General features: G+C 63.8%; 774 protein-coding genes, 20 tRNA genes, 3 rRNA genes, 1 other RNA gene, 10 pseudogenes and 2 riboswitches (2 of these 810 only partly in view). Of the genes and pseudogenes, 333 read left to right on the plus strand and 475 right to left on the minus strand.

Translation table 11 applies throughout. The annotated features are described in order from the left end of the window. On the minus strand, positions 1-192 hold the 5' end (the start) of the coding sequence (locus tag AA0Z93_RS01685) for a quaternary amine ABC transporter ATP-binding protein (protein WP_413046676.1). 963 nt of this gene lie to the left of the window's left edge; only the first 192 of its 1155 coding nucleotides appear in the window; it begins with the start codon at positions 190-192; its stop codon lies off the left edge, out of view. Positions 193-533: 341 nt separating this feature from the next. Between AA0Z93_RS01685 and AA0Z93_RS01690 the strand changes: the two genes are divergently transcribed. After that, positions 534-1502, plus strand: coding sequence for a LysR family transcriptional regulator (locus AA0Z93_RS01690; protein WP_413046675.1), 969 nt, complete (start codon positions 534-536; stop codon positions 1500-1502). Positions 1503-1735: 233 nt separating this feature from the next. On the opposite strand, the gene AA0Z93_RS01695 is transcribed toward AA0Z93_RS01690, so the two are convergent. After that, positions 1736-1825: transfer RNA gene (locus tag AA0Z93_RS01695), tRNA-Ser, on the minus strand. A gap of 279 nt (positions 1826-2104) precedes the next feature. On the opposite strand from AA0Z93_RS01695, the gene AA0Z93_RS01700 reads away from it, so the two are divergent. Both AA0Z93_RS01700 and AA0Z93_RS01705 read left to right on the plus strand, forming a co-directional pair. After that, entirely contained in the window at positions 2105-2794 is a 690-nt protein-coding gene (locus tag AA0Z93_RS01700; protein WP_413046674.1) for a crotonase/enoyl-CoA hydratase family protein, read from the plus strand. Between the two features lie 56 nt (positions 2795-2850). Next, complete coding sequence (locus AA0Z93_RS01705) at positions 2851-3822, plus strand: magnesium and cobalt transport protein CorA (protein ID WP_413046673.1); 972 nt, start codon at positions 2851-2853, stop codon at positions 3820-3822. 19 nt (positions 3823-3841) lie between these two features. Here AA0Z93_RS01705 and AA0Z93_RS01710 read toward each other — a convergent pair whose 3' ends face one another. After that, positions 3842-4603, minus strand: a complete 762-nt coding sequence (locus AA0Z93_RS01710; protein WP_413046672.1) for an amidotransferase — start codon at positions 4601-4603, stop codon at positions 3842-3844. Between the two features lie 519 nt (positions 4604-5122). Here AA0Z93_RS01710 and AA0Z93_RS01715 point away from each other — a divergent pair. Further along, on the plus strand, positions 5123-5923 hold the full coding sequence (locus AA0Z93_RS01715) for a c-type cytochrome (RefSeq protein ID WP_413046671.1): 801 nt from the start codon (positions 5123-5125) through the stop codon (positions 5921-5923). Positions 5924-5965: 42 nt separating this feature from the next. Here the strand turns inward: AA0Z93_RS01715 and AA0Z93_RS01720 are convergent, their stop codons facing one another. From AA0Z93_RS01720 to AA0Z93_RS01735, 4 genes are all read right to left on the minus strand, one after another. Further along, on the minus strand, positions 5966-6298 hold the full coding sequence (locus AA0Z93_RS01720; RefSeq protein WP_413046670.1) for a ribonuclease E inhibitor RraB: 333 nt from the start codon (positions 6296-6298) through the stop codon (positions 5966-5968). A 176-nt stretch (positions 6299-6474) separates the two neighbouring features. Continuing rightward, complete coding sequence (locus tag AA0Z93_RS01725) at positions 6475-6711, minus strand: hypothetical protein (protein ID WP_413046669.1); 237 nt, start codon at positions 6709-6711, stop codon at positions 6475-6477. A gap of 111 nt (positions 6712-6822) precedes the next feature. After that, positions 6823-8901, minus strand: a complete 2079-nt coding sequence (locus tag AA0Z93_RS01730) for an LTA synthase family protein (RefSeq protein WP_413046668.1) — start codon at positions 8899-8901, stop codon at positions 6823-6825. Positions 8902-9202: 301 nt separating this feature from the next. Next, positions 9203-9394: a PLD nuclease N-terminal domain-containing protein gene (locus AA0Z93_RS01735; RefSeq protein WP_296264459.1), complete on the minus strand. Its 192-nt coding sequence runs from the start codon at positions 9392-9394 to the stop codon at positions 9203-9205. Positions 9395-9804: 410 nt separating this feature from the next. Between AA0Z93_RS01735 and AA0Z93_RS01740 the strand changes: the two genes are divergently transcribed. Beyond that, positions 9805-10743: a ZIP family metal transporter gene (locus AA0Z93_RS01740; RefSeq protein ID WP_413046667.1), complete on the plus strand. Its 939-nt coding sequence runs from the start codon at positions 9805-9807 to the stop codon at positions 10741-10743. 163 nt (positions 10744-10906) lie between these two features. Here AA0Z93_RS01740 and AA0Z93_RS01745 read toward each other — a convergent pair whose 3' ends face one another. Genes AA0Z93_RS01745 through AA0Z93_RS01755 form a run of 3 tightly spaced genes read right to left on the minus strand, consistent with a single transcriptional unit; the run spans position 10907 to position 12730 of the window. Next, positions 10907-11428 (minus strand): DUF2937 family protein, encoded by a 522-nt coding sequence (locus AA0Z93_RS01745; protein ID WP_413046666.1) that lies wholly within the window; start codon positions 11426-11428, stop codon positions 10907-10909. Next, positions 11419-12213: a class II glutamine amidotransferase gene (locus AA0Z93_RS01750; RefSeq protein ID WP_413046665.1), complete on the minus strand. Its 795-nt coding sequence runs from the start codon at positions 12211-12213 to the stop codon at positions 11419-11421. Before AA0Z93_RS01750 ends, AA0Z93_RS01745 begins: the two co-directional genes overlap by 10 nt. Before the next feature lie 13 nt (positions 12214-12226). Next, the gene (locus AA0Z93_RS01755; RefSeq protein WP_413046664.1) at positions 12227-12730 is read right to left on the minus strand and encodes an MFS transporter; all 504 of its coding nucleotides are present in this window, start codon (positions 12728-12730) and stop codon (positions 12227-12229) included. A 135-nt stretch (positions 12731-12865) separates the two neighbouring features. Between AA0Z93_RS01755 and AA0Z93_RS01760 the strand changes: the two genes are divergently transcribed. Continuing rightward, positions 12866-14902: a S9 family peptidase gene (locus AA0Z93_RS01760; RefSeq protein WP_413048369.1), complete on the plus strand. Its 2037-nt coding sequence runs from the start codon at positions 12866-12868 to the stop codon at positions 14900-14902. 235 nt (positions 14903-15137) lie between these two features. Here the strand turns inward: AA0Z93_RS01760 and AA0Z93_RS01765 are convergent, their stop codons facing one another. After that, entirely contained in the window at positions 15138-15425 is a 288-nt protein-coding gene (locus tag AA0Z93_RS01765; RefSeq protein ID WP_413046663.1) for a hypothetical protein, read from the minus strand. Positions 15426-15558: 133 nt separating this feature from the next. On the opposite strand from AA0Z93_RS01765, the gene AA0Z93_RS01770 reads away from it, so the two are divergent. Beyond that, entirely contained in the window at positions 15559-15939 is a 381-nt protein-coding gene (locus AA0Z93_RS01770) for a YajD family HNH nuclease (RefSeq protein WP_413046662.1), read from the plus strand. A gap of 249 nt (positions 15940-16188) precedes the next feature. Beyond that, complete coding sequence (locus AA0Z93_RS01775) at positions 16189-16515, plus strand: DUF2892 domain-containing protein (protein WP_413046661.1); 327 nt, start codon at positions 16189-16191, stop codon at positions 16513-16515. Between the two features lie 293 nt (positions 16516-16808). On the opposite strand, the gene AA0Z93_RS01780 is transcribed toward AA0Z93_RS01775, so the two are convergent. From AA0Z93_RS01780 to AA0Z93_RS01790, 3 genes are all read right to left on the minus strand, one after another. Next, a complete protein-coding gene (locus AA0Z93_RS01780) occupies positions 16809-17738 on the minus strand; it encodes an IS110 family transposase (protein ID WP_413045967.1) in 930 nt (309 codons plus the stop codon). A 336-nt stretch (positions 17739-18074) separates the two neighbouring features. Then, positions 18075-19271 (minus strand): hypothetical protein, encoded by a 1197-nt coding sequence (locus tag AA0Z93_RS01785; RefSeq protein WP_413046660.1) that lies wholly within the window; start codon positions 19269-19271, stop codon positions 18075-18077. Between the two features lie 238 nt (positions 19272-19509). Further along, positions 19510-19959: a YcgN family cysteine cluster protein gene (locus tag AA0Z93_RS01790; RefSeq protein WP_413046659.1), complete on the minus strand. Its 450-nt coding sequence runs from the start codon at positions 19957-19959 to the stop codon at positions 19510-19512. Positions 19960-20128: 169 nt separating this feature from the next. Between AA0Z93_RS01790 and AA0Z93_RS01795 the strand changes: the two genes are divergently transcribed. Beyond that, the gene (locus AA0Z93_RS01795; protein ID WP_413046658.1) at positions 20129-20722 is read left to right on the plus strand and encodes a nitroreductase family protein; all 594 of its coding nucleotides are present in this window, start codon (positions 20129-20131) and stop codon (positions 20720-20722) included. 24 nt (positions 20723-20746) lie between these two features. Here AA0Z93_RS01795 and AA0Z93_RS01800 read toward each other — a convergent pair whose 3' ends face one another. From AA0Z93_RS01800 to rnd, 3 genes are all read right to left on the minus strand, one after another. Continuing rightward, the gene (locus tag AA0Z93_RS01800; RefSeq protein WP_413046657.1) at positions 20747-21679 is read right to left on the minus strand and encodes a D-2-hydroxyacid dehydrogenase; all 933 of its coding nucleotides are present in this window, start codon (positions 21677-21679) and stop codon (positions 20747-20749) included. A 187-nt stretch (positions 21680-21866) separates the two neighbouring features. Continuing rightward, complete coding sequence (locus tag AA0Z93_RS01805) at positions 21867-22160, minus strand: YcgL domain-containing protein (protein WP_413046656.1); 294 nt, start codon at positions 22158-22160, stop codon at positions 21867-21869. Then, positions 22157-23290 carry a ribonuclease D gene (gene rnd, locus AA0Z93_RS01810; RefSeq protein WP_413046655.1) on the minus strand — a complete coding sequence of 378 codons (1134 nt, stop codon included), beginning with the start codon at positions 23288-23290 and terminating at the stop codon, positions 22157-22159. The genes AA0Z93_RS01805 and rnd overlap by 4 nt, the downstream gene beginning before the upstream one ends. Positions 23291-23496: 206 nt before the next feature. On the opposite strand from rnd, the gene AA0Z93_RS01815 reads away from it, so the two are divergent. Further along, complete coding sequence (locus AA0Z93_RS01815; RefSeq protein WP_413046654.1) at positions 23497-23733, plus strand: YdcH family protein; 237 nt, start codon at positions 23497-23499, stop codon at positions 23731-23733. A gap of 433 nt (positions 23734-24166) precedes the next feature. Here AA0Z93_RS01815 and AA0Z93_RS01820 read toward each other — a convergent pair whose 3' ends face one another. Next, positions 24167-25348, minus strand: coding sequence for a trans-sulfuration enzyme family protein (locus AA0Z93_RS01820; RefSeq protein WP_413048368.1), 1182 nt, complete (start codon positions 25346-25348; stop codon positions 24167-24169). A 134-nt stretch (positions 25349-25482) separates the two neighbouring features. Between AA0Z93_RS01820 and AA0Z93_RS01825 the strand changes: the two genes are divergently transcribed. The 7 genes from AA0Z93_RS01825 (at position 25483) to AA0Z93_RS01855 (ending at position 31045) form a co-directional block, all read left to right on the plus strand. Next, on the plus strand, positions 25483-25941 hold the full coding sequence (locus tag AA0Z93_RS01825; protein WP_413046653.1) for an Lrp/AsnC family transcriptional regulator: 459 nt from the start codon (positions 25483-25485) through the stop codon (positions 25939-25941). 140 nt (positions 25942-26081) lie between these two features. After that, the gene (gene moaA, locus AA0Z93_RS01830) at positions 26082-27080 is read left to right on the plus strand and encodes a GTP 3',8-cyclase MoaA (protein ID WP_413046652.1); all 999 of its coding nucleotides are present in this window, start codon (positions 26082-26084) and stop codon (positions 27078-27080) included. Positions 27081-27443: 363 nt separating this feature from the next. Beyond that, entirely contained in the window at positions 27444-28325 is an 882-nt protein-coding gene (locus AA0Z93_RS01835) for a LysR family transcriptional regulator (protein ID WP_413046651.1), read from the plus strand. A 53-nt stretch (positions 28326-28378) separates the two neighbouring features. Beyond that, positions 28379-29668, plus strand: a complete 1290-nt coding sequence (locus AA0Z93_RS01840; protein ID WP_413046650.1) for a M18 family aminopeptidase — start codon at positions 28379-28381, stop codon at positions 29666-29668. Positions 29669-29776: 108 nt separating this feature from the next. After that, on the plus strand, positions 29777-30322 hold the full coding sequence (locus AA0Z93_RS01845) for a lipocalin family protein (protein ID WP_413046649.1): 546 nt from the start codon (positions 29777-29779) through the stop codon (positions 30320-30322). 103 nt (positions 30323-30425) lie between these two features. Continuing rightward, positions 30426-30608, plus strand: coding sequence for a type II toxin-antitoxin system HicA family toxin (locus tag AA0Z93_RS01850; protein WP_314490214.1), 183 nt, complete (start codon positions 30426-30428; stop codon positions 30606-30608). A 35-nt stretch (positions 30609-30643) separates the two neighbouring features. Further along, a complete protein-coding gene (locus AA0Z93_RS01855) occupies positions 30644-31045 on the plus strand; it encodes a type II toxin-antitoxin system HicB family antitoxin (RefSeq protein WP_413046648.1) in 402 nt (133 codons plus the stop codon). A 93-nt stretch (positions 31046-31138) separates the two neighbouring features. Here AA0Z93_RS01855 and mqo read toward each other — a convergent pair whose 3' ends face one another. From mqo to AA0Z93_RS01910, 11 genes and pseudogenes are all read right to left on the minus strand, one after another. Beyond that, a complete protein-coding gene (gene mqo / locus AA0Z93_RS01860; RefSeq protein ID WP_413046647.1) occupies positions 31139-32785 on the minus strand; it encodes a malate dehydrogenase (quinone) in 1647 nt (548 codons plus the stop codon). Between the two features lie 293 nt (positions 32786-33078). Next, entirely contained in the window at positions 33079-35073 is a 1995-nt protein-coding gene (locus tag AA0Z93_RS01865) for a polysaccharide biosynthesis protein (protein ID WP_413046646.1), read from the minus strand. A 116-nt stretch (positions 35074-35189) separates the two neighbouring features. After that, on the minus strand, positions 35190-36200 hold the full coding sequence (locus AA0Z93_RS01870; RefSeq protein ID WP_413046645.1) for an MraY family glycosyltransferase: 1011 nt from the start codon (positions 36198-36200) through the stop codon (positions 35190-35192). Further along, positions 36197-37183, minus strand: a complete 987-nt coding sequence (locus AA0Z93_RS01875; RefSeq protein WP_413046644.1) for an NAD-dependent epimerase/dehydratase family protein — start codon at positions 37181-37183, stop codon at positions 36197-36199. Before AA0Z93_RS01875 ends, AA0Z93_RS01870 begins: the two co-directional genes overlap by 4 nt. Further along, positions 37180-38301 (minus strand): glycosyltransferase family 4 protein, encoded by a 1122-nt coding sequence (locus AA0Z93_RS01880; protein ID WP_413046643.1) that lies wholly within the window; start codon positions 38299-38301, stop codon positions 37180-37182. The genes AA0Z93_RS01875 and AA0Z93_RS01880 overlap by 4 nt, the downstream gene beginning before the upstream one ends. Beyond that, the gene (locus AA0Z93_RS01885) at positions 38298-39443 is read right to left on the minus strand and encodes a glycosyltransferase family 4 protein (protein WP_413046642.1); all 1146 of its coding nucleotides are present in this window, start codon (positions 39441-39443) and stop codon (positions 38298-38300) included. The genes AA0Z93_RS01880 and AA0Z93_RS01885 overlap by 4 nt, the downstream gene beginning before the upstream one ends. Then, positions 39443-40339 carry a GDP-mannose 4,6-dehydratase gene (locus AA0Z93_RS01890; protein ID WP_413046641.1) on the minus strand — a complete coding sequence of 299 codons (897 nt, stop codon included), beginning with the start codon at positions 40337-40339 and terminating at the stop codon, positions 39443-39445. Before AA0Z93_RS01890 ends, AA0Z93_RS01885 begins: the two co-directional genes overlap by 1 nt. Further along, positions 40339-41370, minus strand: coding sequence for a GDP-mannose 4,6-dehydratase (gene gmd / locus AA0Z93_RS01895; RefSeq protein ID WP_413046640.1), 1032 nt, complete (start codon positions 41368-41370; stop codon positions 40339-40341). Before gmd ends, AA0Z93_RS01890 begins: the two co-directional genes overlap by 1 nt. A 610-nt stretch (positions 41371-41980) precedes the next feature. Next, positions 41981-43396: a TolC family outer membrane protein gene (locus AA0Z93_RS01900; RefSeq protein WP_413046639.1), complete on the minus strand. Its 1416-nt coding sequence runs from the start codon at positions 43394-43396 to the stop codon at positions 41981-41983. Then, complete coding sequence (locus tag AA0Z93_RS01905) at positions 43393-44718, minus strand: HlyD family type I secretion periplasmic adaptor subunit (RefSeq protein WP_413046638.1); 1326 nt, start codon at positions 44716-44718, stop codon at positions 43393-43395. Before AA0Z93_RS01905 ends, AA0Z93_RS01900 begins: the two co-directional genes overlap by 4 nt. A gap of 277 nt (positions 44719-44995) precedes the next feature. Beyond that, positions 44996-46747: pseudogene (locus tag AA0Z93_RS01910) on the minus strand (type I secretion system permease/ATPase); the annotation flags it as partial. A gap of 528 nt (positions 46748-47275) precedes the next feature. Between AA0Z93_RS01910 and AA0Z93_RS01915 the strand changes: the two are divergent. The 6 genes from AA0Z93_RS01915 to AA0Z93_RS01940 all read left to right on the plus strand — a co-directional run bounded on the left by AA0Z93_RS01915 (position 47276) and on the right by AA0Z93_RS01940 (position 57175). Next, positions 47276-48154, plus strand: coding sequence for a hypothetical protein (locus AA0Z93_RS01915; RefSeq protein WP_413048367.1), 879 nt, complete (start codon positions 47276-47278; stop codon positions 48152-48154). 17 nt (positions 48155-48171) lie between these two features. Beyond that, positions 48172-49620, plus strand: coding sequence for a DUF4214 domain-containing protein (locus AA0Z93_RS01920; RefSeq protein ID WP_413046637.1), 1449 nt, complete (start codon positions 48172-48174; stop codon positions 49618-49620). A 145-nt stretch (positions 49621-49765) separates the two neighbouring features. Further along, positions 49766-52243, plus strand: a complete 2478-nt coding sequence (locus tag AA0Z93_RS01925; protein WP_413046636.1) for a glycosyltransferase family 2 protein — start codon at positions 49766-49768, stop codon at positions 52241-52243. Next, on the plus strand, positions 52240-54672 hold the full coding sequence (locus AA0Z93_RS01930; RefSeq protein ID WP_413046635.1) for a glycosyltransferase family 2 protein: 2433 nt from the start codon (positions 52240-52242) through the stop codon (positions 54670-54672). The genes AA0Z93_RS01925 and AA0Z93_RS01930 overlap by 4 nt, the downstream gene beginning before the upstream one ends. Beyond that, a complete protein-coding gene (locus AA0Z93_RS01935) occupies positions 54669-56084 on the plus strand; it encodes a glycosyltransferase (RefSeq protein ID WP_413046634.1) in 1416 nt (471 codons plus the stop codon). Before AA0Z93_RS01930 ends, AA0Z93_RS01935 begins: the two co-directional genes overlap by 4 nt. Beyond that, positions 56081-57175, plus strand: a complete 1095-nt coding sequence (locus AA0Z93_RS01940; RefSeq protein ID WP_413046633.1) for a hypothetical protein — start codon at positions 56081-56083, stop codon at positions 57173-57175. The genes AA0Z93_RS01935 and AA0Z93_RS01940 overlap by 4 nt, the downstream gene beginning before the upstream one ends. A 148-nt stretch (positions 57176-57323) precedes the next feature. Here AA0Z93_RS01940 and AA0Z93_RS01945 read toward each other — a convergent pair whose 3' ends face one another. Continuing rightward, on the minus strand, positions 57324-58178 hold the full coding sequence (locus tag AA0Z93_RS01945) for a glycosyltransferase subfamily GT2 protein (protein ID WP_413046632.1): 855 nt from the start codon (positions 58176-58178) through the stop codon (positions 57324-57326). 25 nt (positions 58179-58203) lie between these two features. Further along, positions 58204-59307 (minus strand): hypothetical protein, encoded by a 1104-nt coding sequence (locus tag AA0Z93_RS01950; RefSeq protein ID WP_413046631.1) that lies wholly within the window; start codon positions 59305-59307, stop codon positions 58204-58206. A 588-nt stretch (positions 59308-59895) separates the two neighbouring features. On the opposite strand from AA0Z93_RS01950, the gene rfbB reads away from it, so the two are divergent. Genes rfbB through rfbC form a run of 4 tightly spaced genes read left to right on the plus strand, consistent with a single transcriptional unit; the run spans position 59896 to position 63309 of the window. Continuing rightward, on the plus strand, positions 59896-60972 hold the full coding sequence (gene rfbB / locus AA0Z93_RS01955) for a dTDP-glucose 4,6-dehydratase (protein ID WP_413046630.1): 1077 nt from the start codon (positions 59896-59898) through the stop codon (positions 60970-60972). Then, positions 60969-61874 (plus strand): dTDP-4-dehydrorhamnose reductase, encoded by a 906-nt coding sequence (gene rfbD / locus AA0Z93_RS01960; RefSeq protein ID WP_413046629.1) that lies wholly within the window; start codon positions 60969-60971, stop codon positions 61872-61874. Before rfbB ends, rfbD begins: the two co-directional genes overlap by 4 nt. Beyond that, positions 61871-62761, plus strand: coding sequence for a glucose-1-phosphate thymidylyltransferase RfbA (gene rfbA / locus AA0Z93_RS01965; protein WP_413046628.1), 891 nt, complete (start codon positions 61871-61873; stop codon positions 62759-62761). Before rfbD ends, rfbA begins: the two co-directional genes overlap by 4 nt. Then, positions 62761-63309 carry a dTDP-4-dehydrorhamnose 3,5-epimerase gene (gene rfbC / locus AA0Z93_RS01970; protein WP_413046627.1) on the plus strand — a complete coding sequence of 183 codons (549 nt, stop codon included), beginning with the start codon at positions 62761-62763 and terminating at the stop codon, positions 63307-63309. The genes rfbA and rfbC overlap by 1 nt, the downstream gene beginning before the upstream one ends. 32 nt (positions 63310-63341) lie before the next feature. On the opposite strand, the gene AA0Z93_RS01975 is transcribed toward rfbC, so the two are convergent. Then, the gene (locus tag AA0Z93_RS01975) at positions 63342-64274 is read right to left on the minus strand and encodes a KpsF/GutQ family sugar-phosphate isomerase (RefSeq protein ID WP_413046626.1); all 933 of its coding nucleotides are present in this window, start codon (positions 64272-64274) and stop codon (positions 63342-63344) included. Positions 64275-64512: 238 nt separating this feature from the next. On the opposite strand from AA0Z93_RS01975, the gene AA0Z93_RS01980 reads away from it, so the two are divergent. The 5 genes from AA0Z93_RS01980 to AA0Z93_RS02000 all read left to right on the plus strand — a co-directional run bounded on the left by AA0Z93_RS01980 (position 64513) and on the right by AA0Z93_RS02000 (position 73585). Next, on the plus strand, positions 64513-65619 hold the full coding sequence (locus AA0Z93_RS01980) for an acyltransferase family protein (protein WP_413046625.1): 1107 nt from the start codon (positions 64513-64515) through the stop codon (positions 65617-65619). 667 nt (positions 65620-66286) lie between these two features. Continuing rightward, entirely contained in the window at positions 66287-67081 is a 795-nt protein-coding gene (locus AA0Z93_RS01985) for an ABC transporter permease (protein ID WP_413046624.1), read from the plus strand. Continuing rightward, positions 67078-68295, plus strand: coding sequence for an ABC transporter ATP-binding protein (locus AA0Z93_RS01990; protein ID WP_413046623.1), 1218 nt, complete (start codon positions 67078-67080; stop codon positions 68293-68295). Before AA0Z93_RS01985 ends, AA0Z93_RS01990 begins: the two co-directional genes overlap by 4 nt. Then, positions 68292-69863: a methyltransferase domain-containing protein gene (locus AA0Z93_RS01995; RefSeq protein ID WP_413046622.1), complete on the plus strand. Its 1572-nt coding sequence runs from the start codon at positions 68292-68294 to the stop codon at positions 69861-69863. Before AA0Z93_RS01990 ends, AA0Z93_RS01995 begins: the two co-directional genes overlap by 4 nt. Further along, complete coding sequence (locus AA0Z93_RS02000; RefSeq protein WP_413046621.1) at positions 69863-73585, plus strand: glycosyltransferase; 3723 nt, start codon at positions 69863-69865, stop codon at positions 73583-73585. The genes AA0Z93_RS01995 and AA0Z93_RS02000 overlap by 1 nt, the downstream gene beginning before the upstream one ends. Before the next feature lie 51 nt (positions 73586-73636). Here AA0Z93_RS02000 and AA0Z93_RS02005 read toward each other — a convergent pair whose 3' ends face one another. The 13 genes from AA0Z93_RS02005 to mtnA form a co-directional block, all read right to left on the minus strand. Continuing rightward, positions 73637-74683, minus strand: a complete 1047-nt coding sequence (locus tag AA0Z93_RS02005) for an acyltransferase family protein (protein WP_413046620.1) — start codon at positions 74681-74683, stop codon at positions 73637-73639. Between the two features lie 183 nt (positions 74684-74866). Continuing rightward, on the minus strand, positions 74867-76228 hold the full coding sequence (locus AA0Z93_RS02010) for a phosphomannomutase (RefSeq protein ID WP_413046619.1): 1362 nt from the start codon (positions 76226-76228) through the stop codon (positions 74867-74869). 128 nt (positions 76229-76356) lie between these two features. Then, the gene (locus tag AA0Z93_RS02015) at positions 76357-77799 is read right to left on the minus strand and encodes a mannose-1-phosphate guanylyltransferase/mannose-6-phosphate isomerase (RefSeq protein WP_413046618.1); all 1443 of its coding nucleotides are present in this window, start codon (positions 77797-77799) and stop codon (positions 76357-76359) included. A gap of 237 nt (positions 77800-78036) precedes the next feature. Beyond that, positions 78037-79470: an MBL fold metallo-hydrolase RNA specificity domain-containing protein gene (locus AA0Z93_RS02020; RefSeq protein WP_413046617.1), complete on the minus strand. Its 1434-nt coding sequence runs from the start codon at positions 79468-79470 to the stop codon at positions 78037-78039. A gap of 96 nt (positions 79471-79566) precedes the next feature. Continuing rightward, positions 79567-79830 carry a lipopolysaccharide assembly protein LapA domain-containing protein gene (locus AA0Z93_RS02025; protein ID WP_413046616.1) on the minus strand — a complete coding sequence of 88 codons (264 nt, stop codon included), beginning with the start codon at positions 79828-79830 and terminating at the stop codon, positions 79567-79569. After that, a complete protein-coding gene (ihfB, locus tag AA0Z93_RS02030; RefSeq protein WP_296265223.1) occupies positions 79830-80150 on the minus strand; it encodes an integration host factor subunit beta in 321 nt (106 codons plus the stop codon). The genes AA0Z93_RS02025 and ihfB overlap by 1 nt, the downstream gene beginning before the upstream one ends. 255 nt (positions 80151-80405) lie before the next feature. Beyond that, positions 80406-82082, minus strand: coding sequence for a 30S ribosomal protein S1 (gene rpsA / locus AA0Z93_RS02035; protein ID WP_413046615.1), 1677 nt, complete (start codon positions 82080-82082; stop codon positions 80406-80408). A gap of 124 nt (positions 82083-82206) precedes the next feature. After that, the gene (gene cmk / locus AA0Z93_RS02040) at positions 82207-82884 is read right to left on the minus strand and encodes a (d)CMP kinase (RefSeq protein ID WP_413048366.1); all 678 of its coding nucleotides are present in this window, start codon (positions 82882-82884) and stop codon (positions 82207-82209) included. Then, on the minus strand, positions 82884-85124 hold the full coding sequence (locus AA0Z93_RS02045) for a bifunctional prephenate dehydrogenase/3-phosphoshikimate 1-carboxyvinyltransferase (RefSeq protein ID WP_413046614.1): 2241 nt from the start codon (positions 85122-85124) through the stop codon (positions 82884-82886). Before AA0Z93_RS02045 ends, cmk begins: the two co-directional genes overlap by 1 nt. 72 nt (positions 85125-85196) lie before the next feature. After that, positions 85197-86291, minus strand: coding sequence for a prephenate dehydratase (gene pheA / locus AA0Z93_RS02050; protein ID WP_413046613.1), 1095 nt, complete (start codon positions 86289-86291; stop codon positions 85197-85199). Continuing rightward, positions 86291-87376, minus strand: a complete 1086-nt coding sequence (serC, locus tag AA0Z93_RS02055) for a 3-phosphoserine/phosphohydroxythreonine transaminase (RefSeq protein WP_413046612.1) — start codon at positions 87374-87376, stop codon at positions 86291-86293. Before serC ends, pheA begins: the two co-directional genes overlap by 1 nt. Before the next feature lie 68 nt (positions 87377-87444). Beyond that, the gene (gene gyrA / locus AA0Z93_RS02060) at positions 87445-90216 is read right to left on the minus strand and encodes a DNA gyrase subunit A (RefSeq protein WP_413046611.1); all 2772 of its coding nucleotides are present in this window, start codon (positions 90214-90216) and stop codon (positions 87445-87447) included. Positions 90217-90473: 257 nt separating this feature from the next. Continuing rightward, on the minus strand, positions 90474-91547 hold the full coding sequence (gene mtnA / locus AA0Z93_RS02065; RefSeq protein ID WP_413046610.1) for an S-methyl-5-thioribose-1-phosphate isomerase: 1074 nt from the start codon (positions 91545-91547) through the stop codon (positions 90474-90476). A 167-nt stretch (positions 91548-91714) separates the two neighbouring features. Between mtnA and AA0Z93_RS02070 the strand changes: the two genes are divergently transcribed. The 6 genes from AA0Z93_RS02070 to AA0Z93_RS02095 all read left to right on the plus strand — a co-directional run bounded on the left by AA0Z93_RS02070 (position 91715) and on the right by AA0Z93_RS02095 (position 97289). Further along, a complete protein-coding gene (locus AA0Z93_RS02070; protein WP_413046609.1) occupies positions 91715-93040 on the plus strand; it encodes a TRZ/ATZ family hydrolase in 1326 nt (441 codons plus the stop codon). A gap of 51 nt (positions 93041-93091) precedes the next feature. Next, complete coding sequence (gene ubiG, locus AA0Z93_RS02075) at positions 93092-93790, plus strand: bifunctional 2-polyprenyl-6-hydroxyphenol methylase/3-demethylubiquinol 3-O-methyltransferase UbiG (RefSeq protein WP_413046608.1); 699 nt, start codon at positions 93092-93094, stop codon at positions 93788-93790. A 2-nt stretch (positions 93791-93792) separates the two neighbouring features. Further along, positions 93793-94464, plus strand: a complete 672-nt coding sequence (gene mupP, locus AA0Z93_RS02080; RefSeq protein ID WP_413046607.1) for an N-acetylmuramic acid 6-phosphate phosphatase MupP — start codon at positions 93793-93795, stop codon at positions 94462-94464. A gap of 143 nt (positions 94465-94607) precedes the next feature. Beyond that, the gene (locus tag AA0Z93_RS02085) at positions 94608-95348 is read left to right on the plus strand and encodes a YciK family oxidoreductase (RefSeq protein ID WP_413046606.1); all 741 of its coding nucleotides are present in this window, start codon (positions 94608-94610) and stop codon (positions 95346-95348) included. A 449-nt stretch (positions 95349-95797) separates the two neighbouring features. Next, positions 95798-96691, plus strand: coding sequence for a DMT family transporter (locus tag AA0Z93_RS02090; RefSeq protein ID WP_413046605.1), 894 nt, complete (start codon positions 95798-95800; stop codon positions 96689-96691). A gap of 121 nt (positions 96692-96812) precedes the next feature. Further along, on the plus strand, positions 96813-97289 hold the full coding sequence (locus AA0Z93_RS02095) for a DUF4265 domain-containing protein (protein ID WP_413046604.1): 477 nt from the start codon (positions 96813-96815) through the stop codon (positions 97287-97289). A 36-nt stretch (positions 97290-97325) separates the two neighbouring features. Here AA0Z93_RS02095 and AA0Z93_RS02100 read toward each other — a convergent pair whose 3' ends face one another. Then, positions 97326-98261, minus strand: a complete 936-nt coding sequence (locus tag AA0Z93_RS02100) for an aspartyl/asparaginyl beta-hydroxylase domain-containing protein (RefSeq protein WP_413046603.1) — start codon at positions 98259-98261, stop codon at positions 97326-97328. Between the two features lie 324 nt (positions 98262-98585). Then, positions 98586-99560 (minus strand): cysteine synthase A, encoded by a 975-nt coding sequence (gene cysK, locus AA0Z93_RS02105; RefSeq protein WP_413046602.1) that lies wholly within the window; start codon positions 99558-99560, stop codon positions 98586-98588. Positions 99561-99697: 137 nt separating this feature from the next. Between cysK and AA0Z93_RS02110 the strand changes: the two genes are divergently transcribed. From AA0Z93_RS02110 to AA0Z93_RS02120, 3 genes are all read left to right on the plus strand, one after another. Continuing rightward, entirely contained in the window at positions 99698-100771 is a 1074-nt protein-coding gene (locus tag AA0Z93_RS02110; protein ID WP_413046601.1) for a DUF748 domain-containing protein, read from the plus strand. Positions 100772-100870: 99 nt separating this feature from the next. Then, on the plus strand, positions 100871-101716 hold the full coding sequence (locus AA0Z93_RS02115) for an AAA family ATPase (RefSeq protein ID WP_413046600.1): 846 nt from the start codon (positions 100871-100873) through the stop codon (positions 101714-101716). Between the two features lie 12 nt (positions 101717-101728). Continuing rightward, on the plus strand, positions 101729-102901 hold the full coding sequence (locus tag AA0Z93_RS02120) for a vWA domain-containing protein (RefSeq protein WP_413046599.1): 1173 nt from the start codon (positions 101729-101731) through the stop codon (positions 102899-102901). Between the two features lie 139 nt (positions 102902-103040). On the opposite strand, the gene AA0Z93_RS02125 is transcribed toward AA0Z93_RS02120, so the two are convergent. Then, positions 103041-103568 carry a hypothetical protein gene (locus tag AA0Z93_RS02125; RefSeq protein ID WP_413046598.1) on the minus strand — a complete coding sequence of 176 codons (528 nt, stop codon included), beginning with the start codon at positions 103566-103568 and terminating at the stop codon, positions 103041-103043. A gap of 52 nt (positions 103569-103620) precedes the next feature. Next, positions 103621-104142: an ankyrin repeat domain-containing protein gene (locus AA0Z93_RS02130; protein WP_413046597.1), complete on the minus strand. Its 522-nt coding sequence runs from the start codon at positions 104140-104142 to the stop codon at positions 103621-103623. Positions 104143-104422: 280 nt separating this feature from the next. On the opposite strand from AA0Z93_RS02130, the gene AA0Z93_RS02135 reads away from it, so the two are divergent. Continuing rightward, positions 104423-104695, plus strand: a complete 273-nt coding sequence (locus tag AA0Z93_RS02135; RefSeq protein WP_296265188.1) for a DUF3509 domain-containing protein — start codon at positions 104423-104425, stop codon at positions 104693-104695. A 47-nt stretch (positions 104696-104742) separates the two neighbouring features. Here AA0Z93_RS02135 and AA0Z93_RS02140 read toward each other — a convergent pair whose 3' ends face one another. The 3 genes from AA0Z93_RS02140 to aroC form a co-directional block, all read right to left on the minus strand. Further along, complete coding sequence (locus AA0Z93_RS02140) at positions 104743-105279, minus strand: oxidase (RefSeq protein WP_413046596.1); 537 nt, start codon at positions 105277-105279, stop codon at positions 104743-104745. Further along, positions 105276-106433 (minus strand): MFS transporter, encoded by a 1158-nt coding sequence (locus AA0Z93_RS02145; protein ID WP_413046595.1) that lies wholly within the window; start codon positions 106431-106433, stop codon positions 105276-105278. Before AA0Z93_RS02145 ends, AA0Z93_RS02140 begins: the two co-directional genes overlap by 4 nt. Positions 106434-106524: 91 nt before the next feature. Beyond that, the gene (gene aroC / locus AA0Z93_RS02150) at positions 106525-107616 is read right to left on the minus strand and encodes a chorismate synthase (RefSeq protein ID WP_413046594.1); all 1092 of its coding nucleotides are present in this window, start codon (positions 107614-107616) and stop codon (positions 106525-106527) included. Between the two features lie 520 nt (positions 107617-108136). On the opposite strand from aroC, the gene AA0Z93_RS02155 reads away from it, so the two are divergent. Both AA0Z93_RS02155 and AA0Z93_RS02160 read left to right on the plus strand, forming a co-directional pair. After that, positions 108137-109099 carry an alpha/beta hydrolase gene (locus AA0Z93_RS02155; protein WP_413046593.1) on the plus strand — a complete coding sequence of 321 codons (963 nt, stop codon included), beginning with the start codon at positions 108137-108139 and terminating at the stop codon, positions 109097-109099. Between the two features lie 105 nt (positions 109100-109204). Then, a complete protein-coding gene (locus tag AA0Z93_RS02160) occupies positions 109205-109990 on the plus strand; it encodes a hypothetical protein (protein ID WP_413046592.1) in 786 nt (261 codons plus the stop codon). Between the two features lie 116 nt (positions 109991-110106). Here the strand turns inward: AA0Z93_RS02160 and prmB are convergent, their stop codons facing one another. Then, positions 110107-111015, minus strand: a complete 909-nt coding sequence (gene prmB, locus AA0Z93_RS02165) for a 50S ribosomal protein L3 N(5)-glutamine methyltransferase (protein WP_413046591.1) — start codon at positions 111013-111015, stop codon at positions 110107-110109. A 179-nt stretch (positions 111016-111194) separates the two neighbouring features. On the opposite strand from prmB, the gene AA0Z93_RS02170 reads away from it, so the two are divergent. From AA0Z93_RS02170 to AA0Z93_RS02190, 5 genes are all read left to right on the plus strand, one after another. Further along, positions 111195-111785: a cysteine hydrolase family protein gene (locus AA0Z93_RS02170; protein ID WP_413046590.1), complete on the plus strand. Its 591-nt coding sequence runs from the start codon at positions 111195-111197 to the stop codon at positions 111783-111785. Between the two features lie 89 nt (positions 111786-111874). Beyond that, on the plus strand, positions 111875-112435 hold the full coding sequence (locus AA0Z93_RS02175) for a Smr/MutS family protein (RefSeq protein WP_413046589.1): 561 nt from the start codon (positions 111875-111877) through the stop codon (positions 112433-112435). A 69-nt stretch (positions 112436-112504) separates the two neighbouring features. After that, a complete protein-coding gene (folE, locus tag AA0Z93_RS02180) occupies positions 112505-113050 on the plus strand; it encodes a GTP cyclohydrolase I FolE (protein WP_313739521.1) in 546 nt (181 codons plus the stop codon). 308 nt (positions 113051-113358) lie between these two features. Next, a complete protein-coding gene (locus tag AA0Z93_RS02185) occupies positions 113359-113730 on the plus strand; it encodes a glutaredoxin family protein (RefSeq protein ID WP_413046588.1) in 372 nt (123 codons plus the stop codon). Between the two features lie 279 nt (positions 113731-114009). Beyond that, positions 114010-115200 (plus strand): benzoate/H(+) symporter BenE family transporter, encoded by a 1191-nt coding sequence (locus AA0Z93_RS02190; protein ID WP_413046587.1) that lies wholly within the window; start codon positions 114010-114012, stop codon positions 115198-115200. A gap of 13 nt (positions 115201-115213) precedes the next feature. On the opposite strand, the gene AA0Z93_RS02195 is transcribed toward AA0Z93_RS02190, so the two are convergent. Next, positions 115214-120325 carry a retention module-containing protein gene (locus AA0Z93_RS02195; protein ID WP_413046586.1) on the minus strand — a complete coding sequence of 1704 codons (5112 nt, stop codon included), beginning with the start codon at positions 120323-120325 and terminating at the stop codon, positions 115214-115216. A gap of 466 nt (positions 120326-120791) precedes the next feature. Here AA0Z93_RS02195 and AA0Z93_RS02200 point away from each other — a divergent pair, with 466 nt between their 5' ends. Together AA0Z93_RS02200 and AA0Z93_RS02205 are read left to right on the plus strand one after the other, a co-directional pair. Then, complete coding sequence (locus AA0Z93_RS02200; RefSeq protein WP_413046585.1) at positions 120792-122165, plus strand: TolC family outer membrane protein; 1374 nt, start codon at positions 120792-120794, stop codon at positions 122163-122165. Between the two features lie 186 nt (positions 122166-122351). Next, the gene (locus AA0Z93_RS02205; protein ID WP_413046584.1) at positions 122352-122537 is read left to right on the plus strand and encodes a hypothetical protein; all 186 of its coding nucleotides are present in this window, start codon (positions 122352-122354) and stop codon (positions 122535-122537) included. 100 nt (positions 122538-122637) lie between these two features. On the opposite strand, the gene AA0Z93_RS02210 is transcribed toward AA0Z93_RS02205, so the two are convergent. From AA0Z93_RS02210 to cysM, 5 genes are all read right to left on the minus strand, one after another. Next, positions 122638-123180: a DUF2058 domain-containing protein gene (locus tag AA0Z93_RS02210; protein WP_413046583.1), complete on the minus strand. Its 543-nt coding sequence runs from the start codon at positions 123178-123180 to the stop codon at positions 122638-122640. A gap of 26 nt (positions 123181-123206) precedes the next feature. Beyond that, complete coding sequence (mazG, locus tag AA0Z93_RS02215) at positions 123207-124040, minus strand: nucleoside triphosphate pyrophosphohydrolase (RefSeq protein WP_413046582.1); 834 nt, start codon at positions 124038-124040, stop codon at positions 123207-123209. A 68-nt stretch (positions 124041-124108) separates the two neighbouring features. Next, the gene (gene relA / locus AA0Z93_RS02220; RefSeq protein WP_413046581.1) at positions 124109-126346 is read right to left on the minus strand and encodes a GTP diphosphokinase; all 2238 of its coding nucleotides are present in this window, start codon (positions 126344-126346) and stop codon (positions 124109-124111) included. 98 nt (positions 126347-126444) lie between these two features. Further along, entirely contained in the window at positions 126445-127803 is a 1359-nt protein-coding gene (rlmD, locus tag AA0Z93_RS02225) for a 23S rRNA (uracil(1939)-C(5))-methyltransferase RlmD (protein WP_413046580.1), read from the minus strand. Continuing rightward, positions 127803-128702, minus strand: a complete 900-nt coding sequence (gene cysM, locus AA0Z93_RS02230) for a cysteine synthase CysM (protein WP_413046579.1) — start codon at positions 128700-128702, stop codon at positions 127803-127805. Before cysM ends, rlmD begins: the two co-directional genes overlap by 1 nt. Before the next feature lie 234 nt (positions 128703-128936). Here cysM and AA0Z93_RS02235 point away from each other — a divergent pair, with 234 nt between their 5' ends. From AA0Z93_RS02235 to AA0Z93_RS02250, 4 genes are read left to right on the plus strand one after another with little or no spacing between them, the layout of a single operon-like run. Further along, complete coding sequence (locus AA0Z93_RS02235) at positions 128937-131702, plus strand: response regulator (protein ID WP_413046578.1); 2766 nt, start codon at positions 128937-128939, stop codon at positions 131700-131702. Between the two features lie 60 nt (positions 131703-131762). Then, the gene (locus tag AA0Z93_RS02240) at positions 131763-132752 is read left to right on the plus strand and encodes a 2-hydroxyacid dehydrogenase (RefSeq protein WP_413046577.1); all 990 of its coding nucleotides are present in this window, start codon (positions 131763-131765) and stop codon (positions 132750-132752) included. A 31-nt stretch (positions 132753-132783) separates the two neighbouring features. Beyond that, complete coding sequence (locus tag AA0Z93_RS02245; RefSeq protein ID WP_413046576.1) at positions 132784-133221, plus strand: hypothetical protein; 438 nt, start codon at positions 132784-132786, stop codon at positions 133219-133221. Beyond that, entirely contained in the window at positions 133218-133622 is a 405-nt protein-coding gene (locus AA0Z93_RS02250) for an META domain-containing protein (RefSeq protein ID WP_413046575.1), read from the plus strand. Before AA0Z93_RS02245 ends, AA0Z93_RS02250 begins: the two co-directional genes overlap by 4 nt. Before the next feature lie 36 nt (positions 133623-133658). On the opposite strand, the gene AA0Z93_RS02255 is transcribed toward AA0Z93_RS02250, so the two are convergent. Then, positions 133659-134126 carry a TlpA disulfide reductase family protein gene (locus AA0Z93_RS02255; RefSeq protein WP_296265140.1) on the minus strand — a complete coding sequence of 156 codons (468 nt, stop codon included), beginning with the start codon at positions 134124-134126 and terminating at the stop codon, positions 133659-133661. Between the two features lie 87 nt (positions 134127-134213). Here AA0Z93_RS02255 and arsC point away from each other — a divergent pair, with 87 nt between their 5' ends. From arsC to AA0Z93_RS02270, 3 genes are read left to right on the plus strand one after another with little or no spacing between them, the layout of a single operon-like run. Then, positions 134214-134567 carry an arsenate reductase (glutaredoxin) gene (gene arsC, locus AA0Z93_RS02260; protein WP_413046574.1) on the plus strand — a complete coding sequence of 118 codons (354 nt, stop codon included), beginning with the start codon at positions 134214-134216 and terminating at the stop codon, positions 134565-134567. Next, on the plus strand, positions 134564-135178 hold the full coding sequence (gene wrbA / locus AA0Z93_RS02265) for an NAD(P)H:quinone oxidoreductase (RefSeq protein ID WP_413046573.1): 615 nt from the start codon (positions 134564-134566) through the stop codon (positions 135176-135178). The genes arsC and wrbA overlap by 4 nt, the downstream gene beginning before the upstream one ends. Continuing rightward, positions 135162-135575, plus strand: coding sequence for a DUF2069 domain-containing protein (locus AA0Z93_RS02270; RefSeq protein WP_413046572.1), 414 nt, complete (start codon positions 135162-135164; stop codon positions 135573-135575). The genes wrbA and AA0Z93_RS02270 overlap by 17 nt, the downstream gene beginning before the upstream one ends. 32 nt (positions 135576-135607) lie before the next feature. On the opposite strand, the gene AA0Z93_RS02275 is transcribed toward AA0Z93_RS02270, so the two are convergent. Together AA0Z93_RS02275 and ttcA are read right to left on the minus strand one after the other, a co-directional pair. Next, complete coding sequence (locus AA0Z93_RS02275; RefSeq protein ID WP_413046571.1) at positions 135608-136279, minus strand: DNA-3-methyladenine glycosylase I; 672 nt, start codon at positions 136277-136279, stop codon at positions 135608-135610. Position 136280: 1 nt separating this feature from the next. Further along, positions 136281-137105: a tRNA 2-thiocytidine(32) synthetase TtcA gene (gene ttcA / locus AA0Z93_RS02280; protein WP_413046570.1), complete on the minus strand. Its 825-nt coding sequence runs from the start codon at positions 137103-137105 to the stop codon at positions 136281-136283. A gap of 259 nt (positions 137106-137364) precedes the next feature. Between ttcA and AA0Z93_RS02285 the strand changes: the two genes are divergently transcribed. Together AA0Z93_RS02285 and AA0Z93_RS02290 are read left to right on the plus strand one after the other, a co-directional pair. Continuing rightward, the gene (locus tag AA0Z93_RS02285; protein WP_413046569.1) at positions 137365-137976 is read left to right on the plus strand and encodes a Yip1 family protein; all 612 of its coding nucleotides are present in this window, start codon (positions 137365-137367) and stop codon (positions 137974-137976) included. 96 nt (positions 137977-138072) lie between these two features. Further along, positions 138073-138567 carry a SprT family zinc-dependent metalloprotease gene (locus tag AA0Z93_RS02290; protein WP_413046568.1) on the plus strand — a complete coding sequence of 165 codons (495 nt, stop codon included), beginning with the start codon at positions 138073-138075 and terminating at the stop codon, positions 138565-138567. Between the two features lie 294 nt (positions 138568-138861). Here AA0Z93_RS02290 and AA0Z93_RS02295 read toward each other — a convergent pair whose 3' ends face one another. The 4 genes from AA0Z93_RS02295 to AA0Z93_RS02310 all read right to left on the minus strand — a co-directional run bounded on the left by AA0Z93_RS02295 (position 138862) and on the right by AA0Z93_RS02310 (position 143153). After that, a complete protein-coding gene (locus AA0Z93_RS02295) occupies positions 138862-140184 on the minus strand; it encodes a dicarboxylate/amino acid:cation symporter (protein ID WP_413046567.1) in 1323 nt (440 codons plus the stop codon). A gap of 290 nt (positions 140185-140474) precedes the next feature. Further along, positions 140475-141821, minus strand: a complete 1347-nt coding sequence (locus AA0Z93_RS02300; RefSeq protein ID WP_413046566.1) for an ATP-binding protein — start codon at positions 141819-141821, stop codon at positions 140475-140477. Beyond that, positions 141818-142495 (minus strand): response regulator, encoded by a 678-nt coding sequence (locus AA0Z93_RS02305; protein WP_413046565.1) that lies wholly within the window; start codon positions 142493-142495, stop codon positions 141818-141820. The genes AA0Z93_RS02300 and AA0Z93_RS02305 overlap by 4 nt, the downstream gene beginning before the upstream one ends. A gap of 52 nt (positions 142496-142547) precedes the next feature. Beyond that, a complete protein-coding gene (locus tag AA0Z93_RS02310; RefSeq protein WP_413046564.1) occupies positions 142548-143153 on the minus strand; it encodes an outer membrane protein in 606 nt (201 codons plus the stop codon). Positions 143154-143275: 122 nt separating this feature from the next. Here AA0Z93_RS02310 and AA0Z93_RS02315 point away from each other — a divergent pair, with 122 nt between their 5' ends. Continuing rightward, the gene (locus tag AA0Z93_RS02315) at positions 143276-144070 is read left to right on the plus strand and encodes a dienelactone hydrolase family protein (RefSeq protein WP_413046563.1); all 795 of its coding nucleotides are present in this window, start codon (positions 143276-143278) and stop codon (positions 144068-144070) included. A 52-nt stretch (positions 144071-144122) separates the two neighbouring features. Here the strand turns inward: AA0Z93_RS02315 and AA0Z93_RS02320 are convergent, their stop codons facing one another. Then, positions 144123-144866, minus strand: coding sequence for a GntR family transcriptional regulator (locus tag AA0Z93_RS02320; RefSeq protein ID WP_413046562.1), 744 nt, complete (start codon positions 144864-144866; stop codon positions 144123-144125). Between the two features lie 373 nt (positions 144867-145239). Here AA0Z93_RS02320 and AA0Z93_RS02325 point away from each other — a divergent pair, with 373 nt between their 5' ends. Next, complete coding sequence (locus tag AA0Z93_RS02325) at positions 145240-146280, plus strand: GlxA family transcriptional regulator (protein ID WP_413048365.1); 1041 nt, start codon at positions 145240-145242, stop codon at positions 146278-146280. A gap of 45 nt (positions 146281-146325) precedes the next feature. Here the strand turns inward: AA0Z93_RS02325 and gabP (AA0Z93_RS02330) are convergent. Beyond that, positions 146326-147732: pseudogene (gene gabP, locus AA0Z93_RS02330) on the minus strand (GABA permease). A 157-nt stretch (positions 147733-147889) separates the two neighbouring features. Further along, on the minus strand, positions 147890-148792 hold the full coding sequence (locus tag AA0Z93_RS02335) for a DMT family transporter (RefSeq protein WP_413046561.1): 903 nt from the start codon (positions 148790-148792) through the stop codon (positions 147890-147892). A gap of 685 nt (positions 148793-149477) precedes the next feature. Here AA0Z93_RS02335 and AA0Z93_RS02340 point away from each other — a divergent pair. Continuing rightward, positions 149478-150590 carry an NAD(P)/FAD-dependent oxidoreductase gene (locus AA0Z93_RS02340; protein WP_413048364.1) on the plus strand — a complete coding sequence of 371 codons (1113 nt, stop codon included), beginning with the start codon at positions 149478-149480 and terminating at the stop codon, positions 150588-150590. Positions 150591-150986: 396 nt separating this feature from the next. Here the strand turns inward: AA0Z93_RS02340 and AA0Z93_RS02345 are convergent, their stop codons facing one another. The 8 genes from AA0Z93_RS02345 to dapA form a co-directional block, all read right to left on the minus strand. After that, entirely contained in the window at positions 150987-151388 is a 402-nt protein-coding gene (locus tag AA0Z93_RS02345; RefSeq protein WP_413046560.1) for an ExbD/TolR family protein, read from the minus strand. 1 nt (position 151389) lies between these two features. Next, on the minus strand, positions 151390-152100 hold the full coding sequence (locus tag AA0Z93_RS02350; protein ID WP_413046559.1) for a MotA/TolQ/ExbB proton channel family protein: 711 nt from the start codon (positions 152098-152100) through the stop codon (positions 151390-151392). Between the two features lie 30 nt (positions 152101-152130). Further along, positions 152131-152940, minus strand: coding sequence for an energy transducer TonB (locus tag AA0Z93_RS02355; RefSeq protein ID WP_413046558.1), 810 nt, complete (start codon positions 152938-152940; stop codon positions 152131-152133). A gap of 349 nt (positions 152941-153289) precedes the next feature. Beyond that, positions 153290-153379 (minus strand) — tRNA-Ser (locus tag AA0Z93_RS02360). A gap of 91 nt (positions 153380-153470) precedes the next feature. Beyond that, the gene (gene purC, locus AA0Z93_RS02365; protein ID WP_296265113.1) at positions 153471-154181 is read right to left on the minus strand and encodes a phosphoribosylaminoimidazolesuccinocarboxamide synthase; all 711 of its coding nucleotides are present in this window, start codon (positions 154179-154181) and stop codon (positions 153471-153473) included. Between the two features lie 28 nt (positions 154182-154209). Then, entirely contained in the window at positions 154210-154968 is a 759-nt protein-coding gene (locus AA0Z93_RS02370) for an MBL fold metallo-hydrolase (RefSeq protein ID WP_413046557.1), read from the minus strand. Then, entirely contained in the window at positions 154969-156084 is a 1116-nt protein-coding gene (gene bamC, locus AA0Z93_RS02375) for an outer membrane protein assembly factor BamC (protein WP_413046556.1), read from the minus strand. It abuts the gene before it with no gap. Positions 156085-156101: 17 nt separating this feature from the next. Continuing rightward, positions 156102-156980: a 4-hydroxy-tetrahydrodipicolinate synthase gene (dapA, locus tag AA0Z93_RS02380; protein WP_413046555.1), complete on the minus strand. Its 879-nt coding sequence runs from the start codon at positions 156978-156980 to the stop codon at positions 156102-156104. Positions 156981-157228: 248 nt separating this feature from the next. Between dapA and AA0Z93_RS02385 the strand changes: the two genes are divergently transcribed. Together AA0Z93_RS02385 and AA0Z93_RS02390 are read left to right on the plus strand one after the other, a co-directional pair. After that, entirely contained in the window at positions 157229-157789 is a 561-nt protein-coding gene (locus AA0Z93_RS02385; protein ID WP_038412467.1) for a glycine cleavage system protein R, read from the plus strand. Between the two features lie 10 nt (positions 157790-157799). Beyond that, a complete protein-coding gene (locus AA0Z93_RS02390; protein ID WP_413046554.1) occupies positions 157800-158273 on the plus strand; it encodes a peroxiredoxin in 474 nt (157 codons plus the stop codon). 59 nt (positions 158274-158332) lie between these two features. On the opposite strand, the gene AA0Z93_RS02395 is transcribed toward AA0Z93_RS02390, so the two are convergent. Then, on the minus strand, positions 158333-159403 hold the full coding sequence (locus AA0Z93_RS02395) for an AI-2E family transporter (RefSeq protein ID WP_413046553.1): 1071 nt from the start codon (positions 159401-159403) through the stop codon (positions 158333-158335). Between the two features lie 18 nt (positions 159404-159421). Further along, positions 159422-159661 carry a sulfurtransferase TusA family protein gene (locus tag AA0Z93_RS02400; protein ID WP_413046552.1) on the minus strand — a complete coding sequence of 80 codons (240 nt, stop codon included), beginning with the start codon at positions 159659-159661 and terminating at the stop codon, positions 159422-159424. A gap of 105 nt (positions 159662-159766) precedes the next feature. Between AA0Z93_RS02400 and AA0Z93_RS02405 the strand changes: the two genes are divergently transcribed. Then, the gene (locus tag AA0Z93_RS02405; protein ID WP_413046551.1) at positions 159767-161200 is read left to right on the plus strand and encodes a M48 family metalloprotease; all 1434 of its coding nucleotides are present in this window, start codon (positions 159767-159769) and stop codon (positions 161198-161200) included. Between the two features lie 197 nt (positions 161201-161397). Here AA0Z93_RS02405 and nadA read toward each other — a convergent pair whose 3' ends face one another. Then, on the minus strand, positions 161398-162456 hold the full coding sequence (gene nadA, locus AA0Z93_RS02410; protein ID WP_413046550.1) for a quinolinate synthase NadA: 1059 nt from the start codon (positions 162454-162456) through the stop codon (positions 161398-161400). Positions 162457-162839: 383 nt separating this feature from the next. Then, complete coding sequence (locus AA0Z93_RS02415; RefSeq protein ID WP_413046549.1) at positions 162840-164336, minus strand: YdgA family protein; 1497 nt, start codon at positions 164334-164336, stop codon at positions 162840-162842. Positions 164337-164606: 270 nt separating this feature from the next. Here AA0Z93_RS02415 and AA0Z93_RS02420 point away from each other — a divergent pair, with 270 nt between their 5' ends. Further along, on the plus strand, positions 164607-165206 hold the full coding sequence (locus AA0Z93_RS02420; protein WP_413046548.1) for a biliverdin-producing heme oxygenase: 600 nt from the start codon (positions 164607-164609) through the stop codon (positions 165204-165206). A 48-nt stretch (positions 165207-165254) separates the two neighbouring features. Here AA0Z93_RS02420 and AA0Z93_RS02425 read toward each other — a convergent pair whose 3' ends face one another. Beyond that, positions 165255-166103 (minus strand): glycine betaine ABC transporter substrate-binding protein, encoded by an 849-nt coding sequence (locus AA0Z93_RS02425; protein ID WP_413046547.1) that lies wholly within the window; start codon positions 166101-166103, stop codon positions 165255-165257. A gap of 271 nt (positions 166104-166374) precedes the next feature. Between AA0Z93_RS02425 and AA0Z93_RS02430 the strand changes: the two genes are divergently transcribed. Further along, positions 166375-167985, plus strand: coding sequence for a beta (1-6) glucans synthase (locus AA0Z93_RS02430; protein ID WP_413048363.1), 1611 nt, complete (start codon positions 166375-166377; stop codon positions 167983-167985). Here AA0Z93_RS02430 and AA0Z93_RS02435 read toward each other — a convergent pair. After that, positions 167959-168321, minus strand: a complete 363-nt coding sequence (locus AA0Z93_RS02435) for a hypothetical protein (protein ID WP_413046546.1) — start codon at positions 168319-168321, stop codon at positions 167959-167961. The two genes, AA0Z93_RS02430 and AA0Z93_RS02435, sit on opposite strands and share 27 nt — an antisense overlap. 237 nt (positions 168322-168558) lie before the next feature. Between AA0Z93_RS02435 and AA0Z93_RS02440 the strand changes: the two genes are divergently transcribed. Together AA0Z93_RS02440 and AA0Z93_RS02445 are read left to right on the plus strand one after the other, a co-directional pair. Further along, positions 168559-169857, plus strand: coding sequence for a serine/threonine protein kinase (locus AA0Z93_RS02440; RefSeq protein ID WP_296265088.1), 1299 nt, complete (start codon positions 168559-168561; stop codon positions 169855-169857). Beyond that, positions 169850-170677, plus strand: coding sequence for a VacJ family lipoprotein (locus tag AA0Z93_RS02445; RefSeq protein WP_413046545.1), 828 nt, complete (start codon positions 169850-169852; stop codon positions 170675-170677). Before AA0Z93_RS02440 ends, AA0Z93_RS02445 begins: the two co-directional genes overlap by 8 nt. A gap of 102 nt (positions 170678-170779) precedes the next feature. On the opposite strand, the gene AA0Z93_RS02450 is transcribed toward AA0Z93_RS02445, so the two are convergent. Beyond that, entirely contained in the window at positions 170780-171718 is a 939-nt protein-coding gene (locus AA0Z93_RS02450; protein ID WP_413046544.1) for a lipid A biosynthesis lauroyl acyltransferase, read from the minus strand. Positions 171719-171829: 111 nt separating this feature from the next. Here AA0Z93_RS02450 and minC point away from each other — a divergent pair, with 111 nt between their 5' ends. From minC to AA0Z93_RS02475, 5 genes are all read left to right on the plus strand, one after another. After that, a complete protein-coding gene (minC, locus tag AA0Z93_RS02455) occupies positions 171830-172585 on the plus strand; it encodes a septum site-determining protein MinC (protein WP_413046543.1) in 756 nt (251 codons plus the stop codon). A gap of 109 nt (positions 172586-172694) precedes the next feature. Next, positions 172695-173507 (plus strand): septum site-determining protein MinD, encoded by an 813-nt coding sequence (minD, locus tag AA0Z93_RS02460; RefSeq protein WP_413046542.1) that lies wholly within the window; start codon positions 172695-172697, stop codon positions 173505-173507. A 3-nt stretch (positions 173508-173510) separates the two neighbouring features. After that, positions 173511-173765, plus strand: a complete 255-nt coding sequence (minE, locus tag AA0Z93_RS02465; RefSeq protein WP_296265080.1) for a cell division topological specificity factor MinE — start codon at positions 173511-173513, stop codon at positions 173763-173765. A gap of 194 nt (positions 173766-173959) precedes the next feature. Then, the gene (locus AA0Z93_RS02470) at positions 173960-174595 is read left to right on the plus strand and encodes an RluA family pseudouridine synthase (protein WP_413046541.1); all 636 of its coding nucleotides are present in this window, start codon (positions 173960-173962) and stop codon (positions 174593-174595) included. Between the two features lie 18 nt (positions 174596-174613). Further along, on the plus strand, positions 174614-176776 hold the full coding sequence (locus AA0Z93_RS02475) for a mechanosensitive ion channel family protein (RefSeq protein WP_413046540.1): 2163 nt from the start codon (positions 174614-174616) through the stop codon (positions 176774-176776). Here AA0Z93_RS02475 and AA0Z93_RS02480 read toward each other — a convergent pair. Then, positions 176766-177482, minus strand: coding sequence for a UTRA domain-containing protein (locus tag AA0Z93_RS02480; protein WP_413046539.1), 717 nt, complete (start codon positions 177480-177482; stop codon positions 176766-176768). The two genes, AA0Z93_RS02475 and AA0Z93_RS02480, sit on opposite strands and share 11 nt — an antisense overlap. A 310-nt stretch (positions 177483-177792) precedes the next feature. On the opposite strand from AA0Z93_RS02480, the gene AA0Z93_RS02485 reads away from it, so the two are divergent. The 6 genes and pseudogenes from AA0Z93_RS02485 (at position 177793) to AA0Z93_RS02510 (ending at position 182451) form a co-directional block, all read left to right on the plus strand. Then, the gene (locus AA0Z93_RS02485; RefSeq protein WP_413046538.1) at positions 177793-178857 is read left to right on the plus strand and encodes an ABC transporter substrate-binding protein; all 1065 of its coding nucleotides are present in this window, start codon (positions 177793-177795) and stop codon (positions 178855-178857) included. A gap of 63 nt (positions 178858-178920) precedes the next feature. After that, a pseudogene (locus tag AA0Z93_RS02490) lies at positions 178921-179019 on the plus strand (alkaline phosphatase family protein); the annotation flags it as partial. Between the two features lie 101 nt (positions 179020-179120). Beyond that, entirely contained in the window at positions 179121-179960 is an 840-nt protein-coding gene (locus tag AA0Z93_RS02495; protein WP_413046537.1) for an ABC transporter permease, read from the plus strand. Continuing rightward, on the plus strand, positions 179950-180744 hold the full coding sequence (locus AA0Z93_RS02500) for an ABC transporter permease (RefSeq protein ID WP_413046536.1): 795 nt from the start codon (positions 179950-179952) through the stop codon (positions 180742-180744). Before AA0Z93_RS02495 ends, AA0Z93_RS02500 begins: the two co-directional genes overlap by 11 nt. Then, entirely contained in the window at positions 180745-181734 is a 990-nt protein-coding gene (locus tag AA0Z93_RS02505) for an ABC transporter ATP-binding protein (RefSeq protein WP_413046535.1), read from the plus strand. Between the two features lie 66 nt (positions 181735-181800). Beyond that, positions 181801-182451, plus strand: a complete 651-nt coding sequence (locus AA0Z93_RS02510) for an HAD family hydrolase (RefSeq protein ID WP_413046534.1) — start codon at positions 181801-181803, stop codon at positions 182449-182451. Positions 182452-182511: 60 nt separating this feature from the next. On the opposite strand, the gene AA0Z93_RS02515 is transcribed toward AA0Z93_RS02510, so the two are convergent. Further along, complete coding sequence (locus tag AA0Z93_RS02515; protein ID WP_413046533.1) at positions 182512-183474, minus strand: NAD(P)H-quinone oxidoreductase; 963 nt, start codon at positions 183472-183474, stop codon at positions 182512-182514. Between the two features lie 140 nt (positions 183475-183614). Between AA0Z93_RS02515 and AA0Z93_RS02520 the strand changes: the two genes are divergently transcribed. After that, a complete protein-coding gene (locus AA0Z93_RS02520) occupies positions 183615-185696 on the plus strand; it encodes a carboxy terminal-processing peptidase (protein WP_413046532.1) in 2082 nt (693 codons plus the stop codon). Positions 185697-185834: 138 nt separating this feature from the next. Here AA0Z93_RS02520 and AA0Z93_RS02525 read toward each other — a convergent pair whose 3' ends face one another. From AA0Z93_RS02525 to pcaQ, 5 genes are all read right to left on the minus strand, one after another. Then, positions 185835-186203: a hypothetical protein gene (locus AA0Z93_RS02525; protein ID WP_413046531.1), complete on the minus strand. Its 369-nt coding sequence runs from the start codon at positions 186201-186203 to the stop codon at positions 185835-185837. Then, on the minus strand, positions 186200-186541 hold the full coding sequence (locus AA0Z93_RS02530; protein ID WP_413046530.1) for a helix-turn-helix domain-containing protein: 342 nt from the start codon (positions 186539-186541) through the stop codon (positions 186200-186202). The genes AA0Z93_RS02525 and AA0Z93_RS02530 overlap by 4 nt, the downstream gene beginning before the upstream one ends. Before the next feature lie 99 nt (positions 186542-186640). Further along, positions 186641-187081, minus strand: coding sequence for a YkvA family protein (locus AA0Z93_RS02535; RefSeq protein ID WP_413046529.1), 441 nt, complete (start codon positions 187079-187081; stop codon positions 186641-186643). A 288-nt stretch (positions 187082-187369) separates the two neighbouring features. Further along, positions 187370-188128, minus strand: a complete 759-nt coding sequence (locus AA0Z93_RS02540) for an FKBP-type peptidyl-prolyl cis-trans isomerase (RefSeq protein WP_413046528.1) — start codon at positions 188126-188128, stop codon at positions 187370-187372. A 191-nt stretch (positions 188129-188319) separates the two neighbouring features. Continuing rightward, positions 188320-189252, minus strand: a complete 933-nt coding sequence (pcaQ, locus tag AA0Z93_RS02545) for a pca operon transcription factor PcaQ (protein ID WP_413046527.1) — start codon at positions 189250-189252, stop codon at positions 188320-188322. 136 nt (positions 189253-189388) lie between these two features. Here pcaQ and AA0Z93_RS02550 point away from each other — a divergent pair, with 136 nt between their 5' ends. The 4 genes from AA0Z93_RS02550 (at position 189389) to AA0Z93_RS02565 (ending at position 193884) form a co-directional block, all read left to right on the plus strand. Beyond that, entirely contained in the window at positions 189389-189592 is a 204-nt protein-coding gene (locus AA0Z93_RS02550) for a ParD-like family protein (protein WP_296265046.1), read from the plus strand. Continuing rightward, on the plus strand, positions 189589-190377 hold the full coding sequence (gene map / locus AA0Z93_RS02555) for a type I methionyl aminopeptidase (RefSeq protein WP_413046526.1): 789 nt from the start codon (positions 189589-189591) through the stop codon (positions 190375-190377). Before AA0Z93_RS02550 ends, map (AA0Z93_RS02555) begins: the two co-directional genes overlap by 4 nt. A 118-nt stretch (positions 190378-190495) precedes the next feature. Continuing rightward, positions 190496-191188, plus strand: a complete 693-nt coding sequence (locus AA0Z93_RS02560; RefSeq protein WP_413046525.1) for a DUF1266 domain-containing protein — start codon at positions 190496-190498, stop codon at positions 191186-191188. Then, entirely contained in the window at positions 191185-193884 is a 2700-nt protein-coding gene (locus tag AA0Z93_RS02565; RefSeq protein ID WP_413046524.1) for a DUF805 domain-containing protein, read from the plus strand. Before AA0Z93_RS02560 ends, AA0Z93_RS02565 begins: the two co-directional genes overlap by 4 nt. Here the strand turns inward: AA0Z93_RS02565 and AA0Z93_RS02570 are convergent. The 3 genes from AA0Z93_RS02570 to AA0Z93_RS02580 all read right to left on the minus strand — a co-directional run bounded on the left by AA0Z93_RS02570 (position 193878) and on the right by AA0Z93_RS02580 (position 195965). Beyond that, complete coding sequence (locus AA0Z93_RS02570; RefSeq protein WP_413046523.1) at positions 193878-195596, minus strand: Hsp70 family protein; 1719 nt, start codon at positions 195594-195596, stop codon at positions 193878-193880. The two genes, AA0Z93_RS02565 and AA0Z93_RS02570, sit on opposite strands and share 7 nt — an antisense overlap. A gap of 203 nt (positions 195597-195799) precedes the next feature. Further along, positions 195800-195876: transfer RNA gene (locus tag AA0Z93_RS02575), tRNA-Asp, on the minus strand. Positions 195877-195889: 13 nt separating this feature from the next. Next, positions 195890-195965 (minus strand) — tRNA-Val (locus AA0Z93_RS02580). A gap of 208 nt (positions 195966-196173) precedes the next feature. Here AA0Z93_RS02580 and rdgC point away from each other — a divergent pair. The 3 genes from rdgC (at position 196174) to sugE (ending at position 198610) form a co-directional block, all read left to right on the plus strand. Then, complete coding sequence (gene rdgC, locus AA0Z93_RS02585; protein WP_413046522.1) at positions 196174-197094, plus strand: recombination-associated protein RdgC; 921 nt, start codon at positions 196174-196176, stop codon at positions 197092-197094. A gap of 110 nt (positions 197095-197204) precedes the next feature. Further along, a complete protein-coding gene (locus AA0Z93_RS02590; protein WP_413046521.1) occupies positions 197205-198167 on the plus strand; it encodes a bile acid:sodium symporter family protein in 963 nt (320 codons plus the stop codon). Between the two features lie 125 nt (positions 198168-198292). Further along, positions 198293-198610, plus strand: a complete 318-nt coding sequence (sugE, locus tag AA0Z93_RS02595) for a quaternary ammonium compound efflux SMR transporter SugE (RefSeq protein WP_413046520.1) — start codon at positions 198293-198295, stop codon at positions 198608-198610. Positions 198611-198626: 16 nt separating this feature from the next. Here sugE and AA0Z93_RS02600 read toward each other — a convergent pair whose 3' ends face one another. From AA0Z93_RS02600 to AA0Z93_RS02695, 20 genes are all read right to left on the minus strand, one after another. Next, a complete protein-coding gene (locus AA0Z93_RS02600) occupies positions 198627-200501 on the minus strand; it encodes an MFS transporter (RefSeq protein ID WP_413046519.1) in 1875 nt (624 codons plus the stop codon). A gap of 223 nt (positions 200502-200724) precedes the next feature. Next, the gene (locus AA0Z93_RS02605; RefSeq protein ID WP_413046518.1) at positions 200725-201423 is read right to left on the minus strand and encodes a YoaK family protein; all 699 of its coding nucleotides are present in this window, start codon (positions 201421-201423) and stop codon (positions 200725-200727) included. 248 nt (positions 201424-201671) lie between these two features. After that, a tRNA-Lys gene (locus AA0Z93_RS02610) sits at positions 201672-201747 on the minus strand. Positions 201748-201804: 57 nt separating this feature from the next. Then, on the minus strand, positions 201805-202482 hold the full coding sequence (gene queC / locus AA0Z93_RS02615) for a 7-cyano-7-deazaguanine synthase QueC (RefSeq protein ID WP_413046517.1): 678 nt from the start codon (positions 202480-202482) through the stop codon (positions 201805-201807). Between the two features lie 17 nt (positions 202483-202499). Then, positions 202500-203147: a 7-carboxy-7-deazaguanine synthase QueE gene (gene queE / locus AA0Z93_RS02620; RefSeq protein ID WP_413046516.1), complete on the minus strand. Its 648-nt coding sequence runs from the start codon at positions 203145-203147 to the stop codon at positions 202500-202502. A 161-nt stretch (positions 203148-203308) separates the two neighbouring features. After that, positions 203309-204112 carry a tol-pal system protein YbgF gene (ybgF, locus tag AA0Z93_RS02625; RefSeq protein ID WP_413046515.1) on the minus strand — a complete coding sequence of 268 codons (804 nt, stop codon included), beginning with the start codon at positions 204110-204112 and terminating at the stop codon, positions 203309-203311. 5 nt (positions 204113-204117) lie between these two features. Continuing rightward, complete coding sequence (gene pal, locus AA0Z93_RS02630) at positions 204118-204627, minus strand: peptidoglycan-associated lipoprotein Pal (RefSeq protein WP_296265008.1); 510 nt, start codon at positions 204625-204627, stop codon at positions 204118-204120. A 53-nt stretch (positions 204628-204680) separates the two neighbouring features. Beyond that, positions 204681-205931: a Tol-Pal system beta propeller repeat protein TolB gene (gene tolB, locus AA0Z93_RS02635; RefSeq protein ID WP_313731698.1), complete on the minus strand. Its 1251-nt coding sequence runs from the start codon at positions 205929-205931 to the stop codon at positions 204681-204683. Positions 205932-205978: 47 nt separating this feature from the next. Further along, on the minus strand, positions 205979-207097 hold the full coding sequence (gene tolA, locus AA0Z93_RS02640) for a cell envelope integrity protein TolA (protein ID WP_413046514.1): 1119 nt from the start codon (positions 207095-207097) through the stop codon (positions 205979-205981). Then, complete coding sequence (gene tolR, locus AA0Z93_RS02645) at positions 207097-207549, minus strand: protein TolR (RefSeq protein ID WP_413046513.1); 453 nt, start codon at positions 207547-207549, stop codon at positions 207097-207099. Before tolR ends, tolA begins: the two co-directional genes overlap by 1 nt. 14 nt (positions 207550-207563) lie before the next feature. Next, positions 207564-208259 carry a protein TolQ gene (tolQ, locus tag AA0Z93_RS02650; protein ID WP_054890996.1) on the minus strand — a complete coding sequence of 232 codons (696 nt, stop codon included), beginning with the start codon at positions 208257-208259 and terminating at the stop codon, positions 207564-207566. Positions 208260-208261: 2 nt separating this feature from the next. Beyond that, positions 208262-208714 carry a tol-pal system-associated acyl-CoA thioesterase gene (ybgC, locus tag AA0Z93_RS02655; RefSeq protein WP_413046512.1) on the minus strand — a complete coding sequence of 151 codons (453 nt, stop codon included), beginning with the start codon at positions 208712-208714 and terminating at the stop codon, positions 208262-208264. A 125-nt stretch (positions 208715-208839) separates the two neighbouring features. Next, positions 208840-209886, minus strand: a complete 1047-nt coding sequence (gene ruvB / locus AA0Z93_RS02660) for a Holliday junction branch migration DNA helicase RuvB (RefSeq protein ID WP_413046511.1) — start codon at positions 209884-209886, stop codon at positions 208840-208842. After that, positions 209883-210500 carry a Holliday junction branch migration protein RuvA gene (gene ruvA / locus AA0Z93_RS02665; RefSeq protein WP_313741040.1) on the minus strand — a complete coding sequence of 206 codons (618 nt, stop codon included), beginning with the start codon at positions 210498-210500 and terminating at the stop codon, positions 209883-209885. Before ruvA ends, ruvB begins: the two co-directional genes overlap by 4 nt. Before the next feature lie 109 nt (positions 210501-210609). Further along, on the minus strand, positions 210610-211134 hold the full coding sequence (ruvC, locus tag AA0Z93_RS02670; RefSeq protein WP_413046510.1) for a crossover junction endodeoxyribonuclease RuvC: 525 nt from the start codon (positions 211132-211134) through the stop codon (positions 210610-210612). A gap of 121 nt (positions 211135-211255) precedes the next feature. Continuing rightward, positions 211256-212002 carry a YebC/PmpR family DNA-binding transcriptional regulator gene (locus AA0Z93_RS02675; protein ID WP_413046509.1) on the minus strand — a complete coding sequence of 249 codons (747 nt, stop codon included), beginning with the start codon at positions 212000-212002 and terminating at the stop codon, positions 211256-211258. 114 nt (positions 212003-212116) lie between these two features. Further along, positions 212117-213892, minus strand: coding sequence for an aspartate--tRNA ligase (aspS, locus tag AA0Z93_RS02680; protein ID WP_313731695.1), 1776 nt, complete (start codon positions 213890-213892; stop codon positions 212117-212119). A 90-nt stretch (positions 213893-213982) separates the two neighbouring features. Next, the gene (locus tag AA0Z93_RS02685) at positions 213983-214204 is read right to left on the minus strand and encodes an FmdB family zinc ribbon protein (protein WP_413046508.1); all 222 of its coding nucleotides are present in this window, start codon (positions 214202-214204) and stop codon (positions 213983-213985) included. A gap of 62 nt (positions 214205-214266) precedes the next feature. Further along, positions 214267-214644, minus strand: a complete 378-nt coding sequence (locus AA0Z93_RS02690; protein WP_413046507.1) for a ribbon-helix-helix domain-containing protein — start codon at positions 214642-214644, stop codon at positions 214267-214269. 185 nt (positions 214645-214829) lie between these two features. Continuing rightward, the gene (locus tag AA0Z93_RS02695) at positions 214830-215303 is read right to left on the minus strand and encodes a Dps family protein (protein WP_413046506.1); all 474 of its coding nucleotides are present in this window, start codon (positions 215301-215303) and stop codon (positions 214830-214832) included. Positions 215304-215573: 270 nt separating this feature from the next. On the opposite strand from AA0Z93_RS02695, the gene AA0Z93_RS02700 reads away from it, so the two are divergent. Next, a complete protein-coding gene (locus AA0Z93_RS02700) occupies positions 215574-216167 on the plus strand; it encodes a cold shock domain-containing protein membrane protein (protein WP_413046505.1) in 594 nt (197 codons plus the stop codon). Between the two features lie 44 nt (positions 216168-216211). On the opposite strand, the gene AA0Z93_RS02705 is transcribed toward AA0Z93_RS02700, so the two are convergent. Together AA0Z93_RS02705 and AA0Z93_RS02710 are read right to left on the minus strand one after the other, a co-directional pair. Then, positions 216212-216418, minus strand: coding sequence for a SlyX family protein (locus tag AA0Z93_RS02705; protein ID WP_413046504.1), 207 nt, complete (start codon positions 216416-216418; stop codon positions 216212-216214). Continuing rightward, positions 216408-216839, minus strand: coding sequence for an HIT family protein (locus AA0Z93_RS02710; RefSeq protein WP_413046503.1), 432 nt, complete (start codon positions 216837-216839; stop codon positions 216408-216410). Before AA0Z93_RS02710 ends, AA0Z93_RS02705 begins: the two co-directional genes overlap by 11 nt. 730 nt (positions 216840-217569) lie before the next feature. Between AA0Z93_RS02710 and AA0Z93_RS02715 the strand changes: the two genes are divergently transcribed. The 3 genes from AA0Z93_RS02715 to AA0Z93_RS02725 all read left to right on the plus strand — a co-directional run bounded on the left by AA0Z93_RS02715 (position 217570) and on the right by AA0Z93_RS02725 (position 221683). After that, complete coding sequence (locus tag AA0Z93_RS02715) at positions 217570-218835, plus strand: OprD family porin (RefSeq protein WP_296264977.1); 1266 nt, start codon at positions 217570-217572, stop codon at positions 218833-218835. A 158-nt stretch (positions 218836-218993) separates the two neighbouring features. Then, positions 218994-220709 (plus strand): proline--tRNA ligase, encoded by a 1716-nt coding sequence (locus AA0Z93_RS02720; protein ID WP_413046502.1) that lies wholly within the window; start codon positions 218994-218996, stop codon positions 220707-220709. A gap of 20 nt (positions 220710-220729) precedes the next feature. Next, positions 220730-221683 carry a hypothetical protein gene (locus tag AA0Z93_RS02725; protein ID WP_413046501.1) on the plus strand — a complete coding sequence of 318 codons (954 nt, stop codon included), beginning with the start codon at positions 220730-220732 and terminating at the stop codon, positions 221681-221683. A gap of 5 nt (positions 221684-221688) precedes the next feature. Here AA0Z93_RS02725 and dinB read toward each other — a convergent pair whose 3' ends face one another. Then, the gene (gene dinB, locus AA0Z93_RS02730) at positions 221689-222756 is read right to left on the minus strand and encodes a DNA polymerase IV (RefSeq protein ID WP_413048362.1); all 1068 of its coding nucleotides are present in this window, start codon (positions 222754-222756) and stop codon (positions 221689-221691) included. A 218-nt stretch (positions 222757-222974) separates the two neighbouring features. Here dinB and AA0Z93_RS02735 point away from each other — a divergent pair. From AA0Z93_RS02735 to AA0Z93_RS02755, 5 genes are all read left to right on the plus strand, one after another. After that, positions 222975-223051: transfer RNA gene (locus AA0Z93_RS02735), tRNA-Met, on the plus strand. Positions 223052-223175: 124 nt separating this feature from the next. Continuing rightward, positions 223176-223252: transfer RNA gene (locus AA0Z93_RS02740), tRNA-Met, on the plus strand. Positions 223253-223388: 136 nt separating this feature from the next. Continuing rightward, positions 223389-223465 (plus strand) — tRNA-Met (locus AA0Z93_RS02745). Between the two features lie 227 nt (positions 223466-223692). Continuing rightward, positions 223693-226335 (plus strand): bifunctional lysylphosphatidylglycerol flippase/synthetase MprF, encoded by a 2643-nt coding sequence (mprF, locus tag AA0Z93_RS02750; protein ID WP_413046500.1) that lies wholly within the window; start codon positions 223693-223695, stop codon positions 226333-226335. After that, entirely contained in the window at positions 226335-227633 is a 1299-nt protein-coding gene (locus AA0Z93_RS02755; RefSeq protein ID WP_413046499.1) for a virulence factor family protein, read from the plus strand. The genes mprF and AA0Z93_RS02755 overlap by 1 nt, the downstream gene beginning before the upstream one ends. 51 nt (positions 227634-227684) lie before the next feature. Here AA0Z93_RS02755 and AA0Z93_RS02760 read toward each other — a convergent pair whose 3' ends face one another. Further along, positions 227685-229580 carry a potassium transporter Kup gene (locus AA0Z93_RS02760; protein WP_413046498.1) on the minus strand — a complete coding sequence of 632 codons (1896 nt, stop codon included), beginning with the start codon at positions 229578-229580 and terminating at the stop codon, positions 227685-227687. A gap of 341 nt (positions 229581-229921) precedes the next feature. Here AA0Z93_RS02760 and AA0Z93_RS02765 point away from each other — a divergent pair. The 7 genes and pseudogenes from AA0Z93_RS02765 (at position 229922) to tsaA (ending at position 234825) form a co-directional block, all read left to right on the plus strand. Beyond that, positions 229922-230235 (plus strand): annotated as a pseudogene (locus AA0Z93_RS02765) (hypothetical protein). Next, the gene (locus AA0Z93_RS02770) at positions 230235-230522 is read left to right on the plus strand and encodes a helix-turn-helix domain-containing protein (RefSeq protein ID WP_413046497.1); all 288 of its coding nucleotides are present in this window, start codon (positions 230235-230237) and stop codon (positions 230520-230522) included. The pseudogene AA0Z93_RS02765 and the gene AA0Z93_RS02770 overlap by 1 nt, the downstream one beginning before the upstream one ends. A gap of 376 nt (positions 230523-230898) precedes the next feature. Next, positions 230899-232236: a 30S ribosomal protein S12 methylthiotransferase RimO gene (gene rimO, locus AA0Z93_RS02775; protein ID WP_413046496.1), complete on the plus strand. Its 1338-nt coding sequence runs from the start codon at positions 230899-230901 to the stop codon at positions 232234-232236. Between the two features lie 98 nt (positions 232237-232334). Further along, positions 232335-232796 (plus strand): GNAT family N-acetyltransferase, encoded by a 462-nt coding sequence (locus AA0Z93_RS02780; RefSeq protein WP_413046495.1) that lies wholly within the window; start codon positions 232335-232337, stop codon positions 232794-232796. A 91-nt stretch (positions 232797-232887) separates the two neighbouring features. Further along, complete coding sequence (locus AA0Z93_RS02785; protein ID WP_413046494.1) at positions 232888-233598, plus strand: rRNA pseudouridine synthase; 711 nt, start codon at positions 232888-232890, stop codon at positions 233596-233598. A 68-nt stretch (positions 233599-233666) separates the two neighbouring features. Then, on the plus strand, positions 233667-234128 hold the full coding sequence (locus AA0Z93_RS02790; protein ID WP_413046493.1) for a DUF1456 family protein: 462 nt from the start codon (positions 233667-233669) through the stop codon (positions 234126-234128). Between the two features lies 1 nt (position 234129). Further along, positions 234130-234825, plus strand: a complete 696-nt coding sequence (gene tsaA, locus AA0Z93_RS02795) for a tRNA (N6-threonylcarbamoyladenosine(37)-N6)-methyltransferase TrmO (protein WP_413046492.1) — start codon at positions 234130-234132, stop codon at positions 234823-234825. A gap of 235 nt (positions 234826-235060) precedes the next feature. Here the strand turns inward: tsaA and fpr are convergent, their stop codons facing one another. Next, positions 235061-235840, minus strand: a complete 780-nt coding sequence (fpr, locus tag AA0Z93_RS02800) for a ferredoxin-NADP reductase (RefSeq protein WP_313740851.1) — start codon at positions 235838-235840, stop codon at positions 235061-235063. A gap of 122 nt (positions 235841-235962) precedes the next feature. On the opposite strand from fpr, the gene AA0Z93_RS02805 reads away from it, so the two are divergent. Further along, positions 235963-236889, plus strand: a complete 927-nt coding sequence (locus AA0Z93_RS02805) for a LysR family transcriptional regulator (protein WP_413046491.1) — start codon at positions 235963-235965, stop codon at positions 236887-236889. 3 nt (positions 236890-236892) lie between these two features. Here the strand turns inward: AA0Z93_RS02805 and AA0Z93_RS02810 are convergent, their stop codons facing one another. The 3 genes from AA0Z93_RS02810 to AA0Z93_RS02820 all read right to left on the minus strand — a co-directional run bounded on the left by AA0Z93_RS02810 (position 236893) and on the right by AA0Z93_RS02820 (position 238888). Beyond that, on the minus strand, positions 236893-237261 hold the full coding sequence (locus AA0Z93_RS02810; RefSeq protein WP_413048361.1) for a diacylglycerol kinase: 369 nt from the start codon (positions 237259-237261) through the stop codon (positions 236893-236895). Positions 237262-237318: 57 nt separating this feature from the next. Beyond that, positions 237319-237969 (minus strand): response regulator transcription factor ErdR, encoded by a 651-nt coding sequence (erdR, locus tag AA0Z93_RS02815; RefSeq protein ID WP_296264952.1) that lies wholly within the window; start codon positions 237967-237969, stop codon positions 237319-237321. Positions 237970-238174: 205 nt separating this feature from the next. Further along, positions 238175-238888 carry a tRNA-uridine aminocarboxypropyltransferase gene (locus AA0Z93_RS02820; RefSeq protein ID WP_413046490.1) on the minus strand — a complete coding sequence of 238 codons (714 nt, stop codon included), beginning with the start codon at positions 238886-238888 and terminating at the stop codon, positions 238175-238177. A 225-nt stretch (positions 238889-239113) separates the two neighbouring features. Here AA0Z93_RS02820 and AA0Z93_RS02825 point away from each other — a divergent pair, with 225 nt between their 5' ends. Both AA0Z93_RS02825 and AA0Z93_RS02830 read left to right on the plus strand, forming a co-directional pair. Then, positions 239114-239533: a quorum-sensing-regulated virulence factor family protein gene (locus tag AA0Z93_RS02825; protein WP_413046489.1), complete on the plus strand. Its 420-nt coding sequence runs from the start codon at positions 239114-239116 to the stop codon at positions 239531-239533. Positions 239534-239778: 245 nt separating this feature from the next. After that, the gene (locus AA0Z93_RS02830; protein ID WP_413046488.1) at positions 239779-240855 is read left to right on the plus strand and encodes an LOG family protein; all 1077 of its coding nucleotides are present in this window, start codon (positions 239779-239781) and stop codon (positions 240853-240855) included. Between the two features lie 41 nt (positions 240856-240896). Here the strand turns inward: AA0Z93_RS02830 and recX are convergent, their stop codons facing one another. The 3 genes from recX to AA0Z93_RS02845 all read right to left on the minus strand — a co-directional run bounded on the left by recX (position 240897) and on the right by AA0Z93_RS02845 (position 243035). After that, positions 240897-241364 (minus strand): recombination regulator RecX, encoded by a 468-nt coding sequence (recX, locus tag AA0Z93_RS02835; RefSeq protein ID WP_413046487.1) that lies wholly within the window; start codon positions 241362-241364, stop codon positions 240897-240899. 8 nt (positions 241365-241372) lie between these two features. Next, a complete protein-coding gene (gene recA, locus AA0Z93_RS02840; RefSeq protein ID WP_413046486.1) occupies positions 241373-242452 on the minus strand; it encodes a recombinase RecA in 1080 nt (359 codons plus the stop codon). A gap of 100 nt (positions 242453-242552) precedes the next feature. Beyond that, positions 242553-243035 carry a CinA family protein gene (locus AA0Z93_RS02845; protein ID WP_413046485.1) on the minus strand — a complete coding sequence of 161 codons (483 nt, stop codon included), beginning with the start codon at positions 243033-243035 and terminating at the stop codon, positions 242553-242555. 185 nt (positions 243036-243220) lie between these two features. Here AA0Z93_RS02845 and mutS point away from each other — a divergent pair, with 185 nt between their 5' ends. After that, a complete protein-coding gene (gene mutS, locus AA0Z93_RS02850) occupies positions 243221-245791 on the plus strand; it encodes a DNA mismatch repair protein MutS (protein WP_413046484.1) in 2571 nt (856 codons plus the stop codon). Between the two features lie 139 nt (positions 245792-245930). After that, positions 245931-246254 carry a ferredoxin FdxA gene (fdxA, locus tag AA0Z93_RS02855; RefSeq protein WP_413046483.1) on the plus strand — a complete coding sequence of 108 codons (324 nt, stop codon included), beginning with the start codon at positions 245931-245933 and terminating at the stop codon, positions 246252-246254. A gap of 470 nt (positions 246255-246724) precedes the next feature. Here the strand turns inward: fdxA and rpoS are convergent, their stop codons facing one another. The 8 genes from rpoS to AA0Z93_RS02895 form a co-directional block, all read right to left on the minus strand. Next, on the minus strand, positions 246725-247732 hold the full coding sequence (rpoS, locus tag AA0Z93_RS02860; protein WP_413046482.1) for an RNA polymerase sigma factor RpoS: 1008 nt from the start codon (positions 247730-247732) through the stop codon (positions 246725-246727). A 109-nt stretch (positions 247733-247841) separates the two neighbouring features. Then, entirely contained in the window at positions 247842-248687 is an 846-nt protein-coding gene (locus AA0Z93_RS02865) for a peptidoglycan DD-metalloendopeptidase family protein (protein ID WP_413046481.1), read from the minus strand. A gap of 188 nt (positions 248688-248875) precedes the next feature. Further along, positions 248876-249514, minus strand: coding sequence for a protein-L-isoaspartate(D-aspartate) O-methyltransferase (locus tag AA0Z93_RS02870; RefSeq protein ID WP_413048360.1), 639 nt, complete (start codon positions 249512-249514; stop codon positions 248876-248878). A 38-nt stretch (positions 249515-249552) separates the two neighbouring features. Then, positions 249553-250302, minus strand: a complete 750-nt coding sequence (surE, locus tag AA0Z93_RS02875; protein WP_413046480.1) for a 5'/3'-nucleotidase SurE — start codon at positions 250300-250302, stop codon at positions 249553-249555. Beyond that, positions 250290-251348 carry a tRNA pseudouridine(13) synthase TruD gene (gene truD / locus AA0Z93_RS02880; protein ID WP_413046479.1) on the minus strand — a complete coding sequence of 353 codons (1059 nt, stop codon included), beginning with the start codon at positions 251346-251348 and terminating at the stop codon, positions 250290-250292. The genes surE and truD overlap by 13 nt, the downstream gene beginning before the upstream one ends. Next, positions 251345-251818, minus strand: a complete 474-nt coding sequence (ispF, locus tag AA0Z93_RS02885) for a 2-C-methyl-D-erythritol 2,4-cyclodiphosphate synthase (RefSeq protein ID WP_413046478.1) — start codon at positions 251816-251818, stop codon at positions 251345-251347. The genes truD and ispF overlap by 4 nt, the downstream gene beginning before the upstream one ends. 78 nt (positions 251819-251896) lie before the next feature. Continuing rightward, the gene (gene fghA / locus AA0Z93_RS02890) at positions 251897-252751 is read right to left on the minus strand and encodes an S-formylglutathione hydrolase (protein WP_413046477.1); all 855 of its coding nucleotides are present in this window, start codon (positions 252749-252751) and stop codon (positions 251897-251899) included. Positions 252752-252759: 8 nt separating this feature from the next. Further along, positions 252760-253872 (minus strand): S-(hydroxymethyl)glutathione dehydrogenase/class III alcohol dehydrogenase, encoded by a 1113-nt coding sequence (locus AA0Z93_RS02895; RefSeq protein ID WP_296264932.1) that lies wholly within the window; start codon positions 253870-253872, stop codon positions 252760-252762. Between the two features lie 107 nt (positions 253873-253979). Here AA0Z93_RS02895 and AA0Z93_RS02900 point away from each other — a divergent pair, with 107 nt between their 5' ends. Continuing rightward, positions 253980-254876, plus strand: a complete 897-nt coding sequence (locus AA0Z93_RS02900; protein WP_413046476.1) for a LysR substrate-binding domain-containing protein — start codon at positions 253980-253982, stop codon at positions 254874-254876. A gap of 12 nt (positions 254877-254888) precedes the next feature. Here AA0Z93_RS02900 and ispD read toward each other — a convergent pair whose 3' ends face one another. The 22 genes from ispD to rpsB form a co-directional block, all read right to left on the minus strand. Next, positions 254889-255596, minus strand: coding sequence for a 2-C-methyl-D-erythritol 4-phosphate cytidylyltransferase (gene ispD, locus AA0Z93_RS02905; RefSeq protein ID WP_413046475.1), 708 nt, complete (start codon positions 255594-255596; stop codon positions 254889-254891). Then, positions 255593-255874, minus strand: a complete 282-nt coding sequence (gene ftsB / locus AA0Z93_RS02910) for a cell division protein FtsB (RefSeq protein ID WP_413046474.1) — start codon at positions 255872-255874, stop codon at positions 255593-255595. Before ftsB ends, ispD begins: the two co-directional genes overlap by 4 nt. A 158-nt stretch (positions 255875-256032) precedes the next feature. Next, positions 256033-257322, minus strand: a complete 1290-nt coding sequence (gene eno, locus AA0Z93_RS02915) for a phosphopyruvate hydratase (protein ID WP_413046473.1) — start codon at positions 257320-257322, stop codon at positions 256033-256035. A gap of 268 nt (positions 257323-257590) precedes the next feature. Beyond that, entirely contained in the window at positions 257591-259219 is a 1629-nt protein-coding gene (locus AA0Z93_RS02920; protein WP_413046472.1) for a CTP synthase, read from the minus strand. A gap of 270 nt (positions 259220-259489) precedes the next feature. Further along, entirely contained in the window at positions 259490-260785 is a 1296-nt protein-coding gene (gene tilS / locus AA0Z93_RS02925; RefSeq protein ID WP_413046471.1) for a tRNA lysidine(34) synthetase TilS, read from the minus strand. A gap of 54 nt (positions 260786-260839) precedes the next feature. Beyond that, positions 260840-261787 (minus strand): acetyl-CoA carboxylase carboxyltransferase subunit alpha, encoded by a 948-nt coding sequence (locus AA0Z93_RS02930; RefSeq protein WP_413046470.1) that lies wholly within the window; start codon positions 261785-261787, stop codon positions 260840-260842. 105 nt (positions 261788-261892) lie between these two features. Then, entirely contained in the window at positions 261893-265417 is a 3525-nt protein-coding gene (gene dnaE / locus AA0Z93_RS02935) for a DNA polymerase III subunit alpha (RefSeq protein ID WP_413046469.1), read from the minus strand. A gap of 123 nt (positions 265418-265540) precedes the next feature. Beyond that, a complete protein-coding gene (rnhB, locus tag AA0Z93_RS02940; protein ID WP_413046468.1) occupies positions 265541-266164 on the minus strand; it encodes a ribonuclease HII in 624 nt (207 codons plus the stop codon). Continuing rightward, the gene (gene lpxB / locus AA0Z93_RS02945) at positions 266164-267291 is read right to left on the minus strand and encodes a lipid-A-disaccharide synthase (protein ID WP_413046467.1); all 1128 of its coding nucleotides are present in this window, start codon (positions 267289-267291) and stop codon (positions 266164-266166) included. The genes rnhB and lpxB overlap by 1 nt, the downstream gene beginning before the upstream one ends. Before the next feature lies 1 nt (position 267292). Further along, positions 267293-268069, minus strand: coding sequence for an acyl-ACP--UDP-N-acetylglucosamine O-acyltransferase (gene lpxA, locus AA0Z93_RS02950; RefSeq protein ID WP_413046466.1), 777 nt, complete (start codon positions 268067-268069; stop codon positions 267293-267295). Further along, positions 268066-268506 (minus strand): 3-hydroxyacyl-ACP dehydratase FabZ, encoded by a 441-nt coding sequence (gene fabZ / locus AA0Z93_RS02955; protein ID WP_296264916.1) that lies wholly within the window; start codon positions 268504-268506, stop codon positions 268066-268068. The genes lpxA and fabZ overlap by 4 nt, the downstream gene beginning before the upstream one ends. Before the next feature lie 114 nt (positions 268507-268620). Beyond that, positions 268621-269676, minus strand: a complete 1056-nt coding sequence (lpxD, locus tag AA0Z93_RS02960; protein WP_413046465.1) for a UDP-3-O-(3-hydroxymyristoyl)glucosamine N-acyltransferase — start codon at positions 269674-269676, stop codon at positions 268621-268623. Position 269677: 1 nt separating this feature from the next. After that, positions 269678-270181 carry an OmpH family outer membrane protein gene (locus tag AA0Z93_RS02965; protein WP_413046464.1) on the minus strand — a complete coding sequence of 168 codons (504 nt, stop codon included), beginning with the start codon at positions 270179-270181 and terminating at the stop codon, positions 269678-269680. A 44-nt stretch (positions 270182-270225) separates the two neighbouring features. After that, entirely contained in the window at positions 270226-272598 is a 2373-nt protein-coding gene (gene bamA, locus AA0Z93_RS02970; RefSeq protein ID WP_413046463.1) for an outer membrane protein assembly factor BamA, read from the minus strand. 73 nt (positions 272599-272671) lie between these two features. Beyond that, positions 272672-274024: an RIP metalloprotease RseP gene (rseP, locus tag AA0Z93_RS02975; RefSeq protein WP_413046462.1), complete on the minus strand. Its 1353-nt coding sequence runs from the start codon at positions 274022-274024 to the stop codon at positions 272672-272674. A 38-nt stretch (positions 274025-274062) separates the two neighbouring features. Further along, positions 274063-275253 carry a 1-deoxy-D-xylulose-5-phosphate reductoisomerase gene (gene ispC / locus AA0Z93_RS02980; RefSeq protein ID WP_413046461.1) on the minus strand — a complete coding sequence of 397 codons (1191 nt, stop codon included), beginning with the start codon at positions 275251-275253 and terminating at the stop codon, positions 274063-274065. Continuing rightward, positions 275250-276065: a phosphatidate cytidylyltransferase gene (locus AA0Z93_RS02985; protein WP_413046460.1), complete on the minus strand. Its 816-nt coding sequence runs from the start codon at positions 276063-276065 to the stop codon at positions 275250-275252. Before AA0Z93_RS02985 ends, ispC begins: the two co-directional genes overlap by 4 nt. Further along, a complete protein-coding gene (uppS, locus tag AA0Z93_RS02990) occupies positions 276065-276820 on the minus strand; it encodes a polyprenyl diphosphate synthase (RefSeq protein ID WP_413046459.1) in 756 nt (251 codons plus the stop codon). Before uppS ends, AA0Z93_RS02985 begins: the two co-directional genes overlap by 1 nt. Before the next feature lie 15 nt (positions 276821-276835). Further along, complete coding sequence (gene frr / locus AA0Z93_RS02995) at positions 276836-277393, minus strand: ribosome recycling factor (protein WP_413046458.1); 558 nt, start codon at positions 277391-277393, stop codon at positions 276836-276838. Next, positions 277390-278133, minus strand: coding sequence for a UMP kinase (gene pyrH / locus AA0Z93_RS03000; protein ID WP_296264896.1), 744 nt, complete (start codon positions 278131-278133; stop codon positions 277390-277392). Before pyrH ends, frr begins: the two co-directional genes overlap by 4 nt. A gap of 177 nt (positions 278134-278310) precedes the next feature. Continuing rightward, entirely contained in the window at positions 278311-279174 is an 864-nt protein-coding gene (gene tsf, locus AA0Z93_RS03005; RefSeq protein WP_413046457.1) for a translation elongation factor Ts, read from the minus strand. A gap of 184 nt (positions 279175-279358) precedes the next feature. Next, positions 279359-280096 carry a 30S ribosomal protein S2 gene (rpsB, locus tag AA0Z93_RS03010; protein WP_296264893.1) on the minus strand — a complete coding sequence of 246 codons (738 nt, stop codon included), beginning with the start codon at positions 280094-280096 and terminating at the stop codon, positions 279359-279361. Positions 280097-280434: 338 nt separating this feature from the next. Between rpsB and map (AA0Z93_RS03015) the strand changes: the two genes are divergently transcribed. From map (AA0Z93_RS03015) to dapC, 3 genes are read left to right on the plus strand one after another with little or no spacing between them, the layout of a single operon-like run. Next, on the plus strand, positions 280435-281217 hold the full coding sequence (gene map, locus AA0Z93_RS03015) for a type I methionyl aminopeptidase (protein ID WP_413046456.1): 783 nt from the start codon (positions 280435-280437) through the stop codon (positions 281215-281217). 39 nt (positions 281218-281256) lie between these two features. Continuing rightward, the gene (locus AA0Z93_RS03020) at positions 281257-283959 is read left to right on the plus strand and encodes a [protein-PII] uridylyltransferase (protein ID WP_413046455.1); all 2703 of its coding nucleotides are present in this window, start codon (positions 281257-281259) and stop codon (positions 283957-283959) included. 22 nt (positions 283960-283981) lie between these two features. Further along, the gene (dapC, locus tag AA0Z93_RS03025) at positions 283982-285172 is read left to right on the plus strand and encodes a succinyldiaminopimelate transaminase (RefSeq protein ID WP_413046454.1); all 1191 of its coding nucleotides are present in this window, start codon (positions 283982-283984) and stop codon (positions 285170-285172) included. Between the two features lie 27 nt (positions 285173-285199). On the opposite strand, the gene AA0Z93_RS03030 is transcribed toward dapC, so the two are convergent. The 3 genes from AA0Z93_RS03030 to AA0Z93_RS03040 all read right to left on the minus strand — a co-directional run bounded on the left by AA0Z93_RS03030 (position 285200) and on the right by AA0Z93_RS03040 (position 287755). Further along, positions 285200-285442 carry a hypothetical protein gene (locus tag AA0Z93_RS03030; protein ID WP_413046453.1) on the minus strand — a complete coding sequence of 81 codons (243 nt, stop codon included), beginning with the start codon at positions 285440-285442 and terminating at the stop codon, positions 285200-285202. Continuing rightward, a complete protein-coding gene (locus AA0Z93_RS03035) occupies positions 285442-285948 on the minus strand; it encodes a hypothetical protein (RefSeq protein ID WP_413046452.1) in 507 nt (168 codons plus the stop codon). Before AA0Z93_RS03035 ends, AA0Z93_RS03030 begins: the two co-directional genes overlap by 1 nt. Positions 285949-286102: 154 nt before the next feature. Then, positions 286103-287755: a Na+/H+ antiporter gene (locus tag AA0Z93_RS03040; RefSeq protein ID WP_413046451.1), complete on the minus strand. Its 1653-nt coding sequence runs from the start codon at positions 287753-287755 to the stop codon at positions 286103-286105. A gap of 326 nt (positions 287756-288081) precedes the next feature. Between AA0Z93_RS03040 and AA0Z93_RS03045 the strand changes: the two genes are divergently transcribed. The 4 genes from AA0Z93_RS03045 (at position 288082) to AA0Z93_RS03060 (ending at position 291267) form a co-directional block, all read left to right on the plus strand. Next, positions 288082-288429 carry an ArsC family reductase gene (locus AA0Z93_RS03045; protein WP_413046450.1) on the plus strand — a complete coding sequence of 116 codons (348 nt, stop codon included), beginning with the start codon at positions 288082-288084 and terminating at the stop codon, positions 288427-288429. 39 nt (positions 288430-288468) lie between these two features. Further along, on the plus strand, positions 288469-289503 hold the full coding sequence (gene dapD, locus AA0Z93_RS03050) for a 2,3,4,5-tetrahydropyridine-2,6-dicarboxylate N-succinyltransferase (protein ID WP_413046449.1): 1035 nt from the start codon (positions 288469-288471) through the stop codon (positions 289501-289503). A gap of 76 nt (positions 289504-289579) precedes the next feature. Continuing rightward, positions 289580-290785, plus strand: a complete 1206-nt coding sequence (locus AA0Z93_RS03055; protein WP_413046448.1) for a cysteine desulfurase — start codon at positions 289580-289582, stop codon at positions 290783-290785. Beyond that, positions 290782-291267, plus strand: coding sequence for a SufE family protein (locus AA0Z93_RS03060; RefSeq protein WP_413046447.1), 486 nt, complete (start codon positions 290782-290784; stop codon positions 291265-291267). Before AA0Z93_RS03055 ends, AA0Z93_RS03060 begins: the two co-directional genes overlap by 4 nt. A 198-nt stretch (positions 291268-291465) precedes the next feature. Here the strand turns inward: AA0Z93_RS03060 and tcdA are convergent, their stop codons facing one another. Continuing rightward, a complete protein-coding gene (tcdA, locus tag AA0Z93_RS03065) occupies positions 291466-292293 on the minus strand; it encodes a tRNA cyclic N6-threonylcarbamoyladenosine(37) synthase TcdA (protein WP_413046446.1) in 828 nt (275 codons plus the stop codon). 256 nt (positions 292294-292549) lie between these two features. Between tcdA and AA0Z93_RS03070 the strand changes: the two genes are divergently transcribed. From AA0Z93_RS03070 to AA0Z93_RS03085, 4 genes are all read left to right on the plus strand, one after another. Then, positions 292550-295123 carry a glycosyltransferase gene (locus AA0Z93_RS03070; protein WP_413046445.1) on the plus strand — a complete coding sequence of 858 codons (2574 nt, stop codon included), beginning with the start codon at positions 292550-292552 and terminating at the stop codon, positions 295121-295123. Positions 295124-295217: 94 nt separating this feature from the next. Further along, entirely contained in the window at positions 295218-296369 is a 1152-nt protein-coding gene (gene dapE, locus AA0Z93_RS03075) for a succinyl-diaminopimelate desuccinylase (protein WP_413046444.1), read from the plus strand. Further along, positions 296369-297181, plus strand: a complete 813-nt coding sequence (locus tag AA0Z93_RS03080) for a putative RNA methyltransferase (protein WP_413046443.1) — start codon at positions 296369-296371, stop codon at positions 297179-297181. The genes dapE and AA0Z93_RS03080 overlap by 1 nt, the downstream gene beginning before the upstream one ends. Before the next feature lie 20 nt (positions 297182-297201). Then, positions 297202-297579: a hypothetical protein gene (locus tag AA0Z93_RS03085; protein ID WP_413046442.1), complete on the plus strand. Its 378-nt coding sequence runs from the start codon at positions 297202-297204 to the stop codon at positions 297577-297579. A gap of 66 nt (positions 297580-297645) precedes the next feature. Here the strand turns inward: AA0Z93_RS03085 and AA0Z93_RS03090 are convergent, their stop codons facing one another. Then, positions 297646-297855 (minus strand): cold-shock protein, encoded by a 210-nt coding sequence (locus tag AA0Z93_RS03090; protein WP_413046441.1) that lies wholly within the window; start codon positions 297853-297855, stop codon positions 297646-297648. Positions 297856-298077: 222 nt separating this feature from the next. Between AA0Z93_RS03090 and plsB the strand changes: the two genes are divergently transcribed. From plsB to AA0Z93_RS03110, 4 genes are all read left to right on the plus strand, one after another. Next, the gene (plsB, locus tag AA0Z93_RS03095) at positions 298078-300564 is read left to right on the plus strand and encodes a glycerol-3-phosphate 1-O-acyltransferase PlsB (protein ID WP_413046440.1); all 2487 of its coding nucleotides are present in this window, start codon (positions 298078-298080) and stop codon (positions 300562-300564) included. Positions 300565-300643: 79 nt separating this feature from the next. Continuing rightward, complete coding sequence (locus AA0Z93_RS03100; protein WP_413046439.1) at positions 300644-301345, plus strand: hypothetical protein; 702 nt, start codon at positions 300644-300646, stop codon at positions 301343-301345. A 69-nt stretch (positions 301346-301414) separates the two neighbouring features. After that, positions 301415-301813 (plus strand): YbaY family lipoprotein, encoded by a 399-nt coding sequence (locus tag AA0Z93_RS03105; RefSeq protein WP_413046438.1) that lies wholly within the window; start codon positions 301415-301417, stop codon positions 301811-301813. 31 nt (positions 301814-301844) lie between these two features. Continuing rightward, positions 301845-302534 (plus strand): DUF4197 domain-containing protein, encoded by a 690-nt coding sequence (locus AA0Z93_RS03110; RefSeq protein ID WP_413046437.1) that lies wholly within the window; start codon positions 301845-301847, stop codon positions 302532-302534. 158 nt (positions 302535-302692) lie between these two features. On the opposite strand, the gene pdxJ is transcribed toward AA0Z93_RS03110, so the two are convergent. The 10 genes from pdxJ to rpoE form a co-directional block, all read right to left on the minus strand. Continuing rightward, complete coding sequence (gene pdxJ, locus AA0Z93_RS03115) at positions 302693-303415, minus strand: pyridoxine 5'-phosphate synthase (RefSeq protein ID WP_413048359.1); 723 nt, start codon at positions 303413-303415, stop codon at positions 302693-302695. A 61-nt stretch (positions 303416-303476) separates the two neighbouring features. Further along, positions 303477-304160: a DNA repair protein RecO gene (gene recO, locus AA0Z93_RS03120; protein WP_413046436.1), complete on the minus strand. Its 684-nt coding sequence runs from the start codon at positions 304158-304160 to the stop codon at positions 303477-303479. Positions 304161-304214: 54 nt separating this feature from the next. Then, positions 304215-305117 (minus strand): GTPase Era, encoded by a 903-nt coding sequence (era, locus tag AA0Z93_RS03125; RefSeq protein WP_314488730.1) that lies wholly within the window; start codon positions 305115-305117, stop codon positions 304215-304217. Further along, positions 305110-305799 carry a ribonuclease III gene (rnc, locus tag AA0Z93_RS03130; protein WP_296264856.1) on the minus strand — a complete coding sequence of 230 codons (690 nt, stop codon included), beginning with the start codon at positions 305797-305799 and terminating at the stop codon, positions 305110-305112. Before rnc ends, era begins: the two co-directional genes overlap by 8 nt. 158 nt (positions 305800-305957) lie before the next feature. Next, positions 305958-306812, minus strand: coding sequence for a signal peptidase I (gene lepB, locus AA0Z93_RS03135; protein ID WP_413046435.1), 855 nt, complete (start codon positions 306810-306812; stop codon positions 305958-305960). Between the two features lie 5 nt (positions 306813-306817). Beyond that, the gene (gene lepA / locus AA0Z93_RS03140) at positions 306818-308617 is read right to left on the minus strand and encodes a translation elongation factor 4 (protein WP_413046434.1); all 1800 of its coding nucleotides are present in this window, start codon (positions 308615-308617) and stop codon (positions 306818-306820) included. Positions 308618-308821: 204 nt separating this feature from the next. Next, positions 308822-310252 carry a DegQ family serine endoprotease gene (locus AA0Z93_RS03145; protein ID WP_413048358.1) on the minus strand — a complete coding sequence of 477 codons (1431 nt, stop codon included), beginning with the start codon at positions 310250-310252 and terminating at the stop codon, positions 308822-308824. 171 nt (positions 310253-310423) lie between these two features. Next, positions 310424-311377 carry a MucB/RseB C-terminal domain-containing protein gene (locus tag AA0Z93_RS03150; RefSeq protein ID WP_413046433.1) on the minus strand — a complete coding sequence of 318 codons (954 nt, stop codon included), beginning with the start codon at positions 311375-311377 and terminating at the stop codon, positions 310424-310426. Between the two features lie 8 nt (positions 311378-311385). Next, positions 311386-311979, minus strand: coding sequence for an RseA family anti-sigma factor (locus tag AA0Z93_RS03155; RefSeq protein ID WP_413046432.1), 594 nt, complete (start codon positions 311977-311979; stop codon positions 311386-311388). 31 nt (positions 311980-312010) lie between these two features. Continuing rightward, a complete protein-coding gene (rpoE, locus tag AA0Z93_RS03160; RefSeq protein ID WP_011535354.1) occupies positions 312011-312592 on the minus strand; it encodes an RNA polymerase sigma factor RpoE in 582 nt (193 codons plus the stop codon). A gap of 430 nt (positions 312593-313022) precedes the next feature. Here rpoE and nadB point away from each other — a divergent pair, with 430 nt between their 5' ends. Next, positions 313023-314636, plus strand: coding sequence for an L-aspartate oxidase (gene nadB / locus AA0Z93_RS03165; RefSeq protein ID WP_413046431.1), 1614 nt, complete (start codon positions 313023-313025; stop codon positions 314634-314636). A 4-nt stretch (positions 314637-314640) separates the two neighbouring features. Here the strand turns inward: nadB and AA0Z93_RS03170 are convergent, their stop codons facing one another. Then, entirely contained in the window at positions 314641-315084 is a 444-nt protein-coding gene (locus AA0Z93_RS03170; protein ID WP_413046430.1) for a protein YgfX, read from the minus strand. Further along, the gene (locus AA0Z93_RS03175) at positions 315068-315322 is read right to left on the minus strand and encodes a succinate dehydrogenase assembly factor 2 (RefSeq protein ID WP_413046429.1); all 255 of its coding nucleotides are present in this window, start codon (positions 315320-315322) and stop codon (positions 315068-315070) included. The genes AA0Z93_RS03170 and AA0Z93_RS03175 overlap by 17 nt, the downstream gene beginning before the upstream one ends. Before the next feature lie 156 nt (positions 315323-315478). Between AA0Z93_RS03175 and AA0Z93_RS03180 the strand changes: the two genes are divergently transcribed. Together AA0Z93_RS03180 and AA0Z93_RS03185 are read left to right on the plus strand one after the other, a co-directional pair. Further along, positions 315479-316420 carry a YgfZ/GcvT domain-containing protein gene (locus tag AA0Z93_RS03180; RefSeq protein ID WP_413046428.1) on the plus strand — a complete coding sequence of 314 codons (942 nt, stop codon included), beginning with the start codon at positions 315479-315481 and terminating at the stop codon, positions 316418-316420. Between the two features lie 57 nt (positions 316421-316477). Then, positions 316478-317284, plus strand: a complete 807-nt coding sequence (locus tag AA0Z93_RS03185) for an HDOD domain-containing protein (protein WP_413046427.1) — start codon at positions 316478-316480, stop codon at positions 317282-317284. A gap of 43 nt (positions 317285-317327) precedes the next feature. On the opposite strand, the gene AA0Z93_RS03190 is transcribed toward AA0Z93_RS03185, so the two are convergent. Next, positions 317328-318707, minus strand: coding sequence for a sensor histidine kinase N-terminal domain-containing protein (locus AA0Z93_RS03190; RefSeq protein ID WP_413046426.1), 1380 nt, complete (start codon positions 318705-318707; stop codon positions 317328-317330). Further along, on the minus strand, positions 318700-319371 hold the full coding sequence (locus AA0Z93_RS03195; protein ID WP_413048357.1) for a response regulator: 672 nt from the start codon (positions 319369-319371) through the stop codon (positions 318700-318702). Before AA0Z93_RS03195 ends, AA0Z93_RS03190 begins: the two co-directional genes overlap by 8 nt. A 196-nt stretch (positions 319372-319567) precedes the next feature. Here AA0Z93_RS03195 and AA0Z93_RS03200 point away from each other — a divergent pair, with 196 nt between their 5' ends. From AA0Z93_RS03200 to AA0Z93_RS03220, 5 genes are all read left to right on the plus strand, one after another. Next, the gene (locus AA0Z93_RS03200; protein WP_413046425.1) at positions 319568-320857 is read left to right on the plus strand and encodes an OprD family porin; all 1290 of its coding nucleotides are present in this window, start codon (positions 319568-319570) and stop codon (positions 320855-320857) included. 31 nt (positions 320858-320888) lie between these two features. Further along, on the plus strand, positions 320889-321869 hold the full coding sequence (locus tag AA0Z93_RS03205; RefSeq protein ID WP_413046424.1) for a Bug family tripartite tricarboxylate transporter substrate binding protein: 981 nt from the start codon (positions 320889-320891) through the stop codon (positions 321867-321869). A 321-nt stretch (positions 321870-322190) separates the two neighbouring features. After that, entirely contained in the window at positions 322191-322649 is a 459-nt protein-coding gene (locus AA0Z93_RS03210) for a tripartite tricarboxylate transporter TctB family protein (protein WP_413046423.1), read from the plus strand. A 3-nt stretch (positions 322650-322652) separates the two neighbouring features. After that, on the plus strand, positions 322653-324167 hold the full coding sequence (locus AA0Z93_RS03215; protein ID WP_413046422.1) for a tripartite tricarboxylate transporter permease: 1515 nt from the start codon (positions 322653-322655) through the stop codon (positions 324165-324167). After that, positions 324160-325188, plus strand: coding sequence for an AbrB family transcriptional regulator (locus AA0Z93_RS03220; protein ID WP_413046421.1), 1029 nt, complete (start codon positions 324160-324162; stop codon positions 325186-325188). The genes AA0Z93_RS03215 and AA0Z93_RS03220 overlap by 8 nt, the downstream gene beginning before the upstream one ends. A 3-nt stretch (positions 325189-325191) precedes the next feature. Here the strand turns inward: AA0Z93_RS03220 and ung are convergent, their stop codons facing one another. Beyond that, the gene (gene ung / locus AA0Z93_RS03225; protein ID WP_413046420.1) at positions 325192-325893 is read right to left on the minus strand and encodes a uracil-DNA glycosylase; all 702 of its coding nucleotides are present in this window, start codon (positions 325891-325893) and stop codon (positions 325192-325194) included. A gap of 145 nt (positions 325894-326038) precedes the next feature. Beyond that, positions 326039-326488, minus strand: a complete 450-nt coding sequence (locus tag AA0Z93_RS03230; protein ID WP_413046419.1) for a hypothetical protein — start codon at positions 326486-326488, stop codon at positions 326039-326041. A gap of 213 nt (positions 326489-326701) precedes the next feature. Between AA0Z93_RS03230 and AA0Z93_RS03235 the strand changes: the two genes are divergently transcribed. The 4 genes from AA0Z93_RS03235 (at position 326702) to AA0Z93_RS03250 (ending at position 329484) form a co-directional block, all read left to right on the plus strand. Next, on the plus strand, positions 326702-328192 hold the full coding sequence (locus AA0Z93_RS03235; RefSeq protein WP_413046418.1) for a diguanylate cyclase: 1491 nt from the start codon (positions 326702-326704) through the stop codon (positions 328190-328192). A 65-nt stretch (positions 328193-328257) separates the two neighbouring features. Then, positions 328258-328473 carry a cysteine-rich CWC family protein gene (locus AA0Z93_RS03240; RefSeq protein WP_413046417.1) on the plus strand — a complete coding sequence of 72 codons (216 nt, stop codon included), beginning with the start codon at positions 328258-328260 and terminating at the stop codon, positions 328471-328473. 103 nt (positions 328474-328576) lie between these two features. After that, the gene (locus AA0Z93_RS03245; protein WP_413046416.1) at positions 328577-329269 is read left to right on the plus strand and encodes a pseudouridine synthase; all 693 of its coding nucleotides are present in this window, start codon (positions 328577-328579) and stop codon (positions 329267-329269) included. 141 nt (positions 329270-329410) lie between these two features. Next, positions 329411-329484, plus strand: a tRNA-Gly gene (locus AA0Z93_RS03250). Positions 329485-329599: 115 nt separating this feature from the next. Here AA0Z93_RS03250 and AA0Z93_RS03255 read toward each other — a convergent pair. Further along, positions 329600-331279, minus strand: coding sequence for an IclR family transcriptional regulator C-terminal domain-containing protein (locus tag AA0Z93_RS03255; protein WP_413046415.1), 1680 nt, complete (start codon positions 331277-331279; stop codon positions 329600-329602). 13 nt (positions 331280-331292) lie between these two features. On the opposite strand from AA0Z93_RS03255, the gene AA0Z93_RS03260 reads away from it, so the two are divergent. From AA0Z93_RS03260 to AA0Z93_RS03270, 3 genes are read left to right on the plus strand one after another with little or no spacing between them, the layout of a single operon-like run. Beyond that, the gene (locus tag AA0Z93_RS03260; protein ID WP_413046414.1) at positions 331293-332633 is read left to right on the plus strand and encodes an MFS transporter; all 1341 of its coding nucleotides are present in this window, start codon (positions 331293-331295) and stop codon (positions 332631-332633) included. Positions 332634-332643: 10 nt separating this feature from the next. Further along, entirely contained in the window at positions 332644-333618 is a 975-nt protein-coding gene (locus tag AA0Z93_RS03265) for a hydroxyacid dehydrogenase (RefSeq protein WP_413046413.1), read from the plus strand. Between the two features lie 26 nt (positions 333619-333644). Beyond that, positions 333645-334283, plus strand: a complete 639-nt coding sequence (locus tag AA0Z93_RS03270) for an RraA family protein (RefSeq protein WP_413046412.1) — start codon at positions 333645-333647, stop codon at positions 334281-334283. Positions 334284-334538: 255 nt separating this feature from the next. Here AA0Z93_RS03270 and AA0Z93_RS03275 read toward each other — a convergent pair whose 3' ends face one another. After that, positions 334539-334730: a DUF1289 domain-containing protein gene (locus AA0Z93_RS03275; RefSeq protein ID WP_413046411.1), complete on the minus strand. Its 192-nt coding sequence runs from the start codon at positions 334728-334730 to the stop codon at positions 334539-334541. A 191-nt stretch (positions 334731-334921) separates the two neighbouring features. Further along, entirely contained in the window at positions 334922-335395 is a 474-nt protein-coding gene (locus AA0Z93_RS03280) for a hypothetical protein (protein WP_413046410.1), read from the minus strand. A gap of 181 nt (positions 335396-335576) precedes the next feature. On the opposite strand from AA0Z93_RS03280, the gene AA0Z93_RS03285 reads away from it, so the two are divergent. Beyond that, entirely contained in the window at positions 335577-336590 is a 1014-nt protein-coding gene (locus AA0Z93_RS03285) for a DUF4917 family protein (RefSeq protein WP_413046409.1), read from the plus strand. A 6-nt stretch (positions 336591-336596) separates the two neighbouring features. Here the strand turns inward: AA0Z93_RS03285 and AA0Z93_RS03290 are convergent, their stop codons facing one another. Together AA0Z93_RS03290 and AA0Z93_RS03295 are read right to left on the minus strand one after the other, a co-directional pair. After that, entirely contained in the window at positions 336597-337820 is a 1224-nt protein-coding gene (locus AA0Z93_RS03290) for a class I SAM-dependent methyltransferase (protein WP_413046408.1), read from the minus strand. Positions 337821-337917: 97 nt separating this feature from the next. Further along, entirely contained in the window at positions 337918-338562 is a 645-nt protein-coding gene (locus AA0Z93_RS03295; RefSeq protein WP_413046407.1) for a hypothetical protein, read from the minus strand. A 197-nt stretch (positions 338563-338759) separates the two neighbouring features. Between AA0Z93_RS03295 and bglX the strand changes: the two genes are divergently transcribed. From bglX to AA0Z93_RS03320, 5 genes are all read left to right on the plus strand, one after another. After that, on the plus strand, positions 338760-341048 hold the full coding sequence (gene bglX / locus AA0Z93_RS03300; RefSeq protein ID WP_413046406.1) for a beta-glucosidase BglX: 2289 nt from the start codon (positions 338760-338762) through the stop codon (positions 341046-341048). A gap of 77 nt (positions 341049-341125) precedes the next feature. Continuing rightward, positions 341126-342883, plus strand: coding sequence for an ATP-binding protein (locus AA0Z93_RS03305; protein ID WP_413046405.1), 1758 nt, complete (start codon positions 341126-341128; stop codon positions 342881-342883). Continuing rightward, on the plus strand, positions 342877-344211 hold the full coding sequence (locus AA0Z93_RS03310) for a sigma-54-dependent transcriptional regulator (RefSeq protein WP_413046404.1): 1335 nt from the start codon (positions 342877-342879) through the stop codon (positions 344209-344211). The genes AA0Z93_RS03305 and AA0Z93_RS03310 overlap by 7 nt, the downstream gene beginning before the upstream one ends. 264 nt (positions 344212-344475) lie before the next feature. Further along, a complete protein-coding gene (locus AA0Z93_RS03315) occupies positions 344476-345792 on the plus strand; it encodes an MFS transporter (protein WP_413046403.1) in 1317 nt (438 codons plus the stop codon). 281 nt (positions 345793-346073) lie between these two features. Beyond that, positions 346074-346685, plus strand: coding sequence for a flavin reductase family protein (locus AA0Z93_RS03320; protein WP_413046402.1), 612 nt, complete (start codon positions 346074-346076; stop codon positions 346683-346685). Here the strand turns inward: AA0Z93_RS03320 and AA0Z93_RS03325 are convergent, their stop codons facing one another. From AA0Z93_RS03325 to trmJ, 22 genes are all read right to left on the minus strand, one after another. Next, positions 346686-346877, minus strand: coding sequence for a hypothetical protein (locus AA0Z93_RS03325; RefSeq protein ID WP_413048356.1), 192 nt, complete (start codon positions 346875-346877; stop codon positions 346686-346688). Positions 346878-347031: 154 nt separating this feature from the next. Continuing rightward, positions 347032-347826 carry an amidohydrolase gene (locus AA0Z93_RS03330; protein WP_413046401.1) on the minus strand — a complete coding sequence of 265 codons (795 nt, stop codon included), beginning with the start codon at positions 347824-347826 and terminating at the stop codon, positions 347032-347034. Further along, positions 347814-348962 (minus strand): pyridoxal phosphate-dependent aminotransferase, encoded by a 1149-nt coding sequence (locus AA0Z93_RS03335; RefSeq protein WP_413046400.1) that lies wholly within the window; start codon positions 348960-348962, stop codon positions 347814-347816. The genes AA0Z93_RS03330 and AA0Z93_RS03335 overlap by 13 nt, the downstream gene beginning before the upstream one ends. 112 nt (positions 348963-349074) lie before the next feature. Further along, positions 349075-350538, minus strand: coding sequence for a ribosome biogenesis GTPase Der (der, locus tag AA0Z93_RS03340; protein ID WP_413046399.1), 1464 nt, complete (start codon positions 350536-350538; stop codon positions 349075-349077). Positions 350539-350654: 116 nt separating this feature from the next. After that, a complete protein-coding gene (gene bamB, locus AA0Z93_RS03345; RefSeq protein ID WP_413046398.1) occupies positions 350655-351797 on the minus strand; it encodes an outer membrane protein assembly factor BamB in 1143 nt (380 codons plus the stop codon). A 1-nt stretch (position 351798) separates the two neighbouring features. Further along, positions 351799-352440 (minus strand): tetratricopeptide repeat protein, encoded by a 642-nt coding sequence (locus AA0Z93_RS03350; protein ID WP_296263054.1) that lies wholly within the window; start codon positions 352438-352440, stop codon positions 351799-351801. Between the two features lie 39 nt (positions 352441-352479). Next, positions 352480-353769: a histidine--tRNA ligase gene (gene hisS / locus AA0Z93_RS03355; RefSeq protein ID WP_413046397.1), complete on the minus strand. Its 1290-nt coding sequence runs from the start codon at positions 353767-353769 to the stop codon at positions 352480-352482. 24 nt (positions 353770-353793) lie between these two features. Next, positions 353794-354903, minus strand: coding sequence for a flavodoxin-dependent (E)-4-hydroxy-3-methylbut-2-enyl-diphosphate synthase (gene ispG / locus AA0Z93_RS03360; RefSeq protein WP_296263049.1), 1110 nt, complete (start codon positions 354901-354903; stop codon positions 353794-353796). 3 nt (positions 354904-354906) lie between these two features. Next, entirely contained in the window at positions 354907-355887 is a 981-nt protein-coding gene (locus AA0Z93_RS03365) for a RodZ domain-containing protein (RefSeq protein WP_413046396.1), read from the minus strand. Continuing rightward, positions 355884-356645 (minus strand): type IV pilus biogenesis/stability protein PilW, encoded by a 762-nt coding sequence (pilW, locus tag AA0Z93_RS03370; RefSeq protein WP_413046395.1) that lies wholly within the window; start codon positions 356643-356645, stop codon positions 355884-355886. The genes AA0Z93_RS03365 and pilW overlap by 4 nt, the downstream gene beginning before the upstream one ends. A 14-nt stretch (positions 356646-356659) precedes the next feature. Next, a complete protein-coding gene (gene rlmN / locus AA0Z93_RS03375) occupies positions 356660-357805 on the minus strand; it encodes a 23S rRNA (adenine(2503)-C(2))-methyltransferase RlmN (protein ID WP_413046394.1) in 1146 nt (381 codons plus the stop codon). A 28-nt stretch (positions 357806-357833) separates the two neighbouring features. Further along, positions 357834-358259, minus strand: coding sequence for a nucleoside-diphosphate kinase (ndk, locus tag AA0Z93_RS03380; RefSeq protein WP_413046393.1), 426 nt, complete (start codon positions 358257-358259; stop codon positions 357834-357836). A gap of 88 nt (positions 358260-358347) precedes the next feature. After that, a complete protein-coding gene (gene iscX / locus AA0Z93_RS03385; protein ID WP_413046392.1) occupies positions 358348-358548 on the minus strand; it encodes a Fe-S cluster assembly protein IscX in 201 nt (66 codons plus the stop codon). 10 nt (positions 358549-358558) lie between these two features. Continuing rightward, positions 358559-358900 carry an ISC system 2Fe-2S type ferredoxin gene (gene fdx, locus AA0Z93_RS03390; protein WP_413046391.1) on the minus strand — a complete coding sequence of 114 codons (342 nt, stop codon included), beginning with the start codon at positions 358898-358900 and terminating at the stop codon, positions 358559-358561. Positions 358901-358903: 3 nt separating this feature from the next. Beyond that, complete coding sequence (gene hscA / locus AA0Z93_RS03395; protein WP_413046390.1) at positions 358904-360766, minus strand: Fe-S protein assembly chaperone HscA; 1863 nt, start codon at positions 360764-360766, stop codon at positions 358904-358906. A 42-nt stretch (positions 360767-360808) separates the two neighbouring features. Next, entirely contained in the window at positions 360809-361330 is a 522-nt protein-coding gene (gene hscB, locus AA0Z93_RS03400; protein WP_413046389.1) for a co-chaperone HscB, read from the minus strand. An 8-nt stretch (positions 361331-361338) separates the two neighbouring features. Further along, complete coding sequence (gene iscA, locus AA0Z93_RS03405; protein ID WP_028695982.1) at positions 361339-361662, minus strand: iron-sulfur cluster assembly protein IscA; 324 nt, start codon at positions 361660-361662, stop codon at positions 361339-361341. A 42-nt stretch (positions 361663-361704) separates the two neighbouring features. Next, positions 361705-362091 carry a Fe-S cluster assembly scaffold IscU gene (iscU, locus tag AA0Z93_RS03410; protein ID WP_296263032.1) on the minus strand — a complete coding sequence of 129 codons (387 nt, stop codon included), beginning with the start codon at positions 362089-362091 and terminating at the stop codon, positions 361705-361707. A gap of 47 nt (positions 362092-362138) precedes the next feature. Further along, a complete protein-coding gene (locus AA0Z93_RS03415) occupies positions 362139-363353 on the minus strand; it encodes an IscS subfamily cysteine desulfurase (protein ID WP_413046388.1) in 1215 nt (404 codons plus the stop codon). A gap of 42 nt (positions 363354-363395) precedes the next feature. Continuing rightward, the gene (gene iscR, locus AA0Z93_RS03420) at positions 363396-363887 is read right to left on the minus strand and encodes a Fe-S cluster assembly transcriptional regulator IscR (protein WP_413046387.1); all 492 of its coding nucleotides are present in this window, start codon (positions 363885-363887) and stop codon (positions 363396-363398) included. A gap of 166 nt (positions 363888-364053) precedes the next feature. Next, complete coding sequence (gene cysE / locus AA0Z93_RS03425; protein WP_413046386.1) at positions 364054-364842, minus strand: serine O-acetyltransferase; 789 nt, start codon at positions 364840-364842, stop codon at positions 364054-364056. Between the two features lie 6 nt (positions 364843-364848). Then, the gene (gene trmJ / locus AA0Z93_RS03430) at positions 364849-365607 is read right to left on the minus strand and encodes a tRNA (cytosine(32)/uridine(32)-2'-O)-methyltransferase TrmJ (RefSeq protein ID WP_413046385.1); all 759 of its coding nucleotides are present in this window, start codon (positions 365605-365607) and stop codon (positions 364849-364851) included. Between the two features lie 150 nt (positions 365608-365757). Here trmJ and suhB point away from each other — a divergent pair, with 150 nt between their 5' ends. Together suhB and AA0Z93_RS03440 are read left to right on the plus strand one after the other, a co-directional pair. Continuing rightward, positions 365758-366576 carry an inositol-phosphate phosphatase gene (suhB, locus tag AA0Z93_RS03435; RefSeq protein ID WP_296263025.1) on the plus strand — a complete coding sequence of 273 codons (819 nt, stop codon included), beginning with the start codon at positions 365758-365760 and terminating at the stop codon, positions 366574-366576. 251 nt (positions 366577-366827) lie between these two features. Next, on the plus strand, positions 366828-367889 hold the full coding sequence (locus AA0Z93_RS03440; RefSeq protein WP_413046384.1) for an SDR family oxidoreductase: 1062 nt from the start codon (positions 366828-366830) through the stop codon (positions 367887-367889). 333 nt (positions 367890-368222) lie between these two features. Here the strand turns inward: AA0Z93_RS03440 and AA0Z93_RS03445 are convergent, their stop codons facing one another. The 6 genes from AA0Z93_RS03445 to queA all read right to left on the minus strand — a co-directional run bounded on the left by AA0Z93_RS03445 (position 368223) and on the right by queA (position 374308). Continuing rightward, on the minus strand, positions 368223-368771 hold the full coding sequence (locus AA0Z93_RS03445; RefSeq protein ID WP_296263021.1) for a glycine zipper 2TM domain-containing protein: 549 nt from the start codon (positions 368769-368771) through the stop codon (positions 368223-368225). Positions 368772-368891: 120 nt separating this feature from the next. Then, positions 368892-369800, minus strand: a complete 909-nt coding sequence (gene secF, locus AA0Z93_RS03450) for a protein translocase subunit SecF (protein WP_413046383.1) — start codon at positions 369798-369800, stop codon at positions 368892-368894. A 10-nt stretch (positions 369801-369810) separates the two neighbouring features. Further along, the gene (gene secD, locus AA0Z93_RS03455) at positions 369811-371673 is read right to left on the minus strand and encodes a protein translocase subunit SecD (RefSeq protein ID WP_413046382.1); all 1863 of its coding nucleotides are present in this window, start codon (positions 371671-371673) and stop codon (positions 369811-369813) included. A gap of 62 nt (positions 371674-371735) precedes the next feature. Then, the gene (gene yajC / locus AA0Z93_RS03460; protein ID WP_028695973.1) at positions 371736-372068 is read right to left on the minus strand and encodes a preprotein translocase subunit YajC; all 333 of its coding nucleotides are present in this window, start codon (positions 372066-372068) and stop codon (positions 371736-371738) included. Between the two features lie 60 nt (positions 372069-372128). Beyond that, entirely contained in the window at positions 372129-373244 is a 1116-nt protein-coding gene (gene tgt, locus AA0Z93_RS03465) for a tRNA guanosine(34) transglycosylase Tgt (protein WP_296263599.1), read from the minus strand. Between the two features lie 14 nt (positions 373245-373258). Continuing rightward, the gene (gene queA, locus AA0Z93_RS03470) at positions 373259-374308 is read right to left on the minus strand and encodes a tRNA preQ1(34) S-adenosylmethionine ribosyltransferase-isomerase QueA (RefSeq protein WP_413046381.1); all 1050 of its coding nucleotides are present in this window, start codon (positions 374306-374308) and stop codon (positions 373259-373261) included. Positions 374309-374415: 107 nt separating this feature from the next. Between queA and AA0Z93_RS03475 the strand changes: the two genes are divergently transcribed. Further along, positions 374416-374500, plus strand: a tRNA-Leu gene (locus AA0Z93_RS03475). Positions 374501-374817: 317 nt separating this feature from the next. Here AA0Z93_RS03475 and AA0Z93_RS03480 read toward each other — a convergent pair. The 3 genes from AA0Z93_RS03480 to nhaA form a co-directional block, all read right to left on the minus strand. Next, positions 374818-375246, minus strand: coding sequence for a type VI secretion system amidase immunity protein Tai4 (locus tag AA0Z93_RS03480; protein ID WP_413046380.1), 429 nt, complete (start codon positions 375244-375246; stop codon positions 374818-374820). Next, entirely contained in the window at positions 375246-375746 is a 501-nt protein-coding gene (locus AA0Z93_RS03485; protein WP_413046379.1) for a type VI secretion system amidase effector protein Tae4, read from the minus strand. Before AA0Z93_RS03485 ends, AA0Z93_RS03480 begins: the two co-directional genes overlap by 1 nt. 530 nt (positions 375747-376276) lie before the next feature. Continuing rightward, the gene (gene nhaA / locus AA0Z93_RS03490; RefSeq protein WP_413046378.1) at positions 376277-377632 is read right to left on the minus strand and encodes a Na+/H+ antiporter NhaA; all 1356 of its coding nucleotides are present in this window, start codon (positions 377630-377632) and stop codon (positions 376277-376279) included. 502 nt (positions 377633-378134) lie between these two features. Between nhaA and AA0Z93_RS03495 the strand changes: the two genes are divergently transcribed. After that, entirely contained in the window at positions 378135-378788 is a 654-nt protein-coding gene (locus tag AA0Z93_RS03495; protein ID WP_413048355.1) for a trypsin-like peptidase domain-containing protein, read from the plus strand. A gap of 42 nt (positions 378789-378830) precedes the next feature. Here AA0Z93_RS03495 and AA0Z93_RS03500 read toward each other — a convergent pair whose 3' ends face one another. Beyond that, positions 378831-379904, minus strand: a complete 1074-nt coding sequence (locus AA0Z93_RS03500) for a diguanylate cyclase (protein WP_413046377.1) — start codon at positions 379902-379904, stop codon at positions 378831-378833. A gap of 180 nt (positions 379905-380084) precedes the next feature. Here AA0Z93_RS03500 and AA0Z93_RS03505 point away from each other — a divergent pair, with 180 nt between their 5' ends. Continuing rightward, positions 380085-380993: a bestrophin family protein gene (locus tag AA0Z93_RS03505; protein ID WP_413046376.1), complete on the plus strand. Its 909-nt coding sequence runs from the start codon at positions 380085-380087 to the stop codon at positions 380991-380993. Here the strand turns inward: AA0Z93_RS03505 and AA0Z93_RS03510 are convergent. The 13 genes from AA0Z93_RS03510 to AA0Z93_RS03570 form a co-directional block, all read right to left on the minus strand. Further along, positions 380990-381382, minus strand: coding sequence for a lysozyme inhibitor LprI family protein (locus tag AA0Z93_RS03510; RefSeq protein WP_413046375.1), 393 nt, complete (start codon positions 381380-381382; stop codon positions 380990-380992). The two genes, AA0Z93_RS03505 and AA0Z93_RS03510, sit on opposite strands and share 4 nt — an antisense overlap. A 181-nt stretch (positions 381383-381563) precedes the next feature. Beyond that, positions 381564-382127, minus strand: coding sequence for a GNAT family N-acetyltransferase (locus tag AA0Z93_RS03515; protein WP_413046374.1), 564 nt, complete (start codon positions 382125-382127; stop codon positions 381564-381566). Between the two features lie 106 nt (positions 382128-382233). Beyond that, entirely contained in the window at positions 382234-382620 is a 387-nt protein-coding gene (locus tag AA0Z93_RS03520) for a YkgJ family cysteine cluster protein (protein WP_413046373.1), read from the minus strand. Positions 382621-382783: 163 nt separating this feature from the next. Beyond that, a complete protein-coding gene (gene alaC, locus AA0Z93_RS03525; protein WP_413046372.1) occupies positions 382784-383992 on the minus strand; it encodes an alanine transaminase in 1209 nt (402 codons plus the stop codon). A 171-nt stretch (positions 383993-384163) separates the two neighbouring features. Next, on the minus strand, positions 384164-385291 hold the full coding sequence (locus AA0Z93_RS03530; protein WP_413046371.1) for a hypothetical protein: 1128 nt from the start codon (positions 385289-385291) through the stop codon (positions 384164-384166). 125 nt (positions 385292-385416) lie between these two features. Next, the gene (gene cyoE, locus AA0Z93_RS03535) at positions 385417-386304 is read right to left on the minus strand and encodes a heme o synthase (protein WP_413046370.1); all 888 of its coding nucleotides are present in this window, start codon (positions 386302-386304) and stop codon (positions 385417-385419) included. Between the two features lie 11 nt (positions 386305-386315). Next, positions 386316-386657, minus strand: a complete 342-nt coding sequence (gene cyoD / locus AA0Z93_RS03540) for a cytochrome o ubiquinol oxidase subunit IV (RefSeq protein ID WP_413046369.1) — start codon at positions 386655-386657, stop codon at positions 386316-386318. Continuing rightward, positions 386657-387280, minus strand: coding sequence for a cytochrome o ubiquinol oxidase subunit III (gene cyoC, locus AA0Z93_RS03545; RefSeq protein WP_296262988.1), 624 nt, complete (start codon positions 387278-387280; stop codon positions 386657-386659). Before cyoC ends, cyoD begins: the two co-directional genes overlap by 1 nt. A gap of 3 nt (positions 387281-387283) precedes the next feature. Beyond that, positions 387284-389302: a cytochrome o ubiquinol oxidase subunit I gene (gene cyoB / locus AA0Z93_RS03550; protein ID WP_313738538.1), complete on the minus strand. Its 2019-nt coding sequence runs from the start codon at positions 389300-389302 to the stop codon at positions 387284-387286. A 3-nt stretch (positions 389303-389305) separates the two neighbouring features. Further along, complete coding sequence (cyoA, locus tag AA0Z93_RS03555; protein ID WP_413046368.1) at positions 389306-390250, minus strand: ubiquinol oxidase subunit II; 945 nt, start codon at positions 390248-390250, stop codon at positions 389306-389308. A 560-nt stretch (positions 390251-390810) separates the two neighbouring features. Further along, a complete protein-coding gene (locus AA0Z93_RS03560; RefSeq protein WP_413046367.1) occupies positions 390811-391317 on the minus strand; it encodes a disulfide bond formation protein B in 507 nt (168 codons plus the stop codon). 389 nt (positions 391318-391706) lie between these two features. Then, a complete protein-coding gene (locus tag AA0Z93_RS03565) occupies positions 391707-391895 on the minus strand; it encodes a hypothetical protein (RefSeq protein ID WP_413046366.1) in 189 nt (62 codons plus the stop codon). Between the two features lie 151 nt (positions 391896-392046). Further along, positions 392047-392967 carry a LysR family transcriptional regulator gene (locus tag AA0Z93_RS03570; RefSeq protein WP_413046365.1) on the minus strand — a complete coding sequence of 307 codons (921 nt, stop codon included), beginning with the start codon at positions 392965-392967 and terminating at the stop codon, positions 392047-392049. A gap of 115 nt (positions 392968-393082) precedes the next feature. Between AA0Z93_RS03570 and AA0Z93_RS03575 the strand changes: the two genes are divergently transcribed. Both AA0Z93_RS03575 and AA0Z93_RS03580 read left to right on the plus strand, forming a co-directional pair. After that, positions 393083-394000, plus strand: coding sequence for a DMT family transporter (locus tag AA0Z93_RS03575; RefSeq protein WP_413046364.1), 918 nt, complete (start codon positions 393083-393085; stop codon positions 393998-394000). Between the two features lie 1343 nt (positions 394001-395343). Continuing rightward, complete coding sequence (locus AA0Z93_RS03580; RefSeq protein ID WP_413398608.1) at positions 395344-396051, plus strand: methyl-accepting chemotaxis protein; 708 nt, start codon at positions 395344-395346, stop codon at positions 396049-396051. A 142-nt stretch (positions 396052-396193) separates the two neighbouring features. Here the strand turns inward: AA0Z93_RS03580 and AA0Z93_RS03585 are convergent, their stop codons facing one another. Next, the gene (locus AA0Z93_RS03585) at positions 396194-396412 is read right to left on the minus strand and encodes a hypothetical protein (protein ID WP_413046362.1); all 219 of its coding nucleotides are present in this window, start codon (positions 396410-396412) and stop codon (positions 396194-396196) included. An 860-nt stretch (positions 396413-397272) separates the two neighbouring features. Here AA0Z93_RS03585 and AA0Z93_RS03590 point away from each other — a divergent pair. Next, positions 397273-397524 carry a helix-turn-helix domain-containing protein gene (locus AA0Z93_RS03590; RefSeq protein ID WP_413046361.1) on the plus strand — a complete coding sequence of 84 codons (252 nt, stop codon included), beginning with the start codon at positions 397273-397275 and terminating at the stop codon, positions 397522-397524. Between the two features lie 90 nt (positions 397525-397614). Here AA0Z93_RS03590 and AA0Z93_RS03595 read toward each other — a convergent pair whose 3' ends face one another. After that, a complete protein-coding gene (locus AA0Z93_RS03595; protein WP_413046360.1) occupies positions 397615-398232 on the minus strand; it encodes a LysE family translocator in 618 nt (205 codons plus the stop codon). A gap of 252 nt (positions 398233-398484) precedes the next feature. On the opposite strand from AA0Z93_RS03595, the gene AA0Z93_RS03600 reads away from it, so the two are divergent. Then, a complete protein-coding gene (locus AA0Z93_RS03600; RefSeq protein WP_413046359.1) occupies positions 398485-399369 on the plus strand; it encodes a LysR substrate-binding domain-containing protein in 885 nt (294 codons plus the stop codon). A gap of 223 nt (positions 399370-399592) precedes the next feature. Here the strand turns inward: AA0Z93_RS03600 and AA0Z93_RS03605 are convergent. Both AA0Z93_RS03605 and AA0Z93_RS03610 read right to left on the minus strand, forming a co-directional pair. Beyond that, positions 399593-399668: transfer RNA gene (locus tag AA0Z93_RS03605), tRNA-Thr, on the minus strand. Between the two features lie 52 nt (positions 399669-399720). Further along, positions 399721-400149: a pilin gene (locus tag AA0Z93_RS03610; RefSeq protein ID WP_413046358.1), complete on the minus strand. Its 429-nt coding sequence runs from the start codon at positions 400147-400149 to the stop codon at positions 399721-399723. A 221-nt stretch (positions 400150-400370) separates the two neighbouring features. Here AA0Z93_RS03610 and AA0Z93_RS03615 point away from each other — a divergent pair, with 221 nt between their 5' ends. From AA0Z93_RS03615 to AA0Z93_RS03640, 6 genes are all read left to right on the plus strand, one after another. After that, entirely contained in the window at positions 400371-401576 is a 1206-nt protein-coding gene (locus tag AA0Z93_RS03615; protein ID WP_413046357.1) for a type II secretion system F family protein, read from the plus strand. A 1-nt stretch (position 401577) separates the two neighbouring features. Next, on the plus strand, positions 401578-402444 hold the full coding sequence (locus AA0Z93_RS03620) for a prepilin peptidase (protein WP_413046356.1): 867 nt from the start codon (positions 401578-401580) through the stop codon (positions 402442-402444). After that, positions 402444-403067: a dephospho-CoA kinase gene (gene coaE, locus AA0Z93_RS03625; RefSeq protein ID WP_413046355.1), complete on the plus strand. Its 624-nt coding sequence runs from the start codon at positions 402444-402446 to the stop codon at positions 403065-403067. The genes AA0Z93_RS03620 and coaE overlap by 1 nt, the downstream gene beginning before the upstream one ends. Next, a complete protein-coding gene (yacG, locus tag AA0Z93_RS03630) occupies positions 403064-403264 on the plus strand; it encodes a DNA gyrase inhibitor YacG (RefSeq protein ID WP_413046354.1) in 201 nt (66 codons plus the stop codon). Before coaE ends, yacG begins: the two co-directional genes overlap by 4 nt. Positions 403265-403346: 82 nt before the next feature. Beyond that, a complete protein-coding gene (locus tag AA0Z93_RS03635; RefSeq protein ID WP_413046353.1) occupies positions 403347-403976 on the plus strand; it encodes a DUF1780 domain-containing protein in 630 nt (209 codons plus the stop codon). 349 nt (positions 403977-404325) lie between these two features. Beyond that, positions 404326-405621 carry an NAD(P)/FAD-dependent oxidoreductase gene (locus AA0Z93_RS03640; protein ID WP_413046352.1) on the plus strand — a complete coding sequence of 432 codons (1296 nt, stop codon included), beginning with the start codon at positions 404326-404328 and terminating at the stop codon, positions 405619-405621. A gap of 183 nt (positions 405622-405804) precedes the next feature. Here the strand turns inward: AA0Z93_RS03640 and AA0Z93_RS03645 are convergent, their stop codons facing one another. The 7 genes from AA0Z93_RS03645 to rluD all read right to left on the minus strand — a co-directional run bounded on the left by AA0Z93_RS03645 (position 405805) and on the right by rluD (position 412499). Beyond that, on the minus strand, positions 405805-407016 hold the full coding sequence (locus AA0Z93_RS03645) for an MFS transporter (protein WP_413046351.1): 1212 nt from the start codon (positions 407014-407016) through the stop codon (positions 405805-405807). Between the two features lie 469 nt (positions 407017-407485). Further along, a tRNA-Lys gene (locus tag AA0Z93_RS03650) sits at positions 407486-407561 on the minus strand. Positions 407562-407567: 6 nt separating this feature from the next. Next, a tRNA-Pro gene (locus AA0Z93_RS03655) sits at positions 407568-407644 on the minus strand. Between the two features lie 4 nt (positions 407645-407648). After that, positions 407649-407724: transfer RNA gene (locus AA0Z93_RS03660), tRNA-Asn, on the minus strand. A 387-nt stretch (positions 407725-408111) separates the two neighbouring features. Next, complete coding sequence (clpB, locus tag AA0Z93_RS03665) at positions 408112-410676, minus strand: ATP-dependent chaperone ClpB (RefSeq protein WP_413046350.1); 2565 nt, start codon at positions 410674-410676, stop codon at positions 408112-408114. A gap of 123 nt (positions 410677-410799) precedes the next feature. After that, positions 410800-411540, minus strand: a complete 741-nt coding sequence (pgeF, locus tag AA0Z93_RS03670; RefSeq protein WP_413046349.1) for a peptidoglycan editing factor PgeF — start codon at positions 411538-411540, stop codon at positions 410800-410802. Further along, complete coding sequence (gene rluD, locus AA0Z93_RS03675) at positions 411537-412499, minus strand: 23S rRNA pseudouridine(1911/1915/1917) synthase RluD (protein ID WP_413046348.1); 963 nt, start codon at positions 412497-412499, stop codon at positions 411537-411539. Before rluD ends, pgeF begins: the two co-directional genes overlap by 4 nt. Before the next feature lie 148 nt (positions 412500-412647). Between rluD and AA0Z93_RS03680 the strand changes: the two genes are divergently transcribed. Both AA0Z93_RS03680 and AA0Z93_RS03685 read left to right on the plus strand, forming a co-directional pair. Then, the gene (locus AA0Z93_RS03680; RefSeq protein ID WP_413046347.1) at positions 412648-413667 is read left to right on the plus strand and encodes an outer membrane protein assembly factor BamD; all 1020 of its coding nucleotides are present in this window, start codon (positions 412648-412650) and stop codon (positions 413665-413667) included. Positions 413668-413759: 92 nt separating this feature from the next. After that, positions 413760-413990, plus strand: a complete 231-nt coding sequence (locus AA0Z93_RS03685) for a PP0621 family protein (protein ID WP_413046346.1) — start codon at positions 413760-413762, stop codon at positions 413988-413990. 44 nt (positions 413991-414034) lie between these two features. Here the strand turns inward: AA0Z93_RS03685 and thiO are convergent, their stop codons facing one another. Genes thiO through pilV form a run of 5 tightly spaced genes read right to left on the minus strand, consistent with a single transcriptional unit; the run spans position 414035 to position 417041 of the window. Further along, on the minus strand, positions 414035-415132 hold the full coding sequence (thiO, locus tag AA0Z93_RS03690; protein WP_413046345.1) for a glycine oxidase ThiO: 1098 nt from the start codon (positions 415130-415132) through the stop codon (positions 414035-414037). Between the two features lie 47 nt (positions 415133-415179). Then, the gene (locus tag AA0Z93_RS03695; RefSeq protein WP_413046344.1) at positions 415180-415575 is read right to left on the minus strand and encodes a type IV pilin protein; all 396 of its coding nucleotides are present in this window, start codon (positions 415573-415575) and stop codon (positions 415180-415182) included. 1 nt (position 415576) lies between these two features. Further along, a complete protein-coding gene (locus AA0Z93_RS03700) occupies positions 415577-416047 on the minus strand; it encodes a hypothetical protein (RefSeq protein ID WP_413046343.1) in 471 nt (156 codons plus the stop codon). Next, complete coding sequence (locus tag AA0Z93_RS03705) at positions 416044-416682, minus strand: PilW family protein (RefSeq protein WP_413046342.1); 639 nt, start codon at positions 416680-416682, stop codon at positions 416044-416046. Before AA0Z93_RS03705 ends, AA0Z93_RS03700 begins: the two co-directional genes overlap by 4 nt. Then, positions 416679-417041 (minus strand): type IV pilus modification protein PilV, encoded by a 363-nt coding sequence (gene pilV, locus AA0Z93_RS03710; RefSeq protein ID WP_413046341.1) that lies wholly within the window; start codon positions 417039-417041, stop codon positions 416679-416681. The genes AA0Z93_RS03705 and pilV overlap by 4 nt, the downstream gene beginning before the upstream one ends. Before the next feature lie 110 nt (positions 417042-417151). Here pilV and AA0Z93_RS03715 point away from each other — a divergent pair, with 110 nt between their 5' ends. Beyond that, complete coding sequence (locus AA0Z93_RS03715) at positions 417152-417643, plus strand: GspH/FimT family pseudopilin (protein ID WP_413046340.1); 492 nt, start codon at positions 417152-417154, stop codon at positions 417641-417643. A gap of 3 nt (positions 417644-417646) precedes the next feature. On the opposite strand, the gene ispH is transcribed toward AA0Z93_RS03715, so the two are convergent. The 6 genes from ispH to murJ all read right to left on the minus strand — a co-directional run bounded on the left by ispH (position 417647) and on the right by murJ (position 424988). Then, complete coding sequence (ispH, locus tag AA0Z93_RS03720) at positions 417647-418594, minus strand: 4-hydroxy-3-methylbut-2-enyl diphosphate reductase (RefSeq protein WP_413046339.1); 948 nt, start codon at positions 418592-418594, stop codon at positions 417647-417649. Between the two features lie 14 nt (positions 418595-418608). Beyond that, a complete protein-coding gene (fkpB, locus tag AA0Z93_RS03725) occupies positions 418609-419046 on the minus strand; it encodes an FKBP-type peptidyl-prolyl cis-trans isomerase (protein WP_413046338.1) in 438 nt (145 codons plus the stop codon). Beyond that, a complete protein-coding gene (lspA, locus tag AA0Z93_RS03730; RefSeq protein WP_413046337.1) occupies positions 419039-419554 on the minus strand; it encodes a signal peptidase II in 516 nt (171 codons plus the stop codon). Before lspA ends, fkpB begins: the two co-directional genes overlap by 8 nt. Then, positions 419547-422384, minus strand: a complete 2838-nt coding sequence (ileS, locus tag AA0Z93_RS03735; protein WP_413046336.1) for an isoleucine--tRNA ligase — start codon at positions 422382-422384, stop codon at positions 419547-419549. The genes lspA and ileS overlap by 8 nt, the downstream gene beginning before the upstream one ends. Then, positions 422381-423331, minus strand: a complete 951-nt coding sequence (gene ribF, locus AA0Z93_RS03740) for a bifunctional riboflavin kinase/FAD synthetase (protein ID WP_413046335.1) — start codon at positions 423329-423331, stop codon at positions 422381-422383. Before ribF ends, ileS begins: the two co-directional genes overlap by 4 nt. 118 nt (positions 423332-423449) lie before the next feature. Continuing rightward, positions 423450-424988, minus strand: a complete 1539-nt coding sequence (murJ, locus tag AA0Z93_RS03745; protein ID WP_413046334.1) for a murein biosynthesis integral membrane protein MurJ — start codon at positions 424986-424988, stop codon at positions 423450-423452. Positions 424989-425241: 253 nt separating this feature from the next. Here murJ and rpsT point away from each other — a divergent pair, with 253 nt between their 5' ends. Then, complete coding sequence (gene rpsT / locus AA0Z93_RS03750) at positions 425242-425520, plus strand: 30S ribosomal protein S20 (RefSeq protein ID WP_413046333.1); 279 nt, start codon at positions 425242-425244, stop codon at positions 425518-425520. 129 nt (positions 425521-425649) lie between these two features. Here rpsT and AA0Z93_RS03755 read toward each other — a convergent pair whose 3' ends face one another. The 17 genes from AA0Z93_RS03755 to mrcB all read right to left on the minus strand — a co-directional run bounded on the left by AA0Z93_RS03755 (position 425650) and on the right by mrcB (position 444890). Further along, the gene (locus tag AA0Z93_RS03755; RefSeq protein WP_413046332.1) at positions 425650-427950 is read right to left on the minus strand and encodes an MlaD family protein; all 2301 of its coding nucleotides are present in this window, start codon (positions 427948-427950) and stop codon (positions 425650-425652) included. Then, positions 427943-428566 carry a paraquat-inducible protein A gene (locus AA0Z93_RS03760; RefSeq protein WP_413046331.1) on the minus strand — a complete coding sequence of 208 codons (624 nt, stop codon included), beginning with the start codon at positions 428564-428566 and terminating at the stop codon, positions 427943-427945. The genes AA0Z93_RS03755 and AA0Z93_RS03760 overlap by 8 nt, the downstream gene beginning before the upstream one ends. Continuing rightward, positions 428553-429212, minus strand: coding sequence for a paraquat-inducible protein A (locus tag AA0Z93_RS03765; protein ID WP_413046330.1), 660 nt, complete (start codon positions 429210-429212; stop codon positions 428553-428555). Before AA0Z93_RS03765 ends, AA0Z93_RS03760 begins: the two co-directional genes overlap by 14 nt. Positions 429213-429359: 147 nt before the next feature. Next, positions 429360-429475 (minus strand): 5S ribosomal RNA (gene rrf, locus AA0Z93_RS03770). A gap of 126 nt (positions 429476-429601) precedes the next feature. Next, positions 429602-432493: ribosomal RNA gene (locus AA0Z93_RS03775) — 23S ribosomal RNA — on the minus strand. 257 nt (positions 432494-432750) lie between these two features. Beyond that, a tRNA-Ala gene (locus AA0Z93_RS03780) sits at positions 432751-432826 on the minus strand. Positions 432827-432832: 6 nt separating this feature from the next. Continuing rightward, positions 432833-432909, minus strand: a tRNA-Ile gene (locus tag AA0Z93_RS03785). Between the two features lie 86 nt (positions 432910-432995). Next, positions 432996-434532, minus strand: a 16S ribosomal RNA gene (locus AA0Z93_RS03790). Together the 16S, 23S and 5S rRNA genes with 2 tRNA genes alongside form the textbook arrangement of a ribosomal RNA operon. A gap of 497 nt (positions 434533-435029) precedes the next feature. Continuing rightward, on the minus strand, positions 435030-435632 hold the full coding sequence (gene msrQ, locus AA0Z93_RS03795) for a protein-methionine-sulfoxide reductase heme-binding subunit MsrQ (RefSeq protein WP_413046329.1): 603 nt from the start codon (positions 435630-435632) through the stop codon (positions 435030-435032). Then, complete coding sequence (msrP, locus tag AA0Z93_RS03800) at positions 435632-436645, minus strand: protein-methionine-sulfoxide reductase catalytic subunit MsrP (RefSeq protein WP_413046328.1); 1014 nt, start codon at positions 436643-436645, stop codon at positions 435632-435634. Before msrP ends, msrQ begins: the two co-directional genes overlap by 1 nt. A 78-nt stretch (positions 436646-436723) precedes the next feature. Beyond that, a complete protein-coding gene (gene pssA / locus AA0Z93_RS03805) occupies positions 436724-437575 on the minus strand; it encodes a CDP-diacylglycerol--serine O-phosphatidyltransferase (protein ID WP_413046327.1) in 852 nt (283 codons plus the stop codon). Positions 437576-437729: 154 nt separating this feature from the next. After that, positions 437730-438746 carry a ketol-acid reductoisomerase gene (ilvC, locus tag AA0Z93_RS03810; RefSeq protein WP_413046326.1) on the minus strand — a complete coding sequence of 339 codons (1017 nt, stop codon included), beginning with the start codon at positions 438744-438746 and terminating at the stop codon, positions 437730-437732. Between the two features lie 56 nt (positions 438747-438802). Next, positions 438803-439294, minus strand: coding sequence for an acetolactate synthase small subunit (gene ilvN, locus AA0Z93_RS03815; protein ID WP_413046325.1), 492 nt, complete (start codon positions 439292-439294; stop codon positions 438803-438805). A gap of 1 nt (position 439295) precedes the next feature. Further along, entirely contained in the window at positions 439296-441020 is a 1725-nt protein-coding gene (locus tag AA0Z93_RS03820; RefSeq protein ID WP_413046324.1) for an acetolactate synthase 3 large subunit, read from the minus strand. Positions 441021-441428: 408 nt separating this feature from the next. Continuing rightward, entirely contained in the window at positions 441429-441764 is a 336-nt protein-coding gene (locus AA0Z93_RS03825; protein ID WP_413046323.1) for a YqcC family protein, read from the minus strand. Next, complete coding sequence (locus tag AA0Z93_RS03830; RefSeq protein WP_413046322.1) at positions 441761-442558, minus strand: tetratricopeptide repeat protein; 798 nt, start codon at positions 442556-442558, stop codon at positions 441761-441763. Before AA0Z93_RS03830 ends, AA0Z93_RS03825 begins: the two co-directional genes overlap by 4 nt. 10 nt (positions 442559-442568) lie before the next feature. Beyond that, the gene (gene mrcB / locus AA0Z93_RS03835) at positions 442569-444890 is read right to left on the minus strand and encodes a penicillin-binding protein 1B (protein ID WP_413046321.1); all 2322 of its coding nucleotides are present in this window, start codon (positions 444888-444890) and stop codon (positions 442569-442571) included. Between the two features lie 116 nt (positions 444891-445006). On the opposite strand from mrcB, the gene AA0Z93_RS03840 reads away from it, so the two are divergent. Together AA0Z93_RS03840 and AA0Z93_RS03845 are read left to right on the plus strand one after the other, a co-directional pair. Further along, positions 445007-446566, plus strand: a complete 1560-nt coding sequence (locus AA0Z93_RS03840; RefSeq protein WP_413046320.1) for an AAA family ATPase — start codon at positions 445007-445009, stop codon at positions 446564-446566. Between the two features lie 140 nt (positions 446567-446706). Further along, positions 446707-446985 carry a TfoX/Sxy family protein gene (locus tag AA0Z93_RS03845; RefSeq protein WP_413046319.1) on the plus strand — a complete coding sequence of 93 codons (279 nt, stop codon included), beginning with the start codon at positions 446707-446709 and terminating at the stop codon, positions 446983-446985. Positions 446986-447291: 306 nt separating this feature from the next. Here AA0Z93_RS03845 and AA0Z93_RS03850 read toward each other — a convergent pair whose 3' ends face one another. Genes AA0Z93_RS03850 through AA0Z93_RS03860 form a run of 3 tightly spaced genes read right to left on the minus strand, consistent with a single transcriptional unit; the run spans position 447292 to position 449977 of the window. Continuing rightward, positions 447292-448059: a heme ABC transporter ATP-binding protein gene (locus AA0Z93_RS03850; protein ID WP_413046318.1), complete on the minus strand. Its 768-nt coding sequence runs from the start codon at positions 448057-448059 to the stop codon at positions 447292-447294. Beyond that, the gene (locus AA0Z93_RS03855; RefSeq protein ID WP_413048354.1) at positions 448059-449042 is read right to left on the minus strand and encodes a FecCD family ABC transporter permease; all 984 of its coding nucleotides are present in this window, start codon (positions 449040-449042) and stop codon (positions 448059-448061) included. The genes AA0Z93_RS03850 and AA0Z93_RS03855 overlap by 1 nt, the downstream gene beginning before the upstream one ends. Positions 449043-449092: 50 nt before the next feature. Further along, positions 449093-449977, minus strand: a complete 885-nt coding sequence (locus AA0Z93_RS03860; protein ID WP_413046317.1) for a heme/hemin ABC transporter substrate-binding protein — start codon at positions 449975-449977, stop codon at positions 449093-449095. 148 nt (positions 449978-450125) lie between these two features. Here AA0Z93_RS03860 and AA0Z93_RS03865 point away from each other — a divergent pair, with 148 nt between their 5' ends. After that, positions 450126-450473, plus strand: a complete 348-nt coding sequence (locus AA0Z93_RS03865) for a Rieske (2Fe-2S) protein (protein WP_413046316.1) — start codon at positions 450126-450128, stop codon at positions 450471-450473. Here the strand turns inward: AA0Z93_RS03865 and sfsA are convergent. Beyond that, positions 450436-451149 (minus strand): DNA/RNA nuclease SfsA, encoded by a 714-nt coding sequence (sfsA, locus tag AA0Z93_RS03870; RefSeq protein ID WP_413046315.1) that lies wholly within the window; start codon positions 451147-451149, stop codon positions 450436-450438. The two genes, AA0Z93_RS03865 and sfsA, sit on opposite strands and share 38 nt — an antisense overlap. Then, the gene (locus AA0Z93_RS03875) at positions 451149-452321 is read right to left on the minus strand and encodes a pyridoxal phosphate-dependent aminotransferase (RefSeq protein WP_413046314.1); all 1173 of its coding nucleotides are present in this window, start codon (positions 452319-452321) and stop codon (positions 451149-451151) included. The genes sfsA and AA0Z93_RS03875 overlap by 1 nt, the downstream gene beginning before the upstream one ends. Positions 452322-452529: 208 nt before the next feature. Between AA0Z93_RS03875 and dksA the strand changes: the two genes are divergently transcribed. From dksA to AA0Z93_RS03930, 11 genes are all read left to right on the plus strand, one after another. Further along, positions 452530-452976, plus strand: coding sequence for an RNA polymerase-binding protein DksA (dksA, locus tag AA0Z93_RS03880; protein WP_413046313.1), 447 nt, complete (start codon positions 452530-452532; stop codon positions 452974-452976). A gap of 64 nt (positions 452977-453040) precedes the next feature. Continuing rightward, positions 453041-453928 carry a tRNA glutamyl-Q(34) synthetase GluQRS gene (gluQRS, locus tag AA0Z93_RS03885; protein WP_413046312.1) on the plus strand — a complete coding sequence of 296 codons (888 nt, stop codon included), beginning with the start codon at positions 453041-453043 and terminating at the stop codon, positions 453926-453928. Positions 453929-454040: 112 nt separating this feature from the next. After that, a complete protein-coding gene (locus tag AA0Z93_RS03890; RefSeq protein ID WP_010796831.1) occupies positions 454041-454217 on the plus strand; it encodes a hypothetical protein in 177 nt (58 codons plus the stop codon). After that, a complete protein-coding gene (locus AA0Z93_RS03895) occupies positions 454201-457185 on the plus strand; it encodes a sensor histidine kinase (protein ID WP_413046311.1) in 2985 nt (994 codons plus the stop codon). The genes AA0Z93_RS03890 and AA0Z93_RS03895 overlap by 17 nt, the downstream gene beginning before the upstream one ends. A 4-nt stretch (positions 457186-457189) precedes the next feature. Next, positions 457190-458638 (plus strand): sigma-54-dependent transcriptional regulator, encoded by a 1449-nt coding sequence (locus tag AA0Z93_RS03900; protein ID WP_413046310.1) that lies wholly within the window; start codon positions 457190-457192, stop codon positions 458636-458638. A gap of 699 nt (positions 458639-459337) precedes the next feature. Next, positions 459338-460723, plus strand: coding sequence for a polynucleotide adenylyltransferase PcnB (locus AA0Z93_RS03905; RefSeq protein WP_413046309.1), 1386 nt, complete (start codon positions 459338-459340; stop codon positions 460721-460723). Continuing rightward, positions 460720-461199, plus strand: coding sequence for a 2-amino-4-hydroxy-6-hydroxymethyldihydropteridine diphosphokinase (gene folK, locus AA0Z93_RS03910; RefSeq protein WP_413046308.1), 480 nt, complete (start codon positions 460720-460722; stop codon positions 461197-461199). Before AA0Z93_RS03905 ends, folK begins: the two co-directional genes overlap by 4 nt. 239 nt (positions 461200-461438) lie before the next feature. Then, a complete protein-coding gene (panB, locus tag AA0Z93_RS03915) occupies positions 461439-462239 on the plus strand; it encodes a 3-methyl-2-oxobutanoate hydroxymethyltransferase (protein WP_413046307.1) in 801 nt (266 codons plus the stop codon). Next, entirely contained in the window at positions 462236-463099 is an 864-nt protein-coding gene (gene panC, locus AA0Z93_RS03920) for a pantoate--beta-alanine ligase (RefSeq protein WP_413046306.1), read from the plus strand. Before panB ends, panC begins: the two co-directional genes overlap by 4 nt. A 138-nt stretch (positions 463100-463237) precedes the next feature. Continuing rightward, positions 463238-464902: a glucose-6-phosphate isomerase gene (gene pgi, locus AA0Z93_RS03925; RefSeq protein ID WP_413046305.1), complete on the plus strand. Its 1665-nt coding sequence runs from the start codon at positions 463238-463240 to the stop codon at positions 464900-464902. Between the two features lie 231 nt (positions 464903-465133). Next, positions 465134-468064: a DUF748 domain-containing protein gene (locus AA0Z93_RS03930; protein ID WP_413046304.1), complete on the plus strand. Its 2931-nt coding sequence runs from the start codon at positions 465134-465136 to the stop codon at positions 468062-468064. Positions 468065-468152: 88 nt separating this feature from the next. Here AA0Z93_RS03930 and AA0Z93_RS03935 read toward each other — a convergent pair whose 3' ends face one another. The 16 genes from AA0Z93_RS03935 to rlmE form a co-directional block, all read right to left on the minus strand. Continuing rightward, positions 468153-468512 carry a BON domain-containing protein gene (locus AA0Z93_RS03935; RefSeq protein ID WP_296265816.1) on the minus strand — a complete coding sequence of 120 codons (360 nt, stop codon included), beginning with the start codon at positions 468510-468512 and terminating at the stop codon, positions 468153-468155. Between the two features lie 426 nt (positions 468513-468938). Beyond that, positions 468939-471044, minus strand: coding sequence for a polyribonucleotide nucleotidyltransferase (gene pnp, locus AA0Z93_RS03940; RefSeq protein WP_314492157.1), 2106 nt, complete (start codon positions 471042-471044; stop codon positions 468939-468941). Between the two features lie 249 nt (positions 471045-471293). Beyond that, complete coding sequence (gene rpsO, locus AA0Z93_RS03945) at positions 471294-471563, minus strand: 30S ribosomal protein S15 (protein WP_413046303.1); 270 nt, start codon at positions 471561-471563, stop codon at positions 471294-471296. A gap of 175 nt (positions 471564-471738) precedes the next feature. Continuing rightward, complete coding sequence (gene truB, locus AA0Z93_RS03950; protein WP_413046302.1) at positions 471739-472656, minus strand: tRNA pseudouridine(55) synthase TruB; 918 nt, start codon at positions 472654-472656, stop codon at positions 471739-471741. A 3-nt stretch (positions 472657-472659) separates the two neighbouring features. Beyond that, a complete protein-coding gene (gene rbfA, locus AA0Z93_RS03955; protein WP_413046301.1) occupies positions 472660-473061 on the minus strand; it encodes a 30S ribosome-binding factor RbfA in 402 nt (133 codons plus the stop codon). 115 nt (positions 473062-473176) lie between these two features. Further along, positions 473177-475699 (minus strand): translation initiation factor IF-2, encoded by a 2523-nt coding sequence (gene infB / locus AA0Z93_RS03960; RefSeq protein ID WP_413046300.1) that lies wholly within the window; start codon positions 475697-475699, stop codon positions 473177-473179. Between the two features lie 27 nt (positions 475700-475726). Further along, positions 475727-477208, minus strand: a complete 1482-nt coding sequence (nusA, locus tag AA0Z93_RS03965; RefSeq protein WP_413046298.1) for a transcription termination factor NusA — start codon at positions 477206-477208, stop codon at positions 475727-475729. Between the two features lie 59 nt (positions 477209-477267). Continuing rightward, positions 477268-477726 (minus strand): ribosome maturation factor RimP, encoded by a 459-nt coding sequence (gene rimP, locus AA0Z93_RS03970; protein WP_296267283.1) that lies wholly within the window; start codon positions 477724-477726, stop codon positions 477268-477270. Between the two features lie 130 nt (positions 477727-477856). Continuing rightward, positions 477857-477933, minus strand: a tRNA-Met gene (locus AA0Z93_RS03975). 98 nt (positions 477934-478031) lie between these two features. Beyond that, positions 478032-478117, minus strand: a tRNA-Leu gene (locus AA0Z93_RS03980). A gap of 46 nt (positions 478118-478163) precedes the next feature. After that, positions 478164-478556: a preprotein translocase subunit SecG gene (gene secG, locus AA0Z93_RS03985; RefSeq protein WP_413046297.1), complete on the minus strand. Its 393-nt coding sequence runs from the start codon at positions 478554-478556 to the stop codon at positions 478164-478166. 1 nt (position 478557) lies between these two features. After that, a complete protein-coding gene (gene tpiA / locus AA0Z93_RS03990; RefSeq protein ID WP_413046296.1) occupies positions 478558-479313 on the minus strand; it encodes a triose-phosphate isomerase in 756 nt (251 codons plus the stop codon). A 66-nt stretch (positions 479314-479379) separates the two neighbouring features. Next, positions 479380-480720 carry a phosphoglucosamine mutase gene (gene glmM / locus AA0Z93_RS03995; protein ID WP_413046295.1) on the minus strand — a complete coding sequence of 447 codons (1341 nt, stop codon included), beginning with the start codon at positions 480718-480720 and terminating at the stop codon, positions 479380-479382. Positions 480721-480737: 17 nt separating this feature from the next. Beyond that, complete coding sequence (folP, locus tag AA0Z93_RS04000) at positions 480738-481589, minus strand: dihydropteroate synthase (RefSeq protein WP_413046294.1); 852 nt, start codon at positions 481587-481589, stop codon at positions 480738-480740. 8 nt (positions 481590-481597) lie between these two features. Beyond that, positions 481598-483505: an ATP-dependent zinc metalloprotease FtsH gene (gene ftsH / locus AA0Z93_RS04005; protein ID WP_413046293.1), complete on the minus strand. Its 1908-nt coding sequence runs from the start codon at positions 483503-483505 to the stop codon at positions 481598-481600. Positions 483506-483712: 207 nt separating this feature from the next. Next, a complete protein-coding gene (gene rlmE / locus AA0Z93_RS04010) occupies positions 483713-484336 on the minus strand; it encodes a 23S rRNA (uridine(2552)-2'-O)-methyltransferase RlmE (protein WP_313739956.1) in 624 nt (207 codons plus the stop codon). Between the two features lie 101 nt (positions 484337-484437). Between rlmE and yhbY the strand changes: the two genes are divergently transcribed. Beyond that, the gene (gene yhbY, locus AA0Z93_RS04015; protein WP_296265841.1) at positions 484438-484746 is read left to right on the plus strand and encodes a ribosome assembly RNA-binding protein YhbY; all 309 of its coding nucleotides are present in this window, start codon (positions 484438-484440) and stop codon (positions 484744-484746) included. Between the two features lie 12 nt (positions 484747-484758). Here yhbY and AA0Z93_RS04020 read toward each other — a convergent pair whose 3' ends face one another. From AA0Z93_RS04020 to grpE, 8 genes are all read right to left on the minus strand, one after another. Continuing rightward, positions 484759-485208: an MFS transporter gene (locus AA0Z93_RS04020; protein ID WP_413046292.1), complete on the minus strand. Its 450-nt coding sequence runs from the start codon at positions 485206-485208 to the stop codon at positions 484759-484761. Further along, entirely contained in the window at positions 485186-485668 is a 483-nt protein-coding gene (gene greA, locus AA0Z93_RS04025; protein WP_413046291.1) for a transcription elongation factor GreA, read from the minus strand. Before greA ends, AA0Z93_RS04020 begins: the two co-directional genes overlap by 23 nt. Then, on the minus strand, positions 485665-488886 hold the full coding sequence (carB, locus tag AA0Z93_RS04030; protein WP_413046290.1) for a carbamoyl-phosphate synthase large subunit: 3222 nt from the start codon (positions 488884-488886) through the stop codon (positions 485665-485667). The genes greA and carB overlap by 4 nt, the downstream gene beginning before the upstream one ends. A 105-nt stretch (positions 488887-488991) precedes the next feature. After that, positions 488992-490128 (minus strand): glutamine-hydrolyzing carbamoyl-phosphate synthase small subunit, encoded by a 1137-nt coding sequence (gene carA / locus AA0Z93_RS04035; RefSeq protein WP_413046289.1) that lies wholly within the window; start codon positions 490126-490128, stop codon positions 488992-488994. Between the two features lie 286 nt (positions 490129-490414). Continuing rightward, positions 490415-491221 (minus strand): 4-hydroxy-tetrahydrodipicolinate reductase, encoded by an 807-nt coding sequence (dapB, locus tag AA0Z93_RS04040; RefSeq protein ID WP_413046288.1) that lies wholly within the window; start codon positions 491219-491221, stop codon positions 490415-490417. 12 nt (positions 491222-491233) lie between these two features. Continuing rightward, entirely contained in the window at positions 491234-492355 is a 1122-nt protein-coding gene (gene dnaJ, locus AA0Z93_RS04045) for a molecular chaperone DnaJ (protein WP_413046287.1), read from the minus strand. 212 nt (positions 492356-492567) lie between these two features. Next, the gene (gene dnaK, locus AA0Z93_RS04050; RefSeq protein ID WP_413046286.1) at positions 492568-494490 is read right to left on the minus strand and encodes a molecular chaperone DnaK; all 1923 of its coding nucleotides are present in this window, start codon (positions 494488-494490) and stop codon (positions 492568-492570) included. A gap of 101 nt (positions 494491-494591) precedes the next feature. Then, on the minus strand, positions 494592-495146 hold the full coding sequence (grpE, locus tag AA0Z93_RS04055; protein WP_413046285.1) for a nucleotide exchange factor GrpE: 555 nt from the start codon (positions 495144-495146) through the stop codon (positions 494592-494594). A 195-nt stretch (positions 495147-495341) separates the two neighbouring features. Here grpE and recN point away from each other — a divergent pair, with 195 nt between their 5' ends. Next, a complete protein-coding gene (gene recN, locus AA0Z93_RS04060) occupies positions 495342-497015 on the plus strand; it encodes a DNA repair protein RecN (protein ID WP_413046284.1) in 1674 nt (557 codons plus the stop codon). A gap of 239 nt (positions 497016-497254) precedes the next feature. Here the strand turns inward: recN and fur are convergent, their stop codons facing one another. Next, positions 497255-497659, minus strand: coding sequence for a ferric iron uptake transcriptional regulator (gene fur / locus AA0Z93_RS04065; RefSeq protein ID WP_296265860.1), 405 nt, complete (start codon positions 497657-497659; stop codon positions 497255-497257). 97 nt (positions 497660-497756) lie between these two features. Here fur and AA0Z93_RS04070 point away from each other — a divergent pair, with 97 nt between their 5' ends. Then, positions 497757-498290 carry an outer membrane protein assembly factor BamE gene (locus AA0Z93_RS04070; RefSeq protein WP_413048353.1) on the plus strand — a complete coding sequence of 178 codons (534 nt, stop codon included), beginning with the start codon at positions 497757-497759 and terminating at the stop codon, positions 498288-498290. A 74-nt stretch (positions 498291-498364) separates the two neighbouring features. On the opposite strand, the gene AA0Z93_RS04075 is transcribed toward AA0Z93_RS04070, so the two are convergent. Beyond that, a complete protein-coding gene (locus tag AA0Z93_RS04075; RefSeq protein ID WP_413046283.1) occupies positions 498365-498799 on the minus strand; it encodes a type II toxin-antitoxin system RatA family toxin in 435 nt (144 codons plus the stop codon). A gap of 163 nt (positions 498800-498962) precedes the next feature. On the opposite strand from AA0Z93_RS04075, the gene smpB reads away from it, so the two are divergent. Beyond that, on the plus strand, positions 498963-499445 hold the full coding sequence (gene smpB, locus AA0Z93_RS04080) for an SsrA-binding protein SmpB (RefSeq protein WP_296265867.1): 483 nt from the start codon (positions 498963-498965) through the stop codon (positions 499443-499445). 34 nt (positions 499446-499479) lie between these two features. On the opposite strand, the gene AA0Z93_RS04085 is transcribed toward smpB, so the two are convergent. Then, positions 499480-500247, minus strand: a complete 768-nt coding sequence (locus tag AA0Z93_RS04085) for an FCD domain-containing protein (RefSeq protein WP_413046282.1) — start codon at positions 500245-500247, stop codon at positions 499480-499482. A 254-nt stretch (positions 500248-500501) separates the two neighbouring features. On the opposite strand from AA0Z93_RS04085, the gene AA0Z93_RS04090 reads away from it, so the two are divergent. The 6 genes from AA0Z93_RS04090 (at position 500502) to AA0Z93_RS04115 (ending at position 509320) form a co-directional block, all read left to right on the plus strand. Next, entirely contained in the window at positions 500502-502166 is a 1665-nt protein-coding gene (locus AA0Z93_RS04090; protein WP_413046281.1) for a lactate permease LctP family transporter, read from the plus strand. Between the two features lie 164 nt (positions 502167-502330). Continuing rightward, on the plus strand, positions 502331-503476 hold the full coding sequence (gene lldD / locus AA0Z93_RS04095) for an FMN-dependent L-lactate dehydrogenase LldD (RefSeq protein ID WP_413046280.1): 1146 nt from the start codon (positions 502331-502333) through the stop codon (positions 503474-503476). Positions 503477-503548: 72 nt separating this feature from the next. After that, positions 503549-506371, plus strand: a complete 2823-nt coding sequence (locus AA0Z93_RS04100) for an FAD-binding and (Fe-S)-binding domain-containing protein (protein WP_413046279.1) — start codon at positions 503549-503551, stop codon at positions 506369-506371. 88 nt (positions 506372-506459) lie between these two features. Then, entirely contained in the window at positions 506460-506759 is a 300-nt protein-coding gene (locus tag AA0Z93_RS04105; RefSeq protein ID WP_313740624.1) for a hypothetical protein, read from the plus strand. 103 nt (positions 506760-506862) lie between these two features. Further along, positions 506863-507262: a transfer-messenger RNA gene (gene ssrA, locus AA0Z93_RS04110) on the plus strand. 168 nt (positions 507263-507430) lie between these two features. Continuing rightward, complete coding sequence (locus tag AA0Z93_RS04115; protein WP_413046278.1) at positions 507431-509320, plus strand: DNA/RNA helicase domain-containing protein; 1890 nt, start codon at positions 507431-507433, stop codon at positions 509318-509320. 199 nt (positions 509321-509519) lie between these two features. Here the strand turns inward: AA0Z93_RS04115 and AA0Z93_RS04120 are convergent, their stop codons facing one another. The 11 genes from AA0Z93_RS04120 to AA0Z93_RS04170 all read right to left on the minus strand — a co-directional run bounded on the left by AA0Z93_RS04120 (position 509520) and on the right by AA0Z93_RS04170 (position 519782). After that, the gene (locus AA0Z93_RS04120) at positions 509520-509801 is read right to left on the minus strand and encodes a DUF3077 domain-containing protein (protein WP_413046277.1); all 282 of its coding nucleotides are present in this window, start codon (positions 509799-509801) and stop codon (positions 509520-509522) included. Between the two features lie 717 nt (positions 509802-510518). Continuing rightward, complete coding sequence (locus AA0Z93_RS04125; protein ID WP_413046276.1) at positions 510519-511595, minus strand: protein-glutamate methylesterase/protein-glutamine glutaminase; 1077 nt, start codon at positions 511593-511595, stop codon at positions 510519-510521. After that, a complete protein-coding gene (gene cheD, locus AA0Z93_RS04130) occupies positions 511588-512091 on the minus strand; it encodes a chemoreceptor glutamine deamidase CheD (RefSeq protein ID WP_413046275.1) in 504 nt (167 codons plus the stop codon). The genes AA0Z93_RS04125 and cheD overlap by 8 nt, the downstream gene beginning before the upstream one ends. Next, positions 512088-512897 carry a CheR family methyltransferase gene (locus AA0Z93_RS04135; RefSeq protein WP_413046274.1) on the minus strand — a complete coding sequence of 270 codons (810 nt, stop codon included), beginning with the start codon at positions 512895-512897 and terminating at the stop codon, positions 512088-512090. The genes cheD and AA0Z93_RS04135 overlap by 4 nt, the downstream gene beginning before the upstream one ends. A 9-nt stretch (positions 512898-512906) precedes the next feature. Further along, positions 512907-513446: a chemotaxis protein CheW gene (locus AA0Z93_RS04140; RefSeq protein ID WP_413046273.1), complete on the minus strand. Its 540-nt coding sequence runs from the start codon at positions 513444-513446 to the stop codon at positions 512907-512909. Positions 513447-513485: 39 nt separating this feature from the next. Beyond that, a complete protein-coding gene (locus AA0Z93_RS04145; RefSeq protein WP_413046272.1) occupies positions 513486-515141 on the minus strand; it encodes a methyl-accepting chemotaxis protein in 1656 nt (551 codons plus the stop codon). 29 nt (positions 515142-515170) lie between these two features. Beyond that, positions 515171-517207 (minus strand): chemotaxis protein CheA, encoded by a 2037-nt coding sequence (locus AA0Z93_RS04150; RefSeq protein ID WP_413046271.1) that lies wholly within the window; start codon positions 517205-517207, stop codon positions 515171-515173. A 40-nt stretch (positions 517208-517247) separates the two neighbouring features. Continuing rightward, on the minus strand, positions 517248-517535 hold the full coding sequence (locus AA0Z93_RS04155) for a lipid asymmetry maintenance protein MlaB (RefSeq protein WP_413046270.1): 288 nt from the start codon (positions 517533-517535) through the stop codon (positions 517248-517250). Positions 517536-517558: 23 nt separating this feature from the next. After that, complete coding sequence (locus AA0Z93_RS04160) at positions 517559-517927, minus strand: response regulator (protein ID WP_413046269.1); 369 nt, start codon at positions 517925-517927, stop codon at positions 517559-517561. Between the two features lie 9 nt (positions 517928-517936). Then, positions 517937-519148, minus strand: coding sequence for a methyl-accepting chemotaxis protein (locus tag AA0Z93_RS04165; RefSeq protein ID WP_413398563.1), 1212 nt, complete (start codon positions 519146-519148; stop codon positions 517937-517939). Between the two features lie 349 nt (positions 519149-519497). Next, positions 519498-519782, minus strand: coding sequence for a YceK/YidQ family lipoprotein (locus AA0Z93_RS04170; RefSeq protein WP_413046268.1), 285 nt, complete (start codon positions 519780-519782; stop codon positions 519498-519500). Positions 519783-519980: 198 nt separating this feature from the next. On the opposite strand from AA0Z93_RS04170, the gene AA0Z93_RS04175 reads away from it, so the two are divergent. The 4 genes from AA0Z93_RS04175 (at position 519981) to AA0Z93_RS04190 (ending at position 523308) form a co-directional block, all read left to right on the plus strand. Further along, entirely contained in the window at positions 519981-521357 is a 1377-nt protein-coding gene (locus tag AA0Z93_RS04175) for an iron-containing redox enzyme family protein (protein WP_413046267.1), read from the plus strand. Positions 521358-521395: 38 nt separating this feature from the next. Continuing rightward, complete coding sequence (locus AA0Z93_RS04180) at positions 521396-522352, plus strand: methyltransferase (RefSeq protein WP_413048351.1); 957 nt, start codon at positions 521396-521398, stop codon at positions 522350-522352. Positions 522353-522520: 168 nt separating this feature from the next. Then, positions 522521-522838: a type II toxin-antitoxin system PrlF family antitoxin gene (locus AA0Z93_RS04185; RefSeq protein ID WP_413046266.1), complete on the plus strand. Its 318-nt coding sequence runs from the start codon at positions 522521-522523 to the stop codon at positions 522836-522838. Continuing rightward, entirely contained in the window at positions 522838-523308 is a 471-nt protein-coding gene (locus AA0Z93_RS04190; protein WP_413046265.1) for a type II toxin-antitoxin system YhaV family toxin, read from the plus strand. The genes AA0Z93_RS04185 and AA0Z93_RS04190 overlap by 1 nt, the downstream gene beginning before the upstream one ends. Before the next feature lie 180 nt (positions 523309-523488). On the opposite strand, the gene AA0Z93_RS04195 is transcribed toward AA0Z93_RS04190, so the two are convergent. The 7 genes from AA0Z93_RS04195 to AA0Z93_RS04225 all read right to left on the minus strand — a co-directional run bounded on the left by AA0Z93_RS04195 (position 523489) and on the right by AA0Z93_RS04225 (position 528576). After that, positions 523489-524367 carry a hypothetical protein gene (locus tag AA0Z93_RS04195; RefSeq protein WP_413046264.1) on the minus strand — a complete coding sequence of 293 codons (879 nt, stop codon included), beginning with the start codon at positions 524365-524367 and terminating at the stop codon, positions 523489-523491. Between the two features lie 137 nt (positions 524368-524504). Continuing rightward, entirely contained in the window at positions 524505-525053 is a 549-nt protein-coding gene (locus AA0Z93_RS04200; RefSeq protein ID WP_413046263.1) for a hypothetical protein, read from the minus strand. A 19-nt stretch (positions 525054-525072) separates the two neighbouring features. After that, positions 525073-525348, minus strand: coding sequence for a hypothetical protein (locus tag AA0Z93_RS04205; protein ID WP_413046262.1), 276 nt, complete (start codon positions 525346-525348; stop codon positions 525073-525075). Positions 525349-525397: 49 nt separating this feature from the next. Beyond that, positions 525398-525700 carry a hypothetical protein gene (locus tag AA0Z93_RS04210; protein WP_413046261.1) on the minus strand — a complete coding sequence of 101 codons (303 nt, stop codon included), beginning with the start codon at positions 525698-525700 and terminating at the stop codon, positions 525398-525400. A 2-nt stretch (positions 525701-525702) separates the two neighbouring features. Beyond that, complete coding sequence (locus AA0Z93_RS04215) at positions 525703-526269, minus strand: hypothetical protein (RefSeq protein ID WP_413046260.1); 567 nt, start codon at positions 526267-526269, stop codon at positions 525703-525705. A gap of 577 nt (positions 526270-526846) precedes the next feature. After that, positions 526847-528139, minus strand: coding sequence for a PQQ-dependent sugar dehydrogenase (locus AA0Z93_RS04220; protein ID WP_413046259.1), 1293 nt, complete (start codon positions 528137-528139; stop codon positions 526847-526849). Further along, positions 528136-528576 (minus strand): DUF2231 domain-containing protein, encoded by a 441-nt coding sequence (locus AA0Z93_RS04225; protein ID WP_413046258.1) that lies wholly within the window; start codon positions 528574-528576, stop codon positions 528136-528138. Before AA0Z93_RS04225 ends, AA0Z93_RS04220 begins: the two co-directional genes overlap by 4 nt. A gap of 471 nt (positions 528577-529047) precedes the next feature. On the opposite strand from AA0Z93_RS04225, the gene AA0Z93_RS04230 reads away from it, so the two are divergent. From AA0Z93_RS04230 to AA0Z93_RS04250, 5 genes and pseudogenes are all read left to right on the plus strand, one after another. Further along, positions 529048-529521: a DUF1348 family protein gene (locus tag AA0Z93_RS04230; protein ID WP_413046257.1), complete on the plus strand. Its 474-nt coding sequence runs from the start codon at positions 529048-529050 to the stop codon at positions 529519-529521. A gap of 324 nt (positions 529522-529845) precedes the next feature. Further along, the gene (locus AA0Z93_RS04235) at positions 529846-530742 is read left to right on the plus strand and encodes a formylglycine-generating enzyme family protein (protein ID WP_413046256.1); all 897 of its coding nucleotides are present in this window, start codon (positions 529846-529848) and stop codon (positions 530740-530742) included. Between the two features lie 194 nt (positions 530743-530936). After that, positions 530937-536861 (plus strand): annotated as a pseudogene (locus tag AA0Z93_RS04240) (amino acid adenylation domain-containing protein); the annotation flags it as partial. A 54-nt stretch (positions 536862-536915) separates the two neighbouring features. Beyond that, positions 536916-538787: pseudogene (locus tag AA0Z93_RS04245) on the plus strand (amino acid adenylation domain-containing protein); the annotation flags it as partial. Then, entirely contained in the window at positions 538787-550729 is an 11943-nt protein-coding gene (locus tag AA0Z93_RS04250; RefSeq protein ID WP_413046255.1) for an amino acid adenylation domain-containing protein, read from the plus strand. The pseudogene AA0Z93_RS04245 and the gene AA0Z93_RS04250, both read left to right, overlap by 1 nt. Before the next feature lie 577 nt (positions 550730-551306). On the opposite strand, the gene AA0Z93_RS04255 is transcribed toward AA0Z93_RS04250, so the two are convergent. From AA0Z93_RS04255 to gabP (AA0Z93_RS04275), 5 genes are all read right to left on the minus strand, one after another. Continuing rightward, positions 551307-553862, minus strand: a complete 2556-nt coding sequence (locus AA0Z93_RS04255; protein WP_413046254.1) for a TonB-dependent siderophore receptor — start codon at positions 553860-553862, stop codon at positions 551307-551309. Positions 553863-554304: 442 nt separating this feature from the next. Then, entirely contained in the window at positions 554305-557628 is a 3324-nt protein-coding gene (locus tag AA0Z93_RS04260) for an amino acid adenylation domain-containing protein (RefSeq protein WP_413046253.1), read from the minus strand. After that, positions 557625-567818 (minus strand): amino acid adenylation domain-containing protein, encoded by a 10194-nt coding sequence (locus tag AA0Z93_RS04265; protein ID WP_413046252.1) that lies wholly within the window; start codon positions 567816-567818, stop codon positions 557625-557627. The genes AA0Z93_RS04260 and AA0Z93_RS04265 overlap by 4 nt, the downstream gene beginning before the upstream one ends. Beyond that, complete coding sequence (locus AA0Z93_RS04270; RefSeq protein WP_413046251.1) at positions 567811-574383, minus strand: amino acid adenylation domain-containing protein; 6573 nt, start codon at positions 574381-574383, stop codon at positions 567811-567813. The genes AA0Z93_RS04265 and AA0Z93_RS04270 overlap by 8 nt, the downstream gene beginning before the upstream one ends. 272 nt (positions 574384-574655) lie before the next feature. Beyond that, positions 574656-576050, minus strand: coding sequence for a GABA permease (gene gabP / locus AA0Z93_RS04275; RefSeq protein WP_413046250.1), 1395 nt, complete (start codon positions 576048-576050; stop codon positions 574656-574658). 661 nt (positions 576051-576711) lie between these two features. Here gabP (AA0Z93_RS04275) and AA0Z93_RS04280 point away from each other — a divergent pair. Beyond that, positions 576712-577068, plus strand: coding sequence for a hypothetical protein (locus AA0Z93_RS04280; protein ID WP_413046249.1), 357 nt, complete (start codon positions 576712-576714; stop codon positions 577066-577068). 378 nt (positions 577069-577446) lie between these two features. Further along, the gene (locus AA0Z93_RS04285; RefSeq protein ID WP_413046248.1) at positions 577447-577704 is read left to right on the plus strand and encodes a hypothetical protein; all 258 of its coding nucleotides are present in this window, start codon (positions 577447-577449) and stop codon (positions 577702-577704) included. A gap of 187 nt (positions 577705-577891) precedes the next feature. Here the strand turns inward: AA0Z93_RS04285 and AA0Z93_RS04290 are convergent, their stop codons facing one another. The 6 genes from AA0Z93_RS04290 to AA0Z93_RS04315 form a co-directional block, all read right to left on the minus strand. Further along, a complete protein-coding gene (locus AA0Z93_RS04290) occupies positions 577892-578770 on the minus strand; it encodes an RHS repeat-associated core domain-containing protein (protein WP_413398565.1) in 879 nt (292 codons plus the stop codon). Between the two features lie 47 nt (positions 578771-578817). Further along, positions 578818-581220, minus strand: coding sequence for a DUF3772 domain-containing protein (locus tag AA0Z93_RS04295; RefSeq protein WP_413046246.1), 2403 nt, complete (start codon positions 581218-581220; stop codon positions 578818-578820). Between the two features lie 435 nt (positions 581221-581655). Continuing rightward, the gene (locus tag AA0Z93_RS04300; protein WP_413046245.1) at positions 581656-582978 is read right to left on the minus strand and encodes a DEAD/DEAH box helicase; all 1323 of its coding nucleotides are present in this window, start codon (positions 582976-582978) and stop codon (positions 581656-581658) included. Positions 582979-583032: 54 nt separating this feature from the next. Continuing rightward, a complete protein-coding gene (yedA, locus tag AA0Z93_RS04305) occupies positions 583033-583956 on the minus strand; it encodes a drug/metabolite exporter YedA (protein WP_413046244.1) in 924 nt (307 codons plus the stop codon). A 111-nt stretch (positions 583957-584067) separates the two neighbouring features. Further along, positions 584068-584547 carry an NYN domain-containing protein gene (locus AA0Z93_RS04310; protein ID WP_413046243.1) on the minus strand — a complete coding sequence of 160 codons (480 nt, stop codon included), beginning with the start codon at positions 584545-584547 and terminating at the stop codon, positions 584068-584070. Positions 584548-584708: 161 nt separating this feature from the next. After that, a complete protein-coding gene (locus tag AA0Z93_RS04315) occupies positions 584709-585455 on the minus strand; it encodes a DUF2076 domain-containing protein (RefSeq protein WP_413046242.1) in 747 nt (248 codons plus the stop codon). Positions 585456-585608: 153 nt separating this feature from the next. On the opposite strand from AA0Z93_RS04315, the gene AA0Z93_RS04320 reads away from it, so the two are divergent. Beyond that, positions 585609-586265: a YciC family protein gene (locus tag AA0Z93_RS04320; protein ID WP_413046241.1), complete on the plus strand. Its 657-nt coding sequence runs from the start codon at positions 585609-585611 to the stop codon at positions 586263-586265. Positions 586266-586369: 104 nt separating this feature from the next. Here AA0Z93_RS04320 and AA0Z93_RS04325 read toward each other — a convergent pair. Beyond that, positions 586370-586591, minus strand: a pseudogene (locus AA0Z93_RS04325) (IS256 family transposase); the annotation flags it as partial. Positions 586592-586677: 86 nt separating this feature from the next. Between AA0Z93_RS04325 and AA0Z93_RS04330 the strand changes: the two are divergent. The 3 genes and pseudogenes from AA0Z93_RS04330 (at position 586678) to AA0Z93_RS04340 (ending at position 590805) form a co-directional block, all read left to right on the plus strand. Continuing rightward, entirely contained in the window at positions 586678-587055 is a 378-nt protein-coding gene (locus tag AA0Z93_RS04330; RefSeq protein ID WP_413046240.1) for a hypothetical protein, read from the plus strand. Between the two features lie 94 nt (positions 587056-587149). Then, positions 587150-587356: pseudogene (locus tag AA0Z93_RS04335) on the plus strand (helix-turn-helix domain-containing protein); the annotation flags it as partial. A gap of 242 nt (positions 587357-587598) precedes the next feature. Next, a complete protein-coding gene (locus tag AA0Z93_RS04340) occupies positions 587599-590805 on the plus strand; it encodes an autotransporter domain-containing protein (protein WP_413046239.1) in 3207 nt (1068 codons plus the stop codon). Between the two features lie 244 nt (positions 590806-591049). Here the strand turns inward: AA0Z93_RS04340 and AA0Z93_RS04345 are convergent, their stop codons facing one another. The 4 genes from AA0Z93_RS04345 to hrpB all read right to left on the minus strand — a co-directional run bounded on the left by AA0Z93_RS04345 (position 591050) and on the right by hrpB (position 597134). Beyond that, entirely contained in the window at positions 591050-592648 is a 1599-nt protein-coding gene (locus tag AA0Z93_RS04345; protein ID WP_413046238.1) for a hybrid sensor histidine kinase/response regulator, read from the minus strand. A gap of 108 nt (positions 592649-592756) precedes the next feature. Then, positions 592757-593383: a response regulator gene (locus tag AA0Z93_RS04350; protein ID WP_413046237.1), complete on the minus strand. Its 627-nt coding sequence runs from the start codon at positions 593381-593383 to the stop codon at positions 592757-592759. 90 nt (positions 593384-593473) lie between these two features. Next, positions 593474-594391, minus strand: a complete 918-nt coding sequence (locus AA0Z93_RS04355) for a CAAX protease (RefSeq protein WP_413046236.1) — start codon at positions 594389-594391, stop codon at positions 593474-593476. Positions 594392-594614: 223 nt separating this feature from the next. Further along, entirely contained in the window at positions 594615-597134 is a 2520-nt protein-coding gene (hrpB, locus tag AA0Z93_RS04360) for an ATP-dependent helicase HrpB (protein WP_413046235.1), read from the minus strand. A gap of 82 nt (positions 597135-597216) precedes the next feature. Here hrpB and AA0Z93_RS04365 point away from each other — a divergent pair, with 82 nt between their 5' ends. Next, entirely contained in the window at positions 597217-597636 is a 420-nt protein-coding gene (locus tag AA0Z93_RS04365) for a polyribonucleotide nucleotidyltransferase (protein ID WP_413046234.1), read from the plus strand. 42 nt (positions 597637-597678) lie between these two features. On the opposite strand, the gene AA0Z93_RS04370 is transcribed toward AA0Z93_RS04365, so the two are convergent. Together AA0Z93_RS04370 and AA0Z93_RS04375 are read right to left on the minus strand one after the other, a co-directional pair. Next, positions 597679-598686: an AI-2E family transporter gene (locus AA0Z93_RS04370; RefSeq protein WP_413046233.1), complete on the minus strand. Its 1008-nt coding sequence runs from the start codon at positions 598684-598686 to the stop codon at positions 597679-597681. Between the two features lie 475 nt (positions 598687-599161). Further along, positions 599162-599458 carry a PsiF family protein gene (locus AA0Z93_RS04375; RefSeq protein ID WP_413046232.1) on the minus strand — a complete coding sequence of 99 codons (297 nt, stop codon included), beginning with the start codon at positions 599456-599458 and terminating at the stop codon, positions 599162-599164. A gap of 183 nt (positions 599459-599641) precedes the next feature. Between AA0Z93_RS04375 and osmE the strand changes: the two genes are divergently transcribed. Together osmE and AA0Z93_RS04385 are read left to right on the plus strand one after the other, a co-directional pair. Beyond that, positions 599642-599983 carry an osmotically-inducible lipoprotein OsmE gene (osmE, locus tag AA0Z93_RS04380; protein ID WP_413046231.1) on the plus strand — a complete coding sequence of 114 codons (342 nt, stop codon included), beginning with the start codon at positions 599642-599644 and terminating at the stop codon, positions 599981-599983. A gap of 51 nt (positions 599984-600034) precedes the next feature. Beyond that, complete coding sequence (locus AA0Z93_RS04385) at positions 600035-600565, plus strand: ferritin-like domain-containing protein (protein ID WP_413046230.1); 531 nt, start codon at positions 600035-600037, stop codon at positions 600563-600565. 350 nt (positions 600566-600915) lie between these two features. Here the strand turns inward: AA0Z93_RS04385 and AA0Z93_RS04390 are convergent, their stop codons facing one another. Next, complete coding sequence (locus AA0Z93_RS04390) at positions 600916-602979, minus strand: AsmA family protein (protein WP_413046229.1); 2064 nt, start codon at positions 602977-602979, stop codon at positions 600916-600918. 340 nt (positions 602980-603319) lie between these two features. Here AA0Z93_RS04390 and AA0Z93_RS04395 point away from each other — a divergent pair, with 340 nt between their 5' ends. The 3 genes from AA0Z93_RS04395 (at position 603320) to AA0Z93_RS04405 (ending at position 605741) form a co-directional block, all read left to right on the plus strand. Then, a complete protein-coding gene (locus tag AA0Z93_RS04395) occupies positions 603320-603730 on the plus strand; it encodes a phage infection protein (RefSeq protein ID WP_413046228.1) in 411 nt (136 codons plus the stop codon). Between the two features lie 193 nt (positions 603731-603923). Beyond that, the gene (locus AA0Z93_RS04400) at positions 603924-604556 is read left to right on the plus strand and encodes a TetR family transcriptional regulator (protein WP_413046227.1); all 633 of its coding nucleotides are present in this window, start codon (positions 603924-603926) and stop codon (positions 604554-604556) included. A gap of 75 nt (positions 604557-604631) precedes the next feature. Then, positions 604632-605741: an AGE family epimerase/isomerase gene (locus AA0Z93_RS04405; RefSeq protein WP_413046226.1), complete on the plus strand. Its 1110-nt coding sequence runs from the start codon at positions 604632-604634 to the stop codon at positions 605739-605741. 58 nt (positions 605742-605799) lie between these two features. Here the strand turns inward: AA0Z93_RS04405 and AA0Z93_RS04410 are convergent, their stop codons facing one another. The 6 genes from AA0Z93_RS04410 to AA0Z93_RS04435 form a co-directional block, all read right to left on the minus strand. Next, positions 605800-606567, minus strand: coding sequence for an SDR family NAD(P)-dependent oxidoreductase (locus AA0Z93_RS04410; RefSeq protein WP_413046225.1), 768 nt, complete (start codon positions 606565-606567; stop codon positions 605800-605802). A 567-nt stretch (positions 606568-607134) separates the two neighbouring features. Then, positions 607135-607851, minus strand: coding sequence for an ABC transporter ATP-binding protein (locus AA0Z93_RS04415; protein WP_413046224.1), 717 nt, complete (start codon positions 607849-607851; stop codon positions 607135-607137). After that, the gene (locus AA0Z93_RS04420; RefSeq protein WP_296265987.1) at positions 607848-608723 is read right to left on the minus strand and encodes an ATP-binding cassette domain-containing protein; all 876 of its coding nucleotides are present in this window, start codon (positions 608721-608723) and stop codon (positions 607848-607850) included. The genes AA0Z93_RS04415 and AA0Z93_RS04420 overlap by 4 nt, the downstream gene beginning before the upstream one ends. Beyond that, the gene (gene livM / locus AA0Z93_RS04425) at positions 608720-610009 is read right to left on the minus strand and encodes a high-affinity branched-chain amino acid ABC transporter permease LivM (RefSeq protein WP_413046223.1); all 1290 of its coding nucleotides are present in this window, start codon (positions 610007-610009) and stop codon (positions 608720-608722) included. The genes AA0Z93_RS04420 and livM overlap by 4 nt, the downstream gene beginning before the upstream one ends. Positions 610010-610011: 2 nt before the next feature. Further along, positions 610012-610926: an ABC transporter permease subunit gene (locus tag AA0Z93_RS04430; RefSeq protein WP_296265990.1), complete on the minus strand. Its 915-nt coding sequence runs from the start codon at positions 610924-610926 to the stop codon at positions 610012-610014. A gap of 154 nt (positions 610927-611080) precedes the next feature. After that, on the minus strand, positions 611081-612217 hold the full coding sequence (locus AA0Z93_RS04435; RefSeq protein WP_413046222.1) for a branched-chain amino acid ABC transporter substrate-binding protein: 1137 nt from the start codon (positions 612215-612217) through the stop codon (positions 611081-611083). A 462-nt stretch (positions 612218-612679) separates the two neighbouring features. Here AA0Z93_RS04435 and pncB point away from each other — a divergent pair, with 462 nt between their 5' ends. Both pncB and nadE read left to right on the plus strand, forming a co-directional pair. Then, positions 612680-613885 (plus strand): nicotinate phosphoribosyltransferase, encoded by a 1206-nt coding sequence (pncB, locus tag AA0Z93_RS04440; RefSeq protein ID WP_413046221.1) that lies wholly within the window; start codon positions 612680-612682, stop codon positions 613883-613885. Between the two features lie 3 nt (positions 613886-613888). Beyond that, on the plus strand, positions 613889-614716 hold the full coding sequence (nadE, locus tag AA0Z93_RS04445) for an ammonia-dependent NAD(+) synthetase (RefSeq protein ID WP_413046220.1): 828 nt from the start codon (positions 613889-613891) through the stop codon (positions 614714-614716). Between the two features lie 43 nt (positions 614717-614759). Here nadE and azu read toward each other — a convergent pair whose 3' ends face one another. Further along, positions 614760-615209, minus strand: a complete 450-nt coding sequence (gene azu / locus AA0Z93_RS04450; RefSeq protein ID WP_413046219.1) for an azurin — start codon at positions 615207-615209, stop codon at positions 614760-614762. A gap of 820 nt (positions 615210-616029) precedes the next feature. Next, positions 616030-618336: a YgiQ family radical SAM protein gene (locus AA0Z93_RS04455; protein ID WP_296266001.1), complete on the minus strand. Its 2307-nt coding sequence runs from the start codon at positions 618334-618336 to the stop codon at positions 616030-616032. A 570-nt stretch (positions 618337-618906) separates the two neighbouring features. On the opposite strand from AA0Z93_RS04455, the gene AA0Z93_RS04460 reads away from it, so the two are divergent. Both AA0Z93_RS04460 and AA0Z93_RS04465 read left to right on the plus strand, forming a co-directional pair. Beyond that, complete coding sequence (locus AA0Z93_RS04460) at positions 618907-620061, plus strand: YcaO-like family protein (RefSeq protein WP_413046218.1); 1155 nt, start codon at positions 618907-618909, stop codon at positions 620059-620061. 1 nt (position 620062) lies between these two features. After that, complete coding sequence (locus tag AA0Z93_RS04465; RefSeq protein WP_413046217.1) at positions 620063-621694, plus strand: ATP-binding cassette domain-containing protein; 1632 nt, start codon at positions 620063-620065, stop codon at positions 621692-621694. On the opposite strand, the gene dnaB is transcribed toward AA0Z93_RS04465, so the two are convergent. The 7 genes from dnaB to rnr form a co-directional block, all read right to left on the minus strand. After that, on the minus strand, positions 621670-623067 hold the full coding sequence (gene dnaB, locus AA0Z93_RS04470; protein WP_313740538.1) for a replicative DNA helicase: 1398 nt from the start codon (positions 623065-623067) through the stop codon (positions 621670-621672). The genes AA0Z93_RS04465 and dnaB overlap by 25 nt on opposite strands. A gap of 112 nt (positions 623068-623179) precedes the next feature. Beyond that, the gene (gene rplI, locus AA0Z93_RS04475; protein ID WP_413046216.1) at positions 623180-623626 is read right to left on the minus strand and encodes a 50S ribosomal protein L9; all 447 of its coding nucleotides are present in this window, start codon (positions 623624-623626) and stop codon (positions 623180-623182) included. 20 nt (positions 623627-623646) lie between these two features. Then, a complete protein-coding gene (locus AA0Z93_RS04480) occupies positions 623647-624537 on the minus strand; it encodes a hypothetical protein (RefSeq protein ID WP_413046215.1) in 891 nt (296 codons plus the stop codon). A gap of 33 nt (positions 624538-624570) precedes the next feature. Beyond that, a complete protein-coding gene (rpsR, locus tag AA0Z93_RS04485; protein ID WP_101315965.1) occupies positions 624571-624801 on the minus strand; it encodes a 30S ribosomal protein S18 in 231 nt (76 codons plus the stop codon). A 28-nt stretch (positions 624802-624829) separates the two neighbouring features. Further along, positions 624830-625255, minus strand: a complete 426-nt coding sequence (gene rpsF / locus AA0Z93_RS04490; RefSeq protein WP_209864913.1) for a 30S ribosomal protein S6 — start codon at positions 625253-625255, stop codon at positions 624830-624832. 258 nt (positions 625256-625513) lie between these two features. Further along, the gene (rlmB, locus tag AA0Z93_RS04495; protein ID WP_413046214.1) at positions 625514-626260 is read right to left on the minus strand and encodes a 23S rRNA (guanosine(2251)-2'-O)-methyltransferase RlmB; all 747 of its coding nucleotides are present in this window, start codon (positions 626258-626260) and stop codon (positions 625514-625516) included. Continuing rightward, positions 626257-628893, minus strand: a complete 2637-nt coding sequence (gene rnr, locus AA0Z93_RS04500) for a ribonuclease R (RefSeq protein WP_413046213.1) — start codon at positions 628891-628893, stop codon at positions 626257-626259. The genes rlmB and rnr overlap by 4 nt, the downstream gene beginning before the upstream one ends. A 271-nt stretch (positions 628894-629164) precedes the next feature. On the opposite strand from rnr, the gene AA0Z93_RS04505 reads away from it, so the two are divergent. Beyond that, positions 629165-629251 (plus strand) — tRNA-Leu (locus AA0Z93_RS04505). 80 nt (positions 629252-629331) lie between these two features. Continuing rightward, positions 629332-629418, plus strand: a tRNA-Leu gene (locus AA0Z93_RS04510). A 167-nt stretch (positions 629419-629585) separates the two neighbouring features. Here AA0Z93_RS04510 and AA0Z93_RS04515 read toward each other — a convergent pair. Continuing rightward, positions 629586-630548 (minus strand): helix-turn-helix domain-containing protein, encoded by a 963-nt coding sequence (locus AA0Z93_RS04515; protein ID WP_413046212.1) that lies wholly within the window; start codon positions 630546-630548, stop codon positions 629586-629588. A 159-nt stretch (positions 630549-630707) separates the two neighbouring features. Here AA0Z93_RS04515 and AA0Z93_RS04520 point away from each other — a divergent pair, with 159 nt between their 5' ends. The 14 genes from AA0Z93_RS04520 to AA0Z93_RS04585 all read left to right on the plus strand — a co-directional run bounded on the left by AA0Z93_RS04520 (position 630708) and on the right by AA0Z93_RS04585 (position 650054). Next, positions 630708-631769, plus strand: coding sequence for a methyltransferase domain-containing protein (locus AA0Z93_RS04520; RefSeq protein WP_413046211.1), 1062 nt, complete (start codon positions 630708-630710; stop codon positions 631767-631769). Positions 631770-631773: 4 nt separating this feature from the next. Further along, positions 631774-633069: an MFS transporter gene (locus tag AA0Z93_RS04525; protein ID WP_413046210.1), complete on the plus strand. Its 1296-nt coding sequence runs from the start codon at positions 631774-631776 to the stop codon at positions 633067-633069. Further along, on the plus strand, positions 633066-635438 hold the full coding sequence (locus tag AA0Z93_RS04530; protein WP_413046209.1) for a decarboxylase: 2373 nt from the start codon (positions 633066-633068) through the stop codon (positions 635436-635438). Before AA0Z93_RS04525 ends, AA0Z93_RS04530 begins: the two co-directional genes overlap by 4 nt. Further along, a complete protein-coding gene (locus AA0Z93_RS04535; protein WP_413046208.1) occupies positions 635439-637958 on the plus strand; it encodes an aminotransferase class III-fold pyridoxal phosphate-dependent enzyme in 2520 nt (839 codons plus the stop codon). It begins immediately after the preceding gene. Positions 637959-638246: 288 nt separating this feature from the next. After that, complete coding sequence (gene moeB / locus AA0Z93_RS04540) at positions 638247-639419, plus strand: molybdopterin-synthase adenylyltransferase MoeB (protein WP_413046207.1); 1173 nt, start codon at positions 638247-638249, stop codon at positions 639417-639419. A 9-nt stretch (positions 639420-639428) separates the two neighbouring features. After that, a complete protein-coding gene (locus tag AA0Z93_RS04545; RefSeq protein ID WP_413046206.1) occupies positions 639429-639839 on the plus strand; it encodes a Mov34/MPN/PAD-1 family protein in 411 nt (136 codons plus the stop codon). 48 nt (positions 639840-639887) lie between these two features. After that, complete coding sequence (locus AA0Z93_RS04550) at positions 639888-640160, plus strand: MoaD/ThiS family protein (RefSeq protein ID WP_413046205.1); 273 nt, start codon at positions 639888-639890, stop codon at positions 640158-640160. Positions 640161-640252: 92 nt separating this feature from the next. After that, positions 640253-642070 carry a CoA transferase gene (locus AA0Z93_RS04555; RefSeq protein ID WP_413046204.1) on the plus strand — a complete coding sequence of 606 codons (1818 nt, stop codon included), beginning with the start codon at positions 640253-640255 and terminating at the stop codon, positions 642068-642070. Then, positions 642067-643716 carry a class I adenylate-forming enzyme family protein gene (locus AA0Z93_RS04560; protein ID WP_413046203.1) on the plus strand — a complete coding sequence of 550 codons (1650 nt, stop codon included), beginning with the start codon at positions 642067-642069 and terminating at the stop codon, positions 643714-643716. Before AA0Z93_RS04555 ends, AA0Z93_RS04560 begins: the two co-directional genes overlap by 4 nt. A 2-nt stretch (positions 643717-643718) precedes the next feature. Beyond that, entirely contained in the window at positions 643719-644930 is a 1212-nt protein-coding gene (locus AA0Z93_RS04565) for an acyl-CoA dehydrogenase family protein (protein ID WP_413046202.1), read from the plus strand. 106 nt (positions 644931-645036) lie between these two features. Beyond that, on the plus strand, positions 645037-646215 hold the full coding sequence (locus AA0Z93_RS04570; protein WP_413046201.1) for an MFS transporter: 1179 nt from the start codon (positions 645037-645039) through the stop codon (positions 646213-646215). Further along, on the plus strand, positions 646199-647266 hold the full coding sequence (locus AA0Z93_RS04575; RefSeq protein ID WP_413046200.1) for a glucuronyl hydrolase: 1068 nt from the start codon (positions 646199-646201) through the stop codon (positions 647264-647266). Before AA0Z93_RS04570 ends, AA0Z93_RS04575 begins: the two co-directional genes overlap by 17 nt. Before the next feature lie 209 nt (positions 647267-647475). After that, positions 647476-648489, plus strand: a complete 1014-nt coding sequence (locus AA0Z93_RS04580) for an extracellular solute-binding protein (protein ID WP_413046199.1) — start codon at positions 647476-647478, stop codon at positions 648487-648489. Then, on the plus strand, positions 648489-650054 hold the full coding sequence (locus AA0Z93_RS04585; protein ID WP_413046198.1) for an ABC transporter permease: 1566 nt from the start codon (positions 648489-648491) through the stop codon (positions 650052-650054). Before AA0Z93_RS04580 ends, AA0Z93_RS04585 begins: the two co-directional genes overlap by 1 nt. Before the next feature lie 87 nt (positions 650055-650141). On the opposite strand, the gene AA0Z93_RS04590 is transcribed toward AA0Z93_RS04585, so the two are convergent. The 12 genes from AA0Z93_RS04590 to AA0Z93_RS04645 form a co-directional block, all read right to left on the minus strand. After that, a complete protein-coding gene (locus AA0Z93_RS04590) occupies positions 650142-652076 on the minus strand; it encodes a methyl-accepting chemotaxis protein (RefSeq protein WP_413046197.1) in 1935 nt (644 codons plus the stop codon). A gap of 215 nt (positions 652077-652291) precedes the next feature. Next, a complete protein-coding gene (locus AA0Z93_RS04595) occupies positions 652292-653584 on the minus strand; it encodes an adenylosuccinate synthase (RefSeq protein WP_413046196.1) in 1293 nt (430 codons plus the stop codon). A gap of 51 nt (positions 653585-653635) precedes the next feature. After that, complete coding sequence (locus tag AA0Z93_RS04600) at positions 653636-654823, minus strand: ATP phosphoribosyltransferase regulatory subunit (protein ID WP_413046195.1); 1188 nt, start codon at positions 654821-654823, stop codon at positions 653636-653638. A 278-nt stretch (positions 654824-655101) separates the two neighbouring features. Further along, on the minus strand, positions 655102-655971 hold the full coding sequence (gene hflC, locus AA0Z93_RS04605; RefSeq protein ID WP_413046194.1) for a protease modulator HflC: 870 nt from the start codon (positions 655969-655971) through the stop codon (positions 655102-655104). Further along, on the minus strand, positions 655971-657158 hold the full coding sequence (gene hflK, locus AA0Z93_RS04610) for an FtsH protease activity modulator HflK (RefSeq protein WP_413046193.1): 1188 nt from the start codon (positions 657156-657158) through the stop codon (positions 655971-655973). Before hflK ends, hflC begins: the two co-directional genes overlap by 1 nt. Positions 657159-657254: 96 nt before the next feature. Continuing rightward, a complete protein-coding gene (gene hflX, locus AA0Z93_RS04615) occupies positions 657255-658556 on the minus strand; it encodes a ribosome rescue GTPase HflX (RefSeq protein ID WP_413046192.1) in 1302 nt (433 codons plus the stop codon). A gap of 12 nt (positions 658557-658568) precedes the next feature. Further along, positions 658569-658829 carry an RNA chaperone Hfq gene (gene hfq / locus AA0Z93_RS04620; RefSeq protein WP_313731273.1) on the minus strand — a complete coding sequence of 87 codons (261 nt, stop codon included), beginning with the start codon at positions 658827-658829 and terminating at the stop codon, positions 658569-658571. Positions 658830-658922: 93 nt separating this feature from the next. Then, positions 658923-659894 (minus strand): tRNA (adenosine(37)-N6)-dimethylallyltransferase MiaA, encoded by a 972-nt coding sequence (gene miaA / locus AA0Z93_RS04625; protein ID WP_413046191.1) that lies wholly within the window; start codon positions 659892-659894, stop codon positions 658923-658925. Between the two features lies 1 nt (position 659895). Next, the gene (gene mutL, locus AA0Z93_RS04630; RefSeq protein ID WP_413048349.1) at positions 659896-661815 is read right to left on the minus strand and encodes a DNA mismatch repair endonuclease MutL; all 1920 of its coding nucleotides are present in this window, start codon (positions 661813-661815) and stop codon (positions 659896-659898) included. Between the two features lie 2 nt (positions 661816-661817). Beyond that, positions 661818-663251: an N-acetylmuramoyl-L-alanine amidase gene (locus AA0Z93_RS04635; RefSeq protein ID WP_413046190.1), complete on the minus strand. Its 1434-nt coding sequence runs from the start codon at positions 663249-663251 to the stop codon at positions 661818-661820. 11 nt (positions 663252-663262) lie between these two features. Continuing rightward, positions 663263-663736 carry a tRNA (adenosine(37)-N6)-threonylcarbamoyltransferase complex ATPase subunit type 1 TsaE gene (tsaE, locus tag AA0Z93_RS04640; protein ID WP_413046189.1) on the minus strand — a complete coding sequence of 158 codons (474 nt, stop codon included), beginning with the start codon at positions 663734-663736 and terminating at the stop codon, positions 663263-663265. Beyond that, on the minus strand, positions 663724-664584 hold the full coding sequence (locus AA0Z93_RS04645; protein WP_413046188.1) for an NAD(P)H-hydrate dehydratase: 861 nt from the start codon (positions 664582-664584) through the stop codon (positions 663724-663726). Before AA0Z93_RS04645 ends, tsaE begins: the two co-directional genes overlap by 13 nt. Positions 664585-664649: 65 nt before the next feature. On the opposite strand from AA0Z93_RS04645, the gene queG reads away from it, so the two are divergent. Continuing rightward, entirely contained in the window at positions 664650-665723 is a 1074-nt protein-coding gene (queG, locus tag AA0Z93_RS04650; protein WP_413046187.1) for a tRNA epoxyqueuosine(34) reductase QueG, read from the plus strand. A 9-nt stretch (positions 665724-665732) separates the two neighbouring features. Here the strand turns inward: queG and AA0Z93_RS04655 are convergent, their stop codons facing one another. Beyond that, positions 665733-666344, minus strand: a complete 612-nt coding sequence (locus AA0Z93_RS04655) for a trimeric intracellular cation channel family protein (RefSeq protein WP_413046186.1) — start codon at positions 666342-666344, stop codon at positions 665733-665735. 89 nt (positions 666345-666433) lie between these two features. After that, complete coding sequence (orn, locus tag AA0Z93_RS04660) at positions 666434-666976, minus strand: oligoribonuclease (RefSeq protein WP_413046185.1); 543 nt, start codon at positions 666974-666976, stop codon at positions 666434-666436. 268 nt (positions 666977-667244) lie between these two features. On the opposite strand from orn, the gene rsgA reads away from it, so the two are divergent. Further along, positions 667245-668276: a small ribosomal subunit biogenesis GTPase RsgA gene (gene rsgA / locus AA0Z93_RS04665; protein WP_413046184.1), complete on the plus strand. Its 1032-nt coding sequence runs from the start codon at positions 667245-667247 to the stop codon at positions 668274-668276. A gap of 112 nt (positions 668277-668388) precedes the next feature. Here rsgA and motB read toward each other — a convergent pair whose 3' ends face one another. Both motB and motA read right to left on the minus strand, forming a co-directional pair. After that, positions 668389-669441 carry a flagellar motor protein MotB gene (gene motB / locus AA0Z93_RS04670; RefSeq protein ID WP_413046183.1) on the minus strand — a complete coding sequence of 351 codons (1053 nt, stop codon included), beginning with the start codon at positions 669439-669441 and terminating at the stop codon, positions 668389-668391. Positions 669442-669444: 3 nt separating this feature from the next. Then, positions 669445-670296, minus strand: a complete 852-nt coding sequence (gene motA, locus AA0Z93_RS04675) for a flagellar motor stator protein MotA (protein ID WP_413046182.1) — start codon at positions 670294-670296, stop codon at positions 669445-669447. A gap of 131 nt (positions 670297-670427) precedes the next feature. Here motA and AA0Z93_RS04680 point away from each other — a divergent pair, with 131 nt between their 5' ends. The 3 genes from AA0Z93_RS04680 to asd all read left to right on the plus strand — a co-directional run bounded on the left by AA0Z93_RS04680 (position 670428) and on the right by asd (position 673755). Next, positions 670428-671963, plus strand: coding sequence for an HDOD domain-containing protein (locus AA0Z93_RS04680; RefSeq protein WP_413046181.1), 1536 nt, complete (start codon positions 670428-670430; stop codon positions 671961-671963). A gap of 111 nt (positions 671964-672074) precedes the next feature. After that, complete coding sequence (locus AA0Z93_RS04685; protein ID WP_413046180.1) at positions 672075-672884, plus strand: rhodanese-like domain-containing protein; 810 nt, start codon at positions 672075-672077, stop codon at positions 672882-672884. A gap of 10 nt (positions 672885-672894) precedes the next feature. Beyond that, entirely contained in the window at positions 672895-673755 is an 861-nt protein-coding gene (asd, locus tag AA0Z93_RS04690; RefSeq protein ID WP_413046179.1) for an archaetidylserine decarboxylase, read from the plus strand. 100 nt (positions 673756-673855) lie between these two features. Here the strand turns inward: asd and serB are convergent, their stop codons facing one another. Beyond that, on the minus strand, positions 673856-675070 hold the full coding sequence (serB, locus tag AA0Z93_RS04695; protein WP_413046178.1) for a phosphoserine phosphatase SerB: 1215 nt from the start codon (positions 675068-675070) through the stop codon (positions 673856-673858). Between the two features lie 133 nt (positions 675071-675203). Between serB and AA0Z93_RS04700 the strand changes: the two genes are divergently transcribed. Then, a complete protein-coding gene (locus AA0Z93_RS04700; protein ID WP_413046177.1) occupies positions 675204-676706 on the plus strand; it encodes a histidine kinase in 1503 nt (500 codons plus the stop codon). Positions 676707-676781: 75 nt separating this feature from the next. Here the strand turns inward: AA0Z93_RS04700 and AA0Z93_RS04705 are convergent, their stop codons facing one another. The 9 genes from AA0Z93_RS04705 to AA0Z93_RS04745 all read right to left on the minus strand — a co-directional run bounded on the left by AA0Z93_RS04705 (position 676782) and on the right by AA0Z93_RS04745 (position 686035). Next, positions 676782-677486 (minus strand): membrane integrity-associated transporter subunit PqiC, encoded by a 705-nt coding sequence (locus tag AA0Z93_RS04705; RefSeq protein WP_413046176.1) that lies wholly within the window; start codon positions 677484-677486, stop codon positions 676782-676784. Between the two features lie 149 nt (positions 677487-677635). Beyond that, positions 677636-679891 (minus strand): DNA topoisomerase IV subunit A, encoded by a 2256-nt coding sequence (gene parC / locus AA0Z93_RS04710; protein ID WP_413046175.1) that lies wholly within the window; start codon positions 679889-679891, stop codon positions 677636-677638. A 10-nt stretch (positions 679892-679901) separates the two neighbouring features. After that, entirely contained in the window at positions 679902-680420 is a 519-nt protein-coding gene (locus AA0Z93_RS04715; RefSeq protein ID WP_413046174.1) for a TIGR02281 family clan AA aspartic protease, read from the minus strand. Then, complete coding sequence (locus AA0Z93_RS04720) at positions 680417-681403, minus strand: esterase-like activity of phytase family protein (RefSeq protein ID WP_413046173.1); 987 nt, start codon at positions 681401-681403, stop codon at positions 680417-680419. Before AA0Z93_RS04720 ends, AA0Z93_RS04715 begins: the two co-directional genes overlap by 4 nt. Then, positions 681400-683304, minus strand: a complete 1905-nt coding sequence (gene parE, locus AA0Z93_RS04725; RefSeq protein WP_413046172.1) for a DNA topoisomerase IV subunit B — start codon at positions 683302-683304, stop codon at positions 681400-681402. The genes AA0Z93_RS04720 and parE overlap by 4 nt, the downstream gene beginning before the upstream one ends. A 36-nt stretch (positions 683305-683340) precedes the next feature. After that, on the minus strand, positions 683341-683952 hold the full coding sequence (locus tag AA0Z93_RS04730; protein WP_413048348.1) for a YqiA/YcfP family alpha/beta fold hydrolase: 612 nt from the start codon (positions 683950-683952) through the stop codon (positions 683341-683343). A gap of 128 nt (positions 683953-684080) precedes the next feature. Next, positions 684081-684890, minus strand: a complete 810-nt coding sequence (gene cpdA / locus AA0Z93_RS04735; protein ID WP_413046171.1) for a 3',5'-cyclic-AMP phosphodiesterase — start codon at positions 684888-684890, stop codon at positions 684081-684083. Positions 684891-684974: 84 nt separating this feature from the next. Further along, positions 684975-685463: a DUF1249 domain-containing protein gene (locus tag AA0Z93_RS04740; protein WP_413046170.1), complete on the minus strand. Its 489-nt coding sequence runs from the start codon at positions 685461-685463 to the stop codon at positions 684975-684977. Next, the gene (locus tag AA0Z93_RS04745) at positions 685418-686035 is read right to left on the minus strand and encodes an NUDIX domain-containing protein (protein WP_413046169.1); all 618 of its coding nucleotides are present in this window, start codon (positions 686033-686035) and stop codon (positions 685418-685420) included. The genes AA0Z93_RS04740 and AA0Z93_RS04745 overlap by 46 nt, the downstream gene beginning before the upstream one ends. A gap of 184 nt (positions 686036-686219) precedes the next feature. On the opposite strand from AA0Z93_RS04745, the gene AA0Z93_RS04750 reads away from it, so the two are divergent. Continuing rightward, positions 686220-686966, plus strand: a complete 747-nt coding sequence (locus tag AA0Z93_RS04750; RefSeq protein WP_413046168.1) for an RsiV family protein — start codon at positions 686220-686222, stop codon at positions 686964-686966. Here AA0Z93_RS04750 and cytX read toward each other — a convergent pair. Both cytX and thiC read right to left on the minus strand, forming a co-directional pair. Continuing rightward, a complete protein-coding gene (gene cytX, locus AA0Z93_RS04755; RefSeq protein ID WP_413046167.1) occupies positions 686935-688215 on the minus strand; it encodes a putative hydroxymethylpyrimidine transporter CytX in 1281 nt (426 codons plus the stop codon). The genes AA0Z93_RS04750 and cytX overlap by 32 nt on opposite strands. Before the next feature lie 222 nt (positions 688216-688437). Further along, on the minus strand, positions 688438-690324 hold the full coding sequence (gene thiC, locus AA0Z93_RS04760; RefSeq protein ID WP_413046166.1) for a phosphomethylpyrimidine synthase ThiC: 1887 nt from the start codon (positions 690322-690324) through the stop codon (positions 688438-688440). Positions 690325-690474: 150 nt separating this feature from the next. Continuing rightward, positions 690475-690581: riboswitch (TPP riboswitch) on the minus strand. A gap of 148 nt (positions 690582-690729) precedes the next feature. Here thiC and AA0Z93_RS04765 point away from each other — a divergent pair. Further along, a complete protein-coding gene (locus AA0Z93_RS04765; protein ID WP_413046165.1) occupies positions 690730-692166 on the plus strand; it encodes a TolC family outer membrane protein in 1437 nt (478 codons plus the stop codon). Positions 692167-692563: 397 nt separating this feature from the next. Here AA0Z93_RS04765 and waaA read toward each other — a convergent pair whose 3' ends face one another. Then, a complete protein-coding gene (gene waaA, locus AA0Z93_RS04770) occupies positions 692564-693835 on the minus strand; it encodes a lipid IV(A) 3-deoxy-D-manno-octulosonic acid transferase (RefSeq protein WP_413046164.1) in 1272 nt (423 codons plus the stop codon). 240 nt (positions 693836-694075) lie between these two features. After that, positions 694076-694966 (minus strand): annotated as a pseudogene (locus tag AA0Z93_RS04775) (LysR family transcriptional regulator). 85 nt (positions 694967-695051) lie between these two features. Between AA0Z93_RS04775 and AA0Z93_RS04780 the strand changes: the two are divergent. The 4 genes from AA0Z93_RS04780 to AA0Z93_RS04795 all read left to right on the plus strand — a co-directional run bounded on the left by AA0Z93_RS04780 (position 695052) and on the right by AA0Z93_RS04795 (position 698438). Next, complete coding sequence (locus AA0Z93_RS04780) at positions 695052-695384, plus strand: DMT family transporter (RefSeq protein WP_413046163.1); 333 nt, start codon at positions 695052-695054, stop codon at positions 695382-695384. Positions 695385-695457: 73 nt separating this feature from the next. Beyond that, the gene (locus AA0Z93_RS04785; protein ID WP_413046162.1) at positions 695458-696633 is read left to right on the plus strand and encodes an NAD(P)/FAD-dependent oxidoreductase; all 1176 of its coding nucleotides are present in this window, start codon (positions 695458-695460) and stop codon (positions 696631-696633) included. After that, positions 696630-697442, plus strand: a complete 813-nt coding sequence (locus AA0Z93_RS04790) for an aldo/keto reductase (protein WP_413046161.1) — start codon at positions 696630-696632, stop codon at positions 697440-697442. Before AA0Z93_RS04785 ends, AA0Z93_RS04790 begins: the two co-directional genes overlap by 4 nt. Positions 697443-697475: 33 nt before the next feature. Beyond that, positions 697476-698438, plus strand: a complete 963-nt coding sequence (locus AA0Z93_RS04795) for a metal ABC transporter ATPase (protein WP_413046160.1) — start codon at positions 697476-697478, stop codon at positions 698436-698438. 41 nt (positions 698439-698479) lie between these two features. Here the strand turns inward: AA0Z93_RS04795 and hldE are convergent, their stop codons facing one another. Together hldE and msbA are read right to left on the minus strand one after the other, a co-directional pair. Then, the gene (hldE, locus tag AA0Z93_RS04800) at positions 698480-699901 is read right to left on the minus strand and encodes a bifunctional D-glycero-beta-D-manno-heptose-7-phosphate kinase/D-glycero-beta-D-manno-heptose 1-phosphate adenylyltransferase HldE (protein ID WP_413046159.1); all 1422 of its coding nucleotides are present in this window, start codon (positions 699899-699901) and stop codon (positions 698480-698482) included. A 129-nt stretch (positions 699902-700030) separates the two neighbouring features. Next, positions 700031-701836, minus strand: a complete 1806-nt coding sequence (gene msbA, locus AA0Z93_RS04805) for a lipid A export permease/ATP-binding protein MsbA (protein ID WP_413046158.1) — start codon at positions 701834-701836, stop codon at positions 700031-700033. Positions 701837-701990: 154 nt separating this feature from the next. On the opposite strand from msbA, the gene AA0Z93_RS04810 reads away from it, so the two are divergent. Together AA0Z93_RS04810 and AA0Z93_RS04815 are read left to right on the plus strand one after the other, a co-directional pair. After that, positions 701991-703844, plus strand: coding sequence for an O-antigen ligase family protein (locus AA0Z93_RS04810; RefSeq protein WP_413046157.1), 1854 nt, complete (start codon positions 701991-701993; stop codon positions 703842-703844). Between the two features lies 1 nt (position 703845). After that, a complete protein-coding gene (locus AA0Z93_RS04815) occupies positions 703846-705054 on the plus strand; it encodes an acyltransferase family protein (RefSeq protein WP_413046156.1) in 1209 nt (402 codons plus the stop codon). Here AA0Z93_RS04815 and AA0Z93_RS04820 read toward each other — a convergent pair. The 10 genes from AA0Z93_RS04820 to putP all read right to left on the minus strand — a co-directional run bounded on the left by AA0Z93_RS04820 (position 705037) and on the right by putP (position 716437). Further along, positions 705037-705675 carry a CatB-related O-acetyltransferase gene (locus AA0Z93_RS04820; protein ID WP_413046155.1) on the minus strand — a complete coding sequence of 213 codons (639 nt, stop codon included), beginning with the start codon at positions 705673-705675 and terminating at the stop codon, positions 705037-705039. The genes AA0Z93_RS04815 and AA0Z93_RS04820 overlap by 18 nt on opposite strands. A 15-nt stretch (positions 705676-705690) precedes the next feature. After that, positions 705691-706575: a glycosyltransferase gene (locus tag AA0Z93_RS04825; protein ID WP_413046154.1), complete on the minus strand. Its 885-nt coding sequence runs from the start codon at positions 706573-706575 to the stop codon at positions 705691-705693. Beyond that, the gene (locus AA0Z93_RS04830) at positions 706572-707723 is read right to left on the minus strand and encodes a glycosyltransferase (RefSeq protein WP_413046153.1); all 1152 of its coding nucleotides are present in this window, start codon (positions 707721-707723) and stop codon (positions 706572-706574) included. Before AA0Z93_RS04830 ends, AA0Z93_RS04825 begins: the two co-directional genes overlap by 4 nt. Next, complete coding sequence (locus AA0Z93_RS04835; protein WP_413046152.1) at positions 707720-708604, minus strand: DUF6625 family protein; 885 nt, start codon at positions 708602-708604, stop codon at positions 707720-707722. The genes AA0Z93_RS04830 and AA0Z93_RS04835 overlap by 4 nt, the downstream gene beginning before the upstream one ends. 7 nt (positions 708605-708611) lie before the next feature. Beyond that, entirely contained in the window at positions 708612-710045 is a 1434-nt protein-coding gene (locus tag AA0Z93_RS04840; RefSeq protein ID WP_413046151.1) for a PIG-L deacetylase family protein, read from the minus strand. Continuing rightward, positions 710042-710938 (minus strand): GNAT family N-acetyltransferase, encoded by an 897-nt coding sequence (locus AA0Z93_RS04845; protein ID WP_413046150.1) that lies wholly within the window; start codon positions 710936-710938, stop codon positions 710042-710044. Before AA0Z93_RS04845 ends, AA0Z93_RS04840 begins: the two co-directional genes overlap by 4 nt. Continuing rightward, the gene (locus AA0Z93_RS04850) at positions 710938-712068 is read right to left on the minus strand and encodes a glycosyltransferase (protein WP_413046149.1); all 1131 of its coding nucleotides are present in this window, start codon (positions 712066-712068) and stop codon (positions 710938-710940) included. The genes AA0Z93_RS04845 and AA0Z93_RS04850 overlap by 1 nt, the downstream gene beginning before the upstream one ends. Further along, a complete protein-coding gene (locus tag AA0Z93_RS04855) occupies positions 712052-713809 on the minus strand; it encodes a carbamoyltransferase (RefSeq protein WP_413046148.1) in 1758 nt (585 codons plus the stop codon). Before AA0Z93_RS04855 ends, AA0Z93_RS04850 begins: the two co-directional genes overlap by 17 nt. A gap of 160 nt (positions 713810-713969) precedes the next feature. Further along, positions 713970-714806, minus strand: coding sequence for a 23S rRNA (adenine(2030)-N(6))-methyltransferase RlmJ (locus AA0Z93_RS04860; protein WP_413046147.1), 837 nt, complete (start codon positions 714804-714806; stop codon positions 713970-713972). A gap of 152 nt (positions 714807-714958) precedes the next feature. Next, complete coding sequence (gene putP, locus AA0Z93_RS04865; protein WP_413046146.1) at positions 714959-716437, minus strand: sodium/proline symporter PutP; 1479 nt, start codon at positions 716435-716437, stop codon at positions 714959-714961. Positions 716438-716794: 357 nt separating this feature from the next. On the opposite strand from putP, the gene putA reads away from it, so the two are divergent. Then, entirely contained in the window at positions 716795-720745 is a 3951-nt protein-coding gene (gene putA, locus AA0Z93_RS04870) for a trifunctional transcriptional regulator/proline dehydrogenase/L-glutamate gamma-semialdehyde dehydrogenase (protein ID WP_413046145.1), read from the plus strand. Positions 720746-720993: 248 nt separating this feature from the next. On the opposite strand, the gene AA0Z93_RS04875 is transcribed toward putA, so the two are convergent. After that, on the minus strand, positions 720994-721923 hold the full coding sequence (locus tag AA0Z93_RS04875) for an IS110 family transposase (RefSeq protein ID WP_413045967.1): 930 nt from the start codon (positions 721921-721923) through the stop codon (positions 720994-720996). Positions 721924-722322: 399 nt separating this feature from the next. Beyond that, positions 722323-722874: a hypothetical protein gene (locus tag AA0Z93_RS04880; RefSeq protein WP_413046144.1), complete on the minus strand. Its 552-nt coding sequence runs from the start codon at positions 722872-722874 to the stop codon at positions 722323-722325. A gap of 332 nt (positions 722875-723206) precedes the next feature. On the opposite strand from AA0Z93_RS04880, the gene mdtD reads away from it, so the two are divergent. The 4 genes from mdtD (at position 723207) to yccS (ending at position 729951) form a co-directional block, all read left to right on the plus strand. Next, positions 723207-724634, plus strand: a complete 1428-nt coding sequence (mdtD, locus tag AA0Z93_RS04885) for a multidrug transporter subunit MdtD (protein ID WP_413046143.1) — start codon at positions 723207-723209, stop codon at positions 724632-724634. 63 nt (positions 724635-724697) lie between these two features. Further along, positions 724698-726083, plus strand: coding sequence for an ATP-dependent RNA helicase DbpA (dbpA, locus tag AA0Z93_RS04890; RefSeq protein WP_413046142.1), 1386 nt, complete (start codon positions 724698-724700; stop codon positions 726081-726083). A gap of 21 nt (positions 726084-726104) precedes the next feature. After that, positions 726105-727286 (plus strand): NAD(P)/FAD-dependent oxidoreductase, encoded by a 1182-nt coding sequence (locus AA0Z93_RS04895; RefSeq protein ID WP_413046141.1) that lies wholly within the window; start codon positions 726105-726107, stop codon positions 727284-727286. A 466-nt stretch (positions 727287-727752) separates the two neighbouring features. Next, complete coding sequence (yccS, locus tag AA0Z93_RS04900) at positions 727753-729951, plus strand: YccS family putative transporter (RefSeq protein ID WP_413046140.1); 2199 nt, start codon at positions 727753-727755, stop codon at positions 729949-729951. On the opposite strand, the gene AA0Z93_RS04905 is transcribed toward yccS, so the two are convergent. The 10 genes from AA0Z93_RS04905 to tkt form a co-directional block, all read right to left on the minus strand. Beyond that, on the minus strand, positions 729942-730238 hold the full coding sequence (locus AA0Z93_RS04905; protein ID WP_413046139.1) for a winged helix-turn-helix domain-containing protein: 297 nt from the start codon (positions 730236-730238) through the stop codon (positions 729942-729944). The genes yccS and AA0Z93_RS04905 overlap by 10 nt on opposite strands. A 13-nt stretch (positions 730239-730251) precedes the next feature. Next, complete coding sequence (locus tag AA0Z93_RS04910; RefSeq protein ID WP_413046138.1) at positions 730252-730752, minus strand: M48 family metallopeptidase; 501 nt, start codon at positions 730750-730752, stop codon at positions 730252-730254. A 39-nt stretch (positions 730753-730791) separates the two neighbouring features. Then, positions 730792-732912 carry an EAL domain-containing protein gene (locus AA0Z93_RS04915; protein WP_413046137.1) on the minus strand — a complete coding sequence of 707 codons (2121 nt, stop codon included), beginning with the start codon at positions 732910-732912 and terminating at the stop codon, positions 730792-730794. Between the two features lie 587 nt (positions 732913-733499). Next, a complete protein-coding gene (locus AA0Z93_RS04920) occupies positions 733500-734912 on the minus strand; it encodes a hypothetical protein (protein ID WP_413046136.1) in 1413 nt (470 codons plus the stop codon). Between the two features lie 207 nt (positions 734913-735119). After that, entirely contained in the window at positions 735120-736184 is a 1065-nt protein-coding gene (gene fba, locus AA0Z93_RS04925; protein ID WP_296266146.1) for a class II fructose-bisphosphate aldolase, read from the minus strand. 108 nt (positions 736185-736292) lie between these two features. After that, the gene (locus tag AA0Z93_RS04930) at positions 736293-736616 is read right to left on the minus strand and encodes an MliC family protein (protein ID WP_413046135.1); all 324 of its coding nucleotides are present in this window, start codon (positions 736614-736616) and stop codon (positions 736293-736295) included. Positions 736617-736657: 41 nt separating this feature from the next. Beyond that, on the minus strand, positions 736658-736909 hold the full coding sequence (locus tag AA0Z93_RS04935; RefSeq protein ID WP_413048347.1) for a hypothetical protein: 252 nt from the start codon (positions 736907-736909) through the stop codon (positions 736658-736660). Next, complete coding sequence (locus AA0Z93_RS04940) at positions 736909-738072, minus strand: phosphoglycerate kinase (RefSeq protein WP_413046134.1); 1164 nt, start codon at positions 738070-738072, stop codon at positions 736909-736911. Before AA0Z93_RS04940 ends, AA0Z93_RS04935 begins: the two co-directional genes overlap by 1 nt. Next, complete coding sequence (epd, locus tag AA0Z93_RS04945; protein ID WP_413046133.1) at positions 738072-739145, minus strand: erythrose-4-phosphate dehydrogenase; 1074 nt, start codon at positions 739143-739145, stop codon at positions 738072-738074. Before epd ends, AA0Z93_RS04940 begins: the two co-directional genes overlap by 1 nt. A 298-nt stretch (positions 739146-739443) precedes the next feature. Continuing rightward, positions 739444-741441 carry a transketolase gene (gene tkt, locus AA0Z93_RS04950; RefSeq protein WP_413046132.1) on the minus strand — a complete coding sequence of 666 codons (1998 nt, stop codon included), beginning with the start codon at positions 741439-741441 and terminating at the stop codon, positions 739444-739446. Between the two features lie 261 nt (positions 741442-741702). Between tkt and AA0Z93_RS04955 the strand changes: the two genes are divergently transcribed. The 4 genes from AA0Z93_RS04955 (at position 741703) to AA0Z93_RS04970 (ending at position 746280) form a co-directional block, all read left to right on the plus strand. Continuing rightward, positions 741703-742719: an ArsR/SmtB family transcription factor gene (locus AA0Z93_RS04955; RefSeq protein ID WP_413046131.1), complete on the plus strand. Its 1017-nt coding sequence runs from the start codon at positions 741703-741705 to the stop codon at positions 742717-742719. Further along, complete coding sequence (gene metK, locus AA0Z93_RS04960) at positions 742716-743906, plus strand: methionine adenosyltransferase (protein ID WP_296266157.1); 1191 nt, start codon at positions 742716-742718, stop codon at positions 743904-743906. The genes AA0Z93_RS04955 and metK overlap by 4 nt, the downstream gene beginning before the upstream one ends. A 144-nt stretch (positions 743907-744050) precedes the next feature. Beyond that, the gene (ligB, locus tag AA0Z93_RS04965) at positions 744051-745751 is read left to right on the plus strand and encodes an NAD-dependent DNA ligase LigB (protein ID WP_413046130.1); all 1701 of its coding nucleotides are present in this window, start codon (positions 744051-744053) and stop codon (positions 745749-745751) included. A gap of 133 nt (positions 745752-745884) precedes the next feature. Next, positions 745885-746280, plus strand: coding sequence for a DUF1090 domain-containing protein (locus tag AA0Z93_RS04970; protein WP_413046129.1), 396 nt, complete (start codon positions 745885-745887; stop codon positions 746278-746280). Between the two features lie 28 nt (positions 746281-746308). Here the strand turns inward: AA0Z93_RS04970 and AA0Z93_RS04975 are convergent, their stop codons facing one another. Next, positions 746309-746755, minus strand: coding sequence for a c-type cytochrome (locus tag AA0Z93_RS04975; protein ID WP_413046128.1), 447 nt, complete (start codon positions 746753-746755; stop codon positions 746309-746311). 115 nt (positions 746756-746870) lie between these two features. Here AA0Z93_RS04975 and AA0Z93_RS04980 point away from each other — a divergent pair, with 115 nt between their 5' ends. After that, positions 746871-748025, plus strand: coding sequence for a murein transglycosylase A (locus tag AA0Z93_RS04980; protein WP_413046127.1), 1155 nt, complete (start codon positions 746871-746873; stop codon positions 748023-748025). A 2-nt stretch (positions 748026-748027) separates the two neighbouring features. On the opposite strand, the gene AA0Z93_RS04985 is transcribed toward AA0Z93_RS04980, so the two are convergent. Beyond that, a complete protein-coding gene (locus tag AA0Z93_RS04985; protein WP_413046126.1) occupies positions 748028-748414 on the minus strand; it encodes an MAPEG family protein in 387 nt (128 codons plus the stop codon). A gap of 25 nt (positions 748415-748439) precedes the next feature. After that, positions 748440-749273, minus strand: coding sequence for an EamA family transporter (locus tag AA0Z93_RS04990; protein ID WP_413046125.1), 834 nt, complete (start codon positions 749271-749273; stop codon positions 748440-748442). A gap of 215 nt (positions 749274-749488) precedes the next feature. On the opposite strand from AA0Z93_RS04990, the gene AA0Z93_RS04995 reads away from it, so the two are divergent. The 11 genes from AA0Z93_RS04995 (at position 749489) to AA0Z93_RS05045 (ending at position 761087) form a co-directional block, all read left to right on the plus strand. Next, positions 749489-750718, plus strand: coding sequence for a cation:proton antiporter (locus AA0Z93_RS04995; protein ID WP_413046124.1), 1230 nt, complete (start codon positions 749489-749491; stop codon positions 750716-750718). Between the two features lie 375 nt (positions 750719-751093). Next, on the plus strand, positions 751094-752113 hold the full coding sequence (locus tag AA0Z93_RS05000; RefSeq protein WP_413046123.1) for a GNAT family N-acetyltransferase: 1020 nt from the start codon (positions 751094-751096) through the stop codon (positions 752111-752113). Between the two features lie 63 nt (positions 752114-752176). Further along, entirely contained in the window at positions 752177-753007 is an 831-nt protein-coding gene (locus AA0Z93_RS05005; protein WP_413046122.1) for a class I SAM-dependent methyltransferase, read from the plus strand. 7 nt (positions 753008-753014) lie between these two features. Next, positions 753015-753761, plus strand: coding sequence for an SDR family oxidoreductase (locus AA0Z93_RS05010; protein WP_413046121.1), 747 nt, complete (start codon positions 753015-753017; stop codon positions 753759-753761). A gap of 73 nt (positions 753762-753834) precedes the next feature. Next, on the plus strand, positions 753835-754713 hold the full coding sequence (gene aepX, locus AA0Z93_RS05015) for a phosphoenolpyruvate mutase (protein ID WP_413046120.1): 879 nt from the start codon (positions 753835-753837) through the stop codon (positions 754711-754713). A 29-nt stretch (positions 754714-754742) separates the two neighbouring features. Beyond that, on the plus strand, positions 754743-755843 hold the full coding sequence (gene aepY, locus AA0Z93_RS05020; RefSeq protein WP_413046119.1) for a phosphonopyruvate decarboxylase: 1101 nt from the start codon (positions 754743-754745) through the stop codon (positions 755841-755843). Between the two features lie 36 nt (positions 755844-755879). Continuing rightward, complete coding sequence (locus AA0Z93_RS05025) at positions 755880-757103, plus strand: pyridoxal phosphate-dependent aminotransferase (RefSeq protein ID WP_413046118.1); 1224 nt, start codon at positions 755880-755882, stop codon at positions 757101-757103. Between the two features lie 34 nt (positions 757104-757137). Next, entirely contained in the window at positions 757138-757983 is an 846-nt protein-coding gene (locus tag AA0Z93_RS05030) for a phytanoyl-CoA dioxygenase family protein (protein WP_413046117.1), read from the plus strand. A gap of 38 nt (positions 757984-758021) precedes the next feature. Next, entirely contained in the window at positions 758022-759137 is a 1116-nt protein-coding gene (locus AA0Z93_RS05035) for a 2-aminoethylphosphonate--pyruvate transaminase (protein ID WP_413046116.1), read from the plus strand. Then, positions 759130-760221, plus strand: a complete 1092-nt coding sequence (locus tag AA0Z93_RS05040; RefSeq protein ID WP_413046115.1) for a pyridoxal-phosphate-dependent aminotransferase family protein — start codon at positions 759130-759132, stop codon at positions 760219-760221. Before AA0Z93_RS05035 ends, AA0Z93_RS05040 begins: the two co-directional genes overlap by 8 nt. After that, positions 760218-761087: an EamA family transporter gene (locus tag AA0Z93_RS05045; RefSeq protein WP_413046114.1), complete on the plus strand. Its 870-nt coding sequence runs from the start codon at positions 760218-760220 to the stop codon at positions 761085-761087. Before AA0Z93_RS05040 ends, AA0Z93_RS05045 begins: the two co-directional genes overlap by 4 nt. Before the next feature lie 547 nt (positions 761088-761634). On the opposite strand, the gene AA0Z93_RS05050 is transcribed toward AA0Z93_RS05045, so the two are convergent. After that, positions 761635-762036: an acyl-CoA thioesterase gene (locus tag AA0Z93_RS05050; protein ID WP_296266182.1), complete on the minus strand. Its 402-nt coding sequence runs from the start codon at positions 762034-762036 to the stop codon at positions 761635-761637. Between the two features lie 187 nt (positions 762037-762223). Beyond that, a riboswitch (S-adenosyl-L-homocysteine riboswitch) is annotated at positions 762224-762320 on the plus strand. A gap of 20 nt (positions 762321-762340) precedes the next feature. On the opposite strand from AA0Z93_RS05050, the gene ahcY reads away from it, so the two are divergent. The 4 genes from ahcY to AA0Z93_RS05070 all read left to right on the plus strand — a co-directional run bounded on the left by ahcY (position 762341) and on the right by AA0Z93_RS05070 (position 767925). After that, positions 762341-763750, plus strand: coding sequence for an adenosylhomocysteinase (ahcY, locus tag AA0Z93_RS05055; protein ID WP_413046113.1), 1410 nt, complete (start codon positions 762341-762343; stop codon positions 763748-763750). A 157-nt stretch (positions 763751-763907) separates the two neighbouring features. Further along, on the plus strand, positions 763908-764753 hold the full coding sequence (metF, locus tag AA0Z93_RS05060; RefSeq protein ID WP_413046112.1) for a methylenetetrahydrofolate reductase [NAD(P)H]: 846 nt from the start codon (positions 763908-763910) through the stop codon (positions 764751-764753). Positions 764754-765049: 296 nt separating this feature from the next. Continuing rightward, on the plus strand, positions 765050-765835 hold the full coding sequence (locus tag AA0Z93_RS05065; RefSeq protein WP_413046111.1) for a substrate-binding periplasmic protein: 786 nt from the start codon (positions 765050-765052) through the stop codon (positions 765833-765835). Positions 765836-766056: 221 nt separating this feature from the next. Continuing rightward, positions 766057-767925, plus strand: coding sequence for a DEAD/DEAH box helicase (locus AA0Z93_RS05070; RefSeq protein ID WP_413046110.1), 1869 nt, complete (start codon positions 766057-766059; stop codon positions 767923-767925). A gap of 254 nt (positions 767926-768179) precedes the next feature. On the opposite strand, the gene AA0Z93_RS05075 is transcribed toward AA0Z93_RS05070, so the two are convergent. From AA0Z93_RS05075 to AA0Z93_RS05085, 3 genes are all read right to left on the minus strand, one after another. Then, entirely contained in the window at positions 768180-768758 is a 579-nt protein-coding gene (locus tag AA0Z93_RS05075; protein WP_413046109.1) for a YceI family protein, read from the minus strand. 35 nt (positions 768759-768793) lie between these two features. Then, positions 768794-769345, minus strand: a complete 552-nt coding sequence (locus AA0Z93_RS05080) for a cytochrome b (protein WP_413046108.1) — start codon at positions 769343-769345, stop codon at positions 768794-768796. A gap of 486 nt (positions 769346-769831) precedes the next feature. Continuing rightward, positions 769832-771838 (minus strand): FAD-dependent oxidoreductase, encoded by a 2007-nt coding sequence (locus tag AA0Z93_RS05085; protein ID WP_413046107.1) that lies wholly within the window; start codon positions 771836-771838, stop codon positions 769832-769834. Between the two features lie 193 nt (positions 771839-772031). Between AA0Z93_RS05085 and AA0Z93_RS05090 the strand changes: the two genes are divergently transcribed. After that, positions 772032-773438, plus strand: coding sequence for an adenosylmethionine--8-amino-7-oxononanoate transaminase (locus AA0Z93_RS05090; RefSeq protein ID WP_413046106.1), 1407 nt, complete (start codon positions 772032-772034; stop codon positions 773436-773438). Between the two features lie 172 nt (positions 773439-773610). Next, positions 773611-774330, plus strand: a complete 720-nt coding sequence (locus AA0Z93_RS05095) for a 16S rRNA (uracil(1498)-N(3))-methyltransferase (RefSeq protein ID WP_413046105.1) — start codon at positions 773611-773613, stop codon at positions 774328-774330. Positions 774331-774384: 54 nt separating this feature from the next. On the opposite strand, the gene trhA is transcribed toward AA0Z93_RS05095, so the two are convergent. From trhA to AA0Z93_RS05130, 7 genes are all read right to left on the minus strand, one after another. Then, complete coding sequence (gene trhA, locus AA0Z93_RS05100) at positions 774385-775002, minus strand: PAQR family membrane homeostasis protein TrhA (RefSeq protein WP_413046104.1); 618 nt, start codon at positions 775000-775002, stop codon at positions 774385-774387. Between the two features lie 338 nt (positions 775003-775340). Further along, complete coding sequence (locus tag AA0Z93_RS05105) at positions 775341-775799, minus strand: chemotaxis protein CheW (protein ID WP_413046103.1); 459 nt, start codon at positions 775797-775799, stop codon at positions 775341-775343. After that, complete coding sequence (locus tag AA0Z93_RS05110; protein ID WP_413046102.1) at positions 775792-780705, minus strand: Hpt domain-containing protein; 4914 nt, start codon at positions 780703-780705, stop codon at positions 775792-775794. Before AA0Z93_RS05110 ends, AA0Z93_RS05105 begins: the two co-directional genes overlap by 8 nt. Positions 780706-780715: 10 nt before the next feature. After that, positions 780716-782740 carry a methyl-accepting chemotaxis protein gene (locus tag AA0Z93_RS05115; RefSeq protein WP_413048346.1) on the minus strand — a complete coding sequence of 675 codons (2025 nt, stop codon included), beginning with the start codon at positions 782738-782740 and terminating at the stop codon, positions 780716-780718. A gap of 47 nt (positions 782741-782787) precedes the next feature. Continuing rightward, positions 782788-783342 carry a chemotaxis protein CheW gene (locus tag AA0Z93_RS05120; RefSeq protein WP_413046101.1) on the minus strand — a complete coding sequence of 185 codons (555 nt, stop codon included), beginning with the start codon at positions 783340-783342 and terminating at the stop codon, positions 782788-782790. Then, complete coding sequence (gene pilH / locus AA0Z93_RS05125; RefSeq protein WP_413046100.1) at positions 783339-783704, minus strand: twitching motility response regulator PilH; 366 nt, start codon at positions 783702-783704, stop codon at positions 783339-783341. Before pilH ends, AA0Z93_RS05120 begins: the two co-directional genes overlap by 4 nt. A gap of 46 nt (positions 783705-783750) precedes the next feature. After that, positions 783751-784152 (minus strand): response regulator, encoded by a 402-nt coding sequence (locus AA0Z93_RS05130; protein WP_313741025.1) that lies wholly within the window; start codon positions 784150-784152, stop codon positions 783751-783753. 251 nt (positions 784153-784403) lie between these two features. Here AA0Z93_RS05130 and gshB point away from each other — a divergent pair, with 251 nt between their 5' ends. The 12 genes from gshB (at position 784404) to AA0Z93_RS05190 (ending at position 794892) form a co-directional block, all read left to right on the plus strand. Continuing rightward, positions 784404-785366 carry a glutathione synthase gene (gene gshB / locus AA0Z93_RS05135; RefSeq protein WP_314491705.1) on the plus strand — a complete coding sequence of 321 codons (963 nt, stop codon included), beginning with the start codon at positions 784404-784406 and terminating at the stop codon, positions 785364-785366. A gap of 209 nt (positions 785367-785575) precedes the next feature. Further along, complete coding sequence (locus AA0Z93_RS05140; protein WP_314491702.1) at positions 785576-786475, plus strand: energy transducer TonB; 900 nt, start codon at positions 785576-785578, stop codon at positions 786473-786475. Between the two features lie 61 nt (positions 786476-786536). Beyond that, complete coding sequence (locus AA0Z93_RS05145) at positions 786537-787106, plus strand: YqgE/AlgH family protein (protein WP_296266220.1); 570 nt, start codon at positions 786537-786539, stop codon at positions 787104-787106. Beyond that, complete coding sequence (ruvX, locus tag AA0Z93_RS05150) at positions 787106-787531, plus strand: Holliday junction resolvase RuvX (protein ID WP_413046099.1); 426 nt, start codon at positions 787106-787108, stop codon at positions 787529-787531. The genes AA0Z93_RS05145 and ruvX overlap by 1 nt, the downstream gene beginning before the upstream one ends. A gap of 45 nt (positions 787532-787576) precedes the next feature. After that, entirely contained in the window at positions 787577-788095 is a 519-nt protein-coding gene (pyrR, locus tag AA0Z93_RS05155) for a bifunctional pyr operon transcriptional regulator/uracil phosphoribosyltransferase PyrR (protein WP_413046098.1), read from the plus strand. Positions 788096-788106: 11 nt separating this feature from the next. Further along, positions 788107-789111: an aspartate carbamoyltransferase catalytic subunit gene (locus tag AA0Z93_RS05160; RefSeq protein WP_413046097.1), complete on the plus strand. Its 1005-nt coding sequence runs from the start codon at positions 788107-788109 to the stop codon at positions 789109-789111. An 85-nt stretch (positions 789112-789196) separates the two neighbouring features. After that, positions 789197-790468, plus strand: coding sequence for a dihydroorotase (locus AA0Z93_RS05165; protein WP_413046096.1), 1272 nt, complete (start codon positions 789197-789199; stop codon positions 790466-790468). 282 nt (positions 790469-790750) lie between these two features. After that, positions 790751-791110: a transposase gene (locus AA0Z93_RS05170; RefSeq protein WP_413046095.1), complete on the plus strand. Its 360-nt coding sequence runs from the start codon at positions 790751-790753 to the stop codon at positions 791108-791110. A gap of 29 nt (positions 791111-791139) precedes the next feature. Beyond that, positions 791140-791952: an IS3 family transposase gene (locus tag AA0Z93_RS05175; RefSeq protein WP_413048380.1), complete on the plus strand. Its 813-nt coding sequence runs from the start codon at positions 791140-791142 to the stop codon at positions 791950-791952. Between the two features lie 299 nt (positions 791953-792251). Next, positions 792252-792782, plus strand: coding sequence for an ATP-dependent protease subunit HslV (gene hslV / locus AA0Z93_RS05180; protein WP_296266229.1), 531 nt, complete (start codon positions 792252-792254; stop codon positions 792780-792782). Between the two features lie 76 nt (positions 792783-792858). Next, positions 792859-794202: an ATP-dependent protease ATPase subunit HslU gene (gene hslU, locus AA0Z93_RS05185; protein WP_413046094.1), complete on the plus strand. Its 1344-nt coding sequence runs from the start codon at positions 792859-792861 to the stop codon at positions 794200-794202. A gap of 312 nt (positions 794203-794514) precedes the next feature. Next, positions 794515-794892, plus strand: coding sequence for a gamma-butyrobetaine hydroxylase-like domain-containing protein (locus AA0Z93_RS05190; protein WP_413046093.1), 378 nt, complete (start codon positions 794515-794517; stop codon positions 794890-794892). Positions 794893-794904: 12 nt separating this feature from the next. Here the strand turns inward: AA0Z93_RS05190 and AA0Z93_RS05195 are convergent, their stop codons facing one another. Beyond that, a complete protein-coding gene (locus tag AA0Z93_RS05195) occupies positions 794905-795180 on the minus strand; it encodes a polyhydroxyalkanoic acid system family protein (protein WP_413046092.1) in 276 nt (91 codons plus the stop codon). A gap of 123 nt (positions 795181-795303) precedes the next feature. Here AA0Z93_RS05195 and ubiE point away from each other — a divergent pair, with 123 nt between their 5' ends. The 11 genes and pseudogenes from ubiE to AA0Z93_RS05250 all read left to right on the plus strand — a co-directional run bounded on the left by ubiE (position 795304) and on the right by AA0Z93_RS05250 (position 806047). Further along, the gene (gene ubiE / locus AA0Z93_RS05200; RefSeq protein ID WP_296266240.1) at positions 795304-796074 is read left to right on the plus strand and encodes a bifunctional demethylmenaquinone methyltransferase/2-methoxy-6-polyprenyl-1,4-benzoquinol methylase UbiE; all 771 of its coding nucleotides are present in this window, start codon (positions 795304-795306) and stop codon (positions 796072-796074) included. Continuing rightward, positions 796074-796697 carry an SCP2 domain-containing protein gene (locus AA0Z93_RS05205; RefSeq protein WP_413046091.1) on the plus strand — a complete coding sequence of 208 codons (624 nt, stop codon included), beginning with the start codon at positions 796074-796076 and terminating at the stop codon, positions 796695-796697. Before ubiE ends, AA0Z93_RS05205 begins: the two co-directional genes overlap by 1 nt. Then, on the plus strand, positions 796694-798304 hold the full coding sequence (ubiB, locus tag AA0Z93_RS05210) for a ubiquinone biosynthesis regulatory protein kinase UbiB (RefSeq protein WP_413046090.1): 1611 nt from the start codon (positions 796694-796696) through the stop codon (positions 798302-798304). Before AA0Z93_RS05205 ends, ubiB begins: the two co-directional genes overlap by 4 nt. 278 nt (positions 798305-798582) lie before the next feature. After that, positions 798583-798975, plus strand: a complete 393-nt coding sequence (gene hisI, locus AA0Z93_RS05215; protein ID WP_313740745.1) for a phosphoribosyl-AMP cyclohydrolase — start codon at positions 798583-798585, stop codon at positions 798973-798975. Position 798976: 1 nt separating this feature from the next. After that, positions 798977-799312, plus strand: a complete 336-nt coding sequence (locus AA0Z93_RS05220) for a phosphoribosyl-ATP diphosphatase (protein ID WP_313740744.1) — start codon at positions 798977-798979, stop codon at positions 799310-799312. Between the two features lie 99 nt (positions 799313-799411). After that, a pseudogene (locus AA0Z93_RS05225) lies at positions 799412-799684 on the plus strand (twin-arginine translocase TatA/TatE family subunit); the annotation flags it as partial. A gap of 276 nt (positions 799685-799960) precedes the next feature. Next, positions 799961-800419, plus strand: a complete 459-nt coding sequence (gene tatB / locus AA0Z93_RS05230) for a Sec-independent protein translocase protein TatB (RefSeq protein WP_413046089.1) — start codon at positions 799961-799963, stop codon at positions 800417-800419. Next, on the plus strand, positions 800416-801201 hold the full coding sequence (gene tatC / locus AA0Z93_RS05235) for a twin-arginine translocase subunit TatC (RefSeq protein WP_413046088.1): 786 nt from the start codon (positions 800416-800418) through the stop codon (positions 801199-801201). The genes tatB and tatC overlap by 4 nt, the downstream gene beginning before the upstream one ends. After that, positions 801198-801905 (plus strand): 16S rRNA (uracil(1498)-N(3))-methyltransferase, encoded by a 708-nt coding sequence (locus AA0Z93_RS05240; RefSeq protein ID WP_413046087.1) that lies wholly within the window; start codon positions 801198-801200, stop codon positions 801903-801905. Before tatC ends, AA0Z93_RS05240 begins: the two co-directional genes overlap by 4 nt. A gap of 103 nt (positions 801906-802008) precedes the next feature. Continuing rightward, positions 802009-803925: a methyl-accepting chemotaxis protein gene (locus tag AA0Z93_RS05245; protein ID WP_413046086.1), complete on the plus strand. Its 1917-nt coding sequence runs from the start codon at positions 802009-802011 to the stop codon at positions 803923-803925. A 169-nt stretch (positions 803926-804094) separates the two neighbouring features. Next, positions 804095-806047: a methyl-accepting chemotaxis protein gene (locus tag AA0Z93_RS05250; protein ID WP_413046085.1), complete on the plus strand. Its 1953-nt coding sequence runs from the start codon at positions 804095-804097 to the stop codon at positions 806045-806047. A gap of 131 nt (positions 806048-806178) precedes the next feature. Here the strand turns inward: AA0Z93_RS05250 and AA0Z93_RS05255 are convergent, their stop codons facing one another. The 12 genes from AA0Z93_RS05255 to AA0Z93_RS05310 form a co-directional block, all read right to left on the minus strand. Beyond that, positions 806179-806913 carry an amino acid ABC transporter ATP-binding protein gene (locus AA0Z93_RS05255; protein WP_413046084.1) on the minus strand — a complete coding sequence of 245 codons (735 nt, stop codon included), beginning with the start codon at positions 806911-806913 and terminating at the stop codon, positions 806179-806181. After that, positions 806906-807868, minus strand: coding sequence for an amino acid ABC transporter permease (locus tag AA0Z93_RS05260; RefSeq protein ID WP_413046083.1), 963 nt, complete (start codon positions 807866-807868; stop codon positions 806906-806908). Before AA0Z93_RS05260 ends, AA0Z93_RS05255 begins: the two co-directional genes overlap by 8 nt. A 129-nt stretch (positions 807869-807997) precedes the next feature. After that, complete coding sequence (locus AA0Z93_RS05265; RefSeq protein ID WP_413048344.1) at positions 807998-808795, minus strand: transporter substrate-binding domain-containing protein; 798 nt, start codon at positions 808793-808795, stop codon at positions 807998-808000. A gap of 237 nt (positions 808796-809032) precedes the next feature. After that, positions 809033-811588 (minus strand): glucans biosynthesis glucosyltransferase MdoH, encoded by a 2556-nt coding sequence (gene mdoH / locus AA0Z93_RS05270; protein ID WP_413046082.1) that lies wholly within the window; start codon positions 811586-811588, stop codon positions 809033-809035. Next, positions 811581-813305 (minus strand): glucan biosynthesis protein G, encoded by a 1725-nt coding sequence (locus AA0Z93_RS05275; protein ID WP_413046081.1) that lies wholly within the window; start codon positions 813303-813305, stop codon positions 811581-811583. Before AA0Z93_RS05275 ends, mdoH begins: the two co-directional genes overlap by 8 nt. A gap of 264 nt (positions 813306-813569) precedes the next feature. Next, on the minus strand, positions 813570-814007 hold the full coding sequence (dtd, locus tag AA0Z93_RS05280; protein ID WP_413046080.1) for a D-aminoacyl-tRNA deacylase: 438 nt from the start codon (positions 814005-814007) through the stop codon (positions 813570-813572). After that, positions 814004-814975 (minus strand): prolyl aminopeptidase, encoded by a 972-nt coding sequence (gene pip / locus AA0Z93_RS05285; protein WP_413046079.1) that lies wholly within the window; start codon positions 814973-814975, stop codon positions 814004-814006. The genes dtd and pip overlap by 4 nt, the downstream gene beginning before the upstream one ends. A 346-nt stretch (positions 814976-815321) precedes the next feature. Beyond that, positions 815322-815894 carry a lipocalin family protein gene (locus AA0Z93_RS05290; protein ID WP_413046078.1) on the minus strand — a complete coding sequence of 191 codons (573 nt, stop codon included), beginning with the start codon at positions 815892-815894 and terminating at the stop codon, positions 815322-815324. Next, positions 815891-816145 carry an outer membrane protein assembly factor BamE gene (gene bamE, locus AA0Z93_RS05295; RefSeq protein ID WP_413046077.1) on the minus strand — a complete coding sequence of 85 codons (255 nt, stop codon included), beginning with the start codon at positions 816143-816145 and terminating at the stop codon, positions 815891-815893. Before bamE ends, AA0Z93_RS05290 begins: the two co-directional genes overlap by 4 nt. Positions 816146-816542: 397 nt before the next feature. Continuing rightward, positions 816543-817139 carry a DUF924 family protein gene (locus AA0Z93_RS05300; protein WP_296266277.1) on the minus strand — a complete coding sequence of 199 codons (597 nt, stop codon included), beginning with the start codon at positions 817137-817139 and terminating at the stop codon, positions 816543-816545. Between the two features lie 3 nt (positions 817140-817142). Next, entirely contained in the window at positions 817143-818153 is a 1011-nt protein-coding gene (locus AA0Z93_RS05305) for a class 1 fructose-bisphosphatase (protein ID WP_296266279.1), read from the minus strand. Positions 818154-818308: 155 nt separating this feature from the next. After that, positions 818309-820768, minus strand: a complete 2460-nt coding sequence (locus AA0Z93_RS05310) for a glycogen/starch/alpha-glucan phosphorylase (RefSeq protein ID WP_413046076.1) — start codon at positions 820766-820768, stop codon at positions 818309-818311. Positions 820769-820969: 201 nt separating this feature from the next. Between AA0Z93_RS05310 and AA0Z93_RS05315 the strand changes: the two genes are divergently transcribed. Continuing rightward, positions 820970-821374, plus strand: a complete 405-nt coding sequence (locus AA0Z93_RS05315) for a YkgJ family cysteine cluster protein (protein WP_296266282.1) — start codon at positions 820970-820972, stop codon at positions 821372-821374. A gap of 114 nt (positions 821375-821488) precedes the next feature. Here AA0Z93_RS05315 and typA read toward each other — a convergent pair whose 3' ends face one another. Together typA and thiI are read right to left on the minus strand one after the other, a co-directional pair. Then, the gene (gene typA, locus AA0Z93_RS05320) at positions 821489-823309 is read right to left on the minus strand and encodes a translational GTPase TypA (protein WP_413046075.1); all 1821 of its coding nucleotides are present in this window, start codon (positions 823307-823309) and stop codon (positions 821489-821491) included. 126 nt (positions 823310-823435) lie between these two features. Continuing rightward, entirely contained in the window at positions 823436-824890 is a 1455-nt protein-coding gene (gene thiI, locus AA0Z93_RS05325) for a tRNA uracil 4-sulfurtransferase ThiI (protein ID WP_413046074.1), read from the minus strand. Between the two features lie 513 nt (positions 824891-825403). On the opposite strand from thiI, the gene glnA reads away from it, so the two are divergent. The 11 genes from glnA (at position 825404) to AA0Z93_RS05380 (ending at position 838436) form a co-directional block, all read left to right on the plus strand. Then, positions 825404-826810: a glutamate--ammonia ligase gene (glnA, locus tag AA0Z93_RS05330; protein ID WP_313741275.1), complete on the plus strand. Its 1407-nt coding sequence runs from the start codon at positions 825404-825406 to the stop codon at positions 826808-826810. A 153-nt stretch (positions 826811-826963) separates the two neighbouring features. Continuing rightward, positions 826964-827506, plus strand: coding sequence for a chorismate mutase (locus AA0Z93_RS05335; protein WP_413046073.1), 543 nt, complete (start codon positions 826964-826966; stop codon positions 827504-827506). A 257-nt stretch (positions 827507-827763) separates the two neighbouring features. Further along, a complete protein-coding gene (gene glnL / locus AA0Z93_RS05340) occupies positions 827764-828849 on the plus strand; it encodes a nitrogen regulation protein NR(II) (protein ID WP_413046072.1) in 1086 nt (361 codons plus the stop codon). Continuing rightward, on the plus strand, positions 828846-830282 hold the full coding sequence (gene ntrC / locus AA0Z93_RS05345; RefSeq protein WP_413046071.1) for a nitrogen regulation protein NR(I): 1437 nt from the start codon (positions 828846-828848) through the stop codon (positions 830280-830282). The genes glnL and ntrC overlap by 4 nt, the downstream gene beginning before the upstream one ends. Positions 830283-830537: 255 nt before the next feature. Further along, a complete protein-coding gene (pqqF, locus tag AA0Z93_RS05350) occupies positions 830538-833054 on the plus strand; it encodes a pyrroloquinoline quinone biosynthesis protein PqqF (RefSeq protein WP_413046070.1) in 2517 nt (838 codons plus the stop codon). A gap of 160 nt (positions 833055-833214) precedes the next feature. Beyond that, positions 833215-833286: a pyrroloquinoline quinone precursor peptide PqqA gene (gene pqqA / locus AA0Z93_RS05355; RefSeq protein ID WP_003243383.1), complete on the plus strand. Its 72-nt coding sequence runs from the start codon at positions 833215-833217 to the stop codon at positions 833284-833286. Between the two features lie 62 nt (positions 833287-833348). After that, entirely contained in the window at positions 833349-834260 is a 912-nt protein-coding gene (gene pqqB, locus AA0Z93_RS05360) for a pyrroloquinoline quinone biosynthesis protein PqqB (protein WP_413046069.1), read from the plus strand. Positions 834261-834280: 20 nt separating this feature from the next. Continuing rightward, the gene (gene pqqC / locus AA0Z93_RS05365) at positions 834281-835036 is read left to right on the plus strand and encodes a pyrroloquinoline-quinone synthase PqqC (protein WP_413046068.1); all 756 of its coding nucleotides are present in this window, start codon (positions 834281-834283) and stop codon (positions 835034-835036) included. Further along, positions 835033-835308 carry a pyrroloquinoline quinone biosynthesis peptide chaperone PqqD gene (gene pqqD / locus AA0Z93_RS05370; RefSeq protein ID WP_413046067.1) on the plus strand — a complete coding sequence of 92 codons (276 nt, stop codon included), beginning with the start codon at positions 835033-835035 and terminating at the stop codon, positions 835306-835308. The genes pqqC and pqqD overlap by 4 nt, the downstream gene beginning before the upstream one ends. Then, on the plus strand, positions 835280-836440 hold the full coding sequence (gene pqqE / locus AA0Z93_RS05375) for a pyrroloquinoline quinone biosynthesis protein PqqE (protein ID WP_413046066.1): 1161 nt from the start codon (positions 835280-835282) through the stop codon (positions 836438-836440). Before pqqD ends, pqqE begins: the two co-directional genes overlap by 29 nt. Beyond that, a complete protein-coding gene (locus tag AA0Z93_RS05380) occupies positions 836433-838436 on the plus strand; it encodes a S9 family peptidase (RefSeq protein ID WP_413046065.1) in 2004 nt (667 codons plus the stop codon). The genes pqqE and AA0Z93_RS05380 overlap by 8 nt, the downstream gene beginning before the upstream one ends. Positions 838437-838472: 36 nt before the next feature. On the opposite strand, the gene AA0Z93_RS05385 is transcribed toward AA0Z93_RS05380, so the two are convergent. The 9 genes from AA0Z93_RS05385 to bioB all read right to left on the minus strand — a co-directional run bounded on the left by AA0Z93_RS05385 (position 838473) and on the right by bioB (position 847952). Then, positions 838473-838631 carry a YqaE/Pmp3 family membrane protein gene (locus AA0Z93_RS05385; protein WP_296266310.1) on the minus strand — a complete coding sequence of 53 codons (159 nt, stop codon included), beginning with the start codon at positions 838629-838631 and terminating at the stop codon, positions 838473-838475. Between the two features lie 338 nt (positions 838632-838969). After that, positions 838970-840748 carry an acyl-CoA dehydrogenase C-terminal domain-containing protein gene (locus tag AA0Z93_RS05390; protein ID WP_413046064.1) on the minus strand — a complete coding sequence of 593 codons (1779 nt, stop codon included), beginning with the start codon at positions 840746-840748 and terminating at the stop codon, positions 838970-838972. Between the two features lie 189 nt (positions 840749-840937). Beyond that, complete coding sequence (locus AA0Z93_RS05395; protein WP_413046063.1) at positions 840938-842743, minus strand: phenylacyl-CoA dehydrogenase; 1806 nt, start codon at positions 842741-842743, stop codon at positions 840938-840940. Between the two features lie 317 nt (positions 842744-843060). Next, positions 843061-843357: a pyrroloquinoline quinone biosynthesis protein PqqE gene (locus AA0Z93_RS05400; RefSeq protein ID WP_413046062.1), complete on the minus strand. Its 297-nt coding sequence runs from the start codon at positions 843355-843357 to the stop codon at positions 843061-843063. 138 nt (positions 843358-843495) lie between these two features. Then, on the minus strand, positions 843496-844176 hold the full coding sequence (gene bioD, locus AA0Z93_RS05405) for a dethiobiotin synthase (protein ID WP_413046061.1): 681 nt from the start codon (positions 844174-844176) through the stop codon (positions 843496-843498). 10 nt (positions 844177-844186) lie between these two features. Continuing rightward, on the minus strand, positions 844187-845002 hold the full coding sequence (gene bioC, locus AA0Z93_RS05410; RefSeq protein WP_413046060.1) for a malonyl-ACP O-methyltransferase BioC: 816 nt from the start codon (positions 845000-845002) through the stop codon (positions 844187-844189). Beyond that, positions 844995-845726 (minus strand): alpha/beta fold hydrolase, encoded by a 732-nt coding sequence (locus tag AA0Z93_RS05415; protein WP_413046059.1) that lies wholly within the window; start codon positions 845724-845726, stop codon positions 844995-844997. The genes bioC and AA0Z93_RS05415 overlap by 8 nt, the downstream gene beginning before the upstream one ends. Beyond that, positions 845719-846891: an 8-amino-7-oxononanoate synthase gene (gene bioF, locus AA0Z93_RS05420; RefSeq protein ID WP_413046058.1), complete on the minus strand. Its 1173-nt coding sequence runs from the start codon at positions 846889-846891 to the stop codon at positions 845719-845721. Before bioF ends, AA0Z93_RS05415 begins: the two co-directional genes overlap by 8 nt. Positions 846892-846893: 2 nt before the next feature. After that, positions 846894-847952, minus strand: a complete 1059-nt coding sequence (gene bioB / locus AA0Z93_RS05425; RefSeq protein ID WP_413046057.1) for a biotin synthase BioB — start codon at positions 847950-847952, stop codon at positions 846894-846896. Positions 847953-848041: 89 nt separating this feature from the next. On the opposite strand from bioB, the gene AA0Z93_RS05430 reads away from it, so the two are divergent. From AA0Z93_RS05430 to rarD, 4 genes are all read left to right on the plus strand, one after another. Beyond that, the gene (locus AA0Z93_RS05430) at positions 848042-848779 is read left to right on the plus strand and encodes a ComF family protein (protein ID WP_413046056.1); all 738 of its coding nucleotides are present in this window, start codon (positions 848042-848044) and stop codon (positions 848777-848779) included. Between the two features lie 129 nt (positions 848780-848908). Further along, on the plus strand, positions 848909-849673 hold the full coding sequence (locus tag AA0Z93_RS05435; protein ID WP_413046055.1) for a TOBE domain-containing protein: 765 nt from the start codon (positions 848909-848911) through the stop codon (positions 849671-849673). Between the two features lie 174 nt (positions 849674-849847). Next, complete coding sequence (locus tag AA0Z93_RS05440) at positions 849848-850822, plus strand: serine/threonine protein kinase (RefSeq protein ID WP_413046054.1); 975 nt, start codon at positions 849848-849850, stop codon at positions 850820-850822. A gap of 216 nt (positions 850823-851038) precedes the next feature. Then, complete coding sequence (gene rarD / locus AA0Z93_RS05445) at positions 851039-851923, plus strand: EamA family transporter RarD (protein ID WP_413046053.1); 885 nt, start codon at positions 851039-851041, stop codon at positions 851921-851923. Positions 851924-852051: 128 nt separating this feature from the next. Here rarD and AA0Z93_RS05450 read toward each other — a convergent pair whose 3' ends face one another. Beyond that, a complete protein-coding gene (locus AA0Z93_RS05450) occupies positions 852052-852570 on the minus strand; it encodes a glycine cleavage system protein R (RefSeq protein ID WP_413046052.1) in 519 nt (172 codons plus the stop codon). Positions 852571-852992: 422 nt separating this feature from the next. Here AA0Z93_RS05450 and AA0Z93_RS05455 point away from each other — a divergent pair, with 422 nt between their 5' ends. Beyond that, the gene (locus AA0Z93_RS05455) at positions 852993-855167 is read left to right on the plus strand and encodes a malate synthase G (protein ID WP_413046051.1); all 2175 of its coding nucleotides are present in this window, start codon (positions 852993-852995) and stop codon (positions 855165-855167) included. Between the two features lie 205 nt (positions 855168-855372). Here the strand turns inward: AA0Z93_RS05455 and AA0Z93_RS05460 are convergent, their stop codons facing one another. Both AA0Z93_RS05460 and AA0Z93_RS05465 read right to left on the minus strand, forming a co-directional pair. Then, on the minus strand, positions 855373-856302 hold the full coding sequence (locus tag AA0Z93_RS05460; protein WP_413045967.1) for an IS110 family transposase: 930 nt from the start codon (positions 856300-856302) through the stop codon (positions 855373-855375). 369 nt (positions 856303-856671) lie between these two features. Beyond that, positions 856672-857118: a response regulator gene (locus AA0Z93_RS05465; protein ID WP_413046050.1), complete on the minus strand. Its 447-nt coding sequence runs from the start codon at positions 857116-857118 to the stop codon at positions 856672-856674. A gap of 371 nt (positions 857119-857489) precedes the next feature. On the opposite strand from AA0Z93_RS05465, the gene AA0Z93_RS05470 reads away from it, so the two are divergent. The 3 genes from AA0Z93_RS05470 (at position 857490) to AA0Z93_RS05480 (ending at position 863393) form a co-directional block, all read left to right on the plus strand. Next, entirely contained in the window at positions 857490-859427 is a 1938-nt protein-coding gene (locus AA0Z93_RS05470; RefSeq protein WP_413046049.1) for a putative nucleotidyltransferase substrate binding domain-containing protein, read from the plus strand. Beyond that, a complete protein-coding gene (locus AA0Z93_RS05475) occupies positions 859424-860134 on the plus strand; it encodes a PolC-type DNA polymerase III (RefSeq protein ID WP_413046048.1) in 711 nt (236 codons plus the stop codon). The genes AA0Z93_RS05470 and AA0Z93_RS05475 overlap by 4 nt, the downstream gene beginning before the upstream one ends. A gap of 415 nt (positions 860135-860549) precedes the next feature. Beyond that, entirely contained in the window at positions 860550-863393 is a 2844-nt protein-coding gene (locus AA0Z93_RS05480) for a dermonecrotic toxin domain-containing protein (protein WP_413046047.1), read from the plus strand. Here AA0Z93_RS05480 and AA0Z93_RS05485 read toward each other — a convergent pair. The 8 genes from AA0Z93_RS05485 to glnE all read right to left on the minus strand — a co-directional run bounded on the left by AA0Z93_RS05485 (position 863354) and on the right by glnE (position 873791). Beyond that, positions 863354-864796: a lipopolysaccharide kinase InaA family protein gene (locus tag AA0Z93_RS05485; RefSeq protein ID WP_413046046.1), complete on the minus strand. Its 1443-nt coding sequence runs from the start codon at positions 864794-864796 to the stop codon at positions 863354-863356. The genes AA0Z93_RS05480 and AA0Z93_RS05485 overlap by 40 nt on opposite strands. Further along, complete coding sequence (locus tag AA0Z93_RS05490) at positions 864796-865548, minus strand: lipopolysaccharide kinase InaA family protein (RefSeq protein ID WP_413046045.1); 753 nt, start codon at positions 865546-865548, stop codon at positions 864796-864798. Before AA0Z93_RS05490 ends, AA0Z93_RS05485 begins: the two co-directional genes overlap by 1 nt. Further along, positions 865545-866279, minus strand: a complete 735-nt coding sequence (locus AA0Z93_RS05495) for a lipopolysaccharide kinase InaA family protein (protein WP_413046044.1) — start codon at positions 866277-866279, stop codon at positions 865545-865547. The genes AA0Z93_RS05490 and AA0Z93_RS05495 overlap by 4 nt, the downstream gene beginning before the upstream one ends. After that, positions 866279-867085 carry a lipopolysaccharide core heptose(I) kinase RfaP gene (rfaP, locus tag AA0Z93_RS05500; protein WP_413046043.1) on the minus strand — a complete coding sequence of 269 codons (807 nt, stop codon included), beginning with the start codon at positions 867083-867085 and terminating at the stop codon, positions 866279-866281. Before rfaP ends, AA0Z93_RS05495 begins: the two co-directional genes overlap by 1 nt. Then, positions 867082-868206, minus strand: a complete 1125-nt coding sequence (locus AA0Z93_RS05505; protein ID WP_413046042.1) for a glycosyltransferase family 4 protein — start codon at positions 868204-868206, stop codon at positions 867082-867084. The genes rfaP and AA0Z93_RS05505 overlap by 4 nt, the downstream gene beginning before the upstream one ends. Next, positions 868206-869264, minus strand: a complete 1059-nt coding sequence (waaC, locus tag AA0Z93_RS05510; protein ID WP_413046041.1) for a lipopolysaccharide heptosyltransferase I — start codon at positions 869262-869264, stop codon at positions 868206-868208. Before waaC ends, AA0Z93_RS05505 begins: the two co-directional genes overlap by 1 nt. Further along, positions 869265-870314 (minus strand): lipopolysaccharide heptosyltransferase II, encoded by a 1050-nt coding sequence (waaF, locus tag AA0Z93_RS05515; protein WP_413046040.1) that lies wholly within the window; start codon positions 870312-870314, stop codon positions 869265-869267. A 543-nt stretch (positions 870315-870857) separates the two neighbouring features. Beyond that, on the minus strand, positions 870858-873791 hold the full coding sequence (glnE, locus tag AA0Z93_RS05520) for a bifunctional [glutamate--ammonia ligase]-adenylyl-L-tyrosine phosphorylase/[glutamate--ammonia-ligase] adenylyltransferase (protein WP_413046039.1): 2934 nt from the start codon (positions 873789-873791) through the stop codon (positions 870858-870860). A gap of 382 nt (positions 873792-874173) precedes the next feature. Here glnE and aceE point away from each other — a divergent pair, with 382 nt between their 5' ends. The 5 genes from aceE to AA0Z93_RS05545 all read left to right on the plus strand — a co-directional run bounded on the left by aceE (position 874174) and on the right by AA0Z93_RS05545 (position 882842). Further along, the gene (gene aceE / locus AA0Z93_RS05525) at positions 874174-876819 is read left to right on the plus strand and encodes a pyruvate dehydrogenase (acetyl-transferring), homodimeric type (protein ID WP_413046038.1); all 2646 of its coding nucleotides are present in this window, start codon (positions 874174-874176) and stop codon (positions 876817-876819) included. Positions 876820-876832: 13 nt separating this feature from the next. After that, positions 876833-878494 (plus strand): dihydrolipoyllysine-residue acetyltransferase, encoded by a 1662-nt coding sequence (gene aceF / locus AA0Z93_RS05530; RefSeq protein WP_413046037.1) that lies wholly within the window; start codon positions 876833-876835, stop codon positions 878492-878494. A gap of 253 nt (positions 878495-878747) precedes the next feature. Further along, entirely contained in the window at positions 878748-881435 is a 2688-nt protein-coding gene (locus AA0Z93_RS05535; RefSeq protein ID WP_413046036.1) for a putative bifunctional diguanylate cyclase/phosphodiesterase, read from the plus strand. Positions 881436-881552: 117 nt separating this feature from the next. Beyond that, entirely contained in the window at positions 881553-882218 is a 666-nt protein-coding gene (gene msrA / locus AA0Z93_RS05540) for a peptide-methionine (S)-S-oxide reductase MsrA (RefSeq protein ID WP_413046035.1), read from the plus strand. Between the two features lie 3 nt (positions 882219-882221). Next, a complete protein-coding gene (locus AA0Z93_RS05545) occupies positions 882222-882842 on the plus strand; it encodes a glutathione S-transferase (protein ID WP_413046034.1) in 621 nt (206 codons plus the stop codon). 386 nt (positions 882843-883228) lie between these two features. On the opposite strand, the gene creD is transcribed toward AA0Z93_RS05545, so the two are convergent. From creD to AA0Z93_RS05565, 4 genes are all read right to left on the minus strand, one after another. Next, entirely contained in the window at positions 883229-884557 is a 1329-nt protein-coding gene (gene creD / locus AA0Z93_RS05550; RefSeq protein ID WP_413046033.1) for a cell envelope integrity protein CreD, read from the minus strand. A gap of 102 nt (positions 884558-884659) precedes the next feature. After that, complete coding sequence (gene creC / locus AA0Z93_RS05555) at positions 884660-886093, minus strand: two-component system sensor histidine kinase CreC (RefSeq protein ID WP_413046032.1); 1434 nt, start codon at positions 886091-886093, stop codon at positions 884660-884662. After that, the gene (gene creB, locus AA0Z93_RS05560) at positions 886094-886783 is read right to left on the minus strand and encodes a two-component system response regulator CreB (RefSeq protein WP_413046031.1); all 690 of its coding nucleotides are present in this window, start codon (positions 886781-886783) and stop codon (positions 886094-886096) included. An 84-nt stretch (positions 886784-886867) separates the two neighbouring features. Beyond that, entirely contained in the window at positions 886868-887368 is a 501-nt protein-coding gene (locus tag AA0Z93_RS05565) for an ATP-dependent zinc protease (RefSeq protein WP_413046030.1), read from the minus strand. A 181-nt stretch (positions 887369-887549) separates the two neighbouring features. Between AA0Z93_RS05565 and AA0Z93_RS05570 the strand changes: the two genes are divergently transcribed. The 3 genes from AA0Z93_RS05570 (at position 887550) to AA0Z93_RS05580 (ending at position 891315) form a co-directional block, all read left to right on the plus strand. Further along, positions 887550-888437 (plus strand): acyltransferase, encoded by an 888-nt coding sequence (locus tag AA0Z93_RS05570; RefSeq protein WP_413046029.1) that lies wholly within the window; start codon positions 887550-887552, stop codon positions 888435-888437. Between the two features lie 533 nt (positions 888438-888970). Further along, complete coding sequence (locus AA0Z93_RS05575) at positions 888971-889957, plus strand: RHS repeat-associated core domain-containing protein (protein ID WP_413046028.1); 987 nt, start codon at positions 888971-888973, stop codon at positions 889955-889957. A gap of 231 nt (positions 889958-890188) precedes the next feature. Further along, positions 890189-891315, plus strand: a protein-coding gene (locus AA0Z93_RS05580) for an IS3 family transposase (RefSeq protein ID WP_413048343.1) whose coding sequence is annotated in 2 segments (ribosomal slippage) — positions 890189-890402 and positions 890402-891315 — 1128 coding nt in all. Because the reading frame shifts where the segments join, the coding sequence is not laid out codon by codon here. 110 nt (positions 891316-891425) lie between these two features. On the opposite strand, the gene fdhA is transcribed toward AA0Z93_RS05580, so the two are convergent. Continuing rightward, on the minus strand, positions 891426-892625 hold the full coding sequence (fdhA, locus tag AA0Z93_RS05585) for a formaldehyde dehydrogenase, glutathione-independent (protein WP_413046027.1): 1200 nt from the start codon (positions 892623-892625) through the stop codon (positions 891426-891428). A 686-nt stretch (positions 892626-893311) separates the two neighbouring features. Between fdhA and AA0Z93_RS05590 the strand changes: the two genes are divergently transcribed. After that, complete coding sequence (locus AA0Z93_RS05590) at positions 893312-894007, plus strand: RHS repeat-associated core domain-containing protein (protein WP_413046026.1); 696 nt, start codon at positions 893312-893314, stop codon at positions 894005-894007. A 120-nt stretch (positions 894008-894127) separates the two neighbouring features. On the opposite strand, the gene purU is transcribed toward AA0Z93_RS05590, so the two are convergent. From purU to AA0Z93_RS05620, 6 genes are all read right to left on the minus strand, one after another. Further along, complete coding sequence (gene purU / locus AA0Z93_RS05595) at positions 894128-894985, minus strand: formyltetrahydrofolate deformylase (protein ID WP_413046025.1); 858 nt, start codon at positions 894983-894985, stop codon at positions 894128-894130. An 11-nt stretch (positions 894986-894996) separates the two neighbouring features. Beyond that, positions 894997-895629: a sarcosine oxidase subunit gamma gene (locus tag AA0Z93_RS05600; protein WP_413046024.1), complete on the minus strand. Its 633-nt coding sequence runs from the start codon at positions 895627-895629 to the stop codon at positions 894997-894999. Between the two features lie 184 nt (positions 895630-895813). Further along, positions 895814-898831: a sarcosine oxidase subunit alpha gene (locus AA0Z93_RS05605; protein WP_413046023.1), complete on the minus strand. Its 3018-nt coding sequence runs from the start codon at positions 898829-898831 to the stop codon at positions 895814-895816. Beyond that, complete coding sequence (locus AA0Z93_RS05610; RefSeq protein WP_413046022.1) at positions 898828-899163, minus strand: sarcosine oxidase subunit delta; 336 nt, start codon at positions 899161-899163, stop codon at positions 898828-898830. The genes AA0Z93_RS05605 and AA0Z93_RS05610 overlap by 4 nt, the downstream gene beginning before the upstream one ends. A gap of 16 nt (positions 899164-899179) precedes the next feature. Beyond that, a complete protein-coding gene (locus AA0Z93_RS05615; RefSeq protein WP_296266392.1) occupies positions 899180-900430 on the minus strand; it encodes a sarcosine oxidase subunit beta family protein in 1251 nt (416 codons plus the stop codon). Positions 900431-900444: 14 nt separating this feature from the next. Then, positions 900445-901698 (minus strand): serine hydroxymethyltransferase, encoded by a 1254-nt coding sequence (locus AA0Z93_RS05620; protein WP_413046021.1) that lies wholly within the window; start codon positions 901696-901698, stop codon positions 900445-900447. 213 nt (positions 901699-901911) lie between these two features. On the opposite strand from AA0Z93_RS05620, the gene AA0Z93_RS05625 reads away from it, so the two are divergent. Then, on the plus strand, positions 901912-902952 hold the full coding sequence (locus AA0Z93_RS05625; protein WP_413046020.1) for a threonine aldolase family protein: 1041 nt from the start codon (positions 901912-901914) through the stop codon (positions 902950-902952). A 103-nt stretch (positions 902953-903055) separates the two neighbouring features. Here AA0Z93_RS05625 and AA0Z93_RS05630 read toward each other — a convergent pair whose 3' ends face one another. From AA0Z93_RS05630 to gbcB, 3 genes are all read right to left on the minus strand, one after another. After that, positions 903056-903367: a cell division protein ZapA gene (locus AA0Z93_RS05630; protein WP_413046019.1), complete on the minus strand. Its 312-nt coding sequence runs from the start codon at positions 903365-903367 to the stop codon at positions 903056-903058. After that, a complete protein-coding gene (locus AA0Z93_RS05635; RefSeq protein WP_313739646.1) occupies positions 903364-903594 on the minus strand; it encodes a hypothetical protein in 231 nt (76 codons plus the stop codon). Before AA0Z93_RS05635 ends, AA0Z93_RS05630 begins: the two co-directional genes overlap by 4 nt. 262 nt (positions 903595-903856) lie before the next feature. Then, positions 903857-904957, minus strand: a complete 1101-nt coding sequence (gbcB, locus tag AA0Z93_RS05640; protein WP_413046018.1) for a glycine-betaine demethylase subunit GbcB — start codon at positions 904955-904957, stop codon at positions 903857-903859. Between the two features lie 306 nt (positions 904958-905263). On the opposite strand from gbcB, the gene gbcA reads away from it, so the two are divergent. Further along, on the plus strand, positions 905264-906556 hold the full coding sequence (gene gbcA / locus AA0Z93_RS05645; RefSeq protein ID WP_413046017.1) for a glycine-betaine demethylase subunit GbcA: 1293 nt from the start codon (positions 905264-905266) through the stop codon (positions 906554-906556). Positions 906557-906862: 306 nt separating this feature from the next. Here the strand turns inward: gbcA and AA0Z93_RS05650 are convergent, their stop codons facing one another. From AA0Z93_RS05650 to AA0Z93_RS05680, 7 genes are all read right to left on the minus strand, one after another. Next, positions 906863-907591, minus strand: coding sequence for an RHS repeat-associated core domain-containing protein (locus AA0Z93_RS05650; protein ID WP_413046016.1), 729 nt, complete (start codon positions 907589-907591; stop codon positions 906863-906865). Positions 907592-907792: 201 nt separating this feature from the next. After that, entirely contained in the window at positions 907793-908563 is a 771-nt protein-coding gene (locus AA0Z93_RS05655; RefSeq protein WP_413046015.1) for an electron transfer flavoprotein subunit beta, read from the minus strand. 10 nt (positions 908564-908573) lie between these two features. Continuing rightward, positions 908574-909806 carry an electron transfer flavoprotein subunit alpha/FixB family protein gene (locus AA0Z93_RS05660; protein WP_413046014.1) on the minus strand — a complete coding sequence of 411 codons (1233 nt, stop codon included), beginning with the start codon at positions 909804-909806 and terminating at the stop codon, positions 908574-908576. Continuing rightward, entirely contained in the window at positions 909806-911761 is a 1956-nt protein-coding gene (dgcB, locus tag AA0Z93_RS05665) for a dimethylglycine demethylation protein DgcB (protein ID WP_413046013.1), read from the minus strand. Before dgcB ends, AA0Z93_RS05660 begins: the two co-directional genes overlap by 1 nt. A 307-nt stretch (positions 911762-912068) precedes the next feature. Next, positions 912069-914129, minus strand: coding sequence for a dimethylglycine demethylation protein DgcA (dgcA, locus tag AA0Z93_RS05670; protein ID WP_413046012.1), 2061 nt, complete (start codon positions 914127-914129; stop codon positions 912069-912071). 15 nt (positions 914130-914144) lie between these two features. After that, positions 914145-914675, minus strand: a complete 531-nt coding sequence (locus tag AA0Z93_RS05675) for a DUF5943 domain-containing protein (protein WP_413046011.1) — start codon at positions 914673-914675, stop codon at positions 914145-914147. 304 nt (positions 914676-914979) lie between these two features. Beyond that, positions 914980-915957, minus strand: coding sequence for a dipeptidase (locus AA0Z93_RS05680; protein ID WP_413046010.1), 978 nt, complete (start codon positions 915955-915957; stop codon positions 914980-914982). A gap of 285 nt (positions 915958-916242) precedes the next feature. On the opposite strand from AA0Z93_RS05680, the gene AA0Z93_RS05685 reads away from it, so the two are divergent. The 3 genes from AA0Z93_RS05685 (at position 916243) to AA0Z93_RS05695 (ending at position 918089) form a co-directional block, all read left to right on the plus strand. After that, a complete protein-coding gene (locus tag AA0Z93_RS05685; RefSeq protein WP_413046009.1) occupies positions 916243-916644 on the plus strand; it encodes a lysozyme inhibitor LprI family protein in 402 nt (133 codons plus the stop codon). Between the two features lie 114 nt (positions 916645-916758). Next, a complete protein-coding gene (locus AA0Z93_RS05690; RefSeq protein WP_413046008.1) occupies positions 916759-917475 on the plus strand; it encodes a hypothetical protein in 717 nt (238 codons plus the stop codon). Between the two features lie 62 nt (positions 917476-917537). Then, a complete protein-coding gene (locus AA0Z93_RS05695) occupies positions 917538-918089 on the plus strand; it encodes a hypothetical protein (protein ID WP_413046007.1) in 552 nt (183 codons plus the stop codon). Here the strand turns inward: AA0Z93_RS05695 and AA0Z93_RS05700 are convergent. Continuing rightward, complete coding sequence (locus AA0Z93_RS05700; RefSeq protein ID WP_413046006.1) at positions 918066-919043, minus strand: GlxA family transcriptional regulator; 978 nt, start codon at positions 919041-919043, stop codon at positions 918066-918068. The two genes, AA0Z93_RS05695 and AA0Z93_RS05700, sit on opposite strands and share 24 nt — an antisense overlap. A 242-nt stretch (positions 919044-919285) precedes the next feature. On the opposite strand from AA0Z93_RS05700, the gene choX reads away from it, so the two are divergent. The 4 genes from choX to AA0Z93_RS05720 form a co-directional block, all read left to right on the plus strand. After that, a complete protein-coding gene (choX, locus tag AA0Z93_RS05705; protein ID WP_413046005.1) occupies positions 919286-920212 on the plus strand; it encodes a choline ABC transporter substrate-binding protein in 927 nt (308 codons plus the stop codon). A 344-nt stretch (positions 920213-920556) separates the two neighbouring features. Then, a complete protein-coding gene (locus AA0Z93_RS05710) occupies positions 920557-921441 on the plus strand; it encodes a 3-keto-5-aminohexanoate cleavage protein (RefSeq protein WP_296266425.1) in 885 nt (294 codons plus the stop codon). 101 nt (positions 921442-921542) lie between these two features. Then, a complete protein-coding gene (locus tag AA0Z93_RS05715; RefSeq protein ID WP_413046004.1) occupies positions 921543-922508 on the plus strand; it encodes an L-carnitine dehydrogenase in 966 nt (321 codons plus the stop codon). A 10-nt stretch (positions 922509-922518) separates the two neighbouring features. After that, positions 922519-922746: the 5' end (the start) of a thioesterase family protein gene (locus AA0Z93_RS05720; RefSeq protein WP_413046003.1), read on the plus strand. It continues 243 nt past the right edge of the window; 228 of the gene's 471 nt are visible here — the first part of the coding sequence; the start codon lies at positions 922519-922521; the stop codon falls past the right edge of the window.

Consider the following 922746-nt stretch of genomic DNA (forward strand, 5'->3'; position numbering starts at 1 on the left):
GCCCATGATGACGAAGATCTCACCGCGTTTGACCGAGAAGTTGGCGTCCAGTACACCCGCCACCTGGCCGGTCTTCTCGAACACGTCTTTCTTGCTCGAACCGCCTTTGAGCATGTTCATGGCGAGCGTGGTATTGGCGCCGAAGATCTTGTAGATGTTCTTTACTGAGATGATTTCATCTGGACTGCTCATGGCGTCCTCCTGAACTTACGCACTCGGGTCAACGGAATGGGTTAACGGAATGCGGCACGGGGTGTGCTGGCAAGACGGATGGGCAGTACGGGAAAGACGACTGTTCGCATGGGAGGACGATCCTGTTGTTATTGTTGTTCGGCCTCTATGGGCCTGTGTCTAAAATCTATAAGTATCCTCGGCACGGCACCAACAACATTTCCGAGGCGAGATGGATAACCTGAGGTTATTTCAAACGACTCGAACGACTTACTTACTGCGTTCGCGACTTCAACTGTAGTGGCGATGGGAAGCGCTGAGTTACGCTCAGGCACTTTCGTCGACCTCCCAAGGAATGCGGTATGGCCAGCAAGACTACCGATCCGGATACGCTGTTACTGCGTATGCCTTCGCTGCGGGCGGTCAAGGCCTTCGTCGCAGCGGCCAAGTACAGCAGCTTCACCCGCGCCGCCGAGGCCTTGTGCGTTTCCCAAGCGGCCATCAGTCGGCAGATCCGCGAGTTGGAAATCTTTCTCGACGCGCCCTTGTTCATGCGTACCGGGCGCGCGGTGACGCTGACCACCGCCGGGGCGATCTTCTTCGAAGCCGCACAGCTGTCGTTCGTCAACATCGCCCAGGCGGCCGACCGCATCCGCAATGCGCCTTTGCAAAAGCACGTGCTGACGCTGTGCTGCTCGCCAGCCTTCTCCGCGCTGTGGCTGTCGCAGCAACTGCCCGCGTTCAGGGCGCAGCACCCGGACATCGAGCTCAACCTGGTGACCACACAGAACTTCGTCAACATGGAGCCGGGGGTCATCCCCGACATCATCATTTCCAAGTTCGCCAAAGGCACCAGTGGCTACAAGACCTACCCGCTGTGCCACGACATCATCTACCCGGTGTGCTCGCCCGGCTTTCTCCAGGAGCACCCCGACATCGCTGAGCTCCACGCGCTGCGCGAATCGACCCTGCTCGACCTGAGCCCCGTAGGCCGTTCCGGCGTGGCCGAGCATGTCGACTGGGGCGTCTGGCTGGCCTTTCAAAACGTCGACATCGACGAACGCGCCAGCACCAGCCCACCGCTGTTCCATGCCAACGACTACAACCTGATCGTCAGCATGGCGCTGACCGGCCAAGGGGTGGCGCTGGGTTGGGACCAACTGGTCAACGGTCTGGTGGACAAGGGCCTGCTGGTACGCCCGGTGCAGCAGCAAGTGACCTTGCGCAACAGCCGGCACTACCTGGCCTGCCGTGAAGACACCGATTACGACGATGCCTGCATGCGGGTGCGCGACTGGGTGCTGTCGAAGTTCGCCCGCAGCAAGGGCTGAGGCGCAGGGTCGAGCAGCGGCGTCCTTCGTTTCTGCCCGCCGGATGGATCGTGGCCGACGGTATCCTTTTGACGCTCGAGCGATCGGAGGGAACGTCTGACGTACCAGGCCTCAGGAGGAACGCTCGGAACCGCCCAGGCAGTCGCGCTCCGCTGAGGCCGATCCGGCCGAACGCCAGACGACAAAAAGCCCCTGGAACCTTGAAGGCTGCAGGGGCTTCTCGTTTACGAATGTGGCGGTGAAGAAGGGATTTGAACCCTTGATACGATTTCTCGTATACACACTTTCCAGGCGTGCTCCTTCGACCACTCGGACACTTCACCGTTTTCCCTTCAAGCCATTCAGCCTGTCGAGGCGCGCTAATTTAGTGGAAGGCTTTACCTTTGGCAAGTTTTTTTTCAGATTTTTCATGTGCTTAAGCCTATGCCCTGTGCAGAGGGCAATGCTGCCAATCCCACCGCCGGTTTTTCCGGTGTGCCCGCCCTCGATCAATGCCCGGCGCAGTTGCGCCAGCGACCATGACCGCCCGGTCAACCTTGGCGCTTTACCTGCCCGCCCCCGCTGGTTAACGTCGGAGCCCCGCCACCCTCGAGAACGCCCCCATGAGCGAGTTGATCACCTACCACAGCGAAGACGGCATCGCTTTGCTGACCTTGAGCAATGGCAAGGTCAACGCCTTTTCGCCCGACCTCATCGCCACCTTCAACAGCCTGCTCGACCGCGCCGAGGCCGAGCGCGCGGTAGTGGTCGTCACCGGTCAGCCCGGCATCCTGTCCGGCGGCTACGACCTCAAGGTGATGACTGCCGGGCCGCAGCAGGCCGTCGACCTGGTCAGCGCAGGCTCCGCACTGACCCGGCGCCTGCTCGCCCACCCCTTCCCGGTCGTGGTCGCCTGCCCAGGCAACGCAGTGGCCAAGGGCGCCTTCCTGCTGCTGGCCGGCGACTACCGCTTCGGCGTCGAAGGCCCGTACAAGGTGTGCCTGAACGAAGTGCAGATCGGCATGACCATGCACCACGCCGGCATCGAGCTGGCCCGTGACCGGCTCGGCCGTGCCGCCTTCCAGCGTGCGGTGATCAACGCCGAGGTGTTCGACCCGCAAGGCGCCATGCACGCCGGATTCCTCGACCGCGTGGTGCCGGCCGCTCAGTTGCTGGACAGCGCGTTCGACAAAGCGCGCGAGTTGAAAAAACTGAACATGCTCGCCCACAAGAACACCAAGTTGAAAGTACGCAAAGGTCTGCTGGACGCGCTGGATGCCGCCATCGCCCTCGACCGGGCGCACCTGGGCTGAGCACAGGCCGCAGGCGCGGCCAGCAGGCCGTTGATTCACCGGAGAAGCACGCAATCATGGGTCGAGTCGTCGCCGCGGCGGTGTATAACGCCGGCAGGAAAGTCACTGATATCAACATCGACGAAGGCGGCAAGTGGGCGCAAAAGCCTGGGCACTTCGTCTGGATCGGTCTGGAAGAACCCAGTGCGCAAGTCCTCGAAACCTTGCAGGGGCAGTTCGACCTGCACGAACTGGCCATCGAGGACGCGCTGGAAAAGCACAGCCGTCCCAAGCTCGAGACGTTCGGTGACGCGCTGTTCATCGTCACCTACTCGCCGATACTGGAAAACGGCGAACTGGTGTTCATCGAAACGCACATTTTCGCCGGCACCGGCTACGTGATCACCTGCCGCAATGGCGATTCGCAGTCCTATGCCCAGGTGCGGCAAAAGTGCGAGGCGCGCCCGCTGTTGCTCGAGCACGGGGAAGACTTCGTGCTATACGCGCTGCTGGATTTCGTCACCGAAAACTACCAGCCGGTCAGCGAGGCCATCCACGAAGAGATCCAGGACCTGGAATGCAACGTGCTGACCAAAGCCTTGCAGGAGTGCGACATCCAGCGCCTGCACCGCCTGCGCCGCGAAGTCCTGCGCATGCGCCGCTATGTGGCGCCCATGGTGGAGATCAGCGAAGAGTTGCAACGCCTCAACTTTCCCTTCATCGACAAGCAGATGCGGCCTTACTTCCGTGACGTGCAGATCCATGTCACTCGACAGATGGAAGACCTCACCACCATCGGTGAGCTGGCCACCCAGACCATCGAGGTGGGCATGTGGCTGGAGTCTTCGCGGCAAAGCGTCACGCAACGCAAATTCGCCGCCTGGGCGGCGATCCTGGCGTTTCCGACGGCGGTGGCGGGCATCTACGGGATGAACTTCAAGAACATGCCGGAACTGAGCTGGCACTACGGCTATTATGCCGTGCTGGGCGTGATCGGCTTGGGCTGCGTGGGGCTGTACACCAGCTTCAAGCGCTCGGGGTGGCTCTGACCCCGAGGCGCCGTTCGGCTCAAGAATCGCCGGCGCAGAGCTTGCCGGTGGCCGTGTTCGATGACTTGTCGGGCGCATGGCCGACGAACCTGAGCATCCATTCGCCGACCAAGTCACCTTGGTGTGCCGTGGCCAGGCTGGCGACGGCGCGCGCGTAGACTTCGTCGCCCAGGTGCTCCTGGCGTGCGTCCAGCAGGGCACGCGAGTAGTCGTTGACGAACTCCGGGTGGCCCTGGAAACACAGGACCTGATCGCCGATGCAGTAGGCGGCGTTTGGGCAGAAGTCGCTCGAGGCGATGAGCGTCGCGCCCTTGGGCAACTCGGTGACCTGGTCCTGGTGGCTGATGAGCAAGGTCAGCTCGGTCGTTTCGGCGCCCATCCATGGCGCATGCGCAGCCAAGCGGTAGCGGTGCGTACCGACGCCCCAGCCCTGATTGGCGCGTTCGGCCTTGCCGCCCAGGGTCAGGGCTAACAACTGGTGGCCGAAGCACACGCCCAGCAACTTCTCGCCGCGGGCATAGAGTTTGAGCAGATAGGCTTTCAGCGTTGCGATCCAGGGATCGTCGGCGAACGAATCGGCTTTGCTGCCGGTCACGAGATAAGCGTCGAACGTCTCGCCATCGTCGGGATAATGACCGTTCATCACGTTGAAGACGCGAAATTGCGCAGCGATGGTCTGACGCTGGAAGAGCTGTTCGAACATCCTGCCGTAACCCTGGTACTGCGCCGCCAATTCAGGTCGCAGAACATCGGTTTCAAGGATGCAGATGCGTAACGACATGGCAGTAGTCCCGAACGACAAAAAAGAATGAAGGGCGTAGAGCCTGACGCGAAAGACACGTACAAGCAAGTAGGCGGGACTGACGAACGGGCATGCCGCTGCGCCTATCGACGAAATGCGCGACAACTGTCTAGCCTGCGCACTCCAGAGCTTCCCAGACGGTCGGCATAACGCAAAGCGATTAAAAACCCTGCAAGTAGAACAAAGGGGTCTCTGAAATGCACAAAGTTCGCCCTACTGTTGGTTATGCACCCCCGCCACAGGCTCGCCAGCCAAGGATGACGACGTCTGGCAACGCGCAGCGTTCTGCTTTGCCAGATTCGATTTCAGGAATAACAACAAGAAGGCAGTCCGTTATGTTCCGACACGCCAAGTTGCGCCAAGCTGGTCTCATCGTATTCGCCACAACCCTGCTATTGATCCTGCCGAACATGACGCGCCTGTTCGGCTGAGCTCAGGCATGGCGCCCCACGCGTCACGCGGTTAACCTGCCAGCCTCGTTCGGTTGGAGTGACACGCATGCGCCGTTGGCTGGCAGTGGGATGGTTAGCGCTTTGCTTGCCCGTTGGGGCTGCCGAGCTGGTCCTGGAAGCAGATCAGCACACGCGGCGATGGAACACCGCACAGCTGCTGGCGCACCCGCTGGCGCGCAGCATCGACATCCCTGCCGACGTTTCCTATAAACGGGCCATGCGCTACCGCGCCGTGCCCCTCGCCACCCTGCTTGAAGGCATCCGCGAAAACGACCACCTGCAAGCCGTGGCGGCGGACGGCTTCGCTGCCGAGATGCCTGCCGCGCCTTTGTTGCAGGCAGGCCCTGCCCAGGCCTGGCTGGCCATCGAAGACCCTGCCCGGCCCTGGCCGCCACTGGCCGCCGGAAAACCCAGCGCCGGCCCTTTCTACGTGGTCTGGACCCACCCGCAAGCCAGCGGGATCCGCCCCGAACAGTGGCCGTTCCAAGTCGGCCACCTGCGGCGCCTGGCCGCCGTCGAACAGCGCTTCCCGCAGATGCTGCCGGACCCTGCCCTGCCCGACGACGCCCCCGAACGCACCGGCTTCGCCCTGTTCCAGCAGAACTGCATGGCGTGCCACCGTCTGAACGGCGGCGGCGATGCCCAGGTCGGCCCCGATCTGAACCTGCCGCACAACCCGACCGAATACTTCCAGGACGGCTGGCTGCGCCGGCTCATCCGCAACCCGCAAGCCATGCGCCAATGGCCGCAAGGCAAGATGCCGGGGTTCGACGAGTCGGTGCTGGACGATCGGGCGCTGGATGCGTTGCTGGCCTACCTGAAGCACATGGCCGGCCGCAAACCTTGAGAAAAGCCGCCGGGCCGCACGGCCCGGAAGCCATGACGCGCGTCAGGCGGTCATGCGTTCCTGGCGCACGCCCCACCCTTTGCTCTCGCCGCCCAATGGCGAGATGACGCGCTCGAAGGTCTCTTCGAAGTCGCCGATACCGACGTAGGTGGCGTACATCACTTTGCTCAGTTGCAGATGCCAGGCGCCTTCTTCCAATTCGCTCAACTGGGCGTTGGTCGATTCGCCGCTAAAAGCGCCGGCGGCGCGCCGGGCGCAGGCTTCGCTGGGGAAGGTGGCGTAGAACTCGATGGGGTGGATGCGGGTGAAGTCGAAACCGCCTTCTTTCATCTGGCGCAGTACGGTGCTGCTGATGTCGTCGTCGTGGCTCATCATGAAACGTCCTCCTGCGGTGCAATGGATAGACTTTTCGTGCGTGGGGCACAGGCCCTGGTGCATGTGGAGCGGATGCAAGACGTCGCGAGGGATCGAAACGAGAGAGGCGCCTGGGACAGCCGGTGCCTGACAGGCAGCGTAGTGCCGATCAGGTCACTACGCTAGCGTGCGTACAGCTAAGGATGCTCGACGATCTCGGCGATGGTCACGCCGCTGTGCTCTTTCAGCCAGCGGGCAGTGGGAGAAACGCTTCGATCCTGGAAATCGTTGAGGTCCAGCTCATCCATGACCGGGAACAACGACGAACGGATCGCCCGTGCTGCCTCTTCCTCACCGGGCGGTTGATCGGCGGTGAGCTGCAGCGTGGTCAGTTCGCCCTTCTGATCCGCAAAGATGATGTCCCACTTCTTCATCAAATAGCCCTCTGGGAGTCAAAGGCAGCGGTCGCTGCCTGTTTAAGTGACCTTGACGCTCGGGTATTTGTTCATTCGGCATGCTGGGGCCATGTCGGCCCCAGCATCGCTTCACTTGGGCGTTGCGTGCTCCGCACCGGCGGTGTTGTCGAGCAAGCTTTGGGTGGCCGTCTGGATGTAGGCCTCGAGGGTCTTGAGCAATAGCGGTTGGTCAGCGCTTTCGATCCGCTCGGCCTTGAACTCGCGGCCCAACTGGTAGCGATACAGGCGCGGCGACATCTCCTTGGACTCGATCAGAATGCGGTCGCCACTGACCAGGCCGACCACCTGCTCGCTACCGGACGGTTTGATGATGCCCATGCCCGGATCGCCTTCCGGCAGGTTCAGCAGGTCACGCCCCCAGCACTGGTGACGCGTCTGCCCGCCCAACCGGCCCATGATGGTCGGTACGATATCGACCTGGGTACCCACGGTATGGTCGACCTTGCCGAACTTCTCCTGGATGCCGGGCGCGATCAGCAGCAAAGGTACGTTGAAGCGACCCAGATCGAACTCGGTGACCTGTTGCTGGTTGCCAAAACCGTGGTCGCCGACGATGACGAACAGGGTTTCCTTGAAGTACGGCGACTTGCGCGCCTTCTCGAAGAACTGGCCCAGCGCCCAGTCGGAATAGCGCATGGCCGTCAGGTGTTCGTCGAGGTGACCCTGGCCTGTGACGGGTTGTACCGGCAAGTCTTTGGGCAGCGCATAGGGGGTGTGGTTGGACAGCGTCTGCAGCAACGCATAGAACGGTTTCTTGCCGTCGCGCCGGGCCAGTTCCTGCGCACCACGGTCGAACATGTCCTGGTCGGACACGCCCCAGGTGGGGTCGGAGAAGATCGGATCGACGAAGTCGTTACGGCCGATGAAGGTGGTCATGCCCTGGTTGGCGAAGAAACCGGACTGGTTGTCCCAGGCGAAATCACCGTTGTACACGTACACATCGTCGAAATCGCGGGCGCTGAGCAAGGCCGGCAGGCCCGACAGCTTGTGACCGCCTTCCGGAGTCTGCATCAGGTATTCGAAGCCCGGCAGGTTAGGGAAGCAGGCCATGGTGGCGAACATGCCCTGGTGGGTATGGGTGCCGTTGGAGAAGAAGCGATCGAACAGCAGCCCTTCCTGGGCCAACTTGTCGAAGTACGGGGTGATGTTGCTCGGGCTGCCCAAGGCGCCCACCGAATGGCCGGCGAAGCTCTCCATGAGAATCACCACGACGTTCTTGATCGGCAGCGTGTTGGCCTGCGGCGGCACGAAATCGCGGCGGATGGCGGCCTCGTCGGCATCGACCAGGGTGTCGTGGGCGGTCAGCATCTGCTCGCGCACGCTCTGCAAGGCGACTTGTGGATCGAGCGTGGCCTTCCAGATGTTGGCGCGGTCCTCGCCGAAGCGGCTCTTGGCGGCATCGATCAGGGTCAGCGTGCCGTTGAGGCCCAACTGGTTCACGAAGTTCGAATCGGTGGTGTAGGCATCGCCCCAGCGCATCGGCGGGCCTTGGCGCAGGGTGCCGCGCGCGGCTACGACCGCCACCAGCAGGATCACCATGAACACCGCCAGACGGTTGTACCACGGGGTGGGACGGACAAAGGTCGCGGCCGTGTCGGCACTGCCCTGCCCTCGCGTGAGGCGGTCGATGCCCTTGAACAGCAGGCTCAGCAGCCAGGTGCCGAACAGCCAGGCCAGCAGGTAGCGCACCACGGGGAAGCCGTACCAGAGCATGCTGAGGACGGTCTTCGGGTCTTCCTTGACGTACTGGAACACCAGACCGTTCAGGCGCTGGTGAAACTCGCGGTAGAAGTCCATCTCCATCAGGCCGAGGAACATCACCAGGCTCGAGGTCAGCGTCAGCCACACGCGGAAGAACCCGCGCCGGGCCATGGCCCAGGTGCTCAAGGTCGCCAGCAGCAGCGGCACGCTGAGGTAGACCACCACGCGCAAGTCGAAGCGCAGGCCGTTGAGGAAACCTTCGGCGACGGTGGCATAGGGCGTGTCGCCGATCATGTCGCTGTTGTAGAGCAGCAGTGCCAGGCGCACCAGGCTCAGCATCAGCATGATCACCAGTGCGCAGAGCACGGTGTAGGCCAGATGGCGTTTGACGGTAGGGGTGAAGGGAGCGCGCGCGCCCTTTTGCTTCAAGGCATCGGGATAAGCCATGAACGGAAAGGTCCTGAAAGTGCGAGGTTGCGGAAAGGCCCAAAGGCCGATGACCACCAGCCACGATTGCTGGCGCAAAGCCGAGGCGGCATTGTGCGGCGCGGATTTTCATTAATCCAGTGTGAAAATTGTGTCACGTTGGCGCGCAGTGCCTGGCCGGGGGGCTGCGCAGGGTTTCGCTGGGCGCTGCCCCCCTCCATGCAAAACGGGGCCCGGCACGTGACCCGTCATGTGACGGGCACGCGCCGAGCCCCGCTTCGTCGACCGCCCGGCGTGTGCCTTGCGGTCTATCGCCCTGGGATCAGATTCGCGCGTTGCCGCGCGGCCCAGCGATGGCCCAGATGATCAGGCCCACCACCGGCAGGAACAGGATCAGCAGGATCCACAACACCTTGGCGACGCCCGAGGCGCCGCTGCGGATGACGTTGATGATCGCCCAGATGTCCAAGGCCAGAATGATCAGGCCAATCAGCCCGTTGAATGTCGAACCCATGTCACTGCTCCTGCATAGAAAGATCGGAAGGTCAGGCGCCGCGACCGTCTCGACTGCGTGCCTCACTGGGTACGACCACGCGCCGCAGCGGATGTCCCAAATGCGCTTCGCTTGAGTCCCATCGAGCCTTGATTCGACGCTGTGCCGCCCTGCTGCGCGGTGTTATGGACGCCTGTGAAGGGAATCCTTGGTGGGTGGCGTGGGTCCATCGGTAGGCTCTGTGTGAAAGGTTTGATATTCGTTCATGCTGCGTTGAAAGTCGGGCGGGCGCCCCTGGCCGGGCGCCCCTGGCCAGACGCACCTAGCCGGGCGCACCTGCCGGCTTTGCAAGTGCAGTCATGGGCTTTCGTCGCAGAACATTTCAGACAGAACACCGACTCGACACCCCCTTACCCGCTACGAGGTTCGCAATGCCACCAGCCGATTCTTCCGCGCCGACACCGGCCTCCCTGCTCGGCATCTGGCGTCAGCAGGCGCTGGGCAGTCCGTGGCTCAGCGCGGGCCTGGGCGTGAGCCTGCTGGCGATCCTGTTTCTGTTGGGCGCGAGCATCTACAACGCGGTCAACGGCGAACACGCCGACAATCTGCACCTGGCGGCACTGGGGGGGCTGTCGGGCTTCGGCGCCACGGCCCTGGGCGCGGTGCTGGCGGTGGTGCTGCGCGACGTCAGCAGCCGTAATCAGGATGTGATGCTCGGGTTTGCCGCGGGCATGATGCTGGCGGCCAGTTCGTTCTCGCTGATCCTGCCGGGACTGGATGCCGCCCGCGACATCACCGGCAACGGTTCGCTGGCCGCTGCGGTGGTGGTGCTGGGCATGGGCCTTGGGGTGCTGTTGATGCTCGGCCTGGACCGCTTCACCCCGCACGAGCACGAAAGCACCGGCGCCCAGGGGCCGGAAACCGAGCGCATCAACCGCGTCTGGTTGTTCGTGCTGGCGATCACCTTGCACAACCTGCCCGAAGGCATGGCCATCGGCGTGAGCTTCACCAACGGCGACATGAGCGTCGGCCTGCCGCTGACCAGCGCCATCGCCATCCAGGACATTCCCGAAGGCCTGGCCGTGGCGCTGGCGCTGCGCGCCACGGGTTTGTCGAGCCTGCGCGCGGCCTTGGTGGCGATCGGTTCGGGATTGATGGAACCGTTGGGCGCGGTGATCGGCCTGGGCATCTCCACCGGCTTCGCCTTGGCCTACCCGATCAGCATGGGCCTGGCGGCCGGAGCGATGCTCTTCGTGGTATCCCACGAGGTGATCCCGGAAACCCACCGCAACGGCCACCAGACCTCGGCGACGGTGGGGCTGATGGGTGGATTCGCGGTGATGATGTTTCTGGATACGGCCTTGGGATAAAGGCAAGAGCCGTGGTTCGGCGTTCCGATCAGTCGTGATGGCCGGCAACGCCGGCCCAACGAGAGTCCACCCTGTGGGAGCGGCTTAAGCCGCGATGGCCGGCACCGCCGGCCCAATGGCCGCGACACCTTTCGACAGGCAACGCGCGCCGCCCGCCCACAATTCAACGCCAACTTTCCTTGACCGGACGCCGCCGCGCACCGAGGATCGCCCAGCCCAACAAGCGCAACAGGCTCTCCACCGCCAGCGCCAACAACAGCCCTGCGCCGATGCCCCAGGCGATCGCCTCGGGCACCAGCAGGATCTGGTAGTTGTAGGCCTTGAGGGTTTCCTCGCGCATCTGCTCGTCGGGCTGGACCAGCACATGCCAGGTGCGCACCCAGACATTACCTTGCAGGAGCTGCCATTCGCTTTCCAGCGCTTGATTACGCACCAGCAGGCTTTCGATGCTGTTGGCGTCGCTGTTGAACACCGGATCGTCGCTGCTGCGGTAGTGGCGCAACAAGGCCTGCAGGTCGCCGTTGAAGAAACGCTCGGCGGTTTCCTTGAAGCCGCTCAGCGCTTCGCGCGATTCCAACATGTGCGCCTCGACCCGCTGGCTGTAACTGTCGATGTACCCCGGCACCTGGATGCCGGCCAGCAACGCCCCGGTGAACAGCAACAGACGCAGATAGCTCAGGAACATGCCGACGCCTCCTCGCTGCTGCCGTGGGCGGTGCACTCGCCGTGGCGCCACAACGCCCACTGGCCCGGCTCGTAGCGGTTCCAGGTCTCGTTTTCGGTGAGGGCTTCGGTGGCGACCACGGTGACCACGTCGTTGGGCGTGGTTTCGGTGAGGAAGTCGACGATCAGGTCGACGTCCTTGAGCCGCGCCGCGCCGAAGGGTGCGCGGCGGGTGATGTGCACCAGCTTGGTGGAGCAGAAGCAGAACAGCCAGTCGCCATTGCTCAGCAGGCAGTTGAACACGCCCTGGCTGCGGTATTCGGCACAAGCCTGCACCAGCACCGGCAGCAACTCCTCGACCGCGACCGGCTCGGGGAAGGCGTCGCGCACCCGGTTGAGCAGGTCGCAGAAGGCCGCCTCGCTGTCGGTATCGCCTACCGGCCGGTAGAAGGTTTTCTGACCTTCGAAGCCTTGCATCTGGCCATTGTGCGCGAAGCACCAGTTGCGCCCCCACAGCTCGCGCACGAACGGATGGGTGTTGGACAGGCAGACCTTGCCGACGTTGGCCTGGCGAATGTGGCCGATTACCACCTCGCTCTTGATCGGATAGCGCTGCACCAGGTTGGCGACCTCGGATTCGCTGCTCGCCGAAGGGTCCTGGAACAGGCGCAAGCCGCGCCCCTCGTAGAAGCCGATGCCCCAGCCGTCGCGGTGCGGGCCGGTACGCCCGCCACGCTGCATCAGGCCGGTGAAGCTGAACACGATGTCGGTAGGCACGTTGGCACTCATGCCGAGCAGTTCACACATGGCGGGCTCCTGGCTAGATCCTGGGTTCGATCCGACCGCTGCCGCTTTGCGCGGGCGCGGAGGCGGTGGGGGAACGGTCACGGTAACGGTCGTTGAGGTCGGCGGCCAGCGGCGCGTGGTCGAGTGCTTCGTCCTCGACCCGCCGGCGCTCGGCGGCCGCCTCGACCTGACGGCGGCGTTCGCGGGCGCGGTTTTCCAGCGGCCAGCGGACCAGCACGAACACGGCATAGAGCACGAAGGCGAACAGGCCGTACATGGCCAGGTCCGAGGCGGCGCGCCAGACGTTGCCGCCGACCTTGAAGGCGATGTCCAGGGTGCTGATGGCGATGGCCGGGGCGAAGCTGTCCTTGGCCGGATCGACGATGGTCGGGCTCAGCAGCAGCACCGCCAGCAGCACCCGCAGCGGCTCGCGCAACCAGCGCCACATCCAGCCGGTGAGCTTGCAGAAGACCAGCAGGCAGCCCAGGGCGGCGAAGGCGTACAGGCCCCAGGCGAGGAGGTAGTCGTGTTGGGTCATGGTAAGGATGCAAGCCAGGGGAAAAGGTGCCTATGATAACTGCTTTTCCGGGCGCAGGCGCGCCCTACGCCCATCCCTGGGTGAGCGCCGCAGCGTCGTTGCCCCAGCCAAGAGAATCCTATGCCCGCGAGTACCTTGCCGCCCTCCCCGCCCCGCGCCCAGCCCCATGCCGGCGCCGACCCCTACGCCTGGCTGCAAGCCCGCGACACCCCCGAAGTACTGGCCTACCTGGACGCCGAGAACGCCTATCAGCAGGCCTGCCTGGCGCACCAGGCGCCGCTGCGCGAAGCCCTGTTCGAGCAGATCAAGGGACGCATCCTGGAAACCGACCTGTCGCTGCCTTCGCCCTGGGGCCCTTATCTGTATTACACGCGCACCACGGCAGGCGACGAGTACGCCCGCCACTACCGCTGCCCGCGCCCGGCGGACGGCGGCCTGCAGGTCGACGAGCAGGCCGAGACCCTGCTGCTCGACCCCAATGCCCTGGCCGAAGGCGGGTTCCTTTCGCTGGGCGCGTTCAGCGTCAGCCCGGACCATCAGCGCCTTGCCTACAGCCTCGATACCACGGGCGACGAAATCTACACGCTGTACGTCAAGGATCTGGACAGCGGCGCGGTCGAGACCCTGCCCTTCGACGACTGCGACGGCAGCATGACTTGGGCCAACGACAGCCAGACGCTGTTCTTCGCCGAACTCGACGACACCCAACGGCCTTGGCGCCTGCGCCGCCACACCCTCGGCCAGGCAGGCGCACAGACCGTCTTCGAAGAGCCCGACGGCCGTTTCTTCCTGCACTGCTACCGCACCAGCTCCGAGCGCCAGTTGGTGCTGCTGCTCAACAGCAAGACCACCTGCGAAGCCTGGGTGCTGGACGCCGCCACGCCCCAGGCCGACTTCGCCTGCCTGGCGCCGCGCCAGGAGGGGCACGAGTATTTCCCCGACCACGGCCAGCTCGACGGGCAATGGCAGTGGTTCATCCGCAGCAATCAGCACGGCATCAACTTCGCGCTGTTCCACGCCCCGGCCGAGCAGGCGCCGCGCCACGACCAGTGGCAATTGCTGGTGCCGCACCGCGACACGGTGATGCTCGAAGACCTCAGCCTCAACGCCGGCGCCATCACCCTGAGCCTGCGCGAAGGCGGTCTGCCGATCATCGAAGTGCACCCCCAGGGCCAGCCGGCCTACCGCGTGCGGTTGCCCGATGCGGCGTACAGCCTGTACGTGCAGGACAGCCTGGAGTTCGCCGGCCCGCACCTGCGCCTGCGCTACGAAGCCTTGAACCGCCCGGCCCAGGTCCGCCAGTTGACCTTGGCCGACGGCGCGCAGACGGTACTCAAGCAAACGCCCGTGCTCGGCGCCTTCGATGCCGATGACTACATCAGCGAACGCCTGTGGGCCACCGCTGCCGATGGCACCCGGGTGCCGATCAGCCTGGTGTGCCGACGCGCCGACCAGGGGCGGTGCGTGCCGCTGTACCTGTACGGCTACGGCGCTTATGGCGAGAGCCTCGATCCATGGTTCTCCCATGCGCGGCTGAGCCTGCTGGAGCGCGGCGTCGCCTTCGCCATCGCCCATGTGCGCGGCGGCGGCGAGCTGGGCGAGGCCTGGTACCGCGCCGGCAAGCAGGCGCACAAGCAGAACACCTTCGACGACTTCATCGCCTGCGCCGAGCACTTGATCGCGCAAGGCGTGACGGCTTCCGAGCGCCTGGCGATCAGCGGCGGCAGTGCCGGTGGCCTGCTGATCGGCGCGGTGCTCAACCAGCGCCCTGAGCTGTTCCGCTGCGCCATCGCCGAAGTGCCCTTCGTCGACACGCTCAACACCATGCTCGACCCGGACCTGCCGCTGACCGTCACCGAGTACGACGAGTGGGGCAACCCCGAAGAGCCGGAGGTGTACGCACGGATCAAGGCCTATGCGCCCTACGAGAACGTCCGGGCCCAGGCCTACCCCGCCCTGCTGGTGGTGGCCGGCTACAACGACAGCCGCGTGCAGTACTGGGAAGCCGCCAAGTGGGTGGCCCGCCTGCGCACCCTCAAGACCGACGACAACCTGTTGCTGCTCAAGACCGAAATGGACGCCGGCCATGGCGGTATGAGCGGTCGCTACCAGGCGCTGCGCGACGTGGCGCTGGAATACGGCTTCGTGCTGGAAAGCCTGGGCGTGGCCTGATGTCGGCCGGTTGAGCAATTGGGGCCGCTTGGCGGCCCATCGTGGCTGATCGGAGTGTCGGACGGCAGCGCCAGTGGAATCGACGCCATCCAGTTGGCGCGACTTCAGCGGTAATGGGCTGCTGAGCAGCTCTGCACAGCACTGTCCCGGCTTGGCTGACCGGCACAAGGCCTGCCCTGGCCCGAGAGCGTGCCATACCCTGGCAGCGAGTGGCGCAAACCTGCCGTCATGCGCCTCAGCGCTTGGTTGGCAAGGTTACCGGCGGCGTCTGCACAGGCTTGGGCAGCGGCTGGTCCTTGGGCGGCCCAGGGTGCGGAATCGGCGGCAAGGACGGCCCGCCCGGCGTGCCATCGCCGGCCTTGGGCGGGTTGCTCGGGGTGATCTGCGGATAGGGCGACGGCGTTGCGGTGCCGGGTGCGCCCGGCACCGGCACGATGACTTGCGGCTGCACTTGCGGCTGCAGCCCGGCGGCCTCGGCCAGGGTCGGGCCGTTCAACAGCCAGAGGGCAAAAATGGCGAACATGGCCACCTCCGATCAGGAAACTTCCTACAGGCTACCTGCAAGTTGCAGGTCGTGCCTGTCCGACCTGCCGTTGCGCAGGCTAGACTTCGCCATACAACCGTCATTCGCCTGATCAGAATACAAAGGTAACGCCATGAGCTCGGCCTCCACCTCCACCTCCACCTCCGCCGCCACCGCGCGGCTCGACCGCATCCTCGCTGACGCCAAGCGCGACAAGGAAATGGGCTACCGCGACAAGGCCCTGAAGATGTACCCCCATGTGTGCGGCCGCTGCGCCCGCGAGTTCGCCGGCAAGCGCCTCTCGGAGCTGACCGTGCACCACCGCGACCACAATCACGACAACAACCCGCAAGACGGCTCGAACTGGGAGCTGTTGTGCCTGTACTGCCACGACAACGAACACTCGCGCTACACCGACCAGCAGTATTTCAGCGAAGGCTCGCTGAGTTCGCCGAAGACGGCCAAAGCGACGCATAACCCGTTCGCGGCATTGGGCGATCTGCTCAAGAAGTGATCTTTCCAGCGCGGCGCACGGTCGGTGATCCCGTCGACGACCGAGCGCCGCTGCCTTCATCCACTTTTTCTGCCTCCTCCAGCACTCCGGCTTTCGCCATGCCTGCATCAGCCGAGGCGAGACCCGGCTTCGGGCACCGTCGAGCGAGGCCCCGAGCGCTTTGCGCGCACTTCTCAGCACATCGGCTGAACGCTCGCGCCTCTGCTACGGTCAGCTTCTGTACCCCCTTTCAGGTTCAGGAGATTCCCCATGAGCGACAACCATTCGAACGAGAAGAACGTCAAAGGCATCGAGCGCTTCGCTTCGCTGGCAGGCGGTGTGGTGATGATCGGCCGCGGCCTGAGCAAAGGCGGCTTCGTTGGCCTGGTCCATGTGGCCGTGGGTGGTCTGGCCTTGGCCCGTGGCGTCAAAGGCCATTGTGCGGCCAAGAGCTTCTTCGAAGAGCACCGCTCCGAATACGACCGCCTGCGTTCGGGCCTGGAGCATGACGGCGCCGAGCTGGCGAAGCTCAAGGCCAGCGCCGATGCTGCTACCCGCGGCGTGAGCGTGACGGGCAAAGACCCGATTACGGGCTAAGCGACAGCGGCAGGCGATCAGGGGCGCGATAGGCGCCCCGATTTGTTTCTGCGTGAGGCAGGCGTACGGCATACGGGCCACTGCGTCATGCCGGTGGGTGATGAGCTTGCAGGACTAGGGCCGCTCTGCGGCCCATCGCGGCTGAAGCCGCTCCTACACGCCGTCCTCCACAGATGCAGCTTCAACCGCTCCACCCCCCCCCCTTCTGTAGGAGCCAACTGTCTTTCACCTGCCACCGATCAGCGGTCATGTTCCAGGCGTTTTCATCTTGAAAACGCCCTGAACAGGCGCCGTCACACAGGCTGATCTCGCCACGGCGTACCATCCCTGACCATTGCGTTGAGCCTCACCAACAAGACTCTCATGCACGCCACCAACGCTACCTTCTTTGCTTTGCCACGGTTACACAGTCGTTCATAGCGCGCTTTGAAGTCCGGGTTATGGCGCACCATCACCAGTACGCTCATGTACGCTGCCCGTCGTAATTTCGCCCTGCCGCCGTAAATGCTGCGCTTACCACTCTTGGTGCCACTGTCGTTGTTGTAAGGCGCAACTCCGACCAAGGCACCTACCTGTTTGCGGTTCAGATCGCCTAATTCGGGCAAGTAACAGAACAGGCTGGCAATCGTGACGGGACCTATCCCTTTGATCACTTTCAATTGCTCCAGCAGTTGAGCATTTATCTTTTGCGTCTGCTGAGCGATCTGTTTATTGCAGGACTTGATCAGCATCTGCAGCTGCACCTCAAGCGTCTTGTAGGTCTGCTGCACGAACGCCGAGTCGGCCTGTTTGATCCGGCGTCGATTGTCGTCGCGTTGCTGGACCAGGCTTTCGCGCTGATTGACCAGCTGGGTCAACTCCTCGCGGTCTGCGTCGGGCTGGCAGCAGGGCTCTTCGTCAAGGTTGGCAGCGAACCGTGCCAGGATACGAGCATCGATTTTGTCAGTCTTGGCGCGCTTGTTCATTGAAAGCGCATACGAGCGGGCACGTACAGGATTGACGCGCTGAACTTTGAAGCCAGCACCCGCCAGCAACCTCACCGCCAACTTCTCATAACCGCCTGTGGCTTCCACAAGCACGCGATGGACGTCGTGCGCTTTGAAGTAATCCATGGCGCTCGCCAGCCCTTCAGGCGTGTTGGCTACAGAGAGATCATCGGCTTGGGGATGCAGGGCAATCTGCAACGTCGCTTTAGAAACATCGATTCCGGCATAGGCAGACATGAATAAATTCTCTAGGCTCAGAAGTGAGAGATCACTCTGGCTTAGCTCCCGCTTGTTGTTCGAGGTCGGACTCAGTCAACTGTTCGAGCTTAAGGCCAGAGTGAGAAGAGTGGGCGACAGCTTGGCTCCTACACGTGCTCCAGGGCACCCCGGCGGTACAGCTGCCGCTCACTCCTCTCACCTTCGAATTTAGCTGCTTTGAAGACACAAGCGGCTTCAGCCGCGATGGGCCGCAGAGCGGCCCCACACCGAACACCGCCGCTTTCATGTTGATGCGCGCGCAGGCAAAGGTGCGGCTTTGCCGCCACCGCCGCTGCTCGATGCACCGAAGCCGCTTCACAGACGCAGCAATTTCGTTCTCAACACTTCCGATTCCTTCCCCAACACGCGCTCGCTCAACTGCACGAAGTCTTCCGTACGCACACCAGGCAAACGCATCAGCGCACGCGTCACATCATCGAGCGAGCGCTTGTTCTGCGTGTGAATGCGGATCTCCGTATCCAGCGCCTGCAACAGCAGCACCCCGCGGGCGATCTGTGCAGGTGACGCCTGCGCAGTGCGCAGCGTGCCCACCCCCTCGGCCTGCCTTTGCCGACGTGCGTGCAACGCACGGTCGCGGTCGTCGCTCAAGCCTCCCGCGCGGCGCAGCAGCTCGCTGGCGTAATACTCGGTCAGGCTCCTGCCCAGCCAATCGCTGTGTTCGCGGCCGTGCACCTGCGCGAACACCTGCACCAACTCGCGCAGCAAAGGACTGGTGCCGCTGTCGTTGATCAGCGCTTGATCGCTGTGCAGAAAGATCGATTGATGACCGCTCTGCGCGCCCCGCTCCAGTCCGTCGCGGGCGCCGACCACCAGCAACTTGCCGGGCGTGCGCGGGAACACCGCTTGCAGGTGCGGCCAGACGAAGGTCAGCAGGGTCAGGGTATCCATGCGGCGCATGCCCTGCCCCTGCGGCGCGGCGACGGTGACCTCGGTTTCGCCCAGGCGCGTGCGGCGGCTGCCGAGATTGCCTGCCAGCATCCATCCCGTGGGGCGGTCGAACAGCCGCGATACATCGTCGATCCGAAACTTCTGCTTGCCGATACGCGGCCAGGCGGTCTCGATGCTCTTCCAGCCTTGCGGCAGGACTACGCTCAAGCGTGCCACCAGCTCGGTACCGTCCTGCTGATCGAGGCGCGCCGGCGGCACCAGCTGCTCGCCGCGAAACACCGCCCAGTGCGGGGTGACACGGCTTTGTCCGGGCTGGGTCAAACGCACGCGGTAGTCGAGTCGGCTCTTGCCGGGCGCAGGATGCCAGACGCCGCGCGCGCCCTGGCGCGACCACTGGCCGTCGGCCTTGAAGTCGCTGTAGGCGTCGTTCTGCCCAAGATCGAAGTCCAGGCTGCGCACGGCGCTGCCTTCGACAAGGCGCACTTGGACTTCGGCTTGGCCGGTGTGCGGCAGCAAGCGCACGTGGTAGTCGAGGTCGACCTTCTTGGCAAAGGCGCAGGGGCTCAACAGGATCAACGACGACAGCAGCAAACGAGCAACCATGCGGGCATTCCTTGGACGGTGTACGAAAAGGGCTTCGTGAGGATGAGACACTGCAAGCAACGGATCGGCGCAAATCGCGAGTTCCCGAGCAATGCTTCATGCAACCTATGCCGGCCGTTGGTTGCTCAGCCGGTATCAGAGATCGAACGGTCTTCCCAATCGTCTTCGATCACCGCCTGTTCGCTGGGGATGTGCCTGGTTTGGAAACCTGATGATGTTCGTGCCGGTCGCGGACCGCTCAGCCGGCGCGAAAGATCAAATGGTCTTCCCAGTCGTCTTCGTCCACCGCCTGCTCGCTGAGCATGCGCCCGGCCTGGGAAATGCGCTGCTCGTGCACTTGGCTGCGATCGCCGCACACCAACGGGTGCCAGGCGGGCAGGTCCTGGCCTTCGCTGACCAGGCGATAGCCGCAAGTGCTCGGCAGCCATTTGAACTGGTCGGCCTTGCCCGGCGTGAGCTGGATGCAATCGGGCACGGCCTTGAAGCGGCCGGGATAGTCGCTGCACTGGCAAGTGTCGAGGTCGAGCAGTTTGCAGGCGATGCGCGTGTAGTAGATGCCGCCATCGTCTTCGTCTTCGAGCTTTTGCAAACAGCACAGGCCGCAGCCGTCGCACAGCGACTCCCATTCGCCGGGGCTCAATTGTTCGAGGGTCTTGCGCCGCCAGAAGGGCGCGCTTTCAGCGTTCATGGCTCAGAAATTCCCGCAGTGGTTCCAGGCCGCCGAGCGCGGCGGCGCCAGTCTAGAGCGCGGCCCGGCGCATTGCCAGACCGCTTGTCAGCGGCGCTGCCAGGCGCTAGCGTGCAAACGTTTACCCAGACCGCTCTTTCCAGGTGCGAACCCGCTCAAAGGACCCATCATGACCGACACCCCCCGCAGCGCCGATTACCCCATCGACGAGCAATTCACCCAGCGCTGGTCGCCACGCGCCTTTGACCCGCAACCGATCACCGAAGAGACGCTGCTGAGCTTTCTCGAAGCCGCGCGCTGGGCGCCCTCGGCCTACAACTCGCAGCCTTGGCGCTTCCTCTATGCCCGCCGCGACACGCCGAACTGGGAACGTTTCCTGGATCTGCTGGTGCCGTTCAACCGTAGTTGGGCGCAGCACGCCTCGGCCTTGGTCGTCATCCTGTCCAAGACCACCTTCACCGCCCCTGGCGCCAGCGAAGAAGGGCCCGCGCTGTGGCACACCTTCGACACCGGTGCCGCCTGGGCGCATCTGGCTTTGCAGGCGAGCCTCAGCGGCTGGCACACCCACGGCATGGCCGGCTTCGATCGGGACCGCACCCGTGAAGCGCTGAACATTCCCGAGGGTTACGACATCCACGCTTTCGTCGCCATTGGCAAGCAAGGCGACAAGGCGAGCCTGCCCGAGCAACTGCAAGCCCGCGAAGTGCCTAGCCCGCGCCTGCCGCTGAGCGCCCTGGCCGCAGACGGCGACTTCACGCTGTAACCCGACCAGCCAAGGGCCGGGCGATCAGTAGCCGCGCTGGAAGTCCACTACGCCACGCAGCGGCTGCCCCGCCCGGTAGCCCTCCAGATTCTCGAGGAACAGCCCGACCATCGCCGCCGGCGAGGTCGGCGCCGAGCTGTGGCCGGTCAGCGTCAGCCGCGGCGCGGTCCAGAACGGATGCGCAGCAGGCAACGGCTCCTCGCGGCACACGTCGATCACCGCGCCGGCCAGATGGCCTTGCTGCAAAGCCTGCACCAGATCGTCATCGACCACCGCCACGCCGCGCCCGGCGTTGAGCAACAACGCGCTGGGCTTGAAGCGGCGCAGCAGCGCGGCATCGTAGAGGTCGTGGGTGGCCGGGGTGTCGGGCAACAGGTTGATCACGTAGTCGGCCTGCGCCACCAGGTGCGCCAGCGCCTCCAGGCCGGCGACCTCCAGGAATGGCGCCTGTCGGCGCGCCGTGCTGGCCACGCCGCGCACGTGCATGGCGAAGCTGGCCAGGTACTCGGCGACGCGCTGGCCGATTTCGCCACAGCCGACGATCAGCACTTCGCGCCCCGCCAGGCTGCTGCCCGGGCGCGTATCCCAGTGCCGCTCGGCCTGGCTGCACAGGCGCGACTGCACCTGTCGTTCGTGGTTGAGCAGGTAGGTGAGCATGTACTCGGCCATGACCTGGCCGAAGATGCCCACGGCGCGGGTGAGCCGATAGTTGCGCGGCAGATCGGCCGCGAGCAGAGGCGTGATGCCTGCCCAGGTGGATTGCAGCCAATGCGGCAAGTGCCCCTGGCGCAGCAGGTCGGCCAACAGGTCGGGCTCGCCCAGCCAGACCGACGTTTCGCGGGCCATGCCGCGCAACTCGGCCACATCGTCGCTGGCCAAAAGCTGCAAGTGGGGTGCCTGCTCGGTCAATAGACGGGTGTAGAAGGCGTGATCCTGCTCGGCGATCAATACCTGCATGGCGCAGAGGTCCTTGATGTGGAGAAATGCCCGGCATTTGTATCGGGAAGGTGAGAACGCGTAGGCGCGCATGCGAGCGGTCGCAGGCCGGGGCTGCCAGGTCGGCAGCGCAAGGGCTCGCCTACCACCGCCTCGCCCAAGGCGTATCGCCGAACCCGGTCAGCACCGCGCCCCATCGCGAGCGCGGTCAAACCGGATCGTTGCGGCGCAGCAGCTCTTCGGGCAAGTGCTCGATGTATTCGTCTTCGGCGGGCGGCATTTGCAGGTGGTAGCCCTGCTGTTCCAGGTTTTCCAGCACTTTGGCGATGTCTTCGCGGGCCAGCGTGCGCTCGGGCGTCAACACCAGGTCGAAAGCATGCACCGGGGTGCCGAAGACCGGCAGCAGCCCTTCTGGCACGCGCTCCAGACCGTCGGCCTTGAGCACGTAAAGGTACATCTCGTTCTTGCGTGGGCTCTTGTAGATCGAGCAGATGCGTTTCATGCCGGTTCTCCGCTGCTCGCCAAGTCGTCGAGCAGGGCTTGGCCCATACGCTCGCGGCGCCAACCGCGCAGCGACTCGGGCAATTGATAGGGACCGTTGGGGTAGCCGCTCTTGAGCAGCGCTTCCAGGGTTTTCTTGCGCAGCATCAGCTCGGGCGCGATGCCCAGCCGCTCGCCTTCGGCCTGGCCGATGGCACGCAGGCGCTTGAGCACGCCGGAGGCTTCGATGGGCAAGGGTTCGGGTTGCGCGGGCGGCCATTGCTCGGGCGGCAGGCTGGCGGCCTGCTTGAGCAGCGCCAGCAGCGTTTCGCCGTCTTGGCGCAAGGTGCGCGGGTGGATGTCGTCGATCTTGGCCAGGGCGGTCAGGGACGTCGGCTGGGTCTTGGCCATGGGCCACAGCGACTGCTCGCGCAGGATGCGACTGCGCGGCACGTCGCGGGCACGGGCTTCGCGCTCGCGCCAGGCGCACAGTTCGCGCAGCACCGCCAACTGCTGGCAGGACAGCTTCCAGGCCAGCTTGACGTCGCGGTACAGCGTTTGCGGCGACACCTCGCGGCGCATTTGCGCCACCAGTTCGGCGCCGTCTTCCAGGACCCAAGCGTACTTGTCGTCCGACAGCCGCGGGCGCAGCGCGGCGAACAGCTCGGCCAGGTGCACGGCGTCTTCGGCGGCGTAGCTGACCTGTGTGTCGGACAATGGCCGCTGCAACCAGTCGGAGCGGGTCTCGCCCTTGGGCAGGTCGAGGCCCAGCACGTCCTGCACCAGGCGCGAATAGCCCATGGAGAAGCCGATGTTCAGGTAGCCGGCGGCCAACTGCGTGTCGAACAGCGGCTGCGGCAGTTTGCCGGTCAGGCGCAACAACACTTCGAGGTCTTCGCTGCACGCATGCAGCACCTTGACCACGGCGCCGTCTTCGAGCAGCTCGCCCAGCGGCGCCCAGTCGCGGATCAGCAAGGGATCGATGAGAAAGGCGCGTTGGCCGTCACCGATCTGAATCAGGCCAGCCTTGGGGTAGAAGGTGTCGACCCGCATGAATTCGGTGTCGACGGCCACGAAGGGCAATTCGTGCCAGTGCCGGCAGTGCTCGGCCAGGGTCTGGTCGTCACGGATCCAGTGTATTTCTATGGCCACGAGGCTCTCCACGAAGGCTCTGCTGCAAACATTGGCGCGCAGTATATACGCCACGGGCGCCGTGGGTGAAACCCGCCCCGGACCGAGGGGCTATGCATGTACCGCCATTCACCAGGCCAGTGGCGTCTGGCCACGGTCGCACACCCCGCTCACAAGGGCTATCCTCAGAAACTCAACCCTCCGCACCCCCAGACAGAGGTGAAGAAATGCCCGTTCCGCACGATCTGCTCGCCGACCTGCACCTGACCGCCGATGCCTTCCAGGCACTGATCGATCAGGACCCTGCCCTGCATAAGCTGCACAAGGACTACAACGCCACGGACAAGCAAGTGCTGGTGGCCGAGCGCAACGGCACCAGCGACGAGGCGATCAACCGTCTGCGCAAGGAGCGTCTGCTGATCAAGGACCAGATCGAACGCATCGTGCATCCGCCCGCGCATTGAGGGCGGTTCGAATGGGTTTCGGCTTGCCTATTGCGGCAGCCTATTCGACGCTTCGACGCTTCGATCAGCCGCGAAGGGTGACGTCGGCGTCGTACTCCAGGCATCGCTAGATACCTGACCCAATCGATGGTGGCCATTGGGCCTGCTGCGCAGGCCTGAAGGTTGTGAGCCGGGCCCATCGGGATCAAACCGGCGCCTGGGCTGGGACCGCTTTGCGGTCCATCGCGGCTGATCGGAGCGCCGAACCGGCCGCTCCTACAGGGGTGTATTCATCAAGTAGCTCACTGACCTGTGGGAGCGGCTTCAGCCGCGATGGCCGGCATAGCCGGCCTAATGCTAGCGACACTTACCGGCAGCAGTGCGCACTCACTCAAAGGCTCTCAGTAATGGCTTGACTGCCAACAGAGCATCTACAGAATTGGCCCCCACGAACCTACACGTGGGCGTAGGCCTCCAGCGCCGCCTGCAGGTCCTCGATCAGATCCCGGTGGTCCTCGACCCCCACCGACAACCGCAGCAGGTTCTCGCTGATGCCCATCACGCCCTTCTGCTCGGCGCTGAGCGAGCAATGCGACATGCTCCAGGAATGGTTGAGCATGCTTTCCACCCCGCCCAGCGAATCGGCCAGGACGAACAGTTGCAGGGTCTCCACCAGACGGTTGAGCGCTGCGCGGTCGCCCCTGACCTTCATCGCCACCACCGCCCCGCCGCTGCGCATCTGGCGCTGGCACAGGGCGTATTGCGGATGGCTCTCGAGGCCTGGGTAGTACACCTGCTCGATCAACGGGTGGCTTTCGAGGAAACGCGCCACCTGCAAGGCGTTGGCGCACTGCCGCTCCATGCGCACGTCGAGCGTTTTAAGCCCGCGCAGGGCCAGGTAGCAGTCGAACGGCCCCTGGATAGCGCCGATCGCCATGCTGATGCGCCGCAGGCGCTTGAGCAGCACGTCGCTGCCGGCCACGACGATGCCGCCGGTCAGGTCGGAGTGACCGCCGATGTACTTGCTCGCCGAATGCATCACCAGGTCCACGCCGAGGTTCAGCGGGCGCTGGTTCCACGGCGAGCAGAAGGTGTTGTCGATGCAGGTCAGGATGCCCCGCGCCTTGGCCAGATCGCACAGGGCCTTTATATCGACCAGGTGCAGCAGCGGGTTGGTCGGCGACTCGATCCAGATCAACTGCGTGTTGGGCCTGATCGCAGCCTCGACGGCGGCCAGGTCGTTGAGGTCGACGTAGCTGGTGGTCAACCCCGAGGTGTGGCTGCGAAAGTCTTCGAGGATGCGGAAGGTGCCGCCGTAGACCCCGTTCATGACGATGACGTGGGCATCTTTGGGCAGCAGTTCCAGCACCGTGGCGGTGGCGTTCACCCCCGAGGCGCAGGCCACCGCACCCACCCCGTCCTCCAGCGCCGCGACCGCCGTTTCGTAGGCGTCGCGAGTGGGGTTGGCGACGCGGCTGTAGGCGTATTGCGGGGCGTCGTCGAGGCTGCGCTTGGTGAAGGTGCTGGCCGTGACGATGGGCGGAAAGATGGCATTGTCGGCGACGCGGTGCTGCTCGCCGGCATGCAGGGTACGGGTGGCGAAACGCTGAGGCTTGTCGGACATGGTCGGGTCCACGGACAGGGAAAGAGCGTCACTATGGCACAACCCCGGGGACCTGCCAGCGCCATGCGGTAAGGCGTGCAATTGGCCGCCGATGCCGTAGTCTTGACGTTTTCATCGCCCGCTGCGCCCCGACATGGACCGCCCCTATGGACAGCTTCGACCAGCACATCCTCACCCTGCTCCAACGCGACGCTTCGCTGTCCCTGAAAGACCTGGCCGAGGCCGTCAACCTGTCCACCACGCCGTGCTGGAAGCGCGTCAAGCGTCTGGAGGAAGAAGGCTACATCCGTGGCCGCGTGGCGTTGCTCGACCCGGAGCGGCTCGGGTTGGGGCTGACGGTGTTCGTCCAGCTCAAGACCCAGTGCCACGACAGCGTCTGGCTCGAACGTTTCGGTGCCCAGGTCACCGCCTTCGAAGAGGTGATGGAGTGCTACCGCATGGCCGGGGATTGGGACTACCTGCTGCGTGTGGTGGTGGCCGACATCGGCGCGTACGACCGCTTCTACAAAAAACTGATCAATTGCACCGAAGGGCTCTCTAACGTGACGTCGAGTTTCGCCATGGAACAGATGAAATACACCACGGCGTTCCCCGTCCATCGCTGAGGCATACGCCCGAATGGCGCGATAGACGGGGTTGATCGAATGGTCGGAAAAAGCGATTTGACGGGTGCCTGGCGCAGGCTATAGCGTGGACTTCGACGCGGTATCGAGATATCGCCCTTTCCCTCTCTCCAGGCACAGACGTGAACGAGCCAGCGCTGATCGACAGCTTCAATCGCAAGATCGACTACCTGCGGATGTCTGTGACCGACCGCTGCGATTTTCGCTGTGTGTACTGCATGGCCGAAGAGATGCAGTTCCTGCCGCGCCAGCAGATCCTCAGCCTGGAAGAGCTGTATCAGATCGCCGAACGTTTCGTCGCCCTGGGCACGCGCAAGATTCGCCTGACCGGCGGCGAGCCGCTGGTGCGTCAGGGCATCGTCGGTTTGTGCCAACGCATCGGTGCGCTGCCGGGCCTGCGCGAACTGTGCCTGACCAGCAACGGCTCGCAATTGGGCCGCCTGGCGCAGCCTCTGTTCGACGCGGGCGTCACCCGCCTCAACATCAGCCTCGACAGCCTCGACGCAGAGCGTTTCCGCCAGCTCACCCGTACCGGCGACCTGGCTCAGGTGATCGCCGGCATCGATGCCGCGCGCGCGGCGGGTTTTCGCCGCACCAAACTCAACGCCGTGGTGCTCAAGGGCCGCAACGACCATGAGATCGTCGACCTGGTGCGTTTCGCCATCGAGCGTGAGCTGGACATTTCCTTCATCGAAGAAATGCCATTGGGCGTGATCGACGAGCATGCGCGGGCCGAATCGTTCTGCTCCAGCGATGAGGTGCGCGAGCGTCTGGCCGCGCATTTCACCCTGGTCGAATCGGCCGAGACCTCCCAGGGCCCGGCACGCTACTGGCGCCTGGCCGAAGCGCCGCACACCCGGGTAGGGTTCATTTCCCCGCATAGCCACAACTTCTGCGCCACCTGCAACCGCGTGCGGCTGACCGTCGAGGGCCGTCTGCTGCTGTGCCTGGGCAACGAGCATTCGCTGGACCTGAAACAGGTGTTGCGCGCGCATCCGGGCGACGGCGAGCGTCTGGAAAAGGCCATTCGGGAAGCGGTGCAGCTCAAGCCCTACCGCCATCACTTCGAAGTGGGTGGCGAGGTGCAGATCGTGCGGTTCATGAATATGACGGGTGGTTGATTGGGGCGCTTTCTAGATTAGCGAACCTGTCACATGGCCCTGTACCCGTTGGCTGAGCCGAAATAGCGCTATTTGGTGCTGCACTCAGGCCTTGACTTAGGTGCCGTGTGCATCCTGTAGGTATTAGGTAGAGGCCGTTGGGCCGGCCTCGCCGGCCATCGCGGCTAAAGCCGCTCCTACAGGGAACGCATATCCTGTAGGAGCGGCTTTAGCCGCGATGGGCCGCGCAGCGGCCCCAATCGCTCAACTGACCACATCGCCTCAAGGCCCACGCTTGCGCCCGATCGATCCGCTCTATTAATCGATAGCGAGACACACCAGACTTGGTTAAGGTCGAGCGCCTATGCACGCGCAGGCTTCCCCATGGACATCAAGCAGCTCAAGTTCCTCATCGCCCTCGACCAGACCCGGCATTTCGGCCAGGCGGCGGCGTTGTGCCATGTCACCCAGCCGACCTTGTCCATGCGTCTGCGCAACCTCGAAGACGAACTGGAGCTGACCCTGGTCGAGCGCGGCCAGCGCTTCGAGGGCTTCACCGAAGCCGGCGAACGCATCCTGGCCTGGGCGCGCACGCTGATGGCCGCCCACGACGGCCTGAACGCCGAGGCCGCCAGCTGCCGCGGTCAGGTGGTGGGCAGCCTGCGTCTGGGTACGGTGCCCCTCGCCAGCTTCAACCCCATGGCTTTGCTGCTGCCGCTGCGCCAGTCGCACCCCGGCTTGCAGTTCCAACTGTCGTCGCTGAGTTCCGAGCAGATCATCGACGGCCTGAGCCGCAATCAGCTGGACCTGGGCATCTGTTATCTGGACCAGGTGGACACCCGCTATTTCGAAGCGATCGAACTGGGCGTCACGACCATGGGCCTGCTGCACGATACCCGCCATTTCCCGCTCAACGGGCCGTTGCACTGGGAAGACCTGGCCGGCTTGCCCCTGGGCCTGCCGAGCAAGGCCATGCACTACCGCCAATCGCTGGACCTGAGCCTGCGCAGCCGCGGCCTGGAGCCACGCGCGGTACTGGAAAGCGACTCCACTTTCCAGTTGGTGCAGGCCGTGGGCTGCGGCTTGTGCTGCGCCGTCATGCCACTGGATTTCGGCCTGCAAGCGCTGGGCGAGCATTTGCAGATCCTGCCGCTGGAAGACGCCAGCATCCGTAGTCAGGTAGGCCTGCTGTTGCGCCGCAGCGCGCCGCGCTCGGCGATCGCCGAGCAATGCTTCGCCCAGGCGCAGAAACTCTTCGGGGCCTGATCGCGCTGCGACAAACTGCGTTAAACTCGCGCCTCTGCTGTCTGGAGTGACCTATGCGCGACGCCCTCAATGCCGGCCTGATCGATTTCCTCAAGGCCTCCCCTACCCCTTTCCACGCGACCGCGAGCCTGGCCCAGCGCCTGGAGGCGGCGGGTTACCAACGCCTCGACGAACGCGACAGCTGGGCCACGGTGCCCGGCGGGCGCTACTACGTCACCCGCAATGATTCGTCCCTGATCGCCATCAGCCTGGGCCGCCAGTCGCCCGTGCAGGGCGGCATCCGCATGGTCGGCGCGCACACCGACAGCCCCTGCCTGCGGGTCAAACCGCAGCCCGAGCTGCAACGTCAGGGTTTCCTGCAACTGGGCGTGGAAGTCTACGGCGGCGCGCTGCTGGCGCCCTGGTTCGACCGCGACCTGTCGCTGGCCGGGCGGGTGACTTTCCGCCGCGACGGCAAGGTCGAAAGCCAGTTGATCGACTTCACCCTGCCGATCGCCATCATTCCCAACCTGGCCATCCACCTCAACCGCGGTGCCAACGAAGGCTGGGCCATCAACCCGCAGAACGAGCTGCCGCCGATCCTGGCCCAGGTGGCCGGCAACGAGCGCATCGATTTCCGCGCCTTGCTCACCGAGCAACTGGCCCGCGAGCACGAGCTGATCGCCGATGTGGTGCTCGACTACGAGCTGAGCTTCTACGACACCCAGGACGCCGCCCTGATCGGTCTGAACGGCGACTTCATCGCCGGTGCCCGGCTCGACAACCTGCTGTCGTGCTACGCCGGCCTGCAAGCGCTGCTCACTGCCGACAGCGAACAGACCTGCGTGCTGGTGTGCACCGACCACGAAGAGATCGGCTCGTCCTCGGCCTGCGGCGCCGACGGCCCGATGCTCGAACAGACCCTGCAACGCCTGCTGCCGGGCCAGGACGAGTACGTACGCGCCATCCAGCGCTCGCTGATGATCTCGGCCGATAACGCCCACGGCGTGCACCCCAACTACGCCGACAGGCACGACGGCAACCACGGCCCGAAACTCAACGCCGGCCCCGTGATCAAGGTCAACAGCAATCAGCGCTACGCCACCAACAGCGAGACGGCGGGCTTCTTCCGCCACCTGTGCATGGCCGAGGAAGTGCCGGTGCAGAGCTTCGTGGTGCGCAGCGACATGGGCTGCGGCTCGACCATCGGCCCGATCACCGCCAGCCATCTGGGCGTGCGCACCGTCGACATCGGCCTGCCGACCTTCGCCATGCACTCGATCCGCGAGCTGTGCGGCAGCCATGACCTGGCGCACCTGGTCAAGGTGCTGACGGCCTTCTATCGCAGCGTCGATCTGCCCTGACGCCTCGGCCACCGCCGCATTCAACTTTTCGCGGCGCGTGCTATCCAAACTTCCAGACGCCGCCGCGTGAGTCCTTCGCCGGCGGCTTTCCTTTCCCTGGGAGGACTCATGAAAACCCGCGCACTGCTCACCCTTGGCTGTATCGCCCTCGCCCTCGTTGCCTGCAGCAACAGCGCCAAGCGCTCCACCCCACCGCCAAGCACCATGCAGGTCGACCTCGAACGCTATCAGGGCACGTGGTACGAACTGGCCCGGCTGCCGATGTTCTTCCAGCGCAAATGCGTGCAGTCAGAGGCCCACTACGGCCTGCGCGACGACGGCCGCATCGATGTGCTCAACCGCTGCCGCGAGAAGAGCGGCGAGGTCAACGAAGTCCAGGGCATCGCCGAACCGCAGGTGGCGGGCCGCACCGACAAGCTGTGGGTGCGCTTCGACAACTGGTTCAGCCGCTTGGCGCCGGGCCTGACCAAGGGCCACTATTGGGTGATCTATCACGACCCCGAGTACAAGGTGGCCGTGGTCGGGCATCCGGACCGGGATTACCTGTGGCTGTTGTCGCGTACGCCGGAGGTCAGCCAGGCTACGCGGGACGAGCTGCTGAAGGTGGCGCGTGAGCAAGGGTTCGATACGTCGGCGTTGATCTGGCGGCAGTAAAGCCCAGGAGCAAATTCTGTCTGACACTTCCAGAAAAGATGCCAGCTGATAAAATCATGCCCCTAGAGGTACATTCCGCCTTTCATTGAATAGGAGGCGGCAGGTGTCTAGCAGATTGCTTATAAAAGAACTCGAGGCTGCTGGCTGGGTGCTTCAACGCATCACTGGCAGCCACCATGTGTTCAAGCACCCTACCAATCCAAATACGATTCCCGTTCCGCATCCTAAAAAGGATCTGCCAATCGGAACGCTCAAGAGCATTAGGACGAGGGCTGGACTGGCATGAAACATCGAGAACTTGCGGCCCCGGAGGGCATTACCATGCAATACCCTATCTGCATCGAATGGGGCGACGAACACACCGCCGTTGGCATCCAAATCCCAGATATCCCGGGTGCGGTCACAGCGGGAGACGACTTCGAGCAGGCTTACGCAGCGGCCCTGGAGGTTGCGCACATCATGCTTGAAGCCCTTGCGACAGAGGGCCAGCCAATTCCTTTACCAAGCAGTGCCGCGCAACACCGCCATAACAACGATCTGGCCGGCATGGGCTGGGGCATGTTGGATATCGATATCAGCCCTTACCTGGGCAAGACCGAGAAGGTCAATGTCACCCTGCCGGGCACTGTGATCCAACAGATAGATCGCTACGTCCATCTGCACAACATCAAAAGTCGCTCCTCTTTTCTGGCCGACGCTGCTCTGGAAAAGCTCAACCGTTAACGCGCAAGCACAAAAAAACCACGGACCGCCAACCTGGCGACCCGTGGTTTTTTGATTCAACCCCTACCGCCCGAGCGGCAGCGACACAGGGCTTTACAGCGCCATGTCGGCCGACGGGTTGCTTTCCACCGGCTTGGTCGGGGCGGCGGCAGTGGCGGTTTCACCCACGCTGGCGTCGATTACCGGCGGCTTGGCCAGTTGCAGGACGTCGGCGGTGTAGTTCCACTCTTTCTGTACGGCGGCGGCCGAATCGTTGAGTTTGGTGCCGTAGCTCGGCACGATCTCGTGCAGCTTGGCTTGCCACTCAGGCGTCGCGACCTTCTCCTTGAAGATGGTTTCGAGCACGTTGAGCATGATCGGCGCAGCGGTCGAGGCGCCTGGCGAAGCACCCAGCAGGCCGGCCAGGGTGCGGTCTTTCGACGCCACCACTTCGGTGCCCAGTTTCAACACGCCACCGTGTTCGGCGTCACGCTTGATGATCTGCACGCGCTGACCGGCCTGCCACAGGCGCCAGTCTTCTTTCTTGGCGTGCGGGAAGTATGTCTGCAGGGCGGCGAAGCGGTCGTCGTCCGAGAGCATCAGCTGACCGGCGAGGTATTCCACCAGCGGGTACTGGTCGACACCGACTTTGGTCATCGGCCACATGTTGTGCAGCGTGGTGCTCTTGAGCAGGTCGAGGTACGAGCCGTTCTTGAGGAACTTGGTCGAGAAGGTGGCGAATGGCCCGAACAGAATTACGCGCTTGCCGTCGAGCACGCGGGTGTCCAGGTGCGGCACCGACATGGGCGGCGCACCGGTCGAGGCGATGCCGTAGGCCTTGGCCATGTGCTGCATGGCGACCGTCGGGTTCTCGGTGACCAGGAACGAACCGCCGACCGGGAAGCCTGCGTATTCCTTGGCCTCTTCGATGCCGGATTTCTGCAGCAGCTTGAGGGCGCCACCGCCTGCGCCGATGAACAGGAACTTGGCGTCTGTCGCGGTCTCGCTGCCATCCTTGAGGTTCTTGTACGCGACGTGCCAGGAGCCGTCGTCGTTACGGGTGATGTCCTGCACTTCGCTGGACAGCTTCAGGTCGAAGTTGTCGCGGGTTTGCAGGTGCTTGACGAACTGGCGGGTGATCTCGCCGAAGTTGACGTCGGTGCCGATCGGCGTCCAGGTGACCGCCAGTTTCTGGTTCGGGTCACGGCCTTCCATCATCAGCGGGACCCACTTGGCGATCTGCGCGTGGTCCTCGGAGTACTGCATCGGACGGAACAGCGGGCTCGCCTGCAAGGCCTCGTAGCGCTTCTTGAGGAACTTGATGTTGTCGTCGCCCCACACGAAGCTCATGTGCGGCGTGGTGTTGATGAACGAGTGCGGGTCATTCAGCACGCCCTGACGGACCTGCCACGACCAGAACTGACGGGAGATCTGGAAGGCTTCGTTGATCTCGATCGCCTTGCTGATGTTGATCTTGCCGTCTTTGTCTTCGGGGGTGTAGTTCAGCTCGGCCAGCGCGGAGTGGCCGGTACCGGCGTTGTTCCAACCGTTGGAGCTTTCTTCGGCGACGCCGTCGAGGCGCTCGACCATTTCCATCGACCAGGAGGGCTCGAGCTCAGTGAGCCAGACCGCCAGGGTGGAGCTCATGATCCCGCCGCCGACCAGCAGCACGTCTACTTTCTTGGTTTCTGCAGCCTGCGCGTGCATGAAGCCCGCGGCGACAGCCAGACCCAGCAGGGCCTTGCCAGCATGTTTGAACATTGATCAATTCCAATCGTTAGCACGTAAGGACGGCGGGTGCCTGACCTGTGATGTGTCTGTCCTTCAGCGCGCGCTTGTTATTGATCATTGGAGTCAGCAGCCAGAGAAACAGCAACGTTCGGCCGGAGGATCAGGCAACCCTGCCGGCTGAAACGTTTCGCTATTGTAACGGAAACATCAGCACAAACAAATTAAAGGGAACCGTCAAGGCGACAGGTTGTCTCATCGCACCATCCAACGCGCCACTCAGCGCCGCACTGCACATGTGCAGCCTGACGGCCGTGCACATGCGCTCAGGAATCCTGGCGCTGCTGCTGGTAGATCCAGTCGACGATCTCACCTTGCGGCACATACCCGCAGACCAGTTCGCGCAGCAGCTTGCGCACACGCGGACAGTTGTTGCCCTCCAAGGCGGTCAGCAACTCGTTCAGTTGCCCTTTGAGCACGGCCCAGGTGAGGCAGTCTTCGCTCGCCGACATGATCATCGGGTGTTGCGTGGGCTCGACGTTGTCGCCGATCAGCAACTCTTCGTAGAGCTTCTCGCCTGGACGCAAGCCTGTGAACTCGATGGCGATGTCGCCCATGGGGTTGCGCTCCGAGCGCACGCTGAAGCCCGAAAGGTGGATCATCTTCTCCGCCAGCTCGACGATCTTCACCGGCTTGCCCATGTCCAGCACGAAGACATCGCCGCCCTGCCCCATCGACCCCGCCTGGATCACCAGCTGCGCCGCTTCGGAGATGGTCATGAAATACCGCGTGATCTTCGGGTGGGTGACCGACAACGGCCCACCTTCCTTGATCTGCTTGTGGAACAACGGAATCACCGAGCCGGACGAGCCCAGCACGTTGCCGAAGCGGACCATGGTGAAGCGGGTCTTGTTGACCCGCGCCACGTTGTCGGCATCGCCCAGCAACACCGGCGCCGGTTCGCGGCTCAACGCCTGCAGCGTCATTTCGGCCAGACGCTTGCTGCTGCCCATCACGTTGGTCGGGCGCACGGCCTTGTCGGTGGAAATGAGCACGAAGCTCGCCACACCGGCCTGCAACGCGGCCTGGGCGGTGCAGAGCGTGCCCATGACGTTGTTGAGCACGCCCTCGGCGACGTTGTGCTCGACGATCGGCACGTGTTTGTAGGCTGCCGCGTGATAGACCGTGTCCACTTTCCAGGTCTTCATGATGTCCAGCGTCAGCGCCTGGTTGCGCACCGAGCCCAGGATAGGGACCAGTCGGACCCTCAGGTGCGCACGGGCGATATGCGCTTCGAGCTCGGCGGCGATGCTGTAGAGGTTGAATTCGGCATGGTCGAACAGGATCAGGACCTTGGGCCGCAAATCGATGATCTGCCGGCACAGCTCGGAGCCGATCGAGCCACCGGCACCGGTGACCAACACCGACTGATCGGCGATGCAGCGCTCCAGCAGGTCGTGTTGCGCCGGGACGGCATCGCGCCCCAGCAGGTCGGCGATGTCCACCTCCTGAATGTCGTCGACCTTCACCCGCCCGCTGGCGAGGTCCATGATGCCGGGCACGCTGCGCACGTGCAGCGCGTAGCGTTCGAGGTTGCCGAGGATTTCGCGGCGGCGGCTGCGCGAGATGGACGGCAGGGCCAGGAGGATTTCCTCGGCGCCGGTAGCGTCGATCATGCGCTGGATGCGCTCGGGCTTGTAGACCGGCAAGCCGGCGATCATCCGATCGGCGATGCCGGGATCGTCGTCGATGAAGGCGACCGGCCGCATCACTTTACCCATGCGCAACGCTGCGACCAGCTGGTTGCCGGCCGTCCCGGCGCCGTAGACGGCGACCTTCGGCAAGCCGTCATCGCGCGTGGCGAAAGGCACATGCTGCGCAGTGGTGAACCAGTCGCCCATGAAGTACTGGCGCATGGCGAGGCGCAGACCGCCGACGATCACCAGGCTCAGCCACCAGTAGTTGAAGATGATCGAGCGGGGCACGACTTGCGGCGGCGCGCTGTACCAGAACACCACGAGCGTCAACAGCAAAGAGGCCAGGCTGACGGCCTTGACGATGGCCAGCAATGCATCGTTGCCGAAGTAACGCATCACCGCCCGGTACATCCCGAATCGGATGAACAACGGGATCGAGACGATGGGCGCGGCAACGAACAACCAGGGGTGGCCGAGCAACGGGTTGTACATCTCGTCCATGCCCAAGCGCACGACGAAGGCCAGCCAGAGGGCGAGCCAGACCAGGAAGACGTCGGTCGTCACCTGGATCAGGCGTTTCTTGCGACGTGGCAGATTGACGAGGTAATTGCGCAACTTGTCCATAGGTACCGGCCCGCAGGCGCGCTTTTCTCCGCTGTCGCATGCCTGGCCGTGGTCAGCGCATGCGTATGGTTGTCAATGTCCGCAGGGCTCGTACGTGTACGACGCAAAACGTGCCTCTACTCTGCTCGCCCCGCGCGGAATTTCAGTGCCAATACGACCAGCGGCACGTAGGCGATCAGCGTACCCAGCGCGCCGTCGAGGCCGAGCCAGGTCACGCACAGGGCCATCGGCAGCAGCCAGCCCAGGGTCACCGCCGCCGTGCAAAGCGTTACGGGCAGGTGTCGACCGGCACGCCGGGCCGCGTGTTGATACGCATGGCTGCGATGGGCCTCGTAGACCTTCTCGCCCGCGATCAGCCGGCGCAACAGCGTGACCGTGGCGTCGACGACGAACACCCCGAGCACGATCACCCACGCCCAGAAGTATCGACCGTCCAACCAGGCGCCTTGCAGCGACAGGCCGCCTAGGATCAGACCGAGAAACCCACTGCCCGCATCGCCCATGAAGATTTTCGCCGGCGGGAAATTCCATACCAGAAACCCCGACACCGCAGCGGCCAGCAACAAGGGTGCGGCCATCGCCTGCACGTGCCCGCCCAGGACGTAGACCACACACATGGCAGCGCACACGGACAAGGCCTCGATGCCGGCGATGCCGTCGATACCGTCCATGAAGTTGTACAGGTTCAACAGCCAGACCAGATAGACCGCCAGCAGGGGCATCAATAGCCATGCCGAGTGTACTGGAATTCCTGCCACCGTGAGCATCGGCGCACCGCCCAGGCCGATCAGCAGCCCAAGCGCCGCCGCAAAATGCCCCAGCAAGCGCCAACGGGCCGGGATGTGGCCGTGGTCGTCGACGAACCCGACGATGGCGACCAGCAGCCCGGCGCCGCCCAAGGCCAACACTTGCGAACCCGTCACCCAGCCCTGTTGCCACAGCACCAGCAGCGCCGGCAGGAAGGTCAGCACGATCGCCACACCGCCGCCGCGGGGCGTGGGTACCGTGTGCGAGCTGCGCGCGTTGGGGATGTCCATCAGGCTGCGCGCCAGGGCATAGCGGCGGATCACCGCCGTCAGCAAAAACGAAACGATCGCCACCGCGACCAGCAGCCAGGCGAAAGTCATCGACGTCGATGCTCCAGGAAATGACGGGCGGTGGCCTGCAACGCCACATCGACCGCAACGGCGGGCTGCCAGCCCAGTCGCTGCGCGTTCTTTTCGATATCGACCTGCAACGAGCCCAACAAGCGCTGGGCGACACCGGCTTTGCCCAGCAGTCGCGCCGCCAACGCCAAGCATGCAGCCGGAACCGGCAGCAACAGAGGGCGCCGCCCCAGAGCGCGCGACATCCGCCGCAGCAGATCGGTGGTGGACAGGTCTTCCCCGTCACTGACCAGAAAGACTTGATTGGCGGCCTGGGGATGCGTCACGCACAGCGCCACGAAATCCACCAGGTTCGCCAGGCTCACCAGGCTGCGCCGATTGTCGACGGCACCCAGTGGCAAGGGCACACCGCGGGCCAGCCAGCGCATCATGCTCGCCACGTTCGCCCCCACACCCGGGCCATACACCAGCACCGGGCGGACGATGACCACTTGCATGGCGGTCTCCCGGGCCAAGCGCAGCAATCCTTGCTCGGCCTCCTGTTTGGAGATGCCATAGGGATCGATGGGATGAGGCGTCTGATCGGCGCTGAATGGCTGGCCGGGCAGCGTGTGCTCGCCGTTGACCTTGATCGAGCTGACGAAGACGAAGCGCCGGACGCCAGCCTGGGCGGCCTGGCGGGCCAGCGCCAAGGTGCCGGCGGTGTTGATCTGGCGGAAGGCTTCGAGCGGATCGGCTGCGGTGTCCTGCATGACGTGCACACGTGCTGCGGCGTGGACTACGCAGTCGATGCCTTGCAAGGCGGGTGACCAGTCAGCGCTTGGGCCCAGGGCAGGCGCCGTGCGCTTGGACACTTGCGAGGGCAACGCCGTATCCATTCGTCTGACGGCAGCAATGACCGGGCGCGGCTGTGATGCGAGCAAATGCTCGACCAGCGCATGCCCGACGAAGCCATTGGCGCCGGTGACGAGGATGGCACCTGAGGTCGGTGCTGCGTCGCTCATGGACGACCGTCGAGCAGTTGCCGGTACAAGCTTACGTAGCTGTCGATCATCTGTTCGGCCGAAAACACCGATTCATAGCGCTGCCGCGCCTGGCGCCCCATTTCGGCCGCACGCACCGGGTCGTTCCACAGTTCGAGCATGGCGCGGGCCAGCTCGCCAGGGTTTCGCGGTGGGGTCACCAGCCCGGTCTGGCCGTGCAGGTTGATGAACGTGGTGCCGCTACCGATCTCGCACGAGATCATCGGCTTGCCATACATGGCGGCCTCCAGCAGCGAGATGCCGAAAGATTCGGAGCGCAGATGGGACGGAAAGACGAAGCCTTCGCACATTTGCAACAGCGCCACTTTGTCTTCGTCGTCCAGCCCGCCGACGAACTGGACGCTGGTGGCGCCCGTGGCCTGCGCCTGGGCGCGCAGCTTCTGCTCGAGATGCCCCTGCCCGACGATGACCACTGGCAGGTTCGCCAGTTTGGCCGCTTCGATCAGGCAATCGATGCTCTTGTAGTAGCGCAGGGCACCCACGAACAGGAAGAACCGTGCCCCGACCCGCTCGCGCCAGTACGCACGTTTGGCCTCGTCGACCTGCGGGTATGTCGATTGTTCGAGCCCGAAGGGAATGATGTCGACTTTGCTCTTGAAGCGCTGCAGCACCTCGCTGCTTTGCGCGTAGTTCGGCGAAGACACCACGATACGGTCGACGCTGCCGAGGAAGCGGTTCATCAGCGGCCGATAGAGCTTGAGCAGGGTCTTCTGCTTGACGATGTCGGAGTGGTAGCTGACCACCGTCGGCTTTTTCAAGCGGCTGGCGAAGTGCACCAGGTCCATGTAGGGCCAGGGGTAGTGGTAGTGGACGATGTCGGCCTCACGCGCCAGCTCGGCGAAATCCTTGAACGCCGAGCGCGAAAAACCGGTGGACGCCACATGCAGGTCGAGGCGCGAGCGGTGGGCGATGTGGTGCCCCACGGGTTCGCCTCGCACCGCGCCACGCTTGCTCAGCGACAGGACTTCAGCGTCCAGGCCGCGCGCCACGCTGCCTTCGGCCAGCTGGAAAATGACTTGTTCGACGCCACCCATGGTCTCTGGGTAATACGTCTTGAAAAAATGCAGGACCTTGGTCATGACTGAGCCATGGTGCGTCGATAGGTTTCGAGCGTGCCAAGCGCACAGCGCTCCCAGGAGAAGCGGGCCGCACGGGTTAAACCGGCATCTATGGCAGCGTGGCGCCAGGTCTGGTCTTCCAGGCCTTTGGCGATCAGTGCGGTCAGGGCGTCCACGTCGAGGGCCTCGCACATCAATGCCGCTTCCCCAGCCACTTCGGGCAACGACGAGGTCGTGGAGCAGACCACCGGCACACCCGAGCTCATGGCTTCCAACACGGGCAAACCGAACCCTTCGTACAGGCTTGGGAACGTGAACAGCCGAGCGCCAGCGAACAGCAGCGGCAGCTCGTGGCCAGGCACGAAGCCCAGATAGCGCGCCCATCCTTCACGACCTGCGGACTCCAGCCGCTGGTGGATCGCCTCGCTCTGCCAACCGTGATAGCCCGTCAGTACCAGAGGGAAACGCCTGCGCAGGGGCAACGGCAGGCGCACATAGGCGTCGAGCAACGTGTCGATGTTCTTGCGCGGCTCGATGGTGCCGACGAAAAGGCTATAGCTTCCCGGTTGCAGACCGTGGCGCGCCAGCACAGGCGCCAACTCAGCCTCGTCACGCGGGTGGAACTCTGCGGAACTGGCCAACGGCACGGCATCGATGCGTTCCAGTGGCCAATTGAAATAGGTTGCCAGCTCTTGGCGAGTGAACTCCGAATCGGTGATCAAGCGGTCGGCGCGTTGCACCGTGTGCGTGAGCTCCTTGCGCAGGAAGCGGCCTATCTCAGGCGTATGGCACTGCGACCAGGTGAAAGGTGACAAGTCGTGAAAGGTCGCGACTCGCCGCCCCTCGAAACGCGGCAGGTAGTAGTTCGGGCTGTGGTACAGAAAGTCCGAATGCTCTCGAAGTGCCCGGCTTTTGAGCAAGGGCATCAAGTGCCTGTAGGTTTCGATGGCCATCGGCAGCTTCTGCGCGACACGCCTGAGCCAGTGCGCTTTCCCGGATACATCGCTCGGACTGGGAAGGCTTGGTAGAAAGCGGTGACTCGCCATGTATCGCAGGTCGGTGATGTCCGGGCTGGTGGCGAGGCGCTGCGCCAGCTCGTAGGTGTAACGACCTATACCCGTCAGCGGAAAACGGACCGGGTCAACGGAGAGGACTATTTTCATTACACCGCATCCAGCATCCAGGCCAAGGTGTCCCGCAAAGGCGGCGTCGACCATCCCGGCACCAGATTACGCAGCCGGGCGTTGTCACCCGTCAGCGTCTTGACCTCGTTGGCCCGCACGAACGCAGGATTGACGGTGACGTCGATACAATGCCCCGTAATCTGCTCGCACAGTGCGATGACGTCGCGCAGCGAATGCGCCACGCCGGAACTGACATTGACCGTCTGGCCAATGGGCGCCACTTCCAGCAAACGACGGTAGGCCGCAACCACCGCACGCACGTCGCTGAAATCACGCCATACATCGAGGTTGCCCAATTCGATCACCGACGCCCGACGGCGGAAGTGCGACACGATCTTGGACAACAGGAAATTCTCGCCCTGCCCGACTCCCGAATAATTGAAAGGCCGGGTGATGACGATGGGCAGGCGGTCTTGCCACAGGCGGGCCATGTATTCCATGCCCAGCTTGCTTACCGCGTAGTCGTTCGCCGGCGCCGGCGGCGTGGCCTCGCTCAGCATGCCGTCGGAGGCGTTGCCGTAGACGTTGGCGCTGCTGGCGAGCAGCACGCAGTCCGGGCGTTTGCCACAGGCGGCGATGGCCTCGAGGAGGTTGCGCGTGCCGATCAGGTTGACCTGATAGAACGCATCGGCCACGCCATGGCCGACGAAGGCGAGCGCAGCCAGATGCACGACGACATCCGGCTGCAGGTCGGCCAGCAATGCACGCAGACCCACCGCATCGGTGAGGTCGGCCTGAACGTAACCCGGCTCGTTGGAGGCTTGACTGCCCGTGCCGACGACTTCGTAGCCATGGGCCTCGAGCTCGGCGGCCATGTAACGGCCGGTGAAACCGTGGATACCGGTGATCAGTGCGCGTTTGCTGGCCTGGGTCATCAGAACGAGAACCCTTGCTCGTTACGGCGCAGGTCGGCTTCGACCATCATGCGGCACAGCTCTTCGAGCGAGGTCTTCGGCTCCCAGCCCAATACTTCCTTGGCCTTGGCCGGGTTGCCGATCAGCAGGTCGACTTCGGTCGGGCGGTAGAACTTGGGATTGATCGAGACCAGCACTTTGCCGGTAGCGGCGCAGATGCCCTGCTCGGCCTCGGCTTCGCCTTTCCAGTTCAGGGTGATGTCGACCGCCTTGAAGGCCATGCTGACGAAGTCGCGCACGGTTTCGGTACGGTTGGTGGCCAGGACGAAGGTGTCCGGCTCTTCGGCTTGCAGCATGCGCCACATACCCTCCACGTACTCTTTGGCGAAGCCCCAGTCGCGCTTGGCGTCGAGGTTGCCCAGCTCCAGGGTGTCCTGCAGGCCCAGCTTGATCTTGGCGACGGTGTCGGTGATCTTGCGGGTCACGAACTCACGGCCACGCAGCGGCGACTCGTGGTTGAAGAGGATGCCGCTGGTGGCGAAGATGCCGTACGACTCGCGGTAGTTGATGGTCATCCAGTGCGCGTACAGCTTGGCGACGCCATAAGGGCTGCGCGGGTAGAACGGCGTGCTCTCGATCTGCGGAATGGCCTGGACCTTGCCGAACATCTCGGAGGTGGAGGCTTGGTAGAAGCGCACCTTCGGATTGACGATGCGGATGGCTTCGAGCAGGTTCACAGCGCCCAGGCCGGTGATTTCGGCGGTGGTCAGCGGCTGTTCGAACGACACGCCGACGAAGCTCTGCGCGGCCAGGTTGTACACCTCGGTGGCGCCGGTGGTCTGCAACAGGCGGATGCTGGCGGACAGGTCGGTCAGGTCGTACTCGACCAGGTGCAGGTTGGGATTGTTCTGGATGCCCAGTTCTTCAATACGCCAGAAGTTGACGGAGCTGGTGCGGCGGTAGGTGCCGTAGACGGTGTAACCCTTTTCCAACAGCAGCTCTGCCAGATAGGCGCCGTCTTGACCAGTGATCCCAGTGACGATTGCTTTCATGCGAATTAACCAACTCCGTTAGTACGATAAAGGGCATTCAAATGCCGATGACAAGCCCGAGGGGCGGCCAAGCAGGCCGGCGTGAACGGTGGGTGGGGAGTATACATCTACCGCAGCATCCTGCTCGACGTAGATCATGCGACAGGATTGCACAACCAGACTATGGAATAAATGCGCATGCCGGGGTAAGGACATCAGAGCGGATTTTTCGTTCTTGGAAGTCGGATAAATCCGATCTGGTTGTGAGAAGCGAGCAAACCGGGTCAGCGCATTCGCTTCGCTGTACCCGGTTAGCGGGGATATGGCTACTGGAGGGGTACGCCGCCCATCGCGACATGGTCGGGAGTGCAGCCGGGGTCGGGGCGCAGCTCAGGGTTGTGTAGGAGCGGCTTTAGCCGCGATGGCCGGCAACGCCGGCCCAACGGCCATAACACCATCACCTGGCATCAACGCACCACCTGGATCGTGGCCGCCGCGCGACCCACTGGAACCCACCGCAATCGATTACAGCCCGCTGCAGCTACCACAAACCACCGCAGCCCAGAGCAGCCACCGCATAGGCCCCTTCTGCACCTTGATTGTCAGGCACTCCCCATCCTGCCCCGCCCACTCAGCGCTTGGTATCGGCCTTGGCCAGATCCCCACCCGGCAAGCCCTTGTCCGGCTCCGGACTGAGCCAGACGTTGACGCTGTCGACGCTCTCCTGGTTCAGCTGTCCACTCCAGCGGTTCAACATGAACAGGTTGGTGATGAAGTCGTATTGCGATTTCAGCAGATCCCGACGCGCCTTGAACTCGGCCTGCACGCTGTTCAACACGTCCACCGCGTTGACCACCCCATAGGCAAAGGCCTTTTGCGCCGCGATGCTCGACTGCTGCGCCGAGGACAACGCATTGCGGTTGGCACTGATTTTCTCCACGGCGGCCTGTGCGGTCAGGTATGCCGTCTTGGTCTCCTTGACCACTTGGCGGCGCACCCCTTCCATGTCCTGCTCCGCTGCCAACTGGTCGTCGTAGAGGCCACGCACCCGCGCCGAAGTCGAGCCGCCGCTGTACAACGGCAACGAAATCCCGACGCTCGCCACATAACTGTCGCTGCGCGGCGTCTGGGTGTTGTCGTAACCCACGTCGCTACGCTGGGCGGTCAGGTTGAGCGACACCTGCGGATAGTGCCCGCCCTTGCCTTCGCGCACTGCGGCCTCGGCAGCCTCGGCACCGTACTCATAGGACTTGAGCAGCGGGTTGGAACCGATCGCCTGGGTCACATAGTTTTCCAGCGGCCGGGGCGGTGCTTCCAGCGCAACGTCGTTGCGTACCCGGCTCAAGCGTTCGGTGATCGGCCGCCCCACCAGCTCGGACAACGCCTCGCGGCTCACCTGAACCTGGTTGCGTGCTTCGACCTCCTGGGCCGCGAGGAAATCCACCCGCGCTTGCAGGTCGAGCTTGTCGGTGATCTTGGCCATCTGCTGCTCGAACATCGACGTCACACGATCGAGGTTCTTCTGCGTGGCGCGTCGCTCGGCCTGCACCAGCTCGAGTTCGTCGTCGGCTGCCAAAGCCACGAAATACCGTTTGGCCAGTTCGACGGCGGCTTCGGCGTGGGTATCTTCGGCTTGCTCGCCGCGCTGCCGCGTCACGCTCTTGGACTTCTGCCAACCTTCCCAGGCCGTCTTGTTATAGAGGTACTGGGTGAGGGTCAGCGAATTGCTTTTGTTGTTGTAGACCTCGCGCGAAGCCTCGTCCTTGCGCAGGATCCGGTTGCCGCTGCTGCTGGCGGACAGTTGCGGAAGCAGACCGCCCAACGCCGCGCGCTGCTGCTCGGTGGCCGACCGGGCGCGCAGGAAAGCCGCTTGCACACGCGGGTCTTCCAGCCGCGCCTCTTTGTACAGCGCCCCCAAATCCAACGCATAGGTGGAAGCCGACACCGGCTTGGGCGGCACGTCCTTGGGCACCACCGGTTCCGCGGCCATGGCCTGGGCGACGGCGAGACTGAGCACTACACCGGGTAACGAACGCAGCACAATCATTCCTCGATCATCGATTCGGCGAACATGTTGCGCGCCGGCTTGAGCAGGTACTGGAGCATGGTACGGTCGCCGGCATTGATCAGCACTTCGGCAGGCATACCCGGTTGCAGCTTGCGGTTGGCCAGCTTCTTCATACCGTCTTCGGTCACGTTGACGCGGACCAGGTAGTAGCCATCGCCCGATTGCTCATCGGTCAAACGGTCGGCCGAGATGCGCGTGAGCTTGCCCTCGATGACCGGAGTGGTGGCGTTATTGAAGGCGCTGAAGCGGATATCTGCCGTCTTGCCCAGTTCCAGTCGATCGATATCGATCGGCGACACCTTGGCTTCGACCACCAATTCGGATGACAGTGGCACGATATCCATCAATGGCGTAGCCGGCTGCACGACACCTCCCACAGTGTGCACCTTCATGTCCAGAACCATGCCGCTTTCCGGAGCGCGGATGACCACGCGCGAGAGCCGATCCTGCAACGCGGCCTCTTTTTCCTGGAGGTCGAAGACCTGTGCCTGCACCTGGGACAGCTCGTCGGCCACATCGGCGTTGAATTTCTTGTCCAGCTGCACGATCTGCAATTCGGTTTCGCTGATCTGCAGCTTGGTCTTGGCGATGTTCGACTTATGGTCGGCCACTTCCGTGCGCAGCATGTCGAGCTTGCGCTGCGATTCGAGCAGGCGCTGGTTGTCGACGAAGCCTTGGGCCAGCAGGTCCTTGAGCTGGACGATTTCGCCGCTGTAGGACTTCTCCAATCCTTGCTTGGTACGGATCATCTCTTCCAAACCGGCGATCTGTGCCTTGAGCTGGCTGATCTGTTCGCGATGCACCGAAATCTCGCCCAGGCGCGAAGCCTTGCGCGAGACGAACACTTGCTGCTCACCGGCGAGCGCCTCCTGGGCACGACCGGAATCGGTACCCGTGAGCTTGACCTCAGGGATGGTCTCAAGCTGATCGCGCTCGGCGCGCAGGCGCGCTTCCTTGTAACGTGCCACGATCAACTGGTTGCGCGTGGATTCGTACTCGGAGCTCAGCTGCGATTCGTCCAGGATGATGACGGGGTCGCCTTTCTTGACGCTGTCGCCGTCTCGAGCCAGGAGTTCCTTGACGATGCCACCTTCCAGGTGCTGAACGGTTTTGCGGTAACTCTGCACGGTCACGAAGCCGGAGCCGTGCACAGCATTGCTCAAAGGCGCGAAGGCGGCCCAGGTACCGAAGATACCGAAGGTCACCAGAACGATGGTCATCCCGATGCGGCGGATACCGCGGTCGGACGTAGGCATGTCATCGAAGTTGTGTTCGAACCGGGCTATGTCTTTGCTAGTCATCGATGAAGTCCTTTCACACGCCGTTCGGGTTTGCAGGGGACGGCGCGGCGGGGTTGCCCCCGGTGGGTGCGGCGGGCGGTGTAGGTGCAGCGGGGGTGGCTGGCGCGGCGGCGCCGGCTGCGGGTGCAGCGGGGACGCTCGGCGCGGCAGAACTCGAGGCAGGCGCTGCCGGAGCGTTCGGTGCAGCGGCAGCAGAAGCAGGTGCAGCGGGAGCGCCCGGTGCAGCGGCAGCAGAAGCAGGCGCAGCAGGAGCACCCGGTGCCGAAGGCGCTGCCGGAGCACCCGGCCCGGTCGGCCCGGCGCCAGGTGCCCCTTTGGCGATGCGTGGCTGGGCGCCCGCTTGCTGCTGTTGCTGTTGCGCCAACTGGGCGATGACCTTGTCACGCTCGCCATACATCGTGATGGTGCCGGCCGACATCACCAACACACGGTCCAGACGCGACAGGATGTTCGGGCGATGCGAGACGATGAACACCGTCGCACCGCTCTGCTTGACCTTCTGCAGCGCAACGCCAAGCGCCTTCTCGCCCATTTCGTCGAGGTTGGAGTTGGGCTCATCGAGCACGATCAGACGCGGCTTGCCGTACAACGCACGGGCCAAGCCGATGCGCTGACGCTGGCCGCCCGAAAGGTTGACGCCCTCGCTGCCGATGAGCGTGTCGTAGCCATCGGGCTGCGCGAGGATCATTTCGTGGACGCCGGCGGTTTGCGCGGCCTCCACGACCTTTTCCGGGTCGACTTTGTCGAAACGGGCGATGTTTTCGCTGATGGTGCCTTCGAACAGTTCGATGTCCTGGGGCAGGTAACCGACATAGGGCCCTAACGCGTGCTTGTCCCACGCCGCGATGTCTGCGCCGTCGAGGCGCACCACGCCGGACTGGGGCGGCCAGATGCCCATCAACGCACGGACCAGGGTCGACTTGCCTGCGGCGCTCGGGCCGACGATGCCGACGATGGAGCCGGCCGGCGCGACGAAACTGATACTGCGCAGGACCGGCGTTTTCGAACCGGGTGGCGCAACGATCAGGCTCTCCACCTGGATATGCCCCTCGGGCGCAGGCAACGGCATGCGCTCGGGTTCTTTTTTCAGGTCGTCCATCACGTTGCTCAAGCGATCGTACTGAACCTTTGCAGCGACGAAGCCTTTCCAGTTACCGATCATTTGATCGATGGGCGCCAGCGCCCGGCCCAACAGCAGCGATCCTGCCATGAGCAGCCCTGGGTTGATCTGGTGGGTGATCACCAAGTAGGCGCCGGTAGCGAGCATGATCGACTGCGACCAGGTACGGAAGGTTTTCGAAGTCGAGCTGACGATCCCGCCTTTATCGCTGGCTTCGGACTGCAACAACATGATGTTGCGCTTGCGCTTGGCCCAACGGTCCATGAGCGTCTCGAGCATGCCCATCGACTCGATGACTTCCGCATTACGCAGAGTCTTGGTGGTGACGACATTGGAGGCGACGTTTTCCTTGTTGGCGCTGGCCAATGCCGCGCCGGTCATCCGATGGTTGACGACCGCCAGTACGGTGAGCACAGCGCCGCACCCCAGCGTGATCCAGCCGAACCATGGGTGGAACAGGAACATGACGAGCGTATAGATCGGGAACCAAGGCGCATCGAAGAATGCGAATAGACCCGAGCCGGTGAAGAACTGCCGCAGCGAAGTCAGATCGTTGAGCGACTGGGCTGTGGCATCGGCGCCGCCACTGGTGAGCGCCTTCTTGAAGCTCGCGCGGTATACGTCGCGGCTGAGCAACACATCCAACCGGTTGCTGATGCGGACCATGATGCGCGAGCGCACCCATTCCAAGGCACCCATCGTCACCACGAGCACCGTCATGATGAGCGTCAGCATGAGCAAGGTCGAAGTGCTGCTGGACGGCACCACACGACCCGACACCTGGATCATGAAGAAGGTGGGTACCAGCATCAGGGCATTGACGAAGAAACTGAAAAAGCCTACCGAGAGGAAGCTGCTTTTGCAGGCTCTGAGGGCAGCTTGCAGGTTGTTGTCAGATTGATAACTCATGGCATCCATACTGAAGAATGGCGAAAGCGGCGGGCAGTGTAACACTCACCCAAGAGCGCGGCGCATGAGACTGCGCCAGGCGTGGATTGTTCATTTGACGGGAGAGTGTCCCAGGAAAATTTGGCGTCGAAGATGAAATTAAATAGCACACCCTTTTCATGCTTAGCGAAGGTGACCAACGGCACTACAAAACCAATGGAATGGGAAAATCGCCAAAAAAACATCAAAAGAAGTAAATTTAAACTAAATAATCACTCAAACCATTGATTTTAAACGAAATTTAAGAAATACCCTAACCCCTAGCGGCACGCTGGGATATTGCAAACAGGTCCCCCGCGACGACTGCGCTTATAACTAAGTTCCCTGATGATATTAATTTTTTTTTAGATTTCTCAGTTGACATCCCTTTCCTCTAGCGGCATCTTCGCCACTCGCAGGAAGCCTTCAATGGCCGTTTAGTGTATGCACGGGTTTGAGCAAGTTAGCTACCAGTGTTACTGCTTAAAGGAGCTTAACAACGCCATGTCTATGCCGTCACAGACCCTCGATGGCCTGAAGATCAGTTCAAGAGTCACCTTGCTCGAACCGGGCATGTACATCTTCAGGTACGCCTCTCAGCCCCCCGCTGACAAGCCCGTCTGCATCGCCCTCCAGCAAGCCCCCCTAGGCAAAGGTTCGATCGATTTCTTCCCCGGTGAAGGCGTCAGCAAGAACATGCTGACCAAGCTGGGCGACACCATCGTCGCCCGCGTCAAGGCCGGCGTCACGACGGTGCTGATCACCGAGTACCACATGTTCGACGAAGTGATCGAACCGGTGGACCTGCGCATCGATCGCATCGACACCTCGCCCGCCATCATGCGCACCTATGCCGTGGTCGCTACGCCCGACGCAGGCCAGAGCCTCGCGATAGACGCACCTTTGCCCATCACCATCACCGCGCATTTGAAAGCCGGTGGCGAAGTCGTTTCCAACGACGGTTACGTGGGTAAACCAGGCGCCGAAGATTTCGTTGAATCTTTTGCAATCGACTGGGTCGATAAACCGGTTGGGATCGATCTCGTGTACACCTGCATGGTGGCCGGCTCCGGTCCTTGCCGCAACGTCTCCACAGGCACCGCAGTCGGTGCGCGCGCTCAAGGGCTGCCCTTGATCGGCGCAGGCTTCAGCCTCGTCGGGCCGATGCGTAAGCATTACGAATTGACAGGCCTTGTGGCCTTCGGCACAGCCGAACCACAAGGCCTGGTTGCCAGTCAGATGATGCATGGCCCCACCGGCAATGAGCCGTTGGTGGCGCTGCACCTCGCCGTTACCCCCGTTACGAAGATGAACGCTGCCCGCCTTAAGTCTCCGTGGGAAAACTCTGCGTCACAGCAGAACACTATTGCAGTAAGCCAATTGGCTTGAAGTAACAGGAATACACCATGCAATACGATAGCCCCGTCTCGAGCAGCGCTCTGCAAACCAGCCTGAGCGCCACCAGCGCCAACCTGTCCGACAGCACCCTGGCAGCGATCAACAGCCTGCTGAACCTGGACACCGCTGAGAACGTCAACATCGCCGGCATCACTGGCAATGCCGTTCAACTGCCAGCCTCCGGCACTGCTGACATCGTCTACGGCGAAGTCGAAGGCGCTCAAGGTGACCAAGTCGTCGTCGACCTGGCCGCTGCAGAATCCGCTGGTGTCAACGCCTACGTTCTGCAAAGCGATGCCAACCTGGTTGTCGACCTGCAAGGTCAAACCACCGCTGGCGCTGCCGACGTACAAGTCCTGGCCGCTCAACTGGCTCCGGTCGAAGTCGACACTTCCGACATCCAACTGGTTGTAGCTACCGGTAACGGCGACGACGTCATCAACGTCAAAGGCGACCAGAACACCCTGATCGACGCTGGCGACGGCAACGACACCATCACCACCGGCAACGGCAACAACACCGTTATCGCTGGCCTGGGCAACAACAACATCACCACCGGTTCGGGCAACGACACCATCATCCTGAGCGGCTCCGACCACGCTGACATCGTCAACGCTGGCGCCGGCTACGACGTGGTGCAACTGGACGGTTCGCGCGACGACTACACCCTGACCACCGGCAACAACTTCAACGTCAACCTGACCGGCAATCAAACTGCCGCCATCACCGACGCTGAGTTCCTGTCGTTCGTCAACGGTGACGAAGTCGAAACCGTTGCCCTGGCTCACAGCGATGCAGAAGCCTCCGCTCTGCGTCTGTTCGAAGGCCTGCTGGGTCGCGACGCTGACCAAGATGGCGCCAAGTTCTTCGTTGACCAAGTCAACCAAGGCACCACTCTGGATGTGATCGCCAACCAGTTCCTGAACTCGGCCGAGTACGCTGGCGTTGCCAACGGCGACAGCATCAACGACCTGTACAACGCTCTGCTGGGTCGCGACGCTGACCAAGACGGCGCCACCCTGTTCCAGAACTACCTGGCTACCGGCGGCACCCTGGCCGACGTTGCTGGCTTCATCTCGGTTTCCGAAGAAGCTCAGAACCTCGACCAGTCGAACGGCGACTTCGTCCGTGAGCTGTACACCAGCGCACTGGGCCGCGACGCTGACGAATCCGGCCTGGAAACCTACGTTTCCGCGCTGTTCAACGGCACCAGCCGCGCAGACGTTGCCAAGTACATCGTCGGTTCGGAAGAGGCTGCTCAGAAGTCGACCAGCGAGTTCATCGATTCGCTGTACAACAACGCTCTGGGTCGCGACGCCGACGCCGCTGGCAAAGAGTTCTGGACTGCACAGCTGGAAGGCGGTCTGAACCACACCGACGTTGCTCTGAGCATCATCGGTTCGCCAGAAGCCGCTGAACACATCGACAACGTCGTTGTGCTGCACGGCCAGGTGTAACTAGCCCTGTCGTAGCGAAACGTACCTCCGGTCGCAAGGCCGGATGTATGTGAAAAGGGGCGACTTTCGGGTCGCCCCTCTTTTTATTTCTTGCCGTTAAGCCAAGCTTATGTCCAGACAACTCGACCGTGGGCGAGAGACGCTCATGGATATTTTCCACCGCCATCGTCAAGCCGATGAGCACGATGCGGCAGCCGCCGCTTTGGAACGTGCCCTGCAGGTTCCCGCCTATCGGCCGGAAGCCCTGGTGTGGAAAGGCATCGCGGCACTGCCGCAGACGCCCAAGCTGGCTTTTTTATTTTTCGCAGAAGCAGCTCAAGCTCTTCCCGAGCGGGCAGACATCCACGCTTTGGTCGGTAGAAGCCTACTGGCGCAAGGCAGTCCTTCGCTGGCTACTCGTTACCTCACTCATGCATGGAAGACGCAACCCAATGACTTGGGTCTGCGATTGACGCTGTGGGAGGCCAGAAGCCAATCGGAAACACCTGCCGAACTGCGGCGCATCATCCTCGCTCACCTGCCCGACATAGACGCGGGCAAGGAACTTGGTCTTGTGTTGAAGCTGCTGGCTGCGCAGCACGAGGCCCCACGTACCCTGGGCGTGGTGCGCTATGTGCCAGAGCATAAAGAGATTCAAGGGTGGGCGATCGACCTGCAAAACCTGCAAGTGCCAGCGGCCTTGCAGATCGAGGTTGACGGCAGAAGGATCAGCATGGTTGCCAACGCCATCCACCCATTGCTGAAAGTGGCAGGCTTGCCCGATACGCATGGCGGAATCAGAGTAAGCGTGCCCAATCCCATGCCAGCCGTGCATGTCTCGTTTGCCAACGGTACACCCCTGCTAGGAAGTCCCGTTTATGCCATGCCGGCGTTCGTACCGCCCGCCCCTGCCAGCAAGGGCGATGGCAAGAAGAACCCGGTCGACGTATTGATTCCCGTATATGACGGCCTCGAGGAAACGCTCGAGTGCATCAACAGCGCGCTCGATGCTCGCAAGCTGAACCGTACGCCGCACCGCCTGGTGGTCATAGAAGACCAAACCCCCGTACCCGCGCTGGCCAAAGCCCTCAAAGTGCTCGCAGGCAAAGGCAAGATCACGCTGGTGCAAAACAAGGTGAACCTGGGTTTCATCCGCAGCATGAATCGGGCCATGGCCTTGAGCCCCCCCAAGGATGTGGTGTGGCTCAATGCTGACACCCGGGTTCACGGAGCGTGGCTCGATCGATTGCATGCTGTGGCCTACAGCGCCAGCGACATTGCTTCGGTGACGCCCTTTACCAATAACGGCGAGTTGATGAGCTTTCCAAGCAGCCGGATCTGTCACGACATGCCGGATGCCAAAGCCCACGCTGAGCTCGACGAACTGGCGCGGCAAGTAGACAGCGCGCCGATGGAAATCGAAACGGGCTGCGGGTTTTGCTTGTATATCAAGCGAGCCGCGCTGGACGACGTCGGCTACTTGGACGAAGTGCATCTGGCGCGAGGCTATGGCGAGGAGACGGACTGGTGCTTGCGGGCACGAGGGCAAGGGTGGCGTCACATGGGGGCGCCGAACGTATTCGTGGCGCACCAAGGCGGCATTTCGTTCGGTGCCGAGAAGGTCATGCGCGTAGCGAACAACAATGCCATCCTGCGGCAACGTTACCCTGACGCTTCATCGAGTTATGAAGCGTTTTGCCTGCGCGATCCCATAAAAACCGCACGTCAAGCGCTCCAGCAGGCGCGCTTTGGGTGCTTTGCAAACAAGCCTGCGCGCGCGCGTGATGCATACTGGCAAGCGGATACCGAGAAAACGCTCCACATTCACGACGGCACTGACAAAAATGTCGAATTCGGCCTGAGCCACCATCAGAGTAGCCACCAAACATGGGTGCTGTTGACAGCGCCATTGCGCCCTGCGCCATTACAGCTTGAATTCGAACTGCCAGGCGATTTCACCCGCCTCGTTGACTGTTTGCGCGATCTACCGGTGCAGGCAATCGCGTTCCAGAACCTGACCAATTGCCCGCTAGCCTTATGCGATCTGCCGACCCTGTTGGACGTTCCGTACCGTGTCCAGCCCCAAGACGACCGTTTGCTCGACCAGCAAGGCGATTACGATTGGCAGCGTTTCGCCCGTGAAGCGGTCAGCGTTCAGCTGCTTTGGCGAACGCTCAAGACCCGCTACGACGAGGCCCTACCCGGAGCCAACCTAGTTGTCGAAACTAGCGCACTAAATACTGTGGCACCTGCCCATCCGCCGCAATCTTTCGTGATCGGTGACAGCCTTCGCGATACCGCCACTGTCCAATCCTGGCTGGACATCGCCCGGCATATCGGTCGCGCCAAGCTACCCATTCGCTTGCTCGCCCAATACGACAGTCCAGGGCTCAAGCAACTGCGGGCTGTTGGCTGCTTTCAGGTGCTGCCCGAGCTGCACGACTTCAGCGTGGCCGAGCGGGCTCGAGCTGCTGGATGCGATGCCGTGCTGAGCCTGGCTCAGGACCCTGGGGGCGATTGGATAGCGCCGGGCTTGGCAGCGCAGTTGGGTGTACCGCTGTTCGCCCGTGCCCACCCGCTGGCGAGCGAAGCAGGCGCCCACCCCCTTACCTCTTTGCCTTTTACCCAGAGCCCGTCCCGATGACCGAACACCTTCTCGATCAACCGCAGACGGCCCAGCCTCTCACCCTTCCCGCTTTCAGCGGCGCCATTCTCGGCCTTCAAGGTGATGTACTGCACGGCTGGGCAATGGACAATTCGCACCCGGAGCACCGCCCGATCGTCGAAGTGTTCATAGATGGTGCGAGCGTTGCATTGGTGCGCGCCGATCAATACGAGCCCACTGCACCTGCGGGTGATCAATACCATGGCTTCACTGTGCAACTGCGTGAGCGCTGGCTCGATGAAGCACGCTCGATCACTGCTCACATCGCCAATAGGTCTTTCGTATTGCCAGGGCAACTCACCCTTCCGACGACGCCTGGCGAAGACAGCGCTTCGATCGCATCCCAAGTCTGGCACACCGGCGGCCTACGGGTTGGAGGTTGGTGCTGGGACCCGAAGGCACCGAATCGGCATGTGGAAGTGACGATTCGTGAAGGCGGTGAGGTGGTCGGGCAGGCCTCGTGCAACGAGCACAACCAAGCCTTGGCGTATCGCGCCACCAGCGATCACGGTTTTGCCATTGACCTGCCTTGGGCACTGGCCGATGGCAAGGTGCATGTTCTGGACATCACCAACGATCTTGGAGAACCACTGGCAGGCAGTCCTATCCACTTGTGCTGCTGGCCGGAGGGTGTGGAAGGGCTGATCAGACAGTTGAACCCCACCCAGGATGCAGCGACGCTTGAGCTGTTGAGTGCAGTTGCCAAAGAACAAAGCATCCGCCTGCCCAAAAGTGCCGGCTGGGACAGCTACCCGCAGTGGTTCGAGGCGTTCCAACGTTTGGACGGAAAAGACGCGCCGCCCCTGCAAGGCAAAGTCGGTGTGCTGTTGATCAGCGGGGGGGATATTGCCCTAGAACAACGCACGCTTTTAAGCCTCGAGAGTCAGCCTGAAAACGTTCATGAACTGGCTTATGCCCCATCGGCCGATTTGGCGCCTGCCCTTGAAAAACTGATCGAGGCTGGCTGTGACCGGATTCTTCCAATACACGCTGGCGATCATTTGGCTGCCTTCGCTCTCGCGCAACTGAGCGCTTTGCTCGACGACGGGAGTGCCTGGGCTTATGCAGATTGCGACCGAGACGGCCCGGATGGCGAACGCAGTTCGCCATGGCTGAAACCGGTGTGGGACATCGACCTCTTCATAGGCGCCGATGTTTTCACCTGTGGCGCTATCTACAGCAGCAGCTTCGTCAGCCAAGCGCTGGCATTGCTCGCGGCCGATACGACGAAAGCGTCGGTGGATTGGTCCCACTTTACGGCCGGCATTGCCTTGGCTACGCAAAATGCCCAGGCCTGCGTTACACACCTCCCACTCGTGTTGTACCACCGCGCAGCCCATACCCCTGCCAGCCCCGAACAGGCGCGGCCTTGTAAACAAAGGCAGCAGGCAGTCAAATGGCTGTGCCGACAGCTAGCGCCTGGCGCTATCGTAAGCCAAGTACCGAACTACCCGGCACTGCTCAGAGCCCATTGGCCACTGCCGGCTGAGTTGCCACGGGTGAGCCTGGTGGTGCCAACGCGGGACCAGTACAAACTGCTGCATGCTTGCCTTGAGGGGCTGCTGAACGATACTGATTACCCCAACATGGAAATCATCGTTGTCGACAACCAATCAAGCGACCCGCAAACCCTGACTTATCTGACCGAGCTGGCCACGCGTGGTGTCACCGTACTGTCGCATCCCTACCCGTTCAACTACTCGACCATCAACAATCGCGCTGTGAGCCTCGCTACTGGCGAGCTGATTGGACTGGTGAACAACGACATTGAAATCATTGAAGCCGGTTGGTTGAAGGAGATGGTTGCACAGGTGCTTCGTCCTGGCGTTGGCGCTGTGGGCGCGAAGTTGCTCTGGCCAAACAGAATGGTGCAGCACGGCGGTGTGGTCGTTGGCATTAACGGGTTGGCGGCGCACACCGGCAACGATCTGGAACAGCAAGATGCTGGCTATTTGGGCATGAACCAAATTACCCGCCGACAAAGTGCTGTAACAGCAGCCTGCCTACTATTGCGCAAATCAGTCTTCGATTCAGTAGATGGATTGGACGAGCGCGCATTTCCCGTCGCTTTCAATGATGTGGATCTGTGCTTGAGGATCCAGCAGAAGGGTCTGCACTGCGTATGGAGCGCGTTTGCACAGCTGATTCATGCTGAGTCGGCGAGTAGAGGTAAAGATGCCACAGCTGAAAAGAAGGCAAGAGCAGCTAGAGAGCAAAGAAAGTTTATGGAAAAATGGGCGAATGTTAGCCTCCCCGATCCTTTCTACAACCCGTCAATATCCCTGGACTACTTGAGCGGTCCCTACGGAGCGTTAGCATTGCCGCCAAGAGGCTCAATGGAGCTCCGGAACAGCGTAAGATATTCTTTAACAGCTAACTCAGCCGCTAGGGCGAAGGAACTGTCGTGACCATCAAGAAAACATCGAATGCCCTGCAGCCAAAATCATCAAGCGCACCCGGCACACTCAAAAATTCAAGCACTGTGGGTAGCGAGACGCCTAAGCTGGAACAGGTAGCCCCACCCGTTGGAAACATCGTTGCAAAGGTGAAAACCTTGAAATTCATCCCATCGCTAGACCCTAACAAAAAATTTGTCGAACAACTGATGCGCGATCGGCAGGACATAGAACCTGACTATATTTATCGGTGCGTAATCAATCAGCAAAAATATTTTGAAAAGTACCCCGATGTTTTACAAAGTGGCATGCTGGCTGCTGACCACTATTTCACCTATGGCTTTAGTGAGTCGCGCGAGATCAAGCGACCTGGCCTGCTGAAGCATCCTCAAACATTCGATATCGACCATGAAGCAACCTTGTTTCTGTCGAGTGCTCCACGTCGCGATGGTTCTTTCGTGTACCGCTGCCTTTTTCAATCGCATAAGCTGAAGAAAAATCTGGTTTACCACGGCAAAACTGAAATCTTAAAGCTTATTCGTGCCATCTTTAACTGCAAAGAGCTGATTTTCTCACGACCCGAGCACAACGAGACTTCTTTATACCTGATCGAACTGGCTAAAAACATTGGCGTCAAGGTTATCCTCGACTACGACGATCTTCTAGTACCCGAACACGCAGAATATCTCGGCCATGTCAGGTCAAGCGACGGCCGCTCCGTCGACGCTGCAAGAAACAACATCATGGGCAAATCGGCCTTTCTGCTTTACGCGGATGGTTTTCGCTGCAGTACAGAGCTTATTGCAAAAGCCATGCAGCATTTGTCGAAGCCTGTAGAAGTCCATAAAAATCAAATCATTGCGAGCATGGTGCGTCCGAAACAAGATTGTGTGGTCAGACTGAACGACTTACCTCGTCGTAAGCTTAAGATCCTGTATCTGTCCGGTACAGCTACGCACAAAAAGGATTACTCGATTGCTCAAGGCCCGCTGGTAAAGCTAGCACAACGCTACCCCGACAGCTTTGAAATTACATTCCTGGGCAACACAGGAAGTCATTCGGCACCTATCGAGATATTCAATCCACATGTAAAGACAATTTCCCGGGTTGACTTCAATGAAATGCTAAATGTTATTTCACAGCATGACATAGCTCTTGCCCCACTGGAAAATACTGTCTTCAACAATGCCAAATCGAACATTAAATTTATCGAATGTGGTTCGCAAGGTGTTCCCGTCATCGCTAGTCCTCGTGATGAATTCAAAGAGGCGATAACGCATGGTGTGAACGGGTGGTTATGCGAGTCTCAGGGCGAGTGGTTTACCCTGTTGGAAAAGCTTGTGAAAGATCCGAAAATTCTGCATCGAGTTTCCCTAAAAGCAAGGGAATCCGTGATTAAACAACATGTACTGGGTGAACAATGAGTATCGCCATTAAATCCTACACCCCTCACCAGAAAATCTCCAAACCGACGATTCTCTACGTTACAAACAATTTCTCCCAAGTGGAACTTGCGATTCTGTCCGCCACGGGTTCAAAATTCGACTACCTGATCTACAACAACTCACCACAACGCGATTATAATTTAGTCACCGACTACAATCTTCCCTCGAATATCAAGATCACGTCAGACGCCAAGTCTGCAATCATGCTCATCGGTATTTTTTCCGCTGCAATTACGACGGTCGGGCATATCAGTCCTGTGCTGAATTCGGAAATCCTGTCGGTTCTGAAAGCTTGCGCAGTGATGAACATGCCGATCATCGAAGTGCCACATGGCCTGTTTCAAATTGGATTCAACCTATCAGACGACTCAGCATTTGTTAACACAGCGTCTCATACGTTGGGCGCAGGCTATCCAGTACCTTCTTTCGCCGATCATCAAGTGAGCTGGTTCGATAATGCCGAAGTAGGGTATCCACGTTACCGGGATGTCTCTCTAAAGAAAACAGGCACACCCGTCGTGCCTGATTACACTGTCATTACAACAAATACCAATTGGTACCTTTACAACTTCGAAGATCAACGAACCCTTGCTCAGTCATTATTTGAACTAGCAAGAGCCAACCCTCAAAATTTGTATGTGTGGGCTGCCCATCCAGCAGAACTCAACAAGCAAAATTTGATTCATTATATGCTGGACTCCAAACCTTCCAACTTACTGCGCTACGGTCACGACAAGGAAATTTATTTCCACTCGATCGATACGACAGAAGAACTCATCAAACATGCAAAGGCAGGTATATCCACCGTCTCGACCTGTGTACTTGAATACGAGATGTATGGCGTACCGCTGGCTATTTACAAAAACAAATCACTCGAAAGCGTAACAAACTCTCTTCACCATGCAGCGTTCTTCAGCTCTCCAGATGAACTAAAAAATTTAGAGCTCCAAGTACCTGTGACGGGCAAGCTGCATACTTTTAATGTGGAAGGTTTCGATCTGGCGATTAGCCAAATCCTCGCAGGCCCCCAACATCGTAATCCTATCAGGAATGTTTTGACGATATTGTAAGCAACGTAATTAAGCCAGATGGACATGTCAAATATCCATCTGGCCTGCCTGAGCTCAAAGGCATAAAGATCGTTTTTAAGCGCACTTTTATGGGGTAGCCTGATTCAGCGTCGGCAAAACTAGCTTTTTTTAAACCATGCAGCAGATATCACATCATCAGTTCAAGAAGCGGTTCTGATTCCATAGTACCCGTCTCAGGCCTGGTTCCATACAGCTCTTTTATACGGAGTAGGCTCTCACGCACCTCTGATGAAGAAGCGATGGGAAGTTCGCTCGGCGCGCAGCCGTGCTTAGCCGTAAAGGTTTGTATTGCCTGAGTGACTTGGCGCTGATGGCGCTCATCTGAGCTAATTGTTGACTGCTCAGGGCTCCACTCCTCATCCCCGATGTACTTGCCTGAATCGACGATATCAGCGAAATACCAAAAAGGTGGATGCATGGAGTGCTTGATGATATCCAGCGTATGATCGACATGCTCTAAGGCATTATGGAAGTCAACATCCATCAGCCCACTTGCTAGTAGGGAGCTTCTGGAATAATAAGAAAAGGCTCCAACGCAATGTCTGTACAACATGATCGTCGCCACGCCATCGTACACCACGCTTGCAATAGGCTTGGGTGTTCCATCACTGGCTTTATTCATCCGACCATGCTGGCTGAAGTTCAAATGCTGGACCCCAGAGCGTCTCGAGGCATCGACATAAGCCTCAAAGGCACTTTCATCCTTGATGAATATATCGTCTTCTATTAAAAAAACATGTTCACACCCTTGATCTAACAAGTACTGCAATGCTTTGTTCTTTGATTTGCCAACGCCGATATTTTCGGGGTTGTGGTGCATAGCGTGTTCGGGAATTGAGCTAAAAGCATCATACCTTTCACCGTCGTTTACTACATACACCACATCCAGAATATTGTGCGGCAGCGACTCATAAAGCTTTAGTAGCAAATGAGGGCGGTTGAACGTTAGGATACCACAGCCTGTTTTTTTCCTGTCAATCATGTTCCTTACGCCGCCTCGCTCGCTGTCAACAAAAATCAGAAGCCGTTGCAATACTTTGTTCGATGGCTTGCTGAGTTAAATTTGTCACCTTGGATGACCTCGTTTTCCCAGACTTGTCCAACTCTTGAACAGCAGTAACGAAAGCGCTTCCGTCGCCCTTTAGAAAGCAGCACTCTATATATCGTTCAGTCAAATCGACGTTGATTATCTTGCGATTAGAAAAACGCTGATACATTTCATTGAAAAGCGCGTAGTTTTTTGTTAAAAAGCAGAAATCTACAAAACTTAACAATGTCATCTTCGCTTTGGCTGAATCGAGGGTCAGACCGTTCGACTTACGCCATTCGATAACATCTATCGCTTTTCTATAGAGCTTTGTAGCGGCATTTATACGACCTCTAGCAAGTGAATTACGCGCAGCGTACATCCACGCAACACCTGACTTCGCACGGTTTCGTCTGTACTTGGAAAGCAATTCTGCGTAATCGACGTTTGCACCGAGCAACGAAAAAATGAAGTCAGATAAAATACCTGCCTCATTTAGAACTGCAAATACCTCATGCCCTGAGAACGGCAAGCTTATCAGCTTGGCATGTTTGATATGATGAGCGGCAATATCAGCATGACGGCCGTCTTCAAGGTGGTCGCGATCATAGAAGATGGTTATATTCATCGGAAAGTTTGGCTCAGCATGCCAACTGTCAGACTTATACTCTATCTTATTCCAGAACTGGAGAAACCTAGTATCGAACTCAGATTGCTTTCCTATTAGCGCAGCTTGTGGCGAAATAGAGATTACATCACAGGCATTCAAGTAGTTAGCGTATTTTAAAACGCCATACCCGCCCATGCTTACACCATACAAGACAACCTTTTTGAAATTTTTAGCCAAGATCTTAATAATTTCAAGCGCATCTTTAATGTACTCATACTGATACCAATGATTCCACGTAGGTATCACATAGATGCACGAAATTTTTTTATTCTCGAAAAACACCTTACCAAAGCCACTGTCTTTAGTCATGGCCTGCTTTTCATCGATAAGGGGGCAGAAGGAGATAACTAAAAGTTCATTATCATAAAAACTATTAGAAATAATTACATCGTCATTCTTATAAAAAATTTCCATTGCCGACCTGGACCTAATTTTTCAAACTTCAAAAATACATTACATTTGCCGCACTGGCAACGCTCAACTCCTCTCGCGTGATACATTTTTGGAATCTATCGCGCCCGCTGAGCTCCCTCGTAAATCCTGGCAGCTTTCGTCAAATTTACGTCATCCACTCCTCTTCCTCCTCTGCAGGCTCGTTGTCATATTGTCATTTTATTTACTGTGCGGGGATGTCACCGCTTTATCGAGCTTCTCGGTCTTGCCGATAACTTGGTCGCTGTCTACGTGCAAATGCCTCGCTGCACACAGAAAATGGCAGGCGACGCTCTGTCGGGTAGAGGTCAATGCCACCTCAGACGCGTAGTTGGGCTTCGCGGCCGGCAGGCTGCGTATCTCTGAAACCACGGCTTAAGAGCAACCCCCTCCATGCATAAATCAACAGCGGTTTTAGTTGCTGAGAAGCGGAACTGAGCGCCATTACCGTTGCCGAAGGGACTCGTCGATCCGGTATACTTTTGTGCGATGTGTTTTATACACAAGCCATGCGCGTATGGATTACGCGGGTTCCCACTCCCTGTCAGAACGTCAAGGTAGAAAATTCTCGTGAAGATTTTAGTAACAGGTGGTGCCGGCTTCATTGGCTCGGCAGTCGTGCGGCACATCATTTCCAATACCCTAGACTCGGTCGTCAACGTCGACAAGCTCACGTATGCAGGAAATCTGGAGTCGCTTCAGTCAGTCGGCGATTGTGATCGGTATAGCTTCGAGCGCGTCGACATCTGCGACCGCGCTGAACTCTACCGCGTGTTCCGTGAGCACCAACCGGATGCTGTCATGCACCTGGCTGCCGAGTCGCACGTCGACCGTTCCATTTCCGGCCCATCCGAATTCATCCACACGAATATCATCGGTACCTACACCCTGCTCGAAGCTGCTCGTGGTTACTGGATGGGGCTGGATGAAGACCGCAAAGCTGCGTTCCGCTTCCATCACATCTCCACTGATGAAGTGTACGGCGACCTCGAAGGCCCGGAGGATCTCTTCACCGAAACGACCCCCTACCAGCCAAGCTCGCCCTACTCGGCCAGCAAGGCCAGCTCGGACCATCTGGTCCGTGCTTGGGCGCGCACCTATGGTCTGCCTACGCTGGTGACCAATTGCTCCAACAACTATGGGCCGTTCCATTTCCCGGAAAAGCTGATCCCGCTGGTGATCTTGAACGCATTGGAAGGCAAGCCATTGCCGATTTACGGCAAAGGCGACCAGATCCGCGATTGGCTTTATGTCGAGGACCACGCCCGTGCCCTCTACAAGGTAGTCACTGAGGGTGAAGTAGGTGAAACCTACAATATCGGCGGTCACAACGAAAAACAGAACATTGAAGTAGTGCGGACAGTGTGCTCGTTGCTCGACGAATTGCGCCCCGACTCGAAATTCCGCCCTCACGTCGAATTGTTGACGTACGTTCAGGATCGGCCCGGGCACGATTTGCGTTACGCGATCGACGCCAGCAAGATCCAGCGCGAGCTTGGCTGGGTGCCGGAAGAAACCTTCGAATCGGGCATTCGCAAGACTGTCCAATGGTACCTGGACAACCCCGAGTGGGTCGCCCACGTCAAAAGCGGCAGCTACCAACAGTGGATCGATAACAATTACGCCAAACGTACGAGCCAAGCATGAGAATTCTTCTGCTCGGTAAGAATGGCCAGGTGGGCTGGGAGCTTCGGCGCGCACTGAGCGTATTGGGTGAAGTGGTGTCGCTCGACCGGCATCGTGCGGCTACGCCTTACGGGGAGCTGGCTGGAGACTTATCCGACCTCGAAGGACTTCGCCATGCCATCCGTGCCGTGTCACCACAAGTGATCGTCAACGCCGCCGCCTACACCGCAGTGGACAAGGCCGAAGGCGACCGCCAGGCCGCTCATACCATCAACGCGCTGGCCAGTCAGGTCATGGCCGAGGAGGCCAAGCGATTGGATGCATGGTTGGTTCACTACTCCACCGACTATGTGTTCGATGGCACAGGCACTACGCCCTGGAAGGAAACCGACGCGGTTGCGCCGGTCAACTACTATGGCGCAACCAAACTCGAGGGTGAACAGCTGATTCAGGGGTCGGGTTGTAAACACCTGATTTTTCGTACCAGCTGGGTCTATGCTGCCCGTGGCAACAACTTCGCCAAGACCATGCTTGGACTGGCCAAGGACCGACCCACGCTCAATGTCATCGCTGATCAGGTAGGTGTTCCTACCGGCGCGGACCTGCTCGCCGATGTGGCAGTTGTGGCGCTGCAACAGGCTTGGCACAAACCGGAACTGGCCGGGATCTATCACCTGGCTCCGGCAGGTGAAACCACCTGGCATGATTACGCCAGTTATGTGATTCAGTGCGCTCGGAATCATGGCGAGGCGCTTGCGGTCCAGGCCGTAAATCCGATCAGCACTGCCGAGTACCCGACGCCCGCCAGTCGGCCATTGAATTCACGCTTGGATACCACCAAGCTTCGCCACGCCTTCTCCGTGCACTTGCCTGCTTGGCAAAGTGGTGTAACCCGTATGCTCATGGAAGCTCTGAACAAATGAACGCAACCAATCGTAAAGGGATCATTCTGGCTGGTGGTTCCGGGACGCGTCTGCATCCTGCAACGCTTTCGGTCTCGAAGCAGCTGCTGCCTGTCTATGACAAGCCGATGATCTATTACCCGCTCGGCACCTTGCTGCTGGCAGGTATTCGCGACATTTTGATCATCTCCACACCTCAAGACACGCCGCGCTTCGAACAGCTGCTTGGCAACGGTAGCCAGTGGGGTATCAACCTGACCTATGCGGTGCAGCCGAGCCCGGATGGCCTTGCGCAGGCATTCACGATCGGCGCCGACTTCATCGGCAACGACCCTTCCGCATTGGTACTGGGCGACAACATCTTCTACGGCCACGACTTCCAGTCGCTGTTGCTCAATGCCGGTAAGCGCGATGACGGTGCTTCGGTGTTCGCTTACCACGTGCAAGACCCAGAACGGTACGGTGTAGCCGAGTTCGACGAGACCGGTCGTGTGCTGTCGCTGGAAGAAAAGCCCACCACTCCGAAATCCAGCTATGCAGTGACCGGCCTGTATTTCTACGACAACCAAGTCGTGAACCTGGCCCGCGACCTCAAACCGTCCGCACGCGGCGAGCTGGAAATTACCGACCTCAATAATCTCTACCTGCAGCAAGAACAACTGCATGTCGAGATCATGGGCCGCGGTTACGCATGGCTAGACACCGGTACGCACGACAGCTTGCTGGATGCCAGCCAGTACATCGCAACCATGGAGCGTCGCCAGGGCCTCAAAGTGGCCTGCCCGGAGGAAATCTGCTATCGCGCTGGCTGGATCGATGCCGAGCAACTTGAGCGTTTGGCCCAGCCTCTTCTCAAGAACGGTTATGGCCAGTACCTGAAAAACTTGCTCAAAGAGAAAATCTTCTGATGAAAGCGATCCCTTTGGCCATCCCGGAAGTTTTCCTGTTCACACCGAAGGTGTTTGGCGACGAGCGCGGCTTTTTCTACGAGAGCTTTAACGCCCGCCTTTTCAGTGAGATGACCGGCCAGTCAGCAGCGTTTGTGCAAGATAATCACTCTCGCTCGACGAAGGGCGTGCTGCGCGGCTTGCACTACCAATTGCCGCCGCATGCTCAGGGCAAGCTCGTGCGTGTGGTGCAGGGTGAGGTCTTCGATGTCGCGGTCGATATCCGCCGCTCATCCCCCACTTTTGGCAAATGGGTAGGCGCCGTGCTGTCCGAGCAGAACCACAACCAATTGTGGATTCCACCGGGATTTGCTCACGGCTTCGTCACACTGAGTGAAACCGCAGAGTTTCTTTATAAGACGACAGACTTCTATTCACCTCAAAGCGAGCGCTGCATCGCCTGGGATGACCCGGAAGTCGCGATCAAGTGGCCCATCGATTACACGCCCTCGCTTTCCGCTAAAGATTGCCTGGGCGTGTCATTGAGTAAGGCAGACCTCTTCGATTGAAGTGATGCCTTCTGGCGTGGTCGAGATAACGACTAATCGAAAATTTCGACCACGCCTACCACTGCGCCCTCAGCACTCGTGACCGCCAGTGCTCTGATTTTGTTCTCCAGCATGTAGGCCTCGGCCTCGGAGAGCTGCGCATCTTCAAGAATGGTATGCGGTTTCCCGGTCATGAATTGCGCTACGGTTTCTTGAGTGATGCCCGGATTGTCCAGCAACCCGCGACGCAGGTCGCCGTCAGTCACGATGCCAATCAACTGATCCTCTTCCAAAACGACTGCCAGACCAAGCCGGCTCCGAGTCATCACCAGTAGACAATCGTGGAAGTGCGTAGCGCGCGTAACAACCGGGGCGGGTGAATGCATCACATCCTTCACCCGAGTCAGCAGTTTACGGCCAAGGCTGCCTCCGGGATGGTAACGAGCGAAGTCCAAGGGTTTGAACTGGATGGCTTCGATCAATGCCACTGCGAGGGCATCACCCATGGCCATCGTTGCCAAGGTGGAAGTAGTGGGTGCCAGGTTATTCGGGCAAACCTCACGTTCAACCGAGATATCGAGCCAAATGTCGGCATGCTTGGCCAGGGTGGACTTACCGTTGCCGGTCATGGCAATGATCTTGTTGCCGAACGACTTGAGGCTCGGAATAAGCTTGATCACTTCCTCGGTTTCGCCGCTGTAACTGATGAGGATTAGCACATCCACTGGTTTCAACATGCCAAGGTCGCCGTGGAACGCTTCAGCAGGGTGCAAGAAGAAGCTCGGCGTGCCTGTGGAGGCGAAGGTCGCCACCATTTTTTTGCCAATGAGACCTGATTTCCCCATACCGCACACCACAGCGCGGCCTTCACAGCCCAGTAAAAGCTCAACAGCCTTTTGGAACTCACCGCTCAAACGATCAGCGAGTTCGTTGATGGCCTGCGCCTGAGCGATGAGCGCTTGCTTGGCGACATTTAGATGATTCATAGAATTCCGCGAAGGATTTAGCTGAAAATGAGTGTGCAAATTCTAAGGACTTTAGATAGCCGTGCAAAGCATGGCTTCGATATATTCGGATTCTAGCCGCGCTAAGAAAAAGGGCTACAGAGCTGCGCCATTTCCCCAGTCCTGCTCCTCACGGGCCACCTCATCAATTCTGCCCCGCATTGACAGCCCCCCGCACCAGTGCAAGCATTCCGCCATCACTCCATGGCGCCCCCCCCAAATGCCTGCCGCATCCCCCCCAGTCGAACGCCTCTACACCCTGGACACCTTACGCGGCCTCGCCGCACTCAGTGTCGTATTCTGGCACTGGCAACACTTCTTCTATATAGGCAACAGCCCCGCAGCCTTCGAGGTCTCACGCCAGCCCTTTTTCAGCCTGCTTACCCCGCTTTACCAATACGGAGGGTTGGCGGTTCAGCTGTTCTTCTCCATTTCGGGCTTCGTCTTCTTCTGGTTGTTCGCCCAGCGCGTAGCGGCTGGAGGCCTCGGCGCGCGCAGGTTCGCCCTGGACCGTTTCAGCCGTCTCTACCCGCTGCACTTGCTCACCCTGGGTGCGGTCGCCGCGCTGCAATGTGTCTACTCGACCGGCCATGACAGCTATTTCGTCTACCCCTTCAACGATGCCTACCATGCGTTGCTCAACCTGCTGCTCGCACCGGCCTGGGGCTTTGAGCAGGGTTGGTCGTTCAACGCGCCCATCTGGTCGGTTTCGGTGGAGGTGCTGCTCTATGCCCTGTTCTTCGTCATCTGCCTGACCGGTCGCTGGCGTTGGCCGCTGGCTGCTTTGGCCTGTGTCGCCGGTTTCATGCTGTACCCGGGCAATTACAAGATCGGCAGCGGTTTGCTGTGCTTTTTCGCCGGGGGGCTCGCCTATGGGGTGCTCCGGCAGCTGCGGCATGGGTGCGGTTCGGGTGCGGCGGTGCTGGTGTGTAGCGGCGCCGCGCTGGGCGCTTGGGCAACGCATCTGTGGCTGAGCGATGCGTTCAACTTCTATCTGGTGATGGGCCTGTGCTTTCCCCTCACCCTGGCCGCACTGGCAGCCGCAGGGCTGCACTGGGCCGGGCTGTTGCGCAATGCCGGGTGGATTGGCGACATCAGCTATTCCTCTTATCTGTTGCATTTTCCGTTGCAGATCGTCTTTGCGCTGGTTTTCGATGGGTTGGGTTTCCAGCGTGAGGTGTTCTATCAGCCTTGGGTGATGTTGGTGTTTTTTGCGGTGCTCGTGCCTATGAGTTTGGCTTGCCATCGGTGGGTGGAGCGGCCGGCGCAGGGGTGGTTGCGTAATCGTCGGGCGGCGGGCTGTGGTTCGGGTGGGGGGCTGTGGTGAAGCTTTGAGTGTGGGTGGGGGGATTGGGCCGGCTTTGCCGGCCATCGCGACTGAAGTCGCTCCTACATAGACGGCTATTGCGGCTGAAGTCGTTCATGGACGGCTATTGCGGTTGGAGTCGTTCATGGACGGCAAGCGCGGCTGAAGTTGTTTTTGCGTTGCTGGGTGTTGCGGCTGAAGTCGCTTTTCATTGCTAGGCGTTGCGGTTGAAGTCGCTCTGCATTGTTGGCCGACCAGCGTTGGGGCATAGGCTTGGTGTTTGGGGAGGGGGACGGCTGATCCTCCTCCGAACGTGCGGCGTTCTCTGGTATCCTCAGGAAATTTTTCGACAGGCTGCTCAGCGGTGGCGGACCAATGGCCCGCGCTCGGCCGGACATGGGCAGAATAAGGCCCCGCGGCTTGGCTACGATGCCATTGGCGTCGATGGCGCCTGCACAGTCCTGGTTCGGTCGGTCATCGACCACGCCTTTGGCTTGTCGGCCTGCTGTTTCCTTCAACACCCGAATCGGTCGAGGCGGCGGTCGCAGCTGCCTGTGAAAAAACTGTCGGTCGCCGGCCTGTGCCCGGCGCCCGTTCAGCAGACGCTCAGCTACCTCGACCCAAGCGAAGAACCAACGCACTGAAACGGCGTCACATGGCGCTCCAGTACCTCAAGAAAGGAGATCACATGTTTGGATTATTGAGAGGGCTATTCAGCTATCGAAGCTTTATCGCCACCTCGATCCGCAACGAGTTCGTTTCGCGGTTCTCGCGCAGCAGCCTTGGCGGGCTGTGGATGATCATCAACCCGCTGGCGAACGTGCTGATCTATGCGCTCATCCTGTCGAACGTGCTGGCGGCGAAGCTGCCGGGCATCGATAACAAATATGCGTACGCCCTTTACCTGATGGCCGGCACCCTGGCCTGGAGCCTGTTCTCCGAAATCGTCAACCGCTGCCTGACGCTGTTCATCGAAAACGGCAACCTCATGAAGAAGATGAAGTTTCCCAGGATCACCCTGCCCTTCATCGTCCTGGGTTCGGCGTTGCTCAACAATTTCCTGCTGCTGCTCTCCGTACTGGGCGTGTTCATCTGCCTCGGCCATTGGCCCACCTGGCAGATGCTGTGGGCGGTGCCTCTGATTCTGACCGTGGCGGCCTTGGCGATGGGGCTTGGCTTGGTGCTGGGTGTGCTGAACGTCTTCGTCCGGGACATCGGCCAAGTCGTACCCATCGTGTTGCAGATCCTGTTCTGGTTCACACCGATCGTGTACCCGATCACGATCATTCCCGAAGAGCTGCAATCGATGATCGGCTACAACCCCATGCTGCCGCTCGTCACCGCCTACCACGATGTCTTCGTCTATGGCGTGTCACCCAACCTCATGGGGTTGGCCGGCACCGCTGCCCTGACCCTGCTGTTGCTGGTGCTGGGCCTTTATATTTTCCGCCGCGCGGCGCCTGAAATGGTGGATGCCCTATGACCCTCTTGAGTGCCAAAGACCTTGGCAAGGCTTACCGTACCTATCGAAGCGAATGGCAGCGTATCGCACGCTGGCTGGGCATCAGAATCGCCCCACGCGAAGAGCATTGGGTGCTTCGACACATCAACTTCGAGATCAACGCCGGCGAAGCGATCGGCATCGTCGGCCAGAACGGCGCGGGTAAATCGACCCTGCTGAAGATGCTGACCGGCACGCTGCAGCCCACCACTGGCGAAGTCCGAGTCAATGGGCGGATCGCCGCCATCCTGGAGCTCGGCATGGGCTTCAACCCCGAGTTGACCGGGCGCCAGAACGTTCACCACGCCGCAGGCCTGATGGGCTTCAACGCCCAGGAGATCGAAGCCTTCATGCCTGAGGTCGAAGCGTTCGCCGAGGTCGACGAGTACTTCGACCAGCCCGTGCGGACCTACTCCAGCGGCATGCAGATGCGCGTGGCATTCGCCGTGGCCACGGCGCGACGCCCGGAGATCCTGATCGTCGACGAGGCGCTATCGGTGGGCGACAGCTATTTCCAGCACAAAAGCTTCGACCGCATCCGCGACTTCCAGGAACAAGGCACCACGTTGCTGATCGTGTCCCACGACCGCAGTTCGATCCAGGCCTTGTGCGACCGTGTGCTGCTGATCGAAGGCGGCACCGTGATCAAGGACGGTGCGCCCGAAGAAGTGATGGATTTCTACAACGCCATCATCTCCGAAAAAGAAAACGCGACCGTCAAGGTGCACACGCTGGCCGACGGTAGCGTGCAAACCCGCTCCGGCTCGGGCGAGGCGAGCATCGAAAGCCTGGCCATCTACAACGAGCTGGATGCGCCGATCGAATTCGTCAGCGTCGGCCAGCCCGTGAACCTGAAGATCAAGGTCAAGGTGAACCAGGCGATACCCGAACTGGTGGTGGGCTACATGATCAAGGACCGTCTGGGCCAACCCATCTACGGCACCAACACTCACCATTTGGGCAAGAAGATGGGTAACCTCGCGCCGGGCGCCGAAATGGAATACACCTTCGCGTTCGACGCCAACATCGGTGTGGGCTCCTACTCCATCGCAGTGGCCCTGCATACGGCCGATACCCACCTCAGCGCCAACTACGAATGGCGGGACCTCGCGCTCGTGTTCAACGTCATCAACGCAGACAAGGTGCCCTTCGTGGGCTCGGCGTGGATCCAGCCAACCGTGGAGTGCGCCCAATGAGCCAGTTCTACCGCGCTTTCGAAGATGAGCACCGTGGCTCACACGACACCATCAAACAACGCTTGCAGGTGTACCTGCCATTCATCACGCCACTGCTGGCGCTCTACCCCGAGTGCCGCGCGGTCGACGTCGGTTGCGGCCGCGGCGAGTGGCTCGAGACGCTGATCGAAAACGGTTTCGACGCGATGGGCGTCGATCTGGACGAAAACATGCTGGAGGCTTGCCAGGCGCGTTCCTTGCCTGCGCAAAAAGCGGAAGCCGTTTCGTACCTGCAATCCTTGCCCAGTGACAGCCTGACCGTCCTGAGCGGTTTCCACATCGTCGAGCACATTCCGTTCGACGCGTTGCAAGCACTGGTCAGCGAAGCGAACCGGGTCTTGAAACCCGGCGGGCTGTTGATCCTCGAAACGCCGAATGCCGAAAACCTGATCGTCGGTACCCAGAACTTCTATCTGGACCCTACGCACGAGCGCCCGATTCCGCACATGCTGTTGGAATTCCTGGTGAAGTTCAGTGGCTTCCAACGCTCCAAACTGATGCGCCTGCAAGAAAACCCACGGCTGCTCGAATCGTCATCGCCCACGTTGATGGAAGTGCTCGGCGGCGCCAGCCCCGATTATGCGATCGTTGCCCAGAAAGGCTCCGAGCAGGCTGACTTGCACGCATTCGACGCTGTGTTCGAGGGCGATTACGGCTTGAGCCTGGCGGAACTGGCGCAGCGCTACGAGGCGAGTCTGGCCAGCAAGACCGAAGAGCAGCGACTGCAGTGGGACACGGGCAACGTCGCACTCAGCCAGCGTTTGAATGCACTGGAGCACGCCAACGGAGCACTCCACGAACGCGCGGATTTCATCGAGAACGAAAACTCGGTGCTGCACAAGCGTGTGGACTTCGTCGAACACGAAAATACGCTGCTTCACGAGCGCGTGGATTTCGCAGAGCACGAACACGCGGCGTTGCTAACCCAAATGCAGGACCTGAAGGCCCATGTATCGGATCTGAGATTCGACGAGCTCAAGCTGGCCAACGAAGCGCTCCAGCGCTCGCTGGACGAGTCGCTGAAAAATGCGCACCACTGGTACACCGAAACCCTCGCCCATCAGCAACATATCGCCGCCCTCGGCGACGCCAACGCCTACCACAACCAGACGGTCGGCGCGCTGACCGAGCAGATCCAACAGCTCAGGAAAAGCACCTCATGGCGCGTGACGGCGCCCATGCGCCAGGGCGCCATCGTCACGAGAAAATTGGTCCGCTCGCCGATTCGAACGCTCAAACAACTCGCGCGCTCCGGGGCCAAAGGCGTGCTGAATCAGCCCAGGCTGCGTGTGGCGATAAAGAAGGTTCTGGTACGCCACCCGCCCACCTACGCCCGTCTGCAAAAACTCGCGGCACGCCTGCGAGCGGCGCCCGAAGCGCACTTGCACAACGTGCCGGGCACAGCGCCGCAGCCCTTCGCGGCAGTCGAGCCGAACCATGCACCGGCCGCACCGGCCCATCTCACCGAAAATGCCAAAGCGATCTACTTGCGATTGAACAGCAACGAACCACGTAAGGATGTGAATTGATGCGCGTAGTCATTGACCTGCAGGGCGCCCAGGCTGAAAACAGGAATCGGGGCATCGGGCGTTACGCGCTTTCCTTCACCAAAGCCTTCATCGAGAACGCGGGCGACATCGAAATTTTCGTCGTGCTCAACGGCTTGTTCGGCGATTCGATCGACGCGATCCGCGACGAGTTGCTGGATGTCCTGCCTCAGAGCCGGATCAGGGTCTGGACCCCTGGCGGCAAGGTCAGCGCACTGCCGCCCGAGCACCTGTGGAGCACACATGCCTCGGAGCGCGTGCGGGAAGCGTTCATCGGTGAGCTGCACCCAGACCTGGTGCTGGTCACCAGCCTGTTCGAAGGCCTGGTGGACGATGCCGTCACCAGCGTCAAGGCGCTGGACACCTCGGTGCCGACGGCGGCCATCGTTTACGACCTGATCCCGTACATCAACCCCGAGACGTACTTGAGTTCGCCGGCGGTCCGCCAATGGTACGAAACCAAGCTCAAGCACCTGCGCCGTGCAGATCTGGTATTGGCCATTTCCAATTCGTCGCGCAGTGAAGTGATCGACCACCTGGGCTTCGCGCCTGACCGTGTGGTGAACATTTCGACGGCGATCGACACCGACCACTTCCAACCTACGCTGGACGACCAGCAAGGCGCGGCGCTCAAGACCCGCCTGGGCATCGATCGCCCGTTCGTGATGTATACCGGTGGCATCGACCCCCGAAAGAACATCGAAGGGTTGATCTGCGCTTTCGCCAAACTCGACGCGACCCTGCGCCGCGAGCACCAGCTGGTCGTCGTCTGCAACATCCGCCCCGATGACCGTACGCGGCTCGAAGGCCTGGCCGTTGCCAATGGCCTGAAGAAAGGCGATGTGTGCTTCACCGGGTTCGTCAGCGAAGAAGACCTGCTCGCGCTGTACAACCTGTGCACGCTCTTCGTCTTCCCGTCCCTGCACGAAGGCTTCGGTTTGCCCGCCTTGGAGGCCATGGCCTGCGGCAAGCCGGTGATCGGCTCGAATACGTCCAGCCTGCCCGAAGTCATCGGCAATCCCGAGGCGCTCTTCGATCCGTACGAAGTGGCATCCATCACTGAAAAGCTCGAGGCCGTGCTCAGCGACGAGGCTTTGCGTGCCCAGATGGCGTCGCTGGCCTTGGAACAGGCTGGCCGGTTCAGCTGGGACCAGACCGCGAAATCGGCCGTGGAAGCGGTGCGGGCGCTGCTCGGGGAACTGACCGCCGCATCGCAGGCGCTGCGCTCCACGGGGCGCCCTCGCCTGGCCTACGTGTCGCCACTACCCCCTGCCCGCAGCGGCATCAGCGACTACAGTGCCGAGCTGCTACCCGAGCTTGCCCAGTACTATGAAATCGACGCCATCGTGGCCCAGGATTCGGTGACCACGACCAGTGCCGGCATCAACTACGCCGTTCGCTCGGTGGCCTGGTTCGAGGAACATGCGCACCGCTACGACCGCGTCATGTACCACTTCGGCAATTCCTCGTTCCATCAGCACATGTTCCGCTTGCTGGAGAAGTTTCCGGGAACGGTGGTCCTGCATGACTTCTTCCTGTCGGGCATCGTGGCCGACATCGACCTCAACCAGGGCCAGACGGGCTTCTGGACCCGTTCCCTGTACCACAGCCATGGTTACAAGGCCGTCGAGGAGCGCATCAACGGGCTCGACACCGCCGATGCCGTGTGGAAGTACCCCAGCAACCTGCGCGTGCTCCAGCAGGCCGAGGGCGTCATCGTCCACTCGAACTATTCGGTCCATCTGGCTCAAACCTGGTATGGCGAGCAGGCCGCGCACAATTGGAAAGAGATTCCGCTGCTGCGTGAACCGCGTTTCTCCGACGCCCGCAAGCGCGCTGCCGCCCGCGAACAATTGGGGCTTGGGGAGCATGACTTCGTGGTCTGCAGCTTCGGCCTGCTCGGCCCTTCCAAGCTGAACGACCGCTTGCTCGACGCCTGGCTCGACTCGGAACTGGCGAACGACGAGCGCTGCCACCTGATCTACGTCGGCCAGAACAGCGAAGGCTCATACGGCGAGCGTCTGCTCGAGCGCATCAACGCCAGCCATTGCCGCAACCGCATCAAGATCACGGGCTGGACGGACAACGATCTGTTCAAAGCCCATCTGTACGCTGCGGACGCCGCCGTACAACTGCGCACCCTGTCGCGCGGGGAAACTTCGGCAGCCGTACTGGACTGCATGAACTACAGCATTCCGACCGTCGTCAACGCCAATGGCAGCATGGCGTACCTCCCCGATGCCAGCCTGATCAAATTGCCGGACGCGTTCGACGACGCGGCGCTGTCCGCTGCGCTGAACCTGCTGCGCAGTGACGTTTCTGCACGTCGGCAGCTGAGTGCCACGGCCCAGCGTTTGATCCACACCGAGCACGCGCCACGCGCCTGTGCCGCCCTGTACCGCGACGCCATCGAGGCGTTCCACGAAGACGCCACGCATTCCATCTCGGGTGCGGTCAAAGCGATCGCGGCGCTGGAAAAGACGCACTTCACGTTCGACGACTCCGTCGCTCTCGCGCAGTCGATCGATCAAAGCCTCAGCCCGCCGATGTCGCAGCCGCAACTGCTGGTCGACATTTCCGAGCTGGTCAGTCGCGACGCCAAAAGCGGCATTCAGCGCGTGGTGAGGAACATCCTCTCCATCTGGCTCTCGACGCCCCCGGCCGGCTATCGGGTCGAGCCCGTCTATGCGACCGACGACAGTGCAGGCTACCGATATGCCCGGCACTTCACGCTGGGCTTCCTCAACTGCCCTCAGCATCTGTTGCAAGACGAGGCTGTGGTAGTGCGCCAAGGCGACCGTTTCGTCGGTCTGGACCTGCAGCCTGCCATCGTGCCGAAGCAACGGCAGGCGCTCGCCGAAATGCGGCGTCGCGGCGTGAACGTACAGTTCGTGGTGTACGACCTGCTGCTCAAGAAACTGTCGCACTGCTTCCACGAGGGAGCGGCGGACGCGCTCGACAATTGGCTGGACGTCGTCTCGCAATCGGACGGTGTCGTTTGCATCTCCAAGGCCGTGGCCGACGAGATGGCGGAATGGGTAGCCGAACACCGCAAGCCCAGCAAACGTCCGTTCCATATCTCCTGGTTCCACCTGGGCGCCGACCTTGATGCGCCTGCCCAGACCAAGCCGGCCAACGTCATCCCCAAGCAGGTGCTCTCGCAGTTGCAGGCCCGGCCTTCGCTGTTGATGGTGGGCACGATCGAACCGAGAAAGGGCCACGCGCAGGTGCTCGATGCGTTCGAGCTGCTGTGGAGCCATCAAAAGGACGTGAACCTGCTCATCGTCGGCAAGCAAGGGTGGATGGTCGACTCGCTCGTGCAGCGCTTGAAGGGCCACCCCGAGCAGGGCAAACGACTGTTCTGGTTCGAAGGGATCGATGACGACTACCTGCGCGGTTTGTACGCACAGGCCGACGCGCTGGTCGCCGCTTCGCTGGGTGAAGGGTTCGGCTTGCCGTTGATCGAAGCCGCGCAGGCCAATCTGCCGCTGATCGTGAGGGACATTCCCGTGTTCCGCGAGGTGGCGGGTGACCATGCCTTCTACTTCGAAGGCGAACAGCCAGAGGCGCTGTACGAGCACCTCGTCACTTGGCTGGACCTGCATCGGGAAGGCCGTCACCCATCGTCTGCGGCGATGCCGTGGATCACGTGGGAGCAAAGTGCGCAGCAATTGTTTGCCGCGATCGAAGCGACCGCCCGCTAGCCCTCGAAGCCAGCCTGCCCTTCCCCATGCGGGAAGGGCAGCGCTCGCTAGTTATGCCGTGACTTTGACGCTTGCGACAGAAAAATAACGCTTTTTCATGTCGAGCGCGGGCTTCTCGACCAGGTGCCACGAGGCGGCACCGACGAGCAGGGAGAGCCCCAACGACAAGAAGGTGAAGGCATACACGTCGGTGAGTTCGGGGAACAGATTGACCAACATCTGCTGGATGACGAAGCCGTAGATGTAGATCCCGTACGAATAATCGAAGCGGTTGAGGAAACTCATTTTCTTCGACAGTACGCAGATCGAAATCAGGCAATACGGCCACAACACCAGATAGAAGCCGGCGGAAAAGTGCCAATCACCGCCGTTGTTGAAGAAGGACCAAATCACCAGCGCTACGGCCGGCACCGTGATGAACCACGACATGTAGACCTTGTCTTTCAAATGCGCCAACAGCGCGCCGTACAAGAACAGGTAACCCAGTTCGTTCAAGAACAGTTTGGACACGGTGAACACGTAGCTGTCGCGCATGAACGTGTCATGCATATGCAGGCTGAACATCACCAGCATGGCCAGCAGTACGAACCGCCAGTTGAACGCCTTCGACCAGGCCAGCACCAGAATGCCCAGGTAGCACAGCACTTCCAGGGGTAACGTCCACAGGCAACCGTTCACCACCTGCACGGGATTTTCCGTGAACACGCCGGGTATGAAAGGGTGCAAGTTGAACAGGGTTGCGTTCAGAAGGTACTGCCAGGTTTCCGCCTGTCCGATGTACTGCGCATAACTGGGCGCAAACAAGCCGAGCACCAACACGGTCACCAATACCGACACGATCAAACCAGGAAAGATGCGCGTCACTCGATTAGTGAAGAACGTGACCAGGCTCTGTCCGCGGAGCATCGACAGCGTTACCAGATAGCCGGAAATAACGAAGAAGGCGTCGACGCCAATCTTGCTGAAACCGATCAATCCATTTCTTTCGAACACATCGCCGTGGTCCAAACCGAGCACGACGTAGGTATGAGTAATGATGACCAACGATGCGGCGATGAGCCTCACCATCGTGAAACCATTTCTCTTGTCAGCAATCACATTTTTTCTCCATCGGAACGCATAAAGATACCTGGCCATGCATTGTCGCGTGACCGTCAACTCTCAGGCGGTAATCTTTATACGCACTTTGGAAGCGCCGGCCAACTGACGACCGACATAGGGTGATGCGAAGCACAATTGGGACCAGGGTGAAGCCCCGGCCCCGTGCTTCGATGAAGTGGCTCAGCCTTGAATCAGACGTTCGATTTCAGCGACACGCTGGGCCACCAGTGCCTGGTCGCCGCGGCTCTCGACGTTCAGGCGCAGCAGTGGCTCGGTGTTGGAGCCGCGCAGGCTGAAACGCCAGTCGGCGAAGGCCACGCTGATGCCGTCGGTGCGATCGACTTCCGGGGCTTGCGGCAGGTAGAAGGCCAGGACCTTCTCCACCGATGCCTTGACGTCGTCGACCTGGTAGTTGATCTCGCCACTGCATGGGAACGCCGCGATGCGTTCGTCCACCAGTTGCGCCAAGGTCTTACCGCTGACGCTCATCAGCTCCGCTACCAGCAGCCAAGGGATGTTGCCGCTGTCGCAGTAAGCGAAGTCGCGGAAGTAGTGGTGGGCGCTCATTTCGCCGCCATACACCGCGTCTTCGGCGCGCATGCGCTCTTTGATGAAGGCGTGGCCGGTCTTGCTCTGGATGGCTTCGCCGCCGGCAGCCTGTACCTGCTCGATGGTGTTCCAGGTCAGGCGCGGGTCGTGGATGATCTTGCTGCCGGGGTGCTTGCGAAGCAGCATCTCGGCCAGCAGGCCGACCAGGTAATAGCCTTCGATGAAGCGGCCCTGGCCGTCGAAGAAGAAGCAGCGGTCGAAATCGCCGTCCCAGGCCAGGCCCAGGTCGGCCTGGCGCTCGAGCACGGCGTTGCGGGTCAGTTCACGGTTTTCCGGCAGCAGCGGGTTGGGCACGCCGTTGGGGAATTCGCCGTCCGGCTCGCCGTTGATGAGGTCGATATGCAGCGGCAAGCGGGCCTTGAGCAGCTCGATCACCGGGCCGACGGCGCCATTGCCTGGGTCGGCCAGGACTTTGAGCGGCTTGAGCGCCGACACGTCGATGTAGGTCAGCAAATGGTCGATGTAGGCAGTCTTGTCGAAGGCCTCGTGGACTTGGCCCTGGCTTGCGGCCAGATCGCCCAGGTCGCCGGCTTCGACACGGTCACGAATGGCGAACAGCCCCGAATCGCCGCTGATCGGCTTGGAGTGCTCGCGCACCAGCTTCATGCCGTTGTAGCCCTTGGGGTTGTGGCTGGCGGTGATCATGATGCCGCCGTCGGCCTTCAGGTGGCTGGTGGCGAAGTAGACCTCCTCGGTGCCGCACAAGCCGAGGTCCAGCACGTCGGCGCCGGCCTCGGTCAGGCCGCGGGTCAGGGCCTGGGCCAGCATGGGGCTTTCCAGACGCATGTCACGGCCCACGACGTAGCGCTTGCCGCCGAGCTCGGCGACCAGTGCGCGGCCGATGCGGTAGGCGACGTCTTCGTTGAGGTCGGCAGGTACTTGCCCACGGATGTCGTAGGCCTTGAAGCAACGGGTCTGGATAGATGGATGCATGGTTCTCACTTTGACGAGCCGCCTGGAGGCAGCGATCGATGTGGGGATTGGCCGCTTTCGGGCAGCGAATGCTAAACGGCCCGTGATGCTCCAGCGAGCATCACGGGCCGGGTGGGAGGCGCTGGGTGTCAGCCGGTGCAACGACCGTAGATGTCCTCGAAACGGACGATGTCGTCTTCGCCGAGGTAGTCGCCGCTCTGCACTTCGATCAGCACCAGGTCGATGACGCCCGGGTTTTCCAATCGGTGCGTGTGGCCTGCACGAATGAAGGTGGATTCATTGGTGTGCAGCATCATCTGCTTGTCGTCGTTGACCACCACGGCAGTACCGCTGACCACGATCCAGTGCTCGCTGCGGTGATGGTGCATCTGCAGCGACAGCGACGCCTTGGGCTTGACCACGATGCGCTTGATCTTGAAGCGGTCGCCGTTTTCCAGGGTGGTGTAGGTACCCCAAGGGCGGTGCACGGTGCGGTGCAGCTGGTGCAGGGTATGGCCCTTGCTCTTGAGCTGGCCGACGATGTGTTTGACGTCCTGGGCGTGGTCCTTGTGGGCGATCATCACCGCGTCGGGGGTGTCGATCACCAGCAGGTCCTCGACACCGACCAGGGCGGTGAGGCGGTCTTCGCTGTTGACGTAGTTGTTGCGCGAGGCGTGTGCCAGCACTTCACCTTCGAAGCGGTTGCCATCGGCGTCCGCTGGGGTCAGTTCGCTGACGGCATTCCACGAGCCGATGTCGCTCCAGCCGATGTCGCACGGCACGGTGGCGACGCGCTCGGAGCGCTCCATCAAGGCATAGTCGATGGAAATGTCCGGGACTTGGGCAAAGCTGTCTGGGTCGACGCTCAGGCAACTGTAGTCTTTGCCTTCGGCCAGACGCGACTGGCGCTTGGCGTGAGCAGCGGCTTCCAGTACGTCGGGCGAATGCTTTTCGAACTCTTCCAGCACCGTGCCGACGCGGAAGCAGAACATGCCGGAGTTCCAGAAGTAGTTGCCGGCGGCTACGTAGGATTCTGCCAACTCGAGGTTCGGCTTCTCGACGAAGCGTGCGACCTTCAAGCCCTGTGGCAGCTCGCCTGCCTGGCCCGCCTCGATGTAACCGAAGCCGGTTTCGGGATACTGGGGTTTGATGCCGAAGGTCACCAGCCAGCCATTGCTCGACAGCTCGACCGCTTTGGAGACGGCCTCGGCAAAGGCAGCCTCGTCTTGGATCAGGTGGTCGGCGGCCAGTACCAGCATGTGCGCGTCGGCACCGTGGCTGTCACGCAGCTGCAATGCCGCCAGCGCCACGGCTGCGGCCGTGTTGCGACCGAAAGGCTCGAGGATGAAGGCTTGCGCAGGGCCGTTTTGCTGGACGCCACGGTATTCGTCTTCGGTCTTGAACAGCAATTCGCGATTGGTAACGGTCAATACTTCCGACACCCCTGGCAGGCTCGAAGCGCGCAGGAACGTCTTTTGAATCAGGTTCTGGCCATCGGGCAGGGTCATGAACGGCTTGGGATGGGCCTCACGCGAAACGGGCCACAGCCGGCTGCCCACGCCGCCTGACAAAATTACGGGTATCAAGTCCATATTTATAATCCTGCTAGCCATTGGCATGGCACATAGACGAAACGCAAAGTACTTAAGCGACGAATTACCGTCTCGCGCCTTTAACGTTCAAATTTCCTTGTTGCTCCAGCTGCTTGGCTCGAAACGAGCATAGAGGCAGACACATCCCAGAATCCGAGACGACCAAGAATATCAGAGAACATTGGTCGAGGCTCGCTCGCGGGCGATCCGTTGCCGCGGCTTTGACAACAATGAATCTCATTCGATCTGAACATCCAGCGCTTTTTTCGCATACACCTCTTTCAAACGCGCCGCCAGAGTACGCCGAGCGGGCGGATCGCCGTGTACCAGACGGATACGTGCCGGCCATCGGGTCATACCGGTGACGAATTCGACCAATCCGTTCTGATCGGCATGCGCCGAGTATCCAGCCACGGTGAATACCTTGGCCCTAATTGGGTACGACTGCCCGTCCAGATCGATCGACACGAAACCAGCCGCACCCGCGCTGGCCTGGATCACCGCACCCGGCGTGCCCTGCACCTGATGGCCGACGAACACCACCTCATGCCGAGGATCGACCAGCATGGCCTTGAGGTACGCCACGATACGCCCACCCGAACACATACCATTGCCGGCGATGACGATCGCCGGCTTGCCGGTGCTCTTGAGATAGTTGACGACCTGCCGATGCTGGCCGTGGGTATCGATACCGATCAACTGTTCGAAGCCCAATGGCGCCCGCCCTGCCTGCAAGCGTTGATTGGCTTGCACGTTCCAATGATCGCTGAGCTCGCGGTAGACCTGGGTGATGCGCTGGGCGAGCGGCGAATCGAGGATGATTGGCAGCTGCGCCCAGTTCAGCACCTCCAGCGGATCGTCGGAGGGGCCAGCTTGGTTCTGCTGGTGCAGCGCCTTGTGATGCAGGATGTCCTCTAGGTCGAACAGCAGTTCTTGGGTGCGCCCCAGGCTGAACGCCGGAATCAGCACGGTGCCGTTGTCCGCCAGCGCTCTGTCGATGATGGCTTCGAGGGCATCGCGGCGCTTACCGCGAGCGCCATGCAACCGATCGCCATAGGTGCTTTCGAGCACCAGCAGGTCTGCCCGCTCGGGTGGCTCGACCGGGCGCAGCATGGCGCTGTCGCTGGCACCCAGATCCCCCGAGAAAACGATTCGAGTACCCTGCTCGCCCGCCGAACAGAGCACATCGCATTCCACATACGCCGAGCCGAGCAGATGCCCTGCACGCCGTAGACGAACACGACAGACCAAGCCCGAACGCTCGACGAGGACATGCCAATGATCGAACGGCAAGGGCCGCAAGCGCGCCTGCACGAAGGCCAAGTAGCGAGACACCTCGGCAGGATCGTCGCTGATGCTCAACCTATAGGCATCTTCCAAAACCAACGGCAGCAGCTTGGCCGAAGGCTCGCTGCAAAGGACCGGCCCGCGATACCCTGCTGCGAACAGCGCAGGCAGGCGGCCGACGTGGTCCAGGTGAACGTGGGTAAGGATGACGGCTTCTATGCCGGTGGTGTCGAAGGCAATGCTTTGTTCGTTCGGTGCGGCACGTTCGCCCTGCTCCAGACCGCAATCGATCAGCAGGCTGGTGGCGGCATCGAGGTGCAATTGATGACATGAGCCGGTGACCGTCTGGTCTCCGCCATGGTGGGACAGGCTGGGATAAGGCATCGCAGTAGGCGCTCCGCAGAAACCGGGCGCGGTATTACGGCAGAAAAGGGGATCTTGGCGAAATCAGATCCCTTTCCTAATTGCGTAAGAGCTTTCTTACTTTCCGGCGAGTGCGGCTTCGCGGGCCTGGAGACGAATACGTCGGCGCGTGCGCATCACGGCGTAGCTGCCCAGCAATGGACCGATGGCCAGGCCAACGATCAACGCCGCCAGGACCGGCACCGCTGCAGGCATGGCCGGAGACACCCAGCCGAACAATCCCAACGACACTTCCTGCTGATTTTCGAGCACGAAGAACAACACGATCGCTGCCAGCAGCAACACCAGCACTGCCACCAGGGCACGTTTGAGATTACGCATCAGGCATTCCTTGCGGCACTCAAGGCTTCTGCCTCGTGCTCATCTTCGTTGACTCGGTCCCGTAGCTCTTTACCGGGTTTGAAGTGCGGTACGAACTTGCCTTCGAGGCTGACCGATTGACCCGTCTTGGGATTACGCCCTACCCGCGCGGAGCGATAGTGCAGAGAAAAGCTGCCAAAACCACGGATCTCGATACGATCCCCTGTGGCCAGGCATTGCGACATTTGTTCAAGCATGGTCTTGATTGCAAGTTCCACATCCCGGGGCGAAAGCAGCCCCTGATGGGTAACGATGCGTTCGATCAGCTCCGACTTCGTCATGTTTTTCCCTTCGTTATCAAGCAGCTAGATCATTGCTTACTCAGGTTGTAGCACGCTCGGCCGGATTTGAACAGACCGCTTCTTGACTTAGGTGAAAATTTCAAGAACAGCGCAATGAGCGCCTGCAAACAGACCCGAATCGATAACCAAAGGTTCGCCCTTCGACGTCATATTGGTAATAAAGATCGACTGCGAACAAAACATGGCCAAAAAAAAGGGTGACCGAAGTCACCCTTTTTTCGCACCGAGCAGAACTTAGTTCTGTTTAGCCATCGCTTCGCGCAGCAGCGCAGCCATGGTGGTGTCGGCAGCGGCTTCCGGAGCGGCTTTCAGGCTCTGGATCGCTTCGCGCTCTTCAGCATCGTCCTTCGATTTGATGGACAGGCTGATGACGCGGGACTTGCGGTCGACGCTGATGATCTTGGCTTCGATCTCTTCGCCTTCTTTCAGAACGTTGCGCGCGTCTTCAACGCGGTCACGGCTGATTTCGGAGGCTTTCAGGGAAGCTTCGATGTCGTCGCCCAAGGTCACGATAGCGCCTTTGGCGTCAACTTCCTTGACGATACCCTTGACGATAGCGCCCTTGTCGTTGACAGCAACGAAGTTGGAGAACGGATCGTCTTCCATCTGCTTGATGCCCAGGGAGATGCGCTCGCGCTCTGGGTCGACCGACAGGATGACGGTTTCCAGCTCGTCGCCCTTCTTGAAGCGACGCACGGCCTCTTCGCCGGCTTCGTTCCAGGAGATGTCGGACAGGTGAACCAGACCGTCGATGCCGCCTTCCAGACCGATGAAGATACCGAAATCGGTGATCGACTTGATGGTGCCGGAGATCTTGTCGCCCTTGTTGAACTGGCCAGAGAAGTCTTCCCATGGGTTCGACTTGCACTGCTTGATGCCCAGGGAGATACGACGACGCTCTTCGTCGATGTCCAGAACCATGACTTCCACTTCGTCGCCAACCTGAACGACTTTCGACGGGTGGATGTTCTTGTTGGTCCAGTCCATTTCCGAAACGTGCACCAGACCTTCGACGCCTTCTTCCAGCTCAGCGAAGCAGCCGTAGTCGGTCAGGTTGGTGACGCGCGCGGTCACGCGGGTACCTTCTGGGTAACGCGCTTTGATAGCGACCCATGGATCTTCGCCCAGCTGTTTCAGACCCAGCGAAACGCGGTTGCGCTCACGGTCGTACTTCAGGACTTTGACGTCGATCTCGTCACCAACGTTGACGATCTCGGAAGGATGCTTGATACGCTTCCAGGCCATGTCGGTGATGTGCAGCAGGCCATCGACGCCGCCCAGGTCCACGAAGGCGCCGTAGTCGGTGAGGTTCTTGACGATACCTTTGACCTGCTGGCCTTCCTGCAGCGATTCCAGCAGCGCTTCGCGCTCTGCACTGTTCTCGGCTTCCAGGACGCTGCGACGGGAAACGACAACGTTGTTGCGCTTCTGGTCCAGCTTGATGACCTTGAATTCCAGCTCTTTGCCTTCGAGGTGGGTGGTGTCGCGCACTGGGCGGACATCGACCAGGGAGCCCGGCAGGAACGCACGGATGCCGTTAACGTCGACAGTGAAGCCGCCTTTAACCTTACCGTTGATAACGCCCTTGACCACTTCTTCGGCAGCGAAAGCAGCTTCCAGAACAATCCAGCACTCGGCGCGCTTGGCTTTTTCACGGGACAGCTTGGTTTCGCCAAAGCCGTCTTCGACCGCGTCCAGCGCAACGTGAACTTCGTCACCGACCTTGATGGTCAGCTCGCCAGCTTCGTTGAAGAACTGCTCGAGCGGGATGACGCCCTCGGACTTCAGGCCAGCGTGAACGGTAACCCAGTCGCCGTCGATGTCGACAACGATACCGGTGATGATGGCACCCGGCTGAAGATTGAGGGTTTTCAGGCTTTCTTCAAAGAGTTCTGCAAAGCTTTCGCTCATTTTCATTCCTGTAGATTTGGGCGAAACAAACGCCCATCGCCACACTCCAGACAATGTGGGTTTCGTTTAGATAAAGAAAAGCCGGCAGGACGATGACTGGTGCACCTGACGGCTTTCCTGGTGATCAGGCGAGGTCGCGAAGGGCGATCTCGCTTCTGATGCGTTGCAGCACCTGGTCGATGGACAACTCGGTCGAGTCCAGCTGTATGGCATCGGCCGCCGGCTTGAGCGGGGCCACTGCACGCTGGGTATCACGCTCATCGCGTGCCCGTATCTCATCTAGCAGACTCGACAGACTAACAGCTTCGTTCTTGCCCTTCAACTGCAGGTAACGACGGCGCGCCCGTTCCTCGGCACTGGCCGTGAGGAAAATCTTCAGTGGCGCATCGGGGAACACCACCGTGCCCATGTCCCGGCCATCGGCGATCAGCCCCGGCTTTTCACGGAACGCCCGCTGGCGCTGCAGCAGCGCGTCGCGCACGGCCGGTAGCGATGCCACCGCCGAAGCGCCGGCGGCGACGGTTTCGGTGCGGATGACGCCACTGACGTCTTCGCCCTCGAGAATGATCTGTTGCAGCCCGCCCGGCTGGGCGGCGACGAACTGCACGTCCAGGTGAGCGGCCAGGATCTTCAGCGATTCCTCGTTGGTCAGATCGACGCCGTGGTTGGAGGCATTGAACGCGAGCAGGCGGTACAGCGCGCCCGAGTCGAGCAGCCGCCAGCCCAGCTGGCGCGCCAGCAAGCCGGCTACCGTGCCCTTGCCCGAACCGCTGGGGCCGTCGATGGTGATGACGGGGGCGATCACGACTTGCCCTCTTCCGCTACGCGGATGCCCACTTCGGCGCACAGGCTGAGGAAGTTGGGGAACGAGGTAGCGACGTTGGCGCAATCGTGGATGCGGATCGGTGCGCTGGCACGCAGCGAAGCGACGCTGAAGGCCATGGCGATGCGATGGTCGCCGTGGCCGTGCACTTCGCCACCGCCGATGCTGCCGCCTTCGATGACGATGCCGTCGGGCGTGGGCTCGCATTTGACGCCCAGGGCGATCAGACCATCGGCCATCACCTGGATACGGTCCGACTCCTTGACCCGCAATTCCTCGGCGCCTCGCAGCACCGTGCGCCCTTCGGCGCAAGCGGCCGCGACGAACAGCACCGGGAACTCGTCGATGGCCAGTGGCACCAGCTCCTCTGGAATCTCGATGCCTTTGAGCTTGACCCCGCGCACGCGCAGGTCGGCCACCGGCTCGCCGCCTACTTCGCGCTGGTTTTCCAGGGTGATGTCACCGCCCATCAGGCGCAGGATGTCGATCACGCCCGTGCGGGTCGGGTTGATGCCGACATGCTCGAGGACCAGCTCCGAGCCTTCGGCGATGGACGCGGCCACCAGGAAGAAGGCTGCCGAGGAGATGTCGGCCGGTACTTCGATGCGCGTTGCGCGCAGCGCACCGCCAGAGGTCAGCGAGGCGACCGGGCCGTTCGACTCCACCGCATAGCCAAAGCCGCGCAGCATGCGCTCGGTGTGGTCGCGGGTCGGCGCAGGCTCGGTGACCGTGGTGCGGCCCTGGGCATACAAGCCGGCCAGCAGCAGGCAGGATTTGACCTGCGCACTGGCCATCGGCAGCCTGTAGTCCAGCGCCTTGAGCGTCTGCCCGCCACGGATGGTCAGCGGCGGGCGCCCTTCCGGGCCGGTCTCGACCACCGCGCCCATCTCCCGCAGCGGGTTGGCCACACGGTTCATCGGGCGCTTGGACAGCGAAGCGTCGCCGGTCATGGTCACGTCGAACGGCTGGGCGGCCAGCAGCCCGGACAACAGGCGCATGGAGGTGCCGGAGTTGCCCAGGTAGATCGGCCCGGGCGGCGGCTTGAGGCCGTGCAGGCCGACGCCATGGATGGTCACGCGGCCATGGTGCGGGCCCTCGATGACCACACCCATGTCACGGAAGGCCTGCAGCGTTGCCAAGGCGTCTTCGCCCTCGAGGAAACCTTCGACCTCGGTCGTGCCTTCGGCCAGCGAGCCGAGCATGATCGAGCGGTGGGAAATGGATTTGTCGCCCGGTACGCGGATACGCCCGGACAGGCGGCCACCCGGTTGGGCCAGGAAGATCAGGTCGTTGGCGTTCATAGCGTCCACATAGGCCCGGCGGGCCAGGATTGTACTGAAATGTTCGCGGGCGACCTTGGCGCGGGTGAATACACCCAGCAGCTGGTGCCCATCCCCAGCATCGACCGCGTCGCGCAAGGCGTCGAGGTCGCTGCGAAATGTGTCCAATGTGCGCAGGACGGCCTCGCGGTTGGCGAGGAAGATGTCGTGCCACATGATCGGATCGCTGCCGGCGATCCGGGTGAAATCACGGAAACCGCCCGCCGCGTAGCGGAAGATCTCCAGGTTTTCGTTGCGCTTGGCCAACGAATCGACCAGACCGAACGCCAGCAGATGCGGCAAATGGCTGGTAGCCGCCAGCACTTCGTCGTGACGCTCCACGCTCATGTGCTCGACGTCCGCGTCCAGCACGCGCCATAGCCGGTCGACCACCTGCAGGGCGTCATGCTCGGTATCCGCCAAAGGCGTGAGGATGACCTTGTGGCGACGGAACAACGCCGCGTTCGACGCCTCCACGCCGCTCTGCTCGGAACCGGCGATGGGGTGGCCCGGCACGAAGCGCGCCAGGCGTTCGCCCAATACCCGCTGCGCCTCGCGCACCACATTGCCCTTGGCGCTGCCGACATCGGTGATCACCGCCCGGCCCAGGTCGAGCGTGGCCAGCATGGCCAGCACCTTTTCCATGGCCAGGATCGGCACCGCCAACTGGATCACGTCGGCACCGACGCAGGCGAGCGCCAGATCGGCCTCGCAACGGTCCACCACGCCCAGGGCGACTGCCTGGCGCCGCGACTCGGCATCGAGGTCGACACCGACCACTTCCCGGCATACACCGCTTTCGCGCAAGCCCTTGGCGAACGAACCGCCAATCAGGCCGAGACCGACCACCACGAGCCGACCGACGATCGGGTCCGCTGCTTTCTTTACCGCTTCAACCACGCGTGCACATCCTGTTCCGTACGGCCATCGAGCCCCATTGCTGGCCAGCATCCAAGGGCCGGCCCTGCATTTTCACAGCACGGCCTTCGGATAAGAGCCCAGCACCTTCAAGCCCACCGCTTCCTGGCTGATGGTTTCCAGCACGGCCTTGATCAGCGGATCGCGATGGTGGCCGACGAAGTCGATGAAGAACACGTACGTCCACTTGCCGCTGCGCGAAGGACGCGTCTCGATGCGCGTCAGGTCGATGCCGTTCTCGTGGAACGGCACCAGCAGTTCGTGCAGCGCGCCGGGCTTGTTGCTCATGGAGACGATGATCGAGGTCTTGTCGTCGCCGGTCGGCGGCACTTCCTGGTTGCCGATCATCAAGAAGCGCGTGGAGTTGTCCGGGCGGTCTTCGATCTTCTCGGCCAGACGGCTCAGCCCATACAGGTTGGCCGCCATTTCACCGGCGATCGCCGCCGAGTTCCACTCGCCCTTGACGCGCTTGGCCGCTTCGGCATTGCTCGACACGGCGATGCGCTCGACGTTCGGGTAGTGCGCGTCCAGCCATTTGCGGCACTGCGCCAGGGACTGGGCATGGGAGTAGATGCGCGTGATGCTGTCGGTCTTGGTGTTCTCGCCCACCAGCAGGTGGTGGTGGATGCGCAGCTCGACTTCGCCGCAGATGACCATGTCGTGCTCGAGGAAACTGTCGAGGGTATGGCTGACGGCGCCTTCGGTGGAATTTTCCACCGGCACCACGCCGAAGTTGACCGCACCGGCGGCCACTTCGCGGAACACCTCGTCGATGGCCGCCATCGGCCGGCTGAGCACGGCATGGCCGAAGTGCTTCATGGCCGCAGCCTGGGTGAACGTACCCTCCGGACCGAGGTAGGCGACCTTCAAGGGCTCTTCCAGGGCCAGGCAGGAGGACATGATTTCGCGGAACAGCCGGGCCATTTCTTCGTTGCCCAACGGCCCCGGGTTGCGCTCCATGACCCGCTTGAGCACCGCTGCCTCACGCTCGGGGCGGTAGAACACCGGCTGCTCGCCCTCGGCGAGGCTGGCGGTCTTGACCCGGGCGACTTCCTGGGCACAGCGGGCGCGGTCGCTGATCAGCTCGAGAATCTTCTCGTCGAGGCTGTCGATGCGTACCCGCAGCGCTTTGAGTTCGTGCTCGGACATCAGGCGTGCTCCTTCTCGAACTCGGCCATGTAGGCCACCAGCGCCTCGACCGCTTCCAGGCCCAGGGCGTTGTAGATCGAGGCGCGCATGCCGCCCACCGAGCGATGGCCCTTGAGGTTGAGCAGGCCACGGGCGTCGGCGCCGGCCAGGAAGGCCTTGTCCAGACGTTCGTCGGCCAGGCGGAACGGTACGTTCATCCAGGAGCGAGCGTTGTGGCTGATGGGGTTGCTGTAGAACGCGCTGGCGTCGATGAAGCCATACAGGCGCTCTTTCTTGGCCCGGTTGCGCTGCTCCATGGCCTGCACGCCACCCTGCTCCTTGAGCCACTCGAAGACCAGACCCGAGAGGTACCAGGCATAGGTGGCCGGCGTGTTGTACATCGAGCCGTTGTCGGCCGAGACCTTGTAGTCGAGCATGGTCGGGCAGCTGCTGCGGGCATGGCCGAGCAGGTCTTCGCGCACGATCACCACCACCAGACCGCTGGGGCCGATGTTCTTCTGCGCACCGGCGTAGATCAGGCCGTACTGAGATACGTCGATCGCCCGCGAGAGGATGTCGGACGACATGTCGACCACCAGCGGCACGTCGCCGGTCGCCGGCACCCAGTCGAACTGCAGGCCGCCGATGGTTTCGTTGGAGGCGTAGTGCACGTAGGCCGCATCGGGCGTCAGCTGCCATTCGTTCTGACCGGGGATGGCCAGGTAATCGTAGGGCTTGGCGCTGGCCGCGACGTTGACGTTGCCGAAACGGCGCGCTTCGTCGATGGCCTTCTTCGACCAGATGCCGGTTTCCACGTAGTCGGCCGTGCCGTTCTCCGGCAGCAGGTTCAGCGGAATTTCGGCGAACTGCTGGCTGGCGCCGCCCTGGAGGAACAGCACCTTGTAGTTCGAGGGGATGGACAGCAGATCGCGCAGGTCTTGTTCGGCCTTCTCCGCGATGGCGACGTAGTCGTCGCTGCGGTGGCTCATCTCCATCACCGACAGGCCTTTGCCATGCCAGTCGAGCATTTCCGACTGGGCACGCTGCAAGACGGCGTCAGGAAGCGCAGCAGGGCCTGCGCAGAAGTTAAAGGCTCGTTTGCTCACATCCACTCTCGCTCTGCTCTGGTCAGTCAACGGGGCGACCTTTGTCGCCCCGTCGGGTTTGCTTCACGTTATTCCTGGCCGGGCTCTTCGGCAGCCGCCTGGCCGTCTTCGTCCTGGCCTTCGGGCGCCAACGGCTCGAGGCCTTCTTCGTCCAGCTCGATCAGCTCGTCGAGGTCTTCGGAAGGTTCCTGGATCCGCTCCAGGCCGACCAGGGTCTCGTCGCTGGCCAGCTTGATGAGGGTCACGCCCTGGGTGTTGCGGCTCAAGCTCGACACCTCGCCGACGCGGGTACGTACCAGGGTGCCCTGGTCGGAGATGAGCATGATTTCCTCGCCTTCGTGCACCTGAATGGCGCCGATCAGGTTGCCGTTACGGCCTTTGGTGCCCATGGCGATGACGCCCTGGCCACCGCGACCGCGACGCGGGAACTTGGACAGCGGGGTGCGCTTGCCGAAGCCGCGCTCGGAGGCGGTAAGGATCTGCGCGCCGGATTCGGGGATCAGCATCGAGATCACTTCGTGCCCTTTAGGCAAGCGCATGCCGCGCACGCCGCGGGCGCTACGGCCCATCTGACGCACCACGCCTTCGGCGAAACGGATCACCTTGCCGGCGCTGGAGAACATCATGACTTCCTTGGCGCCGTCGGTGATGGCCGCAGCGATCAGGGTGTCGCCTTCCTTGAGCTTGACGGCGATCAGGCCGCTGCTGCGCGGGCGGGCGAACTGGGCCAGCGGCGTCTTCTTGACTGTGCCGAGGGCGGTGGCCATGAAGATGAACGCGCCGGTCGGCTCGGCCACCAGTTCGGCGGTGTCGCCGTCTTCCTCGTCGATTTCTTCGGGCTCGATCACTTCGCCTTCGAGCACGGCGTCGTCGCCCTCCTCCAGCTCTTCATCGGGAGCTTCCTGCTGTTGCAGGGCTTCGAGGTCGATCTGCAGCATCGCGGTGATGCGTTCGCCCTCTTCGAGCGGCAGCAGGTTGACCATCGGCCGGCCACGCGCGGCGCGCGACGCTTCGGGAATGTCGTAGGTCTTGAGCCAGTACACCTTGCCCTTGCTGGAGAACAGCAACAGGGTGGCGTGGCTGTTGGCGACCAACAGGTGTTCGATGTAGTCCTCGTCCTTCACGCCGGTCGCCGACTTGCCCTTGCCGCCACGGCGCTGGGCCTGGTAGGCGGTGAGCGGTTGGGTCTTGGCGTAGCCACCGTGGGAGATGGTCACCACGCGCTCTTCTTCCGGGATCATGTCGCCGTAGTTGAGGTCGTGGCGGGCGTCGAGGATTTCCGTGCGGCGCACGTCGCCGTATTCGACGCGAATGGCTTCGAGCTCTTCGCGGATCACTTCCATCAGGCGCTGGGCGCTGCTGAGGATGCGGATCAGCTCGCCGATCTGGGCGAGGATTTCCTGGTACTCGGCCAGCAGCTTCTCGTGCTCCAGACCGGTCAGGCGGTGCAGACGCAGGTCGAGGATGGCCTGGGCCTGTTCCGGCGACAGCCAGTACTTGCCTTCATGCAGGCCGTATTGCTCGGGCAGGTCTTCCGGGCGGCACGACTCGGCGCCGGCGCGCTCGACCATGACCTGCACGGCCGAGGATTCCCAAGGCGTGGAGACCAGGGCTTCCTTGGCTTCGGACGGGGTCGGCGAGGCCTTGATCAGCGCGATCACCGGATCGATGTTGGACAGCGCGACCGCCTGGCCTTCGAGGATGTGGCCGCGTTCACGGGCCTTGCGCAGCTCGAAGACGGTACGCCGGGTCACCACTTCGCGGCGGTGGCGGACGAAGGCTTCGAGCAGGTCCTTGAGGTTGAGCAGACGCGGACGGCCGTCGATCAAAGCGACGATGTTGATGCCGAACACGCTTTGCAGCTGGGTCTGCGAGTAGAGGTTGTTGAGCACCACCTCCGGCACCTCGCCGCGGCGCAGCTCGATGACGATGCGCATGCCGTCCTTGTCGGACTCGTCGCGCAGCTCGGTGATGCCTTCGAGCTTCTTCTCCTTGACCAGCTCGGCGATCTTCTCGATCAGACGCGCCTTGTTCAGCTGGTAGGGCAGCTCGGTGATGACGATCTGCTGGCGCCCGCCGACCTTGTCGATGTCTTCGAAGCTGGAGCGTGCGCGCATGTAGATGCGCCCGCGGCCGGTGCGGTAGGCCTCGATGATGCCCTGGCGACCGTTGATCTGCCCCGCGGTGGGGAAGTCCGGACCCGGGATGAACTGCATCAGCTCATCGACCGTGATCTTGGGATTGTCGATCAGCGCCAGGCAGCCGTCGATGACCTCGCCCAGGTTGTGCGGCGGAATGTTGGTGGCCATGCCCACGGCGATGCCGCTGGAACCGTTGACCAGCAGGTTGGGGATGCGCGTGGGCATGACCGCCGGGATCTGCTCGGTGCCGTCGTAGTTGGGCACCCAGTCGACGGTTTCCTTGTGCAGGTCGGCCAGCAGCTCGTGGGCCAGCTTGGACATGCGCACTTCGGTGTATCGCATGGCTGCGGCGTTGTCGCCGTCGACCGAACCGAAGTTGCCCTGGCCGTCGACCAGCAGGTAGCGCAGCGAGAACGGCTGGGCCATGCGTACGATGGTGTCGTACACGGCCGTGTCGCCGTGGGGGTGGTACTTACCGATGACGTCACCGACCACACGGGCGGATTTCTTGTACGGTTTGTTCCAGTCGTTGCCCAGCTCGCTCATCGCAAACAGAACGCGGCGATGCACGGGCTTCAAGCCGTCACGCGCATCGGGCAGCGCTCGCCCGACAATCACGCTCATCGCGTAGTCGAGGTAAGACTGTCTCAGTTCGTCTTCGATATTGACCGGGAGGATTTCTTTGGCCAGTTCGCCCATGAGAAGCCTGATTCCTTTTTCTGGTGAAACTCCGTCAAATCCCACCTGGGACGAACGAAGCTCGCCGCCGCAACGCACGCGGGTGCGACGACTTACGACAAATCAATGAGTTGTGGCATGGATCTGCGCAATGAGGACGGCCAACATGGGCCGCCTTGGAAACTGCCGGATGTTACCACAACCACCGGGGCGATGGGAGATGCCCCCGGCATGCGAAGCCTGCCGTGCGCGCAGCGCCACCTGCCACTGCCGGCGCGTCAGTGCAGACGTTTGCGGCATATCAGCTGCGCGATCTTGGCCGTGTCGGGGCGCTCGATGACGCCGCGCTCGGTGACGATCGCATCGATCAGGTCGGCCGGCGTCACATCGAACACCGGGCTGATCACTTCGACCGCCGCCATGCGCTCGCCCGGCGCCTCCAGCAACTCGTCGGGGTAGCGCTCTTCCAGCGGGATGTCTTCGCCGCTTTCCAGGTTCAGGTCGATGCTGGTGCTGGGCGCCACCACCATGAAGCGCACGCCGTGGTGCATGGCCGCGACGGCCAGCTGATAGGTGCCGAGCTTGGCGGCGACATCGCCGTTGGCGGCGATGCAGTCGGCGCCGACGATGACCCAGGTGATGCCCTTGGTCTTCATCAGGTGCGCGGCGGCGGAGTCGGCGCACAGGGTCACGGCCACGCCTTCGTTGGCCAGCTCCCAGGCGGTCAGGCGCGAGCCTTGCAGCCAGGGCCGGGTTTCGTCGGCATAGACCCGCTCGAGCATGCCTTCGAGCTGCGCCGCGCGGATCACCCCCAGGGCGGTGCCGATGCCGCCACAGGCCAGGGCCCCGGCATTGCCGTGGGTGAAGAAGATCTGCTCGCTGCCCTGGTGCCGGCGAATCAGCTCGACGCCGTGCTGGGCCATGGTCAGGTTGGCCTCGCGGTCGCTCTCGTGGATCGCCACGGCTTCGGCCAGCAGCGCGGCGACCGGGTCTTCGCCGGGGCGCACTCGCAGCCAGCGCTCGCGCATGCGGTTAAGCGCCCAGAACAGGTTGGCGACCGTAGGCCGCGATTCGGCGAGGGCCAGGAAGTCTTCTTCCAGCGCCTGCTCCCAATCGTCGCCCTCGGCCAAGCGCTTGCGCATCGCCAGCACCAGGCCATAGGCCGCGCTGATGCCGATGGCCTGAGCGCCGCGCACGGCCATGCCCTGGATCGCCGACACCACCTGGACGACCTCGGTGCAGGCCAACCAGTGTTCCTGCGCGGGCAACAGGCGTTGGTCGAGCAGGTGCAGCGCGCCGTCGCGCCAGCGGATGCTGACCACCTTCTCTGCCGCCAAGAGTCGCTCGCGCATCGCCTTTCCCCGCCGTTCGCCTGTGAAAAACGGCGGAGTATACCGAGCTGTTTCCGGGGGTGCTCGGGAAACCGTCGAGCCGCCTCGCCTCGCGGCCTGCGCGGGAAGCTCAACCCTTTGCCATTGCGGTATACTGCGCGCTTCGCCTAGAACCAGGTACACCCTGCATGCCCAGCGCCGTACCCTCCGTCGATCTGCTGCTCGTTCCGCAATGGCTGGTACCGGTCGAACCTGCGGGTGTCGTGCTGACCGAGCATGCGTTGGGCGTGCGCGACGGCCTGATCGCCTGGATCGGCCCGCGCCACCGGGCGCCGGCGGCCGCCGAGGTGCGCGAACTGCCCGACTGCCTGCTCGCCCCCGGCCTGGTCAACGCCCACGGCCACGCCGCCATGAGCCTGTTGCGCGGCTTTGCCGACGACCTGCCGTTGATGACCTGGCTCGAACAGCACATCTGGCCGGCGGAAAGCCGTTGGGTCGACGAAGCCTTCGTGCGCGACGGCACGGACCTGGCCATCGCCGAGCAACTGCAAGGCGGCATCACCTGCTTCGCCGACATGTACTTCTTCCCCCGCGAAGCCTGCGACCGCGTGCACCGCAGCGGCATGCGCGCGCAGATCGCCGTGCCCTTGCTGGACTTCGCCATCCCCGGCGCGCGCACCCCCGAAGACGGCCTGCACCAGGCCATCGAGCTGTTCGGCGATCTGCGCCACCACCCGCGCATCAATATCGCCCTGGGCCCGCACGCGCCCTATACGGTCAGCGACGCCAACCTGGAGAAGATCCGCGTCATCGCCGACCAGCTCGATGCGCCCTTGCAGATGCACGTGCACGAGACCGCCCGCGAAGTCGAGCAGGCCGTCGAGGAGCATGGCGAACGCCCTTTGGCGCGGCTGTCGCGCCTGGGCCTGCTGGGCCCGCGCATGCAGGCGGTGCACATGACCCAGGTCAACGATGACGACCTGGCCCTGCTGGTGGAAAGCAACACCAGCGTGGTGCATTGCCCCGAATCCAACCTCAAGCTGGCCAGCGGTTTCTGCCCGGTCGAGCGGCTGTGGCAGGCGGGCGTCAACGTGGCGGTCGGTACCGACGGTGCGGCCAGCAACAACGACCTCGACCTGCTCGGCGAAACCCGCACCGCCGCGCTCCTGGCCAAGGCCGTCGCCGGTTCGGCCAGCGCCCTGGACGCCCACCGCGCGCTGCGCATGGCCACGCTCAACGGCGCCCGCGCCCTGGGCATGGAGGCCTGCGTCGGCTCGCTGGAAACCGGCAAGGCCGCGGACCTGGTGGCCTTCGACCTTTCGCGCCTGGCCCAGCAACCGGTGCATGACCCGGTTTCGCAACTTATTTACGCCACTGGCCGGGATTGTGTACGCCATGTGTGGGTCGAAGGCGAACAACTGCTCGACGATCGCCGCCTGACGCGTATGGACGCCGACGCCCTGGCCGCCATGGCGCGCACCTGGGGCGAGCGCATGCGCGCGGAACGCCCATGACCACCGCCGTTGGCCACCCTTATTAATGAAGCTCTTCCGAGGACCCTTTCCATGAGCAACGTCGATCGCGCCGAAATCGCCAAGTTCGAAGCCCTGGCCCACCGCTGGTGGGACCGCGAGAGCGAGTTCAAGCCGCTGCATGACATCAACCCGCTGCGCGTCAACTGGATCGACGAGCGCGTCGGCCTGGCCGGCAAGAAGGTGCTCGACGTCGGTTGCGGCGGCGGCATCCTCAGCGAAGCCATGGCCCTGCGCGGCGCCAGCGTGACCGGCATCGACATGGGCGAGGCGCCGTTGTCGGTGGCACGCCTGCACCAGCTCGAATCGGGCGTGCAGGTCGAATACCGGCAGATCACCGCCGAAGCGCTGGCGGCCGAGCAGCCGGGGCAGTTCGACGTGGTCACCTGCCTCGAAATGCTCGAGCACGTGCCCGATCCGTCGTCGGTGATCGAGGCGTGCAAGCGCCTGGTCAAGCCCGGCGGCCAGGTGTTCTTCTCGACCATCAACCGCAACCCCAAGGCCTACCTGCTGGCCATAGTCGGTGCCGAATACATCCTCAAGATGCTGCCGCGCGGCACCCACGACTTCAAGAAATTCATCCGCCCGTCCGAGCTGGGCGCTTGGGGCCGCAGCGCAGGTCTGGAAGTCAAGGACATCATCGGTCTGACCTACAACCCGCTGACCAAGCACTACAAGCTCAGCAGCGATGTGGACGTCAACTACATGATCCAGACCCTGCGCGAGGAATGAGCATGCGTTTGCGAGCGGTACTCTTCGACATGGACGGCACCCTGCTGGACACCGCGCCCGACTTCATCGCCATCAGTCAGGCCATGCTCGCCGACCGCGGCCTGCCGCCGGTTGCCGACAAAGTGGTGCGCGACGTGATCTCCGGCGGCGCGCGGGCGATGGTCTGCGCGACCTTCGGCATCGAAGCGCAAGACCCGACCTTCGAGCCCCTGCGCCTGGAGTTCCTCGAGCGCTACCAGCGCGATTGCGCGGTGCATAGCCGCTTGTTCGACGGCATGGAAACCCTGCTCACCGACATCGAGAAAGGCAACCTGCTGTGGGGCGTGGTGACCAACAAGCCCCTGCGCTTCGCCGAACCGATCATGCAGCGCCTGGGCCTGGCCGAGCGCTCGGCCCTGCTCATCTGTCCGGACCACGTCAAGCGCAGCAAGCCCGATCCCGAGCCGCTGACCCTGGCCTGCGCCACGCTTGGCCTGGACCCGGCCAGCGTACTGTTCGTCGGCGACGATCTGCGTGACATCGAGTCCGGCCGCGATGCCGGTACCCGTACCGCTGCGGTGCGCTATGGCTACATCCATCCCGACGACAACCCCAACCACTGGGGCGCCGACGTGGTGGTGGACCATCCGCTGGAGCTGCGCAAGGTGCTCGACAGCGCCCTGTGCGGTTGCTGAGCCGCTGCCCCTGCTGCCGACGGCCGCAACCCGTGGGGCGCCGACGCAGTGGTGAAGCATCCGCCTGAGCTACGCAAGGTGCTCGACAGCGGCCGTATGGCTGCCGAGCCCACTTCGTTCACCCGACTGCAAGGACATCTGCCATGTTCGATTACACCGCCCGCCCCGAGCTGCTCAAAGACCGCGTGATCCTGGTCACCGGCGCCGGACGCGGCATCGGCGCTGCGGCCGCCAAAGCCTATGCGGCGCTGGGTGCCACCGTGCTGCTGCTGGGCAAGACCGAGGCCAACCTGAACGAGGTCTACGACCAGATCCAGGCCGCCGGCCACCCGCAAGCGGTGGTCATTCCGTTCAACTTGGAAACCGCGCTGCCGCACCAGTACGACGAGCTGGCGGCGATGATCGAGAACCAGTTCGGGCGCCTCGACGGGCTGCTCAACAATGCTTCGATCATCGGCCCGCGCACGCCTTTGGAGCAGTTGTCGGGCGACCACTTCATGCGGGTGATGCACGTCAACGTCAACGCCACCTTCATGCTCACCAGCACCCTGCTGTCGCTGCTCAAACTGTCCCAGGACGCTTCGGTGGTGTTCACTTCCAGCAGCGTTGGGCGGGTAGGCCGGGCTTACTGGGGCGCCTATGGCGTATCGAAATTCGCCACCGAGGGCCTGATGCAAACCCTGGCCGACGAACTGGAGGACGTGGCATCGGTGCGCTCCAACAGCATCAACCCAGGCGGTACGCGCACCAACATGCGCGCCCAGGCCTACCCCAGCGAAAACCCGCAGAACAATCCGCTGCCCGAAGAGATCATGCCGGTGTACCTGTACTTGATGGGGCCGGACAGCAAGGCCGTGAACGGCCAGGCGTTCAACGCGCAGTAAACACTGGAAGTAGGCGCGCCTTTGAGTGGGTAGGAGCGACTTCCTTTTGTGGGAGCGACTTCAGTCGCGATGGCCTGCAAAGCAGGCCCAGTCCAGCCACCGCGGTTTATCAGAAAGAACGGTACGATCTGGAATGGGACGGCTTTGCCGTCCATCGCGGCTGAAGCCGCTCCTACAGAGCTCGTGGGAACCGCTTCTGTTGGGGTTGCAGGAGCGGCCGGTTCGGCGCTTCGATTGGCCGCGATGGCCTGCAAGGCAGGCCTAGTTCGGCCACCGCGTTTTGTCAGAAGAGCGGTGTGGCCCGGAACGGGACGGCTGTGCCGTCCATCGCGGCTGAATCGGAATGCCGAACTACCGCTCCTACAGAGGGAGCCGCTTCTACTGGGGTTGTCGTCCATCGCGGCTGGTTGGAGCGCTGGATCGGCCATTTACTACTTGTGGAGTTCGTTTTGCCTGCCATCGCTCTTGCCCGCCTGTTCATGCTCGCCGCCGTCTGGGGGGCGAGCTTTTTGTTCATGCGCATCATCGCGCCGGAACTCGGCACCGTGCCCACGGCATTCTTGCGCGTGTCGATCGCCGGCCTGGGCTTGATCGCCATCGTTGCCGCCTCATCGGCTGGCTGGAATTTCCAGGGCAAGCTCAAGGCCTGCCTGCTGTTGGGCATGATCAACTCCGGCATTCCGGCGACCTTCTACGCGGTGGCCGCACAAGTGCTGCCGGCCGGCTATTCGGCGATCTTCAACGCCACTACGCCGTTGATGGGCGTACTGATCGGCGCACTGTTCTTCCAGGAAGCCATGACTCCCGCCAAGCTGTGCGGCATCGTGCTCGGCCTGCTCGGCGTCGGCGTGCTCAGCGGCGCGGGGCCAGTGGCGCTGGACGCGACGCTGCTGCAAGGCGCCCTCGCCTGCCTGGCGGCGACCACCTGCTATGGTTTCGCCGGATACCTGGCGCGGCGCTGGGTCGGCGCTTTGGACAGTCGCTTGTCGGCCCTGGGCAGCATGCTCGGGGCCACCCTCCTGCTGACCCCGGCCTTCGTCTGGAGCGTCGCCACGCAGCCGCCTGCCAGTTGGGGCGGCTGGCAGGTCTGGGGCTCGCTGCTGGGCCTGGGCCTGCTGTGCACGGCCTTCGCCTATGTCCTGTATTTCCGTCTGCTGGGCGAAGTCGGTCCGGTCAAGGCCAGCACCGTCACCTTCCTCATTCCGGTGTTCGGCGTACTGTGGGGCGCCTGGCTGCTAGACGAGCCGCTGTCGCTCGGCCACCTGTACGGCGGCGTGCTGATCGCCATCGCCCTGTGGCTGGTGCTGCGCCCGGCGCGGGCCAAACGGATGGCAACGCTTTGAGCCGCCATCGCCTTCCGCCTACTCCCACACCCTGCACGCGCCAAACGGATGGCAACGCCTCGACCGCCATCGACCTTTATCGACTCCAACGCCCTGCATGGGCCAACCGCCAGGGCCGGACATGAGCGAACACGCCGATCCGCGCTTTTACAAAGTGCTGGTGCGTCTGCCGCACGATGCCAACGGCTACCCCACGTCTTCGGTGGAGGGGCTGTGGGCACAATGCCTGAAGGGTGTTTACCGGATCGACAGCCTGCCGTTCCATGCTTACGACATCGCCCCAGGCGACTTGGTCAGCGTACGCCGCGAAGGCCCAGTGCTGTGGGTGGATCAGGTGCTGCACGCCATCGGTGGCTCGATGCTGCGGGTGCGGATCAAAGCGGGCGAGGAGTTGGAGGAGATGCAAGCGGCGCTGCAAGCCTTCGCCTGCCCTTGCGAACTGGAACGGTCCACACGCCTGTTGGCGATCCATGTGCCGGCACAGGTCAGCATCGACCCGCTGCTGTACTTCTTGCTGATGCAGCGCGAGGCTGGGACGCTGGATTTCGAAGAAGGCGTGCTGCGCCATGCGCTGCCGGACGGATTGCCGCTCGGCTAGCGCTGCGATTGGGCGGGATCGTTAGACAGAAGCCGCTCAGAACAACCAGCGATACAGCAAGTACGCCACCAGCACCGCCAGGATCGGCCGCAGAATGCGGTAGGCCTTGGGATTGGCGCGCTTGAACTGCTTGACCTGGGCGCTGAACCGGTTGCTGAAGCGCTTGCTCCAGGCATAGGCCTGGTTGATGCCGCCCACGCGCTCGTCGTCGGTGTTCTGCGGTGCGGTGGCGCGGCCGAGAAAGGCGCTGACCTTGCGGTTGAGGCGGGTCATGAAGGGGCTGGTGAGCGGGCGCTCGACGTCGCAGAACAGGATCACCCGGGTCATATCGGTTTCGTTCTTCACCCAGTGCACGTAGGTCTCGTCGAACATGACGTCTTCGCCGTCGCGCCAGGCGTAGGCTTGGCCGTCGACATAGATGCGGCAGTCATCGGAGTTGGGCGTGGACAGCCCCAGGTGATAGCGCAGGGAGCCGGCGAACGGATCGCGGTGCGGGTTGAGGTGGCTGCCGCCGGGCAGCAGGGCGAACATCGCGCCCTTGACGTTGGGAATGCTGCTGACCAGCTCGACGGTGCGCGGGCACAGGGCCTCGGCCGACGGCAGCGGCTTGTCGTACCACTTCAGATAGAAACGCTTCCAGCCTTTCTTGAAGAACGAACCGAAACCGGCGTCGTTGTCTTTTTCGGCGGCGCGGATGTAGCCCTCGTCGAACAGGCGCAGGGCCTCGACGCGGATTTCCTGCCAGTTGTCCTTGAGCACGTCCAGCTCGGGAAAGCGCTGGCGGTCCAGGTAGGGTTTGGACGGCACGCCGGAGAACAGGTACATCAACGCGTTGTACGGGGCGAACAGCGCCGAATGGTTGACGAACTGGCGCAGTACCGGCAAACGCGCCTTGCCGCGCAGGTGCACGTACAGCACGCTGGCGAAGAACACCAGCAGGACACCCGCCTTGGCGATGAAGGAAAACGTCATGCAACACTCCTTGGAGAGGAAAAACAGGCGATGGCTGCCAGAAATCGCCGGACATCATAAACCCATCCGCCCTGCGGCAAAACAACCGGGGACGGATGGGTCGGGGCAGGAGTGTGCGGGCTATCGACCGCTGCCGCATTGCGCCGGATCAGTGGCCTTGAGCAGTCGGGCGTGTGCGAACCCTGACTGCGCAAATGCAGGTCAGGCGAAACGGGGGGAACCGGTGCAGTGTACTGGAATACACGAACATCCCGAGGCTGGGCGCCCCGTGCGCCTCGACGCAGCCTGGGCGAGAGCAGACGTGGTTCGCACAGCGCCCAGGACCTACTGCTGGTTTTCCTGCTCGCTGAACAGGTCGCTGAACAGCATGCTCGACAGGTAACGCTCGCCGGAGTCGGGCAGGATCACCACGATCGTCTTGCCCTGCATTTCCGGCTTCTCCGCCAGACGCACGGCCGCCGCCATCGCTGCGCCGCAGGAAATGCCGCAGAGGATGCCCTCCTCCTGCATCAAGCGCAGGGCCATGGCCTTGGACTCCTCGTCGGTGACCGTCACCACCTGGTCGACGATGGACAGATCGAGGTTCTGCGGCACGAAACCGGCGCCGATGCCTTGGATCTTGTGCGGGCTGGGTTGCAGCTCCTGGCCGGCCAGGGTCTGGCTGATCAGCGGCGAACTGGCGGGCTCTACGGCCACGCTGGTGATCGGTTTGCCTTGCGTGTGCTTGATGTAGCGGGAAATACCGGTGATGGTGCCGCCGGTGCCGACGCCGGCCACCAGCACGTCGACCGCGCCGTCGGTATCGTTCCAGATTTCCGGGCCGGTGGTCTTTTCGTGGATGGCCGGGTTGGCCGGGTTCTCGAACTGGCCCGGCATGTAATGGGTAGCGGGATCGGCAGCGACGATTTCAGCGGCCTTTTCGATGGCGCCCTTCATGCCCTTGGCGGGCTCGGTGAGCACCAGTTCGGCGCCCAGGGCCTTGAGCACCTTGCGCCGCTCCAGGCTCATCGAGGCCGGCATGGTCAGCAGCAGTTTGTAGCCGCGGGCGGCAGCGACGAAGGCCAGACCGATACCGGTGTTGCCCGAGGTCGGCTCGACCAGGGTCATGCCCGGCTTGAGTTTGCCGCTGGCTTCCGCGTCCCAGACCATATTCGCGCCGATCCGGCACTTGACCGAATAACCGGGGTTGCGCCCTTCGATCTTGGCCAGGATGGTCACGCCGCGCGGCGCGATACGGTTGATCTGCACCAGCGGCGTGTTGCCGATGGAATGGGCATTGTCTGCGTAGATGCGGCTCATGCTGGGTCCTTGTGCAGGCGGTTGAGCCGCCAAGGGTAAGCCTGCCCCGGTAGCCCGTAAAGCCCGTTCGAACTCGCGCGGCGCGCCCAGGGTCAATCGCCTTGTCGCTTCACGCAATGGATGATGGAGAGGTGTCGATGAAAGCCCGCTACCGTTGGCCGCTGATCGGTGTGGCCACCCTGGTCGTGCTGTTGGTGGCACTGCACATGGCGCTGCCGATCTTGGTGCGCGACTACCTCAACGACAAACTCGCCGACATGGGCGAATACCGCGGCCAGGTCAGCGACGTGGACATCGCGCTATGGCGCGGCGCCTACCAGATCAACGGCCTGAAGATCGTCAAGACCAGCGGCAAGGTGCCCGTGCCGCTGCTCGAAGCGCCGGTGATCGACATTTCGGTGAGCTGGCATTCGCTGTGGTACGACCAGGCCGTGGTGGCCAAGGTGACCTTCGACCAACCGGTGATCAATTTCGTCGACGGCGGCAACAAGCAGGCCTCGCAGTCCGGTGGCGGCACGGACTGGCGCCAGCAGTTGGACAAGCTGTTGCCCATCACCCTCAACGAAGTGTCGATCCACAATGGCACCATCAGCTTTCGCAACTTCCAGTCCAAGCCGCCCGTACGCTTGCAGGCCACCCGGCTCGAGGCCAGCATCCACAACCTGACCAACGTACGCGACCAGCAAGGGCGCCGCGACGCCAGCTTCGACGCCAAGGCGCGGCTGTTCGGCGACGCGCGGGTGGAAAGCAGCGCCACCTTCGACCCGTTCAGCGACTTCGACGACTTCGAGTTCCGCCTGCGCGCCAGCGACATCACCTTGCGCCAGCTCAACGACTTCGCCAGCGCCTACGGCAAGTTCGACTTCAACGCCGGCCACGGCGAAGTGGTGATCGAAGCCCAGGCCGAGGACGGCAGGCTCAGCGGTTACATCAAGCCCCTGCTGCGCGATGTGGAAGTCTTCGACTGGCAACAGGATGTCGAAGACAAGGACAAGGGCTTCTTCCGCTCGATTTGGGAGGCGGTGGTCGGTGCCGGCCAGAACGTGCTGAAGAACCAACCCAAGAACCAGTTCGCCACCCGTGTGAACCTGAGCGGTAGCGTGCACCAGCAGGACATCAGTGCCTTCCAGGCCTTCCTGCAGATCTTGCGCAACGGCTTCGTGCAGGCGTTCAACGCACGCTACGAGCAGCCCAAGCCTGATACCGATTGACCGCCCCGCCACCCTCCCTGCCCAGGCCGCATTTGCAGCCTGGGCAGCGCCGGTTATAGTCGCTGCCATTGCCCATTTCCGCCCTGAGGACCGTTTCCGATGAAATTTGAAGGGACCCGCGACTACGTCGCCACCGACGACCTGAAGCTTGCGGTCAACGCCTCGATCACCTTGCAGCGCCCGTTGCTGGTCAAAGGCGAACCGGGCACCGGCAAGACCCTGCTGGCCGAGCAACTGGCCGCCTCGTTCGGCGCGCGCCTGATCACCTGGCACATCAAATCGACCACCAAGGCCCAGCAAGGCCTGTACGAGTACGACGCGGTCAGCCGCCTGCGCGACTCGCAACTGGGCGTGGACAAGGTCCACGACGTGCGCAATTACCTGAAGAAGGGCAAGCTCTGGGAGGCGTTCGAGGCCAACGAGCGCGTGGTGCTGCTGATCGACGAGATCGACAAGGCCGACATCGAGTTCCCCAACGACCTGTTGCAGGAACTCGACCGCATGGAGTTCTACGTCTACGAGACCGACGAGACCATCAAGGCGCGCCATCGCCCGATCATCATCATCACCTCGAACAACGAAAAAGAGCTGCCGGATGCCTTCCTGCGCCGCTGCTTCTTCCATTACATCGCCTTCCCCGACCGTGCCACGCTGCAACGCATCGTCGATGTGCATTACCCGAACATCAGCACCTCGCTGGTCAGCGAAGCGCTGGACGTGTTCTTCGACGTGCGCAAGGTGCCGGGCTTGAAGAAGAAGCCTTCCACTTCGGAACTGGTCGACTGGCTCAAGCTGCTGATGGCCGACGACATCGGCGAAGCCGTGCTGCGCGAGCGCAACCCGAGCAAGGCGATTCCACCGCTGGCCGGTGCTCTGGTGAAGAACGAGCAGGACGTGCAGCTGCTCGAGCGCCTGGCGTTCATGAGCCGCCGCGGCAACCGCTGAGGAACCTGGCCCATGCTGCTCAACCTGTTCACCGAATTGCGTGCGGCCAACGTGCCGGTGTCGCTGCGCGAACTGCTCGACCTGCATGCCGCCCTGGAGCGGCACGTGGTGTTCGCCGACATGCAGCAGTTCTACTTTCTGGCACGCACCATCCTGGTCAAGGACGAGCGGCACTTCGACAAGTTCGACCGAGCCTTCGGTGCCTACTTCGATGGGCTGACCGACCTCGACCAGATTCTGGAAACGCTGATTCCCGAAGATTGGCTGCGCAAGGCATTCGAACGCTCGCTGAGCGCCGAGGAGCGGGCACAGATCCAATCCCTGGGCGGCCTGGACAAGCTGATCGAAGCGTTCAAGCAGCGCTTGGCCGAACAGAAGGAACGCCACGCCGGCGGCAGCAAGTGGATCGGCACCGGCGGCACCAGCCCGTTCGGTTCGGGAGGCTACAACCCCGAGGGCATCCGCGTGGGCGATGCCGGGGAGCGCCAGGGCAAGGCGGTCAAGGTATGGGAGCAGCGCGACTACCGGAACCTCGACGATCAGGTCGAGCTGGGCACGCGCAACATCAAGCTGGCGCTGCGGCGCCTACGCAAGTTCGCACGGCAAGGCGCGGCGGACGAGTTCGACATCGACGGCACCATCGATCAGACGGCACGCGACGGCGGGCTGCTCAACATCCAGATGCGCCCCGAGCGGCGCAATGCGGTGAAGCTGCTGTTGCTGTTCGACATCGGTGGCTCCATGGACGCCCACGTGCAGGTCTGCGAAGAGCTGTTTTCGGCCTGCCGCAGCGAGTTCAAGCACCTGGAGTACTACTACTTCCACAACTTCGTCTACGAGTCGGTGTGGAAGAACAACCAGCGACGCAACAGCGAGCGGGTGGGCACCTATGACCTGCTGCACAAGTACGGCGACGACTACTGCGTGATCTTCGTGGGCGACGCGGCCATGGCGCCCTATGAAATCACCCAGCCGGGCGGCAGCGTCGAGCACTGGAACGAGGAAGCCGGGTACGTGTGGATGCAGCGGGTGCTGGAGAAATTCAGCAAGGTCATCTGGATCAACCCCTACCCCACCCGCGCCTGGGACTACACGGCCTCGATCGGGCTGGTACGCGAGATGCTGGAGGGGCGGATGTTTCCCATGACCCTGCAAGGCTTGGAGGAAGGCATCAAGCGTCTGTAGGAATGACCCGATCAGCCGCGATGGGCCGCAACGCGGCCCCTATATGGGCACCGCATTGATCCCAGGTTGACCAACGCCAATGATACCGCCCCTCTCAACTGATAGAAGCGCCGGAGCGGGCGCTCGCAAAGACGCCCTTTCAAATTTGTGCAGCTTTCAAGGCATCCAGCGCAGGCTCGGCGACGATACCCACCTCGCCCGCCAGCTCCAGCACACGCGACAAGTCATTGCGTGCCACGATCACCATCTGCAACGGGTCGTCGAGCAGTTGACTGAAGTTCAGCAACACATAACCCCCGCCCTCCTTGTTCAGCGCCGCCATCTGCACCTGGATGCGATTGAGCGCCGTCAGCGGCTCGGTGCGGGCCAGTTGCTTGGGCTTGAGGTTGAACGCCACGCCCTGGTCGAACGAGCCGCTGATGACCTCGAACAACTGCTGGTAGGTCTCGGCCTGGAACAGCACGGTGTCGGGCAAACTGCCCACCACGACCCACTCGCCCAACGGGATAGGAAAACCGTCGTCGTAGTTGATGTCAGGGTTGGCGGCGAGGAAGGCCGCAGGGTCGGCATAGGCCTGTGCCGCTTCGTCGGCGATGCGGTCGATGTCCTCATCGGGCATGCAGCCTGCACCGACGAGGCTGATGAGTTCGCGCAACGAGTTTTTCATGAAGGGGTAGCCTGGCAGAGTGAAAAAGGCGCCAAGGATACCCCTGCACCGATCAGTCGGCCAGCGCTTGCAGGCGCGCCATGGCCTCCACCGCGCCCATGGTTTGCGCTGCGACCAGGGCAGTCGCGCCGCGCGCATCGCGGTGGGCGGGGTCGGCGCCACGGCTCAGCAGAAACTCGAGGATGTCCATGCGGTTGAACATCGCCGCCAGCATCAGCGCGGTACGACCGTCGGCAGCGGCGGCATCGACCGGTACGCCATGCTCGAGCAGCAATTTGATCATCGGCAGGTCGCCTTTGAACGCGGCGCCGGCGATCGGCATTTGCCCATTGTCGTTGGCCAGCAAGGGGTCGGCGCCATGTTTGAGCAATACCTGGACTGCCTGGAAGTGACCGTGGTAGCTGGCCAGCATCAACAGACTGTCGCCCTTGCCGTTACGCAGATTGACCGGCAGCCCGCTCTGGAGCAAACGCTCCAGCAGGTCGGCATCGCCGCTGCGCGCGCAGTTGAACACCTGCTCGGCGAATGCAGCGGTCTCTTCATCGGTCATGGTGGCAGGGGCAGCGTCTTGCATCTTGTTTCTCCTGGCAGATTGTTCACCCAATGATCTGTCAGGCCACCGCGCGGAGGCAAAGGTTCAGAAACTATCGGTACGAGAGAGGGAGGCTATATGACATCGCAGCATTGCAAAATGCACTGTGCAAAATGCATGACCTTGCAGCCTGCATGGAGCGCACATTTCTGAAACATCACAAGCTCTTGATTTAAATGGATTTTTTCGTGACCGCAAAGCTGGCATGGTCACTGCAACGTTAGAGGACAGAATCTGCAACCTCTAACGCTTAGGAGTCACCATGGACCTCATTCAGCAAAAATTCACTTCCGTCTTCCCAGGCTACCAAGTCAGCACCCAGCCTCGCCCGGACGGCGGCGTGCTGCTGACTCTGCGTGCAGCCGATAACAAAGTCAGCCGCCGTGTGCTGTCTTACGCTCAACTGCACAGCGCTGAGCAACTGTCTTGGGCCATCAGTGCCATCCGCCGCGATCTGGCCGAACAAGCCAGCGAACTGCCAGTGATCTCGATGCTGCAAAGCCAACAGCGTTTCGCACTGCCGACCTACCGCTAAACATCGTTGCAATGACGTGGGGCCATTCCTATGGCCCCTTAGATGCCTCAGAGTTCATCCATCCCAGGAAATTCGCCGGCTTTGGCGCCATCGTCATCCACCGGCATGCTGTTTCCCTTCTTCTCTAGCAAGCGAACCGCGACACAGAAAGGTCGATCTCCCAGGCTTAGCCAACGGCCGCTGCCATTTGGCACACGCAGGGCATCGCCGCGCTCGCACAGCACAGCAAACACCCACTCGCCACGGCGCACGGTCAGCTGGGCACGTCCGCTGAAGACTACGAAGACTTCTTCGATCGCGTACGCATGTTCCTCCTCTCCCCCTTGCGGCCGCCCTTCCTCGCCATCGCAGTCGAGCACTTCGAACGCTGTACAACGTTGCGCGTCGAGTAGTGTTTGCAGCTCAGGGCCAAGCGCCTGGACCACTGCTTCGCGACCGCCGCCTGGGCGAGGCCGTGCGGTGAGTTCGTGCTGGCTGAAATCCAGTCCATGCTCGGCCAGGGTGGCGGCGATGTCGGTGGTATGGGTCAGGACCTTGTTCGGTTGTTCGGGCGTGCGGTGGTGGTAGACGCTGAGAATGCTCATCGCGGGGTTCTCCGGGTGGCGTTCAGGACGAACGCGGTGATCGAGGCGGCCGCCAGTGCGGCGAGGCTGGCCACGGCAAAGGTGAAGGTGGCGCCCAACAGATTCCAGGCATAACCGGCGTACAGCGCGCCCAAGGCGCCGCCGGTGCCGGACAGCGCGGCGTACAGCGCCTGGCCCTGGCCTTGCTGGCGCGCACCGAAGCTGGCCTGCACGAAAGCGATGCTGGCCGCATGGAAACAGCCGAAAGTGGCTGCATGCAGCAGTTGCGCCAGCAAGAGCACGGCCGGTACGTCGGCCAGGGTGCCGAGCAAGGCCCAGCGCAGGGCCGCCAACAGGAAACTGCCCAGCAGCAGGCGTTGAATGGAAACACGAGCGAACAGGCGGCTCATCAGCAGGAACATCAGCACTTCGGCGACCACGCCCAGCGCCCACAACAGGCCGATGGCGCTACGTTCGTAACCCAAGTGCTGCAAGTGCAAGCTGAGGAAGGTGTAGTACGGCCCGTGGCTGAGCTGCATCAGCGCCACACAGACGTAGAACGGCAATACCCCCGGGGCGCGCAACTGCTGCACGAAACCCTTGGCGCCGCGCCGCTCGCCTTGCTCCATCGGCTGTGCGTTGGGCACCCACAGGCTGGCGAGCAGAATACCGCCCATGATCGTCACCACCGCCCACGGGTAGGCGTCCAGACGCACGTGTTCGAACAACTCGCCCAGGCCGACCACCGCAAGGATGAAGCCCACCGAACCCCATAGCCGCACTTGGCTGTAGCGCCCGGTCTGCCCATGCAGGTGGGCCAGGGTGATGACTTCGAATTGCGGCAGCACCGCATGCCAGAAAAAGGCGTGCAGGGCCATCACCAGCGCCAGCCAGGCATAACTGTGACCGAAGAAGATCAGCGAGAAACTGGCCAGCGTGCACAGCGCGCCAAGGCGCACGATCAACAAGCGCCGACCGGTCCGGTCGCCCAGCCAGCCCCACAGGTTGGGCGCCAGACAGCGCATCAGCATGGGGATGGCCACCAGTTCGCCAATGCGTGCCGGGGCAAAGCCAAGATGGTCGAAGTACAACGCCAGGAATGGCGCCGTTGCCCCCAGCAGAGCGAAATAGCAGAGGTAGAAGCTGGACAGCCGCCAATAGGGAATGCTGGGCATGGGCTCCACGTCGGGGCAAGGCGACGACCGTTGCGGATCGTCGCGAGGGTGTTGCCGGCAGGCCCGACTTCGCCCGCCCTGGCGGATGCGCTCAGACCTGGCCGAGTACCGGGGTGGTGACGCGCACGTCGGCGTTCTGCCCACGGTGGCGCAGCAGGTGGTCCATCAGCACGATGGCCATCATCGCTTCGGCGATGGGTGTGGCGCGGATGCCTACGCACGGGTCGTGGCGGCCCTTGGTGACCATCTCCACGGCGTTGCCGTCGACGTCGATCGAACGGCCCGGGACGGTGATGCTCGACGTGGGCTTGAGCGCCAGGTGCGCGACGATCGGTTGGCCGGAGGAAATACCGCCGAGAATGCCGCCGGCGTCGTTGCTCAGGAAGCCCTCGGGCGTCAGCTCGTCGCGGTGCTCGCTACCGCGCTGGGCGACGCTGGCGAAGCCTGCGCCGATCTCCACGCCCTTGACCGCGTTGATGCTCATCAGCGCGTGGGCCAGCTCGGCGTCGAGGCGGTCGAAGATCGGCTCGCCAAGCCCAGGCATCACGCCCTCGGCCACCACGGTGATCTTGGCGCCGACCGAATCCTGGTCACGGCGCAACTGGTCCATGTAGGCCTCCAGCTCCGGCACTTTGGCCGGGTCGGGGCTGAAGAAGGCGTTCTGCTCGACGCTGTCCCAGCCCTTGAACGGGATTTCGATGGGGCCGAGCTGGCTCATGTAGCCGCGCACCCGGATGCCCTGGGTCGCCAGGTACTTCTTGGCGATGGCGCCGGCGGCCACGCGCATGGCGGTTTCCCGTGCCGAACTGCGGCCGCCGCCACGGTAATCGCGGGTGCCGTACTTGTGGTGATAGGTGTAGTCGGCGTGGGCCGGGCGAAACAGGTCCTTGATCGCCGAGTAGTCCTTGGACTTCTGGTCGGTGTTGCGGATCAGCAGGCCGATCGAGCAGCCGGTGGTGCGTCCCTCGAAGACGCCGGAGAGGATCTCCACTTCATCGGATTCCTGGCGCTGGGTGGTGTGCCGGCTGGTGCCGGGCTTGCGCCGGTCGAGGTCGTGCTGCAGGTCGGCCAGAGACAGTTCGAGGCCCGGTGGACACCCATCGACAATGGCGACCAACGCCGGGCCATGGCTTTCGCCTGCGGTGGTGACGGTGAACAGCTTGCCGTAGGTATTGCCGGACATGGGCGCTCCGCGAATCTGCCTGAAGTGAACGAAGCGCAGCAGTATACGGAAAATGGTCGGGATAGGCGCTAATGCCTGCGTATGCGGCGCGTTCGACGCTCCAACGAGCGTTCTATGAGAGATTCTGGGATTGCAGTCGAGTCCCTGACGCCCACTCCCGGTGGGAGCGGCCGGTTCAGCGCTCCGATTAGCCGCGATGGGCTGCGCAGCAGGGACAATGGCCACGGTCGGTTTCCGTCGGATGCTCAGCGGTGCCTGACGTGGGGCGGCGGCGCCGCCCATCGCGGCTGAAGCCGCTCCTACAGGGACTGTCGCTGGGGTTGCAGTCGAGCCGCTCAGACGACCACGCGTGCTCCCCGGCATCACAGTCAACCTGTAGGAGAGGCCGGTTCGGCGCTCCTACAGTGGCCTTAGCGGCTTGTGGCATGCAGGCAGGCCCTGGCCAGATGCATCGATACCACGCCAGAACCTTCGGCAGACGCTCCGGTCAGAACACTACCTCTCCATGTAGCGCCCTTCCATGCCTTCGCGTCTCGTCGCTGTGCTCCTGCTGTGCCTGTTCGCCTCCTTCTCCTATGCCGCGCCGACCGTGTCGCAACGCCCGATCGAGCTCGACACCGGCCAGGGCGTGCTGCATGGCAGCTTACTGTTGCCGCAGCAGGACACGCCGCCACCGGTGGTACTGATCATTCCCGGTTCCGGCCCCACCGACCGCGATGGCAACAATCCCGCTTCGGGCCGGGTCGACAACCTCAAGCGTCTGGCCCTGCTGCTGGCCAAGCAGCACATCGCCAGCGTGCGTTACGACAAACGTGGCGTCGCCGCCAGCCAGCCGGCCACACCCGACGAGCGCGACCTGAGCGTCGAACGTTACGTCGCCGACGCTGTGGCCTGGGGCCGCCAGCTGCGCGCCGACCCGCGCTTCGGGCCGCTGATCATCGTCGGCCACAGCGAAGGCGCGCTGATCGCAAGCCTTGCCGCCGAAGACGCCGGCGCCAGCGCCGTGATCACCCTGGCCGGCAGCGGTCGGCCCATCGCCCAGGTGCTGCGCGAGCAGCTGGCCAAGCGTTTGAACCCGGCCGACATGCTGCGTGGCAACCTGCTGCTCGACCGTCTGCAAGCCGGGCAGACCAGCCTGGATGTGCCCAGCCCCTTGCGCCAGGCCTTCCGCCCAAGCGTGCAGCCCTACGTGATTTCCCTGTTGCGCCAGGATCCGGCCGCCGCCTTTGGCCGTCTGAAGATGCCGGCCTTGATCGTCCAGGGCCGCAACGACGTGCAGGTCGAGGTGCTCGATGCCGAGAAGTTGCAAGCGGCCAAGCCCGACGCGCAGTTGGTGTTGATCGACGGCATGAACCACATGTTGCGCATCAGTCCACGGGACATGAGCGAGCAGCGTGACAGCTATCGCAACCCGGAGCTGCCGCTGGCCCGGGAGCTGGGCGAGCGCGTGGTGGCCTTCATCCGCGCCCTGCCCCAGGACTAAGGCGGCCCTCAGGTTGCGGCGCAGGCGGCCGATAACCCGGCATCGATGCTGGCACACCGCCTTGTCTTGCCCCACGCATCGCCGACACGTATCCGAGGACTTCCCATGACCGCCGCCCCTACCGGCGCCGAGCCTGCCGCCGCGCCGCAGGACCCGCCCAGCGCGCCCCTGCCCTGGGCCGACGCTGCCGCCGAACAATTCCAACTGCTGCGCCTGAGCCCGCTGCCTACCGATCGCCACGGCGCGCACCCGCTGCGTTTCGTGCAGTTCGGTCATGTGGAACGGCATAGCCCGGCCCACAGCTTGCTGCGCCTGGAGATCCGCTTGCCCGGGCAGATGACGCACAAGGAGCAGAACCGCTTGGACGTGCGCGTCGACCACGATCTGCGCCAGGTGCGACTGGGCGGCGGCCAGAGCCTGAACCTGGAGCCGAGCAACCGCGGCCTGGGGCGTTTCCTGCTGGCCCAGGCCGGCAAATGGCTGCAGGGCCGCTGGCCCGACTACCGGGTCGAGCCGCTCGAATTGCCGGCGCGCGACGCCATGAACGACGACTTGCGCCTGCGCCGCGATCAGGTGCTGCGCAGTTTCGGTCTGGAAATCGCCTACGCCGACGGCCAGCCGACCCAAGGCCATACCCTCGACGGCGTGGTCAGCCAGTTGCGCCCGTACTGGAACGAGGAAAAGGTACAGGCTCTGCAGGTGCTCGACAGCGCGGCGATGCTGCAGCAGGCCGAACAGCAACTGCAGGAAATGGCCGCGCAGCTGCGCGAACGCGACGAACGCATGGCCCGAGTGGAGCGCGAGGACAGCGGCCTGCGCTTCACCATCACCTGTCTGGTGGCCTTCGCGGTGTTCCAGGCCGGCCTGCTGATCTTCATCGCCACCCGCTGAAGGCTGCGCCGCGCTGGCTGCATGGGCTCGCTTGCACGGCGCCCGCTTGGGGGGCGCCCGCTTGGGGGGCGCCCGCTTGCGCGGCGCCCATCAACACAGCGAGCGCGGCAAGCGTGTCAGGCCCGTGCGCGGAACAGGTCCTGGTGCTGGCGGCACTGCTCGGCGGTGAGCATGAACACACCATGGCCGCCGCGCTTGAATTCGAGCCAGGCGAAGTCCACTTCCGGGTAGCGCTGTTCGACGTGCACCTGACTGTTGCCGACCTCGACGATCAGCAGGCCCTTCTCGGTCAGGTGGTCGGCCGCTTCGGCCAGCATGCGCCGCACCAGGTCCAGGCCATCGTCGCCACAGGCCAGGCCCAGCTCGGGTTCGTGCTGGTATTCGGCCGGCATGTCGGCGAAATCCTGTGCATCGACGTAGGGCGGGTTCGACAGGATCAGATCGAAACGCTGCTGTGGCAGGCCCGCGAAACCGTCGCCCTGTACGGTGAAGACGCGCTCTTCGAGGCCATGGCGCTCGATGTTCTGGTTGGCGACTTCGAGAGCGTCGAACGACAGGTCGGCCAGGACCACTTCGGCGTCGGGAAACACGTCGGCGGCCAGGATGCCGATGCAGCCAGAGCCGGTGCACAGGTCGAGGATGCGCGTCGGCTCGCTGCCCAACCAGGGCTCCAGGCGCGCTTCGAGCAGCTCGCCGATGGGCGAACGGGGAATCAGCACGCGCTCGTCGACGATGAACGACAAACCGCAGAACCAGGCTTCGCCCAACAGGTAGGCGGTGGGGATGCGGTCTTCGATGCGGCGCTTGAACAGGTGTTGCAAGCGCACGCGCTCGTCGTCTTCGAGCTGGCAGTCGAGGTAGGCGTCGGCCACTTCGAACGGCAGGTGCAACGCACCGAGCACCAGTTGGCGCGCTTCGTCCCAGGCGTTGTCGGCGCCATGGCCGAAGAACAGGTCGTGTTCATGGAAGCGGCTGACCGCCCAGCGAATGTGGTCGCGCAAGGTGCGCAGGCGGGAAGTGATCACAGTGGACTCCTTTGAAGGCAGCGGGAAAGTCTATCAGTCTGCGCCCGTAAATGTTTCCCCGGGCGCGCCGTCGTATAGCCACAGACCAGCAACTGCGCCGCTTGCGCTGTCAAGCATTCCCATTGTCGTCGCGGCAGAGGACAATGGCGCGCAACAGCCCTATCCCAAAGGAGCCCTTGATGTCCGTTGCAACCACGATGCTGCGTCTGAGCGGTCGCGATTACCCGCCGGCCAAGTTGAGCCAGGCCAGCCTGATCATCATCGATGCGCAGAAGGAATACCTCAGCGGTCCGCTGGCGCTGTCGGGCATGGACGAGGCCACGGCCAACATCGCCCGCTTGCTCGATGCCGCCCGCCTGGCCGGACGCCCGATCATCCACGTGCGCCATCTGGGCACCGTGGGCGGTCTGTTCGACCCGCAAGGTCCGCGCGGCGAATTCATTCCGGGGCTCGAACCGCGCGAGGGCGAAGTGGTGATCGAAAAGCGCATGCCCAATGCCTTCAAGAACACCAAGCTGCACGAAACCCTGCAGGGTCTGGGCCACCTCGACCTGATCGTCTGCGGTTTCATGAGCCACTCCAGCGTCAGCACCACCGTGCGCCGCGCCAAGGACTACGGCTACCGCTGCACCCTGGTCGAAGACGCCAGCGCCACCCGCGACCTGGCCTCCAAGGAAAGCGTGATTCCCGCCGCGCAGATCCACCAGTGCGAGATGGCGGTGATGGCCGACAACTTCGCCTGCGTGGCGCCGACCGCCAGCCTGATCTGAGGCCGACGCCCGGCACCTGCGGGTGTCGCGGCCAGACTGCCGTTGCCCTGCGCAGTGGCGTAAACTACGCCGCCTCAGGTGGAGGCAACATGCAAGACGACGATTTTTCCCTCTTTCGTAGCGAAGTGCGCGGCGTCAAGCCGATCACCCACGACCGCGCCGAAGTCGGCAAGCCCAAGGCCGACCGCCAGCAGCTGGCCGGTTTGCGCCAGAAGGCGACGGTGCGCAGCGACCAGCCGTTGGTGATCGACGGCCTGTCCGATCAGTTCGTCATCGACGTGGGCGCCGAAGACGAACTGCTCTGGCGCCGCGACGGGGTGCAGGAAGCCCAGCTGCGCAAGCTCAAGCTCGGCCAGATCGCCTTCGAGGGCAGCCTCGACCTGCATGGCATGAGCGTGGAGAAGGCCCGCGAAACCCTGTGGGACTTCATCGCCGAAGCCGCCAAGCTGGAAGTGCGCTGCGTGCGGGTCACTCACGGCAAAGCCGCGCGTCTGGACGGCAAGCGGCCGATGATCAAGAGCCATGTCAACACCTGGCTACGCCAACATGCGCAGGTGCTCGGCTTCGTATCTTGCCAGCCGCGCCACGGCGGTACGGGCGCGGTGTATGTGATGCTCAAACGCACCATGCTCGAAGGCCGCGACGAGTAACATCGCGCTTGCAGCGCTGCGTCCTCCGACTTACCCTTCATTTTTGCGAAAATTCCCACAGGTAGATCCATGTCCCTGGAACAGAACTACACCGAGATCCTTGGCCAGATCGGCGAGGACATCTCCCGCGAGGGCCTGCGCGACACGCCCAAACGGGCAGCGAAGGCCATGCAGTACCTTTGCCGCGGTTATGAGCAGACCCTCGAAGAAGTCACCAACAACGCCCTGTTCAGTTCTGATAACAGCGAAATGGTGGTGGTGCGCGACATCGAGCTGTATTCGATGTGCGAGCACCACATGCTGCCCTTCATCGGCAAGGCCCACGTCGCCTACCTGCCCAAGGGCAAGGTCCTGGGCCTGTCGAAGGTCGCGCGGATCGTCGACATGTTCGCCCGCCGCCTGCAGATCCAGGAAAACCTCAGCCGGCAGATCGCCGAAGCCATCGAGCAGGTGACCGGCGCTGCGGGCGTGGCCGTGGTCATCGAGGCCAAGCACATGTGCATGATGATGCGCGGTGTCGAGAAGCAGAACTCCAGCATGATCACCTCGGTGATGCTCGGCGAGTTCCGCGCCAACGCCGCCACCCGTACCGAATTCCTCAGCCTGATCAAGTGATCGTCCGCTGAGCGCGAGCCGGCCCTTGGGCCGATACCCGCCAGTTGAGCCGAATCAGGGTTACTTGGGGCTGCCTTGCAGCCCATCGCGGCTAAAGCCGCTCCAACAGAACAAGCGTAATCCTGTGGGGACGGCTCTAGCCGCTCCAGCAGAATAAGCGTAATCCTGTGGGGACGTAATCCTGTGGGAGCGGCCGGCCGGCGCTCCGGTTCAGCCGCGATGGGCCGCAACGCGGCCCCGATTGCTCAACTGACGGGCATTAGCCCCTTGGGTCGGCCTTTTCGTTTATCTGCTTTCAGGAGTGCCCCATGATCGTCAAAGCCCTGCGCGTCGGTCTCGGCCAGCTTATCGTCTTCGGCGACTGGATCAGCCGCCCGGCCAAGCGCAAACGCGACCCTGCCGCCCAGGCGCAGGTGGATGAGCAGGCGCGCCATCTGGCGCTGTACCAGTTCCATGCCTGCCCGTTCTGCGTCAAGACGCGCCGCGCCTTGCATCGTCTCAACGTGCCGGTGTCCCTGCGCGACGCCAAGCATGACCCGCAACACCGTGAGGCGCTGCTCGAAGGCGGCGGCCGGGTCAAGGTGCCATGCCTGCGTATCGAAGAAGGTAACGAAGTGCGCTGGATGTACGAATCCAACGACATCATCGCTTACCTGGAGCGGCGCTTCGGCACCGTCTGAGCGCGCCATCGCGGCGGTGGTCCAAGGAACACTGCCGCAGCCCCATGCCCATCGCCCACGATGCACCCCAACGCTCGAACGATGACTGTACGCCCCGAACCATGCGTCGCCACCGCCGCATGACGCTTGCCATCGCCTGTCGAGTGCGCACCCTCCCCGCCCGTCCTTGCCCGCGAACGATCACTGTACGGCCCAACCCGCACGCGGCTGTATGGCAAGCGCCGCCTGGCGAACCGTTAGGCTGGAAAGAACTGCTTACATCTGCACAGGGAACGCGCCATGTCGCTCGCCAAAACCGCCCGCCCGCGCTTGCTGGCCGACTCCTCGCCATCGGCTGTCGTGGCCGGTTTCATCGCCATGCTCACCGGCTACACCAGCTCACTGGTGTTGATGTTCCAGGCCGGGCAAGCCGCCGGCCTGACCAGCGCGCAGATTTCCTCGTGGATCTGGGCGCTGTCGATCGGCATCGCGGTGTGCAGCATCGGGCTGTCGTTGCGCTACCGCACGCCGGTGACCATCGCCTGGTCGACGCCAGGCGCGGCGCTGCTGATCACCAGCCTGGGCGGCGTGAGCTACAACGAAGCCATCGGCGCCTACATCACCAGCGCGGCGCTGGTGCTGATCTGCGGGCTTACCGGCAGCTTCGAGCGCTTGGTACGGCGCATCCCTGCCTCGCTGGCCTCGGCGCTGTTGGCCGGCATCCTGTTGCGCATCGGCAGTGAAATCTTCGTCGCCGCCCAGCACCAGACGCTTCTGGTGGTCGGCATGTTCTTCAGCTACCTGCTGGTCAAGCGCGTCTCGCCGCGCTACTGCGTGCTGGTGGCGCTGCTGGTCGGCACGGCCCTGGCCGGCGGTCTGGGCCTGTTGGACTTCAGCGGTTTCCACCTGCAATTGGCGACACCGGTGTGGACCACCCCGAGCTTTTCCCTGGCCGCCACCATCAGCATCGGCATCCCGCTGTTCGTGGTGGTGATGACTTCGCAGAACATGCCCGGCATGGCCGTGCTGCGCGCCGACGGCTACGACGTGCCGGCCTCGCCGCTGATCACCGCCACGGGCGTGGCGTCGCTGTTGGTGGCGCCCTTCGGCGGCCATGGCCTGAACCTGGCGGCCCTGAGCGCGGCGATCTGCACCGGCCCCCAAGCTCATGAGGATTCGACCAAACGCTACAGCGCCGCCGTCTGGTGCGGGGCGTTCTACGGCGTGGCCGGCATCTTCGGCGCGACCCTGGCGGCGCTGTTCGCCGCCCTGCCCAAAGAGCTGGTGCTGTCGATCGCCGCCCTCGCCCTGCTCGGCTCGATCATGAACGGCCTGCACATCGCCATGGCCGAGTCGCGCGAGCGCGAGGCGGCGCTGGTCACCTTCATGGTCACCGCCTCGGGCTTCACCCTGCTCTCGGTCGGCTCGGCGTTCTGGGGAATCGTGGCCGGTCTTCTGACCCTGCTCATCCTCAAGCCGCGCAAGGCCTGACGCCGCCTGAGCCTCACACGCTGTCGACCGGCGGCGGTGAGGTGCCGAACAGCGTGTTGAGCAGCGCAGCGTTTTCCGAGGTGACCAGATGCGCGACGTCGAACGCAGGCACGGATGCCTGGTGATGGCCAGGTTGGCCCATCGGTTCGGCACTCGCTTGCAGCGAATAGCTGGTGCGCAGCGTGAGTGGCGTGTCACTGCCAAGGGTATGCAGGTAGTGTTCCAGCGAATCGCCGTCCAAGTCCTCTGCTTGCAAGAGCTGCGACAGATCCAGCGAGTGCGCGCTGGCGAGAGCATCGTCGGCAAGCGGCCGCTCGGGTTCGGCCGGGTTCCAGACCGGAGCGCGGACGCTGGCAATGTCGTTTGCGTGATCTTGGGCGCCCAGCGTGGCATGGGTGCTGCCGAACAAACCGTCGTCTTCGTCGAAATTGAGCAGCGCATCCGAGCGCTGGGCAGTGTGCGCGTTGGCCGGTGCGCCGGAGGAGTCGGCCGTTGCGCTGACCGGGTCCGGAACGCTCTGCAACGCATCCCGAGCCATCACGGCGCCCGGTACGCCACCTTCCGGGCGGCTGGCGAGCGAGCTGCCATCGCCGACCGCGTGGGAGCCTTCTGTGCTGTCGCTGCCAGCAACGAGCGTGGAGGGATTGGCGCTGCCGTGCAGCGCGTGACCCTCCCCGGCGGGCGGGTAGCCGTCTGCACCGATGCCACTGGCGACGGGTGTCGCCACGTCGGCAGTCGATGACGCTGTGCCGGCCGAATGGGCGTTGCTCGCCTGGCCCACGTTGCCATCGGACGGTTCCGCGGCGCCCGGAGCGCTCACCACAGGCTCGCCCGTGACAGGGTGCGAGGTGGTTTCTGCGCCTTGCACCGCGCCGCTCGTCTCGCTGGGTTGCGGATGGACGACTGCCGCTGCATGTGCGACCGCTGCCGTGGCGACAAGGGCTGTGGCAGAGTGGTCATCGGCCGGGCTTGCGAGCGGCTGCGAGGCTTGATCCGCCAGGGTCGGGTGGTCGAGCACCAGGCTCAGCCGATAATCCTGTGGCACATGGCCCGCGCCGCTGTCGGCCGTGCTGGAAACCAACAGACTATAAACGCCGTCACGCGCTGCCACGAGCTGGCCGTGTTCGTCGAGGGCATGCAGTTGGCCGTTGGTGTCTTGCCAGGCCAGCGAAACCTCGCCGCTGCTCGTGTCCTGCTTCAAGCTCAGTCGTTCGCCCTGATGCAAATCCAAGGTGAAGCGTTGCGGCTCGGCCTGTTCGTGCGCCTGTGCAGCGCCAAGCAAGCCCGCCACGACCAAGACGGCGCTCAGGTTACCGGGGGTGCTGACGAAATCGCCGCGTGCGATGGGCCGGGCGAGTTCCGTGCGGTCGAGTAACAGGGGCGCCGCTTGAGCGTAGGCGATGTCGCAGAGGGGTGGCGCGCTGTCCTTCACCTCGAGCGTGACGGTGGCGGTGCTTTCGTCGCCGTCTGCGTCGCGGAGGGTGTAGACGAATACATCGCGGCCGCCTGCGCTACCCACGCTGTTGGGGTCGGCGTGGTAGGTGGCGTTGCCGTCGGCGGCGATGACGAGGTAGCCATATTGACCCTGCACCTGCGTGCCGACCTGGCCCAGGGCCGAGGTGCTGGTGTCGTTGCCGGCGCGTACACCTACCACGTATTGACCGTCGCTGCGCACGTCGGCGCCGATGATGTCATTGAGTAGGACGTTGCCGCTGACCGTGCCGCCTTCGCGCACCTGGGCCGAATCGCAATGGGCGGTGGGCACGTCGTCGACGATGCGCACGACGATGCTGCCGGTCACGTTGTTGCCGTTGGCGTCGGTGGCTTGGTAAGTGAAGGTTTCGGTCTGGGTGTCCGCGCCGTTGTTAGGGGTGCCGGGTGTTTTCGGTGCGCAGGTCAGGGTGTAGGTGTACGTGCCGTCGGGCTGGATCTGGATCTGGCCGTATTGGCCGGTAGCGCTGCCGACCAAGCTGTAACTGATCGCCGCCACCCCGCCCGATACTGCACCGACCAAGGAGCCGGTATCGGTTTCGCCACGGGAGCCAGGGTTGCTGCCGATGACGGTACCGGGGGCCAGGTCGTTGCCGTCTTTATTCAGGTCCAAGGCTTTTTCGTAGACCTTAATGTCCCAATCTGGGCAGGCAACCAAGCCACTGTCTCTGACATCGAGCGTGACGGTGGCGGTGCTTTCGTCGCCGTCTGCGTCGCGGAGGGTGTAGACGAATACATCGCGGCCGCCTGCGCTACCCACGCTATTGGGATTGGCGTGGTAGGTGGCGTTGCCGTCAGCGGCGATGACGAGGTAGCCATACTGACCCTGCACCTGCGTGCCGACCTGGCCCAGGGCCGAGATGCTGGTGTCGTTGCCGGCGCGCACGCCCACCACGTATTGACCGTCGCTGCGCACGTCGGCGCCGACGATGTCATTGAGCAAGACGTTGCCGCTGACCGTCCCTCCCTCACGCACTTGAGCCGAATCGCAATGGGCGGTGGGCACGTCGTCGACGATGCGCACGACGATGCTGCCGGTCACGCTGTTGCCGTTGGCGTCGGTGGCTTGATAGGTGAAGGTTTCGGTCTGGATGTCCGCGCCGTTGTTCGGGTTGCCTGGGGTCTTCGGTGCGGAGATCAGGGTGTAAGTGTATGTGCCGTCGGGCTGGATCTGGATTTGGCCATATTGGCCTACAGCGCTGCCAACCAAGCTATAGGTGAGCGCGCCTGCCCCGCCCGACACCGCACCCACCAGGGAACCGGTATCGGTCTCGCCGCGGGATCCGGGGTCGCTGCCGATGACGGTACCAGGGGCCAGATCGTTGCCGTCTTTGTTCAGGTCCAAAGCTTTTTCGAAGACTTTGATGTCCCAGTCCGAACAGGCAATCAGACCGCTGTGCCTGATATCGAGGGTCACAGTCGTCGTGCTTTCGTCGCCATCTGCGTCACGGATGGTATAGACGAACACGTCACGGCCACCTGCGCTGCCCACGCTATTGGGATTGGCGAAGTAAGTGGCATTGCCGTCAGCGGCGATGACGAGGTAGCCATACTGGCCCTGCACCTGTGTACCGACTTGGCCCAAGGCCGAGGTGCTGATGTCGTTGCCAGCCCGCACACCCACCACATACTGACCGTCGCTGCGCACGTCGGCACCGACGATATCGTTGAGCAGGACGTTGCCACTGACCGTCCCGCCTTCACGCACCTGGGCAGAATCAGAAGTCGCCTGCGGCACATCGTCGACGATGGTCACGTCGAGGCTACCGGTCGCCGTGCTGCCATCGGTGTCTTGGGCGATGACGCTGAATTGTTCTTGCAGGTCATTGACGCCGTTTCCAGTTGGATGCGTCGCGTTGTCCTGCAAGGTGTAGCTGTAGCTGACCACACCGGTGTCGGCATCGTAGCCGGTGATCGTCAGGCGATTACCCAAGCCTGTCAGAATCGTTTGCGGGAAACCGGCCGCTACGCCATCGCTCACCACGTCGATGCCACCCACCTTCAGCACGTACAGCCCATCAGGCGCGCTGACCCGAAACGTACCCGTCTGGGTCAGCGCGGCCGGATCCGGGCTGCTGCCGTCGGCAAGATAGCGCTCGGACAGCGTCAGTTCCCCGCCCTGCACATCCAGACCTTGTAGTTGCACCGGGTTGTCGGGGCGTAGCACGTTCAGGGTCAGGGTCGCGTTGCTGGTGTCGCCATCGGCATCGCGCAAGGTGTAGGTGAACACCTCGACCCCTCGCCCTGCGCCCGACAGTTGCTTGAAGGCCGGGGCGTTGGGGTCGAGGGTGTAGGTGTAGGTACCGTTACCGGCCAGCACCAAGGTGCCGTAGGTGCCTTGGAAAGTGCCGCCGAGGATGGGCTGACCATCGCTGACCCGGTCCGCGCCTTGAACGTCGTTGTCGAGCACGTTGCCTGTTAGTTGCACCGCTGTGGGTGTAGCCAGGTCGGTATTGAAGTCGTCGACCGCTGTCGGCACGTCGTCGCGGACGATCACGTCCAGGCTACCGCTGGCCGTATCGCCATCGACATCGCTGGCGCGCACCAGAAACTGCTCGCTGAGTGTATTGCGTCCACCGCCGTCTGGATGCTGGTCGGCGCCGTTGAGGGTATAGCTGTAGCCGACCTGTCCGGTCTGCGCGTCATAGCCGGTGATGGTCAAGGTGTTGCCCAGCGCGGTCAAGAACGACTGGCCGACACCCGTCACGACGCCCGCAGCGATGACGACCAGGCCACCGACACTGAGGTCGTACACACCGTCCGGGGCCACCACGGTGAAGCTGCCACGTTGCGTCAGCGCCGCGCCATCACTGGCCGAGCCCTGCGGCAGGTTGGCTTCGTCGAGTAGCAGTTCCGCTGGTTGAATCTCCAGACCGCGCAGGATCACCGGGTGATCGGTAGGCGGCTGGGGCGGCTGCGGATCCGGGCCAGGAGGCGTTCCGGGATCGGGGGGTGTTTCAGGGCCGGGACCTGGCGGCGTCCCAGGATCGGGAGGCGTTTCGGGCCCAGGACCTGGCGGCGTTCCAGGATCGGGAGGCGTTTCGGGGCCGGGGCCTGGCGGCGTGCCTGGATCGGGAGGCGTCTCGGTGCCTGGGCCTTCGGGTGGCGACAGCGGGGGGCCATCCCGGAAGCGAGCGCTGTTGTCGCGGCCACCCAATTCGCGCCCACCGGGCTCTGGCGGGTAGGCAAACCCAGCGGTGGGGAAGCCCACCTCAGGGTCCACGCGATCACCGACCTCCGTCAGCAGCACGAAACTATGGCCACCACCCAGCGGTTGCGGCGCCCCGGCCGCAGGTGCCTGCGTTTCCCGGGTAGGGTCGGCCCCTGCGGCGATGGCTTGCTGAATACGCACGACGTCGGCTAGCGCCGCCTCGCTCGGTGGCGCATCCGGGCTGACGATGTCGGGTACGGCGTCATCCAGCAATCGGGCGGTCAGTTCCAGGCTGCTCTCGCGCCCGAGCGTCAACTGCTCGCCGTTGTCCAGACGTACCGCCACCGCACCTTCGTACCCGGTTTGCAGCTGATCGCCCACGAACAGGCGATCGCCTTCGATCAAGATGCGCCGCGCGCCGTCGATACCTATCGCAAATACTTCTCCGATGACTTGGCTGACCACACCGATCGATTTCGCCATGGCACACTGCTCCCTTGCTGTGGTTGATTCGCATCAAGGGTTGCCAGGTACTTCGGGAGCAGCCAGGCGCCAAGGCCCGACTACCGCTGCGATGGCCGGGACGAAAAGTGCCCCGGCGGCAGGTTCAACGAATACGGAATGATGGGGTGCAAATGACAATATTCTGTCGTCCAATTCCGTGCTCGCCGTCCTCCCCTGTATCCTCAGCTGCAAATTTACGAAAATTTTAATTGACGCCGGAAAACCGTTATTTACAGAGACTTGGCGTTCAGACTGAGTGAAACAATGTCCTGAATTAGCTAGATGATGTAAGTTTTTTTTGGAACAATAGTTATGCCAAAATCTTCTTATTTCCGGCGTCGTATGTTCTTAGCTGTGATGTTACAAACATGAAACGGTTACACTCATTTTTACGCCATTTTTCTGGCGAATATCGGACAATTCGAGATTTAGGGAGAAGTACCCCATGCGCGTTTTAGCCCCGCTCACCACTGCCATCTTGCTCGCCACCGCAGGCGCGTCGGTACAGGCCATGACGCTTACCGAGGCAGTGCAGAGCGCGGTCGACAAGCATCCTGAAGTCAGCGAATACCGTAACAGTCGCTCGTCGGCCGACGAAGACGTGAAGTTCGCACGCGGTGGATACTTTCCCACGGTCGACTTGGTGGCGGGATATGGGCGCCAGCGTTCCGACAATAACAATACCCGCGGTTTCAATGCGGACAATACGCGCAACCACAATAAAGAGACCTTGAACTACACCCAGTCCGAGCTGCGCCTGCGGCAAATGCTGTTCGACGGTTTCAACACTGCCAACGAAGTAGGCCGCACCCAGGCCGTGGCCAATTCCCGCGCCTATTACACTCAGGCCACTGCAGAAACCGTTGCCCTGCGCGCCATCGAGGTCTATCTCGAAGTGCTCAAGCGCCGCGAACTCGTAACACTGGCCAAGAACAACCTGCAAGCGCACTTGCGCGTCAACGATCAGATCGGCTTGCGCAGCGAGCGCGGTATCGGTAGCACCGCCGACCTCGATCAGTCCCACGCACGTCGTGCCCTGGCCGAAAACAACCTGGACACCGCCGAGGTCGACCTCGCGGATGCCGAAGTCAACTTCTTCAGCATCATCGGCGTGCAGCCCGACGAATTGGAGATGCCGACTGCCGTTAAACCCATCGTGCCTGAAACCCTCGACGAAGCCCGCCAGGGCATGCTGGAAAACAATCCGTACCTGAAGTCGGCGCAAGCGGACGTCGAGTCGGCCGAGAAACAATACGAAGTGGCCAAGTCGCCCTTCTACCCGCGCCTGGACGCGGTACTGGCCACCGGCGCCAACAACAACCAGGGCGGCGAGCGCGGCCACAGCAACAATGACTGGCAGGCCGGGGTCGAGCTGACCTACAACCTGTTCCGCGGGGGTAGCGACAAGGCGCGCTTGCAGTCCGATTCCTACAAGATCAACCAGGCCATGGACATCCGCAACAACGCCCTGCGCGAAATCAACGAGAACCTGGGCCTTTCGTGGAACGCCATGAACAACGCCCGCAAGCAGATCCCGAGTGCCCTGGAATACGCCGAAACCACCCAACGCGTGCGTGCGGCGTACCAGGACCAGTTCGGCCTGGGCCAACGTACTCTGCTCGATGTGCTCGACAGTGAGAACGAGCTGTACAACGCCAACCGTCGCTACACCGAAGTGCGCTACACCGAGGAATATTCGATGTACCGGATTCTGGCGAACATGGGCGAGTTGTTGAGCAAACAGCGGATCGTGCTGCCACCTGAGGCCATCGCCAAGACCGAAGTGCGCAATCAGGCGCGTTTGCCCGACATGCGCTGAGCACCTGTGTCTGCCGGCCTTGTAAAGTCGCCCCGCCCTCGTTGAGGCAGCGAGGCGACAGACGCCGGGCCACAGCGGTTGCATGAAAGATGTTTAATTGCGCGTTTATTTACTTAGGCTGCTATCGGACTCTATAACTGGGGTGTGCGACACAATGTCGCAATCCACCCACAGGGGAGTATGACGATGACAGTTCAAGTAACCGAACGCGACGAATCGAAAATGTCCCACGAAGGTCTGGCTGCCGGCGTGCGTATCTGGGATGTGCACCAGCAAGGGCAGTTGGTCGGCATGTTCCACGACGAACAGCAGGCCCAGCAGTACCGCAACGAATTGGCCGAACAGGAGCGTCAGCGCGACGAGACGCACTGACCCTTGCATACGTATCGTTGAACGCATCAGGGGGGTAGATCGAAACGTCGGTCTACCCCCCTGATGCGTATTGCCCTAATACCCCGGACTCAGCTTCGCATCACCACATCAGGTCATCCGGAATCTTGTACGCCGCGTACGGATCGTCCGCTTCGTCGGCTGCTTCGACATGGGTGTTGAGCAACAGGATACGGTGCGGATCGCGCTCTTGGATCTTCACCGCCGCCTCGCGCGGGATCACCTCGTACCCGCCGCCATGGGACACCACGGCCAGCGAGCCATTGCTCAGCTTGCTGCGCATCAGCGCGTTGACCGCAATGCGCTTGACCTTCTTGTCGTCGACGAAGTTGTAGTAATCCTCGGTCGTCAGCTTGGGCAGGCGGGTCGCCTCGATCAGCTGCTTGACCTGGGCCGCGCGCGCCTTGGCTTCGGCTTTTTCCTGCTGGGCGCGGTTGAGTTCCTGGTCGCGCTTGGCCTTTTCCGCCTGGGCCTCTCTGGCCAGGCGTTGCTGGGTGTCGTCGACTTCGGCTTGGCCTTTGTGGACCAGGCGTTTCTGTTTTTTCTCGGCCTTGTTGGTCTGGGAGACCTGTTTCTGGTTGACCAGACCGGCTTTGAGCAATTGGTCGCGAAGGGAAAGGCTCATGGGTTTCTACTCACTTGTGCGTCGGCTCAGCCGCAGCTGGGCAGGTTCTTTTCCTGACGCTTGGCCTCGCCCCAGAGGGCGTCCAGTTCGTCGAGGGTGCGATCTTCGATCGGCAGGCCCTGCTCGCGCAATGCCTGCTCGATGAAACGGAAACGTCGTTCGAATTTGCGGTTGGCGCGGCGCAGCGCCTGTTCCGGGTCATGCTTGAGGTGGCGCGCCAGATTGACGGTGGCGAACAGCAGGTCGCCCAGCTCGTCTTCCAACGCATCTGCATCACCGTCGGCCATGGCCTGCAACACTTCATCGAGCTCTTCGCGGACCTTGTCGAGCACCGGCAATGCCGCCGGCCAGTCGAAGCCGACGGTGGCCGCGCGCTTCTGCAATTTGGCCGCGCGCGACAGGGCCGGCAGTGCAGCCGGTACGTCGTCGAGCAACGACAGTTGCTCAGGCGCACTCTTCTGCGCGCGCTCCTCGGCCTTGATAGCCTCCCAGCGCGACTTGACCTGCTCTTCGCTCAGGTGCGGGGTGTCCAGCGGCGCATACAGCTCGCCGGTGGGGAAGACATGGGGATGGCGGCGGATCAGTTTGCGGGTGATGGCATCGACCACGCCGTCGAACTCGAAACGGCCTTCTTCACGCGCCAGCTGGCTGTAATAGACCACCTGGAACAGCAAGTCGCCCAGCTCGCCCTGCAAGTGCTCGAAGTCGCCGCGCTCGATGGTGTCGGCGACCTCGAAGGCTTCTTCCAGGGTGTGCTTGACGATACTGGCGTAGTCCTGCTTCAAGTCCCAAGGGCAGCCGTGCTGCGGATCGCGCAGGCGCGCCATCAGGTGCAGGAGGTCGGGCAAGGTATAGGTCATTGGCGCTACTCCTTCACGGCAGCGTGCCCGGCCGCGCACACGGACGACCGGGCAAGCGACCGTCTGGCTCAGGGCGTACGGTTACGCCGCGTCTCGATGATGTTGGGCAACTGCGAGATGCGCCCGAGCAGGCGCCCCAGGGCGTCCAGGCCGGGAATCTCGATGGTCAGCGACATCTGCGCGGTGTTGTCGTCCTTGTTCGAACGGGTATTGACCGCCAGCACGTTGATCTTCTCGTTGAGCAGCACCTGCGACACGTCGCGCAGCAAGCCCGGCCGGTCGTAGGCACGCACCACGATGTCGACCGGGTAGGTCTGCACCGGAATCGGCCCCCAACTGACCTGAATGATGCGCTCCGGCTCCTTGCCGCCCAATTGCAGCACCGAAGCGCAGTCCTGGCGGTGGATGCTGACGCCGCGGCCCTGGGTGATGTAACCGACGATGGCATCGCCCGGCAGCGGCTGGCAGCAGCCGGCCATCTGCGTCAGCAGATTGCCCACGCCCTGGATGCGCACGTCGCCGCGCTTGCTGGAGCGGCTGGTGGGCTTGCGGGTGACCAGCTCGACTTGCTCGCTGCGGTCCGGCTCGAGCAATTGCTGAGCTGCGTTGACCATCTGCGCCAGGCGCAAGTCACCGGCACCGAGGGCTGCGAACATGTCCTCGGCGGTCTTGACGTTGGCCTTTTCCGCCAGGCGTTCGAAGTCGACCTGGGGCAAGCCCAGCCGGCTCAGTTCGCGCTCGATGAGGGTCTTGCCGGCTGCGACGTTCTGATCGCGCGCCTGCAGCTTGAACCAATGGACGATCTTGGCTCGTGCCCGCGAGGTGTTGACGTAGCCCAGGTTGGAGTTCAGCCAGTCGCGGCTGGGGCTGCCGTGCTTGCTGGTGATGATCTCGACCTGCTCGCCGGTCTGCAGCACGTAGTTGAGCGGCACGATGCGCCCGTTGATCTTGGCGCCACGGCAGTTGTGACCGATTTCGGTATGCACGCGGTAGGCGAAATCGAGCGGCGTCGCGCCCTTGGGCAAATCGATGGCGTGGCCGTCAGGGGTGAAGATGTAGACGCGGTCCGGCTCGATGTCGACGCGCAGCTGTTCGGCCAGGCCGCCGATGTCGCCGAGTTCTTCGTGCCACTCGAGCACCTGGCGCAGCCAGGAGATCTTCTCTTCGTAGTGGTTGGAGCCGCCTTTGACGTCGGTGCCCTTGTACTTCCAATGCGCACACACGCCCAGTTCGGCTTCTTCGTGCATGCCGTGGGTGCGGATCTGCACTTCCAGCACTTTGCCTTCGGGGCCGATCACGGCGGTGTGCAGCGAGCGGTAGCCGTTCTCCTTGGGGTTGGCGATGTAGTCGTCGAACTCCTTGGGAATGTGCCGCCACAGGGTATGCACGATGCCCAGCGCGGTATAGCAGTCGCGGATCTCCGGAACCAGCACACGTACCGCACGCACGTCGTAGATCTGGCTGAACTCCAGGCCTTTGCGCTGCATCTTGCGCCAGATCGAATAGATGTGTTTCGCCCGCCCGCTGATGTCGGCATTGACGCCGGTGGCCAGTAGCTCGTTCTGCAACTGGCCCATGACGTCGCTGATGAAGCGCTCGCGGTCGAGCCGGCGCTCGTGCAACAGCTTGGCGATCTGCTTGTACTGCTCGGGTTCGAGGTAGCGGAAGGAGAGGTCTTCGAGTTCCCACTTGATGTGGCCGATACCCAGGCGGTGGGCCAGCGGCGCATAGATGTCGGCCACTTCGCGGGCGACGCGCAGACGCTTGTCGTCGTCGGCGGCCTTGACAGCGCGGATCGCGCAGGTGCGTTCGGCCAGCTTGATCAGCGCCACACGTACATCGTCGACCATGGCCACGAGCATCTTGCGCAGGTTCTCGACCTGCGCCTGCGAGCCGAGCACCATCGATCGACGCGGGCTGAGGCTGGCGCTGATGGCGGCCATGCGCAGCACGCCGTCGATCAGCTTGGCCACCACCGGGCCGAAGCGCTGGCCGACTTCGGCCAGGGTCACCTTGCCCTCGCGCACGGCGCGGTAGATGACCGCCGCTACCAGCGAATCCTGGTCGAGCTTGAGGTCGGCAAGGATTTCGGCGATCTCGAGCCCGGCTTGGAAGCTCGAGGTGCCATCGGCCCAGGAATGCTTGGCTGGGTTGCCGTTCTTCTCGACGGTCTGGGCGAATTCGCAGGCCTGGGCCAGCTCATTGCGATCGAGCGCCGCATCGACGCCGGTTACATGATCCAGCCATCCTTCGAGATTGATAGTGCCGTCGGTGTTGACCGGCTGGTGCACTCTCACCTGTACCATCTGTGTTCTACCTTTCCATACAGCGCGCCGCACGGGCGCGCTGGCTATCAACTGCGCGCCGCCCATTCCCTGGCCGACACGCCGAGGGGCCAGACTGGCTAGCCCGCTTCGAATAACGCCATGGCTTCGACATGCGCCGTTTGAGGAAACATGTCGAGAATCCCGGCTCTCGTTAACCGGTACCCCTGGTTGACCAGCACCTGAGCATCGCGCGCTAGAGTGGCTGGATTGCAAGAGACGTAAACCAACCGTTTCGCCTTGAGCTGTGCGATGTGTTGCACAACCTCGTAGGCACCGTCGCGCGGTGGGTCCAAGAGTACCGCAGAAAAGCCCTCGGCTGCCCACTCGGCGCCGGCCAAAGGCTGGGTTAAATCGGCCTGAAAAAACGCTGCATTATGCACTTCGTTGTCACGCGCATTGGCCGCTGCGCGCTCGGCCATCGCCTGCACACCCTCGACCGCCACCACCTCACGCGCCACGCGGGCCAGCGGCAGGGCAAAGTTGCCCAGGCCACAGAACAGATCCAGCACGCGCTCGTCCGATTGCGGTGCGAGCCAGTCCAGGGCCTGGGCGATCATCGCCGTGTTGACCGCAGCGTTGACCTGCACGAAATCGCCCGGACGCCACGCCAGTTGCAGTTGCCAGGGCTCCAAGCTGAATCCCAGACGGGCACCGGCCACGAATGGCGTGGGTTCGCCCTCGCCCTGCAACCAGAGCTGAGCACCTGCCTCCAGGCAAAACGCCTGCAAACGCTGCACGTCTTCGTCGGGCAATGGCGCGACGTGGCGCACCAGCAGCGCCTCGGCCGTGCCGCTGAACAACTCCACATGGCCCAGGGCCTGCGGCCGGCTCAGGCTGCGCAGCACGGTCGGCAAATGGCGCAGGATCGACTGCAAGGGCTGTACCAGCACGCGGCATTCTTCGATGGCGACGATGTCCTGGCTGGCCTCGGCACGGAAACCCACTTGCAGTTCACGCGCTTTGGCATCCCAGCGCACCGACACGCGGGCGCGCCGACGGTAGCCGAACTCCGACCCTGCCAGCGGTTCGGCCCAGGTTTCGGGTTGCAGGCCCGCCACGCGCTGCAGCTGCTCGGCCAGGGTGCGCTGCTTGAGGGCCAACTGCGCGGCATGGGGCAGGTGCTGCACACTGCAGCCGCCGCACCGATCGAAATGTCGGCACGGCGCTTCGCGGCGCTCGGCACTGGCCTCGAACAGCCGTTCCAGGCGGGCCTCGACCACTTTGCCGCGTGCGTTGAGCACCCGCGCCTCGACGCTTTCGCCGGCCAGGACGCCGCTGACGAACCAGGTGCGCCCTTCATGGAATGCGATGCCGCGACCGTCACCGGCCAAGCGCTGGATGTCCAGGCGCTGCTTCTTGCCCACCGGCACCTGCGTGGCACGTTCGCCGCCGGCGGGCTGGAAGCGCAGGCCGCCGCTGCTTTTCTTCTTCGACATCACGGCGCGTCGAACAGGCCGGTAGACAGATAGCGGTCGCCGCGGTCGCAGATGATCGCCACCAGCACCGCATTTTCCAGCTCCCGCGACAGACGCAACATGCCCGCCACCGCACCACCGGAGGACACGCCACAGAAAATGCCCTCTTCGCGGGCAAGGCGCAGCATGGTCTGCTCGGCTTCTTCCTGGGACATGTCCAGCACCTGGTCGACGCGGCTGGCGTCGAAGATGGTCGGCAGATAGGCCTCGGGCCACCGGCGGATGCCGGGGATGGACGAGCCGTCCATCGGTTGCAGGCCGACGATCTGCACCGCCGGGTTCTGCTCTTTGAGGTACTGCGAGCAACCCATGATGGTGCCGGTGGTGCCCATGGAGCTGATGAAATGGGTCACGCTGCCCTGGGTCTGTTGCCAGATTTCCGGGCCGGTGCCGTGATAATGGGCGATGGGATTGTCGCCGTTGCCGAACTGGTCCAGCACACGGCCGCGGCCCTGGGCCTGGAGCCTTTCGGCAAGATCCCGGGCGCCTTCCATGCCCTCTTCCTTGGTCACCAGCAGCAACTGGGCGCCGTAGGCAGTCATGGCCGCCTTGCGTTCGTCGGTGGAGTTGTCGGGCATGATCAGGATCATCTTGTAGCCCTTGATCGCTGCGGCCATGGCCAGGGCGATGCCGGTGTTGCCCGAGGTCGCCTCGATCAGGGTGTCGCCCGGCTTGATCAGGCCGCGCTGTTCGGCGCGGGTGATCATCGACAACGCCGGTCGGTCCTTGACCGAGCCCGCCGGGTTGTTGCCCTCGAGCTTGAGCAGCAGCGTATTGCTGGTGTCGCCGCCCAGACGCTGCAAACGAACCAGGGGCGTATTGCCGACGCAATCGGCGATGGTTGGGTACTGCGAGGTCATGGCGTATTTCGCATTCCGGGCGACAGGGGGCGCCTATCATACCGGCAAAGCCGCCAAGGCCATATCTCGCAATGGTTGGAGGTTATAGCGGCTGGCTATATGCGCGATGCAGGGCCCCGAGAGCGCCTGCCGTCCTCTCCACATCCCTGGCACAAATCAGTGCAAGCATCGGCCAGCGGGAGTACCTTTGCGCTCGCAGCGCGTTGCTTGCGCTGGCACATACAGGAGAACAATGTGCTCGATCGTCTGGGAATACGAAGCCGCGTCCTTATCCTCGCCTTGCTCCCCGCCAGCCTCATGGCGCTGGTCTTGGGCATCTATTTCAACTGGCAGCAGCAGGCCGAACTGCGCACCCAGCTGCTGCAGCGCGGCAAGCTGGTGTCCGAGCAACTGGCCCCGCTCGCCGCCTCGGCCCTGGCACGACACACCCAGGCACGCGCGCAGCTCGAGCGCATCGCCGCCGAAGCGCTGGAACAGGTGGACGTACGCGCCGTGGCCTTTCTCGCCCCGGACCGCACGCGCCTGGCCCATGCCGGCCCCAGCATGATCAACCCGCCGCCCAGCGGCGGCAGCGGCACGCAACTGCTCGAGCGCGGCGGCAAGGATGCCACTCGCTACCTGATGCCGGTGTTCGGCCACCACCGCGACCTGGTCACCGACGCCGTGCCGGCCGAAGCCGAGCGCCTGTTGGGCTGGGTCGAGGTGGAGCTGTCCCACGACGGCACCTTGCTGCGTGGTTACCGCAACCTGTTCACCAGCATGTTGCTGATCCTCGCCTGCCTGGGCCTGACGGTGCTGCTGGCGATGCGCATGAGCCGCGCCATCAACCAACCGCTCGAGCGCATCAAGGACGCCGTCAACCAGCTCAAGGACGGCAACCTGGAAGAACGCTTGCCGGCCATGGGCAGCCACGAGCTGGACGAGCTGGCCGCCGGCATCAACCGCATGGCGCAGACCCTGCACAGCGCCCACGAAGAGCTGCAGAACAATGTCGACCAAGCCACCGAAGACGTACGGCAAAACCTGGAAACCATCGAGATCCAGAACATCGAGCTGGACATGGCGCGCAAGGAGGCCCTGGAGGCCAGTCGCATCAAGTCCGAGTTCCTGGCCAACATGAGCCACGAGATCCGCACCCCGCTCAACGGCATCCTGGGTTTCACCCACCTGTTGCAGAAAGGCGAACTCAGTCCGCGCCAGCAGGACTACCTGGGCACCATCGAGAAGTCGGCCGGCAACCTGCTGGGCATCATCAACGAGATCCTCGACTTCTCCAAGATCGAGGCCGGCAAGCTGGTGCTCGACAGCATTCCCTTCAACCTGCGCGACCTGATCCAGGACACCCTGACCATTCTCGCCCCTGCGGCCCACGCCAAGCAGCTCGAACTGGTCAGCCTGGTCTACCGCGATACGCCGCTGTCGCTGGTCGGCGACCCACTGCGGCTCAAGCAGATCCTCACCAACCTGGTCAGCAACGCGATCAAGTTCACCCGCGAAGGCACCATCGCGGTCCGCGCCATGCTCGAAGACGAACAGGAAGACAGCGTGCAATTGCGCATCAGCGTGCGCGACACCGGCATCGGCCTGACTCCGACCGACGTGCGCACGCTGTTCCAGGCCTTCAGCCAGGCCGACAATTCGCTGTCGCGCGAACCTGGCGGCACCGGCTTGGGCCTGGTGATCTCCAAGCGCCTGATCGAGCAGATGGGCGGCGAGATCGGCGTCGACAGCACGCCTGGCGAAGGTTCGCAGTTCTGGATCACCCTGACCCTGCCCAAGGCCCACGACGACATCGACCAGGCACCTTTGCAGGCCCTGCTGGAGCGGCGCGTGGCGATCGTCGAAAGTCACGAGCTGGCGTGTCAGGCGCTGGAGCATCAATTGCAGGACTGCGGCCTGAGCGTGACCCAGTTCGGCAGTTTCGAGCACCTGCTCCAGGCCGTCGAAGCGGCCGCCCTGGCGGGCCAGCCGTTCGAGTTCGCCGTGCTCGGCATCAACCTGGCCAACCTGGCACCCGAGCGGCTGGGCCTGATCAACGACCGACTGGAGCAGCATGGCTGCCAGTGCCTGGTGTTCTGCCCCACCACCGAACAGGGCCTGTACCAGTCGCACCTGAGCGAGGGCCACGGCCAATTGCTGTCCAAGCCGGCCTGCACGCGCAAGCTGCGCCGGGTGCTGCTGGATCTGGTACAACCCCGTCATCAACAGCGACCGGCTTCGCAACCCCTGACCGGGCAGCGCCTGCCGCGCATCCTGTGCGTCGACGACAACCCGGCCAACCTGCTGTTGGTACAGACCCTGCTCGAAGACATGGGCGCCATGGTGGTAGCTGTGGACAACGGCCAAGCGGCCTTGCGCGCCCTCGACGAGGAGCATTTCGATCTGGTGCTGATGGATGTGCAGATGCCCGGCATGGACGGTCCGGCCTGCACCGAGCAGATCCGCCGCCGCGAGGCCGACCTGGGCCAGCCGCCCTTGCCGGTGGTGGCCCTGACCGCCCATGCCATGGCCAACGAAAAGCGCGCGCTGCTGCACAGCGGCATGGACGACTACCTGACCAAACCCATCAGCGAACGGCAGTTGGCCCAGGTGGTGCTGAAATGGACCGGCCTGAGCCTCGACACCCCGCCCCTCGAACGCGCCCAGGAGCGCGTCCCCGACAACCTCGAACTGAAAGTGCTCGATCCACAGGAGGGCCTGCGCCTCGCAGCCGGCAAGCCGGACTTGGCGGCGGACATGCTGGCCATGCTCCTGGCCTCGCTCGAAGGCGACCGCGAAGCCATCCGCCAGGCCCGTGAAAGCGGCGATCGGCAGGCGATGATCGAACGCGTGCACCGTTTGAACGGCGCCACGCGCTATTGCGGCGTGCCGCAACTGCGCGCGGCCTGCCAGCGCAGCGAAACCCTGCTCAAGCAGGAGCACCCGCAAATGATGCAGGCCATGGACGAGCTGGACCGAGCCATCGGCCGCCTCGCGACCCAGGCCCACCTGGGCGCCTGAATCGCCACCCCTCACGGGCCTGCGCATGCCGGCCCGTCTCTGCCCCAAGGAGCGCCGTGCATGCGCGTGCTGTTGTTCAGTAGCCAGCATTACGACCAGGAAAGCTTCGCCCGCGCCGGTAACGGGCTGCCCCTGGACCTGCATTACCAGGCCGCCCGCCTGAACGTCGAGACTGCCGCGCTGGCGCAAGGGTTCGAGGTGGTATGCGGGTTCATCAACGACGAACTCGACGCCGCCGTGCTCGAACGGTTGGCCGCAGGCGGCACTCGGCTGATCGCATTGCGCTCGGCCGGTTACAACCATGTCGATCTGGCCGCCGCCGAGCGCCTGGGCCTGAGCGTGGTGCGCGTGCCCGCCTACTCGCCGCATGCCGTGGCCGAGCATGCGGTGGCCCTGGTGCTTGCCCTGAACCGGCGCCTGCACCGTGCCTACAACCGTACCCGCGAGGGCGACTTCACCCTGCATGGCCTCACCGGCTTCGACCTGCACGGCAAGACCGTCGGGGTGATCGGCACCGGGCAGATCGGTGAGGCCTTCGCCCGCATCATGGCCGGCTTCGGCTGCCGGATACTCGCGCACGACCCCTACCCCCACCCGCGCCTGTTGGCCCTGGGCGCGCGCTATCTACCGCTGGACGCGCTGCTGCGCGAGTCGCGTATCGTCAGCCTGCACTGCCCGCTGACCGCCGACAGCCAGCACCTGATCGATGCCCGCACCCTGGCGCAGATGCAGGCCGGCGCCATGTTGATCAACACCGGCCGCGGCGCGCTGGTCGACACCCCGGCACTGATCGAGGCGTTGAAAAGCGGCCAGTTGGGCTACCTGGGTCTGGACGTCTACGAAGAGGAGGCGCAACTGTTTTTCCAGGACCGCTCCGACCACCCCTTGCAGGACGATGTGCTGGCACGCCTGCTGACCTTCCCCAACGTGATCGTCACCGCCCATCAGGCGTTTCTCACCCGTGAAGCGCTGGACGCCATAGCCGGCACCACCCTGGCCAACATCATCGGCTGGGCGGCAGGCAATCCGCAGAATCTGGTCGAGGGTTGATGCTAGGATACGCCGCATTTCTGGAGGACCCATGGTCGAGCACGATTTCCGCTACACCCTCTTCAACCCGCAACACACCCTGATCGAGTGCCGCGCACTGGTGCCGGGCCGTTACCAGGTGACTGGCAACGGCGGTTCGATCAGAAAGGACGATGTCCTGCTGGTCAGCCTCAAAGGCAGCAAAACCCTGTCCATGCGCCTGACGGTGCAGACCGTGCGCCACCTGATCAACCCGCAGGGGCAGTGGGTGGCCACGGCCAACGGCCCGGCGTTCAAGGAGCTGGAGATTCTGACCTGGCAGGTCAAGTGCGACGGCTGCCAGACCTCGCTGGACCTCGAGTTCGCGGTGGATTCCTCCCTGGGCAACAAGGCGCGCCAGCCAGCGGCCAACGCACGGCTCGAAGAGCTGGGCTGGAGCACCCGAGGCGAGCGTCATCTGTGCCCACGCTGCCAGGCGAGCGCGTCGTGAAAGCGCTGGCGGCCAGTGCGCTGCTGACCCTGGCGCTGGCCGGCTGCGCCAGCGCGCCCACGCCTTTGCAACAGGATCAGGCCTATACCCTGGAATGGATCGGCGAACGCCCGCTCATGGACTACAGCCACCTCAGCCTGACCCTGGGCGACGATGGCCGGGCGTACGGCAATGCCGGCTGCAACCACTGGTTCGCGCCCTATACCCTGCACGGCGAGTCATTGCACTTCGGTCCGGTAGGCAGCACGCGCAAGCTGTGCGCGCCGGCACTGATGGAACAGGAAGGGCGTTTCCTCAAGGCGCTGGAGCGGGTGCAGCGCTGGGATACGTCGCACGAAGGGCAGGTGCGTTTCTGGCTGGACGACGGCAAGGCCTTGCGTTTCTGGCCCGAGGAAAGCTGACGGCGCCACGCAGGCGCCGTCGGCAGGAAGGCGGAATCAGGCGCCGCCCTTGAGCGCCTTGAGCTTCTCTTGCAGGCCTTCGAGGGTCTGCTCGCCGAGCAGTTGCTCACGCACCTTGCCTTTGTCGTCGATGATGTAGGTGACCGGCAAGGCCTCGCTGCGCGGCAGCTCGTAGCGTTCGGCCGGGTCCTGCGCCAGCACGGTGAACTCGATGCCCAGCGCGTTCACCGCCTCTTTCAGATCGGCCCCTTGCAGGCCGTCGAAGTTCACCCCGACCACCTTGACGTTCTGCGCCTGCCACTGCTTGGCGGCGGCATTGAGCTCGGGCACCTCGGTGCGGCACGGCCCGCACCATTCGGCCCAGTAGTTGAGCACCAGCCAGTGGCCGTCGAGTTGTTCGGTCTTCACCGTCTTGCCATTCTGGTCCACGCCATAGTCCGCACCGCAACCGGCGAGCAACAGGCTCGCGGTGATGGCCAGTGCCACTGCCAAACGCCTTGCCATGGGTCAATCCTTCTCGAAGTTAACAGCCTGTGGGTCAGCATGAGCGGTTAGACTAGCCGGCATTTCCAGCTGCCTGTGGTCCCCGTCATGACTGAACTGACGCTCTATCATAACCCCCGCTGTTCGAAATCCCGCAGCGCCCTCGCACTGCTCGAAGCCCGCGGCCTTGCGCCGACCGTCGTGCGCTACCTGGACACGCCGCCCGACGCCGCCACGCTGCGCGCGCTGCTGGCCCGCCTCGGCCTCGGCGCTCGCCAGTTGCTGCGCACGGGCGAAGACGCCTACGCGGCCCTGGGCCTGGCCGACCCCGCGCTGACCGACGAGCAGCTCATCGCCGCGATGGTCGAGCAGCCCATCCTCATCGAACGTCCCATTCTGGTCGCCGGCGACAGGGCCGTGATCGGCCGCCCACCGGAAAACGTCCTGGAGATCCTGCCATGAGCACGCCTTACATTCTGGTGCTGTACTACAGCCGTCATGGCGCGACCAGCGAGATGGCCCGGCACATCGCCCGCGGCGTCGAGCTGAGCGGCCTGGAGGCGCGGCTGCGCACGGTGCCGGCGGTGTCGAGCGAGTGCGAGGCGGTGGCGCCGGACATTCCTGCCAGCGGCGCACCCTATGCCACCCTCGACGATCTGCGTCACTGCGCCGGTCTGATCCTCGGCAGCCCCACCCGCTTCGGCAACATGGCCGCGCCTTTGAAGTATTTCCTCGACGGTACCAGCAGCCTGTGGCTGGGCGGCGAGCTGGTCGGCAAGCCGGCGGCGGTATTCACCTCCACCGCCAGCCTGCACGGCGGCCAGGAGACCACCTTGCTGTCGATGCTGTTGCCCTTGCTGCACCACGGCATGCTGGTGATGGGCCTGCCCTACAGCGAGTCGGCGCTGATCGACACCCGCGGTGGCGGTACGCCGTACGGCGCCAGCCACCATGCCGGCGCCGACGGCAAACGCGAGCTGGACACCCATGAGATCAGCCTGTGCCGCGCGCTCGGCCAGCGTATCGGCACGACCGCCAAGGCCCTGGAGCCGAGCCGTGGCCAGAACGCCTAAACCGTTGCCCGGGCAAGCCTGGCTCGCTCCACGGGTGGCAGTCACCCGCGTGGCGAGCCTGGCCTGTTTTCTTGGCCTGACCGCCCTGCTGGGCCTCAACACCCTGTTCTTCGCCAACCTGCACGGTGCGCGTACCGGGGTGATCCTGGCGATCGAACTGCTGCCTTTGCTGCTGTTGCTGCCCGGCATGCTGCGGGGTAGCGCGCGCGCCCACGCCTGGACCTGTTTCGTGGTCAACCTGTATTTCATCAAGGGCGTGCTGGCGGCGTTCGATCCGGCGCGGGTCGTGCTGGGGTCGATGGAGATCGGGCTGAGCCTGGGACTGTTTCTGGCGGCACTGCTGTATGTGCGCTGGAAGTACCAGCTGGAGCGGCGGCTGGCGGGCGAAGAGCGCTGAGCGTCAGGGGCGGCGCTACCGCCTCTGCGGCCTCAGTGATTGACGGTGTGCGCCAACATCACCGACAGCTGGCACAGCGGCCGCCCGCTTTCGGCGTGCCACTGGTTGAACGCCGCCTGCACCGCAGCCTGGTCGCGCTGGCTGGTCGGGCGCTTGTCGACGATCTTTTGCGCGATCAAGGCCGCCGACACATCGTCCGAGGCCACGAAGGTGTCCTTGCCGACCATGCGCAGGAAGCGCGGCGCCGACAGCCCGCCGAGCTGGTTGCCATGCTTGATCAGGTATTTCCACAGCCCGACGATGTCGGTCACCGGCCAGTCGGCGATGAAATCACCGAAGCTGCCGTGGGTCTGCTCGACGTCGAGGATCATCTGCGCGTTGCGCGGCACGCTCTTGAGCTTGCCCAGGTGGCGGATGATGCGCGCGTCCTGCATCAGCCGCTCCAGGTGCTCGCCGCCCATCAGCACCACCTTCTCCGGATCGAAACCGAAGAACACCTGCTCGAACGCGGGCCACTTGGCGTCCACCAGGCTGTGCTTGAGCCCGGCGCGGAACACCCGCAAGGCCAGGGTGGAGAGGTAGCGGTCCGCAGGTGTGGCACGCAATTGCGCGTCCGTGCGCGGCTTGGGCAAGGACGCCTCGAAGGCTTTCACCGAGCCGAAGCGGTTCAGGCAGAACTCGTGCAGCCACTGGTAATCGCGCATGTCAGAGGTTGACCAGTTCGAGGAAGCGTGGGGTGGCGGTGTCGTCGATGCTCAGGCTGACGAAGTCGAACAGATTGCGGTCGGCCAACTGCGAGGGCGCGACGTTCTGCAAGGCGCGGAAGATGCTCTCGGTGCGGCCGGGGTGCTTGCGCTCCCACTCCACCAGCATGTCCTTGACCACCTGGCGCTGCAGGTTTTCCTGGGAGCCGCACAGGTTGCAGGGGATGATCGGGAACTGCTTCATGTCCGAATAGGCCTGGATGTCCTTCTCGTTGCAGTAGGCCAGCGGGCGGATCACCACGTTGCGACCGTCGTCGGCGCGCAGCTTGGGCGGCATGGCTTTGAGGGCGCCGTTGAAGAACATGTTGAGGAAGAAGGTTTCGACGATGTCGTCGCGGTGGTGCCCAAGGGCCATCTTGGTCGCGCCGATCTGGTCGGCGAAGGTGTACAGGGTGCCGCGGCGCAGGCGCGAGCACAGCGAGCAGGTGGTCTTGCCTTCGGGCACCAATTCCTTGACCACCGAGTAGGTATCCTTCTCGACGATGTGGTACTCGACGCCCAGCGCTTCCAGGTAGGCCGGCAGCACGTGCTCGGGGAAGCCGGGCTGCTTCTGGTCCATGTTCACCGCGACGATCTGGAAGCTGATCGGTGCCACCTTCTGCAGGTGCAGCAGCACGTCGAGCATGGTGTAGCTGTCCTTGCCGCCCGACAGGCAGACCATGACCTTGTCGCCCTCCTCGATCATGTTGAAGTCGGCGATGGCTTCGCCGGCGAGACGACGCAGGCGTTTTTGCAGTTTGTTCTGGTTGACCGAGAGGGTGCCCATGGCGATTGAATCCGCGAGGTGTGACAAAAGCCGGCTAGTTTAACCGCAAAGGTCGCGTCGGCGTAGGCCCATCCGACAAAGACCGCAAGCGAATCAGGCTGGGCGTTGACAGCGCCTTTTGCTCTAAACGCCGCCCTTGCGCTGGCCGGCGCGCACCTATACTGGCAAGCACGGCCATCCTACCGCAGCCCTGAAGGTACCTTGGCCGGGCGGCATGCGCCCACGGGCGCCGCTCTCCTGTGCGCAGAGGAACCACGCCATGATGCAGCACGTGCTGGGCCTGTTGATTCGTCCCGACAAGGAGTGGCGGCAGATTCGTGGCGAAGGGCTCTCCAGCGGCCACCCCTACCTCACCCATACCCTGTTACTGGCCGCCATCCCCGCCGTTTCAGCGTTCATCGGCACCACCCAGGTCGGCTGGCGACCCGTCAGCGGCGCGCCTGTGCTGCTGACGCCGTCGAGCGCGGCGGGCCTGAGCCTGCTGTCCTACCTGGCGCTGCTGCTGGGCGTCGCCGCCGTGGGCGCGTTCGTGCACTGGATGGCGCGCACCTACGACGCCACGCCTACGCTCGCACAGTGCATCGCTTTCGCCACCTACACGGCCACGCCATTGTTCATCGGCGGTCTGGCCGCGCTCTATCCGCATCTCTGGCTGGGTTTGCTGACGTTGATTGCGGCGGTGTCCTACACGGTCGTCCTGCTATACGTCGGCTCGCCGACTTTCATGGACATAGCACCCGACGAAGGCTTTCTGTTTTCCAGCTCCGTGCTGGCGGTCGGCCTGGTGGTGCTGGTGGCGATCATGGCGGTGGCCGTGACGCTGTGGGGGCTGGGGTGGGGGCTGGGGTTGGGACCGATGCCAGCCGGCTAGACCGACGAAGCCGGCAAGCCGTTTCGACGCCTGACCGGCGGTCTGGGTCGCACGCGGCGCTTGCGGCATACTGCGCGGCCAGGAGACTGCGCGACCATGCCCGAACTGCTCAAACACCGGGTCGAAGCCTGCTATGTGCAGGCCGAGGCTTTCTTCAAACGCCCTTTCCCTCGCCCTGAGGTCAGTTTCAAGCTGCGCGGCCTGAAAGCCGGCGTGGCGCACTTGCACGACAACCTGCTGCGCTTCAACCCGGCCCTTTACCAGGCCAACCAGGAAGATTTCCTGCGCCAGACCGTGCCCCACGAGGTCGCCCACCTGGTCGCCCACCAGGTGTTCGGCGGCGGCATTCAGGCCCATGGCCGGGAATGGCAGTTGATCATGCGCGGCGTCTACGACCTGGCGCCGTTGCGTTGTCACAGCTACGCCGTGCAGCGCCGTAGCGTGACCCGCTACATCTACCGCTGCCCATGCCCGGACAGCGACTTTCCGTTCAGCCCGCAACGCCATCGCCTGGTGCGCCAGGGCCGGCGCTATGTGTGCAAGCGCTGTCGGCAGGTGCTCACGTACAGCGGCGTAATCCGCCAGGAATGACTGGCCTGCCTCGCAGAAACGAAAAAGCGTGTCCAATCATTCAAACGACTAGGGCTGCTTCGCAGCCCATCACGGCTGATCGTGCGCCGGGCTGGCTGCTCCAACAAGGTTGAATGCATCCGTTGAAGCGATTAGGGCCGCTCTGCGGCCCATCGCGGCTGAAGCCGCTCCTACAGGGTTGCAGTGTCTGTAGGAGCGGCTTCAGCCGCGATGGGCCGCAGAGCGGCCCTAGGTGACACTGCTGCGGCCTAACTGATTAGCATCAGTCAGGCTTTTCATGCAGCACAGTTCAACTCAGCGAACAGGACCTTCGGCCACGCCCAGGTCGTCGGTCGGACGGTTCAGCTCCAGCGGCCCGCCACCGGAAGCCAGCTCGGACTGCAGCTTGTCGTCGTCCATTTCATTGACCCACTTGGCCACGACCACGGTCGCCACGGCGTTGCCGACCAGGTTGGTCAGCGCACGCGCCTCGGACATGAAGCGGTCGATGCCCAGGATCAGCGCCAAGCCCGCCACCGGGAGGTGACCGACCGCCGACAGGGTGGCGGCCAGCACGATGAAGCCCGAACCGGTCACGCCCGCAGCGCCTTTGGAGGCGACCAGCAACACCAGCAGCAGGGTGATCTGATGGGTGATGTCCATGGTGGTGTCGGTCGCCTGGGCGATGAACACGGCGGCCATGGTCAGGTAGATGGAAGTGCCGTCGAGGTTGAACGAGTACCCGGTCGGGATCACCAGGCCGACCACCGACTTCTTGGCACCCAGGCGCTCCATCTTGGCCAGCATGCGCGGCAGGGCCGATTCGGACGACGAAGTACCGAGCACGATCATCAGTTCTTCACGGATGTAGCGGATCAGTTTCAACACGCTGAAGCCGTGGGCGCGGCAGATGCCGCCCAGCACCACCAGCACGAACAGCAGGCAGGTGATGTAGAAGCAGGCCATCAGGTAGCCCAGCTGCACCAGCGAACCCACGCCGTACTGGCCGATGGTGAAGGCCATGGCACCGAAGGCGCCCAACGGAGCCAGCTTCATGATCATGTTGATGATGTTGAACATGACGTGGGCGAAGCGATCGATCAGGTCCAGCAGCGGCTTGCCGTAGCTGCCCAGACGATGCAGGGCGAAGCCGAAGATCACCGAGAACATCAGCACTTGCAGGATGTCGCCGTTGGCGAAGGCGCCGACCACGGTGTTGGGAATGATGTTGAGCAGGAAGCCCACGGTGGTCTGCTGCGCACCGGCGGCGGCATAGGCGGCCACGCTGCTGGCGTTCAGGGTGGTGACGTCGATGTGCATGCCCGCGCCGGGCTTGACCACGTTGACCACGATCAGGCCGATGATCAAGGCGATGGTCGACACGATCTCGAAGTACAGCAGCGCGTAGCCGCCGGTCTTGCCGACCGACTTCATGCTCTGCATGCCAGCGATGCCACTGACCACGGTGCAGAAGATGATGGGCGCGATGACCATCTTGATCAGTTTGACGAAGCCGTCACCCAAGGGTTTGAGCGCAACACCGGTTTCCGGATAGAAGTGGCCGAGCAGAATGCCGATGGTGATGGCGACCAACACCTGGACATACAGGGATTTGTACAGCGGCTGACGTGTCGTCATGGCTAGATTTTTCCTCGAGGGCACCGGCTTCGCTCTTCCCAGAGCGAGGGGCACCTGAATCGCTAACCCTCCTGCACATGGAGGGATTTGTCGTTGTGGTAGAGCTGCATGGCGCAGGCCTCTACGAGCTGATTAGCAAGGGTGATGCCAATATGCCCAGCAACGGTGCATGCCCAGGCTTTCTGCGGGCAAGGTGCGCTGCAATGACGCAAATCGAGGCGGTGGACGTGGCGGGTTTCCGCCCAGTGGCGGGAAATGAACAACGGCTGTGGCGGAAATCCGCCCTCGGCTCAGTCCAAGCGGAAGACGATAAGGAACGCCGCCCCGCCCAGGGGCGAGTCGTGCAGACTGAGTTCGGCGTCGTAGCTGTCGATGATGTCCTGGACCACCGCCAGCCCGATGCCTTGCCCAGGATGCTGACGATCCAGGCGCTCGCCCCGTTGCAGGATGCGCTGGCGTTGCTCGGCCGGCACGCCCGGGCCATCGTCTTCCACACACAGTTCGACGAACCCGACGCCTTGGCGCAGGCTCACGCGCACCCGCTCCAGGCACAGGCGGTAGGCGTTTTCCAGCAGGTTGCCGAGCAATTCGAGCAGGGCGCCCTGCTCGACGGGGAGCCACGCACGCTCGGGGAGGTCCAGGCTGGCTTGTACCGGTTTGTCGCGATAGACCTTGGCCAGGGTGCTGCACAGGCTGTCGAGCAGTGGCCGCACTTCCACCTGGTGGCGCACCAGCCCGCTCTTGCGCAAGCTGGCGCGTTGCAGCTGGTAGTCGATCTGCTGGCTCATGCGCTCGATCTGGCTTTGCAGCACCCGCGCCTGCTCGCGCTCGCCTGCGCCTTGGCCCATACCCTCGCCCACACCCTGCAACACCGCCAGAGGCGTTTTCAGACTGTGCGCCAGATCATCCAGGGAATCACGGTAACGCTGGCGCTGCTCGCGCTCGCTGTGCAGCAAACGGTTGAGCGAGCCGGTCAGGCGCAACAGCTCGCTGGGGTGCTCACGGCTCAGGCCGTCTCGTGCGCCGGCTTCCACCTGGTCGAGCTCGCGGCTCAAGTGGCGCAGCGAGCGCAGGCCCCAGGTCAGGCCTGCCCAGAGCAAACCCAGCAACGCCAGCAGCGCCGCGCCGAAGCCCAGGTAGAGTTTCTCGCGCAGGCCGTCGAGGGTGTGCTGGTAGCCGCTGACCGGCTGCAAGGCGACGATGCTGAAGGCGGCGCTCTTGCCGCCCAGCAGCTTGACCTCGACGTCGTAGACGAAGAACTCTTCGCCGTCGCCCTGGCGGATGCGGGCGAATTCGTTGCCGCGGCCGTCGTAGCGCGGCTGGTAGTTGATGTGCTGGATGTGGGTGCCGCGCGAGCGCCAGACCAGGTTGCCCTGGCGGTCGAAGATATAGCCCAGCAAGCCGCTGGCGGGCAGGTTGTAGCGTTCGTCCGGCAGCAGCGCCGGCATCCTCAACTGGCCGCGTTCGACCCGCGCGGCGGAGATCAGCGTGGTGACGTCCGACGCCAGGCGCTGTTCGATGGACTCTTGCAGCGCCAGGCTGAAGGCCTTCTGCAACGCCGGCAGCAACGCCAGCATGAACAACACCGCCAGCACCGCCGCCGCCAGCATCAGGCGCAGGCGCAGCGAGCGGATCATCGGCAGCGCTCGGTGAACAGGTAGCCCAGGCCGCGCACGGTATCGATGGGCTTGAAGCCGCTGTCGCCCTCGAGCTTGCGGCGCAGGCGCCCGACCAGCACTTCGATGACGTTCGGGTCGCGCACTTCGTCGTCGGGATACAGCTGCTCCATCAGGCGATCCTTGGCCACCACCTGCTGGTGATGGCGCATGAGGTACTCGAGGATGCGGTACTCGTAGGCGGTCAGCGCCAGCGGCCGGTCGTGCAGGCTGGCCTGCTTGCGGTTGATGTCCAGGCTCAAGGGGCCGGCGGCGATGGTCGATTGGGTGAAGCCGCTGGAGCGGCGCAACAGCGCGTTCAGGCGCGCCTCCAGTTCCTCGAACTGGAACGGCTTGACCACATAGTCGTCGGCCCCGGCGGCCAGGCCTTCGACCTTGTCCTGCCAGTTGCCGCGGGCGGTGAGGATCAGGATGGGGAAGGCCTTGCCCTGGCGACGCAGCTCGCCGATCAGTTCGAGCCCGCTCATGCCCGGCAGGCCCAGGTCGATCACCGCAAGGTCGTGACGGTATTGGTCGGCCTGATACAGAGCCTCTTCGGCATTGGCCACGGCTTCGACCACATGACCGCTCTCGCCCAGGCGCGTAAAGAGGTGATGGCGCAACAACGCTTCGTCCTCGACCACCAGCAGCTTCATCCTTTTCCCCTCCTCGCGAATGGCCGGCACAGCATATCAGTCGTTCTGGCGCTTAGAAGCGGTAGTTGGCCGACAGGTAAGTCTGGGCGCTGCTGGTCAGGCGCAGGGTGCCGGCCTTGGCTTGGTCGTGGGGCGAGACTTCCACGCTGGCGTTGCTGCGCAGGTAGCGGTAGCCCAGCTCGACCGATGCGTTGTCGGTGACCTGCTGGATCACGCCGCCTTGCAGACCGGCCGCATAGCCGTAGTCGGTGTCGCGGCTCAGGCCCGATGAGGTCTGGGTGAGCTTGGTCATGCCGAGGCTGGCGCCGCCGAACAGTTTTGTGGTGTCGCCGACCGGGTAGAACAGGTCGTAGCTGCCGAGCAGGTTTTCCTGGCGCAGTTTCAGGCCGCTGTGGTCGCCCGAGACGTTGTCGTAGGTCATGTAATAGCGGCCTTGCTCGTTGAGCTTGCCCAGACGCACGCCCCAGGTGTCGTCCTTGCCGATGATGCCGTCGGTGTCGAGGTGGCCGGTGTTGCGTTGCAGCAGGCCGGACTTGCGCACTTTGTCGCTGGTCTGGCCATAGGTGAGGCTGGCGAAGGTGTCGTCGGCCTGGGCGCTGGTGGCCAGGCCTGCGGCGCAAACGGCCATGGCGGCGATGAGGCTGTTCAGGGTTTTCATGAAGGTCACTCCCGTGTGGATGCGCTTGAGGTGTCTGCCAGCTAGAGTAAGCGGCACAGGCTGAACGACCGCTGAACCCTGGCTGAACCTCGGCTGAACGAATCTTTATAGGAGTAGTGACCATGCGTTTCCCGCTTGCCGTGGCCTTGATGTGTAGCGCTGCCTTTGCCCAGGCGGCGGTGCAGACCCGTGAAATTCCCTATCAGGACGCCGACGGCAACCGCCTGGTCGGCTATTACGCCTACGACGACGCACTGAGCGGCAAGCGCCCAGGCGTTCTGGTGGTGCACGAGTGGTGGGGTCTGAACGACTACGCCAAACGCCGTGCCCGCGAGCTGGCAGGCCTGGGCTACAACGCCCTGGCCATCGACATGTACGGCGATGGCAAGCACACCGAACACCCGGCCGATGCCCAGGCCTTCATGGCCGCCGCCCTGAAAGACCCCAAGGCCGCCGCGCAACGTTTCGACGCCGGCCTCGACCTGCTCAAGCTGCAACCGCAGACCGACAAGCACCGCCTGGGCGCCGTGGGTTACTGCTTTGGCGGCAAGGTGGTGCTGGACGCGGCCCGGCGCGGTGAGAAACTCGACGGTGTGGTGAGCGTGCACGGTGCGCTGGTCACCCAGACCCCGGCGCAGCCCGGTCAGGTGCGGGCGAAGATCCTGGTCGAGCATGGCGAAGCCGACAGTATGGTCACCGCCGAGCAGGTCGCGGCGTTCAAGCAGGAAATGGCCAGCGCCAACGCCGACCTCGAATTCGTCAGCCTGCCCGGCGCCAAGCATGGTTTCAGCAACCCGGATGCCGATCGCCTGGGCCACGGCGAGCACGGCGGGCCCGACATTGGCTACGACAAGGCTGCCGACCAGCGCTCCTGGGCTGATCTGCAACGTTTCTTCAAACAGGTGTTCCAGCAGTAGCGAGACACTGTAGGGCCGCCCGCCAAGCGGCCCGGTTCAGCCGTTGTAACGGTCAGGTGAGCAACGTCAAGTCCAACCCACGCGGCGCCGTGTACTCGGCCATGCGCCGACGCGACAGCTCGAAATGCTCGCGCACCAGCTTTCCCGCCGTATCCGCATCGCGCCGCTCGATGGCGTCGATGACTTGGTCATGCTGCTCGCAGGCGAGTTCGAGGTCGCGTTGCATGTCCTGGGTTGCCGGATGCCGATAGAAGATCTTGCCCAAGCGGGTATGGTCGATCAGCAGTCGACGCAAGCTGGGCATCAGGTAGTCGTTGTGCGCCATGCGGCCGATCTGCAGGTGGAAGGCATCGTTGTACAACACGCGGTTTTCCGCATCCCCCTGCTCCAGGGCATTGCGAAACAGCTGCTGGATCGCTCTGAGCCCTTCGATCTCCTGAGGCGTGGCGTGGGTGGCCGCCAGTTGTGTGGTGGCGGTGTAGATCAAGGGCGCGGCCAGGAAGAAACTGTGCAGCGAGTCGTGGTTCATCGCCGCCACCCGCGGCGCCCGATTGGTTTCGAGTTCGATGTAGCCTTCGGCGGCGATCTGCCGGAGCAACTCGCGCACCGGGGGGCGGGACAGGCCGAACTCGTCGCACAGGGCCAGCTCATCGACCACCGCTCCCGGCGCCATGTCCATGCTGAGGATGCGCCGGCGCAGGGCGTCGGCCAGGATCGCCTTGCGATCCAGGGGTAGTTCGTCGGTCGGAGGGCCTGCTTTGGCGACAGGTCTGGAGGCGGCTTTCTTGGTCGTCATATCGTTCTGTCTACAATTTGTAGGGCGAATATATGGGCCGTGGCAGGGGGTGTCCAGACCATCGGCGCCCGCCGTCGAACTTGCCCGTACGGTCGAGCCAGTTTTTGCTGCAACCGACCCTTTCATACCTATGAACGGCAATTCGGGTCGCCTGGGAAGGTGGCCACGATAAGCAATCGCCCACCGATCACCCCAGCGTCGGTTATTTTTCTTTGTGTATACATAAAGAATACAACCGCATTGACGACCCCTTACTCCCGTGCCAATCTCCGCCAAACAGCAGTTCCGGTGCCTGCTCGACTACCTAGACGGCACCGTCCGCAACCCAACCGACCTGCCCGTTTCCATCTGCCGCGCTCATGAGAATCCACCCTTGCGCCCGACCCGCCACTTCAGCGATGCCCTGCATGGGCATAACTCACGCTTCACCCATCAGGCACACGCGACTACGCGCGCGCAGACGCACGTCGGGTTTCTGCTGCTCGAGCACTTTTCCCTGCTGGCCTTCACCCAGGCGCTGGACACCCTGGTCACCGCCAATCTGATTCAGCCTGAGACCTGCGCGAGCACCACGTTCAGCCTCAGCGGTGAAGCGGTCGTCAGCGACCTGGGGATCGTCATCACCCCGGGGCAAGCGCTGCCTGCCAGCACGAAGCTACCGCTCGATCTGTTGGTGGTCTGCGGCGGTCTGCGCACGCCCTTGGTGGTCTCGCCCGAGATCAGCGGCGCGTTACAAACACTGGCGCGCAAGGGCACGGCGCTGGCGGGGCTGTGGAACGGCGCGTGGTTCCTCGGCCAGGCCGGATTGCTGGAGGGCTATCGCTGCGCGGTGCACCCGGAACACCGCGGCGCCGTGGCGGAAGTCGCCCGCCACAGCCATGTGGGTACCGACAGTTTCGTGGTCGACCGCGATCGCCTCAGCGCGGCCAGCCCGACAGGCGCTTTCCACATGGTGCTGGCATGGCTGGAGCAGCAGCATGGCTCGGCGCTCACCGAAGGCATCACCGCCATTCTCGCCTTCGAGGCCTCGCGTTACCGGCGTACCACCGCCGCAGCCCAGACCAACATCAGCGAGCCATTGCGCGAAGCGATCAACCTGATGAGCGCCAACCTCGAAGAGCCTTTGAGCCAAGACCAGATCGCGACCTACGTGGGTCGCTCCAAGCGGCAGATCGGTCGCCTGTTCCAGCACCAGATGAGCACCACCCCGGTGCGCTACTACCTGGAGTTGCGCATCACCGAAAGCCGGCGTCTGCTGCAGCATTCCGACCTGCCGTTGCTGGGCGTGGCGATCGCTTGCGGGTTCATTTCGGCCAGCCACTTCAGCAAGTGCTATGCCTCGTTCTTCGGCTATAGCCCGTCGAAGGAAAAACGCTTCGGCTGCGTGAAAAGCGCGCCACGCTCTACGCCTTGAGCGCTGGCGCCCGCTTGCCAAGCACCTCGGGCGATCCCTGGGCGATCAGCCACCCCGGCTCACCGGCATGGCAGCGGTGAGCCGATGGCGCCGGCTGGTGATCACACCGACCAGCAGAATCACGCCAGCCAGGGCGATGGTCAGCGACACCTCCAGCCGATGCTGCGGCATTACGAACATCACGCCCAGGGCGAACACGATGAAGGCGATCACCGCGTAGGTCAGCCACGGGTACAGCCACATCTTGAAAACGATGGTCTGCTGCTGTTTCTCCAGCGTGGCGCGCATGCGCAACCGGGAGAACGCGATGGCCAGGTACACCAGCAAGGCGATCGACCCGGAACTGGCCAGCAGAAAGGCGAACACGTGGGACGGCGCGAAATAGTTGACCACCGTGGTGATCATGCCGATCAGCGTGCTGCCCACCACTGCGGCACGCGGTACGCCGGCCGACGAAGTACGCCCCATCGCGCCTGGCGCATCGCCGCGCTTGGCCAGGGAAAACAGCATGCGCGAAGCGATGTAGATCGACGAGTTCAGGCAACTGGCCACGGCCACCAGCACCACCAGGTCGACCAGCAGCTTGGCGTAGGGGATGTTCATGATCTCCAGCGCGCGTTGGTACGAGCCCTGCACCGGCAGCAGCGGGTCGTTCCATGGCACCACCGAAATGATGATCAGGATCGACAAGAGATAGAACACGCTGATGCGCCAGATCACCGAGCGTGTGGCCTTGGCGATGTTGCTCGCGGGGTCGGCCGACTCGGACGCGGCGATGGTGACGGCTTCGGTGCCCAGGTAGCTGAACATGGTGGTGAGCAAGGCGCCGATGATGGCCGTCCAGCCATTGGGCATGAAGCCCCCGTGGCTGGCGAGCAACTGCGTCAGACCGCTGACTTCGCCGGTGGGCAGCGCGCCAGCCAGGGCGAAGGCACCCAGGGTGATGAAGGCGACGATGGCGATCACTTTGAGCATGGCGAACCAGAACTCGAATTCCCCGTACTTGGCGACGCTGAACAGGTTGGTGGCGGTCAACAGCACCGTCATCGTCAACGCGAAGAACCAGGGTTCGAGGTGGGGGAACCAGTTGTTCAGCACCACGCCGGCAGCAATGGCTTCGATAGGGATGACCAGCACCCAGAACCACCAGTACAGCCAGCCGATGGTGAAGCCCGCCTAGCGACCGATGGCGCGGTCGGCATAGGTGGAAAACGAGCCGGTATCCGGGCTGGCCACGGCCATTTCGCCGAGCATGCGCATCACCAGCGCCACCAGCGCGCCGGCCAGGGCGTAGGCCACGATGGCGGCGGGACCTGCGGCGGCGATGGCATGGCCAGAGCCTACGAACAGCCCCGCGCCGATCACGCCGGCGATCGACAACATGGTCACGTGACGGGGTTTGAAGCCTTGCGCCAGCTGGTCGCCGGCCTTTGCAGACGTGCTCGAAGTCATCCTGATCCCTGCTTTTGCTTTTGTTATTGGGTATGGCGCAGGGCCCGATCGGGCACCGCGCGAGTTCACCCTAGAACGCGCAAAAGGGGTTCGGTTGGCTAAGTCGGTCGTCGAGTTGATCCAGGCGGACGCCAGCGCCCGCCCTTCACCGCAGGCCTCAGTGCGCCGAGGCCTTGCGCCGCGCGGCCAGGACCGTGGCCAGGACCACCAGCGCAGCACCGGCGCCCATGCACAGCGACGGCTGCTCGCCGAACAGCCACCAGGCGCAAGCGATGGCGTAGACCGGCTCCAGGGCGATGATCATGCCCGCCGTACGCGCCTGCAGGCCATCCAGGCTCTTGACGAAGAGGAACTGCGAAAGGCCCGTGCAGAACACCCCCAGCAGCACCAGGTTGACCCAATCGTCGGCGCGCAGGCTGGTTTGCGGCAGATGGCTGAAGACGAACGGCACCATCAGAACGGCCACCACCACGTTCTGCCAGAAGGCCACCTGCAAGGCCTTCATGCCCGAGGTGCGGCGGCGGTTGGCCACGGCCAGCAGGGCGAACGACAGGCCCGAGCCCAGCCCCCAGAGCAAACCGACGGTGCCGCTGTCGAGCAGGTCGAACGAAGGCACCACCAGGACCAGTCCAGCCGTCACCATCAACAGCAGCACACCTTCACGCAGGCCGATGCGCTCGCGGTACAGCAGCAGGTCGATCAGCGCGATGAAGGCCGGGAAGCTGGCGAAACCCAGGGTCGCCACTGCCACACCGCCCACTTTGACGGCAATGAAGAAGGTGACCCAGTGCGCGGCCAGCAAGGTGCCCGTGAGGCCGATGACCGGCAGGTTGCGCAGCGTCAGGGCATCGAGCAGGCGCGTGCCTTTGAGGCCGGCGACGAAACCCAATGCGATGAAGGCGAAGGTCGCCCGACCGAAGGTGATGATGCTGGCATCGGCGTGAATCAACGCACCGAAGATGCCGGTGAGACCGAACAACACCGCTGCGACGTGGGCAGCGAGCATGGCATTGCGGTGACCGGTGGCAGCACCGGTACTGGAGACGGAGGTAGCGATCATGGCAGTCGATTCTTCAATAAGCGCGCGAACGCGATCCGCGCGGCGCAGCGCGGCGTTGGGTATCAAGGGATGTTTTATCGTTATGGGGTGCTACCGAGTGACCGGTGCAGGGCGCCGCAGCGTTGGAATTATGAAGTGAGGCTGCTGACTCGCGGTATCCGCAGCGGCTGCCCTTGGCGTGAGGCGAGCCGTTGGGCGAATTATCGAATGTCGCCAAGCCGTCCTGTCGTTCTGGAGCGCCATGCGCTTGTCCAAACAGGACGTCGCGTGTGTCACGAAGCGCCAAGGTCGAAAGCGGACCTTTCAAAAAGCGACCCATGCCTATCTGCTCACGTCTGAAACGCCCGTCACGCCGCCAATGGCGTTGACTTTCCCGGCAAAGCCAAGGCGCCATCAGGCGAGGCAGATTGACGCACCCGAGCGCCGAACCATGCAATCTGCATACAAATTGTATTTCACTGCTAGACGTCTTGCTCGACAGGGATCGCCAGGCCGACGTTGCCCAGTGTTTCAGGCGCCGCGACCGCTCGAGGCCGGCCGCATCAGACACCTTCGATCGAGAACGATGTAAATGGCAGTTACACGCAGGAAAGTATTGATTGGGGCCGGCGTTGGCGCCGGCGTAGTCGCGGCAGGTGGCGCCGCCGCGCTGCTCGACGACGGCATTCCCGCCGATCCGGCCTCGCTGGTGCGGGTCGACGCGTTGCCGCGCGACGACGCCTCCCCGGGCTGGTTCCACACCAGCCGTGTGCGTCAGCCCAAGGCGCCGCTGCTCGGTGACGCCCAGGCGCCTTGGGTAGTGGTCGGCGGTGGCTTCACTGGCCTGGCGGCCGCGCGCCAGCTGGCCCTGAACTTCCCGCAGGACCGTGTGATCCTGGTCGAAGCCCAGCAGGTCGGCTTCGGTACCTCGGGGCGCAACGCCGGTTTCCTGATCGACGTGCCCCACGACATCGGCGCCCCCGACTACATCGGCGACAAGGCCAACGCCAAGAACATCCTGCACCTCAACCAGCGCGGCCAAGGCATCCTTCGCGACCTGGTCGAGCAGCACAACATCGTCGATGCGCACCTGCGCCACTCCGGCAAGTACCAGGCCGCCATCGAAGACAAAGGCATCGCGGTGCTCAACGCTTACCGGGGCGGCCTGGAAGCGCTGGGCGAGAAGGTCGAACTGATCGAAGGCAACGAACTCAAGGACCACATCGGCACCTCGTTCTACCGCAAGGCGCTGTACACCCCCGGCACCATGCTCGTGCAACCTTCGGCCCTGGTGAAGGGCCTGGCCGACAGCCTGCCGGAGAACGTGTCGCTGTACGAAGACACGGTGATCACCACGGTCGACTATGGCCAGAAGATCGTGCTGCACCATCCGACCGGGCGCATCACCGCCGACAAGCTGGGCACCGGAGCCGGCTGCCGTGCACTGGTTCCTCGCCGTCGCCCCACGCGACTGGCGCGAACGCTTGCCAGGGGTCGACAGCGAGGCATTCGCGCGGCGTGTGGGCGAGGTGCTGTTCAACACCGACGCCATGCTGTTCGTGCCGAACGTCTATCTGGTGGACGACGACATCGACCCTACTTCGATCAAGGACGTGGTCTGGGCACTGGCCACCCGCACCCACCCCACCGGGCGCCGCGCCGTGTTCGAAAACCAGCCCATCGTGCGTTTGCCGCAGTGCTATCTGGAGGAGGAATACCAGGCCCGGCGTGGACCGAAAGTGGTGTTCGACACGCTACTGCCCGACGACCGGCCGGCGCATGCGTCGTTCGAGCAGGGGTATCCGCAGGCGGTGCGTGAGCGCGTGCTGGACAACTGGCCGAGCGCTTGAGACGACGCGCAGCGCCCCTGGCTGCGGGCATAGCCGGCCCGACGGTCTCAACTCAGACTATCCAGGGTGGATGCGCTAGCCAGGGACCAATGCAGCGCCTGGATAGAGCCGCTTCGCGGCCCATCGCGGCTGACCGGAACGCCGAACCGGCCGCTCCTACACAGGCTCCGAACTTCTGTAGGAGCGGCTTTAGCCGCGATGGCCGGCAACGCCGGCCCAAGGGGTCCACCTTGCGCAGCATGATGCCGACCTGCCGCGCATGCCCCGCTCGCCTGGCGCAGCTAAAGCCGCCACGACGCCTACCGTGGCGGCCAGGCGGACAGACTGGCTGGAACGTTTCGGGCCGATACCTGCAGCCGTCGGCTTCAGCGCGCCGTGATCACCGCCAGCTTGGTGATCCCGGCCTTCTCGATCGAGGCCATGGCCTTGGCCACCTGGCCGTAGTTAGCGCCATCGTCGGCTTGCAGTTGCACGCGCAGGTCCGGGTCCTTGGCCTTGGCCGCAGCCAGGTTGGTCTGCAACAGCTCGGGTGCGATCGCATCCTTGTTGATGAACCACTTGCCCTCGCCGTCGATGCTCACCACCAGCGGGTCTTTGTTCTCGACCGGTGCCACGGCCTCGGTTTTGGGCAGGTTGATGGGAATGGAATTGGTCAGCAGCGGCGCGGTGACGATGAACACCACCAGCAGCACCAGCATCACGTCCACCAGCGGCGTGACGTTGATCTCGCTGAGCACTTCGTCGCTGTCTTGAGTCGAAAAGGCCATATCAACCCACCTCTTTCACGGCTGGATGGGTCGGAACCTTGCTGCGTCCGCCAGGGATCAGGCGGAACGCGCTCTTCTGCGCCAGGCTGTAGAAGTCATGGGCGAAATCGTCGAGGTCCGCCGCCTTGAGCTTCAGCGCGCGCAGGAAATAGTTGTACACCAGCACCGCCGGTACGGCGACGGCGATACCGACACCCGTGGCCACCAGCGCCGCACCGATGGGACCGGCCACGGTTTCCAGGCTGGCCGAACCTGCGGCACTGATGCCCTTGAGCGCTTCCATGATGCCCCACACCGTGCCGAACAGGCCGATGAAGGGCGAGGTGCTGCCGATACTGGCCACCACGGCCAGACCGGTTTCCAGCGAGCGCCGTTCACGGCCGATCTGTTGGCGCAGGGCGCGTTCGAGGCGATCCTGGTGGTTAATGGCGTGGGCCAGATCGCTCGGCCCGCTGGTGTCGTGGCCGTCGATGGCGGCATAGCCACTGCTGGCCACCCGCGCTGCGGTACCGGCGTGGGTTTCGGCGAGCTGCCCACCGGCTTCCAGGGTAGGCGCGCCCCAGAACTGCTTGAGGAAGCGTTTGTCCTGGCGTTTGGTGCGGCCGAACTGCACCGCCTTGATCAGCGCCAGGGCCCAGGTGGCCACGGAAAAGCCGACCAGCAGCCAGATGACCGCGCCTTCGACGGATTCGGTAGGGGAAATAAGTGCCATGCTCTGTGTCCTCTGAAAAATGATGTGCGTTTAGCGAATCTTGAAATCGATCGGGACCGTCACCCAGCCGTCCACCGCCTGATCGCCCTGCTTGGCCGGGGCGAAGCTCCAGCGCTTGACCGCGGCCAGCGCCGCGTCGTCGAGCTGCTTGTGCCCAGCGCTCTGCTGCACCTGGATCTCGGCCGGTTTGCCGCTGGCCAGAACGTGAACACGCAGCAGCACCGTGCCTTCCCAGTTGCGGCGTTGGGCCAACGAGGGGTACTCGGGTGCCGGGTTCTTCAGGTAACCGGCACTGGCCGACGGCGGTGTGACGGGTTTGGGCGCTGGCGGTGCGGGAGGCGCTGGCGGCGCCTCAGCCTTCGGCGGTGGCGTAGGCGCGGGCGGTATCGGCTTGGCTTCCTGCTTGGGCACGGGCTTGGGCGGCGGTGGCTGCTTTTTCACCGGTTTGGGCTTGGGCTTGGGCGGTGGCTTGCTGGCCAGTTCGTCCTCGACCGGGGGCGGCGGCTCGGGAGGCTGCACCACCGGTTGCGGCGGCGGGGGCGGTGGCGGTTCGACCACTGGCGGTGGGGCCGGCTGGGCGAACTCGATGGTCATCGGAGGGATTTCCGGTGGCACCACCGGCAGGCTCGGCAGCGGGCGTTGCCAGGCCCAATACAGCAACGCCGCATGCAGCGCCAGGACCAGGGCCCCGAGCAGCCAGCCTTCGCGGCGGCTGGTGGCGGGACGTACGGGCCGCCGACGCCACACACGAGCAGGCACGCCGCTGCGTCGCACGCTCTCGGACTGCACACTGGCGCGGGGCTCGTCGCGCACCCGGCTGGCAGACGGTAACGTCATCATTGTTTGGATACTCCTCATCACGCGACCGCTTGAACGTGCGGCGCGGTGGTGAGGATGCGCAGAGTGGCTTAGACGCGAAAAATAACGATTGGCGCCTAATCGATAACATTGGGATATATCGGCGGGTCTGTAGCGCTGTAGCCCAATGAATACGGGGGTGTGTAGTGTTTCAGGAAGGCTTTTTCGGGTCTTGCAAAATACGCATCCGCATGATGCTCAAGTTGCATTGGACGGGCGCTTGGTCGATCTGCAAAGCGCTAGGTTCGCGCAATGACCGGCGAAGTCCGAACGCTCGAAATGCAGACGAAAAAAATCCCCGTAGATCAGGATCTACAGGGATTTTTCGATATGGCGGAGAGATAGGGATTTGAACCCTAGGTACTGTTGCCAGTACAACGGATTTCGAATCCGTCCCGTTCGACCACTCCGGCATCTCTCCAGTGGCGCGAATCATACCAGCGATTTTCTGGAAGGCAAATCTTTTTCTGCAAAAAATCGCGTGGTATCAGACGCTTGCGTGAACGTCCCGCTTACAGCGGCACGCCCAGGCGCTTGGCGACTTCTTCGTAGGCTTCGATCACGCCGCCCAGACCCTGGCGGAAGCGGTCCTTGTCCATCTTCTCGCGGGTCTGCTTGTCCCACAGACGGCAGCCGTCGGGGCTGAACTCGTCGCCCAGCACGATCTGGCCGTGGAACACGCCGAACTCCAGCTTGAAGTCGACCAGCAACAGGCCGGCCTCGTCGAACAGCTGGGTCAGCACTTCGTTGACCTTGAGCGACAGCTTCTTCATTTCCACCAATTGCTCGGCGGTGCCCCAACCGAAAGCGACGACGTGGGATTCGTTGATGAACGGATCGCCCTTCTCGTCGTTCTTCAGGAACAGCTCGAAGGTGGACGGCTCGAGCTTAATGCCCTCCTCCACACCCAGGCGCTTGACCAGGCTACCGGCGGCGTAGTTGCGCACCACGCACTCGACCGGAATCATGTCTAGCTTCTTGACCAGGCACTCGTTGTCGCCCAGGAGCTTGTCGAACTGCGTCGGCACGCCTGCCGCTTCGAGCTTCTGCATGATGAAGGCGTTGAACTTGTTATTGACCATGCCCTTGCGATCGAGCTGCTCGATGCGCTTGCCGTCGAAGGCCGAGGTGTCGTTGCGGAACAACAGGATCAGGCGGTCGGCGTCATCGGTCTGGTAAACCGATTTGGCCTTGCCGCGGTAGAGTTCGTCGCGTTTTTCCATGGGGGGCTCCGCTTGCAGTGTGGGTGGGCTAGGCGATGTGGCGCCAGTCGAGCCCGGTGTCCTGGTTAGCCACCTGGAGCCAGTCCGGGTCGCACCCGAGGGTGTCGACGAAGCACTGGAGCGCCAGCTGTGGCAAGTTGTTCTTGCTGCTGAGGTGGGCCAGCACCAGGTGCTGCAGGGTGCTCCAGCCCAGCTCGGCCACCAGGTTCGCGGCCTGGTGGTTGTTCAAGTGCCCCTGGCTGCCGCCGACGCGGCGCTTGAGGAACATCGGGTAATGACCACGGGCGAGCAGGTCGCGACAGTGGTTGGCCTCGATCAGCAAGGCGTCGAGTTCGCGGTAGTGCTCCAGCAGACGGGCGTCGTAGCTGCCCAGGTCGGTCAGCATGCCGAAGCGGCGTGTGCCGTCGCTGATCACGTACTGCAAGGGCTCATGAGCATCATGCTCGACACGCACCGCGCTGACCGTGAGGCCACCGATGCTCAGGCTGTCGCCACAGCCCAGAAAACCCGCCACTTCGACCGGCTTGCGCAACCCGCGCAGGGTGCCTTGGCTGAGGTAGACCGGAATGCCATAACGCCGCGCCAGCAGCCCGACGCCATGCACGTGGTCGGCATGTTCGTGGGTGACCAGCACGGCGCTCAGTTGTGAGGCCGCGACGCCGAGCAGCGCCAGGCGCCGCTCGGTTTCACGCAGGGAAAACCCGCAGTCGACCAGGATGAAGGTGTCATCACTGGCGACCAGCGTGCCGTTCCCTTGGCTGCCGCTTCCGAGGACCGCGAAGCGCACTTAGCCCAGGTTGTCCTGGATGGCGCTCAACACGCGGCGGGCGACATCGGCCGGGGCCACGGTGTTGATGTTCTTCTCGACCGTGACCTGCACGTTATCGCCGACCTTGCTCAGGCGCACCTGATAGCGCTCGGCGCGGGCTTCGCGTTCTTGCTCGGTGGCCTCGCTGCCGAACAAACGGCCGAAGAAGCCAGGCTTGCTCTGCTTGTCTTCGGGTTTTTCCGACAGGTTGATGTAGTACAGGCCCAGGCTGCGGTTGATGTCCTCGACACGCCATTGGCCCTGCTCCAGCGAACGACCGACGCCCGACCAGGCGCGGTCCAGGTCCGAGCCCACGAACAGCACCGGGTTGCCGCTGCCGTCTTCGCTCAGCGTCACGCGGCTGGGGGTATCGAAATCGCGCTCGGCGAGCAGCGAGACCGAGCCGCCTTTCTCGGCGCTGCGGCTCATGCTGGCGAGCATTTCGTCGACCAGCAGCGCGTCGACGCCGGTGTTGGTGCTGTTGGACGGGAATTCGCCCTCGGCAGTGCTGCCGGCCGGCCGCTCGATGCTGGCGATGTAGACTTCGCTGGAGTTGCGCTGCACGCCCGGCTCGATGCGCACGCGAACGCGCACCTGGCTGTCGCCGCTGCTGGCGGAGCTGGCCAGACGCTGGCCGAGCGAGGCGGACAACTCGTCGAAGCGCTGCCAGGTGGTGTTGAATTCACCGGTCTGCGGACGCTCTTCGGCGATGCGGAAGCCATTGTCTTCGAAGAACTGCCGGGCCACCGGCCAGACTTCGGCGGGCGCGCGCTGGGCCAGTACCCAACGGCTGTTGCCACTGCGCTGCAGGCTGTATTCGCTGGCGTTGGCAACGCCATTGAGCGGCTGCGGACGCGGCACTTCGAATTCGGTCTTGGCACCTTCGTCGGCGATGTTGCGCGGGATCGGCAGCAGCGGGTCGAGGCGTTTGACGCTGGTGGCGTCTTGCGGCAACTGCATGGGCGCAGTGGTCTGCGCTTGCAGGTAGTCGCTGCCGCGATCCCGGAAATAACCTTCGTCGCCCCACAGCCAGCCGCAACCGCTGGTGCTGGAAATGATCAATGCAAGGGCGGATAAACCAGCCAATCGCTTCATGCGGTGTACTTCCTCGATTAAACCAGTACGCCGGACTGGCGCAAGGCAGTACGGACTTGTTCGTGACAACCTGCGCTGAGCCAGGTCAGCGGCAGGCGGATGCCTTGCTGCATCAGGCCCATTTCCACCAGCGCCCATTTCACCGGAATCGGGTTGGCTTCGCAGAACAGGTGCTTGTGCAGCGGCAGGAGCGTTTCGTGGATGGCGCGGGCCTTGTCGGCATCGCCGGCGAGGGCCGCTTCGCAAAGGTCGGCCATTTGCCGTGGGGCCACGTTGGCGGTGACCGAGATGTTGCCTTTGCCGCCGAGCAGGATCAGCTCGACTGCGGTCGGATCATCGCCCGAGAGCACGAGGAAGTCGGCAGGCACGCCTTCGAGGATGGCCTTGGCCCGGGTCAGGTCACCGGTGGCTTCCTTGATGCCGATGATGTTCGGCACGCTGGACAGGCGGATCACCGTTTCGGCCTGCATGTCGCAGGCGGTGCGGCCGGGCACGTTGTAGAGGATCTGCGGGATGTCGACCGATTCGGCGATGTGCTTGAAGTGCTGGTACAGGCCCTCTTGGGTGGGCTTGTTGTAGTACGGCACGACCAGCAGGCAGGCGTCGGCACCGGCATTCTTGGCGTTCTGGGTCAGGTGGACCGCTTCGCTGGTGGAGTTGGCGCCCGTGCCGGCAATCACGGGGATGCGCCCTTCGACGCGCTTGACGACGAACTCGATGACCTTGATGTGCTCGTCCACGCTCAGGGTGGCCGACTCGCCGGTGGTGCCGACGGCGACGATTGCGTGGGTGCCTTTTTCCAGGTGGAAGTCTACAAGTTTGCCGAGGCTGTCCCAATCCAGACGCCCGTGTGCATCCATGGGAGTGACCAATGCCACCATACTGCCCGCAATCATGTAACTGCTCCTGCCGGAAAAAGAGAGCGGTAATGGTACTGGCGCCTTCGGCCTTGTACAAGCGAAGCTGGCGGGTGGAGCATTCCCCTGGCGGCAGGATTTCGCTACCCTGCGCTCTTTGCTCGGCAGCGTACGGTCCACTCGGCCGCCAACGCCGTTCGACGTCCGTTCGCACCCCTTCGGGCAACGCCTGGAAGTCGGTAGCCACCGGCCTGCGCACCGACCACTCATCGCTTTAGGAATGCTGCATGTCCACCCCAACCGTTCGCGAACAATTTCTCGTCATCAGCGCCTTGGGGCCAAACCCCATGGAACTGGCCAACATCCTGAGCCGCGCCGCGTTCGACAACCGCTGCGCGGTGGTCACCTCGCGCCTGTCGCGCCACGGCGAGACCAGTGCCCTGGTCTTGCAGGTCGGCGGCAACTGGGACGCCCTGGCGCGCCTGGAAAGCACCCTGCCCGGCCTTGCCAAGAAGCACGGCATGACCATCGACGTGGTGCGTAGCGCCGAGCAGGAAGTGCGCCCCCAGGCCCTGCCCTATGTAGCCTATGTCAGCGCCGCCTATCGCCCCGACATCATCAACGAGCTGTGCCAGTTCTTCCTCGACCACCGTGTCGAGCTCGATGCCATGACCTGCGACACCTATCTCGCTCCGCAGACCGGCAGCAGCATGCTCAACGCGCAGTTCACCGTGATCCTGCCGGCCGGCACGCAAATCAGCTGGCTGCGCGATCAGTTCCTGGACTTCGCCGATGCCTTGAACCTCGATGCGCTGATCGAGCCTTGGCGCCCGCAGAACCCTGTTTGAGGACTCCAGCATGAGCGTCGCACTCGACCAGGCCGTACCCAACTTCCAAGCCCAGGCCACCAGCGGCCAGGTCATCGAACTGGCCGCGCTCAAGGGTCGCCAGGTGGTGCTGTACTTCTACCCCAAGGACAGCACGCCGGGCTGCACCACCCAGGGCCAGGGTTTCCGCGACCAGTTGGCGGCGTTCGAAGCGGCCAACACGGTGGTCTTCGGCGTGTCGCGCGACGGCTTGAAGTCCCACGAGAACTTCAAGACCAAGCAGGGCTTCACCTTCGAGCTGATCAGCGACAAGGACGAAGCGCTGTGCCAACTGTTCGACGTGATCAAGTTGAAGAAGCTCTACGGCAAGGAATACCTGGGCGTGGACCGCAGCACCTTCCTGATCGACCGCGAAGGCGTGCTGCGCCAGGAATGGCGCGGGGTGAAGGTGCCGGGGCACGTCGACGCGGTACTCGCTGCCGCGCAGAGCCTGCACCAAGGCTGAGCATGCCCTGACGACCGCGGGGGTCGGCAAGCCGACCTTCCCGCCGGCCTACCCGATGCCTACAACAGCGGTGCCACAGGCGGTTCCTGCCGGGGCCAGGCGTCGAGCACGGCCTTGCACAGGGTCGCCAACGGAATGGCGAAGAAGATTCCCCAGAACCCCCACAACCCGCCGAACAACAGCACTGCACAGATGATCGCCACCGGGTGCAGGCTGACCGCTTCGGAGAACAGCAGCGGCACCAGCACGTTGCCATCGAGCGCCTGGATGATCGCGTACACCGCCATCAGGTAGATGAACTGGTCGCCCCAGCCCCACTGGAACAGCGCGATCAGGGTCACCGGCACGGTCACCACCACCGCCCCCACGTAGGGCACCACCACCGACAACCCCACCAGCAACGCCAGCAAGGCGGCGTAGTTCAGCCCCAGGCTGATGAAGGCGATGTAGGTGGCGATGCCGCAGATCAGGATCTCGATGCCCTTGCCGCGAATGTAGTTGGCGATCTGCCGGTTCATCTCGTCGCCCACCCGGTTGAGCAGCGTGCGCTCTCGCGGCAGGTAGCCCGACACCCAACGCGCGATTACCTCGCGGTCCTTGAGGAAGAAGAACACCAGGATCGGCACCAGCACCAGGTAGATCATCGCGCTGACCAGCAGCGGCAGGCTCGACAGGGAAAAGGTCAGCGCCCACTGTCCGAACTTGCCGATCTCGCCACGCACCGATTCGATGGCGCGCAGCACCTGCTCGTCGGACACCAGGTGCGGGTAGCGCTCGGGCAGCAGCAACAGTAGCGACTGCCACTTGCCGAGCATGCCCGGCAGCTCGTTGAACAAGGTGATCAACTGATGCCAGAGCAGCGGCACCAGAATCAGCAGGAACGCGGCCAAGGCGCCGAGGAACAGGGTGAACACCACCCCCACCGCGACCCGGGTCGGCACCTTGAAGCGCTCCAGGGTGTTGACCAGCCCCTGCATCAGAAACGCCAGCACCAGCCCCGCCAATACCGGCGCCAGCATGCCGCCGAGAGTCAGGACCAGGGTGAAGGCCAGCACCAGCAGCACCGCCAGCACCACGGCCTGCTCGTCGGAGAAGTAACGCTGGATCCAGCCGCGAAGCACGTTGAACATTGAAAATCCTTGAGAGGCTCAGGCCTTGCGCAGCCAGTAGGTGTACACGCCGCCGTCGATGCGCTCGTCGACCAGGGCATGACCTGAGAGGCGGGCGAAGGTGTGGAAGTCACGTTGCGAGCCCGCATCGGTGGCGATCACCTTGAGCAGCGCGCCGCTGTCCAGGCCATTGAGCGCCATTTTTGCCTTGAGCAATGGCAGCGGGCAGTTCAGGCCACTGGCGTCGACTTCGGCGGCGCAGGTGAGGGATTCGGTCATGGGTGGCTCCGCAGGCTGGGTAGAGGGGCCGCTAGGATAGCGCCACTGGTCGGTGGCGTGTGAGCCGGCTACAGTAGGCGTCTTTTACCGACGCGAGCTGCACCCATGAATCCACTGCGCCCTACCCTGCTGGCGCTGGCCTGCCTGCTGGCCGTGCCCGGCCATGCCGACGACCTGCCGTCGCTGGGCGATGCCAGCTCCTCGATCGTCTCGCCCAAGCAGGAGCACGACCTGGGTCGGGCATGGCTAAGCCTGTTGCGCGGTAACGTCAAGCAGCTCAACGACCCGCAGCTCAAGGACTACGTCGAGACCAGCGTCTATCGCCTGGCCGAGACCAGCCAGTTGCAGGACCGGCGCCTGGAATTCATCCTCATCGACAGCCGTGAACTCAACGCCTTCGCCGCGCCCGGCGGAATCGTCGGGGTCAACGGTGGGCTGTTCCTCAATGCCCAGACCGAAGGCGAGTACGTCTCGGTGCTGGCCCACGAACTGGCGCACTTGTCGCAGCGCCACTTCGCCCGCGGCGTCGAGGCGCAGCAGCGCATGCAGTTGCCGATGATGGCCGCACTGCTGGCCGGAATCGTGCTGGCCGCCGGCGGTGGCGGCGATGCCGGCATCGGCCTGATCGCCGGCAGTCAGGCCGCCGCCATCCAGGAGCAGCGGCGCTTTTCCCGGCAGAACGAGCAGGAGGCCGACCGGATCGGCATCCTCAACCTGGAAAAGGCCGGCTATGATCCGCGCAACATGCCCACCATGTTCGAACGTCTGGCGCGTCAGTACCGTTACGACGGCAAGCCGCCGGAGTTCCTGCTGACCCACCCGGTCACCGAATCGCGGATCGCCGACACCCGCAACCGTGCCGAGCAGGCGCCCAAGGGCGGCGTCGAAGACAGCCTGCGCTATCAGTTGATCCGCGCGCGCGTGGCGCTTACCTACGAAGGCACGCCGGGCCTGGCGGCCAAACGCTTCCGCGCCCAGCTCGACGAAGACCCGACCCTCGACGCCGCCCGCTACGGCCTGGCCCTGGCGCAGATCCGCGGTGGGCAGCTCAATGAAGCGCGTGCCAACCTCAAGCCCTTGCTGGCCAAGGCGCCCAACGACATCAGCTACAACCTGGCGCAGATCGATCTGGAGATCACCAACAACCGCCTGGCCGACGCCCAGCAGCGTATCGACCGCCTGCAAGGCCTGTATCCGGGCAACTACCCGCTCAACCAGGTGCGCGCCGACCTGTTGATCAAGCAGGGCAAGCCAGCCGAGGCGGAAAAGGTGCTGGACAGTCTGTTGAAAGATCGCCCCGAAGACCCGGACGTCTGGTACGAAGTGGCCGAAGTACGTGGGCTGTCGGGTAACACCGTGGGCTTGCACCGGGCGCGGGCGGAATACTTCACGTTGGTCGGCGACTTCGACCAAGCCATCCAGCAGTTGGATTTCGCCAAGCGCCGCGCGGGCAGCAACTTCCCGCTGGCGTCGTTGATCGACCAGCGCCAGCGGGAAATCATGGAGCAGCAGCGGATGGTCAAGGACATGATGCGCTAAGAGGGGTAACGCTTCAGCGCCACGCGAGGGCGGTCGAGGCTGCCCTGCGGGACCTCATCTTCTGTGCGAAATAGCCGCAGATCGTCTCGGACAGATCGTCTCGGACAGGCCGCCTCGGGCAGACCGCCTCGGCAGCGAGCGAGCCCCACGCAGCGCCCGCGATGCCCTCCCCTATCCTTTACCGCGACCCCTGGCGCTCAAGCGTTGCCCGACAGCTTGAGCCGCGCCGCCTGGGTGAAATCGAGCATGCGTTGCAACGGTTTCACCGCGCGCGGAATCAGCGCCGCATCGACGCTGATCTCGTTGCTGCCGGTGCGCAGGCAATCGAGTGTGCGCTCCAGGGTGTTCATCGCCATCCACGGGCAATGCGCACAGCTGCGACACGCCGCGCCGTTACCGGCGGTGGGCGCTTCGATGAAGACCTTGTCCGGGCACAGCTGCTGCATCTTGTAGAAGATGCCGCGATCGGTGGCGACGATGAAGGTCGTGTTCGGCAGGGTCTGCGCGGCCTTGATCAACTGGCTGGTGGAACCGACCGCATCGGCGAGGTCGATGACCGACTCGGGCGACTCGGGGTGCACCAGGATCGCCGCATCCGGGTACAGCGCCTTCATGTCGGCCAACTGCCGCGATTTGAACTCCTCGTGCACGATGCAGGCGCCGTCCCACAGCAGCATGTCGGCGCCGGTCTGCTTCTGGATGTAGCGCCCCAGGTGCTGGTCCGGCCCCCAGAGGATGGTTTCGCCGTTGTCCATCAGGGTTTCGACGATTTCCAGCGCGCAGCTGGAGGTCACCACCCAGTCGGCGCGCGCCTTCACAGCGGCCGAGGTGTTGGCGTAGACCACCACCGTGCGCTCCGGATGCTGGTCGCAGAACGCCGAGAAGGCTTCGACCGGGCAGCCCAGGTCAAGCGAGCAGGTCGCTTCCAGGGTGGGCATGAGGATGCGCTTGTGCGGTGTGAGAATCTTCGCCGTCTCGCCCATGAAACGCACCCCGGCGACGATGACCGTGTCGGCATCGTGGTCGCGGCCGAAGCGTGCCATTTCCAAGGAGTCGGACACGCAGCCGCCGGTTTCCTCGGCCAGCGCCTGGATCACCGGATCGCAATAGAAATGGGCCACCAGCACGGCGTTCTGCGCCTTGAGCTCGGCGGCGATGGCGGCGCGGTGGTCGGCCTGCTGCTCGGGCGTCAGGGGCTGGGGCTGCTTGGCATCAAGATGGGCTTGAACCAGGAGACGTTCGGAAATCTGGGTCATGATCGCTGGACCTGCGGGCGCGTGTGCGCGTCAGTCGAGAGTAGCACCCGGCCCTGGCAAATCGGCTAGCGGTGCCGGACGGCTGCTGAGGCGCGCCGTCACGGCCCATTTGCGGGCCCGGATTGTTATGGACGCCGAAGGCTACAGAGAATCGGATCAATGCAAAAGCGATATTTCTGCTGACGCGAAAGGGGGGTTGTTGCGTGCGTTGCAGCCCGTTGGACCCGGCCGGTCCGTGCGGTTGACAGAGGCCCGATCGGGCCTCTGCGCAACCCACCGAGCGGTGGGTCGAGCAACGCTGCGGGGCCGTTCCGATGCCATGGGCATCGCGCCATCGCACGGCTGCCCGGCCCTATCCGCGCACCGGGCAGGGCCGAAGGCCGTCAGCGTTGCGGCACCATCGACGCCAGCATCATGAGGAACTGTTCGACCGGCATCTTCTTGCCGTTGAAGTCCACCGTGCCGTCGGCGTAATGCAGCGACGACACCACGTCTTCGCCCTGCACCGTGGCCAGGCCGCTTTGCAGCGCCATGACGCCGAGCATCTCGCCGGCCTGGCTCGATTGCTGGGCGATGGCCTGGGCGTCAGTCTGCCCGTCGAGCAATGCCTGCAAGGTGGCGAGGTCACCGACCATGGGCTTGGACAAGGTCAACTTGCCGTCCACCAAGGCGACCAGTTGCTTGCCCAGTTGGTCGGGCGGCAGGTCGAAGGAGGTCGGATTGGTGAAGTCCATGGCCAACTTGAACTGGCTGGTGCCACGGGCCGTCTTGAACGACAGGTCTTCGATCTCGGCCCGGGGCTTGGCGGCCAGCAGCTTCTGCAGGTTGGCCTGGACCTGGGCACGCTCGGCGTCGGTCATCTCGAACGACGGCACTGGCTGCCCTTCGGCAGCGGCCTGCTGCACCTGCGGCAGCTTGGTCTGGTACCACTCGGTCAGCGCGCGCATGGCCGGGATGTCGACGGAGCGGAAGTTGAACACCATCTGCCCGCTGCCGACGGCGCGGTCGGCGTAGGTGATGTCCGAAACCTTGTACTCCAGACGCCCGCCCAGGCGGTCCTTGCCTTCCAGGCTGTAGAGGTTGTTCTGCTCCAGCCCTTTGAGCAGCAGCACGTCCTGCTTCGGCCCCAGGGTGGCCTGCAACTGCGACAGGAACAGGTCGAGCTTGCCGACGTAGACCATCTCGTGGTCGGTCTTGGTCAGGTCGCCGCCGATCTTGAAGCCGTCGAACACCAGGGTCGCCGGCGGGCGGTCGCCCACGATCTTGACCTGCAGACGGTCGGCGGTGCCGTGGATCTTCACAGCATTACCATCGCGGTCGCCTTCGACCTGCAGGCGCATGCCGGAGAAATCGACACTGCCGCCGTCGTCCTGGGCGACTTTCATCGGCGCCGCGTGCAGCAGGCTGTCGATGCCACCGCCGTAGCCCAGGCTGACCTGTCCGGTCAGCGGCGACTGGCCGCCGGCGGCGTCGAACAGGGCGGCGGTCTGTTCGTCCTTGACCAGGGCGCTGTTGCTGACCGCCATGACCGGCAGCAGTTTGAACGACTTGACCCGCGACCAGGGGAATGGCCCATGCTCGATGTGGTCGTCGATCGCCACGTCGAAATTGATCGGCTCGCTCTGCCCGCCCAGCCACAGGTTCTTGGCACTGATGCGGTAGCGCGCGTCACTGCTGAAGAAGTGGCGATCGAGCGAGACCAGCTCGGCGGTCAAAGTGCCGCCGGTACCGGCCGCAGCGTTCTTGAACTCGGTGTTGGTGCGCGCGATCGAGCGCTCCAGCTCGGCGGGGAGCTGTTTGCCGGTGTACCAGGCGCCGGCGACGGTGACGGCGGCGATGGCGACGGCCAGACCGCAGAGAATGCCTACTGATTTCTTCATGAATAGAACCGGTTGCTGTCCATAGGGGCGACGCGCATGGCCGCGTGGGGTGGAAGAATATCACCGTCGTGCCCGGCTTGGGGCAATCGCCCCGCCGCTGTCTGAACCCGGTGACGTTCACAGCCCAGACCGCATAGCCCGGTCAAGATTCCCGCAGCGCCCAGTGACCGCCGTGCAACGATGGCCGTCAGAACACAGCCCGAGCGGATCGAAACGCGCCATGGACAGTCAACTGCCTGCGCTACCGCCCGCACTCGCTCTCGCCTACGGATGCCTTCGATGCCCTCTTCGCCTGCCCCCCAAGGCCGTTGCCAGCGCCTGAAACTGGCCAGCAGCCGTGACCACGACACCGTCGATGCCTTGGTGATGGCGGCGCGGCCGTTCGCCGACCGCGAACGCTATGCGCGCTTCCTGCGTCTGCAATATGGCTTTCACGGCAGTCTAGTGGGGTTGTACCAGGACACGACCCTCAACCGCTGGCTGCCGGGGCTGGCGCAGTTGTCGCGCTTCAACGCCGTACAGGCAGACATGAACGATCTGGGCCTGAGCCTGCCGTCCGTGCCGGCGCAGGTTGTCGTGGAGGCGCCCGAGGCGCTGGGCTGGCTGTATTGCAGCGAAGGCTCGAACCTGGGCGCGGCGTTCCTGTTCAAGCAGACCCAACAGTTGGGGCTCGACGCGGCGTTTGGTGCTCGCCATCTCGCGCCGCACCCGCAAGGCCGCGCCTTGCACTGGCGTGCGTTCGTCGAACAGGTCGATGGGCAGGTGTTGTCAGAGGCAGGGGACGCGCAGGCAGTGAAGGGGGCGATCGCCGCATTCGACAGTTACCGGGCGCATTTGCGCGCGGTCTTCGGTGACGCGCTCGACGCCTGAAGAGGCTGGCCACTGCGCCGACCAGCCCCTTGCTCTACACGGTGAGGATCACTTGCCGGTCCATTCCTTCACGCGCTCAGGGTGTTTGGCGACCCAGTCCTTGGCGGCGGCTTCGGGCTTGGCGCCCTCTTGGATGGCCAGCATGACTTCGCCGATCTCGTCCTTGGACTGCCAAGAGAAGTTCTTGAGGAATTCGGCCACTTCCGGCGCCTTGCTCGCCAGTTGCTTGCTGCCGATGCTGTTGACGGTTTCGGCTTCGCCGAACACGCCTTTGGGGTCTTCGAGGAACTTGAGTTTCCACTTGGCGAACATCCAGTGCGGCACCCAACCGGTGACGGCGATGGAATCCTTCTTGGCGTAGGCGCGGCCCAGCTCGGAAGTCATGGCGGCGCCGGAGCTGGCCTGGAGCTTGTAACCGGTCAGGTCGTAGTCCTTGATCGCCTGTTCGGCCTTGATCATCACACCGGCACCGGCGTCGATGCCGACGATCTTCTGCTTGAAGCTCTCGTCGGTCTTGAGGTCGGCGATGCTGTTGGCCTTGACGTAGTCGGGGACGATCAGGCCGATCTTGGCGTCCTTGAAGTTGGCGCCGTAGTCGACCACTTTGTCCTTGTTCTTGGCCCAGTAATCGCCGTGGGTCACCGGCAGCCAGGCCGACAGCATCGCGTCGAGCTTGCCGGTGGCCACGCCCTGCCACATGATCCCCGTGGCGACTGCCTGGAGTTTGACGTCATAGCCCAGCTTCTGCTTGATCACTTCGGCGGCCACGTTGGTGGTGGCGACGCTGTCGGCCCACCCGTCCACGTAACCGATGCTCACTTCCTTGGCCATCGCGTGCGTAGCACCCATGGCCAGTACCAGGGCCGAACCCACACCCAGCAAACGTCGCATCTTCATCAAAGCATCCCCGCGTCAGGTCTTGTTTGAGGGTTCATCATCAACCGCTGTGGCGGGTCGACCTGCTCCAGCTGCGACCCTCAACACGTCCTCAGCGACAGCACTTGGCCATTAGCGCCATTCGCTTACGCGGCCCTGCGCGATCCTTGCATGGCAAAGGCTCGACGACGGGCTACTATCACTTGGCCAAAGGTCAAGCCTGCGTCGGTAAGCACCTCGTGTGCAGCGCCCACCTGCCTTCGCCGTCATGCCACCCGCCCCGCTTTCGACGATGGACCGCCCGATGCCCAGCCCTGCCCGTTTGCCCATGCCGCTCTATGCGCTCGTCTGCATGCTCGTCCTGCTGGGCCTGGGCGCCGCGTGGCACGGCCTGGGCCAGCCGGCGGTGCTGGCCGATGCGGCAGGGCCGACGCACAAGCTGCAATGCGCTTCCTACACGCCGTTCGACAAGGACCAATCGCCGTTCGACCAGCCGTTCCAGTTGCGCCCCGCGCGCATGGACGCCGACCTGGCGCTGCTGGCTGAGCGATTCGAGTGCATCCGCACCTATTCCATGACCGGTTTGCAGGCAATTCCCGCATTGGCGCGCAAACACGGCCTGAAGGTGATGCTCGGCGCCTGGGTCAATGCCAACCCGGTCGACACCGCCCGCGAGGTGCGGCTGTTGATCGAAGCGGCCAACGCCAACCCCTATGTGGTCACGGCGGTGATCGTCGGCAACGAGGCGCTGCTGCGCAAGGAGATCACCGGCAGCGCCCTGGCCGATCTGATCGGCCAGGTCAAACGCGAGGTGTCGGTGCCGGTGACCTATGCCGATGTCTGGGAGTTCTGGTTGCAGCATCCGCAGATCGCCCCGGCGGTGGATTTTCTCACCCTCCACCTGCTGCCTTATTGGGAAGACCAGCCACGCGACATCGACGACGCGCTGCGGCACGTCGCCCGCATCCACCAGCGCTTCGTCGAGCAGTTCGCGCCCAAGCCCATCCTGATCGGCGAGACCGGCTGGCCCAGCGAAGGGCGCCAGCGCGAGACCGCCCTGCCCAGCCGGGTCAATGAAGCGCGATTCGTGCGTGGCTTTGTCGCGCAGGCCGAGGCCGGCGGCTGGCGCTACAACCTCATCGAAGCCTTCGACCAACCGTGGAAACGCGCGAGCGAGGGCGCGGTGGGCGGGTACTGGGGCTTGTACGACGCCGACCGCCAGGACAAGGGCGTGCTCGAAGGGCCGGTGAGCAACCTGGCCTTGTGGCCGCAATGGTGGCTGGCCAGCGGCGTACTGATGCTGGCGACCTTGCTGATCGCCGGACGTCCGCGCGACTGGAGGGCAGCGCTGGGCCTGCCGCTGCTGGCGGCGTTCGGCGCAGGCAGCCTGGGCCTGTGGGGCGAACTCACACGCACCCACGCGCGGTTTGCCGGTGAGTGGGTGTGGGCCGTGTCGCTGGCGCTGCTCAGCGCGGTGCTGACGGTGCACGCTGCGCTGGCCTTGAGTCAGCGCCATGGCTGGCGTGCGACGCTGTTCGCACGGTTGCAGGGCATGGGCCGCTGGCTGGTGCTGGCGGCAGGTTTCGCTGCGGCGGTGAGCATGCTGGAGATGGTGTTCGAGCCGCGCTACCGCAGTTTCCCGACGGCCGCGTTGGCACTGCCGGCGCTGGTCCTGCTGCTGCGCCCGCTGGCCGCGTCGCCACGCGAATGCGCTTTGCTGGCAGCCATCGTCGGCCTGGGCATACTGCCGCAGTTGTACCAGGAGGGCCTGCACAGCGCCCAGGCCTGGGGCTGGGCCGGGGTGAGCCTGGCGATGGCCGTGGCACTGCTGCGCTGTCGGCGTCGCGGCCTGCAACACAGTGCCAGGCTGCCGGTTTCAGGCGCGCCCGCGCACCAGGCGTAGGCCGCCCAGGACCACGGCGAACACCGCCAGGCTGGCGCTGTACAGCACCAGCGCCGGCACGCCGAAGAGCAACGCCAGCAGCGCCGACACGCGCCCGCTGCGACCGCCCAGCACCTGCGCCAGCAGCGCGAAGGCCAGCGCTGCACCGGCGATCGCCTTGAAATGGATCAGCAAGCCCAGCCCGGCCCGCACCTGGCACTGCCAAGGCCCGGCACCGCCGGTGCAGGCGCCGACCCAGCGCGCGTCCTCCATCAGCGCGTAGCGCACACCGTAGCTGGCCGCCAACAGCGCGCCCAAGGCCAACACGACGCTTACCAGCAAGGTGCCACGTGACATGCAGCGCTCCAGAGAATCACCAGGGAAACGAGGCCGGTTTACATAATCGCTACAAATACGGCCAGCGGCAGGCGGCCCATATTGCCCTAAAATAGCCACCGCCGCGTCAATGGTCGGCGCAACGGCCTTCACGGCAATAAGCGGCGCAATAAACAGTAGCGCCCCTCGGCAACTTTGCTCATGGCACGACTGTCCTACTGCACGTACCGTCTTGCTGCTCTTCCTGGGGAACCCCTGATGCTTCGATCATTGCGCCTCGCCGCCTTGCTGTGCGGCTCGCTCCTGGCTGCGGCCGCCTCGGCGCGGGACATAGACGCGGCCAGCTATGGCTATCCGCTGACCAACCCTTTCGAGGCGACCATCGCCACCACGCCGCCTGAAGACCGTCCAACGCTGCCCAGCGACGAGGACATCGATCAGAAGGACTACAGCCTCAACCTGCGCCCCGAGCGCGCCTTCACCCTGCCCGACAACTTCTGGTCGGTGAAAAAACTCAAGTACCGTATCGCCCGCCAGGACCACGCGGCGCCGCTGATCTTCATCATCGCCGGCACGGGTGCACCCTATTACTCGAGCATCAACGAATACCTGAAAAAGCTTTACTACCAGGCCGGCTACCACGTGGTGCAGCTGTCTTCGCCCACCAGCTGGGACTTCATGAGCGCCGCCTCGCGCTTCGCCACCCCCGGCGTCAGCCAGGAAGACGCCGAAGACCTGTACCGTGTGATGCAGGCGGTGCGTGCCCAGCATCCACGCCTGCCGGTGACCAGCTTCAACCTCACCGGCTACAGCCTCGGTGCCCTGGACGCGGCCTTCGTCAGCCGTCTGGACGAAACCCGGCGCAGCTTCAATTTCAAGAAAGTGCTGCTGCTCAACCCGCCGGTCAACTTGCTCACCTCGGTCAACAACCTCGACAAGCTGGTGCAGACCCGCGTCAAAGGCATCGACCGCAGCACCACCTTCTACGAACTGATGCTGGAAAAGCTCACCCGCTACTTCCAGGAGAAAGGCTTCGTCGACCTCAACGAGGCGCTGCTCTACGACTTCCAGAACTCGCGCCAGCACCTGTCCAACGAACAGATGGCCATGCTGATCGGCACCTCGTTCCGCTTCTCGGCGGCCGACATCGCCTTCACCTCCGACCTGATCAACCGCCGCGGCCTGATCATTCCGCCCAAGTACCCGATCACCGAAGGCACCAGCCTGACGCCGTTCTTCAAACGCGCGTTGCAATGCGACTTCGAGTGCTACCTCAACGAGCAGGTGATTCCCATGTGGCGCGCCCGCAGCGATGGCAACAGCCTGCCGCAGCTGGTCGACCAGGTGAGCCTGTACGCACTGGCCGACTACCTGCACAACACGCCGAAAGTGGCGGTGATGCACAATGCCGACGACGTCATCCTCGGCCCAGGCGACATCGGCTTCCTGCGCAAGGTCTTCGGCGACCGCCTGACCCTCTATCCGCACGGCGGCCATTGCGGCAACCTCAACTACCGCGTCAACAGCGACGCCATGCTGGAGTTCTTCCGTGGTTAATCGACTGCTGATCGTCACTGCCCTGCTGCTCGCCAGCTCCGTCCAGGCCGCCGAAGTCGCGCCACGCACCAGCGTGGTCGAGGCCGATGTGCTCGATACGCCGCAGCACGTGCTCACGCCCGGCCCGGACGGTTTTCTCAACCCGCTGAGCGAGCTCAAGTTCAACCCCGGCCTGAACCAGCGCGAGTTCGAGCGCTCGACCCTGACGGCGCTGAACATCTACGACCCGCTGGAATCGATCAACCGGCGCATCTACCACTTCAACTACCGTTTCGACCAGTGGGTGCTGTTGCCGGCCGTGGATGGCTACCGCTACGTGACGCCGCACTTCGTGCGCACCGGCGTGACCAATTTCTTCAACAACCTGGGCGATGTGTCGAACCTGTTCAACAGCGTACTGCAGCTCAAGGGCGAGCGCGCCGGGCAGATCACCGCGCGATTGATGTTCAACACCATCATCGGTGTGGGCGGCCTGTGGGACCCGGCGACCAAGATGGGCCTGCCGCGCCAGAGCGAAGACTTCGGCCAGACCTTGGGCTTCTATGGCGTGCACGATGGGCCTTACATCATGTTGCCGATCTTCGGCCCGTCCAACCTGCGCGACACCACGGGGCTGGTGGTCGACTACGCCGGCGAGCAGTCGATCAACTACATGAACGTGCCCGAGGAATCCAGCCGCCATCCGGAGATCTTCGCGCTGCGCGCGGTGGACAGGCGCTACAACACCAACTTCCGCTACGGCCAGCTCAATTCGCCGTTCGAATACGAGAAGGTGCGCTACGTGTACACCCAATCGCGCAAACTGCAGATCGCCGAATAACCCGCCCCAAAGCAGACCGGGGAGCGCGATGCGCTCCCCGGTATCTGGCCAGCAGGCCACCTCTCTTCTGCCGATGCGGGTCCTGCATCGCGCCCTGGACGCTCAGCGTTTCTTGCGTTTCTCGTACAACGGCGCCGCCCCTTGTGGTCGCGACTTGAAGCGCCGGTGCGCCCACAGGTATTGCTCCGGGCATTCGCGCAGCACGCCTTCCACCCACTGGTTGATGCGCAGGCAATCGGCCTCTTCGCTTTCTCCCGGGAAATCCGCCAGCGGCGGGTGCACCACCAATCGATAGCCACTGCCATCGGCCAGACGCCGCTGGGTGAAGGGAATCACCCGCGCCTTGCCCAGACGTGCGAATTTGGTGGTGGCGGTGACCGTGGCGGCAGGAATCCCGAACAACGGCACGAACAGACTCTGCTTGGTGCCGTAGTCCTGGTCGGGGGCATACCAGATGGCACGCCCGGCACGCAGCAGCTTGAGCATGCCGCGTACGTCTTCGCGCTCCACTGCCAGCGAATCGAGGTTATGCCGCTCGCGGCCGCTGCGCTGGATGAAATCGAACACCGGGTTGCCATGCTCGCGGTACATGCCGTCGATGGTGTGCTCCTGGCCCAGCAAGGCGGCGCCGATTTCCAGGGTGGTGAAATGTACGGCCATGAGGATCGCGCCCTGGCCGTCGCGCTGCGCCGCCTGCAGATGTTCCAGACCCTCGATGTGCGCAAGTCTGGCCAGGCGCGCCTTGGGCCACCACCAGCTCATGGCCATTTCGAAGAAGGCGATGCCGGTGGAGGCGAAATTTTCCTTGAGCAGGCGCTGCCGCTCGTCGTTCGAATACTGTGGAAAGCACAGCTCCAGGTTGCGCGCGGCGATGCGCCGACGCTCGCCGGCCACGCGGTACATGACCGCGCCCAGCGCCCGGCCGATAGCCAGTAGCGCCCCATAGGGCAACTGCACGACCAGCCACAGCACGCCAAGACCCAGCCACAAAGCCCAGAACCTGGGATGAAGAAATGCGGTACGAAAACGCGGACGATCCATTACAGCTTCCGGCAAGACGAAGGCCGGGCATTCTACAACCTTTGCCACCGGTTGCGGCCCATCGCGGTTTCTCGCTATAAGTCAGGGCACTTTTTCCGTAACAAGCCGTCTATGCAGACCATGAGCCTGAACCAGACCCCCGACACCTCCGCCGCCTTCCAGCTAAAGGGCAGCATGCTGGCCATCACCGTGCTGGAACTGGCGCGCAACGACCTGGATGCACTCGACCGGCAATTGGCGGCGAAAGTGGCCTTGGCGCCGAACTTCTTCAGCAACACGCCACTGGTGTTGGCGCTGGACAAGTTGCCCGCCAACGCCGGCCCGCTCGACCTGCCGGCCCTGATGCGCATCTGCCGCCACCACGGCCTGCGCACCCTGGCCCTGCGCGCCAACCGCATCGAAGACATCGCTGCGGCCATCGCCATCGACCTGCCGGTGCTGCCGCCTTCGGGCGCCCGCGAACGGCCGATCGAGCCGGAACCGGAAGTGAAGAAACCCGAACCGCCACCCGTGGTCGTGACGCTGGAACCTGAAATACGCGCCACGCGCATCATCACCGCGCCCGTACGGGGCGGTCAGCAGATCTATGCCCAGGGCGGCGACCTGGTGGTCACCACCTCGGTCAGTCCGGGTGCGGAACTTCTCGCCGATGGCAACATCCATGTGTACGGCGCCATGCGCGGCCGGGCGTTGGCCGGCATCAAAGGCAATACCCGCGCCCGTATCTTCTGCCAGCAGATGACCGCCGAGATGGTTTCCATCGCCGGTCAATACCGCGTTTCCGAAGACTTGCGCCGCGATCCTCTGTGGGGTTCGGGCGTGCAAGTCAGCCTCAGTGGAGATGTGTTGAACATCACCCGTCTTTGATCGATACTTGCCCGCATTTTAACGAACACCCTATATAGCAACTTATTCATCGTTGCCATTTTCTGTATTTGCCGGGACCCCTGTCCCCTTCATTTAGAGGTGAGATACCTTGTCCAAAATTATCGTGGTGACTTCCGGCAAAGGGGGTGTGGGGAAGACCACCACCAGCGCCGCCATCGGTACCGGCCTCGCGATGCGTGGACACAAGACCGTCATCGTCGACTTCGACGTCGGCCTGCGCAACCTCGACCTGATCATGGGCTGCGAGCGCCGCGTGGTGTATGACTTCGTCAATGTGGTCAACAATGAGGCCAACCTGCAGCAGGCACTGATCAAGGACAAACGCCTTGAAAACCTGTTCATCCTCGCCGCGAGTCAGACCCGCGACAAGGATGCCCTGACCCAGGAAGGCGTCGAGCGTGTGCTCAACGAGTTGAAAGAAACCTTCGACTACGTGATCTGCGACTCACCCGCCGGCATCGAAAAGGGTGCGCATCTGGCGATGTACTTCGCTGACGAAGCTATCGTGGTGACCAACCCTGAAGTCTCTTCGGTGCGCGACTCCGACCGCATGTTAGGACTGCTTTCGAGCAAATCGCGGCGCTCGGAAAACGGCGAAGAGCCGATCAAGGAACACTTGCTGATCACCCGCTACCATCCGGAGCGCGTGGAGAAGGGCGAGATGCTCAGCGTGGCCGACGTCGAGGAAATCCTCTCGATAAAACTCAAAGGTGTAATTCCTGAGTCCCAGGCCGTGCTCAAGGCTTCCAACAGCGGCAGTCCGGTCATCCTCGACGACCAGAGCGATGCCGGCCAGGCTTACAGCGATACTGTCGACCGTCTCCTTGGCAAAGAAAAGCCTTTGAGGTTCATCGAAGCGCCGAAGCAGGGATTCTTCGCGCGTCTGTTCGGAGGCAAATAAACCATGAACCTTTTTGACTTCTTTCGTGGCAGGCAGAAAACCACCAGCGCGTCGGTAGCGAAAGAGCGTCTACAGATCATCGTGGCGCACGAGCGCGGTCAGCGCAGTACCCCGGACTACCTGCCAGCCTTGCAACAAGAGCTGGTCGAGGTGATCCGCAAATACGTCAACATCGGCAGCGACGATGTGCAGGTGGCTCTGGAGAACCAGGGCAACTGTTCGATTCTCGAACTCAACATCACCCTGCCCGAACGCTGATCGCACCTCGAGGGGAGCGGCCCGGCGTCGCCCCGGCAGTAGCCATGGCCCCATACGGGTCGTCCCATACGGGTCGTCCCATACGGGCCGTCCCATAACGGGTATAGTGGCGAGCTGACCGGGGAGACGCCGCGCCGCTCCCCTTCCGTTTCCGCCCTCTGCCAACGCCCGTTGGCCTCTGCCGAGAGCCCGCAATGCCGCTGTCGAACGTCCAGATCCTCCACGAAGACGCCGCCGTCCTGGTGATCAACAAACCCACCCTGCTGCTGTCGGTGCCCGGTCGCGCCGACGACAACAAGGATTGCCTGATCACCCGCCTGCAGGAAAACGGCTACCCCGACGCATTGATCGTGCATCGGCTGGACTGGGAAACCTCCGGCATCATCCTGCTGGCCCGCGATGCCGACAGCCACCGCGAACTGTCGCGGCAGTTCCACGACCGTGAAACGGAGAAGGCCTACACCGCGCTGTGCTGGGGCCAGCCGACGCTGGACAGCGGCAGCATCGACCTGCCGCTGCGCTACGACCCACCGACCAAACCGCGCCACGTCGTGGACCACGAGCAAGGCAAGCACGCCCTCACCTTCTGGCGCGTGCTGGAGCGCCATGCCGATCATTGCCGCGTCGAGCTGACGCCCATCACCGGCCGTTCGCACCAGCTGCGCGTGCACATGTTGTCGATCGGCCATCCGTTGCTGGGCGACCGGCTGTACGCCAACCCCGAAGCACTGGCCGCCCATGAGCGCCTGTGCCTGCACGCCAGCCTGCTGCGCTTCACCCACCCGCGAAGCGGCGAGCGCTTGAGCTTCGAGTGCCCTGCCCCGTTCTGACCCCAGGTAGGATTTTCCGTGCCAGTTTTCCTGCGTTGCCTGACCTTGCTGCTGATGCTGTTCGTCGTCCCGGCCCAGGCGGCCGGATTGCCCGGTCTGTTGGGCAGCGGCAACAGCGGCTCGCAGCAGCCCGAAGCCAGCGAGCCGCTGGGCAAGTCGCTCGACGAGGTGATCAAGAACCTCGAGAACGACCAGCAGCGCGCCAAGCTGCTGACCGACCTGAAGAAACTGCGCGACGCCACACGCCACTCGCAGCCCACCGTCGAACAAGGGGTGCTGGGCCTGATCACCGGTGCCCTGCACGATTTCGAAGCGCAGTTCAGCGGCGAGGCCAGCCCGTTCCTGCGCTGGTCCCTGGAGTTCGAGCAAGCCAAGGCGGAACTGGTCGAGCGCGTGGTGCCGATGCAGCAATGGCCGGCCATCCTGTTCGGTTTCGCGGCCGTGATCGCCCTGTGGAGCCTGTTGGCCTACGCCTTCAACTGGGTCAGCCACCGGGTACGGCTGCGTTTCGGCCTGAGCGAAGAGTTGCCGCAACACCCGCGCACCTGGGATCTGGTGCGCTTTGCCCTGCGCAAGCTCGGCCCCTGGTTGGTGGCGCTGATCTTCACGGTCTACCTGAGCCTGGTGCTGCCCTCTTCGATAGGTAAATCGCTGGCCATGGTGCTGGCCTACGCCCTGGTGGTCGGCACCTGTTTCTCGGCCATCTGTGTGATTGCCTTTTCCCTGCTCGACGGCCCGCACCGCCACCGCGCGTTGCACATCCTGCGCCACCGCGCCTTCAACCCCTTGTGGTTGATCGGCAGCTTCGCCGCCTTCGGCGAGGCGATGAGCGATCCACGTCTGACCACCGCCCTGGGCACGCACCTGGCGCACACCGTCGCCACGCTCGCCAACGTCCTGGCGGCGCTGTGCACGGGGCTGTTCATCCTGCGCTTCCGCCGGCCCATCGCCCACCTGATCCGCAACCAGCCGCTGTCGCGTCGCCTGACCCGCCGTACGCTGAGCGACACCATCGAAATCCTCGGCAGCTTCTGGTACTTGCCGGCACTGGTGCTGGTGGGCGTTTCGCTGTTCGCCACCTTCGTCTCGGCAGGCGACACCAGCACGGCCCTGCGCCAGTCGCTGGTGTGCACCGTGCTGCTGGTGGTGTGCATGGTGCTCAACGGGCTGGTGCGCCGGCACGCCGCCAAGTCGGCGCTCAAGCAGCGACGCCACGCGGTGTATGCCGAACGCCTGATGAGCTTCGGCTACGCCCTGGCGCACCTGTTCATCTGGCTGGTGTTCATCGAGCTGGGCCTGCGCGTGTGGGGTTTGTCCATGCTGCGCTTCGCCGACGGCGAAGGCCACGACATCAGCATGCGCCTGCTGGGTCTGGTCACCACGCTGATCGTCGCCTGGCTGGTGTGGATTCTGGCCGACACCGCCGTGCACCACGCCCTGATTCGTTCGCGGCGAGGCCTGGCCAACGCCCGCGCGCAGACTATGATGCCGTTGATCCGCAACGTGCTGTTCGTGGCCATCGCCATCATCGCCTTGATCGTGGCCCTGGCCAACATGGGCATGAACGTCACGCCGCTGCTGGCCGGTGCCGGTGTGATCGGTCTGGCCATCGGTTTCGGTGCGCAGTCGCTGGTGGCCGACCTGATCACGGGCCTGTTCATCATCATCGAGGACTCGCTGGCCATCGACGACTACGTCGACGTCGGCGGCCACCTCGGTACCGTCGAAGGGCTGACCATCCGTACCGTGCGCCTGCGCGACATCGACGGCATCGTGCACACCATCCCGTTCAGCGAAATCAAGAGCATCAAGAACTACTCGCGCGAGTTCGGCTACGCCATCTTCCGTATCGCCGTGCCGCACAGCATGAGCATCGACACGGCCCTGACGCTGATCCGCGAAGTGGGGCAGAAGATGCGCAACGACCCGCTGATGCGCCGCAACATCTGGTCGCCGCTGGAGTTCCAGGGCGTGGAAAGCTTCGAGTCGGGCTCGGCCATCTTGCGCGCGCGTTTCAAGACGGCGCCGATCAAGCAGTGGGAAGTGTCGCGGGCGTTCAACCTGGCGCTCAAGCGCGAGCTCGACGAACAGGGCCTGGACCTGGCCACGCCGCGCCTGTCGGTGCAGGTGGTCACGGCCGGCGGCGGGCAGGCGCAGCCCCAGGCGCCGGTCACGGAGTGACGTGGGCGCGCAGGCGGATGGCGTCGTGCCGCCAATACTCCAGGTCGCAATCGATCAGCCGGCCATGCTGATCGCTGTTGCTGCGCACGACCTGTAGACCGGCGCTGCCGCCCGACACGCGCAAGGCACTGGCTGCGGCAGCCGGCAAGGCCGTGGGCAGGATCTCGAAGTCCACGTGGCCATAGTGGATGCCGTATGTGCACGCATACAGCCAGGTCAGCGACTGGCTCAGGTCGAGCGCGAGAATGCCCGGAAAATACTGCGGATTGAGATAGTGCTCGGCATACAGCACCGCGCGCCCGTCGATGCGCCGCAACCTGCAGATACGCACGACGCTCGACAGCGGCGGCAGTTGCAGGCGCGCGCAGATCGCAGCCGAGGCCGGTTGCAGGCAAGCCGACAACAGTTCGGTGGCCGGGCTGCGCCCCTGCCCTTGCACCATGGCGTGGAAGTGGCTGCGCTCGATCAGGTCGTAGGTCAGCCGCGGCGGGGCGACGAACCAACCGCGCCGCTCTTCCCGATAGATCAACCCCTTGGCCTCCAGTTGCACCAGCGCCTCGCGCAGGGTGATGCGGGTGGTGGCGAACACTTCGCTCAAGCGACGCTCGCCCGGCAACTGCTCGCTCGCCGCCAGCAGGCCCTGTTCGATCTGCTCCTGCAGGGCGTGGCAGATGGCTGTTACCGCGCGCGGTTGCGATGGCTGCATCACAAGTTACCTTCCTGGACTAGTCCAGCACCCAGACAGGGCCGCTGGCGAATCCTGTCAGCCTAGGCAGCGGCCATGAACAAGCTGTGACAGGGGTTACCTGCACGCCTCGTTGCCCGGCGTTGCGACGCCACAGCGTAGTCTAAGCTTGAGTTCCAGGGCGACCGCCCGCGCAGTTCGCTGCCCCGCTACATCAAACTGTCACGCAGAGGGCCTACTTTGGCCCGAGAGTTGCTGACCTAGACCAATCTGTTCGCAAGCACGCTTTCCTTCGACATTGAATGCACCGCATCCACCCAAGGAGCTTCGGATGAAACAGTTCTTCATGGCCTCACTGCTGGGCGCGAGCATCGCCCTGTGCACCTCGGCGATGGCCGCGGACACCGACCTGAAAACCCTGGAAGATGCCGCCCGCAAGGAAGGCGCTCTCAACAGCGTGGGCATGCCCGATGCCTGGGCCAACTGGAAAGGCACCTGGGACGACCTGGCGCAGAAGTACGGCCTCAAGCACAGCGACACCGACATGAGCTCGGCCCAGGAGATCGCCAAGTTCGACGCCGAGAAGGACAACGCCAGCGCCGACATCGGCGACGTGGGCGCAGCCTTCGGCCCCATCGCCCTGGCCAAGGGCGTGACCCAGCCCTACAAACCGACCACTTGGGAGCAGATCCCGACCTGGGCCAAGGACCAGGACGGCCACTGGGCGCTGGCCTACACCGGCACCATCGCGTTCATCATCAACAAGGATCTGGTCAAGGAAGACCAGCGCCCCACCACCTGGCACGACCTGGAAAAGGGCACCTACAAGGTCGCCATCGGTGACGTCGGCACCGCAGCCCAGGCCGCCAACGGCGTGCTGGCCGCCGCCATCGCCTACAAGGGCGACGAGAGCAACGTCGAGCCTGGCCTGCAACTGTTCACCAAGCTGGCCCAGCAGAAGCGCCTGTCGCTGGCCAACCCGACCATCCAGACCCTGGAAAAGGGCGAGGTGGAAGTCGGCGTGGTATGGGACTTCAACGGCCTGAGCTACCGCGACCAGATCGACCCCAAGCGTTTCGAAGTGCTGATTCCAGCCGACGGGTCGATCACGTCGGGTTACACCACGATCATCAACAAGTACGCGAAAAACCCCAACGCCGCCAAGCTTGCGCGCGAGTACATCTTCAGCGACGCCGGCCAGACCAACCTGGCACGTGGCCACGCCCGCCCCATCCGCGCCGAGCACTTGAAACTGCCCGAGGACGTGCAGGCCAAACTGCTGCCCAACGAGCAGTACGCGCCTGCGCAACCGATCAAGAACGCCGAAGCCTGGGAGCGCACCTCCAAGGCGCTGCCGCAGAAATGGCAGGAGCAGGTCATCGTCGAAATGGAGTGACACCCGCCTGACCCCGGAGGCGCCTCGCGGGCACCTCCGGCCCGCCCTGGTTCGGAGCCGCGCATGAAACACAACGTCATCCTGGTCCTGCTCGACGGCCTCAACGGCCAGGTCGCCCGGCATGCCACGGGCCATCTGCACGGCTACGTCGAAGCCGGCCGCGTCCACCACCCCTTGGCGTATGCGCGCTCATCGCCATGCGACCTCGCCCGCAACAGGCTCGGCGCGACGCATGACTCGCCAGTGCGCCGGGAGCTGTCGCGATGAGCGCGCGGCCGTCGGGGCGCTACCTCGCGCTGCTCTGCCTGCTGCCGTTCGCGGTGTTCTTCGTGGTGTTCCAGATCGCGCCGCTGGCCTGGGTGGCGCTCAACAGCCTGCATGGCGAAGCCGGTTGGGGGCTGGACAACTTCGGCAAGGTGTTCAGCTCCAAGTTCTACCTGCAAGCGCTGCAGCGCAGCCTGGAGATCAGCCTCTGGTCGAGCGTGTTCGGCCTGATCGTCGCGGTGCTGGGCGCTTATTCGCTGCGCCAGGTCGACTCGCGCCTGCGCGACTTCGTCAGCGCCTTCGCCAACATGACCAGCAATTTCTCCGGCGTGCCCCTGGCCTTCGCCTTCGTCATCCTGCTCGGCTTCAATGGCGCGTTGACCCTGTTGCTCAAGCAGATCGGCCTGCTGGACGACTTCAGCATCTATTCCAAGACCGGGTTGATCCTGGTGTACACCTACTTCCAGATTCCCTTGGGCGTGCTGCTGCTCTACCCGGCCTTCGACGCCCTGCGCGAGGACTGGCGCGAAGCGGCCGCCCTGCTCGGCGCCAACGGCTGGCAGTACTGGCGCCACATCGGTCTGCCGATACTGACCCCGGCGCTGCTCGGCACCTTCGTGATCCTGCTGGCCAACGCCCTGGGCGCCTACGCCACGGTGTACGCGCTGACCACCGGCAACTTCAACGTGCTGCCGATCCGCATCGCCGCGCTGGTGGCCGGCGACATCAGCCTGGACCCGAACCTGGCCAGTGCCCTTGCGATGGTGCTGGTGGGCCTGATGACGGTGGTCACGGTGGCCCATCAATGGCTGTTACGCAGGAGCTACCATGCGCGCTGAACCTGGCAAGGGCGGGCTGTACCACCGCGCGGTGGTGTACCTGCTGTTCACCCTGCTGCTGCTGCCGCTGGCCGGCACGCTGCTGTACTCCCTGGCCACCAGCTGGTCGGCGAGCCTGCTGCCTAGCGGGCTGACGTTCAAATGGTATGTGGCGTTGTGGAGCGATCCGCGTTTTCTGGCGGCCTTCGGCCAGTCTTTGCTGGTGTGCGTGGGCGCGCTGCTGCTGTCGGTGGTGCTGATCCTGCCGCTGCTGTTCGTGGTGCATTACCACTTTCCGCGCCTGGACGGGTTGATGAACGTGCTGATCCTGCTGCCCTTCGCGGTGCCGCCGGTGGTGTCGTCGGTGGGCCTGCTGCAACTGTACGGCAGCGGCCCGCTGGCCATGGTCGGCACGCCGTGGATCCTGATCGGCTGCTACTTCACCATCGCCCTGCCCTTCATGTACCGGGCCATCACCAACAACCTGCAGGCGATCAACCTGCGCGACCTGATGGACGCCGCTCAATTGCTGGGCGCCAGCACCTGGCAGGCGGCCTGGCTGGTGGTGCTGCCCAACCTGCGCAAAGGGCTGATGGTGGCATTGCTGCTGTCGTTCTCGTTCCTGTTCGGGGAGTTCGTGTTCGCCAACTTGCTGGTGGGCACTCGCTACGAAACCCTGCAGGTGTACCTCAACAACATGCGCAACAGCAGCGGCCACTTCAACAGCGCGCTGGTGATCTCCTACTTCAGCTTCGTGCTGGTGATGACCTGGATCGCCAACCGTTTGAACAAGGACAAGACCTGAATGAGCTTCGTCAGCGTGCAGCACCTGCACAAGCGTTATGCCGACAGCCCCGTGTTCGACGACATCAATTGCGAGATCGCCCAAGGCGAGTTCGTCACCCTGCTCGGCCCCTCCGGCTGCGGCAAGTCCACCCTGTTGCGCTGCATCGCCGGCCTCACGCCGGTGGACGGCGGGCGCATCCTGCTCGACGGCCAGGACCTGGTGCCGGTCAGCCCGCAGAAGCGCGGCATCGGCATGGTCTTTCAAAGCTATGCGCTGTTTCCCAACATGACGGTCGAACAGAACGTCGCCTTCGGCCTGCGCATGCAGAAAGTGGCCGGCGACGCCAGCCGCCAGCGCGTGCGCGAGGCACTGGAGCTGGTCGAGCTGGGCGCGTTCGCCGGTCGCCATCCGCACCAGTTGTCCGGCGGGCAATGCCAGCGCGTGGCCTTGGCCCGCTCGCTGGTCACCCGTCCGCGTCTGCTGTTGCTCGACGAACCGCTGTCGGCCCTGGATGCGCGCATCCGCAAGCATTTGCGCGAACAGATCCGCGCCATCCAACGCGAGCTGGGCCTTACCACGATCTTCGTCACCCACGACCAGGAAGAGGCGCTGACCATGTCGGATCGCATCTTTCTCATGAACCAGGGCCGCATCGTGCAGAGCGGCGACGCCGAAACGCTGTACACCGCACCGGTCGACGCCTTCGCCGCAGGCTTCATCGGCAACTACAACCTGCTCGACGCCGATGCCGCCAGCCGCCTGTTGCAACGCCCGGTGCAGAGCCGCCTGGCCATACGCCCGGAAGCCATCAGCCTGGGAGATGGCGGCGAGTTGGATGCCTTGATCCGCAGCCACAGCTTGCTGGGCAACGTCGTTCGGTACCGGGTGCTGATACGCGAGGTGGAGCTGGTGGTGGATGTGCTCAACCGTTCGGCCGCCGATCTGCACGCGGACGGCAAGCGGGTATCCTTGTCCATCGATCCTGCGGCGCTGCGCGAAGTGGCTTAGGCTTCGCAGTGGCGGCGCCTGGCGCGCAGGGGCAGAGTCCACACGAATCCAAGGAATTTTTCATACATGGCGTTGGCAATTTTCGATCTCGACGAGACCCTCATTCACGGTGACTGCTCGGCCTTGTGGTGTGTGCAGATGGCAAGGCTGGACTGGGTCGACGAAACGTTCCTGCGTCGCGACGCGCAGATGCAGGAGGCCTATGGCAAGGGCCATTTGCGCATGGAGGAGTACATGGCCTTCAGCCTGGAACCCATCGCGGGGCGCACGCTGGAGGAAATCGAGCACCTGGTGCAGCCCTGGGTCGAAGAGGTCATCGAGCCGATCATCTTCGGCGACGCCTGCCGCTGCATCGCCGAGCACCGTCGGGCCGGCGACCGGGTGCTGATCATCTCGGCGTCGGGCGCGCATCTGGTCGGGCCGATCGCGCAACGGTTGGGCGTCGAGGAGTACTTGGCCATCGACCTGGAGACGGCCAATGGCGTGTACACGGGCAACACGCGAGGCGAACTGAGCTACCGCGAAGGCAAGGTCACGCGATTGCTGGCCTGGCTGGACCAGGAGCAGGAAAACCTCGAAGGGGCGAGTTTCTACTCCGATTCGCGCAATGACCTGCCGTTGCTGCTGCGTGTGGACCACCCACGGGCAGTCAACCCCGACGCGGTGTTGCGCGAACATGCGCAGACCAACGGCTGGCCCATCCTCGACTGGGCCTGACCGCACCGGATGACGGCGGTGCCTGTCCCACCAGTGCGGCGGGACAGGTCAGTCCGGCGATCAGCTCAGGGACGGGTCGATCACCAGCACCAGCTTGCCCGACACCTGATTGCTTTCGAGTTCGGCATAGGCCGCTTCGGCGAAAGCGATCGGGTAGGTGTCGACCAGTTGCGGGCTCAAGCGGCCTTCGCTGAACAATGGCCAGACCTGCAGCCGCAGGTCGCTCAGCAACTGCGCCTTGTACTCGTCGCTGCGGTTGCGCAGGGTGGAGCCGGTGATCTGCAAGCGCTTGCTCAGCACTTTGGCCAGGTCGAACTCGGCCTTGCGCCCACTCATCAGGCCGATGATCACCCAGCGCCCGTCGCGCGCCAGCAGGTCCAGGTTCATGTCCACGTAGCCCGCGCCCACCGGGTCGAGCACCACGTCGAACGGGCCCAGTTCGCCCAGGGCGTCGAGGTTCTCGTTGCGCACCACACCGCCATTGGCGCCCAGCGACTCGCAATAGGCCAAACGCTGCGCCGAGCCGACGCTGACCCACAGCGGGTTGCCAAACGCCTTGCACAGCTGGATGGCCGCCGAACCCACGCCGCTGGCGCCGGCATGCACCAGCACCTTTTCACCGGCTTGCAGCCCCGCCAGCTGGAACAGGTTGAGCCAGGCGGTGGCGTACACCTCGGGAATCGCTGCGGCTTCGTGCAGGCTCAGCCCTTCGGGTACCGGCAGCACGTGGCGGGCATCGACCACCACTTCTTCGGCCATGCCGCCGCCGGCCAGCAGCGCGCAAACACGCTCGCCGACGATGAAATCGACCCCTGCGCCGACCTCTGCGATCACACCGGCGCACTCCAGGCCCAGGTATGGGCTCGCACCCGGCGGGGGCGGGTAGTTGCCCGCTTTTTGCAGCAGGTCGGCGCGGTTCAATCCCGCAGCCGCCACGCGAATGCGTACTTGCCCTGCGTCACAGGTGGGACGCGGCGCGTCCACCCAGGCTACGTGTCCGTCAACGCCTTGCAATGCCTTCACAGTGCCTCCATAGTTGATTCATGACTGAGCCCGCGGCGCCACGCCGCGGGCTTTTTGCAGTATTTGTCCGGCTCGATGGAACCGGCGCACGGAAAAGACGGCCTACTATGCGTGTTCAATTGCCCCCACGTCGAATCAGCATGAAGCAATCCCTACCTCGCACCGCACTCGCCCTTGTCATCGGTCTGGGCAGCTTCGCGCTGGTCGGTAACGCTTCGGCAGCCAACAAGTGGGATTCGTTGAAGCCCGACCGCGACGAAGTGGTCGCCAGCCTCAACGTGGTCGAGCTGCTCAAGCGCCACCACTACAGCAAGCCGCCGCTGGACGATGCCCGTTCGGTCATCATCTACGACAGCTACATCAAGCTGCTCGATCCCTCGCGCAGTTATTTCACCGCTGCGGACATCGCCGAGTTCGACAAGTGGAAGACGCAGTTCGACGACTTTCTCAAGAAAGGCGACCTCGACCCGGGCTTCACCATCTACAAGCGCTACCTCAACCGAGTGAAGGCGCGCCTGGACTTCGCCCTGGCCGAACTGAACAAGGGCGTCGACAAGATCGATTTCAACACTCAGGAAACCCTGCTGGTCGACCGTAAGGACGCGCCTTGGCTGAAGAACGACGCCGAGCTCGACGACCTGTGGCGCAAACGCGTCAAAGATGAAGTGCTGCGCCAGAAGATCGCCGGCAAGGACCTCAAGCAGATCCAGGAAACCCTGACCAAACGCTACAAGAACCAGCTGGCCCGCCTCGACCAGACCCGCGCCGAAGACATCTTCCAGGCCTATATCAATACCTTCGCCATGTCCTACGACCCGCACACCAACTACCTGTCGCCAGACAGCGCGGAGAACTTCGACATCAACATGAGCCTGTCGCTCGAAGGCATCGGTGCGGTGCTGCAGAGCGACAACGACCAGGTCAAGATCGTGCGCCTGGTGCCGGCAGGGCCGGCAGCCAAGACCAAACAGGTCTCCCCGGCCGACAAGATCATCGGCGTGGCCCAGGGCGACAAGGAAATGGTCGACGTGGTCGGCTGGCGCCTGGACGAAGTGGTCAAGCTGATCCGCGGGCCGAAGGGTTCGGTGGTGCGCCTGGAGGTGATTCCGGCCAACAACGCGCCGAATGACCAGACCAGCAAGATCGTGTCCATCACCCGTGAGGCGGTCAAGCTCGAAGAGCAGGCGGCGAAGAAGTCGATCCTCAACCTCAAACAGGACGGCCACGACTACAAGCTGGGCATCATCGAGATTCCGGCCTTCTACCTGGACTTCAAAGCCTTCCGCGCCGGCGATCCGGATTACAAGAGCACCACGCGCGACGTGAAGAAGCTGCTGACCGAACTGCAAAAAGAGAAGGTCGACGGCGTGGTCATCGACCTGCGCAACAACGGCGGCGGCTCGTTGCAGGAAGCCACCGAACTGACCAGCCTGTTCATCGACAAGGGCCCGACGGTATTGGTGCGCAACAGCGACGGTCGCGTCGACGTGCTGGAAGACGAAAACCCCGGCGCGTTCTACAAAGGCCCGCTGACCCTGCTGGTCAACCGCCTCTCGGCTTCGGCATCGGAGATCTTCGCCGGCGCCATGCAGGACTACCACCGCGCGCTGATCATCGGTGGCCAGACCTTCGGCAAGGGCACTGTGCAGACCATCCAGCCGCTCAACCATGGCGAGCTGAAGCTGACCCTGGCCAAGTTCTATCGCGTTTCGGGCCAGAGCACCCAGCACCAGGGCGTGCTGCCCGATATCGACTATCCGTCGATCATCGACACCAAGGAGATCGGTGAAAGCGCCCTGCCCGAGGCCATGCCGTGGGACACCATCCGCCCGGTGGTCAAGCCCGCCGTGGACCCGTTCAAGCCCTACCTGGCACATCTGAAGGCGCAACACGAGGCGCGTAGCGAGAAGGATGCCGAGTTCATCTATATCCGCGACCGCTTGGCATTGACGCAGAAGCTGATGACCGAGAAGACCGTCAGCCTCAACGAGCAAGAGCGCCGCACCCGCCACGATGAGATCGATGCCAAGCAATTGGCTTTGGAGAACATCCGCCGCAAGGCCAAGGGCGAAGAGCCGCTCAAAGAGTTGAAGAAAATCGACGAAGACGCGTTGCCGGAAGAAGATGAGGACACCAAGCCCGAAGACGATGCCTATCTCGCAGAGACCGGGCGCATCCTGATCGACTACCTGAGCGCCAGCGGTGCGGTTTCCAAAAAGTGATCGATAGCTAGGCAGCAGAACTGAAAAGGCCGGACATGCGAATGTCCGGCCTTTTTCGTTGTACCTGTCACCAGCGGACAGATGAGCACAGCTTCGTTGGGAGCGTGACGAACCTACGGATCGGCCGCCATCCCGTCCCTATTCCGTGTCGGGATAGCGATGTTCGAATACCCTGGCCACCTCGGAAGCATGCCATGACGCCGCCTCCAGACCATCGGCCGGCCCGTGGAAACGACCGAGCCGTTCGGCACACTCGAAAAAGCCCGTGCGCGGCAACCGGCTGGCGCCCTGGCTGATCACCAACGCGCTGCGCAGTGGCTGCTCGGCGCGGGTGTCGAGCATGGCCAGGTATTCCAAAGCGGCGGTGAGGGTCTGCATGGCCGGGGTGGGCAGTTGCAAGCGCTCGATCAGAGCACGGTACGTCAGCAGGTGGCGTTGGCGGCGGGCGAGGTCCAGCTCGTCGAGCAGGTTCTGCCAATGCTGCCGGCTGATCCTCACCTGGCTCACGGCTCATCGCTCCAGCCCGGTACGCCGAGGTGCCAAGCCAGGGCGCGGCGGATGGCCGCGCCGGGCTCGCGCTCCCCGGCCTCGATCATGCCCAGGTAGGCCGGGCTGATGCCGACGTTGCGCGCCAGGGCTTCGGGGGCGATCTGCTTGGCCTGGCGCAATGAGCCCAGTTCGATCAAGGCTGGCAGGACAGCGGGCGGCGCGGTTTCGGCGGGGCGTTGGCTGGCGGGCGCTTCGATGGGCGACTCGCCAGCCGCTTTGAGCAAAGCCTGGAACTGCGCCCAGGGGACCACGGCGTACTCGGGTTGACCGTCGCGGCTGATGACCTGGATACCCATTGCTGACCCTCGTTGACGGGGTGCCGACTGCACCCGATTGGCATGATCGAAGGGCCGATTATATCCACGCAGGCGAAGAAGGGTATGCGGCAGGCCAAATCAAGGGTCGCGTTTTTCCAACTGCAACGCCTCGGGGCTGGCGGGCAGGCGTTCGACGACGCGCAGCCGCTCCGGCGATTGACGGTCGCGCCACTCGCGAAAACGCGCCAGCTCATCGGCCACGGTTTTCATCACCCAACCCAATACGGCGATATCGTCGAGAAAGCCGACGCCCAGTATCCAGTCAGGGATGGCATCGATGGGGCTGACGAAATACAGCAGGCCAGCAACGATGGTCACCAAAGCCCGCGTGCTGATGGCGCGGTACTCGCCTCGCCACCATGCCAGGCACAGCGACTGCATCAGGCGCAAGTCGTCGCGCATCTTGCCCAGCTTCGGCCCTTTGCGCGCGACCGCGAACAACAAGGCAGGCAGTCGCCCGCGGCTGAGCAGGCGTTCGGCCAGAGGCAGAAACCGAGCGAAATTCCAGGGTGCGCTCATGAAACCTCCAAATGACGGGCGGGTTATCCACATTTTTTGTGGATAACCTTGTGAACAGGGACATGTTTTCAGCGTATTGCGCCCACGGGACAAGGGCCGCACTCAAATCGGGCATTTTTTACACAGTTATTTCAAACGTGTAACCGTTCGAAAAGCTTCAGCTAAAGCCTTTCAGCTCGCCTTGCATTGTCTGGGACCGCAGTATCCAGACAGGGTTCGCAGCGATTCACCGACGGCCAGATACGACAACGCCCCGTCGAAACGGGGCGCTTTTTGCCGCAGAAGCGATTACTGCGCAGGTGCCGGCTCGGCAGCCGGTGCTTCAGGCGCCGACTCTTGCGGCTGGGCCTGAGCCGGGTCCTTGATGCCCAGCAGTTCCAGATCGAAGACCAGGACCGAGTTGGCCGGGATCAGCGGGCTCGGGCTCTGCGCGCCGTAAGCCAGCTCGGCTGGGATGTACAGCTTGTACTTCTCGCCGACATGCATCAGTTGCAGCCCTTCGACCCAACCTGGAATCACGCCGCTGACCGGCAGGTCGATCGGGCTGCCGCGCTCGACGGAGCTGTCGAAGACCTTGCCGTCGATCAGCTTGCCTTCATAGTGCACGGTCACGACATCGGTAGGCTTGGGCTGCGGGCCGTCGGCTTTCTTGATCACTTCGTACTGCAAGCCCGACGCGGTGGTGACCACGCCGGATTTCTTGCCGTTTTCCTCGAGGAATTTCTTACCGGCGCTGGAAGCTTCTTCGCTGGCCTTGGCCAGACGCTCTTCGGCGCGTTTCTGCAAGGCGCTGAAGGCCTCGACCAATTCTTCGTCCTTCAGGCGCTGGTCTTTCTTGCCGACCGCGTCTTCGATGCCCAATGCGACAGCTTTGGAATCGAGGTCGTCCATGCCTTCCTGGGCCAGGCTCTTGCCCATGTTCAGACCGATGCCATAGGAGGCTTTCTGCGAAGGCGTCTTGAGCTCGACGTCGCTGGTCTTCGCGTCGCAGCCTGCAAGCACCAGACCTACCAGGGCAACCGCAGCCGCCAGACGATGTTGTTTCATGCTGATTCCTTGTTCATGCGCCAGAGGGGCAAATCAGGTAAGGCCGCGAGCTTAGCAGGCGGTCACGACCAATGGCTACCGGCATGAGAGCCATGGGCTGGCATGAAGTTCCTCAGGTAAAAGCTTCTTCATGGAGCGCCTGGGCAGCGCGTCGCACGGCACTGCCCCATCGATTCGCAGCGGCGGGACGTTCAGGGGTAAAGACCGGCGCGGTAAGCCTCGGCCACTTCGCGCAACACCTCGCACAACCATTGCGCCGGCAGGCTCGACGGCAGCGCCGCGTTGCGGCAGATGCCCACCGATCCGCCAGGTTCCTGGCCGCCCAGATCGAGTTGGCGCAGATCGCCCTGGCGCAGGTCGATCAAGACCGCATCGCGTGGCGCCACCCAGATCGCGTCGCTGCCCAGCACGTACCGGCGGCTCAACGACAGCGACAAGGTTTCCAGACGTTGCGCCGGCAACTCGATGGCGCACTGCACGAACAGGCTGTCGGCATGGCGGCGGATGGTGGTGCCCTCTGGCGGCAGCACCAGCGGGTAGCCGCTCACTCGCTCGCGGGCCTTGGCGCCTGCGGCCAGCAGTGGGTGGCCCGGGCGTACCACCAGGCTCATCGACTCGTTGTACAGGTGTTCGAACGACAATCCCTGGATCTGCGGGCTGTCGGTCATGCGCCCGACGACCAGCTCCAGTTCGCCCAAGTGCAACTGGCCAAGCAGTTGCGCGCCGACCCCGGTAGCCACGCTCACCACCAGCGCCTCGTGGCGCTGGTGCAGCCGACACAGCACTTCGGGCATGAGCAACCCCTCGACCGTCGACAACACACCGATGCGCACCTGCGAAGGCGCACGCGCCGCACTGCGGACACTGCCTATGCCTTCGCGCAAGGCCTGCACGCTGGGCGCGGCGTAACGCATGAAACGTGTGCCGGCCACGGTCAGTTGCGTGCCTTGGCGAGAGCGCTCGAACAGACGCGTTTCCAGCAGCGCCTCCAACTCCTTGAGGCTTTTCGAAATCGCCGGCTGGCTGATCGACAGGGCGTCCGCCGCCCGCGCCAGGCTGCCCTGGCGGGCGATCTCGAGGAAACACAGCAGGTGGCGGTATTTGATGCGGGTATCGAGGTTCATCGGCAGGTGGGCGCAGGCCAGTGGAAAGCGGCAGCTTAGCGCATCGCCGCGCTGCCCGTGAGCGACGCAGGGCTGGCATGCCAGCCCTTTTTGACGATATGCTTCGTATACGTTTCATATACCAGGAGGAGTGCCCATGGGTATCGTCAAGATCGGTGACGCCCTGCACCAGGACCTGCGCATCGCCAGTACCGCGCTGTCGCGCTCGATCAACGCCCAGGCCGAACACTGGATTCGCCTCGGCATGCTCGCTGAGCTGCACCCCCAATCCACCTACGAGCAACTGCTGCGCCAATTGCTGCGCCAGGAACAGGCCAACTTGCAGGAGCTGCTGCAATGAGCAACGTGATCATCAAGGACGCGGCGCAACTGGCGCTGATGCGCCATGCCGGCCGCCTGCTGACCCAGGTGTTCGCCGACCTCGACGGCTTCATCCGCCCGGGCGTGACCACCCTGCAGATCAACGACCGCGCCGAAGCGTTCATCCGCGCCCTGGACGCGCGCCCGGCCAGCAAGGGCCAGTACGGCTTCCCCTATGCGCTGAACACGTCCATCGACCACGTGGTGTGCCATGGCATGCCCAAGGATGACGAAGTCCTGCTCGACGGCTCGATCATCAATGTCGACATCACCCTCGAACAAGGTGGCTACATCGCCGATTCCTCGAAAATGTATTGCATTGGCCAGGTCAACGGCGAGGCCCGACGCTTGGTCGACACCACTTACGAAGCCTTGTGCAAAGGCATCGAGCAGGTCCGCCCCGGTGCCACCCTGGGCGACATCGGTCATGCCATCCAGCGCCATGCCGAAGCCGCCGGCTATAGCGTGGTGCGCGAATACTGCGGGCACGGAATCGGCAAGGACATGCACGAAGCGCCGCAGGTGCTGCACTACGGCCAGCGCGGCATGGGCATGAAACTCAAGCCCGGCATGGTCTTCACCATCGAACCGATGCTCAACCAGGGCGCGCGCGGCACCCGCACCTTGCGCGACGGCTGGACGGTGGTCACCCGCGACGGCGGCCTGTCGGCGCAGTGGGAACACACCGTGGCCGTCACCGAAAGCGGCGTCGAAGTACTGACCCTGCGCGAGCAGGAACGCGGCGGACCGCTGTCGGCGCTGTGACCCCTGTGCACGGCACCAAGCGGCGGACCGGCGGTCACAGCAGCGGGTGCTGCGCAGCCGTCCGCCCGTGCCCTTCCGTACCCATCGTCCTCGCTTGAGCCTTGCCTGGAGCCCTTTCATGGATGAACACGCGCAGCATTGGCTGCATCTGCTGTCCGCCCCCGTCGCCGCCCTCAATGGGGCGAGCTTCACCGCCGCCGAATACTACGAAGACGAAGACAAGGCCGACCTCGAACGCGGCTGGGGGATCGGCAACCGCGCGCAATTGCTCGATGCCCTGGGCATGGCCGACAGCGGCCACGCCCTGGAGCTGGCCGACGCCTATTGGCAATACGAGCGTTGCCTGCCGCTGCAATGGCAGCGCCGCCTGGCCGAGCTGACGCCACGCGAACGCATCAAGTACGAGTACGCCGCGCGCACCTATCCGGACTGCGGCCCGGGCGGCATCCGCGCCTGGGACCTGGCGCGCATGAGCTTCCTGCTGCGCAACGGCGTCAAGAAGGCCTACCTGACCCGCGAAGAAAGCCTCTGGCTGCACTACCGCCTGGCCCTGCGCGCCCGTCACTACTACGACGGCTGGGACGCTTACATCGCCGGTTATCTGGTGGGCAAGGCGTTGTGGAATGCGTCGGAGTGCAGCGATGACCAGTTGCAAGCCGAATTGCAGCGCCAGGGCAGTGAGCACTGGAACCGCTGCATCGCGCTGAACCTGCGCCTGGGCGCCGAACAGTGGTTCGCCGACGTGCCGTGGGATGCGCCGCTGCCCGAGCCCGAACGCCCGCACACATTGGAAGAGGACTGCTGGTCATGAGTTGCTGGACCCGCCTGGGCATCGAACCGACCCAAGACCTCGACACCATTCGCCTGGCCTACCGCAAGCAACTGCCGGCGCACCATCCGGAAACCGACCCGGAAGGCTTCCAGGCGCTGCGCGAGGCCTACGAACAGGCCCAACGGCTGGCCCGGGAACCGGCCCTGGCCGATGTCGAGCCCTCTGCCGACGAGGCTGCGCAAGACGATCTGCACCCGACCCTGCGGGCACTGCACCATGTGCTCGAAGAACCGGCGCTGCGCTTCGATCCACAGGCCTGGCAAGGCCTGGTCGACGAGCTCGACGACCTGCCTCTGGAAGAACTCGACACCGTCGGCTGGCAAATGCTCGCCTGCCTGCGCGAGTGCGGGCCGATCTCGCACCGCTGCGTGGGCCTGCTGGCACAGCGATTGGCCTGGGCCGATCAGCTCCTGCGCGTGGAAAACCCGCAGGAAGTCGAAGCCCTGCTGCAACACCTGCAGATCCCCGACCCCTTCGACACCGGCCTGATGCGCGACTGGCCGCCCATGGTACAGATGGAAACCCTGTGGTACTTCCGGACCCTGGAATTCATCTTCCAGCACCGCGCCCTGTTCGAATTCGAGCAGTTCGTGGACCAGCACACCTGCATGGCGATCCCGGACGACCCGGCGCTGATAGAACGCCTGTACAGGCAGACGAGCCTGGCCGGCATTCCCAGTCAGCTGGTCCACGATCATTGGCAAGCAGCGTTGCACGCCTCGCCCGACGATCCCGACCTGCTCTACCTGCTGACCCGCCAGGCCGATGCGCTGCGGCATACCGAGCAGGCCCTGGGCGGTTGGATTCGCCTGTGGCGCGAGCATTGGTACCCGCAGGCCGAGCGCTGGTTGCTGGACCACTGCGCACGTGAGCAGCCCGAGCGATTACCGCTGCTGATCCAGGCGTTCGACCGGCAGGAAGCGCCCGGACACCTGCCACAAAACCTGAGCGATCCCCTGCTGGGCGCCCCAGCGCAGAACGTCAGCACCCTGTCGCGCTGGTCCGAAGCCTCGCGCCGTCGGCTGGGCGGGATCGCCGCCACGTTCATCGACTGGCGGCTGGATGGCGACGACGAATTGCCGCTGCTGGCCTGGCTGCTCGACGAGCAACCCGACCCGGCGCTGCAACGCCGCTACTGGCAAGCCTGGGCACTGCACCGCGGCGAAGCCGGGCTGCTGCAGCAGATCCTCCAGTCCACACCCAGTGACGACCCGCTCGACGGGTTGATTCTCGAAGGTTTCCAACGCCAGGCCCGGCAGCAGATGGTCTGGTTGCAAACGTCGGCCGTGGCCTCGGCATTGAATGCGTACTGCGACAGCGACGATGCCACGCTGGACCTGCCCGAATCGCTGCTGGCGCTGGAGGTTCACCCGGCCTGCCGCGAATGGCTGCGGCGCATGCGCAGGTACTCGACGACCGCAGTGCTGAACCTGAACCGCCAGTTCCAGATGCGCAGCATGTTCACCGTGCCCTTCGCCTTGGCCCTGCAAGGCCGCATGGCCGAGCAAGGCATTGTATTGCCGCCCCTGCCAGGAGGCGAGGCGCTGTGGGACTGGCACCGTCATCAGCTGTTCATGCTGGCCATGCTCGATCAGCCGGCACGCTGGATGGACCTGGTCAGCGCGCAGGTCAGCGCGCGCCTGCAGTACCCGGCCGGGCATCCGTTCCACGGCCTGCACCGCCAGTTGCTCCTGGCCCAAGCCAGTTCCACCAGCGAAGGCCTGCTCGACTGGCTGGACCCCGACGACCCGTTGCAAAGCATGGTCGGCATCAAGCTGCTGAACCTGGCTACGGCCTTGCAGAGCGACCGTTTGCCGAGCGCCGCGCAGCTTCATTCGTTCCTGGTGCAAGAACCCTGGGTACTCGACGACTATGCACTGGGCGATCTGCTGCTGGGGGCGGTATTGCTGCATGACCGCTCGCTCAAGGCCGAGCAGCGCGGCCACATGCGCGAGCGGATGGAAAGACTGGCAGCGCCGCACGCCTGGTTCGAGACCCTGCGCCAGCACCTGGTCGCAGGTCAGTTCAAGCCACCCAAGGACAGCGAGATCCACTCCCAGGGTGTCGACGCCAAGCTGTTCAAGCAGGCGTTGCAGGCATTGCACCATCTGGTCGACGACTGCCAACCGCCCAGGACGGCCGTGCTGCAAGCCCTGCAAAAGGGCAAGGACGATGAGCGACAGGACCCTGGCCTGCGCTGCGCGATCATGGCGCTGCTGACGTGGTCGGAGCGCATGCTGGCGAACATGGCGCTGCTGACGTGGTCGGAGCGCATGCTGGCGAACATGGCCAACTACCCCAGCGAGCCTGCCTGGAAATTCTGGAAGCTCGGCAGCCGTTTGGACCGCAGGGGCTATGGCCTGCACCTGCTGGCGATGTTCGGGTTGAAGGTCGTCCCCGCCGCGCTCGGCTGGGCGGGGCTGCGCGAGACGATCGTGCTGCTGATCGTACCGTGGCTGGTGTGCGCCATGATCCGTCGGGTCCGCGATCTGGGCTACGGAGGCGTCGTCTTGGCGGTGCTGCTGGGGGTAAGCGTCGTCGTGCCCTTCATGACCCTGATCCTGCTGACGCTACCCGGCGACAAACTGCCCAACCGCTACGGCTCGCCGCCGAACGCCCCCAACCAGCTCAAGCACGGCCTGCAAGCCGCGCTGCGCCGGCTCAACGGTCAGTAGCGCAGTTCGTCCAGCGCCTGGCTCAACGCCTGGCGCTGGCGGCTGATCTCGCCGGGCTGCTGCCCCGCCAACACGCCGTTGAAGGCATCCAGCCAACTCGCGATCAACTCGCGCTCATCGCCCAACGCCTGCACCCAGGCGCGCTCCAGGCGCGCCAGCAAGGTGCGGTTGGGCAACGTATCGCGCGGGTGGATCTTCAACCCTGCCAGACGCTCGTGGCTGGCCTGGCGCGCCTGCGGATCGAGGCCGGTGGGGCTGCGGTCGATGCTGTGGCTATGCTTGAGGCCGGTGTCGATGAAGGTCACGTCCACTTCCAGCAAGCCGTTGATGTCGTAGCTGAAGCGCACGTCCAGCGGCTGCACCTGGCCGGTGGGCTGCAACGGAATTTCGAAACTGTCGACCAGGATGTTGTCGCGCACCCAGGGCCGCTCGCCTTGGTAGACGGCGATGCGCACGCTGGTCTGCTCGGCGTGGGTGCTGTAGAAGCGCTGCACCTTGGAGGTGGGAATGACGGTGTTGCGCTCGATGATCGGCGAGAACGCGCCGGAGACGTCATCGCCGCGCTGTGAGGCGACGCCCAGGGTATAGGGGCACACGTCGGTGAGGATCAGTTCGTCGATGGCTGCGTCGCGCGCCTTGCACGCCGCCTGGGCTGCGGCGCCGAGGGCGACGATGGTGTCGGGGTCCAGATGGCGATAGGGCAGCTTGCCGAACAGCTTGGCCACCAGTTGCTGCACCTGCGGCATGCGTGTGGCGCCGCCGACCAGTACCAGGCTATCGAGCTCGCGCGGGCTCAGGCGGGCATCGCGCAAGGCCTGCTCGATGGGCGCGCGGACCCGTGCCAGCAGCGGTGCCCAGATGCTTTGCAGAGCGCTGCTGTCCAACTGCCATTGACGTTGTTGACCATCGCCGCTCCAGTCGAGCACACGGCTGCCCTCGCCCGCTTCGCATTTGAGCTGCTCGATGGCGTCATGCAGGCTGGCCAGCGCCTGGGGCGCGAGGCTTTCCAACGGCAGGTCCCAGTCGCGCAGGCAGGCGGTGAGCAAGGCGTCGGTGAAATCCTCGCCGCCCAGGTAATTGTCACCGGTGGAGGCATGCACCTCGATCAGCGGCAAGGCGTATTCGAGCACGGTCACGTCGAAGGTGCCGCCGCCCAGGTCGAACACCAGGGTGCGCTCGAACTTCTGCTCATGCAGGCCGTAGGCCATGGCCGCTGCCGTGGGTTCGTTGATCAGCCGCTGCACCTTCAAGCCGGCCAGCTCTGCGGCGAACACCGTACGCTTGCGCTGCTCGTCGCTGAAATAGGCCGGCACCGAAATCACCGCTTCGCTGACGCTGCAACCCAGGTAGGCCTCGGCATCCTGTTTCAACGCACCCAGCACCAGTGCCGACAGTTCCTCGGGGCTGAAGCGGTGCTCGCCCAGTTCGAAGCGCTTGTCGCTGCCCATGAAACGCTTGAACGCGCCGACTGTGCGCTCGGGGTGGGTGGTCAGACGCGCTTTGGCCGCCTTGCCGACCAGCACACTGCCGTCTTCGTCGACACTGACCACCGACGGCGTCAGCACTTCACCCAAGGCATTGGCGATCAACCGTGCCTGACCGTCTTGCCAGACGGCGATCAGACTGTTGGTGGTGCCCAGGTCGATGCCCAGGAGCGGCGTGGTGGCGGTAACCGTGGAAACGGGGGTGTCGGCGGTGGGGGCGTCCTGCATGGGTCGGTCTCTGGCTTGCGGTGGATGGCCGCACGCAACCCGCAGGTGCGTCCGGCAGACCTGTGGGATTGTGACGCAATGGCGAGATGAGGTGAAGGCGTTCCACGGCGTTCGCACCGATGAAATCGCGGACACAAAAAAAGCGACCCTAAGGTCGCTTTCTCTGTCGTTTCCAGGTGTTCAGTGGGCCTGGAAACTCAATATGGCGCAGCGGACGGGACTCGAACCCGCGACCCCCGGCGTGACAGGCCGGTATTCTAACCGACTGAACTACCGCTGCGCTATACATCGAGTGGTGGGTGATGACGGGATCGAACCGCCGACCCTCTGCTTGTAAGGCAGATGCTCTCCCGGCTGAGCTAATCACCCTTTCGTCTCGGTGTGGCGCGCATTCTACGGAGGAGGTACTACCCTGGCAAGCACTTTTTTCAAAAAATTTTTCAGGCCTTTCAAGGACCTAGCGTGTCTGTATTTCGCCCCACCGGCAGGGCGTTCGATTGTGCGATGACAGGACTGGCCTGTACCTGCCCATCGGAGAATAATGCCCGCCTCATGCATTAAGGAGAGTTACCCCCTCATGTGGTTCAAGAACCTGCTGACTTATCGCCTGACCCAGGATGTGCCGTTCGAGGCCGAAGCGCTGGAGGCCGCCCTGGCCACCAAGCCGGCCCGCCCCTGCGCCAGCCAGGAGCTGACCACCTATGGTTTCGTCGCGCCGTTCGGCAAAGGTGAAGACGCCCCGCTGGTGCACGTCAGCGGCGAGTACCTGTTGATCGCCGCACGCAAGGAAGAACGTATCCTGCCCAGCAGCGTGGTCAACGACGCGGTGAAGGAGAAGGTCGAAGAGATCGAGACCGAGCAGATGCGCAAGGTCTATAAAAAGGAACGCGACCAGATCAAGGACGAGATCATCCAGGCCTTCCTGCCGCGCGCGTTCATCCGCCGTGCCATGATCTTCGCCGCCATCGCCCCGCGCCTGGGCCTGGTGCTGGTCAACTCGGCCAGCGCCAAGCGCGCCGAAGACCTGCTGTCGACCCTGCGCGAAGTCATGGGCTCGCTGCCGGTGCGCCCGGTCGCCGTGAAGATCGCCCCGAGCGCCACCCTCACCGACTGGGTCAAGTCGCAACAACCGGTCGCCGACTTCGTCATCCAGGACGAATGCGAGCTCAGCGACACCCACGAAGACGGCGGCACCGTGCGCTGCAAGCGCCAGGATCTGGCCAGCGAAGAAATCCAGCTGCACCTCAATGCCGGCAAGGTGGTGACCCAACTGGCCCTGGGCTGGCAAGACAAGCTGTCGTTCGTGCTCGACGACAAGACCGTCATCAAGCGCCTGAAATTCGAAGAGCTGTTGCAGGAGCAAGCCGAGCAGGACGGCGGCGAAGAAGCCGCGCAGCAATTCGACGCCAGCTTCCAGCTGATGATGATGACCTTCGCCGAATTCCTCCCGGCGCTGTTCGAAGCACTGGGCGGCGAAGACATTCCGCAAGGCGTCTGACCCTATCCAGCCATGCGGGGTGCGCGCCATGCCGGTGCCGCCCCGTGTCTCGACTCGGCCTCACCGCACCACGCGCACCTTCCTCTTCTTATAACGACAAGGACTTTCCCATGCGTGCCCTCGCCGCCCTGAGTCGCTTCGTCGGCAACACCTTCGCCCTCTGGGTATTGGTGTTCGCCTGCCTGGCGTTCCTGCAACCGCAGTGGTTCCTCGGCCTCAAAGGCGCCATCGTGCCGCTGCTGGGTCTGGTGATGTTCGGCATGGGTCTGACCCTCAAGCTCGACGACTTCGCCGCCCTGGCCCGGCAACCCTGGCGCGTGCTGCTGGGGGTGGTCGCGCACTTCGTGATCATGCCGGGCATGGCCTGGCTGCTGTGCCAAGTGTTCCACCTGCCGGCGGAGATTGCCGTGGGCGTGATCCTGGTCGGTTGCTGCCCGAGCGGCACGGCGTCGAATGTGATGGTCTGGCTGTCCAAGGGCGACCTGGCCCTGGCCGTAGCCATCGCCGCAGTGACCACCCTGCTCGCGCCGCTGCTCACCCCTGCCTTGATCTGGCTGCTGGCCTCGGCCTGGCTGCCGGTTTCGTTCATGGACATGTTCTGGTCGATCCTGCAGCTGGTGATGCTGCCGATCGTGCTCGGCGTGCTGGCCCAGCGTCTGCTCGGCAACAGGGTGCACGCGGCGGTGCAGGTGCTGCCGCTGGTGTCGGTGGTGAGCATCGTGCTGATCGTCTGCGCGGTGGTGGCGGCCAGCCAGGCGAAAATTGCCGAATCCGGCCTGCTGATCATGGCGGTGGTGGTGCTGCACAACAGCTTCGGCTTCTTGCTCGGCTACCTCACCGGCAAGTTCTGCAAGCTGCCGCTGGCGCAGCGCAAATCGCTGGCGCTGGAGGTGGGCATGCAGAACTCGGGGTTGGGCGCGGCGCTGGCGGCGGCGCACTTCTCGCCGCTGGCCGCAGTGCCCAGCGCGCTGTTCAGTGTGTGGCACAACATCTCCGGGGCACTGCTGTCGACCTGGTTCCGCAAGCTGGAAGAGCCGGCAGCGTCGAACGAACAGCCGGGCAAACATCGATAGGACAGGGTTGCCTGCTTCGTTTACGCGAGGCAGGATAGGCCCACTGTTGAGGACGACCTCACGACGCTTTGGCGTGATCATTCGGGGACGGCCCCATCTTCGACACTCAAGATGGAGGCACCCCCATGTCCTGGATCATCCTGTTCTGCGCCGGCCTGTTCGAGATCGGCTGGGCCGTCGGCCTCAAGTACACCGACGGCTTCACCCGCCCACTCCCCACTGCATTGACCATCGGCGCCATGGCCGTGAGCATCGGCTTGCTCGGCATGGCGGTGAAGGAGCTGCCGCTGGGCACGGCCTATGCCGTGTGGACCGGCGTCGGTGCGGTCGGTACGGTCATCGCCGGCATCATCCTGTTTGGCGAGGCCGTGACGCTGATGCGCGTGGCCAGCGTCACCCTGATCGTAGCCGGCCTGGTCGGCCTGAAGGTCAGCGCCGGCTGACCTCCACCCCTTTCCTTCAACGGCGGTCGCCGCGCAAGGCGGCGACCCGCTCGCGCAACACGTCCGGCTGCGCCGCCTCGACCGCGACGGCCTCCCCCGCTACCACCGTGACCCGCGACCACAACCGTTTGAACAGCCCCTTGTTCGGATCGCGACTGAAGAAGCTGCCCCACAGCCCTTGCAACGCCAAGGGGATCACCGGTACCGGCGTTTCCCGCAGGATGCGTTTGACCCCACTCTTGAACACGTCGATCTCGCCGTCGGCGGTCAGCTTGCCCTCCGGGAAGATGCACACCAGTTCGCCGTCCTGCAGCGATCGGGCGATACGGGCGAAGGCCTGCTCGTAGATCACGGCATCTTCGCCGCGCCCAGCGATGGGAATGGCGCCAGCGGTGCGGAAGACGAAGTTGAGCACCGGCAAATGATAGATCTTGTAGTACATGACGAAGCGAATCGGCCGACGAATCGCGCCGCTCAAGAGCAAGGCATCGACGTAGGAGATGTGGTTACACACCAGCAACGCCGCGCCTTCGTCCGGGATGCGCTGCAGCTCACGGTGCTCGACACGGTACATCGAGTGGCTGAGCAGCCAGATGAGAAAGCGCATGGTGAATTCGGGCACGATGCGGAAGATATAGGCGTTGACAGCGACGTTGAGCAGCGACACCACCAGGAACAGCTGAGGAATGCTCAGGTCGGCCAGGCTCAGCAGGAGGATGGTCAACAGTGCCGAGGCCACCATGAACAACGCATTGAGGATGTTGTTGGCGGCGATCACCCGCGCGCGCTGGTCTTCGGGCGTGCGCGCCTGGATCAGGGCGTACAACGGCACGATGTAGAAACCGCCGAACACGCCCAGACCGACGATCGACAGCATGATCCACCAGGCCTTGCTCAGGCCCAGCAAGGCCAGCCAGTCATAAGGCATCGCCGGCGTCGGCACGTCGCCCGAATGCCACCACCAGAGCAGGCCGAACACGGTCAGGCCGAACGAGCCGAACGGTACCAGGCCGATTTCCACCTTGCGCCCGCTGAGCCGCTCGCACAGCAGCGAACCGACGGCGATGCCGACCGAGAACAGCGTCAGCACCAGGGTGACCACGGTTTCGTCGCCGTGCAGCCAGTCCTTGGAATAGGCAGGAATCTGTGTGAGGTAGATGGCGCCGACGAACCAGAACCACGAGTTGCCGACGATCGAGCGCGACACCGCCGGCGTCTGCCCCAAACCCAGGCGCAGGGTCAGCCAGGATTGTTTGAAGATGTTCCAGTCCAGCTTCATCTGCGGCGAGGCGGCGGCGGCGCGCGGAATCCAGCGGCTGGCCAGGTAGCCCGCCAGCGCAGTGCCGACCACGGCACAGGCCACCACGGGGGCATAATGGGTCGAGGACATCATGATCCCGGCGCCGATGGTGCCGGCCAGAATCGCCAGGAAGGTGCCCATCTCCACCAGACCGTTACCGCCGACCAGTTCGTCGTCGCGTAGCGTCTGCGGCAGGATCGAATACTTGACCGGCCCGAATAACGCCGAATGCGTGCCCATGGCGAACAAGGTCAGCAGCATCAGCTCGAGATGGTTGGTCATGAAACCGGTGGCGCCGACGGCCATGATGACGATTTCGGCCAGCTTGATCGCGCGGATCAATGCGTCTTTGGCGAACTTCTCGCCGAACTGCCCGGCCAGGGCCGAGAACAGGAAGAAGGGCAGAATGAACAGCAACGCGCAGAGGTTGACCCAGATCGAGCGGTCGCCTTCCAGGCTGATCTTGTAGAGGATGGCCAGGATCAGCGATTGTTTGAACAGGTTGTCGTTGAGGGCGCCCAGCGATTGGGTCACGAAGAACGGCAGGAAGCGCCGCTTGCCGAGCAGGCTGAATTGCGAAGAGTCACTCATGGGGCTACGTCCTGGTAGGGCTCGATCATGGCACACACCGTGTCATGGCAAAGCGACGAATCTGCATGGCCTGGCGCTGTCTGGCAAGTTTTCTGGTGGTTTGTCTCGTAAGCCGCCGAACTCGAGCGAATGGTTTGGCGAGGTGTGGCCGGCGAGGTGCGGCCGGCGAGGTGTGGCCGGCGAGGTGTGGCCGACGTTGGCGAGGCGCGTTCGGCCAAGCTCCCTAACGCACCATGTAGCCTCGCTGCCAGGCAGGAGGTATCAGCACCACGATACCGGCCAGCGCCAGCGTCATCACCGCGCTTACCCCGAGTGCCTCGATCCCTAGCCGCGCCTGTAACCAAGCTCCCCACACCGCCCCCAACAGCATGCCGCTCCAAGGCACCAGCTGTACGCGCCAGCCGCTGTGGCGCTCGCCCATCAGCCAACGCCCCAAGCCGCGACCGAATCGCGACAGTGCGCCGGTGACGTAGGTGAGCCCGATCGCCATGCCATTGACCTGCTCGACCACCGCATTAAGCATGCCCATGGCGACGATGGCCAAGGCCAGCGCTACGAAGATTCCCAGCCCAGGCAATGCGGCACCGCCCAGCACCAAAGCCACGATGACCAGCAGCGGCGCAGCGCGACGCCGTAACGCACGCGCCAGCATCACCCCCAAGGCATTGCCCAGCACGAAGCAGACGATGGCCAACCCCAGACGCAGCAGGCCATGAATCTCGCCCTGGCTGATGGAAATCGCCATGCGCGTGGTGTTGCCGCTCATGAACGAGACGAAGTCGCCCGTGGCCAGAAAGCCGATGGCGTCGGTCATCCCTGCCAGGAACGACAAGGCGGCGACCAACGCCAGACCGACACGACCATTGAGCGCGCGAAGACGCGCGCGTTCTGCGCTGGAGGGCGACGAGGAGCTGGGTAACATGGGCTCGAGTCCGGATGGCGGCACAGTGGGCAGCATCGGAGTACGGATGTGGGCACGTCAAGCCATGCTGGCCTGTTCGAGCGGCCGAGGGGCTGGAGTTGAACGACACAGACGAAAAAGCCCGCCATGGAGGCGGGCTTTTCGCGGGTGAGTGCACTCGGACAGATGTCTGGTGCCGCTCATGACAGGTGCTTCAGAGGCCGATACTTGAAAGCGCTTCCGCAACCCTGCACACGCTGCTTTGAAGATGGTGGGTCGTGTAGGATTCGAACCTACGACCAATTGGTTAAAAGCCAACTGCTCTACCAACTGAGCTAACGACCCGTTGGATGGCGCGTATCTTAATGATTTCCAGAAGGAAATCAATACCCTACAGCGAAATTATTGAAAATAAGGCGTAGGGTCCTGCACCCCTGCCTGACGGAAGCCGTCGGCACGCAGCCGGCAACTGTCGCATTTGCGGCAGGCGCGGCCGTCATCGTCGGCCTGGTAGCACGAGACCGTTAGCCCGTAATCCACACCTTGGGCCACGCCCGCTTGGATGATCTGCGCCTTGCTCATGTTCTGCAGCGGTGCACGGATGGTGAAGCCGTTGCCTTCCACGCCGGCTTTGGTCGCCAGATTGGCCATGCGCTCGAAGGCCTCGACGAACTCTGGACGGCAATCGGGATAGCCCGAATAGTCCACCGCATTGACGCCGATGAAGATATCCCGCGCCTGCAGCACTTCCGCCCAGCCCAAGGCTAGGGACAGGAACACCGTATTGCGTGCCGGCACGTAGGTGACCGGAATGCCTTCGGCCGGCGCCTCGGGAACGTCGATGCTGGTGTCGGTCAGGGCCGAGCCGCCGATACCGTCGAGGTTGAGGCCGATGACTTTGTGTTCGACCACGCCCAAGTCGCGGGCAATGCGCGCCGCAGCGTTGAGCTCGGCGCGATGGCGCTGGCCGTAATCGAAACTCATGGTGTAGCACTGATAGCCTTCGGCCTTGGCCATCGCTACCACAGTGGCTGAGTCGAGCCCGCCCGATAGCAGGATGACAGCACGTTTCTCGTTCATGGTTGATGACTCCTCAATCAGCGGCCAGGTTCGTCGTTCCACAGCAGTTTGTGCAACTGCAATTGGAAACGTACGGGCAGGTTGTCGGCAACGATCCAGTCGGCCAGCTCGCGGGCGTTGACTTGACCGTGGCTAGGCGAAAACAGCACCTCGCCAGCGCGCTGCTCGAGGTTGTACTCGATCAGCTTGGAGACCGCCCAGTCATAGTCCTCACGCGAGCAGATCACGAATTTGACCTGGTCGTTGCGCGTGAGGTGCGCCATGTTTTCGTACAGATTGCGATGGCACTCCAGCGAACCTGGCGTTTTGAGGTCCACTACCCGGCTGACACGGGTGTCGGTCGCCGAGATGTCCAAGGCGCCGCTGGTTTCGAGGTTGACCTCGTAGCCGGCATCGCACAGCCGCTGCAGCAAGGGCAAGGCGTTGGGCTGGGCCAGTGGCTCGCCGCCGGTGACGCAAACGAAACGGGGCTTGAAAGCGGCCACCTGCTCGAGGATCGAATCCAGCGTACGGACGGTGCCACCGCTGAACGCATAAGCGCTGTCGCAGTACTGACAGCGCAGCGGGCAACCGGTCAGACGCACGAACACGGTGGGCAAGCCAGCCGTTCGCGTCTCACCCTGCAACGAGTAGAAGACTTCGGTGATGCGTAGTGTGTCTTGCATGGTCCGCCCAGGGCCAGGCAGCTACACAGGCTGCCCGCCTCCGTAAGGCACTGGCGCGAACTCGACATAGCGTTATCCGCGACAGCGTAGTGATTGAAAAAAGGGCGCAGAGTCTAACGAAAAAACCCGCGACAGGCGCGGGTTTCTTTCGAACGGTAGGATCAGAGCCGTTGCAAGTCGCGCTGGGCCAATTGCGCAGCGGACGTTCCTGGGTATTGGCTGACCACTTGCTGCAGGATGCCTTTGACTTTGTCGGTATGCCCCAGACGTCGCTCGACATCGGCGAGCTTGTACAGGGAATCGGGCACCTTGCTGTGTTTGGGATATTGCTGACCCACTTTGGCGAATGCCTGGCTGGCGCCCTGCAAGTCGCCTTTGGCGAGGTTGACTTCACCCAGCCAGTATTGCGCGTTGCCGGCATATTGGCTGTTGGGATACTTGCGCAAGAAGGCGCCGAAGGCCTGGCTGGCCTTGTCGAAGTCTTTTTGCTTGATCAGGTCGAAGGCAGCGTCGTAATACAGCTTTTCTTTGGCCGGATCACCCGGTTCGCTCGAAGGCGCGGGTTTCGCGCTGGCGCCACTGTCGCCACTCGCAGTGCCCGCAGCGGGAGCGCTGCCGGCAGAAGAATTGTTGGACGTCGGCGCTTGCGCAGCACTGTTGATGCGCTGGTCGAGATCCTGGTAACGCTCCAGCCCCTCTTGCTTCATGCGTGCAACATCGTTTTGCAGCTCTTCGATGATGCCCTGTTGGCGAGAGATCTGGTCTTGCATCTGTTGCAACTGCATGAACAGCTGCCCTTGTGCCGAGGCAGGGGCGGAAGCCCCTGCGCCGGCATAAGCGCCGCTCGTGCCATAACCCGCGGGCGGATAGCTGCTCGCGTTGTCACCGACGATAGGAACCGCGGCCAGTGCCGAGAACGGCAGGCCGAGAGCGAGGACGGTTACAGCAAGGCGGCACTTACGCATAGGACTTACTTACGCAGTTCTACGCGACGGTTCTGGGCCCAGCTCTGCTCGTCGTTGCCGGTAGCAACTGGACGCTCTTCGCCGTAGGAAACCAGTTCCAGCTGAGCAGGGGAAACGCCCTGCAGCACCAGGTAACGCTGAACGGCTTTGGCGCGACGCTCGCCCAGAGCCATGTTGTACTCGCGAGTACCGCGTTCGTCGGTGTTGCCTTCAAGTACGACACGGCTGCCGTTGGACTTCAGGTCCTTGGCGTGAACGTCCAGAGCGCGCATGGCTTCTGGCTTCAGGTCCGAGCTGTCGTATTCGAAGTAGAAGGTGGTGATTGCGCGCAGAGCAGCTTCTTCGCTCAGGCTGCCGTCGACAGCGCCAGTGTTGGCACCGTAACCGGCGTTAGGATCGACAGCACCAGCGTTGCTGCCTTCACCCGCATTGTCACCGCCCTTGGAGGAGCAACCTACAGCTACGGCCATGGCCAGAGCCAGCGCAGCGAATTTACCAAACTTCAGCATTTCCATCGTGAAACTCCTAATGAAACCCCAGTGTGTTAAGCAAAAGTATTACGCCGCAATCAGTTCAGGTAAGGGGACCAGGACGGTTCTCTGACTTCGCCTTGAGCGGTAGGAAGCGGGAGCCTCGTGCGTCCGTTTAGGGACACGAGCATCAAGACTCCCCGGCCCTGCTGGCGGGTGGCGTAGATTAGCATGGTGCCGTTGGGCGCAACAGTAGGCGACTCATCAAGACTGGTCTCGGAGAGAATCTTTACACTTCCGCGCTGCAAGTCCTGTGCCGCCACTTTGAAGTTGGTAAAACCTTGCTGGCGGTGAATCATGACCAACGTCTTTTCATCGGCCGACAACTTGGGGTTGGCATTGTAGTTACCCACGAAAGTAACGCGTTCTGCACCACCGCCACTGGCCGAAGTTTTATAGATCTGTGGTTTGCCGCCACGGTCGGACGTGAAGTAGATGGTGTTGCCGTCTTTACCCCAGAACGGTTCGGTGTTGATACCCGGACCTGCGGTAACGCGACTGATCTGACGCGAACCCATGTTCATGACGTAGATGTCGGGGTTGCCGTCCTTGGACAGGACGAACGCCAGGCGCGAACCATCGGGCGACCACGCCGGAGCACCGTTGAGACCTTCGAAGTTGGTGATCTGCTCGCGGCGACCGGTATCGATGTGCTGGACGAAGATACGCGGACGTTTCTGTTCGAACGACACATAGGCGATACGCTTGCCGTCCGGCGCGAAACGCGGCGAGAGGATCGGCTCACGCGATTGCAGCAGCGTCACCGCACGGGCACCGTCGTAATCCGAACGCTGCAAGGTGTAGCGGGTGTTGGTGGCCGAGAAACGTTCGGCGGTCACGTACAGCATGCGGGTGGAAAACGCGCCCTTGATGCCGGTGAGCTTTTCGAACGACTGGTCGGCGATGTAGTGCGACATGTCGCGCAGCTGGTCGGTGGTGCCCGATACGCTGCCGGTCAGCACTTGCTGTTCGGTAGCCACGTTGAACAGCGCGTACTGCACCTGCAAGCGACCGCCGGACGGTACGATGCTGCCCACCATGACGTACTGCGCACCCAAGGCTTTCCAGTCGCGGAAGATGACTTCGCTGGCCTGGCTCGGCTGGCTGATCATGTTCTGGCGCGGGATCGGCGAGTAGTAACCGGAGTTGCGCAAGTCATTGCCGATGATTTCGGCCATGTCTTCGGGCAGCACACTGCCGCCCTGCAAACCGAAGGGCACTACGGCGATGGGAGTGGCCCGGTCACTACCGCTGGTGACCAGGATGTTCTTTTCATCTGCCACTGCCATGCCTGCCACGCAGCAGAGCAAGACAAGCAGTCCTCTCAGACGTTTAATCACAACGCAAGATCCTCAGGTGTAAATGTCATCTTGAATGACCGGTACGGGTTGAACTCGTTCGGCTTCAAGCCTTGCATTTCGGTCAAACGACCAATGTTCTTCACTGCCGCAACGGCCGAACTGTCGAACGAAGCGTCACCGCTGGACTTGGCCACCTTCACGCCGGTGACGGTGCCATCGGGCAGCATGTTGATCTGCAGTACCACGGTCATGCCCTTGCGCGCGGACGGTGGACGTGCCCAACCTTCGGCGGCTCGCATACGGATCAGGTCGTCGAAATCGCCGGCCACCTGGTCGCCCTGCTCGTCGGCCAGGGCCTGCTGGCGCTCGGTGGTATCGGACAGAAGCTCGGCCAACGCCTGCGCTTTCTTGTCTTCCGCCGCCTTGCGCGCCGCATCCTGGGCTTTTTTCTTCTGAGCGTCCGCAGCGGCTTTTTTCTTGGCCTCTTCGGCTGCTTTCTTCTTCGCATCCTCGGCCGCCGCTTTCTTCTTGGCGTCCTCGGCTGCTTTTTTCTTGGCTTCTTCGGCGGCCTGCTTTTTAGCGTCTTCGGCGGCTTTTTTCTTCGCCTCTTCCGCAGCCTCTTTCTTGGCTTCTTCTTCGGCCTTTTTCTTGGCCTCTTCTTCGGCCTTCTTCTTGGCGATGTCGGCCTGTTGCTTCTCGGCGGCCTTCTTCGACGCTTCGGCTTTCTTGGCCTCGTCGGCCTTCTTGGCTTCAGCGGCTTTTTTCGCTTCGGCGGCCTTCGCTGCTTCCTCGGCCTTCTTGGCTTCGGCGGCCTCGCGTGCTTCTTCGGCTTTTTGAGCGGTATCGGCTTTCTTTTGTTCCGCGGCCTTCACGGCCTCCTGCTCGACCTTTTTCTGCTCGATCTGCTCGACTTCGGTCTGGCGTGAAGCGGTTTTCTTGGCCTCGCCGGCAATCTTCTGGTTGGTCTGGGTGGTCGCCTGGCTCTTGGACTTGAGCTGGTACAGCGTAGCCTGAACGATGGGCTTGGACGGCGGCAGTTCCGGCGTCATGGCAAAGCTGACGAACAGCATGCCGAAGACCAGCACGTGCAGACCGATGGCCCAGACGCTGGGCCAGAAGTAGCTTTCCGAGGCGGAGGGCTCTCGCTGCTGCATCAGGGCGCCTCGGTGATCAGACCAACATTACCGACGCCGGCTTGCTGCAGCCCGCCCATGGCGCCCATGACCGCACCGTAGTCAACGGCCTTGTCGCCACGAATGAACACCTGGGTCTGCTTACCCTGGTCGCGGCCGGCGGCGATGATCTTGGTCACGGCGTTGGTCATGTCCGGCAGGGTCATGGCCTTGTCCATCTGCTTGTCGGTGTCGACTTCGCTGCCGAGGTTCCAGTAGTAGGTCTTGTCGGCTTTGATGGAGATGGTGAGGATCTGCACGTTGTTGTCCTGGGGCAGCGCCTCGCTGGACACCTTGGGCAGATCCACCTTCACGCCCTGGTTGAGCATGGGTGCCGTCACCATGAAGATGACCAGCAGCACCAGCATCACGTCGATGTAGGGCACCACGTTCATCTCGGCGACCGGCTTGCGTTTGTGGCGAACTCGGGCCATGGGTTTCTACCTGATCACTCTTCGCTGGTGTGTACTTTGCGGTGCAGGATGGCCTGGAACTCGTCGGCGAACGTGTAGTAACGGCCGATCAGGGTCTCGCTGCGTGCGGCAAAACGGTTGTAGGCGATAACGGCGGGAATGGCGGCGAACAGGCCGATCGCGGTGGCGATCAGGGCTTCGGCGATACCAGGCGCTACGGTGGCCAGGGTCGCCTGCTGGGCGCTGGCCAGGCCACGGAACGAGTTCATGATGCCCCAGACGGTGCCGAACAGACCGATGTATGGACTGGTGGAACCGACGGTGGCCAGGAACGGCAGGCTCTGCTCGAGTTTCTCTTCCTCGCGGGAGATGGCGACGCGCATGGCCCGCCCTACCCCTTCCATCACAGCATCGGGGTCGACGCCCGGCTGCTGGCGCAGACGCGAGAACTCCTTGAAGCCTGCGCGGAACACCTGCTCGACACCCGAGTCAGGGTCTGGATTGCTGCCCGCCTGGCGATACAGCTTGGACAGGTCGATACCCGACCAGAACCGCTCTTCGAAGGCGTCCAGCGCGCGACGGCCGGCACGCAGCATGGTGCTGCGCTGGAAGATCATGATCCACGAGGTCACCGAGGCGGCGACCAGGGTCAGCATGACCAACTGCACCACGACACTGGCATTGGCGACCAGGCTCCACATGGAGGTATGGTCGACGACGTTTGCTTCCACGCTTATTCTCCTGCGTTCGATTGATGACCCGAACAATCCGCCAGGAACGCATCACGCAGTTCCGGGGGAATGGCTCGGGGTTTGAAAGTTTCGGCGCGCACGGCGGCGACCAGGAATCGCCCCTCGCAAAGCAAGGTCTGATCGCGCTCCCGCCATACCTGCTGGATGAAGCGCAAGCTGGCCCGATTGAGCTCACACACGTGCGCGGTTACCCGCAGTTCGTCGTCCAGCCGTGCCGGCGCCAGATAGCGCGCTTCGCTGGAGTGGACGACGAACAGAAGATCTTGTGTTGCCAGTTGTGCCTGGGAAAAGCCAAGGTGACGCAGCCGTTCGGTGCGCGCACGCTCCATGAACTTGAGGTAGTTGACGTAATAGACCACGCCGCCGGCATCGGTATCTTCGTAGTAGACGCGACAGCGGTGTGCGAACGGTTCCAGCTCATTTTGCGCGCGCATACTCTAGTGCTTACTCCTCGGCTTGCCAATCCGGCAGAACAACTGTTTTTTCGCAGGCTTCGTCGCAGGTTCGGCCCGCTCGCCGAGCGCCAGCGGTAGGACCACGCAAAAGCGGTTTTGATCGACTACTCGTCGCCTGGATCGGAAAATTCCCCACCTTCGGCGAAGCGCCCCGGAATGTTCAGGCCGAAATGCAGATAGGCATGCCGCGTGACCACGCGTCCACGTGGCGTGCGCATGATGTAGCCCTGCTGGATCAGGTAGGGTTCGAGCACGTCTTCGATGGTGTGGCGCTCCTCGCTGATGGCCGCAGCGAGGTTGTCGACACCGACCGGGCCGCCGTCGAACTTTTCGATCATGGTCAACAGCAGGCGCCGGTCGGAATGGTCGAAGCCACGTTCATCGACATCGAGCAGGTTCAATGCCATGTCGGCAATGGACTTGGTGATGTGGCCCTGGCCGCGGACCTGTGCGAAGTCGCGCACGCGCCGCAGCAGGCGGTTGGCGATACGCGGCGTGCCGCGCGCGCGTCGGGCGATCTCGAACGCGCCTTCAGGATCGATCGGTAGGCCGAGAATTCCGGCAGAGCGCGAGACGATCGTACTCAGATCCTTGTTGCTGTAGAACTCCAGGCGCTGGACGATACCGAAGCGGTCGCGCAACGGATTGGTGAGCATGCCGGCGCGGGTGGTGGCGCCGACCAGGGTGAAGGGTGGCAGGTCGAGCTTGATCGAGCGGGCCGCCGGGCCTTCGCCGATCATGATGTCGAGCTGGAAATCCTCCATTGCCGGGTACAGCACTTCCTCCACCACGGGTGGCAGCCGGTGGATTTCGTCGATGAACAGCACATCGTGCGGCTCGAGATTGGTCAGCATCGCCGCCAGGTCGCCCGGCCGCTCGAGGATCGGCCCGGACGTGCTCTTGACCGACACGCCCATTTCATGGGCGATGATGTTGGCCAGGGTGGTCTTGCCCAGGCCCGGCGGGCCGAAGATCAAGGTGTGGTCGAGGGATTCGTTGCGTCCGCGCGCCGCCTGGATGAACAGGCCCATCTGGTCGCGCACGACCGGCTGGCCGATGTAGTCGTCCAGGTTGAGCGGGCGGATCGCGCGGTCCTGGACCTCTTCGCGATCGCGGCCGCTGGCGGCGATCAGTCGGTCGGCTTCGATCACTTGACGATCATCCCTTTGAGGCTACGGCGGATCAGCTCTTCGCTGCTCAGGCCGGCCTTGTCCTTGATCGCGCCGATGGCCTTGCTGGCCTCCTGCGGCTTGTAGCCCAGCGACACCAGTGCGCTGACGGCGTCGGCCTCGGCACTGGAGTCGACCGCCAACGGCAGTGGCCCATCGGACACCAGGGTGAACATGGCCGGCGAGGTTTCCCAGGCCTTGAAACGGTCCTTGAGCTCGACCAGCAGACGCTCGGCGGTCTTCTTGCCCACACCTGGCACGCGCACCAGCACCGAGGCGTCCTGGGCCTGCACGCAGCGCACCAGTTCGTCCACCTCGAGCCCGGACATCAGCGCCAGGGCCAGCTTGGGGCCGACACCGTTGAGCCGGATCAGCTCGCGAAACAGCTCACGCTCGCGCTTTTCGAAAAAACCGTACAGCAGGTGCGCATCTTCGCGCACCACTTGATGGGTGTGCAGCGTGACCGTTTCACCGACCTTGGGCAGGCGATAGAGCGTCGTCATGGGCACTTCCAGCTCATAGCCCAGGCCATTGACGTCGATAATCAGGTGCGGCGGCTGTTTTTCCGCCAGGGTGCCGCGCAAACGTCCAATCACGTGTCGTTCCTTTAATCAGGGCGGGTGGCTCGCGACTGCCTCACCCTATCAGCAAATGCCCAGGGTAAGTGTTTCCCCAGGACGAAATATGTATCAACGCATGAGGCTTTCAAAGCCGCAAGCGACCGCCGCGCCGGCGCGCCGTGCTCAGGCCATGAGGCACCAGGCTGGAGCGGGTATGGGCATGGCACAGTGCGATGGCCAGGGCATCGGAGGCATCGATCTGCGGTTTCTGGGTCAGTTTGAGCAAGTGCATCACCATCAACTGCACCTGTTCCTTGTTCGCCCCACCGGTGCCGGCCACCGCCTGCTTGATTTGCGTAGGACTGTATTCGGCCACCTCCAGCCCGGCCTCGGCCGCCGCGACGATCGCCGCGCCTCGGGCCTGGCCCAGCTTCAGGGCGGAATCGGGGTTGCGCGCCATGAACACCCGTTCGATGCCCATGGTGACCGGCCCATGCAGGCGGATCACCTCGGCCACGCCACGAAAGACGATCTGCAAGCGCGAATGCAGCTCGCCGTCACCGGTGCGGATACAGCCCGAGGCCACGTATTCGCACCCGCGCGCCGTTTGCCGCACCACCCCGTAGCCGGTGATGCGCGAGCCGGGGTCGATACCAAGAATCAAAGTCATAACGCCTGCAATGCAAGAAAGGCGCAGGATTGCGCCGGAATATCCAGGGTGTCGCGTAACAGGCCCGGACCGGCTCGCACCCCATGGTCGAGGCACGAGCGAGCCCGTATTCGCTCGGGCGCTAGCCCAGTTGTTCCATGATCTCGTCGCTGATCTGCGCATTGGAGTAGACGTTCTGTACGTCGTCGAGGTCTTCGAGCATGTCGATCAGCTTGAGCACCTTCTCGGCGCCGTCCTGGTCCAGCTCGGCGCTGGTCGTGGGCAGCATGACGATTTCCGCGTCGGCGGCCTTGAAGCCGGCTTCCTCCAGGGCATTACGCACGGCATAGAAGCCGTTGAACGAGGCGAACACGTCGAAGGAGCCGTCTTCGTTGGCCACCACGTCGTCGGCATCGGCCTCCATCGCCGCTTCCATCAACGCGTCTTCGTCCACGCCCGGGGCGAAGCTGATCTGCCCCTTGCGTTCGAACAGGTAGGCCACCGAGCCATCGGTGCCCAGGTTGCCGCCACACTTGGAGAACGCATGGCGCACGGCGGCAGCCGTACGGTTGCGGTTGTCGGTCATGGCTTCGACCATGATCGCTACACCGCCCGGACCATAACCTTCGTAGCTGAGCTCTTCGACGTTGTCGCTTTCGTTGGTGCCGGCCCCGCGTGCCACGGCACGGTCGATGATGTCGCGGCTCATGTTGGCGCCCAGCGCCTTGTCCAGCGCCAGACGCAGACGCGGGTTGGAGGCCGGATCGCCGCCGCCCTGCTTGGCCGCGACGGTCAGCTCACGAATCCACTTGGTGAAGACCTTGCCTCTCTTGGCATCCTGGCGCTCTTTGCGGTGCTTGATGTTCGCCCACTTGGAATGACCAGCCATAACGACTCCAAATCCTTGAAACAGAAACAGCCCCGCCCCTGAACGGGGCGGAACGGGAAACCTGCGGTATGTCACAGGGGTGGCCACTGCAAGCGGCCACCCCTGGTGTCGAGCTTACTCGACCTTGGTCTGCTCGCGCAGACGGATGTGCAGTTCACGCAGGGCCTTGGCATCCACCAGACCTGGAGCCTGAGTCATGACGCAGGCCGCGCTCTGGGTTTTCGGGAAAGCGATCACTTCACGGATCGACTGGGCGCCGGTCATCAGCATCACCAGACGGTCGAGGCCGAAGGCCAGACCACCATGAGGCGGCGCACCGAACTTCAGCGCGTCGAGGAGGAAGCCGAACTTCTCTTCCTGTTCGGCCGCTTCGATGCCCAGCAGACGGAACACCGCTTGCTGCATTTCCTTGCGGTGGATACGGATCGAACCGCCACCCAGCTCGGTGCCGTTCAACACCATGTCGTAAGCGCGCGACAGCGCGGTGGCCGGGTTGGCCTCCAGCTCTTCGGGCGAGCACTTGGGTGCGGTGAACGGGTGGTGCAATGCAGTGAAGCTGCCGTCTTCGTTCTCTTCGAACATCGGGAAGTCGACGACCCACATCGGCGCCCACTCGCAGGTCAGCAGCTCGAAATCGTGACCCAGGCGGATACGCAGGGCGCCCAGCGCTTCGCTGACCACCTTGAACTTGTCGGCACCGAAGAAGACGATGTCGCCGTCCACAGCACCCACGCGATCGAGGATCACATTGAGGTTGGCCTCGGGAATGTTCTTGACGATCGGCGACTGCAGACCTTCCACACCCTTGGCGCGTTCGTTGACCTTGATGTACGCCAGGCCGCGGGCACCGTAGATACCGACGAACTTGGTGTATTCGTCGATGCGGCTGCGCGGCATGCTGGCGCCGCCAGGCAGGCGCAGGGCGGTGACGCGGCACTTGGGATCGTTGGCCGGGCCGCTGAAGACCTTGAAATCGACGTCCTTGAGCTGGTCGGCGACGTCCACCAGTTCCAGCGGGTTGCGCAGGTCGGGCTTGTCGGAACCGTAGCGGCGCATGGCTTCTTCGAAGGTCATGTGCGGGAAGTCGCCGAATTCAAGGTCCAGCACTTCCTTGAACAGCTTGCGGATCATGCTTTCGGTCAGGCCCATGATCTCGGTTTCGTCGAGGAAGCTGGTCTCGATGTCGATCTGGGTGAATTCGGGCTGGCGGTCGGCGCGCAGGTCTTCGTCGCGGAAGCACTTGGCGATCTGGTAGTAGCGGTCGAAGCCGGCGACCATCAGCAGCTGTTTGAACAGCTGCGGCGACTGCGGCAAAGCGAAGAAGCTGCCGGCATGGGTGCGGCTGGGCACCAGATAGTCGCGTGCGCCTTCGGGCGTGGCACGGGTCAGGATCGGGGTTTCGACGTCGAGGAAGCCGTTGTCGTCGAGGAAGCGGCGAATGCTGCTGGTGATGCGCGAACGCAGACGCAGCTTGTCGGCCATTTCCGGACGGCGCAGGTCGATGAAGCGATAGCGCAGGCGGGTTTCCTCGCCGACGTCGGAGAATTCGTTGAGCGGGAACGGCGGCGTCTCGGCTTCGTTGAGCACCGTCAGTTCGTAGCCGAGCACTTCGATGGCGCCGGAGGTCATGTTGGCGTTGACCGCGCCGGCGGGACGCAGGCGGACCTTGCCGGTGATCTGCACGACGTACTCGCTACGCACGCGATCGGCAGCGGCGAAGGTTTCGGCGCGGTCCGGGTCGAAGACGACCTGGGCCAGGCCTTCGCGGTCACGGATGTCGAGGAAGATCACCCCGCCGTGGTCGCGGCGACGATGGACCCAGCCGCAAAGGGTGACTTCCTGGCCGTCCAGGCTCTCGTTCAGTTGGCCGCAATAGTGGCTGCGCATCATGATGGTGGTTCGCTTCTCGTGATCGTGTGTTCGGTAGGGGCTCGCCGGCCCAGGGGGCCATACTGCAAGACCTGCGCACTGCAATTCAACTCAGTCGGGCTTGTTGTCACCGGCCAGGTTCTTCTTGGTCCCGGTCTTGAAGTCGGTTTCGTACCAACCCGATCCGCCCAGGCGGAACCCGGGAACGGACAACTGCTTCTTGAGCTCGGGCGCCTGACAGGCGGGGCAATCGGTCAGCGGCGCTGCACTGATTTTCTGCAGCGCCTCCAGTTGGTGATTGCAGGCGGCGCATTGATAGTCATAAAGGGGCATCGACGTTTCTCATCAACACAATGCTGACTGCCGGAGCAGCCAAAAACGCCGATTATATATGGTTAAGGGGTGCCGTGCAGCTCACCGTTCATTGGGCGCCGGGCCTCGGACGTTGCGCGCCGTGCGTCGGGCGGGTCGAGCAACCAGGCGACGCAGACCACTCTGACCAATCCACTGAAATTTCTTACGCCGCCATGACGCAAGTGCACCTCGCGATCCAGGTAGGACAACACCGCACTGACCGAACACCGGTTGGCTTCGGCAATTCGATCGAGAATCCCCCAATACACACGTTCCAGCCTCAGACAGGTGGAAAAGCCGTTGAGCCGCACCGACCGCGAGACGGGACAGGCGCTTCGCATGTCGAAGTCCTCCGCAAACGGATCGATGCATTGCTTGCCTGGCCAACCGCGCTGCATGGGTGCTTGCCGAGAAACCATTCCCCTTGATTCCATTGCCTACTTCCTCGCTCGAGTTACCCGCCTCAAGCCGCGGGCGTTTTGCAATCAGGCCTCGAAGGCTGCAAGGGATGCAGCAGGAAGTAGTTGCGCCCGACGCGAAAGTGCCCGGCCCGATGACTCGGGCCGGGCACTTTCGGTGCGGCGCAAAGCGGTTGGTCGAAGCTTTATTTGCCTTCGAGCAGCGCGCGCAGCATCCAGGCGGTTTTTTCATGGACTTGCATGCGCTGGGTCAGCAGGTCGGCAGTCGGCTCGTCACTGGCCTCGTCGACTACGGGGAACACGCTACGGGCAGTGCGGGTGACCGCTTCCTGGCCTTCGACCAGCTGGCGGATCATTTCTTCGGCCGACGGTACACCCTGCTCTTCCTTGATGGTCGAATGCTTGGCGTAGAACGCGTAGGAACCTGGCGCCGGGAAGCCCAGCGCGCGGATGCGCTCGGCGATGGCGTCTACGGCCAGGGCCAGCTCGTTGTACTGCTCCTCGAACATCAGGTGCAGGGTGCGGAACGCCGGGCCGGTGACGTTCCAGTGGAAGTTATGGGTCTTCAGATACAACACGTAGGTGTCGGACAACAACCGGGACAGACCGTCGACGATCTGCTTGCGGTCCTCTTCTTTGATACCGATATCAATTGCCATGGATCTCCCCTTTTGCATAACGCTTGATGAGCAAACCGATACTGTATCAAGACTCGTACACGGATGCCGGGTTCCGCGACTCGAACGCGCCACCTGCCCCGGCCGTTTGAGAAGCCGGCGCCTTTACGGTTAAATAGGCAGCGTGCCACCCGTGCGGATCGATAATGCCGGGTGCATAGGCTGGACTGCCACGTGACCGCGCCTAATACCCCTGCGCACCGCGCCACCAGCTCTCCCTGTGATTGACCTTATCAATGTGAGCCAACCCCCATGTTCAAGATCGTCCATCTGGTGACGGGCGTTGCAGCGCTGCTGCTTGCCTCGATCCCTAGCCTCAGAACCGAAGCCATTCTCTCCCTGCAGCTACCCGAAGCGGTCTACCTGGCCCTACTCGGCCTGCTCAACCTGTTGCTGGCGCCTGTCGTGCCGTTGTATTACCGCGGTTCGCGCCAGGTCTTGCAGCGTCTGGCCAGTGCGCTGCTGGTGCTGGCCGTCATCCTGCAAACGGTCACCCTGCTGGCTCGACCAGAACTGGGCAACCTGCCAGCACTGCTCTGCGCAACCCTCGCAGTTGCCCTGCACCTGGCCGCCGGTTTCGCGCGCAAGCCGCGCAAGACCCAAAGCCAGCAGGCAGCTCCCAGCGAGGACAGCAGTCGCGATACCGGCACCGTGAAGTGGTTCAACACCTCCAAAGGCTTCGGCTTCATCTCACGCGACTCGGGCGATGACATCTTCGTGCACTTCCGCGCCATTCGCGGTGAAGGCCATCGCGTATTGGTGGAAGGCCAGCGCGTGGAGTTCTCGGTGATGCACCGGGACAAAGGCCTGCAGGCCGAAGACGTAGTGGCCATCAACCGACGTTGATCGCAGCGGCGCTACGTGGTTGCCTTCGCGTAGCGCCGCTCACCTCAATAGTGTGGCGGCGGCGCTTCGTCGCCCTCACTGCCCAACTGCCCCACCAGATCGTCATAGCGCTTGAGCAGATGCGCCATCTGCTGCTGCAGGCGCTCGATCTGCCTGGCCTGCTCGAACACCACCTCGTTCAGCGCCTGCAAGGTGTCGTCCTGAAACGCCTGACGCGTTTCCAGTTCGATGACCTGGCGCTCAAGCGTCATCGCGCACCTCCACCCACTCGCTGCCCAGCAACTGCGCGAGACGAATCCGCAACGCCTGCACTTGCGCGGGCGTGTAGGCGATCGCTGGCACTCGGCCCCACACCGGCGCAGGCCAGGCCGCGTCGTCATGCTTACGCACGATCACGTGCATGTGCAGTTGGCTCACCACATTGCCCAGGGTGGCGACGTTCATCTTGTCGGCGGCATAGGCGCCCTTCAGCCCCTCGGCCAACAACGTGGTCTCTTTCCACAGCTGTTGTTGATCGGCTGCACTCAAATCGAACAACTCACTGACGTCCGCTCGACGCGGCACCAGGATGAACCATGGATAGTTGGCATCCTTGCTCAACAGCACACTGCACAGCTGCAGACGGCCCAACTCGATCGAGTCCTGCTGCAAACGCGAATCCAGAACAAACACGAAAAACCTCCCACACCGGTATGCACAATTGGCCGCAAGGATACCTCGCTTGGCGCGCGAGCACATGGCTGCCGGCAAGCCGCCAAGCTCAGCGCACCACAAGTGTGCGAAAAAACGTTCGATGCACCCAGATGGGTAACACACGCTACTTTTCGCACCAGCCAAGTAAGGTAAATGAGACTTACCTTCAATTGGGCACGCGCAAAATACTCAACCTCAACAAGGGCCGGTAACACATTGACTTGCAACAATGTGTGCAGCGAGTGGATTCGACTGCGCATGGCGGCAGTTCAAATCGAGGCGGACCAAGCAAATACGGCGGTCTGCGACCCACGCCGGTGGCGGATGTGAAAAAAACATCAACAGAACGTGAAAATGAGCACGCTTGTTGCATTTGCATTCAATCAGTTCAGAAGGCCTCTCGCGATCCTGGGGTTAACGCAAGGGGCCATCCTGAAACGGTAGGACGCTTCACGTTTACAACGCTTGCACCGTCCATCCGCTGATCGCAGCGAGGGGCGTCAGCAGGCACGCATGGCGGTGGATTCACAGCTTGAATCCTTGCCTGTAACACAGATGGGTTGTCATCGGCATGGACCGATCCCGGTCTGCTGAAACGTACAAGTCACAGTGGCGCTAACGCCGCGGCGACATAAAAAGAAAGAGCTGCCCCAATAACTAAAAAGCCGGGTGCAGCGGACTCTTCCTAAAACCAAAGGAGCAAATCACGATGCGCGTGATGAAGTGGAGCATGATCGCCCTGGCCGTTGCGGCAGGGACCTCGCAGCTGGCAGTCGCCTCTTCGCAAGACGAATCGAAAGGTTTCATCGAAGACAGCAAGCTCAACGTCAAGACCCGCATGCTGTATTTCAGCCGCGACTTCCGTAACAACGAATCCGGCAAGAGCCGCGTGGAAGAAACCGGTCTGGGCTTCATCGGCACCTACGAATCCGGCTTCACCCAAGGCACCGTCGGGGTTGGCGTCGACGCCATCGGCCTGCTGGGCCTGAAGCTCGACAGCGGCAAAGGCCGCTCCGGCACCGGCCAGTTCCCGACCGGCTCCGACGGCCGCTCGCAAGACGAGTTCTCCGAAGGCGGTGCAGCGATCAAGTTCCGCGTTTCCGACACCGTTTTGAAAGTCGGTAACCAGTTCACCGCGATGCCTGTGTTCGCCACCGACGACAGCCGTCTGCTGCCGGAAGTCGCCGAAGGTGCATTGATCACCAGCAGCGAGATCAAAGGTCTGGTCCTGCAAGCAGGTCGCTTCACCGGCCTGAACGCCCAGAACCGTACCGGCCACGACAGCCTCAACCTCACCGAAGCCGACGTCATCGGTGGTACCTACGCGATCACCGACGGCCTGTCCGCCAGCGTTTACCACTCCAACGTCGAAGACTACTGGCGCAAGTGGTATGGCAACGTGAACTGGGCACTGCCCCTGTCCGACAACCAAGGCCTGGTGTTCGACTTCAACGTCTACAACACCAAGGGTGACGGTTCGAACAACATCAGAGCCTACGACGGCGACAAGCTCGACAACACCGCGTACAGCCTGTCGGGGGCGTGGAAAATCGGCGCCCACACCTTCACCCTGGCGCATCAGCGCGTAACGGGCGACGGCGACTACGCCTACGGCGTAGACGGTGGCGGCACTGTCTTCCTGGCCAACTCCGTGGCACGCTCGGACTTCAACGCCGAGAACGAAAAATCCTGGCAGGCGCGCTACGACCTGAACCTGGCCGAGTACGGCATCCCCGGCCTGACCTTCATGACCCGTTACGTCCGCGGCTCCGACGCCCACGTCGAAGGCACCACCAGCGGCAAGGAATGGGAACGCGACATCGACGTCAAGTACGTCCTGCAGGAAGGCCCGGCCAAGGACCTCAGCTTCCGCGTGCGCCAAGCCACCTACCGCTCCTCCGATGGCGTCTACTACGGTTCGGCTTCGCTGGACGAACTGCGTCTGATCGTCGAGTACCCGCTGAGCATCCTGTAAGCCCAGGCTTGCACCGCCCAGCACCCGAGAAAGCCCGGCCCCTGCCGGGCTTTTTCTTGGCTGACAAGGCCACGCCCCTGGGGCATCCTGTACGGCTTCGACTCACCCCCGTACAATGCGGGGTCATTTCAAACATTAGGCAATCGACACGGCTCCCCATGCGCACCAGTCAATATTTGCTCGCCACCCAAAAAGAAACCCCGGCCGACGCCGTGGTCATCAGCCACCAGCTCATGTTGCGTGCCGGCATGATCCGCAAGCTGGCCTCTGGTCTGTACACCTGGCTGCCCATGGGCCTGCGGGTCATGCGCAAGGTCGAGCAGGTGGTCCGCGAGGAAATGAATGCCGCCGGCGCTCTGGAAGTGCTGATGCCCAGCGTGCAGCCTGCCGAGCTGTGGCAGGAATCCGGCCGCTGGGAGCAATACGGCCCGGAGCTGCTGCGCATCAAAGACCGCCACAACCGCGAGTTCTGCGTCGGACCGACCCACGAAGAGGTCATCACCGACCTGGCGCGTAACGAGCTGTCGAGCTACAAACAGCTGCCGCTGAATCTCTACCAGATCCAGACCAAATTCCGCGACGAAATCCGTCCGCGCTTCGGTCTGATGCGTGGTCGTGAATTCATCATGAAGGACGCCTACTCCTTCCATGCCGACCAGGCGTCGCTGCAAGACACCTACGACCGCATGCACCAGGCCTACACCAACGTGTTTACGCGCCTGGGCCTGGATTTCCGTCCGGTGCAGGCCGACACCGGCTCGATCGGCGGCAGCTACTCCCACGAATTCCACGTACTGGCCTCGTCCGGCGAAGACGATGTGATCTTCAGCGACAGCTCCGATTACGCCGCCAACATCGAGAAGGCTGAAGCCCTGCCACGCGAAAGCGTGCGGCCGATGCCCAGCGAAGAGCTGCGCCTGGTCGATACGCCCGACGCCAAGACCATCGCGCAACTGGTCGAGCAACATGGCCTGCCGATCAAGAAAACCGTCAAGACCCTCATCGTGCGCGGCGCCGAAGAAGGCAAGCTGATCGCACTGGTGGTGCGCGGCGACCACGAGCTCAACGAGATCAAAGCCGTCAAGCTGGAGCAGGTCGCAGAACCGCTGGTCATGGCGACCGAAGACGACTTGCGTAACGCCATCGGCGCTGGCGCGGGCTCCCTCGGCCCGCTGAACCTGCCGCTCGAATGCATCATCGACCGCTCGGTCGCCCTGATGAGCGACTTTGCCGTCGGTGCGAACATCGACGACAAGCACTACTTCGGCGTCAACTGGGAGCGCGACCTGCCGGTACCGCAAGTCGCGGACCTGCGCAACGTGGTCGAAGGCGATCCAAGCCCCGACGGCCAAGGCACGCTGGTGATCAAACGCGGCATCGAAGTGGGTCACATCTTCCAACTCGGCACCAAGTACAGCGAAGCGCTCAAGTGCCAGGTGCTGGGCGAAAACGGCAAACCGGTGGTGCTGTCGATGGGTTGCTACGGCATCGGCGTATCGCGTGTGGTGGCCGCAGCCATCGAGCAGAGCCACGACGAGAAAGGCATCGTCTGGAACGATGCCCTGGCACCCTTCCAGGTCGCGTTGGTGCCGCTGCGTTATGAAACCGAAGCGGTGCGCGAGGCTACCGACAAGCTGTACGCCGAACTGACCGCTGCCGGCTTCGAAGTGCTGCTCGACGACCGTGACAAGAAGACCAGCCCTGGCATCAAGTTCGCCGACATGGAACTGATCGGTATTCCACACCGTATCGTGGTCAGCGACCGTTCGCTGGCCGAGGGCAACCTGGAGTACAAGCACCGCACCGAACAAGACGCCCAACCGCTGGCGATCGACGAGGTGCTGACCTTCCTGCAAGCGCGAGTGCGCCGCTGATAGCCAACGCCTGGGTGACCATGTTCAAACGAAGGACCTTTGCCCTGGGGGGCGCCGCGCTCAGCGGCGCCCTGTTGCTCAGCGGCTGCGCCAACCCGATGTCGCAACGCAGTGACAACGAGGACCGTGTCGAGCGTAAATTGCTCGAACACCGTCTGCATGTCGATGTGGGCGAGCCCGAAGTGATGGAATTGCCGCAGCGTCGGGTGCGCATCACCGAGCGCAAGCGTTTCGAAGTGACGGAATTCGAAGTGACCCGCCGCTACGACCGCTATACCCCCTACCAACCCTGGCGCGAACTCTACGAGATGCCGCTGGGCGCGGTGGCCGTGGTCGCCGGCGTAGGCGCCAACGTGGCCAACCTGATCGCGCTCGGCAACCTGCCCGACAGCGTGACCCATGGCTGGCTGGAATATGGTATCGCCGGGCTCAACCCATTCATGAACGTGCAGTCCAATGGCCGCGCGCAGCAGAACCTTGCGGGCATCAGCGAAGTCCGCAAAGACCAGCGCGAGGAGTCGATCAACCTGCCCTGGAGCGAGCGTCCGGTGGAGGTCAAGGCCGGCAAGGCCAACCACGAACTGAGCACCGACCAGAACGGCGTGCTGCGCCTGAATCTGCTCGACAGCCCTTTCGCCGAGCAAAACCTCGATAAGGTCGGCACGCTGCATGTGCAGGTCAGCGACGAAGACAGTGGTGTGCGTGGCGACGCCAGCCTGCTGGTTGGCAGCGGCCTGCGCGGCAAGCTGCGCGAAGCTCACGAGCTGATCTTCGATGATTTGGAAGACGACGATGTGGGCCAGTGGGTCTATCGGGTCAAGCGCCTCTCGGAGCTGGGCCTGGAAGAAGAAGCCAGCGAACTGGAACAAAGCCTGGTCGAACTGACCCGCAACGATCCCGAACTGCAAAGCGAGCTGGTTCGCGCGCTGGCCAAGCAGACCGGTCGCCTGGTCGCCGACCCCGGCGCTCAGTAACGCATCTACCCTGCGTGGGGCTCCGTGAACAGCTCGAGCTGTTCATGGGCGCCGCGCAGATCCAGCAATCTTACCCCCACCCCCAACAAACGCACCGGCTTGCCGCCGCGGGCGAACGCCTGGCTGAGCAACTGCTGGTAGCTGTGCAGGTCGCGCCCTGCCCCGGCCTGCTCCAGGGTGGTCTGGCTGAAATCGTGGAACTTGACCTTCACGAAGGGTTTGCCCGGCTTGTAGCTGCTGTCCATGCGACCCAGCCGTTCGGTCAGACTCGCCAGCAGGTCGGGAAGACGTTCCAGGCAACTGTTCAAGTCAGGCAGGTCGGTGTCGTAGGTATTTTCGACGCTGACCGACTGCCGCCTGCTGTCGGCCTGCACCACGCGGTCGTCGATGCCATGGGCCAGGCCCCACAGGCGCTCGCCGAAACTGCCGAACTCGCGCACCAGCGACAGGCGGGTCCAGGCGCGCAAGTCTTCGCAGGTCTCGATGCGCAGCCGGCTGAGTTTGTCGGCAGTCACCTTGCCTACGCCATGCAGCCGATTCACCGGCAATTGTGCGACGAAGGCGTCTACTTCATTGGGCGTGATGACGAACAGCCCATTGGGCTTGCGCCAGTCGCTGGCGATCTTGGCCAGGAACTTGTTGGGTGCCACGCCTGCGGACACGGTGATGTGCAGCGTTTTGGCCACGCGCCGGCGGATGTCCTCGGCGATGCGCGTGGCGCTGCCGGCGAACCACTGGCTGTCGGTGACGTCGAGGTAGGCCTCGTCGAGCGACAACGGCTCGATCAGGTCGGTGTAGTCGCGGAAGATCTGTTGAATTTCCCGGGAAGCCTCGCGGTAGGCTTCGAAGCGCGGCTTGACGATCAGCAGGTCCGGACACAGCTTGTGCGCATGGCGCGACGACATGGCCGAACGCACGCCATAAGCGCGCGCCTCGTAATTGCAGGTGGCGATCACCCCACGTCGATCCGCCGAGCCGCCGACCGCCATCGGCCGATCCGCCAGGCTGGGGTCGTCACGCATTTCGATGGCGGCGTAGAAGCAGTCGCAATCGACATGGATGATTTTGCGCAGGGACATGACTGACAACCGACACTGTAAATTTGTACAGATCATAGCGTAAGGGACGATTGTGCAACCAGTAGCGTGCCTGCCATGCCCGATTATCGGCAGTTCACCTGCATAGGCACTGAGCTGGGCGCCGCATTGCGCTAAAGGGTTGAGGGAAAAAGACTTTTCCACGGAAATGACTTGACACCAGGAAGGATATCCGTAAAATTCGGTTCCACAGGCGCGGGATGGAGCAGCCTGGTAGCTCGTCGGGCTCATAACCCGAAGGTCGTCGGTTCAAATCCGGCTCCCGCAACCAGATTCAAGAAAAAGGCCACTGCACAAGCAGTGGCCTTTTTCGTTGCCTGCTGAAAATATTTTTGTAGATCAATGCATTAAAAGCTTGCTAGCAACGAGCTGACGTGTAGAATGCGCCCCACAGACGCGGGATGGAGCAGTCTGGTAGCTCGTCGGGCTCATAACCCGAAGGTCGTCGGTTCAAATCCGGCTCCCGCAACCAGCTTCAAAAGAAAGGCCACTGTTCATGCAGTGGCCTTTTTTGTTGCTCGGCGTTCAGCTGGCAATCGCCGTTTTTTAACGATTCCTAGCAAACCGTTTGACACATCCGTTCGAATCTGTAGAATGCGCCCCTCTGACGCGGGATGGAGCAGCCTGGTAGCTCGTCGGGCTCATAACCCGAAGGTCGTCGGTTCAAATCCGGCTCCCGCAACCATATTCGTCAGAACAAGCCCCGCACTGTTGCGAAACAGTGCGGGGCTTTTCGTTGTGGCGGTCTTACCGCCAAACCCTCTTGTAACATCCGGCCCTGCCGATACCTGTGAATGAACTATCTTTAACGCTTCCGGCCATCGGCCGGAGTAGTATCTGGATACTTTTTCAAAGGGATTTTCACTTGGCCGCTTCTCGCTCTGCTCTCGCGCTGTTGGCACGAGGCTCTCTATGACCTCCCCCACCCCTGATTCGCCCGCACCGCTGACCGCGGCACTCCCCGCAGCGGCCAAACGCCTGCAGTGGCTCGAATGGTTCAGTACCTACCGGCAGCCCTTGGGCCTGGCGCTGACCCTGGCGCTGTTCGCCATGGCGCTGATCGCCTGCCGGCACCTGCTCAGCGAACTGGACATCTACGCCCTGCACGACGCCATGCTCAGCGTGCCGGCCAGCGTTTTGATCGGCGCACTGCTCGCTACCGTGGCAGGGTTCGTCGTGCTGCTGGGCTACGAATGGTCGGCCAGTCGCTACGCAGGCGTCCAACTGCCGCCGCGCACGCTGGTGATGGGCGGCTTGAGCGCGTTCGCCATCGGCAACGCCATCGGCCTGTCGATGCTGTCGGGGGGCTCGGTACGCTACAGACTCTATGCCCGCCATGGGCTGGGCGCCGCAGAAGTCGCACGCATGACGGTGTTCGCCAGCCTCTCGCTCGGCTGCGCCCTGCCACCACTGGCCGCATTGGCGACGCTGAGCGATCTGGGTGCCGCCTCGCGGGCCCTGCACCTGTCGCCTGTGTTGCTGGGCAGTATCGCCACGGCCGTGTTGCTGTTGAGCGTGCTATTGGTGGTCGGCCTCTACCGACGCCGTCTGCACGAACAACCCCAGCGCGACAACCTGCTGGTGAAGCTCGGTCGTCGCACCCTGCGCCTACCGAGCGGCAGACTGGCCGCCCTGCAACTGCTGATCACCGCGCTGGACGTGGCGGCTGCGGCCACCGTGCTCTACCTGCTGCTACCGGAAGCGCCGCCGTTTGGCGCTTTCCTGATGGTCTATCTGCTGGCCCTGGCGGCTGGCGTGCTGAGCCATGTGCCCGGTGGCGTCGGCGTGTTCGAAGCCATCCTTCTGGCCGCCTTCGCCGACCAACTGGGCGCAGCACCCCTGGCGGCGGCCTTGCTGCTCTACCGCCTGATCTACGTGGTGCTGCCCTTGCTGCTGGCCTGTGTGGCCCTGCTGGTCAACGAAGCGCGGCGCCTGCTGTTCGCCCAACAGGCGATTCGCGCAGCCTCGGGCCTGGCCGCACCGATCCTGGCGATTCTGGTGTTTCTCTCGGGCGTGGTGCTGCTGTTCTCGGGGGCTACCCCGGAAATCGACACCCGTTTGGAGCACATGGGCTTTCTGGTTCCGCACCGCCTGATCGACGCCTCGCACTTTGGCGCGAGCTTGATCGGCGTGCTCTGCCTGTTGCTCGCCCAAGGGCTGCGTCGGCGCCTGTCGGCGGCCTGGCTGCTGACCACCGTACTGCTGCTGGTAGGCGCGGTGTTGTCGCTGCTCAAAGGCTTCGATTGGGAAGAGGCCAGCATTCTGGTGTTCACTGCCGCGCTGCTGGCGCTGTTCCGCCGCTCGTTCTACCGTCCTAGCCGGTTGCTCGAACTGCCCTTCTCGCCAGTGTACCTGGTGGCCAGCGCGTGCGCGGTCGGCGCGTCGATCTGGCTGCTGCTGTTCGCCTATCAGGACGTGCCCTACAACCACCAACTGTGGTGGCAGTTCACCCTCGACGCCGACGCGCCCCGCGCCCTGCGCGCGGCCATGGGCAGCGCAGTCCTGCTGGTGATCGTGGCACTGACCTGGTTGCTGCGCACGGCCCGTCCGGTCATCCATCTGCCCGACGAACAAGAGCTGCTGCGCGCCAGCGCCATCCTGCAAGCCTCCGACCAGCCCGACGGTGGGCTGGCGCTGACCGGCGACAAGGCGCTGCTGTTCCACCCCGATGGCGATGCCTTCCTGATGTATGCCCGCCGCGGCCGTAGCCTGGTCGCGCTGTACGACCCCATCGGCCCGGCCCAGGAGCGCGCCGAAATGATCTGGCAGTTCCGCGACCTGTGCGACGTGCACCATGCCCGTCCGGTGTTCTACCAGGTGCGCGCCGAGAACCTGCCGTTCTACATGGACATCGGCCTGACCGCGATCAAGCTGGGCGAGGAGGCACGGGTCGACCTGCGCCGTTTCGACCTCGAAGCCAAGGGCAAGGAGATGAAGGATCTGCGCTACACCTGGAACCGGGGTGGGCGCGACGGTTTGACCCTGGAAGTGCACGAGCCCGGTCAGGCGCCGATGGACGAGCTCAAGGTGATTTCCGATGCCTGGCTGAGCGGCAAGAACGTGCGCGAGAAAGGCTTCTCGCTGGGCCGCTTCAGCCTCGACTACCTCAAGCACTTCCGTATCGCCCTGATCCGCTTCCAAGGCAAGCCGGTGGCCTTTGCCAACCTGCTGGAAACCCACAGCAACGAGCTGGCCAGTCTGGACCTGATGCGCGCCCACCCCGAGGCGCCGAAGCTGACCATGGAGTTCATGATGGTCGGCCTGATCCTGCACTACAAAAGCCACGATTACGCACGCTTCAGCCTGGGCATGGTGCCGCTGTCGGGCCTGCAGCCACGGCGTGGCGCCCCCCTGACCCAACGCCTGGGCTCGATGGTGTTCCAGCGCGGCGAGCAGCTCTACAACTTCCAGGGCCTGCGCCGCTTCAAGGACAAGTTCCAACCCGATTGGGAACCCCGTTACATGGCCGTGCCGGCCGGGCTCGACCCGCTGGTGGCATTGGCCGACACCGCCGCCCTGATCGCAGGCGGCCTGACTGGATTGGTGAAACGCTGATGATCCGACGCTACTGGATGTACCTGGTGCTGGCCTTGGCCTTGGCCCTGGCCGCTGCGGCCGCAGGCGTGGCTTTCTGGCTATGGACGCGGCCTGCCCCCGAGGCCCATGCCGAACACCTCACCTCGGCCAGCGGCGCCGCCATCGTGCGCGTGACGCCGGGTGTCAAGGCCAAGACCCGCGTGGCCATCGGCGTGCCGAAAGACCAGGCCCTGACCGAGAAGCAACTGCTCGACCTGAGTAGCGCCGGCGAGGCGCAACTGGTACAGGTCCTGCTGCCTGCCGACGATTGCGCGGCGCAAGGTAAAGCCATGCAGGAGGCCATCGCCCAGCTCGGCGGCGCACCGAACCTGGTCGCCGGTATCGGCCCGGGCGCCGCCGAGGCCTGGCGCTGGCTGGCCTCGCAAAAAGACGATCAGGCCCGCGCCATTTCCGTAGGCTTCGCCCTGGAACAGCCCGGCTGTGCCTCGCCCCTGCCCAAGCGCGCCGACCATGGCCACTGGAGCGTGGCCTGGAACGACAACCCGGACGACGCCAGCGCAGGTTTCGTGCGCGACCAGCCCAATGCCGAGACCAGCATCGCCGACTACGACATCCACTTGCCGCAAGTGCTCAAGTCGCAGCTGACCCAGGCCCTGGTCGGCCGTGACGGCACTTCGCTGAGCATCCCCGTGGTGGAAGTGCCCGCCGGCCAGGCAACCGACACCGTCACCCTGTTCCTCTCGGGCGACGGCGGCTGGCGCGACCTGGACCGCGACGTCGCCGGGGAAATGGCCAAACTCGGCTACCCGGTGGTGGGCATCGACACCCTGCGCTACTACTGGCAGCACAAGAGCCCAGAGCAAAGCGCCGCCGACCTCTCGGAGCTGATGCACCACTACCGGCAGAAGTGGGGCACCAAGCGCTTCGTACTGACCGGCTATTCGTTCGGTGCCGATGTACTTCCAGCCATCTACAACCGCCTCGCCAGCGAAGACCAGCAGCGTGTCGATGCCATCATCCTGTTGGCTTTCGCGCGCAGTGGCAGCTTCGAGATCGAAGTGGAGGGCTGGTTGGGCAAGGAAGGCCAGGAAGCGCCCACCGGGCCGGAGATGGCCAAGCTGCCAAGCGCCAAGGTGGTCTGCATCTATGGCGAGGAAGAGGCCGACGAAAGCGGCTGCACCGACAGCACGGCGGTCGGTCAACGCATGAAGCTACCGGGCGGGCACCACTTCGACGAGAACTACCCTGCCCTGGCCAAGCGCCTGACCGACGCGATCGACGCTCGCCAAGGCAAGCCCGGCACTACCCAGCCCTGAAACGACAGCGGGCCGATGCGAGGAGGACGCATCGGCCCGCTTGTCCATCGATCAGATCTCGACCTGCGTACCCAGCTCGATCACCCGATTGAGCGGCAGGTTGAAGAAGCGCAGATTGCCGTTGGCGTTCTTCAACATGAAGGCGAACAGGTTGCTGCGCCAGCGCATCATGCCTTCCAGACGTGAGGCGATCACCGTTTCGCGGCTGAGGAAGTAGGTGGTGCGCATGGGCGTGAAGTCCAGATTTTGCAGCGTGCACAGGGTCAGCGCCTGGGGTACGTCCGGCTCGTCCATGAAACCGAAGTGCAGCAGCACACGGAAGAAGCCGTCGCCGTAATCTTCGACCTCGAAACGCTCGCGGGCCGGCACCCGCGGACGGTCTTCGCTGACCACCGTCAACAACACCACCTGGCTGTGCAGCACCTGGTTGTGCAGCAGGTTGTGCAACAGCGCGTGGGGCACGGCGTCGGGCCGCGCGGTGAGGAACACGGCCGTGCCTTCGACCCGGTGCGGCGGCTGCACGCCGATGCTGGCGATGAAGATCGGCAGCGGCAAGGCGGCCTCGTCGATGCGCTCCACGAGGATCTGCTTACCGCGCTTCCAAGTGCTCATCAGGGTGAACAGCACGATCGCCGCCAGCACCGGGAAGGCGCCGCCCTGCAGCACTTTGGGCAGGTTGGCGGCGAAGAACAGGCCGTCGACCAGCAAGAAGCCGAGCAACACCGGCACGGCCAGTAGCGGCGACCACTTCCACAACAACAGCATGACCACCGCCACCAGAAGAGTGGTCATCAGCATGGTGCCGGTGACCGCCACACCGTAGGCCGCCGCCAGCGCGCTGGAGGATTCGAAGCCGAGCACCAGCAGCACCACGCCGACCATCAGCGCCCAGTTCACCGCACTGATGTAGATCTGCCCCTGCTCGTCGCTGGAAGTGTGCTGAATGTGCATGCGCGGGATGTAGCCCAGCTGGATGGCCTGACGGGTGAGCGAGAACGCACCGGAGATCACCGCCTGCGAAGCGATCACCGTGGACAGTGTGGCCAGGCCCACCAACGGCAGCAGCGCCCATCCCGGCGCCAGCAGGTAGAACGGGTTGCGCGCCGCTTCCGGGTTCTGCAGCAGCAACGCGCCCTGGCCGAAGTAGTTGAGCACCAGCGCCGGCAGCACCAGGGCGAACCAGGCACGGGCAATCGGCTTGCGGCCGAAGTGGCCCATGTCGGCATACAGGGCTTCGGCACCGGTCAGCGCCAGCACCACGGCGCCGAGCACGGCCACGCCGATGCCCGGATGGACGACGAAGAAGCGCACCGCCCAAGCCGGGTTGAAGGCCTTGAGCACTTCCGGGCTCTGCTGGATGCCGTTGACGCCCAAGGCCGCCAGCACCAGGAACCAGACCACCATCACCGGGCCGAACAACTTGCCGATCTTCTCGGTGCCGTGCTTCTGCACGGCGAACAGCGCCACCAGCACCACCAGGGAAATCGGCACCACCCAATGGTCGATGCCATCGAACGCCAGGCCCATGCCCTCGACCGCCGACAGCACCGAGACCGCCGGGGTGATCATGCTGTCGCCATAGAACAGCGACGCACCGATCAGGCCACAGGCGATGACCACTTTGCGCAACAACGGATAGGGCGCCGCCGCCCGCCGCGCCAGGGCGGTCAGGGCCATCGTGCCGCCCTCGCCCTGGTTGTCGGCGCGCAGGATGAACATCACGTACTTGAACGACACCACCCACAGCAACGACCAGAAGATCAGCGAGAGGATGCCCAGCACACCGTCATGGTTGACCGGCACCCCGTAACCGCCGGTGAAGACTTCCTTGAGGGTATACAACGGGCTGGTCCCGATATCGCCATAGACCACCCCGACAGCTGCCACCAGCAGGCCGAGCGAGCGCGTCGCCCCCTGCCCGCCCTGGGCATGACTTGCCTGAACCATCGACCACTCCCGCATCCGACCCTTGGGGCCGCTAGACATAGCACCGGGCGATCGCGCCCGAACCGCGCTGCTGCTCCGGGTCAAGGCCCGCGGCAGAACGCGGCGAAGCATAGCGCAGCGTGGCCGGATTTTCTGCTGGGATGGCGCCAGGAGGGCGTTCGGCAATAGCTGTGGACCATCGCTGCGATGCAGCTGCAAGCACAAGTCCACCATAGCCTGTCATCACTAGGCTACTGCTTGTCCCTCAACTGAGAAATACAAGCTGATACCCGTGTGGCCTTGTGCAGAAAAGAGCGAAGGCCTAGAATCCTTGTACGCCAATGACGTACAAAAGGGATAGCATGATCTTCATCGAAACCCCGATTTTCACCTCCGATGTAAAGGAGTATCTGGACGATGAAGCATACCGAGCCTTGCAAACCCATTTGGCCGACCATCCCGAGGCGGGCCCTATCATCGAAGGCACAGGCGGCCTCAGAAAAATCCGTTGGCAGCCCAGGGAAAAGGTAAGCGTGGAGGTGTTCGAGCGATTTACTATCATGTAGTCGCAGCGCAACAAATCCGGATGATCCTGATTTACAAAAAAGGAATCATGGATACGTTGACCGATCGACAGAAAGCGCAACTTTGCGAACTCAACAAAGGGTGGAAATAATGGAAAAAGGTCTCTTCGATCGTCTCGTGGAAAGTATGACTCAGATGGATGAGATCGACCGCGGCGAGCGTCAGCCATCGCGTGAATTCCACATCGATGCTCTTCAAGTGAAAAAGATTCGTCAAGCGACGGGGCTCTCGCAAGCCAAATTCGCCAAGCGTATAGATGTGGCACTGGGAACACTGCAGAACTGGGAGCAAGGTCGACGCGAGCCTGAAGGTCCTGCCCGCGCCTTGCTCCGTGCGATTCACAATGACCCGGAGCATGTTCTCGCTGCGCTAGGTTGAATTCGACTTTACTCTGAGGGTTGGAGCGAACAGTCTTGTTCAATACGAACGCCTCATGCCGCTCCGTGTGTCATTGTATTTTCCGCCGGTTCTCGCCGCGTCATACGCCGACGTCTACCAATTACATTGCGTACCTAAACACGCACGTTGAACCCTGATTCTCTGCCCTCGTTTTCAACCCGCAGTCTCTCGGGAAAGCACGAGCACTGACGTGTTGTGCAAACCCTCCCCGCACCCCGTCGATTTCCACGCTTTTTTACTGGTCAAGCCCCAAAGCTGCCGCTAGAATTGCGCACTTTTTGACCAGAGGCGCCCAAGCGCCCGTCAGGTTTGCCCGCTATCGGCGGTGCAACGGCTTTCAATACCGAGGTTAGTCATGTCCACCACTCCCGCGCCCACCACGCCCAAGGTCGGGTTCGTCAGCCTGGGTTGCCCCAAGGCGCTAGTCGATTCCGAACGCATCCTGACCCAGCTGCGCATGGAGGGCTACGAAGTCGTGCCCACCTACGAAGACGCTGACGTGGTGGTGGTCAACACCTGTGGTTTCATCGACAGCGCCAAAGCCGAGTCGCTGGAAGTGATCGGCGAAGCGATTAAGGAAAACGGCAAGGTCATCGTCACCGGCTGCATGGGCGTCGAGGAAGGCAGTATCCGTGACGTGCACCCCAGTGTCTTGTCGGTGACCGGCCCGCAGCAGTACGAGCAGGTGGTCAACGCCGTGCACGAAGTGGTGCCGCCACGCCAGGACCACAACCCGCTGATCGATCTGGTGCCGCCCCAGGGCGTCAAGCTCACACCGCGGCACTACGCCTACCTGAAGATTTCCGAAGGCTGCAACCATAGCTGCAGCTTCTGCATCATCCCGTCGATGCGCGGCAAGCTGGTCAGCCGCCCGGTCGGCGAAGTGCTCAGCGAGGCCGAACGTCTGGTCAAGGCCGGCGTCAAGGAGATCCTGGTGATTTCCCAGGACACCAGCGCCTATGGTGTGGACGTCAAGTACAAGACCGACTTCTGGAACGGCCGCCCGGTCAAGACGCGCATGCTCGAACTGTGCGAAGCCCTGAGCAGCCTGGGCGCTTGGGTACGCTTGCATTATGTTTACCCGTACCCGAACGTCGACGACGTGATTCCGCTGATGGCCGCAGGCAAGATCCTGCCGTACCTCGACATCCCCTTCCAGCACGCCAGCCCCAAAGTGCTCAAGTCGATGAAGCGCCCGGCCTTCGAAGACCGCACCCTGGCGCGCATCAAGCACTGGCGCGAGCAGTGCCCGGAGCTGGTGATCCGTTCCACCTTCATCGTCGGCTTCCCCGGCGAAACCGAAGAGGATTTCCAGTACCTGCTCGACTGGCTCAGCGAAGCGCAACTCGACCGCGTCGGCTGCTTCCAGTACTCCCCGGTCGAAGGCGCGCCGGCCAACCACCTGGGCCTCGACGAGGTGCCGGACGACGTCAAACAGGCGCGTTGGGACCGTTTCATGGCCCACCAGCAGGCGATCAGCAGCGCGCGTCTGCAACTGCGGGTCGGCCGGGAAATCGACGTGCTGATCGACGAAGTGGAAGAACAAGGCTCGGTGGGCCGCAGCTTCTTCGACGCACCGGAAATCGACGGCAGCGTGTTCATCGATGGCGACCATGGCTTCAAACCGGGCGACAAGGTGCGCTGCCGGGTGGTCGACGCCGACGAGTACGACCTGTGGGCCGAGCCGATCTGAGCCCATGGCGCTAGAATGCCCTGCCTTCGCGCAGGGCTTTTTTTGCGTTGCGTTTATCTGCCGCTCGATAAGCGGCGCCCCAGTCAAGTGAGACGGACATGGACCACCCCTCGAACGTGCTGACGCCCACGGCCAGCGACCATCCCGAGCTGATTCGGGTGTGGGAATCCTCCGTACGCGCCACCCACGATTTTCTGCCGGAGCATTACCTGCTGGTGCTGCGCGACAAATTGCTGCCCGAATACCTGAAGGCCGTGACCCTGATCTGCTGCAAGGACGATCAGGGCCGCATCGGCGGGTTCGCGGGCGTGGCCAACGGCGATGTGCACATGCTGTTCGTGGCCGATGAGTACCGCGGCCAGGGCATGGGCAAACGTCTGCTCGCCCATGCCGTGCGTCAGCTCGGTGCCACGCGCCTGGACGTCAACGAGCAGAACCCCGAGGCATTGGCGTTCTACCAGCACCAGGGCTTCGAGATCGGCGGGCGTTCGGCCACCGACGGTTTGGGCCAGCCGTACCCCCTGCTGCATCTGCGCCTGAAATCGACAGCCGACGATTGAGCGCCGGCGCCGGACAAATCCCGAGATTCCCAGCCCGATGCGCGCCGGGCCGGGTACAATGGCCGTCTTTCCGTCTTGCGAATACCTGCTCATGTCCGAACCCACGCGCCTGTCCAAACACCTGATCGAACAACTGGGTTGCTCCCGTCGCGAGGCCGAACTGTACATCGAGGGTGGCTGGGTCGCCGTCGATGGCGTGGTGGTCGAGCAGCCGCAATTCAAAGTCACCGACCAGCGTGTCGAGCTCCTGCCCGGCGCGCGCGCCGAAGCACTGGAGCCGGTCACTCTGCTGCTGCACCAGCCTGCGGGAATGGATGCCGAAGCCGGACGCGCCAGCATCGGCCTGGCTACCTTGAGCGAAGCCCATCGCGAGGGCGTACGGCCTTTGCACGGGCATTTCAACCGCCTCAACTGCGTGGCACCTCTGGAGCCGCGCGCCACCGGCATGCAGGTCTTCACCCAGGACTGGCGCGTCAGCCGTAAGATCGAGGCCGACCTGCGCAAGCTGGAGCAGGAATACATCATCGAAGTGCGCGGCGAAGCCTCGCCGCAAGCCTTGGAGCGTCTGGCCCGCGGCATCACCCGTAACGACCGGGAACTGCCCAAGGCCAAGGCCAGCTGGCAGAACGAAACGCATCTGCGCCTGGTGGTGAAGAACCCCTACCCCGGCCTCGTTTCGGAGCTTTGCGCGGCTCTGCGCCTGGAGGTGCTGGGCATGCGCCGTATCCGCCTGGGCGGGGTGTCGATGGGCAAGCTGCCGGTCGGTCAGTGGCGCTACGTCGCCGGCAGCGAACGTTTCTAAGCCGCATCGCGGTCCTTCATGCCACGCATCATCGCCGTCGCCAGCGGCTTCTGACAGGATTCTGCACCATGATTCACAACGACGTTCTGCGCAGCCTGCGCTACCTCATCAAGGCCAACGACGCGAAGATGGCCGACATCATCGCCTTGTCCGGCCTCACCGTCGCACCGGCGGCCATCGCCACTTATGTCAAGAAAGAGGACGAAGCCGGTTTCGTGCTGTGCCCGCAGCCGGTGATGGCGCACTTTCTCGACGGCCTGGTGATCGAGCGCCGTGGCCGCGACGACAGCCGCCCTGCGCAGCCGATCGAACTGCCGGTGACCAACAACACCATCCTGAAAAAACTGCGGGTGGCGTTCGAGCTCAAGGAAGACGACCTGCACGCCATTCTGAAAAGCGTCGACTTCCCTGTGTCAAAACCGGAATTGAGCGCGCTGTTCCGCAAGGTCGGTCACGACAACTACCGTGCGTGCGGCGACCAGTTGCTGCGCAACTTCCTCAAAGGCCTGACCCAGCGGGTACGCGGCTGACATGCAGTACGGCGTGACCCCGGTCGGTATCGTGCGTTCCTGCTTCAAGGAGAAGTTCGCCATTCCGCGCCAACCGCAATTGGCCCCCGCCGCCCGCGGCGTGCTTGAGCTGTTGCCGCCTTTCGACGGTGGCGAAGCGGTCGCTGGGCTGGAGCAGGTCAGCCATGTCTGGCTGTTGTTTCTGTTCCACCAGGCGCTGGAAGACAAGCCACGACTGAAGGTGCGCCCGCCGCGCCTGGGCGGCAACAAGAGCATGGGCGTGTTCGCCACCCGCGCCACCCACCGCCCCAATGGCATCGGCCAGTCGGTGGTGCGGCTGGAAGGTGTGGAGCCTGGGCGTCTGCTGCTGTCGGGCATCGACCTGCTGGACGGCACTCCGGTGCTCGACATCAAACCTTACGTGCCCTATGCCGACAGCGTGCCGGGTGCTCACAATGCCATGGCCGACGCAGCGCCTGCGTGCATAGACGTGTCCTGGGCCGAGTCCGCGCTGGCACAGGCCCAGACGCATGGCGAACGCCTCGGCGAGCCGCTGGTGGCGTTGATCGAGCAGTGCCTGGCGCAGGACCCACGCCCTGCGTATCAAGTGCCCCCGGCCGAGCGCGTGTATGGCGTCAGGTTCTGGGACGTTCAGGTGCGCTGGCGCTACCCCACCCCACGGACCATCGAGGTCATCGAGGTCTGCCGCGAGGCTTGAATCGACGGGCAATAAAAAACGCAGGCCAGGCCTGATGCCAGTCAGTTAAGCCGAGGTAGCGTTCATTGGGGCTGCTTTGCAGCCCATCGCGGCTAAACCGGTGCGCCGGCCGGCCGCTCCTACAGAACTGGCGCGGTCCTGTAGGAGCGGCTTCAGCCGCGATGGGCCGCAAAGCGGCCCTAATTGGTTAACTGACAGGCATCAGGCCTGGCCTGCGTTTTTTTGTGGGCGGCGTTTACTTCTCGACGAAAGCGCGCTCGATCAAGTAGTCGCCTGGCTCACGCATGCGCGCGGAAATTTTCAAGCCGAAGCTGTCGAGCACTTGGCTGGTTTCGTCGAGCATGCTCGGGCTGCCGCAGATCATGGCACGGTCGTCCTGCGGATTGATCGGTGGCAGGCCGATGTCGCTGAACAGCTTGCCGCTGCGCATCAGATCGGTCAGACGGCCCTGGTTCTCAAAGGGCTCGCGGGTCACGGTGGGGTAGTAGATGAGCTTCTCGCGCACCGCATCGCCGAAGAATTCGTTTTGCGGCAGGTGCTCGGTGATGAACTCGCGGTAGGCCACTTCGTTGACGTAGCGCACACCGTGGATGAGGATCACCTTCTCGAAGCGCTCGTAGGTTTCCGGATCCTGGATGACGCTCATGAATGGCGCCAGACCGGTCCCGGTGCTGAGCAGATAGAGGTGCTTGCCGGGGTTGAGGTCGTCCAGCACCAGGGTGCCGGTAGGCTTCTTGCTGATGATGACCTCGTCACCTTCCTTGAGGTGCTGCAGCTGCGAGGTCAGCGGGCCGTCTGGGACCTTGATGCTGAAGAACTCCAGATGCTCTTCCCAGTTGGGCGAGGCGATGGAGTAGGCGCGCATGAGCGGACGGCCGTTAGGCTGTTGCAGGCCGATCATCACGAACTGACCGTTCTCGAAGCGCAGACCTGGATCGCGGGTGCACTTGAAGCTGAACAGAGTGTCGTTCCAGTGGTGAACACTGAGGACACGTTCGTGGTTCATGTTGCTCATCGAGTGGGGCTCCTGGAAAAAAGACGCAGCGCGGACCAAGCACGCAGTTGCGCGATAGTGTAAGGAGGTTGAGAATATCTGTTAACTGGATTATCAAGATATATGTAATCGGTTATATAGATATGCGATTCACGCTTCGTCAACTCCAGATATTCGTCGCCGTCGCCCAGCAGCAGAGCGTCTCCAAGGCCGCCCATGTACTGGCGCTGTCGCAGTCGGCTGCCAGCACATCCATCACCGAGCTGGAACGCCAATCCAGCTGCCAGCTGTTCGACCGTTCCGGCAAGCGCCTGTCGCTCAATGCCTTGGGTCAGCAACTGCTGCCGCAAGCGGTGGCCCTGCTCGACCAGGCGAGGGAGATCGAAGACCTGCTGCAAGGCAAGTCGGCCTTCGGCTCGCTGTCACTGGGTGCGACGCTGACCATCGGCAATTACCTGGCCACCCTGCTGATCGGCAACTTCATGCAGCAGCACCCGCAAAGCCAGGTGAAGCTGCATGTGCAGAACACTGCGCACATCGTGCAACAGGTGGCACACCACGAAATCGATCTGGGCCTGATCGAAGGCGATTGCAACCATCCGGATCTGGAAGTGCAGCCGTGGGTGGAAGACGAACTGGTGGTGTTCTGCGCGCCGCAGCATCCGCTGGCGCAACGCGGCCAGGCCGACTTGCAGGCTTTGGCCAAGGAAGCCTGGATCTTGCGCGAACAGGGTTCGGGCACCCGCCTCACGTTCGACCAAGCCATGCGCCATCACCGCGCGGGGCTGAACGTGCGATTGGAGCTGGAACATACCGAGGCGATCAAGCGCGCCGTGGAGTCGGGCCTGGGCATCAGCTGCATCTCGCGCCTGGCGCTACGCGACGCCTTTCGCCGAGGCAGCCTGGTGCCACTGGAAACGCCGGAGCTGGACCTGTCGCGCCAGTTCTACTTCATCTGGCACAAGCAGAAATACCAGACCTCGGCCATGCGCGAGTTCCTGGCCCTGTGCCGCCGCTTCACCCAAGGTATGCGGCGCAGCGACGAAATCGTGCTGCCGACCATCCCCTGAGCTTTACAGCAGGATCACGCCCCAGACCAGCGCGATGGTCGTGAGCGCCACCAGTTGCGCGGCACTGCCCATGTCCTTGGCATTCTTCGACAGCGGATGGCGATCGAGGGAAATGCGGTCGATGGCCGCTTCGATCGCCGAATTGAGCAGCTCGACGATCAAGGCCAGCAGGCATACGGCTATCAGGACCGCCCGTTCGGCACGGCTGACCGACAGCCAGCAGGCCAGCGGAATCAGAAGCGCGTTGAGCAGCACCAATTGACGAAAAGCCGCTTCGCCCTTGAAGGCGGCGGACAACCCGTCGAACGAATAGGTGGCGGCGTTGAAGATACGTTTCAGGCCGGTCTGGCCTTTGAATGGCGACATGTCGATCATTTCACGAAGGTAAAGGCCCGCAGGCCGGTGAGCGACGTGGTGGCATGGCCCGGCTCAGTGGCCAGCCACCGATTCCAGTTGTTGCAGCAGCAAGGCCGCCTGGGTGCGGGTACGCACGCCCAGCTTGCGGAAGATGGCGGTGACGTGTGCCTTGATGGTGGCCTCGGACACGCTCAACTCGTAAGCGATCTGCTTGTTCAGCAATCCTTCGCAGACCATGGTCAGCACACGGAACTGCTGCGGGGTCAGGCTGGCCAGCCCTTCGCTGGCGGCCTTGGCCTCCGCCGACACGTCGACTTTGTCGAACGCCTGGGGCGGCCACCAGACCTCGCCGTCGAGGACTTTTTGCACCGCATCCTGCAAGGTTTCCAGGGGGCTGGACTTGGGAATGAAGCCACTGGCGCCGAACTCGCGCGACTTCACCACCACGGCGGCTTCCTCCTGCGCCGAGACCATCACCACCGGAATCTGCGGGTATTGCCCACGCAGCAGCACCAGACCGGAAAACCCGTAGGCACCAGGCATGTTCAGGTCGAGCAGCACCAGGTCCCAGTCGGACTTCTCCGCCAGACGCCCTTCCAGTTCGGCAATGCTCGCCACTTCGACCAAGCGCACGCCTTGCCCGAGGCCCAAGGTCACGGCTTGGCGCAAGGCACTGCGAAAGAGCGGGTGGTCATCGGCTATCAGGATTTCGTATGTGGCCATCGATCTGGTGATCCTGTTCTGTGTCAGGTATGCAAATGATGAAGCGCTGCGCCTGGCAGGCAATCCAAGGCGTGAAGGCAGGTTCGCCGGGGAACGGAGGCTACGAAGTCGGCGGCTGCATCACAGCACTGCGCCACGAGCGGCGCCAAGCATGCCCAGCGCACCGCAGGTGGTCAAGCCAATTACCCGCCGCGTCGGCCCTCCTCTACCGTAGAAAAGCCTGCAGACGCTGATGGGGCACATCGTGCAGGTCGAGCGGCAGGTGTCGCTTGCCGCTCAGATAATGCAGGCTGAACACGTCCAGATAGGCGTCGAGCGCTTGCGAAGCCTGGGCGTCGCCGGCCAGATCCAGGCACATGGCGGCCACCTCCGCAGTGCAGAAATGATCGTCACGTTTGGAGCGCCGCAGGCGATAGCGCGACATCTGTTCGGCTTCCAGGCTCAACACCGGGAAACGGTCCAGGTAGGGGCTTTTGCGAAACATCTTGCGCGCTTCGGTCCAGGTGGCATCGAGCAGGATGAACAGCGGGCGTTTGCCGGCCACAGGCGCCACCTCATGCACCACACGTTCGCTGGCGACGAACTCGCCTGGAAACACGATGTAGGGCTGCCACTGCGGATGCTCCAGCAACGCCAGCAAGCCGCCATCGACCTCGGTACGCTGCCAACCGAACGCTTGCGTGTCTTCGATCAGATCGGCGATCAGCCAGCCGGTGTTGGTCGGCTTCAACGGCTCGGTGTCATGCATGATCAAACACATGCCCGAACCTGCCTGCACCTTGGGCTTCAACGCACACAGGCAGTGACTGGCGATCACTCGGCAGTCGGCACAACGCACGGCGCGCGAGCCACGGGCGACGAAGGGCTTGTTGCTACGAGCCAGGCGCTCGGCGCGAAGACGCGCGACGGCATGGCTCATGCCCGCTGGCCTGAATCAAGAGGGAAAACGTACACGGTTGCGACTCGTTGGAAGGCAGGGCCGGCAGTTTACCAGAGGCCACTCGTTTTGCCGTGCGGGCCAGGCCGTCCCCCCTCTATAATCAGCCCGTCCTACCCGCCAAGGCTGCATGGGCCGGCTCATGCATCAGGGAACGCCGTCGATTGGTGCGGGTCCAACCGCCAGTTATCGAACCAGGAGAATTTCATGCTGCGCTTTATCGTCCCGACCCTGAGCCTGATGCTCGCCCTGCCCCTGGTGGCCCAGGCCGCCTCCAAGCAGGACTACGAGCTCAATCAAATGCTGCAGAAGGTCGCCAAGGAAAGCAGCGTCGGCACCCCTCGCGCCATCAACGAAGACATTCTCGACCAAGGCTACACCGTCGAAGGCAAGGCGCTGATCAACCACCTGAGCGTACGTGAAGGCCAAGCGCGTGAAATGGCGGTGAACCCGGAGAAGGTACGCGACCAGCTCGGTGCCAGCGTGTGCAACAACGGCGGTTATCGCCAACTGATGGCACGCGGCGCGGTGATGGTCTATCGCTTCAGCGAGTACAAGACCAATCGCCAGATCGGCGACCAGGCGTTCGACGCCGCCAGCTGCAGCATCACGCTGAAGAAGGGCTGAAGCACGGCTTTTCAAGCGCCGCCGTCTCCCAGGCGGCGCTCACTGCGCAGCGAATGAGGACACCTCGTTCGGCACCCCCTCCCAATGCTTCGCCTACCCGCGCACTGTCCATGTGCCTCCCGGCGTAGAACGTCCCCCGATCCTTCCTGCAACGCCCGTACAGCGCAGTGAGGCGTGCACGCTCGATGCACTTTGTGCCAAGGTCTCACCAACCATCGCGCATTCGCTGCATAAGGAGACGTTGAATGCCCTACCAGCCTAACGACCATCTGTTCAGCCACTTCCGGGAGAACGGCATCGATGTGGACAACATCGATGCACAACTGCAATTGGTCGCCCCCAACAGCGTGAACCTGCCGCTGTACCGCGACATGCTGCTGACCGTGCTGCGTATGGCGCACGAGGACAGCGATCGCTGGAATGCCAAGATCACCTTGCAGACCTTGCGTGAACTGGAGCAGGCATTTCGCACACTGCAGCGTTACAAGGGCCGGCGCAAGGTCACGGTGTTCGGCTCGGCGCGCACCCCGCTCGAGCATCCGCTCTACGACCTGGCACGACAGCTGGGCGCCGCTTTGGCGGCATCGGACCTGATGGTCATCACTGGCGCAGGCGGCGGCATCATGGCGGCGGCTCATGAAGGCGCCGGCAGCGACCACAGCCTGGGCTTCAACATCACCCTGCCCTTCGAGCAGCATGCCAATGCCACGGTGGATGGCACGGACAAACTGCTGCCCTTCCATTTCTTCTTCATCCGCAAGCTGTTTTTCGTCAAGGAGGCAGATGCACTGGTGCTCTGCCCAGGCGGGTTCGGCACCCTCGACGAAGCATTGGAAGTGCTGACCTTGATCCAGACCGGAAAGAGCCCGCTGGTCCCAGTGGTGCTGCTGGACTCGCCAGACGGCACGTTCTGGCGCGACTGTCTGGACTTTCTCAGCAAGCAGCTAAAAGACAACCGCTACATCCTGCCCAACGATCTCAACCTGATGAAGCTGGTAGCTCGGCCCGAGGAAGCGGTGGAGGAGATCAACCGCTTTTACGCCAACTATCACTCCAGTCGCTGGCTGGAGCGGGATTTCATGATCCGCATGCGACATCCCTTGAGCGAAACGGCGCTCGACGAACTGGAAGACGCATTCGTGGACTTGAGCGTCGGCGGCTATCGCCAGGCGCCCGACAGCCCTGTTGGCCATGAAAGCGCAGACTATGCTCACTTGACGCGGCTGACGTTCGCCTTTCCCGGCCGCGATCAGGGGCGCCTTCGCGCGCTGATCGATTTCATCAACCGTGAAGAAAACTGGGCGCAGTCGGCCGAAGCCTGAGGCTGACGAAAGAAGAAGGGGGATTTGACGTCGATCGAGATTCAGTCGTCGAGATCACGGCCGCTGAGCAAGCGGCCGATCATCTCCATGGAGAAACCGCGGTAGGCGAGAAAGCGCGTCTGCCGAGCGCGCGTATGCGGATCTTCGGGACGAAGCCCATCGAACTTGCGTTGCCAGACGTCTCGCAGCCTCTCGGCCCAATCGACTCCGCTTTCGCGCAGTGCCTGGTCGATGTCGCCGCGATCGAGGCCACGTTGCCCCAACTCCTCACGTATCCGCGCCGGGCCGTAACCCGAGTTGGAACGGTAACGAATGAAGCTTTCCAGATAACGCGCTTCGCTGAGCAGGCCTTCCTCCGCGAGCCGATCGAGCGCAGGCTCGATCAACTCATCGGAGGCGCCCCGCTGACGCAGCTTTCGCGTCAGCTCCACACGTCCATGCTCGCGGCGTGCGAGCAGGTCCATGGCGGTCCGCCGTACGGCGACGGGGGTGTCAAGTACGACGGACATAGCGCAGATCAGACGTCGGCTTCGGCGTCGACGTCAGCGACGTCACCGGCTTTCGCGCTGGCATCGGCCTTCGCTGCGGCTGCAGCTGCAGCGGCGGCATCGAGGTTGAGCAGCTTGTCGCGAATCAGCTTCTCGATCTCTGCACCCACCGCTGGGTTTTCTGCCAGGTACTTGGCCGAGTTGGCCTTGCCCTGACCGATCTTGTTGCCTTGGTAGCTGTACCAGGCACCGGACTTCTCGACGAAGCCATGGGCAACGCCCAGGTCGATGATTTCGCCGTTGCGGTAGATACCCTTGCCATACAGGATCTGGAATTCAGCCTGACGGAACGGTGGCGACACCTTGTTCTTGACGATCTTGACGCGGGTTTCGCTGCCCACGACTTCGTCGCCCTCTTTCACGGCGCCCGTGCGGCGGATGTCCAGACGTACGGAGGCGTAGAACTTCAGCGCGTTACCGCCGGTGGTGGTTTCAGGGCTACCGAACATCACACCGATCTTCATACGGATCTGGTTGATGAAGATCACCAGGCAGTTGGCGTTCTTGATGTTGCCGGTGATCTTGCGCAATGCCTGGGACATCAGTCGCGCCTGCAGGCCGACGTGCATGTCGCCCATTTCGCCTTCGATCTCGGCCTTGGGCACCAGCGCTGCTACGGAGTCAACGATGATGACGTCGACGGCGTTGGAGCGCACCAGCATGTCGGTGATTTCCAGAGCCTGCTCACCGGTATCGGGCTGCGACACCAGCAGGTCGTCGACGTTGACGCCCAGCTTGCCGGCGTACTCCGGGTCGAGGGCGTGCTCGGCGTCGACGAAGGCGCAGGTGGCACCGGCCTTCTGCGCTTCGGCGATGACCGACAGCGTAAGGGTGGTCTTACCCGAAGATTCCGGGCCGTAGATCTCGACGATACGGCCCTTCGGCAGACCGCCGATGCCGAGTGCGATGTCCAGGCCCAGGGAGCCGGTGGAGATGGCCGGAATGCGTTGACGTTCATGGTCGCCCATGCGCATCACGGCGCCTTTACCGAATTGCCGCTCGATTTGCCCCAGGGCCGCAGCCAAGGCGCGCTTCTTATTGTCGTCCATTGATATCCTCACGTGATCGACTGGCCCTGACGGCCGTGTACTGTATAAGTAGCCAGTATTATTCCACAGGGAAGCGTTTCCGCAAACCCCTGTGTTCGATTTACTCAACGTCAAGCTGTAACAAACCCTCCAGAGCCCGCTGCACCGTTTGCCGGCGCACCGCCTCGCGATCGCCCACGAACAGATGGCGTTCGCTGCGCACGTGCGCGCCATCGGCCCAGGCCAGCCAAACTGTGCCTACGGGCTTTTCGGCCGAACCGCCACCAGGCCCGGCCACGCCGCTCACCGCCACCGCGAAACGCGCGCCGCTGGCAGACTGGGCGCCGCGCGCCATGGCTTCGACGACGGCCTGGCTGACTGCTCCTACCTGCTCGAACAATGCCGCCGGTACGTTCAATTGCCGGGTTTTCTGCGTATTTGAATAGGTGACGAAGCCGGCCTCGAACCAGGCCGAGCTGCCTGCGACGCGGGTAATCACTTCGGCGATGCCGCCGCCGGTGCAGGACTCGGCCGTGGCGACCTGCGCCCCAAGCCGTTGCAAATGTTCGCCGAGGCGCTCGCCCAGCCGGGTGAGTGGGTCCATGATCAGGTTCCTTGGAGGGGTCGGATTACCCTAGCACTCTCCGCACAACAGACAATCGCGGGACACGCTTGGTTGCACCTTGGGTCTTCGACGATCGCGTGGCGGTTCCTGCAACTTGACCGAAAAGCCTGTAACATTCGCGCTTTTCAAAATCGCCCATCGAATCACCGCTGTAAGGCCCAGTAATGTCCGACCTCGCCGCACACACCCCGATGATGCAACAGTACTGGAAGCTGAAAAATCAGCATCCGGACCAGTTGATGTTCTACCGCATGGGCGATTTCTACGAAATCTTCTACGAAGACGCGAAGAAAGCGGCCAAGCTACTGGACATCACCCTGACTGCGCGCGGCCAGTCGGCGGGGCAGTCGATTCCCATGTGCGGTATCCCGTTCCACGCCGCCGAAGGCTATCTGGCCAAGCTGGTCAAGCTCGGCGAATCGGTGGTGATCTGCGAACAGATCGGCGACCCGGCCACCAGCAAGGGCCCGGTCGATCGGCAAGTGGTCCGTATCATCACGCCCGGCACGGTGAGCGACGAAGCGCTGCTCGACGAGCGCCGCGACAACCTGATCGCCGCCCTGCTGGGCGACGAACGCCTGTTCGGCCTGGCGGTGCTCGACATCACCAGCGGCAATTTCATGGTCCAGGAGATCAAGGGCTGGGAAAACCTGCTTGCCGAACTGGAGCGCATCAACCCCGTCGAGCTGCTGTTCCCGGACGATTGGCCGGCCGGCCTGCCCGCCGAAAAGCGCCGCGGCGCGCGCCGCCGCGCGCCCTGGGACTTCGACCGGGATTCTGCGCGCAAGAGCCTGTGCCAGCAGTTCGCGACCAAAGACCTCAAGGGCTTTGGCTGCGACAAGCTGACCCTGGCCATCGGCGCCGCCGGCTGCCTGCTGACCTACGCCAAGGAAACCCAGCGCACCGCCCTGCCGCACCTGCGCAGCCTGCGCCATGAGCGTCTGGACGACACGGTGATCCTCGATGGCGCCAGCCGTCGCAACCTGGAGCTGGACGTCAACCTGGCCGGCGGACGCGACAACACCTTGCAATCGGTCATCGACCGTTGCCAGACCGCCATGGCCAGCCGCCTGCTGGCACGCTGGCTGAACCGGCCGCTGCGCGACCTGAAAGTGCTCAAGGCCCGTCAGGACTCGATTCGTTGCCTGCTCGACGGTTTCCGCTTCGAAAAGCTGCAACCGCAGCTCAAGGACATCGGCGACATCGAACGGATTCTGGCACGCATCGGTCTGCGCAACGCCCGCCCCCGTGACCTGGCACGTCTGCGCGACGCCCTGGGCGCCCTGCCGGAACTGCAGAACGCCCTGTCGGAACTCGAAGCGCCGCACCTGGCGCGCCTGGCCGCCATCGCCGGCACCTACCCGGAACTGGCCAGCCTGCTGGAGCGGGCCATCATCGACACACCGCCCGCAGTGATCCGCGACGGCGGGGTGTTGAAGACCGGTTACGACGCCGAACTCGACGAACTGCTGGCCATCAGCGAAAACGCCGGCCAATTCCTCATCGACCTCGAAGCCCGGGAAAAGGCCCGCACCGGGCTTGCCAACCTCAAGGTAGGCTACAACCGGGTACACGGTTACTTCATCGAATTGCCGAGCAAGCAGGCCGAACAGGCGCCCGGCGATTACATCCGGCGCCAGACCCTCAAAGGCGCGGAGCGCTTCATCACGCCCGAGCTCAAAGCATTCGAAGACAAGGCACTGTCGGCCAAGAGCCGCGCCCTGGCCCGGGAAAAACTGCTTTACGACGCGCTGCTCGAAACCCTCATCGAGCACCTGGCGCCGCTGCAGGACAGCGCCGCCGCCCTGGCCGAAGTCGACGTACTGAGCAACCTGGCCGAGCGTGCCCTGACCCTCGACTTGAACTGCCCAAGCTTCGTCGAGACGCCCTGCCTGCGCATCGCCCAGGGACGCCATCCGGTGGTCGAGCAAGTACTGACCACACCTTTCGTGGCCAACGACCTGGCGCTGGACGACGACACGCGCATGCTCATCATCACCGGCCCCAACATGGGCGGTAAGTCGACCTACATGCGGCAAACGGCGTTGATCGTACTGATGGCACACATCGGCAGCTTCGTACCCGCCGTAAGTTGCGAGCTGTCGCCGGTCGACCGGATCTTCACCCGGATCGGTTCCAGCGACGATCTGGCCGGCGGCCGCTCGACCTTCATGGTGGAGATGAGCGAAACGGCCAACATCCTGCACAACGCCACCGACCGCAGCCTGGTGCTGATGGACGAAGTAGGCCGCGGCACCAGCACGTTCGACGGTCTGTCGCTGGCCTGGGCCGCGGCCGAGCGCTTGGCGCAACTGCGCGCCTACACGCTGTTCGCCACCCACTATTTCGAGCTGACGGTACTGCCCGACAGCGAGCCGCTGGTCGCCAACGTCCACCTCAACGCCACCGAACACAACGATCGGATCGTCTTCCTGCACCACGTATTGCCAGGACCCGCCAGTCAGAGCTATGGCCTGGCCGTGGCGCAGTTGGCAGGCGTACCCTCGCCGGTCATTCTGCGCGCACGGGAACACCTCGGCAGGCTGGAAACCAACAGCCTGCCGCAACAACCCCTGGCTGCGTCGTCGCCCACCCAGCCACAAGCCCCGCACCAGAGCGATCTGTTCGCAAGCTTGCCGCACCCGGCCATCGAGAAGCTGGGCAAGCTGGACCTGGACAACACGACGCCGCGCCAAGCTATCGAAATGCTATATCAACTAAAAAACCTGTTATAACGCCACGACGCGCAAGCTGGTAGAATCCGCCGCGGTTTGCGAGTGCTGCAGGTTATTAGCCTGGCCTGCAGCCCTGTTCGTAAGCCGTGCTGCCCTGGAAGGATGGGCATGCTGCCGTCGCCTGAGGAGAGAATTAGAAATGACCTTCGTCGTCACCGACAACTGCATCAAGTGCAAGTACACCGACTGCGTCGAAGTCTGTCCGGTGGACTGCTTCTACGAAGGCCCGAACTTCCTGGTCATTCATCCCGACGAGTGCATCGATTGCGCCCTGTGCGAGCCCGAATGCCCGGCCCAGGCCATTTTCTCGGAAGACGAGATTCCAACCGGCATGGAAAACTTCATCGAGCTGAACGCGGAACTCGCGGAAATCTGGCCGAACATCACCGAGAAGAAAGACGCACTGCCGGACGCTGCCGAGTTCGATGGTAAACCCGGCAAGCTCGCCGACTTGCAGCGCTAGACTTTTTCCTGCGCATACGGAAAAGGCCCTATATGGGCCTTTTCCAGTTTGCAGCGGACAAAAAAAGGGGCGGTTTGACCCGCCCACATTTTCTCCATTTGTCCCTGCTCTCCTGCACATCATCCTGATGAATCGCGTCCTGCGATGTCCTTGGCCTTCGTCCTTGAGGGCCTGTACCTGTCCGTCGGCACAGTTGAATAGTACCGTTTCCCGGAGAGAGAACAACGGCCTCGGCTTACAAGAAGCTACAGCCGAAACAATTCCACAACTCTATAAAAACCAATAAATTCATATACTTAGGAAAACCCAACACTCTCATTAGATAAGTAATTACTCTTTCCTACAGCGTTTACCTACAGCTTGAGTGCGAAAACACTTACATGCCGTGACGCACCAATGGCATTCGCCATCTATTTTCTGGGCGAAAAAAAGCCCCGGAGGCGTCGGGGCTTGGGGCATTCCAAGGGCTGTCACTGAAATAGCGACTCGCTGGAAAGACCGTTTTTCTCGAGAATCTCGCGCAGGCGCTTGAGCCCTTCGACCTGGATCTGCCGTACCCGCTCGCGGGTGAGGCCAATCTCCAGACCGACATCTTCCAACGTGCTGCTTTCGTGGCCGCGCAGGCCGAAACGGCGGATCACCACCTCACGCTGCTTCTCGGTCAGCTCACCCAGCCATTGGTCGATGCTGCGCGACAGGTCGTCGTCCTGCAGCAGATCGCATGGATCGGTCGGCCGGTCGTCGGTAAGGGTATCAAGCAGGGTTTTGTCCGAGTCCGGGCCCAGTGATACATCCACCGAAGACACCCGCTCGTTGAGCCCAAGCATGCGCTTGACCTCGGCCACTGGCTTCTCCAGCAGTGCGGCGATTTCTTCGGCCGAGGGCTCGTGGTCGAGTTTCTGAGTCAACTCGCGTGCGGCGCGCAGGTAGACGTTGAGCTCTTTGACCACATGGATGGGCAGGCGGATGGTGCGGGTCTGATTCATGATGGCCCGCTCGATGGTCTGGCGAATCCACCACGTGGCGTAGGTGGAGAAGCGGAAGCCGCGCTCGGGATCGAATTTCTCGACCGCGCGGATCAGCCCCAGGTTGCCTTCCTCGATCAGGTCGAGCAACGACAGGCCGCGGTTCACGTAGCGCCGTGCAATCTTCACCACCAGGCGAAGGTTGCTTTCGATCATGCGCTTGCGCCCGGCCGGATCGCCCTTTTGCGACAGGCGCGCGTAGTGCACCTCCTCTTCGGGAGAGAGCAGCGGTGAGAATCCGATTTCGTTCAGATAAAGCTGGGTGGCGTCGAGCGCCCGGCTGTAATCGATGTACTTGTGTTGCTTCAGCGAAGCGCTGGGCTTCGACCTGGTCCGAACCGGAGATACAGCAGGTTCGTCTGACACCACATCCGTTTGCAGAACGATGCCGGTCTCCATGAGGAGTACGTCATCGTCGATGTCAAACTTCGGCACTTCATGCGTGAGAGCCATTGTTATAGTCCCTTTGCTGAGTTCGAACTCAGACTCTAGCGACGCCTACTTCCTTGGCATCACTGGAGCCTGTCCCCTTGATAAGAAGGAACAGGCCGGGTGTTACAAATCAACGGCGTGGCAGGAACTGTAGCGGATCTACGGGTTTACCCTGACGGCGGATTTCAAAGTGCAACTTTACTCGATCAGTACCCGTGGAGCCCATTTCAGCAATCGTCTGCCCCGCTTTGACTTGCTGCCCTTCCCGAACCAAAAGCCTGCGATTATGGCCATAAGCGCTGACGTACGTGTCGCTGTGCTTGATGATGATCAGTTCGCCGTAGCCCCTCAGACCACTACCGGCATACACCACTGAACCATTGGACGCAGCGAAAACAGGCTGTCCCAAATCCCCGGCGATATCAATGCCTTTATTCAAACTGCCGTTTGAAGCGAATTTGCCGATCACCACCCCGTTGGCGGGCCACATCCAGCCCCCCGCCGTGCGCTCTGAGGCAGGCACTTGCGTGACCGTGGTGGTGGTACTGGAAGACGGCGTGGATACGGTTTTGGTCATCACCGGCGTAGGCGCGACGGTGCCCGCAGGACGCCGCGTGACGGTGGTCTTCGACGAAGGGCTGGACACCACCCGCGTGCCGCCCGATCCGCTGTTGAAGCGGATGGCTTGCCCCGGTCGAATGGTATAAGGCGCGGCGATACCGTTGCGTGCGGCCAGCTCCTTGTAGTCCCAACCGTAGCGGAAGGCGATGGAAAACAGCGTATCGCCCGGCTTGACCACGTATTGTCCGGAGGTGACCGGCGTACGTTTGGCTGCCGCTGCATTGCGGTCCACTACGCTCGCGCTGTTGGAGCTGGTACTCGAACAGCCGGCAAGTAACGTCCCCATGGCCAGCGCAATCACCAGAAGTTTGAATCCCGCCCGTTCCTTGCGCTGCCGCATGACTGTGTGAACCACCCGCCGCTCCCCTCATGCTGCCGAAATGAATGTGCCGTGGGCATAGGTTGCCCTTGTGTTTATACCCATGTGCCCTTTCGGGCGATCGATCATGGGGCGCCTTTGACTGCAGTCTGGCAGGCACACGCCAGATAGACACAACGACCCGGCGAGAATTCGCCGCCGGTGGAAATTTTCCCACGCCGTGCTTAGTTTACCGATCCGTTCAACAGCGGTACGAAACGCACCGGGCCGAGCAGCGTACGGGAGAAGCCATGCTCTTCGCGCACGATCAGCATCAATTGCTGGACGTCGCCTGCCGGGCCCACCGGAATCACCAAGCGCCCCCCCGGCGCCAGTTGATCGAGCAACGCCTGCGGCACTTGCGCCGCCACTGCCGTCACAATGATACCGTTGTACGGCGCCAGGGCCGGCCAGCCCTCGCAGCCATCGCCCCAGCGAAACACCACGTTGCGCAGGTTGAGCTCGGTCAGACGTTCCTTGGCGCGGTCTTGCAAGCTCTTGATGCGCTCCACGGAAAACACCCGCTCCACCAATTGCGCCAGGATCGCGGTCTGATACCCCGAGCCGGTGCCGATCTCCATCACCTTGTCCAGCGGGCCGGCCTGCAGCAGCACCTCGCTCATGTGCGCCACGATGTAGGGCTGCGAAATGGTCTGGTTGTTGCCGATGGGCAGTGCCGTATCTTCGTAGGCGCGGTGTGCCAGGGCCTCGTCGACGAACAGGTGGCGCGGCGTGCCGCGGATCACCTCGAGTACCTTGGGGTTGCTGATGCCCTCTTCGCTCAGGCGCTGGATCAGGCGCTCGCGGGTGCGCTGGGAAGTCATGCCGATGCCTCGGCGCATCAAGTCGTCCTGCTCTCGCATCAGAGTACCCCCTCCAGCCAGCCATCGAACTGCTCGAAGGCTTCGTTGAAGGTACGGTCCAAGCGCAGCGGAGTGACCGATACGTAGCCCTGCATCACCGCGTGGAAATCGGTGCCGGGGCCGCCATCCTCGGCATCGCCGACCGCGGCGATCCAGTAGCCTTCCTTGCCGCGAGGATTGACCACCTTGGTCGGCACCGCGGCACGGGCGCGGTGGCCGAGGCGGGTCAGGCGGATGCCGCGGATGTGTTCCAGCGGCAGGTTGGGGATGTTGACGTTGAGCACCGTGCGCGGCGGCAGACTGAGGCGCGCCTGCGCCTCGACCAGGCGCCGGGCCACGTGGGCTGCGCTGGGCAGGTTGTCGGGCAGCCGCGAGAGCAGTGAAAACGCGAGTGACGTGCCGCCCAGGAAGCGACCCTCGAAAGCGGCGGCCACCGTACCCGAATAGAGTACGTCGTCGCCCAGGTTGGCGCCCAGGTTGATGCCCGAAACGACCATGTCGGGCGTTTCGGCGAGCAGGCCATTGAGCCCCAGGTGTACGCAGTCGGTAGGCGTACCGTTGAGGCTGATGAAGCCGTTGCCCAGCCGCTGCGGATGCAGAGGCCGATCGAGGGTCAGCGAGCTGCCGGCGCCACTCTTGTCTTGCTCAGGGGCGATGACCGAGCACTCGGCGTAGTCCGCCAGTGCGGCATGCAGCGCCGCGAGACCGGGTGCCGTCACACCGTCATCGTTGGAAATCAGAATACGCATGGGCTGTCCGTCTGCCCCGCCGACACCAGATCAACGAGTTCGCGCACCACCACGGTGGCGAAGCATCCGGCCGGCAGGACGAATTCCATTTGCAAGATATCAGGCTCGGGATAATGCCACGTCAGGCGTCCGATAGGGAGCCGCAGAATGCGCCGTTCGTGCGCCATGCCCGCACGCGCCAGCCATTGGCAAAGCGCTTGGTGCTGCCCGCCGACGGCGTTTTCCAGTTCGCCCGGCGCGCCGCTCGCGGGAGACTGGCCTTCCCCCCATAGCGCGCCGGTGGGGTGCAGGTCGAGGATGGCCAGGCGCGGGTCGCTGCATTCGGCCTCGCCGGCGGCGAAAAAGCTGCGGCTGTCGGTGAACGCCAGCAGGTCGCCGACTTGCGCCCGCTGCCAGGTGCCATCGGCCACGCGCGCGGCCAGCACCTGGTTGAACAGATAGCTGCGCCCCGCCGACAGCAGCCGTGAACGGACGTTGCGCTGTTCGGGCAAGGCCTGGCGCTGTGCCCAGTCGAGCGCATCGTGCACGTTGCCGCCATCGAAGCCGAAGCGCTGCGCGCCGAAATAGTTCGGCACGCCTTCGGCCTTGAGCCGCTCCAGGCGCGCGTCGAGCGCCGAGCGATCGGCACTCAGCTGGGTCAGGCGCAGGGTGAACCCGTTGGCGGCATGGGCGCCGCGCTGCAGTTTGCGCTGATGACGGGTGCGCTCGAGGATGCGCAGGGTCGAATCCTCGGCACGCGACAGATCGGGGTCGGCCTTGCCCGGCAAGTGCAGACTGAACCATTGACGGGTCAGCGCCTGGCGATCCTTGAGCCCGGCATAGCTGATCGCGCGCAGCGGCACGCCGGCGGCGCGGGCCAGGCGGCGCGCCGCCTCTTCGGTATTGAGGTCGCGCTTTTCCACCCATAGCCAGAGGTGTTCGCCCTGGCCCGAAAGCGGAATGTCGAGCACTTCGTCGACCTGGAAGTCTTCGGCCACCGCCTTGAGCACGGCGCTGCCCAAGGCGGCGCCCGAGGCGCGCGGGCCGAGCAGTTGCGATTCGTTCATGCCGTTAGCAACAAGGCGACCGCGTGGACCGCGATGCCCTCCTCGCGCCCGGCGAAACCGAGCTTCTCGGTGGTGGTGGCCTTGACGTTGACCTGGTCGAGCTCGACCTGCAGGTCCTGGGCGATGCATTCGCGCATGTGCTGGATGTGCGGCGCCATCTTCGGCGCCTGGGCGACGATGGTGGCGTCGACGTTGCCGACCTTCCAGCCCTTGGCCTGGACGATGCCGACCACGTGGCGCAACAGCATGCGGCTGTCGGCGCCCTTGAACTGCGGGTCGGTGTCGGGGAAATGCTTGCCGATGTCGCCCAACGCCGCAGCGCCGAGCAACGCATCGCTCAAGGCATGCAGCACCACGTCGCCATCGGAATGGGCCAGCAGGCCGCGGGTGTGGGCAATGCGCACTCCACCCAGGGTGATGAAATCGCCATCGGTGAAACGGTGCACATCGTAGCCATGGCCAATACGCATAGAAAAACGCCCCGAGAAAAATCAGGGCGTGATTCTACCCGCTTTACGGCGGGGGTGGGCGACGGCCAATCGCCCAGCTTAGACGCGGCCCAGTGCCATCGCGTGATGGCGCAGGTGTTCGTCGATGAAGCTGGCGATGAAGAAGTAGCTGTGGTCGTAACCCGGTTGCAGACGCAGGGTCAGCGCGTGCCCACCTTTGCGCGCGGCCTGCTCCAGCGCCTGCGGCTTGAGCTGGTTGTCGAGGAAATCGTCGCGATCGCCCTGATCGACCAACAGCGGCGGGCATTGCCCCGCCGGGGTGGATGCGAGCAGCACGCTGGCATCCCACTCGCGCCAGCGCGCACGGTCTTCACCGAGGTAGCGCGACAGCGCTTTCTCGCCCCACGGGCAATCCATGGGATTGCTGATCGGCGAGAACGCCGACACCGACCGATAGCGCCCCGGGTTGCGCAGTGCGCAGACCAGCGCGCCGTGGCCGCCCATGGAGTGGCCACTGATGCTGCGCTGCTCGGAGGCCGGGAAATGCGCTTCGATCAACGCCGGCAGTTCGTCCACCACGTAGTCGTGCATGCGGTAGTGCTGCGCCCAGGGCTGCTGGGTGGCGTTGACGTAGAAGCCGGCGCCCTTGCCGAAGTCCCAGGCGTTGTCCGGGTCACCCGGCACCTGGTCGCCGCGCGGGCTGGTGTCGGGCGCGACGATGATCAACCCCAGCTCGGCGGCCAGGCGCTGGGCGCCGGCCTTCTGCATGAAGTTCTCGTCGGTGCAGGTCAGACCGCTCAGCCAGTACAGCACCGGCAGCTTCTCGCCCTGCTCGGCCTGTGGCGGCAGGTACACGGCGAACACCATGTCGCAGCCCAGCACCTTGGAGCTGTGCCGATAACGCTTGTGCCAGCCGCCGAAGCTTTTCTGACAGGAGATGTTTTCCAGGCTCATGGCTGACCTCAGAAGTGGATCACGCTACGGATGCTTTTGCCTTCGTGCATCAGGTCGAAGGCCTTGTTGATGTCTTCCAGCCCCATGGTGTGGGTGATGAAGGTATCCAGCGGGATCTCGCCTTTTTCCGACATCTCCACGTAGCTCGGCAGCTCGCTGCGGCCCCGTACGCCGCCAAAGGCCGAACCGCGCCAGACGCGTCCGGTGACCAGCTGGAACGGGCGGGTGGCGATCTCCTGGCCGGCACCGGCCACACCGATGATCACCGACTCGCCCCATCCCTTGTGGCAGCATTCCAGCGCAGCGCGCATCAGTTGCACGTTGCCGATGCACTCGAAGGAGTAGTCCACGCCGCCGTCGGTGAGGTCGACGATGACCTCCTGGATCGGGCGGTCGTATTCCTTGGGATTGATGCAGTCGGTCGCGCCGAGCTGCTTGGCGATCTCGAACTTGGCCGGGTTGATGTCGATGGCGATGATGCGCGAGGCCTTGGCCTTGACCGCACCGATGATCGCCGACAGGCCGATGCCGCCCAGGCCGAACACGGCCACGGTGTCACCGGGTTGGACCTTGGCGGTGTTGAGTACCGCGCCGATGCCGGTGGTGACGCCACAGCCGAGCAGGCAGACCTTTTCCAGCGGCGCCTCCTTCTGGATCTTGGCCACGGAAATTTCCGGCAACACGGTGTATTCGGAGAAGGTCGAGGTACCCATGTAGTGGAACAGCTGCTGGCCTTTGTACGAGAAGCGCGTGGTGCCGTCGGGCATCAGGCCTTTGCCTTGGGTGGCGCGAATGGCCTGGCAGAGGTTGGTCTTGCCCGAACGGCAGAATTTGCACTGGCCGCACTCGGGTGTGTACAGCGGGATCACATGGTCGCCCACGGCGACCGAGGTCACGCCCTCGCCCACCGCCTCGACGATGGCCCCGCCTTCGTGGCCCAGGATGGACGGAAAGATGCCCTCCGGGTCGGCGCCCGACAGGGTGTAGGCATCGGTGTGGCAGACACCGCTGGCGACGACGCGCAACAGCACTTCGCCCGCTTTGGGCATGGCCACGTCGACTTCGACGATTTCCAGGGGTTTTTTAGCTTCGAAGGCAACGGCGGCACGGGACTTGATCATCAAAGGTCTCCAGTAGGAAAGGGTCGATCCAAGTCGCAGTGTAATTAACCGGCTTTTGATGAATAATCCCGCCGCAGTCAAAACATTATTGCCATACGGGGACAATCATGGGCAGTCGTTGGGAAGGCATCGATGAATTCGTTGCGGTGGCCGAGCATGGCCAGTTCACCGCGGCGGCCGAGCGCCTGGGCGTTTCTTCGTCGCATATCAGCCGGCAGATCGCACGCCTGGAAGAGCGTTTGCAGACGCGCCTGCTGTATCGCAGCACACGTCGGGTGACCTTGAGCGAAGCCGGGCAGACCTTTCTGCACCACTGCCGGCGCCTGCAGGACGGCCGCGAAGAAGCGCTGCGCGCCATGGGCGATTTGTCCAGCGAGCCCAAGGGGCTGTTGCGCATGACCTGCGCCGTGGCCTATGGCGAGCGCTTCATCGTGCCGCTGGTGACCCGGTTCATGGCGCTCTACCCGCAACTGCGGCTGGAAGTGGAGCTGAGCAACAGTAACCTCGACCTGCTGCAGGAGGGCATGGACCTGGCGATCCGCCTGGGCCGCTTGCAGGACTCGCGGTTGGTGGCCAGCCGCCTGGCGCCGCGACGTATGTACGTTTGCGCATCCCCTGCCTACCTCGAGCGCTATGGCAGGCCGCACAGCCTTTCGGAGCTGGCGCGGCACAACTGCCTGGTCGGCAGTTCCGACATCTGGAGCCTGCAACAGGACGGCCGTGAGTTGAGTCAGCGGGTGCAAGGTAATTGGCGCTGCAACAGCGGCCAGGCGGTGCTGGACGCGGCGCTGCAAGGCATGGGCCTGGGTCAGTTGCCGGACTACTACGTGCTCGAGCATTTGCGCAGCGGCGCGCTGGTGTCGCTGCTCGACGCCCACCAGCCACCCAACACCGCAGTGTGGGCGCTGTATCCGCAGCAGCGCCACCTGTCGCCCAAAGTGCGGCGGCTGGTGGACTATCTCAAGGAAGGACTGGCCAAGCGGCCGGAGTATTGCCAGGCCTGAGCAGACCCCGGTTCAGCCGCGGTTGGCCCAGCGTTGGCGTAGCCATTCGAGGTCTTCGGGACGGGTGACCTTGATATTGTCGCCGCGCCCTTCGATCAGGCGCGGCGCCTGACCGGACCACTCCATGGCGGACGCTTCGTCGGTGACCGCAACCTCGGCCACCTGGCATTCGGCAAGCGCACGGTGCAAGGCGCCCAGACGAAACATCTGTGGGGTGTAGGCCAACCAGATGGTGCTGCGGTCGACCGTCGCCGCGACCCGACCATCGGCGCCGACGCGCTTGAGGGTGTCTTTGGCGGGCACCGCCAGCAGACCGCCGACCGGGTCGCCGGCCAGTTCGCCCAACAGCTTGTCCAGGTCAGCCCTGGCCAGGTTGGGCCGGGCCGCATCGTGCACCAGCACCCAGTCGTCATCCGACGCCCCTTGCGCATGCAGGTGCAGCAAGGCGTTGAGCACCGAATCGGCGCGCTCACGCCCCCCGGGCGCCCGCTGTATGCGCGGATCGCTGGCGCAACGCAAACCTGGCCAGTACGGATCGTCCTCGGCCAGGCTGACCACCGCCCCCTTGAACCGAGGGTGGTCGAGAAAACAGTTCAGCGCATGTTCGATGAGGGTCTTGCCGCCCAATGGCAGGTATTGCTTGGGCCGGTCGGCCGCCATGCGCGCGCCGACCCCGGCCGCGGGTAGCACGGCCCAGAACATGGGCAAAGGCATACTCATTTCTGTGGCAGCTGGTAAAGGGTCTCGCCTTCCTTGACCATGCCCAGCTCGTGCCTGGCCCGCTCCTCGACGGTTTCCATACCTTTCTTCAACTCCAGCACTTCGGCGTAGAGCACGCGGTTGCGCTCCAGCAAGCGCTCGTTCTCGACATGCTGGTCGTCGATTTGCTGTTTGAGCTCGGCCACTTGCGCCAGGCTGCCGTTGCCCACCCACAGGCGGTACTGCAGGCCGGCCAGCAGCAGGAGCAGAACGAGGAACAACCAATAAGGACTGCGCATCAGGATATCCAGGGGTGTGAAGGGCAGCAGACGCGTGGCCCACATAGCACGAAGCCTGGCCGAGGCCAGGCTCCGTCGACAGAGACCTTGGGAATGCCTGAGCGGTTCAACGACACCGCTCGGGCAGTTCCAGGTGCTGCCTTTTTACCATCTCTCGATCAGCCGCGAAACTCGTCGCGACCCTTGTAGACGGCCTTGGCACCCAGTTGCTCTTCGATGCGCAGCAGTTGGTTGTACTTGGAGACGCGATCGGAACGGCACAGCGAGCCGGTCTTGATCTGGCCCGCTGCGGTACCGACGGCCAGGTCGGCGATGGTGGAGTCTTCGGTTTCACCGGAGCGGTGCGAGATCACTGCGGTGTAGCCGGCTTGCTTGGCCATCTGGATGGCTTCGAGGGTTTCGGTCAACGAGCCGATCTGGTTGAACTTGATCAGGATCGAGTTACCGATGCCCTTGTCGATGCCTTCCTTGAGGATCTTGGTGTTGGTCACGAACAGGTCGTCGCCGACCAGTTGGACCTTCTCGCCGATCTTGTCGGTGAGGATCTTCCAGCCTGCCCAGTCGGACTCGTCCAGACCGTCTTCGATGGAGATGATCGGGAAGCGTTCGGTCAGGCCCTTGAGGTAGTCGGCGAAGCCTTCGGCGTCGAACGACTTGCCTTCGCCGGACAAATTGTACTTGCCGTCTTCGTAGAACTCGGAAGCGGCGCAGTCCAGGGCCAGGGTCACGTCGGTGCCCAGCTTGTAGCCCGCCTTTTCCACGGCTTCGGCAATGGCGCCCAGGGCGTCTTCGTTGGAAGCCAGGTTGGGCGCGAAGCCGCCTTCGTCACCGACGGCGGTGTTCAGGCCACGGGCCTTGAGCACGGCTTTGAGGTGGTGGAAGATCTCGGTGCCCATGCGCAGGCCATCGGAGAAGGTCTTGGCGCCGACCGGCTGGACCATGAACTCTTGGATGTCGACGTTGTTGTCGGCATGCTCGCCGCCATTGATGATGTTCATCATCGGCACGGGCATGGAGTACTGGCCTGGGGTGCCATTGAGGTTGGCGATGTGCGCGTACAGCGGCAGGTCCTGGTCCTGGGCGGCAGCCTTGGCAGCGGCCAGAGACACCGCCAGGATGGCGTTGGCGCCCAGCTTGGCCTTGTTCTCGGTGCCGTCCAGTTCGATCATGGCGCGGTCCAGCGCTTTCTGATCCGAGGGGTCCTTGCCCAGCAGCAGGTCGCGGATCGGGCCGTTGATGTTGGCGACGGCCTTCAGCACGCCCTTGCCCAGGTAACGGCTCTTGTCGCCATCACGCAGCTCGAGCGCTTCGCGCGAGCCGGTGGAAGCACCGGACGGCGCGCAAGCGCTGCCGATGATGCCGTTGTCGAGCAGTACGTCGGCTTCCACGGTGGGGTTGCCACGAGAATCGAGAACTTCACGACCTTTGATGTCGACGATATTTGCCATTGTTGTAAGCACTCCAGAATTGACGAAAACGACGCAACTAGGGAAATTCGGCTGCGGGCCAGGCAGGGATGGGACGGCAGGCCTGACGCCCGCTGCCCGCTGACTTTGCGGTCAACGGGCGAACGGGCGGTACTTTACCGGAGAAACCGGCATCATGCGGCTTCTACCGTCAGAAAACTTTTCAGCTACCTGGGCCATCGAGCAACGGCGGCGTAGGAAACGTCGCCCTTCCACCGTCAGAACGGTGGACGGACGACGTATGGGCCATTCAGGCCTTTTGCTTCTGTGCCAGAGCCGCCTTGACGAAGCCGCTGAACAGCGGGTGACCGTCACGCGGGGTGGAGGTGAACTCCGGGTGGAACTGGCAGGCGACGAACCAAGGGTGGTCCTTGGACTCGACCACTTCCACCAGCGCGCCGTCGCCCGAGCGACCGGAGACCTGCAAGCCGGCATCGATCATCTGGGGCAGCAGCACGTTGTTGACTTCGTAACGGTGGCGGTGGCGCTCGACGATCACGTCCTGGCCGTAGCAGTCGTGCACCTTGGAGTTGCCGACCAGCTGGCATTCCTGCGCGCCCAGGCGCATGGTGCCGCCCAGGTCGGAAGCTTCGGTACGGGTTTCCACGGCACCGGTGTTGTCCGACCACTCGGTGATCAGGCCGACGACCGGGTGTACGCTGTTGCGGTCGAACTCGGTGGAGTTGGCGTCGGTCCAGCCCATCACGTTACGGGCGAATTCGATCACCGCCACTTGCATGCCCAGGCAGATGCCCAGGTACGGGACCTTGTTTTCGCGCGCGAACTGCACCGCCTGGATCTTGCCTTCCACACCGCGCAGACCGAAGCCGCCCGGCACCAGGATGGCGTCGGCGCCTTCGAGCAGGCTGGTGCCCTGGTTCTCGATGTCCTCGGAATCGATGTAGCGCAGGTTGACCTTGGTGCGGTTCTGGATGCCGGCGTGGCTCATCGCTTCGATCAGCGACTTGTAGGCATCGAGCAGTTCCATGTACTTGCCGACCATGGCGATGGTGACTTCATGCTCGGGGTTGAGCTTGGCGTCGACCACCTGGTCCCATTCGGACAGGTCGGCGCTGTCGCATTGCAGGCCGAAGCGCTCGGTGACGAAGTCGTCCAGGCCCTGGGCGTGCAGCACGCCTGGGATCTTGTAGATGGTGTCGACGTCTTCCAGGGAGATCACCGCACGCTCTTCGACGTTGGTGAACAGGGCGATCTTGCGTCGCGACGAAGCGTCGACCGGGTGGTCGGAGCGGCAGATCAGCACGTCGGGCTGCAGGCCGATGGAGCGCAGTTCCTTGACCGAATGCTGGGTAGGCTTGGTCTTGGTTTCGCCGGCGGTGGCGATGTACGGGACCAGCGTCAGGTGCATCAGCATGGCGCGTTTGGAGCCGACTTCGACGCGCAGCTGGCGGATGGCTTCGAGGAACGGCTGCGACTCGATGTCGCCGACCGTGCCGCCGATTTCCACCAGGGCCACGTCGGCATCGCCGGCACCCTTGATGATGCGACGCTTGATCTCGTCGGTGATGTGCGGAATGACCTGGATGGTCGCGCCCAGATAGTCACCGCGGCGCTCTTTGCGCAGCACGTGCTCGTAGACACGGCCGGTGGTGAAGTTGTTGTTCTGGGTCATGGTGGTGCGGATGAACCGCTCGTAGTGGCCCAGATCGAGGTCGGTCTCGGCACCGTCTTGGGTGACGAACACTTCGCCATGCTGGAACGGGCTCATGGTGCCCGGGTCGACGTTGATGTACGGGTCCAGCTTGAGCATGGTGACCTTCAGGCCCCGCGCTTCCAGGATGGCCGCCAGGGAAGCCGAGGCAATGCCTTTCCCCAATGAAGAAACAACACCGCCCGTGACGAATATGTAGCGCGTCATGAAAAACCCTAGAAGTCTGCGTTAAAGCGGCCAGCGCCGCCGGAGAAAGCGAAGGAAGGCCGAAGCCCCCGATCACCCGCGTCAATCACAGTGCATCTCGAAAAACTGCCGCGTCTGTACAGACCGGGGTAGTCCCGGCATGGAGCTCGCTTGTCATTTTCAGAAATTCAGCCCAGCAAAAAACTGCTTGGTAATCGGCAACCGCTGCGTTTTCGAACAAAGCGCAGAAGTTGTATCAAGAAGGGAGGGTAGTCTACCGGAATGTCCAGATCAGCTCAAATCCTGCGCGCTGTCCGGTGGCGTCCAATGGGCTTGCACGGCGGTCCCCGCAAGCTCGGGCAGGTTGGCCACCGCCAGCAGCCGGTCGCCCTGCCAGACCAGCGGCAGGCGTTGGCGGATGAAGGTCGGCACCTGGTGCTCGTTGAGCAGGCGCTTGAGGTCGCGCCGGCCGCGTCCGGGCACTTCGAGCATTTCCCCGCCGCGCCGGTATTCGACGCGCAACGCGCCACCCAGCGGCGCACCGAGCAGTCGCAGCCGGCCGTTGTCCGGTAATGCCAGCGCCACTTCGGGGTCCGTCCAGGTCACTCCGCCTGACGGGAGCCGCAACCAGCTGCCGTGCAACCACCACACGCGGCCTTGGCTGCGCAGCAGGTGCCCGTCGGTGAGACGCCAGACCGGCTGCGCGTCGACGGCCGCATCGCGCAGCGCCTCCCAGCCTGCCCAGTGCCGTGTATCGGGGAGGCGCGTGCGCGGCGCGAGCCAGTACTGCAACGCATTGCGCTGCCTGGCGGGCGACAGGTCCTTGAGCGCTTGCAGGCCGAGTGAGTCAACACCTGACCAGGCGAAGGCCTGCCCTGCCGATGCCGTCTGCAAATCGTCCCGCGCCAGCTCGTCGAGCAGGTCCTGGGCCTCCCCCAGATGCGCGGCGCTGCGCGCCAGGCTCTGCCCGACCTGTGGCCAACGCTGGCGCAGCACAGGCAGCACCTCGCCACGCAGATAATTTCGCGCAAAACGCACATCGTCATTGGAAGGGTCTTCGATCCACGCCAGGCCCGCGCGCTCGGCATGGTCGCGCAACTGCTCACGGGAACAGTCGAGCAAAGGCCGCACCAAGTGCCCGCGACCCAACCTGCGTGCCGCCGGCATGGCGGTCAGGCCGCGTACACCGGCGCCTCTGAGCAGACGCAAGAGCAGGGTTTCGGCCTGATCATCGCGGTGCTGGCCGGTGAACAGCACCGCGCCCTCCTCCAGCTCGTCGGCGAATGCCGCGTAACGGGCGGTGCGCGCCGCCTGCTCGAGGCTGGCGCCCGCTTCGACATGAACCCGGATGACCCGCAGTTCGACGCACAACCGCTCGCACACCCGCTGGCAGTGGCCGGGCCAGGTATCGGCCGCCGCTTGCAGGCCATGGTGCACATGCACCGCGCACAGTGGCGGCGCAGCATGGCGCTGCCCGTAGGCATGCAGTGCGTGCAACAGAACGGTGGAATCGAGACCGCCAGAAAAGGCGACGTACCAGCGGGGGGCGTTCAGCCAGGGGCGAAGGAAGGGGGTGAGCTCGGGCATGCAGCCTGCTTGCGGGGCATGGCGCACTCAGGCGCCACGCTCCGGCGAGGGGTCTTACAGACCGTAGCTCATCAGGCGCTCGTAACGGCGCGCAAGCAGTGCATCGTTGTCGAACGTGGACAGGTGGTCGAGTTGCTCGACCAGGCTTTCGCGCACGCTTTCGGCCATTTTCACCGGGTCGCGATGGGCACCGCCCAGTGGCTCGCCGATGACCTTGTCGACGATGTTCAGGCTCTTCAGGCGCTCGGCGGTGATGCCCATGGCTTCGGCGGCATCGGCAGCCTTTTCCGCGGTCTTCCACAGGATCGAAGCGCAACCTTCCGGCGAAATCACCGAATAGGTGGAGTACTGCAGCATGTTCAATTGGTCGCACACGCCGATGGCCAGCGCGCCGCCCGAACCGCCCTCACCGATGACGGTGGCGATGATCGGCGTTTTCAGGCGCGCCATGACCCGCAGGTTCCAGGCGATCGCTTCGCTCTGGTTGCGCTCTTCGGCGTCGATGCCAGGGTACGCGCCCGGGGTGTCGATGAAGGTGAGGATCGGCATCTTGAAGCGTTCGGCCATCTCCATGAGGCGGCAGGCCTTGCGGTAGCCCTCGGGGCGCGGCATGCCGAAGTTGCGGCGGACCTTCTCGCGCACTTCACGGCCCTTCTGGTGGCCGATGACCATGACCGGCTTGCCGTTGAGGCGCGCGGTGCCACCGACGATGGCGGCGTCGTCGGAGAAGTGGCGGTCGCCGTGCAGTTCTTCGAACTCGGTGAAGATGTGCTGCAGGTAGTCGAGGGTGTAGGGACGACGCGGATGGCGTGCCAGGCGCGCGATCTGCCAGCTGGTCAGATTGCCGAAGATGCTTTCGGTGAGGCTGTTGCTCTTGTCTTCCAGACGGGCAATTTCATCGCTGATGTTCAGCGAATTGTCGTTGCCAACCAGGCGCAGGCCTTCGATCTTGGCTTGCAGGTCGGCAATCGGCTGTTCGAAATCAAGGAAATTCGGGTTCATAAGCATCCGTCTTGGGTCTACGGCCAGGCGGCCGGCCGGTTGATCCGTTTGGCGCCATACCTTACGGGATCAGGCGCGTTGAGGTCGAGTTTAAAGTAGGTCGGTTCAACGATATTGCAAAAAGACGTTCTCACGTCCGAACTGGTCACGCAGGGTCTGGATCAGCCCGTCCGCCGGGTCGATCCGCCACTGCTCGCCGAACTGCAACATCGCCTTGGCATCACTGCCGGTGTACTCCAGCGTGATGGGGCACCCGCCACGGTGGCGGGTGATCAGCTCGCCCAGCCAGGTGAGGCGGTCGCCCTTGAGCGTCTCATGGCTGAGCTTCAGGCGCAGGCTCTCGGCCAGGCGCGTGCGCGCATCCTCCATGGTCATCACCTGCTTGACGCGCAGACGCAGCCCGCCGGAGAAGTCGTCGTTGCTCACCTCCCCTTCGATCACCACCATGGCGTCGGTCTGCAACAGCGCCTGGGCGGCCATGAAGGCGTCGGCGAACAGCGAGGCTTCGATACGCCCGGAGCGGTCGTCGAGGGTGACGAAGCCCATCTTGTCGCCTTTCTTGTTCTTCATCACGCGCAGGGCGATGATCATCCCGGCCACGGTCTGCACTTCGCGCGAGGGCTTCAAGTCGATGATGCGCTGGCGGGCGAAACGGCGGATCTCGCTTTCGTACTCGTCGATCGGGTGGCCGGTCAGGTACAGGCCGAGCGTGTCCTTCTCGCCGCGCAGCCGCTCCTTGAGGGTCAGTTCGCGCACCTTGCGGTGGTTGGCGTAGACATCGGCGTCCTGCTCGACGAACAGCCCGCCGAACAGGTCGACATGGCCGCTTTCTTCGGTGCGGGCGATCTGCTCGGCCGACTTGATCGCCTCTTCGAGGGCCGACAGCAATACCGCGCGGTTGCTGTCGATGCTGGCGTGGTACGCCTTGATCTCATCGTGGAAATGCGGCCCGAGGCGGTCCAGGGCACCGCTGCGGATCAAGGCGTCGAGGGTGCGCTTGTTGATGCGTTTGAGGTCGACCCGCTCGCAGAAATCGAACAGGTCCTTGAACGGGCCGCCACTGGCGCGGGCTTCGACGATGGCCTCAACCGGTCCCTCGCCCACGCCCTTGATCGCGCCCAGGCCATAGACGATGCGGCCATCGTCGTTGACCGTGAACTTGAAGTCCGAGCTGTTCACGTCAGGCGCGTCGAGGCGCAGCTTCATGCTGCGCACTTCCTCGATCAGCACCACCACCTTGTCGGTGTTGTGCATGTCCGCCGAGAGCACCGCGGCCATGAACGGCGCGGGGTGGTGGGTCTTGAGCCAGGCGGTCTGGTACGACACCAGGCCATAGGCGGCGGAGTGGGATTTGTTGAAGCCGTAACCGGCGAACTTTTCCACCAGGTCGAAGATGTTGCCCGCCAGGTTGGCGTCGATGTCGTTCTTCGCACAGCCGTCGACGAAGCCGCCGCGCTGCTTGGCCATTTCCTCGGGCTTCTTCTTGCCCATGGCCCGGCGCAGCATGTCGGCCTCGCCGAGGGTGTAGCCGGCCATGACCTGGGCGATCTGCATCACCTGTTCCTGGTACAGGATGATGCCGTAGGTCGGGGCCAGGACCGGCTGCAAGCCGTCGTACTGGTAGTCGGGGTGCGGATAGGCCAGCTCGGCGCGGCCGTGCTTGCGGTTGATGAAGTCGTCGACCATGCCCGATTGCAGCGGGCCAGGACGGAACAGCGCCACCAGTGCGATGAGGTCTTCCAGGCAGTCGGGCTTGAGCTTTTTGATCAGCTCTTTCATGCCGCGCGATTCGAGCTGGAACACCGCCGTGGTTTCGGCCTTTTGCAGCAGCTCGTAGGTCTTGCGGTCGTCCAGCGGGATGAAGTCGATGTTCAGGTCGGGCTGGCCGACCTTGGCCTGCTCGCGGTTGATGGTCTCCATCGCCCACTTGATGATGGTCAGGGTGCGCAGGCCGAGGAAGTCGAACTTGACCAGGCCGGCGGCCTCGACGTCGTCCTTGTCGAACTGGGTGACCAGACCGCCGCCTTCTTCGTCGCAGGCCACCGGCGAGAAATCGGTGAGCTTGGTCGGCGCGATGACCACGCCACCGGCGTGCTTGCCGGTACCGCGGCACACACCTTCGAGCTTGAGGGCCATGTCCCAGATCTCCCGGGCTTCCTCGTCGGCCTTGAGGAAGTCGCGCAGGATCTCTTCCTGCTCGTGGGCCTTGGCCAGGGTCATGCCGACTTCGAAGGGAATCATCTTCGACAGGCGGTCGGCCAGGCCGTAGGACTTGCCCTGCACCCGTGCCACGTCGCGGACCACGGCCTTGGCCGCCATGGTGCCGAAGGTGATGATCTGGCTGACCGCGTTGCGCCCGTAGGCGTCGGCCACGTATTCGATGACCCGGTCGCGCCCGTCCATGCAGAAGTCGACGTCGAAGTCGGGCATCGACACCCGTTCGGGGTTGAGGAAGCGCTCGAACAGCAAGTCGTAGGCCAGCGGGTCGAGGTCGGTGATCTTCAGCACGTAGGCGACCAGCGAGCCGGCGCCCGAACCCCGGCCAGGGCCGACCGGTACGCCGTTGTTCTTGGCCCACTTGATGAAGTCCATGACGATCAGGAAGTAACCGGGGAAGCCCATCTGGATGATGATGTCCAGCTCGAACTTCAGCCGGTCGAGGTAGACCTGGCGCTTCTCTTCGTAGTTGGGCGTGGTCTGCTTGGGCCACAACACCGCCAGACGCTCTTCCAGCCCTTCGTAGGACACATGGCGCAGGTAGTCGTCGATGCCCATGCCGTTGGGGGTCGGGAAGTCCGGCAGGAAGGCCTTGCCCAGCTGCACGTGGATGTTGCAGCGCTTGGCGATCTCCACGGTGTTGGCCAGGGCGTCGGGCAGGTCGCTGAACAGCTCGGCCATCTCCTCGGCGCTTTTCAGATACTGCTGATCGCTGTACAGCCGGGGGCGCCGCGGGTCGTCGAGGGTCCAGCCTTCGCCGATGCAGACGCGAGTTTCGTGGGCATCGAAGTCCGATTGCTTGAGAAAGCGTACGTCGTTGGTCGCCACCAGGGGTGCGCCCAGGCGGTCGGCCAGCGCCACCGCCGCGTGTACGTATTCCTCGTCGCCCGGACGGCCGGTGCGCTGCAGCTCCACGTAGAAGCGCTCGGGGAACATCCGCATCCAGTCTTGCAGCAAGGCCTGCGCTTCCTGCTCGCGGCCGGCCAGCAAGGCCATGCCGATGTCGCCCTCGCGCGCCGCCGACAAAGCGATGAGGCCTTCGCTGGCAGGCGCGATCCAGTCGCGCTGGATGATCACCAGACCATTGCGCTGCCCTTCCACCCAACCGCGCGAGAGCAGCTCGGTGAGGTTGCGGTAGCCCTGCGGGTCCATCGCCAGTAGGCAGATGCGCGACAGCGGCGCATCCGGCTCGTTGCCCGCCAGCCACAGGTCGACGCCGCAGATCGGCTTGATCCCCGCGCCCATGGCCGCTTTGTAGAACTTCACCAGCGAGCACATGTTGCTCTGGTCGGTGATCGCCACTGCCGGCATGTCCATCGCACCCAAGGCCTTGGCCAGCGGTTTGACCCGCACCAGACCGTCGACCAGGGAGAATTCGGAATGCACGCGCAGATGAACGAAGGAGACCGGCATTGATGATCCTGTGGCAGTGTGAAACGAGGGGCGCGATTGTACCGTAATGGTCAAGCGGGCGCCGTTCCGGGAGACGAGCGTGTCGTACGGGGCGATGCTGGCACGGTGATGGGCAAGGGCCGGCTAGAGCAGCGTGCTCAAGCGCGTTTCGCGCCGTTCGTAGGCCAGGCGCACGGGCGCGAAGGAGCGTCGGTGGATCGGCGTCGGCCCCAGGCGGGCCAGGGCCTCGAGGTGCACCGGCGTGGGATAGCCCTTGTGTGCGCCGATGCCGTAGCCCGGGTACAGCCCTTCGAACACGCTCATTTCGCGGTCGCGGGTGACCTTGGCGAGGATCGAGGCGGCGGCGATGGCCGGCACCTTGGCATCACCCTGGATCACCGGCGCGGCAGGCACCGTCAGCACCGGGCAGCGGTTGCCGTCGATCAGCGCCAGTTTCGGCGTGATGTGCAGGCCTTCGACCGCCCGCTTCATGGCCAGCAGGGTGGCGTGCAGGATGTTGAGCCGGTCGATTTCATCGACCTTGGCCCGGGCGATGCAGAAGCTCAGGGCCTTTTCACGGATCTCGTCGAACAGCGCCTCGCGCTTGGCATGGGTGAGCTTCTTCGAATCGTTCAGGCCGAGGATCGGCCGCAACGGATCAAGGATCACCGCCGCGGTGACCACGTCGCCACACAGCGGCCCACGGCCCACTTCGTCGACACCGGCCACCAGGTCTTCGACCAGGCTGAAATCCAGACCCATCTGCATCAGTGCGTCTCCAGCAAAGCCAGCACCGCGTCGGCGGCCTGGTTCGAAGCGTCGCGGCGCAGGGTACGGTGGATCCGATCGAAAGGCTCGGTCTGCGCCGAGCCGTCCTGCACCAGGGGGGCCAGGGTCGCGGCGAGCGCTTCGCTGGTCGCCGCGTCCTGCAACAGCTCAGGCACCAACAGACGCTGGGCCAGAAGGTTGGGCAGCGAAACGTAGGGGCTCTTGACCATGCGTTTGAGAATCCAATAGGTCAACGGCGCCAGACGATAGGCCACGACCATGGGCCGCTTGTACAACAACGCTTCGAGGGTGGCGGTGCCCGAGGCGATCAACACCGCATCGCAAGCGGCCAAAGCCTGGTGCGATTGGCCGTCGAGCAGGGTCAACGGCAGGTCGCGGCCTCCGAGCATCTGCTCGATCTGCGCGCGGCGGGTAGCGTTGGCGCAGGGCAGCACGAAACGTACGCCTGGAAGTTGCTCGCGCAGGCGTTCGGCAGTCTCGAGGAACAACGCACCCAAGCGTCCCACTTCGCCGCCGCGACTGCCGGGCATCAGCGCCACCACCGGACCGTGGCCGAGACCAAGCGCCAGGCGCGCGGCATCGCGATCGGCCTGCAGCGGGATGGTGTCGGCCAGCGGATGGCCAACGAAGCGTACCGGCACGCCCTGCTCTTCGTAGAAACGTGCCTCGAACGGCAGCAGGGTCAGCATCAGGTCGCAGCCCTGGCGAATCTTCAGCACCCGCTTCTGCCGCCAGGCCCAGACCGACGGGCTGACATAGTGGACGGTCTTGATCCCGGCCTGACGCAGCTTGAGTTCGATGTTGAGGGTGAAGTCCGGCGCGTCGATGCCGATGAACACGTCGGGCCGTTCGCCGAGCAGGGTTTCGATCAGATCCTTGCGTCGCTTGAGCAGCTCGCGCAGGCGGCCGAGCACTTCGACCAGGCCCATGACCGCCAGGCGCTCCATGGGGAAGTAGGACTGCATGCCCTCGGCTTCCATCAAGGGGCCGCCGACGCCGATGAAGCGCACGTCCGGGTGGCGGGCCTTGAGGGCGCGCATCAGGCCGGAACCCAGGATGTCACCGCTGGCCTCGCCGGCCACCAGTGCGATGCAGAGGCGAGCCATATCAGCGCGTGATGCCGCGCGCGGAGTTCACGATCGACTGGCGGAACAGCTCGACCTCAGGGTGCCTGGCGGCGAGTTCCGCCAGCTCGGCCACCGCGTTGTCGACGGTCAGACCCTGACGGTAGACGGTCTTGTACGCGCGGCGCAGCGAGTGGATCACCTCGTCGCTGAACCCCCGGCGGCGCATGCCTTCGAAGTTCATGCTGCGCGCTTCGGCCGGGCTGCCGAACACGGTGACGAACGCCGGGACGTCCTTGCCGATCGCCGTGCCCATGCCGGAAAACGCGTGGGCGCCGATATGGCAATACTGGTGCACCAGGGTGAAGCCCGACAGGATGGCCCAATCGCCCACGTGCACATGGCCGGCCAGCGCCGTGTTGTTGACCAGGATGCAATGGCTGCCGATCACGCTGTCGTGGCCGATGTGGGCATAGGCCATGATCAGGTTGTGGTCGCCGACGGTGGTTTCCGCGCGGTCTTGAATGGTCCCACGGTGAATGGTCACCCCTTCGCGGATGACGTTGTGGTCGCCGATCACCAAGCGCGTGGGCTCGCCCCGGTACTTGAGGTCGGGCGTGTCCTCACCGATGGAGGAGAACTGGTAGATGCGGTTGTGCTTGCCGATGCGGGTCGGACCTTTGAGCACCACATGCGGACCGATCACGGTCCCCTCCCCGATTTCGACATCGGGGCCCACGATCGACCACGGGCCTACCTCGACGCCGTCGGCCAACCTGGCCGACGGATCGATGATGGCCCGTGGATCAATCGAATTCACAGGGAGCGTTCCGCGCAGGTGATTTCCGCCGAGCAGACAGTCTTGCCGTCGACCAGCGCGCGGCAGTTGAACTTCCAGATCATGCTCTTGCGGCTGTGGAAGGTGGCTTCCAGCACCAATTGGTCGCCTGGCAGTACGGGCTGACGGAAGCGCAGCTTGTCGGAGCCGACGAAGTAGTACAGCGTGCCGTCGGCCGGCTTGGCATCGAGCATCTTGAATCCGAGAATCCCGGCGGCCTGGGCCATGGCCTCGATGATCAGCACGCCCGGCATGATCGGATGCGCCGGGAAATGGCCATTGAAGAACGGCTCGTTGATGCTGACATTCTTGTAGGCACGAATGCTCTGGGCCTCGTAGTCCAGCTCCGTGACCCGGTCCACCAGCAGGAACGGGTAACGGTGAGGCAGGTATTCGCGAATCTCGTTGATGTCCATCATTTCGGGGGGAAGCCTGTAATAAGAATAGGGAGCGTAGGCGCTGACCACACGCTCCTTTTTGCCATCCAAGGAGGAGCCAGCTAGCGACGCATCACGCTTGCCAGGAAATTGCCGTCAGCCATCTGATGCCGGCTGACTCTCCGGGGTCACGGTATCGACACGTTTTTCCAGCTGCTGCAGGCGCTTGGCCATGTCGTCGAGCTGACGGATCCGCGCGGCGCTCTTGCGCCAGTCGGCCAGGGGTTGCATTGCCGTACCGGAAGAATAACCGCCCGGCTCGGTGATCGAACGGGTCACCATGGTCATGCCGGAGACGAAGACGTTGTCACACACATCGATGTGCCCGACCATACCCACACCGCCCGCGATGGTGCAGTGCTTGCCGATGCGCGTACTGCCCGAAATACCCACGCAGGCCGCCATGGCCGTGTGTGCGCCGATGTGCACGTTGTGGGCGATCTGGATCTGGTTGTCGAGCTTGGCGCCATCGTCGATACGCGTATCGGACAAGGCACCACGGTCCACGGCCGTGTTCACGCCGATCTCCACGTCGTCGCCCAGGGTCACGCCGCCGATCTGGGCGATCTTGCGCCACACGCCTTTCTCGTTGGCGAAGCCGAAGCCTTCGCCGCCGATCACCGCGCCCGACTGAATGACCACACGCTTGCCGATGGTGACGTCGTGGTAGAGCGTGACCCGCGGCGCCAGCCAGCCACCTTCGCCGATCGTGCACCGCGCGCCGATGAAACAGTGCGCGCCGATGCTTACGCCTGCTTCGATGCGCGCACCACTTTCGATGACGGCGAACGCACCGACGCTGGCGCTGGAATCGACCTGCGCATCGTCGGCCACCACGGCGCTGGGATGAATACCCGCCACAGCCTTGGGTTTGGGGTCGAAGAAATGCGAGATGCGTGCATAGGCCAGATACGGGTCGGCGACCACCAACGCATTGCCAGCGAAGGTTTCGGCCTCCGCCGCCTTGAGCAACACCGCGCCGGCCTGGGTGGTTTCCAGGTATTTGCGGTACTGCGGGTTGGCCAGGAAGCTCAACTGTTGCGGGCCTGCCTCCTGCAAGGTGGCAAGCCCGGTGATCGGCAGCGCTGCGGAGCCCTTCAAGGTGGCTCCGAGCGCTTCGGCCAGCTGGCCGAGCGTGAGGATCTGGGTCATATCAACGCGCTTGGTTCATGCGCTCGATGACTTGGCGGGTGATGTCGTACTGCGGTTTGACATCGATGACCGCACCGCGCTCCAGCACCAGATCGAAACCACCCTTCTTGATGACTTCTTCCACGGCGCCGTCGAGCTTGGGCTTGAGCTTCTTGAGCATCTCGCGATCGGTGGTGGCCTTGGCTTCGTTCAGTTCCTTGGACTGGAACTGGAAGTCGCGAGCTTTTTGCTTGAACTCGAGTTCCAGGCGCTCGCGCTCGGGCTGGGCCATTTTGTCGCCGCCTTTGATCAGGCGGTCCTGAATGCTCTTGGCGCTGGTTTCCAGGCCTTTGAGCTTGGTCAGTTGCGGGCCGAACTTCTTCTCGGCATCAACGGCATAGGCTTTTGCGGCGTCGGATTCGAGCAGCGCCATTTGGTAGTTCAGAACGGCCACTTTCATGTCGGCGAAAGCGGGGGTGGCGACCAGCGCCGCGGCCACGAAGGCCAGTTGGGTCAACTTACGCACGATGCACTCCTGAATAAACCGTTGTCGTTGAGCAAGGGCCGACCTTAGAAGGTCTGGCCCAGAGAGAATTGGAACACTTGGGTGTCGGCATCGTCGGGCTTCTTGATCGGCATCGCCAGGCTGAAGCTCAGCGGGCCGAGCGCGGTGACCCAGGTTACGCCAAGGCCGACGGAGCTGGCCATGTCGGAGAAGCCGAGTTTGGAGCACTCGACCTTCTTGCGGGTAGCCGTGGCGGGCTTGTCGTCACAGTTGCTGTCGAACACGTTACCCACATCCCAGAATACGGAGGTACGCAGGGAACGTTGGTCTTTGACGAAGGGCAGTGGGAACAGCAGCTCTACGCCACCTTGCACCAAGATGTTGCCACCGAAGGGCAGTGGATCTTGATCAGGGTCGGCGATAGTACCGGGCTTTTTACCGTTACTCGGCGTACTACGCGGCCCCAGCGTGCTGTCCTTGAAACCACGCACGGAGTTGAAACCACCGGCATAGTAGTTTTCATAGAACGGCAGCCCCGAAGTACCGCCGAAGCCGTCACCGTAGCCCAATTCGGTATGCAGGCGCAGGGTGTAGTCAGGCGTCAGCGGCTTGAACAGCTGGCCACGGTAGTCGATCTTGTAGAACGACAGGTCGCTGCCAGGAAGCGTGGTTTCCAGGGTCAGGCTTTGCGAGTGACCGCGGGTGGCCAGCACGCCCTTGTTGAGGGTCGACTCGGACCAGCCCACCGACCCCTTGAAGTTGAGGAAGTCCTCACCCTCTTTGTCGAGGAAGTCGAAGATCTCGTCGACCGTGTAGCGGCCGGTCTTGATCTCGTCCCGCTGCACGGTCAGGCCGTAGGTCAGACGCGAGGTTTCGCTGATCGGGTAGCCCAGGCTGACACCGGCGCCCAGGCTGTCTACCGCATAGCTGGCCACGTCGACGTCGAGGTCGTCGTAGTCGGTGCTGCGGTAGAACGCGTTGTAGCCCAGGCTCACGCCATCGGGCGTGAAGTAGGGGTCGACGAAGCCGAAGTTGTAGCGGGTCTGGTATTCCGAGCGGGTCAGACCGACCGACACCTTGTTACCGGTACCGAGGAAGTTGGTCTGGCTGATGGCGCCGCCCAGGATCAGGCCGGCGCTCTGGGCGAAGCCCACGCTGGCGGTGATCGAACCGGAGGCTTGCTCTTCGACCGCGTAGTTGACGTCGACCTGGTCGTCGGTGCCCGGCACCGGCGGGGTTTCGACGTTGACGTCCTTGAAGAAGCCCAGGCGCTCGAGACGGGTCTTGGACTGGTCGATCAGGTAGGTCGAAGCCCAGCCGCCTTCCATCTGGCGCATTTCACGGCGCAGCACTTCGTCTTCGGTCTTGGTGTTGCCGCGGTAGTTGATGCGGTTGACGTAGGCGCGCTTGCCCGGATCGACGACGAACATGACGTCAACGGTGTGGTCTTCGTCGTGTGCCTGCGGCACGCCGTTGACGTTGGCGAAGGTATAGCCTTCGTTACCCAGGCGGCGGGTGATCAGCTCGGAGGTGCTGGTCATGACCTTGCGCGAGAACACCTGGCCGGGCTGGACCAGCAGCAGCGACTTGACCTGGTCTTCAGGCACTTTCAAGTCGCCGGACAGTTTCACGTCACGAACGGTGTACTTCTCGCCTTCGTTGATGTTGACGGTGATGTACACGTGTTTCTTGTCTGGCGTGATGGACACCTGGGTGGAGGCGATGTCCATGTTGATGTAGCCGCGGTCCAGGTAGTACGAGCGCAGACGCTCGAGGTCGCCGGAGAGTTTTTCGCGGGCGTACTTGTCGTCGTTCTTGAAGAACGACAGCCAGTTGGACGTCTTGAGTTCGAACAGGCTGCTCAGCTCGTCGTCGTCGAACACGGTGTTGCCCACGACGTTGATGTGCTGGATGGCCGCGACCGTGCCTTCGTTGATCTTGATCTTCAGGCCGACGCGGTTGCGCGGCTCGGGCACCACTTCGGCGTCCACCTCGGCCGAATACCGGCCTTGGGCGACGTACTGGCGCTGCAGCTCGTTACGCACGCCCTCGAGGGTGGCGCGCTGGAAGATCTCGCCTTCGGCCAGGCCCGACTGCTTGAGGCCCTTCATCAGGTCTTCGGTGCTGATGGCCTTGTTGCCTTCGATCTCGATGCTCGACACCGACGGACGCTCGACCACGTTGATGACCAGGACGTTGCCGTCGCGATCGAGCTGGATGTCCTGGAAGAAGCCCGTTTTGAACAGCGAGCGGGTGGAGTCGACCAGACGCCGGTCGTCAGCCTGATCCCCGACGTTGAGCGGCAGCGCGCCGAACACGCTGCCGGCGGACACCCGCTGCAGGCCGTTGACACGGATATCGGAGATAGTGAAGGACTCGGCGTGAACTTCAGTGATCATCAGTGCGGAGAGCACCGTGGTTAGCAGCAGACGTTTCATGAAGTCCTTTATTCCAACTGGCAATAAACGACCCGCCGCGATGAGGCGGCAGGTCTGCAATTGAGCTTGATCGTTAAAGTCGACTCAGATCGTTGACCAAGGCGAGCAGCATGACGCCGATGACCAAACTGATACCGATCTGAATCCCCCAACCTTGCACCCGATCCGGCAGCGGGCGACCACGTACCCATTCGATCAGGTAGAACAGCAAATGCCCCCCATCCAGTACCGGGATGGGCAGCAGGTTCAGAACCCCCAGGCTAATGCTCAGGTAGGCCAGGAAGTTCAAGAAATCTCCCAAACCCGACTGGGCCGAAGCGCCCGCCACTTTAGCAATGGTTATCGGTCCGCTCAAGTTTTTTACCGAGAGCTCCCCGAACAACATTTTCTTCAAGGATTCGAGGGTCAGGACGCTCATGTTCCAGGTCCGCGACAACCCTTCGGCCAAGCCTTCGAGCGGTCCGTAGCGGACCTCGCGCAGCATGCTGGCCGGCCACTCACCGCCTTTCACGCCTGCCCCAAGGTAGCCGCCAGCGGCGGCACCTTCGCCGCGTTTGGCCAGGGCCACCGGTATGTCCAACAATGCGCCATCACGTTCCACGCGTACCTGAACCTGGGTCTCGGCACGGCTGCGCACGGCATCCACCACCTGTTGCCAGTCGCTCAAGGCGACGCCGTCGAGCGCCACCAGGCGATCGCCGGTCTTCAATCCGGCAGCGGCGGCCGGACCTTTCGGGTCGAGCTGGGCAAGCACCGGCACCACGCTCGGCCGCCACGGACGCAAGCCCAACGATTGGATCGGGTCCGGCTCATCGGCGCCCTTCAGCCATCGATCGAGCTTCACCTCGCGCGCCTGCTCGACACTCGCGCCCTCTTCGCGCACGCCCAAGCGTAGCGTTCCGCTTTCACCCAGCCGTCGCACCAGTTGCAGGTTGACCGCCGACCAACCATTGGTCGGCTTGCCATCGATGGAGACGATTTCCTCGCCCGCCTTCAAGCCGGCTTGGGCTGCCAGGCTACCGGACTCGACGGCACCGATCACCGGACGCACCTGCTGGCTGCCGAGCATGGCCACGCCCCAGAAGAACACGATCGCCAACAGGAAGTTGGCGATCGGCCCGGCAGCGACGATGGCGATGCGCTGCAGCACCGGCTTGCGATTGAACGACTGCGCCTCGAGCCCCACCGGGACGTCGCCCTCGCGCTCATCGAGCATCTTCACATAGCCGCCCAACGGGATCGCCGCCACCACGAATTCGGTGCCGTGGCGGTCGTGCCAACGCAGCAGGGGCGTGCCGAAGCCTACGGAGAACCGCAGCACCTTGACCCCGCAACGACGCGCCACCCAGAAATGGCCGAACTCATGGAAGGTGACCAGCACACCCAAGGCCACCAAGGTGCCGACAATCATGTAAAGCGCAGACATAGGCTTCTCCGCAAGTGGTTCAGCGCGAAACGATGGGGTTAACGACCATGGCGCGTCAGCCATTGCTGCGCCAGTGCGCGGGCGCGCTCGTCGACGGCGAACACGGCATCGAGCGACGTCAGCGCGACCACAGGCTCCTGCTGCAGCACGCGCTCGATCAAGCTGGCGATTTCCGGGAATCGGATACGGCCAGCCAGGAAGGCATCCACCGCCACTTCATTGGCGGCATTGAGCACGGCAGGTGCGCTCTGCCCGGCCTCGGCCGCTTCGCGGGCGATGCGCAGACACGGGAAGCGCTGTTCATCAGGGGCCTGAAAATCCAGACGGGCGATGGCGAACAGGTCCAGTGGCGCCACCCCCGAGTCGATGCGTTGCGGCCAGGCCAGCGCGTTGGCGATGGGCGTACGCATGTCCGGGTTGCCCAGTTGGGCCAGCACCGAACCGTCCACATAATCCACCAACGAGTGGATGACGCTTTGTGGATGCACGACCACTTCGACCTTGGCCGGCGCCGCATCGAACAGCCAGCAGGCCTCGATCAGCTCAAGCCCTTTATTCATCATGCTGGCCGAATCGACCGAAATCTTGCGCCCCATCGACCAGTTGGGGTGGGCGCAGGCCTGTGCCGGCGTGACGTCGGCAAGCTGTGCCAGGGGCGTTTCGCGGAACGGCCCGCCCGATGCGGTCAGCAGGATCCGCCGCACCCCGACCGCTTGCAAACCGCGCGCATAGTCGCCCGGCAGGCATTGGAAGATCGCATTGTGTTCGCTGTCGATCGGCAGCAGGACGGCCCCGCTGCGACGCACCGCGTCCATGAACAGGGCGCCGGACATGACCAGCGCCTCTTTGTTGGCCAGCAGCACTTTCTTGCCCGCCTCCACCGCCGCCAGGGTCGGCTTGAGGCCGGCCGCACCGACGATGGCCGCCATGACCGCATCCACTTCGGCGGCACTGGCGATATAGGCCAACCCTTCCTCGCCTTCGAGCACTTCGGTGGTGCAGCCCGCCGCCCGTAGTCCTGCGCGCAGCGTCGCTGCCGCCTCGGCGCCCGGTAGTGCAGCGTAGGCAGGACGATGACGCAGGCAAAGTGCGAGCAACTCATCGATGCGCGTATGGCCGCTGAGACCGAACACTTGGTACTGCTCAGGATGGCGGGCGATGACGTCCAAGGTGCTCAGGCCGATCGAACCGGTAGCACCCAGTACGCTGATCCGCTGCACTTGACTCACATCACACCCCATTCGGCGGCCCACAGCAGCACGGCGAACATCGGCACCGCCGCCGTAAGGCTGTCGATGCGGTCGAGCACGCCGCCGTGGCCAGGCAGCAGGTTGCTACTGTCCTTGATGCCTTCGCGGCGCTTGAACATGCTTTCGGTCAGGTCGCCGATCACCGAGGCCATCACCACCACGGCGGCGCCCAGCAGGCCGAGCAGCAGGCTGCCCAGGCTCCAGTCGCGGTACAGCGCCACGCCCAGGGTGATCAAAAGGCTCACGGCGAGACCGCCGTACACCCCTTCCCAGCTCTTGCCTGGGCTGACGTGAGGCGCCAGCTTGCGCTTACCGAAGGCCCTGCCGGAGAAATACGCACCGATATCCGCAGACCAGACCAGCAGCATGACCATCAGGATCAAACCGTTGCCTTGCGGCCAGTGCTTGAGCAACAGCAAACCCTGCCAGGCCGGCAGCAGCACCAACAGGCCGATCAGCAAACGGCAGGCGGCGCTGGTCCACAGTTCGCTGCTGCGGGGATAGGTCAGCACCAGCCAGGTGGCCAGCCCCCACCAGATGACCGAGGCGCCCAGCACCCAGGGCGCGAGCTCCTGCATGAGGTAGAGCAGCATCAGCGCCCCAGCGACCACCGCCGCATAGGCCAGACGCAATGGCTGCGCCACCAGGCCCGCCAGGCGCGCCCATTCCCAGGCGCCTACGGTCACCACCAGGCCGATGAACAGCGCGAACGCCGAGCCCTGCAACAGGAAAAAGCCGCACAGGGCGACCGGCAGCATGATCAATGCTGTAATGATGCGTTGTTTGAGCATTAGGCACGGGCTCCAGCTTCGACCTGCTCGCTGGTCTTCCCGAAGCGGCGCTGGCGCGAGGCGAAATCGGCCAGCGCATTGCGCATGGCCTCGTGTTTGAAGTCCGGCCAGAACAGGTCGGAGAAATACAGCTCGGCGTAGGCCAATTGCCACAGCAGGAAATTGCTGATGCGATGCTCGCCGCCCGTGCGGATGCACAGATCGGGCAGCGGCTGGTCGCCGGTGGCCAGACAGGTCTGCAACAGACCGGGCGTGATGTCTTCGGGCTGCAGATGGCCGGCCTGCACTTCGCGCGCCAGGCGTTGGGCGGCCTGGGCGATGTCCCACTGGCCGCCATAGTTGGCGGCGACCTGCAGGATGAAGCGGCTGTTGCCAGCGGTCAGCGCTTCGGCCTCGCGCATGGCCGCCTGCAATTCGGGGTGAAAGCGTGAACGATCGCCGATGATACGCAGGCAGATCTGATTCTCGTTGAGCCGCCGCGCCTCACGGCGCAGGGCCGAGAAGAACAGCTCCATCAAGGCGCCGACCTCGTCTGCCGGCCTTTGCCAGTTCTCACTGGAAAAGGCGAACAGGGTCAGCACCTCGACTTTGGCTTCGGCACACACTTCGATCACTGCACGCACCGCATCGACGCCGGCCTTGTGCCCGGCAACGCCAGGCAGCAGCCGTTTCTTCGCCCAGCGGTTGTTGCCGTCCATGATGATCGCGACATGACGCGGCACCGGTCCCGGTGCCGTCAGCTTGGTCTTATCCATGAAAGAGCCTCGGCCTTAGACGGCCATCAGGTCCTTTTCCTTGGCTTCCAGGGTCTTGTCCACTTCACCGACGAACTTGTCGGTCAGCTTCTGCAGCTCGTCAGCGGCGCGACGCTCTTCGTCTTCGCTGATCGCCTTGTCCTTGGACAGTTTCTTCAAATCGGCCAGGGCATCGCGACGCACGTTGCGCACGGCGACCTTGGCGTCTTCGGCGACGCCGCGCGCCTGCTTGGTGTAACCCTTGCGGGTCTCTTCGGTGAGCGCGGGCATCGGCACACGGATGGTGGTGCCGGCACTGCTCGGATTCAGGCCCAGGTCGGACGTCAGGATGGCTTTCTCGATGGCGGCGCTGAGGTTCTTGTCGTGGGCGACGATCTTCAGCGTGCGTGCGTCTTCGACGGAGATCGCAGCCACTTGGTTGAGCGGCATTTCGCTGCCCCAGGCGGTGACCTTGACGGTGTCCAGGATGCTTGGGTGGGCGCGGCCGGTGCGGATGGCCGCCAGGTTGCGACCCAGTGCTTCGAGGGACTTGCTCATGCGGTCCTGAGCGTCTTTCTTGATATCGTTGATCATGCTTGGCTTTCCTCGATCAAGGTGCCTTCGGCGCCACCTACTACGATGTTGAGCAGGGAGCCGGGCTTGTTCATGTTGAAAACGCGCAATGGCATCTTGTGGTCGCGGCACAGGCAGATGGCGGTCAGGTCCATGACACCGAGCTTGCGATCCAGCACTTCGTCGTAAGTGAGGTAGTCGAACTTCTCTGCGTGCGGGTCCTTGAACGGGTCGGCGGTGTAGACACCATCGACTTTGGTCGCCTTCAGCACCACATCTGCATCGACTTCGATGCCACGCAGACAGGCTGCGGAATCGGTGGTGAAGAACGGGTTGCCGGTACCGGCGGAGAAAATTACCACATCCCCGGATTGGAGGTGACGAATTGCTTTTCGGCGATCGTAATGATCGGTGACACCGGTCATGGAAATGGCCGACATGACCAGCGCGGTAATGTTCGAACGCTCCAGGGCGTCGCGCATGGCCAGGGCGTTCATGACCGTGGCGAGCATGCCCATGTGGTCACCGGTGACGCGGTCCATGCCGGCCGCGCTGAGGGCCGCACCGCGGAACAGGTTGCCACCGCCGATCACCAGACCGACCTGCACACCGATGCCGACCAGCTGGCCGACTTCCAGCGCCATGCGATCGAGCACCTTGGGGTCGATGCCGAAGTCTTCGGAGCCCATCAGGGCTTCGCCGCTAAGTTTGAGCAAAATGCGTTTATAGCGAGGTTGGCGACCACTCACCTGCTGAGCCATTGCGTGTCTCTCCTGCGGCGTTTTCTAGAATTCATGCGGCCGTTGCCGGCCTGCTTACTGTAGCGCGGCGCCGTTTGGGCGCCAGCGGAGCGGGATTGGATAAACCCCCTGCCCGCTTTGACAAAGAGGCTGCGCGCGTGAGCGGGCAGCCTCTTGGGGGCGACAGACGGGTCTGTCTTACTGCTTGGCGGCAGCGACCTGTGCGGCAACTTCTTCGGCGAAGTTGTCGACTGGCTTCTCGATGCCTTCGCCGACCTTGAAGTAGGTGAAGGAAACGATTTCAGCACCGGCTTTCTTGGCCAGCTCGCCGACCTTGACTTCCGGGTTCATGACGAACGCTTGCTCTTTGAGCGAGGCTTCGGCCTTGAACTTGCTGATACGGCCGTTGACCATGTTTTCAACGATGTTTTCCGGCTTGCCGGCGATCTTGTCAGCGTTGAGCTGCAGGAAGACGCCCTTCTCGCGCTCGATGGCTTCGGCGGAGATTTCCGACGAATCCAGGAACTCCGGGTTCGAAGCCGCAACGTGCATGGCGATGTTTTTCGCCAGTTCCGTGTCACCACCGTTCAGAACGACGACGGCGCCGATCTTGTTGCCGTGCAGGTAGGCACCGACGACGTCGCCTTCGACGCGCACCAGACGACGGATGTTGACGTTTTCGCCGCACTTGGCGACCAGTGCTTCACGCGCTGCTTCGCGCGAGGCGATCAGCGGAGCGGCGTCGGTCAGCTTCTGGGCGAACGCTTCTTCGAGGCTTTCGGCGACGAAGTTCTTGAAGTCGTCTTGCAGAGCCAGGAAGTCGGTCTGCGAGTTGACTTCCAGCAGGACCGCGGCCTTGCCGTCGGTCTTGACGGCGATGGCGCCTTCGGCGGCGACGTTGCCAGCTTTCTTGGCGGCCTTGATGGCGCCCGAAGCGCGCATGTCATCAATGGCCTTTTCGATGTCGCCGTCAGCCTTTTCCAGGGCTTTCTTGCAATCCATCATGCCTTCGCCGGTACGCTCGCGCAGTTCTTTGACCAGCGCTGCAGTAATTGCTGCCATTTCAAAATCCTCTTGGAAAGTTTTTCAACCATTCCACCCGCTCATCACGGGCGTTCGTTCTGCTAATCCGCTGCCCGGGTTCAACAGCCCATGATCGCGGACCGTTGCTGACAGCAGGATTTCAAGGTGGCAAAAAGGGGGCAAAGCCCCCTTTTCGCGTGCCAAGTCAGACGCTAGGCGTCACTTACTCGGCAGCAGGTGCAGCCGCTTCTTCGACGTAGACTTCGGTACCGCCGGCAACGTTGTTGCGACCGCGGATGACGGCGTCGGCCATCGAAGTCATGTACAGCTCGATGGCGCGGATGGCGTCGTCGTTACCTGGGATGATGTAGTCAACACCTTCAGGGCTGCTGTTGGTATCGACGATGCCGATGACTGGGATGCCCAGTTTGTTGGCTTCGGTGATCGCGATGCGCTCGTGATCGACGTCGATGACGAACAGTGCGTCAGGCAGGCCGCCCATGTCCTTGATACCACCCAGGCTGCGGTCCAGCTTTTCCAGATCGCGCGAACGCATCAGCGCTTCTTTCTTGGTCAGCTTGGTGAAGGTACCGTCTTCGGCCTGAGTTTCCAGGTCGCGCAGGCGCTTGATCGAGGCACGGATGGTCTTGTAGTTGGTGAGCATGCCGCCCAACCAACGGTGATCAACGTAGGGCGAACCGCAACGAGCAGCTTGCTCGGCGACCAGTTTGCCGGCCGAACGCTTGGTGCCGACGAACATGATCTTGTTCTTGCCCTGGGACAGACGCTCTACGAACGCCAGAGCGTCGTTGAACATCGGCAGGGTTTTTTCCAGGTTGATGATGTGGATCTTGTTGCGCGCGCCGAAAATGTACTTGCCCATTTTCGGGTTCCAGTAACGGGTCTGGTGGCCGAAGTGCACACCGGCCTTCAGCATATCGCGCATGTTGACTTGGGACATGATAGTTCCTTGGTAAGTCGGGTTGGGCCTCCACGCATCCCAATGACCAACCCGCGAATCCAGTGGATCCGGGGCACCCAGGCCATCGTGTCGACACGTGTGTGGGTTTGAGCTTTCAGGGGTCCCCGAAAGCGGCGCATGTTATACCACAGGCCTGCCGGAAACGGAACTGCGACCGATGCGCCCGTCAGCCTTTTTTGCAGCGCCCGGCCATTGCCTTCAGAATGCCTGGCAGCGCCAGGGGATTCGCCGATTGGCCCGGCCAGCGTGCCGAGGCTCTGGTAGAATTTCGCGTTTCCCGTTTGCCCGCGCCTAGCCTGCGCCGTAGAGAGCCTGCAATGACCGTAACCATCAAGACTGCCGAAGAGATCGAAAAGATGCGCGTGGCCGGCCGCCTGGCCGCCGATGTGCTGGAAATGATCGAACCCCACGTCAAGCCCGGGGTGACGACCGAGGAACTCAACCGCCTGTGCCACGACTACATCGTCGACGTGCAGCAGGCCATCCCGGCACCGCTGAACTACAAGGGCTACCCCAAGTCGGTCTGCACCTCGATCAACCATGTCGTGTGCCACGGCATTCCCAACGACAAGCCCTTGAAGAACGGCGACACCCTCAACATCGACGTCACCGTGATCAAGGACGGCTACCACGGCGACACCAGCCGCATGTTCCATGTCGGCACCGTCGCACCCTGGGCCGAACGCCTGTCGGTGGTCACCCAGGAGTGCCTGTACAAGGCCATCGAGTTGGTCAAGCCGGGTTGCCGCCTGGGCGACATCGGCGAAGTGATCCAGAAGCACGCCGAAAAGAACGGCTTCTCGGTGGTCCGCGATTTCTGCGGCCATGGCATCGGCAAGGTGTTCCACGAAGAGCCGCAGATCGTCCACTACGGCAAGGCCGGCACCGGCATGGAGCTCAAGGAAGGCATGACCTTCACCATCGAACCGATGATCAACCAGGGCAAGGCCGACACCAAGGTGCTGGGCGACGGCTGGACCGCGATCACCAAGGACCGCAAGCTCTCGGCGCAGTGGGAACATACCCTGGTGGTGACCGCCACCGGCTACGAGATCTTCACCTTGCGCAAGGACGACACCATCGCCCGCACCTCCGCCTGAGTCCGACCAGGCCTAAATCCAGCACAGGAAAGCGACCCGATGCCCCAGGTGGACCCAGAGCTGTTCGACCGCGGCCAGTTCCAGGCGGAACTGGCGCTCAAGGCGAGCCCCATCGCCGCCTTCAAGAAAGCCATCCGTCGGGCCAGCGAGGTGCTCGACAAGCGCTTTGGCGAAGGCCGTGACATCCGCCGCCTGATCGAGGATCGCGCCTGGCTGGTCGACAACATCCTGCAACAGGCCTGGAGCCAGTTCGACTGGGGCGATGCGTCCGGCATCGCCCTGGTGGCGGTGGGCGGCTACGGCCGCGGCGAGCTGCACCCGCACTCGGACATCGACCTGCTGATCCTGCTCGACGGCGTCCGCCATGAGCAGTACCGCGACCCCATCGAGCGGCTGCTCACCCTGCTCTGGGACATCGGCCTGGAGGTCGGGCAGAGCGTGCGCAGCATCGAGGAATGCGCCGAGCAGGCCAGGGCCGACCTGACGGTCATCACCAACCTGATGGAAAGCCGCACCATCGCCGGCCCCGAATCGCTGCGCAAGCGCATGCTCGAAGCCACCGGCACCGAACAGCTGTGGCCGAGCAAGGCCTTCTTCCTGGCCAAACGCGCCGAGATGCAGGCGCGCCACCACAAGTACAACGACACCGAATACAACCTCGAGCCCAACGTCAAAGGCTCGCCGGGCGGCCTGCGCGACATCCAGACCGTGCTCTGGGTGGCCCGCCGCCAGTACGGCACGCTCAACCTGCACGCCCTGGCCGGCGAAGGCTTCCTGCTGGAGAGCGAAAACGCGGTGCTGGCCTCTTCCCAGGCGTTCCTGTGGAAAGTGCGCTATGCCCTGCACATGCTCGCCGGGCGCGCCGAAGACCGGCTGCTGTTCGACCATCAGCGCAGCGTGGCGACCTTGCTGGGCTACACCGACGAAAATCCCAAGCGCGCCATCGAGCAGTTCATGCAGCAGTACTACCGGGTGGTGATGAGCATCAGCCAGCTGTGCGACCTGATCATCCAGCACTTCGAGGAAGTCATCCTCGCCGATGACGACAGCGGCACCACCCAGCCCCTGAACGCGCGCTTCCGCCTGCACGACGGCTATATCGAGGCGGTCCATGCCAAGGTCTTCGAGCGCACGCCGTTCGCCATGCTGGAAATCTTCGTGCTCATGGCCCAGCACCCGGAGATCAAGGGCGTGCGCGCCGACACCGTGCGCCTGCTGCGCGAGCACCGGCACCTGATCGACGACGATTTTCGCAGCGACCTGCGCAACACCAGCCTGTTCATCGAGCTGTTCAAGTGCGAAACCGGCATCCACCGCAACCTGCGGCGGATGAACCGTTACGGCATCCTCGGCCGCTACCTGCCGGAGTTCGGCTTCATCGTCGGGCAGATGCAGCACGACCTGTTCCACATCTATACGGTCGATGCGCATACGCTCAACCTGATCAAACACCTGCGCAAGCTGCGCTACACGCCCGTGTCGGAGAAATTCCCACTGGCCAGCGAGCTCATGGGCCGTCTGCCCAAGCCCGAGCTGATCTACCTGGCCGGGCTGTACCATGACATCGGCAAGGGCCGCCAGGGCGACCACTCCGACCTGGGCGCGATCGACGCCCAGGCCTTCGGCGAGCGCCACCACCTGCCGACCTGGGACACCCGTCTGATCGTCTGGCTGGTGCAGAATCACCTGATGATGTCCACCACCGCACAGCGCAAGGACCTGTCCGATCCGCAGGTGATCAACGACTTCGCCTCATTGGTCGGTGACGACACGCGCCTGGACTACCTCTACGTGCTGACCGTGGCCGACATCAACGCCACCAACCCCAACCTGTGGAACTCCTGGCGGGCCAGCCTGCTGCGCCAGCTCTACAACGAAACCAAGCGCGCCCTGCGCCGCGGCCTGGAGAACCCGCTGGACCGCGAAGAGCTGATCCGCCAGACCCAGGGCGCCGCACTCGACACCCTGGTTCGCGAAGGCACCGACCCCGACGACGTCGAGCAGCTCTGGTCGCAACTGGGCGACGACTATTTCCTGCGCCACACCGCTGCGGACGTGGCCTGGCACACCGACGCCATCCTCCGGCAACCGGCCGACGGCGGCCCGTTGGTGCTGATCAAGGAAACCACCCAACGCGAGTTCGAAGGCGGCACGCAGATCTTCATCTATGCGCCCGACCAGCACGACTTCTTCGCCGTGACGGTGGCCGCCATGGCCCAGCTCAACCTCAACATCCACGACGCGCGGATCATCACCTCGAGCAGCCAGTTCACCCTCGACACCTACATCGTGCTGGACAACGACGGCGGTTCGATCGGCGACAATCCGCAGCGCGTGCGGCAGATCCGCGATGGCCTGAGCGAAGCCCTGCGCCATCCGGAAGACTACCCGACCATCATCCAGCGCCGCGTGCCGCGTCAGCTCAAGCATTTCACCTTCGCGCCGCAGGTGACCATCCACAACGACGCACAGCGACCGGTGACCATCCTCGAAATCACCGCCCCCGACCGCCCTGGCCTGCTGGCCCGGTTGGGCCGGATCTTCCTGGAGTTCGACCTGTCGCTGCAAAACGCCAAGATCGCCACGCTGGGCGAACGGGTCGAAGACGTGTTCTTCGTCACCGACGCCCACAACCAGCCGCTCTCCGACGCGCAACTGTGCCTGCGCTTGCAGGAGGCGATCATCCAGCAGTTGCAGGCGGGCCAAGCCGCAGAGGCCAGCCCGACCCGCGTGAACATCTAATGCCCGCCGAGACCTTGTGCCAATGAATCCTGCCTTGACCCAGTTGCAGCCCTACCCGTTCGAGAAACTGCGCGCCCTGCTGGGCAGCGTCGGACCCGCCGCCGACAAGCGCGCCATCGCGCTGTCGATCGGCGAGCCCAAGCATACCTCGCCGGCTTTCGTGGCCCAGGCCATGAGTGACAATCTCGACAAGCTGGCCGTCTATCCCAGCACCCTCGGCCTGCCCGCGCTGCGTGAGGCCATCGGCCAGTGGTGCGAGCGGCGCTTCGGCGTACCGGCCGGCTGGTTGCAGGCCGACCGGCACATCCTGCCGGTCAACGGCACGCGCGAGGCGCTGTTCGCCTTCACCCAGGCCGTGGTGGACCGCGAGGCCAACGGCCTGGTGGTCAGCCCGAACCCGTTCTACCAGATCTACGAAGGCGCGGCCCTGCTCGCCGGCGCCACCCCGCACTACCTGCCCTGCCTGAAAAGCAACGGCTTCAACCCGGATTTCGACGCGGTACCGGCCGACGTCTGGCAGCGCTGCCAGATTCTGTTCCTGTGCTCGCCCGGCAATCCGACCGGTGCGCTGGTGCCACTGGAAACACTGAAGAAACTGATCGCTCTGGCCGACGAACACGACTTCGTGATTGCCGCCGACGAATGCTACAGCGAGCTGTACTTCGACGAAGACGCCCCGCCACCGGGCCTGCTCAGCGCCTGTGCCGAGCTGGGGCGCAGCGATTTCAGGCGCTGCGTGGTGTTCCACAGCCTGTCCAAGCGCTCCAACCTGCCGGGGCTGCGCTCGGGCTTCGTGGCCGGCGACGCCGAGATCATCAAGCCGTTCCTGCTGTACCGCACCTACCACGGCTGCGCCATGCCCGTGCAGACCCAACTGGCCAGCATCGCCGCCTGGCACGACGAAGCCCACGTACGCGCCAACCGCGACCAGTACCGGGCCAAGTACGATGCGGTGCTGGAGATCCTGCAACCGGTGATGGACGTGCAGCGCCCTGACGGCAGTTTCTATCTGTGGGCCAAGGTACCGGGCTGTGATGCCGAATTCACCCGTGACCTGTTCGTGGCCGAGCATGTGACGGTGGTGCCGGGTTCGTATCTGTCGCGTGAAGTCGATGGCGTCAACCCAGGGGCTGGGCGCGTGCGCATGGCGCTGGTCGCGCCGCTGGCCGAGTGCATCGAGGCGGCGCAACGCATCCGGCGATTCCTCGCCTAGGATCGGCACTGCACGCAGCGCGGCGCTTCAATCAGCCAGATCGAAGCGCCGCCGTCTGCGGAACAAGCCGATACCAAATGATATGCAAAAGATCGACAGCAGGCCCAGGTCGAAGCCCAGTACATGCGTTTGGCTCCCCAGGAAGCCGACAACTGGGCCTACCACGGTCAGCGACAGGCCCAACCATTTGCGCAGCGGGTAGGGTTTGAGGAAGCGATCAAGCAGAGCGAACAGCGGCAGTAAAAGGATGAACTGTGTACAGTCAGACATCAGTCGCGCCCTAAGGTCTTGATGATCAAAGTGGAAGTACTGCGTTGCGGCCCGATGCCACCGTCGACCTGCGCGTCGATGCCGACCAGTACATCGCCGGCATGATAGGTGGGCAGGATTTTATTTACATACATACGCACACCGGCGCCTACGGGGGCGCCTACGAGAGAAGTTCCTACAAGAGAAGAACCCACAGCGGAGGCAGCGCCTGCAAAGGCTGAGCTCACGAGGGTGGTGACCAAGGTCCGTTGCTCATTCAGCGTATCGCCTTGTTTCCGAGTCAAGGGCAGGGATATGCCGATCGTCATCAAACATGACAGGCCTTTGGCCAGCATCTTGTCATAGACCTCGACGACCTTGTTGCTCACCTCGTAATGAGCGCCCTTCACCCCGTCGAAGTGCAGTTCGCGCAGCCGTCCGCGGTCGCTGTCGAGCAGGGTGATCCGCGAGACGTTGAAAACGATTCCGTGCTGGCCCCTGTACTGAAAACTTCCCCCGAACTTCATCGCCGCATCCTTTCGCGTCAAGAAGGAGGAATTGTCCCCAAGTGGCAGGTCTAGGTCTGCGTGAAAAGGCCGAAACGCTTGTCAGGCAAGGCGCAAACAGGCAGTTCCTGATCTAGAAAGCGCAGCACGCTACCCCTCGGAGCCGCTTGCGAAGTTATTTGCCCGAGCCCAGATTGGCCTCGCTCAAGTCAAGCTCGCCCAATATCTGCCGCACCACCTCGTCGCCGATCTGCCGTTGCCGCAGCAATTTATAGAGTTCCAGGCGTTGGGCACGCAGGGCATGCAGACGCAGACGGCGTTCCAGCGCGTCCATCTGCTGGGCGACGGCGCGTGCCTCGGCAGTGTCTTCGAAGCGGTCCAGTTCGGCACGGTACTCGGCCATCAGGCGCGCCTTGAGTTCGACGGCCAGGGTCGCCTGGGTGGCGTCCTGCGGCGCATCTTCGTCGACGACGTCCTGGGCTTCCAAGGCATGGATCGCCGCTTCGGCGGTGCGCCGCCAAGTGTCCTGCACTTCCTTTTGTCGGCGTTCGTCCGGGCTCTTGTCCACTCCGCGCAGCAGCAGCGGCAGAGCGATGCAGGCGCCGACCAGCGACAGCAGGATCACCCCGGCGGCGATGAAGATCAGCAAGTCGCGCTCGGGGAACGCCTGGTCGGCGCCGATCAACAGCGGCACCGACATGATGCCGGCCAGGGTCACCGCACCGCGCACGCCGCCCAAGGTCAGCAACCAGCAGGACCGAGCGCTGGGCAACGGCACCAGGGCCGATTTGCCACGCCAGCGCCGCCAGGCGCCGATGGCGCGCCAGATGCTCCGCACCCAGACGAAGCGCAGCGTGATCAGCACGATGAAGATGGCCAGCACGTCCAGGCAGCGGTAGGCCAACGTGGGCCACAACGACGCTTCGTGGCTCGCCACCGCCTTGACGATGTCCGGCAGCTGCAAGCCCAGCAGCAGGAAGATCAACCCGTTGAAGGCGAACTCCAGCAACGACCACACACTGCGATTGAGCAGACGCGTGCTGGTCTGGCGCGGCAACAGGTCGAGCCAGCTCTGCATCATGCCGGCGGCCACCGCCGAAAGAATGCCCGACGCGCCCAGGCGCTCGGCCAGCACATAGGCGGCGAACGGCAGCAAGAGCATGAACACCACATGGGTCGCCGGATCGTCCCAGCCGCGGGCGATCATCCACATGCGCAGCCTGCCCACCAGCCAGCTCAAGGCCACGCCCAAGGCCAAGCCGCCCAGCGCCACCAGCATGAACGTGACGCCGGCTTCGGCCAGTGAAAAAGCGCCGGTGATGGCAGCCGCCAAGGCGAACTTGAAGGTCACCAGACCCGAGGCGTCGTTGAGCAGCGCCTCGCCCTGCAGCATGTGCATCAAGGGTGCGGGCAAACGATTCTGGGTGATCGCCGACACGGCGACGGCGTCGGTGGGCGACAGGATGGCCGCCAGGGCGAAGGCCACCGGCAAGGGAATGCTGGGCAACAGCCAGTGGATGAAGTAACCCGCCCCCACCACGGTGAACAGCACCAGCCCCACCGCCAGCGCCACCACCGGCCCGCGCAGGCGCCACAGCTCGCGCTTGGGCATGCGCCAGCCATCGACGAACAGCAGCGGCGGCAGGAACAGGAACAGGAATAGTTCGGGATCCAGCGTCACGTGCAGGCCCAGCGTAGGCCAGGCCAGCAGCGCCCCGGCGGCGATCTGCAGGAGCGGCAACGGCACCGGTAACGGGATCATGCGTCCGAGCAATTTCGACAGGCTCACCAGCGTCAGCAGAATGAGGACGGTGTAGGCGGACTGCATCGGGCGGGGTTCCTTTGTGGGGTGACGGAGCGAGAACGACGGCGGGTCGGCCTGCGTGAGACGGCTGGACGACCGGTACAGGCACCTTGGGCTCGAAAGCCTAGCGCCAGCAGCGGGGAGGATACTGTTGCACCTTCGTCGAAGATGGGCAGGCGCAGGCATCGGCCTCGGCGCGCCCGTGGGTCGAACGGTGTAGAGGCCTGCCACCGGGGTTCGGTTCCCGCCCCCGTGGCGCTCGCCGACCCATTCCCGCATAATCGCCCATCTATTTTCCCCCGGAGATCGCGGGCACGCGCCACCCCGATTGGCACTGCCCTCAGCATTCAATGGCTCACACCCTCTACGGCATCAAAGCGTGCGACACCATGAAAAAAGCGCGCAATTGGCTGGAACAACAGTCGATCGACTACCAGTTCCACGACTACAAGACCCAAGGCATCGACCGTGAACACCTGAGCCGCTGGTGCGACGAGCACGGCTGGCAAACCGTGCTCAACCGCGCCGGCACCACCTTCCGCAAGCTCGACGAGGCCAGCAAGGCCGACCTCGACCAGGCCAAGGCCATCGAACTGATGCTGGCCCAGCCGTCGATGATCAAGCGCCCGGTCCTGGAGCTCGACGACCGCACGCTGGTGGGCTTCAAGCCTGAAACCTATGCCGCCGCGCTGGCCTGACCGCCAGCCGCATTTTCCTTATTTGTACGAGGTAACCCCATGTCCACTCCCCTGTTCAGCCTGGCCTTCGGCGTCGGCACCCAGAACCGTCAGGAAAACTGGCTGGAAGTCTTCTACGCCCAACCGTTGCTCAACCCCAACGCCGAGCTGGTCGCCGCCATCGCGCCGATCCTCGGCTATGAAGGCGGCAACCAGGCCATCGCCTTCAGCACCGCGCAGGCCGCGCAACTGGCCGAAGCGGTCAAGCCGCTGGATGCAGCGCAAGGCGCGCTGCTGACCCGCCTGGCCGAAAGCCACAAGCCGCTGGTCGCCACCTTGCTGGCCGAAGACGGTGCGCTGACCTCCACGCCCGAGGCCTACCTCAAGCTGCACCTGCTGTCGCACCGTCTGGTCAAGCCCCATGGCGTGTCCCTGGCCGGCATCTTCCCGCTGCTGCCGAACGTGGCCTGGACCAGCCAGGGCGTGATCGACCTCGGCGAGCTGGCCGAGCGCCAACTCGAAGCGCGTCTCAAGGGCGAGCTGCTGGAAGTGTTCTCGGTCGACAAGTTCCCGAAGATGACCGACTACGTGGTACCGGCCGGCGTGCGTATCGCCGACACCGCCCGCGTACGCCTGGGCGCCTACATCGGCGAAGGCACGACGATCATGCACGAAGGCTTCGTCAACTTTAACGCCGGTACCGAAGGTCCGGGCATGATCGAAGGGCGCGTCTCGGCGGGTGTGTTCGTCGGCAAGGGCTCGGACCTGGGCGGCGGCTGCTCGACCATGGGCACCCTGTCGGGCGGCGGCAACATCGTCATCACCGTGGGCGAAGGCTGCCTGATCGGCGCCAACGCCGGCATCGGCATCCCGCTGGGCGACCGCAACACCGTGGAAGCGGGTCTGTACATCACCGCCGGCACCAAGGTGCAGCTGCTCGACGGGCAGAACCAGCTGGTCAAAGAGGTCAAGGCGCGCGACCTGGCCGGCAAGACCGACCTGCTGTTCCGCCGCAACTCGGTGTCCGGTGCGGTCGAGTGCAAGACGCACCAGTCGGCCATCGAGCTGAACGAGGCGCTGCACGCGCACAACTGAGAACCTTGCGGTTCGAAGTGCTAAGATTCGGGGCCGGCCCATTGCCGGCCCCGTTTTCTTTCCAGGCCCCGCGATCATGTTCCAGCCCTCCCCGTGGCGCGCCGATTTTCCGGCCATCGCCGCCTTGCAAGCCCAGCAGCAGACCTACCTCGACAGCGCCGCCACCAGCCAGAAACCGCAAGCGTTGCTCGACGCCCTGGCGCACTACTACGGCCATGGCGCCGCCAATGTGCACCGCGCCCAGCACCTGCCCGGTGCGCTGGCCACCGAAGCCTTCGAGCGCAGCCGCGAGAAGGTCGCGGCCTGGCTCAATGCCGCCAGCCCCCAGCAGATCGTCTTCACCCACGGTGCCACCTCGGCGCTGAACCTGCTCGCCTATGGCCTGGAACATGGCTTCCAGGCGGGCGACGAAATCGCCGTCAGCGCCCTGGAGCACCACGCCAACCTGCTGCCCTGGCAGCAACTGGCACAACGGCGTGGTCTGCGCCTGGTGGTCCTGCCGATCGACGAACAGGGTTTCATCGACCTGGGAGCCGCGCTGCAATTGATCGGGCCGCGTACGCGGCTGGTCGCCATCAGCCAACTGTCCAACGTACTCGGCACCTGGCAGCCCCTGGCCCCTCTGCTGGCCCATGCCAGGGCGCAAGGCGCGCTGAGCGTGGTCGATGGCGCCCAGGGCGTGGTGCATGGACGGCACGACGTGCAGCAGCTGGGCTGCGACTTCTACGTACTGTCCAGCCACAAGCTCTACGGCCCTGACGGCGTCGGTGTGCTGTACGGCCGGGCCCAGGCCTTGGCGCACGTAAAGCATTGGCAGTTCGGCGGCGAGATGGTGCATTTGGCCGATTACCACGAGGCGAGCTTTCGCCACGCGCCCCTTGGTCTGGAGGCCGGTACGCCGCCGATCGCCGGGGTGATCGGCCTGGGCGCGAGCCTGGACTACCTCGCCGAGCTGGACGGCGACGCCGTGGCCCTGCACGAGGCACGTGTGCACCAGCAATTGCTGCACGGCCTGAACGAGCGCCAGGGTATCCGCGTGCTGGGCGCGCCGCAGACGGCACTGGCCAGTTTCGTGGTCGAGGGCGTGCACAATGCCGACATCGCCCATGTGCTGACCGAACAAGGCATCGCCGTGCGCGCCGGGCACCACTGCGCCATGCCGCTGTTCGCTCGGCTGGGGCTCAACGGTGCGATACGGGTATCGCTGGCGCTGTATAACGACGGCGATGACGTACAGCGTTTCTTCGCCGCCTTGGACCAGGGCCTGGAGTTGCTGCGATGAGCCTGCCGAACGACGCGCAAGCCGCGCTGGACAGCTTCGCTGCGGCGCACGGCTGGGAGCAGCGGGCACGCCTGCTGATGCAATGGGGCGAGCGCCTGGCGCCCCTGGCGGAGGCCGAGAAGACCGAGGCCAACCGCGTGCACGGTTGTGAAAGCCAGGTGTGGCTGGTGGTGCAGCGCTACGGCGCCCGACGCTACGGCGCCCGACGCGATGGCGCCCGACACGAGGACGCCCGACACGACGGCGCACAGCACGACGGCGTCCACTGGCGGTTCAAGGCCACCAGCGATGCGCGTTTGCTGCGCGGGCTGCTTGCGCTGTTGCTGGTGCGAGTCGAAGGCCTGGACCAAGATGCCTTGGCGGCACTCGACCTGCGGACCTGGTTTGCCCAACTGGGACTGGAGCGACAGCTGTCGCCGTCGCGCAGCAATGGGTTGCACGCGGTGGTGCTGCGCATGGCGGAGTTGCTGGCGAAGGGCTGAAGAAGCCTGTTGGAGCGGCTTCAGCCGCCCCAATGGCCCGAACACGGTCCCTTCAGAGATTGCGCAGCGCCTGGACAGGGGCCGCTTTGCGGCCCATCGCGGCTGAAGCCGCTCCAACAGCGTTGCCGCGCAGCAGCGCCCCTGACCGGAGACTGTGTTGCAACGGCCGGCTGCGCTGCCCTTCGCGAGTGAAGCTCACTACGCCGGCGCATCTGGCCCTTGCACCCGAACACGCTCCGATGGCCGCCGTGCGCCGGCCACCAGCTTTTCCACCGCCTTGCTCGCCGCCACCATGCCGAAAGTCGCGGTGACCATCATCACCGCGCCGAACCCGCCGGAGCAGTCCAGACGCACGCCCTCGCCGACGAAGCTCTTTTGCAGGCACACGCTGCCGTCGCCCTTGGGGTAGCGCAGTTGCTCGCTGGAGAACACGCAGGGCACGCCGTAGTTGCGGCTGACGTTGCGCGAGAAGTTGTAGTCGCGCCGCAGCGTGGAGCGCACCCGCGAGGCCAGGGGATCGTTGAACGTCTTGTTGAGGTCGCCCACCTGCACCTGGGTCGGGTCGATCTGCCCGCCGGCACCGCCGGTGGTGACCACGGCGATCTTGCGCCGCCGGCACCAGGCGATCAAGGCGGCCTTGGCCATCACGCTGTCGATGCAATCGACCACGCAGTCCATCCCCTCGGTGATGTACTCGGCCATGGTTTCGCGGGTGACGAAGTCGGCCACCGCATGCACCACACACTCGGGATTGATGGCGCGCAAACGCTCGGCGGTGGCCTCGACCTTGGCCCGCCCCACCTGCCCGGCCAGGGCATGGGCCTGGCGGTTGGTGTTGCTGACACAGACGTCGTCGAGGTCGAACAGGCTGATCTCGCCCACGCCGCTGCGCGCCAGCGCCTCGGCCACCCAGGAGCCCACGCCGCCGATGCCGACCACGCCGACATGGGCCTGGCGCAGGCGCGCCAGCCCCTGATCGCCGTACAACCGGGCCACCCCGGCGAAGCGTGGATCTTCTGTGCTCATGGCTCACCTCCGAAAAATCGGCGCGCAGTATAGGCCACGCGCGCGTTGGCCGACACCTGCCGCAGGCGCCAGCGACCGCATCGGGTTAGGAAAGACACGCAGAACCCTGCTTTAATGCCTCCTGAAGAATCAGAAATGGACGACAACAAAGCGGGATCTCGGCTACTTCTTCGGGAACGGCCTCGCGCATGTCCGCAGCCTTTGCACCCAGCCGGTCACTGACCTGACCCCGCTTCATCGGAACCGACGCACCCCTATGTCTTCACGCAAACTCGGCCTCAACCTGGTGGTGGTCCTGGCCATCGCCGCCCTGTTCACCGGTTTCTGGGCGCTGATCAACCGCCCGGTGTCGGCGCCCGCCTGGCCCGAGCAGATTTCCGGCTTTTCCTATTCGCCGTTCCGCCTCGGGGAAAGCCCGCAGCGCGGGCAGTATCCGACCGACGAGGAGATGCGCCAAGACCTCGAGCAGATGAGCAAGCTCACCGACAGCATCCGCATCTACACCGTCGAGGGCACCCAGGCCAACGTTCCGCGCCTGGCCGAGGAACTGGGCCTGCGGGTCACCGTGGGCATCTGGATCAGCCCCGACCTGGAACGCAACGAGCGCGAGATCGCCACCGCCATCGAGCTGGCCAACACCCGCCGCAGCGTGGTGCGCGTGGTGGTCGGCAACGAAGCGCTGTTCCGCGAGGAGGTCACGCCCGAGGGCTTGATCGAGTACCTGGACCGGGTCCGCGCCGCGGTCAAGGTGCCGGTCACCACCAGCGAGCAGTGGCACATCTGGAAGGAGCATCCCGAGCTGGCCAAGCACGTCGACCTGATCGCCGCGCACATCCTGCCGTATTGGGAATTCATTCCGATGCGCGACTCCATCGCCTTCGTGCTCGAGCGCGCGCGCGAGCTCAAGCAGCAGTTCCCGCGCAAGCCGTTGCTGCTCTCCGAAGTCGGCTGGCCGAGCAACGGCCGCATGCGCGGCGGCGCCGACGCCACCCAGGCCGACCAGGCCATCTACCTGCGCACCCTGGTCAAAACCCTCAACCGCCAGGGCTACAACTACTTCGTCATCGAAGCCTACGACCAGCCGTGGAAGGCCAGCGACGAAGGTTCGGTGGGCGCCTACTGGGGCGTGTTCAACGCCGCGCGGCAGCAGAAATTCAATTTCGAAGGGCCGGTGGTGGCGATTCCGCAGTGGCGCGCCCTGGCGGTCGCGTCGGTGGTGCTGGCGATGATCGCCCTGGCCGTGCTGCTGATCGACGGCTCGTCCCTGCGCCAGCGCGGCCGTACTTTCCTGACCTTCATCACCTTCCTCTGCGGCTCGGTGCTGGTGTGGATCGCCTACGACTACAGCCAGCAATACAGCACCTGGTTCAGCCTTTCGGTGGGGGTGCTGCTGGCGTTGGGCGCGCTGGGCGTGTTCATCGTCTTGCTGACCGAGGCGCACGAGCTGGCCGAGGCGGTCTGGACGCACAAGCGGCGCCGCGAATTCCTGCCGGTGGAGGGCGACTCGCCCTACCGGCCCAAGGTGTCGGTGCATGTGCCCTGCTACAACGAACCGCCGGAGATGGTGAAGCAGACCCTCGACGCACTGGCCGCACTGGACTACCCCGACTTCGAAGTGCTGGTGATCGACAACAACACCAAGGACCCGGCCGTCTGGGAGCCGCTCGAGGCCCATTGCCAGGCCCTGGGCGAGCGCTTCCGCTTCTTCCATGTGGCCCCGCTCGCGGGCTTCAAGGGCGGCGCGCTGAACTACCTGCTGCCGCATACCGCGCCCGACGCCGAAGTGATCGCGGTGATCGACTCGGACTACTGCGTCGACCGCAACTGGCTCAAGCACATGGTGCCGCACTTCGCCGACCCGAAAATCGCCGTGGTGCAATCGCCGCAGGACTACCGCGACCAACACGAAAGCGCGTTCAAGAAGCTCTGCTACAGCGAATACAAAGGCTTCTTCCACATCGGCATGGTCACCCGCAACGACCGCGACGCGATCATCCAGCACGGCACCATGACCATGACCCGGCGCGCGGTGCTCGACGAGCTGGGTTGGGCCGACTGGTGCATCTGCGAAGACGCCGAACTGGGCCTGCGGGTATTCGAGAAAGGGCTGTCGGCGGCGTACGCCCACAACAGCTACGGCAAGGGCCTGATGCCCGACACCTTCATCGACTTCAAGAAGCAGCGCTTCCGCTGGGCCTACGGCGCCATCCAGATCATCAAGCACCACGCCAGCGCTCTGCTGCGTGGCAAGGGCAGCGAGCTGACCCGCGGCCAGCGCTATCACTTCCTGGCCGGCTGGCTGCCGTGGGTGGCCGATGGCATGAACATCTTCTTCACCGTCGGCGCGCTGCTATGGTCGGCGGCGATGATCATCGTGCCGCACCGGGTCGATCCACCGCTGATGATCTTCGCCATTCCGCCGCTGGCGCTGTTCTTCTTCAAGGTCGGCAAGATCGTGTTCCTCTATCGCCGCGCGGTGGGCGTCGATCTGCGCGACGCCTTCGCTGCGGCGCTCGCGGGGCTTGCGCTGTCGCACACCATCGCCAAGGCGGTGCTGTACGGTTTCTTCACCAGCAGCATGCCGTTCATCCGCACACCCAAGCACGCCGACAGCCATGGGTTCTTCAAAGCGTTGTCGGAGGCTCGCGAAGAGGTGTTCATCATGTTGCTGCTGTGGGGCGCCGCCGGGGGTATCTGCCTGGTGCAGGGCCTGCCCAGCTCGGACATGCGTTTCTGGGTGGCGATGCTGCTGGTGCAGTCGCTGCCGTACCTGGCGGCGTTGGTGATGGCGCTGCTGTCGTCGCTGCCCAAGCCCGCGGAGCAGGCGTAGAAGCAGCCGGCCGGCCGCTTCTACAGGCGCATGGACGCGCACATTGCTATAAGATGACGCCCCCGTTTTTGCCTTGCCTTGCCCGGAGTTCTTCATGACGGCCTCAGCCGAGCGCTCACCCACCCTTCAACTGGCGTGCGACCTGATTCGCCGCCCTTCGGTCACCCCGGTAGATGCCGACTGCCAGGCGCAGATGATGCACCGTCTGGGCGCGGTGGGCTTCGCGCTGGAGCCGATGCGCATCGAAGACGTCGACAACTTCTGGGCCACCCACGGCACCCAGGACGGCCCGGTGCTGTGCTTCGCCGGCCATACCGACGTGGTACCCACCGGCCCCGTGCAGCAATGGCAACACGAGCCGTTCGACGCGCTGATCGACGCCGACGGCATGCTCTGCGGTCGCGGCGCCGCCGACATGAAAGGCAGCCTGGCCTCGATGGTGGTCGCCAGCGAGCGCTTCGTGCGCGACTACCCCGACCACCGCGGCAAGGTCGCCTTCCTCATCACCAGCGACGAAGAAGGCCCGGCCCATCACGGCACCAAAGCGGTGGTGGAGCGCCTGAAGGCACGCAACGAACGGCTCGACTGGTGCATCGTCGGCGAACCCTCGAGCACCCACCTGTTGGGCGACGTGGTCAAGAACGGGCGCCGCGGCTCGCTCGGCGCGACCCTCACCGTACGCGGCAAGCAGGGCCATGTGGCCTACCCGCACCTGGCGCGCAACCCGATCCACCTGGCCGCTGCGGCGCTGGCGGAATTGGCCGGCGAGCACTGGGACGAAGGCAACGCGTTCTTCCCGCCCACCAGCTTCCAGATTTCCAACCTCAATGCCGGCACCGGTGCCACCAACGTCGTGCCGGGCGAGCTGACGGCGCTGTTCAACTTCCGCTTTTCCACCGAGTCCACGGTCGAGGGCTTGCAGCAGCGGGTCGCCGCGATCCTCGACCGGCATCAATTGGACTGGTCGATCGACTGGGCCTTGTCGGGCCTGCCGTTCCTCACCGAACCGGGTGAACTGCTCGACGCCGTCGCCGCCAGCATCCAACAGGTCACCGACCGCAAGACCCAGCCGTCCACCAGCGGCGGTACCTCCGACGGGCGCTTCATCGCCACCATGGGCACCCAGGTGGTGGAACTCGGGCCGGTCAACGCCACCATCCACCAGGTCGACGAACGCATTCTGGCCAGCGACCTCGACCTGCTGACCGAAATCTACTACCAGACCCTGGTACGGTTGCTCGCCTGATGCTCACCTGCCCGCTTTGCCAAGGCCCACTGAGCCGCCTCGACAACGGTGTCGTCTGCCCGGCCGGGCACCGTTTCGACCGTGCCCGCCAGGGCTACCTGAACCTGCTGCCGGTGCAGCACAAGAACAGCCGCGATCCGGGCGACAACCAGGCCATGGTCGAGGCTCGACGCGACTTTCTCGACGCCGGCCATTACGCGCCGGTGGCCGAGCGCCTGGCGCAATTGGCCCAGGAACGCGCGCCCGGTACCTGGCTGGACATCGGTTGCGGCGAAGGCTATTACACCGCCCGCATCGGCCAGGCCTTGCCGTCAGCCGACGGCTATGCGCTGGACATTTCCCGCGAAGCGGTCAAACGCGCCTGCCGCCGCGATCCACGGCTGACCTGGATGGTCGCCAGCATGGCGCGCGTGCCGCTGGCCGATGCCAGTTGCCAGTTCATCGCCAGCGTCTTCAGCCCGCTCGACTGGGCCGAGGCCAAGCGCCTGCTGGCGCCGGGCGGCGGCCTGATGCGGGTCGGCCCTACCGAGGGCCACTTGATGGAGCTGCGCGAAGCGCTGTATGACGAAGTGCGCCCCTACGCCGACGACAAGCACCTGGCGCTGGTCCCCGAAGGCATGCGCCACGCGCACAGCGAAGTGCTGCAATGGCGTCTGCGCCTGAGCGAGGCCAAGGCCCGTGCCGACCTGCTGGCCATGACCCCGCACGGCTGGCGCGCCAGCGCCGAGCGCCGTACCCGCGTGATCGAACAGACCGCACCGTTCGAGGTCACGGTTTCCATGCGTTATGACTATTTCGTGCGCCAAGCCTGAGCACAACCGGAGCCCTTCCCATGCGCCAACCTGATATCGAGATCTACCTCAAGGACGCCGACGTCGGCCATCAACAGATCGCCGATTGGCTCGGACGCGCCCTCGGCCCGTGCAGCCCTTGGCAGCAGCGCGGCCATACCTGGAAATGCCAGGCCGGTAACATCCCGGTCACCTGGGTTCCCAAAGCTGTAGGAAAATGGAACAGCTTGTTGCTGGAAAGCGACCAGACCCCATGGGAGGATGACATCGCTTGCGCGCGGGCCGCCTACGCCGCCCTGGCGGTGGAAGTCCGCTGTGCGCCGGGAAGCTGGAGCGAAGCCGATGGCGAGGAAGACGCCGACCGCTGGATCCGCGTGAGCGCCGACGGTGAAGAGGAGATCACCTGGCGCACGGCGTGAGAGGCGCTTAGAAAGTGGGGGCGACGGGGTTCCGGCTGCATCGCCCCAACCTCTCTGGCCCGCTGCTTACAGACCAACCACATCCTCCGCCTGGAGGCCCTTCTGGCCCTGTACGAGCGCATATTCCACGCGCTGCCCCTCGGTCAGCGAGCGGTGCCCCTCACCGCGGATCGCGCGGTAGTGGACGAATACGTCGGCACTCCCTTCGCGCTGAATGAAACCAAAGCCTTTGGCATCGTTGAACCATTTGACATTCCCAGTCTCACGAGACGACATCTGAACTACTCCGCTTTTATTATGAAGAGCGCGTTGACTGACAGATCCAATGGGCTGATCGGCCAAGCGTGGGAAAATGCCTGCAAGTGACAGGCCGAATACCCGATGACCCGTAGAGAAAATTTACCAAGCTGACTATTTGGGCGTCGCTGAACTTATGCCGACCACGCGGACTAACTGCTTGCACCTCGACCGTACCTTATTGCCCAGGGCCTGCCGCCAATGACACGTTCCCCTCTGCGTCGCCTGATCTTCAGCGTTCTGCGCCGCATTCTGTACCTATGGGTGCGCTCCGAAACCATCAACCAGTCTTCGACCTCGTTGAACCTGGACCGCAGCCGACCGGTGTTCTACGTCTTGCCTTCGCCGGCGCTGACCGACCTGGCGGTGCTCGACCACGAATGCACCAAGGCCGGGCTGCCACGCCCGGTGCTGCCGGTCGACGTCGGCACGCTGCGCGAGCCGGCAGCCTTTTTCTACCTCACCCCCGACCCGGATTGGCTCGGCCGCCACGACAAGCGCGGCGCCCCGCCGACCTTGGAACGCGTGATCGAGGCCTTGGGCGAGCACGCCGAGGAAGACGCGCAGGTCATTCCGGTCAGCGTGTTCTGGGGGCAGTCGCCGGAGAGCGAGTCGAGCCCGTGGCGGCTGCTGTTCGCCGACAGCTGGGCCGTCACCGGGCGGCTACGGCGCTTGCTGACCGTGCTGATCCTGGGGCGCAAGACCCGCGTGCAGTTTTCCACGCCCATCCACCTGGGCGAGCTGGTGCGCCACAACAAGGGCCGCGAACGCACCGTGCGCATGGCCCAACGTCTGCTGCGCGTGCGCTTTCGCAACCTCAAGAGTGCGGTCATCGGCCCCGACCTGTCGCACCGGCGCAACCTGGTCAAGGGTCTGGTGCATGCCCCGCTGGTGCGTCAGGCCATCGACGACGAGGCGCAGCGCCAGCACAGCGGCCGGGACAAGGCCGAGGCCCAGGCGCTGCGCTACGCCAACGAGATCGCCTCGGACTATACCTACACCGTCATCCGCTTCCTGGAAGTGGTGCTGAGCTGGTTCTGGCACAAGATCTACGACGGCATCAAGGTCAACCACATCGAGCAGGTGCAGGCCATCGCGCCGGACCACGAAGTGGTCTACGTACCCTGCCACCGCAGCCATATCGACTACCTGCTGCTGTCGTACCTGTTGTTTCGCAACGGCCTGACGCCGCCCCACGTCGCGGCGGGCATCAACCTCAACATGCCGCTGATCGGAGGTCTGCTGCGCCGTGGCGGCGCGTTCTTCATGCGCCGCACGTTCAAGGACAACCCGCTGTACACGGCCGTGTTCAACGAATACCTGCACACCCTGTTCAGCAAGGGCTTTCCGGTCGAGTACTTCGTCGAAGGCGGGCGTTCGCGCACCGGGCGCATGCTGCAACCGCGCACCGGCATGCTGGCGATCACCCTGCGCAGCTTCTTGCGCTCCTCGCGCACGCCCATCGCCTTCGTGCCGGTGTACATCGGTTACGAGCGCGTGCTGGAGGGCCGCACCTATTTGGGCGAGCTGCGTGGGGCAAGCAAGAAGAAGGAGTCGATCCTCGATCTGTTCAAGGTATTCGGCGCCTTGCGCCAGCGCTTCGGCCAGGTGTACGTCAACTTCGGTGAGCCGATCCGCCTGGGCGCGTTTCTCGACGAACGCCAGCCAGGCTGGCGCGAGCAGCCCCATGGCCCGGACTTTCGCCCGGCATGGCTGAGCAAGGCCACTACCGAACTTGGCGCCACCGTGGCCCGCCGCCTCAACGAGGCTGCGGCGATCAATCCGGTCAATCTGGTGGCGCTGGCGCTGCTGTCCACCAGCCGCCTGGCCCTGGACGAACAGGCGCTGGTCCGCGTGCTCGACCTGTACCTGGCATTGCTGCGCCAAGTGCCCTACTCGACGCACACCACCCTGCCCGAAGGCGATGGCCAACACTTGATCGAGCACGTGCGCGCCATGGACCTGCTGGCCGAACAGAAGGACGCGCTGGGGCGCATCCTCTACCTGGACGAAACCAACGCGGTCCTGATGACCTACTACCGCAACAACGTCCTGCACATCTTCGCCCTGCCGGCGCTGCTGGCCAGCTTCTTCCTCAGCAGCTCGCGCATGAGCCGCGCGCTGCTCGGCCAATACGTGCGCGCCCTGTATCCCTACCTGCAAGCCGAGCTGTTCCTGCGCTGGGCGCCTGAGCAGCTGGAGGCGGTCATCGATCAATGGCTGGCGGCGCTGGTCGAACAAGGCCTGCTGCGCCGCGAGCAAGACGTGTATCTGCGTCCGGCGCCGAGCTCGCGGCCTTTCGTGCTGCTGACCCTGCTGGCCCGCACCATCACCCAGACCTTGCAGCGCTTCTACATGGCCACGTCGCTGTTGCTCAGCAGTGGCAAGCACAGCCTCAGCGCCGAAGGGTTGGAGAACCTGTGCGTGACCATGGCCCAGCGCCTGTCGATCCTGCATGGTCTGAACGCCCCGGAATTCTTCGACAAGAGCCTGTTCCGCCATTTCATCCAGACTTTGCTCGACCAAGGCGTGCTGCGCGCCGACGAGCACGGCACGCTGGACTACTCCGACCGCTTGGGCGAGTTGGCCGAAGGCGTGGCCAAACGGGTGCTGTCGGCCGAATTGCGCCTGTCGATCCGACAAGTGGCGCTGCACCGCGACGAGCCGGCGGACGTCGTGCAAGGGTAGGCTTTCTGGCTGATGCCTGGGCGCGCCGGGCATCAGCATCGGCATGCTTCATTCCCAGCACCTTACGAGGCACGATGACATGTCCGATATCGTTGGAATCAGCGGCACCCTGAGCACTCCCTCCCTACGAGCGTCCTCGGAAGGATTGCCGCGGCTGATCGTGGAGGTGCTCGATCCGTCCGGGACGCCGCTCGGCCATTGCGGGGCGCAGGTCACGGGCTCGCCCCTGCCCTTGCGCCTTCATCTCGACCGCTCGACCTTGGCGGACGATGCCAGGATCACCCTCAACGCCCGTTGCCTGTCGAGCACCGGATCGTCCCGAGTACTCCTCAGCGCCTCCCAAGACCTGACGCTGGCGCAAGCGACCGAAGCACCTGTGGAGATGGCCCTGGAAGCGTTCGAAGGTTTCGAGGCGGCGCACAACCCATATCCGCCCGAAATGCATGTGACCGAGCTGAGCGGGATGGTGAACGTTCCACACGAGGTGGCCAAGGGTACGAACAAACTCAGTGCCACCTTGCTGGTGGTTCAGGAAGATGGCGGTAGCAATCGTCGCTCCAGCAATCTGGCAGAGCATTCGATGAGCGTTTCCGGCAAACGGGCCGCGTTCTCGCTGTTCGTCGATTTGGCCAGCGTTCCCGAAGGCCGGCCGTTGCGCTTGCACCTTGGCCTGTATAACCCTGAGGGCACCGAGGTTTACGCCGGCCGGAACTTCAGGGCGTTGGACCTGAACAACCCGCCGGATCTTTCCGACATCACCCTGAAGCTGCCGCCTCGCTGATTCGCTGGGGAAAATCCGTTACAGTCCAGGGCGTTGGCCACCAGCCGACCCCTGGACACCGGAGATTCCATGAAAAAACTCTTTATGCTGTGTTGCGCCTCTTTGCTCGCAGCCTGCTCCAGCCCTACCCCTCCCGCGCAGGCCAGCCTGTATGGCGAGGTCTTTTACCTGCAACGCATGGCTCTGCCACCTGCCGCCACGCTGAGCGTGCAGTTGCAGGACGTCTCCCTGATGGATGCCCCAGCCGTGGTGCTGGCGCGCCAGGCAGGCCCGGTCAAGGGCAACGTACCGCTGCCGTTCCGGCTGAACTACGACCCCGCCCAGATCAAACCCGGCCACCGCTACGCGGTCAGTGCCCGGATCGAACTGGAGGGCAAGCTGCTGTTCATAAACACCTCACAGCAGTCCGTAGCGCTCGACGGCCACGATCCGCAGCCGCTGCGCATCAAGGTCGATCCGGCCCGCTGAAGATTTCCACCCGTTTACCAAGGACTCATCCATGATTCGTACTTCTCTGCGCTTGACCACCCTGTGCGCTGGCCTGTTGCTGTCGGCCAGCGCCCTGGCGCTGTCCCTGGGCGACCTCAGTCAGAGCGACGCTTCCAGCGGCCTCAAGGACGCCCTGAGCCAAGGCGCCCAGGTGGCCGTCAAGCAACTGGGCACGCCCGGCGGCTTCAACGACAACCCGGACGTGCGCATCGAGCTACCCGGTAAGCTGGGCAAAGCAGCCAAGGCCATGAAGATGTTCGGCAAAGGTGAGCAGGTCGATGCCCTGGAGGCCAGCATGAACAAGGCGGCCGAGGCGGCCGTACCGCAGGCCCAGGCGATCCTGCTCGATGCGGTGAAGAAGATGAGCGTGAGCGACGCCAAAGGCATTCTCAGCGGCGGCCAGGATTCGGCCACGCAGTACCTGGACAAGACCAGTCGCGAACAGATCCGCGCCAAGTTCCTGCCGATCGTCAAGCAAGCCACCGACCAGGTAGGGCTGGCCAAGCAGTACAACAACTTCGCCGGCCAGGCCATGGCCTTGGGCGTGGTCGATGCCAAGAGCGCCAGTATCGAGAACTACGTGACCGAGCAGGCCCTGGACGGGCTGTTCGAGGTCATCGCCAAGCAGGAGCAGAGCATCCGCCAGAACCCGGCCCAGGCCGCGACCAGCCTCGCCAAGAAAGTCTTCGGCCTGCTTTGAATCTCACGGCGTGGGTGTTCGCAAACGCCCACGCTGCCTTCTTCGACCCCACTGTTCGGCAGCACGGTCGACCTGCCGATCCAGCGTTTCCCGCTTGAACGCGACCTCGAAGCGATCTGCCAGGGTGCAGATCGCAGACAGGGCTTGTTTCCGAGGTTTCAGCGCGACGCGTTGAGAATCAATGCCTTCATCTGCGCCACCGCTTCCTTGAAACCGACGAACAGCGCATGGGCCACCAGCGCATGGCCGATGTTCAACTCATTGATGCCTTTGATCGCCGCGATGGCTTCGACGTTGTGGTAGTGCAGGCCATGGCCGGCATTGACGACCAGCCCTTTGTCGACACCCAAGGCCACGCCTTTGGCGATGCGCTCGAGTTCTTCGGCCATCTCGGCCGGATTCTCGGCATCGGCATAGCGCCCCGTGTGCAGCTCGATGGCCGGCGCACCGACGCGATAGGCCGCTTCGATCTGCACCGGATCGGCATCGATGAACAGCGACACCTCGGCGCCGATCCGGGTCAGCCGCTCGACCGCCGCGCTGATCCGCGCTTCTTGCCCCGCCACGTCCAGGCCGCCTTCGGTGGTCAGTTCCTGGCGCGTTTCGGGCACCAGGCAGATGTGCGCCGGACGAATGCGTTCGGCGAACGCCATCATTTCTTCGGTAACGCCCATCTCGAAATTCATGCGCGTCTGCAACACGTCCTTGAGCAACAGCACGTCGCGCTCCTGGATGTGCCGACGGTCTTCGCGCAGGTGCACGGTGATGCCATCGGCGCCCGCCTCTTCGGCATCCAGCGCCGCCTTGACCGGGTCGGGGTAACGCGTGCCGCGCGCCTGGCGCAGGGTCGCCACGTGATCGATGTTGACGCCCAGTAGCATGCGGTTGCTGTGAGTCACGGAAGGCTCTCCTAGAGTGTGAGCCGCACAGCATACGACGGGATCAGCGCTTGCGAAACAGTTCCCGGCTGACCAGGGGCTTGCTGCCCAGGTGCACCGCCAGGGCCTGGCGCATCAGGCGCTTGGCCGCGAGCAATGCGCCAGGCGCGTCCCAGTCGGCTTGGGCCAATGCCTGCAACTGCGCGCCGCTGAACAGGCCGGGTTGGGGCAGTTCCACCCGTTCCAGGCCGGCATCGACGCGCAAACGGTATTGTCCGTCGCTGGCGATGGGTTGCTCGTCGAGGTCATGCTCGAGCGAAAAGGCATAGCCCAGCTCGTCGAGCACGCGCCACTCGAAGGCGCGCAACAGCGGCTCCAGTGGGAGCCCCTCGGCCAGCGCCTGCAAGGTCAGGGCATAGTGCTCGAACAGAGCCGGGTGCGGCACCTCGGCAGGCAGCAGGCGCATGAGCAACTCGTTGAGGTACATCCCGCTGAACAGGGCGTCGCCGTGCAGCCAGGCCGCGACACCGACGGTTTCCAGCCGGTTGACGTTCTTCAGCTCGCCGCGCCCGCGCAGCTCCACCTCGAGCAGCACGAACGGCCGTACCAGGCTGCCGCCTTTGCCGCGGGCACGGCGCAACACCACACGCACCAGGCCTTGCGCGGTGAACAGGTCCACCAGCGCGCTGGTTTCCTTGTAGGCACGGCTGTGCAGCACATAGGCCGGTTGGCCGACTGGGTGTTCCATGCAAAGGCCTGCGAAAGAAAACGGCCCGGAGAGTCCGGGCCGTTCCAGGGAAGGTTACAGGTCGCCGTAGCCAAGCGAGCGCAGTGCGCGCTCGTCGTCCGACCAACCGCCTTTGACCTTGACCCAGAGGTTGAGCATCACCTTGGCATCGAACAGCTGCTCCATGTCCTTGCGCGCCTCGGAGCCGATGCGTTTGATGCGCTCGCCCTTGTCGCCGATGATGATCTTCTTCTGCCCGTCGCGCTCGACCAGGATCAGCGCGTGGATGTGCAGCACGTGGCCCTGCTGCTTGAACTCCTCGATCTCGACGGTGATCTGGTACGGCAGCTCAGCACCCAACTGACGCATGATCTTCTCGCGCACCAGTTCGGCGGCGAGGAAGCGGCTGCTACGGTCGGTGATCTGGTCTTCCGGGAAGAAATGCTCATTTTCCGGCAGGTGCTTGGCGATCAGCGCTTCCAGAGCGTCGAGGTTGTGACCCTGCTGGGCGGAGATCGGCACGATCTCGGCATTCGGCAGTTGCGTCTGCAGCCATTGCAGGTGCGGGATCAGGTCGCCCTTCTCGTCCATGCGGTCGGTCTTGTTGACTGCCAGGATCAGCGGCCCGGTGACGTACTGCACACGTTCGAGCACCAGTTGGTCCTCGTCGGTCCAGCGCGTACGGTCGACCACGAAGATCACCACGTCGACGTCCTTGAGGGCGGCCGAGGCGTTGCGGTTCATGTAGCGGTTGAGCGCCTTGTCGTTGGCCTTGTGCATGCCAGGGGTATCGACGTAGACCGCCTGCACATCGCCTTCGGTCTTGATGCCGAGCATGTTGTGCCGGGTGGTCTGCGGCTTGCGCGAGGTGATCGCCAGCTTCTGCCCGAGGATGTGGTTGAGCAACGTCGATTTGCCCACGTTCGGACGGCCGACGATGGCCACATAGCCGCAACGGGTGGGGGTGTTCTCAGTCATTGCCATTCTCCACGCCCAAGGCGATGAGCGCCGAGGCTGCCGCGACCTGCTCGGCGATACGCCGGCTCACGCCCTGGCCGCGGCTCTTGTTGTTCAGCAGTACCACTTCGCATTCGACGAAGAAGGTGCGGCAGTGAGGTTCGCCCTGGATGTCGACCACTTCGTAGCGTGGCAACTCGCAGGCGCGCGACTGCAGGAATTCCTGCAAGCGCGTTTTCGGGTCTTTGTTGGTGTCGACCAGGGTCAGGCTTTCGAACTCGCCGGCCAACCAGGCGAGGATGCGCTCGCGCACCGTTTGCATGTCGGAATCGAGGTAGATCGCACCGATCAAGGCTTCGAGGGCATCGGCCAGGATCGACTCGCGGCGGAAGCCTCCGCTCTTGAGTTCGCCCGAGCCCAAGCGCAGATAGTCGCCCAAGTCGAAACCACGGGCCAGGCGGGCCAGGGTCTCACCCTTGACCAACCGCGCGCGCAAACGCGACAGCTGGCCTTCGCGCGCCTGCGGGAAGCGCTCGAACAGCGCTTCGGCGGCGACGAAATTGAGGATCGAGTCGCCGAGAAACTCCAGGCGCTCGTTGTTGCGCCCGGCGTAACTGCGGTGAGTGAGGGCCAGCAGCATCTGCTCCTGATCCCGGAAGGTATAGCCGAGCTTGCGCTCCAGGCGGTCAAGGGGCGCGCTCATGGGGCCACCTGAGGGTTGTTCAACGCGTTGTTCAAATCGAGGTCCTGAAGACTGCCGGCCATGGCCATCGCCCGATGCGATGGCGATTCTCTGATCCTGGAGAACACAGCCTATGTCAGAAATGCATTCGGCGCTGCCGGATCGGCAACGCCGGTGGATCAGTGGATCAAGCCAACCCGCGACAGGTTGGGGAAGTGGCTGAGCTTGGGTTCGGGCCAGCTCATCCAGACCGCGAAGGCCTTACCGACGATGTTGCGGTCCGGCACCATGCCGTGCAGTTCCTTGGGAATGTTCGGGTCATCCCAGAAGCGGCTGTCGTTCGAGTTGTCGCGGTTGTCGCCCATCATGAAGTAGTGGCCGGCCGGAACCGTCCACTGCTGGTCGGGCGGCATGCGGTAGCGGCTCATTTCCTTGCGGATCAGGTGTTCGGCTTCGCCCAGTTTTTCCTTGTACAGCTCGGCGCTGCCCAGGGTACCCGGTTCGGTGCCGACCAGTTGCTCGGCGACGGCCTGGCCGTTGACGAACAGGCGCTTGTCGTTGGTGTAGCGGATCTGGTCGCCCGGCAGGCCGACCACACGCTTGATGTAGTTGACGTTCGGATCGCTCGGATAGCGGAACACCATCACATCGCCGCGCTTGGGATCACCGATTTCGATGACCTTCTTGTCGATCACCGGCAGGCGGATGCCGTAGGAAAACTTGTTCACCAGGATGAAGTCGCCGACTTCCAGCGTTGGCTTCATCGACCCGGACGGAATCTGGAACGGCTCGACCAGAAACGAGCGCAGCACCAGCACGATGAACAACACCGGGAAGAACGACTTGCCGTACTCGACGAGCAAGGGTTCCTTGTCGAGGCGCTCGACCACCGCCGGCTCGGGCTGGCTGACGCTACCCCGATAGGTGGCGATCGCCGCTCGCCGGCGCGGTGCCAGGAACAACAGGTCGATGAGCCCCAGCAAACCACAGACGGCCACGGCAAGAACGAGCAACAGCGGGAAATTTAGCGACATAGGACCTAGCTATCCAACCTGAGCACGGCAAGGAAGGCTTCTTGTGGAATTTCCACGTTGCCGACCTGCTTCATGCGTTTCTTACCGGCCTTCTGCTTCTCCAGCAGTTTCTTCTTACGGCTGACGTCGCCGCCGTAACATTTGGCCAGTACGTTCTTTCTGAGCGCCTTGACGGTGGTCCGCGCGATGATCTGGCCGCCGATGGCCGCCTGGATCGCCACGTCGAACATCTGCCGAGGGATCAGTTCCTTCATCTTCTCGGTCAACTGGCGACCTTTGTAGGCCGCGTTGTCGCGGTGCACGATCAACGCCAGGGCGTCGACCTTGTCGCCGTTGATCAACACGTCCAGCTTGACCAGGTTGGCCGACTGGTAGCGGTCGAAGTGGTAGTCCAGCGAGGCATAGCCACGGCTGGTTGACTTCAGGCGGTCGAAGAAATCCAGCACCACTTCGTTCATCGGCATGTCGTAGCGCACCTGCACCTGGCTGCCGAGGAACTGCATGTCGCGCTGCACCCCCCGCTTCTCGATGCACAACGTGATCACGTTGCCCAGGTGTTCCTGCGGCACGAGGATGGTCGCGGTGACGATCGGTTCGCGGAAGTCGGTGACCGAGGAGACGTCCGGGAGTTTGGACGGGTTGTCGACGATGATGGTTTCACCGGTCTTCAATTCCAGCTCGTAGATCACGCTGGGCGCGGTGGTGATCAGGTCGAGGTCGTACTCGCGCTCCAGGCGCTCCTGGATGATCTCCATGTGCAGCATGCCGAGGAAGCCGCAACGGAATCCGAAGCCCAGGGCATCCGAACTCTCCGGCGCGTATTGCAGCGACGAGTCGTTGAGGGTGAGCTTCTGCAAGGCGTCGCGGAAGTCTTCGAAGTCGTCGGAGCTGACCGGGAACAGGCCCGCGTAGACCTGCGGCTGGATCTTCTTGAAGCCCGACAGCACCGGCACGTCCGGAGTCGAGGCCAGGGTCAGGGTGTCGCCCACCGGCGCGCCGTGAATGTCCTTGATGCTGCCGATGATGAAGCCCACTTCGCCGGCTTTGAGGTCGGCGGTTTGCGTATGTTTCGGGTTGAACACGCCGACGCTGTCGACCAGGTGCACCTTGCCGGTGGACTTGACCAGAATCTTGTCGCCCTTCTTGACGCGGCCGTGGCGCACGCGCACCAGGGACACGACACCCAGGTAGTTGTCGAACCAGGAGTCGATGATCAGTGCCTGCAAGGGCGCTTCGATATCGCCCTCGGGTGGCGGAATGGTGTGCACCAGGCGTTCGAGCACTTCGTCGACGCCCATGCCGCTCTTGGCGCTGCACGCCACGGCGTCGGTGGCGTCGATGCCGATGATCTTCTCGATCTCGTCCTTGACGCGGTCGGGGTCGGCCTGGGGCAGGTCCATCTTGTTCAGCACGGGCATGACTTCCAGGCCCTGCTCGATGGCGGTGTAGCAGTTGGCGACCGATTGCGCTTCCACGCCCTGACCGGCATCGACCACCAGCAGCGCGCCTTCGCAGGCGGCCAGCGAGCGGCTGACTTCATAGGTGAAGTCGACATGGCCGGGGGTGTCAATGAAGTTGAGCTGGTAGGTCTTGCCGTCTTGCGCCTTGTAGTGGAGCGTGACGCTGTGGGCCTTGATGGTGATGCCGCGTTCGCGTTCGAGGTCCATGGAGTCGAGGACCTGGGCTTCCATTTCGCGCGCCGTGAGGCCGCCACAGAGCTGGATGAAACGATCGGCCAGCGTCGACTTGCCATGGTCGATGTGGGCGATGATGGAGAAATTGCGGATATGACTCAAATCACTCACAGGTCAACACTCGAAAAGGCTGCGAGCCGGACGCCCGCCAAAAATAGCCGGGAATTGTACCCCAAGCCGCAGGGTTATGGGAGATTCCCGATCAGTTAACCGGTAACCGCGTGTATGGCGCCTGACCCTTCGCGGCGCATGCCGCGCTTGTCCGGCGCATACGAAAAGGGCAGCTTGCGCTGCCCCGTTCCGCTGGTAGCCGACTTACTCGGCCAGTTTGAAGGTGATGAAGCTGGCACGCCCCTGACGCAGCACGCGCATGGACACCGAGCGGTTCTTCGGCAGCTCCTTGGCGATCTCGGTGAACTGCTTGGCCGAGAGGATGGCCTGGTTGTTCAGGTGGCTGATGACATCGCCCGGACGCAGGCCGATCAGCGCGGCTGGGCCGTCCTGCACTTCCTTGATGGTGACGCCGCCCTTGAGCTCGAGCGATTTCTTCTGCTCGGCGGTGAGGTCGGCTACGGACACGCCCAGGCGGTTGCTGCTGCGCTCGGCGCCCTGTTTGCTGCCACCCATGCCGATATCGGCATCGTCTTCGGGCAGTGCGCCCACGGCGATGTCCAGGCTCTGGCGCTTGCCGTTGCGGATGATCTCGAGTTTGACCTTGTCGCCGTCCTTCATGCTGCCGACCAGATGCGGCAGATCGGCAGACATGACGATCGGCTTGCCGTTGAGGCTGAGAATGACGTCACCGACCTGCAGGCCACCCTTGGCCGCCGGGCCGTCTTCCAGCACCTGCGCGACCAGCGCGCCGGCAGGCTTGTCGAGACCGAAGGATTCGGCCAGGTCTTTGTTCACTTCCTGGATGACCACACCCAGCCAACCGCGGCTGACCTTGCCGTCTTTCTTCAGCTGGTTGGAAACGTCCAGCGCCACATCGATCGGAATGGCGAACGACAGGCCCATGAAGCCGCCGGAGCGCGTGAAGATCTGCGAGTTGATGCCCACCACTTCGCCGTTCATGTTGAACAAAGGCCCGCCGGAATTGCCGGGGTTGATCGCCACGTCGGTCTGGATGAACGGCACGTAACTGTCGTTGGGCAGGGTGCGGCCCTTGGCACTGACGATACCCTTGGTCACCGAATGGTCGAAGCCGAACGGCGAACCGATGGCCAGCACCCATTCACCGACCTTGAGCTTTTCCGAATCACCCAGTTTGACGGTGGGCAGGTCCTTGCCTTCGACCTTGAGCAGCGCCACGTCGGTGCGCGGATCGGTGCCGACCAGCTTGGCCTGCAACTCGCTGCGGTCGGACAGGCGCACGATGATTTCGTCAGCGTCGGCGACCACGTGGTTGTTGGTCAGCACGTAGCCATCGGCCGAGATGATGAAACCCGAACCCAACGACTGCGCTTCGCGCTGGCGGTCGCCGCGAGGCGAACCCGGCTGTTGCGGCAGGCTGCGTTCGAAGAACTCGCGGAACATCGGCGGCAGGCCTTCCAGGTCGGGCATTTGCCCGGCGGCGACACGGCGTTCCGGCAGTTTCTGCTTGGTGCTGATGTTCACCACGGCAGGCGAAGCCTGTTCGACCAAGGTGGTGAAATCGGGCAGCGCTTCCTGGGCCTGGGCCACGAGCGCCTGCCCGAGCATCAGCACGGCGGCAAACATCGAAAGGTAGGGTTTCAAGCGTGGTATCGACATACGACTCCCGTCACATCGAGCGTAATTAGCAGTAAGGCTCCCGCAGACGCGGGACAGGCCAGACTTCGAAAGAACAGACCTATAGAAAATTTACCAGGGGAATGCAAATGACAATGCTTTAATTTCATTTCAGTAATGTGCGCTAACCGCCTTGCCCACATGCATTCAGCGGTTGGCCTGGACACCCCGCCATCTCATCGACAGCGCGATGCGTTCGGCAGTACCCAGCGGGATTTCGCCAACGGCCGTGACCAGCATGACGCCTCTGGCCGTCACCAGATGGCGCGAAACGGCTGCGGTGGGGCCGAGCTGGGTGCGAATGTTTTTGCCATCGGCGGCAGCGACGGGCTCGAGAAAAATCGAAAACCGCGCGAGGCCATCGTCGTACATCAAGGAACCAGGCCCCTCGCCTCGTGCCTGGGCACTGCCCACCAGTTCGAAGCCTGCGGGCAACCACTGTGCCTGCCACTCGACGACCGTCGCCGGTTTGCGGCTGTGAGCAGGTCCGAGCGGCTTGCAAGCAGCGCTGCCTTGCAGGTCAGCTGTACTAGGGGTTTGCCGAGTGTCCAGGCTGACGACTTGGTAGCGCTCGAGCATCTGACCCTTTTCGTTGACCATCAGCGAGCGCAGCGGCAGACCGGTCTGCCGGTCGATATCCAGGTCGAAGCCATAGCGGTGCGGATCGCGAGGCGCAAGGCTGAGGGTGATTGCTTTTCGTCCGGCCACGCGCGATTCGCCGATGACGCTCAAGTCGTACCAGCTCATCAATTTGAGGGGATCGAGGGTGTCTGCGGAGGATTTGCCGAGTGCGCTGACTGCCGATGACATATTCCTGGTGGCGCAGCTTACCTTGCCATCGACACGTACTACTTCCTGAACGTCACCGTCCAGGCGAAGCAAGCGCTCGGTGGAGATTCCGTCACTGACAAGGTGCCAGATGTGGTTGGACGAAAAGCTGCCGTTGCGCTCGTAGACGAACGAGGCTTGATAATTCTGCTGCCGTTCGGCCTTGGCCAGCTTCGACAGCCATTTCCCCGCCTCAGGCGAAGAATTGGCTGCCAGAACTGGTAGTGCGACGCAACTGCCGACCAATAACGGTAGGAGGGCAAGTGCGCGCATGCAGCGCCTTACTTGGCGTCGTCCATGCTGGCGGCACGTGCGTAAGGCAGTGCGGTTTCACCGCCCTTGGCAGCCGAGTCCTGCGCGTGCTGCTGCAGGTAGCCTGGCATACGCTTGTCCCAACCCGCCTGGTTCTGCATCGCGCCGTTGGCCATAGGGCCGGTCGGCTGATCGCTGCTTTCGGTGTAGCCGGCCAGCACTGCAGGGCCTTGCGCCTGTGGAGCGCTCAGCGCTTGTTGAGCGGGCTGCTGCTGAGCGAGCTCGGCACCGGTGATTTCGTCCTGGTTGTACAGGCGTACGCCCGCCAACACAGCGACGGTGACCGATGCGGCCACGGCCAGGCGACCGATACCGCGCCACGGACCTTTCTGGACCTTGGCTGGGGCAGCTTCTTCAGCCAAGGCTGCGGAAACCGCCGATGCGATGTCGAGGTTCGGCATCAGCAATTCTTTATGCATAGCTGCACGAGCGACCTGGTAACGCGACCAAGTAGCGCGGGTTTCCGAATCTTCGACGGCGCTCAGCACACGACGCAGTTCCAGTTCATCCGCTTCGTTGTCCAATACCGCGGACAGCGATTCCTGCAAAGCTTCACGACTCATGGCGGTTCCTCTCTTGGCTATCGCCGCTGTCTCAGGACTCCTGCAACAGCGGTTGCAGGGCTTTATCGATGGCCTCCCGAGCGCGAAAGATTCGAGAGCGCACGGTGCCCACAGGACATTGCATGACGCTGGCAATGTCTTCGTAACTCAGACCATCGAATTCACGTAAGGTCAGTGCCGTACGCAAATCTTCGGGCAATTGCTGGATGGTCCGATGGACGGTGCCTTCGATTTCATCCCGCAACAGGGAGCGCTCAGGAGACTCAAGATCCTTGAGGCCGTGATCGCCGTCATAGAATTCCGCATCCTCGGAACTCACATCGCTATCGGGTGGCCGCCTTCCGCGGGACACCAGGTAGTTCTTCGCCGTGTTGATGGCGATGCGGTACAGCCAGGTGTAGAAGGCGCTGTCACCGCGGAAATTTCCAAGCGCTCGGTATGCCTTGATGAAGGCTTCCTGCGCGACATCCTGTGCTTCATGGGTGTCGTGGACGAAACGCACGATCAACCCGAGAATCTTGTGCTGATACTTCAGCACCAACAGATCGAAAGCTCGCCTATCGCCGCGCTGTACGCGCTCGACAAGCTGCTGATCCTCTTCCTGGGTTAGCATGAACACTCCTCAGTGGTGTCGAAGGAGCGTTGCAAAAGCCATCGTTCAGGCTTGCAAACATAGACTCGGGCTTTAGGCAAAAGTTCTCCCCTCCAAGCAAGTTTCCTGCGGCCTTTCATCGGCTCGCATGAGCGATGGAGACGGCAAAGGCCGACTTCATCGACGTAGAATCTCGAATACGCAGGATTTCGCCCGGTAAGAGCAGCTGCCCTGCGTCGCCGCGGCAATTTTGACGTGCGGGCAGCCTTCATGGGATTTACGGCGACTGTCGAAAGTTCCCTGGAGAAACCAGCAAACCGGACAAGCGTCGTTGGAAATCAGCGGGCCGGGACTGCTATAAAGGCATCCCGGCTGCGGTCCAATAGTCTCACAGTGCCACCTACGCGGGGCTATTGTGCCGTTCACCTCATCCAGATACTAGTGTCCCGACATGAGCCAACAATTCCAACATGATGTTCTGGTGATCGGCAGCGGTGCGGCCGGCTTGAGCCTGGCGCTGAATTTGCCGCGCGATTTGCGCGTCGCGGTGCTGAGCAAAGGCGAACTGGCCAACGGTTCGACTTTCTGGGCGCAAGGCGGCGTGGCCGCCGTGCTGGACGACACCGACACCGTGCAGTCGCATGTCGAAGACACCCTCAACGCCGGCGGCGGGCTGTGCCATGAGGACGCCGTACGCTTCACCGTGGAGCACAGCCGTGAGGCCATCGACTGGCTGATCGAGCAGGGTGTGCCATTCACCCGTGACGAACAGACCGCGGACGCGCGCGGCTACCAGTTCCACCTGACCCGCGAAGGCGGCCACAGCCATCGGCGCATCATCCATGCCGCAGACGCCACCGGCGCGGCGATCTTCACCTCGCTACTGGAGCAAGCCCGGCAGCGGCCGAACATCGAGCTGCTCGAGCAGCGCGTGGCCATCGACCTGATCACCGAGCGTCGCCTTGGCCTCAACGGTCAGCGCTGTTTGGGGGCCTACGTGCTGGACCGTGGTACCGGCGAGGTCGATACCTTCGGCGCGCGCTTCACCGTGCTGGCCACCGGCGGCGCAGCCAAGGTCTATCTGTACACCAGCAACCCCGATGGCGCCTGCGGCGATGGCATCGCCATGGCCTGGCGCGCCGGCTGTCGGGTGGCGAATCTTGAGTTCAACCAGTTCCACCCCACCTGCCTGTACCACCCCCAGGCCAAGAGTTTCCTCATCACCGAAGCCCTGCGTGGCGAAGGCGCGCTGCTGCGCCTGCCCAACGGCGAACGTTTCATGCCGCGTTTCGACGCCCGCGAAGAACTGGCTCCGCGCGACATCGTGGCCCGCGCCATCGACCACGAGATGAAGCGCCTGGGCGTGGACTGCGTGTACCTGGACATCACCCACAAGCCCGCCGAGTTCATCAGGAGCCACTTCCCCACCGTCTACGAACGCTGCCTGGGCTTCGGCATCGACATCACCCGACAGCCCATTCCCGTGGTCCCCGCCGCGCATTACACCTGCGGCGGGGTGATGGTCGACGAACACGGCCACACCGACGTGCCCGGCCTGTACGCCATCGGCGAAACCAGCTTCACCGGCCTGCACGGCGCCAACCGCATGGCCAGCAATTCGCTGCTCGAATGCTTCGTCTACGGCCGCGCTGCGGCGGCGGACATCATCGCGCAACTGGGCCGTATTTCCATGCCGTGCGCCCTGCCCGGCTGGGACGCCAGCCAGGTGACCGACTCGGACGAAGATGTGATCATCGCGCACAACTGGGACGAGCTGCGGCGTTTCATGTGGGATTACGTGGGCATCGTGCGCACCAGCAAGCGCCTGCAACGGGCCGCGCACCGCGTGCGCATGCTGCTCGACGAGATCGACGAGTTCTACAGCAACTACAAGGTCAGCCGCGACCTGATCGAGCTGCGCAACCTGGCCCAGGTCGCCGAGCTGATGATCCGATCGGCCATGCAGCGCAAGGAATCGCGCGGCCTGCATTACACCCTGGACTACCCCGCCATGCTCGCCGAAGCGCGTGACACCGTACTGGACCCGACCCTGAGCCGGCACTGATCGCTCAGCGCCAACGCCGCCGGCTGTACTTGAGGCGCACACGCAGGCGGCGGTGCGCTTCGGCGGCCAGCGCATCGGCAGGGACGCACTGGCTTTCGCTCAACCAGCGACCGCGGCGCACGTAGCGCAGCACCACCAACTGCGGCAGGGCCAGGCTGTCACGGCACAACCGCGCGGGCTGCCAGCCCGATGCGCGACTGTACAGGCTCCAGCCCTGAACGTTGCGGCGCAGGCCGGTAATGGCGTGGGGATGGGTGAGCAGGATGCGCCGTGGAATCACCCAGCCTGCGTGCAGGACACAGCCCAGGCTGAGCAGGCTGGCGAGCCACAGAGGTGCGGCACTAAACCAGACGGCGCACAGCGCCAACGCCATGCATGCGAGGTAGGCCATCAGCAGCAGGCGCGAGCCCTGCCAACGGCATTCGAAGGCTTCACTTGGGTTGGACACGGTCCAGGATCATGCGCACCATGCGCTGCAGTTCCGGGTCTTCGGACTCGCAGCGTTCCATGAACCAGCCGAACATGTCCTGGTCTTCGCATTCGAGCAGGCGCTTGTAGAGTTCGCGGTCAGGCTCGCTGAGGGTGGCGTAGACCTCCTGGCTGAAGGGCACCAGCAGTACGTCCAGTTCCAGCATGCCGCGCCGGCTGTGCCAGAACAGGCGATTGAGTTCAGTTTGTTCGACCATGGGGCCCTCCTCGAATGGCCGGGCAGTATACAGCCTGGCCGGCACGGCGGCACTGGGCATTGGTCGTACCCTGTTACCGCACATGACCACTCGCCTACCTATTTGCTCGGCAGCGTTCTATGATGGCCGCCAGTCTCTTAGCTATCGCGATGTCCCATGGCCGATTCCGCTTTCTACTGCCCTCTCGATCACGAGGGCATCCTTGCCGTCCGCGGCTCCGACGCGGGCAAGTTCCTGCAGGGACAGCTGACCTGCAACCTCAACTACCTCGACGACGCGCACGCCGGCCTCGGCGCGCGCTGCATGGTCAAGGGCCGCATGCAGTCGAGCTTCCGCATCCTGCCGCAGGGTGACGGTTTCCTGCTGGCCATGGCCAGCGAGCTGCTCGAAGCGCAAATGGCCGACCTGAAGAAATACGCCGTGTTTTCCAAGGCCGTGCTCACCGACGAGAGCGCCGCCTGGGTGCGCTTCGGCCTGCACCGGGGCGAGGCCGCGTTGCAACCGCTGGGCCTGGAGGTTGCGCCCGAGGCGGGTGCCACTGCCCGCCAGCCTGGGTTGATGGCAGTGCGCGTGTCCCCCGAACGCATCGAATTGTGGGCGACGGCCGAGCAAGCCGCCGCCGTACGCCAGGCCCTGGATGCCCAGCTCGCCAGGGGCAGCTTGAACGACTGGCTGCTGGGCCAGATCCGCGCCGGGATCGGCCAAGTCGTCGGCGCCACCCGCGAGCTGTTCATTCCGCAGATGATCAACCTCCAGGCAGTGGGCGGTGTGAGCTTCAAGAAGGGTTGCTACACCGGCCAGGAAATCGTCGCGCGCATGCAGTACCTGGGCAAGCTCAAGCGCCGCATGTACCGCGTGGCCTTGGCGCAAGGCGCCCTGCCAGAACCTGGCAGCGAAGTGTTTTCCCCCACCCATGGCTCGTCGGTCGGCGAAGTGGTGCTGGCGGCGCATGCCGGTGAGGCGTGCGAACTGCTGGCTGTCATCGGTGCCGACGCCGTGGCCGACGACAACCTGCACCTGGGCGCGGCCGACGGCCCGCGCCTGAGCCTGCTCGACCTGCCCTACGAACTTGACCGCGACCGGGAAATCCAACGCTGATCAGCCCGCCCCTGCGCATGCGTGGGGCGCTCCCCTCCACAGCGGCAGAGAAACCCGATGAACAAGCTGGCCGACAAGGTGCAAGCGCAGTTGCTTGCCGCCATCGATAACGACGAACTGCTGCTGCCCACCTTGCCCGAGGTGGCCCTGAGCATCCGCGAGGCTGCCGAAGACAGCGAGATCAGCGTCGCGGCCCTGAGCCGGGTGATCGGTCAGGACGCAGCCCTGTCGGCACGTCTGATCAAGGTGGTCAACAGCCCTCTGCTGCGCGCCTCGGTGGAGGTCACCGACCTGCACACCGCGATCACCCGGTTGGGCATCAACTACAGCTGCAACCTGGCCATCGGCCTGGTCATCGAGCAGATCTTCCACGCCCGCTCGCCATCGGTGGAAGAGAAACTGCGCGACATCTGGGCGCGCAGCCTGGAGGTGGCCGGCATCAGCTACGAGCTGTGCCGCCGCCATACCTCGCTCAAGCCCGACCAGGCCGCCCTGGGCGGGCTGGTGCATCAGATCGGCGCCCTGCCGGTGCTGATCTATGCCGAAGAACACAACGAACTGCTGGCAGACCCGGTGTGCCTGCACCACATCATCGAGCAGATTCAGCCGGTGCTCGGCGACAAGCTCCTCAGCGCCTGGGACTTCCCCGAACAACTGGTCAACCTGCCCAGCCAGATCGACGACCTGCAACGCACCACCCAGCGGCTGGACTACATCGACGTGGTCCAGCTCGCTCGCCACCTGCGCCAGGGGGACCCTGCCCTGCCGCCGACCACGCTGCCGGCCTGGCGCCACTTGAAGCTGCCGGCCGACAAGCGACTAGACGTGGCCGAGCTGCTCGAAGCCCGCGGCATGCTGCGCTGAGCACGCCACCTGGTCCGCCGCTCTCTCTGACGCGCTACCTAGGTCAATCGGTGCTGAAGCCCACCCGCACCTTCAACCCGCCATTGTCACCGTCATGCAAGCTGATGGTGGCCAGGTGCGCGCGGCAGATCTCGCCGACGATGGCCAGGCCCAGGCCGGTGCCCTGCGGGCTGCGCCGGTAGAAGCGCTCGAACACGCGCTCTCGCTCCGCTTCGGGAATGCCGGGGCCGTCGTCTTCCACCTCCAGCACGGCCGGGGCCAGTACCCGCAGCACGACGGTCCCCCCCACCGGGGTATGGGCAATGGCGTTGTCCAGCAGATTGCTCAACAGCTCGTTGAGCAAGGTCGGCTCGCCTTTGAGCCACACCGGCGCTTCGGCCTCCAGCGCCAAGGCCACGCCCCGGGCATGGGCCAGAGGCGCCAGGGCCATGCCCAGTTCGCGGGCCAGTTGAGTCAGGTCCAGACGCTGCGCGCCGCCTTCGGCGATGGTGCGGGCGCCATGTTCGACTCGCGCCAGCGACAGCAACTGGTTGGCCAGGTGGGTCAGCCGATCGGTGCCCTGGGCCGCTTCGGCCAAGGTCAGCCGCCACTGCTGGGGGTCGCTGGAACGCTGCCCCAGTTCCAGACGCGCCTTGAGCGCCGCCAGCGGCGTGCGCAGTTCGTGGGCGGCATCGGCGATGAACTGCGCCTGGCGCTCGAACTGCGCGCGCAGGCGCTCGGTGAAATGGTTGAGGCCGTGCACCAGCGGGCTCAGTTCGCGCTGCACCTGCACCAGCGGCAAGGGCCGCAGGTCGTCGGGCTGGCGCTCTTCCACCGCGCTGCGCAGGCGTTCCAGCGGACGCAGCGCGGCGCTCACGGCGAACCACACCATCATCAGTGCGGCCAACGCCAGCATCCCCAAGCGCAGCAGGGTGTCGGTCATCAGTTCGCGGGCCATGCTCTCGCGCGCCTCGTCGGTTTCGGCCACACGAATTTCGGCCATGCCGTTCATGTTCGGCTCGCTGACGGCCCGCAGCAGGCTCACCACGCGCACGTCCTGGCCGCGATAGCGGGCATCGTAGAAACGCGCCAGCGCCGGGTAGTCGTCGGTACGCGCAGTGCCCGGCGGCGGTGGCGGCAGGTGCTCGTAGCCGGAGATCAAGCGTTGCTGGATATCCAGCACTTGGTAGTAGATGCGCCCGGCGCTGTCGTAGGCAAAGGTGTCCAGCGCTACGTAGGGCACGTCGGCGCTCAGCGTGCCGTCGCGCTGCGAGAGGCCGGCGGCGATGGTTCGCGCCGAGGCCAGGAGGGTGCGGTCGTACGCCGTGTCGGCCGCCGCCCGGCCGTTCCAGTAGGCGCTCAGGCCGCTGGCGCACATCAGCACCACCAACAGCAGCGCCAGGTTGCCGAGCAGGCGCCCGCGCAGGCTGCCGTCGTCACGCATCGCGGTGCTCGAGCAGATAGCCCAGGCCGCGGAAGGTGACGATGGCCACCGCATGACCGTCGAGCTTCTTGCGCAAGCGGTGGACGTAGATCTCGATGGCGTCGGGGCTGGCTTCTTCGTCCAGGCCGAACACCTGGGCGGCCAACTGCTCCTTGCTCATCACCCGCCCCGGCCGGGCGATGAGCGCTTCGAGCACGCTCTGCTCACGGGAGGTCAAGGTCAGGTGCTCGGCGTCGAGGGTGAAGCGCCGGGTGTCGAGGTCGTAGACCAGAGGCCCGCAGCACTGCTGGCGCTCACCGCCGAGCACGCTGCGGCGCAGCAGGGCCTTGACCCGGGCTTCGAGTTCGCTCAGCTCGAACGGCTTGGCCAAGTAGTCGTCGGCGCCGAGGTTGAGGCCGTGGACACGGTCCTTGACGTCGCTGCGCGCGGTGAGCATCAGCACCGGCACGGTCTTGCCGCGCCCGCGCAGACGCGCCAGCACCTCGAAACCGTCCAAGCGCGGCAGACCGACATCGAGTACCACCGCGGCATACGCTTCGCTGGCCAGGGCCAGATCGGCAGCGACGCCATCGTGCAGCACGTCCACGGTCAGGCCCAGGCCCTTCAAGGCCTGGGCCACGCTTTCGGCCAGTTGCCGGTGGTCTTCGACCAGCAATACACGCATCGCCTTCATCCCCGCATCGTTCGCTTGGCGCGGAGTGTACCCGCCCCGTCGGTTCTGTGAATCCCTTTGTAACAATCCAGTCGGCCTGAAAGGTTGCTGAAAGGTTGGTTACCTAGGATCGCACCACGGCAGCTCGATCTGCCGTGCCGTGCACCCCATCGGTGCAACCAATAAGAACAAGAAACGGAGTCATCCCATGCTGCCCGCCCAGCGACAGGCGTTCGTGCCTACCCGTTCGTTTTCCTCCAGCACTGGCAACCTCGCCAGCGCTCTAGCCTTGGCCGGCTTCGCGCCACTGAGCCAGGCCGCCTTCATCGAAGACAGCACCGCCACCTTCGAAACCCGCAACATGTACTTCAACCGCGATTTCCGCGATGGCACCAGTGCGCAACAATCCAAGCGCGACGAGTGGGCCCAGGGCTTCATGCTCGACATCCAGTCCGGCTACACCGACGGCACTCTGGGCTTCGGCCTGGACGCGCTGGGCATGGTGGGCGTCAAGCTCGACTCCAGCCGCGACCGCAGCGGCACCGGCCTGCTGCCGGTGCATGACGACGGCACCGCCGCCGACGAATACTCCAAGCTCGGCGTGACCGGCAAGGTCCGTATCTCCAAGACCGAACTCAAAGTCGGCTCACTGATTCCGGTGACCCCTGTGCTGCGCCCCAACGACGGCCGCATCCTGCCGCAGACCTTCGAAGGTGCGCTGCTCAGCTCGCGTGACATCGAGCGCGTGACCTTCATCGGCGGGCGCCTGGAAAAGGCCAAGGACCGCAACGACACCAACTGGGAAGACCTGGCGCTGAACAACAAGGGCAGCCGGTTCGGCGGCACCTTCAGCGGCGACCACTTCGACATGGCCGGGGTGGACTACGCCTTCACCAAGCGCATCACCGGCAGCTACCACTTCGCCCAGCTCGACGACGTCTACCGCCAGCACTTCCTCGGTCTGCTCGCCACCCAGCCCTGGGGCCCCGGCACCTTGGGCGCCGACCTGCGCCTGTCGAGCAGCGACGAGCAGGGCCAGGCCAGGGCCGGCAACATCGACAACACCACCGTCAACGGCATGTTCAGCTACGCGCTGAGCGGCCACAAGCTCAGCGCAGCCTACCAGCAGCTGTCGGGCGACAGCGCCTTTCCGTACCTCGACGGCGCCGACCCGCACCTGGTCAACTTCGTGCAGATCAACGACTTCGCCAATGCCGACGAGCACTCCTGGCAACTGCGCTACGACTACAACTTCGCCGCCCTCGGCCTGCCTGGCCTGAGCTTCCTCACCCGCTACCTGCGCGGCGACAACGTCAGCCGCGCCAGTGGTGGCGAGGGCAAGGAATGGGAGCGCAACACCGAACTCAAGTACGTGGTGCAGAGCGGGCCGTTGAAGAACGTCGAGGTGCGCCTGCGCAACGCCTCGTTCCGCTCCAACTTCACCCGCGATGCCGATGAAACCCGTGTGCTGGTGAGCTACAGCGTGGCCCTCTGGTAACCCATAACAACAAGTGTGACGGAGATAGACGATGACCTTTACCCTGCGCCGCCTCGTCCTGGCCACCGGCTGCCTGCTGCTGGCCGGCAATGCCCTGGCCGCTGAGCCCAAACGCCCCGAATGCATCGCCCCGGCCTCGCCCGGCGGCGGTTTCGACCTGACCTGCAAGTTGGTGCAAAGCGCGCTGGTCAACGAAAAAATCCTCAGCAAACCCATGCGTGTGACCTACATGCCCGGCGGCGTCGGCGCGGTGGCCTACAACGCCGTGGTCGCCCAGCGTCCGGCCGACGCAGGCACGTTGGTGGCCTGGTCCAGCGGCTCGCTGCTGAACCTGGCGCAAGGCAAGTTCGGCCGTTTCGACGAAAACGCCGTGCGCTGGCTGTCGGCGGTCGGCACCAGCTATGGCGCCATCGCGGTGAAAAGCGACTCGCCCTACAAGACCCTCGACGACCTGGTCGCGGCGCTGAAGAAAGACCCGAGCAAGGTGGTGATCGGCTCGGGCGGCACCGTCGGCAGCCAGGACTGGATGCAGACCGCGCTGATCGCCAAGGCCGCCGGCATCAACCCGCGCGACTTGCGCTACGTGGCCCTGGAAGGCGGCGGCGAAATCGCCACGGCGCTGCTGGGTGGGCACATCCAGGTCGGCTCGACGGACATCTCCGACTCCATGCCGCACATCGAGAGCGGCAACATGCGCCTGCTCGCGGTGTTCTCCGAAAAGCGTCTCGACGACCCGGCCATGAAGGACATCCCGACCGCCAAGGAGCAAGGCTACGACATCGTCTGGCCCGTCGTGCGCGGCTTCTATCTGGGGCCGAAGGTCAGCGACGAGGACTACGCCTGGTGGAAAGAGGCGTTCGACAAGATGCTGGCCTCGGAAGACTTCGCCAAGCTGCGCGACCAACGCGAGCTGTTCCCCTTCGCCATGACCGGCGAGGAACTGGACGGCTATGTGAAGCAGCAGGTGGCGCAGTACAAGGTGCTGGCCAAGGAGTTCGGGTTGGTGCAGTAAGCCACCGATTGTTTGGTAGGAGCGGTCGGTTCGGTGCTCCAGTTAGCCGCGATGGCTACCGTGTAGGAGCGGCTTGAGCCGCGATGGGCGGCAACGCCGCCCCAATGGCTGCAACCCTGCTCTCACTGACGCTACACGGTGGCAGAGGTGGGGCGGCTTTGCCGCCCATCGCGGCTGAAGCCGCTCCTACACCGTGCCCATCGCGGCTGATCGGAACGCCGAACCGGCCGTTCCCACACGGTGCCCATCGCGGCTGACACGGAGCGCCGAACGGGCTGCCCTACACCACGATTCAGCCTCTTCTCGATCGAGGATTCGCCCATGATCCTGCAACGCCTCTTCGCCCTCATCCTGCTGGCGGTCTGTGCCGCCCTGGCAGTGATGGCCTGGCCCTACCAGGCCGCCTTTTCCTACGAGCCGGTCGGGCCGCGTGCCTATCCGCTGCTGATGCTCGGCCTGATGAGCCTGGGCCTGCTGTACCTGGCGATCCGTCCCACGCCGATCGTGCGCAAGGACGACGAGCCCGAGCTCGACCGCGCCACGTTGACCAAGATCGCCCTCTGCGTCGGCCTGCTGCTGCTGTTCGCCTACACCTTCGAGTCGCTGGGCTTCATCCTCAGCGCGATCCTCGTCGGCATCCCCATGGCCCGTCTGTACGGTGGCCGCTGGCTGCACAGCGCGGTCGTGGTGACGGTGATGAGCGTGTTCCTCTACTGGCTGTTCGACCACATGATGGACGTGCCGCTGCCCCTCGGCCTGCTCAGCGTTCTGGAGAACTGAGACATGGATACTTTGAGCTACCTGGGCCAGGGCTTCGGCGTTGCCCTCTCCCCCTACAACCTGGTCACCGCCTTGAGCGGCACCCTGATCGGCACCGTGGTCGGCCTGCTGCCGGGCCTTGGCCCGATCAACGGCGTGGCCCTGCTGATCCCCATCGCCTTCGCCCTGGGCCTGCCGCCGGAATCGGCGCTGATCCTGCTGGCGGCGGTGTACCTGGGCTGCGAATACGGCGGCCGCATCAGTTCGATCCTGCTGAACATCCCCGGTGAAGCCTCCACCGTGATGACCACCCTCGACGGCTACCCCATGGCCCGTCAGGGTCTGGCCGGCGTGGCGCTGTCGCTGTCGGCCTGGAGTTCGTTCATCGGCGCCTTCATCGCCACCTGCGGCATGGTCCTGTTCGCCCCGTTGCTGGCGAAGTGGGCGATCGCCTTCGGACCGGCCGAATACTTCGTGCTGATGGTGTTCGCCATCGTCGCACTGGGCGGCATGGCCGGCGACAAACCCTTGAAGACCTTCATCGCCGCCCTGATCGGCCTGTTCCTGTCGGCCGTGGGCATCGACGCCAACAGCGGTGTGTACCGCTTCACCGGCGACAGCGTGCACCTGGCCGACGGCATCCAGTTCGTGGTGCTGGTGCTGGGTCTGTTCTCGATCAGCGAAATCCTCCTGCTGCTGGAGAAGACCCACCACGGCCACCAGGCAGTCAAGGCCACCGGGCGCATGCTGTTCAACATGAAGGAAGCGGCGTCGGTGTTCGCGGTGAACATCCGCTGCGGCCTGCTCGGCTTCGTCATGGGCGTGCTGCCCGGTGCCGGTGCGACCCTGGCCAGTGCCGTGGCGTACATGACCGAGAAACGCATGGCCGGTGAGAGCGGCAAGTTCGGCCAGGGCGACGCCCGCGGCCTGGCCGCACCGGAAACCGCCATCGGCGCCTCCTGCTGCGGCGCCCTGGTACCGATGCTGACCCTGGGCGTACCGGGTTCGGGCACCACGGCAGTGATGATCGGCGCGCTGACGCTGTACAACATCACCCCCGGCCCGCTGCTGTTCCAACAGCAGCCGGACATCGTCTGGGGCCTGATCGCTTCGCTGTTCATCGCCAACATCATGCTGGTGATCCTCAACATCCCGATGATCCGCATCTTCACCCGCATCCTGGCCGTGCCGAACTGGGCGCTGGTGCCGGTGATCGCGATCATCACCGGGATCGGCGTGTACGCCGTGCATGCCACCACCTTCGACCTGTTCCTGATGGTCGGCATCGGCATCATGGGCTACATCCTGCGCAAGCTGGACTTCCCCCTGTCGCCGATCCTGCTCGGTTTCATCCTGGGCGGTCTGATGGAGCAGAACCTGCGCCGCGCGCTGTCGATCTCCAACGGCGAACTGGGCATCCTCTGGTCGAGCCCGATCAGCCTGGGCGTGTGGGTGCTCACCGCGTGCATGATCTCGCTGCCGCTGATCCGCATCTGGCGCCGCCGCGCCAAGGCGCGTCGGGCACTGGCCGGTGCCTGACCGCGGTCTGCCGCTGTACTGGGCGACCGGGCTGGTCGGCCTTGCGGGCGGGTTTCTCGCCAGCAAGGTCGGCTGGCCTTTGCCTTGGATGGTCGGCGCCCTGCTGGCCATCATCCTGGTGCGTTGCCTGACGCCGTGGCAGCTGGCGGAAATCCCCCACGGCCGCAAGTGCGGCCAATGGATCATCGGCGTGGGCATCGGCCTGCACTTCACGCCGCAGGTGATCGAGCAAGTCTCCCATCATTTCCTGCTGATCCTGTTCGGTGCGCTGCTGACCACGGTGTCGAGCGTGATCGGCGTGGGGCTGCTGCGCCGCAGCGGCGAAGACCGCGCCACGGCGTTCTTCGCCAGCATGCCGGGCGGTTCGGGCGAGATGGTCAACCTCGGCGCGCGCAACGGCGCGGTGCTCAGCCAAGTGGCGGCGGCGCAGAGCCTGCGTGTGCTGGCAGTGGTGCTGTGCGTGCCGGCGTTGTTCAAGCTGCTGCTCGGCGAGGGTGTGGCGTTGAACCATGCTGGCAGCGTGAACTGGCCGTGGCTGGCGTTGATCGCGCCGCTGGCACTGGGTTGCGCGTTGATCTGGCAACGCCTGCGCCAGCCCAATCCCTGGCTGTTCGGGCCGCTTTTGGTAGCGGCGACGGTGAGCCTGGCCAGTGGCCTGCAGATATCGTTGCCCAATGGTGCCAGTCAGGTCGGCCAGTGGTTGATCGGCAGCGGCCTGGCCTGTCACTTCAACCGGGCGTTCTTTCGTCGGGCGCCGGTCTTTCTGGGCCGCACCTTGATCGCTACCGCGTTGAGCATGGCGGTGGCGGGTGCAGCGGCCTGGGCGCTGGGCGCGCTGACCGGGCTCGACGTACGCTCGCTGACCCTGGGCATGATGCCCGGCGGCATCGCCGAAATGAGCCTGACCGCCGAGACCCTGCAACTGTCGGTGCCGTTGGTGACGGCCATGCAGGTCATGCGCCTGCTGTTCGTCCTGTTCCTGGCCGAACCCCTGTTCCGCCGCTGGCAGCGCGCGGGCTGAAGCTCATGCGCCGGGGTTGGCCGGCAGCGCCCAATCGATCGGCTCGATACCGCGCTGTTCGAGGAACCCATTGGCCCGGCCGAAATGCCCGCAGCCGATGAATCCACGGTGCGCCGACAACGGTGAGGGATGCACCGACTTGAGCACCAGGTGCTTGGTGCCATCGATCAGCGCCTGTTTGCTCTGCGCATGCTTGCCCCAGAGCAGGAACACCACATGCTCGCACTGTTCGCTGACCACCTGGATGATGCGGTCGGTGAAGTGTTCCCAGCCTTTCTTGGCGTGCGAGGCGGCGTTGGCGCGCTCTACGGTCATGGTGGTGTTGAGCAGCAACACACCCTGCTCTGCCCAGCTCTGCAAGTAGCCATGGCTGGGGATGGGCAGGTTGAGGTCGCGCTGCAACTCTTTGTAGATGTTGACCAGCGACGGCGGCGTGGGCACACCCGGTTGCACCGAGAAGCACAGGCCGTGGGCCTGGCCGGGGCCGTGGTAGGGGTCCTGGCCGAGGATCACCACCTTGACCTGGGGCAGCGGCGTGGAATTGAGCGCATTGAAGATCATCGGTCCGGGCGGGTAGATCTGCTTGCCGGCGGCGTATTCCTGACGCAGGAACTCGCGCAGCTGGTGCATGTAGGGCTGGTCGAACTCGGCGCGCAGGGCGGCCTTCCAACTGGGTTCGAGTTTGATGCGATCGTCGTCGGTCATGGGGCGGTCCGAAATCAGGGGGCGCGACAGTAGAAAAGCGTCTTGCCCATGTCAACCATCCGACCGATGACCGACGCGTTCGGTTCGGCCGGTCCTGGTGGCGCGACGCCCGCGCTGAGGAGCGCGCGCATGGCCGGCGCCTGCCCTACCGACGCGGGCCGTAGTGCCCGCCATGCTGTCTCGGATCTTCGCCACGGCCCGGCCAGTTGCCGGGCCCGCCTCGGTACGGGCCGTCGCGGCCAGGCCGGGAGCGATAGTCGTACCGGTCGCGGTCGCGACCGTAGTCGTAACGTTGCCGATGACCGTAGTCATACCGCGGGCCACGCTCGCGGATGATCACCGGCGGCGGCGCGTAGGGCCGCAGGCGCGGATCGGGTACGACGCGGTAATGACCCCGTGGTGCCGGGTAATAGCGAGGCGGCGCGTCGTAGCGGTAGCGCGGCTGCGGTACCACGTAATAGCCGTCGCTCGGATACACCTCGCGCTCGACGGAATACACCTCGGTGCGGTACTGGCCGCCACCGGTGTAGGGTACGCAGGCGGCCGTCAGCGACGCCGCGAGTGCGAGGAACAGCATTCGGATTGGAGAAAACATGGGCGGCCTCCCGGACCGCTGGGTGCCCAGACCAACGACGCTGGCGGGCGTCGACCCAGGTACGTGGGTCGGCTTAGCTGAGACCGCGATTCCAGGGTTCGGTGCCAGCACCGCAACAATTTGAAACAGGTGCTTCGGCCGTGGAAAAACATGGGGCCATTTTCCCGGCTTGTCACTAGAATGGCCCGCCTAGGCAAACATCATGGGAAGATCATGCCGCCTCGCTCCGCTCTGTTCTCGCAGCGTTCGCTGATCCTCGCCTTGCTGGTGCTGCTGACCTGCGGCTTCCTGGCCACTTCGCTGCTGAGCTACCTCGCCTCGCGCAGCACCATCCGCGACAGCATCATCAACACCGAACTGCCGTTGACCTCCAACACCGTATATTCGGAAATCCAGAAGGATCTGATCCGCCCGGTGCTGATGGCCTCGATGATGGCCCAGGACACGTTCGTGCGCGACTGGCTGCAAGCCGGCGAGCAAGATCCCACGCGCATGACCCGCTACCTGCGCGAGATCGTAGCCCGGCAAGGCACCTTCACTGCCTTCCTGGTTTCCGAAGCCAGCCGCACCTATTACCAGGCCAAGGGCGTGCTGAAGCAGGTGGAGGCCGGCACCTGGCGCGACGCCTGGTATTTTCATCTGCGCGATGGGACTGCCCCTTACGAGATCAACGTCGACGTCGACATGGCCAACCAGGACGCCCTGACCCTGTTCATCAACTACCGCGTGCTCGACGACGACCAGCGTTTCCTCGGTGCGGCGGGCGTGGGCTTGAACATGAACACGGTGGTCGAGCTGATCGACGAGTACCAACGTCGCTACCAACGCTCGGTGTTCTTCACCGACGCCCACGGCAAAGTGCTGCTCACGGCCTCCGACGGCGGCCCCCATGGCTTGCACGTGGGTGACCGCATGGCGGGCAACGCCGCGCTGGGCGGCATGGCCAGCCGCATGCAGGCGCCCAGCGTCGGCAGCCACAGCTACGAAGACGCCGACGGGCACAGCCATTATCTGAACGTGCGGCTGATTCCCGAGCTGAACTGGTACCTGATGGTCGACAAGCGCGAGACCGGCGCGCTGGACCGCATCCGCGAGTCGCTGTACATCAACCTGCTGATCTGCGCGATGATCACCGTGGTGGTGCTGTTGCTGCTCAATGCCATGATCAAGCGCCACCAGGACAACACCGAGGCCCTGGCCACTCTCGACAGCCTGACCGGCCTGCCCAACCGGCGCAGCTTCGACCTGCTGGCCGAACGCGCCCTGCAACAGGCCAAGCGCGAGCAGACGGCGCTGGTGGCGCTGTTGATCGACCTCGACCATTTCAAGGCCCTCAACGATACCCATGGCCACCTGGCGGGTGACGAGGTGCTGCGTCAGTTCGCCCTGGTGCTGCAAGGCAGCCTGCGCCAGACCGATGTCCTCTGCCGCTGGGGCGGTGAGGAGTTCATCGTGCTGCTGCGGGGGGTGGCCGGCGAGGCGGCGCTGCATGTGGCCGACAAGATCCGCCTGCGCGCCGAGCAGCTGGTGTTCAGTTTCGAAGGCAGGCCGTTGCGCCTGACCACCAGCATCGGCATGAGCAGCCTGCAACCGGGCGACGACCTGCAAGCCCTGCTGGCCCGTGCCGACCACGCCCTGTACCGCGCCAAGCAAGGCGGACGCAACCGTGTCTGCGGCGAGCGCCTGGATACAGCGCATGACTGACGCTGCGTACCTCGCCCAGCAAGACGCACCCCAGCGCCTGCGCAGCGAACGCTTGGAAGCCGCACATGACTGACGCCCAGCACTGCCCCGCCTGCGGTGGCCGCAACGATTGCGCCCTGACCGACCCGCAACGCGCAGACCAGCCCTGCTGGTGCTATGGGGTCAGCATCGACCCTACCGTGCTGCTGGCCCTCCCCCTGGAGCAACGCAACAGCCGCTGTTTGTGTCCGCGTTGCGCCGGGGTACTGGCGCAGTTGGAAGCGGCATCGCCGTCCCGCTAGACCTCCGCATCGGCAGCATCACCAAGACCGTATAGAGACGCTGCGGCGTTCGCCACGGCAAAGCGCTAGACTGCGCGCCCCTGCCCACTACCTGCCGACCCCCATGCGCCTGGACCGATTTCTCGCCAACCTGCCCCAATACAACCGCCAGCAGGTGCGCCTGCTGCTGGCGCAGCGGCGCGTGTGCGTGGAGGGCCAGGCCGTGGACGACCCGCGCTGCGAGGTCAGGGTGTTCAGCCATGTGGAGGTAGACGGCCAGGTGCTGCAGGCCGGCGAGCCGGCGCGTTACCTGATGCTGCACAAACCGGCCGGCTGCGTCAGCGCCACCCGCGACCCCGAGCACCCCACCGTGCTCGACCTGCTGCCGCTCGCGCTACGCGAGGGCCTGCACATCGCCGGGCGCCTGGACTACAACACCACCGGCCTGTTGCTGCTGACCAACGACGGCCAATGGTCGCGCCGCCTGACCCAGCCGCGCACCAAGCAGCCCAAGACGTACCGGGTGCATACCGAAGACGAGATCGGCGCGCACTACGTGGCGCGCTTTCGCGAAGGGTTCCATTTCGCCTTCGAAGACCTCACCACCCTACCCGCCCAACTGGACATCCTCGGACCACGGGAGGCACGCCTGACGATCGTCGAGGGGCGCTATCACCAGGTCAAACGGATGTTCGGGCAGTTCGACAACAAGGTGGTGGCGTTGCACCGCGAGCAGATGGGGACGATCAGGCTCGACCCTGGGCTGGCGCCGGGGGCGTATCGCGAGCTGGATGCGGTGGAAATCGCTTCGGTTTGATCTGCGCGTTGGCAGGACAACCGGCGAGAGGCAGACGAGGGAATGCGGGGAAGGCGCGATGGCACGGGGCTTTAAAGGCGGTTATTTCGCAGTTCGTGCTTTCAATACCTGCCGCATTCTGGTAAAAAGTCGCCCTGCGAAGCGGGTATAGTTTAGTGGCAAAACGAAAGCTTCCCAAGCTTTAGTTGAGGGTTCGATTCCCTCTACCCGCTCCACCTCCAAGCCCCGACATACGCGGGCCCCAGCGTCAGCATCCAGTCCACTTTTCCTCTCGACTACAAGCGTCCAGCCCTGCCATCAGACACGCCTGCCCTTTTGCAGCGCCTGGCCTCAAGGCACGAATCGCCCCACCGCCCCCACAGAAAGCAAACGGCCTATGCGTTCCGAGGCCAGCCTCATGCTCTCGACCAGGGATGGGATATCACAATCTTCCTTGCGGTACTGCGGTATGGTCGCGGAAATCGATCCGGCAACGTGCCCATCGATGAAGAACGGCACGCCGATACCGAAGGCGCCCAGTACCCGTTCGCCGTCGCCCATCGACCAGCCTCGATCGCGGATCGACTGAAGGTCAGCCTGTAACTTGGCGTGCGAGGTGATCGTCGCGTCTGTGAGCTTTTCCAGCTTCAAACCCTCAGCGAACGCTGCTGGCAGATGAGCCAATACGGCTTTGCCCGCTCCCCCCGCATACAGCGGAACGTCCACCCCGGTTTCGAGCTGGTACTGGATGGGCCGCCACCCTTGAACGACCGTGAGGAACTGGGCCTTGGCAGTGGCGCGGTCGAACGACAGGTAGGCGATGGTCTCGCCCGTTTCCTTCACGAGGGCGTCGACGATGGCCTTGCAGAGTTTCACCGGGGAGTGGGTTTCGTTGCTCAGCAGCGCTGCCCATCGATAGAGGCGGGCACTGGGGTGGATCGCCTGCCCGTCGCTGTGTATCAGGCGTTCGAGCATGGCGGAGTCCATGATTTTCCTGGCAGTCGCCGCATTGCAGTGCAACTGGGCGGCCATGCCCGAACCGCACGCGTAGCCATTGGGCTCGGCGCAGACCAACTGAAGCAGCCCCTCCAGCCGGGCGACGATGGAACTGTCGCCATCGCTGACGACCTCAGGTCCAGCATCGCTTGACACGCCAACCGTCTGTGCCAGGCGGTCGGCTATCTGCTCGAGAACCGCCTGGGCCGTGTTGCGAACCTTGGCCTCGACACCGCCCAGCTCGTGTAACGACACCAGAATCAGCAACCCCGGTGCCAGTTGCCTCACCACCATCGAAACAGCCGTGGGGAACTCGATTTCGGCAATGCCCCTTGGCGGTTCGAGCGGTATTCGCTGTGGTGGGACTTCTTCCGAACAGGGATGCGTTCGCAGGTACTCGCTAAACCCTCTACCGATGTCTCCGAACGCCAAAGGGAACCGATTTCCGCGCTTGGGCCTGAAGAACAGATTGGCCGGGGCCTCGCCACAATGGAGGATGTAGTAGCCGTTCACATGCGGCGCGTACACCGACAGCACGGCTGCCTGCCGTGCGCTTTGCGCCAGATCGTCGAGCAGCTGCCGGGCCGTGTCCAACAGCGCACTGCGACGATTCAACGCGTGCATCAGCACCCTGAAGCGCGGCCCCACTCGATATTTTCCGACGCCCTCCTCGACCGCAAAGTCCCGTTCGACCAGGGCCACCAAAATGCGGTTGACGGTGCTCCGACTTTGCTCGAGTTCGTTGGCCAACTCCCTTACGCCCCAGGCTTCGCCATCCGCTCGTCTGACCAAAGCATCCAGCACCTCGATCAATCGACCGTGGCTGGACGTGGCTGCGCAGGCTTTGGAAGCCGCATGTTCAGTGGGTGCGTTAGGCATTTGATTGGCTGGCACGGCATTGGGAGATCGCCATTTTGTGCCCGTTGCAAGGTGCAGAGCAATCGCCGCCTGTTGACAGCCGGGCTGAGCGCGAGGATTCTTTAAAAAACAAAACAGGACACTGTCCCATTTTTTAAATATGGACGTGATCCACACCGTGGAGTGACCTATGAATAACAACAATACGTTGACGGAGTCTGTCGCCCTGCCCGAGCCTGGAGTCGAGCGCAAGACGAAAGCCAAGAAGGCCACTGCGGCAGCCGTCTTCGGTACGTTCGTCGAGTACTACGACTTCAGCATCTACGGCTACCTGGCGGCCACCCTCGCCCTGGTCTTCTTCCCTTCCGACGACCCGACGACGGGCTTGCTCAACACCTTCCTGGTCTTCGGTTCGGCATTCCTCGTCCGTCCGCTCGGCGCCATAGCATTCGGCTGGCTCGGAGACAAGGTAGGACGTCGAACGAGTCTGATCGCGAGCATCACCTTGATGGGGGTTGCCGCGACACTCATCGGCCTGCTGCCAGGCTATGCGCAGATCGGCGTCTGGGCACCCATCCTGCTGGTCGCGCTGCGCATGCTGCAGGGCTTCTCTGCCGGTGGCGAAATTGGCGGTGCGGCCAGCTACATCCGCGAGTGGGCGCCCGCCCATCGTCGCTCGCTGTACATCTCCTTCCTGCCATCGATCGCACAGTTCGGCAAAGGGCTCGCCGCAGCCATCGCCGGCCTTGCGGCGGCCTGGCTGACCGACCCGCAGATGGCCGATTGGGGCTGGCGCATTCCATTCCTGCTCGCCCTGCCCTTGGGCATCGTCGGCCTGTGGATGCGCCTGGGCATCGAAGACAGCCCGGAATTCGCCTCGAAAAAAGCCGACGAGCGCCAGGCACACAGCGCACCTTTCGCCGAGCTGGTGCGTGATTACATGCGTCCGCTCACCAAGGTCATGATGATCTCCCTGGTGCAGAACATCGGCACCTACATCGGCACGGTATTCATCGCCGCCTACTTCAGCTCGATCCTCGGCTACTCGAAGGGCCAGGCTTCCACCATCGTGCTGGTGGCCGTCAGCTTCGCCGCCCTGATGATTCCACTGGCGGGCCACCTCGGCTCGATCATCGGCAGCAAGGCCGTGCTGCGCCTGGCCTATCTCGGCTACGCAGTGCTCTCCGTGCCCTCGTTCCTGTTGATGCAGCAGGGCCAGGTCAGCCTGGCCATGGCCGGTCTGGCCCTGGGCATGGTGCCTTACGCGCTGTGCCTGGCCGGCACTTATTCGGTCATGCCCGAATTCTTCCCGACCCACGTTCGCCACACCGGCGTCGCCTTCGGCCACAGCGTGGGCGCCGTCATCGGCGGCGGCATCGGGCCGTTCATGGCCACCTGGCTGATCGGCGCCACCGGCAACCAGACGGCGCCTGCGTTCATCCTGAGCGCTGCCGGTGTCTTGGGGCTGATCGTGTTGTGGACGGTGCGCAACCAAGCGGCCGACGACGACAAAAAACATCAATTCGCCTGAGTACGACAGCATGCCTCTGATCTACGTCACCAGCCCCATTCACGAAACGATTCTTGCCCGCCTTGCGCAGATCGGCGAGGTTCGTCTCGGCTACGGCCCTCATGCCGTCGCTTATGAAGAAATCCACAACCAGGTCGATGCCGTGTTTTTGCGGGGTGGCCGCATCAGCGCAGAAATGATCGCGGCCTCGCCGAAGCTGAAGATCGTCGCTCGGCATGGTGCCGGCTATGACAACGTCGACTGCGAAGCGGCCGCCGACCACGGCGTCTGGGTCACGAACACGCCGGGTGCGAACCAGCGCAGCGTGGTCGAGCATGTCTTCGCCCTGCTCTTGTCGCTGTGCCGTAAACTGCCCCTGGCGTCCGAGCAAACCCGCAACCGGATCTGGGCGCAAGACCGCCTCTCGTTGACCGGCATCGAGCTCGAAGGGCGCACGCTGGGCCTGGTGGGGTTCGGCAACATCGGTTCGAGCGTGGCGCCCGTGGCGGAGGCGTTCGGCATGAAGGTGGTCTTCACCGACCCGGCCATCGACCCGGACTCGGACAGGCGCTGGGTGGACTTCGACACCCTCCTGTCCACGGCCGATGTCGTCAGCCTGCACGTGCCGCTGCTGCAGACCACGCGCAACCTGATCGGCGCACCCGAGTTCGCCAAGATGAAAACCGGCGCGATGCTGATCAACACCAGCCGTGGCGGCGTGGTGGACGAGCAAGCCCTGGTCGATGCGCTCAAGCGCGGCAAGCTGGCCGGTGCGGGGGCTGACGTTCTGGCCGCCGAGAACATCGACATGATCCGACCCTTCGCGCACGCCGCGCCAGACATCGCCGACACGCCCAACCTGATCGTCACGCCCCATGTCGCCGGCCAGACCGACGAGTCGCTGTTGCGCGTCGGCATGAGCGCCCTGGAAGCGATCGCCGCCGTGCTCGAGGGCCGGGCACCTGCCCACCCCGTCAACCAGCCTGTGGCGAAGTCGCTCGACTAAGCCTTGTTCGAAACGGGAGGTCTGCAATGTTCATCAATGTGTCCGACGAGTCGATCCGTGTTAACGCCGCCTGGGAGCGCGCCGACCTGGCGTTGGTCGAGGACATCTCGCGCTACCCGGTGGCCCTCATCGGCGACGTGCTCGACCGCATGGGCATGATGGCTTCGGCCATTCGCCACACCGCCGGCAAGCCCAGGTTCTTCGGCACCATCTTGCCGCTGAACACGCGTGAGGGCGACAACCTCGCCATCCACCGCGCGTTGGACGAAGCGCAGCCAGGGGATGTGCTGGTCATCAACGGCAACGGCGAGGTGAACCGCTCGGTGTTCGGCGACCTGCTCGGTGAGATTTGCCTGGCCAAGCAAGTGGCGGCGGTGGTCATCGATGGCGCGGTGCGTGACGTCGAGGAACTCGACGGCATGGGGCTGCCCGTCTATGCCCGCGCGGTGAACCCGGCCGGCCCCTCGAAATGGGGGCCGGGCCAGGTGGGCATCGCCGTCGCCTGCGGCAATGTCGTGTGCTACCCGGGCGATGCCATCATCGGCGACCGCGACGGCATCATCGTGGTTGCGCGCAGCCTGCTGCCGACCCTGGCTGAGCGGGTGAAACGCCAGGACGGTTACGAAAGCAGCTTCCGCGAGAAAGTGCGGGCGAGCGTGCGCTAGGTGCGGGAAACGTGCGGGCGGCATTGGCGATGACGAGAAGCATTGGCTCCTTGTGAGCCAGGTCTCACCCAGCTGTCGCGAGGCCGTCTGCACGGTCTTGCGCCTTGCCGAGGCGACGATCGCCTGGCCGCCGTCCTTTCAGATGCGAACGGCTTTGCGCGGTTCTATGCAGCGCTTCAGGCGCCCTGCTCAGCTACGTGCCACGTTTTACGCCTTCAAGCTGCAGAAGCCGGGCAAGGTTGGGTTGCAGACCATTCACTTCTTATCGCGTTTTTTCTTCTTGATCGCTTTCAGGCGGGCAGATGCACGTTCCACCGTATCCTTCTTCTCCGACCGCTTCATGCCCTTCCACTTGCGAATCTCCTCACGGCTGCGGCCGCAGCTCAGGCACATCTCGCTGTTGACCTTGCACTCGGAAATACAGGGGTTCTTGATCTCTTTGGCCATCGTTCAGTCCTGTGTGCGCAACGCTAGCCGCTTGGGCTTGCAGAGCCGTCGTTTCAGGTTCGAGCGTAATGGCAGGCAAATCATTCCCATTGCCTCGAACACTTCCTGCCGGAACGTCGGCACACTCGATGCAGTACGATAAGGGCCAATGCTTCTATACAAGGCCTAGCGTGCGCTGACGACCACAGGCATCACAACCGATCCTTGACCTGCGCCAACGCCTGTCGGGCTTTCGCCTCGCGTCGGTTCGGGCGCACCCCGGCGTTGCTCGGCCACTCGTGCCAGAGGTGCGCCACGATCGCCGCCGCGATGCCCCCGAGCAAACCGCACAACAGCCCGGCCAACAGTGCCAGGTGCGCTTGCGCCGGCGCGGTCTGGTCGAGCACCAACGCACTAACCCCACCGGCCCAGACCAGCGCCACCGCGAACCCCAGCAGGTAACTGCGCCCTTCGCGCTTGGGTCGCTTGGCGCCGCGGTTGAGCGCGGCCAGCAGCACCAGCGCCACCACCACCGCGCAGGCCACCACCGGCGCGGCCAGCGCGCACGCCCGGCCACCACAGAAGGTGGTGGCCGCCAGGGCGCCAATGCCGGTGAGCACGAGCAGGATCACGGCCACCAAGCGGCCTTCGACGTACTGCTCCGCGCCAAGCTGTTCGCTCGCCATAGCCTGAAACCTTTCCTACCTAGAGATGAGTGGTGCGGACGATATAGACAGCCGCGCGCGACCTCAAGGACTGCCGCTCGACGCCCGTCGCTTTCGGCCGACCGGTGCCTGCCAGCCCGCGCGTTGCGCCGAGGCGACGTGTTACAGTCGCGGCGTTCATGCGACCGCCCATGGAAGTCCAATGCCCGCACGCGATGCCCACCTGCCCTCCTGGGCCGAGCTCAACGACCGCCATCCCGCCACCGCCCTGTTGTTGGGCAACGGTGCCAGCCGCGCGCTATGGAAGCCATTCGGCTACTTTTCGCTGTTCGAGCAGGCCCAGCAGGTACGCCACAAGGCGCTGGGCATCAGCGACCAGGCGCTGTTCAGGGCCCTGGGCACGGAGCTGTTCGAGCCGGTGCTGAGCGCGCTGAACACCACCGTGCGCGCCAATGCCGCCCTGGCCATCAATTCCACCGCACCGCTCAACCGCTATTACTCGATCAAACAGGCGCTGATCCATGCCATCCGCGCCGTGCACGTGCCGCTGAGCCTGGTGCCGGACGGCACGCTGGCGCAGATCAACGCAGAGCTGCGCCGCTACCGCAGCGTGTACACCAGCAACTACGACCTGATCCTGCCCTGGGCCGTGCAGCACCAGCCCGAGGGCTTCGCGGCGCTGTTCGACGAACAGGGTTTCTTCGATGTGCGCCGCACGCAAGTCGACGGTACCCGCGTGCTGCACCTGCACGGCGGCCTGCATCTGTTGCGCCAGGCCGACGGCACCACGCGCCTGCGCGCCGCCGAGGGCCGCGAACTGCTCGACGGCGCGGCGGTGAACGTGCCGGGCGAAGTGCCGCTGTTCGTCAACGAAGCGCCCAGTGCGCACAAGCTGCAGGCCATCCGCGGCAGCGACTACTTGTCATGGTGCCTGGCGCAACTGGCCGCCGAAGGCGGCAACCTGTGCCTTCTCGGCCAGCACCTGGACGACAGCGACGGGCATCTGCTCGAGGCCCTGCGCCAAGCGCGTCCGGCGCGCATCGCCGTGGCGATTCGGCCATTGGGGGAGGCCTCGGTGCTCAACCAGCAGCGGCATTTCGGCGAGCGGCTGGGCGACCTGTCGGGCACCGCGCTGGACTTCTTCGACGCCAGCAGCCACCCGTTGGCGGCGCCCGGCCTGGCCATCGAGCCACCCAAGCACCTGCGTCGGCGCTGAGCGAGCTCAATGCGCCGGCAGCAGGCCGTCGGCGCGCAGCAAGGTTTCCAGGCAGTGCTCGGTGATCGAATAGAACGCCTTCAACTGCGCGATGCGCGCCAGCAGCTCCTCGTTCGGCAGCGGCCTCTCGCGCTTCACGGCCAGGACCATCTTGTTCTTGCTGGTGTGCTCCAGGGAAACGAACTCGAACACCTTGGCCTCGTAGCCGCAGGCTTCCAGGTACAGCGCGCGCAGGCTGTCGGTGAGCATCTCGGCCTGTTGGCCCTGGTGCAGGCCGTATTGCAGCATCGGCTGCAACATGTCGGGGCTGCGCAGTTGCGGGCGCAGCTGCTTGTGGCAGCACGGCGAGCACATGATGATCGCCGCCTGGCAGCGGATGCCGGTGTGGATGGCGTAGTCGGTGGCGACGTCACAGGCGTGCAAGGCGATCATCACTTCGATGGCATCCGGTACGACGCTGCGCACATCGCCACATTCGAAGTGCAGGCCGGGGTGCTCCAGGCGCAAGGCGGCGGCGTTGCACAGCTCGACCATGTCCGGGCGCAGCTCGACGCCGGTCACCTGCGCTTCGCGGCCCAGACTGTTGCACAGGTAGTCGTGCATGGCGAAGGTCAGGTAACCCTTGCCCGAACCGAAGTCGGCCACCCGCAACGGCCGTTCGGCCGGCAGCGGCGCGCTGGCCAGGGCGTGCTCGAAGACTTCGATGAACTTGTTGATCTGCTTCCACTTGCGCGACATCGACGGGATCAAGGCGCCCTGTCCATCGGTCACACCCAGGTCGCGCAGGAAAGGCCGCGACAGCGCCAGGTGACGCTTCTTCTCGCGGTCGTGACCGCTGCTGCCGGCGACCTCACGCGGGGCCTGGACGCCATGGCGTTGTAGCATGGCCTTGCCCTTCTTGCTGAAGGTCAGCTGCACCTCGCCGTCGGCGTCGAACAGGTGGGCATTGCGAAAGGCGGCGGGCAGCAGCTCGGCGGCCAGCGCCGGGACGTCGGCCAGCGGCAGGTTGCGGGTGAGGTCGCGGGTCTGGTGCCGGTACACCAGCGAGAGGTGCGGCTGACCCTTGATCAGTACCGGTTTGGCGATGATCCGCTGCAAGCTGGCATCGCTGCCGACATGCCGGGCCAGCACCAGCTTGCTCAGGGTGTTGTCGGCCAGTGCCCGGTCGAGCAGGGCGAGAAACTGGCTGCGCGCATCGGACGCGGCAGCGGTGGGAGCGGTAACGGACATGGACAGCAGGTGCCTCGAAATGCGGGAGCGCGGGGCGCAGTGGCGCGCATTCTACGTGGCCGGCGCAAGTAGGCGAAGCAGCAGGCGATGGGCGCGGTCAATCGAGCAGGACCAGGCGCTGGGCTACCAGGCGCTGGGCTACCAGGCGCTGCGCTAGCAGGCGCTGGGCTGGCGCTACGGATTCGCTTTCCGGCGCCAGCGCTTCGAGCAGATCGGCGCAACGCTCGATGGCCAGCAGCAACCCGGGCAACAGCTGCCTCTGGGTAAGGTCCGCACGCAGACGACGTTCGATGGCCTGCCGCTCGTTCGCCGCAACAGCCGGCGCACGCGCGGCCGCGTGGAGGATCTGCACGTAGCGCTCGGCCTCGCAGACGAAGATCAACAGCCCATCCTGCATGCCAAGCAGCTCGAAGTGTCTTCTTGCCAGCCGCGCCGCCTGCCGCCGCCGCACCACAGGCGGCACCAGCCAGCCGCTCAGGCGCGGATGGCGCAGCAGCAGACACAGGCCGATGAATGACAAGCCATGCAGCAGCAACAGCATGCGGCCCAGGTGCCAACCCAAGGCCGTCTGCAACGCCCAGGGCATGGCCAAGGCCAGCAAGGCGGCCCAGAACAGCGGCAGATAAGGGTAGTCGTCGATACGGCGTGCCAGCACCACACGCAAGGTGACGGCCGTGCGCCGCTCGGCGCTGGCGACGGCCTCGACGATCTGGCGCTGTTGCAACGGGGTGAGCGAGGTCATGCCCTGGGTCTCGGTGGCTTCTTATAGTTATGGGTGCATCGTGGTTCTGGAGCCGCGGCCATTATCAGGCATAATTCGGCGCCAGCCATCGGCAGACCGGCATGCCGTGGCCCGACGCACTGTACAACAATAGCCGCCCGAACACTTAGGTTGTCCGTACTCCCCTGGAGACGGCCTGCATTACTATGGAATCGACCATGAAATTGCCTTTGCTGGGCTTGGCTTTCGCCCTTGCCAGTCAGGCGGCGCTCGCCGCCGACGCCGCTCCCGCCCTGCAAGACAAGCAGGCCTTCATCGACCACCTGCTGGGGCAGATGAACCAGGCCGAAAAAATCGGCCAGTTGCGCCTGATCAGCATCGGCCCGGAAATGACCGCGCAGAAGATCCGCGAGGAAATCGCCGCCGGCCGCATCGGCGGCACCTTCAACTCGCGCACCGCCGCCGAAAACCGTCCCATGCAGGACGCGGCCATGCGCAGCCGGCTGAAGATCCCGATGTTCTTCGCCTACGACACCGTGCACGGCGAGCGCACCCTCTTTCCCATCAGCCTGGGCCTGGCCTCGAGCTGGGACTTGGCGGCCATCGCCCAGGTCGGCCGTACCTCGGCCATCGAAGCCTCGGCCGACGCCCTGGACATGACCTTCGCGCCCATGGTCGACATCGCCCGCGACCCGCGTTGGGGCCGCACCAGCGAAGGCTTCGGCGAAGACACCTACCTCACCTCGCGCATCGGCGAAACGATGGTCCGCGCCTTCCAGGGCAAGAGCCCGGCCGAGCGCGACAGCATCCTGGCCATCGTCAAGCACTTCGCCCTGTACGGCGCGGTGGAGGGCGGGCGCGACTACAACACGGTCGATATGAGCCTGCCGAAGATGTACAACGACTACCTGCCGCCCTACCGCGCCGGCATCGATGCCGGCGCCGGTGGCGTGATGGTCGCGCTGAACTCGATCAACGGCGTGCCGGCCACGGCCAACACCTGGTTGATGAACGACCTGCTGCGCAAGGACTGGGGCTTCAAGGGCGTGACCATCAGTGACCACGGCGCGATCCAGGAGCTGATCCGTCACGGCGTGGCCCGCGACGGTCGCGAGGCGGCCAAGTTGGCGATCAAGGCCGGGATCGACATGAGCATGAACGACTCGCTCTACGGCGAGGAACTGCCGGGGCTGCTCGAGTCCGGCGAAGTGAGCCAGGCCGAACTCGACCAGGCGGTGCGTGAAGTGCTCGGCGCCAAATACGAAATGGGCCTGTTCAAAGACCCTTACGTGCGCATCGGCAAGCCCGAAGACGATGTGCAGGACACCTATGCCGAATCGCGCCTGCACCGCGACGCCGCCCGCGACGTGGCCAAGCGCAGCCTGGTGCTGCTGGAGAACCGCGGGCAGACCCTGCCGCTGAGTAAATCCGCCGCCATCGCCGTGGTCGGCCCGCTGGCCGACGCGCCCATCGACATGATGGGCAGCTGGGCCGCCGATGGCCGGCCGCAGCATTCGGTGACAGTACGCGAAGGTCTGCGCCGGGCGCTCGACGGCCGGGGCAAGCTGGTCTACGCCAAGGGCGCCAACGTCACCGGCGACAAGGCGATTCTCGACTACCTCAACTTCCTCAACTTCGATGCCCCGGAAATCGTCGACGATCCGCGCCCGCCCGCGGTGCTGATCGACGAGGCGGTCAAGGCCGCTCAGCAGGCCGACGTGGTGGTGGCGGTGGTCGGTGAATCACGCGGGATGTCGCATGAGTCGTCGAGCCGCACCACCCTGGAAATCCCGGCCAGCCAGCGCGAGCTGATCAAGGCTTTGAAAGCCACAGGCAAGCCCCTGGTGCTGGTGCTGATGAACGGCCGCCCGCTGTCCATCGCCTGGGAACGCGAGCAGGCCGATGCCATCCTGGAGACCTGGTTCAGCGGCACCGAAGGCGGCAACGCCATCGCCGACGTGCTGTTCGGCGACTACAACCCTTCGGGCAAGCTGCCGATCACCTTCCCGCGCTCGGTGGGGCAGATTCCGATGTACTACAACCACCTGAGCATCGGCCGCCCGTTCACCCCAGGGCAGCCCGGCAACTACACCTCGCAATACTTCGAAGAACCCAACGGTCCGCTGTACCCCTTCGGCTACGGCCTGAGCTACAGCAGCTTCGCGTTGTCGGACCTGAGCCTGTCGAGCAAGCACCTGCAGCGCGGCGAAACGCTGCAGGCCAAGGTCACGGTGCGCAATACCGGCAAGCGCGACGGCGAGACCGTGGTGCAGCTCTATCTGCAGGACGTGACCGGTTCCATGAGCCGGCCGGTGAAGGAACTCAAGCGCTTCGAGAAGCTGATGCTCAAAGCCGACGAATCGCGCACCGTCGCCTTCGAACTGGGCGAGGACGACCTGAAGTTCTACAACGCCCAACTGCAACATGTGGCCGAAGCGGGCACCTTCAACGTGCAAGTGGGGTTGGATTCCCAGGACGTGCAGCAGCAGTCGTTCGAGCTACGCTGACCGCAGCGCGGGGCGCCGCCGCCGCGGCGCCTCGAGTTCGAGCCATGCCCGGCTACCTTCTTCCAGGGGACCGCCCCATGCCACTGTCCTACCGCGCCCTGCGTCTGGGGCTGATGATTCTGACCATCGTCGCCGGCACCGTTCTCAGCGCTGGCTGGGCCATGCAGCATGCCCAGCGCGATGCGATGCGCGCCGACGCCGCGCGCGCCAGCGAGCAGCTGAGCCTGTACGCCACTTCCCTGCACACTTTGATCGAGCGTTATCGCGCCCTGCCCGCCGTGCTCGCTCTGGACCCGGAATTGATCGCCGCCCTGCGCGGGCCGGTCGAGGGGGCGGCGCAAGAGGCGCTCAACCGCAAGCTCGAACGCATCAACGGCGCGGCACAGTCCTCGACCCTGGAATTGCTCGACCACACCGGCCTGGCCGTAGCCGCCAGCAACTGGCGCCTGCCGACCAGCTACGTCGGTTCCAACTACGGCTTCCGTCCGTATTTCAAGCAGACCCGTAGCGAAGGCACCGGGCGCTTTTTCGCCGTGGGCGTGACCAGCGGCGTGCCGGGCTATTTCCTCTCCAGCGCAGTGAGCGACGAGCACGAGCGCTTTCTGGGTGCGATGGTGGTCAAGCTGGAGTTCCCCGAGCTGGAGCGCGACTGGCGCCAGGGCAACGACGTGGTACTGGTCAGCGATGCGCGCGGCATCATCTTCATCGCCAACCAGGAGGGCTGGCGCTACCGCGAACTGCGCTCGCTCAACCGCGACGACCGCGCCGAACTCGCCGAGACCCGGCAGTACGACAAGCAGCCGCTGCGCCCGCTGCAACACCAGGTGCTGACCCGCTTCACCGAACACAGCCGCTTGAGCCGCGTGCAAGGCCCGCAAGGCAGCCGCGACTATCTGTGGGAAAGCCTGCCGCTGGACAGCGAAGGCTGGACCTTGCACCTGCTGCGCCAGCCGCAACTGGGCGAGGACGGCCGCAACGCCGCCTTGGGCGCGGCGGCTGTGTGGCTGAGCCTGGTGTTCGCCGCACTGTTCGTCAGCCAGCGCCTGCGCTTGGCGCGTCTGCGTCAGCGCAGCCGCGAAGCGCTGGAGCGCGAGGTGGAGCAACGCACCCGCGAGCTGCGCACCGCCCAGGAAGGTCTGGTGCAGAGCGCCAAGCTGGCGGCGCTGGGGCAGATGTCGGCGGCCCTGGCCCATGAGATCAACCAGCCGCTGACCACCCAGCGCATGCAACTGGAAACCCTGCGCCTGCTGCTCGACCATGGCCGTGTCGACCAGGCCCGCCAGGCCCTGGAGCCGCTGGAGCAGATGCTCGCGCGCATGGCTGCGCTCACCGGCCACCTGAAGACCTTCGCCCGCAACAGCCCCGGCGGCTTGCGCGAGCGTTTGGACCTGGCCGGCGTGGTCGACCAGTCCCTGCAACTGCTCGACACCCGCCTGCGCAACGACGGCATCGACCTGGCCCTGTACCTGGCGCGCCCGGCCTGGGTGCGCGGCGACGCCATCCGCCTGGAGCAGGTCCTGATCAACCTGCTGCACAACGCTCTGGACGCCATGGCCGACAAGCGCTTCAAGCGCCTGGAGATCCGCATCGAGCACGCCGGCCCCGATTGGCGCCTGAGCGTGACCGATTCGGGTGGCGGTATCGCCGCGGCCGACCTGCCCAAGGTCTTCGACCCCTTCTTCACCACCAAGCCCGTGGGCGACGGGCTGGGGCTGGGCCTGGCCATTTCCTACGGTATCGTGCACGAGGCCGGTGGCCAGCTGCGGGTCGAGAACCTGGCTGGCGGCGCCTGCTTCACCCTTTCCCTGCCCTGCGATCTGGAGCCTGTATGTTGAATTCGGTGATGGTCATCGACGATGAAGCGAGCATCCGCACGGCCATCGAACAATGGCTGAGCCTGTCGGGCTTCGACGTACAGTTGCACGATCGCGCCGAAACCTGCCTGGCGCAGTTGCCCGCGCACTTTCCAGGCGTGGTGATCAGCGATGTGCGCATGCCGGGCATGGACGGCCTGCAACTGCTCGAACAGTTGCAGCAGCGTGACGCCGACCTGCCGGTGATCCTGCTTACCGGGCATGGCGACGTGCCGATGGCGGTCGATGCGATGCGCCGCGGCGCCTACGACTTCCTGGAAAAGCCCTTCACGCCGCAACACCTGCTCGGCAGCCTGCGCCGCGCCCTGGAAAAACGCCAACTGGTGCTGGAGAACCGGCGCCTGCACGAGCAGGCCGACCTCAAGTCGCGCCTGGAAGGCACCTTGCTGGGCATGTCGCACGGCCTGCAGCAATTGCGTCGACAGGTACTGGAGCTGGCCGCATTGCCGGTCAACGTGCTGATCCGTGGCGAGACCGGCAGCGGCAAGGAGCGTGTGGCGCGCTGCCTGCACGACTACGGGCCGCGGGCCGGCAAACCCTTCGTCGCCCTCAACTGCGCGGCGATTCCCGAAGCCCTGTTCGAGGCCGAGCTGTTCGGCCACGAGAGCGGCGCCTTCACCGGCGCCCAGGGCAAACGCATCGGCAAGCTCGAATACGCCCATGGTGGCACGCTGTTCCTCGACGAGATCGAAAGCATGCCGCTGGCCCAGCAGGCCAAGCTGCTGAGGGTGATCCAGGAACAGAAGCTCGAGCGCCTGGGCGCCAACCAGAGCATCAGCGTCGATGTGCGGGTGATCGCCGCGACCAAGCCCGATCTGCTCGAAGAGGCTCGCGCCGGGCGCTTCCGTGAAGACCTCGCCTATCGCCTGAACGTCGCCGAGTTGCGCTTGGCGCCCCTGCGCGAGCGGCGCGAGGACATTCCGCTGCTGTTCGAGCACTTCGCCCGCCATTGCGCCGAGCGCCTGGGCCGTCAGGCCGCGCCGCTGTCGGCCCTGCAACTGACGCAACTGCTGGCCCACGACTGGCCCGGCAACGTGCGCGAGCTGGCCAACGCCGCCGAGCGCCATGCACTGGGCCTCGATGCGCCCGACGCCCAGGCCGATGGCGGCAGCCCGTCGTTGGCCGAACAGCTCGAAGCGTTCGAAGCGCAGTGCCTGCGTGCAGCACTGCGTCAGCACCGAGGTGAGATCAAAGCGGTGATGGAAGCATTGCAACTGCCACGGCGCACGCTCAACGAAAAGATGCAGCGCCACGGCTTGTCACGTGAGGATTTCGTCGAACGCGGATAGGCGGAATCTTGCCCACCGACTGGCGCAGATAGGCGGATTTCCGCTCACGCTCGATGGGTGGCCCGTGCTGCCCGCAGCTGTGCAAGCCGATCCGATTGTGCGTCTTTTGTTGCGCAACCCCGCTAAACCAGCACTTGCGACCCATTCCAGATACAGCGCTTGCACCCTTTCGATTCGCTCTGCACCCGATTGGCACACCTTCTGCAATCGTCTGGGCCTGCCTGCCATGGCGGGCCCTAAAAAAACAATGAGAAGGTATCCCTGATGGATAACACCACTTCCCTGCCAGGCGGGGCGGCGCCCGCGCCTGCTGTTCGCAGCACCTCCAGCCGGCTCAAATCGATCTTCAGCGGCTCGATCGGCAACATGGTCGAATGGTACGACTGGTACGTCTACGCCGCATTCTCGCTGTACTTCGCCAAGGCTTTCTTCCCCGCCGGCGACACCACCGCACAACTGCTCAACACCGCCGCGATCTTCGCCGTGGGCTTCCTCATGCGCCCGATCGGCGGCTGGCTGATGGGCTTGTACGCCGACCGCAAGGGCCGCAAGGCGGCGTTGATGGCCTCGGTGCTGCTGATGTGCGCCGGCTCGCTGGTGATCGCCCTGACCCCGGGCTACGAAACCATCGGCGTGGCGGCGCCGGTGCTGCTGGTGGTCGCGCGCTTGATGCAAGGGCTGTCGGTGGGCGGTGAGTACGGTACTTCGGCCACCTACCTCAGCGAGATGGCCAGCAAAGAACGCCGTGGCTTCTTCTCCAGCTTCCAGTACGTGACGCTGATTTCCGGGCAGCTCATCGCCCTGGCCGTGCTGATCATCCTGCAGAACACCCTGACCACCGAAGAGCTGTACGCCTGGGGCTGGCGCGTGCCCTTCGTGATCGGCGCGCTGTGTGCGGTAGTGGCGCTGTGGCTGCGTCGTGGCATGGAAGAAACCGCATCGTTCACCAAGAAGGAAAAAGCCAAGGAAAGCCTGATGCGCACCCTGCTGCGCCATCCCAAGGAACTGCTGACCGTGGTCGGCCTGACCATGGGCGGTACCCTGGCCTTCTACACCTACACCACTTATATGCAGAAATACCTGGTCAATACGGTGGGCATGAGCATCAGCGATTCGACCACCATCTCGGCGGCCACGCTGTTCCTGTTCATGTGCCTGCAACCGGTGATCGGCGCGCTGTCGGACAAGATCGGCCGACGCCCGATCCTGATCGCCTTCGGCGTATTGGGCACGGTCTTCACCGTGCCGATCCTGACCACCCTGCACACCATCCAGAGCTGGTGGGGTGCGTTCTTCCTGATCATGGCGGCGCTGATCATCGTCAGTGGCTACACCTCGATCAACGCCGTGGTCAAAGCCGAACTGTTCCCCACCGAAATCCGTGCCCTGGGCGTGGGTCTGCCTTACGCGCTGACCGTGTCGGTGTTCGGCGGCACGGCCGAATACGTGGCGCTGTGGTTCAAGAGCGCGGGTATGGAAACGGGCTACTACTGGTACGTCACCGCCTGCATCGCGTGTTCGCTGCTGGTGTACGCGACCATGAAGGACACGCGCAAGCATTCGCGGATCACTACCGACTGACGTTGTGGTGCGTGGGCGCGGTGGCTGGATGCCGTGCCTGCAGCGATGCAGTCCGCAAAAGACGAAGGGCGCCTCGGCTGACGGGGCGCCCTTTTTCATGCTTTGAAGAACAGCCGTGAGCCGATTAATCCACGTATTCGGCTCATTTGGTGAGCCGAATACGTGGATTAATCGGCTCACCACACCTGCAAACTCAGCCCCAAGTCCTATCAGTGAGCACTTGCAGCCACGCCCAGCCTTGGCACACTAGACAGCCCATCCCCCGCACAAGGCTGCACCCCATGCATTTCTACGAACCCGCCAAAGGCCATGGCCTGCCCCACGATCCGTTCAACGCCATCGTCGGGCCGCGGCCCATCGGCTGGATTTCCTCGCAGGACGCGCAAGGCCGGCTGAATCTCGCGCCCTACAGCTTCTTCAACGCCTTCAACTACATTCCGCCGATCGTGGGTTTCTGCAGCGTCGGGCGCAAGGACAGCCTGAACAACATCGAGCAGACCGGCGAATTCGTCTGGAATCTGGCCACCAAACCTCTGGCCGAGGCGATGAACCAGAGTTGCGCGGCAGTGGCGGCGGACGTCGACGAGTTCCAACTGAGCGGGCTGACGCCAGCGCCGTCGCGCATCATCCAGACGCCGCGGGTGGGCGAGAGCCCGGTGTCGTTCGAATGCAAAGTCACGCAGATCGTCCAGCTCAAGCGCGCCGATCAGGCGCTGGTGCCGAGTTGGTTGATTCTGGGTGAAGTGGTGGCGGTGCACATCGCCGAGCATTTGCTGAAAGACGGCATCTACGACACGGCGGCGGGCGAGCCGATCCTGCGCGGTGGGGGACCGGCGGACTACTTCGAGTTGGGCAACCTGTTCAAGATGAGCCGGCCGCAGGTGGAAAGCTGATCACCAGACCAGCTCGGCGTCTGCGCTGACGTCTACGAGGCGCTCGAGTTCGGCGCTGGCGGCGGCGTCGGCGGCCACGGCGCTGGTGAAATGCTGGCCGTCGAGCACTTTGTGAAAGCGCGGCGCGCCGCCTTCCACCAAGTGCTTCACGGCAATCGCTGCATGGTACCCGCCGCCTTCAGCGGGCACCATGGCGGAAACGGCTTCGAACTGGGAAAAGACTCTACGGGCCACGACGGCGCTCCACGGCTGGCGAAAAGTGCCGATTGTACACCTGCCTCAGGCTCCACAAGGTCTCGAGCAGCGGCCTTTTCGCTCAGGATCGGTCTCCAGCCCCCCTTGACGCTCAGTACTCCAGCTGGAAGCCGTCGGCATCCAGGTTGGCGGGGAAGCGTGCGCGGTAGGCGGCCAGCTCCGTCGCGCGCAGTTGCACGGTGAACACGCCGTCGGCCTCGCCTGCGCTGAGCAGGCTTTCACCGTGGTAGTCCAGCACCTGGCTGTCGCCGCTATAGCCGAAACCTTTGCCGTCCGTACCCACGCGGTTGACCGCAGCGACGAAGCACAGGTTTTCGATGGCGCGCGCCGGCAGCAAGCGATTCCAGTGCAAGCGGCGAGCGGCCGGCCAGTTGGCCGTATAGAGCAGCAGGTCGGTGTCGGCAGCGTCACGGCTCCACACCGGGAAGCGCAGGTCGTAGCAGATCAGCGGGCGAATGCGCCAGCCGTTGAGCTCGAACTGCACCTGGCGCTCACCGGGGGTGTAGTGCTTGTGCTCGCCGGCCATGCGGAACAGGTGGCGCTTGTCATAGTGCAGCACCTCGCCGTCTGGCCGCGCCCACAGCAGGCGGTTGCGGTGGCTGCCGTCGGCGGCGCGGACGATCACGCTGCCGGTCACCACCGCGCCGAGCTTCTTGGCCTGGGCCTTGAGCCACTTGCTGGTCGGACCGTTCTCGGCTTCGGCCAGGCGCTCGGACTCCATGGAAAACCCGGTGGTGAACATCTCCGGCAGCACGACCAGGTCGGCACCGGCCGCTTGCTCCAGCAGCGTTTCGAAATGGTCGTAGTTGGCCTGACGGTCCTGCCAGGCCAGTTCGGTCTGCACCAGGGCGAGGGTCAGGTCGGGCAGTTGGCTCAGATCGCGCATAGTTTCTCCGCCGCGTGCTGCAGCGTTTCCTCACGTTTGGCGAAGCACAGGCGCAGCAGACGCTGCCCGGCGATGGGTTGCTGGTAGAACACCGAGACCGGAATGCTCGCCACTGCGTGCTCGCGGGTCAGCCACACGGCCATTTCCTGATCGTCGAGGTCCGGGCGGATCGCCGAGTAGTCGACCAGTTGGAAGTAGGTGCTCGGGGTGGGGATAAAGCGCAGGCGCGAGCCTTGCAGCAGGCTGCAGAACACGTCGCGCTTGTTCTGGTAGAAGGCCGGCAGCTCGTCGATGTGCTCGGGATGCGCGGCCATGAATTCGGCCAGCGCGTGCTGCAAAGGCGTCACGGCGCAGAAGTTGACGTATTGGTGTACTTTGCGCAGCTCGCGGCTCAGGGCCGGTGGCGCGACCACGTAGCCGACCTTCCAGCCGGTGACGTGGTAGGTCTTGCCGAACGAGCTGACCACGAAGGTGCGCGCGTACAACTGCTCATGGGCCAACACGCTGGCGTGCTGGGCGCCGTCATAGACCAGGTGTTCGTAGACTTCGTCGCTGATCAGGTAAAGGTCGCGCTCGGCCACCAGCTGCGCCAGCCGGTCCAGGTCGGCGCGAGTGATCAGGGCGCCGCTGGGGTTGTGCGGCGAGTTGAGCACCACCAGTCGCGTGCGCGGCGTCAGCGCGTCGCTGAAGGCTTGCCAATCGATGGCGAAATCGCCATCGCTCAGTTGCACGTGCACGCAGCGCCCACCGGCCAGGGTCACGGCCGGGTCGTAGGCGTCGTAGCACGGGTCGAAGATGATGGCCTCGTCACCGGGTTGGATCACCGCCTGGATCGCGCAGAAGATCGCCTCGGTGGCGCCAGGGGTGATGGTCACCTCCAGCTCGGGATCGACCTTGGCGCCATACAACCGCGCCACCTTGCTGGCCACCTGCTCGCGCAAGGCCGCCAGCCCGATCATGGGCGCGTACTGGTTATGGCCGGCGCCGACGTGGCGGCCCACTGCCTCGAGCAAGGGCTGCGGTGCGGTGAAGTCGGGAAAACCCTGGGACAGGTTCAGCGCACCGGTCTGCGCCGCCAACTGCGACATGGTGGTGAAGATGTTGGTGCCGACGTGGGGCAGCTTGCTGCGGATCATGTAGCCCTCTTCCTACAGGTGCGAGGGCTATAAGCTACAAGCTCTGGGCCATAAGAAAAAGCGGCATGGGTCACCCCATACCGCTTTCTTACCAATGGCCGCTGTTCGTCGATCAGCGCTTGTCGCGGCGCTTCTTCTCGGCCTTCTTGTGGTGCGACATCAAGCGGCGCTTCTTGTTGACCTGGCGATCGGTGAGGGTGTTCTTCTTGCCCTCGAAGGGGTTTTCGCCGCCCTTGTACTCGATGCGGATCGGCGTGCCGACCAGCTTGAGCACGCGCCGGTAGGTGTTTTCCAGGTAGCGCGAATACGAGCGCGGGATCTTCTCGGTCTGGTTGCCGTGGATCACGATCAGCGGCGGGTTGGCGCCACCCAAGTGGGCATAGCGCAGCTTGATGCGCCGGCCGTTGACCAGCGGTGGCTGGTGCTCGCTGACGGCGTCTTCGAGGATCTGCGTCAGACGGCTGGTGGGCCAGCGGGTCACGGCCGACTTGAATGCGGCCTGCACCGACTTGTACAGGTTGCCCACGCCGGTGCCGTGCAGCGCCGAGATGAAGTGGATGTCGGCGAAATCGACGAAGAACAACCGGCGTTCCAGTTCGGTCTTCACATAGTCGCGTTCGCCCGGCTGCATGCCGTCCCACTTGTTCAGGGCGATGACGATGGCGCGGCCCGCTTCCAGGGCGAAGCCCAGCAGGTTGAGGTCGTGGTCGACCACGCCTTCGCGGGCGTCCATGACGAAGACCACGACGTTGGCGTCCTTGATCGCCTGCAGCGTCTTGACCACCGAGAACTTCTCGACTTCCTCGTGGATCTTGCCGCGGCGACGCACCCCGGCGGTGTCGATGAAGGTGTACTTCTCGCCATCACGTTCGAAGGGGATGTAGATGCTGTCACGGGTGGTGCCGGGCTCGTCGTAGACCACCACGCGCTCTTCGCCGAGCATGCGGTTGACCAGGGTCGACTTGCCGACGTTGGGGCGCCCGATGATGGCGATCTTGATGCCATCCTTTTCGCTCGGTCCGGGAATGCGCACCGCTTCTTCGCCTTCGGCGACGTCGGCGTCCAGCGCTTCCTCCTCGGCATCACGTGGGATGTGGCCGAGCACCGATTCCATCAGCGCATTGATGCCACGCCCCTGGGCGCCGGCCACGGGTACCGCGTTGCCCATGCCCAGCGGCGAGAACTCGGCGCGGGCGACGTCGGCATCGATGTTGTCGATCTTGTTGGCGACCAGCACGGCGGATTTGTTGCGCTTGCGCAGGTGCTCGGCAATCATCTGGTCGGCTGCGGTCATGCCGGCACGGGCATCGACCAGGAACAGCACATAGTCGGCTTCCTCGATGGCCATCAGCGATTGCTCGGCCATCTTTTCGTCCATGCCGACTTCGTCGCCGGTGATGCCACCGGTGTCGACCAGGATGTAGGAGCGACCCTGCCAGCTGGCATCGCCGTACTGGCGGTCGCGGGTCAGACCCGACAGGTCGCCGACGATGGCGTCGCGGGTCTTGGTCAGGCGGTTGAACATGGTGGACTTGCCGACGTTCGGCCGCCCTACCAAGGCGATTACGGGAACCATGCGGCTCTCCACTGGTGAATTCTTGAAAATGCAAAGGCCGCTGCAGGGCAGCGGCCGGAGTTCGTGCGGCGTCGTAGGCGCCGCGGCTCAAGGTCGGCAAGACCCTGAGCATAGCGTCAGCGCAGGGTCAGTGCCTCGAGCTTGCCGCTGTTGCCGAAGACATAGATGGTGTCGTCGACCACCAGGGGCCGGGCGCGCAGGCCATCGCTGTCGATCCGCTCACGGCCGACGAAACGGCCGTCGACCTGGCTGAGCAGGTGCAGATAGCCTTCGAAATCGCCCACGGCCACGTAGCTGGAGAACACTTCCGGCGCCGAGAGCTGACGACGCGCCATGCTGTCGTTGCTCCACAAGGCACTGGAAGAACGCTCGTCGACGCTTTCCACGGTGCCCGAGGCTTCGCTCACATAGACGTTGCCGAAGCCCTGGGCCACACCCACGTAGCTGGAAGCGTCGCGCTGCCACAGCACACGGCCGCTTTCCACGTCCAGACCCGCTACGCGGCCCTGATAGGTGCTGACGTACAAGGTGCCACCGGACAGCAGCAAGCCGCCGTCGATGTCCACCACGCGCTCGAGCTCGGAACGGCCTTGCGGCACGGCCACGCGGCTTTCCCAGACCGGCACGCCGTTCTGGATGTCCACGGCCACGACCTTACCGGTCGACAGGCCGGCGATGGCCAGACGGTTGGTGACGACCGGCGCACCGGTGCCACGCAGGGTCAGTACGGCCGGCGAGCTTTCGTAGATCCAGCGACGCTCGCCAGTGGCGGCGTCCAGGCCGATCAGGCGATCGTCCTGGGTCTGCACCACGACCACGTCACCGTTGTTGGCAGGGGGCGCCAGCACTTCGCTGTTCACCCGCGAGCGCCAGCGCTCGGCGCCGGTGCTCGAGTCCAGGGCGATCACTTCGCCCTTGAGGGTGCCGAGGGTCAGCAGGCCATAGCCCACGCCCACCGCGCCCGAGACGGGCAGGTCGAGGTCCTTCTCCCAGACCACGTCGCCGGTGCGACGGTTGAGTGCGTACACCTCGCCGTTCACATCGGAGGCGAAGATGCGGTCGTTCTCGATCGCCGGCACCAGCAGGTTGTATTTCTCGCCCTGACCGTCGCCGATCGAACGGCTCCAGAGTTTCTTGAGCGCCACTTCCTCCTTGAACTGGGTCAATTCGGCCGGTGGCAGTTCTTTTTTGCCGTTGCTGCTGCAACCTGCGGCCAAAACGGCCAGGGCCAGCACTGCTGCTTGTTTCCAACCGATCACGTCACGCGTCCCCTTTGGCCAAGTCGTCCAGCTTCAATTGCAGTCCACCGGTCGCGGCGTCATCGGACAGCGCGGCCTTGGCCTTTTCGTAGGCGCCGTGCGCATCGTCGGCACGCCCCAGTTGTACCAGCAAGTCACCCTTGAGCTCCTCGCGGCTGGCGAGGAAGGCTTTCTCGGCGTCGCCGTCGAGCAGCTTGAGGGCTTCTTCGGCTTTGTCCTGCGCGGCCAGCACACGGGCCAGACGCTGACGGGAAATCTCGCCCAGGGTGGCGTCGGCCGGCTTGTCCATCACGCCTTTGAGTTCGGCGGCAGCGTCGTCGAGCTTGCCGCTTTCGACCGCGACCTTGGCCACGAACAGGCTGCCGTATTGCGCGTATGGCGTGCCACCGAAGTCGCTCTTGAGCTTGCCGGCCAGTTCCGCCACCTTGGCCGTGTCCGGTGTGCCGGTCGGCGTCAGGGTGGTTTCCAGCAGCGCCTGGTACAGGCTCGAAGCCCCCTGGGACTGGTTGGTCTGGTACTTGTGCCAGGCCTGCCAGCCCATCACCACGGCAGCGGCGAGCAAGGCACCGGTGAGCAGCGGCTTGCCGTTGCGGTTCCACCAGTCCTTGGCGCCAGCCAGGCCCTCATCATCGATACTCGACACCCCAATACTCCTTCTCAGCAATTCGGCTATTGAACCGCGTCACGCTTGCGCGATGGCGGCTTGCAGGTGCTCGGCCAGAGCATCCCAGGCAATGTTCTGTTGTTCGCCCTGGCCACGCAGGGGCTTGATACCGACGGTCTCGCCGGCCAGTTCGTCTTCGCCCAGGATCAGCGCGAACAGCGCACCGCTCTTGTCGGCTTTCTTGAACTGGCTCTTGAAGCTACCGCCGCCGGCATTGACCGCCAGGCGCAGGGCCGGCAGGCGATCGCGCAGACGCTCGGCCAGGCGCAGACCGGCCAGTTCCGCCTGTTCGCCGAAGGCGCACAGGTAGACGTCGATCTGCCGGCTGATGGCGGCGGGGACTTTGTCGAGGGTTTGCAGCAGCAGGATCAGGCGCTCGATACCCATGGCGAAACCGACGCCGGGGGTGGGTTTGCCGCCCATCTGCTCGACCAGGCCGTCGTAGCGGCCACCGGCGCAGACCGTGCCCTGGGCGCCGAGCTTGTCGGTGACCCATTCGAAGACGGTCTTGCTGTAGTAATCCAGGCCACGCACCAGTTTGGTGTTGATGACGAAGGGAATGCCTGCAGCGTCCAGACGCGCCTTCAAGCCTTCGAAGTGGATGCGCGATTCCTCGTCGAGGTAGTCCTCGAGCTTGGGCGCATCGACCAATACCGCCTGAGTGCCAGCGTCCTTGCTGTCGAGCACGCGCAGCGGGTTGCTCTTGAGGCGGCGCTGGCTGTCTTCGTCCAGGTGTTCGAGACGCGCCGAGAGAAATTCGACCAAGGCATCGCGGTAACGGGCACGCGCTTCGCTGGTGCCCAGGCTGTTGAGCTCCAGGGTGACCGCGTCACGGATGCCCAGTTGCCCCCACAGGCGCCAGCTGAGCATGATCAGCTCGGCGTCGACGTCCGGCCCGTCGAGGTTGAACACCTCCACGCCGATCTGGTGGAACTGCCGGTAGCGCCCCTTCTGCGGACGCTCATGACGGAACATCTGACCGGTGTACCAGAGCTTCTGCACCTGGCCGTTGCCGGTGATGCCATGCTCGAGCACCGCACGCACGCAGGCTGCGGTGCCCTCGGGGCGCAGGGTCAGCGAATCGCCGTTGCGGTCCTCGAAGGTGTACATCTCTTTTTCGACGATGTCCGTGACTTCGCCGATCGAGCGTTTGAACAGCTCGGTAAATTCGACGATCGGCGTGCGGATCTGGCTGTAGCCATAGCCGTCCAGCAGGCTGGCCACGGTGCCTTCGAAATAGCGCCACAGCGGCGACTGGTCGGGCAGGATGTCGTTCATGCCACGAATGGCTTGCAGCGATTTGCTCACGGAAAGTCCTTACGAATCTGTTTCTCAGCCACGGGCGATCAGTGCCGCGTCGGCGTCGGCCTTTTCGGCCGCTTTCTGACGGATGAGCCTTTCCAGCTCATCGACCAGGTTGTCGTTGCCCAGCTTCTGCGACGGCTTGCCGTCGATGTACACCAGGTTCGGCGTGCCGCCGGTCAACCCCACATGGGCTTCCTTGGCTTCGCCCGGGCCATTGACCACGCAGCCGATCACGGCGACGTCCATCGGCACCAGCAGGTCCTCCAGTCGCCCTTCCAGGTCGTTCATGGTCTTGACCACATCGAAGTTCTGCCGCGAGCAGCTCGGGCAGGCGATGAAGTTGATGCCACGCGAACGCAGGCGCAGGGACTTGAGGATGTCGTAGCCGACCTTCACTTCCTCGACCGGGTCGGCCGCCAGGGAAATGCGAATGGTGTCGCCGATGCCTTCGGCCAGCAGCATACCCAGGCCCACGGCGGATTTCACCGTACCCGAACGCAGACCACCGGCTTCGGTGATGCCCAGGTGCAGGGGTTGCACGATCTGCTTGGCCAGCTGCCGGTAGGCATCGACGGCCATGAACACGTCGGAAGCCTTGACGCTGACCTTGAAGTCCTGGAAATCCAGACGGTCGAGGTGTTCGACGTGGCGCAGGGCCGACTCGACCAGTGCCGCTGGGGTCGGCTCGCCGTACTTCTTCTGCAAGTCCTTTTCCAGGGAGCCTGCGTTGACGCCGATACGGATCGGGATGCCACGGTCACGGGCGGCGTCGACCACGGCGCGGACACGGTCTTCGCGGCCGATGTTGCCTGGGTTGATGCGCAGGCAATCGACGCCCAGTTCGGCTACGCGCAAGGCGATGCGGTAGTCGAAGTGGATGTCGGCGACCAGCGGTACGCTGACCTGCTGCTTGATGCGGCCGAAGGCTTCGGCGGCGTCCATGTCCGGCACCGAGACCCGCACGATGTCCACGCCGGCATCGACCAGGCGCTGGATCTGCGCCACGGTGGCGGCGACATCGTTGGTGTCGGTGTTGGTCATGCTTTGCACGGCAATGGGCGCATCGCCGCCTACCGCTACGTTGCCGACCCAGATTTTCCGGGATTCGCGCCGTTTGATCGGAGATTCACCGTGCATGTCTTACTGTCCCAACTTGAGGCGAGCGGTCTCGCCACTGGTGAACGGTGCCAGGTTGACCGCCTGACCGTTGTAGCTGACCTGCGCGCCGCGGGCGAAGCCCAGGCGCACGGCGAACGGCGGCTTGCCGCTGAGTTCGAGGGTATCGCCCTTGCGCTTGACCGAACTGGTCAGCACCTTGCCGGTACCGTCGGTGACCTGGGTCCAGCAATCGGCCACGAAGGTCATGGCGATCTTGCCCGCGCCATCGGGCACCGCAGCGGCGTTCTCTGCTGCGGTCACGGGTGTGGCTTGGGCGGACGCTGCCGGCGTAGCGCTGGGCGCGGTCGAAGTGGCGACCGGCGCTTGAGTGGCGGCGGGCTGGCTTGGCGTCGCGGCCGGCGCTGTCGCTTCGCTCGCCGTCTGTTCGCTGGGCGCCGGTTGCAGCGCCAACTCGGTCGATTCGGGCTGCTGCGCTGCGGAGACGGCCTGGTCTTCGGGCTCGTCGAGCGCATGGATCTGTGTGGTGCCGTCGGCGCTTTCGACTTCGACGTGCTCCAGCGCCATCTGGGTCAGGTCCTTGCCGCGCAGGCTGCCTTGGTCCTGCCACCAGACGAAGCCGCCGCCGATCACCGCGATCAGCACCAGCAGGCTGACGCCGCGCAGGATGTTCTGCGACAGACGCCGTGGCTCTTCGATGCGGCCCAGCGAATGCACGTCGCTGCCCTTGGCGTTGGAACCGGTTACCTGGTCGAACGCAGCGACCAGAGGGGCCTGGTCCATGTCCATCAGCTTGGCGTAGGCGCGGATGTAGCCACGGGCGAAGGTGTGCCCCGGCAACTTGTCGAAGGCGCCGGTTTCAAGGTTGTTCAGCGAAGTGACCGTCAGGTTGAGCCTGCGCGCGACCTCGGTCTGCGACCAGCCACGCTGCTCACGGGCCTGGCGCAAGGTGTCCCCAGGATGCTGGTGAGTCGCTGATGCTGCTTCGGGATGCACGGCGTTCATCGTTGCTCCGACACGTATTGCTGATATTCCGGCGTACCCGGATAAAGGCGTTGTAGTTGCTGCCCCAACTGGGCGGCATCGATCTCTTCGCTAAACACTCGGCCCAGGCGTGTGCCGAGCAGCAGGCTGCGGGCGTCCGGCTCGCTCAGCTGGCCGAAACGGTGGTAGTAGTCCCGAGCCGGCACATAATGCCTGTTTTCGTAGGACAACTCAGCCATTTCCAACAATGCTCTGGGCTGGCGGGGATCGAGTTGCAGCGCTTTGTGCAGATACGCCTGCGCCTGCTGGCGCTCGCCCTGCCTGAGTACGGTCAGGCCGAGGTTCTCGTAGATTCGCGAGCGCTGAGGATACAGGGTATCGCCGGCCGCTTGGCGAAACATCTGCTCGGCCTGGCGAAAATCCCCTTGGGCGTAGAGAAACGAGCCGTAGTTATTGCGGATTCGAGTGTCGCCGGGCCGCTGCTTCAGGGCCTCGACGAAATGCGTGCGGGCCAGGGTCGGCTCGCCCTGCGCCTGGAATACCAGGGCCAGGGCGGCATGGGCGTTGGCATTCTCAGCATCGATGGCCAGGGCGCGGCTCAGAGGCGCCTTGGCCTGCTCGGCGAGGCCTTGCTGAAGGTAGCCCAGGCCCAGCTGCACATAGGCATGAACTGCCCGCTCGCGCCCTTCGCGTGTCGCCAGGGGGTCGCCGGCGCCGCTCGACACGCAGCCGACCAGCAGCGAAAACCCAAGAATCGACAGCACGGCGCGCAGGCTCATGGGCGAGGTGTCCGTCAGTGACGCGCGGCGTTGTCTGACAGCTCGGTGTCGGCAGCCACCTGGCGCACGGCGATGTAGCGCTCGCTGCGGCGGGTGCGGTCCATCACCTGGCCGACCAACTGGCCACAGGCCGCGTCGATGTCCTCACCGCGCGTGGTGCGGGTGGTGACGTTGAAGCCGGCGTGGTGCAGCAGGTCCTGGAAGCGGCGGATGGCGTTGTTGCTCGGCCGCTCGTAGCCCGAATGCGGGAACGGGTTGAAGGGAATCAGATTGATCTTGCACGGCACGTCGCGCAGCAGCTCGATCATCTCGGTGGCGTGCTGGGGCTGGTCGTTGACGTCCTTGAGCAGGGTGTACTCGATGGTCAACACGCGCTTGCCACCGAGAGTGGACATATAGCCCATGCAGGACTCGAGCAGCATCTTCAGCGGGTATTTCTTGTTGATCGGCACCAACTGGTTGCGCAGCGCATCGTTCGGCGCATGCAGCGACAGCGCCAGCGATACGTCGATGTGCTTGGCCAGTTCGTCGATCATCGGCACCACGCCCGAAGTGGACAAGGTGACGCGACGCTTGGAAATGCCATAGCCCAGATCGTCCATCATGATCTTCATGGCGGCGATGACATTGTCGAAATTGAGCAACGGCTCGCCCATGCCCATCATCACCACGTTGGTAATCGCGCGGTCGACTTTGGCCGGAACGGTGCCGAAGGATTTGTTCGCAAGCCACACCTGGCCGATCACTTCGGCGGCAGTGAGGTTGCTGTTGAAGCCTTGTTTGCCGGTGGAGCAGAAACTGCAATCCAGGGCGCAGCCGGCTTGCGACGACACGCACAGAGTGCCGCGATCGTCGGTGGGAATGTAGACAGTCTCGACGCAGCTGCCGGAGGCAACGCGGATCACCCACTTGCGGGTACCGTCTGCGGAAATGTCTTCGCTGACCACTTCCGGCGCACGAATTTCGGCAACGGCCTCGAGCTTTTCGCGCAAGGCCTTGCCGACGTTCGTCATGGCGGCGAAGTCGTCGACGCCAAAGTGGTGAATCCATTTCATCACCTGACCGGCGCGGAAGCGCTTCTCTCCGATCGAATCGAAGAACTGTTCCATTTCCTGCTGGGTCAGACCCAGCAAGTTGATTTTGCCAACAGATGTCGTCATGGATTCACCCTCACTCGTAAGCTTTCGCTTAGCGAGTGGTTACCTCGTCAGCAGCGAAGAAGTAAGCGATTTCGCGAGCGGCCGCGGCTTCGGAATCCGAACCGTGGACGGCGTTGGCGTCGATGGACTCGGCGAAGTCGGCGCGGATGGTACCGGCAGCGGCTTCTTTAGGGTTGGTGGCGCCCATCAGCTCACGGTTCTTGGCGATGGCGTCTTCGCCTTCCAGCACCTGAACCACGACCGGACCGGAGATCATGAAGGCAACCAGGTCACCGAAGAAGCCGCGCTCTTTGTGCTCGGCGTAGAAGCCTTCGGCCTCGGCCTTGGACAGTTGCTTGAGCTTGGAAGCGACGATGCGCAGACCGGCTTCTTCGAAGCGCGAGGTGATCTTGCCGATCACGTTCTTGGCAACGGCGTCAGGCTTGATGATCGAGAAAGTACGTTGAACAGCCATGGAAAACTCCAGAAGTTTTAGTGTTACGAAAAATTAAACCCGCGAATTATACGCGGGTTCGAGGGCATTGCCTAACCTGCGGGTGTCGCTAATCGGCTTCTTCGATCCAGGCCGCCTGAATGGCTTCCAGAACCTTCTCGCCGCCACGCGCCGGATCGTCGCTGAAATCGGGCAATTCCTGCACCCAGCGGCTGAGGTTGACGAAATTCACGTAGCGAGGATCGACTTCCGGCTTGCTTTCCGCAAGCTGGATGGCGATCTCAAGTACATCAACCCATTTCAGACTCATGCATCGATCCTCAGTGGGGCGCTTCGGCAGCGTGGTTGAGCGAATACTTGGGGATCTCGATGGTCAGGTCGTCGTCGCCGACCACCACCTGGCAACCCAGGCGCGAGTGCGCCTCGAGGCCCCAGGCCTTGTCGAGCATGTCCTCTTCCAGTTCATCGGCCTCATCCAGGGAATCGAAGCCCTGGCGCACGATGCAATGGCAGGTGGTGCAGGCCTTGACGCCGCCACAGGCGCTTTCCATCTCGATGTGGTGCTCGTGGGCCAGCTCCAGGATGTTGGTCCCGGACGGCACGTCCACGGTCAGCCCCTCGGGACAGAACTTTTCATGCGGCAGGAATTTCACCAGCGGCATCGGTTACTCCTCGATCTCATTCAGGTTGCGCCCGGCCAGTGCGGCTTTGACCGTCGAATCAAGGCGACGGGCGGCAAATGCATCGGTCACCTGCGACAGACGCTTGGTCTGTTGCTCGATGGCGGGGCCATCGGTGCCGGCCAGCAAATCACGTAGGTCCTGCATCTGGAACTGTATGGCTTCGCGCTCTTCGGCGCTGAGCAGACGCTCGCCATCGGCGTCCAGGGCGCCTTGTACCGCTTCGAGCAAGCGCTCGGCATCGACCTGGTGCTCGCGCAATTGGCGGGCATTACGGTCGGCGCCGGCGTACTCGAAGGAATCGGTGAGCATACGGGCGATTTCCCCGTCGGTCAGGCCATACGACGGCTTGACCTGGATGCTCGCCTCCACGCCCGAACCCAGTTCGCGCGCGGCCACGCTGAGCAGACCGTCGGCATCGACCTGGAATGTCACGCGGATCTTCGCCGCGCCCGCCACCATGGCCGGAATGCCGCGCAGCTCGAAGCGCGCCAGCGAGCGGCAGTCGCTGATCAGCTCGCGTTCGCCTTGCAGGACATGGATCATCATGGCCGACTGGCCATCTTTGTAGGTGGTGAACTCCTGGGCGCGGGCCACGGGAATGGTGGTGTTGCGCGGAATCACCTTTTCCATCAGGCCGCCCATGGTCTCGAGCCCCAGCGACAGCGGGATGACGTCGAGCAGCAGCAGTTCGCCGCCTTCGCGGCGGTTGCCGGCCAGGGTGTCGGCCTGCACGGCCGCACCGATGGCCACCACCTGGTCGGGGTCGATGGAGGTCAGCGGTTCGCGCCCGAACAGCGCGCCTACCGCCTCACGCACACGCGGTACGCGCGTCGACCCGCCGACCATCACCACCGCCTGCACTTCGTCGAACTCCACGCCGCTGTCGCGCATGGCACGGCGGCAGGCCTTCAGGCTGGTGGCGATCATCGGCTCGATGAGGCTTTCGAAGGTGGCACGGCTCAGCTCACCGGCCCATTGGCCGTGGGCCAACGAGACGCTGGCCTGTTCGGTCAGCGTTTCCTTGGCCTGGCGCGCGGCCTGCAGCAACAGGCGCTGGGTGGCCGGGTCGAGGTCGGCGGACAGGCCCGCTTGATCGATGATCCAACCGGCGATGGCATGGTCGAAGTCGTCGCCGCCCAGTGCGGTGTCACCGCCGGTGGCGAGCACTTCGAACACGCCAGCGGTCAGGCGCAGGATGGAAATGTCGAAGGTGCCGCCGCCCAGGTCGTAGATCGCCACCACGCCTTCGGCGTTCTGGTCCAGGCCATAGGCTACGGCGGCCGCGGTCGGCTCGTTGAGCAGACGCAGGACGTTGAGGCCGGCCAGACGCGCGGCGTCCTTGGTGGCCTGGCGCTGGGCGTCGTCGAAGTAGGCGGGCACGGTGATCACCGCCCCGACCAGTTCACCGCCCAGGCTCTCTTCGGCGCGCAGACGCAGCACCTTGAGGATGTCGGCCGAAACCTGCACCGGGCTCTTCGCGCCCTGCACGGTATCGATGAACGGCATGTGCGACTCGCCGCCGACGAAGCGGTAAGGCAGTTGCTCGCCCAGTTGCTTGACGTCGGACAGGCCGCGGCCCATCAGGCGCTTGACCGACAGGATGCTGTTGAACGGGTCGCTGGGCGCCGCATCGCGGGCACTCAGGCCCACTTCGGTGCGGTCTTCGAGGTATCGCACTGCAGAGGGCAGGATGAGGTGGCCTTGGGCGTCGGGCAGCGGCTCGCTGCGACCGCTGCGCACGGCCGCGACCAGGGAATTGGTGGTGCCCAGGTCGATCCCCACGGCCAGACGACGCTGGTGCGGCTGGGGGCTCTGACCGGGTTCGGCGATCTGCAATAGGGCCATGCTTATCTGAATACCTTAGGCGTCATCACGGGTAACGCCGGGTTAATCGTCGAGGCGCTCTTCGAGCTGGCGCACTTCTTGGGAAAGCTTGTCGAGGAACTGCATGCGGCGCATCAGACGTTCGGCCTGCTCGCGCTCGGCCGGTACGTCCCAGCACTGCGCGAACTCGTCGTCGAGCGCGTTCTGGGCAAGCTTGAGCCGGCGCTTGAACGCGCCCACACCGTCGATGTCGGCCTCGTCCTGCAGGTCCTCGAGTTCTTCGCGCAGCTGCATCTGCTGAAGCAGGAACTCGGGATCGTGCACCGTGACTTCCTGCGGCACCTCGTGGCCACCGATGGCCAGCAGGTAGCGGGCGCGGCGCGGCGCACTGCGCAGGGTCTGGTAGGCATCGTTGAGGGCGGCGGACTTTTCCAGGGCCACGCGCCGCTCGCGCTCGGAGGCGTCGGCGAAACGGTCGGGATGGACCTCGCGGGCCAGTTCGCGGTAGCGAACGGCCAGCTTGTCGAGGTCCAGGCGGAAGGCCGGCTGCAGGTCGAACAGCGCGTAATGGCAGACAGTACCCACGTCAGGCCTCAGACATTGAAGCTTTCGCCGCAGCCGCACTCGCCGCGCACGTTGGGGTTGTTGAACTTGAAGCCTTCGTTCAACCCTTCCTTGACGAAGTCGAGCTCGGTGCCGTCGAGGTAGACCAGGCTCTTCGGGTCGATGATGACCTTCACGCCGTGGTTCTCGAACACCTGGTCTTCGCCCGCCAGTTCGTCGACGAACTCGAGCACGTAGGCCAGGCCCGAACAGCCGGTGGTGCGCACGCCCAGGCGAATGCCCTCACCCTTGCCGCGCCCGTCGAGGGAGCGGCGGATATGGTTGGCGGCGGCTTCTGTCATGCTGATAGCCATCGAAACTCCTTACCTCAACATCGGTGGTCGTCTACAGGCAGCTCAGACCAGGCCTTTCTTCTGCTTGTAGTCGCGCACGGCCGCCTTGATGGCGTCCTCGGCGAGCACCGAACAGTGGATCTTGACCGGTGGCAGCGCCAGCTCTTCAGCCAGCTGGGTGTTCTTGATGGTCTCGGCTTCGTCGAGGGTCTTGCCTTTCATCCACTCGGTGGCCAGGGAGCTGGAAGCGATGGCCGAACCGCAACCGTAGGTCTTGAACTTGGCGTCTTCGATCACGCCCTGCTCGTTGACTTTGATCTGCAGACGCATCACGTCGCCGCACGCCGGGGCGCCGACCATGCCGGTGCCGACATCGGGGTCTTCAGCGTTCATCTTGCCGACGTTACGTGGGTTTTCGTAATGGTCGATGACTTTTTCACTGTATGCCATGGTGCAATTCCTTCTTCATCAGGTGAGCCGCTCTTGCCGGCGGCTGCTTAGTGGGCAGCCCACTCGATCTTCGAGATGTCGACGCCGTCTTTATACATGTCCCACAGCGGCGACAGTTCGCGCAGCTTGTTCACGGCCTGGCAGACCTGCTGCGCGGCGTGGTCGATCTCTTCTTCCTTGGTGAAACGACCGAAGGAGAAGCGGATGGAGCTGTGTGCCAGCTCGTCGTTGCGGCCCAGTGCGCGCAGCACGTAGGACGGCTCGAGCGAGGCGGAGGTGCAGGCCGAACCGGAAGAGACGGCGATGTCCTTGAGCGACATCAGCAGCGACTCGCCTTCGACGTAGTTGAAGCTCAGGTTCAGGTTGTGCGGTACGCGAGCGGTCTGGCTGCCGTTGATGTACAGCTCTTCGAGGTCCGAGACCTGCTCGAAGAAGCGGTCGCTCAGCGCCTTGACGCGGGCGTTCTCGCTGGCCATTTCCTGCTTGGCGATGGCGAAGGCTTCGCCCATGCCGACGATCTGGTGGGTCGGCAGGGTGCCCGAACGCATGCCGCGCTCGTGACCGCCGCCGTGCACCATGGCTTCCAGGCGAACGCGCGGCTTGCGGCTGACGTACAGCGCGCCGATGCCTTTGGGGCCGTAGACCTTGTGCGCCGAGAACGACATCAGGTCGACTTTCATGTTCTGCAGGTCGATTTCGACCTTGCCGGCCGACTGCGCGGCATCGACGTGGAACAGCACGCCGCGCGAGCGGGTCAGTTCGCCGATGGCGGCGATGTCGTTGATCGAACCGACTTCGTTGTTCACGTGCATCAGCGAAACCAGGATGGTGTCGTCGCGCAGCACCGCCTCGACCATGGCCGGGGTGACGATGCCGTCGGCACCGGGTTCGAGGTAGGTGACCTCAAAGCCTTCACGCTCCAGTTGGCGCGTGGTGTCCAGGACCGCCTTGTGCTCGATCTTGGAGGTGATGATGTGCTTGCCCTTGGTCTGGTAGAAATGCGCCACACCCTTGATCGCCAGGTTGTCTGACTCGGTGGCACCGCTGGTCCAGACGATTTCGCGCGGGTCGGCATGGATCAGCTCGGCGACTTGGCGGCGGGCGTTCTCCACCGCTTCCTCGGCGCGCCAGCCGAAGGCGTGGGAGCGCGAGGCCGGGTTACCGAAGTTGCCGTCCATGGTCAGGCAGTCGACCATTTTCTGGGCGACACGGGGATCGACCGGGGTGGTCGCGGAGTAATCGAGGTAGATCGGCAACTTCATTGAATCTCTCCTATCAGGCGTTGGCGTCGCTCGTCGTCACGGTCAGTCGACGGCAGACGTCTCAATCTTGTCCATGTGCGCGCTATGGCCCGCTACACGGCGCAGGTCCTGGCGATGGGCAACTTCTTGCACCTCGCGGCGCGTGACGAGGTCGGCCAGGCTGATGCCACTGAGGAACGTGTGGATCTGCTGGCTGAGGTCGCACCACAAGTGGTGGGTCAGGCAGGTATCACCGGAATGACAATCTCCGAGCCCTTGGCAGCGGGTGGCGTCGACCGACTCGTTGACGGCGTCGATGACCTGCGCCACCTCGATGGTCGCCATGGCGCGGGACAGCTGATAGCCGCCGCCTGGACCACGGACGCTGGAGACCAGGCTGTTGCGCCGCAATTTGGCGAACAGTTGCTCCAGGTAGGACAGCGAGATGCCTTGACGCTCGGAGATATCAGCCAGTGACACTGGCCCGTGCTGCGCGTGCAACGCCAGGTCGAGCATGGCGGTTACGGCGTAGCGGCCTTTGGTTGTGAGTCGCATGGCTATGGGCACCACGGGAGTTACGGGATGTGTGCGATTATGCTATTTCCGAGCATTTGAGTCAACTATAAGACCTAGCGCTTTAGTCGGGATTAGCTCGGGAAGTGGTCGCGAGTGTAGCAGACCGCGGCGCAGGTGCACACGCCGCGGTGCCAGCATGGCGAAATCAATGCGGCCTGATGTCGCTGGGCGTCGCGGCCGCAGGCTCGACGAAATCTTCTTCGGGCAAGGCTGGCAACGCTTTGCAGCTGTAGTCGCTGCCCAGCCTGGTCAAGGCGCCGCACATCCCTTCCAGGCGCTCGTCCACGGCCTGCAGGTGGTCGAGCATCTGGCCGATGGCGCGCGCCACCGGGTCGGGCATGTCGCCGCTGACCCCATAGGCGTCGAAGCCGATCTTCTCGGCCATGGCCTTGCGCTTGGCTTCGACGTCGCTGCCCTCTTCGGGTTTAACGATGATGCGCCCCGGAATGCCTACCGCCGTGGCTCCGGCCGGCACTGCCTTGGTCACCACCGCATTGGAGCCGATCTTGGCCCCGGCCCCGACCGTGAACGGCCCCAGCACCTTGGCCCCGGCACCGACCACCACACCGTCCTCCAGGGTCGGGTGGCGCTTGCCCTTGTTCCAGCTGGTGCCGCCCAGGGTCACGCCTTGGTAGAGAGTCACGTCGTCGCCGATCTCGGCGGTTTCGCCGATGACGATGCCCATGCCGTGGTCGATGAAGAAGCGCCGGCCGATGGTGGCGCCAGGATGGATCTCGATGCCGGTCATCCAGCGACCGAAATTCGACACCAGGCGCGCCAGCCACTTGCAGTCGCGCACCCACAGGGCATGCCCGACACGGTGCAGCCAGATGGCGTGCATACCGGGGTAGCAGGTCAGCACCTCGAACATGTTGCGGGCGGCCGGGTCGCGGTGGAACACGCTCTGGATATCTTCACGCAGGCGTTCGAACATGGCTTTTCAGTCCTTCCGTTTATGCGGCTCGCCGCGCGCGACTTTCTGCGTCTCGGTGAGGATGCCGCGCAAGATGCTCATTTCCGAATGGTTGACCGTGCTGCGCCCGTACAGACGGCGCAGGCGCGCCATCAGGTGGCGGGGCTTTTCCGGGTCGAGGAAACCGATCTGCACCAGGGTCTGCTGCAGATGCTCGTAGAAGCGCTCCATCTCGTCCATGGTCGCCGGCTCTTCGCTGGCGTCGGCCTTTTCCGCGACCGGCACCGCCTGTTGCGCCGCCAACCAGGCGGTGCGCACCTCATAGGCGAGCACTTGCACGGCGGCGGCCAGGTTCAGCGAGCTGAAGTCGGGGTTGGAAGGGATGTGCACGTGGAAATGGCAGCGTTGCAGTTCTTCGTTGGTCAGTCCCGCATGCTCACGGCCGAACACCAGGGCGATCTGCTCGCCGCCGGCGGCCTGCTCGACGGTCTTGGCGCCGCACTCGCGCGGGTCGAGCATGGGCCACGGCAGGCTGCGATCGCGGGCGCTGGTGCCCAACACCAGGCTGCAGCCGACCAGCGCCTGCTCCAGACTGTCGACCACTTCGGCGCCGGCCAGCAGGTCGTCGGCGCCCGAGGCACGGGCGCTGGCCTGCTCGGACGGGAAGTCTCTGGGCTGCACCAGCACCAGGCGCGACAGGCCCATGTTTTTCATGGCACGCGCAGCGCCGCCGATGTTGCCGGGGTGGCTGGTATTGACCAGAACAACACGAATATTGTGCAACAAGGCGATGTGCTCACTGTGGCGGGTTTTGGGGGCAGCAATCTTACAGAAGCGACCCCGCCAACGCCACGCAGGCTAACGCGGCACTTTTGCCGACGCGGATTTCTGATAGAATGTCCGGCTTTCTTCTTTAACATTCCAGGTGACCCGACCATGCAGCCTATGCTGAATATCGCGCTGCGCGCCGCTCGCAGCGCCAGCGAACTGATTTTCCGCTCCATCGAACGCCTGGACAGCCTCAAGGTCGACGAAAAGGGCGCCAAGGACTACGTGTCCGAGGTTGATCGCGCCGCCGAAGACGCCATCGTCAAAGCCCTGCGCAAGGCCTACCCGAACCACTCGATCCAGGGTGAGGAAACCGGTTTCCACGCCGGTAGCGGCGAAGACGGCAAGGACTACCTGTGGATCATCGACCCGCTCGATGGCACCACCAACTTCCTGCGCGGCATTCCGCACTTCGCCGTCAGCATCGCCTGCAAATACCGGGGTCGCTTGGAACACGCGGTCATCGTCGATCCGGTTCGCCAGGAAGAGTTCACCGCCAGCCGTGGCCGTGGCGCCCAGGTCAACGGCCGCCGCCTGCGGGTCAGCTCGCGCAGCAGCCTCGACGGCGCTCTGCTGGGCACCGGCTTCCCGTTCCGTGACGACCAGATGGCCGACCTCGACAACTACATGGGCATGTTCCGCGCCCTCACCGGCCAGACCGCAGGCATCCGCCGCGCCGGCGCCGCCAGCCTCGACCTCGCCTACGTGGCGGCCGGTCGTTTCGACGGCTTCTGGGAATCAGGCCTGTCCGAATGGGACATGGCTGCGGGCGTGCTGCTGATCCAAGAGGCCGGCGGCCTGGTCAGCGACTTCAACGGCGGTCACGACTTCCTCGACAAGGGTCACATCGTCGCGGGCAACATCAAGTGCTTCAAGGCCATCCTCACGGCCATCCAACCGCACTTGCCCGAGCACCTGAAGCGCTGAGCCGCCACGTAGCACCGAGCCACCGCCCAGCCCGCCTGGTCGCGGCGGCCCGGTGCAGCGGCCCATCGGTCGGACTGCAGCGCAGTCCTTGGCCGAACACCTCGCCAGACCCTTTCCCCAGATCGACCCGGCAAGCCTCGCACTGCCGGCGCGCTCGCCCGCCCGAACCCCATCGCCAATCCGACGGAATCCACCCGATCACAGGCGGTCACCTGTAGGCACCCGATGACGATCACCTACAGGACAGCATCATGACCCAACTCGCATTAGTCGTAGGCGCCAGCGGCATCGTCGGCAGCGCCACCACCCAGCTGCTGCTGGACAACCAGTGGCAGGTCGCGGCCCTGTCCCGCAAACCGTCCACCCTGCCCGGCGTGATACCGGTCGCAGCCGACCTGCAAGACCCGCAATCGGTGCGCGACGCGCTGGCCGAGCTGCGCCCCACCCATGTGTTCATCACCACCTGGTCACGCCAGGCCACCGAAGCGGAAAACATCCGCGTCAACGCCGCCATGGTGCGTAACCTGCTCGACGCCCTGCGCCCGGGCAAGAGCGTGCAGCACGTCGCGTTGGTGACGGGCCTGAAGCACTACCTCGGTCCCTTCGAGGCCTACGGCAAAGGCACCCTGCCGCAGACCCCGTTCCGTGAAACGCAGGGCCGCCTGGACGTGGAAAATTTCTACTATGCCCAGGAGGACGAGGTCTTCGCCGCCGCCAGCCGGGACGGCTTCACCTGGAGCGTGCATCGCCCGCATACGGTGATCGGCGTGGCCGTGGGCAACGCCATGAACATGGCCACCACGCTGGCGGTGTATGCCTCGATCTGCAAGCACACCGGCCGGCCGTTCGTGTTCCCTGGCTCGCGCGTGCAGTGGGACAGCCTGACCGACATGACCGACGCCCGACAACTGGCCAGCCAACTGTTGTGGGCCGCCACTATGCCCGCAGCGGCTGACCAAGCCTTCAACATCACCAACGGCGACGTGTTTCGCTGGAAGTGGATGTGGAGCCGGATCGCCGAATACTTCGACATCCCCGCCGCCGACTTCCTGACCTCCCCTGCCCCGCTGGAAACGCAGATGGCCGACGACCAGCGCGCCTGGACGCAACTGGCGGCCGAATATGGCCTGAAGGAGAGCGACATCGCTCGTCTGATCTCGCCGTGGCACACCGATGCCGACCTTGGCAGGCCAATCGAGGTGGTGACGGACATGTCAAAGAGCCGCCTGCTGGGTTTCACCGGTTATCAGGCCAGCGACCAGGCGTTCTTCGATGCCTTTGATCGGCTGCGCCGAGAAAAGCTGATTCCTTGAGCGATGCGCTGCGGCGGATCGACCCGATCCGTTACCGTCGCTGACAGCCAGGCAAAAAATCCAGCACTATGGGAGGCAGTGCCGGCTCGTTAAGCAATGGGGGCCGCCTTGCGGCCCATCGCGGCTGAAGCCGCTCCCACAAGAGAAATCTGACTCTGTAGGAGCGGCTTTAGCCGCGATGGCCTGCAAAGCAGCCCCGTCGACAATTTCGGATTGGATGAAGGGTATCGCCCTGAGACGTAACGAATCTCAACCTGCATGCTGAAATGGGCACACGGATCAGGGGCCATCCTTCCTACCAATCGGCACTCAACAGCAATCCTGCCAACCGCCTCACTGCCCCGGCTGCGCCTGGCTCAGCACCAGTTTGCCGTTCTTGTCCAGCGGGATGCTCGAGCCCGGATCGCGGTCCATCTTGATCTGCCCCGCCTGGTCGCCGATGGTGTACTTGACGTTGTAGCCCACCACCTTGTCGCTGATGTCGTTGACCGTGTTGCAGCGGGTTTGTGTGGTGGTGTAGGTGTCACGACGCTGCATGCCTTCCTGCACCTTGTTACCCGCATAGCCACCGCCCACCGCGCCAGCCACGGTGGCCAACTTCTTGCCGGTGCCGCCACCCACCTGATTGCCCAACAGGCCGCCGGCCAATGCGCCGACCACGGTGCCGGCGATCTGGTGCTGGTCCTTGACCGGCGCCTGGCGCGTCACGGTCACGTCCTTGCACACTTCACGCGGCGTCTTGATCTGCTGCTTGATCGGCTGCACGTCGGTCACCTGAGCGTACTCCGGACCTTTGTTGACCAAGCTGTAGGTAGCAAACGCCCCACCGGCCGTCACCGCCACGGCACCCAGCACCGTCCCTACCAGCATTGATTTGTTCACGTGAACCTCCTGATCTATCCAGCGGGTCCGCGCCCGCGCTTGTCCCAGCCTTGGAGCAAAAAAAAAGCGCGAGTTCAACACTCGCGCCTTTCGTTTCGCCCAATGGCGTAGGACTTTTGCTTACGGACGATCGTCCACACCTTCAGCTTTGACCGGAGGAATCAGGTCTTCACTGTTCAGGTTCAGCCAGATCAGCACCACGTTGGCGATATAGATCGACGAGTAGGTACCGGCCAGCACGCCGATGAACAGCGCCAGGGAGAAGCCGAACAGGTTGTCGCCGCCGAAGAACAGCAATGCGGCGATGGCCAGCAGGGTCGACACCGAGGTGGCGATGGTGCGCAGCAGGGTCTGGGTGGTCGAGACGTTGATGTTCTCGATCAGCGATGCCTTGCGCATGACCCGGAAGTTCTCCCGCACCCGGTCGAACACCACGATGGTGTCGTTGAGCGAGTAACCGATGATCGCCAGGACCGCCGCCAGTACGGTGAGGTCGAAGGTGATCTGGAAGAACGAGAGGATGCCCAGGGTCACCACTACGTCGTGGATCAGCGAGATGATCGCACCGACCGCGAACTTCCACTGGAAGCGGAAGGCCAGGTAGATGAGGATGCCGCCGAGCGCGAGGAGCATGCCCAAGCCGCCTTGGTCACGCAGCTCTTCACCGACCTGCGGGCCGACGAACTCGACGCGCTTGAGGGTGGCCGGGTTGTCGCCGCCGGCCTTTTTCAAGGCGTCGGCCACTTTGCTACCCAGTTGCGGATCGTCGCCGGGCATGCGCACCAGCAGCTCGGTGGTGGCACCGAAGCTCTGCACGATGGCTTCGTGGAAGCCCGAGCTGTTGAGTTCCTCACGCACGGCTTTGAGATCGGCCGGACGCTCGTAGTTCAGCTCGATCAACGTACCGCCGGTGAAGTCCAGGCCGAAGTTCAGACCCTTCTGCCACCAGCTGAACAGCGCCAGCACGGTGAGCAGTACGGTGATGGCGAACGCGCTGTTGCGCACGCCCATGAAGTTGATGGTTTTCATGGTTATTCCCTCAGACCCACAGCTTCTTGATGTCACGCCCGCCGCAGGTCAGGTTGACCATGGCACGGGTCACCATGATGGCGGTGAACATCGAGGTGAAAATCCCGAGGGACATGGTGACCGCGAAGCCCTTGACCGGGCCGGTACCCATGGCGAACAGGATGCCGCCCACCAGCAGGCTGGTCAGGTTGGCGTCGATGATCGCGGTGTAGGCACGGTTGAAGCCTTCGTGGATGGCGCGCTGGGCCGACATGCCGCTTTTCAGCTCCTCGCGGATACGCGAGAAGATCAGCACGTTGGCGTCGACCGCCATGCCCATGGTCAGGACGATACCGGCGATACCCGGCAGGGTCAGCGTAGCGCCCAGCAAGGACATCAGCGCCAGCAGCAGCACCATGTTGCCCGCCAGGGCGATGGTGGCGATCACGCCGAAGCCGCGGTAGATGGCGATGATGAACAGCGAGACGAACAGCATGCCCCACAGCGACGCATCGATACCCTTGGTGATGTTGTCGGCACCCAGGCTCGGACCGATGGTGCGCTCTTCGGCGAAGTACATCGGCGCGGCCAGGCCACCGGCACGCAGCAGCAAGGCCAGCTCGGACGATTCGCCCTGGCCGTTGAGCCCGGTGATGCGGAACTGGCTACCCAGCGGCGACTGGATGGTCGCCAGGCTGATGATCTTCTTCTCTTCCTGGAAGCTCTGGACCGGCACTTCCTTCTCGACGCCGTCGACCGTCTGCTTGACGTAACGGGTGGTCGGCTTCTGCTCGATGAAGATCACCGCCATGCTGCGCCCGACGTTGCTGCGCGTGGCGCGGCTCATCAGTTCGCCGCCATGGCCGTCGAGACGGATGTTGACCTGCGGACGACCATGCTCGTCGAAGCTGGCCTGGGCATCGGTGACCTGGTCACCGGTGATGATCAGACCGCGCTCGACCGGTGCGGAACGGCCGCCCTCACGGAACTCGAACACTTCGCTGGTCGCCCGCGACGCGCCGGGCTCGGCACCGAAGCGGAACTCCAGGTTGGCGGTCTTGCCGAGGATACGCTTGGCTTCGGCGGTGTCCTGCACGCCCGGCAGCTCGACCACGATGCGGTTGGCGCCCTGGCGCTGCACCAGCGGCTCGGCGACGCCGAGTTCGTTGACCCGGTTGCGCACGGTGGTGAGGTTCTGGCGGATCGAGTATTCACGGATTTCGGTGACCTTGGCCTGGGTCAGCGCCAGACGCAGCACGGCGAGGTCGTTGCGCTCGGAAGTGGTCAGGTCGAAATCGTTGAAATTCTTACGCACCAGGCTGCGCGCCTGTTCGCGGGTGGCGTCGTCGGCGAAGCCGAGCATGATGCCGCCGTCTTGTTGCGGCAGGCTGCGGTAGCGGATGCGTTCCTTGCGCAGCAAGGTCTTCACTTCGCCTTCGTAGACCTTCATGCGCGCGCTCATGGCCTTGTCCATGTCCACTTCCAGCAGGAAGTGCACACCACCGGACAGGTCCAGGCCCAACTTCATGGGGCTTGCGCCGATCTTGCGCAACCACTGCGGGGTGGTCTGCGCCAGGTTCAGGGCCACGACGTAATCGTCGCCGAGGGTCTTGCGCACCACATCCTTGGCCGGCAGCTGCGCTTCCTGGTCGCTCAGGCGAATCAGGCCACTGCCCTTTTCACCCAGGCTGGCGCCCTTGACCGCGATACCGGCGTCGGTCAGTGCCTTGCTCACGCGATCCAGGTCGGCCTGGTTGACCTGCAATGCCGAGCTGGCACCGCTGATCTGCACGGCCGGATCGTCCGGGTAGAGGTTGGGAGCGGAATAAATGAAACCGATCGCCAGTACCAGCACGATCAGTGCGTATTTCCACAGAGGGTATTTGTTCAGCATCACGCCGCCCGTTCAAGACGCGGGGCGCGTTGCGCGCCCCGACTGGAAAAAAAATCGCTGCCTCAGATCGCCTTGAGCGTACCTTTGGGCAGGGTGGCCGCGATGGCGCCCTTCTGGAACTTCAGTTCGACGGTGTCGGACACTTCCAGCACCACGAAGTCATCGGACACTTTGACGATCTTGCCGGCGATACCGCCGTTGGTGACAACTTCGTCGCCTTTCTGCAAGTTGCCCAGCAGGTTCTTTTGCTCTTTCGCACGTTTGGCCTGTGGACGCCAGATCATCAAGTAGAAGATGACCAGGAAACCGACCAGGAAGATCCACTCAAAACCAGCGGGGCCGGCAGCAGCGGGTGCAGCGGCGTCCGCGTAGGCGGCGGGAATCAGAAAGCTCATGTGACACTCCAGTTGCTAGCGTTATGCAAATACGGGGGTTTGCAATTCGGTGAAGAACACTTAGTCCAAAGGCGGCACGGGAAGCCCGCGCTTGGCGTAGAAGGCGTCGACAAAGGCGGCCAATTTACCCTGTTGAATAGCCTCGCGCAAACCAGCCATCAGGCGCTGGTAATGGCGCAAGTTGTGGATCGTATTCAACATGCTGCTGAGCATTTCCCCGCACTTGTCCAGGTGGTGCAGATAGGCGCGGGAGAAGTTGCTGCAGGTGTAGCAATCGCAGGTCGGGTCCAGTGGCGATTCATCGTGGCGATGGAACGCGTTGCGGATCTTGATCACGCCGGTGTCGATGAACAGATGGCCGTTGCGCGCATTGCGCGTGGGCATCACGCAGTCGAACATGTCGACGCCGCGGCGCACACCCTCCACAAGATCCTCGGGTTTGCCCACCCCCATAAGGTAACGAGGTTTGTCAGCGGGCATCTGACCCGGCAGGTAGTCGAGCACCTTGATCATTTCGTGCTTGGGCTCGCCCACCGACAGACCGCCGATGGCCAGCCCGTCGAAACCGATCTTGTCCAGGCCTTCGAGCGAGCGCATGCGCAAGTCTTCGTGCATGCCGCCCTGGACGATGCCGAACAGCGCCGCAGTGTTGTCGGCATGGGCATTCTTCGAGCGCTGGGCCCAACGCAGCGACAGCTCCATCGACGTGCGCGCCACGTCGTGCTCGGCCGGGTACGGCGTGCATTCGTCGAAGATCATGACGATGTCCGAGCCCAGGTCGCGCTGCACCTGCATGGATTCTTCCGGACCCATGAACACCTTCGAGCCATCGACCGGCGAGGCGAAGGTCACGCCTTCTTCCTTGATCTTGCGCATGGCGCCCAGGCTGAATACCTGGAAGCCGCCGGAGTCGGTCAGAATCGGGCCTTTCCACTGCATGAAATCGTGCAGGCCGTTGTGCTTCTTGACCACCTCGGTGCCTGGGCGCAGCCACAGGTGGAAGGTGTTGCCCAGAATGATCTCGGCGCCAGTGGCTTCGATGTCTCGTGGCAGCATGCCCTTGACCGTGCCATAGGTGCCGACCGGCATGAACGCCGGAGTCTCGACCGTGCCACGGGGGAAGGTCAGCCGACCGCGACGGGCCTTGCCGTCGGTGGCCAGCAGTTCGAACGACATTCGACAGGTGCGACTCATGCTTGATCCTCGGGGCCGCGCGGCGCCGGATTGCGGGTGATGAACATGGCATCACCGTAACTGAAGAAGCGGTACCGCTGTTCGACCGCCGCCGCGTAGGCGGCCATGGTCTCGGGGTAACCGGCGAAGGCCGAGACCAGCATCAGCAGCGTGGACTCGGGCAGGTGGAAGTTGGTGACCAGCGCGTCGACCACGTGGAACGGCCGACCGGGGTAGAGGAAGATGTCGGTGTCGCCACTGAAGGCCTTGAGCACGCCATCGCGCGCGGCACTTTCCAACGAGCGCACGCTGGTGGTGCCCACCGCCACCACCCGGCCGCCGCGCGCGTGGCAGGCAGCCACGGCGTCGACCACGTCCTGGCCGACTTCCAGCCATTCCTTGTGCATGTGGTGGTCTTCGATCTTGTCGACCCGCACCGGCTGGAAGGTGCCGGCGCCCACGTGCAAGGTGACGAACGCCTGGTGCACACCCTTGGCGGCGATCTGCGCCAGCAGGCCCTGGTCGAAATGCAGGCCGGCCGTAGGCGCGGCCACGGCACCGGCGCGTTCGGCGTAGACGGTCTGGTAACGCTCGCGGTCGGCGCCTTCGTCCGGACGGTCGATATAAGGCGGCAGCGGCATGTGGCCGACGCGCTCGAGCAGCGGCAGCACCTCTTCGCCGAAACGCAGCTCGAACAAGGTGTCGTGGCGCGCCACCATCTCGGCCTCGCCGCCACCGTCGATCAGCAACTGGGTGCCGACCTTGGGCGCCTTGCTGGCGCGCACATGGGCCAGCACGCGGTGGCTGTCGAGCACGCGCTCGACCAGCACTTCCAGCTTGCCGCCAGAGGCTTTCTGGCCGAACAGCCGCGCCGGAATCACCCGGGTGTTGTTGAACACCATCAGGTCGCCCGGGCGCAGATATTCGAGCAGATCGGTGAATTGCCGATGCGCCAACGCCCCGCTCGGCCCATCGAGGACCAGCAGGCGGCTGCCGTGGCGCTCGGCCAACGGATGGCGAGCGATGAGGGAATCGGGGAGTTCGAAGGAGAAATCGGCGACGCGCATGATCAGGTTCGGTTCGACAAAGCCGGGAAGTCTAGCCCACTGAGTGAAAATTGACTATGAAACACGATTGACCGACGGACGGAGCCTCTCTATACTGCGCCGCGTTGGCCCTGATGGCGGAATTGGTAGACGCGGCGGATTCAAAATCCGTTTTCGAAAGGAGTGGGAGTTCGAGTCTCCCTCGGGGCACCATGTACAACGCTTCAGACTTCCCCAGGAAGCCCGGAGCAACGAAGAAACCGGCCATCGAGCCGGTTTTTTTGTGCCTGTCGTTTTGCTGAGTTTCAGGTGATTGCCAAACCCATCGCTGTGACGTAATCCGGTGCTGACCCCACGCCGTCAGATCCCGCGCCGCCTTTGTTGCCTGGCTGACGCTCATGGCTCATGCCCTATGGAAATGGCAATCGGCAGCTAGCCTGTCACCCATGCGCCGCCGAGGTTATGGCAAAACCAAAATGTAGGCATCGTGCCCAGCAGTCGAACCTGTACAGGCCCGCTACTGTTGGGCGTTAAGGGTTGTCCTGCCTGTACGTATGACCGGGATTGATGACCACTTCCTTCGTCAGCGCGTCCAACTCGTCGCTGTGATACAGATCCAGGCATTTCAAGAAATCGAACCTGACGCCTTTGACTTCAGCCTCGACCAGTGGATTTTTATAATCCCGGGCCAGATAACTATTCACCAAGGCTTTGACCGCGTCCGGACTTTTCTCCAAGTCGTAGTACGTCCAGTCACGCAAGGCACTCACACTACTCCCGGCATCCGTCGAGGCGCCTTTCTCATTCTGGTAGGCGTTTGCCACACAGGTTGCGAACACCATGTCCTTATAGTTCTGCCCATAACTTCGCTCGTTACCCTGTGGGGACGCGTGAACATCGGTTGCGCAGGCCAGCGGGGCGGTCAGCGTACACGCCAGGAAACCCAAGAAAAGCCTCATTAAATCAAGCTCCAGAAATTCGCCCGGTCCGTACGATAATTGACACCTGGCTCATTGAAATAACAATGGTCGTAGCACGTGGTGCCATTGAACAATGTCGCATGGCCTTGCGCGTCCCCCCAGCCAGACACTTCAAAAAGGACGACCCCCTTTTTGCCAGCCAGTGCGCCGCCGTCAGAGGGGGGATATTTGACCACGTCAGGCTTGCCCCACGTGGACTCCAGGAAGGTGATCAGATTCTTCACCCGGAAAAAATATTGCCGTTGGTCCCCCCCTGACACCGTCTGCCCCGGAATCTTGGGAATGGTAAGCCCTGCCTGGTTGAGGATGTAGCTCATGCGCACGGCGCAGGTATTGCTCCACTTCTGGGAGGGGTCTGGATTATTGATATTTTTTTCGACATACCCGCCTATCAGGGTGGCAACCTTTAGCCCCGAGTTGGCAGGGTCATAGATTTTTTGAGACGCCGCCCAAGCAACTGCGAAAGAAGGCCTAGCCATTATGCATCCTTGCTGAAAAACCACTGATGACGGTAATTGGAGTGCACGGCATTAGGACTGGGGCTTGCTCAATACGACCCCACGCGCGTGACATGTGAAAATCTATCACTGCGTCCAAGAGACCGGCAAGTCGCGCGAATTGCTTCGATCCGGTCAGTACAGACCATCGGATTTGAGCAAAGACAGCCCGCGCCAACCCAGTACGCTTTGCCTATGGGGCATAACACTCTACCTGCTCTAAACCGGCCATCCGAGCAGAGGTCGTTATCAATTAGCTATGGCTGAGCGTTCGATTTCGCTAGTGCAAGCTCAAGCTGACTTGTCCTGCGCTGAACACCCGCGCTCCTTATTTCACTGCTGCCTCCATGTACTGCATTGCCTGTTGAGCATCCCTGTATTTCCAAATCGACATGCAACAGGCGACTGCGAAATCATTGAAAAGGCCAAGGGCGCGGCTGCTCTCTTGGCTCTTCGATTACTTTGCCATCCCTCGACCATTGGGCAGGGTTGACCGCAATAACGCCCTGGCGCTACTTCCCACCCCCGATCTTCCACTTGAAGTGCACCATCCCCCACACCAGGCCGATCACCGCCGACAAGGTCGACGCGCACAGCACGCTCAGTTTGGCCACTGCCAGCAGATGGGCATCGTCGAAGGCCAGGCCCGCGATGAAGATGGACATGGTGAAGCCGATACCGGCCAGCAAGCCCACCAACACCACCCCACCCCACTTCACGTTCTGCGGCAAGCTGCACAGGCCGCTGCGCACCAGAACGAGCGTGGCGAGGAAGATGCCTACCGGTTTGCCCAGCACCAGCGCCATGACCACGCCATAGGCCACGGAGAAGCTGATCGGTACGTCCAGTTGTGCGCCTTGCACGTTCACCCCGGCGTTGGCCAAAGCGAACAGCGGCATGATGGCGAACGCCACCCAAGGATGCAGGCGCTCCTGTACCCGCTGCACCGGGGGCACCACCTCGCGTTCGGCCAGGCGAATCTGCTTGAGCGGCGTGGAGACCTTCTTCTCGCCTTGGTCGACGCGGTGCAGCAGGTCGCGCAAGGCTTTGGACATGAGGTCCAGCGGCCGCTCGTGGGACGGTGCTGAACGCACCGGGGTGATCAGGCCCAACACCACGCCGGCCAAGGTCGGGTGCACGCCCAGTTTGAGCAGGCCGGCCCAGACGATCGCGCCCGGCACCACATAGGCCCAGGCCGTGCTAATGCCCATGCGCTGCATGAGCAGCACCAGCGCAAGGCCTGCGCCGGCGATGCCGAGCCCGGCGAAATCCAGACTGGCGGTGTAGAACACGGCGATGATCAGGATCGCGGCGATGTCGTCGATGATCGCCACGGCCAGCAGGAAAATACGCAGGTTGGCCGGAATCGACTTGCCCAGCAGCGCCAGCACGCCGACGGCGAAAGCGATGTCGGTGGCGGTCGGCACCGCCCAACCATGGCTCGAGGGCAGGCCCCAGTTGTAGGCGAGGTAGATGCCGGCCGGTACCAGCACGCCACCCAGGGCGGCGCCCACGGGCAGGGTGGCCATGCGTGCGTTGGACAGGGCGCCGTCCTGTATTTCCTGGCGTATTTCCATACCGACCACCAGGAAGAAGATGGTCATCAGGCCATCGTTGACCAGGAAGTGCAGGGACTGGCCCAGGCTCAGCGAGCCGATGCTGAGCACTACCTGGGTGTGCCAGAAAGCTTCATAAGAGGCGCTTGCCGAACTGTTGGCCCAGATCAGCGCGGCGATGGCGGCGATGACCAGCGCGATACCGCTGACGGCTTCGATGTGGGCGAAGCGCTCCAGCGCTGCCAAAGCCTGGCTGGTGAGACGCTGCGGACGGGGGATGACGGTGGATGCGGGGATATTGGGTGCGGGCACGTTGACGCCTCACCAGCGGCCCGACCGGTGTTGGATATTTAACCTGCGAGCCAGCGACATGCCTTACGCACCCGGAGCGCATTGTAGGCGGAGCGCGGGCTGGGTGCAAAATGTGTCGCTTGGCAATGGAGCCGATTTCCAGCCTGGAAGTTAGTTGCAGATTTTTCTTACAGAGGCATAGCTGCAAAAGCACGTGCCCGGCGATGGCCGGCAACGGCGGCTCGCTGGGCTCAGACCAGACCGCCCGTGAGGGCTTGAGCAGATACAGCGCTTCTACGAAAAATCCGTACAGCCTGCGCTCTTTGGCATATGGCATACCACTCAGCGGTTTCTATGCCTGTCATCGCCAAATTCGATTGGCAATAGCCATATGCCACCATTACTCTCCATTCCATTGGGTCTAACCCGAAAGTAATGCGTGCCGATAGCGTGTCGTCGCGCTGTCCATCCACCCTCCAGAAGCCAAACCATGAAAGCAACTGTGCCCTGCCTCGCAGCAATGATGCTGTTGAGTGGGTGCAATGGAATGCCCACCAGTTCGTTCGCTTCAAACCCCACCTACGATCAAGCGTTCGTCGTCTATTCCGGCGGCCCGGTACCGTTGCTGATGATGGCGTCGGCCATCCAGTGGAACGAGGACTACGCCGTCACGGCCAAGCACACCCCGTTTCTTCCAGGCGTCGTGCATGAAGGGCTGGGCGATATCGTGTTCTTCCGCCACAAGGCCAAGCAGATTCCGCAATGGCGCCAGTTCGTGCCGGGCGAGTCGGTCACTGCCGTAGGCTTCAATGGGCTGGCGATGCCGGTGCAGGGCCATGGCCACGCATTGACCTCGCTGGTGCGTCTGCCGGGCACCGGTGGCGGCGTGTTCTATTCCGTGCATGACGGCCCGCTGGTCAAAGGCATGTCGGGCGGGCCGTTGTTCGCCGACGATGGCAAGGTGGTCGGCATCAATGTCGCTTACATCGCCAAGGACGGTATCGATGCCGCTCGCCGTCCGGACCTGGCCAACGCCAAGCGCATCAGCGTGTTCATGCCCTATGCCGAGATAGACCGGGAATGGCAACGCTACCAGTACAAACTGGCGCACCAGGGCGCCGAGCCGAAACGGCCGCAGCCGATCGCGGCGCTGGTCGCCAAGGCGCCCGGCAGTTGATCGCCAGCGGTCGCACCTTTTCCGCAACGACGCACGGGGGCTTCAGCCCGGTGCCACCGACGTCTCGCCGGCCAGCACGAAACCGGCCAGGACCACTCGGTTGCGCCCGCCGTGCTTGGCCTGGTAAAGGGCCATGTCGGCGGCATGCAGCCAGGCGTCGGCATCTACCAGCGCCGGGCCATGGGCGGCCACGCCGATGCTCAAGGTCACGCGCAACTGTCCGAAATCCGGATGGCGGAAGTCCTCGACGGCCTCACGTAGGCGCTCGAGAATCTCTTGCGCCTGCGCGGTAGAAGTTTCCGGTAGCAATACGCAAAACTCGTCGCCGCCATACCGTCCCATTGGATCGCGTTTGCGCAATTGCGCGGCGAGGGTGGCACTGATGGTACGCAGGATGCTGTCGCCCACCAGGTGTCCGTAGGTGTCGTTGATCTGTTTGAAGTGGTCGATATCGATCAGCGCCAGGTGCGTGGGTGCCGCTTGCGCGCGGCAGTGCTCGAACTCGCGTGACAGCAAGTCCTTCAAGGCACCGTGGTTGGTCAGACCGGTCAGGCTGTCGGTCTGGCTCAGACGGGCCAGGGCTCGTTTGTGCCGATTGAGTTCAGTCATCACCTGAAAGCAGATCATGCCGACGGCTATCGGGTAGATGAGCAGGATCGGCAGGCATGCCAGCATTTGCTGCTGGGTGGTGGGTGGCAGCAGCGGCGGGCCATACAGCCCGAACCCCAGCACCACGCCGATGGCTTGCGCGGTGAAGGTTTTCGACAGCATGTGCCAGCCACCGGCGGCGATCTTGTCCATGGCGACCATCGACAGGATGATCACGCTGGGCAGCGGGTTGAGCCCCATCACGCCAACCCAGGCGCCACTGGCGAACCCGTCGAACAGCAGGCTACGTTGCTCGGTGCGAAACGGGTTGGCCGATCTGCGCGCCAACTGAAACGCCACATGCGGCCAGACGAACCCATGCGCCAGTAGCACAAGCCAAACCCAAGCACCGGGCTGCAACGGCCAAATGCCGATCGCCACGCAGAAGAAGCCCAAGCCCGTGCCGACGGCGCGCGGTAGATACATGCGCCTGGCGAACGACAGACCCTTACCGGTGGGCTGATGCATGGATGAGTACCGAGTGGATGGAGTGTCGGGGTCGACACAGATCTAGGTAAGGGTGGCTACCCCACGGGAAGGCATTGTGCCATCACCAATCGGATCGGTACACATCCGCTCAAATGCCCACGCGAACCTTGCCCATGTCTCGGCGTCCGATGCTCACCGTCATGCACACGAGGTCGTGCCTTGAAAGATTACATCGCTCGCAAATTCCGTCTGGTGACGAAAACCTTGGGCTACATCGGTTGGTCGCTGTTCTGGCTGCTGATCTGGGACGTGGTGGTCACCATCGACTTCATGCTGTTCCTGAACAGCAAGTTCAACCTGCCGTTGATTCCACTCACCCTGCTCGGCTCCGCGCTGGTGGTGCTGGTGAGCTTTCGCAACAGCAGTGCCTATAACCGCTGGTGGGAAGCGCGCACGCTATGGGGCGCGATGGTCAACAACTCACGCAGTTTCGCGCGGCAGGTGCTGACCCTGGTCGACGATGACGACAACGAGCGGCTCAACCCGGTCAAAGCCACCTTGCTGCGCCGCCAGGTGGCCTACGTGAACGCCTTGGCCGCGCAACTCAAGGGCGAGCCCTGCCGCCCGGAACTGACGGCGTTCATTCCGCACACCGAATTCGAGCGGCGCAACGGTTCGAACAACTTCGCCAACGACATCCTGGCCGGCTCTGCCGCCTTGCTGGCGAGCGAATACAAGGCCGGTCGGCTCGACAGCATCCGCCTGGCGCGGCTGGAATCGACCATGGTCGACATTTCCAACGCGCAAGGCGGCATGGAACGTATCGCCAATACGCCCCTGCCCTTTCCTTACGTGTATTTCCCCCGGCTGTTCATCAGCTTGTTCTGCCTGATCGTGCCGGTGGGGATCGTCGAGTCGCTGGGTTGGTTCACACCGCTGGCTTCGACCGTGGTCGGCTTCATGCTGCTGGCCATCGAGCGCATCGGCACCGATTTGCAGAGCCCGTTCCGCGCCAGCGAACACCAGATCAAGATGGACACCATTTGCGAAACCATCGAACGCAACCTGGAGTCGATGCAGCGCGAAGCCTTGTGCGACGAACCGGTGCCTGAGCTGGAGCGGGTCTAGCCTTCGGGGTTGGCCAGCCGTTCGAGTTCGTCGGCGCGGTCGCGGGTCATGTCCTTGACGCACATCGAGGCGTCGACCCGGGACAGCGTGCCGCCGCCCAGGCTGCCATGGAAGCTGCAGTTGGCGTCACGGTAGGCCAGCCAGTTCCTCTGGACCGCACGCAGGTTTTGCTTCTGCGCGGTGTCGAGCTTGCCCATCAGTTGTTTGTAAGCAGCATTGAGGCGCTTGTCCTGGGCCTCGTGTTCGGTCTGGATGCAGGTTTGCATCAGCATCGTGCTGGACGCGGTGTCCATGCACTGGGTGTATGCCGCGGAATCCTCTGCCGCCTGCACGCCGGTGGCGGTGAGCAACAGCGCCGCGCCGGCGCCGATCAGGGAACGAAGAATCATGTGAGCTCCTTTCGGTTGGGTGGAAGGTGCGGCCGGTCTGGCTTCACCTGGTCTGGTGCGCAAACGCAGGCGCTTGCCGACTCTGGACTGCGCGCCGCCCGAACGGTTCAAGCGGCAGCCGCTCTGGCCCGGCAGTGTAGCGCTGGCATGTACTTCACAGCACGCCTTCGAGCCGCACCGTTCAGGCCACAGGTGGTTCCAGCAACAGACCGTACAGCCCCGAATCGGACAACTCCCCCGCCACGCACCAACGCGCCCGCAAGGTGCCTTCCAGCACGAACCCCTGCCGCTCCAGCGTACGCGCCGAGCCTTCGTTGCGCGGGTCGATTTCGGCTTCCAGACGGCGCAGTTGCAGGGTGTGGGCCAGGTAGTCGATGAAGCAGGTCAGGGCTTCGTCCATGTAGGCGCGGCCTTGCACGGCAGTGGCCAGGCAATAGCCGATCTCGCCGCGGCGCGACGCCTCGTCGAGGTTGAACAGCTGCACCATGCCGATCAGTTCGCCGCTGTCGCGGCGGTACATGCCCAGCTTGAGTTGCTGGCCTGCGATGTAGGCCCGGTGGTCGTCCGCCAGCGCAGCCTGCGCCTCGGCCACGCTTTGCCACGGCGCGTGGTGCCAATAACGCATCACCTGCGGGTCGGCCATGATGGTCAGCCAGACCGGCGCGTCGGCCTGGGTCATGGGGCGCAGTTGCAGGCGTGGACTTTCCAGGCAGAGGTCGAGAGGAAAACTGCGAAGCTGGGTCAAGCCGGACCTCCTTGGCATGTGCGGTCGAGTGACCGGGTAGTGTCGGCCGACCGGACGCGCCGGCCCTGGTCGATGGACACGCCGATGCTACCTCGCCACGCCCCTGTCACGCCACGCGCGCGCCGTCGTCGTCCGGCCAGTGCGGCTCGTTGGCGCCGGGCGGCGTCAGCGGTGGCAGGCCGTAGGCGGCGCGTGCCTTGTCGCAATCGGAGTTGTGCGCACCATCGATCCACGACGCTTCGAACTCCCGGCAGGGCGTGGAGCGGTTGGCGTAGATGCTGCAGCCCACCTGCTTGCCGATCTCGCCTTGCAGGCTGGTGCAACGACAGGGCTTGGCGTCGGTGCCGATCATGGCCACCCGCGACGGGCTGATCTGCACCACCAGGTCGTCGGGCACCAAGCCGCCCGAAGACTGGCATTCGCCCCAGAAGAAGGACACACGGAAGTACCCGCAGCAGGCGCCGCAGTCAAGGCAAGGGTTGTTTTCGGACATGATGCCACGGAGGGGGAAGGATTGAGGGAAGCGGGTCTGGCCCGCGCGCTCTTTGTAATCCAAGCCCAGGCGGCTGAGAAGAGGGGCGATGAAAAATAAATGGGTAGCCGATGGCTGGTCGAGCCGGCCTCGCCACGGGCGGCACCCGTGGCGAGGCGAATGCTCACTTGTGGGTCAGACCGTCGGCCCGGAACATCTGCCGAATGCCGCGGATGGCCTGGCGGATGCGGTCCTGGTTCTCGATCAGGGCGAAGCGCACGTGGTCGTCGCCATAATCCCCGAAGCCGATGCCCGGCGACACGCAGACCTTGGCCTCGGCCAGCAGCTTCTTAGCGAACTCCAGCGAGCCCAGGTGCGCATAGGCCTCGGGGATCTTGGCCCAGACGTACATCGACGCCTTGGGGTTCTCGACCATCCAGCCCAGCTCGTGCAGCCCTTTGACCAACAGGTTGCGCCGCTGGCGATACTGTTCGGCGATGTCGCGCACACATTGCTGGTCGCCTTCCAGGGCCGCGATGGCTGCCACCTGCAAGGGCGTGAAGGTGCCGTAGTCGTGGTAGCTCTTGATCCGTGCCAGGGCACTGACCAGCTCCGGATTGCCGACCATGAAGCCAATGCGCCAGCCGGCCATGTTGTAGCTCTTGGACAGGGTGAAAAACTCCACCGCGATGTCCTTGGCGCCCGGCACCTGCATGATCGAGGGCGCTTTCCAGCCGTCGTAGACGATGTCGGCGTAGGCTAGGTCGTGGATCACCAGTACGTTGTACTGCTTGGCCAGCGCCACCACGCGCTCGAAGAAGTCCAGCTCGACGCACTGCGCGGTGGGGTTGGAAGGAAAGCCGAGGATCATCATCTTCGGCTTGGGGATCGACTCGCGGATCGCCCGCTCCAGCTCGTTGAAAAAGTCCACCCCTGGCACCAACGGCACCGAACGCACCTGGGCGCCGGCGATTACCGCGCCGTAGATGTGGATGGGGTAGCTGGGGTTGGGCACTAGCACCGTGTCGCCCTGGTCGAGGGTGGCCAGCATCAAATGCGCCAGGCCCTCCTTGGAGCCGATGGTGACGATGGCTTCGTCGTCCGGGTCGATGTCGACCTCGTAGCGATCCTTGTACCAGCGGGAAATGGCACGGCGCAGGCGCGGGATGCCGCGGGAGGTGGAATAGCCATGGGTGTCGTCGCGCTGTGCGACCTGCACCAGTTTCTCGACGATGTGCGGCGGCGTGGCGCCGTCGGGGTTGCCCATGCTCAGGTCGATGATGTCCTCGCCACGGCGACGGGCGGCCATCTTGAGTTCGGCGGTGATGTTGAAGACGTAGGGAGGAAGACGATCGATGCGCGCGAAACGGCGCGGCGTGGGGGTATCAGCCATGGGGGCCTCTGCAGACGTTAGCGCCCGGAACCGTCCGAGCGACGTTGGCCACTGCGGTGGCCGAAACAGACAATACTGCCGTTCGACCACCTTTGAAAAGCGATATTTCTTGTTTAGGCCTTCGATTCAGGATTTTTCATTGAAATCGGATTTATAGACAACGCTCGAATATCAACGCAGGTGCCGGTAACTGTCCACGCTGGTCTGCGTCGCGTGCAATCCCTCGCAGGGTTCGAGCGAATCGCCGGTGATCTTGCTGAACGCAGTGTCGTCGCTACCCAAGTGCACCCGTCGATCGTCCACCTTTCCCTCGGTCAACATCGTGTAGGACACCGAGCGCATGGCCACATACTGTTCGTCGTCCTGGGCCATCTGCTGGTGGTAGCCCATCAGTTGCCGATCATCCAACCCCAGCGTTTTATCCAGCTTCACCCCCCAACGGGCGAGGCACACTTCGGCGAAATGCCGCACCACCAGGCCTGGCGCTTTCAGCGCGTCGCCTCCGGCATCGCCATGTATCGAAGCATTGCCGACCAAGGTGGCATGCCGCCCGGGCATCGGGTAGACGTGCACGTGCGTCGTCGGCCGGGTCTTGGGAATCACGCAGGCGAAGCCTTTGGAGCGCTCGTCGCGCGAGTAGAAGCCTACGTATTCCTTGACGTTGTCTGCCAACTCGACCCGCTCGGTGCTGATGTTGCCCACTCCCGGCACCGGGTCGATGGCGAAGATGTTCACCGCCACCGTGCTCAACTCCGGGTCTGCGGCCATGGCGTTGGCCAGCATGTGGCAACTGATGCCACCCCTGCTCCACCCTACCAGGTTGACTTGCTCGGGTATCACCGGCTTGCGGAACTGATGGATGATCTGCTCCTGCAACTGCTGAGGCGTGGTCTTGCGTTCGCCGTAGTCGTAGGTGCGCCAGAACCAACTGCCCGTTTCGCTTGGCGGCGGGATCTCGACGCCTGCGCTCTGCAGCTTCTGGTACTCCTCTTCGCTCAAGTACTGGCGCTGCCAGTCGGCCTTGCCCTTGATCACCTGCAGGGCGTGCTGGACGTTTTCCTCCCAGCCCTTGCCGAACAGCTGGCCGGTCCAGTTGAAGTAGCGACCGGGCTCGACGAACAGCTGATCGTCCTGAAGATTGCCGCTGCCCGGCCCGTCCATGACGATCCAGTCAGCGAACTCGCGGCCCTGGTCATGGCTGGCCAGGGTCGAGACCAGCTCGCCGTTCCAGTAGCTGACGTTGTGGGCATCGAAGCTCTGCGAGCCGGTGCCACAGAAATACACGGTGAATACGCTCATGTGTTTGCGTCCTGTTCAGTGAAGAGGCGCAAGACTGAGGCGGATCGCATGGGGATCGCAGAGGGAATCGCGCGCATAAAAAAACCCTGGCACCAGGCCAGGGTCTTTCGATTGCCGCGCTGTCGTTACCGCGCGTAGGTCATCAGCACATCGGCTGCGGTTTGGCTGTCCACCGACATCATCAGGCTCAAGGCCATGACGGTGAGGATCGAGAAGCCGAACACCTTGCGTGCCCACTTGCTGTCGTCCTGGGCCTTGTAACCGCCCCAGGCCATGTACAGCCAGTACAGGCCCATCGCCGCTGCCACCACCAGGTAGCCGATGCCGGCGTAACCGCCGAGGGTCAGCATCAAGGTGGCCAGCACGAAGGCCAGGATGTACAGCAGGATCTGCTTCTTCGCCGCCAACACACCGCGTGCCACCGGCAACACCGGAATGTTGGCAGCACGGTAGTCGTTGAAGCGGAAGATGGCGATGGCGAAGCTGTGCGGCATCTGCCACAGGCTGAACATCACCAGCAAGGTCACGGCGGCCAGGTCGAAGCTGTTGCTCACGGCGCAGTAACCGATCACCGGAGGCATGGCACCGGACAGGCTGCCGACCAAGGTGCCGTGCACCGACTTGCGCTTCAACCACAGGCTGTAGAAGCCGACATAGACCACGAAACCTGCCAGCGCGCAGTAGGCCGCCAGCGGATTGGCCTGGACGTACAGCAGGCCGAAGCCGGCCACGCCCAGCAGCGTCGCGTAGACCAGCGCCACGGTCAGGGACATGCCGCCCTGGACCATGACGCGGTTCTTCGTACGCTCCATCTTCTGGTCGATGTCGCGGTCGATGCAGTTGTTGAATGCACAGCCGGAAGCCACCACCAGGCACGTGCCGACGATCACTGCCAACAGCAGCATGAAGTCGATGTGTCCCTTGGCAGCCAGAAAGAAACCGCCTGCCACGGAAATCACGTTGCCGAAAATGATGCCGGGCTTGGTGATCTGGATGAAGTGCTTCACGGACATGCAGTCTTACCTCACTTGGCCATCATTTCGAAGTGGATGCTGAAAATGATCCACAGCGACAGGCCGACCAACAATGCGATCACCATGACGGTGAAGAGGAACGTCGTCAGGTTGTTGCGTTGTTGCTTCGAGCGGTCCATGTGCAGGAAGTAGAACAGGTGAACCACGACCTGGACGACGGCGAGCGCGACGATGACCAGGATGGTCGTGCTCTTGGTCAGGTTGAACATGCCCGGGTACATCGCCATCGCGAATGGAATCGCGGTCAGGATCACCGACAACACGAAGCCGATGGCGTAAGACTTCACGCTACCGTGGTTGTCTTCGTGGTGTGTGTCGTGTGCATTGGCCATTACAGAACCCCCAGCAGGTAGACGACGGTGAAGACGCAGATCCAGACCACGTCCAGGAAGTGCCAGAACAGGCTCAGGCAGCTCATGCGGGTCTTGACGCTCGGCGTGATGCCCTGGGTCTGCAGCTGGTACATCAGTACCGCCATCCAGATCAGGCCCGAAGTCACGTGCAGACCGTGGGTGCCTACCAGGGCGAAGAAGCCCGACAGGAAGCCGCTACGGGTCGGACCGAAGCCTTCGTTGATCAGGTGGTGGAACTCGTAGACTTCCATCCCGATGAAGCCGGCACCGAACAGGAAGGTGACGGCCAACCAGCCCAGCACACCGCCCTTGTTGCCCTTGAACATCTGCAGCATGGCGAAGCCGAAGGTGATACTGGACAGCAGCAGCAACCCGGTTTCGACGGCCACGAACGGCAGTTCGAAGATGTCGTGACCCGACGGGCCGCCGGCAAAACTGCCGGACAGCACCGCGTAGGTGGCGAAGAGCGACGCAAACAGGATGCAGTCGGTCATCAGGTAGAGCCAGAAACCGAAGACGGTCATCTGGCCCGAGTCGTGGTGGTGATCGTCGTGACCATGGTCGTGACCATGATCACCAGCGTGGATTACATGACTGGACATTGATTAAACCCGTTCAAACGTTTCGACACGAGCGCTACCGGTAGGTACGCCGGCGAGCTGCAGGGCCCGTTGACGTTCACCTTCGATGCGCGCCACTTCCTCGGCAGGAACCATGTAGCCCTGGTCGTCACGTGCAGCGTGGCGAACGAAGACCGCGATGGTCGCAACCAGGCTGACGCCGACCAGCCACCAGATGTGCCAGACGAAGGCGAAACCGAAGACCGCCAGCAGCAGGCCCATGAACACACCGGTCGAGGTATTGTTCGGCATGTGGATCGCTTCGTACTTGGCCGGAGCCTTGTACGCAACGCCCGCATCCTTGGCTTCGTGCCAGGCGTCCAGGCCGACTTTTTCCGGCATGGTGGCGAAGTTGTAGAACGGTGGTGGCGACGAGGTCGACCATTCCAGGGTACGGCCGCCCCATGGGTCGCCCGACACGTCCAGGTTCTGGTTGCGATCGCGAACCGATACGTAGAGCTGGATCAGCTGGCAGGCGATACCGCAAGCGATCAGCGCGGCGCCGGCGACGGCGACGTACAGGTAGGGTTCCCACAGTGGGTTGTCGGTGTGGTTCAGACGACGGGTCATGCCCATGAAGCCCAGCGCGTACAGCGGCATGAAGGCCACGTAGAAGCCAGAGATCCAGAACCAGAACGCGGCCTTGCCCCACTTCTCGTTCAGGGTGAAACCGAACGCTTTCGGGAACCAGAACGCGAAGCCTGCGATGTAACCGAAGACGGCGCCACCGATGATCACGTTGTGGAAGTGCGCGATCACGAACAGGCTGTTGTGCAGCACGAAGTCCGCGCCCGGTACGGCCAGCAGTACGCCGGTCATGCCACCGATCGAGAAGGTGACCATGAAGCCCAGGGTCCACATCATCGGCGGGGTGAAGCGCACGCGACCTTGGTACATGGTGAACAGCCAGTTGAACAGCTTCACACCGGTCGGGATGGAGATCAGCATCGTCGCCAGGCCGAAGAAGGTGTTGACGCTCGCGCCGGCACCCATGGTGAAGAAGTGGTGCAGCCAGACCGCAAAGCCGAGGATGGCGATCGCACCCGATGCGTAGATCATCGCGTGGTGGCCGAACAGGCGTTTGCTGGAGAAGGTCGAGGTGACTTCCGAGAACACGCCGAAGGCCGGCAGGATCAGGATGTAGACCTCAGGGTGACCCCACGCCCAGAACAGGTTGACGTACATCATCGGGTTCCCACCAAGCGAGTTGGTGAAGATGTGGAAGTCCAGATAACGGTCAACGGTCAGCAGGGCCAGTGCGGCGGTCAGGATCGGGAACGAAGCCACGATCAGGACGTTGGCCCAGGTGCAGGTCCAGGTGAAGATCGGCATGTCCATCAGTTTCATGCCAGGCGCGCGCATCTTGGCCACGGTGACCAGGAAGTTCACGCCGGTGAGCGTCGTACCTAGCCCTGATAGCTGTAGCGCCCAGATGTAGTAGTCGACACCTACCCCCGGACTGTACTCGATGCCAGAGAGCGGCGGATACGCGACCCAACCGGTCTTGGCGAACTCGCCGACACCCAGGGAGACGTTGACCAGGATCACGCCTGCGACCAGCAGCCAGAAGCTCAGGGAGTTCAGGAACGGGAAGGCAACGTCGCGCGCACCGATCTGCAGAGGCAGGGCCAGGTTCATCAGGCCGGTGAAGAACGGCATCGCCATGAAGATGATCATGATCACACCGTGGGCGGTGAAGATCTGGTCATAGTGCTCTGGCGGCAGATAGCCTTCGGAGCCGCCGGTGGCGAGGGCTTGCTGGGAACGCATCATGATGGCGTCGGCGAAGCCGCGCAGCAGCATGACCATGGCGACGATGATGTACATCACGCCGATCTTCTTGTGGTCGACCGAAGTCAGCCACTCGCTCCACAAGTAGTTCCACTTGCGGAAGTAGGTGATGCCACCTGCCACAGCGATACCGCCGAGCGCGATGATGGCAAGCGTCACCATCACGATCGGCTCGTGATACGGTATCGCCTCCAGACTTAATTTACCGAACATCTCTTACTCCTCTGCCCCGGCAGCTGGTTGCTTACTCGAATCCACACCCTGGGTTGTGGCCAGATCCTTGCTGCCTTCTTTTTCGTGGCTAACACGGCCGCGGTTCATGCCTTCGTACTTGTCGACGATCAGCTGGAACTGCTCAGGCGATGCCTCGCTGTACAGCACGACTGGATTGTTTTCGCTAGGTTTGGCCAAGGCGTCGTAGGTTGCCTTGTCCAGCTTCAACGGCGAACGCTTCACTTCGGCGACCCATGCATCGAAGTCGGCCTGGGACGTGGCGGTCGCCTTGAACTTCATGCCGGTGAAACCGGCGCCGCTGTAGTTGGCGCTGATGCCGTCGAACACACCTTCCTCGTTGGCGATCAGGTGCAGCTTGGTGGTCATGCCCGCCATCGCGTAGATCTGGCCACCCAGGCCCGGGATGAAGAACGAGTTCATCACGGCGTCGGAGGTGACGCGGAAGTTGACTGGGGTGTTGGCCGGGAAGTTGATCTTGTTCACCGTGGCAATGCCTTGCTCGGGATAGATGAACAGCCATTTCCAGTCTAGCGCCACCACGTCGATCTGCACCGGCTTGACGTCGGAGTCGAGCGGACGGTACGGGTCCAGGCGGTGCGTGGACAGGTAGGTGACATAACCCAGGGCGATGATGATCAGGATCGGGATGATCCACACCGCAGCCTCGATCTTGGTCGAGTGCGACCAGTCGGGGGTGTAGGTGGCCGACTTGTTGGAAGCACGGTACTTCCAGGCAAAGGCCAGGGTCATGATGATGACCGGCACTACCACAAGCAGCATCAGGCCGGTTGCGATCAGGATCAGGTTCTTTTGCTCAATGCCGACCTGGCCCTTGGGGTCGAGCAGGGTCCAGTTGCACCCACTGAGTAAAAGCATGCCTAAAACGGGCAATATGCCAAACAGTCTGGGGTAACGCTTTTTACTCATCTCACGACCTCTAGATCAGCTTGCTTCAATGCAATTGTGTTTTGGTAGCCAGCGTTCCTTCCTGCCAAACGCCAGCATTTCTTAGCTCGAATACGCGCCGGCCAACGATCCGACTGCAGGACTTGGCGAGGAGCGTGTTCGACGGTGCTTTAGGTACTATAGGCAAACGGCCTGTGCTGCAGACCAAGTCCATTTGGTGCGAGAAAAACGCGGAGGGGTATCCGCCCGGAATCGCCGCAGGCGAAACTTGACGAAGTCAGCAAAAAGGAGCGCTGAGGCTTCCTTCTATCCTGCGACTCGCAAGCAGTTGCCGAACGGAAATTGGGGGCGATTGTAGTTAGCTAGCCAGACGGTGACTATGACTTATTGAGCAACAGTCCTTTACATAAACCGTAACAATCGGCCATGCAAAATCAACTTTGCGACAGTTTGTCGCACCCCGTCAGGAACCCCTGCAAGCCTTTGAATACGCGGCTTGCAGCGCTATCGAACAGTCCCACGGAATAGTTGCCGCAGTTGTCAGGGACTCCTTGAAAGCCCCCTCCCCTGCGGCATTTTGCCTAACCCTTGCGGCGGTTGCGCACGATGCCCAGCGGCACCAGTACCGCGGTGAGCACGAAGGCCACCAAGGCCCACTGTGCCAGCGACAAACCGAGGATGGGCGGGTAAGGCGTGCTGCAGAAACCGTCGACCTGGAACGCCAGCGGCCACAGCTTGGCCAGGGGCAGGTCGTCGACGATCGGTTGCAGGGTGTCGATACCGCAGCTGACCATGGGGTTGGCGAGTATATAGACATGGTTGCCCGCAGCAACGATCCCACCTATGGCACTGGCCACCACCAGCGCTTCACATACCGTCAGGCTGCGCCGCCCAGGCATGGCCGCACCGAGAAAGGCGAACACCGCGATGAACAGCAAGGCGTAGCGTTGCAGGATGCACAGCGGGCAAGGCGCCTCGCCCAGGACGACTTGCATGTACAACGCGCCGCCGATCAGCGACAGGCAGATGACTCCAAGCAAAACCAGAAAACGCCGTTCCCGGTTCAAGGTGGAGGAGAGTTCGTTCATTGCCGGGTCCTTCGATGGAAGAGGCTTCGGTGGAAAATCACGGCGCACACCTGAGTCGCTAGGACCCGAGGTAGGTGAATCGGTTCAACGAGGGGCCGATTCCGGATACGCCTCAGGGTCGGCAACAAAGGCTGCGACAGCGGGAGTGAAGAATACAGAGATTAATGAAGGATTAAAGGTAAACGAGAGGGATGCGCTTTCATTTAAGACGCGCAGGGGTAGAGGTGCCCATAAGGCAGCCGGAGCGGCAAGAAGGTAGAGGATCTTTGCGGGGTGTAGCTACGGGCATCGCATGTACGAGGGCCATCGGTGACGTTACCGGGCCCTCGCATGTGCGAATCTGCACTGACCAGCACCTGTCAGGCGCAAGCCGCGCCCCAGGGTTGCGATCACGGACGTTTCTCGTTCAGCGACTCCTGCAGTGCGAGGGACGCCGCCAGGCGGGTCACTTCCAGATCGTTGTCGGAATACAACCGCTGACCGGCTTCGTCTTCGATGCAAAACGCTTGGGTGACCCCTGACTCGCGCAGCTCTTCAGGGACATCGCTACCGTGAACCTTGATGACATGAATGGACATGACGCTCTCCTAACCAGGACGTTGAATCATTTGGATGGAGGCGAACGGCGATAGGTTCGAACGGGGGTGGGGGTGATCCCGACCAACGGATTTGCGGGGATAGTTCCCTTGAAAAGATGTAATGCCGAGCGCTTGGCAGGCGTGGCCAGCGTCATGTCCGCCCGCCCGTATGGGCGATCAGATAGTCGATGAGCACGCGCACTTTCGCCGGCAGGAAGCGCGTCGGGTGGTAGAGCAGCCAGATCTCACCCTGGTACTTGCCCGGATCGAGCGCCCATTCGGGCAACACGTGAACGACCCTTCCGTGCTGCAGGGCGTCCCTGGCGATGAAATCCGGAAGGTTGGCGATACCCAGACCCTGCTCGGCGGCACTCAATCGTGCGCCCGCATGATTGGCGATGTAGCGGCCGCTGACCTGAACGGACTGCGTCCGATCCCCGCGCCGTAGCTTCCAGCGATGGTCATCCGGCGTTTCTCCCAGATACACGCACTGATGCTGGGCCAGGTCCGAAGGTACGCTCGGGACGCCATGGTCTTTCAAATAGCCGGGGGACGCGCAGAGCAGCCAGCGGACCCTGCCCAGTGGCCGCCCGGCCAGTCCTTGCGGGGGGCGATCGGTAAGACGGATCACCAGGTCCAGGTCGTCTGCGAGCGGGTCGGCGTCGAGGTCGTTGAAGACCAGTTGCACGTCGATCTGCGGGTGGTGCCTGAGGAAGGTCAGTACCAACGGGTGCAGTACCGTGCGCGCGAACTGCGTGGGCGCGCTCAGCCTGACCCGTCCTCTGGGCGCAGTGACGAGCTCTGCGGCCACGTCCACCGCACTGCTGGCGGCTTCGAGCATGCGCGTGCAGTGGCGGTACACCTCCAATCCGGATTCGGTCGGACGGATCCGCCGCGTCGTACGCTCCAGCAGTTGCGCACCCAGCGATCGCTCGAGGCGCTTGATCTGCCGGCTCACCGAAGAAGGCAGGCTGCCGAGCTGGCGGGCCGCTTCCGAGAAGTTGCCCGCGTCGATGACGCGGACCAACAGCGCCATATCGGCGAGGGATTCGTGCAACTGGGCAGGGGTCATCGGCATGTCGTCAGAAGGATTTGTGCAAACGCAGCATAACTGATGTGTCGTCGCGATGCGTTGTCTCGCCCTGGGGGCGATTCGATACTGCCCGCCTCCACAACGAGACCTGCCAATGAACAGCCAACGCACATCCTTATTCGTCAGCGACCTCATGCTGCTCGCCGTGGCAGTGGTATGGGGCACCAGCTATGGGGTCGTGAAATCGGCCTTGGTCTTCTACCCAGTGCTGGGGTTGCTCGCCCTGAGGTTCACGATCACCTTCATTATCCTGAGCCCGGCGCTGCGGCAACTGGCTGGCTTATCGCTGCGTACCCATATGGGGTTGCTGAGCACGGGGCTCCTGCTGCTGGGGATTTTCCTCAGCGAGACGTTTGGACTGCTCCATACCTCTGCCACGAACGCGGCGTTCCTCATCAGCCTGTGCGTGATGCTCACGCCCTTGGTCGAGTGGGTGTGGTTGAAAAGAAGACCGACCCCGTTGGAGTGGTTGGCCGTGGGCACCTCCATGGTCGGAGCTGCGCTGATGGCACTGCACGGCCAGTTCGGCGTGAACGTGGGGGATGTACTGATCTTGCTGGCCGCAGTGTGCAGAGCCGTGCAGGTCTGTCTGATCAAGCGCGTCGTGCAGAGCAGCCAGATTCCGGCCTTGGCTGTGACCGCACTGCAGTCTGGGGTGGTCGCTCTGGGTTGCGTGCTGTTGGCGTTCATCACCCTGCCGGCGCCGGTGGAAAGCCTTGCGAAGGTCTCCGATCCGGTGGCGTTTTGGGGCTACATGGCATACCTGGTCCTGGCTTGCACGCTGTTCGCATTCTTTGCCCAGAATTACGCGATAAAGCGCAGCAACCCGACGCGGGTCTCGCTGTTGATGGGCAGCGAACCCCTGTTCGGCGGGCTATTCGCAGTGCTTTGGCTCAATGAGTCCGTGACTGTTCAGGGCTGGATAGGGGGCGGTTTGATTTTCGTGTCTTGCGTTCTGGCCAGTCGGAAATGGTCGTTCGGGCGGTTGAAGGCGGCGGCTTCCGTTGCCTGACGGCGCTTTATACCAAGCCATTGACCGACCCTGTCTTTCGCATGAGTCGCCTCTACCTCCGCAACAGGTCAGATTTTTGTGTACGGACCGATCGCGATCTGATCCCGATATATCCGGATTTAGCAGATGGGTGCGACTCACCGGTCTATGGACAGGACCGCAGTGAGGAGCGCCGTAGACGTATCACACCCGGCCGGACACGAGCAAACAGCGCCCCTGAGCCTGCTGTTTGGCCAGCCTCTGGGCCGGGGTGCTGGACCGTTATTAGAAATAGCCCTTCCCTATCGTTGTGAATGCCAAGGATCAATTGGCGCGCGCCATTGTCACTACATAATATCGCTTTGCCATTACTCGGCGTTCCACCAGTAATCGGTCCGGCACCCCCCACGCTCGCGCAGGTTTACCCAGGCATGAACAGACCCATCCCCCTCGCTACCCGTATCGGCCTTGGCTTCGCCGCCATCGTCTCGCTGCTCGTGCTGGTCACCGCCGTTGGCATCCAACGGGTCGGTTTCATCGACTCGACCCTGGAACACGTCAGCGAAAACGCCGCCAAGATCCAGCGCTACGCGATCAACTTCCGCGGCAGCGTGCACAACCGCGCCATCGCCATCCGCGACGCCGTGCTGGTCGACAACGACCGCGACCTGGCCCGCCACCTGAGCGAAATGACCGAGCTGCAAAAGGCCTACACCGACTCGGCCGGCCCCATGGACCAACTCTTCGCCGAACGCGGCGTGTCGCCGAACGAGCAGCAATTGCTGCAAGCGATCAAAGAGATCGAAGTCCGCACCCTCGCCTCCTCCAAGGCCGTGCTCGACCTGCGCCAGGCCGGCGACATCGCCGGTGCGCAAGCCTTGCTGCTGCGTGAAACCTCGGCCGACTACAGCGAGTGGCTCAAGCGCGTCAACGCGCTGATCGACCATGAAGAGGCGGCGATCAAGCAACAGTTGAACGAGGTGCAAAACACCGCCAGTCAATTCCGCGGCCTGATGCTCGGCGCCACCGGCGTGGCCCTGGTGCTGAGCATCCTGCTGGCCATGGTGATCATGCGCTTCGTGCGCTCGACCCTCGGCGCCGAGCCTACCGATGTCGGCCAGGCCATCGAGCGCCTGGCCGCAGGCGATCTGTGCCAGACCATCGACACGCCCTACCCGCGCAGCGTAATGGGGGTGCTCAAGACCGCCCAAGACCGCCTGGCCGACACCATCGCCCAAGTGCGCCTGGCCGCACAGGCGGTCAACCAGTCGTCCACCCAGTTGTCGCAGACCTCCAGCGCCAACAACGAACAGATCGGCCTGCAAACCCACGAAACCCAGCAGGTGGCCACGGCCATCGCGCAGATGGCGGCGACCGTCAACGAAGTGTCCGGCTATGCGGCGAAAGCGGCCGAGGCCACGCGCCAGGCCGATCAGGAAGTGGAGCAAGGTAACCGTTTGGTCGCTAGCTCCACCTCGGCCATCGAACAGTTGGCGACCACTCTGGCCGACACCACCGACACCGTGGAAGAAGTGTCGCGCCAGGGCGAGCGCATCGGGACGGTAGTGGACGTGATCAACTCGATCGCCTCGCAGACCAATCTGCTGGCGCTCAACGCTGCGATCGAAGCGGCGCGGGCGGGTGAGCATGGGCGTGGCTTCGCGGTGGTGGCGGACGAGGTGCGGTCGCTGGCCAATCGTACGCAGCAATCGACCGAGGAAATTCGCGAGATGATCAGCAGCTTGCAGACCGGGACCGAGGCGGCTAGCCGGACCATGCGTAGCAGCTGTGAGTTGGCGGACTCCACGGTGAGCCAGACGCGCGATGCACAGCAGGCGTTGGCGCGGATCAGTCAGGAGGTGGGGGCGTTGAACGATATGAATGCGCAGATCGCCAGCGCTTCGGTGCAGCAGAGCGCGGTGGCGGAGGATGTGGCGCAGAATCTGACGCGGATTCATGGATCGACGGTGCAGACGGCGACGGGGTCGATGCAGGTGGCTTCGTCGAGTCGGGAGTTGACGGAGTTGGCGGAGCGGTTGGCGGAGAAGGTGGCGATGTTCAAGGTACGGTGATGGGTGAAAGGCTTGGCTGCTGGCTGAGCTTGTAGGACGTGCAGCTGCGCCAGCTATGGGCTGGCGGCAGCTTGGTGGGTTCCTGATCGGTCAGATCAGGTCTTATCTCTGAGGCTGATCAGTTTTCCGCACTCTAGTCAGATCAGATCTTGTCTCTGAGGCTGATCAGCTTTCCGCACTGCTCGGCCGCTAGCTGGCTGATGATCTTGATCGCTTGGTGGATGCCTGCGGTTTTGCGGTGGGTCGAGGGAGCGTCGGGATCGCATTCCAGCGCCTCGTCGTGGTCGATCAGGGCTTCGCTTAGTAGCTCGAGCGTCCAGGCGTAGCTTTGGATTTTGGATAGTTGCTCTTGATCGGTCACGAGTCTGCCCCCCTTGATTCATAGGGAATGCGAATCAAGCAACTGGGCCGGCGGAAGCGTTGAGGCGCGAGTGCCCATGAAGAGCGACGGCGGCGAGCGGATACGGGGATTCTGAAGCGGCTTCGGGTGGTCATTCATGAGTTCCTTTCGTAGTGGAACTGCCACCGCTTGCGGCCAAGCAAGTAGAGGTGGCAGCAGTACGCGGGTTGGCCGACCGGGACGAAAGGAGCCCGGCACACCCGAAGGTGTCCCACGCACCACCGCCATAACGCGACACCGTGGGCGCAAAAAAAGCGCCTGCGGTGAAGACTGGGCGCTGCTGCGCCTTTCGTTTCCGACCGGCCAAGGTCGCATCGCCGATGCTTCGGCGACGGGGTAATTTATTCGTCTAGGTTTGGTACTGCAACCTTCTTACGGCTCACGCGTGACGGAAAAGGGTCTGCGTAAGGTCTGTGTTCGTGAGACCTGCGGCTGCGCCAGCTATGGGCTGGCGACAGCTTGGTGGGTCTCTGATCGGTCAGATCAGATCTTGTCTGCGTGGCTGATTAACTTTCCGCACTCCTCTCCCGCCAGCTGGCTGATGATCTTGATCGCTTGGTGAATGCCTGCGGTTTTGCGGAAGGTCGAAGGAGCGTCGGGATCGCATTCCAGCGCTTCGTCGTGGTCAATCAGGGCTTCGCCTAGCAGCTCGAGTGTCTAGGCGTAGCTTTGAATTTTGGATAGTTTCTCTTGACCAGCCATCAGGCGCGCGCCTTGGTTTGAAGGCAATGCGGATCAGGCTGCTGATGCTAACAAAAACCTATTTTGGGATAAACCTAAATCAGGATTATTTAGGTATCCGGTTCTGATCCGGTGCCTTTATGAAAACCATCCATTCCACGCCATACCAAAGGTTGCTTGCGCTGCTGGTGGACGCTCGCAAGGCAGCGAACATGACCCAGCAAGAGCTTTCGCAAAGGCTTGGACGGCCTCAGTCCTATGTCTCGAAGTACGAGAGGGGTGAGCGGCGGTTGGATGTGATCGAGTTTATGGATATTGCTCGATATATCCAGGCTGATCCGTATGGCTTGCTGCGTCAGGTGGATTCGATGCTGATGGACCAAAATTCTTGACGCATGGACTCAAACAAGGGCGTTTCAGGCTCGATTGGCTGGATGGCCCGGACCAGCGTGCACGGCACGGCTTGCTCAAAGCTAGGTGCCTTAGCGGCTCATTACTGGCAGAACCAGGCTAATACCAAGGCCGATCAACGCAGAGCCGATGACTTTGTCGATCACATGCTGCTTGGATAGCATGCGCTGGCGTAGCGCTTCGGCCGAAAAGAAAACGGCGACTAGGCTGAACCACAACCAGTGCGATACCGACATGAACAGGCCGTACGCAAAGTTCACGGCCAGGGTATTGCTCGCCTGCACAACCTGGCTGTAAGTGGCGACCACGAACAGCATGGTCTTGGGGTTCAACGCATTGGTCAGGAACCCCATGCCGAACGCTTTGCCCGTCGAAGGGCACGGCCCGCTTGCAGTGCCGAGCCGCAGTGTCGATGTGCTGGTAAACGATTTCCAGCCCAGGTACACCAGGTAAGCGGCGCCGAGCAGTTTCATGGCCATGAACAGGACCGGCGAGTGGGTGATGATGATAGCGATACCGAACACCGTGTAGAGAACGTGTACCTGAACGCCGCACGCAATACCCAAAGCCGCTGACAAGCCACTGCGACGTCCGTAGGAGTAGCTGTTGCGCGTCACCATCGCAAAGTCCGGGCCCGGGCTTATGACGGCCAGAACGGTAATCACCGCCACCGCTATCAATTCATTCATGGGTATGACTCCCTTTGGCGGCTTGCTCCGCATGCCTGAATGGCGCACAGCAAGCCTGCTAACTTGCAACCCGACATGCAGGAACGTTTCTGTGACTGATCGATGTTTCGGCGTAAATCTTCTACGGTGCCCATAGGGCCCCTCCTGTTGGTCAATGCTCCTCATGAGCACGTTTTCGACCAAAGCATGCTGCCTTGTGAGCTCAGGGAAAATCGATTTATAGTCGGGTGAATCTGTGAGATTTCATCGCCTATGAAACTGCCCGCGCTGACTGCCTTCCATTTTTTTACGATGGCCGCCCGAACCGAAAGCTTCGTCCATGCAGCGCGTTCGCTGCATGTAACGCATGGCGCCGTAAGTCGCCAAGTAAGGCAATTGGAGGATGCGATTGGCGTGGAGCTGTTCGAGCGCCGCAACCGCGCCATCTTCCTGAACGATGCGGGAAGACACCTCTACAACCTCACCGGCCCGTTCTTCGAGCAACTCGAAAGTACGGTGAGCGCGCTGCAACGAGAATCGCGCACAGAGACCATCGTGGTTTCGTGCGAGCCCACGATCGCGATGAAATGGCTCATACCTCGCCTGCCCGAGTTTCAGGCCGCCTACCCTGCCCTGCAAATTCAACTGCTAGCAGCCGGAGGCCTCGTCGATTTTGTCAGGTCAGGCGCAGACGTAGCGGTGCGGCGCGATGACTTTTATTGGGACGAGACGGTGCATGCACAGACCATTTGTGAGGAATGGATAGGACCGGTGTGTACGCCTGCGCAGTGGGACAAACATCGACAGCTCGATGGGATGCCGTTGTTGCGGGCCAAGACGCGTTTACAGGCGTGGGAGAGTTGGATGCGGTTGAGTGAAGTGTCTGCGCCTAATTCGCTGAAGGTGGATTACGAGCATTTCTATCTGTGTAACCAGGCGGCAGCGGCTGGGCTTGGCGTCAGTATGTCTTCGGCGTTGATGGTTCAGGATGAGCTCAAGTCCGGGCAACTGATTGCGCCTTTGGGGTTCAAACGGGATGGTTCGCGGTATTGTTTGTTGGCGCCCAGGCCGTTTGGTGAAAGTGCCAAGGCCGCGGCGTTTTGGGAGTGGGTTACGGGTCAGATGCAAGCGAGCCTTCAAGGTATAGAGGCGCTCTGAGCTGAAATCTTGCGGGGTGGTTTTGCTCCCGCTGTTGAGTGTAGGAAAGGTTTGACGATCTTAGTTAGGTTGACCCTTCCACGCGATCGGCTGAGCGGGGTTACGCCTCGAACCGCGTAGCTACCCGAAGATGAACTCAGATGGATAGAACGACAAAGCCCGCACTGGGCGAGCTTTGTTGAATGTTCCATAGACAGTCTGTGGACCTCTAGAAACCTATTTATGGTGCCGGAGACAGGAATCGAACCTGCGACCTTCGCGTTACGAGTGCGCTGCTCTACCGACTGAGCTACACCGGCGTGTTGCGCAACGTACCACTGCCGCTCACGTTACGCAAACCCATGTTTCAACTCACGAATTCCCCGCCCCACCCGCCGCCGTGCACCCACTGGGCGCCAGGTCCTCTTCCACCGTTGTCGCGCAACTCCACCCGGCGCCCGTACGGGTCAACGTCAGCGTTCTCCCAAGAATGCTCGCCGGCGCCTCGACCAGCGTGCACTCCAGGCTCCCCGTCCCCGCTGCGGCATCGCCCACCGCCGTGATCGCGCAGTGTCCGGTCGCCGCTTGGCCGCCGAGCACGGCAACGTCGGAAACGTCCTTGCCCTCCACCAAGCGCAAGTCCATGGGCGTCTTCAACGCCGAGATTTCCAACAGCGCCGCAGCCGCTTTCGAACGCGCCTGGTAGCTGGTGTAGCTGGGAATGGCGATGGTCGCCAGGATGCCGATGATCGCCACCACGATCATCAGCTCGATCAGGGTGATACCACGTTGTCGTTGCATGGCTAGCTCCTTGGTCAGTGCGTGGACCCGCAGCGTGATTTCGGGGGCGGCAGGCTTATACAGGCAGCGGCCCGGCAACCTTTTGTCACGCTCGCAGGGAAGGACTTCATGTCCGCTGCACTACTCTAGTGAGCCTCTCGCCCTGTGCACGGCACAAGCTGTTGCGGGAGTTTTCCCGGGGTTGGACCCCTGCCCTTTCACGTGATGGAAAAGGATTTCCCATGACTCGATCTCTGCCGCTGTTCGCCTGGGAAGGCGTCGATGCCAAAGGTGCGACTGTGAGCGGCCAGCATCCGGGGCGCAGCCCGGTGTTCGTGCGCGCTCGGCTGGAGGCGCAAGGCATTCGCGTGGCCAGCGTGCGGCCTGCTGGGCAGCGGGCATGGCGCTGGCCGCAAATGACCAAGACGGACCCGGCGGGCTTCAGCCGGCAACTGGCGACGTTGCTCAGCGCCGGTATTCCCTTGTTGCAAAGCTTCGAGGTGATGGGCCGCGCCGGGGCGGACGCTGGCCTGACGGCGTTGCTCAGGCGCTTGCATCAGCAGGTGTCGGCGGGGCTGTCGCTGGCCGATGCCTTGCAGCAGCACCCGGCGTGGTTCGATGCGCTGTATTGCAACCTGGTGCGGGTGGGTGAGCAGTCGGGCACCTTGGAGCGGCAGCTGGAACAGCTGGCGGGGATGCTGGAAAGGCGGCAGGTGCTGCGGCGCAAGGTGCGCAAGGCGACGACCTATCCGCTGATTCTGCTGCTCACGGGCTTGGGGGTAGCGGCGTTGCTGCTGTTGGAGGTGGTGCCACGCTTCCAGGGCCTGTTCGCCAGTTTCGACAAGGCGTTACCGGCCTTCACGCAGTGGGTGATCGACTTGTCCGAGGGGTTGACGCATTACGCGGGCGCTAGCTTGATCATCACCGCGCTGCTTGGGCTGGCGCTGCGCTGCCTGTATCGCAGCCATGCGCCAGCGCGGCAATGGATGCTCGAACGGGTGCTGGCGCTGCCAGTGCTGGGCACGCTGTTGGGCGAGGCGGCGCTGGCGCGCTTCTGTCGCAGTTTGGGTACGGCCTATGGCGCTGGCGTGGCGCTGCTGGATGCCTTGGACAGTGTGGCCAAGGCCTGTGGTTTTGAACTGCACGAACACGCGGTGCTGCGTTTGCGCCGGGGCATGGCCAACGGGTTGGGGCTGAACCAGGCGATGGCGGCGGAACGGGTGTTTCCGGCCATGCTGGTGCAGATGATCGCCATCGGGGAGAGCAGCGGCACGCTGGACCTGATGCTGGACAACGCAGCCAACCACTATGAAGCGCGGGTCGGTCAGTCGATGGATCAGTTGTCCACTTTGCTGGGGCCGGCCATCGTGCTGGTCCTGGGTGTGCTGGTCGGTGGCTTGGTGGTGGCGATGTACCTGCCGATCTTCCAACTGGGGAGCTTGTTCTGAGATGCGGGCCTGGATGTCGTTGATGGACGACCCTGGATTGTTCACCTGCTTCGCCGGCCTGTTGGGGCTGCTGGTCGGCAGCTTCATCAATGTGGTGGCGCATCGATTGCCGATCATGCTGCATTGCCGCTGGCGTGCGGAGGCGCGGGGCATGCTGGATCTGCCGATCGAGAAGCCACGCCGCTTCGATCTGGCGTGGCCGGGATCGCACTGCCCACGATGCAACCACGCCCTGCGCGCATGGGAAAACGTACCGATCCTGAGCTATCTGGCTCTGCGAGGCCGCTGCTCGAGCTGCGCCGGGGCCATCAGCCCGCGCTATCCACTCGTGGAGCTGCTGAGCGCGGTGCTCTCGGCATTGGTCGCCTGGCGCTTGGGACCGGGTGGGCAGGCATTGACGCTGCTGGTGGTCACTTGGGCGCTGTTGAGCCTCAGCTTGATCGACTGGGCGCACAAGCTGCTACCCGATGTCATCGTACTGCCGGTGCTCTGGCTCGGTCTGCTGGTCAACGCCTTCGACGTGCACGTCACCCTGCGAAGTGCGCTATGGGGCGCCGCAGCCGGCTACCTCAGCCTGTGGACACTGTTCTGGCTGTACAAACTCGTCACTGGCAAAGACGGCATGGGCTATGGCGATTTCAAGCTCCTGGCGCTGCTGGGCGCCTGGGGCGGCCTGCACATACTGCCCTTCACCCTGCTGATGGCCTCGGTCGGCGGTGCGCTGATCGGCCTCTATCTGATGCACCGACGTCGCGCCCACCCCGGCCATGAAATGCCTTTCGGTCCCTGCCTCGCCACGGCGGGGTGGATCATGCTGCTGTGGAATGATGAAATACACACTTCCTACCTGCACATGATCGGCATCTGATGAGCACTGCGGCATTTTCCCCTTGGATTCTGGGCCTGACGGGCGGCATCGGCAGCGGCAAGAGCGCGGCGGCCGAGCGTTTCGTCGAGCTGGGCGTGCACCTGGTCGATGCGGACCAGGCGGCGCGTTGGGTCGTGGAGCCGGGCCGGCCTGCACTGGCGAGCATCGTCGAGCGCTTCGGCTCGGGCGTGCTGCTGGACGACGGCCAGCTCAACCGCCCGGCCTTGCGCGAACTGATCTTCGCCGACCCCGACCAACGCCGCTGGCTCGAAGCCCTCCTGCACCCGCTGATCGGCCAGGAAATCTTCACTTACCTGGCCAAGGCCGAGTCGCCATACGCGGTATACGTCTCGCCCCTGCTGATCGAATCGGGCCAGTACGCCAAGACGCAACGCATTCTGGTGATCGATGCACCGCATGAACTGCAGATGCAGCGCACCTTGCAGCGCGACGGTACCAATCCTGCGCAGGTGGAAGCGATTTTCAAGGCGCAGCTCAAACGCGAAGACCGCTTGCGACATGCCGACGACGTCGTGGTCAATGACCGGGACGTGTTCTGGCTACGCGAGCAGATCGACCGGCTGCACCACTTTTACCTGACTTTGAAAGGAGGCCAGCCATGAGCCAGCCACTGACCGTAGACTGCCCCACCTGTGGCGCCCCCGTGGAATGGAAGGCGGCCAACACCTATCGACCCTTCTGTTCCGACCGCTGCAAGCTGATCGACCTGGGTGCCTGGGCCGCCGAGGAGCACAAGATTCCTGCCGCACCGGAAGCCGAAGACGAGTTGTATTCGGGCGACCTGGAGCCGCGCCACTGACCCACCGCGTCTCGCTCAGGCGAGGCGCTTTTTTACGCGCAAACAGCATCTTACCGTCATCGATAGCAGCTAAGCTCAGTGCATGGACGACTCAGACTACCTGCGCCTGCTCACCATCCAGGCCGAACAGGCCAACGCCTTCCTTTCCAATGCCCGCAAATGGGAGCGTGAGCGTTGGGTCTGCCAGCGTCTGCTGCAAGGCCTGAACATCGCCTACCGCAACGAAGACTTCACACCGGCCGGTCAGGAACCGCCCGACGTGCTGTTCCACGACGCCGCCTTCGAAGTGTTCTTCGTGCTCGACGAAGGCCGGCGCCTGAACGACGAGTGGCGCGAAGAGCTGCAACGTCGGCGCAGCGCCTTTTCCCTCGCGCAGCTGGTCCGCCGCGAGGCCCGCCCCCGACGCATCAGCGCCCAGGAACTGCTGGCGCGCCTGGCGCCGACCCTGCGCAAGAAAGCCCACAACTATGTCGAGCGCGGGCTGGATCTCGGCGAGCTGGACATCATCGCCTTCGCCAGCCTCAAGCGCGAAGTGCTCGACCTCAACAGCCATTTCCCGCCGCCCACCGAGTACTTGCGTCAAGGCTGGCGCTCGCTGTCGCTGGTAGGGCCGACCTTCGCCCGTGTGCTGTTCGCCCACCCCAATGCGCCGGACTTTCTGCGCAGCAACCTCGGCCGCAGCATCGTCTTCGACGTGGGCATCAGCCTCTAAGCCAGACCGGTCGTTGGACACATTTCCACGGCACGGATGAAAAGGCTTATCATCGCCCTATTGCCAGAACGCTGTGGCGTCTGCGCAGTCACATGCGTCTACCTGAGGCCTCTCCATGAGCCGCTGCCTGCATCGCCTCGATCAGTGCCGCACCGATCCGTACCTGCCAGCCCCTGTACCGTGTCGAGCACTGGCTCCACGAGCGGGCGGCTGCGGTCAACGCTCCGAGGTCGTTCAGCCGACTGCGCCGGGACTGGTGCCATGAGCCGCTTCGCGCTCGCCCTCCCCTCGCTGCGCGCTGACGCCGGCCCTTGCGGCCACGAATTTTTCAACCTTAAGGGATGTCTCCATGACTCATCGTATCGTGATCGTCGGCGGCGGCGCCGGCGGCCTGGAACTGGCGACCCGCCTGGGTAAGGGCCTTGGCAAACGCAAGCAGGCCGAAGTGACCCTGGTCGACGCCAACCTGACGCACATCTGGAAGCCGCTGCTGCATGAGGTGGCCGCCGGCTCGCTGAACTCGTCGGACGACGAACTCAACTACGTCGCCCAGGCCAAGTGGAATCACTTCAATTTCCAGCTCGGCCGCATGAGCGGCCTGGATCGCCAGAGCAAGATGATCCAGCTCGCCGCCACCCTGGACGAAGAAGGCCGCGAACTGCTGCCGGCCCGCACCTTGGGCTACGACACCCTGGTGATCGCCGTGGGCAGCAACACCAACGACTTCGGCACGCTGGGCGCCGCACAGCATTGCCTGTTCCTCGACACCCGCAAACAGGCCGAGCGTTTCCACCAGCAACTGCTCAACCACTACCTGCGTGCCCACGCCGGTGACGTGGCCAGCGAAAAGATCAGCGTGGCCATCGTCGGTGCGGGTGCCACGGGCGTGGAACTGGCGGCCGAGCTGCACCACGCCGCCCACGAGCTGGCGGCCTACGGCCTGGACAGCATCCAGCCGCAAGACATGCACATCACCCTGATCGAGGCCGGCCCGCGTGTGCTGCCGGCATTGCCCGAGCGCATCAGCAAGCCGGTGCACCGCACGCTGGAAAAGCTCGGCGTCACGGTAATGACCGGCGCGTCGGTCAGCGAAGTGACGGCCGACAGCCTCAAGACCAGCAGTGGCGAGGTCATTCAGGCGAGCTTGAAGGTGTGGGCAGCGGGCATCCGCGCGCCGGCGTTCCTCAAGGGCATCGATGGTCTGGAAAGCAACCGCATCAACCAGTTGGTGGTGCGTCCCACCCTGCAGACCACCCTGGACGACGACATCTTCGCCTTCGGCGACTGCGCGGCCTGCCCCCAGCCGGACAGCGACCGCACCGTGCCGCCGCGTGCGCAAGCGGCACACCAGCAGGCTTCGATGCTGGTCAAGAGCCTGACCGCACGGCTGGAGAACAAGCCGCTGCCGACTTACGCGTACAAGGACTACGGCTCACTGGTATCGCTGTCGCGCTTCACGGCGGTAGGCAACCTGATGGGCAATCTGATGGGCAGCGTGAAGCTGGAAGGTTGGTTGGCGCGCATGTTCTACGTGTCGCTGTACCGCATGCACCAAGTCGCGCTGTACGGGTTCTTCCGCACGGGGTTGATGATGCTGGGCAGCAAGATCGGCCGGGGCACCGAGCCGCGGCTCAAGCTGCACTGATGCCCGTACCCGCGCGGGCTGATCCAGGGCCGCGCGGGCTTTGCACGTTTCGACGGCACCCCGCCTCAAGCTGATCGTCGCACGGCCATTTCAGGGCGGGCGATGCATGCCCCTTCTGCCACTCGCCGCTCACATGGCCAAATCAGACGCTTGAACTTGAACCGTCTGGATCATGCGCCAACCTCAGCCCTCGCTAAGCTGAGCCCCATCGGCCGCCCGCCGACTGCGCAACAGCAACAGCAGGCACCATCCGGCCGTCATCAACAACACCAGGCTGGTCGCAGCGAAGACGAAACGCAGCCCCAGTGATCCGGCAGCGAACCCACCTAGCACGGGCCCGACGACTTGCCCCAGGTATTGTGCCGAAGTTGCGTAGCCCAACATCTTGCCAACCTTGTTCGCGCCGACGTTCTGCCGAATCACGGCCAGCACACAGGGAATCAATCCACCCAAGGCCAATCCCATCGCCAGGCGCAGCACGATCAGCTGCCATACCTCGGTGACCAATGCCTGTGGGATCAGCAGCAAGCCGGCGACACCCAGACACACCACCACCACGTTCAGCGCGCCGACGCGATCGGCCAGCTTGCCCAAGCGCGGCGCCGACAAAATGCTGCCCAACGCCGAGGCCGCCATGCACAGGCCCGCCAACCAGGTCACCGACTGCGTGTCGACGCCCAAGGCACGCACATACAGCGTGATGATCGGCTCGATCGACATGTTGGCCATCATCAGGATCATAGCTACCAACAACATGGTCAGGACGACGGACATATCGGGGCGCACCACCACTTCATCGACGGCCTTGGCCTTGCTGCTTTTCGGCACGCCCTTGGGCGAGGTGATGAACAGGCAGGTGGCCAGGAAATTGAAGAAGATCAGACCACTGGCGCCCAGGAAGATGGTGCGGATGTCCATGACCGTGGGCAACACACCGCCGAGCAGCGGGCCGACCAACCCGCCGGCCATGATGCCGGACGACAGCATCCCCAGCGCCCAGCCGGAACGCTCCTTGGGCGTCTGCGCCGCGACTAGCACGTAGGCGCCGGAGGTGTAGCCACCGGCGAGGCCGACCAGCAGACGCAGCGCCACCAATTGTTCGACGTTTTGTGCCATGCCGATCAGCCCCATGCTGACCACCATGCCGAAACTGGCACGGATCAGGTTCTGGCGGCTGCCGTAGCGGTCGGCCAGGTGGCCCCACAAGGGTGCGACCAAGGCGGCGCTGAGGAAGGTGGCGGCGTAGGCGATGCCGGACCAGCGAGCGACGTCGGCCTCGCCCGTCGCCCCTAGGTGTTCCACGTAGAGGGGTAGGAACGGCAGTAGCACGGTCATGGCGATGATGTTGATGAACGATCCGAAGAAACAGATTGCCAGGTTCCGTTGCCACTGCATCGCCTTCGCTCCTGCGATGGGGATTGGGAGTACGCTCGGGTGGACGTTGACGTCATGTCGCACATTGCTGTGTTCGTTTGCTCGAGTGTCACTGCATTCAAACATAGCGGGTCGGTTGGTAACATCCGGTTACTTCTTACAGGAGCACTTCAATTCAATACAGTGGAGCCGAGGGCATAGAGGTGGCCGGTGCTTCGAGTCGTTCGCGATAGTTGGTAAAGCCTTCCTGATCCTGCAAGCTTGCAGCGTCCGTTTTAGGGCTGCTTCGCAGCCCATCGCGGCTAATCGGAGCGCCGAACCGGCCGCTCCTACAAGTCGTGGCTGATCGGCACCGGGGATTAGTCTCATGCCAATGGGCGGAGTGAGTTCGTGATTTTTCGGACGCACACGAAAAAGCCCGCCATTAAGGCGGGCTTCTTCACATTTTCGGCTGACAAGCGACTCATACATCGCTTCGTCATGTTGAAAATGGTGGGTCGTGTAGGATTCGAACCTACGACCAATTGGTTAAAAGCCAACTGCTCTACCAACTGAGCTAACGACCCTGAAAATGGTCGGGGTGAGGGGATTCGAACTCCTGACATCCTGCTCCCAAAGCAGGCGCGCTACCGGACTGCGCTACACCCCGAGATTGGCTCCGCGACCTGGACTCGAACCAGGGACCCAATGATTAACAGTCATTTGCTCTACCGACTGAGCTATCGCGGAACTGAACTTCGGTACATCTTTGCTACTTTTTTACATCTTCGAAGCTTGCTTCACCTTCGATCTCTTTGGCTATCCGCTTTCGCGTTATCGCTGCTGAGGCCGGCTATTCTACATTCTTCGTTTTGCTTGTCAACCACTTTTTTTCGTTCAACTTACTGATTTCTAAGTAAGTTTTGCGATCCCCGGTGCTGCTGGTGATTCGCTTAGTGCCTGACAACGCGGCGTATATTAGGGGCACTCGAAATCGGATGCAAGCAAAAAAATCACATTTTTCAGCAAGTTATCCAAAAAATCCGCAAAGCCTCGATTTTGCGGGGTTCACACCCGTCGCACGTAGAGCGCAGACAAAAAGAACCCCGCCTCAGCGGGGTTCTTTGAGGGCCTTTGTCACTCGAAGACGATCTCGTCCGCTGCCACTTTGCCGGTAATTGCCGTACCCGGCATGAAGGCACCCGACAAGATCAGCTGCGCCAGCGGGTTTTCGATCCAGCGCTGGATCGCCCTTTTCAGCGGTCGCGCGCCATATACCGGGTCATAGCCGACGGCGATGAGTTTGTCGATGGCCTCGGGTTGCAGGTTCAGCGTCAGCTCACGCTCTGCCAGGCGGCTGCGCAGCCGGCCCAGCTGAATCTCGGTGATGCCTGCGATCTGCTCGCGGCCCAGCGGTTCGAACACCACCACTTCGTCGATCCGGTTGATGAACTCAGGACGGAAATGCGAGCTCACCGCATCCATGACCGCCGCACGCTGCGCGTCGCGGTCGCCGACCAGTTCCTGGATCTGTGCCGAGCCCAGGTTGGAGGTCATCACGATCACTGTGTTGCGGAAATCCACGGTGCGCCCGTGGCTGTCGGTCAGCCGACCGTCTTCGAGCACTTGCAGCAGCACGTTGAACACGTCGGGATGGGCTTTTTCCACCTCGTCGAGCAGCACGACCGAATAAGGTTTGCGCCGTACTGCCTCGGTCAGGTAACCGCCCTCCTCGTAACCGACATAACCTGGCGGTGCACCGATCAGGCGTGCCACGGAATGCTTCTCCATGAACTCGGACATGTCGATGCGCACCATGGCCTCCTCGGTGTCGAAGAGAAATTCGGCCAAGGCCTTGCACAGCTCGGTCTTACCGACCCCGGTTGGGCCAAGGAACATGAACGAGCCACTAGGACGGTTCGGGTCGGACAACCCCGCGCGCGAGCGGCGCACGGCGTTGGCCACGGCGATCACCGCCTCTTCTTGACCGATCACGCGCTGATGCAACAGCCCTTCCATCTTCAGCAGCTTGTCGCGCTCGCCTTCGAGCATCTTCGAGACCGGGATGCCGGTCCACTTCGACACCACTTCGGCGATTTCTTCCTCGGTCACCTTGTTGCGCAGCAACTGGTTCTCGGTCTTGCCGTGCTGGTCGACCATCTGCAGGCTGCGCTCCAGGTCCGGGATGACGCCGTACTGCAACTCGGCCATGCGACTCAGGTCGCCCTTGCGGCGAGCGGCTTCCAGTTCCTGACGGGCTTGCTCGATCTTTTGCTGGATCTGCGCCGAACCTTGCACCTCGGCTTTTTCCGAGGCCCAGATTTCTTCCAGGTCGGAATACTCGCGTTCCAAGCGCTCGATTTCCTCGGTGAGTTTTTCCAGGCGCTTCTTCGCCGGCTCGTCCTGCTCTTTCTTCAGCGCCTGGGACTCCACTTTCAACTGGATCAGACGGCGGTCGAGACGGTCGAGCACTTCGGGCTTGGAATCGATCTCCATGCGGATGCGGCTGGCGGCCTCGTCGATCAGATCAATGGCCTTGTCCGGCAACTGGCGGTCGGTGATGTAACGGTGGCTGAGCTTGGCCGCGGCGATGATCGCGCCATCGGTGATGGCGACCTTGTGATGCACTTCATAGCGCTCCTTCAGGCCACGCAGGATGGCGATGGTGTCTTCCTCGCTCGGCTCCTCGACCAGCACCTTCTGAAAGCGGCGCTCGAGGGCGGCGTCTTTCTCGATGAACTGGCGGTACTCGTTCAAGGTGGTGGCACCGACGCAGTGCAGTTCGCCGCGCGCCAAAGCCGGCTTGAGCATGTTGCCGGCATCCATCGCGCCTTCGCCTTTGCCAGCGCCGACCATGGTGTGCAGCTCATCGATGAACAGGATGATCTGCCCTTCCTGCTTGGACAGCTCGTTGAGCAGGCCTTTGAGGCGCTCTTCGAATTCGCCGCGGTACTTGGCCCCGGCGATCAGCGCGCCCATGTCCAGCGCCAGCAGGCGCTTGCCTTTGAGGCCATCGGGCACTTCGCCGTTGATGATGCGCTGAGCTAGGCCTTCGGCGATGGCGGTCTTGCCCACGCCAGGCTCACCGATCAGCACCGGGTTGTTCTTGGTGCGGCGCTGCAACACCTGCACGGTACGACGGATCTCGTCGTCACGGCCGATCACCGGGTCCAGCTTGCCTTCTTCGGCGCGCTTGGTCAGGTCGACGGTGTATTTGTCCAGGGCCTGGCGCGACTCTTCGGCATTGGCGTCGTTGACGGCCGCGCCGCCGCGCAGGTTGTTGATGGCGTTTTCCAGGGCTTTCTTGCTCACGCCTTGGCTGAGCAGCAGCTTGCCCAGTTTGCTGTTCTCGTCCATGCCCGCCAGCAGCACCAGTTCGCTGGAGATGAACTGGTCGCCGCGCTGCTGTGCCAGGCGGTCAGCCTGATTGAGCAAGCGCGCCAGGTCTTGCGACATGTTGACGTCGCCGGTGGGGTTCTGGATTTTCGGCAGTTGGTCGAGGGCACTGACCAAGGCTTGGCGCAGGGCGGTGACGTCGAAGCCGACCTGCATCAGCAGCGGCTTGATCGAACCGCCCTGCTGGTCGATCAGGGCCTGCAATAAATGCAGCGGCTCGATGGCTGGATGGTCCATGCCAACGGCCAGGGATTGGGCATCGGATAACGCCAATTGCAACTTGCTGGTCAAACGGTCTATGCGCATGTGAATACCTTCCTGATAGGGGCAGGCCGGAGCGATGGACACACCTGATGAAGAAACCTGCCAGAGATAACCAATAGATGAGGTTGATTCTGGAAGATTCAAGCGCAGTGGGATTGATGCAGGTCAGCGCGGCTCGAGCCAGACCAATGAGGCGAAGCGCCCGCCCTGTGGCGTGCGACGGTAGGAATAGAAGCGCGGGTCGGACACGGTGCACAGGCCGCCGCCGTACACGGCGGTGACGCCACGGGCGGCAAGGCGGATACGCGCCAGGGCATAGATATCGGCCAGCAGCTTGTCGGGCTGGGCACCCGGCACGAAGGCTTCATGGGCTGCCGGATGCTGACGGACGAACGCTTCGCGCACTTCCAGCCCGACTTCGAACGCCTGCGGGCCGATGGCCGGGCCGAGCCAGACCAGCACCTGGTCGGGCGCCAGTGCCAAGGTATCGAGCGTGGCCTCCAGCACACCTGCCGCCAGCCCGCGCCAGCCGGCATGAGCCGCCGCCACGCGGCTGCCGGCGCGGTCACAGAACAGTACAGGCAGGCAGTCGGCGGTCATGGCGGTACAGGCGATGCCAGGGGTGGCGGTCCAGCAGGCATCGGCCTGCCACACCTGGTCGGGATCGGCGTGCGCCACGTCCACGCCATGCACCTGTTTGAGCCAGGCCGGGCGCACCTGCAAGGCATCGCTCAGGCGCTGCCGGTTCTCGGCCACCGCCTGCGGCGCATCGCCCACATGGTCGCCGAGGTTGAAGGTGTCATAGGGCGGCAGGCTGACCCCGCCCGCGCGCGTGGTGACACAGGCGCCGACGTTGGCCGGAGCGGGCCAGTCGGGAAACAGCAGCGCCTGCGCCAGGGGTGTCATCCGATGAAGTCGCTGCGGTCTTGCTTGAGCAGCGACAGCAACCAGACGAAGTCGTCGGGCAACGGCGACTCCCAGCCGATGGTCTCGCCCGTGGCCGGGTGCACCAGCTTGAGGAAACGGGCATGCAGCGCCTGGCGCGGGAAGGTCTTGAGCGCGTCGACCAGGGTCGGGCTGGCGGCCGGCGGAATACGGAAGCGACCGCCGTAGGTCTGGTCACCGATCAACGGGAAGTTGACGTGGGCCATGTGCACGCGGATCTGGTGGGTACGCCCGGTTTCCAGCTTCACCCGCACATGGGTGTGCAGACGGAACCGTTCCAGTACACGGTAATGACTGATGGCCGGCTTGCCACCTTCGGTGATCGCCATGCGCTGGCGCTGGCCGCCGTGGCGGCCAATCGGCGCGTCGATCTTGCCGCCTGCGGTGACCACGCCCAGCACGATGCATTCGTAGACACGGCTGACGCTGCGGCGCTGCAATTGGTCGACCAGGTTGGTCTGCGCCTGCAAGGTCTTGGCAACCACCATCAGCCCGGTGGTGTCTTTGTCCAAGCGGTGCACGATACCGGCGCGCGGTACGTTGACGATGTCCGGCACATGGTGCAACAAGGCGTTGAGCAAGGTGCCGTCGGCATGCCCGGCAGCCGGGTGCACCACGAGCCCTGCCGGCTTGTTGATGACCAGGATGTGCTCGTCTTCGTAGACGATGTCCAGTGCGATGTCCTGGGGCTCCCATTCGCCCTGGGCTTCGTGCTCGGCCTCGAGCACCAGGAGCGAACCGCCGTGGACGGTATCGCGCGGGCGCAGCACCGCACCGTCGACCGTCAGACGGCCGTCCTTGATCCACGACGAGAGGCGCGAACGCGAGTACTCGTCGAACAAATGGGCGGCGACCTGGTCGAGGCGTTGACCGCCCAGTTCGGACGGGACTTCTGCACTAAGTTGGATGATCTCGGACATGCTCGATTCAGCGGGCGTACAGCCTTTGGTTTCGGCTGCGTGCTTGTGGTTAAATACGGCTTCTTTTGCCCCGGGTCTTTCCGGGGGCGCTCATCATAACAGGACGGCACCGCCCAAGACAGCGGCCGTCAAAGGGACGCAAGCCGCCATGCAAGTGAAACACCTGCTGCTGATCGCCATCCTCGGACTCACTGCTGCCTGTTCCTCGAACAAGGAAGTCATTGATGAGAACCTCAGCGAAGCCGAACTGTACCAGCAGGCGCAAGCTGACCTGGACAACCACAGCTATACCAGCGCCACCGACAAGCTCAAGGCACTGGAATCGCGCTATCCGTTCGGTCGCTATGCCGATCAGGCGCAGCTCGAACTGATCTACGCCAACTACAAGAACGCCGAGCCCGAAGCCGCCAAGTCGGCTGCCGAGCGCTTCATCCGTCTGCACCCACAGCACCCGAACGTCGACTACGCCTACTACCTCAAGGGCCTGACCTCGTTCGACCAGGACCGCGGCCTGCTAGCCCGCTTCCTGCCGCTGGACATGACCAAGCGTGACCCAGGCGCTGCGCGCGACTCGTACAACGAGTTCGCCCAGCTCACCAGCCGCTTCCCCAACAGCCGCTACGCGCCCGATGCCAAGCAGCGCATGATCTACCTGCGCAATCTGCTGGCGGCCTATGAAATCCACGTCGCCGACTACTACCTGACCCGCGACGCCTATGTCGCCGCCGCCAACCGCGGTCGCTACGTGGTGGAGAACTTCCAGGAAACCCCATCGGTGGGCGACGGCCTGGCGATCATGGTCGAGTCGTACCAGAAGATGCACCTCGACGACCTCGCCGCCACCAGCCTGGAAGCGTTGAAGCTCAACTACCCCGACCACCCGAGCCTGGTCGACGGCCAGTTCGAACCCAAACGCAAAGAAGCCGACGATCGCTCCTGGCTGTCCAAGGCCACGCTGGGGCTGATCGAAAGCGACACACCGCTGCCGCCGGGCGAAACCCGCGCCAATCAAGACGTGGTCAAGCAGTTCCAGGACGCCCGCGACGACATCCCGCGCGAACTGCTGCCCAAGGACGAGAATGGCGATCCTGTCGCGCCGGCCGGCCCGAAAGACGCCGACGCCGACCGCTCGTGGTTCAGCTATGCCACCTTCGGCCTGTTCGACTGATCGACCGCTGTGACGCGAAGGGAGGCTCAGGCCTCCCTTTTTCATGGGCTGCGCCCTAGACTGTACCTTTCCCTTCCGACAAGCCCGACACCATGATTCGTCTCCTATTCTGGATCGCCCTGATCGCCGCCGCCTTCTGGCTGTGGCGCAAGTTCAAGATCAGCCAGCAACCCAACCGCCAGGCATCCCTCGATGACCCACTGCGCATGGTGCGCTGCGCCCATTGCGGCGTGCACTTGCCCGATGACCGGGCCGTGCAGCTCGGCAGCCATTGGTATTGCAGCCAGCAGCACCTCGAGCAAGGCCCGACTGCACCGCATTGAGCCTACAGTTGCGTCGGGCGCTGTGTGCGCTGACCCAAGCCCCTTCAGCCCAGCCGGCCGGCGGGCGCGTAAGGTGTGGGATCGATGATCGGCGGCGTGCCGGTCAGCAGGTCGCAGAACAGTTGGCAAGAGGCCGGCGCCAGTACCAGGCCATTGCGGAAGTGTCCGCAATTGAGCCATAGCCCCTCGTGCTGCGGCACCGGCCCGATGAAAGGCACCCCCTCGGGCGAACCCGGCCGTAGCCCGGCCCAGTGCCCTACCACCTCTGCCTCGGCCAACGCCGGCAACAGATCGCTGGCCGACGCCACCAGGCTCGCCAGCGCGTGATTGGTGGGCTGCTTGTCGTAACCGACATGCTCCAGTGTGCTGCCCACCAGGACATGGCCGTCCTTGCGTGGAATGGCATAGCGCCCGTTGGCCAGCACCATGCTAGGCAGAAAATCCTCTTCGCACTTGAACAGGATCATCTGGCCCTTGACCGGTTGTACCGGCAGGTCGATGTCCAGGGTGCGCAGCAGGTCGCCACTCCAGGCTCCGGCACACAACACCACACGATCCGCCGACAGCACGCCGTCTGCGGTCAGCACGCCGACCACGCGCTCGCCTTCCCGAGCGAAGCCGCTGACGGGGCAATGTTCGCGCAGGGTGACGTTGGGCAAGGCCTGTAACGCTGCCGTCAGAGCCTTCACCAAGCGCGGATTGCGCACGTTGGCCACATCGGCCATGCGTATGGCCTGGGCAAAGCCCGGGCCCAGCGCGGGCACCGCCTTGTAGACCGTATCGATGGCCACCTCGGCCAGCGCACGCTGCTGTTGCGCGGCCCAGGCCAGTGCCTCGTCCTGGTCGTCCAGATCGAGCCAGTACAGCCCGGTGGTGTGCACCTGCGGGTCGATACCGGTGACCGCCAGCAGGCGCTCGGCCAACTGCGGATAGAAGTCCTGCGACCAATGCGCCAGCGCCGTCACCGCTGCGCTGTAGCGCCAGGGATAGAGCGGCGAGACGATGCCTCCGCCCGCCCATGACGACTCGCGGCCCACCTCGCCCTGGTCGCACACCGTCACATGTTCGACCTTGGCCGCCAGATTCAATGCGGTCAGCAGGCCGATGACGCCGCCACCGACAATCACTACTCGTTCGCTCATTCGCTCGGTCCAAACTCCGAAATGGTCTGCGGTGCCCCTCGCACCCTTCAGCTTCCCCAACACCCCTGCCCATCCTCGCCACCAGGGTTGGCGCGTACCCCCGCATGATCGAGCTGGAAATCGCCGCAAGCGTCATTGGCCATCATCGTCTGCGGCCGTCGGGCAGCGAGCAGCGTGAAACCCGTAGCGTGACGTTGCACACTCAACCGGTAGTAGGAGGTGCCATCGGGTAGCGCCGCCTGTCGCTGTTCGGTGTCGGCATACTGCCCGGTGATGACGTAGTGGCGTTCCAGGCGCTGCGCCGCATCGTGCAACAGCGCGACCACCTCGCTACGGGCGGCGCTGCGCAGTGACGCTTGATAGCCGGGATAGGCAATGGCCGCCAGCATGCCGGTCAGCGCCAGGACAATCAATAACTCGAGCAAGCTCAAACCGCGCTGCATGTCAGCCCTCCGGCGCGCGATGACGCCACAGGATGCGTTGGGGTGAATCGGGATGATCCAGTGAAACCGCATACACAGCTTCGAGCACCTGGCGCGCGGCAGGCTGAGCGCTGACGGCGGTGATGCGCAACAGACGCATCCGCTCGCCGGCCGGCATGTGCACGGCACGTTCGGTCACACCCAAGTCCTGCACGCTGAAAAAACCATCACGCCCGCGCTGCCATGAACCTTCGAGCGCGTGAGGCCGAGCCGGCGGTAGGCAGGCCGGGCACTCGACCTGAGGGCGATCCAGCGTGGACACAGCTTCCAGCAAGGTGGCCTCGGCCTGTTCGAACGCCTGCGCCCTGCTGAGCAGATGGCCGACCAGGCGGGTCTCGAGCAATGCGTCGTTCAGCGCCGACGCGGCCAGCACGCTCATCAACAGCGTCAGCACCAGGCATACCAGCAGCACCACACCGCGCTGACGCTTCATGGCATCGCCCGGGCGTTGCGCAGGGCAACGCTGAGGCTGTAGCGCTGGGTCAGTCGCCATCGCGGTTCGTACAGCTCCATCTCCAGGTCGATGCGTTGCTGATCGATCAGCGACACGCGCAGGCGCTGAACATGATCCAGCAAGGGTTGTTTCGAACCGGTGCGCACCAGCATGAGCTTGCCGTTCTCGAGTCGGTACTCCAACCGCCTGATCGCTAGCGCCAGAGTGCCGGAGGGCGCGACAGCAAAGCCTTCGTGCACTCGGGCCCAAGTCTGGCAATCGGTGTGCAGCGTCCAGTCCGCAGCCCCCGTGTGCCCCGGCAGTTCGGCGACGATCAGGCCCAGGCGCTCGCCATTGCCTTCCACCGGTCGTGTGAAGGCCGTCGCGGCGGTGGTGCCTGCGAAGTCTTCAGGGTTCAGGCGCAGACAACCAAACGCACCGGCCATGCGGATGTCTTGGGCGATACGGGTCAGTGCCAGTCGCGCATCGCCCTGCAGTTGCTGCGCCGCGGCCTGCAGGCGCCATGTCTGGTAGGCGGCGATGAAAACCTGGCTAGCCCCTGCCAACACCAACAGCCCAAGCGCTAGTGCGACCAACGCTTCGATCAGGCTAAAGCCCGTTTGGCGGACGCTCATCGTTCCACCCTTCCCTGCAAGCTGACGATGAGAGGACCGTCACCCTGCACGCGGCCCCAGCGCACTTCGATCTGCACACGCTCGACGTCACGGCGCACGTTGCCTTCGGCTGCGTCCCCCAGGGTGCGCTTGAGTTCGGCCTGCCATCGGCTCTGATCGATCGGCCCCACACCCGAACCGGCACGCATGCGCTCCAACCACCCTTGCGCCAGCCATGCGGCCTGGCTGTGCCCGCGTGCCTGCTCACTGGCTTGCAAAGCGCGCAACTGCATACCGGCCGCCCCCAACACACCGACCGCCAGCACCACGATGCTCAGCGTCACCTCGATCAACGTCAGCCCGCCCTCGCCTGCCCGCATCCCTGCTCCCCCTGCGACATTTCCTGCTGCAAATCAGTGTCCGGCCCGACTGACACGAGGTCGGCCGAGCGCGATGCTGAAGAAAAGCATGGGTTTGGAGAGCGCGCACGATGAAGCAACAAGGCGCAACACTGATTCAAATGATGTTGGCGCTGGCCTTGATCGGCGTGCTGACGCAGCTCGCCGCACCGGCTTACACCGCGATCAGGCATGACCTACACCTGGCTAGCGCAGCACGTGAGCTGGCCCAAGCCCTGCGTTACGCGCGCAACCATGCCGCGTTGCTGGGGCAGTCGGTGCAAGTGGCAGCGCTCGAGGGTGATTGGGGCAATGGCTGGCAGATCGTGCTGCCACCGCAACAGCAGGTGTTGCGCGAGCGTCGCTTGGCGCAAGGGTTGAGGATCGTCAGCAACGGCGGCAACCGAGTGACCTTCAGCGCACTGGGTGTGCCCTTGGGGCCTGGCGCTTCACCCTATGGCGCCACGCTGACCTTGTGTCAGCACCGCCAGGCCATCAGCGCACAGCAAGTGGTGATCGCCTTCAGCGGCCGCATAGACCTGCGCACCGAGCCCCAGACGGAGCGGCGGTGCGCGACACGGTGAGCCCTACAGCAGCGAACGCACTCGCAATTCCTTGGGCATGGAGAACGTGACGTTCTCCGCGCGACCGTCCAGCTCTTCGGCAGGGCTGGCGCCCCAAGCCTTGAGCTGGTCGATCACGCCACGCACCAGCACTTCCGGGGCCGAGGCCCCTGCCGTGATGCCGATACGGGCGACCCCGTCGAACCAGCCTCGCTGCAAGTCTTCGGCACCATCGATCAGATAGGCCGGCGTACCCATGCGCTCGGCCAGCTCGCGCAGGCGATTGGAGTTCGAGCTGTTGGGGCTACCGACCACCAGTACCACATCGCTCTCGTCGGCCAACTGCTTGACCGCATCCTGGCGGTTCTGGGTGGCGTAGCAGATGTCGTCCTTGCGCGGACCGCCGATCTGCGGGAAGCGCGTACGCAGGGCATCGATGACGCGGCTGGTGTCGTCCATCGACAGCGTGGTCTGGGTCACGAAGGCCAGGTGCTCGGGGTCGCGCACCTGCAAACGGGCGACGTCTTCCTCGTCTTCGACCAGATAGATGGCGCCGCCATTGCTGGCATCGTACTGGCCCATGGTGCCTTCGACTTCGGGGTGGCCGGCGTGACCGATGAGAATGCACTCACGGCCATCGCGGCTGTACTTGGCCACCTCGATGTGCACCTTGGTCACCAGTGGGCAGGTGGCGTCGAACACCTTGAGACCACGGCCCTCGGCTTCCTGGCGCACGGCCTGGGAAACACCGTGGGCGCTGAAGATGACGATGACGTCGTTGGGTACCTGATCGAGCTCTTCGACGAAGATCGCGCCGCGGTTGCGCAAGTCTTCCACCACGAACTTGTTGTGCACCACTTCGTGGCGCACGTAGATCGGCGGGCCGAACACTTCCAAGGCGCGGTTGACGATCTCGATCGCCCGGTCGACCCCGGCGCAAAAACCACGGGGGTTGGCGAGTTTGATTTGCATGCGCGGCTCCAGGCTCAGAGCGCCGTGACCTCGAGGATTTCCACCTCGAAGGTCAGGAGCTTGCCGGCCAGTGGGTGATTGAAGTCGATCGTGACCTGATTGTCGTCGAAGGCTTTGACCACCCCCGGCAACTCGGCGTTGGCCGCGTCGTTGAAGATCACCAGCAACCCCTCGGACAGCTCCATGTCGTTGAACTGCGAGCGTGGCATGACCTGCACGTTCTGCGGGTTGGGCTGACCGAAGGCGTTTTCCGGAGCGATGGTCAAGGTGCGGCGGTCGCCGGCCTTGAAGCCGAACAGCGCCGCCTCGAAGCCCGGCAACAGGCTGCCATCGCCGACCTTGAACGTGGCCGGCCCTTTGTCGAAGGTGCTATCGACGGTGTCGCCATTTTCCAGGTGCAGCGCGAAATGCAAGGTCACTTCGGTGTTCTGGCCAATACGGGTATCAGTCATGTGCGGGCTCCTGGGGTTTCTTGCTCTTGAACATGTCCAGCGCCAGCATCACCGCACCTACGGTAATTGCGCAGTCGGCCAGGTTGAACACGGGGAAGCGCCAGACGTCCTGCCAGTGCACGAAGATGAAGTCGATCACATGGCCGTGGGCCATGCGGTCGTACAGGTTGCCCAGCGCACCGCCCAGCACCAAGGCCAGGGCGATGGCCAACCAGGTTTCGCTACAGCCGAGGCGCTTGAGCCAGACCACCAGCACGCCACTGACCACCACGGCGATGGCCGCGAACAGCCAGCGCTGCCACCCGGCGCTGTCGGACAGGAAGCTGAACGCCGCACCGGTGTTGTAGGCCAACAGCCAGCTGAGCAGCCCTGGAATGACGCTGATCTCGCGGCCATCGGCCAGGGCACTGTCGAAGTAGACCTTGGTGGCTTGGTCGAGGACCACGACCACCACGGCCAGCCACAACCAGGCCAGGCGGCCGAACCGCCCAACGTCAGGGTTAGGCATAGTGGCGCACCTCACCGGAACCACACAGGTTGTCGACGCAACGGCCGCAGATTTCCGGATGTTCCGGATGGCTGCCGACGTCGGCGCGGAAGTGCCAGCAACGACCGCACTTGGTGTAGCCGGACTTGACCACCGTCAGCTTCAACCCTTCGACCTCGGTGAGCACCGCTTCGGCAGGCGCTTGCGCCAACGGCGCGACACTGGCCGCCGAGGTGATGAGCACGAAGCGCAGCTCGTCGCCGAGCTTGTGCAGGTCGGCCGCGACCGCCTCTTCGGCGTACAAGGTGACTTCGGCCTGCAAGTTGCCGCCGATGACCTTGGCCGCGCGCTGGTTTTCCAGCTCCTTGTTGACCGCAGCCTTGGCCGCCATGACCCGATCCCAGTAAGCGCGATCCAGCTCGAAGCCTTCCGGCAGTTCGGACAGGCCTTCGTACCAGGTGTTGAGCATGACCGACTCGTTGCGCTCGCCCGGCAGGTACTGCCACAGCTCGTCGGCGGTGAACGCCAGGATCGGTGCGATCCAGCGCACCAGCGCTTCGCTGATGTGGTACAGCGCGCTTTGGCACGAACGCCGTGCGACGCTGTTGGCACCAGTGGTGTACTGACGGTCCTTGATGATGTCGAGGTAGAACCCGCCCAGCTCCTGCACGCAGAAGTTGTGCACCTTGGAGTAGACGTTCCAGAAACGGTACTCGCCGTAGTGCTCTTGCAGTTCGCGTTGCAGCAGCAGGGTGCGGTCGACGGCCCAACGATCCAGCGCCAGCATCTCATCGGCGGGCAACAGGTCGCGCGCCGGGTCGAAGCCGGTCAGGTTGGAAAGCAGGAAGCGCGCGGTGTTACGGATACGCCGGTAGGCGTCGGCACTGCGCTGCAGGATCTGCTCGGAGACGGCCATCTCGCCGGAATAGTCGGTGGCCGATACCCACAGGCGCATGATGTCCGCGCCCAGTGTGTCGTTGACCTTCTGTGGCTCGATGGTGTTGCCCAGCGACTTGGACATCTTGCGGCCGTTCTCGTCCACGGTGAAACCGTGGGTCAGCAACTCGCGGTAAGGCGCGTGGCCATCGATGGCGCAACCGGTCAGCAGGGACGAGTGGAACCAGCCGCGGTGCTGGTCGGAACCTTCCAGGTACAGGTCGGCGCGCGGGCCGGCGGAATGGCCGATGTCGTGCGAGCCACGCAGCACGTGCCAGTGGGTGGTGCCGGAGTCGAACCAGACGTCGAGGGTGTCGCTGATCTTGTCGTACTGGTCGGCTTCGCTGCCCAGCAGTTCGGCGGCGTCGAGCTTGAACCAGGCTTCGATGCCTTGCTGTTCGACACGCTTGGCCACCTCTTCCATCAGCTCGACGGTGCGCGGGTGCAACTCACCGGTCTGCTTGTCGAGGAAGAACGGGATCGGCACGCCCCAGTTGCGCTGGCGCGAGATGCACCAGTCGGGACGGGTGGCGATCATCGAGTGCAGGCGCGCCTGACCCCAGGCCGGGACGAACTTGGTGTCTTCGATGGCGGCCAGCGCACGTTCACGCAGCGGTGCGCCGGTGTGCGGCTGTTTGTCCATGCCGACGAACCATTGCGCAGTGGCGCGATAGATCAGCGGGCTCTTGTGGCGCCAGCAGTGCATGTAGCTGTGGGTGATGGTTTCAGTGTGCAACAGGGCATCGACTTCACGCAGTTTGTCGATGATCGCCGGGCCTACCTTGAACACGAACTGCCCGCCGAAGAACTCCAGCGAAGGTGCATAGACGCCATTGCTCTGCACCGGGGTGAGGATTTCATCGTTGTGCATGCCGTAGCGCTTGCACGTGATGAAGTCGTCTTCGCCATAGGAAGGCGAGGTATGCACGATACCGGTGCCCGCGCCCAGTTCGACGTAGTCGGCCAGGTATACCGGCGACAGGCGGTCGTAGAACGGATGACGGAAGTTGATCAGTTCCAGCGCTGCACCTTTGGCCGTGGCGATGACGCTACCTTCGCGGGCATAGCGCTGCAGGCAGGCCTCGACCAGCTCCTCGGCCAGTACCAGCAGGCGGTCGCCGATGTCGACCAGCGCATAGCTGAAGTCGGCGTGCACGCTCAACGCCTGGTTGGCAGGGATGGTCCAGGGAGTGGTGGTCCAGATCACCATGGCGGCCGGCTTGGGCAACTCGGCCAGGCCAAAGGCGGCGGCCAGCTTGCCGGCGTTGGCCTGATCGATGGGGAATGCCACATCGAGGGTCTGCGACTGCTTGTCGGCATACTCGACTTCGGCCTCGGCCAACGCCGAACCGCAGTCGAAGCACCAGTTCACAGGCTTGAGGCCCTTGAACACGAAACCCTGCTTGACCATCTCGGCCAGCGCACGGATTTCTCCGGCTTCGTTGGCGAAGTCCATGGTCTTGTAGGGGTTGTCCCAGTCGCCCAGCACGCCCAGACGGATGAACTCGCGCTTCTGCCCTTCGATCTGCTCGGCGGCGTAGGCGCGGCACAGTTCGCGGGTCTGGTCGGCGGACAGGTGCTTACCGTGGGTGACCTCGACCTTGTGCTCGATCGGCAGGCCGTGGCAGTCCCAACCTGGCACATAGGGCGCGTCGAAACCCGACAGGGTCTTGGAGCGCACGATCATGTCCTTGAGGATCTTGTTCAGTGCGTGACCGATGTGAATCTTGCCGTTGGCGTAGGGCGGACCGTCGTGCAGGACGAACTTCGGACGATCCTTGCCAATTTCGCGCAGCTTCCCGTACAGGCCAATGCTGTCCCAGCGCTGCAGGATCTGCGGTTCGCGCTGAGGCAGGCCGGCCTTCATGGGGAAGGCGGTGTCCGGTAGGTTTAGCGTGGCTTTGTAGTCGATCATTTCAGGCTCTTGGTTAGCGGTTGAGCGTGCCAGTGGGCACGTGCGGCGGCGATGTCCGCGTCGATCGCCGACTTGAGCGCCTCCAGGGAGGCGAAACGCTGCTCTTCGCGCAGCTTGTGGTGAAATTGCACGGCCAGGCGTTGGTCGTACAGGTCACCGGTGTAGTCCAGCAGATGGATTTCCAGATGCGGGCGACCATCGCCAGCCACGCTGGGGCGTACGCCGATGTTGGCGATGCCGGGCCAGCGCTGACCGTCGATCTCGGCGCTGGTCAGGTACACGCCCGTCAAGGGCACATGCCGGCGCTTGAGCTGGATGTTGGCGGTGGGCGTACCCAGCTGGCGCGCCAGCTTCTGGCCATGCAGCACCCGCCCGCAGATCTGGTAAGGCCGCCCGAGCAGGTGCTCGGCCAGCACGAAGTCGGCTTCGGCCAGGGCCTTGCGCACCTGTGTGCTGCTGACACGCATGCCGTCGTACATCACCGTCTGCGCAGCCTCCACGGTGAAGCCGTGGCGACGCCCGGCGTCTACCAGGAAAGCGAAGTCGCCGGCGCGGTCGCAGCCGAAACGAAAGTCGTCGCCCACATCCAGATGCTTGATGCGCAAGCCGTCGACCATGATCGCATCGACGAAGGCGCTGGCACTGAGATTGCTCAGGTGCTCGTTGAACGCCAGGCACAGCACCTGATCGACGCCCTCGGCGGCGAGCAGCTCGATCTTGTCACGCAAACGCGACAGCCGAGCGGGCGCGGTCTCGGGCGTGAAGTACTCGCGCGGCTGCGGTTCGAAGATCACGACACAGGTGTGCAGCCCAAGAGCCTGCCCGCGCTCGCGCAAACGCGCCAGGAGTGCCTGGTGGCCGCGGTGGACCCCGTCGAAATTGCCAATGGTGGCGACGCAGCCCCGGTGCTCAGGGCGCAGGTTGTGAAAGCCTCGGACCAGCTGCATAGCGCGCTTCTTGCTCATAAAGTGGTCGATTATAACCACACCCGAGCGCTGACGACAGGCAGCAGTGTCCGGCTGTGGCATTGGATACGGGAAACCGATGCCCGGCGTGCCGAGCGCTTCAATGCAGCGCCTTGCGTGCGAACTGCCGAGGGCGCAAGCCACACAGGTAGAGGCAACCGAAGTAGGTCACCACACCCGCGGCGATCAACGCGCCCAGGCGCAGGAATCGCGCCAGCATGTCGCCTTGAGCCCAGGCCGGCATATAGTGCATGCCCGCCAGCAACACGGCCGACATCAACAGCACGGCCACCATCAGTCGGCTCAGGAAACCCAGCCAGCCCGGTTGCGGCTGGAACAGATCCAGGCTGCGCAGCCGCCAGTACAGCAGGCCGGCGTTGAGGCAGGCCCCGATGCTGATCGCCAAGGCCAGGCCAGCATGCTTGAGCGGGCCGATCAGCGCCAGGTTCAACAGTTGCGTGGAAACCAGCGTGAAGACCGCGATCTTCACGGGCGTGCGGATGTTCTGCTGCGCATAGAAGCCCGGCGCCAGCACCTTCACCAGAATGATCGCCAACAGGCCCACCGAATAGGCCATGAGGGCGCGTTGGGTCATGGCCGCGTCGAACGCGGTGAACTTGCCGTACTGGAACAGGGTGACCGTCAACGGCTCGGCCAGGATCGCCAGGGCCAGGGTGCAGGGCAGCACCAGCAGGAAGCACAGACGCAGGCCCCAGTCGAGAATCCGCGAGTATTCCTGACGATCGCGGTTGGCGTAGGTCTTGGCCAGGGTCGGCAGCAGGATGGTGCCCAGGGCCACGCCCAACACGCCGGAGGGCAATTCCATCAAGCGATCGGCGTAATACATCCACGACACCGAGCCTGCCACCAGAAAGGAGGCGAAGATGGTGTTGATGATCAGCGAAATCTGGCTCACCGACACGCCGAGAATGGCCGGCAGCATCTGCTTGAGCACCCGCCATACCCCGCTGTCGCGCAGGTTCAGGCGTGGCAGTACCAGCATGCCGATGCGCTTGAGGGCAGGCAGCTGGTACAGCAGTTGCGCCAGCCCGCCGGCCAGCACGCCCCAACCCAGCGCCATGATGGGCGGATCGAAGTACGGCGTGAGGAACAGCGCGAAGACGATCATCGCGACGTTGAGCAAGGTCGGCGTGAAAGCCGGCACCGAGAAACGGTTCCAGGTGTTGAGGATCGCGCCCACCAGCGAAGAGAGCGAGATCAGCAATATATAAGGGAAGGTCACCCGCAACAGGTCGCTGGTCAGCTGGTATTTCTCGGCACTGTCGACGAAGCCTGGCGCAGTGGCCCAGACCACCCAGGGGGCTGCCAGGACACCGAGCACGGTCACCAGCGCCAGTATCAAGGTCAGCAAGCCGCTGACGTAGGCGACGAACGTACGCGTCGCCTCTTCGCCCTGTTGCGTCTTGTATTCAGCGAGGATCGGCACGAAGGCCTGGGAGAAGGCACCCTCGGCGAAGATGCGCCGCAGCAGGTTGGGCAGCTTGAAGGCGATGAAGAAGGCATCGGTCGCGACGCCTGCGCCGAAAACGCGCGCCAGGATGGTGTCGCGCACGAACCCCAACACACGGGAAACCATGGTGATGGAGCTGACCGCAGCCAGGGATTTGAGCAAGTTCATGGAAAAGTTCACGCCAATGGACGAGGAGCGCTGCCAGTTGGCGCTCGGATGTGCGATACTCCCGCGCTCTTCGCAGGGGGAGCCAAATTTCCCGAGTTTACAGGTCGCGACGCAGAATGGAATCCACTCCATTACGCGCTACGGCCACTCAGCGGAGCCCTGCATCTGGCCTTGACAACCGATGAACTCATCGGCATGATTCGCGGCCTTATTTGCTTGTCATTTATCCAAAAGTCTTTCGAGGAGCTCGACGGTGGCCAACTCACCTTCCGCCAAGAAACGTGCAAAACAGGCTGAGAAGCGTCGCAGCCACAACGCCAGCCTGCGTTCCATGGTCCGTACCTACATCAAAAACGTAGTTAAGGCCATCGACGCTAAAGATGCCGAAAAAGCACAATCGGCTTACACCCTGGCTGTGCCAGTTATCGACCGTATGGCCGATAAAGGCATCATCCACAAGAACAAAGCTGCTCGCCATAAAGGCCGTCTGAACGCGCACATCAAGGCGCTGAAAGAAACTGCTGCTGCCTAAGCGAAGCACTTGTTCATAAAAAACCGACCCTAGGGTCGGTTTTTTGTTGCCTGTCGTTTATCGGTGTCCCTTTTGCCTGCCCCTTGAAGTGAAGCTCGACCGGGCACGCGGCCCGGTCAAGCACATGCCTTATTTGGCCAGCGGGATCTTGGGCGCCCACTCCAGCCATTGGTCCTCGGGCTTGTCGAACAATGCGAAGGTCTGCTTGGGCAATGCCTGCGTCCCCATCTGCTCCCCTTCAGGCGTCGCAAAGGCGATACCGCCATCGATGAGGGTTTCGACCGACTCCGTGCGCAAGCTCACGCCTTTGATCAACCCCCAGTCGATGCCGAAACCGCTGCTGTTCCAGAATCGGCTGCCCCCTCGCACCAGCGGAGCGTAGCGCGGCTCGATCAGGATATGGATGAGCACCCGGTTAGCGGTCTGGCCCAGCTCGTAACCGGTCACCTTGCCCACCGGCACTTCGCGGTAGGTCACAGGCACACCGGGCTTGATCGAACCGCGACGCTCGGCGCTCAACGTCAATGCCAAGCCGTTCTCGGGCTCGGTCACCTCAGGTGCCTGTGGCAGTGCGATGAAGTCGCGCTGAGGCGCGAGCATGCGCGGTGCTGGCTTGACCTCCAGGTATTGCCCGCTGATCAATGTGTCCAGATTCTCGGTACGCACCAGCCCCAAGGCCGGCTTGACCACCCAGAACTGCGTACCGGTTCGAGCGATACGCTCTGGCACTTCAGTGATGCGCGCGCGCAACAGGACTGCCTGCAAGTCGTCGGTAAGGTCGACACTTTCAATATTGCCGACTTCCAACCCGCGCAAACGGATGGGCGTACCTGGTTTGAGGCCATCTCCCGTATTGACCCGAATGGTGATGAGTGTGCCTGCACGGTTGGCAGCCTCTTGGCTCTCGTGCAACCGGAAGCGTGGGATTCGTCGCTTCAACTTCACGTTGGCCTGCGGCGTATCGAAGGTGATGCCGCCGGCCATCAAGGTCTGCAGGGATTCGCTTTGAATCTTGATGCCCGAAAGCCCTCCGGTCAGGGTAATGCCGCTGGAATTCCAGAAGCGTGTCGAGCCGTTGACCAGGTTTTCGTATTCCTTCTCGATGTGCACGCCAATCAGAATGCGTTTGCTGTCGCGGGTGAACTGATAGCTCTGCACGTTACCGACTTTGACCTGGCGATACATGACCGGGCTGCCGACTTCGACCGAGCCGAGGCGGTCTGCGAATAGCACCAGGTGCAGCCCGGGGGCCTTGAGGTCCAATGGCGGCGCTTTGGCCCGCGCTTCGAACTCGCGGGAAGGCGAGGCGCCCTTCTCACCCGGTCGGATGGCGATGTAGTTACCCTTCACCAAGGCTTCCAGACCGGTGATGCCTGCCAGGGAAATGGACGGTTTGACTACCCAGAATTGCGTGCCAGAGACCAGGAAGTCTTCGGCCAAGGGGTCCATGGTCAGCTCCGCCGTAGCACTGGACAGGTCTTCCTCGATCTTCAGCGCCTTTAGCGAGCCCACCTGGATGCCCTTGTACATCACCGGCGTACGCCCGGCTTGCAAGCCTTCGAAGTCGGCCAGCTTGAGTTTGATGCGAATGCCGGCCTGGGCCGCGTCGAAGTCTTCGTACAAGCGGAACGGCAGATTTGGATCGGTCGGTGGGCTGTCCTTACGGTGTTCGGGCGTCGCAAAGGCGATGCCGCCGGCCACGATGCTGGCCAAGGACTCGGTGCGCACCTTGACCCCTGACAGGTCGGCATTGATGCTGACACCGCTGGCGTTCCAGAAACGCGTGTGCTTGCGCACCAAGTTGGCATAAGCCGGCTGGATGAACACTTTGATTTCGACCAGGTCCTGGTCTTCGGACAGGCGATAGCTCTTCACCCGACCGACCTTGATCTGTTTGTAGAACACTGGGCTGTCGCGGTTCAGCGAGCCCAGACGATCGGCCTTGAGGGTAAGGTGCAAGCCTGGCTCGTTATCGGACAAGGGCGGTGCTTCGGACAACGCTGTGAAACGCTTGGTGGGCTCACCTTCGCCTGGATCTATGGCGATGTAGTTGCCCGAGACCAAGGTTTCCAGCCCGGAGATGCCAGCGATGGTCACACTGGGTTTGACCAGCCAGAAGCGAGTGCCGGTAGTGAGGTGCTCTTGCGCTGCTCGGTTCATCTCGATGGTGGCAATGACACCGGTGTTGCTGCCTTCCTCGTCCAGGATCAAGGATTTGACCTTGCCCACTGACATGCCCTTGTACATGATCTCGGTCTTATCGGCGACGATGCCCTCGCCCGTCTTGAAACGCACCTGAATCTCGACACCCGCATCGCGGTAGGCCTGAAACGCCAACCAGCCACCGATGATCAGCGCTATGAGCGGAAGGATCCAGATGGCCGACCAGTTGGAGGCAGGGCGGGTTTTAGCCGTAGGCAAGTCACTCATTGTCGTTATCCGACTCCGTGTTATCCCAGATCAGACGGGGATCGAAAGTTAACGCTGCAAACATGGTCAGGATGACTACCGTTGCGAAGGCAACGGCACCTAGATTGGCTTCGACATTGGCGATACGGCCGAAATTCACCACTGCCACCAGAATGGCAATGACGAAAATGTCGAGCATCGACCAGCGCCCGATGAATTCGATGAAACGGTACATCCAGATTCTCTGCCGAGCTGACAGCGGCTGATGGCGCTGAACCGAATACAGCAACAGGGCAATGCCGATCAACTTGAACGTCGGCACCAGGATGCTTGCCACGAACACCACGCCGGCGATAGGCAGCATACCGTTCTGCATCAGTTCAATGACGCCGGACATGATCGTATCAGGCGTGCCTCGTCCCAGGCTGCTGACCGTCATGATCGGCAGCAGGTTAGCGGGTATGTAGAGAATCATCGCGGTGATCAGCAACGCCCAGGTGCGAACAATGCTGTTGGGGCGCCTTATGTGTACTGCAGCACCGCATCGCATACAAGGCTGGGATTTGGCGTCCGGCTGCAGCCGGTTCAGTTGATGGCATTCATTGCATACCACCAGACCTGCATCAATCGCCCGCATGCACATCCTCCCCAGACAGCGCGCTCCAGATCTGGTGCTCGGACATCACCACCTCCAGCCATACCTGAACCAATAACAACGCCACGAAGCACACCAGACCCAATCCGACGGTGAGCTGGGCCATGTCCACCAGCTTGACGATCGCCACCAGAACCCCCATCAGGTACACCTCGAGCATTCCCCAGTCGCGCACATGGTGGTAGACCCTGTAGATGAACAGGCCATAGCGGCGTCCGGTATTGAAACGGATGCTCAACAACACAACCAATTGGCAGAGCAGTTTGAGCAAGGGTATGGCCATACTGCACAGGAAGACCACCATGGCGATGCCACGCATGTCGGACTCGTACAGCCCTACTACACCAGTCCAGACCGTGTCGTAGGAGCTCTGGCCCAGTAGATGCAGACGCATGATGGGCAGAAAATTCGCCGGGATGAACAAGATCAGCGCCGTGAGGACCAAAGCCAGGCTGCGATTCACCACATTGTGCCGATGTGCGTAGAGCTCGTAACCGCAACGAGGGCATTGCGCTTTTTCATTCTGCTGCAGTTCGGGTTTGCGCATCAGCAGATCACACTCGTGGCAGGCGATCAGCTCATTCAGCGGCAATTCTTGCAGCGAGTGCGGAGCAGCGGTATCGGACATGGGCGGCTTCTGAGGAGTAGGACGGGCCTATTGTAGTGTTCAGAACACATGCAAAGGGAAAAGACTCCCCATGGGTAGCTACTCACTATCACGCAGAAAAGACAAAACCCCTACCTGCTTGCGCAGATAGGGGTTTTGCGAAATGAATCTTGACGATGACCTACTCTCACATGGGGAAACCCCACACTACCATCGGCGATGCATCGTTTCACTGCTGAGTTCGGGATGGGATCAGGTGGTTCCAATGCTCTATGGTCGTCAAGAAATTCGGTTGCCGGTACGTCGTTGCCGACGGGCCAGCCAATTCGGATATGTGATGATCTGTGTGCGAATCTTCGGCGATGCGTCTTACACACAACCTGCGTCTTGGCAGATTGCTTGGGTGTTATATGGTCAAGCCTCACGGGCAATTAGTATTGGTTAGCTCAACGCCTCACAGCGCTTACACACCCAACCTATCAACGTCGTAGTCTTCGACGGCCCTTTAGGGGATTCAAGATCCCAGTGAGATCTCATCTTGAGGCAAGTTTCCCGCTTAGATGCTTTCAGCGGTTATCTCTTCCGAACATAGCTACCCGGCAATGCCACTGGCGTGACAACCGGAACACCAGAGGTTCGTCCACTCCGGTCCTCTCGTACTAGGAGCAGCCCCTCTCAAATCTCAAACGTCCACGGCAGATAGGGACCGAACTGTCTCACGACGTTCTAAACCCAGCTCGCGTACCACTTTAAATGGCGAACAGCCATACCCTTGGGACCGGCTTCAGCCCCAGGATGTGATGAGCCGACATCGAGGTGCCAAACACCGCCGTCGATATGAACTCTTGGGCGGTATCAGCCTGTTATCCCCGGAGTACCTTTTATCCGTTGAGCGATGGCCCTTCCATACAGAACCACCGGATCACTAAGACCTACTTTCGTACCTGCTCGACGTGTGGGTCTCGCAGTCAAGCGCGCTTTTGCCTTTATACTCTACGACCGATTTCCGACCGGTCTGAGCGCACCTTCGTACTCCTCCGTTACTCTTTGGGAGGAGACCGCCCCAGTCAAACTACCCACCATACACTGTCCTCGATCCGGATGACGGACCTGAGTTAGAACCTCAAAGTTGCCAGGGTGGTATTTCAAGGATGGCTCCATGAGGACTGGCGTCCCCACTTCAAAGCCTCCCACCTATCCTACACAAGCAAATTCAAAGTCCAGTGCAAAGCTATAGTAAAGGTTCACGGGGTCTTTCCGTCTAGCCGCGGATACACTGCATCTTCACAGCGATTTCAATTTCACTGAGTCTCGGGTGGAGACAGCGCCGCCATCGTTACGCCATTCGTGCAGGTCGGAACTTACCCGACAAGGAATTTCGCTACCTTAGGACCGTTATAGTTACGGCCGCCGTTTACCGGGGCTTCGATCAAGAGCTTCGCTTGCGCTAACCCCATCAATTAACCTTCCGGCACCGGGCAGGCGTCACACCCTATACGTCCACTTTCGTGTTTGCAGAGTGCTGTGTTTTTAATAAACAGTCGCAGCGGCCTGGTATCTTCGACCGGCATGAGCTTACGGAGCAAGTCCTTCACCCTCACCGGCGCACCTTCTCCCGAAGTTACGGTGCCATTTTGCCTAGTTCCTTCACCCGAGTTCTCTCAAGCGCCTTGGTATTCTCTACCCAACCACCTGTGTCGGTTTGGGGTACGGTTCCCAGTTATCTGAAGCTTAGGAGCTTTTCTTGGAAGCATGGCATTAACCACTTCGTCGCCTAAAGGCAACTCGTCATCAGCTCTCGGCCTTGAGATCCCGGATTTGCCTAAGATCTCAGCCTACCACCTTAAACTTGGACAACCAACGCCAAGCTGGCCTAGCCTTCTCCGTCCCTCCATCGCAATAACTGCAAGTACAGGAATATTAACCTGTTTTCCATCGACTACGCTTTTCAGCCTCGCCTTAGGGACCGACTAACCCTGCGTCGATTAACGTTGCGCAGGAAACCTTGGTCTTTCGGCGTGCGAGTTTTTCACTCGCATTGTCGTTACTCATGTCAGCATTCGCACTTCTGATACCTCCAGCAAGCTTCTCAACTCACCTTCACAGGCTTACAGAACGCTCCTCTACCGCATCACCAAAGGTGATACCCGTAGCTTCGGTACCTGGTTTGAGCCCCGTTACATCTTCCGCGCAGGCCGACTCGACTAGTGAGCTATTACGCTTTCTTTAAAGGGTGGCTGCTTCTAAGCCAACCTCCTAGCTGTCTAAGCCTTCCCACATCGTTTCCCACTTAACCAGGATTTTGGGACCTTAGCTGACGGTCTGGGTTGTTTCCCTTTTCACGACGGACGTTAGCACCCGCCGTGTGTCTCCCATGCTCGGCACTTGTAGGTATTCGGAGTTTGCATCGGTTTGGTAAGTCGGGATGACCCCCTAGCCGAAACAGTGCTCTACCCCCTACAGTGATACATGAGGCGCTACCTAAATAGCTTTCGAGGAGAACCAGCTATCTCCGAGCTTGATTAGCCTTTCACTCCGATCCACAGGTCATCCGCTAACTTTTCAACGGTAGTCGGTTCGGTCCTCCAGTCAGTGTTACCTAACCTTCAACCTGCCCATGGATAGATCGCCCGGTTTCGGGTCTATACCCAGCGACTAAACGCCCTATTAAGACTCGCTTTCGCTACGCCTCCCCTATTCGGTTAAGCTCGCCACTGAATATAAGTCGCTGACCCATTATACAAAAGGTACGCAGTCACCTAACAAAGTAGGCTCCCACTGCTTGTACGCATACGGTTTCAGGATCTATTTCACTCCCCTCTCCGGGGTTCTTTTCGCCTTTCCCTCACGGTACTGGTTCACTATCGGTCAGTCAGTAGTATTTAGCCTTGGAGGATGGTCCCCCCATATTCAGACAAAGTTTCTCGTGCTCCGTCCTACTCGATTTCATTGATAAGAGCGTTTCGTGTACGGGGCTATCACCCACTATGGCCGCACTTTCCAGAGCGTTCCACTACTCTCAAACCAACTTAAGGGCTGGTCCCCGTTCGCTCGCCACTACTAAGGGAATCTCGGTTGATTTCTTTTCCTCAGGGTACTTAGATGTTTCAGTTCCCCTGGTTCGCCTCTTGCACCTATGTATTCAGTACAAGATAACCAGCTTGTGCTGGTTGGGTTCCCCCATTCAGAGATCTCTGGATCACAGTCTGTTTGCCGACTCCCCAAAGCTTATCGCAGGCTACCACGTCTTTCATCGCCTCTGACTGCCAAGGCATCCACCGTATGCGCTTCTTCACTTGACCATATAACCCCAAGCAATCTGGTTATACTATGAAGACGACATTCGCCGAAAATTCGCATGTTGCGCTCTCGCGCAGAACTCACAAATTTTACCTTAGCCTGATCACCACCAGTGAAAGTGGCCATCAGTCTATTTCTATCACATATCCGAATTTTTAAAGAACGATCTGACAAAAGTCAGAAATCAACATTCAGCGCACCCGATGACCTGGGTGGAATGTTCATTTCTAAGTTCTGAACAGCAAACGATGCTAAAAGGTGGTGGAGCCAAGCGGGATCGAACCGCTGACCTCCTGCGTGCAAGGCAGGCGCTCTCCCAGCTGAGCTATGGCCCCAGAAGCTGGTAGGTCTGGGCAGATTTGAACTGCCGACCTCACCCTTATCAGGGGTGCGCTCTAACCAACTGAGCTACAGACCTATAACAGGGTCGCGTTACAGCATCGTCTTCGTACAATGAATCAAGCAATTCGTGTGGGAGCTCATCAGCAGGCTGATGTCGTCGATTAAGGAGGTGATCCAGCCGCAGGTTCCCCTACGGCTACCTTGTTACGACTTCACCCCAGTCATGAATCACACCGTGGTAACCGTCCTCCCGAAGGTTAGACTAGCTACTTCTGGTGCAACCCACTCCCATGGTGTGACGGGCGGTGTGTACAAGGCCCGGGAACGTATTCACCGTGACATTCTGATTCACGATTACTAGCGATTCCGACTTCACGCAGTCGAGTTGCAGACTGCGATCCGGACTACGATCGGTTTTGTGAGATTAGCTCCACCTCGCGGCTTGGCAACCCTCTGTACCGACCATTGTAGCACGTGTGTAGCCCAGGCCGTAAGGGCCATGATGACTTGACGTCATCCCCACCTTCCTCCGGTTTGTCACCGGCAGTCTCCTTAGAGTGCCCACCATAACGTGCTGGTAACTAAGGACAAGGGTTGCGCTCGTTACGGGACTTAACCCAACATCTCACGACACGAGCTGACGACAGCCATGCAGCACCTGTGTCAGAGTTCCCGAAGGCACCGATCCATCTCTGGAACGTTCTCTGCATGTCAAGGCCTGGTAAGGTTCTTCGCGTTGCTTCGAATTAAACCACATGCTCCACCGCTTGTGCGGGCCCCCGTCAATTCATTTGAGTTTTAACCTTGCGGCCGTACTCCCCAGGCGGTCAACTTAATGCGTTAGCTGCGCCACTAAAATCTCAAGGATTCCAACGGCTAGTTGACATCGTTTACGGCGTGGACTACCAGGGTATCTAATCCTGTTTGCTCCCCACGCTTTCGCACCTCAGTGTCAGTATCAGTCCAGGTGGTCGCCTTCGCCACTGGTGTTCCTTCCTATATCTACGCATTTCACCGCTACACAGGAAATTCCACCACCCTCTACCATACTCTAGCTTGCCAGTTTTGGATGCAGTTCCCAGGTTGAGCCCGGGGCTTTCACATCCAACTTAACAAACCACCTACGCGCGCTTTACGCCCAGTAATTCCGATTAACGCTTGCACCCTCTGTATTACCGCGGCTGCTGGCACAGAGTTAGCCGGTGCTTATTCTGTCGGTAACGTCAAAACAACCAGGTATTCGCTAGCTGCCCTTCCTCCCAACTTAAAGTGCTTTACAATCCGAAGACCTTCTTCACACACGCGGCATGGCTGGATCAGGCTTTCGCCCATTGTCCAATATTCCCCACTGCTGCCTCCCGTAGGAGTCTGGACCGTGTCTCAGTTCCAGTGTGACTGATCATCCTCTCAGACCAGTTACGGATCGTCGCCTTGGTGAGCCATTACCTCACCAACAAGCTAATCCGACCTAGGCTCATCTGATAGCGCAAGGCCCGAAGGTCCCCTGCTTTCTCCCGTAGGACGTATGCGGTATTAGCGTTCCTTTCGAAACGTTGTCCCCCACTACCAGGCAGATTCCTAGGCATTACTCACCCGTCCGCCGCTGAATCGAAGAGCAAGCTCTTCTCATCCGCTCGACTTGCATGTGTTAGGCCTGCCGCCAGCGTTCAATCTGAGCCATGATCAAACTCTTCAGTTCAATACTGCTTGGGTTTTTAAGAAACCCTAAACTTGGCTCAGCAATCTCAAATGACTATGTGATTTCTCGCATGGTCACTTGTGATGCTGATAATCTTGGTGACTATCAGTCCATACTCACAAGCACCCACACGAATTGCTTGATTCAAATTGTTAAAGAGCGGTTGGTTGAGCCTTTCGTCTCAACCGAGGCGCGCATTCTACGCTGCCCTCAGTGTCTGTCAAGTGTTTATTTTGAAGTGTTTTGCGAGAATCTCGTTCAACTTCAACCACTTGGCTCGCTGCGATCTCTCGTAGCGGGAGGCGAATCATACAGCGTTACAACCTGCTGTCAACTGCCTTTTTCACCGCTGCCGATCAGTAGATCGAAACGCTTCCAGCTTTCAGAAAACGTTCAACTCATTGAATCTCAAGGAGTTTTCCGTTCCGTTTGCCCCGGAAGTGGTGCGCAGTATAAAGAGATCTGAGGAGGCGTCAAGCGCTTATTTCAAAATAGTTTCAGGCCGCCCTGCCCCGGGTTCTTTTAAGGCGCCTCGCGATTACTGGCACCCTCAATACCAATAGCAACGCGCCGATGCCTGCATAGATAGCCCATTCGGCCAGATCCGAGCGCACGATCCACAGGAAGTGCAGCAGGGCCAACCCTAGAACGGCGTATGTCAATTTGTGCAGCTTCTTCCAACGCGCACCCAATCTGCGCTGACTGTAACGATTGGATGTGGCTGCCAAGGCCAATAACCCCAGGAAGGCCAACGCACCAACGATGATGTATGGACGCTTGGTGAGCTCGACGGCCAATTGCCCCCAATCGAGACCCAGAACGAACACCAGATAGGCTGAAAGATGAAGACCTATATAAGCGCATGCCCATAGGCCTATCTGGCGACGCACGATTATCCAGCCAGCCCAGCTCGTCACACGCTGCAACGGCGTCATGGCCAACGATACCAACAAGAAGATCAACCCGCCCAATCCAAGGCGGCCGACCAGAATCTTCCCAGGGTCTGGCCCAAGCAGGTTGGTCGCCGCTTCATACAACCACCATGCAGGGAAAGCCAGACCCAGAAGGAAAATCGCCAGACGCAACAGTGGATAGCGCATCAGTAGTTCTTCCGTAGATCCATGCCTTCATAAAGCCCTGCCACCTCTTCGGCATAACCATTGAACAGTTCGGTATTACGCACATTCGGACTGAACAGCCCACTCGGCAGCCGTCGCTCGCGCGCCTGGCTCCAGCGCGGATGGTCCACGGTCGGATTGACGTTGGCGTAGAAGCCATACTCGGTAGGCGCCAGGCCCTGCCAGGTGGTCTGCGGCGGCTGCTCCACCAGACTGATACGCACGATGGACTTGATGCTTTTGAAGCCGTACTTCCAAGGCAATACCAGGCGCAGCGGCGCACCGTTCTGGTTGGGCAGCTCGCGGCCATACATGCCTACCGCCAGCAGCGCCAAAGGATTCATGGCCTCGTCCAGGCGCAATCCTTCGACGTAGGGCCAGTCGATCAGCCCGAAGCTGGACCGTTGCCCAGGCATGCTCTTGGGATCTTTAAGGGTTTCGAAGCGCACATAACGGGCCTTGGACGTAGGTTCGACGCGCTTGAGCAGCTCGGCCAGCGAAAAGCCCAACCATGGAATGACCATCGACCACGCTTCTACACAGCGCAGTCGATACACCCGCTCCTCGAACTGACTCGGCTTGACCAAATCTTCCAACGCATAGCGCCCAGGCTTGCCCACCTCGCCGTCGATCACCACGCTCCAGGGTTCGGTCTTCAGGCTGCCGGCATTGGCTGCCGGATCGCCCTTGTCAGGCCCGAACTCGTAGAAATTGTTGTAGTGGGTTGCGTCTTTGTAAGGCGTGATTGCCTCGCCTTTGACCGTGACTGCCCCCCAACGGGTGCTGGCCAGCTTGTCGGTGAACCAGGCCGGCGCCTTACCGGGCTCGACGTCGGCATAACGCGAGGCTTCGCTCGCAACGCCGATACGCGGCAAACCCGCCACGGCCAGGCCTGCGAGCGAACCGCCAAGAACGCTGCGGCGCGAGAGATAGATTGATTCAGGCGTGATCTGTGACGCAGTGCAGTCGGACGACTTATGAATCTTGATGAGCATGATGGCTCCATAGCACGGGTAGCGGATGTACCTGTAAGACTATGGAGCCTGACGCTTATTCCTGCATTCGCCGGATTATTAGCGTTTGCGACGACGACTGCGCAGCAGGAACTGGATAGGGCCGGATGCAGCGTAGGCCAGGAAGATCAAGAGGAGAATTCGCGGTGGATCGCTGAATACGACTGCGAATACCAGGACGACAGCCAGAATGGCCACGAACGGCACGCGCCCCTTGAGATCCAACTCTTTGAAACTGTTGTACTTGATGTTGCTGACCATCAGCATGCCGGCCGCAGCGACAATCAACGCCACCAGGAACGACAGCTTCGAGCCTTGAATGCCGTAGTCGCTGAAGGCCCACACGATACCCGCCACCACACCCGCCGCCGCCGGACTGGCGAGACCGATGAAGTAGCGTTTGTCAGCCTTGCCGACCTGGGTGTTGAAACGTGCCAGACGCAGGGCCGCACCCGCCACATAGATGAAGGCGACCATCCAGCCGACCTTGCCCATGTCGCCGAGCGCCCAGACGAACGCCAGCAATGCCGGCGCGACGCCGAAGGCGACCATGTCCGACAGGGAATCGTATTCCGCGCCAAAGGCACTCTGGGTATTGGTCATACGTGCGACGCGGCCGTCCAGGCCATCGAGGACCATGGCGACGAAAATCGCAATGGCAGCAAAGGCGAAGTAGTTGCTGGCCTCGCGCGGATTTGCGGCACTCATGTAGCCGTGAGCGTTGATCGAGCTGATGATCGAGTAGAACCCAGCGAACAGGTTGGCCGTTGTAAACAGATTGGGTAGCAGGTAGATGCCGCGATGCCGCACCTTGTGCCCATCCGCATCGTGCCCTTCTTCGACATGCTCATCGACAGGCAACAGGCTTTCGGCGTCGGAGGGCGTATGCGGCTCTTCGGGACGTTCGCTCATGTAAAAGTACCTTGCAACAGGGTTGAAAACGTTCGACACGGACGTGCATGACCGGTTCTACCACACACGCCACCGGTCAGCTTTATACCAGATGCCGACCGCAGAACGAAAAAACGCGGCCGAGGCCGCGTTTTTCGTGTGATCGAGACCGAACTCAGTTCTTGGCCTTGTCGACGATCTTGTTCGCCGAAATCCACGGCATCATCGAGCGCAGTTGCTCGCCGATGATTTCGATGCCGTGCGAGGCGTTGTTGCGACGCTTGGCGGTCATCGATGGGTAGTTGGTAGCACCTTCGCTGATGAACATCTTCGCGTATTCGCCGTCCTGGATGCGCTTCAGAGCATTGCGCATGGCCTTGCGGGATTCTTCGTTGATGACTTCAGGACCGGTCACGTACTCGCCGTACTCGGCGTTGTTGGAGATCGAGTAGTTCATGTTGGCGATACCGCCTTCATACATGAGGTCGACGATCAGCTTCAGTTCGTGCAGGCACTCGAAGTAGGCCATTTCCGGCGCGTAGCCCGCTTCGACCAGGGTTTCGAAACCGGCTTTGACCAGCTCGACGGTACCGCCACAGAGCACGGCTTGCTCACCGAACAGGTCGGTTTCGGTCTCGTCCTTGAAGGTGGTTTCGATGATGCCGGTACGGCCGCCACCGACACCAGCGGCGTAGGACAGCGCAACGTTCTTGGCATTGCCCGAAGCATCCTGATAGATCGCGATCAGGTCAGGGATACCGCCGCCTTTGACGAACTCGGAACGCACGGTGTGGCCCGGTGCTTTCGGCGCGATCATGATCACGTCGAGGTCGGCACGCGGAACGACCTGGTTGTAGTGGATCGAGAAGCCGTGGGAGAAGGCCAGGGTCGCGCCTTGCTTGATGTTCGGCTCGATCTCGTTCTTGTACAGGGCGCCCTGGAATTCGTCCGGGGTCAGGATCATGACCAGGTCGGCCGCAGCGACGGCGCTGGCGACGTCGGCGACTTTCAGACCATGGGCTTCGGCCTTGGCGACGGTGGCCGAGCCTTTGCGCAGGCCGACGGTGACGTCGACGCCGGAGTCTTTCAGGTTGCAGGCCTGGGCGTGGCCTTGCGAACCGTAACCGATGATGGCGACTTTCTTACCCTGGATGATGGAAAGGTCGCAGTCTTTATCGTAGAAAACTTTCATGCACTTACCCCTGGTTATATCTCGGCCCCTGGAGGGCCATCGCTAATTGTATTGAGTCAGATGCTCAGGACTTTGTCGCCACGCGCGATGCCGGTCACACCGCTACGCACGGTTTCCAGAATCGAGGCCGTACCGATGGCCTGAATGAAGCTATCGAGTTTGTCGCTGGTGCCACTCAACTGCACGGTGTAGACGCTGGCGGTGACGTCGACGATCTGCCCGCGGAAGATGTCCGTGGTGCGTTTGATCTCGGCCCGCTGGGCACCGGTCGCCTTGACCTTGACCAACATCAGCTCGCGCTCGATGTGCGCGCTTTCCGAGAGGTCGACCAGCTTGACCACCTCGACCAGCTTGTTGAGGTTCTTGGTGATCTGCTCGATCACTTCGTCATGCCCGACCGTGGTCAACGTCAGACGCGAGAGGCTTGCGTCTTCGGTGGGTGCCACGGTCAGGCTTTCGATGTTGTAGTTGCGCTGGGAAAACAGGCCGACCACGCGAGACAAGGCACCGGGTTCGTTTTCCAGCAGCAGGGAAATGATGTGCCGCATATCAGGTACGCTCCGTCTTGCTCAGCCACATGTCGCGCATCGAACCGTCCTTGATCTGCATCGGATAGACGTGCTCGGTGCGGTCGATGGCGATGTCGATGAACACCAGCCGATCCTTCATCGCGAAGGCCTCTTCCAGCTTGGGCTTGAGGTCTTCGAGCTTGGTGATGCGGATACCGACGTGGCCATAGGCTTCGGCCAGCTTGATGAAGTCGGGCAACGACTCGACGTAGGAATGCGAGTGGCGACCGTTGTAGGCCATGTCCTGCCACTGACGCACCATGCCCAACACGCCGTTGTTCATGTTGACGATCTTCACCGGCAGGCCGTACTGCATGCAGGTGGACAGCTCCTGGATGTTCATCTGGATGCTGCCTTCGCCGGTCACGCAGGCCACGTCCTGTTCGGGGAAGTTGAGCTTGATGCCCATCGCCGCCGGGAAGCCGAAGCCCATGGTGCCCAGGCCGCCGGAGTTGATCCAGCGGTTGGGTTTGTTGAAGCGGTAGTACTGCGCGGCGAACATCTGGTGCTGGCCGACATCGGAAGTGATGTAAGCATCACCGCGGGTGACTTCGCACAGTGTTTCGATGACCTTCTGTGGCTTGATGACGTTGCCGTCGCCCTTGTCGTAGGGGAACAAGCCTTGGTCGCCACGCCACTCGTTGATCTGCTTCCACCAGGCGTCGGCCGCGGCCTTGTCGGGCAGCTCGCCGATCTCCTTGAGGATCGCCTGCATTTCGGTCAGGACGCTTTCGACCGGCCCCACGATCGGCACATCGGCCTTGATCAGCTTGGAGATCGAGGCAGGGTCGATGTCGATGTGGATGATCTTGGCGTTCGGGCAGAACTTGGCCGGGCCGTTGATCACGCGGTCATCGAAGCGCGCACCGACGGCGAAGATCACGTCGGCATGGTGCATGACCATGTTGGCGGTATAGCTGCCGTGCATGCCCAGCATGCCGACGAACTGGTCGTCGCTGCCGGGGAAGCAGCCCAGGCCCATGAGGGTGTTGGTGACCGGCAGGTTCAACGACTTGGCGATCGCGGTCAGGGCGTCGGAGCCACCGCCGAGAATCACCCCGCCACCGGCGTAGACCACCGGGCGCTTGGCCGCCAGAAGCATCTCGGCCGCTTTGCGGATCTGCCCGGAGTGGCCACGTACGGCCGGGCTGTAGGAGCGCAGCTTGACCTTCTTGGGATAGACGTACTCGAACTTCTCGGCCGGGTTGGTCATGTCTTTCGGAATGTCGACCACGACCGGGCCAGGACGGCCGGACTCTGCCAGGTAGAAGGCTTTTTTCAGGGTCTCGGGAATCTCGCTGGCGTGCTTGATCATGAAGCTGTGCTTCACGATGGGCCGCGAAATACCGATCATGTCGGTTTCCTGGAAGGCATCGGTGCCGACCATGGTGCTGGGCACCTGACCGGACAGGATCACCATTGGGATCGAGTCCATGTAGGCCGTGGCGATACCGGTAATGGCGTTGGTCGCGCCAGGGCCGGAAGTCACCAGCACGACGCCGGCCTTGCCCGTGGCACGGGCATAGCCATCGGCCATGTGGGTCGCGGCCTGCTCGTGGCGAACCAGGATATGTTCGACTTCCGGTTCCTTGAACAGGGCATCGTAAACATGAAGGAGAGCACCACCAGGGTACCCGTAGATGTGCTTAACGCCTTCGTCGCGCAAAAAGCGGACGACCATTTCAGCGCCGGATAAGAGCTCCACGATGTTCACCTCTAAAACGCCAGAATACCGCCCTCGATGGCGGGTCTTAATAGGTTTACTGCCAAGCAGAGCATGAGCGAAAACGTCAGCACTGACTGAGCAAGTATTGGGATCGCCCCAGAGTGTTGCGGGGGGGTCCCACCCAGCGCGAGGTAACGCGTTGCGGGGTGTAACAGGCGGCGCGGGTATGCGCCTCATGATCTGCTTGGCGGGTCTGCTTCTGGCAGTCCCCCTACAGCGGAAACTGGATTCTTCTTATTCGGCGGCTTCAAGTCAAGAAAAATTATTGCGGATAATCTCTGAAGACGATTGGTTGCCACCACGTTTTACTTTCGTTGCAGCAGGAAAATAAAGTTATTCATTAAAAAGGGCCACAAATTGCGGCCCTGAGGGTGAAAAGAGCAGAAATCAGGCGTCAGCGCTGATCGAGCGATCGAATGCTGCCAGCAGTCGGCGCAGCTCGCGACTTTGTTCCGGACGGTCGGCAAAGACCGTTTCGGCCATGACCAGGATGCCGGAAGCGTTGGGCAACGGGTGGCCGCCTTCGATGATCTGCGTCATGCGCGGCAGGAAGATCCATTGCAGCCATTGCTCGAACGCCATGGTGTCGACGGCAAACGGCTCGACGCTGGCCAGCGCCTTGGGATCGGGCGCGGTGTCCACCCACCAGCCCTGCACCTGCAACTCGCGCTCGATCAGTAGTAGCTGGTCGGCGATGTCCAGCACACGCTGCTCGACGGTCATAGATTGACCTTGGCTTTCTGCCGTGCCGCTGCCGCGCCTGCGCTGTCGCCCTGCTTTTCGCGGGCCTGGGCGATGGTGTTCCACAACTCGGCTTGCAAGCTGGGGCGTCCATTGGCGTAGGTGAGCGCGCGGCGAGCCAACTGCTCGGCTTGCGCGGCATCGCCCTGGCTCAGGCGCACCTGGGCCAGACGGAACAACACTTGCGGTTCACGTGGAGCGATGCGCTGGGCGCGCTCCAGGCTCGAGGAGGCGCCGTTGAAATCGCCACTGCCCTGTTGTTGCTGCGCGGTGGTCAGCAATGCCAGCACCGGGCCGTCGAGCTGCTCGTCGGCGGCCAGTTCCGCAGCGCGGTTGCTGCGCGGAATGCCGGTCGGCGCGCTGGAGGCAGGCGCGGACTGGGGCGCGGACATCGAAGCGATGTCGAATGGTTCGTCGGCGATGGGGTTCGGGTCGGTGGTGACGGGCGCGGTATTGACGGGCGCCGTGTCGATGGGCGTGGCCTCGATGGGCGCCGCGCCGCTACCGGCCGGGAACGACTGGATCGGCGAGGCGCCCGCGCCCTGGGGAATCATCACGGTCACGCCGGAATCTTCCGGCAGCGACTGTGCCTGGGCAGTGCCGGTGTTGGGCGTCGCAGCAGCGTGCGCACGCTGCTGGATGCGCTCGCTGTTGGACACGCGAGAGCTGGAGTCAACGACCGGAATGTTGCCGCGCGGAACGCTGGAGCAACCCTGCAGCACGGCAATGGCCGTCAAGACTGGAAACCACCACTTGTTCAATTCACGCCCTCTCATGCTCTAGTGCTCAATTCATCCAGCCCTTGACCCAGTCCATGACCGAGTCGTCCGGCGCTTGCTCGCCACCACAGACGGCACCGGCCGCAGGCTCGCTGCCGCGAATATACGGCATCTGCACGGCGCCCGGACAGCTCTGGTCCGACCCCTGCCCGCTGTTCGGATCGATCCAGGCCTGGACGATGTTGTCCGGCTGCGGCATGTCCAGGGGCAAAGGGTCGGCCTTGTGCATGAAGCTGGTCCAGACCTGCAGCGCACCGGTGGCGCCGGTGAACGGCGTCTTGCCGTTGTCGTCGCGGCCCAGCCAGACCACGGCCAGCAGGTCCTGGCTGAAACCGGAGAACCAACTGTCGCGCGAATCGTTGCTGGTGCCGGTCTTGCCCGCCAGGGTCAGCGAGTTGGGCAGCACATTGTAGACCGAGCGTCCGGTACCTTCGCGCATCACCCGCTGCATGGCGTTCTGCACCAGGTAAATGGCGCCGCCGTCGAAGGTCTGCTGAACCTGGAAGGGATAACGCTTGAGCGGCTCGCCTTCGGCGGTCAGCACGCTGCGGATGCCGCGCATCGGCGTGTTGAAGCCGCCATTGGCGATGGTCTGGTACATCGTCGCCACCTGCATGGGCGACATCCCGCCCGCGCCCAGCAGCATCGACGGGAAGGCGTCCCAGTTCACGTTCACGCCCAGACGGCCGATGGTCTTGATCACGTTCGGCACGCCCACTTGCAGGCCGATCTTGGCTGTGGACAAGTTGTAGGAATGCGCCAGCCCCTGATACAGGTAGATGGTGCCGTGGGAGCGACGATCGTAGTTCTGCGGCCGCCAGACCTGACCATCGGCGCCTTTGACCGAGAAGGCCTCGTCCTGCACCAGGCTGGTCAGGGTGAAGGTGCCGGGTTTTTCCAGCGCCGTGAGGTAGACGGCCGGCTTGACCAGCGAGCCGATCGGCCGTACGGCGTCGATGGCGCGGTTGAAACCGGCGAAACCGGACTGCCGACTGCCGATCAGCGCCTGCACTTCACCGGTTTCCGGATTGCTCACCACCATCGCCGATTCGACCTCGTCCGAGCCTTTGCGCCCGGCCAGACGTTTGAAAGTCTCGGTCATGGCGGATTCGGCTTTCATCTGCAGGATCGGGTCGAAGCTGGTGAAGATGCGCAAGCCTTCTTCGGTCAGGTCTTCGTCGCGGTAGTCTTCGCGCAACTGACGCTTGACCAGGTCGAGGAAGGCCGGGAAGGAGCTGTCGGCCAGGCTGCCGCGTTTGGTCACGCCCAGCGGCATCTTCTTCGCGGCATCGACCACTTCCTGGCTGGCCACGCCCTGCTGGACCAGCAGGTCGAGGACCAGGTTGCGCCGCTGCAAGGCACGCTCGGGGTAGCGACGCGGATTGTAATAAGAAGGCCCCTTGACCATACCGACCAGCAAGGCGATCTGGTGCAGCTTGAGCTCCGACAATGGCTGGCTGAAGAAGAACTGGCTGGCCAGGCCGAAACCATGCACGGCGCGTTGACCATCCTGGCCGACGAACACTTCGTTGAGGTAGGCCTCGAGAATCTCGCGCTTGTCGTAGTGCAGCTCCAGCAGTACCGCCATCATGGCTTCGTTGAGCTTGCGGCTCAGGCTGCGCTCGCTGGTCAGGAAGAAGTTCTTCACCAACTGTTGGGTCAGGGTGCTGCCGCCCTGGCGCATCGCACCCGACGAGGTGTTGACCCATATCGCCCGGGCGATGGACTTGGGCGATACGCCATGGTGGCTATAGAAGTCGCGGTCTTCGGTGGCGATCAAGGTTTCGAGCAGATACGGCGGCACCTGATCGATATTGATCAGGATGCGGTCTTCGAGGTTTTTCGGATAGATACCACCGATCATCAGCGGCTCGAGACGCACCACGTCCAGTTTGCCGCCGTTGGCTCCGGCAAGCCCCGCCACGTAGTCGCCCGAGAAACGCACGCGCACGAACTGCGCGGGTTCCATACCTTCATAGAACTGGAAGCCACGGGTATTGAGGTCGACGTTGTTGCCGTTGACCGATGCTTCGCCCGGGCCATTGGCGGCGGCTTCACGCCGGTAGCCCAGGGCATCGAGTTCGGTGAGGAAGTCGTTCTTGCTCAGCTTCTGGCCGACGAACAGCTCCAGCGGGCGGGCATAGACCTTGGCCGGAATGGTCCAGCGCTTGCCGGAGAATTTTTCCTGCACGGTGGCATCGAGGTACACGGCGAAGCCGGCGAGCGCGACCAGGCCTACCAGGCTGAGCTTGAGGGCCCAGCCGAGCAGGACGCGGCCGCGTCCGGGGCTGGATTTCTTGGGGGTGCGGGGCTTTCGGGATCGAGTCATGGCGGCGGATTATACGCACTTTACTTTGGCTGGGCAGGCATCCCGGCGGTTTGCAGGGAAGGCACCATTGACCATAATGGCCCCCTCGAATTCCCTGACCCTTCGAAGGATCGCTCGTGAGCCAAGCCCTGATCGACGCGCTGCAGAACAGCGCCCTGTACCCCCATCCCGTGGACGGGTTCCAACTCATCGAGACGCACATCTCCTGGGTCCTGCTGACCGGTGAATACGCCTACAAGATCAAGAAGCCGATGAACTTCGGCTTTCTCGACTTCACCGACCTGGATAAGCGCCGGCATTTCTGCAACGAGGAGTTGCACCTCAACCAGCGTCTGACCGATGGCCTCTACCTGGATGTGCTGCCGATCACCGGCAGCGTGGAAGCGCCGGTGATCGGCGGCGAAGGCGAGGCGCTCGAATATGTGTTGAAGATGCGCCAGTTTCCGCAGGCGAACATGCTCAGTGCCCTGCAGGCCAACGGCGAACTCACCGCCGAGCACATCGACCAACTGGCTCGGCAGATCGCCGCATTCCACCTCGACGCGCCCCGCGTGCCCGACACCAACCCATTGGGCTCGCCGCACCACGTCATGGAGCCGGTCGAGCAGAACTTCGAGCAGATTCGCCCGTTCCTCAAGGACAGCGCCGACCTGCAACAGTTGGACAATCTGCAAGCCTGGGCCCAGAGCACCTACCAGCGCCTGGAGTCGCTGATGCTGACGCGCAAGGCCGACGGTTTCGTACGCGAATGCCATGGCGACATCCATCTGGGCAACGCCACGGTGATCGACGGCAACGTCGTGATCTTCGACTGCATCGAGTTCAACGAGCCTTTCCGCATGACCGATGTCTACGCCGACATCGCCTTCCTGGCCATGGACCTCGAAGACCGCGGCCTGAAGTGGCTGGCGCGGCGTTTCATCAGCCAGTACCTGGAACTGACCGGCGACTACCAGGGCCTGGAACTGCTCAACTTCTACAAGGCCTACCGCGCGCTGGTACGGGCCAAGGTCGCGTTGTTCAGCCTGTCTGCCGATGCCGATGGCGTGCAGCGCGCCACCACCCTGCGCACCTACCGCAACTACGCTAACCTGGCCGAAAGCTACAGCGCCATTCCTTCGCCGTTGCTGGCGATCACCCATGGTGTCTCGGCGGTAGGCAAAAGCCATGTGGCCATGCGCCTGGTCGAAGCCCTGGGCGCCATTCGCGTGCGCTCGGATGTGGAGCGCAAGCGCCTGTTCGGCGAGCAATCGGCCCGGGCCGAGGCGCTGGCCAGCGGTATCTATGCCGAAGATGCCAGCATCGCCACTTACCAGCGTCTGCACCAATTGGCGACGACCATCCTCAAGGCAGGTTTGCCCGTGGTGCTCGATGCCACTTACCTCAAGCAGGACCAGCGCCACGCGGCGGCTCATGTGGCCAGCGAGACCGGCGTACCGTTCCTGATCCTCGACTGCCATGCGCCCGAAGCGGTGATCCTCAGTTGGCTGGAACAGCGTCGATCCGAGCAGAGCGATCCGTCGGACGCCACGCTGGAAGTGGTCAAGGCGCAACAGGCGGGGCGCGAGCCGCTCGATGAACAAGAAGCCTTGCTCAGCAAGCGTGTCGACACTCACCAAGCCAGTGCCATGGACGAGCTGATCGAGCAGATTCGCCAGCGCCTGCCAGGTCTGTAATCGGCCAATCCTTGCCATACGAGGCCGGATCACGGCCTCGTATGGCAAAAAAGGCGTACTCGCAAAATCCCGCTACACTCATCTGCTGCTCTGTCACGATTTCTACAGACGACACCGTTCAGCCGTTGCAAGGAGGCTTGATGAACGATGAGTTGCAGCACCTTAAAAACCTGGGCAAGACCTCCGCACAATGGCTTCATGCCGTCGGTATCCACAGCCTTTCCGACCTACGCCGCCTGGGCGCGGTCAGTGCCTACCGAGCGGTGAGACTTCGGGGTTTTCGCGCATCGAAAGTGCTGCTATACGCCATCGAAGGCGCTTTGCTCGACATGCACTGGAATGATTTGCCCAGCGAGCGCAAACAGGCGTTGCTACAGCAGCTGAATGCCAAACCCCTCAACCAAAAAATAATTGGATAAATACCGTACAAGGGGATTGACTACGAAATGAGAATCGTTATGATTATCACAACTGGTCGCGAGACTGGTTGGATAACCTGAAAGCCCTTGGTCGGACTCTCAGATTATCTCCTCATCAGGCTAATCACGGTTTTTGACCCGGCAATTTGCCGGGTCTTTTTTTATCGGTGCTTTTGTCGATGTCGATGAGGATGACAGGTGATCTGGTCCATCACCTGCCATAGCCAGATCGGGGGCCGCTCCCATCCGCTTTTCACGGCTTGCGGACAGGAGCGGCCCCTACGCGGGTCAGCCTTTCTCGGCGCCTCAGCGCATGATGACCAACGGGTGCCCCCGCTCGGGATGCGCCTGCACCAGCACTTCGATCTCGAACACCGCCTTCAGGGCCTGAGGTGTGAGCACCCGCGACGGCACATCCAAAGCATGGCAGCGCCCCTCCTGCAACAGCAGGATGCGATCGCAATAGCGGGCCGCCAGGTTCAGGTCGTGCAGAATCACCAGCACGGCTGCGCCGCGGTCGGCGATGTCGCGTACTGCCTGCAAGATAGTGTGTTGGTGCAGCGGGTCGAGCATCGAGGTCGGCTCGTCCAGCAACAAGGTGGTACCGGTCATTCCAGGCCATAATTGCGCCAGTACCCGTGCCAGATGCACGCGCTGACGCTCGCCGCCCGATAGTTGCAGATAGCTACGCGTACGCAGGTGCCAGGCATCGGCCGCCCGCAGCGCGGCTTCGACGATTTCGCCATCCTGCCGCTCGCCGCTGGCATGGGGCAGACGGCCCAACCCCACCACTTCCAGGACCGTGAAAGAGAAGCCCAGGCTCGACACCTGCGGCAGCACCGCCAGGCAACGCGCCCTCTCTTCCCCGCGCCAATTGCCCAGCGCACGCCCCGCCAAGCGCACCTGGCCCTGGCTCGGCACCAGCTCGCCGCACAGTACGCTCAGCAAACTGCTCTTTCCCGCACCGTTGGGGCCAAGCACGCCCATGATCTGGCCAGGTTGCAATTGCAGATCGATATCGCTCAGCACCGCTTGGTTGCCGCGACGCAGGTGCAAGGCCTCGACTTCGAGCATCAGCCACGTCCTCGGATCAGCAGGAACAGGAAGAACGGCGCGCCGATGAAAGCCGTGACGATGCCGATGGGCAGTTCGGCAGGCGCCAGCGCCAGCCGCGCGATCAAATCGGCGAACAACAACAGCGTGCCGCCTGCCAGCAGCGAAGCGGGGAGCACCACCCGGTGGTCCGGCCCGGCCAGCAAACGCACCAGGTGCGGTACCACAAGACCGATGAAACCGATCAGGCCCGCCGCCGCCACTGCCGCGCCTACGCCCAGCGCAGTGCAGAACACCAGCTCGCGCTTGAGCGCCTCCACATCGACACCCAGGTGCCGCGCCTCGGACTCGCCCAGCAGCAATGCATTGAGCGCCTGCGCCCGGCGCGGCAGCCACAGCGCTACGCCGCCGGTGACCAGCAGCAGCGGCCATAGACGCTGGTAACTGGCGCCGTTGAGGCTGCCCAGGTTCCAGAACGTCAAGGTCCGCAGCGTGGCATCGTCGGCCAGGAAAGTGAACAGACCCACCGCCGAGCTGGCCAGCGCAGTGAGGGCGATGCCGGCGAGCAGCATGGTCGCCACGCTGGTCTGGCCGTCACGCCGGCCCAGGCGGTAGACCAGCGCAGTTACGCCCAGCCCGCCGAGAAATGCGCAGACCGATAGCAGATAAGGCGCGAACGCCTCATCGATACCGCCCAGCCAACTACCACCCGCGATCGCCACCGCCGCGCCCAATGCCGCGCCGCTGGCGACGCCGACCAGGCCCGGATCGGCCAGCGGATTGCGAAACAGCCCCTGCATGGCGACTCCGGACAGCGCCAGCACCGCACCCACCGCCAAGCCCAGCAAAGTGCGGGGTAGACGGATCTGCCCCAGGATCAGCTCGGCCTGCCCCAGCCCCTGGCCTGAGAGCGGCACGCCCAGCAGCCGCAGCCCCGCGCGCCCGGTATCGGCCAATGGCAGGCTGACCGGCCCCAAGGCCAGCGACAGCCATACGGCCAGCACGCAAGCCAGACCCAGCCCGATGAACAGCGTGCGCGGCGCCAGCAGCCGCCTCATCGCGCCAGACTGACCTGGCCTGTGGGATAGAAGGCTTGCGCCAGACGCTCCAGCGTGACGGGCAGTCGTGGCCCTAGGCCACCGACCAGCAGCGTCGGATCGAGGCTGATCACGCGCTGTTCACGCACCGCACGGGAGCCAGCCAGGCCCGGGTTTTCCTTGAGCAAGGCCTGCACGGCCGCTTCGCCGTCCAGCGCACGGTCGGACACCACCAACACGTCTGGGTCCATGGCCGCCAGCGCTTCCAACGACAGCGGCTTGTAGCCCTGATGGTCGGCCAGATTGCGCGCTCCGGCCTGCTTGAGCAGCCAGTCCCCAGACGTGCCCTGCCCCGCCAGCAACGGCTTGCCGCCGGCATGGCCGACCAGCAACAGCACACCGGGGGCGGCCTGCCTGGCCTGGGCGCCTTTGATCGAGGCGGTCAAGCCGTCGATCTGCCGGCGATAGTCGCCGGCCAGCGCAGCGGCCTGCGGCTCGACGCCGAGCAGACTGCCCAGGCGCTTGAGGTTGTCGTCGACCGCAGTGAGTGCCGGCTCGCTGGAAAACAACTCGACCCGCACCCCGGCGTTGCGCACTTGCGCAAGTACGGGCGGTGGCCCCATCTCATCGGTCCCGACCAGCACATCGGGGCGCAGACTGAGAATGCCTTCGGCCGACAGTTGCCGCTGATAGCCGATGCTCGGCAGCGCCTTGAGCGCTGGCGGGTGCTGGCTGGTGGTATCGACGCCGACCAGATGCGGCTCGCCGCCCAATGCGCTGATCCATTCGCTCAAGGCGCCCCCGGCGCTGACCCAACGCTGCGGCAGTTCCTGGGCCGAGGCCAGGGAAGAGAACGCCAGGCCGGCGCACAGAGCGACCAGGGCGAAGGGTTTGCGCATCATAGGGATTCCTCGCTAAAGCAGGGCACGCGCCTTGTGACGCGTGACGGAACTGCGCACCATGGAGCTGCCGGTACGACACTGGCGGCCATTTGATAATTACTCGCATTGAAGCGTCAAGCGACGCGCGCATTCCCACAAGGCTGACACCATGGATTTTCTCTGCGCTTCCGATGCTTTGCCCGAAGGCACCAGCCGCGCATTCAACCTCGCCCGGGCGACGCTGTTCGGCGTGCGCCGGCAGGGCCGCGTCTACCTCTACCGCAACCGTTGCCCGCATCGGGGTATCGGGTTGCAGTGGTCGCCGGAAGCGAGCCTGCTCGACCCCAGCGGCCAGCTCATCGAATGCGCGCACCATGGCGCGTTGTTTCGGGTGGAAAGCGGCGAGTGCGTCGCCGGCCCTTGCGAAGGGGAAATGCTCGAAGCCCTGGCCTGTCACGAAGACGCCAAGGGCCTGTGGCTCATGGATTCAACAGCACCGGCAGACGTCGATCGATGAAGATTTCCCCGGCGTCCAGCCGGGTGCCATACGCCAACACCTCGACGCCGTCGGCCACTGCCGCGCGCAGGGCCTGGGCATAGGCCGCGTCGATCTCCCCGGCCGGGCGCACCGCCTCGATCCCGCTGAGGTTGACGCAATACAGCTGCACCGCCCGCACCCCCTGACGCGCCAAAGCGGCCAGTTCGCGCAAATGCTTGGCCCCGCGCTGGGTCACCGCATCGGGGAAGGCGGCGACCGCTGAGCCCGGATAGCCCAAGGTCACGCTCTTGACCTCGACGTAAGCGGCGCCGTGCGGGTATTCCAGACGAAAGTCGATGCGGCTGCGCTCCTCGCCATAGGCCACTTCCCGGCGCAACGCAGTGAAACCTGCCAACTCGGCGATCAGACCCGCGCGCAAGGCTTCCTCGACCAACGCATTGGCCCGCCCGGTGTTGATGCAGGCCAGACGCCCCTGGGGCGTTTCGCTGATTTCCCAGGTGCCGGGCAGCTTGCGCTTGGGGTCGTTGGAACGGCTGAACCACACCTGCCCGCCTTCGACCATGCAATTGAGCATCGAGCCGGTGTTGGGACAGTGGATGGTCAATTGCTCGCCGCTGGCCAACTCGATGTCGGCCAGGAAGCGCTTGTAGCGGCGCAGCAGGCGGCCTTCTTCCAGTTCGGGATGAAAGCGCATCAGCCTTGCCAGCTACGCAAGCCGCGGGCGATACGTTCGACGGCCTGCTCCAGGCGCGGCAGGCTCTGGGTATAGGCGAAACGCACATGGTGCCCGGCCTGATGGCGACCGAAATCCAGCCCTGGGGTGAAGGCCACGTGTTCGGTTTCCAGGAAATGCCGGCAGAACTCGAAGGCATCGCCGCCGAACGCGCTGATATCGGCATATAGATAGAAGGCACCCTGAGGCTCGACGGCAATGCCGAAGCCCAGCTCGCGCAGTGCCGGCAACAGATAATCGCGACGGCGGGCGAAGGCTTCGCGGCGCTCCTCCAGAACCGCCAGCGTCTGTGGCTCGAAGCAGGCCAGCGCGGCGTGCTGGGCCATGCTCGGGGCGCTGATGTAGAGGTTCTGCGCCAATTTTTCCAGGTCGGCCACCGCGGCCGGCGGCGCCACCAGCCAGCCCAGGCGCCAGCCGGTCATGCCGAAGTACTTGGAAAAGCTGTTGAGCACGAAGGCGCCGTCGTCGACCTGCAGCACGCTCGGTGCCTCCATGCCGTAGGTCAGGCCGTGGTAGATCTCGTCCACCACCAGATGGCCCTGGCGCGCCTGCACCGCACGCGCCAGCTCGGCCAGCTCGGCGCGCTCGAGCACCGTGCCGGTGGGGTTGGCCGGCGAGGCGACCAGCGCACCGACCGTGTCCTGGTTCCAGTGGCGATCGACCAGGTCGGCGGTCAGTTGGTAGTTTTCCACCGGCCCGACCGGCACCAACTGCGCGCCGCCTTCGACCAGGCGCAGGAAGTGCCGGTTGCAGGGGTAGCCCGGATCGGCCAGCAACCAGTGCTTGCCTGGGTCCACCAGCAGGCTGCTGGCCAGTAGCAAGGCACCCGACCCGCCTGGGGTGATGAGGATGCGCTGCGGATCGATGTCCAGCCCGTAGCGCTGGGCGTAGAAACCGGCGATCGCCTCGCGCAGGGCCGGCAGGCCACGGGCGGCCGTGTAGCGGGTATGGCCCGCGGCCAGGGCAGCCTGACCGGCGGCGACGATGGGCGCGGCGGTGCTGAAATCGGGCTCTCCGATCTCCAGGTGGATGACGTCGTGGCCGGCCGCTTGCAGCTCGTTGGCGCGCGCCAGCAGGGCCATGACGTGAAAGGGTTCGATCGCGCGACTGCGTGCGCTGTAGGGTTGCGTCATGGCGTTTCTCGCTGATGACTGAACGGAATTCTTTTCTTGCGCCCGACCACCGAACGCGGCGGACACGGCGCTGTCCATAGCCAGATCGGGAGGGTAGCGCGCCCCCGATGTATCTGATAAGTTCGGCGGCTCGCAGTCGCAGGGCCGGCGGGTGTCGGATAAGGAGCAGCCTGCGCATTGGATCAGATGAGTGAGAGGCGGTCTATTCATGTCCACCGTAGAAAAGCAAAAAACCGGTCAGACCATGTACGGTGTCGAGCCTTATAAGGAAACGAAGGGCGAAGAGTACATGGGCGAGCCCATGCGCACGCACTTCACCAAGCTGCTGACCGCTTGGAAGGGTGAGTTGATGCAGAGCGTCGACCGCACCGTGGACCACATGAAGGACGAAGCAGCCAACTTCCCGGACCCGGCCGACCGTGCCAGCCAGGAAGAAGAATTCGCCCTGGAGCTGCGCAACCGTGATCGGGAGCGCAAGTTGATCAAGAAGATCGACAAGACCTTGCAGAAGATCCTCGACGAAGAGTACGGCTGGTGCGACAGCTGTGGCGTCGAGATCGGCCTGCGTCGTCTGGAAGCCCGCCCAACGGCGGACCTCTGCTTCGACTGCAAGGAAATTGCCGAGAAGAAGGAAAAGACCCAAGGCAAGGGTTGATCCTTCATCCACCTGAACGGGGCGCATCATGCGCCCCGTTTCGTTCATAAGCCCCCGCCAGACCATGACAGACACGCCTTACACCGGACGCTTCGCCCCCACCCCCAGCGGTTTCCTGCACTTCGGCTCACTGGTCGCGGCACTGGCCTCCTGGCTCGACGCGCGCGCGGTCGGCGGCCACTGGCTGCTGCGCATGGAAGACACCGACCCGCCACGCGAGATGCCCGGCGCCCGCGATGCCATCCTGCACACGCTGGAGCGCTACGGCCTGGAATGGGACGGCGAAGTGGTGGTGCAGAGCCAACGCCACGCCGCCTACGCCGCCGTGGTCGATCGCCTGTTCAGCCAGGGTCTGGCCTACGCCTGCACCTGCTCGCGCAAGCAGCTGGAGGGCTACGGCGGCCTTTATCCCGGTTTTTGTCGCAACGCCGGCCACCCGCGCGAAGGCGCGGCGATTCGCTTGCGGGTGCCGGAGCTGACCTACCGCTTCCAGGACCGTGTGCAAGGCGAATTCAGCCAGCACCTGGGCCGGGAGTTGGGCGATTTCGTCATTCAGCGCCGCGACGGGCTGTATGCCTATCAACTGGCGGTGGTGCTCGACGATGCCTGGCAGGGCGTGACCGATGTGGTGCGCGGTGCCGACCTGCTGGACAACACGCCTCGGCAACTGTACCTGCAGGAGCTGCTGGGGTTCTCGCAGCCGCGCTACCTGCATGTGCCGCTGATCGTGCAACCCGACGGGCACAAACTGGGCAAGACCTACCGCTCCCCGGCGCTCGAAGCCGACCAGGCCACCGCCTTGCTGCTGCGCGCCTTGCGCACGCTGGGCCAAGCCACCGACGCCGACATGGCGCAGGCCAGCCCTGCCGAGGTCTTGGCCATCGCCCGCCAGCGCTGGCAGGCCGCAGCGATCCCTCGGCAAACCACCCTGGCCGAAGCCGATCTGCGCTAGAACACTTGCCCCAACGCTGGAAGCCCAATAGATTCAGGCCCTCGCTCGACGACAGGGACGTCCGTCCACGGCCACCCCGCTCGCTGCGCACCACCCATTCTTCGAGGCCAGCATGTACATCTATCGTTTGGTCCTGCTCCTGGTGGTGGGGATCTATCTGTTCTCCCCCGCCATCATGGACTGGTGGATCGACCCGACTGGCGCCTGGTACCGGCCTTACCTGCTCTGGCTGATCCTAATCGTCGTCACCTTCATTCTGCAGAGCCAACGAGATGCCGATGAGCTTTAGCCTGACCCAGATGGTTCTGATCAGCGCCGGTTACCTGCTGGTGCTGTTCGGCGTGGCCTGGATCAGCGAGCGCGGCTTGATTCCGCGCGCGGTCATCCGCCACCCGCTCACCTACACCCTGTCGCTGGGCGTCTACGCCAGCGCCTGGGCCTTCTATGGCTCGGTGGGTCTGGCCTATCAGTACGGCTATGGTTTCCTGGCGTGCTATCTGGGCGTGTCGGGCGCCTTCCTGCTGGCGCCGGTGTTGCTGTACCCGATCCTCAAGATCACCCGCACCTACCAACTGTCGTCCCTGGCCGACCTGCTGGCGTTCCGCTTTCGCAGCACCTGGGCCGGCGCGCTGACCACCATCTTCATGCTGATCGGCGTGTTGCCCTTGCTGGCCTTGCAGATCCAGGCGGTGGCCGACTCGATCAACATCCTCACCGGTGAGCCGGTCAAGGCGCGGGTGGCCCTGGCGTTCTGCGTGCTGATCAGCCTGTTCACCATTTTCTTCGGCTCGCGCCACATCGCCACCCGCGAGAAACACGAAGGCCTGGTGTTCGCCATCGCCTTCGAGTCGGTGATCAAGCTGCTGGCCCTGGGCGGCATCGGCCTGTATGCGCTCTACGGGGTGTTCGGCGGGCCGCACGAACTGGAAATCTGGCTGCTGCAGAACCAGACCGCCCTGGCCGCCCTGCACACCCCGCTCCAGGAAGGGCCATGGCGCACCCTGCTGCTGGTGTTCTTCGCCTCGGCCATCGTCATGCCGCACATGTACCACATGGCCTTCACGGAAAACCTCGACCCGCGCTCGCTGGTCAGCGCCAGCTGGGGCTTGCCGCTGTTCCTGCTGCTGATGAGCCTGGCCGTGCCGCTGATCCTCTGGGCCGGCCTGCGCCTGGGCGCGACCACCAACCCGGAATACTTCACCCTGGGCCTGGGCATCGCCGCCAACAATTCGGCGCTGGCCTTGCTGGCCTATGTGGGCGGGCTGTCGGCTTCCAGCGGGCTGATCATCGTCACCACCCTGTCGCTCTCGGGCATGGCCCTCAACCACCTGGTGCTGCCGCTCTACCAGCCGCCGGCCGAAGGCAACATCTACCGCTGGCTGAAGTGGACGCGACGGGCTCTGATCGTTGCCATCATCGCGGCGGGCTTCGTGTTCTACCTGACCCAGAACAACCACCAGAGCCTGGCCAACATGGGCATCGTCGCCTTCGTCGCGACCTTGCAGTTCCTGCCCGGCGTGCTTTCGGTGCTGTACTGGCCGACGGCTAACCGGCGCGGTTTCATCGCCGGCCTGCTGGCGGGCATCGCGGTGTGGATGGTGACCATGCTGCTGCCGCTGCTGGGCAACGTGCAGGGCTTCTACATTCCGCTGCTGGACATGATCTACGTGCTCGACGACACCAGCTGGCACATGGCGGCCATCGCCTCGCTGGCCGCCAACGTGCTGCTGTTCACGCTGATTTCGCTGTTCACCAACGCCAGTACCGAGGAAGCCAGCGCGGCCGAGGCCTGCGCGGTGGACAACGTACGCCGCCCGCAACGGCGCGAACTGCATGCCGCCTCGCCCCAGGAGTTCGCCACGCAACTGGCCAAGCCCCTGGGCGCGAAAGCCGCGCAAAAGGAAGTCGAGCAAGCCCTGCGCGACCTCTACCTGCCCTTCGACGAGCGCCGTCCCTACGCCCTGCGGCGTCTGCGCGACCGCATCGAGGCCAACCTGTCGGGCCTGATGGGGCCGAGCGTGGCCCAGGACATGGTCGAGACCTTCCTGCCGTACAAATCAGGCAACGAAAGCTACGTCACCGAAGACATCCACTTCATCGAGAGCCGGCTGGAGGACTACCACTCGCGCCTCACGGGCCTGGCCGCCGAGCTCGACGCGCTGCGCCGCTACCACCGGCAAACCTTGCAGGAACTGCCCATGGGCGTGTGCTCGCTGGCCAAGGACCAGGAAATCCTCATGTGGAACCGGGCCATGGAAGAGCTGACCGGGATCGCCGCCAAGCACGTGGTCGGCTCGCGCCTGACCACCATCGGCGAGCCCTGGCGCGGGCTGCTGCTGGACTTCGTCAGCCTGCCCGACGAACACCTGCACAAACATCGCCTGGCGCTCGAAGGCCAGCCGCGCTGGCTGAGCCTGCACAAGGCGGCCATCGATGAGCCGCTGGCCCCGGGCAACAGCGGCCTGGTGCTATTGGTCGAAGACCTCACCGAAACCCAAGCGCTGGAAGACAAGCTGGTGCACTCCGAACGCCTGGCCAGCATCGGTCGCCTGGCGGCCGGGGTGGCCCACGAGATCGGCAACCCGATCACCGGCATCGCCTGCCTGGCGCAGAACCTGCGCGAGGAACGCGAGGGCGACGGGGAGATCATCGAGCTGTCGAGCCAGATTCTCGAGCAGACCAAGCGGGTGTCGCGCATCGTCCAGTCGCTGATGAGCTTCGCCCACGCCGGCGGCAGCCAGCAGAACAGCGAAGAGCCGGTGTGCCTGGCCGAAGTCGCACAGGACGCCATCGGCCTGCTGGCCCTGAACCGGCGCAATTTCGAAGTGCAGTTTTTCAACCTGTGCGACCCCGAGCACTGGGTCGAGGGCGATCCGCAGCGCCTGGCCCAGGTGCTGATCAACCTGCTGTCCAACGCCCGCGACGCCTCGCCGCCCGGCAGTGCGGTGCGCGTACGCAGCGCTGTGAGCGAAGGCAACGAACACATGGTCGATCTGATCGTCGAAGACGAAGGCAGCGGCATTCCCAAGAACATCATGGACCGCCTGTTCGAACCTTTCTTCACCACCAAGGACCCCGGTGAGGGTACGGGGCTAGGCCTTGCGCTGGTCTATTCGATTGTGGAAGAGCATTATGGACAAATCACCATCGACAGCCCCGCCGACCCCGAACGGCAACTTGGTACCCGGATCCGCGTTACCCTGCCACGGCATGTCGTAGCGACGTCCCCAGACATTCGAGACCGTCGAGAGAATTGAATCCATGCCGCATATTCTGATCGTCGAAGACGAAACCATCATCCGCTCGGCCTTGCGACGCCTGCTCGAAAGGAATCAGTACCAAGTCAGCGAGGCAGGTTCGGTACAGGATGCCCAGGCCCAGTTCAGCATCGCCACCTTCGACCTGATCGTCAGCGACCTGCGCCTGCCAGGCGCGCCTGGCACCGAACTGATCAAGCTCGGCGAAGGCACCCCGGTGCTGATCATGACCAGCTACGCCAGCCTGCGCTCGGCCGTGGACTCGATGAAGATGGGCGCGGTGGACTACATCGCCAAACCCTTCGACCACGACGAAATGCTGCAGGCCGTGGCACGTATCCTGCGCGATCGGCCCAAAGCAGCCGCCACCCCAGCCGCATCGGCCGAACCGCGCAGCACGGGCAAGCCGGCCGCCGCGGAAAAGAGCGCTGCCGGCAACGCCTCGGGCGAGATCGGCATCATCGGCTCCTGCGCACCGATGCTCGATCTGTTCGGCAAGATCCGCAAGGTGGCGCCCACCGACTCCAATGTGCTGATCCAAGGCGAGTCCGGCACCGGCAAGGAGCTGGTCGCGCGGGCTTTGCACAACCTCTCGCGGCGCGCCAAGGCGCCCATGATCTCGGTGAACTGTGCGGCCATTCCGGAAACGCTGATCGAATCCGAATTGTTCGGCCATGAAAAAGGCGCCTTCACCGGCGCCAGCGCCGGACGTGCCGGCCTGGTCGAAGCGGCCGACGGCGGCACGCTGTTCCTCGACGAAATCGGCGAGCTGCCGCTGGAGGCTCAAGCGCGTCTGTTGCGCGTTTTGCAGGAAGGGGAGATCCGTCGGGTGGGATCGGTGCAATCGCAGAAGGTCGACGTGCGCCTAATCGCCGCGACCCACCGCGACCTGAAAAGCCTGGCCAAAGCCGGCCAGTTCCGTGAAGACCTTTACTACCGCCTGCACGTCATTGCGCTGAAACTGCCCGCGCTGCGCGAACGCGGCAGCGATGTCAACGACATCGCCCACGCCTTCCTCGCACGCCAACGTGCGCGCATCGGCCGCGACGACCTGACCTTCTCCGCCGAGGCCGAGCAAGCCATCCGCCATTACAGCTGGCCGGGCAACGTGCGTGAACTGGAAAACGCTGTGGAGCGCTCGGTGATCCTGAGCGAAAGCCCGGAAATCTCCGCCGAGCTGCTGGGGATCGACATCGAATTGGCCGATCTCGAGGATGGCGACCCGCTGGATCAACTGCCATCCTCGAGTGCCGTCAGCGGTAACGCCAGTCATGACCCGAGCGAAGACCTGTCGCTGGAAGACTACTTCCACCACTTCGTGCTCGAACATCAGGACCACATGACCGAGACCGAACTGGCCCGCAAACTGGGCGTGAGCCGCAAGTGCCTGTGGGAGCGGCGCCAGCGCCTGGGCATTCCGCGGCGCAAGAGCAACGCCACCAGCGAGCAGTGATCGCCTTCCAGGTGCGGCACATGCCGCACCTGCCTCCGCCCCCTCTGCAAAAACCTGTTACCCGCCTTACACCACGTAACATCTTCCGAGGCGAACGGTAACGAATATGCTTATTCCAAACCGTCACCCCATTGGCTTGATCGACCCCAAACCCAGGTTTTACGGGCCTTGGTCAAAGTTGGCACGCTGCCTGCAATATGTTTGGTACAAGAACAATAACAAGCACCGCAACCCATAATAAAAACAACACGAAACGGCTCACGCATAACAAGAACAACACGGCGGAGGCGCAGCTAACTGATTCTTTTGGAGACGCGTTGTATCCGGGGCTTGCCCCATGACCAGGCAGAGAACAACAAAAACTGCACTAAAAAGCAGCGCCTGAACTGGTTGGACCTCTAGGTCGGTACAGCTCAACGATCAAAGCAATCCGTTTGCTCTTCATCCCTTCCGATAGGGATCGTTCACCAGCCAAGCTGGATGGACTGGGCACTCGACAAAAACAAGAAGCCCGTAAAAATAACAACAAGAGCGTACGCAACGACTTGATGGGGAGCTTAGGCTCCCCATGTCGTTTCTGCCCCTTCAGTGCCTTCAGCACACCGCCTACACCATTCTCAGAGTAAATGCTAGAATCCCCGCCCATCATGCGGCCATTCCCCTATTGCTGGCCGAACATTCCTTCAAACAGTGCATCCCATGCTGAAGAAGCTGTTCCAGTCTTTCCGCCCCCCGGTACCAGGTCAACATCACGTGCGCACCACACCCGAGGTGATCCACAAGAGCCAGCACTCGCTGCAACGCAGCCAGTTCAGCCGCCATGCGGTCGGCATCGTCGAGCGCCTGCAAGGCGCGGGCTACCAGGCTTACCTGGTCGGCGGTTGCGTACGCGACCTGCTCTTGGGCATCACGCCCAAGGACTTCGACGTCGCCACCAGCGCCACCCCTGAGCAAGTGCGGGCCGAGTTCCGTAACGCGCGCATCATCGGGCGCCGTTTCAAGCTGGTGCACATCCAGTTCGGCCGCGAGATCATCGAAGTCGCCACCTTCCGTGCGCCCCACTCCGACGAAGACCAGGCCGACAGCCACCGCTCTTCGCACAATGCCAGCGGCCGCATCCTGCGCGACAACGTGTACGGCACGCTGGAAGAAGACGCGCAACGCCGCGACTTCACCATCAACGCCCTGTACTACGATCCGGTCAACGAGCGCATTCTCGATTACGCCAACGGCGTGCATGACATCCGCAACCGCTTGCTGCGCCTGATCGGCGACCCGGCCCACCGCTACCAGGAAGACCCGGTACGCATGCTGCGCGCCGTGCGCTTCGCCGCCAAGCTCAACTTCGGCATCGAAAAGCACACCGTAGCGCCGATTCGCGAACTGGCACCCCTGCTGCGGGAAATCCCGCCAGCGCGGCTGTTCGAGGAAAGCCTCAAGCTGTTCCTGTCCGGGCAAGGCGCGATGGTCTTCGAGATGCTGGTCGATCTCGAACTGTTCGAGCCGCTGTTCCCGGCCAGTGCCCAGGCGCTGGAGGATCGTCCGAGCTATACCCACACGCTGATCAGCCAGGCTTTGGCCAACACCGACTTGCGCGTCGCACAGGGCAAGCCGGTGACACCGGCCTTCCTCTATGCCGCCCTGCTCTGGCCAGCCTTGCCCGCGCGCGCGCTGTTCCTGCAGAACCAGGGCGTGCCGCCGATTCCGGCCATGAACGGCGCAGCCCACGAGCTGATCGTCGAGCAGTGCCAGCGCATCGCCGTGCCCAAGCGTTTCACCCTGCCGATCCGGGAAATCTGGGACATGCAGGAACGCCTGCCACGGCGCAGCGGCAAGCGTGCCGACCAGTTGCTGGACAACCCACGCTTCCGCGCCGGCTACGACTTCCTGCTGCTGCGCGAAAGCGCAGGCGAGCAGACCGACGACCTCGGCCAGTGGTGGACCGACTATCAGGAAGCCCACGACGGCACGCGCCGCGAAATGATCCGCGAGCTGGGCGGGCGTAGCGAAGACGGCGCCGCCCCACGCAAGCGCAAACGCAGCAACAGCAAGCGCAAGCAAGGCGATGACGAGGTCTTCGAGTGAGCGTACGCGCCTACATCGGCTTGGGCAGCAACCTGGCCGATCCGGCCGGCCAATTGCGCAACGCCCTGCAAGCCCTGGAGCACCTGCCGCACACTCACCTGGCGGGCGTGTCGGCGTTCTACGCCAGCGACTCGCTGCTGCCCGGCCAGCCCCGCTACACCAACGCCGTGGCCGCCTTGGACACGGCACTCGAGCCTTTGGCGCTGCTCGATGCGCTGCAAGCGGTGGAAAACGAGCAAGGTCGTGTGCGCGCCGAGCGCTGGGGGCCGCGTACCCTCGATCTGGACATCCTGCTGTTCGGTGAGCAATGCATCGACCTGCCGCGCCTGCAAGTCCCGCACGTCCAGATGCACCTGCGCCCCTTCGTGCTCTACCCGCTCGCCGAACTGCTGCCCGTGCACACCCTGCTCGCCGATGGCCACACCCTCGCCCAGCGCCTCGCTGCCTGCCCTTTCGTCGGCCTCGAACGCCTGTAGAAACGCCGCGTGCGCAAGCGGTAACAGGCGTAACACCCTACCTGTGGCGCGCCGGTAACAGGTGATTGACTTCCCCCCCTCGCGTCACGACTATAGGCCTCCCGCGGCACCTCGGTGCCCACAGACTCTGGCCCCAGACGGCCTGTAACGAACATCGCGAACGACGATGTAGCGCCTTGAGCGAACGGCGGCCTGCGCACCGCAGCCGTGTTCGCAGGGCCTGAACGAGGATTTTCGACATGCCCGCTGTGACCCTGACGACCCTCAACGGCCTGAAAGCCAAAGGTGAAAAGATCACCATGCTGACCTGCTATGACGCCACCTTCGCCAAGGTGGCGAGCGAGGCAGGCGTCGAGGTGCTGCTGGTGGGGGATTCGCTGGGCATGGTCCTGCAGGGGCACGACAGCACCCTACCCGTCTCCACCGCCGACATGGCCTACCACACCGCGTGTGTCAAACGCGGCAACGCCGGGGCGCTGATTCTGGCCGACCTGCCGTTCATGGCCCATGCCACCTGCGAGCAGGCCCTGGCCAACAGCGCTACGCTGATGCAGGCCGGTGCGCACATGGTCAAGATCGAAGGCGCGGCGTGGCTGGCTGAAACCATCTCCCTGCTGGCCCAACGCGGCGTGCCCGTGTGCGCGCACCTGGGGTTGACGCCGCAAGCGGTCAACGTGTTCGGCGGCTATAAAGTGCAAGGTCGTCAGCAGGCCCAGGCCGAACAGCTGCGCCAGGATGCCCAGGCGCTGGAACAGGCCGGTGCCGCCATGCTGCTGCTCGAATGTGTGCCCAGCGCTCTGGCCAGCGAGATCAGCCAGGCGGTGAGCATTCCGGTGATCGGCATCGGCGCCGGCAGCGGCACCGACGGTCAGGTCCTGGTGCTGCACGACATGCTCGGCCTGTCGCTGAGCGGGCGCGTGGCGCGCTTCGTGAAGAACTTCATGATGGGCCAGCAGGACATTCAAGGCGCCCTTGCCGCGTACGTCGCGGCAGTCAAGGACGTCAGTTTCCCAGCCAGCGAACATGGGTTCAGCGCATGAATACAGTCAAGACCGTCCGTGAATTGCGCGCCGCCGTGGCGCGCGCACGTGGGGAAGGCAAACGCATCGGTTTCGTGCCGACCATGGGCAACCTGCACAGCGGCCACGCCGCGTTGGTGACCAAGGCCGCACAACGCGCCGACTTCGTGGTCGCCAGCATTTTCGTCAACCCGCTGCAGTTCGGCGCCAACGAAGACCTGGCCAGCTATCCGCGCACCCTGGCGGCCGACCAGGCACGCCTGTTGGAAGCCGGCTGTAATCTGTTGTTCGCACCTACCGTGGAAGAGATGTACCCCGAAGGCACCGCCGCGCAGACCCGCGTCAGCGTGGCGCAGCTGTCCGAAGGCCTGTGCGGCGCCAGCCGGCCGGGGCATTTCGAGGGCGTGGCCACCGTGGTCAACAAGCTGTTCAACATGGTCCAGCCCGATCTCGCCGTCTTCGGTGAAAAGGACTACCAGCAGCTGGCCGTGATTCGCGCCATGGTCCGTGACCTCAACATGCCCATCCAGATCTTCGGCGAGCCGACCGTGCGCGCCGAAGACGGCCTGGCGCTGTCGTCGCGCAACGGCTACCTGAGCCCGGAGCAGCGCGCGATCGCCCCGGTGGTGTACCGCACGCTTACCCAAGTCGGCGAAGGCCTGCGCCGCGGTCGCCGCGACTATGAGGCCCTGCTGGACGAAGGCCGGGCACAGCTGGAGGCGGCGGGCTTGCGCACCGACTACCTGGAAGTGCGCCATGCGCTGTCGCTGCGCCCTGCGCAACTGGACGACCGCGACCTGGTGGTTCTGGTGGCCGCTTTCCTGGGCACCACCCGGCTGATCGACAACCTGTATGTACATCTGGAACAGCCCAGCGCCTGAACCGGCATGCAGCGCATACGCACCGCGCTGCATTTCACGTTCGACCGAATCAGGATTGCCTATACTGCACGACGGCCCGCAACTGCTGAGGGCGGCCACTGTCCAACGCAGCAACTTGTACCCAGGAACTCATTCGCAATGGCGTATTACCGCACTCCTCATGATGTAACGACCCTGCCGGCCTGGCAGGCGCTCCAGCAGCATCGCGAAGCGCTGCAAGACTTCAGCATGCGCGACGCCTTCAATGCCGATCCGCAGCGCTTCGACCAGTTCTCCCTGAGCAGCTGCGGCCTGTTCCTCGACTACTCGAAAAACCTGATCACCGAGCAGACCCGTGAGCACCTGGTGGCGCTGGCCGAGCAGGTCGGCCTGGCCGATGCCATCAAGGCGATGTTCAGCGGCGAGATCATCAACACCTCCGAGGGTCGCCCGGTGCTGCACACCGCGCTGCGCCGTCCGGTGGGCGACAAGCTCGACGTCAACGGCGTCAACGTGATGCCCGAGGTGCACAAGGTCCTTAACCAGATGACCGAACTGGTGACGCGCATCCATGACGGCCTGTGGCGCGGCTACACCGAAAAGCCGATCACCGACGTGGTCAACATCGGCATCGGCGGCTCCTTCCTGGGCCCGGAGCTGGTCTCCGAAGCGCTGCTGCCGTATGCCCAACGCGGCGTACGCTGCCATTACCTGGCCAACATCGACGGCAGCGAATTCCACGAGCTCTCGGCCAAGCTGCGTGCCGAAACCACCTTGTTCATCGTCTCGTCCAAGTCGTTCAACACGCTGGAAACCCTGAAGAACGCCATCGCGGCGCGCACCTGGTACCTGGCCCAGGGCGGCTCGGAAGCCGAGCTCTATCGCCACTTCATCGCCGTGTCCAGCAACAAGCAGGCGGCCATGGCCTTCGGCATCCGCGAAGAAAACATCTTCCCGATGTGGGACTGGGTCGGCGGGCGCTATTCGCTGTGGTCGGCCATCGGCCTGCCGATCGCCCTGGCCATCGGCACCGCCAACTTCAAAGAGCTGCTGTCCGGTGCCTACACCATGGACCAGCACTTCCAGAGCGCGCCGTTCGAGCAGAACATGCCCGTGCTGCTGGCCCTGCTGGGCGTGTGGTACGGCAACTTCTGGGGTGCGGACAGCCACGCCATCCTGCCGTACGACCACTACCTGCGTAACATCACCAAGCACCTGCAACAGCTGGACATGGAGTCCAACGGCAAGAGCGTGCTGCAAGACGGCTCGCCCGTGCCGGTCAGTACCGGGCCGGTGATCTGGGGCGGCGTAGGCTGCAACGGTCAGCACGCCTACCACCAGTTGCTGCACCAAGGCACCCATCTGATTCCCGCCGACTTCATCGTACCGGTGGTGAGCTTCAACCCAGTGGCCGACCACCACCAGTGGCTGTACGCCAACTGCCTGTCGCAGAGCCAGGCGCTGATGCAGGGCAAAACCCGCGAAGAAGCCGAGGCCGAGTTGCGCGCCAAGGGCATGAACGAAGCGGACATCGAGAAGTTGGCGCCGCACAAAGTGATTCCGGGCAACCGCCCGAGCAACACCCTGGTGGTCGAACGCATCAGCCCGCGCCGCTTGGGTGCGCTGGTGGCGATGTACGAGCACAAGGTGTTCGTGCAAAGCGTGGTGTGGGGCATCAACGCCTTCGACCAATGGGGCGTCGAGCTGGGCAAGGAGCTGGGCAAGGGCGTCTACGAGCGTCTGGTCGGCGCTGAAGAGAAGCAAGCCGAAGATGGCTCGACCCAAGGCCTGATCAACTACTTCCGCAGCCGTCACCGCGGTTGAGGCGGCTGGCTTGATCGATACGGGCGCTTCGGCGCCCGTTTTCGTTTCCTACGGTCTGTTTGGCGGCTGACCGACGCGCCTGCAGCCCTCGCCTCGTGCCATTGTGAGGCGCGCGGTGAGCGCTCCACGCATCGGATGCGATGGGGTTACAAGTCTTTGTACTGTTGCCGCGGAACCGCTACCCCATGCCATACTCCAACCACTCCCGCCCGCGACCTGATGACGCCCCGCATGCTCAAAGCATTGACCCGCGCCTTTGGCACCGTGCTGGCCTTGGTGGCCCTCTATAGCCTGCTGGGCTTTCTGGTGCTGCCAGGCGTTGCCCTGCGCATCGCCAACCAGCAACTGGCCCAGTACGCCACCGCGCCTGCCCACCTGCAACGTATCGAATTCAACCCCTTCAGCCTTGAGCTGACCCTTTGGGGATTGGAGATCGGCGAACCCGGCAAACCGCAGCTGGGCTTCGAGCGACTGTACGCGAACCTGCAACTGGACAGCCTCTGGCGCGGCGTGCTGCACCTGGACGCCGTGGCACTGGACAAGCCACGCGGCGAGGTGGTGTTCGCCAAGGACGGGCGTCTCAACCTGGCGCAATTGTTCGACGTGCCGCCCAGCCCCTCCAAGCCTGACGAGCCGGCCAGCGAACCTTTCCCGCTGCGCGTTGGCAACCTGGCGATCAGCGAAGGCTACGTGCACTTCAAGGACTTGCGCCCCAGCGAGCCGATCGAGTTTCTTTACGACTCGATGAATCTCGAGCTGAAGAACCTGAGCACCCTGGCCGATGACAGCGCCGACATGACGCTGGTAGCGAAAAGCCCGGCCGGCGGACGCATCGACTGGCAAGGCAGCCTTGGCCTCGCGCCCTTCGCCTCCGAAGGCACGTTGAAGATCACCGACGCCAAGATGAAGCTGTGGTGGCCCTACGTACGCGACAGCCTGCCCCTGGTGCTGCAAGACGGCGTCCTGAGCTTCGACACACATTACCGCCTCAATTTCGCCAAGGGCACCGAGCTGCTGCTCGACAAGACCTCCCTGCACATAGCGCCATTCGCCATCCAAGCGCCCGACGGTCGTCCCCTGGCGCGCCTGGCCAGCCTCGACGTCAGCGACGCCACCCTCGACCTGGCCAAGCAGCGCGTCACCGTGGGCAAGGTCCGTAGCGAAAAGCTGGAAACCTGGGCCGCGCTCCAGCCCGACGGTCAGCTGGACTGGCAGGCGCTGTTCGCCGGCCAGCCGAGTACGCCCTCGAGCAAGGACAAGCACGCACCTGCAACGGCCGAGCCGACCCGCACCCAGGCTGCCGCGCCGGCCAAGCCGTGGCAGGTGTTGCTCAAAGACGTACAGACACGCAACGCGCTGATCCATGTGCAGGATCGTCGGCAGAAAGAGCCGGTAGCCCTGGACGTCGGCCCGCTCAACCTGACGATGCGTGGTTTCGACAGCCTGAACGGCTCGCCTTCCGAGCTCAAGCTCGACACCGGCGTCGGCAGGCAAGGCAAGCTGCAAGCGGCCGGCCAGGTCAATCTGGCGCCGATCAGCGCCAACCTTGATGTCAGCACCCAGGACATCGACCTGCGCATCGCTCAGGCCTACATCAACCCTTTCATCCTTCTGGAGCTGCGCAGCGGCATGCTCGACAGCCAGCTCAAGGTCGATCTGGCCAGCGTCGAGCCCTTGGCCCTGACCGTCAGCGGCAAGGCGCAGGTCGATCAGTTGCACACCCTCGACACCATCAAGAACCGCGACCTGGTCAAATGGCAGCGGGTCGACGCCGACGGCATCCGCTACGTGCATGGCGATGCGTTGTCGATCGACAAGGTGACGCTGCAGCAGCCCTACGCGCGCTTCATCATCAACGAAGACCGCACCACCAACATCGATGACCTGTTGATACCCCAACCTACCGGGGCCCAGGTCGCCTCCACACCCGCGCAGCCGGCCAAACCTGCCGACAAGCCGCTGGGCATTCGCATCGGTCAGATCGACATCAAGGACGGTTCGGCCAATTTCGCCGACCTGACCCTGACGCCGAACTTCGCCACCGCCGCGCAACAACTCAACGGCGTGGTCGGCACCATCGACAATCGTCGCTCGCTACCCGCCAGTGTGGATATCCAAGGCAAGGTGGACCGTTACGCGCCGGTGATCATCCACGGTGCGCTGAACCCCTTCGACCCCATGGACAGCCTCGACATCGCCGCCAGTTTCCGCCGTGTCGAGCTGACCACGCTGACGCCCTACTCGGGCAAATTCGCCGGTTATCGCATTCGCAAAGGGCGGCTCAACCTCGACTTGCACTACGTCATCACCCAGGGCCGACTGCAAGCGGAGAACACCGTCGAAGTCGAGCAGTTGCAACTGGGCGACCGGGTCGACAGCCCCGATGCGGTCGATCTGCCGATTCGCCTGGCCGTGGCGCTGCTCAAGGACAGCCAGGGCAAGATCTCGCTGAAACTGCCGGTGTCGGGCGACCTCAACAATCCGCAATTCAGCGTGATGCCGATCGTGTGGCAGACCCTGCGCAACCTGGCCCTGCGCGCCGTGCAGTCGCCGTTCAAGCTCATCGGCAGCCTGGTGGCCGGCGGGCAGTCGCAAGACCTCAGCACCGTGGCCTTCGCGCCTGGCTCCAGCGAACTGGCCGACGATGCGCGCGCCGCGCTGGACAAACTGGCTGCCGGTCTCAAGGCGCGGCCGCAGTTGCGTCTGGAGATCGAAGGCACCAGTGCGCAATCCAGCGACGGGCCGCTCTTGGCACGTCAACGCTTGGAGCGCGAGTACCAAGCCACTTGGTACAAGATCCTGCAAAGGCGCGGCGACAAGGTGCCGGCCAATGCCTCCCTGCTGGTGGTCAGCGAAGACGACAAGCCTGCCATGCTCGAAGGCATCTACCGCCTGCGCCTAAAACAGCAACCGCCGCCGCAATGGGAACAATTGAGCCGTGAGCAACGCACGCGGCAGTTGCGCGAGGCCGTGCTGAAGTTCTGGTCGGAAAGCGCCACGCTGCAGCGGCAACTCGGGCAGGACCGAGCCAGTAGCATCAAGGACTACCTGGTCGACAAAGGTGGACTGAGTGACGACCGGGTGTATTTCATCGATACGACACTCGGACAGGCACAGCGCGATGGCCGAGTGATCACACCGTTGCATCTGGATGTGCAATGAAGGCTGGAACCCTTCCCTGAGACGCAAAAAACCCGGCACGAATGCCGGGTTTTTCATGTGGCCCGATCCATCGAGCCGAGCCGGAAGCTTACTGAGTTTTCAGCGCTTCGGTGGTGACGCTCTTCACGCCTTTGATCTTCTTGGTGATGGCAACGGCGGTAGTTTTCTGAGCTTCGGTCAGGGTAACGCCATCGTTTGTGGACAATGCAACTACACCGTGGGTGGTTTCAACGGTGATGTCCGAACCTGGGATGCCTTTCTCGGTCAGCAGGTCAGCCTTGACCTTGGTGGTGATCCAGGTGTCGCTGGTTTCTTGTTTGGCCTTGGTGACTTCACCGGCCGCCATCATCAGCGGGGCCTGGGAAGTTTGCTGGGCAGCGAATGCCGCGTTGGTCATGGTCAGGGTCAGAGCGGTAGCAGCGGCGGCAGCGATAGCGAACTTCTTCATACAAGACACTCCTGTTTTTCGAAAAGTCTGCGCCGTGGTTACCGGCTGCAGGTACTTAATAGATTGCAGAGGCTGTGCCAGGTTCAAATTTTAATAAATCGCAGTAAAAACAGTTAGTTAGCGCTTTTGCGAATTGGCACGTTCGTGCATTTTGCAAGCCGCAGTCAAATCCTGCATGCAAGATGCAAGTCCACGAATAGAAACGACAGCCAAAAGAAAGGGCCCCATCGAGACAATGCCAGTCAGTTAAGCGATTAGGGCCGCTTGGCGGCCCATCGCGGCTGAAGCCGCTCCAACAGGATATGCTTTTCCCTGTAGGAGCGGCTTCAGCCGCGATGGGCTGCAAAGCAGCCCCAATGAACACAACTTCAGCTTAACTGACCGGCATTGCCCCATGGGGCCCTTCGATTTACCGCACGATCAAGCTCACACGCCGGAGGATTTCGCCGCCGCCACGTCTTTGATCGACAGTTTGATACGGCCGCGGTTGTCCACATCCAGTACCAGCACTTCGACTTCCTGACCTTCCTTGAGCACGTCGGTAACCTTCTCTACGCGCTCGTTACTGAGCATGGAGATATGCACCAGGCCGTCTTTGCCCGGCAGGATGTTGACGAAAGCACCAAAGTCGACGATGCGCTCGACCTTGCCGACATAGATCTTGCCGATCTCGGCTTCGGCAGTGATGCCCAGTACGCGCTGACGTGCCGCTTCGGCCGCGTCCTTGGTCTCGCCGAAGATCTTGATCGAGCCATCGTCTTCGATGTCGATCGACGCTTTGGTCTCTTCGCAGATGGCACGGATGGTCGCGCCGCCTTTGCCGATGACGTCACGGATCTTGTCGGTGTCGATCTTCATCGCGATCATGGTCGGTGCGTTGGCCGACAGCTCGGTACGCGACTGGCCGATGATCTGGTTCATCTGGCCGAGGATGTTCAGGCGCGCTTCCAGGGCTTGGCCCAGGGCGATCTCCATGATCTCTTCGGTGATGCCGTTGATCTTGATGTCCATCTGCAGCGCAGTGACGCCCTTGGCGGTACCGGCCACTTTGAAGTCCATGTCGCCCAGGTGGTCTTCGTCACCGAGGATGTCGGTGAGGATGGCGAACTTCTCGCCTTCCTTGACCAGACCCATGGCGATACCGGCGACCGGTGCCTTCATCGGCACACCGGCGTCCATCAGGGCCAGGGAAGCGCCGCAGACCGAAGCCATGGAGCTGGAGCCGTTGGATTCGGTGATTTCCGACACCACGCGGATGGTGTACGGGAAGACGTCGGCACCCGGCAGCATGGCCTGGACCGAACGACGGGCCAGACGGCCGTGACCGATTTCGCGACGGCCTGCACCGCCCATGCGACCACACTCGCCTACCGAGAACGGTGGGAAGTTGTAGTGCAGCATGAAGGGGTCTTTCTTCTCGCCTTCGAGGGTGTCGAGCAGCTGTGCGTCACGCGCGGTACCCAGGGTCGCGACGACCAGGGCCTGGGTTTCGCCACGGGTGAACAGGGCCGAGCCATGGGTCTTGGGCAGAACGCCGACTTCGATGTTCAGCGGACGTACGGTCTTGGTGTCACGACCGTCGATACGTGGCTTGCCGTTGACGATGTTTTCGCGAACGGTGCGGTATTCGATTTCGCCGAAGATCTCTTTGACCTGGGCAGCCGAAGGCTGGCCTTCTTCGCCGGAGAACTTGGCGATCGCCTGGTCGCGCAGTTCGCCCAGACGGGCATAGCGGTCGGCCTTGACGGTGATGGTGTAGCCTTCGGAAACCGCTGCGCCGAACTCGGCGCGGATGGCGTCGAACAGTTCGGTGTTGGCGACGGCGGGTTTCCAGTCCCAGGTCGGCTTGGCGGCTTCGGCGGCCAGCTCTTTGACGGCCTTGATGACCGACTGGAATTCGTCGTGGGCGAACAGTACGGCGCCCAGCATCTGGTCTTCTGTCAGCTCTTGGGCTTCGGATTCGACCATCAGTACGGCGTCAGCGGTACCGGCGACGACCATGTCCAGGCTCGAGGCGGCCAGTTGCTCGTAGGTGGGGTTGAGCAGGTAGCCGGTGCTTTCATGGAAGGCGACACGGGCAGCGCCGATCGGGCCTTCGAACGGGATACCGGAAATGGCCAGGGCGGCCGAGGTGCCGATCATCGCGGCGATGTCCGGATCGGTCTTCTTGCTGGTGGAGACCACGGTGCAGACGACCTGCACTTCGTTCATGAAGCCTTCCGGGAACAGCGGACGGATCGGACGGTCGATCAGGCGCGAGGTCAGGGTCTCTTTCTCGGAAGGACGGCCTTCGCGCTTGAAGAAGCCGCCTGGGATTTTGCCGGCAGCGTAGGTTTTTTCCTGGTAGTGCACCGACAGGGGGAAGAAGCCCTTGCCTGGATCGGCTTGCTTGGCCCCGACCACGGTCACCAGCACGGTGACATCGTTATCGACGGTGACCAGTACGGCGCCGCTTGCCTGACGGGCAATGCGGCCGGTTTCTAGCGTGACGGTCGACTGACCGAACTGAAATTTCTTGATTACCGGGTTCACGGTTTCCTACCTTTTCAATGGCTCTGGGGGAACTGGTTTCTTGCGAATTCTTGGGCAGAACAGGGAATCGGCCCCGTTGACCGTCCAGATACAACACGAGGCTGGGAGCCTGACTGCCGCGCGGGAGAACCGCACGACAGGTTCAGACTGCCAACCTCGAAGAGATGCCGGGCGTGTCCGACGGCAGTGCTGATGTCCAGCACTGCCGACGACGGCGACACGCCCCGCACACCACTGGCCAGGCCGCTATTAGCGACGCAGGCCCAGACGACCGATCAGGGTGCTGTAACGCGTGGCGTCTTTGCCCTTCAGGTAGTCCAGCAGCTTACGACGCTGGTTGACCATACGAATCAGACCACGACGGGAGTGGTGGTCTTTGTCGTTGGCCTTGAAGTGGCCTTGCAGCTTGTTGATGTTGGCGGTCAGCAGAGCAACCTGCACTTCCGGGCTACCGGTGTCACCGGCGGCTTGCTGATAGTCGGCAACGATCTGAGCTTTTTCTACAACGCTGAGTGCCATTTGGCGTCTCCTGATAAACGGAACCCGCAAGCGGATCCCAATAGGCCGGGGGAAAACCCCGTATTGATAAAGAAGGCATGACCGCGCCTAATAACAGCCACCCTTTCATCCACAGGTTCGGGCCGAGGCCTAAACCTGTGGTTTCGGTCTATCCGACCGAATCACTCTGATCGAATCACTCCGACCGAATCAATCGACGCGGCGCAATGCGCCCGTCTTCGCTCACTTCACCGATACCGAGGAAGCGACCGCTGTCGTCCTGTACCCGAACCATGCCGAACTGCGGCGATTCGGGTGCCCGCACGGGTTGACCGTGCAGCCAGTAAAACGCGCTGTTGGCCGACAAGCATACCAGCGGCCAGTGCAAAAGACCGCTGTCCGATGGCATCAGGAAGCGGTCGAGCGCCTCGTTACCACCTTCGGCGTGAGCTTGCTCCAACGCTTCGAGGGTAACGGTCTGCGCCAACTCGAACGGCCCGGCGTGGGTGCGCCGCAGCTCGGCGACGTAGGCACCGCACCCCAAGGCTTCGCCCAGGTCTTCGACCAAGGTGCGAATATAGGTGCCTTTGGTGCAGCCTACAGACAGCCGCGCGCGGCTGCCTTCGCTCTCGAGCAGTTCGAGGCGCGTAATAGTAACAGAACGCGGCTCGCGCTCCACCACCTCTCCGGCACGCGCCAGCTTGTACAGCGGCTGCCCGTCACGCTTGAGCGCCGAGTACATGGGCGGTATCTGGCTGATCGGCCCGCGAAACGCCGGCAGAGCCGCTTCGATGTCGACGCGACCAACGGTCACTTCGCGGGTCTGCAACACCTCACCTTCGGCGTCGCCGGTGTTGGTGGTCTGCCCCAGCTGCATGACCGTCTCGTAGCCTTTGTCGGAATCGAGCAGGTATTGCGAGAACTTGGTCGCTTCACCGAAGCACAGCGGCAGGACACCGGTCGCCAGCGGATCGAGGCTACCGGTATGGCCGGCCTTCTCCGCATTGAGCAGCCAACGGACTTTCTGCAGGGCCGCGTTGGAGGTGAACCCCAGCGGCTTGTCGAGCAGGATGATGCCGCTGACGTTGCGGCGAATACGTTTGACCTGGGCCACCGCTTACTCCTTGTTGACGTCCGGCTCGTCTGCCTGGTGCAGACGGTCTTCGGCCACGGCACGCTCGATCAGCGCCGACAGATGGACGCCGCGGCTGACGCTTTCGTCGTAATGGAAGTGCAACTGCGGCACGCTGCGCAACTGCATCGCGCGACCCAGGTGCAAGCGCAGGAAGCTGGCGGCGCTGTTCAGCGCCTTAAGGCTCTGCGCCACGGCGGTGCCATCCTCGTCATCGCCCATGACGGTGATGAACACCTTGGCATGACCGAGGTCGCGGCTGACGTCGACGGCGGTGATGGTGACCAGCCCGACACGCGGGTCCTTGACTTCACGGCGGATCAGCTCGGCCAGCTCGCGCTGCATCTGATCGCCGATACGTTGGGTACGGCTATATTCTTTTGCCATTTTTGCTACCTGTATCTAAAGCGGCAAACGCCCGGCGAGGCGCGAGCCTGACCGGGCGTTACCTGGTGAGGCGCTGCCTGCCGCTGCGATGCGGAAGCTGCGCCCGGCACGACCCTTACAGGGTACGGGCCACCTGGACTTTCTCGAACACTTCGATCTTGTCGCCGACCTTGACGTCGTTGTAGCTCTTGACGCCAATACCGCACTCCATGCCGTTACGCACTTCGGCAGCATCGTCCTTGAAGCGACGCAGCGATTCCAGCTCGCCTTCGAAGATCACCACGTCGTCGCGCAGTACGCGGATCGGACGGTTGCGATAAACGATGCCTTCGATGACCATGCAGCCAGCGATGGCGCCGAACTTCGGCGAACGGAACACATCACGCACTTCGGCGACGCCCAGGATGTTCTCGCGAACATCGCTGCCGAGCATGCCGGTCAACGCTTTCTTGACGTCTTCGATGATGTCGTAGATCACGTTGTAGTAACGCATGTCCAGGCCTTCCTGCTCGACGATCTTGCGCGCGCCAGCATCGGCACGCACGTTGAAGCCGAACAGTACAGCGTTGGAGGCCAGCGCCAGGTTGGCATCGCTTTCGGTGATACCACCGACGCCGCCACCGACCACACGCACCTGCACTTCGTCGTTGCCCAGGCCGCCGAGCGAGCCTTGCAGCGCCTCGAGCGAGCCACGCACATCGGTCTTGAGCACGATGTTGAGGGTCTTCTTCTCTTCCTGACCCATGGTCTCGAAGATGTTTTCCAGCTTGCCGGCATGCGCACGGGCCAGCTTGACCTCGCGGTACTTGCCTTGACGGAACATGGCGACTTCGCGGGCTTTCTTCTCGTCCGCCACTACCGACAGCTCGTCACCGGCTTCCGGGGTGCCATCCAGGCCGAGAATCTCGACCGGGATCGACGGGCCGGCTTCCTTCACAGGCTTGCCGTTTTCGTCGAGCATGGCACGCACACGGCCATAATTGGAGCCGCACAGGACCATGTCGCCCTGACGCAGCGTACCGTCCTGAACCAGGATGGTAGCGACCGGGCCACGGCCCTTGTCCAGGCGCGATTCGACCACGACACCGCGACCGGGCGCGGTCGGCGTGGCGTTGAGCTCGAGAATCTCGGCTTGCAGCAACACGGCTTCGAGCAGTTCGTCGACACCGGTACCCATCTTCGCCGAAACCTTGACGAATGGCGTGTCGCCACCCCAGTCCTCGGAGGTCACGCCTTCGACGGACAGCTCGTTACGGATGCGGTCGAGGTCGGCACCGGGCTTGTCGATCTTGTTCACCGCGACCACCAGCGGAACGCCCGCGGCCTTGGCATGCTGCACCGCTTCGCGGGTTTGCGGCATGACACCGTCGTCGGCCGCCACCACCAGGATGACGATATCGGTCGCCTTGGCACCACGGGCACGCATCTGGGTAAACGCGGCGTGACCCGGGGTGTCGAGGAAGGTGACCATGCCACGGTCGGTTTCGACGTGGTAGGCACCGATGTGCTGGGTGATGCCACCGGCCTCGCCCGCAGCGACCTTGGCGCGACGGATGTAGTCGAGCAGCGAGGTCTTGCCGTGGTCGACGTGGCCCATGACGGTCACGACCGGCGCACGGGACTCGACCACGCCTTCGAACTTCAGCGACTCGGCCAGGGAGTCTTCCAACGCGCTGTCGCTGATCAGCGTGACCTTATGGCCCAGCTCATCGGCGATCAGCTGGGCAGTTTCCTGATCCAGCACCTGGTTGATGGTCACCGGAGTGCCCATCTTGAACATGAACTTGACGACTTCCGCACCCTTGACCGACATCTGCTGGGCAAGCTCGGAAACGGTGATGGTCTCACCGATGGTGACGTCACGCACGACCGGACCGGTCGGGCTCTGGAAGCCATGCTGATTACGCTTCTTCAGCTTGCTCTTGCCGCCACGGCCGCGACGCGCGCCATCGCTTTCTTCGTCGGTGGTACGTGGAGCGGCGCGCGGGGTCGGCGCCTTCTCCTTTTCCTTCACCTTGACCTTGATCGACACGCGCGGCGCTTCACCACGACGCTCGCCACCACGGCGGTCGTCTTCACGGGTGCGCGTCTCGTTGCGACGGGTCTCGTCCTTCTTGCGCTCGGCGGCACGTGCAGCGGCGTCGTCGGACACCGGCGCATTGGCCACGGCAGGGGCTGCGGCCGGTGCGGCAGCAGGCTTGGCCGCAGGCGCAGGGGCCTCGGTGGCCTGACGACGGCTCTGTTCTTCGGCGCGCTGCTGGTTCTGCGCTTCGCTCTTGGCGCGCTCGGCGTTTTCCGCCGCACGGCGCTCTTCGAGCTCACGTTTCTGCTCGGCCTGGATTTCTTCAGGGCTGCGCTGAACGAATACTTTCTTCTTGCGTACTTCTACGCTGATGCTCTTGCTACCGGCTACGCGCAGGGTGCTGGTGGTCTTACGCTGCAAGGTGATCTTGCGGGGTTCCTGCGCTTTGCTTTTGTGGCTGCTCTTCAAATGAGTCAGCAGAACCTGCTTCTCATTGTCGGTCACTACCTGACCGGCGTCGGTGTGCGGCAGACCCGCCTCACGCATCTGCTGCAGCAGGCGCTCTACCGGTGCCTCGACCTCTTGGGCCAGTTCTTTCACCGTGACTTGCGTCATGCATTTCTCTCCTCAGGCCACGCCTAATTACTCGAACCAGTGGGCTCGGGCGGCCATGATCAACTTGCCGGCACGCTCTTGGTCGATGCCGTCGATGTCGAGCAGGTCGTCAATCGACTGCTCGGCCAGGTCTTCGCGGTTAACCACACCGCGCACCGCCAGTTCCGCCGCCAGGTCCGGATCCATGCCCTCGAGGGAGAGCAGGTCTTCGGCCGGATGGGCGTCTGCCAGTTTTTCTTCGGTAGCGATGGCTTTGGTCAACAAACGGTCCTTGGCACGAGCGCGAAGCTCGTTGACGATTTCTTCGTCGAAGCCATCGATGTTGAGCATTTCTTCCAACGGTACGTAGGCAATTTCTTCGAGGCTGGTGAAGCCTTCGTCGACCAGCACTTGTGCCAGCTCCTCGTCGACTTCCAGTTCTTCAACGAAATTACGCAGGATGTCGCCAGTTTCTGCTTGCTGCTTGGCCTGGATATCCTTCTCGGTCATCACGTTCAGTGTCCAGCCGGTCAATTGACTGGCCAGGCGAACGTTCTGCCCGCCACGACCGATGGCCTGGGCGAGGTTGTCTTCGGCGACGGCGATGTCCATGGCATGGGCATCCTCATCAACGATGATCGCCGCGACTTCGGCCGGCGACATGGCGTTGATGACAAATTGTGCCGGGTTATCGTCCCACAGGACGATATCGACACGCTCGCCACCCAACTCGCCGGACACGGCTTGCACACGCGAACCGCGCATGCCGATACAGGCACCTTGCGGGTCGATGCGCTTGTCCTTGGAGCGGACGGCGATCTTGGCACGCGATCCCGGATCACGGGAGGCGGCCATGACTTCGATGAGGCCTTCGGCAATTTCCGGGACCTCGATGCGGAACAGCTCGATCAGCATCTGTGGCGCGGTGCGCGACAGGATTAGCTGAGGGCCGCGGTTTTCACTGCGAATTTCCTTGAGCAGTGCGCGCAAACGCACACCGACGCGGAAGGTTTCGCGGGGAATGATGTCTTCGCGGGCCAGCAATGCTTCGGCATTGTTGCCCAGGTCGACGATGATGTTGTCACGGGTGACTTTCTTGACGGTGCCGGAGATGATCTCGTTGACCCGCTCGCGGTAAGCGTCGACCACCTGGGCACGTTCGGCTTCGCGCACTTTCTGCACGATGACCTGCTTGGCGGTCTGGGCAGCGATACGACCGAACTCGATCGATTCGATCTTCTCTTCGATCACGTCGCCGACTTGGGCTTCGGGGTGGGTCAGGTGGGCCTTGGTCAGCCAGGTTTCGATCGCCGGATCGTCCAGCGCGTTTTCGTCGACCACGGTCCAGCGACGGAACGTCTCGTAGCTGCCGGTGTGGCGGTTGATTTCCACACGCAGATCGACTTCGTCTTCAAAACGTTTCTTGGTTGCGGTCGCCAGCGCTACTTCCAGCGCCTCGAAAATCACACCAGGGGGTACACCCTTCTCGTTGGATACCGATTCAACAACCAGCAGTACTTCTTTGCTCATCGTACGCCTCGCCTTGCGCAAGCCATTGGACCCGTATGATCCAGCGGGCCCGGCACGTCTCAGTCAAAACTGGGAATAATATTGGCCTTGTCGATCGAGTCGATCGGCAACAGGAATTCGTTCTGGTCCACCTGGACCACCACATCCTGGTCCTCTACGCCGCGGAGGAGGCCTTGGAAGTTGCGACGGCCCTCGAAGGGCGTACGCAGCTTGATCTTCACTTGTTCGCCGGCATGCGAGGCGAACTGTTCCAACGTGAACAGCGGGCGATCCATACCGGGTGAAGACACCTCGAGGGCGTACTCACTGCTGATCGGATCTTCAACATCAAGCACACCGCTGATCTGGCGGCTGACGGCTTCGCAGTCCTCCACCATGATCCCGCCTTCCTTGTCGATGTAGACACGCAACACCGTGTGCTTGCCCTGGGAGATGTATTCGATCCCCCAGCATTGAAAGCCCAGACCCTCGACAACCGGGGCCAACAAGGCCTGCAACTGTTCTAGCTTGCTCGACACCTGAACCCCCTCGTGCATGCTGTGCAAATAAAAAATGGGCGAAACGCCCATCCCTGGAGACGCCATCGGGACAACGGCGTCGAAACTGTTCGGCTAGCAAAAAGCCCCTGAAAAGGGGCTTCGCTGAAGCTGGTTGCGGGGGCTGGATTTGAACCAACGACCTTCGGGTTATGAGCCCGACGAGCTACCAAGCTGCTCCACCCCGCGACAAAGCTGGGGCAAAAGTATAAGACTGAACCCTGCTCAGGGTCAATCCGACCTCCACCTGCAAGAAAGCCCGCTACAGCGGGCTCTCATGCTTCAATTGGTACCGAGAAGGGGACTCGAACCCCTACACCCTATGGGCACAACCACCTCAAGGTTGCGTGTCTACCAATTCCACCACCTCGGCAATACTACATTTGAAACCCGTGACGCTTATTGCATTGTGTAACTTGTTACTTTTGTTCTTCAGCGGGAGGAGGTACATCACCTTGTTGGGTGGTTTCGCTCTTCTGCTCTTTCAGAACAGGTACATCGTCATTGACCGCAGGCTTTGGATCTTTAACTTCAAGAACCGCTGGATCTGGCAAACCGGCTTGGGAAAGCTGGTGAGCTTGCTGCTTTGCGAAGTATCCTAACCCAAGTGCGGTCAGAAAGAAAGTAGCAGCGAGTATACCGGTCAATTTACTTAGGAACGTCGCCGAACCTTGACTTCCGAATACAGTATTAGAAGCACCTGCACCAAAAGAAGCACCGGCTTCAGCACCTTTACCCTGCTGCATCAACACCAGCGCTACTACCGACAGCGCGGCCAACAGATGAAAAACAACTACGACTGTTTCCAGCATTTCAGTTTCCTGCGGCGCGACAAATTGCACCGAATTCGTCTGCGTTCAAGGAAGCCCCACCAACGAGCCCCCCATCGATATCCGGCATGCCGAACAATTCGGCGGCATTGGACGCTTTTACGCTACCGCCGTAGAGCAGCTGGACACGAGCTGCGACTTCGGCATCTTCTTTCGCCAACTGCGCGCGAATAGCCGCGTGTACATCCTGGGCTTGCTGAGGCGAGGCCGTAAGGCCCGTGCCGATGGCCCAGACAGGCTCATAAGCGATCACCGCATTGGCAAAGACGGCAACACCGAACGTATCGATGATGCTGCTCAGTTGACGCTCGACAACTTCGAGCGTCTTGCCCGCTTCACGCTCTTCAAGGGTTTCCCCAATGCAGAGCACCGGCTTCAAACCACAGGCTTGTGCGGCTGCAAACTTCTGCTGAAGAACGTTCTCGCTTTCGCCCATGACCTGGCGACGCTCCGAATGACCTACCAGCACCAACTTGCAACCCAGTTCAGCCAATTGACTCGGAGCAACTTCCCCAGTCAACGCGCCCTGCTCGGGCTGTATTGCAGAATTCTGTGCACCTACGGTGATTCCACTGCCTTGAAGCCCATCGATTACTTGGCCGATGTGCAACGAAGAAGGAAATACCGCAACTTCGACCTCACCCGATCGAGGCAACTTTCGCAGCCCTTCGAGCAGTTCAGCGACACCGGCGCGGGTACCGTGCATTTTCCAGTTACCAGCTACCATGGGGCGGCGCATGCTTTACCTCGCAGGTCGAAGTGGGCGCAGATATTACCCAACCAGAAACGCCCTGGCAAGCGTCTTTCAAGCACAGACTTGTTCGACGAGCCTGGCCAGCGCTTCGGCATGGCGGCGCACCTGAATTTCGTCATCACCTTCGACCATCACGCGCACCAGCGGCTCGGTACCGGACTTGCGCAACAGCACGCGACCACGGCCGGCCATGGCTTCGGTAGCCTCGGCGCTGGCCTGCTGCACGGCAGGGTTTTCCAATGGATCGTCCTGACCAGCGGCGAAGCGTACGTTGATCAATACCTGCGGGCACTTGCGCACGCCTTGTCGCGCCTGAGCCAGGGTTTCGCCGCGACGCTTGAGGGCCATGAGCACCTGCAGCGCAGCGATGATCGCATCGCCGGTCGTGGTGTGGTTGCAGCACACCACGTGCCCCGAGTTTTCGCCGCCCAACTGCCAATCGCGCTCCAGCAGTTCGGCCATGACGTAACGGTCGCCGACCTTGGCGCGGGCGAAGGGAATGTCCAGATCCTTGAGCGCCAGCTCCAGGCCCAGGTTGCTCATCAGCGTGCCCACCACACCGCCTTGCAACTTGCCACGGGCCTGAAGATCGCGCGCGATGACGAACAACAACTCGTCGCCATCGACGATCGCACCGGTATGGTCGACCATCAGCACGCGGTCGCCATCACCGTCGAAAGCGATCCCTAAGTCGGCATGGCCGACCAGCACCGCGGCCTGCAACGATTCGATGTGCGTCGAGCCACAGGCTTCGTTGATGTTCAAGCCGTCCGGCTGGGCATGCAGCACGGTGACGTCGGCACCCAGTTCCTTGAACACGCTGGGCGCGACTTTGTAGGTCGCGCCGTGGGCACAGTCGACCACCAACTTGAGCCCTTCGAAGCTGGTACCGGTCGGCACGCTGCCCTTGCAGAATTCGATGTAGCGCCCGGCGGCGTCGTTGATGCGCGACACCTTGCCAAGCTTGGTCGACTCCACCACCGTCATCGGCTGGTCGAGCAGCTCTTCGATCATCAGCTCGATGTCGTCCGGCAGCTTGGTGCCTTTGCCCGAGAAGAACTTGATGCCGTTGTCGTCATGCGGGTTGTGCGAAGCGCTGATGACGATGCCCGCTTCGGCATGGAAGGTGCGCGTGAGGTAGGCGATGGCAGGCGTGGGCATCGGCCCCAACAGCATGACATCGGCACCGGCCGCGGACAGCCCGGCCTCCAGTGCGGACTCGAACATGTAGCCGGAGATACGCGTGTCCTTGCCGACCAATACGCGGCAATGGCCGAGTTTGCGGAACGCCATGCCTGCCGCCCACCCCAGCTTGAGCATGAAATCCGGGGTAATGGGGAACTGCCCGACGCGACCACGAATGCCGTCGGTGCCGAAGTATTTTCTGCTCATGTGAAACTCCAGTTGTTCTATTCGGCGTTCTGCACTGCGGCGATCATTCGCACCACGTCGACGGTTTCTGCCACATCATGGACACGCAGGATGCTCGCGCCCTTGGTCATGGCGAGCGCCGCGAGCGCCAAGCTACCGTACAGGCGCTCGTCCACAGGCCGCTGCAAGGTCAGGCCGATCATGCTTTTGCGCGACACTCCGACCAGCAAGGGGCGGTGCAGTTCCTCAAGCGCTTTCAGGTGCTTGAACAGGCTGAGGTTGTGCTCGAGCGTCTTGGCGAAACCGAAACCGGGGTCGAGGATGATCCGCTCCACTGGAATGCCGGCTGCGCCACACACCGCCATGCGCTGCTGCAAGTAGGCACGCACCTCTGCCGTGACATCGGTGTAATGGGGAGCGTCCTGCATCGTACCCGGCTCGCCACGCATGTGCATCAGGCAGACCGGCAGGCCGGTCGCCGCCGCAGCGGCCAATGCACCCTCACGCTCGAGCGCACGCACATCGTTGATCAGGCCTGCGCCCACACGCGCCGATTCGAGCATGACTTCAGGGGTCGAGGTATCGACCGAGATCACCACGTCCAGGCGTGCCGCAATGGCCTCGACCATAGGCACGACACGCTCCAGCTCTTGCGCCGCCGTGACAGGATCGGCACCAGGCCGAGTCGACTCGCCACCGATATCGATCAGCGTAGCGCCGGCCTCCACCATCGCCTGTGCGTGGAACAGCGCCTGGTCACGTCGTGCGAAGCGCCCACCGTCCGAGAAGGAATCGGGGGTGACGTTGAGGATACCCATGACATGGGTGCGGGAAAGGTCCAAAACCCGATTGCCGCAAGGCAACCGGGTGGAATACTGCGGGAAGGTCATAGAAGCCCTTAGTGATGAGCGGCTGGACCGCCAATCGGGGACTCTGGGCGATCGCCCTGGGGAGCCGGGGTACCGGAATCGCCTGCGTCGTTGTCCCAGTCGCGCGGTTCACGCGGCGTGCGGCCAGCCATGATGTCGTCGATCTGCTCGGCGTCGATGGTCTCGTACTTCATGAGCGCATCGGCCATGGCGTCGAGCTTGTCGCGATTGTCGGTCAGGATCTGCTGCGCCGTGGAATAGCACTGGTCGATGATGCTGCGCACTTCCGAGTCGATCAGCTTGGCCGTCTCACCGGACACGCTGGCCTGCTGCGAACCGCCGCCACGACCCAGGAAGACTTCGCCTTCCTCTTCGGCGTACATCAGCGGCCCGAGCTTTTCCGACAGGCCCCATTTCGTGACCATGTTCCGAGCGATCTGGCTGGCACGCATGATGTCGTTCGAAGCGCCGGTGGTGACACCATCGAAACCAAGGGTCATTTCTTCGGCGATACGGCCGCCGTACAGCGAGCAGATCTGGCTGATCAGCGCGCGCTTGGACAGGCTGTACCGATCTTCCTCGGGCAGGAACATGGTCACGCCCAGGGCTCGACCGCGTGGAATGATCGAAACCTTGTACACCGGATCGTGTTCGGGAACGATGCGCCCCACGATGGCATGACCTGCTTCGTGGTAAGCGGTATTACGTTTTTCCTTCTCGGACATGACCATGGTCTTGCGCTCGGCGCCCATCATGATCTTGTCTTTGGCCAACTCGAACTCTTTCATCTCGACCAGGCGTTTGCCGGAGCGGGCCGCGAACAGCGACGCTTCGTTGACCAGGTTGGCGAGGTCGGCGCCGGAGAAGCCGGGCGTACCGCGGGCGATGACCGCAGGGTTGACGTTGTCGCCTGCCGGCACCTTGCGCATGTGGACTTTGAGGATCTGCTCACGGCCGCGGATGTCCGGTAGCCCGACCACCACCTGGCGGTCGAAACGACCAGGACGCAGCAGCGCCGGGTCGAGCACGTCAGGACGGTTGGTCGCGGCGATGACGATGATGCCATCGTTCATCTCGAAGCCGTCCATTTCCACCAGCAACTGGTTCAGGGTCTGTTCACGCTCGTCGTGACCACCGCCCATGCCAGCGCCACGGTGACGGCCGACTGCGTCGATTTCATCGATGAAGATGATGCACGGTGCATGCTTCTTGGCTTGCTCGAACATGTCGCGGACACGGCTGGCGCCCACACCGACGAACATCTCCACGAAGTCGGAACCGGAAATGGTGAAGAACGGCACCTTGGCTTCGCCTGCGATAGCCTTGGCCAACAGGGTTTTACCGGTACCGGGCGGGCCGACCATCAGCACGCCGCGAGGGATACGACCGCCCAAGCGCTGGAACTTGCCCGGGTCGCGCAGGAATTCGACCAGTTCGCCCACTTCTTCCTTGGCCTCGTCGCAGCCAGCGACGTCGGACAAAGTGGTCTTCACCTGGTCCTCGGAGAGCAGGCGCGCCTTGCTCTTGCCGAAGCTCATCGGGCCGCCCTTGCCGCCTGCGCCGCCCTGCATCTGGCGCATGAAGAACATGAACACCGCGATGATCACCAGGATCGGGAAGCTGGCTACCAGCAGTTGGGTCCAGATGCTTTGCTGCTCGGGCTGCTTGCCTTCCACGACGACGTTGTTGTCGACAAGGTCGCCAATCAGACCGTTGTCGGCAATGGCCGGACGGATGGTCTTGAAGGTGTCGCCATCGGAGCGTTTGCCGTTGATGACGGCGCCGTCGACCGTGACGCGCTCGACCTTACCGTCCTTGACTTGCTGGATGAAGTCGGAATAGTTGAGGGTCTGCGGCTCGTTCGGGCTGGAGAAGTTGTTCATCACCGTCACCAGGACGGCTGCGATGATCAACCACAGGATCAGATTCTTTGCCATGTCGTTCAATTAGCTACCCTCTGAGGTCGGCGCACGACGCGGCCGTGCCTCGCATGATATACAGCGCCCTAACTTACTACATCGCCCACGCGTTGGCAGGCGCCGTCTGTAACCCTTTGTGAAATGAAGACTACACGAAGTTCAGACATTGCTGACGCGAGGGCCGATTGGAAATAACTATTACCTACCGAGCCTACGCCCTCCTCCTCAACCCTTGAAGCCCTTGCCGAGCAGATATTGCTCGCGGGAACGGTCACGGGAGGACGACGGTTTGCGCATCTGCACCTTGTCGAACCGGCTGCGCACATCCTTTAGATACGCGTCGAAGCCTTCACCCTGGAAAATCTTGATCAGGAAGTCGCCGCCCGGGCGCAATACCCGGCTGGCCAGGTCCAGTGCCAATTCGCACAGGAACATGGCCCGTGGCATATCGACCTCCGGCGTACCACTCATGTTTGGGGCCATATCGGAAATCACAAGGTCGACGTGCGAATCGCCGACGGCCTGCAGGATCTGTTCGAGCACCGCGTCATGGGTGAAATCGCCATGGATGAAGGTGACATCGGGGATCGAGTCCATCTCCAGGATGTCCGAGGCGATCAAACGCCCCTGCCCGCCAATCAGACGACTGGTCACCTGCGACCAGCCACCTGGCGCCGCGCCCAGGTCGATGACGCTCATGCCAGGGCGGATCAGCCGGTCCTTTTCCTGGATCTCCAGCAGCTTGTAGCTGGCCCGGGAACGGTAGCCGTCCTTCTGCGCCTGTTTGACGAAAGGGTCGTTGAAATGCTCACGCAGCCAGTTTTGACTGCTTTTGGAACGTTGCGCCACGGGGCACCTCGATGATATGCGTGGTGATTGACTGGGCGAGCCAGGGGCCCTCGGGTAAAATGCCGGTCAATTTTACAGAATCAGACGAAAAGGGTCAGATTATGCCGCTCAATAACGAGCAGAAGAAGCAGTTCAAGTCCATTGGTCACGACCTCAAGCCGGTTCTGATCATCGCCGGCAACGGCCTGAATGAGGGTGTGGTGGCCGAGCTGGAAAGGGCCCTGGCCGACCACGAGCTGATCAAAGTGGAAATCCGTTCCGAAGATCGCGAAGAGCGTGCGGCCACCATTGCCGCGCTGTGCAAGGCCGGCCGCGCCGAGCTGGTGCAGACCATCGGCAAGAAGGCGCTGGTCTATCGCAAGAATCCGCAGCCGAACAAGCAGCTGTCCAACGTCCACCGCTACAAGTAACGGCGGCCCCGATCAGCGGCGCGGACTACGCGCCCTGACCGGCACGGGCTGGGCCACCAGCACGATGCCGGAAAAGCCCAGCACCAGAAAACAGAACATCTGCCAGCGCTCGCCTACGGAGACGCCGTAGCGCAACGTGTAATACGCCACGCAGGCACTGAAACCGAGCAACAACATCTGTCCGCGGAACTGCCGCCACCAGGCCGCCAGACCTTCCACCTTCGCCAATACCGCCAGCTGGGTCAGTAGCCCGAGCAACGCCACGCCGACCAACCAACGGTCGATCTGCCCGGCGACGTCCTGCACCAGCAAGGGTGCCAGCCCGGACACCTTCAGCGCAGGCACCAACCCCACGTGAAACACCCACAGGCCACCGACCCAGAATACCTGGGCCAGTTGCCAGAGGATGCCTTCGAGCGACGGCGCCCGCAGGCGTCGATCAGATGTGCTGGACTTCGACAATCTCGTACTCGACCGTGCCGCTGGGCGTCTTGATGACGACGACGTCGCCTTCTTCCTTGCCGATGATGGCCCGAGCGATGGGCGCACTGGCCGAGATCTTGCCCTGCTTGATGTTGGCTTCGTCCTCACCGACGATCTGGTACTTCACACGGTCGTCGGTCTCGGTGTTGGCCAGCTCCACGGTGGTGCCGAAGATCACCTTGCCGGAATGCGGAATCGTAGTCACGTCGATGATGACCGCGTTCTGCATGCGGCCCTCGATGTCGCGAATCCGCGCCTCGACCATGCCCTGCTCTTCGCGGGCGGCATGGTATTCGGCGTTTTCCTTGAGGTCGCCCAGCTCGCGCGCTTCACCGATCGCCTGGCTCAGGCGCGGGCGCTCGGTCTTGCTCAGGAACAGGTGCTCCTCTTCCAGGGCGCGAGCGCCCTGGACGGTCATCGGGTACTTGGTAATGCTCATGCGTTCAACCCTGCGTGCAGATCCTGCAAGCGGCGAACGGTCTTTTCCGGACCGAATTTCAGCGCTTCACAGATGGCTTCACCCGCGGCAATGGTGGTCGTGCAGTAGATCTTGTGCTGCAGCGCATTGCGACGGATCGAGTACGAGTCGGCGATCGACTGGCGACCTTCGGTGGTGTTGATGATCAACGACACTTCGTCGTTCTTGATCATGTCGACCACGTGTGGGCGGCCTTCGGTCACCTTGTTGACACGGCGGACCTTCAAGCCGGCCTCTTCGATCACCTTGGCGGTGCCGGCGGTGGCCACGACTTCGAAGCCCAGGGCGATCAGGTCACGGGCGACGGCCGCCACTTGTGGCTTGTCGTCGTCGCGCACGCTGATGAACGCGGTACCGCCGGTCGGCAGCACTTCGCTGGCACCCATCTGTGCCTTGGCGAAGGCTTCGCCGAAGCTGTCGCCGACGCCCATGACTTCGCCGGTGGATTTCATCTCAGGGCCGAGGATCGGGTCAACCCCTGGGAACTTGGCGAACGGGAAGACGGCTTCCTTGACGCTGTAGAAGTTGGGGATGATTTCCTGGGTGAAGCCCAGTTCCTTGAGCGATTTGCCGGCCATGACGCGGGCCGCGATCATCGCCAGCGACGTGCCGATGCACTTGGACACGAACGGCACGGTACGCGACGCGCGCGGGTTGACTTCGATCACGTAGATCTTGTCGCCCTGCAACGCCAGCTGCACGTTCATCAGGCCCACGACGCCCAGCTCCAGGGCCATCTTGGCGACCTGCTCGCGCACCTGGTCCTGCACCTCCTTGCTCAGGGAGTAAGGCGGCAGCGAGCAGGCCGAGTCACCGGAGTGCACGCCGGCCTGTTCGATGTGCTGCATGATCGCGCCGATGACCACGTCGGTGCCGTCGCACACCGCATCCACGTCCATCTCGATGGCGCAGTTGAGGAAGTGGTCGAGCAGCACCGGGCTATCGTTGGACACCTGTACCGCTTCGCGCAGGTAGCGCTTGAGCTCGTCCAGCTCGTAGACGATCTCCATGGCGCGACCGCCCAGCACGTAGGAAGGACGCACCACCAGCGGATAGCCGATGTCGCCGGCCGCGCGGATGGCTTCTTCTTCGCTGCGCACGGTGGCGTTCGGCGGCTGCAGCAGGTTCAGGCGCTGCACCATCTGCTGAAAGCGCTCGCGGTCTTCGGCGCGGTCGATCGCATCGGGGCTGGTACCGATGATCGGCACGCCGGCTTCTTCCAGGGCGCGGGCCAGTTTCAGCGGGGTCTGCCCGCCGTAATGGACGATCACGCCTTTGGGTTTCTCGACGCGGCAGACTTCGAGCACGTCTTCCAGGGTCAGCGGCTCGAAGTACAGGCGATCGGAGGTGTCGTAGTCGGTGGAGACGGTTTCCGGGTTGCAGTTGACCATGATGGTCTCGTAGCCGTCTTCACGCAGCGCCAGAGCCGCGTGCACGCAGCAGTAGTCGAACTCGATGCCTTGGCCGATACGGTTGGGGCCGCCACCCAGGATCATGATCTTGTCGCGGGTCGACGGGTTGGCCTCGCACTCTTCCTCGTAGGTGGAGTACAGGTAGGCGGTGTCGGTGGCGAACTCGGCGGCGCAGGTGTCGACGCGCTTGTAGACCGGGAACACTTCCAGCTTGTGGCGGTGACGGCGCAGGTTCTTGTCGGTGATGCCCAGCAGCTTGGCCAGGCGCTGGTCCGAGAAGCCCTTGCGCTTGAGGCGCAGCATGTAGTCCTTGTCGATCGCCGACAGGCCCAGGGTCTTGACCTTCTCTTCTTCCTTGATCAGGTCTTCCATCTGCACCAGGAACCACAGATCGATGCCGGTCAGGGCGAAGATCTCGTCGCAGGTCATGCCCGAACGCAGGGCGTCGGCCACGTACCAGATGCGCTCGGCGCCCGGCACGGTCAGCTCGCGCTTGAGGATGCCGGCGGCTTCCGCGCTGGCCAGGTCGACTTTCGGGTCCAGACCGCAGGCGCCGACTTCCAGGCCGCGCAAGGCTTTCTGCAGGGATTCCTGGAAGGTACGACCGATGGCCATGACTTCACCGACCGACTTCATCTGCGTAGTCAGGCGGGCGTCGGCCTTGGGGAATTTCTCGAAGGCGAAGCGTGGCAGCTTGGTGACCACGTAGTCGATCGACGGCTCGAAGGACGCCGGAGTGCGGCCGCCGGTGATGTCGTTCTGCAGTTCGTCGAGGGTGTAACCGACGGCCAGCTTGGCGGCGATCTTGGCGATCGGGAAGCCGGTGGCCTTGGAGGCCAGTGCCGAAGAGCGCGAGACGCGCGGGTTCATCTCGATCACGACCATGCGCCCGGTATCCGGGCAGATGCCGAACTGCACGTTGGAACCGCCGGTTTCCACACCGATCTCACGCAGCACCGCCAGCGAGGCGTTGCGCATGATCTGGTATTCCTTGTCGGTCAGGGTCTGTGCCGGGGCGACGGTGATCGAGTCGCCGGTGTGCACACCCATCGGATCGAAGTTCTCGATGGAGCAGACGATGATGCAGTTGTCCTTCTTGTCGCGGACCACCTCCATCTCGTATTCCTTCCAGCCGATCAGCGATTCGTCGATCAGCAGTTCCTTGGTCGGCGACAGGTCCAGACCGCGGGTGCAGATCTCTTCGAATTCTTCACGGTTGTAGGCGATGCCGCCACCGGTGCCGCCCATGGTGAAGGACGGACGGATGATGCACGGGAAGCCGAGCTTCTCGAGCACCGCGTTGGCCTCTTCCATGCTGTGGGCGATACCCGAGCGCGGGCACTCCAGGCCGATGTCCTTCATGGCCTTGTCGAAGCGCGAGCGGTCTTCGGCCTTGTCGATGGTGTCGGCGTTGGCGCCGATCATCTCGACCCCGAACTTCTCCAGCACGCCGTGGCGCTCCAGGTCCAGGGCGCAGTTCAGCGCGGTCTGGCCGCCCATGGTCGGCAGTACGGCGTCGGGGCGTTCTTTTTCGATGATCTTGGCCACCGATTGCCACTTGATCGGCTCGATGTAGGTGGCGTCGGCCATGGCCGGGTCGGTCATGATGGTGGCCGGGTTGGAGTTCACCAGAATGACGCGGAAACCTTCCTCGCGCAGGGCCTTGCAGGCCTGGGCGCCGGAGTAGTCGAATTCGCAGGCCTGGCCGATCACGATCGGGCCAGCGCCGAGAATCAGGATGCTTTTGATGTCTGTACGTTTTGGCATGGTGGTCACTCAGTTGCGCGGGTCAGTGGGCAAGCCGTCTTCAACACTCTGTTCAGGCGCGTCCGGACGCGGCGCGAGCCGGTCCGGGGCCTGCAAGCAGGTGGCTCAGCGGCGCTTGGCCATGGCATCGATGAAACGATCGAACAGCGGCGCGACGTCGGTCGGGCCTGGGCTCGCTTCAGGGTGACCCTGGAAGCTGAACGCGCTCTTGTCGGTGCGCTCGATGCCTTGCAGGGTACCGTCGAACAGCGACTTGTGGATGGCGCGCAGGTTGCTCGGCAAGGTGGCTTCGTCGACGGCGAAACCGTGGTTCTGGCTGGTGATCATGACCACGCCGGTGTCCAGATCCTGGACCGGGTGGTTGGCACCGTGGTGGCCCAGGTCCATCTTCACGGTCTTGGCGCCGGAAGCCAGGGCCAGCAGCTGGTGGCCGAGGCAAATGCCGAACACCGGGACGTCGGTTTCCAGCACGTCCTGGATCGCCTTGATCGCGTAGTCGCATGGCTCCGGATCGCCCGGGCCGTTGGACAGGAACACGCCGTCCGGGCTCAGGGCCAGCACGTCGCTGGCTGGGGTCTGTGCCGGCACCACGGTGACGCGGCAACCGCGCGCGACCAGCATGCGCAGGATGTTGACCTTCACGCCGTAGTCGAAGGCCACCACGTGGTAGGGCAGTTGCTCGGCTTCAATGGTGGCGTGGCTGTCGGTTTTCAGTTCCCAGACGCTGGAGCGCCACTCGTAGCGCTCGGTGGTGGACACGACCTTGGCCAGGTCCATGCCCTTGAGGCCCGGAAACGCGCGGGCGGCGGCGATGGCGGCTTCTTCGGTGATGTCGTCACCGGCCAGGATGCAACCGTTCTGGGCGCCCTTCTCACGCAGCAGGCGCGTCAGGCGACGGGTGTCGATGCCGGCGATGGCGACCACGCCATTGGCCTTGAGGTAGTCCGGCAGCGACTGCTTGTTGCGCCAGTTGCTGGCCAGCAGCGGCAGGTCACGGATGACCAGACCGGCCGACCACACGCGGTTCGACTCGGCATCTTCCGGCGTGGTGCCGGTGTTGCCGATGTGCGGGTAAGTCAGGGTGACGATCTGCTGGGCGTAGGACGGGTCTGTAAGAATTTCCTGGTAGCCGGTCATAGCGGTGTTGAACACCACCTCACCAACGGTCTGGCCGTCGGCCCCAATGGCTTCACCGCGAAAAATGCTGCCATCGGCAAGGGCGAGTATGGCTGGCTTAGTCAAGAAGACCTCCCGTAGATAAAACCTGAAAGGGCGATCGCAGGTTGCAAAAAAGCGGAATGACGTATGGATACGTCACCCCGCTTTCTATGCTGATACTGGTTCATTCTGCCTGCGCGCTTTTAGTGGACACACTAAAGCTGTAGCTTACAGAAAAAGTGGTTTTGGGTCTACCGCGGATGCGTCATCAAAATGCGTTATCAGGATAACGCTTTGGAACGTGCGGTGGAGGGAGCGGCACACCCCGTACGAACGTCGCCAGGGCGTGCCGGTCAGGCGCGAAGCTCACTCAATGCAGATCGAGCACATCCTGCATGTCGTACAGGCCGGCTTCACGGCCATCCAGCCACAGCGCCGCACGCACCGCGCCCTTGGCGAAGGTCATGCGGCTCGAGGCCTTGTGGGTGATCTCCACACGCTCACCTTCGGCGGCGAACAGCACGGTGTGGTCGCCGACCACATCGCCCGCGCGCACGGTGGCGAAGCCGATGGTCTTGGGGTCACGCGCGCCGGTCTGCCCTTCGCGGCCATAGACGGCCACTTCGCGCAGATCGCGATCCAATGCCTTGGCCACCACTTCACCCATGCGCAGTGCGGTACCCGACGGCGCATCGACCTTGTGCCGGTGATGCGCTTCGAGGATCTCGATGTCGACGTCATCGCCCAGCACGCGGGCAGCGGTGTCGAGCAACTTCAGGCACAGGTTCACACCCACGCTGAAGTTGGCCGCGAAGACGATCGGAATGTCCTTGCCCGCCTCGGCCAGCAGTTGCTTTTCCGCCTCGCTGAAACCGGTGGTACCGATCACCATGGCCTTGCCCGCCTTGCGGCAGAAGGCCAGGTTCTTCAGGGTCACCGAGGGGTGGGTGAAGTCGATCAGCACGTCGAACTCGTCGCTGACCTTGGCCAGGTCGTCGGAGATCGGCACACCGATACGGCCCAATCCGGCTAGCTCACCGGCATCGGCGTTGACCAGCGTGCTGTCGGGGCGATCGATCGCCGCGGTCAGGCCGGCCTTCGGCGCCTGTTGCTGCACGGCTTCGACCAATACCTTGCCCATGCGCCCGGCGGCGCCCATCACTGCAATACGTCGCATACCCACTCCTTGTCAGAGATCGCCGAAGAAGCGCTTCACACCCTCGAACCAACCACTGGCCTTGGGCGAATGGGAGCTGTCGCCTTCGAGCGAATCGCGCAGCTCTTCGAGCAGTTCGCGCTGGCGACGGCTCAGGTTGACCGGCGTTTCCACCGCGACCCGGCACAACAAGTCGCCCGCCCCGCCACCGCGCACCGGCGCGACACCCTTGCCACGCAGACGGAACTGCTTGCCGGTTTGCGTGCCTTCGGGAATGCGCAGCTTGACCCGACCGTCGAGGGTCGGCACTTCCAGCTCGCCACCCAAGGCCGCTTCGGTGTAGCTAATCGGCACTTCGCAGTACAGATGCTTGCCGTCACGCTGGAAGATCGCGTGCTCGCGCACGCTGATGACCACGTACAGGTCGCCGGTCGGCCCACCCTGGGCACCGGCTTCGCCTTCGCCGGACAAGCGAATGCGGTCACCGGTATCCACCCCTGGCGGCACCTTGACCGAAAGGGTCTTGTACTCTTCGACACGACCTTCGCCGTGGCAGGCGCCGCATGGGTCGGTGATGATCTTGCCTTGGCCATGGCAACGCGGGCAGGTCTGCTGCACCGAGAAGAAGCCCTGCTGCATGCGCACCTGGCCGATACCGCCACAGGTCGGGCACGTGGCCGGCGTGGAACCTTTCTTGGCCCCGGAGCCGTCGCACGGCGCGCAATTGACCAACGTCGGCACACGGATGTTGACCGACGTGCCGCGCACGGCTTCTTCCAGGTTCAATTCGAGGGTGTAGCGCAGGTCGCTGCCGCGCTGCGCGCCACCGCGCCCGCCGCGACCGCCGCCGCCACCGAAGAAATCGCTGAACACGTCACCGAAGATGTCGGAGAAGTTGGCACCGCCGAAGCCCGCACCACCGGCGCCCTGCTCGACACCGGCATGGCCGTACTGGTCGTAGGCGGCACGCTTGCTGGCGTCGGACAATACTTCATACGCCTCGTTGGCCTCTTTGAAAGAGTCCTCGGCGTCTTTGTCGCCCGGGTTGCGGTCGGGGTGGAATTTCATCGCCAGACGGCGGTAGGACTTCTTCAGGTCCGCTTCACTGGCGCCGCGCTCGACACCCAGGACCTCGTAATAATCACGCTTTGCCATAAGTCATTTGCACTCTTGGGGGCGTTTGGCACATTGCCGCGCAGAACCGCGCCAGGCCACAAGCAAGCACCCGCCGCACGCACTGAGCGCGCTGACAGATGCTGTAAAAATTCTCGTATTCCAGACACGCCAACGCGGGAGCAAGCCCCCGCGCGGCGACATCCTACCAGCTCACCGCCAAAGGCGGGTCGCTGGCCGACAACTCGCAGAACTTACTGCTTGTTGTTGTCTTTGACTTCTTCGAACTCGGCGTCGACCACGTCGTCGTGCTTGGCTTCCGGCTCGGCCTGCTGGGCGCCGCCTTGAGGCTGTTCGGCCTGTTCGGCGTACATTTTCTGCGCGACGGGCGCGGAGACCTTGGACAGCTCTTCGACCTTGGCGTCGATGGCGGCTTTGTCGTCGCCCTTTACGGCAGCTTCCAGCGCAACCACGGCCGCTTCGATGGCGGTCTTCTCGTCGGCGGTGACTTTGTCCCCCGCGTCGGCGACCATCTTGCGGGTCGAGTGGACCAGCGCGTCACCCTGGTTACGGGCAGCGGCCAGCTCTTCGAACTTGCGGTCTTCCTCGGCGTTGGCCTCGGCGTCACGCACCATGCGCTCGACTTCCTCGTCCGACAGACCGGAGTTGGCCTTGATCACGATCGACTGTGCCTTGCCAGTGGCCTTGTCTTTCGCGCCGACGTGCAGGATGCCGTTGGCGTCGATGTCGAAGGTCACTTCGATCTGCGGCACACCGCGTGGCGCTGGCGGAATGTCGGCCAGGTCGAACTTGCCCAGCGACTTGTTCTGCGCCGCTTGCTTACGCTCGCCTTGCAGAACGTGGATGGTCACGGCGCCCTGGTTGTCGTCGGCGGTGGAGAACACCTGCGACTTCTTGGTCGGGATGGTGGTGTTCTTCTCGATCAGCGCGGTCATCACGCCGCCCATGGTTTCGATACCCAGGGTCAGCGGGCTGACGTCGAGCAGCAGGACGTCTTTCACGTCACCGGCCAGTACGGCGCCTTGAATGGCAGCACCCATGGCGACGGCTTCGTCGGGGTTGACGTCCTTGCGGGCTTCTTTGCCGAAGAAATCGGCTACGGCCTTCTGCACCATCGGCATACGGGTCTGGCCACCGACCAGAATCACGTCGTCGATCTTGCTGGCGTCGATGCCGGCGTCTTTCAGTGCGATGCGGCAAGGCTCGATGGTGCGCTTGACCAGATCTTCGACCAGCGATTCGAGCTTGGCACGCGAGATCTTCACGTTCAGGTGCTTCGGACCGGTGGCGTCAGCGGTGATGTAGGGCAGGTTGACGTCGGTCGACTGGGCCGAAGACAGCTCGATCTTGGCTTTCTCTGCGGCTTCTTTCAGGCGCTGCAGAGCCAGAGGGTCGTTCTTCAGGTCCATGCCGGACTCTTTCTTGAACTCATCGACGAGGTAGTCGATCAGGCGCATGTCGAAGTCTTCGCCACCCAGGAAGGTGTCGCCGTTGGTGGCCAACACTTCGAACTGGTGCTCGCCATCGACTTCGGCGATCTCGATCACGGACACGTCGAAGGTACCGCCGCCCAGGTCATAGACGATCACGGTGTGGTCGCCCTTGGCCTTGTCCATGCCGTAGGCCAGGGCCGCAGCAGTCGGTTCGTTGATGATGCGCTTGACGTCCAGACCCGCGATGCGGCCGGCGTCCTTGGTGGCCTGACGCTGGCTGTCGTTGAAGTACGCAGGCACGGTGATGACCGCTTCGGTCACCGGTTCGCCGAGGTAGTCTTCGGCGGTTTTCTTCATCTTCTTCAGGACTTCGGCGCTGATCTGCGGCGGCGCCATTTCCTTGCCGGCCGCTTCGACCCAGGCGTCACCGTTGTTGGCCTTGACGATCTTGTACGGCACCAGCTTGATGTCTTTCTGCACTACGTCTTCTTCGAAGCGACGACCGATCAGACGCTTGACGGCGAACAGGGTGTTGTGTGGGTTGGTCACGGCCTGACGCTTGGCGGACTGGCCGACCAGGATTTCGCCGTCGTTGGCATAAGCGACGATCGACGGCGTGGTGCGCGCGCCTTCGACGTTTTCGATGACCTTGACGTTACCGTTTTCGAGGATGGAGACGCACGAGTTGGTGGTCCCCAGGTCGATACCGATGATCTTGCCCATGTGAATGCTCCCGAAACTTGAATGAAGTTACAGCGGCGGCTTAGGCCAACTGCGGAAATACTTGAGTGCTTGACACCTAGATGGGGACGCCCAAAAGGATTTCAAGCCTTTTCATCGATCGAAGGTTGCGGCGCGCTCGGCGCCTTGCTGACCACCACCATGGCGGGGCGCAGCAGACGGCCGTTGAGCAGGTAGCCCTTCTGGAACACGTTGACCACGCTGTTGGGCTCGACGTTGGCGCTTTCCTGCATGGCCATGGCCTGGTGGTGCTCGGCGTTGAACGGCTGGCCGTGCGGATCCACCGCTTCGAGGTGGTGGCGCTTGAGGGTGTCCTGGAACATCTTCAGGGTCAGCTCGACGCCTTCGCGGATCTGCTTGACGTGCTCGTCGTCGGCGTTGGAGTGGGCCAGGGCCAGCTCCAGGCTGTCGATCACCGGCAGCATGTCGCCAGCGAATTTTTCCACAGCGAATTTGTGGGCCTTTTCGACATCCTGATCGGCGCGGCGGCGCACGTTCTGCAGGTCGGCGGTGGCGCGCAGCGATTGATCCTGAGCGGCGGCCAGTTGCTCCTCGAGCGTCTGTACACGGGCAGCCAGGTCGGTTGCGCCGGTGTCTTCAGCGTTGAGGTCTTTTTCATCCAACTGTTCGTCAGCCATGGAATCTCTCCTGAGCAATAAAGGGTCGGCGAGCCAGGCTCGCGGGGTCTGACAAGCTATATGGGGCTGGAAAAACCAGCTTCAAGGGGCGCCGTGTTCGACAAGCCGCAAATCGCCCGGCATCACGAGGGCATTGTCAGCCTGCGCAGGAACACTGTATAAATAAACAGACCTGAACCTTTGGGAGCGGCCCCCATGCTGGTGCACCTGTCGATCCACAACTACGCCATCGTCGAACACCTCGACCTCGAGCTTGCCCGCGGCATGTCCGTGATCACTGGCGAGACCGGTGCCGGCAAATCCATCATGCTCGACGCCCTCGGCCTGGCCCTGGGCGACCGCACCGACAACGGCGTGGTGCGCCCCGGTGCCGACAAGGCGGACATCCTTGCCACCTTCGACCTGGTCGACATCCCCGAAGCCGCCGCCTGGCTGGCCGAGCGCGACCTGAACATCGACGGCCCGTGCATCATGCGCCGGGTGATCACCGCCGAAGGTCGCAGCCGCGGCTACATCAACGGCACGCCTTGCACGCTGGGCGACCTGAAAGCGCTGGGCGAACTGCTGATCGACATCCACAGCCAGCATGAACACCAGTCCCTGCTCAAGGCCGACACCCACCGCCGTCTGGTGGACGAGTACGCCGGCGCCGTCGACCTGGCGCGCCAGGTGCAACTGGCCTCGCAGCGCTGGAAGCAGACCCGCCTAGAGCTCGAACGCCTGTCCAATTCCGGCGACGAACAACGGGCCCGCCAGCAACTGCTCAGCTATCAGCTCGAAGAGCTCGACAATCTGGGGCTGGGCGAAAACGAACTCGAGCAGATCGAGCAGGAACACAAGAACCTGACCAACGCCGAGGCGCTGTTCGGCATCTGCCGGCAGGTCATCGACCAGTGCAGCGAGAATGACTCGGGCAACGTGCTCAGCGCCCTGACCGGCAGCCTCAACCGCCTGGGCGCGGTGGCCGACGCACCGAAGGCGCTGAACGAGTCCGTCAACCTGCTGGCCAGCGCGCAGATCCAGATCGAAGAAGCAGTCGGCGAACTCAATCGCTTCCTCGACAACTTCGACGCCGACCCTGCCCGCCTGCAAGCGCTCGAAGAACGCCTCGACACCATCTATACCCTGGCCCGCAAACACCGCGTGCACCCCACCGAGCTGCCGCAATTGCAGCAGCGCCTGCTACAGGAGCTCGAAGGCCTCAATGCCAGCGACGAATCCCTGGAGCAGTTGGGCGAGGAGCTGGCGGCCTACGCCAAACACTATAAAGAGAAGGCAGGCGCCTTGAGCGCGCTGCGCAATAAAGCCGCGGTCGAACTCGCCCAGGCGGTGGAACAGGAAATCCAGCGCCTGGGAATGCCCGGCGGGCGCTTCCAGATCATGTTGCAGCCGCTCGGCGGGCAGGAACTGTCGCCCTACGGCCTGGAGCAGATCGAACTGCTGGTCAGCGCCAACCCCGGCCAGCCGCTCAAGGCCCTGGCCAAGGTCGCCTCGGGCGGCGAACTGTCGCGCATCAGCCTGGCGATCCAGGTGATCACGGCGCAGACCTCACGCATCCCCACCTTGGTGTTCGACGAAGTCGACGTCGGCATCGGCGGCCCTACCGCAGAAATCGTCGGCCAGTTGCTGCGCCGGCTGGGCGATCGCGGCCAGGTGCTGACCGTGACCCACCTGCCGCAGGTCGCGGCGCAGGGCCATCACCACCTGTTCGTGCACAAGGTGCGCAACAGCGACACCACCCACACCGCCGTGTCCCATTTGGGCAAACGTGAGCGGGTCGAGGAAGTGGCGCGGATGCTCGGCGGCATCGACCTGACCAAGGAGTCCCTGGCCCATGCGCGCAAAATGGTCGTGACCAGCAAAAGCTGAAACCATTTTTCAACAGCCGCAAACGAACAAGGCGACCCGAGGGTTAATGCTTGTCAGTTAACCAATTGGGGCCGCTTTACGGCCCATCGCGGCTGAAGCCGCTCCCACAGAATTGGCGCAATCCTGTAGGAGCGGCTTCAGCCGCGATGGGCTGCAAAGCAGCCCCAATGAACACTATTTCGGGTTAACTGACAGGCATTAACCCGAGGGTCGCCTTGTTTCTTCAGTGCCGCAGTCCGTTACTTCTTCTTGCGCACATACAGGACCAGGTTATGGTCCACCAGCTCGAAGCCGTGTTCGGCCACGATCTCTTTCTGACGGCGTTCGATCTCGGCATCCATGAACTCGATCACTTCGCTGGTTTCCACGTTGACCATGTGGTCGTGGTGGCCGCCATCGGACAGCTCGAATACCGCATGACCGCCGTCGAAGTTGTGGCGAACCACCAGACCCGCTGCTTCGAACTGGGTCAGAACGCGATACACGGTGGCCAGACCGACATCCTCGCCAGCCTCCATCAGCGCCTTGTAGACGTCCTCGGCACTCATGTGACGTTGCTCGGTAGAATCGAGCATCTGAAGAATCTTCACTCGAGGTAGGGTCACCTTGAGCCCGGCTTTGCGTAGTTCGCTATTTTCAACCATGGTCAGCTTTCTCGCCGATGCTGCTTCGCAGCTTCTCTTAATACGGGTATGATCGGGGTTTACGTTGTCCAGCCAAGATAGTGGAAGTCGCCCACCGATGCAAAACACCAAGCTCTTGCTAAACAGCCTCACCCTTGTGGGACTGCTCGCACTCGCCGGTTGCTCGTTTCCCGGGGTTTACAAAATCGACATCCAGCAGGGCAATGTCGTCACGCAGGACATGATAGACCAATTGCGTCCGGGAATGACCCGACGGCAAGTGCGGTTTATCATGGGCAACCCCCTGTTGCAGGACACGTTCAACACCAATCGCTGGGATTACCTCTATAGCCTTCAACCTGGCGGTGGCAAGCGCCAGCAGGAACGCATGAGCGTCTTCTTCAACGAAAACGATCAGTTGGTCAACCTCGCCGGCGACTTCATGCCAGGCGTCAGCCGCGACCAGGAAATCCTCGGCGGCGGCAGCGACACCACTGTGGTGCCGCAGGAAGGCTCGGGCGAAGCGCCCGTGCAGCAACCGGTCGACAAACCCGCTGCGCCAGGCTCCACCGAAGAGTCCATCCAGCGCGAAATCGATAGCATCGAAACCACGCCCGTGCCGGTCCCAGCTCCGCTGGAAACCTCGCCATAACAGGTGTGCAACGAAAAAGCCCGGGCGTTCAACCCCGGGCTTTTTTGTGCCTGTTCGACCCGTACGCGCGCCAATCAGGACGCGAGTTGTTTGGCCCTTTCGCAGAACGCGTCGACCAGCGTGTTGGCAGCCTGATTGAACAGCGGCCCCAGGGTCGCGCGCACCAGAGAACCGGCGTAATCGAACGACAGGTCCAAGCTGATCTTGCAGGCTTTGTCGCCTAGCGGCTTGAACGTCCAGACGCCGTGCAACTGGCTGAACGGGCCTTCTTCCAGGTTCATCTCGATCGACTGCCCCGGCACCAGCGTATTGCGCGTGACCAGGTGCTGGCTGATGCCACCCTTGGCCACCTCGAGCTTGGCGCGCATCTGGGTTTCGCTGGCTTCGAGCACCGTGGTGGACGAACACCACGGCAGGAATTGCGGGTAGCTGGCGACGTCGTTGACCAAGTCGTACAGCATCTGCGCGGGGTACGGCAGCAGGGCGGAGCGTTGAATATGGGTAGTCATCCAGGCATCACTTCCAGAGCGGGGCGGTAGCGCCTCGAGGCGCATCGGAAACTGGTCCTGTTCAAGGACGAGGATGGCCCATTGTCCGGCATTCAATCCACAGGCTCAAGCACACCCAAATCCCGTAGCCGCCAGCGTAACGAATCCCTATAATGCCGCCCCTATGGCTAAACAAAAGAAACATCCGACAGGGACCATCGCGCAGAACAAGAAAGCGCGCCACGATTACTTCATCGAACACAAGTTCGAGGCCGGATTGGTCCTGTCCGGTTGGGAAGTGAAAAGTCTGCGCGCCGGCAAGGCGCACCTGGTAGACAGCTACGTGCTGCTCAAGGATGGCGAAGCCTGGTTGTTCGGCAGCCACATCACGCCGCTGACCACCGCCAGCACCCACGTCATCGCCGACCCGATGCGCACGCGCAAGCTGCTGCTGAACAAGCGCGAGCTCGAGCGCCTGGAATCGGCCGTGGCGCAGAAGGGTTACACCTGCGTGGCCCTGGCGCTGTTCTGGAGCAAGCACCTGATCAAGTGCGAAATCGCCTTGGGCAAGGGCAAGAAGGAGTTCGACAAGCGCGACACCCTGCGCGAGCGCGACTCCAACCGCGAGATCCAGCGCGCCGTGCGCAGCAAGGGCAAGGACCTCTGACCCTGCCCCCGCTCACCCCAGGGTGAGCGGACGCTCAATGGCCGCTACGCCGCTCGGCCCGCGCTACCCGCTGCGCCTCTTGCTGGGCTTCGGCCAGCACTTCCTGAACGTAGAGAATGTGTCGGCTCGACACTTCCCGCGCATCCTCCGCACGCCCCTCCATGATCGCCTTGTACAGTTCCCGGTGCTGACCGATGAGCATGTCGCGCGTTTCCGCACGCTGCTGGTACATGCCGCCGATGTTGGTCACCACGTTGCGCTTGAGCAGGTCGAACAGCCCGCGAATGGTGTGCAGCAGCACCGCGTTATGGCTGGCTTCGGCAATCGCCAGATGGAAACTCGCATCCGCCACGCCTTCCTCGGCCCGACTGACGTCACCCGCCCGGCTGTAGCAGTCCTGCAATACGTCGAACGCCGCCGTGAGCCGCGCCCTATCCGGCTCGGTCGCCCGCTGCGCGGCATAGAAGGCGCATGACGCTTCCAGCGTATGGCGAAACTCCAGCAAGTCGCGCTGGGCATCGCCGTTGCGCTCGAGCAGTTGCAGCAACGGGTCGCTGAAGGTCGAACCCAAGGCCTCCGCTACATAGTTGCCGCCACCCTGGCGGCTGACCAGCAGCCCTTTGGCCACCAGCTTCTGAATGGCTTCACGCAACGACGGCCGCGACACGCCGAACTGCTCGGCCAGCGCCCGCTCGGCCGGCAGCCGCTGCCCCGAGGTCAGGGTGCCTTCGAGAATCATCCCCTCCAAGCGCTCGACGATACCGTCGGACAGGCGCCGCTGGCGGACCTGATCAAAAACCATCACATGCTCTCCACGAACTTCGGGCGACTCCCGAAGCGCTCTATTCTCGCCGATCCAGGCCAGCGCGACACGCACCAGACGACGAAATCCGCCGCCATACCCAGCGCCGCCCATCGACACTCGACCAAAGTTTGCCCCAGGACAAATTGACACACCCCGGACGAGGCTTCTAACCTAGCGACCAGCCATTGTAAATTGGTATTACCAATTATCCAGTGCCAATGCTGACCAACAACAATTAGGGGTCTCCCCATATGCAAACTTGGCAACAACTCTATGCCCCACTGGGCAGTCTCGGCCTCTCCGCCCTGGCCGCCGTGGTACCCATCGTGTTCTTCTTCCTGGCCCTGGCGGTGTTTCGCCTCAAAGGCCATGTGGCCGGCAGCATCACCCTCGGCCTGTCGATCCTGATCGCCATCTTCGCCTTCAACATGCCGGCCGACATGGCCCTGGCTGCGGCCGGCTATGGCTTCCTCTACGGCCTGTGGCCGATCGCCTGGATCATCGTCGCCGCCGTGTTCCTGTACAAACTCACGGTCAAGAGCGGCCAGTTCGAAGTGATCCGCAGCTCGGTGCTGTCGATCACCGACGATCAGCGCCTGCAGGTGCTGCTGATCGGCTTCTGCTTCGGCGCGTTCCTGGAAGGTGCGGCCGGCTTCGGCGCCCCCGTGGCGATCACCGCCGCGCTGCTGGTGGGCCTGGGCTTCAACCCGCTGTACGCCGCCGGCCTGTGCCTGATCGCCAACACCGCGCCGGTGGCCTTCGGCGCGCTGGGCATCCCGATCATCGTCGCCGGCCAGGTGACCGGCATCGACGCCTTCCACATCGGCGCCATGACCGGCCGCCAACTGCCGCTGCTGTCGCTGTTCGTGCCGTTCTGGCTGGTGTTCATGATGGACGGCCTGCGCGGCGTGAAGGAAACCTGGCCCGCCGCCCTGGTAGCCGGCCTGAGCTTCGCCGTGACCCAGTACTTCACCTCCAACTTCATCGGCCCGGAACTGCCCGACATCACCTCGGCCCTGGCCAGCCTGATCGCCCTGACCCTGTTCCTCAAGGTCTGGCAGCCCAAGCGCTCGATGGTCCAGAGCCAGGGCGGTGCGGTACTCGCCCAAGGCGGCGGCAGCCAGCCTTCGCCCTACAGCCTCGGGGAAATCTTCAAGGCCTGGTCGCCGTTCCTGATCCTCACCGTACTGGTGACCATCTGGACACTGAAGCCCTTCAAGGCCGCGTTCGCACCGGGCGGCGCGATGTATGACTTCGTGTTCAACTTCGCCATCCCGCACCTGGACCAACTGGTCATCAAGACCGCGCCCATCGTCACCACCGCCAGCGCCATGCCGGCCGTGTTCAAGTTCGACCCGATCTCGGCCACCGGCACCGCCATCTTCCTCTCGGCGCTGATTTCCATGTGGGTGCTCAAGGTCAGCTGCAAAACTGGTCTGACCACTTTGAAGGAAACCCTGTGGGGGCTGCGCTGGCCGATCCTGTCGATCGGCATGGTGCTGGCCTTCGCCTTCGTCACCAACTACTCCGGCATGTCCTCGACCATGGCTCTGGTACTGGCCGGCACCGGCGCGGCGTTCCCGTTCTTCTCGCCGTTCCTCGGCTGGCTGGGCGTGTTCCTGACCGGTTCCGATACTTCGTCCAACGCCCTGTTCAGCTCGCTGCAGGCCACCACCGCGCACCAGATCGGCGTCAACGACACCCTGCTGGTGGCGGCCAACACCAGCGGCGGCGTGACCGGCAAGATGATTTCCCCGCAATCCATCGCCGTGGCCTGCGCCGCCACCGGCCTGGTCGGCAAGGAATCGGACCTGTTCCGCTTCACCGTGAAACACAGCTTGTTCTTCGCCACCATCGTTGGCGTGATTACCCTGGTCCAGGCCTATTGGCTGACTGGGATGCTGGTTCATCACTAGGCTCGATGGCAACGCCGAACCGCTCGGGCACGCCTCGCCTGCCCGAGCGTCCAGGCTTCACATCGGCCAGGGGATCAGCGATTGTTCCTACACGCTTTGACGTGAAAGGCGCCGCACGCCCACCCCGCGTCCGGCAACCGCCTCCACCCACGCTGCGAGACACCATGATCATTTCCGCCTCCACCGACTACCGCGCCGCCGCCCAACGCAGGCTGCCGCCCTTCCTGTTCCACTACGCCGACGGCGGCGCCTACGCCGAGCACACCCTGCGCCACAACGTCGAAGACCTGGCCAGCATCGCCCTGCGCCAGCGCGTGCTCAACGACATGTCGCAACTGAGCCTGGCCACCGACCTGTTCGGCGAGCGCTTGAGCATGCCGGTCGCCCTCGCCCCGGTCGGCCTCACCGGCATGTACGCCCGCCGCGGCGAAGTGCAGGCCGCGCGCGCCGCCGCCGCCCACGGCATTCCCTTCACGATGTCGACCGTGTCGGTGTGCCCCATCGAAGAAGTGGCGCCGGCCATCGACCGGCCTATGTGGTTCCAGCTCTACGTGCTCAAGGACCGCGGCTTCATGCGCAACGCCCTGGAGCGAGCCAAGGCCGCTGGCGTGCGCACCCTGGTGTTCACCGTCGACATGCCCGTGCCCGGTGCCCGCTACCGCGACGCCCATTCCGGCATGAGCGGGCGCCACGGCCCGCTGCGGCGCATGCTGCAAGCCATGACCCACCCCCAATGGGCCTGGGACGTCGGCGTGATGGGCAAGCCGCATGATCTCGGCAACATCTCCACCTACCGCGGCAACCCCACGGGCCTGGCCGACTACATCGGCTGGCTGGGCAACAACTTCGACCCGTCGATCTCGTGGAAAGACCTGGAATGGATCCGTGAATTCTGGGACGGCCCGATGATCATCAAGGGCATCCTCGACCCCGACGACGCCCGCGACGCGGTGAAATTCGGCGCCGACGGCATCGTCGTCTCCAACCACGGCGGCCGCCAGCTCGACGGCGTGCTGTCCACCGCCCGCGCCCTGCCGGCCATCGCCGACGCGGTCAAAGGCCAGATCAAGATCCTCGCCGACTCCGGCATCCGCAGCGGCCTCGACGTAGTACGGATGATCGCCCTCGGCGCCGACAGCGTGCTGATCGGCCGCGCCTTCCTCTACGCCCTGGCCACCCACGGCGAAGCCGGCGTGAAGAACCTTCTCGAACTGTTCGAAAAAGAGATGCGCGTAGCCATGGTACTCACCGGCGCCAAATCCATCGCTGACATCACCCGCGACTCCCTGGTGCAGAGCGCCTACGCGTGACGCACCCGCTTCCCACCGCCTGATTTGCCGGGTACGCCGCGCGCCAGACGCGGCGGCTCGCGAGGAGACTGTATGACCCTGCCCGCTTCGTTCCTGCGCGACGCCGCAACCCTGATACCCGCCGACCGCCGCTTCACCGACCCCACCTCCACCCTGGCCTTCGGCACCGACGCCAGCTTCTACCGCCTCATCCCCCAACTGGTGATCCGCGTCGAATCCGAAGCCGAAGTCATCGCCCTGCTCCAACTCGCCCAACGCGACCACGTCCCCGTCACTTTCCGCGCCGCCGGCACCAGCCTCTCCGGCCAGGCCATCACCGACTCGGTGCTGATCGTCCTGGGCGACCACTGGAACGCCCGCGAAATCCGCGACAACGGCGCGCAGATCCGCCTGCAACCCGGCGTCATCGGCGCCCAGGCCAACGCCTGGCTGGCCCCCTACGGCCGCAAGATCGGCCCGGACCCAGCCTCGATCAACGCCTGCAAGATCGGCGGCATCGTCGCCAACAACGCCAGCGGCATGTGCTGCGGCACCGCGCAGAACACCTACCACACCCTCGCCGGCCTGCGCCTGGTGCTGGCCGACGGCACCAGCCTCGACAGCGAAGACCCATCCAGCGTCGCCGCCTTCGAGCGCAGCCACGCCGAGCTGCTCGCCGCCCTCGCCCACCTCGGCCGGGAAACCCGCGCCAACACCGAACTCGCCGCACGCATCCGGCACAAATACCGCCTGAAGAACACCACCGGCCTGTCGCTCAACGCCCTGGTGGACTACGACGCCCCACTCGACATCCTGCAACACCTGCTGGTCGGTTCCGAAGGCACCCTGGGCTTCATCAGCGCCGTGACCTACGACACCGTGCCCGACCACCCGCACAAGGCCAGCGCCCTGGTGGTGTTCCCCAGCGTCGAAACCTGCTGCCGCGCCGTGCCGCTGCTCAAGCAGCAACCGGTTTCGGCCGTGGAACTGCTCGACCGCCGCAGCCTGCGCTCGGTGCAGGCCATGCCCGGCATGCCGGTATGGGTCACGGGCCTGTCGGACGGCGCCTGCGCCCTGCTGATCGAATCCCGCGCCGCCAGCCAGAGCCTGCTGCACGAGCAACTGGCGCAAGTAACGGCCGCCATCGCCCACTTCCCGGTCGAGCAACGGGTCGACTTCAGCGAAGACCCAGCCGTGTACAACCAGCTGTGGAAAATGCGCAAAGACACCTTCCCCGCCGTCGGCGCGGTGCGTCAGACCGGTACCACGGTGATCATCGAAGACGTCACTTTCCCCGTAGAGCAATTGGCCGACGGCGTGAACCGCCTGATCCAACTGTTCGACAAACACCACTACGACGAAGCGATCATTTTCGGCCACGCCCTGGAAGGCAACCTGCACTTCGTCTTCACCCAAGGCTTCAACAGCCAGGCGGAAGTGGCGCGCTACCAAGCCTTCATGGACGACGTCGCGCAACTGGTGGCCGTGGAGTTCGGCGGCTCGCTCAAGGCCGAGCACGGCACCGGCCGCAACATGGCGCCCTTCGTGGAACTGGAATGGGGCCACGACGCCTACCAACTGATGTGGCAGCTCAAGCGCCTGCTCGACCCCAACGGCATCCTCAACCCCGACGTGGTGCTCAGCGAAGACCCCGACATCCACCTGAAGAATCTGAAACCCCTGCCCGCCGCCGACGACATCGTCGACAAATGCATCGAGTGCGGCTTCTGCGAACCCGTCTGCCCCTCCAAAGGCCTGACCCTCAGCCCACGCCAGCGCATCGTCATGTGGCGCGACATCCAGGCCCGCCGCCGCGCCGGCGAAAGCACCCGCGAGCTGCTCGACCACTTCCAGTACCAGGGCCTCGACACCTGCGCCGCCACCGGCCTGTGCGCCCAGCGCTGCCCGGTGGGCATCAACACCGGCGAACTGGTGAAGAAGCTACGCAGCCAAGCCGCCCAACACAGCACCACCGCCCACTGGCTGGCCGAGCACTTCACTACCACCCTGAAAGGCGCCCGCCTCACTCTGGCCACCGCCAACGGCGCCCGCCGCCTGCTGGGCGCACCGCGCCTGCAACGCCTGAGCACACGCCTGACCCAGCTCAGCCACGGCAAACTGCCCAGGTGGACGCCCGCCATGCCGCAACCCCTGCGCCCGATCAGCTTCGCCCCCAGCGCAAAAGACGATCGCCCGCGCGTGGTGTACCTGGCCGCCTGCGTGTCCCGCGTGATGGGCCCCGCCTACGCCGACCGCGAGCAAACGTCCCTGATCGAAAAAACCCAAGCCCTGCTGGAAAAAGCCGGCTACCAAGTGATTTTCCCCGAGCAGGCCGACAGCCTGTGCTGCGGCCAACCCTTCGCCTCCAAGGGCTACCCCGAGCAAGCCGAACACAAACGCCAGGAACTGCTCGCCGCCCTGCTGCTGGCCAGCCGCGGCGGCCTCGACCCGATCTACTGCGACACCAGCCCCTGCACCCTGCGCCTGACCCAAGACCTGGCCGACACCCGCCTCGACCTCTACGACCCGGTGCGCTTCATCCGCACCCACCTGCTCGAGCGCCTGACCTTCACCCCGCAGAACACCCCCATCGCCGTCCACGTCACCTGCAGCACCCAGCACCTGGGCGAAAGCCAGGCCCTGATCGACCTCGCCCGCCGTTGCAGCACCCAGGTGGTGATCCCCGAAGGCATCCACTGCTGCGGCTTCGCCGGCGACAAAGGCTTCACCACCCCCGAGCTCAACGCCCACGCCCTGCGCAGCCTGAAAGACGCCGTGCAGCACTGCGACGAAGGCATCTCCACCAGCCGCACCTGCGAGATCGGGCTGTCCACCTACAGCGGCATCGACTACCACAGCCTGGTCTACCTGGTGGACCGCGTGACCCAACCCAAGCCGCCGCACCCCTCGCCATGAATACGCCAGCATTTACACGGAACCCCTGCAATCGCCGCGCAGTCCATGCAATAGGCCCACCTTCCCGAGGCCTCAGAAGGAGACATCCATGAAAGGTACTGCGCTTTCAGCCCTGTTCGCGGCTGCCACCCTGCTGGCCTCCCCGGTCTTCGCCGCCGAAGACCTCTGTGCTGGCAACCTGCAAAAGATCGACGACACCATGGCCACCATGACCACCGCGTCCGAAGCCACCAAGATGACGGTCGGCGATCAGGTCAAAGAAGCGAAAATGGCCCAGACCAATGGCGACAAGGAGAAATGCGTCACCATCTCCACCAAGGTCCTGAGCGAACTGAACAAAACCGAAAAAGGCAGCGGCAGCGCTTCCGGCAGCGGTGGCGGCGCCTAAGGGCGGGCTAGAGCGGGCGCCTCGACGAAAATTCGACGTCGCCCGCATAAAGGCGTACACTGCGCCTTCGCATCGAAAGGTGCGGTCAGCTAGAGCTGAGTGTGGGGCCGATTAGGATTCGACGCCGGTCGCGAAACTCTAGGTGCATGCCGAGTTGGTAACAGAACTCGTAAATCCACTGTTGCAACTTTCTATAGTTGCCAATGACGAAAACTACGGCGCGGAGTACAAGCTGGCCGCTTAAGCGGTCCTCTTGACCCGTTGCTTCTGGTAGCTTCGGCTCCAGCAGTCACCAGGGGATGCCTGTAAACCCGAAGTGACTGTCATACAGAACAGGATCGTCGTGTAGCACGTTGGGGGCAAAGCGACTAAAACTTACCCAGCTCGTCCAAAGCACCCTGCCACTCGGGCGGCTGCGGATTAACTCAGTTGAGATGGCTAAGCATGTAGGACCGACAGCGGAGTACTGGCGGACGGGGGTTCAAATCCCCCCGGCTCCACCAAATCTGTGATGAAGAAGACGCCTTAGGGCGTCTTTTTTTTGGCTTGAATTCACAGACCCTGCAACTGGATTGTCAGTTATTTCTCCCTACGGCTCTCGACAAACTAGACATAGTTGTCAACCCACCGAAAAATAGGACCATTCCTACATCGGACTCAGGGAAGACCGAGTGATCGTCTACGAAGCAACCCAGCAGCAGTTCCTCTACGACACAGACAATGACGATATCGAAGACATCATCCTCGCTCGCTACAGCGCTAAAACAGGCAAAACCGTTGGGCCTTCGGAGCTGGCTTCCTGGAAAGGTTCATTGGGCTACATGGCCAAAGCGCTCAGGGCGCCAGGCATACCTGCCAATAGCGGCGTGGCGATCGAATTGCACCTCCCTCAGTCCTCGAAGCGCATTGACTTCACCTTGACCGGCCACGGACCTGCTGGCGAAAAAAATGTCGTCCTAGTCGAGCTGAAGCAGTGGAGCAGCTCAAAACAGTCCCACAAGGATGCCATTGTCGTCACAGCGCTTGGCAAAGGCATGAACGAAACCGTCCACCCGTCTTACCAGGCATGGTCCTACGCTTCCTTGCTGGAAGGTTTCAACGAAGCGGTTTATGCCCAAGGCATCACACTCCGACCTTGCGCGTATCTGCACAATTACACCCGCGATGGCGTGATTGACTCTTCCCACTACCAGCCCTACATCGACAAAGCGCCTCTGTTCCTAAAGGGCAAAGACGAGCTGGTCAAGCTCCGATCCTTCATCCAACAGTACATCCACTCGGGTGACGACAAAGCAGTCCTATACGAGCTAGCCAATGGCAGAATTCGGCCCTCTAAAGCCCTAGCCGATGCCCTGAGCGGATTGCTCAAAGGAAATCCTGAATTCGTTCTAATCGACGATCAGAAAGAAGTCTACGAAGCAGCGCTGGCAGCCATCCAAGGAGCTTCGGCGGATCAGCCAAAGGTGCTAATCATCGAGGGAGGGCCAGGCACTGGCAAAACGGTGCTTGCCCTGAACCTGTTGGTCAAACTCACCGCCAAGGGTCTGGTAGGCAAATATGTCTCGAAAAACGCTGCACCTCGGCGAGTCTATGAGACCAAATTGATCGGTACCCTCACCCGAACAAAGTTCTCACACATGTTTACCGGTTCCGGCTCGTTCATTGATGTTGAGCCAAATCTGTTCGATGCGCTGATTGTGGATGAAGCTCATCGCCTGAACGAAAAAAGCGGCTTGTATGGCAATTTGGGCGAGAACCAGATTAAAGAACTGATCGGTGCTTCCAAATGCACGGTGTTTTTCATCGATGAGGCGCAGCGAGTCACCCTAGCCGACATCGGTAGCAAAGCGACGATCCGCCGGTATGCACAGGCCAAAGGTGCAATCGTTGAAGAGTACTCGCTCGCTTCTCAATTTCGCTGCAGCGGCTCTGACGGGTACTTGGCTTGGTTGGATAATGCCCTGCAAATTCGGCAAACGGCTAATGATCAGCTGAACCCTGAAAGCTACGATTTTCAGATTTTCAACGATCCTCAGGCGCTCCACGATGCGATCAAAACCCGTAACTCGGCAAACAAGGCGCGCGTTGTCGCAGGCTACTGCTGGCCTTGGCTCAGCAAGAAAGACGCTTATGCCGACGATATAGTGATTGGGGACTACCGCCGTCAGTGGAACCTTAGTCAGGACGGTAGCCTTTGGATCGTCGCACCTCAATCAGTCGAGCAAGTGGGATGCATACACACCTGCCAGGGGCTAGAGGTCGATTACATCGGGGTGATTATCGGTCCTGACCTGATCGTTCGTAATGGGCGAGTCGTAACCGATCCGGGACAGCGAGATCGCTTCGACAAATCTATCAAGGGCTACAAAAAGCTAAGCAAGATGAATCCTGAGCTTGCGCAGCGCGAAACAGAGGCAATCATCAAAAATACCTACAGAACGCTCATGACGAGGGGCATGAAAGGTTGCTACCTCTACTGCACCGACCCTGAGACAGCCGCTTATTTTCAGCAGGCGATAGGTACTTCTGAGCCGATGCAAGACTCATCATCTGTGATGTAGGTTTTGATCATTGCGGGGCTTAGCCTGTGCTCGCACCCCGCAAGTCCTTCCGGGTCAATTCCCGTTTCAGCTCGTGGAAACAGCCCTCCCCCCATGCTCAGGAATTTGTTGGGGGCTTCACTCGCCTAGTAGTTTTTGGGGCAACATTGTGTGAAAGCACCCCTCCGAAAACGGCCGCAAAGATCAGCGAAGGCTTCGGTTATGCGTTTGCATAGCTCAAAGCAATTCTCACATCTGCCACAAGCGCCTGCCCCATGCCAGACAGCAGGTGCGCAGCCCAAACCAGCGTTTCATCCTTCTCCATAACGCCGACATAGGTCAGCCTTTGTACACACCCCATCATCACGCATGCCTGCTCAAGCGCGTAGTCCAAGGGAATACCTTGAGCGACTCGAAACAAGTCGGGCGACTGCTGGCCCTCCGAACATTTCGCGATGCCGGGCGTAACACGCGAATCCTGACTCGTGTACTTACCGCCCATGGCGATTCCCCTCCTCCACTCGAAAGTGATACCGAGCATTCATAAACGCACTACCAGTACGGCCATAAACGCTGATTGATCGGGCCGTTATCAAAGCTCCACTTAGCCGCCTGAATGTCCTGCGACCCTGCCTCGCTAACCGCTTTGTGCAAAAGGCCATCCGCCCGCTTTGCTCTTGGGCTAGAACAGGCATATGTATTAGGCGATAGAGGTATTTCAGAGGTGTGGGAAGCGGTGGATCTGGAACGATCTTGAGCATGTTCTTTCTCCAACAATGGTTGAACTGCCACCCCCGCTGTCAAACGGAAGGGTGGCAGCTATACGCGGGTTGACAGACCGAGATTGTTGGCACTCGGCGCACACAAGGTGCCCCACGTACAGCCGCCATAGAGGCGCGACGTGTGACCAACAATGCTCGGTCTGTCAAAACCGGTCGTTGTGATGCAACGACCCAGCGAGACTAGAGCGCGTGTTGGACCATCACAACGCTTTTGGAAGGGAAATAGTATCTTTGGGAAATGGACTACAGAGAAGAAGATAATTCTGACTGCTTGAAATATTCAGAAAACCGTAGAGCCAGATGTAGGACCATGCAGGTTTCGAATTTCCAATGGTTGTCGCCCAGAATTCGCCGCCCCGTTCCTGCTGCTCATAGCCTGGAGCCTCGCAACGCGATGGCCTGGAGCCTAAAATGGGACGTAGCTGCACGCCTCACCCTCACTTATACAAAATCGCCTGATGAATCTCCCCCAACGCCATGATCCGCTGAGCGGCATTAAGCTTGATGGCTTCCTTAGGCATCCCAAACACCACGCAACTGGCTTCGTCCTGGGCAACGGTCCCCGCCCCCGCCTCCAACATCTCCTTCAACCCCCGCGCCCCATCATCCCCCATCCCCGTCATGATGATCCCCGTCGCATTCCTTCCCGCAAACCGCGCCACCGACCGAAACAACACATCCACCGAAGGCCGATGCCGATTCACCAACGGCCCATCGATCACCTGCGCGTGGTAATACGCCCCACTGCGCGTAACCATCAAATGCTTCCCCCCAGGCGCAATCAACGCCAACCCCGGCAAAATCCGGTCATTGTTACGCGCCTCCCGCACCTCGATCTCGCACAGGCTGTTAAGCCGCTCGGCAAACGAAGCCGTGAACTTCTCCGGCATGTGCTGCACGATCACCATCCCCGGGCACACCCGCGGCAGCGCCGTCAGCACCGCTTCCAGCGCCTGGGTCCCACCCGTGGAAGTGCCAATCGCGACGATACGCTCAGTGGTCTGAGCCATGGCATGGCCATTCCCCGCAGGCAGAATCGCATCCGCACTGAGCTTGGTGGCCGGGGCCGGGGCCGGGCTTGCACTGCGCTTACCTAGATTCCTAACGTTGGCATTAGCAGCAGCCCGCACCGCCGCCACCAACTCAGCCGCCGACTCGATCAGAAACCCCTTCAACCCAGTGGAAGGCTTGGTGATGATCTCCACCGCCCCCGCCGACAACGCCTGCAAGGAGGTCTCTGCCCCCTTCTGGGTCAACGACGAACAGATGATCACCGGCGTCGGCCGCTCGCTCATGATCTTCCTGAGGAAAGTGATGCCATCCATGCGCGGCATCTCCACATCGAGCACGATCACGTCCGGCCATTCCCGGGCCATTTTGTCCATGGCGAACAGCGGGTCGGACGCCGCACCCATGACGTGGATGTCCGGCGTGTCGCCGAGAATCGCCTGCAGCACCTGGCGCACCACGGCGGAATCGTCGACCAGCAGCACACTGATTTTTTTGCTAGGCATGTTCTTGAAGGGTCCCCATGGGTTGGTGCCGCACCCAGACGTTGCCGTTCCACAGGTCGAACAGGATCGTGCGGTAGCCGGTGCTGCCCATGTCCTGGGCCGTCAGGTGCAGGTGGTGGCGCTCGGTCAGGGCCAGCGCGGCGCGGATGTTCTGGCCGGCCACGTCCTGGGTCGGCAGGCGGCGGTGCAGTTCGGGGAACATCTCGCCGCCGCCGAACAGCTTGACCTGGTAGTCCTGGGCCTGGGTGCCGTTGGCTTGGGCGTGGCGCAGCAGCAGTTCGAGGGCTTCGTCGGCATAGCGGCCATCGAGGGGCTGCTGTTTGCGCGGGCGGCCCGGCAGCATGAAGTGGCACATGCCGCCGATCCGCCGTTGCGGGTGCCAGAAGGTGATCGCCACGCAGGAGCCGAGCAAGGTGCGCAGGCGCGTTGGCCGGGTGGCGAAACTGACTTGGCCGGGGGCCAGGACCACTTCGGTGGCGCCGAGGGGCTTTTTCATGGTTTGCGGTAGATCGAGGGGGCCACCAGCTTCAGGGTGTCGTTGACCCCGTGCAGGCTTTCCGAGTGGCTGATGATCAGGTAACCGCCTTCTTTGAGCAGCGGCAGCAGACGCGCGACCACCTGGCGCTTGGTCGGCTGATCGAAATAGATCATCACGTTGCGCAGGAAGATCACGTCGAACTCGCCCAGCGCCGGCAGCGCTTCGTTGAGGTTGACCTGGATGAAGTTGACGCGGTTGCGCAGGGCCTTGTCGATCAGCACGGTGCCCGCCTGCCGCCCGATGCCCTTGAGGCAGTACTTGACCAGCAGCGGCTTGGGCAGGGTCTCGATGCGCTCCATCGAGTAATGCCCGGTGCGCGCCTTGGCCAGCACCTGGGAGCTGATGTCCGAGCCGACCACTTCCCAGGGCGTGGTCCCGAGGCTTTCGGCCAGGGTCATGGCCAGGCTGTAGGCCTCCTCGCCGGTGGAACTGGCCGCGCTCCACACGCGGAACGTGCGGCCCGGCGCGACCTGGGGCAGCACTTGCTGGCGCAGGAAGTCGAAGTGCTTGGGCTCGCGGAAGAAATAGGTTTCGTTGGTGGTCAGCAGGTCCAGCGCCACTTGCAGCTCGCCCTTGCGCTGGTCGTGCATGATCAGCTTGAAGTACTCGCCATAGCTCTGCAGCTCATAGTGCTTGAGGCGCTTGAACAGGCGCCCGGCCACCAGGGCCTTCTTGGCCGGCGACAGGTTGATGCCGGCCGCGCGGTACAGCCAGCTCTGGAACTGGCCGAACTCGCGGTCGTCGATGGCAACGGTATTGGGCATGGTCGGGCCTCAGCGCGGGTCGGGGTCGGCGGCCGGCGCCTGGCCGGCCTCGGCGAGGCTGGCCATCTCGTCGATGGACAGCACCTTGTCCACCGCCAGCACGATCACGAACTTGCCGTCGACCTTGGCCATGCCGCTGATGAAGTCGGCGCGGATGCGCGCGCCGAAGCTCGGTGGCGGTTCGATCTGCGTGGCCGGGATCTCCTGCACGGCCGAGACCGTGTCGACCAGCAGGCCGATGTCCTGGGGCTGGCCGTCTTCGCTGCTCGCTTCGAGGATGATCACGCAGGAGCGCCGGGTGATCGCCGAGTGGGCGCGGCCGAAGCGCGCCGACAGGTCCACCACCGGCACCACGGCGCCGCGCAGGTTGATCACCCCACGCACGAAGGCGGGCATCATCGGCACCACGGTCAGGCTGCCGTATTCGATGATTTCCTTGATGCCCAGAATGCCGAGGGCGAACATTTCGCCGCCCAGCATGAAGGTCAGGTACTGCCCGTCCTCGTCGACCGTCACCGTGCTCTGCCGCGTCGTCGTTACTGCGCCCATGTCGCTACTCTCCCTGGTAGGTCCGCTTCGACCGTGCGATCAGAAGCGGGTGAAATCCGACTCGTCCGGCGCGCTGGCCATGGTGTTGGCGAACGCCTTGCGCGCCGGCATGGGTTTGCTGCGGAGCGGTTGCCGGTGGGCCGTGCTGCCGGGGCTGTCCACGCCGCCTTGAACGGCGGCCTTGGGCGCCGAATCGAGCACGAAGAAGCTCATGGCCTGTTGCAGTTGCTCGGCCTGGCTGCTCATCTCTTCGGCGGTGGCCGCCAGCTCTTCGCTGCTGGAGGCGTTCTGCTGGGTCACCTGGTTGAGCTGGGTCATCGCCGTGTTGATCTGCGCGACACCGGCGGCCTGCTCTTCGGACGCGGCGCTGATTTCCTGTACCAGGTCGGAGGTCTTGTTGATCGACGGCACCATTTCGTCGAGCAGGCTGCCGGCCTTCTCGGCCATGTCCACGCTGCTCGACGACAGTTCGCCGATTTCCTGGGCGGCCACCTGGCTGCGTTCGGCCAGTTTGCGTACTTCGGCGGCGACCACGGCGAAGCCCTTGCCGTGCTCGCCGGCCCGTGCGGCCTCGATGGCGGCGTTGAGCGCGAGCAGGTTGGTCTGGTAGGCGATGTCGTCGATGATGCTGATGCGCTGGGCGATCTTCTTCATCGCCACCACCGTCTGCTGCACCGATTCGCCGCCCTCGGTGGCTTCCTTGGCGGCTTTGCTGGCCATGCCGTCGGTGACTTTGGCGTTTTCGGTGTTCTGGTTGATGCTGGCGCTCATCTGCTCAACCGACGCACTGGTCTCCTCGACGCTGGCGGCCTGCTCGCTGGTGGCCTGGCTCATCGACTGCGCGGTGGCGCTGACCTGCTCGGAGGCGCTGGCGAGGTTGTCGGCGGCGTTGCGCACTTCGCCGATGATGTGCGCCAGCTTGCCGACCATGTTGCGCATGGCGTTGAGCACCATGCCGGTTTCGTCCTTGCCGCCCGGCTCGATGTGCGCGTTGAGGTTGCCTTCGGCCAGGTGCTCGGCGGCGCTCGCGGCTTGGCGCAGCGGGCGGGAAATGATGCGCGCGATGAACAGCGCCAGGCCCAGGCCGACCAGCAGCGCGGCGACCAGCACCGCGATGATCGACACGCGGGCGCGCTCGTACAGCGCCGAGCCTTTCTCACCTGCGGCGGTGGCGCCGGCGTCGTTGAGTTCGACCATTTTCTGCAGGCGGGTGGTCACCTCGTCGAAATGCCCCTTGGCTTCACCCCTGAGCAAACCGCGTGCCTCGGCTTCCTGGTTCTGGCGGGAAAGCGCCAACACCCGTGTGCTGCTGGCGATGTAGTCGTCCCATGCGCTTTTCACGCTGAGCAGCAGTTGCCGATCCTCCTCGTTCGACACCAATTGCTCGTAGGTCTGCAAGCGGGTTTCGAACTGCTGGCGCGCCTCGGCGGCTTCGCGTTCGGCCTGGGCCTTCTCTTCGGCCATCTCGGTGCTGAGGTGGCGGTTCTCTTTCAAACGGTAATTGGCGGCGAAAAAGCGCATCCCCGACGCGGCCCGCATGGAGGGCATCCAGTTGCTCTTGATGTCCTGGGCGGCCTGGTTGACGGCGCCCAGCTGAAGGATGGCGAAGGCGCCCATGGCCCCGGTCAGCGCCAGGACCACGAGGAACGAGCTGATCAGCTTGGTGGAAATTTTAAGATCGTAGAACCATTTCATCGGGGAACCTCCATGGAATTGCAAAGACGTCAGCGGGCGGAGAGCGTCGGCGACTGAGGCGCCTGTGCCGTGCGGGCTTCCAGTTGTATGAGTTGGTTGAGCAGTGCCGGTACGTCGAGGATCAGCGCCACCGCGCCGCTGCCGAGGATGGTCGAGCCGCTGATGCCGCGCAGGGCGCCGAACAGCTTGCCCAGGGGCTTGATCACGGTCTGGAATTCGCCGTGCAGGTCGTCGACCACGAGCCCTGCCTTGTGCTCGGCATAGCGCACCACCACCACGTTCTGCCGGCGCGCGGCCGGGCCTGCGTGGTGGAAGTGCTCGCGCAGGTCCACCAGGGGCAGCACCTCGCCGCGCAGGTCCAGGTAGCCCTGGGCGCGGCCGGCCTGGCGCTGGCGTTCGTCGAGTTCGATGCACTCCTGGACCATGTCCAGCGGGATCACGTAGGTGGAGTGGTCGATGCCGACCAAAAAGCCATTGATGATCGCCAGGGTCAGCGGCAGGCGGATGCGCACCAACGTGCCCTGGCCGGGGCGGCTGTCGAGGTCGACGGTGCCGCGCAACAAGGTGATGTTGCGCTTGACCACGTCCATGCCCACGCCGCGCCCGGACAGGTTGGTGACGGCCTCGGCGGTGGAGAAGCCGGCTTCGAAGATCAGGTTGTAGACCTCCTGGTCGGTGAGCACCGCCCCGCTCGCCACCAGCCCGCGCTCCTGGGCCTTTTCCAGGATGCGCTCGCGGTTGAGGCCGGCGCCGTCGTCGGCGATTTCGATGACGATGCTGCCGGAGTCGTGGTAGGCGTTGAGGCTCAGGTGACCCTTGCTCGGCTTGCCTGCCGCACGGCGCGCCTCGGCGCTTTCGATGCCGTGGTCCATGGCGTTGCGCAGCAGGTGCATCAGCGGGTCGCCGATCTTTTCCACCACGGTCTTGTCCAGCTCGGTATCCGCGCCGTCGATGAGCAGCTCGATGTCCTTGCCCAGTTCCTGGCTGACGTCGCGCACCACGCGGCGGAAGCGGTTGAAGGTGTCGCCGATGGGGATCATGCGCAGGTGCAGTGCGCCGTCGAGGATGTCCTCCACCAGCCCCGACACTGTCGAAGTGGCCTCCTGCAGCGGGTCGTTGTCGCAGGAGCGCGCCAGCAGGCTCGCGCCGGCGCTGGCGATCACCAGTTCGCCGACCAGGTTGATCAGCGCATCGAGTTTGTCGGCGTTGACCCGCACATAGCTGCCGTCGCGGGCTCTCGCCTCACTGGTGGCCGGCAGGCGCTGGGCCGGGGTGGGCGTTGAATCTTGCTCGGCGTGCGTGACGATCAGGTCGTTGCCAATGGCCACGCCGCTGTCGGGCGTTTCGTCGAGCGCGTGGATGTGCACCTCGCAGTCGTCGCGCACGAAGTCGAACACCTCAACGAGCGTGGCCTGGCTGGCCGTCGAGCGCAGGTCGATCTCGAAGCCCAGGTAGCAGCTTTCCGGGTCCCAGTGTTCCAGGGGGGGGATGGCGTCGGTCAGGGTGGTGACCTGCACCATCTGCCCCAGGGTTTCGAGGTAGCGCAGGAACGACAGCGGGTCCATGCCGTTGCGGAACACGTCCACGCCGAAGCGCAGGGAAATGTGCCAGAGCACTTCGGCCTGCGCGTCGTCGGCCAGCACGGCCGGTACGGCATCGGCGGTGCGCAACGCCTGATAGGCGCTCAGCGCCTCGCGCAAGGCCTCGTCGCGCGCCAGCGCCGCCGGTGTCAGTGCCTCGCCGCGGCTGGCGACCACATCGATCAGTTCCAGCATGTGGTCGCCGCACCTGAGCAGCAGTGCGATCAAGGCCGCGTCCACCGCCACGCTGCCTTCGCGCAGGCGGTCGAGCACGTCTTCGACGATGTGCGTGAACCCGACGATCGAGCCGAGGCCGAACAGTCCGGCGGAACCTTTGATGGTATGCGCGGCGCGGAAGATCGCGCCGATGGCATCCTGGTCGTGCGGGTCGCTTTCCAGTTGCAGCAGGGATTGCTCCATGGCCTGCAACAGGTCGCGCGCCTCGACGATGAAGGTCTGCAATGCCTGATCGAGATTGATGCCCACGTGGACTTTCCTTGTCGAGCGATGAACGGAGCGGCGCCGATTACAGCGCGGCGCTGCGACACAGTTGGAGCGCCTGCATGACCGCCTGGCTCTGGCCGGTCACCTGCAAGGCGGTGCCGGCGATGCCGGCTTCGCGCTGGACGACGGCCAGCCATTGCAGGCCGGCACCGTCCATTTCCGTGACCTGGGACAGGTCCAGCGCCAGGCGCGGCGCCGCGCCGATCTGCGGCAGCAACGCGCCCGCCAGTTCGGCGACGGTGTAGATCGTGAGTTCGCCGTCGACGCCCACCTGGGCGGTGTCGTCGAGGGTTTCGATAGTGAGCGGCATGTCGGCCTCCCTGGCGCCGGCGGTCAGGGCAGGATCAGTTTCGAGACCGCCGCCAGCATCTGCGCCGGCTGGAACGGCTTGACCACCCAGGCCTTGGCGCCCGCGGCCTGGCCTTCGGCCTTCTTCGATGCCTGGGACTCGGTGGTCAGCATGATGATCGGCGTGAATTTGTAGCTGGCCAGCTTCTTCACCTCCTTGACGAAGGTGATGCCGTCCATGTTGGGCATGTTCACGTCGCTGATGATCAGGTGCACCTTCTGCCCGGTCAGCTTGTTCAGGGCGTCTCTGCCGTCGCTGGCCTCGATCACGTCGTAACCGGCGCCTTTCAGCGCGATGCCGACCACCTGCCGTACGCTGCTGGAGTCGTCGACCACTAATACATTCTTCGCCATGCTGGGCTCCTAGAAGAAAGTGATGTCTTGGGAATGCTGTTGCACCGCCGCCTCGCCATGGTGGAGGCGCCGTTGCTCCTCGGTGGCGTAGGTGGTTTCCATGCGCGCCAGCCATTGCCGGGCGTCGATGGCCAGCGGCTGGTCGGGGGTTTGCCTGGCTTGCACGAGGTGCTCGTGCAGGGCGTGCATGTTGTCGCGCACGTGGCTGAGGATCTGGCTGACCCGGTCCTGGAACTGCAGGTTGACCAGCACCTCGGTCATCTCGTCGCGGATGCCGTGGCTTTCCTGCCTGAGCAGGTCGGCAGAATCCACCAGGCGCCCGGTGATGCTCTGGAAGCGGGCGAGCACCACCTGGATGGTCTGTTCGGACTCGCTCACCGAATGGCTGTCCTGGTCGGCGCTGCTGGAAGCGGCCTGCACCAGTTGGGTGATGGCGTTGTTGATGATGTCGACCTTGGCCGACATCTGCTGGCCGGTTTCGCTGGATTTGCTCGACAGGCTGCGCACCGCGTCGGCCACCACCGCGAAGCCGCGACCGGCCTCGCCGGCACGCGCCGCTTCGATGGCCGCGTTGAGCGCCAACAGGTTGGTCTGTGCGGCGATCGCCGCCACATCGGCGGCCATGGTGCGCAGTTCGCCGGTGTAAGCGGTCAGGCTGCGCACCTGGGCCAGGGTCTGGTCACGGCTGGTTTGCGTGGTCTTGAGCGAATCGATCACCTGGCTCAACTCGCCGTCGCTGCGCGCCAGCACTTCGAGGGCGCCGTCGGCAGCCTGCCCGTCCAGTTCGCCGGCTGCGTGCTGCGACGCCTGTACGGTTTCCTGCAGGCGGGAGGCGATTCCGGTGAAGCGATCCGCCAGGCTGACGATGGCTTCTTCGGTCTGCTGGCGGGAGCTTTCCACTTGCTTGGCCCAGATGGGCATGGCGCCGAGCAGGACTTCGTCGAGCTGTGCGCGGGTGGCCGTGTCGTTGTCGGCGTGCGCCTTCGACTGCTCCGCCTGCGCCTGTGCCAGCGCTTGTTGCAGCGCGTTGCGCTGTGAGGACGCGCTCAGGGCACAGGCACCCAGGCCGATCGCTACCAGTGCCGCGCAGGCCAGCAGGTTGGCCGTCGAGGTCGATTGCAGGAGTAGCCAGACCACGGCCGGCACGACCGGGATGAAGGCGAACCCGCTGAAACGCGAAAAACCGGAAGGGGTAATGCGGCTGGAGGGACGCTGGGTCATGAGTTCGATCCTTGAACGGTGTAGCGGGTAGAAATGACATAGGGGTTATCAGCGTTGTTTGTAACAACTTTAGACAGTCCGCATGCCTTCCGTCCGATTCATGACCAGCGGATGACTGTGTGTTGGGAGTGCTCGCAGCGTCCTGGTTTCGTCTGGGCAAAACCAACGGCACCGGTGTTTTGGAGGCTAAGAAAATCCAGCGTGTCGAGGGCTGTGCCGCAGTTGCAGGCGGGACGCGCAAGGCGAGAGGCGGTGTGTCGCAATGGGAAGTCGCTGCGGCGACCGGGAATGGGCACCTGGATCGTTCAAGTGGACGACGAAAAGGCCATCCGCTCCGCCTGGCGACCCGTCACATGACTCGCAATGGCCTGATCTCGCAGGCTTCGCGGTCGCCGCCCATACCTTCCGGCAGGAACGCCGTCAGGTCGTAAGGCAACAGCACTGTATCCAGCACAGCCGAAAAAGGCGTATCGATCAGCAAGGGCCAGTTGTTCGACAGGCTGGGATGGTTCGCATAAACCCAGGATAGCCGCGTGCCGTGGTAGACACACCGCTCCCCGCTCAAATGCCCCAGGGTGCTGAAACAACCGCTCAACGACAATGACATTGCCAACAGCAGAATTTTCGCCCGCATGGATTTCCTTATGAGTGAGGCCGTCGTCCGTGACCGTGCGATTCCGGCGTGCCGGCAGCATACCTGCTGATCGGCAGCAGGGGCAGCCATCGCGTTCGACAGGCCCGTCGCCACCTGTCAGCCCGACGCAAACCCCATGGAATTTATCCGGCCGGGCCTGCCTCCGACTTAGAAACCATAAAACCGTGTAGGCCCCGTATGACTTCCCTGCGAAATCTCGCCCCACGCCTGACTGCCACCACGCCGCCGGAAGCCTGTACCCCCGTTTCGGTTTACCACGCCCTCTTGCGCCACCCGCACGACACCGACCTGACCCCGGTGCGCGGCTTCCTCGACGCGCAGTTGATGCAAGCCAAACGATTCGGCGACGAAGTCGAAGGCCTACCCGAAAACCTCGACGACCTGCCATCCTGGATCGAGGACAACGGCGACACCGTCGCCTGCGCCTACCGCGAATACCTCGCCGGCCGGCACGCCGGCAATGGCCGCCAATACTTCGGCAGCAAAGCCCACGCCCTGTATTTCCTCCAGCACGTGGCCCCGACCAAACTGGTCGACGGCGCTTGGCTGTACAACTCGCTGTCCCACGCTGGCGACTGGCGCTACCACAACCTGATCCGCACCTATCTGGAAGAGCTCGGCGACGGCGACCCCGGCCTGAACCATGTCGTGCTCTACCGCAAGCTGCTGGCCGACCACGATTGCGCGCCGACCGAAGTGCTCGAAGACGCGCTGTACGTGCAAGGCGCCATCCAGCTGGCGCTCGGTCACCTGGGTGACGAATACCTGCCCGAATTGCTCGGCTACAACCTGGGTTACGAGCAATTGCCGCTGCACTTGCTCATCTCTTCGTTCGAGCTGAACGAGCTGGGCATCGACCCCTATTACTTCACCCTTCACGTGACCATCGACAACGCCAGCACCGGCCATGCGCGCAAGGCGGTGGACACCGTGCTGGACCTGCTGCCCACGGATGACACGCGCGACGAATTCATCGCCAGAATGCGTGCAGGTTACTTGCTCAACGAGCTGGGCAAGGGCACCAAGGCCGTGATCCAAGGCTTCGACCTCGAGCAGGAAGTCGTAGACATGCTGGAGCGCAAACGCGCCTTCGGCCAGCACCTGCATTCCGACTACTGCCGCCTCGACGGGCGCACGGTCAATGAATGGTTGTCGGTGCCCGGGCGCTGCCGTGAATTCCTCACGGTGCTGGAGAACAAAGGCTGGATCAAACACAACCAGGACCCGGCCGACAGCCGCTTCTGGCAGTTGATGGACGGACCGGGCGCGCCGATGTTCGGCGTGTTCAACGGCTATGAGATGCAGCTGTTGCGCGACTGGATCGCCGGGGATTGGCTCGACGAGCATGCGGCCAGACGGCAGAACCCCTTCCGTGCGCAGTTCCGCCGTCGCCTGTCGGCCGATGCGGCTTCCACGACCGCGTCAGCCCGCACTGCGGTGGCGACGGACGCGTTGATCGACCTGTTGTCACCGGCACATCACGCGACGCCTGAAGGATTGAGCGCCACGCGTGTGTACGCCCGTAAACTTGCGGAAGGATCGTTGGCGGTATGAGTCCACTCGATACCCAGGCAGCCATGGATGAGGCTGCCATGTCTGAAGAGCGCGCCCATGATCTGGCATTGCTACGGATGGGCCGCACGTTGCTGGCAGACAACTACCGATTCACGACCGTCACGCCACTGACCCATCAGCGCAACAACGAAAGGGTGCAGAACCGCCAAGGGCGCGACCTGCGGGATGTGTTCGGCTGGAACCGTCCGTTCGAAACGCAAGTGCTGCCTGGCGTCGAAGCTGAAGCGATGCGGGAAAGCGGAGTCATCCGCGCCCAGGGCGACCACTGGATCAGCACGGTGCGCTATTCGAGCTTGGGCGAGCTGCTCTTCGTCCACTCGGGCTTCCCGACCACTGCGCGCGATTCGGTCTTCTTCGGCCCAGACACCTACCGCTTCGCCCAGGCCATCGAAGCGCATCTGCGCACCTCGACCCACCCCATACATACTGCGGCGGACATCGGTTCGGGCAGCGGCGCAGGCGCCATCGTGATCGCCCACGCCAGGCCTGACGCTCAGGTGCAGGCGCTGGACATCAATCCGACCGCGCTGCGTTTCACGGCCGTCAATGCGGCCTTGGCGCAGACCGAAAACGTTTTGCCTCGGTATAGCGATCTGTTGAGCGGTGCGTCAGGCCAGTTCGACCTGATCGTCGCCAACCCGCCGTACATGCAGGACACGCAAAAGCGCGCTTACCGCCATGGCGGGGATCGACTGGGGTCGGAGCTGGCCGTGCGTATCGTCGAGCAAGCACTGGACCGTTTGACGCCCGGTGGCACCCTCCTCCTCTACACAGGCACTCCTTGGGTGGACGGCACAGATCTGTTCCTGGAAAGCGCTCAGCCTCTGGTCGACAAGCCAGGGTTCACCTGGTCGTATCGCGAAGTCGATCCAGATGTGTTTGGGGAAGAGCTGGAGTTCGAAACCTACGCCTGCGCCGAGCGCATTGCTGCGGTTGTGCTTATCGTGACCAAGACTGGCGGTTTCAAAAGCTAAGTACAGCATCCTGCTATCAGCCAATGACGATGCCCCAGGGAGTGATGCATCGACTCTGGTGGACTACTACCCGCCATCGCCATTGGCCTGTACTCATCAGCAAGATCAGGGATTGATCAGGTAAGGATATTTCCTTACCATCTACCGAGCATATCCAGGAGAATGCTCATGCCTGCCATCTATGAAATCGCCACCTTGACCTCAAAAGGTCAAATCACGCTTCCCAAATCCGTTCGCCAGCTACTAGGCCTCGATACCGGTGGCAAGATCGCATTCGATATACGCGATGGTGAGGTGGTGGTCAGCCGTGTGGAAACTATTCACGAAGACCCCGCCATAGGTGCATTTCTGGGTTTGCTTGAGGCTGATATGCGCAGCGGGCGCAATCTCTCAGCTTTGCCAGAGGATCTGGCGTACAGCATGCTCTCCAACGCAGGCTGCAGTGTAAATCTGGATGACGAGATAGACGGTGAGGTTGCGCTTTGATGCAGCGACACGGCTGGACACTGTTGTTCCATGAAGGTGTGATCGCACAGTTGCGTAAGTTGCAAGAAGCTGCCGCAAGGGCCGAAAAAAATGACCCGCAAAGCTTCGAAAGCAACGCCAACGTCAAACTGTTTCGAGCCCTGAGCCAATTGATCCTGAATGTAGTGCCCGAGGATCCGGCACGCGACGAGTTCCGCCAGGGCAACACACTGGGAGCAGCCTACCGCCATTGGCGACGGGCAAAGATCGGCAGGCGGTTCCGGCTGTTCTTTCGCTACGACTCGAAATCCAGAGTGATTGTCTACGCATGGGTCAATGACGAAAACACCCTCAGGTCGGCAGGCAGCAAATCCGATCCCTATGCCGTGCTCGAGAAAATGCTTGGCCGGGGTAATCCTCCCGATGACTGGGATGCTTTGGTTGCTGCTACTAGGAGCAACTGGGAAGTATCCGAACCCTCTACTTCTTAAGCGCGGCCACTCGCGAAACTCTCAGATGCCCGCTCATGTAGGGGACTCACTTGGAAGTAGCATCGAGGCCTATAAAAGGCAGCCTGAGGCTCCCGAAACACAAGTCTTTCTAGATTTTTCGGCATTAGGCCCGTCTCATCTCCAGAAGAAATGCGCCGAGCCTGTTCTGCATAGACCGGTCTACCGTGCAGCCTCAAGATTCTTGAAAACCGCCACCACCTCACTTTCCAACTGATTGACCGCCCCCAGATACTCGATCAACTCCGCCGCCCGGCTTCCGCGCAGCCCGGCCGTAGTCATTTCGCCATCGACCACGTACTTGTACACGCCACTCACGGCGAACGCTTTCAGCGAACCTATATGCCGAGCCTGATCCGCCAAGGTGTTCTTGAAGGCCTCGCTCTCGAAGAACCGGCGCCGCGCCACCGGGTTGCCGAACGCCACTTCCATCACCACCAGTTCCGTCCGCTCCTGCGTCGCCGTATGCGCCACATCCGGCGCCGGTGGATGGTTGCCGTCGTTTTCGAACGGCGCGCACAGGTGCAGTTGCACTTTCAGCACCGAAGTATCCGCCGCCAACACGGGTGCCAGTTCGTCGCGCACGTAAGCGTGCAGAGCCTCCAATCCCTGTCGCGGGCTCAGGTGCACATGGATGCGGTCGGCGTGGTCCAGCCCATTGAGCCGCTCGTCCTGCAACCGGTTCTCCACCATCAGCGACCCTTGCGGCAGGTCGTACGCCAGCGTCTCTTCGAACATGTTCTGCTCGTCCGAAAACAGCAAAGGGCTGGCCTCTTTGAAACGCGCCTGCTGGTCGGCGGACTTGAAACCGATTTCCACGCCGCCATCGAGTTCGTAATCCGCGATCTCCCTCACGCCTTCGGCCAGCGGCCACAGATGCGCGTCCTGGTTACGCGAGAAATGGTGCTGGATGTACAGGCCCAACCCCGGCAACCGCGAACACAGCGGGCCGTGCACGTCGCGCCAGTAGTGGGCGAAGATGTCGTGCGGCACGCGCTCGCGTTTCTTCACGGTGGTATAGCTGTTGATGGTGATCGTCATCTTGAACCCCTACGCAACTCACTGGATGTTCCATTTGAGAACCGCACGAGCAAAGGGACGTTCAGCCCGACGGACTGACGACGTGGTATTGGATTGTTCAGGCGAGGCATATCGAGCGCTTCGCCCGCCATGAGGTGCTAAAGCGCGTCCGTCATCCGGCAAAGCCCTGCCTTTTCCATAGGCCCGGCCTCTGTCCAGCCCTCCTCGTACAACCGCCGCAACGCCACCACACACCCGCCGGCCTCGTAGAAGACCACCTCATAGTCCTGCCCGGCCTTGGGCACGAAGCGATACGACTGTCGGCAACTGCGCGACCGGCCTGCCGAGCCGTACCCTTCACTCAGGAAATTCAGGGTGAAGGGTTTGCCCGCCGGCACCTTGAGTTCGGCACTGGCCAAGTTCGGTTCATCCAGGCGCCAACTCCCCGCGGGCATACCCAGGCTGCGCCCGTTGTTGCGGTCGGCGAATCCGGACTTGGCCACCGCCATCACCCCGGCGCCTGGCACACGCCAGTCGATGCAGTCACTGGCGGGTACGCCGCGCACCATGCCGTTGGTGACCACGCGCAGGCGTGCGATCTCACCGGCGCTGGGTTCTAGGTAATCGGTGGAGAACGCGCGGATGTTGGAGAGGTGGCCGCAGCCACTCACGGCCACGGCCAAACCGAGGATCAGTCGTGCTCTCATGAACGCCCCTCCGATGTAATCAGCAGTGGTGAGGGCTTTCGCTCTTGAGCTCTTCACCGGTATCGGCGTTACGGATGATCACCGTGGCGTCGGGTGCGATGCTGCACATGGCGTTACGCGCGGTGTAGATGTGCCGGCCCTCGGCAACGATCTTGCCGAGTTTCGGGATCGGCTTGCCCGAGGCATCCTGGGCCGTCACGGTGTACACGCCCGACATGGTCACGCAGCCGCCCAGCCCTGATAGCAGCGCCACACACAGGCCCGATTTCAACAACACTGTCCTTGAGATTTTCATTGCGATAACTCCTTGGCGAAAGAACGGGTTTGCCACGTCATGGTTTCGCCTAGCAGGCCGGCAACGACTGCGCGTCGGGTAGCGCGCACACGTCGAAGCCATCGCGGCGGGTAAAGCCTGCGCGCTTCATGCACGTGAAGCGTTCCGCGCGCTCCTGCAAGGTTGCCTTCTGGTCGAAGCCCGCGGCATTGGGTTCGCCGCAGGCGAACATTGCATTCCGAACATCGGCTTTGCTCGCACCCGGTTTGTGCCACTGCTCGATGTCCGGTTTCGGCGGTTTGAACGCATCTTCGGTGCAGGCGGTGACGAGGGAGCTCAACAACACGGCCAGTACGAGCAGTCTGTAACGCATGCTCAATCTCCTTCTTTACGCGGGGTGACGGGTACCAGCAGGGGAATGCTGGGGTTGCTCCAGTAGCGCGCACAAGCCGATGCGCCGCTGCCGTAACAGCTGTGCACGGTGGTGGCGCCCGTGAAGACGTTGGCCAACTCCTTGAACACGTTGCTGTCTTTCGGAATAACGCCACCGGTGCCGGGATTGTTGCCCATGAAGAACCAACGGCCCACCGGATCGTTGTTGTGCACCTGGTACTTGAGCACCATGTTGGCACGCTGTTCTGGATCGGTGACGCTTGCGCGGTTCTGCAGGTAGGCCAGCTGTTCATCGGCGGTGTACACGTTGAACGCACCGCCATAGTTGTTCACGGTGGTCTTGCTCAGCATGCCCGCAGTGCCCGGCGTGTTGTATAGCGTCTGCCGGGCGTTGCCGCCGGTCATGGTGCCACGGCTGTGTTCGGTCAGGTGCAGGCCGGTGGCGCCGTATTCGATCAGCAGCTGCTGCGTGGCGGCAGTGTAGTTGGTCAGGCCGAAGAAGCTGTTGTCCATGTTCTTCTGGTACGCGGCTATCAGCAGTTCCGACAAGGCATTGCCGGCCTGGAGAAAAGACGTTCGCTAAGCAATTGCCCCGAAACACCTTGGCTTGGATGCTTGCGTCAAGGAATCAGACGCCTCGGCGAGCGTGGAATATCGCGTGTACGAAGGCGCCAGAATGTGAAACGTTTCAAAATTCAGCACACTGGCCATTATCGGGTGTTAGAGCCTGCAATCTGCAGTGCTCTCAATCTTCAATCCGGTGATTTGACAACGGCCACCACACACCAGCGAAACAACATCACCGTCTGTGCAAACATGGGAAAGTAACTTTCAAAAGACCCGTCGGTCGTTAGGTTCGCGCCTGTCCCAGTTGCAGATCGACCTGATGCCGAGGTACACGCAACGCTCTTCGTGTTGAGGTCGATGACGTTGCGACAGCCGGTCAGTGAGCGTGCCAACAACACAACTTGCGTCCCCCCTGCACGTACGTACCCCTGCTGCACGTGCGTGGGTACCCAACCAGGTAGGTAGGGTCTATCACTCACTCGCCGTCACACAAGCAGCGGCAGCTGTATAAGGGCCGACGCACCGAGGCTGCAGGGCGGCTAACCGCCCTGAACCAGGATCACCGATTCCGGGTTACCCGCCAGATCGTATTGGCCAAGTCGTCGGCAATGATCAACGCCCCTTTCGGGTCCACCGTCACGCCCACCGGCCGGCCACGGGTCTTGCCGTCTTCACCGCGGAACCCGGTGGCGAAGTCCACCGGTTCACCCGACGGCTGCCCGTTGGCGAACGGCACGAAGATCACCTTGTAGCCCACCGGGTTGTCGCGGTTCCAACTGCCGTGCTCGCCCACGAAGGCGCCATTGGCGAACTGCGTACCCATCTCCGGAATGGAGAAGTCCACGCCCAGTGCCGCAACGTGCGAGCCCAGGCTGTAGTCCGGTTTGGTGGCGATGTCGACCATTTCCGGCTTGAACGGCTGCACGCGCTTGTCGGCGTTCTGGCCCCAGTAGGCATACGGCCAGCCGTAGAACTTGCCTTCCTGGATCGAGGTCAGGTAGTCGGGCACCAGGTCCGGCCCCAGCTCGTCGCGTTCGTTGGCCACCGCCCACAACTGATTGGTTTCTGGCTGGATGGTCAGTGCCGTAGGGTTGCGCACGCCGGTGGCGTAGGGCTTGTGCATCCCGGTCGCGGCGTCGATCTGCCAGATCATCGCGCGGTCGATTTCCACTTCCATGCCGCGCTCGCCGATGTTGCTGTTCGAGCCGATGCCGACGTACAGATAGCGACCGTCGGGGCTGATGGTCATCGCCTTGGTCCAGTGGTGGTTGATCGCCGAAGGCAGATCGACCAGTTTGGTCGGCGCGCCGCTGGCCTGGGTCTGGCCGTCCTGGTAGGCGAAGCGCACCACGGCGTCCTGGTTGGCGACGTACAGGTTGCCGTTATAGAAGGCCAGGCCGTAGGGGGCGTTGAGGTTTTCGGCGAAGACGGTCTTGGTCTCGTAGGTGCCGTCGCCGTCGGCGTCGCGCAGCAGGGTCAGGCGGTTGCCGCCTTTGACCTGGGTGTTGCCCTTGGCCTTGATGTAGCTGGCGATCACGTCCTTGGGCTTGAGCTTGGCGGCGTTGCCGCCGCGGCCTTCGGCCACCAGGATGTCGCCGTTGGGCAGCACCAGGGTCTGGCGCGGAATCTTCAGGTCGGTGGCGATCGCGGTGATGCTGAAACCGTCCGGCACCGTGGGTTTCTGCTCGCCCCAAGCCTGGGGCTCGGCGATCTTCATGCTCGGCAGCAGGCCGCGCTGCGGCTCGGGCAGTTTCGGGTCGGGGCCGCGGGCCAGGGTGCTGTCGGCTTCGCCGCCGCAGGCGCTGAGCAGCAGCGCCACGCTGAGGGTGGTCAGTGCGCCTAGGGTTTTCATCGGGCGTCTCCCGTGCGCAGGTCGCTGCGTAGATTGCTCAGGCCTAGCCAGGCGGTGATCAGCACCAGCACGGCGACGATGGCCGAGAGGATCAGGCCCGCAGGCATCACGGCGTAGGCGTCCTTGGCGTGCTCGAAGGCGTTGACCAGGCCCAGCACCCAGGTGACCAGCAACAGGATGAAGTACAGCACCGGGCGGCCGCCCTTGTGCTCGGCACGGATCAGGTTGCCCAGCGCGAACAGCAACGCCAGGCCTGCGAACAGCAAGCCGCCGGCGATCAGCCAGGCGGCGAAGTTGGCCCACTGGATCTGGAAGGTGTTGTTGTAGGCGATGTCGCTCAACAAGGCGCCAAGGAACAGCGGGACGCTGCCGCCTAACAGGATCGAATGCAACGGGCCGGGTCGGCATCGGTAGTCGGGGTAGGTGGTCGTAGTCACGGCAGTTCCTTGTCGTTCGGCGATCGGGGAGTGACGGCCGGTGTGGAGGAACCGGTCCATCGGGCGGGTGCGGAATGCGCATAGAGAAGGATTGCGCTGGGGAGAGGTTAGTTCAGGTTCGCAGGGCGACTGAAACGTTTTGAGACATACCTTGGAGCCCTGCATGCCGCCAGGCGTGACGATTGATGGACTGATAGGGCCTGTTCTCCAAAAGTGAGCGTAGCGGCGGCCTGTTTCGGCCGTAACGGCTGCGGCACCACTACGACGCCTGACCCGCCAGGAGTTGCCGAATATCGCTGGCGGGTCCGAACGCGGGTCGGGCCGCCCTCACCACGTCTGGCTCGGCTGGAGAATCCTGCATAGCCCTGTCCGTCAATGGACGCCACCGCCCATCGCGGGTAAGCCGGAACGCCACTCGCTGTGGCATGGTCATCTCCCACGACACTCATCGCATCGCTCCCGGAGCCCGACATGCCCATCGAAAGCCGCCCGCCCCTGCCCCCCTTCACCCACGACACCGCCACCCAGAAAGTCCGCCTCGCCGAAGATGGCTGGAACTCACGCGACCCGGAAAAGGTGTCGCTGGCCTACACCCCCGACACCCAATGGCGCAACCGCGTCGAATTCGTCAGCAACCGCGAAGAAGCCAAAGCCTTCCTCACCCGCAAGTGGCGCAAGGAACTCGACTACCGCCTGATCAAAGAGCTCTGGGCCTTCGCCGACGACCGCATCGCCGTACGCTACGCCTACGAATGGCACGACGACTCGGGCAACTGGTTCCGTTCCTATGGCAACGAGAACTGGGAGTTCGCCGCAGACGGCCTCATGCACCGCCGCTTCGCCTGCATCAACGACCTGCCCATCAGCGAAGCCGAGCGCAAGTTCCGCTGGCCGTTGGGGCGTCGTCCGGACGACCATCCAGGTTTGTCGGAACTCGGGCTTTGAGCCCGTTTCGGCGCACTGCCTAGCGGCCAAGGCCTATGTCGACGCTGCGACCGATCTTGGCAGCACTGCCCCACTGCCCGCCGCAGACAGGCCTCGTCAGCAGTGCTGCCACTACCTACCGCAGGCCAACCTCGGTAGTGCTGGCCCGACACTACCTGCACGGCCTATCCCAGGCCCGGAGCGAAACACCCTGCGCACGGCTACTCGCCCGTTAAATCCCCCCGCCGTCCACTCGTCCTCCCAGACAACGCCAACGCCAGGTGCGTCGCTGCTGCCGCGCTGCGCATCGCCCATCGCTTCCACGTTTCGGGAACCCCTCGCCTCATGACCCTGCCCTTCTGCACCGCCCTCTCCCGCGTCGCCCTCGGCGCCCTGTTCTGCGCCCTGGCGCCCTGGTCCCAGGCAGCGCCCAGCAAAGCCGGCGAGGTCTTCACCGACTGCAAGCCCGGCTGCCCGGAAATGGTCGTGCTGCCGGCGGGCAGCTTCACCATGGGCACACCCGACGGCGAACAGGGCCGTGAAGACGACGAAGGTCCGCTGCACACGGTGACCTTCGCCAAGCCCTTCGCCGTCAGCCGCTTCCAGGTGCTCAACGGCCAATGGCAGGCTTACCTCGCCGACACTGGCTACAAGATGCCCAGCGGCGACGACCGCCCCGGCCGCGAGTGCATCGCCGGGGTCCCGCGCTACAGCGAAACCAAGGAATACAAAAGCCACGACGCCGCCCGTTACCCGGCGGTGTGCATGAACTACAGCGAAGCCGAGGCCTACGCCGCCTGGCTGTCGAAGAAGACCGGCCAGCACTACCGCCTGCTCAGCGAAGCCGAACGCGAATACGCCGCGCGCGGCGGCAGCACCGGCCCGCAGCCGTTCCCGCGCGACCCGGGCAAGCCCTACAGCATCGCCCAGCACGCCAACACCTATGGCCCCGAAGACGGCTTCAGCTACATCGCCCCGGCCGGCAGCTACGCACCCAACGCCTTCGGCATCTACGACGCCCACGGCAACGTCTACGAATGGACCGCCGACTGCCAGAACGACACCTACGAAGGCGCCCCGAGCGACGGCAGCGCCTGGAAAGCAGGTGACTGCGTGGTGCGCATGATCCGTGGCAACGACTGGACCGAAGCGCCGATCTTCTCGCGCTCGGGCAACCGCAACTATCGCCATACCGAGCGGCGTGGGGACTGGTTGAGTTTCCGTGTGGCGCGCGAGTTGTAAGCGTAGCGAGATCGACGCCCCGACCGCCGCGATGGACAGCGCAGCCGGCCCAAGCCTGCGATCTCATCCATCAGCCATGCACGCCGCCCGAGCCTGGCCGGCCCTCCAGACCGCACCCCCACCTGTAAATACCCCCGCCCGTCCTTCGTCTTCCTCGGTACTGCCCAATTCCTCTGCCGACGGCGACGAACCCGATGACCACTGCACAGCTCCCCCCTTCCGACGACGACTTGCTGGCCCTGCTGCTGGCCGACGAACAAGGCCCTGCGCCGGTCATCGCGGCTGCGGCCGGGCAGGCGCCGCAGGCGGTGTCCTTCGCCCAGCAGCGGCTGTGGTTCCTGCAACGGTTCGCCCCGCAGAGCTCGGCCTACAACCTGCCGCGCGCCTTGCAACTCGACGGCGCGCTGGACGCCGAGCGGCTGCAGGCGGCTCTGCAGCAGGTGATCGAGCGCCACGACATCCTGCGCACGCGCTTCCTCGAAGTCGACGGCCAGCCGCAGCAGATGGTCGACCCGCACGCGCGCCTGCACCTGCACCGCCAGGACCTGCGCGACCTCGACGACGAAAGCCGACAAGCGCGCCTGCAACGCTGCCTGCTCGACGAAGCCGGCACGCCGTTCGACCTGGGCCAGGCGCCGCTGATCCGCGCCACCTTGATCGCCCTGTCGGCGCAGCGCCACGTGCTGCTGCTGAACATGCACCACATCGTCTCCGACGCCTGGTCCAACCCGATCCTCATGCAGGACCTGGCCCGCGCCTACCAGGGCCAGCCCCTGCAACGCCCGGCTATCCAGTACGCCGACTACGCCCGCTGGCAGCGCGAGGACTACCCCCGCAGCGCCGCCCACGACCAGGCCGCCGCCTACTGGCAAGGTTACCTGGGTGACAGCCTGGAGCCGCTGCACCTGCCCACCGACCACTCGCGCGACGACAGCCGTGCGCCCCTGGCCGCCACTCACCGTCTGCACCTGGCGCCGGCCCAGGTCGAGCGCCTCAACGCCTTCTGCCAGGCCCAGGGCCTGACCCCCTTCGGCGTGCTGCTTGGCGCCTGGCAACTGCTGCTGGGGCGCCACGCCGGGCAGAGCGACTTCACCGTCGGCGTGCCCAACGCCAGCCGCAACCAGGCGCAGACCCAAGCGCTGGTCGGCTACTTCGTCAGCAGCCAGATCTTCCGCGCGCGCCTGGACCCGAGCCAGCCCGCCCTGGACTTCCTGCACGGCGTGCGCCGCCATGCCCTGGCCACCCTGGAACACGCCGACCACCCGGTGGAGCTGATCCTCGAACAACTGCACCTGCAACGCAGCACCCAGGCCAACCCGCTGTTCCAGACCCTGTTCAACTGGCGCGTGGCCGGTGCCGACGGCGGCCCCCTGCGCTTCGCCGACCTGGCGTTGGACTTTCTGCCCCTGGGCCAGCAGCAGGCCAAGTTCGACCTGTCGCTGGACGTCGCCTACAGCGCGCGCAACATCGAAGCCTGCCTCGAATACGACGCCACGCTGTTCACCCCCGCGCGCATCGCCGCGCTGGCCGGCCACTGGTCGAACCTGCTCGACGCCCTGCTGCGCGATCCGCAGCAGGCGCTGGGCGAGCTGGACATGCTCGACGCCGCGCAACAGGATGCCGTACGCGCCGCCGCCCACGGCCCACAGCACGACCACGACACCCTGCCCGCCGTGCACCTGCAAGTCGCCGCGCAAGCCGCCCGAACCCCCGAGCGCATCGCCGTGCGCTGCTCGGGCGTCACATCGAGCTATGCCGAACTGGAGCGCCGCGCCAACCAGCTGGCGCACCGGCTGATGGCCCTGGGCGTCGGCCCCGAAGTGCGCGTGGGCGTGGCCCTGGAGCGCAGCGTCGAACAGGTGGTGGGCCTGCTGGCGATCCTCAAGGCCGGTGGCGCCTACCTGCCGCTGGACCCGAGCTACCCCCGCGAGCGCCTCGACTACATGCTGCGCGACAGCGGCGTGGCCCTGGTGCTGCTGCAACCCGAGCAAGCCGCCGGCTTCCCCCTGCCCGAGGGCGTACAGGCGGTGGCCGTGGCCGACCTCGACGCCTACAGCACCCAGGCGCCACAGCGGCCGGTCGACTCCGAACACCTGGCCTACCTCATCTACACCTCCGGCTCCACCGGCCAGCCCAAAGGCGTGCAGGTGCGTCATGGCGGGCTGAGCAACCACATGGCCTGGATGCAGGGCGCATTGCAACTGCACGCCGATGACCGCGTGCTGCAAAAGACCGCCTTCAGCTTCGACGCCTCGGTATGGGAGTTCTGGCTGCCGCTGCAACAGGGCGCCGAACTGGTGCTGGCCAGCCCCGCCCTGGGCCAGGACCTGTCGCTGCTCTGGCAGGAGGTGCAGGCCGAAGGCATCAGCGTGTTGCAGATGGCGCCTTCGCTGCTGCAAGCCCTGCTGCCCCAGGCCGAGCCGGCGCAACTGGCCGGCCTGCGCCTGTTGCTGCTGGGCGGCGAAGCGCTGGGCGCGGAGCTGGTGGCGCAGATCCACGCGCGCTTCGACGGCCAGGTGGTCAACCTGTACGGCCCCACCGAAGCGACCATCGACAGTTGCCACCAGACGATCGAACGCGCCATCGACGGCCCCATCGCCCCCATCGGCCGCCCCATCGACAACGCCCAGGCCTGGGTCCTCGACGGCCAATTGCAACCCTGCCCGCCTGGCACACCAGGCGAGCTGTACCTGGGCGGCGCAGGCCTCGCCCGCGGCTACCACCAGCGCCCGGCGCTGACCGCCGAGCGCTTCGTGCCCGACCCCTTCGGCGCGGCCGGGCAACGCCTGTACCGCACCGGCGACCTGACCCGTCGCCGCCTCGATGCGGGCCTGGACTACCTGAGCCGCATCGACCACCAGGTGAAGATCCGCGGCCTGCGCATCGAGCTGGGCGAAATCGAAAGCCAGCTGCTGCGCCAGCCCGGCGTGGTCGAGGCGGCGGTACTGGCCCAGCCCGGCGCGCATGGCACGCAACTGGTGGCCTACCTGGCACCGGCCCAGGCGCAGTCGCCCCACGCCCTGCGCGAGGCACTGCAACGGGTGCTGCCCGACTACATGGTCCCGGCCCACTACCTGTTGCTCGACGCCCTGCCGCTGACCCGCAACGGCAAGCTCGACCGTCAGGCCCTGCCCGCCCTCGACAGCCAGGGCGGCCCGCGCGGCTACCTGGCGCCGCGCAGCGAGCTGGAACAGCGCCTCGCCGCCATCTGGCAGGCCTCGCTGAACCGCGAGCGGATCGGCATCGACGAGAACTTCTTCGAGCTGGGCGGCGATTCGATCCTGTCGATCCAGGTGGTCAGCCGCGCGCGCCAGGCCGGCATCCACTTCACCCCCAAAGACCTGTTCAAGCAGCAGACCATCCAGGCCCTGGCCCAGGTGGCCAGTATCGCCACCGACAGCCAACCGCTCGACCAGGGACCGGTCACGGGCGCAGCGCCCTTGCTGCCGATCCAGCAAGCGTTCTTCGCCAGTGCCTTGAGCGAGCGGGCGCAGTGGAACCAGTCGGTGATGCTCGAACCCGGCGCACCGCTGGACCCTGCCTTGCTCGCCCAGGCATTGCATGCCCTGGTGGCGCACCACGACGCCCTGCGCCTGCGCTTCACCGAAGGCACCGACGGCTGGCAAGCGCAACACGCCGCCCTCGACGCCGACGCCAACCTGCTGTGGCAGGCCGAAGTGGCCGACGCAGACGCGCAACTGGCGCTCGCCAACGACGCCCAGCGCAGCCTCGACCTGGCCCACGGGCCGCTGCTGCGCGCCGTACTCATGACCCGCGCCGACGGCAGCCAACGCCTGCTGCTGGTGATCCACCACCTGGTGGTCGACGGCGTGTCGTGGCGCATCCTGTTCGACGACCTGCAACAGGTGTACGGCCAGTTGCAAGCCGGCCAGGCGCCACGGCCAATGGCTAAGACCAGCGCCTTCAAGGCCTGGGGCGAACACCTGCGCCAGCACGCCCGACGCCCGGCCGCCGAGGCGGAACTGGCCTACTGGCAGGGGCAGTTGAATGGCCTCGCTGCCGACCTGCCCGGCGCCAAGGCCGACGCGCCCCTGCTGGCCCGTGACGCGCGCACGGTCGGCACGCAGCTGAGCCAGGCGCACACCCGCCAGTTGCTGCAAGTAGCCCCCGCGGCCTACCGCACGCGCATCAACGACCTGCTGCTGACCGCCCTGGCCCGCGCCGTACAGCGCTGGAGCGGCCTGCCCGAGGTGCTGGTACAGCTCGAAGGCCATGGCCGCGAAGCGCTGTTCGACGACCTGGACCTGACCCGCACGGTCGGCTGGTTCACCAGCCTGTTCCCAGTGCGCCTGTCGCCCCAGGCAGACCTCGCCGCCTCGATCAAGACCATCAAGGAACAACTGCGCGGCGTACCCGACAACGGCCTGGGCCATGGCGCGCTGCGCCACCTGGGCAGCGCCGAGGCGCAAGCCAGCCTGGCCGCGTTGCCGACGCCGCGCATCACCTTCAACTACCTGGGCCAGTTCGACGGCAGCTTCAGCGCCGAGGCCGGCGCGCTGTTCGCCCCCTGTGCGGACCCGGTCGGCGACGAGAAACACGCCAGCGCCCCGCTGGGCAACTGGCTGACGGTCAACGGCCAGGTGTTCGACGGCCGCCTGAACCTGGCCTGGACCTTCAGCGAGGCGATGTTCGAACCCGCGCACATCGAGGCCCTGGCGCAGCTGTGCCAGAGCGAACTGCTCGCCGTGATCGCCCACTGCGCCGACGGCGAGCACCATGGCGTGACCCCGTCGGACTTCCCCCTCGCCCCGCTCAGCCAGGCCCAGCTCGACGCCCTGCCGATGCCGGCGCGCAACATCGACGACATCTTCCCGCTGTCGCCCATGCAGGAAGGCCTGCTGGTGCACACCCTGCTGGAGCAGCACTCGGGCATCTACTTCATGCAGGAGTGCTACACCATCCGCGAACCGCTGGACTACGCCCTGTTCGACGCGGCCTGGCAGCAGGTGGTGCAGCGCTACGAAGCGGTGCGCGCCTCGTTCCTGTGGAACACGGGCGGCGAGCTGTTGCAGGTGATCCACCGCGACACGCCGGTACAGGTCAAGCTGCTCGACCTCAGCGACCTGCCGCTGGAGCAGGCCGAACCGCACATCCTCGAGTTGCTGCGCGAGGAGCGCGAAGCCGGCTTCGACCTGGGCCGCGAGCCGCCGATCCGCTTCCAGCTGATCAAGCTCGCCGACCACAGCCACCGCTTCGTCATGAGCAACCACCACATCCTCATCGACGCCTGGTGCCGCTCGCTGCTGATGGCCGACTTCTTCGAGCTGTACCACGCCGCGCGCGAACGACGCCCCAGCCAATTGCGCACGCCGTACCGCTTCCGGCACTTCATCGAGTGGCTGCAAGCCCAGGACCCGGAGGCCGCCGAAGCCTTCTGGCGCGCACAGCTGGCCGGCCTCGAGCAGGCCACGCCGCTGCCCACCGACCGCCCCCAGGTCAGCGGCGCGGCGCACTCGCGCATCGACGACAACTACACCTGGCTCAGCGGCGAACACAGCGCGCGCCTGCTGGACGCCGCCAACCGCCACCGGCTGACGGTCAACACCTTCGTCCAGGCGGCCTGGGCGCTGACCCTGCACCACTACAGCCGCACCCAGGACATCGTCTTCGGCGTGACCGTGTCCGGGCGCCCGGCGCACATGCCCGAGATGCAGGACACCGTCGGCCTGTTCATCAACAGCGTGCCGCTGCGCGTGCAGATGCCGACCCCGGAACAGGCCGTGTCCACCCTGGACTGGCTGCACGCCATCCTCGACAGCAACGTGTCGCTGCGCGAATACGACTACCTGCCGCTGGTGCGCATCCAGGCCTGCAGCGAACTGCCCACGGGCCAGGCGCTGTTCGACAGCCTGTTCGTGTTCGAGAACGCGCCGCTGGACGCTTCGGTGGGCAGCGACGCGCGCGACATGGGCGTGGTCTCGGAGTCGTCGCGCACCCACACCAACTACCCCATCACCGTGGTGGTCTACCCCGGCGAACAACTGGGCCTGCACCTGTCCTACGACACCCGCTACTTCGACCGCGCCATCATGGACAGCCTGCTGGCGCAGTTCCAGGCCTACCTGGAGCGCCTGCCCGAACAACTGCACCGACCGCTGCGCGAGGTCACCCGCCCAGCGCCGAGCGACCCACACGCCTTCGCCCTGCGACACAACCACAGCGCCGCCGCGCATGCCCTCGACCGCTCGTTCGTCGAGCTGTTCGAAGCCCAGGTCGAGCGCCGTGGCCAGGCCATCGCCGCGGCCTGCGACGAACAGCAGTGGAGTTACCGCGAACTCGACCGCCAGGCCAACCGTGTCGGCCAGGCCCTGCTTGCCCAGGGCGTCGGCCAGGACCAGGCGGTGGCGTTGCTGGCCGATCGCAGCCTGGCGCTGCTGGCGGGCATCGTCGGCGCCTTCAAGGCCGGCGCCGGCTACCTGCCGCTCGACCCCAGCCATCCTGACGAGCGCCTGAGCGACATCCTCGCCCGCAGCCGCACCCCGGCCCTGCTCTGCACCGCGCGGCAGAAGGCCCGCGCCGAGCAGTTGCTGGCCGGCGTCGCGCACCCGGTGCGCCTGCTGGTCTGGGAGGAACTCGAAGCCCTCGGCGCCGGCGATGGCCGCCCGGGGGTGTACAGCGCGCCCAACAGCCTGGCCTACGTGATCTTCACCTCCGGCTCCACCGGCCAGCCCAAGGGCGTGATGGTCGAGCAGGCCGGCATGCTCAACAACCAGCTGAGCAAGCTGCCGTACCTGCAACTGGACGAGCGCGACGTCATCGCCCAGACCGCCTCGCAGTCGTTCGACATTTCCGTGTGGCAGTTCCTCACCGCCCTGCTGTGCGGCGCCCAGGTGCGCATCTTCCCCGATGCCGTGTCGCGCCACCCCAGCGAACTGCTGCGCCAGGTGCGCGAGCGCGGCGTCAGCGTGCTGGAGATCGTCCCGGCGCTGATCCAGGCCCTGCTCGAAGAGACCCAGGCCGAGCTGCCCGCGCTGCGCTGGCTGCTGCCCACCGGCGAAGCGCTGCCGGCCGAAACCGCCGCCGCCTGGTTGCAGCGCTACCCGTGCATCCCGTTGGTCAACGCCTACGGCCCGGCCGAGTGTTCGGACGACGTGGCGTTCTTCCGCATCGACGCGGCCAGCACCACGCGCGCCCACATCCCCATCGGCTACCCCACCGACAACAACCGCCTGTACCTGCTCGATGACTACCTCGACCCGGTGCCCGACGGCGCGGTCGGCGAGCTCTGCGTGGCCGGCGTCGGCGTGGGCCGCGGCTACTGCGCAGACCCGGCCAAGAGCGTGGCGGTGTTCGTGCCCAACCCCTTCGCCCTGCAAGCGGGCGAGCGCCTGTACAAGACCGGCGACCTGGCGCGCCGGCGCAAGGAGGACGGCGCGCTGGAGTACCTCGGCCGCGTCGACCAGCAGGTCAAGGTCAACGGCTACCGCATCGAGCTGGGCGAGATCGAAGCGCAGATCGGCCAGTTCGACGGCGTCCGCGAAGCGGCGGTGATCGTCGCCGAGCACGCCCTGGGCAAGCGCCTGGTGGCCTTCCTCACCCTCGATGCGCCGGGCGCCGCCGGCCCCGGCGCATTGGACGCCCTGCGCGACTTCCTCAAGGCACGCCTGCCGGCCTACATGGCTCCGGCCCTGTACCAGGTGCTCGAACGGATGCCGCGCAACGCCAACGGCAAGCTCGACCGCAAGGCCCTGGCGCGCCTGGAAGTGGGCGGCCCGCAGCAATGCTTCCGCGCCCCGACCGGCGCCCTCGAACAGGCTTTGGCCAGCATCTGGCAGGCCGTGCTGAAAACCGAGCGCGTGGGCCTGGACGACAACTTCTTCGCCCTGGGCGGCAACTCCCTGCTGGCCACCCAGGTGACCTCGCGGGTGCAACTGGAACTGGCCATCGAGGCGCCGCTGGCGGCGCTGTTCGAAAGCGCCAGCCTGGAAGACTTCGCCCGCCGCCTGCCGGCGCCCGCTGCCGCCACCACCGAAACCGAACTGAACGACCTGTTCGACCTGCTCGATGAGCTGGAGACCCAATGATGCAAAGCAAAGCCCTGTCCGAGCTGATCGAGCGTTTCGTCAAACTGCCCAGCGCGCCGCGCAAGACGCTGTACCGGCAGATGCTCAGCAAGGGCATCGACGTCGCCCGCTTGCCGATCCCGGTAACCCGCCAGGCCTTCGCCCAGGTGCCGTTGTCGTTCGCCCAGGAGCGCCAGTGGTTCCTCTGGGAGCTGGACCCGACCAGCACCGCCTACAACCTGCCGACCGCCCTGCGCCTGCGCGGCGCGCTCGACGTGCAAGCGTTGCAGGCAAGCTTCGACGCACTGCTGGCGCGCCATGAGAGCCTGCGCACGCGCTTCGTGGAAAGCGACGGGGTACGCCATCAGGTGGTCGACCCCCAAGCGCGCATCGTCATCGAGCAACTGCCCCTGCCGCTCGGCCCCGGCAGCGCGGAGAGTCGCTTGCAGGCCTTCGTCGCCGCCGCCATCGCCGAGCCGTTCGACCTGCCCAACGAGGCGTTGCTGCGCGTGCGCCTGCTGCGCCTGGGCGAAGACGAACACGTCCTGCTGCTGGTGCAGCATCACATCGTCTCGGACGCCTGGTCGATGCAGGTGATGGTGCGCGAGTTGATCGCCGGTTACGCCGGCGCCGAGGCACTGCCGCCGCTGCCGATCCAGTACGCCGACTACGCGCTGTGGCAACGCCACTGGATGGAAGCCGGCGGCCGCGACGCGCAACTGGCCTATTGGCTGGAACAGATGGGCGACGAGCAACCGGTGCTGCAACTGCCCGCCAGCCGCGCCCGCCCGGCCCTGCGCGACGGCCGCGGCGAGCGGCTGACGCTGGACCTGGACGCTGCCCTGGCCCAGGCGCTCAAGGCCCTGGCGCAACAGCAGGGCGTGACCCTGTTCATGCTCTTGCTGGCCTCGTTCCAGACCCTGCTGCACCGCTGCTCGGGGCAGTCCGACATCCGCGTCGGCGTGCCCGTCGCCAACCGCAACCGGGTCGAGACCGAGGGCCTGATCGGCTTCTTCGTCAATACCCAGGTGCTGCGCGCCGAGGTCGACGGGCAATGGCCCTTCACCGACCTGCTGGCCCAGGTCAGGCAACGTGCGCTGGGCGCCCAGGCGCACCAGGACCTGCCCTTCGAGCAACTGGTCGAGGCCCTGCATCTGCAGCGCAACCTCGGCCACAACCCGCTGTTCCAGGTGGTCTACAACCATCTGGCAGCCGACCCCGCCGAGGCCGGCGCGCAGACGGCCGCCCACGACGGCCTGCGCATCGAGCCGCTCGACTGGAGCAGCCAGACCGCGCAGTTCGACCTGGCTCTGAACACCTACGATTCCCACGCAGGCATCCGCGCCACGCTGATCTACGCCACCGACCTGTTCGATGCCGCCGACGCCGAGCGCCTGGCCGCGCATTGGCACAACCTGCTACGCAGCATCGTGCGCGACCCGCAGCAACGGGTCGGCGAACTGGACTTGCTCGGCGCCGACGCCTGCCGCGCCACCTTGGCGCAGTGGAACCCGGCGCCGCAGACGTTCCCGGTCGAGCACTGCCTGCATCGGCTGATCGAGCGGCAAGCGGCCTTGCGCCCCGACGCCATCGCCTTGAGCCTGGCCGGCGAGCACTTGAGCTACGACCAGCTCAACCGCCGCGCCAACCGCCTGGCCCATCGTTTGATCGCCCAAGGCGTCGGCCCGGATCGCTTGGTGGGCCTGGCCTGCGAGCGTTCGTTCGAGATGCTGGTGGGCATGCTTGGCATCCTCAAAGCGGGAGGCGCCTATGTGCCGCTCGACCCCCACTCGCCGGCCGAGCGCTTGGCGCACATCCTCGGCGACAGCGCCGTGCTGCTGCTGCTCGGCCAAGGCGAGGTGCTGCGGCGCCTGGCATTGCCGACCGAGTTGGCCACCCTGGCGCTGGATGGCGCCGCCATCGAAGCGCCGGAACACGACCCGGACGTCGTCGTATCGCCCGACAACCTCGCCTACGTCATCTACACCTCCGGCTCCACCGGCCTGCCCAAAGGCACCTTGCTCGCCCACCGCAATGTCATGCGCCTGTTCGACGCCACCGCGCAGTGGTTCGACTTCGGCGCGCAGGACGTCTGGACCCTGTTCCACTCCTACGCCTTCGACTTCTCGGTCTGGGAAATCTTCGGCGCCTTGCTCTACGGCGGCCGTCTGGTGATCGTCCCGCAAGACGTCACCCGCTCGCCGGAAGACTTCCACGCCCTGCTGCGCGACGAAGGCGTGACCGTGCTCAACCAGACGCCTTCGGCGTTCCGCCAACTGATGCATGCGGCCTGCGCCGCGGCGAACGATGCCCAGCCGCAGCATCTGCGCTACGTGGTGTTCGGCGGCGAAGCGCTGGACGTCGGCAGCCTCGCGCCGTGGTTCGAACGCTTCGGCGACCAGGCGCCGCGCCTGGTGAACATGTACGGCATCACCGAAACCACGGTGCACGTCACCTATCGTCCGCTGTCGCTGGCCGACCTGGGCAACCCGACCTCGAGCCCCATCGGCGAGCCGATCCCGGACCTGTCGTGGTACCTGCTCGACGCCCAGCTCAACCCCGTGCCGCACAACTGCATCGGCGAGCTGTACGTCGGCCGCGCGGGTCTGGCACGCGGCTACCTGAACCGCGCCGAGCTGAGCGCCACGCGCTTCGTGCCCAACCCCTTCGACGCCGATGGCAGCCGTCTGTACCGTACCGGCGACCTGGCGCGCTTCGGCGCCGAGGGCGTCATCGAGTACATCGGCCGCATCGACCACCAGGTGAAGATCCGCGGTTTCCGTATCGAGCTGGGCGAAGTCCAAGCCCGTGTGCAAGCGCTGGACGGCATCCGCGATGCGCTGGTGCTGGCGCAACCCGGCCCGAGCGGCGACCAGTTGGTCGCCTACGTGGTGGCCGAAGGCGAACGGCCCGACCCTAGCGAACTCAAGCAACGCTTGAAGGCCTCGCTGCCGGACTACATGGTGCCGGCGCACGTGCTGCCGCTCGACCGCCTGCCGCTGACCACCAACGGCAAGCTGGACCGCAAGGCCCTGCCGGCGGTCGACGTGAGCCAGGCGCAAACGCTCTACCGCGCGCCCAACAGCACCCTGGAGCAGGCCCTGGCGGCGATCTGGCAGGAGGTGCTGCACGTCGAACGGGTAGGCCTGGGCGACGACTTCTTCCAGCTCGGCGGCCATTCCCTCCTGGCCACGCAAGTGACCAGCCGCGCCCGCCGCGACCTGGGCCTGGAGGTGCCGTTGCGCACGCTGTTCGAACACAGCGTGCTGGGCGCCTTCGCCGCCGCGCTGGCGCAAGCGGCGCCGCAGGCGCTGACGCCCATTGCCCAGGTGGCCCGCGACGCCGCGCTGCCGTTGTCCTTCGCCCAGGAACGGCAGTGGTTCCTCTGGCAGTTGGAACCCGACAGCGCCGCCTACAACATTCCGCAGGCGCTGCGCTTGCGCGGGGCGCTGGATCTGCCGGCCCTGCAAGCGGCCTTCGACGCCCTAGTGCAGCGCCACGAAAGCCTGCGCACGCGCCTGGTCGAGACCGAACAGGGCGCCTTGCAGGTCGTAGAAGCCGCCGCGCCCGTGCCGTTCGCCAAGGCACAGGTACCGGCCGGCGAAGACCCCGAGCGCTACCTGCGCGACTACGTGCAGGCCGAAGCGCAACGCCCCTTCGACCTGCGCCGTGGGCCGTTGATGCGTGTCGGTCTGCTGCGCGTGGCCGCCGACGACCATGTGCTGCTGGTGACCCAGCACCACATCGTCTCCGACGCGTGGTCGATGCAGGTCATGGTCGATGAGCTGGTGGCGCTGTACGCCGCCGGCTGCGCAGGCGTCCCAGCGAACCTGCCGGCGCTGCCGATCCAGTACGTGGACTACGCCAGCTGGCAGCGCCAGCGCATGCGCGACGGCGAACGCGAGCGGCAACTGGCCTATTGGTTGCAGCACCTGGGCCCGGACGACTACGTGCTGGAACTGCCCGGCGACCATCCGCGGCCGGCCGAACAGAGCGCCCGCGGCGCCAGCCACGCGCTGCGCATCGAGGCCCCGCTGTATCGACGCCTCACCCGCCTGGCCAGCGCCCACGGCGCCACGCCCTTCATGCTGCAACTGGCGGCGTTCCAGACCCTGCTGCACCTGTACACCGGCAAAACCGACATCCGCGTCGGCGTACCCATCGCCAACCGCAATCGCCTGGAGGTGGAGCGCCTGATCGGCTTCTTCGTCAACACCCAGGTGCTCAAAGCGCAGATCGACGCCCAGGCAGGCTTCACCACCCTGCTGGCCCAGGTGCGCCAGCACGCCCTCGACGCCCAGGCCAACCAGGACCTGCCGTTCGAGCAACTGGTCGAGGCCCTGCAACCGGAGCGCAACCTGGCCTACAACCCGCTGTTCCAGGTGATGTTCAACAGCCAGAGCGACAGCGCGCGCCCGGCCGCCGCACCGGCCGCCAGCGACCTCGACGTGCAGCCCATCGCGTGGGAAAACCATTCGGCGCAATGCGACCTGAGCCTGGACACTCGCGAAACCGAGCAAGGCCTGGAATGCGTGTTCACCTACGCCACCGACCTGTTCGAACCGGCCACCCTGGTGCGCATGGGCCGGCATTGGACGGCGCTGCTCGAAGCCATCGCCCAGGCGCCGCAACAGCGCATCGCCGAGCTGTCGCTGCTGCCCGCCGACGAACGCCAGTGCCTGCTGCACGCTTGGAGCGGGGTCGGCAGCCGCTTGCCGCTCGAGCCGGACGTCATCGCCCTGATCGACCAGCAAGCCCAACTCGCGCCCGACAAGGCGGCGGTGGTGCTCGACGGCGCAAGCCTGTCCTACGCGCAACTGCAACGCCGGGCCAACCGCCTGGCCCACCACCTCATCGCCCAAGGCGTCGGCCCCGAGGCGCTGGTGGGCATCGCGGTGCAGCGCTCGCTGGACATGGTGGTCGGCGTGCTGGCCATCCTCAAGGCGGGCGGCGCCTACGTGCCGCTCGACCCGGCCTACCCCGCCGAACGCTTGCGGCACATGATCCAGACCAGCGGCATCGGCCTGCTGTTGACCCAGGCCGAGGTGCTCGCCACCCTGGAACTGCCGGCGCAGACCCGCACCTTGCTGCTCGACGACCCGAGCGCCTGGCAGGCGCTGCCGGCCAGCGCCCCCGCGCCGAGCGCCGAGCCTGCGAACCTGGCCTATGTGATCTTCACCTCCGGCTCCACGGGCCTGCCCAAAGGCGTGGCCATCGACCGCGGCTCGCTGACCCGGCACAGCCTGGTCACCCAGGGTTTCTTCGACATCGGCCCTGCCGACCGCGTGCTGCAGTTCTCGACCATCAACTTCGACGGCTTCGTCGAGCAGCTGTTCGGCACGCTCAGCTGCGGCGCCACTTTGGTGCTGCGCGGGCCAACGCTGTGGGACGCGCCCACCTTCCTGGCCCAGGTGCGCGAACAGCGCATCACCATGGCCGACCTGACCACCGCCTACGTCAGCATGCTGGCCCGCGAATTCGCCCAGGCCGGCCCTTGCGACCTGGCCCCGCTGCGCCGAGTGCACGCCGGTGGCGAGGCGCTGGCCGGCGAAACCCTGGCCGCCTGGGCCGAGGCCGGCTTGCAGGACGTGGCGCTGGTCAACACCTACGGCCCGACCGAAGCCACCGTGACCTGCTCGACCTTCGATTGCAGCCCTCGGGTGCGCGGCTTGGCCGGCAGCAGCGGCAGCGTGCCGATCGGCACCCCGCTGCCGGGCCGTGCCTTGTACATCCTCGATCCGCACGGGCAACCGGCGCCGGTCGGGGTGGTCGGCGAACTGACCATCGGCGGCGAGTTGCTCGCCCGTGGCTACCATGGCCGCGCGGCGCTGACCGCCGAGCGTTTCCTGCCCGATCCGTTCGCCAGCGGGGGCCGGCTGTACCGCACCGGCGACCTGGTGCGCTACCGCGCCGACGGCAACATCGAGTACGTCGGGCGCACCGACCATCAGGTGAAGATTCGCGGCTTGCGGGTGGAGTTGGGGGAAATCGAAAGCCGCCTGCTGGCGCTCGACGCGGTCGGCGACTGCGTGGTGGTCGCCCAGCGCCACGGCCACGTCCATCAACTGGTCGCCTATGTGGTTCCTGCGGCCGCCGCCGCAGACGCGTCCACCACGCTGCGCGATCACATCAAGACCGAGCTGCGCCAGGGCCTGCCCGACTACATGGTGCCGAGCCTGTTCGTGTTCCTCGCGGCACTGCCGCTGAGCCCCAACGGCAAGGTCGATCGCAAGGCGCTGCCCGCGCCGCAGCGCGGCGACCAGCCGGCGCCGGGCGAAGCGCCGAGCAGCGACCTGCAACGGCGCATCGCCGGCATCTGGGAGGCCGTGCTCAAACGCCAGGGCATCGGCCTGGACGACAACTTCTTCGAGCTGGGCGGCGATTCGATCATCTCCATCCAGGTGGTCAGCCGTGCGCGCCAGGCAGGTATCCAGTTCACCCCGCGCGAACTGTTCCTGCACCAGAGCATTCGCGAACTGGCCAACGTGGCCCGCGAGCAGGACGCCCAGACGCTGGTCGAACTGCCCCCCGCCAGCGGCGCGTTGACCCTGCTGCCGATCCAACAGGCGTTCTTCGAGGAGGTCGCCGTCGAGCGCCACCACTGGAACCAGTCGGTGCTGCTGCGCCCTGCCCAGCCCCTCGACGCGGCGCTGCTGGAGCGCGCCCTGCACGCCGTGCTGGGTCAGCACGATGCCCTGCGCCTGCGCTTCGCCGAGCAGGCGGACGGCCGCTGGCAAGGCCACTACACCGAGCTTGCCGAGCTGCAAGCGCAGTGGGCCGAGCACCCTGTGCTGGAGCAACGTGCCATCGCCGCGCAAGACCTCACCCAGCAGGCCGACCGGGCGCAACGCAGCCTGGACCTCGCCTGCGGCCCGCTGCTGCGGGCGCTGCTGCTGAGCCTAGAAGACGGCAGCCAACGCCTGCTGCTGGTGGTCCACCACCTGGTGGTGGATGGCGTCTCGTGGCGCATCCTGTTCGACGACCTGCAACAGGCCTATCGCCAGTTGCGCGACGGCCAGGCCCCGCGTCTGCCGGCGCGCACCCATTCGTTGGCGCATTGGAGCCAGCGTTTGCAACGCTGGGCCGAAGAGGGCCACCTGGCCGCGGAACTGGCCTACTGGCGCCGGCAGTTGCACGACGCCCCACTCGACCTGCCCTGCGATCATCCGCAGGGCCGGCTGCTCAACCGCCAGGCCCGCCATGTGCGCATGGGCCTGCCCGCCGAGGCCACACGGCGCCTGCTGCAGGAGGCCGGCAGCGCGTACCGCACGCAGATCAACGACCTGCTGCTGACCGCCCTGGCGCGTGCGGTGTCGCAGTGGACGGCGCAGCCGAAAGTGCTGATCCAGCTCGAAGGCCACGGGCGCGAGGCGCTGTTCGACGACATCGACCTGACCCGTACCGTGGGTTGGTTCACCAGCCTCTACCCCTTGGCGCTGACGCCCGGCGCTGCGCTGGGTACGGCCATCCAGACGGTCAAGGAACAGCTGCGCGGCGTGCCGCACAACGGCCTTGGCCACGGCGTGCTGCGCCACCTGGGCAGCCTGGCCGAACGCGAGGCGCTGGCCGCCCTGCCGACGCCGCGCATCACTTTCAACTATCTGGGCCAGTTCGACGGCAGCTTCGACGACGACGCCGGCGCGCTGTTCAGTCCCTCGGGCGAAGGCAGCGGCGACGAGCAGAGCCCGGAGGCGCCGCTGGACAACTGGCTGAGCATCAATGGCCAGGTGTTCGACGGCCAACTGGGCCTGACCTTCACCTTCAGCCAAGAGATGTTCGAGACCGCCACCATCGAGCGCCTGGCGCACGCCTTCGAACGCGAGCTGCTGGCGGTGATCGAGCATTGCTGTGCCCAGGGGCCGCGTGGGTTCACCCCGTCCGACTTCCCCCTGGCCGGGCTCGACCAGGCGGCCCTGGCGCAGTTGCCGGTGCCGGTCGCACAGGTCGACGACCTCTATCCGCTCTCGCCCATGCAGCAGGGCATGCTGTTCCACTCGCTGGAAGCCGGCGACGGCGGGCTGTACATCAACCAGATGAGCGTGCCGGTCGAAGGCTTGCAGGTCGAACCCTTCCTGGCCGCCTTCGAGCAGGTCATCGCCCGCCATGACATCCTGCGCACCGGCTTCTGGGCCGCGCAGCACCTGGCCCAGCCGCTGCAGATCGTCCAGCGCCAGGCCCGCTTGCCGGTCACGCATTTGGACTGGCGCGGCCGCACCGACAGCGAAGAGGCCCTGGCGCGCCTGCTGGAAGCCGACGCGCGCCAGCCGTTCGACCTGCTGCACGCGCCGCTGATGCGCCTGACCCTGGTCGAGCGCGACCACCACCCGTTGCAACTGATCTGGACCAGCCACCACATCCTGGTCGACGGCTGGAGCACTTCGCGCTTGCTGGGCGAGGTGCTGGAGGCCTACCACGGCCAGCCGGCCAGCCCGGTGCGCGGCCGTTACCGCGACTACATCCGCTGGTTGCAGGCGCAGCCGCAAGATGCCCTCGAGCAGTTCTGGCGCGCCCGCCTGGCCGAGCTGGACGGCCCGACCATGCTCGCCAGCAGCCTGCCCCCGGTGGACGCGGGCGTGACGCCCGGCCACAGCGCGCTGTACCTGGACTGGGACGCCGAGCGCACCCAGCACCTGCGCGAGCAGGCGCAGCGCTTGCGGGTCACGCCCAACACCTTGATCCAGGCCACCTGGGTGTTGCTGCTGCAACGCTTCACCGGGCAGCGCAGCGTGTGCTTCGGCGCCACCGTGGCCGGGCGTCCGGCCAGCCTCGCGCACGCCAACGACATGCTCGGCCTGTTCATCAACACCCTGCCGGTGATCCAGCGGCCCGGCCCCGAGCAGCCGCTGGCGCAATGGCTGCATGCGTTGCAGGCCTACAACGTCGATGTGCGCGACTACGAGCACGCCTCGCTGGCCGACGTGCAGCGCTGGGCCGGCGGCGCCGGGCAGGCGCTGTTCGACAGCATCGTCGTGTTCGAGAACTACCCCGTGGACGAGCGCCTGCAACAGGCCGGCGACGGTCAGTTGCGCTTCGGCCAGAGCGAAGGCCGCGACGTCACCAACTTCGCCATGGACCTGGCGGTGCAACTGGGCTCGCGCCTGAACGTCGAGTTCCTCTACCTGCGCGAGCGCTTCAGTGAAACCTCGGTGCGGCTGATCGTCGAAAGCTTCGAATGCCTGCTGACGGCCATGCTCGACAGGCCGCAAGCGCGCCTGGGCGAACTGCCCATGCTGGACGCTGCCGGGCAGGCGCTGCTGGCCGAGCGCAACCGCTGCGCGCAGGCCACGCCGCAGCCGCTCCTGGCGCAGCAGATCCGCGCCCACGCCCTGGCCGGCGGCGAACAGGTGGCGGTGACCTGCGCCGGGCACGACCTCACCTGGACGATGCTCGAACGCCGGGCCAACCAATTGGCCCAGTACCTGATCGGCCTGGGCGCCAGGCCCGAGGTGCGCATCGGTGTGGCCCTGGAGCGTTCGGTGGAGGTGATCGTCGCCTTCTACGCGGTGATGAAGACCGGTGCGGCCTATGTGCCGTTGGACATCGACTACCCGCGCGAACGCCTGCACTGGATCGTCGAAGATTCCGGCATGGACCTGCTGCTGACCCAGGACAGCGTCGTCGAACGCCTGGCCTGCCCCGCCTCGGTCGAAGTGCTGTCGCTCGACCGCCTGGCTCTCGACGCCTTGCCGGACCTCTGCCCGCCTGCGCGGGCGCACGGCGACAGCCTCGCCTATTTGATCTACACCTCCGGCTCCACCGGCAAGCCCAAGGGCGTGGCGGTGGCCAACGAGCCGATCCGCATGCACTGCCAGGCCATCGCCCAGCGCTACGCCATGGACCGCCGGACCCGCGAGCTGCTGTTCATGTCCTTCGCCTTCGACGGGGCCCAGGAGCGCTGGCTGACCACCCTCGCCCACGGCGGGCAACTGGTGCTGCGCGACCACCGCCTGTGGACACCGGAAGACACCTGGCAGGTGCTGCATGCCCAGCGCATCAGCATCGCCTGCTTCCCGCCGGCGTACCTGCAACAGCTCGGCGAATTCGCGCTCAGCCAGGAACAGGCACCGCCACCGGTATCGATCTACTGCTTCGGCGGCGATGCGGTGGCCGAGGCCAACTTCGAGCTGGTCAAGCAGGCCCTCAAACCGCAGTGGCTGACCAACGGCTACGGCCCGACCGAAACGGTGGTCACCCCGCTGCTGTGGAAGGTCGAAGCCGACGGTGCCTGCGACGCGGTCTACGCGCCCATCGGCAGCCGCGTCGGCGAGCGCAGCCTGTACGTGCTGGACGAGGCCTTGAACCCGGTACCCGCAGGCGTCGCCGGCGAGCTGTACATCGGCGGCCAGGGCCTGGCCCGCGGTTACCATCGACGCCCGGGCCTGAGCGCCGAGCGTTTCGTCGCCGACCCGTTCGCCGAGGGCGGACGCCTGTACCGCACCGGCGACCTGGTGCGCCAGCGCGCCGATGGGGTGTTCGACTACCTCGGGCGGCTGGACAACCAGGTCAAGATCCGCGGCTTCCGCATCGAGCTGGGCGAAATCGAAGCCCGCCTGCGCGACTGCCCCGGCGTGCAGGACGCTGTGGTGGTCGCGCACACCGGCGGCACCGGCAAGCAGTTGATCGGCTATGTGGCTGCGACGGACCCGCGCCTGGGGGCCACCCTGCGCGAAGCCCTGCGCGCGGAACTGCCGGACTACATGGTGCCCGCGCAGATCCAGGTGCTGGCGCGCCTGCCGCTCAACCCGAACGGCAAGGTCGACCGCCTGGCATTGCCTGCACCGGACTTCAAAGGCCGCGAGTTCGTGGCGCCGCGCACCGCGCTGGAGGCGGGGCTGGTGAAGATCTGGCAGGAGGTGCTGGAGGTCGAGCAGGTGGGTGTGACCGATAACTTCTTCGAGCTCGGCGGCGACTCGCTGCGCGTGCTCAAGGTGCTGTCGAAGGTGCGCAGCCAACCTGAACTGGGCCTGCAACTGAAACTGCGCGACCTGATGGGCAAGCCGACCATCGCCGAGCTGTCGGGCTACTCGGCGCCGGAACGCAGTCTGGACCCGGTGCTGTCGCTCAACAGCGTCGTGCCCGACAGCACGCCGCTGTTCTGCCTGCATGCGGGCTTCGGCACAGTGTTCGACTATGACGCGCTGGCCCGCCGACTGGAGGGCCGCTGCAGCGTCTACGGCCTGCAATGCCGCATGCTGCTCGATGACCAGTGGCAGGACGAATCCCTGGAAGCGATGGCCATCGACTATGCGCAATACATCCGCCAGAAACAGCCGCACGGGCCCTATCACCTGCTCGGCTGGTCGCTGGGTGGGCCGTTGGTGTCGATGGTGGCGCAGGAACTGATCGGCCAGGGCCAGCGCGTGACGTTCGCCGCGCTGGTGGACAGCTTCGTGCCGCAGGTGACGGGTGAGCCTGGAGACAGCTTCGTGCCCCGAACGTCGGCTGAGCCTGGAGACAGCCTCGTGCCCCGAACGTCGGCTGAGCCTGGAGACAGCCTCGTGCCCCAAACGTCGGCTGAGTCGGTGGCCGACGATGACTGCTCCGATGACCTGCGCGTCCTGTTGTCGGTGGTGCTGGGCGTGCCGCTTGAGGCGGTGCCGATGCTGCAGGTCAATGCCAGCGACGATCTGCTCCGCCTGGAGCAGGTGATCGACGCTGCGCGTGAAGGGCTGCGCGAAGTGGAAGGTGACTGGCGTGAAGTGGGCTCCGAGGAACTGGCACGCACCTTCCGCACCGGCATGCGCCTCAAGGCGCTGTCGTTGCAACTGCCCCGGATGCCCGACTGCGTCGCCCACAGCCATTGCTGGTGGGCAGGCGACGCCACACCGGGCACCGACCCAGCCTTCGCCGGCAGCGTGCAGCATGGTGTGATCGACGCCGACCACTACGCCATCCTCAGCCACCCAGCGTTTCTCGCCAGCGTGCTGGAGCACTTGCCACAGCCGGAGGCGGTACTGCCCTGAGGTGCAGGGCCGGCCCCTCCTACAGACCGCACGCGCTTGTCACGGCGTCGGAAAAGCAACCGGCCGTCTGTGTGAGCAGGCGGCCCGGTTCCGGCTAGCCACAATGGGCACAGCAACAGCACTTGTAGGATTGGCCGGCTCGGCGCTCCGTTCAGCCGCGATGGACTACATCGCAGCCTTTGTGAGCAAGGCCCCCTGTAGGAACGGCTTAAGCCGCGATGGGCGGCGAAGCCGACCCAAAATGCCGGTAATGCCGGTAACGGCGGTAATGACTGCAATAACTGCCACGCCCGCGAGGGTATGCAGCCTGTGGGTTCACACAGGTGGATTCGATGGCCCTGGGTCGGCTTCGCCGCCCATCGCGGCTAAACCGGAGCGCCGGCCGGCCGCTCCTACAGGTCAGCGCGGGGCCGTCCATCGCGGCTAATCGGAGCATCGAGCTGGCCGCTCCAACAGGGCCGCCGGGGGGGGGAGTTCATCTCGGCGATGGACGTCCGTGGGGCGTTGGTCCGATTCTCGCTTCCTGACATGCGAAAGGGCCGCAATGCGGCCCTTTCGTGTGTGCGTGAACGGGGTGTCAGTGGAAGGTGCCGCGCAGGGTCAGCATGAAGTTGCGCGGTTCGCCGTAGTAGTTGCCGTACTGGCTGCTATATACCGCCGAGTAGTAGCGACGGTCGAACAGGTTGTTGCCATTGAGGGCAACGCTCCAGTTGTCGTCGACCCGGTATTCCACCATCGCATCGTAGATGGCATGTCCGGCCTGGTTGAACTTGAACGAGCGCTCGCTGAGCACGCCGCCCGTGTCCTGGTCGAGGTCGTAGGAAGTGCCGTTCACGTAGGCGGCGCTCTGCGCCCTGACGCCGCCACCGACCCGCCAGTCGGACAACTGGTCGGGCAAGGTGTAGGTGGTCCAGAGCTTGAGCAGGTGTTTGGGCGTGATGCTGCTGTAGAGGGTTTCCTCGGTGTTGTTCTCTACCCGGTTGTAGGTATAGCCCGCCAGGACTTCCCAACCCGGCATGATCTCGCCGGTCGCTTCCAGGTCGATACCCTTGCTGACGACTTCGTCCGAAGCCAGGTAGCAGCAAGCGCCGCTGTAGATCGCCCCTGCCCCTTGATAGGCCGGATCGCGCACCGCCTGGTTCTCGCGCTTGATGTAGAACAGCGCGGCATTGACGTTCAGACGCCCCCCGAACAGCTCACCCTTGATGCCGGTTTCATAGGTCTTGCCGACCATGGGCTCGATCGACGTCTTGGCCTCTTCCGGCCCTTGGAAGCTCAACGACTGCGGCTTGAAGACTTCGGCATAGCTGAGGTAGGTCGACCACTGGTCGTCCAGGGCATAGATCAGGCCACCGAACGGGACCACCTTGGTCGGCACGCGATCGAAGACATAGTCCTCGGGGTCCTTGACCCATTCACCGGTGCCGTCCGAATTACGCCTGGAGTAGTCCTGCTCGAACTTGTAACGCTGCGCACGGGCACCGACCACCAGCTTCAGCGGGTCGGTCAGTTGCAGGCGCAATGTCGAATAGAGCCCGTACTGCACCCGGCCGTTAGGCGAATAGTCGCGCCAGAACGAATGGTTGGACTCGTCGCTGGTCAAGGGCGTGGATTTCGGGTCCCAGATGTCGATCAGGCCGCCTTTGCCCACCATGCCGCCCGCCGCACGCCAGCGGCTGGACACTTTCTGCCAGTCGGCGCCGACCAGCAGTTCGTGGCGACGGTCGAAGGCTTCGAAGGCGCCGGACAGGTTGATGTCGAACACCTGCTGTTTACTGAAGCTACGCACGTAGCTGCCCCACCAGTAGGGGCTGCCGTTGGACTGGTCGATCCAGCCGTACGGGTTGACGCCTTCGGTGTTCGACGAGTTGTAGGAGTCGGTCCAGGAGGCGTTGAGCTTCCAGTCTTCGTTGAAGTGGTGGTCGACCTTGGCGAACCACTCGCGCGTGGCGCTATCGGCCCACCCTTGTTTGGTGGTGTACCAGGTGTGGCGCGGCAAGTGCGCGTCGCTGCCGTCGGGATAGCGCGGCAAGCCGTCGCCGGTGCCGGTTTCCTTCTGCTTATCGAAGCTGCCGCCGAAGGTCAGCATGGTATCGTCGGTGACGTCTGCCTCGAGGATGCCGTAGAGAAACGGCCGCTCGGTGGCGCGCACATCCTGGAAGTAGTGACGGTCGGTGTAAGCGGCCACCATGCGGCCGCGCAGCTTGCCGTCGAAGGCCAGCGGCCCGGTCACGTCGACTTCGCTGCGGTAGTTGTCCCACGAGCCGGCCGAAGTCTCGAACTTGAGCTGGTACTGGTCCATGGGGCGCTTGCGCACCAGGTTGAGGATGCCGCCCGGGTCGCCGGTGCCGCCCAGCAGGCCGGTCGCCCCACGCAGCACTTCGATGTGGTCGTAGCCGGCCAGGTCGTATTGGCGCTCGCTGTAGAAGGTGCCCACGCCGGTGCCGATGTCCATCGGCGCGGCGCCGTCGATCTGCACGTTGTCGATGCCGAAGCCGCGCGAATAGAACGCCTGGGTGTTGTAGTTGGCGTTGCGCACGGTGATGCCCGGCGCACGTTTCATCGCATCGGGCAGGCTGGTGCTGCGGGTGTCGTCGATCAGTTGCTTGCTGACGACCGACACGCTCTGCGGCGTGTCCTTGAGGCTGACCGGGGTCTTCGAGCCGATCGACACCAAACCTGTGGTGTAGGACCCTGAGTTCTCCGTGGCCTCGCCCATGCCCTGCCCGGAAATGCTCGTGGCGCCCAGTTCGATGGCGCCCGGCTCGCCCAGGTCCAAGGCCGCGCTGGCCGGGGTGATGATCACCGTGCCGTCGTCGATCCGGTACGACAGGCCTGCGTTGCGCAGCAGCAGGTCCAGCGCCTGGGTCGGCTCCATGGTGCCGGACACCGCCGCCGAGCGCTTGCCGCTGACCAGGCCCGGCTCGAACAGCAACTGCAAGCCGGTCTGGCGGCCCAGTGCGGTGAGGGCGTCGTTGAGCGAGCTGGCGGGAATGTTCACCCGGGTCGCCTCGGCCTGGGCCGGCGTACCGAAGCCCAGCGCCAAGCCCAACACCATGATCGATGCGCAAGCACGCCACTGGGTGCGGTCCCAGCGACCCAGGCTCCCCAGCCTGACCTGATCGGATTTCATATCTGACCTACTCCGTACGTTGTGATCTGGATGACCGCCGGCTCTTGTGGCAGCTGGTCGAGGATTCGCATCCATTGCGAAGCGGTTTCCTACGAGTAGACGACTCAAGTCGCACCTGCTCGGTCACTAAACGACGGGGGTCTGACTGAAATTAAAAATATTTTGCATTCACTGCGACGGTATGTGACGCACAGGAGAAATCGGGATGGCGATTCACGGCGACGCGGATGGGAAACGGTTGAGTAGCTTGTGGGAGTGCCTGTAGGAGCGACTTTAGTCGCGATGGCCGGCGTAGCCGGCCCGACCCAGCCACCGCGATATGCCAGGGAAACCGTTTCGCCTGCATGGGGCCGGCTGCGCCGGCCATCGCGGCTTAAGCCGCTCCTACGAAAGTACAAAGAGAGGTGTCTTACCCCGCAATGCAGCGACCGAGGGGGCAGCGCTACCCCGGCTGGCGCGCCTTCTCCAGCAGGCGCGCCTTCTCCTCGGGGCTCATGGCGTCCAGCCGCACGCGTGCCTGGGCCAGCTTCTCCAACTGCCCCGGTGCCACTTCCTGCAAGCGCAGCGCCTGGGCCAGGGCCGCGGGGCTCGGGTTGTCGAACACCACGCCGGGGTGCACTTCGCATTGCAGCAGCTTGCGAATGCCGGCCACCAGCTTGATCACCAGCAGCGAATGGCCACCGGCGGCGAAGAAGTCCTGCTCCACGCTCAGGCGCTCGCTGCCGAGCAGTTGCGCCATGCGCGTGGCCAGCACCTGTTCCAAGGCGTCGCGCGGGGCGACGTAGGCCTGTTGCGCGGCGGCAAGGTCCAGCGCGCTCAAGGCCTGGCGGTCGATCTTGCCGTTGCCCAGGCGCGGCATGCGCGCCAGCACCTGCACACTGCGCGGCACCATCACGGCCGGCAGACGCCGTTCGAGCTGGGCCTTGAGCAGGCTGCCCCACTCGGCTGGCGCTTCGCCCGCGGCGGTGAAGAAGGCTTGCGCTTCGCCCTGGGCATCGAGCACCACGGCCGCTTCGCCGACGCCTTCCAGTGCCGCCAGGTGCGCCTGGATTTCGCCCAGCTCCACGCGGAAGCCGCGCAGTTTGACCTGCTGGTCGGCGCGGCCTTGCAGGACGATGCCGCCCTCGGGGCGGTAACGCGCCAGGTCGCCGGTGCGGTACAGGCGCCCGCCCGCCACTTGCGGCACGTCGAGGAAGGCCTGGGCCTGCTGCTCGGCGGCATTCAGGTAACCACGGGCCAGTTGCGCGCCGGCCAAGTACAGCTCGCCCAGTTCGCCGGTGGCGACCAGTCGCTGGTGGCTGTCGAGCACCCAGGCCTGGTTGTTGGCCAGCACCTGGGTCAGGGGCACGGCAGCAGCTTGCGCATCGCGTGCGTCGATCGCATGCACCAGCACGCCGACCGTGGCTTCGCTCGGGCCGTAGTGGTTGAACAGGCGCAGGTCCGGACGCAGGTGCAGCAGGCGTTCGACCAGCGCAGGCGCTACCGCCTCGCCGCCCAATACCAGGGTTGCAGGCAGGCATGGGGCCGGGGTGTCGAGCAGGGCCGCCAAGTGCGAAGGCACGATCTTCAGGCAGTCGATGGCCTGCGCCTCGACGAAGCGGGCAAAGGCCTGGCCGTCCTGCACGGTCGCTTCATCGGCCAGGTGCAGGGCCGCGCCGTTGTACAGCGCACCGAACAGCGCGGTGTGGCCCAGGTCGGCGACCACGCTGGCACTGAAGGCGAAGCGTCGGCAGCGCGTCAGGTCCAGCGCCGCGCTGGCCGAAGCCACGTAGTTGGCCAGCGCGCCATGCTCGACGGCCACGGCTTTGGGCGTGCCGGTGGAACCGGAGGTGAACAGCACATAGGCCAGATCGCCAGCACCGAAGGTGGCGGGCTCTACCGCAGGTGCGCCCGGCGCGTCGAAGTCGCATTCGCCGACCGCCAGTTGCGCGACGTCCAGCGCCAGCGCCTGCTCGGCGAGCAGCAACGTGGCGCCCGCCTCTTCCAACAGCTGCGCCAGGCGCGCCACGGGCCACTGCGGGTCGAGCGCGACCCAGGCCGCGCCCACCTGCCAGGTGGCCAAGGCCGCCACCAGCCAGTTCGCCGAGCGCGGCAGGGCCAGGCCCACGCGCTGGCCGGGAGCGACGCCACGTTGCTTCAGGGCCGCCGCCAAACGCTCGGCGCGGCGGTGCAGTTCGGCGTAGCTCAAGGTGCTATCGCCACTGACCAGGGCCGGCGCGTCGGGGGTATGGGCCTGCCAGTGCGCGATGCGCGCAGGCAAGGTCAGGGCCGCGTCGAGGACGACAGGCGCCGGGTTGAACGCCAGCAGACGCTCCCGCTCGGCGTCGCCCAGCAAGCTGAGCTCGGCGGTGGGCGCAGAGGGCGAGGCCAGTAGGCTGCCCAACAGCACTCGATATTGCGCCAGCAAGCCAGCCATGGCTTGTGCGCTGTAACGGCGGCGGTCGAACGCCACGCTCAGTCGCTGCGCGGCGCCGGTCGCATCCAGCTCTACGTGCAGCAGCAGTTCGAAGCCTGGCGGCAGTTCGGCATGCACCTGCGCGGTCCAGTTGCCGTCTTGCGCTGGCAGACGCCCTACGGCGAAACCGCAACGCGGTTGGGTCGCCGGAGTGGCGGCCGGGCAGTATTCCTGCCAGGTGCGGTGCTGGGCGAGCACGCCGTCCAGTTGCGTCAGGCCGGTTTCGAACGAGGCTTGAGGGTCGAGCACCAATTGCAGCGGCAAGGTCTTTTCGAACAGGCCCAGGCCATGCTCGAAGAAGTCGTAGTCGGCACGACTGTCGTGGCGCCAGCCGGCGATGAAGGCCGTGCGCCCGCTGATACGCGCCAGCAGCAGCCACCAGGCGGCTTGCAACGCGGTGTCGAGGGTCGTGCCGTGGCGCTCGGCCAAGGCCTGCAGGCCGGTGCGCAGTTCGGCCGACAAGGGCGCTTCGACGTGCTCGGCCGATGTCAGGCCGCTCATTGCCCACACCGGGTGCGCGGCTACCGCCTGGTGAGCGCCACCCTGCTCGCCGACACCCACCCCAGCCAAACCAGCCCCGCCCGCCTCGCCGACCCTCACACCAGACAGGCCAGCGCCATCCGCCTCGCTGGCGCGCATTCGCGTTGCACCGGGAACAGCCTGCCCCGCCGCTTCACCTGCGCGCCGATACGGCAAATCCGCCTGGAACCCCGCCTGGCTGCCCAGGTGCGCCTGCCAATACTGCGCCGCTTGCCCGGCGTCCTCGTCGAGCACCACTTCGGCGCGCCATTCCAGGTACTGCTCGAACTGCGCCAGCTCTTCGTCGGCGCCCGCCGGGCCGTCCACGTACGCCTGGCGCACCTGTTCGAACAGCAGCGTCAGGCTGCTGGCATCGGCCAGCCCCCTGGCCAGCGCCAAGGTCAGTCGCCAGCTCTCGCCGTCCAGCGATTGCAACAAGGCGCGTAGCGGTGCCTGCTCGGGCGTGGCCTGGGCCAGCCACTGCCGGCACTGCGCGTCGGCGGCTTCGAGTGGCTGCGCTGAGCCTTCCACCCGCAACGCGACAGGCCCGCCATGGGCGCCCGGAAACTGGCGCATGCCGTGGTAGCCCGGCACCGCCGCGACGGCCGTGGCCAACACCGGCTGGCGCAGCGCCACATCGTCGAGGGCCGCTTGCAAGGCAGCCACGTCCGGCGCGCCGTCGATGCGCACCTGCACGCACTGCGCGGGCGCGCCTACGGTATCGCGCCAGTGTTGCTGTTCGGTGAGCAGCGCCAGGCCGGCGCCGCGAAGTTGCACGTGGGTATCGCTCATGCGTCAGCCTCTTGGGTCAGGGAAGCGGCGCGCGGCGCGGCCTCCAGGGTACGTCGTTCGATCATCTCGCCCATCGCCACGACGATCTTGCGCGGCCCTTCGAAGGGATCGCGGGCATGGGCGGCGAGCATGTTGTCGAGCAGGATCACATCGCCCTTACGCCAGTCGAAGCGCACCGCACAGGCTTCGTACAGTTCGCCGACCAACGCCATGCTGGCGTCGTCGATGGGCGTGCCGTCGCCGTAGTAGACGTGGCGCGGCATGCGCTCGGGGCCGAACAGCGCCAACAAGTCTTCGCGCACGTCCGGGTCCAGGCAGTGGATGTGGTGCAGCTGCACCTGGTTGAAGAAGGTCTTCTCGCCGGTCACCGGGTGGCGAATGATCGCCGGGCACGGCGTGCGGATCTGCAGCTCGTCGTTGTCGAACCAGGTCCACTGGATGCCGGCGGCCTGGCAGCGCGCCTCGACCGCGGCGCGGTCGTCGGTCTTGAAGAAGTGCTGCCACGACACGTCGAGGTTGCTGGCGAAGGTACGCACGTACAGCAGGCCCTTGCGCTCGAAGGTGTCGCGCAGCGCCTGCGGCAGGCGCTGGTACATCAGGCGGCAATCGACCACCGGCGTGGCGCCGCCGACCGGCGAAGGCTGCTCGCAGAAGAACAACTGCTTGCGCGGCCAGGTGTCCTGGTGCGAGCTCTCGTTGTGGAACAGAATCATCTTGTTTTCCGGGTACGGCGTGGAGCGGTAGGTGTTCTTGCCGCCCTCCTTCTTCGGCAGGTCGCCGTACTGGCCGTACAAGCCAGGCTGCACCGCTTCGGCGAAGGCTTCGAAGGCATGGATGTCGTGCATGGCGAAGCCGCGGAACAGCAGCCCGGCGTGGCGCGACAGCTTGGCTTCCACTTCGGCGCGGTTGGCCTCGATCCAGCTCACCAGGTCCAGGCCCGGATCGTTGGGTTCGATCAGCAGCGGGAACACCTGCGGCGCGGCCAGCAAGGATTCGCGCACCGCCGCGCCAGGCTGCGCGACGCCGGCCTTGGGTTTCTTCAGGAACTTGCCCAGCTTGTCGGCCTTGGGTGCGGCCATGGCCGGGGCGGCGGCAACGGCGGGGGGCGTGCTCATGGTGAGGTCTCCTAGTCTGATGTCCGGCTCGCGCAGGATCTGCTGCAAAAGGCCGGTCCAGTCCCTGGCCAGGTGGGCGATGCGCTCGCGGTCGAACAGCTCGCTGGCGTACTGCCAGGTGCCGCGCAAGCCGTCGCCGTCCCGGTCGAGGAACAGGGCCATGTCGAATTTCGAGTAGCTGCCGGTGGCCGGCACCACTTCCACCTCCAGGCTGGCCAGGCTGTGGTCGCGCACCGGCAGGTTGTTCATCACGAACAGCACCTGCACCAAGGGGTTGAGGCCGCGCTGGCGGCCCACGCCTGCGGCTTCGACGATCATGTCGAAGGGCAGCTCCTGATGCTCGAAGGCGGCCAGGGTGGTGGCCTGGGTCTGCGCCAGGTGCTCGCTGAAGCGCTGGGTGGCGGCGTAGCGCGAGCGCAGCGGCAGGATGTTGACGAAGAAGCCGATCAGCGGCTCCAGCTCGGGCTGCGCACGCCCAGCGACATCGGCGCCGACCAGCACGTCGTCGCTCGCCGCCACGCGGTGCAGCAGCACCTGGAAGGCGGCCAGCAACAGGCTGTACAGCGTGGTTCCGGCTTGCCCGGCCAAGGCTTGCAGGCCGCGCACCAGTTCGCCGTCGAGGTGTAAGTGCAGTTCGGCACCGGCGTTGGAGGGCTGGGCGCCACGCGGGTGGTCGGTGGGCAGGGCCAACACGCCGCTGTGGCCGGCCAGGGCCTGGCGCCAGTAGTCGCCCTGCGCGGCCAGCACACCGTCGCGCTCCAACGCCCGCTGCCAGCGCGCGTAGTCGCCGTACTGCACCGGCAGCGGCGCCAACCGTGCGGGCTTACCGGCTCGCAACAGGTCGTAGAGGGCCACCAGTTCGTTGACCAGCAGCGACATCGACCAGCCATCGGAGACGATGTGGTGCATGGCGTAGAGCAGCACGTGCTCGCGCTCGCCCAGGCGCAGCACTTGGCCGCGCAACAGCGGCGCCTGCTCGAGGTCGATGGCGACGCGGGCGTTGTCGAGCACCGCCTGGGCGACCCGCGCCTCGCGTTCGGCGCGGCCCAGGTGCGACAGGTCGCGCAGCGGCAGTTCGACGGACGCATCGCGCAGCACCACCGCCTGCGGATCGCCTTCGTCGTCGGCCACGTAGGCGGTGCGCAGCACCTCGTGGCGGCGGATCACTTCGTTGAGCGCCCGTTCCAGCAACGGCACTTGCAGCACGCCCTTGACCCGCAACGCCAGCGGCATGCCGTAGGCACCGCTGCCGCCGGACAACTGCTCGACCACCCACAGCCGGCGCTGGGCCAGCGACAGCACCGGCGCGGCGCCCTCGCCCGCCGCCACCAGGGCCGCACGCGGCGCCTGACGTTGGCCGGCACGGGTTTGCAGACGGTCGACGAAATCTTCCAGGCGCGGCTGTTCGAACAGGTCGCGCAGGCTGACCGGCAGCGGCAGCAGCCCTTGCAGGCGCGCCACCACTTGCGTGGCCAGCAGCGAATGGCCGCCCAGCTCGAAGAACTGCGCGTCCAGACCGACCGACTCGACCTCGAGCACCTCGGCCCACACCGCCGCGACTTGCCGTTCGAAAGCGGTGCGCGGTGGGCGCTGGGCGTCGTGCTCGGGCGCTTGCGGTGCGGGCAAGGCGCTGCGGTCGAGCTTGCCGTTGGGCGTCAGCGGCAACTGCGCCAGGCACACGACGAAGGCCGGCACCATGTAGCCCGGCAAACACGCGGCCAACTGCACCTTCAGCGCCGCGCCGAAGGCCGCCTGTGCCGCCGGCTCTGCGCAGCTCGCAAGCGGCGCCACGTAGGCGACCAGTTGCACGCTGCCTTGCAGTTCGCAGGCCAGCACCGCCGCTTCGCGCACGGACGGCAGCGCCAGCAGGCGCGCTTCGATTTCCCCCAGCTCCACGCGGAAACCGCGGACCTTCACTTGGTGGTCGAGGCGGCCGAGGTACTCCAGCACGCCATCGTCACGGTAGCGGGTCAGGTCGCTGGTACGGTACAGGCGCTCGCCCGGGGTGCCGAACGGGTGCGGCACGAAGCGCTCGGCGGTCAGCGCCGGGCGGCCGAGGTAGCCACGGGTCAGGCCGGCGCCGGACAGGTACAGCTCGGCGCCGACGCCGACCGGCACCGCGTGCAGGTGGGCGTCGAGCAGGTACGCGCCGGTGCCCGGCAGGGGCCGGCCGATGCTGGCGGTGCCGCCGGCCTGGCGCTGGGTCCAGGTCGAGTAGGTGGTGTCTTCGGAGGGGCCGTACAGGTCGTTGACCCGCGCCACGCCCGGCAGCCGGTACAGCGCATCGACCAGGCCCTGCTTGAGCGGCTCGCCGGCCAGGTTGACGACCCGCACACCGGCCGGAATCTGCCCGGCGCGCAGCAGCGCCGCCGCCGCCGAGGGCACGCTGTTGATCAGGCGCACGCGGTCGCGGGCCGGCAGTTCGGGCAAGGCCAGGGCGTTGCGCGCCAGCACAATGAAACCGCCGCTGGCCAGGGTGACGAAGATTTCCCACACCGACAGGTCGAAGCACACCGAGGTAGATGCCAGCACACCTTGCAGCTCGTCTGCCGTGAAGGTGCGCTGCGACCAGTCGAGCAGCGCCTGCACGTTGCGGTGGGCGATGGCCACGCCCTTGGGCCGGCCGGTGGAGCCGGAGGTGTAGATCACGTAAGCCAGGTTGTCGGGGCTGAGCGCCACGTTCAGCGGCGTGCTGGCGTAGGCGGTCAGCAGTGCGTCGGCCGTGTCCATGTCGACCACCCGCATGCCCGCAGGCAGCGGCAGAGCGTCGAGCCCGGCCTGGGTGCCGATCAGCACCTGGGCGCGGCTGTCGTCGAGCATGTAGGCCAGGCGCTCGGCGGGGTAGTCCGGATCGAGCGGCACGTAGGCGCCACCGGCCTTGAGCACCGCCAGCAGGGCGACGATCAGCTCGGCGGTGCGCGGCAGGGCGATGCCCACGCGCACTTCGGGGCCGACGCCCAGGCTCGCCAGGTGGCGGGCCAGACGGTTGGCGCGCAGGTCGAGGTCGCGGTAGGTCCAGGCGGTCTCGCCATCGATCAGCGCCACATGCCTGGGGTCGCGCTCGACCTGGGCCTGGAACAGCGCGGCGATGCTCTGCGCCGGTACGGCGGGCACGGCGTCGCGGTTCCAGTCGTCGAGCAGCAGACGACGCTCTTCGGCGCCCAGCAGGCTCAGCGCGTCCAGCGTAGCGGGCGCCTCGGCCAAGCCTCGCAGCAGGTTGAGCAGGTGCCCGGCCAGGCGCTGCACCTGCGCCGCAGCGAAATGCTGGCGGTCGTATTGCAGGTGCAAGCTCAGGCCCGCTTCGACACCCACCAGCAGGGTCAGCGGCACGCTGGTGCGCTCGCGGGTCGCTACCGCGTCGAACTGCAAACCCTGCGACGCGCCTCGTTGCAGGGCTTCGGCCACCGGGTAGTTCTCGAACACCAGCAAGGTGTCGAACAGGCCGTCGCCGCCCTGCCCGGCCCAACGCTGGATGTCGAACAGCGGCGTGTGCTCGTGTTCGCGCAGCGCCAGGTTGCGTGCCTGCAACTGGGCGAACAGCGCGGCCGGCGACTGCTCGCCGGCCAGCGGGACGATCAGCGGCAAGGTGTTGATGAACAACCCCACCTGCGCCTCGATGCCCGGCAAAGGCGCCGAGCGCCCCGACACCGTGGTGCCGAACACCACGCTCGCTTGCCCGGTATAGCGTTGCAGCAACAGCGCCCAGGCGGCTTGCAGCACGGTGTTGAGGGTGACCTTGTGGGCACTGGCCAGGGCTTTCAACCGCGTGCAGGCCGCGCTGTCGAGGCCGCACAGGTACTCGCCCTGGTCGCTCGGCGATGCCGTATCGCCAGCCGGCTTGGGCAAGGCGTCGGCCAGTCGCGTGGGCGCCGTCAGGCCTTGCAGTTGCTCGCGCCAGAACGCTTCGGTGGCCGCCGCATCGCGGCCCGCCAGCCAGGCGATGTAGTCGCGGTAGCGGCCTGGCTGCGCGGCCACCGGCTCGCCGCGATAACGCTGCAGCACCTCGGCGAGCAGTCGGGCGTTGCTCCAGCCGTCCAGCAACAGGTGGTGGCAGGTGAAGATCAGGTGGTAGCGCTCAGTGTCGAGGCGCACCAGGTGCACGCTGAGCAGCGGCGCCTGGGTCAGGTCGAAGCCTTGGTCGCGCACCTGCTGCGCCAGCGCCGCAAGGTCGGCGTCGGATGCGGCGCGGTCGCGCCAGTCGTGCTCGACGAAGGGCAGCGCGGCATGCCGGTAGACCACTTGCAGCGGCTTCTGGCCTTGCACGAAGGCGCTGCGCAGGCTGTCGTGGGCGTCCAGCGCCGCCTGCCAGGCCGCGCGCAGGCGCGCCGGCTGCACGCCGCCGACGCCGACCGCGAGCTGGTTGATGTAGGCGCCGTCGCCCGGCTGGAAGAGGCTGTGGAAGAACATGCCCTGCTGCATCGGCGACAGCGGGTAAAGGTCTTGCACGCGGCGCGGGTCCAGCGCCAGGTCGTCGAGCGCGGCCTGGTCGAGGCCGGCCAGCGGCACGTCCGACGGGGTCAGCGCGCCTGCACCCTGCTCGCAGCAATGGGCGATCAGCGCGGCCAGCGCCTGTCCGTAGTCGTCGGCCAGGGTTCGCAGAGTGGCGCGGTCGAACTGGCGCTCGCTGAACTGCCAGTCCATCAGCAGTTCGCCGCCGTACACCTGGCCGTTGAGGGTCAGCCAGTTACCCAAAGGTGCGCTGTCGGCCTGCTCCTGCCCACGCGGCCCGCCGACCGGCTGGAACAGCGCGTCGGGCTGGTCGAAGCTGCCGTCGAGCTGGCCCAGGTAGTTGAAGGTGATGCGCGGCGCAGGTTGCGCAGCCAGGGCCTGGCGCACCTCGGGCCGACCGAGGTAGCGCAGGGCGCCGTAGCCCAGGCCGTTGTCGGGAATGGCGCGCAGTTGCTCCTTGATCTGGCGCAGCGACTCGCCCAGGGTCGCGGCCGGAGTCAGCTGGACCGGGTAGAGGCTGGTGAACCAGCCGACGCTGCGGGTCAGGTCCAGCTCGCGCGACAGCGGCTCGCGGCCATGGCCTTCCATCAGCACGCTGATCGAAGCGCTGCCGCTCCAACGGCCGACCACCTGGGCCAGCGCGGTCAACAGCAGGTCGTTGACCTGGGTGCGGTAGGCCGCTGGGGCCTGTTGCAGCAGTTGCTGGGTCAGCGTGGCGTCCAGACGGGTCTGCACGTGGCAGGCCTCGCGTTGCAGCAGCGGCGTGTCGAGGGGCGCGGCCGGCAGCGCCAGGTCCAGCGTCTGGGCCTGCCAATAGGCCAACTGCGCGTGCAGGGCCGGGGCCTGGGCATCGGCCTGCAACTGCTCGGCCCAGGCCTGCACCGAATGGGTCTTGGCCGGCAAGGCCTGCTGGCGGTAGGCGGTTTGCAGGTCTTCGAGCAGGATGCGCCAGGACACGCCGTCCACCACCAGGTGGTGGATCACCAGGAGCAGGCGCTGCTCGCCATCGGCACGCTCGATCAGCACGGCGCGCAGCAGTGGCCCGTCTTCGAGGTCCAGGCTGGCTTGGGCGCGCTCGGCGACGGCCGCCTGCTCGGCATCGTCGCGCACCGCCCGTTGCCACAGCAACGGTGCCGACTCGCCGTCGGCGAAGTGCGCGTCGCCTGCATGGAAACGCAGGCGCAAGGCATCGTGATGGCGCACCAGGGTGTGCAGCGCAGTGTCCAGAGCCTGGGCGTCCAGCGGCTGCCGAGGCGCCAGCAACACCGACTGGTTCCAGTGCGCCGGCTGCGCCTGCACGTTGTCGAAGAACCACTGCTGGAACGGCAGCAGGGGCGCAGGCCCGGTCAGCGGACGCTGGTCGATGGCCTCGGCCGCCTCGCCGAGCTGCGCCACCGTCGCCAGGGCCTGCACGGTCTGGTGCTGGAACAGATCCTTGGGGCTGAAGCGAATGCCGGCCTGGCGCGCGCGGCTGACCACCTGGATGGAGACGATCGAATCGCCGCCCAGCTCGAAGAAGTTGTCGTTCAGGCCCACCCGCTCGTGCTTGAGCACCTCTTGCCAGATGGCGGCCAGGCGCTGCTCCAGGTCACTGCGCGGCGCCACGTAAGCGGCCTGCGCCTGCGGCGCGTCGGGTTTGGGCAAGGCTTTGCGTTCGAGCTTGCCGTTGGGGCTGAGCGGCATGCGTTCGATGAACAGCACTTGGCCGGGCACCATGTAGTCGGGCAAGGCCTGGCGCAGCGGCGCACGCACCGCGTCGCGCAGGCCCGCTTCGTCGACCAGGGGCCACTGGCCGGGCACCACGTAGGCCACCAGCGCCCCGTCGATGGCCAGCACCACGGCTTCGCGCACCGCATCCTGCTCCAGCAGGCGCGCTTCGATTTCGCCCAGCTCGATGCGCAGGCCGCGAATCTTCACTTGGTGGTCGATGCGTCCGCGGTATTCGATCACCCCATCGGCGCGCTGGCTGGCCAGATCGCCCGTGCGGTACAAGCGCAGGCCATCGCCCACGGGGCTGGTGACGAAGCGCTCGGCGGTCAGCGCCGGCCGCCGGTGGTAGCCGCGCGCCAGGCCCTCGCCGCCCAGATACAGCTCGCCGACCACGCCAGGCGGCACCGGTTGCAGCTCGGCGTCGAGCACGTAGGTGTGCAGGTTGGCGATCGGCCGGCCGATGGGCACGGCGTCGCGGCCCTCGTCGCGGCAGATCCAGTGGGTGACGTCGATGGCCGCTTCGGTGGGGCCGTAGAGGTTGTACAGCGCCGCCTGGGGCAGGCGCGCCAATACCTGCTCCTGGGCGTCGATGGGCAGCGCTTCGCCGCTGCAGACGATGCGCCGCAGGCTCTGGCAGGTGCCGACCGTTTCGTCGAGCAGGAACATCTGCAGCATCGACGGCACGAAGTGCAGCGTACTGACGCCGTGCCGGCGGATCAGCTCGACCAGGCGCCGCGGATCGCGGTGGTCGCCCGGCCCGGCCACCACCAGGCAGGCGCCGGTCATCAATGGCCAGAAGAACTCCCACACCGACACGTCGAAGCTGAACGGGGTCTTCTGCAACACCCGGTCTTCGGCGCCCAGGCCATAGGCCTGCTGCATCCAGCACAGGCGGTTGGTCAGCGCGCGGTGGCGGTTGCCGGCGCCCTTGGGCTTGCCGGTCGAGCCGGAGGTGTAGATCACGTAGGCCAGGTGCTCGGGGTCGACCGCCACGACCGGACCTTGCTGCACGTCCAGCGGCAGCACCAGGGTGTCCAGAGCCAGTTGCGGCAGCTGTTCGGGGCACGGCAGGTGCAGGTGCGACTGGGTCAGGAGCAAGGCGATGCGGCTGTCGTCGACCATGTAGGCCAGGCGTTCGGCCGGGTATTCCGGGTCCAGCGGCACGTAGGCGCCGCCCGCCTTGAGGATCGCCAACAGGCCCACCACCATTTCCACGCTGCGTTCCACGGCGATGCCGACCAGTACGTCGGGACCGACGCCCAGCCCTGCCAGATGATGGGCCAGACCGTTGGCACGGCGGTCGAGCTCGCGGTAGCTCAGTTGGCAGTCGCCCAAGCGCAGCGCCGGCGCGTCGGGCGTGGCGTCGGCTTGTCGCTCGATCAGCCGGTGCACCGGCAGGTGCAGGGGGTAGTCGCTGTTGGCAGTGGCATTCCACTGCTCGACGATCTGCGCGCGTTCGGCGTCGTCCAGCAAGGGCAGCGTCGCGACCGTCGTCGTCGGTGCGGCGACGATGCCGTGCAGCAGGTTGAGCCAGTGGCGGGCCATGCGTTCGACGCTGTCGCGGGTGAACAGGTCGCTGGCGTAGACCAGTGCGGCGCCGAGCTGCTGGCCGTCGTCCTGGGTTTCCAGGGTGAGGTCCAGTTGCGCGGTCTCGCCTTGGCTGTGCAAAGGTTCAACGCTCAGGTTCGGCATGCTCAGGCTGGCGGCCTGGCGTACGCCATCCTGGTGCGTGTGCATGGCCTGGAACAGCGGGTTGTGGCTCAGGCTGCGCGGCACCTGCAGCGCCTCGACCAACTGCTCGAAGGGCAGATCTTCGTGGGCTTGGGCGTCGCGCACCTGTTGCGCGACACGCTGCAACAAGGCGCTGAAGGGCTCACCATCGTCGATCTGCGCACTGAGCACCTGGGTGTTGACGAACAGGCCGATCAGGCGCTCGGTCTCCAGGCGGTTGCGGTTGGCCACCGGTACGCCGACGCGGATCTGCGCCTGGCCGCTGTAGCGGTGCAGCAGGGTCTGGAAACTGCTCAGCAGCAAGGCGAACAGGCTCACGCCCTGGGCCTTGGCCAGGGCCCGCAGCCCTTGCGTCAGCGCCGCAGGCATCGGCACCGGCAGGCGCCCGCCGGCAAAGCTCAGGCTCGCCGGGCGCGGGTGGTCGGTGGGCAGTTCGAGCACCTGTTGCGGGTCGCCCAACTGGGTTTTCCAGTAGGCCAGTTGCCGCTCGCCCTCCCCCGACTCCATCCATTGGCGCTGCCAGGCGGCGAAATCGCCATACTGGACCGACAGCGGCGGCCAGGCTTGCGCAGGGTCGGCATAGGCGGCCAGCAGTTCCTCGATCATCAGCGTCATCGACCAGCCGTCGGTGACGATGTGGTGCAACACCAGCACCAACAGGTGCTCGTCGTCGGCCACCCGCGCCAGCCCGACGCGCAGCAGCGGGCCGTGCTGCAGGTCGAACGGCCGCGCCGTGAAGGCCTGTACGCAGGCGTGCAGGCGCTGCGCCAAAGGGCGTTCGTCCTGGGCCAGGGTCAGCGTTTCGAGGGTTTGGGCGGCGTGCTCGTCGACCACTTGGATGACCTGCCCGTCGCCTTCCACGAAGCGCGTGCGCAGGCTGGCGTGGCGCGCCAGCAACCCATCGAAAGCCGCTTGCAGGCGCGCGCGGTCGAGGGTGCCGCGCAGGCGCAGTGCCGTGGGGATGTGATAGGCGCCGTTGTCCGGCTCCAGCTGCCACAGGAACCACTGGCGCTGCTGCGCGTAGGACAGCGGCAAGGCCTCGCCCGTCAGTGCCGGGACGATGGGCAGGCGGGCCACGTCGATGCCCATTTCGTGCAGCTTGGCGAACAGCTGCCGGCGCTTGCCCGCACTCAGCCCGCGGATGCGCTCGACCAGTTGCTGGTTGCGTGCGGCGTTGTCAGACATTGTCCATCTCCAGTTCGTCGAGCACGCCGAAAATCTGATCCAGCTCGCTGTCGCGGGCCTGGCTCGAGGCGTCGTGGCGCAGGTGCTCGGCCAGTTCGCCGAGGGTGCGCAGGCCGTGGAAGTCGCGGATCTTCAGCTCCAGGCCGAACTCGCTGCGGATGCGCGACAGCAGCCGCACCACTTGCAGGGAATGGCCGCCGAGGGCGAAGAAGTCGTCGTTGACGCCCACCTGCGGCACCTCCAGCAGCTGCGCCCAGATCAGCGCCAGGCGCTGTTCCGTGTCGTTGCGCGGGGCGACGTAGGCTTGTTGCAGCAGGCTGGCGTCGGGCGCGGGGAGCCCGGCGCGGTCGAGCTTGCCATTGGTGGTCAGGGGCAGTGCGGGCAGCCACAGCAGGTGCGTGGGCACCATGTATTCGGGTAGGGCGCCGCGCAGGTTGTTTTTCAGGTGGTCGCGGGCCTGGGCTTGGGTGTCGCCATCGGCGTTCGCCAATGCAGGGTCGTGGGGCACGACGTAGGCCACCAGATGCAACGACTCGCCGCTGCCGTGGGGCAGCACCACCACGCTGGCGACGGTAGGGTCGGCCAGCAGGCGCGCTTCGATCTCGCCCAGCTCGATGCGGAAGCCGCGGATCTTCATCTGGTGGTCGATGCGGCCGCTGTACTCGATCATGCCGTCGGCGCGCAAGCGCGCCAGGTCGCCGGTGCGGTACAGGCGGCTGCCCTCGCCGGCGAAGGGGTTGGGGATGAAGCGCGTGGCGCTCAGGCCGCCGCGGTTCAGGTAGCCACGGGCCAGGCCTGCGCCGCCGATGTACAGCTCGCCGATGCAGCCTTTGGGTACGGGGTTGAGGTCGGCGTCGAGCAGGTACCAGGTCAGGTCGAAGATCGGTTGGCCAATGGGGCTGCTGGCGTCCTGCTCCAGGTCCGCTTTCGTCAGCGGGCGGTAGGTGACGTGCACGGTGGTTTCGGTGATGCCGTACATGTTCACCAGTCGCGGCTGGGCGTCGCCGAAACGTTCGAACCAGGGGCGCAGGCTTTTCACGTCGAGCGCTTCGCCGCCGAAGACCACCTGGCGCAGGGCCAGGGTTCGATTGCCGGCGCAGGCGATGGGCATCAGCGCCTTGAACGCCGAAGGGGTCTGGTTGAGCACGGTGACGCGTTCGGCACAGAGCAGCTCGTAGAAGGCGTGCGGCGAGCGGCTGACGTCGTGCGGCACCACCACCAGACGACCGCCGTAAAGCAGTGCGCCGAAGATTTCCCATACCGAGAAATCGAAGCCGTAGGAGTGGAACAGGGTCCAGACATCGTGTTGGTCGAAGGCGAACCACTGCTCGGTGGCGGCGAACAGGCGCTGCACGTTGCGGTGGGTCAGCAGCGTGCCTTTGGGCTGCCCGGTGGAGCCGGAGGTGTAGATGATGTAGGCCAGGTTGTCTGGGCCGACGTGGGTGACCGGGGCGTCTTCGCGTCGCCCCTCCTCGCCCAGCAGCAAGACAGGCAACTGCGCCGGCACGGGCAATTGCTCCAGCACGTTCGACTGGGCCAGCAGCAAGGCGATGCCGCTGTCTTGCATCAGGTAAGCCAGGCGCTCGTGAGGATACGCCGGATCGAGCGGGACGTAAGCGCCACCAGCCTTGAGGATCGCCAGCAACCCCACCAGCATTTCCACGCTGCGCTCGGCGGCCAGTCCTACGCGCACTTCCGCGCCGACGCCGCGCTCGACCAACGTATGGGCCAGCGCGTTGGCGCGGGCATCGAGTTCGGCGTAGGTCAGATGTTGCGCGTCGCAGGTCACGGCCACGGCGTCACCTCGAAGTCGGGCCTGCGCCGCAATGTCGTCGTGCAGGCAACGGTCGACCGGGTAGTGCTGCGATTCGCCGTTCCACGCCCGCAAGGTCGCTTGGCGCTCATCCTCAGCCAGCAATGGCAGGTCCGCCAGACGCTGCTCCGGCGCGGCGACCATGCCTTGCAACAACGTCTGCCAATGCCCGGCCAGACGCTCGACCGTGGCGGCCGTGAACAGGTCGGTGGCGTAGGTGAACAGCGCCTCCAGCCCATCGCCGGACTCGAAGGTGTCGAGCATCAGGTCGAACTGGCTGGTGCTGCCGGCCAGGCTCAGGGCTTGCAAGCGCAGCGCGCCGACCTGGCGTTGCGCCGCGCTCTGGCGAGCCTGGGCCTGGTGGTTGAACAGCACTTGGAACAGCGGGTGGTGGCCGTGGTTGCGCTCGGGCTGCAAGGCTTCGACCAGTTGCTCGAACGGCAGCTCCTGGTGCGCTTGCGCCTCCTGGCTGGCCTGACGCACCTGGCGCAGCAGGTCGCTGACGCGCATCTGCGGTTCGCAGCGCGCCTGCAGCACCTGGGTATTGACGAAGAAGCCCAGCAAGCCTTCGGTTTCCAGGGCCTGGCGGTTGGCCACGGGCACGCCGACGCGGATGCGCTCTTGGCGGCTGTAGCGGTGCAGCAAGGCTTGCAAGGACGCCAGCAGCACCGTGAACAGCGTGGTGCCGGCGGTGTGCGCCAGGTGCCTGAGCTGCGCGGTCAGGTGCGCGTCGAGGGCCAGCGCCAGGGTGGCGCCACGGCCGCTGGTCTGGGCCGGACGGGCATGGTCCAGGGGCAGTTCGATCACGCTGTGGTCGTTACCGAGCTGGGCTTTCCAATAGGCCAGTTGCCGCTCGCCTTCGCCGTCGGCCAGGCGTGCGCGCTGCCACACCGCATAGTCGGCGTACTGCACCGGCAAGGCCGGCAGGTGCGGGGCGTGGCCCTGGCTGAAGGCCTGGTAGCCGAGCACCAGCTCCTCGACCATGCGCTGCATCGACCAGGCATCGGAGACAATGTGGTGCTGCACCAGCGCCAATACGTGTTCCTCTTCCGCCAGGCGCAGCAAGGCCACGCGTAGCAGCGGGCCTTGGTCCAGGTCGAACGGTTGGCGGGCGAAGGCCTGCACCCAGGCTTCGCAGTCGCCGTCGGCGGCCAGCGTGTGGTGCTGCAGCGGCAGCGGTGCGGGCTCGGCGATCGCTTGCAGCAGTCGCTGGCCGTCGTGGTGGAAGGTGGTGCGCAGGGTTTCGTGACGGGCGACCAGCAGGTCGAAGGCGCGTTGCAGCGCCGCGCCATCCAACGGCCCGTGCAGGCGCAGCGCGGTGGGGATGTGATAGGCGCTGCTCTGTGGGTCGAGCTGCCACAGGTACCACTGGCGCTCCTGGGCGTAGGACACCGGCAACGGCTGCTCACGCGAGACCCCCTGCAACGGTGCGCGTTGCGGGCCGGCCTGGGTCAGACGGGCGGCGAAGGCGCGCAGGGTCGGGTGTTCGAACAGGGCTTTGAGCGGTACGTCCTGGGCCAGGGCCTGACCCAGGCGCGAGACTGCTTGCGTGGCCAGCAGCGAGTGGCCGCCGAGGGCGAAGAAGTCGTCTTCGGCGCCGACTTCGGCCAGTTGCAGCACTTCGCCCCAGACCTGGGCCACGGTCTGTTCCAGGTGGCCTTGCGGGGGCACGTAACGGTGTTGCAGCAGGCTGGCGTCGGGCGCGGGGAGCGCGGCGCGGTCGAGCTTGCCATTGGTGGTCAGGGGCAGTGCGGGCAGCCACAGCAGGTGCGTGGGCACCATGTATTCGGGTAGGGCGCCGCGCAGGTTGTTTTTCAGGTGGTCGCGGGCCTGGGCTTGGGTGTCGCCATCGGCGTTCGCCAATGCAGGGTCGTGGGGCACGACGTAGGCCACCAGATGCAACGACTCGCCGCTGCCGTGGGGCAGCACCACCACGCTGGCGACGGTAGGGTCGGCCAGCAGGCGCGCTTCGATCTCGCCCAGCTCGATGCGGAAGCCGCGGATCTTCATCTGGTGGTCGATGCGGCCGCTGTACTCGATCATGCCGTCGGCGCGCAAGCGCGCCAGGTCGCCGGTGCGGTACAGGCGGCTGCCCTCGCCGGCGAAGGGGTTGGGGATGAAGCGCGTGGCGCTCAGGCCGCCGCGGTTCAGGTAGCCACGGGCCAGGCCTGCGCCGCCGATGTACAGCTCGCCGATGCAGCCTTTGGGTACGGGGTTGAGGTCGGCGTCGAGCAGGTACCAGGTCAGGTCGAAGATCGGTTGGCCAATGGGGCTGCTGGCGTCCTGCTCCAGGTCCGCTTTCGTCAGCGGGCGGTAGGTGACGTGCACGGTGGTTTCGGTGATGCCGTACATGTTCACCAGTCGCGGCTGGGCGTCGCCGAAACGTTCGAACCAGGGGCGCAGGCTTTTCACGTCGAGCGCTTCGCCGCCGAAGACCACCTGGCGCAGGGCCAGGGTTCGATTGCCGGCGCAGGCGATGGGCATCAGCGCCTTGAACGCCGAAGGGGTCTGGTTGAGCACGGTGACGCGTTCGGCACAGAGCAGCTCGTAGAAGGCGTGCGGCGAGCGGCTGACGTCGTGCGGCACCACCACCAGACGACCGCCGTAAAGCAGTGCGCCGAAGATTTCCCATACCGAGAAATCGAAGCCGTAGGAGTGGAACAGGGTCCAGACATCGTGTTGGTCGAAGGCGAACCACTGCTCGGTGGCGGCGAACAGGCGCTGCACGTTGCGGTGGGTCAGCAGCGTGCCTTTGGGCTGCCCGGTGGAGCCGGAAGTGTAGATGATGTAGGCCAGGTTGTCTGGGCCGACGTGGGTGACCGGGGCGTCTTCGCGTCGCCCCTCCTCGCCCAGCAGCAAGACAGGCAACTGCGCCGGCACGGGCAATTGCTCCAGCACGTTCGACTGGGCCAGCAGCAAGGCGATGCCGCTGTCTTGCATCAGATAAGCCAGGCGCTCACGGGGGTACGCCGGATCGAGCGGCACATAGGCGCCACCCGCTTTGAGAATCGCCAGCAACCCCACCAGCATTTCCACGCTGCGCTCGGCCGCCAGGCCCACGCGCACTTCCGGGCCGACGCCGCGCTCGACCAGGGTATGGGCCAGCGCGTTGGCGCGGGCATCGAGTTCGGTGTAGGTCAGGTGCTGCGCGCCGCACGTCACCGCCACGGCGGCGCCTTGAAGCTGGGCCTGCCGTGCGATGCACTCGTGCAGGCAGCGCTGCACCGCATACTCGGCCGGTGCCGGATTCCACGCCTGCACGTGCGCAGCGCAGGTCGGCGCATCGAGCATCGGCAACTCCGCCAGCCTGCGTCGCTCGCCGCCCACCAACCCATGCAGCAAGGCGACCCAGTGCGCGGCCAGACGCTCGATCGTGCTGGCTCCGAACAGGTCGCTGGCATAGGTCAGCGCAGCGTGCAGTTCGCCGCCTGCGTGTTCGAACGTGTCGAGGGTCAGGTCGAACTGCGCGGTGCGGCTCTGCCACTGCACCTGTTCGAGCCGCAGGCCGCCGGGCAGGGTGTAGCTGGCGAGGTCGGCCACGTTCGGCTGGTGGTTGTACATCACCTGGAACAGCGGCGTGCGGCTGGCATCGCGCTCCAGGTGCAGCGCCTCGACCAGCTGCTCGAACGGCAAGTCCTGGTGGGCCTGGGCGTCGAGCACCACGCCCTTGAGGCGGCGCAGGAAGTCGTCGACCTGCAACTGGCCGTCCACCTGGGTGCGCAGCACCTGGGTGTTGACGAAGAACCCGATCAGCCCTTCGGTTTCGCGGCGGTGGCGGTTGGCGATGGGCGTGCCGATGCGGATGTCGGTCTGGCCGCTGTAGCGTTGCAGCAACAGGTTGAAGGCTGCCAGCAGCACCACGAACAGGCTCACCTCCTGGCGCCGGGCCAGGGCGCGCAATTGCTCGGCCAAGGCCGGCTCGACGGCGAAGCTCCAACGGCGCCCGCGCTGGCTGGGCTGGGCCGGGCGCGGCTGGTCGGTGGGCAGGGCCAGCGGCGGATGCTCGCCGCCCAACTGGGCCAGCCAGTAGTCGAGCTGGCGCTGCCCCTCACCCGCTTCCAGCCAACGCCGCTGCCACAGGGCATAGTCGCTGTACTGGATCGGCAGGCTCGCCCAGCTCGGTGCTTGGCCGCTTAGGGCCGCGGCGTAGGCCTGGATGAATTCGTCGATCAACACGCCCATCGACCAGCCGTCGGCGACGATGTGGTGCAGTGTCAGCAGCAACACGTGCTCGTCGCTCGACAGCGCCAGCAGGCGCACCCGCAAAAGCGGCCCCTGGGCCAGGTCGAACGGCTCCACGGCCATGCGTTCGGCCAGCGCCAGCACCTGTCGCTCGCGCTCGGCCTCGGGCAGGTGCGCGATGCTGTGGCGCTCGACCGGTACCGGCGCGTCCGACAGGGCCCAGTGCACCTGGCCCTCGGCATCACGGTCGAACACCGTGCGCAGGGTCTGATGGCGCTCGACCAGCGCGGCGAAGGCCTGCGCCAGGGCGTCGTGGCTCAGCGCGCCCTTGAGGCGTACGGCGGCCGGCAGGTTATAGGCGCCGCCGTCCGGCTCCAGCGCCCAGAGCATCCACATGCGCTGCTGGGCGAACGACAGGGCGTGGCGGTCCGGCGCCTCGACGCCCGCCGGAATCGGCAATTGCTGGAAACCGACCCCTTCCTTTGCCAGCGCGGCGAGAAACGCACGCCGCTTGTCCAGGGGCAGACCGATGAAACGGCCGGCGAGCTTGAGGGATTGATCAGCATTCATTTCGAGGCGTCCGGATTCGGGGGCGGGAGGCGCACAGGCGTGTCGTCCCTATAGAACGAATCCGGAGAGGAAAAATTAGCGGGGGCGGCCCCGTGCCGACGGTGGGTGGCGGGCCTTGGGCCGTTGCGCCGAGGGCGCGTGTCCGGGCGGCCTCGCACGGCCCCCGAGAGCGCTGACACGACGACGCGCCGCAGAAGCGGCGCGTGTCGTTGCAAGGTGTGGTCGAGCCTGGGCGAGCGACCCGGCGCATCGCGCGCCAGGCCTGCGAGCGGTCAGCCCAGCGAGCGGGCGCCCACCGGCTGCGCATGGCCACGCGTGGTGACGATGCCGAGGAACGAGATCACGATGGCCAGGCCCAGGGTGGCGCTGACTTCGGCGCGGTGCGCTTCGGTGAACATCATCACCGCCAGGGCCAGGCTGATGAACACGATCACCCCCCAGGTGAGGTACGGGAACAGCCACATGCGGAACTTGAGCTCGGTGTTCTCGCGCTCCAGGCGACGGCGCATGCGCAGTTGCGAGATGGCGATGACCAGGTACACCAGCAAGGCGATGGCCCCGGAGCTGGCCAAGAGGAACTCGAACACGCCCTTGGGTGCGAAGTAGTTGAGCACAGCGATGCCGGCGCCGATCAAGGTACTGCCGAAGACGGCGGCATAAGGCACGCCGACCTTGTTGGTGCGTTTGAGCACGGCCGGGGCGTCGCCGCGCTTGGCCAGCGAGTACATCATGCGCGAGGCGATGTAGATCGAGGAGTTCATGCAACTGGTGACCGCCACCAGCACCACCAGGTCGACCATGAAGGCGGCGTTGGGGATGTTCATGATCTCCAGCGCACGCTGATAGGAGCCCACCACCGCCAACTGCGGATCGTTCCACGGCACCACCGAGATGATCACGAAGATCGACAGGATGTAGAAGGTGCTGATGCGCCAGATCACCGAGCGGGTGGCCTTGGCGATGTTGCGCGATGGGTCGCTCGACTCGGAGGCGGCGATGGTCACCGCTTCCGTGCCGATGAAGCTGAACATCACGGTGATGAACGCGCCGATCACCGCCGACCAACCGTTGGGCGCGAAGCCGCCGTGTTCGGCCATCAGCGTGCTCAGGCCGCTGACTTCGCGCTCGGGCAACCAGCCCATCAGGGCGGCGGCGCCCACGCCGATGAAGCAGAGAATGGCGGTGACCTTGAGGATGGCGAACCAGAACTCGAACTCGCCGTATTTCGCCACGCTGAACAGGTTGGTGCCGGCCAGCAGCAGCACCGAGGCCAGGGCGAAGATCCAGCTGTCGATGTGCGGGAACCAGGCGTTGAGCACGTGCCCGGCGGCCAGGGCTTCGATGGGGATCACCAGCACCCAGAACCACCAGTACAGCCAGCCGATGGTGTAACCGGCCCAGCGGCCGATGGCCTGGTCGGCGTAGGTGGAGAACGAGCCGGTGTCGGGGTGGGCCACGGCCATTTCGCCGAGCATGCGCATGACCAGCACCACCAGGGTCCCGGCCACGAAATAAGAGATTATGGTGGCCGGACCGGCCGCCGCGATGGCGTGGCCGGAACCTACGAACAGTCCGGCGCCGATGATGCCCGCGATGGAGAGCATCGTTACGTGACGTGGCTTGAACCCTTGCGCAAGGGCATTACCATCAGATCCCACGGTGTTCATTGATATTGTTCTCTTTTTGCTGACACAGGAAAGGACGGGCAGGCGTAGGCGAACGAGGCTCCTTGGTCGGAGGGTGGATGACGGGGCACGCACGGGATGTTGTTGAGGTTCTAGCCCGTGGATCGGGGTGCCGCGTGGCGGATGACGGTGCCCATTTAAGCCCCGTGAGCCTGTGGGAATTTATGCGAGAACGCCTTGGGAGTGCGTGATTGCGACGACGGATGTCCGTTTGCGTCATGTGGCGGGATTGGCGTGTCTGTTTGCGTCATGGGAGACGATGTGGGGATTGCGGGTGTAGGGCAATTCGTTAGCTGGGCAATTAGGTGCACGGGTCGGGCGATGTCAGGACGGCTACTTGGTCGGTTACTTGTACGGTTACTTGATCGGTCACTTGTACGGTCGCGGATCCAGCAGGCATTTGAGACCTGCTTGAGTTCACCTTCGCAAAGCGTCTAGTGCAAGGCTCGGAGCAGCATGGCTGCGCTATAGCCGGCCTCGCCAGATACTGCCATTGAGACTATGTGGATTTATCTTACGAGAGTTGTAGGCTTTTCTACTTTCAGCTGTAGGACAGAATGAATAGTTTCCCCAGCTCACTGACCGGGCGGTGAAATGCAGGTAGCCGGCTTACCGAAGCATTGAATGCAAGGTGCTAGCCGGAGTGCTCGCTACGTTCACCGGCCTTCGTCCCGTTGACGGCACTCTACGTACTTTTCGAGTGCGGGTCGCCCGACGATTGATTGCCAAGCTGATGGACATTGCCATGAAAAAAGCCGCCCCTGCCCCACTCATAAACACCCCTCATTTTTCCGTTCACAGCGGCCTCAGCTGCGAGGACGCCCTCGCGTATGCCCAGCAATTGCTGCAAGGCATCGAAGACTCGCTCGACGAATACCGCACGGCCAACGCCGATACACCGGAAATGCACAACGTGCTCAGCGCTGTGCGCGCTGCGCGGACGGGGCAGACGTTGTTGGCGCACGTGATGGGGCGGGGAGTAGAAGAAGGTCGACCTTAGGTAACGGATTGGGGTTGGGTTTCAGCATTCTTCAGGGGCTGGCTTTCGATTCGCGGTCGATAGCGCCTGTCGGACATTTCCGAAATTTAACCGAATGCTTCAGCTCCAGCTCTAGAGCGACTTATCCTACGCGTGTTGCAGCCGTTTCGACGTTGTTGATCCGAGGCAAGGGGGCTAACTTCCCCGGGTCGTCTACGTGGCGATCGGGTGTGAGAGCCCAGCGAAATGTCGGAGCGCTGTCATGGCAGCCGTTCGTGGGCAGACTTCGGTCTGGCCGGAATTCCGATGTTCGCCGGTCTCTCACCCTGCGAACGGCTGCCACCCATTTCTGTGAGAGGAACTGTCTGGCAGACACCACTGCGAACACGGAGCCTTGCCATGAAAAAACCAGTCCCCGATCCACCCAGCAAAATCATCCACACCCCTTACCTCGCCATCCACGCCGACCTCAGCCCGCAAGACGCCCTCACTTACACAGAGCAACTACTGCACGCCATCGAAGCTTCCCTCGACGAATACTGTATGGCCAATGCCGGCGCGCCAGGCCTGGGCCTGTTGATCGGCGCCGCCCATGCTGCCCGGAGCGGCCAGGCGTTGTTGGCACATGCGCTAGGGCGATACGCTGCCGAATCTTGAAATGACTGATCAAGATGCTTACAGGCTCCACATTCGCCACTACCTGGGCGCAGAAGAAAGCCCGGAAATCGAACCATCTGGGCGTATCTGGACTGATGGACCGCTTACTGCGCGAGCGTGTCCGAAGATCGATCCTGGCCTAGTGGTACTGCGCCCGAACCGAGTGCCTGGTCGTGTGTACGACAACCTATCGATGCATCCGTATAGATTGACTCATCGCACCGAGTTCACCTCTCCATGCTAGCCTTGCAGCGTTGACTGGAATAGGAATTGCACCCGTCAATGCACCGTTTGCTGGAGTTGAGGGATCGAACTGACCGGGAACAGCGTCGTCTGTCACCGGGGTTCTGAGGATGGGCGATAAATCGGCTCGAACTCGAACTGTTGCTTGGGTTTGGCCTACGGTCAGGTTCAGCGCTCTGGATTCGGCTATTGCTATTGTCCAGTCTCGAGCCAGATCAACCGATCGGGCTTGATCTATAGCTTGGATTCGCTCTTGGAGTTGGTCTAGCTCTCTGGAGAAGGCTCGGTTCTGGAGCAAGGTTTCAGCCTGTACTCGGGCCTGGAACGGCGTTCGGGGCTCTTCAGCGTTGATCAAACGAAGCTCCTCGAGCAACAACCCCATCGTGTTCGGGGCTGCACCACGCTGTGGAAGGGCCCTGTGCCCACTTGGATCCGAACTCGTCAGTGGATCGCCCGCACAGTAAGCGTAAGCATTCAGCCCTCCGGCACCAAAAGGGCTCCAGCTGTCCGGCGCGACGAATCGCATCAAAGCAGGGCTGAAACCTCGGTAGCCATTGCCCAACAAGTACACACCGGCGCAACGATCCAGACGTTGGCCATTGAAGTTCATTACCGACGCGCGGCGGGCTCCAGCTTCTTGAAACCCATATGGGCTGTAGGCCTGCAGAATCAAGGACTTCATCTGAAGCCTCCTGAATGTAAAGCCTGAAGCGTCGGCGGTTTGGAAGTGGCCAGCAACTGACAGTATTACCAGTTGCCGGCTGTGGCCAAGCGGGTCGACGGGCACGGCCGCTTGCCCGTTCTGCGCTGGTCCGTCGGGCATCTCATAGGGCAGAGTCCGAGGCGCGACGCTTGGGGTATCGAGACGTCTTACGCCTGAGGCTCCGTGGTCGGCGACTCATTCTTCAGCAACACCATGCTCTGCGGCGACGACAGCGCGATCCCCTCCTCCCGCAGCGTATTGAGAATGCTGAACAGCAGATCGCTGCGCGCCCCACCCACCTGCCGCGGGCCGGCCACGTAGCCGCTGGCCGAGAGCACCATGCCCGTGGCGGTGATGTCCTTGAAGGTCACCGACGGCGCCGGGGCGTCGAGGATGCCTTCGTGGGCCTGGTAGGCCGCCAACAAGAGTTCGCGTACGCGGGTGGCGTCGGTGTCCAGGGGCAAGGTCAGGGTGATGCCGACCACGCCCAGGGCGTTGGCCATGGTCACATTGCGCACGTTCTGCGAGATGAACTGCGAATTGGGCACGATCACCGTGGAGCGGTCGGACATCTGGATTTCGGTGGCGCGCACGTTGATGCGGCGGATGTCGCCCTCGACCCCGGCCAGGCTCACCCAGTCGCCGACCTTGACCGGCCGCTCGGTGAGCAGAATCAAGCCGGAGATGAAGTTCTGCACGATCTGCTGCAAGCCGAAACCGATACCCACCGACAGCGCGCTGACCACCCAGGTCAGGCTGGTGAGGTTGATGTGCAGGGTCGACATCACCACCGAGGCGAGGAACAGGAAGCCGATGTAGCCGACCAGCGTCACCAGGGACGCGCGCATGCCGGCGTCCATTTCGGTGTCGGGCAGCAGCCGCTCGCCCAGCCAGCGCTTGAGCACGCGGATGGCGAACAGCCCGGCGAAGAAGATCGCCACGGCGAGGAAGATGTCTTGCGGCACCAGGTTGAGGTTGCCGAGCACCTTGCCGCCGCTGCCGTCCCACTCGCCCAGGCTCATCAGCAACTCGCCGGGGCTGGTGCCCGACGGCAGGAAGGCGAACATCACGGCGACGAACAGCATCAGCGTACGCCCGACCCCGGCCAGGATGGTGCTGGCTTGAGCCTGGTGGCGCTGTTGCAGGCCCAGGGCCGAGGCCAGTGCCAGGCCGCCGGGCTGGCGCGGCGACAGCAGCGCTTCGCACAGGTCGCCGAACACCGTGATCATCAGGTAGGCGCAGGTGGCGACCACGCTGATCCACAGCAGCTTGGCGGTGAGGAAGTACGACAGGGTCAGGAAGCCGGTGAGCAACGCGACGAACATCGCCGCCACCCACACCGACATCACGAACGGGATCAGTCCGGCCAGACCGGTCGGGCGCGGCAGGTTGTGCTGCCGACGGGTGCGACGGTAGCCGACCAGGGCGGCGATGAACAGGATCGATACCACCAGCGCGGTCAGGCCGTTGGTGGCCAGGGTCAGCGCCAGGCTGGTGCCGATCACGCTGTTGATGCGCTCGACGGTCAGCAGCAGCATCAAGGCCAGGGCCAGCACTTGCGGGAACCAGCCTAAGGCGCTGGCGACCTGGTCGGGGATCGGCGGCAGGCGCCAGGAGGGGCGTTGCAGCATGAGCATGGCGCGGCCGAGGCCGGCGACGAAGGCGCTGAACACCACCAGGGTGAGGATGTGGTTGGTGACGCTGGCCAGGTCGCTACTCAGTTCCGCGCTGCTTTCCAGGCCCCAGCGCACCAGCGACACGGCGCCGCCGATGGTGCTCAGGGTGGCCAGGGCCACGCCCAAGGCCAGGGCGCTGCGGCGCAGGCGGCCTTCGGGCAGCCAGCGCACCACCAGGTAGCCCAGGAAACGCTCGAGCAGGCCACGGCCCACCGTCCACACCGCCAGGGCGGCCAGCAAACTGGTGAGGAACAGCCAGCGGTGCTCGGCACTGAAGGCGCTGGCCACGGCGTCGGCAGCGTCGCTGCGCAAGCCGTCCAGGCGTGCCATGTCTTCGTCGGTGGGGCGCACCAAGGTCGACCAGAACGCCGGGCTCAGCGGGCTGGCCGCGCGGCTGCTGATCTGCGAATTGAACAGGCTGCGGCGCAGGTTGACGATCTGCGTCGAGAGGTCGCGGGCCGATTGCGCCAGTTCGGTGGCTTGCTTCTGCTCGGCTTGCAGCGACTTCTGCTGGGCAGTGAGTTGGCGCCGTTGCAGCGTCAGGCTGTCGGCCTCGTCGGCCTGGGCCGGGCCGACCACGCTGAGCTGGTCGACCACCCGCTGCACGTCGGTGCCGCGCTGGGTGGCGAGGTCGGCGGCTTGGCGCTGCACCTGCAAGGCCGCCTGACGCAGTTGCGCGAGCAGGTCGTCGTTGGCATTGCTGGTGACACCCTGACGGATCTGGTCGAGCCGGGCGTTGAGCTGGTCGAGGGTGGCGTTCTCGTCGAGCGTCTGCTGCTCGACGGCGGCCAGGCGCGGTGCAGGATCGTCCGTGGCCGACCAGGCGGGTGTGGCGACCCACAACAACAGGGCCAGCAGGCCCATGCAGAAACGGTCAAGGCGAGTGCGCCTCATGGGGGTGTCCTCTTTACAGCTTGTTGAAGTAGGGAATTCTAAGCGGCCCGGCGCAGATCCTTTATGAAAATCTTGCAGAAGCGACCGTTTCGACGCCTTCAAGTCGCGACGGGTGACAACGCCGCCTTGGATCTAGGACGCTGTATATCGGCTGCCTAGGGATGTCGCGGCCATTGGGCCGGCGGTGCCGGCCATCGCGGCTCAAGCCGCTCCCACAGGGGTTAGAACTGAAGTCTCGGATAGATGGAGCGCATCTGACTTCTGTAGGAACGGCCGGCGCACCGGTTTAGCCGCGATGGGCGGCAACGCCGCTTCGAATTCAGGCGCTGCGTACTGGGCGCTGGGTACTGACTGTCGGAAGGCGTTGCGGCAATTGGGCCGGCGTTGCCGGCCATCGCAACTAACCGAAACGCCGAAACCGGCCATTCCCAAGCATCACTTCTTCTTACGCGGACCACCGTTGAAACTCGGCACCTTACGCACCGGCTTGAGGTCGGGCGCGGCGTCCGCGCCGCTGTCCATCCACTTGCCCAACCCGCGTTTGGCGGCGCCTTCCTTCGGCTTTTTGGGCTTCTTCGGTTTCTTGATCACCTGGCCGCTGGCATCGGTCTGCGGCACGCGGTGGTCGGGGATGAAGTCCGGTTCGTCATGGCGCGGCAAAGTCTGACGGATCAGGGTTTCGATAGCGGCCAGCAGTTGCACTTCGTCGGCGCACACCAGCGAAATCGCCTCGCCCGTGTTGCCCGCACGGCCGGTGCGGCCGATGCGGTGCACGTAGTCTTCGGCGACGATCGGCAGGTCGAGGTTGACCACCAGCGGCAGGTCGTCGATGTCCAGTCCGCGCGCCGCCACGTCGGTGGCGACCAGCACCTGGATCTCGCGCTGCTTGAAGCTGTCCAGGGCACGCTGGCGAGTGGCCTGCGGGCGGTCGCCGTGGATGCCGTCGGCCTTGAGGCCCTCGGCCTGCAAGCGTTCGACCAGTTGGTCGACGCCGTTGCGGGTCTTGGCGAACACCAGCACCTGCCCCCAACCCTGCTTGCGCAGCAGGTGGCAGAACAGATCGGCCTTGCGTTTCTTGTCCACCGTCACCAGCCACTGCTTGACGGTGCTGGCGGTGGCGTTGCGCGGGCTGACTTCGATGCTCAGCGGGTCTTGCAGCGCCAGGCCGGCGAGCAGACGGATCTGCTCGGAGAAGGTGGCGGAGAACAGCAGCGTCTGGCGTTTGCGCGGCAAGGCGGCGTACACCGCACGCAGCTCTTCGGCAAAGCCCAGGTCGAGCATGCGGTCGGCTTCGTCGAGTACGAGGGTCTGCACCTGGTTGAACTTGATGGCGTTCTGCCGGAACAGGTCGAGCAGCCGGCCCGGCGTGGCCACCAACAGGTCGACGCCACGGCGCAGACGCATCATCTGCGGGTTGATGCTGACCCCGCCGTACACCGCGTAGGTGCTCACCGGCAGGTGCTCGGCGTAGGCACGCAGGTTCTCGTGCACCTGCTCGGCCAGTTCGCGGGTGGGCACCAGCACCAGGGCGCGGATGCTGTTGCTGGCGACCTTCTCGCCTTCGAGGGTCAGGCGCTGCAAGACCGGCAAGCCGAAGCCTGCGGTCTTGCCGGTGCCGGTCTGCGCCGCAGCCATCAGGTCGCGGCCGGCCAGCACGGCGGGAATGGCCTGGGCCTGGACCGGGGTGGGAGTGGTGTAGCCCAGTTCCTGCAAGACGCGCAGCAAGGGTTCGATCAGGCCGAGGGAGGCGAAAGTCATGGCAATACCGTCAGGGGTTCAGCGAAGGCGGCGAGTTTACCGCAACGCCCTGCCCTACTTGCACATTTTGCCGGCCAGCGGTGCGGCCTCGGGTGGCGGCGCCTTGCGCCATTGCGGTACGCCGATCAGCACCACCGCGCCGATGATCACCGTCATGGCCAGGCATTCTTCGGCGCCGATCCGCTCGCCGGCGAAGAGAATGCCCAGCAGCACCGCGACCGCCGGATTGACGTAGGCATAGCTGGTGGCTGCGGCCGGGCGCACGTGCTTGAGCAGGTACATGTAAGCACTGAAGGCGAGGATCGAGCCGAACAGCACCAGATAGGCCAGCGCCCCCCAACCGGCGGTAGTGGGCAGGTGCGTCATGCGCTCGCCGCTCAGCACGCTGCCGACCAGCAGGATGGCGCCACCCAACAGCATTTCGCAGGCGGCGGCCATGGCCCCTTGCGGCAGCGGCAGGCGCTTGCTCCACACCGAACCGAAGGCCCAGGCGGCGGCCGCGAACAGGATCAGCAGCGCGCCCAGGGGGCTGGCTTGCAGGTTGGAGCCGAGGTTGAGCAGCGCAATGCCCACCAGCCCCAGCAGGATGCCGGCCCACTCCAGGCGCGAATTGCGCTGGCCGAACCACAGCCCGAACAGCAAGGTGAACAGCGGCACCGTGGCGATCGCCAGTGCCGCCACCCCGGAGGCCACGCCGGCATGCTCGGCCAGGGTCACGCCGCCGTTGCCGCAACTGAGCAGCAGAAAGCCGATGGCCCCGGCAGCGCGCCACTGCGGCCAAGTCGGATTGGCTACCCCACGCCAACGCAGAAACCCATACAGCAAGGCCCCGGCGGCGACGAAGCGCACCCCGGCCATGAGCAGCGGCGGCCAGGATTCGACGCCGATGCGGATCATCAGGTAGGTGGAGCCCCAGACCAGGTACAGGGCGAGGAAAGCGCCGATCAACAGCAGCGGGAAACGACGGGAGGCAGGCATGGTGGCAGCTCGAAGTCCATTCGGGGCGTTCGAGTCTACGGCCTGCTGTGGGAAATTCTTAGTAACAATTACTGACGAAGTGGCCCGTACACCTTGGCCTTGCGAGCTTGCTCAATGCCGCAACAACAACCGCCCCTCGATCGGCTGAAAGCGGCTCGCGGCCCGAATCAGCGACATCGCCGTAAGCCCCGGCACGCCGTACACCACCGCTTCCACACCATGGCGCTGGATCACCCGTTCCAACAGCAAATCGAAATCGCCGTCGCCCGAGGCCAGCACCACCTGGTCGACCCGGCTGGCGGCATCGACCACGTCCAAGGTGATGCCCACGTCCCAGTCGCCCTTGGCCGAGCCGTCGCTGCGCTGGATGTAGGGTTTGAGCCGGACCTGGAAACCCAACTTGCGCAGGATCTGCTGAAACTGCTGCTGCTTGGCGTCGCCGCGGTCGATGGCGTAGGCCACCGCTTCGACGATCTCGCCTTCGCGGCTGAGTTCGGCCCAGAGCGCGGCATAGTTGAAGTGGCAGCCGTGGGCCTGGCGCACGGTGTAGTAGAGGTTCTGCACATCGGCGAACAGCGCGATCTTCTTCACCTGGGGGGCTCCTGGGGCGGGGGCTGCGGCGGGCTGGGCGGGGCGGCCCGTGGCGACGTGCGCGCTACGGATCGCCCGATGTCGCCGGCTCAGAAACCACCTTCACACGAATCGAGCGGGCGCCAGACGCCCGCAAACGGCCAGGGAGTATGCCAGACCTGTCAGATGAACGAGTCGTCGTCGGCGAAACCGCCGCCGTCGTCGCTGTCATAGTCCGCGTCGCTGAAGCCACCGTTGCCCTGGTCATAACCGCTGTGGTCGGCCACCTGCTGCTGGTCGCCCGAATCCTGCCAGCCGCCAGCGTCGCTGGCGGGTGCGGGTCGCTCTTCGATCACCTCGACCACCTCCTGCGGCTGCGAGCCGTGGCCGAACAGGCTGCTGATGCCCTGCGCCAACAGCACCCCACCGGCCACGCCGGCAGCGGTCTGCATGGCACCGCCGAGGAAGCTGCCCGCAGCGCCGCGGGCCGGCGCGGCATTAGCGGCAGCGCTTGGGTTGCCATAGGGCTGTGCCGGGGCACTGCCGGGCGCCGGCTCACGCCAGCCGCCACCGCTGGCGGGCGGATTGCCCGGGCGTGTTTGCGCCGGTGGGTTGCCAGACTTGGCATTGCCACCGAACAGGCTGGACAGGAAACCGCCGCCACCATTGCCGTTGTCGCTGGTCTGCCCGGACTGGGCACGGGCCTGGCGCAGGTCGGCTTCGAGCTGCTTGTTCTGCTCGTCCAGGCGCTTGAGCGCCGCTTCCTGGACCAGGATCGCCTGGGCCATGTAATAGGCGGCCGCCGGTTGCCGGCGCAGGTGTTCCTCGATACGCGCCTGGGCCTGGGCGTCGCGCGGCTCGGCGGCCGCTTCGGCCTGGCGCAGACGGTCGAACAGACCGTCGATCAGGCGTTGTTCTTCACTGTTCATGAGCTACCTCGCGGAAACTGAGTGGGCTGGCGGACCCGCTCAAAGTGGGGGGTATCCCCTACCGATTCAATCGCCCGAGCGATGAAACATTCTTTAGCCACCGGCCCCGGTGGGCTAAAGTGGCGCCTGCTTTCGGCCATGCGATATCGACTGATGAAACCCTTCACCGTTCTGCGCGACTCCCTGTATTTCTTCCGCCTGCACCTGCTCGGCATCGTCAAGCTGTGCCTGCCGGTGGTGTTTCTCGAAGCCCTGTGCACGCACCTGGTGCTGCAACAATTGGGCGAAAACGCCGGCTACGGCTACGGCATGCTGGTGAGCCTGCTGTTCTACCCCCTGTACACCGCCGGGCTGATCCTCTACCTCGACACCCGCAGCCAGGGCCAGGACGTTGCCCTGCGCAACCTGTTCGCCCGTGCGCTGCAACTGTGGCCGCAGATGGCGCTGCTGGTGCTGCTCGGCTCGTTGCTGATCATGGCGGGGCTGACGCTGTTCATCCTGCCGGGCGTGTGGATCATGCTCAAACTGGCCTTCGCCGATTTCATCGTGGTGCTGCGTGGCCGGCCGGTGCTGCAGGCGATGCGCGACAGTGCCAACCTGACCAGCGGGCACCTGCTGACCATCCTGATCTGCATGCTCTCGGTGGTGGCACCGTTGTGGTTGATCGACGGTTTGCTGCTGATGGCGTTCCCTGATGCGCAGGCGGGGGTGATGATCGCGATCGATAGCGTGGGTGGGTTCTTGCAGTTGTTCAGCACGGTGGTGCTGTTTCGGTTGTTCATGTTGCGTGAGGCGCAGTTGCCGGCGTGAGGGTTGGTGGTACTGTCGTATCCCGCCACTCGACCGCAGTGGGGATTGTCGGTTTTGTGTCTGCCGGCCAATTACGGCTTGGCGTCAGGTAGGCTTGGATTCCATCAAGTCGGCCTCATGAGCCGATCTCCATACTGAATCGCAAACGGGTTCATCGCGCTTTTCCAATCATGTGCCGCCGAGCCCGACTTTGCTGAGATGCTGCGCAGAGTCAGCCAGATCGGTTTGGTCGCCGCGCCATCGTTCGGACAGTGCTGGCGGGTCTCGATGACCTTGCGTAGCTGAGCGTTGATATGCTCGATGGCCTGGGCGGTGTAAATCACCTTAACGGGCATGAGGAAACAGAGATATTGAATCCCCTACATAATTCAATGCATACAGACGACGTTATTGTAAGGATCTCGATATTAAAATGACGCGCATAAAAATAATTGACACCCAGGGAGATCAAGTGAAATTTTCCTGTCCACTTGGCACAGGGTGGGCTAAGTGGGGCGTTGAAGCGCCGGCAATAGGTGCTTGCTATGACGTTGAATGGGATGTGGATGACGATTTTGAGTGGGGAAAAAATATAAAGGATGCGTTGGAGGCCACCTCCGCCATCGAGACGGTGGGCAGCACCCTATTTTTTGTTGCTCAGGCTTTAACTTACGAAAGCGACAGGATTTTAACGATCTCCCTAGGCGGCGATGTAATATTTCTCAATGTAAGTTCTGCACCAAGCACGAGAAAACACATTTGTTTTTTCACAAGCTCGGACAATATAACGTTGTACCCTGTTGAGCTTTAATATAGTCCTACGCAGGTTATTAGCACCGCTTTCTTGAGGCAATGAGGCCTGGCGGTCTCAGTGACTAAGTGCAACACCCGAGGTAAGGTGCTGCATGACTACTCACTATGCCCACTTGACCATCGAAGAGCGCTTAACGCTGATGATCATGCGTCTGCAAGGCTCCTCGCTGCGAGCCATGGCCCAAGTTCTTGGGCGTCAGCCCAGCACACTGAGTCGATAGGTTCGACGCCAGTTGCAGCCAGAGCGCTATGAACCCAGCGCTGCCGGTGCCCGAGCGCATGCCCTCAGACACGTCCCTTATGGCGGTTCTGCCCATAGTTTTTCACCCCAAACTGTGACCCCGATCACGCAACCCGCAAAGTCCCATTCGCGCAAACCCTCGTGCCAGAAGCTTCGCACCCGCTCCTAGCACATGCGTACTATGTTCCTGCGCCCCCACCGCTCCCGATACTCCCCTTGTTATCCCTCGCACAACGGAAATGCCTGGCCCTCGGCCCGGCTGCCACTTGCGTGGCCCTTAATGGAGTATCTGGAGTCGCCATGAACCCCTTATTCAAGCTTTCCCCGCTCGCGTTCGCGATCACGCTGACGGTGCTGCCCAACGCCCATGCGGCGGACTACGTCCTCACCAGCGGCCAGGAGACCTTCGACAGCGACCGAGCCTATGACGGCTCGGTGCTGATCCGCCCTGCCCCCGGTGGCACGGCGAGCCTCGTGGTCAACGACGGCGCTACGCTCACCAGCCGCGGCGGGCAGATCGGCGGTGGCGCGAGCAACTCAGCGGCGAACACCGCCCTGGGCAGCGTCACCGTGCAGGGTGCCGGCAGCCGCTGGCTGGTGCCGCGCACCAATGCCGTGCTGTTCAATACCGTCGTCATCGGCGGCGCGGGCCAGGGCGCGCTCAACGTGCTCGACGGCGGACAGGTGTCGGTACGTGAACTGCGCCTGGGCGACAGCGGCGCCGCCGGCAACGGCCTGTCGCGCGCCAACCTGCTGGTCAGTGGCAAAGATGCCGTGCTGGACACGGTCAACGTCAACGCCGATGCGGTGTTCATCTACGACTCGCGCATCGCCCTCAAGGACGGCGGCCGGATCAACAGCGAGCGGGTGGACATCAACTCGATCAGCGAACTGTCCGGCAACGGCACCCGTTGGGACAACAGCGGCACCTTCCGCAACCGCAACGACCTGACCCTGCGCGACGGCGCCGTGCTCACCAGCGATGCGATGTCGCTGGGCGCGGCCAATACCACGCGCAGCACCGAAGTTCGGTTGTCCGGGGCGGGCACGCGCCTGGCCACCCGTACGATGACCCTGGGCACCACAACTTCCACCACCAACCTGGTGCTGGCCGAGGGCGCCGAACTGAGCAGCACCGAAGGTATCGACATCAGCACGCTGACCAGCATCAATTCGGCCTCGCGCGGCAACCTCGCCATCGGTGGCACCGTGGTCATGGACACGTCGCGCACCGATCTCGACTCGCTCACCGCTGGCGCGGCCCAGGCTGCCGGGCGACTCGACCCACAGACCGCACTGCGCTTCGGCACCAGCCGCGGCACTCTGGCGTTCAACCACACCGACAACGCGTTGCAGATAGACAACGCCATCAGCGGCGCCGGTCGAATCTATGCCTTCAACGGCGACACCACCCTGGGCGGGGATCTCAGCGGCTTCTCCGGCAGCACTGTGGTACGCGGCGGGCGTCTGGTGCTGGCCGGCGACGTCGACCAGACCAGCACACGGGCAACCTCCCTGCTCAACGTCGGCAACGGCGCCCTGGTGGTCAACGGCACGGTCGGCCACGACCTGTCCGGCACCTACAGCAACCGCGCCCAGGTGCTGGACGGCGGCGTGCTGGCCGGCATCGGTCAGGTGGGCAGCACCCAGGTCGCCTCGGGCGGCACCCTGTCGCCGGGCGAAGCAGCGCTGGGCACGCTGACCATCAAAGGCGACCTAGACATGGCCGACGGCTCGCGCTATGCCGCTGACATTGCCGGCAACGGTGGCTCCGACCGCATCGAGGTCAGCGGTACGGCGACCCTGCGCGGCACGCGGGTCGACGTCACTACGCTGGACCAGGCGCAGAGCTACCAGACCGGGCAGACCTACACCCTGCTCGCCGCCCAGGGCGGCGTGGTGGACGGCGCTGCGACCGGCACCGCCTACGCCCAGGCGTTCAGCAAGTCGGCGTTCCTCGACGTGGGCCTGCAACGCACGGCCAATGCGTTGAACCTGACCATCGCACAGAAGGACACCAACCCACAGCCGCCTGTGGAGCCGCCTGTGGAGCCGCCTGTGGAGCCACCCGTAGAGCCACCACAGCCGCCGGTCGAACCACCTGTACAACCACCCGTAGAGCCTCAGCCTCCGGTAGAGCCGCCTGTGCAACCCCCGGAGCCGCAGCCTCCGGTCGAGCCGCCTGTGCAACCCCCGGAGCCGCAGCCTCCGGTCGAGCCGCCTGTGCAACCACCCGTAGAGCCTCAGCCTCCGGTCGAGCCGCCTGTGCAACCACCCGTAGAGCCGCAGCCTCCGGTCGAGCCACCTGTCGAACCCCAACCCCCTGTCGAGCCGCCCGTGCAACCCCCGGTTCAACCGCCCGAAACCGGCGGCACCCCTGGCATCTTCCAGACAGTGGCCCTGACCGAAAACCAGTGGAACACCGCCGGCGCCTTGGGCGCCCTGCAACAAAGCGGCGAGCCGCTGCGCCTGTACAACAACCTGCTGATCCTCGATGCCGACAGCGCACGCAACGCCATCGATCAACTCTCGGGCGACTACCACGGCAGCACCGGCACCGCGCTGATCGCCAACAGCCAGGTCGTTTCCGGCGTGCTCGGCACACGTCTGCGCAGCCTGTTGGACAATGCCAACGTAAGCATGCCACTCGGCGCCTCGAACCTCATGCCTGCCGTGCCGGTGGCACAGACCGGCGCCTGGGTACAGGCCTTCGGCAACTGGTCGAAGTTCGATGGCAACCGCGGTGCGGGTGGCTTGCAGCAGAAGACCGGCGGTGTGCTGATCGGCGCCGACGGCCGCTTCACACCCGACTGGAGCGCTGGCGTGTATGGCGGCTACAGCCGCTCGAAGTTCGACGCAGACGACCGTGACGCCAAGGGCCACAGCGACAACTACCACCTGGGCGTGTACACCGGTGCCCAGTTCGACGCCCTACGCCTGAGCGCGGATGTCGGCTACACCTGGCATGACTTGGACAGCAAGCGCAACGTGGCCTTCGCCGGCTTCAGCGACCACCTCAAGGGCAAGCGCGATGCCAATACTCTGCAGGCCAGCACCGAAGCGGCCTACCGCATCGGGTTGGGCGCGTTGGCGTTGGAACCTTTCGTGGGCGTGTCGTACGTCAAGTACGACGCCGACAGTTTCCGCGAGAAAGGTGGTGCTGCGGCGCTCCATGTATCCAGCGAGCAACAGGACACCTGGTTCTCCACGGTGGGCCTGCGCGCGTCGACCCGCACCAGCGTCGCCAATCACCAGACCGAGCTGTACGGTTCGCTGGGCTGGCGGCGTGCCTATGGCGACCTCGACCCGCGCAACGAGCAGGCCTTCGCCGGTGGCCCGAGCTTCGAAGTGCAGGGCATCGCACAGACGCGCAACGTGGCGCTGACCGAAGTGGGGGCGAAAATGCGCCTGAACAGCCAGACCGACCTGGACCTGTCGTATCAGGGGCAGTTCGGTTCGGACACGCGGTTCCATTCTGTGAATGCGGGGGTGACGGTGAAGTTCTGAAGGCCGTGGTGCGGCTCGCAAAGGCATGTCCTCACTCGGTCTGACGGGTCGGTATCGCCAGGATAGTGGCGGCGTTCTCACCCCTCGCGACTGATCGGAGCGCCGACCCGGCCACTCCTACGAATGTAGGGGCGGTGGTTCAGCAGTCCGATCAGCCGCGAGAGCCCGCACGACGGCACTATCACCACCATTACGCTGCCCTGCGCTGCCAAGGGTGCATCACTTCGATCAGAACGCCTTTCCCCTACCCCACCCTCGCTTTCACTTGCTCCAGCAACTCCATGCGCAACTCCGGCGGCCGTACCGGCTTGGCCAGCACGGCGATGTCCAGGTTGTCTACCAGGCGTCGTATCCGTTCGATCTCATGCCCGGTCAGGATCATCGCCGGCACCGCCCGACCGCGCCGTTGGCGGATCGCGGCGATGCACTCGGCACCGGAGATCTTCGGCCCCAGGTCATAGTCGGCGATGATGATGTCGCACTCGGTGACCACGTTCAGCCCATCGCTGTGCGCTTCCACCTCGCAGCCCCACTTTTCCAGCAATGCCGAGGTCGCCATCAGCACACTGGCGTCGTCCTCCACCAGGCACACCCGCAAACCTTGCAGACGGTCGTGAATCATCGGCGGCGATGGCATGTCGCGGCCCGGCGCAACGGGTTCGAGCCCCTCGATGGTGGCACGTGAGCCCCGCCCGACACGTGAGTCGAGGTACACGTTCAGATCGAGCAACTGGCCGATACGCCTGACGATGGGCAGCCCCAGCCCCAGCCCCTCCACATCCTTGTCGCGCGCATGGCGCACTCGGTAGAACTCCTTGAACACGTCCGACAGATGCTCCTGGGCGATGCCGCGACCCTGGTCGTAGATGACGATGGCCACCCCCCGACCGCGCGGGCGCACACCGATCAGCACCGGTTTGCCGGAGGCGTACTTGAGCGCGTTGGACAGCAGATTCTGCACCATGGTGGTGAGCAGTCCCGGATTGGCCTCGACCCAATACCGGCAGGGCCGCAAGCGCAATTCGACGCCGGCCCAGCGCGCGGCGGCCTGGTTCTGTTTGACCACGTCCTGCAACAGCGCATTGAGGTTTACCGCCTCGGATTGCGGTTCGAGCTGGCCGTTGTCAAGGGTGTAGATGTCGAGGATGGAACGGAACAGTTGTGACACGGTGTGCAAGGAGCGGTCGATGTTGTCCACCAGGCGCAACTCTTCCTGACCCAATCGAGCATCGCGCAGGCAGGCGGTGAACAGGCCGATGGAGTGGATCGGCTGACGCAGGTCGTGGCTGGCCTGGGCGAGAAAGCGCGACTTTTCCTGATTGGCCGCCGTGGCCTCCTGCGACGCGATACGGGTGCGTTTGAGCAGCACATGGGCATAGGCCGGCACCACGATGGTGGTCACCATGAGCATCATGAACATGTAGGGCTGGGCATGCCAGTACGGGTCGAACCAGAACACCATCGCCAGGGTCGACAACGCGATCAGGGTGGCCCAGGCCAGATAACGCGAGCCGAAGCGCATGCCGTTGCCCAGAGTCACCCACAGCAGCACTGCATAGATCGGCAACGCCGCCTCGCCGCCAAGGGCCAGGGAAAAGGCGATGCCGGCATAGTCATGGAACATGGCGAACAGCCGTCGCCAGAAGAAATGCCCCGGCCAGCGTTTGATGGCCAGGCGCAGGAAGATCGAAACGAAGATGAACGTACCGATATAGACGATGATCGGCGTGTAATGCACGGACTGGCCGACGCCCAGCAGCGCCAGGGCCAGCACATAGACCAGGGCGAAACTGCTGATGAACAGGCGCAAGGTGGCTTGGTCGAGTTCGCTGTTCTTTTCCATGGGATCCGTCTCATGAGAGGGTAATGATGCTGTTCAGGCCGGGGGCAGGAACGGATGGACGGCGCCCCTCACTAGCGACTGGTCAGCATTGTCCGCTCGTGCGCCCTTCTATTGAAGCCATGCACCCGCGCCGGTGAAATTGCTCAACCGCGCGGCGGCGGCAGCGCGCGTCGGCACGTCCAGGGCTTTGAGCAAGGTGGAGACATGAATCCGCACGGTGAACGGCGAGATGCCCAGGGCCTTGGCGATTTCCTTGTTGGTCCGGCCGGCTGCGATCAGCTCCAGCACTTGTCTCTGCCGCGCGGTGAGCGCGCCTAGTTGACCGTCGTGCAGCGGTTGCTCGGCGTTGTACAGCACCACCACTTCACCCTCGCGAATGGCCAGAATGGCTTGGCCAATGTCCGTAGGGTCGACGCTCTTGCCAATGAAGCCATCGGCGCCTTGGGCAATGACCTGGGCGACCACTTCGGCATCGTCGACCATCGACACCACGATCAAGGACGTACGCTTGAACTCGCGACGCAGTTCGCCAATCGTTTCCAGCGAAGTCAGGCCGGGAAAACGCAGGTCGAGGATCAGCGTATCGACGTCTTCGCCGCCGCGCGCCAGGGCCAGCACTTCGTCCAGATTGCCTGCCTGCTGGATGGACGCCTCGGGGATCAACCGCTGCAGCGTCCAGCGCATGCCTTCGCGAAACAGCGGGTGGTCGTCGGCTACGATGATTGTGCATGCCATCTTCCAGATCCATCCGCTCCAAGGGTTCGCGCATCCTAACGCATATCATTCGCGCTTTTCATGGAGATACGCAGCGCCACTATTGAGCCATCAAATTGGATTAAGCTCGTAGATGCAATTTTGTGTTCCACTGATGTGGATGCGCACAGTATCGTCATTTGCTCTAGCCGCTTCAGCCACCTCGACAAACTTGGCCATACTGTCGATTGAACTGACCTGAGAGAGGTACTTGAATCGCTCGATTTCAGACAATGAGCAGGCACGATGAACCTTTTTCAGGACTCCACTTTTTTCGAGCAAATCAATTTTCTCAGGCGAGATCCATGAAACAAGTTCGGTTATTTTTTCGGCCTTTTCATGCAAGTGCGCAACTGCCTGTTTTTCGTTGGTAACATTGGAGCGTTTCCAGGCTGGTTCATGGTGGAATATACGATTACGAAAGGTACGTACGAGCGCGACTCGATCCTTGCACGTCAGCAACATGTTCGCACTCGTCGGCCATGTTCCTCTAAACACCTTTCCTAAATGCTTCGGCCAAATCAAGTTATTCCCCATGAACTCGTTTTCCAGAATGAATTCCCAAGTAGAAAATTCTGTCTTGGCAACAATTTCATGATGATCAGGTTTGCCTTTGAAACGTTTACCCATTCGTTTCGAACGGTCTTTTTGAGCGCTGTTGAAAGCAGCGGCAAAATTCCCGGTTATCTGATCCAAAGGGTATGGCGCCTTGGCAGCCCCGAGAGCGAAACTTTTGTACTGCAAAGTGCCTTTCTTCCACCAATACTTCCCTAGGTCGGCAGTAAGGGCCGTATCAATGGCATTTCTCAACGTGACTTCGACAGTGCATAAAAGTGGATAAAAAGCCGCACACACGTAAGCGTTCCATAGGTAAACGCCAACCAGCTCTGCGTCGCTTTTGGTAGTGAATACTTTGCTATAGCTGGCAATTCTTTGGGCGCTAATAAGCTGATCTATCAATTGAGGTCTGTATCGAACGGTGTGCGGCATTTTTGTCTCTCTCATGACTAGACGCTGGTGCAGGCAGGGGGTTGACACCGGTGTCAACGCCTCTTACGATTCGCAAACGGTTGGCACTGAGCTCCAATGAGCGAACGCTTACGACTCCTTGCAAAGACCACGTAACACCTGCCCCGGCCTCGAGCCGGGGTTTCTATTTCTGGCATACCCACCCCAAATAATGCATTTCGATCGTACGGTTGAGTTGCATTAGTCATTTTCCCTTCGGCTTCACCCGCGCCGTCGCCTCCGCCACCAACGGATCGTCCGGCCAGTAATGCTTCGGATACCGCCCCTTCAAATCCTTCTTCACCTCGGCATAGGTCGTGCGCCAGAAGTTGGCCAGGTCTTGCGTCACCTGTACCGGTCGGCGTGCCGGCGACAGCAGGTGCAGTTTGAGCACCTGGCGGCCGTTGGCGATGCGCGGGGTGTCGGCCAGGCCGAACAGTTCCTGCAAGCGCACCGCCAGCACCGGGGGCTGTTCGCTGTAGTCGATGCGGATGTTGGAGCCTGAGGGGACGTGCAGGGTCTGCGGCGCCTGGGCATCGAGCTGTTGCGGCAACGGCCAGGGCAGCAGGTTGCGCAGGATGTTGGACAGGTCGAGCTGGCCGAAATGGCTGAGCCGGCCGACGCGCTCCAGGTAAGGCGCCAGCCAGTGTTCCAGGGTCGCCAGCAGGGTAGCGTCGCTCAGGTCCGGCCAGGTGCGCGCCTCTTCCGGCTCCAGGCTGCGCAGCAGCGCCACGCGGGCCTGCCACTGGCGCAATTCCGGGGTCCAGGGCAACAGCTCCAGACCCTTGCGCCGCACGTAGTTGACCAGCGCCTGCACCCGTGTGGCGGTGTCGAGGTCGCGCAGCGGCTCGCTCGCCAGCACCAGTTCGCCGACCTTGCGCTGGCGCTCGGCGCGCAGCACGCCTTCGCGCTCGTCCCAGTCCAGCTCGTCGACCTGGCTGACCTGCTCGCTCAACACATCGTCCAGCAACTGCGGGTCGAAGTCGGCCGCCAGGTAGATCCGCTCCTCACGCTGGCCTTGCCGGCTACCCAGGTCGGCGATCACCAGCCAAGGGTGCTTCATCAACGCATCGGGGGTGGCGAACAGCGCCGCGCGGCCATTGGCCAGACGATATTCGCCGCCGCTGGGGCGGCGTTGCTGGGCGATGCGGTCGGGATAGGCGAAGGCCAGCAGCGCGCCGACCCAGCGTGGGTGCTGCGGGTCGCAGACAGGCGTGCCGGGCGAGCCGCGCAGCTGCCCGCGGTACTGGCGCGCCAGTTGCCGGGCGCGCTGCACCCCGCCCTGCTCGCCGCGTTGCGCGCGCTGTTGGCCGCCGAGCAGGGCCAGGCGGCTGTGGATATCGGCACCCTCGGCGCCGCGTTGGATGTCGCGCTCGCCGAGCAGCGCGGCCAGGTCGCAGGCCAGGGCGCTCAGGCCCAGGTGCTGGCCGCGCAGCAGCAGGTGGGCGATGCGCGGGTGGGCCGGCAGATGCGCCATGTCCTGGCCGTGACGGGTCAGGCCGCCGTCGGCCGTCAGCGCACCCAGGCGCCGCAGCAGGTCGCGGGCCTGGGCGAAGGCGGCGGCCGGTGGCGCGTCGAGCCAGCGCAGCTCGCCGGGCTGCACGCCCCAGCGCGCCAGTTGCAGGGCGAGCCCGGCGAGGTCGGCCTGGTGGATCTCCGGGGCGGCGTAGGCGGCCAGTTGTTCGTGTTGCGCTTCGGACCACAACCGGTAGCACATCCCCGGTTCCAGGCGCCCGGCGCGGCCGGCGCGCTGGGTGGCGCTGGCCCTGGCGATGCGCTGGGTCAGCAGGCGGGTCATGCCGCTGCGCGGGTCGAAGCACGGCACCCGCTCCAGGCCGGCGTCGACCACCACGCGCACGCCTTCGATGGTGATGCTGGTTTCGGCGATATTGGTCGCCAGCACCACTTTGCGCACGCCCGCAGGCGCCGGCTCGATGGCGGCGCGCTGGGCGGCGAGGTCCAGCTCGCCGTGCAACGGGCACAGCAGGATGTCGGCGCGCTCGCCCAGGGCTTCGATCAAACCCTGATGCACGCGGCGAATCTCGGCCTGGCCGGGGAGGAACACCAGCAGGCTGCCGGGCTGCTCGTCCAACGCCTGCAAACACGCGGCGACTGCCCGTGGTTCGATGAACTCGCCGCTCTGGAACGGCGCACCCCAGCGGGTCTGCACCGGGAACATGCGGCCCTGGCTGGTGACGATGGGCGCCTCGTCGAGCAGGCGCGACAGGCGCTCGCCTTCCAGCGTGGCCGACATCAGCAGCACCTTGAGCGGCGGATCGTCGCGCAGCATCTCGCGGCCGTTGAGGGTCAGGGCCAGGGCTAGGTCGGCGTCGAGGTTGCGCAGGTGGAATTCGTCGAAGATCACCAGGCCTACGCCTTCGAGCGACGGATCGTCTTGCAGGCGACGGGCGAGGATGCCTTCGGTGACCACTTCGATGCGCGTCTCAGGGCCGACCTTGCTGTCCAGGCGGATGCGGTAGCCGACCGTCTGCCCGACCCGCTCGCCCAGTTCGCTGGCCAGGCGTTCGGCGGCGGCGCGGGCGGCCAGCCGGCGCGGTTCGAGCATGAGGATGCTTTGCCCGGCCAGCCACGGCTCGTGCAGCAGGGCCAGCGGTACGCGGGTGGTCTTGCCGGCGCCGGGCGGCGCTTCGAGCACGACCTCGTGGCGGTCGCAGAGGGCTTGGCGCAAGGCGGGCAGTACGGCGTCGATGGGCAATGAAATCATGGTGGTCCTCGGGCGGGCCAGCGAGTATAACGGCCAACCAAGGCCCATGCCTGGGGTAAGGTTTTCGAATTTGGAGGTGTGTATGCGCGTTCGTGCTCGTTTCGTCGGTGGCGTTGTGATCGCCACCTTGCTGACCCAGTTGACCGCTTGCGGCACGCTGTTCTACCCGGACCGGCGCGGCCAGATCGACGGCAAGATCGATCCGGGCATCGCCGCGCTGGATGCCGTGGGCCTGCTGTTCTACGTGGTTCCGGGGCTGATCGCCTTGGGGGTCGACTTCGCCACGGGCGCGATCTACTACAAAAACGGTGAAACTGCCCAGGTGGCGCCAGACAAGCTGCGTCGCGCCGTCGAAGCCGACGGCAAGGTCAACCGGGTCAAGTTGCAGGCGATTCTGCAAAGCGAGCTGGGCCAGCGCCTGCCGCTGAACGACCCGCGCCTGATCGAGCACCGCGGCAGCGTCGAGCAACTGGCCGCCTACGGCCTGGTGCCCGCCGCCTGAACCATCCGGCCGAGCTGGCCGGAGCAGGCGCCCGCCTGCGCCTCAGACCAGCTCGATACGCCGCAGCTCACTTTTGAGATAGGCGTAGTAGATCGGCCCGGCCACCACCCCCGGCAGGCCGAACGCGGCCTCGCAGATCAACATCGCCAGCAGCAGCTCCCAGGACTTGGCGCGGATCTGCCCGCCGACGATGCGCGCGTTGAGGAAATACTCGACCTTGTGGATGACGATCAGGTAGCCCAACGCCGCCAACGCCACCCAGACCGACAGCGACAGGCCGACGATGGTGATCAGCGTGTTGGAGATCAGGTTGCCGATCACCGGCAGCAGGCCGAGCAGGAAGGTCAGCACGATCAGCGTCTTGGTCAACGGCAGGTGCACGCCGAACAACGGCAGTACCACGGCGAGGAAGATGCCGGTGAAGGCGGTGTTGAGCAGGGAAATCTTGATCTGCGCGAAGACGATGTTGCGAAACGCCTGCACCAGCAGGCTCAAACGCTCGAACAGCGCGGCCGCCAGGGGTTTGCGCCGGGAGATGTCGGGCAGGCGCTGCAAGGCTACGATGGCACCGAGGATCATACCGATCAGCAGGGTCACGAACATGTGCGCCATGCCCTTGCCGACCAGTTGCAGCTCGCTCAAATGGCCCTTGAGCCAATCGCCGATGGCCACCTTGAACTCGGCCGCGCTGGCCGGCAGGTAGCTGTCGATGAACGGCGGCAACTGGCTACGCGCACGGTCCACCAGGGCCATGAACTTGTCCAGCGACGCGCCGGGGTTTTCCGCTTCGTGCAAGAGAAAACTGAAGGCGCCGGCGATCAACAGCGACAGGGTCAGCACCACCAGCGTGCCGAGCAGGGCCACCGACAACCAGCGCGCGCGCCGACCGGGCAGCAGCGGCTGCAGGCGTGGGGTGAGCATGTTGACCAGTTCGTAGACGAGCAATCCGGCGAGCAGGCTGGGGAGCAGTTTCAAAGGGAGCGCCAGCAATAACCCGGCGAAGACGATGATCCAACTGGCAATGGTGATCTGGCGGGGGGTGAAGGTCATACAGCCTCGACGGCAGACATCGGAAAGACCCGCAGTCTGCCAGCGTTCCGGCCGCAAACATAGTCGGCGCCGGGTACCAGGGCGAAAGGCGCGCGATGCGATCCGGCAACGTGCGTACGCATCCCGATGGCAAGACTTCGAGAGCAGATGCTGACGAGGTTTGCTGGCACTCCGATCGCGAACGGGGTCGATGCAAAGCGCCCGACCTGGTCGCACACTGGGATCTGGCTACGCGTGCCGTGTTCGGCGTTGCCTCGAAACATCTGACGGCAGGATGCCTGCCAGGCCTGCCGGTGCTCTGACGGGGACAGGAGCTGGCTTGAAAGCCTTGGGGCGATGGCCTGTTCGAACGAGGGTGACCGCGACTACATGCTGCGGTCGGCGTTGCATCGAAAGCATTGGGCGGCGCTGGGTGTTAACTGGTCGCTTCACGAAGCGACAGTTCGCTGCCCGACTACGCAGCCGCATCCACCATTCACTTCTTCAAGCACTCGCTCATGTAGGCCTTGCGTTCATCGCCCTTGAGCGTCTTCGCGCTGGCATCGGCGTTGCACGTCTTCATCTTTTCCTGCTGGGTGGCCGGTTTGGCTTTGAGGCATTTGCTCATGAAGGCCTTGCGCATGTCGCCCGTCAGCGTTTGCGCACTGGCCTCGGCGTTGCAGGTTTTCATCTTCTCCTGCTGTGGGGTGGCCGCATGGCTGGGCACGCTGGCGAGCATGGCCAGCATCAGGGCGGGGATGGCAAGGGCTTGGGGGGCGAATGTCCGGTTCATGGCGAGTCTCCTGAAGGCCGCGCGTGGATGCGCGTGCTGAGAATGAGTGTAGACAAGATTTGCAACACCTTCCCCAAACGCTCGGTATCTGAGGGGCTTGACCCAGGTGCCACTATTTTGATCGAACTCCCGTCGCGCCGTGCGGTTCAAAACCCATACAGACCTCATCACGGAGCAGGACCCATGTACAAACAGACTTTGGCACTTCTCCTGGTCGGCGCTTCCCTGGCCGCCTGCAGCAGCCACCCGGAAAATCCGGTGGACCATGTCACCTTCCGGCACGAGCCGTTGGTCAGGCAGGTCGAGGACGGCATGACCATGCAGAAGGTCATCGCTATCGGCGGTAGCCCGTCGACCGTTGTGGATTTGCCCAACGGCGGCACCTGCAACGATTACATCCTCAACCGTGACGGTAACCAGCAACCCTATTACGTACGTTTTGACGCGACCGGGCACGTCGATGCCAAGGGCTTCAAGACCTGCAAACAACGCGAAGAGGAACGCCGCAACACACCCGGCGCCTGAACCTCTCACCCCGCTACCTGAATCCTATTCCTGAGCTTTTTGGAGATATTCATGAGCAACGCTGAACTGACCGATGTACAAACCCTGCGCCAACGTGCCCGTCAGAACGTCGAAGACGGTCCGGTGACCCAGGACTACAAAGCCGACCGTGAAGAGATCATTCGCCTGCTGAACGGCTCGCTGGCGACCGAGCTGGTGTGTGTGCTGCGCTACAAGCGCCACTACTTCATGGCCAGCGGCGTGAAAGCCTCCATCGTTGCCGACGAGTTCCTCGAGCATGCCCAGCAAGAGTCCGAGCACGCCGACAAACTGGCCGAGCGCATCGTGCAACTGGGCGGCGAGCCGGACTTCAACCCCGACAACCTGAGCAAGAATTCCCACGCTCAATACGTCGCTGGCGCTACCCTGAAAGAAATGGTGCTGGAAGACTTGGTAGCCGAGCGCATCGCCGTCGAAAGCTACCGTGAAATCATCCAGTACATCGGCGACAAGGATCCGACCACCCGCCGCATCTTCGAAGACATCCTGGCCCAGGAAGAAGAGCACGCCGATGACATGGCGGATCTGCTGCAAGGGCTGTAAGTGCTTGGTGCTTCCACGCTGTAACCAAAAGGGCCGCTGATGCGGCTCTTTTTTGTGTGGGGGATTTTTTATCTGCGATTTGCTTGGAAGCCGGCTTTGCCTGTGTTGGGGCTGCGTTGCAGCCCATTGCGGCTAATCGGAGCGCCGAACCGGCCGCTCCTATAAATCCCCATACGTCCAATAAGCCGCGATGGCCTGCGCAGCAGGCCCAATGGCTGCAATCGGCTTGCGCCAGGTGCTCAACAGTGCCTGAGTGGGGCGGCTTCACCGGCCCATGGCTGCACACGGCGCAGGCTGCGATGGAACGGCGCTGAGCCTGCGCCCCCACGAACGTGCCCCACCGCCCTCGCCTACTTCTTGCCCTTGACCGCAGCCGGCGCCTTGCCCGAGCGCATTTGTTGCAGCAGCGGCTTGCACTGGTTGTCTTCGTTGTCACCTGGCGCGATCAGCGCCAACAGCCCCGCAGCCGGACCGGCCGCCACGCCCAGGGCGATCATGCCGGCGCCACGCAGCGCCAACGGCACGGCTTGCACACCGGCACTGGGCTTGGCGAACGCGCCGCGCACGTACAGTGGCGAGCGCAACGAGAACAGGCGGAAGCCCTTGGATTCAGGCGTGATCTTCAGGTCCAGGCGCTCGGTGGCGAAGTTGGCCGTGCCCTCGATGTAGATGATCGCGTTCTCGGTATCGAAGACGAACACCCGCGTGCTGCCCAGGCCATCCTTGATACCCACATCGGCCGCAGCGCAGTTGATCTTCACGTCCTCGTCGCCGAACAGCTTGTCCACCACATAGTTGCCCACGTTCAGCCCGGCGATTTCCATCAGGCTGCGGCTGATGGCGCCATCGTTGATCAGCATGCGCAGGTCGCCGTTGGCCGTGCCCAGCAATGCCGACACCGAATTGCCACGGCCGCTGAGGTCGGCATCGCCATTCAGCTCGCCGAAGCTGGTCTGCATGGGTGCGAAGGTCGGAAACAGCTGCTTGAGCTTGAAGCCGCGGGCGGTCATCTGCACATGGCCCTGCATCGGCGTGTCACGCCCGTTCAGACGAATGTTGGCCCTGAGGTTGCCGCCGGCCACGCCGAAACGCAGCGGTTTGAGCTGCAGCAGACCATCGTCGAGCACCACATGGGCCGCAAGGTCAGTGAACGGCAGTTCTTCGGCCTGCACGATGCGCTTGCCGCTGAACTCGACGTCGGCGTCCATCGCGCGCCAGCGTTCAGTACGGAATTCCTCGACCGGCAGCACCTTGTCGCTGGGCTGCTTGCTGGCACCTCCGCGTTTTTTCTGTTCGGTGTTGGAGTCGGCACCGATCAAGGGCGCCAGGTCTTTGAACAGCAACTGGTTGGACACCAGCTTGCCCGACAGCTTGGGCCGCGGCTGGCTGGCGACGTAGGCCAGCTCGCCATGGATGTCGCTGTCGCCGATCTTGCCGTTGAAGTCCTGGTACTTGAACGATGCGCCATTGGCATCGTGCAGGTTGGCTTGCAGGCGACCGTCGGTGGAGTACGGCGGCGTGTCGGGCAGGGTGACGCCGGTCAGTGGATAGAGGTTGCCCAAGCTCTGGCCCGACAGGCGCAGACGCAGGTCCAGCGCGCCGAGATTGCGTGGGTCGGTCAGAGTGCCGGCCACGCGGACGCGGGTGTCGCCGGCGCGGGCATCGACCTGCACGGGGAACGGTTGCTTGGCATCCTGCAAGGCCAGCAGGCCGCCGATCTTGCCGGTGGCGGCGACCGCCTGGCCTTTGTAACGGCCTTCGGCCTTGAAGCCGAAGGCGTAGTCCTGGGCGTCGCCGGTCTTCTCGGCGCGGGCCTTGCCGACGATGTCGCTGTAGGGGATGGGTTTGCCCAACGGGTCGATGCGCACCTTGACGCTGGTCTTCAGGGTTTCGTCGTCGAAACTGACGTTACCTTCGTCGAAGCCAATGGCGCCGATGTCCATCACCCACTTCGACGGCTCGGCATTTTCGTCCTTGGGCCCGAAATCGAAATTCCAGTTGGCGCGGCCATCGGCCAGGCGCGTCAGGCTGGCGGTCGGCTTGACCAGGTCGATGCGCGGGATGCTGATGGTCTGGGCGATCAGCGGCAAGGGCGCGAGGCGGAAGTCGACGCGTTCCAGGCCGACCATCTGCGGTTCCTTCAGCCACTCGGGGTTGCCCAGGGTGATGTCTTCGGCGGTGAAATGCGGCCATGGCACCCAGGCGCGCCAGCCGCCTTCCTCGGGCGAACGCCGCCAGTGCACGGCCAGGTTGCCGTTGATGGCAAAAGGCCGGTGCAAGGCCTCGGACACTTTCTCGTTGAGCAGCGGCTTGGCGCGGTTCCAGTCGAAGGTGGCGATGACCACGACGAGAATCGCCAGCAGGGTCAAAAGGGTGGCGAGCGTCCAGACGAGGACTCGAAGCGGGCGCGTCATTGCGGGGTTTCTCCTGACGTCGGGCCATGCAGCAGGCGGGGGTGAACTGATGTTTAGTGGGACTGATGAAAACCGCCTGGGTTTAATCCCTTCCCGCAGCATAGCGGAGAATTTTCCAGGCACTTGGGGGTTACGGCGCGATTAACGTCCTCGGCCGACGCCTCGACGGGGCGCTGCAAGCGTGCGGTTCGTCTATTCAACCTTTTGATAAATAAAGCGTTTTAAGAACCATGAAAACGAATGATGTTCACCATCAGCCTGATGAAATGGTCTCTCCCGGCAGCGCGCGTAGCATGGCCTACATCCCCACCGTCCAGCGCCCCCAAGGAGCGCAATCGCCATGAAACGCCCACTGTTGCTGACCCTGTTGCTCTCTGCTCTCGCTGCCCAGGCTTATGCGTTGCCCGCTCAGGAGCAAGGCCCGACCGCCCAGGCCCATCCAAGTGACGCGGTGATTCTCAAGCCGCTGCAACCGGTCGCCGAAGGCGGCTCCGATCGCCTGATCGAACGCGACAACCGCATCGCCGAAGGCGGCTCCGATCGCCTGATCGAACGCGACAACCGCATCGCCGAAGGGGGCTCCGATCGCCTGATCGAACGCGACAACCGCATCGCCGAAGGGGGCTCCGATCGCCTGATCGAACGCGACAACCGTATCGCCGAAGGCGGCTCCGATCGCCTGATCGAACGCGACAACCGTATCGCCGAAGGCGGCTCCGATCGCCTGATCGAACGGGGCCATGTCAGTTGAGTCGGCCGGCGTTTTCCTACCCCGTTCGCACTGCTTCCCGTCCCTCTCCCAGGTCCTGCGTCGAGCGAGCCCCGCAGGCCCTGGCCTCCCCTCCCCAACGCCTTCCGAGCGCAGCCGCAACGCCCCACGCGGATTGACCAGCCTTCCCGCTTTTCACTAGAGTGCGCTGCCGTACTTCCCAAGAATGTCGCCCATGCTGCCGCGCGCCGAACAGAAGCTCCAGACCCGTCAGGCCCTGCTCGATGCCGCCTGCGCGCTGATGCAGAGCGGGCGCGGTTTCGGTGGCATCAGCTTGCGTGAGGTGGCGCGCAGCGCTGGCATCGTGCCCACTGGTTTCTATCGCCACTTCCCCGACATGGATGCTCTGGGCCTGGCCCTGGTCGCCGAGGTCGAGGCCACTTTCCGCGACACCATCCGCCGCGTACGGCACAACGAATTCGAGCTGGGCGGCATCACCGACGCATCGGTGCGCATCTTTCTCGACGTGGTCAATGCCCACCGCACCCAGTTCCTGTTCCTCGCCCGCGAGCAGTACGGCGGTTCCCAGGCCGTGCGCCAAGCCATCGCGCGTCTGCGCCAGGGCATCAGCTCGGACCTGGCCACGGACCTGGCGCGCATGCCGCGCTGGCAGCACCTGGACAGCGCAGGCCTGGCGATGATGGCCGATTTGGTGGTCAAGACCGTGTTCGCCACCCTGCCCGAGCTGATCGACAGTCCCGACCCCGACAGCCCCGAACCCTTCACTGCCCAGGAAAAGATCGCCCAGCAACTGCGCCTGATCTTCGTCGGTGCCCGGCACTGGCACAGCGCCAACGCCTTCGACTGACCTCCTACGGCCCCGCCGAGCCCGGCGAGCACATCTGCTACCATGGCGCCCTGCCTGATCGTGACGAGCACCGCCATGCCCCATACCCCGCCTCCATCGCCCGCGTTGGCCCAGCGCCTGGCGCGCCTACGCCAGCACTTCGACGACTGCATCGTGCCGCTCTGGCAAGGCCCGGGCTGGAACGCCGAGCTGGCGTTGCCTTTCGAGGCGCTGGCCGTCGACCATCGGCCCGAGCCGGTCAAGCGCTACCGGGCCATGGCCTGCGCACGCCAGCTCTACCTGTTCAGCAGCCGCCTGCAACGGCCCGGTGCGGCGCAGCGCGCGGCGGCGCTGTTCGATTCGCTGCAACGCCACTTCGTCGATGTCGAGCACGGTGGCTGGTTCTACAGCATCGATGCGCAAGGCCAACCCCTGGACCGGCGCAAGGACCTCTACACCCACGCCTTCATCCTGTTCGCCTGCGCGCACTACTGGGGCCAGGTGCGCGAGCCGCGTGTGCTGGCAGTGGTGGAGGATGTGCTCAGGCAGATCGAAACGCATTTGCGCCGTGACGATGGCCTGTACGAAGCCAACCTGGGCGAGGATTGGAGCGGCCTGGGCAGCGGTCCTTTGCAGAACCCCCTGATGCACTTGGCCGAGGCCTTCCTGCAGGTGCTGGCCGTGCGCGACGACCCAGCCGTGCAGCGCGCCCTGCTGACACTGTGCGACGCGTTGCAGCGCCAGTTCATCGATCCTGCTTACGGCGTGATGCTGGAAAAACCGCTGGGCGCTGTGGACAACTGGTTCGAACCCGGCCACCAGTTCGAATGGTTCTTCCTGCTCGACACTTCGCCATTGCTACGCGGCGGCGCCTTGCACCAGGCCATCGACCGTGCGTTCGCCCATGCCGAGCGCCAGGGCGTGCGAGGCACGGCGGTGGTGGCGACGCTGACGCCCGACGGCCGCGTGCTCGACGCCACCCAGCGCATCTGGGCCAAGGCCGAATACCTGCGTGCGCTGACCTTACGGCCTGAGGCGGACGAGCGTCTGCTGCGCCAGTTGACCGCCCTGGAAGCCGAATTCCTGCATGCCGGCGGCTGGCACGAATGCCGCAATGCCGATGGCGCAGTGAGCCGCCACGACATGCCATCCACCACCCCCTACCACTTGGCGACGGCGCTGGAAGGCTTGCGACGGATCGGTTGAGCACAGGCGCGGTGACTACGAATGCACCACCGCGCCAGCCGGTCTTTGAACCTGAGGATTAGCCCTTGGCGCCACGATCGATGGCGAAGCCCGCCCAGTCCTGGCTGACCGGCATCACTTCCAGGCTGTTGACGTTGATGTGCGCCGGTTGGTTGAGCACCCAGAAGATGGTGTCGGCGATGTCGGTCGGTTGGATCGCTTCGGCACCGGCGTAGGTGGCGTCGTAGCGCGACTGGTCGCCGCCGAAGCGCACCAGCGAGAATTCGCTTTCGCACAGGCCGGGCTCCAGATTGCTGACCCGCACACCGGTGCCGCGCAGGTCGCAGCGCAGGCTGAGCGAGAACTGGCCGACGAATGCCTTGGTGCCGCCATACACATGGCTACCCGGATAGGGATAGTTGCCGGCCACCGAGCCGACGTTGAGGATCGAAGCGCCACGCCCATGGGCGATCAATCGCGGGAGCAGCAGGCGCGTGGTGAACATCAGGCCTTTGATGTTGGTGTCGACCATGGTTTCCCAATCGTCGAGGTCGCAGTTCTGCGCAGCGTCCGCGCCCAAGGCGAGACCGGCGTTGTTGACCAGGCCCTGCAAGGTGTCGAAGCTCGGCGGCAGGCTGTCTATGGCTGCCCGCATGGCTTCGCGGTCACGCACGTCGACCACTAGGCCGACCACTTCGGTGCTTGTGGACAACTCGGCGCACAGAGCGTCGAGGCGATCCTTGCGCCGGCCGGTGAGGACCAGTTTCCAACCTGCCGCGGCGAAGCGCCGGGCGGTCGCCTCACCGAAACCAGAGGTGGCGCCAGTGATGAATACGGTGGCTGTCATGGGGGTTCTCCTTGGCCTGTCAGGGCATTCAACGGTCGCGCAGCATGCCCCGCCAGGTCGTGGCACGGCAAGCCGAGCCTGAGCTGTACATAAATTGATCAACACTTGCCAACCCAGGCGGCGCTTGGCATTGCGCCAGCTATGCGCATGTTATCCACAAGGCTTTCCCCACAGATTGGGGGCAATTATGCGGAGTGGCTTCAGAGCCACGCGTCTTTGTGCAATCCCGTCCACCGCTACAGCCCTGCAACGGCGAAGCATGCAGCATTTTGCACAGAGCTTTTGCACAGACTTATCCACAGATTTTCTCAATCTGGGAATAGGCGTTCGGCAAGCGACCAGACGCACGGCGAAGCTACCGATGCTCAATATGGCTAAAAAACGTACAAACCTCTGTATCCCTCATGAGACAAGGCCTACAGCCACATACCACCACGTTTTCCACAGGCAGTCCCACACAAACGGTGGACACTTCTCACCCTGTGAACAAACAGCCCCACAGCGCTGGAGACGGGCGCTGTAGGGCTTGGGTGCGACAAGTTGTCCACATCGGGCATCACATGCCTGTCAGTGCCCTCCGAGGTAGGCGTTGCGCACTTCATCGTTGGCCAGCAACTGCGCCCCGGTGCCGGTCATGCGGATCTGCCCGTTGACCATCACATAGGCGCGGTCCGACAGCTTCAACGCATGGTTGGCGTTCTGCTCCACCAGAAAGATGGTCATGCCGGTCTGCGCCAGCTCGCGCAAGGTGGAGAAGATCTGCTTCACCACGATCGGTGCCAGCCCCAGCGAAGGCTCGTCGAGGAGCAGCAAGCGTGGCCGGCTCATCAACGCGCGGGCGATGGCGAGCATCTGCTGCTCGCCCCCGGACATGGTCATGGCGCGCTGCGAACGGCGCTCCTTGAGGCGTGGGAACAGCTCGTACATGCGCTGCATGTCTTCGTCGGCGTGCTTGTCGCCGATGGGGATGGTGCCCATCATCAGGTTCTCCTCGACGGTCATGTCGGGGAACACCCGGCGCCCTTCCGGGGATTGCGCGATGCCGTTGGAGGCGATGTAGTGCGAGCTCTTGCGGGTGATGTCGGTGCCTTCGTAGAGGATCTGCCCGGAAGCCGCCCGCGGTTGGCCGAAGATCGACATCAGCAAGGTCGACTTGCCAGCCCCGTTGGCGCCGATCAGGCTCACCGTTTCGCCTGGGGCGATGTGCATCGATACGCCCTTGAGCGCCTGGATCGGGCCGTAGAACACGTTCAGGTCGCGCAGTTCGAGAATGGGTGCGGTCATACCAGTTCCTCTTCGTCGGCACCCAGGTAGGCGGCGATCACCGTCGGGTTGTCGCGGATGGCCTGGGGCGTGCCCTCGGCGATCACGTTGCCGTGGTCGAGCACCACGATGTGGTCGGAAATGCTCATGACCATGCCCATGTCGTGCTCGATGAGCACCACGGTGATGTCGTGCTGGTCGCGCAGCACGCGGATCATGCGGCTCAGGGCCTCGGTTTCCTGCGGGTTGAGGCCGGCGGCCGGCTCGTCCAGGCAGATGATCTTGGGCCGCGTGCACATCGCCCGGGCGATCTCCAGACGACGCTGCTGCCCGTACGATAGCTCACCGGCCAGGCGGTTGGCGCAATCCACCAGGTCGACCACCTCCAGCCAGTAGAAGGCGTGGTCCAGCGCGTCGCTCTCGGCCTTGCGGTAACCGGGGGTGTTGAGCACGCCGGCCAGCAGGTTGCGGTTGACCCACATGTGCTGGGCCACCAGCAGGTTCTCCACCACCGACATCTCCCGGAACAGGCGAATGTTCTGGAAGGTACGCGCCAGGCCGGCCCGGTTGACCAGGTGGGTACCGCCGAACATCTTGTAGTACAGCCGGCTGCCGAAGCGCGCCGGGGACACGAAGTCGGCGGCGCGGAAACGCTCGCCGAGCAGTTGGATCACGTCGGTGCGCGCACCGCGCACGTTCAGCTCGATGCGCCCGCCGGTGGCCTTGTAGAAACCGGTCAGGCAGTTGAACACCGTGGTCTTGCCGGCGCCGTTGGGGCCGATCAGGGCGAAGATCTGGTTGCGTTTGACCTTCAGGTTGACGTCGCTGAGCGCCTTGATGCCGCCGAACTGCATCATCAGGTGTTCGACCGACAGAATGACTTCATCGCTCATGGCGCTACCCCCTTGCGTACCGGCACGCCGGCGCGGCTGATCCGAATCAGCCCGCGCGGGCGCCAGATCATCATCAATACCATCAACACGCCGAACAGCAGCACTCGATACTCGGAGAAGCTGCGCAGCAGTTCCGGGGCCACGGTCAGCACGAAGGCCGCGATCACCACGCCCACGGTCGAGCCCATGCCGCCCAGCACCACGATGGCAAGGATCAGCGCCGACTCGAAGAAGGTGAATGAGGAAGGGTTGACGAAGCCTTGGTAGGTGGCGAAGAACACCCCTGCCAGGCCTGCCGTGGAAGCGCCGAGGGTGAAGGCCGAGAGTTTGACCAGCACGTGGTTCAGGCCCATGGAGCGGCAGGCGATCTCGTCTTCGCGCAGCGCTTCCCAGGCCCGGCCCACCGGCATGCGGGTCAGCCGGTGCTTGATGTACAGCACGGCCAGCACCACCAGAAACAGCACGATGTAGATGAACAGGAATTTCAGATTGGGGTTGTAATCGATGCCGAAGAACTCATGGAACGGCACCCCGCCATCCTTGGCCCGCCGGCCGAACTCCAGCCCCAGGAAGGTCGGCGACGGCGCCGGCATGCCATTCGGCCCGCCGGTGAACGACAGCCAGTTGTTCAGCACCAGGCGGATGATCTCGCCAAAGCCCAGGGTGACGATCGCCAGGTAGTCGCCATGCATGCGCAACACCGGAAAGCCCAGGACGCACCCGGCCAAGGCCGCCGCGATGGCCGCCAGCGGCAGCACGCTCCAGAAGCCCAGGCCCAGGTACTGGTAGCCCAGCGCCAGGCCATAGGCGCCGATGGCGTAGAAGGCCACGTAGCCCAGGTCGAGCAACCCGGCCAGGCCGACCACGATGTTCAGACCGAGGCCGAGCAGCACGTAGATCAGGCCGAGGATGACCACCGTCAGCAGGTACTTGTTGGCGAAGATCGGGAACACGATGGCGATCACCACCAGCGCCGGGATGATGTAGCGCAGCCGCGACTTGTAGTCCACCGGCCGCACGTGCACCCCGGAGCCATTGCTTTCGAAGCTTTGCAGCAGGCGTTGGCCGGGGGCGGTCTGCAGGTACAGGCTGAGCAGGAAGCGGCCGACCATCACCGCGCCCACCAACCAGGCGACGCGGGTGGGTTCGGCGTTGAAGCTGTAGCCGTCGAGCACGACGCCGACCACCGGGCCGAACACGATCAATGCCAGCAGGCCGGCGACCAGGGTTTCGATCAGGCTTTTCTTGATGTCCAGCGCGGGAGAAGCAGTATGGGCAGAAGACATGTTCACACCTTGGCCACGAGCGGGCGACCCAGCAGGCCCTGGGGTCGGAAGATGAGGATCAGGACCAGCAGCGAGAAGCTGAACACGTCCTTGTAGTCGGAGTTGATCAAGCCGGCGAACAGCGACTCCGAGACCCCGAGGATGATCCCGCCCAGCATCGCGCCCGGCAGCGAGCCGATACCGCCGAGCACCGCGGCGGTGAAGGCCTTGATGCCGATGATGAAGCCTGCGTAGAAGTCGAAGGTGCCGTAGTTGAGGGTGATCAGCACCCCGGCCAGGGCGGCCATCACGGCGCCGATGACGAACACGTAGGAAATCACCCGGTCGGTGTTGATGCCCAGGATCGAGGCCATCTTGCGGTCTTGCTGGGTGGCGCGGCACATGCGCCCCAACTTGGTGTACTTGATCACGTAGGTGAGCAAGGCCATGCCGGCGAAGGCAGCGACGAGAATGAAGATCTTGGTGTAGGTCAGTTGCACGAAGCCCGTCCCCACTTCGACGCGCATCGCGCCTTCGAGCAGGGTCGGCACGCCTTGCTGGCGGGCGCCCTGGCTGATCTGCGCGTAGTTCTGCAGGATCAGCGAAATGCCGATGGCGCTGATCAGCGGGGCCAGGCGGGTGGAGTTGCGAAGGGGGCGGTAGGCGATGCGTTCGATGGTGAAGCCGTACACGCCGGTGACCACGATGGTGAACAACAAGGTGCCCAACATCAGCAGCGGGAACGATTCAATACCGAAATAAGCCAGCAATGCCAGGCTGATCGCCGCGAGGTACGCGGAAATCATGTACACCTCGCCGTGCGCGAAGTTGATCATGCCGATGATGCCATAGACCATTGTGTAGCCGATGGCGATCAAGCCATAGACCGACCCGAGGGTCAGGCCATTGACCAGTTGCTGCAGGAAAATACCATCCATAAACGCAATCTCGCGTAGGTGAGATCGCACGCGCGCCAGGCACGCGGGGGCAGCGGCGACACGGCCCTCGCGCCCCGGCCGCGCACGTATCTCCGAGTAGAGACAGGTGACGCTGGGGCGATGGCCCAGGCGAGCGCCTAGGCCTCGGCCGTGATTATTGTTGTTTGTCCAGCTGGTGGTACTTGCCGTCTTTGTCCCACTGGTAGACCACGTAGTCGGAGACGGTCAGGTCGCCCTTCTGGTCCCACTTCTTCTCGCCCATGACAGTCTGCACCGGGTTGGCCTTGAGCCACTTGGCGGCGGCTTCGCCCTCGTTCGACTTGGCGCCGTTGAAGGCGGCCGCCAGCGCTTGCAGCGAGGCATAGGCGTACAAGGTATAGCCTTCGGGCTCGGTACCGCCCTTGCGGAACTCGTCGACCACCGCCTTGCTGTCGGGCAGCAAACGCGGGTCGGCGCCGAAGGTCATGTACACGCCATCGACGTACTGGGCGCCGCCTGCGGTGGCGACCAGTTCGTCGGTGACGATGCCGTCGTCGGACATGAACTTCACGTCCTTGAGGCCCTGCTCGCGCATCTGCCGTACCAGCGGTCCGGCCTCGGGGTGCAGGCCACCGAAATAGACGACGTCGGCACCGGTGGAGCGGATCTTGGTGACCACGGCGCTGAAGTCCTTCTCGCCGCGGGTCAGACCTTCGTACAGGACCGGCTCGACGCCGCGCTTCTGCAGCTGCGCCTTGGTCGCGTCCGCCAGGCCCTGTCCGTAGGTGTCCTTGTCGTGCAGCACCACCACCTTCTTGCCCTTGAGCACGTCGACGATGTAGTTGCCAGCGACCACGCCCTGCTGATCGTCGCGCCCGCACATGCGGAACATGCCGCTCAGGCCGCGCTCGGTGACCTGCGGGTTGGTCGAGCCTGGGGTGATGGCGATCACGCCGGCCTCGTCGTACACCTCGGAAGCAGGAATGGTATTGGACGAGCAGAAGTGCCCGACCACGCCGATCACCTTGTCCTGGTCCACCAGGCGGTTGGCCACCGAGACGGCCTGCTTGGGCTCGCAGGCATCGTCGCCCTTGACCAGCACGATCTTCTCGCCGTTGACGCCGCCTGCGGCGTTGATCTTGTCGGCCGCGGCTTGCGCACCTTTCATGTATTGCTCGCCGAACGCTGCGTTGGCACCGGTCATCGGCCCTGCGACACCGATCTTGACGTCGGCTTGTACATACGAAGAAACACCCAGGGCCATGGCGACGGCCATGGCCAGGAAACCTTTCTTGTAAAACGTCTGCGACATGAGATGGTGCTCCTTGAGGTTTTTTTATTGGTCAGCACTTGGACTTCGCTACCCTTTGCGCAGAGCAAGGGCCGTGCCATCGCCCGGACTTTGCCGCAGGTGCCCCTCTTCACCGCTCTACGACGGTCTGCCGGTCACGACCGGGCTGGCAGCGCCACCGTCTAGACAAGGCAAAGCGCCACCAGTTGCCACATCAGGCGCCACCAAGGCTCCAGTGCGGTGCAACCCCACTCGTTGCCTGCAAACGACTTCGCTGTAACAAACGACGTCACCGAACTGCACATCATCGGTGCGCGATTGCTACGCAGGGCACTGTTTCCACGCGCGACACGGCGCCACGGCGATGCATGCGCTGGCCCCAGCGTTGCCAGAAATGTCGCTCGGACGGCAAACACTGGCACAATGGCCGCTCCCCCGCGCTTGCGCCGTTCAGCCAGCGCCGCCGACCTGGAGCCCCCCCCGATGAACGAGAGCGCATTTTCCGAGCGCATCGTGCATAACCTGCTCGACACCGACTTCTACAAACTGACGATGATGCAGGCCGTCCTGCACAACTACCCCGATGCCGACGTGGAATGGGAGTTTCGTTGCCGCAACGGCGAAGACCTGCGGCCCTACCTGGGCGAGATCCGCCACCAGGTCGAAGCCCTCGCCGACCTGACCCTCGATCCGGGCCAGTTGGGCTTTCTCGAACGCATCAGCTTTCTCAAGCCCGATTTCCTGCGCTTTCTCGGGCTGTTCCGCTTCAACCTGCGCTACCTGCACATCGGCATCGACGACGACCAGCTGAGCCTGCGCATCCGCGGCCCGTGGCTGCACGTGATCCTCTTCGAAGTGCCATTGCTGGCGATCATCAGCGAAGTGCGCAACCGCCACCTGCACCCGGACATGCCCCTGTCCGCCGCCCGCGAGCAACTGCACCGCAAGTTCGACTGGCTGCAACGCAACGCCAGCGCCGAAGAGCTGGGCGCCCTGCAGGTGGCCGACTTCGGTACCCGCCGACGCTTTTCCAGCCAGGTGCAGGCCGAAGTGGTGAAGGTGTTGCGCGACGACTTCCCGGCCCGCTTCGTCGGCACCAGCAACGTCAACCTGGCCTGGAAGCTGGGCCTCAAGCCCTTGGGCACCATGGCCCACGAATGGATCATGGCGCACCAGCAGCTCGGCCCACGGCTGATCGACAGCCAGGCCGCCGCCCTGGACTGCTGGGTGCGCGAGTACCGCGGCCTGCTCGGCATCGCGCTGACCGACTGCATCACCACCGACGCCTTCCTCGGCGACTTCGATCTGTACTTCGCCAAGCTGTTCGACGGGCTGCGCCACGATTCGGGCGACCCCATCGTCTGGGCCGAGAAAGCCGTGGCGCACTATCAGAAGCTGGGCATCGACCCGATGACCAAGACCCTGGTGTTCTCCGACGGCCTGGACCTGCCGCGTGCGTTGCAGATCTTCCGGGCACTGCGCGGGCGCATCAATGTCAGTTTCGGTATCGGCACCAACCTCACCTGCGACCTGCCCGGCGTAGCGCCGATGAGCATCGTGCTGAAAATGACCGACTGCAACGGCTCGCCGGTCGCCAAGATTTCCGACGAGGCGGCCAAGACCCAATGCCGCGACGCCAATTTCGTCTCATACCTGCGTCATGTCTTCAACGTTCCGCTCAAGGAGTGACCCATGCGCGCCACCCAGCAAGAAATCGCCCAGCAACTCAACGTGCAACCGCCTTTCGCCGATGCCGAGCAGATCGACCACGAGATCGTTCGGCGCGTGGCCTTCATCAAACAGTGCCTGCTCAATGCGCACCTCAAGACGCTGGTGCTGGGCATCAGCGGCGGCGTTGACTCGCTCACCGCTGCCCTGCTCGCCCAGCGCGCCATCGACGAGCTGCGCGCCGACGGTGGGGACGACGCCTATCGCTTCATCGCCGTGCGCCTGCCCTATGGCGTGCAACGCGACGAAGACGACGCCCAGGCCTGCCTGTCCTTCATCAAGCCGGACGAAGTCCACACCGTCGACATCGCGCCAGCGGTCAAAGCCTTGAAAGCCGAAGTGCACACCCTGCAGGACGGCACCCAGGAGCACGTGGACTTCGTCATGGGCAACGCCAAGGCACGCATGCGCATGCTGGCCCAATACACCATCGCCGGCGCGCGCGCGGGGCTGGTGATCGGTACCGACCATGCGGCCGAAGCGGTGATGGGCTTCTTCACCAAGTTCGGTGACGGCGCCTGTGACCTGGCGCCTCTGAGCGGGCTGGTGAAGAACCAGGTGCGCACCCTCGCGCGGCACATGGGCGCGCCCGAGAACCTGGTGGAGAAAGTGCCGACCGCCGACCTCGAAGACCTGGCACCCGGCAAACCGGATGAAGTCTCGCACGGGGTGACCTATGCGCAGATAGACGCGTTCTTGCGCGGGGAGGAAGTGGACGAGGACGTGGCGGACACCATCATTGCCACCTACCGCAAAACCCAGCACAAGCGCGAACTGCCGTTCGCGCCGTGAGGCGTTCCGAGGAGCGGGCAGTCGCCCGCTCCTCGTGCAAGGCTTACTTGACCACCACCTTGCCTTTCATCATTGCGATGTGGCCCGGGAAGGTGCAGAAGAAGCTGTAGTCGCCACCGGCTTCGAGTTTGGAGGCGTCGAACTTGACCTCGGTTTCCTTTTCCGGCGCGCCGATCAGCTTGGTGTGGGCGATGATAGCGGCGTTGTCGGCCTTGATGTAGTCGTTGGCTTCGCCCTGGCTCATGCCTTCGGTGGCGATGGCCTGCATGTCGGCGGTCTTGCTGATCACCAGGTTGTGGCCCATCACGTTTTTCGGCAGGTTGCCCGAATGGGTGAGCTTGACGGTGAATTCCTTGCAGCTCTTGTCGACGGTGATTTCCTTGGTGTCGTAGGACATCTGGTCGGTGGAGTCGACGGTGACCGAACACTCGGCGGCGAATACGCCGGTGCTGGCGAGGGTCAGCAGGGATACCGCTACGGCTTTGGCAAACATCTTGAATCTCCTAGGCAGGGTGTTCATCGCGAGACTGCCCGGTTGCGTCGTGACCTGAGCTGATGTGCGTCAAGCGCGACGTCAAGGGGGCAGCCGGTAGAATTGTTCAATGGATTGTATACAACTTCTCTAAGTGCGCATCATGCACCTTTGATAGACGATGGGACAACCGATCATTTAGGAGCAATCGCAATGTCCCTTGGAAGCTTGATGCGCGGCATGCTCGCCGCTTATGCCTGTGGTGTCAGTGGCGCGGCGGTGTGCGAGTTCGCCCGGCCGGAGTGAGGGTGGGTTCCGACGCAATGTAGACTCATCCTGAGTCAGACCAACCTTCCTATCCATCGTGGCCGATTCCGCGTGGGCGCGACCGCTCCAACGCCCCAATCAACCGTGATGGCCTACGCAGCAGGCCCAGCTCGACTCAGTGTAGGAGCGGCTTTAGCCGCGATGGCCTGCGCAGCAGGCCCAATGGCTAGAATCGGCTTCCGCCAGATGCTCAACGATGCCTGAAGTGGGGCGGCGGCGGCGCCCATCGCGGCTAAAGCCGCTCCTACAAATCACCATACGTCCAATCGGCCGCGATGGCCTGCACAGCAGGCCCAGCCCGACCCCGTGTAGGAGCGGCTTTAGCCGCGATGGCCTGCGCAGCAGGCCCAATGGCTGCAATCCGGCTGTTTCGATAGCGTATGGGCATTCATTTGTTGAGATCTGCCAGGCGCAGCTCGATCGGGTCTGGCGCCCCGCAGCCCTCCCTAGAACAAACCCGGTCACCGCTCTACAGATACGACTCGGGGGCCGTGATGGCCCCCGAGTCGTTCGCTTAGCGTGGAATCACCGGCTGACGCGGCTTCTTGCCCTTGCCGGGCTTGCCGCCCTTGGCCGCTTCCTTGCGCTCCTTGGCCGCCTGCTGGTTACGGGCGAAGGCTTCGGCCTTGGCTTTCTCGCGCTTGTCCCACGGCTGGCTGCCGTCGCTCGCACGTGGCGGCAGGCCGGTGTGCTGGGTCAGGATCTTCTGTTCCTTGCCCACCTTGTGGCTGCCGGCCGGCGTCGAGTTCTTGCGCCGCGCGCTCTGATAGCTGTCGCTCTGCGGCTGATGCAGAGGGATCAACTGATGCTTGCCCGGCCCGATCAGGTCGGCACGGCCCATGCGCTCGAGCGCCTCGCGCAGCATCGGCCAGCCCTTCGGGTCGTGGTAGCGCAGGAAGGCCTTGTGCAACCGGCGCTGCTCGTCGCTCTTGACGATCTCCACGCCCTCGCTCTTGTAGGTGACCTTGCGCAGCGGGTTCTTACCTGAGTGGTACATGGCCGTGGCCGAGGCCATGGGCGATGGGTAGAACGCCTGCACCTGGTCGGCACGGAAGCCGTTGCCCTTGAGCCATAGCGCCAGGTTCATCATGTCTTCGTCGGTGGTGCCCGGGTGGGCGGCGATGAAGTACGGAATCAGGTACTGCTCCTTGCCCGCCTCTTTCGAGAACTTCTCGAACATGCGCTTGAAGCGGTCGTAGGTGCCGATGCCCGGCTTCATCATCTTGTCCAGCGGGCCGCGCTCGGTGTGCTCGGGCGCGATCTTCAGATAACCGCCGACGTGGTGGGTGACCAGCTCGCGCACGTATTCGGGCGATTCCACCGCCAGGTCGTAGCGCAGGCCCGAGGCGATGAGGATCTTCTTCACCCCCGGCAAGGCGCGGGCCTTGCGGTACAGCTCGATCAGCGAGCTGTGGTCGGTGTTGAGGTTCTCGCAGATGCCGGGGAACACGCACGACGGCTTGCGGCAGTGGCGCTCGATGTCGTGGCTCTTGCAAGCGATGCGGTACATGTTCGCGGTCGGCCCGCCGAGGTCGGAGACCACGCCGGTGAAGCCCGGCACCTTGTCGCGCATCTCTTCGATCTCGTGCAGGATCGACTCGTGCGAGCGGTTCTGGATGATGCGGCCTTCATGCTCGGTGATCGAACAGAAGGTGCAGCCGCCGAAACAGCCACGCATGATGTTGACCGAGAAGCGGATCATCTCGTAGGCCGGAATGCGCTCTTTGCCGTACGCCGGGTGCGGGATGCGCGCATAGGGCATGCCGAACACGTAGTCCATTTCTTCGGTGGTCATGGGAATGGGCGGCGGATTGAACCAGACGTCCACTTCGCCATGCTTCTGCACCAGCGCCCGGGCGTTGCCGGGATTGGTTTCCAGGTGCAGCACGCGGTTGGCGTGGGCGTACAGCACCGGGTCGTTACGCACCTTTTCGAACGATGGCAGGCGGATCACCGACTTGTCGCGGGTCATGCCCGGGCTGTCGAGGATCTGCACCACCTTGGCTTCGTTCGGATCGTCCACCTCGCCCTTGGCCTGCTCGATGGCGCAGGCCTGGGTGTCCTGGGTGTTGACGTAGGGGTTGATGATCTTGTCGACCTTGCCGGGACGGTCGATGCGCGTGGAGTCGATCTCGTACCAGCCCTGGGGCGTGTCGCGGCGGATGAACGCGGTGCCGCGCACATCGGTGATGCGCTCGATGGACTCGCCCTGCGACAGACGCTGGGCCACTTCGACGATGGCCCGCTCGGCGTTGCCGTACAGCAGGATGTCGGCGCTGGCATCGACCAGGATCGAGTGACGGACCTTGTCCTGCCAGTAGTCGTAGTGGGCGATGCGGCGCAGCGACGCCTCGATGCCACCGAGCACGATCGGCACGTGCTTGTAGGCTTCCTTGCAGCGCTGGCTGTACACCAGGCTGGCGCGATCCGGGCGCTTGCCGGCCAGGCCGCCGGGGGTGTAGGCGTCGTCGGAGCGGATTTTCTTGTCCGCGGTGTAGCGGTTGATCATCGAGTCCATGTTGCCGGCCGCGACGCCGAAGAACAGGTTCGGCTCGCCGAGCTTCATGAAATCGTCTTTGGACTGCCAGTTGGGCTGGGCGATGATGCCGACGCGAAAGCCCTGGGCTTCGAGCAGGCGGCCGATGATGGCCATGCCGAACGAGGCGTGGTCCACATAGGCGTCACCGGTGACGATGATGATGTCGCAGGAATCCCAGCCGAGCTGATCCATCTCCTCCCTGCTCATGGGCAGGAATGGCGCCGGCCCGAAGCATTCGGCCCAGTACTTGGGATAGTCGTAGAGTGGCTTGGCTGCGTGCATGTCAGTCACCGGTTGGGGGAGCAGGGAAAATCGCGGGCGCGGAATATAGCACAAATTTTGAGCAAATCCGACCAAAAGCGTGGGGTTTAGCTTGGATGCCAGTCGTGCGGACGAACGGCGAGCGACCGAGATTCTCGTGGCCCAATAGATCTGCCGACTAATGCGGCGGGCGAAGTTTTTACCAGATGTAATGCCTCCCCGACCCTCTGTGCCGTTCAAGTAGTTGAAAAGAATCGCTTATTGAAAGATCGGGCGTTTTTTGTAAGACCTGTACTTCATACACAGGTAACTTTTCCCACAACATACTTAATTATTATCTCGCGCACTTCCATTGAATGAGCAGAAAAGTCCGTGATAAAAAATCCCTGCACTGCAGCAGCGCACTAACCTCATCAATAAAGGAGTATCCATCATGGGACGTCGCCGCACTGAAATCGCTATTCCGCAAATCCCTCGCATTAGCAACTTCGCCTTCCTCGAAAGTGAAGTTGATTTCCTCAATCGCTTGTAACCCGTAACGCCGACCAGGAGGTGGCTCTACCTCCTGGTCGCCATTCAAGGATGCCGAGCATGACAAGCGAACGTGAGTTTCCCGTTGAACAGGCTAGACAGCGGCTCATCGAGCTGTATCGACAGTTGCATTTGCGCTCTGTACTCACCGAATGTAACAACGGCCTCGTGGCGACCTGTCTTGCATTGAATGACGCAGACGAGGAAGTGAGCAGCGGCGCCGGAAAAGGCGAGCATTGCAGCATCGGAGCAATGGCCGAATGCCTTGAGCACCTGTTCATGAGCACCTCCGTGCCGACCTTGGTCAGTAGTCAGGCGATACGCGATGCGGCTCAAGCTCATAACGATGGTTTGCTTGATGCACTCGCCGATGAGGGCCAGGTGCCCGCCCTGCAACTTCGGGCCATTGGCGGTTGGGAAACGCTATGGGTGCCTGCCATCTTGCTCTCGCCCAGTGACGCCAATCTAGCCGCCATCGAATGTACCCCAGCTGCGTTCCTGGTTAGGTATGCAAGCAACAGCGGTACGGCACTGGGTTGCAGCGAGAACGAAGCATTGCTGCATGCTTTGAACGAAGTGATCGAGCGCCACGCGCTTTCCATTTATTACATGGCGCTCTGCGGCCTGGCGCCGGCACCTGCGCTGCACCGTCCTGCCGAGTCATGGCTGGTCGAGACCTTCGGGCACGACGGCAGGCTCTTACGGCAGGCAATGCGGATGGAGATCGTTTTGAAGCAGAGCGACTTCGGCACTTGGTTCTGCATCGCAATGCCTGCCAAACCAACGGGTACCCCGCTCACCCCGGTAGGGTCCGGATGTTCGGTCTCGCCCTCAATCGCGCTCTATCGTGCGGTGACCGAGCAGATTCAGAGCGAGACACTTCACGGCCCTGACGAAGTTCAAGAAGATGCCCAGACCGCAGCGTTGCTCGAACAGTCACCCCGTTTGGCAAAACTGCGTCATCCGCGCTGGCCACATGAACTGCCAACGCTTCATCCTGTTTCGCATCAACTGGGCGTTACCGCCCAAATGACGTCCGTCTTGAAAGCCCTGCGCCAACACGGCAAAACTGCGTTCTTCCATACACTCCAAACCCATTCGAAACTTGCAACGGTCGTACAAGTTTTCATTCCCGGGCTCGAGCGTTTCCATTTGATCAGGTCGGGCGTGCCGGTCGTACCGCAACATGTTCTGCACGCGAGAACCGGGCATTGACATGGCATTTTCCAGCCCCATATTAGTTGCACTCGCTGCCACGTTATTCCTGAAAGTTGCGACGGTGATTCCCGCTCTGGTATTGGCAGACATCATCGACAACTTATCGACCGCCCCATCCTCGTATGAATTGCTCGGAGTCTTGGCATGCCTGGTCATCGTGCAAGTGTGTTTGACCCCTTTGCAAGCCTGGGCACTCGCTCGGCTTTGCCAGGAACGCGTGAGGCAGCTTTCCAGCCAGTGGTGCCAAAATCTGCTGAGCAAGCAGTTCGAAGCCTATGGACAACTCCATGGCGGAACGCTGGTCAAGGTGCTGGATAGGGGCATCACTGCCCAAGAGCGCTGGTTGAGTTTTCTGATCGGCACAGCGTGGCCGATCATGGCGGAAACCCTAGTGCTGATCGTCCTGTTCGCCTATCTTGGCGCCACGACGGTACTGCTTGGCCTGGTTCCCTTGAGCCTGGCGTATCTATGGTTCAACGACCGGTTGGTACGCTGGCGCCGGCCGCATATCGAGGCGGTCAACGCCCGGGAAGACGATCTGGCCGAACAGTGGGTCGACACCTTCGCCAGTGCCACCACCGTGAAACTGGAGCAAGCCGAAGACGCGGCGATGATTCCCGTCAGACAGACCCTGGCGTGCTATGCCGATGCCGCGGTACGGGTGGCCAGCAGCGGCGGATGCCTGCAAAGCCTGCGTATTTTGTTCATTGGTGTGGGCAGTTGTGGCCTGCTGCTGTGGGGCATGCGCGATCAGGCGAGTGGGTCGGCTCAGTTGACGGTGGGCGAACTCGTGGCTTTGTTCACCCTGGTCAGCGGACTGCTGGCAGGCGTTGCACAGCTCGCCGAAGCCTGGCGTCTGCTCGATCAGTTCCGCCTCGACAAACGCACCTTGCAAGAGTGGCTGGCGTTGCCCGTCTTCGCCCCTATCGGCATTGCCTCGTCCAAGCTCGCCAGTGAAGGCGACGCGCTGCGCCTCATGCCCTGTGAACTGCGCTCGCGCGACACGCTGCAACTGCAGGTGACCCATCCACTGATCATTGGAAAAGGCGAACGAGTGGCGCTCGTTGGCCCCAGCGGCGGCGGCAAATCCACCCTGTTGCACGCGCTTGCCGGCACGGTGAACTCACTGCGCGGGCATGTCTACCTTGACGATATCTGCCTTGAGCAGCTCGACGGCAAGCAGCAACTCACCGCGCTACGTCTGTGCCCCCAACGCGCGCACTTCGTTCCTGGACAGCTACCGCGCTCGGTGCTGTTCGACCAGCCCCATGAACAGTCGCAGGTCAACGATTGGCTAACGGCCCTTGGACTGGACACGACCTGGTACGAATTGGGATTGGACGCGCGGGCGACTTCGATTTCCGGTGGCGAAGCACGGCGCCTGACGTTACTGCGCATCCTCAACCGCCCGGGCGCTTTCAACCTGTTCGACGAACCCACCAGTGGCCTGGACAGCGACTCGGCGACACGCACCTGGGATCTACTGTTCGATTCCCTGAAAGGTCGGGGTCTGATCTGCGTGACGCATGACGAGCAGGCGCTGTACCGGTTCGATCGAGTGATTCATCTGGAGGCAGGCAGGATCATTCGGCAGACAGCCGGCAATCACTCATCATCGTCGAAGTTGTAACTACCCGGCGCCAGGTTCTCGAAGCGCGTGTACTTGCCGATGAACGCCAGGCGCACGAAGCCGATGGGGCCGTTACGCTGCTTGCCGATGATGATCTCGGCGATGCCCTTGTGCTCGGTGTCGGGGTGGTACACCTCGTCGCGGTAGACGAACATGATCACGTCGGCGTCCTGCTCGATGGCGCCCGATTCCCGCAAGTCGGAGTTCACCGGGCGTTTGTTCGGGCGTTGTTCCAAGGAACGGTTGAGCTGCGACAGAGCCACCACCGGGCAGTTGAATTCCTTGGCCAGGGCCTTGAGCGAGCGGGAGATTTCGGAAATCTCATTGGTGCGGTTGTCGCCCGAGGAACCCGGGATCTGCATCAACTGCAGGTAGTCGACCATGATCAGGCCGATCTCGCCGTGTTCGCGGGCCAAGCGCCGGGTACGCGCGCGCATTTCCGAGGGGCTGATGCCGGCGGTGTCGTCGATGAACAGCTTACGGTCGTTGAGCAGGTTCACGGCGGACGTCAGCCGTGGCCAGTCGTCGTCGTCGAGCTGGCCGGAACGCACCTTGGTCTGGTCGATGCGGCCGAGCGACGAGAGCATCCGCATGATCAGCGATTCGCCGGGCATCTCAAGAGAGAACACCAGCACGGCCTTGTCGCTGCGCAACACCGCGTTCTCCACCAGGTTCATGGCGAAGGTGGTCTTACCCATCGAAGGACGACCGGCGACGATGATCAGGTCCGCAGGCTGCAAGCCGCTGGTCTTGCCGTCCAGGTCGGTATAGCCGGTGGAGATGCCGGTGATGTCGCTGTCGGAGTTGAACAACGTGTCGATGCGGTCGATGGCCTTGGTCAGCAGGTCGTTGACGCCGACCGGGCCACCGGTCTTGGGCCGCGCCTCGGCGATCTGGAAGATCTGCCGTTCGGCGTCGTCGAGGATTTCCGCCGCGTTGCGCCCTTGCGGGCTGAAGGCGTTGTCGGCGATGTCGGTGCTGATGCTGATCAGCTGGCGCAGCGTGGCGCGCTCGCGAATGATCGCGGCATAGGCCTTGATGTTGGCCACCGACGGCGTGTTCTTGGCCAGCTCGGCCAGGTAGGCCAGGCCGCCGATCTGCGACGACACGCCTTCCTTTTCCAACTGTTCGTGCAGGGTGACCACGTCGAACGGCTGATTCTGGTCGACCAGCTTGTGCACGGCACGGAAGATCAGGCGGTGGTCATGCCGGTAGAAATCGCCATCCGAGACTTGGTCCAGTACCCGCTCCCAGGCGTTGTTGTCCAGCAACAGACCACCGAGCACGGCCTGTTCGGCCTCGATGGAATGGGGCGGCACCTTGAGGGCGGCGGTTTGCAGGTCGAGTTGCTCGGGGGTGCTGATCTCGTTCATGGCCACGCGAAGAATCTGGGGGATGAAAACGACAAAGGGCACGACCTGCAGAACAGGAGCGTGCCCGATGTTAACCGGCCAGGCTCACCAGGAGCCAGCCGATCGTCGCAGCTTAGGCAGCGACCACAACCACACGAACGGTGGCTTCGACGTCGCTGTGCAGGTGCACGGCAACGTCGTATTCACCGACGTGACGGATGGTGCCGTTCGGCAGACGCACTTCGGCTTTGGCCACTTCGACGCCAGAGGCGGTCAGGGCGTCAGCGATGTCGTGGGTACCGATCGAACCGAACAGCTTGCCTTCGTCGCCAGCGGTGGCAGTGATGGTCACTTCCAGCTCGGCCAGTTGGGCAGCGCGGCTTTCAGCCGAGCTCTTACGGTCTGCGGCGGCTTTTTCCAGCTCGGCGCGGCGCTCTTCGAACGCGGCCAGGTTGGCGGCAGTGGCGCTAACAGCCTTGCCGAAAGGCAGCAGGAAGTTACGGCCGTAACCGGATTTGACTTTAACTTTGTCGCCCAGGTTGCCCAGGTTAGCGACTTTTTCCAGCAGGATGAGTTCCATTTGGTAAAACCTCTTAACTTTTAACCTTCACCGTTCGCAGCGTCGTCCCGCGGAGGGGGCTTGATACCACGAAAATCAATCAGGCTATCGACAATGGCCAGGACCACGAGCAACGGATACGTCAGTTGCATGAACAGCACCAGGGTGACGTACAAGCCGACCAGCCAGAATTTGGACAGTCGCTTCTGCGCTACCAGCCCATGCAGCAGGGCAATGCCCGCGAACATGAGCGGCACGCTGCACAACGGGGTCAACAGCGCCATACCAGAGCCGAAACTCGGCCCGAACAGCATGCCCCCCAGCAACAACAGTGCTGGCACCCGGTCGATCCGCAGCGCTTGAAACTCGCGGCCGAACCCACCGGGGTTGTACAACGCAGCCTGCCAGTAGCGACCCAACATCAGGGCCAACACACTGATCACCTGCAACCCTGCCGCCATCAATCCGGTCAGCACCGGCGCGACGTAGCTTTCGAGCTGTGTGCGCTCCCCTACCGACAACTTCTGATAGAGGCCGTCGAGCATCTCGGGCAGGGCTTTCGCAAGCGCCTGCGCCAGAGCTTCGATCGGTTCGCGGAACACCGAACCCAGAACCACGCCGTACACCAGACCAAGCGCGATGCTGAACAACAGCACCCGGCTCCAAGGCCGCTCGGCGCGCAACAGCGCCGCCAGCCCCAGCGTTCCCAACAGCACCATCAAGATGCGTGGATCGCCGAAGACCCACCAGGCCAGCGCGGGCAACAATGCCCAGGCGATGACCGCGGAAGCGTCCTTGAAACCGCGCCGCAGGAACACCAGGCTCGCAGCGGCGGCACTCAACCAGAACAGCAGCGGCAATGCCGCACAACCGACCACGAAGACCGTGGCCTGCACACGACCGCGCATGATGAAATCAGCTAACGCTCGCATGCGTATCCCTTGCTACCTGTCGATGACCCGGTCTCAGCGGCCGTGGCTGTCGGTGTAGGCCAGCAGGGCCAGGAAGCGGGCGCGCTTGATAGCGGTGGCCAGCTGACGCTGATAACGAGCTTTGGTACCGGTGATACGGCTTGGAACGATCTTGCCGGTTTCGGATACGTAAGCTTTCAGGGTGTTGAGATCTTTGAAGTCGATCTCTTTCACGTCTTCAGCGGTGAAGCGGCAGAATTTACGACGACGGAAGAAACGTGCCATGTAATAGGCTCCTCAAAAAGTCCGTGGATTACTCGTCAGCGTTATCGCTGTTGTCGCTGTCGTTGCTGTCGTCGCCTTCGGCGCCATCAGCAGACTCAGGACGGTCGCGACGCTCACGGCGCTCGCTGCGGTTCTCTTCGGCCTTGAGCATCTCGGACGGGCCGGTGACGGCTTCGTCGCGACGGATGACCAGGTTACGGATCACGGCATCGTTGTAGCGGAAGTTGTCTTCCAGCTCGGCCAGGGCCTTGCCGGTGCACTCAACGTTCAGCATCACGTAGTGAGCCTTGTGAACGTTGTTGATGGCGTAGGCCAGTTGACGACGGCCCCAATCTTCCAGGCGGTGGATTTTGCCGCCGTCTTCTTCGATCAGCTTGGTGTAGCGCTCGACCATGCCGCCGACTTGCTCGCTCTGATCCGGGTGGACCAGAAAGATGATTTCGTAATGACGCATGAATGCTCCTTACGGGTTAGTAGCCTGCCAGGCGCGCTGGTCAGACAAGGAGTGAATGAAACAGTGAGGCTTGCCACTAGAGCAGGCACTTGTGTACCGGCCTGCAAGGCAAGGCGCGCAATTGTAGAGAAGCCGGATGGCACAAGCAAGGCGATTGGCGATTATTTGAACAATGAGCGGGGCAGAGCGGTTTTGCCGAGCGTCATGGGCAAACCGGATCGCCGGCATACCCACGACAGGCTCTGGAGAGCTTCGCTGTCAGCGCTTGCCCTGGCGCTGGCGCACCGCTTCGAACAGACATACCCCGGTCGCCACCGACACGTTGAGGCTGCTGACGCTGCCCCCCATCGGCAGCTTCACCAGAAAATCGCAGTGCTCGCGGGTCAACCGGCGCATGCCACGGCCTTCGGCGCCCATGATCATCACCAACGGGCCGGTGAGGTCCTGCTGGTAGATTTCCTGCTCGGCCTCGCCAGCCGTACCCACCACCCAGAGGCCGCGCTGCTGGAGCTTTTCCAGTGTGCGGGCCAGGTTGGTCACGGCCACCAGCGGAATCACTTCTGCGGCACCGCATGCCACCTTGCGCACCACCCCGGTGAGGGTGGCCGACTTGTCTTTGGGAATGACCACGGCCGTGGCACCGGCAGCGTCGGCGGTGCGCAGGCAGGCACCGAGGTTGTGCGGGTCGGTGACGCCGTCGAGCACCAGGATCAGCGGCGGGGTTTCCGCGCGCTCGAGCAACTCGTCGAGCATGGCTTCGCCCCAGACCTGGCTGGGGCTGACCTCGGCGACCACGCCTTGGTGCACGCCTTCGACCCAGGCGTCGAGCTCGCGGCGCTCAGCCTGGCCGACTGCAACACGGTTTTCCGCGGCCAGGGCCAGCAGGGTTTGCAGGCGCGGTTCGCTGCGCCCCTCGGACAACCAGATTTGCTTCACCCGCTTGGGGTGGTGTTGCAGCAGCGCCTGGACCGCGTGCACGCCGTAGATCTTTTCCAGCTGACTCATGAGGTGCTCTTACCCTTGCGTGCGCTGCTCGATTTGGCGCCATTGCCTTTGCGGTGCTTGGTCTTGCCGCTGGCACCGCTGCCGGCCTTGCTCGACGACTTGCCGGCGAACTTGTCCGACTTGCCCGACGACTTGTCGGACTTGCCACCGCTGCTACGCGCATCGGTCATCAAGGCCTTCTTCATTTCCCGGCTTTTGCGCACTTCGGCATTGCGTTCGACCGCATCCTTGGGGAAATAGGCGTCGGACGCTTCGTTCTTGCGGCTACGCGGCTTGGGGTTGGCGCGCGCGGTTTCCACCGGGGCCGCAGGCTCGTCGGCCTTGGCGTTGGAGCCGCCTGCCTTGGCGGCCGAACCGCTGCCCTTGCGCCCGACCGGCGCATTGACCGCAGCCTGGGACATTTCGAAATCGATCTTGCGCTGTTCGAGGTCGACACGCATGACCTTGACTTCGATGGTGTCGCCCAGGCGGAAACTGCGACCGGTGCGTTCGCCCGACAGACGATGGTGCACCGGGTCGAAGTGGTAGTAATCGCCCGGCAACGCACTGATGTGCACCAGGCCTTCGACGTAGATGTCGGTCAGCTCGATGAACAGGCCGAAACCGGTGACCGCCGTGATCACGCCAGGGAAGGTTTCGCCGACGCGGTCGCGCATGTATTCGCACTTGAGCCAGTTGACCACGTCGCGCGTGGCTTCGTCGGCGCGCCGCTCGGTCATCGAGCACTGCTCGCCCATCTGCTCCAGCGCAGGCTCGTCGTACGGGTAGATACGCGCCTTGGGAATGCTGGCCGCGCCCGCACGCTTGACGTGCGGCGTCTCGACCCGCGAGCGGATCACGCTGCGAATGGCGCGGTGCACCAGCAGGTCCGGATAGCGCCGGATCGGCGAGGTGAAGTGGGTGTAAGCTTCGTAGTTCAGGCCGAAGTGGCCGTTGTTCTCGACGCTGTACACCGCCTGGCTCAGCGAGCGCAGCATCACGGTCTGGATCAGATGGAAGTCCGGGCGGCCGGAGATGCTCGCCAGCAGCGCCTGGTAGTCCTTTGGCGAAGGGTCTTTGCCCTTGTGCAGCGACAGGCCCAGCTCGCCGAGGAAGGCGCGCAGCTTTTCCAGGCGCTCCGGCGGCGGGCCGTCGTGCACGCGGTACAGCGACGGCACGTTGTGCTTTTGCATGAAGGAGGCAGTGGCGACGTTGGCCGCGAGCATGCACTCCTCGATCATCTTGTGGGCATCGTTGCGCACGGTCGGACGAATTTCGTCGATCTTGCGGTCGTCACCGAAGATGATGCGGGTTTCCTGGGTTTCGAAGTCGATCGCGCCACGGGTGTGGCGCGCGGCCAGCAGCACCTTGTACAGCGCGTAGAGGTGCTTGAGGTCCGGCAGCACTGCGCTGTACTCGCTGCGCAGCGCCTTGCCTTCACGGGTGCGGGCGTGTTCGAGCATGCTGCTGACCTTGTTGTAGGTCAGGCGCGCGTGGGAGTGGATCACCGCTTCGTAGAACTGGTAATCGACCATCTGCCCGGACTTGTTCATGGTCATTTCGCAGACCATGGCCAGGCGATCGACGTGCGGGTTCAGCGAGCACAGGCCGTTGGACAGCTCCTCGGGCAGCATGGGGATCACGCGCTCGGGGAAGTACACGGAGTTGCCGCGCTGCTGCGCTTCGGTGTCGAGCGCCGAGCCCAGACGCACATAGCTGGACACGTCGGCGATGGCCACGAACAGACGCCAGCCGCCGGAGAACAGCCGCAGCTTGCCCAAGGGCTCGCAGTACACGGCGTCGTCGAAGTCGCGGGCGTCTTCGCCGTCGATGGTGACGAACGGCAGGTGGCGCAGGTCGATGCGCCGCTCCTTGTCCTTCTCTTCGACTTCGGAGCGGAACTTGCGCGCCTCCTTGATCACTTCCTGCGGCCACACGTGGGGGATGTCGTAGCTGCGCAGGGCAACGTCGATTTCCATGCCGGGGGCCATGTAGTTGCCGATCACCTCGACCACGTCACCTTGCGGCTGGAAGCGCGGGGTGGGCCAATGGGTGATCTTGATCTCGACGAACTGGCCGATCTTGGCTCCGCCATTGCGCCCGGCGGTAACCAGCACTTCCTGCTGGATCTTCGGGTTGTCCGGGGTCACATAGCCGATGCCGCCTTCTTCGAAGTAGCGACCGACCACGCTTTCGTGCGCACGGGAGATGATCTCGACCAGCACGCCTTCGCGGCGGCCACGGCGGTCGACGCCGGACACGCGGGCCAGGCCACGGTCGCCGTCGAAGGCCAGGCGCATTTGCGCGGGGCTGAGGAACAGGTCTTCGCTGCCGTCGTCGGGGATCAGGAAGCCGAAGCCGTCGCGATGGCCGGACACGCGGCCGCAGATCAGATCGAGCTTGTCGACCGGAGCATAGGTGCCGCGGCGGGTGTAGATGAGCTGACCGTCACGCTCCATGGCACGCAGGCGGCGGCGCAGGGCTTCGATCTGCTCTTCCCCGTCGAGGCCGAACTCCTCAGCCAACTGCTCGCGGGCAGCGGGCTCGCCGCGCTCGTCCAGGCGTTGCAGGATCAGCTCGCGGCTGGGGATGGGGTTCTCGTATTTGTCCGCTTCACGAGCGGCCTCGGGATCGAGGGATTGCCAATCGGCCATCAGAAGGGGTTCACCTTGGTATATATAGAGAAGAAGTTTGGCATAGGCGTATTGAAACTGGAAATCTCAGCCTTGGACAACCCCCTGCCGATTGTCGTATAGGCCGAGGAAGGCCAGCGGAATCAAGGGCTTGGAAAATTTCAAATATTTTTCGCTGCGGGGGTTTACAGGTTTGGGGAGCGTCCGTATAGTGCGCACCACAACGACGGACAGCCGACGTTGTAGTCGAGATGTACGGTGTTGTAAAGCACTAGATAATTTTGACATGTGTGCCCAGGTGGCGGAATTGGTAGACGCGCTGGTTTCAGGTATCAGTGACTTAACGGTCGTGGAAGTTCGAGTCTTCTCCTGGGCACCAAATATTCGAATCGATAGATAGCAGATTTGTCTGTCGGTCAGCAACGGATTCACGCAGTACGCTGTAGATGCAAAAGCTTTGCCCAGGTGGCGGAATTGGTAGACGCGCTGGTTTCAGGTATCAGTGACTTAACGGTCGTGGAAGTTCGAGTCTTCTCCTGGGCACCATATAAAAACCCACTAGCTTGCTAGTGGGTTTTTTCTTGTCCGCGTTTTTTGTTCGAGACCTGTGGCAGGCACCCCTGTGGCAGGCACTCCTGCGCCAGCAATGGCCCCCCTCCCTTCCCCATTGAGCCATCGAGGCCGCCCGAGACGGCCCGCGTTCACGAACAGGCTCAGCGCTTGCGACCAAAGATCGACTTCGGCGTCCGTCCAAAGTAACGGGTGAAGGCCACGGTGAAGTTGTTCGGATACTTGTACCCCACCTGCCAGGCCGCCTGTGCCACCTGTTGACCGGATTCGAGCAGGGTCATGGCCTTGCGCATGCGCAGGTCGAGCAGCATCTTCGCCGGCGTACTGTCGAACAGCAGGCGGAAGCCCTCCTTGAGCTTGTGTTCGTTCATGCCTACGGAGGTGGCGAGAAACTCCACGGTCAGCGGCCGGTGCAATTGCTCGCACAGCAGATTGCGGGCGCGCTCCACGCGCTCGACCTCCTGGGCACTGAGCGGTGCGTCGGTACTTTGCTGCGGTGCCAGCAGGTTGAATTGTTCCGAGAGCAGACTGAGGGTGTGGATGTGCAGGTCCAGGCGGTTGGCCGGGTCCAGCAGACCGGGCTGCAAGTAGCGCACCAGGGCCGCGGCATGGGCCTGGGCAGCCTGGGAGCTGGGGCGAAAGTCCAGCCGATGCAGGCGCCCGCTGCCCAACACCCGTTCGGCACGGGACTGGCCGACATACTTGCACAACGTGGCCTGATCGATCACCACACGCAGCTGCGATGCGGTTTCGTTGGCTTGATAGCGCCGTTCGCCAGGCGTGGCTCGAAATGCCGTGATGGTGGTGTGCCCGGCCTCGAACGCGAGATGGCTGCCGTCCTGGCCGACGAAGCCCGACTTACCTTGCAGCCCGATCGTCACCACCATCACGTGGCCATCGTGGGGACCCCAGGTTTCCTCGATCAAGGTGCGCGTGGGGTGGTAGTGCAGACGCCCTAACGACAAGCCCTGCTCGAGCTGCAGCAGCTCGGAGTGGCATTGCCCCAGGGTTTCGTCCAACTGCATGCACAAGCGGCCATCGGCCAGCACGTTGCGGTGACGCGGTGAGTCCAGCCCGAGGCGGCAGCTCCCTTTCGATGTGTTCATGACAGACGTCCCTGAGTCGCAGCAGCCGGCGTATCGCATAGGAACGGCTCCGGCTCGCATACTTATACTGAATGATTCTCATTTAATATATATCACCTTTTTTAGTGATTAGGCCACGCGTTGTTTCCTTGAAGTCGTGGCCACGTACAGGGAGTTACCGTGCCTCAACCCTCACCGCCGACCCCGGACACTCAGGACCTGAGCCACTCGCACGCGCTGCAACCCTTCTGGAACCTGCAACTGGGAGGCTTGGGCGCCGACGCTTTACAGGCGGCGCTGAGCTGCGGCCTGTTCGATCACCTGGAGCACTTCGACAGCGCCGAACACCTGGCCCACACCCTGGGCCTGGACCCGCACAGCACCGCGCTGATCCTCGAACTGCTGTGGAGCCTGGCCCTGCTGGAGCGTGACGAGCAGCAGCCTGCGCGTTATCGCAACCTGCCGGTGGCCGATCGGCACCTGCACAGCGCCGCCAGCCAGTACTGCGGCGATGCGTTGTTGTTTCGCCACCGAGTGATGCGCCAGACCGGCAGCCAACTCAGCGACTACCTACGCAACGGTGTCGCGCCCACCTGCCCTACCGCTTCGACGCTGGGCTCGGCCTGGGCCAATGCGGCGCGGGTGCAGATCGCCCAGGAGCAACGCGCGGTCACGGGTGAAGTGGCCTGCGCGCTGCTCGAGCGCCTGCCGGAGTTTCGTCATCTGCAACGCATGCTCGACCTGGGCGGCGGTCCGGGTCTGGTCGCCATCGCGCTGGCGCAAGCCTTGCCCGCACTCGAAGGCGTGGTGTTCGAGTACCCCGAAGCAGCCGTCGTGGCCCACGACAACATCGCCCGGGCCGGCTTGCAAGCACGCTTGCAGTCCCGTGGCGGCGACCTCAACGAAGACGACATCGGCAGCGACTTCGACCTGATCTGGTGCTCCTCGGTGCTGCACTTCGTCGACGACCTACCCGCCATGCTGCGCCGTCTGCATGCCGCCCTGCGTCCTGGCGGACTGCTGGTGTGCTGTCAGGCCGAAGTGCCGCGCGAGCGGCAGGCGGCGGCGCAGGTGCTGCCCTATTACCTGCACATGCGCTTGCAAGGCCGCCACGTGCTGGACGAAGGCGCCCTGGCGCAGCGTCTGCAACAGGCCGGTTTCGGCGACGTGCAACAGCTCTGCGGCCTGCGCTTCCCGGTAACCCCGGTCAACGCCGTGATCGCCCGACGCCCCCGAGGATGAACCCATGACCCGCGCACGCAACGCCAGCCTGCAATTGCTGTTCGGCTGGCTCAACCTGGCCCTGGCCGTGCCAGGCATCTACCTGATGTTCGGCATGCCGCTGGTGATGCGCCAGTACGGCTGGAGCGGCACCGAAATCGGCCTGTTCCAGCTCGCCGCGCTGCCTGCGGTGTTCAAGTTCCTGCTGGCCGTGCCGGTACAGCGGCTGCGTCTGGGCAAGGGCCATCTGGTGCACTGGTTGCTCTTGCTGGGTACCGCGCTGCTGGTGCTGTACTGGCTGATCGGTCGGCACAACCTGATCGAACAGCGCCTACCGCTGTTCGCCATGACCTTGGCCATCAGCACCCTGGTCACCTGGATGGACATCCCGCTCAACGCCCTGGCCGTGCAGTGGCTGCCGCGCAGCGAGCAGCTGCGCGCCGGCAGCATCCGTTCGGCGGCGCTGTTCCTCGGTGCCATCGTCGGCGGTGGCGCGATGCTGCTGGTGCAGGCGCGTCTGGGCTGGCGAGCGCCTTTCCTGATCATGGGGGCGGCGCTGCTGATCGGTGCGCTGCCGCTGCCACTGCTGCTGCGCAAGCGTACTGCGGCGCCTGTGCCCGAGCGCGCGATGCCCGTAGGCACGGCTACGAGCCTGGTAGCGGACTGGGTGGGCTTCTTCGACCAACCGGCCGCCCGTCAGTGGACCTGGCTACTGCTCAGCGCCTTTCCGTTCATCGGCGCGGCCTGGCTGTACCTCAAGCCGCTGATGCTCGACCAAGGCTTGCCGATGCAGCAAGTGGCCTGGCTGGTGGGCATTCTGGGCGGCAGCGTCGGTGCCCTGGCCAGCCTGCTCGGCGGCCGCCTGATCGGCGTGCTCGGCACCGCTCGGGCCATCGTCGCCTACTTGCTGGCCGCCCTGCTGGCCCTGGTGCTGCTGACCGTCACGGTGTGGGTGCAACTGGGCGTCGCCTGGTTGATCGCCAGCACCGTGGCGCTGGCCGCGAGCATGGGCGCAGTGTCGGCGCTGATGTTCGGTCTGACCCTGTTCTTCAGCCGCCGCCAGCGCACCGCCAGCGACTACGGGCTGCAATCGAGCCTGTTCGTCATCACCCGCCTGGCCGCTCCCGTGGCCGCCGGGCTACTGCTAGACCGCTTGGGCTACCCCGGCATGCTCGCCTGCCTTTGCGCTGGCCTGCTGCTGGCCCTGCTCCTGGCTTGGCGCGTGCGCCAGAGCATCGCCGGCAGCGCCGAAATGCTGCTGGCCAGCGAACGCCAACCCGTCGTCGGCACCGTCTCGATCCTCAGCGAGGGCAAACCATGAATCCCCGTTCCGTCGGTATCTGCCTGGTCAGTCGTGATCGCCAATTGCACGCCGAAGTGCAACAGGTGCTCGACCGCCTCAATCACTGGCTGGGTCACGAAACCCCGACGCCACCCTGCCCCTGGCCGGACGTCGATCCGCAGGGCCTGTACCGCCAGGTGGCCGCGCAGGCACAGGCCTACATCCGCGGCCATGCTCGCGACCACGCGCTGCACCTGGTGCTGCAGGTGTTCGACGATGCCCCTAGCGCCCAAGCCGCGCTGGCCATCGACAGCCACGACAGCGACTACGTACTGTTCGATGCCCGCGACCAGGCCCAACCCAGCGTCTGCGACCCCCTGGTGGCGCTGCTCGCAGCGCAACCGGCCGCCAAGCGCTCGCCCAGTTCCGCGCTGTTGCTGTGCGACGAACAGAGCCTGCCGCACTGGCTCAACTGCCTGGGCGGCAACCGCCTGATCCGTGCTCCGCACGCCGACATGGCGTTGCGCTGCGCCGACTTGCTGCGGTTGTTCGTCGATCACCTCGAGCACGCCTATTTCAACCGCCTGCTGGCGCGTACCACGCTGCAGTCGAGCGAGCCGGTGGCCCTGGCCCGCGACATCTGCGTGCGCATGCAGTTACGTTGGGGCGAGCAATGGGACTGCCACTTCTTCACCGGCTCCATGGTCGCTGGCCTGATCGATTCGATGGGCCTGCTGCTCAAGGGCAGCGGCTGCGGCTTCGCCACCGCCAGCAACGAGCACGCCCTGGCGGTCAGCGCACTGGCCGGCTGGCAGCTGTACCGCCGCGCCTACGTGATCGTGGTGACTTCCGGCATGCTCGACGAAATGCGCGGCACCTTGGCCAACCTCAAGCGCGCCGGCGCTCCGGGTCTGGTGGTCTGCGCCGACTCGCCGGAAAGTGTGTGGTTCGCTTTCCAGGGCAGCCTCGATGGCGACAACGACGGCCACCAGGTCATCGCCGCACGCGGACTGTGGCAGCGTTTCATCCGTCGCCCGGAAGACGCCCGCGCCAGCGTGCAAGCGGCCTTCGCCGCACTCGACGTGCAACCTGCGCCGACCTTTCTGTTCGCCACCCAGGCGGTGCTCGAATCGCGGGTCGATGCCGGCCCTGCCGCCGACCTGGAGCCTGTGGTCACGCCAGAGGCGGACCTGGACGACGAACAGCACGCCGCATTGGAGCGCATGCTCGCTGTGCTCAACGGCGAAACCTCGCCGATACTCTGGCAATGCGGGCGGCTGACCGAGGCCGAGCGGCTGCGGGTCATGGAACTGGCGCGACGCGGCGGCCTCGCCCTGGCCGACAGCATCGTCGCCCCCGGCAGCGTCTGCGCGTACCAAGACCAGGAGCCGCTGCTCAACTATCTCGGCCCACTGTCGATGTATGGTTTCAGCCGGCGCATCCACGCCCTGCTCGAACGCCCCGAAGCCGACAGCGGTAAACCCTGGCTGTTCTTCCTCAAGAGCAAGATCGACCAGTCCGCTACGCCCTATTCCGAAGGCCGGCTCAAACGCCTGTTCCATATCGGCCAGGTCAACCAGCGGCGCGAGCACCTGGCGCCGTTCACCGAGCTTGCCCTGTGTCTACCGCTGCGCCGCGTGCTCGACTACCTCGAACCACGTCTGGCGGTGCCGGCGCCGTTGTTGCGTGCCCGTCGCGAGCACCTGCAACGCTTGCAGCGCACCCCTGAAGCGCTACCCAGCGACCGGCTGGAAACCCTGCCGATGACGCCGAACTTCTTCTTCCACCGCCTCGGGCAACTGGTGGGCGAGCTGATCGAAACCCAGGGTTACCGCTACACCGGTGTGTACGACGTGGGCCGCTGCAGCATTTCGGCGATGCGCAACCTGCCGCGCACCGACGCCGGGTTCTCCGGCTGGTATGGCCGTGCGCTGATGGGCGATGCGTTGATGTCGCTGCCCTACATCGCCCTGAACAACCGCGAGCATGTGCTGGCCTTCATCGGCGACGGCGCCCGCGCGCTGGTGCCGGACATCGAGCAGCGCCTGGCCATGAGCCTGGCCAGCGCGGCGGACGCGGCCACGCGCAACGTCACCGTGCTGTACCTGGCCAACGGCGTGCTGTCGATGATCCAGACCTACCTCGACAAGCGCTATGCCTGCCACGGGGCGGCCCAGGTCAACGTGCCGCTGGTGCCGGGGCCGGAGTGGGAAGAACGTCCCTTCGGCCCGATCACCGTATGCCGCGCCCGTTTGCTGAGCTTCTGCGCCGACACCTTGCGCCAGGCGCTGACCGCGCCAGGCCGGCTCAATTTCTTCGACGTCTGGCTGGGCCACAACTCGGAGGGCGATGGCTTGAGCCTGGTCTCCGAAACGGCCTGGAGCCGCCTCAACACAGAGACCCACTGAATGAAATTCGGATTCATTGCCCACCCCACGTCTACCGGCCTGCTGCATCAGGTCAAGCTGGTCGACCTGCTCGATCGCACCCTGGCCGAACAAGCCTGGGGGTACGACAGCGAGCGTTGGTGCCAGCGCAACCTGGTGCCGTTCGTCGACTTCGGCCGCATCAGAAGCGCCTGTGGCGCTGAATGCTCAGGGATGCTGCAATTCATGCCGCTCACCGCCGAACAGATGCTGCGCCAGCCCCGGGCCATTGCCGAACGCGTGTTGCAAGGGGCCAACCAACTCAAGGCCGAAGGCGCCGAACTGGTCGGTTTGGGCGGCTTCACGGCGATCGTCGGCAACCGTGGCCTGGCGACCATGGAGCAGGCCGACGTGGCGGTCACCACCGGTAACTCACTGACCGCCTACGCCGCCTACCGCAACCTGCTCGACAGCCTCGAACGGTTGGGCGTGGCCGCCGAAAATGCCGAGGTGGCGATACTCGGCTACCCCGGTTCCATTGCTCTAGCCGCGGCACGGCTGCTGGCGGAACGGGGTTGCCGCCTGCGCCTGGTACACCGTGGCAACGTGCGTCAGGCCGAGGCGCACCTCGACTACCTGCCGGCGCACTTCCACCGCCAGGTGACGCTGCACGACAGCATCGAGGGCTGTTACGAGCAGGTGCGTTTCTTCGTCGCAGCCACTTCCAGCGGCGGCCTGATCGATCCACGACGGCTATTGCCAGGGTCCGTGGTGATCGACGCGGCGCTGCCCAAGGACGTGATGGACGTTCCCCACACGCGCCGCGACATCCTGCTGGTGGACGGCGGCCTGGTCTCGGCCAGCCAGGATGTGCACCTGGGGCTGCGCACCCTGGGCCTGGAACCCAAACGCAGCATGAACGGTTGCCTGGCCGAGACCATCATCCTCGCCCTGGAAGGTCGCGCCGAGCCGTTTTCCATCGGCCGTGAACTGCCGGTGGACAAGGTGCTGGAGATCGGCCGCATCGCCGAACGCCATGGCTTCAGCCCTTCGCCCATGGCCAGCGACGGCGAAACGCTCGGCGCCGACGACTTCGCCCGCCTGCACCGCCATCACCATGGCGCCCGGCCGGTACGCACCAGCGATGCCCAGAGCGACCCGCTGCGCCTGCGCCGCGAGGTGCTCAACAGCTTCGGCGAGCACATCAACCCGGTGCTGCGCGAGTTCTACCAGTTCAACCACATCGAGCGGGTGTTCAGCCACGGTCAGGGCTGCTGGCTGACCGACCTCGACGGGCGCCGCTACCTGGACTTCGTCGCCGGCTACGGTTGCCTCAACAACGGCCACAACCACCCGGCCATCAGCCAAGCGCTGCAAGGCTATCTGCAACAGCAGTTCCCAACGTTCATCCAGTACATCTCCGCACCGCTGCACACCAGTCTGCTGGCCAAGCGCCTGGCGGACCTGGCACCGGGCGAGCTGCGCCGGGTGTTCTTCAGCAACTCGGGCACCGAGGCGGTGGAAGCGGCGCTCAAGCTGGCCCTGGCCGCGAGCGACAAGCACACCGTGCTGTATTGCGACAACGGCTACCACGGCAAGACCCTCGGCGCGCTCTCGGTCACCGGCCGGGCCAAGCACCGCACGCCGTTCGAGCCCCTCTTGCCACGCTGCGACAGCCTGCCCTTCGGTGACCTCCAAGCCCTGCGCGCACGCCTCGAACAGGGCGACGTGGCGGCGCTGATCATCGAGCCGATCCAGGGCGAAGGCGGCGTGATCCTGCCGCCGGACGGTTACCTGGCCGGGGTCCGCGCGCTGTGCGATGAATTCGACTGCCTGTGGATCCTCGACGAGATCCAGACCGGGCTGGGCCGTACCGGCAAGCTGTTCGCCTGCGAATGGGAGGCTACGGCGCCGGATATCATGCTGCTGTCCAAGTCGCTCTCCGGCGGCTTGGTACCGATCGGCGCCACCTTGTCACGCGAAGCGGTGTGGCAGCGTGCCTATGGCGACATCGACACCTTCGCCCTGCACACGTCGACCTTCGGCGGCAACAATTTCGCTGCCGCCGCGGCCCTGGCGGCGCTGGACGTGCTGGAGCAGGACGGCCTGACCGCCAATGCCGCACGAGTCGGCGCGCAGTTGCATGGAGGCTTGCAGCGCATCGCCGAGCGTCACCCGTTCATCAAGGCGGTGCGTGGGCGCGGGCTGATGCTGGCCATCGAGTTCCACAACAGCATGAGCGGAGCCATCGAGGCACTGGTGCGCGACATGGCCGGACGCATTCCCGGCCAGGCCGGCGCCACCTACCGCATGTTGTCGGCCAAGGCCCGGCACCATCTGGAAGCCGCGATGGAGGAACTGGAGCAGAGCCTGGAGGACATGTTCGTATTGCGCCTGATGACCAAGCTGTCGCAAGACCACGGCATCCTCACCTTCGTCACCGCCAACAACAATCGGGTGATGCGTATCCAGCCGCCGCTGGTGCTGAGCCAGGAGGACGCGCAACGCTTCCTCGATGCCTTCGCCAGCGTGTGCGAAGACCTGGCCACGTTCGAGTCCTGAAGTCGCCACGTGCCCCTGTCCGTGAAGTCACGGGCAGGCGGCATCCATCCGACGCATACCCTGTCCTCGCCATGCGCCGTGCGAACAGCGCACGACGCCCTCGCTGCCCTTGTGACCAGGCGCAATGGCCTCGAAACGCCGACCCATCCCGCTCGTGTCGAACATTTCCCGCCGCGCATAGCAATTTGCCCGTTTGCCATACGAAAGCCCCGACCCGGCACATTGAATCGACCAGCAATTCAAATGAAAATGGTTACAGTTCGTATCTACTGAATGGAAGAAAGCGATATGACCCTACCGCCACTGGTCGAACCCGGTGCCGAGCTGACGCGCGAAGAAATCAACCGCTACAGCCGCCACCTGCTGATCCCCAACCTGGGCATGGACGGACAACGCCGTCTGAAAAACGCCAAGGTGCTGGTCATCGGCGCGGGTGGGCTAGGCTCGCCCACCCTGCTCTACCTCGCTGCTGCCGGCGTCGGCACTCTGGGCGTGATCGACTTCGACCGGGTCGATGAGTCCAATCTGCAACGCCAGGTGATCCACACCGTGGAGAGCATCGGTACGTTGAAGGTCGACAGCGCCCGCCAGGCCATCGCCCGGCTCAACCCGCTGGTCGAGGTGCTCACCCACAGCGAGCGGCTGGAACCGGATACCGCCGTGGCCCTGTTCTCGCGCTACGACCTGATCCTCGACGGCACCGATAACTTCGCCACCCGCTATCTGGTCAACGACGCCTGCGTACTGGCCGACAAGCCCTACGTCTGGGGCTCGATCTTCCGCTTCGAAGGCCAGGCTTCGCTGTTCTGGGAAAACGCGCCCGACGGCCGCAGCCTCAACTACCGCGACCTCTACCCTGCGCCACCGCCCCCGGAGCTGGCGCCGTCGTGCGCCGAAGGCGGCGTGCTCGGGGTGCTGTGTGCGGCCATCGCCTCGATCATGGCCACCGAGGCGATCAAGCTGATCACCGGCATCGGTGACCCGCTACTGGGCCGCCTGATGGTCTACGACGCGCTGGACATGAGCTACCGCGAGCTGGCCATCCACCCGCTGCCGGACCGCCAACCGATCACCGCGCTGAGCGACTACGAGCACTTCTGCGGTCTGAAACGCCCGGACCCAGCGCACGCCGAACCCGTGGCGCACATCAGCGCGGCGCAGCTCAAATCGCTCAGGGACGCCGGCCAGGCGCCGGTGATCATCGACGTGCGCGAGCCTACCGAGTGGGACATCGTGCGCATCGACGGCGCCTTGCTGATGCCCAAGACCACCCAAGTCGCCGAACAGATCCTGCAACGTTTCGGCGCCGACGCCGACCTGGTCATCACCTGCAAGTCGGGGCTGCGCTCGCAAGCGGTGTCCAGCGAGCTGCGCCGACTCGGCCTGCATCGGGTGCGCAACCTCGAAGGTGGCGTGCTGGCCTGGGTGCGCGACATCGAACCTGCGCTCCCGAGCTACTGAGGCCGCGCCATGCCCTTGCACATCACCCGCGCGGCGCTTGCGCAGGTCGAGCGCCAGGCCGCTGCCGAGCATCCCTTGGAGGCCTGTGGCGTGATCGCCTCGCAAAACGCTTCGACGCTGGCCTCGCGGGTCATCCCGCTACGCAATCAGGCGGCGTCGGCCACCTGGTTCAGTTTCGAGCCGCGCGAGCAGTTGCGGGTGTGGCGCGAGCTGGACGAGCGTGACGAGCAATGCCAGGTGATCTACCACTCGCACACCGCCAGCGAAGCTTGGCCGAGCCGCGACGACATCGCCCTGGCCAGCGATCCGGCCGTGCATTACCTGATCGTTTCGACCTGGCCCCAGGCCAGGCACAAGGTCCGCAGTTTCCGCATCGTCGAAGGGCGTGTGTTCGAGGAACAGCTGGCCATCCACGCTTGAGCTGACCGCCTCTGCGGCGGCTCGGGTTACCCCATACAGGAGATTCACATGTCGGTTTCAGTCATGGTTCCAACCCTGCTGCGCCCCCTCACCGAAGGCCAGAAGAAGGTCCAGGCCCAAGGCGAGACGGTACGCCACCTGATCGACCACCTGGATGCCCACTACCCTGGCATCAAAGCCCGCCTGGTGCAGGGCGACGAGGTACACCGCTTCGTCAACCTCTACGTCAATGACGACGACATCCGCTTCGCCGAAGGCCTGGACACCCGCACTGCGACCGGCGATACGCTGACCGTGCTGCCGGCAGTCGCCGGCGGCTGATCGCTTTTTTCACCACGCGCCCCGCAGGGAGGCGCGTGCGGCCACCCGACCTTGTGTTGGACGCCTACTCCTCTCAGCCCGAGAACCTCGACATGCCCCCGATTCTGCACGACGCCGGCCTGGCCTGGCGTAGCGGCCCCTGCCTGCCTGCCTGGCAGAGCCTGAGCGCCGCGCTGGCCCACCAGGGCAACGGCCTTGGCCTGCGCCCTATGGGCAATGCCGTCGCCGGCGACGCGCCGGCGCTCAGCCTGCACCATCCCGACCTGGCGCCACTGCATGTCCGCTGGCGCGGCCTGCCGACGCTGCCGATGGGGTTGTCCACCGAGTTCACGCTCCAGGCCACCTGTGGCCTCATGTCGGTGCACGGCCGCGCCAGTGGCAGGCCCCAGGCCCTGGGCGTGAATTACCTTGCCTGCCTGAATGCCGCGTTGAGCTGGCAGGCCGCCCTGGCGGCCGCAGTCGGCCAGTTGCGCGGTGCCCCGCTGCGCGAGGTGACGCTGACCCCGGCCAGCGGCGCCTTGCTGAGCGTCGGCCAATATCTGGCAGGCGCCACCGCGCCGGAAGACGCCGAACACCTGCTGCCCGGTCGGGACGATGCCCTGGCCCGCCCGCCGTTCGTCTCCGCCGACGGCGCCCTGTTCGAACTGGAGACCCTCGACAGCCAGCCCTGGCGCCTGTTCTGGCGCACGCTGCAGGTCAGCGATGCGGTAGCCGGCAAGGCCTGGCAAGGCTTCCTGCTGCGCTACGCCCGCGCCACTGCGGCCATGCCGGCCGAGTGCCTGGAGGCCCTGGCCAGGCAACCGCTGGCGCGCTTGCAGCAGATCGCCCGCGACTGTGGCGTGGCGTTGGTGCCCCTGCGCAGCCTGGCCCAGCGCCAGGCGGACGCGGACCATCCCGCCAGCCTGGCCAGCCCCTGGCAGTACCGACGCAACCCGGCTTGCGCCACCCGCACGCTCGTGCCGCGCCAAGCAGGTGGCGCGCTGCCGCTGCACGGCATCCGCGTGGTGGAATCCTGTCGGCGCATTCAAGGACCGATGGCCGGCCACCTGCTGGCCCTGCTCGGTGCCGAAGTCATTCGTCTGGAACCACCAGGGGGCGATCCGCTGCGCAACATGCCGCCGTGCGCCGACGACTGTTCGGTGCGTTTCGATGCACTCAACCATTTGAAGCGCGTGCGCGAGGTCGACATCAAAACGGCTGCCGGCCGCGCCGAGATCCACGCGCTGTGCGCCGAGGCAGACGTGTTTCTGCATAACTGGGCGCCGGGCAAGGCCGCGCAGCTGGCGCTCGATGCCGACGACCTGCACGCCATGCACCCGCAGCTGATCCATGCCTACGCCGGCGGCTGGGGCGACGCCGCCGTGGACGCGCCCGGCACCGACTTCACCGTGCAGGCCTGGTCGGGCGTGGCTGCGCAGGTCGCCGCTGCTTCGGGCACCCGCGGCGGCACGCTGTTCACCGCGCTCGACGTACTGGGCGGGGTGGTCAGTGCGCAAGGCATCTGCGCCGCCCTGCTCGACCGCGAACTGCACGGCCGCGGCGCACGCCTGCACAGCTCGCTGCTCGGCACCGCCGACCTGCTGCTCGCCGGCCAGGCGCCCGAGCGACCGGCCGCCTACCTGCAAGGCGTGTTCGCCACTGCCGACGGGCTGCTCGCCCTCGATTGCCAGACCCGCCAGCAGCACCAGGCCCTGAGCCAACTGCTGGGCGGCCAGGCCAGCCCCGCATACCTGCGCCAGTGCCTGGCCGGTGCCCCGACCGAACACTGGGTCGACGCCTGCCTGCACGCAGGCATCCCGGCCGGCCTCGTCCACCAAGACCTCGCCCTGCTCGGTGCCGACCCACGCCTGGCGCCGTGCCTGACGCAACGCACCTACCGTTCTGTTCAATCACCGTGGAGTTTCCGATGAACACCGCTGGCATCATTGATCTGGTCCCTCTGCATACCCGTCGCCGCTGGAGCGAGGACGGCAGCTACCCCAATCAGGACGTTTTCAGCCTGTTCCGCCTGCGCGCCGCCGCCACGCCGGACAAGCCGGCCGTGCTGTCCCCGGACGGCGACATCAGCTATGCCCACCTGCTCGACGCAGCGCTGCGCCTGGCCGGCAGCCTGCGCGACAACGGCATCGTCGCCGGTGACGTGGTGGCGTATCAGCTGAGCAACAGCTGGCACTGCTGCGCCATCGACCTGGCGGTCGCGGCCCTTGGCGCCATCGTCGCGCCCTTCCCGCCGGGGCGTGGCAAACTCGACATCCAATCGCTGGTGCGCCGCTGCGATGCCCGTGCGGTGATCGTGCCGCAGCGCTACGCCGACATCGACCTGTGCGAAGTGATCGAATCGCTGCGCCCGACGCTGCTGTCGTTGCGCGTGCTGATCGTCGATGGCGAACCGCGCGCCGGGTGGTCGACCCTGGCACGCTTGCTCGACGGCGAGCCCTTGCCCACGCCCAGCCTGCCCAAGGTCTGCCCGGACTCTCCGGTGCGCCTGCTGGTGTCGTCGGGGACGGAGTCCGAACCGAAGCTGGTGGCTTATTCGCACAATGCCCTGGTCGGCGGACGCGGACGCTTCCTGCAACGCATCAGCAGCGACGGCGCCGAATTCCGCGGTCTGTACCTGGTGCCGCTAGGTTCTTCGTTCGGTTCCACCGCCACCTTCGGCGTACTGGCCTGGCTCGGCGGCTCGCTGGTGGTGCTGCCGCGCTTCGACGTCGGCGAGGCGGTCAAAGCCATCGAGCAATTGCGTCCGACCTTCATCCTCGGCGTGCCGACCATGCTCCAGCGCATCGCCGCCGACCCGGCCCTGGCGCAGATCGACAAGTCGAGCCTGCGCGGGCTGATCTGTGGTGGCTCGGTGATCGACGAAGCCACCGTGCTGCGCTGCACCGAGCGCTTCGGTTGCGGTTTCATCAGCCTCTATGGCTCGGCCGACGGGGTGAACTGCCACAACACCCTGGACGATCCGCTGGACGTGGTACTGGGCAGCGTCGGCAAGCCCAATCCGGCGGTGTGCGAGATCCGCATCGTCGACGACCTGGGCCGTGAAGTGCCACAGGGCGCGGTCGGCGAGATCACCGCGCGCGGGCCGCTGAGCCCCATGCAGTACGTCAACGCCCCGGAGCTCGACGCGCGCTACCGCGACGCCGAAGGCTGGGTGAAGACCGGCGACCTGGGCCTGATCGACCCACAGGGCTACCTGGTACTGGCCGGGCGCAAGAAAGACATCATCATCCGCGGGGGCGCCAACATCAGCCCCGTGCAGATCGAAGGCCTGGCCATGGCCCACCCCGATGTGGTGACCGTGGCCTGCGTGCCGGTGCCCGACCCGGACCTGGGCCAGCGCGTGTGCCTGTGCGTGACCCTGCGCGAGGGCGCAGCGCGGTTCGCCTTGCAGGACATCACCCAGTTCCTGCGCGAGCAGGGCCTGGAGGTGAACAAGCTGCCCGAGTACCTGCGTTTCTACCGCCACCTGCCGCTCACCCCGGCCGGCAAGATCGACAAGCGCGCATTGGCCGCCGATGCCCAGGGCCTGGTCGAACCGACCCGGCAGGTAGGTTGAACATGCAGCACGCCAGTCAGGATCTGGACGCGTTGCGCCAACGGGTGCGCCAGTTCGTCGAGCAGCAGGTGCTGCCCAACGAACTGGCCCTGGGCGCTTGCGACGAGGCCGCAACGGCCTTGACCCGGGCGTTGCAGCAGCGCGCCCGCGCGGCTGGAATCTTCGGCAACTTCTACCCGCTCGCCGACGGCGGACGGGTGGCGAGCCTGCGCGACTACCTGCCGATCGCCGCCGAAGAAGGCCGCAGCGAGTTCGCCCCGGCGATCCTCGGCGGCGATGCCACGCTCGATGCCTACATGCTGGGCCAGCACGCACGGGGCGCCTTGCGCGAGCGCTTCTTCGTGCCTCTGGTGCGTGGTGAGGCGCTGCCCTGCTATGCGATGTCCGAGCCCGACAGCATCGGCTCGATCCCGGCCACCCTCGCCAGCCGCGCGCGTTGGCAGGGCGACCACTGGCGGCTGAACGGCCGCAAATGGTTCATCTGCCGCGCCGGCCGCGCCGACTTCGCCACGGTCATCGCGCGGACGGCGGACGGCGCGCTGGATGGAGCCTTGACCATGCTGGTGGTGCCGCGCGAGGCGAGCGGCTTCGAATTCGTCCGCCCGCTGGCCTTGCTGGGCCGCCAGCAGGGCCAGGGTGAGCTGCGTTTCGACGACGTGCGGATCGAACCCTGGCAGGTGCTCGGACGACCCGGCCAAGGCCTGGCGCTGATGCAACAGCGCCTGGGCCTGGGCCGACTGCTGCGCGCAGCGCACTGGCTGGGCCTGGCGCAGCGCTGTTTCGACCTGCTCTGCGCGCGCGTGCATTCGGCCCGTGGCCAGCAGGCGCGGCTGGCCGACAAGCAACTGCTGCGGGCGCGGGTGTACCGGGTGTATCGCGACATCGCCGCTGCGCGGGGCTTGTTGCACGATGCGGCGGACGGCTTCGACCGTGGCGAGCACGACGCCATTGCCGTCAACCTGGCCAAGTTGGCGGCCTCGGACGCCTTGTCGGGCGCTGTGGATTCGGCGGTCCAGGTGATGGGCGCCGAAGGGCTCAGCGAGCTGTCGCCGCTATCGGGCATCTACCGTCAGGCACGTACCACGCACATCCTCGACGGCACCGACGACGCGCTGATCAGCACGATCGGCCGTGACCTGCTCAAGGCCAGCGCACCCGGCGCGCCGTCCCATTTGCCGGGGCTTGCCCCCACCCTCGACGAGGCCCTGGCATGACGGCGCTACGGCGCCTGGTCACGCCAGGCACAAAGCCTTTCAAGACGTTGCACACGGTCGCGGCCTGCTGCGCGGCGCCTTCACTTTGCCCATGCGAGGCCATCACATGAACAGACACCTCCCCCTCGCCGCCCTGCTCACCTGCGCCATGGGCCTGCCGATGATGGTGTTCTACGCCTTGGGCATACTTGGGCCGCAACTGGTCGCTGACTTGGGCATCGCCCGCGAGCACCTGGGTTGGTTGACCACCAGCGCCTTCGGTCTGGCCGCGCTGCTGTCGCCCTGGGCTGGCACCTGGGTGCAGCGCATCGGCTCGCGCCGTGGGCTGCTGGCGCTGTTTCTGCTGGTGGCGCTGTCGTTCGGCTTGTTAGCGGTGCTGCCAGGATTCGCCGGTGTGGTCGTCGCGCTGCTGTTCTGCGGCGTCGCCCAGGCGCTGGCCAACCCGGCCACCAACCAAGCCATCGCCCAGGCCAGCGAGGCCCCCAAAGCCACGCTGGTCGGGATCAAGCAGGCCGGCGTGCAAGTCTCGGCCCTCCTGGCAGGGCTGCTGTTGCCCTCTTTGAGCGGCTGGCTGGGCTGGCGGATGGCGCTGGCATGCTGGGCGCCCTTGGCGCTGCTGCTGGCGGCCTGGGTCATGCTGCGCTTGCCCACGGCGGCGCAGACTGCCAAACCCAGCCTGCGTTTGAGCGCTCCGAACGGCTGGCTGCGCCGGCTGATGGCGATCCAGGCCTGTGCCGGGTTGTGCCTGTCGGCGTTCATCACCTTCTTCGGCGTGTACGCCAGCAGCTTGGGCGTGTCGGCGGCGAGCATCGGTCTGATGGTCAGCACGTTCGGCGTCATGGGCATCGCCTCGCGCCTGCTGCTGACGCCGCTGGGCGCACGGCTGGCGGACGAAACCGTGCTGCTGGGCGGGCTGTTCCTGCTGGGCCTGGGCACGCTGCTGGTGATGCAGCAGGCGACGCCGTTGCGCCATTGGCCGTTGTGGTTCGCAGTGATCGGTATGGGTTTGACGCTGGTGGCGAGCAATGCGGTGGCCATGGGCATGCTGCTACGCGAGCCGGCTTTCGGTGGCGTAGCGAGCAGCGCAGGCATGCTGTCGCTGGGGTTCTTCGGCGGTATCGCCCTCGGCCCACCGCTGTTCGGCGCCATGCTGCGCCAGCCGGGCGGCTTCGCGGCGGCCTGGCTGTTGCTGCTGGCCGCACTGTGCCTGGGCGCGGGTTTGTGCCGCAGCCTGTACCGGGCACGACGTCATGGCGGGGCGCCAAGCCATGCCGGCCATGCGTGAACCCGGCACCCAGACGCCCTGGCACGTGTTCGAGGCAGACAAGGCCGAGGCGGTCGACATCCTTAACACACGCCTGGACGGCATCGCCGACCACTGCGGCGAGCTGTTTCCACTGTATCGCCCAGCCGACAGTGCCGTGTGGAAGCTGTCGCGTCGCGGCTCCTGGCTGGGCGGTCTGTGGAGCGGCTGCTGGTGGCAACGTGCGGCGCAGAGTGGCTCGCCGCGGCACTTGGCGCATGCCCGCGCGAGCTGCCAGCGGCTCGAGTCCATGCTGGCCGAGCCTAGCCTCAACCGCAGCTTCGTGTTCGCCTACGGCGCGGCCCTCGGTAGCGAACGCATGGAGTGCCCAGAGGCCCATGCGCTGGCCGTTCGCGCCGCCGCAGCGTTGGCCGAGGACTACCGGCCCGCACTAGGGGGCTGGCTGCTGGGTCCAGGCCTTGGCGCTGGCGAACATGGTGCGCGCACCCTCGACATCGACGCCCTGGCACCGACCCTGGCGTTGCTGCACCTGCCAGGCGATGATGGGTTGCAGGCGATGGCGCACAGCCATCTACGACTGTGCCTGCGCCATCTGGCGACCGCCTCCGGCGCCTGGGCCCACCAGTCCAGTATTGGCCTGGACGGCGTCTGGCAGACCGCTCGACCCGGCGCCTGGGCGCGTGGCCAGGCGTGGGCCATGCTCGGTCTGGCCGAGGCGGTGAGGCACATGGGCGATGCCTATGCCGAGCCTGCCGAGCAGGCATGCCGGTACTGGATGCGGCGCTGGGGTGAAGCGGCCTGCGGCGCGCTGCCCGATCCGGCCGAGCTGGACGGATGCGCCGTGGCAATCGCCTCCTTGGCGTTGCTGCGGCTGGCGCGCTTGCTGCCCGAATCGGCCGCCCTGCGCGAACAGGCCTGCCGACAGAATGCCCGACTGGCCGCCCAGGTCCGGGAAACGGGGTGCTTCGCCGGGCACTACTACCGCACCGGCGCACAATCGCAATGCGTCGAGTCGCCATGCGCCAGCTTCTTCCTGCTCGAAGCGTTGGCCGAGGATCTGCGTGGCGCATGAAGCCGCGCGGGTAGCCCGCCGCCGCCTCCCCAGGTCATGACGCCTCGGCAATTGCGCCGAACCACGGAAACCTGCGCGCAGCCTCGAACCCGGGCACGTGACAGGAGGGTCGCAAGACGCGAATGAATTTTCTTCCATGCGGCCACTTGAGAAACGATTTCGTTTACCATTGTTTCCAAATATGTTGCCGTAAGCGAGGAAAGACCCGCATGACGATCCGTTCGAATTCGCTGATGCGTACCCTGGCCGCCGCCGTACTGGGCCTGGCCATCGGTGCGCCAGCCGCCATGGCCGCCGACCCGGTGACGCTGACCATGTACAACGGCCAGCACAAGGAAATCGGCGAGGCCATCGCCAAGGCCTACGAGGCCAAGACCGGCATCCATATCGATATCCGCAAGGGCAGCAGCAACCAGCTGGCCAGCCAGATCATCGAGGAAGGCGACCGCTCGCCGGCCGACATCATCTACACCGAAGAATCCCCACCCCTGAACAACCTGGGCGAGCTGGGCCTGCTGGCCAAGATCGACCAGACCACATTGGACATGCTGCCCAAGGAATACGTAGCCGCCAACGGCACTTGGATGGGCGTGACCGCACGTACCCGTGTGGTGGTGTTCAACCCCAAGAAGATCGACGAGAAAGACCTGCCCAAGACGGTGATGGACTTCGCCAACCCCGAGTGGGACGGCCGCGTCGGTTTCGTGCCCACCAGCGGTGCGTTCCAGGAACAGGCCGTGGCGATCCTCAAGATGCACGGTCGGGAAGCGGCCGAAGAGTGGCTGACCGGGCTCAAGGCCTTCGGCAAGACCTACACCAACAACATGGTCGCCCTCAAAGCCGTGGAAAAAGGCGAAGTCGCCGCCGTGCTGGTCAACAACTACTACTGGTACGCCCTGGAGCGCGAGCGCGGCAAGCTCGACTCCAAGCTGTACTACCTCGAAGACGGCGACGCCGGCGGCCTGGTGACCATTTCCGGCGCTGCGGCAGTCAAGGCCAGCAAGCATCCCAAAGAAGCCCAGGCGCTGCTCAACTGGATGGCCAGCGAAGAAGGCCAGCGGGTCATCACCCAGACCACTGCCGAATACCCGCTGCACAAGGGCATGGTTTCCGACCGCGGCCTGAAGCCGTTCGAAGACCTGCGTCCGCCGAAGATCACCCCTGCTGACCTGGGCAATGCCGAAGAAGCGCTGGAACTCGAACGTGAGGTCGGTCTGCTCTGATGACTGCCGCCCTGCCTACCCGCGCCACCCTGCGTTACGTACCGCGGCGCAAGCGCCCCTCGATCTGGGTGGTGCTGCCCGTCCTGTTCTTGGTGGCGATGAGCGCGTTGCCGTTGCTGTATGTGGCCATCAAAGCGTGGGAAGCGGGTTGGCAGGAGGCGCTGCACCTGCTGTGGCGGCCCTTCGTCTGGGGGTTGCTGCGCAACACCCTGTTGTTGCTGGCAGGCGTCACCGCGCTGTGCATCGTCGTCGGCATGGCCCTGGCCTGGCTGCTCGAACGCAGCGACCTACCCGGCCGCCGCCTATGGGGTGTGGTGCTGTGCCTGCCGTTCGCGGTGCCGTCGTTCGTCAGCAGTTTCACCTGGGTGTCGCTGAGCGCTGACTTCGAAGGCTTGGGCGGGGCGATCTTCGTGATGGCGCTGTCCAAATACCCGCTGATCTTCCTGCCGGTGGCGGCGACCTTGCGCAACGTCGACACCTCGCTGGAGGAGTCGGCGCGCACCTTGGGTTGCAGCCGCTGGGGCGTGTTCTTCAAAGTCACCCTGCCGCTGCTGTGGCCGTCGATGCTGGGCGGCGCGCTGTTGATCGCGCTGCACATGCTGGTGGAATTCGGTGCGCTGTCGATCCTTGGCCTGCAAACCTTCACCACGGCGATCTACCAACAGTTCGAACTGGAATTCAGCAACGCCAACGCCGCCATGCTTTCGGCGGTGTTGCTGGCGCTGTGCCTGGTCATGCTTTGGCTGGAGCTGCGGGTGCGCGGCAAGGCCCGCCACGTGCGCATCGGCCAGGGTGTCGCGCGGCGTGCCGCGCCGGTGCGGCTCAAGGGCTGGACGCCACTGGCACAAGCGTTCTGCCTGGGGCTGGCGGTGCTGGGCAGCGGTATTCCGTTGGCCATGCTGGGCTATTGGCTGAGCGTAGGCTCCTCGGCCGCTTTCCCGGTGGCGGAGATCGGCAAGGCATTGCTCACCTCGCTGTCGGTGTCGCTCGGTGGCGCGGCGTTCTGCGTGCTACTGGCGTTGCCGATCAGTTTCCTGGTGGTGCGCTACAAAGGCCGCCTGGCGATCTGGGCCGAGCGTCTGCCGTACCTGCTGCATGCCCTGCCGGGCCTGGTGATCGCGCTGACCCTGGTGTTCTTCGCCCTGCACTACGTGCCGGCGCTGTACCAGACCACGGCGCTGCTGATCCTGGCCTATGCCCTGCTCTTCCTGCCGCTGGCCCAGGCGCCAGTGCGCACGGCCTTGAACAAGGCCTCGCCGACCCTGGAAGAAGCCGCACGCACCCTGGGCGCCAGCAGTCTGGGCGCATTCTGCCGAGTCACCCTGCCGATCATCTTCCCGGCCCTGGCCGCCGCCTTCGCCCTGGTGTTTCTCGATGCCATGAAGGAGCTGACCGCGACCCTGCTGCTCAGCCCCACGGGCATGACCACCCTGGCCACCGAAGTATGGGCGCACACCGCCAACGTCGAGTTCGCCGCAGCGGCGCCCTATGCGGCGTTGTTGATCCTGGTGTCGGGCTTGCCGGTGTACCTGCTGACTACGCGGATGTATCTGAACAGAGCCTGATGAGCCGGCGCCCAAGGGCGACGCGGTTCGAATCTCCCTTCCACGCAACGTCCGAGACGGCGCAGCCGCCTCGGACGCCTGCACCTTTCACGCCTTGAACTGCCCGAGGCTCGCCCGTAGCTGCCCTGCCAGATCGTCCAGCACTTTGCTGCTGGCGGTGGTCTGCATCACCACCGCCGCCGAACGCTCGGCCTGGGCATGGATGGTTTCCACCCGACCGCGCACCGCCTGCGCGCCGCTGGCCTGCTGCTCGGCCGCGCGAGTGGCCAGGCCGATGGCGGCGTGCACCTGCTCCACGGCCGTTTGCACCGATTGCTGACGACGCTCGTTGTCACGCAGCACCTTCAACCCTTCACTGGCTTTCAACCCGGCCTGACCGATCGTGGCCACGGCGTCCCTGGCACCTTGTTGCAGCGCGGTGATGTGCGCCTGGATATCGCCGGTGGAGCTTTGCGTTTTGCTCGCCAACGCACGCACCTCATCGGCCACCACCGCAAAACCGCGGCCGGTCTCACCCGCGCGCGCGGCTTCGATCGCAGCATTGAGCGCCAGCAAATTGGTTTGCTCGGCGATGCCGTGGATCACCGTCAGCACCACCTCGATCTGCTGGCTCTGCTGGGCCAGGCGCTCGATCACCTGCGAGCCGGTGTCCACCTGCCCTGCCAGGTTTTCGATCAGACCGGCCAGTTGCGTGGAGCTGCGGCTGTTCTCGTCGGTGGCTTGGCGAATGTCCACCACCTGCTGCAAGGCCGCTTGCATGGCCTGGCTTTCCGCTTGCGCCTCGTCGGCCATGCTCGACAGGTCGCGCAGGCTGGCCGCCACCTCGTCACGCTGCAACGCAGCAGCGGTATCGGCACCGGCGTTGCGTTGGGCCATGGCATCGATCTCGACACCGGTGCGCTGCGCGACGGCGCCCGCCTCGCGTACGATCGGTTGCAGCTTGTCGATGAAACGGTTGACCGCCGAGGCCATGTCGCCCAGTTCGTCGCGGCTGTCGAGCGGCACACGGCGGGTCAGGTCGCCTTCGCCGGCGGCCAGGTCGTCGAGCGCGGCGATCAGCAGGCGCACCTTGCTCAAGACCCGACGCCCCAGCACCACGGCCACCAGCAACAGCACACCCAGCCCGATCACCGCAAGCGTCAGGCCGATGCGCCAGCGCAGCTCGCTGGCGGCCTGGCGTACCGACTCGGCGGTGTTGGCCTGCATGGCGGCGGCGCTGGCCTGGGCTTTTTCCAGGCGCTGGCGCAGCACGTTGCCGCTGTCCGAGGCTGCGCCGGCCAGGCTGTCTTCGACCAGTTTGCCGCCGCTGCCGATCAAAGCGGCGAAACGCTGGTCGAGGGCCTTCAGTTCGTTGTCGATGGCGGCCGTGGATACACCCATCAACACTTTGCCGATCTCGACGCCGTTAGGGTTGATCGACGCCTCGACGAAGTACACCGCAGGATCGCGGCGCGCCGCCTCCAGCACCTTGTCCAGCGCGCGTTCGCCCTGGCCTTTTTCCAGCAACGCCTGGTTGATCGGGTTCTGCCGGTTGAGATAGCGGGTCAGGTGCTGGCCCTGGGCGTCGTCGTAGATCACGAACAGCACGTTGGGGTTACGCTGCGCGCGCCGGGCGAAATCCGACAGCACCGGTACGTCGTTGTCCCAGATCGCCCGCGGCGCCACCGAGGCGAGCAATTGCGCCATGTCGTTGGCCGACTCCTTGAGGTTGTTCTCCAAGGTGGTGCGCAGCTGCTGCTGTTCGCTCTGCAAACGGGCAGACAGACCGGCGCTCAATCGTTGCCGAGTGCTGTTGGACAGCCCGTCCAGGCCCGAGCGCACCTCTTGCCCGGCTTGTTGCAGCTCGTTGGCCAGCTCGCGGCTGTCATCGCCGAAACGCTTCTCCAGGTCCGATTCCAGCGAGGTGACGGTACTGCGGGTCAGCACCACCGCGACCAGCACCTGAACCAGCAGAGCGATACCCAGGGCAACAAACACAGGCCGCAACAGGCGGCTTCGTAACAATGAAAGGATGGCAGACACGGTGTAACCCTCGTGTTTCTGGCGCCACTATTTTGATGGCATCGACAGAAATTTCTTACAGCAAGGGTTATGCCGTTAACGGCGTCGTTTACACGAAGGCCTAGGGCTTGTCTGAAAAGCCGCCTTGGTCTTCGTTAGCTTGGGATTTTCCGGCACCTACGAAAACGCCGCGCCCCTTTCGGAAGCGCGGCGCCTGGTCGATCAGCCGAAGCGGATCAGGCGAACGGATGGCGCAGCACGATGGTTTCGTTGCGGTCCGGGCCGGTGGAGATGATGTCGATCGGCGCGCCGATCAGTTCCTCGATGCGGGTGATGTAGGCACGCGCGTTGGCCGGCAGGCCGTCGAGGCTCTTCACGCCCAGGGTCGACTCGCTCCAGCCCGGCAGCGTCTCGTACACCGGCTGCAGGCCGATGTAGCTGTCGGCGTCGGTCGGTGCTTCGATCACATCGCCTTCGGCGTTCTTGTAGCCCACGCAGATGTTGATGGTCTCCAGGCCGTCCAGCACGTCCAGCTTGGTCAGGCAGATACCCGAGATGCTGTTGACGTCGATGGCGCGACGCAGGATGACCGCATCGAACCAGCCGCAACGACGGGCACGCCCGGTGGTGGAACCGAACTCGTGGCCGCGCTTGGCCAGGGTGGCGCCGGTGTCGTCGAACAGCTCGGTGGGGAACGGACCGGAGCCGACACGGGTGGTGTAGGCCTTGGTGATGCCGAGGATGTAGTCGATGTACATCGGCCCCACGCCGGAGCCGGTGGAGATGCCGCCGGCGGTGGTGTTGGAGCTGGTGACGTAGGGGTAGGTGCCGTGGTCGATGTCGAGCAGCGAACCTTGCGCGCCTTCGAACATGATGTCTTTGCCGGCGCGGCGCAGGTTGTGCAGTTCGGCGGTGACGTCGAGCATCATCGGCTTGAGCTGCTCGGCGTATTCCATGCACTCGTCCAGGGTCTGCTGGAAATCGATGGCCGGCTCTTTGTAGTAATTGACCAGCTGGAAGTTGTGGTAGTCCAGCAACTCACCGAGCTTGGCGGCGAAGCGCTCGCGGTGGAACAGGTCGCCCACGCGCAGGCCGCGGCGTGCGACCTTGTCTTCGTAGGCAGGGCCGATGCCACGGCCGGTGGTGCCGATCTTGGCTTCGCCACGGGCTTTTTCACGGGCCTGGTCGAGGGCGACGTGATAGGCCAGGATCAGCGGCGCGGCGGGGCTGATGCGCAGACGCTCGCGCACCGGTACGCCCTTGTCTTCGAGCTTGGTGATTTCGCGCATCAGCGCATCGGGCGCGACCACCACACCGTTGCCGATCAGGCACTGCACGCCTTCGCGCAGGATGCCCGAAGGGATCAGGTGCAGGACGGTCTTCTCACCGTCGATCACCAAGGTATGGCCTGCGTTGTGGCCGCCTTGGTAGCGCACTACGGCAGCGGCGTGTTCGGTCAGCAGATCGACGATCTTGCCTTTGCCCTCATCACCCCACTGGGTGCCCAGGACGACGACATTCTTACCCATGATACTTGTCCTCATTCGCAAACTTGGTGCCGGCAACGGCCGACGCAGAAACTAAAGGGCGAGCGGCAGTACCTGCCAGTGCCCGTCTTGCTGAATCAGTTGCCGATCGCAATCGGCCTCCACCGCCGCGCTCAGCGGCTGGCCCGGCAAAGCCTGGACCACACGCTGGCCTTGGCCACGCAATTGGCAGACCTGCTGCCAGAGCGCAGTGTCGTTGCTGTCGGGCATCCAGATGCCACCGTTGGGCAACTGCACTTCGGCGCGACCCAGGGTCACCAGGGTCTTGAGGTCGGTGGAGAAGCCCGTGGCCGGACGGGCGCGACCGAAGTCGGCACCGATGTCGTCGTAGCGACCGCCCTGGGCGATGGACTGGCCTACGCCCGGCACGAACAGCGCGAACACCACACCGGTGTGGTAGTTGTAGCCGCGCAATTCGCCAAGGTCGAAGTACAGCGGCAGGTCAGGGTAACGGGCGGCAAGACGATCGGCGATGGCCAGCAGATCGTCGAGCGCCGCCAGCACGCTGGCCGGGGCACGGCCCAGGCGCACCCGTGCTTCGTTGAGCACTTCGCGACTGCCGCACAGCTCGGTGAGGGCGCGCAGCATGGCGCTCAGGTCGTGTGGCAGGCCGGTGGTCAGCACGTGCACTTCGTCGACCGCCTTGCGTTGCAGGGCATCGAACAGCTGTTGCTCGACCGCGCCGGACAACCCGGCGGCACGCGCCAGGCCGCGGTAGATGCCGACGTGGCCAAGGTCCATGTGCACATCGGCAACGTCGGTCAGCTGCAACGTAGCGAGCATCAGGCTGATGACTTCGACATCGCTGGTGGGGCTGGCATCGCCGTACAGCTCGGCGCCCAGTTGGATGGGGCTGCGCGAAGTGGAAAGCGCGCGTGGCTGCGCGTGCAGTACGCTACCGGCATAGCACAGGCGGCTGGGGCCTTCGCGGCGCAAGGTGTGGGCATCGATGCGTGCGACCTGCGGGGTGAAGTCGGCGCGGAAGCCCATCAGGCGACCGGACTGCGGATCGACCACCTTGAAGGTGCGCTGATCCAGGTCCTGGCCGGCGCCGGTCAGCAGCGATTCCAGGTACTCGATATGGGGGGTGACGACCAGCTCGTAACCCCAGCTCTGGAACAGGTCCAACACCTGGCGGCGCGCGATTTCGATGCGCGCCGCTTCAGGTGGCAGTACTTCCTCGATGCCATCTGGCAGAAGCCAGCGGTCTACCGTTGCCATGACGCCATTTCCCCTCTGGTCCGGGCGGTCTGCCCGTGGGCAGCCTTGATTGAAGCAGGTATTGACGCACAGCAGCGGGCAGCACTGAACCCAGCGCTGCCACCGTACCAACACCCTGTGAATACGTTGCGCCTTGACGAAGCAGGTCCGACGCGTGACGCGAATGGACCTTGCAGACGCAAAAAAGCCGGGGATTTCCCGGCTGCCTGATCATACACCCCTTTTGATTCGGGATGCACCCCGCCGGGCGTTTTAGCTGCCCGGCGGAGATGGATCGCTTACGGCTTGCTCTTGTCCAGGTAACGGAAGAACTCGTTCTTCGGGTCCAGGACCAGCACGTCGCTCTTGCTGGAGAAGCTTTCGCGGTAGGCCTGCAAGCTACGGTAGAACGCGTAGAAATCGGCGTCCTGGCCATAGGCCTTGGCGTAGATGGCGGCCGACTGGGCGTCGCCATCACCACGGGTTTCTTCCGCTTCGCGGTAGGCTTCGGCCAGCAGCACACGGCGTTGGCGATCGGCGTCGGCACGGATGCCTTCGGCCAGCTCGTTACCCTTGGCGCGGTGCTCGCGGGCTTCACGCTCACGCTCGGTGCTCATGCGGTCGAACACGCTGCGGTTGACTTCCTTGGGCAGGTCGATGGCCTTGACGCGCACGTCGATGACCTCGATCCCCAGCTCCTTGTTGGCCATGCGGTTCAGCGAAGCGGTGATGTCGGCCATCAACGCGTCACGCTCACCGGACACCACTTCATGCAGCGTGCGTTTACCGAACTGGTCACGCAGACCACTTTCCAGACGACGCGACAGACGCTCGTCGGCGATCTGCTTCATGCCGGAGGTGGCGGTGTAGTAACGCTCGGCGTCCTTGACCCGCCATTTGGCATAAGCGTCGACCATCACGGCCTTCTTCTCGAGGGTCAGGAAACGTTGGGTCGGCGCGTCGAGGGTCATCAGGCGGGCGTCGAACTTGCGCACCTGGTTGACGTACGGCACCTTCACATGCAGGCCGGGCTGGACATCGGCCTGGACCACGCGACCGAACTGCAGCATGACCGCACGCTCGGTTTGCGCGACGATGTAGAAGCAGTTCCAACCGACGATGACGACCACCACGAGGGCGATCAGGGCGAACAGCGATTTATTGCTCATCAGCGGCTCTCCCTGGTGCGTGGCGCCTGTTGCTGCGATTGCGAGTCCTGCGCGGCACGAGCGGCGGCGTCGTTGTTCGACGACGACGCACCGGCCGAGGTACTAGGCGCGTTGCGGCTGCCTTCGACCATCTTGTCCAGCGGCAGGTAGAGCAGGTTGTTCTGCCCGTCCTTGGTCGAGATCAACACCTTGCTGGTGCTGCTGTAGACCTCTTGCATTGTCTCCAGGTACAGGCGCTGACGGGTGACGTCGGGGGCCTTGTTGTACTCGGCGACCAGCTTGGTGAAGCGGTCGGCCTCACCCTTGGCGCGGGCGATGACTTCGTCGCGGTAGCCGTTGGCGTCCTCGATGATGCGCTGCGCCTGACCACGGGCCTCCGGCACCACGCCATTGGCGTAGGACTCGGCCTGGTTGCGGGCACGTTGCTCGTCTTCGCGGGCGCGGATCACGTCGTCGAAGGCTTCCTGCACTTCACGCGGAGCTGCCGCGCTCTGTACGTTGACCTGGGTGACGGTGATGCCGGTACGGTAGGTGTCGAGGAAGCGCTGCAGACGCTCGCGGATGTCCACGGCCATCTGTTCGCGGCCTTCGGTCAGCACCTGGTCCATGGAGGTCGAGCCCACCACGTGGCGCAGGGCACTGTCGGTGGCGTGTTGCAGGCTGATCTCGGGTTGGTCGACGTTGAGCACGAAGTCCTGCAGGTTGGAGATCTTGTACTGCACGGTCAGTGGCACCTCGACGATGTTCTCGTCTTCGGTGAGCATCTGCCCCTGCTTGGTATAGGCCCGCTCGCGCGTGACGTTCTCCATGTACTTGCGATCGATCGGCGGGAAGTAGATGTTCAGGCCGGGCCCCACGGTTTCGTGGTACTTGCCGAAGCGCAGCACGACGGCCTGCTCCTGCTCGTCGACCACGTACACGGCGCTGTACAGCCAGATGGCCGCCAGCACGGCCAGGCCGATGCCCAACAGGCCCAGGCCACCGCCCTTGCCAGCGTTGCGGTCGCTGCCGCCACCGCCACTGCGTTTCTTGCCGCCGAACATGCCATTGAGGCTGTCTTGCAGCTTGCGGAAGGCTTCGTCGAGATCCGGTGGTCCCTTTTTGTCGCCACCGCCGCCGCCGCCACCGCGTCGACCGCCCCAGGGATCTTGATTGTTCGAGTTGCCACCCGGCTCATTCCAAGCCATAGCGCTCTCCATCTGATAAAGCAAAGACGCGCCCACGGCGCGCCGGCCAATGCTACAGAATGCCTGATATCACTGCCCGAACACTGCTACGGGCATTTATTGCAAAGTGTGTTGCGCCACGAACGCCTGTGGCTCGTGCCCGTCGCGGGTGACCAAACGGTTGAGCTCGACCCAAGGCAGACGCACGCTCAAGAGGCTGCTACCGTCTTCGTCGTGAGTCTCGCTCTGCACGGCGCCCATGGAAAAGAACTGTGCACGCAAACGGGCGAATTGCTGCCCAAGGCGCAACGTACCGACGAACAGGTCATCACCCAGCAACTCGGCGATCGCCTGGCCCACCAGCTCCAGACCACGCCCATCGCGCGCCGACACCCAGACCCGCTCCGGCTTACCGTCGGCATTGCGCTGGATCTGCGGCTCGACCTCTTCGAGCAGGTCGAGTTTGTTATACACCTCGAGGATCGGCAAGCCTTCGGCACCGATCTCGCCCAGCACTTCCAATACCTGTTCGATCTGCTCCATGCGCTCGGGCTCATGGGCATCGATCACGTGCAGCAGCAGGTCGGAATTGCTCGATTCCTCGAGCGTCGCGCGGAACGCTTCGACCAGCTTGTGCGGCAGGTGGCGAATGAAGCCTACGGTGTCGGCCAGCACGATCGGGCCGAGGTCTTTGAGCTCCAGACGCCGCAGGGTCGGGTCGAGGGTGGCGAACAGCTGGTCGGCGGCGTACACGTCCGAGGTGGTCAAGGCATTGAACAACGTCGACTTGCCGGCGTTGGTGTAGCCCACCAGGGATACCGAAGGGATGTCGGCGCGACGCCGACCGCGGCGGGCCTGCTCACGCTGGCTGCGCACCTTCTCCAGACGCGACTTGATCTGCCGCAGACGCACGCGCAACAGACGACGGTCGGTTTCCAGCTGGGTCTCGCCCGGGCCGCGCATGCCGATACCGCCCTTCTGCCGCTCGAGGTGGGTCCAGCCGCGCACCAGACGCGTGCTCATGTGCTCGAGCTGGGCCAGTTCGACCTGCAGCTTGCCCTCATGGGTACGGGCGCGCTGGGCGAAAATGTCGAGGATCAGCCCCGTCCGGTCGAGCACACGGCACTCGAACACACGCTCGAGGTTGCGTTCCTGACTGGGGGTGAGGGTGTGATTGAAGATGACCAGATCGACGTGCTCGGCCTTGACCAGGTCGCGCAGTTCCTCGACCTTGCCGCTGCCGATGAGGAACTTGGCTGTAGGCTGATGGCGCGTCACCGTCGACAGCTGGACGATGTCGGCGCCTGCCGACAGCGCCAGTTCCTGGAACTCCTGCGGGTCTTCGCGCGCCTCAGGGTTCTGACCTTCCAAGTGAACGAGCAGCGCCCGTTCACCACCACCGTGGCGCTCAAAGAACAATGCGGGCTCCTATCAGGCGTTGCCTGGTTCGCTGTCACCTGACTCGGTATCGGACGGGCTTGGCAGACGTACCGGACGGGCCGGGACGACGGTGGAAATGGCGTGCTTGTAGACCATCTGGCTGACGGTGTTCTTCAGCAGTACCACGAATTGGTCGAAGGACTCGATGGAGCCTTGCAGCTTGATCCCGTTGACGAGGTAGATGGATACCGGGACCTTTTCTTTTCTCAAGGTGTTCAAGTAAGGGTCTTGTAGCGAATGCCCTTTTGACATATGCCGCACTCCTGTAAGGATCAATAATAGAAATTCTGGAAAAACTACGAATTCTGCCGACCTTCGCAAGGATAGCCGGCAATAGGCGGGGACTCAGCTCAATATGGAGACGCTTCCCAGGTATTTCAAGGTGCGGGACAGATTGTCGCAGGCCAGGCTGTCCAGCCAGTGTACGTCGGACCAGCCGCGCAACCAGGTGAACTGCCGCTTGGCCAATTGGCGCGTGGCGATGATACCGCGTTCCTGCATCTCATTCTCATCCAGTTTGCCATCGAGATGGTCCCAGACCTGACGATAGCCCACCGCCCGAATGGACGGCAGGCCGGTGTGCAGATCCGCTCGATCTCGCAGCTTTCGGACCTCGCCGACGAAGCCCTGTTCCAGCATTTGAGAAAATCGTAACGCAATTCGCTGATGCAGAATGTGACGATCTGTAGGCGCGATGGCCAAGCTGGCGACAGTATAGGGTAAATGCCCGGTCGCGCCTGCGTCTGCGTCGCGACTTTCAGCCAATTGACGCGCGCGGTGGGCGGTCATGCTCAGGCCACTGACGCGGTACACCTCCAGCGCCCGGATCAAGCGTTGCGGGTCGTTGGGGTGGATGCGCGCGGCCGACACCGGATCGACCTCGGCCAATTGCCGGTGCAGCGCCTCGAGCCCTTGGGTCTGCGCCAGGTGTTCGAGTTCGGCGCGCACGTGGGCGTCGGCGGCAGGCATGTCCGCCAGCCCGTCGAGCAGCGCCTTGAAATACAACATGGTGCCACCCACCAGCAGCGGAATGTTGCCGCGTGCGGTGATCTCGGCCATGGCTTGCAGGGCATCGCGTCGGAACTCGGCCGCTGAATAGCTCTGGGCCGGGTCGAGGATGTCGATCAGCCGGTGCGGGTGCGCCGCCAAGGTGGCCCGGTCGGGCTTGGCGGTACCGATGTCCATGCCGCGGTAGACCAGCGCCGAATCCACGCTGATCAGCTCGCAGGGCAGATGGCGGGTGAGTTCGATGGCCAGGTCGGTCTTGCCGGCTGCCGTCGGGCCCATCAGGAAGATTGCAGGGGGGTTGCCGCTCATGTCATCGACCGCGAAGGAACAGTTTGTCCAGATCGTCCACACCCATCTGGGTCCAGGTCGGCCGGCCGTGGTTGCATTGGCCGCTGCGCTCGGTGGTTTCCATGTCGCGCAGCAGGGCGTTCATCTCGGGCAGGGCCAGGCGGCGGTTGGCGCGAATGGCGCCGTGGCAGGCCATGGTGCCGAGCAGCTCGTTGAGGTGTGCCTGGATACGGTCGCTGGTGCCGTATTCCATCAGGTCGGCCAGCACGTCCTGCACCAGACGGTTGGCCTCGGCCTGCTTGAGCAGCGCGGGAATCTGGCGGATGGCCAGGGTTTCCGGGCCCAGGCGCTGCAACTCGAAGCCCAGGCGCTGGAACCACTGCGCATGCTCTTCGGCACAATCCGCCTCGCGCTGGCTCATGGCCAGGGACTCGGGCACCAGCAACGGTTGGCCACTGAGCCCTTCGCTGGCCATGGCCACCTTCAAGCGCTCGTACATGATCCGCTCGTGGGCGGCGTGCATGTCCACCAGCACCAGGCCCACGGCGTTCTCGGCGAGGATGTAGATGCCCTTGAGCTGCGCCAGGGCGAAACCCAGCGGGGGAATGTCGCCTTGCTGCTCGGGCAGCGCCGCCGCAGCGGGCGCGCCGTTGTCCAGGGGCGCGAAGTACTCGCGGTACACCGCCTTGGCTTCGGCCAGCGGCATCGACTGCGGCGCACGCGGGGTGTACTGGTAGCCGTAACCTGAGCCTGCGCTACCGCCGTTCGCTGCCGGTGCCGCGTAGGGTTGCACCTGGGGCTGCCCTTGGGATTGCTCCAAGGTCGCAGCGGACAGGCGCATCTCGCCCTGGCCGCCGAACTCGCCGGCTTGCAGCCCGGTAGGCCGCACCACTTCGCTGCTGGCGGCAGGTGCCGGCAGTTGGTCTTCGGGCCGCACCTCGGCGATGGCGCGATACAGGGTGCTGTAGAGAAAGTCGTGCACCATGCGCCCTTCGCGGAAGCGCACCTCGTGCTTGGTGGGGTGCACGTTGACGTCGACGCCGCTCGGCTCGAGTTCGAGGAACAGCACGAAGGTCGGGTGCCGGCCGTTGAACAGCACGTCGCGATAGGCCTGGCGCACCGCGTGGGCGACCAGCTTGTCGCGCACGGCGCGGCCGTTGACGAAGAAGTACTGCAGGTCGGCCTGGCTGCGTGAGAACGTCGGCAGCCCTACCCAACCCCACAGACGTACGCCATTGCGTTCGACGTCCACCGGCAGGGCCTGTTCCAGAAAACCCGGCCCGCAAATGGCGCCCACGCGCCGCGCGCGGCTGACTTCGTCCGACGCCTCATGCAGGCTGAGCACGCTCTTGCCGTTGTGGCGCACATGGAAACCCACGTCGAAACGGGCCAGGGCCAGGCGCCGGATGACTTCCTGCAGGTGATCGAATTCGGTTTTCTCGGTCTTGAGGAACTTGCGCCTGGCCGGGGTATTGAAGAACAGGTCGCGCACTTCCACCGACGTGCCGACCGGGTGCGCTGCCGGTTGCACCCGGGGCGCCATGTCGCGGCCTTCGGTTTCCACCTGCCAGGCTTCGCTGGCACTGGCGGTGCGCGAGGTCAGAGTCAGGCGCGACACGGAGCTGATCGAGGCCAGCGCTTCGCCGCGAAAGCCGAGGCTGAGCACGCCTTCGAGGTCTTCCAGCTCGCGGATCTTGCTGGTGGCGTGGCGCGCCAGCGCCAGCGGCAGGTCGTCGGCGGAAATACCGACGCCATCGTCGCGCACGCGCAAGAGCTTGACGCCGCCTTGCTCGACTTCGATGTCGATGCGCCGCGCGCCGGAGTCCAGGCTGTTTTCCAACAACTCCTTGGCCACCGAGGCCGGCCGCTCGACCACTTCGCCTGCGGCGATCTGGTTGGCCAGCCGCGGGCTGAGCAGTTCGATGCGCGATCCACCGCCCATCATTATTGCGCCGCCAGCGTGGTGGCGGGGATGTTCAGGTGCTGGCCGACTTTCAGCTCGTCGCTGCGCAAGCCATTGGCCGAGCGCAGGCTGGCCACGCTCACCTGATAGCGCACGGCGATCATGGCCATGGTTTCGCCAGGACGCACCGTGTGGTCGCGCGGGCCTTGTGCGATCTTGCCGCTGTCGCGCAGCCAGGCGATGTAGGTACCCGGCGGCGGGTTCTGCTGGAAGAACTGGCGAAGGCCCGTGTGGATCGAGCGGGCCAGCGCCTGCTGATGGCTGGGCGTGGCCAGCTTGTTGGCTTCGTTGGCATTGGAGATGAAGCCGGTTTCTACCAGGATCGACGGGATGTCCGGCGACTTGAGCACCATGAAGCCGGCCTGCTCGACGCGTTGCTTGTGCAGCGAGGTGATGCGGCCCATGTTGCCCAGTACCTTCTGCCCGACGTTGAGGCTGGAGCTGAGGGTGGCGGTCATCGACAGGTCGAGCAGGACGCCTGCGAGCATGCGGTCCTTGTCGTCCAGGCTGACGTTGCCAGCGCCGCCGATCAGGTCGGAACGGTTTTCCGTGTCGGCCAGCCAGCGTGCGGTTTCCGACGTGGCGCCACGGTCGGACAGGGCGAACACCGAGGCGCCGAAGGCGGCCTTGGACGGCGCGGCGTCGGCGTGGATCGAGACGAACAGGTCGGCGCCTTTCTTGCGGGCGATCTCGGTGCGCTTGCGCAGCGGAATGAAGTAGTCGCCGGTACGGGTCAGCTCGGCGCGGAAGCCTTTTTCGCTGTTGATCTGGCGCTGCAGTTCCTTGGCGATCTGCAACACGATGTCTTTTTCGTGCTGGCCACGCGAGCCGGAAGCGCCCGGGTCTTCGCCGCCGTGGCCGGCGTCGATGGCCACGACGATGTCGCGCTTGCCGTTGGGCACCGGCTGCAGCTTGATTTGCGGCCGCGCCGGGGTAACCGGCACGGCTGGGGTGTTGTCCGGCGGGATCACGCTCGTCACCGGCGCGGGCGCCGGCGTGCTGGCGGCGATGGCGTCGGCTTCCTGGTCGTACAGGTCGACCACCAGGCGATTGCCGTACTGCGCATTGGGCGCCAGGGTGAAGCTCTTGGGCGTGACCGCCTTCTTCAGGTCGATGACCACGCGCAGGTCGGTCGGGGTGCGTTGCGCCGAGCGCACGCTGGTGATCGGCGTATTGGAGGTGGCGGCATTCAGCGACCCGCCGAGGGTCGTACCGTTGATGTCGATGACCAGCCGGTCCGGGGCGCTCAGGGTGAACACGCTGTGCTGCACCGGGCCCGACAGGTCGAAGACCAACCGCGTGTTGTCCGGCGCGCGCCACAGGCGCATGCTCTTGACCTGCGTGACGGCCAACGCTTGCAGAGCCACTGTGCTGAGCAACAGCCCAACCACGGCGGCCAGTGCGCGTATGCGCATACCTACCCCACTCACTTGTGATTATCGGCGGCCAGAGCGGCACACCATGCTTGGCCACGAGGGCTGTGTGGCGCCAGAACCAGCGAGCGACCGCCCGCCTGGGCGCTCATGGTAATGGTCAGGTCAGGCTTTGGCAAAAAGCCTGCACCCTTTTCGGGCCACTCGAACAGACACAGGGCGTTTTCTTCGAAATAGTCGCGAATGCCCATGAACTCGAGCTCTTCGGGATCGGCCAGGCGGTACAGGTCGAAATGGTAGACGCGTTGCGCGCCGATCTCGTACGGCTCGACCACGGTGAAGGTCGGGCTTTTCACCGCACCCGTATGCCCCAGGCCGCGGATCAGCCCGCGCGACAGGGTGGTTTTGCCGGCGCCCAGGTCGCCCTCCAGAAAGACGATGCCGTGGCCGCCCGTGATCGCGGCCAGGCGCGCGCCAAAGGCGACAGTGGCCGGCTCGTCGGCCAGAAAAAGGGTTATGCCTGACACGTTGAATGTTCCTCTAGCAGCTCTCGAATGACCGGTATCACATCACTGGCCGCCAGCCCCCTGCCCCGCCCGCCGAGCCGTTCGCCCGCGCAGGCGTGCAGCCAGACGCCGAGTGACGCCGCCTGCCAGGCGCCCAAGCCTTGGGCGAGCAATGCGGCCAGCACGCCGGTCAGCACATCGCCGAAGCCGGCGCCGGCCATCGCTGAGTGACCACGCTCGCATAGCGCCAGTTCCCCGTCCGGCGCGGCGATCAGGGTACCGGCGCCCTTGAGCACGCACACGCTGGAGTGGCGGCGCGCCAAAGTACGGGCGGCCCAGGGACGGTCGGCCTGCACCGCTTCGGTGGAAATGCCCAGCAGCCGCGCGGCTTCGCCCGGATGTGGCGTGAGGATGCTGCCGGCCGGCAGGGCCAGCGGGGCGCTCGCCAGCAGATTCAGCGCATCGGCATCCCACACTTGCACAGGCTCGCTGCGCGCCACCGCCGAGAGCAGGCTGCGGCCCCAGGCGGCCTGGCCCATGCCCGGACCGACCACTACCACCGTAGCGCGCTCCAGCACGCCCATCAGTTGATTGGCCGAATGCACACCCAGGCACATGCTTTCCGGCAACCGCGCCAGGCTCGCCGGCACATGCTCCGGGCGCGTGGCCACGCTGACCAGGCCTGCGCCGCAGCGCAGCGCGGCCTCGGCGCTGAGCAGCACCGAGCCACCGGTGCCCAGGTCGCCGCCGACCACCAGCACGTGGCCGAAATCGCCTTTGTGGGCATCGGCCGGGCGTGGCGCCGGGCCTGCGAGGTCGTGGCCGAGCAGCACGCGAGGTGCATCATGGCTGTGTTTGGTCTGGGGCATAAGGTCAAGGGCTCCGATGTCTGGCAGAATTATACGCACCTGAGCCCGTATTGCCTTACCCATCCATGTCCGCTTCCCTGCCCGACCTCACCACACTGACCCAGTCGATCAAAGATTGGGGCCGCGAACTCGGTTTCGCCCACGTCGGCATCGCCGGCATCGACCTTGGCGAGCACGAACGGCACCTCGAGCGTTGGCTCGACGCCGGCTACCACGGCGAGATGGACTACATGGCCGCCCACGGCAGCAAGCGTTCGCACCCCGCCGAACTGATCCCCGGCACCCTGCGCGTGGTTTCGCTGCGCATGGACTACCTGCCCGGCGACACGCGCATGGCCCAATTGCTGGCGCAACCCGACAAGGCCTACGTGTCGCGCTACGCACTGGGCCGCGACTACCACAAGCTGGTGCGCAAGCGCGTGCAGCACCTGGCCGAGCGCATCCAGCAGGCCATCGGCCCGTTCGGCTACCGCGCCTTCGTCGACAGCGCGCCGGTGCTGGAAAAAGCCATCGCCCAAGAAGCCGGGCTCGGCTGGATCGGCAAGAATACCCTGCTGCTCAACCGCAAGGCCGGCAGCTACTTCTTCCTCGCCGAGCTGTTCGTCGACCTGCCGCTGCAGGTCGACGCCGCCCAGGCCAGCGAACACTGTGGGCGCTGCAGCGCGTGCCTGGAGATATGCCCGACCCAGGCCTTCGTCGGCCCCTACGTGCTCGACGCGCGGCGCTGCATTTCCTACCTGACCATCGAACTCAAGCACGCCATTCCGGTGGAGTTGCGCCCCTTGATCGGCAACCGCGTGTTCGGCTGCGACGACTGCCAGATCGTCTGTCCGTGGAACCGCTTCGCCAAGCCCACCCGGGAAAACGACTTCATGCCCCGCCACGGCCTGGACAACGCCGACCTGGCCGAGCTGTTCCTGTGGGACGAAGCGCGCTTTCTCAGCCTGACCGAAGGCTCGCCCCTGCGCCGCGCCGGCTACGAGCGCTGGTTGCGCAACCTGGCGGTGGGCCTGGGCAACGCGCCTTCGACCATTCCCGTGCTCGAAGCGCTGAACGCGCGCCGCGAGCACCCGTCGGCGCTGGTCAGGGAGCACGTCGAATGGGCGCTGGCCGAGCACCGGCGCCGTGGCGAGGGGTGACCGCCGCGCCTACTGCTGATCGTCGTAGTGGAACTTGGGCATTTCCCAGTGGAAGCGGATCGCCAGCAGGCGCAGCAGGAAGCCGCCGAACAGGGTCAGCAGCATGGACTGCTCGGCCGGCACTTGGAAGTGCACGCAACCCAGGTAGAACCAGGCCGCGGCGAAGGACACGCTGGCGTACAGCTCGCGGCGAAACACCAGAGGGATGTCGTTGCAGAAGATGTCGCGCAGGATGCCGCCGAACACGCCCGTGATCACCCCGCTGATCGAGGCCACCAGCATGCCCTGGCCCATTTCCAGGGCGGTCATGCAGCCGATCAGGGTGAAGGCCACCAGGCCGAGGGCGTCGAGCACCAGAAACAGCGTGCGCAGCCGGCGCATCAGCGGGGCGATGAACATGGTGAGGATCGCCGCCAGGCTGGTCAGCACCAGGTATTCGGGGTGCTTGACCCAGGTCAGCGGGTAGTGCCCGAGCAGCACGTCGCGCACCGAGCCGCCGCCGAGCGCGGTGACGCAGGCGATCAGTACCACGCCGAACCAGTCCATGCCGCGCCGACCGGCCGACAGCGCGCCGGTCATGGCCTCGGCGGTGATGGCGATGAGGTAGAGCATCAGCAGCATGGCGCAGGTCCGTGGGCAAAAGGCGCGCAGTCTAACCAGTCTGCCCGCGCACCAGAAGAGGGCAGCGAGACAATCGCCGCCCGTCCGGCTCAGACCTTGATGAAATGCTCGCGGTAGTGCTGCAGTTCGGCGATCGACTCGCGAATGTCGTCCAGCGCCTGGTGGGTACCGCCCTTGTGGAAGCTGTCGCGCACATGGGGCGCCCAGCGCGCCGCCAGTTCCTTGAGGGTGGAGACGTCGAGGTTGCGGTAGTGGAAGTAGCTTTCCAGCGTTGGCATGTAGCGATAGAGGAAGCGGCGGTCCTGGCCGATGCTGTTGCCGCAGATCGGCGACTTGCCCTTGGGTACCCACTGCTCGAGAAAGGCCAGGGTCTGCGCCTCGGCCTCGGCCGTGCCGATGCGGCTGTCGCGCACACGCTGGGTCAGGCCGGAATTGCCGTGGGTACGGGTGTTCCACTCGTCCATGCGGGCCAGCACGTCGTCGCTGTGGTGGATGGCGATCACCGGGCCTTCGGCCAGGGTGTTCAGGTCGCTGTCGGTGACGATGGTGGCCATCTCGATGATGACGTCGTTGTCTGGGTCCAGGCCGGTCATTTCCAGGTCGATCCAGATCAGGTGCTGTGGGTTCTGCATAGGGGCTCCTCGGGTAGCCGGTCATAGTAGCCTAGGGCCTGTACGAAAAGCCTTGATACTTGGCCCTGCTGCGTTGAAAACAGACTCAAAATGCTCACGTACTACAGTACGCTCCGCTTTTTCGCCTGTTTTCGCCTTGCTTGGCCAGCGTCTCAAGACTTTTCGTACAGACCCTAGCCGGCGTGCGGCCTGAAGCGAGCGAATCGACGCAAGGCACGCCGTGCTAGACTGCGCGCTGTTTTCTCCAAGCCGCCACAACGGAACCCTCATGGCCAAACGCCAACTCAATCGCCGGCAAAGCTGGCGCATCGAAAAGATCCAGGGCGAGCGCGCCGCGCGCGCCGCCAAACGCGAGCAACATGCACTGCAGGAACTCGAAGGCGGCGACCTGGGCCCCGAGCAGTTGGGCCTGGTCATCGCGCATTTCGGTGTGCAAGTGGAGGTCGAAGCGCAAGAGGGCGACAACGCCGGCGAAGTGTTCCGCTGCCACCTGCGCGCCAACCTGCCGGCGCTGGTGACCGGCGACCGGGTGGTGTGGCGCTCGGGCAACCAGGGCATCGGCGTGATCGTCGCGCAGATGCCGCGCACCACCGAGCTGCGCCGGCCGAACAACCATGGCCAGCTCAAGCCGGTGGCGGCCAACGTCGACCTGATCGTCATCGTCTTCGCCCCGGCCCCCGAACCGCACCCCAATCTCATCGACCGCTACCTGGTGGCCGCCGAGCACGCCGGCATCCGCCCGCTGTTGCTGCTGAACAAGGCCGACCTGATCGACGAAGACAACGCCCCGGCGCTCAACGCCTTGTTGCAGGTGTACCGCGACCTCGGCTACCCGCTGCTGGAAGTCTCGGCGCACCAGGGCGATGGCATGCAGCGCCTGCAAGCCTTGCTCGATGGGCATATCAGCGTGTTCGTCGGCCAGTCGGGGGTGGGCAAGTCGTCGTTGGTCAACAGTCTGCTGCCCTTGGCGCAGACCCGCGTGGGCGATCTGTCGGAATGGTCGGGTCAGGGCACGCACACCACCACCACCGCGCGTCTGTACCACTTCCCCAATGGCGGCGACCTGATCGACTCCCCCGGCATCCGCGAATTCGGCTTGGGGCACGTCAGCCGCGTCGATGTGGAAGAAGGCTTCATCGAGTTCCGCGACCTGTTCGGCACCTGCCGCTTCCGCGACTGCAAGCACGATCGCGAGCCCGGCTGCGCGCTGCTCAAGGCGCTGGAGGACGGGCGCATCTCGCAGCAACGGATGAACAGCTACCGTTCGATCATCGCCAGTTTGCCGCAGGAAACCTACTGAGTTCGGCGAGCTCCGTTCACTGAATGCACAACGCCCATGGCCGTGGCACGGTTCATGGGCGTTATGCATTCAAGTGCGTAGCAAAGCGAGCGCGCTGCCGGAAGTGGCCGGGTTACTCCTGGCTGTCTTCCATGCGCAGGGTGCCGTCTTCGAAAATGTTCAGCTTCTGGCGCAACTCGCGCGGCTGCAAGGGCGCCTGCTGCGCGCCGTCGAGGCTGGCGCTGGGCGGGGCCGGGGTGCCCGCCGGTGCCGCGCCAGGCGCCGTGGCACCGGGCGCCGATGTGCCTTGCGGAGTGTCGCCGGGCGCCTGGCTGCCCTGCTCGCCCTCGATGTCGCGCTGGGCCTTCTTGGTCAGCACCACGATGTCGATCCGCCGGTTGACCGGGTTGAGCGGGTCCTTGCGGTCGAACAGCGACGATGAACCGTAGCCCACCACCCGCGCCACCTGATCCTCGGAGTAGCCACCGGCGACCAGCGCACGGCGCGCGGCGTTGGCGCGGTTGGCCGACAGCTCCCAGTTGCCGAAACCGCCGCCGCCCACGAACGGCTTGGCATCGGTATGGCCGCTGACGCTGATCTTATTCGGCACCGCCTTGATGGTGTCGGCCATGGCCAGCAGGATGTCTTCGAAATACGGCTGCAAACGCGCGCTGCCCAGGTCGAACATGGGCCGGTTCTCGGCGTCCATGATCTGGATGCGCAGGCCGTCCTGGGTGATCTCGAAGAGGATCTGGTCCTTGAACTTCTGCAGCTCCGGGTTCTCGTTGACCTTGTTCTGCAACTCCTGCAACAGCAGTTCGAGACGCTCGCGCTCGACCTGCTCGGCCATGCTCTCGATCTGATCCTTGTTCACCTGCGGGTTGAGCGGCGGCGTGGATTCCATCTTGGGTTCGGGGTTGATGGTCTTGTCCGGGGCCATTTCCGGCGAGCCGCCCAGGTCGATCACGTATGGCGTGCCGCTTTCGGCAAAACCGATCGGGTCCTGGAAATAACCGGCGATGGCGATCTTCTGTTCCGGGGTGGCCGTGGACATCAGCCACAGCACCAGGAAGAACGCCATCATGGCGGTGGCGAAGTCGGCGAAGGCGATCTTCCAGGCGCCGCCGTGGTGGCCGTCGCCGAAGCGCTTGACGCGCTTGACGATGATGGGCTGGTTGTTCTCCATGACTCAGCGACCGCGCACCGACTGTTCCAGCTCGGAGAAGCTCGGACGGTGGCCCGGGTACAGCACCTTGCGGCCGAACTCCACGGCCAGGGTCGGCGGCATGCCGGAAGCCGAGGCCACCAGCGAGGCCTTGATCGCCTCGTAGACGTTGAGCTCTTCCTTGGCGTCGTGCTTGAGGCAGTTGGCCAGCGGGCCGAAGAAGCCGTAGGCGGCGAGGATACCGAAGAAGGTCCCCACCAGCGCCGCGCCCACGTGCATGCCGATGGCCGCCTGGTCGCCCTCGCCCAGCGAGGCCATGGTCACCACGATGCCCAGTACCGCGGCCACGATGCCGAAACCGGGCATGCCGTCGGCGATGCCGGTGACCGCATGCGAGGGGTGCTCGAGCTCTTCCTTCATGTTCAACAGCTCCATGTCGAACAGGCCTTCGAGCTCGTGCGGAGCCATGTTGCCGGTGGACATGATGCGCAGGTAATCGCAGATGAAGGCGATCATTGCCGTATCGCCGACGATGGACGGGTATTTACTGAAGATGGGGCTGGCGGCCGGGTCTTCGATGTCGGCCTCGATGGCCATCATGCCTTCGCGGCGGCTTTTGTTGAGGATCTCGTAGATCAGCCCGAGGATCTCCAGATAGAAAGCGTGGTTGAAGCGCGACTTGAACATCTTCAACGACTTCTTGAAGACGTGCATGGTCATGTGGCCGGGGTTGGCCTGGATGAACGCACCCAGCGCAGCACCGCCGATGATCAGCACTTCGAAAGGCTGGATCAGCGCCGCGATCTTGCCATGGGAGAGGACGTAACCGCCGAGCACGCTGGCGAATACGATGATGATGCCGATAATTTTTGCCATAAAATTCAACGTATTGACGTGGATGGTCGAGGGCCGCGAGGGGTGCTCTGAAACTCTTCTTCTACTTATCGGCAGAACTGCGCCAGACTATAGCCACTCCTAGCGAAAAGCCAGTTTGGACTGATGTCAAAATGCCCAGTGAAACCAAGGTCCCGAGTCAGGTCCCCTCGACGTTAGAGGCGTGGGTCAAGCTGCTCGATGGCGTCCGCCTGCCGGTTGCCAAAGAGAGCCACGACCGCGTGCTGTCGGCGATCAACGACAACCGCCGCTCGCTGCGCGACATCGCCGAACTGTTGCAAGGCAGCCCTGCACTGGTGCTGTCGGTGATGCGCGAGGCCAACCATTCGGCCAATGCCAGCCAGGCCGAACCTGCCGAAAGCCTGGAAGTGGCGCTCAACCGCCTGGGTCTGACGCGCTGCGCGCAGTTGCTGGCGCGGCTGCCCGCGGTGCCGAGCGGCGATTTGCCAGCGGTGCTCAACCAGTTCGTGCAGATCAGCCAGCACGCCAGCCAACAGGCCAGCGGCCTGTTCGCCAGCCGGTTGGCGCGGCTATGGCAGGAGATCCACTGGGGCAGCCTGCTGTTTCTCTCGCCCCTGTGGCCCTTGGCGCTGACCTTCCCCGCCCTGCTCGACGACTGGGAACTGCGCGTGATCCACAAGGGCGAAGACGCAGCCGAGGTGGAACAGGAGCTGTTCGGCGTACGCATCATGGCCTTGTGCCGCGCAGTGGCCGAGCATTGGCGGCTGCCCGAGTGGGTGACCCAGGGTTACCGCCTGCTGCTCGAAGAACGCGAGCCTCTGGCCCAGGTGATCAACATCTCCCGCGAGCCGGACAGCCTCGCCCAACAGCATCGGCTGGACGAAGAGCCCGGCCTGCGCCGCTGGTTCAACCAGCCGGCCAACACCGTGCTGCTGGCCAACAACCTGGCCCTGGCCGCGCAAGTGGGCTGGGACAACCCGCACCTGCTGCGCTGGCAATTGCTCACCGCGCTGTACCTGCAGACCAGCCTGGACGACGTGCAGAACCAGGTGCACCAACAGGCCGCCGCCAGCGCCCGCCGACACGCGCGCCCAGGCCTGTTCCACCCGGCCGAGGCGCTGCTCTGGCCCTGGCAGCAACGCCGCCCGCACCCCGACATGTTGACGCCACCGCCGCCCTCGGCCGAGGAACTGGCGCATTGGCGCAGCCTGTGCAACGAACTGCTGGCGCAGCACACGCGCTTCACCAATGCCGTGCACCTGGCCACCCAGGCGTGCGACGCGCTGGTCGCCTGCGGTTTCAACCGTGTCATGCTGCTGGCGTTCGACCGCGCCAACGACTGCCTGCGCGTACAGCAGATCGCCGGCCTGCCCAAGGAAATGCTGGCACTGAATCTGCCCATCACCGGCAACAAGCTGCTGGAACGGCTGGTGCGCCAAGCCGCACAACTGCGCCTGACCCCGGACAACCACCGCCAGTACGCACCTTTGATTCCCGCTCCCCTGCGCCCCTTCCTGCGCAGCGAGCATGTGCTGCTGCGCTCGCTGGCGGTCAACGGCAACGTGCTGATGCTGGTGTTGGCCGACCAGGGCGCACGCCCCTTGGCCGAGGTCGGCGTGCAGGCCTTCGCCAAGACCATGCCGTGCATCGAGCGCGCGCTGGCGAGCTTCGCCAACCGCGGCGCCTGAGGCCTCGCGCGGAGCGCCTGCACGCCTTCCCGGCCCTGCCCCACATCGTGCGATCGAGTATCGCGCCTGTACCTGGGCTACAATCGCCCCCTGATTTTTCGGAGACCCTGGATGACTGACTTTTCCGGCTTGCCCCTGGTGATCGAGGCCGCAGACTTGCTGCCGCGCCTGGATGCGTCCGAGCTGATCCTGGTCGACCTGACCAGCGCCAGTCGTTATGCCGCCGGGCACGTGCCTGGCGCCCGCTGGGTCGACAGCAAGCGCACCCAACTCGGCCAGCCGCCGGCACCGGGCCTGCTGCCGAGCCAGGCTGCCCTGGAAAAGCTGTTCGCCGACCTCGGGCACCGCGACGATGCGGTCTACGTGGTGTACGACGAAGAAGGCGGCAGTTGGGCCGGCCGCTTCATCTGGTTGCTCGATGTCATCGGCCACACCCGCTACCACTATCTCAACGGCGGCATCCATGCCTGGCCCACCGACGCGCTGTCGACCGAGGTGCCAGCCAGCGCCCCCACCGACGTAGCGTTACAGCTGCATGCCGAACCCACCGCTACCCGCGAATACCTGCAAAGCCGCCTGGGCGCAGCGGACCTGGCCATCTGGGACGCACGTGCGCCCGAGGAATTCGACGGCCGCAAGGTGCTCGCCGTCCGCGGCGGCCACATTCCCGGGGCGACCAACCTGGAATGGACCGCAGCCATGGACCCTGCCGACCACCTGCGCATCCGCCGCGACGCCGCCGAGCTGCTGAGCGCCCACGGCATTACCTCGGACAAGGAAGTGGTCACCCACTGCCAGAGCCATCGCCGTTCCGGCTTCACTTATCTGGTGGCCAAGGCCCTCGGCTATCCACGGGTCAAGGCCTACGCCGGCTCCTGGAGCGAATGGGGCAACCACCCGGACACGCCTGTAGACGTTTAAGGAAAACCCAATGAAATCCCGTCTGTTCATCCTCAGCCAGTACCTGCTGCCCCACCACCTGCTGTCGCGTCTGGCCGGCTGCCTCGCCGAATGCCGCGTGCGCTGGTTCAAGAACGCCTTCACCGCCTGGTTCGCCAAACGCTACCAGGTCGACATGTCCCAGGCGCAGGTCGAAGACCTGACCGCCTACGAGCACTTCAACGCCTTCTTCACCCGCGCCTTGAAACCTGAAGCGCGCCCGCTCGACCCTACCCCCGGCGCCATCCTCTGCCCGGCCGACGGTGCCGTCAGCCAGGTGGGCCAGATCGAGCACGGCCGCATCTTCCAGGCCAAGGGCCACAGCTTCAGCGCCCAGGAACTGCTCGGCGGCGACCCGGCCCTGGCTGCGCCGTTCATGGGCGGCGAGTTCGCCACCGTGTACCTCTCGCCCAAGGACTACCACCGCGTGCACATGCCGCTGGCTGGCACCCTGCGCGAAATGATCTACGTGCCGGGCCAACTGTTCTCGGTCAACCAGACCACCGCGGAGAACGTCCCCGAGCTGTTCGCCCGCAATGAGCGCGTGGTGTGCCTGTTCGACACCGAGCGCGGGCCGATGGCCATGGTGCTGGTCGGCGCGATGATCGTGGCTTCCGTGGAAACGGTCTGGGCCGGCCTGGTGACGCCGCCCAAGCGCGAGCTGAAGACCGTGCGCTACGACGAAGCCAGCCGCGCACCGATCCACTTGGAAAAAGGCGCCGAAATGGGCCGCTTCAAGCTGGGTTCGACGGTGGTGGTGCTGTTCGGCCCCGAGCAGATGCAATGGGGCGATGTGGGCGCGGGTTCGGCCGTGCGCATGGGCCAGTTGCTGGCCATGCCGAAGCAGGCTTGATGCGCTGCGCGGCCCTGCGGGGCTGCGCGCTCCATGCTCGTGCAGCAATGAAGACGCCCGGTATGCAGTACCGGGCGTTTTCGTTCGAGGGTGGCGCGGGTCAGACGCGGGTCTGGCGATCACGCAAGCCGAGCAGGTACAACACACCATCGAGCCCCAGGGTGGAGATGGCCTGCTTGGCCGACTGGCGGACCAGCGGCTTGGCGCGGAAGGCTACGCCCAATCCGGCCAGCGCCAGCATCGGCAGGTCGTTGGCGCCGTCGCCCACGGCGATGGTTTGCTGCAGTTGCAGCCCTTCCTTTATGGTCAGTTCCTGCAACAGATCGGCCTTGCGCTGGGCGTCGACGATCGGCTCGATGGTTTCGCCGGTCAGCTTGCCGTCGACCACGTCCAGTTCGTTGGCGAACACATAGTCGATGCCCAGGCGCGCCTGAATCTGCTTGGCGAAGTAGCTGAAGCCGCCGGAGAGGATGGCGGTCTTGTAGCCCAGGCGCTTGAGCTCGGCGAACAGGTGTTCGGCACCTTCGGTCAGGCGCAGCGAGGCGCCGATCTGGTCCAGCACACTCATGTCCAGGCCCTTGAGCAACGCCATGCGCTCTTTGAAGCTGGCGCGGAAATCCAGTTCGCCACGCATGGCCCGCTCGGTGATGGCGGCCACCTGTTCGCCGACCCCTGCGGCCTTGGCCAGCTCGTCGATGACTTCGGCCTCGATCAGGGTCGAGTCCATGTCGAACACGGCCAGGCGACGGTTGCGCCGGTAGAGGTCGTCTTTCTGGAAGGCGATGTCGACGTCCAGCTCGCTCGACAGGGCGAAGAACTCGGCGCGCAGGGCCTGCACGTCGGAAGGCTCGCCGCGCACGGAAATCTCCACCGCCGAGCGGCTCCTGTCGACCGGCGCATCCAGGGTGATGCGCGCGGACAGGCGCTCGATGCGCTCGATGGTCATGCCGTATTTGGAGATCACCGCACTGGCGCGCTGCAACTGCGCGGGGGTGATCTGCCGGCTGAGCAGCGTCACCACATGCCGCGCATCGCCATGGCCTTCTGCCCAGTGCTGGTAATCGGCCTCGGAGATGGGCGTGTAGCGGGCCTGCAGGTTCAGTTCGTGGGCTTTGGCCTGCACGCTCTGCAACAAGTGGGTGGCCACTTCGTTGTCGGGCAGATCGACCAGGATGCCGAACGACAGGGTGCCGTGCATGACGGCAAGGCCGATGTCGAGGATGTTCACTCCGCCCTGGAGCAGGACGCCGGTCAGGGCGGCGGTGAGACCGGGTCGGTCTTCACCGGTGATGTTGATCAGGACGATTTCGCGCAAGACCTGGCTCCGAAAGGATGAAAAATGCGCATTCTACCGATTTTCCGTGACCGCTGGGCACATCGCCTACTTTGCCGCCATATGACCTGTCGCTATACTCCGCCCCACACTTTTTGCCATAAAGAGCCGCGCTGTGATCCGGCCCACGCCCGTCAAACCCGACAACTTCTTCGTGATGCTCTTTCGCGCCCTGCGCCAACGTCGCATTCCCTTGGTTCTGCGCATCGCCAGCCACACCGTTTTCATGGTGGCGCTGGCGTTGGTGATCTATGCCTGCGTCATGGGCCTGCAGTTCAAGCAGGCCATGCACGACCAGGCCGACGCCCTCGGCCAGAGCCTGACGTTGCAGACCGCCTCCTCGGCCACCGAGCTGCTGGTGGCCAACGACATCCTCAGCCTCAACGTGCTGCTGGGCAACCTGGTGAAGAACCCGCTGGTGGCCCACGCCGCCATCTACAGCGTGGACAACCGCATCCTCGCCGAAGCCGGCGAACGGCCGCGCAACGGCCTGCTGGGCGAAGCCGAGGGGTTGTACCAGAGCAAGATCACCTTCCAGGACGTCACCGCCGGGCAACTGCGCATCAGCCTGGACATGAGCGAGTTCCAGCAGCCGATGCTCATCAGCTTGCAGAGCATGGGCATCATGGCCGCCATCCTGCTGTGCCTGGCGCTGACCTTGAGCCTGCGCCTGGGGCGCTACATCAGCACCCCACTGCTGCAATTGCGGGTCTGGCTGCGCGACCCGCACCACCTTACCCCCGGCACCGAGCGCCATGACGAAATCGGCGACCTGGCCCGCCAGCTGCACGCCCGCCTGGCGCCACCGGCGCCACCCGAGCCCGAGCCAGAGCCGAAACCCGAGTTCGAATACGACGACGAGGACGACGACGCGTTGACTGCCGACGACGCCCCACAGAGCTTGCGCGAACGTGCCGCCATCCCCAAGCCGAGCGCGCGCGCACAAGTGCATGCCGACGATGACGACGACGAAGCCTTCGCCGGCCTGCTCGACGACGAACAACCCGTTCCCATGGTCCAGCCGATCCACGAAGCCCCCGGCGAACCGCAGTTCACCGCCGTGCTGGCCGTGCAACTGGGCTCCCAGGAACAGCTGCGCCGCCTGCCGCGCACCCGCCTCGGCGAGCTGCTGGAACGCTACCGCGAGTGCCTGAACCAGGCGGTTTCGCTGTACGAAGGCGAGTTGCACTCGCTCAACGACGGCAGCGCCCTGCTGCTGTTCCACAGCCGCCAGTGCGGCGACGACTACCTGACCAACGCCATCTGCTGTGGCGAGTTGTTGCGCGCCCTGGGTCACGCCTTGCAGATCGAGGTGGCCGACAGCGGCATCACCCTGCAACTGCAACTGGGCCTGACGCTGGACGACGACCTCTACGGGCTCGACCAGGTCGACCTGCTCATGGCGGAGAAGGCCCAGGATGCCCTGGCGCTGTCGCAGCACAGCCGCAACCTGCTGCTGGTCGAGCGCCAGATCGGCGACGACTCGCTGATCCGCCAACGCGCGCGCATCCGCCCCATCGCCAGCCCCGAAGGCGCCTGTTGCGTGGAGCGCCTGCTGGAGCCCTACCCGTCGATGCTCGAACGCCAATTGGCGCGCATGCATGAGCACCGCAGCTGATTTCGATCGGCCAGGCACGAAAAAGCCCGCAGCGATGCGGGCTTTTTCGTTGAGGCGATTGGTCGGTGACGCGGCTTAGAAGCGATAGACTTCCATATCGGTCCGCACCGGCGACGCCATGGGAATGCGCGACTTTTCCGGCCCGCGCTTGACCTGCGCGGCAGGCTTCTTCACCGGCGTCTCGACCAGCGCCGGCTGGTTGGCCAAAGGCTTGAGTGCAGTGCTCAACTGCTCGGCCAGCTTTTGCAGCAACTGCCCTTGAGCCTGCACCTGGGCGCTTTCGCTGCCTGCGTGGGGTTGCTCCAGGTGCACGATGCGGTTGTCGCGCACCTGCCCGCGGCGATCCAGCACGCGCCACTGCGCGTCGAGCACGGCTGGCTGCTTGCTGCCCGAATCCAACCGCGTGATCGACAGCAGCACCTGCGCATCAGGCGTAAAGCCGGTGCCGGCCGGCGCCAGCACCACGCGCTGGCTGTCCAGGCGCCAGGCCAACTGGCGCACCAGCAGTTGGTCGATGTCCGACGACAAACTGCCCGCCCAACGCCCGTCGACCGCAGCGCTCAGGCTGCCGTCGGCTTGGCGTTGCAGGAAGGTTTCACGCTGCAGGTAGTCGGCCACCGACACCGGGCCCACCACCACGGCCATACCGGAAGCCTGGGTCGGCTGCCCGGGCTGGCCACTGTCCAGCTGGTACAACGCCACGGGCTGATGCACGCTGCATCCGGCCAGGGTCAACAGGCCAGTCATCAACAACGTCAATGGAAGGCGTGGAAATCTCATTCGTCCCATCCAGGCGGCCGCACGGGGCGAGCCGCAGTGATACTCAAGTAAACCTCTGGGCGCATCAGGGGCCCTGGCGCCGCGGGGGGCTATCATCCGTGAAATGGCGGCGCGACTCCAGCACTTAAAAGCCGCGGCGTCTCGCCCATTCAGGCAGGCCGTTCCACCGTCAGGCCGTCGACGCGCTGGAAGCCGCGTGGCAGTTTGCTGCCACGCCGACCGCGTTCGCCCTTGTAGTGTTCGAGGTCGTCGGGCTTGAGCGACAGAGTGCGTTTGCCGGCCTGCAGCACCAGGGTCGAACCCTCGCCCAACACCGCCAGGTCGCTGACGTACTCTTCGCGGCTGGCCACCCGCTCGCCCGGCACACCAATGATCTTGTTGCCCTTGCCTTTGCCCAATTGCGGCAGGTCGCTGATCTTGAACACCAGCAGGCGGCCTTCGGTGGTGACCGCCGCCAGCCAGTCGTTGGCGCGGTCGAGCACCGGGCGCGGCGCCATGACCTTCGACCCGTTGGGCAGGCTCAACAGCCCCTTGCCTGCCTTGTTCTTGGCTTGCAGGTCTTCGCCCTTGACCACGAAACCATAGCCGGCATCGGAGGCCACCACATACAGCGCACTGTCTTCGGGCACCAGCACACAGTCGAAGGTCGCGCCCGGCGGCGGCGTCAGACGCCCGGTCAGGGGTTCGCCCTGGCCCCGTGCCGAGGGCAGACTGTGGGCGGCCAGCGAATAGCTGCGCCCAGTGGAGTCGATGAGCACGGCGAATTGGTTGGAACGCCCGGCCGCTGCGGCCTTGAAGCCGTCGCCCGCTTTGTAGGCCAACCCCGTCGCGTCGATGTCATGGCCTTTGGCGCAGCGGATCCAGCCTTTTTCGGACAGCACCACGGTGACCGGCTCGGCCGGCATCAGCTCGTTTTCCGACAAGGCCTTGGCCTCGGCACGCTCGACGATGGGCGAGCGGCGCGCATCGCCATAGGTCTCGGCATCCTTGAGCAGCTCGCTGCGCACCAGCTTGCGCAGCTTGGCTTCGCTGCCCAGCAAACCGCTGAGTTTGGCCTGTTCCTTGAGCAGTTCGTCCTGCTCGCCACGGATCTTCATTTCCTCCAGGCGCGCCAATTGCCGCAGGCGTGTCTCGAGGATGTAGTCGGCCTGGGTCTCGCTCAGCTCGAAACGGGCGATCAGCGCCTGCTTGGGCTGGTCCTCGGTACGAATGATGTGGATCACTTCGTCGAGGTTGAGGAAGGCGGTGAGCAAGCCGTCGAGCAGGTGCAGGCGCCGTTCGACCTTGTCCAGGCGAAACTGCAGACGCCGGCGCACGGTGCCGATGCGGTACTGCAGCCATTCCTGCAACAGCGTGCGCAGGTTCTTCAGCTGCGGGCGCCCGTCCAGACCGATGATGTTGACGTTGACCCGGTAGCTGCTTTCCAGGTCGGTGGTGGCGAACAGGTGCTGCATCAGCTCGGCGGCGTCCACGCGGTTCGAACGCGGAATGATCACCAGGCGGCACGGGTTCTCGTGGTCAGACTCGTCGCGCAGGTCGGCCACCATCGGCAGCTTTTTCGCCTGCATCTGCGCCGCGATCTGCTCCATCACCTTGGCTCCGGAGACCTGGTGCGGCAATGCGGTGACCACGATGTCGCCATCTTCGACGCGGTATACCGCGCGCATGCGGATCGAGCCGCGCCCGCTCTCGTAGAGTTTGAGCAGGTCGGCGCGCGGCGTGATGATCTCGGCTTCGGTGGGGTAGTCCGGCCCCTGGATGTGCTCGCACAGCTGCTCGACCGTGGCCTTGGGCTCGTCGAGCAGGCGCACGCAGGCCGTGGCGACTTCGCGCAGGTTGTGCGGCGGCACATCGGTGGCCATGCCCACGGCGATGCCGGTGGTGCCGTTGAGCAGGATGTTCGGCAGGCGTGCCGGCAGCACCGCCGGTTCCTGCAAGGTGCCGTCGAAGTTCGGCACCCAATCCACGGTGCCCTGGCCGACTTCGCTGAGCAGTACTTCGGCGTAGCGCGACAGGCGCGCTTCGGTGTAGCGCATGGCAGCGAAGGACTTGGGATCGTCCGGCGCACCCCAGTTGCCCTGGCCGTCGACCAGGGTGTAACGGTAGCTGAACGGCTGGGCCATCAGCACCATGGCCTCGTAGCAGGCCGAGTCGCCGTGGGGATGGAATTTACCGAGCACGTCGCCCACGGTACGTGCCGATTTCTTGTGCTTGGCGTCAGCATCCAGGCCCAGCTCGCTCATGGCGTAGACGATGCGCCGTTGCACGGGCTTGAGCCCGTCGCCGATGTGCGGCAGGGCCCGGTCCATGATCACGTACATGGAATAGGTGAGGTAGGCCTGCTCGGTGAATTCGGCCAGCGAACGGCGCTCGACGCCGTCGAGACTGTCTTGTAAGTCGCTCATGCGAGCCTCGTCATTTCAAGTTCTGGCGCAGCAGCAAGGTGCCGCCGCGCTGGGTAAATTCAAGTCGTTGCAAGGCGCTCATGCCCAGCAGCACCTGGTCGCCGTCCAGGCCCGGCACCACCAGGGCGCGCAGGTCGCGCAGGCGGATGTCGCCCAGCGCCAGTTCGGCGAGGCGCGTGCGATAGCCTTCGGTGCGGCCGTTGGCGGTGCTCAGGGTCACCGGTGCGCCGCGCTCCAGGCCCAACTGACGCGCCAGCCCCTCGGGAATGGCGACGTCTGTGGCGCCGGTGTCGAGCATGAAGTGCACGGCCTGGCCATTGATCGCGCCGTCGGCGACGAAATGGCCCTGGCCGTTGCCCAGCAGCCGCACCTCGATGAAGTCGGCGCCGTGCTCGGACTGTACCTGGGTGTTGGGGTTGTACTGGCGCGCTTCCCACTGCCCGAAGAATCGCGTGGCCAGGAACAGCCCTGCGGCCCACGCCAGCAGCATCAGGATCTTGCCTGCGCGTTTGCCGGCCGGCTGGCTCATGGCTGGGCGCTCCAGCCACCGTCGGGCGCGGCGAAGCGCCAGACGATGGGCCTGAGTTCACCGTCAGCGCGATGGGCGTTGTTGTTGTCCAGGCCGATCCAGGCACCCTTGTCGTCGATCACCAAGGCCTCGGCCAGGCCGAAGGGCTGGTCGTAGCGCCGCGTGTCGGTCAACGCTTCGGCGGCGAACGACCAGCAACGCTCGACCGCACCGCTGCCCGTGTCGCGGCGACAGATGCGGTAGGCATTGCGCTCCAGGGTGAACAGCTTGCCCTGGTGGTAGGCCAGGTCGGAGAAATCGCGCGGGCGGTTGCGCGGGTGTGGCATCTGCGCCGGTTGCCTTTCGACCCCGGCTTCGCTGAGCAACACGCAACTGTGGCCGCAATTCCACACCGACTGCCGCCGCTCGATGGCTACCAGGCCGCGACGCTCGCGCTCGGCGGCCAGCCACAGGCGGTCGCCGGCGGGGTTGATCGCCAAGCCTTCGAACAGCGCATTGAAGTGCAGCAGCATGCCGCTGGCGCGGGCCTGGCGCACCATGGCCGAGTCGATCTTCAGCCAGTTCGGCTCGCCCGCCAGCGGCAATTGCAGCACCGCGGCGTGGGCCTCGCTGACCAGGTAGAGGTTGCCGGCCTGGTCGCAGGTGACGCCTTCGTAGTCCAGCGCACCGCCGCGCACCAGCGCCGCCGCCTGGTTGCGCGCCTGCAAGCCCCAGGGCAGGCCGCTTTCCGGCACCGCTGGCGGCGCGAACTCGACCGTTTCGGCAGCCCACACCGCAGGCTTCGTATCGAAGCGGTAGAGGCGGTCGTCGTCGCGGTCGGACACGCCCCACAAGGCCCCGCGGCACGCCGCCAGCCCCGACAGGTTGCCGCCGCGCATGCCCTCGATGGGGTGTTCGCTGATCAGCTTCAGTTCGGACCAATCGCCAGCCAGCGCGGCAGGCGCCAAGCACATCAGCAGCGCGGCGAGCCAGCCACGGATCACACCATGACCTCGACCAGGTTGCCCTTGGTTTCCAGCCAGCTCTTGCGGTCGCCTGCGCGTTTCTTGGCTAGCAGCTTGTCCATCAGCTCGCAGGTAGCCGCCACGTCTTCCAGGGTCAGTTGCACCAGGCGCCGGGTGTTGGGGTCCATGGTGGTCTCGCGCAATTGCGGCGGGTTCATTTCGCCCAGGCCCTTGAAGCGGGTGACCTGCGGCTTGCCGCGCTTCTTCTCGGCCACCAGGCGGTCGAGGATGCCGTCGCGCTCGGCCTCGTCCAGGGCGTAGTAGATTTCCTTGCCCAGGTCGATGCGGTACAGCGGCGGCATGGCCACGTACACGTGCCCGGCATCCACCAGCGGGCGGAAGTGCTGGACGAACAGCGCGCAGAGCAAGGTGGCGATGTGCAGGCCGTCGGAGTCGGCGTCGGCGAGGATGCAGATCTTGCCGTAACGCAGTTGCGCCAGATCGCTGGCGCCGGGATCGACGCCGATGGCCACGGCGATGTTGTGCACTTCCTGGCTGGCCAGGACTTCGCCGCCGTCGACTTCCCAGGTGTTCAGGATCTTCCCGCGCAGCGGCAGGATGGCCTGGAATTCCTTGTCCCGCGCCTGCTTGGCCGAGCCGCCGGCCGAGTCGCCCTCGACCAGGAACAGCTCGGCGCGCATCGGGTCCTGGCCGGCGCAGTCGGCCAACTTGCCAGGCAGGGCCGGGCCTTGGGTCACGCGCTTGCGCTCGACCTTCTTGCTCGCCTTCAGGCGCCGACCGGCGTTGCTGATGGCAAGCTCGGCCAGTTGCAGGCCCAGTTCGGGGTGGGCGTTGAGCCACAGGCTGAAGGCGTCCTTGACCACGCCGGACACGAAGGCTGCGGCCTCGCGGGAAGACAGGCGTTCCTTGGTCTGCCCGGAGAACTGCGCGTCCTGCATCTTCATCGACAGGACGAAGGCGATGCGCTCCCAGACGTCTTCCGGGGCCAGCTTGACGCCGCGCGGCAGCAGGTTGCGGAACTCGCAGAACTCGCGCATGGCGTCGAGCAGGCCCTGGCGCAGGCCGTTGACGTGGGTGCCGCCCTGGGCCGTGGGGATCAGGTTGACGTAGCTTTCCTGCAAGCTGTCGCCACCTTCGGGCAGCCACAGCAGCGCCCAGTCGACCGCCTCCTTGTTGCCGGCCAACGAACCGCAGAACGGCTCGTCCGGCAGGCGCTGGAATTCGCTGACCGCATCGACCAGGTAGGAGCGTAGGCCGTCCTGGTAATGCCACTCGACCTTCTCGCCGGTGCCTTTGTCTTCGAAGCTGATCGACAACCCTGGGCAGAGGACGGCCTTGGCCTTGAGCACGTGCTTGAGGCGGCTGATGGAAAACTTCGCCGAATCGAAGTATTTCGGATCGGGGCTGAAATACACGCTGGTGCCGGTGTTGCGCTTGCCGACCGTGCCGATGACGGCAAGCTCCGTGGCCTTGAAGCCGTCGGCGAAGGTCATCTGGTATTCGTTGCCGTCGCGTTTGACGCGCACGCGCACCTGGTTCGACAGGGCGTTGACCACCGAAATGCCGACCCCGTGCAGGCCGCCGGAGAACTGGTAGTTCTTGTTGGAGAACTTGCCGCCGGCATGCAGCTTGGTGAGGATCAGCTCGACGCCGGACACCCCTTCTTCGGGGTGGATGTCCACGGGCATGCCGCGGCCGTCGTCGCTGACTTCCAGGGAGTGGTCGGCATGCAGCACCACTTGGATGGAACGTGCGTGGCCGGCCAGGGCTTCGTCGACGCTGTTGTCGATGACTTCCTGGGCGAGGTGGTTGGGCCGGCTGGTGTCGGTGTACATGCCCGGCCGCTTGCGGACCGGGTCGAGGCCGGAGAGGACTTCGATGGCGTCTGCGTTATAGGCGCTAGCGCTGGGATTGGCCATGGGTTCTCGTCGTCAGTCTGGTGAATGCGGGAAAGATCAAAAGGCAGCGGCGTCGAACGCGCCGAGGCGCTCGGCGTCGATGTCGGCCAGGCGCAGCAGCGCCGGCAGGTGCGCGGCGAACCCTTGGAAGCTGTGGTCGCCACCGTTTTCGATGCGCAGGTCGCAGTGCTGGTAGTAGCGCTCGGCGTGGCGGTAGTCGAGGGTTTCGTCGCCGGTCTGCAGCCAGACCTGGATGCGCTCGACCGCTTGCGGTGGCGGCACTTCCAGTTCGGCCAACGCCTGGACGTGGTCGAGGGTCAGCTCCCAGGTTTCGTCGCTGTACAGGTTGCGCTGGGTGCCCAGGTAGCCGTCGAACAGGCGGTGCGGTGCGACCGCCGGGTTGATCAACAGGGCCTTGAGGCCATGGCGCTCGGCCAGGTACGTGGCGTAATAGCCGCCGAGCGAGCTGCCGACCAACAGCGGCGCTCCGCCCAGCTCGGCCAAAGCGGCTTCGAGTTGCGCCAGAGCCTGACGCGGGTGGTGGTGCAGGGCCGGGACGCGCAAGCGGTCGAGCAGCCCGAGGTGGCCCATGGCCGCCGTCAACTGGCTGGCCTTGCGCGACAGAGGCGAGCTGTTGAGACCGTGTATGTAAAGGATCGAACCCGACATCGTGCCCTCGGCATCTGCAATGCAGCGCCCGCTCGGCAAGCGCTGGGAAACGCGCATTGTACCGTGTTCGCGGGCATTTGGCGCAGTGGCCGACGCGTGCGGGCATACGCCGCAGGCGTGACGGCGCGTCAGTAGCCGGGGCTGTCGAAGTCCAGGGTGACGACGAAATCTTCGGCACGCCGCACACCGGTTTCGATCCGGCCATCGGCATACAGGCGCAGCCAACGGTAACCCGGCGCTTCCTGGCTGACCTCGAAGTCCGCGCTGCCGGCGGCGAACTGGATGCAGGTGGACGGCGTGGCCAGCAGGCGCAGACCGCCGCGCTGTTCGTCCCAAGGCTGGTGGATGTGCCCCCAGAGCAGGCCACGCGCCTGCGCATGGTCTTGCAGCAGCGCCAGCAGGCGTTCGCCATTGCGCAGGCCGATGGGCGCGATCCAGGCGCAGCCGACGTCCACCGGCTGGTGGTGCAGGCACACCAGGCAATGCCGCGAATCCGCGCCGTCCAGCGCCCGTTGCAACACGTCGAACTGGTCGTCTTCGAGCCAGCCATGGTTCGACCCGGCCACCGCCGAGTCGAGGGTTATCACGCGCCAGGCGCCCAGGTCGGTCACCGCCTGGGTCGCTGCAGGCGGCGCCACCTGCGCCATGACCTGCGGGGCGTCGTGGTTTCCGGGCAGCCAGCGGGCGGCATCGGCCAGGCCATCGGTCAGCGTGCGAAAGGCTTGGTAAGCGGCGGGGCTGGCGTCCTGGGTCAGGTCGCCAGTGCACAGCAGCAGGTCGATGCGCGGTTGTTCGCGGCGCACCTGCGCCAGCACATGGCGCAGGCTGTCGCGGGTGTTGACGCCCAGCAGGCCACCGGCCGGATCGGCGAACAGGTGCGGGTCGGTCAGTTGCACCACATGAATGGGTGCCAGGGCGGCGGGGCTGGACGGGAGCAACGACGCTCTCCTTGTGCGGATGAAGCGTAATTATCGTCGCCCTGTCGGGGTATGCAACGTTCACAAGCCGACCGGCTTCACATTTCAGCGAACCACGGCCAGCTCGTGCCCCCAGGCCAGGCAGTGGGTCAGCCACTCGCCGAGGAACAGGTTGAGCTGGGCCTTCTCATCGGGCTGGTGCATGGCGTCGTTGGGGTAGGGGTAAATGCTGCGCAGGCGCCGCGCATGCTCGGCGCTGACCACTTCGGCCATGCGTGCGTCGTGATACACCTGCACTTCCATCTGCGGCACCGGCAACCAGGGCAGGCTGTGCTCCTGGCGCACGCGCAAGGTGGTGGTGTATGGGCAGGCCAGCACCACCTCCAACGCCAGCACGCCGAGCATCTGGTCGCCCTGGGTCATGCCGATGCGCCGTTCGCTCTGCGTACTGCGCATCTCCGGCAGCAGGCGCATGAGCCGCGCGTAGTTGGCCTCGCAGGCGGCTTGCAAGCCGGCGAGGTCGACGCGGTAGCGCTCACGCGATGGGCTCACGACCACATCCCCCGGACTTCCGCGCGATTCAACGCCAGCCATTGCAGGGCGATGATGCTCGCGGCATTGCCGATGCGGCCGTCGCGCACCGCTTGCAGCGCGTCTTCGAACGACCACACCCGCACGCGGATGTCTTCGCCCTCTTCCTCCAGGCCATGCACCCCACCCGCCTGCTCGGTGCTGCAGCGGCCGAGGAACAGGTGCACGAACTCGTCGCTGCCACCGGGGGACGGGAAATAGCGGGTCATCGGCCAGAGTGCGGAGAAGCTCAGGCCAGCCTCTTCTTCGGCTTCGCGATGGGCGACCTGCTCGGGCTCTTCGTCCTTGTCGATCAGACCGGCGACCAGCTCGATCAGCCAGGGGTTGCTCGATTTGCCGAGGGCGCCGACGCGGAACTGCTCGATCAGCACCACTTCGTCGCGTTGCGGGTCGTAGGGCAACACGCATACCGCATCGTGGCGCACGAACAGCTCGCGGGTGATCTCCCGGCTCATGCCGCCGTCGAACAGCTCATGGCGCAGGCGCAGCTTGTCGAGGCGGTAGAAGCCCTTGAAGCACTGCTCGCGCTGGACGATCTCGACGGCTTTGGGTTCGGAATGCAAAGGGTTGGACATGAAGGTTCCTCTTACAACGTACGGCGTCATCGCGCCATCCTACTCTGCGCATCGCTGTGTTTCACTCACTTATCGTGCGCTCGACGCAGTTGCCAAAGCCCCCTGCCACTCTGTTAGCGTAGCGGCGAACCGAAGGCCGTGCCGACGGTCGAAGACCGATCATCTCGTCTTGCAAGGAACCTCAATGACGCTTGCCAAACTGACTGCCGTGGCTGCGCTGGCCTTGGCGCTGGGCGCCTGCCAGAGCGTGTTCGCGCCGAACTACCGGGCGCCGCTCGAAGTCAAGCGCGAGGCCTGGGAGCACGTCAAACCCGGCTGCAGCGAGCGCGACTGCCCGCTGGTGAACATCGACACCGTGTCGTTCCCGGCACTGCCCAAGCTCGACGGCATCGTCGAAAGCCGCCTGCTGCAGCTGACCGAAGACAACGCACGCAGCACGGCCGCGCCGTCGCTCAAGGCCTACGAACAGCAGTATCTGGCCACCGCCCAACAGCGCAACAGCAGCTACCTGCAAGCCAAGGTACGCGAGCAGCATGACGGGCTGGTGATCGTCGAGCTGTCCAGCTACCTCGACAGCGGCGGCGCCCATGGCATGCCGGGCCGCGCGTTCATCAACTACTCGCGCCAGCAGGACAAGGTGCTGACCTTGCAGGACATGCTCCTGCCCGGTCAGGAAGAGACCTTCTGGAAAACCGTGGCCGAGTCGCACAAGGCCTGGCTGATGAGCGTCGAGATGGACAAGGACCCGGAGTTCATCAAGACCTGGCCCTTCCGCAAGTCGCCGCACATCGCCCTGACCTACGGCGCCTTGATCGTGAAGTACGAGGTCTATGCCATCGCCCCGTACTCCATGGGCCACGTCGAGCTGAAGATCCCCTACCCGCGCCTGAACGGTGTGCTCAAGCCCGAGCTGTTCCCCGGCCGCGGCTGAAGCCCAGCAGCGCATACAGCCCACCTGCCAGCAGCAAGGCTGGCAGCGTGGCGCCCACTTCCGCCGCCCCATGGGCGATGCCGTGGTAGGTCGCCACCCCCGCCGCCCAGGCCAGCAGCGCCCGCATGCCCATTGCCTCGACCTGCGCCGCTACGCGCCGACGCAAGACGAAATGGTCCACCAGCACCACGCCGAACAGCGGCGCGAACACCGAACCGATCAGCAGAAGGAAGTTCTGGTACTGCGCCAGCGGCGCCAGCAGGGCGATCAGTGTGCACAGTACGCCGATGGCCAAGGCCAGGTGTTCGACCTTCATGCGCACCAGCGTGCCGCTGGACACCGCCGCCGAGTGGATGTCGGCGAAGGCGTTTTCCGACTCGTCGAGCAGAATCAACAGCAATGGCAGGCCCAACCCGGCGCCGGCGAGCGCCAGCAGCAGCGCGTCGACCTCGCCACTGGGCGCGAACGCCAGGGTGTAGGCCACGCCCAGGCTCATCAGCCAGGCATTGCCGAGGAAAAAGCCTAGCGCCGTGCCGCCGAACACGCGCTCGGCACGCTGGCCGAAGCGCGAATAGTCGGCGATCAACGGCAACCACGACAGCGGCATGGCGACGACGATGTCCAGGCCCACCGCCAACGACAGCGAACCGTCGCCGGGGCGCGCCCACAAGGTCGCCAGATCCGCCTTGGCCAGCAGGTTCCAGGTCAGCCACAGGCAGGCGCCGAGCAGCAGCCAGATGCCCCAGCGGCGCAGTACCTGGCGCACGAAGGTCAGCGGCCCGCTGACCGCGAGCAGGGTGGCCAGGGCGCCGAAGCACAGGGTCCACAGCAAGGGATTGCTCCAGCCGCTGGCGGCGCCGAAGGCGCGGGTGGCCAGGAGGCTCGCGGCGTCGCGCATGACGATGATCTCGAAGGCGCCCCAGCCCACCAGTTGCAGCAGGTTGAGCGCAGCCGGCAGACGTGCGCCGTTGCGCCCCAGGGTCAGACGCAGGGTGGCCATGGCCGACAGGCCGGTGTCGCAGCCGATCACTGCCACTGACGCCAGCAACAGCACGCCTACTGCACTGCCAGCCACGATCGCCAGCAGAGCGCCGGCCAGGCCCAGGCCCGGCGCCAGCAGCGCGCCCACCTGCAACACCATCAGGCCTACGCCCAGGGAAAACCACAGCGAAAAAAGGTCCCGGCCGCCGAGGACGCGCTGGCTGGGGGGGACGGGGTGGTCGGGGGAAAACGTGCTGATCTCAGTCATGGGTGCGCTCGCGCAGGGGGTGAAGTGATAGAAGAAACCGGCCATGGCCGATCAATACGTTCAGCCACCGCGATCCGTCAGGAAAGTGGATGCGCATTTTCAAGGCTACGGCCTTCCTGTGGGAGCGGCTTCAGCCGCGATGGCCTGCAGCGCAGGCCCAACTCAGCCGCCGCGCTCCGTCAGGCCAAGGGCGGGGCCTGGAAGGGGGCTGCCCCACATGGATCAGACCTTCTGGTACAACTGGCTACCCTCCTGGCGGAAGCGTTCGGCCTGCTCGCGCATGCCCTCCTCCACCGACACGTCCACCGCGTCGATGCGCAGGTTGGCCGCGTATTCACGCACCTCCTGGGTGATCTTCATCGAGCAGAACTTCGGCCCGCACATCGAACAGAAATGCGCGACCTTGGCCGACTCCTTGGGCAGCGTCTCGTCATGGAAGGCACGCGCGGTATCCGGGTCCAGGCCGAGGTTGAACTGGTCTTCCCAGCGGAACTCGAAGCGTGCCTTGGACAGCGCGTTGTCACGGATCTGCGCGCCCGGATGGCCCTTGGCCAAGTCTGCGGCATGGGCGGCGATCTTGTAGGTGATGATGCCGGTCTTGACGTCGTCCTTGTTCGGCAAGCCCAGGTGTTCCTTGGGCGTGACATAGCAGAGCATGGCGCAGCCGAACCAGCCGATCATCGCCGCCCCGATGCCGGAGGTGATGTGGTCGTAGCCCGGCGCGATGTCTGTGGTCAGGGGGCCGAGGGTGTAGAACGGCGCCTCGTCGCAGCACTCGAGCTGCTTGTCCATGTTCTCCTTAATCAACTGTATGGGCACATGGCCCGGGCCTTCGATCATGCACTGCACGTCGTGCTTCCAGGCGATCTTGGTCAGCTCGCCGAGGGTTTCCAGCTCACCGAACTGCGCGGCATCGTTGGCATCGGCGATCGAGCCCGGCCGCAGACCGTCGCCGAGCGAGAAGCTGACGTCGTAGGCCTTCATGATTTCGCAGATGTCTTCGAAGTGGGTGTAGAGGAAGTTCTCCTTGTGATGCGCCAGGCACCACTTGGCCATGATCGAGCCGCCACGGCTGACGATGCCGGTGACGCGCTTGGCCGTCAGCGGCACGTAGCGCAGCAGTACGCCGGCATGGATGGTGAAGTAGTCCACACCCTGCTCGGCCTGCTCGATGAGCGTGTCGCGGAACAGCTCCCAGGTCAGGTCTTCGGCCACGCCGCCCACCTTCTCCAGCGCCTGGTAGATCGGCACCGTACCGATCGGCACCGGCGAGTTGCGGATGATCCACTCGCGGGTTTCGTGGATATGCTTGCCGGTGGACAGGTCCATGACCGTGTCCGAGCCCCAGCGGATGCCCCAGGTCAGCTTGGCCACTTCCTCTTCGATGGAGGAGCCCAGGGCACTGTTGCCGATGTTGCCGTTGATCTTCACCAGGAAGTTGCGGCCGATGATCATCGGCTCGAGTTCGGTGTGGTTGATGTTGGCGGGGATGATCGCGCGGCCGCGAGCGACTTCCTCGCGGACGAACTCGGCGGTGATCTCCTTGGGGATGCTGGCGCCGAAGCTGTGCCCGGCGTGCTGCTGGTCGAGCAGGCCGGCGGCGCGCGCCTCTTGCAGCTTCATGTTCTCGCGGATGGCGATGTATTCCATCTCGGCGGTGACGATGCCCTGACGCGCGTAGTGCATCTGCGACACGTTGGCGCCGGCCTTGGCCCGCCGTGGGTTGCGCACATGGTTGAAGCGCAGGCGGGTCAGTTCGGGGTCGTTCAGGCGCTGTTGGCCGAAGTGCGAGCTCAGCCCGCCGAGGCGCTCGGTGTCGCCGCGGTCGTCGATCCAGGCCGAGCGCACGTCGCCCAGGCCCTTACGCACGTCGATGATGACGCTGGGGTCGGTGTAGGGGCCGGAGGTGTCGTAGACCAGCACCGGTGCGTTGGGCTCGCCGCCGAAGTCGGTGGGGGTGTCGTCCAGGCTGATCTCGCGCATCGGCACGCGGATGTCCGGGCGCGAACCCTCGACATAGACCTTGCGCGAACGGGTGAAGGGTTGCACCGATTGCCGGTCGACCTGGGCTGATTCGCTGAGGTGGAGGGTATGTTGTTGTTTGCTCATCACGGCTTCTCCAGACGGTTTCCTGCGGGCGGAATGTCGGGGAAGAACCTGAAAGAAGCGGACGCACTTGTGGGCAAGTGCAGTGTCGGATGGGGGGCGCGATGAGCCTTGGCTGCAACGATCCCGGATTCGACACAAGATCTCGCCGGGAAAGCGAGCAATCTTGTTCCCTACGCAGGCGCTAACCTGATCAGGTTCAACGGGATCCGGAACTATCCGATCTCAGCCTTCGATTCAAGGCACCCCGACAAGAACGCGTGCAGTCTAGACTCAAGCGGCCGCCAAAGCCAAGCGGGCAAGCACATCGCTGACCGAAGGTACAGTGGCGATTGTTGCCACCCGTGCACGGCACTACACTGCGCATTTTTCCACTCTTCAACGGTTCAGAAACTCAAGGAACGCCCCATGCTGCGCAAACTTTCACTGGCGCTTGCCGTGTCTTGTGCCTCCCACGCTGCGGCCGGGGCAGCGGACGTGCCGATGACGGTGAAGACCGACCTGATCAGCGTCTACCAGCAGGCCGCCGGGAACAACGCCGACCTGGCCGCGGCCCGCGCCGACTATGGCGCCCGCCGCGAGATCGTGCCCCAGGCGCGGGCCGGCCTGCTGCCGAACCTGTCGGCCGGCGCGGAAACCATGAACACCCGCACCCAACTGGACGAACCGGCGCTCACCACCAACCGCAGCGGTAATCTGTGGTCGGCCACGCTCTCGCAGCCGATCTTCCGTGCCGACCGCTGGTTCCAGTTGCAGGCCGCGCACGCGGTAAGCGAACAGGCCGCGCTGGAGCTGTCGGCCAACGAGCAGAATCTGATCCTGCAGAGCGCGGAGAACTACTTCGGCGTGCTGCGCGCCCAGGACAACCTGGCCGCCACCAAAGCCGAGGAAGCCGCCTTCAAGCGCCAGCTCGACCAGGCCAATGGCCGCTTCGAGGTGGGCCTGTCGGACAAGACCGACGTGCTGCAGGCCCAGGCCAGCCATGACACCGCGCGCGCCAACCGGATCGTCGCTCAGCGCCAGGTCGAAGACGCCTTCCAGGCCCTGGTGACCCTGACCAACCGCGAATACGGTGCGCTGCAAGGCGTGGTGCACACCCTGCCGGTGCAGGTGCCGGTGCCCAACGACGCCAAGGCCTGGGTCGACACCGCCGGCCGGCAGAACCTCAACCTGCTGGCCACCAACCATGCCGTGGAAGCCGCCGAAGAAACCCTGCGCCAGCGCAAGGCCGGGCATGCGCCAACGGTCGATGCCGTGGCGCGCTACCAGAAGGGCGATAACGACAACCTGGGCTTCAGCAACCCTGCGCCGCTACCGGGCGTGCGCTACAGCGGCGACGTGGAGCAGACCACCGTCGGCCTGCAACTGAACATTCCGATCTACAGCGGCGGGCTGATCAGCTCGCAGGTGCGCGAGGCCTACCAGCGTCTGACCCAGAGCGAACAGCAGCGCGAAAGCCTGCGCCGTCAGGTGGTGGAAAACACCCGCAACCTGCACCGCGCGGTCAACACCGACGTCGAGCAGGTGCAGGCGCGCAAGCAGTCGATCATTTCCAGCCAGAGCGCGGTGCAAGCCACCGAAATCGGCTTCGAGGTCGGCACGCGCAACATCGTCGATGTGCTCGACGCCCAGCGCCAGCTGTACAACTCGGTGCGCGACTACAACAACAGCCGCTACGACTACATCCTCGACAACCTGCGCCTCAAGCAGGCGGCGGGCACCCTGAGCCCCCAGGACTTGCAGGACCTGGGGCGCTTCCTCAAGCCCGACTACAACCCCGACAGGGATTTCCTGCCACCGGACCTGGCGCGGGAAGCGGCGAAGAACTTCGAACGCAAGTCCTGAAGGGTCGCCGCCTGCTTGGGCGGCTCTCCCAAGCAGGTAGCCGTTCGCAGCCAGGGCTTTGGTCGATGCCCCCAGGCCGCAGGCCAATGCGTGCCAGACCAAACCCTGGACAAGGCAGGATGCCCGTCAGTTAAGCGATTGGGGCCGCTTGGCGGCCCATCGCGGCTGAAGCCGCTCCTACAGAAAAGCTTGGCGGCCCATCGCGGCTAATCGGAGCGCCGAACCGGCCACTCCAACAGGAAAGGCGCAAACCTGTAGGAGCGGCCGGCCGGCGCACCGGTTTAGCCGCGATGGGCTGCAAAGCAGCCCCAATCGACACGTTTTCCGCTTAACTGACTGGCATGGGGCCAAGGCATTCCTTTGCAGCCGGTGTCGGCGCTGCCACCTGCCTGCGAAACTAACGCAGCAGCCCCGCAATCCCCTCCAGCAACCGCCGCAACGCTCCCTGATTGGCCTGCATCACCGCCCTGCCCGCCTCGCCCATGCGTCGGGCCTCTTGGGGCGACTCGATCAGGCGCAGCACCACCTGCGCCAGGCCCTGCGCATCCTCGACCTGCTGCAACGCCCCGGCTTCGCGCAACATCGCGCCGATCTCCAGGAAGTTGAACACGTGCGGCCCCATCAGCACCGGCAAGCGCAACGCCGCCGGCTCCAACGGGTTATGCCCGCCACGGGCGATCAGGCTGCCGCCGACGAAGGCGATGTCGGCCAGCGCATAGAGAAACAGCAACTCGCCCATGCTGTCGCCGACCAGCACCTGCGTCTGCGCGAGTACCGGTTCGCCACTGGAGCGGCGTACGCTGACGAATCCTTCGCGGCACTGCGCCGCCACTGCGTCGAAGCGCTCGGGATGGCGCGGCACCAGAATCAGCAGCGCGTCGCCATGGGTCCGCAACACGCGCCGATGGGCCTCCAGGATCGACGCATCCTCGCCCTCGTGGGTGCTGGCGGCGATCCACACCGGGCGCTGGCTGGCGCCCCATTGCGCGCGCTGCGCCCGGGCACGGGGCAAGAGCTGTTCGTCGATCTTCAGGTCGAACTTGATCGAACCGGTGACCCGCACACATTCGGGCCGTGCGCCCAGGTCGCGGAAACGCTGCGCTTCGGTGTCGGTCTGCACGGCGATCAGGCTCATTTCGCCGAGCATGGGCCGGGTCAGCTTGGCGAAACGTGCATAGCCACGGGCCGACCGCTCTGACAACCGCGCATTGGCCAGCGCCACGGGAATGCCGCGTTTGGCGCATTGGTGGATGAGGTTGGGCCACAGCTCGGTTTCCATGATGATGCCCAGGCGCGGTCGCACCCGGTCGAGGAAGCCGCGCACGGCCCACGGCAAATCGTAGGGCAGATAGCAGTGCTGCACGCGGGGTTCGTCGGCGAACATCGCACGGATGCGCTCGGAGCCGGTCGGGGTCATGCAGGTCAGAGTGACCGGCAGTTCCGGGTAGGCCTCGAGCAGCGCGCGGACCATGGGCGCGGCGGCGATGCTCTCGCCCACCGACACCGCGTGCACCCATATGCCGCCGGGTGCCATGGGCGGCAGGTGGCGGGCGAAGCGTTCGCCGACGCGCTCGGCATAGGCCGGCGCCTTGCGTGCGCGCAGGTACAGGCGCAGCGCGAGCAGCGGCAGGGCCAGGTGAAACAGCAGGGTATAGAGGGTTCTGTTCATGGCGGGGAAGTCTACCCGATCGCGTGCGCAGGCAGGATGGTGCCGAGTCGAGCAGCGTCAAGCGCCATACTCGACGCTCGGCCCTTGCCTTCTGCGTCGTCTGGCCGATGGCACGCAACTGCCTGGCGAAGCCGCTGATCGCGGCGCCAGGCCAGTTCCACCACCAGCGCCGGCGGCTACCGAATATCGAGCAGCGTCCGGCGCATTACGATCGAAGCCCGACCGCTGCCTCAGCCTTGTCTAACCGATGGCACGCAAGTGCCTGGCGAAGCGCTCGGCCAGCCACTGCGCCGCCGTGCCCAGCGGCTGGTCACGGCGCCAGGCCAGTTCCACCACCAGCGCCGGCGGCCACCACTCACTGTCGAGTTCGACCATCTGCGCCTGGTACGTGGGGTACTGCACCACATGGCGTGGCAACCACGCCCAACCCAGACCGCGCATCAGCAATTCGGCCATGGCGTAGAAGCTGTCGGCACGCCACACCTGCGGGCTGATCGCTTCGCCGCCGGGGTAGCCGCTCTGCTGCGGCGTGACCAGCAACTGCCGGTGGCGGGCCAACTGCTGGCGGGTGAGGCGCCCCTGCCCGGCCAGAGGGTGCCCGACCGCGCACACCGTGACCATTTCCACGCTGCCCAGGGCACGCCGCTCGAGGGAAGCGGGAATGTGTTCGTGGTGGAAGAACAGGCCCAGATCCGCCTGGCGTTCGGCCAACTTGCGCGCCACATCGCCCTGGGCACCGCTGGCCAGCTGCACTTCCAGGGTGGGAAAGCGGGTGGCCAACTCGTCCAGGCTGTCGATCACCGGCTAGTACGGCATGGCTTCGTCCTGAGCCACACGCAACAGCGCTTCCTGGCCACGCATCAAAGCCAGGGCGTGACCTTGCAGGTGCTCGCACTGGCGCAGCAGTTCGCGCGCGTCCTCGACCAGCGCACTGCCATTTTCCGTGAGCCTGGGCTGCCGGCCGCTGCTGCGCTCGAACAAGGTCACGCCCAGGTCCGCTTCCAGCAGCGCGATGGCATTGCTCACCGCCGACTGCGCCCTGCCCTGTTCGCGTGCCACAGCGGAAAACGAACGCAACTGCGCGACGCGTAGAAACGTACGCATCTGCTCGAGCGTCCAACGTTCGATCATCTAGCTATCTCCCCATCAGATAGGTAATGACTTTACCGCACTCAAGTCCCGTCTAGAATGAGCGGCTTCCCACGGAGGACCGTCCATGAACGCCTACACCTGCCTCGCCATCGCCATCTGCGCCGAAGTCATCGCCACCGCTTCGATGAAAGCCGTCAAGGGCCTGGGCACCCCCTTGCCGTTGCTGCTGATGGTGGTCGGCTACGGCATCGCCTTCTGGATGCTGACCCTGGTGGTGCGCACCGTGCCGGTGGGCATCGCCTATGCCGTGTGGTCGGGGTTGGGCATCGTGCTGATCAGCATCGCGGCGCTGGTGATCTATGGGCAGAAGCTCGACCTGCCGGCCATGCTCGGCATGGCGATGATCGTCGGCGGTGTGGTGGTGATCCAGGTGTTCTCCAAGACCACCGGGCACTGAGCCGGCGGGAAAAGGTTGCAGGCGCAAGCGGGGCTGTATACTGCGCGCCTTGTCTTAACTGTGAGGGCCTTCCATGCCAACCGCCTTGTCCACCGACATCCTCATCGTCGGCGCCGGAGTCGCAGGCCTGTGGCTCAACGCCCGTCTGCGGCAGCTGGGCTACTCGACCCTGTTGGTGGAACGCGCCACGCTGGGCGGCGAGCAGACCATCAAGTCCCAGGGCATCATCCATGGCGGTACCAAGTACGCCCTGCACGGCGCGCTGAGCGGCGCGTCCGAGGCCATCTCGGACATGCCGCGGCGCTGGCGCGAAGCGTTGGCCGGCACCGGCGAGCTGGACCTGAGCGCCACCCGCCTGCTCTCCGAAGCCCATTACCTGTGGTCGCCCGGCACGTTGGCCGGCAACCTCACCAGCTTCTTCGCCAGCAAGGCCGTGCGCGGCCGGGTCGACCAGGTCAAAGGCGAGCAACTGCCGCCGGCCCTGCAAGACCATGCCTTCAAAGGCAAGGTATACCGCCTGGCCGAGCTGGTGGTGGACGTGCCCAGCCTGCTGAGCAACCTGGCCCACCTGGCCGGCGACAGCCTGCTGGCGGGCGAGCGGATCAGCCCTCTGCGCGAAGGCGACGAACTGGTCGGTCTGCAGGTCGACGACCGCGCGATCGAGGCACAGCGTATCGTGCTCAGCGCCGGCGCCGGCAGCGAGCAACTGCTGCGCGAGCTGGGCCTGCAACAGCCGAGCATGCAGCGCCGCCCCCTGCACATGGTCATGGTCAAAGGCCCCAACCTCAAACCGCTCTATGCCCACTGCCTGGGCGGCGGGCCGAAGCCGCGCATCACCGTCACCAGCCACCCGGCCGCCGACGGCCAGTGGGTCTGGTACCTGGGTGGCGACCTGGCCGAAGCCGAAGGCGTGGCCCGCGAACCCGCGGCGCAGATCGCCGCCGCGCAAAAGGAAATCGCCCAGCTGCTGCCCTGGGTCGACCAGGCGCCGCTGCGCTGGGCCACCCTGCGCGTGGACCGCGCCGAGCCCGCCCAGTCAGGCCTGGTGCGCCCCGACAACGCCTTTCTTGCCGAGCAGCAGCGCCTGCTGGTGGGCTGGCCGACCAAACTGGCGCTGGCGCCGGACTTCAGCGACCGCGTGCTGGCCAGCCTGCGCCGCGACGGCGTCGCGCCGAGCGCACACGCGTTGCCCGCCGACCTGCCACGCCCCGCCGCAGGCGTACCCGCCTGGGAGCAACTGTTGCCATGAGCCTGCCGACCCTGCACGACCATCACCGCCCCTTGGGCAGCACCGGCCTGCGCGTCTCGCCTCTGGGCCTGGGCACGGTCAAGCTGGGCCGCGACCAGGGCGTCAAGTACCCCACCGGCTTCACCATCCCCGACGACGATGCGGCGCGCCGGCTGCTGGCCCAGGCCCGCGAACTGGGCATCAACCTGATCGACACCGCCCCGGCCTATGGCCGTAGCGAGGAGCGTCTCGGCCCGCTGCTGCGCGGCCAGCGCGACGACTGGGTCATCGTCAGCAAGGTGGGCGAGGAATTCGACGCCGGCCAGTCGCATTTCGACTTCAGCGCCGCGCACACCCGCCGCTCGGTGGAGCGCAGCCTCAAGCGCCTGGAGACCGATCGCCTGGAGCTGGTGCTGGTGCACTCGGACGGCAACGACCTGGCGATCCTCGAGCACGAAGCCGTGTACGCCACCCTCGCGGCGCTCAAGCAGGAAGGCAAGATCCTCGGCTACGGCCTGTCCGGCAAGACCGTGGCCGGCGGCCTCAAAGCCCTGGAGCAAGGCGACTGCGCGATGGTCACCTACAACCTCGCCGAGCAAGCCGAACGCCCGGTGCTGGACTACGCTGCCGCACACGGCAAGGCGATTCTGGTGAAAAAAGCCCTGGCCAGCGGGCACGTTTGCCTGTCGCCGGGTGTCGATCCGGTACGTGCCAGTTTCGCACTGCTGTTCGCCCACCCAGGCGTCGGCAGCGCGATCGTCGGCACCATCGACCCGCTGCACCTGGCCCATAACGTGGCCACCGTGGCCCGCATCCTGGGCCAGCGCTGACGTGCCCGGACGGGCGTAGGTAAGGAGAGGCCCGTGGCAAGAACCCTGATCCGCAAGAACCCCAGCAACTTCAAGACCCTGCCCCTGCACGTCGAGGCCACCCCCGAAGGGCTGAGCTACAAAGCCTTGGGCATGCCGCTCAATTTCAGCCAGCTCCTGCAACGGCGCAAGACCATCGAAGTGGCCGATCCCGAGCGCTTCAGCGTGGATCTGGCCAACCTCGGCGTGTCGGTACGCCTGACCCTCAACTGGCAGAACCGCGACTATTGGCTGCTGGTCCGCCAACGGCGCCAGGACCGCGGCGACGTGGTGCTCAAGCTGATCTCAGGCTACGTGCCGGCCCACGAACTGAACCTGCCGCTGCACACCGCCATTCAGGAAGTGGCCGAAGAATGCCTGCTGGAAACGCCCGAAGGCTGGTTGGGTGGGCGCTTCAACGACACCTGGCTGCCGACGCCCTATGCTGCTGCCCTGCACTACCGCGAATCGCCGTCCTTCCTGCTCACCCCGGCTTCGGGCGCCGCCTTGCCGGTGCAGTGCGCCAACCTGACCCTGCAAGAGCGGCCACGCGCGTACGTGCACCTGCCCACCGCCTCGTTGCAGTTGGTCTACGACCTGCGCCTGCACGTGCCGCGCGAGGCAAAACCGCTGAGCCTGTTCCACGTCGATGAACGGCTGGTCGGCGATCAGCTGGTGGCCAGGCTCAACCGCAAGCGACCCGACCTGTACCTCATCCCGCTCGAAGACGGCCAACCGCTGGCCGAGCTGTACACCTTGCGCCGCGGCGAGCTGGTGCGCGCCAGCACCCGTGGCATGCACCTGGCCGAAAGCTTTGCCGTGCAGCAGGGTTGGGTGGTGAGGGAAGAACGCATTCGTTGGAAGGACTGGTTGCGCCAGCAGGGCCTCAGCGAGCCGGAACCGCGCTCGCCATTGCAACGCTTCAAGCTCAAGGCCAAGGCGTTGATCCGCCGGGCGCGGGGCAAGCTGCACGATTGAGCCCTGAGCGATGACGGTGTCGATCAGGGCTCCTCAGGCGATCAACGCTGGCGGATACGCTCGACGATGGCGGTGGTGGAGCTGTTTTCCACCAGGCCCAGCACTTTCACCGTACCGCCGTAGGCACTGACGAGGTCGGCACCGACTACCTGGTCGATGCCGTAGTCGCCGCCCTTGACCAGTACGTCCGGCTTGATCTGTTTGAGCAGGTTCTCGGGCGTACCCTCGGCGAAGCTGACCACCCAGTCCACCGCACCCAAGCCGGCCAGCACGGCCATACGCCGGTCGACGCTGTTGATCGGTCGGCCCGGCCCCTTGAGTCGGCTGACCGAGGCGTCGTCGTTGACCGCCACGATCAGCCGATCGCCCTGGGCACGGGCCTGCTCCAGGTAGGTCACGTGGCCAGCATGCAGGATGTCGAAACAGCCGTTGGTGAAAACGATGGTTTCGTTGTGCGCGCGGGCGTCGTCGACGGCCAGCAGCAGTTGCTCCAGGCCCAGCACACCGCGCTCGGAACCCTCCTCGCGCTGGATCGCGCGGCGCAATTCAGGCGCGCTGATGGCGGCGGTACCCAGCTTGCCGACCACGATACCGGCCGCAAGGTTGGCCAGGGCCACTGCGTGCGGCAGTTCCTCGCCGGCGGCGATGGCTGCGGCCAGGGTGGAGATCACGGTATCGCCGGCGCCGGTGACGTCGAACACTTCACGGGCACGGGCCGGCAGGTGCAGCGGCGGATGATCCAGACGCAATAGCGTCATGCCATGCTCGCCGCGGGTCACCAGCAAGGCACCGAGGTCGAGGTCGCGCAGCAGTTGCACGCCTTTGCTGACCAGCTCGGCCTCGTCGGCGCAGCGACCGACGATGTTTTCGAATTCGCTGAGGTTGGGCGTGATCAGGCTGGCGCCGCGGTAGATGGAAAAATCCTTGCCCTTGGGGTCGGCCAGCACCGGGATGCCATGGGCACGCGCGATCTGGATCAGCTGCTGGTGGTTTTGCAAAGCGCCTTTGCCGTAGTCCGACAGCACCAGCACCTTGATGCCTTCGAGCAGGGCTTCGACCTCGCCTTCCAGCGACAGCGGGTCGGTGGCGAAGGGTTCTTCGAAGTCGATACGCAGCAATTGCTGATGGCGGCTCATGACCCGCAGCTTGACCGTGGTCGGCTGGTGCGCGATGCGCTGGAACACCGAACGCACGCCGGCGGCTTGCAAGCTGTTGGCCAGACTGTCGGCCGCCTCGTCCTGGCCGGTGACGCCGACCAGGGAAGCCGGCGCACCGAGTGCGGCGATGTTGAGCGCGACGTTGGCTGCGCCGCCTGGGCGGTCTTCGATCTGGTCGACCTTGACCACAGGCACCGGCGCTTCGGGAGAAATGCGCGAAGTACCGCCATGCCAGTAGCGGTCGAGCATGACATCGCCGACCACCAGAACCGGGGCTTGATCGAAACGCGGCATGGACAACTTCATGGGCAACCCATATGTGAAAAATGAACAGGGGCGGGATATTAGCACAGGCCTGTCGGCGGCTTTACCGCCAGATCAAGCCCGTCCATTTCCCGGTGGATGCGGGGCCAGGATGGCCCCGAAAGGCAGGCTTCAGGTGATGTCGGCCTTGCTGGGCGCATCGAGGCCCAAGGTGTGCAAGCGCGCGTAGTGACCCTCTTGCGCCATCAACGTGGCGTGGTTGCCACGCTCGACGATACGGCCCTGGTCCATGACCAGGATCATGTCGGCTTTCTCGATGGTCGAGAGGCGGTGGGCGATCACCAACGTGGTGCGACCGCGCATGATGTGGTCGAGCGCGGCCTGGATATGCCGTTCGGATTCGGTGTCGAGCGCCGAAGTCGCTTCGTCCAGAATCAGCAGCGGAGCATCCTTGAGCAAGGCGCGGGCGATGGCCAGGCGCTGACGCTGACCACCGGACAACAGCACGCCGTTCTCGCCGACCTGGGTATCGAACCCTTGCGGCAACTGATCGATGAAGTCTTTGGCATAAGCGGCCTGGGCTGCGGCCTCGATCGCTTCGCGCGGAGCCCCGGCCAGGTCGCCATAGGCGATGTTGTTGGCGATGCTGTCGCTGAACAGGGTGACGTGCTGGGTCACCTGGGCGATGTGTTTGCGCAGGTTGACCAGCTTGAAGTCTTCGACCTCCACACCGTCGAGCAGAATTTCGCCGCTGCTGTGGTGATAGAAACGCGGGATCAGACCGGCCAGGGTCGACTTGCCGCTGCCCGAGCGGCCGACCAGGGCCACCATCTGTCCCGGCTCCACGGTGAAATCGATGTCCGTCAGCACCTGCCGATCGGTGCCTGGATAGGTGAAGTTCAGGTTGCGCACTTCGAGGCGCCCGCTGACGGACGCACGCTCGATGCTGCCCTCGTCCTTTTCCAGCGGTTCGTCGAGCTGCTCGAAGATGCTTTCGGCACCGGCTACCCCTTTCTGGATGGTCGAGCTGACCTCCGACAGTTGCCGGATCGGTTTGGGCAGCAGGCCGGCCAGGGTGATGTAGGCGACCATGTCGCCCGCCGAGGCGTCGCCACGCAGGTACAGCACCAGGAACATCAGGACCGCCATGGCGGTGTAGATGACCAGTTGCAGCAACGGTGTGTAGATGGCGCCTGTACGCGTCATGCGCAGTTGCTTGTCGGTGTTGCTCTGGCTGGCCTCGACGAAACGCCGGCTTTCGTAGGCTTCGCCGCCGAAGCTGCGCACCACGCGGTAGCCCTGGATGGTTTCCGATGCCACATGGGTGACATCGCCCATGGCTACCTGGATCTTCTTGCTCTGCTTGCGGAACTTGCGGCTGGCCCGCCCGACCATGAAGGCGATCAGCGGCAAGATGGCGACCATCACCAACGTCAGGCGCCAGTTCATCACCAGCAGCGAGACGAACAGGAAGATCACGGTCATGCCTTCGCGCACCACCACCTTGATGGCGTCGGTGGCTGCACCGGTGACCATGGTCACGTTGAAGGTGATGCGCGAAATCAGGTGTCCGGAGTTGTGCTGGTCGAAGTAGCGGTTGGGCAGGTTCAGCAGATTGTTGAACAACTGCACCCGCAGGTCGTGCACCAACCCGAGCGATACCTTGGCCAGGAAGAAGTTACCCAGGAACGAGCCCAGTCCTTGCCAGGCCGCGATCAGGATGATCAGCCCCGGCACCGTGTGCAGCAGATTCAGGTCGCGTAGGTAGGGAACGTTGGGAAACAGCGAGGCGTTCGGGTTGGAAAGGCCGTCGACGAAGTATTTGAGGATGTAGCCCAGCATGGGCTGCGTCGAAGCGAAGATCAGAAAGCCCAGGATACTCAGCAGAAACAGGCCGATGTAAGGCCGCACGTAGCCGAGTAGACGGAAATAGATCTTCATGCTCGATGGGCTGGCGGAGCCGCTGGCGTCTGTCATATCACGAGATGCGTCGAAAAAAGGGGGAGTGACTTTATCACAGCCAGGTTCGCACGTCGGTGAATGCGGCGAAGTGTTCGGTTCATACCCAGAGCAATGGCCTACGAGGTGAGGTAACATCGTCGCCTCTTTTTGCCTAGCTCACCCCCAGCCTATGTCTTCGATCAGTCTCAGCAGCACTGGCAATCGCGCGTTCGACTTCGTTTGCCTCTGGGTGCTGCCGGCAGGCCTGTTCCTGCTGCTCAGTGCGTTGTTCTTCCTACCTGACCGCAGCCCTCATCACAAGCTGTACTACGCCCTGTTCAGCATTCCGACCCTGCTGGCGCTGTGCGCTCGTCCGCGCGCGCTCGTGCCCTTGCTGCGAGAACCGCTAGTGCTGCTGTTCCTGCTGTTCGCAGGTTTCGCCGTGTTCAGCATCCTCTGGTCGCCTGTGGCCAACGCGGCGGACCTGGTCAAGCGGCCCCTGCATACGCTGATGCTGTTCCTGGGTACTGCCCTGCTGTTGCTGCATCGCCCGGAAACCTTCAAGCCGATTCTGCTCGGTGCTGGGCTGCTGGCACTGCTGGCCGTGTTGCGCGACCTGCCGGCTTTCGCCCTGGCCTATGTGCCGGGCACACGCTTCATCGGTGCCGGCGCCCTCGACAACCCGCTGTTGAGCTCGCACCTGTTCGGCTTCTTCTGCATCTATTGGCTGTGCATGGCGCTGGACTGCAAGCGCCTGAGCCTGGTTGCGCTGTACCTGGCCGCCTTCGCGATCATGTTCGCTGCGGTATTGGCCACCGGTTCCCGGACCCCCCTGCTGGCGTTGGTGCTGGCCGTGAACTGGGTCGCCCTGCTGCGTCGAGACCGCCGTTCCATCGCGCTGTTCGCAGCCGCGCCAGTGGCGCTTGTGCTGATCTGCGTCTACGCGCCGCAGTTGATCACCGAGCGTGGCACCTCCTACCGCTTGGACATCTGGCAGAGCTGCTGGGAGCGGTTCCTCGACCATCCCTGGATCGGCCATGGCTACGACGCGCCGCTCAGTATCGATGTCGGAATCGGCTACGTCCTGACCGAGCCGCACAATTTCGCCCTGGGCGTGCTCTATAACGTCGGCATCATCGGTTTCCTGCCATGGGTCGGCATGCTGGCCTGCGGTCTTTACTACGGCTGGAAGTATCGCGCTTCGGCGTCTTTCCGGTTGGCGTCCACCCTGCTGATGTTCGGCATCGGCGCAGGCCTGACCGAAGGTGGCGGCATCCTCTCGCGGCCCAAGGAGCACTGGTTCCTGTTGTGGATACCGCTGGCGCTGCTGGCGGGTTTGAGCATCGCTCGGCATGCCGGTCGACTGGTGCTGGCCGCACGGGTCTGGCTCGAGCCGGCGCAGGCGCTGCACATGGCCCAGGGCGCCCGCATCATCGAAGAAGACGGCCGAGGCCCGAAAGTGCTGCAACTGGACGATGGCAGTTTCCTCAAGCTGTTCCGTCGCCGCCCCTGGTACACCTGGGGCAACCTGTACCCCTACGCCCAGCGCTTCGTGCTCAACGGCCAGCAATTGCCCTTGCTGGGCATCGCAACCCCGCAAGTGCTCGAGCTGATCACCTATGCCGACGGCAGCCAGGGCGTGCACTATCGACCGTTGCCTGGACGCACCCTGCGTCAGGTGTTGCAGGACTGCCCCGAAATTGGCGAGCGAAGGGCGCTGGTCCGCCGCCTCGGACAGTTCATCGCGGTACTGCATGAGCAAGGCGTGTATTTCCGCTCCCTGCACCTTGGCAACGTGCTGCTGCTGGACGACGACACGTTCGGCTTGATCGATCTGGCCGACCTGCGCCTGCGACCTTCGCCGCTGCCGGCCGACCTTCGCCGGCGCAACCTGCGCCACATGCAACGCTACCCTCAGGACCGGCACTGGCTGTTCGAAGAAAACGTCGAGGCCCTGCTCGATGGCTATGCCAGCAAGACCGACCAGGCGCTGACCGAGGCCGTGCGTACGCACGTGCAGTCGCCGACTGGGACGGCGCAATGACATGACTTGGTTCGCCCCACTGCTTTCTGCATTGACCTATGCCTTGGCCTTTCTGGTGGCCGGCCTGATATTGCGCATGCCGATGGTGGCGAGACATCTGCAACCGACTGCCGGCCGCTGGGCGTCCCTGGACGGCCTGCGCGGTTACCTGGCATTGGGTGTGTTCATTCACCACGCCGCGATTGCCTGGCACTACCAGCTCACCGGGCAGATCGACATGCCGCCCGAGCGCTTCTTCGCGCAGATCGGTCAAGTGGGCGTGGCACTGTTCTTCATGATCACCGGCTTTCTGTTCTGGGACCGCCTCTCCAGGCAAGGACGCAGCTTCGACTGGCGCGCATTCGCCGTTTCCCGGGCATTTCGCTTGTACCCCTTGTACCTGCCGCTTGTGGTGGCGGTGCTGGTGACGGTGTTCTACCTGCAACACTGGAGCCTGCGCAGCGAGCCGTCGCGGTTGCTGGGCCAGGTGGCGCAATGGCTGATCTTTCATCGCCCGGATATCAACGGGACAAGCGGCACCGGCAACCTGATTTCCAACGTGACCTGGACCCTGCTTTACGAGTTGTACTTCTACCTGGCGTTGCCTCTGCTGGGCTTGATCTTCCTGTACCGCGGCAAACTCCGCACCACCCTGTGCTGCCTCGTCGGGCTGTACGTGCTCGCTCAAGTCGTGGGTCTGGAGCACGCACTGAAGAAGAAGTACCTGATGAGCTTTCTGGGCGGTATCGCGGCGGTTTACTGGGTCCGACGGCCTGCATTGCTGGACTGGTCGCGTAGCCGAGCTGGCACATGGACTGCGGCGGCCTTGCTCTTGATAGTGCTGACACTGTTCAACAAGACTTTCGCAACATTCCCTTTGCTGCTGCTGAGTCTGGCCTTCTGCATCATCGCCTCCGGCAATGATCTACGCGGCGCCCTGAGCCTGCGCAGTGCACGCTGGCTGGGCGAAGTGAGCTACAGCACCTACCTGCTGCACGGGTTCGTGCTGTGGTGGCTGGTGTACCGTCTATATCCGCAATCGGGCTTCGCCGCCGGCCAGCCCTGGCCGTTCGTCGGCGTCATCGCCTTGAGTTGCGTCGTCCTGGTGGTGCTGAGCAGCCTTACCTTCCTGTGGCTCGAAAAGCCCGGCATCGCGCTGGGCAAGCGCCTGATCGGTCGCTCGCGAGCGGCGAGAGCCGGTACTGCGGTGGAATCAGTCGAGCGGGTCTGAGCGACTGCCACGCAGGCGCGCATAGTCGAGAAATGCCTGGATGTCGTCGCTGCAAAGCTTGTGCGCTACTTGCCTGATCTCTTCCTGTGGCCACGACCACCAGGCCGCTGCCAGCAGCGCCTCGCGCACGTCTTGCGCGAACCGCCAGCGCAGCACGGTGGCTGGATTGCCGCCGACCACGGCATAGGGCGGCACGTCGCGGGTAACCACGGCGCCTGCACCGATCACCGCGCCGTCGCCGACCGTCACGCCAGAGAGGATGCTGCAGCCCGAACACAGCCAGACATCGTTGCCGATCACTACATCACCACGGCTGACCGCATAGCGCTGGATATGCGCCGCCTCCTCGAACATGGCTGGAAAGGGATAGGTGCTGACCCAGTCGGTACGATGATGGCCGCCGAGAAAGATCTGCACGCCTTCGGCGATCGAGCAATAGGCCCCGATGCTCAAGGTAGACCCCTCCTGCCAGTCGTGGATCTGCGGTATGCCGTAGCTGCCCGCACCGAACGCATATTGCGGATAGCGTGCGGCGAAGCGTGCCTGACCCCGTTGGTTCGCCGGCAACTTGCGAATCGCGCGCTTGGCGCGTTTTTCCTTGAAACGTGACCACCAACCCACTGCCGCGCCCTCCGTTCAGTGCCGTTCGAGCGGCGAGAAATACAACCGTCCCAGCCCTCGCCAGGTCTTGCGCGTAAAGGCACGCAAGGGAATCTGGGCCAGCAGTTCGCGAGCCAGTTGACGGTCGCGATTGGCCACCTTGAGGAACATCGAATTCAGGGCCTTGAACTTGACCTGTTCGTAAGCCGGATGATCCTGGAACAGCGCGTAGGTGCGCAGAATGTTGTCGATCATGAAGCGATGGTTCTTGTAGGAGTTGGTCGCATGCTTGCGATAGCGCGCCATCACCACGTTCAAACCATCGATGAAATATCCGGCATGGGTGATTTTCAGCTCGATCAGCAAGTCTTCCAAGCGGATCTGCGGATCGAAGCCGCCTACCTCCAGCAGTGCCTGGCGACGGAACAGCAACGTTGGCGCCGGCGGATAGGCCTTGCGCTCGAGAAACATGTCTTCGAAGTCCATACGTCGAAAAGCGATGTCCCGCCGCTGACGCTCCTCCGGAAACAGGTTGCCCTGCGCATCGATCAACTCGATGTTGCCACAGCAGATGCCGACCTCCGGCTTGTCGGCCATGTACTCGACTTGTATGGCAATGCGCTCGGGCAACATCACATCGTCGGAACCGAACGGTGCCACCAGCTCGCCACGGGCACGCTCGACGGCAGCGTTGAGCGTATGGGTCAGGCCCTGGTTGCGCTGTACACGGAAATCGAAGCCGTGCTGCGCCTGCAGGCGCTGGATGCGCTCGACGCTGTCGTCGGTCGAGCCGTCGTCGATCACCAACAGTTCGATGTTGGAATAGGTCTGGCCCAGCACACTGAGGATGCTCTGCTCGATGTAGGGGCCATGGTTGTAGGAGGCGATGATTACCGTAACCAACGGTCGATGGGTATTCATTGCGTTTCCTTGGGGGCGTGCAGACCCGACTCGATCAACCGCAGGTATTGCTGGCGGAAGACATCGATGTCGTGTTCATGGGTCAGGTATCGGTAGGCCTGTTCGCCTTTGGCGCGCAGGGTCTGATCATCGAGGGCCAGATAACTGTCCAGCGCGCCGGCGAGGCTGGCGACATCGGCGGGTTTCACCGCAAGCCCGCCCGCGCCCTGGATCAGCGGCAGCATCGCCGGTACGTCGCTGGCGATGACCGGCAGATGCCCGCTCATGCCTTCGAGCAGCGCCAGGCCAAGGCCTTCTGCCAGCGACGGCATGGTCCACAGGTCGAAGGCGCGCACGTACTGCAAGGCATTCTCGCGAAACCCCAGCAGATGCACGCGCCCCGCCAGGCCCAAGCGCTCGATCTCGGTTTGTAGTCGAGCCTGCTCGCGGCCTGCGCCGATGATCGCCACCTGCGCCTGGGGGTATTTGTCCTTGAGCGTGGCGAAGGCCTGGATCAGGTAGGTGTGCCCCTTGATAGGGACGAGCCGGCCCAGCGCACCGATCAGGCGCACGTCGTGTGGCAGCCCCAGCTGTGCCCGGGCCTCGCTGCGTGACAGCTGCAGGCATTCGGCCTGGTCGATATCGATGGCGTTGGTGATGCCGTGGGTATTGCCCCCGGTGAAACCGCATTTGCAATCGAGCAGGTACTGCCTGACTGCTGGCGATACACCGACGAACTGCCAGCGCTGGTCGATCAGACGGCGGGTTTGCCGACGTCGATAGAGACGGTCGTATTCGCCGAACCCATGGGAAATCCCGATGCACAAAGGGATTTTCAGCCAGCGATTGAGCTGCAGCATCATGTTGACCGGCTTGAAGCGGTTGCAGATCACCACGTCGAAGCGCTCCCGACGGCAGAACCTGAACAGCTGCCAGAGCGCCTTTAGGCGCATGCCTTTGAGGGCGCTGTCGGAAAACTCGAAGTACACCGAACGATCAGCGCGACTGACCGGCTGACCGGCTTCGGGCCTGCCTTTGAGAAACGCCATGGTGGTTTCGTAACGCTCCTTTGGCAGGGCCTTGAAAACCTGTTCGGCGAGATCGGCGAAGTCGTGCTGCTTGATGTTGTAGTCCGGCTGCAATTGCAGGACTTTGTAACGTTGTCTCATAAGCCGTCCTGATGGAAACCCCGGTCCGTGATGATCCAGCGCGCCGAGGCCGCTATTCGGCGAACTTCGCGTGCAGTGGGCGGTGCCTGCTTCGACCATTGGTTGCGTTTCCAACAGGCGAAATGGAAATAGGGATAGAGCCGCTGATCATCCAGGTCGTTGCTCACCCGCCCCTCGCGCCAGTACCAGCGCTTGGGAAAGCTGTGGCTACCGTCGTGCCAGGCGATGCACCCGTTCGGTGTGCTGTAGGCTTCGACGAACTCGCTGCGTCGGCGCAAAGGGTTCAATTGGCCGAGCAAGTTGAACAACGGTCTGGGTAGATTCTTGCGGCGCACGAACAAACGGCTGAAGGCGCCTTCGTCGAGCGCATGGTGGGTCTCGTCGCAAAAACGCTCGCGCCAATCGGGCATGTTCATGAATAGCGAACGCTTGCAGTCGGTGTTGCGAATCAGGCACAGATGGCCGGCCACACGACGTTCATGGGTAGAGAAGAAATCGCGGCTGGCCAAGCGCTGATTGGTGAAATAGGCACGCAGCTCGCCGTATACCAGATCGAGGTCGCCAAAGGCCCAGAAGTCGTAGCCGTGCAGATACTCCTCATGGATGTAGCCCAATGCGGGCTTGAGGTCGCACAGTTTATAGGCGTTGACCGGCGCGAAGTGGATATCGAGCCGGCGCGAGACCAGCCGGCAGTAGCTCTCGTAGTCGATGGGCTCGATGCGCACGTTGCTCGGCAGACCCTCGGGTACGCCACAATCGGTGAACAGCAGCCAGTCGACATCTGGGTTGCGCCGGCAGCTTTCCAGGAAAAACGGCATCCAGAACGGCCATTGCCCGAAATAGGGAATGATGAACAGGATACTGGGGGTAGGTAAGTGCATAGCCTTGCTACTCGTGGTGGGTATCGCCTGAATGCCCGGAGGGTTCGAGGATCCAGAACAGCTCATGTCGGCGCACTGCTTTACGGAAGAACTCGTTCTCGCCGTAGGCAGACTCGCGACGCCCAGCCAGGCCACGCTGAATCAGCCGACGCAGGCGGCGTTTGAACGGCAGGCGCGGTTGCAAGTCGTGCATCATGCCCAACGCCATCGCCTTGTCATGCTGCAACGCCGTCGGCAGACACAGGCTGTACGGTTGCCCCATGGCCTGGCGCTGCAACACCGGTGGCAAGGCCACGCCGGCGCCACTGTCGCCCATTGGCCAGCGGTCGTTGTCATGCAGGTGATTGGCGTAACCCAGCACCATCTGCGGCTGCCATTCCAGACCTTGCAGCGCCTCGCGAACCGCCTGCTGCGCGCAGACATGGTCGGGATGCGGGTCGAGCACCGGATGGGGTAGCACGATGACTTGCGGACGCGCGCGAAGCAGCAATGCACGGAGATCGGCCAGCAAGTTGTTCCAGGTCGGCACGCCATCGTCGCCCGGCAGGGCCAGCGTGTTGAATTGGCGGAACAGGCGGGTGTCGGTCAGCTCGGCTTCGCGCGAAGCAAACGGCTGGTCCGGCGTCTGGCGCATGGCGGGCAACTGCAGGCAAAAATAGCCCAACTGCACGCAGTGCGCCTCTGGCACGCCTGCCCAGCGCGGCACTGCCAGGCTGTCCCAGGCGCGTAGCCGCCCCTTGAGACGAGCGGCGTCGGCACGGGCCAGCCCCATGCGTTGGTAGTGTTCGGCTTCGATTTCGCCAGCGGTCAGGGTGACGATCCAGCTTTCGCTGGCCTGGCTGTACAGCCCGTAGGCTGCCAGTTCAGCGTCGTCGGCATGCGGCGCGATGACCATCACTCGTTGCTGGCGGGCATCGCGCTGACGGAACACCCAGAGTCGTGGCTGCCCGACTGTCCGACAGAAACGCCCGTTCACGTGGAGCGCGCCTTCGGCCAAGGCCTGGTCGCAGCCACTGAGGTTGAGATAGCGCAAGCCACGCACACCACGCTCGAACATCTGCAGGTCGTCTACACCGCCACCGCGTAGTCGTACGCCAGGGTCGAACAATCTGCCCAGCCAGCTGGCACGCAGGCCGACCTGCAGCACCAGGGTCTCGTCGCCGTGCAGGTGCAGCGGCGGCAATTCCAGTCGTCCCGCTACCAGGCTGACGCCTGCCACCTCGCAAGACGGCGCAAAGTCGTACACGTAGTCGTCATGCGGAGCGTAGAACAGGTGGTCGGCGAACCAGGCCTCGTGGGCGATCCAGAGCATAGGCAGCAAGACCAGGGGCAGCCACCAAGCCACTGCCAGGCCCGTCGCACACAGCACGACCAACGCGACAAGCAACCCCACGCGCTTGTTGCGACGATGGCGTTTGAGCAGCGCCTGTTTGCGGCTCATGACTGCAACACCGGTACCGACGTGCACCAACGGTCCTTGTATTCGCGATCGGCGCGCCCAAACGAGAAGCGCAGGGTCTTGTCGCGCGCCTTGGCGTCCGCCCAGGCGGCCTGGGTGTTCAGAAAGCTCAAGACGCTGCCGGGGCTGAAGGCTTTTGTTTCGGGATCGACACCGCCGTTGACGTATTCCACGCTGACCCAGTCGGGAGACTCGACCCGATACACCAACTGAATGGCGATGGCTTTACCGTCGAGCAACAGCACCGAGCCAATCAGCAATGCGCGCAGGCGTTCGATCACCTCACCCATGCGTTCGGCCCCCGTGGCCGCGAAGCCCCAGCGGCGCTGGAACAGATCGCAGTACATGGCGGCGATTTCACTGGAGGCGTAGTCGGTGATCGGCAACACCTGCCCGCCCGCCTCTTCCAGCAGACGCAACTCGCGGCGCTGGTTGTAACGGAATTTCTTCGACAGATCTTCGTGCGCGCGAGCCATGGCCAGTTGCTCGGGCTGCGGCTTGAGCCCGACGAAACGGTCTTGGTTGAGCTCCGACAGATAACGCGCGGCATGGCGCAAAGGCGCTGCCGCCTGAGTCGCAGCGGGCAGGATGATTTCAGCGTTGCCCAGATCGAACAGGCCTTTCTTGCCGTGGCGCTTGAGCACGTCCTTGGACAGCGCCAGGTGGCGACCCCAGGTCGGGATGGCGGCCCGCAACTCAGCACCTTGATACCAGCCCAGATAGCGCACGGGAATCTGCGCCAGCTCGGCCAGCTGGGTCACTACCAAAGGATGGGTGGCGACGCTGCCACCGTAACGATACCAGGCCTGGGCATAAGTCTCGGCGTCGATCGGGGTCCAGCCGCGTTCGCGAAAGGCTGCGATGGCGTTGAGCATCAGCGGGCGGACTCCAAGGTCTGGATCTGGGGCAACAGCCAGAACGCCTCGCGCACGGCCTGATCGGAGAAACGCTGCAGCAGACGCTGCAACATGGCGGCGGCGCAGGCTTGGCGCTGCGCATCGCTCAGCTCGCCAAGGCGCTGCAGGGCGGTGGCCAGTTGTTCGATGTCGCCCAGGGGAAACAGCTCGCCAACCCCCTCGACCACTTCCAGTGCACCGCCACAGGACGTTGCCACCAGCGGTACGCCGGCTACCATGGCTTCGAGCAGGACCATGCCGAACGGCTCATGGTCCGAACTCAGGGCGAACGCGTCGAAAGCCTGAAAATAGCGCCGGGCTTCGACCACCTGGCCGAGAAAATCGACCCGCTCGCCGATGTCCAATTCCACGGCCAGCGCCTTGAGGCGCGCTTCCAGCCGACCCTTGCCCAGCACCGCCACGCGCGCGCCACTCGGCAGCCCCGGCAAGGCGCGGGCAAAGCCGCGTAGCAGGGTCGCCTGATCCTTGTCCGGGTGCAGACGGCCGACATTGCCGACGATCCATGCCTGTGCGTCCAGACCCAGCGCCTCGCGCGCCGCCTCGCGTGGCAGCAGTGTCGCTCGCAATGCGGCTACGTCGATGCGGTTGTACAAGGTTTGGATGCGCTCGGCTGGCCAGGCGGGCAGGCAGCGGCGTATGTCGTCGCGCACTGCGTTCGATACGCCGAGCAGGCTCAGGCGCTTGCGAAACAGGTTGGCGAACAGACGCCGGCCCTTGCGCTGATAATCGCCGAAGGCGTGGTGCACACCGACCACCGGCAGCGACGTGGCCAGCAAGGCGACATAGATGGGTTTGAAACGGTGGGCGATGCAGAAGCTGAAGGCCCGCTGCGCGACGATCTTGCGCAGCGCCGCCATCGCGCCCAGTTTCAGGCCGCGCACGGCCCTGGAACTGAACTCGAGGAACAGCACTTCGTCGGACGCGCAGCCCGCTGCCACGGCAGGGTCGGCACGGCCGGTCAGAAAGACCGTGGTGACCCGATAGCCGCGCCCCTGGAACAGGCTGGCGTATTGCCGTGCGCAGTCCAGAAACGGGCCGTCGTAGCCATGGCAGAACTGCAGGACGCGACGTTCAGAGCGGCTGGTCATACGCGGCGGCGCCGTCCTTGACCACCAGAATGTCTTCCATGATCAGGTACTGCAGATCAGAACCATAGAACATGTTCAGCGCATCGGTGGGCGAGCAGATCATCGGCTCACCACGGCGGTTGAGCGAGGTGTTCAGCGACACACCGTTGCCGGTCAGGTCTTCGAGGGCCTTCATCATGTCGTAGTAGCGCGGGTTGTATTCGCGCTTGAGCACCTGGGCACGGGAGGTGCCGTCTTCGTGCACCACTTCCGGCACGCGGGTCTTCCATTCTTCGGCGACTTCGAAGGTGAAGGTCATGAACGGCGCCGGATGGTCGATCTTGATCATCTGCGGGGCGACGGTGTCGAGCATCGACGGGCAGAAGGGCCTCCAGCGTTCGCGGAACTTGATCTGCTCGTTGATACGGTTGGCCACGTCCGGCACGCTCGGGCAGCCGACGATGGAGCGGCCGCCCAACGCCCGCGGGCCGAACTCCATGCGCCCCTGGAACCAGGCCACCGGGTTGCCGTCGACCATGATCTTGGCGATGCGCTGGGGCATGTCGTCGATCTTGCGCCACTTCGGCGCGCTGGGGTGGCGCGCACAGGCGGCGATGACGTCTTCGTTGGAGTACGCAGGGCCGAGGTAGACATGTTCCATCTTCTCCACCGGCACGCCGCGGGCATGCGATATGTAGGCGGCAGCGCCCACCGCAGTGCCGGCATCGCCGGAGGCGGGCTGGACGAAAAGCTCCTTCACGTCCGGCCGGGCGATGATCTTCTGGTTCAGCTTGACGTTCAGCGCGCAACCGCCGGCGAAGGCCAGCTTGCCGGTTTCGCGCAGCACGTCGCCCAGGTAGTGGTCGATCATCTGCAACGCCAGCTTCTCGAACAACGCCTGCATGCTGGCGGCATAGTGGATGTACGGCTCGTCGGCGATGTCGCCTTCGCGCTTGGGCCCCAGCCACTCGATCAGCTTGGGCGAGAAGTAGAAACCCTTGCCCTTCTCTTTATGGCGGCGCAGGCCGATCACGTTGGCGTACTCGGTGTTGATCACCAGTTCGCCGTTTTCGAAGCTGGCCAGACGCGAGAAGTCGTACTTGCTGGCATCGCCGTAAGGCGCCATGCCCATGACCTTGAACTCGCCGTCGAGCATTTCGAAGCCCAGGAACTCGGTGATCGCACCATACAGGCCGCCCAACGAATCGGGGTCGAAGAACTCCTTGATCTTGTGGATCTTGCCGTTTTCGCCGTAGCCGAAGAAGGTGGTGGCGTATTCGCCCTTGCCGTCGATGCCGAGGATCGCGGTCTTTTCCTTGAAGCCTGAGCAGTGGTAGGCGCTGGAGGCGTGCGCCAAGTGGTGCTCGACCGGCTCGATCTTGATCTTCTTCGGATCGAAGCCCAGTTGCTCCAGGCACCAGACGATCTTCTTGCGGTAGCGCTTGTAGCGCCGGTTGCCCATGAGCAGAGCGTCCAGTGCGCGATCCGGGGCGTACCAGTAGCGCTTGGCGTAGTGCCAGCGGGCCTTGCCGAACAGGCTGATGGGAGCGAAGGGAATGGCCACCACATCGACGTCGGACGGCTTGATGCCGGCCTGCTCCAGGCAGAACTTCGCCGACTCGTAGGGCATGCGGTTCTTCGCATGCTTGTCACGCACGAAGCGCTCTTCTTCGGCGGCGGCGACCAGCTTGCCGTCGATGTACAACGCCGCGGAAGGGTCATGGCTAAGGGCGCCGGACAGGCCAAGAATCGTCAATGCCAAGGGACTCGCCTCTTCAATCGGTAAAAAATGCGCTGCGGGCGGCAATGGCCGGCGGCGGCTAAAGCGCGGGATTATAACGCAAACAATGAGGGCTGGCCCTAGCGGCGGTATCCATGTAGCACCTTGTCATGAACCTGCAGAGGCGCCGCACAAGCCAGCGTCATTCGGCGATCAGCCAGTCCATGCGCCAACTGCCGGCGGTCTGTTCGAGCTCTTGCGCCAGCCACGGCAACAGGCCGCGCAACTCGTCCTCAAGGCCCCAGGGCGGGTTGGCGATGGCCAGGCCCGAGCCGTTCAAGCCCTGCGGGCTGTCCTGGTGGTGTACATACAGTTCGACGCGCAACAGCTTGGGCGCACCGGTGCTGGTGAGGTCCTGGTAGAAACGGGTGAGCGCACGCTGGTCCTTGATCGGGTACCAGATGGCCGCCACGGTCTGGCGCATGCGCCCGATGGCTTCCTTCATTGCCTGGGTGCAGCGCCTGAGTTCGTCGGCCTGCTCGAACGGCGGATCGATGAGCATGATGGCGCGTTTTTCCTGCACCGGCAGCAAGGCCCGCGGCACGTGCCAACCTTCGCCCAGGTGCACGACCACGCGCGGGTCTTTCTTCATGTTGTCCTTGAGCAACGGTCCGTCTTCGGGGTGTTTCTCGTTGAGCAAGGCACGGTCCTGCTGGCGCATCAGCCGACGGGCCAACTCGGGAGAGCCTGGGTAGTAGCGTAGCTCACCCTCGGGATTGAGGCGCTTGATCACGCGCAGGTAATCGGCCGCCACCTCGGGCAGGTCGTCGCGGCCCCACAGCCGCGCGACGCCTTCGAGGTATTCGCCGGTGCGGCTGGCCTGGTCGCCGTGCAGGTCATACAGGCCTAGGCCGGCATGGGTATCGAGGTAGGCGAACGGCTGCTCCTTGCGCGACATCAAGGCGATGAGGCGGGTGAGCACGATGTGTTTGAAAACGTCGGCGTGGTTGCCGGCGTGGAAGGCGTGACGATAGTTCATGGCGACTCCTGCGAAGGCGGCAAGTCTACCGCTTCGCGCAGGTGGCGTCAGGCCTGGCGAGCACGCGGTGGATGAGTTGGCGACGGCCAATCACCCGGTAGAACGACCGCGCGCAAACGATGCCCGGCGCGCGGCCGGGCATCCACAACGCATCATTTGCCGCCGTGATACGCCGCATCGGCCGCTTCGAAGCGCGACAGCATGTCGTTCGAAGGACGACCCATCTTGCTCACCAGAACGATAGCGACGCTGGCCAGCAGGAAGCCCGGGATGATTTCGTACAGACCCCACGGATCGATCTGCTTCCAGACGATGACCGTGACCGCACCGATCACGATGCCGGCCAGGGCGCCGTTGCGGGTCATGCCCTTCCACAGTACCGAAATCAGCACCACCGGACCGAAGGCGGCGCCGAAGCCTGCCCAGGCATAGGCCACCAGGCCCAGCACGCGGTTTTCCGGGTTCGCGGCCATGGCGATGGCGATCAGCGCCACGGCCAGCACCATCGCGCGACCGACCCAGACCAGCTCACGCTGCGAGGCACCCTTGCGCAGGAAGGCTTTGTAGAAATCTTCGGTCAGCGCACTGGAGCACACCAGCAACTGGCAGCTCAGGGTGCTCATCACCGCGGCCAGGATCGCCGACAACAACACGCCCGCGATCCAGGGATTGAAGAGGATCTTCGCCAGTTCGATGAAGACCCGCTCCGGGTTTTCCGTGACCGGACCTGCCACTTCGGGGTGGGCCGAGAAGTAGGCGATGCCGAAGAAGCCCACGGCGCAGGTACCGGCCAGGCACAGGATCATCCAGGTCATGGAGATGCGCCGGGCCTTGGCGATGGATTTCACCGAGTCGGCGGCCATGAAGCGCGCCAGGATGTGTGGCTGGCCGAAGTAGCCCAGGCCCCAACCCATCAGCGAAATGATGCCGACGAACGTGGCGCCCTTGAGCAGATCGAAGTTGGCCGGGTTCTGCGCTTCGATGGCCAGGAAGGTGGTGTCGATGCCGCCCGTGGAAAGCAGCACGATGATCGGTGTGAGGATCAGCGCGAAGATCATCAGCGAGGCCTGCACGGTGTCGGTCCAGCTGACCGCCAGGAAGCCGCCCAGGAAGGTGTAGGCGATGGTCGCCGCCGCACCGGCCCACAGCGCCGTTTCATACGGCATGCCGAAGGTGCTTTCGAACAGCCGCGCACCGGCGACGATGCCCGAAGCGCAGTAGATGGTGAAGAACACCAGGATCACCACCGCCGAAATGATCCGCAGCAAGCCGCTGCGGTCTTCGAAGCGACTGGAGAAGTAATCGGGCAGGGTCAAGGCGTCGCCGTTGTACTCGGTCTGCACACGCAGACGACCGGCGACGAACAGCCAGTTCAGATAGGCGCCGACGGTCAGGCCGATGGCGATCCAGATTTCCGACAGGCCCGACATGTAGATCGCGCCCGGCAAGCCCATCAGCAGCCAGCCGCTCATGTCCGAGGCGCCAGCCGACAGTGCGGTGACGACGCTGCCCAGACTGCGACCGCCAAGGATGTAATCGGAAAGGTTGTTGGTGGCGCGATAGGCCGCCAGGCCTATGAGTACCATCGCCGCGATGTAGATCACGAACGTGATAGTGAGTGGATTGCTCATGTAGTGTCCTGGTGTTTGTTGTTATGGAAACAGCGAACCGTGATGGCACGGTTGCACCCAGGCCGCGAATCCTAGGTGACAACTCGAAGCGGGCGCAACCGTTTTTCACTTGACAGTTGCACCTTCAGATTTTTCTGAAAATGCCTCGCGCATTTGGCCCCTTATCCGTGCACGTTTTCAGAACATGCGCCGCAAACCGACATCTTTCCGCCGTTTTTAGGCATGTCGTCGTTCAGTCAGACGAACAGCACCCTTTTCCCTTGAAAATTCAGGTTGCACCCGGTTGCACCTCGCTCGGCCTTGGCGCTAATCTTGCCGCCTGCACAAGCCACGCCGTGGCAATAATGAGGACAAGAAATGGCGACCACCACCCTCGGGGTCAAACTCGACGACCCTACCCGTGAGCGACTCAAAAGCGCTGCGCAGTCCATCGACCGCACACCGCACTGGCTGATCAAACAGGCCATCTTCAATTACCTGGAGAAGCTAGAGGGTGGCGCCACCCTGCAGGACCTCAACGGCCATGTCGCGGCACTGGCCGAAGACATCGGCGAATTGCCTGCCGAGCACAACCATCAATGCTTCCTGGAGTTCGCCGAAAGCATCCTGCCGCAATCGGTGCTGCGCTCGGCCATCACTGCCGCTTACCGCCGCCCCGAACAGGAAATGGTGCCCATGTTGCTGGAACAGGCGCGCCTGACCAGCACCCAGGCCGAAGCCACCAACAAGATGGCCGCCGGCATCGCCGAGAAGCTGCGCAACCAGAAGAGTGCCAGCGGCCGTGCCGGTGTGGTGCAGGGCCTGCTGCAGGAATTCTCGCTGTCGTCCCAGGAAGGTGTGGCGCTGATGTGCCTGGCCGAAGCCCTGCTGCGCATCCCCGACAAAGGCACCCGCGATGCCCTGATCCGCGACAAGATCAGCACCGGCAACTGGCAGCCGCACCTGGGCAATAGCCCCTCGCTGTTCGTCAACGCCGCCACCTGGGGCCTGTTGCTGACCGGCAAGCTGGTTTCGACCCACAACGAATCGGGCCTGACCTCCTCGCTGACCCGCATCATCGGCAAGAGCGGCGAGCCGATGATCCGCAAGGGCGTCGACATGGCCATGCGCCTGATGGGCGAGCAGTTCGTCACTGGCGAAACCATCGGCGAGGCCCTGGCCAACGCCACGCGTTTCGAGTCCAAGGGCTTCCGCTACTCCTACGACATGCTCGGCGAAGCCGCACTGACCGAGCACGACGCGCAGAAGTACCTGGCGTCTTATGAACAGGCCATCCATTCCATTGGCAAAGCCTCCAATGGCCGCGGCATCTATGAAGGCCCGGGCATCTCCATCAAGCTCTCGGCCCTGCACCCGCGCTACAGCCGTGCGCAATACGAGCGGGTCATGGAAGAGCTGTACCCGCGCCTGCTGGCGCTGACCGCGCTGGCCAAGCAATACGATATCGGCCTGAACATCGATGCCGAGGAGGCCGACCGCCTGGAGCTGTCACTCGACCTGCTCGAGCGCCTGTGCTTCGAACCGCAATTGGCAGGCTGGAACGGCATCGGCTTCGTCATCCAGGCTTATCAGAAGCGCTGCCCGTACGTGATCGACTACGTCATCGACCTGGCCAAGCGCAGCCGCCACCGTCTGATGATCCGCCTGGTCAAGGGCGCCTACTGGGACAGCGAGGTCAAGCGCGCCCAGGTCGAAGGCCTGGAGGGCTACCCGGTCTACACCCGCAAGGTCTACACCGACGTCTCCTTCGTCGCCTGCGCCCGTAAGCTGCTGGCGGTGCCGGAAGCGATCTACCCGCAGTTCGCCACCCACAACGCCCACACCCTGTCGGCCATCTACCAGATCGCCGGCCAGAACTATTACCCCGGTCAGTACGAATTCCAGTGCCTGCACGGCATGGGCGAACCGCTGTACGAGCAAGTGGTGGGCAAGATCGCCGACGGCAAGCTCAACCGCCCCTGCCGCGTCTACGCGCCGGTCGGCACCCATGAAACGCTGCTGGCCTACCTGGTTCGTCGCTTGCTGGAAAACGGCGCCAATACCTCGTTCGTCAACCGCATCGCCGACCACTCGATCTCGATCCAGGAACTGGTCGCCGATCCGGTCGCCAGCATCGAGCGCATGGCCACCCAGGAAGGCAGCATCGGCCTGCCGCACCCGCGCATCCCGCAGCCGCGCGACCTGTACGGCAGCGAGCGGGCCAACTCGGCCGGCATCGACCTGGCCAACGAACACCGTCTGGCTTCGCTGTCCTGCGCGCTGCTGTCGACCGCGCACCACGACTGGCAAGCCGCGCCCATGCTGGGTTGCGAGGCCAGCCAGGAAGCACCGGCTGATGTGCTCAACCCGTCCGACCATCGCGACGTGGTCGGCAAGGTCCAGGAAGCCACGGTGGCCGACGTGGACAACGCCATCCAGTGCGCGATCAACGCCGCGCCGATCTGGCAGGCCACGCCACCGGCAGAGCGCGCCGCGATCCTGGAACGCGCCGCCGACGCCATGGAAGCCGACATCCAGCCGCTGATGGGCCTGCTCGCCCGCGAAGCCGGCAAGACCTTCGCCAACGCCATCGCCGAAGTGCGCGAAGCCGTGGACTTCCTGCGCTACTACGCGCTGCAGGCACGTACCGACCTGAGCAATGCCGACACCCGCCCGCTGGGCCCGGTGGTCTGCATCAGCCCCTGGAACTTCCCGCTGGCGATCTTCTCCGGCCAGGTCGCCGCGGCCCTGGCCGCCGGCAACCCGGTGCTGGCCAAGCCCGCCGAACAGACCCCGCTGGTCGCCGCACAGGCCGTGCGCCTGCTGCTCGAAGCCGGTATTCCTGCGGGCGTGCTGCAATTGCTGCCAGGCCGCGGCGAAACCGTCGGCGCTCGCCTGGTGGGCGATGAGCGGGTCAAGGGCGTGATGTTCACCGGATCCACCGAAGTCGCCCGCCTGCTGCAACGCAACATCGCCGGGCGCCTGGACGCCCAGGGCCGGCCCATTCCGCTGATCGCCGAAACCGGCGGGCAGAACGCGATGATCGTAGACTCCTCCGCGCTCACCGAGCAGGTGGTGGTCGATGTGGTCTCTTCGGCCTTCGACAGCGCCGGCCAGCGCTGCTCGGCCCTGCGCGTGCTGTGCTTGCAGGAGGACTGCGCGGACCGTGTGATCGACATGCTCAAAGGGGCCATGGCGCAAAGCCGTCTGGGCAACCCGGAGCGCCTGTCGGTGGACATCGGCCCGGTGATCGACGCCGAAGCCAAGGCCGGCATCGAGAAGCACATCCAAGGCATGCGCGAGAAAGGCCGCACGGTGTACCAGGTGGCCATCGCCGATGCCGCCGAGTGCAAGCGCGGCACCTTCGTGATGCCGACGCTGATCGAGCTGGACAGCCTCGACGAACTGCAACGGGAAATCTTCGGTCCGGTGCTGCACGTGGTGCGCTACAACCGGCGCAACCTCGAGGCGCTGATCGAGCAGATCAACGCTTCCGGCTACGGCCTGACCCTGGGCGTGCACACCCGCATCGACGAGACCATCGCCAAGGTGGTGGACAACGTCCACGCTGGTAACCTGTACGTCAACCGCAACATCGTCGGCGCCGTGGTCGGCGTGCAGCCTTTCGGCGGCGAAGGCCTGTCGGGCACCGGGCCCAAGGCCGGTGGCCCGCTGTACCTGTATCGCCTGCTCTCCACGCGCCCGGCCGATGCCGTCGCCCGCCACTTCGAGCGTACCGACGCCACCGGCCAGGCCGACGACGCCCTGCGCCAGCAACTGCTCAAGCCGCTGCACGCCCTGAAGGCGTGGGCCAGCAGCAACCAGCCTGAACTGGTCGAGGTCTGCGAGCAGTTCGCCCAGCAGTCGCAAAGCGGTGTGACCCGCCTGCTGCCCGGCCCGACCGGCGAGCGCAACAGCTACACCATCCTGCCGCGCGAGCACGTGCTGTGCCTGGCCGACAACGAACAGGACCTGCTCAGCCAATTGGCGGCGGTGCTGGCGGTGGGCAGTTCGGCCGTATGGCTCGACGGCGAGCCGGGCAAGGCCCTGCGCGCCCGCCTGCCGAAGGACGTGCAAGGCAAGGTCAAGCTGGTGGCCGACTGGCACAAGGACGAAGTCGCCTTCGACGCCGTCCTGCACCACGGCGACAGCGACCAACTGCGCGCCGTCTGCGAACAGGTGGCCAAGCGCGGCGGTGCCATCGTCGGCGTGCACGGGTTATCGTCGGGTGAGACGCAGATCGCACTGGAGCGCTTGGTGATCGAGCGCGCGGTGAGCGTCAATACCGCGGCGGCGGGAGGGAATGCGAGTTTGATGACGATTGGTTGACGCTGATGGGTGAATGAAAAGGAGCGCTTCGGCGCAAGACCAGTTGGTTAAGCCGAAATAGCGTTCATCGGGGCTGCTTTGTAGCCCATCGCGGCTGATCGAAGCGCCGAACCGGCCGCTCCCACAGGAAATAGCGCGTATTTCAAGAGAGCACTCCAACCTGTAGGAGCCAACTGTCTTTCACCTGCCACCGATCAGCGGTCATGTTCCAGGCGTTTTCATCTTGAAAACGCCCTGAACAGGCGCCGTCACACAGGCTGATCTCGCCACGGCGTACCATCCCTGACCATTGCGTTGAGCCTCACCAACAAGACTCTCATGCACGCCACCAACGCTACCTTCTTTGCTTTGCCACGGTTACACAGTCGTTCATAGCGCGCTTTGAAGTCCGGGTTATGGCGCACCATCACCAGTACGCTCATGTACGCTGCCCGTCGTAATTTCGCCCTGCCGCCGTAAATGCTGCGCTTACCACTCTTGGTGCCACTGTCGTTGTTGTAAGGCGCAACTCCGACCAAGGCACCTACCTGTTTGCGGTTCAGATCGCCTAATTCGGGCAAGTAACAGAACAGGCTGGCAATCGTGACGGGACCTATCCCTTTGATCACTTTCAATTGCTCCAGCAGTTGAGCATTTATCTTTTGCGTCTGCTGAGCGATCTGTTTATTGCAGGACTTGATCAGCATCTGCAGCTGCACCTCAAGCGTCTTGTAGGTCTGCTGCACGAACGCCGAGTCGGCCTGTTTGATCCGGCGTCGATTGTCGTCGCGTTGCTGGACCAGGCTTTCGCGCTGATTGACCAGCTGGGTCAACTCCTCGCGGTCTGCGTCGGGCTGGCAGCAGGGCTCTTCGTCAAGGTTGGCAGCGAACCGTGCCAGGATACGAGCATCGATTTTGTCAGTCTTGGCGCGCTTGTTCATTGAAAGCGCATACGAGCGGGCACGTACAGGATTGACGCGCTGAACTTTGAAGCCAGCACCCGCCAGCAACCTCACCGCCAACTTCTCATAACCGCCTGTGGCTTCCACAAGCACGCGATGGACGTCGTGCGCTTTGAAGTAATCCATGGCACTCGCCAGCCCTTCAGGCGTGTTGGCTACAGAGAGATCATCGGCTTGGGGATGCAGGGCAATCTGCAACGTCGCTTTAGAAACATCGATTCCGGCATAGGCAGACATGAATAAATTCTCTAGGCTCAGAAGTGAGAGATCACTCTGGCTTAGCTCCCGCTTGTTGTTCGAGGTCGGACTCAGTCAACTGTTCGAGCTTAAGGCCAGAGTGAGAAGAGTGGGCGACAGCTTGGCTCCTACACGTGCTCCAGGGCACCCCGGCGGTACAGCTGCCGCTCACTCCTCTCACCTTCGAATTTAGCTGCTTTGAAGACACAAGCGGCTTCAGCCGCGATGGGCTGCAAAGCAGCCCCGATTGCGTAAATGACTGGCACGGGCGCTTCGGCGCTCTTTCCATTCAGCAGTTCAGCTGACGGAGCTGCACGCTGCGGCGCCCATGCCGGGCGTTTTGAGTGAATGCTCCCCGGCCGCATGCGCTTGCACTCGCTCATCCCTCTGCAGATCTGGTCAAGCGATGACCCATGGTGCTATGTGGGGCAGGAGAGAAACCACGATCCATAACCCATTCCAGACGGTCAGCCGGCTGTTGCTCAGGCCCTGATCATCGCCACAAGCGCGGTTGATAGCCCGCTGCATGCCCACCACTAACCAGTACATTGGAATCAGCGATAGGGCAGCGCCTACGATCAAGACAGGTACCACCGTGCTCATGAGCACGATCCAGACTTGGGCTGCCAATATCGCTACCAACCCACAGGTCGTCCAGATCGGCGAGATCGTCGCGGGACGGCCGCTGAGGCGCAGTTGTTGATCCACCCGCGCCAGCAAGCAATAAAGCATCAAACCGCCCAGCAAAGTGCGCGCAATAGGCCAAATACGCTCCCCAGTGCTGTCTCGACAATTTCGCCAGTTACGGTAGTACCAGTAGCTCCAGTAGACGGGGCCGGCAAGGATCGTCATCAAGACCAGTTTTACAGGCGAGACGACGAAAAACATTGGCGACGCGAAGGGCTTGGTATCGGCGAGCGATGGCGAATGGACATCGGTAGTGAGGTGCATAGGATTTGTCTCAGGGAAATAGGACGCCCTATTGGATAGACTTCTCTCGGCATAGCGTCGTAGTACCGCTCCTAATTGAGGGTACGAAAGGTCTCGAAGCTACCGCCTACTCCACTCCATGACCGAGCGCAGGGCGGTGTGGACCAATGCCGCGACCTTTTCATCCAATCACACCCGTGCTCTAGAATTGGCCGAGGCGCAGATCGAGTCATTTGCGCTGCGCGCGGGTCAGAGCTTGCACAGCCTTTTCGTAGGCCTGAAGAAGCGTGCCCTGCCGCACGCGCGCACCTGTGCGAGCCCCGCCGCTCCCGGACCTGATAACCGAGGACCCCATGCCCGACCGTATCCAGCTCGACCCCACCACCGCCCGCTGGATTCCCTGGGTGATCGCCATCGCCTTCTTCATGCAGTCGCTCGACGGCACCATCCTCAACACCGCGCTGCCGTCCATGGCCCGCTCGCTGAACGAAGACCCGCTGCGCATGCAGGGCGTGATCATCGCCTACATGCTCACCGTAGCCCTGCTGATTCCGGCCTCGGGCTGGATCGCCGACCGCTTCGGCACCAAGCGCATCTTCTTCAGCGCCATCCTGCTGTTCAGTATCGGCTCCCTGCTGTGCGCCATCGCCAACACCTTGCCGATGCTGGTCGGCGCACGGGTGGTGCAGGGCTTGGGTGGTGCGCTGATGCTGCCGGTGGGGCGGCTGGTGGTGCTGCGCGCCTACCCGCGCTCGGAGCTGGTGCGGATCATGGGCTTCATCACCATCCCCGCCCTGCTCGGCCCACTGCTGGGGCCGACGGTAGGCGGCTGGCTGGTGGAAATCCTCAGCTGGCACTGGATTTTCCTGCTCAACCTGCCGGTCGGCGCGTTGGGTTGCTGGGCGGTGTGGAAACTGATTCCCGACTTGCGCGGCAGCGAACGCACCACCTTCGACGGGCCTGGATTCCTGTTGTTCGGCGCAGCGATGGTCCTCATCACCGTCGCCATGGAGGGCCTGGGCGAGCTGCACTTGCCGCACTTGCGCGTAATGTTGCTGCTGTTCGCCGGCATGGCTTGCCTGGCCGCGTACTGGCTGCGCGCCGGGCGTGACCCGGAGCCGCTGTTCTCGCCCAGCCTGTTCCGCGTGCGCACTTTCGCCATCGGCATCCTCGGCAACCTGTTCGCGCGGCTAGGCAGCGGCGCCTTACCGTTCCTGGTGCCTTTGCTGCTGCAGGTGGCGCTGGGCTATTCGCCTGTCGAGGCCGGGATGAGCATGATCCCATTGGCAGCGGCGGCGATGCTGGCCAAATGGATAGCACGGCCGTTGATCGAGCGCCTGGGCTACCGCGTGGTGCTGAGCGGCAACACCTTCCTGCTCGGGCTGGGCCTGGCCAGCCTGGCCCTGGTCGATGCCGATACGCCCTACCCCGTTCTACTGGCGCACCTGGCGGTACTGGGCGCGATCAACTCGCTGCAATTCACGGCCATGAACACGGTGACGCTGATCGACCTGGACGACGCCAGCGCCAGCAGCGGCAACAGCCTGCTGTCGGTGGTAGCGCAATTGTCGCTGAGCCTGGGCGTGGCCTGCGCCGGCGCGTTGCTCGGCGGTTTCACTGCGACCGGCAGCGGCGACGCCGTGGAAACCACTTTGGAGGCCTTCCAGCTGACCTTCGTGACCATTGGCGTGATGGCCATGCTGGCCGCTGCGATCTTCCTTCAGTTGTCGCCTACGGACGGACGGCGTGCACGGCGTCCGGAACAGGACATCGAGGCTTAGGCGCCAAGCGACGGGGCTGGTAGACTGTGCGACTTTTTTCGCTTCGCACCGCAGGCCCGCCCCGTGACCACCGACTCCACCGCTTTCGCCACACTGCCGCTGTCCACCGCCATGTTGGCCAACCTGGAGGCGCTGGGCTACACCGCCATGACGCCGATCCAGGCGCAGAGCCTGCCGGTGATCCTGCGCGGGCTCGACCTGATCGCCCAGGCCAAGACCGGCAGCGGCAAGACCGCCGCCTTCGGCATCGGCCTGCTCAACCCGATCAACCCGCGCTTCTTCGGCTGCCAGGCCCTGGTGCTGTGCCCGACCCGCGAGCTGGCCGACCAGGTGGCCAAGGAACTGCGCCGTCTGGCCCGCGCCGAAGACAACATCAAGATCCTCACCCTGTGCGGCGGCGTCTCGCTCGGCCCGCAGATCGCCTCGCTGGAGCATGGCGCGCACATCATCGTCGGCACGCCTGGGCGCATCCAGCAGCATCTGGACAAAGGCACCCTGGTGCTCAGCGGGCTCAACACCCTGGTGCTCGACGAAGCCGACCGCATGCTCGACATGGGCTTCTTCGACGCCATCGCGGCGATCATCGGCAAGACCCCGTCACGCCGCCAGACCCTGCTGTTCTCGGCCACCTACCCGGCCGGTATCGAACAACTGGCCGCCAACTTCATGCGCCAACCGCAGCAGGTCAAGGTGCAGAGCCAGCACAGCGACAGCCAGATCGAGCAGCGCTTCGTCGAGATTGCCCCCGAACAGCGTTTGGAAGCGCTGACCCGTGTGCTCGGCCACTATCGTCCGCAGTCGTGCGTAGCCTTCTGCTTCACCAAACAGCAGTGCGAAGACGTGGTCGCCCACCTCACCAGCAAGGGCATCGTCGCCCAGGCGCTGCATGGCGACCTGGAGCAGCGCGACCGCGACCAGGTGCTGGCGATGTTCGCCAACCGCAGCATTTCGGTGCTGGTGGCCACCGACGTGGCCGCTCGCGGCCTGGACATCGACGGCCTGGACATGGTCGTCAATGTGGAGCTGGCGCGCGACGCCGAGATCCACGTGCACCGCGTCGGCCGTACCGGGCGCGCAGGCGAGAAAGGCCTGGCGATCAGCCTGGTGGCGCCGGCCGAGGGCCATCGCGCGCAAGCCGTCGAAGCGCTGCAAGGCCAGGCGCTGCGTTGGGAGCAGCTCGACAACCTCAAGCACAAGGGTGGCGAGCCGCTGCTGCCGGTGATGAGCACGTTGTGCATCGCGGCCGGGCGCAAGGACAAGCTGCGCCCAGGCGATATTCTCGGCGCGCTGACCGGCGATGCCGGTATTCCCGGCACCCAGGTCGGCAAGATCGCCATCTTCGACTTCCAAGCCTTCGTGGCGGTGGAGCGTGCCGTGGCCAAGCCGGCGATGCAGCGCCTCAACAGCGGCAAGATCAAGGGCCGTGCCCTGAAAGTGCGCATTCTGTAAGCGCGGCCAAAGGATTTAGACGTGACTACCCTTGATGTGATCGTCCTCGGCGCCGGCGCTGCCGGCCTCATGTGCGCCCAGCTCGCCGCCCATCGTGGGCGGCGGGTGCTGGTGCTGGACCATGCCAACAAGCCGGGCAAGAAGATCCTCATGTCCGGTGGTGGGCGCTGCAACTTCACCAACCTGTATACCGAGCCGGGCAACTTCCTCTCGCACAACGCGCATTTCTGCAAATCGGCCCTGGCCCGCTACACGCAGTGGGACTTCATCGAACTGGTGGGCAAGCACGGCGTGCCCTACCACGAGAAGAAGCTCGGCCAACTGTTCTGCGACCACAAGGCCAGCGACATCCTCGACCTGCTGCTGGCCGAGTGCGCCCAGGCCGGCGCCGAACTGCGCATGCACACGCAGATCGAACGGATCGAAAAGACCGAGGGCGGCTACCGTTTGCACACCAGCGCCGGCCCCTATGCCTGTCAGTCGCTGGTGATCGCCACCGGTGGGCTGTCGATTCCCACCCTGGGCGCCACCGGCTTCGGCTATCAGGTGGCCAAGCAGTTCGGCCACGCACTGCTGCCCACCCGCGCCGGGCTGGTGCCGTTCACCATCACCGAGCCCCAACTCAAAGCACTGTGCACGGAGTTGTCGGGGACATCGCTGGACTGCATGGCCAGCTGCAACGGCGTGTCGTTCCGCGAAAACCTGTTGTTCACCCACCGCGGCCTGAGCGGCCCGGCGATGCTCCAGGTGTCGTCGTTCTGGCAAGCGGGCGACACATTGCACATCGATCTGCTGCCCGACCGCGATGCGCTCGACTGGCTGCAGCAGGTGCAGCGCGAGCGCGGCAACAGCGAACTGAAAACGGTGCTCGGCGAAGTCTTCACCCGCAAGATGGCCACGCTCCTGGCCGAGCAATGGTTCGAATCGCGTCCGCTCAAGCAGTACACTCCGGCGGAACTGGCGCAGATCGCCGAGCGCCTGAGCGCCTGGCAACTGGTGCCGGCCGGCACCGAGGGCTACCGCACGGCCGAGGTCACCCTAGGCGGCGTGGACACCCGCGAGGTGTCGTCCAAGACCATGGAATCGCTGAAGAGCCCGGGCCTGTATTTCATCGGCGAGGTGCTGGACGTCAGCGGCCACCTGGGCGGCTTCAACTTCCAATGGGCCTGGGCCTCGGCCTACGCGGCGGCGCAGTTCGTCTAGGGTCTGTACGAAAAGTCTTGAGACGCCGGCCAGGCAAGGCCGATGGCGGCCCCGCGAAAACAGGTGGGGGCGCCTAGCCGAAAAAGCGGAGCGTACTGTAGTACGTGAGCATTTTGTCGGGGGCGCCCAGCCCGGGCTGGCGATCCAGTCTGTTTTCAACGCAGCATGGCCAAGTATCAAGGCTTTTCGTACAGAGCCTAGGCATCGCCCCCAGCGCCTGGGGGATGCTCGGTCAAGTGGGCTCGAACCTGGAGGGCAGCACGATTGCGTCGATGAGCTGTCCATGTGCGAGCAGCCATCGCCCGATGGCTTCGGTTCGCATGCGTGCAGGCCCTGCCCAGGTAGACCTACAACCCACAGGGTGCGCGCCGTGCAAGGGATTCACTTGAGGTAAAGTAACCTTCTTCGGCAGCCGGGAACGGTTCTTGCTGAATGACACGTTCCCGATCACCGGCCCAGGTCCATCATGCCTTCGAGTTCATTGCGCCAATCCTTGCGTCGCCTGTGGGGCCAAGACAAGTTCAGCTACAGCATACGGGTCACCATCGCCCTGACCGGGAGCATGGCCTGGTGCTGGTACCAGAACGAGATGAGCCTGCTGATCCCGCTGTTCCTGGGCATCATCGCCAGCGCCCTGGCCGAGACCGACGACGGCTGGCGCGGGCGCCTGACGGCTCTGCTGGTCACCCTGGTGTGCTTCGCCATCGCCGCGCTTTCGGTGGAGCTGCTGTTCCCCTACCCCTGGTTGTTCGCCGTGGCCCTGGCGCTGTCGGCCTTTTCATTGACCATGCTCGGCGCCTTGGGCGAGCGCTACGGCGCCATCGCCTCGGCGACCTTGATCCTGGCGGTGTACACCATGATCGCGGTCGACCAGCGCGGTGGCCAGCTCACCGACTTCTGGCACGAGCCGCTGCTGCTGGTGGCCGGCGCCACCTGGTACGGGCTGCTGTCGGTGCTGTGGCAGGCGCTGTTCTCCAACCAGCCGGTGCAGCAGAGCCTGGCCAAGCTGTTCTTCGAGTTGGGCAAGTACTTGAAGCTCAAGGCCAACCTGTTCGAGCCGGTGCGCCACCTCGACCTGGAGGCGCGGCGTCTGGAGTTGGCGCAGCAGAACGGCAAGGTGGTGGCGGCGCTCAACGTGGCCAAAGAAATCATCCTGCACCGGGTCGGCAATACCCAACCCAATTCCAAAGTCAGCCGCTACCTGAAGCTGTATTTCCTGGCCCAGGACATCCACGAGCGGGTCAGCGCCTCGCACTACCCTTACAACGCCCTGGCCGAAACCTTCTTCCACAGCGACGTGATGTTCCGCTGCCAACGTTTGCTGCGCCAGCAAGGCTCGGCCTGCCAGCGCCTGGCCCATTCGATCCGCCTGCGCCAACCCTTCGAATACGAAACCCACTTCGCCGAAACCCTGGAAGACCTGCACGCCTCGCTCGATTTCCTGCGCGCACAGAACAATCCGGCCTGGCGCGGTCTCTTGCGCTCGCTGCGCGCTTTGGCCGCCAACCTCGCCACTCTGGAGCGCCTGCTGGCTGCGGCGAGCAACCCCGAAGCGCTGGCCGATGCCACCGACAGCAGCCTGCTCGACCGCTCGCCACGCACGTTCAAGGACGTGTGGAAACGCCTGCGCACCCAGCTCACGCCGACCTCCCTGCTGTTCCGCCACGCCTTGCGCCTGCCCCTGGCACTGTCGATCGGCTACGGCATGGTGCACCTGATCCACCCCAGCCAGGGCTATTGGATCCTGCTGACCACGCTGTTCGTCTGCCAGCCCAACTATGGCGCCACGCGGCGCAAGCTGGTGCAACGGATCTTCGGCACGGCCATCGGCCTGACCGTGGGCTGGGCGCTGTTCGATCTGTTCCCCAACCCCATCGTGCAGTCGATGTTCGCCGTGGTGGCCGGCGTGGTGTTCTTCGTCAACCGCACCACCCGCTATACCCTGGCCACGGCCGCCATCACGCTGATGGTGCTGTTCTGCTTCAACCAGATCGGCGACGGCTACGGCCTGTTCCTGCCGCGCCTGTTCGACACCCTGGTAGGCAGCCTGATCGCCATTCTCGCGGTGTTCCTGTTCCTGCCCGACTGGCAGGGCCGGCGCCTGAACAAGGTGCTGGCCAACACCTTGAGCTGCGCCAGCGCCTACCTGCGCCAGATCATGCAGCAGTACGCCCATGGCAAAAGCGACGACCTGGCCTACCGCCTGGCCCGGCGCAACGCCCACAACGCCGACGCGGCGCTGTCGACCACCCTGGCCAACATGCTCATGGAGCCGGGGCATTTCCGTAAGGAGGCCGATGTCGGCTTCCGCTTCCTGGTGCTGTCGCACACCCTGCTCAGCTACCTCTCGGGCCTCGGTGCGCACCGCGAGACGGCCCTACCGGCCGAGGTGCACGAACAGTTGATCGACGGCGCAGGCCTGGCGCTGGCCAACAGCCTGGAGGAAATCGCCAGCGGCCTGGAAGCGCGCACGCCAGTGGCGATCCACAGCGATGCCGAGGACGCCCTGGCCAGCGCCCTGGAGCAGATGCCCGAAGAACTCGACGAACATCAGCGCTTAGTGCAGACCCAACTGGCGCTGATCTGCCGCCAGCTGGGACCGTTGCGCACCCTGGCCGGCCACCTGATCAAGCAGGTCGGCCCGGCCGAGGCCGCTCAGGGGTAGTCGAGCACCTTGCGCAGGGTGGGCAGGTGCGCGGCGATCCAGTCGCGGTCGATCGCACCCCAGTCGCGGATGCGGTACTGCCCGGCATGGTTGCGCTCGCCTGCGGCCTGTTCGAATTCGCAGACGATGTCCAGGTCCGCCAAGGCGGCGATGGTGTCCTGTGCCGTGCGCCGCGGCATGCCCGTGGCTTCGACCAGCGCCGGTACGCTGGCGGCGGTCTGGCTGTCGATCAACCAGGCCACGTACAGCCGTCGATAGAAACTGCTCTTGGTCTTGCTTACCGGCATGCGGCTCGATCCTTTACAGAGGCCCCGGCAGTTCCCGATAGGTCAGGTACACGCGCAGGTCGAATTCCAGTTGATGGTAGGCCGGCTCCATGTGCTCGCAGAGCTGGTAGAAGGCCTTGCTGTGGTCGCGCTCTTTCAGGTGCGCCAGCTCGTGGACCACGATCATGCGCAGAAATTGCGGCGCCGCCTCCTTGAACAGCGAGGCGATACGGATTTCCTTCTTGGCCTTGAGCTTGCCGCCCTGCACCCGCGACACCGCGGTGTTGAGCCCCAGGGCGCGGTGGGTGAGGTCCAGGCGGTTGTCGAACAGCACCTTGTCCGGTGCCGGCGCATTGCGCAGGTAGCGCTGCTTGAGGTCTTGCGCGTAGGCGTACAGCGCCTTGTCGCTGTTCACCGTATGGCGCTCGGCGTAGCGCTGCTCGAGATAGGCGCCCAGGCGGTCGCTGGCGATCAACTGACGCACTTGTTCTTGCAGGTGCGGCGGATAGGCTTGCAGATAGCGCAATACGGTCATGGCGGCGGTTCGGCGAAAGGAATGGGCGATTCTAGCCAATCATTGCCATGGGCAGGGTGCGAACTGCGCAAAACCGCTGGCGTCGCCCACCGTCAGAGGGTGCGCCACCAGAAAGCCTTGCACGTAGGCACAGCCGTTGTCGCGCAGCCAACGGGCCTGTTCCAGGGTCTCGACACCTTCGGCGATCACGGTGATGCCCAGCTGCCCGCACAGCTCAATGACGCCGCGCACCCAGATGCCATCGACCGCCGACTCGGGCAAGCGCGCCACTACCTGGCGGTCGAGCTTGAGGGTATCGATCGGCAGTTCGCGCAGCATGCGTAGCGAACAATCGCCCGCACCGAAATCGTCCAAGGCCACCCGTACGCCGCGCTCGCGCAAGCGCTGCACCTGCCTGGCGGCCTCTTCGATGTTGTACATCAGCGACTTCTCGGCCACTTCCACTTCCAACTGCGAGGCCGACAAGCCATGGTCGACCACCACCCTTTGCAGCTCGTCGGCCAGCCCCGGCATGAAGAACTGCGTGCGGCTCAGGCTGATGCCCAGCACCAGCGAGGGGTCGAAACGACCCTGCCACTCGCGGCGCTGCGCCGCGCCCTTGCGGTAGATCCAGCTCGACAGGCGGTTGATCAGCCGTACCTCTTCGAGCAGGGGGATGAACAGCCCCGGCGGCACATCGCCGACGCTTGGGTGCTGCCAGCGCAACAGCGCTTCGAAACCGCGCAGGCGACCGTCGGCGAAAGCCACCTGAGGCTGATACACCAAGGTGAAGTCCTGCTGGTCGATGGCGGTGCGCACGCTGTCTTCGAGCAGCATGCGCGAGCGCGCACGGCCGTTGAGTTCGCTGTCGTAGAAGCGGTACTGCAGGCGGCCGGCGCGCTTGGCGGCATACATCGCCTGATCGGCGGCCTGGACCAACCCCTCGACCTGGGCCGCGCAGTCGGGGTAGGTGGCGATGCCGATACTGATGCCCAGCTTGACCTCCACGCCCTCGATCTGTTGAAAGCTCGACACCCGCTCGATCAACAACTCGGCGAAACGTGCCGCCTTTTCCGGGTAAGGCAGGCCGTCGAGCAGCGCGGTGAACTCGTCGCCGCCCATGCGTGCCAGCAATGCGGAGCTGCCCAGGCAGTCGCGCAATTGCTGCGCCACCCAGTGCAACACCTTGTCACCGCCTTCATGGCCCACTGCGTCGTTGATGCTTTTGAAACCGTCCAGGTCCATGTACAGCAGTGCCTGCGTGGTGTCCGGGCGCTCCAGGTGCAGCAAGGCGGTCTCGACGCATTGGTAGAAACCGCGGCGGTTGAGCAGCCCGGTCAGCGGATCGGTCACCGCCTGGTGCTCCAACTGCCGGTGCAGGTGCCGCACCAGCGACATGTCCAGCACGGTCACCACCATGGCGTCCTGCTCGACCGGCAATGGCGCACAGGACAGCGCCACCGGCAACGACTGACCGGAGGCGGTACGCAGGTAAGCTTCCGGAACGCGCAATATCTGCCGGTTGGCGTAGGCGCCGTACAGGTCGCAATCGTACCAGGCGCAGTTGCAGGGCAGTTGCAGCAGATCGAGCAGGTGCGTGCCTTGCAGCCTGTCCACGGGCTGCTCCAACAAGGCGGCGATGGCCGGATTGGCGAAACTGATGGCGCCGCTGTGTTCCACCACCAGAATGCCCTCGGCGGCGTGGCGCAAAATCGAAGCATTGAAGGCCCTGGCTTCCTCCAGCTCCCGGCTCAGTTGCTGCAGCAGGCGACGGCCGCACTGCTGCTCGAGCAAGGCCTTGACCTTGGGCTTGAGCACCTGCGGGTCGAAAGGTTTGAACAGGTAGTCGAGCGCCCCGCTCTGGTAGCCCTTGAGCACAGCGGCATCGGACTGTTCGTTGGCCGTGAGGAAGATGATCGGGGTCTGCCGTGTGCGCTGGCTGCCGCGCATCAGGCGCGCCACCTCGAAGCCATCCATGTCGGGCATCTGCACATCCAGAATGACCAGGTCGACCTCTTCGGCGAGCAAGGTTTCCAAGGCCTGCAAGCCGGAATCGGCCGTCAGGACGTGCCAGTTCTCGCGCGCCAGCAAGGCCTGCATGCTGACGAGGTTTTCCGGGTAGTCGTCCACGACCAACAGGACGGGCTTGCCGTCAGACAACTGTGCTTGAGCGACATCCATGCTGCTTCTCTTGTTATGCCCCATTACAAGAGGCCGGGCTCTGGATTACTACTCTAGCCAGTGGCCGGCAGGACGCAATGCGCCCGATAGTATTAAGCTGCCACCCAGAGAAGGAAGCGATCAACGGTCTGAAGTAGGTTTCAAAGGTAGTTCGTCAGATTATTTTTGAAAAAAGGCCGGGCAAAGCAAAACCTGGCAAAGACGCGCAACGTCCCTGAGTCAATGGGCGTTGCGATGGGGACGCCTGGCCTGGGGCACTGGCTCGACGCACCCAACGTTTCCCACATGTCCAACCTTTTTCCGCAACGTTCTGACATGGCGCTCAGTGAGAGAAAACAATGAGCTTCAGCATCGTCGGTGACGCCACACCCACTCTCTACTCCAATGCACAGCAGACTATTGGCATCGTACGAAAAGTGCCTGCGCGACGATCATGCTGCGTTGAAAATAGGCCGGAAGGCCGGCCCCGTCGGAATGCTCATTTGCAACCAGCAAACTCCGCTTCCTCGGCTAGGCGCCCCCGCCGGTTTTTGCGGGGCCGCCATCGGCCTTGCCTGATCGCCGCTCGGCGACTTTTCTTACAAAGCCTAGAGCTGAAACTCAGCGATCAGGAAGGGCCCTTTTCCACTCTCAACGCGAAAGAGCAGGGCGGTATTGCGAGAAATCAGATGTACATACGCCGAGTCCCAAATGATCAGGCTGCGGTACGTGGCGCTGCTCGAGACCAGTACGATGGAAGTATAATCTGACGTATTATCATTGAAAGTTAATAACGGTGCCCAATTACCGTCGGACATATGGTAGATATTGTAGCTCCCAGCCCCCACATATGGCCCGTGGCTGTTGGGACTTTCCCGCGTGACAAAAGCATTCCGCTTTTTGGAGCGAACCACATTGGCATGAATGACATTATCGGCTAGACGCTGACGCAGTGCCCAATCGATGGCGATAATGTAATGACTTGAGATCGGTCCACCGTCGTCGGTCGTAGCGAACCATCTCATGACGTCTTCCGACAGATCCTTAGGCACAAACATAGGCAGCGAATAATAGGCCGCCTGCACGGATCGAAGCGCTCCAAATGCCTTGTCTTCCTTACCCACCTCTTTAATGAAATCGCCTAATTTATCCTTACCGGGCGTATCGCTTCCTACCCAGCGCTGATTTACGCCTGGCCAGAAAGTACCCTGCAGACCACCGTCGTGATTATAAGCAACCACCGTATTCATGTTCAACTCCCACAACTGTACGATGGCCGCGTCTTTGCAGGAGTAAGGAACAAGCTGGGCGCCCAGCTTTCTTTTGATAAGCGCCGCCAGCTCCTGATGGGCAGCGTCGGTAAAATTCTTGAATTGGTGAAAGTCGAGGATCACGATTTCCTTGTAGGCACTGAAGCTTCTACGAAAATCCAATAGCTTATCCAGCACATCGCTTTCGATATAACGCCCATTGACCGTGGAATGGAAAATTCCAAATCTGCTGGCACCCTGATTGTTAGAAAAGAACTGGACCCTGAGGTCCAACACTCTCACACCCCACGCAAGTTGTTCTTTGATGTCCCTGTCTTGACAGGTCTCATTCGACGGCGCCCTGGGCGCACGTTTGTCATAGCCCGAATTGTGCGAGCATAATAGGATACTTTCGCCGACCGGCAAATTCTTACAAGCCCCGTACTGCTCCATCCATTTATAACGTGTGTTGTTGGACGGCGAGCAAATGCCGCCTGAGGCGCTTCCGCCTGGACACCAGGAGAATATTTCTTGATCATCGCCCTGCGTGTTTGCTAAGGGTGGAAGAATTGTTTCAAACCTGATATCCAAAAGCGCGCTGTTCGGTGTTTCCGCGTCCAAGTCCGTTGCTTGATTATTGGAATCCGCCGATTTATCGTTTTGATGTCCCTTGATAATAAAATCCGGTAATCTGATTGAGCCGTCAGTATCTAATGTCCGCCCTGTCGCGAATACTGACATTTTTATCAGGTCCATGAAGGCCAGCATCATGTATACGGTGGGCTCAAACCGCATAGAAATTATTAACTTCTGTACCGGCACCTAGGATGTTTCAGCTTCACCGCCAGGTCACTGCCTGGAGCGTTGTGGAAGGCCGATACTCATTTTCTGGGACCGGCCTCCCAAATTGCACTTGCTCAGAGGAACACTAGCTTGGGCAGCCTTGTGTGTTCGTATGCGCCACGCAAGAGATAAGGATCAGTTGACCTTCGCGGCCAGCTCACCTTTGGCGTAACGCTGGAACATGCCTTCCAAGGTGATCGGCTTGATCTTCGAGGCCTGGCCGGCAGTGCCGAAGGCTTCGTAACGGGCGATGCACACGTCGCGCATGGCCTTGACGGTTTCGGCGAAGAATTTGCGTGGGTCGAACTCGCTCGGGTGCTCGGCCATGTGGCGGCGGATGGCACCGGTGGAGGCCAGACGCAGGTCGGTGTCGATGTTGACCTTGCGCACGCCGTACTTGATGCCTTCGACGATTTCTTCGACCGGCACGCCGTAGGTCTCTTTGATGTCGCCGCCGTACTGGTTGATGATCTTCAGCCACTCTTGCGGCACCGAGGACGAACCGTGCATCACCAGGTGGGTGTTGGGGATGCGCTTGTGGATTTCCTTGATGCGGTCGATGGCCAGAATGTCGCCGGTCGGCGGCTTGGTGAACTTGTAGGCGCCGTGGCTGGTGCCGATGGCGATGGCCAGGGCGTCGACCTGGGTCTTGCTGACGAAGTCGGCGGCCTCTTCCGGGTCGGTCAGCATCTGGCTGTGGTCCAGGGTACCTTCGGCGCCGATGCCGTCTTCTTCACCGGCCTGGCCGGTTTCCAGGCTGCCCAGGCAGCCCAGTTCGCCTTCCACCGACACGCCGCAGGCGTGGGCGAAGGCGACGGTCTGCTGGGTGACGCGCACGTTGTAGTCGTAGTCCGATGGGGTCTTGCCGTCTTCCTTGAGCGAGCCGTCCATCATCACCGAGCTGAAGCCCAGTTGGATCGAACGCTGGCACACGTCGGGGCTGGTGCCGTGGTCCTGGTGCATGCACACCGGGATGTGCGGGAATTCTTCGATGGCGGCCAGGATCAGGTGGCGCAGGAAGGGTGCACCGGCGTATTTGCGGGCGCCGGCCGAGGCCTGGACGATGACCGGAGAATCGGTCTTGTCGGCCGCTTCCATGATCGCGCGCATCTGCTCGAGGTTGTTGACGTTGAACGCTGGGACGCCGTAACCGAATTCGGCGGCGTGGTCCAACATCTGGCGCATGCTGATTAGTGCCATTTTGTATTTCTCTCCAAACGTCGTTGTGTCGTGCAAGCCTGCCGCTAGAGCCTAGGGCGGTTGCTGTTCATGTTGTATGGGCCGCGCGCAATGAGCCAGCCCGGCCATTCACGGTGCCTTGCAGCCCCGCCCTATCAGATCGTCGGTCGCCACCCAGTACACCAGGCCTTCTTCGCCCTGGGTATGGAAAGCCAGCACACCGTCGCTGTACAACGCGCCAGAGCCGCTCGGCTCGGCCAGCAGGTGGTAGCCGCGGCTGCCCAGACGCACGTCGACGGCCTCGCGCGAGGCGTCGGTATAGCGCCAGAGCACTTCGGTCTGGCTGTCGCACACCCAGCGCGTCCAATCGTCCGCCACCGCAGGCGGCGGCGACTCGAGCATCGAGCAACCGCCCAGTGCCGACAAGGCCAACACGGCCATCAGCGCCTTCATCGTTTTCTCCCGGCCCATTCGCCTTGTGCCGCCTGGGTGCCTCATGGGCATCCCGGCGCCTGGCGTTGGTGCTCGTCGTCGTATTTTTCCAGCCCTTCCTGCCCCAGACGCTTGCTGATCACCGGAACCGTCTCGGCCTGCCATTGCGACTGATAGCAGCCGCCTTGGGGCGTCGGTGCCGAGTCGGCCTCGGGTGCCGGGCTGCCGGCGCAGGCACCGAGCAGAACGGCCATGAGCATCACAGGCAATTGCTTGACCATCAGGTCGCTCCCTTTGCCAGGCGCCGGCGCTATCAGGCCTCGGCCCGCGCTTCCAGAATGGCCACCGCCGGCAACACCTTGCCCTCGACGAACTCGAGGAAGGCGCCGCCACCGGTGGAAATGTAGGAGATATCGCCGCTGACGTCGTACTTGTCGATCGCCGCCAAGGTGTCGCCGCCGCCGGCGATGGAGAAGGCGTCGCTGGCGGCGATGGCCTTGGCCAACACCTGGGTGCCGTTGCCGAACTGGTCGAATTCGAACACACCGACCGGGCCGTTCCACAGGATGGTCTTGGACGACTTGAGCAACTCGGCGAACTGGGCAGCGGTTTTCGGGCCGATGTCCAGGATCATGTCGTCGGCGCTGACGTCGGCGATGGCCTTGACCGTGGCTTCGGCGCTTTCGGCGAATTCCTTGGCCACCACCACATCGACCGGCAGCGGCACGTTCACTTTGGCTGCGATGGCCTTGGCGGTGTCGATCAGGTCGGGCTCGTACAGCGACTTGCCCACCGGATGACCGGCGGCGGCGAGGAAGGTATTGGCGATGCCGCCACCGACGATCAGCAGCTCGCACACGCCGCTCAGGCTATTGAGCACGTCGAGCTTGGTCGACACCTTGGAACCGGCGACGATGGCGGCCATCGGCTGGGCCGGCGCCTTGAGGGCCTTGCCCAACGCCTCCAGCTCGGCGGCCAGCAACGGGCCTGCTGCCGCGACCCTGGCGAACTTGGCGACGCCATGGGTCGAGCCTTCGGCGCGGTGGGCGGTGCCGAAGGCGTCCATGACGAATACGTCGCACAGCGCGGCATAGCGCTGCGCCAGCTCGTCGGCGTTCTTCTTCTCGCCCTTGTTGAAGCGCACGTTCTCGAACAGGACCAGCTCGCCGGGCGCGACCTCGACACCGTCGAGGTAGTCTTTGACCAGCGGCACGTCGCGGCCCAGCGCCTTGCTCAGGTAGTCGGCCACCGGCTGCAGGCTGTTCTCGGCCGAGAACTCGCCCTCGCTCGGGCGCCCCAGGTGCGAGCAGACCATCAGCGCCGCGCCTTTTTCCAGCGCCAGCTTGATGGTCGGCAGCGCGGCCTGGATGCGCGCGTCGCTGGCCACCACGCCATCCTTCACCGGGACGTTGAGGTCTTCGCGGATCAGTACGCGCTTACCTTGCAGGTCGAGGTCGGTCATCTTCAACACGGTCATCAATGCGGTCCTTCAGGGCTGTGGGGTGCAGATGGGTGGACGACGCGCAGATAGTGCTCTGCAACGTCGAGCATACGGTTGGCGAACCCCCATTCGTTGTCGAACCAAGCCAGCAGGTTCACCAGGCGGGTGCCTGAGACGCGGGTCTGGCTGGCATCGACGATGGCCGAATGCGGGTCATGGTTGAAATCGCAACTGGCGTGCGGCAACTCGGTGTAGGCCAGCAATCCCTGCAACGGGCCGCTCAGTGCGGCCTCGCGCAACACCTGGTTGACCTCGGCGGCACTGGTGTCGCGTGCGGTATGCAGGGTGATGTCCAGGCACGACACGTTGACCGTGGGCACGCGTACCGCTTTGGCCTGGATTCGCCCGGCAAGTTCCGGAAGCAGGCGTTCGATGCCACGGGCCAGACCCGTGGACACCGGAATGACCGACTGGAAGGCCGAACGGGTACGGCGCAGGTCTTCGTGGTGGTAGGCGTCGATCACCGGCTGGTCGTTCATCGCCGAGTGGATGTTGGTGATCTGCACGTACTCGATGCCGAACGCCCGGTCGAGCACGCGCAGCAGCGGCACGCCGCAGTTGGTGGTGCACGAAGCGTTGGACACCAACCGTTCGGCGCCGGTCAGGCACTGCTGGTTGATGCCGTAGACCACCGTGGCGTCGACGTCGGCCTCGCTGGCCATGGGCTGGGAGAACAGCACCCGTGGCGCGCCGGCGTCGAGAAAGCGCTGGGCATCGGCGCGCGAGGTGTAGACGCCCGAACATTCCAGCACCAGGTCGATGTCCAATGCGGCCCAATCGACGCCTTCGGGGGTGGCGCTGCGCAGGACTTTCACGCAGTCGCCATTGATGTGCAGACAATCGCCCTCGACCCTGACCTCACCGGGAAATCGCCCGTGGGTGGAATCGAAGCGCGTGAGGTATTCGATGCTGGCCTGATCGGCCAGATCATTGAGCGCCACGATCTCGAAGCCCGCCCGCGCACCGCGCTCGACCAGGGCACGCAGGACGCAGCGGCCGATACGGCCGTAACCGTTGAGTGCAACTTTGTAGGGACGCGTGTGGGGCATTCGGGGCTCGTGGGGCAGAGAGTGGGTGGAGCGGTATCGGAAGCGTGGAACGTGGTTGGGGTCGTCTGGCATGGCCTGGAGACTGTCGCCAATGCCGTCTCGCAGGTGCTCCGCGTCGCCTGGCTTGGGCCGGCTACGCCGCCCATCGCGGCTGAAGCCGCTCCTACAGGATGAGCGAAATCCTGTAGGAGCGGCTTCAGTCGCGATGGGCCGTAGAGCGGCCCTATGTCAGCCCCAGCGGTCTTCCAGAAGACCGCCTAGGCTGGTGGCCGAGGCGACCCGATCGCTTACCCTAGCCTCAGTCCTCCAACAGCTCCTGAGCCGTCTCCACCACATTGTCCACGGTAAAGCCGAACTCCTTGAACAGTTCGCCCGCCGGCGCCGACTCACCGTAGGTGGTCATGCCGATGATGCGCCCTTCGAGGCCGACGTACTTGTACCAGAAGTCCGCATGCGCCGCTTCGATGGCGATTCGCGCGCTGACTTCCACCGGCAGCACCGATTGACGGTAGGCGGCGTCCTGGGCGTCGAACACGTTAGTGCTCGGCATCGACACCACCCGTACCTTGCGGCCTTGCTCGGTCAGCTTGGCAGCGGCGTCCGTCGCCAGACCCACTTCCGAGCCGGTGGCGATGAGGATCAGCTCAGGCTCGCCTTTGCAATCGCGCAGCACGTAGCCACCGCGGCTGATCTGCGCGATCTGCTCGGGGCTGCGTTCCTGATGCTGCAGGTTCTGCCGCGAGAAGATCAGCGCCGATGGGCCATCGTTACGCAGCAGGGCTTCCTTCCAGCACACTGCCGATTCCACGGCATCGGCCGGGCGCCAGGTGTTCAGGTTGGGGGTGGTGCGCAGGCTGGCCAGTTGCTCGATCGGCTGGTGGGTCGGGCCGTCTTCGCCCAGACCGATGGAGTCGTGGGTGTAGACGTGGATGGCACGCTGTTTCATTAGCGCCGACATGCGCACCGCGTTGCGTGCGTATTCCATGAACATCAGGAAGGTCGCGCCGTACGGCACCAGGCCGCCGTGCAGGGCCAGGCCGTTCATGATCGCGGTCATGCCGAACTCGCGCACGCCGTAGTACACGTAGTTGCCGCTGGCATCGCCAGCTTCCACGCCCTTGCAGCCCTTCCACAGGGTCAGGTTGGAGCCGGCGAGGTCGGCCGAGCCGCCCAGCAGTTCCGGCAGCAGCGGGCCGAAGGCGTTGAGGGTGTTCTGGCTCGCCTTGCGGCTGGCGATGGTCTCGCCCTTGGCGGCGACTTCTTCCACATAGGCCTGGGCCTTGGCAGCGAAATCGGCCGGCAGCTCACCGCTGGTGCGGCGTTTGAATTCGGCCGCCAGTTCCGGGAAGGCCTGGGCGTAGGCGTCGAAGCGCTGGTTCCACTCGGCTTCGGCCTGGGCACCGGCTTCCTTGGCGCTCCATTCGTCGTAGATGTACTGCGGGACCTCGAAGTCGCCGTAGTCCCAGTTCAGGCCCTTGCGCGACAGGATGATCTCGTCGTCGCCCAGCGGCGCGCCGTGGGACGACTCCTTGCCTGCCTTGCCTGGCGAACCAAAGCCGATGATGGTCTTGCAGCAGATCAGGGTCGGCTTGTCGCTCTTGCGCGCCGTTTCGATCGCCATCTTGATTTCGTCGGCGTCGTGGCCGTCGACCTTGCGGATCACCTGCCAGCCGTAGGCTTCGAAGCGCGCCGGGGTATCGTCGGTGAACCAGCCGTGCACTTCACCGTCGATGGAGATGCCGTTGTCGTCGTAGAAGGCGATCAGCTTGTTCAGGCCCAGCGTGCCGGCGAGCGAAGCGACTTCGTGGGAGATGCCTTCCATCATGCAGCCATCGCCCATGAACACGTAGGTGTTGTGGTCGACGATGGCGTGGCCGTCCTGGTTGAACTGCGCGGCCATGATCTTCTCGGCCAGCGCGAAGCCCACGGCGTTGGCGAAGCCCTGGCCCAGAGGACCGGTGGTGGTTTCCACACCTGGGGTGTAGCCGAACTCGGGGTGGCCCGGGGTGCGGCTGTGCAGCTGACGGAAGTTCTTGAGGTCGTCGATGGACAGGTCGTAACCGGTCAGGTGCAGCAGGGAGTAGATGAGCATCGAGCCATGGCCGTTGGACAGCACGAAGCGGTCGCGGTCGGCGAACTTGGGGTTGCTCGGGTTGTGCTTGAGGTAGTCACGCCACAGCACTTCGGCGATATCCGCCATCCCCATGGGGGCACCGGGGTGGCCGCTGTTGGCCTTTTGCACGGCATCCATGCTGAGGGCGCGGATGGCATTGGCACGATAACGACGGCTGGTCATCGATGGTCTCCTAAGGGCTTCGAAAGAGGTAACACGGAAAAGAGTCGGGCATTTTCGCCCACAGGCAGTGCTCACGGCAATGACGGATGGTCAGGAGGGGAAAATTTCCCTCGTTTTGCGGTCGCACCCGCCCTGCCGCGTACCGGTGGAGCACTGTGGGGCACCTGTCGTGGGCTGTTCGAAGCGTTCGCCAGCTGCAATATCAAAACTTTTTGATATTGCAGTTGCGAGCCTCGTCCGCCCTGACTAGACTCCCGCTCCATGAACCTACCCGCGCAATCCTTCCCCACGTATCGCAGCGATGACCTGGCCGCCCTGTGCAAGGCCAGTGGCGACGCGCTGCGCCTGAACGTGCTGCGGGCATTGGCCAGCGATTCCTTCGGCGTGCTGGAACTGGCGCAGATCTTCGACATCGGCCAATCGGGCATGAGCCACCATCTCAAGGTGCTGGCCCAGGCCGGGCTGGTGGCCACGCGCCGCGAAGGCAACGCCATCTTCTACCGCCGCGCCTTGCCCGACGCCTTGCGTCTGGGCGGGCGCGTGCACGCCGCGCTGCTCGAAGAGGTCGATCAGTTGCCCTTGGCCGCTGAGGTGCAAGCGCGCATCGTGCAGGTGCAACGACGCCGCGCGGCGACCAGCCAAGATTTCTTCCTGCGCGTGGAAGAAAAGTTTCGCGCCCAGCAAGACCTCATCGCCGGCCTGCCGCAATACCGCGAAAGCCTCCTGGCGCTGCTCGACCAGCTCAGCTTCGGCGCGCAGGCCACCGCTCTGGAAGTCGGCCCCGGCGACGGCGGCTTCCTGCCCGACCTGGCACGGCGTTTCGCCCAGGTCACAGCCCTGGACAACAGCCCGACCATGCTCGAACTGGCGCGCCAGGTGTGCCTGCGCGAACGGCTCGACAACGTCACCCTGCAACTGGCCGACGCCCTCGACACCCCCCAGGGCCAGGTCGATTGCGTGGTGCTGAACATGGTCCTGCATCACTTCAGCGACCCTGCCCAGGCCTTGCGCCAGTTGGCCCTGCGCGTGAACCCGGGCGGCAGCCTGCTGATCACCGAGCTGTGCAGCCACGACCAGCGCTGGGCCAAGGATGCCTGTGGCGACCTGTGGCTCGGCTTCGAACAACAGGATCTGGCCCAGTGGGCCAGCGCCGCCGGGCTCACCCCTGGCGAAAGTCTCTATGTCGGCCTGCGCAATGGCTTCCAGATCCAGGTGCGCCATTTCCAGCGGGCTGCTGCCCACCCCTTCATCGATACCGTTAGGAACCCTTCGAGATGAGCGAATACTCCCTTTTCACATCCGAGTCCGTGTCCGAAGGGCACCCGGACAAGATCGCCGACCAGATTTCCGACGCGATCCTCGATGCCATCATCACCCAGGACAAATACGCCCGCGTGGCCTGCGAAACCCTGGTCAAGACCGGTGTGGCGATCATCGCCGGTGAAGTCAGCACCTCGGCCTGGGTCGACCTGGAAGACCTGGTGCGCAAGGTCATCATCGACATCGGCTACGACAGTTCCGACGTCGGCTTCGACGGTGCCACGTGCGCGGTGATGAACATCATCGGCAAGCAGTCGGTGGACATCGCCCAAGGCGTCGACCGCTCCAAACCGGAAGACCAGGGCGCGGGCGACCAGGGCCTGATGTTCGGCTACGCCAGCAACGAGACCGACGTGCTGATGCCAGCGCCGATCTGCTTCTCGCACCGCCTGGTCGAGCGCCAGGCCGAAGCGCGCAAGTCGGGCCTGCTGCCTTGGCTGCGTCCGGACGCCAAATCCCAGGTCACTTGCCGTTACGAAGGCGGCAAAGTGGTCGGCATCGACGCAGTGGTGCTGTCTACCCAGCACAACCCGGACGTGTCCTACAACGATCTGCGCGACGGCGTCATGGAGCTGATCGTCAAGCACACCCTGCCGGCCGAGCTGCTGCACAAGGACACCCAGTTCCACATCAACCCCACCGGCAACTTCATCATCGGTGGCCCGGTGGGCGACTGCGGCCTGACCGGCCGCAAGATCATCGTCGACTCCTACGGCGGCATGGCTCGCCACGGCGGCGGCGCGTTCTCCGGCAAGGACCCGTCCAAGGTCGACCGTTCCGCCGCCTACGCCGGTCGCTACGTGGCCAAGAACATCGTCGCCGCAGGCCTGGCCGAGCGCTGCGAGATCCAGGTGTCCTACGCCATCGGTGTGGCTCAGCCGACGTCGATCTCGATCAACACCTTCGGCACCGGCAAGGTCTCGGACGCACGCATCGTGCAACTGGTGCGCGAGTGCTTCGACCTGCGCCCCTACGCCATCACCACCATGCTCGACCTGCTCCACCCGATGTACCAGGAGACCGCCGCCTACGGCCACTTCGGCCGTACGCCGCAGCAGAAGACCGTGGGTGACGACACCTTCACCACCTTCACCTGGGAACGCACCGACCGCGCCGAGCAACTGCGCACGGCGGCTGGCCTGTAATTTCCTACAGGCTGAGCAGAAAGCCCCTGCCGAGCGATCGGCAGGGGCTTTTTCGTGACACAAGCGCTGACAATCCCCCTCCCACACCGGCGTCTGCACCCGGCTAGGCTGCTCCGCGTCTCCATTGCCGCAAGGACGCTGGCCATGCTGTCGAGAATGCTGATCGCGCTGCTGCTCTGCGCCTGTAGCCTGCCGGTGCGCGCGCAGGACTGTCCCACCTGGCCCACCGCCCAGGCCTCCCGAGAAGTCGCCGATCTGGCCCAGACCCTGGCCCGCTGGGACGACCACTACCATCGTCTGGGCATCGCGCTGGTCGACGACGAGGTGTACGACCAGAGCCGACACCGGCTGCATCGGCTACGGCAGTGCTTCGCCCTACCCGACACGGCCGACCCATTGGCCACGGCGGGCGGCCCGGTGGCGCACCCCATCCCGCATACCGGCTTGGTCAAACTGGCCGACGCGCCGCAGGTACGGCGCTGGCTGAGCGGCAAAGCCTCGCTATGGGTGCAGCCCAAAGTGGATGGCGTGGCGGTGACGCTGGTGTACCGCGCAGGCCGATTGCGGCAGTTGATCAGCCGTGGCAACGGCACGTCCGGCCACGACTGGAGCCATCACCTGCCTGAGCTCGGTCAGGTCACCCAGCGCCTGCGCGAACCCATCGACCTGATCCTGCACGGCGAGTTGTACCTGCGCCTGGACGACCATGTGCAAGCCGAACGGGGCAGCCTGAATGTCCGTGGTACGGTCGCCGGGCTGCTGGCGCGTAAACGTTTGGAACCCTTGCAGGGTCGGCGCATCGCGCTGTTCGTGTGGGATTGGCCGGAAGGGCCGGACACTCAGCAGGCCCGCTACGCGCGCCTGGCCGAACTGGGCCTGGCCGACACGCAGCGCTTCAGCCAGGCGGTGGACAGCTTCGAGCAGGTCGCGCAGTGGCGTCGGCACTGGTATCGCACGCCGCTGCCCTTCGCCAGCGACGGCGTAGTGCTGCGCCAGGATCGGCGCCCGCCGGCCACACGCTGGCAGCGTCAGGCGCCGCACTGGATCGCCGCCTGGAAGTACCCCTTCCGCCAGGTGCTGGCCGAGGTGCGCGGCGTGCAGTTCAAGATCGGCCGCAGTGGCCGCATCACGCCGCTGCTGCACCTGCAGCCGGTGCAACTCGACGACAAGCGCATCACGCAGGTCAGCCTCGGTTCGCTGGCGCGCTGGAACATGCTCGACGTGCGCCCGGGCGATCAGGTGCAGATCAGCCTGGCCGGGCTGACCATCCCGCGCTTCGAAAGCGTCGTGCACCGCGCCAGCGTACGCCAGGCGCTGCCGGTGCCCGACCCTGCCGCGTACCACGCGCTCAGCTGCTGGCGTGCGAGCGAAGGTTGCCACGAGCAGTTCGTCGCTCGCCTGGCATGGCTCGGCGGCAAGCAAGGGCTGGCTTTGCCGGGTGTGGGTGCAGGCACTTGGCGACGGCTGGTACAGGACGGGGCAGTGACCCACCTAGGCGACTGGCTGACCCTGGACGCCGACCGCTTGCGCCAGGTACCCGGCATCGGCGAAGCGCGCGCCGAACAGTTGCTGCGCAGCTTCGGACTCGCCCGCACGCGCAGCTTTTCCACTTGGGTCCGAGCCCTGGGAGCACCGCCTGGCAAGGGGCTGGTCTGGGCGCCGGACTGGGCCGGCCTCGCTGCGCGCGATGTCGCCCAGTGGCAGCGGACACCGGGTGTCGGCGCCCGAAAAGCCCAGCAATTGCACGCCTTTTTCACCCACGACGAGGTACGGGCGATCGCCGAGCAGCTGGGTCAATCGAGCCTGCCTGGCTTCCCCTCACCTTCCATGCCGAAGACGCAATAGTGAAAGGGCACATAACGCGTAAGCCAATTCTGATAAATGACTACAAAGCGTTATCAGTGCTTTCTTAAAGCACGAAACCAAGGCAGGATTTCCCCCATCTTTTTGTCACCGCGCCCCGTTCAGGAGGCTTTTCATGAAACACCTGTCGTCCCTCGCCCTGTTCACCACCCTGCTTGTGGCCGCCGCCGGCGCCCAGGCCGCACAGCCCGATGCCGGTCTCACCGGTTGCGCCGCCAAGCGCAGCGCCATCGAAAACCAGTTGAAGATCGCACGCGACAAAGGCAATTCCAGCCAGGTCGCCGGGCTGGAAAAGGCACTGCAGGAACACAGCGAGCATTGCACCGATGCCAGCCTGCGCAAAGAGCGCGAGCAGAAGGTGCTCGATGCGCGCCACGAAGTGGCCCAACGCACCAAAGACCTGGACAAAGCCATGAAGAAGGGCGACGCGGACAAGATCAACAAGCGCAAGGAAAAGCTCGCCGATTCGAAGAAGGAATTGCAAGACGCCATCGACCAGCTCGAGCGCTGAGTTTCGCGCTCGGGCGCCCGGTAGCGTTTCAGTGATTGCGAAACTCCCGATGGCAAGCCGTGCATGCCTGCTCGACCGCGTCCATCGGGGCTTGCAGTTCGCCCGCACGCAAGGGCCGATGCTGACTTTGCCCATGCAATGCAGCCGTCGCCGCCTCCAGTTGCCTGGCCAGGTCTGCGAAACGCGCCTGGCGTTGCCATACGGCGGGCTGTGCGTTGCTCCGCTCCCCCTCGGCAGGCGGCGGGAAGTGCTGCCAGGGTTGGCGAGCCAATGTATCGAGACGCGTAGCGCCTTCGCCGAACGCCTGCCCATCGAATGCCACTCTGCCGCGCAACATACCGCCCAATCGCTCGCTGGTGCGCAGCATGTCCTTGAAAATCGCTTTGCGCAGGTTCGAGGGCGAATCCGGGTCGACTCGCTCGCAGCCGCACAGCACGACGGCAACGCACAGCACGGCAGTGAAACGCTTGTACATCCTCGGCCCTCGGGCAGGTGAAAAGGCTCGCCAGTATCCGCGCCCGCGCGACAAAGACCAATCCCCTTACAAACATCAGGGCCAAGCGCTCGCCCGCCCGCAAGGACATCATCCCATGACCCATTCCCTACGCCGTCTTGCCGGCACCCTCGCGGCCCTGGCACTGCTGGCAGGCTGCAATGGCAGCGACGAGGACAAGAGACCCGCGCCCCACGCCATCGCCACCTATACCCCCGCGACCTGGAAAGACTTGCCCGCCGTCAGCGACGCGGACCTCGTGGCCGGCTTCGTCGCCTGGCGCCAAGGCTGTGAAAAGCTCGCACGCAACCCGGTCTGGGCGGCGACCTGCGATGCCGCGCAGGCCGTACCGACCGATCCGCAGCCAGTGCGCGGTTTTCTCCAGGAGCGCCTGCAGGTCTACGGCCTGCGCTCGGCGCAGGACCAGGCCAACGGCCTGATCACCGGCTACTACGAACCGGTCTATCGCGGCAGCCTGACACAGACCGCCGAAGCCTCGGTACCGGTCTACGGCATCCCTGAAGACATGATCGTGGTCGACCTGGCCGAGGTGTATCCCGAACTCAAGGGCAAACGCCTGCGCGGCCGCCTCGAAGGCCGCGTGCTCAAGCCCTACGACACCGCCGAGGCGATCGGCCGCGAAGGCGTGAAGGCACCCGTGCTGGCCTGGCTGACCGACCCCATGGACTTGCAGTTCCTGCAAATCCAAGGCTCGGGCCGGGTGCAGCTGGAAGACGGCCGGCAATTGCGCCTGGGTTATGCCGACCAGAACGGCCATCCCTATCGACCCATCGGCCGTTGGCTGATCGAGCAGGGTGAGCTGACCCAGGACCAGGTCAGCATGGGCGCCATCCACGCGTGGGCCCAGGCGCATCCGCAGCGGGTGCCGGAGCTGCTGGCGAGCAATCCCAGCTACGTGTTCTTCAGCGCCCGCCCGGACAGCAACGAAGGCCCGCGCGGCTCGCTCAACGTGCCGCTGACCGCCGGCTACAGCGTGGCGATCGACCGCAAGGTGATTCCGCTGGGCAGCCTGCTGTGGCTGTCCACCACCCGCCCTGACGGTAGCCCGGTCGTGCGCCCGGTGGGCGCGCAGGACACCGGCGGTGCGATCACCGGCGAAGTGCGCGCCGATCTGTTCTGGGGCACCGGACCGGAAGCGGGCGAGCTGGCCGGCAACATGAAACAGCAAGGGCAGATCTGGATGCTCTGGCCCAAAGGCCAGCCACTACCGGACGTACCCAAGGTGCCTTGAACTCAGACCGACACCACGAAGAAGCTGACGATCAGCACCAGCCCGGCGAAGTACATCAGCGAACGCAGCGCGGCCCAATCGGCCATATAGCAGATGATGAACAGCAGCCGGCTGGTGATGTAGAGCACCGCCAGCACGTCTTGCGTCACCTGTTCGGCATTGCCCACCACGTCGGCCACCAGCACGGCGGCGGCGAAGGCGGGGAAGGTCTCGAAACCGTTCTGCTGGGCCGAATGCAGCCGCCGCGGCAGGCCCGACAGGGTATCGAGGAAGGCGCGTGGATCGTGGTTTTCGCGAAAACCGAAACGGCCGCTCGCGACTTTGGCGCCCAAGGCGCTGAGCGGTGGCAACAACATGGCGAACAGGATGCACCACAGGGCGACGGTCATAGCAGGACCTCCAAGGTCGAATGAGTCAGAGTTTCATCACCAGCACGCCAGCTAAGACCAGCCCGCACGCCAGAAGTCTCGGCCTGCCGAAAGGTTCCTTGAGGTAGCGCATGCCCAGCAGCACCACGAGGATCACGCTCAGCTCGCGCAGGGCCGCCGCTTCGGCGATCGACCCCAGGTGCATGGCGAACAGCACCAGCGCATAGCTGAGCAGCACGCACACCCCCACCGCCAGGCCCAGCCGCCACTGCGTACGCCAGAACAGCACGAAGGCTGGTCGGCGCGCCACGCTCGCCAACAACGGGAACGGCACCGAGCAGCACAGCGTCAGCCACACCAGATAATCCCAGGGCTGGCCCCAACGTTGCACCGCCTGGCCGTCGAGCCAGGTGTAGCAACCGATGCACAGGCCGATCAGCGCCACCACCGGCAACATCGACCAAGGCAGACGCTCGCCGCCCCCGCCCTGCCACAGCAGGCAGGCCATGCCGCACGGAATCAGCAGGATACCGACGATCTGCTGGGCGCTCAGCGACTCCCCGGCGAACAGCAGCGTCAAGACCAGCACCACCAACGGCGACGTACCGCGCATCAGCGGGTAGATCAGCCCCAGGTCGCCTACCCGATAGGCCTGGATCAGCAAAACCCGATACAGCAACTCGGCCAGCGCCGAGGCGATCAGCCACGGCCAGATGTCGGCTGGCGGCACCTCGACCCAAGGTAAAGCGCATAGGGCGAACGACAAGCCGACCGTATCCATGCAGGCGATCACCAGCGAACGCTCGCCGCTGAACTTGATGAGGGTGTTCCAGGTGGCGTGCAGCAACGCGGCGAGCAGGACGAGCGAGGTGGCCAACACCGTTCGGGACTCCAGCATGCAATGAAAGGTAAACGAATGTTTCGTGATGCACCCTACCCTGCCCGTGATCAGAAAACGAGGCTCCAACGCGCCACAAAAGGAACGTTACGCCGTTTTCTGGTCAGAGCATGTGCCCGACCGCCCGGTCAGCCTATCAAACAATTGCCCCGAACCATTCGGGTTTCGACTTGGAAGCCACTGCCACAGGATTCAGGATGCTTGAACTCGTTGCTGCGTTTATCTGCTTGACCACCCTCCTCACCTACGTCAATTACCGTTTCATCGGCCTGCCGCCCGCCATCGGCGTGATGGTCACCGCCCTGCTCTTCTCGCTGCTGATCCAGGGCCTGAGCCTGCTGGGCTTCCCAGGCCTGGAAGCGCGCGTCGAAGGCCTGATGAACCAGATCGACTTCAACGATCTGCTGATGCACTGGATGCTGTCGTTCCTGCTGTTCGCCGGCGCCTTGCACGTCAACCTCGGCGATCTGCGCAGCTACCGCTGGCCCATCGGCCTGCTGGCCACCGTCGGCGTATTGATCGCTACCGTGGTGATTGGCTTGCTGGCGCACTGGGTGTTCGCCCTGTTCGGCTGGCACGTCAGCCTGATCTACTGCCTGCTGTTCGGCGCGCTGATCTCGCCCACCGACCCCATCGCGGTACTCGGCGCATTGCGTACGGCCAATGCGCCCAAGCCGCTGAAGACCACCATCGTCGGCGAATCGCTGTTCAACGACGGCACCGCAGTGGTGGTGTTCACCGTGCTGCTGGGGATCGCGCAACTGGGCGAGACGCCGAGCATGGCCGACACCGCCGTGCTGTTCCTGCGCGAAGCGGTCGGCGGCGCGGTCTTCGGCGGCCTGATCGGCTACGCCACCTACCGCATGATCAAAGGCATCGAGCAGTACCAGGTGGAAGTGATGCTGACTCTGGCCCTGGTCATCGGCGGCTCGGTGATGTGCTACGAACTGCATGTCTCGGCGCCCATCGCCATGGTGGTGGCGGGCCTGATCATCGGCAACCTGGGCCGCAACCTGGCCATGAACGACATGACCCGGCGCTACATGGACGGCTTCTGGGAGCTGATCGACGACATGCTCAACGCCCTGCTGTTCGCCCTGATCGGCCTGGAACTGTTGCTGCTGCCGTTCAACTGGCTGCACCTGGCGGCCGGCACCGTGCTGGCCGTGGCGGTACTGGCCTCGCGCCTGCTAACCGTGGCTCCGGCGATCCTGCTGCTGCGGCGCTGGCGCAGCGTGCCCAAGGGCACCATCCGCGTGCTGACCTGGGGCGGTTTGCGTGGCGGGGTGTCGGTGGCGTTGGCATTGTCGCTGCCGAGTGGCGATGAGCGGGATTTGTTGCTGTCGATTACTTACATCGTGGTGTTGTCGTCGATCCTGATCCAGGGGTTGACGGTGGGTGGGGTGGTGCGACGGGTGAGTGAGTAGCCGTAACGTTTAGAAATCCAATCGAAGAGGCCGCGCAATGCGGCCTCTTTTTTGCCGACCGTTAAGCTGCCGTCGCGCTTGTGAGATCAGATGCTGATTGGATATCGATTTATATTCTCGACACACAGCGCGCTTCAACTCGGCAGTTTGAAATTCAAACTTTCGATTTATCAAGAGTTTAGGGCACAATGTAGGAAGGCAAGCAGCTACAGACTTCAGGTTATTTAAAACATGCATTAATTTGAAACATCCAAGACGTACGACGCGTTACTAATTATTACTTGACAGATCAGAAATAAGCTCACCAAATCTGCCTTGACAGGTTCTAAATGGACTGCCATATTTTTTACCCGAAGGATTCGGGAGAAGAAAAATATGTCAGGCAAGCCCCATCAAATAAAAATTATTAGCGACTTTAGTCTTCTACCCCTAAACGAAATAACGGCACTTAACACAGTAATGGATACACCATTTTTCTATGACGTGCGCTTTCTCGAAGCCGCTCATTACTGGCCTCTGCTCCCTATACTGAAAGCGTACTACATCCTTGCCTACAGCAATACTGTACTGGTTGGCTTTACTGTTGTTTATACACAAATTTCTGCAGATCCTTTCGGATCTTTAGCTCATGCGACTGGCCGAAACTTTAATGAAGGTCTTGCTTGTATGGGCCATATCATGCACTGCTATGAAACAGAAGTCATTGTATCAATAGAGCAAGGAAACTCTATTCGAAGGGCAATCTTAAAATCCATCAGAAACCTGGGAAGTGCCTTGGGTGCCAAGCATGTTGGCCTGATCAATGTAACCAATAGAAAATTGCTATTAGCTGGCGCTCTGGAGAATTATCAGACGCGATTTATTTGGGACCGTTACCTCATGGAAATCGACCAGATCCAATCAGTGGAAGACTACATCGCAAGTCTTCCTGCTGATGGTAGACGAGAGATGAATCGCCAGCGAAGAAAGTTTCAGGCTAGTCGTGCACACACGTCGACACAGAAAATAGATATGTCTGACTTGGTACAAATCTCCGAGCTGGTTTGGTCTACTAGCGCTCGACACGGAACTCCAAACTATTATCCTAAAGCGATGTTAAAACCCTTCTTAGAAGCCTGCGGCAAGATGACTCGATTTGTCACAGTACATGAGCACGATCTAATTTTAGGAGTCATGGTGTGCTTCGTCCATAATAAAAATTTCCATGTATGGGCAGCAGGTATGTCCTATGACAGAGCTGATTTCAGTCCCTATAGTATATGCATGCTAGAGGCCTTTCGTTACGCAAAACAGGAGAAATTGCAAGTTATTGAAATTGGTAGGACAAACCATAAAATAAAGACCCGCATGGGATTCAAAGCAAAAAAACTCTTTTCCCTTATTGCCTCAAGCTAAATCATCCGACCCATCTCCATAATCGAGCGCTCGACGGCAACCAAATAAAATCGAGGTTTTATTTTGAGCACCTATGAAAACTATAACTCGACATCTATCAACTATGACAAAACGAGGACAGCGGTAGGCATTGAAATTATACTTGGGTATCTTACCCAGCTGAACAAACCAGCTCATCTGATGACCGTTTTAGATGCCGGCTGTGGCACCGGCAACTATGCATTAGAGATGGCACGCTTAGGTATAAATGTCGTCTGTATGGACCACAATGAAAATATGCTAAATCACTGCAAAAATAAAATAAAAGAAAAAGACCTCAGCAACGTGATTTGGGTTAAGCAAGATCTTTCTCTGTATCAAAGTGAGGGTGAGAAATTCGACGCGATAATGTGCAATCAGTCTCTGCATCATCTGGATCCTTCCGATGATTTTAAAGCACTGAAAAAATTTCTGTGCGAAGCAGTAGGATCTCTTAAAAAAGGTGGCGTACTTTTTATCAACACCATCACTCACAGCCAGCTTGAGGACGGTGTCTGGTGGGGCAAGCTACTCGAAAAAGCAGTAAATCGGATGAAGCCGAGAATTATTGAATATGAGCCATTGCAATTGTTCTTGCGCACGATTGGGTTTGAGATTATCCATCGCGTAATCAATGTCGATAGCATCATCCAACAATCGGGGTACTTTTATGCTAATTCCTTGCTGTCTCAAGAGTTTCGCCAAGGAGACTCACACTTCTCCTTACTTAATGACAGCGAATTGCACGACGTGTTGGAGCATGTGAAGCAGATGATAGCAGAAGGTTCTGACTTTGATTACATAGCCACTCGAGATCGATTACGTCAAGAGCTGGGCCAGTTCACATATTTCGTGATCAAAAAGATCGAGGAGTGAGCAAATTATGTCTAAGGTCATGCTGATTACAGGAGGAAGTCGCGGTATCGGTGCCGCAAGTGCATTAATGGCCATAGAGCAGGGTTACGCTGTATGCATCAACTTTCTGCACGATGCCTCTGCCGCTGACTTGCTATGCAGGAAACTTCAAGCTCTTGGTGGAAATGCCATCGCCGTACAGGCTGATGTGGGTACAGAGAGCGATGTTGAGCGATTATTTTCAAAGATTGACGATTGCTTGGGCCGACTTACGGCACTGGTCAATAGCGCTGGAACAGTAGGGCATGCGAGTCGGCTAGAAAATATGGACTGCCAGCGGATAGATAGAGTATTTGCCACCAACGTGCTCGGAACAATTTTTTGTTGCAAACATGCAATCCTACGAATGTCGAATAAGCACGGCGGTACAGGCGGCGCGATCGTAAACGTATCGTCGGCGGCTTCTCGTCTCGGGTCTGCAGGGGAATATGTAGACTATGCAGCTTCTAAAGGCGCGGTGGATAGTTTGACAATAGGTCTAGCGAAAGAGCTAGCTCCAGATGACATCAGGGTAAACGCCGTGAGGCCTGGCTTCATCCGCACAGACTTTCATGTCTTGAGCGGTGATCCTAATCGGGTAGAAAAGCTCCAATCTCGCTTGCCGATAGGGCGTGGCGGCGAGCCGAAAGAAGTAGCAGCGGCTATTATGTGGCTGCTTGGCCATCAGTCATCATATGTCAGCGGTAGCTTTATCGAAGTAGCGGGAGGATTATAAACAATCTGCCTTTAAAACACCTTGCGAGCGTCAAAAATCCTATTTATATGGAATGACTCTTTGGAGGAAATAAATGAAAAAGACTACAATTTTAAAATCATTAATCCAAGACGAAAATACCAGCTTTCTCATGGAGGCTCACAATGCACTTAGTGCTCGAATCGCTCAAGAAAGCGGCTTCAAAGGGGTCTGGGCGTCGGGTTTATCAATTTCCGCATCGCTAGGCTTATGTGATCGCAATGAAGCATCATGGACTCAGATACTGGATATTGTTGAGTTCATGAGTGATCATACAACAGTACCAATTTTAGTTGATGGCGATACCGGATTCGGAAATTTCAACAATGTTAGACGTCTGACCAAAAAACTCTGCCAGCGCGGCATTGCTGGTGTTTGTCTGGAAGACAAACTTTTTCCAAAAGTAAACTCTTTTATCTCAGACGGCAATGACTTGACTAGTGCCGATGAATTTTGCGGAAAATTACGCGCAGCTAAAGATAGTCAGCTGGATGAGGACTTTGTAGTCGTCGCACGAATAGAAGCGCTTATCAGCGGATTGGGCATGGATGAAGCACTAATAAGAGCGTACAAATACTATCATGCTGGTGCTGATGCTATTCTGATTCACTCAAAGCGGAAAGATGCCCGTGAGGTTCTTGAATTTAAGAGCCGGTGGAAAGAGTCATGCCCGGTTATCATTATACCAACTAAGTACTCAAGCGTCGAAACTAGCGTCTACAAGGAGGCTGGTATCAGTACAGTCATCTGGGCCAACCACAGCCTACGTGCCTCTATCCAAGCTATGAAGAGGATTACAGAGCAAATTCAGAAAAATGAGAGTGTCTCGTTGATCGAAAAAGACATTGCGACTCTTGAAGATATTTTCATGTTAACCGGCGAAGCAGAAGCGCGATTAGCCGAAGAAAAGTATCTCACATCAGTAACTGCCTAAGCTCTTTTAAAGCTATATTGGAATTCAATATGATTGACGCATCTGATTTTGTCGATGTATTAGTCAGTGGCGGCATCCAATATCTTACGGGTGTTCCCTGCTCATTTCTAACCCCATTAATTAACGCTAGTATCTCGCATCGAGATGCCAAGTACCTGATTGCGTCCAGCGAGGGTGATGCACTGTCTATTGCTAGTGGCTTATGGTTGGGCGGTAAGTCTGCGGCCGTAATGTGCCAAAACTCAGGATTAGGCAATATGGTCAACCCACTCACTTCCCTTAACGATACATTCCAGATAAGTACGCTTCTGTTGGTTACCTGGCGAGGCACTCCTGGTGAAAAAGACGAGCCGCAGCACGTGCAAATGGGCAAAATCACTCCTGACTTGCTGACACTTTTGGAAATTCCGTGGCAGGTCTTACCTAAGGAGCCCGAGAGCGCAATAGCGCTTTTGCGTGTCACGCAACAAGCAATCAAAGATACTGGAAAAACACATGCCCTGGTGATAAAAGCCGATACATTCGCACCTTTCAGCGACATACCCAACATTTCATCAGTGCACGCTTGCGGGCGATCGCCCAGTCGCGTCGAGGCTTTGCGCGTGATAGCTTCCACAACACCGGAAGCCAGTATTTTGATTGCAACCACAGGCAAAACGGGTCGGGAACTTTTCACCATTGATGATCGGCCGCGTAATTTCTATTGTGTCGGATCAATGGGGTACGCCAGCGCTATCGCACATGGTCTCTCATTAGCCACGGAACATCCTGTATATGTGCTCGATGGCGATGGGGCCGCCATTATGCATTTGGGTAACTTGACCAGTATTGCGGCCAGTGGGCAGCATAACCTTACCCATATAGTACTTGATAATAAAACTTACGATTCTACTGGCGGGCAAAAAAGTGCTGCTTTTAAAATCGACTTCTGCGCCATTGCATTAGCGTGCGGCTACCGCAGTGCAACTCGCTGCGACTCCATAAACGAGCTCAAAACCATTTTGTTACATCATCTAGAAGGACCGCATCTAATTCATGTGCCGGTCAATACTTGTCCGACCGAAAACGTAGGTCGACCCACCATGCCTCCGCCCGCAATCGCACAACGTCTCAGGGAAAGTTTGCTGTAGCCAAATTTAACTCCTTCTCTAGATTGGATTTATACCATGTCGAAAGCATCCAGAAATATGCCGATCAATTCTATTGCTCAGGCAATGGGGACCTACGTTTCTAAAGCTATTTCCGATGTAGCCAAAGCTGATCATTCGATTGCGGACCTGAGTTTTGGTGAACCTGTATTCGGCCCCCCAGAATATGCAATTAATACCATTAAGCATCGCAACCTGAGTTATGAGAGTTTTCTTAGCGGCGCTAAGCGCTACGATTGCTCTTTGGGTTCTTTGGGCTTGCGTCTAGCAATCTCTGACTGGTATCGCCAGCGTCACGGACTAGAAGTCAATCCACACAGTGAAATCATGATCACCCACGGTGGCGTAGAGGCAATCAACCTTGCAATACTGGCCGTAACTGGTGAAAACGACGCCATTGCGTTGGCCGATCCTTCCTACATGCTTTACTCCCGAGCGATACAATTACTCAGTCGACGAGTCGTCCAAGTCTCGCGCGTAGCAGGCGGCAACGAGGTAGCCGAGATGTTGAGCACGCAGTCAATCGAAGACGTCAAGGCATTCATTATCAATTCTCCTGAAAACCCCAGCGGCTATGTTCTAAGTTCGAAAGATTGGAGCGCGCTTGCGCAGTTCTCGACCCGCAACCAAACCTGGATCATTCATGATGAAGTGTACGACACTATGTCAATTGACCGACGGCACAAGCCAGCATTCGGCATCGAAGGTTTGCGAAATAACACCATAACCATTAACAGTTTTTCTAAAAAGTTTGGCTTACCAGGATTACGCATAGGGTGGATGATCGCTCCGCCAGGCGTGATAGAAATCGCAAAAAAAATCCATGATTATATGTACCTGGGTGTGAACATTCAGTATCAGGCCATCGCTGAAAGTTTATTACGTGATCCAGCCCGTGATACATGGTTAGAGTCATCTGCAAGAATGGTAGCTTCACGTGCAAAGCTTGGTCGCGCTAGGCTGACTTCTGAGTTTGGTTTTAATTGGAACCGTGAAACATACGGTGCTATGTTCCTTTTTCCTAACATTAGCGAATTGTATCGTGCATTGCCTTCTGGCTACAAAAAAACCGAAGTCACTGAAGGCGAAGCGGTAGCTACGTTTCTACTCAACGAGCGCAAGGTTGCAGTAGTTCCTGGGTGTGTTTACGGCAAAGACAGCAGCAGTAGCGTGCGCATGGTCTTGTGCACTACAGACAGTGTCTGGAATACAGCACTCGATCGCCTAACCTGCCCTTTATAAACATAGGGATACTTTCACCCAGCCGAGAAACCACATGTGCATATATGATGAAATTCAGCAGCAAGGCTTCACCACTTTGAGACAAACCTTACCGACCGAAGAACTGGAGCGTCTTGACGACATATGTAAGTTATTACTCAAAGCGGGGCGCGATGTATTGGCCTGTCGCAATCGAGGCCTGATAACATCAGCAAACCCAAGGCATAATGAAATAGAGCCCTTAGTAATTAGTGAATCTAACAATGCATTGGAGGTATGCCGGATCGAATGGTTAGCTGGCAGCACGCCTTATATTCGGGATCACCTGATTGGTATTTTGCAGAAATTGATCAGCGACATTACTCGTATACCTTTCCATTTATTCAAGGATAAGTGCAATTTCAAGCACCCTGGCGGTGGAGCTTTCGGTGCTCACCAAGACATCGCTGCATACCGCCATTTTGACACCCACTATCAAATTACTGCTGCGATTTCTTTAGATCCTGCCACACTGGAAAACGGCTGCCTCGAAATTGCTTCAGGTTATTTGTATCAATACGAGAATCAAGATGTAGAAGAGCTATTGGACACCCCAATGGGAATTAGGCCATTGTTGAACTACCATCACGGTGGAAAAATTAATGGAGATATCAAGGAGGAGACGAGTAGCAAATTCGACTGGTTGCCAATCACGACTGAGCCTGGCGACATAATACTCTTCGACTCTTATGTCCCTCATCGATCAGCACGTAATATTTCTACGGCTGGTCGACGCATGCTGTATTTTACCTTCGCAGCTGGAGCACGCTGTGAAGGGTTATACGATATTTATTATGCATCGAAAAGAAGCAATCCCAATAATCCTATTTTCCATATCTCGACGCCCACATTATATCGTTAAGTCGCTCTGCCACTACCACCTTGACAAGAGAACTTTAGATGCACTTCACAGACCCTCAAGTGCTTTTCACAGCTGGCCCACTTAATACCTCTTCTGCGGTAAAAAAAGCCATGCTAAAGGATATCGGATCCCGAACTGAGACAACTATCGATCTGACATCAAGAATCTGCTCTAAACTGCTGGATACATACGACATTGATGAGACTTTTGTAGCAGTCCCAATGCAGGGCAGCGGCACTTTCGGGGTCGAAGCTATGCTAACAAGCTGCCTGCCAGCAATCGATTACTGCGTAGGTGTTTTGATCAATGGAGTATACAGCCAGCGCATGTTTGAAATTTGCGAGACCCACAAAATAAGCTGCCTACCCTTACAGTGCGGCAACACGCAGGCCATCAACCCAGCCTTAGTTAATGTTTTTCTTCAACGCAATCCACACATCAGCCACCTCGCCCTGGTGCACTTCGAGACGGGCTTAGGCGTACTTAATGAACTAACGGAAATAATCAAAATTTGCGAGCAGCGTTCTGTACATCTATTGCTTGATGCCATCAGCACTTTTGGAGCAATACCCATTCAGTTTAACTCTCCAGCCATCGGCGCTGTTACCTTATCGGCCAACAAATGCCTACACTCAGTACCGGGCATAACATTCGTCATTGCTCGAAAATCTATTCTACACTCCAGTCTACGTCGTACCATGAGTTTAGATCTCAACGCACAGTGGCGTAGATTGGCGAATGACCGTCAATGGCGCTTTACCCCTCCGACCCACGTATTGCTTGCGTTTGATCAAGCGTTAAATGAGTGGGCTAAGGAGGGGAGAGCCAAGCGACGCTTAGAGCGATACCATCGACTCAATCAAAGGTTGGTGTGCAAGTTAGCTGAACTGGACATCATCCCTGTGCTAGACACAGTTGATCGAGCGCCTATGATTACTACGTTTTTACTGCCAGACAACTTTCCTCTCTCATCAGAGCAATTATACAGACGACTAGAATCCATTGGATTAATCATTTACCCCAGTACGTATGCGACGGGCCGATCTATTCGGATTGGCTGTATGGGTAAATTGGCCAGCTCGGATATTGACCGACTGACCGCCGCATTACATGAGATTTCTAACTCACTCAACGTTCCTGACTCCCATGTATGAAATCAACTTGCGTATTACTGGCCCAACTCCCTTGGCGCCACAGGTGCTCCAAGCCATGAGTCAGCAAATAATCAGCCATCGAAGTGATGAATTCAAAAGTCTCTATGCAGGTGTAGATCGCAATCTCCGAGCCCTGCTTGGAACAATTCACCCGGTGATTTTTCTTACGTCCTCAGGCACCGGTGGATTGGAGGCCACTGTGCAAAATATTCTAAGACCCTGCGACAGGGTATTATCGCTGCAGACCGGTTTTTACGGTGAGTTGTTTGCGCAAATCACCGAGCGCACTCTGGACGCACCTGAGCAATTGATTCGTCTGCGAAGTGAGCCTGGTCAATCGACTGACACACAGAAGCTATCATACATGCTGCAGCAGCAGCACTTTGATGCGGTGCTGATCACACATAATGAAAGTTCAACCGGCGTGCTGAATCCTCTTAAACATTTAGTACAGATTATAAAGGCTAACTCAGGTGCTCTGGTACTATGCGATGCCGTAAGCAGCGCCGGTGTTGTGCCTATCCATATGGACCAGTGGGGTATTGATGTTTTAATAACCGTGCCACAGAAAGGTCTTATGGCCCCGCCGGGCTTGGCAATTGTGGTGGCAAACGATCGAGCGCAGAAACGGGCTAGCAGCGCGCGCGTTGGCATGTATTTTGATTTCAAGCGAGCTTTAGCCTGCGCGCGCCTTTGTCAAACTCCGTCGACACCCTCAATCGTCTCTTTTCGCGGGCTACAGGTCAGTTTACAGTTGCTTTTTTCCGAAGGGCTGGAGCGAGTTTATTCACGCCACTCTCAAGCGCGGGCTATCTGTCAAAGCGCGCTAACGGAACTAGGGCTAGATAGCTTAGCGAAGCCGCCTTTTCAGTCTCCTGCTATGACAGCAATTAATCTACCGGCTCATATACACTCTCAACCTTTACAGCTTGCATTAGAACAATACTACAAACTCTATACTGCACAAGGCGCTGGTGACTTGCAGGACAGGGTATTACGCATTGCTCACATGGGCTGGTTCAGCCTTACGGATATCAAGTGGGCAATGGTATGCCTAAAAGATCACATGAGAAAAACTTATTGAACAATGAAATCAAGGGCCTTGCCCCCTCGTTGACCAGGGGACATTTCCTCAACGTGATATACGCTATATTGACGGCCGTCGCCATCGTCTTCCTTAGTTACGCAGGTACAGATATTCCTATGGCAGCGGCATTATTCTACATGGCGACGGGCTCCAGCATAATATTCAATTTTGTGGAAGCGTCTCGCTTTAAAAGTTCGCACTTAGCTGTATTCAGATATTGGCAAAGCTGGCTTGTAATGTCGATCGCGTTTATATTAAACTGGGTGTTTTCATATTATAGCGCCACTCATTCGGCACCAGAGTTCTATGTCTCTGTATTTTTTTTAACTTCTGCTGGCTGTGCTAGCCTCGCAGCTCGGGACGGCTGGAAAGCAATTGCATGCATGCTGGCTGCTTCTTCTGCCTACATTTTGACCCAAGCTAGTATTGCCGCACTGATGAGCACTGTGCTTGCTGGCATTTCAATATTTACCTATTTCGTTATTTCACGCAATTTAGCAATGCGGGCGAACCTTTCAGCCAACTCGATTATCGCCGTACGTTGTTACTTAATGACTCTAGGCACGTTCGGCTACTTACTTATTCATGACGAACTGGCGCATTTGGCGATACCGGCCGTTCAAGTACCTTCACTGTTGATACTGGTATTTTTTAACATGGTCATCCCCTCATTCTTATCGCAAACTTGCTTGCACTACCTTGGCATTGCACGATTCACGCAAATCAACTCATTTATCCCAGTTTTAGTATTTGTATTTCAGACGATTTTTCTCAGTGAGTGGAATATACCTCTACTATTGACCTGCATCCTCGCTACAGTCGCTCTAAATAGTCAGAATTTCATAAAAACCCCTCCCCGTTAAGAACGCTATAGTTTGCAGGGAAACTCACCCTCACCTCGTAGACTTCCTGTTCAAACCGGATTTACGAATGACGCATTAACCGTACGAAATCTGAATCTTAAGCTCTAAAATCAGAAATAAAACTACACTCAAAACCCTACTAACACGAGCCTACCATTAGTCAAAATCCTAAAAATAGAAAACTACAAGTAATCTGAATTTATTAAATCTGCAATACATTTTTTCACAAGAAAATTGCTCAAATTATTATGACTTTGACGAAAGCGATCAAGCCGCACTTGATGCTATTGGTAGTTATCAAGTACAGCAGGATCGCCTGATTTATCGCTTAAAGCCCTCACCGAACCTCTTAGCGGCAGCGATCTGATTTTCCTCTATAAAAGAGGCAAGTGGTCCTGAAGCCATCTTACATGTAATAAACTATGGCGACCCCAAGCTGGCAAGCCTAGTTTCAAACCTGCATAAATATTGGCGGCTGACCCACTACAGAATCCCACCACCTCTAGTATAAAACCTACAAGGGCCGTGAAATACGGCCCCTTTCCAATCACTCCACCGCACTATCCGGAAACTGATCCTGCAAATACTTGATCTGCGTCCGCCCATGCGCCGCCGGCAACCCATCCTCACCCAGGTTCACGAACACCATGCGATCGACGGTAAGAATGCTCTTGCGCGTAATCTTGTTGCGCACCTCACAGCGCAAGGTGATCGACGTACGGCCGAACTCCGTAGCGGTGATGCCCAGCTCGATGATGTCGCCCTTGCGTGAGGCGCTGACGAAGTTGATCTCCGACATGTACTTGGTCACCACGCGCTGGTTGCCCAGCTGGACGATGGCGTAGATCGCCGCTTCTTCGTCGATCCAGCGCAACAGGCTGCCGCCGAACAGCGTGCCGTTGGGGTTGAGGTCTTCGGGCTTGACCCATTTGCGAGTGTGGAAATTCATCGGTGCTCCTCGTGGCTGAAAGGGCGGGATCGGGATGGGGCCATGATGGCAGAGCGGTCGGCGCCCGCGCATGCATCTTGGACCATGGTCTTGAACGATTCGACAGAAAACCTTGGGCTCTGTCACCCGCACGGCTATAATCGCTGCCGTTTCACATGGTCGCCCCCTGCGCGGCCATGCCCGCCACCCGTCCGAGGGGCGCTGCAGCAGGTCTATCCTGTCAGGCTCGGATGGGGCGTTGTCCGTGCTTGCGGACGCTTAACGCACAACGGCGCCCATTCGACATGACGAATGGAGGCTCTTGATGAGCGCTGTAAACACGCCTGCCGGTTTTTCCGATTTCAAAGTCGCCGACATTTCCCTGGCCGATTGGGGTCGCAAGGAAGTCATCATCGCCGAATCGGAAATGCCCGCGCTGATGGGCCTGCGCCGTAAATACCAAGGCGAACTTCCGCTCAAGGGCGCGAAGATCATCGGCTGCATCCACATGACCATCCAGACCGCCGTGCTGATCGAAACCCTGGTCGTGCTGGGCGCCGAAGTGCGCTGGTCCTCGTGCAACATCTTCTCCACCCAGGACCAGGCCGCCGCCGCCATCGCCGCTGCCGGCATCCCGGTGTTCGCCTGGAAAGGCGAGACCGAAGAAGAGTACGAGTGGTGCATCGAGCAGACCATCCTCAAGGACGGCCAGCCCTGGGACGCCAACATGGTGCTGGACGACGGCGGTGACCTGACCGAAATCCTGCACAAGAAATACCCGGCCATGCTGGAAAAGATCCACGGCGTGACCGAAGAGACCACCACCGGCGTACACCGCCTGCTCGACATGCTGGCCAAGGGCGAACTGAAAGTCCCGGCGATCAACGTCAACGACTCGGTCACCAAGAGCAAGAACGACAACAAGTACGGCTGCCGCCACAGCTTGAGCGACGCCATCAAGCGCGGCACCGACCACCTGCTGTCGGGCAAGCAGGCGCTGGTCATCGGCTACGGTGACGTGGGCAAGGGCTCGGCGCAGTCGCTGCGTCAGGAAGGCATGATCGTCAAGGTCACCGAAGTCGACCCGATCTGCGCCATGCAGGCCTGCATGGACGGCTACGAAGTGGTCTCGCCGTTCAAGGACGGTATCAACACCGGCACCGAAGACGGCATCAACAGCGATCTGCTGGGCCGCATCGACCTGATCGTCACCACCACCGGTAACGTCAACGTCTGCGACGCCAACATGCTCAAGGCCCTGAAGAAGCGCGCCGTGGTGTGCAACATCGGCCACTTCGACAACGAGATCGACACCGCCTTCATGCGCAAGCACTGGGCGTGGGAAGAGGTCAAGCCGCAGGTACACAAGATCCACCGCACCGGCGCCGGCAGCTTCGACGCGCAGAACGACGACTACCTGATCCTGCTGGCCGAAGGCCGTCTGGTGAACCTGGGCAACGCCACGGGCCACCCAAGCCGGATCATGGACGGTTCGTTCGCCAACCAGGTCCTGGCGCAGATCTTCCTGTTCGAGCAGAAGTACGCCGAACTGGACGCCTCGAAGAAAGCCGAGCGCCTGACCGTGGAAGTGCTGCCGAAGAAGCTCGACGAGGAAGTGGCCCTGGAAATGGTCCGCGGCTTCGGCGGCGTAGTCACCCAACTGACCCCGCAGCAGGCCGAGTACATCGGTGTGACCGTCGAAGGTCCGTTCAAGCCCGAGGCCTACCGCTACTAAGCGGCCCGCTGCGAGCAGGCGCGCACCCTTGTGCGTCTGCTCGCAGTCGTATAGGCAGCATTGGAATGATGTTCAGCCAGGCCGACCCATGTCGCCCTGGCTTTTACTTGCAGCTTGCAACTAGCAGCGCGTGATTCGCTGCTCAGGAAAAAAGCCGATGTCCAAACCCCGCAATTACAGTTTCGAATTCTTTCCGACCAAGACCGAAGCCGGCCACGACAAGCTGATGAGCGTTGCCCGCCAGCTGGCCACGTACAACCCGCACTTCTTTTCCTGCACCTATGGCGCCGGTGGCTCCACCCGCGACCGCACGCTCAACACCGTGCTGCAACTGGAAAACGAAGTGCAGGTGCCCGCCGCGCCGCACCTGTCGTGCGTGGGCGACACCAAGGCCGAGCTGCGCGCCCTGATCGCCGAATACAAGGCGGCCGGCATCAAGCGCATCGTGGCCCTGCGCGGCGACCTGCCTTCGGGTATGGGCATGGCCGCAGGCGATCTGCGTCACGCCAGCGATCTGGTGGAGTTCATCCGCGCGGAAACCGGTGACCATTTCCATTTGGAAGTGGCCGCCTATCCGGAGATGCACCCGCAGGCGCACAACTTCGAGGCCGATCTGAAGAACTTCGCCACCAAGGTCAAGGCCGGTGCCGACAGCGCCATCACCCAATACTTCTTCAACGCCGACAGCTACTTCTACTTCGTCGAACGCGTGCAGAAGCTGGGCGTCGACATTCCGCTGGTGCCCGGCATCATGCCGATCACCAACTACAGCAAACTGGCGCGCTTCTCCGACGCCTGCGGCGCCGAACTGCCGCGCTGGATCCGCAAGCAGCTGGAAGCCTATGGCGACGACAGCGCCAGCATCCAGGCTTTCGGCGAAGAGGTCATCACACGCATGTGCGAACAGCTGCTGGACGGCGGCGCGCCAGGTCTGCACTTCTATACGCTGAACCAGGCCGAGCCGAGCCTGGCGATCTGGAACAACCTGAACCTGCCGCGCTAACGTCCGTTCGCACCTGTTCAGCGGGCGGTCGGGGCACGGGCAGTCAGCGCGTGTCTCGGCCGTCCCTATCACCGATGGGGCAAACACGACACCTGCACCCGAACGTCCCTCCTCTGCCGTCCCCGCACGCTTGCGACGCTCGCGGTCGCTCAGCCCTACGAAGCCTGTATCGGCGTGCCCTGCCTCCAGCCATGCGCCGCTGCGAGATAGGCGCATTTGCCAGCCCGTTCACAGCGCTGGCACCCATGCCGACCGCATGTCTGTTCATCGACGAAGCACCCAGGTAGTCTGCCGACATGCGCATCTTCCTGACCCTGTTCGGCATCTTGCTGCTTACCTGCCTGAGCCCGCTGGCCCAGGCCGAACGGCTGCGCATCGTCAGCGACGACTGGGCGCCCTACATCTATCAGGAAAACGGCCAGCCTCGCGGCCTGCACTACGAGGTGGCCAACGAAGTGTTCAAGCGTCTGCACATCGATGTGGAGTGGGGGTTCATGCCGTGGAAACGCTGTTTGGCCGTGGTCGAACAGGGCCAGGCCGACGGTATCCTGGGCGTATTCAAACTGGCCTCCCGCGAGCCCTTCATGCTGTACCCCGAAGAGCCGTTGTCGCAGGTCGAATTCGTGCTGTTCCAAGCCCGTGCACGCCCACATTCGGTCACTACGCTGCAGGACTTGAGCGGCCTCACGGTGGGCACGTCGTCGGGTTATGACTACGGGAGCGCCTTCGACACAGCCGTCAATTTCCGCCGGGAATCGGCGCCGACCCATGTCGCCAACCTTGGCAAACTCGCGCTCGGCCGAGTGGACCTGGTCGTGACCGATCGGCATGTGGGACGTTATCTGCTGCAACGCCTGGGCCTGGAGCAGCAGATCGAAGCCTTGCCGATGGTGGTGAACGATTTGCCGCAATACCTGGGCCTGGCCCGTAAACCGGGCCGTGAGGCCCTGGCCGAGGCGTTCTCGGAAACCCTGCGCGCGTTCAAGCGCGAACCGGCCTACGCCCACATCATGAGCCGTTATGGCGAACAGAATCCGCGCCTTGCCACTGCCGTTGAGCAACAGGGGGGCAGCACACGCTGATTGCTCTGTTATACTCGGGCCTTCCCGCCAGGCTCACGCCCGGACGCTCGGCCTCGTAACAGGCATCCCGATCGGCAGAAACGCAGCTCAATGCGCCTTCGCCGCTCGCCCGATGCGCAGTGCATGCCCAGCTGGACCGGACGCGATCGCATTCCTCCGATGCCCGTCGCGCCAGGCAGATCATCCCATCGGGCTCAGCCCACACGAGAACAGGATTGCCCATGTCCTTTGCTTCCCTCGGTCTCTCCGAGGCACTTGTCCGCGCTATCGAGGCCGCGGGCTATACCCAGCCCACTCCCGTGCAACAGCGGGCCATTCCCGCCGTGTTGCAAGGCCGCGACCTGATGGTCGCCGCCCAAACCGGTACCGGCAAGACCGGTGGCTTCGCCCTACCGATCCTGGAGCGCTTGTTCCCGGCCGGCCACCCCGACAAATCCCAGCGCCACGGCCCGCGCCAACCGCGCGTGCTGGTGCTCACGCCCACCCGCGAGCTGGCCGCCCAGGTGCACGACAGCTTCAAGCTGTACGCCCGCGACCTGAGCCTGGTCAGTACCTGCATCTTCGGCGGCGTCGGCATGAACCCCCAGGTGCAGGCCATGGCCAAGGGTGTCGACGTGCTGGTGGCCTGCCCGGGCCGACTGCTGGACCTCGCCGGCCAAGGCAGCGTGGATTTGTCCCACGTGGAAATCCTGGTGCTCGACGAAGCCGACCGCATGCTCGACATGGGCTTCATCCATGACGTCAAGAAGGTCCTCGCGCGCCTGCCGTCCAAGCGCCAGAACCTGCTGTTCTCGGCGACCTTCTCCAAAGACATCACGGATCTGGCCGACAAGCTGCTGCACAACCCCGAGCGCATCGAGGTCACGCCGCCCAACACCACCGTCGAGCGCATCGAACAGCGTATCTATCGCCTGCCGGCCGGCCACAAGCGCGCCCTGCTGGCGCACTTGATCACCCTCGGCGCCTGGGAGCAGGTACTGGTCTTCACCCGTACCAAGCACGGTGCCAACCGCCTGGCCGAGTACCTGGAAAAGCACGGCCTGACCGCTGCCGCGATCCACGGCAACAAGAGCCAGAACGCACGTACCAAGGCCCTGGCCGAATTCAAGGCCAACACCGTACGCGTGCTGGTCGCCACCGACATCGCCGCCCGTGGTCTGGACATCGACCAGCTGCCCCATGTGGTCAACTTCGAGCTGCCCAATGTCGAAGAAGACTACGTGCACCGTATCGGCCGTACCGGCCGTGCCGGGCGCTCGGGCGAAGCCATCTCGCTGGTCGCGCCCGACGAAGAGAAGCTGCTCAAGAGCATCGAGCGCGTCACGCGGCAGAAGATTGCCGACGGCGACTGGATGGGCTTCGACGCCAGCAAGATCGAAGTCGAAAAACCGGAAGTGCGCGAACGCGCCCAGCCCAATGCGCGCGGTGGCCGCAACGGCCAGAACCGTGGCGACGGTGCCAACGCCGGCAGCGGTGGGCGCAAGGACAAGGGCAAAGACAAAGGCAAGACGCGCCAAGCCAGTGCCGACAAGCCTGCGGAAAAGGCCAAGTCCGGCGAGCAGCGCCAAGGCCAGCAGCCGCGCAAACCGCGCGAGCAGCACAAGCCGCGTACGCAGCAATCGGCACAGGCCAGCAAGCCGGCCGACAACGGCAACCGTGACCCGGAAGCCTTCCTCGACGACGACGTGGACAACTTCGGCAACCGTGCCGACTATGTCAGCCCTTACCAGAACGCCAAGAACCAAGGCCGCAACCGTCGTCCGGGTGCAGCTGCAGGGGGTCAGACCCAGGGCCAGGGCCGCGGCCAAGGTGCAGGTCAGCGCAACAACGGCCCGCGCTCTGGCGCTGACAAAGGCCTGCGCAACAACGCCAACGCCGGTGGCGCCCGCCGCGACGGCGGTGGCCGTAACCGTCGCGACGACAGCCCTCGTCAAGAGCCTGCCGTGCGCAACCCGCGCGAGCCACAGAACCAGCCGGTGATCATCCGCAAGGAATCCAAGCTGGAGCGCTACCCCACGCCCGAGCAGCTCGACGACCTGCCGAACCGTCCACGCGGCGAACGCCCGGCGTTGCTGACGCGCAACCGCTGAATCCACGCGCCGGCCCGTTCGTGAACGGCCACCGCGCGAGGCTACTGCCAGCAGGTACCGCTGTGGCCTCGCGTTGAGCGATCGGATTCGCCGTACAACCGGTTTCTAGGGTTGGCCCATAAAAAAATCCGCAGCCAGTGATGGCTGCGGATTTTTTGTTTGCACCGATGGGTGTCAGGGGTCGCTTGATCGCTCGGCAGTAGCCTGCACCTCGCTGCTGGGCCAGGCGCCTTGGGGCGCCTAGGCCGACACGCTTACTTCTGCTTAACGCCTTCGAGGCTGATGTCCAGATCGAGGGTCTGCGAAGTCGGGCCCGGGCCCTTGATGCCGAAGTCGCTCAGGTTGAGCGTGGTGGTGGCGTTGAAGCCTGCGCGCTCGCCGCCCCATGGGTCCTTGCCTTCACCGTTGAAGGTGGCCTTGAAGGTGACCGGCTTGGTCACGCCGTGCAGGGTCAGATCGCCGGTCACGTCGGCGGTCTTGTCACCGGTCGACTTGACGGCGGTGGAGACGAACTTGGCGTCCGGGTATTTCTTCACGTCGAGGAAGTCGGCGCTGGCGATGTGCTTGTCACGCTCGGCGTGGTTGGACCACAGGCTGGCGGTCTTCAGATCGACGTTGATCTTGCTGGCTTCAGGCTTGGCGCTGTCCCAGCTGAAGGTACCGTCGAAATCCTTGAAGGTGCCGTGGATGAAGCTATAGCCCAGGTGGCTGATCTTCCAGTCGACGAAGGCGTGCTGGCCTTCCTTGTCGATCTTGTAGTCAGCGGCCATGGCCTGACCGGCTGCGAACAGGGCGGTACCGAGGGCGAGTGCGGCAAAGGTCTTTTTCAACATCCTTGGATTCCTTGCGTTGCGATTGGGTGGGTGTTTCAGGCTTTGCGACCGAGCATGCGCAGCAGAGTGGCATCACGGTCGATGAAATGGTGCTTGAGTGCAGCTAGACCATGGAGACCTGCAAAAATCACCAATCCCCAGGCCAGGTAGAAATGGACCTCGCCAGCGAGGTCGGCCTGGTCGGGCAGGTTGCTGACCAACGCCGGCACCTCGAACAGACCGAACACCGGAATGCCCACGCCATCGGCGGTGGAAATCAGGTAGCCGGCGAGCATCACGGCGAACAGCCCGGCATACAGCCCCAGATGGCCCAAGTGGGCAGCGATCCGCGTGAAGCGACCGTGGCTGGCGAGCGCTGGCGGCGGTGGGCTGAGCAAGCGCCACAGCACCCGCAGAGCCATGACTGCCAGCAGCACCAGACCGATGCTTTTGTGCAGGTCCGGGCCGGCCTTGCGCCAAGGATCGTAGTAGTCCAACCCGACCATCCACAGGCCCAGGCCGAACAGGCTGAAGACCGTGAGCGCTACGCCCCAGTGCAATACGATGCTGACCGCACCGTAGCGAGAAGATGAATTGCGAAGTTGCATGATGCTGTCGTTCCCTGTGGAAGCTGTGGCAAGACTACCGGTTAACGTATCGAATAAAAGCAGAAAAAACCGCTCTTAAATATCGAATAAACCGATAGTAATTGTCTGCAAGCACTATTAAGGAAACGTTAACCCTAGACGGTTTTTTAAGGGGTGATCCAGGGCAGTTCGGTAATGGCGATTTTGCATGGCCATTGATGGGCGATGGCCTGCAAAGCGGGGAAAGGGGCAGTGCTGGGCAGTCGGGCAATCGAGGCCGTATTGCGGCCAAATGGCCTCAACCTAGCGCGCACAGGATGAATGCAGTGCTTGGATCAGGGCCGCTTTGCGGCCCGATTGACTGATTCGGCTTGGCCGAGTGGCATTGAACCGAGGGTGCAATCGGATTCGCAAAGCGACATGGATTCGCTCGGATGTCGACGCACTGTCGCCCACTGCGGGTGAACCGGAGCGCCGGCCACCCGCATTGATCCCGAGCAGACGCCGTCAGGCGCCAGCCTGATCCTGCTTGGCCGCAGGCTTTTTCTGCGCAGGCTCTGCCGGCTTCTTGGCCGGTGTCGCCTTGGCAGGCTTGTGGGCCGGTTGGCTCTTGTGGGCTGCCGGCTTGTGTGTGGCAGGCTTGGCCGTAGGTTTGAGCGCCGGTTTGGCCGCTGGCTTAGCCGGCGTAGGCGCTGCAACCGGTGCTGGTACAGGGGCTACAGCCGGTGCCGGGGCAGGCGCTATCGCAGGTGCGGCAGGCTCCGGTTGACTGACCGGCGTGAGCTTGGCCTCAGGCTCGCCGCGGCCGAACAGGCGTGAGAAGAACCCTGGTTTGGACGGCTCGGCACCGGCCGACGGCGCTTTTGCGTCAGGCTTGACCGGCGCGTTTTCGGCCTTGTCGCCACCGCCGAACAACCGCGAGAAGAAGCCCGGCTTGCCTTGCTCGGCCTTATCCTCTGGACCCGCCTGCGGCTGTTCAGCCTTGGCCTCTGGCGCCGCCTGCGCTTTTTCGGCCTTGTCGCCCTTGCCGAACAGGTTGGCGAAGAAGCCCGGCTTGCTCGCCGCCGCCGCAGCTGCAGCCGCACTGGCAGTACCGGCCGCCGCCGTGGCCGCCACGGACTTGACCGGTTCGAACGACTTGCCCGCCGCCAGGTCCTGCACCTGGCTGGCGGCGCGCTGGCCGCTGCGCAAGGCGCCTTCCAGGGTGCCGGGGTACAGCGCATCGGTATGCTCGCCGGCGAAGGCTACACGTTGCACCGGCCGCTCCCACAGCCGCCAGTATTTGCTGATCTGCCCCGGCCCATAGGCCAGGTAGGCGCCGCCCGTGCTGGCGTCGGTGCTGTAGCGACGCACTTCATAACCGCTGAACGCACCACGCGCCTTGGGGTAGAACGCATGCATGCGGATCAGCACCTGATCGACCATCTGCTTGTCGCCGAAGGCTTGCAGCAGGCGCGCGTTGTCTCCCGAGAGGTTGATCACCACGTTGGCGCCGCCCTTGAGCGCAGGCTCGATCCACAGCATGCCCAAGCCGGCGTTGCTGTAGATCTCGCCCGACATGCGCGCGCGGCTTTCCCACACCGGCTGCTTGAACTTGAGCATGATCTGGTCGCGCCAACCGTAGTTGGTGCCTTTGATCGCGGCCATGTGCTGGTTGTCCAGCGCAGGGGTCATCTGGATCTTGGCCAGGGCGCGCAGCGGCACGGCCATGACCAGGTAGTCGGCGGTGTAGCCGACGCTGCCGGCTTTGACGGTCACGCCGCTCTTGTCCTGCACGATGGACGTCACCGCAGCGTCGGTCTTGATGGTCTTGATCTGTTTGACGAAGGCCTGGGCCAGCACCGGGCTACCGCCGGGCAGGCGTACCGCGCGTCGGTCGCGGTCGTCGACGCCGCGGTACACGCGGTTCTGCTGTGCGAAGTAGAGCAGCGACAAGCGCGACGGCTCGTCGTAGCGGCTACGGATTTCCTGGTTGATCAACTGACGTGCGGTGGTCGGCAGTTGCAGGCGGTCCAGCCAGTTGGCGACGTTGATCTGGTCGAGGGCGAACAGCGTGCTGTTGGCCGCAGGATTGAGCGGATCGTCGATCGAGCGCGCCAGGTCGTCGACGGTCTTCTCGTAACGCTTGAGCGCTTCGGCGGTGGCCGGTTGCTTGAGGGCAAGGTCCGCTTCGGTGAAGTAGTCGCCGTCGACCAGGTAGCCGGGGGTACGCACGAACTCGGGAGCCGGTAGGGTTTGCAGCTTGAACTGCTGCAGGTAGCGGTTGAGCAGCGGCTGGACTTTATCGCTACCGATCCACTCGCTGGTCGCCAGGCCCGAGCGCCCGCCCAGGTTCGCCTTGGCTTCGAGCAAGGTCACCTGCCAGCCTTTGTTCTGCAACTCGTAGGCCGCCGTCAGGCCAGCCAGGCCGCCACCGACGACGATCGCCGTCGGAGCCTTGCCCTGCCCCTGCGCAGCGGCGCTGGACAGGCCAATCATGATCACCGCGCACACGCGCACCCAAGCAGCAGCCATCGAGGCAGACTCCAGATCAGAAAAAACGTGAAGACGCGCGGGAGCGGACCGCCCTGCGCAAAGAGCCGCCTAGAATACGTGAGCCCCGGCTGCCCTGCTAGCACCCTGGCATCAGTTACATGGGTTGTTCCTACCGCCCGCTTCTCTTAGGCTTACGCGCTCTCACACCGCCACACCGCCAGGAGAACCGCCAATGGGGCTCAATCAACAGTGGATGCAACGCGACCTCGAGGTCCTGTGGCACCCCTGCACCCAGATGAAAGATCACGAGCACCTGCCGCTGATTCCGATCAAGCGCGGCGAAGGCGTCTGGCTGGAAGACTTCGAAGGCAAGCGCTACCTCGACGCGGTCAGCTCCTGGTGGGTCAACGTGTTCGGCCACGCCAACCCGCGCATCGGCCAGCGCATCAAGGACCAGGTCGATCAGCTCGAACACGTGATCCTCGCCGGTTTCAGCCACCAACCGGTGATCGAGTTGTCCGAGCGCCTGGTGGCGCTGACGCCTGCGGGCCTGGACCGGGTGTTCTACGCCGACAACGGTTCGTCGTGCATCGAAGTGGCATTGAAGATGAGCTTCCACTACTGGCACAACGTCGGCAGGCCGCAGAAGAAACGCTTCGTCACCTTGACCAACAGCTACCACGGCGAAACCATCGCCGCCATGTCGGTGGGCGATGTGCCACTGTTCACCGAAACCTACAAGGCGCTGCTGCTAGACACCCTCAAGGTGCCCAGCCCCGACTGCTACCACCGCCCCGAAGGGGTGAGCTGGGAGGAACACTCGCGCACGCTGTTCGCCGCCATGGAGCAGACCCTGGCCGAGCACCACGACACCATCAGCGCGGTGATCATCGAGCCGTTGATCCAGGGCGCCGGCGGCATGCGCATGTACCATCCGGTGTACCTCAAGCTGCTGCGCGAGGCCTGCGACCGCTACGACGTGCACCTGATCCACGACGAAATCGCGGTCGGCTTCGGCCGCACCGGCACGATGTTCGCCTGCGAACAGGCCGGCATCCGCCCGGATTTCCTCTGCCTGTCCAAGGCCCTGACCGGGGGCTACCTGCCGCTGGCCGCCTGCCTGACCACCGACAAGGTCTACCAGGCCTTCTACGACGACTACCCGACCCTGCGCGCCTTCCTCCACTCGCACAGCTACACCGGCAACCCGTTGGCCTGCGCCGCCGCCCTGGCGACCCTGGACATCTTCGCCGAAGACGATGTGATCGAAGCCAACAAGGCCTTGGCCAGCCGCATGGCCAGCGCCACCGCGCACCTGGCCGGGCACCCCCATGTCGGGGAAATCCGCCAGACCGGCATGGCCCTGGCCATCGAGATGGTCAAGGACCGGGCGAGTAAAACCGCCTATCCCTGGCAGGAACGTCGCGGCCTGAAGGTGTTCGAGCATGCCTTGAGCCGCGGCGCCTTGCTGCGGCCGTTGGGCAGCGTGGTGTATTTCCTGCCGCCCTATGTGATCACTCCCGAGCAGATCGACTTCCTCGCCGAAGTGGCCAGCGAAGGCATCGACATCGCCACCCGCGAGCAGGTCAGCGTGGCCGTACCGGCCGATTTCCATCCCGATTTCCGGGATCCGGGTTGATGCCCACGCCGACGACCGTCTGCACCCGCAGCACTGCGCTGCGGTCGCTCGCGGTGTCAGCCACTACGCCATGAACGTCCGCACGGTGGCAACGCCGCTGCCGGCCGCTCATGGCGCCGCCCGCCCGCGCTGACCAAAGCCTGAGCCCAAGCCTCACTATCCGAGCCTCTACATGCGCCTTTCCCGTTTCTTCATCGATGCCCCCCTCTCCCTTGGCGAGCACACCCTGCCCGAAGCCCAGGCCCATTACATCGGCCGCGTGCTGCGCATGGCCGCCGGTGACGCCGTGCAGTTGTTCGACGGCAGCGGCCAGGAGTTTCTCGGCCAGCTGCTCGAAGTCGGCAAGAAGACCGTGCGGGTGATGCTCGACCAAGCCCTGCCCGGCCAGCCCGACTCGCCCCTGCACGTGCACCTGGGCCAAGGCCTGTCGCGCGGCGAGCGCATGGACTGGGCGATCCAGAAGGCCACGGAACTGGGCGCCAACGAGATCACCCCCATCGTCAGCGAGCGCTGCGAAGTGCGCTTGAAGGACGAGCGTGCCGACAAGCGCCTGGCCCACTGGCGCCAGGTGGCGGTCAGCGCCTGCGAGCAGTGCGGTCGCTCGACCCTGCCGCTGATCCATCCGCCGCGTACCCTGGCCGAATGGCTGGGCGACGTCGACGCCGACCTCAAGCTGGTGCTGCACCCGGTGGCCGAACCTTTGACCAATCACGCCAAGCCGGCGCGCCTGGCGTTTCTGATCGGGCCTGAAGGCGGCTTGAACGATGGCGAAGTCGAGCAAGCCAGCCGCGCCGGTTTCCACGCCGCCCGCCTGGGCCCGCGTGTGCTGCGCACCGAAACCGCACCGGTGGTGGCGCTGTCGGTGGCGCAGCAGCTGTGGGGCGATTTCTAGACGCAGGCGCAGCCCTCGCGGCCCACAGCGCCAATGCCGTAGGCCGGAGGGCTTTCAACGAACGTAGAAGAACACCGCGATGAAGTGCAGCAGGCTGCCGGCGATGACGAACAGGTGCCAGATGCCGTGCCCATGGCGCAGGCGCCGGTCCAGGGCGAAGAAGATGATGCCCACCGTGTAGAACACGCCACCGGCGGCCAGCCAGGCGAAGCCCGCCGTGCCCAGGGTCGCGAGCAGCGGCTTGACCGCCACCAGCACGATCCAGCCCATCAAGGCATAGATGACGATCGACAGCACGCGCGCTTCGGAGCGCGGCTTGATCTCTTGCAACATGCCGATCAGCGCCAGCCCCCAGACCACGCCGAACAGGCTCCAGCCCCAAGGGCCGCGCAGGCTGACCAGACAGAACGGCGTGTAGCTGCCGGCGATCAGCAGGTAGATCGACAGGTGATCGAGCTTGCGCATGATCACCTTCGCCCGGCCACGGGTGCTGTGGTAGAGGGTCGAGACGCTGTAGAGCAACAGCAGAGTGAAACCATAGATGGAGAAACTGACGATCTTCCACGGGTCGCCCTGCAATCCCGCGGCAATGATCAACCAAAGCGCGCCCAACGCGGCCAGCATGGCGCCGACCAGATGGGTCCAGGCGTTGAAACGTTCACCGTGATACATCGAGCGAAGGCCTCCTGGGTCGATTATGGGTTGTACGAAAATGTGCGCGTGCGCCGGGATGGGTGCCCGCAGGTGAATGGTTTTTGGGCCATTGGGCCGGCGGTGCCGGCCATCGCGACTGAACCGGAGCGCCGGCCGGTCGCTCCTACAGGCCATTGCTGCTGAAGGCTGTCGCAGCTTATCGAAGCCTCTAGCTGACCGTGTTTGCCAAAAAGGCACCGTAGTCCTTAACGTACAAATCCCACTGTAGGAACGGCCGGTTCGGCGTTCCGATTAGCCGCGATGGACTGCGCAGCAGTCCCACTCCTGCAACCCCCCCTACCTGCCCCCTCTCCACATCACACCTGCGCATCCCGCACCAACCGCTCCAGCCCTGCCAGATCCGGCACCCGCACCACCTGTTCGGCCACCTGAACCGCAGCCAGTTCCAACGACGCCAGCGGCACGTCCACGTAATTGAGCTGGCTGTCGAGCTTGCACGAGCGCGGAATGCCTTGCAGCAGCAGCGCCAGGTAGCGCAGGCCGGTGTCGCCCAAGGCATTCAGCACCACGATTCGCGCCCGTTCTCCGCACGGCGTGTGCCCGCCGCAAGCGGCTTCGAAGCCGATCAGCGGCAGGCGGTGCTGGCGCCAGTCGAGCCAGCCCATGTGCCAGTCCACGGCGCCGCGCTCGCAACTGAGCCGGCGCTGGCCCACCAGTTCAGCGACCGCCACGTTGGGCAGCACCAGGGTGCGGTCGCCCAACGGCAGCAGCAGGCCAGTCAACTGGCTACGCTGGCCGACGATGTGTTCAAGCATGGGGCGCGCTCCAATGGGCGATGCTGTTCAGCAGAACCGACTCCTGGTAAGGCTTGCCCAGGTACTCGTTGACGCCGATGGCCATGGCGCGGTCGCGGTGCTTCTGCCCGCTGCGCGAGGTGATCATGATGATCGGCAGGTGCCTGAGGCGCTCGTCCTGGCGGATGCGGGTCGCCACTTCGAAACCGTCCATGCGCGGCATCTCGATGTCCAGCAACAGCACGTCGGGCTGGTGTTCACGCAACTGCGCCATCGCATCGACGCCATCCTTGGCCGTCAGCACGCTCATGCCGTGGCGTTCCAGCAGGCGACTGGTGACCTTGCGCACGGTCACCGAATCGTCCACCACCATCACCAGCAACGGACGCTGCGCCGCCGGCCCCGGTAGTTGCGCAGCGTTACGGCCCGCCGAGGGCAGGCGCGCCCGGCGTCGTTGCTGGCCGCGCAGCTGGCCGAGCAGGTCGAGGATCAACACCACCCGGCCATCGCCGAGCAGGGTCGCCCCGGCCAGGCCCGGCACTGCGGCGAATTGCGGGCCGAGGCTCTTGACCACGATCTCGCGGCTGGGCGACAGGCCGTCGACCTGGATGGCGAACGAGCGCTCCTGCGAATGCACCAGCAGCACCGGCAGCGGCACGCTCAGGCCCAGCAGGCTGGGGCGCGGGGCATCCTGCAGCAGTTCGCCCAGGTAGCGCAGGTCATAGCTGAAGCCGGCGTAGGTGTAGCACGGCGGATCGAGCTGATAGCAGGCATCGAGTTCGGCCGGCGGCACGCGCACCACCCCTTCGATGGTGTTCAGGCCGATGGCGTACTGCTCCTCGCCCAGGTGCACCATCAGCGCGCGGTTGAGCGACACGGTGAACGGCAAGCGGATCAGGAAGCGCGCGCCCTTGCCAGGGCTGGACTCGATGCTCATGGCCCCGCCCAGTTGCTTGACCTCCTCATGCACCACGTCCATGCCCAGCCCGCGTCCGGAAATCTGCGTGATCTTCTCGGCGGTGGAAAACCCCGGTCGCAGGATGAACTGCAACACTTCGTGGTCGCTGAGCGCTGCCTCGGGGTCGAGCAGGCCGCGCTTGATGGCTTTCCTGCGCACCGCTTCGAGGGGCACGCCGGCACCGTCGTCGCTCATCTCGATGACGATGTCGGCGCCTTCGTGCAGCAGGTTCAGGTGGATGGTGCCCTGCTCGGGCTTGCCTGCCGCGCGCCGCGCCGCGCCGGTTTCCAGGCCATGGTCGACGGCGTTGCGCAGCATGTGCTCCAAGGGCGCCACCATGCGTTCGAGCACGCTGCGGTCCAGCTCGCCCTCGGCGTTGCCGACCACCAGCTCGACCTGCTTGCCCAACTCGCTGGCCACTTGCCGGACCACGCGCTGCAAACGCGGCACCAGGCGCTCGAAGGGCACCATCAGCGTGGCGGTCAGGCCTTCCTGCAACTGGCTGTTGATGCGCCCCTGCTGCAACAGCAGGCCGTGGGTGAGCTGCGCGCGCTGGCCCAGGGTTTCCTTGAGGTCGAGCAGGTCCGAAGCCGATTCGAACAAGGCCCGCGACAGTTGCTGCAACTGCGAATGGCGGTCCATCTCCAGCGGGTCGAAGTCGTCGTAGGCGTCGCCTTCGACCGCGTGCCGACCGAGCAGACCGCTCTGCGTCTCGTTGTCCAGACGCAGCAGCTGGTCGCGCATGCGCTCAAGCGTGGTCTCCATTTCGTTGAGGGCGATCTGCGCGTCGTTGACCTGCTGTTCGATACGCCCGCGGATGATGGCATGCTCGCCGGCCAGGTTGCCCAGGTCGTCGAGCAACTCGGCATCGACCTTGACCATGTCGCCCGCAGCGCGCTCCTGGGGCGCCGTCGGCACCTCGACCGGTGCCGCTTCGCCGGCCGGCCCGTCGGTCACGCCGTCGTTGAGCGCTGCGCTGGAGAAATTGCGGATGTAGTCGATCAGCGCCGTGGCCGCGTGCAGCGGCTGGCCCAGGCGCACGGCGTCGAGCATGTGCGCCAGGCGGTCGTGGCAGTTCTGCAACAGGCTGAACAAGGCCGCGCTCGGCGGCAGGCGCCCGGCGGCCAGCAGTTGATAGAGCGACTCCAGCTCGTGGGCCAGGTCGCCGATGGCGCCGATCTGCACCATGCGTGCGCCGCCCTTCAACGTGTGCAGCTCGCGCAACAGGTTCTCGGCCTCGGTGGTGTCGCGGGGCTCGGCCTGCCAGCGGGCCAGGGCGGTGGCGGCGCTTTCGACGATGTCCGAGCTTTCTTCGAGGAAGACTTCCAGCAGCGCGGCGTCGTCCGGGGTGTCGTCCAGAACGGGCGGCTCGGGTTCGGGGTCGAGCACTGCCGGCAGCGCGTCCAACGGGCGTACGCCATGCGCGCCGACCACCCCGAGGCTGTCGGGGTCGAGCGCTTCGTCGTGGGCACCGCGCAGGTCGGCGAGCAAGGCGGCGCGCGGGGCGATGGCCTGGCCGGCCGCGAGTTCGTCGAGCATGTCCATCGACGCCGCAAGGCCTTCTTCGGCCAGCGCGAACAGCCGAGGCGTCGGCGCCAGGCTGCCTTCCTCGACGGCGCCGAGCAGGTCCAGCAAGGCTTCGCAGACCTCATCGAGGGCGGCCAGATCGGCCAGGTGCGCGGCGTGGCTCAAGGCGGTCAACTCGTCGAGCAAGGCCTCCAGGGCGTCGCGCTGCGCCGGCTGGGCCTGCCAACGGGCGAGCAGCGTTTCGGCTTCCAGCAGGCGGTCCATGGCCTCGCCGAGCAATTGCCCGGTGGCCTGCGCATCGCGGGTAGGGCCGGCGTTCGCAGGTTTGGGTGGGTCGGCCAGGCGCGCGTCGAGCGCCTGGCCGAGCGCTTCGATCAATTCGCTGGCGCCTGCCAGGCGTTGCAGCGGTGCATGCTCCACGCGCGCCAGAGCCTCGTGCAGCGAACCGCTCGCCGTCTGCAACCGCGCGAGGTCGTCGGCCTGCAATGCCCAGCCGTGCGCCTGATGCTCGCGGACCAGGCGGTCCAGCGCCGTGGCCAGCTCCGCCACCGGCAGGACGCCGGCCATGGCTGCGCTGCCCTTGAGCGTGTGCAAGGCCCGTTGCAGCTCGTCGCTGACCACGCCGGTCGCGCCTTGGGCGGCTTGCAGGAAGGCGTCGAGCTGCTGCAAATGCCCGGCCGCTTCGGCGGCGAAGATGCTCAGCAAACGCGGATCGAGGCCGTCCGCCTCAATGGGCGCGGCAGGCGCGCGGTCGGCCAGGGCATGCAGATGGGCCGCCAGGGCCTCGACCTCACGCGGCGGCGGCATGTGCCCGGCCGCGATGTCGGCCAGCATGTCCGGCAAGCGCATGAACACCTGCTGCAAGGCCGTCTGCTGCTCGTGGCCCAACTCGATGCGCCCTTGCAATACCCGGTTGAGCAGGTGCTCGCCGCCCCAGGCCAGCGCCGCCAGGGCGTCGGCCTGGACCATACGGCCACTGCCCTTGAACGTGTGCAGCGCACGGCGCAGCTCGACCAGGGCCTGGCGAGCCGAGTGGTCGGCGCACCAGCGCAACCACTCGTCCTCGCAGGTCTGCAACAGCGCGTGGGCCTCTTCGAGAAAGACCGCGCGCAGCTCGTCGTCGATACCGCCATCGGCAGGCGCTGCACCGGAGGGCGCGGACTCGCGTGGGCACGCCACGCCCAACTGCGCAAGCCGCGCACAGGCCTGGTCGAGCCAGGGCACGGCATCGGCCAGCGGGTCGGCCGAGCGCCACTGCACATAACATTCGGCCGCGCACAGCGCCTCGGCGAAGCGCTCGAGCGCCGGCGTTTGCGGCGCCTGCGGCAACTGTTCGAGCCAGCCCTGCGCATGCCGTGCGCAAGCGCCGAAGACCTCGGCGGCGTCGCCGAGCATCAACATGCTGAGCGCCCCGCGCACCTGTTGCAGCAGGCCTGGCAAGGCTTGCAGGCGTTGCCAGGACCAGTCCGCGGCCACGCACTCCTCGATCGTTTCCTTGACCTGCTGCACCACCGACAACGATTCGCTCAGCACCTGCTGGCGAATTTCCAGCACGTCCGCACCCGGCAGGCTGGTGGGGCCCTCTTCCAACGGCCCGGCCATGCCATTGAGCGTGGCTTCCACGTACAGCAAGGCGCCGGCCACATCCATCAGCAAGGCCTCGTCGGCGTCGCGACGCTGTTCGCTGACGCCTTGCAGGGCCAGCACCTGGTCGACGATCACCCGCCGCGGCTGCTGGAAACCCAGCACCGCCAAGGTGTCGGCGATTTGCCGCAATGCCGTGACCACGCTGTCGAGGGCGTTGCGATCATGGCGATCGCTGCGCACGAAATGGTCGAGCCGTTCCTTGATGCGCATCAGGTCATCGCACAGGGCAATCACCACCGAACGCAACGCGTCGTGGCCCTGCCCCGCTTGCAGGTGCTCGCGCCAGTTGCCCAGCGACAGATCGAGATCGGCCAGGTCCGCCGAGCGCTGCCCCGCCCCCGCACCGGTCAGCGGGTTTTCGTGCGCCAGGGGTTCGAGGCCGCGACAGTGCCGCAGTTGGTTGAGCAACGGCAGCATCACCAGCGGCAGGTCGTGGCGCGCGCCGCGCAGGCGTTCCAGGTAGGCGGGCAATTGCTCCAGGGCGCGGAACAGCACACCCAGGCATTCGCCACGCGGAGGTTCGGCGGCGGCGCCCTTGTCGGTGCGCACCATGGCGGCGCCGAGCAGTTGCATCTCCTCGGCCAGGTGCGCGGCACCGCGCAACTCGAGCATGTCCAGGCAGCCACGCACGCGCTGCAGACATTCGCCGAAATGCGCCATCGGCGCCGCTTCGCCCGGCTCGCGGGCGAACTGCTCCAAGGCCTGGCGTGCGTCGCCGAGGCACTCGAGCAACGCGCCCTTGGTCCAGGCCAGCGCCACGGTGTCGTGCCGCTGCAGGGTCAGCGTGGCCGCCATGTGCGCCCCCTCATGTGCGTGCGGCCTTTTCAGGCAGGTTGAAGCCCGACACCGACCGACGCATTTCGCTGGCCATGCGCGCCAGGTGGCGGATGCTGTCGGCGGTGGCGCTGGAGCCGGCCGAGGTCTGCGCGGTGATCTGCTGGATCACCGCCATGGTGTGGGAAATCTGCCCCGCCGAAGACGTCTGCAACTGCGCGGCGTCGGAAATGCTCAGGATCAGTTCGGCCAAGGTCTGCGACACACCTTCGATCTCGGCCAGCGATACCCCGGCGTCCTGGGCCAGGCGTGCGCCGCGCACCACTTCGGCGGTGGTCTGCTCCATGGAGATCACCGCCTCGTTGGTGTCGGCCTGGATGGTGCGCACCAGCGCTTCGATCTGCCGCGTGGCCGACGAGGAACGCTCGGCCAGGCGCTGCACTTCGTCGGCCACCACGGCGAACCCGCGTCCGGCTTCGCCGGCCAGCGACGCCTGGATCGCGGCGTTCAGGGCGAGGATGTTGGTCTGCTCGGCGATGTCGTCGATCAGGCTGACGATGTCGCCGATCTCCTGGGACGATTCGCCCAGGCGCTTGATGCGTTTGGCGGTGTCCTGGATCTGCTCGCGGATGTTGTTCATGCCTTCGATGGTGTTGTTCACCACCTCGTTGCCCTTGTTGGCGATGGCCACCGAGCGCTCGGCGACCTTGGCCGATTCGTAGGCATGCCCCGACACGCGGTCGATGGATTCGACCATGTCGCCCACCGCCACCGAGGCCTCGGTGATCTGTTCGGCCTGGTGCTCGGACGCCTTGACCAGTTGCCGCGAGGTGTTCTGCGTGTCCTGCACGGCGGCGGCGACCTGCTCGGCGCTGTGGTTGATGGTGGTGACCAGGTCGCGCAACTGGTCGACCGAGTAGTTGATCGAGTCGGCGATGGCCCCGGTGAAGTCTTCGGTGACCGACACGGTGACGGTCAGGTCGCCGTCGGCCAGCTCTTCGATTTCGTCGAGCAGGCGCATGATCGCCTGCTGGTTGCGCTCGTTCTTCTGCGCGGTGTCGCGCAACTGGCGGCGGGTGGCGCGCACCATGATCGAGCCGATGAGGATGATCGAGGCCAGGGCCAGGAGCACCAGACCATAGCCGCCCATGGTGTTGAACAGGCGGCTGGCGGCCAGGTTCTCGAAACTGTTGGCCAGGTGCGAGGCCTCGTCGAGCAGGGTCTGCGAGCCGTTGAAGATGTTGCCTGCCGCCTCGCGTACCCGCAGCAGCTCCGGCGAGGTCTCGATGATTTCGTCCACCGAACCTGCGACGAACTGGAACAGCTCGGCGATGTCCGCCAGCCGCGCGCGCGCATCGGCGTCTTCGACCTGGCTGATCTGCAGCGTCGGGTTGCCGTCGAGCATGCCTTGCAGCACCTGGCCGAAGCGGTTGGCGTCGCGGCCGAAAGTGGCGGCGGCCTGGGCCGTGGTGGCGTCGCCGGCCAGCACCGTGTTGACCGACCCGAGGATGCGTTCGGCCAGCAGCAACTGGCGCTGCGCCACTGCCACCTGGCTGGCCGGCGCGTCGCGCTTGAGGAGGATTTCCACCACCTTTTCGTACTCGACCTGCAACTGCGGCACGGTCTCGGCCAGGGTCGCGGCCACCTGGTGCAGCGACAGTACGGTCTGTTCGCTGGCCAGGATGGTGTCGGTGTTGTGCCGCAGGGTCTCCCAGTCCTGGTGCACGGCGGCCATTTCCTCGTGCACCCGTGCAGGCGCCGCAGGCAGGCCGGTGGCGCTGTCGCCATGGCGCAGGTAGCCCCAGCGCCGCTCGAAATCGTTGCGCGCATCGGACAGCAGCTTGAACGCCAACGCCTTGCCCGCCGCCGCCTCGGTGGCGTTCTTGGCGATGCGCTGGGACAGCACGCGCAACTCGCCGGCGTGGCCGATGTACTGCTTGTCGTAGGTCGACTGGGTGTTGAGGTAGGCGGAATTGGCGAACAGCAGCACGATCGACAGGATCAGCACCACGAACAGCACGGTGATCTGCAGGCTGCTGCGGCTGCGCTGGGTCATCGCTGGGGCACTGACGCCTGGGGTGGACTTGCTCACGAAGGCATCCTCTACAACGCCACGTCGATGAAACCTGGCGCCTGGGCCAGGGCGAATGGGCTGAAGATCGCCCAGGTGCGCTCGCCGGGGAAATGCCCCTGGACGAAACGCGCGGCGCTGCGCATCAGCGCCTGCGGGGGCGCCAGTTGCAGGCTGGCCAGGGGAAAGTGCTGCAGGCCCAGCACTTCGTCGACCAACAGGCCGACGAACAGGTCGTCGTGGTCGAGCACCATCACACGCCGCTGCTTGCCGGCCGCGACCGGGCCCAGGCCGAGGTAATGCGACAGGTCCATCACCGGCAGCAGGCGTCCGCGCAGGTTGGCCACCCCCACCACCCAGGGACGCACGCCCGGCACACGGCTGCTACGCGGCTCGCGCAGCACCTCGGCCACCTCGCCCATGGGCGCGACGAACCACTGGCCGGCGATGCGAAAGCCGATGCCGCTCCAGTCCTGCAGGGGGGCGTCGTCGAAGGGCTGGTCGGCCACCAGCAGGCGACAGCGCCGATCGATGTCCAGCAGCAGCTCGAAAGCGGTCAGCGACGCGCCCTGGGGCCGAGTGGTCAAGCGCGCAGAACCTCGTCGACGACGCTGATCAGCGCCGCCTCTTCCACCGGTTTGGTGAGGAAGGCCCGGGCGCCCTGGCGGGTGGCCCAGATGCGGTCGGTTTCCTGGTCCTTGGTGGTGACCACGATCACCGGGATGGCGCTGGTTTCGGGATCTTTGCTCAGTTGGCGGGTGGCCTGGAAGCCGTTCATGCCGGGCATGACGATATCCATCAGCACCGCATCGGGCTTCTCCTGGCGGGCCAGGGCCACGCCATCGGCACCGTTGTTGGCCTTGAACACCACGTGGCCGTGCTGTTCCAGCCAGTCGGTGAGCTTGTACATCTCGGTCGGCGAGTCGTCGACAATCAGAACTCGGGCCATGCTGTATCCCCGTCGGAAAAGAACGAGGCCGCCATGCTCGGCGGCCTCAGGAGGCGTGTTGGGGCTGCTCGACGAAGGCCGGCACATGGGCGCGGATGGCGTCGAGCAACGCTTGCTTGCTGAAGGGTTTGGTAAGGAACTGGTCGGAGCCCACCACGCGACCGCGAGCCTTGTCGAACACGCCATCGCGCGACGACAGCAGGATCACCGGAGTGTCCTTGAAGGTGCTGTTCTGCTTGATCACCGCGCAGGTCTGGTAGCCGTCCAGGCGCGGCATGAGCACATCGACGAAGATGATCTGCGGCTTGTGGTCGACGATCTTGGCCAGGGCATCGAAGCCGTCGCTGGCGGTGATCACCTCGCAGCCGGCCTCGCCGAGCAACAACTGGGCCGTACGGCGGATCGTGCGCGAATCGTCGATCACCATGACCTTCAGGGGCTGTTCCATAACGTTGTACTACCGTGGCGGCGCGCGAAGGAAGCGCAAGCCCGCATGCAGCGCGAAGGCCCTTGGGGCCCGTACGGAGCACGGCGCTTGCGGCGTGATGCTAGGGGGCATTTTTAGCACACTCCAGGAGGCCGTTCCATCTGCCCGCCCCTTGACCGAGCGAGCGCGCGGGGCCACCCTGAGCGACTTTTCATTGCCAACCTTTTCATTTCGAACCGTCGCGGCCGCGCGCCGCCAAGAGGAACTACCCCATGAGCGTTCGCCTCGGGATTGTCATGGACCCCATCGCGTCCATCTCCTACAAGAAGGACAGTTCGCTGGCCATGCTGCTGGCCGCCCAGGCCCGGGGCTGGAGCCTGTTCTACATGGAGCAAGCCGACCTCTACCAGGGCGAAGGCAAGGCCCGCGCGCGCATGCGCCCGCTGAAGGTGTTCGCCGACCCGGCACGCTGGTTCGAGCTGGGCGAAGAGCAGGACGCGCCGCTGGCCGAGCTCGACGTGCTGCTGATGCGCAAAGACCCGCCCTTCGACATGGAATTCGTCTACAGCACCTACCTGCTGGAGCAGGCCGAGCGCGACGGCGTGCTGGTGGTCAACCGCCCGCAGAGCCTGCGCGACTGCAACGAAAAGCTTTTCGCCACGCTGTTCCCGCAGTGCACCGCGCCGACCCTGGTCAGCCGCCGCGCCGACATCCTGCGCCAGTTCGCTGCGACCCACGGCGACGTGATCCTCAAGCCGCTCGACGGCATGGGCGGCGCCTCGGTGTTCCGCCATCGCCAGGGCGACCCGAACCTCTCGGTGATCCTCGAAACCCTGACCCAGCACGGCAAGCAGCAGATCATGGCGCAGGCCTACCTGCCGGCCATCGTCGACGGCGACAAACGCATCCTGATGATCGACGGCGAACCGGTGCCTTATTGCCTGGCGCGCATTCCGGCCAGCGGCGAAACCCGTGGCAACCTGGCCGCCGGCGGCCGTGGCGAGGCGCGGCCGCTGACCGAGCGCGACCGCTGGATCGCCGCCCAGGTCGGCCCCACACTGCGCGAGAAAGGCCTGCTGTTCGTCGGCCTGGACGTGATCGGCGACTGCCTCACGGAAATCAACGTCACCAGCCCGACCTGCATCCGCGAGATCGACGCCGCGTTCGACACCGACATCGGCGGCCGCTTGATGGACGCCATCGCGCGCCTGCTGGAGACGGGCGGCAAGCTGTAAGCGGTCCTCACGCGCGTTCGGCACGGGCCTGCCCTCGGCGCAGCCCATGCCGATCCGCCGCCCTCGTCCGCGTCACCGCCCGTGCGCTGGGCGCGCAGTTCATGGCGACGCGCCTGCCCTCCCCTGGCGCCGGATGACGCGCACTTGCAGCCCACGCCGAACCCCTTGAAACTTGCCGCCTCTGGCCCGCTACCGCTTCTGGACCCCCGATGACGCTGTCCGCCGACCTTTCCTCCGACCTGCTGCAACCGCGCGTGCGCCCGGTCGACCGGCTGGGCTTCACCCTGTTCCTGGCGGCCCTGCTGCACATCGCGCTGATCCTCGGGGTGGGATTCAGCGTCAGCACGCCCAAGCAAATCCGCCACACCATGGACTTCACCCTGTCCACCTTCAAGAGCGAGAAGGCCCCGGAAAAGGCCGACTACCTGGCCCAGGACAACCAGCAAGGCAGCGGCACCCTGGAAAAGAAAGCCTTGCCCACCACCACCGAAGTGGCGCCGTTCCAGGACAGCAAGGTCAACAAGATCACCCCGCCGCCGGCCGCGCGCCCCGAGGTGCCGCCCGCGCCGGCCAAGGCCGTGGTCAGCACCAAGGCGCCCAAGGCGCAGAAGGTCGAGCCGCAGCCCAAGCCGAGCAAGCCGCAACCCAAGCCGGTGGCGCCTGCGCCCGAATTCGACAGCTCGCAGTTGTCCAGCCAGATCGCCAGCCTGGAGGCGGAGCTGTCGCAGGAACAGCAGCTGTACGCCAAGCGCCCGCGCATCCACCGCCTCAACGCCGCCTCCACCGCGCGCGACAAGGGTGCCTGGTACAAGGAAGACTGGCGCAAGAAGATCGAACGCATCGGCAACCTCAACTACCCCGAGCAGGCGCGCAGCCAGAAGCTGTACGGCAGCTTGCGCCTGATGGTGTCGATCAACCGCGACGGTTCGCTGCACGAAGTGCTGGTGCTCGAGTCGTCCGGGCAACCGCTGCTCGATCAGGCCGCACAGCGCATCGTGCGCATGTCGGCGCCGTTCGCGCCGTTCACCGGCGACCTGGCCGAATTCGACCGCCTGGAGATCGTGCGTACCTGGCGCTTCGCCCGCGGTGACAGACTTTCGAGCAATTGATACCGCCATGGCGGCCGCGATTGGCTTGTCAGCCTCGCTGCCTGGCGCCACACTACCGCCCATGAAAAAACACACCCCGACTTACCTCAAGCATCAGTTCCTGATCGCCATGCCGCACATGAGCGACCCGAACTTTGCCCAGACCCTGACCTACATCGTCGAGCACAACGCCAATGGCGCGATGGGTCTGGTGGTGAATCGCCCGCAGGAACTGAGCCTGGCGGACATTCTCGAACAACTGCGCCCGGACGAGGAGCCGCCGCTCGGCACCTCCCACGTCCCCATCTACCTGGGCGGCCCGGTGCAGACCGACCGCGGCTTCGTGCTGCACAGCCCCGAATGCAGCTACCAGGCCACGGTCGAGCTGCCCGGGCTGTCGCTGACCACCTCGCAAGACGTACTGTTCGCCATCGCCGCCGGCACCGGCCCGCAGCGCAGCCTGATCACCCTCGGCTATGCCGGCTGGGAGGCCGGTCAGCTGGAAGAAGAGCTGGCCGACAACGCCTGGCTCAACTGCACGTTCGACCCCGAAATCCTCTTCGCCACGCCCAGCGAGCTGCGCCGGGAGGTGGCCGCGACCAGCCTGGGCGTCACCCTCAGCCTGCTCACCAACCAGGCGGGCCACGCCTGATGGCCGAGTTGCGTCTGCTGTTGGGCTTCGATTACGGCACCAAGCAGATCGGCGTTGCCGTCGGTCAGGTTATCACCGGCCAGGCCCGCGAGCTGTGCACCCTCAAGGCGCAGAATGGCGCGCCCGACTGGGCCCAGGTGGAAAAACTGGTCGACGAATGGCAGCCCGACGCCATCGTCGTCGGCCTGCCGTTGAACATGGACGGCACCCCCAGCGAGATGAGCGCCCGCGCCGAAAAGTTCGCCCGCCGCCTCAATGGCCGCTTCAACCTGCCCGTGCACACCCACGACGAACGCCTGACCACCTTCGAGGCCAAGGGCGAACGCCAGGCCCGAGGCGGCCAGCGCGGCAGTTTCCGTGACAATCCGGTCGACGCCATCGCCGCCGCCCTGCTCTTGCAAGGCTGGTTGGAAGCCAATACCTGACCGCTTTACGGCCGGCTGTGGCCGGCCTCTTCCAAGGAGTCCGCAATGAGCCTTCCCGACCCTGCCGCGCTGATCCGGCAGATGGCCCTCGACCTCGGCGCCCACCTTGCCCGCCGCCAGATCGCCGAGCCGCGCCTCATCGGCATCCGCAGTGGCGGCGTCTGGGTGGCCCAGGCTCTGCAAGCGGCACTGGCCGACGACAGCCCGTTGGGCACCCTGGACGTCTCGTTCTACCGCGACGACTTCAGCCAGAACGGCTTGCACCCCCAGGTACGCCCTTCGCAGCTGCCGTTCGAGATCGAGGGCCAGCACCTGGTGCTGGTCGACGACGTGCTGATGAGCGGCCGCACCATCCGCGCCGCGCTCAACGAGCTGTTCGACTACGGCCGTCCGGCCAGCGTGACCCTGGTCTGCCTGCTCGACCTCGACGCTGGCGAGCTGCCGATCCGCCCCAACGTGCTCGGCGCCACCTTGGCGCTGGCCGCCGACCAGCGGGTCAAACTGACCGGCCCCGAGCCGCTCGTGCTCGAGCTGCAAAACCTGACCACCGCATCCGCCCTTTGAGAGTCCCCGCGATGACGCCACTCGACGCTAAGCGCCCGCTGCAGCTCAACGACCAGGGCCAGCTGCGCCATTTCCTTTCGCTGGACGGCCTGCCCCGTGAACTGCTGACCGAAATCCTCGACACCGCCGACTCGTTCCTCGAAGTCGGTGCGCGTGCGGTCAAGAAGGTGCCGCTGCTGCGCGGCAAGACCGTGTGCAATGTGTTCTTCGAGAACTCCACGCGCACCCGCACCACCTTCGAACTGGCGGCCCAGCGCCTGTCGGCCGACGTGATCAGCCTCAACGTCTCGACCTCCTCGACCAGCAAGGGCGAGACGCTGTTCGACACCCTGCGCAACCTCGAAGCCATGGCCGCCGACATGTTCGTGGTGCGCCATTCCGACTCCGGCGCCGCGCACTTCATCGCCGAGCACGTGTGCCCGCACGTGGCCGTGATCAACGGCGGCGACGGCCGCCACGCGCACCCGACCCAGGGCATGCTCGACATGCTCACCATCCGCCGCCACAAGGGCAGCTTCGAGAACCTCTCGGTGGCCATCGTCGGCGACATCCTGCATTCGCGCGTGGCGCGCTCGGACATGCTCGCGCTCAAGGCGCTGGGCTGCCCGGACATCCGCGTGGTCGGCCCGAAAACGCTGATCCCGGTAGGTATCGAGCAGTATGGCGTCAAGGTCTACACCGACCTCAGCGAAGGCCTGAAAGACGTCGATGTGGTGATCATGCTGCGCCTGCAACGCGAGCGCATGACCGGCGGCCTGCTGCCCAGCGAGGGCGAGTTCTACCGCCTGTTCGGCCTGACCACGGCGCGCCTGGCCGGCGCCAAGCCCGACGCCATCGTCATGCACCCGGGGCCGATCAACCGTGGCGTGGAGATCGAATCGGCGGTGGCCGACGGCAGCCATTCGGTGATCCTCAACCAGGTCACCTATGGCATCGCCGTGCGCATGGCCGTGTTGTCGATGGCCATGAGCGGCCAGCACACGCAACGTCAGCTCGATCAGGAGAATCCCCAGTGAGCCGTCATCCGATGATGCTCGATCAGTGCGCCTGCCCGAACGCAGCGTGGCCCCCACAACCTCGACTCGATCAGGAGAATGCCCTGTGAGCCTCAGTATTCTCGGCGCCCGGCTGATCGACCCGAGCAGCGGCCTGGACCAGGTCGGCGACCTGCACATCGACCAGGGACGCATCCTCGCCATCGGCGCCGCGCCGGCCGGCTTCACGCCCGAGCGCACCTTACAGGCCGATGGCCTGGTGGTCGCGCCGGGCCTGGTCGACCTCAGCGTGGCCCTGCGCGAGCCGGGCTACAGCCGCAAGGGCAGCATCGCCAGCGAAACCCGCGCCGCCGTCGCCGGTGGTGTGACCAGCCTGTGCTGCCCGCCGCAGACGCGCCCGGTGCTCGACACCTCGGCCGTGGCCGAACTAGTGCTGGACCGCGCGCGCGACGCCGGCAACGCCAAGGTCTACCCCATCGGCGCTCTGACCCGTGGCCTGGAAGGCGAGCAACTGGCCGAGCTGGTGGCCCTGCGCGACACCGGTTGCGTGGCCTTCGGCAACGGCCTCAACGAACTGGCCAGCAACCGCACCCTGGCCCGCGCCCTGGACTATGCCGCCACCTTCGACCTGAGCATCGTCATCCACTCCCAGGACCGCGACCTGGCCCAGGGCGGCCTGGCCCACGAAGGCCCGATGGCCAGCTTCCTCGGCCTGCCGGGCATCCCGGAGACCGCCGAGACCGTGGCCCTGGCGCGCAACCTGCTGCTGGTCGAGCAGACCGGCGTGCGCGCCCACTTCAGCCAGATCACCAGCGCCCGCGGCGCCGAGCTGATCGCCCAGGCCCAGGCCCGCGGCCTGCCGGTGACGGCGGACGTGGCGCTGTACCAGCTGATTCTGACCGACCAGGCGCTGCGCGATTTCTCCAGCCTCTACCACGTGCAGCCGCCGCTGCGCACCGCCGCCGACCGCGACGGCCTGCGCGCTGCGGTGAAAGCCGGGGTGATCCAGGCCATCGCCAGCCACCACCAGCCCCACGAGCGCGACGCCAAGCTGGCGCCGTTCGGGGCTACGGAGCCTGGCATCAGCAGCGTCGAGCTGTTGCTGCCATTGGCCATGACCCTGGTCGAAGACGGTTTGCTCGACCTGCCGACTCTGCTTGCCCGCCTGGGCCACGGTCCGGCCCAGGCGCTGCGCCTGCCGGCCGGCGAGCTGCAGGTTGGCGGTGCGGCGGATGTGGTGGTGTTCGACCCGCAGGCGTCCACGGTGGTGGGCGAGCAATGGTTCTCGAAGGGGCAGAACTGCCCGTTCGTCGGGCATTGTCTGCCGGGGGCGGTGCGCTACACCCTGGTCGATGGGCGCGTTTGCCACGAAGCCTGAGCACGCTTCCAGGGAGCCAACCGCATGGGAGCGGCCGATGCGGCACTCCGACCAGCCGCATGCCCTGCGCCAGACCCTTGTAGGAGCCGCAATGGCCTGCGCCAGACCCTTGTAGGAGCGGCTTGAGCCGCGATGGCCTGCGCAGCAGGCCCAACAGCTGCGATCGCTTTCCGTCAGGTGCCCAATGTTGCTTGAAGTGGGGCGGCGCTGCCGCCCATCGCGGCTCAAGCCGCTCCTACAGGGACCTGGCGCAGGCCATCGCGGCTAAAGTGAAGTGGCCTAATGATTTTGGACACCTTCATCGGGCGCTATGATGGCGCCCAACTGGAGGCAAAATCAGTGCGTAAATCTTACTCAAGAGAATACAAAGTCCAAGCTGCCGAAATGGTGCTGGACGGTGGTCAGTCAGTCCCCGAAGTCTGCGCGGCCCTTGGGCTTGGGCCCACGGCGTTGCGTCGTTGGGTTGAGCAGGTGCGCGAAGAGCGAGCCGGCAAGGTTCCAGTTGGAGCCAAAGCGATCACCCCCGAGCAGCAACGAATTGAAGAACTCGAAGCGTTGGTTCGGCAAAAAGATCGGGATATCGAAATCCTAAAAAAGGCCAGTGCTCTTCTGCTTCGGGACTCCAAAGATCGTTTTCGCTGATCAACGAGCTGAGTGAGCAATATCCTGTTATCGACTGCTGCCGCGTGCTTGGGGTCAAGCGCAGCAGCTTCTACGCGTGGCGCAAACGGCAAGGGCGTGAAAATCCGGCCAGAGATGCTCTGCGCCTGCTTGCAGTCAAGCATTTCAACGCGTCGCGAGGTGCCTCTGGTTCACGAACGCTGGTGCAGGAATTACGCCGTGAAGGACACGAGGTGGGGCGATACAAGGTGCGCACACTAATGCGCGAAGCTGGCCTGAAGTGTAAACAACGCAGGCCGCACCGGTATCGGTCATCCGGGGCAGAAGCATTGATCGCGCAGAATCAGCTGAAGCGCAATTTCAAGGTTTCGACGATCAATGAGGTTTGGTGTGGCGATGTGACTTACATCCAGGTTGGCAGGCGCTGGTTGTACCTGGCCGCTGTGATTGACCTCTATGCCCGTCGAGTGGTTGGTTGGGCGTTCTCGATGATTGCCGATGCCAATTTGGCTTGTAATGCCCTGCGCATGGCTGCCGAATCGCGCGGTAGGCCGGCGGGTGTGATGTTTCACTCAGATCAGGGCTGTCAGTACACCAGCCATAAATTCAGGGCCGCACTCGATGAGTACAACTTGAACCAGAGCATGAGCCATCGGGGCCAATGCTGGGATAACGCCGCTATGGAACGATTCTTCGGCGCATTGAAATCAGAATGGATGCCAGCAGGTGGTTACGAGACCGAATCTCAGGCACGAGTGGATATCCAAGCTTATCTCATGCGCTACAACCTCAAGCGCCTCCACAGCTACAACGGCTATGAAACACCGGTAGCCATGGAGGAAAAGCTTAAGATAGCGGCATGAACCTTAACCGGTGTCCAAAATTACTTGACCAGTTCAAAGCCGCTCCTACAGGGACTTGGCGCAGGCCATTGCGGCTCAAGCCGCTCCTACAGATGCTCTCGCACGGGCTTCAGTCATGATGGGAGTCAAGCCGCCCCCCTCTAGCGTGTGAGACAACCGCCGCTATTGGAACGGCGCTGTCGCCCTTTGCGCGCGATCGGAACACGCGACCGGCCGCTTCCACCCGTTGAAATCCTTCTCTGCATCCCCATATCAGTTTCCATCAGGCATTTTCGCCCCCGCTGCATGGAGACGTCCCCTTGACTACCATCGTTTCAGTTCGCCGCCACGGTAAAGTCGTCATGGCTGGCGACGGCCAGGTGTCGCTCGGCAATACCGTGATGAAAGGCAACGCCAAGAAGGTCCGTCGCCTGTACCACGGCCAGGTGATCGCCGGCTTCGCGGGTGCCACCGCCGATGCCTTCACGCTGTTCGAGCGCTTCGAAGGCCAGTTGGAGAAACACCAGGGCCACCTGATCCGCGCTGCGGTCGAGCTGGCCAAGGAATGGCGGACCGATCGTACCCTGAGCCGCCTGGAAGCCATGCTGGCCGTGGCCAACAAGGACGCTTCGCTGATCATCACCGGCAACGGCGACGTGGTCGAACCCGAAGACGGCCTGATCGCCATGGGCTCGGGCGGTGCTTTCGCCCAGGCCGCAGCCCGCGCGCTGCTGAACAAGACCGAACTGGGCGCTCGCGAGATCGCCGAAACCGCCCTGAACATCGCCGGCGACATCTGCGTGTTCACCAACCACAACCTGACCATCGAGGAGCAGGACCTGGCCGAGTGATCAGCTGTTCTGGCGCCCAGCCCCGGCGGCTGGGCTTTTCCACGCTGAACCACCGCGCACGAGGACCATCATTCTTATGTCCATGACCCCCCGCGAAATCGTCCACGAACTCAACCGCCACATCATCGGCCAGGACGACGCCAAGCGCGCCGTGGCCATCGCCCTGCGCAACCGCTGGCGGCGCATGCAGCTGCCGGCCGAGCTGCGCGCGGAAGTGACGCCCAAGAACATCCTCATGATCGGTCCGACCGGTGTCGGCAAGACCGAAATCGCCCGGCGCCTGGCCAAGCTGGCCAACGCCCCGTTCATCAAGGTCGAAGCCACCAAGTTCACCGAAGTCGGCTATGTGGGCCGCGACGTCGAGTCGATCATCCGCGATCTGGCCGATGCCGCACTGAAACTGCTGCGCGAGCAGGAGATCGTCCGTGTGCGCCACCGCGCCGAAGACGCCGCCGAAGACCGCATCCTCGACGCCCTGCTGCCCCAGGCGCGCGCCACCAGCTTCAGCGAGGAAGCCGCTCAGACCAGCACCGATTCCAACACCCGTCAGCTGTTCCGCAAGCGCCTGCGCCAGGGTGAGCTGGACGACAAGGACATCGAGATCGAAGTGGCCGAGTCGGCCGGTGTGGACATCGCCGCCCCGCCGGGCATGGAAGAGATGACCAGCCAGTTGCAGAACCTGTTCGCCAACATGGGCAAGGGCAAGCGCAAGTCGCGCAAACTCAAGGTCAAGGAAGCGCTCAAGCTGGTGCGCGACGAAGAGGCCGGTCGCCTGGTCAACGAGGAAGAACTCAAGGCCAAGGCGCTGGAGTCGGTCGAGCAGCATGGCATCGTGTTCATCGACGAGATCGACAAGGTGGCCAAGCGCGGTAACGTCGGCGGCGCCGATGTGTCCCGCGAAGGCGTGCAGCGCGACCTGTTGCCGCTGATCGAAGGCTGCACCGTCAACACCAAGCTGGGCATGGTCAAGACCGACCACATCCTGTTCATCGCCTCCGGCGCGTTCCATCTGAGCAAGCCGAGCGACCTGGTGCCTGAACTGCAAGGCCGTCTGCCGATCCGTGTGGAGCTCAAGGCGCTGACCCCGGAAGACTTCGAACGCATCCTGCAAGAGCCGCATGCGTCGTTGACCGAGCAGTACCGCGAGTTGCTCAAGACCGAGGGCCTGAACATCGAGTTCGTCGATGCGGGTATCAAACGCCTGGCCGAGATCGCCTACCAGGTGAACGAAAAGACCGAGAACATCGGAGCGCGTCGTCTGCATACCCTGCTCGAGCGTCTGCTCGAAGAAGTGTCGTTCAGCGCTGGGGATCTGGCCAGCAGCCACACCGAGGCACCGATCCGTATCGATGCCGACTATGTGGACACGCACTTGGGCGACCTGGCGCAGAACGAAGATCTGTCGCGCTACATCCTGTAGCAGCGGCTTTCGACCCAGAGGAGCCGCTCAGCGGCTCCGACGCCGTGCAGGAGAAACTTCTCGTCGCCCCATCGAGGCTGCCTTGCAGGCCATCGCGGGCGAAATGGGGCGACGCCTACTCGCCTGCGGGCGACATCGCCGCTTTGCACCCTACTTCCCAATCTCCACCGCAACGCTGGAATTGCGCGTATTCCGCACCTGGCCGCTTCGCTGCACAGCTGCGCCGAATCCGTTGAGCACGTCGCACGACAGCTTGAATCTCCCCAGCCGAACCCCGAAGCTTGGCCATCCGTTTCCTCAGAGACCGCCGCCATGCCGCGCCTGCCTACCGCGATCAACCTGCACAAAGCCTCCAAGACTTTGTCACTGACCTACGCCCCGGACGAGGTGTACCACCTGCCGGCCGAATTCCTGCGGGTGCATTCGCCGTCGGCCGAAGTGCAGGGCCACGGCAAGCCGATTCTGCAGTTCGGCAAGATCGGTGTAGGGCTCACGGGTTTGGAACCGGCCGGGCAGTACGCGTTGAAGCTGATCTTCGACGATGGCCACGACAGCGGGCTGTTCACCTGGGAATACCTGGAGCAGTTGTGCCTACGCCAGGAGGCGCTGTGGGAGGACTATCTGGAGCAATTGCGCCTGGCCGGGAAAAGCCGCGACCCGGTGGAGTCTGTGGTGAAACTGATGCTTTGAGGCGCCTGCCCTTCACGCCAATGCCTTGTCCAACGCCCGCTCGATCTCGCCCTCGATGGTGCCGCTCAGCATCGACAGCATCATGCCGAGCTTCAAGTCCACCCGAATCGACTCGTCGCCGATGTGCACGCTGCCCTTGGCGCCGCTGCGCGCGATGTCGACGCGGTCGCCGTCCCAGCTCGCCTTGAGGTCGTATTTGCTGGAAAGTTTCTCCACCAGGGCTTCGGCCTTGGCGCGGGCCGCTTCGCGGCCGAGGCTGTGTTTGCGTTCGACGCTGATCTGGGTCATGCGTGGGGTCCTGAAGCTGAGACAAGCTGGCCATTATGCCTGCCCCTGCCAGAGGGCACACCCCGCCAAGACAAATCCGCCGGTTCGCCCTAGAATGGCGGTAATTTTTCCCCGGTGAGCGATATGAACGATCAGCGCAAAGGCGATGCCGCCGAACCCACCACCCATTTCGGTTACAGCGACGTTCCGGAAAGCCAGAAGGCCAAGAAGGTCGCCGAGGTCTTCCACTCCGTCGCGGCCAAGTACGACCTGATGAACGACGTGCTCTCCGGCGGCATGCACCGCCTGTGGAAGCGCTTCACCATCGAGCTGTCGGGCGTGCGCAGCGGTAACCGGGTGCTGGACATCGCCGGCGGCACGGGCGATCTGGCGGCCAAGTTCTCGCGCCTGGTCGGCCCGACCGGCCAAGTAGTGCTGGCCGACATCAACGAATCGATGCTCAAGGTCGGCCGCGACCGTCTGCTCGACCGCGGCGTGGCGGGCAACATCGAGTTCGTCCAGGCCGACGCCGAGAAGCTGCCGTTCCCGGACAACCACTTCGACTGCGTGACCATCGCCTTCGGCCTGCGCAACGTCACCCACAAGGACGCCGCCATCCGCTCTATGCTGCGCGTGCTCAAGCCCGGCGGTCGCCTGCTGGTGCTGGAATTCTCCAAGCCCACCAACAAGCTGATGTCCAAGGCCTACGACGCCTATTCCTTCGCCTTCATGCCGCTGGCCGGCAAGCTGATCACCAACGACTCGGAAAGCTACCGCTACCTGGCCGAATCGATCCGCATGCACCCCGACCAGGAAACCCTCAAGGGCATGATGGTCGAGGCCGGCTTCGACCGCGTCACCTACCACAACATGACCAGCGGCATCGTGGCCGTGCACCGGGGGATCAAGCCCTGATGCTGCTGGCCGGGGTGCTCGCCAGCGTCGAGCATGGCCTGAACCGCGTGCTGCGCATGGACAGCACGGCGCTGCCGCGTCTGGCCGCGCTGGAAGGCAAGGTCATCGCCATCGACTGCCGGCAACCTGCGCTGCGGGTGTTCGTGCTGCCCGACGAAGACGGCCTGATGCTCGCCGGCCACTGGGAGGGCGAAGTGCATTGCACCCTGCGCGCACCGGCCAGCAGCCTTGCGCGGCTGGCCTTGAGCCGCAACAAGACCGCCGTGCTGCATGGCCCCGAGGTCGAGCTGCACGGCGACAGCGCCGCACTGCTCGACCTGTTCGGCGTGCTGCAAGACCTGGAACTGGACTGGGAATACGAGCTGTCGCGCTGGCTGGGCCCGGTGCCCACCTCGCTGCTGGCCGGGCACCTGCGCCAGCGCGCGGGCTGGACGCGCCAGGGCCTGGCGCGCTTCGGCCAGAACCTTTCCGAGTACCTGGCCGAAGAATCGCGCACCCTGGTGGGCCAGCGCGAAGCCGAAGCGGCCTTCAGCGAACTCGATGCGCTGAAGCTCGACATCGAACGACTCGAGGCGCGCATTCGCCGCCTTTCCCGCTCCCTTGATACCAGCGATAACGCATGAAGCTGCTCGCCGTCCGCCGTCTGTTTCGCATCCAGCGTGTGGTGATTCGCTACCGCCTCGATGACCTGCTGTTCGCCATGCCCCTGCCCTGGTGGCTGATGAGCCTGCGCCTGCTGATGCCCTGGCGCTGGCTGCCGCGCAAGCCCGCCGAGGCCTCCCGCGGTGCGCGCCTGCGCATGGCGCTGCAAGACCTGGGGCCGATCTTCATCAAGTTCGGCCAGTTGCTCTCGACCCGCCGCGACCTGCTGCCTACGGACGTCGCCGACGAGTTGATGCTGCTGCAGGACCGTGTGCCGCCGTTCGACCCCAAGCGCGCCGTGGAGCTGATCGAAGGCCAACTGGGTGCGCGCATCGAGCAGGTGTTCAGCCGCTTCGACGTCGAGCCGCTGGCCTCGGCGTCGGTGGCACAGGTGCATGCGGCCAAGCTCAAGACGGGCGAGGAAGTGGTGGTCAAGGTGGTGCGCCCCGGCCTGCAAACGGTGATCGCCCAGGATCTGGCCTGGCTGTTCCTGATCGCCAAGGCCGCCGAGCGGCTGTCGGCCGATGCCCGTCGCCTGCACCCGGTGGACGTCGTGGGCGACTACGAGAAAACCATCTACGACGAGCTCGACCTGCTGCGCGAAGCCGCCAATTCCAGCCAGTTGCGGCGCAACTTCGAAGGCTCGGACCTGATGTACGTGCCTCAGGTGTACTGGGACTACTGCCGGCCCAAGGTACTGGTGATGGAGCGCATCTACGGCGTGCCGGTCACCGACATGGCGACCTTGGCCGACCAGGGCACCGACATGAAGCTGTTGGCCGAGCGCGGTGTGGAAGTGTTCTTCACCCAGGTGTTCCGCGACAGCTTCTTCCATGCCGACATGCACCCGGGCAACATCTTCGTCAGCACCGTGCGCCCGTGGAGCCCGCAATACATCGCCATCGACTGCGGCATCGTCGGCAGCCTCACCGACGAAGACCAGGACTACCTGGCGCGCAACCTCATCGCCTTCTTCAAGCGCGACTATCGCCGTGTAGCGCAGTTGCACATCGATTCGGGCTGGGTGCCGGCGCACACCAAGGTCAACGAATTCGAGGCGGCGATCCGCACGGTCTGCGAGCCGATCTTCGAAAAGCCGCTCAAGGACATTTCCTTCGGCCAGGTGCTGATGCGCCTGTTCCAGACCGCGCGGCGCTTCAACATGGAAGTGCAGCCGCAGCTGGTGCTGCTGCAGAAAACCCTGCTCAACATCGAAGGCCTGGGCCGTCAGTTGCACCCCGAGCTCGATCTGTGGACCACCGCCAAACCGTACTTGGAGCGCTGGATGCGCCAGCGCATGAGCCCCAAGGCGGTGCTCAGCAACGTCTATAGCCAGGTCGAGCAACTGCCGCACCTGGCCGGCATGACCCGCGACCTGCTGGAGCGCCTGTCGCAGCCGCATCGCAAGGACCCGCGCCTGCCCGACCAACGCAACCGCGGCGACCATTGGGCCCTGCGTCTGCTCGGCGCGGGCCTGCTCGGCGGCGGCGCGACCCTGGCCGCTGGTGCGGCCAGCCTGACCGCCCCGGCCGTGTGGCCGGCGTACCTGATGCTCGCGGCGGGGTTGTACCTGATCGTGCGTCGATAGCCAGGGGCCGCAACGGCTGGCACACTAGCCCGCCTGTAGCAGCGCCTGGAGGAGCGACCGGCCGGCGCTCCGGTTCAGTCGCGAGGGCCGGCAAAGCCGGCCCACCTGCAAGAGCGACCTGAATTCGCGATGGCCAGCAAAGCCAGCCCGGCCCCAACGAAAGCGGACAAGGCAGCGCACCGATTGCCTCCGGCTGGTAACCCGGGATCGCGCGCCTTGTACGCCGCGACCGATGCACAAGGCCCCCTCGTCTCCTGGGGCCTGTTCTGGAGTGAGAGATGAAAGACTGGTTGGACGAGATCAACTGGAACAGCGACGGACTGGTACCGGCCATCGCCCAGGACCACAAGACCGGGCGCGTGCTGATGATGGCCTGGATGAACCGCGAAGCCCTGGCATTGACCGCCGCCGAGCAGCGCGCCATCTACTGGTCGCGCTCGCGTGGCAAGCTGTGGCGCAAGGGCGAGGAATCCGGGCACGTGCAGAAGCTGCACGAGATGCGTCTGGACTGCGACGCCGATGTGATCATCCTGATGGTCGAGCAACTGGGCGAAATCGCCTGCCATACCGGTCGGCAGAGCTGCTTCTATCGGGTCTACGAAAACGGCCAATGGCACATCGTCGATCCGGTGCTCAAAGACCCGCACGCCATCTACCACGCAGGACACTGACATGAGCGACACCCTCACCCGCCTGGCCGAAGTCCTCGAGGCCCGCAAGCACGCCGCCCCCGACAGCTCCTATGTGGCCAGCCTGCACCACAAGGGCCTGAACAAGATTCTGGAAAAGCTCGGCGAAGAGTCGGTGGAAACCATCATCGCCGCCAAGGACGCCGCCCTCAGCCACGACTGCAGCGACGTCATCTACGAAACCGCCGACCTGTGGTTCCACAGCCTGGTCATGCTCAGCGCGCTGGGCCAGCACCCGCAGGCGGTGCTCGACGAACTGGAGCGGCGCTTCGGCTTGTCCGGGCACGAGGAAAAGGCCGCGCGCCAGCCGTCGGCCTGATACCGGCAACGGGCCTAGCCCGTGCGGGTCTGAATGCGAGCGCGAGGAGGCGATGCGCCTCCCGCGACACAACCGATACGTCTGTTCCTGGAGTACGCAATGGGTATTTTCGACTGGAAACATTGGATCGTCCTGCTGATCGTGGTGGTCCTGGTCTTCGGCACCAAGAAGCTGAAGAACCTCGGCGGCGACCTGGGTGAATCGATCAAGGGCTTTCGCAAGGCCATGAGCGACGAAGAGCACAAGCCCACCGAGCAGACCCCGCCGGTGCACACCGCGCAGCCCGTACCGCCTGCGCAGCCCGCGCCGGTCCAGCCACAGGTGGCACCGATTCAAGCGGCACCGGCCCAGCCCCATGCCGCCCCGGCCCAGCCCTACGTGGCGCCTGCCCAGCCTCAGCCAGCGCCTGTCCAGCCAGCGCCTGTGCAACCCCAGGTGGCACCGACTCAGCCAGCACCCGCCCAAGCGCCGGCAGTACCTGTCCAGCCGGCACCGGCGCAGCCCCACGCGAGTCCTGTTGCGCCGGCCCCCGTGCAGCCCGAGGCAGTGCCCGCCCAACCGGCCCAGCCCCACGCGCCGTTGCCTCCAGGCCAGACCTTCGAAGGCCAGACCACACCCGCTCAAGATCCATTGAGGAAAGACTGAGCCATGTTCGGCATCAGTTTTGGCGAACTCCTGCTGGTAGGCCTGGTAGCCCTGCTGGTACTCGGCCCCGAGCGCCTACCGGGTGCGGCGCGCACCGCAGGGTTGTGGATCGGCCGTCTGAAGCGCAGCTTCAACAGCATCAAGATGGAAGTGGAACGCGAAATCGGCGCCGATGACATCCGCCGCCAGTTGCACAACGAGCACATCCTGTCGATGGAACAGGAAGCCCGGCGCATCCTCGACCCGAAGAACGCTGTGGCCCCTGCCGATGCGCCGCCTGCGCCCCCGGCCGATGCCACGGCTACGGCAGCGCCGAACCAGAGCGTTCCCTTCGTGCCGCCCGCAGCCGTAGCCTCGCCCGCAGCTGATACCTCGTCCGCCGTGCCGACGCCAGCAGTGCCCGCATCACCGACCACGCCAACCACGCCCTCCGACCAGCCACAGCCACCACGAGCCCCATGAGCGAAATCCCGGACCACGACCAGCCCATGCCGCTGGTCTCGCACCTGACCGAACTGCGCACCCGCCTGCTGCGCTGCGTGGCCGTGATCTTCGCGATCTTCATCGGCCTGTTCTCCTTCGCCCAGCAGATCTACACCCTGGTCTCGGCGCCGCTGCGCGACCACTTGCCGGCCAACGCCACGATGATCGCCACCGACGTGGCCTCGCCGTTCCTGACGCCGTTCAAGCTGACCATGATCGTTTCGCTGTTCGTGGCCATGCCGTTCATCCTTCAGCAGGTGTGGGGGTTCATCGCACCGGGGCTGTACCGTCATGAGAAGCGCATCGCCATTCCGCTGCTGGTCTCGAGTATTTTCCTGTTCTACGCCGGCATGGCCTTCGCCTACTTTCTGGTGTTCCCGCTGATCTTCGGCTTCTTCGCCGCCGCCACCCCCGAAGGCGTGTCGATGATGACCGACATCGCCAACTACCTCGACTTCGTCATGACGCTGTTCTTCGCCTTCGGCGTGGCCTTCGAAATTCCGGTGGCCGTGGTGCTGCTGGTGTGGATCGGCGTGGTCGATGTGAAGTACCTGAAGAAGATCCGCCCCTACGTGATCATTGGCTGCTTCGTGGTCGGCATGGTCCTGACCCCGCCCGACATCTTTTCCCAGACCCTGCTGGCCGTGCCGATGTGGCTGCTGTTCGAGGTCGGCGTGCTGTTCGCCACCTTGGTGCGCAAGCGCAAGGAAGCTGCCGAGAGCGAGGTCGACGCGCCTCAGCCACCTGCGAAACAGCCATGAACCTGTTGCTCCTGGAAGAGGCCGACTTCGTCGCGCCCGACCGCGTCGTGCTGAGCGACCGGCGCCTGACCCACCTGCAAGAGATCCACCGCGCCTGCGTGGGCGACACCCTGCGCGTGGGCCGCATCGGCGGCCTGACGGGCAGCGCCACCCTGCTGCGCCTGGAAGCCCGCGAAGCCGAGCTGCAGGTCGGCTTCGACCAGCCGCCGCCGGCCAAGCTGCCGTTGACTTTGGTGCTGGCCGTGCCGCGGCCGAAAATGATGCGCCGCCTGCTACAGACCGTCGCCACCCTGGGTGTGCCGCGGCTGATTCTGCTCAACAGCTACAAGGTCGAGAAAAGCTTCTGGCAGACGCCCTTCCTGCAACCGGCGAGCATCCGCGACAACCTGATCCTGGGCCTAGAGCAGGCACGCGATACGGTGCTGCCCGAAGTGATCATCGAAAAGCGCTTCAAGCCCTTCGTCGAAGACCGTTTGCCGGGCATCGCCCAGGGCACCTTGGGCCTGGTCGGCCATCCGGGCGATCATCCGGCCTGCCCGCGCGGCGTGGAGCAACCGGTGACCTTGGCGATCGGCCCCGAGGGCGGCTGGATTCCCTATGAAGTCGACTTGTTGGGGCGGGCAGGCTTGCAGCCCGTGCAACTGGGCGCGCGTATCCTACGGGTCGAAACGGCGGTCACCGCGCTGCTTTCGCGCCTGTTCTAAACCACTACTGGTCGTGTGGTCATAAAGTTTATTCCCCGAAGGCCGATGAACCTGACAGCCCGCCAAGGACGTCCGGCAGCCAATGAACAAGGGGTAATAGGCCATGAGTCAACGTTTAAGCCAACTGTTAGGCAACATCAGCGTCAACCGCAAACTCGCCATGGGCTTCGGCCTGGTCCTGCTATTGACCCTGGTCGCCGCCGCCACCGGCTGGATAGGCCTGCGCAACGTCATCGAGCGGGGCGACAAGTTGGGCCACATTTCCGAAGTCCTGCAACTGACCCAGGACCTGCGCATCGCCCGCCAGCAATATCAGCGCAAGGCCAACCCGGACGCCATCACCCAGATGGACGCCACCCTCGACCAGCTCGAACAACGCCTGCAAGGGGTGTCCGAGCGTCTGGCCCAGCCGGCCGACCTGCAACGGGTCGAGCGCCAACGTGCCGCCGTCGTCGAATACCGGCAGGTCTTCGATCAGCTCAAGCAAGCCGCACAGCGCCGCGAAAGCAGCCGTGCCGTGCTCGGCGACAGCGCCGACCAGGCCGCGGCCCTGCTCGCCACCCTCGAACAGCGCTTGCAGCAAGGCGGCGACATCGGCCAGTACGCCAGTGCCGTGCTGGCCGGTCAGGAGCTGCAACGCGCCCGCTTCGAAGTACGCGGCTACACCTACAGCGGCGAGGCCGAGCGCCAGCAGACCGCGCTGGTGGCCATCGACAAGGCCTCGGCGGTGCTGAGCGAGGTCGCCACGCGCCTGCCCGCCAGCTACGCCGCAGACTTGCAAGCCGCCGGCCAGGCCCTGGCCACCTACCGCGACGCGGTGAACCAGGTGGCCAGCGCGCAGAGCGCCAGCGAAGAGGCGCTGCAACACATGGCCGACCAAGGCCAGGTGATGTTCGACAACAGCCGCCAGCTCACCGAAACCCAGACCCAGGTACGCGACCAGGATGCCCAGCAGGCGCGCCTGCTGTTGGCCCTCAGCACCCTGGTGGCGGTGGTGCTGGGCATCATTGCCGCGTGGATCATCACCCGGCAGATCACCGTACCCCTGCGCGAAACCCTGAGCGCCGCCGAGCGCGTGGCCAATGGCGATCTGAGCCAGCAGTTGCAGGTCGACCGGCGCGACGAGCTGGGTCAGTTGCAGGCCAGCATGCAGCATATGACCCAAGGCCTGCGGCAACTGATCGGCGGCATCGGCGACGGCGTCACGCAGATCGCCAGCGCCGCCGAACAGCTGTCGGCGGTCACCGGCCAGACCAGCGCCGGGGTCAACAGCCAGAAAGTCGAAACCGACCAGGTGGCCACGGCCATGAACGAGATGGCCGCTACCGTGCAGGAAGTGGCGCGCAATGCCGAGCAGGCCTCGGAGGCGGCGTTGATGGCCGACCAGCAGGCCCGCGAGGGCGATCGGGTGGTCGGCGAAGCCGTCGCGCAGATCGAGCGCCTGGCCCATGAAGTGAACAACTCCAGCGAGGCCATGGGCGAGCTCAAGCAGGAAAGCGACAAGATCGGCAGCATGCTCGACGTGATCAAGTCGGTCGCGCAGCAGACCAACCTGCTGGCACTCAACGCCGCCATCGAAGCCGCTCGCGCCGGTGAGGCCGGGCGCGGCTTCGCCGTGGTCGCCGACGAGGTGCGCAGCCTGGCGCAGCGCACTCAGCAGTCCACCGAAGAGATCGAAGAGCTGATCGCCAACCTGCAACAGGGCACCCAGCGTGTGGCCGACGTGATGGACGCCAGCCGCGGCCTGACCGACAGCAGCGTCGAGCTGACCCGTCGCGCAGGTGGTGCGCTGGGCACCATCACCCGCACAGTGTCGTCGATCCAGGCGATGAACCAGCAGATCGCCACGGCCGCCGAGGAGCAGAGCGCGGTGGCCGAGGAGATCAACCGCAGCGTGATGAACGTGCGCGACATCTCCGATCAGACGGCGGCGGCCAGCGAGCAGACCGCCAGTTCCAGCGTGGAGTTGGCGCGGTTGGGCACGCACCTGCAAGGCCTGGTGGCGCGTTTCCGGTTGTAGATGACTTGCACGGTAGGGCTGCGCGCAAGGCAGCCCTACTTCCTACAAACCATGCGGAAATTTCCCACAGCATTTGCAGGTCCAGTCTGACGCGCTTCCCGCCGATGAGTAAGACTCGACGCCACGTCTGATCGCTGGCGCCTTCCGACTCATTTCTGGAGAAGCGCTCATGATAGGACTACTGGACAGATTTCTCGGCAACCTCAGCGTGCGCCTCAAGCTCGCCCTGGGCTTCGCCACGGTGCTGCTGTTCACCCTGGTCACCACCCTCAGCGGCTGGCTGGCCTTGGACGACGCCATCGAAAGCTCGGAAAAGCTCATCCAGATCGGTCATTTCAGCGACTACAGCAAGGATCTGCGCAGCGAACGCATCACCTACCGAGTGCTCGCCGACGAGGTCAGCCGCAAGCAGATCGACAGCACCCTGGGGCGTCTCGATGCGCTGGCCGAAGACATGCAACGGCGTTACGACGACGCCGATGTACAACGTCTGATCGCCGACAAACAGCGCGACTTGCAGACCTACCACACGGCCTTCGCCACCCTGCAACAGCAGGTCGTCGAACGCCAGCAACTGCAACAGGCCCAGGCGCAACAGGCCGACCGCCTGACCGCCAGGCTCGATGCCTTGCAGGAGCGTCTGATGACGCTGCTGGGCGAGTCCAGCGCGCCCACCGCCCTTGAACAGGTCATCGGCCTGATCGACAGCCTCGCCCGGCATCTTGAAGTGGCCAGCGAGCAAAGCCTAACTGCGGCCTATCTCAGCGATCCGCTGGAAAACTTCGAACAGGTCGGCCAAGCGGCGCTGGCCAGCGCCGTCACCCAGATGCAGCAGATCGAGGTAGCCCTGGCCCACGCCAACCTCGATCTGCCCAACGCCGCCACGCTGCCTGCCGCCATCGAGGCCTATCGCGCCGCCTTGCTCGACTACGCACGCAAGGCCATCGACGTGGAGCGCATCCACAACGAGCTGGAAACCCTGGGCCTTCAGTTGATGGACTACAACCAGCACATGGGCGAGCTGCAGGCGCAGTTGCGCGACCAGGAAGCGGTGGCCGCGCGCAGCCTGATGACGGTGATTGCCGTGCTGGCGCTGGCCATCGGGCTGCTGGCGGCATGGGTCATCAGCCTGCAGATCACCCGCCCCCTCGATGTGGCCCTGGCCCAGGCCGGGCGCATCGCCCAAGGCGACCTGGCGCCGCTGCACAGCGGTCCGCGCAGCGATGAGCTGGGCCAGTTGCAGCACAGCATGGGCGACATGACGGGTGGCCTGCGCGAGCTGATCGGCGGGTTGGAAGGCGGCGTCGAGCAGTTGTCGCGGGCCGTGCACGAACTGGCCACCGTCAGCGAAGCCACGCAGTTGCAGGCCAGCCAGCAGCGCGAGGAAACCGAGCAGGTGGCCACGGCCATGAACCAGATGAGCGCCACCGTGCACGAAGTGGCGCAGAACGCCGAGCAGGCGGCGTTGGCGGCGAGCCGCGCGGACCAGCAGGCGCAGGCCGGGGATCAGGTGGTCACGCAATCGATCGCGCAGATTGAGGAGTTGGCCGGGCACATGGACGCCTGCCTGGCGGCCATGCACCACCTGGCCGACGAGAGCCAGCGCATCGGCAGCATCCTCGAGGTCATCACCGCCGTGTCGCAACAGACCAACCTCCTGGCGCTCAACGCCGCCATCGAAGCGGCGCGCGCCGGCGAGGCCGGACGCGGTTTCGCCGTGGTCGCCGACGAGGTGCGCGGCCTGGCCCAGCGCACCCAGCAATCGACCGAGGAAATCGGCCAACTGATCGCCAGCCTGCACAGCGGCACCGAGAACGTCACCCACCTGCTCGACCACAGCAAACGTCTGACCGAACAGAGCGTGGCCCTCAGCCGCAGAACGGGCGAGGCCCTGGAGCAGATCACCGAAACGGTGTCGAGCATCCAGGGCATGAACCAGCAGATCGCGACCGCCAGCGAAGAGCAGAGCGTGGTGGCCGAGCAGATCAACCGCAGCGTGATGGGCGTGCGCGAAGGCGCCGACCGCACCAGCGCCACCAGCGAGCAGACTGCCGCGGCCAGTGGCGCACTGGAGCAACTGGGTCAGCAACTGCGGGCGATGGTCGGCAAGTTCAGCCTGTGAATGCCGCGAGCAACCGGTCCGGGCTTGGCGGGCTTAGCGTCGGCGCCGAACGCATAGCAGCATCGACGATGAGCGATGGCGTGCAGGCCTACTTGTGAGCGCCGACCGGCCAGGGCCGGCGCTCGGGCCGCTCACAGCACTTGACGCAGGAAGCTCTGCGCGCGCGGGTCCTGCGGGGCGTCGAAGAAGGCGCTGGGCGCGGCGTCTTCCAACAGGCGGCCATGGTCGAAGAACAGCACGCGGTCGGCCACTTCGCGGGCGAAGCCCATCTCGTGGGTCACGCAGACCATGGTCATGCCCTCCAGGGCCAAGGTCTTCATCACGTCCAGCACTTCGCCGACCATCTCCGGGTCGAGCGCGGAGGTGGGTTCGTCGAACAGCATCACCTTCGGGTCCATGGCCAGGGCGCGGGCGATGGCCACCCGCTGCTGCTGGCCGCCCGAAAGGCGCGAGGGGTATTCGTTGGCCTTCTCGCTGATGCCGACCTTGAGCAGCAAGGCGCGGGCACGGTCCTCGCGCTCGACCTTGCTGCGCTTGCGCACCACCTTCTGCGCCAGGCAGAGGTTTTCCAGCACGGTCATGTGCGGGAACAGGTTGAAGTGCTGGAACACCATGCCCACCTCGCGGCGGTAGGCGTTGATGTCGGTCTTCGGGTCGTCGAGCTGCACGCCGTTGATGGCCACGTGGCCGGCGTCGAAACTCTCCAGGCCGTTGAGGCAGCGCAGGAAGGTCGACTTGCCCGAGCCCGACGGGCCCAGTACCACCACCACTTCGCCCTTGCTCACCTGGGTGGTGACGTTGTCGACCGCGCGCACCACCTGGCCGCGGGTATCGAACACTTTCAGCAGGTCACGGACTTCAATCACTTTGCGCAAGCCTCCGCTCGAGCCGGCTGGCCAGGTGCGACAGCGGCAGGTTGATCAGCAGGTACAGCGCGGCCACGCAGAACCAGATCTCGAAGGTCGAGAACGAGGTGGTGATGGCCTCACGCCCACTCTTGGTCAGCTCGGTGATGGCGATCACCGACACCAGGGAAGTGTCCTTGACCAGGCTGATGAACTGCCCGGCCAGCGGTGGCAACACGCGCTTGAAGGCCTGCGGCAGGATCACGTGGCGCATCGACTGGCTGGCGTTGAGGCCCAGCGAGCGCGCTGCCTCGTTCTGCCCGCGGGCGATCGACTGCACGCCGGCACGCACGATCTCGGCCACGTAGGCGCCGGTGAACAGCGCCAGCGCGGCGACGCCGGCGAACTCGCGGGACAGGTTCAGCACCGTGCCGATGAAGAAATAGAAGATGAAGATCTGCACCAGCAGCGGCGTGCCGCGCACCAGCTCGACGTACACCGTCGACAGGTCGCGCAGGGTCGGGTTGTTCGACAGGCGGCACAGCCCGGCGAACAGGCCGATCACCAGGCCGAACGCGCCGGACACCACCGACAGCCACAGGGTGGTCCACAAGCCCCAGGCCAAGGGGCCGGCCGCCCAGTGCCGGGTCACGCCCAAGGCGTCGCCCTCGGCCACGTCGTCGCCGCGGCTGAGCAGCACGCTGTCGGCCTGCACCTGCACATGTTGTACGTCGCCGTCCTCGGTCTTCACCGTGAGGGTGGCCTGGCTGCCGGATACGGCGATGTCCTGCACGGTGCCAAAGCCTGTGGCGCGTTGGGTTTCTTCGGCCTGGTAGGCGAAATACTGCGGCACCCGGTTCCAGCGCCATTCGTAGGACATCATCGAAGTAGCCAGGTACAGGCTGATCGCCAGGCCCACCAGCACGAGCGCAGTGAGCCCATGCCAAGGCCACTGGGCTTTTTTATGTTTGATCAAAAAGGTGCTCCAAAAAACGAGACGCCGAGCGGGGCTCGGCGGTTCAGCGGCGAGCGACGCGCACCAACGCAGGGCAGTTCGCCTCCGATGGCAGCACGCCGCAGATTGCCTGCCGCCAGCGCGCGGCGCTTATTCCATTTCTTTCAGCCAGTCCTTGTTCTTGAACCACTTGTCGTGGATCCGATCGTAGGTGCCGTCGTGCTTGATCTGGTGCAGGAAGTTGTTGATGAAGTTGATGCTGTCGTAGTCGCCCTTCTTCAGGCCGAAGGCCAGCGGTTCGAAGGTGAAGGGTTCTTCGAGGAACAGCAGCTTGCCGGCACCGGCCTTTTCCACCGCGACCACGTTGTACGGCGCGTCGTAGACGAAGGCGTCGGCCTTGCCGTTGACCACGTCCATGACCGCTTCCTGTTCGTTGTCGTAACCGTGGTACTGGGCCTTGCCGATCAGCTTCTTGGCGATCATTTCGCCAGTGGTGCCGAGCTTGGACGTCAGACGGTACTTGTCGCTGTTGAGGTCTTTGTAGGACTTGATCTCGCCTTGCAGCTCCTCGCGGATCAGCAGGGTCTGACCCACCACGATGAAGGGTTCGCTGAAGTTCAGGCGCAGGTTGCGTTCCTGGGTCAGGGTCATGCCGCTGCCGATCATGTCGAACTTGCCGGTGATCAGCGCCGGAATGATGCCATCGTAGGCGGTGGAGACGGTTTCCAGTTTGACGCCCATGGACTTGGCCATGGCCTTGAGGATGTCGACTTCGAAGCCGATGATTTCGCCGCGCTTGTTGGTCATCTCGAACGGCATGTAGGTCGGGTCCATGCCCACCCGCAGCGTGCCGCGCTTGACGGCGTCGTCGATGGCGCCAGCCTGCGCACAGGCCACTGCGGCCAGCGCCGTGACGCCCACGAGCAGGCGCGAAAGATAGTGCTTGATCATTACCAGGTTCCCCAGCGAGAAAAGAAGCGAGTCTTATTGTTGGCGCGGCCGTAAACCCGCGCGGCGCGACGGACAGCGATGCTAACGCATGGCGGCCCTGCAAGTCACTGCAAGACCCGCGCCGGCCGGCGCTCGGGTCTGGCCGCAACGGGCGGCCACTCGCTCCAGCCCGCACGTGAAAACGCCTGGGGCCTGCATGTGCAGGCCCCAGGCGTCAGACAGGACCGCCGTGGATCAGGCGCCGACCAGGCCGGCTTGCGCTTGTGGCGGTAGCGCGTGCGGGTCGCTGGCGACCGAGCTGCGCCAGGCTTCGATCCAGCCTGCGTTCTGTTCGGCCCAGACACGCTCGTGCAGGCGCGACAGGGCGACCGGGTCGCTGAGCAAGGCCAGGCGGGTCGCCAGATCGATGCCTTTCGGCCCCACTTCCAGCGCCTTGGCGATGCGCTCGCCGCGCAACTGCTCGATGGCGGCCGACTGCCCGTGACGCGCCGTGCCCATGGCGCAGGCCAGAGCATTCTGGCGTGGATCGACCACGGCGCGCACGAAGCCGTCACGCAGCGCGTGCCAACGGTTCTCGTGGGCGTACTGGTCGGTGGCCAGCAGTTCGGCGGGCGTTGCGTATTCCTCGGGGATCAGGAACAGCTTCTCGTCCTTGGCCTTCAGACCCAGGTTGGTGCGGCTGGAAATCACCGACACCGGGATCGACAGCACCAGGGAACCGACGATCGGCGCCAGCCACCACAGGAAGCTCGGGTTCAGCCAGGCCACCAGCCCGGCCCAGGCGAAGCCCAGCAAGGTCTGCGGGCCGTGACGACGTATCGCTTCGCTCCACGGGGTGGAGTCGTCGTCACGCTGCGGCGAGTTCCAGGTCGCAGCCCAGCCGAGGAACGCGGCCAGTACGAAGCGCGTGTGGAAGATCATCCGCACCGGCGCCAGGAGCATGGAGAACAACATCTCCAGCAGCATCGACAGGGTGACCTTGATCCGCCCGCCGAAGCCCACTGAGCCCTTGGCCCAGATCAGAATGACGCTGAGCAGCTTGGGCAGGAACAGCAGCACCACGGTGGTGGAGAACAACGCGATGGCTTTCTCCGGGTGCCATTGCGGCCACAGCGGATAGAGCTGGAACGGTTCGAGGAAGTATTGCGGTTCCATCAGGGTGTTGGTCGCCAGCAAGGCGGTGGACAGCACCAGGAAGAAGAACCACAACGGCGCCGACAGGTAGGACATCACGCCGGTGAGGAACACCGCACGGTGCACCGGGTGCATGCCCTTGACCAGGAACAGGCGGAAGTTCATGAGGTTGCCGTGGCACCAACGCCGGTCGCGCTTGAGTTCGTCGAGCAGGTTCGGCGGCAGTTCTTCATAGCTGCCCGGCAGGTCATAGGCGATCCACACGCCCCAGCCGGCGCGACGCATCAGCGCGGCTTCGACGAAGTCGTGGGACAGGATCGCACCGGCGAAGGCGCCCTTGCCCGGCAACGGCGCCAGGGCGCAGTGCTCGATGAAGGGCTGCATGCGGATGATCGCGTTGTGCCCCCAATAGTGCGATTCGCCCAACTGCCAGAAGTGCAGGCCGGCGGTGAACAGCGGGCCGTAGACGCGGGTGGCGAACTGCTGCATGCGCGCATACAGCGTGTCCATGCCCGAGGCACGCGGCGCCGACTGGATGATACCGGCGTCCGGATTGGCCTCCATCAGGCGTACCAGGCTGGTCAGGCAGTCGCCGCTCATCACGCTGTCGGCGTCGAGCACCACCATGTACTTGTAGGCACCGCCCCAGCGACGGCAGAAGTCGTCGAGGTTGCCGCTCTTGCGTTTGACCCGACGGCGCCGGCGCCGATAGAAGATGTGCCCGAAGCCTTTGGCCTCGCGGCACACCTCCAGCCAGGCCTTCTGTTCGGCCACGGCGATGTCGGTGTCGTTGGTGTCGCTGAGCACGAAGAAGTCGAAGCGGTCGAGGTTGCCGGTGGCGGCCACCGATTCGAAGGTCGCGCGCAGACCGGCGAAGACCCGCGGCACGTCTTCGTTGCAGATCGGCATGACGATCGCGGTGCGCGCTTGGGCGTCGATCGGCTCGTTGCCGGCGCTGCTGCCGGAGATCTTGTACTTGTCGCGTCCGGTGAGCAGTTCCAGAAAACCCATCAGGGCGGTCCAGAAACCCGCCGACACCCAGCAGAAGAGGATGCCGAAGAGGATCAGGATGGAAGTCTGCAAGGCATAGGGCCAGACCTGGACGATGGTGTCCCAGATCGGCTGCGAAGTGATCTCGTCGAGGTCGACGAACGACCAGCCCTGGTACGGCAGGATGCCTTTCATGTACCAGCCGGCGACCAGCGTCTGGCCGATCATCAGCGCCAGCAGAATGTAGCGGCGGATCGAACCGACGGTGCGCCAGCGCGCCACCGGCAGCTCGCGTTTGGGCGGCTGCGGGGCGTTGGTGCGGCCGGTCATGCGCCGCCAGATGCGCACCAGAATATTGGTGCGCCAGGGCTCGGGCAGTACCCGGGTACGCTGGATCGGCGGGGCGATCTTCAGGCTCAAGCGGCCGCTGGCGTCGACGCCGAGCATTTCGGCGTCCTCCAGCTCGGCGGCGCTGCCCGCCGTCAGGCGCGCCGCGACCGAGGCCTGGGCGGCTTCGCCAGGTTCGGCCAGGGGCTGCGCGGCGAGGCGCTGGTGCAGCTCACTGAAGGAGGTGCAGCTGGCGAGTTCCGCCCGCTGCTCATCGTTCAGTGGCAGGTGCGCCAGGTACTCGCTCAGCGGGACCGGTGTAGCGTTCGGGTTACTCATCGGCAGGCAACTGATAGGTCCAGGTCTCGGTCAGCACCTTCTCGGTGGTGGCCGGTGTTTCTTGGCTAGCGGCAGCATCGGCGGCAGGCTGTTCGGCGGCCGCGTGTTGCTCGGCGGCCTTGGCGTGCTTGCCGGTGGCTTTGGCTGGCTTGGTTTCCTTGGCCGGCTTGGGCGCTTCGACCGGTACGTCGCGCACCAGCGCCGCGCGCATTTCGGTGGACTTGTTCGGGTCTTTGACCTTCAGGCGCAGCGTGAGGCGCCAGCCCTTGGTTTCAGGGTTGTAGCGCAGGTTGTTCTCGGCCACTTCGGCGTTGTCGCCGACGCTGACCTGGCTGCGCACACCGCTGTCTTCGGGCAGGGCGGCCAAGGCGGGACCGGCGAAATCGACCAGGAACGCGACGCTGCCATCGGGTTGGCGGATCAGGTTCGACTGTTTGACGTCGCCGGTCGAACGCATGGTCTGCTCGACCCAGCCCAGGTCCGGAGCCTGGAACTTGGGCTCTTCCATGGTGAAGTGCAGGCGGTAGTCGTGGTCGATCGAGGTACCGGGCTCCGGACGCTTTTCCGGGCTCCAGTAAGCGACGATGTTGTCGTTAGTTTCGTCGGCGGTAGGAATCTCCACCAGGTCGACGGTGCCCTTGCCCCAATCGCCTACCGGTTCGATCCAGGTGCTCGGACGCTTGTGGTAGTTGTCGTCGAGATCTTCGTAGTCCTTGAAGTCGCGGTGACGCTGCATCAGACCGAAGCCGCGCGGGTTTTCCACGCTGAAGTTGCTGACGGCCAGGTGCTTGGGATTGTTCAGCGGGCGCCACAGCCATTCGCCGTTGCCGCCATGGATCGCCAAGCCCTCGGAATCGTGCAGGGCCGGACGGTAGTTGAGCACTTTGGACGGCTGGTTGGGGCCGAACAGGTACATGCTGGTCAGTGGCGCGATGCCCAGGCGGGTGACCTGGTCACGCAGGAACACGCGGGACTTGACGTCCACCACGGTGTCGGTGCCCGGACGCAGGGTCAGCTTGTAGGCGCCGGTGGAGCGCGGCGAATCGAGCAGCGCGTAGATCACCAGGTGCTTGTCGGTCGGCTTGGGCTTCTCGACCCAGAACTCGGTGAAGCGCGGGAACTCTTCGCCCGACGGCAGCGCGGTGTCGATGGCCAGGCCACGGGCCGACAGACCATACGCCTGGCCCTTGCCGACCACGCGGAAGTAGCTGGCGCCGAGCAGGGTCATGATTTCGTCCTGCTTGTCGGCCTGGTTGATCGGGTACAGCACGCGGAAACCGGCGTAGCCGAGGTTTTCCGTGCTCTTGGCATCGTGCTGCACGTCACCGAAGTCGAAGCGGCTCGGGTCGTACTTGATTTCCTCGACCTTGCTGGCAGTGACTTCGTTGATTTTCACCGGCGTGTCGAAGTGCATGCCCTGGTGGTAGAACGACAGCTTGAAGGGGGTCTTGTCCGCGCTCCACTCGGCTTTTTCCTGAAGGAAGCGGATCTTCTGGTAGTCAGCGAACTTCATGTCGCGGAACACCGCAGGCAGATTGCTCTTCGGTGCTTCGTACTTCTGACCGGCCAGGTCCTTGGCTTTGGACGCTACGTCGTCCAGGTTGAAGGCCCACAGCTGACCGGCACTCATCAGGCCGACCAAAGCGGCACCGGCCATGACGACCTGGCGCAACCGTTTGCTGGAAATTCTGGGTGAACCACAGGGACTTACGATCACGAGCAACCCTCGCCGAAAACAGATCATGAAACCAACGGCCAGCGACAATTGCCGGGTTGGCGAGCACTGTTCGGACCCCGTAAGGGCGCAATGATTCCCCAGACGGATTCCAGACAGCACTCGAGTCAAAGTCAAACGAACCCGCGGACGCGGATTCTTACAGCGCGCGATTATCTAGCAGGCCGCGTTACAACGCATCAGGCCAGCAGAACTATTTATCGTAGGAAACCCCGTGTTTTCCTAGAAACGAGGGGTTTTTTCCGATCAGATTTGTAACATGAATGTTACCGGGCCATCGTTGACCAGATGGACCTGCATGTCGGCACCGAATCGCCCGGTCGCCACGTCTTCGTGTCCACCCCGCGCCTGCTGCATCAGGTAGTCGAACAGCTCCGCACCCAAGGCCGGCGGCGCGGCGCTGGAGAAGCTCGGGCGCAGACCGCTGCGGGTGTCGGCGGCCAGGGTGAACTGCGAGACCAGCAGCAGGCCGCCGGCCACCTCCTTGAGCGATTGGTTCATCTTGCCCTGGGCATCGCTGAACACCCGGTAGTTGAGCAGCTTGTGCAGCAGTTTGTCGGCATGCTCGCGAGTGTCGTGCGGCTCCACCGCCACCAGCACCAGCAAGCCCTGGTCGATGGCACCGACCACCTCCCCCGCCACTTCGACGCGGGCCGAACGCACTCGTTGCAGCAGGCCCTTCATGCTTCTTCCAGGGGCAGGTCGAGCAGGCGCCGGGCCATCTGGTCGGCGGCGCGCACCAGGGCGTCGGTGATGCCGGGTTCGGACGCGGCATGGCCGGCGTCGCGGATGACCTTCAGTTCGCTGTCCGGCCAGGCCTGGTGCAAGGCCCAGGCGTTGTCCAGCGGGCAGATCACGTCGTAGCGACCATGCACGATCACCGCCGGCAGGTGGGCGATCTTGTGCATGTCGCGAATCAGCTGGTCGGGTTCGAGGAAGGCGTCGTGCATGAAGTAGTGGCATTCGATGCGCGCGATCGACAGCGCCCGCTGCGGTTCGGCGAAGCGGTCGACCACCAGCGGGTTGGGCCGCAGGGTGGCAGTGCGTCCTTCCCAGGTCGACCAGGCTTTGGCCGCGTGCATCTGGGCGATCTGGTCGCTGCCGGTCAGGCGCTTGTGGAAGGCCTTGACCAGGTCGGTGCGTTCCTCGGCCGGGATCGGCGCCACGTAGTCCTGCCAGTAGTCGGGGAACAGGCGGCTGGCACCGGCCTGGTAGAACCACTGGATCTCCTGCGGGCGGCACAGGAAGATGCCGCGCAGGATCAGCCCGAGCACACGTTCGGGGTGGGTCTGGGCATAGGCCAGGGCCAGGGTCGAACCCCAGGAGCCGCCGAACAGCACCCACTTGTCGATGCCCAGGTGCTCGCGGATGCGCTCCATGTCGGCGACCAGATCCCAGGTGGTGTTGTTCTCGATGCTGGCGTGCGGCGTGGAGCGCCCGCAGCCGCGCTGGTCGAAGGTGACGATGCGGTACAGGTTGGGGTCGAAGTAGCAGCGGCTCTGGGCATCGCAACCCGACCCCGGCCCGCCGTGGATGAACAACACCGGCAAGCCTTCGGACGAGCCGCTTTCATCGACGTACAGCACATGCGGCGCATCCACGGCCAGATCGTGCCTGGCGTAGGGTTTGATCTGCGGGTACAGGGTCTGCATTGCGCACTCCGTGTGAGGATTGGGCTGGGTACGAGCCTGTCTGTGCCAGGGCCGAACGAGATGAATGGGTGGCGCCGTCAGCGACGGGGCGATGCCTTGCGACGCTTCTTGCCGACCTGGGGTCGGTTCGCCGCTTCACGCAGTATGGCCGAGTATGGCGATATTTCGTACACCGCGTGGGTCGACCGGCGGCAATCATAAACCCGAATCGCGGCTTTGGGGATCATACGCTGCACCGCGCAGCGGTCTCGACGAAGACCGCGCTGCGACAGACCTCGGGCCGCGCCTGGCAGGCGTGCCACGGCATACGGCGGTGCCGTCCATTGCAGACGGCACCCGGTGCCGATCAATGCATCTTGGCGATGTTGCGGTCGGGCATGCGCCAGATCAGGCGAGTGGTGTCGTAACCCTGCTGGCGCGCCTTGGCCAGCAGGCTCTCGCGCTCCCAGGCCGACAGATGCTGGGCGCGCGACAGAATCCACAGGTGCTTGCGGTCGGGGCTGCCGACGATGGCCGTGCGGTAGCGTTCGTCGACGTAGAGAATCCAGTAGTCGGCCCGGGTCATGCCCGGCAGCAGGCGACTCAGGCTGTTGTCGAACTCGACCCACAGCTTGTCGGTGTGGCCGCTGGCCTGCACGCTGGCATGACCTTGCGCGCGCAGCCACTCGTCGCCCAGGGTGCGGCACCGGTTGAGCACGTCGAAGCTGCCGTCGGGCTTGAGGTTGTAGTGCGCCTCGGACTGGGCGCAGGCGTCCTGGTGAGCCATGGGCAGACGTGCCAGCTCGTACCAGGTGCCCTGGTAACGCTTGAGGCTGACATTGCCCGCCGTCTTGGGCGCGAGCGGGTCGCTGGCCGGGCTGGCGCAGCCGCCGAGCAGGGCCAGGCAACAGGCAGCCATCAGCGCTGCGAACGCCCTCATTTGAGGCCCTGCCCCGCATACATCACGACCTTGTCGGCGGCGTACTGCACGCTGATGAAGCTTCTTTCGTCGCCCCAGGTGCAACTGGACATGCCCAAGGCACCCGAGCATTCGGTAGGCGTGCCCAGCAACTGCTCGACCTCGGCCTTGCTCATGCCGGCCTGGAGGCGGGCATAGTTTTCCTGGTTGATCTTGCTGCAGGCGGTCAGGACCACGCAGAGGGTCAGCAAGGCGAAACGACGAAACGACATGACGGGGCAACTCCTGGACAAGGGCTCAGGTTGGAAACCTGCGGAGTGCTTGGAGGGCGAAAAGTCGATCCGGTTCCCTGACCGCCGAGCGAACCGCAAATGCCACCGGTCGCCATGGCCAGAATGCGCAAATCAAAAGGCCAGGCCGCATCGGATGATGCGGCCTGGCCTGGATGACGCTTGGCTGCGTGGAACCTTAGGCTCTGCCTGAAAAGTCCTGATACTCGTCCATGCTGCGTTGAAAACCGGCCGGAAGGCCGGCCCCGTCGGAATGCTCATGTCCTCCAGTACAGTCGGACGCGACCCCGGCCGTTCCTCGCCGGTTTTCGCGGGGCCACCTTGGCGGGGCCGCCTTCGGCCTTGCCTGGCCTTCGTCTCAGAACTTTTCAGACAGAGCCTAGAAGCGCGAACCTGGCTCGAGCAGGAAATCCATTTCCTCGTCGGTGCTGGGCCGGTCGAGTTGCAGGTTGCGGTGCGGGAAACGTCCGAACCGCTCGATCACCCGTTGATGCTGCTGGGCGTAATCGAGAAACCCTTCGAACAGCTTGCGATTGGCTTCGGGCTGTTCGTCGAGCAGGGTCTGGTAGCGCTCGACACTGAGGTTCTGCCAATCGAGCACCTCGGCATGCTGCAGCACCAACAGCACGAACACCCGCTGGATGGGCAGCAATTGATAGTCGAGCTGCTTTTGCAGACCCTGCATCGCCACCACCTGGGCACGCCGGTCACCGTCGAAGGCGCGAGCGGTGTCGCGGTACAGCATGCGTGGCAACTGGTCGAGCAGCAGGATCAAACCCAGCCAGCCTTGCGGGCTCTGCTGCCATTCGTCCAGACCGCCTTCGAGCGCCTGCTCCATCAGCGGCCCGAACAGCGCGCCGGCTTCTTCGTCGTGCTGCTTGCCGAACCACAGCAGGCTTTTCTCATCCGCCACGGCCTGGGCCGTGGTGCCCCAACCGAACCACCATTCCAGCAACGGCTGCCAAGGTGCGAGCATGACTTATTCCTTGTGGTAGGCCGTGACGCGCTCGACCTCTTGCTTCGAGCCGAGGATGACCGAAACCCGCTGGTGCAGGCTCTCGGGCTTGATGTCGAGGATGCGTTCGTAACCGTTGGTGGACGCGCCGCCGGCCTGCTCGATGATGAACGACATCGGGTTGGCTTCGTACATCAGGCGCAGCTTGCCGGGCTTGCTCGGCTCGCGCGAGTCGCGCGGGTACATGAACAGGCCGCCACGGGTCAGGATGCGGTGCACGTCGGCCACCATGGAGGCGATCCAGCGCATGTTGTAGTTCTTCTTCAACGGGCCGGTCTCGCCGGCCAGCAGCTCGCCCACGTAGCGCGTGACCGGGGCTTCCCAGTGGCGCTGGTTGGACATGTTGATGGCGAACTCGGCAGTGGTTTCCGGCACCTTGATGTCTTCGTGGGTGAGCACGAAACTGCCCAGCTCACGGTCCAGGGTGAAGCCCTTGACGCCGTTGCCCAGGGTCAGCACCAGCATGGTCTGCGGGCCGTAGATGGCGTAACCGGCGGCCACCTGCTCGGTGCCCGGCTGGAGGAAGGCGTTTTCGTTGAGGGTTTCGTTCTGGCTGAGGTATTCGTTCGGGCAGCGCAGCACCGAGAAGATGGTGCCGACCGAAACGTTCACGTCGATGTTCGAGGAGCCGTCGAGCGGGTCGAAGACCAGCAGGTAGGCGCCTTTGGGATAACGGCCCGGGATCTGGTAGGCGTTGTCCATTTCCTCGGACGCCATACCGGCCAGGTGGCCGCCCCATTCGTTGGCTTCGAGCAGGATGTCGTTGGAGATGACATCGAGCTTCTTCTGCACCTCGCCCTGCACGTTTTCGGTGCCCATGCTGCCCAGCACACCGCCCAAGGCGCCCTTGGAGACATGGTGGCTGATTTCCTTGCACGCACGCGCCACCACTTCGATCAGGAAGCGCAGATCGGCAGGAGTGTTGTTGCTGCGGGTCTGCTCAATCAAATAGCGACTCAGGGTAACGCGAGACATGTATGGCTCCGACGGGATTGGGGGAGAAAAACCCCCGCAGTTTACAGGGAGAGCGGCACGCTAGCGAGCAAAGCGACGCGCCTGGGCGATCAGACGGCGCTTCGCGGAGGGAGTTCATCCACCCCCGCAGCACGGGACTGCGGAGGTGAAACGGTTCAGTCCAACGCCTTCCAGATTTCGCTGGCGTATTCGCCGATGGTGCGGTCGGACGAGAACCAGCCCATGTGCGCGGTGTTGAGCACCGCCATGCGCCACCACTGCTCGGGCGTGTTCCACAGCGCGTCGACGCGGCGCTGGGCGTCCCAGTAGGCGTCGAAGTCGGCGCACACCAGGAAACGGTCGTAGTCGACCAGCGCGTCCATGAAGCCTGCATAGCGCGACGGATCGTCGGGCGAGAACACGCCGCTGCGGATCGCCTGGAACACGTCGTTGAGCCGGTGCGAAGCGCTGAGAGCGGCGCCGGCGCCGAAGTCGTTGTCGCGCTTGCGCGCCTGCACCTGTTGCGCGGTGAGGCCGAAGATGAACATGTTTTGCGCGCCGACGTGCTCGCACATCTCGACGTTGGCGCCGTCCAGAGTGCCGATGGTCAGCGCGCCGTTGAGGCCGAACTTCATGTTGCTGGTGCCCGAGGCCTCGTAGCCAGCCGTGGAGATCTGCTCGGACAAGTCCGCCGCCGGGATGATGCTCTCGGCCAGGCTGACGTTGTAATTGGGCAGAAACACCACCTTCAGCAGGCCGCGCACGGTCGGGTCGTTGTTCACCACCCGAGCGATGTCGTTGGTCAGCTTGATGATCAGCTTGGCCTGGTGGTAGCTGGCCGCAGCCTTGCCGGAGAAGATCTTCACCCGCGGCGCCCAGTCGCCGCTCGGCTCGGCGCGCATGGCCTGGTACAGCGCCACGGTGTGCAGCAGGTTGAGCAGTTGGCGCTTGTACTCATGGATGCGCTTGACCTGCACATCGAACAGCGCTTCGGGGCTGACGGTGACGCCGACCCGCTCCTGGATGATGCTGGCCAGGGCTTTCTTGCTGTGCAGGCGCTGGGCGGCGAAGCGGGCGCGGAAGGCCTGGTCGTCGGCCTTTTGCGCGAGCTTGGGCAGGTGCGTTTGCGGATCGTCCAACAGCTCCGGGCCCAGCGTATCGACCAGCATCTCGGTGAGCTGTGGGTTGGCCTGGTACAGCCAGCGGCGGAAGGTGATGCCATTGGTCTTGTTGTTGATACGGTCCGGGTAGAGCTTGTGCAGTTGCGCGAACACCGTGCTCTTCATCAGCTGGCTGTGCAGCGCCGATACGCCGTTGACGCTGTGCGAGCCGAGGAACGCCAGATTGCCCATGCGCACGCGCCGGCCGTTGTCTTCTTCGATCAGCGACACCGCACGCAGTACGTCGAAATCGTGCTGCCCTTGGGCGCGCAGCGAGTCGATGTGGTGGGCGTTGATCAGGTAGATGATCTGCATGTGCCGCGGCAGCATGCGCTCCATCAGCGCCACCGGCCAGGTTTCCAGGGCCTCGGGCAGCAGGGTGTGGTTGGTGTAGGCCAGGGTGCCGACGGTGATCTCCCAGGCTTTGTCCCACGGGATTTCGTGCTGGTCGACCAGCAGGCGCATCAGCTCGGCCACGGCGATGGACGGGTGCGTGTCGTTGAGCTGGATCGCTGCGCAATCGTGCAGGTTGAGCAGGCTGTCGTGCATGTTCAGATGCCGGCGCAGCAGATCCTGCAAAGAGGCGCAGACGAAGAAGTATTCCTGGCGCAGGCGCAACTCCTGGCCAGCCTCGGTGCTGTCGGCCGGGTACAGCACGCGCGAGATGCTTTCGGCGCGGGCCACTTCGGCTACGGCGCCCAGGTGGTCGCCGGCGTTGAAGCGCTCCAGGTGCAGCTCTTCCAGAGCGCGGGCACGCCACAGGCGCAAGGTGTTGACGCTCGACCCGCGCCAGCCCACCACGGGCGTGTCGTAGGCCACGGCGCGCACGGTTTCGCCGGGTGTCCAGACCTGGCGCTGCTCGCCTTTGTCGTCGGTCAGGGTCTCGACACCGCCACCGAAGCTGATCGGGTAGATCACCTCGGGCCGCTCGAACTCCCAAGGGTTGCCGAAGTCCAGCCAGTTTTCGGTCTGCTCCTGCTGCCAGCCGTCGACGATGGCCTGGCGGAACAGGCCGTGTTCATAGCGGATACCGTAACCGTGGGCGGCGATGCCCAGCGTCGACATGCTTTCCATGAAGCAGGCCGCCAGCCGGCCCAGGCCGCCGTTGCCCAGCGCCGCGTCGGGTTCGAGCAGGCGGATGCGCTCCAGGTCCACGTCCAGACCGACCATGGCCTCGCGGGCGATGTCGAGCAGGCCGAGGTTGCTCAGGCTGTCGTACAGCAGCCGGCCGATGAGGAATTCCAGGGAGAGGTAGTACACCCGCTTCTGGTTGCGCCGGTAGGCACGCCGGGTGTGGTCCATCCAGTGCTCGACCATGTGGTCGCGGGCCGCCAGCGCGACAGCTTCGAACCAGTCGTGCTCACCGGCGTGTTCGGGGTCCTTGCCGACCGAGTAGGTCAACTTGTCCAGTACGGCGGCGCGAAAATCGGCCACCTCGGCGTCACGTGTTGTACGGTCCTGGGGTTCCTGGGGCATACGACATCCTCGGAAAGATTGACGGAGGCTTCGAGAAAGGAAGAGTGATGAGACTAGACGCTTCGACCCAGAGCGCCGCCGACGGTTCGTCCGGGTTGCCGGCCTGAGGCCATTCGGGCGAAAGGTTGTTCACATTTTGAGCAACTCCGGTATGATCGCGCGCCCTGGACCCCGATCCGCCTACCTGTACGCCCTGAGCCAATGAAAAGCACCCTGATTGCCGCCGCCGAAGTCGATCGCCTGGAAACCTGGCAGCGCTACACCAGCCACATGTGCGGTGGCTGCCACTCGACCTGCTGCACCCTGCCCGTGGAAGTGAAGATCAACGACCTGGTGCGCATCGGCGTGGTCGACGAGTTCGAGAAGAGCGAGCCGCCCAAGGCTATCGCCAAACGTTTGCAGAAAGATGGCATCGTCGAGCGCTTCAACCAGAAGTCCGGCATCTTCACCCTCACCCGCATGAGCAACGACGACTGCCTGTACCTGGATCGCAAGAGCCGCCTGTGCACCATCTACGACAAGCGCCCGGATACCTGCCGCAACCACCCGCGGGTCGGGCCGCGGCCGGGGTACTGTGCGTATAAGCCCAAAGCGCAGGTGCGCTGAGGACGGGCAGATACGATCGTCGCCGCGTCGCCTGAGGCGAGCAACAAAAACCCAGACAAACAAAAACGCCCCCGGCCTTTCGACCGGGGGCGTTTTCATTCAGCCAGAACTAACTCAGTTCTTGGCTTTCTTGGCAGCGCGGGTACGCTCGCCTTCGTCCAGCAGCTTCTTGCGCAGGCGGATCGACTTCGGCGTGACTTCGCACAGCTCGTCTTCCTGGATGTACTCCAGGGCCTGTTCCAGGGTGAAGCGAACCGGCGGCACCAGGGCGATGACTTCGTCTTTACCCGAAGCACGCATGTTGTCGAGCTTCTTGCCCTTGGTCGGGTTGACGCCCAGGTCGTTGTCGCGGCTGTTCTGACCGATGATCTGGCCACCGTAGATTTCCTGGCCGTGCTCGACGAACAGCTTGCCGCGCGCTTGCAGGGTTTCCAGCGAGTAGGTCAGCGCCTTGCCGGTCTCGACCGAGACCAGAACGCCGTTGAGGCGACCGGACATGTGGCCGGACTTGACGTTGTCGTAGCGATCGAAGATCGAGGTCAGGATGCCTGCACCGTTGGTCAGGGTCAGGAACTGGTTACGGAAACCGATCAGACCGCGAGCCGGGATGTTGTATTCCAGGCGCACACGGCCCTTGCCATCCGGGACCATGTTGGTCAGGTCGCCTTTACGCAGGCCCATCTCTTCCATGACCTTGCCCTGGGCTTCCTCAGGGATGTCGATGGTGACGTTCTCGAACGGTTCCTGCTTCACGCCGTTCACTTCGCGGATGATCACTTCCGGACGGCCCAGGGCCAGCTCGAAGCCTTCGCGACGCATGGTTTCGATCAGTACCGACAGGTGCAGCTCGCCACGGCCCGAGACCTTGAACTTGTCTGGGGAATCGGTTTCTTCAACGCGCAGGGCCACGTTGTAGAGCAGTTCCTTGTCCAGACGGTCTTTGATGTTGCGGCTGGTGACGAACTTGCCTTCCTTACCGCAGAATGGCGAATCGTTGACCTGGAAGGTCATGGAAACGGTCGGCTCGTCGACGGTCAGCGGCTTCATCGCTTCGACGGCGGTCGGGTCGCACAGGGTGTCGGAGATGAACAGCTCGTCGAAACCGCTGATGCAGACGATATCGCCGGCTTGGGCTTCTTCGACGTCCACGCGGTGCAGACCGTGGTGGCCCATCAGCTTGAGGATACGGCCGTTGCGCTTCTTGCCGTCGGCATCGATGGCAACGACCGGGGTGTTCGGCTTGATGCGACCGCGGGCGATGCGGCCGACGCCGATGACGCCGAGGAAGCTGTTGTAGTCCAGTGCGGAGATCTGCATCTGGAACGGGCCGTCACGGTCGACCGCCGGGGCTGGCACGTGGTCGATGACCGCTTGGTACAGCGGGGTCATGTCTTCGGCCATGGCGGTGTGGTCCAGACCGGCGATGCCGTTCAGGGCCGAGGCGTAGACGACCTGGAAGTCCAGTTGCTCGTCGGTGGCGCCGAGGTTGTCGAACAGGTCGAAGATCTGGTCCAGCACCCAGTCAGGACGCGCGCCCGGACGGTCGACCTTGTTGATCACCACGATCGGCTTGAGGCCGGCTTCGAAGGCCTTCTTGGTCACGAAGCGGGTTTGCGGCATGGGGCCGTCTTGCGCGTCGACCAGCAGCAGCACGGAGTCGACCATCGACATCACACGCTCCACCTCGCCACCGAAGTCGGCGTGGCCGGGGGTGTCGACGATGTTGATGTGGTAGCCGTTCCAGTTGATGGCGGTGTTCTTCGCCAGAATGGTGATGCCGCGCTCTTTTTCCTGGTCGTTGGAGTCCATGACGCGCTCGTCGTTGAGCTCGCCGCGCTCCAGGGTGCCGGACTGACGCAGGAGTTTGTCTACCAGGGTGGTCTTACCATGGTCGACGTGGGCAATGATGGCGATGTTACGCAGATTTTCGATCACAAAAGCATCTCGAGCAGAGGATTCGGTTGCCGCCAGCTTAGCGGCCAAATATGAAGCGATATGACTCAGTGGGCCCGTTGGTCGGGAGGGCGATGGCGGATGCTGCCGCCATACAGCCCTGGAGTCTTATGCCGGACGATAAACACGCACATTGGCATGTCCCTCACTGAGCAGGTGGTGTGCGTGCAAACGGCTCATCACACCCTTGTCGCAATAGAGCAGGTACTGACGGGTCTCGTCGAGCTGCTTGAAGCGACTGTTGATTGCGTAGAACGGCAGGGCCTGCACCTCGATGCCGTCGATTTCCAGCGGCTGGTCTTCCAGGGCGTCGGGGTGGCGGATGTCGATGACGATCTGGCCCGGCAGCACCTGGGCCACTTCCTCGATCTCGATGTCCTTGCCCAGTTCGTCGATCACGTTGTCGATCGATATGAAGCGGGCCCGCTCCAGGGCGTTGTCGAGCACGGCCATGTCGAAATGCTGTTCTTCGTGCACGACCCGGTCCGGTTTGGCGCGGGTGGTCGGGTTCACCGAGATAACGCCGCAGTACTCGGGCATGTGCCGCGCGAACTCGGCGGTGCCGATCTGGTAGGCGGTGTCGATGATGTCCTGCTTGTGGCTGGCCAGCAGAGGGCGCAGCACCAGCTTGTCGGTGGCCTGGTCGATCACCGAGAGGTTGGGCAAGGTCTGGCTGGAGACCTGGGAGATCGCCTCGCCGGTGACCAGCGCGTCGATTTCCAGGCGGTCGGCGATGCGGCTCGAAGCGCGCAACATCATGCGCTTCAAGGTCACGCCCATGTAACGGTCGTCGACCTTGCCGAGGATCTCCCCGACCACTTCTTCGAACGGCACGCTGATGAACAGCACGCGCTGGCTGCTGCCGTACTTCTTCCACAGGAAATGCGCAACTTCCATCACGCCCAGTTCGTGGGCGCGGCCGCCGAGGTTGAAGAAGCAGAAATGCGTGACCAGGCCGCGGCGCATCATCTGGTAGGCCGCGACGGTGGAGTCGAAGCCGCCGGACATCAGCACCAGGGTCTGCTCCAGGGCGCCCAGCGGGTAGCCGCCCATGCCCTGGTGCTGGCCATGGATGATGTACAGGCGCTGGTTGCGGATTTCGATGCGCACCAGCACTTCGGGGTTCTTCAGGTCGATGCCGGCGGCGCCGCACTGTTGGCGCAGCTGGCTGCCGACGTAGCGGTCGACGTCCATGGAGCTGAAGTCGTGGTGGCCGCCGCGCTTGCAGCGCACGGCGAAGCGCTTGCCGGCCAGCAGATGGCCGAAATGCGCCCGGCACTTGGCGACGATGTCGTCGAAGTCGCCCAGCGGGTATTCCTCGATGCGCAGGCAATGGGCGATGCCCGGCGTGCAGCTCAGGCGCTCGATCATTTCACGCAGGACCTTCTCGTCCTCGAGGCGGGTGACCACTTCGAGATTGTCCCAGACACCCTCCACCACCAGCTCGGGATCCAAGTCCTTGAGCACGGCACGGATGTTCTTCGCGAGCTGGCGGATGAAGCGCATGCGCACCGGCCGGCTCTTGATGGTGATTTCTGGGAAGACTTTGACGATCAGTTTCATGGTCACAGCGCGCGATGGGCTCACCGAAAAATGAGGGGCGCGGATTATATCGGAAATGCACGGATGTTTGAGCATTTTTTGCACAAGATCTGCTTCCGTATGACAGGAGGCTCCCATGCGATGAGCACTCTGTAGGAGCGACTTCAGTCGCGATGGGCCGCGCAGCGGCCCCCAACGCCTACGCCCCCTTACGACAGAAAATCCATGGACTACCCGACTTCGGGCCACGTTGCGGCCCATCGCGGCTGAACCAGAGCACCGGCCGGCCGCTCCTACAGGTGCACTTTATTGGTGCGCAAGGCGCACTTTGTGTATCGAATAGGTGCGTTATTCACTGTTTATGCATTTCTAAATGCCCCAATCCGCCGCCTTCTATCCCGCCCTCGCCATTTTCGGGCACTGGCATGCAAATTGCTCCCTTGTGAGGCAGGTAAGCTTGGCCGACTATCCGTGCCCGGCAACACCCTTTTCCAGGTCGCGGCCAACCGCGTTCCAGACCCTCCGGAGGACAGCATGTCGAAGTCGGTTCAACTCATCAAAGATCATGACGTCAAGTGGATTGATCTGCGTTTCACGGACACCAAAGGCAAACAGCACCACGTCACCATGCCGGCTCGCGACGCGCTGGAAGACGACTTCTTCGAAGCCGGCAAGATGTTCGACGGCTCCTCCATCGAAGGCTGGAAAGGCATCGAAGCCTCCGACATGATCCTGCTGCCGGACGATACCTCCGCCGTGCTGGACCCGTTCACCGAAGAGCCGACCCTGATCCTGGTCTGCGACGTGATCGAGCCGTCCACCATGCAGGGCTACGACCGCGACCCACGCGCCATCGCCAAGCGCGCCGAGGAATACCTCAAGACCACCGGCATCGGCGACACCGTGTTCGTCGGCCCGGAGCCCGAGTTCTTCATCTTCGACCAGGTCAAATTCAAGTCGGACATCTCCGGCTCGATGTTCAAGATCTACTCCGAGCAAGGCTCGTGGATGACCGACCAGGACGTCGAAGGCGGCAACAAGGGCCACCGCCCTGCCGTCAAAGGCGGCTACTTCCCGGTTCCGCCGTGCGACCACGACCACGAAATCCGTACCGCCATGTGCAACGCCATGGAAGAGATGGGCCTGGTCATCGAAGTGCACCACCACGAAGTGGCCACTGCCGGTCAGAACGAAATCGGTGTGAAGTTCAACACCCTGGTCACCAAGGCCGACGAAGTCCAGACCCTGAAATACTGTGTGCACAACGTGGCCGATGCCTATGGCAAGACCGCCACCTTCATGCCTAAACCGCTGTACGGCGACAACGGCTCGGGCATGCACGTGCACATGTCTATCTCCAAGGAAGGCAAGAACACCTTCTCCGGCGAAGGCTATGCCGGCCTGTCCGACATCGCCCTGTACTTCATCGGCGGCATCATCAAGCACGGTAAGGCGCTGAACGGCTTCACCAACCCGGCCACCAACTCCTACAAGCGTCTGGTGCCAGGCTTCGAAGCGCCGGTGATGCTGGCCTACTCGGCACGCAACCGTTCCGCTTCGATCCGCATCCCGTACGTGTCGAGCCCCAAAGCCCGCCGTATCGAGGCGCGCTTCCCGGACCCGGCAGCCAACCCGTACCTGTGCTTCGCCGCGCTGCTGATGGCCGGCCTGGACGGCATCCAGAACAAGATCCACCCAGGCGATGCCGCCGACAAGAACCTGTACGACCTGCCGCCCGAAGAGGCCAAGGAAATTCCACAGGTCTGCGGCAGCTTGAAAGAAGCCCTGGAAGAGCTGGACAAGGGCCGTGCGTTCCTGACCAAGGGCGGCGTGTTCTCCGACGACTTCATCGATGCCTACATCGAGCTGAAGTCCGAAGAAGAGATCAAGGTCCGCACCTTCGTCCACCCGCTGGAATACGACCTGTACTACAGCGTTTGATGCGTTAGACGCCCGTCGTCTAACCTTCATCCACAACGGCCTTCTTCGGAAGGCCGTTGTTGTTTCAGCTGTCACGCATATGGGAAGGCTCCTACAAAGGCGCTTTACCAGAAGCAGGCACACTCGGTGGCCCACCACTCGAGGAAGCCTTTCATGCATTCCATCACGCTCGTCCTGCTCCTGGCCCTCAGCCTGTCCGGCTGCGCCTCTGCGAGCAAACCCAAGACCCCGCTGGACCTCCTGCTCGATACCATCGAGCGCCGCCTGGCCCTGGCCGATGGCGTAGCCCTGCTCAAGTGGGACCAGAACCTGCCCGTGCAAGATTTGCCACGCGAACAGCAGATCCTGGCCCAGGTCCGCGAAGCGGCCGCCGACCACAACCTCGACGAACAGCGGGCCGTGGGCTTCTTCGCCGACCAGATGGAAGCCGGCAAACTGGTGCAGTACGCCCTGCTCAATCGTTGGGAGCGCGAGCAGCAAGCGCCTGACACGCCGCGGCTGGACCTCAAGAACGCCCTGCGCCCTCAACTCGACAACCTGCAGCATCAACTGTTTGCCAGCCTGCAACGCTTCGATCGGCAACGGCCTGAAGACTGCAAACGGGTCTTGGCCGATGCGCTGGCCGAACGCGCAGATACCGCGCTGCACCAGTTGGCCCTGCAACGCGCAGCGGGCAGGCTCTGCGACCCGCTCTGACAAAACGCTTCATATTGGTGCATCCTAGGGTTCATGACCGGGGCAGACGGTCCACTTCGTTCCAGCGGCCGCCTGATTCCTGGTCTGAATCGCCCGATTTCAGGGCCTGACTCAGAAAATACCGCTTCTTTTCAGAGCCTTGGTTTGTTTCTTGCATTTTGCAGCTCCATGCCGAGCCCTTGCGCTCTCACCCTGGCCCGATCGGGACATCACGCGCCCAATGCGCCCGCACTGCGGTAATAGAGGTCACCCTTGCCATGACCATCAGCGACGCGCAGCACCGACTGTTGCTGGACAACCTGACCACCGCCACGCTGTTGCTCGATGCCCAATTGCGCCTGGAGTACATGAACCCTGCGGCCGAAATGCTGTTGGCCGTCAGCGGCCAGCGCAGCCATGGGCAATTCATCAGCGAGCTGTTCACCGAATCCGCCGAAGCGCTCGGCGCCCTGCGCCAGGCGGTCGAGCACGCGCACCCGTTCACCAAGCGCGAAGCCCTGCTGACCTCGCTCAATGGCCAGAGCATCACCGTCGACTATGCCGTAACGCCCATCCTGCATCAGGGCACCACCCTGCTGCTGCTCGAGGTGCACCCGCGCGATCGGTTGCTGCGCATCACCAAGGAAGAGGCCCAGCTGAGCAAGCAGGAAACCACCAAGATGCTGGTGCGTGGCTTGGCCCACGAGATCAAGAACCCCCTGGGCGGCATCCGTGGCGCGGCGCAGTTGCTGGCCCGCGAGTTGCCCGAGGACGGCCTGCGCGACTACACCGACGTGATCATCGAAGAAGCCGACCGTCTGCGTAACCTGGTCGACCGCATGCTCGGCTCGAACAAGCTGCCTTCGCTGGCGATGACCAACATCCACGAGGTGCTGGAGCGCGTGTGCAGCCTGATCGACGCCGAGAGCCAGGGTGGCATCACCCTGGTACGCGACTACGACCCGAGCCTGCCCGACGTGCTGGTCGACCGCGAGCAGATGATCCAGGCGGTGCTCAACATCATGCGCAACGCCATGCAGGCCATCGGCCACAAGAACGAGCTGCGCCTGGGCCGCATCAGCCTGCGCAGCCGTGCCATGCGCCAGTTCACCATCGGCCACGTGCGCCACCGCCTGGTGGCGCGGGTCGAGATCACCGACAACGGCCCAGGCATTCCTGCCGAACTGCAAGACACCCTCTTCTACCCTATGGTCAGTGGGCGTCCGGACGGCACCGGGCTGGGCCTGGCCATCACGCAGAACATCATCAGCCAGCACCAGGGCCTGATCGAATGCGAGAGCCATCCCGGCCACACCACCTTTTCGATATTCCTGCCGCTGGAACAAGGAGCCACCGCCTCATGAGCCGAAGTGAAACCGTCTGGATCGTCGACGATGATCGCTCCATCCGCTGGGTCCTGGAAAAAGCCCTGCAACAGGCCGGCATGGCCACCCAGAGCTTCGACAGCGCCGAAGGCGTGATGGGCCGTCTGGCCCGCCAACAACCGGACGTGATCATTTCCGACATCCGCATGCCGGGCACCAGCGGCCTCGATCTGTTGGCGCAGATCCGCGAGCAGCACCCGCGTCTGCCGGTGATCATCATGACCGCCCACTCCGACCTGGAGAGCGCCGTGGCTTCGTACCAGGGCGGCGCCTTCGAGTACCTGCCCAAACCGTTCGACGTCGACGAAGCGGTGGCCCTGGTCCAGCGCGCCAACCAGCATGCCCAGGAACAGCAAGGTTTGGCCGCACCGCAACCGCTGACCCGCACGCCCGAGATCATCGGCGAAGCGCCGGCCATGCAGGAGGTGTTCCGCGCCATCGGCCGTTTGAGCCACTCCAACATCACCGTGCTGATCAACGGCGAGTCCGGTACCGGCAAAGAGCTGGTGGCGCACGCCCTGCACCGCCACAGCCCGCGTGCGGCCTCGCCGTTCATCGCGCTGAACATGGCGGCGATCCCCAAGGACCTGATGGAGTCGGAGCTCTTCGGCCACGAGAAAGGCGCCTTCACCGGTGCGGCCAATCTGCGCCGCGGCCGCTTCGAGCAGGCCGATGGCGGCACCTTGTTCCTCGACGAGATCGGCGACATGCCGGCCGACACCCAGACCCGCCTGCTGCGGGTGCTGGCCGACGGCGAGTTCTACCGCGTCGGCGGCCATGTGCCGGTCAAGGTCGATGTACGCATCATCGCCGCGACCCACCAGAACCTGGAATCGCTGGTGCAGGCCGGCAAATTCCGCGAAGACCTGTTCCATCGCCTGAACGTGATCCGCATCCACATTCCGCGCCTGGCCGACCGTCGCGAGGACATCCCCGCCCTGGCCCGCCACTTCCTCGCCCGCGCCGCCCAGGAGCTGGCCGTCGAACCCAAGCTACTCAAGCCCGAAACCGAGGCCTTCATCAGCAACCTGCCGTGGCCGGGCAACGTCCGGCAGATGGAGAACACCTGCCGTTGGATCACCGTCATGGCTTCGAGCCGCGAGGTGCTGATCGGCGACTTGCCACCCGAACTGCTCAACCTGCCGCAGGACGCCTCGCCCGTGACCAACTGGGAGCAGGCGCTGCGCCAGTGGGCCGACCAGGCCCTGGCCCGGGGTCAGACCAGCCTGCTGGACAGCGCGGTACCGAGCTTCGAGCGGATCATGATCGAGACTGCCCTCAAGCACACCGCCGGCCGACGCCGCGACGCCGCGCAACTGTTAGGCTGGGGACGCAACACCCTGACCCGCAAGATCAAGGAGCTGGAAATGAACGTTGCCGGTGGTGAGGAGGACGACGGCGAGGAGCACTGAGGCCAGGCACGTGCCTGCAATGTGCGCAAGGACGTTGAGTGACAGGGCCGGCGCCTTCGCTGTCGATAGACACCGGGGCGATGCCTGGACGCGATGGATTTAGGTTCCAGCGGCGTAAACGCGCCAACGCCTGTTCCAGCTTTCCGTGTAATCGACGAGCCTTGACTCGCTAAACCCACGATTGCAGACACCTGGGGAATTCGTCGGCCTGCCGAGGCCGATGCGCTAGCATATGGCTCCCGCCGAGGAGGCCGCATGCCCGACACCACCCGCCACCTGCACCTGCCCAACGGCCTGCAGGTGACCCTGCGCCACGCCCCACACCTCACCCGCGCCGCGGCGGCGCTGCGGGTGCGGGCAGGCAGCCACGACGCACCGGAGCGCTGGCCAGGCTTGGCGCACTTGCTCGAGCACCTGCTGTTTCTCGGCACCGCGCGCTTCCCGTTGCCGGACGGGCTGATGCGCTTCGTCCAAGGCGTGGGCGGACAGGTCAATGCCACCACCCGCGAGCGCACCACCGATTTCTTTTTCGAAGTGCCCTGTCCGGCCTTTACCGGAGCGTTGGAGCGCCTGTGCCAGATGCTCGCCGAACCCGAGCTGGACGCGGCGCGGCAACAGGCCGAACGCGAGGTGATCCATGCCGAGTTCATCGCTTGGTCGCGCGACGCCCAGGCGCAACGCCAGTTCGCCTTGCTGCAAGGGCTGTCGCCGCGCCATCCGCTGCGCGGCTTCCATGCCGGCAACCGCTATACCCTGAACGTTCGGGCGCCGACGTTCCAACGAGCGCTGCAGCAATTCCACCAGCGCTTCTATCGTGGCGCGCAAATGACTTTGAGCTTGTGCGGCCCGCAGCCTCTGGACACGTTACAAGCGCTGGCCGAGCGGTTCGGCAGACTGTTCGCGCCCGGCCCGGCCTATGACCAGGCCGCGCCACCGAGGCTGCTCGAAGGGCCTTTGCCGACACCTGAGACCCTTGCCCAAGGCTTGCTGTTGGCCCACGAAGGGCTTGGACCAGGCGCCGAGCAGGCCATGGCACTGCTGTGCAGTCACTTGAACGAGCCGCACCCCGTCGGTTGGTCGACCACCTTGCGTCAAAGAAGCTGGCTGCGCGACTGCAAGGCGCAACCGCTGTACGCCTTCGGTGGACAGGCGCTTTGGCATGTGGAACTCGACGCATATGCAGGGGCACCCGCCGACCAGGTGCAACATGCATTGCATGACTGGTTGGCTTGGTTGGGCCAGGTCGAACCCGCTCAGCTCGACGCCCATTTCGGCGCGCTACAGGCGCGCAAGGGCCTGACCGCCAGCGCCTTGCAATGGGCCCGCAGCGACAGCGGCGGCCTGCCGTTCACCGGGCTCGACGCCGATGGTTTCACGGCGCTGGCACGCCTGTTCGACGGCTTGCCCGATCGTTCGCGGGAACACTGGCAACTACCACCGTCCGACCCCTTGCTGCTCGACACCTTGCCCGAGGCGACCGTCACAGCGGTCGACGTTTCGGTGGATGAGATCTTGGCGGCCGGCGCTCCGGCGGCCGGCACTCCGGTGGCCGGCGCTCCGGCGGCCGGCACTCCGGTGGCCGGCACTCCGGTGGCCGGCACTCCGGCGACCAGCACTCCAGTGGCCCGTACCCCGATAGCCGGCACCCCGGTAGCCAACACCCCCCCCACCGCCATCCCACCGGCCGAGACCCTTGCGCACGCCGCTCTGCACATCGACCCCATCCTCCCCGCCCAGCGCCACTTCGCCAGCCTGCGCCTGCGCTGGCGCTTGCCCGAGCCGGCGCCTACCCTGCAAGGCGTTCTGCAACGGGCACTGGCGCCGTTGCAGGCCCGCGCCGAACGTGCCGCAGTCGCTCTGCGCTTCGACGGCGTAGGCCATTGTCTGGACTTGGCGTGCAGCGGCCCGCCCGCCGCAGTGATCCGCACCACAACCTTGGCACTGGCGGCTTTGCGCCAGCCCGCCAGCGAGGCTTGGCAGCCAGCACCGCAAAACACGCTTCCGCCGATACCGATCCGCGCCCTGCTCGCACGACTGCCTCAAGCGATAAGCGGCGAGAACCTGCCACCGAGCGATGCCACGCCGGCCACCCCGACCTCGCTGCAAAGGCTGTGGGGCGCCGCGCATTGGCAAGGCCAGGCCACCGGCTTCGATCCCGACGGGCTGCGCGCACTCAAGCCTGCGCTGCAGGCCATGCCCGGCCGGCCGACCACCCGGTCCTGGCCGCCGCCCAGCCAACACCGCCGCTGGTCGCCGTGGTTCGCTGCCAGCGGCGAACACGCGCTGTTGCTGTTCTGCCCGGTCGACCCCGTGCAGCAACCCGCCGCGCGCCTGCTCGGCCATCTGCTGCAAGGGCCGGTGTACCAGCGCCTGCGCGTCGAATTGCAAGTGGGCTATGCGGTGTTCAGTGCCTTTCGTCAGGTCGAAGGTGTGGCCGGGCTGTTGTTCGGCGTGCAGTCGCCCCAGACCGAGGTCCGGCAGACCCTCGTACACCTGCAAGACGTGCTCAGGGCTGGGGTGACGTTGACCCCGGCGGCTCGCCAAGACCTGGCGGCGCAGTTCGAGCCCAGCCACATGCCACCAGAAGACCTCGCGCACCACGCCTGGCAGGCCTATCTGTCAGGCGCAGCCAGCGACCTTGGGCGGTTGCGGGCAGCGATCGACGGTTTGCAACAGGCCGACCTCGACGCCCTGTTGGCCGTGTTGCTCGATCCCGCCGCCCCTTGGTTGTGCCTGGCCAATCGCCCAGCGCCCGGCCAAACCTGGCCATGATCGATTGTTACCCAGGCTGCAAGAGCCCTTATCCAATAATTAACCGTTTAGAACAGACATTTCTTGTAGGATATCTGCCTTAAGGTTGTGGGAACCTCGCGCTCCAATAGCCACCCAATGACTGGCGACACCCGCCGCCCCCTTTCCAAGGAGTACGCCCATGTGGACCAAACCTGCCTACACTGACCTGCGCATCGGTTTCGAAGTGACCATGTACTTCGCCAACCGCTGAGCTGCCATGCGGTTCGACGCCTCGGCCTGCCGGGGCGTTTTCGTTTTTGCCTAGGAGTAGTCATGTACATCCAGATCCTCGGCTCCGCCGCTGGCGGCGGCTTCCCGCAATGGAACTGCAACTGCGTCAACTGCAAGGGCTATCGCGACGGCACGCTCAAGGCCACGGCGCGCAGCCAGTCGTCCATTGCCCTGTCCGACGACGGTGAGCACTGGATCCTATGCAACGCCTCCCCCGACATCCGCGCCCAGTTGCAGGCTTTCGCGCCCATGCAGCCGGCCCGTGCGCTACGTGACAGCGGCATCGACGCGATCGTCCTGCTCGACAGCCAGATCGACCACACCACCGGCCTGCTCAGCCTGCGCGAAGGCTGCCCGCACGCGGTGTGGTGCACCGACATGGTCCACCAGGACCTGACCACCGGCTTTCCGCTGTTCACCATGCTGAGCCATTGGAACGGCGGCCTGGACTGGAACCGCATCGAGCTCGACAGCAGCTTCGTCATCCCAGCCTGCCCGAACCTGCGCTTCACCCCCTTCCCCCTGCGCAGCGCCGCGCCGCCCTATTCGCCGCACCGCTTCGATCCGCACCCCGGCGACAACCTGGGCCTGCTGGTGGAAGACCTGCGCACCGGCGGCAAGCTGTTCTACGCACCGGGCCTGGGCCAGGTCGACGACGCACTGCTGGAGATGATGCACGGTGCCGACTGCCTGCTGGTCGACGGCACCCTGTGGGAAGACGACGAGATGCAACGCCGCGGCGTCGGCACCCGTACCGGCCGCGAGATGGGCCACCTGGCGCAGAACGGCCCGGGCGGCATGCTCGATGTGCTGGACGGTTTCCAACGCCAACGCAAGGTGCTCATCCACATCAACAACACCAACCCGATCCTCGACGAAGACTCTCCCGAGCGTGCCGAAGTGCTGCGCCGCGGCGTGGAAGTGGCCTTCGACGGCATGAGCATCGCGTTGTGACCGCCATTGCCGGAGCTTCGATGAACGAGCGTACGCCGCTGTCCCCTGCCCAATTCGAGCAGGCCTTGCGCGCCAAGGGCGCCTATTACCACATCCACCACCCCTACCATGTGGCGATGTACGAAGGCCGCGCCAGCCGCGAGCAGATCCAGGGCTGGGTGGCCAACCGTTTCTACTACCAGGTCAACATCCCGATGAAGGATGCGGCGATCCTGGCCAATTGCCCGGACCGCGAGGTCCGCCGCGAATGGATCCAACGCCTGCTCGACCACGACGGTGCCCCCGGCGAAGACGGCGGCATCGAGGCCTGGCTGCGCCTGGGCCAGGCCGTGGGCCTGGACCCGGACCAGTTGCGCTCCCAGGAGCTGGTGCTGCCCGGCGTGCGCTTTGCGGTCGACGCCTACGTCAACTTCGCTCGCCGCGCCAGTTGGCAGGAAGCGGCCAGCAGCTCGCTGACCGAGCTGTTCGCCCCACAGATCCATCAATCGCGCCTGGACAGTTGGCCGCAGCATTACCCCTGGATCGACCCGGCCGGCTACGCTTACTTCCGTACCCGCCTGGGCCAGGCCCGGCGCGACGTCGAGCACGGCCTGGCGATCACTTTGCAGCACTACACCACCTGGGACGGCCAGCGGCGCATGCTGGAGATCCTGCAGTTCAAGCTGGACATCCTCTGGAGCATGCTCGACGCCATGAGCATGGCCTACGAACTGCACCGCCCGCCCTACCACAGCGTGACCCAGGATCGGGTCTGGCATAAAGGAGTTCCACTATGAGCATGGACCGCACCCTGATCCCGAGCTGGCGCCCCGGATACCGTTTCCAGTACGAGCCGGCGCAGAAAGGGCACGTGCTGCTCTACCCCGAAGGCATGATCAAGCTCAACGAGAGCGCGGCGCTGATCGGCGGGCTGATCGACGGCCAACGCGACGTCGCCAGCATCATCGCCCAGCTCGAACAGCAGTTCGCCGATGTCCCGGAAGTGGCCGAGGACATCGAACAGTTCATGGAGGTGGCCCGTGCCGAACACTGGATCGTCCTCGCCTGACGCGGCCGGCAAGGCCGAGGTCGGCCTGCCGCTGTGGCTGCTCGCCGAGCTGACCTACCGCTGCCCGTTGCAGTGCCCCTACTGCTCCAACCCGCTGGACTTCGCCCGCCAGGGTGAGGAGCTGAGCACCGCGCAGTGGTTCGAGGTGATGGCCCAAGCGCGGGAAATGGGCGCCGCGCAGATCGGCTTCTCCGGCGGTGAGCCGCTGGTGCGCCAGGACCTGGCCGAACTGATCCGCGAAGCGCGCCGGCTGGGTTTCTACACCAACCTGATCACTTCGGGCATCGGTCTCACCGAAGGCAAGATCGCCGCGTTCAAGGACGCCGGCCTCGACCATATCCAGATCAGCTTCCAGGCCAGCGACGAGCAGGTGAACAATTTGCTGGCCGGTTCGCGCAAGGCGTTCGCGCAGAAGCTGGAGATGGCCCGGGCGGTCAAGGCCCATGGCTACCCGATGGTGCTCAACTTCGTCACCCACAAGCACAACATCGACCGCATCGACCGCATCATCGAACTGTGTCTGGCCCTGGAAGCCGACTTCGTCGAGCTCGCCACCTGCCAGTTCTACGGCTGGGCCGAGCTCAACCGCCTGGGGCTGTTGCCGACCCGCGAACAGTTGCAGCGCGCCGAGCGCGTCACCAACGAGTACCGCGAACGGCTCAAGGCGCAAGACCACCCGTGCAAGCTGATCTTCGTCACCCCCGACTATTACGAAGAGCGGCCCAAGCCGTGCATGAACGGTTGGGGCAGCCTGTTCCTGACCGTCACCCCCGACGGCACGGCGCTGCCCTGCCACGGCGCGCGGCAGTTGCCGGTACAGTTTCCCAACGTGCGCGACCACGACCTGCGGCACATCTGGTACGACTCGTTCGGCTTCAACCGTTTCCGCGGTTTCGACTGGATGCCCGAGCCGTGCCGCAGCTGCGACGAGAAGGAAAAGGACTTCGGCGGCTGCCGTTGCCAGGCCTTCATGCTCACGGGCGACGCCAGCAAGGCCGACCCGGTCTGCGCCAAGTCGCCGGACCACGGCATCATCCTCAAGGCCCGCGAAGAATCGGAGCACAGCGCATTGACCATCGAACAACTGACCTTCCGTAACGAGCGCAACTCACAGGTGATCGCCCGTGGCTGAGTTCAGCGCCGTCGACGCGGTGGCCGCCGGCACCGACTACGCTGAGCTCGAGTGCGGGCCGGCAGGCCTGGTCTGGAACGAGTTCAGGCCGGCCGACGGCGCCTGCCGGCTGTGGCACTGGCAGCGCCAGCAGGCGCGCTGCGTGACGCCGGACGGCTTCAGCGTGCGCAGTCGGGTCTATGAATACGGCGGCGGCAGTTTCTGCCTGAGCGACGATGGCGTGGTGTTCGTCAACGAAAGCGATCAACAGATCTATATCCAGCGCCTGGACGGCAGCGCGCCGCAGCCGTTGAGCCACGCGCCGGAGCGCCGCTATGGCGACGTGCGCTGGCACGACGGCACCGTGCTGGCGGTGGAGGAAAGCGCAGGCTCGCCGGTGCGCCACCGTCTGGTGCGCTTCGTCGACGGACAGCGCCAAGTGCTGGTCGAAGGCGCCGACTTCTATGCGGCGCCGACCTTGAGCGCGGATGGTCGACGCCTGGCCTGGATCGAGTGGGACCGACCCGAACAGCCCTGGACGCGCACGCGCTTGATGAGCCGTACGTGCGGCGCCGACGGCGTGTGGCAGGCGCCGGTGTGCGTGGCCGGTGGCGATTTGCGAACCCGTTCGGCCAAGGCCGGTGGCGCCTTGGCAAATGAAGCGCATGCGCACGAGATTCCGCTGGCCCTTTCCCAACGGCCCGAGCGCGTCGCCAAGGGCGTGGCCGGCGCTACTTCACAGCCAGATCCGCGTACAGACGGTGACGCAAGCGATGCCCATGCTGGGCACGGCAAGGTGTTGCAGGCCGGCGCCAGTGCCGCACAATCCTTGCAACAACCGCGCTTCGACGGTGCAGGCCGGCTATGGGCGCTCAGCGACCTGAACGGCTTCTGGCAACCCTGGGGTGAGATCGACGGCCAGTGGCAAGCGGTACAAGCATTGCCCGCCGATCACGCCGGCGCACCGTGGCAGTTGGGCGCCTGCACGTGGCTGCCGCTGGAGCGCGAGGATTTTCTCGCCGCTTGGTTCGACGATGGCTTCGGCCGCCTCGGCATCCAACGCGCAGGTCACGCACCGCACCGGCTGGCCGAAGGCTACAGCCGCTTCCGCTGCCTGGCCGCCGACGCCGAGGCGGTCTACACCGTAGCCGCTTCGCCCACCCAGTTGCCCGCCGTGTTGCGTATTGATCGCGTCGACGGCAGCGTACAGGTACTGGCCGGTGGCGCCAGCAGCCTGGCCGCCGAGCGCATCAGCCAGCCGCAACCGATCAGCTACCCCAGCGGCGAGGCGACCGCCCATGGCTTTTTCTATCCGGCATCGAACGGCGAAGGCCCCTCGCCCTTGCTGGTGTTCGTCCACGGCGGGCCGACCTCGGCCTGCCACCCGGCGCTCGACCCGCGCATCCAGTACTGGACCCAACGCGGTTTCGCCGTGGCCGACCTCAACTACCGTGGCAGCACCGGCTATGGCCGTGCCTACCGCCAGGCCCTGCATCTGCGATGGGGCGAGAGCGATGTGGAGGATGCCTGCGCGGCCGTCGCGCATTTGGCCGAACGTGGCTTGATCGACAAGGACAAGGCGTTCATCCGCGGTGGCAGCGCGGGGGGCTACACCACCCTGTGCGCGTTGGCATTGCGCTCGGTATTCCGCGCCGGTGCCAGCCTGTACGGCGTCAGCGACCCGCAGGCGCTGGCCAAGGCGACGCACAAGTTCGAGGGTGATTATTTAGACTGGCTGATCGGCGATCCCGAACGGGATATCGAGCGCTATCGACAGCGCACGCCGCTGTTGCATGCGGCCGCCATCGAAGTGCCGGTGATCTTCTTCCAAGGGGAACTGGACGCGGTGGTCGTGCCTGAGCAGACCCGCGCCATGCTGGCTGCGCTCAAGGCCAACGGCATCGAAGCCGAAGGGCATTTCTATGCCGGAGAACGCCATGGCTTCCGCCAAGCCCGACACTTGGCCCATGCGCTGGAAGCGGAGTGGGCGTTCTATTGCCGGGTCTTGGCGCAATGACGCCCGCTGCTCTGGATCGCAGGCGGGCGCTCGGCCTCAACGCTTGGCGATGATGTACACCGCGTGGATGATGCCTGGAATGTAGCCCAGCAAGGTCAACAGGATGTTCAGCCAGAACGCGCCGCCGAAGCCCACTTGCAGGAACACGCCCAGTGGGGGCAGGAGGATGGCGAAGATGATGCGGATCAGGTCCATGCGAAATACTCCGTGAAGGGGTTTCAACACAGACTCGCAGCGTTCGGCAGAGGTTCCGCCCTGTACCCAAACACAAATCGCGCGCATAGAGAAAACCCCGCATAAGCGGGGCTTTCAGACTGTTTCCCTGACATCCGTTTCGACTCGCAATCCTGGCGAGCAATCCTTCGTAGTCCGTGTTCTGTCCTTTGCGCTTCCTGCGCTACGTCCATGTGGTAAAGATTACGCCTGGAATAAATCTGAACATAGTGGCGAAAAGTCACCGCGCTCTGTAGGAAAAAGCTTACAAACGACAGTTGTTCGCATCTGACCCTACGCTGGCGTAATGACTCACCTGCTCAGAATTGCTCGGCATCGAGCAGATACAGCGACTCGCTGCCGGCCTTGACCGACGCCACCAGCGAATCCATCCGCGGCAGCAAGCGGGCGAAGTAGAAGCGTGCCGTGCCCAGTTTGGCAGCATAGAACGCCTCGTCGCCCGTGCCTTGCTGCGCGGCGCCGGCCATGCGTGCCCACATGTAGGCATAGGCCACGTAGCCGAAAGCATGCAGATATTCCACCGACGCGGCACCGATTTCGTTGGGGTCGTTCTTGGCCCGTTGCAGCACCCAGGCGGTCAAGTCGTCCAAGCGCTGCAAGGCAGTGGCCAGCGGCTGGGTGAACTCGCCCAGTTCGGCGCCGTGGGTGTCGACGAAGGCTTGCACCTCCTCGGAGAACACCTGGTACAGCGCACCACCGCTGCCGACCACCTTGCGGCCCATCAAGTCCAGCGCCTGGATGCCGTTGGTGCCTTCGTAGATCTGCGTGATGCGCACGTCGCGCACCAGCTGCTCCTGGCCCCATTCGCGGATGTAGCCATGGCCGCCGAACACCTGCTGGCCATGCACCGTGCACTCCAGGCCCAGGTCGGTGAGGAAGGCCTTGGCGACCGGCGTGAGCAAGGCCACCAGCGCTTCGCTGCGTCTGACCTGCTCGGGGTCGGCGCTGTATTTGGCGCTGTCGAGCTGCATGGCCACGTAGGTGGAGAACGCCCGACCGCCTTCGATCAGGGCCTTCATGGTCAGCAGCATGCGGCGCACGTCGGGGTGCACGATGATCGGGTCGGCCAGTTTGTCCTTGGCTTGCGCACCGCTCGGCGAACGGCTTTGCAGACGCTCGCGGGCATAGTCGACGGCGTTCTGGTACGAGCGTTCGGCCGACGCCAGGCCCTGGATGCCGACACCCAGACGCTCGTAGTTCATCATGGTGAACATGGCCGCCAGGCCTTTGTTGGCCTCGCCCACCAGGTAGCCGGTGGCGCCATCGAAGTTCATCACGCACGTGGCCGAAGCCTGGATGCCCATCTTGTGCTCGATCGAACCGCAGCTCACCGCGTTGCGCGCGCCCAAATTGCCATCGGCATCGACCATGAACTTGGGCACCAGCAGCAGCGAAATGCCCTTGGGACCGGCCGGCGCATCGGGCAACTTGGCCAGCACCAGGTGGATGATGTTCTCGGTGAGGTCGTGTTCGCCGCCAGTGATGAAGATCTTCGTGCCGCTGACTTTGAAGCTGCCGTCGGCCTGGGGTTCGGCGCGGGTGCGGATCAGGCCGAGGTCGGTACCGGCATGGGGTTCGGTGAGGCACATCGAACCCGACCAGACGCCCGCGTACATATTCGGCAGGTAGGCCTGCTTGAGGGCTTCGCTGGCGTGCGCATGGATCGACAGGCAGGCCCCGGCGGTGAGCATCGGGTACAGACCGAACGACAGGCTGGCGGCGTTGACCATCTCCTCGACCTGGGCCGAGATGGCCTTGGGCATGCCCATACCGCCGAAGGCCGGATCGCCGCCGCCCCCCACCCAGCCGCCTTCGGCATAGGTGTCGTAGGCGCCGATGAAACCTGCCGGCGTACGCACCGCGCCTTCTTCCCAGTGGCAGCCTTCTTCGTCGGCGGCGCGGCTCAAGGGTGCGATGCTGCGCGCGGCCACCTTGCCCGCCTCCTCCAATACGGCCATGGCCGTGTCGGCATCGACCAGCTCGGCCAGTGCCGGCAGTTCGGCCCACTGCTCGGCGGCACGGAACACTTCGTTGAGGACGAACTGCATATCGCGCACGGGCGCTTTGTAGTCAGCCATGACAACCTCTCGCGGTAGGGGGCAACGGCGTCGAAGCCGTTGCTTGGGAATGGGATGGAGTCTAACTCAAGAAAAAAGCGACCGATCGGAGCGAAAAAAGACTGGTGAGACAGTTATGGTCACAGCACGTCTTCGCTCAAAAAAACGCCTGCCACATGGGCAGGCGCCTGATTCGACCCGACCGACCGCTTAGATCGACAGACCGAAGGCTTCTTCGTCCATCGCCATCAGGTTGCCAGCGCCGGACAGAATGGCCGCGACATGGGTGCGGGTGCGCGGCAGGATGCGCTGGTAGTAGAAGCGTGCGGTCTGCAGCTTGGCGGTGTAGAACGCCTCTTCGCTGGTGCCGGCCGCGAGCTTCTCGGCCGCCAGGCGGGCGATGTCGGCCCAGAAGTAGGCCAGGCACGCGTAGCCCGAGTACATGACGTAGTCCACCGACGCGGCGCCGACTTCCTCGCGGTCCTTCATGGCGGCCATGCCGATCTTCATGGTCAGCTCGCCCCACTCCTTGTTCAACGCGGCCAACGGCTCGACGAACTCCTTGACCGCTTCGTTGCCTTCCTGGGCCTGACAGAACTTGTGCACGATGCGGGTGAAGCCCTTGAGCGCCTCGCCCTGGGTCATCAGCACCTTGCGCCCGAGCAGGTCGAGGGCCTGGATGCCGGTGGTGCCCTCGTAGAGCATGGAGATGCGGCTGTCGCGCACGTTCTGCTCCATGCCCCACTCGGCGATGAAACCGTGGCCGCCGTAGATCTGCACGCCATGGTTGGCCGCTTCGAAGCCCACCTCGGTCATGAAGGCCTTGGCGATCGGGGTCATGAAGGCCAGCAGCGCGTCGGCCTTCTTGCGCGCCTCTTCGTCCTGGCTGTACTTGAGGATGTCGACCTGCTTGGCGGTGAAGTAGACCATCGCCCGGGTACCCTCGGCGAAGGCCTTCATGGTCAGCAGCATGCGCCGCACGTCGGGGTGCACGATGATCGGGTCGGCGGCTTTTTCCGGCGCTTTGGGGCCGGTCAGGGCGCGCATCTGCAGGCGGTCGCGGGCGTATTTCAAGCCGCCCTGGAACGCCACTTCGGCGTGGGCCAGGCCTTGCAGGGCGGTGCCCAGGCGCGCGGTGTTCATGAAGGTGAACATGCAGTTCAGGCCTTTGTTGGCCGGGCCGATCAGGTAGCCGGTAGCGCCGTCGAAGTTCATCACGCACGTGGCGTTGCCGTGGATGCCCATCTTGTGCTCGAGCGAACCGCACTGCACGGCGTTGCGCTCGCCGACGCCGCCCTGGGCGTTGGGCAGGTGCTTGGGCACGATGAACAGCGAAATGCCCTTGGTGCCGGCCGGCGCGTCGGGGAGACGGGCGAGCACGATGTGTACGATGTTCTCGGCCATGTCGTGTTCGCCGGCGGAGATGAAGATCTTGGTGCCGCTGATCTTGTAGCTGCCGTCGGCCTGGGGTTCGGCCTTGGTGCGCAGCATGCCGAGGTCGGTGCCGCAGTGGGCTTCGGTCAGGCACATGGTGCCGGTCCATTCGCCGGTGACCAGCTTGCTCAGATAGGTGTGCTGCTGCTCGGGGGTGCCGTGGGCCGACAAAGTGTTCATCGCGCCGTGGGACAGCCCGGGGTACATGCCCCAGGACCAGTTGGCCTCACCGACCATTTCGCTGACTGCCAGGCCCAGGGACTCGGGCAGGCCCTGGCCACCGTGGGCCAGGTCATGGGCCAGGCTCGGCCAGCCGCCTTCGACGAACTGCTGGTAGGCCTCCTTGAAACCGGTAGGCGTCTTCACCCCGCTCTCGCTCCAGGTACAGCCCTCGCGATCGCCCACCTGGTTCAGGGGCGCCAGTACCTGCTCACAGAACTTCGCGCCTTCTTCGAGAATCGCATCGACCATGTCGGGCGTGGCGTCTTCGCAGCCTGGCAGGCTTTGATAGTGCGCTGCGTAACCCAGCAGCTCGTCGCGCACGAAGCGGATATCACGCAAGGGGGCTTTGTAATCAGGCATGGCGATCGACCTCTAGTTATGCGTTCGGTACCGAAGAAAGCCGGCAGGCTTTCGGTCAAACAAGTGTTTGAAACTTACGTTTAGAGGGGAAGCTTGTCAAGGTGGCACGCTAGTGCCATTCACGCCGCCGATGGTGACGAAAATGCCCTCGCTTTGAGGTATGAGTTCTGGGGCTTTGGCGCGATGCCAGTCAGTTGAGCCGAAACAGGGTCGATTAGGGCTGCTTTGCGGCCCTAGTCGCTTAAATGACAACCATGAGGCTCCGGCGCGGTGTGCACGCCAGAGCCTAGGTTTGTCTATAGGGGTTATGAGGTGGCTTACGCCCAGGTGTCGATCAGGCGGCCGAGCATTTCGTCGGAAGCCTTGGCCACTTTGGCGCCTAGCTCGATCTGCTGCGCTGCCAGCGCCTGCTCCACCGTTGCGGTGGGCAGGTCCATCTGTTGGCTACGGTCGACGCTGCGCAGACGCTCGGCCTGGTAGTCGCTCGATTGGCTGGTCGCAGCGCGCTCGGCGCTGAGATTGGCCACTTGACTGGCAGCCTGGTCGAAACGGCTCTGCCCGGCCTGGATGGCACCCAGCCCTGCGTAGAACGCGGAATTACCAGTGATTTCCATGTCAGGACTCCATGACGCTGGATGGACGAACACGAGCCATTAAAGCAGTGTCGCGGCGAAAACGCCCGTACAAATCCCTAATGGCCCGGTGCCACCTCATAGACAGGGTCGATCCTGCCCAGATTCGGGAAAGCAGGCTCAGGCCAGCAGATGCAGGTGCAGATGCCCGGCCACGTCCCTGGCCCTGGCCTGCTGCAACCTCGGCACCCGCCCCAGACACGGCGCGCCCAGGCGGTCGGCCAGGCTGGCGAGGTTTTCCTCGAGGCGCGAGGTCTGCGGATCGATGACATTGGCGACCCAACCGGCCAGGTGCAGGCCATCACGGGCGATGGCTTCGGCGCTGAGCAGCGCATGGTTGATGCAGCCCAGACGCACACCTACCACCAGGATCACCGGCAGTTGCAGGGCCACGGCCAGGTCCGACAGGGCGGCTTGGGCCGACAACGGCACCCGCCAACCGCCGGCACCCTCGATCAGGGTGAAATCGGCGCCCTGCACCAGTACATGGTGCATCGCCGCGGCGAGGGTCTCGACCTCCAGCGTCATCCCGGCTTCGAGGGCGGCCAGGTGCGGGGCGATGGCCGGCTCGAAAGCGAACGGATTGACCTGCTCGTAGGGCAGTCGCAGCGTGCTCTGTTCGATCAGCGCCAAGGCATCGGCATTGCGCAAGCCGGCGGCGGTGTGGTCGCAGCCGGAGGCCACCGGTTTGGCACCCAGGGTGGTCAGACCCGCGGCCCGCGCAGCCTGCAACAACCCGGCGGCGATGGTGGTCTTGCCGATATCGGTATCGGTACCGGCGATGAAGTAGGCGGGATGCATGTCAGTGTCCTTACTCGTCGGGTTTGCGCAGCACGCCGTAGACGACTTGGTAGGTGGCGGGCAGTCCCCGCTCGTCGCGCCAGCTTTCGTAAGCTTGTAGCAGACTTTGCAGGCGGGCGCGCCCGGTCAGGCCCGTGGGCCGCCCCGGATTGAGGTTGTGTGCGCCCAAGGCCTTGAGCTCATGGGTCAGGCTGCTCAGCTCGGGGTAATGCAACACATGGGGTTGGCGTTGCAGGTCGAGTACCTGCAAGCCACTGGCGGCGGTCAGCCGCTGGTAATCGGCGAACTGCCGGAAGCGGTTGACGTGCACGCTGCCGTCGACCGCCTCCCAGCTGGCGCGCAGCTCCTCCAGCGTACCCACGCACAGACTGCTGAACGCCAGCACGCCGCCTGGGCGCAACACCCGTGCCGCTTCGCTCAGCACACTGGAAAACTGGCTGCACCATTGCACCGCCAGGCTGCTGAACACCAGATCGACGCAAGCGTCGCGCAGCGGCAGGCGTTCGGCGTCGCCGGCCACATGGTGGCGCGCACCGCCCAGGGCCTGGGCATGGCGCAACATGCCCTCGGCCAGATCCAGGGCGATGCCGCTGGCAACGGGGAAGCGCTCGGCCAAGGCCCGGCTGAAGCAGCCGGTGCCACTGCCCAGGTCGAGCCAGCGGTCGACCGTGACATCGCCCGGCAAGCGCGCGAGCAGGTCGAGCCCGACCGCCCGTTGCAGCGCCGCGACGCTGTCGTAGGTGCTCGCCGCCTTGGAAAACGAAGCCGCGACCTGGCGTTTGTCCGGCAGTTGGCCGGGCAGGTGCGGCTGGGATAGATCAGTCATCGCCACTCTCATGCAGGAAACTCTTGATGCCCTCGGCCAACGCCTCCGGATACTCCAGCAGGAAGGCATGGGAACTGTCTTCCACCAGACCGACCTCGACGTCCGGCAGTAGCTCGCTGAGCGCCTGGGCCGCCTCGGCCGGCACCAGCGCATCGCTGCCGGCGAACAGGTGCAGTTGCGGCCCGCTGTACTGCTGCAAGGCCAGACGCGTATCGAGCTGTGCCAGCACCTTCAGGCCGTTGGCCAGGTACAGCGGGTCGGTGTCCGGCACGCCGACGCCCAATTGGCGCGACAGCGTGCGCGGTTGCAGGGCGCCGTCACTGCACAGCGAGCGAAAGCGCTTGAGGGTCACCTGAGGGTGGTGCTGGCAACCGTCGAGGAAGGTGCCGAAGGTGTCGGGGGCCATGCCGTGGCGCCAGTCGCCACGGGCGACGAAGCTGGGGTTGCTGGCCAGGGTCAGCAGCCCGCAGCAGTGCTCGTCACGCCGCGCCGCCAATACGCTGGCGAGCATGCCGCCGAGCGACCAGCCGCCGAGCCAGACGTCCTTGGGCAGGCGTTTGTCGAGGTAATCGATCCAGGCGTCGGGCTCGCTTTCGGCAAGCTCCGGCAGCGGCACCAACTCGACGTGCAGGCGTGGGTCCTGCCCGCGCAAGCTCGCTGCCAAGGGTTCCAGGGAGGCGGTGCCCAGCCCCCAGCCCGGTAGAAGAATCAGTCGATCACGCATGCGCAGCCTCCTGCGTCGGATGGCACTCGGCCAATACTTCCAACAATAGCTGCACCTGCGCTGCGCTGTGGGCCGCGCTCAAGGTGACGCGCAAACGTGCGCCCCCCGCCGGCACCGTAGGCGGGCGAATGGCCGTGACCAGCACGCCGCGCGCGCGCAGGCGCTGCGACAGCTCCAGGGCACGCGCGCTGTCGCCGACCAGGATCGGCTGGATCGGCGTGTGGCTGTCCATCAGTTGCAGGCCGATGGCCTGGGCACCCTGGCGGAACTGGGCGATCAGGGCCGCCAAGTGCTCGCGGCGCCAGGTCTCGCGGCGCAGCAGCTCCAGGCTCTTGAGCGTGGCGCAGGCCAGCGCCGGCGGCTGGCTGGTGGTGTAGATGTACGGCCGGGCGAACTGCACCAACGCCTCGATCAGCGCTTCGCTGCCAGCGACGAAGGCGCCGGCGGTGCCACAGGCTTTGCCCAGGGTGCCGACCAGCACCGGCACCTGATCCACCCCCAAGCCAAAGTGTTCCACCACCCCGCCGCCTTGCCGACCCAGAGTACCCAGCCCATGGGCGTCGTCGACCATCAGCCAGGCCCCGCGCGCCTTGGCCACCGCAGCCAATGCCGGCAGGTTGGCGACATCGCCATCCATGCTGAACACTCCGTCGGTGACTACCAGCGCGTCGCCCACGGCCTTGTCCAGGCGTTTGCCCAGGCTGGCGGGGTCGTTGTGCAGGTAACGGCTGAAGCGTGCGCCGCTGAGCAGGCCGCCGTCGAGCAGCGAGGCGTGGTTGAGGCGGTCTTGCAGGACGCTGTCGCCCTGCCCGACCAATGCCGTGATGGCCGCCAGGTTGGCCATGTAGCCGGTGGAAAAGAGCAAAGCGCGCGGCCGCCCGGTGAGGTCGGCCAGCGCCTCTTCGAGGGCGTGGTGCGGGGTGCTGTGGCCGATCACCAGATGCGAGGCGCCGCCGCCGACGCCCCAGCGCTCGGCGCCGGCACGCCAGGCCGCGATCACCTCGGGATGGTTGGCCAGGCCCAGATAGTCGTTGTTGCAGAAGGCCAACAGCGGCTGGCCATCGACCACCACCTGTGGCCCCTGCGGGCTTTGCAGCAGCGGGCGCTGGCGATAGAGGTCCGCGGCGCGCCGCTGGGCCAGGCGCGCCGTGAGGTCGAACGCCATGCTCAGGCCGACGCTGCGTCGTAGAACAGTTCGCTGCTGCGCTGCTCGACCAGCGCTTGCTCGATGGCCGCCTGGTGCACCTCGTCGCCGTGCTCTTCGCGGGCTTCGGGCTTGATGCCCAAGCGGGCGAACAGCTGCATGTCCTTGTCGGCCTGGGGGTTGCCGGTGGTGAGCAGTTTCTCGCCGTAGAAGATCGAGTTGGCGCCGGCCATGAAGGCCAGGGCCTGCATCTGCTCGTTCATCTGTTCGCGACCGGCCGACAGACGCACATGGGACTTGGGCATCAGCAAGCGGGCGACGGCGAGCATGCGGATGAAATCGAACGGGTCGACGTCCTGCTCGTCGGCCAAGGGCGTGCCGGCCACCTTCACCAGCATGTTGATCGGCACCGATTCGGGGTGCTCGGGCAGGTTGGCGAGCTGGATCAACAGACCCGCGCGGTCGTCCAGCGACTCGCCCATGCCGAGGATGCCGCCGGAACAGATCTTCATCCCGGCGTCGCGCACGTACGCCAGGGTTTGCAGGCGCTCGCTGTAGGTGCGGGTGGTGATGATGCTGGTGTAGAACTCGGGCGAAGTGTCGAGGTTGTGGTTGTAGTAGTCCAACCCCGCCTGGGCCAGAGCGGCGGTCTGCTCCTGGTCGAGCTTGCCGAGGGTCATGCAGGTTTCCAGGCCCAGGGCCTTGACGCCTTTGACCATCTGCAACACGTAGGGCATGTCCTTGGCCGAGGGGTGCTTCCAGGCCGCGCCCATGCAGAAGCGCGTCGAGCCGATGGCTTTGGCCCGCGCCGCCTCTTCCAGCACCTTCTGCACTTCCATCAGCTTCTGCTTTTCCAGCCCGGTGTTGTAGTGGCCGGACTGCGGGCAGTACTTGCAGTCTTCCGGGCAGGCGCCGGTCTTGATCGACAGCAGCGTGGAGACCTGCACCTGGTTGGGATCGAAATGCGCGCGATGCACGGTCTGCGCCTGGAACAACAGGTCGTTGAACGGTTGCTGGAACAGCGCCTTGACCTCGGCCAGGGACCAGTCGTGACGGGTGGTTACAGTTGTGCTCGCGCTCATCGGCGTTTCCTTGTCTAGGGTGTTGCTGGCGCTGCCACATGGCGGAACGGCGGCGCCTCACGGGTAGCGCGCATAGTCATGGATGGCCTATGAACTGTCAACTCAGCTTAAAACGCCTGGTCAACAAGTGTTTAAATAACAACCAAATGTGTTCGCTGTGCGATGCGCAGGCCGTTCGAGCGCGACCGCTGTGCCACGCCTGCGAAACCGATCTACCCTGGCTGATCCGAGCATGCAGCCATTGTGCCCTGCCCCTGTCAGGACCGGAGCTGACCTGTCTGCGCTGCACCTTAGCGCCAACGGTCTTCGATCGCGTGGTAGCGCCTTGGCAGTACGTCTTTCCCATCGACACCCTGATCAGCCGTTTCAAGCACCAGCGCCAGTGGCCGTTGGGCCGCATGATGGTGGATTCGCTGGCCCAGGGACTGAACCACCGCTACGGCGACGGCCTGCCACGTCCCGACCTGCTGCTGCCGATTCCCTTGGCCAAGCGCCGCCTACGCCAGCGCGGCTTCAATCAGGCGGCGATGCTGGCGCGCTGGTTGTCGCGCCAGCTGCGCGTACCCTGCGAGCAAGGCTGGTTGCAGCGCACGCGGGAAACGGCCGCGCAACAAGGCCTCGACGCCCAGGCGCGCCAGCGCAATCTGCGCGGCGCCTTCGCGTTGACGCCGCAGGCGGCGCCGGCCGGCCTGCACCTGGCGCTGGTCGACGACGTGCTCACCACCGGCGCCACCGCCCAGGCCTTGGCAACCCTGCTGCGCCGGGCCGGAGCCAGCCGTGTCGATGTCTACTGCCTGGCACGTACGCCGCGGCCCGGCCGGAGTTGAGGGGCCCCATGCGCTGCGACCGGTCGCCCCTGGTGTCTCCTGCCCCCCTCCGTGCCGCAACCGAACTTGACTTGCCCGAACGCCGGAGGCACCGTCGCCGCTCCTGCCTTCGTCCTGCCAGGCCCCGCCATGCCCCTGCCGCCCTCGCTGACCCAGCACATCGCCCGCCGTCCGCAACGCATCGCCCTGCTGCAACACATCGCCGAACAGGGTTCGATCACCCGCGCCGCCAAGGCGGCCGGCGTCAGCTACAAGGCGGCGTGGGACGCCATAGACGAGCTCAACAACCTGGCCAGCCAGCCGCTGGTCGAGCGCAGCACCGGCGGGCGTGGCGGCGGGGGCGCGCGCCTGTCGAGCGAAGGCGCGCGAGTGCTAGGTCTGTACCAGCGCCTGCAAGCGTTGCAGGCGCAATTTCTGCAAGCGGCCGACAGCGGCGACGACCTCGACCTGCTCGGTCGCCTCATGCTGCGCACCAGCGCGCGCAACCAGCTGCAGGGTCGGGTCAGCGGGCTGCGCCGCGAGGGGCGCCACGATCGGGTCAGCCTGGCGTTGGGCGGCGGGCTGGAGATCGACGCGCTGATCACCCCAGACAGCACCGAGCGCCTGGAACTGGCCCTGGGCCGCATGACGGTGGCCCTGCTCAAGGCCGGCTGGGTACGCCTGCTGGCCAGCGACGAAACCGCCGAGCCGGGCAGCAATTGTTTGCAGGCCAAGGTCGAGGAGGTACAGATGGAAGACGACGGCAGCGCCGAGGTGCGCTTGGCATTGAGCAATGGGCAGACGCTGTGCGCGCTGGCCGAGACCCAGTGGCTGAGCGCGCAGGCCATAGAGGTGGGCTGGACCCTGCGGGCCCAGTTCCACCCCGCCTACGTGCTGATCGGTGTCCCGACCTAGACGACGCGGACAGCCGGCGTTCCATTTGGCCCATGATGGCGACCAGGCCTCTTCCCGGCCTCATCGCATCCGAACGGAAAGGCGGCACCCTGCGCATCGAACCGGGCCTCGACCGCCTTCTGCAACGTCACAAGCGTTACCATGGCACCTCGCCGTTCAGCTCAGGAGCCCACCATGTCCCACCCTTTCGATGCACTGACCCCCGACCTGGTCCTGGACGCCGTGGAAAGCCTGGGGTTTCTCAGCGACGCCCGGGTGCTGGCCCTGAACAGCTATGAAAACCGCGTCTACCAGGTAGGCATCGACGAAGCGCAACCCCTGATCGCCAAGTTCTACCGCCCAGACCGCTGGAGCGACGCCGCCATCCTCGAAGAGCACCAGTTCACGGCGGAACTGGCCGAATGCGAAGTGCCTGTGGTGGCGCCGATGCTGCACGAAGGGCGCACCCTGTTCGAACACCAGGGCTTTCGCTTCAGCCTGTTCCCACGCCGCGGCGGGCATGCGCCGGAACCGGGCAACCTGGACCAGCTCTACCGCCTCGGTCAGCTGCTCGGGCGGCTGCACGCGGTGGGCGCCACGCGTCCGTTCGAGCACCGCGAAGCCTTGAGCGTCGAAGGCTTCGGCCACGCTTCGCTGCGCACCTTGCTCGACGGCAACCACGTGCCCAAAGAACTGTTGCCGGCCTTCGAATCGGTGGCGCGCGACCTGTTGCAGCGTGTGGAGGCCGTCTACGCCCGCACGCCCCACCAGGTCATCCGCCTGCACGGCGACTGCCACCCCGGCAACCTCATGCACCGCGACGAGGCCTATCACGTCGTCGACCTGGACGACTGCCGCATGGGCCCAGCGGTGCAGGACTTGTGGATGATGCTCGCAGGCGACCGCGAAGAGCGCCTGGGGCAGTTGGCCGAGCTGATCGACGGCTACAACGAATTCCACGACTTCGACCCGCGCCAGCTGGCCCTGATCGAACCCCTGCGCGCCTTGCGCCAGTTGCACTACAGCGCCTGGCTGGCGCGCCGCTGGGACGACCCGGCGTTCCCGCGCAGCTTCCCCTGGTTCGGCCAGCCGCGCTACTGGGGCGACCAGATCCTGGCGCTGCGCGAGCAATGCGCGGCCTTGGACGAGGCGCCGCTGAAACTGTTCTGAAGCCTGTGGCGAAGGTTTGCGCACACCGGCAGACCTCGCCATCGGCTTCGAATAGGCCGGACCTCGATAGCTCATCCGGTCAGGCATCCTTGCCGCCATGCTGAGGCACGGCATGCTGGCCGGCCTGGGCATCGTTGACACGCAACGCGCCGAATTGCCCCACAAGCCGTCTACAATACGCCGGCGTTTTGCACCCAATCTCTGCAAGGACCCACCATGCACGCTGCAAACCCGCGACGCGGGTATTTCCTGGGCCTGACGGCCTACATCATCTGGGGCCTGTTCCCGCTGTACTTCAAAGCGATCCAGAGTGTGCCCGCACTGGAGATCATCGTTCATCGCGTGCTCTGGTCGGCGTTGTTCGGCGGCGTGCTGCTGATGCTCTGGAAACATCCGGGCTGGTGGCGCGAGCTGCGCCAGCACCCGCAGCGCCTGGCCATTCTGGCCCTGAGCGGCAGCCTGATCGCGCTCAACTGGCTGACGTACGTGTGGGCGGTGAACAGTGGGCGCATGCTCGAAGCCAGCCTGGGTTATTACATCAACCCCTTGGTCAACGTACTGCTGGGCATGCTGCTGCTCGGCGAACGCCTGCGCCGCCTGCAATGGCTGGCCGTGGGCCTGGCGCTGGCGGGCGTGGCGCAGCAGGTGTGGCAGGTCGGCAGCCTGCCATGGGTGTCGCTGGTGCTGGCGCTGACCTTCGGTTTCTACGGGTTGATCCGCAAGCGGGCGCCGGTCGCAGCGCTACCGGGCCTGGTGGTGGAAACCTGGATGTTGGTGCCGGTGGCGCTGGGCTGGTTGCTGCTGCACCCGCACGCCGTCAGTGCGCAACCGGCGTTCTACACCACCTCCGAAGCGCTGTGGCTGATGGCCGCCGGGCCGGTGACCCTGGTGCCCCTGGTGTGTTTCAACGCGGCGGCGCGGCACTTGCCCTACACCACATTGGGCTTTTTACAGTACCTGGCGCCCACGCTGGTGCTGCTGCAGGCGGTCTGGCTGTTCGACGAACATCTGAGCCCCAACACGCTGTTGGCCTTCATGTTCATCTGGGCAGGATTGGCGTTGTACAGCGTCGACATCGCACTGAACCTGCGCAAACGCTGATCAATAAATGACCGAAACTCTGTAAGGCACGTATGTACTGGCCTGCAGAGACATCTCCCAAGGTTATGCACAGGCTCATCCCCGCGAAATCTGCATAACCTGCCTGTGTATAAGCGATGTTGCAGCGCTCAATCCTCCGCGCGCAGGTGCAGCTCCACCATCAGATCATCGGCCAGGCTTTCCAGACGCTGCTGCAAACGTTCGAGGGTGAGCGCCGGCGGCAAGGCCAGCGAGGCCTCGGCGCGGAACAGCGGCTCGTTGCTCATCGGCGCGGGCTGCACCTGGGTGCTGAGCCGCTCCACGTTGACGCCCAATTCGGCCAGCACCCGGGTGATGTCGCGCACGATGCCCGGCCGATCGTTACCCACCAATTCCAGGGTAGTCGATGGGCCGTCGGCCAGCGGATCGCTGCCGCTGCGGGCCACCTGCACCCGGATGCCCTGCCCTTGCAAACCTTCCAGCGCCTGCACCAATGCGTCGTGGCGGTCGCTGGGCACCGCTACGCGCAAGATGCCGGCGAACTGCCCGGCCATGCGCGACAGCCGGCTGTCGAGCCAGTTGCCTTGCTGGTCGGCGATGCACTGGGCGATGCGTTCGACCAGCCCAGGGTGGTCGGGGGCGATCATGGTCAGTACCAGTGTGTCCACGGTGTGCTCCTGCAAGCGGTGCGGCGAGCCCGCACGGTGAATGGGCGTAGAGATCGAGGCAGAAGTATAGGTACTGCGCGACAACCTGCCACAGCGAGAATCGCACCCAAAATCGTGTACCGTTTTTAGATTTATCTGGAACAATTAACTCTTTTTTTGCGAACATGCACCTTCCTGGCGCGACCTGCTGCGGCCCGAAGGGCGCAGAACGGCGTTCTTAGTCGCATGTTCACCCGCGTACGGCTTCATGTAGTATGCGCCGAGCTGGACTACAAAACGTCGTCCGGTGGTCTGCCGAGGCGCCTGTGCCCAATCTCCAGCCCTCGCCCCCGCCGCCTGTCGGGCATGTACGGACGCGAGCCGGAGCAAGCGCTACGGGCTTTTTACGATGAGCGATATCGCTGAGCAGAGTGAGGCAAGCAATGACTGAACACGTTCGAGTCGGTGGCCTTCAGGTCGCCAAGGTCCTGTATGACTTCGTCAACGACGAGGCCATTCCCGGGACCGGTATCGTCGCCGAGCAGTTCTGGGACGGTGCGCAAAAGATCATCAACGACCTCGCTCCAAAGAACAAAGCCCTGCTGGCCAAGCGCGACGAGCTGCAAGCCCGTATCGACGCCTGGCACCAGGAACGTCAAGGCCAGGCCCACGACGCCGCTGCCTACAAACGTTTCCTCCAGGAGATCGGCTACCTGCTGCCACAAGCGGACGATTTCCAGGCCACCACGCAAAACGTCGACGAAGAAATCGCGCACATGGCCGGTCCGCAACTGGTGGTGCCGGTGATGAACGCCCGCTTCGCCCTCAACGCTGCCAATGCCCGTTGGGGCTCGCTGTACGACGCGCTGTACGGCACCGACGCCATCAGCGACGAAGGCGGCGCGGAAAAAGGCCAAGGCTACAACAAGGCTCGCGGCGACAAGGTCATCGCCTTCGGCCGCGCTTTCCTCGATCAAGCCGCGCCGCTGGAAAACGGCTCGCACGCCAACGCCACGGCCTATCGCATCGAAGCCGGCAAGTTGGTGGTCGCCCTCGAAGGCGGCAGCAGCGGCCTGCGCAATCCGGGCCAACTGCTCGGCCTGCACGGCGACGCCGCCGCGCCCACCGCGATCCTGCTCAAACACAACGGCTTGCACTTCGAAATCCAGATCGACGCCAGCACCCCGGTCGGCAGCACCGATGCCGCAGGCGTGAAGGACATCCTCATGGAGTCGGCGCTGACAACCATCATGGACTGCGAAGACTCGGTCGCCGCCGTCGATGCCGACGACAAGGTGCTGGTCTACCGCAACTGGCTGGGCCTGATGAAGGGCGACCTGGCAGAAAACGTCAGCAAAGGCGGCAAGACCTTCACCCGCACCATGAACCCGGACCGCGAATACAGCGCGCCCAATGGCGGCACCGTTACCCTGCACGGCCGCTCGTTGCTGTTCGTGCGCAACGTCGGCCACCTGATGACCAACCCGGCGATCCTCGACGCGCAGGGCAACGAAGTGCCCGAAGGCATCCAGGACGCGCTGTTCACCGTGCTGGCCGCAGTGCACAACCTCAATGGCAACACCCAACGCAAGAACACCCGCAGCGGCAGCATCTACATCGTCAAACCGAAAATGCACGGCCCGGAGGAAGTCGCCTTCGCCGCCGAGATCTTCGCCCGCGTGGAGCAACTGCTGGGCCTGCCGAGTAACACCCTGAAGGTCGGCATCATGGACGAGGAACGCCGTACCACGGTCAACCTCAAGGCCTGCATCAAGGCCGCAGCCGAACGCGTGGTGTTCATCAACACCGGTTTCCTCGACCGCACGGGCGACGAAATCCACACGTCCATGGAAGCCGGCGCCGTGGTGCGCAAGGGCGCGATGAAGAACCAAGCGTGGATCGCCGCCTACGAAGACAACAACGTCGACGTGGGCCTTGCCACCGGCCTGCAAGGTCGTGCGCAGATCGGCAAGGGCATGTGGGCCATGCCCGACCTGATGGCGGCCATGCTCGAGCAGAAAATCGCCCACCCCATGGCCGGCGCCAACACCGCCTGGGTGCCCTCGCCCACTGCGGCGACCCTGCACGCGCTGCACTACCACAAGGTCGACGTGCAGGCGCGTCAGGCCGAGCTGGCCAAGCGCACGCCGGCGTCGGTAGACGACATCCTGCGTATTCCGCTGGCCGGCGATACGCAGTGGTCGGCCGAGGACATCCGCAACGAGCTGGACAACAACGCCCAGGGCATCCTCGGTTATGTGGTGCGCTGGATCGACCAAGGCGTGGGCTGTTCGAAGGTGCCGGACATCAACGATGTCGGCCTGATGGAGGACCGCGCCACATTGCGGATTTCCAGCCAGTTGCTGGCCAACTGGCTGCGCCATGGTGTGGTCAGTCAGGAGCAGGTGATGGAGAGCCTCAAGCGCATGGCCGCCGTGGTCGACCGGCAGAACGCGAGCGATGCCCTGTACCGTCCGCTCGCTGCTGACTTCGACAACAACATCGCTTTCCAGGCGGCCGTGGAGCTGGTGGTCGAAGGCGCCAAGCAGCCCAACGGCTACACCGAGCCCGTATTGCATCGTCGTCGTCGGGAGTTCAAGGCGCGCAACGGGCGGTAAGCCGTTGCGCCGGCCCGTGGGTACGCGAAGGCGTGCCTATGGGCTGATGGCCTGAGAGATTGAGTCGTTGGGCCGGCGTTGCCGGCTATCGCGGCTAAAGCCGCTCCTACAAGAGCGTTGTAGGAGCCAACTGTCTTTCACCTGCCACCGATCAGCGGTCATGTTCCAGGCGTTTTCATCTTGAAAACGCCCTGAACAGGCGCCGTCACACAGGCTGATCTCGCCACGGCGTACCATCCCTGACCATTGCGTTGAGCCTCACCAACAAGACTCTCATGCACGCCACCAACGCTACCTTCTTTGCTTTGCCACGGTTACACAGTCGTTCATAGCGCGCTTTGAAGTCCGGGTTATGGCGCACCATCACCAGTACGCTCATGTACGCTGCCCGTCGTAATTTCGCCCTGCCGCCGTAAATGCTGCGCTTACCACTCTTGGTGCCACTGTCGTTGTTGTAAGGCGCAACTCCGACCAAGGCACCTACCTGTTTGCGGTTCAGATCGCCTAATTCGGGCAAGTAACAGAACAGGCTGGCAATCGTGACGGGACCTATCCCTTTGATCACTTTCAATTGCTCCAGCAGTTGAGCATTTATCTTTTGCGTCTGCTGAGCGATCTGTTTATTGCAGGACTTGATCAGCATCTGCAGCTGCACCTCAAGCGTCTTGTAGGTCTGCTGCACGAACGCCGAGTCGGCCTGTTTGATCCGGCGTCGATTGTCGTCGCGTTGCTGGACCAGGCTTTCGCGCTGATTGACCAGCTGGGTCAACTCCTCGCGGTCTGCGTCGGGCTGGCAGCAGGGCTCTTCGTCAAGGTTGGCAGCGAACCGTGCCAGGATACGAGCATCGATTTTGTCAGTCTTGGCGCGCTTGTTCATTGAAAGCGCATACGAGCGGGCACGTACAGGATTGACGCGCTGAACTTTGAAGCCAGCACCCGCCAGCAACCTCACCGCCAACTTCTCATAACCGCCTGTGGCTTCCACAAGCACGCGATGGACGTCGTGCGCTTTGAAGTAATCCATGGCACTCGCCAGCCCTTCAGGCGTGTTGGCTACAGAGAGATCATCGGCTTGGGGATGCAGGGCAATCTGCAACGTCGCTTTAGAAACATCGATTCCGGCATAGGCAGACATGAATAAATTCTCTAGGCTCAGAAGTGAGAGATCACTCTGGCTTAGCTCCCGCTTGTTGTTCGAGGTCGGACTCAGTCAACTGTTCGAGCTTAAGGCCAGAGTGAGAAGAGTGGGCGACAGCTTGGCTCCTACACGTGCTCCAGGGCACCCCGGCGGTACAGCTGCCGCTCACTCCTCTCACCTTCGAATTTAGCTGCTTTGAAGACACAAGCGGCTTTAGCCGCGATGGGCCGCGACGCGGCCCTCATTCAGGCGATGCATCGATCTTGGGGTAATTTAAGTAAATCCATTGGGCCGGCTGTGCCGGCCATCGCGGCTTAAGCCGCTCCTACAAGGGCGAGAGCGTCAAGCTGGACGCGTCTACAGTTCCTACACGCTCAATTCCTTGCTCACGATTTCCAGCAAACGGGTCAGATCGACCGGTTTGAGCAGCACGTCGAGGACGCCCAAGTGCATCGCCTTGACCGCTTCCTGCACATCGGTGTCGCCCGACACCACGATGATCGGCAACTCCGCGCGCTCCGACGCCCTGACATGTCGGATCAGCGCCAGGCCGTCTTCTGGCTGCATGCGCAGATCGGTGACCATCAGGCCGATGGACGGCCGCATCATCAGGGCCGCGCGCGCCTGCTGCACGCTTTCGGCCACACTGCACTCCCAGCCGCGACTCCTCAGGTACGCCGCCAGCGCTTCGCGATTGATCGCGTTGTCGTCCACGACCAATACGGATGGGGCCGGACCCACCGGGGCGCTGACATCGGCCAGCGCACGGCGCTCGGCGTCACTCAGGATGTCGTCTTGCTCAGCCATGCTCATCTCGTCAAAAAAATCCCTTCAAAACAGTTAAGACCGCAGTTTTGAGCATGAACGACTGCCTTTCGTCGGAAATTTGACGCTAAAGGTACCGAAGTCTGCTTCACATCAATGCTGAAGATCCGTAACTGGGTTATGCGTCCGTTCACACCTGATGGGTTACCGACGACGATCTGCCTGTAGGTCGGCACAGCGGCAAGCCCCGTAACGCTCGACCGGTACCCCGCAGCATGCGATGCGGCAAGCACCCTCATGACAGGCATAGACTTACGTCCAATGTGAAGCTTGCCCGCATCGTCCGACCATGGGCCTTACAACAACAAGCGATAACAAGGATTGTGCCAAGTGCGCCGTCTCATCCTGCGACCGATGCCATGAACCAGAAGGACGCCTTCGACCAAGCGGGCAAGACCGCCGTGCGGCAGAACGTTCTGGGCATGCTGCAGTTCCTGCAACGCTTCCCACCCTTCAACCAGATGGAACATGGCCACCTGGCCTACCTGGTGGAACAATGCCAGCTGCGCTTTTACGCAAGCGGCGAAAGCATCGTCAAGCCCGCCGATGGCCCGGTGACGCATTTCTTCATCGTCAAGCAGGGCCGCGTGGTCGGGGAGCGCCAGCAGGCGCCAGGCGCCGGTGGCACACCTACCTTCGAAATCACCACCGGCGAGTGCTTCCCGCTCGCCGCTCTGCTCGGCGAGCGCGCCACACGCACCGAGCACCTGGCCGGCGAGGACACCTTCTGCCTGCAACTGCACAAAGCGGCGTTCGTCCGCGTGTTCTCGCTGTCGGAGGTGTTCCGAGATTTCGCCTTGCGCGGGGTCAGCAGCCTGCTCGATCAGATCAACCAGCAGGTGCGCCAGCGAGCGGCGCAGACCCTGGGCACGCAATACTCGTTGAACACGCCCCTGGCCGAACTGGCCATGCGTCACCCCGTGATGTGCGCCGCCGACACGCCAGTGCGCGACGCCGTGCGGCACATGCACGAACAACAGGTGGGCAGTATCGTCATCGTCGATGGGCAGCGCACCCCCTGTGGCATCTTCACCCTGCGCGACCTGCGTCAGGTAGTGGCCGATGCCAGCGCCGAGCTGGACGCGCCCATCGCCCGCTACATGACTGCCGCGCCGTTCTGCCTGAACGCCCAGGCCAGCGCTTTCGACGCGGCGCTGGCGATGACCGAGCGGCACATCGCCCACGTCTGCCTGGTCGACCACGGGCGCCTGTGCGGCGTGGTCTCCGAGCGCGACTTGTTCTCTCTGCAGCGGGTCGACCTGGTGCACCTGGCGCGTACGATCCGCCATGCCGCGCGCTTGGAAGTCCTGATTGCGCTGCGCGGCGAGATCGGCCAGCTGGTCGAGCGCATGCTGGCCCATGGCGCGTCCTCGACGCAGATCACCCAGATCATCACCCTGCTCAACGACCACACCGTGTGCCGGGTGATCGAGCTGGCCCTCGCCGAACAGGGCGACCCGGGCGTGCCCTTCACCTGGCTGTGCTTCGGCAGCGAGGGGCGGCGCGAGCAGACGCTGTACACCGATCAGGACAATGGCATCCTCTTCGAAGCGGCCGACGCGAGCGAAGCCGAGGCCGTGCGACTGCGTCTGTTGCCGCTGGCGCGGCTGATCAACCAGCAGTTGGCGCGCTGCGGCTTCAGCCTGTGCCCCGGCAATGTGATGGCCGGCAATCCCGAGCTGTGCCTGTCGCGCCACGAATGGGCACGGCGCTTCGCCAGTTTCGTGCGCGAGGCCAGCCCGGAAAACCTGCTGGGCTCGACCATCTACTTCGACCTTCGCGCGGTGTGGGGCGACGAGCAAGGCTGCGAACAGCTACGCCAAGGCATCCTCGCCCAAGTCGCGGACAATCGCCTGTTCCAGCGCATGCTGGCCGAAAATGCCCTACGCCAGCGGCCACCCGTGGGCCGGCTGCGCGACTTCGTGCTGACCCGCCGGGGCAACGACAAAACCGCCACCCTCGACCTCAAGGTGCAAGGCCTGACACCTTTCGTCGACGGCGCACGGCTGTTGGCCCTGGCCCATGGCATCGGCGCCAACAATACCCTGGATCGCCTGCGCCAACTGGCCAAGCGCGAAGTGATCGACGCCCTGGACGCCGCCGCCTTTGAAGAGGCCTACCACTTCATCCAGCAGACCCGCATGCAACAGCACCAACGTCAGAGTCGCGACAACCAGCCTTACAGCAATCGTCTCGACCCGGACAGCCTCAACCACCTCGACCGGCGCATCCTGCGCGAATCCCTGCGCCAGGCGCAACGCCTGCAAAGCAGCCTGGCGCTGCGGTATCGGCTATGAACCCGTTCGCCTGGCTGCGACCGGCCAGCCCCTTCGTGCCCGAGGCCCTGAAAGCGCGCCTGGCACGCCTGCCGTTGCCTGCCCCCTGGCGCGCCTGCAGCCTGCGCGAACAGCGCTGGGTGGTGCTGGACCTGGAAACCAGCGGCCTGAACTTGAATCGCGACCAGGTGCTGTCGATCGGCGCGGTGGCCATCGACGACGGTGCCATCGATTTCAGCCAGCAGTTCGAACGTACCCTCCACCGCCCCGAACAGATGACCACCGCCAGCGTGCTCATCCATGGCCTTGGCCCCAGCGCCCTGGCCGCCGGCTGCGATCCGGCCACCGCCTTCGTGGAACTGCTCGAGTTCATCGGCGACAGTCCGGTGCTGGCCTTCCACGCCCCCTTCGACCAGCACATGCTGACGCGTGCCTTGAAGCACAGCCTGGGCCACCGGCTACGCTGGCCCTTCGTCGACGTGGCCGAACTGGCGCCGATGCTCAACCCCGAAGCGATGGCGCGCGACGCGGGGCTGGACGCTTGGGTCGCGCATTTCGGACTGGAAGTGGCCGAGCGCCACCACGCCAGCGCCGACGCCCAAGTGACGGCCGAGCTGATCCTGATCCTGTTCAGCCAGGCGCGCTGCCAACGGCTCGACAGTCCCGAAGCGCTGCTCAAGCGCTTGCACGCTTGGCGCCGACACAAGGCCCATCCACACGGGCTCTAGAGATCCTGTACCCGGCCAAGCCCCTACCTACTTCCCTCCGCTAAAGAGCCTGGCCGCAGCGAAGGCCTGGATCAGGTCCGCGTCGCGGCCCATCGCGACAGAGGCACCACCGTGGGAGCGACTTCAGTCGCGATGGCCGGCATGGCCGGCTCCATCCAGGCCACACCGTTTTCCTGGTGGACCGCGGCGATCGGGTTGGGCCTGCGCTGCAGGCCACCGCGGCTAATCGGAACGCCGAACCGGACGCCCCCACACTGTCGTACCCGCCTGAGAAACTTGTCTGCAACCACACTGTTGGAGCGACTTCAGTCGCGATGGCCGGCACCGCCGGCCCACTACCCCTCCATACCCGATTACCACACCCAGACCCTGCGAAAACCCCAGCGTGCCCAGCTCAATCACTGCGGAGCCCGCCATGAGCCTGGAACACTTCAAATCCTTCAATCTGCCTTTGAGCGCCCTGCTCACCCCACCGCCACCGCCCGACCCGACGCTGCCACCCCTGAACGCACGCCAACGCTATTTCGCCGACCTGGCCGACTACTGGCTGTCCGGCGCCCCACCTGAGACCAGCCGCCAGGCCCGGTTGAGCGAGATTCTGCGGCAGCAATTGCTGGCGCAAATCGCGCTGCGCGAGGGTGACCACACCCTGGGCTCCGGCCACGCCGAGCTGATGTCCAGTTGCGTGACCCTGCCGCTGCCTTCGCAACGCCAGCACCTGCCGGCGGCGCAGCGGCCGCAGGTGTACCGACCGGTGCTGAGCATCACCACGCCCCATTGGCGTAGCCCCTTGCGCGGCGCTTTCGTCATCGTCGAAGGCGGGCCCGAAGGCGGTACCCCCGACCCTCGACAGCCCGGCGAATACGCCCTGCTCTGTAGCCTGTCGCATGGCATCGAGGCCTTCGACAGCCTGGCCGAACTGCATGTCGAGCTGTGCGAACGGCTCGACGACCCGCAACAAAGCCGTCCGCTGTTGCGTCACCTGCACAGTGCCGAAGATCGCGAGCGGGCCTGCAACGCCGAACGGTTGCGTTACGAGTGGTTCAACGACGATCTGGTCCAGGCTCAGGTACAGGACTTGATCGACGGGCAACGTGCTGCACTGACCGCTCTCTGGGATAGCGCCGCGCGGTCGCCGTCGACGGACCTGTCGGTTCTGGCCGAAGACCTGCAAACGGCCGCCGATGTCCTGCCTTGGATCGACAGCCGCTCGGCCCTGCGGACCCGTTACGGTCTACTGCTGGAACGCAACTCGCCCGCTTGGCTGCGGCATGCGTCGGCCCAAGGTCTGACGCACATCATGCAAACCATGCAGGAACTGGTCGTCGCCATCGACCGGGCATCCGCACCGGGCATTCTCAACCGCCAGCAGTTCGTCGACCGCAATGGCCTGCTGAGCTGGACCCGCGACCGTTTGCGCGTGCTGTTGCGGCAACGCCATCAACTGGATCTCGACCCGCTCCACCTGTACGTCAGCGTGACCCTGGCCAGGCAAACCGGGCCGGTGCTGCATCCGGGCATCACCACGGCCTGGATTCCAGTGGCCAGCCGTCCGCAGCTGGGCGACAGCGTCGAGTTGGTACGTCGCACCTACCGTTTCGATGAGCTGGCGCTGCTCAACGTCAGCCTGCTCGACATCGACTACTGGCTGACCGCCAGGGTGCACGACGAACACGATCGAACCGTGCCCGGCATCACCCCCAGCCAGGTTCGCTCCATGGTGCGCGAATTGAACGTGGGCGAGAGCTACAGCCGTTACCTGCGCACCCACCTGCTGACGTCGGCCCAGGCACAGTGGCGCCGCGACCGCTACGTCGATGTCAGCCGCGCACGCATGCGCGCCGAGCTGGCCAAGGCGCATTACGCCGGGCATTTGCTGGAGGACCCGTTCGAACGCGGTTTCAAGTGGGCGTCGCTGGTACTGGACAATCCCGACGCACAGGTGCGCAAGCGGTTGCCCGTGCAGCGCTTGAGCGTGCGCCAGTTGCTGCTGGCCGGGCACAGCCTGCACGACGTCATGCTGATCACCCCAGACGGGGCTGGTTTCTCGCGCGTGCTGGTGTACACCCCGGATGCGCCCGACCGACGCGCCTGGCGGGAGTTTCGCAACATCCGCCACCTGCTCAGGACCCTGCGCAGCAAACCCGCGCTGCGCGAATACGTCAAGGAACGCCTACCTTTGCTCGACCCCGAACAGGTGGAGCGCTGGCTGACCAAGGGCGGCCTGGGCGCCGCGACGCAGCGCCCGGAAATCACCGGCGACTTCCAGCACGCCCGCTACCTGGCCGAGGTCAACGCGACCCTCGCCCGCGTCGATGCCAGCACCCACACCAAGCTCGAACTGCTGGGCGAGCTGACCTTGCACGCGCTGTCGATCCTGCTCGACCTCATCAGCCTGGTGATCCCGGCGCGGACCTTGGTGCCGGTGGCATTGGCGCGCTCGATACTGTCGGTGATCGACGCCAGTACGGCGTTCAAGGAAGACGACCGCATCGGTGTGCTCAAACATCTGGTCGAGTCGTTCACACACGTCAGCGATGCCGTCAACAACATCGGCGGCACCACCGTGATGCGCAGGGCCATCCGCGCCATCCCGCCGACCCCGCCGTTGAAGCTGCCACCGGCCGCCGCCATCAGCATCGACAGCGGCAAGCTGCACTACCGGGTCGATGGCATTCACAAGGAGGGCATCTACGAGCAACCGTCGGCATACCCCGGCTTGTCGCTGTACTACATCAAGGATGCCAGCGGTGCGAGCTATCAGGTGGCCTTCGACGGTTATCGCTGGCGGGTGGTCGATCCGCGCATGCCGGACGCCTACATCAAGTTGCCGGTCAAGCGGCGCGAGGATGGCGAGTGGGTCGTGGACTCACCCGTGGTGTGGTACGACGGTCTGCCCGACCTGACGATGCTGCTCGCCGATTGCCAATTGGCTGAACTGCCCGTGGCTGGACCGCCCGTGGCTGGACTGCCGGGCTGGGTTCCATATCCGGGTGGCGACGGCTTGTTCCAATCCGATCGGCAGTTGTACCTGCTCGCCGGCGAACATGCCCTGCCGCTGCGCGCCCACCTGCTCGACGACCACTACCACCTGTTGATCCCCGGCCAAGCGAACAGCGCCGCCACGGCCTGGGCCATTTTGCGCTGGCAGGACGGGCAATGGCGCATCCGCGTGCGCCAGGCCGGGCGCAGCAGCGACTGGCTGGCGTTGCCGGCGGCCTATTCGGTCAGACGGGGTAGCAGCGCGTCCAGGCGCTGATGCAAGGCGCTGCCACTCGGCCAATTACGCAACAGACGCGCCCGGTCACGGGCGTAGGCGACGGCGAAGCTGCGCTGGGTGGCATGCTGGCACATGGCGTCGAGGTCGATCAGCGACCACTGGCCATCATCCCAGAACAGGTTGTGGCCTTTGAAATCGCCATGGCTGATGCGTTCGCGGATCAACTGTCGCATCAGGCTTACCAGCGCATCGACCTGCGCCTGCGGCGCCTGCCCGTCGTCCACATAGGGCGCGAAGCATTCGCTCAGGTCCGGACCGTCGACGTATTCGGTGATCAGGTAGGCGCGGCCACGTAGGCCCAGCATCCGCCGCTCCAGCACGGCCAATGGACGCGGGGTGGCGATGTCGAGAAACGCCAGGCGCTGGCCTTCGATCCAGGAATGCCAGGCCCGGCTCGGGCGCCAGAAACGCTTGATCCAGTGCGCGACGTTCTTGATGTTGTAACGCTTGATCACCAGCGCGCGGCCGCCCACCTCGACCCGCGCCACGCTGGCGGCGCCGCCGGTCTTGTACAGATGGCCTTGGTCGATCAGCGTGTCGGCCTGCTCCAGCACCGGCGACAGGGCGTCCACTTCGCTGCGGCGGATCGCCTGCAACTTCGACAGGCTGCGCTCGACGCTGAACAGGCTGCACTCGCGGCCGGCCTTGTCCAGGTAGTCCCTCTGCCGCCAGGCGCGCACCTTGTCGACTTGCTTCTGCAACGCTTCGAGCGGCAGCGCGTGTTCGGCGTTGGCCAGCAGGTAGTGCACCAGCAGCTCTTCGAGAAACGGCTCCAGGCGCTTGGGCAACTGGGCGAAGAACACCCCAAGGTTTTCCAGCACGCGCTGGCGCGACAGGGGCTTGCCGGGAGTTTCGGCCTTGATGCCGGCGCCGTCGATCAGGTACAGGCGCTCATCCTGGCGCAGCAGGTTGTCCAGGTGCAGGTCGTCTTGCCACAGGCCCACCGTATGCATGCGCGCCACAGCCGCCAGGGCCTCGCCGATCACCTGTCGTTGGCCGTCGCTCAATGCGGGCTGGGTCGCCACCTGCTGCCAGGCATCGTCCAGGCTCTGCGCCCGGTCGAGAAATTCGAACAGCAACCAGCCGCCCTGGCCGTCGATCAGACCATCGGCGAGCAGGGTCGGCGTGGTCAGGCCTTGGGCGGCCAGCAGGCGTACGCCTTCGAGTTCGCGCTGGAAGTGCCGCGCCGCGTTGCCGCCGACCAGCAGCTTGGCCAGCACCGGCGTGCCGCGCCACAGGGCCGCGCCCACGTAGCGCTGGCCGGGCAACACGCGCAGCAGGCTGAGCAACTGCAGTTCGGCAGGCCCGGCGGCATCGGCCAGGGTCAAGGTCAGCGGCAGGCTCGGGTTGCGCCCGGCCTGTTTGAGTTCGGCCAGTTGCATCAGCGCGCCTCCTTTTCGCGATGGCGGTGCATCAGGCGCCGTTGCCAGTCGCCCACCACTGCGCTATCGGTGGGCTGGTCGAGGTAGGCGGCCAGCAACAGGCGCAACTCGCCTTGGTTCCAGACGCGGGCGCGGCGCATCAGTGGCTCGAGGTCCTTGAGGCGGTCACGGCGGCCGAACAGCAACGGCCGGGTCTTCTCCAGGTCGATCAGCTGCGCCTGCCAGCCGCTGCGCCGCTCGCGCAGAAAGATGTGCTTGGGGTAGAAGCAACCATGCACTTGCCCGGCGCCGTGCAGAGTGCGCGCCAACTGACCGCAGGCGCGCAAGATGCCATCGCGCTGCGCGTCGGCCAATTCGGGCCACTGCGCCAGCAGGCCGTCCAGGTCACGCCAGTCGTCCAGAGCACGGGTCAGCAGGATCGCCCGGTGTGCTTCTCGATCCTTGCGTTGGCCGTAGAACACCGCCTGCAACGCCGGGATGCCGAGCGACTGATAGCGGCGGATATTGCGGAATTCGCGGCTGAAGGTCGGCTCGCCGAAGGGTGCGTGCAGGGTGCGGGTCAGGTAGTCGGCCTGACGCTTGAGGTAGTAGCCCTTGCCCTCCAGCTCCAGGCGATAGACGCTGCTCCAGCCGCCGCGCCCGGTGTTGGGCTCGTCGACGGCATCGAGCTGCAACGTCCACAACGCTTCGAAATCGTTCAGGCCGTGACGCTGCAACAAAGCGACGTCCTCGCTGGCCAGGTAGTCGGTCATTCCCTTCCCTCGAAAAAGCTCAGCACCTGGGCAATGCGCTGCTTGTCTTTGCCATTGAGCCGCGCATGGTCGCGGTAGTGCAGGTAGAAGCGCAGGCGCTGGGTCGCCGAGAGGTGGTACTTGGCCACCTTGTCCAGGCAGGCCAGGTCCTTGATCACCCGGTGGCGCAGCATGAAGCCACGCCAGAAGTCGCCGGTCGGGCAGTCGATGAAGAACACCGTGCCCTGATCGTCGACCAGCAGGTTGCGCCACTTGAGGTCGTTATGGGTGAAATGGTGGTCGTGCATCACCCGCGTGTGGCGGGCCACTTGCCGACATAGGTGCTCCACCCAGGCGCGGTCGGCCAGGCGCGGATCGTTGCGCTCGGCCAGCACCGAGAGGTCTTCGGTGCGCGGCAGCTCGCGGGTGATCATCGCGCCACGGCCAAAGGCCAGGCCCTTGCGCTCCAGGCCCCAGGCGACCACTTCGGCGGTGGGAATGTCCCATTTGGCGAACTGCTTGAGGTTCTGCCACTCGGCCTTGATCCGCGGACGGCCCAGGTAGCGCCGCAAGCCTTTACCGGCGCCGGTGTAACGCTTGACGTAGTAGTTGACGCCGTCGCGCTCGACGCGCACCACTTCGCTGAGCGGATCGCGGGTCAGACGCTCGCCTTGCAGGGCGAACACCGCCTCCAGGCTGCCGAAGTCCGCGGCCAGGTGTGCATACCCCGGCTCCAAGGTCCAGCCGGCCATCAGAGAGCATCCCCGTAACGCTGCTTGCGCTCGTAGAGCTTGTGCGCCTTGCGTTGCAGGTAGGCGAGCAAGGTGGCTTCGTCGCGCAGTATCTGGCGCAGCGGGCGCTGGAAGTAGCCGCGCAGGAAGCGCAGCTCGTCACGCCGGGTCAGGCCGATGTCCAGCGCCGAGAAGTACAGCGCGGCCAGGTCCTTGTCGCGCCAGCGGCGACTGATGCGCGTGCGGGTCTGCGCGCGGTGCAGGTCGATCAGCGACAGTTTCAGCGTGCCCGGAGCGATCGGCCGGTCGGTGTGCAGCAGGAAGTGGCAGATGTAGCAATCGCGGTGGTTGACCCCGGCGCGGTGCATGGTGCCGGTCATGCGCGCCACCTCGGCGATCAGCGCATGCTTGAGGGCCGGCGCCGGCGGCTGCTGGCGCCAGTGCAGGCTGAAGTCTTCCAGGCTGACGGTCGGGGCCAGCTCTTGGGTGACGATGAACGAATGCTGGTGCGCCGGGTTGCCGCCGCGCTCGCCGTAGGCCACGGCGGTCATGGTCGGCACGCCGGCCTGGTGCAGGCGCTCGATGGCGCGCCATTCCTGGCCGGCGCCGAGCACCGGCAGCTTGGCGCTGAACAGGTTCTTGAACACCTCGCCCCAGCCGATGCCGCGATGGATCTTGACGAAGTAACCGGCGCCCGCGACTTCGGTACGCAGCGTGCGCCGCCCTTCGAGCTCGCGGTACACCTCGCCCTGCAAACCCTCGACGGCCTCGAACGGGTCGCGCCCGGCCCACAACTGCTTGAATGGCTCAGCCAGAATCAGCTTCATGGGCGGGGCTCCGCGAGGATCACGTCGGCGGCATGCTGCGGCATGCTGTAGAGGTCGGCGCTGTCGGCGAAGGCCAGGCCGTTGCGCGACCAGACGGCACGCCGGTCGGGCGCTTGCAGCATGCGCGCCAGGTAGTCGTCGAGCTGTGCCTGGGCGAAAGGCTCGTCGAGCACCAGGCCGCAGTCGGCTTCTTCGATGTAATGGGCATAGCCACAGACCTTCGACACCAGCACCGGCAACCCGGCCACCAGGGCTTCGAGCAGTACGGTGCCGGTGTTTTCGTTATAGGCGGGGTGGATCAGCAGGTCGGCGCCGAGCAGAAAGCGCGGGATGTCGCTGCGCCCCTTGAGGAACTGCACCTGCTCGCCCAGGCCCAAGGCCGCGCTTTGCAGCTGGAACACCTTGGGGTCGTCCTGGCCGATGACCAGCAGCCGTGTGCGCTTGCGCAACTCGCCGGGCAAGGCGGCCAGCGCCTTGAGGCTGCGGTCCACGCCCTTGGTCTTGAAGCCCGAGCCGATCTGCACCAGCAGCAGTTCGTCGGCGCCGACGTCGAACTCCTGGCGCAGGCCCGCACGAATGTCCTCGGCGTTGGCCGGTGCCCGGCGGTCCTGGGAAATGCCCGGCGGCAGCAGATGGAAGCGTTCGGCCGGGGTGCCGTAGTGCTTGACGAACAGCGGTTGCTGCACCTCGGAGATCATCAGTACCTGGGTCCTGGACTCGCGGGCGAACACCGCGCGTTCGTAGTCGGCGAAATGCCGATAGCGGCCCCAGCGGCGGTACAGGTTGCCGCGCAGGGTCTGGGCTTTGTCTTCGAAGCAGCCGTCGGCAGCGTAGTACACGTCCAGCCCCGGCATCTTGTTGAAACCGATCAGGCGATCGACCGGACGCTTTTCCAGGTCGGCCGCCATCCACGCGCTGAGCTTTTCGTTGCGGCGGTGGTTGAACAGCGCCTTGACCGGCGCGACCAGCACTTCGAAACCAGGGGGAATGTCGCCTTCCCAGATCAGGGTGTAGACGCGAATCTGGTGCCCGCGTCGTTGGCACTCCAGGGCGATGCGCATGAAGTCGCGCTGCAGGCCGCCGAAGGGAAAGTATTTGTAGAGCACGAAAGCCAGTTGCATCAACGGACATCCTCAGCCAGCAGCAGCGCGCTCAGGCGGCTCGCTACATGCTCGGGATTCAGGCGAGTGAAGCACAGCGGCCACTCGCGTTTGAGATCGAACCGGCGCAGGTCCTCGGCGCTCGGCTTGTAGGTGCATTTCTTCTGCAAGCACGGGGCACAGGGGAAATCGCTGGCCTGGTGTACCTGGGAGCGACCGTAGGCGCCGGTCAAGCCCGGGTTGGTCGGGCCGAACAGGGAAAGGGTCGGCACGTCCAGTGCCGCGGCCAGATGCCCAAGTCCGGTGTCGACCGCCACACAGGCCTTGGCCGCGGCCAGCACGCGGGCCACTCCGACCAGGTTCAGGCGCGGCAGCACCTGGCAGTGGCTCAAACCCTGGGCGATGCGTTCGGCGCGGGCCTTCTCAGCCTCGTTGCCCCACGGCAGGCGGACCTGCAGCTTGCGCCGCCCCATGCGCTCGGCCAGCTCGCGCCAATAGGCCTCCGGCCAGTGTTTGGTGGCCCAGGTGGTGCCATGCAGGAACACCACGTAGGGCGCGGTGGGCGGCAATTGCAGGCGGGTCAGGTCCAGGCCGTAGTCGCCCAGGCCCTCGGGCAGGTCGTAGGCCAGGGCCATGGCGAACAGTTGCCGCGTGCGTTCGACGGCGTGCTGGCCCACGGCGACCGACAGGCGCCGGTCGTAGAAACGGCTCGATAGCCCCTCGCGCGCCGAATAGCGGTCCAGCCCGGCTACCGGGGCCTTGACCAGGCGCGTCAGCCAAGCCGATTTGAGCAGGCCCTGGGCATCGATCACCAGGTCGTAGGTGTGCTCGCGCAGGCGCTGCCTGAAGGCTTTGAACTCACCGCCTCTGAACGTTTGCCAGAGGTTCTTGCGCCAGCGGCGGATGGCCACCGGGATCACCCGATCGACCGCCGGGTGCCAGCTCGGAATCTCGGCGAAGCCCTCTTCGACCACCCAGTCGAAGCGGATGCCGGGGATGGCCTGCGCGGCGTCGGTGAGGGCCGGCAGGGTATGGATCACATCGCCGAGCGACGATGTCTTGATGATCAGCACCCGCACTCAGTCGACCTCGGCCAGCAGATTGATCGGCTGGGCGCCGTCGAGGCGTTGCAGGGCCGCGACCACCGCCTGGGGTTCGAGCAGGCGCAGGCAGTTGTAGTGGCCGAACCGGCACGTGCGGTCGAAGCAGGGGCTGCACTCCAGCCCCAAGCGCACCACTTCCACCTGGTCGGCCAGCGGCGGCGTGAAGCCTGGCGAGGTCGAGCCGTACACCGCCACCAGGGGCCGGTTGAGAGCGGCGGCGACGTGCATCAGGCCCGAATCGTTGGACACCACCGCGTCGGCGCACGACATCAGATCGATGGCTTCGGCCAGGGAGGTTTCGCCGGCCAGGTTCACCGACTCTTCGCGCAGGCCGGGTATCAAACGCTCGCGGATCGCTTCGCCGACCGGATGGTCCTTCTTCGAACCGAACAGCCAGACCTGCCAGCCTTGGCGTACCAAGGCATCGGCCACTTCGGCGTAATGTTCGGCCGGCCAGCGCTTGGACTCGCCGAACTCCGCGCCGGGGCACAGCGCCAGCACCGGACGGTCCAGCGCCAGGCCGAATTTGGCCAGGGCAGCGTCGCGGCTGGCCGTTTCGATGCGCAGGGCGGGCTTGGGATAGGGCTGCGGCAGTTCGGCGCCCTTCGCATAGGCCAGGGCCATGAAACGCTCGATCATCAGCGGGTAACGCACCTTGTCGAGCTTGCGTACGTCGTTGAGCAGGCCCCAGCGCATTTCGCCACGCCAGCCGGTGCGGGTGGGAACCCCGGCGAAGAACGGTACCAAAGCCGATTTGAGCGAGTTGGGCAGCAGAATCGCCTGGTCGTATTGGCCCTTGAGCGACTTACCGATGCGCCTGCGGGTGCCCAGCTCCAGCGCGCCATGGCCGAGCGGAAAGCTCAAGGCCTGGCGCACTTCGGGCATGCGCTCGAGGATCGGCCGGCTCCAGTCGGGGGCCAGCACGTCGATGACGCAGTCGGGGTGGCGCTGTTTCAAGGACTGGAACAGCGTTTGCGCCATCACCATGTCGCCGACCCAGCTCGGCCCAATGATCAGTATTCTCATGCTTTTTCCAGAACGCTCGAAAAAGGCCAGCACCTAACGGGGGCCGGCCCTTGCAGAAGTTGGCCGACCCGCCGTGCCACGCTAAGGGCATAGTGGTGGGGCGCCGGTCTTCTTTCTTTATATTCAGGCTATGTGGCGCACAGTGTACCACCCGTGTCCGGGAGCTGGGTGAAGGCCATCATGGGTGCCCGACGGCATTGGCAGCGGCCGGCGCTCCGGCTCAGCCGCGATGGCCGGCAACACAGCCCTCTGTAGGAGCGGCTTGAGCCGCGATGGCCGGCAACGCCGGCCTGCATCAGGCGCTACGGTTTGCCAGGAAAAACGGTGGGGCCGGACTTGGGCCGGCATCGCCGGCCATCGCGGCTCAAGCCGCTCCTACAAGGTGGCGCGTGCTATCCGGGCTGCAGTGGCCTTGTAGACCAGCCGGTTCGGCGCTCCGATCAGCCACGATGGCCGGCACGACCGGCCTGATCCAGACGCTGCGGTCTGCCAGCAAAAAAGTCTGCGCTTGGCAGAACAGCTGGTCGCCTCGCCACAACACCATCACGCCAACCCCAACGCCCCCCAGATCCGCCGCACCTCACGGCGCTCCTCGGCGAACTGGCTTGCGTCCACCACGCCGGCCTGCTTCTGCAACGCCTGGCGGTGCGAGGCCGAGCGGAACGTCTTGTACGCTTCGCGCAGCAGCGCGGCGTCGCCTGCGGGCATCAGCCCGGCCTGTTCCAGCTCTTCGAGCAAGCGGATGTTGTCGGTCCAGTGCAACAGCGTCGGATGGTCGTGGGACCAGGCCAAGGCGGCGTACTGCACCATGAACTCGATGTCGACGATCCCCCCGGCGTCCTGCTTCAGGTCGAACGGCAAACCTGGTTCGTAGGCGTTGGCCGCCGTGCCGGCTGCGGTACCCTTGCTGCCCAGGCTGGCGCGCATCTTGGCGCGCATGTCGCTGACGGCGGTGCGCAAGGTCGCGACATCGCGCGCCTGTCCCAACACACCTGCACGTACGGTTTCGAACGCTTCGGCCACCTGCCGGCAGCCCACCAACACCCGTGCCCGGACCAGGGCCTGGTGTTCCCAGGTCCAGGCTTCGTTGCGCTGGTAGCGCTCGAACGCGCCCAACGAGCTGACCAACAGGCCCGCCGCCCCCGACGGGCGCAAGCGCATGTCGACGTCGTACAGCTGCCCGGAGTTGGTCTGGGTGGTCAGCAGGTGGATGATGCGCTGGCCCAGACGGGTGAAGAACTGCGCGCCATCGATGGGCTTGTCGCCGTCGGTCTCGGCATGCGGGTCGCCGTCGTGGATGAACACCAGGTCCAGGTCCGAACCATGGCCCAATTCGATACCGCCGACCTTGCCGTAACCGACGATGACGAACGCCGGGTCGCACAGGCTGGCGTCGCTGCGCTTGGGCTGGCCATGCCGGGCGACCGTATGCCGCCAGGCCAGGGCCAGCACCTGGTCGAGGATCGCCTCGGCCAGCCAGGTCAGGTAATCGCTGACCTTCATCAGCGGCAGGTTGCCGGTGATCTCGGAGGCCGCCACGCGCAGGCTGTGGGCCAGCTTGAAATGGCGCAGCGCCTCCATCTGCTGCTCCAGGTCGTCCTCGGGAATGCGCATCAGCCGCTCGCGCAGTTCCGAACCCAGTTCCGGGGCCAGCGGCGGGCTGAACAACCGGTCTTCGTTGAGCAATTCGTCGAGCAGCAGCGGGAAGCGGGTGATCTGCTCGGCGATCCACGGGCTGGCCGCACACAGCGTCAACAGGCGGCGCAGGGCACCGGGGTTTTCCGTGAGCAGCACCAGGTAGGCCGAGCGCCGCGCCACCGCCTCGACCAAGGGCAGCACGCGTTCCAGCACCAGATCGGGGTCTTCGTGCTCGACCGCCTGCGCCAGCAGGCGCGGGATGAAGGCGTCCAGGCGCTCGCGGCCGATGCGCTGCATCGAGCGCAGCGACGGGCTGGCGCGCAGGGCGGTGAGTCGGCGCAGGGCTTCGGCGGGGTTGCGCAGGCCGGCTTCCTGCAATTGCCGACAGGCCGCCTCTTCGTCCTGGGCCTGTTCCCACAAGGGCGACCACTCGCCGCCTACTACCAGCTCACCTTCGGTTTCCTCCTCGTCCGGGTCGGCGATGACTTGGCGGAAATGCCAGTCGATCCGCTCGCGCCACTGCATCAACTGCGCATGGAAGGCGTCCCAGTCGGCGAAGCCGAGCATGTAGGCCACGCGCGCGCGGTCCAGCGCATCGTCGGGCAGCATCTGTGTCTGGCGGTCGGCGATGGCCTGGATGGCGTGCTCGGTATAGCGCAGGAACGCATAGCCGTCGCGCAGCTCGGCCACCACCGCCGGTGGCAGGTAGCCCTGCCCTTCCAACGTCGCCAGCACCTTGAGCAACGGCCGCTGTTGCAGGCTCAGGTCGCGCCCACCGTGGATCAGTTGGAACGCCTGGGCGATGAATTCCACTTCGCGAATGCCGCCGGCGCCCAGCTTGATGTTGTCGGCCATGCCCTTGCGCCGCACCTCCTGCTGGATCAGCTGCTTCATGGTGCGCAGCGCTTCGATGGCCGAGAAGTCCAGATAGCGGCGGTACACGAACGGCCGCAGCATGGCCTGCAACTGCGCGCCGGCGGCCTGGTCGCCGGCCACCACGCGGGCCTTGATCATGGCGTAGCGCTCCCAATCGCGGCCCTGGTCCTGGTAGTAGTGCTCCAGCGCGTTGAAGCTGAGCACCAGCGCGCCGGAGGAGCCATAAGGGCGCAAGCGCATGTCGACGCGGAACACGAAGCCATCGACCGTGACCGGGTCGAGCGCCTTGATCAGGCGCTGGCCCAGGCGGGTGAAGAACTCCTGGTTGTCCAGCGCGCGCTTCACGCCCTGGGTTTCGCCGCCTTCGGGGAAAGCGAAGATCAGGTCGATGTCCGACGACAGGTTCAGTTCCACCGCGCCCAGCTTGCCCATGCCCAGCACCACCATGGGCTGGGCCTCGCCGCTGCGCGCGCCGATGGGCGTGCCGAACTGCTGGCAGTGGCGTGGGTACAGCCATTGGTAGGCCTGGTCGATGCAGGCGTCGGCGAGGTCCGACAGGTCGCGGCAGGTTTCCTCGAGCTCGGCCTGGCGGGTCAGGTCGCGCCAGACGATGCGCACCTGCTGGCGATTGCGCTCGCGGCGCAGCTGCCGTGCCAGCGCGTCTTCGCTGGCGGCGGCAGCTGCCATCGCCGCGATGCGCGCGCGCAGCTCGCCCGGCGCCAGCGCCCGTTGCAACTCGCCGCTGCCCAGCAACTCGCAGAATACGGCCGGCTCGCGCAGCACCTGTTCCATGACGAACTCGCTGGCCGCCGTGACCTGCTCGAACTGACGACGCTGCGTAGCGCTCCAGGCCGCAGGATCGAGGGCCGGGTGGCGGGCGACGGCGTCCAGCAAGGCTTGTCGATGGCGGGCGACGATCGGTTGGAGAACGGCAGGCAGATCGGGCGGCAAAGGCTGGCGCATGGGCTATCCTTGATCGGCGTTTGGCGGGGAGGCGTCCAGAACCATGAAGACGGCCGGACGGAAGAAATTGTATACAAAAGTTTTAAATAGCTGAAAAATGCAATATGGCAGCAGGAATCTTCAAAAAATCACGTCAATCATCGTATTTTTAACGCACAAAATCGATTTTTCCTACACGCCAGAGTGCGACCGAATGTCGCTTATCTGTAGTTTTGCCACTACCCCTTCTCTGCAAAAGCATGAAATCAAAATGCATTTGTAGTAAAACTACACGCCGCCGGATCAGACCCCCGGCAATCCAAGAATTCACGACGTCTGCCCATAAGGCCAGTCGCAAACTCAGGCTCCCGATTCTGGTTGCCTTTCCGCCCTGGAGCAAGCCATGCAAGACCTCGATCCAATCGAAACCCAGGAATGGCTGGATGCCCTGGAGTCGGTCCTCGACAAAGAAGGCGAAGACCGCGCTCATTACCTGATGACCCGTATGGGCGAGCTGGCCACCCGTAGTGGCTCGCAGCTGCCGTATGCCATCACCACGCCGTACCGCAACACCATTCCCGTGACCCACGAAGCACGCATGCCTGGCGACCTGTTCATGGAACGCCGCATTCGCTCGTTGGTCCGCTGGAATGCGCTGGCCATGGTCGTGCGCACCAACCTGAAAGACTCGGACCTGGGCGGACACATCTCGAGCTTCGCCTCCAGTGCGACGCTGTACGACATCGGCTTCAACTACTTCTTCCAGGCCCCGACCGAAGAACACGGCGGCGACCTGATCTTCTACCAAGGCCACGCCTCGCCTGGCATCTACGCCCGCGCCTTCATGGAAGGCCGCATCAGCGAAGACCAGATGAACAACTTCCGCCAGGAAGTCGATGGCAACGGTCTGTCGTCCTACCCGCACCCCTGGTTGATGCCGGACTTCTGGCAGTTCCCGACCGTATCGATGGGTCTGGGCCCGATCCAGGCCATCTACCAGGCACGCTTCATGAAGTACCTGGAAGCGCGCGGCTACATCCCGGCCGGCAAGCAGAAGGTCTGGTGCTTCATGGGCGACGGCGAGTGCGACGAGCCGGAATCCCTGGGCGCGATCTCCCTGGCCGGCCGCGAGAAGCTGGACAACCTGATCTTCGTCATCAACTGCAACCTGCAGCGCCTCGACGGCCCGGTGCGCGGCAACGGCAAGATCATCCAGGAACTCGAAGGCGTGTTCCGTGGCGGTGGCTGGAACGTCAACAAAGTTGTGTGGGGCCGCTTCTGGGACCCACTGCTGGCCAAGGACACCGACGGTATCCTGCAGCGCCGCATGGACGAAGTCATCGACGGCGAGTACCAGAACTACAAGGCCAAAGACGGCGCCTTCGTGCGTGAGCACTTCTTCAACAGCCCAGAACTCAAGGCCATGGTCGAGCACCTGTCCGACGACGAGATCTGGAAGCTCAACCGCGGTGGCCACGACCCGTACAAGGTCTACGCGGCCTACCACCAGGCGGTGAACCACAAGGAACAGCCGACCGTCATCCTGGCCAAGACCATCAAGGGCTATGGCACCGGTGCCGGCGAAGCGAAGAACACCGCGCACAACACCAAGAAGGTCGACGTCGACAGCCTGCGCCACTTCCGCGACCGCTTCGACATCCCGGTCAAGGACGAAGAGCTGGAGAACCTGCCGTTCTTCAAGCCCGAAGCCGACAGCGCCGAAGCCAAGTACCTGGCCAAGCGCCGCGAAGCCCTGGGCGGCAGCGTGCCACAGCGTCGCGCCAAGAGCTTCACCATCCCCACCCCTTCCCTGGATACCCTCAAGGCCATCCTGGACGGTTCGGGCGACCGCGAAATCTCCACCACCATGGCCTTCGTGCGCATCCTGGCGCAGCTGGTCAAGGACAAGGAAATCGGCCCGCGCATCGTGCCGATCATCCCGGACGAGGCGCGTACCTTCGGTATGGAAGGCATGTTCCGCCAGCTGGGCATCTACTCGTCGGTCGGCCAGCTCTACGAGCCCGTCGATAAAGACCAGGTGATGTTCTACCGCGAGGACAAAAAGGGCCAGATCCTCGAGGAAGGCATCAACGAAGCCGGCGCCATGTCGTCGTTCATCGCCGCCGGTACCTCGTACTCGAACCACAACCAGCCGATGCTGCCGTTCTACATCTTCTACTCGATGTTCGGCTTCCAGCGCATCGGCGACCTCGCCTGGGCCGCCGGCGACAGCCGTACCCGTGGCTTCCTGATCGGCGGCACCGCCGGCCGTACCACCTTGAACGGTGAAGGCCTGCAGCACGAAGACGGCCACAGCCACCTGCTGGCCGGGACCATCCCGAACTGCCGCACCTACGATCCGACCTACGGCTACGAGCTGGCGGTGATCATCCAGGACGGCATGAAGAAGATGACCGAAGAGCAACAGGACATCTTCTATTACATCACCGTGATGAACGAGTCGTACCAGCAGCCTGCCATGCCGGCCGGCGCCGAGGAAGGCATCGTCAAGGGCATGTACCTGCTCGAGGAAGACACCCGCGAAGCCGCGCACCACGTGCAGCTGATGGGCTCGGGCACCATCCTGCGCGAAGTGCGCGAAGCGGCGAAGATCCTGCGCGAGGACTACAACGTCGGCGCCGACGTGTGGAGCGTCACCAGCTTCAACGAACTGCGTCGCGACGGCCTGGCCGTGGAACGCGCCAACCGCCTCAAGCCTGGCCAGAAGCCACAGCAGACTTACGTCGAGCAGTGCCTGAGCGGTCGCAAAGGCCCGGTGGTGGCGTCTACCGACTACATGAAGATCTTTGCCGAGCAAATCCGTCAGTGGGTGCCGAGCAAGGAGTTCAAAGTCCTGGGTACCGATGGCTTCGGTCGCAGCGACAGCCGCAAGAAGCTGCGTCACTTCTTCGAAGTCGACCGCCACTTCGTCGTGCTGGCCGCCCTGGAAGCCCTGGCTGACCGTGGCGAGATCGAACCCAAAGTGGTGGCCGACGCCATCACCAAGTTCGGTATCGACCCGGACAAGCGCAACCCACTGGACTGCTGAGGAGTATCTATAAGTGAGCGAACTCATTCGCGTACCTGACATCGGCAGCGGTGAAGGTGAAATCATCGAGCTGTTCGTCAAGGTCGGCGACCGCATCGAGGCCGACCAGAGCCTGCTGACCCTGGAGTCCGACAAGGCCTCCATGGAGATCCCCGCGCCCAAGGCCGGTGTGGTCAAGGAGCTGAAGGTCAAGCTGGGCGATCGCCTGAAAGAAGGCGACGAACTGCTGGTGCTGGAAGCCGAGGGCGCCGATGCGGCGCCTGAGGCTGCGGCCGCCGAGGAAAAACCGGCTGCCACCGAAAAACCGGCCGAGCAGTCGGCTGAAAAGCCTGCCGAAAAAGCCGCCGAGCAAGCGGCCCCTGCCGCTGCCAGCGTGCAGGACATCCACGTGCCGGACATCGGCTCGTCGGGCAAGGCCAAGATCATCGAAGTGCTGGTCAAAGCCGGCGATACGGTCGAAGCCGACCAGTCGCTGATCACCCTGGAGTCCGACAAGGCCTCCATGGAGATCCCGTCGCCTGCTGCGGGTGTGGTCAAGGAAGTGATCTGCAAGCTGGACGACGAAGTCGGCACCGGCGACCTGATCCTGAAGCTGGAAGTGGCCGGCGCCGCTGCGCCTGCCGCAGCTCCGGCCCCGGCCGCCAGCGCACCGGCCAAGGCCGAGGCACCCGCCAAAGCCGAAACCCCTGCGGCCAAGCCTGCTGCTGACCAAGCGCCGGCGCCTGCCGCTGCTGCCCCGGCGGCCGCGAGCAACGCCAAGGTCCATGCCGGCCCGGCCGTGCGCCAGTTGGCCCGCGAATTCGGTGTCGAGCTGGGCGCGGTCAGCGCCAGCGGCCCGCACGGTCGCATCCTCAAGGAAGACGTGCAGGTCTACGTCAAGGCCATGATGCAGAAGGCCAAGCAAGCACCGGCCGCCGCCGCTGGCGCTACCGGTGGCGCGGGCATCCCGCCGATTCCGGCCGTGGACTTCAGCAAGTTCGGTGAAGTCGAGGAAGTCGCCCTCACCCGCCTGATGCAGGTCGGCGCCGCCAACCTGCACCGCAGCTGGCTGAACGTGCCGCACGTGACCCAGTTCGATTCGGCCGACATCACCGAGCTGGAAGCCTTCCGCGTCGCGCAGAAAGCCGTCGCCGAGAAAGCCGGCGTCAAGCTCACCGTGCTGCCCCTGCTGCTCAAGGCCTGCGCCTTCCTGCTCAAGGAAATGCCGGACTTCAACAGCTCGCTGGCGCCAAGCGGCAAAGCGATCATCCGCAAGAAGTACGTCAACGTCGGTTTCGCCGTGGACACCCCGGATGGCCTGCTGGTCCCCGTGATCAAGAACGTCGACCAGAAGAGCCTGCTGCAACTGGCTGCCGAGGCTGCGGCCCTGGCGGAAAAAGCCCGCACCAAGAAGCTGTCGGCCGACGACATGCAGGGCGCGTGCTTCACTATCTCCAGCCTCGGCCACATTGGCGGCACCGGCTTCACGCCGATCGTCAACGCACCGGAAGTGGCGATCCTCGGCGTGTCCAAGGCCACCATGCAGCCGGTCTGGGACGGCAAGGCCTTCCAGCCCAAGCTGATGCTGCCGCTGTCGCTGTCCTACGATCACCGTGTGATCAACGGTGCCGCCGCCGCCCGCTTCACCAAGCGTCTGGGCGACGTGCTGACCGACATCCGCACGCTGCTGCTGTAACGCTGGAAAAAGGGCGGCTGCTGGGATATGCCCGACAGCCGCCTCCATCGCTTCATCGAGCTGCCACGCTCGTACCTCGACCCCGCCTTCCGGCGGGGATTTTTTTGTCGGCCGCCTGTCCGCGCGGTGGTGTACCGCCTGCCGACAGACAGCACGCCATGCGACACCTGGCTGCTTGCCAGCTCATGGCACTATGATGCAACCTTGCCACATGCTCTGCCGCCAAGGCGTACCCTCCTGAAGTGAGTCTTCGATGAAAAGCCAACCCGATGCCGCCAGCCGTACGGTGGCCGAGGTCGTGACGCCACTGCCTGTGCCCTCGCGGCTGGGCATGCTGCGTTTCGAACGGCTCAACGAAGCGAACTGGGCCATGCTCTATCTGGACCCTGCCTGCGAGCGTCTGCTCGGCCTGGTCGATGGCGAACTCGGCAGCATGGTCGGCTCACCCTTCGCCAGTTTCATGGAACCCGAAGCCCGCTACCGCCTGCACGACGAAATCCAGTTGCAACTGAGCAGCCGCGCCTACTACCGCGTGCGCTATACCCTGCACGGCCAGCCGGGGCCGTTGCGCGTGCTGGAGGTGGGCGAAGCGTTCAAGCAGCGCAACCGTCAGCTGTTGCGCGGCTACCTGACCGTGCTGGACGACCTGCAGGACGATGCCGACCTCGACGCCCAGGCCCTGGAAACCCGCAACAACCGCCTGCAGCTGGCCCTGCAACTGAACCAACGGGCGCAACAGGAGCAGCTCGAACAGCTCGACCGGGTACGTGCCCAGCAAGACCTGATCCTGCGTCTGGCGCGCCAGCGCTATAGCGTCGGCAACTCCCAGCTGGAGGCGGCCGAGCTGATCACCCGCAGCGCCTGCGAGATCTACCAGGTCGACTCGGCGAGCATCTGGCACCTCAACGAACAACGTCTGGAGCCGATCAGCGCCTGGCACCAGGCCGAGGCGCAACACCGCGTGCTGGCACCCATCGATGCCAGCCGCTTCCCCGACTACCTCGACGCCTTGCACACCAGCCGCGCCATCGACGCGCACAACGCCAGCCATGACCCGCGCACCCGTGACCTGGTCGACACGCTGTACAGCGACAACAACGCCATGCTCGACGCCAGCATCCGCGTCGACGGCCAGGTGGTCGGTGTGCTGTGCCTGGAGCAGACCGGCAAGCCCAGGGCCTGGCAAGCCGACGAAATCGCCTTTGCCGGCGAACTGGCCGACCAGTTCGCGCAGGTCATCACCAACCACAACCGGCGCACCGCCGCCAATGCCCTGCACCTGTTCCAACGCGCCGTCGAACAGAGCGCCAGCGCTTTTCTGCTGGTCAATCGCGAGGGTGTGGTGGAGTACGTCAACCCCAGCTTCACCGCCATTACCCAGTACACCACCGAAGAGGTGCAAGGGCGCCACGTCAGCGAGCTGCCGGCCTTGGAGAACCTCAACGAGATCCTCTTCGCCTCGCCGTCGAGCCTGGAACTGGGTAACAGCTGGCAGGGCGAGTTCAGAAGCCGGCGCAAGAACCTGGAACCCTACTGGGGGCAACTGTCGATCTCCAAGGTGTACGGTGACCACCGCGAACTGACCCACTACATCGGCATCTACGAAGACATCACCGAGAGCAAACTGGCGCAGCAACGCATCGAACGCCTGGCCTACACCGACAACCTCACCAGCCTGGGCAACCGTGCGGCCTTCATTCGCAGCCTGGAACAGCGCCTGTCGCGCCAGGACGCCAGCCCCATCTGCCTGCTGCTGGTGGACATCGACAACTTCAAGCGCATCAACGACAGCCTCGGCCACCACACCGGCGACAAACTGCTGGTGAGCCTGGCACGGCGTCTGCGCAACAGCCTCGACGGCGCCAGCAGCCTCGCACGCCTGGCCAGCAACGAATTCGCCGTGCTGCTCGACGACACCAGCATCGCCGACGGACAGAACCTGGCCCAGCGCCTGCTGCACACCCTCGACAAGCCGATGTTCGTCGACAACCAGTTGATCAACATCACCGCCTCCGTGGGCCTGGCCTGCGCGCCGCTGCACGGCAGCGATCCGCAGACCCTGATGAAGAATGCAGGCCTGGCGCTGCACAAGGCCAAGGCGGCCGGCAAGCACCAGTTGCAGGTGTTCACCGAGGTGCTCAACGCCGAGGCCAGCTACAAGCTGTTCGTCGAGAACAACCTGCGCCGCGCCCTGGCGCAAAACGAACTGGAGGTGTTCTACCAGCCCAAGCTGTGCCTGCGCAGCGGGCGCCTGTTGGGGCTGGAGGCGCTGCTGCGCTGGAACCACCCGGAGCGCGGCATGATCCGCCCCGACCAGTTCATCAGCGTAGCCGAAGAAACCGGAATGATCATTCCCATCGGCAAATGGGTGCTGCGCGAAGCCTGTCGCCTGACGCGTCATTTGCAAGGCGCGGGCCTGGGGGCCTTGCAGGTGGCGATCAACCTGTCGCCCAAGCAGTTTTCCGACCCGGAGCTGGTCAGCTCGGTCGCCAGCATCCTCGAACAGGAAGCGGTGCCGGCACAGTTGCTGGAACTGGAACTGACCGAGGGCCTGCTGCTCGAAGCCACCGAAGACACCCGTCGCCAGCTCGACGAGCTCAAGCAACTGGGCCTGACCCTGGCCATGGACGACTTCGGCACCGGCTACTCCTCGCTCAGCTACCTGAAGAAGTTTCCCATCGACATCCTCAAGATCGATCGCAGCTTCATCAACGACATTCCGGGCAATCAGGACGACATGGAAATCACCTCGGCGGTGATCGCCATGGCCCACAACCTCAAGCTCAAAGTGGTCGCCGAAGGCATCGAGACCCCCGAGCAACTGGCCTTCCTGCGCCGGCACCGCTGCGACGTCGGCCAAGGTTACCTGTTCGACCGTCCGATCCCCGGCCGCGAGCTCGAAGCGCGCCTCAAGCGCTACCCGCGCGGCCCGGTGACCTGACAGCGGCCCACCGACTCGGGCACACTCACGCAAAGGTTCTTCGTTGGTACGGCCCACCGACGCTGCGGCGCGGTCGCCAAGCCTTTCCTCCCAGCACAACTTTCCAGAGGTGTATCCATGGTCCTGCGTTCGGAAATCCTGGTGAACAAAAACGTCCTGCCTACCGCCGAGCAAGCGCTGCCGGGGCGCGAAACGCCGATGGCGCTGCCCGAGAAGCACTTCGTCTTCGAGGACACCCCGCTGCTCGGCCCCTTCTTCGACGACGTCGACTTCGCCATCTTCGGCCTGGGCTGCTTCTGGGGCGCCGAGCGGCGCTTCTGGCAGCGTGAAGGGGTGGTCAGCACCGTTGTCGGCTATGCCGGCGGCATCACCCCCAACCCCACCTACGAAGAAGTCTGCTCCGGCCTGACCGGCCACACCGAAGTGGTGCTGGTGGTGTTCGACAAGGCCAAGGTCAGCTACCGCGAGCTGCTGGCGATGTTCTGGGAGCTGCACAACCCGACCCAGGGCATGCGCCAGGGCAACGACGTCGGCACCCAGTACCGCTCGGCGATCTTCTGCACCAGCTCCGAGCAACTGGAGCAGGCCCAGGCCAGCAAGGCGGTCTATCAGGCCGAATTGGACAAAGCCGGTTTCGGCGCCATCACCACCGAAATCGAGCGGGCGCCGACCGTGTACTTCGCCGAGGCCTACCACCAGCAGTACCTGGCCAAGAACCCGCAAGGCTATTGCGGCATCGGCGGCACCGGCGTGTGCCTGCCGCCCAGCCTGCAAGGCAACTGAGCCATGGCCGGCATGACGCTGTTCCACTCGCCGCTCTCGCCCTTCGTGCGCAAGGTCATGGTGGTGCTGCACGAAACCGGCCAGCTCGATCGCGTGACCTTGCACGGGGTGAACATCAGCCCCGTGCAGGGCGATCCGCAGCTCGAGCAGGGCAACCCCATCGGCAAGATCCCGGCCCTGCGTTTGGCCGATGGCACGGTGCTGCACGACAGTCGGGTGATCTGCGAATACCTCGACCAGCAACACGTCGGCCAGCCATTGCTGCCTCGCGAGGGTTCGGCACGCTGGCGGCGCCTGACGCTGGCGTCGCAAGCCGATGCCATCCTCGATGCCGCCGTGTCGAGCCGCTACGAAGTGGCCGTGCGGCCCGAAGACAAGCGCTGGGACAGCTGGCTCGACGCGCAAAGCGAGAAGATCCGCCGCAGCCTGGACAACCTGGAGCGCGAGCACCTCGCCGAGCTGGCTTCCGGTTTCGACCTGGCCGCCATTGGCCTGGCTTGCGCCTTGGGCTACCTCGACCTGCGCCAACCCGAGTTCGGCTGGCGCGAGCGGCAACCGGGCCTCGCCGCCTGGTACGCCGAAGTCGCCCAGCGGCCTTCGATGCTGGCCACCGTGCCGCAGTAGCAGCGGCCCGCCTACAAGTGTTCACAGACAAGCAGCCGGTTCGGCGCTCCTGCGCAGCTCACCAATCTGTAGGAGCGGCTTCAGCCGCGATGGGCTGCGTAGCAGCTCTGATCCTGGCTATGCGCGGCTATCCGGTCAATGGCGTTGCAGCCATTTGGGCCGGCGTTGCCGGCCATCGCGGCTGAAGCCGCTCCTACAGATGAATGAGCTGTGCCTTGAATGTTGGAGCGGCTTGAGCCGCGATGGCCGGCAGCGCCGGCCTGACGGCAACGACTTCATCGGTCTGGCATTAGCTCCTCCGCTGGATCAACGTTGCCGCGCCCGTCTGGGGGCCAGCAACGACGCTATCCTTTCCGCCAGCCACCGCCCCATCGCTCTGTCCTCCCTCATGCCGCCCTCCCTACCCGCGACCAGTCCAGCCGTCGGGTCAGCACCATGAACACGCCCAGCAGCGCGAAGCACAGCAACGAGCCCATCAGCAGCGCATAGTCTTCCGCGCCCAGCAGCCCGTACAACAGCGCATAGAGCAAGGCCAGCCCTGCCGCAAAGCCCACCCCGCGCCACAGGCTGCGCAGCACATGGCTCAGGTAGAAGCCGATCAGCAGTACGCAGCCGCCAGCCGACAAGCCATAGGCGGCGGTAAAACCCAGGTGCTCGGACAACGACAGCAACAGCAGGTAGAAAAATGCCAACGCCACCCCGACCAGCGCGTACTGCATTGGATGCACGCTCAGTTGCTTGAGCACTTCGAAGAGGAAGAAGGCAGCGAAGGTCAGGCCGATGAACAGCACCGCATATTTGATCGCGCGCTCGCTCTTCATGTATTGGTCCACCGGATCGATGAAGCTCACACCGAAGGTGCGGCCTTCGAAGCCTGCGCACTCCTGTTGTGCGGTGCAGCGGCGCAGCACGTCTTCCAGGTTGGTGGCGAAGAACGAGGTCTGCCATTGGGCGGTGAAGCCGCTAGCGCCGACCTCGCGGCGGTTGGGCAGGTAACTGCCGATGAAGCTCGGATGCGGCCAGTCGGCCTGCATGGCGACCGTGCTGCTGCGCCCGACCGGCACGACCTGCAACTGGCCGGTGCCTTGCAGTGCCAGGTCAAGGGCGTAGTCGAATTCCCCGCCCCGCTCGACGTCCACCGCCGGCAGCGGCGCATGGATACCGCCCTGCAACCAGTCCAGCCCCGTCCCGGCTTCGAACGGCACACTGCGCTCGCCCATCCGCAGCACGGGCAGGTTGGCGATGCCACGGATGTCGCTGATCCCGACTACCAGGAACGGCGTGTCGAAGCGGTAGTCGTCGCGATCCCCGTCCATGCCCCAGTTGGCCGGCAGCTTGAAGCGGCCGCTGAGCGTGCCTTTGGCATGGAACAACCGCGCTTGATAGATGCCGCGCGAGCGCAGCTCGGTGTCCACCTTCAGCGTGCTGTCGAAGGTTTCCGGCAATACGTACAACTGGCCGCCGACAGTTCGCACCTCAGGCACACGTTGACCGTCTTTTTCCACCCAGCGCCGTTCGAGCTTGCGGTAGGGCACCACGACCATGGGCCCGGCGATCTGCTGCTCGAAGCTGGCGCTCTGGGCGATGTCGCGCAATACGTTGTCGCGTTGCGCCTGTCGCTCGCCGATCAACCCGCCGATCATCAGCAGCGGGACCAGCAGCAACAGCATCAGCAAGGCAATGGTGCCGAGTTTGAATCCTAGGGTCTTGGTCATGGCGATGGCTCTATGGAGGCGATGGGCGCAGCATGCATCGCCTCCATGGAGCCTTTGCGCAGGGTGTATGGAGAGTGCGTGGAGATTGTGTGGGCCGCTGCTTCAACTCACCCGGCGCAAGGGCAGGCACAGGCTCACCCGCACCCCCTCGGCCACGTTCTCGACACGCAGCTCGCCGCCATGCAGTTGCATCACTTCGGCCACGAAATTCAGGCCCAGGCCGGTGCTCTTACGCCCGCTGGCCGGGCGTGGCAGGGAGTAGAAGCGCTCGCTGACACGGCCCAAGGCATAGTCGGGAATGGCCGGCCCCTGATTGAACAGGCTCAAGGCGGCGCGCTGGCCGTCGCGGCTGAGTTCGAACAGCAACGTACCGCCTGGGGGAGTGAAGTCCAAGGCGTTGTCCAGCAGGTTGCTCAACGCCTGGCGCAGCAGGAAAGCATCACCCCATACCCGTGCTTCGGCCGGCACCTGCTGACGTACCTGCACCCCGGCCGAAGCGATGCGCGGCGCGTGGGCCGACAGCAGTTCGTCGAACACCTCGCGCAAGGTCACCTGCTGCTCGTCTTCCAGGCGCTGCATCTGCTCGACCCGCGCCAGGTCCAGCAAGCGTTCGATCATCTGCTGCAAACGCTCGCTCTCGCCCTCGATGTTGCTGGCGAAACGCGCGCGCTGCGCTGGCGGCATGTCGCCCTGCAACAGTTCGGCAGCGCCGCGAATCGCCGCAAGCGGGCTTTTCAGCTCGTGGGTCAGGGTGTGCACGTAACGCTCCACATAGGCCTTGCCTTCGAGTTCGGTGCGCATGCGCTCCACGGCATGGGCCAGCTGCGCCAGTTCGCCGCCCTTGTAATGGGGCAACTCGGCGCGCTCGCCGGCGCTGACGGTCTGTGCGTAACGGGTGAGCCTGCGCAGCGAGCGCGCCAGCCACCACGACAGCGCCGCGCCGACCAGCAACCCCAGCGCGATCAGCGCCAGCCCCAGGGTGAAGAGGTGGCGCTCGGAACGGTCGATGTAGGGTTGCAGCGAGCTGTTGGGCTTGGCCACGGTCACCACACCGATGATCTGCCCTTCGTCGAGAATGGGCGCGGCCACATGCATCACCGAGCTGCTCTCGTCGCGCTCGTCGCTGCGCGTGGAGCGCGCGCCGTACTGCCCGCGCAGGGTCAGGTACACATCGTTCCAGCGCGAATAGTCCTTGCCCATCGCCTCGCCGCTGGAGTCGAGCAGCACCACGCCATGGGCGTCGGTGACGTAGATGCGGTGGCTGACCTGGTGCTTGCCCAAGCCCCAGATCTGCGCCTCGGGGCTGCGCAGGCCGTAGGCTTTCAGCACCTCGGGTAGACGGCCTTGGGCCAGCGTGCCGGCCTTGAGGTCGTCGTGGAGGATTTCGGCCAGCAGGTTGGCGGTGTCGACCAGCGTCTCTTCCGACGACTGCCGCACCACCGGACGAATCTGCTCGCGCACGGTGCTGAGCAGAAAATAGCCGGCCAGCCCGACGAACAGGAAATACACCAGGAAAATACGTATCCCCAGGCGCATTCAGGCCTGCTCCGGGCAATAGCTGTAGCCCAGGCCACGGTGGGTCTGGATCGGTTCGGCAGCTCCGGCCACCTGGCGCAACTTGGCGCGCAGGCTCTTGATGTGGCTGTCGATGGTGCGCTCGTACCCCACGTCGGCGGCGACGCCCAGCGCATCGAGCAGCTGCTCGCGGCTGAACACCCGCTGCGGCTGCTCGATCAGGCATTGCAGCAGGCGAAATTCGTGGCGGGTCAGGGCCAGGGGCTGGCCGTGGTAGGTGATCTGCATGCGCAGGGTGTCGAGGTGCAGCGGCGCTGTCTTGATCGGTTCAACGGCGCTGTCTGCGCGCGGCGCCATGCGTTTGAGGATGGCGCGCACCCGCGCCGTGACTTCGCGCGGGCTAAAGGGCTTGACCACATAGTCGTCGGCGCCGATCTCCAGACCCACCACGCGGTCGATCTCGTCGTTGCGTGCGGTGAGAAACATCACCGGCACCTCGGTGAAGCGGCGCAGTTGCCGGCAGGTGTCGAAGCCGGTGATGTCGGGCAGGCCGATGTCGAGGATGATCAGGTCCGCCGGCTGCGCGCGCTGGCGATCGACGGCGGCGCTGCCCAGGGTCACCCATTCGGTGCTGTGGCCATCGGCTTGCAGCGCGTAGATGAGGGTGTCGGCGATGGCGGCTTCGTCTTCGACGATGAGGATGTGGGGCATGTCAGGTGTCTACCGGTGCGCTGCACGTCGCAGCAGATCCCATGCTTTATCACGGATCTGCTGGCACATGCAGCCCGGCGTGGTTTAGCAGCTCGGTTTGCCCGCCGTGTATTTCTCGGCCGGGTTGATCGCCGCCTTGAACTCGCGCAGGGCTTTGGCCCCGATCAGCAGCGGATAGTTGAAGCTGCTGCGGTCGACCAGGTTGACCTCCACGGTGCGTTTCACTTCGCCCAGGCACAGCTCCAGGTCGACGACCGGGCGGCTCGAGGTCTCGGGCGAATCGCCTTCGCTGTCCTCTTCGGTGCGGTTCTTGATTTTGCTGATGCGCGCGACCTTGTGTTCGTAGACCTTGCCGTCGGCATCCTCGGTGGCCAGGCGGAAGCGCACCCATTGCTCGCCATCGCGGGTGAAACGCTCGATGTCCTTGGCCGACAGGGACGCGGTGTAGGCGCCGGTGTCCATCTTAGCTTTGAAGGTCTGGCCGATGTCCGAGACGGTGATGTTCTCGTAACGGCCGTACAGGGTGGGTTCGGCGGCGAACGCTGGCAGGGCCATCAGCGACAAGAGGGCGAGCAGTGGTTTCACGGGGCAGGCTTCCTTGAAAGGGTTGCAGGCTTAGAGTACCGAGACCTTAGAGGTTCGGCGCGCCCTTGGCAAAAACATAGTCTGAAACATTTACGCGCCATAACCGTCTCTGCACATTTGGCGGATGGCACCTCGCTGCTTATCATTGCGCACTGCCACTTTCCTACAACAAGGTTCACTTATGCGTCGCCTGCTGACCGGCACCTGTGTCGCCCTTCTGCTGCTGCTCAACACCTTGGTGCTGATCGTCCCGCTGCTGATCTGCGCGCTGACCAAGCTGGTGCTCAAGGGCCGCTACCGCGATTACGCCTCCGCCGGAGTGATGTGGGTGGCCGAGACCTGGGCCGAGATCGACAAGCGCATTTTCGCAGCCTGCGTACCGACCCAGTGGGACATACGCGGCGCGGAAAACCTGCGGCGCGATACGTCGTATCTGACCATCAGCAATCACCAGAGCTGGGTGGATATTCCCGCGCTGATGGAGGCGCTGAATCGGCGCACGCCGTTTTTCAAGTTCTTCCTCAAGAAAGAGCTGATCTGGGTGCCGTTGTTGGGGTTGGCTTGGTGGGGGCTGGATTATCCGTTCATGAAGCGGTACAGCAAGGCGTTTCTCGCCAAGCATCCAGAGCTGAAGGGCAAGGATCTGGAAATCACCAAGGCGGCGTGTGAGCTGTATAAGCGCCAGCCGGTTAATGTGGTGAATTATCTGGAAGGAACGCGGTTTACGGCGGCCAAGCATGCGCAGCAAGGCTCGCCTTATCGGTACTTGCTGAAGCCCAAGGCGGGGGGCGTTGCGTTCGTGTTGGCGGCGATGGGAGCGCAGCTGGATGCGTTGTTGGATGTGACGATTGTGTATCAGAGCAATCGGGCGCCAGGATTCTGGGATTTGTTGAGCGGTAGCATCTCGCGGGTCATCGTAGACATTCAAGTGCGGCCCCTCGAGCCGACGTTGTGGGCTGGGGATTACGAAGGCGATCCGGCGTTTCGTCAGCATGTACAAGAGTGGGTAAACCAGCTGTGGCAGGAAAAAGACGCGTGCATTGGCAGGCTACGGGATGAGCTGAAATGAGACAGTCATGCCTTCCTGAGAAAGACCTAGTAATTATGTCAGTTGGCAGGCTGTTAACAAACCCATAATATTTTCTAAAAGCCCCTCGCAGCGGTGTGAAGGGTACGGCATTGCGCGCTCTCCCATAAAATAGGGAATTACGCACATTAAAAAGTTAATAAAATTTTTAGACAGCGCCCCACGCGTGATACGCACAAAACTGATTGAGCGGCGCTGCATATTGAGGAAGTTTGACCAAGCATCAGCAGAATAATAAATAGCGAATCATGATCTACTAGCGAGCATTTATAAATCTTGGTATTGGCTTGGCTTATACGTTACGAATACTCGGACCTCACCTGTTTCAGTGGCAGAAACCTCGACGCTGGCGGACCTCCTACATCCGGTGCGCAGGTATTCACAATCACGTTCGCCTGCTTCAAGGCAAGGGCCGTATTGGACCGACCGCTCCATGTGCAACCCGCCCATACGGCGCCGTAAGCCTCAAGAGAATCAATAGCCATGGCCCACTCCTTCAGCATCGAGAGACGCTCATGAACTCGAACCACGTTTTCTATCGCCATGATCGAATGACTACGATTAAAAACGATTTACTAGACCGTTCGATCTTTGAACACAGCCATGCGCTACTTGGTGAAATTCAAACAGGCATAAAAGACTCTATCAACCTATTGACAACAGATTACGCAGGCTCTGTAGCTGTTGTAATGAGTGCAGCAGCCGACGAAAGGCATAGTTATTCGCCCTATGGCAATGCTTGCACGCTCCCGTCGTCCAATACCTTGTTGGGCTACAATCAGGAATGGATAAATTCGCACGGCTCGTATTTTTTAGGCAATTATCGCCTCTACTCGCCTACGTTGATGCGTTTTTGTTCGCTTGATACATGGGCGCCCTTTGGCAAGGGTGGAATCAATCCATATTCTTATTGTGCAGGCGACCCCATCAATCGCAGCGATCCCACTGGCCACATGCCGAAATCGATGTATGCAAGAAATAAAAAAATGCCTCATAGGTATCGAGTTGAAATGCATGAATCTGGGCGCCTTAAGTCACCACTAGGCGTCTTTGGCAAGAAAGGGATGGGTGATGTTATGGAAACGCTGATCAAATACTTACCCCCTCAAGATCTTACTAGACTTTCGCTTACGTCGACCTCCATGAATACATTGGTTCAAGCGACCTCTGAGAGGTTAGCCCATACAGGGATACAAGGCAAAAACCCATTACTCTTTCTTGGGGCGATTTCCGACAAACGATTGGCCAAACGACTTCCTGGCGTCTCTAGACGCGCGCTCAATCTTATAATACCCGAACTGCCCGAGCCTAGCCTTGATGATCGCATCAGATATCGCGTGCTGGAGGACAGAGAAATTGAAATTGATTCACTCAAGAAAGGCTATCATGTATTTAGTCAAACTACAGGCCGCCGCAAGGCACTGCGAGACTTACGTGAAACCGACGGCGATATCACATTGGCACCGTGGGAACGTGGATTTATCAGGCGCAATTCGATTTAGTCCAGTGGAAATCGCCGTGATGTTCGCAGGGCTTTTGTCAGCTATCCAGGGCGCCTTGAATCAAGGAATCATTTGAAACAAACGAGGTCGTACCTTTACCCGTCAACCTTGCCTTAGTGATGCCCGAATGTAGTGGTCTACCAATCACGGACATGCATTTAGCCGAGAACGCTCGCCACAGAGAGGGTCTGATGACCAAGTAACGCCGTACCTTCCTCCGAGTTCAAGCACATAGCAGCCTGCCGGGTGCTCGATCAAGGCTACAGTTGCCCAGAGGCCGCCAGATCTCTCTATGTAGGTGAGAGTTTATTGCGGCGCTGGGTTACCCAGTTGCAGCTGGAGCGCAGGGGCGTTACGCCCACTGCCAAGGCGCTTACGCCGGAGCAGCAGACCATTCAGGAGCTTCAGGCCCGTATCAACCGCCTAGAGCTTGAGAAGAAAATATCAAAGGAGGCCACTGCGCTCTTGATGGCCGAGGAATACGGGCGCAGACGTTGAAGTCGATTCGGCGGTTGGCAAAGCACTACCCTATTCAACTGTTGTCTTCAGTCTTCGAGCTACCCCGGTCTTGTTGTTACGCCCACTTGGCCCGGCGGCGTCATATCGATGCCCGCCGAGTGAACCTGCGCAGTCGTGTCAACGAGCTGTTCAACCAAAGTCGTGGCTCAGCGGGCAGCCGCAGTCTGGTTGCCATGCTGCGGGATGAAGGCGTCAACGTCGGGCGTTTCAGAGTCAGAAGATTGATGAAGGAGCAAGGGCTGATCAGCAAACAGCCCGGTTCTCATGCGTACAAGAAGGCCACGGTCGGGCGACCCGACATTCCCAATGTGCTTGATCGCAAGTTCACCGTGGCTGCGCCGAACAAGGTCTGGTGCGGCGACATCACGTATATCTGGGCAGAGGGCCGATGGAGCTATCTGGCGGTGGTCTTGGACTTGTACAGCCGCAGAGTGGTGGGTTGGGCGATGTCCGCCAAGCCTGATGCTGAACTCGTCGTCAAAGCGCTCGACAGGGCTTACGAGATGCGTGGCAGACCACAAGGCGTGCTATTTCACAGCGCCCAGGGCAGCCAATATGGTAGCCGGAGTTTCCGCCAGCGCCTCTGGCGCTACCGGATGATTCAGAGCATGAGCCGCAGGGGAAATTGTTACGACAATTCGCCCATGGAGCGGCTGTTTCGTAGCCTGAAAACGGAGTGGGTGCCGACAGTCGGTTACATGACGACAGCGTTGGCCGAGCAGGACATCGGCCGCTACCTCATGCAGCGGTACAACTGGATAAGGCCGCATCAGCACAACGGTTTCGTACCGCCGGCGGTTGCGGAAGAAAAACTCAATTTTGTGTCCGGGAATTGTTGACCACTACAACTGAGGGGCGGGCATCACTCACCTGTCCTGTTTGCAATGTCCTGGATTATACGGAAAAAGAAGCCCCTCCTTATAGCAGGGGCTTCAGTCGACAGCTCACATCACGCCGCACTGAACGTCTTATGCGGGTCAATCACAAACTTCTTCGGCACACCCTTATCGAACTCGCCATACCCATCCGGTGCCTTGTCCAAACTAATCACCTCGACCCCCACCACTTCAGCGATGTTGATCCGGTCCCACATGATCGCCTGCATCAGCTGACGGTTGTACTTCATGGTCGGGGTCTGCCCAGTGTGGAAGCTGTGCGATTTCGCCCAGCCCAGACCGAAGCGTACGCTGAGCGAGCCTTGCTTGGCTGCGGCATCCACCGCGCCTGGGTCTTCGGTTACGTACAGGCCAGGGATACCGATCTGGCCAGCTACACGAGTCACCTGCATCAGCGAGTTGAGCACCGTGGCCGGGGCTTCGTGCTTGGCGCCTTCATGGCCGTGGCCACGGGCTTCGAAGCCGACGGCATCCACAGCACAATCCACTTCCGGCTCGCCGAGGATGTCGACGATCTGCTCGTGCAATGGGGTGTCTTTCGACAGATCGACCACTTCGAAGCCCTGCGACTTGGCGTGGGCCAGGCGCAGTGGGTTGAGGTCGCCGACGATCACACAGGCGGCTCCGAGCAGACGCGCGGATGCTGCGGCGGCCAGGCCGACCGGGCCGGCACCGGCGACATAGACGGTGCTGCCTGGGCCTACGCCTGCGGTAACGGCGCCGTGGTAGCCGGTTGGCAGAATGTCGGACAGGCAGGTCAGGTCACGGATCTTCTCCATGGCCTTGTCGCGGTTGGGCAGTTTCAGCAGGTTGAAATCGGCATAGGGCACGAGCACGTACTCGGCCTGGCCACCGGTCCAGTCGCCCATGTCGACGTAACCGTAGGCACCGCCTGGGCGGGCCGGGTTGACGGTCAGGCAGACGCCGGTGTGCTGTTCCTTGCACGAGCGGCAGCGGCCACAGGCGACGTTGAAGGGTACGGACACCAGATCACCGATCTGCAGACGCTCGACGTCGCTGCCCTTCTCGATCACTTCACCGGTGATTTCATGGCCCAGCACCAGGCCGAGCTGTGCGGTGGTACGGCCGCGCACCATGTGCTGGTCAGAACCGCAGATGTTGGTGGAGACCACCTTGAGGATCACACCGTGGTTGATCTTCCTGCCACGCGGGTCTTGCATCTTGGGGTAGTCAATCGTCCGTACTTCGACCTTGCCAGGTTCGATGTACACCACTCCGCGGTTACCAGACATGCTCATACCTCGCTTGATTTGTACTTATGTCGCGTTGGGTAGCGCCGTCCTCCGTGGACAGCATGTGTTGCTGGAACTGATCGGGCCAGGCAGCCCGTTGAGCTGGGTTCGATTGTGGTCTTGTCGAAGGGGGTGGCCCTGACTGGAAGCGACAGGGGGATGTCTTTTTACGTCAAGGTTGGGTTGGGTTTGAGGTGCGGCGGGGCGTTATGGGAATGCAGTTTCATTCCTGCCGAGGCATCAGAGGACACCAGGTCTGAGTTGCGGGATTTTTTGATGGTTTTGGAGTGTCTGGGTTGGGGCGCTGCGTCGCCAATAGCGGTTGAAGCCGCTTGCGTCTGGCGCACAACTTTGCCAGGCACCTGAAGGCTTCACGATGGCGCGTACCATTCAAAGTAATCTGTAGGGCTTGGACGAAAAGCGCAAAGCGATTCGCGTCGATTTGTATTCTCTGATTGCAGGACCATACAGATCGCCATTTAGCCTGCCGGCTGAACTCTACACAAATGGCTATGTGGGGCTAATCAGCCATTTTGCGAAAATGTCGTCCTGCGCTGCATTCCTCGTGCTCATACCTAACATAAATGTCAGTTGCGGCTCGACGTAAAATCATCAAACCTGAGCTTCCAAGCTTACGTAATTTTCCCGTGACTTAGGATTGAACAGCTTACTTACCTGGAGGCACCATGAAAACGGTGATAACTTGCTACTCACCCTATGGCCAAAAAGAATTCAGTGGTGAGATTCTGGGGTTCAATAGGTACGTACGGTCGATTAAAAATACATACGCGCTCGGCAACGGACATCGCTTGCTAAGCTCGGTATTAATGCGTTTTTCGTCCCCTGATACACTAAGCCCTTTCAAAGAGGGGGGACTGAATAGCTACGCTTATTGTAGCGGTGATCCAATCAACCGTAGTGATCCAACAGGTCATTTTTTCCAGTGGATTTTAAAGCGCAACAAGCCAACCTACTTATCCAATCACTATCCGAAAATCTTGAAACGCGAAATCGCCCTTGTCAGAAAAATAGAAAACTCAACTGGCCAGGACCCTAGACGTCTCGTTACTCAGGCGTCCGACGTGACCAAGGCAGGCGTGGGCGTAGAACAAAAATATGTGTTGACCAAGGGCAATCAGCTCATTGTTGCTGCATCGGGAGATAAAAAGTCCTCGAACTATATATCGCACCCCACATTGGCAGAACTCGCTGCCAGCAAAAAAGTCATCAGCGCGGGTACCTTCAGAACTGGCAGCCTAGGCGAAGTCTTTATCTACAATCGATCAGGGCATTATCGTCCCACATTCGATGATTTATCCACTGCTGTAGAAAAATTTAGAACGCTGGGGTTCGAGCCCAGCGCTGTCGAACTGACTTTTTAAATCCTGAAGTCCTGCACGGACCTGCAAATCTGCGCACGTAATCGGGGTGCGTACTTCAGTGGTTTATACATCCAGTGTCACACTTTGGAGCTTTTGATCATTTGACAAAATCGACCTGTTTTAGAGCACCACTGTCCGATTAGCATTTAAGAACACCCGCCGTTCGATGTGGTACCCCACCGCCCGCGCCAAGGTCTGGCACTCGATGTCGCGCCCTTTGGCGATCAGATCTTCGGGGTAGTGCGTGTGGTCCACCACCTCCACGCCCTGGGTGATGATCGGCCCTTCGTCCAGGTCGTTGTTGATGTAGTGCGCCGTGGCGCCGACCATCTTCACGCCCTTGTTGTAGGCCTGGTGATATGGCTTGGCGCCCTTGAAGCCGGGCAGCAACGAGTGGTGGATATTGATCGCCCAGCCGTCCAGCCGCCGGCACAGCTCCGGCGACAGCACCTGCATGTAGCGCGCAAGGACCACCAGCTCGGCACCGGTGTCTTCGATCACCTGCAACACCTTGCGCTCTTGCCCAGCCTTGTCCTTGGGGTCGAGGGCGAAGTGGTGATAGGGAATCTTGTGCCACTGCGCCAGGTGTTCGAGGTCGGGGTGGTTGGACACCACCGCGACGATGTCCATGCCCAATTGGCCGATGCGTTGGCGATACAGCAGGTCGTTCAGGCAGTGGTCGGCCTTGGAGACCATGATCACCACCTTGGGGCGGTGGTCGGGCGCCGTCAGCTCGAAGGCCATGCCGAAGCCCTCGCTGCGCTCGGCCAGGCCTGCGCGGAATGCCGCTTCGTCGAAGCCGTCCGGCTGGCGGAATTCGACGCGGATGAAGAAGCGCCCCGACAACCGATCGTCGAAAGAATGGTGTTCGGTGACATAGCAGCGTTGCTCGAACAGGTGCCGCGTCACGACATCGACGGTGCCGAGCATGCTCGGGCAGTCGGCGGTGAGGATCCAGGTGTCCGGTGCCCGACTCATGCGCGTTCCCCTTAGGCTTCGATGGCCAGACCGTACTCGGACGAGGCGTCTTGCAGCCACATCCACCAGTAGTCGGCGAAGCTGCGGCGGATCACCAGCTCCCAGCTTTGCTCGCCGGTACGGCGAATCACCAGCTGCGATTTGGCGAAGACGGTGCCCACACCCTTGCCGACCGGGAAGTTGTTCGGATGCACGTCGTAGCTGGTGGACTTCATCAGCACGTCGCGCACGTTGGGGCCGTGCAGTTCCAGCAGGCTCTGCCCGCCGCTGACGTTGACCACCTGGATGTGCAGGCCGGCGGCGGCATCGCGCAGTTTCTGCTCGAAGGCCACTTCTTCGCCTTGCGGCACGATCAGCAGCCATTCGTCCGGGCCCATCCATTGCAGCGAGGTGTCGCCGCTGGAAACCACTTTCAACGGACTGGGCAGTTCCAGGCCGACGGCCATCTGCACGGCGCTGGCGAAGGCGGCGTCGTGGCCGTCGCCGCGAAGGGTCAGGTGGCCGAGGAATTTGCGTTCACGCAGCGTGACGCCGGCATTCTGCCGGCCTTTGCCGACCAGGCTGCGCAGATCGGCGTGGTGCAGCGGCGACTCGGCCTTGGCGGAGCCGCTGGGGTTTTGCTCGAAAACGTTGATGGCGCTCATGGGTTACCTGCCTTGAATTCTGTGGGGCGCATGGACTGCGGGGGCAACACTGGAACCGATAGGAGCGGCTGGACCGGCGTACCGGTCGACCGAGACGGGGATGGTGGATTCACCGGCCTCATCGCGGCTGAAGCCGCTCCTACATTGATCGTGTTGCCTGTCCCGCAGCGTGTGCTGGCCGGGCTTAGACGTTCTGCTGCTCGCCCTTCGGATCGAAGAACACCGAAGACACGATTTCCGCCTCGATCACGCTGCCATCGGCCTGCGGGGAATAGACCCGCTCGCCCATGCGCTTGAGACCGCCCTTGACCACACCCATGGCGAACGAATAGCCCAGGGAGTTGAACGCGTAGCTCGACGTCACGTGGCCCACCATGTCCATCGGGATCGGCTGGTTCGGGTCGTTCACCAGCTGGGCGCCTTCCGGCAGCCAGACCTTCGGATCGACCGGCTTCAGGCCGACCAGTTGCTTGCGGTCTTCGCGCAGGCAGTCTTCGCGGTTCATGCCGCGCAGGCCGATCCAGGGGAACGGCTTGTTGCGGCCCACGCACCAGCTCATGTTGAGGTCGTCCGGGTTCATCGAGCCGTCGGTGTCCTGGCCGACGATGATGAAGCCCTTCTCGGCGCGCAGCACGTGCATGGTCTCGGTGCCGTACGGGGTCAGGTTGTACTTCTTGCCGGCCTCGACGATCTGCTCCAGCACGCCCATGGCGTAGTTGGCCTGCACGTTGACTTCGTACGACAGCTCGCCGGTGAACGAGATGCGGAACACCCGCGCCGGTACGCCGCCGACGTTGCCTTCCTTCCAGGTCATGAACGGGAGGGCGTCCTTGTCTAGGTCGATGTCGGTCAGTTCGGCCAGCAGCTTGCGGCTGTTGGGGCCGGACAGGGTCATGGTGGCCCAGTGGTCGGTCACGGAGGTGAAATACACCTTCAGGTCCGGCCATTCGGTCTGGTGGTACAGCTCCAGCCATTGCAGCACACGGGCGGCGCCGCCGGTGGTGGTGGTCATGATGAAGTGGTTGTCGGCGACGCAGGCGGTCACACCGTCGTCGAAGACCATGCCGTCTTCCTTGCACATCAGGCCGTAGCGGGCCTTGCCCACGTCGAGCTTGGTCCAGGCGTTGGTGTACACGCGGTTGAGGAACTCACGGGCGTCCGGGCCCTGGATGTCGATCTTGCCCAGGGTCGAGGCGTCGAGCAGGCCGACGCTGGCGCGCACCGCCTTGCACTCGCGCTCCACGGCGCGGTGCAGGTCTTCGCCAGGCTTGGGGAAGTACCAGGGACGCTTCCACTGGCCGACGTCTTCGAACTCGGCATTGTTCTTCACATGCCAGGCATGCAGGGCGGTGAAGCGCACGGGCTCGAAGATGTGACCGCAGTGCCGACCCGCTACGGCGCCGAAGGCCACCGGGGTGTAGTTGGGGCGGAACATGGTGGTGCCCATCTGCGGGATGGTCACGCCGATGGAGCGTGCGGCGATGGCCAGGCCGTTGATGTTGCTCAGCTTGCCCTGATCGGTGCCGAAGCCCAATGCGGTATAGCGCTTGACGTGCTCGACCGACTCGAAGCCCTCGCGGGTGGCCAGCTCGATGGCCGCAGCGGTGACGTCGTTCTGCTGATCGACGAACTGCTTGGGCGCACGGGCCGTGCCTTTGTCATGCGGCACCTGGAACAGTGCCACGGTGGCCTCTTCCTGGCGCGAGACGGTTTTCGGCAGGCTGCCGGTGGTGGGCTGGAAACCGGCCTCGGTGGCTGCGCGTACGCCGCCTTCGAAACCGTCGGCCAACGCATCGCCCAAGGCGTACACGCCGTTGATGCCACCGACGCACACGCGTTTCTGCGGTGCATCGCCCGGCACGAAGCCGAGGATGTCGTCGCGCCACACCGGACGGCCACCCAGGTGGGAGGCCAGATGGACCACCGGGCTATAGCCGCCGGAGCTGCCGATCAGGTCGCATTCGAGCCATTCGCCAGGGCTGGTGACCTTGTGCGCCACCGTGTCGATGGCCGCGACACGCGCGCCGGTGACGTGCTTGGTGCCTTTGGCTTCGATGATGGCGCTGGAGGTGAGGATGCGGATGCCTTTGGCACGTGCTTCCTCGACCAGCGAACCACGCGGGTTGTGCCGCGCATCGGCGATGGCCACCACTTGCAGGCCGGCGTCGTGCCAGTCCAGCGCGGCGCGGTAGGCGTAGTCGTTGTTGGTCGACAGCACCAGTTTGCGGCCCGGCGCTACGCCATAGCGGCGCACGTAAACCGAGATGGCGCCGGCGAGCATGTTGCCCGGCACATCGTTGTTGCCGTAGACCAGCGGACGCTCGTGGGCACCCGTGGCCAGCACGACGCGCTTGGCACGGACACGGTGCACACGGTGGCGTACCTGGCCCAGCGGCGCGTGGTCGCCGAGGTGGTCGGTGAGGCGCTCGTGGATGGTGAGGAAATTGTGGTCGTGGTAGCCGTTGACCGTGGCCCGTGGCAGCAGGGTCACGTCGGGCAGGCCCTGCAGCTCGGCGATGACGCTGGCGACCCACTCGGCGGCCGGTTTGCCGTCGAGGGTTTCACGGGTGTCGAGCAGGCTGCCACCGAACTCTTCCTGTTCGTCGGCGAGGATCACGCGGGCGCCGCTGCGGGCGGCGGCCAGCGCAGCCGACAGGCCGGCAGGGCCGGAGCCGACGATCAGCACGTCGCAGTGCTGGTTCATGTAGTCGTAGGTGTCGGGATCGTTCTGCAACGGCGAACGGCCCAGGCCTGCGGCCTTGCGGATGTACTTCTCGTAGGTCATCCAGAAGGATTTGGGGTACATGAAGGTTTTGTAGTAGAAACCGGGCGGCATCATGCTGCCGCCGACCTTGCCCAGAATGCCCATCATGTCGCTGTTGACGTTCGGCCAGCCGTTGGTGCTGGTGGCGACCAGGCCCGAGTACAGCGGCTGTTGGGTCGCGCGCACGTTCGGGATCTGCGTGGCTTCGCTCGAACCCAATTGCAGGATGGCGTTCGGCTCTTCGGTACCGGCGGCGATGATGCCGCGCGGGCGCGAGTATTTGAAACTGCGGCCGACGATGTCGACGCCGTTGGCCAGCAGGGCGGCGGCCAGGCTGTCGCCGGCGTAACCCTGGTAGCTCTTGCCGTTGAAGGTGAAGTTCAGCACCTTGCTGCGGTCGACGCGGCCACCGCTGGAGAGGCGATAGGTCTGGCTCATGCGTTTTCTCCCCGTTCGTTGACGGCCGCCGATTTCGCGGGTGTGTGTTCGCGCGCGGTCACCTTGGGCTGTTCGCCGATCTTGTAGGTTTCCAGGATCTCGTAGGTCTCGGTGTCGCGGGTCATGTTGAAGTACTGGCGGCAGCCGGCGACGTGATCCCACAGTTCATGGTGGATGCCGCGGAAGTTGTCGCGGAAGAACATGTAGGTGCCCCACTCTTCGTCGGTGCAGGCAGCCGGGTCCAGCGGGCGGGCGATGTGCGCCTGGCCAGCCGGGTGGAACTCTTCCTCGGAGCGCAGCTCGCCGCAATGGGGACAGAAAATGTGCAACATGAAGGTTGTCTCCGAATTAGTGGGCGACGGCCGCAGCGCCGTGTTCGTCGATCAGCGCGCCGTTGTAGAAACGGTCGATGGAGAACGGCTTGGCCAGCGGGTGCATCTCGCCTTTGGCCAGGCTCGCGGCGAAGACGTTGCCCGAACCGGGCGTCGCTTTGAAGCCGCCGGTGCCCCAACCGCAGTTGAAGAACAGGTTCTTGACCGGGGTCTTGGAGATGATCGGGCAGGCGTCCGGGCAGGTGTCGACGATGCCGCCCCACTGCCGGTTCATGCGCACGCGCGAGAGGATCGGGAACATCTCCACGATCGCCTGCATGGTGTGCTCGATCACCGGATACGAACCGCGCTGGCCGTAGCCGACCCAGCTGTCGATACCGGCGCCGATCACCAGGTCACCCTTGTCGGACTGGCTGATGTAGCCGTGTACGGCGTTGGACATGATCACGCTGTCGATGATGGGCTTGATCGGTTCGGAAACCAGCGCTTGCAGCGGGTGCGACTCGAGCGGCAGACGGAAGCCGGCCAGCTTGGCCATGTGCCCGGAGTTACCGGCGGTGACCACGCCGACGCGCTTGGCGCCGATGAAGCCCTTGTTGGTTTCCACGCCGATCACCGCGCCGTTTTCCTTGCGGAAGCCGATCACTTCGGTCTGCTGGATCAGGTCGACGCCCAGGGCGTCGGCGGCACGGGCGTAGCCCCAGGCCACGGCGTCGTGACGGGCCACGCCGCCACGGCGCTGGATGGTCGCGCCGAGGATCGGGTAGCGGGTGTTCTTCGAGCAGTCCAGGTACGGGATCTCGGCCGCCACCTGCTCGGTGTTGAGCAGCTCGCCGTCCACGCCGTTGAGGCGGTTGGCGTTGACCCGGCGCTCCGAATCACGGATGTCCTGCAAGGTGTGGCACAGGTTGTAGACGCCGCGCTGGGAGAACATCACGTTGTAGTTGATGTCCTGCGACAGCCCTTCCCACAGCTTCATGGCGTGCTCGTAGAGCTTGGCCGATTCGTCCCAGAGGTAGTTGGAACGCACGATGGTGGTGTTACGGGCGGTGTTGCCGCCGCCCAGGTAACCCTTCTCGATCACCGCCACGTTGGTGATGCCGTGTTCCTTGGCCAGGTAGTAGGCGGTCGCCAGACCATGCCCGCCACCGCCGACGATGACCACGTCGTAGACCTTCTTAGGGGTCGGCGTGCGCCACATGCGCTGCCAGTTTTCGTGGTGGCTGAGGGAGTGCTTGAAGAGGCCGAAGCCTGAGTAACGTTTCATGGTGTCTTGCTCCCTCAGCGGTAAACCGGGAAATCGGCGCACAGGTCGGAGACGCGCTTGGCCACGTCGGCTTCGATGTCTGCGTCACCCAGGTGATCGAGGATGTCGCAGATCCAGCCGGCCAGGAGCACGCATTCGGCGACCTTGAAGCCACGGGTGGTGACGGCCGGGGTGCCGATGCGCAGGCCCGAGGTCACGAACGGCGATTGCGGATCGTTGGGTACGGCGTTCTTGTTGACGGTGATGTGGGCACGGCCCAGGGCGGCGTCGGCGTCTTTGCCGGTCAGGCCCTGACGGATCAGGCTGACCAGGAACAGGTGGTTGTCGGTGCCGCCGGAGACCACGTCGTAGCCGCGCTCGACGAACACCTTGGCCATGGCCTGGGCGTTGTCGATCACTTGCTGCTGGTAGGCCTTGAAGCCTGGCTCCAGCGCTTCCTTGAAGCACACCGCCTTGCCGGCGATGACGTGCATCAGCGGACCGCCCTGGGCGCCGGGGAATACGGCGGCGTTGAGCTTCTTCTCGATCTCTTCGTTCGACTTGGCCAGGATCAGGCCACCGCGCGGACCGCGCAGGGTCTTGTGGGTGGTGGTGGTGACCACGTCGGCGAACGGAATCGGGTTGGGGTACAGGCCGGCGGCGACCAGGCCGGCGACGTGGGCCATGTCGACGAACAGCAGCGCCCCGACCTTGTCGGCGATGGCGCGGAAACGTGGGAAGTCGAGGGTTTTCGAGTAGGCCGAGAAGCCGGCGACGATCATCTTCGGCTTGTGTTCGACGGCCAGGCGCTCGACTTCGTCGTAGTCGATCAGGCCGGTGGTGGTGTCGATGCCGTACTGCACGGCGTTGTACAGCTTGCCCGAAGAAGAGACCTTGGCGCCGTGGGTCAGGTGGCCGCCGTGGGCCAGGCTCATGCCCAGGATGGTGTCGCCGGCTTGCAGCAGGGCCAGGTACACAGCGCTGTTGGCCGAGGAACCCGAGTGCGGTTGGACGTTGGCGTAGTCGGCGCCGAACAGCTGTTTGGCACGTTCGATGGCCAGCGCCTCGACCTTGTCGACGTGCTCGCAACCGCCGTAGTAACGCTTGCCTGGGTAGCCTTCGGCGTACTTGTTGGTCAGACCGCTGCCCTGGGCCTGCATCACACGTTTGCTGGTGTAGTTTTCCGAGGCGATCAGCTCGATGTGGTCTTCCTGACGCTGTTCCTCGGCATCCATCGCCGCCAGCAGTGCATCGTCATAACCCTGGATCTGGTCTTGCTTGCTGAACATCGTGTATCTCCCGGCAGCGATCGTTTTTTGTCTTGAGGGTTCAATGACCCTTTGTGGCGATGGTATGGCCGGGACGGGCGAATCAGATGCCTGCGCACGCCTTGCAATGGCGCGTTTACGACATTGCCGAACGGAACCTTTTTTGCCGGGGCTGTGCCTGGGTGCCGCACGGATGGTTTAGAGTGCTGGCTGCCTCGCTCACAGGACAAGGCCATGCCAGATAACAGCCAACAATTTGCCAGCGATAACTATTCGGGCATCTGCCCAGAGGCCTGGGCCGCCATGGACCGGGCCAACCAGGGCCATGAACGCGCCTACGGCGACGACCAATGGACGCAGCAGGCTGCCGACCATTTCCGCCGCCTGTTCGAAACCGACTGCGAGGTGTTCTTCGCCTTCAACGGCACTGCGGCCAACTCGCTCGCCCTGGCGTCGCTGTGCCAGAGCTTTCACAGCGTGATCTGCTCGGAAACCGCCCACGTCGAGACCGACGAATGCGGCGCGCCGGAGTTCTTCTCCAACGGCTCGAAGCTGCTCACGGCGCAGACCGTGGCCGGCAAGCTGACGCCCGAGGCGATCCGCGAAGTCGCGCTCAAGCGCCAGGACATCCACTATCCCAAGCCGCGCGTGGTGACCCTCACCCAGGCCACCGAAGTGGGCACCGTCTACCGTCCCGACGAACTCGCGGCGATCAGCGCCACCTGTAAGGAACTGGGCCTGCACCTGCACATGGACGGCGCACGCTTCACCAACGCCTGCGCCTTCCTCGGCCATTCGCCGGCCGAGCTGACCTGGAAGGCCGGGGTCGACGTGCTGTGCTTCGGCGGCACCAAGAACGGCATGGCGGTGGGCGAAGCGATCCTGTTCTTCGACCACGACCTGGCGCGGGACTTCGACTACCGCTGCAAGCAGGCCGGCCAGCTGGCCTCGAAGATGCGTTATCTGTCCGCGCCCTGGGTGGGCATCCTGGAAGACGGCGCCTGGCTGCGCCATGGCACCCACGCCAACCACTGCGCGCAGCTGCTCGCCTCGCTGGTCAGCGACTTGCCTGGTGTGGAACTGATGTTCCCGGTGGAGGCCAACGGCGTGTTCCTGCAAATGCCGGAAGCGGCGCTGGAGCGTCTGCGCGAACGGGGCTGGCGCTTCTACACCTTCATCGGTAGCGGCGGCGCGCGGTTCATGTGTTCGTGGGATACGCGGGAAGACCGCGTACGGGAACTGGCGGCGGACATCTGCGCGATCGTCGCGGGCTGAGACACTGCCTGGGATCGTTCAGCCGCACTCTGCGCGGCAGGTTTTTGCAACGGGATGGCCTGAACGACTCAGGCCGAATCCCTATCGGTAGCGCGACCCATGCTCACTGGTCGGCGATGGTACGGCTGATGGCATTGACCGTGGCGTCGAGCTGCGCCTGGGTCCGCGCCAGGGTCTGCTGATGCGCCTGCTGCAGTTCGAGCTGTTGCGAACAGAGGTTCAGTGCCGCCAGCACCAGCAGCTTGTCGCCGATCAAGGTCGGGTATTGGCGCTTGGTGTCGCTCAAGGCGGTGTTGAGCATACGCGCCGCTTGGCTGAGGGTGTCTTCCTGCCCCTCCGGCGCCTTGATCGAGTAGTCGACGCCCAGGATCGACACCACGTTCACCGGCTGCTCCTGACGCGAGTAGTAGCTCATGCGCCGACGGTGCCGGCACCTGCGCGCTCGAGCAACGCTTGCAGACGCGAGGTAGTGGCGCCCTGCTTTTCTTCCTGCTCCATCAACGACAGCTGCAGGGTTTCGTTCTCTTCCTTGACCTGGGCCAGCTCCTGGCCGAGCGCGGCGTTCTGCTCGGTCAGTTGGGTGTTCTTGTGCAGCAGGTCGTTGACCAGTTGCTCGATCTGATTAAGGGAGGCTTCCAACATGGCTCTATCTCGGGGTTGTTGCAAAGGGCGCCTACGATAAAGAAAAGTGCGCGGCCTCGCCAATTAATATCGGTACGACGGGTTCAAGCGGCCCATTGACCTGACATCGCGCAACATGTTCCCGAAAAGCGCCACCATTGATCGACCAGTTGCGACGGGCGGCAGCGCCGCCCCACTTCAGGCGTCGTTCAAGCATCTGACCGAAACCGATCGTAGCCATTGGGCCTGCAGGGCAGCACCAGGCGACAACGGACTGCTGACCTCAATAGTCGATACGCACATCACCCTTGGGCACGCTGCAGCAGGACAGGATGTAACCCTCGGCCTCGTCTTCCTCGGTGATGCCGCCGTTGTGCTCCATCTCCACCTCGCCACCCAGCTTGAGCACCTTGCAAGTGCCGCAGATGCCCATGCCGCAGGCCTTGGGGATCATCAGGCCGACTTTCGCCGCAGCCGCATGCACGGTTTCGCCGGGAGCGATGCGGATGCTCTTCTCGCTGCCGATGAACTCCACCAGATTCAGATCGGAATCGTCCACTTCCGGCGCATCGGCAGCCTGCTCGGCCTGTTCGACAGCATTGGCCTTGTCTTCGGCCGGCGTCGCACCGAAGGATTCCTCGTGGTAGCGGCTCATGTCGAAGCCGACGCCTTCGAGCATGCGCTTGACCGCGTTCATGTACGGCGTCGGACCGCAGCAGAATATTTCGCGCTCCATGTAGTCAGGCGCCATCAGCTCCAGCAGGCGCTGGTTGAGGTAGCCGCGGTAGCCGGCCCAGGGTTCGCCCAGGCCATGTTTCTCGCAGATGATGTGCAGCCCGAAATTGGGAATGCGCGAGGCCATCTGCTCGAGTTCGCGGTGGTAGATGATGTCTTTGGGCGTGCGCGCGCTGTGCACGAAGACCATGTCGACGTTGGCGTTGGTGTCGTAGAACCAGCGCGCCATGGACATCACCGGGGTGATGCCGACGCCGCCGGAGAGGTAGAGCACCTTGCTGGCCGGGAAGTCGATGGCGTTGAACAGCCCCACCGGGCCATGCACGGCCAGCTCCTGGCCTTCGTGCAGAGTGTCGTGCAGGTGGTTGGACACGTGCCCGCCTGGTACCCGCTTGACGGTGATGGAGAAGCTGTAGGGCACGGACGGCGAGCTGGAGATGGTGTAGGAGCGCATCACCTGCTTACCGTCGATCTCCAGCTCCAGGGTGACGAACTGTCCGGGCTTGAAGAAGAACATGATCGGCGCGTCGGCCATGAAGCAGAACGTGCGCACGTCCCAGGTCTCTTGGATGACCTTGACGCAGCGCACGGTGTGGCGGCCGTTGACCCAGGTCTGCGTGGTGACCGGATTGAGGAAGGTTTCGGACATGATCATCTCCAGCGGCCGACTACCGGCCTTTTTATGGTTGCGATGATGCTCAAGCCCGAAGGGTCGCACTTTCCTATCTGCGACATCGGCGTGCTTATCGCGACCAGCCCCGTGAGACAAGGCCTGGCGCGTCGGAATCAGATTGGGCCATGTCGTCCATGGATACGGTTCGCGTCGGCACTAATCGCACACTCCACCGCAAATGCACCGGCTGCTGCACACGAAGACGGCCGGGCCGATGGCAACGCAGCACCACAACGATTAGCCACCTTTCGCCGGCCGTTTCAGGCCATGAGGAACCACATGATGGACGTCACCGCAACCCTGAGCCTGGGCGATCCACTCGAACCTGCACGCAAGGCCACCGCCGAGATGCTGCAGAACCGCGAGCGTACCTATTCGCTGCCCCAGCCTTTCTATACCGACGAGCGTCTGTTCCAGATCGACATGCAGGAGATCTTCCACAAGGAATGGCTGATCGCCGGCATGACCTGCGAAATCCCGGCCAAAGGCAATTACCTGACCCTCGAGATCGGCAAGAACCCGATCATCGTGGTGCGCGGCACCGAGGGTAAGGTGCACGCCTTCCACAACGTCTGCCGCCACCGCGGTTCGCGCCTGTGCGTGCACGAAAAAGGCAAGGTGGCCAAGCTGGTGTGCCCGTACCACCAATGGACCTACGAACTCGACGGCCGCCTATTGTTCGCCGGCACGGAGATGGGCGCGGACTTCGACATGAAGCAGTACGGCCTCAAGCCGATCAACGTGAAGACCGCGGGCGGCTACATCTTCATCAGCCTGGCGGAAAACCCGCCGGCCATCGACGAGTTCCTGGCGACCCTCGAGCACTACATGGAACCGTACGACATGGAGAACACCAAGGTCGCGGTGCAAACCAAGTTGTACGAGAAGGCCAACTGGAAACTGGTGCTGGAAAATAACCGCGAGTGCTACCACTGCAACGGTTCGCACCCCGAGCTGCTGCAGAGCCTGCAAGAGTTCGACGACACCAACGATCCACGTGCCAGCCAGGACTTCAAGGACCAGGTCGCCGCCTGCTCGGCCGCCTGGGAAGCCGAGAAGATTCCGTACCTGCACAAGAGCCATGGCCTGCGTAACCGCATCGTGCGCATGCCGCTGCTCAAGGGCACCGTGTCGATGACCATGGACGGCAAACAGGCGTGCAAGAAACTCATGGGCCGCATCCAGAACCCGGACCTCGGCTCGATGCGCATCCTGCATCTGCCGCATGCCTGGAACCACTGCATGGGCGACCACATGATCGTCTTCACCGTATGGCCGATCAGCGCCCAGGAGTCGATGGTCATCACTCGCTGGCTGGTGCACAAGGATGCGGTCGAGGGCGTCGACTACGACCCGGAGAACATGCGCAAGGTCTGGGACGCCACCAACGACCAGGACCGTCGCCTGGCCGAAGAGAACCAGCGCGGGATCAACTCTACGGCCTATCAACCGGGGCCCTACTCCAAGACCTACGAGTTCGGCGTAGTGAACTTCATCGACTGGTACAGCCAGCGGGTGTTGAACAACCTGGGCGCAGAGCCGGCGCCTTATCTGAAGGAAATCAAGGCGCAGTAAACTTTCCCACGGGTGGTGATCAGGACCATCCGGTTTCATGCGGTGGGCCCGCACAGCCTACCCTTGTCCTCATGCAGACTCATGGGTGTGGCTTGCGGTCTGCGACCCTGCACGTGTGGCGCTCACTGCCACACGCATTGCCTGATCAAATCCGCAGCACTGTTCGCCCCCGAAGCGTCAGAGAGGCGAACGCATTTACGCTGGGTGTGCCAGGCCATCACCGCCAAATGCAGTCAGGCAATGGGCCTACACGATCACACCTGTAGCGCCAGTCGCAAAGACCGATCGCGCGAAAGGACGCCTGTCTTATACAGGCGCCCCTGTCACCTGCTGAAGGTGAATGTTGTAACGGCTATCCATAGGCAATCTGGCGATCGTGACGAGCTCATACGCAGACATTGCGGTAGCAATCATGGCGAGTGATGTGTCTATCCACATCAGCGCGTCCGAACCCTGTGTCGACAAACGCCCTATCGACGTTCCGATGCCCATCGTTGCAGTGATACTGCCAACGGCCGTCACTACGGTGTCGCGAGTGCTCCATCGGGGAACCATGTTCTCGGACATCAAGCTAGGCACCACTCCACTGCGAGTCCCTGGATATCCTGTGTTGAGATTAAAGTCCTGCGCTTGCATATACCCCCTGAAGGCCTTCACCACACTGATACCAAGGTTCAGGACGCCACTAACGATGTTCCGCACGGGCGAGAGCCAAATGGGGAAGCGGCCGGACGGATCAGTGCAATTGATGGGGTCGTTAAGGCAATACGCGTAGGCATTGATCCCACCCTTACCGAAAGGACTAAGCCGGTCACTCGAGACAAACCGCATCATCACGGGGCTGTACATTCGATGGCCATTGCCCAGATGGTAGCCTCCCGCGTGGCAATCGTGCCGTTCGCCAGTGAAACCCAACAACGGACCCGCACAATGTGATTGCACGCCATAGGGGCCATAAGCTCCAGGTGCACGACGTCTGCCGCTCGAGCTCGAGCGCTGCAAGTCGATTTGGCGCGTCGTGTGTGCCTCGATCATGGCAGAAGATTCCTGTTCGCTTGAAAACCCTACGCTATCAAAAAGGTTTCGAACGGATAACTGCCAAAAATATTAGGTATTTCGCAAACGCCCGGAAAAGGCAGGCAGAAAACGCTGACGCACAAATTGATGTTTGTGCGATCAACCACCTTGATGAACGACACTCTCGAACACGACGTCAGATGCCTGCTTGCTTTCTATTCAACGCAAGACGCCCTCTTCCACCAACAATTTTAAGATGGCCTCGGCGCCTTCCTGCGCCGTCACGCCTTTCAAGACCTTGCCGCCACCACCGCTGGCCTTTGCCGTGGCCGCCTTCATCCGATCCGCGCCGCTCTTGGCCTTGATCACCTTCAAGCGCTTGGGCCTTGGCCGGGCCGGTTGCAGTTGCGCGTCGGCAAGCAAGTCGTCTTCGACCACCTGGACTTCCCGCGCCGCCAGCACGCCACGGCGCGCCGGACCGAACGCGCTCTGCCGTGGCGTCGGTGCGGCGTTGTCGACGGTCGCCAGCAACGGCAAGCGTACTTTCAGGCGACGCCGCTGTCCGCGCGGCAAGGCCTGCAGCACCAGGGCGGTGCCGTTGTCGATGGACTCGACGGCCGCCAGGCCGACGATCAACGGCCAGCCCAGTCTTTCCGCCAGCAGAAACGGCAGCATGCCCGAGCCTTCGCCGGTTTCCGCCTGGCTACCGGTCAGCACCAGCTGCGCACCCGCGTCGCGCAAGTAGTCGCCGAGCACGCCGACGACATCGGCGCCGGCCGGCTGCTCCAACACGTCCAGATGGTCCAGCCCCATGCCCAGATAGGCGCGCAGGGCTTGCTCACGGTGATCGCCCGCATGCACCACTTGCAGGTGCTCGCCAGCCAGTTGCAAACCCAGCTCCACCGCGCGGGCATCCTGCTCGGCGCGGCGGGTACGCCCGGAACCGGGGTGCGCGCCGATGGAAACCAGGCTGATGACTTTGGTACTCATGCTCGTCCCCTCAAGCCGCATCGCGCTGGCCGCCGCTGCGGAAGTTTTCCACCGCTTCGATCAGTGCCTGGAGAATCGCCGTGCTGTCGCCAATGATCGACAGGTCGGCGCGTTTGATCATGTCGCAGGCCGGGTCCATGTTCACCGCCACCACCTTGTCGCAGGCCGCGATGCCCTGCAAGTGCTGGACGGCGCCGGAGATGCCGACGGCCACGTACACCCGTGCCGTGACCCAGGTCCCGGTCGCCCCGACCTGGCGGTTGCGCGGCATGAAACCATCGTCCACCGCCACCCGCGAAGCGCCTTCGGTGGCGCCGAGTACGGCGGTGGCGCGGTGGTACAGGTCCCAGTCCTTGATGCCGCTGCCGCCCGAGACGATGAACTCGGCTTCGGCCATGGCGATGGCGGCCGGGTCGACCGCTACCGAGCCCAGGTCTTCGATGCGCGACAGGCTGCGCGCCACCGATGCCGACAGTTCCACCGGCAAGGCTTCGTGGCGGGTGTCGCTGACCGGGTCCGAGCATTCCGACGAGGCCAGGATGATCCGTGCGATGCCACGTTGCAGGTCCTGCTGGCCGGCACCGGCACGGCCGATGCACTCATCGTCCTTGACCTGCCATACGCGGGTCGCCGGGCGCTCGCCCATGGCCGCGGCCAGACGCCGGCCCAGCTCGCCACCGCCGTTGCGGGTGTCGGGCAGCAGCCAGTGACGCGGCGCGAACTGCGTGTCCACGGCGCGCAGGCCCTGCACCAGTTGTTCCGGGGCATAGCCTTTGTAGGCATCGCCCTCGAGCACCAACAGGCGGTCCACGCCGGCAGTGTCGAAGGCGGTTTCCTTGTGCTCGCCGAAGACGATGGCCAGCACCGCGCCGTCCTGACCGGCCAGGCTGTGGGCCAGGCCGAGCAGGTCGCGGTCGTGCGGACCGAGGCGGCCACCGACCATGTCCGGCACCACGGCGATGTAGAAGGCCGGCTCCAGCACCTGGTGCAGCGGCAGTTGCACCTCGGCGGCGGCGCTGCGCCGGCCCCCGGTGGCCGTGCCCTGCTGGGCGCCGCTGCGGTCGATGCGCTTGAGGCCGTTCGGCCCCATGAAGCCGGCGGCGATGGCGTGGGTGTTCTTGCGCATCAGGCCGTTGGGGCCCATCCAGCTAGTCTGCTGGGTCTGCATCGCCGCATGCAGCGGATGCAGACGGTTACGGGCGATCCACTCGGCACGTGGGTCGCGGCGGATGAGGTCGCTCATCAATGCACCTCCGCAGGTTCACGTTTGGCCGCTTGCGGCTTGGCCGCGGCGGCAGGGGCAGGCGCTTCCAGCAGCACGTCGGCCACCAGTTCCGCCAGGTCCTTGATCAAAGGGCGTGGCTCCACCACACCTTCGAGCATCGCCGTGCATTGCGGGCAACCCACGGCGACCACTTCGGCCTCGGTGCTGCGGATGTCGTCCATGCGCATGTCAGGAATCCGTTGCTTGCCGGGGATGTCGGTGATCGGCGCGCCACCACCACCGCCGCAGCAACGCGAGCGGAAGCCTGAACGCTCCATCTCGCGCACTTCGATGCCCAGAGCCCTGAGCACCTCGCGCGGCGCTTCGTACTCGCCGTTGTAGCGGCCCAGATAGCACGGATCATGGTAGGTGACACTGCCGCCCTTGTGCTGGCCGAGATCGAGCTTGTTCTGCGCGATCAGTTCGGCGATGTAGGTGCTGTGGTGCTGCACCAGGTACTCGCCGCCCAGCGCGCCGTATTCGTTCTTGAGCACGTGGAAGCTGTGCGGGTCGCAGGTGACGATGCGCTTGAAGCGGTATTTACCCAGGGTCTGGATGTTGCGCTTGGCCAGCGACTGGAAGGTCGCTTCATCGCCCAGGCGTCGGGCCACATCGCCACTGTCGCGCTCTTCCAGACCAAGCACGGCGAAGTCCACGCCCGAAGCCTTGAGCACCTTGACGAAGGCACGCAGGGTGCGCTGGTTGCGCATGTCGAAGGCGCCGTCGCCGACCCAGAACAGCACCTCGGTGCTTTGCGCATCGGCCAGCAGTGTCAGGTTGAGGTCGGCCGCCCAGTTCATCCGCCCACCGGGGTTGAAGCCGCCGGGGTTGTCGGTGGCGATCAGGTTGTCCAGCACCTCGGCGCCCTTGTTCGGCGTGGCGCCTTTTTCCAGGGTCAGGTGACGACGCATGTCGACGATGGCATCGACGTGCTCGATCATCATCGGGCATTCCTCGACGCAGGCGCGGCAGGTGGTGCACGACCACAGCGTCTCGGCATCGACCAGGCCGTTGACGATCGGCTGATGGGGATGGCCGCCGTGCTCGCCAATCGGCTTACCAGGATACGGGCTGCCGGCGAACTTGGCGTCGGTGCCACCGGCCAGGCCTACGACCATGTCCTGGATGAGTTTTTTCGGGTTCAGCGGCTGGCCGGCGGCGAACGCCGGGCACATGGCCTCGCACTTGCCGCACTGCACGCAGGCGTCGAAGCCCAGCAGTTGGTTCCAGGTGAAGTCGGCCGGCTTTTCCACGCCAAGGAGCGCGTCCGGGTCTTCCAGGTCGAGCGGCTTGAGGCCGGTCGAACGGCCGCCGCCGAAGCGCTCGCTACGGCGGTGCCAGGCCAGGTGCAGGGCACCGGCGAAAGCGTGCTTCATCGGCCCGCCCCAGGTCATGCCGAAGAACAGTTCCGACACGCCCCACAGCACGCCCAGCCCGAGCACGGCGACCATGATCCAGCCGCCGGTATTGGCCGGCAGAATGCCGGCCACCGGCAAGGTTGCGATGAAGAAGCTCGCGGCGAACACCAGCAGGCTTTTCGGCAGGCGCATCCACGGGCCTTTGGACAGGCGCGCGGGCGGATCGATACGGCGGCGGTAGACGAAGATGGCACCGGTGAACATAACCAGCGTGGCCACCAGCAGCGCGTAGCCGAGGATCCTGCTCTGCAGGCCGAAGCCGTGCACCAGGATCGCCAACGCTGCCGACAGCACGAAGCCGCCAGCGGTGGCCACGTGGGTATTGGAGATGTACTTGTCGCGCCCGACCACATGGTGCAGGTCCACCAGATAGCGGCGCGGCATGGCCAGCAGGCCGCCGATCAGGTTGACCGGCGAAGGCCTGCCGCGGCGCCACATGCGCACGCGGCGCACGGCGCCGAGCACGGCCAGGGCGAGCGCCGCGAACAGCAGGATGGGTATCAGGGTGTTCAACATGGGTAACTCCCACAACAGCTGGTTGCTTGCGCCGCCCTAAAACGCGGCGCGGACCCTGTGGGAGCGGCTTCAGCCGCGAAAGCGTCAGATCAGACAACAGCGTTTTCAATGCTGACGCTTTCGCGGCTGAAGCCGCTCCTACAGGGAGCCAGTTCCGCCAGTGATGGCGATATGCATAACGGTGGACGCGAACCCTGAAGCCGCTCCCACAGGGGGCCAGTTCCGCCAGCGATGGCGGCGTTCGCGCGGGCCGCAGCAGCAGGTGAACCCGCTCACTCGAAAGTCCGCCCCGCCAAGCCGGGCTCGATCAAAAGTCCTTGCACAGGCGCAGCGCGTCATAGATCGCCGCATGCACGTTACGCTGCGCCACGCAGTCACCGATGCGATACAGCAGGTAGCCCTCGCCCGGCTGGCTGAGGATCGGCTGCGGCTGGATCGCGAACAGGGCTTCGACGTCGATCTGGCCCTTGTTGCGCGAACCTTCCTTGAGCGCGTAGTACAGCTGCTCGTCGGGACGCACACCGTTCTCGATCACCACCTGGTCGACCACCCGCTCTTCGCGGGCGCCGGTGTACTCGTTCTCGAGCACCGCCACCAGCTTGTCGCCCTCGCGGTAGACCTTTTCCAGCATCATGTCGCCGGTCATGATCACTTCCTTGGGATACATGCTGCGGTAGTAGGTCGGGAAGGTCGTACCGCCCATGGCCACGCCCGGCTTGATGTCGTCGGTGACGATCTCGACCTGGCTGCCCTTGTCGGCGATGAAGTCGGCCACCGACATACCGGTGAACTCGCAGATGGTGTCGTAGACCAGCACGTTCTTGCCCGGCGCGACCTTGCCGTCGAGCACGTCCCAGCTGCTCACCACCAAACCTTCGGCGGCGCCCCAGTGCTCGTTCTGCTCGACGAACGGATGGCCGCCGTTGGCCAGCACGATGATGTCCGGGCGCAGGTCCTGGATGGTCGCCACATCGGCGGCCGTGCCCAGGCGCAGGTCGATCTTCAGGCGGGCGAACTCCAGCTGGTACCAGCGGGTGATGCCGGCGATCTGGTCGCGCTGCGGCGCCTTCGAGGCGGTGATGATCTGCCCGCCGATCTGTTCCTTCTTCTCGAACACGGTCACGTCGTGGCCGCGCTCGGCCGCCACGCGGGCCGCTTCCATGCCGGCGGGGCCGCAACCGACCACCACCACTTTGCGCTTGGCGCCGCTGCTCTTCTCGATGATGTGCGGCACGCCCATGTACTCACGGGAGGTCGCGGCGTTCTGGATGCACAGCACGTCCAGGCCCTGGTATTGGCGGTCGATGCAGTAGTTGGCGCCGACGCACTGCTTGATCTGGTCCACCTGCCCCATCTTGATCTTGGCGATCAGGTGCGGGTCGGCCATGTGCGCGCGGGTCATGCCGACCATGTCGACGTAGCCGCCTTCGAGGATGCGCTGGGCCTGGTTGGGGTCCTTGATGTTCTGCGCGTGCAGCACCGGCACCTTGACCACTTCCTTGATGCCGGCCGCCAGGTGCAGGAACGGTTCGGGCGGGTAGCTCATGTTCGGGATGACGTTGGCCAGGGTGTTGTGGGTATCGCAACCCGAGCCGATCACACCGAAGAAGTCGACCATGCCGGTGGCGTCGTAGTACGCGGCGATCTGCTTCATGTCCTCGTGGCTGAGGCCGTCGGGATGGAATTCGTCGCCGCAGATGCGCATGCCCACGCAGAAATCGTCGCCGACCTCGGCGCGTACGGCCTTGAGCACTTCCATACCGAACTTCATGCGGCCTTCGAAGCTGCCGCCCCATTCGTCGGTACGCTTGTTGACCCGCGGGCTCCAGAACTGGTCGATCATGTGCTGGTGCACGGCCGACAGTTCGACGCCGTCCAGGCCGCCTTCCTTGGCCCGGCGCGCGGCCTGGGCGTAGTTGCCGATCACCCGCCAGATCTCTTCCGGCTCGATGGTCTTGCAGGTGGCACGGTGCACCGGCTCGCGCACGCCGGAGGGCGACATCAGGGTCGGCCAGTTGAAGCCGTCCCAGCGCGAGCGCCGGCCCATGTGGGTAATCTGGATCATGATCTTGGCGCCGTGCTTGTGCATGGCGTCGGCGAGGTTCTGGAAGTGCGGGATGATGCGGTCGGTCGACAGGTTGACCGAGGCCCACCACTCCTGCGGGCTGTCGATGGCCACGACGGACGAGCCGCCGCAGATCGCCATGCCGATGCCGCCCTTGGCCTTCTCTTCGTAATACTTGACGTAACGGTCGGTGGTCATCCCGCCGTCGGTGGCGTACACCTCGGCGTGGGCGGTGCTGAGCACGCGGTTACGGATGGTCAGTTTGCCGATCTGGATCGGCTGGAACATTGCTTCGAAGGCCATGACGGTTTCTCCGGCTTACAACGGCTTTGTAACGAACAGGCCATCTTCGTGGCCTTCTTCGGACCCGCCGTAGACCTGTTCGGCTACGGTGCGGATGTTGCTGCCACGGGCAGCGAGGATCTGGTCCATGGCGCCGGCGAACCAGCCGGTGAACATGTAGTCGACCTTGCGGCCGCACTTGCCATACACGTAGACGAAGGCCGAGTGCTTGAGCTTGACTTCGCAGGTGCCCTTGTCGAGGTCGATGGACTGGATCTCGAACAGGCCCCAGCCGCGCTGGCTCAAACGCTTCATGTAGTGTTCGAATACCGCCTTGCCTTCCAGGCCATGGCATTCGGCTTCCTTCTCGCACCAGTGCCAGGCGGACTTGTAACCGGCCTTGTAGAGGATATCGGCGTACTTGTCGGCGCCCAGGACTTCTTCGATGCCCATGTGGTTGTTGACGAAGAAATGCCGCGGCACGTACAGCATCGGCAAGGCGTCGCTGGTCCAGACACCGGTCTCGCTGTCGACTTCGATTGGCAATTGCGGGGCGATCTTGGCCATGGAAACTCAACTCCAGAAATTTTTATTGGGGTGCAAAAGCCGGTGTGGCTTTTGGTTTGAAGCGGTGTTCGGGGAGGCGCTTGCGTGGGTTCGGCTGGGGTTATCGAGGTGGCTGTTCTGGGGCCGCTGTGCGGCCCATCGCGGCTGAAGCCGCTCCTACAGTGATCTTCATATGGCTCCACGGCTACGGTGCCGCTCTACGCCACTGAAGCCACCACGCCGATTCTGTAAGAGCAGTCCAGCCCTACTCGGACCTGTGGGAGCGGCTTCAGCCGCGATGGGCGGCGACGCCGCCCCAACGCGCCTATTCCCCCCACACATCCTTAAGCACATTCACCCAGTTCTCGCCCATGATCTTGCGCACCACGCGCTCGGAGTGGCCGCGCTTGAGCAGGGTCTCGGTCAGGTTGGGGAACTCGCCCACGGTGCGGATGCCCAGCGGGTTGATGATCTTGCCGAAGCTGGTCAGGCGGCGGGCGTAGCCCTTGTCGTGGGTCAGGTATTCGAAGAATTCCTTGCCATGACCCTGGGTGAAGTCGGTGCCGATGCCGATGGCGTCCTCACCGACGATGTTCATGGTGTACTCGATGGCCTCGGCGTAGTCGTCGATGGTCGAGTCGATGCCCTTGGCCAGGAACGGCGCGAACATGGTCACACCGACGAAACCGCCGTGGTCGGCGATGAACTTCAGTTCTTCATCGGACTTGTTGCGCGGGTGCTCCTTGAGCCCCGACGGCAGGCAATGCGAGTAGCAGACCGGCTTCTTGGATTCGAGGATGACCTCCTCGCTGGTTTTGGAGCCGACGTGGGACAGGTCGCACATGATGCCGACGCGGTTCATCTCGGCGACGATCTCGCGGCCGAAGCCCGACAGCCCGCCATCGCGTTCGTAGCAGCCGGTACCGATCAGGTTCTGGGTGTTGTAGCACATCTGTACGATGCCCACGCCCAGCTGCTTGAAGATCTCCACATAGGCGATCTGGTCTTCGAAGGCATGGGCGTTCTGGAAGCCGAAGAGGATGCCGGTCTTGCCCTGCTCCTTGGCTTTGCGGATGTCGGCGGTGGTGCGCACCGGCATCACCAGGTCGCTGTTTTCGCGAATGAGTTTCTGGCTCGCCGCGATGCTGTCGACGGTCGCTTTGAAGCCTTCCCAGACCGATACCGTGCAGTTGGCGGCAGTCAGGCCGCCCTTGCGCATGTCTTCGAACAGTTCGCGATCCCACTTGGCGATGATCAGGCCGTCGATGACGATGCTGTCGGCGTGAAGTTCGGCTGGGCTCATCAGGCTGTCCCCTTTTATCGAGTGTTGGCGCCAAGGCTTGTGCCGACGCTTTGGGGGCAGCATATGCCTGTCACTTGCGACGCCCCGATGCAAAAACGACAGGGGGTTTGCCGAAAGCGTCAAGGCCCGACAAAGGGCGCTCCGGCGCGGGCTGCGGCGATGAGAGCCAGTCTCGATAACGCCTCTGAGGTCGTTTTCGATGAAGATTGGCCATGTCGTCTACCGGCCTTGCCGACCCTCTGCCAGAATCGCCCGACCGCTCACCGATGGACCTGGAGAAACCCGATGAAAGCGATGGCATGGCTGGCTCTGATGGGCGTGATGATGGGTGCCCAGGCCGGCGAGGAAGACAGCACGCCGTGCGACACCGTCGACACCGAGCAGCAGGCCCAGGCCTGCGCTGCGTTCAACCGGCAGACGGCCGAGCGCGAATTGAAGACGGCGCTCGACGAACTGCTTCAACGCGTCAACGAACAAGCGGACGGGCAGCCTTCCCAAGCGCGCGAACTGGCCATTCGCCTGCAAGCAGCGCAGACGCTGTGGACACAGCTGCGCGATGCCGACTGCAAGGTCGAAACCTATGCCGAAAAGCCCGGCAGCGAGGCTTTCGAAGCGGCGTGGAACACCTGTCTGGCGCAGCGCAGCGACGATCGTTCCGAATACCTGCAGTCGCTGGGGCAGCCGTAGCCGGTCCGCTTCACATGGAAACGTTTGGTGCTTATGGTGCTGGCCGTCGCTTCCTAGGATGCGCTCCTGGCACGTCACCCGAGGTGCCTTCACTCCATGACCGGGAAGCAGAACATGACAACGAGCCTCAGCAAAAACGATATGGACAGCGCCATCGCCGCCTTGAAAAAAGAAGGCGAAGCGCGTGCCGTGATGGTCGCCAACACCGTATGCATCTTCGCCCCTGACGTACCTGCCAGCGTGGCCGAAGACGTCCTCGACGGCATGCGCCTGATGAACCTGTCGGCGAACAAGAAGTTCGACAAGGAGACCCAGCAACGCGAGTGGTACAACTTCTACAACGATGGCCTGGGCAAGTTCGGCTGGACCCTGACCGGCGCTGCCCACGTCGAAGAGGCCCTGGACAAGGACACCCACACCCTGGCGACGCTGCTGCCGCAAATCGTTACGGTGCAGATAGGCGCTTCGCATCGCCTGTGCCACAGCGTGCGTCGCTCGTTCGAAGTGATCGTGCGCACCCCCAAGGCTCAGCAACTGCTCGAACAAAGCAGCCTGAGCGTGTCGGGCAAATCCAGCACCGTGCAGATTTCGGCATGCGAGATGAGCCCGCAGGGCTTGCCGATCATGCACATGACCAGTGTTCAACTCAGCTACGAGAAGGCCGAAAAAACCGGTGACCTGGCCGGCCGCCTCATCGACAAGTCCAATACCCGCGTCTACCGCGCGTCCCAGCAGGGCTCGTTCAGCGTTCGTCACTTCGACGCCATGCGCGACGCTGTGCGTCAGAAGCTGGCCAGCCAGGCAGCGGATATCCTGGCACTGGATATCTGAAGCCCCTGACTTGGCGCCTTTCGGGGCGCCAAGTACCCCTTCGCACAAAGGCACCTACCTGCATGCCGCCGTCATCTTTCTCGGAGCACCACGAGGGCTTGCACAGTTGCTTGCGCCTGGCACAACTGACGGCCGACCAGGCCTTCGATCGGCAACGCGAGGGTAAAGCCTGGTTCGAGTGCTATTTGCAGACATTGGAAAGCAGTGAGGTCACGCTATTCGAGCGGACCGTCCGGCGTCTTCCCTTCACCCCGACCGATGCCGTATTCGAAGACGTCTTCGCAGGCCTGATTCCGGCACCCCAGCCAGCCAACCTGGCTTTCGTGCGGGTCGCCAGCGACCTCATGGCAGGGTTGCGCCAAGCCGACCTCGCCCTGCTCACCGCGCGGACAGCCTGCTCGCGGTTGAACATCGATTTCGACATGCACAGCGACGACACACCCGTGGCAATCCTCTTCCATATGCACTGCAAGACCGATCCCGAGCGCCCGCGCACACGGCTGATCGTCGAACTGGAGCATTTGGGTGCGAAGCTCGAGCGGCCGGCGTTCGAGCGCTGGCGCGAAAAGCTCGAAGCGCGCTTGCAGGCGCTATCGAACCTCGACGAGCTTTGACGTCGCGACCGAAGTCAAGCCTCCCTGCCGCCCCACACGCGGGCAGTGCCCGAAACGTCGCTTGTAACATCGCGTGAAGTACGACGGCAGTTCGAAACCGCACGCCAGGCTGATCTGGGTGATGCTCATCTGCGTCTGCGCCAGGAGCAGCCGCGCCTTGTCCAGCCGCAGGCCGAGGTAGAAACCGCTGGGCGTTTCGTCCAGGTGCAGCCGGAACAGACGCTCCAACTGGCGCCGCGTGATCAACGCCCGGGCGGCCAGTTCCAGCGTGCCCAGGGGTGTCTCGAGATGCCTTTCCATTTCACCGATCACCTGTACGAGCTTGCGGTTACCGATGCCGTAGCGGGCGGCGATTTCCATGCGTTGGTGGTCCTGTCGTGGGCGGATGCGCCCGAGCACGAACTGCTCCGACACCTGCACCGCCAAGGCGCTGCCATGGGCCTGGGCGATGAGGTCGAGCATCAGATCGATCGATGCCGTGCCACCCGCGCACGTGATGCGCCGACGGTCGATTTCGAAGAGTTCCTGGGTGGCCTGCAAGCGCGGATAGCGCTCACGGAAAACCTCGAGCGCCTCCCAGTGCAAGGTCGCGCGGTGGCCATCGAGCAGGCCGGCTTCGGCCAGCACCATCGCCCCGGTGTCGATGCCGCCGAGCACCACGCCAGCATGGTCACGCTTGCGCAGCGCCTGCTGCAACGCCGGGCCGAAATGGCGCAGCGGCTCGAAGCCGGCGATCACCAGCAGCAGGCGCCCCGCGTCGCCCTCCTCCAGTGCCTGGTCGGCGTTCACCGACATGCCGTTGCTGGCCTCGATCGCGCCACCGTCCAGGCTCAGCACCCGCCACCGGTACAGCGCACCGCGAAAGCGATTGGCCACGCGCAATGGCTCGATGGCGCTGATGAAGCCCATGGCCGAGAAGCCCGGCAGTAGCAGCAAATCGATGGTGTCGGGCATCTCGGCCTCTGAGGTGTGTCGGTGGAGGGGCACGGCTGCGCCAGAACGATTGACCACACCGGTCCAGGCCGTTCGCTGGCGCGTTCGGATGGGTCTTCAGGCCACACCGAAAACACAAGTGGTCGCCACAGTGCAAATCCTCGTCGCCAGCGTGCGCTTGCCCGTCGAGTTGCCAGCGTAGCGTGTATTCACGGTCCGCAGAGGCCGGTCGCACAAAAACGCCCTGCCGATGGAGAGCCACCATGCACCGCTCGATCCGCCGCTATTGCTTACCCCTTGTCCTGGGCAGCCTGTTGTCCGCCCCATCATTCGCCGCCGAGCCCGCCGTGTGCAAGGACGTGCGCATGGGCGTGGTCAACTGGACCGACGTCATCGCCACCAGCGCCATGGCCCAGGTGCTGCTCGACGATCTGGGCTATCGCACCAAGCAGACCAGCGCTTCGCAACAGATCATCTTCGCCGGCATCCGCGACCAGCGCCTGGACCTGTTCCTGGGTTACTGGAACCCGATCATGACCAAGACCATCACCCCCTTCGTCGACGCCGGCCAGGTCAAGGTGCTCGACAAGCCCAGCCTGGACGATGCCCGCGCCACCCTTGCCGTACCGCAGTACCTGGCCGACAAAGGCCTGAAGCGGTTCGCCGACATTCAAAAATTCAAGCAGGAGCTGGGCGGCAAGATCTACGGGATCGAACCGGGTTCGGGGGCCAATACGCAGATCAAGGCAATGATCGACACGAATCGGTTCGGCCTGGCGGGGTTCACCTTGGTCGAGTCCAGCGAGGCCGGCATGCTCGCCGCGGTGGACCGTGCGATTCGGCGCCAAGAGGCGGTGGTGTTCTTCGGCTGGAAGCCGCACCCGATGAACGTCAACGTCAAGGGCGGCATGGTCTACCTGGCCGACAGCGAAGGCGCGATGGGGCCCGACGAGGGCCGTGCCACGGTGTGGACCGTCACCGCGCCGGACTATGCCGAGCGCTGCCCCAACGCCTACCGTCTGCTGAGCAACCTGACCTTCAGCGCCGAGGACGAGAGCCGCATGATGCAGCCGCTGCTCGACCGCAAGAACCCGCTCGACTCGGCGCGCCAGTGGCTCAAGGACCATCCGCAGGACAAGACCCGCTGGCTCGAAGGCGTCACCACCTTCGACGGCAAACCGGCGCTGTAGCTCGCCGTGCCTGGAAGTGCACCCAACACTTGGCAACGCTGCCCCCGTGGAAGCGGCCAGTCCGGCGCTCCGATTAGCCGCGATGGCCGACAACGCCCCACCTGTAGGAGCGGCTTTAGCCGCGATGGCCGGCAACGCCGGCCCAGTTCAAGCGATGCATTTCTACAGAGGAATCGCGGTAACTGATGTGGGCCGGCGTTGCCGGCTGTCGCGGCTGATCGGGGCGCCGAACCGGCCCCCTCCACAGGCGCGTGACTGCGCCGCTGAGAGCGCACTGCCCTTACACCCGGACCACGACCATCTTTTCCCCGACACGCACCCGACCGCGCCAAGGAGTTCGCCCCATGAACCACGACATCATCATCACCTGCGCCCTCACCGGCGCCGGCGACACCGCCAGCAAAAGCCACCTGGTGCCCGTCACGCCGCAACAGATCGCCGCCGCCGCCGTGGAGGCGGCCAAGGCCGGCGCCACCGTGGTGCACTGCCATGTGCGCGACCCGCACACCGGCCGCTTCAGCCGCGACGTGGCGCTGTACCGCGAGGTCATGGAACGCATCCGCGAAGCCGACGTGGACATCATCGTCAACCTCACCGCCGGCATGGGCGGCGACCTGGAGATCGGCCCGGGCGAATCGCCCATGGACTTCGGCAGCGGCACCGACCTGATCGGCCCACTGGAGCGGCTGGCCCACGTGGAGGCGCTGCTGCCGGACATCTGCACGCTCGACTGCGGCACCCTCAACTTCGGCGATGGCAACTCGATCTACGTCTCCACCCCGGCGCAACTGCGCGCCGGTGCCAAGCGCATCACCGAACTGGGGGTCAAGGCCGAACTGGAGATCTTCGACACCGGCCACCTGTGGTTCGCCAAGCAGATGATCAAGGAAGGCCTGCTCGACGACCCACTGTTCCAGCTGTGCCTGGGCATTCCCTGGGGCGCACCGGCCGACACCGCGACCATGAAGGCGATGGTCGACAACCTGCCGGCCGGCGCCACCTGGGCAGGCTTCGGCATCGGCCGCATGCAGATGCCGATGGCGGCCCAGGCCGTGTTGCTCGGCGGCAACGTGCGGGTAGGCCTGGAAGACAACCTGTACCTGGACCGCGGCGTGCTGGCCAGCAACGGCCAACTGGTCGAACGCGCGGTGGAGATCGTCTCGCGCCTGGGCGCCCGCGTGCTCAGCCCTGCCGAAGGCCGGGAAAAGATGCGCCTCAAGCGCCGCTGAACGCTACTCACCCCCATTGACCGATGACCCTGCCGTGCGAGCGGGCCCGCGCCCGCTCGGCCGGCGCTCGTCCCTGCCACCGCTTCGCTAGAGGATTCGCCATGCCTTTCATCTCCACGATCAACACCTTCGCCGCCCTGGGTAGCGGCGTCATCGGCAGCGGCTGGGTCGCCCGCGCCCTGGCCCACGGCCTGGACGTAGTGGCCTGGGACCCGGCCCCTGGCGCCGAACGAGCCTTGCGCCAGCGCATCGCCAACGCCTGGCCGGCGCTGGAGAAACAAGGCCTGACCCCCGGCGCCGCGCAAAGCCGACTGACCTTCGTGGACACCATCGAAGCCTGCGTACGCGACGCCGACTTCATCCAGGAAAGCGCGCCCGAACGCCTCGACCTCAAGCTCGACCTGCACGCCCGCATCAGCGCCGCGGCCAAACCCGACGCGATCATCGCCTCCAGTACCTCGGGATTATTGCCCAGCGAGTTCTACGAATCGGCCACCCGTCCCGAACGCTGTGTGGTCGGCCACCCGTTCAACCCGGTGTACCTGCTGCCGCTGGTGGAAGTGGTCGGCGGTCGGCACACCGCCCCCGAAGCCATCGAAGCCGCCAAAGCGATCTACACCGCACTCGGCATGCGCCCGCTGCACGTGCGCAAAGAGGTGCCCGGCTTCATCGCGGACCGCCTGCTCGAAGCGCTCTGGCGCGAGGCCTTGCACCTGGTCAACGACGGCGTGGCCAGCACCGGCGAAATCGACGACGCGATCCGCTTCGGCGCCGGCCTGCGCTGGTCGTTCATGGGCACCTTCCTGACCTACACCCTGGCCGGCGGCGATGCCGGCATGCGCCACTTCATGCAGCAGTTCGGACCTGCCTTGCAGTTGCCCTGGACCTACCTGCCGGCGCCCGATCTCACCGAGCGCCTGATCGACGACGTGGTCGACGGCACTGCAGCGCAACTGGGCGAGCGCAGCATCGCCGCGCTGGAACGCTACCGCGACGACACCCTGCTGGCCGTACTGGACGCCGTTAAAACCAGCAAGGCCAGGCACGGCCTGGCCTTCGACGAGTGAGGAACGCAACATGAGCGCAGCGATCACCTACCGCACCGCCATCGGCGAAGACTGGGTCGATTACAACGGCCATTTGCGTGACGCCTATTACCTGCTGATCTTCAGCTACGCCACCGATGCGCTGATGGAGCGTATCGGCCTGGATGCCGACAGCCGAGGGCAAAGCGGCCATTCGCTGTTCACGCTGGAGGCGCATATCAACTACCTGCATGAAGTGAAGCGCGGCACCGAGGTCTGG

This window comes from Pseudomonas phoenicis (assembly GCF_047302395.1).
Classification (GTDB): Bacteria; Pseudomonadota; Gammaproteobacteria; order Pseudomonadales; family Pseudomonadaceae; genus Aquipseudomonas.

Excerpts from the sequence above, each read along its gene's own strand:
- ilvC (WP_413046326.1), bottom strand. The coding sequence starts at position 438,746 with ATGAAAGTTTTCTACGATAAAGACTGCGACCTTTCCATCATCCAGGGT.
- rnhB (WP_413046468.1), bottom strand. The coding sequence starts at position 266,164 with ATGCAGATGGGTCTGGATTTCAGCCTGGTCGAAGACCTGGTGGCCGGT.
- AA0Z93_RS03600 (WP_413046359.1), top strand. The coding sequence starts at position 398,485 with ATGAAACTGCCCGCGCTGACTGCCTTCCATTTTTTTACGATGGCCGCC.
- AA0Z93_RS01950 (WP_413046631.1), bottom strand. The coding sequence starts at position 59,307 with ATGGAAATTTTTTATAAGAATGACGATGTAATTATTTCTAATAGTTTT.
- AA0Z93_RS03640 (WP_413046352.1), top strand. The coding sequence starts at position 404,326 with ATGACTCATCGTATCGTGATCGTCGGCGGCGGCGCCGGCGGCCTGGAA.
- parC (WP_413046175.1), bottom strand. The coding sequence starts at position 679,891 with ATGAGCGACTTACAAGACAGTCTCGACGGCGTCGAGCGCCGTTCGCTG.
- iscR (WP_413046387.1), bottom strand. The coding sequence starts at position 363,887 with ATGCGACTCACAACCAAAGGCCGCTACGCCGTAACCGCCATGCTCGAC.
- AA0Z93_RS04370 (WP_413046233.1), bottom strand. The coding sequence starts at position 598,686 with ATGACCTTCACCCCCCGCCAGATCACCATTGCCAGTTGGATCATCGTC.
- AA0Z93_RS05245 (WP_413046086.1), top strand. The coding sequence starts at position 802,009 with ATGAGTCAACGTTTAAGCCAACTGTTAGGCAACATCAGCGTCAACCGC.
- hflK (WP_413046193.1), bottom strand. The coding sequence starts at position 657,158 with ATGGCTTGGAATGAGCCGGGTGGCAACTCGAACAATCAAGATCCCTGG.
- mqo (WP_413046647.1), bottom strand. The coding sequence starts at position 32,785 with ATGTTCAAACATGCTGGCAAGGCCCTGCTGGGTCTGGCTGTCGCCGCG.
- AA0Z93_RS04395 (WP_413046228.1), top strand. The coding sequence starts at position 603,320 with ATGAAACGCCCACTGTTGCTGACCCTGTTGCTCTCTGCTCTCGCTGCC.
- AA0Z93_RS01780 (WP_413045967.1), bottom strand. The coding sequence starts at position 17,738 with ATGTCTGCCTATGCCGGAATCGATGTTTCTAAAGCGACGTTGCAGATT.
- AA0Z93_RS02825 (WP_413046489.1), top strand. The coding sequence starts at position 239,114 with ATGCTGCGCTTTATCGTCCCGACCCTGAGCCTGATGCTCGCCCTGCCC.
- rpsR (WP_101315965.1), bottom strand. The coding sequence starts at position 624,801 with ATGGCACGTTTCTTCCGTCGTCGTAAATTCTGCCGCTTCACCGCTGAA.
- AA0Z93_RS03290 (WP_413046408.1), bottom strand. The coding sequence starts at position 337,820 with ATGTCCGTTACCGCTCCCACCGCTGCCGCGTCCGATGCGCGCAGCCAG.
- AA0Z93_RS04685 (WP_413046180.1), top strand. The coding sequence starts at position 672,075 with ATGACTGACTTTTCCGGCTTGCCCCTGGTGATCGAGGCCGCAGACTTG.
- AA0Z93_RS01975 (WP_413046626.1), bottom strand. The coding sequence starts at position 64,274 with ATGAATCATCTAAATGTCGCCAAGCAAGCGCTCATCGCTCAGGCGCAG.
- aroC (WP_413046594.1), bottom strand. The coding sequence starts at position 107,616 with ATGTCCGGCAATACCTACGGCAAGCTGTTCACCGTCACCACCGCAGGC.
- AA0Z93_RS01880 (WP_413046643.1), bottom strand. The coding sequence starts at position 38,301 with ATGACCAAGGTCCTGCATTTTTTCAAGACGTATTACCCAGAGACCATG.
- AA0Z93_RS01755 (WP_413046664.1), bottom strand. The coding sequence starts at position 12,730 with ATGACCCAACACGACTACCTCCTCGCCTGGGGCCTGTACGCCTTCGCC.
- iscX (WP_413046392.1), bottom strand. The coding sequence starts at position 358,548 with ATGAGTCTGAAATGGGTTGATGTACTTGAGATCGCCATCCAGCTTGCG.
- AA0Z93_RS03205 (WP_413046424.1), top strand. The coding sequence starts at position 320,889 with ATGACCTTTACCCTGCGCCGCCTCGTCCTGGCCACCGGCTGCCTGCTG.
- yacG (WP_413046354.1), top strand. The coding sequence starts at position 403,064 with ATGAGCCAGCCACTGACCGTAGACTGCCCCACCTGTGGCGCCCCCGTG.
- AA0Z93_RS03500 (WP_413046377.1), bottom strand. The coding sequence starts at position 379,904 with ATGCATCAGCCCACCGGTAAGGGTCTGTCGTTCGCCAGGCGCATGTAT.
- tpiA (WP_413046296.1), bottom strand. The coding sequence starts at position 479,313 with ATGCGCCGCCCCATGGTAGCTGGTAACTGGAAAATGCACGGTACCCGC.
- AA0Z93_RS01915 (WP_413048367.1), top strand. The coding sequence starts at position 47,276 with ATGCCGTCACAGACCCTCGATGGCCTGAAGATCAGTTCAAGAGTCACC.
- AA0Z93_RS02785 (WP_413046494.1), top strand. The coding sequence starts at position 232,888 with ATGTCCGAACCCACGCGCCTGTCCAAACACCTGATCGAACAACTGGGT.
- AA0Z93_RS04420 (WP_296265987.1), bottom strand. The coding sequence starts at position 608,723 with ATGAGCGATGAAGTCATTCTGTCGGTCGAACACCTGATGATGCAGTTC.
- rseP (WP_413046462.1), bottom strand. The coding sequence starts at position 274,024 with ATGTCTGCGCTTTACATGATTGTCGGCACCTTGGTGGCCTTGGGTGTG.
- AA0Z93_RS05460 (WP_413045967.1), bottom strand. The coding sequence starts at position 856,302 with ATGTCTGCCTATGCCGGAATCGATGTTTCTAAAGCGACGTTGCAGATT.
- sugE (WP_413046520.1), top strand. The coding sequence starts at position 198,293 with ATGTCCTGGATCATCCTGTTCTGCGCCGGCCTGTTCGAGATCGGCTGG.
- aceE (WP_413046038.1), top strand. The coding sequence starts at position 874,174 with ATGCAAGACCTCGATCCAATCGAAACCCAGGAATGGCTGGATGCCCTG.
- trhA (WP_413046104.1), bottom strand. The coding sequence starts at position 775,002 with ATGTATCACGGTGAACGTTTCAACGCCTGGACCCATCTGGTCGGCGCC.
- bamA (WP_413046463.1), bottom strand. The coding sequence starts at position 272,598 with ATGAAACGTCTGCTGCTAACCACGGTGCTCTCCGCACTGATGATCACT.
- AA0Z93_RS02715 (WP_296264977.1), top strand. The coding sequence starts at position 217,570 with ATGCGCGTGATGAAGTGGAGCATGATCGCCCTGGCCGTTGCGGCAGGG.
- AA0Z93_RS04860 (WP_413046147.1), bottom strand. The coding sequence starts at position 714,806 with ATGAACTATCGTCACGCCTTCCACGCCGGCAACCACGCCGACGTTTTC.
- AA0Z93_RS03270 (WP_413046412.1), top strand. The coding sequence starts at position 333,645 with ATGTTCATCAATGTGTCCGACGAGTCGATCCGTGTTAACGCCGCCTGG.
- AA0Z93_RS03055 (WP_413046448.1), top strand. The coding sequence starts at position 289,580 with ATGTTCCAGCCCTCCCCGTGGCGCGCCGATTTTCCGGCCATCGCCGCC.
- tilS (WP_413046471.1), bottom strand. The coding sequence starts at position 260,785 with ATGCCCGAGCTCACCCCCTTCCTTCGCCCCTGGCTGAACGCCCCCCGC.
- gmd (WP_413046640.1), bottom strand. The coding sequence starts at position 41,370 with ATGAAAGCAATCGTCACTGGGATCACTGGTCAAGACGGCGCCTATCTG.
- map (WP_413046456.1), top strand. The coding sequence starts at position 280,435 with ATGACCGTAACCATCAAGACTGCCGAAGAGATCGAAAAGATGCGCGTG.
- AA0Z93_RS04585 (WP_413046198.1), top strand. The coding sequence starts at position 648,489 with ATGACTGCCGCCCTGCCTACCCGCGCCACCCTGCGTTACGTACCGCGG.
- AA0Z93_RS01705 (WP_413046673.1), top strand. The coding sequence starts at position 2,851 with ATGGGTCGAGTCGTCGCCGCGGCGGTGTATAACGCCGGCAGGAAAGTC.
- arsC (WP_413046574.1), top strand. The coding sequence starts at position 134,214 with ATGACTGAACTGACGCTCTATCATAACCCCCGCTGTTCGAAATCCCGC.
- AA0Z93_RS04780 (WP_413046163.1), top strand. The coding sequence starts at position 695,052 with ATGAACGCCTACACCTGCCTCGCCATCGCCATCTGCGCCGAAGTCATC.
- smpB (WP_296265867.1), top strand. The coding sequence starts at position 498,963 with ATGGCTAAACAAAAGAAACATCCGACAGGGACCATCGCGCAGAACAAG.
- AA0Z93_RS04595 (WP_413046196.1), bottom strand. The coding sequence starts at position 653,584 with ATGGGTAAGAATGTCGTCGTCCTGGGCACCCAGTGGGGTGATGAGGGC.
- fdhA (WP_413046027.1), bottom strand. The coding sequence starts at position 892,625 with ATGTCTGGTAACCGCGGAGTGGTGTACATCGAACCTGGCAAGGTCGAA.
- AA0Z93_RS03155 (WP_413046432.1), bottom strand. The coding sequence starts at position 311,979 with ATGAGTCGTGAAGCTTTGCAGGAATCGCTGTCCGCGGTATTGGACAAC.
- AA0Z93_RS02590 (WP_413046521.1), top strand. The coding sequence starts at position 197,205 with ATGCGTGCCCTCGCCGCCCTGAGTCGCTTCGTCGGCAACACCTTCGCC.
- AA0Z93_RS04570 (WP_413046201.1), top strand. The coding sequence starts at position 645,037 with ATGAACAGACACCTCCCCCTCGCCGCCCTGCTCACCTGCGCCATGGGC.
- dapB (WP_413046288.1), bottom strand. The coding sequence starts at position 491,221 with ATGCGACGTATTGCAGTGATGGGCGCCGCCGGGCGCATGGGCAAGGTA.
- AA0Z93_RS04560 (WP_413046203.1), top strand. The coding sequence starts at position 642,067 with ATGAACACCGCTGGCATCATTGATCTGGTCCCTCTGCATACCCGTCGC.
- AA0Z93_RS05085 (WP_413046107.1), bottom strand. The coding sequence starts at position 771,838 with ATGGCTGCTGCTTGGGTGCGCGTGTGCGCGGTGATCATGATTGGCCTG.
- tsf (WP_413046457.1), bottom strand. The coding sequence starts at position 279,174 with ATGGCAGCAATTACTGCAGCGCTGGTCAAAGAACTGCGCGAGCGTACC.
- aepY (WP_413046119.1), top strand. The coding sequence starts at position 754,743 with ATGATTGACGCATCTGATTTTGTCGATGTATTAGTCAGTGGCGGCATC.
- AA0Z93_RS03240 (WP_413046417.1), top strand. The coding sequence starts at position 328,258 with ATGACTGACGCCCAGCACTGCCCCGCCTGCGGTGGCCGCAACGATTGC.
- AA0Z93_RS02700 (WP_413046505.1), top strand. The coding sequence starts at position 215,574 with ATGTTCAAGATCGTCCATCTGGTGACGGGCGTTGCAGCGCTGCTGCTT.
- dapD (WP_413046449.1), top strand. The coding sequence starts at position 288,469 with ATGTCCACTCCCCTGTTCAGCCTGGCCTTCGGCGTCGGCACCCAGAAC.
- AA0Z93_RS05385 (WP_296266310.1), bottom strand. The coding sequence starts at position 838,631 with ATGGACCTGATCCGCATCATCTTCGCCATCCTCCTGCCCCCACTGGGC.
- cyoC (WP_296262988.1), bottom strand. The coding sequence starts at position 387,280 with ATGTCCAGTCATGTAATCCACGCTGGTGATCATGGTCACGACCATGGT.
- AA0Z93_RS03685 (WP_413046346.1), top strand. The coding sequence starts at position 413,760 with ATGATTCGTCTCCTATTCTGGATCGCCCTGATCGCCGCCGCCTTCTGG.
- rimO (WP_413046496.1), top strand. The coding sequence starts at position 230,899 with ATGTCCACCACTCCCGCGCCCACCACGCCCAAGGTCGGGTTCGTCAGC.
- AA0Z93_RS03845 (WP_413046319.1), top strand. The coding sequence starts at position 446,707 with ATGAACGATGAGTTGCAGCACCTTAAAAACCTGGGCAAGACCTCCGCA.
- hfq (WP_313731273.1), bottom strand. The coding sequence starts at position 658,829 with ATGTCAAAAGGGCATTCGCTACAAGACCCTTACTTGAACACCTTGAGA.
- AA0Z93_RS04295 (WP_413046246.1), bottom strand. The coding sequence starts at position 581,220 with ATGAGGCGCACTCGCCTTGACCGTTTCTGCATGGGCCTGCTGGCCCTG.
- cheD (WP_413046275.1), bottom strand. The coding sequence starts at position 512,091 with ATGAAAAAGCCCCTCGGCGCCACCGAAGTGGTCCTGGCCCCCGGCCAA.
- AA0Z93_RS02175 (WP_413046589.1), top strand. The coding sequence starts at position 111,875 with ATGCAAGACGACGATTTTTCCCTCTTTCGTAGCGAAGTGCGCGGCGTC.
- AA0Z93_RS05695 (WP_413046007.1), top strand. The coding sequence starts at position 917,538 with ATGCCGCCGTCATCTTTCTCGGAGCACCACGAGGGCTTGCACAGTTGC.
- AA0Z93_RS05010 (WP_413046121.1), top strand. The coding sequence starts at position 753,015 with ATGTCTAAGGTCATGCTGATTACAGGAGGAAGTCGCGGTATCGGTGCC.
- dnaK (WP_413046286.1), bottom strand. The coding sequence starts at position 494,490 with ATGGGCAAGATCATCGGTATCGACCTGGGGACCACCAACTCGTGCGTC.
- thiI (WP_413046074.1), bottom strand. The coding sequence starts at position 824,890 with ATGAAACTGATCGTCAAAGTCTTCCCAGAAATCACCATCAAGAGCCGG.
- AA0Z93_RS04135 (WP_413046274.1), bottom strand. The coding sequence starts at position 512,897 with ATGCCCAATACCGTTGCCATCGACGACCGCGAGTTCGGCCAGTTCCAG.
- AA0Z93_RS03320 (WP_413046402.1), top strand. The coding sequence starts at position 346,074 with ATGCATTTCTACGAACCCGCCAAAGGCCATGGCCTGCCCCACGATCCG.
- mdtD (WP_413046143.1), top strand. The coding sequence starts at position 723,207 with ATGCCCGACCGTATCCAGCTCGACCCCACCACCGCCCGCTGGATTCCC.
- AA0Z93_RS05610 (WP_413046022.1), bottom strand. The coding sequence starts at position 899,163 with ATGTTGCACATTTTCTGTCCCCATTGCGGCGAGCTGCGCTCCGAGGAA.
- murJ (WP_413046334.1), bottom strand. The coding sequence starts at position 424,988 with ATGAACTTGCTCAAATCCCTGGCTGCGGTCAGCTCCATCACCATGGTT.
- AA0Z93_RS03085 (WP_413046442.1), top strand. The coding sequence starts at position 297,202 with ATGCGCCAACCTGATATCGAGATCTACCTCAAGGACGCCGACGTCGGC.
- nusA (WP_413046298.1), bottom strand. The coding sequence starts at position 477,208 with ATGAGCAAAGAAGTACTGCTGGTTGTTGAATCGGTATCCAACGAGAAG.
- gabP (WP_413046250.1), bottom strand. The coding sequence starts at position 576,050 with ATGAACACCGTGGGATCTGATGGTAATGCCCTTGCGCAAGGGTTCAAG.
- AA0Z93_RS05435 (WP_413046055.1), top strand. The coding sequence starts at position 848,909 with ATGCCCCTGCCGCCCTCGCTGACCCAGCACATCGCCCGCCGTCCGCAA.
- AA0Z93_RS05145 (WP_296266220.1), top strand. The coding sequence starts at position 786,537 with ATGAAAAAACACACCCCGACTTACCTCAAGCATCAGTTCCTGATCGCC.
- AA0Z93_RS01870 (WP_413046645.1), bottom strand. The coding sequence starts at position 36,200 with ATGACTTTCGCCTGGCTGCTGGTCGCGGTGGCGATCGTTTCGTTTTTG.
- AA0Z93_RS02435 (WP_413046546.1), bottom strand. The coding sequence starts at position 168,321 with ATGTCACGTGGCACCTTGCTGGTAAGCGTCGTGTTGGCCTTGGGCGCG.
- AA0Z93_RS02135 (WP_296265188.1), top strand. The coding sequence starts at position 104,423 with ATGGACCTCATTCAGCAAAAATTCACTTCCGTCTTCCCAGGCTACCAA.
- AA0Z93_RS04270 (WP_413046251.1), bottom strand. The coding sequence starts at position 574,383 with ATGAATGCTGATCAATCCCTCAAGCTCGCCGGCCGTTTCATCGGTCTG.
- pilW (WP_413046395.1), bottom strand. The coding sequence starts at position 356,645 with ATGAGCCTGCGCGCCGTGCTGTCGATTCTTGGGTTTTCGCTGCTGGTC.
- AA0Z93_RS05415 (WP_413046059.1), bottom strand. The coding sequence starts at position 845,726 with ATGCGTGATCGACTGATTCTTCTACCGGGCTGGGGGCTGGGCACCGCC.
- AA0Z93_RS05095 (WP_413046105.1), top strand. The coding sequence starts at position 773,611 with ATGCGCCTTTCCCGTTTCTTCATCGATGCCCCCCTCTCCCTTGGCGAG.
- AA0Z93_RS01885 (WP_413046642.1), bottom strand. The coding sequence starts at position 39,443 with ATGAAAATAGTCCTCTCCGTTGACCCGGTCCGTTTTCCGCTGACGGGT.
- AA0Z93_RS04250 (WP_413046255.1), top strand. The coding sequence starts at position 538,787 with ATGCAAAGCAAAGCCCTGTCCGAGCTGATCGAGCGTTTCGTCAAACTG.
- AA0Z93_RS04955 (WP_413046131.1), top strand. The coding sequence starts at position 741,703 with ATGAACCTACCCGCGCAATCCTTCCCCACGTATCGCAGCGATGACCTG.
- AA0Z93_RS04165 (WP_413398563.1), bottom strand. The coding sequence starts at position 519,148 with ATGACCCAGCGTCCCTCCAGCCGCATTACCCCTTCCGGTTTTTCGCGT.
- yhbY (WP_296265841.1), top strand. The coding sequence starts at position 484,438 with ATGCCGCTCAATAACGAGCAGAAGAAGCAGTTCAAGTCCATTGGTCAC.
- AA0Z93_RS01710 (WP_413046672.1), bottom strand. The coding sequence starts at position 4,603 with ATGTCGTTACGCATCTGCATCCTTGAAACCGATGTTCTGCGACCTGAA.
- tolA (WP_413046514.1), bottom strand. The coding sequence starts at position 207,097 with ATGCAGCAGCGAGAGCCCTCCGCCTCGGAAAGCTACTTCTGGCCCAGC.
- clpB (WP_413046350.1), bottom strand. The coding sequence starts at position 410,676 with ATGCGCATAGACCGTTTGACCAGCAAGTTGCAATTGGCGTTATCCGAT.
- AA0Z93_RS04840 (WP_413046151.1), bottom strand. The coding sequence starts at position 710,045 with ATGAGCCGCAAACAGGCGCTGCTCAAACGCCATCGTCGCAACAAGCGC.
- AA0Z93_RS02600 (WP_413046519.1), bottom strand. The coding sequence starts at position 200,501 with ATGAGTGACTCTTCGCAATTCAGCCTGCTCGGCAAGCGGCGCTTCCTG.
- AA0Z93_RS04545 (WP_413046206.1), top strand. The coding sequence starts at position 639,429 with ATGCCCTTGCACATCACCCGCGCGGCGCTTGCGCAGGTCGAGCGCCAG.
- AA0Z93_RS05390 (WP_413046064.1), bottom strand. The coding sequence starts at position 840,748 with ATGGCTGACTACAAAGCGCCCGTGCGCGATATGCAGTTCGTCCTCAAC.
- AA0Z93_RS05685 (WP_413046009.1), top strand. The coding sequence starts at position 916,243 with ATGAAAGCGATGGCATGGCTGGCTCTGATGGGCGTGATGATGGGTGCC.
- AA0Z93_RS01805 (WP_413046656.1), bottom strand. The coding sequence starts at position 22,160 with ATGAAACGCATCTGCTCGATCTACAAGAGCCCACGCAAGAACGAGATG.
- AA0Z93_RS03865 (WP_413046316.1), top strand. The coding sequence starts at position 450,126 with ATGGATTTTCTCTGCGCTTCCGATGCTTTGCCCGAAGGCACCAGCCGC.
- dapA (WP_413046555.1), bottom strand. The coding sequence starts at position 156,980 with ATGATTGCGGGCAGTATGGTGGCATTGGTCACTCCCATGGATGCACAC.
- pcaQ (WP_413046527.1), bottom strand. The coding sequence starts at position 189,252 with ATGAACCTCGATACCCGCATCAAATACCGCCACCTGCTGTGTTTCCTC.
- rnc (WP_296264856.1), bottom strand. The coding sequence starts at position 305,799 with ATGAGCGCGCCCCTTGACCGCCTGGAGCGCAAGCTCGGCTATACCTTC.
- tatC (WP_413046088.1), top strand. The coding sequence starts at position 800,416 with ATGAGCGAAATCCCGGACCACGACCAGCCCATGCCGCTGGTCTCGCAC.
- wrbA (WP_413046573.1), top strand. The coding sequence starts at position 134,564 with ATGAGCACGCCTTACATTCTGGTGCTGTACTACAGCCGTCATGGCGCG.
- AA0Z93_RS04930 (WP_413046135.1), bottom strand. The coding sequence starts at position 736,616 with ATGAAGGCGCTGATGGCCGTGTTGGCCTTGTCGGCACTGGGCGGTTGC.
- AA0Z93_RS03215 (WP_413046422.1), top strand. The coding sequence starts at position 322,653 with ATGGATACTTTGAGCTACCTGGGCCAGGGCTTCGGCGTTGCCCTCTCC.
- AA0Z93_RS03935 (WP_296265816.1), bottom strand. The coding sequence starts at position 468,512 with ATGAAGAAGTTCGCTATCGCTGCCGCCGCTGCTACCGCTCTGACCCTG.
- AA0Z93_RS01790 (WP_413046659.1), bottom strand. The coding sequence starts at position 19,959 with ATGAACGCTGAAAGCGCGCCCTTCTGGCGGCGCAAGACCCTCGAACAA.
- AA0Z93_RS03645 (WP_413046351.1), bottom strand. The coding sequence starts at position 407,016 with ATGCAGTGGCAACGGAACCTGGCAATCTGTTTCTTCGGATCGTTCATC.
- AA0Z93_RS02450 (WP_413046544.1), bottom strand. The coding sequence starts at position 171,718 with ATGGATCGTCCGCGTTTTCGTACCGCATTTCTTCATCCCAGGTTCTGG.
- AA0Z93_RS05495 (WP_413046044.1), bottom strand. The coding sequence starts at position 866,279 with ATGGCCGGCTGGACCTTGGAGCCGGGGTATGCACACCTGGCCGCGGAC.
- AA0Z93_RS05290 (WP_413046078.1), bottom strand. The coding sequence starts at position 815,894 with ATGAGGGCGTTCGCAGCGCTGATGGCTGCCTGTTGCCTGGCCCTGCTC.
- AA0Z93_RS01985 (WP_413046624.1), top strand. The coding sequence starts at position 66,287 with ATGTTTGGATTATTGAGAGGGCTATTCAGCTATCGAAGCTTTATCGCC.
- AA0Z93_RS04460 (WP_413046218.1), top strand. The coding sequence starts at position 618,907 with ATGACAAGCGAACGTGAGTTTCCCGTTGAACAGGCTAGACAGCGGCTC.
- AA0Z93_RS02820 (WP_413046490.1), bottom strand. The coding sequence starts at position 238,888 with ATGAGCCATGCCGTCGCGCGTCTTCGCGCCGAGCGCCTGGCTCGTAGC.
- AA0Z93_RS04430 (WP_296265990.1), bottom strand. The coding sequence starts at position 610,926 with ATGGATGGTATTTTCCTGCAGCAACTGGTCAATGGCCTGACCCTCGGG.
- AA0Z93_RS03080 (WP_413046443.1), top strand. The coding sequence starts at position 296,369 with ATGCTCACCTGCCCGCTTTGCCAAGGCCCACTGAGCCGCCTCGACAAC.
- AA0Z93_RS04575 (WP_413046200.1), top strand. The coding sequence starts at position 646,199 with ATGCCGGCCATGCGTGAACCCGGCACCCAGACGCCCTGGCACGTGTTC.
- waaF (WP_413046040.1), bottom strand. The coding sequence starts at position 870,314 with ATGAGAATACTGATCATTGGGCCGAGCTGGGTCGGCGACATGGTGATG.
- ung (WP_413046420.1), bottom strand. The coding sequence starts at position 325,893 with ATGACCGACGACGATCGCATCAAACTCGAACCCAGTTGGAAGGCCGCC.
- greA (WP_413046291.1), bottom strand. The coding sequence starts at position 485,668 with ATGAGCATTACCAAGTACCCGATGACCGTCCAGGGCGCTCGCGCCCTG.
- AA0Z93_RS05220 (WP_313740744.1), top strand. The coding sequence starts at position 798,977 with ATGAGCGACACCCTCACCCGCCTGGCCGAAGTCCTCGAGGCCCGCAAG.
- pqqF (WP_413046070.1), top strand. The coding sequence starts at position 830,538 with ATGCCCGACACCACCCGCCACCTGCACCTGCCCAACGGCCTGCAGGTG.
- secG (WP_413046297.1), bottom strand. The coding sequence starts at position 478,556 with ATGCTGGAAACAGTCGTAGTTGTTTTTCATCTGTTGGCCGCGCTGTCG.
- rbfA (WP_413046301.1), bottom strand. The coding sequence starts at position 473,061 with ATGGCAAAAGAATATAGCCGTACCCAACGTATCGGCGATCAGATGCAG.
- AA0Z93_RS03680 (WP_413046347.1), top strand. The coding sequence starts at position 412,648 with ATGCAAGTGAAACACCTGCTGCTGATCGCCATCCTCGGACTCACTGCT.
- uppS (WP_413046459.1), bottom strand. The coding sequence starts at position 276,820 with ATGGATAAGACCAAGCTGACGGCACCGGGACCGGTGCCGCGTCATGTC.
- AA0Z93_RS01700 (WP_413046674.1), top strand. The coding sequence starts at position 2,105 with ATGAGCGAGTTGATCACCTACCACAGCGAAGACGGCATCGCTTTGCTG.
- rfbA (WP_413046628.1), top strand. The coding sequence starts at position 61,871 with ATGAACGCAACCAATCGTAAAGGGATCATTCTGGCTGGTGGTTCCGGG.
- ribF (WP_413046335.1), bottom strand. The coding sequence starts at position 423,331 with ATGCAGCTGGTCCGAGGCTTTCACAACCTGCGCCCTGAGCACCGGGGC.
- AA0Z93_RS01905 (WP_413046638.1), bottom strand. The coding sequence starts at position 44,718 with ATGACTAGCAAAGACATAGCCCGGTTCGAACACAACTTCGATGACATG.
- lepB (WP_413046435.1), bottom strand. The coding sequence starts at position 306,812 with ATGTCGCTAAATTTCCCGCTGTTGCTCGTTCTTGCCGTGGCCGTCTGT.
- glnL (WP_413046072.1), top strand. The coding sequence starts at position 827,764 with ATGACCATCAGCGACGCGCAGCACCGACTGTTGCTGGACAACCTGACC.
- AA0Z93_RS04715 (WP_413046174.1), bottom strand. The coding sequence starts at position 680,420 with ATGAGCCAGCCGGCCGGCAAACGCGCAGGCAAGATCCTGATGCTGCTG.
- AA0Z93_RS02155 (WP_413046593.1), top strand. The coding sequence starts at position 108,137 with ATGCCTTCGCGTCTCGTCGCTGTGCTCCTGCTGTGCCTGTTCGCCTCC.
- AA0Z93_RS05600 (WP_413046024.1), bottom strand. The coding sequence starts at position 895,629 with ATGAGCGCCATCAACGTTTTCGAGCAAAACCCCAGCGGCTCCGCCAAG.
- AA0Z93_RS02705 (WP_413046504.1), bottom strand. The coding sequence starts at position 216,418 with ATGACGCTTGAGCGCCAGGTCATCGAACTGGAAACGCGTCAGGCGTTT.
- pheA (WP_413046613.1), bottom strand. The coding sequence starts at position 86,291 with ATGTCCGAGCACGAACTCAAAGCGCTGCGGGTACGCATCGACAGCCTC.
- AA0Z93_RS03560 (WP_413046367.1), bottom strand. The coding sequence starts at position 391,317 with ATGAACGAACTCTCCTCCACCTTGAACCGGGAACGGCGTTTTCTGGTT.
- dnaJ (WP_413046287.1), bottom strand. The coding sequence starts at position 492,355 with ATGGCAAAGCGTGATTATTACGAGGTCCTGGGTGTCGAGCGCGGCGCC.
- AA0Z93_RS04100 (WP_413046279.1), top strand. The coding sequence starts at position 503,549 with ATGACCCTGCCCGCTTCGTTCCTGCGCGACGCCGCAACCCTGATACCC.
- panB (WP_413046307.1), top strand. The coding sequence starts at position 461,439 with ATGCCCGCTGTGACCCTGACGACCCTCAACGGCCTGAAAGCCAAAGGT.
- AA0Z93_RS04910 (WP_413046138.1), bottom strand. The coding sequence starts at position 730,752 with ATGACCGTATTGCGCTATCTGCAAGCCTATCCGCCGCACCTGCAAGAA.
- AA0Z93_RS02335 (WP_413046561.1), bottom strand. The coding sequence starts at position 148,792 with ATGATCGCTACCTCCGTCTCCAGTACCGGTGCTGCCACCGGTCACCGC.
- thiC (WP_413046166.1), bottom strand. The coding sequence starts at position 690,324 with ATGAGCAAACAACAACATACCCTCCACCTCAGCGAATCAGCCCAGGTC.
- nadA (WP_413046550.1), bottom strand. The coding sequence starts at position 162,456 with ATGACCCAGATTTCCGAACGTCTCCTGGTTCAAGCCCATCTTGATGCC.
- moeB (WP_413046207.1), top strand. The coding sequence starts at position 638,247 with ATGACCCTACCGCCACTGGTCGAACCCGGTGCCGAGCTGACGCGCGAA.
- alaC (WP_413046372.1), bottom strand. The coding sequence starts at position 383,992 with ATGGCTGATACCCCCACGCCGCGCCGTTTCGCGCGCATCGATCGTCTT.
- ligB (WP_413046130.1), top strand. The coding sequence starts at position 744,051 with ATGCTGTCGAGAATGCTGATCGCGCTGCTGCTCTGCGCCTGTAGCCTG.
- AA0Z93_RS04580 (WP_413046199.1), top strand. The coding sequence starts at position 647,476 with ATGACGATCCGTTCGAATTCGCTGATGCGTACCCTGGCCGCCGCCGTA.
- AA0Z93_RS05335 (WP_413046073.1), top strand. The coding sequence starts at position 826,964 with ATGCATTCCATCACGCTCGTCCTGCTCCTGGCCCTCAGCCTGTCCGGC.
- AA0Z93_RS02535 (WP_413046529.1), bottom strand. The coding sequence starts at position 187,081 with ATGAGCGCACCCTGGAATTTCGCTCGGTTTCTGCCTCTGGCCGAACGC.
- rplI (WP_413046216.1), bottom strand. The coding sequence starts at position 623,626 with ATGGAACTCATCCTGCTGGAAAAAGTCGCTAACCTGGGCAACCTGGGC.
- AA0Z93_RS04740 (WP_413046170.1), bottom strand. The coding sequence starts at position 685,463 with ATGGCTGGCGTTGAATCGCGCGGAAGTCCGGGGGATGTGGTCGTGAGC.
- tolB (WP_313731698.1), bottom strand. The coding sequence starts at position 205,931 with ATGGCAGTGGCAGATGAAAAGAACATCCTGGTCACCAGCGGTAGTGAC.
- sfsA (WP_413046315.1), bottom strand. The coding sequence starts at position 451,149 with ATGCGCTTTCATCCCGAACTGGAAGAAGGCCGCCTGCTGCGCCGCTAC.
- AA0Z93_RS04255 (WP_413046254.1), bottom strand. The coding sequence starts at position 553,862 with ATGAAATCCGATCAGGTCAGGCTGGGGAGCCTGGGTCGCTGGGACCGC.
- AA0Z93_RS04230 (WP_413046257.1), top strand. The coding sequence starts at position 529,048 with ATGCCCATCGAAAGCCGCCCGCCCCTGCCCCCCTTCACCCACGACACC.
- creB (WP_413046031.1), bottom strand. The coding sequence starts at position 886,783 with ATGCCCCACATCCTCATCGTCGAAGACGAAGCCGCCATCGCCGACACC.
- AA0Z93_RS01750 (WP_413046665.1), bottom strand. The coding sequence starts at position 12,213 with ATGTGTGAACTGCTCGGCATGAGTGCCAACGTGCCTACCGACATCGTG.
- motB (WP_413046183.1), bottom strand. The coding sequence starts at position 669,441 with ATGGAGAACAACCAGCCCATCATCGTCAAGCGCGTCAAGCGCTTCGGC.
- AA0Z93_RS01875 (WP_413046644.1), bottom strand. The coding sequence starts at position 37,183 with ATGAGCGACGCAGCACCGACCTCAGGTGCCATCCTCGTCACCGGCGCC.
- AA0Z93_RS04985 (WP_413046126.1), bottom strand. The coding sequence starts at position 748,414 with ATGACCGTCGCCCTGTGGTGCATCCTGTTCGCCATGTTGTTGCCACCG.
- AA0Z93_RS02100 (WP_413046603.1), bottom strand. The coding sequence starts at position 98,261 with ATGACGTTTTCCTTCATCGCCAAGGCGGGTGTCCTGCTGGTGTTCTTC.
- AA0Z93_RS02500 (WP_413046536.1), top strand. The coding sequence starts at position 179,950 with ATGCGCGCTGAACCTGGCAAGGGCGGGCTGTACCACCGCGCGGTGGTG.
- AA0Z93_RS02310 (WP_413046564.1), bottom strand. The coding sequence starts at position 143,153 with ATGAAAACCCTGAACAGCCTCATCGCCGCCATGGCCGTTTGCGCCGCA.
- AA0Z93_RS01855 (WP_413046648.1), top strand. The coding sequence starts at position 30,644 with ATGCAATACCCTATCTGCATCGAATGGGGCGACGAACACACCGCCGTT.
- AA0Z93_RS04435 (WP_413046222.1), bottom strand. The coding sequence starts at position 612,217 with ATGTCGCAGACGTTTTACAAGAAAGGTTTCCTGGCCATGGCCGTCGCC.
- lpxD (WP_413046465.1), bottom strand. The coding sequence starts at position 269,676 with ATGACCCAGATCCTCACGCTCGGCCAGCTGGCCGAAGCGCTCGGAGCC.
- ndk (WP_413046393.1), bottom strand. The coding sequence starts at position 358,259 with ATGGCTGTTCAACGTACTTTCTCGATCATCAAGCCTGACGCCGTTGCC.
- AA0Z93_RS02205 (WP_413046584.1), top strand. The coding sequence starts at position 122,352 with ATGACAGTTCAAGTAACCGAACGCGACGAATCGAAAATGTCCCACGAA.
- AA0Z93_RS05505 (WP_413046042.1), bottom strand. The coding sequence starts at position 868,206 with ATGCAACTGGCTTTCGTGCTCTACAAATACTTTCCCTTCGGCGGCCTG.
- AA0Z93_RS05240 (WP_413046087.1), top strand. The coding sequence starts at position 801,198 with ATGAACCTGTTGCTCCTGGAAGAGGCCGACTTCGTCGCGCCCGACCGC.
- AA0Z93_RS04415 (WP_413046224.1), bottom strand. The coding sequence starts at position 607,851 with ATGACCGCACCCATTCTCGAACTGCGCGACCTGAACGTGTTCTACGGC.
- AA0Z93_RS04565 (WP_413046202.1), top strand. The coding sequence starts at position 643,719 with ATGCAGCACGCCAGTCAGGATCTGGACGCGTTGCGCCAACGGGTGCGC.
- hflC (WP_413046194.1), bottom strand. The coding sequence starts at position 655,971 with ATGAGCAATAAATCGCTGTTCGCCCTGATCGCCCTCGTGGTGGTCGTC.
- AA0Z93_RS01925 (WP_413046636.1), top strand. The coding sequence starts at position 49,766 with ATGGATATTTTCCACCGCCATCGTCAAGCCGATGAGCACGATGCGGCA.
- cysK (WP_413046602.1), bottom strand. The coding sequence starts at position 99,560 with ATGAGCCGCATCTACGCAGACAATGCCCATTCCATCGGCAACACGCCG.
- AA0Z93_RS02780 (WP_413046495.1), top strand. The coding sequence starts at position 232,335 with ATGGACCACCCCTCGAACGTGCTGACGCCCACGGCCAGCGACCATCCC.
- AA0Z93_RS03285 (WP_413046409.1), top strand. The coding sequence starts at position 335,577 with ATGCCCGCACGCGATGCCCACCTGCCCTCCTGGGCCGAGCTCAACGAC.
- AA0Z93_RS04350 (WP_413046237.1), bottom strand. The coding sequence starts at position 593,383 with ATGGCATGCACAATCATCGTAGCCGACGACCACCCGCTGTTTCGCGAA.
- AA0Z93_RS03150 (WP_413046433.1), bottom strand. The coding sequence starts at position 311,377 with ATGCGCGCACTTGCCCTCCTACCGTTATTGGTCGGCAGTTGCGTCGCA.
- AA0Z93_RS02125 (WP_413046598.1), bottom strand. The coding sequence starts at position 103,568 with ATGAAAAACTCGTTGCGCGAACTCATCAGCCTCGTCGGTGCAGGCTGC.
- AA0Z93_RS04835 (WP_413046152.1), bottom strand. The coding sequence starts at position 708,604 with ATGCACTTACCTACCCCCAGTATCCTGTTCATCATTCCCTATTTCGGG.
- AA0Z93_RS02830 (WP_413046488.1), top strand. The coding sequence starts at position 239,779 with ATGCCCTACCAGCCTAACGACCATCTGTTCAGCCACTTCCGGGAGAAC.
- AA0Z93_RS05615 (WP_296266392.1), bottom strand. The coding sequence starts at position 900,430 with ATGAAACGTTACTCAGGCTTCGGCCTCTTCAAGCACTCCCTCAGCCAC.
- coaE (WP_413046355.1), top strand. The coding sequence starts at position 402,444 with ATGAGCACTGCGGCATTTTCCCCTTGGATTCTGGGCCTGACGGGCGGC.
- minE (WP_296265080.1), top strand. The coding sequence starts at position 173,511 with ATGAACCTTTTTGACTTCTTTCGTGGCAGGCAGAAAACCACCAGCGCG.
- relA (WP_413046581.1), bottom strand. The coding sequence starts at position 126,346 with ATGGTACAGGTGAGAGTGCACCAGCCGGTCAACACCGACGGCACTATC.
- AA0Z93_RS03875 (WP_413046314.1), bottom strand. The coding sequence starts at position 452,321 with ATGACGCAACCCTACAGCGCACGCAGTCGCGCGATCGAACCCTTTCAC.
- AA0Z93_RS04290 (WP_413398565.1), bottom strand. The coding sequence starts at position 578,770 with ATGCCCGACGGACCAGCGCAGAACGGGCAAGCGGCCGTGCCCGTCGAC.
- AA0Z93_RS05400 (WP_413046062.1), bottom strand. The coding sequence starts at position 843,357 with ATGGAAATCACTGGTAATTCCGCGTTCTACGCAGGGCTGGGTGCCATC.
- AA0Z93_RS05440 (WP_413046054.1), top strand. The coding sequence starts at position 849,848 with ATGTCCCACCCTTTCGATGCACTGACCCCCGACCTGGTCCTGGACGCC.
- msrP (WP_413046328.1), bottom strand. The coding sequence starts at position 436,645 with ATGCTCATCAAGATTCATAAGTCGTCCGACTGCACTGCGTCACAGATC.
- AA0Z93_RS03195 (WP_413048357.1), bottom strand. The coding sequence starts at position 319,371 with ATGCGTGTATTGCTGGTCGAAGACCACCGGCAACTGGCCGAAAGCGTG.
- rpsF (WP_209864913.1), bottom strand. The coding sequence starts at position 625,255 with ATGCGTCATTACGAAATCATCTTTCTGGTCCACCCGGATCAGAGCGAG.
- AA0Z93_RS03765 (WP_413046330.1), bottom strand. The coding sequence starts at position 429,212 with ATGTCCGATACCGCTGCTCCGCACTCGCTGCAAGAATTGCCGCTGAAT.
- AA0Z93_RS02390 (WP_413046554.1), top strand. The coding sequence starts at position 157,800 with ATGAGCGTCGCACTCGACCAGGCCGTACCCAACTTCCAAGCCCAGGCC.
- AA0Z93_RS01725 (WP_413046669.1), bottom strand. The coding sequence starts at position 6,711 with ATGAAGAAGTGGGACATCATCTTTGCGGATCAGAAGGGCGAACTGACC.
- AA0Z93_RS03305 (WP_413046405.1), top strand. The coding sequence starts at position 341,126 with ATGCCACTGTCCTACCGCGCCCTGCGTCTGGGGCTGATGATTCTGACC.
- AA0Z93_RS05075 (WP_413046109.1), bottom strand. The coding sequence starts at position 768,758 with ATGTTGAAAAAGACCTTTGCCGCACTCGCCCTCGGTACCGCCCTGTTC.
- pncB (WP_413046221.1), top strand. The coding sequence starts at position 612,680 with ATGAACGAGAGCGCATTTTCCGAGCGCATCGTGCATAACCTGCTCGAC.
- ahcY (WP_413046113.1), top strand. The coding sequence starts at position 762,341 with ATGAGCGCTGTAAACACGCCTGCCGGTTTTTCCGATTTCAAAGTCGCC.
- ubiE (WP_296266240.1), top strand. The coding sequence starts at position 795,304 with ATGAACGATCAGCGCAAAGGCGATGCCGCCGAACCCACCACCCATTTC.
- fba (WP_296266146.1), bottom strand. The coding sequence starts at position 736,184 with ATGGCACTAATCAGCATGCGCCAGATGTTGGACCACGCCGCCGAATTC.
- AA0Z93_RS02690 (WP_413046507.1), bottom strand. The coding sequence starts at position 214,644 with ATGGTTTCTCGGCAAGCACCCATGCAGCGCGGTTGGCCAGGCAAGCAA.
- AA0Z93_RS04235 (WP_413046256.1), top strand. The coding sequence starts at position 529,846 with ATGACCCTGCCCTTCTGCACCGCCCTCTCCCGCGTCGCCCTCGGCGCC.
- AA0Z93_RS02400 (WP_413046552.1), bottom strand. The coding sequence starts at position 159,661 with ATGACCGAATCCCTCACCTGCGCCGCCGAAGTCGACGCCAGTGGCCTG.
- AA0Z93_RS03905 (WP_413046309.1), top strand. The coding sequence starts at position 459,338 with ATGCTGAAGAAGCTGTTCCAGTCTTTCCGCCCCCCGGTACCAGGTCAA.
- AA0Z93_RS04815 (WP_413046156.1), top strand. The coding sequence starts at position 703,846 with ATGACTTGGTTCGCCCCACTGCTTTCTGCATTGACCTATGCCTTGGCC.
- pgeF (WP_413046349.1), bottom strand. The coding sequence starts at position 411,540 with ATGACACCCCTGGCGCAGGCGCTGCTGTTTCCCGACTGGCCCGCTCCG.
- AA0Z93_RS04180 (WP_413048351.1), top strand. The coding sequence starts at position 521,396 with ATGTCTGAAGAGCGCGCCCATGATCTGGCATTGCTACGGATGGGCCGC.
- AA0Z93_RS02405 (WP_413046551.1), top strand. The coding sequence starts at position 159,767 with ATGAATCCACTGCGCCCTACCCTGCTGGCGCTGGCCTGCCTGCTGGCC.
- thiO (WP_413046345.1), bottom strand. The coding sequence starts at position 415,132 with ATGAGCGAACGAGTAGTGATTGTCGGTGGCGGCGTCATCGGCCTGCTG.
- AA0Z93_RS03045 (WP_413046450.1), top strand. The coding sequence starts at position 288,082 with ATGGCTCACACCCTCTACGGCATCAAAGCGTGCGACACCATGAAAAAA.
- AA0Z93_RS03890 (WP_010796831.1), top strand. The coding sequence starts at position 454,041 with ATGTACATCTATCGTTTGGTCCTGCTCCTGGTGGTGGGGATCTATCTG.
- AA0Z93_RS03830 (WP_413046322.1), bottom strand. The coding sequence starts at position 442,558 with ATGAGAGGGCGTGAATTGAACAAGTGGTGGTTTCCAGTCTTGACGGCC.
- motA (WP_413046182.1), bottom strand. The coding sequence starts at position 670,296 with ATGGCAAAAATTATCGGCATCATCATCGTATTCGCCAGCGTGCTCGGC.
- AA0Z93_RS04915 (WP_413046137.1), bottom strand. The coding sequence starts at position 732,912 with ATGGATGTCGCTCAAGCACAGTTGTCTGACGGCAAGCCCGTCCTGTTG.
- cyoB (WP_313738538.1), bottom strand. The coding sequence starts at position 389,302 with ATGTTCGGTAAATTAAGTCTGGAGGCGATACCGTATCACGAGCCGATC.
- pqqB (WP_413046069.1), top strand. The coding sequence starts at position 833,349 with ATGTACATCCAGATCCTCGGCTCCGCCGCTGGCGGCGGCTTCCCGCAA.
- gshB (WP_314491705.1), top strand. The coding sequence starts at position 784,404 with ATGAGCGTTCGCCTCGGGATTGTCATGGACCCCATCGCGTCCATCTCC.
- AA0Z93_RS01795 (WP_413046658.1), top strand. The coding sequence starts at position 20,129 with ATGACCGACACCCCCCGCAGCGCCGATTACCCCATCGACGAGCAATTC.
- AA0Z93_RS02255 (WP_296265140.1), bottom strand. The coding sequence starts at position 134,126 with ATGGCAAGGCGTTTGGCAGTGGCACTGGCCATCACCGCGAGCCTGTTG.
- AA0Z93_RS03520 (WP_413046373.1), bottom strand. The coding sequence starts at position 382,620 with ATGTCCGAAAACAACCCTTGCCTTGACTGCGGCGCCTGCTGCGGGTAC.
- AA0Z93_RS04265 (WP_413046252.1), bottom strand. The coding sequence starts at position 567,818 with ATGTCTGACAACGCCGCACGCAACCAGCAACTGGTCGAGCGCATCCGC.
- AA0Z93_RS04905 (WP_413046139.1), bottom strand. The coding sequence starts at position 730,238 with ATGCCGGTAAGCAAGACCAAGAGCAGTTTCTATCGACGGCTGTACGTG.
- orn (WP_413046185.1), bottom strand. The coding sequence starts at position 666,976 with ATGCAGAACCCACAGCACCTGATCTGGATCGACCTGGAAATGACCGGC.
- AA0Z93_RS02145 (WP_413046595.1), bottom strand. The coding sequence starts at position 106,433 with ATGCCCAGCATTCCCTATTGGCGGCTGTCCAGCTTCTACCTCTGCTAT.
- nadB (WP_413046431.1), top strand. The coding sequence starts at position 313,023 with ATGAGCCAACAATTCCAACATGATGTTCTGGTGATCGGCAGCGGTGCG.
- AA0Z93_RS04285 (WP_413046248.1), top strand. The coding sequence starts at position 577,447 with ATGAAAAAACCAGTCCCCGATCCACCCAGCAAAATCATCCACACCCCT.
- AA0Z93_RS04750 (WP_413046168.1), top strand. The coding sequence starts at position 686,220 with ATGACGCTTGCCAAACTGACTGCCGTGGCTGCGCTGGCCTTGGCGCTG.
- tkt (WP_413046132.1), bottom strand. The coding sequence starts at position 741,441 with ATGACCAGCCGTCGTTATCGTGCCAATGCCATCCGCGCCCTCAGCATG.
- fkpB (WP_413046338.1), bottom strand. The coding sequence starts at position 419,046 with ATGACTGATACCCGTATTGGCCAGAACACCGAAGTGACCTTGCATTTC.
- AA0Z93_RS02550 (WP_296265046.1), top strand. The coding sequence starts at position 189,389 with ATGGGTATCGTCAAGATCGGTGACGCCCTGCACCAGGACCTGCGCATC.
- AA0Z93_RS04075 (WP_413046283.1), bottom strand. The coding sequence starts at position 498,799 with ATGACTACCCATATTCAACGCTCCGCCCTGCTGCCGTACCCCGCGCAG.
- secD (WP_413046382.1), bottom strand. The coding sequence starts at position 371,673 with ATGCTGAACAAATACCCTCTGTGGAAATACGCACTGATCGTGCTGGTA.
- AA0Z93_RS04465 (WP_413046217.1), top strand. The coding sequence starts at position 620,063 with ATGGCATTTTCCAGCCCCATATTAGTTGCACTCGCTGCCACGTTATTC.
- AA0Z93_RS05160 (WP_413046097.1), top strand. The coding sequence starts at position 788,107 with ATGACGCCACTCGACGCTAAGCGCCCGCTGCAGCTCAACGACCAGGGC.
- AA0Z93_RS02285 (WP_413046569.1), top strand. The coding sequence starts at position 137,365 with ATGATGCAGCACGTGCTGGGCCTGTTGATTCGTCCCGACAAGGAGTGG.
- AA0Z93_RS03020 (WP_413046455.1), top strand. The coding sequence starts at position 281,257 with ATGCCCCAGGTGGACCCAGAGCTGTTCGACCGCGGCCAGTTCCAGGCG.
- AA0Z93_RS03235 (WP_413046418.1), top strand. The coding sequence starts at position 326,702 with ATGCCGCCTCGCTCCGCTCTGTTCTCGCAGCGTTCGCTGATCCTCGCC.
- AA0Z93_RS04185 (WP_413046266.1), top strand. The coding sequence starts at position 522,521 with ATGCCTGCCATCTATGAAATCGCCACCTTGACCTCAAAAGGTCAAATC.
- AA0Z93_RS02760 (WP_413046498.1), bottom strand. The coding sequence starts at position 229,580 with ATGGTTCAGGCAAGTCATGCCCAGGGCGGGCAGGGGGCGACGCGCTCG.
- AA0Z93_RS04765 (WP_413046165.1), top strand. The coding sequence starts at position 690,730 with ATGCTGCGCAAACTTTCACTGGCGCTTGCCGTGTCTTGTGCCTCCCAC.
- AA0Z93_RS02160 (WP_413046592.1), top strand. The coding sequence starts at position 109,205 with ATGACCGCCGCCCCTACCGGCGCCGAGCCTGCCGCCGCGCCGCAGGAC.
- AA0Z93_RS02870 (WP_413048360.1), bottom strand. The coding sequence starts at position 249,514 with ATGACTTCCCAGCGCACCCGCGAGCGCCTGATCCAGCGCCTGAGCGAA.
- AA0Z93_RS01720 (WP_413046670.1), bottom strand. The coding sequence starts at position 6,298 with ATGATGAGCCACGACGACGACATCAGCAGCACCGTACTGCGCCAGATG.
- AA0Z93_RS05710 (WP_296266425.1), top strand. The coding sequence starts at position 920,557 with ATGAACCACGACATCATCATCACCTGCGCCCTCACCGGCGCCGGCGAC.
- AA0Z93_RS05205 (WP_413046091.1), top strand. The coding sequence starts at position 796,074 with ATGCTGCTGGCCGGGGTGCTCGCCAGCGTCGAGCATGGCCTGAACCGC.
- AA0Z93_RS02025 (WP_413046616.1), bottom strand. The coding sequence starts at position 79,830 with ATGCGTAATCTCAAACGTGCCCTGGTGGCAGTGCTGGTGTTGCTGCTG.
- AA0Z93_RS03200 (WP_413046425.1), top strand. The coding sequence starts at position 319,568 with ATGCTGCCCGCCCAGCGACAGGCGTTCGTGCCTACCCGTTCGTTTTCC.
- dgcB (WP_413046013.1), bottom strand. The coding sequence starts at position 911,761 with ATGTTGAACACCCTGATACCCATCCTGCTGTTCGCGGCGCTCGCCCTG.
- AA0Z93_RS05655 (WP_413046015.1), bottom strand. The coding sequence starts at position 908,563 with ATGAGTACCAAAGTCATCAGCCTGGTTTCCATCGGCGCGCACCCCGGT.
- rlmB (WP_413046214.1), bottom strand. The coding sequence starts at position 626,260 with ATGAGTCAGCTGGAAAAGATCTACGGCGTGCACGCGGTCCAGGCGCTG.
- AA0Z93_RS02930 (WP_413046470.1), bottom strand. The coding sequence starts at position 261,787 with ATGAACCCGAATTTCCTTGATTTCGAACAGCCGATTGCCGACCTGCAA.
- AA0Z93_RS03280 (WP_413046410.1), bottom strand. The coding sequence starts at position 335,395 with ATGGCGAGCGAACAGCTTGGCGCGGAGCAGTACGTCGAAGGCCGCTTG.
- AA0Z93_RS03325 (WP_413048356.1), bottom strand. The coding sequence starts at position 346,877 with ATGGTGCCCGCTGAAGGCGGCGGGTACCATGCAGCGATTGCCGTGAAG.
- putP (WP_413046146.1), bottom strand. The coding sequence starts at position 716,437 with ATGAGCAATCCACTCACTATCACGTTCGTGATCTACATCGCGGCGATG.
- bioB (WP_413046057.1), bottom strand. The coding sequence starts at position 847,952 with ATGAGCGCGAGCACAACTGTAACCACCCGTCACGACTGGTCCCTGGCC.
- fdx (WP_413046391.1), bottom strand. The coding sequence starts at position 358,900 with ATGCCGCTGGTGAAATTCCTGCCGCATGAAAAGTTCTGTCCCGAGGGG.
- AA0Z93_RS02195 (WP_413046586.1), bottom strand. The coding sequence starts at position 120,325 with ATGGCGAAATCGATCGGTGTGGTCAGCCAAGTCATCGGAGAAGTATTT.
- AA0Z93_RS02720 (WP_413046502.1), top strand. The coding sequence starts at position 218,994 with ATGCGCACCAGTCAATATTTGCTCGCCACCCAAAAAGAAACCCCGGCC.
- recX (WP_413046487.1), bottom strand. The coding sequence starts at position 241,364 with ATGTCCGTCGTACTTGACACCCCCGTCGCCGTACGGCGGACCGCCATG.
- AA0Z93_RS01715 (WP_413046671.1), top strand. The coding sequence starts at position 5,123 with ATGCGCCGTTGGCTGGCAGTGGGATGGTTAGCGCTTTGCTTGCCCGTT.
- ruvC (WP_413046510.1), bottom strand. The coding sequence starts at position 211,134 with ATGACTTTGATTCTTGGTATCGACCCCGGCTCGCGCATCACCGGCTAC.
- AA0Z93_RS02530 (WP_413046530.1), bottom strand. The coding sequence starts at position 186,541 with ATGGGTATCCAGGTCATCAGCCGCGACGGTCAACCCGAGTACGCCGTG.
- AA0Z93_RS04810 (WP_413046157.1), top strand. The coding sequence starts at position 701,991 with ATGTCTTCGATCAGTCTCAGCAGCACTGGCAATCGCGCGTTCGACTTC.
- AA0Z93_RS04920 (WP_413046136.1), bottom strand. The coding sequence starts at position 734,912 with ATGATGCTGGCCTTCATGGACCTGATAAAAATGTCAGTATTCGCGACA.
- fghA (WP_413046477.1), bottom strand. The coding sequence starts at position 252,751 with ATGAGCCTGGAAAACATCTCCTGTCAGAAAAGCTTCGGCGGCTGGCAC.
- hscA (WP_413046390.1), bottom strand. The coding sequence starts at position 360,766 with ATGGCCCTATTGCAGATCGCCGAACCCGGTCAGAGCCCCCAGCCGCAC.
- AA0Z93_RS02120 (WP_413046599.1), top strand. The coding sequence starts at position 101,729 with ATGCTGCTCAACCTGTTCACCGAATTGCGTGCGGCCAACGTGCCGGTG.
- lldD (WP_413046280.1), top strand. The coding sequence starts at position 502,331 with ATGATCATTTCCGCCTCCACCGACTACCGCGCCGCCGCCCAACGCAGG.
- era (WP_314488730.1), bottom strand. The coding sequence starts at position 305,117 with ATGACTGAGAACACCCCCACCCGTTGCGGCTATGTGGCCATCGTCGGC.
- pip (WP_413046079.1), bottom strand. The coding sequence starts at position 814,975 with ATGCAGACCCTGTACCCGCAGATCAAACCCTACGCCAGGCACGATCTG.
- AA0Z93_RS03180 (WP_413046428.1), top strand. The coding sequence starts at position 315,479 with ATGGCCGATTCCGCTTTCTACTGCCCTCTCGATCACGAGGGCATCCTT.
- cyoD (WP_413046369.1), bottom strand. The coding sequence starts at position 386,657 with ATGGCCAATGCACACGACACACACCACGAAGACAACCACGGTAGCGTG.
- AA0Z93_RS05575 (WP_413046028.1), top strand. The coding sequence starts at position 888,971 with ATGAACTCGAACCACGTTTTCTATCGCCATGATCGAATGACTACGATT.
- AA0Z93_RS03415 (WP_413046388.1), bottom strand. The coding sequence starts at position 363,353 with ATGAAGTTGCCGATCTACCTCGATTACTCCGCGACCACCCCGGTCGAT.
- AA0Z93_RS04705 (WP_413046176.1), bottom strand. The coding sequence starts at position 677,486 with ATGAGATTTCCACGCCTTCCATTGACGTTGTTGATGACTGGCCTGTTG.
- AA0Z93_RS02440 (WP_296265088.1), top strand. The coding sequence starts at position 168,559 with ATGCTTCGATCATTGCGCCTCGCCGCCTTGCTGTGCGGCTCGCTCCTG.
- AA0Z93_RS05110 (WP_413046102.1), bottom strand. The coding sequence starts at position 780,705 with ATGGCGGCCACGCTGACCCTGCAGCGGCACGACACCGTGGCGCTGGCC.
- AA0Z93_RS04400 (WP_413046227.1), top strand. The coding sequence starts at position 603,924 with ATGCTGCCGCGCGCCGAACAGAAGCTCCAGACCCGTCAGGCCCTGCTC.
- AA0Z93_RS01735 (WP_296264459.1), bottom strand. The coding sequence starts at position 9,394 with ATGGGTTCGACATTCAACGGGCTGATTGGCCTGATCATTCTGGCCTTG.
- bglX (WP_413046406.1), top strand. The coding sequence starts at position 338,760 with ATGAAATTGCCTTTGCTGGGCTTGGCTTTCGCCCTTGCCAGTCAGGCG.
- AA0Z93_RS03620 (WP_413046356.1), top strand. The coding sequence starts at position 401,578 with ATGCGGGCCTGGATGTCGTTGATGGACGACCCTGGATTGTTCACCTGC.
- AA0Z93_RS02480 (WP_413046539.1), bottom strand. The coding sequence starts at position 177,482 with ATGCAGCCATCGCAACCGCGCGCGGTAACAGCCATCTGCCACGCCCTG.
- tsaA (WP_413046492.1), top strand. The coding sequence starts at position 234,130 with ATGCAGTACGGCGTGACCCCGGTCGGTATCGTGCGTTCCTGCTTCAAG.
- AA0Z93_RS03530 (WP_413046371.1), bottom strand. The coding sequence starts at position 385,291 with ATGAGCGTATTCACCGTGTATTTCTGTGGCACCGGCTCGCAGAGCTTC.
- AA0Z93_RS04195 (WP_413046264.1), bottom strand. The coding sequence starts at position 524,367 with ATGACGATCACCATCAACAGCTATACCACCGTGAAGAAACGCGAGCGC.
- rpsA (WP_413046615.1), bottom strand. The coding sequence starts at position 82,082 with ATGAGCGAAAGCTTTGCAGAACTCTTTGAAGAAAGCCTGAAAACCCTC.
- AA0Z93_RS01900 (WP_413046639.1), bottom strand. The coding sequence starts at position 43,396 with ATGATTGTGCTGCGTTCGTTACCCGGTGTAGTGCTCAGTCTCGCCGTC.
- AA0Z93_RS02565 (WP_413046524.1), top strand. The coding sequence starts at position 191,185 with ATGAGTTGCTGGACCCGCCTGGGCATCGAACCGACCCAAGACCTCGAC.
- AA0Z93_RS03590 (WP_413046361.1), top strand. The coding sequence starts at position 397,273 with ATGAAAACCATCCATTCCACGCCATACCAAAGGTTGCTTGCGCTGCTG.
- AA0Z93_RS03275 (WP_413046411.1), bottom strand. The coding sequence starts at position 334,730 with ATGGCCAAAGAGATCAAGAACCCCTGTATTTCCGAGTGCAAGGTCAAC.
- AA0Z93_RS05625 (WP_413046020.1), top strand. The coding sequence starts at position 901,912 with ATGCCAGATAACAGCCAACAATTTGCCAGCGATAACTATTCGGGCATC.
- AA0Z93_RS03030 (WP_413046453.1), bottom strand. The coding sequence starts at position 285,442 with ATGTCTGACTGTACACAGTTCATCCTTTTACTGCCGCTGTTCGCTCTG.
- AA0Z93_RS02345 (WP_413046560.1), bottom strand. The coding sequence starts at position 151,388 with ATGGCCTTTTCGACTCAAGACAGCGACGAAGTGCTCAGCGAGATCAAC.
- AA0Z93_RS05300 (WP_296266277.1), bottom strand. The coding sequence starts at position 817,139 with ATGCTCGCACCTTGGCAGCCGTTGCTGGAATGGTGGTTCGGTTGGGGC.
- AA0Z93_RS04555 (WP_413046204.1), top strand. The coding sequence starts at position 640,253 with ATGCCCCCGATTCTGCACGACGCCGGCCTGGCCTGGCGTAGCGGCCCC.
- AA0Z93_RS01690 (WP_413046675.1), top strand. The coding sequence starts at position 534 with ATGGCCAGCAAGACTACCGATCCGGATACGCTGTTACTGCGTATGCCT.
- AA0Z93_RS05675 (WP_413046011.1), bottom strand. The coding sequence starts at position 914,675 with ATGGCCAAGATCGCCCCGCAATTGCCAATCGAAGTCGACAGCGAGACC.
- bioC (WP_413046060.1), bottom strand. The coding sequence starts at position 845,002 with ATGACTGATCTATCCCAGCCGCACCTGCCCGGCCAACTGCCGGACAAA.
- grpE (WP_413046285.1), bottom strand. The coding sequence starts at position 495,146 with ATGGCTGACGAACAGTTGGATGAAAAAGACCTCAACGCTGAAGACACC.
- AA0Z93_RS04655 (WP_413046186.1), bottom strand. The coding sequence starts at position 666,344 with ATGCTGCTGATGCTCTACCTCATCGCCATCACCGCCGAGGCCATGACC.
- creD (WP_413046033.1), bottom strand. The coding sequence starts at position 884,557 with ATGACCAAGACCCTAGGATTCAAACTCGGCACCATTGCCTTGCTGATG.
- bioD (WP_413046061.1), bottom strand. The coding sequence starts at position 844,176 with ATGCATCCCGCCTACTTCATCGCCGGTACCGATACCGATATCGGCAAG.
- AA0Z93_RS03190 (WP_413046426.1), bottom strand. The coding sequence starts at position 318,707 with ATGCGTGACGACGGCAGCCTGCGCGGGCGCCTGCTCGGCAACCTGGCG.
- mupP (WP_413046607.1), top strand. The coding sequence starts at position 93,793 with ATGCGTTTGCGAGCGGTACTCTTCGACATGGACGGCACCCTGCTGGAC.
- AA0Z93_RS02485 (WP_413046538.1), top strand. The coding sequence starts at position 177,793 with ATGAAACAGTTCTTCATGGCCTCACTGCTGGGCGCGAGCATCGCCCTG.
- AA0Z93_RS02305 (WP_413046565.1), bottom strand. The coding sequence starts at position 142,495 with ATGAAGCTGCTGGTGGTCGAGGACGAAGCGTTGTTGCGCCATCACCTC.
- fdxA (WP_413046483.1), top strand. The coding sequence starts at position 245,931 with ATGACCTTCGTCGTCACCGACAACTGCATCAAGTGCAAGTACACCGAC.
- AA0Z93_RS02770 (WP_413046497.1), top strand. The coding sequence starts at position 230,235 with ATGGAAAAAGGTCTCTTCGATCGTCTCGTGGAAAGTATGACTCAGATG.
- AA0Z93_RS05650 (WP_413046016.1), bottom strand. The coding sequence starts at position 907,591 with ATGATCGAGGCACACACGACGCGCCAAATCGACTTGCAGCGCTCGAGC.
- yccS (WP_413046140.1), top strand. The coding sequence starts at position 727,753 with ATGCCTTCGAGTTCATTGCGCCAATCCTTGCGTCGCCTGTGGGGCCAA.
- AA0Z93_RS04340 (WP_413046239.1), top strand. The coding sequence starts at position 587,599 with ATGAACCCCTTATTCAAGCTTTCCCCGCTCGCGTTCGCGATCACGCTG.
- AA0Z93_RS03100 (WP_413046439.1), top strand. The coding sequence starts at position 300,644 with ATGTCCGATATCGTTGGAATCAGCGGCACCCTGAGCACTCCCTCCCTA.
- AA0Z93_RS03575 (WP_413046364.1), top strand. The coding sequence starts at position 393,083 with ATGAACAGCCAACGCACATCCTTATTCGTCAGCGACCTCATGCTGCTC.
- AA0Z93_RS04170 (WP_413046268.1), bottom strand. The coding sequence starts at position 519,782 with ATGCGGGCGAAAATTCTGCTGTTGGCAATGTCATTGTCGTTGAGCGGT.
- rsgA (WP_413046184.1), top strand. The coding sequence starts at position 667,245 with ATGGCCAAACGCCAACTCAATCGCCGGCAAAGCTGGCGCATCGAAAAG.
- AA0Z93_RS04190 (WP_413046265.1), top strand. The coding sequence starts at position 522,838 with ATGCAGCGACACGGCTGGACACTGTTGTTCCATGAAGGTGTGATCGCA.
- mdoH (WP_413046082.1), bottom strand. The coding sequence starts at position 811,588 with ATGAGTAACCCGAACGCTACACCGGTCCCGCTGAGCGAGTACCTGGCG.
- AA0Z93_RS02570 (WP_413046523.1), bottom strand. The coding sequence starts at position 195,596 with ATGCAGGACGCCCCCACCGCCGACACCCCCGTTTCCACGGTTACCGCC.
- AA0Z93_RS02300 (WP_413046566.1), bottom strand. The coding sequence starts at position 141,821 with ATGATCCGCTCGCTGCGCCTGCGCCTGATGCTGGCGGCGGCGGTGCTG.
- gbcB (WP_413046018.1), bottom strand. The coding sequence starts at position 904,957 with ATGTCCGAAACCTTCCTCAATCCGGTCACCACGCAGACCTGGGTCAAC.
- AA0Z93_RS03295 (WP_413046407.1), bottom strand. The coding sequence starts at position 338,562 with ATGACCTCGCTCACCCCGTTGCAACAGCGCCAGATCGTCGAGGCCGTC.
- hldE (WP_413046159.1), bottom strand. The coding sequence starts at position 699,901 with ATGAAGTTGTCCATGCCGCGTTTCGATCAAGCCCCGGTTCTGGTGGTC.
- AA0Z93_RS03060 (WP_413046447.1), top strand. The coding sequence starts at position 290,782 with ATGAGCCTGCCGAACGACGCGCAAGCCGCGCTGGACAGCTTCGCTGCG.
- cytX (WP_413046167.1), bottom strand. The coding sequence starts at position 688,215 with ATGACTGAGATCAGCACGTTTTCCCCCGACCACCCCGTCCCCCCCAGC.
- hslU (WP_413046094.1), top strand. The coding sequence starts at position 792,859 with ATGTCCATGACCCCCCGCGAAATCGTCCACGAACTCAACCGCCACATC.
- dgcA (WP_413046012.1), bottom strand. The coding sequence starts at position 914,129 with ATGGCCTTCGAAGCAATGTTCCAGCCGATCCAGATCGGCAAACTGACC.
- AA0Z93_RS02315 (WP_413046563.1), top strand. The coding sequence starts at position 143,276 with ATGCGTTTCCCGCTTGCCGTGGCCTTGATGTGTAGCGCTGCCTTTGCC.
- frr (WP_413046458.1), bottom strand. The coding sequence starts at position 277,393 with ATGATCAACGATATCAAGAAAGACGCTCAGGACCGCATGAGCAAGTCC.
- AA0Z93_RS02275 (WP_413046571.1), bottom strand. The coding sequence starts at position 136,279 with ATGCGCGATTACCAGTGGCTGCACGAGTTCTGCCTGAACCGCTTCGGC.
- AA0Z93_RS03310 (WP_413046404.1), top strand. The coding sequence starts at position 342,877 with ATGTTGAATTCGGTGATGGTCATCGACGATGAAGCGAGCATCCGCACG.
- AA0Z93_RS05535 (WP_413046036.1), top strand. The coding sequence starts at position 878,748 with ATGAAAAGCCAACCCGATGCCGCCAGCCGTACGGTGGCCGAGGTCGTG.
- AA0Z93_RS02430 (WP_413048363.1), top strand. The coding sequence starts at position 166,375 with ATGGACCGCCCGATGCCCAGCCCTGCCCGTTTGCCCATGCCGCTCTAT.
- AA0Z93_RS05140 (WP_314491702.1), top strand. The coding sequence starts at position 785,576 with ATGACGCTGTCCGCCGACCTTTCCTCCGACCTGCTGCAACCGCGCGTG.
- AA0Z93_RS04140 (WP_413046273.1), bottom strand. The coding sequence starts at position 513,446 with ATGGGCGCAGTAACGACGACGCGGCAGAGCACGGTGACGGTCGACGAG.
- AA0Z93_RS05605 (WP_413046023.1), bottom strand. The coding sequence starts at position 898,831 with ATGAGCCAGACCTATCGCCTCTCCAGCGGTGGCCGCGTCGACCGCAGC.
- cyoE (WP_413046370.1), bottom strand. The coding sequence starts at position 386,304 with ATGTCCGTGAAGCACTTCATCCAGATCACCAAGCCCGGCATCATTTTC.
- AA0Z93_RS03825 (WP_413046323.1), bottom strand. The coding sequence starts at position 441,764 with ATGACCGTCGAGCAGCGTGTGCTGGACATCGCCGACCAGCTACTACTG.
- AA0Z93_RS02115 (WP_413046600.1), top strand. The coding sequence starts at position 100,871 with ATGAAATTTGAAGGGACCCGCGACTACGTCGCCACCGACGACCTGAAG.
- AA0Z93_RS02355 (WP_413046558.1), bottom strand. The coding sequence starts at position 152,940 with ATGATGACGTTACCGTCTGCCAGCCGGGTGCGCGACGAGCCCCGCGCC.
- AA0Z93_RS03440 (WP_413046384.1), top strand. The coding sequence starts at position 366,828 with ATGACCCAACTCGCATTAGTCGTAGGCGCCAGCGGCATCGTCGGCAGC.
- mutL (WP_413048349.1), bottom strand. The coding sequence starts at position 661,815 with ATGGGCGGTGGATCGCGCATCGAACTGCTCAGCCCGCGGCTGGCCAAC.
- AA0Z93_RS04345 (WP_413046238.1), bottom strand. The coding sequence starts at position 592,648 with ATGGAAAAGAACAGCGAACTCGACCAAGCCACCTTGCGCCTGTTCATC.
- pyrH (WP_296264896.1), bottom strand. The coding sequence starts at position 278,133 with ATGGCTCAGCAGGTGAGTGGTCGCCAACCTCGCTATAAACGCATTTTG.
- AA0Z93_RS04175 (WP_413046267.1), top strand. The coding sequence starts at position 519,981 with ATGACTTCCCTGCGAAATCTCGCCCCACGCCTGACTGCCACCACGCCG.
- AA0Z93_RS04385 (WP_413046230.1), top strand. The coding sequence starts at position 600,035 with ATGAGCAACGCTGAACTGACCGATGTACAAACCCTGCGCCAACGTGCC.
- AA0Z93_RS02560 (WP_413046525.1), top strand. The coding sequence starts at position 190,496 with ATGGATGAACACGCGCAGCATTGGCTGCATCTGCTGTCCGCCCCCGTC.
- AA0Z93_RS05700 (WP_413046006.1), bottom strand. The coding sequence starts at position 919,043 with ATGCCCGACACCATCGATTTGCTGCTACTGCCGGGCTTCTCGGCCATG.
- AA0Z93_RS03715 (WP_413046340.1), top strand. The coding sequence starts at position 417,152 with ATGAAGCAACAAGGCGCAACACTGATTCAAATGATGTTGGCGCTGGCC.
- pyrR (WP_413046098.1), top strand. The coding sequence starts at position 787,577 with ATGAGCCTTCCCGACCCTGCCGCGCTGATCCGGCAGATGGCCCTCGAC.
- yedA (WP_413046244.1), bottom strand. The coding sequence starts at position 583,956 with ATGCCTGCCTCCCGTCGTTTCCCGCTGCTGTTGATCGGCGCTTTCCTC.
- AA0Z93_RS04790 (WP_413046161.1), top strand. The coding sequence starts at position 696,630 with ATGAGCCTGCCGACCCTGCACGACCATCACCGCCCCTTGGGCAGCACC.
- AA0Z93_RS04375 (WP_413046232.1), bottom strand. The coding sequence starts at position 599,458 with ATGAACCGGACATTCGCCCCCCAAGCCCTTGCCATCCCCGCCCTGATG.
- AA0Z93_RS02805 (WP_413046491.1), top strand. The coding sequence starts at position 235,963 with ATGCGATTCACGCTTCGTCAACTCCAGATATTCGTCGCCGTCGCCCAG.
- cyoA (WP_413046368.1), bottom strand. The coding sequence starts at position 390,250 with ATGAGTAAAAAGCGTTACCCCAGACTGTTTGGCATATTGCCCGTTTTA.
- AA0Z93_RS05490 (WP_413046045.1), bottom strand. The coding sequence starts at position 865,548 with ATGACCGACTACCTGGCCAGCGAGGACGTCGCTTTGTTGCAGCGTCAC.
- AA0Z93_RS02395 (WP_413046553.1), bottom strand. The coding sequence starts at position 159,403 with ATGTTCAACGTGCTTCGCGGCTGGATCCAGCGTTACTTCTCCGACGAG.
- AA0Z93_RS05090 (WP_413046106.1), top strand. The coding sequence starts at position 772,032 with ATGGGGCTCAATCAACAGTGGATGCAACGCGACCTCGAGGTCCTGTGG.
- AA0Z93_RS04550 (WP_413046205.1), top strand. The coding sequence starts at position 639,888 with ATGTCGGTTTCAGTCATGGTTCCAACCCTGCTGCGCCCCCTCACCGAA.
- lpxB (WP_413046467.1), bottom strand. The coding sequence starts at position 267,291 with ATGGCTCGCCTCTGCATCGCACTGGTGGCCGGCGAGGCCAGCGGTGAC.
- AA0Z93_RS05305 (WP_296266279.1), bottom strand. The coding sequence starts at position 818,153 with ATGTCTCGCGTTACCCTGAGTCGCTATTTGATTGAGCAGACCCGCAGC.
- AA0Z93_RS04745 (WP_413046169.1), bottom strand. The coding sequence starts at position 686,035 with ATGTCCAACCCTTTGCATTCCGAACCCAAAGCCGTCGAGATCGTCCAG.
- minC (WP_413046543.1), top strand. The coding sequence starts at position 171,830 with ATGCAGACCATGAGCCTGAACCAGACCCCCGACACCTCCGCCGCCTTC.
- AA0Z93_RS04320 (WP_413046241.1), top strand. The coding sequence starts at position 585,609 with ATGAAACCCTTCACCGTTCTGCGCGACTCCCTGTATTTCTTCCGCCTG.
- ubiG (WP_413046608.1), top strand. The coding sequence starts at position 93,092 with ATGAGCAACGTCGATCGCGCCGAAATCGCCAAGTTCGAAGCCCTGGCC.
- AA0Z93_RS03510 (WP_413046375.1), bottom strand. The coding sequence starts at position 381,382 with ATGATTCTTCGTTCCCTGATCGGCGCCGGCGCGGCGCTGTTGCTCACC.
- rluD (WP_413046348.1), bottom strand. The coding sequence starts at position 412,499 with ATGTCCGAGATCATCCAACTTAGTGCAGAAGTCCCGTCCGAACTGGGC.
- AA0Z93_RS04070 (WP_413048353.1), top strand. The coding sequence starts at position 497,757 with ATGCAAAACACCAAGCTCTTGCTAAACAGCCTCACCCTTGTGGGACTG.
- AA0Z93_RS01990 (WP_413046623.1), top strand. The coding sequence starts at position 67,078 with ATGACCCTCTTGAGTGCCAAAGACCTTGGCAAGGCTTACCGTACCTAT.
- rlmD (WP_413046580.1), bottom strand. The coding sequence starts at position 127,803 with ATGTCGAAGAAGAAAAGCAGCGGCGGCCTGCGCTTCCAGCCCGCCGGC.
- rarD (WP_413046053.1), top strand. The coding sequence starts at position 851,039 with ATGCACGCTGCAAACCCGCGACGCGGGTATTTCCTGGGCCTGACGGCC.
- AA0Z93_RS02290 (WP_413046568.1), top strand. The coding sequence starts at position 138,073 with ATGCCCGAACTGCTCAAACACCGGGTCGAAGCCTGCTATGTGCAGGCC.
- AA0Z93_RS02895 (WP_296264932.1), bottom strand. The coding sequence starts at position 253,872 with ATGATCAAGTCCCGTGCCGCCGTTGCCTTCGAAGCTAAAAAACCCCTG.
- osmE (WP_413046231.1), top strand. The coding sequence starts at position 599,642 with ATGTACAAACAGACTTTGGCACTTCTCCTGGTCGGCGCTTCCCTGGCC.
- AA0Z93_RS04455 (WP_296266001.1), bottom strand. The coding sequence starts at position 618,336 with ATGCACGCAGCCAAGCCACTCTACGACTATCCCAAGTACTGGGCCGAA.
- dksA (WP_413046313.1), top strand. The coding sequence starts at position 452,530 with ATGTCCACCGTAGAAAAGCAAAAAACCGGTCAGACCATGTACGGTGTC.
- AA0Z93_RS05620 (WP_413046021.1), bottom strand. The coding sequence starts at position 901,698 with ATGTTCAGCAAGCAAGACCAGATCCAGGGTTATGACGATGCACTGCTG.
- AA0Z93_RS01815 (WP_413046654.1), top strand. The coding sequence starts at position 23,497 with ATGCCCGTTCCGCACGATCTGCTCGCCGACCTGCACCTGACCGCCGAT.
- AA0Z93_RS04155 (WP_413046270.1), bottom strand. The coding sequence starts at position 517,535 with ATGCCGCTCACTATCGAAACCCTCGACGACACCGCCCAGGTGGGCGTC.
- livM (WP_413046223.1), bottom strand. The coding sequence starts at position 610,009 with ATGTCTTCTGCCCATACTGCTTCTCCCGCGCTGGACATCAAGAAAAGC.
- AA0Z93_RS04875 (WP_413045967.1), bottom strand. The coding sequence starts at position 721,923 with ATGTCTGCCTATGCCGGAATCGATGTTTCTAAAGCGACGTTGCAGATT.
- AA0Z93_RS05470 (WP_413046049.1), top strand. The coding sequence starts at position 857,490 with ATGAACCAGAAGGACGCCTTCGACCAAGCGGGCAAGACCGCCGTGCGG.
- AA0Z93_RS04210 (WP_413046261.1), bottom strand. The coding sequence starts at position 525,700 with ATGCGTTACAGACTGCTCGTACTGGCCGTGTTGTTGAGCTCCCTCGTC.
- AA0Z93_RS04365 (WP_413046234.1), top strand. The coding sequence starts at position 597,217 with ATGCGCGTTCGTGCTCGTTTCGTCGGTGGCGTTGTGATCGCCACCTTG.
- AA0Z93_RS05105 (WP_413046103.1), bottom strand. The coding sequence starts at position 775,799 with ATGCTTGAACACATCGTCGGCCAGCGTAGCCAGTTGACTGGCCTGCTG.
- AA0Z93_RS05660 (WP_413046014.1), bottom strand. The coding sequence starts at position 909,806 with ATGAGCGACCTCATCCGCCGCGACCCACGTGCCGAGTGGATCGCCCGT.
- AA0Z93_RS05310 (WP_413046076.1), bottom strand. The coding sequence starts at position 820,768 with ATGCCCCAGGAACCCCAGGACCGTACAACACGTGACGCCGAGGTGGCC.
- AA0Z93_RS01745 (WP_413046666.1), bottom strand. The coding sequence starts at position 11,428 with ATGTTCCTGAGCTATCTGCGTCTGTTGCTGTTCACCGGGGCGTTGCTG.
- AA0Z93_RS01930 (WP_413046635.1), top strand. The coding sequence starts at position 52,240 with ATGACCGAACACCTTCTCGATCAACCGCAGACGGCCCAGCCTCTCACC.
- ispH (WP_413046339.1), bottom strand. The coding sequence starts at position 418,594 with ATGCAAATCAAACTCGCCAACCCCCGTGGTTTTTGCGCCGGGGTCGAC.
- msrQ (WP_413046329.1), bottom strand. The coding sequence starts at position 435,632 with ATGCGCTATCCACTGTTGCGTCTGGCGATTTTCCTTCTGGGTCTGGCT.
- AA0Z93_RS01770 (WP_413046662.1), top strand. The coding sequence starts at position 15,559 with ATGAGCTCGGCCTCCACCTCCACCTCCACCTCCGCCGCCACCGCGCGG.
- AA0Z93_RS05485 (WP_413046046.1), bottom strand. The coding sequence starts at position 864,796 with ATGCAACTGGCCGAACTCAAACAGGCCGGGCGCAACCCGAGCCTGCCG.
- waaA (WP_413046164.1), bottom strand. The coding sequence starts at position 693,835 with ATGAACAGAACCCTCTATACCCTGCTGTTTCACCTGGCCCTGCCGCTG.
- AA0Z93_RS05430 (WP_413046056.1), top strand. The coding sequence starts at position 848,042 with ATGAACTGTCAACTCAGCTTAAAACGCCTGGTCAACAAGTGTTTAAAT.
- AA0Z93_RS03480 (WP_413046380.1), bottom strand. The coding sequence starts at position 375,246 with ATGAGGCTTTTCTTGGGTTTCCTGGCGTGTACGCTGACCGCCCCGCTG.
- der (WP_413046399.1), bottom strand. The coding sequence starts at position 350,538 with ATGGTTCCCGTAATCGCCTTGGTAGGGCGGCCGAACGTCGGCAAGTCC.
- AA0Z93_RS01785 (WP_413046660.1), bottom strand. The coding sequence starts at position 19,271 with ATGGTTGCTCGTTTGCTGCTGTCGTCGTTGATCCTGTTGAGCCCCTGC.
- ispG (WP_296263049.1), bottom strand. The coding sequence starts at position 354,903 with ATGCACGGTGAATCTCCGATCAAACGGCGCGAATCCCGGAAAATCTGG.
- AA0Z93_RS03850 (WP_413046318.1), bottom strand. The coding sequence starts at position 448,059 with ATGCTCGAAGTCGAGGCCTTGCACCTGCGTCGCGGCAACCAAGCGGTG.
- nadE (WP_413046220.1), top strand. The coding sequence starts at position 613,889 with ATGCGCGCCACCCAGCAAGAAATCGCCCAGCAACTCAACGTGCAACCG.
- aepX (WP_413046120.1), top strand. The coding sequence starts at position 753,835 with ATGAAAAAGACTACAATTTTAAAATCATTAATCCAAGACGAAAATACC.
- tolR (WP_413046513.1), bottom strand. The coding sequence starts at position 207,549 with ATGGCCCGAGTTCGCCACAAACGCAAGCCGGTCGCCGAGATGAACGTG.
- AA0Z93_RS04995 (WP_413046124.1), top strand. The coding sequence starts at position 749,489 with ATGCTTGAACTCGTTGCTGCGTTTATCTGCTTGACCACCCTCCTCACC.
- AA0Z93_RS02920 (WP_413046472.1), bottom strand. The coding sequence starts at position 259,219 with ATGACGCGCTACATATTCGTCACGGGCGGTGTTGTTTCTTCATTGGGG.
- erdR (WP_296264952.1), bottom strand. The coding sequence starts at position 237,969 with ATGGCCACATACGAAATCCTGATAGCCGATGACCACCCGCTCTTTCGC.
- AA0Z93_RS03700 (WP_413046343.1), bottom strand. The coding sequence starts at position 416,047 with ATGAAGCGTCAGCGCGGTGTGGTGCTGCTGGTATGCCTGGTGCTGACG.
- AA0Z93_RS03760 (WP_413046331.1), bottom strand. The coding sequence starts at position 428,566 with ATGCGGGCGATTGATGCAGGTCTGGTGGTATGCAATGAATGCCATCAA.
- rpoE (WP_011535354.1), bottom strand. The coding sequence starts at position 312,592 with ATGCTAACCCAGGAAGAGGATCAGCAGCTTGTCGAGCGCGTACAGCGC.
- mutS (WP_413046484.1), top strand. The coding sequence starts at position 243,221 with ATGTCCGACCTCGCCGCACACACCCCGATGATGCAACAGTACTGGAAG.
- iscA (WP_028695982.1), bottom strand. The coding sequence starts at position 361,662 with ATGGCTATCAGCATGACAGAAGCCGCCGCCAACCATATCCGCCGCTCC.
- mrcB (WP_413046321.1), bottom strand. The coding sequence starts at position 444,890 with ATGACTCGATCCCGAAAGCCCCGCACCCCCAAGAAATCCAGCCCCGGA.
- queA (WP_413046381.1), bottom strand. The coding sequence starts at position 374,308 with ATGCGCGTCGCCGATTTCTCCTTCGAACTCCCCGATTCCCTCATCGCT.
- queE (WP_413046516.1), bottom strand. The coding sequence starts at position 203,147 with ATGCAAGACACACTACGCATCACCGAAGTCTTCTACTCGTTGCAGGGT.
- AA0Z93_RS04970 (WP_413046129.1), top strand. The coding sequence starts at position 745,885 with ATGAAACACCTGTCGTCCCTCGCCCTGTTCACCACCCTGCTTGTGGCC.
- AA0Z93_RS01865 (WP_413046646.1), bottom strand. The coding sequence starts at position 35,073 with ATGGACAAGTTGCGCAATTACCTCGTCAATCTGCCACGTCGCAAGAAA.
- AA0Z93_RS05715 (WP_413046004.1), top strand. The coding sequence starts at position 921,543 with ATGCCTTTCATCTCCACGATCAACACCTTCGCCGCCCTGGGTAGCGGC.
- AA0Z93_RS04600 (WP_413046195.1), bottom strand. The coding sequence starts at position 654,823 with ATGGCAACGGTAGACCGCTGGCTTCTGCCAGATGGCATCGAGGAAGTA.
- AA0Z93_RS04825 (WP_413046154.1), bottom strand. The coding sequence starts at position 706,575 with ATGAATACCCATCGACCGTTGGTTACGGTAATCATCGCCTCCTACAAC.
- AA0Z93_RS03610 (WP_413046358.1), bottom strand. The coding sequence starts at position 400,149 with ATGCAACGACAACGTGGTATCACCCTGATCGAGCTGATGATCGTGGTG.
- AA0Z93_RS02695 (WP_413046506.1), bottom strand. The coding sequence starts at position 215,303 with ATGGCAATTGATATCGGTATCAAAGAAGAGGACCGCAAGCAGATCGTC.
- AA0Z93_RS05040 (WP_413046115.1), top strand. The coding sequence starts at position 759,130 with ATGTATGAAATCAACTTGCGTATTACTGGCCCAACTCCCTTGGCGCCA.
- ileS (WP_413046336.1), bottom strand. The coding sequence starts at position 422,384 with ATGATCGACTACAAAGCCACGCTAAACCTACCGGACACCGCCTTCCCC.
- AA0Z93_RS04090 (WP_413046281.1), top strand. The coding sequence starts at position 500,502 with ATGCAAACTTGGCAACAACTCTATGCCCCACTGGGCAGTCTCGGCCTC.
- AA0Z93_RS04680 (WP_413046181.1), top strand. The coding sequence starts at position 670,428 with ATGCCCAGTGAAACCAAGGTCCCGAGTCAGGTCCCCTCGACGTTAGAG.
- AA0Z93_RS02010 (WP_413046619.1), bottom strand. The coding sequence starts at position 76,228 with ATGCATCCATCTATCCAGACCCGTTGCTTCAAGGCCTACGACATCCGT.
- AA0Z93_RS05170 (WP_413046095.1), top strand. The coding sequence starts at position 790,751 with ATGATTTTGGACACCTTCATCGGGCGCTATGATGGCGCCCAACTGGAG.
- AA0Z93_RS02425 (WP_413046547.1), bottom strand. The coding sequence starts at position 166,103 with ATGAAGATGCGACGTTTGCTGGGTGTGGGTTCGGCCCTGGTACTGGCC.
- bamE (WP_413046077.1), bottom strand. The coding sequence starts at position 816,145 with ATGTCGTTTCGTCGTTTCGCCTTGCTGACCCTCTGCGTGGTCCTGACC.
- AA0Z93_RS04830 (WP_413046153.1), bottom strand. The coding sequence starts at position 707,723 with ATGAGACAACGTTACAAAGTCCTGCAATTGCAGCCGGACTACAACATC.
- dapC (WP_413046454.1), top strand. The coding sequence starts at position 283,982 with ATGAATCCTGCCTTGACCCAGTTGCAGCCCTACCCGTTCGAGAAACTG.
- AA0Z93_RS02130 (WP_413046597.1), bottom strand. The coding sequence starts at position 104,142 with ATGCAAGACGCTGCCCCTGCCACCATGACCGATGAAGAGACCGCTGCA.
- iscU (WP_296263032.1), bottom strand. The coding sequence starts at position 362,091 with ATGGCATACAGTGAAAAAGTCATCGACCATTACGAAAACCCACGTAAC.
- recA (WP_413046486.1), bottom strand. The coding sequence starts at position 242,452 with ATGGACGACAATAAGAAGCGCGCCTTGGCTGCGGCCCTGGGGCAAATC.
- surE (WP_413046480.1), bottom strand. The coding sequence starts at position 250,302 with ATGCGTATTCTGATTTCCAACGATGACGGTGTGACGGCACCCGGTCTC.
- AA0Z93_RS03695 (WP_413046344.1), bottom strand. The coding sequence starts at position 415,575 with ATGCAGCGCGGTTTGAGCTTGCTCGAGTTATTGATTGTCCTGGCGCTG.
- AA0Z93_RS01730 (WP_413046668.1), bottom strand. The coding sequence starts at position 8,901 with ATGGCTTATCCCGATGCCTTGAAGCAAAAGGGCGCGCGCGCTCCCTTC.
- ispF (WP_413046478.1), bottom strand. The coding sequence starts at position 251,818 with ATGCGTATTGGCCATGGCTACGATGTGCACCGTTTCACCGATGGCGAT.
- secF (WP_413046383.1), bottom strand. The coding sequence starts at position 369,800 with ATGAAAACCATCAACTTCATGGGCGTGCGCAACAGCGCGTTCGCCATC.
- AA0Z93_RS03105 (WP_413046438.1), top strand. The coding sequence starts at position 301,415 with ATGAAAAAACTCTTTATGCTGTGTTGCGCCTCTTTGCTCGCAGCCTGC.
- AA0Z93_RS03315 (WP_413046403.1), top strand. The coding sequence starts at position 344,476 with ATGGATAACACCACTTCCCTGCCAGGCGGGGCGGCGCCCGCGCCTGCT.
- eno (WP_413046473.1), bottom strand. The coding sequence starts at position 257,322 with ATGGCAAATATCGTCGACATCAAAGGTCGTGAAGTTCTCGATTCTCGT.
- AA0Z93_RS05035 (WP_413046116.1), top strand. The coding sequence starts at position 758,022 with ATGCACTTCACAGACCCTCAAGTGCTTTTCACAGCTGGCCCACTTAAT.
- bioF (WP_413046058.1), bottom strand. The coding sequence starts at position 846,891 with ATGGCGTTCGACCTCACGGCGCGCCTGGCCCAGCGGCGCGCCGCGGAC.
- parE (WP_413046172.1), bottom strand. The coding sequence starts at position 683,304 with ATGGCCAATCCCAGCGCTAGCGCCTATAACGCAGACGCCATCGAAGTC.
- AA0Z93_RS02845 (WP_413046485.1), bottom strand. The coding sequence starts at position 243,035 with ATGGACCCACTCACCCGGCTGGGCGAGCGCCTCGGCGAACATTTGCAA.
- pgi (WP_413046305.1), top strand. The coding sequence starts at position 463,238 with ATGGCGTATTACCGCACTCCTCATGATGTAACGACCCTGCCGGCCTGG.
- AA0Z93_RS04390 (WP_413046229.1), bottom strand. The coding sequence starts at position 602,979 with ATGACGCGCCCGCTTCGAGTCCTCGTCTGGACGCTCGCCACCCTTTTG.
- AA0Z93_RS03090 (WP_413046441.1), bottom strand. The coding sequence starts at position 297,855 with ATGTCGTCTCGTGAGACTGGGAATGTCAAATGGTTCAACGATGCCAAA.
- AA0Z93_RS05315 (WP_296266282.1), top strand. The coding sequence starts at position 820,970 with ATGAAAAGCACCCTGATTGCCGCCGCCGAAGTCGATCGCCTGGAAACC.
- aspS (WP_313731695.1), bottom strand. The coding sequence starts at position 213,892 with ATGATGCGCAGCCACTATTGCGGCCAACTGAACGAGAGCCTGGACGGC.
- queG (WP_413046187.1), top strand. The coding sequence starts at position 664,650 with ATGTCCGCTTCCCTGCCCGACCTCACCACACTGACCCAGTCGATCAAA.
- AA0Z93_RS05475 (WP_413046048.1), top strand. The coding sequence starts at position 859,424 with ATGAACCCGTTCGCCTGGCTGCGACCGGCCAGCCCCTTCGTGCCCGAG.
- hrpB (WP_413046235.1), bottom strand. The coding sequence starts at position 597,134 with ATGATTTCATTGCCCATCGACGCCGTACTGCCCGCCTTGCGCCAAGCC.
- AA0Z93_RS02070 (WP_413046609.1), top strand. The coding sequence starts at position 91,715 with ATGCCCAGCGCCGTACCCTCCGTCGATCTGCTGCTCGTTCCGCAATGG.
- AA0Z93_RS05195 (WP_413046092.1), bottom strand. The coding sequence starts at position 795,180 with ATGACCCAGATCAGCGTCGAACGCAAACACAGCCTCGGCCGCGAAGCG.
- yajC (WP_028695973.1), bottom strand. The coding sequence starts at position 372,068 with ATGAGCTTTCTGATTCCCGCCGCCTACGCGGACGCCGCTGCACCCGCT.
- choX (WP_413046005.1), top strand. The coding sequence starts at position 919,286 with ATGCACCGCTCGATCCGCCGCTATTGCTTACCCCTTGTCCTGGGCAGC.
- plsB (WP_413046440.1), top strand. The coding sequence starts at position 298,078 with ATGACACGTTCCCCTCTGCGTCGCCTGATCTTCAGCGTTCTGCGCCGC.
- AA0Z93_RS03070 (WP_413046445.1), top strand. The coding sequence starts at position 292,550 with ATGTCTTCACGCAAACTCGGCCTCAACCTGGTGGTGGTCCTGGCCATC.
- AA0Z93_RS03755 (WP_413046332.1), bottom strand. The coding sequence starts at position 427,950 with ATGAGTGACTTGCCTACGGCTAAAACCCGCCCTGCCTCCAACTGGTCG.
- AA0Z93_RS01945 (WP_413046632.1), bottom strand. The coding sequence starts at position 58,178 with ATGATTGACAGGAAAAAAACAGGCTGTGGTATCCTAACGTTCAACCGC.
- AA0Z93_RS02510 (WP_413046534.1), top strand. The coding sequence starts at position 181,801 with ATGGCGTTGGCAATTTTCGATCTCGACGAGACCCTCATTCACGGTGAC.
- asd (WP_413046179.1), top strand. The coding sequence starts at position 672,895 with ATGAAATCCCGTCTGTTCATCCTCAGCCAGTACCTGCTGCCCCACCAC.
- AA0Z93_RS02295 (WP_413046567.1), bottom strand. The coding sequence starts at position 140,184 with ATGACGACACGTCAGCCGCTGTACAAATCCCTGTATGTCCAGGTGTTG.
- AA0Z93_RS03175 (WP_413046429.1), bottom strand. The coding sequence starts at position 315,322 with ATGGTCGAACAAACTGAACTCAATCGCCTGTTCTGGCACAGCCGGCGC.
- AA0Z93_RS05190 (WP_413046093.1), top strand. The coding sequence starts at position 794,515 with ATGCCGCGCCTGCCTACCGCGATCAACCTGCACAAAGCCTCCAAGACT.
- AA0Z93_RS03580 (WP_413398608.1), top strand. The coding sequence starts at position 395,344 with ATGGCGGCGACCGTCAACGAAGTGTCCGGCTATGCGGCGAAAGCGGCC.
- AA0Z93_RS01765 (WP_413046663.1), bottom strand. The coding sequence starts at position 15,425 with ATGTTCGCCATTTTTGCCCTCTGGCTGTTGAACGGCCCGACCCTGGCC.
- dapE (WP_413046444.1), top strand. The coding sequence starts at position 295,218 with ATGACGGCCTCAGCCGAGCGCTCACCCACCCTTCAACTGGCGTGCGAC.
- AA0Z93_RS02415 (WP_413046549.1), bottom strand. The coding sequence starts at position 164,336 with ATGAAGAAATCAGTAGGCATTCTCTGCGGTCTGGCCGTCGCCATCGCC.
- metF (WP_413046112.1), top strand. The coding sequence starts at position 763,908 with ATGTCCAAACCCCGCAATTACAGTTTCGAATTCTTTCCGACCAAGACC.
- rpsO (WP_413046303.1), bottom strand. The coding sequence starts at position 471,563 with ATGGCACTCAGCGTTGTAGAAAAAGCTCAGATCGTTGCCGACTATCAG.
- AA0Z93_RS01835 (WP_413046651.1), top strand. The coding sequence starts at position 27,444 with ATGGACATCAAGCAGCTCAAGTTCCTCATCGCCCTCGACCAGACCCGG.
- AA0Z93_RS02755 (WP_413046499.1), top strand. The coding sequence starts at position 226,335 with ATGATCCGACGCTACTGGATGTACCTGGTGCTGGCCTTGGCCTTGGCC.
- pqqD (WP_413046067.1), top strand. The coding sequence starts at position 835,033 with ATGAGCATGGACCGCACCCTGATCCCGAGCTGGCGCCCCGGATACCGT.
- epd (WP_413046133.1), bottom strand. The coding sequence starts at position 739,145 with ATGCCCCACACGCGTCCCTACAAAGTTGCACTCAACGGTTACGGCCGT.
- AA0Z93_RS02505 (WP_413046535.1), top strand. The coding sequence starts at position 180,745 with ATGAGCTTCGTCAGCGTGCAGCACCTGCACAAGCGTTATGCCGACAGC.
- suhB (WP_296263025.1), top strand. The coding sequence starts at position 365,758 with ATGCAGCCTATGCTGAATATCGCGCTGCGCGCCGCTCGCAGCGCCAGC.
- msrA (WP_413046035.1), top strand. The coding sequence starts at position 881,553 with ATGGTCCTGCGTTCGGAAATCCTGGTGAACAAAAACGTCCTGCCTACC.
- AA0Z93_RS02210 (WP_413046583.1), bottom strand. The coding sequence starts at position 123,180 with ATGAGCCTTTCCCTTCGCGACCAATTGCTCAAAGCCGGTCTGGTCAAC.
- AA0Z93_RS02900 (WP_413046476.1), top strand. The coding sequence starts at position 253,980 with ATGGGCAGTCGTTGGGAAGGCATCGATGAATTCGTTGCGGTGGCCGAG.
- AA0Z93_RS02495 (WP_413046537.1), top strand. The coding sequence starts at position 179,121 with ATGAGCGCGCGGCCGTCGGGGCGCTACCTCGCGCTGCTCTGCCTGCTG.
- AA0Z93_RS02470 (WP_413046541.1), top strand. The coding sequence starts at position 173,960 with ATGCCGCTGTCGAACGTCCAGATCCTCCACGAAGACGCCGCCGTCCTG.
- AA0Z93_RS05050 (WP_296266182.1), bottom strand. The coding sequence starts at position 762,036 with ATGAATTTCCACACTCGCAAATGGGTCAAGCCCGAAGACCTCAACCCC.
- metK (WP_296266157.1), top strand. The coding sequence starts at position 742,716 with ATGAGCGAATACTCCCTTTTCACATCCGAGTCCGTGTCCGAAGGGCAC.
- AA0Z93_RS05680 (WP_413046010.1), bottom strand. The coding sequence starts at position 915,957 with ATGAGCCCAGCCGAACTTCACGCCGACAGCATCGTCATCGACGGCCTG.
- dnaB (WP_313740538.1), bottom strand. The coding sequence starts at position 623,067 with ATGAACGAGATCAGCACCCCCGAGCAACTCGACCTGCAAACCGCCGCC.
- dtd (WP_413046080.1), bottom strand. The coding sequence starts at position 814,007 with ATGAAGGGCCTGCTGCAACGAGTGCGTTCGGCCCGCGTCGAAGTGGCG.
- AA0Z93_RS02015 (WP_413046618.1), bottom strand. The coding sequence starts at position 77,799 with ATGGACTTGATACCCGTAATTTTGTCAGGCGGCGTGGGCAGCCGGCTG.
- AA0Z93_RS04300 (WP_413046245.1), bottom strand. The coding sequence starts at position 582,978 with ATGACTTTCGCCTCCCTCGGCCTGATCGAACCCTTGCTGCGCGTCTTG.
- msbA (WP_413046158.1), bottom strand. The coding sequence starts at position 701,836 with ATGACAGACGCCAGCGGCTCCGCCAGCCCATCGAGCATGAAGATCTAT.
- rfbC (WP_413046627.1), top strand. The coding sequence starts at position 62,761 with ATGAAAGCGATCCCTTTGGCCATCCCGGAAGTTTTCCTGTTCACACCG.
- AA0Z93_RS05395 (WP_413046063.1), bottom strand. The coding sequence starts at position 842,743 with ATGCCTGATTACAAAGCCCCCTTGCGTGATATCCGCTTCGTGCGCGAC.
- cysE (WP_413046386.1), bottom strand. The coding sequence starts at position 364,842 with ATGTTCGAACGCCTGCGTGAAGATATCCAGAGCGTGTTCCACCGCGAC.
- AA0Z93_RS04220 (WP_413046259.1), bottom strand. The coding sequence starts at position 528,139 with ATGAAAACCCTAGGCGCACTGACCACCCTCAGCGTGGCGCTGCTGCTC.
- AA0Z93_RS03615 (WP_413046357.1), top strand. The coding sequence starts at position 400,371 with ATGACTCGATCTCTGCCGCTGTTCGCCTGGGAAGGCGTCGATGCCAAA.
- azu (WP_413046219.1), bottom strand. The coding sequence starts at position 615,209 with ATGTTTGCCAAAGCCGTAGCGGTATCCCTGCTGACCCTCGCCAGCACC.
- AA0Z93_RS02140 (WP_413046596.1), bottom strand. The coding sequence starts at position 105,279 with ATGAGCATTCTCAGCGTCTACCACCACCGCACGCCCGAACAACCGAAC.
- AA0Z93_RS02520 (WP_413046532.1), top strand. The coding sequence starts at position 183,615 with ATGAAGCAATCCCTACCTCGCACCGCACTCGCCCTTGTCATCGGTCTG.
- AA0Z93_RS05630 (WP_413046019.1), bottom strand. The coding sequence starts at position 903,367 with ATGAGCTACTACTCGCGTCAGGAGCAGCCGGTGAACGTGGTGTCGATC.
- bamC (WP_413046556.1), bottom strand. The coding sequence starts at position 156,084 with ATGAAGCGATTGGCTGGTTTATCCGCCCTTGCATTGATCATTTCCAGC.
- gbcA (WP_413046017.1), top strand. The coding sequence starts at position 905,264 with ATGGACGTCACCGCAACCCTGAGCCTGGGCGATCCACTCGAACCTGCA.
- carB (WP_413046290.1), bottom strand. The coding sequence starts at position 488,886 with ATGCCAAAACGTACAGACATCAAAAGCATCCTGATTCTCGGCGCTGGC.
- AA0Z93_RS02540 (WP_413046528.1), bottom strand. The coding sequence starts at position 188,128 with ATGAAACAACATCGTCTGGCGGCTGCGGTTGCCCTGGTAGGTCTGGTG.
- AA0Z93_RS04530 (WP_413046209.1), top strand. The coding sequence starts at position 633,066 with ATGAATCCCCGTTCCGTCGGTATCTGCCTGGTCAGTCGTGATCGCCAA.
- AA0Z93_RS02350 (WP_413046559.1), bottom strand. The coding sequence starts at position 152,100 with ATGGCACTTATTTCCCCTACCGAATCCGTCGAAGGCGCGGTCATCTGG.
- ybgF (WP_413046515.1), bottom strand. The coding sequence starts at position 204,112 with ATGCGTAAGTGCCGCCTTGCTGTAACCGTCCTCGCTCTCGGCCTGCCG.
- AA0Z93_RS03570 (WP_413046365.1), bottom strand. The coding sequence starts at position 392,967 with ATGACCCCTGCCCAGTTGCACGAATCCCTCGCCGATATGGCGCTGTTG.
- AA0Z93_RS02095 (WP_413046604.1), top strand. The coding sequence starts at position 96,813 with ATGAGCGAACACGCCGATCCGCGCTTTTACAAAGTGCTGGTGCGTCTG.
- AA0Z93_RS04730 (WP_413048348.1), bottom strand. The coding sequence starts at position 683,952 with ATGTCGGGTTCGATCCTTTACATACACGGTCTCAACAGCTCGCCTCTG.
- rfaP (WP_413046043.1), bottom strand. The coding sequence starts at position 867,085 with ATGAAGCTGATTCTGGCTGAGCCATTCAAGCAGTTGTGGGCCGGGCGC.
- AA0Z93_RS05030 (WP_413046117.1), top strand. The coding sequence starts at position 757,138 with ATGTGCATATATGATGAAATTCAGCAGCAAGGCTTCACCACTTTGAGA.
- AA0Z93_RS03895 (WP_413046311.1), top strand. The coding sequence starts at position 454,201 with ATGCCGATGAGCTTTAGCCTGACCCAGATGGTTCTGATCAGCGCCGGT.
- AA0Z93_RS05570 (WP_413046029.1), top strand. The coding sequence starts at position 887,550 with ATGCGTCGCCTGCTGACCGGCACCTGTGTCGCCCTTCTGCTGCTGCTC.
- AA0Z93_RS02240 (WP_413046577.1), top strand. The coding sequence starts at position 131,763 with ATGCGCGTGCTGTTGTTCAGTAGCCAGCATTACGACCAGGAAAGCTTC.
- glnE (WP_413046039.1), bottom strand. The coding sequence starts at position 873,791 with ATGCGCCAGCCTTTGCCGCCCGATCTGCCTGCCGTTCTCCAACCGATC.
- AA0Z93_RS05545 (WP_413046034.1), top strand. The coding sequence starts at position 882,222 with ATGGCCGGCATGACGCTGTTCCACTCGCCGCTCTCGCCCTTCGTGCGC.
- infB (WP_413046300.1), bottom strand. The coding sequence starts at position 475,699 with ATGACGCAAGTCACGGTGAAAGAACTGGCCCAAGAGGTCGAGGCACCG.
- AA0Z93_RS04260 (WP_413046253.1), bottom strand. The coding sequence starts at position 557,628 with ATGAGCGATACCCACGTGCAACTTCGCGGCGCCGGCCTGGCGCTGCTC.
- pilV (WP_413046341.1), bottom strand. The coding sequence starts at position 417,041 with ATGCGGGCAGGCGAGGGCGGGCTGACGTTGATCGAGGTGACGCTGAGC.
- AA0Z93_RS02320 (WP_413046562.1), bottom strand. The coding sequence starts at position 144,866 with ATGACGACCAAGAAAGCCGCCTCCAGACCTGTCGCCAAAGCAGGCCCT.
- AA0Z93_RS04525 (WP_413046210.1), top strand. The coding sequence starts at position 631,774 with ATGACCCGCGCACGCAACGCCAGCCTGCAATTGCTGTTCGGCTGGCTC.
- AA0Z93_RS03365 (WP_413046396.1), bottom strand. The coding sequence starts at position 355,887 with ATGAACGCCGTGCATCCCGAAGCAGCATCAGCGACTCACCAGCATCCT.
- AA0Z93_RS02685 (WP_413046508.1), bottom strand. The coding sequence starts at position 214,204 with ATGCCCCTTTATGACTATCAATGCGCCGCCTGCAATCACCAACTGGAG.
- AA0Z93_RS05080 (WP_413046108.1), bottom strand. The coding sequence starts at position 769,345 with ATGCAACTTCGCAATTCATCTTCTCGCTACGGTGCGGTCAGCATCGTA.
- rpsB (WP_296264893.1), bottom strand. The coding sequence starts at position 280,096 with ATGTCCCAAGTCAACATGCGCGATATGCTGAAGGCCGGTGTGCACTTC.
- AA0Z93_RS05455 (WP_413046051.1), top strand. The coding sequence starts at position 852,993 with ATGACTGAACACGTTCGAGTCGGTGGCCTTCAGGTCGCCAAGGTCCTG.
- AA0Z93_RS02190 (WP_413046587.1), top strand. The coding sequence starts at position 114,010 with ATGTCGCTCGCCAAAACCGCCCGCCCGCGCTTGCTGGCCGACTCCTCG.
- pssA (WP_413046327.1), bottom strand. The coding sequence starts at position 437,575 with ATGAGCGAACGTCCCGAAGAGCCGCATACGCCCTCCGACGCCGAAAGC.
- AA0Z93_RS04975 (WP_413046128.1), bottom strand. The coding sequence starts at position 746,755 with ATGTACAAGCGTTTCACTGCCGTGCTGTGCGTTGCCGTCGTGCTGTGC.
- AA0Z93_RS04480 (WP_413046215.1), bottom strand. The coding sequence starts at position 624,537 with ATGCGAGCGTTAGCTGATTTCATCATGCGCGGTCGTGTGCAGGCCACG.
- AA0Z93_RS02170 (WP_413046590.1), top strand. The coding sequence starts at position 111,195 with ATGTCCGTTGCAACCACGATGCTGCGTCTGAGCGGTCGCGATTACCCG.
- AA0Z93_RS05000 (WP_413046123.1), top strand. The coding sequence starts at position 751,094 with ATGTCAGGCAAGCCCCATCAAATAAAAATTATTAGCGACTTTAGTCTT.
- AA0Z93_RS04880 (WP_413046144.1), bottom strand. The coding sequence starts at position 722,874 with ATGCACCTCACTACCGATGTCCATTCGCCATCGCTCGCCGATACCAAG.
- rdgC (WP_413046522.1), top strand. The coding sequence starts at position 196,174 with ATGTGGTTCAAGAACCTGCTGACTTATCGCCTGACCCAGGATGTGCCG.
- hisI (WP_313740745.1), top strand. The coding sequence starts at position 798,583 with ATGAAAGACTGGTTGGACGAGATCAACTGGAACAGCGACGGACTGGTA.
- AA0Z93_RS01940 (WP_413046633.1), top strand. The coding sequence starts at position 56,081 with ATGAGTATCGCCATTAAATCCTACACCCCTCACCAGAAAATCTCCAAA.
- AA0Z93_RS04355 (WP_413046236.1), bottom strand. The coding sequence starts at position 594,391 with ATGCCGCACACCGTTCGATACAGACCTCAATTGATAGATCAGCTTATT.
- rpoS (WP_413046482.1), bottom strand. The coding sequence starts at position 247,732 with ATGGCTCTCACGCATGAAGTGCCGAAGTTTGACATCGACGATGACGTA.
- AA0Z93_RS01920 (WP_413046637.1), top strand. The coding sequence starts at position 48,172 with ATGCAATACGATAGCCCCGTCTCGAGCAGCGCTCTGCAAACCAGCCTG.
- AA0Z93_RS01995 (WP_413046622.1), top strand. The coding sequence starts at position 68,292 with ATGAGCCAGTTCTACCGCGCTTTCGAAGATGAGCACCGTGGCTCACAC.
- AA0Z93_RS05025 (WP_413046118.1), top strand. The coding sequence starts at position 755,880 with ATGTCGAAAGCATCCAGAAATATGCCGATCAATTCTATTGCTCAGGCA.
- pilH (WP_413046100.1), bottom strand. The coding sequence starts at position 783,704 with ATGGCCCGAGTTCTGATTGTCGACGACTCGCCGACCGAGATGTACAAG.
- AA0Z93_RS01740 (WP_413046667.1), top strand. The coding sequence starts at position 9,805 with ATGCCACCAGCCGATTCTTCCGCGCCGACACCGGCCTCCCTGCTCGGC.
- AA0Z93_RS05465 (WP_413046050.1), bottom strand. The coding sequence starts at position 857,118 with ATGAGCATGGCTGAGCAAGACGACATCCTGAGTGACGCCGAGCGCCGT.
- fur (WP_296265860.1), bottom strand. The coding sequence starts at position 497,659 with ATGGTTGAAAATAGCGAACTACGCAAAGCCGGGCTCAAGGTGACCCTA.
- AA0Z93_RS03495 (WP_413048355.1), top strand. The coding sequence starts at position 378,135 with ATGCTGTTGAGTGGGTGCAATGGAATGCCCACCAGTTCGTTCGCTTCA.
- recO (WP_413046436.1), bottom strand. The coding sequence starts at position 304,160 with ATGGAACACCCAGTCGGCCAACCGGCCTATGTGCTGCACAGCCGTGCC.
- dnaE (WP_413046469.1), bottom strand. The coding sequence starts at position 265,417 with ATGCCGGTCTCCTTCGTTCATCTGCGCGTGCATTCCGAATTCTCCCTG.
- putA (WP_413046145.1), top strand. The coding sequence starts at position 716,795 with ATGGCGACCACCACCCTCGGGGTCAAACTCGACGACCCTACCCGTGAG.
- AA0Z93_RS04410 (WP_413046225.1), bottom strand. The coding sequence starts at position 606,567 with ATGACAGCCACCGTATTCATCACTGGCGCCACCTCTGGTTTCGGTGAG.
- mazG (WP_413046582.1), bottom strand. The coding sequence starts at position 124,040 with ATGACCTATACCTTGCCCGACCTCCTGCACCTGATGGCGCGCCTGCGC.
- gyrA (WP_413046611.1), bottom strand. The coding sequence starts at position 90,216 with ATGGGCGAACTGGCCAAAGAAATCCTCCCGGTCAATATCGAAGACGAA.
- AA0Z93_RS02420 (WP_413046548.1), top strand. The coding sequence starts at position 164,607 with ATGCCTTCGATGCCCTCTTCGCCTGCCCCCCAAGGCCGTTGCCAGCGC.
- AA0Z93_RS03900 (WP_413046310.1), top strand. The coding sequence starts at position 457,190 with ATGCCGCATATTCTGATCGTCGAAGACGAAACCATCATCCGCTCGGCC.
- AA0Z93_RS01840 (WP_413046650.1), top strand. The coding sequence starts at position 28,379 with ATGCGCGACGCCCTCAATGCCGGCCTGATCGATTTCCTCAAGGCCTCC.
- truD (WP_413046479.1), bottom strand. The coding sequence starts at position 251,348 with ATGAACGAATCGCAACTGCTCGGCCCGCGCGCCTCGGGCGCCGCCTTG.
- AA0Z93_RS01800 (WP_413046657.1), bottom strand. The coding sequence starts at position 21,679 with ATGCAGGTATTGATCGCCGAGCAGGATCACGCCTTCTACACCCGTCTA.
- rfbD (WP_413046629.1), top strand. The coding sequence starts at position 60,969 with ATGAGAATTCTTCTGCTCGGTAAGAATGGCCAGGTGGGCTGGGAGCTT.
- AA0Z93_RS04205 (WP_413046262.1), bottom strand. The coding sequence starts at position 525,348 with ATGAAAATCTCAAGGACAGTGTTGTTGAAATCGGGCCTGTGTGTGGCG.
- AA0Z93_RS03245 (WP_413046416.1), top strand. The coding sequence starts at position 328,577 with ATGCGCCTGGACCGATTTCTCGCCAACCTGCCCCAATACAACCGCCAG.
- AA0Z93_RS03595 (WP_413046360.1), bottom strand. The coding sequence starts at position 398,232 with ATGAATGAATTGATAGCGGTGGCGGTGATTACCGTTCTGGCCGTCATA.
- ftsB (WP_413046474.1), bottom strand. The coding sequence starts at position 255,874 with ATGCGCAGTCCTTATTGGTTGTTCCTCGTTCTGCTCCTGCTGCTGGCC.
- AA0Z93_RS03930 (WP_413046304.1), top strand. The coding sequence starts at position 465,134 with ATGCTCAAAGCATTGACCCGCGCCTTTGGCACCGTGCTGGCCTTGGTG.
- rnr (WP_413046213.1), bottom strand. The coding sequence starts at position 628,893 with ATGGCCGATTGGCAATCCCTCGATCCCGAGGCCGCTCGTGAAGCGGAC.
- AA0Z93_RS04330 (WP_413046240.1), top strand. The coding sequence starts at position 586,678 with ATGACGCGCATAAAAATAATTGACACCCAGGGAGATCAAGTGAAATTT.
- AA0Z93_RS05115 (WP_413048346.1), bottom strand. The coding sequence starts at position 782,740 with ATGACCCAGCGCAGCCGCAGCAGCCTGCAGATCACCGTGCTGTTCGTG.
- AA0Z93_RS04120 (WP_413046277.1), bottom strand. The coding sequence starts at position 509,801 with ATGGGCGGTAAGTACACGAGTCAGGATTCGCGTGTTACGCCCGGCATC.
- AA0Z93_RS03210 (WP_413046423.1), top strand. The coding sequence starts at position 322,191 with ATGATCCTGCAACGCCTCTTCGCCCTCATCCTGCTGGCGGTCTGTGCC.
- tgt (WP_296263599.1), bottom strand. The coding sequence starts at position 373,244 with ATGTCGTTCGAACTGCTGGCCACCGACGGCAAGGCCCGTCGCGGTCGG.
- glmM (WP_413046295.1), bottom strand. The coding sequence starts at position 480,720 with ATGAGCAGAAAATACTTCGGCACCGACGGCATTCGTGGTCGCGTCGGG.
- AA0Z93_RS05480 (WP_413046047.1), top strand. The coding sequence starts at position 860,550 with ATGAGCCTGGAACACTTCAAATCCTTCAATCTGCCTTTGAGCGCCCTG.
- purC (WP_296265113.1), bottom strand. The coding sequence starts at position 154,181 with ATGGAAAAACGCGACGAACTCTACCGCGGCAAGGCCAAATCGGTTTAC.
- mtnA (WP_413046610.1), bottom strand. The coding sequence starts at position 91,547 with ATGCGCGAGCGACTCTTGGCGGCAGAGAAGGTGGTCAGCATCCGCTGG.
- AA0Z93_RS04160 (WP_413046269.1), bottom strand. The coding sequence starts at position 517,927 with ATGGCGAAGAATGTATTAGTGGTCGACGACTCCAGCAGCGTACGGCAG.
- AA0Z93_RS04515 (WP_413046212.1), bottom strand. The coding sequence starts at position 630,548 with ATGAACACATCGAAAGGGAGCTGCCGCCTCGGGCTGGACTCACCGCGT.
- AA0Z93_RS05070 (WP_413046110.1), top strand. The coding sequence starts at position 766,057 with ATGTCCTTTGCTTCCCTCGGTCTCTCCGAGGCACTTGTCCGCGCTATC.
- AA0Z93_RS02605 (WP_413046518.1), bottom strand. The coding sequence starts at position 201,423 with ATGTTACCCAGCTCCTCGTCGCCCTCCAGCGCAGAACGCGCGCGTCTT.
- AA0Z93_RS01775 (WP_413046661.1), top strand. The coding sequence starts at position 16,189 with ATGAGCGACAACCATTCGAACGAGAAGAACGTCAAAGGCATCGAGCGC.
- folP (WP_413046294.1), bottom strand. The coding sequence starts at position 481,589 with ATGACCTTCCCGCAGTATTCCACCCGGTTGCCTTGCGGCAATCGGGTT.
- AA0Z93_RS03335 (WP_413046400.1), bottom strand. The coding sequence starts at position 348,962 with ATGATCCGCAGCAAGCTGCCCCACGTCGGCACCAACATCTTCACCACC.
- recN (WP_413046284.1), top strand. The coding sequence starts at position 495,342 with ATGCTGGTGCACCTGTCGATCCACAACTACGCCATCGTCGAACACCTC.
- creC (WP_413046032.1), bottom strand. The coding sequence starts at position 886,093 with ATGCGCCTGGGGATACGTATTTTCCTGGTGTATTTCCTGTTCGTCGGG.
- lspA (WP_413046337.1), bottom strand. The coding sequence starts at position 419,554 with ATGCCTAACCCTGACGTTGGGCGGTTCGGCCGCCTGGCCTGGTTGTGG.
- pal (WP_296265008.1), bottom strand. The coding sequence starts at position 204,627 with ATGGAAATGCTGAAGTTTGGTAAATTCGCTGCGCTGGCTCTGGCCATG.
- folE (WP_313739521.1), top strand. The coding sequence starts at position 112,505 with ATGTCCCTGGAACAGAACTACACCGAGATCCTTGGCCAGATCGGCGAG.
- AA0Z93_RS02085 (WP_413046606.1), top strand. The coding sequence starts at position 94,608 with ATGTTCGATTACACCGCCCGCCCCGAGCTGCTCAAAGACCGCGTGATC.
- AA0Z93_RS01890 (WP_413046641.1), bottom strand. The coding sequence starts at position 40,339 with ATGACCCAGGCCAGCAAACGCGCACTGATCACCGGTATCCACGGTTTC.
- map (WP_413046526.1), top strand. The coding sequence starts at position 189,589 with ATGAGCAACGTGATCATCAAGGACGCGGCGCAACTGGCGCTGATGCGC.
- AA0Z93_RS02185 (WP_413046588.1), top strand. The coding sequence starts at position 113,359 with ATGATCGTCAAAGCCCTGCGCGTCGGTCTCGGCCAGCTTATCGTCTTC.
- AA0Z93_RS04785 (WP_413046162.1), top strand. The coding sequence starts at position 695,458 with ATGCCAACCGCCTTGTCCACCGACATCCTCATCGTCGGCGCCGGAGTC.
- AA0Z93_RS03860 (WP_413046317.1), bottom strand. The coding sequence starts at position 449,977 with ATGATGCGCAAACCCTTCGCCCTGGTCGCTCTGTGCGCCGGCCTGGCG.
- AA0Z93_RS02725 (WP_413046501.1), top strand. The coding sequence starts at position 220,730 with ATGTTCAAACGAAGGACCTTTGCCCTGGGGGGCGCCGCGCTCAGCGGC.
- AA0Z93_RS03565 (WP_413046366.1), bottom strand. The coding sequence starts at position 391,895 with ATGTCCATTCATGTCATCAAGGTTCACGGTAGCGATGTCCCTGAAGAG.
- AA0Z93_RS02020 (WP_413046617.1), bottom strand. The coding sequence starts at position 79,470 with ATGCCTTATCCCAGCCTGTCCCACCATGGCGGAGACCAGACGGTCACC.
- AA0Z93_RS05635 (WP_313739646.1), bottom strand. The coding sequence starts at position 903,594 with ATGTTGGAAGCCTCCCTTAATCAGATCGAGCAACTGGTCAACGACCTG.
- AA0Z93_RS03230 (WP_413046419.1), bottom strand. The coding sequence starts at position 326,488 with ATGTTTTCTCCAATCCGAATGCTGTTCCTCGCACTCGCGGCGTCGCTG.
- AA0Z93_RS03265 (WP_413046413.1), top strand. The coding sequence starts at position 332,644 with ATGCCTCTGATCTACGTCACCAGCCCCATTCACGAAACGATTCTTGCC.
- AA0Z93_RS04645 (WP_413046188.1), bottom strand. The coding sequence starts at position 664,584 with ATGCCCCAGACCAAACACAGCCATGATGCACCTCGCGTGCTGCTCGGC.
- ntrC (WP_413046071.1), top strand. The coding sequence starts at position 828,846 with ATGAGCCGAAGTGAAACCGTCTGGATCGTCGACGATGATCGCTCCATC.
- AA0Z93_RS05690 (WP_413046008.1), top strand. The coding sequence starts at position 916,759 with ATGACAACGAGCCTCAGCAAAAACGATATGGACAGCGCCATCGCCGCC.
- AA0Z93_RS04980 (WP_413046127.1), top strand. The coding sequence starts at position 746,871 with ATGACCCATTCCCTACGCCGTCTTGCCGGCACCCTCGCGGCCCTGGCA.
- AA0Z93_RS03635 (WP_413046353.1), top strand. The coding sequence starts at position 403,347 with ATGGACGACTCAGACTACCTGCGCCTGCTCACCATCCAGGCCGAACAG.
- purU (WP_413046025.1), bottom strand. The coding sequence starts at position 894,985 with ATGAGTCGGGCACCGGACACCTGGATCCTCACCGCCGACTGCCCGAGC.
- cysM (WP_413046579.1), bottom strand. The coding sequence starts at position 128,702 with ATGACCTCGCAGTACCCAACCATCGCCGATTGCGTCGGCAATACGCCC.
- AA0Z93_RS05065 (WP_413046111.1), top strand. The coding sequence starts at position 765,050 with ATGCGCATCTTCCTGACCCTGTTCGGCATCTTGCTGCTTACCTGCCTG.
- AA0Z93_RS01845 (WP_413046649.1), top strand. The coding sequence starts at position 29,777 with ATGAAAACCCGCGCACTGCTCACCCTTGGCTGTATCGCCCTCGCCCTC.
- AA0Z93_RS02985 (WP_413046460.1), bottom strand. The coding sequence starts at position 276,065 with ATGCTCAAACAACGCATCATTACAGCATTGATCATGCTGCCGGTCGCC.
- AA0Z93_RS03040 (WP_413046451.1), bottom strand. The coding sequence starts at position 287,755 with ATGCAGTCCGCCTACACCGTCCTCATTCTGCTGACGCTGGTGAGCCTG.
- ttcA (WP_413046570.1), bottom strand. The coding sequence starts at position 137,105 with ATGGGCACCCTCTCGGTCAACCAGAACAAACTGCAAAAACGCCTGCGT.
- pqqC (WP_413046068.1), top strand. The coding sequence starts at position 834,281 with ATGAACGAGCGTACGCCGCTGTCCCCTGCCCAATTCGAGCAGGCCTTG.
- queC (WP_413046517.1), bottom strand. The coding sequence starts at position 202,482 with ATGAACGAGAAACGTGCTGTCATCCTGCTATCGGGCGGGCTCGACTCA.
- AA0Z93_RS04145 (WP_413046272.1), bottom strand. The coding sequence starts at position 515,141 with ATGAAATGGTTCTACGATCTTAAAATTTCCACCAAGCTGATCAGCTCG.
- fpr (WP_313740851.1), bottom strand. The coding sequence starts at position 235,840 with ATGAGCAACATGAACCACGAACGTGTCCTCAGTGTTCACCACTGGAAC.
- AA0Z93_RS04085 (WP_413046282.1), bottom strand. The coding sequence starts at position 500,247 with ATGGTTTTTGATCAGGTCCGCCAGCGGCGCCTGTCCGACGGTATCGTC.
- AA0Z93_RS04850 (WP_413046149.1), bottom strand. The coding sequence starts at position 712,068 with ATGACCAGCCGCTCTGAACGTCGCGTCCTGCAGTTCTGCCATGGCTAC.
- mprF (WP_413046500.1), top strand. The coding sequence starts at position 223,693 with ATGACCTCCCCCACCCCTGATTCGCCCGCACCGCTGACCGCGGCACTC.
- tatB (WP_413046089.1), top strand. The coding sequence starts at position 799,961 with ATGTTCGGCATCAGTTTTGGCGAACTCCTGCTGGTAGGCCTGGTAGCC.
- AA0Z93_RS04125 (WP_413046276.1), bottom strand. The coding sequence starts at position 511,595 with ATGCCTAGCAAAAAAATCAGTGTGCTGCTGGTCGACGATTCCGCCGTG.
- AA0Z93_RS04315 (WP_413046242.1), bottom strand. The coding sequence starts at position 585,455 with ATGAACAGTGAAGAACAACGCCTGATCGACGGTCTGTTCGACCGTCTG.
- miaA (WP_413046191.1), bottom strand. The coding sequence starts at position 659,894 with ATGAGCGGCAACCCCCCTGCAATCTTCCTGATGGGCCCGACGGCAGCC.
- AA0Z93_RS04535 (WP_413046208.1), top strand. The coding sequence starts at position 635,439 with ATGAAATTCGGATTCATTGCCCACCCCACGTCTACCGGCCTGCTGCAT.
- ihfB (WP_296265223.1), bottom strand. The coding sequence starts at position 80,150 with ATGACGAAGTCGGAGCTGATCGAACGCATCGTTACCCATCAGGGGCTG.
- AA0Z93_RS02200 (WP_413046585.1), top strand. The coding sequence starts at position 120,792 with ATGCGCGTTTTAGCCCCGCTCACCACTGCCATCTTGCTCGCCACCGCA.
- AA0Z93_RS01825 (WP_413046653.1), top strand. The coding sequence starts at position 25,483 with ATGGACAGCTTCGACCAGCACATCCTCACCCTGCTCCAACGCGACGCT.
- ubiB (WP_413046090.1), top strand. The coding sequence starts at position 796,694 with ATGAAGCTGCTCGCCGTCCGCCGTCTGTTTCGCATCCAGCGTGTGGTG.
- ruvX (WP_413046099.1), top strand. The coding sequence starts at position 787,106 with ATGGCCGAGTTGCGTCTGCTGTTGGGCTTCGATTACGGCACCAAGCAG.
- AA0Z93_RS01980 (WP_413046625.1), top strand. The coding sequence starts at position 64,513 with ATGCCTGCCGCATCCCCCCCAGTCGAACGCCTCTACACCCTGGACACC.
- AA0Z93_RS02000 (WP_413046621.1), top strand. The coding sequence starts at position 69,863 with ATGCGCGTAGTCATTGACCTGCAGGGCGCCCAGGCTGAAAACAGGAAT.
- AA0Z93_RS04405 (WP_413046226.1), top strand. The coding sequence starts at position 604,632 with ATGCCCCATACCCCGCCTCCATCGCCCGCGTTGGCCCAGCGCCTGGCG.
- rlmN (WP_413046394.1), bottom strand. The coding sequence starts at position 357,805 with ATGACGACATCTGTTGGCAAAATCAACTTGCTGGGTCTGACCCAGCAG.
- AA0Z93_RS02675 (WP_413046509.1), bottom strand. The coding sequence starts at position 212,002 with ATGGCTGGTCATTCCAAGTGGGCGAACATCAAGCACCGCAAAGAGCGC.
- AA0Z93_RS02790 (WP_413046493.1), top strand. The coding sequence starts at position 233,667 with ATGATTCACAACGACGTTCTGCGCAGCCTGCGCTACCTCATCAAGGCC.
- pdxJ (WP_413048359.1), bottom strand. The coding sequence starts at position 303,415 with ATGCTACTGGGCGTCAACATCGATCACGTGGCGACCCTGCGCCAGGCG.
- panC (WP_413046306.1), top strand. The coding sequence starts at position 462,236 with ATGAATACAGTCAAGACCGTCCGTGAATTGCGCGCCGCCGTGGCGCGC.
- AA0Z93_RS03110 (WP_413046437.1), top strand. The coding sequence starts at position 301,845 with ATGATTCGTACTTCTCTGCGCTTGACCACCCTGTGCGCTGGCCTGTTG.
- AA0Z93_RS05590 (WP_413046026.1), top strand. The coding sequence starts at position 893,312 with ATGAAAACGGTGATAACTTGCTACTCACCCTATGGCCAAAAAGAATTC.
- AA0Z93_RS03035 (WP_413046452.1), bottom strand. The coding sequence starts at position 285,948 with ATGAAGTTCGGGGGAAGTTTTCAGTACAGGGGCCAGCACGGAATCGTT.
- AA0Z93_RS05130 (WP_313741025.1), bottom strand. The coding sequence starts at position 784,152 with ATGGAACAGCCCCTGAAGGTCATGGTGATCGACGATTCGCGCACGATC.
- AA0Z93_RS03485 (WP_413046379.1), bottom strand. The coding sequence starts at position 375,746 with ATGGCTAGGCCTTCTTTCGCAGTTGCTTGGGCGGCGTCTCAAAAAATC.
- AA0Z93_RS03705 (WP_413046342.1), bottom strand. The coding sequence starts at position 416,682 with ATGAGCGTCCGCCAAACGGGCTTTAGCCTGATCGAAGCGTTGGTCGCA.
- AA0Z93_RS03330 (WP_413046401.1), bottom strand. The coding sequence starts at position 347,826 with ATGCGCGATCTGAGCCAACTGCCCGACCTGACCCTCGCCCTGGTGCAG.
- AA0Z93_RS02110 (WP_413046601.1), top strand. The coding sequence starts at position 99,698 with ATGAAAGCCCGCTACCGTTGGCCGCTGATCGGTGTGGCCACCCTGGTC.
- ftsH (WP_413046293.1), bottom strand. The coding sequence starts at position 483,505 with ATGGCAAAGAATCTGATCCTGTGGTTGATCATCGCAGCCGTCCTGGTG.
- gluQRS (WP_413046312.1), top strand. The coding sequence starts at position 453,041 with ATGACAGACACGCCTTACACCGGACGCTTCGCCCCCACCCCCAGCGGT.
- AA0Z93_RS04635 (WP_413046190.1), bottom strand. The coding sequence starts at position 663,251 with ATGCGCATACGCGCACTGGCCGCCGTGGTTGGGCTGTTGCTCAGCACA.
- AA0Z93_RS05250 (WP_413046085.1), top strand. The coding sequence starts at position 804,095 with ATGATAGGACTACTGGACAGATTTCTCGGCAACCTCAGCGTGCGCCTC.
- AA0Z93_RS02245 (WP_413046576.1), top strand. The coding sequence starts at position 132,784 with ATGGTCGAGCACGATTTCCGCTACACCCTCTTCAACCCGCAACACACC.
- AA0Z93_RS04105 (WP_313740624.1), top strand. The coding sequence starts at position 506,460 with ATGAAAGGTACTGCGCTTTCAGCCCTGTTCGCGGCTGCCACCCTGCTG.
- ybgC (WP_413046512.1), bottom strand. The coding sequence starts at position 208,714 with ATGCGCGCGCAAAATGAGCTGGAACCGTTCGCACACCGCTGTCGCGTC.
- AA0Z93_RS03185 (WP_413046427.1), top strand. The coding sequence starts at position 316,478 with ATGAACAAGCTGGCCGACAAGGTGCAAGCGCAGTTGCTTGCCGCCATC.
- tcdA (WP_413046446.1), bottom strand. The coding sequence starts at position 292,293 with ATGAGCACAGAAGATCCACGCTTCGCCGGGGTGGCCCGGTTGTACGGC.
- AA0Z93_RS04940 (WP_413046134.1), bottom strand. The coding sequence starts at position 738,072 with ATGACCGTGTTGAAGATGACCGACCTCGACCTGCAAGGTAAGCGCGTA.
- AA0Z93_RS04845 (WP_413046150.1), bottom strand. The coding sequence starts at position 710,938 with ATGCTCAACGCCATCGCAGCCTTTCGCGAACGCGGCTGGACCCCGATC.
- ilvN (WP_413046325.1), bottom strand. The coding sequence starts at position 439,294 with ATGCGGCACATCATTTCCCTGCTGCTGGAAAACGAACCCGGTGCCTTG.
- fabZ (WP_296264916.1), bottom strand. The coding sequence starts at position 268,506 with ATGATGGACATCAACGAGATTCGCGAATACCTGCCTCACCGTTACCCG.
- AA0Z93_RS02385 (WP_038412467.1), top strand. The coding sequence starts at position 157,229 with ATGTCCACCCCAACCGTTCGCGAACAATTTCTCGTCATCAGCGCCTTG.
- AA0Z93_RS04200 (WP_413046263.1), bottom strand. The coding sequence starts at position 525,053 with ATGAGAGCACGACTGATCCTCGGTTTGGCCGTGGCCGTGAGTGGCTGC.
- AA0Z93_RS03260 (WP_413046414.1), top strand. The coding sequence starts at position 331,293 with ATGAATAACAACAATACGTTGACGGAGTCTGTCGCCCTGCCCGAGCCT.
- glnA (WP_313741275.1), top strand. The coding sequence starts at position 825,404 with ATGTCGAAGTCGGTTCAACTCATCAAAGATCATGACGTCAAGTGGATT.
- ispD (WP_413046475.1), bottom strand. The coding sequence starts at position 255,596 with ATGAGTATGCCTTTGCCCATGTTCTGGGCCGTGCTACCCGCGGCCGGG.